The sequence below is a fragment of the Leptospira inadai serovar Lyme str. 10 genome, from assembly GCF_000243675.2.
GTDB classification, from domain to species: domain Bacteria; phylum Spirochaetota; class Leptospiria; order Leptospirales; family Leptospiraceae; genus Leptospira_B; species Leptospira_B inadai.
Map to the genome: position 1 here is coordinate 57267 of NZ_AHMM02000025.1, position 922746 is coordinate 980012.

The 922746-nt window shown below is 44.0% G+C and carries 828 protein-coding genes, 9 tRNA genes, 2 rRNA genes, 1 other RNA gene, 6 pseudogenes and 2 riboswitches (2 of these 848 running past the window's edge); of the genes and pseudogenes, 481 read left to right on the forward strand and 365 right to left on the reverse strand.

Features of this window, described 5'->3' with window-relative positions; translation table 11 throughout:
* A protein-coding gene (locus LEP1GSC047_RS16030) for a response regulator (protein ID WP_010417454.1) crosses the window boundary here: on the reverse strand, nt 1–18 show its beginning. Its footprint begins 336 nt before the window's first position; only the first 18 of its 354 coding nucleotides appear in the window; it begins with the start codon at nt 16–18; the stop codon falls past the left edge of the window.
* 285 nt (nt 19–303) lie between these two features.
* Nucleotides 304–3477 carry a SpoIIE family protein phosphatase gene (locus LEP1GSC047_RS16035; protein WP_010417452.1) on the reverse strand — a complete coding sequence of 1058 codons (3174 nt, stop codon included), beginning with the start codon at nt 3475–3477 and terminating at the stop codon, nt 304–306.
* A gap of 55 nt (nt 3478–3532) precedes the next feature.
* On the opposite strand from LEP1GSC047_RS16035, the gene LEP1GSC047_RS16040 reads away from it, so the two are divergent.
* The 5 genes from LEP1GSC047_RS16040 to rdgB all read left to right on the forward strand — a co-directional run bounded on the left by LEP1GSC047_RS16040 (nt 3533) and on the right by rdgB (nt 7825).
* A complete protein-coding gene (locus LEP1GSC047_RS16040) occupies nt 3533–3688 on the forward strand; it encodes a hypothetical protein (protein WP_020989011.1) in 156 nt (51 codons plus the stop codon).
* A 134-nt stretch (nt 3689–3822) separates the two neighbouring features.
* Nucleotides 3823–5355, forward strand: a complete 1533-nt coding sequence (locus LEP1GSC047_RS16045) for an MBOAT family O-acyltransferase (RefSeq protein ID WP_010417447.1) — start codon at nt 3823–3825, stop codon at nt 5353–5355.
* The gene (locus LEP1GSC047_RS16050) at nt 5345–6616 is read left to right on the forward strand and encodes a hypothetical protein (RefSeq protein ID WP_010417444.1); all 1272 of its coding nucleotides are present in this window, start codon (nt 5345–5347) and stop codon (nt 6614–6616) included. Before LEP1GSC047_RS16045 ends, LEP1GSC047_RS16050 begins: the two co-directional genes overlap by 11 nt.
* Before the next feature lie 280 nt (nt 6617–6896).
* A complete protein-coding gene (locus tag LEP1GSC047_RS16055; protein ID WP_010417441.1) occupies nt 6897–7235 on the forward strand; it encodes an STAS domain-containing protein in 339 nt (112 codons plus the stop codon).
* Nucleotides 7232–7825: an RdgB/HAM1 family non-canonical purine NTP pyrophosphatase gene (gene rdgB, locus LEP1GSC047_RS16060; protein ID WP_010417438.1), complete on the forward strand. Its 594-nt coding sequence runs from the start codon at nt 7232–7234 to the stop codon at nt 7823–7825. Before LEP1GSC047_RS16055 ends, rdgB begins: the two co-directional genes overlap by 4 nt.
* 4 nt (nt 7826–7829) lie before the next feature.
* On the opposite strand, the gene LEP1GSC047_RS16065 is transcribed toward rdgB, so the two are convergent.
* The gene (locus LEP1GSC047_RS16065) at nt 7830–9476 is read right to left on the reverse strand and encodes an ATP-binding cassette domain-containing protein (protein WP_010417435.1); all 1647 of its coding nucleotides are present in this window, start codon (nt 9474–9476) and stop codon (nt 7830–7832) included.
* Between the two features lie 441 nt (nt 9477–9917).
* Between LEP1GSC047_RS16065 and LEP1GSC047_RS16075 the strand changes: the two genes are divergently transcribed.
* The gene (locus LEP1GSC047_RS16075) at nt 9918–11177 is read left to right on the forward strand and encodes an FAD-dependent oxidoreductase (RefSeq protein WP_010417430.1); all 1260 of its coding nucleotides are present in this window, start codon (nt 9918–9920) and stop codon (nt 11175–11177) included.
* A 4-nt stretch (nt 11178–11181) separates the two neighbouring features.
* On the opposite strand, the gene LEP1GSC047_RS16080 is transcribed toward LEP1GSC047_RS16075, so the two are convergent.
* Nucleotides 11182–12030 carry a class I SAM-dependent methyltransferase gene (locus tag LEP1GSC047_RS16080; protein ID WP_010417427.1) on the reverse strand — a complete coding sequence of 283 codons (849 nt, stop codon included), beginning with the start codon at nt 12028–12030 and terminating at the stop codon, nt 11182–11184.
* A gap of 100 nt (nt 12031–12130) precedes the next feature.
* Here LEP1GSC047_RS16080 and LEP1GSC047_RS16085 point away from each other — a divergent pair, with 100 nt between their 5' ends.
* Nucleotides 12131–14518, forward strand: coding sequence for a transglycosylase domain-containing protein (locus LEP1GSC047_RS16085; protein WP_010417425.1), 2388 nt, complete (start codon nt 12131–12133; stop codon nt 14516–14518).
* Here LEP1GSC047_RS16085 and LEP1GSC047_RS16090 read toward each other — a convergent pair.
* Nucleotides 14490–15959 carry an ABC transporter substrate-binding protein gene (locus LEP1GSC047_RS16090; protein ID WP_010417423.1) on the reverse strand — a complete coding sequence of 490 codons (1470 nt, stop codon included), beginning with the start codon at nt 15957–15959 and terminating at the stop codon, nt 14490–14492. The genes LEP1GSC047_RS16085 and LEP1GSC047_RS16090 overlap by 29 nt on opposite strands.
* A gap of 9 nt (nt 15960–15968) precedes the next feature.
* Here LEP1GSC047_RS16090 and LEP1GSC047_RS16095 point away from each other — a divergent pair, with 9 nt between their 5' ends.
* The 3 genes from LEP1GSC047_RS16095 to LEP1GSC047_RS16105 all read left to right on the forward strand — a co-directional run bounded on the left by LEP1GSC047_RS16095 (nt 15969) and on the right by LEP1GSC047_RS16105 (nt 20493).
* Nucleotides 15969–17852, forward strand: a complete 1884-nt coding sequence (locus LEP1GSC047_RS16095) for an ABC transporter ATP-binding protein (RefSeq protein ID WP_020989206.1) — start codon at nt 15969–15971, stop codon at nt 17850–17852.
* 15 nt (nt 17853–17867) lie between these two features.
* Nucleotides 17868–18926, forward strand: a complete 1059-nt coding sequence (lpxK, locus tag LEP1GSC047_RS16100) for a tetraacyldisaccharide 4'-kinase (RefSeq protein WP_010417419.1) — start codon at nt 17868–17870, stop codon at nt 18924–18926.
* 229 nt (nt 18927–19155) lie between these two features.
* A complete protein-coding gene (locus LEP1GSC047_RS16105) occupies nt 19156–20493 on the forward strand; it encodes an LA_0442/LA_0875 N-terminal domain-containing protein (protein ID WP_068872762.1) in 1338 nt (445 codons plus the stop codon).
* A 44-nt stretch (nt 20494–20537) separates the two neighbouring features.
* On the opposite strand, the gene LEP1GSC047_RS16110 is transcribed toward LEP1GSC047_RS16105, so the two are convergent.
* Together LEP1GSC047_RS16110 and LEP1GSC047_RS16115 are read right to left on the reverse strand one after the other, a co-directional pair.
* Nucleotides 20538–21299: a HesA/MoeB/ThiF family protein gene (locus LEP1GSC047_RS16110; protein WP_010417415.1), complete on the reverse strand. Its 762-nt coding sequence runs from the start codon at nt 21297–21299 to the stop codon at nt 20538–20540.
* A gap of 12 nt (nt 21300–21311) precedes the next feature.
* Nucleotides 21312–21785 carry a hypothetical protein gene (locus LEP1GSC047_RS16115; RefSeq protein WP_010417413.1) on the reverse strand — a complete coding sequence of 158 codons (474 nt, stop codon included), beginning with the start codon at nt 21783–21785 and terminating at the stop codon, nt 21312–21314.
* A 182-nt stretch (nt 21786–21967) separates the two neighbouring features.
* Between LEP1GSC047_RS16115 and LEP1GSC047_RS16120 the strand changes: the two genes are divergently transcribed.
* From LEP1GSC047_RS16120 to LEP1GSC047_RS16135, 3 genes are all read left to right on the forward strand, one after another.
* Nucleotides 21968–23125 (forward strand): LptF/LptG family permease, encoded by a 1158-nt coding sequence (locus LEP1GSC047_RS16120; protein ID WP_010417409.1) that lies wholly within the window; start codon nt 21968–21970, stop codon nt 23123–23125.
* A 683-nt stretch (nt 23126–23808) separates the two neighbouring features.
* Nucleotides 23809–24333 (forward strand): LIC10415 family protein, encoded by a 525-nt coding sequence (locus tag LEP1GSC047_RS16130; RefSeq protein ID WP_010417397.1) that lies wholly within the window; start codon nt 23809–23811, stop codon nt 24331–24333.
* 269 nt (nt 24334–24602) lie between these two features.
* A complete protein-coding gene (locus LEP1GSC047_RS16135; protein ID WP_010417395.1) occupies nt 24603–25682 on the forward strand; it encodes an SH3 domain-containing protein in 1080 nt (359 codons plus the stop codon).
* A gap of 117 nt (nt 25683–25799) precedes the next feature.
* Here the strand turns inward: LEP1GSC047_RS16135 and LEP1GSC047_RS16140 are convergent, their stop codons facing one another.
* Complete coding sequence (locus LEP1GSC047_RS16140; protein WP_020989095.1) at nt 25800–26900, reverse strand: alkene reductase; 1101 nt, start codon at nt 26898–26900, stop codon at nt 25800–25802.
* A 70-nt stretch (nt 26901–26970) separates the two neighbouring features.
* A complete protein-coding gene (locus LEP1GSC047_RS16145; RefSeq protein ID WP_010417391.1) occupies nt 26971–27453 on the reverse strand; it encodes a MarR family winged helix-turn-helix transcriptional regulator in 483 nt (160 codons plus the stop codon).
* 134 nt (nt 27454–27587) lie between these two features.
* On the opposite strand from LEP1GSC047_RS16145, the gene LEP1GSC047_RS16150 reads away from it, so the two are divergent.
* Nucleotides 27588–28433 (forward strand): DUF4097 family beta strand repeat-containing protein, encoded by an 846-nt coding sequence (locus LEP1GSC047_RS16150; protein WP_010417389.1) that lies wholly within the window; start codon nt 27588–27590, stop codon nt 28431–28433.
* A 131-nt stretch (nt 28434–28564) separates the two neighbouring features.
* Here LEP1GSC047_RS16150 and polA read toward each other — a convergent pair whose 3' ends face one another.
* Together polA and LEP1GSC047_RS16160 are read right to left on the reverse strand one after the other, a co-directional pair.
* Nucleotides 28565–31306 carry a DNA polymerase I gene (polA, locus tag LEP1GSC047_RS16155; RefSeq protein ID WP_020989163.1) on the reverse strand — a complete coding sequence of 914 codons (2742 nt, stop codon included), beginning with the start codon at nt 31304–31306 and terminating at the stop codon, nt 28565–28567.
* Nucleotides 31303–32436, reverse strand: coding sequence for a glycosyltransferase (locus tag LEP1GSC047_RS16160; protein ID WP_039935656.1), 1134 nt, complete (start codon nt 32434–32436; stop codon nt 31303–31305). Before LEP1GSC047_RS16160 ends, polA begins: the two co-directional genes overlap by 4 nt.
* Nucleotides 32437–32565: 129 nt before the next feature.
* Here LEP1GSC047_RS16160 and LEP1GSC047_RS16165 point away from each other — a divergent pair, with 129 nt between their 5' ends.
* From LEP1GSC047_RS16165 to LEP1GSC047_RS16185, 5 genes are all read left to right on the forward strand, one after another.
* Nucleotides 32566–33342: a class II glutamine amidotransferase gene (locus LEP1GSC047_RS16165; protein WP_010417377.1), complete on the forward strand. Its 777-nt coding sequence runs from the start codon at nt 32566–32568 to the stop codon at nt 33340–33342.
* A 372-nt stretch (nt 33343–33714) separates the two neighbouring features.
* A complete protein-coding gene (locus LEP1GSC047_RS16170) occupies nt 33715–33999 on the forward strand; it encodes a type II toxin-antitoxin system HigB family toxin (protein WP_010417376.1) in 285 nt (94 codons plus the stop codon).
* Between the two features lie 9 nt (nt 34000–34008).
* Nucleotides 34009–34410 carry a helix-turn-helix domain-containing protein gene (locus tag LEP1GSC047_RS16175; protein WP_010417372.1) on the forward strand — a complete coding sequence of 134 codons (402 nt, stop codon included), beginning with the start codon at nt 34009–34011 and terminating at the stop codon, nt 34408–34410.
* A gap of 285 nt (nt 34411–34695) precedes the next feature.
* A complete protein-coding gene (locus LEP1GSC047_RS16180) occupies nt 34696–34995 on the forward strand; it encodes a type II toxin-antitoxin system HigB family toxin (RefSeq protein WP_039935394.1) in 300 nt (99 codons plus the stop codon).
* Nucleotides 34996–35391, forward strand: a complete 396-nt coding sequence (locus LEP1GSC047_RS16185; protein WP_010417366.1) for a helix-turn-helix domain-containing protein — start codon at nt 34996–34998, stop codon at nt 35389–35391.
* 197 nt (nt 35392–35588) lie between these two features.
* On the opposite strand, the gene LEP1GSC047_RS16190 is transcribed toward LEP1GSC047_RS16185, so the two are convergent.
* Nucleotides 35589–36554 (reverse strand): IS3 family transposase, encoded by a 966-nt coding sequence (locus LEP1GSC047_RS16190; protein ID WP_180993214.1) that lies wholly within the window; start codon nt 36552–36554, stop codon nt 35589–35591.
* Nucleotides 36449–36724 (reverse strand): transposase, encoded by a 276-nt coding sequence (locus LEP1GSC047_RS21905; protein WP_010417360.1) that lies wholly within the window; start codon nt 36722–36724, stop codon nt 36449–36451. The genes LEP1GSC047_RS16190 and LEP1GSC047_RS21905 overlap by 106 nt, the downstream gene beginning before the upstream one ends.
* Nucleotides 36725–36903: 179 nt before the next feature.
* On the opposite strand from LEP1GSC047_RS21905, the gene LEP1GSC047_RS16200 reads away from it, so the two are divergent.
* From LEP1GSC047_RS16200 to LEP1GSC047_RS16225, 6 genes are all read left to right on the forward strand, one after another.
* Nucleotides 36904–37095 carry a type II toxin-antitoxin system VapB family antitoxin gene (locus LEP1GSC047_RS16200; protein ID WP_039935398.1) on the forward strand — a complete coding sequence of 64 codons (192 nt, stop codon included), beginning with the start codon at nt 36904–36906 and terminating at the stop codon, nt 37093–37095.
* Nucleotides 37092–37484, forward strand: coding sequence for a PIN domain-containing protein (locus LEP1GSC047_RS16205; RefSeq protein WP_010417354.1), 393 nt, complete (start codon nt 37092–37094; stop codon nt 37482–37484). Before LEP1GSC047_RS16200 ends, LEP1GSC047_RS16205 begins: the two co-directional genes overlap by 4 nt.
* A 171-nt stretch (nt 37485–37655) precedes the next feature.
* Nucleotides 37656–37844, forward strand: a complete 189-nt coding sequence (locus tag LEP1GSC047_RS16210) for a hypothetical protein (RefSeq protein ID WP_039935401.1) — start codon at nt 37656–37658, stop codon at nt 37842–37844.
* Nucleotides 37829–38116, forward strand: a complete 288-nt coding sequence (locus LEP1GSC047_RS16215) for a type II toxin-antitoxin system RelE/ParE family toxin (RefSeq protein WP_010417351.1) — start codon at nt 37829–37831, stop codon at nt 38114–38116. Before LEP1GSC047_RS16210 ends, LEP1GSC047_RS16215 begins: the two co-directional genes overlap by 16 nt.
* A gap of 347 nt (nt 38117–38463) precedes the next feature.
* Entirely contained in the window at nt 38464–38712 is a 249-nt protein-coding gene (locus LEP1GSC047_RS16220) for an AbrB/MazE/SpoVT family DNA-binding domain-containing protein (protein WP_010417348.1), read from the forward strand.
* Nucleotides 38706–39029 (forward strand): type II toxin-antitoxin system PemK/MazF family toxin, encoded by a 324-nt coding sequence (locus LEP1GSC047_RS16225; protein WP_010417345.1) that lies wholly within the window; start codon nt 38706–38708, stop codon nt 39027–39029. The genes LEP1GSC047_RS16220 and LEP1GSC047_RS16225 overlap by 7 nt, the downstream gene beginning before the upstream one ends.
* 128 nt (nt 39030–39157) lie before the next feature.
* Here LEP1GSC047_RS16225 and tnpC (LEP1GSC047_RS16230) read toward each other — a convergent pair whose 3' ends face one another.
* The 4 genes from tnpC (LEP1GSC047_RS16230) to LEP1GSC047_RS16245 all read right to left on the reverse strand — a co-directional run bounded on the left by tnpC (LEP1GSC047_RS16230) (nt 39158) and on the right by LEP1GSC047_RS16245 (nt 41983).
* Nucleotides 39158–40729: an IS66 family transposase gene (gene tnpC / locus LEP1GSC047_RS16230; protein WP_010410250.1), complete on the reverse strand. Its 1572-nt coding sequence runs from the start codon at nt 40727–40729 to the stop codon at nt 39158–39160.
* A gap of 41 nt (nt 40730–40770) precedes the next feature.
* Nucleotides 40771–41121: an IS66 family insertion sequence element accessory protein TnpB gene (tnpB, locus tag LEP1GSC047_RS22570; protein ID WP_010410257.1), complete on the reverse strand. Its 351-nt coding sequence runs from the start codon at nt 41119–41121 to the stop codon at nt 40771–40773.
* 2 nt (nt 41122–41123) lie between these two features.
* The gene (gene tnpA, locus LEP1GSC047_RS16240; protein ID WP_010410263.1) at nt 41124–41387 is read right to left on the reverse strand and encodes an IS66 family insertion sequence element accessory protein TnpA; all 264 of its coding nucleotides are present in this window, start codon (nt 41385–41387) and stop codon (nt 41124–41126) included.
* Nucleotides 41388–41566: 179 nt separating this feature from the next.
* On the reverse strand, nt 41567–41983 hold the full coding sequence (locus LEP1GSC047_RS16245; RefSeq protein WP_010417341.1) for an MAPEG family protein: 417 nt from the start codon (nt 41981–41983) through the stop codon (nt 41567–41569).
* 510 nt (nt 41984–42493) lie between these two features.
* Between LEP1GSC047_RS16245 and LEP1GSC047_RS21725 the strand changes: the two genes are divergently transcribed.
* From LEP1GSC047_RS21725 to LEP1GSC047_RS16380, 27 genes are all read left to right on the forward strand, one after another.
* A complete protein-coding gene (locus LEP1GSC047_RS21725; RefSeq protein WP_146036925.1) occupies nt 42494–42679 on the forward strand; it encodes a hypothetical protein in 186 nt (61 codons plus the stop codon).
* A 13-nt stretch (nt 42680–42692) separates the two neighbouring features.
* The gene (locus LEP1GSC047_RS16255; protein WP_010417338.1) at nt 42693–43901 is read left to right on the forward strand and encodes an LIC_12337 family protein; all 1209 of its coding nucleotides are present in this window, start codon (nt 42693–42695) and stop codon (nt 43899–43901) included.
* Nucleotides 43902–43912: 11 nt separating this feature from the next.
* Nucleotides 43913–45130 carry an MbnH family di-heme enzyme gene (locus tag LEP1GSC047_RS16260; RefSeq protein ID WP_010417335.1) on the forward strand — a complete coding sequence of 406 codons (1218 nt, stop codon included), beginning with the start codon at nt 43913–43915 and terminating at the stop codon, nt 45128–45130.
* A gap of 89 nt (nt 45131–45219) precedes the next feature.
* Nucleotides 45220–45615, forward strand: a complete 396-nt coding sequence (locus tag LEP1GSC047_RS16265; RefSeq protein ID WP_010417333.1) for a DUF5329 family protein — start codon at nt 45220–45222, stop codon at nt 45613–45615.
* A gap of 121 nt (nt 45616–45736) precedes the next feature.
* Nucleotides 45737–46927, forward strand: coding sequence for a glycosyltransferase family 4 protein (locus tag LEP1GSC047_RS16270; RefSeq protein ID WP_475067189.1), 1191 nt, complete (start codon nt 45737–45739; stop codon nt 46925–46927).
* A gap of 280 nt (nt 46928–47207) precedes the next feature.
* A complete protein-coding gene (locus LEP1GSC047_RS16275; RefSeq protein ID WP_010417328.1) occupies nt 47208–47570 on the forward strand; it encodes a DoxX family protein in 363 nt (120 codons plus the stop codon).
* Nucleotides 47571–47816: 246 nt separating this feature from the next.
* A riboswitch (cobalamin riboswitch) is annotated at nt 47817–47998 on the forward strand.
* A gap of 129 nt (nt 47999–48127) precedes the next feature.
* The gene (locus tag LEP1GSC047_RS16280; protein ID WP_010417326.1) at nt 48128–48313 is read left to right on the forward strand and encodes a CbtB domain-containing protein; all 186 of its coding nucleotides are present in this window, start codon (nt 48128–48130) and stop codon (nt 48311–48313) included.
* On the forward strand, nt 48304–49104 hold the full coding sequence (locus LEP1GSC047_RS16285; RefSeq protein ID WP_010417324.1) for a CbtA family protein: 801 nt from the start codon (nt 48304–48306) through the stop codon (nt 49102–49104). The genes LEP1GSC047_RS16280 and LEP1GSC047_RS16285 overlap by 10 nt, the downstream gene beginning before the upstream one ends.
* The gene (locus LEP1GSC047_RS16290; protein WP_010417321.1) at nt 49101–50303 is read left to right on the forward strand and encodes a CbiX/SirB N-terminal domain-containing protein; all 1203 of its coding nucleotides are present in this window, start codon (nt 49101–49103) and stop codon (nt 50301–50303) included. Before LEP1GSC047_RS16285 ends, LEP1GSC047_RS16290 begins: the two co-directional genes overlap by 4 nt.
* Before the next feature lie 11 nt (nt 50304–50314).
* Nucleotides 50315–50689 (forward strand): DUF3209 family protein, encoded by a 375-nt coding sequence (locus LEP1GSC047_RS16295; RefSeq protein WP_010417319.1) that lies wholly within the window; start codon nt 50315–50317, stop codon nt 50687–50689.
* Nucleotides 50690–50698: 9 nt separating this feature from the next.
* Nucleotides 50699–51463 (forward strand): FAD-dependent oxidoreductase, encoded by a 765-nt coding sequence (locus tag LEP1GSC047_RS16300; RefSeq protein WP_010417317.1) that lies wholly within the window; start codon nt 50699–50701, stop codon nt 51461–51463.
* A gap of 18 nt (nt 51464–51481) precedes the next feature.
* A complete protein-coding gene (locus tag LEP1GSC047_RS16305; protein WP_010417315.1) occupies nt 51482–52561 on the forward strand; it encodes a cobalt-precorrin-5B (C(1))-methyltransferase in 1080 nt (359 codons plus the stop codon).
* A 31-nt stretch (nt 52562–52592) separates the two neighbouring features.
* Entirely contained in the window at nt 52593–53252 is a 660-nt protein-coding gene (locus tag LEP1GSC047_RS16310) for a precorrin-8X methylmutase (RefSeq protein ID WP_010417313.1), read from the forward strand.
* Complete coding sequence (locus tag LEP1GSC047_RS16315) at nt 53249–54487, forward strand: bifunctional cobalt-precorrin-7 (C(5))-methyltransferase/cobalt-precorrin-6B (C(15))-methyltransferase (protein ID WP_010417311.1); 1239 nt, start codon at nt 53249–53251, stop codon at nt 54485–54487. The genes LEP1GSC047_RS16310 and LEP1GSC047_RS16315 overlap by 4 nt, the downstream gene beginning before the upstream one ends.
* The gene (cobI, locus tag LEP1GSC047_RS16320; protein ID WP_010417309.1) at nt 54487–55254 is read left to right on the forward strand and encodes a precorrin-2 C(20)-methyltransferase; all 768 of its coding nucleotides are present in this window, start codon (nt 54487–54489) and stop codon (nt 55252–55254) included. The genes LEP1GSC047_RS16315 and cobI overlap by 1 nt, the downstream gene beginning before the upstream one ends.
* The gene (locus tag LEP1GSC047_RS16325; protein ID WP_010417306.1) at nt 55241–56398 is read left to right on the forward strand and encodes a cobalt-precorrin 5A hydrolase; all 1158 of its coding nucleotides are present in this window, start codon (nt 55241–55243) and stop codon (nt 56396–56398) included. The genes cobI and LEP1GSC047_RS16325 overlap by 14 nt, the downstream gene beginning before the upstream one ends.
* On the forward strand, nt 56395–57858 hold the full coding sequence (cobJ, locus tag LEP1GSC047_RS16330) for a precorrin-3B C(17)-methyltransferase (protein ID WP_010417305.1): 1464 nt from the start codon (nt 56395–56397) through the stop codon (nt 57856–57858). Before LEP1GSC047_RS16325 ends, cobJ begins: the two co-directional genes overlap by 4 nt.
* A 10-nt stretch (nt 57859–57868) precedes the next feature.
* Nucleotides 57869–58666, forward strand: a complete 798-nt coding sequence (gene cobM / locus LEP1GSC047_RS16335; protein ID WP_010417303.1) for a precorrin-4 C(11)-methyltransferase — start codon at nt 57869–57871, stop codon at nt 58664–58666.
* Between the two features lie 2 nt (nt 58667–58668).
* Nucleotides 58669–59205: a cob(I)yrinic acid a,c-diamide adenosyltransferase gene (gene cobO / locus LEP1GSC047_RS16340; protein ID WP_010417301.1), complete on the forward strand. Its 537-nt coding sequence runs from the start codon at nt 58669–58671 to the stop codon at nt 59203–59205.
* Nucleotides 59206–59213: 8 nt separating this feature from the next.
* On the forward strand, nt 59214–60602 hold the full coding sequence (locus tag LEP1GSC047_RS16345; protein WP_020988970.1) for a cobyrinic acid a,c-diamide synthase CobB: 1389 nt from the start codon (nt 59214–59216) through the stop codon (nt 60600–60602).
* A complete protein-coding gene (locus LEP1GSC047_RS16350; RefSeq protein WP_010417297.1) occupies nt 60599–61288 on the forward strand; it encodes an adenosylcobinamide amidohydrolase in 690 nt (229 codons plus the stop codon). The genes LEP1GSC047_RS16345 and LEP1GSC047_RS16350 overlap by 4 nt, the downstream gene beginning before the upstream one ends.
* Entirely contained in the window at nt 61285–61926 is a 642-nt protein-coding gene (locus LEP1GSC047_RS16355; RefSeq protein WP_039935409.1) for a histidine phosphatase family protein, read from the forward strand. Before LEP1GSC047_RS16350 ends, LEP1GSC047_RS16355 begins: the two co-directional genes overlap by 4 nt.
* Complete coding sequence (gene cobU, locus LEP1GSC047_RS16360; protein ID WP_010417293.1) at nt 61914–62489, forward strand: bifunctional adenosylcobinamide kinase/adenosylcobinamide-phosphate guanylyltransferase; 576 nt, start codon at nt 61914–61916, stop codon at nt 62487–62489. The genes LEP1GSC047_RS16355 and cobU overlap by 13 nt, the downstream gene beginning before the upstream one ends.
* Nucleotides 62476–65079, forward strand: coding sequence for a cobyric acid synthase (locus LEP1GSC047_RS16365; protein ID WP_010417291.1), 2604 nt, complete (start codon nt 62476–62478; stop codon nt 65077–65079). Before cobU ends, LEP1GSC047_RS16365 begins: the two co-directional genes overlap by 14 nt.
* A complete protein-coding gene (gene cbiB / locus LEP1GSC047_RS16370) occupies nt 65076–66026 on the forward strand; it encodes an adenosylcobinamide-phosphate synthase CbiB (protein WP_010417289.1) in 951 nt (316 codons plus the stop codon). Before LEP1GSC047_RS16365 ends, cbiB begins: the two co-directional genes overlap by 4 nt.
* A 20-nt stretch (nt 66027–66046) precedes the next feature.
* Nucleotides 66047–66643, forward strand: a complete 597-nt coding sequence (locus LEP1GSC047_RS16375) for a histidine phosphatase family protein (RefSeq protein ID WP_010417286.1) — start codon at nt 66047–66049, stop codon at nt 66641–66643.
* Nucleotides 66644–66902: 259 nt separating this feature from the next.
* Nucleotides 66903–67343, forward strand: coding sequence for a hypothetical protein (locus LEP1GSC047_RS16380; RefSeq protein WP_010417285.1), 441 nt, complete (start codon nt 66903–66905; stop codon nt 67341–67343).
* A gap of 391 nt (nt 67344–67734) precedes the next feature.
* Here the strand turns inward: LEP1GSC047_RS16380 and LEP1GSC047_RS16390 are convergent, their stop codons facing one another.
* Nucleotides 67735–68421 (reverse strand): OmpA/MotB family protein, encoded by a 687-nt coding sequence (locus LEP1GSC047_RS16390; RefSeq protein WP_010417282.1) that lies wholly within the window; start codon nt 68419–68421, stop codon nt 67735–67737.
* A 157-nt stretch (nt 68422–68578) separates the two neighbouring features.
* Here LEP1GSC047_RS16390 and LEP1GSC047_RS16395 point away from each other — a divergent pair, with 157 nt between their 5' ends.
* The 6 genes from LEP1GSC047_RS16395 to LEP1GSC047_RS16420 all read left to right on the forward strand — a co-directional run bounded on the left by LEP1GSC047_RS16395 (nt 68579) and on the right by LEP1GSC047_RS16420 (nt 75248).
* Nucleotides 68579–69271, forward strand: coding sequence for a hypothetical protein (locus LEP1GSC047_RS16395; protein ID WP_010417279.1), 693 nt, complete (start codon nt 68579–68581; stop codon nt 69269–69271).
* A 213-nt stretch (nt 69272–69484) separates the two neighbouring features.
* The gene (locus LEP1GSC047_RS16400) at nt 69485–70081 is read left to right on the forward strand and encodes a TetR/AcrR family transcriptional regulator (RefSeq protein WP_039935664.1); all 597 of its coding nucleotides are present in this window, start codon (nt 69485–69487) and stop codon (nt 70079–70081) included.
* Nucleotides 70082–70177: 96 nt separating this feature from the next.
* Entirely contained in the window at nt 70178–71425 is a 1248-nt protein-coding gene (ccrA, locus tag LEP1GSC047_RS16405) for a crotonyl-CoA carboxylase/reductase (RefSeq protein ID WP_010417276.1), read from the forward strand.
* A gap of 101 nt (nt 71426–71526) precedes the next feature.
* Nucleotides 71527–72540: a zinc-dependent alcohol dehydrogenase family protein gene (locus LEP1GSC047_RS16410; protein ID WP_010417274.1), complete on the forward strand. Its 1014-nt coding sequence runs from the start codon at nt 71527–71529 to the stop codon at nt 72538–72540.
* Between the two features lie 633 nt (nt 72541–73173).
* Nucleotides 73174–74097 (forward strand): esterase/lipase family protein, encoded by a 924-nt coding sequence (locus LEP1GSC047_RS16415; RefSeq protein ID WP_010417270.1) that lies wholly within the window; start codon nt 73174–73176, stop codon nt 74095–74097.
* 107 nt (nt 74098–74204) lie between these two features.
* The gene (locus LEP1GSC047_RS16420; RefSeq protein ID WP_010417268.1) at nt 74205–75248 is read left to right on the forward strand and encodes a 2-dehydropantoate 2-reductase; all 1044 of its coding nucleotides are present in this window, start codon (nt 74205–74207) and stop codon (nt 75246–75248) included.
* Between the two features lie 7 nt (nt 75249–75255).
* Here the strand turns inward: LEP1GSC047_RS16420 and LEP1GSC047_RS16425 are convergent, their stop codons facing one another.
* The 3 genes from LEP1GSC047_RS16425 to rssA are packed head-to-tail and all read right to left on the reverse strand — an operon-like array spanning nt 75256 to nt 77666.
* Nucleotides 75256–75885 (reverse strand): DUF2062 domain-containing protein, encoded by a 630-nt coding sequence (locus tag LEP1GSC047_RS16425; protein WP_020989028.1) that lies wholly within the window; start codon nt 75883–75885, stop codon nt 75256–75258.
* 12 nt (nt 75886–75897) lie between these two features.
* A complete protein-coding gene (locus tag LEP1GSC047_RS16430; protein ID WP_010417261.1) occupies nt 75898–76719 on the reverse strand; it encodes a tetratricopeptide repeat protein in 822 nt (273 codons plus the stop codon).
* Between the two features lie 50 nt (nt 76720–76769).
* On the reverse strand, nt 76770–77666 hold the full coding sequence (gene rssA, locus LEP1GSC047_RS16435) for a patatin-like phospholipase RssA (protein ID WP_010417259.1): 897 nt from the start codon (nt 77664–77666) through the stop codon (nt 76770–76772).
* 345 nt (nt 77667–78011) lie between these two features.
* Here rssA and LEP1GSC047_RS16440 point away from each other — a divergent pair, with 345 nt between their 5' ends.
* Nucleotides 78012–80123 carry a SpoIIE family protein phosphatase gene (locus tag LEP1GSC047_RS16440; protein WP_010417257.1) on the forward strand — a complete coding sequence of 704 codons (2112 nt, stop codon included), beginning with the start codon at nt 78012–78014 and terminating at the stop codon, nt 80121–80123.
* 156 nt (nt 80124–80279) lie between these two features.
* Here the strand turns inward: LEP1GSC047_RS16440 and LEP1GSC047_RS16445 are convergent, their stop codons facing one another.
* Together LEP1GSC047_RS16445 and LEP1GSC047_RS16450 are read right to left on the reverse strand one after the other, a co-directional pair.
* Entirely contained in the window at nt 80280–80696 is a 417-nt protein-coding gene (locus LEP1GSC047_RS16445; RefSeq protein ID WP_010417255.1) for a MaoC family dehydratase, read from the reverse strand.
* A gap of 13 nt (nt 80697–80709) precedes the next feature.
* Nucleotides 80710–81162 (reverse strand): FAS1-like dehydratase domain-containing protein, encoded by a 453-nt coding sequence (locus LEP1GSC047_RS16450; RefSeq protein WP_010417253.1) that lies wholly within the window; start codon nt 81160–81162, stop codon nt 80710–80712.
* 209 nt (nt 81163–81371) lie between these two features.
* Here LEP1GSC047_RS16450 and LEP1GSC047_RS16455 point away from each other — a divergent pair, with 209 nt between their 5' ends.
* Nucleotides 81372–83768, forward strand: coding sequence for a sulfatase family protein (locus tag LEP1GSC047_RS16455; protein ID WP_010417251.1), 2397 nt, complete (start codon nt 81372–81374; stop codon nt 83766–83768).
* Nucleotides 83769–83864: 96 nt separating this feature from the next.
* Here LEP1GSC047_RS16455 and LEP1GSC047_RS16460 read toward each other — a convergent pair whose 3' ends face one another.
* Entirely contained in the window at nt 83865–85172 is a 1308-nt protein-coding gene (locus tag LEP1GSC047_RS16460; protein ID WP_010417250.1) for an OmpA family protein, read from the reverse strand.
* A gap of 118 nt (nt 85173–85290) precedes the next feature.
* On the opposite strand from LEP1GSC047_RS16460, the gene LEP1GSC047_RS16465 reads away from it, so the two are divergent.
* Both LEP1GSC047_RS16465 and LEP1GSC047_RS16470 read left to right on the forward strand, forming a co-directional pair.
* Nucleotides 85291–86388 (forward strand): helix-turn-helix domain-containing protein, encoded by a 1098-nt coding sequence (locus LEP1GSC047_RS16465; protein ID WP_010417248.1) that lies wholly within the window; start codon nt 85291–85293, stop codon nt 86386–86388.
* A 742-nt stretch (nt 86389–87130) separates the two neighbouring features.
* Nucleotides 87131–88894: an alpha/beta fold hydrolase gene (locus tag LEP1GSC047_RS16470; RefSeq protein ID WP_010417246.1), complete on the forward strand. Its 1764-nt coding sequence runs from the start codon at nt 87131–87133 to the stop codon at nt 88892–88894.
* A 32-nt stretch (nt 88895–88926) separates the two neighbouring features.
* Here LEP1GSC047_RS16470 and LEP1GSC047_RS16475 read toward each other — a convergent pair whose 3' ends face one another.
* From LEP1GSC047_RS16475 to cutA, 3 genes are all read right to left on the reverse strand, one after another.
* Entirely contained in the window at nt 88927–89511 is a 585-nt protein-coding gene (locus tag LEP1GSC047_RS16475; RefSeq protein WP_010417244.1) for a hypothetical protein, read from the reverse strand.
* A complete protein-coding gene (locus LEP1GSC047_RS16480; protein ID WP_010417242.1) occupies nt 89508–90125 on the reverse strand; it encodes a hypothetical protein in 618 nt (205 codons plus the stop codon). The genes LEP1GSC047_RS16475 and LEP1GSC047_RS16480 overlap by 4 nt, the downstream gene beginning before the upstream one ends.
* A 108-nt stretch (nt 90126–90233) precedes the next feature.
* Nucleotides 90234–90551, reverse strand: a complete 318-nt coding sequence (cutA, locus tag LEP1GSC047_RS16485; RefSeq protein WP_010417240.1) for a divalent-cation tolerance protein CutA — start codon at nt 90549–90551, stop codon at nt 90234–90236.
* A gap of 100 nt (nt 90552–90651) precedes the next feature.
* Here cutA and LEP1GSC047_RS16490 point away from each other — a divergent pair, with 100 nt between their 5' ends.
* Nucleotides 90652–91542 (forward strand): patatin-like phospholipase family protein, encoded by an 891-nt coding sequence (locus LEP1GSC047_RS16490; RefSeq protein ID WP_010417237.1) that lies wholly within the window; start codon nt 90652–90654, stop codon nt 91540–91542.
* An 80-nt stretch (nt 91543–91622) separates the two neighbouring features.
* Here the strand turns inward: LEP1GSC047_RS16490 and LEP1GSC047_RS21910 are convergent, their stop codons facing one another.
* Both LEP1GSC047_RS21910 and LEP1GSC047_RS21915 read right to left on the reverse strand, forming a co-directional pair.
* Nucleotides 91623–91772, reverse strand: a complete 150-nt coding sequence (locus LEP1GSC047_RS21910) for a hypothetical protein (RefSeq protein ID WP_020989067.1) — start codon at nt 91770–91772, stop codon at nt 91623–91625.
* Between the two features lie 715 nt (nt 91773–92487).
* The gene (locus LEP1GSC047_RS21915) at nt 92488–92652 is read right to left on the reverse strand and encodes a hypothetical protein (protein WP_020989161.1); all 165 of its coding nucleotides are present in this window, start codon (nt 92650–92652) and stop codon (nt 92488–92490) included.
* Between the two features lie 573 nt (nt 92653–93225).
* Between LEP1GSC047_RS21915 and LEP1GSC047_RS16505 the strand changes: the two genes are divergently transcribed.
* The 8 genes from LEP1GSC047_RS16505 to LEP1GSC047_RS16540 all read left to right on the forward strand — a co-directional run bounded on the left by LEP1GSC047_RS16505 (nt 93226) and on the right by LEP1GSC047_RS16540 (nt 115869).
* Complete coding sequence (locus tag LEP1GSC047_RS16505; RefSeq protein ID WP_010417232.1) at nt 93226–94389, forward strand: acyl-CoA dehydrogenase family protein; 1164 nt, start codon at nt 93226–93228, stop codon at nt 94387–94389.
* An 86-nt stretch (nt 94390–94475) separates the two neighbouring features.
* A complete protein-coding gene (gene trpE / locus LEP1GSC047_RS16510; RefSeq protein ID WP_039935676.1) occupies nt 94476–95900 on the forward strand; it encodes an anthranilate synthase component I in 1425 nt (474 codons plus the stop codon).
* Entirely contained in the window at nt 95897–96475 is a 579-nt protein-coding gene (locus LEP1GSC047_RS16515) for an anthranilate synthase component II (protein WP_010417227.1), read from the forward strand. The genes trpE and LEP1GSC047_RS16515 overlap by 4 nt, the downstream gene beginning before the upstream one ends.
* Nucleotides 96476–96479: 4 nt before the next feature.
* Nucleotides 96480–98387: an ABC transporter ATP-binding protein gene (locus tag LEP1GSC047_RS16520; protein ID WP_020989060.1), complete on the forward strand. Its 1908-nt coding sequence runs from the start codon at nt 96480–96482 to the stop codon at nt 98385–98387.
* On the forward strand, nt 98384–98800 hold the full coding sequence (locus LEP1GSC047_RS16525; protein WP_010417225.1) for a response regulator: 417 nt from the start codon (nt 98384–98386) through the stop codon (nt 98798–98800). The genes LEP1GSC047_RS16520 and LEP1GSC047_RS16525 overlap by 4 nt, the downstream gene beginning before the upstream one ends.
* 618 nt (nt 98801–99418) lie before the next feature.
* Nucleotides 99419–109489, forward strand: a complete 10071-nt coding sequence (locus LEP1GSC047_RS16530) for a type I polyketide synthase (RefSeq protein WP_039935678.1) — start codon at nt 99419–99421, stop codon at nt 109487–109489.
* On the forward strand, nt 109486–109935 hold the full coding sequence (locus LEP1GSC047_RS16535; protein WP_010417222.1) for a holo-ACP synthase: 450 nt from the start codon (nt 109486–109488) through the stop codon (nt 109933–109935). Before LEP1GSC047_RS16530 ends, LEP1GSC047_RS16535 begins: the two co-directional genes overlap by 4 nt.
* Before the next feature lie 9 nt (nt 109936–109944).
* Nucleotides 109945–115869, forward strand: coding sequence for a carboxyl transferase domain-containing protein (locus LEP1GSC047_RS16540; RefSeq protein ID WP_010417219.1), 5925 nt, complete (start codon nt 109945–109947; stop codon nt 115867–115869).
* A gap of 31 nt (nt 115870–115900) precedes the next feature.
* On the opposite strand, the gene LEP1GSC047_RS16545 is transcribed toward LEP1GSC047_RS16540, so the two are convergent.
* The 9 genes and pseudogenes from LEP1GSC047_RS16545 to LEP1GSC047_RS16585 all read right to left on the reverse strand — a co-directional run bounded on the left by LEP1GSC047_RS16545 (nt 115901) and on the right by LEP1GSC047_RS16585 (nt 126370).
* Complete coding sequence (locus tag LEP1GSC047_RS16545) at nt 115901–118885, reverse strand: SpoIIE family protein phosphatase (protein WP_020989220.1); 2985 nt, start codon at nt 118883–118885, stop codon at nt 115901–115903.
* Nucleotides 118878–119309: an ATP-binding protein gene (locus tag LEP1GSC047_RS16550; RefSeq protein ID WP_010417218.1), complete on the reverse strand. Its 432-nt coding sequence runs from the start codon at nt 119307–119309 to the stop codon at nt 118878–118880. Before LEP1GSC047_RS16550 ends, LEP1GSC047_RS16545 begins: the two co-directional genes overlap by 8 nt.
* Before the next feature lie 9 nt (nt 119310–119318).
* On the reverse strand, nt 119319–119660 hold the full coding sequence (locus LEP1GSC047_RS16555) for an STAS domain-containing protein (RefSeq protein ID WP_010417216.1): 342 nt from the start codon (nt 119658–119660) through the stop codon (nt 119319–119321).
* A gap of 1 nt (nt 119661) precedes the next feature.
* Complete coding sequence (locus LEP1GSC047_RS16560; protein ID WP_010417214.1) at nt 119662–120585, reverse strand: hypothetical protein; 924 nt, start codon at nt 120583–120585, stop codon at nt 119662–119664.
* A 225-nt stretch (nt 120586–120810) separates the two neighbouring features.
* Entirely contained in the window at nt 120811–121023 is a 213-nt protein-coding gene (locus tag LEP1GSC047_RS16565) for a hypothetical protein (RefSeq protein WP_010417213.1), read from the reverse strand.
* A gap of 459 nt (nt 121024–121482) precedes the next feature.
* Nucleotides 121483–122984: pseudogene (locus LEP1GSC047_RS22575) on the reverse strand (transposase).
* A gap of 443 nt (nt 122985–123427) precedes the next feature.
* Nucleotides 123428–124129: an MgtC/SapB family protein gene (locus LEP1GSC047_RS16575; protein WP_010417209.1), complete on the reverse strand. Its 702-nt coding sequence runs from the start codon at nt 124127–124129 to the stop codon at nt 123428–123430.
* 79 nt (nt 124130–124208) lie between these two features.
* The gene (locus LEP1GSC047_RS16580) at nt 124209–124997 is read right to left on the reverse strand and encodes an inositol monophosphatase family protein (RefSeq protein ID WP_010417208.1); all 789 of its coding nucleotides are present in this window, start codon (nt 124995–124997) and stop codon (nt 124209–124211) included.
* A 5-nt stretch (nt 124998–125002) separates the two neighbouring features.
* On the reverse strand, nt 125003–126370 hold the full coding sequence (locus LEP1GSC047_RS16585; RefSeq protein WP_010417207.1) for a HEAT repeat domain-containing protein: 1368 nt from the start codon (nt 126368–126370) through the stop codon (nt 125003–125005).
* A 304-nt stretch (nt 126371–126674) separates the two neighbouring features.
* On the opposite strand from LEP1GSC047_RS16585, the gene hflX reads away from it, so the two are divergent.
* Entirely contained in the window at nt 126675–128360 is a 1686-nt protein-coding gene (gene hflX / locus LEP1GSC047_RS16590) for a GTPase HflX (RefSeq protein ID WP_010417206.1), read from the forward strand.
* Between the two features lie 357 nt (nt 128361–128717).
* On the opposite strand, the gene LEP1GSC047_RS16600 is transcribed toward hflX, so the two are convergent.
* The 3 genes from LEP1GSC047_RS16600 to LEP1GSC047_RS16610 are packed head-to-tail and all read right to left on the reverse strand — an operon-like array spanning nt 128718 to nt 130728.
* Complete coding sequence (locus LEP1GSC047_RS16600; RefSeq protein ID WP_020989217.1) at nt 128718–129089, reverse strand: STAS domain-containing protein; 372 nt, start codon at nt 129087–129089, stop codon at nt 128718–128720.
* A gap of 16 nt (nt 129090–129105) precedes the next feature.
* Complete coding sequence (locus LEP1GSC047_RS16605) at nt 129106–129435, reverse strand: hypothetical protein (protein ID WP_010417203.1); 330 nt, start codon at nt 129433–129435, stop codon at nt 129106–129108.
* Between the two features lie 3 nt (nt 129436–129438).
* The gene (locus LEP1GSC047_RS16610; protein ID WP_020989123.1) at nt 129439–130728 is read right to left on the reverse strand and encodes a homoserine dehydrogenase; all 1290 of its coding nucleotides are present in this window, start codon (nt 130726–130728) and stop codon (nt 129439–129441) included.
* Between the two features lie 224 nt (nt 130729–130952).
* Between LEP1GSC047_RS16610 and LEP1GSC047_RS16615 the strand changes: the two genes are divergently transcribed.
* The 5 genes from LEP1GSC047_RS16615 (at nt 130953) to LEP1GSC047_RS16635 (ending at nt 136529) form a co-directional block, all read left to right on the forward strand.
* Nucleotides 130953–131537: an LIC_10572 family protein gene (locus LEP1GSC047_RS16615; RefSeq protein WP_020989207.1), complete on the forward strand. Its 585-nt coding sequence runs from the start codon at nt 130953–130955 to the stop codon at nt 131535–131537.
* A gap of 101 nt (nt 131538–131638) precedes the next feature.
* Nucleotides 131639–133774 carry a tetratricopeptide repeat protein gene (locus LEP1GSC047_RS16620; protein ID WP_020989023.1) on the forward strand — a complete coding sequence of 712 codons (2136 nt, stop codon included), beginning with the start codon at nt 131639–131641 and terminating at the stop codon, nt 133772–133774.
* Between the two features lie 25 nt (nt 133775–133799).
* Nucleotides 133800–135059 (forward strand): amidohydrolase family protein, encoded by a 1260-nt coding sequence (locus LEP1GSC047_RS16625; protein WP_039935685.1) that lies wholly within the window; start codon nt 133800–133802, stop codon nt 135057–135059.
* Between the two features lie 235 nt (nt 135060–135294).
* Nucleotides 135295–135525 (forward strand): short chain dehydrogenase family protein, encoded by a 231-nt coding sequence (locus LEP1GSC047_RS16630; RefSeq protein WP_020989041.1) that lies wholly within the window; start codon nt 135295–135297, stop codon nt 135523–135525.
* Nucleotides 135525–136529 carry an LLM class flavin-dependent oxidoreductase gene (locus tag LEP1GSC047_RS16635; protein ID WP_010417194.1) on the forward strand — a complete coding sequence of 335 codons (1005 nt, stop codon included), beginning with the start codon at nt 135525–135527 and terminating at the stop codon, nt 136527–136529. Before LEP1GSC047_RS16630 ends, LEP1GSC047_RS16635 begins: the two co-directional genes overlap by 1 nt.
* 112 nt (nt 136530–136641) lie before the next feature.
* Here LEP1GSC047_RS16635 and LEP1GSC047_RS16640 read toward each other — a convergent pair whose 3' ends face one another.
* Complete coding sequence (locus LEP1GSC047_RS16640) at nt 136642–137823, reverse strand: acetyl-CoA C-acetyltransferase (protein ID WP_010417193.1); 1182 nt, start codon at nt 137821–137823, stop codon at nt 136642–136644.
* A gap of 41 nt (nt 137824–137864) precedes the next feature.
* Nucleotides 137865–138632, reverse strand: coding sequence for an acetoacetate decarboxylase family protein (locus LEP1GSC047_RS16645; protein ID WP_010417190.1), 768 nt, complete (start codon nt 138630–138632; stop codon nt 137865–137867).
* A 157-nt stretch (nt 138633–138789) separates the two neighbouring features.
* Here LEP1GSC047_RS16645 and LEP1GSC047_RS16650 point away from each other — a divergent pair, with 157 nt between their 5' ends.
* Both LEP1GSC047_RS16650 and LEP1GSC047_RS16655 read left to right on the forward strand, forming a co-directional pair.
* A complete protein-coding gene (locus tag LEP1GSC047_RS16650) occupies nt 138790–139407 on the forward strand; it encodes a TetR/AcrR family transcriptional regulator (protein ID WP_010417187.1) in 618 nt (205 codons plus the stop codon).
* An 85-nt stretch (nt 139408–139492) separates the two neighbouring features.
* Nucleotides 139493–140413 carry an alpha/beta fold hydrolase gene (locus LEP1GSC047_RS16655; RefSeq protein WP_010417185.1) on the forward strand — a complete coding sequence of 307 codons (921 nt, stop codon included), beginning with the start codon at nt 139493–139495 and terminating at the stop codon, nt 140411–140413.
* A 72-nt stretch (nt 140414–140485) separates the two neighbouring features.
* On the opposite strand, the gene LEP1GSC047_RS16660 is transcribed toward LEP1GSC047_RS16655, so the two are convergent.
* The 3 genes from LEP1GSC047_RS16660 to LEP1GSC047_RS21930 form a co-directional block, all read right to left on the reverse strand.
* On the reverse strand, nt 140486–140821 hold the full coding sequence (locus LEP1GSC047_RS16660) for a rhodanese-like domain-containing protein (RefSeq protein WP_010417183.1): 336 nt from the start codon (nt 140819–140821) through the stop codon (nt 140486–140488).
* Between the two features lie 27 nt (nt 140822–140848).
* Nucleotides 140849–142792 (reverse strand): ABC-F family ATP-binding cassette domain-containing protein, encoded by a 1944-nt coding sequence (locus LEP1GSC047_RS16665; protein WP_020989114.1) that lies wholly within the window; start codon nt 142790–142792, stop codon nt 140849–140851.
* 75 nt (nt 142793–142867) lie between these two features.
* Nucleotides 142868–143035, reverse strand: coding sequence for a hypothetical protein (locus LEP1GSC047_RS21930; RefSeq protein ID WP_010417180.1), 168 nt, complete (start codon nt 143033–143035; stop codon nt 142868–142870).
* A gap of 152 nt (nt 143036–143187) precedes the next feature.
* Here LEP1GSC047_RS21930 and LEP1GSC047_RS16670 point away from each other — a divergent pair, with 152 nt between their 5' ends.
* Complete coding sequence (locus tag LEP1GSC047_RS16670) at nt 143188–143634, forward strand: DoxX family protein (RefSeq protein WP_020989053.1); 447 nt, start codon at nt 143188–143190, stop codon at nt 143632–143634.
* 125 nt (nt 143635–143759) lie between these two features.
* Here the strand turns inward: LEP1GSC047_RS16670 and LEP1GSC047_RS16675 are convergent, their stop codons facing one another.
* Together LEP1GSC047_RS16675 and LEP1GSC047_RS16680 are read right to left on the reverse strand one after the other, a co-directional pair.
* Nucleotides 143760–144812: a FecR family protein gene (locus LEP1GSC047_RS16675; protein WP_010417176.1), complete on the reverse strand. Its 1053-nt coding sequence runs from the start codon at nt 144810–144812 to the stop codon at nt 143760–143762.
* 162 nt (nt 144813–144974) lie between these two features.
* Nucleotides 144975–145529 carry an RNA polymerase sigma factor gene (locus tag LEP1GSC047_RS16680; RefSeq protein WP_010417173.1) on the reverse strand — a complete coding sequence of 185 codons (555 nt, stop codon included), beginning with the start codon at nt 145527–145529 and terminating at the stop codon, nt 144975–144977.
* 90 nt (nt 145530–145619) lie between these two features.
* Between LEP1GSC047_RS16680 and LEP1GSC047_RS16685 the strand changes: the two genes are divergently transcribed.
* The 3 genes from LEP1GSC047_RS16685 to LEP1GSC047_RS16700 all read left to right on the forward strand — a co-directional run bounded on the left by LEP1GSC047_RS16685 (nt 145620) and on the right by LEP1GSC047_RS16700 (nt 148451).
* Nucleotides 145620–146492: an LA_0442/LA_0875 N-terminal domain-containing protein gene (locus LEP1GSC047_RS16685; protein WP_010417171.1), complete on the forward strand. Its 873-nt coding sequence runs from the start codon at nt 145620–145622 to the stop codon at nt 146490–146492.
* Between the two features lie 958 nt (nt 146493–147450).
* A complete protein-coding gene (locus LEP1GSC047_RS16695) occupies nt 147451–148017 on the forward strand; it encodes a Crp/Fnr family transcriptional regulator (protein ID WP_039935693.1) in 567 nt (188 codons plus the stop codon).
* Nucleotides 148014–148451, forward strand: coding sequence for a Crp/Fnr family transcriptional regulator (locus LEP1GSC047_RS16700; RefSeq protein WP_010417166.1), 438 nt, complete (start codon nt 148014–148016; stop codon nt 148449–148451). Before LEP1GSC047_RS16695 ends, LEP1GSC047_RS16700 begins: the two co-directional genes overlap by 4 nt.
* A 20-nt stretch (nt 148452–148471) precedes the next feature.
* Here the strand turns inward: LEP1GSC047_RS16700 and LEP1GSC047_RS16705 are convergent, their stop codons facing one another.
* A complete protein-coding gene (locus tag LEP1GSC047_RS16705) occupies nt 148472–148924 on the reverse strand; it encodes a DUF1564 family protein (protein WP_039935425.1) in 453 nt (150 codons plus the stop codon).
* Between the two features lie 162 nt (nt 148925–149086).
* Here LEP1GSC047_RS16705 and msrA point away from each other — a divergent pair, with 162 nt between their 5' ends.
* A complete protein-coding gene (gene msrA, locus LEP1GSC047_RS16710; protein WP_010417162.1) occupies nt 149087–149620 on the forward strand; it encodes a peptide-methionine (S)-S-oxide reductase MsrA in 534 nt (177 codons plus the stop codon).
* A 38-nt stretch (nt 149621–149658) separates the two neighbouring features.
* Here msrA and LEP1GSC047_RS16715 read toward each other — a convergent pair whose 3' ends face one another.
* Nucleotides 149659–152052, reverse strand: a complete 2394-nt coding sequence (locus LEP1GSC047_RS16715; RefSeq protein WP_180993195.1) for a sensor histidine kinase — start codon at nt 152050–152052, stop codon at nt 149659–149661.
* An 879-nt stretch (nt 152053–152931) separates the two neighbouring features.
* Here LEP1GSC047_RS16715 and LEP1GSC047_RS16725 point away from each other — a divergent pair.
* Both LEP1GSC047_RS16725 and LEP1GSC047_RS16730 read left to right on the forward strand, forming a co-directional pair.
* Complete coding sequence (locus LEP1GSC047_RS16725) at nt 152932–154002, forward strand: alpha/beta hydrolase (protein WP_010417156.1); 1071 nt, start codon at nt 152932–152934, stop codon at nt 154000–154002.
* A 13-nt stretch (nt 154003–154015) separates the two neighbouring features.
* Complete coding sequence (locus LEP1GSC047_RS16730; protein ID WP_010417153.1) at nt 154016–154948, forward strand: alpha/beta fold hydrolase; 933 nt, start codon at nt 154016–154018, stop codon at nt 154946–154948.
* Nucleotides 154949–154965: 17 nt separating this feature from the next.
* Here LEP1GSC047_RS16730 and LEP1GSC047_RS16735 read toward each other — a convergent pair whose 3' ends face one another.
* The 3 genes from LEP1GSC047_RS16735 to LEP1GSC047_RS16745 are packed head-to-tail and all read right to left on the reverse strand — an operon-like array spanning nt 154966 to nt 157744.
* Nucleotides 154966–156102: a M48 family metallopeptidase gene (locus LEP1GSC047_RS16735; RefSeq protein WP_010417151.1), complete on the reverse strand. Its 1137-nt coding sequence runs from the start codon at nt 156100–156102 to the stop codon at nt 154966–154968.
* Nucleotides 156103–156154: 52 nt separating this feature from the next.
* Complete coding sequence (locus LEP1GSC047_RS16740) at nt 156155–157129, reverse strand: YjgN family protein (protein WP_010417150.1); 975 nt, start codon at nt 157127–157129, stop codon at nt 156155–156157.
* A gap of 9 nt (nt 157130–157138) precedes the next feature.
* On the reverse strand, nt 157139–157744 hold the full coding sequence (locus tag LEP1GSC047_RS16745; protein ID WP_039935697.1) for a uracil-DNA glycosylase: 606 nt from the start codon (nt 157742–157744) through the stop codon (nt 157139–157141).
* A gap of 95 nt (nt 157745–157839) precedes the next feature.
* Between LEP1GSC047_RS16745 and LEP1GSC047_RS16750 the strand changes: the two genes are divergently transcribed.
* The 7 genes from LEP1GSC047_RS16750 to LEP1GSC047_RS16780 all read left to right on the forward strand — a co-directional run bounded on the left by LEP1GSC047_RS16750 (nt 157840) and on the right by LEP1GSC047_RS16780 (nt 162684).
* Nucleotides 157840–158775, forward strand: coding sequence for a cation diffusion facilitator family transporter (locus LEP1GSC047_RS16750; RefSeq protein WP_010417148.1), 936 nt, complete (start codon nt 157840–157842; stop codon nt 158773–158775).
* Between the two features lie 123 nt (nt 158776–158898).
* Nucleotides 158899–159045 carry a hypothetical protein gene (locus LEP1GSC047_RS21935; protein WP_010417147.1) on the forward strand — a complete coding sequence of 49 codons (147 nt, stop codon included), beginning with the start codon at nt 158899–158901 and terminating at the stop codon, nt 159043–159045.
* A gap of 122 nt (nt 159046–159167) precedes the next feature.
* Nucleotides 159168–159554, forward strand: a complete 387-nt coding sequence (gene queD, locus LEP1GSC047_RS16755) for a 6-carboxytetrahydropterin synthase QueD (protein ID WP_010417146.1) — start codon at nt 159168–159170, stop codon at nt 159552–159554.
* 3 nt (nt 159555–159557) lie between these two features.
* Entirely contained in the window at nt 159558–160265 is a 708-nt protein-coding gene (gene queC, locus LEP1GSC047_RS16760) for a 7-cyano-7-deazaguanine synthase QueC (RefSeq protein ID WP_020989215.1), read from the forward strand.
* A 69-nt stretch (nt 160266–160334) separates the two neighbouring features.
* Nucleotides 160335–160616 (forward strand): NAD(P) transhydrogenase subunit alpha part 2, encoded by a 282-nt coding sequence (locus tag LEP1GSC047_RS16765; protein ID WP_010417145.1) that lies wholly within the window; start codon nt 160335–160337, stop codon nt 160614–160616.
* Nucleotides 160617–160626: 10 nt separating this feature from the next.
* On the forward strand, nt 160627–162036 hold the full coding sequence (locus LEP1GSC047_RS16770; protein ID WP_010417144.1) for an NAD(P)(+) transhydrogenase (Re/Si-specific) subunit beta: 1410 nt from the start codon (nt 160627–160629) through the stop codon (nt 162034–162036).
* Nucleotides 162037–162255: 219 nt separating this feature from the next.
* Entirely contained in the window at nt 162256–162684 is a 429-nt protein-coding gene (locus LEP1GSC047_RS16780; RefSeq protein ID WP_010417143.1) for a YbaN family protein, read from the forward strand.
* On the opposite strand, the gene LEP1GSC047_RS16785 is transcribed toward LEP1GSC047_RS16780, so the two are convergent.
* From LEP1GSC047_RS16785 to LEP1GSC047_RS16795, 3 genes are all read right to left on the reverse strand, one after another.
* Nucleotides 162681–163775 carry a tetratricopeptide repeat protein gene (locus tag LEP1GSC047_RS16785; RefSeq protein WP_010417142.1) on the reverse strand — a complete coding sequence of 365 codons (1095 nt, stop codon included), beginning with the start codon at nt 163773–163775 and terminating at the stop codon, nt 162681–162683. The two genes, LEP1GSC047_RS16780 and LEP1GSC047_RS16785, sit on opposite strands and share 4 nt — an antisense overlap.
* A 2-nt stretch (nt 163776–163777) precedes the next feature.
* Nucleotides 163778–164188 (reverse strand): LIC10301 family lipoprotein, encoded by a 411-nt coding sequence (locus LEP1GSC047_RS16790; RefSeq protein ID WP_039935699.1) that lies wholly within the window; start codon nt 164186–164188, stop codon nt 163778–163780.
* 187 nt (nt 164189–164375) lie between these two features.
* Nucleotides 164376–164666, reverse strand: coding sequence for an STAS domain-containing protein (locus LEP1GSC047_RS16795; RefSeq protein WP_010417138.1), 291 nt, complete (start codon nt 164664–164666; stop codon nt 164376–164378).
* A 111-nt stretch (nt 164667–164777) separates the two neighbouring features.
* Between LEP1GSC047_RS16795 and flgB the strand changes: the two genes are divergently transcribed.
* From flgB to fliE, 3 genes are read left to right on the forward strand one after another with little or no spacing between them, the layout of a single operon-like run.
* On the forward strand, nt 164778–165209 hold the full coding sequence (gene flgB, locus LEP1GSC047_RS16800; RefSeq protein WP_010417136.1) for a flagellar basal body rod protein FlgB: 432 nt from the start codon (nt 164778–164780) through the stop codon (nt 165207–165209).
* Nucleotides 165210–165250: 41 nt separating this feature from the next.
* Nucleotides 165251–165712 carry a flagellar basal body rod protein FlgC gene (flgC, locus tag LEP1GSC047_RS16805; protein ID WP_010417134.1) on the forward strand — a complete coding sequence of 154 codons (462 nt, stop codon included), beginning with the start codon at nt 165251–165253 and terminating at the stop codon, nt 165710–165712.
* Nucleotides 165713–165735: 23 nt separating this feature from the next.
* Nucleotides 165736–166116, forward strand: coding sequence for a flagellar hook-basal body complex protein FliE (gene fliE / locus LEP1GSC047_RS16810; protein ID WP_010417131.1), 381 nt, complete (start codon nt 165736–165738; stop codon nt 166114–166116).
* Nucleotides 166117–166591: 475 nt separating this feature from the next.
* Here fliE and LEP1GSC047_RS16815 read toward each other — a convergent pair whose 3' ends face one another.
* Nucleotides 166592–168277, reverse strand: coding sequence for a P83/100 family protein (locus LEP1GSC047_RS16815; protein ID WP_010417129.1), 1686 nt, complete (start codon nt 168275–168277; stop codon nt 166592–166594).
* A gap of 159 nt (nt 168278–168436) precedes the next feature.
* Between LEP1GSC047_RS16815 and serC the strand changes: the two genes are divergently transcribed.
* From serC to LEP1GSC047_RS16835, 4 genes are all read left to right on the forward strand, one after another.
* A complete protein-coding gene (serC, locus tag LEP1GSC047_RS16820) occupies nt 168437–169528 on the forward strand; it encodes a 3-phosphoserine/phosphohydroxythreonine transaminase (protein ID WP_010417127.1) in 1092 nt (363 codons plus the stop codon).
* 6 nt (nt 169529–169534) lie between these two features.
* Nucleotides 169535–170125, forward strand: coding sequence for a hypothetical protein (locus LEP1GSC047_RS16825; protein ID WP_010417125.1), 591 nt, complete (start codon nt 169535–169537; stop codon nt 170123–170125).
* 71 nt (nt 170126–170196) lie between these two features.
* On the forward strand, nt 170197–170631 hold the full coding sequence (gene rpiB, locus LEP1GSC047_RS16830) for a ribose 5-phosphate isomerase B (RefSeq protein WP_010417123.1): 435 nt from the start codon (nt 170197–170199) through the stop codon (nt 170629–170631).
* A 26-nt stretch (nt 170632–170657) separates the two neighbouring features.
* Nucleotides 170658–172535: a hypothetical protein gene (locus tag LEP1GSC047_RS16835; protein ID WP_010417121.1), complete on the forward strand. Its 1878-nt coding sequence runs from the start codon at nt 170658–170660 to the stop codon at nt 172533–172535.
* Here the strand turns inward: LEP1GSC047_RS16835 and LEP1GSC047_RS16840 are convergent.
* The 5 genes from LEP1GSC047_RS16840 to LEP1GSC047_RS16860 are packed head-to-tail and all read right to left on the reverse strand — an operon-like array spanning nt 172497 to nt 176848.
* A complete protein-coding gene (locus LEP1GSC047_RS16840) occupies nt 172497–172913 on the reverse strand; it encodes a hypothetical protein (protein WP_010417119.1) in 417 nt (138 codons plus the stop codon). The genes LEP1GSC047_RS16835 and LEP1GSC047_RS16840 overlap by 39 nt on opposite strands.
* Entirely contained in the window at nt 172910–173113 is a 204-nt protein-coding gene (locus LEP1GSC047_RS16845) for a hypothetical protein (protein WP_010417118.1), read from the reverse strand. The genes LEP1GSC047_RS16840 and LEP1GSC047_RS16845 overlap by 4 nt, the downstream gene beginning before the upstream one ends.
* A complete protein-coding gene (locus LEP1GSC047_RS16850; protein WP_010417116.1) occupies nt 173114–173722 on the reverse strand; it encodes a tetratricopeptide repeat protein in 609 nt (202 codons plus the stop codon).
* Nucleotides 173723–173729: 7 nt separating this feature from the next.
* Nucleotides 173730–175967, reverse strand: coding sequence for a hypothetical protein (locus tag LEP1GSC047_RS16855; RefSeq protein ID WP_010417113.1), 2238 nt, complete (start codon nt 175965–175967; stop codon nt 173730–173732).
* Nucleotides 175964–176848 carry a hypothetical protein gene (locus LEP1GSC047_RS16860; RefSeq protein WP_238325605.1) on the reverse strand — a complete coding sequence of 295 codons (885 nt, stop codon included), beginning with the start codon at nt 176846–176848 and terminating at the stop codon, nt 175964–175966. Before LEP1GSC047_RS16860 ends, LEP1GSC047_RS16855 begins: the two co-directional genes overlap by 4 nt.
* Before the next feature lie 210 nt (nt 176849–177058).
* On the opposite strand from LEP1GSC047_RS16860, the gene LEP1GSC047_RS16865 reads away from it, so the two are divergent.
* Nucleotides 177059–178021: a metalloenzyme gene (locus LEP1GSC047_RS16865; protein ID WP_010417109.1), complete on the forward strand. Its 963-nt coding sequence runs from the start codon at nt 177059–177061 to the stop codon at nt 178019–178021.
* Between the two features lie 25 nt (nt 178022–178046).
* Here the strand turns inward: LEP1GSC047_RS16865 and LEP1GSC047_RS16870 are convergent, their stop codons facing one another.
* Together LEP1GSC047_RS16870 and LEP1GSC047_RS16875 are read right to left on the reverse strand one after the other, a co-directional pair.
* Nucleotides 178047–179198 carry a tetratricopeptide repeat protein gene (locus tag LEP1GSC047_RS16870; RefSeq protein ID WP_010417106.1) on the reverse strand — a complete coding sequence of 384 codons (1152 nt, stop codon included), beginning with the start codon at nt 179196–179198 and terminating at the stop codon, nt 178047–178049.
* Nucleotides 179195–180733 (reverse strand): tetratricopeptide repeat protein, encoded by a 1539-nt coding sequence (locus LEP1GSC047_RS16875; RefSeq protein ID WP_010417104.1) that lies wholly within the window; start codon nt 180731–180733, stop codon nt 179195–179197. Before LEP1GSC047_RS16875 ends, LEP1GSC047_RS16870 begins: the two co-directional genes overlap by 4 nt.
* A gap of 198 nt (nt 180734–180931) precedes the next feature.
* Here LEP1GSC047_RS16875 and LEP1GSC047_RS16880 point away from each other — a divergent pair, with 198 nt between their 5' ends.
* The gene (locus tag LEP1GSC047_RS16880) at nt 180932–181594 is read left to right on the forward strand and encodes a class I SAM-dependent methyltransferase (protein ID WP_010417102.1); all 663 of its coding nucleotides are present in this window, start codon (nt 180932–180934) and stop codon (nt 181592–181594) included.
* Nucleotides 181595–181605: 11 nt separating this feature from the next.
* On the opposite strand, the gene mtaB is transcribed toward LEP1GSC047_RS16880, so the two are convergent.
* The 7 genes from mtaB to LEP1GSC047_RS16915 form a co-directional block, all read right to left on the reverse strand.
* Nucleotides 181606–182922, reverse strand: a complete 1317-nt coding sequence (gene mtaB / locus LEP1GSC047_RS16885; protein WP_010417100.1) for a tRNA (N(6)-L-threonylcarbamoyladenosine(37)-C(2))-methylthiotransferase MtaB — start codon at nt 182920–182922, stop codon at nt 181606–181608.
* Complete coding sequence (locus LEP1GSC047_RS16890; protein ID WP_010417098.1) at nt 182903–183697, reverse strand: tetratricopeptide repeat protein; 795 nt, start codon at nt 183695–183697, stop codon at nt 182903–182905. Before LEP1GSC047_RS16890 ends, mtaB begins: the two co-directional genes overlap by 20 nt.
* A gap of 37 nt (nt 183698–183734) precedes the next feature.
* Nucleotides 183735–184160, reverse strand: a complete 426-nt coding sequence (locus LEP1GSC047_RS16895; protein WP_010417096.1) for a hypothetical protein — start codon at nt 184158–184160, stop codon at nt 183735–183737.
* Between the two features lie 75 nt (nt 184161–184235).
* Complete coding sequence (locus tag LEP1GSC047_RS16900) at nt 184236–186776, reverse strand: ATP-dependent Clp protease ATP-binding subunit (protein WP_020989134.1); 2541 nt, start codon at nt 186774–186776, stop codon at nt 184236–184238.
* 110 nt (nt 186777–186886) lie between these two features.
* Nucleotides 186887–187318, reverse strand: a complete 432-nt coding sequence (locus LEP1GSC047_RS22260) for an ATP--guanido phosphotransferase (RefSeq protein WP_238325606.1) — start codon at nt 187316–187318, stop codon at nt 186887–186889.
* A 428-nt stretch (nt 187319–187746) separates the two neighbouring features.
* Nucleotides 187747–188439 (reverse strand): ABC transporter ATP-binding protein, encoded by a 693-nt coding sequence (locus LEP1GSC047_RS16910; RefSeq protein WP_010417089.1) that lies wholly within the window; start codon nt 188437–188439, stop codon nt 187747–187749.
* Between the two features lies 1 nt (nt 188440).
* On the reverse strand, nt 188441–189823 hold the full coding sequence (locus LEP1GSC047_RS16915; RefSeq protein ID WP_010417087.1) for an ABC transporter permease: 1383 nt from the start codon (nt 189821–189823) through the stop codon (nt 188441–188443).
* A 136-nt stretch (nt 189824–189959) separates the two neighbouring features.
* Here LEP1GSC047_RS16915 and LEP1GSC047_RS16920 point away from each other — a divergent pair, with 136 nt between their 5' ends.
* A complete protein-coding gene (locus tag LEP1GSC047_RS16920; RefSeq protein WP_010417086.1) occupies nt 189960–190970 on the forward strand; it encodes a hypothetical protein in 1011 nt (336 codons plus the stop codon).
* 27 nt (nt 190971–190997) lie between these two features.
* A complete protein-coding gene (locus LEP1GSC047_RS16925) occupies nt 190998–192041 on the forward strand; it encodes an LIC_10230 family protein (RefSeq protein WP_010417084.1) in 1044 nt (347 codons plus the stop codon).
* A 280-nt stretch (nt 192042–192321) separates the two neighbouring features.
* Here LEP1GSC047_RS16925 and LEP1GSC047_RS16935 read toward each other — a convergent pair whose 3' ends face one another.
* From LEP1GSC047_RS16935 to LEP1GSC047_RS16945, 3 genes are read right to left on the reverse strand one after another with little or no spacing between them, the layout of a single operon-like run.
* Nucleotides 192322–193005 carry a toxin-antitoxin system YwqK family antitoxin gene (locus LEP1GSC047_RS16935; RefSeq protein WP_010417082.1) on the reverse strand — a complete coding sequence of 228 codons (684 nt, stop codon included), beginning with the start codon at nt 193003–193005 and terminating at the stop codon, nt 192322–192324.
* Nucleotides 193006–193737: a hypothetical protein gene (locus tag LEP1GSC047_RS16940; protein WP_010417080.1), complete on the reverse strand. Its 732-nt coding sequence runs from the start codon at nt 193735–193737 to the stop codon at nt 193006–193008. It abuts the gene before it with no gap.
* Entirely contained in the window at nt 193724–194479 is a 756-nt protein-coding gene (locus tag LEP1GSC047_RS16945; RefSeq protein WP_010417078.1) for a ParA family protein, read from the reverse strand. The genes LEP1GSC047_RS16940 and LEP1GSC047_RS16945 overlap by 14 nt, the downstream gene beginning before the upstream one ends.
* Before the next feature lie 120 nt (nt 194480–194599).
* Here LEP1GSC047_RS16945 and gatB point away from each other — a divergent pair, with 120 nt between their 5' ends.
* On the forward strand, nt 194600–196057 hold the full coding sequence (gene gatB / locus LEP1GSC047_RS16950; protein WP_010417076.1) for an Asp-tRNA(Asn)/Glu-tRNA(Gln) amidotransferase subunit GatB: 1458 nt from the start codon (nt 194600–194602) through the stop codon (nt 196055–196057).
* 18 nt (nt 196058–196075) lie between these two features.
* On the opposite strand, the gene LEP1GSC047_RS16955 is transcribed toward gatB, so the two are convergent.
* Nucleotides 196076–199399 (reverse strand): response regulator, encoded by a 3324-nt coding sequence (locus LEP1GSC047_RS16955; protein WP_020988962.1) that lies wholly within the window; start codon nt 199397–199399, stop codon nt 196076–196078.
* A 206-nt stretch (nt 199400–199605) separates the two neighbouring features.
* A complete protein-coding gene (locus LEP1GSC047_RS16960; protein ID WP_010417071.1) occupies nt 199606–200073 on the reverse strand; it encodes a GNAT family N-acetyltransferase in 468 nt (155 codons plus the stop codon).
* A gap of 609 nt (nt 200074–200682) precedes the next feature.
* Between LEP1GSC047_RS16960 and dnaE the strand changes: the two genes are divergently transcribed.
* Both dnaE and LEP1GSC047_RS16975 read left to right on the forward strand, forming a co-directional pair.
* Entirely contained in the window at nt 200683–204201 is a 3519-nt protein-coding gene (gene dnaE / locus LEP1GSC047_RS16970; protein WP_180993196.1) for a DNA polymerase III subunit alpha, read from the forward strand.
* A gap of 63 nt (nt 204202–204264) precedes the next feature.
* Nucleotides 204265–204801, forward strand: a complete 537-nt coding sequence (locus LEP1GSC047_RS16975) for a GNAT family N-acetyltransferase (RefSeq protein ID WP_010417065.1) — start codon at nt 204265–204267, stop codon at nt 204799–204801.
* Between the two features lie 26 nt (nt 204802–204827).
* On the opposite strand, the gene LEP1GSC047_RS16980 is transcribed toward LEP1GSC047_RS16975, so the two are convergent.
* The gene (locus tag LEP1GSC047_RS16980; RefSeq protein WP_010417063.1) at nt 204828–205433 is read right to left on the reverse strand and encodes an START domain-containing protein; all 606 of its coding nucleotides are present in this window, start codon (nt 205431–205433) and stop codon (nt 204828–204830) included.
* A gap of 106 nt (nt 205434–205539) precedes the next feature.
* On the reverse strand, nt 205540–206445 hold the full coding sequence (locus LEP1GSC047_RS16985) for a M23 family metallopeptidase (RefSeq protein WP_010417060.1): 906 nt from the start codon (nt 206443–206445) through the stop codon (nt 205540–205542).
* Nucleotides 206446–206482: 37 nt separating this feature from the next.
* Here LEP1GSC047_RS16985 and LEP1GSC047_RS16990 point away from each other — a divergent pair, with 37 nt between their 5' ends.
* From LEP1GSC047_RS16990 to LEP1GSC047_RS17005, 4 genes are all read left to right on the forward strand, one after another.
* Nucleotides 206483–207388 (forward strand): RNA polymerase sigma factor, encoded by a 906-nt coding sequence (locus LEP1GSC047_RS16990; protein ID WP_020988995.1) that lies wholly within the window; start codon nt 206483–206485, stop codon nt 207386–207388.
* A gap of 39 nt (nt 207389–207427) precedes the next feature.
* The gene (locus LEP1GSC047_RS16995; protein ID WP_020989183.1) at nt 207428–208171 is read left to right on the forward strand and encodes a hypothetical protein; all 744 of its coding nucleotides are present in this window, start codon (nt 207428–207430) and stop codon (nt 208169–208171) included.
* Nucleotides 208172–208251: 80 nt separating this feature from the next.
* The gene (locus tag LEP1GSC047_RS17000; protein WP_020989202.1) at nt 208252–210090 is read left to right on the forward strand and encodes a CHAT domain-containing protein; all 1839 of its coding nucleotides are present in this window, start codon (nt 208252–208254) and stop codon (nt 210088–210090) included.
* Nucleotides 210091–210093: 3 nt separating this feature from the next.
* Nucleotides 210094–210840, forward strand: coding sequence for a hypothetical protein (locus tag LEP1GSC047_RS17005; protein ID WP_010417055.1), 747 nt, complete (start codon nt 210094–210096; stop codon nt 210838–210840).
* Between the two features lie 68 nt (nt 210841–210908).
* Here the strand turns inward: LEP1GSC047_RS17005 and LEP1GSC047_RS17010 are convergent, their stop codons facing one another.
* The 9 genes from LEP1GSC047_RS17010 to LEP1GSC047_RS17050 form a co-directional block, all read right to left on the reverse strand.
* On the reverse strand, nt 210909–211190 hold the full coding sequence (locus LEP1GSC047_RS17010; RefSeq protein ID WP_010417053.1) for a phasin-related domain-containing protein: 282 nt from the start codon (nt 211188–211190) through the stop codon (nt 210909–210911).
* 212 nt (nt 211191–211402) lie between these two features.
* Entirely contained in the window at nt 211403–213001 is a 1599-nt protein-coding gene (gene pckA / locus LEP1GSC047_RS17015; protein WP_010417052.1) for a phosphoenolpyruvate carboxykinase (ATP), read from the reverse strand.
* A 150-nt stretch (nt 213002–213151) separates the two neighbouring features.
* Nucleotides 213152–214435: a PIN/TRAM domain-containing protein gene (locus LEP1GSC047_RS17020; RefSeq protein ID WP_010417050.1), complete on the reverse strand. Its 1284-nt coding sequence runs from the start codon at nt 214433–214435 to the stop codon at nt 213152–213154.
* A gap of 41 nt (nt 214436–214476) precedes the next feature.
* The gene (locus LEP1GSC047_RS17025) at nt 214477–215031 is read right to left on the reverse strand and encodes a CarD family transcriptional regulator (RefSeq protein ID WP_010417048.1); all 555 of its coding nucleotides are present in this window, start codon (nt 215029–215031) and stop codon (nt 214477–214479) included.
* A gap of 129 nt (nt 215032–215160) precedes the next feature.
* Complete coding sequence (locus LEP1GSC047_RS17030) at nt 215161–215841, reverse strand: hypothetical protein (protein ID WP_010417045.1); 681 nt, start codon at nt 215839–215841, stop codon at nt 215161–215163.
* Between the two features lie 163 nt (nt 215842–216004).
* Complete coding sequence (locus LEP1GSC047_RS17035) at nt 216005–216769, reverse strand: cytochrome c oxidase subunit 3 family protein (protein ID WP_010417043.1); 765 nt, start codon at nt 216767–216769, stop codon at nt 216005–216007.
* Complete coding sequence (ctaD, locus tag LEP1GSC047_RS17040; RefSeq protein WP_020989012.1) at nt 216756–218357, reverse strand: cytochrome c oxidase subunit I; 1602 nt, start codon at nt 218355–218357, stop codon at nt 216756–216758. The genes LEP1GSC047_RS17035 and ctaD overlap by 14 nt, the downstream gene beginning before the upstream one ends.
* An 11-nt stretch (nt 218358–218368) precedes the next feature.
* Nucleotides 218369–219391, reverse strand: coding sequence for a cytochrome c oxidase subunit II (gene coxB, locus LEP1GSC047_RS17045; protein ID WP_010417039.1), 1023 nt, complete (start codon nt 219389–219391; stop codon nt 218369–218371).
* A 21-nt stretch (nt 219392–219412) separates the two neighbouring features.
* Nucleotides 219413–220327 carry an SCO family protein gene (locus tag LEP1GSC047_RS17050; protein ID WP_010417036.1) on the reverse strand — a complete coding sequence of 305 codons (915 nt, stop codon included), beginning with the start codon at nt 220325–220327 and terminating at the stop codon, nt 219413–219415.
* 538 nt (nt 220328–220865) lie between these two features.
* On the opposite strand from LEP1GSC047_RS17050, the gene LEP1GSC047_RS17060 reads away from it, so the two are divergent.
* From LEP1GSC047_RS17060 to LEP1GSC047_RS17075, 4 genes are all read left to right on the forward strand, one after another.
* The gene (locus LEP1GSC047_RS17060; RefSeq protein WP_010417032.1) at nt 220866–221804 is read left to right on the forward strand and encodes a COX15/CtaA family protein; all 939 of its coding nucleotides are present in this window, start codon (nt 220866–220868) and stop codon (nt 221802–221804) included.
* A 4-nt stretch (nt 221805–221808) separates the two neighbouring features.
* Nucleotides 221809–222675 carry a heme o synthase gene (gene cyoE, locus LEP1GSC047_RS17065; RefSeq protein WP_039935440.1) on the forward strand — a complete coding sequence of 289 codons (867 nt, stop codon included), beginning with the start codon at nt 221809–221811 and terminating at the stop codon, nt 222673–222675.
* Nucleotides 222676–222876: 201 nt separating this feature from the next.
* On the forward strand, nt 222877–224856 hold the full coding sequence (locus LEP1GSC047_RS17070; protein ID WP_039935714.1) for a M48 family metalloprotease: 1980 nt from the start codon (nt 222877–222879) through the stop codon (nt 224854–224856).
* A gap of 27 nt (nt 224857–224883) precedes the next feature.
* Nucleotides 224884–225222 carry a 7(1) septoil knot domain-containing protein gene (locus tag LEP1GSC047_RS17075; protein ID WP_103186175.1) on the forward strand — a complete coding sequence of 113 codons (339 nt, stop codon included), beginning with the start codon at nt 224884–224886 and terminating at the stop codon, nt 225220–225222.
* A gap of 56 nt (nt 225223–225278) precedes the next feature.
* Here LEP1GSC047_RS17075 and LEP1GSC047_RS17080 read toward each other — a convergent pair whose 3' ends face one another.
* From LEP1GSC047_RS17080 to amt, 3 genes are all read right to left on the reverse strand, one after another.
* Complete coding sequence (locus tag LEP1GSC047_RS17080) at nt 225279–226460, reverse strand: RlpA-like double-psi beta-barrel domain-containing protein (protein WP_010417022.1); 1182 nt, start codon at nt 226458–226460, stop codon at nt 225279–225281.
* Between the two features lies 1 nt (nt 226461).
* Nucleotides 226462–226743, reverse strand: a complete 282-nt coding sequence (locus LEP1GSC047_RS21730; protein WP_010417020.1) for a hypothetical protein — start codon at nt 226741–226743, stop codon at nt 226462–226464.
* 148 nt (nt 226744–226891) lie between these two features.
* Nucleotides 226892–228991: an ammonium transporter gene (amt, locus tag LEP1GSC047_RS17090; protein ID WP_010417018.1), complete on the reverse strand. Its 2100-nt coding sequence runs from the start codon at nt 228989–228991 to the stop codon at nt 226892–226894.
* 384 nt (nt 228992–229375) lie between these two features.
* Between amt and LEP1GSC047_RS17095 the strand changes: the two genes are divergently transcribed.
* From LEP1GSC047_RS17095 to LEP1GSC047_RS17120, 6 genes are all read left to right on the forward strand, one after another.
* Nucleotides 229376–230686: a 3-hydroxyacyl-CoA dehydrogenase family protein gene (locus tag LEP1GSC047_RS17095; protein ID WP_010417016.1), complete on the forward strand. Its 1311-nt coding sequence runs from the start codon at nt 229376–229378 to the stop codon at nt 230684–230686.
* Between the two features lie 18 nt (nt 230687–230704).
* Complete coding sequence (locus LEP1GSC047_RS17100) at nt 230705–231970, forward strand: acetyl-CoA acetyltransferase (protein ID WP_010417014.1); 1266 nt, start codon at nt 230705–230707, stop codon at nt 231968–231970.
* A 75-nt stretch (nt 231971–232045) separates the two neighbouring features.
* Nucleotides 232046–232489, forward strand: a complete 444-nt coding sequence (locus LEP1GSC047_RS17105; protein WP_010417012.1) for a hypothetical protein — start codon at nt 232046–232048, stop codon at nt 232487–232489.
* Nucleotides 232490–232566: 77 nt separating this feature from the next.
* Nucleotides 232567–233097, forward strand: coding sequence for a TlpA family protein disulfide reductase (locus LEP1GSC047_RS17110; RefSeq protein ID WP_010417010.1), 531 nt, complete (start codon nt 232567–232569; stop codon nt 233095–233097).
* Complete coding sequence (locus LEP1GSC047_RS17115; protein ID WP_010417008.1) at nt 233094–234254, forward strand: hypothetical protein; 1161 nt, start codon at nt 233094–233096, stop codon at nt 234252–234254. The genes LEP1GSC047_RS17110 and LEP1GSC047_RS17115 overlap by 4 nt, the downstream gene beginning before the upstream one ends.
* Before the next feature lie 81 nt (nt 234255–234335).
* A complete protein-coding gene (locus tag LEP1GSC047_RS17120) occupies nt 234336–236603 on the forward strand; it encodes an ankyrin repeat domain-containing protein (protein ID WP_020989171.1) in 2268 nt (755 codons plus the stop codon).
* Between the two features lie 100 nt (nt 236604–236703).
* On the opposite strand, the gene LEP1GSC047_RS17125 is transcribed toward LEP1GSC047_RS17120, so the two are convergent.
* Genes LEP1GSC047_RS17125 through LEP1GSC047_RS17160 form a run of 8 tightly spaced genes read right to left on the reverse strand, consistent with a single transcriptional unit; the run spans nt 236704 to nt 244870 of the window.
* On the reverse strand, nt 236704–237123 hold the full coding sequence (locus tag LEP1GSC047_RS17125) for an acyl-CoA thioesterase (protein ID WP_010417004.1): 420 nt from the start codon (nt 237121–237123) through the stop codon (nt 236704–236706).
* Nucleotides 237124–237133: 10 nt separating this feature from the next.
* The gene (gene pheS / locus LEP1GSC047_RS17130; RefSeq protein WP_010417002.1) at nt 237134–238159 is read right to left on the reverse strand and encodes a phenylalanine--tRNA ligase subunit alpha; all 1026 of its coding nucleotides are present in this window, start codon (nt 238157–238159) and stop codon (nt 237134–237136) included.
* Nucleotides 238156–239556, reverse strand: a complete 1401-nt coding sequence (locus LEP1GSC047_RS17135; protein WP_010417000.1) for a UDP-N-acetylmuramate--L-alanine ligase — start codon at nt 239554–239556, stop codon at nt 238156–238158. The genes pheS and LEP1GSC047_RS17135 overlap by 4 nt, the downstream gene beginning before the upstream one ends.
* The gene (locus LEP1GSC047_RS17140; protein ID WP_020989129.1) at nt 239553–240182 is read right to left on the reverse strand and encodes a hypothetical protein; all 630 of its coding nucleotides are present in this window, start codon (nt 240180–240182) and stop codon (nt 239553–239555) included. Before LEP1GSC047_RS17140 ends, LEP1GSC047_RS17135 begins: the two co-directional genes overlap by 4 nt.
* Entirely contained in the window at nt 240179–241273 is a 1095-nt protein-coding gene (locus LEP1GSC047_RS17145) for a hypothetical protein (RefSeq protein ID WP_010416999.1), read from the reverse strand. Before LEP1GSC047_RS17145 ends, LEP1GSC047_RS17140 begins: the two co-directional genes overlap by 4 nt.
* Nucleotides 241263–243200: a motility-associated ABC transporter substrate-binding family protein gene (locus LEP1GSC047_RS17150; protein ID WP_010416997.1), complete on the reverse strand. Its 1938-nt coding sequence runs from the start codon at nt 243198–243200 to the stop codon at nt 241263–241265. The genes LEP1GSC047_RS17145 and LEP1GSC047_RS17150 overlap by 11 nt, the downstream gene beginning before the upstream one ends.
* Complete coding sequence (locus tag LEP1GSC047_RS17155; protein WP_010416996.1) at nt 243197–243925, reverse strand: ABC transporter permease; 729 nt, start codon at nt 243923–243925, stop codon at nt 243197–243199. The genes LEP1GSC047_RS17150 and LEP1GSC047_RS17155 overlap by 4 nt, the downstream gene beginning before the upstream one ends.
* Nucleotides 243926–243937: 12 nt before the next feature.
* On the reverse strand, nt 243938–244870 hold the full coding sequence (locus LEP1GSC047_RS17160; protein WP_010416994.1) for an ABC transporter ATP-binding protein: 933 nt from the start codon (nt 244868–244870) through the stop codon (nt 243938–243940).
* 276 nt (nt 244871–245146) lie between these two features.
* On the opposite strand from LEP1GSC047_RS17160, the gene LEP1GSC047_RS17165 reads away from it, so the two are divergent.
* From LEP1GSC047_RS17165 to LEP1GSC047_RS22580, 13 genes and pseudogenes are all read left to right on the forward strand, one after another.
* Nucleotides 245147–246304 (forward strand): ACP S-malonyltransferase, encoded by a 1158-nt coding sequence (locus LEP1GSC047_RS17165; RefSeq protein WP_039935717.1) that lies wholly within the window; start codon nt 245147–245149, stop codon nt 246302–246304.
* 75 nt (nt 246305–246379) lie between these two features.
* The gene (locus LEP1GSC047_RS17170) at nt 246380–247942 is read left to right on the forward strand and encodes a DUF2779 domain-containing protein (protein WP_010416989.1); all 1563 of its coding nucleotides are present in this window, start codon (nt 246380–246382) and stop codon (nt 247940–247942) included.
* Between the two features lie 160 nt (nt 247943–248102).
* Nucleotides 248103–249314 (forward strand): argininosuccinate synthase, encoded by a 1212-nt coding sequence (locus LEP1GSC047_RS17175; RefSeq protein ID WP_010416987.1) that lies wholly within the window; start codon nt 248103–248105, stop codon nt 249312–249314.
* Nucleotides 249311–249793 carry a pantetheine-phosphate adenylyltransferase gene (gene coaD / locus LEP1GSC047_RS17180; RefSeq protein ID WP_010416985.1) on the forward strand — a complete coding sequence of 161 codons (483 nt, stop codon included), beginning with the start codon at nt 249311–249313 and terminating at the stop codon, nt 249791–249793. Before LEP1GSC047_RS17175 ends, coaD begins: the two co-directional genes overlap by 4 nt.
* A gap of 9 nt (nt 249794–249802) precedes the next feature.
* Nucleotides 249803–250216 carry a nucleoside-diphosphate kinase gene (locus tag LEP1GSC047_RS17185; protein WP_010416971.1) on the forward strand — a complete coding sequence of 138 codons (414 nt, stop codon included), beginning with the start codon at nt 249803–249805 and terminating at the stop codon, nt 250214–250216.
* A 245-nt stretch (nt 250217–250461) separates the two neighbouring features.
* Nucleotides 250462–250638 carry a hypothetical protein gene (locus tag LEP1GSC047_RS21940; RefSeq protein WP_010416967.1) on the forward strand — a complete coding sequence of 59 codons (177 nt, stop codon included), beginning with the start codon at nt 250462–250464 and terminating at the stop codon, nt 250636–250638.
* Between the two features lie 223 nt (nt 250639–250861).
* Nucleotides 250862–251776: a bifunctional molybdenum cofactor biosynthesis protein MoaC/MoaB gene (gene moaCB / locus LEP1GSC047_RS17195; protein ID WP_010416965.1), complete on the forward strand. Its 915-nt coding sequence runs from the start codon at nt 250862–250864 to the stop codon at nt 251774–251776.
* The gene (locus LEP1GSC047_RS17200) at nt 251773–252960 is read left to right on the forward strand and encodes a molybdopterin molybdotransferase MoeA (RefSeq protein ID WP_010416962.1); all 1188 of its coding nucleotides are present in this window, start codon (nt 251773–251775) and stop codon (nt 252958–252960) included. Before moaCB ends, LEP1GSC047_RS17200 begins: the two co-directional genes overlap by 4 nt.
* 250 nt (nt 252961–253210) lie before the next feature.
* Nucleotides 253211–254677 (forward strand): NADP-dependent isocitrate dehydrogenase, encoded by a 1467-nt coding sequence (locus LEP1GSC047_RS17205; RefSeq protein ID WP_010416959.1) that lies wholly within the window; start codon nt 253211–253213, stop codon nt 254675–254677.
* A 116-nt stretch (nt 254678–254793) separates the two neighbouring features.
* Entirely contained in the window at nt 254794–255777 is a 984-nt protein-coding gene (locus LEP1GSC047_RS17210; protein ID WP_010416955.1) for a DUF2157 domain-containing protein, read from the forward strand.
* Nucleotides 255774–256823, forward strand: a complete 1050-nt coding sequence (locus tag LEP1GSC047_RS17215; protein ID WP_010416953.1) for a DUF4401 domain-containing protein — start codon at nt 255774–255776, stop codon at nt 256821–256823. Before LEP1GSC047_RS17210 ends, LEP1GSC047_RS17215 begins: the two co-directional genes overlap by 4 nt.
* The gene (locus LEP1GSC047_RS17220; RefSeq protein WP_020989181.1) at nt 256820–257308 is read left to right on the forward strand and encodes a GDYXXLXY domain-containing protein; all 489 of its coding nucleotides are present in this window, start codon (nt 256820–256822) and stop codon (nt 257306–257308) included. The genes LEP1GSC047_RS17215 and LEP1GSC047_RS17220 overlap by 4 nt, the downstream gene beginning before the upstream one ends.
* Before the next feature lie 75 nt (nt 257309–257383).
* Nucleotides 257384–257497 (forward strand): annotated as a pseudogene (locus LEP1GSC047_RS22580) (branched-chain amino acid transaminase); the annotation flags it as partial.
* A 25-nt stretch (nt 257498–257522) separates the two neighbouring features.
* Here the strand turns inward: LEP1GSC047_RS22580 and LEP1GSC047_RS17230 are convergent.
* The 3 genes from LEP1GSC047_RS17230 to LEP1GSC047_RS17240 all read right to left on the reverse strand — a co-directional run bounded on the left by LEP1GSC047_RS17230 (nt 257523) and on the right by LEP1GSC047_RS17240 (nt 260266).
* Nucleotides 257523–257936, reverse strand: a complete 414-nt coding sequence (locus tag LEP1GSC047_RS17230) for a response regulator (protein WP_010416947.1) — start codon at nt 257934–257936, stop codon at nt 257523–257525.
* Nucleotides 257920–259833: a PAS domain S-box protein gene (locus LEP1GSC047_RS17235; protein ID WP_020989225.1), complete on the reverse strand. Its 1914-nt coding sequence runs from the start codon at nt 259831–259833 to the stop codon at nt 257920–257922. The genes LEP1GSC047_RS17230 and LEP1GSC047_RS17235 overlap by 17 nt, the downstream gene beginning before the upstream one ends.
* 199 nt (nt 259834–260032) lie before the next feature.
* Complete coding sequence (locus LEP1GSC047_RS17240) at nt 260033–260266, reverse strand: ferredoxin (RefSeq protein ID WP_010416944.1); 234 nt, start codon at nt 260264–260266, stop codon at nt 260033–260035.
* Nucleotides 260267–260371: 105 nt separating this feature from the next.
* Here LEP1GSC047_RS17240 and LEP1GSC047_RS17245 point away from each other — a divergent pair, with 105 nt between their 5' ends.
* From LEP1GSC047_RS17245 to LEP1GSC047_RS17265, 5 genes are all read left to right on the forward strand, one after another.
* Complete coding sequence (locus LEP1GSC047_RS17245; RefSeq protein ID WP_010416942.1) at nt 260372–260953, forward strand: hypothetical protein; 582 nt, start codon at nt 260372–260374, stop codon at nt 260951–260953.
* On the forward strand, nt 260943–262505 hold the full coding sequence (locus LEP1GSC047_RS17250; RefSeq protein ID WP_010416940.1) for an FAD-dependent oxidoreductase: 1563 nt from the start codon (nt 260943–260945) through the stop codon (nt 262503–262505). Before LEP1GSC047_RS17245 ends, LEP1GSC047_RS17250 begins: the two co-directional genes overlap by 11 nt.
* A gap of 92 nt (nt 262506–262597) precedes the next feature.
* A tRNA-Ser gene (locus LEP1GSC047_RS17255) sits at nt 262598–262687 on the forward strand.
* 26 nt (nt 262688–262713) lie between these two features.
* Complete coding sequence (locus LEP1GSC047_RS17260; protein ID WP_010416937.1) at nt 262714–262944, forward strand: DUF2905 domain-containing protein; 231 nt, start codon at nt 262714–262716, stop codon at nt 262942–262944.
* A gap of 7 nt (nt 262945–262951) precedes the next feature.
* Entirely contained in the window at nt 262952–264133 is a 1182-nt protein-coding gene (locus LEP1GSC047_RS17265) for a pyridoxal phosphate-dependent aminotransferase (RefSeq protein ID WP_010416936.1), read from the forward strand.
* 48 nt (nt 264134–264181) lie between these two features.
* Here LEP1GSC047_RS17265 and LEP1GSC047_RS17270 read toward each other — a convergent pair whose 3' ends face one another.
* The 10 genes from LEP1GSC047_RS17270 to LEP1GSC047_RS17315 all read right to left on the reverse strand — a co-directional run bounded on the left by LEP1GSC047_RS17270 (nt 264182) and on the right by LEP1GSC047_RS17315 (nt 274486).
* The gene (locus LEP1GSC047_RS17270; RefSeq protein WP_238325609.1) at nt 264182–265723 is read right to left on the reverse strand and encodes a 7TM diverse intracellular signaling domain-containing protein; all 1542 of its coding nucleotides are present in this window, start codon (nt 265721–265723) and stop codon (nt 264182–264184) included.
* Nucleotides 265724–266241: 518 nt separating this feature from the next.
* Nucleotides 266242–267228 (reverse strand): M14 family zinc carboxypeptidase, encoded by a 987-nt coding sequence (locus LEP1GSC047_RS17275; protein ID WP_010416934.1) that lies wholly within the window; start codon nt 267226–267228, stop codon nt 266242–266244.
* Between the two features lie 111 nt (nt 267229–267339).
* The gene (locus tag LEP1GSC047_RS17280; RefSeq protein ID WP_010416933.1) at nt 267340–267846 is read right to left on the reverse strand and encodes a hypothetical protein; all 507 of its coding nucleotides are present in this window, start codon (nt 267844–267846) and stop codon (nt 267340–267342) included.
* A complete protein-coding gene (locus LEP1GSC047_RS17285; protein ID WP_010416932.1) occupies nt 267843–268574 on the reverse strand; it encodes an OmpA/MotB family protein in 732 nt (243 codons plus the stop codon). The genes LEP1GSC047_RS17280 and LEP1GSC047_RS17285 overlap by 4 nt, the downstream gene beginning before the upstream one ends.
* A complete protein-coding gene (locus tag LEP1GSC047_RS17290; protein WP_010416931.1) occupies nt 268571–269230 on the reverse strand; it encodes an FFLEELY motif protein in 660 nt (219 codons plus the stop codon). The genes LEP1GSC047_RS17285 and LEP1GSC047_RS17290 overlap by 4 nt, the downstream gene beginning before the upstream one ends.
* A 27-nt stretch (nt 269231–269257) precedes the next feature.
* Entirely contained in the window at nt 269258–270409 is a 1152-nt protein-coding gene (locus tag LEP1GSC047_RS17295; RefSeq protein WP_010416930.1) for an LIC13341 family surface-exposed protein, read from the reverse strand.
* Between the two features lie 57 nt (nt 270410–270466).
* Nucleotides 270467–271312: a DUF455 family protein gene (locus tag LEP1GSC047_RS17300; protein WP_010416929.1), complete on the reverse strand. Its 846-nt coding sequence runs from the start codon at nt 271310–271312 to the stop codon at nt 270467–270469.
* Nucleotides 271309–271896, reverse strand: coding sequence for an ATP-binding protein (locus LEP1GSC047_RS17305; protein WP_039935454.1), 588 nt, complete (start codon nt 271894–271896; stop codon nt 271309–271311). Before LEP1GSC047_RS17305 ends, LEP1GSC047_RS17300 begins: the two co-directional genes overlap by 4 nt.
* Before the next feature lie 63 nt (nt 271897–271959).
* Nucleotides 271960–273522 carry a glutamate--tRNA ligase gene (gene gltX / locus LEP1GSC047_RS17310; protein WP_010416927.1) on the reverse strand — a complete coding sequence of 521 codons (1563 nt, stop codon included), beginning with the start codon at nt 273520–273522 and terminating at the stop codon, nt 271960–271962.
* Entirely contained in the window at nt 273509–274486 is a 978-nt protein-coding gene (locus LEP1GSC047_RS17315) for an LIC_13346 family putative lipoprotein (RefSeq protein WP_010416925.1), read from the reverse strand. Before LEP1GSC047_RS17315 ends, gltX begins: the two co-directional genes overlap by 14 nt.
* 194 nt (nt 274487–274680) lie before the next feature.
* On the opposite strand from LEP1GSC047_RS17315, the gene LEP1GSC047_RS17320 reads away from it, so the two are divergent.
* Both LEP1GSC047_RS17320 and LEP1GSC047_RS17325 read left to right on the forward strand, forming a co-directional pair.
* Entirely contained in the window at nt 274681–276066 is a 1386-nt protein-coding gene (locus LEP1GSC047_RS17320) for a DNA gyrase subunit A (protein ID WP_010416923.1), read from the forward strand.
* A complete protein-coding gene (locus LEP1GSC047_RS17325; protein ID WP_010416921.1) occupies nt 276063–278207 on the forward strand; it encodes a toprim domain-containing protein in 2145 nt (714 codons plus the stop codon). Before LEP1GSC047_RS17320 ends, LEP1GSC047_RS17325 begins: the two co-directional genes overlap by 4 nt.
* 128 nt (nt 278208–278335) lie before the next feature.
* On the opposite strand, the gene LEP1GSC047_RS17330 is transcribed toward LEP1GSC047_RS17325, so the two are convergent.
* Nucleotides 278336–279682, reverse strand: a complete 1347-nt coding sequence (locus tag LEP1GSC047_RS17330; protein ID WP_010416919.1) for a flavin monoamine oxidase family protein — start codon at nt 279680–279682, stop codon at nt 278336–278338.
* Between the two features lie 900 nt (nt 279683–280582).
* Here LEP1GSC047_RS17330 and LEP1GSC047_RS17345 point away from each other — a divergent pair.
* The 5 genes from LEP1GSC047_RS17345 (at nt 280583) to LEP1GSC047_RS17365 (ending at nt 284760) form a co-directional block, all read left to right on the forward strand.
* On the forward strand, nt 280583–281140 hold the full coding sequence (locus LEP1GSC047_RS17345; RefSeq protein ID WP_010416911.1) for an LIC13354 family exoprotein: 558 nt from the start codon (nt 280583–280585) through the stop codon (nt 281138–281140).
* Between the two features lie 47 nt (nt 281141–281187).
* Nucleotides 281188–282051, forward strand: a complete 864-nt coding sequence (locus LEP1GSC047_RS17350; RefSeq protein ID WP_039935728.1) for an LIC_13355 family lipoprotein — start codon at nt 281188–281190, stop codon at nt 282049–282051.
* A gap of 81 nt (nt 282052–282132) precedes the next feature.
* Nucleotides 282133–282945 carry an adenosylcobinamide-GDP ribazoletransferase gene (locus LEP1GSC047_RS17355; protein ID WP_010416904.1) on the forward strand — a complete coding sequence of 271 codons (813 nt, stop codon included), beginning with the start codon at nt 282133–282135 and terminating at the stop codon, nt 282943–282945.
* Nucleotides 282930–283577 (forward strand): histidine phosphatase family protein, encoded by a 648-nt coding sequence (locus tag LEP1GSC047_RS17360; RefSeq protein WP_010416900.1) that lies wholly within the window; start codon nt 282930–282932, stop codon nt 283575–283577. Before LEP1GSC047_RS17355 ends, LEP1GSC047_RS17360 begins: the two co-directional genes overlap by 16 nt.
* Before the next feature lie 82 nt (nt 283578–283659).
* Entirely contained in the window at nt 283660–284760 is a 1101-nt protein-coding gene (locus LEP1GSC047_RS17365; RefSeq protein ID WP_010416898.1) for a vWA domain-containing protein, read from the forward strand.
* Here the strand turns inward: LEP1GSC047_RS17365 and LEP1GSC047_RS17370 are convergent.
* From LEP1GSC047_RS17370 to LEP1GSC047_RS17400, 7 genes are all read right to left on the reverse strand, one after another.
* Nucleotides 284757–286397, reverse strand: a complete 1641-nt coding sequence (locus tag LEP1GSC047_RS17370) for a mucoidy inhibitor MuiA family protein (RefSeq protein ID WP_010416895.1) — start codon at nt 286395–286397, stop codon at nt 284757–284759. The genes LEP1GSC047_RS17365 and LEP1GSC047_RS17370 overlap by 4 nt on opposite strands.
* A 23-nt stretch (nt 286398–286420) precedes the next feature.
* Nucleotides 286421–288514, reverse strand: coding sequence for a DUF4139 domain-containing protein (locus LEP1GSC047_RS17375; protein WP_010416892.1), 2094 nt, complete (start codon nt 288512–288514; stop codon nt 286421–286423).
* 130 nt (nt 288515–288644) lie between these two features.
* Nucleotides 288645–289937 (reverse strand): sterol desaturase family protein, encoded by a 1293-nt coding sequence (locus LEP1GSC047_RS17380; RefSeq protein ID WP_010416889.1) that lies wholly within the window; start codon nt 289935–289937, stop codon nt 288645–288647.
* A gap of 138 nt (nt 289938–290075) precedes the next feature.
* The gene (locus LEP1GSC047_RS17385; protein ID WP_010416886.1) at nt 290076–291623 is read right to left on the reverse strand and encodes an OmpP1/FadL family transporter; all 1548 of its coding nucleotides are present in this window, start codon (nt 291621–291623) and stop codon (nt 290076–290078) included.
* Between the two features lie 289 nt (nt 291624–291912).
* Nucleotides 291913–293862, reverse strand: a complete 1950-nt coding sequence (locus tag LEP1GSC047_RS17390) for a chloride channel protein (protein ID WP_010416883.1) — start codon at nt 293860–293862, stop codon at nt 291913–291915.
* Nucleotides 293863–293890: 28 nt separating this feature from the next.
* On the reverse strand, nt 293891–294682 hold the full coding sequence (locus LEP1GSC047_RS17395) for a hypothetical protein (protein ID WP_010416881.1): 792 nt from the start codon (nt 294680–294682) through the stop codon (nt 293891–293893).
* Complete coding sequence (locus LEP1GSC047_RS17400) at nt 294679–295563, reverse strand: CPBP family intramembrane glutamic endopeptidase (protein ID WP_039935732.1); 885 nt, start codon at nt 295561–295563, stop codon at nt 294679–294681. Before LEP1GSC047_RS17400 ends, LEP1GSC047_RS17395 begins: the two co-directional genes overlap by 4 nt.
* 137 nt (nt 295564–295700) lie before the next feature.
* Here LEP1GSC047_RS17400 and LEP1GSC047_RS17405 point away from each other — a divergent pair, with 137 nt between their 5' ends.
* On the forward strand, nt 295701–296567 hold the full coding sequence (locus LEP1GSC047_RS17405) for a M23 family metallopeptidase (RefSeq protein WP_052580743.1): 867 nt from the start codon (nt 295701–295703) through the stop codon (nt 296565–296567).
* Nucleotides 296567–297664 (forward strand): SMP-30/gluconolactonase/LRE family protein, encoded by a 1098-nt coding sequence (locus LEP1GSC047_RS17410; protein WP_020988963.1) that lies wholly within the window; start codon nt 296567–296569, stop codon nt 297662–297664. The genes LEP1GSC047_RS17405 and LEP1GSC047_RS17410 overlap by 1 nt, the downstream gene beginning before the upstream one ends.
* 119 nt (nt 297665–297783) lie before the next feature.
* Here LEP1GSC047_RS17410 and LEP1GSC047_RS17415 read toward each other — a convergent pair whose 3' ends face one another.
* The 7 genes from LEP1GSC047_RS17415 to LEP1GSC047_RS17445 all read right to left on the reverse strand — a co-directional run bounded on the left by LEP1GSC047_RS17415 (nt 297784) and on the right by LEP1GSC047_RS17445 (nt 305024).
* On the reverse strand, nt 297784–299469 hold the full coding sequence (locus LEP1GSC047_RS17415) for an NADPH-dependent assimilatory sulfite reductase hemoprotein subunit (protein ID WP_010416867.1): 1686 nt from the start codon (nt 299467–299469) through the stop codon (nt 297784–297786).
* A gap of 38 nt (nt 299470–299507) precedes the next feature.
* Nucleotides 299508–300101: a precorrin-2 dehydrogenase/sirohydrochlorin ferrochelatase family protein gene (locus tag LEP1GSC047_RS17420; RefSeq protein WP_010416864.1), complete on the reverse strand. Its 594-nt coding sequence runs from the start codon at nt 300099–300101 to the stop codon at nt 299508–299510.
* Nucleotides 300098–300874, reverse strand: coding sequence for a uroporphyrinogen-III C-methyltransferase (gene cobA, locus LEP1GSC047_RS17425; protein WP_010416861.1), 777 nt, complete (start codon nt 300872–300874; stop codon nt 300098–300100). Before cobA ends, LEP1GSC047_RS17420 begins: the two co-directional genes overlap by 4 nt.
* Before the next feature lie 17 nt (nt 300875–300891).
* On the reverse strand, nt 300892–302136 hold the full coding sequence (locus LEP1GSC047_RS17430) for a sulfate adenylyltransferase subunit 1 (protein ID WP_010416858.1): 1245 nt from the start codon (nt 302134–302136) through the stop codon (nt 300892–300894).
* Nucleotides 302136–303044, reverse strand: a complete 909-nt coding sequence (gene cysD / locus LEP1GSC047_RS17435) for a sulfate adenylyltransferase subunit CysD (protein ID WP_010416855.1) — start codon at nt 303042–303044, stop codon at nt 302136–302138. The genes LEP1GSC047_RS17430 and cysD overlap by 1 nt, the downstream gene beginning before the upstream one ends.
* On the reverse strand, nt 303041–303772 hold the full coding sequence (locus LEP1GSC047_RS17440) for a phosphoadenylyl-sulfate reductase (protein ID WP_010416853.1): 732 nt from the start codon (nt 303770–303772) through the stop codon (nt 303041–303043). Before LEP1GSC047_RS17440 ends, cysD begins: the two co-directional genes overlap by 4 nt.
* Nucleotides 303773–304106: 334 nt before the next feature.
* Nucleotides 304107–305024 (reverse strand): hypothetical protein, encoded by a 918-nt coding sequence (locus tag LEP1GSC047_RS17445; RefSeq protein WP_010416849.1) that lies wholly within the window; start codon nt 305022–305024, stop codon nt 304107–304109.
* 109 nt (nt 305025–305133) lie between these two features.
* Between LEP1GSC047_RS17445 and LEP1GSC047_RS17450 the strand changes: the two genes are divergently transcribed.
* Entirely contained in the window at nt 305134–307095 is a 1962-nt protein-coding gene (locus tag LEP1GSC047_RS17450) for a sulfatase-like hydrolase/transferase (RefSeq protein WP_010416846.1), read from the forward strand.
* A 20-nt stretch (nt 307096–307115) separates the two neighbouring features.
* Here the strand turns inward: LEP1GSC047_RS17450 and LEP1GSC047_RS17455 are convergent, their stop codons facing one another.
* A complete protein-coding gene (locus tag LEP1GSC047_RS17455) occupies nt 307116–308090 on the reverse strand; it encodes a lysophospholipid acyltransferase family protein (RefSeq protein WP_010416845.1) in 975 nt (324 codons plus the stop codon).
* Between the two features lie 213 nt (nt 308091–308303).
* Here LEP1GSC047_RS17455 and LEP1GSC047_RS17460 point away from each other — a divergent pair, with 213 nt between their 5' ends.
* The 6 genes from LEP1GSC047_RS17460 (at nt 308304) to LEP1GSC047_RS17485 (ending at nt 315640) form a co-directional block, all read left to right on the forward strand.
* Entirely contained in the window at nt 308304–309476 is a 1173-nt protein-coding gene (locus LEP1GSC047_RS17460; protein WP_010416842.1) for a lipocalin-like domain-containing protein, read from the forward strand.
* 106 nt (nt 309477–309582) lie between these two features.
* Nucleotides 309583–310596, forward strand: coding sequence for an ABC transporter permease subunit (locus LEP1GSC047_RS17465; protein WP_010416839.1), 1014 nt, complete (start codon nt 309583–309585; stop codon nt 310594–310596).
* A complete protein-coding gene (locus tag LEP1GSC047_RS17470) occupies nt 310593–311630 on the forward strand; it encodes an ABC transporter permease subunit (protein WP_020989008.1) in 1038 nt (345 codons plus the stop codon). The genes LEP1GSC047_RS17465 and LEP1GSC047_RS17470 overlap by 4 nt, the downstream gene beginning before the upstream one ends.
* Nucleotides 311627–312622 (forward strand): ABC transporter ATP-binding protein, encoded by a 996-nt coding sequence (locus LEP1GSC047_RS17475; protein WP_010416834.1) that lies wholly within the window; start codon nt 311627–311629, stop codon nt 312620–312622. The genes LEP1GSC047_RS17470 and LEP1GSC047_RS17475 overlap by 4 nt, the downstream gene beginning before the upstream one ends.
* Complete coding sequence (locus tag LEP1GSC047_RS17480) at nt 312619–313584, forward strand: ABC transporter ATP-binding protein (RefSeq protein ID WP_010416831.1); 966 nt, start codon at nt 312619–312621, stop codon at nt 313582–313584. Before LEP1GSC047_RS17475 ends, LEP1GSC047_RS17480 begins: the two co-directional genes overlap by 4 nt.
* Before the next feature lies 1 nt (nt 313585).
* Nucleotides 313586–315640 (forward strand): AsmA family protein, encoded by a 2055-nt coding sequence (locus LEP1GSC047_RS17485; RefSeq protein ID WP_010416828.1) that lies wholly within the window; start codon nt 313586–313588, stop codon nt 315638–315640.
* A gap of 10 nt (nt 315641–315650) precedes the next feature.
* Here the strand turns inward: LEP1GSC047_RS17485 and LEP1GSC047_RS17490 are convergent, their stop codons facing one another.
* The 3 genes from LEP1GSC047_RS17490 to LEP1GSC047_RS17500 form a co-directional block, all read right to left on the reverse strand.
* Entirely contained in the window at nt 315651–317621 is a 1971-nt protein-coding gene (locus tag LEP1GSC047_RS17490; protein WP_010416826.1) for an LTA synthase family protein, read from the reverse strand.
* A gap of 137 nt (nt 317622–317758) precedes the next feature.
* Nucleotides 317759–319681 (reverse strand): MutS family DNA mismatch repair protein, encoded by a 1923-nt coding sequence (locus LEP1GSC047_RS17495; protein ID WP_039935464.1) that lies wholly within the window; start codon nt 319679–319681, stop codon nt 317759–317761.
* Nucleotides 319678–319911, reverse strand: a complete 234-nt coding sequence (locus tag LEP1GSC047_RS17500; protein WP_010416818.1) for a hypothetical protein — start codon at nt 319909–319911, stop codon at nt 319678–319680. Before LEP1GSC047_RS17500 ends, LEP1GSC047_RS17495 begins: the two co-directional genes overlap by 4 nt.
* Before the next feature lie 162 nt (nt 319912–320073).
* Here LEP1GSC047_RS17500 and LEP1GSC047_RS17505 point away from each other — a divergent pair, with 162 nt between their 5' ends.
* Nucleotides 320074–320280 (forward strand): hypothetical protein, encoded by a 207-nt coding sequence (locus LEP1GSC047_RS17505; RefSeq protein WP_039935734.1) that lies wholly within the window; start codon nt 320074–320076, stop codon nt 320278–320280.
* A gap of 76 nt (nt 320281–320356) precedes the next feature.
* Here the strand turns inward: LEP1GSC047_RS17505 and LEP1GSC047_RS17510 are convergent, their stop codons facing one another.
* Complete coding sequence (locus LEP1GSC047_RS17510; protein ID WP_010416812.1) at nt 320357–321979, reverse strand: caspase family protein; 1623 nt, start codon at nt 321977–321979, stop codon at nt 320357–320359.
* A 218-nt stretch (nt 321980–322197) separates the two neighbouring features.
* Between LEP1GSC047_RS17510 and LEP1GSC047_RS17515 the strand changes: the two genes are divergently transcribed.
* On the forward strand, nt 322198–322569 hold the full coding sequence (locus tag LEP1GSC047_RS17515; protein ID WP_010416810.1) for a DoxX family protein: 372 nt from the start codon (nt 322198–322200) through the stop codon (nt 322567–322569).
* A gap of 53 nt (nt 322570–322622) precedes the next feature.
* Here the strand turns inward: LEP1GSC047_RS17515 and ilvC are convergent, their stop codons facing one another.
* The 3 genes from ilvC to LEP1GSC047_RS17530 all read right to left on the reverse strand — a co-directional run bounded on the left by ilvC (nt 322623) and on the right by LEP1GSC047_RS17530 (nt 328347).
* Nucleotides 322623–323624: a ketol-acid reductoisomerase gene (gene ilvC / locus LEP1GSC047_RS17520; RefSeq protein ID WP_010416808.1), complete on the reverse strand. Its 1002-nt coding sequence runs from the start codon at nt 323622–323624 to the stop codon at nt 322623–322625.
* 209 nt (nt 323625–323833) lie between these two features.
* Complete coding sequence (locus tag LEP1GSC047_RS17525; protein ID WP_010416806.1) at nt 323834–326611, reverse strand: SpoIIE family protein phosphatase; 2778 nt, start codon at nt 326609–326611, stop codon at nt 323834–323836.
* A gap of 167 nt (nt 326612–326778) precedes the next feature.
* On the reverse strand, nt 326779–328347 hold the full coding sequence (locus LEP1GSC047_RS17530; protein WP_020989092.1) for a methyl-accepting chemotaxis protein: 1569 nt from the start codon (nt 328345–328347) through the stop codon (nt 326779–326781).
* Between the two features lie 175 nt (nt 328348–328522).
* On the opposite strand from LEP1GSC047_RS17530, the gene LEP1GSC047_RS17535 reads away from it, so the two are divergent.
* The gene (locus LEP1GSC047_RS17535; RefSeq protein ID WP_039935736.1) at nt 328523–328984 is read left to right on the forward strand and encodes an OsmC family protein; all 462 of its coding nucleotides are present in this window, start codon (nt 328523–328525) and stop codon (nt 328982–328984) included.
* 1 nt (nt 328985) lies between these two features.
* On the opposite strand, the gene LEP1GSC047_RS17540 is transcribed toward LEP1GSC047_RS17535, so the two are convergent.
* Entirely contained in the window at nt 328986–332174 is a 3189-nt protein-coding gene (locus LEP1GSC047_RS17540; RefSeq protein ID WP_010416798.1) for a PP2C family protein-serine/threonine phosphatase, read from the reverse strand.
* A 225-nt stretch (nt 332175–332399) separates the two neighbouring features.
* Entirely contained in the window at nt 332400–333857 is a 1458-nt protein-coding gene (locus LEP1GSC047_RS17545) for an NAD-dependent succinate-semialdehyde dehydrogenase (RefSeq protein ID WP_010416795.1), read from the reverse strand.
* Between the two features lie 167 nt (nt 333858–334024).
* On the opposite strand from LEP1GSC047_RS17545, the gene LEP1GSC047_RS17550 reads away from it, so the two are divergent.
* The 3 genes from LEP1GSC047_RS17550 (at nt 334025) to LEP1GSC047_RS17560 (ending at nt 338431) form a co-directional block, all read left to right on the forward strand.
* On the forward strand, nt 334025–335329 hold the full coding sequence (locus LEP1GSC047_RS17550) for a hypothetical protein (protein WP_010416792.1): 1305 nt from the start codon (nt 334025–334027) through the stop codon (nt 335327–335329).
* Nucleotides 335330–335964: 635 nt separating this feature from the next.
* Nucleotides 335965–337413: a flavin-containing monooxygenase gene (locus tag LEP1GSC047_RS17555; protein WP_010416789.1), complete on the forward strand. Its 1449-nt coding sequence runs from the start codon at nt 335965–335967 to the stop codon at nt 337411–337413.
* Complete coding sequence (locus LEP1GSC047_RS17560; protein ID WP_010416786.1) at nt 337394–338431, forward strand: alpha/beta hydrolase; 1038 nt, start codon at nt 337394–337396, stop codon at nt 338429–338431. The genes LEP1GSC047_RS17555 and LEP1GSC047_RS17560 overlap by 20 nt, the downstream gene beginning before the upstream one ends.
* An 84-nt stretch (nt 338432–338515) precedes the next feature.
* Here LEP1GSC047_RS17560 and LEP1GSC047_RS17565 read toward each other — a convergent pair whose 3' ends face one another.
* The gene (locus tag LEP1GSC047_RS17565; RefSeq protein WP_010416784.1) at nt 338516–338893 is read right to left on the reverse strand and encodes a hypothetical protein; all 378 of its coding nucleotides are present in this window, start codon (nt 338891–338893) and stop codon (nt 338516–338518) included.
* A gap of 276 nt (nt 338894–339169) precedes the next feature.
* On the opposite strand from LEP1GSC047_RS17565, the gene LEP1GSC047_RS17575 reads away from it, so the two are divergent.
* The 4 genes from LEP1GSC047_RS17575 (at nt 339170) to LEP1GSC047_RS17590 (ending at nt 341686) form a co-directional block, all read left to right on the forward strand.
* A complete protein-coding gene (locus LEP1GSC047_RS17575; RefSeq protein WP_010416777.1) occupies nt 339170–339664 on the forward strand; it encodes a hypothetical protein in 495 nt (164 codons plus the stop codon).
* Nucleotides 339665–339781: 117 nt separating this feature from the next.
* A complete protein-coding gene (locus LEP1GSC047_RS17580) occupies nt 339782–340363 on the forward strand; it encodes a DNA-3-methyladenine glycosylase I (RefSeq protein ID WP_010416774.1) in 582 nt (193 codons plus the stop codon).
* Entirely contained in the window at nt 340363–341013 is a 651-nt protein-coding gene (locus LEP1GSC047_RS17585; RefSeq protein ID WP_010416770.1) for an SAP domain-containing protein, read from the forward strand. Before LEP1GSC047_RS17580 ends, LEP1GSC047_RS17585 begins: the two co-directional genes overlap by 1 nt.
* A gap of 79 nt (nt 341014–341092) precedes the next feature.
* The gene (locus tag LEP1GSC047_RS17590; RefSeq protein WP_010416767.1) at nt 341093–341686 is read left to right on the forward strand and encodes a hypothetical protein; all 594 of its coding nucleotides are present in this window, start codon (nt 341093–341095) and stop codon (nt 341684–341686) included.
* 32 nt (nt 341687–341718) lie between these two features.
* Here LEP1GSC047_RS17590 and LEP1GSC047_RS17595 read toward each other — a convergent pair whose 3' ends face one another.
* On the reverse strand, nt 341719–341940 hold the full coding sequence (locus tag LEP1GSC047_RS17595; RefSeq protein ID WP_010416764.1) for a hypothetical protein: 222 nt from the start codon (nt 341938–341940) through the stop codon (nt 341719–341721).
* Nucleotides 341937–342470: an RNA polymerase sigma factor gene (locus LEP1GSC047_RS17600; protein ID WP_020989141.1), complete on the reverse strand. Its 534-nt coding sequence runs from the start codon at nt 342468–342470 to the stop codon at nt 341937–341939. Before LEP1GSC047_RS17600 ends, LEP1GSC047_RS17595 begins: the two co-directional genes overlap by 4 nt.
* 273 nt (nt 342471–342743) lie before the next feature.
* On the opposite strand from LEP1GSC047_RS17600, the gene LEP1GSC047_RS17605 reads away from it, so the two are divergent.
* The gene (locus LEP1GSC047_RS17605) at nt 342744–343034 is read left to right on the forward strand and encodes a DUF433 domain-containing protein (protein WP_010416761.1); all 291 of its coding nucleotides are present in this window, start codon (nt 342744–342746) and stop codon (nt 343032–343034) included.
* A 4-nt stretch (nt 343035–343038) separates the two neighbouring features.
* Here the strand turns inward: LEP1GSC047_RS17605 and LEP1GSC047_RS17610 are convergent, their stop codons facing one another.
* The 6 genes from LEP1GSC047_RS17610 to LEP1GSC047_RS17640 all read right to left on the reverse strand — a co-directional run bounded on the left by LEP1GSC047_RS17610 (nt 343039) and on the right by LEP1GSC047_RS17640 (nt 350277).
* Complete coding sequence (locus LEP1GSC047_RS17610; protein WP_010416760.1) at nt 343039–343566, reverse strand: NuoI/complex I 23 kDa subunit family protein; 528 nt, start codon at nt 343564–343566, stop codon at nt 343039–343041.
* Complete coding sequence (locus LEP1GSC047_RS17615; protein ID WP_010416759.1) at nt 343553–345007, reverse strand: NADH-quinone oxidoreductase subunit G; 1455 nt, start codon at nt 345005–345007, stop codon at nt 343553–343555. Before LEP1GSC047_RS17615 ends, LEP1GSC047_RS17610 begins: the two co-directional genes overlap by 14 nt.
* A 103-nt stretch (nt 345008–345110) precedes the next feature.
* Nucleotides 345111–346256: a chorismate synthase gene (aroC, locus tag LEP1GSC047_RS17620; RefSeq protein WP_010416758.1), complete on the reverse strand. Its 1146-nt coding sequence runs from the start codon at nt 346254–346256 to the stop codon at nt 345111–345113.
* 77 nt (nt 346257–346333) lie between these two features.
* Nucleotides 346334–347827 (reverse strand): HD-GYP domain-containing protein, encoded by a 1494-nt coding sequence (locus LEP1GSC047_RS17625; RefSeq protein WP_010416756.1) that lies wholly within the window; start codon nt 347825–347827, stop codon nt 346334–346336.
* A gap of 143 nt (nt 347828–347970) precedes the next feature.
* Nucleotides 347971–349470, reverse strand: coding sequence for an HD-GYP domain-containing protein (locus LEP1GSC047_RS17630; protein WP_010416754.1), 1500 nt, complete (start codon nt 349468–349470; stop codon nt 347971–347973).
* Between the two features lie 195 nt (nt 349471–349665).
* A complete protein-coding gene (locus LEP1GSC047_RS17640) occupies nt 349666–350277 on the reverse strand; it encodes an ACT domain-containing protein (protein ID WP_010416752.1) in 612 nt (203 codons plus the stop codon).
* 278 nt (nt 350278–350555) lie between these two features.
* Between LEP1GSC047_RS17640 and LEP1GSC047_RS17645 the strand changes: the two genes are divergently transcribed.
* Nucleotides 350556–352430, forward strand: a complete 1875-nt coding sequence (locus LEP1GSC047_RS17645; protein WP_010416750.1) for an ABC transporter ATP-binding protein — start codon at nt 350556–350558, stop codon at nt 352428–352430.
* Between the two features lie 67 nt (nt 352431–352497).
* Nucleotides 352498–352899 (forward strand): SET domain-containing protein, encoded by a 402-nt coding sequence (locus tag LEP1GSC047_RS17650; RefSeq protein WP_010416749.1) that lies wholly within the window; start codon nt 352498–352500, stop codon nt 352897–352899.
* Here LEP1GSC047_RS17650 and LEP1GSC047_RS17655 read toward each other — a convergent pair.
* Entirely contained in the window at nt 352896–354938 is a 2043-nt protein-coding gene (locus LEP1GSC047_RS17655) for a sigma-54-dependent Fis family transcriptional regulator (RefSeq protein ID WP_010416748.1), read from the reverse strand. The two genes, LEP1GSC047_RS17650 and LEP1GSC047_RS17655, sit on opposite strands and share 4 nt — an antisense overlap.
* A 256-nt stretch (nt 354939–355194) precedes the next feature.
* Here LEP1GSC047_RS17655 and LEP1GSC047_RS17660 point away from each other — a divergent pair, with 256 nt between their 5' ends.
* The 3 genes from LEP1GSC047_RS17660 to yihA are packed head-to-tail and all read left to right on the forward strand — an operon-like array spanning nt 355195 to nt 359093.
* Nucleotides 355195–357120, forward strand: a complete 1926-nt coding sequence (locus LEP1GSC047_RS17660; RefSeq protein WP_010416747.1) for a SpoIIE family protein phosphatase — start codon at nt 355195–355197, stop codon at nt 357118–357120.
* A 5-nt stretch (nt 357121–357125) separates the two neighbouring features.
* The gene (gene tilS / locus LEP1GSC047_RS17665; RefSeq protein WP_020989182.1) at nt 357126–358403 is read left to right on the forward strand and encodes a tRNA lysidine(34) synthetase TilS; all 1278 of its coding nucleotides are present in this window, start codon (nt 357126–357128) and stop codon (nt 358401–358403) included.
* A 15-nt stretch (nt 358404–358418) separates the two neighbouring features.
* Nucleotides 358419–359093 (forward strand): ribosome biogenesis GTP-binding protein YihA/YsxC, encoded by a 675-nt coding sequence (yihA, locus tag LEP1GSC047_RS17670; protein ID WP_010416745.1) that lies wholly within the window; start codon nt 358419–358421, stop codon nt 359091–359093.
* A gap of 12 nt (nt 359094–359105) precedes the next feature.
* Here yihA and LEP1GSC047_RS17675 read toward each other — a convergent pair whose 3' ends face one another.
* The 3 genes from LEP1GSC047_RS17675 to LEP1GSC047_RS17685 all read right to left on the reverse strand — a co-directional run bounded on the left by LEP1GSC047_RS17675 (nt 359106) and on the right by LEP1GSC047_RS17685 (nt 361307).
* Nucleotides 359106–359807: a hypothetical protein gene (locus tag LEP1GSC047_RS17675; protein WP_010416744.1), complete on the reverse strand. Its 702-nt coding sequence runs from the start codon at nt 359805–359807 to the stop codon at nt 359106–359108.
* A 73-nt stretch (nt 359808–359880) separates the two neighbouring features.
* Nucleotides 359881–360243, reverse strand: a complete 363-nt coding sequence (locus LEP1GSC047_RS17680) for a PilZ domain-containing protein (protein ID WP_010416743.1) — start codon at nt 360241–360243, stop codon at nt 359881–359883.
* 125 nt (nt 360244–360368) lie between these two features.
* Entirely contained in the window at nt 360369–361307 is a 939-nt protein-coding gene (locus LEP1GSC047_RS17685; protein WP_010416742.1) for an MBL fold metallo-hydrolase, read from the reverse strand.
* A 49-nt stretch (nt 361308–361356) separates the two neighbouring features.
* Here LEP1GSC047_RS17685 and trmB point away from each other — a divergent pair, with 49 nt between their 5' ends.
* Nucleotides 361357–362004 (forward strand): tRNA (guanine(46)-N(7))-methyltransferase TrmB, encoded by a 648-nt coding sequence (trmB, locus tag LEP1GSC047_RS17690; protein ID WP_020989049.1) that lies wholly within the window; start codon nt 361357–361359, stop codon nt 362002–362004.
* Between the two features lie 3 nt (nt 362005–362007).
* On the opposite strand, the gene LEP1GSC047_RS17695 is transcribed toward trmB, so the two are convergent.
* From LEP1GSC047_RS17695 to rsgA (LEP1GSC047_RS17715), 5 genes are all read right to left on the reverse strand, one after another.
* Nucleotides 362008–365595 carry a tetratricopeptide repeat protein gene (locus LEP1GSC047_RS17695; protein WP_010416740.1) on the reverse strand — a complete coding sequence of 1196 codons (3588 nt, stop codon included), beginning with the start codon at nt 365593–365595 and terminating at the stop codon, nt 362008–362010.
* A complete protein-coding gene (locus tag LEP1GSC047_RS17700) occupies nt 365592–367217 on the reverse strand; it encodes an LIC10124 family lipoprotein (protein WP_010416739.1) in 1626 nt (541 codons plus the stop codon). Before LEP1GSC047_RS17700 ends, LEP1GSC047_RS17695 begins: the two co-directional genes overlap by 4 nt.
* A gap of 227 nt (nt 367218–367444) precedes the next feature.
* Nucleotides 367445–368374 carry a FecR family protein gene (locus tag LEP1GSC047_RS17705; protein ID WP_010416737.1) on the reverse strand — a complete coding sequence of 310 codons (930 nt, stop codon included), beginning with the start codon at nt 368372–368374 and terminating at the stop codon, nt 367445–367447.
* Between the two features lie 205 nt (nt 368375–368579).
* Complete coding sequence (locus tag LEP1GSC047_RS17710; RefSeq protein ID WP_010416735.1) at nt 368580–369890, reverse strand: hypothetical protein; 1311 nt, start codon at nt 369888–369890, stop codon at nt 368580–368582.
* On the reverse strand, nt 369874–370842 hold the full coding sequence (rsgA, locus tag LEP1GSC047_RS17715) for a ribosome small subunit-dependent GTPase A (protein ID WP_010416733.1): 969 nt from the start codon (nt 370840–370842) through the stop codon (nt 369874–369876). Before rsgA (LEP1GSC047_RS17715) ends, LEP1GSC047_RS17710 begins: the two co-directional genes overlap by 17 nt.
* Before the next feature lie 27 nt (nt 370843–370869).
* Here rsgA (LEP1GSC047_RS17715) and LEP1GSC047_RS17720 point away from each other — a divergent pair, with 27 nt between their 5' ends.
* The 3 genes from LEP1GSC047_RS17720 to thiD are packed head-to-tail and all read left to right on the forward strand — an operon-like array spanning nt 370870 to nt 373864.
* Nucleotides 370870–372690 carry a GAF domain-containing sensor histidine kinase gene (locus LEP1GSC047_RS17720; protein WP_010416728.1) on the forward strand — a complete coding sequence of 607 codons (1821 nt, stop codon included), beginning with the start codon at nt 370870–370872 and terminating at the stop codon, nt 372688–372690.
* Between the two features lie 2 nt (nt 372691–372692).
* A complete protein-coding gene (locus LEP1GSC047_RS17725) occupies nt 372693–373046 on the forward strand; it encodes an MGMT family protein (RefSeq protein ID WP_010416725.1) in 354 nt (117 codons plus the stop codon).
* On the forward strand, nt 373037–373864 hold the full coding sequence (gene thiD / locus LEP1GSC047_RS17730; RefSeq protein ID WP_010416722.1) for a bifunctional hydroxymethylpyrimidine kinase/phosphomethylpyrimidine kinase: 828 nt from the start codon (nt 373037–373039) through the stop codon (nt 373862–373864). Before LEP1GSC047_RS17725 ends, thiD begins: the two co-directional genes overlap by 10 nt.
* Before the next feature lie 6 nt (nt 373865–373870).
* Here the strand turns inward: thiD and LEP1GSC047_RS17735 are convergent, their stop codons facing one another.
* The 6 genes from LEP1GSC047_RS17735 to hisB all read right to left on the reverse strand — a co-directional run bounded on the left by LEP1GSC047_RS17735 (nt 373871) and on the right by hisB (nt 379523).
* Complete coding sequence (locus tag LEP1GSC047_RS17735; RefSeq protein ID WP_010416719.1) at nt 373871–375682, reverse strand: DUF885 domain-containing protein; 1812 nt, start codon at nt 375680–375682, stop codon at nt 373871–373873.
* 36 nt (nt 375683–375718) lie between these two features.
* Nucleotides 375719–376033 carry a hypothetical protein gene (locus LEP1GSC047_RS22265; protein WP_238325611.1) on the reverse strand — a complete coding sequence of 105 codons (315 nt, stop codon included), beginning with the start codon at nt 376031–376033 and terminating at the stop codon, nt 375719–375721.
* Between the two features lie 237 nt (nt 376034–376270).
* Nucleotides 376271–377482 carry a vitamin K epoxide reductase/DsbA family protein gene (locus tag LEP1GSC047_RS17745; RefSeq protein WP_010416714.1) on the reverse strand — a complete coding sequence of 404 codons (1212 nt, stop codon included), beginning with the start codon at nt 377480–377482 and terminating at the stop codon, nt 376271–376273.
* 102 nt (nt 377483–377584) lie between these two features.
* Nucleotides 377585–378316 (reverse strand): 1-(5-phosphoribosyl)-5-[(5-phosphoribosylamino)methylideneamino]imidazole-4-carboxamide isomerase, encoded by a 732-nt coding sequence (hisA, locus tag LEP1GSC047_RS17750; protein WP_010416712.1) that lies wholly within the window; start codon nt 378314–378316, stop codon nt 377585–377587.
* Nucleotides 378313–378945, reverse strand: coding sequence for an imidazole glycerol phosphate synthase subunit HisH (gene hisH, locus LEP1GSC047_RS17755; protein WP_010416709.1), 633 nt, complete (start codon nt 378943–378945; stop codon nt 378313–378315). The genes hisA and hisH overlap by 4 nt, the downstream gene beginning before the upstream one ends.
* Nucleotides 378942–379523 carry an imidazoleglycerol-phosphate dehydratase HisB gene (hisB, locus tag LEP1GSC047_RS17760; protein WP_010416706.1) on the reverse strand — a complete coding sequence of 194 codons (582 nt, stop codon included), beginning with the start codon at nt 379521–379523 and terminating at the stop codon, nt 378942–378944. Before hisB ends, hisH begins: the two co-directional genes overlap by 4 nt.
* A gap of 102 nt (nt 379524–379625) precedes the next feature.
* Between hisB and LEP1GSC047_RS17765 the strand changes: the two genes are divergently transcribed.
* The 4 genes from LEP1GSC047_RS17765 (at nt 379626) to tnpC (LEP1GSC047_RS17780) (ending at nt 382251) form a co-directional block, all read left to right on the forward strand.
* Nucleotides 379626–379707: transfer RNA gene (locus LEP1GSC047_RS17765), tRNA-Leu, on the forward strand.
* Nucleotides 379708–380002: 295 nt separating this feature from the next.
* Entirely contained in the window at nt 380003–380293 is a 291-nt protein-coding gene (gene tnpA, locus LEP1GSC047_RS22270) for an IS66 family insertion sequence element accessory protein TnpA (RefSeq protein WP_010413681.1), read from the forward strand.
* Nucleotides 380284–380631, forward strand: coding sequence for an IS66 family insertion sequence element accessory protein TnpB (gene tnpB, locus LEP1GSC047_RS17775; protein WP_010416703.1), 348 nt, complete (start codon nt 380284–380286; stop codon nt 380629–380631). The genes tnpA (LEP1GSC047_RS22270) and tnpB (LEP1GSC047_RS17775) overlap by 10 nt, the downstream gene beginning before the upstream one ends.
* Before the next feature lie 42 nt (nt 380632–380673).
* The gene (tnpC, locus tag LEP1GSC047_RS17780; RefSeq protein WP_010416700.1) at nt 380674–382251 is read left to right on the forward strand and encodes an IS66 family transposase; all 1578 of its coding nucleotides are present in this window, start codon (nt 380674–380676) and stop codon (nt 382249–382251) included.
* A 4-nt stretch (nt 382252–382255) separates the two neighbouring features.
* On the opposite strand, the gene LEP1GSC047_RS17785 is transcribed toward tnpC (LEP1GSC047_RS17780), so the two are convergent.
* Complete coding sequence (locus LEP1GSC047_RS17785) at nt 382256–382819, reverse strand: hypothetical protein (RefSeq protein WP_010416699.1); 564 nt, start codon at nt 382817–382819, stop codon at nt 382256–382258.
* 43 nt (nt 382820–382862) lie between these two features.
* Entirely contained in the window at nt 382863–389990 is a 7128-nt protein-coding gene (locus LEP1GSC047_RS17790) for a SpvB/TcaC N-terminal domain-containing protein (RefSeq protein ID WP_020989131.1), read from the reverse strand.
* Nucleotides 389991–390232: 242 nt separating this feature from the next.
* Between LEP1GSC047_RS17790 and LEP1GSC047_RS17795 the strand changes: the two genes are divergently transcribed.
* From LEP1GSC047_RS17795 to LEP1GSC047_RS17825, 6 genes are all read left to right on the forward strand, one after another.
* Nucleotides 390233–391138 carry an LA_3334 family protein gene (locus LEP1GSC047_RS17795; RefSeq protein ID WP_010416639.1) on the forward strand — a complete coding sequence of 302 codons (906 nt, stop codon included), beginning with the start codon at nt 390233–390235 and terminating at the stop codon, nt 391136–391138.
* Nucleotides 391135–392505 (forward strand): Kelch repeat-containing protein, encoded by a 1371-nt coding sequence (locus LEP1GSC047_RS17800; RefSeq protein ID WP_010416636.1) that lies wholly within the window; start codon nt 391135–391137, stop codon nt 392503–392505. Before LEP1GSC047_RS17795 ends, LEP1GSC047_RS17800 begins: the two co-directional genes overlap by 4 nt.
* Before the next feature lie 5 nt (nt 392506–392510).
* Nucleotides 392511–393167, forward strand: coding sequence for a tetratricopeptide repeat protein (locus LEP1GSC047_RS17805; protein ID WP_010416631.1), 657 nt, complete (start codon nt 392511–392513; stop codon nt 393165–393167).
* A 7-nt stretch (nt 393168–393174) separates the two neighbouring features.
* Complete coding sequence (locus tag LEP1GSC047_RS17810; RefSeq protein ID WP_010416627.1) at nt 393175–393693, forward strand: hypothetical protein; 519 nt, start codon at nt 393175–393177, stop codon at nt 393691–393693.
* Nucleotides 393694–394326: 633 nt separating this feature from the next.
* A complete protein-coding gene (locus tag LEP1GSC047_RS17820) occupies nt 394327–395940 on the forward strand; it encodes a long-chain fatty acid--CoA ligase (protein WP_020989072.1) in 1614 nt (537 codons plus the stop codon).
* A 32-nt stretch (nt 395941–395972) separates the two neighbouring features.
* Entirely contained in the window at nt 395973–397166 is a 1194-nt protein-coding gene (locus LEP1GSC047_RS17825; protein WP_020989034.1) for a multidrug effflux MFS transporter, read from the forward strand.
* 339 nt (nt 397167–397505) lie between these two features.
* Here the strand turns inward: LEP1GSC047_RS17825 and lpxD are convergent, their stop codons facing one another.
* A complete protein-coding gene (gene lpxD, locus LEP1GSC047_RS17835; protein ID WP_010416617.1) occupies nt 397506–398558 on the reverse strand; it encodes a UDP-3-O-(3-hydroxymyristoyl)glucosamine N-acyltransferase in 1053 nt (350 codons plus the stop codon).
* Between the two features lie 263 nt (nt 398559–398821).
* On the opposite strand from lpxD, the gene LEP1GSC047_RS17845 reads away from it, so the two are divergent.
* The gene (locus LEP1GSC047_RS17845; RefSeq protein WP_010416612.1) at nt 398822–399754 is read left to right on the forward strand and encodes a ferredoxin reductase domain-containing protein; all 933 of its coding nucleotides are present in this window, start codon (nt 398822–398824) and stop codon (nt 399752–399754) included.
* Nucleotides 399755–399873: 119 nt separating this feature from the next.
* Nucleotides 399874–400086: a transcriptional coactivator p15/PC4 family protein gene (locus tag LEP1GSC047_RS17850; protein ID WP_039935753.1), complete on the forward strand. Its 213-nt coding sequence runs from the start codon at nt 399874–399876 to the stop codon at nt 400084–400086.
* Here LEP1GSC047_RS17850 and LEP1GSC047_RS17855 read toward each other — a convergent pair.
* A complete protein-coding gene (locus LEP1GSC047_RS17855) occupies nt 400083–401690 on the reverse strand; it encodes an anti-sigma factor antagonist (RefSeq protein ID WP_010416607.1) in 1608 nt (535 codons plus the stop codon). The two genes, LEP1GSC047_RS17850 and LEP1GSC047_RS17855, sit on opposite strands and share 4 nt — an antisense overlap.
* A 71-nt stretch (nt 401691–401761) precedes the next feature.
* Between LEP1GSC047_RS17855 and LEP1GSC047_RS17860 the strand changes: the two genes are divergently transcribed.
* The 4 genes from LEP1GSC047_RS17860 (at nt 401762) to recR (ending at nt 404701) form a co-directional block, all read left to right on the forward strand.
* Nucleotides 401762–402220: a nucleoside deaminase gene (locus LEP1GSC047_RS17860; protein WP_010416604.1), complete on the forward strand. Its 459-nt coding sequence runs from the start codon at nt 401762–401764 to the stop codon at nt 402218–402220.
* Nucleotides 402221–402281: 61 nt separating this feature from the next.
* Nucleotides 402282–403754, forward strand: coding sequence for a DNA polymerase III subunit gamma/tau (dnaX, locus tag LEP1GSC047_RS17865; protein WP_010416601.1), 1473 nt, complete (start codon nt 402282–402284; stop codon nt 403752–403754).
* Between the two features lie 13 nt (nt 403755–403767).
* Nucleotides 403768–404115, forward strand: coding sequence for a YbaB/EbfC family nucleoid-associated protein (locus LEP1GSC047_RS17870; protein WP_010416597.1), 348 nt, complete (start codon nt 403768–403770; stop codon nt 404113–404115).
* Nucleotides 404108–404701 (forward strand): recombination mediator RecR, encoded by a 594-nt coding sequence (recR, locus tag LEP1GSC047_RS17875; protein ID WP_081654393.1) that lies wholly within the window; start codon nt 404108–404110, stop codon nt 404699–404701. The genes LEP1GSC047_RS17870 and recR overlap by 8 nt, the downstream gene beginning before the upstream one ends.
* Nucleotides 404702–404709: 8 nt before the next feature.
* Here the strand turns inward: recR and LEP1GSC047_RS17880 are convergent, their stop codons facing one another.
* The 5 genes from LEP1GSC047_RS17880 to LEP1GSC047_RS17900 all read right to left on the reverse strand — a co-directional run bounded on the left by LEP1GSC047_RS17880 (nt 404710) and on the right by LEP1GSC047_RS17900 (nt 410691).
* Complete coding sequence (locus LEP1GSC047_RS17880) at nt 404710–406272, reverse strand: hypothetical protein (protein WP_373364535.1); 1563 nt, start codon at nt 406270–406272, stop codon at nt 404710–404712.
* Between the two features lie 12 nt (nt 406273–406284).
* On the reverse strand, nt 406285–407139 hold the full coding sequence (locus LEP1GSC047_RS17885; protein ID WP_010416587.1) for a substrate-binding periplasmic protein: 855 nt from the start codon (nt 407137–407139) through the stop codon (nt 406285–406287).
* Nucleotides 407140–407214: 75 nt separating this feature from the next.
* Nucleotides 407215–408426 carry an OmpA family protein gene (locus tag LEP1GSC047_RS17890; protein ID WP_103186192.1) on the reverse strand — a complete coding sequence of 404 codons (1212 nt, stop codon included), beginning with the start codon at nt 408424–408426 and terminating at the stop codon, nt 407215–407217.
* A gap of 212 nt (nt 408427–408638) precedes the next feature.
* Nucleotides 408639–409892, reverse strand: coding sequence for a serine--tRNA ligase (gene serS / locus LEP1GSC047_RS17895; protein WP_020989121.1), 1254 nt, complete (start codon nt 409890–409892; stop codon nt 408639–408641).
* Nucleotides 409879–410691: a TatD family hydrolase gene (locus tag LEP1GSC047_RS17900; protein WP_010416580.1), complete on the reverse strand. Its 813-nt coding sequence runs from the start codon at nt 410689–410691 to the stop codon at nt 409879–409881. Before LEP1GSC047_RS17900 ends, serS begins: the two co-directional genes overlap by 14 nt.
* Nucleotides 410692–410810: 119 nt before the next feature.
* Between LEP1GSC047_RS17900 and LEP1GSC047_RS17905 the strand changes: the two genes are divergently transcribed.
* The 3 genes from LEP1GSC047_RS17905 to LEP1GSC047_RS17915 are packed head-to-tail and all read left to right on the forward strand — an operon-like array spanning nt 410811 to nt 412650.
* Nucleotides 410811–411806 carry a M23 family metallopeptidase gene (locus tag LEP1GSC047_RS17905; RefSeq protein ID WP_010416578.1) on the forward strand — a complete coding sequence of 332 codons (996 nt, stop codon included), beginning with the start codon at nt 410811–410813 and terminating at the stop codon, nt 411804–411806.
* The gene (locus LEP1GSC047_RS17910) at nt 411806–412153 is read left to right on the forward strand and encodes a bactofilin family protein (RefSeq protein ID WP_010416577.1); all 348 of its coding nucleotides are present in this window, start codon (nt 411806–411808) and stop codon (nt 412151–412153) included. Before LEP1GSC047_RS17905 ends, LEP1GSC047_RS17910 begins: the two co-directional genes overlap by 1 nt.
* On the forward strand, nt 412150–412650 hold the full coding sequence (locus LEP1GSC047_RS17915; RefSeq protein WP_010416575.1) for a YaaR family protein: 501 nt from the start codon (nt 412150–412152) through the stop codon (nt 412648–412650). Before LEP1GSC047_RS17910 ends, LEP1GSC047_RS17915 begins: the two co-directional genes overlap by 4 nt.
* Nucleotides 412651–412657: 7 nt before the next feature.
* Here the strand turns inward: LEP1GSC047_RS17915 and LEP1GSC047_RS17920 are convergent, their stop codons facing one another.
* The 5 genes from LEP1GSC047_RS17920 to LEP1GSC047_RS17940 are packed head-to-tail and all read right to left on the reverse strand — an operon-like array spanning nt 412658 to nt 416943.
* A complete protein-coding gene (locus tag LEP1GSC047_RS17920; RefSeq protein ID WP_010416573.1) occupies nt 412658–413071 on the reverse strand; it encodes an acyl-CoA thioesterase in 414 nt (137 codons plus the stop codon).
* 2 nt (nt 413072–413073) lie between these two features.
* Nucleotides 413074–413949, reverse strand: coding sequence for a ParB/RepB/Spo0J family partition protein (locus tag LEP1GSC047_RS17925; protein ID WP_010416571.1), 876 nt, complete (start codon nt 413947–413949; stop codon nt 413074–413076).
* A gap of 3 nt (nt 413950–413952) precedes the next feature.
* Nucleotides 413953–414714, reverse strand: coding sequence for a ParA family protein (locus tag LEP1GSC047_RS17930; protein ID WP_010416568.1), 762 nt, complete (start codon nt 414712–414714; stop codon nt 413953–413955).
* Entirely contained in the window at nt 414689–415480 is a 792-nt protein-coding gene (locus LEP1GSC047_RS17935; protein ID WP_020989017.1) for an RsmG family class I SAM-dependent methyltransferase, read from the reverse strand. Before LEP1GSC047_RS17935 ends, LEP1GSC047_RS17930 begins: the two co-directional genes overlap by 26 nt.
* Nucleotides 415477–416943: a M20/M25/M40 family metallo-hydrolase gene (locus tag LEP1GSC047_RS17940; RefSeq protein ID WP_010416565.1), complete on the reverse strand. Its 1467-nt coding sequence runs from the start codon at nt 416941–416943 to the stop codon at nt 415477–415479. Before LEP1GSC047_RS17940 ends, LEP1GSC047_RS17935 begins: the two co-directional genes overlap by 4 nt.
* A 228-nt stretch (nt 416944–417171) precedes the next feature.
* Between LEP1GSC047_RS17940 and LEP1GSC047_RS17945 the strand changes: the two genes are divergently transcribed.
* A complete protein-coding gene (locus LEP1GSC047_RS17945; protein ID WP_010416562.1) occupies nt 417172–417912 on the forward strand; it encodes a hypothetical protein in 741 nt (246 codons plus the stop codon).
* A gap of 567 nt (nt 417913–418479) precedes the next feature.
* Here the strand turns inward: LEP1GSC047_RS17945 and mnmG are convergent.
* On the reverse strand, nt 418480–420390 hold the full coding sequence (mnmG, locus tag LEP1GSC047_RS17950; protein ID WP_010416559.1) for a tRNA uridine-5-carboxymethylaminomethyl(34) synthesis enzyme MnmG: 1911 nt from the start codon (nt 420388–420390) through the stop codon (nt 418480–418482).
* Nucleotides 420391–420479: 89 nt separating this feature from the next.
* Here mnmG and LEP1GSC047_RS17955 point away from each other — a divergent pair, with 89 nt between their 5' ends.
* The 10 genes from LEP1GSC047_RS17955 (at nt 420480) to lenA (ending at nt 433484) form a co-directional block, all read left to right on the forward strand.
* On the forward strand, nt 420480–421403 hold the full coding sequence (locus LEP1GSC047_RS17955; RefSeq protein ID WP_010416556.1) for a branched-chain amino acid transaminase: 924 nt from the start codon (nt 420480–420482) through the stop codon (nt 421401–421403).
* An 18-nt stretch (nt 421404–421421) separates the two neighbouring features.
* Nucleotides 421422–422369, forward strand: coding sequence for a hypothetical protein (locus LEP1GSC047_RS17960; protein WP_010416553.1), 948 nt, complete (start codon nt 421422–421424; stop codon nt 422367–422369).
* A 327-nt stretch (nt 422370–422696) separates the two neighbouring features.
* Nucleotides 422697–424004 carry a chromosomal replication initiator protein DnaA gene (gene dnaA, locus LEP1GSC047_RS17965; RefSeq protein ID WP_020989022.1) on the forward strand — a complete coding sequence of 436 codons (1308 nt, stop codon included), beginning with the start codon at nt 422697–422699 and terminating at the stop codon, nt 424002–424004.
* A 327-nt stretch (nt 424005–424331) separates the two neighbouring features.
* Nucleotides 424332–425453: a DNA polymerase III subunit beta gene (gene dnaN, locus LEP1GSC047_RS17970; protein ID WP_010416548.1), complete on the forward strand. Its 1122-nt coding sequence runs from the start codon at nt 424332–424334 to the stop codon at nt 425451–425453.
* A gap of 12 nt (nt 425454–425465) precedes the next feature.
* Nucleotides 425466–426566 carry a DNA replication/repair protein RecF gene (gene recF / locus LEP1GSC047_RS17975; RefSeq protein WP_010416545.1) on the forward strand — a complete coding sequence of 367 codons (1101 nt, stop codon included), beginning with the start codon at nt 425466–425468 and terminating at the stop codon, nt 426564–426566.
* Nucleotides 426559–427020: a DciA family protein gene (locus tag LEP1GSC047_RS17980; protein ID WP_010416542.1), complete on the forward strand. Its 462-nt coding sequence runs from the start codon at nt 426559–426561 to the stop codon at nt 427018–427020. Before recF ends, LEP1GSC047_RS17980 begins: the two co-directional genes overlap by 8 nt.
* 90 nt (nt 427021–427110) lie before the next feature.
* Nucleotides 427111–429024 (forward strand): DNA topoisomerase (ATP-hydrolyzing) subunit B, encoded by a 1914-nt coding sequence (gene gyrB / locus LEP1GSC047_RS17985; RefSeq protein ID WP_010416539.1) that lies wholly within the window; start codon nt 427111–427113, stop codon nt 429022–429024.
* A gap of 30 nt (nt 429025–429054) precedes the next feature.
* Nucleotides 429055–431568 (forward strand): DNA gyrase subunit A, encoded by a 2514-nt coding sequence (gene gyrA / locus LEP1GSC047_RS17990; protein ID WP_010416535.1) that lies wholly within the window; start codon nt 429055–429057, stop codon nt 431566–431568.
* Nucleotides 431565–432524 carry a tRNA dihydrouridine synthase gene (locus tag LEP1GSC047_RS17995; RefSeq protein ID WP_010416530.1) on the forward strand — a complete coding sequence of 320 codons (960 nt, stop codon included), beginning with the start codon at nt 431565–431567 and terminating at the stop codon, nt 432522–432524. The genes gyrA and LEP1GSC047_RS17995 overlap by 4 nt, the downstream gene beginning before the upstream one ends.
* A gap of 204 nt (nt 432525–432728) precedes the next feature.
* On the forward strand, nt 432729–433484 hold the full coding sequence (lenA, locus tag LEP1GSC047_RS18000) for a lipoprotein LenA (RefSeq protein WP_010416527.1): 756 nt from the start codon (nt 432729–432731) through the stop codon (nt 433482–433484).
* A 103-nt stretch (nt 433485–433587) separates the two neighbouring features.
* Here lenA and LEP1GSC047_RS18005 read toward each other — a convergent pair whose 3' ends face one another.
* Nucleotides 433588–434142, reverse strand: coding sequence for a lipoprotein LipL21 (locus LEP1GSC047_RS18005; protein ID WP_010416525.1), 555 nt, complete (start codon nt 434140–434142; stop codon nt 433588–433590).
* Between the two features lie 132 nt (nt 434143–434274).
* Between LEP1GSC047_RS18005 and LEP1GSC047_RS18010 the strand changes: the two genes are divergently transcribed.
* Both LEP1GSC047_RS18010 and LEP1GSC047_RS18015 read left to right on the forward strand, forming a co-directional pair.
* Entirely contained in the window at nt 434275–435849 is a 1575-nt protein-coding gene (locus LEP1GSC047_RS18010; protein ID WP_039935761.1) for an LIC10012 family protein, read from the forward strand.
* A 7-nt stretch (nt 435850–435856) separates the two neighbouring features.
* The gene (locus LEP1GSC047_RS18015) at nt 435857–436768 is read left to right on the forward strand and encodes an AAA-type ATPase lid domain-containing protein (protein ID WP_039935486.1); all 912 of its coding nucleotides are present in this window, start codon (nt 435857–435859) and stop codon (nt 436766–436768) included.
* On the opposite strand, the gene holA is transcribed toward LEP1GSC047_RS18015, so the two are convergent.
* On the reverse strand, nt 436698–437807 hold the full coding sequence (gene holA, locus LEP1GSC047_RS18020; RefSeq protein ID WP_010416513.1) for a DNA polymerase III subunit delta: 1110 nt from the start codon (nt 437805–437807) through the stop codon (nt 436698–436700). The two genes, LEP1GSC047_RS18015 and holA, sit on opposite strands and share 71 nt — an antisense overlap.
* Before the next feature lie 123 nt (nt 437808–437930).
* Between holA and LEP1GSC047_RS18025 the strand changes: the two genes are divergently transcribed.
* On the forward strand, nt 437931–438152 hold the full coding sequence (locus tag LEP1GSC047_RS18025) for a hypothetical protein (protein WP_010416511.1): 222 nt from the start codon (nt 437931–437933) through the stop codon (nt 438150–438152).
* A 16-nt stretch (nt 438153–438168) separates the two neighbouring features.
* Here LEP1GSC047_RS18025 and LEP1GSC047_RS18030 read toward each other — a convergent pair whose 3' ends face one another.
* Nucleotides 438169–438735 carry a nucleoside triphosphate pyrophosphatase gene (locus LEP1GSC047_RS18030; RefSeq protein ID WP_010416508.1) on the reverse strand — a complete coding sequence of 189 codons (567 nt, stop codon included), beginning with the start codon at nt 438733–438735 and terminating at the stop codon, nt 438169–438171.
* Between the two features lie 72 nt (nt 438736–438807).
* On the opposite strand from LEP1GSC047_RS18030, the gene LEP1GSC047_RS18035 reads away from it, so the two are divergent.
* The 5 genes from LEP1GSC047_RS18035 to LEP1GSC047_RS18055 are packed head-to-tail and all read left to right on the forward strand — an operon-like array spanning nt 438808 to nt 442664.
* Nucleotides 438808–439716, forward strand: a complete 909-nt coding sequence (locus LEP1GSC047_RS18035; protein WP_020989168.1) for a hypothetical protein — start codon at nt 438808–438810, stop codon at nt 439714–439716.
* A gap of 40 nt (nt 439717–439756) precedes the next feature.
* On the forward strand, nt 439757–440275 hold the full coding sequence (locus LEP1GSC047_RS18040; protein WP_010416502.1) for a hypothetical protein: 519 nt from the start codon (nt 439757–439759) through the stop codon (nt 440273–440275).
* Nucleotides 440272–441015, forward strand: a complete 744-nt coding sequence (locus tag LEP1GSC047_RS18045) for an SDR family NAD(P)-dependent oxidoreductase (protein ID WP_010416499.1) — start codon at nt 440272–440274, stop codon at nt 441013–441015. The genes LEP1GSC047_RS18040 and LEP1GSC047_RS18045 overlap by 4 nt, the downstream gene beginning before the upstream one ends.
* Entirely contained in the window at nt 441012–441629 is a 618-nt protein-coding gene (locus tag LEP1GSC047_RS18050) for an L-threonylcarbamoyladenylate synthase (RefSeq protein ID WP_010416495.1), read from the forward strand. Before LEP1GSC047_RS18045 ends, LEP1GSC047_RS18050 begins: the two co-directional genes overlap by 4 nt.
* Nucleotides 441630–441674: 45 nt before the next feature.
* On the forward strand, nt 441675–442664 hold the full coding sequence (locus tag LEP1GSC047_RS18055) for an aldo/keto reductase (RefSeq protein ID WP_010416492.1): 990 nt from the start codon (nt 441675–441677) through the stop codon (nt 442662–442664).
* A 108-nt stretch (nt 442665–442772) separates the two neighbouring features.
* Here the strand turns inward: LEP1GSC047_RS18055 and LEP1GSC047_RS18060 are convergent, their stop codons facing one another.
* Entirely contained in the window at nt 442773–443129 is a 357-nt protein-coding gene (locus tag LEP1GSC047_RS18060) for a Spx/MgsR family RNA polymerase-binding regulatory protein (RefSeq protein ID WP_010416489.1), read from the reverse strand.
* 133 nt (nt 443130–443262) lie between these two features.
* On the opposite strand from LEP1GSC047_RS18060, the gene fliG reads away from it, so the two are divergent.
* The 6 genes from fliG to LEP1GSC047_RS18090 all read left to right on the forward strand — a co-directional run bounded on the left by fliG (nt 443263) and on the right by LEP1GSC047_RS18090 (nt 449582).
* Entirely contained in the window at nt 443263–444276 is a 1014-nt protein-coding gene (gene fliG, locus LEP1GSC047_RS18065) for a flagellar motor switch protein FliG (RefSeq protein ID WP_010416486.1), read from the forward strand.
* Between the two features lie 10 nt (nt 444277–444286).
* Nucleotides 444287–446488, forward strand: a complete 2202-nt coding sequence (locus LEP1GSC047_RS18070; RefSeq protein WP_010416483.1) for an adenylate/guanylate cyclase domain-containing protein — start codon at nt 444287–444289, stop codon at nt 446486–446488.
* A 312-nt stretch (nt 446489–446800) separates the two neighbouring features.
* Nucleotides 446801–447100: a hypothetical protein gene (locus LEP1GSC047_RS22275; protein WP_238325612.1), complete on the forward strand. Its 300-nt coding sequence runs from the start codon at nt 446801–446803 to the stop codon at nt 447098–447100.
* On the forward strand, nt 447097–448287 hold the full coding sequence (locus LEP1GSC047_RS18080; protein WP_010416475.1) for an LIC10025 family lipoprotein: 1191 nt from the start codon (nt 447097–447099) through the stop codon (nt 448285–448287). Before LEP1GSC047_RS22275 ends, LEP1GSC047_RS18080 begins: the two co-directional genes overlap by 4 nt.
* A gap of 198 nt (nt 448288–448485) precedes the next feature.
* The gene (locus LEP1GSC047_RS18085) at nt 448486–449184 is read left to right on the forward strand and encodes a urate hydroxylase PuuD (RefSeq protein ID WP_010416472.1); all 699 of its coding nucleotides are present in this window, start codon (nt 448486–448488) and stop codon (nt 449182–449184) included.
* 11 nt (nt 449185–449195) lie between these two features.
* The gene (locus LEP1GSC047_RS18090) at nt 449196–449582 is read left to right on the forward strand and encodes a c-type cytochrome (protein WP_020989030.1); all 387 of its coding nucleotides are present in this window, start codon (nt 449196–449198) and stop codon (nt 449580–449582) included.
* A 99-nt stretch (nt 449583–449681) separates the two neighbouring features.
* On the opposite strand, the gene LEP1GSC047_RS18095 is transcribed toward LEP1GSC047_RS18090, so the two are convergent.
* From LEP1GSC047_RS18095 to LEP1GSC047_RS18105, 3 genes are read right to left on the reverse strand one after another with little or no spacing between them, the layout of a single operon-like run.
* Nucleotides 449682–450527, reverse strand: a complete 846-nt coding sequence (locus LEP1GSC047_RS18095; RefSeq protein WP_010416464.1) for an inositol monophosphatase family protein — start codon at nt 450525–450527, stop codon at nt 449682–449684.
* Nucleotides 450528–450548: 21 nt separating this feature from the next.
* Complete coding sequence (locus tag LEP1GSC047_RS18100; RefSeq protein ID WP_010416461.1) at nt 450549–451499, reverse strand: LIC_10030 family protein; 951 nt, start codon at nt 451497–451499, stop codon at nt 450549–450551.
* The gene (locus tag LEP1GSC047_RS18105; protein WP_010416457.1) at nt 451496–453475 is read right to left on the reverse strand and encodes a beta-galactosidase; all 1980 of its coding nucleotides are present in this window, start codon (nt 453473–453475) and stop codon (nt 451496–451498) included. The genes LEP1GSC047_RS18100 and LEP1GSC047_RS18105 overlap by 4 nt, the downstream gene beginning before the upstream one ends.
* 168 nt (nt 453476–453643) lie before the next feature.
* On the opposite strand from LEP1GSC047_RS18105, the gene LEP1GSC047_RS18110 reads away from it, so the two are divergent.
* The 7 genes from LEP1GSC047_RS18110 (at nt 453644) to LEP1GSC047_RS18140 (ending at nt 462469) form a co-directional block, all read left to right on the forward strand.
* Entirely contained in the window at nt 453644–454501 is an 858-nt protein-coding gene (locus tag LEP1GSC047_RS18110) for an Hsp33 family molecular chaperone HslO (RefSeq protein ID WP_010416453.1), read from the forward strand.
* 8 nt (nt 454502–454509) lie between these two features.
* Entirely contained in the window at nt 454510–455076 is a 567-nt protein-coding gene (tsaE, locus tag LEP1GSC047_RS18115; RefSeq protein ID WP_010416449.1) for a tRNA (adenosine(37)-N6)-threonylcarbamoyltransferase complex ATPase subunit type 1 TsaE, read from the forward strand.
* Nucleotides 455073–455762: a tRNA (adenosine(37)-N6)-threonylcarbamoyltransferase complex dimerization subunit type 1 TsaB gene (gene tsaB / locus LEP1GSC047_RS18120; RefSeq protein ID WP_010416446.1), complete on the forward strand. Its 690-nt coding sequence runs from the start codon at nt 455073–455075 to the stop codon at nt 455760–455762. Before tsaE ends, tsaB begins: the two co-directional genes overlap by 4 nt.
* A gap of 656 nt (nt 455763–456418) precedes the next feature.
* Nucleotides 456419–458623 (forward strand): ribonuclease R family protein, encoded by a 2205-nt coding sequence (locus LEP1GSC047_RS18125; protein WP_373364536.1) that lies wholly within the window; start codon nt 456419–456421, stop codon nt 458621–458623.
* Nucleotides 458624–458703: 80 nt separating this feature from the next.
* Nucleotides 458704–459207, forward strand: a complete 504-nt coding sequence (locus LEP1GSC047_RS18130; protein ID WP_010416439.1) for a hypothetical protein — start codon at nt 458704–458706, stop codon at nt 459205–459207.
* Nucleotides 459208–459211: 4 nt separating this feature from the next.
* A complete protein-coding gene (locus LEP1GSC047_RS18135) occupies nt 459212–460825 on the forward strand; it encodes a GMC family oxidoreductase N-terminal domain-containing protein (protein ID WP_010416427.1) in 1614 nt (537 codons plus the stop codon).
* Nucleotides 460826–460942: 117 nt separating this feature from the next.
* A complete protein-coding gene (locus tag LEP1GSC047_RS18140) occupies nt 460943–462469 on the forward strand; it encodes a tetratricopeptide repeat protein (protein ID WP_020989111.1) in 1527 nt (508 codons plus the stop codon).
* A gap of 10 nt (nt 462470–462479) precedes the next feature.
* On the opposite strand, the gene LEP1GSC047_RS18145 is transcribed toward LEP1GSC047_RS18140, so the two are convergent.
* From LEP1GSC047_RS18145 to LEP1GSC047_RS18160, 4 genes are read right to left on the reverse strand one after another with little or no spacing between them, the layout of a single operon-like run.
* Nucleotides 462480–463208, reverse strand: coding sequence for a type I 3-dehydroquinate dehydratase (locus LEP1GSC047_RS18145; protein ID WP_010416422.1), 729 nt, complete (start codon nt 463206–463208; stop codon nt 462480–462482).
* Nucleotides 463209–463220: 12 nt separating this feature from the next.
* Entirely contained in the window at nt 463221–464189 is a 969-nt protein-coding gene (locus LEP1GSC047_RS18150; RefSeq protein ID WP_010416420.1) for a KpsF/GutQ family sugar-phosphate isomerase, read from the reverse strand.
* Nucleotides 464164–464712 carry a UpxY family transcription antiterminator gene (locus LEP1GSC047_RS18155; RefSeq protein ID WP_010416416.1) on the reverse strand — a complete coding sequence of 183 codons (549 nt, stop codon included), beginning with the start codon at nt 464710–464712 and terminating at the stop codon, nt 464164–464166. The genes LEP1GSC047_RS18150 and LEP1GSC047_RS18155 overlap by 26 nt, the downstream gene beginning before the upstream one ends.
* The gene (locus LEP1GSC047_RS18160) at nt 464705–465175 is read right to left on the reverse strand and encodes an LIC_10042 family TonB-like protein (RefSeq protein WP_039935774.1); all 471 of its coding nucleotides are present in this window, start codon (nt 465173–465175) and stop codon (nt 464705–464707) included. The genes LEP1GSC047_RS18155 and LEP1GSC047_RS18160 overlap by 8 nt, the downstream gene beginning before the upstream one ends.
* 139 nt (nt 465176–465314) lie before the next feature.
* Here LEP1GSC047_RS18160 and LEP1GSC047_RS18165 point away from each other — a divergent pair, with 139 nt between their 5' ends.
* From LEP1GSC047_RS18165 to LEP1GSC047_RS18185, 5 genes are all read left to right on the forward strand, one after another.
* Complete coding sequence (locus LEP1GSC047_RS18165) at nt 465315–466541, forward strand: DUF445 domain-containing protein (protein ID WP_010416411.1); 1227 nt, start codon at nt 465315–465317, stop codon at nt 466539–466541.
* Between the two features lie 107 nt (nt 466542–466648).
* On the forward strand, nt 466649–468355 hold the full coding sequence (locus LEP1GSC047_RS18170; RefSeq protein WP_010416408.1) for a methyl-accepting chemotaxis protein: 1707 nt from the start codon (nt 466649–466651) through the stop codon (nt 468353–468355).
* A gap of 88 nt (nt 468356–468443) precedes the next feature.
* On the forward strand, nt 468444–469325 hold the full coding sequence (locus LEP1GSC047_RS18175; RefSeq protein WP_010416407.1) for a M50 family metallopeptidase: 882 nt from the start codon (nt 468444–468446) through the stop codon (nt 469323–469325).
* Nucleotides 469318–470253, forward strand: coding sequence for a UDP-glucuronic acid decarboxylase family protein (locus LEP1GSC047_RS18180; RefSeq protein WP_010416406.1), 936 nt, complete (start codon nt 469318–469320; stop codon nt 470251–470253). The genes LEP1GSC047_RS18175 and LEP1GSC047_RS18180 overlap by 8 nt, the downstream gene beginning before the upstream one ends.
* An 81-nt stretch (nt 470254–470334) precedes the next feature.
* Nucleotides 470335–471525, forward strand: a complete 1191-nt coding sequence (locus LEP1GSC047_RS18185) for a Re/Si-specific NAD(P)(+) transhydrogenase subunit alpha (RefSeq protein WP_010416405.1) — start codon at nt 470335–470337, stop codon at nt 471523–471525.
* Here the strand turns inward: LEP1GSC047_RS18185 and LEP1GSC047_RS21415 are convergent.
* The 4 genes from LEP1GSC047_RS21415 to LEP1GSC047_RS18200 are packed head-to-tail and all read right to left on the reverse strand — an operon-like array spanning nt 471451 to nt 476577.
* A complete protein-coding gene (locus LEP1GSC047_RS21415; protein WP_162141863.1) occupies nt 471451–471999 on the reverse strand; it encodes a phosphatase PAP2 family protein in 549 nt (182 codons plus the stop codon). The two genes, LEP1GSC047_RS18185 and LEP1GSC047_RS21415, sit on opposite strands and share 75 nt — an antisense overlap.
* A 13-nt stretch (nt 472000–472012) precedes the next feature.
* Nucleotides 472013–473332 carry a histidine--tRNA ligase gene (gene hisS / locus LEP1GSC047_RS18190; protein WP_039935494.1) on the reverse strand — a complete coding sequence of 440 codons (1320 nt, stop codon included), beginning with the start codon at nt 473330–473332 and terminating at the stop codon, nt 472013–472015.
* 5 nt (nt 473333–473337) lie between these two features.
* The gene (locus tag LEP1GSC047_RS18195) at nt 473338–474492 is read right to left on the reverse strand and encodes a DUF1577 domain-containing protein (protein ID WP_010416400.1); all 1155 of its coding nucleotides are present in this window, start codon (nt 474490–474492) and stop codon (nt 473338–473340) included.
* 9 nt (nt 474493–474501) lie between these two features.
* Nucleotides 474502–476577: an OmpA family protein gene (locus LEP1GSC047_RS18200; protein WP_010416398.1), complete on the reverse strand. Its 2076-nt coding sequence runs from the start codon at nt 476575–476577 to the stop codon at nt 474502–474504.
* Between the two features lie 82 nt (nt 476578–476659).
* On the opposite strand from LEP1GSC047_RS18200, the gene folP reads away from it, so the two are divergent.
* Complete coding sequence (gene folP / locus LEP1GSC047_RS18205) at nt 476660–477532, forward strand: dihydropteroate synthase (RefSeq protein WP_010416396.1); 873 nt, start codon at nt 476660–476662, stop codon at nt 477530–477532.
* On the opposite strand, the gene LEP1GSC047_RS18210 is transcribed toward folP, so the two are convergent.
* Both LEP1GSC047_RS18210 and LEP1GSC047_RS18215 read right to left on the reverse strand, forming a co-directional pair.
* The gene (locus LEP1GSC047_RS18210) at nt 477529–478434 is read right to left on the reverse strand and encodes a tetratricopeptide repeat protein (protein ID WP_020989024.1); all 906 of its coding nucleotides are present in this window, start codon (nt 478432–478434) and stop codon (nt 477529–477531) included. The two genes, folP and LEP1GSC047_RS18210, sit on opposite strands and share 4 nt — an antisense overlap.
* 73 nt (nt 478435–478507) lie before the next feature.
* Entirely contained in the window at nt 478508–479416 is a 909-nt protein-coding gene (locus tag LEP1GSC047_RS18215) for a tetratricopeptide repeat protein (protein ID WP_010416393.1), read from the reverse strand.
* Nucleotides 479417–479526: 110 nt separating this feature from the next.
* On the opposite strand from LEP1GSC047_RS18215, the gene mpl36 reads away from it, so the two are divergent.
* The gene (gene mpl36, locus LEP1GSC047_RS18220; protein ID WP_010416391.1) at nt 479527–480432 is read left to right on the forward strand and encodes an RlpA family plasminogen-binding lipoprotein MPL36; all 906 of its coding nucleotides are present in this window, start codon (nt 479527–479529) and stop codon (nt 480430–480432) included.
* 69 nt (nt 480433–480501) lie between these two features.
* Here the strand turns inward: mpl36 and LEP1GSC047_RS18225 are convergent, their stop codons facing one another.
* Both LEP1GSC047_RS18225 and cysE read right to left on the reverse strand, forming a co-directional pair.
* Nucleotides 480502–480768 (reverse strand): hypothetical protein, encoded by a 267-nt coding sequence (locus tag LEP1GSC047_RS18225; protein ID WP_010416390.1) that lies wholly within the window; start codon nt 480766–480768, stop codon nt 480502–480504.
* Between the two features lie 108 nt (nt 480769–480876).
* Complete coding sequence (gene cysE / locus LEP1GSC047_RS18230) at nt 480877–481590, reverse strand: serine O-acetyltransferase (RefSeq protein ID WP_010416388.1); 714 nt, start codon at nt 481588–481590, stop codon at nt 480877–480879.
* 138 nt (nt 481591–481728) lie between these two features.
* Between cysE and LEP1GSC047_RS18235 the strand changes: the two genes are divergently transcribed.
* Nucleotides 481729–482673, forward strand: coding sequence for a site-2 protease family protein (locus tag LEP1GSC047_RS18235; protein ID WP_010416384.1), 945 nt, complete (start codon nt 481729–481731; stop codon nt 482671–482673).
* Nucleotides 482640–484112 carry an NHL repeat-containing protein gene (locus tag LEP1GSC047_RS18240; protein ID WP_010416382.1) on the forward strand — a complete coding sequence of 491 codons (1473 nt, stop codon included), beginning with the start codon at nt 482640–482642 and terminating at the stop codon, nt 484110–484112. The genes LEP1GSC047_RS18235 and LEP1GSC047_RS18240 overlap by 34 nt, the downstream gene beginning before the upstream one ends.
* Here the strand turns inward: LEP1GSC047_RS18240 and LEP1GSC047_RS18245 are convergent.
* Together LEP1GSC047_RS18245 and LEP1GSC047_RS18250 are read right to left on the reverse strand one after the other, a co-directional pair.
* Nucleotides 484084–485406 carry an MATE family efflux transporter gene (locus LEP1GSC047_RS18245; RefSeq protein WP_010416379.1) on the reverse strand — a complete coding sequence of 441 codons (1323 nt, stop codon included), beginning with the start codon at nt 485404–485406 and terminating at the stop codon, nt 484084–484086. The two genes, LEP1GSC047_RS18240 and LEP1GSC047_RS18245, sit on opposite strands and share 29 nt — an antisense overlap.
* Entirely contained in the window at nt 485403–486719 is a 1317-nt protein-coding gene (locus LEP1GSC047_RS18250) for a dicarboxylate/amino acid:cation symporter (protein WP_010416377.1), read from the reverse strand. The genes LEP1GSC047_RS18245 and LEP1GSC047_RS18250 overlap by 4 nt, the downstream gene beginning before the upstream one ends.
* 189 nt (nt 486720–486908) lie before the next feature.
* Between LEP1GSC047_RS18250 and LEP1GSC047_RS18255 the strand changes: the two genes are divergently transcribed.
* The 3 genes from LEP1GSC047_RS18255 to LEP1GSC047_RS18265 all read left to right on the forward strand — a co-directional run bounded on the left by LEP1GSC047_RS18255 (nt 486909) and on the right by LEP1GSC047_RS18265 (nt 494354).
* Nucleotides 486909–490088: a SpoIIE family protein phosphatase gene (locus LEP1GSC047_RS18255; RefSeq protein ID WP_010416373.1), complete on the forward strand. Its 3180-nt coding sequence runs from the start codon at nt 486909–486911 to the stop codon at nt 490086–490088.
* Nucleotides 490089–491027 carry a hypothetical protein gene (locus tag LEP1GSC047_RS18260; protein WP_010416370.1) on the forward strand — a complete coding sequence of 313 codons (939 nt, stop codon included), beginning with the start codon at nt 490089–490091 and terminating at the stop codon, nt 491025–491027.
* Nucleotides 491028–491174: 147 nt separating this feature from the next.
* Nucleotides 491175–494354 carry a SpoIIE family protein phosphatase gene (locus LEP1GSC047_RS18265; RefSeq protein ID WP_010416367.1) on the forward strand — a complete coding sequence of 1060 codons (3180 nt, stop codon included), beginning with the start codon at nt 491175–491177 and terminating at the stop codon, nt 494352–494354.
* Here LEP1GSC047_RS18265 and dcd read toward each other — a convergent pair.
* Nucleotides 494351–494881 carry a dCTP deaminase gene (gene dcd, locus LEP1GSC047_RS18270; protein ID WP_010416365.1) on the reverse strand — a complete coding sequence of 177 codons (531 nt, stop codon included), beginning with the start codon at nt 494879–494881 and terminating at the stop codon, nt 494351–494353. The genes LEP1GSC047_RS18265 and dcd overlap by 4 nt on opposite strands.
* A gap of 74 nt (nt 494882–494955) precedes the next feature.
* Nucleotides 494956–495729: an enoyl-CoA hydratase-related protein gene (locus LEP1GSC047_RS18275; protein WP_010416361.1), complete on the reverse strand. Its 774-nt coding sequence runs from the start codon at nt 495727–495729 to the stop codon at nt 494956–494958.
* Between the two features lie 126 nt (nt 495730–495855).
* Here LEP1GSC047_RS18275 and LEP1GSC047_RS18280 point away from each other — a divergent pair, with 126 nt between their 5' ends.
* On the forward strand, nt 495856–496587 hold the full coding sequence (locus tag LEP1GSC047_RS18280; protein ID WP_039935780.1) for an LIC10067 family putative lipoprotein: 732 nt from the start codon (nt 495856–495858) through the stop codon (nt 496585–496587).
* Nucleotides 496588–496658: 71 nt separating this feature from the next.
* Nucleotides 496659–496862, forward strand: a complete 204-nt coding sequence (locus LEP1GSC047_RS18285) for a hypothetical protein (RefSeq protein WP_010416353.1) — start codon at nt 496659–496661, stop codon at nt 496860–496862.
* Nucleotides 496863–496950: 88 nt separating this feature from the next.
* On the opposite strand, the gene LEP1GSC047_RS18290 is transcribed toward LEP1GSC047_RS18285, so the two are convergent.
* From LEP1GSC047_RS18290 to LEP1GSC047_RS18300, 3 genes are all read right to left on the reverse strand, one after another.
* Nucleotides 496951–497322: a VOC family protein gene (locus tag LEP1GSC047_RS18290; protein ID WP_010416348.1), complete on the reverse strand. Its 372-nt coding sequence runs from the start codon at nt 497320–497322 to the stop codon at nt 496951–496953.
* 383 nt (nt 497323–497705) lie between these two features.
* Entirely contained in the window at nt 497706–498848 is a 1143-nt protein-coding gene (locus LEP1GSC047_RS18295; RefSeq protein ID WP_010416345.1) for a membrane protein, read from the reverse strand.
* The gene (locus LEP1GSC047_RS18300; protein WP_010416342.1) at nt 498845–500455 is read right to left on the reverse strand and encodes an NAD(P)-binding protein; all 1611 of its coding nucleotides are present in this window, start codon (nt 500453–500455) and stop codon (nt 498845–498847) included. Before LEP1GSC047_RS18300 ends, LEP1GSC047_RS18295 begins: the two co-directional genes overlap by 4 nt.
* Nucleotides 500456–500490: 35 nt before the next feature.
* Between LEP1GSC047_RS18300 and LEP1GSC047_RS18305 the strand changes: the two genes are divergently transcribed.
* Nucleotides 500491–501327 (forward strand): HAD family hydrolase, encoded by an 837-nt coding sequence (locus LEP1GSC047_RS18305; protein WP_010416339.1) that lies wholly within the window; start codon nt 500491–500493, stop codon nt 501325–501327.
* On the opposite strand, the gene LEP1GSC047_RS18310 is transcribed toward LEP1GSC047_RS18305, so the two are convergent.
* A complete protein-coding gene (locus LEP1GSC047_RS18310; protein WP_052580735.1) occupies nt 501292–502182 on the reverse strand; it encodes a class I SAM-dependent methyltransferase in 891 nt (296 codons plus the stop codon). The genes LEP1GSC047_RS18305 and LEP1GSC047_RS18310 overlap by 36 nt on opposite strands.
* Before the next feature lie 153 nt (nt 502183–502335).
* Between LEP1GSC047_RS18310 and dapF the strand changes: the two genes are divergently transcribed.
* A complete protein-coding gene (gene dapF / locus LEP1GSC047_RS18315; protein WP_010416333.1) occupies nt 502336–503184 on the forward strand; it encodes a diaminopimelate epimerase in 849 nt (282 codons plus the stop codon).
* Here the strand turns inward: dapF and LEP1GSC047_RS18320 are convergent.
* The 9 genes from LEP1GSC047_RS18320 to LEP1GSC047_RS18365 form a co-directional block, all read right to left on the reverse strand.
* Nucleotides 503181–503891 (reverse strand): lysophospholipid acyltransferase family protein, encoded by a 711-nt coding sequence (locus tag LEP1GSC047_RS18320; RefSeq protein WP_010416331.1) that lies wholly within the window; start codon nt 503889–503891, stop codon nt 503181–503183. The genes dapF and LEP1GSC047_RS18320 overlap by 4 nt on opposite strands.
* 23 nt (nt 503892–503914) lie before the next feature.
* Nucleotides 503915–504196, reverse strand: coding sequence for a hypothetical protein (locus LEP1GSC047_RS18325; RefSeq protein ID WP_010416329.1), 282 nt, complete (start codon nt 504194–504196; stop codon nt 503915–503917).
* Between the two features lie 531 nt (nt 504197–504727).
* On the reverse strand, nt 504728–505204 hold the full coding sequence (locus LEP1GSC047_RS18335; protein ID WP_010416325.1) for a WbuC family cupin fold metalloprotein: 477 nt from the start codon (nt 505202–505204) through the stop codon (nt 504728–504730).
* Entirely contained in the window at nt 505188–505367 is a 180-nt protein-coding gene (locus LEP1GSC047_RS18340) for a hypothetical protein (protein WP_010416321.1), read from the reverse strand. The genes LEP1GSC047_RS18335 and LEP1GSC047_RS18340 overlap by 17 nt, the downstream gene beginning before the upstream one ends.
* A 233-nt stretch (nt 505368–505600) precedes the next feature.
* Nucleotides 505601–505677, reverse strand: a tRNA-Arg gene (locus LEP1GSC047_RS18345).
* A gap of 8 nt (nt 505678–505685) precedes the next feature.
* Nucleotides 505686–506117, reverse strand: coding sequence for a hypothetical protein (locus LEP1GSC047_RS18350; protein WP_010416318.1), 432 nt, complete (start codon nt 506115–506117; stop codon nt 505686–505688).
* Nucleotides 506071–506517: a magnetosome magnetite crystal formation protein family gene (locus LEP1GSC047_RS18355; RefSeq protein ID WP_010416315.1), complete on the reverse strand. Its 447-nt coding sequence runs from the start codon at nt 506515–506517 to the stop codon at nt 506071–506073. Before LEP1GSC047_RS18355 ends, LEP1GSC047_RS18350 begins: the two co-directional genes overlap by 47 nt.
* 43 nt (nt 506518–506560) lie before the next feature.
* Nucleotides 506561–506649: transfer RNA gene (locus tag LEP1GSC047_RS18360), tRNA-Ser, on the reverse strand.
* Nucleotides 506650–506662: 13 nt separating this feature from the next.
* A tRNA-Ser gene (locus LEP1GSC047_RS18365) sits at nt 506663–506747 on the reverse strand.
* Between the two features lie 78 nt (nt 506748–506825).
* On the opposite strand from LEP1GSC047_RS18365, the gene LEP1GSC047_RS18370 reads away from it, so the two are divergent.
* The 8 genes from LEP1GSC047_RS18370 (at nt 506826) to LEP1GSC047_RS18405 (ending at nt 515140) form a co-directional block, all read left to right on the forward strand.
* The gene (locus LEP1GSC047_RS18370; protein ID WP_010416312.1) at nt 506826–508052 is read left to right on the forward strand and encodes a class I SAM-dependent RNA methyltransferase; all 1227 of its coding nucleotides are present in this window, start codon (nt 506826–506828) and stop codon (nt 508050–508052) included.
* Between the two features lie 141 nt (nt 508053–508193).
* Complete coding sequence (locus LEP1GSC047_RS18375) at nt 508194–508571, forward strand: LA_3696 family protein (protein ID WP_238325613.1); 378 nt, start codon at nt 508194–508196, stop codon at nt 508569–508571.
* A 72-nt stretch (nt 508572–508643) separates the two neighbouring features.
* Nucleotides 508644–509651 carry a patatin-like phospholipase family protein gene (locus LEP1GSC047_RS18380; protein WP_010416306.1) on the forward strand — a complete coding sequence of 336 codons (1008 nt, stop codon included), beginning with the start codon at nt 508644–508646 and terminating at the stop codon, nt 509649–509651.
* Nucleotides 509652–509868: 217 nt separating this feature from the next.
* Nucleotides 509869–510804 carry an ABC transporter ATP-binding protein gene (locus tag LEP1GSC047_RS18385; RefSeq protein WP_010416303.1) on the forward strand — a complete coding sequence of 312 codons (936 nt, stop codon included), beginning with the start codon at nt 509869–509871 and terminating at the stop codon, nt 510802–510804.
* Complete coding sequence (locus LEP1GSC047_RS18390) at nt 510801–511865, forward strand: ABC transporter permease (protein ID WP_010416301.1); 1065 nt, start codon at nt 510801–510803, stop codon at nt 511863–511865. The genes LEP1GSC047_RS18385 and LEP1GSC047_RS18390 overlap by 4 nt, the downstream gene beginning before the upstream one ends.
* 1 nt (nt 511866) lies before the next feature.
* Complete coding sequence (locus LEP1GSC047_RS18395; RefSeq protein WP_010416299.1) at nt 511867–512973, forward strand: quinone-dependent dihydroorotate dehydrogenase; 1107 nt, start codon at nt 511867–511869, stop codon at nt 512971–512973.
* A gap of 108 nt (nt 512974–513081) precedes the next feature.
* Nucleotides 513082–514569, forward strand: coding sequence for a hypothetical protein (locus tag LEP1GSC047_RS18400; protein ID WP_068872775.1), 1488 nt, complete (start codon nt 513082–513084; stop codon nt 514567–514569).
* Between the two features lie 10 nt (nt 514570–514579).
* Entirely contained in the window at nt 514580–515140 is a 561-nt protein-coding gene (locus LEP1GSC047_RS18405; RefSeq protein ID WP_010416297.1) for a hypothetical protein, read from the forward strand.
* A gap of 2 nt (nt 515141–515142) precedes the next feature.
* Here LEP1GSC047_RS18405 and LEP1GSC047_RS18410 read toward each other — a convergent pair whose 3' ends face one another.
* A complete protein-coding gene (locus LEP1GSC047_RS18410; RefSeq protein ID WP_039935499.1) occupies nt 515143–515823 on the reverse strand; it encodes a hypothetical protein in 681 nt (226 codons plus the stop codon).
* Nucleotides 515824–515904: 81 nt separating this feature from the next.
* On the opposite strand from LEP1GSC047_RS18410, the gene LEP1GSC047_RS18415 reads away from it, so the two are divergent.
* The 4 genes from LEP1GSC047_RS18415 (at nt 515905) to LEP1GSC047_RS18430 (ending at nt 519078) form a co-directional block, all read left to right on the forward strand.
* Nucleotides 515905–516405, forward strand: coding sequence for a SixA phosphatase family protein (locus LEP1GSC047_RS18415; RefSeq protein ID WP_010416293.1), 501 nt, complete (start codon nt 515905–515907; stop codon nt 516403–516405).
* Nucleotides 516402–516944 (forward strand): hypoxanthine phosphoribosyltransferase, encoded by a 543-nt coding sequence (hpt, locus tag LEP1GSC047_RS18420; RefSeq protein WP_010416290.1) that lies wholly within the window; start codon nt 516402–516404, stop codon nt 516942–516944. Before LEP1GSC047_RS18415 ends, hpt begins: the two co-directional genes overlap by 4 nt.
* A 168-nt stretch (nt 516945–517112) precedes the next feature.
* Nucleotides 517113–518885, forward strand: a complete 1773-nt coding sequence (locus tag LEP1GSC047_RS18425; protein WP_010416287.1) for a cation:proton antiporter — start codon at nt 517113–517115, stop codon at nt 518883–518885.
* 10 nt (nt 518886–518895) lie between these two features.
* Entirely contained in the window at nt 518896–519078 is a 183-nt protein-coding gene (locus tag LEP1GSC047_RS18430) for a DUF1289 domain-containing protein (RefSeq protein WP_180993205.1), read from the forward strand.
* Here the strand turns inward: LEP1GSC047_RS18430 and LEP1GSC047_RS18435 are convergent.
* The gene (locus tag LEP1GSC047_RS18435; protein ID WP_020988968.1) at nt 519064–520212 is read right to left on the reverse strand and encodes a glycosyltransferase family 4 protein; all 1149 of its coding nucleotides are present in this window, start codon (nt 520210–520212) and stop codon (nt 519064–519066) included. The genes LEP1GSC047_RS18430 and LEP1GSC047_RS18435 overlap by 15 nt on opposite strands.
* Before the next feature lie 149 nt (nt 520213–520361).
* Between LEP1GSC047_RS18435 and folE the strand changes: the two are divergent.
* Nucleotides 520362–520928, forward strand: a pseudogene (gene folE, locus LEP1GSC047_RS18440) (GTP cyclohydrolase I FolE); the annotation flags it as partial.
* On the opposite strand, the gene LEP1GSC047_RS18445 reads toward folE, so the two are convergent.
* Complete coding sequence (locus LEP1GSC047_RS18445) at nt 520925–521635, reverse strand: lysophospholipid acyltransferase family protein (protein WP_010416277.1); 711 nt, start codon at nt 521633–521635, stop codon at nt 520925–520927. The pseudogene folE and the gene LEP1GSC047_RS18445 sit on opposite strands and share 4 nt — an antisense overlap.
* Before the next feature lie 190 nt (nt 521636–521825).
* On the opposite strand from LEP1GSC047_RS18445, the gene acs reads away from it, so the two are divergent.
* The 3 genes from acs to mtnP all read left to right on the forward strand — a co-directional run bounded on the left by acs (nt 521826) and on the right by mtnP (nt 525702).
* On the forward strand, nt 521826–523793 hold the full coding sequence (acs, locus tag LEP1GSC047_RS18450; protein WP_010416275.1) for an acetate--CoA ligase: 1968 nt from the start codon (nt 521826–521828) through the stop codon (nt 523791–523793).
* Nucleotides 523794–523798: 5 nt separating this feature from the next.
* A complete protein-coding gene (locus tag LEP1GSC047_RS18455; protein ID WP_010416272.1) occupies nt 523799–524590 on the forward strand; it encodes a cobalamin-binding protein in 792 nt (263 codons plus the stop codon).
* A 248-nt stretch (nt 524591–524838) separates the two neighbouring features.
* Nucleotides 524839–525702 (forward strand): S-methyl-5'-thioadenosine phosphorylase, encoded by an 864-nt coding sequence (gene mtnP / locus LEP1GSC047_RS18460; RefSeq protein ID WP_010416269.1) that lies wholly within the window; start codon nt 524839–524841, stop codon nt 525700–525702.
* Here the strand turns inward: mtnP and LEP1GSC047_RS18465 are convergent, their stop codons facing one another.
* Genes LEP1GSC047_RS18465 through LEP1GSC047_RS18475 form a run of 3 tightly spaced genes read right to left on the reverse strand, consistent with a single transcriptional unit; the run spans nt 525703 to nt 531877 of the window.
* Nucleotides 525703–526524 carry an alpha/beta hydrolase gene (locus tag LEP1GSC047_RS18465; RefSeq protein ID WP_010416265.1) on the reverse strand — a complete coding sequence of 274 codons (822 nt, stop codon included), beginning with the start codon at nt 526522–526524 and terminating at the stop codon, nt 525703–525705. It lies immediately after the preceding gene.
* Nucleotides 526521–527873, reverse strand: coding sequence for an alkaline phosphatase D family protein (locus LEP1GSC047_RS18470; protein WP_010416262.1), 1353 nt, complete (start codon nt 527871–527873; stop codon nt 526521–526523). The genes LEP1GSC047_RS18465 and LEP1GSC047_RS18470 overlap by 4 nt, the downstream gene beginning before the upstream one ends.
* A 50-nt stretch (nt 527874–527923) precedes the next feature.
* Nucleotides 527924–531877 carry a PAS domain S-box protein gene (locus LEP1GSC047_RS18475; protein ID WP_010416261.1) on the reverse strand — a complete coding sequence of 1318 codons (3954 nt, stop codon included), beginning with the start codon at nt 531875–531877 and terminating at the stop codon, nt 527924–527926.
* A 298-nt stretch (nt 531878–532175) separates the two neighbouring features.
* Between LEP1GSC047_RS18475 and LEP1GSC047_RS18480 the strand changes: the two genes are divergently transcribed.
* A complete protein-coding gene (locus tag LEP1GSC047_RS18480) occupies nt 532176–535160 on the forward strand; it encodes a DUF2339 domain-containing protein (RefSeq protein WP_010416257.1) in 2985 nt (994 codons plus the stop codon).
* A complete protein-coding gene (locus LEP1GSC047_RS18485) occupies nt 535150–536040 on the forward strand; it encodes a M48 family metallopeptidase (RefSeq protein ID WP_010416255.1) in 891 nt (296 codons plus the stop codon). The genes LEP1GSC047_RS18480 and LEP1GSC047_RS18485 overlap by 11 nt, the downstream gene beginning before the upstream one ends.
* Before the next feature lie 665 nt (nt 536041–536705).
* Here LEP1GSC047_RS18485 and LEP1GSC047_RS18490 read toward each other — a convergent pair.
* The 6 genes from LEP1GSC047_RS18490 to LEP1GSC047_RS18515 form a co-directional block, all read right to left on the reverse strand.
* Entirely contained in the window at nt 536706–537563 is an 858-nt protein-coding gene (locus LEP1GSC047_RS18490) for an SHOCT domain-containing protein (protein WP_010416250.1), read from the reverse strand.
* Nucleotides 537535–537795 (reverse strand): carbon storage regulator CsrA, encoded by a 261-nt coding sequence (gene csrA, locus LEP1GSC047_RS18495; RefSeq protein WP_010416246.1) that lies wholly within the window; start codon nt 537793–537795, stop codon nt 537535–537537. The genes LEP1GSC047_RS18490 and csrA overlap by 29 nt, the downstream gene beginning before the upstream one ends.
* Nucleotides 537796–538245, reverse strand: a complete 450-nt coding sequence (gene fliW / locus LEP1GSC047_RS18500) for a flagellar assembly protein FliW (protein WP_010416244.1) — start codon at nt 538243–538245, stop codon at nt 537796–537798. It lies immediately after the preceding gene.
* A 104-nt stretch (nt 538246–538349) separates the two neighbouring features.
* Nucleotides 538350–539615 carry a flagellar hook-associated protein 3 gene (locus LEP1GSC047_RS18505; protein WP_010416242.1) on the reverse strand — a complete coding sequence of 422 codons (1266 nt, stop codon included), beginning with the start codon at nt 539613–539615 and terminating at the stop codon, nt 538350–538352.
* A gap of 35 nt (nt 539616–539650) precedes the next feature.
* A complete protein-coding gene (gene flgK, locus LEP1GSC047_RS18510) occupies nt 539651–541561 on the reverse strand; it encodes a flagellar hook-associated protein FlgK (RefSeq protein ID WP_010416239.1) in 1911 nt (636 codons plus the stop codon).
* A 30-nt stretch (nt 541562–541591) separates the two neighbouring features.
* The gene (locus LEP1GSC047_RS18515; protein ID WP_010416236.1) at nt 541592–542131 is read right to left on the reverse strand and encodes a flagellar protein FlgN; all 540 of its coding nucleotides are present in this window, start codon (nt 542129–542131) and stop codon (nt 541592–541594) included.
* A 1038-nt stretch (nt 542132–543169) separates the two neighbouring features.
* Between LEP1GSC047_RS18515 and LEP1GSC047_RS18525 the strand changes: the two genes are divergently transcribed.
* Nucleotides 543170–544273 (forward strand): M23 family metallopeptidase, encoded by a 1104-nt coding sequence (locus tag LEP1GSC047_RS18525; RefSeq protein WP_039935790.1) that lies wholly within the window; start codon nt 543170–543172, stop codon nt 544271–544273.
* An 84-nt stretch (nt 544274–544357) separates the two neighbouring features.
* Nucleotides 544358–544939 carry a DUF1569 domain-containing protein gene (locus LEP1GSC047_RS18530; protein WP_010416225.1) on the forward strand — a complete coding sequence of 194 codons (582 nt, stop codon included), beginning with the start codon at nt 544358–544360 and terminating at the stop codon, nt 544937–544939.
* Nucleotides 544940–544947: 8 nt separating this feature from the next.
* Here LEP1GSC047_RS18530 and LEP1GSC047_RS18535 read toward each other — a convergent pair whose 3' ends face one another.
* Nucleotides 544948–546033, reverse strand: a complete 1086-nt coding sequence (locus tag LEP1GSC047_RS18535) for a hypothetical protein (protein ID WP_010416223.1) — start codon at nt 546031–546033, stop codon at nt 544948–544950.
* On the opposite strand from LEP1GSC047_RS18535, the gene LEP1GSC047_RS18540 reads away from it, so the two are divergent.
* Entirely contained in the window at nt 546032–546664 is a 633-nt protein-coding gene (locus LEP1GSC047_RS18540; protein WP_010416220.1) for a hypothetical protein, read from the forward strand. The genes LEP1GSC047_RS18535 and LEP1GSC047_RS18540 overlap by 2 nt on opposite strands.
* A 128-nt stretch (nt 546665–546792) precedes the next feature.
* Here LEP1GSC047_RS18540 and LEP1GSC047_RS18545 read toward each other — a convergent pair whose 3' ends face one another.
* Complete coding sequence (locus LEP1GSC047_RS18545) at nt 546793–547122, reverse strand: hypothetical protein (protein ID WP_010416218.1); 330 nt, start codon at nt 547120–547122, stop codon at nt 546793–546795.
* A gap of 27 nt (nt 547123–547149) precedes the next feature.
* Nucleotides 547150–548388, reverse strand: a complete 1239-nt coding sequence (gene rocD / locus LEP1GSC047_RS18550; RefSeq protein ID WP_010416215.1) for an ornithine--oxo-acid transaminase — start codon at nt 548386–548388, stop codon at nt 547150–547152.
* A 111-nt stretch (nt 548389–548499) separates the two neighbouring features.
* Between rocD and LEP1GSC047_RS18555 the strand changes: the two genes are divergently transcribed.
* The 3 genes from LEP1GSC047_RS18555 to LEP1GSC047_RS18565 are packed head-to-tail and all read left to right on the forward strand — an operon-like array spanning nt 548500 to nt 549822.
* The gene (locus LEP1GSC047_RS18555) at nt 548500–548859 is read left to right on the forward strand and encodes a TRL-like family protein (RefSeq protein WP_103186194.1); all 360 of its coding nucleotides are present in this window, start codon (nt 548500–548502) and stop codon (nt 548857–548859) included.
* Complete coding sequence (locus tag LEP1GSC047_RS18560) at nt 548856–549455, forward strand: hypothetical protein (RefSeq protein WP_010416209.1); 600 nt, start codon at nt 548856–548858, stop codon at nt 549453–549455. The genes LEP1GSC047_RS18555 and LEP1GSC047_RS18560 overlap by 4 nt, the downstream gene beginning before the upstream one ends.
* Nucleotides 549436–549822, forward strand: a complete 387-nt coding sequence (locus LEP1GSC047_RS18565; protein ID WP_010416208.1) for a DUF423 domain-containing protein — start codon at nt 549436–549438, stop codon at nt 549820–549822. The genes LEP1GSC047_RS18560 and LEP1GSC047_RS18565 overlap by 20 nt, the downstream gene beginning before the upstream one ends.
* Before the next feature lie 139 nt (nt 549823–549961).
* Here LEP1GSC047_RS18565 and LEP1GSC047_RS22280 read toward each other — a convergent pair whose 3' ends face one another.
* Entirely contained in the window at nt 549962–550198 is a 237-nt protein-coding gene (locus tag LEP1GSC047_RS22280) for an NAD(P)-binding domain-containing protein (RefSeq protein ID WP_238325614.1), read from the reverse strand.
* Nucleotides 550199–550486: 288 nt separating this feature from the next.
* Between LEP1GSC047_RS22280 and LEP1GSC047_RS18575 the strand changes: the two genes are divergently transcribed.
* A complete protein-coding gene (locus LEP1GSC047_RS18575; protein WP_010416203.1) occupies nt 550487–551305 on the forward strand; it encodes a PhzF family phenazine biosynthesis protein in 819 nt (272 codons plus the stop codon).
* A gap of 104 nt (nt 551306–551409) precedes the next feature.
* Here the strand turns inward: LEP1GSC047_RS18575 and LEP1GSC047_RS18580 are convergent, their stop codons facing one another.
* Nucleotides 551410–552048, reverse strand: a complete 639-nt coding sequence (locus LEP1GSC047_RS18580; protein WP_010416200.1) for a TetR/AcrR family transcriptional regulator — start codon at nt 552046–552048, stop codon at nt 551410–551412.
* A gap of 125 nt (nt 552049–552173) precedes the next feature.
* On the opposite strand from LEP1GSC047_RS18580, the gene LEP1GSC047_RS18585 reads away from it, so the two are divergent.
* A complete protein-coding gene (locus LEP1GSC047_RS18585) occupies nt 552174–552599 on the forward strand; it encodes an ABA4-like family protein (protein WP_010416198.1) in 426 nt (141 codons plus the stop codon).
* On the forward strand, nt 552586–553395 hold the full coding sequence (locus tag LEP1GSC047_RS18590; protein WP_010416194.1) for a hypothetical protein: 810 nt from the start codon (nt 552586–552588) through the stop codon (nt 553393–553395). Before LEP1GSC047_RS18585 ends, LEP1GSC047_RS18590 begins: the two co-directional genes overlap by 14 nt.
* A gap of 80 nt (nt 553396–553475) precedes the next feature.
* Here LEP1GSC047_RS18590 and LEP1GSC047_RS18595 read toward each other — a convergent pair whose 3' ends face one another.
* Together LEP1GSC047_RS18595 and LEP1GSC047_RS18600 are read right to left on the reverse strand one after the other, a co-directional pair.
* Complete coding sequence (locus LEP1GSC047_RS18595) at nt 553476–553814, reverse strand: hypothetical protein (protein WP_010416191.1); 339 nt, start codon at nt 553812–553814, stop codon at nt 553476–553478.
* Nucleotides 553815–553817: 3 nt separating this feature from the next.
* Complete coding sequence (locus LEP1GSC047_RS18600; protein ID WP_010416187.1) at nt 553818–555344, reverse strand: carboxypeptidase M32; 1527 nt, start codon at nt 555342–555344, stop codon at nt 553818–553820.
* Between the two features lie 63 nt (nt 555345–555407).
* Between LEP1GSC047_RS18600 and LEP1GSC047_RS18605 the strand changes: the two genes are divergently transcribed.
* Nucleotides 555408–555479, forward strand: a tRNA-Gly gene (locus tag LEP1GSC047_RS18605).
* A gap of 111 nt (nt 555480–555590) precedes the next feature.
* Here the strand turns inward: LEP1GSC047_RS18605 and LEP1GSC047_RS18610 are convergent.
* Nucleotides 555591–556850: a glycosyltransferase family 39 protein gene (locus LEP1GSC047_RS18610; protein ID WP_020989156.1), complete on the reverse strand. Its 1260-nt coding sequence runs from the start codon at nt 556848–556850 to the stop codon at nt 555591–555593.
* 55 nt (nt 556851–556905) lie between these two features.
* Nucleotides 556906–558702: a monovalent cation:proton antiporter-2 (CPA2) family protein gene (locus tag LEP1GSC047_RS18615; protein ID WP_010416182.1), complete on the reverse strand. Its 1797-nt coding sequence runs from the start codon at nt 558700–558702 to the stop codon at nt 556906–556908.
* A gap of 268 nt (nt 558703–558970) precedes the next feature.
* Between LEP1GSC047_RS18615 and LEP1GSC047_RS18620 the strand changes: the two genes are divergently transcribed.
* From LEP1GSC047_RS18620 to LEP1GSC047_RS18635, 4 genes are all read left to right on the forward strand, one after another.
* Nucleotides 558971–560272: an outer membrane beta-barrel protein gene (locus LEP1GSC047_RS18620; RefSeq protein WP_010416179.1), complete on the forward strand. Its 1302-nt coding sequence runs from the start codon at nt 558971–558973 to the stop codon at nt 560270–560272.
* Nucleotides 560273–560468: 196 nt separating this feature from the next.
* Entirely contained in the window at nt 560469–560954 is a 486-nt protein-coding gene (locus LEP1GSC047_RS18625) for a glutathione peroxidase (RefSeq protein WP_010416176.1), read from the forward strand.
* Nucleotides 560951–561400: a MarR family winged helix-turn-helix transcriptional regulator gene (locus LEP1GSC047_RS18630; RefSeq protein ID WP_010416173.1), complete on the forward strand. Its 450-nt coding sequence runs from the start codon at nt 560951–560953 to the stop codon at nt 561398–561400. The genes LEP1GSC047_RS18625 and LEP1GSC047_RS18630 overlap by 4 nt, the downstream gene beginning before the upstream one ends.
* Before the next feature lie 71 nt (nt 561401–561471).
* Nucleotides 561472–561837 (forward strand): LIC13410 family lipoprotein, encoded by a 366-nt coding sequence (locus LEP1GSC047_RS18635; protein WP_010416170.1) that lies wholly within the window; start codon nt 561472–561474, stop codon nt 561835–561837.
* A 58-nt stretch (nt 561838–561895) separates the two neighbouring features.
* Here the strand turns inward: LEP1GSC047_RS18635 and LEP1GSC047_RS18640 are convergent, their stop codons facing one another.
* Nucleotides 561896–562681: an LIC13411 family adhesin gene (locus LEP1GSC047_RS18640; RefSeq protein WP_039935792.1), complete on the reverse strand. Its 786-nt coding sequence runs from the start codon at nt 562679–562681 to the stop codon at nt 561896–561898.
* Nucleotides 562682–562861: 180 nt separating this feature from the next.
* Between LEP1GSC047_RS18640 and LEP1GSC047_RS18645 the strand changes: the two genes are divergently transcribed.
* Nucleotides 562862–565282, forward strand: coding sequence for a 1-acyl-sn-glycerol-3-phosphate acyltransferase (locus tag LEP1GSC047_RS18645; RefSeq protein ID WP_039935795.1), 2421 nt, complete (start codon nt 562862–562864; stop codon nt 565280–565282).
* Nucleotide 565283: 1 nt separating this feature from the next.
* On the opposite strand, the gene purT is transcribed toward LEP1GSC047_RS18645, so the two are convergent.
* Together purT and LEP1GSC047_RS18655 are read right to left on the reverse strand one after the other, a co-directional pair.
* Nucleotides 565284–566447, reverse strand: a complete 1164-nt coding sequence (gene purT / locus LEP1GSC047_RS18650) for a formate-dependent phosphoribosylglycinamide formyltransferase (protein WP_010416162.1) — start codon at nt 566445–566447, stop codon at nt 565284–565286.
* Nucleotides 566448–566539: 92 nt separating this feature from the next.
* Nucleotides 566540–567583: a FecR family protein gene (locus LEP1GSC047_RS18655; protein WP_020989154.1), complete on the reverse strand. Its 1044-nt coding sequence runs from the start codon at nt 567581–567583 to the stop codon at nt 566540–566542.
* Between the two features lie 232 nt (nt 567584–567815).
* Between LEP1GSC047_RS18655 and LEP1GSC047_RS18660 the strand changes: the two genes are divergently transcribed.
* Nucleotides 567816–568577 carry a hypothetical protein gene (locus tag LEP1GSC047_RS18660; RefSeq protein WP_020989081.1) on the forward strand — a complete coding sequence of 254 codons (762 nt, stop codon included), beginning with the start codon at nt 567816–567818 and terminating at the stop codon, nt 568575–568577.
* A gap of 24 nt (nt 568578–568601) precedes the next feature.
* On the opposite strand, the gene LEP1GSC047_RS18665 is transcribed toward LEP1GSC047_RS18660, so the two are convergent.
* The gene (locus LEP1GSC047_RS18665; RefSeq protein WP_010416157.1) at nt 568602–569537 is read right to left on the reverse strand and encodes a glycosyl hydrolase family 18 protein; all 936 of its coding nucleotides are present in this window, start codon (nt 569535–569537) and stop codon (nt 568602–568604) included.
* A 115-nt stretch (nt 569538–569652) separates the two neighbouring features.
* On the opposite strand from LEP1GSC047_RS18665, the gene LEP1GSC047_RS18670 reads away from it, so the two are divergent.
* The 6 genes from LEP1GSC047_RS18670 (at nt 569653) to LEP1GSC047_RS18695 (ending at nt 575046) form a co-directional block, all read left to right on the forward strand.
* A complete protein-coding gene (locus tag LEP1GSC047_RS18670) occupies nt 569653–570549 on the forward strand; it encodes a fructosamine kinase family protein (RefSeq protein ID WP_010416154.1) in 897 nt (298 codons plus the stop codon).
* A gap of 70 nt (nt 570550–570619) precedes the next feature.
* Complete coding sequence (locus LEP1GSC047_RS18675; protein WP_020989191.1) at nt 570620–571309, forward strand: TetR/AcrR family transcriptional regulator; 690 nt, start codon at nt 570620–570622, stop codon at nt 571307–571309.
* Nucleotides 571306–571968, forward strand: coding sequence for a rhomboid family intramembrane serine protease (locus tag LEP1GSC047_RS18680; protein WP_010416149.1), 663 nt, complete (start codon nt 571306–571308; stop codon nt 571966–571968). Before LEP1GSC047_RS18675 ends, LEP1GSC047_RS18680 begins: the two co-directional genes overlap by 4 nt.
* Nucleotides 571969–573498 carry an alcohol dehydrogenase catalytic domain-containing protein gene (locus LEP1GSC047_RS18685; protein ID WP_010416146.1) on the forward strand — a complete coding sequence of 510 codons (1530 nt, stop codon included), beginning with the start codon at nt 571969–571971 and terminating at the stop codon, nt 573496–573498.
* Between the two features lie 37 nt (nt 573499–573535).
* Nucleotides 573536–574003: an NUDIX hydrolase gene (locus LEP1GSC047_RS18690; protein ID WP_010416144.1), complete on the forward strand. Its 468-nt coding sequence runs from the start codon at nt 573536–573538 to the stop codon at nt 574001–574003.
* On the forward strand, nt 574000–575046 hold the full coding sequence (locus tag LEP1GSC047_RS18695) for a carbon-nitrogen hydrolase family protein (RefSeq protein ID WP_010416142.1): 1047 nt from the start codon (nt 574000–574002) through the stop codon (nt 575044–575046). Before LEP1GSC047_RS18690 ends, LEP1GSC047_RS18695 begins: the two co-directional genes overlap by 4 nt.
* 6 nt (nt 575047–575052) lie before the next feature.
* Here the strand turns inward: LEP1GSC047_RS18695 and LEP1GSC047_RS18700 are convergent, their stop codons facing one another.
* Both LEP1GSC047_RS18700 and LEP1GSC047_RS18705 read right to left on the reverse strand, forming a co-directional pair.
* Nucleotides 575053–576174 (reverse strand): hypothetical protein, encoded by a 1122-nt coding sequence (locus LEP1GSC047_RS18700; protein ID WP_010416140.1) that lies wholly within the window; start codon nt 576172–576174, stop codon nt 575053–575055.
* Between the two features lie 5 nt (nt 576175–576179).
* A complete protein-coding gene (locus LEP1GSC047_RS18705; RefSeq protein ID WP_010416138.1) occupies nt 576180–576803 on the reverse strand; it encodes a hypothetical protein in 624 nt (207 codons plus the stop codon).
* Nucleotides 576804–576843: 40 nt separating this feature from the next.
* Between LEP1GSC047_RS18705 and prfA the strand changes: the two genes are divergently transcribed.
* Both prfA and LEP1GSC047_RS18715 read left to right on the forward strand, forming a co-directional pair.
* Nucleotides 576844–577908 (forward strand): peptide chain release factor 1, encoded by a 1065-nt coding sequence (prfA, locus tag LEP1GSC047_RS18710; RefSeq protein WP_010416134.1) that lies wholly within the window; start codon nt 576844–576846, stop codon nt 577906–577908.
* 59 nt (nt 577909–577967) lie between these two features.
* On the forward strand, nt 577968–579470 hold the full coding sequence (locus LEP1GSC047_RS18715) for a PLP-dependent transferase (protein ID WP_010416132.1): 1503 nt from the start codon (nt 577968–577970) through the stop codon (nt 579468–579470).
* A 52-nt stretch (nt 579471–579522) separates the two neighbouring features.
* Here LEP1GSC047_RS18715 and LEP1GSC047_RS18720 read toward each other — a convergent pair whose 3' ends face one another.
* Nucleotides 579523–580419, reverse strand: a complete 897-nt coding sequence (locus LEP1GSC047_RS18720; protein WP_010416129.1) for a hypothetical protein — start codon at nt 580417–580419, stop codon at nt 579523–579525.
* A gap of 268 nt (nt 580420–580687) precedes the next feature.
* Between LEP1GSC047_RS18720 and LEP1GSC047_RS18725 the strand changes: the two genes are divergently transcribed.
* On the forward strand, nt 580688–581554 hold the full coding sequence (locus tag LEP1GSC047_RS18725; protein WP_238325616.1) for an alpha/beta fold hydrolase: 867 nt from the start codon (nt 580688–580690) through the stop codon (nt 581552–581554).
* Between the two features lie 53 nt (nt 581555–581607).
* Here LEP1GSC047_RS18725 and LEP1GSC047_RS18730 read toward each other — a convergent pair whose 3' ends face one another.
* Together LEP1GSC047_RS18730 and LEP1GSC047_RS18735 are read right to left on the reverse strand one after the other, a co-directional pair.
* A complete protein-coding gene (locus tag LEP1GSC047_RS18730) occupies nt 581608–582234 on the reverse strand; it encodes a TetR/AcrR family transcriptional regulator (RefSeq protein WP_020989032.1) in 627 nt (208 codons plus the stop codon).
* A 49-nt stretch (nt 582235–582283) separates the two neighbouring features.
* Nucleotides 582284–584428 carry an MASE1 domain-containing protein gene (locus LEP1GSC047_RS18735; protein WP_010416119.1) on the reverse strand — a complete coding sequence of 715 codons (2145 nt, stop codon included), beginning with the start codon at nt 584426–584428 and terminating at the stop codon, nt 582284–582286.
* A gap of 149 nt (nt 584429–584577) precedes the next feature.
* On the opposite strand from LEP1GSC047_RS18735, the gene LEP1GSC047_RS18740 reads away from it, so the two are divergent.
* From LEP1GSC047_RS18740 to tnpC (LEP1GSC047_RS18775), 8 genes are all read left to right on the forward strand, one after another.
* Entirely contained in the window at nt 584578–586320 is a 1743-nt protein-coding gene (locus LEP1GSC047_RS18740) for a bifunctional chorismate-binding protein/class IV aminotransferase (RefSeq protein ID WP_238325617.1), read from the forward strand.
* Nucleotides 586317–586853, forward strand: a complete 537-nt coding sequence (thpR, locus tag LEP1GSC047_RS18745) for an RNA 2',3'-cyclic phosphodiesterase (protein ID WP_010416114.1) — start codon at nt 586317–586319, stop codon at nt 586851–586853. Before LEP1GSC047_RS18740 ends, thpR begins: the two co-directional genes overlap by 4 nt.
* Nucleotides 586854–586892: 39 nt before the next feature.
* Complete coding sequence (aat, locus tag LEP1GSC047_RS18750; protein WP_039935798.1) at nt 586893–587552, forward strand: leucyl/phenylalanyl-tRNA--protein transferase; 660 nt, start codon at nt 586893–586895, stop codon at nt 587550–587552.
* An 83-nt stretch (nt 587553–587635) separates the two neighbouring features.
* Entirely contained in the window at nt 587636–587923 is a 288-nt protein-coding gene (locus LEP1GSC047_RS18755; RefSeq protein ID WP_010416108.1) for a hypothetical protein, read from the forward strand.
* 203 nt (nt 587924–588126) lie between these two features.
* A complete protein-coding gene (locus tag LEP1GSC047_RS18760) occupies nt 588127–590184 on the forward strand; it encodes an AMP-dependent synthetase/ligase (protein ID WP_010416105.1) in 2058 nt (685 codons plus the stop codon).
* Between the two features lie 116 nt (nt 590185–590300).
* Entirely contained in the window at nt 590301–590591 is a 291-nt protein-coding gene (gene tnpA / locus LEP1GSC047_RS22285; protein WP_010416103.1) for an IS66 family insertion sequence element accessory protein TnpA, read from the forward strand.
* Between the two features lie 17 nt (nt 590592–590608).
* A complete protein-coding gene (gene tnpB, locus LEP1GSC047_RS18770; RefSeq protein ID WP_039935800.1) occupies nt 590609–590941 on the forward strand; it encodes an IS66 family insertion sequence element accessory protein TnpB in 333 nt (110 codons plus the stop codon).
* A 29-nt stretch (nt 590942–590970) separates the two neighbouring features.
* Nucleotides 590971–592548: an IS66 family transposase gene (tnpC, locus tag LEP1GSC047_RS18775; RefSeq protein ID WP_010416097.1), complete on the forward strand. Its 1578-nt coding sequence runs from the start codon at nt 590971–590973 to the stop codon at nt 592546–592548.
* A gap of 17 nt (nt 592549–592565) precedes the next feature.
* On the opposite strand, the gene LEP1GSC047_RS18780 is transcribed toward tnpC (LEP1GSC047_RS18775), so the two are convergent.
* The 5 genes from LEP1GSC047_RS18780 to LEP1GSC047_RS18800 all read right to left on the reverse strand — a co-directional run bounded on the left by LEP1GSC047_RS18780 (nt 592566) and on the right by LEP1GSC047_RS18800 (nt 598141).
* Entirely contained in the window at nt 592566–593435 is an 870-nt protein-coding gene (locus LEP1GSC047_RS18780) for an N-acyl homoserine lactonase family protein (protein ID WP_010416093.1), read from the reverse strand.
* A complete protein-coding gene (locus tag LEP1GSC047_RS18785; RefSeq protein ID WP_010416090.1) occupies nt 593432–594478 on the reverse strand; it encodes an LIC_10091 family lipoprotein in 1047 nt (348 codons plus the stop codon). The genes LEP1GSC047_RS18780 and LEP1GSC047_RS18785 overlap by 4 nt, the downstream gene beginning before the upstream one ends.
* 24 nt (nt 594479–594502) lie before the next feature.
* Nucleotides 594503–596071: a HEAT repeat domain-containing protein gene (locus LEP1GSC047_RS18790; protein WP_020989039.1), complete on the reverse strand. Its 1569-nt coding sequence runs from the start codon at nt 596069–596071 to the stop codon at nt 594503–594505.
* Nucleotide 596072: 1 nt separating this feature from the next.
* Nucleotides 596073–596759: a hypothetical protein gene (locus LEP1GSC047_RS18795; protein WP_010416085.1), complete on the reverse strand. Its 687-nt coding sequence runs from the start codon at nt 596757–596759 to the stop codon at nt 596073–596075.
* Between the two features lie 107 nt (nt 596760–596866).
* Nucleotides 596867–598141, reverse strand: coding sequence for a hypothetical protein (locus LEP1GSC047_RS18800; RefSeq protein WP_039935516.1), 1275 nt, complete (start codon nt 598139–598141; stop codon nt 596867–596869).
* Nucleotides 598142–598756: 615 nt separating this feature from the next.
* Between LEP1GSC047_RS18800 and ssrA the strand changes: the two genes are divergently transcribed.
* Nucleotides 598757–599104: a transfer-messenger RNA gene (ssrA, locus tag LEP1GSC047_RS21420) on the forward strand.
* A gap of 48 nt (nt 599105–599152) precedes the next feature.
* On the opposite strand, the gene LEP1GSC047_RS18805 is transcribed toward ssrA, so the two are convergent.
* Complete coding sequence (locus tag LEP1GSC047_RS18805) at nt 599153–601081, reverse strand: adenylate/guanylate cyclase domain-containing protein (protein WP_020989021.1); 1929 nt, start codon at nt 601079–601081, stop codon at nt 599153–599155.
* Between the two features lie 102 nt (nt 601082–601183).
* On the opposite strand from LEP1GSC047_RS18805, the gene LEP1GSC047_RS18810 reads away from it, so the two are divergent.
* The 13 genes from LEP1GSC047_RS18810 to fumC all read left to right on the forward strand — a co-directional run bounded on the left by LEP1GSC047_RS18810 (nt 601184) and on the right by fumC (nt 616126).
* Complete coding sequence (locus tag LEP1GSC047_RS18810; RefSeq protein WP_010416075.1) at nt 601184–602449, forward strand: pyridoxal phosphate-dependent aminotransferase; 1266 nt, start codon at nt 601184–601186, stop codon at nt 602447–602449.
* Nucleotides 602450–602587: 138 nt separating this feature from the next.
* Complete coding sequence (locus LEP1GSC047_RS18815) at nt 602588–604921, forward strand: hypothetical protein (RefSeq protein WP_039935519.1); 2334 nt, start codon at nt 602588–602590, stop codon at nt 604919–604921.
* A gap of 44 nt (nt 604922–604965) precedes the next feature.
* Nucleotides 604966–605835 (forward strand): Fpg/Nei family DNA glycosylase, encoded by an 870-nt coding sequence (locus LEP1GSC047_RS18820; protein ID WP_010416072.1) that lies wholly within the window; start codon nt 604966–604968, stop codon nt 605833–605835.
* A 235-nt stretch (nt 605836–606070) separates the two neighbouring features.
* A 5S ribosomal RNA gene (gene rrf, locus LEP1GSC047_RS18825) occupies nt 606071–606187 on the forward strand.
* A 152-nt stretch (nt 606188–606339) separates the two neighbouring features.
* Nucleotides 606340–606501, forward strand: a complete 162-nt coding sequence (gene rpmH, locus LEP1GSC047_RS18830; RefSeq protein WP_010416069.1) for a 50S ribosomal protein L34 — start codon at nt 606340–606342, stop codon at nt 606499–606501.
* A 9-nt stretch (nt 606502–606510) separates the two neighbouring features.
* Nucleotides 606511–606831 (forward strand): ribonuclease P protein component, encoded by a 321-nt coding sequence (gene rnpA / locus LEP1GSC047_RS21425; RefSeq protein WP_081654394.1) that lies wholly within the window; start codon nt 606511–606513, stop codon nt 606829–606831.
* Entirely contained in the window at nt 606828–607055 is a 228-nt protein-coding gene (gene yidD, locus LEP1GSC047_RS18840; RefSeq protein WP_010416061.1) for a membrane protein insertion efficiency factor YidD, read from the forward strand. The genes rnpA and yidD overlap by 4 nt, the downstream gene beginning before the upstream one ends.
* Before the next feature lie 2 nt (nt 607056–607057).
* On the forward strand, nt 607058–608917 hold the full coding sequence (yidC, locus tag LEP1GSC047_RS18845) for a membrane protein insertase YidC (protein WP_010416058.1): 1860 nt from the start codon (nt 607058–607060) through the stop codon (nt 608915–608917).
* Nucleotides 608918–608940: 23 nt separating this feature from the next.
* Nucleotides 608941–609651: an RNA-binding cell elongation regulator Jag/EloR gene (gene jag / locus LEP1GSC047_RS18850; RefSeq protein WP_010416055.1), complete on the forward strand. Its 711-nt coding sequence runs from the start codon at nt 608941–608943 to the stop codon at nt 609649–609651.
* A 7-nt stretch (nt 609652–609658) separates the two neighbouring features.
* Nucleotides 609659–611035 (forward strand): tRNA uridine-5-carboxymethylaminomethyl(34) synthesis GTPase MnmE, encoded by a 1377-nt coding sequence (gene mnmE, locus LEP1GSC047_RS18855; protein WP_010416052.1) that lies wholly within the window; start codon nt 609659–609661, stop codon nt 611033–611035.
* A gap of 133 nt (nt 611036–611168) precedes the next feature.
* Nucleotides 611169–612431: a malic enzyme-like NAD(P)-binding protein gene (locus LEP1GSC047_RS18860; RefSeq protein ID WP_010416049.1), complete on the forward strand. Its 1263-nt coding sequence runs from the start codon at nt 611169–611171 to the stop codon at nt 612429–612431.
* Between the two features lie 139 nt (nt 612432–612570).
* A complete protein-coding gene (locus LEP1GSC047_RS18865) occupies nt 612571–614679 on the forward strand; it encodes a hypothetical protein (RefSeq protein ID WP_010416046.1) in 2109 nt (702 codons plus the stop codon).
* 52 nt (nt 614680–614731) lie between these two features.
* Nucleotides 614732–616126: a class II fumarate hydratase gene (gene fumC / locus LEP1GSC047_RS18870; protein WP_010416043.1), complete on the forward strand. Its 1395-nt coding sequence runs from the start codon at nt 614732–614734 to the stop codon at nt 616124–616126.
* A gap of 94 nt (nt 616127–616220) precedes the next feature.
* On the opposite strand, the gene loa22 is transcribed toward fumC, so the two are convergent.
* Nucleotides 616221–616844 carry an OmpA family outer membrane lipoprotein Loa22 gene (loa22, locus tag LEP1GSC047_RS18875; protein ID WP_010416040.1) on the reverse strand — a complete coding sequence of 208 codons (624 nt, stop codon included), beginning with the start codon at nt 616842–616844 and terminating at the stop codon, nt 616221–616223.
* Nucleotides 616845–616992: 148 nt separating this feature from the next.
* On the opposite strand from loa22, the gene LEP1GSC047_RS18880 reads away from it, so the two are divergent.
* The 5 genes from LEP1GSC047_RS18880 to LEP1GSC047_RS18900 all read left to right on the forward strand — a co-directional run bounded on the left by LEP1GSC047_RS18880 (nt 616993) and on the right by LEP1GSC047_RS18900 (nt 620381).
* Complete coding sequence (locus LEP1GSC047_RS18880; RefSeq protein ID WP_010416037.1) at nt 616993–617931, forward strand: RluA family pseudouridine synthase; 939 nt, start codon at nt 616993–616995, stop codon at nt 617929–617931.
* Between the two features lie 241 nt (nt 617932–618172).
* Nucleotides 618173–618505: a YkvA family protein gene (locus LEP1GSC047_RS18885; protein ID WP_010416034.1), complete on the forward strand. Its 333-nt coding sequence runs from the start codon at nt 618173–618175 to the stop codon at nt 618503–618505.
* A gap of 80 nt (nt 618506–618585) precedes the next feature.
* On the forward strand, nt 618586–619404 hold the full coding sequence (locus LEP1GSC047_RS18890) for an inositol monophosphatase family protein (RefSeq protein ID WP_010416031.1): 819 nt from the start codon (nt 618586–618588) through the stop codon (nt 619402–619404).
* 118 nt (nt 619405–619522) lie between these two features.
* Nucleotides 619523–619957, forward strand: a complete 435-nt coding sequence (locus LEP1GSC047_RS18895; RefSeq protein WP_010416029.1) for a MarR family winged helix-turn-helix transcriptional regulator — start codon at nt 619523–619525, stop codon at nt 619955–619957.
* 103 nt (nt 619958–620060) lie between these two features.
* Entirely contained in the window at nt 620061–620381 is a 321-nt protein-coding gene (locus LEP1GSC047_RS18900; RefSeq protein WP_010416027.1) for a DMT family transporter, read from the forward strand.
* Between the two features lie 9 nt (nt 620382–620390).
* Here LEP1GSC047_RS18900 and LEP1GSC047_RS18905 read toward each other — a convergent pair whose 3' ends face one another.
* Genes LEP1GSC047_RS18905 through LEP1GSC047_RS18920 form a run of 4 tightly spaced genes read right to left on the reverse strand, consistent with a single transcriptional unit; the run spans nt 620391 to nt 624858 of the window.
* Complete coding sequence (locus LEP1GSC047_RS18905; protein ID WP_020989213.1) at nt 620391–621698, reverse strand: glycosyltransferase family 4 protein; 1308 nt, start codon at nt 621696–621698, stop codon at nt 620391–620393.
* On the reverse strand, nt 621682–622749 hold the full coding sequence (locus LEP1GSC047_RS18910) for a glycosyltransferase family 4 protein (protein WP_010416025.1): 1068 nt from the start codon (nt 622747–622749) through the stop codon (nt 621682–621684). Before LEP1GSC047_RS18910 ends, LEP1GSC047_RS18905 begins: the two co-directional genes overlap by 17 nt.
* 1 nt (nt 622750) lies before the next feature.
* Entirely contained in the window at nt 622751–623857 is a 1107-nt protein-coding gene (locus LEP1GSC047_RS18915; protein ID WP_010416023.1) for a glycosyltransferase, read from the reverse strand.
* Nucleotides 623854–624858 carry an LIC_10202 family protein gene (locus tag LEP1GSC047_RS18920; protein ID WP_010416021.1) on the reverse strand — a complete coding sequence of 335 codons (1005 nt, stop codon included), beginning with the start codon at nt 624856–624858 and terminating at the stop codon, nt 623854–623856. The genes LEP1GSC047_RS18915 and LEP1GSC047_RS18920 overlap by 4 nt, the downstream gene beginning before the upstream one ends.
* An 86-nt stretch (nt 624859–624944) precedes the next feature.
* Between LEP1GSC047_RS18920 and LEP1GSC047_RS18925 the strand changes: the two genes are divergently transcribed.
* Nucleotides 624945–625895, forward strand: coding sequence for a GDP-mannose 4,6-dehydratase (locus LEP1GSC047_RS18925; protein ID WP_039935524.1), 951 nt, complete (start codon nt 624945–624947; stop codon nt 625893–625895).
* Between the two features lie 3 nt (nt 625896–625898).
* On the opposite strand, the gene LEP1GSC047_RS18930 is transcribed toward LEP1GSC047_RS18925, so the two are convergent.
* Entirely contained in the window at nt 625899–626624 is a 726-nt protein-coding gene (locus tag LEP1GSC047_RS18930) for a SanA/YdcF family protein (protein ID WP_010416017.1), read from the reverse strand.
* 178 nt (nt 626625–626802) lie between these two features.
* On the opposite strand from LEP1GSC047_RS18930, the gene LEP1GSC047_RS18935 reads away from it, so the two are divergent.
* The 16 genes from LEP1GSC047_RS18935 to LEP1GSC047_RS19010 all read left to right on the forward strand — a co-directional run bounded on the left by LEP1GSC047_RS18935 (nt 626803) and on the right by LEP1GSC047_RS19010 (nt 642282).
* Nucleotides 626803–627387: a hypothetical protein gene (locus LEP1GSC047_RS18935; RefSeq protein ID WP_010416014.1), complete on the forward strand. Its 585-nt coding sequence runs from the start codon at nt 626803–626805 to the stop codon at nt 627385–627387.
* A gap of 12 nt (nt 627388–627399) precedes the next feature.
* Nucleotides 627400–627912 (forward strand): RNA polymerase sigma factor, encoded by a 513-nt coding sequence (locus LEP1GSC047_RS18940; RefSeq protein WP_010416012.1) that lies wholly within the window; start codon nt 627400–627402, stop codon nt 627910–627912.
* Nucleotides 627913–627936: 24 nt separating this feature from the next.
* Nucleotides 627937–628317, forward strand: a complete 381-nt coding sequence (locus LEP1GSC047_RS18945) for a hypothetical protein (RefSeq protein ID WP_010416010.1) — start codon at nt 627937–627939, stop codon at nt 628315–628317.
* Between the two features lie 143 nt (nt 628318–628460).
* Nucleotides 628461–629822 (forward strand): cytochrome P450, encoded by a 1362-nt coding sequence (locus tag LEP1GSC047_RS18950; RefSeq protein WP_039935528.1) that lies wholly within the window; start codon nt 628461–628463, stop codon nt 629820–629822.
* Nucleotides 629823–629867: 45 nt separating this feature from the next.
* Nucleotides 629868–630845 carry a M23 family metallopeptidase gene (locus LEP1GSC047_RS18955; RefSeq protein ID WP_010416005.1) on the forward strand — a complete coding sequence of 326 codons (978 nt, stop codon included), beginning with the start codon at nt 629868–629870 and terminating at the stop codon, nt 630843–630845.
* Nucleotides 630846–630984: 139 nt separating this feature from the next.
* The gene (ligA, locus tag LEP1GSC047_RS18960) at nt 630985–632961 is read left to right on the forward strand and encodes an NAD-dependent DNA ligase LigA (protein ID WP_052580751.1); all 1977 of its coding nucleotides are present in this window, start codon (nt 630985–630987) and stop codon (nt 632959–632961) included.
* Nucleotides 632962–632965: 4 nt separating this feature from the next.
* Entirely contained in the window at nt 632966–633148 is a 183-nt protein-coding gene (locus LEP1GSC047_RS22585; protein ID WP_081654395.1) for a cysteine-rich CWC family protein, read from the forward strand.
* Between the two features lie 167 nt (nt 633149–633315).
* On the forward strand, nt 633316–635208 hold the full coding sequence (locus LEP1GSC047_RS18965; protein ID WP_010416002.1) for an AMP-dependent synthetase/ligase: 1893 nt from the start codon (nt 633316–633318) through the stop codon (nt 635206–635208).
* 16 nt (nt 635209–635224) lie between these two features.
* The gene (locus tag LEP1GSC047_RS18970; protein ID WP_180993221.1) at nt 635225–636844 is read left to right on the forward strand and encodes an acyl-CoA dehydrogenase family protein; all 1620 of its coding nucleotides are present in this window, start codon (nt 635225–635227) and stop codon (nt 636842–636844) included.
* Between the two features lie 35 nt (nt 636845–636879).
* Entirely contained in the window at nt 636880–637314 is a 435-nt protein-coding gene (locus LEP1GSC047_RS18975) for a MaoC family dehydratase (RefSeq protein ID WP_010415996.1), read from the forward strand.
* Between the two features lie 15 nt (nt 637315–637329).
* Nucleotides 637330–638871, forward strand: a complete 1542-nt coding sequence (locus LEP1GSC047_RS18980) for a thiolase C-terminal domain-containing protein (protein WP_010415992.1) — start codon at nt 637330–637332, stop codon at nt 638869–638871.
* A gap of 169 nt (nt 638872–639040) precedes the next feature.
* Nucleotides 639041–639469 (forward strand): hypothetical protein, encoded by a 429-nt coding sequence (locus LEP1GSC047_RS18985; protein ID WP_010415990.1) that lies wholly within the window; start codon nt 639041–639043, stop codon nt 639467–639469.
* Between the two features lie 64 nt (nt 639470–639533).
* On the forward strand, nt 639534–639779 hold the full coding sequence (locus LEP1GSC047_RS18990; RefSeq protein WP_010415988.1) for a hypothetical protein: 246 nt from the start codon (nt 639534–639536) through the stop codon (nt 639777–639779).
* 404 nt (nt 639780–640183) lie between these two features.
* Nucleotides 640184–640438 carry a hypothetical protein gene (locus LEP1GSC047_RS19000; protein WP_020989000.1) on the forward strand — a complete coding sequence of 85 codons (255 nt, stop codon included), beginning with the start codon at nt 640184–640186 and terminating at the stop codon, nt 640436–640438.
* Nucleotides 640435–641553: a suppressor of fused domain protein gene (locus LEP1GSC047_RS19005; RefSeq protein ID WP_010415979.1), complete on the forward strand. Its 1119-nt coding sequence runs from the start codon at nt 640435–640437 to the stop codon at nt 641551–641553. The genes LEP1GSC047_RS19000 and LEP1GSC047_RS19005 overlap by 4 nt, the downstream gene beginning before the upstream one ends.
* A gap of 36 nt (nt 641554–641589) precedes the next feature.
* Nucleotides 641590–642282, forward strand: a complete 693-nt coding sequence (locus tag LEP1GSC047_RS19010) for a hypothetical protein (protein WP_010415975.1) — start codon at nt 641590–641592, stop codon at nt 642280–642282.
* Nucleotides 642283–642765: 483 nt separating this feature from the next.
* Here the strand turns inward: LEP1GSC047_RS19010 and LEP1GSC047_RS19020 are convergent, their stop codons facing one another.
* The 12 genes from LEP1GSC047_RS19020 to LEP1GSC047_RS19075 form a co-directional block, all read right to left on the reverse strand.
* A complete protein-coding gene (locus LEP1GSC047_RS19020) occupies nt 642766–645126 on the reverse strand; it encodes a PP2C family protein-serine/threonine phosphatase (RefSeq protein WP_010415973.1) in 2361 nt (786 codons plus the stop codon).
* Entirely contained in the window at nt 645123–646373 is a 1251-nt protein-coding gene (locus tag LEP1GSC047_RS19025; protein WP_010415971.1) for a hypothetical protein, read from the reverse strand. Before LEP1GSC047_RS19025 ends, LEP1GSC047_RS19020 begins: the two co-directional genes overlap by 4 nt.
* Nucleotides 646374–646400: 27 nt before the next feature.
* Nucleotides 646401–647552 (reverse strand): bifunctional glutamate N-acetyltransferase/amino-acid acetyltransferase ArgJ, encoded by a 1152-nt coding sequence (gene argJ, locus LEP1GSC047_RS19030; RefSeq protein ID WP_010415968.1) that lies wholly within the window; start codon nt 647550–647552, stop codon nt 646401–646403.
* A 98-nt stretch (nt 647553–647650) separates the two neighbouring features.
* On the reverse strand, nt 647651–649042 hold the full coding sequence (locus LEP1GSC047_RS19035; protein ID WP_039935541.1) for a HAMP domain-containing sensor histidine kinase: 1392 nt from the start codon (nt 649040–649042) through the stop codon (nt 647651–647653).
* Nucleotides 649032–649736 carry a response regulator gene (locus LEP1GSC047_RS19040; RefSeq protein ID WP_039935809.1) on the reverse strand — a complete coding sequence of 235 codons (705 nt, stop codon included), beginning with the start codon at nt 649734–649736 and terminating at the stop codon, nt 649032–649034. Before LEP1GSC047_RS19040 ends, LEP1GSC047_RS19035 begins: the two co-directional genes overlap by 11 nt.
* A 274-nt stretch (nt 649737–650010) precedes the next feature.
* Nucleotides 650011–650415 (reverse strand): hypothetical protein, encoded by a 405-nt coding sequence (locus tag LEP1GSC047_RS19045; RefSeq protein WP_010415964.1) that lies wholly within the window; start codon nt 650413–650415, stop codon nt 650011–650013.
* Nucleotides 650412–650783, reverse strand: a complete 372-nt coding sequence (locus LEP1GSC047_RS19050) for a hypothetical protein (protein ID WP_010415962.1) — start codon at nt 650781–650783, stop codon at nt 650412–650414. The genes LEP1GSC047_RS19045 and LEP1GSC047_RS19050 overlap by 4 nt, the downstream gene beginning before the upstream one ends.
* Nucleotides 650764–651354 carry an RNA polymerase sigma factor gene (locus LEP1GSC047_RS19055; protein ID WP_010415960.1) on the reverse strand — a complete coding sequence of 197 codons (591 nt, stop codon included), beginning with the start codon at nt 651352–651354 and terminating at the stop codon, nt 650764–650766. Before LEP1GSC047_RS19055 ends, LEP1GSC047_RS19050 begins: the two co-directional genes overlap by 20 nt.
* 49 nt (nt 651355–651403) lie before the next feature.
* Nucleotides 651404–651799 carry a hypothetical protein gene (locus LEP1GSC047_RS19060; RefSeq protein WP_010415958.1) on the reverse strand — a complete coding sequence of 132 codons (396 nt, stop codon included), beginning with the start codon at nt 651797–651799 and terminating at the stop codon, nt 651404–651406.
* On the reverse strand, nt 651796–651975 hold the full coding sequence (locus tag LEP1GSC047_RS19065) for an LIMLP_16695 family PerRB-regulated protein (RefSeq protein WP_010415955.1): 180 nt from the start codon (nt 651973–651975) through the stop codon (nt 651796–651798). The genes LEP1GSC047_RS19060 and LEP1GSC047_RS19065 overlap by 4 nt, the downstream gene beginning before the upstream one ends.
* Before the next feature lie 236 nt (nt 651976–652211).
* Complete coding sequence (locus LEP1GSC047_RS19070) at nt 652212–652850, reverse strand: NUDIX hydrolase (protein WP_052580760.1); 639 nt, start codon at nt 652848–652850, stop codon at nt 652212–652214.
* Nucleotides 652846–654015 carry a ribonuclease D gene (locus tag LEP1GSC047_RS19075; protein WP_010415952.1) on the reverse strand — a complete coding sequence of 390 codons (1170 nt, stop codon included), beginning with the start codon at nt 654013–654015 and terminating at the stop codon, nt 652846–652848. Before LEP1GSC047_RS19075 ends, LEP1GSC047_RS19070 begins: the two co-directional genes overlap by 5 nt.
* A gap of 40 nt (nt 654016–654055) precedes the next feature.
* Between LEP1GSC047_RS19075 and purF the strand changes: the two genes are divergently transcribed.
* Entirely contained in the window at nt 654056–655522 is a 1467-nt protein-coding gene (gene purF / locus LEP1GSC047_RS19080) for an amidophosphoribosyltransferase (protein WP_010415950.1), read from the forward strand.
* Here purF and LEP1GSC047_RS19085 read toward each other — a convergent pair.
* Nucleotides 655519–656493 (reverse strand): hypothetical protein, encoded by a 975-nt coding sequence (locus tag LEP1GSC047_RS19085; protein ID WP_010415948.1) that lies wholly within the window; start codon nt 656491–656493, stop codon nt 655519–655521. The two genes, purF and LEP1GSC047_RS19085, sit on opposite strands and share 4 nt — an antisense overlap.
* A gap of 90 nt (nt 656494–656583) precedes the next feature.
* Nucleotides 656584–657054: an LIC13259/LIC11441 family protein gene (locus tag LEP1GSC047_RS19090; protein ID WP_039935811.1), complete on the reverse strand. Its 471-nt coding sequence runs from the start codon at nt 657052–657054 to the stop codon at nt 656584–656586.
* Between the two features lie 191 nt (nt 657055–657245).
* Between LEP1GSC047_RS19090 and LEP1GSC047_RS19095 the strand changes: the two genes are divergently transcribed.
* The 10 genes from LEP1GSC047_RS19095 to LEP1GSC047_RS19140 all read left to right on the forward strand — a co-directional run bounded on the left by LEP1GSC047_RS19095 (nt 657246) and on the right by LEP1GSC047_RS19140 (nt 669262).
* The gene (locus tag LEP1GSC047_RS19095) at nt 657246–657566 is read left to right on the forward strand and encodes a (2Fe-2S) ferredoxin domain-containing protein (RefSeq protein ID WP_010415943.1); all 321 of its coding nucleotides are present in this window, start codon (nt 657246–657248) and stop codon (nt 657564–657566) included.
* 14 nt (nt 657567–657580) lie between these two features.
* Nucleotides 657581–658609, forward strand: coding sequence for a zinc-binding dehydrogenase (locus LEP1GSC047_RS19100; protein WP_010415942.1), 1029 nt, complete (start codon nt 657581–657583; stop codon nt 658607–658609).
* On the forward strand, nt 658597–659175 hold the full coding sequence (locus tag LEP1GSC047_RS19105; RefSeq protein WP_010415940.1) for an LEA/WHy family protein: 579 nt from the start codon (nt 658597–658599) through the stop codon (nt 659173–659175). Before LEP1GSC047_RS19100 ends, LEP1GSC047_RS19105 begins: the two co-directional genes overlap by 13 nt.
* A 5-nt stretch (nt 659176–659180) precedes the next feature.
* Nucleotides 659181–659480 carry an LIC13255 family lipoprotein gene (locus tag LEP1GSC047_RS19110; RefSeq protein WP_010415939.1) on the forward strand — a complete coding sequence of 100 codons (300 nt, stop codon included), beginning with the start codon at nt 659181–659183 and terminating at the stop codon, nt 659478–659480.
* Nucleotides 659481–659485: 5 nt separating this feature from the next.
* A complete protein-coding gene (locus LEP1GSC047_RS19115; protein WP_010415937.1) occupies nt 659486–659977 on the forward strand; it encodes a hypothetical protein in 492 nt (163 codons plus the stop codon).
* Between the two features lie 88 nt (nt 659978–660065).
* Nucleotides 660066–661019: a DUF1175 family protein gene (locus LEP1GSC047_RS19120; RefSeq protein ID WP_010415934.1), complete on the forward strand. Its 954-nt coding sequence runs from the start codon at nt 660066–660068 to the stop codon at nt 661017–661019.
* A 10-nt stretch (nt 661020–661029) separates the two neighbouring features.
* On the forward strand, nt 661030–665637 hold the full coding sequence (locus tag LEP1GSC047_RS19125; protein ID WP_010415933.1) for an alpha-2-macroglobulin family protein: 4608 nt from the start codon (nt 661030–661032) through the stop codon (nt 665635–665637).
* 1 nt (nt 665638) lies between these two features.
* Nucleotides 665639–666298, forward strand: coding sequence for a YfaP family protein (locus LEP1GSC047_RS19130; RefSeq protein ID WP_373364547.1), 660 nt, complete (start codon nt 665639–665641; stop codon nt 666296–666298).
* A 1-nt stretch (nt 666299) separates the two neighbouring features.
* The gene (locus LEP1GSC047_RS19135) at nt 666300–667445 is read left to right on the forward strand and encodes a penicillin-binding transpeptidase domain-containing protein (protein ID WP_010415929.1); all 1146 of its coding nucleotides are present in this window, start codon (nt 666300–666302) and stop codon (nt 667443–667445) included.
* A complete protein-coding gene (locus LEP1GSC047_RS19140) occupies nt 667442–669262 on the forward strand; it encodes a hypothetical protein (protein WP_010415926.1) in 1821 nt (606 codons plus the stop codon). The genes LEP1GSC047_RS19135 and LEP1GSC047_RS19140 overlap by 4 nt, the downstream gene beginning before the upstream one ends.
* A gap of 22 nt (nt 669263–669284) precedes the next feature.
* On the opposite strand, the gene LEP1GSC047_RS19145 is transcribed toward LEP1GSC047_RS19140, so the two are convergent.
* The 4 genes from LEP1GSC047_RS19145 to murA are packed head-to-tail and all read right to left on the reverse strand — an operon-like array spanning nt 669285 to nt 673185.
* A complete protein-coding gene (locus LEP1GSC047_RS19145) occupies nt 669285–670031 on the reverse strand; it encodes a hypothetical protein (RefSeq protein WP_010415924.1) in 747 nt (248 codons plus the stop codon).
* Nucleotides 670028–671200 (reverse strand): SpoIID/LytB domain-containing protein, encoded by a 1173-nt coding sequence (locus tag LEP1GSC047_RS19150; RefSeq protein WP_010415921.1) that lies wholly within the window; start codon nt 671198–671200, stop codon nt 670028–670030. The genes LEP1GSC047_RS19145 and LEP1GSC047_RS19150 overlap by 4 nt, the downstream gene beginning before the upstream one ends.
* A 6-nt stretch (nt 671201–671206) precedes the next feature.
* Nucleotides 671207–671890: a 4Fe-4S dicluster domain-containing protein gene (locus LEP1GSC047_RS19155; protein ID WP_020988960.1), complete on the reverse strand. Its 684-nt coding sequence runs from the start codon at nt 671888–671890 to the stop codon at nt 671207–671209.
* Nucleotides 671887–673185: a UDP-N-acetylglucosamine 1-carboxyvinyltransferase gene (gene murA / locus LEP1GSC047_RS19160; RefSeq protein WP_010415916.1), complete on the reverse strand. Its 1299-nt coding sequence runs from the start codon at nt 673183–673185 to the stop codon at nt 671887–671889. The genes LEP1GSC047_RS19155 and murA overlap by 4 nt, the downstream gene beginning before the upstream one ends.
* A 179-nt stretch (nt 673186–673364) precedes the next feature.
* On the opposite strand from murA, the gene LEP1GSC047_RS19165 reads away from it, so the two are divergent.
* Nucleotides 673365–675131, forward strand: a complete 1767-nt coding sequence (locus LEP1GSC047_RS19165; protein WP_010415913.1) for an apolipoprotein N-acyltransferase — start codon at nt 673365–673367, stop codon at nt 675129–675131.
* 87 nt (nt 675132–675218) lie between these two features.
* Here LEP1GSC047_RS19165 and LEP1GSC047_RS19170 read toward each other — a convergent pair whose 3' ends face one another.
* Both LEP1GSC047_RS19170 and LEP1GSC047_RS19175 read right to left on the reverse strand, forming a co-directional pair.
* Nucleotides 675219–676343 (reverse strand): hypothetical protein, encoded by a 1125-nt coding sequence (locus tag LEP1GSC047_RS19170; protein ID WP_010415910.1) that lies wholly within the window; start codon nt 676341–676343, stop codon nt 675219–675221.
* Between the two features lie 101 nt (nt 676344–676444).
* Nucleotides 676445–676879, reverse strand: a complete 435-nt coding sequence (locus tag LEP1GSC047_RS19175) for an LIC_13246 family protein (protein ID WP_010415907.1) — start codon at nt 676877–676879, stop codon at nt 676445–676447.
* Between the two features lie 357 nt (nt 676880–677236).
* On the opposite strand from LEP1GSC047_RS19175, the gene LEP1GSC047_RS19180 reads away from it, so the two are divergent.
* The 6 genes from LEP1GSC047_RS19180 (at nt 677237) to LEP1GSC047_RS19205 (ending at nt 681047) form a co-directional block, all read left to right on the forward strand.
* Nucleotides 677237–677770 (forward strand): RNA polymerase sigma factor, encoded by a 534-nt coding sequence (locus LEP1GSC047_RS19180; protein ID WP_020988987.1) that lies wholly within the window; start codon nt 677237–677239, stop codon nt 677768–677770.
* Between the two features lie 14 nt (nt 677771–677784).
* Nucleotides 677785–678093, forward strand: a complete 309-nt coding sequence (locus LEP1GSC047_RS19185; protein WP_010415902.1) for a hypothetical protein — start codon at nt 677785–677787, stop codon at nt 678091–678093.
* Nucleotides 678094–678193: 100 nt separating this feature from the next.
* Complete coding sequence (locus LEP1GSC047_RS21435) at nt 678194–678511, forward strand: 4Fe-4S dicluster domain-containing protein (RefSeq protein WP_010415900.1); 318 nt, start codon at nt 678194–678196, stop codon at nt 678509–678511.
* Nucleotides 678512–678555: 44 nt separating this feature from the next.
* On the forward strand, nt 678556–679131 hold the full coding sequence (locus LEP1GSC047_RS19195) for a hypothetical protein (RefSeq protein WP_020989005.1): 576 nt from the start codon (nt 678556–678558) through the stop codon (nt 679129–679131).
* A 63-nt stretch (nt 679132–679194) separates the two neighbouring features.
* Nucleotides 679195–680391 carry an NADP-dependent isocitrate dehydrogenase gene (locus tag LEP1GSC047_RS19200; protein ID WP_010415894.1) on the forward strand — a complete coding sequence of 399 codons (1197 nt, stop codon included), beginning with the start codon at nt 679195–679197 and terminating at the stop codon, nt 680389–680391.
* A 23-nt stretch (nt 680392–680414) separates the two neighbouring features.
* Complete coding sequence (locus tag LEP1GSC047_RS19205; protein ID WP_010415892.1) at nt 680415–681047, forward strand: hypothetical protein; 633 nt, start codon at nt 680415–680417, stop codon at nt 681045–681047.
* On the opposite strand, the gene LEP1GSC047_RS19210 is transcribed toward LEP1GSC047_RS19205, so the two are convergent.
* Both LEP1GSC047_RS19210 and mazG read right to left on the reverse strand, forming a co-directional pair.
* On the reverse strand, nt 681044–681880 hold the full coding sequence (locus LEP1GSC047_RS19210) for a response regulator (RefSeq protein WP_010415890.1): 837 nt from the start codon (nt 681878–681880) through the stop codon (nt 681044–681046). The genes LEP1GSC047_RS19205 and LEP1GSC047_RS19210 overlap by 4 nt on opposite strands.
* A gap of 102 nt (nt 681881–681982) precedes the next feature.
* A complete protein-coding gene (gene mazG / locus LEP1GSC047_RS19215; RefSeq protein ID WP_010415888.1) occupies nt 681983–683179 on the reverse strand; it encodes a nucleoside triphosphate pyrophosphohydrolase in 1197 nt (398 codons plus the stop codon).
* Between the two features lie 124 nt (nt 683180–683303).
* Here mazG and LEP1GSC047_RS19220 point away from each other — a divergent pair, with 124 nt between their 5' ends.
* Nucleotides 683304–683822 (forward strand): DUF6580 family putative transport protein, encoded by a 519-nt coding sequence (locus LEP1GSC047_RS19220; RefSeq protein WP_010415885.1) that lies wholly within the window; start codon nt 683304–683306, stop codon nt 683820–683822.
* Between the two features lie 57 nt (nt 683823–683879).
* On the opposite strand, the gene LEP1GSC047_RS19225 is transcribed toward LEP1GSC047_RS19220, so the two are convergent.
* Nucleotides 683880–685148 carry an LA_2444/LA_4059 family outer membrane protein gene (locus tag LEP1GSC047_RS19225; RefSeq protein WP_010415882.1) on the reverse strand — a complete coding sequence of 423 codons (1269 nt, stop codon included), beginning with the start codon at nt 685146–685148 and terminating at the stop codon, nt 683880–683882.
* Between the two features lie 133 nt (nt 685149–685281).
* Between LEP1GSC047_RS19225 and LEP1GSC047_RS19230 the strand changes: the two genes are divergently transcribed.
* Together LEP1GSC047_RS19230 and LEP1GSC047_RS19235 are read left to right on the forward strand one after the other, a co-directional pair.
* Nucleotides 685282–686205: a cation diffusion facilitator family transporter gene (locus LEP1GSC047_RS19230; RefSeq protein ID WP_039935812.1), complete on the forward strand. Its 924-nt coding sequence runs from the start codon at nt 685282–685284 to the stop codon at nt 686203–686205.
* Nucleotides 686206–686247: 42 nt separating this feature from the next.
* Nucleotides 686248–686802, forward strand: a complete 555-nt coding sequence (locus LEP1GSC047_RS19235) for an LOG family protein (RefSeq protein WP_010415877.1) — start codon at nt 686248–686250, stop codon at nt 686800–686802.
* On the opposite strand, the gene LEP1GSC047_RS19240 is transcribed toward LEP1GSC047_RS19235, so the two are convergent.
* The 5 genes from LEP1GSC047_RS19240 to LEP1GSC047_RS19260 all read right to left on the reverse strand — a co-directional run bounded on the left by LEP1GSC047_RS19240 (nt 686799) and on the right by LEP1GSC047_RS19260 (nt 691126).
* Nucleotides 686799–687905 carry an ankyrin repeat domain-containing protein gene (locus LEP1GSC047_RS19240; RefSeq protein WP_238325618.1) on the reverse strand — a complete coding sequence of 369 codons (1107 nt, stop codon included), beginning with the start codon at nt 687903–687905 and terminating at the stop codon, nt 686799–686801. The genes LEP1GSC047_RS19235 and LEP1GSC047_RS19240 overlap by 4 nt on opposite strands.
* Complete coding sequence (locus LEP1GSC047_RS19245) at nt 687869–688882, reverse strand: AEC family transporter (RefSeq protein WP_010415874.1); 1014 nt, start codon at nt 688880–688882, stop codon at nt 687869–687871. Before LEP1GSC047_RS19245 ends, LEP1GSC047_RS19240 begins: the two co-directional genes overlap by 37 nt.
* 35 nt (nt 688883–688917) lie before the next feature.
* On the reverse strand, nt 688918–690105 hold the full coding sequence (locus tag LEP1GSC047_RS19250) for a M23 family metallopeptidase (RefSeq protein ID WP_010415871.1): 1188 nt from the start codon (nt 690103–690105) through the stop codon (nt 688918–688920).
* A gap of 244 nt (nt 690106–690349) precedes the next feature.
* Nucleotides 690350–690421, reverse strand: a tRNA-Thr gene (locus tag LEP1GSC047_RS19255).
* 63 nt (nt 690422–690484) lie between these two features.
* Nucleotides 690485–691126 carry a DUF2889 domain-containing protein gene (locus LEP1GSC047_RS19260; protein ID WP_010415868.1) on the reverse strand — a complete coding sequence of 214 codons (642 nt, stop codon included), beginning with the start codon at nt 691124–691126 and terminating at the stop codon, nt 690485–690487.
* A 121-nt stretch (nt 691127–691247) separates the two neighbouring features.
* Here LEP1GSC047_RS19260 and LEP1GSC047_RS19265 point away from each other — a divergent pair, with 121 nt between their 5' ends.
* Nucleotides 691248–692045 carry an SDR family oxidoreductase gene (locus LEP1GSC047_RS19265; protein WP_010415866.1) on the forward strand — a complete coding sequence of 266 codons (798 nt, stop codon included), beginning with the start codon at nt 691248–691250 and terminating at the stop codon, nt 692043–692045.
* Nucleotides 692046–692093: 48 nt separating this feature from the next.
* Here LEP1GSC047_RS19265 and LEP1GSC047_RS19270 read toward each other — a convergent pair whose 3' ends face one another.
* Entirely contained in the window at nt 692094–693446 is a 1353-nt protein-coding gene (locus LEP1GSC047_RS19270) for a formylglycine-generating enzyme family protein (protein ID WP_010415864.1), read from the reverse strand.
* Nucleotides 693447–693514: 68 nt separating this feature from the next.
* Nucleotides 693515–696058 carry a PAS domain-containing hybrid sensor histidine kinase/response regulator gene (locus tag LEP1GSC047_RS19275; RefSeq protein WP_052580762.1) on the reverse strand — a complete coding sequence of 848 codons (2544 nt, stop codon included), beginning with the start codon at nt 696056–696058 and terminating at the stop codon, nt 693515–693517.
* Nucleotides 696059–696312: 254 nt separating this feature from the next.
* On the opposite strand from LEP1GSC047_RS19275, the gene LEP1GSC047_RS19280 reads away from it, so the two are divergent.
* The 5 genes from LEP1GSC047_RS19280 to LEP1GSC047_RS19300 all read left to right on the forward strand — a co-directional run bounded on the left by LEP1GSC047_RS19280 (nt 696313) and on the right by LEP1GSC047_RS19300 (nt 704244).
* Nucleotides 696313–697017 carry a 7-carboxy-7-deazaguanine synthase QueE gene (locus LEP1GSC047_RS19280; RefSeq protein ID WP_010415859.1) on the forward strand — a complete coding sequence of 235 codons (705 nt, stop codon included), beginning with the start codon at nt 696313–696315 and terminating at the stop codon, nt 697015–697017.
* Between the two features lie 2 nt (nt 697018–697019).
* A complete protein-coding gene (locus tag LEP1GSC047_RS19285; RefSeq protein WP_039935555.1) occupies nt 697020–699857 on the forward strand; it encodes a DEAD/DEAH box helicase in 2838 nt (945 codons plus the stop codon).
* 125 nt (nt 699858–699982) lie between these two features.
* Complete coding sequence (gene pheT / locus LEP1GSC047_RS19290; RefSeq protein ID WP_020989208.1) at nt 699983–702388, forward strand: phenylalanine--tRNA ligase subunit beta; 2406 nt, start codon at nt 699983–699985, stop codon at nt 702386–702388.
* Nucleotides 702389–702395: 7 nt separating this feature from the next.
* A complete protein-coding gene (locus LEP1GSC047_RS19295) occupies nt 702396–702953 on the forward strand; it encodes a gamma carbonic anhydrase family protein (RefSeq protein WP_010415853.1) in 558 nt (185 codons plus the stop codon).
* Between the two features lie 163 nt (nt 702954–703116).
* The gene (locus LEP1GSC047_RS19300; RefSeq protein WP_010415851.1) at nt 703117–704244 is read left to right on the forward strand and encodes a bacteriohemerythrin; all 1128 of its coding nucleotides are present in this window, start codon (nt 703117–703119) and stop codon (nt 704242–704244) included.
* Here the strand turns inward: LEP1GSC047_RS19300 and LEP1GSC047_RS19305 are convergent.
* From LEP1GSC047_RS19305 to LEP1GSC047_RS19330, 5 genes are all read right to left on the reverse strand, one after another.
* Entirely contained in the window at nt 704241–704885 is a 645-nt protein-coding gene (locus LEP1GSC047_RS19305) for an LIC_13215 family putative lipoprotein (RefSeq protein ID WP_010415849.1), read from the reverse strand. The two genes, LEP1GSC047_RS19300 and LEP1GSC047_RS19305, sit on opposite strands and share 4 nt — an antisense overlap.
* 70 nt (nt 704886–704955) lie before the next feature.
* Nucleotides 704956–705354 carry a hypothetical protein gene (locus LEP1GSC047_RS19310; protein ID WP_010415847.1) on the reverse strand — a complete coding sequence of 133 codons (399 nt, stop codon included), beginning with the start codon at nt 705352–705354 and terminating at the stop codon, nt 704956–704958.
* A 170-nt stretch (nt 705355–705524) separates the two neighbouring features.
* Nucleotides 705525–705947, reverse strand: coding sequence for a hypothetical protein (locus LEP1GSC047_RS19315; protein WP_020989045.1), 423 nt, complete (start codon nt 705945–705947; stop codon nt 705525–705527).
* A 388-nt stretch (nt 705948–706335) separates the two neighbouring features.
* Entirely contained in the window at nt 706336–706935 is a 600-nt protein-coding gene (locus tag LEP1GSC047_RS19325; protein ID WP_010415841.1) for a cytochrome C oxidase subunit IV family protein, read from the reverse strand.
* A gap of 98 nt (nt 706936–707033) precedes the next feature.
* Nucleotides 707034–708224 carry a hypothetical protein gene (locus tag LEP1GSC047_RS19330; RefSeq protein ID WP_010415838.1) on the reverse strand — a complete coding sequence of 397 codons (1191 nt, stop codon included), beginning with the start codon at nt 708222–708224 and terminating at the stop codon, nt 707034–707036.
* A gap of 86 nt (nt 708225–708310) precedes the next feature.
* Here LEP1GSC047_RS19330 and LEP1GSC047_RS19335 point away from each other — a divergent pair, with 86 nt between their 5' ends.
* The 3 genes from LEP1GSC047_RS19335 to LEP1GSC047_RS19345 all read left to right on the forward strand — a co-directional run bounded on the left by LEP1GSC047_RS19335 (nt 708311) and on the right by LEP1GSC047_RS19345 (nt 710823).
* Entirely contained in the window at nt 708311–709105 is a 795-nt protein-coding gene (locus LEP1GSC047_RS19335; RefSeq protein ID WP_010415835.1) for an LIC13212 family protein, read from the forward strand.
* 236 nt (nt 709106–709341) lie between these two features.
* Entirely contained in the window at nt 709342–710220 is an 879-nt protein-coding gene (locus tag LEP1GSC047_RS19340) for an ankyrin repeat domain-containing protein (protein WP_052580767.1), read from the forward strand.
* A gap of 54 nt (nt 710221–710274) precedes the next feature.
* Nucleotides 710275–710823: a hypothetical protein gene (locus tag LEP1GSC047_RS19345; protein WP_010415830.1), complete on the forward strand. Its 549-nt coding sequence runs from the start codon at nt 710275–710277 to the stop codon at nt 710821–710823.
* Nucleotides 710824–710937: 114 nt separating this feature from the next.
* Here LEP1GSC047_RS19345 and LEP1GSC047_RS19350 read toward each other — a convergent pair whose 3' ends face one another.
* Both LEP1GSC047_RS19350 and LEP1GSC047_RS19355 read right to left on the reverse strand, forming a co-directional pair.
* Nucleotides 710938–711159 carry a hypothetical protein gene (locus LEP1GSC047_RS19350; protein ID WP_039935820.1) on the reverse strand — a complete coding sequence of 74 codons (222 nt, stop codon included), beginning with the start codon at nt 711157–711159 and terminating at the stop codon, nt 710938–710940.
* A gap of 85 nt (nt 711160–711244) precedes the next feature.
* Nucleotides 711245–712594: an MFS transporter gene (locus LEP1GSC047_RS19355; RefSeq protein ID WP_103186167.1), complete on the reverse strand. Its 1350-nt coding sequence runs from the start codon at nt 712592–712594 to the stop codon at nt 711245–711247.
* Nucleotides 712595–712755: 161 nt separating this feature from the next.
* Here LEP1GSC047_RS19355 and LEP1GSC047_RS19360 point away from each other — a divergent pair, with 161 nt between their 5' ends.
* From LEP1GSC047_RS19360 to LEP1GSC047_RS19370, 3 genes are read left to right on the forward strand one after another with little or no spacing between them, the layout of a single operon-like run.
* Nucleotides 712756–712983: a (2Fe-2S)-binding protein gene (locus tag LEP1GSC047_RS19360; protein ID WP_010415823.1), complete on the forward strand. Its 228-nt coding sequence runs from the start codon at nt 712756–712758 to the stop codon at nt 712981–712983.
* Nucleotides 712980–713633 (forward strand): RibD family protein, encoded by a 654-nt coding sequence (locus LEP1GSC047_RS19365; RefSeq protein WP_010415820.1) that lies wholly within the window; start codon nt 712980–712982, stop codon nt 713631–713633. Before LEP1GSC047_RS19360 ends, LEP1GSC047_RS19365 begins: the two co-directional genes overlap by 4 nt.
* 38 nt (nt 713634–713671) lie before the next feature.
* Nucleotides 713672–714289 carry a biosynthetic peptidoglycan transglycosylase gene (locus tag LEP1GSC047_RS19370; protein ID WP_010415818.1) on the forward strand — a complete coding sequence of 206 codons (618 nt, stop codon included), beginning with the start codon at nt 713672–713674 and terminating at the stop codon, nt 714287–714289.
* On the opposite strand, the gene LEP1GSC047_RS19375 is transcribed toward LEP1GSC047_RS19370, so the two are convergent.
* Nucleotides 714286–714675: a c-type cytochrome gene (locus LEP1GSC047_RS19375; RefSeq protein ID WP_039935565.1), complete on the reverse strand. Its 390-nt coding sequence runs from the start codon at nt 714673–714675 to the stop codon at nt 714286–714288. The genes LEP1GSC047_RS19370 and LEP1GSC047_RS19375 overlap by 4 nt on opposite strands.
* Before the next feature lie 126 nt (nt 714676–714801).
* Between LEP1GSC047_RS19375 and rrf (LEP1GSC047_RS19380) the strand changes: the two genes are divergently transcribed.
* The 5 genes and pseudogenes from rrf (LEP1GSC047_RS19380) (at nt 714802) to LEP1GSC047_RS19395 (ending at nt 718539) form a co-directional block, all read left to right on the forward strand.
* A 5S ribosomal RNA gene (gene rrf, locus LEP1GSC047_RS19380) occupies nt 714802–714918 on the forward strand.
* A 459-nt stretch (nt 714919–715377) separates the two neighbouring features.
* Nucleotides 715378–715602 (forward strand): type II toxin-antitoxin system Phd/YefM family antitoxin, encoded by a 225-nt coding sequence (locus LEP1GSC047_RS19385; RefSeq protein ID WP_039935567.1) that lies wholly within the window; start codon nt 715378–715380, stop codon nt 715600–715602.
* Between the two features lie 7 nt (nt 715603–715609).
* Complete coding sequence (locus tag LEP1GSC047_RS19390) at nt 715610–716041, forward strand: type II toxin-antitoxin system VapC family toxin (RefSeq protein ID WP_010415814.1); 432 nt, start codon at nt 715610–715612, stop codon at nt 716039–716041.
* Between the two features lie 74 nt (nt 716042–716115).
* Nucleotides 716116–716400 (forward strand): annotated as a pseudogene (locus LEP1GSC047_RS21440) (transposase); the annotation flags it as partial.
* A 1704-nt stretch (nt 716401–718104) separates the two neighbouring features.
* Entirely contained in the window at nt 718105–718539 is a 435-nt protein-coding gene (locus LEP1GSC047_RS19395; protein ID WP_010415808.1) for a hypothetical protein, read from the forward strand.
* 94 nt (nt 718540–718633) lie between these two features.
* Here LEP1GSC047_RS19395 and gcvP read toward each other — a convergent pair whose 3' ends face one another.
* Genes gcvP through gcvT form a run of 3 tightly spaced genes read right to left on the reverse strand, consistent with a single transcriptional unit; the run spans nt 718634 to nt 723057 of the window.
* Nucleotides 718634–721525, reverse strand: a complete 2892-nt coding sequence (gene gcvP, locus LEP1GSC047_RS19400) for an aminomethyl-transferring glycine dehydrogenase (protein WP_010415806.1) — start codon at nt 721523–721525, stop codon at nt 718634–718636.
* 8 nt (nt 721526–721533) lie between these two features.
* Entirely contained in the window at nt 721534–721926 is a 393-nt protein-coding gene (gcvH, locus tag LEP1GSC047_RS19405; RefSeq protein WP_010415804.1) for a glycine cleavage system protein GcvH, read from the reverse strand.
* 15 nt (nt 721927–721941) lie between these two features.
* The gene (gene gcvT / locus LEP1GSC047_RS19410; protein ID WP_010415803.1) at nt 721942–723057 is read right to left on the reverse strand and encodes a glycine cleavage system aminomethyltransferase GcvT; all 1116 of its coding nucleotides are present in this window, start codon (nt 723055–723057) and stop codon (nt 721942–721944) included.
* A 669-nt stretch (nt 723058–723726) separates the two neighbouring features.
* Here gcvT and LEP1GSC047_RS19415 point away from each other — a divergent pair.
* From LEP1GSC047_RS19415 to LEP1GSC047_RS19525, 20 genes are all read left to right on the forward strand, one after another.
* The gene (locus LEP1GSC047_RS19415; protein ID WP_039935825.1) at nt 723727–724293 is read left to right on the forward strand and encodes a phage neck terminator protein; all 567 of its coding nucleotides are present in this window, start codon (nt 723727–723729) and stop codon (nt 724291–724293) included.
* Between the two features lie 3 nt (nt 724294–724296).
* On the forward strand, nt 724297–725325 hold the full coding sequence (locus tag LEP1GSC047_RS19420; RefSeq protein WP_010415800.1) for a DUF3383 family protein: 1029 nt from the start codon (nt 724297–724299) through the stop codon (nt 725323–725325).
* An 11-nt stretch (nt 725326–725336) separates the two neighbouring features.
* On the forward strand, nt 725337–725759 hold the full coding sequence (locus LEP1GSC047_RS19425) for a phage structural protein (protein WP_010415797.1): 423 nt from the start codon (nt 725337–725339) through the stop codon (nt 725757–725759).
* A 14-nt stretch (nt 725760–725773) separates the two neighbouring features.
* Nucleotides 725774–726184, forward strand: a complete 411-nt coding sequence (locus LEP1GSC047_RS19430) for a hypothetical protein (RefSeq protein ID WP_010415795.1) — start codon at nt 725774–725776, stop codon at nt 726182–726184.
* A gap of 164 nt (nt 726185–726348) precedes the next feature.
* A complete protein-coding gene (locus LEP1GSC047_RS19440; protein ID WP_010415791.1) occupies nt 726349–728061 on the forward strand; it encodes a hypothetical protein in 1713 nt (570 codons plus the stop codon).
* Nucleotides 728062–728634 carry a phage baseplate protein gene (locus tag LEP1GSC047_RS19445; RefSeq protein WP_010415790.1) on the forward strand — a complete coding sequence of 191 codons (573 nt, stop codon included), beginning with the start codon at nt 728062–728064 and terminating at the stop codon, nt 728632–728634.
* 6 nt (nt 728635–728640) lie between these two features.
* Nucleotides 728641–728982, forward strand: a complete 342-nt coding sequence (locus tag LEP1GSC047_RS19450; RefSeq protein WP_010415788.1) for a phage baseplate plug family protein — start codon at nt 728641–728643, stop codon at nt 728980–728982.
* Nucleotides 728979–729773, forward strand: coding sequence for a phage protein (locus LEP1GSC047_RS19455; RefSeq protein WP_010415786.1), 795 nt, complete (start codon nt 728979–728981; stop codon nt 729771–729773). The genes LEP1GSC047_RS19450 and LEP1GSC047_RS19455 overlap by 4 nt, the downstream gene beginning before the upstream one ends.
* Complete coding sequence (locus tag LEP1GSC047_RS19460; RefSeq protein ID WP_010415785.1) at nt 729770–730396, forward strand: Gp138 family membrane-puncturing spike protein; 627 nt, start codon at nt 729770–729772, stop codon at nt 730394–730396. Before LEP1GSC047_RS19455 ends, LEP1GSC047_RS19460 begins: the two co-directional genes overlap by 4 nt.
* Nucleotides 730393–730752: a contractile injection system sheath initiator gene (locus LEP1GSC047_RS19465; RefSeq protein WP_010415783.1), complete on the forward strand. Its 360-nt coding sequence runs from the start codon at nt 730393–730395 to the stop codon at nt 730750–730752. Before LEP1GSC047_RS19460 ends, LEP1GSC047_RS19465 begins: the two co-directional genes overlap by 4 nt.
* Nucleotides 730749–731948 carry a baseplate J/gp47 family protein gene (locus tag LEP1GSC047_RS19470; RefSeq protein ID WP_010415780.1) on the forward strand — a complete coding sequence of 400 codons (1200 nt, stop codon included), beginning with the start codon at nt 730749–730751 and terminating at the stop codon, nt 731946–731948. The genes LEP1GSC047_RS19465 and LEP1GSC047_RS19470 overlap by 4 nt, the downstream gene beginning before the upstream one ends.
* Nucleotides 731945–732895 (forward strand): hypothetical protein, encoded by a 951-nt coding sequence (locus tag LEP1GSC047_RS19475; protein ID WP_010415779.1) that lies wholly within the window; start codon nt 731945–731947, stop codon nt 732893–732895. Before LEP1GSC047_RS19470 ends, LEP1GSC047_RS19475 begins: the two co-directional genes overlap by 4 nt.
* Nucleotides 732895–733800 (forward strand): hypothetical protein, encoded by a 906-nt coding sequence (locus tag LEP1GSC047_RS19480; protein WP_010415777.1) that lies wholly within the window; start codon nt 732895–732897, stop codon nt 733798–733800. Before LEP1GSC047_RS19475 ends, LEP1GSC047_RS19480 begins: the two co-directional genes overlap by 1 nt.
* A 178-nt stretch (nt 733801–733978) precedes the next feature.
* On the forward strand, nt 733979–734857 hold the full coding sequence (locus LEP1GSC047_RS19485; RefSeq protein WP_010415776.1) for a hypothetical protein: 879 nt from the start codon (nt 733979–733981) through the stop codon (nt 734855–734857).
* Nucleotides 734858–735863: 1006 nt separating this feature from the next.
* Nucleotides 735864–736226 (forward strand): Trm112 family protein, encoded by a 363-nt coding sequence (locus tag LEP1GSC047_RS21945; RefSeq protein WP_010415774.1) that lies wholly within the window; start codon nt 735864–735866, stop codon nt 736224–736226.
* Nucleotides 736227–736307: 81 nt separating this feature from the next.
* Nucleotides 736308–737147, forward strand: a complete 840-nt coding sequence (locus LEP1GSC047_RS19495; protein ID WP_010415773.1) for a class I SAM-dependent methyltransferase — start codon at nt 736308–736310, stop codon at nt 737145–737147.
* A 282-nt stretch (nt 737148–737429) separates the two neighbouring features.
* Nucleotides 737430–739739 (forward strand): glycosyltransferase family protein, encoded by a 2310-nt coding sequence (locus LEP1GSC047_RS19500; protein WP_020989218.1) that lies wholly within the window; start codon nt 737430–737432, stop codon nt 739737–739739.
* A 503-nt stretch (nt 739740–740242) separates the two neighbouring features.
* Complete coding sequence (locus LEP1GSC047_RS19505; RefSeq protein WP_146036894.1) at nt 740243–741445, forward strand: hypothetical protein; 1203 nt, start codon at nt 740243–740245, stop codon at nt 741443–741445.
* Between the two features lie 373 nt (nt 741446–741818).
* Nucleotides 741819–743852 (forward strand): neutral/alkaline non-lysosomal ceramidase N-terminal domain-containing protein, encoded by a 2034-nt coding sequence (locus tag LEP1GSC047_RS19515; protein WP_039935577.1) that lies wholly within the window; start codon nt 741819–741821, stop codon nt 743850–743852.
* Between the two features lie 959 nt (nt 743853–744811).
* Entirely contained in the window at nt 744812–745327 is a 516-nt protein-coding gene (locus LEP1GSC047_RS19525) for a GlcG/HbpS family heme-binding protein (protein WP_010415759.1), read from the forward strand.
* 16 nt (nt 745328–745343) lie between these two features.
* Here the strand turns inward: LEP1GSC047_RS19525 and LEP1GSC047_RS19530 are convergent, their stop codons facing one another.
* On the reverse strand, nt 745344–745970 hold the full coding sequence (locus LEP1GSC047_RS19530) for a TetR/AcrR family transcriptional regulator (protein WP_010415757.1): 627 nt from the start codon (nt 745968–745970) through the stop codon (nt 745344–745346).
* 156 nt (nt 745971–746126) lie between these two features.
* Here LEP1GSC047_RS19530 and LEP1GSC047_RS19535 point away from each other — a divergent pair, with 156 nt between their 5' ends.
* The 6 genes from LEP1GSC047_RS19535 (at nt 746127) to LEP1GSC047_RS19560 (ending at nt 752732) form a co-directional block, all read left to right on the forward strand.
* Nucleotides 746127–747368 (forward strand): NADH:flavin oxidoreductase/NADH oxidase family protein, encoded by a 1242-nt coding sequence (locus LEP1GSC047_RS19535; protein ID WP_010415756.1) that lies wholly within the window; start codon nt 746127–746129, stop codon nt 747366–747368.
* A 204-nt stretch (nt 747369–747572) separates the two neighbouring features.
* On the forward strand, nt 747573–748799 hold the full coding sequence (locus tag LEP1GSC047_RS19540) for a hypothetical protein (RefSeq protein ID WP_010415753.1): 1227 nt from the start codon (nt 747573–747575) through the stop codon (nt 748797–748799).
* A 146-nt stretch (nt 748800–748945) separates the two neighbouring features.
* Nucleotides 748946–749734 carry a dienelactone hydrolase family protein gene (locus LEP1GSC047_RS19545; protein ID WP_010415751.1) on the forward strand — a complete coding sequence of 263 codons (789 nt, stop codon included), beginning with the start codon at nt 748946–748948 and terminating at the stop codon, nt 749732–749734.
* 227 nt (nt 749735–749961) lie between these two features.
* On the forward strand, nt 749962–750990 hold the full coding sequence (locus tag LEP1GSC047_RS19550) for a synaptic vesicle VAT-1 family membrane protein (RefSeq protein ID WP_020988978.1): 1029 nt from the start codon (nt 749962–749964) through the stop codon (nt 750988–750990).
* Between the two features lie 7 nt (nt 750991–750997).
* Nucleotides 750998–751948 carry a polyprenyl synthetase family protein gene (locus LEP1GSC047_RS19555; RefSeq protein ID WP_010415742.1) on the forward strand — a complete coding sequence of 317 codons (951 nt, stop codon included), beginning with the start codon at nt 750998–751000 and terminating at the stop codon, nt 751946–751948.
* Complete coding sequence (locus LEP1GSC047_RS19560) at nt 751929–752732, forward strand: TlyA family RNA methyltransferase (RefSeq protein ID WP_039935582.1); 804 nt, start codon at nt 751929–751931, stop codon at nt 752730–752732. Before LEP1GSC047_RS19555 ends, LEP1GSC047_RS19560 begins: the two co-directional genes overlap by 20 nt.
* Here LEP1GSC047_RS19560 and LEP1GSC047_RS19565 read toward each other — a convergent pair.
* Both LEP1GSC047_RS19565 and fcpA read right to left on the reverse strand, forming a co-directional pair.
* Nucleotides 752729–754447, reverse strand: coding sequence for a flavin-containing monooxygenase (locus LEP1GSC047_RS19565; RefSeq protein WP_010415740.1), 1719 nt, complete (start codon nt 754445–754447; stop codon nt 752729–752731). The two genes, LEP1GSC047_RS19560 and LEP1GSC047_RS19565, sit on opposite strands and share 4 nt — an antisense overlap.
* 1195 nt (nt 754448–755642) lie before the next feature.
* Nucleotides 755643–756566, reverse strand: coding sequence for a flagellar coiling protein FcpA (gene fcpA / locus LEP1GSC047_RS19575; RefSeq protein WP_020987698.1), 924 nt, complete (start codon nt 756564–756566; stop codon nt 755643–755645).
* A gap of 366 nt (nt 756567–756932) precedes the next feature.
* Between fcpA and LEP1GSC047_RS19580 the strand changes: the two genes are divergently transcribed.
* The 4 genes from LEP1GSC047_RS19580 to LEP1GSC047_RS19595 all read left to right on the forward strand — a co-directional run bounded on the left by LEP1GSC047_RS19580 (nt 756933) and on the right by LEP1GSC047_RS19595 (nt 760277).
* Nucleotides 756933–757787, forward strand: coding sequence for an ATP-binding protein (locus LEP1GSC047_RS19580; protein WP_039935588.1), 855 nt, complete (start codon nt 756933–756935; stop codon nt 757785–757787).
* Nucleotides 757787–758236: a 2-amino-4-hydroxy-6-hydroxymethyldihydropteridine diphosphokinase gene (folK, locus tag LEP1GSC047_RS19585; RefSeq protein ID WP_010415730.1), complete on the forward strand. Its 450-nt coding sequence runs from the start codon at nt 757787–757789 to the stop codon at nt 758234–758236. Before LEP1GSC047_RS19580 ends, folK begins: the two co-directional genes overlap by 1 nt.
* The gene (gene panB / locus LEP1GSC047_RS19590) at nt 758233–759033 is read left to right on the forward strand and encodes a 3-methyl-2-oxobutanoate hydroxymethyltransferase (RefSeq protein WP_020989016.1); all 801 of its coding nucleotides are present in this window, start codon (nt 758233–758235) and stop codon (nt 759031–759033) included. The genes folK and panB overlap by 4 nt, the downstream gene beginning before the upstream one ends.
* 101 nt (nt 759034–759134) lie before the next feature.
* A complete protein-coding gene (locus LEP1GSC047_RS19595; protein ID WP_010415725.1) occupies nt 759135–760277 on the forward strand; it encodes an N-acetylneuraminate synthase family protein in 1143 nt (380 codons plus the stop codon).
* 206 nt (nt 760278–760483) lie between these two features.
* On the opposite strand, the gene LEP1GSC047_RS19600 is transcribed toward LEP1GSC047_RS19595, so the two are convergent.
* Entirely contained in the window at nt 760484–760831 is a 348-nt protein-coding gene (locus LEP1GSC047_RS19600; RefSeq protein ID WP_039935834.1) for an Hpt domain-containing protein, read from the reverse strand.
* Nucleotides 760832–760999: 168 nt separating this feature from the next.
* On the opposite strand from LEP1GSC047_RS19600, the gene lpxA reads away from it, so the two are divergent.
* On the forward strand, nt 761000–761779 hold the full coding sequence (lpxA, locus tag LEP1GSC047_RS19605; protein WP_010415721.1) for an acyl-ACP--UDP-N-acetylglucosamine O-acyltransferase: 780 nt from the start codon (nt 761000–761002) through the stop codon (nt 761777–761779).
* A complete protein-coding gene (galE, locus tag LEP1GSC047_RS19610; protein WP_010415718.1) occupies nt 761776–762747 on the forward strand; it encodes a UDP-glucose 4-epimerase GalE in 972 nt (323 codons plus the stop codon). The genes lpxA and galE overlap by 4 nt, the downstream gene beginning before the upstream one ends.
* Here galE and LEP1GSC047_RS19615 read toward each other — a convergent pair.
* The 3 genes from LEP1GSC047_RS19615 to LEP1GSC047_RS19625 all read right to left on the reverse strand — a co-directional run bounded on the left by LEP1GSC047_RS19615 (nt 762742) and on the right by LEP1GSC047_RS19625 (nt 766735).
* A complete protein-coding gene (locus tag LEP1GSC047_RS19615) occupies nt 762742–764325 on the reverse strand; it encodes an aldehyde dehydrogenase family protein (protein ID WP_010415716.1) in 1584 nt (527 codons plus the stop codon). The two genes, galE and LEP1GSC047_RS19615, sit on opposite strands and share 6 nt — an antisense overlap.
* Entirely contained in the window at nt 764322–765701 is a 1380-nt protein-coding gene (locus tag LEP1GSC047_RS19620; protein ID WP_020989027.1) for a proline dehydrogenase family protein, read from the reverse strand. Before LEP1GSC047_RS19620 ends, LEP1GSC047_RS19615 begins: the two co-directional genes overlap by 4 nt.
* Before the next feature lie 242 nt (nt 765702–765943).
* Complete coding sequence (locus LEP1GSC047_RS19625) at nt 765944–766735, reverse strand: M15 family metallopeptidase (protein WP_010415710.1); 792 nt, start codon at nt 766733–766735, stop codon at nt 765944–765946.
* A 167-nt stretch (nt 766736–766902) separates the two neighbouring features.
* Here LEP1GSC047_RS19625 and LEP1GSC047_RS19630 point away from each other — a divergent pair, with 167 nt between their 5' ends.
* Nucleotides 766903–767247, forward strand: coding sequence for a TIGR04452 family lipoprotein (locus tag LEP1GSC047_RS19630; RefSeq protein WP_010415709.1), 345 nt, complete (start codon nt 766903–766905; stop codon nt 767245–767247).
* A 57-nt stretch (nt 767248–767304) separates the two neighbouring features.
* On the opposite strand, the gene recG is transcribed toward LEP1GSC047_RS19630, so the two are convergent.
* The 5 genes from recG to LEP1GSC047_RS19655 form a co-directional block, all read right to left on the reverse strand.
* On the reverse strand, nt 767305–769425 hold the full coding sequence (gene recG / locus LEP1GSC047_RS19635) for an ATP-dependent DNA helicase RecG (protein ID WP_020988975.1): 2121 nt from the start codon (nt 769423–769425) through the stop codon (nt 767305–767307).
* A complete protein-coding gene (locus LEP1GSC047_RS19640) occupies nt 769406–769807 on the reverse strand; it encodes a hypothetical protein (RefSeq protein WP_010415707.1) in 402 nt (133 codons plus the stop codon). Before LEP1GSC047_RS19640 ends, recG begins: the two co-directional genes overlap by 20 nt.
* Nucleotides 769804–770481 (reverse strand): hypothetical protein, encoded by a 678-nt coding sequence (locus tag LEP1GSC047_RS19645; protein ID WP_010415706.1) that lies wholly within the window; start codon nt 770479–770481, stop codon nt 769804–769806. Before LEP1GSC047_RS19645 ends, LEP1GSC047_RS19640 begins: the two co-directional genes overlap by 4 nt.
* A gap of 2 nt (nt 770482–770483) precedes the next feature.
* Nucleotides 770484–771482, reverse strand: a complete 999-nt coding sequence (locus LEP1GSC047_RS19650) for a metallophosphoesterase family protein (protein ID WP_010415705.1) — start codon at nt 771480–771482, stop codon at nt 770484–770486.
* Between the two features lie 177 nt (nt 771483–771659).
* Nucleotides 771660–772352 carry a hypothetical protein gene (locus tag LEP1GSC047_RS19655; protein ID WP_010415703.1) on the reverse strand — a complete coding sequence of 231 codons (693 nt, stop codon included), beginning with the start codon at nt 772350–772352 and terminating at the stop codon, nt 771660–771662.
* A 175-nt stretch (nt 772353–772527) separates the two neighbouring features.
* Here LEP1GSC047_RS19655 and LEP1GSC047_RS19660 point away from each other — a divergent pair, with 175 nt between their 5' ends.
* From LEP1GSC047_RS19660 to LEP1GSC047_RS19680, 5 genes are all read left to right on the forward strand, one after another.
* Entirely contained in the window at nt 772528–773529 is a 1002-nt protein-coding gene (locus tag LEP1GSC047_RS19660; RefSeq protein WP_010415701.1) for an NAD(P)H-dependent glycerol-3-phosphate dehydrogenase, read from the forward strand.
* 251 nt (nt 773530–773780) lie between these two features.
* A complete protein-coding gene (locus LEP1GSC047_RS19665) occupies nt 773781–776198 on the forward strand; it encodes a tetratricopeptide repeat protein (RefSeq protein WP_238325619.1) in 2418 nt (805 codons plus the stop codon).
* Between the two features lie 225 nt (nt 776199–776423).
* Entirely contained in the window at nt 776424–777752 is a 1329-nt protein-coding gene (locus LEP1GSC047_RS19670; protein ID WP_010415697.1) for a hemolysin family protein, read from the forward strand.
* 36 nt (nt 777753–777788) lie between these two features.
* The gene (locus tag LEP1GSC047_RS19675) at nt 777789–778325 is read left to right on the forward strand and encodes a phosphopantothenoylcysteine decarboxylase (protein WP_010415695.1); all 537 of its coding nucleotides are present in this window, start codon (nt 777789–777791) and stop codon (nt 778323–778325) included.
* 23 nt (nt 778326–778348) lie between these two features.
* Nucleotides 778349–779011, forward strand: a complete 663-nt coding sequence (locus LEP1GSC047_RS19680) for a phosphopantothenoylcysteine decarboxylase domain-containing protein (protein ID WP_010415693.1) — start codon at nt 778349–778351, stop codon at nt 779009–779011.
* On the opposite strand, the gene LEP1GSC047_RS22380 is transcribed toward LEP1GSC047_RS19680, so the two are convergent.
* Entirely contained in the window at nt 779008–779133 is a 126-nt protein-coding gene (locus LEP1GSC047_RS22380; protein WP_016550745.1) for a hypothetical protein, read from the reverse strand. The two genes, LEP1GSC047_RS19680 and LEP1GSC047_RS22380, sit on opposite strands and share 4 nt — an antisense overlap.
* Nucleotides 779134–779243: 110 nt before the next feature.
* Here LEP1GSC047_RS22380 and murB point away from each other — a divergent pair, with 110 nt between their 5' ends.
* From murB to LEP1GSC047_RS19705, 5 genes are all read left to right on the forward strand, one after another.
* Nucleotides 779244–780194: a UDP-N-acetylmuramate dehydrogenase gene (murB, locus tag LEP1GSC047_RS19685; protein WP_010415691.1), complete on the forward strand. Its 951-nt coding sequence runs from the start codon at nt 779244–779246 to the stop codon at nt 780192–780194.
* A gap of 19 nt (nt 780195–780213) precedes the next feature.
* On the forward strand, nt 780214–780792 hold the full coding sequence (locus LEP1GSC047_RS19690) for a TetR/AcrR family transcriptional regulator (RefSeq protein ID WP_010415688.1): 579 nt from the start codon (nt 780214–780216) through the stop codon (nt 780790–780792).
* A gap of 32 nt (nt 780793–780824) precedes the next feature.
* Nucleotides 780825–781571, forward strand: a complete 747-nt coding sequence (locus LEP1GSC047_RS19695) for a GNAT family N-acetyltransferase (RefSeq protein WP_010415686.1) — start codon at nt 780825–780827, stop codon at nt 781569–781571.
* A gap of 270 nt (nt 781572–781841) precedes the next feature.
* Complete coding sequence (locus LEP1GSC047_RS19700) at nt 781842–782639, forward strand: SDR family NAD(P)-dependent oxidoreductase (protein WP_010415684.1); 798 nt, start codon at nt 781842–781844, stop codon at nt 782637–782639.
* A gap of 459 nt (nt 782640–783098) precedes the next feature.
* Entirely contained in the window at nt 783099–783821 is a 723-nt protein-coding gene (locus LEP1GSC047_RS19705; protein ID WP_010415680.1) for a TetR/AcrR family transcriptional regulator, read from the forward strand.
* 15 nt (nt 783822–783836) lie between these two features.
* Here the strand turns inward: LEP1GSC047_RS19705 and LEP1GSC047_RS19710 are convergent, their stop codons facing one another.
* The 3 genes from LEP1GSC047_RS19710 to gpmI all read right to left on the reverse strand — a co-directional run bounded on the left by LEP1GSC047_RS19710 (nt 783837) and on the right by gpmI (nt 786905).
* Complete coding sequence (locus LEP1GSC047_RS19710; RefSeq protein ID WP_010415678.1) at nt 783837–784739, reverse strand: haloalkane dehalogenase; 903 nt, start codon at nt 784737–784739, stop codon at nt 783837–783839.
* 138 nt (nt 784740–784877) lie between these two features.
* Nucleotides 784878–785228, reverse strand: a complete 351-nt coding sequence (locus LEP1GSC047_RS19715) for a DUF3147 family protein (RefSeq protein WP_010415675.1) — start codon at nt 785226–785228, stop codon at nt 784878–784880.
* 36 nt (nt 785229–785264) lie between these two features.
* Complete coding sequence (gpmI, locus tag LEP1GSC047_RS19720) at nt 785265–786905, reverse strand: 2,3-bisphosphoglycerate-independent phosphoglycerate mutase (protein ID WP_010415673.1); 1641 nt, start codon at nt 786903–786905, stop codon at nt 785265–785267.
* A gap of 242 nt (nt 786906–787147) precedes the next feature.
* Here gpmI and LEP1GSC047_RS19725 point away from each other — a divergent pair, with 242 nt between their 5' ends.
* Complete coding sequence (locus tag LEP1GSC047_RS19725; protein ID WP_010415671.1) at nt 787148–789181, forward strand: hypothetical protein; 2034 nt, start codon at nt 787148–787150, stop codon at nt 789179–789181.
* Between the two features lie 290 nt (nt 789182–789471).
* Here LEP1GSC047_RS19725 and LEP1GSC047_RS19730 read toward each other — a convergent pair whose 3' ends face one another.
* Both LEP1GSC047_RS19730 and LEP1GSC047_RS22290 read right to left on the reverse strand, forming a co-directional pair.
* On the reverse strand, nt 789472–789828 hold the full coding sequence (locus LEP1GSC047_RS19730) for a type II toxin-antitoxin system HicB family antitoxin (RefSeq protein ID WP_010415669.1): 357 nt from the start codon (nt 789826–789828) through the stop codon (nt 789472–789474).
* A complete protein-coding gene (locus tag LEP1GSC047_RS22290) occupies nt 789825–790085 on the reverse strand; it encodes a type II toxin-antitoxin system HicA family toxin (protein WP_010415667.1) in 261 nt (86 codons plus the stop codon). Before LEP1GSC047_RS22290 ends, LEP1GSC047_RS19730 begins: the two co-directional genes overlap by 4 nt.
* Nucleotides 790086–790400: 315 nt before the next feature.
* On the opposite strand from LEP1GSC047_RS22290, the gene LEP1GSC047_RS21950 reads away from it, so the two are divergent.
* The 3 genes and pseudogenes from LEP1GSC047_RS21950 (at nt 790401) to LEP1GSC047_RS19745 (ending at nt 793100) form a co-directional block, all read left to right on the forward strand.
* Nucleotides 790401–790559: a hypothetical protein gene (locus LEP1GSC047_RS21950; protein WP_020989172.1), complete on the forward strand. Its 159-nt coding sequence runs from the start codon at nt 790401–790403 to the stop codon at nt 790557–790559.
* 187 nt (nt 790560–790746) lie between these two features.
* Nucleotides 790747–790887, forward strand: a pseudogene (locus LEP1GSC047_RS22295) (transposase); the annotation flags it as partial.
* A 404-nt stretch (nt 790888–791291) separates the two neighbouring features.
* Nucleotides 791292–793100, forward strand: coding sequence for an FG-GAP-like repeat-containing protein (locus LEP1GSC047_RS19745; protein ID WP_238325620.1), 1809 nt, complete (start codon nt 791292–791294; stop codon nt 793098–793100).
* A 157-nt stretch (nt 793101–793257) separates the two neighbouring features.
* Here the strand turns inward: LEP1GSC047_RS19745 and LEP1GSC047_RS19750 are convergent, their stop codons facing one another.
* Nucleotides 793258–793599 (reverse strand): type II toxin-antitoxin system PemK/MazF family toxin, encoded by a 342-nt coding sequence (locus LEP1GSC047_RS19750; protein WP_010415663.1) that lies wholly within the window; start codon nt 793597–793599, stop codon nt 793258–793260.
* Nucleotides 793586–793834, reverse strand: a complete 249-nt coding sequence (locus tag LEP1GSC047_RS19755) for a transcriptional regulator (RefSeq protein WP_010415662.1) — start codon at nt 793832–793834, stop codon at nt 793586–793588. The genes LEP1GSC047_RS19750 and LEP1GSC047_RS19755 overlap by 14 nt, the downstream gene beginning before the upstream one ends.
* Nucleotides 793835–795539: 1705 nt before the next feature.
* On the opposite strand from LEP1GSC047_RS19755, the gene LEP1GSC047_RS19765 reads away from it, so the two are divergent.
* A complete protein-coding gene (locus tag LEP1GSC047_RS19765; RefSeq protein ID WP_010415658.1) occupies nt 795540–796577 on the forward strand; it encodes a DUF1554 domain-containing protein in 1038 nt (345 codons plus the stop codon).
* 20 nt (nt 796578–796597) lie between these two features.
* On the opposite strand, the gene LEP1GSC047_RS19770 is transcribed toward LEP1GSC047_RS19765, so the two are convergent.
* Together LEP1GSC047_RS19770 and LEP1GSC047_RS19775 are read right to left on the reverse strand one after the other, a co-directional pair.
* Nucleotides 796598–797050, reverse strand: a complete 453-nt coding sequence (locus LEP1GSC047_RS19770) for an AgmX/PglI C-terminal domain-containing protein (protein ID WP_010415657.1) — start codon at nt 797048–797050, stop codon at nt 796598–796600.
* A gap of 11 nt (nt 797051–797061) precedes the next feature.
* Complete coding sequence (locus LEP1GSC047_RS19775) at nt 797062–798708, reverse strand: FG-GAP repeat protein (RefSeq protein ID WP_020989126.1); 1647 nt, start codon at nt 798706–798708, stop codon at nt 797062–797064.
* Nucleotides 798709–798954: 246 nt separating this feature from the next.
* Between LEP1GSC047_RS19775 and LEP1GSC047_RS19780 the strand changes: the two genes are divergently transcribed.
* Entirely contained in the window at nt 798955–800157 is a 1203-nt protein-coding gene (locus tag LEP1GSC047_RS19780; protein WP_010415654.1) for a chromate transporter, read from the forward strand.
* An 83-nt stretch (nt 800158–800240) separates the two neighbouring features.
* Here LEP1GSC047_RS19780 and LEP1GSC047_RS19785 read toward each other — a convergent pair whose 3' ends face one another.
* The 4 genes from LEP1GSC047_RS19785 to LEP1GSC047_RS19800 all read right to left on the reverse strand — a co-directional run bounded on the left by LEP1GSC047_RS19785 (nt 800241) and on the right by LEP1GSC047_RS19800 (nt 805566).
* Nucleotides 800241–800942 (reverse strand): universal stress protein, encoded by a 702-nt coding sequence (locus tag LEP1GSC047_RS19785; RefSeq protein ID WP_010415652.1) that lies wholly within the window; start codon nt 800940–800942, stop codon nt 800241–800243.
* Between the two features lie 10 nt (nt 800943–800952).
* On the reverse strand, nt 800953–803118 hold the full coding sequence (locus LEP1GSC047_RS19790) for a cation:proton antiporter (protein WP_010415650.1): 2166 nt from the start codon (nt 803116–803118) through the stop codon (nt 800953–800955).
* 123 nt (nt 803119–803241) lie between these two features.
* A riboswitch (cyclic di-AMP (ydaO/yuaA leader) is annotated at nt 803242–803371 on the reverse strand.
* Between the two features lie 108 nt (nt 803372–803479).
* A complete protein-coding gene (gene ppnP / locus LEP1GSC047_RS19795; RefSeq protein ID WP_010415646.1) occupies nt 803480–803791 on the reverse strand; it encodes a pyrimidine/purine nucleoside phosphorylase in 312 nt (103 codons plus the stop codon).
* Nucleotides 803792–803862: 71 nt separating this feature from the next.
* The gene (locus LEP1GSC047_RS19800; RefSeq protein WP_010415644.1) at nt 803863–805566 is read right to left on the reverse strand and encodes a methyl-accepting chemotaxis protein; all 1704 of its coding nucleotides are present in this window, start codon (nt 805564–805566) and stop codon (nt 803863–803865) included.
* A gap of 423 nt (nt 805567–805989) precedes the next feature.
* On the opposite strand from LEP1GSC047_RS19800, the gene hrcA reads away from it, so the two are divergent.
* From hrcA to LEP1GSC047_RS21960, 8 genes are all read left to right on the forward strand, one after another.
* Nucleotides 805990–807018 carry a heat-inducible transcriptional repressor HrcA gene (hrcA, locus tag LEP1GSC047_RS19805; protein WP_020989080.1) on the forward strand — a complete coding sequence of 343 codons (1029 nt, stop codon included), beginning with the start codon at nt 805990–805992 and terminating at the stop codon, nt 807016–807018.
* 111 nt (nt 807019–807129) lie between these two features.
* Nucleotides 807130–807711, forward strand: coding sequence for a nucleotide exchange factor GrpE (gene grpE, locus LEP1GSC047_RS19810; RefSeq protein ID WP_010415640.1), 582 nt, complete (start codon nt 807130–807132; stop codon nt 807709–807711).
* 35 nt (nt 807712–807746) lie between these two features.
* Nucleotides 807747–809675, forward strand: coding sequence for a molecular chaperone DnaK (dnaK, locus tag LEP1GSC047_RS19815; RefSeq protein WP_010415638.1), 1929 nt, complete (start codon nt 807747–807749; stop codon nt 809673–809675).
* A gap of 7 nt (nt 809676–809682) precedes the next feature.
* A complete protein-coding gene (dnaJ, locus tag LEP1GSC047_RS19820) occupies nt 809683–810801 on the forward strand; it encodes a molecular chaperone DnaJ (protein ID WP_010415636.1) in 1119 nt (372 codons plus the stop codon).
* Nucleotides 810802–810828: 27 nt separating this feature from the next.
* Nucleotides 810829–811788, forward strand: a complete 960-nt coding sequence (locus LEP1GSC047_RS19825; RefSeq protein ID WP_010415634.1) for a Gfo/Idh/MocA family protein — start codon at nt 810829–810831, stop codon at nt 811786–811788.
* 9 nt (nt 811789–811797) lie between these two features.
* Nucleotides 811798–812352, forward strand: a complete 555-nt coding sequence (locus LEP1GSC047_RS19830) for a YqgE/AlgH family protein (RefSeq protein WP_010415632.1) — start codon at nt 811798–811800, stop codon at nt 812350–812352.
* A gap of 167 nt (nt 812353–812519) precedes the next feature.
* Nucleotides 812520–813014 (forward strand): DUF2721 domain-containing protein, encoded by a 495-nt coding sequence (locus LEP1GSC047_RS19835; RefSeq protein ID WP_010415629.1) that lies wholly within the window; start codon nt 812520–812522, stop codon nt 813012–813014.
* Between the two features lie 99 nt (nt 813015–813113).
* Complete coding sequence (locus LEP1GSC047_RS21960) at nt 813114–813368, forward strand: hypothetical protein (protein ID WP_373364544.1); 255 nt, start codon at nt 813114–813116, stop codon at nt 813366–813368.
* 426 nt (nt 813369–813794) lie between these two features.
* On the opposite strand, the gene LEP1GSC047_RS19840 is transcribed toward LEP1GSC047_RS21960, so the two are convergent.
* Both LEP1GSC047_RS19840 and LEP1GSC047_RS19845 read right to left on the reverse strand, forming a co-directional pair.
* Nucleotides 813795–816335 (reverse strand): ABC transporter permease, encoded by a 2541-nt coding sequence (locus tag LEP1GSC047_RS19840; RefSeq protein ID WP_010415626.1) that lies wholly within the window; start codon nt 816333–816335, stop codon nt 813795–813797.
* Nucleotides 816332–817069, reverse strand: a complete 738-nt coding sequence (locus LEP1GSC047_RS19845) for an ABC transporter ATP-binding protein (RefSeq protein WP_010415625.1) — start codon at nt 817067–817069, stop codon at nt 816332–816334. The genes LEP1GSC047_RS19840 and LEP1GSC047_RS19845 overlap by 4 nt, the downstream gene beginning before the upstream one ends.
* 300 nt (nt 817070–817369) lie before the next feature.
* On the opposite strand from LEP1GSC047_RS19845, the gene LEP1GSC047_RS19855 reads away from it, so the two are divergent.
* Nucleotides 817370–817558: a hypothetical protein gene (locus LEP1GSC047_RS19855; protein WP_020989147.1), complete on the forward strand. Its 189-nt coding sequence runs from the start codon at nt 817370–817372 to the stop codon at nt 817556–817558.
* A gap of 243 nt (nt 817559–817801) precedes the next feature.
* Complete coding sequence (gene leuS, locus LEP1GSC047_RS19860; RefSeq protein WP_010415619.1) at nt 817802–820453, forward strand: leucine--tRNA ligase; 2652 nt, start codon at nt 817802–817804, stop codon at nt 820451–820453.
* Between the two features lie 209 nt (nt 820454–820662).
* Here the strand turns inward: leuS and LEP1GSC047_RS19865 are convergent, their stop codons facing one another.
* From LEP1GSC047_RS19865 to LEP1GSC047_RS19890, 6 genes are all read right to left on the reverse strand, one after another.
* Nucleotides 820663–820842, reverse strand: coding sequence for a YegP family protein (locus LEP1GSC047_RS19865; RefSeq protein ID WP_010415616.1), 180 nt, complete (start codon nt 820840–820842; stop codon nt 820663–820665).
* Between the two features lie 224 nt (nt 820843–821066).
* Nucleotides 821067–822152: an LIC10486 family protein gene (locus tag LEP1GSC047_RS19870; protein ID WP_010415613.1), complete on the reverse strand. Its 1086-nt coding sequence runs from the start codon at nt 822150–822152 to the stop codon at nt 821067–821069.
* Nucleotides 822153–822219: 67 nt separating this feature from the next.
* Entirely contained in the window at nt 822220–822924 is a 705-nt protein-coding gene (locus tag LEP1GSC047_RS19875; protein ID WP_010415610.1) for a hypothetical protein, read from the reverse strand.
* A 99-nt stretch (nt 822925–823023) separates the two neighbouring features.
* A complete protein-coding gene (gene thrC, locus LEP1GSC047_RS19880) occupies nt 823024–824376 on the reverse strand; it encodes a threonine synthase (RefSeq protein WP_010415608.1) in 1353 nt (450 codons plus the stop codon).
* Between the two features lie 3 nt (nt 824377–824379).
* Complete coding sequence (locus LEP1GSC047_RS19885; RefSeq protein WP_010415606.1) at nt 824380–825378, reverse strand: SPFH domain-containing protein; 999 nt, start codon at nt 825376–825378, stop codon at nt 824380–824382.
* Between the two features lie 63 nt (nt 825379–825441).
* Nucleotides 825442–825981 carry an LIMLP_15305 family protein gene (locus LEP1GSC047_RS19890; protein WP_010415604.1) on the reverse strand — a complete coding sequence of 180 codons (540 nt, stop codon included), beginning with the start codon at nt 825979–825981 and terminating at the stop codon, nt 825442–825444.
* A gap of 260 nt (nt 825982–826241) precedes the next feature.
* Between LEP1GSC047_RS19890 and lepB the strand changes: the two genes are divergently transcribed.
* The 3 genes from lepB to LEP1GSC047_RS19905 all read left to right on the forward strand — a co-directional run bounded on the left by lepB (nt 826242) and on the right by LEP1GSC047_RS19905 (nt 830914).
* The gene (gene lepB, locus LEP1GSC047_RS19895) at nt 826242–826838 is read left to right on the forward strand and encodes a signal peptidase I (protein WP_010415602.1); all 597 of its coding nucleotides are present in this window, start codon (nt 826242–826244) and stop codon (nt 826836–826838) included.
* Between the two features lie 390 nt (nt 826839–827228).
* A complete protein-coding gene (locus LEP1GSC047_RS19900; RefSeq protein WP_010415601.1) occupies nt 827229–829034 on the forward strand; it encodes a penicillin-binding protein in 1806 nt (601 codons plus the stop codon).
* Nucleotides 829031–830914, forward strand: a complete 1884-nt coding sequence (locus tag LEP1GSC047_RS19905) for a motility associated factor glycosyltransferase family protein (RefSeq protein ID WP_010415598.1) — start codon at nt 829031–829033, stop codon at nt 830912–830914. The genes LEP1GSC047_RS19900 and LEP1GSC047_RS19905 overlap by 4 nt, the downstream gene beginning before the upstream one ends.
* On the opposite strand, the gene LEP1GSC047_RS21480 is transcribed toward LEP1GSC047_RS19905, so the two are convergent.
* Nucleotides 830886–831077: a YgaP family membrane protein gene (locus LEP1GSC047_RS21480; protein ID WP_010415596.1), complete on the reverse strand. Its 192-nt coding sequence runs from the start codon at nt 831075–831077 to the stop codon at nt 830886–830888. The two genes, LEP1GSC047_RS19905 and LEP1GSC047_RS21480, sit on opposite strands and share 29 nt — an antisense overlap.
* Nucleotides 831078–831334: 257 nt before the next feature.
* Between LEP1GSC047_RS21480 and LEP1GSC047_RS19910 the strand changes: the two genes are divergently transcribed.
* The gene (locus tag LEP1GSC047_RS19910) at nt 831335–831712 is read left to right on the forward strand and encodes a phasin-related domain-containing protein (RefSeq protein WP_010415594.1); all 378 of its coding nucleotides are present in this window, start codon (nt 831335–831337) and stop codon (nt 831710–831712) included.
* An 89-nt stretch (nt 831713–831801) separates the two neighbouring features.
* Here the strand turns inward: LEP1GSC047_RS19910 and LEP1GSC047_RS19915 are convergent, their stop codons facing one another.
* Nucleotides 831802–833025: an aminotransferase-like domain-containing protein gene (locus LEP1GSC047_RS19915; protein ID WP_010415592.1), complete on the reverse strand. Its 1224-nt coding sequence runs from the start codon at nt 833023–833025 to the stop codon at nt 831802–831804.
* A gap of 60 nt (nt 833026–833085) precedes the next feature.
* Here LEP1GSC047_RS19915 and LEP1GSC047_RS19920 point away from each other — a divergent pair, with 60 nt between their 5' ends.
* The 6 genes from LEP1GSC047_RS19920 to LEP1GSC047_RS19945 all read left to right on the forward strand — a co-directional run bounded on the left by LEP1GSC047_RS19920 (nt 833086) and on the right by LEP1GSC047_RS19945 (nt 838660).
* Nucleotides 833086–834510, forward strand: coding sequence for an aminotransferase-like domain-containing protein (locus tag LEP1GSC047_RS19920; RefSeq protein ID WP_020989096.1), 1425 nt, complete (start codon nt 833086–833088; stop codon nt 834508–834510).
* An 84-nt stretch (nt 834511–834594) separates the two neighbouring features.
* The gene (locus LEP1GSC047_RS19925; RefSeq protein ID WP_039935601.1) at nt 834595–835614 is read left to right on the forward strand and encodes a DUF2804 domain-containing protein; all 1020 of its coding nucleotides are present in this window, start codon (nt 834595–834597) and stop codon (nt 835612–835614) included.
* 63 nt (nt 835615–835677) lie between these two features.
* Nucleotides 835678–836424 carry a PPK2 family polyphosphate kinase gene (locus LEP1GSC047_RS19930; RefSeq protein ID WP_010415586.1) on the forward strand — a complete coding sequence of 249 codons (747 nt, stop codon included), beginning with the start codon at nt 835678–835680 and terminating at the stop codon, nt 836422–836424.
* A gap of 141 nt (nt 836425–836565) precedes the next feature.
* Nucleotides 836566–836949, forward strand: a complete 384-nt coding sequence (locus LEP1GSC047_RS19935) for a phasin-related domain-containing protein (RefSeq protein ID WP_010415584.1) — start codon at nt 836566–836568, stop codon at nt 836947–836949.
* 105 nt (nt 836950–837054) lie between these two features.
* Nucleotides 837055–837891, forward strand: a complete 837-nt coding sequence (locus LEP1GSC047_RS19940; protein ID WP_010415583.1) for a hypothetical protein — start codon at nt 837055–837057, stop codon at nt 837889–837891.
* A 4-nt stretch (nt 837892–837895) separates the two neighbouring features.
* On the forward strand, nt 837896–838660 hold the full coding sequence (locus LEP1GSC047_RS19945) for a glycerophosphodiester phosphodiesterase family protein (protein WP_010415580.1): 765 nt from the start codon (nt 837896–837898) through the stop codon (nt 838658–838660).
* Here the strand turns inward: LEP1GSC047_RS19945 and LEP1GSC047_RS19950 are convergent.
* Nucleotides 838653–839279, reverse strand: a complete 627-nt coding sequence (locus LEP1GSC047_RS19950; protein ID WP_010415578.1) for a hypothetical protein — start codon at nt 839277–839279, stop codon at nt 838653–838655. The two genes, LEP1GSC047_RS19945 and LEP1GSC047_RS19950, sit on opposite strands and share 8 nt — an antisense overlap.
* 706 nt (nt 839280–839985) lie before the next feature.
* Here LEP1GSC047_RS19950 and LEP1GSC047_RS19955 point away from each other — a divergent pair.
* The 4 genes from LEP1GSC047_RS19955 (at nt 839986) to LEP1GSC047_RS19970 (ending at nt 842841) form a co-directional block, all read left to right on the forward strand.
* Nucleotides 839986–840270 (forward strand): LIC10235 family protein, encoded by a 285-nt coding sequence (locus tag LEP1GSC047_RS19955; RefSeq protein ID WP_010415576.1) that lies wholly within the window; start codon nt 839986–839988, stop codon nt 840268–840270.
* A 64-nt stretch (nt 840271–840334) separates the two neighbouring features.
* On the forward strand, nt 840335–840883 hold the full coding sequence (locus LEP1GSC047_RS19960) for a tetratricopeptide repeat protein (protein ID WP_010415574.1): 549 nt from the start codon (nt 840335–840337) through the stop codon (nt 840881–840883).
* Between the two features lie 97 nt (nt 840884–840980).
* On the forward strand, nt 840981–842201 hold the full coding sequence (locus tag LEP1GSC047_RS19965) for a Crp/Fnr family transcriptional regulator (RefSeq protein WP_010415572.1): 1221 nt from the start codon (nt 840981–840983) through the stop codon (nt 842199–842201).
* A gap of 13 nt (nt 842202–842214) precedes the next feature.
* Entirely contained in the window at nt 842215–842841 is a 627-nt protein-coding gene (locus LEP1GSC047_RS19970) for a DNA-3-methyladenine glycosylase family protein (RefSeq protein WP_010415571.1), read from the forward strand.
* Between the two features lie 21 nt (nt 842842–842862).
* Here the strand turns inward: LEP1GSC047_RS19970 and gmd are convergent, their stop codons facing one another.
* The gene (gmd, locus tag LEP1GSC047_RS19975; protein ID WP_010415568.1) at nt 842863–843885 is read right to left on the reverse strand and encodes a GDP-mannose 4,6-dehydratase; all 1023 of its coding nucleotides are present in this window, start codon (nt 843883–843885) and stop codon (nt 842863–842865) included.
* 43 nt (nt 843886–843928) lie between these two features.
* On the reverse strand, nt 843929–845293 hold the full coding sequence (locus LEP1GSC047_RS19980; RefSeq protein ID WP_020988998.1) for an MATE family efflux transporter: 1365 nt from the start codon (nt 845291–845293) through the stop codon (nt 843929–843931).
* Nucleotides 845294–845393: 100 nt separating this feature from the next.
* Between LEP1GSC047_RS19980 and LEP1GSC047_RS19985 the strand changes: the two genes are divergently transcribed.
* The 5 genes from LEP1GSC047_RS19985 (at nt 845394) to LEP1GSC047_RS20005 (ending at nt 850954) form a co-directional block, all read left to right on the forward strand.
* Entirely contained in the window at nt 845394–846722 is a 1329-nt protein-coding gene (locus tag LEP1GSC047_RS19985) for an amidohydrolase family protein (RefSeq protein ID WP_010415565.1), read from the forward strand.
* 16 nt (nt 846723–846738) lie between these two features.
* Nucleotides 846739–847539: a hypothetical protein gene (locus LEP1GSC047_RS19990; RefSeq protein ID WP_020989001.1), complete on the forward strand. Its 801-nt coding sequence runs from the start codon at nt 846739–846741 to the stop codon at nt 847537–847539.
* Between the two features lie 31 nt (nt 847540–847570).
* A complete protein-coding gene (locus LEP1GSC047_RS19995) occupies nt 847571–849361 on the forward strand; it encodes a TrkH family potassium uptake protein (protein ID WP_039935846.1) in 1791 nt (596 codons plus the stop codon).
* Nucleotides 849362–849375: 14 nt separating this feature from the next.
* Nucleotides 849376–850059 (forward strand): potassium channel family protein, encoded by a 684-nt coding sequence (locus tag LEP1GSC047_RS20000; protein WP_010415563.1) that lies wholly within the window; start codon nt 849376–849378, stop codon nt 850057–850059.
* Between the two features lie 163 nt (nt 850060–850222).
* Nucleotides 850223–850954 carry a DUF4136 domain-containing protein gene (locus tag LEP1GSC047_RS20005; RefSeq protein WP_010415562.1) on the forward strand — a complete coding sequence of 244 codons (732 nt, stop codon included), beginning with the start codon at nt 850223–850225 and terminating at the stop codon, nt 850952–850954.
* Here the strand turns inward: LEP1GSC047_RS20005 and LEP1GSC047_RS20010 are convergent.
* Nucleotides 850951–851940: an aldo/keto reductase gene (locus LEP1GSC047_RS20010; protein ID WP_020989135.1), complete on the reverse strand. Its 990-nt coding sequence runs from the start codon at nt 851938–851940 to the stop codon at nt 850951–850953. The two genes, LEP1GSC047_RS20005 and LEP1GSC047_RS20010, sit on opposite strands and share 4 nt — an antisense overlap.
* A 305-nt stretch (nt 851941–852245) precedes the next feature.
* Between LEP1GSC047_RS20010 and LEP1GSC047_RS20020 the strand changes: the two genes are divergently transcribed.
* Together LEP1GSC047_RS20020 and LEP1GSC047_RS20025 are read left to right on the forward strand one after the other, a co-directional pair.
* Complete coding sequence (locus LEP1GSC047_RS20020) at nt 852246–853109, forward strand: prohibitin family protein (RefSeq protein ID WP_010415558.1); 864 nt, start codon at nt 852246–852248, stop codon at nt 853107–853109.
* Nucleotides 853110–853137: 28 nt separating this feature from the next.
* Nucleotides 853138–855408: a caspase family protein gene (locus tag LEP1GSC047_RS20025; protein WP_010415556.1), complete on the forward strand. Its 2271-nt coding sequence runs from the start codon at nt 853138–853140 to the stop codon at nt 855406–855408.
* A 10-nt stretch (nt 855409–855418) separates the two neighbouring features.
* Here the strand turns inward: LEP1GSC047_RS20025 and LEP1GSC047_RS20030 are convergent.
* A pseudogene (locus LEP1GSC047_RS20030) lies at nt 855419–855796 on the reverse strand (gamma-glutamyltransferase); the annotation flags it as partial.
* A 169-nt stretch (nt 855797–855965) separates the two neighbouring features.
* Between LEP1GSC047_RS20030 and LEP1GSC047_RS20035 the strand changes: the two are divergent.
* Nucleotides 855966–857486, forward strand: coding sequence for a hypothetical protein (locus LEP1GSC047_RS20035; protein WP_010415552.1), 1521 nt, complete (start codon nt 855966–855968; stop codon nt 857484–857486).
* A gap of 19 nt (nt 857487–857505) precedes the next feature.
* On the opposite strand, the gene LEP1GSC047_RS20040 is transcribed toward LEP1GSC047_RS20035, so the two are convergent.
* The 4 genes from LEP1GSC047_RS20040 to LEP1GSC047_RS20055 form a co-directional block, all read right to left on the reverse strand.
* Entirely contained in the window at nt 857506–858624 is a 1119-nt protein-coding gene (locus LEP1GSC047_RS20040; RefSeq protein WP_010415550.1) for a hypothetical protein, read from the reverse strand.
* A 51-nt stretch (nt 858625–858675) separates the two neighbouring features.
* Entirely contained in the window at nt 858676–858963 is a 288-nt protein-coding gene (locus tag LEP1GSC047_RS20045) for an acylphosphatase (protein ID WP_010415547.1), read from the reverse strand.
* A gap of 64 nt (nt 858964–859027) precedes the next feature.
* Nucleotides 859028–859447, reverse strand: coding sequence for a globin domain-containing protein (locus tag LEP1GSC047_RS20050; RefSeq protein WP_010415544.1), 420 nt, complete (start codon nt 859445–859447; stop codon nt 859028–859030).
* A complete protein-coding gene (locus tag LEP1GSC047_RS20055; protein ID WP_010415540.1) occupies nt 859444–859929 on the reverse strand; it encodes an RNA pyrophosphohydrolase in 486 nt (161 codons plus the stop codon). The genes LEP1GSC047_RS20050 and LEP1GSC047_RS20055 overlap by 4 nt, the downstream gene beginning before the upstream one ends.
* A 264-nt stretch (nt 859930–860193) precedes the next feature.
* Here LEP1GSC047_RS20055 and LEP1GSC047_RS20060 point away from each other — a divergent pair, with 264 nt between their 5' ends.
* Nucleotides 860194–860625: an SET domain-containing protein-lysine N-methyltransferase gene (locus LEP1GSC047_RS20060; RefSeq protein ID WP_010415537.1), complete on the forward strand. Its 432-nt coding sequence runs from the start codon at nt 860194–860196 to the stop codon at nt 860623–860625.
* 52 nt (nt 860626–860677) lie between these two features.
* Here the strand turns inward: LEP1GSC047_RS20060 and LEP1GSC047_RS20065 are convergent, their stop codons facing one another.
* Nucleotides 860678–861748 carry an alpha/beta hydrolase family protein gene (locus tag LEP1GSC047_RS20065; RefSeq protein WP_010415534.1) on the reverse strand — a complete coding sequence of 357 codons (1071 nt, stop codon included), beginning with the start codon at nt 861746–861748 and terminating at the stop codon, nt 860678–860680.
* A 311-nt stretch (nt 861749–862059) separates the two neighbouring features.
* On the opposite strand from LEP1GSC047_RS20065, the gene LEP1GSC047_RS20070 reads away from it, so the two are divergent.
* The 4 genes from LEP1GSC047_RS20070 (at nt 862060) to LEP1GSC047_RS20085 (ending at nt 865319) form a co-directional block, all read left to right on the forward strand.
* Complete coding sequence (locus tag LEP1GSC047_RS20070) at nt 862060–862659, forward strand: tyrosine-type recombinase/integrase (RefSeq protein ID WP_010415530.1); 600 nt, start codon at nt 862060–862062, stop codon at nt 862657–862659.
* Between the two features lie 146 nt (nt 862660–862805).
* The gene (locus LEP1GSC047_RS20075; protein ID WP_010415527.1) at nt 862806–863141 is read left to right on the forward strand and encodes an STAS domain-containing protein; all 336 of its coding nucleotides are present in this window, start codon (nt 862806–862808) and stop codon (nt 863139–863141) included.
* Nucleotides 863142–863168: 27 nt separating this feature from the next.
* On the forward strand, nt 863169–864677 hold the full coding sequence (locus LEP1GSC047_RS20080) for an ArnT family glycosyltransferase (protein ID WP_010415524.1): 1509 nt from the start codon (nt 863169–863171) through the stop codon (nt 864675–864677).
* Between the two features lie 3 nt (nt 864678–864680).
* The gene (locus LEP1GSC047_RS20085; RefSeq protein WP_010415521.1) at nt 864681–865319 is read left to right on the forward strand and encodes an SGNH/GDSL hydrolase family protein; all 639 of its coding nucleotides are present in this window, start codon (nt 864681–864683) and stop codon (nt 865317–865319) included.
* Nucleotides 865320–865333: 14 nt separating this feature from the next.
* On the opposite strand, the gene LEP1GSC047_RS20090 is transcribed toward LEP1GSC047_RS20085, so the two are convergent.
* Complete coding sequence (locus tag LEP1GSC047_RS20090; protein ID WP_010415518.1) at nt 865334–865825, reverse strand: acyl-CoA thioesterase; 492 nt, start codon at nt 865823–865825, stop codon at nt 865334–865336.
* An 83-nt stretch (nt 865826–865908) separates the two neighbouring features.
* On the reverse strand, nt 865909–866952 hold the full coding sequence (locus LEP1GSC047_RS20095; RefSeq protein ID WP_010415516.1) for an SMP-30/gluconolactonase/LRE family protein: 1044 nt from the start codon (nt 866950–866952) through the stop codon (nt 865909–865911).
* A 118-nt stretch (nt 866953–867070) separates the two neighbouring features.
* Here LEP1GSC047_RS20095 and LEP1GSC047_RS20100 point away from each other — a divergent pair, with 118 nt between their 5' ends.
* Both LEP1GSC047_RS20100 and LEP1GSC047_RS20105 read left to right on the forward strand, forming a co-directional pair.
* Complete coding sequence (locus tag LEP1GSC047_RS20100; RefSeq protein WP_010415511.1) at nt 867071–867328, forward strand: LIMLP_16025 family protein; 258 nt, start codon at nt 867071–867073, stop codon at nt 867326–867328.
* Between the two features lie 84 nt (nt 867329–867412).
* On the forward strand, nt 867413–868516 hold the full coding sequence (locus LEP1GSC047_RS20105; RefSeq protein ID WP_020989153.1) for a penicillin-binding transpeptidase domain-containing protein: 1104 nt from the start codon (nt 867413–867415) through the stop codon (nt 868514–868516).
* Between the two features lie 319 nt (nt 868517–868835).
* Here the strand turns inward: LEP1GSC047_RS20105 and LEP1GSC047_RS20115 are convergent.
* Nucleotides 868836–868907: transfer RNA gene (locus LEP1GSC047_RS20115), tRNA-Pro, on the reverse strand.
* A 72-nt stretch (nt 868908–868979) separates the two neighbouring features.
* Nucleotides 868980–869462, reverse strand: a complete 483-nt coding sequence (gene sixA, locus LEP1GSC047_RS20120) for a phosphohistidine phosphatase SixA (protein WP_010415506.1) — start codon at nt 869460–869462, stop codon at nt 868980–868982.
* A gap of 99 nt (nt 869463–869561) precedes the next feature.
* Here sixA and LEP1GSC047_RS20125 point away from each other — a divergent pair, with 99 nt between their 5' ends.
* The 4 genes from LEP1GSC047_RS20125 to rsgA (LEP1GSC047_RS20140) all read left to right on the forward strand — a co-directional run bounded on the left by LEP1GSC047_RS20125 (nt 869562) and on the right by rsgA (LEP1GSC047_RS20140) (nt 874282).
* Nucleotides 869562–870491 carry an ABC transporter ATP-binding protein gene (locus LEP1GSC047_RS20125; RefSeq protein WP_039935848.1) on the forward strand — a complete coding sequence of 310 codons (930 nt, stop codon included), beginning with the start codon at nt 869562–869564 and terminating at the stop codon, nt 870489–870491.
* Between the two features lies 1 nt (nt 870492).
* Nucleotides 870493–871314, forward strand: a complete 822-nt coding sequence (locus tag LEP1GSC047_RS20130; RefSeq protein WP_020989061.1) for an ABC-2 family transporter protein — start codon at nt 870493–870495, stop codon at nt 871312–871314.
* Between the two features lie 89 nt (nt 871315–871403).
* Entirely contained in the window at nt 871404–872927 is a 1524-nt protein-coding gene (locus LEP1GSC047_RS20135; RefSeq protein ID WP_010415501.1) for an HDOD domain-containing protein, read from the forward strand.
* 233 nt (nt 872928–873160) lie between these two features.
* Entirely contained in the window at nt 873161–874282 is a 1122-nt protein-coding gene (rsgA, locus tag LEP1GSC047_RS20140) for a ribosome small subunit-dependent GTPase A (RefSeq protein ID WP_010415499.1), read from the forward strand.
* An 11-nt stretch (nt 874283–874293) separates the two neighbouring features.
* On the opposite strand, the gene rsmA is transcribed toward rsgA (LEP1GSC047_RS20140), so the two are convergent.
* From rsmA to LEP1GSC047_RS20180, 8 genes are all read right to left on the reverse strand, one after another.
* Nucleotides 874294–875175: a 16S rRNA (adenine(1518)-N(6)/adenine(1519)-N(6))-dimethyltransferase RsmA gene (rsmA, locus tag LEP1GSC047_RS20145; RefSeq protein ID WP_010415495.1), complete on the reverse strand. Its 882-nt coding sequence runs from the start codon at nt 875173–875175 to the stop codon at nt 874294–874296.
* On the reverse strand, nt 875147–877057 hold the full coding sequence (locus LEP1GSC047_RS20150) for a ComEC/Rec2 family competence protein (protein ID WP_010415492.1): 1911 nt from the start codon (nt 877055–877057) through the stop codon (nt 875147–875149). The genes rsmA and LEP1GSC047_RS20150 overlap by 29 nt, the downstream gene beginning before the upstream one ends.
* A gap of 84 nt (nt 877058–877141) precedes the next feature.
* The gene (trpS, locus tag LEP1GSC047_RS20155; protein ID WP_010415489.1) at nt 877142–878119 is read right to left on the reverse strand and encodes a tryptophan--tRNA ligase; all 978 of its coding nucleotides are present in this window, start codon (nt 878117–878119) and stop codon (nt 877142–877144) included.
* The gene (locus LEP1GSC047_RS20160) at nt 878116–879960 is read right to left on the reverse strand and encodes a hypothetical protein (RefSeq protein ID WP_010415487.1); all 1845 of its coding nucleotides are present in this window, start codon (nt 879958–879960) and stop codon (nt 878116–878118) included. The genes trpS and LEP1GSC047_RS20160 overlap by 4 nt, the downstream gene beginning before the upstream one ends.
* Nucleotides 879961–879963: 3 nt before the next feature.
* Nucleotides 879964–880554 (reverse strand): LolA family protein, encoded by a 591-nt coding sequence (locus tag LEP1GSC047_RS20165; RefSeq protein WP_010415485.1) that lies wholly within the window; start codon nt 880552–880554, stop codon nt 879964–879966.
* Between the two features lie 32 nt (nt 880555–880586).
* Nucleotides 880587–881546, reverse strand: coding sequence for an electron transfer flavoprotein subunit alpha/FixB family protein (locus tag LEP1GSC047_RS20170; protein ID WP_010415482.1), 960 nt, complete (start codon nt 881544–881546; stop codon nt 880587–880589).
* 11 nt (nt 881547–881557) lie between these two features.
* Nucleotides 881558–882319 carry an electron transfer flavoprotein subunit beta/FixA family protein gene (locus LEP1GSC047_RS20175; protein WP_010415481.1) on the reverse strand — a complete coding sequence of 254 codons (762 nt, stop codon included), beginning with the start codon at nt 882317–882319 and terminating at the stop codon, nt 881558–881560.
* A 97-nt stretch (nt 882320–882416) separates the two neighbouring features.
* Nucleotides 882417–882713 carry an LIC10362 family protein gene (locus LEP1GSC047_RS20180; RefSeq protein ID WP_010415479.1) on the reverse strand — a complete coding sequence of 99 codons (297 nt, stop codon included), beginning with the start codon at nt 882711–882713 and terminating at the stop codon, nt 882417–882419.
* A 245-nt stretch (nt 882714–882958) separates the two neighbouring features.
* Here LEP1GSC047_RS20180 and LEP1GSC047_RS20185 point away from each other — a divergent pair, with 245 nt between their 5' ends.
* From LEP1GSC047_RS20185 to LEP1GSC047_RS20225, 9 genes are all read left to right on the forward strand, one after another.
* Nucleotides 882959–884143, forward strand: coding sequence for an acyl-CoA dehydrogenase family protein (locus LEP1GSC047_RS20185; RefSeq protein ID WP_010415477.1), 1185 nt, complete (start codon nt 882959–882961; stop codon nt 884141–884143).
* Nucleotides 884144–884421: 278 nt separating this feature from the next.
* On the forward strand, nt 884422–885513 hold the full coding sequence (locus LEP1GSC047_RS20190; RefSeq protein WP_010415475.1) for an LIC_10091 family lipoprotein: 1092 nt from the start codon (nt 884422–884424) through the stop codon (nt 885511–885513).
* 11 nt (nt 885514–885524) lie between these two features.
* On the forward strand, nt 885525–886667 hold the full coding sequence (locus LEP1GSC047_RS20195; protein ID WP_010415473.1) for a CapA family protein: 1143 nt from the start codon (nt 885525–885527) through the stop codon (nt 886665–886667).
* Nucleotides 886668–886744: 77 nt separating this feature from the next.
* The gene (locus LEP1GSC047_RS20200; protein ID WP_010415469.1) at nt 886745–887707 is read left to right on the forward strand and encodes an aldo/keto reductase; all 963 of its coding nucleotides are present in this window, start codon (nt 886745–886747) and stop codon (nt 887705–887707) included.
* A 101-nt stretch (nt 887708–887808) separates the two neighbouring features.
* Entirely contained in the window at nt 887809–888705 is an 897-nt protein-coding gene (locus tag LEP1GSC047_RS20205; protein WP_010415467.1) for an alpha/beta fold hydrolase, read from the forward strand.
* Nucleotides 888706–888895: 190 nt separating this feature from the next.
* Nucleotides 888896–889717 (forward strand): hypothetical protein, encoded by an 822-nt coding sequence (locus LEP1GSC047_RS20210; RefSeq protein ID WP_010415463.1) that lies wholly within the window; start codon nt 888896–888898, stop codon nt 889715–889717.
* Nucleotides 889718–889835: 118 nt separating this feature from the next.
* The gene (locus tag LEP1GSC047_RS20215; protein WP_010415457.1) at nt 889836–890192 is read left to right on the forward strand and encodes a PilZ domain-containing protein; all 357 of its coding nucleotides are present in this window, start codon (nt 889836–889838) and stop codon (nt 890190–890192) included.
* 96 nt (nt 890193–890288) lie between these two features.
* Nucleotides 890289–891068 (forward strand): GNAT family N-acetyltransferase, encoded by a 780-nt coding sequence (locus LEP1GSC047_RS20220; RefSeq protein ID WP_010415453.1) that lies wholly within the window; start codon nt 890289–890291, stop codon nt 891066–891068.
* Nucleotides 891069–891304: 236 nt separating this feature from the next.
* Nucleotides 891305–892399 carry a hypothetical protein gene (locus LEP1GSC047_RS20225; RefSeq protein WP_010415450.1) on the forward strand — a complete coding sequence of 365 codons (1095 nt, stop codon included), beginning with the start codon at nt 891305–891307 and terminating at the stop codon, nt 892397–892399.
* 115 nt (nt 892400–892514) lie between these two features.
* On the opposite strand, the gene LEP1GSC047_RS20230 is transcribed toward LEP1GSC047_RS20225, so the two are convergent.
* The 3 genes from LEP1GSC047_RS20230 to LEP1GSC047_RS20240 all read right to left on the reverse strand — a co-directional run bounded on the left by LEP1GSC047_RS20230 (nt 892515) and on the right by LEP1GSC047_RS20240 (nt 897600).
* The gene (locus tag LEP1GSC047_RS20230) at nt 892515–895862 is read right to left on the reverse strand and encodes an efflux RND transporter permease subunit (RefSeq protein ID WP_010415448.1); all 3348 of its coding nucleotides are present in this window, start codon (nt 895860–895862) and stop codon (nt 892515–892517) included.
* A gap of 245 nt (nt 895863–896107) precedes the next feature.
* Complete coding sequence (locus LEP1GSC047_RS20235; protein ID WP_010415443.1) at nt 896108–897208, reverse strand: DegT/DnrJ/EryC1/StrS family aminotransferase; 1101 nt, start codon at nt 897206–897208, stop codon at nt 896108–896110.
* Between the two features lie 164 nt (nt 897209–897372).
* On the reverse strand, nt 897373–897600 hold the full coding sequence (locus LEP1GSC047_RS20240; protein ID WP_039935851.1) for a hypothetical protein: 228 nt from the start codon (nt 897598–897600) through the stop codon (nt 897373–897375).
* Between the two features lie 136 nt (nt 897601–897736).
* On the opposite strand from LEP1GSC047_RS20240, the gene LEP1GSC047_RS20245 reads away from it, so the two are divergent.
* The gene (locus LEP1GSC047_RS20245) at nt 897737–898792 is read left to right on the forward strand and encodes a helix-turn-helix transcriptional regulator (RefSeq protein ID WP_010415437.1); all 1056 of its coding nucleotides are present in this window, start codon (nt 897737–897739) and stop codon (nt 898790–898792) included.
* Nucleotides 898793–898804: 12 nt separating this feature from the next.
* Here the strand turns inward: LEP1GSC047_RS20245 and LEP1GSC047_RS20250 are convergent, their stop codons facing one another.
* Nucleotides 898805–899227, reverse strand: coding sequence for a VOC family protein (locus LEP1GSC047_RS20250; RefSeq protein WP_010415434.1), 423 nt, complete (start codon nt 899225–899227; stop codon nt 898805–898807).
* 518 nt (nt 899228–899745) lie between these two features.
* Between LEP1GSC047_RS20250 and LEP1GSC047_RS20260 the strand changes: the two genes are divergently transcribed.
* Nucleotides 899746–900081, forward strand: a complete 336-nt coding sequence (locus LEP1GSC047_RS20260) for an LIC10421/LIC12816 family protein (protein ID WP_010415428.1) — start codon at nt 899746–899748, stop codon at nt 900079–900081.
* Between the two features lie 114 nt (nt 900082–900195).
* Here the strand turns inward: LEP1GSC047_RS20260 and LEP1GSC047_RS20265 are convergent, their stop codons facing one another.
* Entirely contained in the window at nt 900196–900453 is a 258-nt protein-coding gene (locus LEP1GSC047_RS20265; RefSeq protein WP_010415424.1) for a hypothetical protein, read from the reverse strand.
* A 103-nt stretch (nt 900454–900556) separates the two neighbouring features.
* Between LEP1GSC047_RS20265 and LEP1GSC047_RS20270 the strand changes: the two genes are divergently transcribed.
* Nucleotides 900557–902134, forward strand: a complete 1578-nt coding sequence (locus LEP1GSC047_RS20270) for an LA_3751/LA_3752 family putative glycosyltransferase (protein ID WP_010415422.1) — start codon at nt 900557–900559, stop codon at nt 902132–902134.
* Between the two features lie 28 nt (nt 902135–902162).
* On the opposite strand, the gene LEP1GSC047_RS20275 is transcribed toward LEP1GSC047_RS20270, so the two are convergent.
* A complete protein-coding gene (locus tag LEP1GSC047_RS20275; RefSeq protein WP_010415419.1) occupies nt 902163–903074 on the reverse strand; it encodes an NAD-dependent epimerase/dehydratase family protein in 912 nt (303 codons plus the stop codon).
* A 163-nt stretch (nt 903075–903237) separates the two neighbouring features.
* Between LEP1GSC047_RS20275 and LEP1GSC047_RS20280 the strand changes: the two genes are divergently transcribed.
* The 10 genes from LEP1GSC047_RS20280 (at nt 903238) to LEP1GSC047_RS20325 (ending at nt 913099) form a co-directional block, all read left to right on the forward strand.
* Nucleotides 903238–904224, forward strand: coding sequence for a helix-turn-helix transcriptional regulator (locus tag LEP1GSC047_RS20280; RefSeq protein ID WP_020988969.1), 987 nt, complete (start codon nt 903238–903240; stop codon nt 904222–904224).
* A gap of 187 nt (nt 904225–904411) precedes the next feature.
* Entirely contained in the window at nt 904412–905305 is an 894-nt protein-coding gene (locus LEP1GSC047_RS20285; protein WP_010415412.1) for a 4-(cytidine 5'-diphospho)-2-C-methyl-D-erythritol kinase, read from the forward strand.
* A 10-nt stretch (nt 905306–905315) separates the two neighbouring features.
* A tRNA-Gln gene (locus LEP1GSC047_RS20290) sits at nt 905316–905391 on the forward strand.
* 24 nt (nt 905392–905415) lie between these two features.
* A complete protein-coding gene (locus LEP1GSC047_RS20295; protein WP_020989036.1) occupies nt 905416–906174 on the forward strand; it encodes a sugar phosphate nucleotidyltransferase in 759 nt (252 codons plus the stop codon).
* Nucleotides 906171–907106 carry a ribose-phosphate diphosphokinase gene (locus LEP1GSC047_RS20300; protein WP_010415406.1) on the forward strand — a complete coding sequence of 312 codons (936 nt, stop codon included), beginning with the start codon at nt 906171–906173 and terminating at the stop codon, nt 907104–907106. Before LEP1GSC047_RS20295 ends, LEP1GSC047_RS20300 begins: the two co-directional genes overlap by 4 nt.
* An 18-nt stretch (nt 907107–907124) precedes the next feature.
* On the forward strand, nt 907125–907754 hold the full coding sequence (locus LEP1GSC047_RS20305) for a 50S ribosomal protein L25/general stress protein Ctc (protein WP_010415403.1): 630 nt from the start codon (nt 907125–907127) through the stop codon (nt 907752–907754).
* Between the two features lie 43 nt (nt 907755–907797).
* Nucleotides 907798–908361, forward strand: a complete 564-nt coding sequence (gene pth / locus LEP1GSC047_RS20310; RefSeq protein ID WP_010415400.1) for an aminoacyl-tRNA hydrolase — start codon at nt 907798–907800, stop codon at nt 908359–908361.
* A gap of 248 nt (nt 908362–908609) precedes the next feature.
* Entirely contained in the window at nt 908610–910577 is a 1968-nt protein-coding gene (gene ftsH, locus LEP1GSC047_RS20315) for an ATP-dependent zinc metalloprotease FtsH (RefSeq protein ID WP_010415398.1), read from the forward strand.
* Nucleotides 910574–911053, forward strand: a complete 480-nt coding sequence (locus LEP1GSC047_RS20320) for an EVE domain-containing protein (protein ID WP_020989144.1) — start codon at nt 910574–910576, stop codon at nt 911051–911053. Before ftsH ends, LEP1GSC047_RS20320 begins: the two co-directional genes overlap by 4 nt.
* Nucleotides 911054–911062: 9 nt before the next feature.
* On the forward strand, nt 911063–913099 hold the full coding sequence (locus LEP1GSC047_RS20325) for a SpoIIE family protein phosphatase (RefSeq protein ID WP_010415397.1): 2037 nt from the start codon (nt 911063–911065) through the stop codon (nt 913097–913099).
* On the opposite strand, the gene LEP1GSC047_RS20330 is transcribed toward LEP1GSC047_RS20325, so the two are convergent.
* The 7 genes from LEP1GSC047_RS20330 to LEP1GSC047_RS20370 form a co-directional block, all read right to left on the reverse strand.
* Nucleotides 913074–913460, reverse strand: coding sequence for a hypothetical protein (locus LEP1GSC047_RS20330; RefSeq protein WP_010415394.1), 387 nt, complete (start codon nt 913458–913460; stop codon nt 913074–913076). The two genes, LEP1GSC047_RS20325 and LEP1GSC047_RS20330, sit on opposite strands and share 26 nt — an antisense overlap.
* Nucleotides 913461–913726: 266 nt before the next feature.
* Nucleotides 913727–916261: a magnesium-translocating P-type ATPase gene (gene mgtA, locus LEP1GSC047_RS20335; protein WP_010415390.1), complete on the reverse strand. Its 2535-nt coding sequence runs from the start codon at nt 916259–916261 to the stop codon at nt 913727–913729.
* Nucleotides 916262–916478: 217 nt separating this feature from the next.
* Nucleotides 916479–917228: a YwaF family protein gene (locus LEP1GSC047_RS20345; RefSeq protein ID WP_010415386.1), complete on the reverse strand. Its 750-nt coding sequence runs from the start codon at nt 917226–917228 to the stop codon at nt 916479–916481.
* A gap of 1419 nt (nt 917229–918647) precedes the next feature.
* On the reverse strand, nt 918648–920147 hold the full coding sequence (locus LEP1GSC047_RS20355) for a polyamine aminopropyltransferase (RefSeq protein ID WP_039935620.1): 1500 nt from the start codon (nt 920145–920147) through the stop codon (nt 918648–918650).
* Between the two features lies 1 nt (nt 920148).
* On the reverse strand, nt 920149–920346 hold the full coding sequence (locus LEP1GSC047_RS20360; RefSeq protein WP_010415379.1) for a hypothetical protein: 198 nt from the start codon (nt 920344–920346) through the stop codon (nt 920149–920151).
* Nucleotides 920347–920355: 9 nt separating this feature from the next.
* Nucleotides 920356–922329, reverse strand: a complete 1974-nt coding sequence (locus LEP1GSC047_RS20365) for a DUF4178 domain-containing protein (RefSeq protein ID WP_010415376.1) — start codon at nt 922327–922329, stop codon at nt 920356–920358.
* Between the two features lie 87 nt (nt 922330–922416).
* On the reverse strand, nt 922417–922746 hold the 3' portion of the coding sequence (locus tag LEP1GSC047_RS20370) for an adhesin OmpL37 family surface protein (protein ID WP_010415374.1). Its footprint extends 522 nt past the window's final position; only the last 330 of its 852 coding nucleotides appear in the window; its start codon lies off the right edge, out of view — the gene reads right to left on this strand; its stop codon occupies nt 922417–922419.

Consider the following 922746-nt stretch of genomic DNA (forward strand, 5'->3'; position numbering starts at 1 on the left):
ATAAGCTGTATCAAACATACATAATTGAGTAACGAAGTATCTTACCTGAGAAGCTTCAATATTCAATCATATTCTTCAAAACTCGTTAGAATCGATGTTTTTTGCGACGAGAACGGTCAAAATAACAATCTTGACTCGGATCGAGTATAGAGAAGCCTAATATTCTTCATAGCTTTTATCGGTTTGTAGTCAATAATTATGTGACTACACGAAAGATCTTTCGAAACTCTAATGCGACATAGGAATAATCCGTTTCATTCCTATCGAGGTGGCCAAATCGGACCGTAGTACATTCCTAAAGCATTAACTTTCTAGATCTTCCACTTTATGTTTTCCCGATAAACCGTTTAGCACATCTCTGATTCTTAATATGATTTCGCTTTCCGGGTCCAAAATTTGCGCTGCGACAATCATTTTTACTGCCCTTTCATAGTTTTTAAGGGCAATATAGGTTTGGGCCAAATTGATTAAATTTTTAAGATGTTCCGGTTCTCTTAGATATAATCTCTCCCCGAAATCCTGAGCTTTTCCCAAATCCCCGGCCTTTCTAGCGGCAAAGGATGCAACATACAGTATTTCCTTATCGACCGGTTTTATATTTAGATAATCTTCCGCGTAAATGACCGCTTTCGGATAATTCTTCATTTTTATAAACAATCGCACGAAATTCTTTTTTACTTCGGGAATGCGACTATCGATCATTTCCGCTTCTTCTAAAAAGGATAACGCTTCCTTTATATCCTTATTATTGGCCCTTTCCCTTGCCTGTCGTAAAAATTCCAGAACCTTCTCTCGCCGATCTTTTTCATCATCTTTACTATTCCGATCGTCTTCCTTAAACGATAACCGAATCATCGACAGATCGTCCGTTAATACTCCGTGTGAAGTGATTGCATGATAGATGGATTTGAGATCCCCTTTTCCCTTTTCAACTTTCCTAAGAAATAGCAATTCGTCGTCGTTGATGATTCTTGACCCGTCCTGTTCGGTGCCGATAAGAAGATCGTCCCTACCGTCCGAACCGGCGATAATTACGTCTCCCGGTTCCAGTTGGAAAGTCTTCACATATATTCGGCCGTCGAGCCCGGTGGTACCCAATTTTCTAAACATCAAATCATCTTCGATAAAACTCGCAATACCGTCCCGGTATAGTACGGTCCATGGATGTTCCGCATTAATATAATATAATACACCGGACTCGTCGTCGATGAGTCCTAATACCGTGGATACCAGCATGGACCCGTCAAAACTTTCGAACACCTTATGCAATTCCGTAAATGCGTTCTTCAACCAACGTTCCGGAGATTGCTCCCTCATAGAAGCCGCCATCCTAGTTCTTTCTATGATCGACTCGCAAACCGCACCCAAAACGAGAGCGCCCCCGGCTCCTTGCATGGATTTTCCCATCGCGTCGGCATTTAAAAAAATCGTGTAGGATCGATCGCGCAATCGAATATGATTCGAGATATTCAAATCTCCGCCTATTTCATCTTCGAATCGTCTAAATGTGAATTTTTTCTTTTGCTCAACGAAGAAATCCACTCTCACATTCTCGGAAACCGCCTTATTCGATCCGAGAGGTTTGATCAAAAGGGACGTTAAGAAGTAATCTCCGTCCTGTTGCTGCTTTAATTCACGCACCTCTCCCAAGGTTTGTTCCAATTCGCTAGTCCGCTCCTTCACTTTTTCTTCCAATTCATCCGCGTATTGTTCCAAGCGTTTTCTACCCGCTTGAATGCTTCTAGCCATTCGATTGAACGATCTGGCCATAAAGCCGATTTCGTCCTCCACTCGGGGAGCCAGCCGATAATTTAAGTTTCCTGAATTAACTTCCCTAAGACCCGTCACGATCTCGTCCAATGGCAGAACGAGCGCATTCCGGAAGAAAAACTGAAATCCGACAACGACTACAAGTACCATTCCTACTAGCGAAATCACTAAAACCGTCGCAGGCTTGTTTTGGAACTCCCTATAATCCCGATAGTCGTAGCCTACCTCGTAGATCTTGCCGTTTCTTGGATTCGAGAAATAGTAGGCCAGATAAAATTGTGGCTTAGGATCTTCCGGTTTGAATAAACGAGTTCCTCGGTAAACTCGTTTACCCTCCTCATAAATCGGAGAGAGAAGCGACAATACGATTTTAGAAATTTCCGCTTCACTCTTCCCTTCCTTTATCGCCGCCAAGGCCTTGTCGCGCACTACCGTTAGTGTTTCCGAAACCCCGATCGTTTCGGAGGAAAATAATTTTCGGATCGAATGAGAGTCTCTGCGATCCGCAAGATGCGAAAATTTACTTCTTATGATATTCAGTTTCCCGTTCGTGACGTGAAAATAGGTCGCGATATCGGCATCGGAAACATCTTGCTTCGATTTTAGAAATGCACGTAATCCTTCGGCATATGCGAAAAATTCTCGTGGGGATGATTTTAATACGGAATCGATTCGAACGGATCTTTCCAAAGAGGAACCCGGGCCGACGCTTATCAACCGATTTCGAATTCCGAAAAATTTGGTCTCAAGGTTATCCTCCGAGTTAAATCGGGGATCCTTCGATCCTTTTTCAATTTCGAATTTTTCGGAATCGGGATCGAAGGAAAGAATATACGCCAGTCCCTGAGGAGATCGGTTATTCATCACCGCTAAAACGGTATCTTTATTTTTACTCTCGTCGTATGTTTCTTCGTATCCTTCTAAAATGGAATAACCGAGCAACAGATAACAGACGGCGAAAGTAGCTAAAGAAATTCCTACGATCCTGCTCAAAATCGTGGTTCGTTCCTTAGTGGCGTTTACGTACACGATAAGGATCAAGAACATTCCGATTACCATGCCCGCATCGAAGGATTGTTGATAAGCGGCTCTCGAAACGGAACCGTCACGGCTCATCGCGTTCAATATTCCCGGTACGACCGTGATTACGATATAACCTAACAGAATGTATATTACCGATCGCCTTTCCTTCCCTTTTTCGACGACGGCTTTCCAGAGAGCGATCACTAGGTAGGAGACATCGTAAAACAGGATGATGATCGAAAAATATTTATAAAACCCGTGTGTTTCAAAATCCCAGTAATGACTCCCCGCAACGAAAGTGCGAGAGGCTCCCAGCGATATCGTGACATACCAAGCGGTTACGGCTAATACGCCCAAATGAAGTAATGCATAAAAGCTTAAACCTATTTTCAATCCCCTGGATCGGGGCGCAGGAAAATAGATAAAGAAGGCGACAAGTTGGGTAAAACTGAGTAAGGGACCGGCGACGACAATCCATCGATGAAAAATCGTGCTTTCGTCATAGGAAATAAAACCCCAAATATAACCTATGTGATGAAAAAACGAGGATAGGCAGCATAGGCCTAGATGAAAAGCCGCTCTGCTTCCGTCCTTAATCGTAAGAAAGAAAAAGGCTACGTACAAACAGAAGAAGGCCGCTAGAATGGAACCGAAGGCATAAAAGTTTAAAAAAATAGAATTCATTCTTACGAGATGCTCAGCCAATTAGATGAAAAAATTCGCCCGGAAAAATCAGATAATGGAATCGAATTTTCGATTAAAGAATAATTTGTTTCCATCGGATTCGATTATCGACTCGGCGGGCATAAAATGCGATTCGTTTAGCATAATTCGCAAAATTTATTCTAAAGCCGGTTATGAACTATCTTTAATCCTAAACGCACAAAAGAGGTGAAGAAACTCCAATATAAGTGAAAAACAAGTGCTTAAGGCAAATTCCGGACGGGATTTTTTGGTTCCTAAATAGTACCAATGAAGTTGACCTATTGAATTCGCCCGCAAAACTGTCGATGACTCGACTTCATCCCGATGCTTTTCAACACATTCGTATTTTTACTCTTTTTTCTAGTCGTTTATGCAATCTTTTTGGTCTTAGGTAATTTTGCCAAAAGATACCCTTTGGCTGCGAGAGGACAAAATCTCTGGTTACTAGCCGCGTCTTATTTTTTTTACGGCTGGTGGGACTGGATATTTCTTACTCTTATCATAGTAAGCACCTTCGTGGATTATTCCGCGGCACTCGGAATTAACGGCGCTCGGAATCAAACCCAAAAAAGGATTTTTCTTTGGTTCTCGATTCTTTCCAATTTAGGCATCCTATTCACGATGAAGTATTTCAACTTTTTTGCGGATAGCTTCATCTACGAATGGAACGCTTTGTCGGGTCTTTTAGGATGGGGGGCTGTCGGGGGAAGTCATTCGTTATTATTGCGATCCATCGTATTACCGGTAGGAATCAGTTTTTACACTTTCCAAACCATGTCGTATACGATCGACGTGTATAGAGGTCAAATCCCCGTCGAAAAGGACTTTTTTGATTTCGCGTTATTCGTCACTTACTTCCCTCAACTTGTCGCCGGACCGATCGAACGCGCCGGAGATCTGATTCCTCAATTAAAGAAACCTAAATTTCCAAACTCTGCGATTTTATTGGAAGGGGTTTGGGATATCCTTCTCGGTTATTTTTTGAAAGTCTATGTCGCGGATAATTTAGGACCTCTCGTCGATCAGGTTTACTTTCCGAACAAAGAAGCTTACCTAGCCCACACGGACCACGCCCTGGGAATGGGTGGAGGCCAGGTTCTCTCGGCCACCTTGGGTTTTCTAATACAGATTTATTGCGACTTTGCCGGGTATTCTTTTATCGCACTGGGAGTATCCCGTTTTCTGGGAGTCCAACTGACGGTCAATTTCGAGACTCCGGAATATTCCGCGACTCCGATAGAGTTATGGACTCGATGGCACGTAACCTTAAATCGGTGGTTTCGAGAATACGTGTATTTTCCATTAGGCGGAAGCCGCACGACCAGAACAAAACAAATTCGTAATATACTTCTCGTATTCGGTCTTTCAGGTCTTTGGCACGGCGCCAACTGGACGTTCATCACCTGGGGGCTCTTAAACGGTATATTTACCGTAATCTACATGAGCATTTTATGGAATTTTCCTCCGACTGCGGATGCTCCCGAAAAACCGGTTTGGATCCGAATTCCGATCGCAATCGGCAGCCGTCTGCTTACTTTCTTACTATTCGCCTTAAGTGCAGTCGGTTTTCGAGCCTACGATACGAATCATATGCTCCTACTTTATTCCCAAATTTTTTCACCGTGGAATCTCACAGATCAAGTGAACGGAATATTATCCGTAGGCCATTATTTCTGGGAGATGCTCCGAATCGCATTGCCGCTTTTAGTTATCGATTACTTCGTTTATACACGAAAAGACAGATACTTCCTTTTAAAGAAAGGCCCGATTTTACAGGCATTGGTTTTTATTCTATTGTTCGGAACGATAATACTCAAGGGAATATTCGGAAAGGAGGTCATCTACTTTGCGTTCTAAACTCACCGGACTACTTCTCGCAATCCTTTTTTTCGTCATAGTAGAAGGAATCGTTCGCATACTTCCCAGCTACTATCTGGAAGAACCGGAAACATTCTTCGTAAACTATAAGAGAAATTCGATCGAGTCGGGCTCGGGTACGGCCGAGGTTATCATCCTGGGAGATTCCAGGAGTATGGCCTTATCCGGAAACGCCAAGGGGAAAGACGGAGAATATGCGGTGTACAACCATAGCCTTCCGGCGATGGGTCCTCGATATTATAAATTTCTTATAGAAAAATATTTGCGGTTCGGGAACAAAAAACCGAAATTACTTTTGTTTGCCGCAAGTCATGTTCTATATTCCCAAGGATACGGATTCCCGCTTTACGACCCCTCCGGTCAAAAAACCGTTAAGAATGAAAGCATATCTATGTACGTCGATCGTAGATGGAACGAAGGTTGGCAAAACAATTTCTTTAAGCAGCCGATAATATCCACGCTGGATCCTTTGGATCCTCAGGCCGCCGACACGTTTCTCTGGGATTTTTTCGGACAAAGATATCTCCATCAGTTCTCGTTTGCCGAGCTGGCCGGACAATTTCAAGGCGTGGAACGGATTTTTATCCTGTCCAAGGCGGCTCCGATTCTTTACTCGACCTATAAATTCAGAAAGTCCGTACTAAACGCCTTTACGCTTTCCAATTGGAAGGCGGAGAGCGACTCTGCGGAATGGATCAAAACCTGCTCTTCCTGCGATGCGATCGAGGCCGGACAATGCTTACCGGCCGCTTCCCAGCTGCAGGACAATTTCCGGATTCAGGAATGGTTGGATACATATTACGGAAAATATAATATTTCCAATCGAATGAATCCGCTGCAAACCTTTCAATCGAGAGAATATGTGAAACATATATTACAAAAATCGATTGATTCTCAAACTATAATCGCTCCTCACGATTATAGTTCACTTATAGAATTGATCGAATTTTGCGAAAAAGAGGGAATTCTTTTCGGATTTCTGTATATGCCCGGAATACGGGAAATGGAGGATACGAAAAATTCTAAAGCCATCTATGCGGAAGTACAAGCCTTACTAAAAGGTAGAAAGAACGCGGAATTCTTTTCATTTCCTAGCGCCGGTTATCCCAAAGAGCTTTTTGTGGATTTGATCCACTTCGATTGTAGAGGAGAGGAACGTTTAAACGGGGAATTTCACGGATTCGTACTGCCTAAAGTATACAAATTTATCGACGAGCACTCCGTACATCCATCCCTTTAGGGATTTGTCAAAGAGTGCCCGATAAATAGGCTTGTCGTTTCGAAAATCGACAATCATCTTCTTTGCTTATGAAAGAAATCCATAAAAGACCGATAACCGCATTTTTTATGTCGGATGAAATCCGTTTCGCTTCCATTTCTAGTCGCACTTTGCCGAAGTAGCACCGCAAAATTCGATTTTCAGTCTTACCCTAACAAAAGAAAGACGGTAATCTCGGCAAAACATGATTTTTTGCTTGCTATAAAAAATTCAAATCGGCACACAAGGTTTCGGTACTCACATGGAAATTACGGTTCAAGACGACATTCATATCATCAAGATCTCCGGATCCATCCTCCAATCGGACAGCGAGGAATTGGACCGTAACCTTAGCGATCACAATTTCGACCCTTCCCCTAAAGTCATTATCGATCTTACGGAAGTGAGTCATATCTGTTCGACCGCTCTCGGGATTTTAGTTTCTTACAAGAAAAAATTCAATTCTGCGGAAGGGGATATTATTATCGTTGTGAACGATGAGGATCTGCTTCAACTCTTTGAAATTACGATGCTCGATAAAGTGTTTAAAGTCGTTCCTACGATTGATGACGCTTTTGATGAATTCAAATTGGGAAATTGAAATCCCTCGTAATCGCATCCAATAACGCTCATAAAATTCGAGAAATTCGGTCCATACTAAGCCCTCTAGGAATCGAGCTAAAGACTCCTAGGGAGCTTGGCATCGAATGCGATCCGGAAGAGACCGGGACAACCTTCCAAGAAAACGCCTTACTGAAAGCGAGAGAATTGTACTCCCTCAGCGGACTTCCATCCTTAGCGGATGATTCGGGAATCTGCGTCGAAGCTTTGAGCGGAGAACCCGGAATCCATTCCGCAAGATTCGGAGGAGAAGGATTGGACGATGAAGGAAGAGCCCGACTCCTTTTGGAAAGAATGCAAGGCAAGGAAAACAGAGACGCGAAATATGTCTGCGTTATTGCTCTTGTCGACGGCGACTCCGAATCGACGTTCGAAGGGGAATGTAGAGGTAAAATCGCGGAAGACTATGATAGAACCGGATTCGGGTTCGGCTACGATCCGGTATTTTATTTTCCACCGTTCCAAGTTCGTTTTTCGCAAGTAAGCGAAGAAAGGAAAAATACGATTTCACATCGTAGAGTCGCTTTGGATCGCCTAGTCTCTTACCTAAAAGCGAATCTCCAATCCTAGCAAATTAATTCGATTCCGCCAGTACCGGACCACCTGCGAGTCGTTTGTAGAACTCCACACCTTCTCGTTCCAAAAATTCTTCGTACGTTCCCTTAAAGTCGCGGATACCTTCGGTAGTCACTTCCAATACTCGAGTCGCGATCGAAGAAACGAATTCGCGGTCATGGGAAACGAATAAGACGGTCCCTTCGAACTTGGTCAACGCGTAGTTCAACGATTCGATGGATTCAAGGTCGAGGTGATTGGTGGGTTCGTCCAGCGCGAGAAGATTGTCCTGAGCCAGAATCATTCTACCGAGAATAATTCTGGACTTTTCTCCACCGGAAAGAACCTGTGTTGGCTTCTTTGCCATTTCTCCGCTAAAAAGCATTCTTCCTAAAATGGCTCGAATCTCTTCCATTTCGGTTCCCGGAGGAGCGTACCGATACAGCCACTCTACGATTGTATCCGCATCCTGCCCGATTCCTTCGCGATGGTCCTGCGGAAATACGGAAGCTTCTACCGATTCCCCAAAAACGACGGTGCCCGAGTCCGGTTCGATTTCCTTCATTAAAGTTTTAAGAAGCGTCGTTTTACCTACGCCGTTGGTGCCGATAATCGCGATCTTTTCGCCTTTCGTAATATTAATGGTAAAGTTCTTAAATATGACTCTGTCTTCATAACCCTTGGAAACTTCATCCGCGATAATCACATCCTTACCGAGAGGACGTTTCATTTTAAACACGATGTAAGGAAATTGTCTTGAGGATGGACGAATTTCCACCATATTATCTTTGATTTTTTCGATCATCTTCTGACGGGAAGTGGCCTGCTTCGATTTAGCGGCGTTGGCGCTGAACCGGCTTACGAATTCCTGTAACTCGGCGATTTTTTCCTTAGCGCGTTTATTATCGGCAACACTTCTCTCACGGGAGGCTTGAGCGGCTTCCATATATTCGTCGTAATTTCCCGGATAGACCGTCATGGTCTGGTAATCCAAATCCGCAATATGAGTAGCGATCGAGTTTATGAAGTGACGGTCATGGGATATCACCACGACGACTCCCTTATAATTTAAAAGAAAAGATTCCAGCCAGTGAATGGTTTTGATATCCAAGTGGTTGGTAGGTTCGTCCAAAAGTAATACATCAGGTTTTTGGAATAGAACTTGTGCCAATAGGACGCGAAGTTTAAATCCTCCGGTTAAGAAAGAAAGGGTTTGGCTATGAATATTAGTCGGAATTCCAAGGCCTTCGAGCAATTCCCCCGCGACGCTTTCGGCTTCGTATCCACCCATTTCGCCGAAGGATTCTTCCAGTTCGGAAACTCGAATTCCATCTTCATCGGACATTTCAGGTTTGGAATAAATCTCGTCTCGTTCCTTAGCGATCTCCCAAAGTTCCTTATTGCCCATCATGACCGTATTCAGCACGGTTTCGTTTTCGTATTCGTAATGATCCTGTTTAAGATAACCGACCTTAACGCCGACATCTATCGCAATCGAACCTGCCGCCGCTTGCTCCAAGCCGGCTAAAATTTTCATAAAAGTCGATTTACCGGATCCGTTAGCTCCGATCAATCCGTAACGACACCCCTCCTTGAACTTCAAGGTTACATTTTCAAAGAGGACCTTCTTACCGAAATTTAGAGAAAGACCTGACACGCTGATCATAAAACCTACCTATCCGTTTAGGCAACTTCCGAAGAAGCAAGGGGGATAATACCAGAGTTCCAAGACCCGCCGAATTTGCCAACTAAAACCGATCGGTTAGAATCGCCTCTTCCGACCGAGTAAAAAATTTCCAACGACTTCGGGAGGTAGGCGATGAATTCGTAATATTCCCCGCCGTAATTCGACGCATTCGGAAATTCAAAGATTTATACTTTGTTAAACGACTTAAATGAAACTCTCTCCCGAGATTTTTCCTCGACCGGCGACCGTAATCAAATTCGTAAACCGGACTCGGAACGGGACTGGAGATCGTTAAAAAAATAGAACCGTTCTTAAAATCGAAGAATAACTCCAAAATTCATTCCTATTTTTGTAGTTCCTCTTCCGAATCCCTAGCTTTTACCTTGAATTTCTATTTTCCGTCGAGATAGTGAATTACGAATGAAAATTGCAATCATAGGAAGCGGAATAGCAGGTCTTAGCGCTTGTTGGTATTTAGGAAAAGAGCACGAAGTTACGTTAATCGAAAGACATGCACTTGTCGGAATGGATGCTCACGGGACCGATTTGGACTGGAACGGTAAATCGATCAGAATCGACGTCCCCTTTCGAGCTTTTAAAAAAAATTATTATCCGTGTCTCTTGGACTTATTCAAAGAGGCGGATATCGCCGTTAGACCCGTAGACTATTCGTTTTCCTTAAACTACGGAGACGGAACCACGTATTTCGGATTCTCCACCTTTGCATTGGGAGGGAATTTTTTTCCGATACCTTACATCGCCTGCTTTTCCAATTCCAATTCAAGGAAGATATTTTCGGATGCGATGCGATTTTACGAGGAATCGGAAAATCAATTAGAAACATTGAATGAAGAACAGCTGACGATTTCGGATTTTTTGCGTAAGTTTAGATATTCTCGAGAATTCGAAGACCAATATTTAATACCGATGTTTTCGACCATCAATACTTGCACTTCCGAAAGCGCTAAGAATTACCCTGCAGAAGCCGTGATTCGATATCACTCCAAAGGCCTAAAATTTTTGCGATTTTTAACTGCGGAAAAAGGTACTCGAGATATCACGAACCGTTTAGCCTCACGGGCTTCTAAAATACTGTTGAATTCCGAACCGAAACAAATCGTTCTTAACGGAAATAAGGTTCGATTGCTATTCGATAACCATGAAGAATATTTCGATCGAGTCGTGATTGCGGCTCCTGCAAATCGAGCGGTGTCCATGCTTCCCGACGAACACTCGAGAGAAAAAGAATTACTTTCGTCGTTCAAGTACGAGTCTTCGGAAGTCGTAACGCATTCCGATCCTAAATTTATGCCCAAGCAAAAAAAGCATTGGGCCCCGATGTGTTTCGCTCTTTCCAAGGACGGTTCGAGAGCCACCGCGACGATTTTACTGAATAAGGTTTTGCCGGAAATGGGAGGTACACCAGTATTCCAAACTTGGAATCCACTGATCGAACCTCAACCCGATTCGATTTTAAGTCGTTCCAAATTCGAGCGACCGGTCATCGATTTGGCTTCTAAGGAAATGATACGGGAATTGAAAGAACTGCAGGAAATGCCCGGTAGAAAGGTCTGGCTTTGCGGTTCGTATGCACGGTATGGGATTCCGTTATTGGAAGCAGGAGTGTCCACGGCGCTAGACGTAAAAAATTGGGTCGAATCGTCCATCATTAAGGCCTAGGTCTCTACCGCTTTTTCAAACTATAGATCGCATATCGAAAAAACTTTCGTCTTCGATCCGAACGGAGAAAGTCGGCGAAATCGTTATATCGTTTAACCGCTTGCTTAGGAAATCTAGAATTTTTCGAATGTAAATTCTTTCGAATAAATTCCGCGAACCCGTTAAAAACGAACTCATCGATGTATTCGAAGGAGGCTTCCCGAAAACCGATCGAAGAATTCAGATTCCTTAAAGTCTCCGTAGTCATCCTGTTTGAAGAGGGAATTCCCGCCATTGAACAAACGATTTTACGAATTGTCTCGTTCCACCAATTTAACGTTTCGCCGTTTAAGATGATTTCCGCGGAAGTAAAGATTCCGTTCGATCGGAGAATTCGAAACGCTTCTTTCATAAAACGCTCTCGATCGGGAAAGAAATATGCGCTATCCAAACAAACGATCTTATCGTAGCTAGCGGTAGGAATTTTATTCAAGAGTTCGATACTCTCGAGACGAAGATCTACGGCGAGATTTCTCGACTCGAGCATCCTTTGAGCGAATTGAAATTGTTCGATAGATGAATTAATTGCAGTTATATGTTCCGGCAAAACGCGAAATTTCTGATTCCAAACGAGAAGTTGATCTCCGCAACCGAATCCTAAATCCAAAAGAAGATCGGAAGAAGAAAGCTCGGCCTTCTTTCCTGTCAGAAGCGCTAAATCGAAGCAAGCAGTCGGATAATCCGACGCATTTTTCCAGTAACCTAGATTTGCCCAAGAAGTTCCGCCTAAACCGTTTAAATAAAGGTGGGTCAACGTACTTGGAGCCGCATCGACTTTCCCGCGAAAGAATAAATTCATGGTTTGTCGAAGCATGTTAATTCCCGATCGTAAGCAAAGCTTTTAAGGAGAAATTTCTCCCGAAAAAAGGACTTTCCCTTTGTTCCAACGTAAGGGAAACTACCACAGACCTGCCATGAACAAAGAACGCATATTCCGGACAATTTCCTCTTTATTAAATTCCGCGAAAGAGAATTGGAAATCCATCCTAAAATACGGGACCGTCATCGGGCTTATTATCGCCGCATTTTTGATCGGCGGATCTTACGTCGTCTGGTTGACCAAGCAAGACGACGTGATTCGTAACTTGGAAACGTTCCAAAAGGAAGTCTCTAACGCGTACGACCCGAATCAAAGTAAGCCGATTCGGATTCTGGATAAAAACGGCAAGTTGATCGGAGAATTCTCCCGTAGAAAATTTAAACCGATCCGAACCGACAACCTTAATAATCATGGAAATATAATATGGGCTCTTTTGAGTTCGGAAGACCAGGATTTTTACGATCATGGAGGCGTCAATTATACCTCTTTGATACGGGCCATCATCGTGAATCTGACTACGTTCCGCAAGCAAGGCGGCTCGACGATCACCCAGCAGTTGGCCAAACTCACTCTGGATCTGGGAGCTAGAAATATATTCAATAAGCTCACCGAATTTTATTGTACTTTCTATCTCGAGAATCGCTTCGATAAAAAAACGATTCTCGCGATGTATTTGAATCGAATCTTTTTAGGAGAGGGGAATACGGGAGTCGAGGAAGCATCGCGATACTACTTTAACAAACCCGCATATGAACTCACACCCGCGGAGGCGGCGCTCCTTGTCGGAACGATTCCCGCGCCTTCCAACTATAATGCCGTTAGAAATCCGAAAATAGCGTTTAAGCGTCAACGTATGGTACTGTTTTTAATGGCGGAAAATAAATCCTTACACCCGAATCCAAACGCGATCGAAAAGGACTTCGAACGAAAAATAGATTCAAATATCAGAAAATTTAAGACTTTCTATAAAGTGGAAGAGACGAAAGAGGAAGATGATAAACTAAGCGTAACTTCCGAAATCGGCAAATACGGCTTCGATAAAGACTTTAATATCAATCTTGCCCCCGATTTCAATTTTAGCGTTCGTCAGTTCGTGATAGAGAATTTTTCGGAGATGGATCTCGAAACGAGAGGATTAAACGTCTATACGACATTGGACTACGATAAGCAGGAAGCCGCCGAAAAAGCCCTGCGCGAAGGAATCGAAGGAGTTCGAAAAAAACTCTCCGATGAAAAAGCCGCATATTTAAAAGCCGGTAAAAACGAGGAGGCCGCGATACAAAAGAAAATCGTGGAGAATATGAACGGAAGTTTGATTTCCATCAATCCGTCCAACGGTTATGTCGAAGCCTTGGTCGGTAGTTATAAAATATCGAATATCTTCAGAATGAATCGTGCAGTCTCCGCGGTTCGGCAGCCGGGTTCGGTAATCAAGGCTTTAGTATATCTACTTGCATTCGAAAAAAGGGTTATCACTCCGACATCCGTCGTAACGGACGAAGAAATCAAGATAAGAGGCTACTCTCCGAAAAATTGGTATGCCGGATACAGAGGAGAAATGCAGGCGAGAGTGGCGTTTGCCCAATCGGTGAACACCGTTGCCGTAAAATTATTAAACGAAGTCGGTGTGGGAATCTTTTTGGAAACTCTCGGAAAAATTCTAAGTTTGGATAAATCCGAATTGGATAAACGTTTTCAACCGAATTTATCGCTCGCGTTAGGCTCGGGGGAGCTTTCTCCCAAGGAACTCGCGACCATTTATGCGACCATCGCCAACCTCGGTAAAAAAGTGAAGCCGATCGAGATCTTACGGATAACCGATTATGAAGGATCGGAACTTTTTTCCATCCCCCCGGTGAATGCAAGCGAGGCCGAACAAATACTCGATCCCGTAGCCTGCGCAATGGTTTTGAATCTATTGGAGGCGGTCGTTTCGGAAGAAGGAACGATGAAAATCGGCCTTAAAGGAGAGGATCGGTTTCCGATGGGAGGAAAAACGGGCACGGTTCAATCTCCAAAAGAGGCAAGAAAGCGCTGGGGGAATCGCAAAGGAGTTCGGGATGCATGGTTTGCAGGAGTGAATCCGAATTTAGTCACGACCGTTTGGATCGGAAACGATGCCGGCGCTCCCTTTCCGGGATCCGGCTCCGGAATCAGCGGCTCGGTTTGGTATAAATACGTTTCTTATGTAGCTCGCACGATCGGTTTCGGCGAAACTTTAATTCCACCGTTTAACGGTGATTTTGTGAAGGTGGATATTTGCGCTGATACCGGCGGTTTACTCGCGGGAGAGGCCGATTGTCTTCATCCTTTGCATGGACAATATTTCTATATCGGGGATCAGCCCGCTTCGACTGCCGCAATTCCGATAAAGGAAGGCGGAGAAATTACCGGTACTCATTCAAGCGAAGCCCTATCCGGTGAAGATTCCGTAGAGTTGGAAATGCCCGAGGCTAAGGAAGATCGGACAGACGATCCGTGAGTTTCCGAATGCGATCTCCGGTTAGATAAAGCTCATAGGGAGACCAGAGAAAAATCCAAGGCGCGTCCTCGCCCACGATCGCCAGCGCCTTTCTATCGAAACTTGCGAGATTCATCGTGTCTGCCCGCCTCACTTCGGTTAATAAATCCTCCATTTCTTTATTGAAATAAAAGGATCGGTTTCCGCCGTTTCCGAAACGATCGCCGGCAAAAAGAGGATCTATAAAATTCCAGGCTAGGGGAAGGTCCGCGTACCAAAAAAGAAGCGTCAAGTCTCCCTTTCCTTCCCCGTTTTCCTTATATAAGGGCGCTTTTTCCATCGGATGAATTTTCACTTTCAACCCGATATCGCGAAGATAGCGCGCAAGCGCAGAACCGTTCGCTTGATTTTCCTCGTCTCCGCGCATCCGAAAATCGAGCTCTTTTTCCAGAATTTCGGGATAACAGGCGGATTTTTCCAAAAAATATTTAGCTTTTTGAATATTATAAGGATATAATTCTTCAATATCCGAGCCGAGAAATTCCTTAGCGATCGATCGTGGAAACGGGCCTATCGAGACTTCTCCCTTTCCTTCCAACAGGACTTTCAAAATCGTTCTCTTATCGATCGCGTAATTTATCGCTTTCCTGAAATTTCGATCAAAACAAGGTTCTTTTCCGTTAATCGCAATATACTGAACTCCTCCACCCTTTCGAACCAAGATCGAATCTTCTTTAACGTTTCCGTTTCTGAGCAGGAAATTCGGAAGACGCATTAAGTCGAGTTGCCCTTTCGTATACAGAAAGATCCCGGTAGTCGCTTGAGGAAGAATCCTGAATAAAAGTTCAGGCGCAATCGCCGTGCTGCGATTATCATTTGCGGTTAAACGTAAAAAATTATTTCGTTTCCATTCTTTTAACGAAAAATCGCCGCACCCTTTCTCCGGAGGACCGCAATAAATCGCAGCCTGCGGAAGCGCCAGTTTCTCGAGTGCCTCCCTTAAACCTCCTCTGAAAGATAAACTCACCGTATGCGAATTCTTTATCCCTCCTCCCGTTAAAAAGGAATAAGCACTTCGCTTAGGCCCGGAAATGTTTCGCAAACGATTTAGGGAAGCGAGTACGACATTCGCATCGATCGATTTTCCATCCGCCGCTTTACTCGGATGAATCGTTATCTCGAGAATGCGAGTCCCATCGGAAGAGCCCGGTAAGACTCGATAGGATTTTGCCAGAGCCGGCGTAATTTTTCCCTGCCGGTCCGCGGAAAATAAGCTTGGATACAGATACTTGAGAATGGTCCGAGAGGATAAGTCCGTAGATCGAATCGGATCCAAAGAGATAGGTTCCGACGGTAATGAGAATATAAGTTCTTCCTGCCTATCTATGCCTTTTCCGCAATCGTAAAAAAGAAGGGACAAAACAAGGAAAGCTAGGGAAAAGGGTTGAGGAGGAAAAAACATTCCGGACCTATGAACGTCTATAGACGCCTCTTGGGGTATTCCTTCAAGTACAAATACAGATTACTGACCGGTATTGTCTTATCTTTCCTCGTTTCGATTCTAAACGGGGCTTCCCTGACTAGTATCATCCCTATTTTCGATACGATCGGAAAAGGAGGCAAAACCGAATTCGAGATCTCTCTTACCAAAAAGGATAAACTGTTATTAGAACGAAAATCCTCCGGAGAAACTCTAACCGGTTTAGATCAGATCGAAGGATATCTGGCTTCGGCCAAAGTTAAAACCAACGAATATCTGCATTCCCTATCGAAAGATCAGTTGGTCCTATTATTTTGCTGGATCATTTTTCCGGTTTACGTTGCAAAATTGGTCTTTCTTGCCGGAGCCGTATATTGCATCAATTCCGCGGGATATTTAGCCGTTCGAGATCTTCGCGAAGAGCTGTATTCCAAAGCCCAGGAACTCCCACTCAATCAATTTGTGCAGGAAAAGACCGGTATCTTCATGAGCAGAATCATCAACGATGTGGAGGTTCTCGCTAAACTGATAAGTTCGGATTTAAAGGATGCGATTACCGATTTCTTTTATATCGTCACCCACCTTGCTTTCTTACTTTTTTTAAGCTGGAAAATGTTCTTAGCGGTAATCGTCGTCGTTCCGTTGGTAATGGGTCCTGTCTCCGCGTTTGCCGATCGGATTCGTCGCGCGACAAGAAATCAACAGGAAAGATTATCTTCCCTAAACGGACACTTGCAGGAAGTCATTTCCGGCATTCGCGTTATTCGTGCCTTCTCCATGGAGAAGACGGAAGCTTCTAGATTTTGGGACATTAACAAGGATTTATCCGAAAAAACGTTTAAGGGACATTTCTATCATCAGATCGGTCCCTCTCTCGTCGAGCTATCCAGTTCCATAGTTGCCGTTATTTTTCTGAGTTTTGGAGCCTATCTGATGGAGGAGGAGGATTTCTCGCTCGGAAAGTTTATGGTCTTCTTCCTTACCTTAGTTTTCCTAACGCGACCCTTTAAGCAAATGGGAATGCTCTCCAACTCGATTCAAAGCGCGGTGGCCGCGGGAGAAAGAGTCTTTGACTTACTCGATAGCGAAACCGATATTCAACAGCCCAAAAATCCGATCGTACCGAAACGTCTGGCAAAAGAGCTCAAATTCGAAAACGTCAGTTATTCCTACCCGGGTACAAAAAATCCGGCTATATCCGACTTGGATTTGGTAATTCCGAGAGGAGCAACAGTCGCCCTCGTGGGAGCTTCGGGTGCGGGAAAATCCACGATCGTGGATTTAATTCCCCGATTGATCGATCCGACGGAAGGGAAGATTACCTGGGACGGCATCGACTTAAGAAAATTGGATTTAGCGACCCTGCGCAAGAAAATCTCGATCGTAAACCAGCAAGTATTCCTCTTTAACGGAAGCATTCGGGAGAATATATGTTACGGAAGCTCGAACGTTACGGAAGAAAAATTAAGAGAGGCGGCCGACCTAGCCTTCGCGACCGAGTTCATCCTTTCTTTTGAAGACGGATTCGAAACGACCGTCGGTGAACGAGGAGTCATGCTTTCCGGCGGACAAAGGCAAAGAATATCGATTGCGAGGGCTTTATTAAATAATCCTGAAATTCTAATTTTAGACGAAGCCACCTCGGCCTTGGACACGGAATCGGAAAGAGTCGTTCAACAAGCTTTGGAATCGCTATATAAAAACAGGACCGTTGTGATAATTGCGCACCGCTTATCGACTGTGCAAATCGCCGATACCATATTTGCCATGGAGAACGGTTGCGTCGTCGAATCCGGTAGTCACTCCGAATTGATGCAAACGGACGGAAAATATAAGAAACTCTACGAAATGCAATTCGCAGAATCCCCGGTTTAAAAACGAAGAACCGAAATGCTTCCCCTCGTTCTCAGGATTATTTGTTTTCCGATACTTTACCTGCTTAGCTTCGTTTATCGCTTATTATTCCTGGTAGATCGTAAGCGCAAGAAACCGCAAAAATTGCGGAATGCGATCGTGATAAGCGTCGGAAATTTCAGTACCGGCGGTACGGGAAAAACACCTTTTACCTTGCATCTCGTAAAACTTCTGCACCTTGCTTATCCGAAAATTCCTCTGGTGATCTTAAGCAGAGGATACGGAGGCTCAAAGTCGGAGAGTCAACGGGTTACGTTAAATTCCCTGCCCGAGGAGGTCGGAGACGAGCCGCTTCTCCTGAAACAAAACCTGCCCTTCGCCGAAGTCTATACCGGAAAGAATCGAATTTCTTCCTACGATTTGTATCGAAAAGAACTACAACTTACCGATGACCGAAAGGTTTTTGTGATATTAGACGACGGATTCCAGCACCACCGAATCGTTCGGGACCTGGAACTAGTACTTCTGGATTGTACAAAAATTCGAACGGATCGGTTTTTACTACCGGCCGGTTTATTGAGGGAACCTTATTCCTCCGTAAGTAGGGCCGATATCTTGGTCGCATCCAAGTATGAGGACCGACTTCGGAACGATTTGGAAGAATGGTGCGGAAAATATCTTCCCAAGGAAATCATAAAATTCTCATTCATTCCGAACGGGTTTAGCGCAATCGGAAACCCGGACCGGAAAGAGCGAAAGCCTAATTCCATTCTTCATAATAAAACCGTATTGGCCTTCTCCGGTATCGGAAATCCCGAGCCTTTTTTTGAATCCCTAAGGACGATCGGCGCAATTGTAAATCCGATTCGCTTTCCGGACCATTACCCGTATTCGAGGAAGGACATCGAGGAATTATCGAGAAAGGCAAAGGAGAAAGATTTCTTAATCTGCACCGAAAAAGATGCGGTGAAATTGACGCCCTTCTTCGGAACGAAAAAAGATCCTCGCTGGCTATTTCTCAATCTGGAAACGAAATTAGAAAACGAATCGCTCCTGATGAACAGGATCGCTAGTTTAAAAAAAATGAATATATAGTTCCCGTTAAAATCGGAATAGATATTTCGAAAAAATCGATCCGCTTCGTTCTATAACAATTGCTACAGCAATTATAGAAAGCATATCGTAAAATAATTTTCCTTATTTTTGTCAAAAAATTTCCACACATTCCTAGGATACATTTCATCTTTCCGTTCCTGCTCTCAAGCGTTTGCAAGAAAACGATTGTCTTAGCTCGAATTCATGATCTATATTTACAAAACTCCGTATGAAACGATTGTGCTCCAAGGTAGTGATTTGCTTATGTTTACTTCTCCCTTGCACATTCATACTTGCGGAACAGCAATCCGTCTTCCTCCGCAACGGAAAAATTTTGAAAGGAGAAATAATCAATCAGACTGCGACGGCTATTCAGCTTAAGCTCCAGGACGGAAGCGTGGTAGAAATTATTAAAGCATCGATTCTTAGAATTAGTTTCAGGGATCCTCCTCCTCCCAAGCAGGAGGAAAAAGTCGAGCCTTCTCCTGAGGAACTAGAAGCGGCGCGGAAACTTGAGGAGGAAACGGCCGCCAAGCTAGTCGAAGACGCCAAGCGAAACGCGCTTGCGGAAGAGAAAAAGGCAAAACGACAGAAGGAAATCGACGATGCTAAGCGCCACAGTTTGGAATTTTATACGGGATTTGGACAAGGATCCTATCATTATCAAACTTTAGATTATTACGAAAAGTTTTCGAACTTCGTCGCTTTAACCAATAACGGAACAGGCCCGATATTCGGATCTCCCCAAACAAAAGGGAAAACTCCTTTGAGTGTGTCTTTACGCTATTCGTTGAATCGATTCGTGCTGGAAGCAGGAGGATTTAGTTTTCAAAACACTGTGACCCAGGCTGCACCCGGGACGGTAAATTCTGCCGGTCCGGGTACGCCAAACCAACCGATTTTAGCGCAGGGCACATTTCCGGAAACATTCAAACAAATTTACGCTCAGATTTCATACAGCGTTTATCCTCATCCGAAGTACGATGTGAGACCGATCCTAGGGTATCAAAGCGTTTGGCAAAAATCTCCCGACACATCCACATTCGCGTTTTCACCCGCAATTCCCGGAACCAACAATTTAACGGAAAAAAGAGAGATGATCGTTGCGGATCATCTTCATGGTCCCTCGTTCGGAATCGCATTCGACACGAAGTTAGGAGAGAAATGGGAAGCAAGAACGGAAATTCAGGCGTATTCCTTAAAAGGAGATTCTCAAGGAAATTTTAATAATTACTCGATGATCTCGAATTCCGGCTCTAATACTTATTCCTATTTCGACTCGTTTCGACTCCTGAACGAGTGGTCCGCAAAGGGTTCTTCAATTTCAGGAAAATTAATATACAAATGGAAATATGGAATTCGATTCTGGGTAGGTTTTCAATCCACCAAAATACAGTATGCTCTCAAAAGCACTCGAGTGGAAATTACCCAAAATAATCCTGAATCGCCCGGCGAATTGCTGCTACAACAAATTATCGTGAACTCGGTCACCCAAGGATATGCAGGTGCGAGTACTACTTCGGCGATCTTTTTCGGAGTCGGATACTCCCTTGACTTCAAAAAATAATCGGGATGCAAGCGAAGATAACTCTAGACTTCTTCTAATAAACGCTATGTATGGCTGCAGCTGGGACAATCCGGCCTGGGAAGCAGAGGAATTTTTCGGAATTGCATCGTTTTGGTTTCGACTTGAATCATATTCCCGAATAATCCGTCTTCTCCGGCATTATGAAAACCTAATAAAAATTTTACGGCTTCAGTGGATTGGATACTACCGATGATCCCCGCAACGCTCCCAATCACCCCCGCCTCGGAGCAGGAAGGAACGGCCTCCGCAGGAGGCTCCGCTTCGTAGACGCATCGAAAGCAAGCGTCTTGATTCGGTCGAATTCCCATAACCATCCCTTCAAATCGCAATACACCGGCGGTTATAAGCGGAATTTTTAGACGAACGCAAGTATCGTTAATTAGGAACTTGGTGTCGAAATTATCCGAACCTTCCAAAACCAAATCGAATCCCGAAAGCGATTCTTCCGCGTTCTCTGCGGTCAGACGAATCGTTTCACCCTGAATTCTTATATACGGATTCAGTTCTTGTGCATGTTGTCGAGCGGTCTCCGCCTTCGACCGCCCGATATCGGAATGCCGATAGACGATTTGTCTTTGAAGATTGGTCGTGTCGATCGTATCCGAATCGATGATCTTTATATTTCCGACCCCCGAAGCGGCCAGATATAGCAAAGCGGGAGACCCAAGACCTCCGGCTCCGACGATACATATTCTAGAAGACTTAAGTTTCTCTTGTCCTGCTCTTCGAACTTCGTCGAGCAGGATGTTCCGGGAATAGCGGCTGAGTTCTTCCGGACTTAGCAACCGAAAGAATTCTTAACGCTTTAGCTTTTTATTAATCACGTTCAGAATATCCGCGACGAATTCGTCCGAACGACGATTTTTGTCCGCAAATTCGAGGGCTTCCTTGGTTGCATCTTCCGCTTTTTCATTTTTAGTAGTGATGTTCAGAAGACCGGCAAGCGCGGTGTAGACGATATCACCGTTTTCAGAACTGATAATTTTGTTCTTGAGAGCGATGGTTGCATCGCCGGGTTCCGCGATCTCTCCCAGAGCAATGGCGGCCGGGACTGCGATCTTAGCATCGTTTGTGCGGTTCAGGAGATTGATTAGTTCGGGTACTGCGGTTTTTTCTTTCTTGCTACCAAGATATAGTGCCGATTCGATCTTTTCTTGGTCGGAGCCGCTGGAGAGCGCTTTAATGTGCTCTTCGGTCGATTTTTCGGCAAAAAGAGATGATGCAAAAACGAAAGTAAACGTAGCGGCTAGGGCGAGAATACGGATTTTCATGGATTCCTCCTGTAACCCGAGAATCTTCTCGTCCTTGGGCATATCGTCAACCGAAATTAAATACTCTTCTTACAAACTAGAAGACGAGGGAAAAGGCCGATTCAGGGTTCTCCGGCAGCATCGAAACGTACAAAAGATGTCGAAAGATTCTCTCGCTTGAGTAAAGATGGAATTCCCGAGATATGGAACTAAAGATTCCTAAACTTCAACCTAGAGAACTTCTATTCAAACTGAAGGAAGAGTTCTTCCCGCCCAGAATTTTAGATAGATACGTCTTTTCCGAGTTTTTCAAAACGTTCGCCGGGACCTGTATCATGATTACCGCGTTGATTTTTTTGAATATGGTCAACACCAATCTAAAAGATTTTTCCGGAACTAAGGCCCCTAAATTTCATATTTGGTTGTATCTTGCATACAGCCTGCCCGAAATCATCGCAAGCTATTCGATCAATATGTCCGTACTGTTTGCGGTTTCGTTTACGATCGGCCAATTTTCGGCCAATAAGGAAATCGTAGCGATGATGTCCGCGGGAGTCTCCTTTCATAGGATCGTCGCTCCGATCGTAGCGTTCGGATTTCTGCTTTGGCTCGTCGTATTCCTCGGGACGCAATTCATGGTGAGACCGATGAATAAACTCGCGAAAGAAGAGCAAAAGATGATTACCGAGGGAACCGGAACATTAACCAACATGGTCTACCAATTCCATTTCAAGGGTAAGGAAGGCTTTTATTATATTTATTTCTACGATCCGGTCAAGGATGAGATCAAGGGAGGTTTTAATTACGTTAAGCTGACCCGAGATCAGATTCCGGAATACGTACTTTCTTCCTTAAAAGCTAAATATAATCCGCAGATGGATATATGGAAATTAACGGAAGTGGAAGAGACCAGGTTCGACGAGGATTTAAAGGTGAAATCTTTCGAACGATTCCCGGAGAAAGAATATTATCTCCCTGAAAAACCCGAGTATTTTAAAGTTCCTAAAGGTTCCGTTAAGGAAATGAACATATTCGAACTTTCGGAAGAAAAGGACAATCGCGTCAGAAAAGGAATCGGATACGGAGACGTCAATATCGAAGAACATTCCCTTTTTGCCAGCCCCTTTCTGGCGGTTATCGTTACGTTAGTCGGATGCGTTGCCGGATTTTTTACAAAAAGGGTCGCGGGAGTCGCCTCCTTGGGAGTCACCTTAATCGTGATACTCGTCTATTTCGTAATGAGCTCCGCCTTCACTTCGGTGGGGGAAAACGGGGTTATCCCGGCATGGTTTGCCGTATGGGTCACGCCTGCGATCTTCCTAAGCGTACTCTACGGAATCTATCGAAGAATGAGAATTTAGGGGCAGAAGACAGAGGACAGAACATTGATGAGCGGAGTTTCCACGTTCTAGAGGAAGATGCTTGCGTTAGAGTAGATCAGTCCTCTACCTCTGATACTTTTCCGACTTCGAGCAGCTACTGTCTTCAGTCTTCTGCCCTCTGTCTTCTGAAAGCGAACGCGTCTCTTCTCTGCTAGCGGCAACGATGTGTAGGGTGCGAAGCAGTCGCAGCGCTTGCAGATAACGGGCTCATATTAAGAGAAAAGAGTCGCTGGGACCGGAGCGAACGCGGAGCCCGGAGCAGCGTGACCCGGAACGAAGTGAAGGGGGCCGCCCAGCAGAAGACAGAGGACTGAGGACAGAACATCGATGAGCAAAATTTCCATGCTCTATAGAAAGATTCTTGCGTTAGAGTAGATCGGTCCCCTACCTCTGATACTTTTCCGACTTCGGGCAGCTTCTGTCATCTGTCATCTGTCCTCAGTCTTCAGTCCTCTGCCCCCCGTTCGGATTTTTTTTTCAAAAATTGATTCTTTAACAAAAAAAATTCATTGGTTGGAAAAGGTTTTACCGATATTGAGTACAGATAAGCCTGTGGGGAAGCCGCATTGATGAGACATAAAGGCATGGAGGAAAGAAGAATCGGAAGATAATCCGAATTCCTCCCTGCAAGTCCCGGCAGAACCGAAAGGAGGGTAAAGAACATGGACGTTCAGCTAACAAATCTGGTCTCTTCGGCTGAGAAGCTTCTCCGCGACAAGAGATCTTCCGTTCCAGGAAGGACCGGTACGCCCTCGGAAACCCAGAACACGGCGGATAAAACAGAGTTTTCCAGCAGCCTGACTTCCCGTTACCTAAAAGTTCAAGAGACCCTAACCGGTCTGCAGCAAGAACTTTCTCGGGAGCAGATGAAGCTTGGAATCCTGGATGAAGGAAACACTACGAAAGAAGATCTAATACATATTCTTTTTGGAGAGACTCCTCTCTTTCGGGAACTTGTGGAAAATCCGGACCTCGACCTGAATGCAGTCAAAGATAAGGTTCTAAAAAACAAGGACGAACTGACTGATGCGATTCGAAAATTCGAGGTTGAATCCGAAAATGTTCTATCGTTGGGTATGCTGAAGAGCCCGGAGAATTTCCGGAAATCCGTAGAGGATCTTTCCGCAAAAGATATCCGGATGAAGCAGCTTTCCGAGAAGACGATCGAAAGATTGATTCAGGACTAGTATTTATCCCGAATCCTTCGCTGTTTAAAGCCCGGCTATTTGCCGGGCATGTCTTCCTTTTATCAAATCCCAAACCCAATCTCCTCCGCCACGGACTCTTTCGAACGACTATATTCCAGGCATTAGGTGTTAGTGTTCTAAACCAAACCGCTTCAATATACAAAATATTGATCCGCTTAGGTTTGCAGGTCAGGTTTTGCATCTAAATAGGATTAAAGAGATAGGAACATAGAAAAAGATTTGCAGCGGATTCGTTTGGTTTCGATTCTTTGTCCCAAGTGAGAAGAGATATCACGAAAGCTATCCTAGCTATTTTGATCTGCATCGCCATGCCTATCGTAGGCGGGGAAGCGGATGAAGTCCGCTATGTACTGATCACTTCAGGCGTATTAAACGTGAGAGAATCGCCGGAGTCCGGAAAAATTCTATTTACTCTCAATAAGGGCGCAAAAGTAAGACTCCTATCCGAGCCATCCTCCCAAGATTGGGCGAAAGTAAAGTTGGAGGATGGACGAACCGGTTTTGTTTCCAGAAAGTATTTAGGTCCGACTCCGCCTGAAACTTTGGATTCGTACAAACTGATCGGGCTAGTCTGGTCCGGTTATGATCCCAAAGATTTGCCGATTTTTGTTCCACTCGCGTTCTTTAGTAAGAACGGTTGGCAGGAAGCAAAGGACGAATACGAATTCGATTATAAATTCCGAAGCGGCATCGACGGAAATTTACCTTCGGTGGCTCTGGTCTCGGGAAATAAAGGGCCTGGATTTTCCGCTAAGAATCCGACCACATACGGATGCCAACAATGGCCCGCGATAAAAGTAAAACCGACGTCCGTTCTGGATTCGAAAATTTCTTATCTTGTACATTCCGCGGATATGGCGCTCCGTTCGATCCCTCTCCATGAACTCTCGCAGGCGGATGCGGATTATGAACTCTTTCGATCCTTAGCCGAAACTACCTGGAAAGCGCGGGGCTATCCCGAGACCCAATGGCTTCGATCCAAAATTCAGGAGGTGTACGAATTTAAGACTTCTAAAAAAGAGACCTTTATCTCGGGCAGAATCGCATTCTCGGAAGGAATCTCGGAACGAAGATATTTGTATTTACTCGCCAGGAAATCGGGAACGGATCGAGTCTTGATCGCGTACGAAAATTCGGATACGCTCTCGCAGGAACTAGGAACGTACGGCGGTTATTTTCATCTTGTAGGCGCGGTTTATCGGGAAGAAGATCCTGTTCCAGTACTTATTTTCACGGATATCGGGTACGACTCTTCGATCAAAACTCTTTACGAACTTCGGAACGGAACATTACGACTCATTCTCAAAGGCGCGGGGGATGCGTGCTAAGCTCCCAATCGAATCGCGTTAGAGCATTCCTTTTTTCTAAACTACTAGATTAGAATCTTGAAAAGGAGAAAGCTCTCCTTCGAATCGATGGAATGATTCGAAGAAGAGCCATCGGGTTTACTTAGCTACGTAAGCGTAGTCGGTGTATCCTTTTTCTCCTGGAGTATAGAAAGTGGCCGAGTCGGGTTCCGACAAAGAAAGTCCTTTCTCTAAACGATCCGCTAAATCCGGATTGGAGATATACGGTCTTCCGAATGCGATCAAATCACCTTCTCCCCTAGATAAATCCGTTTCGCTGCGAGCCAGGTCGTAGCCGCCGGAGAGGATGAAAGTTCCGGTTGCGTTTCCGACCTTGTAGGCTTCCCTGATTTTACGAATCGTAGACGGTTCCGGTTTCGGAGCGCCCATCGAGGAATGATCGACGATATGAACGTAGACCAAACCGACTTTTCCGAATGCTTTTGCCAATTCTTCGTACTGGCCTTCCAGACCTTCGAAACTCTGCATATCGTTGAACACCCCGTACGGCGAAATGCGAATTCCGACTTTTTCCGCTCCGATCGCTTTAACTACGGCAGTTGCAACTTCTATGGCGAAGCGATTTCTATTGTCGGCAGAGCCGCCATACTCATCCGTACGATGATTGGAAGCGGGATTTAAGAACTGGTCGATCATATAACCGTTGGCCCCGTGCAGTTCGACTCCATCAAAGCCCGCTCGAATCGCGTTCTCGGAAGACTTTACGTATTCCTGAATCGTTTTTTGAACTTCCGATCGGTTCATTTCACGAGGAACTCCGTATTCCTTGTTTCCTTCGCTATCCGTCCAAACGGTCCCCTTTACTCCGATTGCGGAAACCCCGAGGAGTTCGGCGCCTGCCGGAAGATTCACCGGGTGTCCGACGCGACCGGTATGCATGATTTGTACAAAAATGCGACCGCCTTTTTTGTGAACCGCATCGGTAATTTTTTTCCAACCGGCAACCTGCTCTTCCGAAAAAATTCCGGGTATTCGAGCGTACCCGAGACCGTTGGGAGAAGGAGATGTACCTTCGGTAATGATTAGCCCCGCCCCCGCTCTTTGCGAATAGTATTCCGCCATTAGATCATTCGGAATATTTTCAGCGGCTCGGGATCGAGTCATTGGGCTCATTACGACTCGATTTTTCAATTCGATCGTTCCAAGTTTGTAAGGTGTAAAAAGTCGATGTGTACTCATAAGTATTGGTTAGACCTAAAAACTTTAACAATAAAGTATTTCGCGAGAAAAAATTCCGAGAAAACCGAAATTATTCCGCGTCTCGCATACGTTTAATTTCGGTTTGCGAAATGGCGATCATGTCCCGACTGATGGACAAGAACGTATTTAATTGGTCTGTAGAATATCGCTCCAGCGCCTCATTCGCCGATTTTCCTAAAGAAGCGTAGTGTGACTCGAATTCTTTTGTCCTTTTGTAGCAAGGAACTACTAATACCTTTCTTCTGTCGGAAGGATCCAGCTCCCGCTTTGCGACATTCGCTTTTTCCAGTCGATCGATGACTCCGGTAATCGCTCCCGTCGTAAGTCCGCTTAATTCGGCCAATTTTCCGGCGGTCATAGGACCGTACATATGTAGAAAATCCCCGCATTCCATATCGGTGCTTCCGATTCCTACCTTCTCCGCAACCGTTTGACTGATGATGACCGAAAGCGCGCTCATCTCCCGAATCGCCATCATGACCGATTCTAAAATTTCCTTCCGGGTGAGTTTTTTACTTGATGAATCCGCCATATACCTTAGACAGTAATTATCTTAGTAGCTAAGTATTTTTTCGACTAAGAATTTTAACCTTTTACGGTTAGAATCGGAACAATGTCTAAAGAGTCAAGACCGATCAAACTCATTTTTTCCGGGGGAGAAAACGCATGAATCATCGAATTTTAGAGCAATATCCTCTGGATATGGAAGGAATTAAGAAGGTGGAAATTCTCGGATACGGAGGAGACGTATTCGTGATAGCAGGCGAAACTTCTCCGGAATTTCTGGCGGAGATTCAAGGAGAGATTCGATATCGACTCGCGAGAAAAGGAAATACCCTTAAGATTATCGCAATCTCTCCCGGTTTTCTTCCCGCGACCGGAACAATCCGGTTCCAGGTGAAAATACCCGGCGACTTAGACGTAAAAATAGTCGGTCGATCCGCTCCGGTTCGTTTGAAAGGTCGATTTTCATCCGTTACCGTTGCGAGTACGGAAGGGGATATGCGGTTAGAAAACGCTTCGGGGAAGTTTATCTTAAGCTCCTCCAAAGGAGACATCGTTATGAGTAAGGTAGAAGGTCAAACGACCGCGTCCACCGCCAAGGGCGATATACTCGCGAGCGAATTGATCGGCGATCATTGCCTTGCGTCTCCCTCGGGAACATTGACTTTACTGAATGGATTAGGAAGATTCAGACTCGCTTCGGAATATTCCCTAAATGCAAGCGAGATTACATTAACGCCGGGTTCGGAGAATTATTTCACCACCGGAGGTTCGCTTCGCTTAACCAATCTATTCCCGTCCGGCGGATGCATGCTGCTCGCGAGTGCGCCGAAGGAGAGAATTCGTAGCGATCTTCCTAATTTTAGAATCATAGAGCAGGGAAATCATCTGAAAGCGAGAGCGATCGGCTCGAACCCCTCTACCCTACATGCCTATTCCAAAGAGGAAATCCATATCACTTCGACTTCGCGTAGTTCGTTCGGAGAAACCTTGTATGCAAGCGCCTGAGGAAGATGGAACGCTCGGAAGTGCCTGCAAAAATCGCCGAATCGGTTTCGAGTCAATCTGGACCCGGAAGGATCTTAACGGAAAAGTTTCGATCCAAACCGGGTCGCGTCATTTAACTTTTAGGGATTCGCCTAGTGGGCTTCCTCCCAGTTGGCTCCGAATTTGCCGGAAACCTTAATAGGGACGGTTAATGGAAGTGCGTTCTCCATTAATTCCTTTGCACTCTTTAAGAATTCATCTTTCTCTTTTTTATGAACTTCGAATACCAATTCGTCGTGAACTTGAAGTAGCAGTTTGGACTTCCAACCCTGATCCGCGATTCGCTTATGGATATGCATCATCGCTATCTTAATCATATCCGCACAAGTACCCTGGATCGGCGTGTTGATCGCGACCCGGCGTGCGGCTTCTTTAGACATTCTGTTGGTGGAATTAATATCCGGAACGGGACGGCGACGTCCTTTTAAGGTTTCCACGTAACCCTTCTCTTCGCAAAAGGCGATCGTTTCATCCATGTATTTTTGAACGCCCGGATATTGGGTTAAATATCGTTCGATAAAGCCTTTGGCTTCGTCTCTCGAAACCCTTAAATTTCTACTCAATCCGTAAGGAGTCACACCGTATATTACGGAAAAATTAACTACCTTGGCCTTATCCCTCATCTCCGGCGTGACATCGGATTCGGAAACCCCGTACAAGGCTGAAGCCGTCCGCTTATGAATATCGATCCCTTTTTTATACGCGTCCAGCATCGCGGGATCGCCTGAAACGTGAGCCATGATTCTCAATTCGATCTGAGAATAATCCAGACTTAATAACTCGAAGTCCTTATGCCCGCTGATGAACCCTTTTCGAATCAGACGACCTTCCTTTTCCCGAATGGGTATATTCTGAAGATTAGGATCGGTGGAAGATAGCCTTCCGGTTGCGGCAATCGTCATATTGTAATTGGTATGAATCCGTCCGTCTTTTGCGGACACCATAGTCGGAAGAGTTTCGACATACGTGGAAATTAACTTGGTATATTTTCGATAATCCAAAAGTTTTTCTATAATCGGATGTTCCCCCAAAAGCTCTTCCAAAACTTCGTGATCCGTAGAATAACCTGTTTGGGTTTTCTTGATCACTTTCAATTTCAGATCCTCGAACAGGACCTTTTGTAATTCCTTCGTCGAGGCGATATTGAATTCACGACCCGCATATTTGTGGATATGTCGAACCAAGTCCTTGACTTCTCTCTGAAAATCCTTGGAAAGTTCGGCGAAATATCCCGCATCGATCGCAATCCCGGCCTTTTCCATGTCCGCAAGAACTCGAATTAGGGGAAGATCGATCTCTTTGTACACCGATTCCATACCGGAGTCCTTGACGGGCTTGCGTAACGAATTATATAATCTTAAAGTAATGTCGGCGTCTTCGGAAGCATATTCCGAAACCTTTTCCAATTCCACTTCCCAAAGATTCTTCTTATTTTTTCCGGTACCGACCAGATCCGAATAATGAATGGTTTGATAGTTCAGCAACTCTTTGGCTAAGTCGTCCATATTATGGTGTCGCGACTCGGGTTGTAAAATATATGAGGCGAGCATAGTATCGAAGACGATATTCCCGACTTCAAAACCGTGGTTTTCCAAAACGATCAGATCGTACTTAATATTCTGCCCGACTTTCGGGATGGACGGATCGGATAAAACGGGTCCGAGAATTTCGCGAACCTTTTCCAATTCCAGGAGCTGATCGTTGAATAAGCCCTGAGAATGAGTGACAGGAATATAAAATCCCGTCCCTTCTTGATTCGATACGGAGATCCCTAATAATTCCGCATCGACAGGATTTTGGGAAGTCGTTTCGGTATCCACGGCCAAAATCGGGGATTTTTTCCAGGCCCTCGCGATCTTGGAAAGTTCCTCGATACTTTCGATTCGTTTATAAATTCCTTTCTTTCCTGCCGTCTTACCCTCCGAAGTATCGGGTTCATCGGTCGGCGGTTCTTTTCCGGCAGCCTTAGCCAAATCCCGCGAGAGTACATTATAACCTTGGGATTTTAAGTACCGGATCGCTTCGTCGGAATTATATTCAGGAATTTTTAACTGATTTTCGCCGATTCCCAAGTCCAAATCCCTTTTAATGGTGGCTAAATCCCTGGAAAGAAAGGCGTTTTGCTTGTGTTCCAATAATTTCGTTTTTACGGAACCGTTTCGAATCTCCTCTATGTTCTTATAAATGCCTTCTAGATTTTTGTATTCTTGAAGAAGTTTGGAAGCGCCTTTATCTCCGATTCCCTTGACCCCGGGAATATTATCCGAAGTGTCTCCCACGATTCCCATATAGTCCGGAATTTGCTTCACGTCCACGCCCAATTCCTGCTTTACCCAGGAAGAATCGATCTCCACGAATTCGGTGACACCCTTCTTACCGCGGAGCATCTTAATATTCTTTTTTTCTAATAATTGATAAAGGTCCTTATCTCCGGAGAAAATCAGGATTTCCTTGGCCTTCGATTTATAGGTTTCCGTTAAAGTCCCGATCACGTCGTCGGCTTCGTGTCCCTGTACTCTTAAAACCTTAAAGCCCAGTTTTTCGAGAGTATCCATGATTTCATGCAATTGGGGACGCAAATCCTCCGGCATCGGTTTACGATTGGCCTTATAATCGGCGTACGTAGTTCCTCGTTCCAAGGGACCACCGGGGTCGAAAGTCATGGCGACATGAGTAGGGGTATAATCTTCGAAAAGCTTGAATAACATTCTAAAAAAACCGAAAACCGCCCCGCTGGGTTGACCGGTCTTGGAATTCGTAAGGTGAGTCGCCGCAAAGGCATAGTACGCTCGAAACGCAAACGCGTGCCCGTCAATAATCAATAATCTCTTCATGCAGCCTCTCCCGATTTTCCTTTTCCAGGATTGGAATACAAATCTTCGCCGAGAAAACTATAGTACGCAAGCTCGGTACGTCTTACGGTATTCTTAATCGAAAACTTTTTAACGAATTCCTTATTAAATGCCCCGAACGTTTTTCGCAATCTGGAATCCTGGAGCAAAGTCTTATACGCCTTGGCTAAAAATTCCGCGTCACCTACCTGCGCAACGAAGGCTCCCTTTTCCGAGGTCAGCATTTCCGAAATTCCGCCTGCATTGGTGGCGACGATCGGAAGCCCCGCAGCCATCGCGTCCAAGATGGAGGTCCCCAATCCTTCTTCCTTGGACGTTAGGGTAAAAATATCGAACAACGAAAGGAACTCCTGGATATCCTCGCGGAAACCGGTAAATACCACCCGGTCAAGCAAGCCTTTCTGTCTTGCCAAATTTTCCAGCTCTTTTCGAAGAGCGCCTTCACCGACGATAAATACCTTAAATTTTTGTTCCGTTTCGATTAACGCTATCGCATTCAAAAGCGTTTTTTGATCTTTATGATCCACCAAAGCGGCGATATTGCCGACCACCAATTCGTCTTTTTGCAAATGGAATTCCTTTCTAAGAAAGGCGGCATTCGAATGTTTCCTCGAAGCGGGATTTAAGTCGATACCGCTGTAGACCGTGACGATTTTTGCCGGGTCGATACCGCCCTGAATCAACACATCGCGAATTTTATTGGAAACCGAAAGAAACAGGTCCACACGCGGAGAAACGTACTTACGTTTACTAAACCAGTTTCTACGAATCTTAAAATCGACCCGACGAGAAACTATCAAACGTACTTGCGGAAGTTTCGCCTTTGCCATCCAGGCGATGGAATGAGCTTTTGCAGTATGAGCATGAATAATTCTGACTCCTTTTGCCCGGACCAAATCGCGAAGAGAGTTTACGGAAGCAAAATCCCATTCTCCTTTTAACGGAAGAGTCACCGTAGGAAGTCCCGCTTCATTCGCTTTTGCTTCCAACGCCGACCCAGGGCGGCAAAGAACGAGCTGTTGAATTTTACGCTTTTTCAGACCTTCAGCGAGAAGAAGCAGCTGCCTTTCTCCTCCCCTCCAACCCATCTCGGTATCGATATGTAGGATCACGCAATCTACCTTGGGTTCTAACCCCGAATTCTGCAAGGAGTTATACATCGAATTCAATCCCTAAAAAATCCTGGACAAAGCTGTTCTGCTTTAACGATTATATATCTATTATAACGGAGCGGCTCTGAAATGTGTGAACTCTTGGGAATGAGTGCAAATATTCCGACCGATATTTGCTTTAGCTTTACCGGTTTGATCCAAAGAGGCGGGAAGACGGGACCGCATACGGATGGATGGGGAATCGCGTTTTATGAAGGAAAAGGTTGCCGACTCTTTCACGATCCGAATCCGAGCGTGGATTCCAAGGTAGCCGAATTACTTCAAAAATATCCGATCAAAAGCAATATCGTAATCTCGCATATCCGAAAAGCCAATCGAGGAAAAGTCGAGTTAAAGAACACCCACCCATTCGTGAGAGAACTTTGGGGAAGCTACTGGACTTTCGCGCATAACGGACAACTAAAGGGAATCAAAAAGGAACCTTTGGAGGAATTTACGCCCGTCGGAACAACCGATAGCGAACACGGATTCTGTTGGCTTCTCTCCCAATTAAAAAGAAAATTCAAAGATAGGCCGAGAGATGAAAAGCGACTCGCTCTAGAAATCAAGACGCTACTTTCCTTATTAGGAATGAAAGGTGTTTCAAACGTATTATTGTCGGATTCGAAATATCTATACGTTTTTTGTTCCACAAAGCTCGCGTACGTCACTCGCCATGCACCGTTCGGCAAGGCCCGCCTCATAGACGCGGACATGACGGTCGATTTTCGAAAACATACGACCCCGAAAGATATCGTTACCGTACTCGCGACCCAACCGCTCACCAAAGGCGAAACCTGGCATCATTTGAAAGCGGGAGAATTCCAAGTTTGGAAAGAGGGTCGTTTGCAGAAGACAGACGACTGAGGACAGACGCTGCACGATGTTGGAAAAGTAATAGAGGCAGAGGAAAGATCTAATATAACACAAGAATCTTCCCCTAGAACGTGGAAATTCCGGTTATCAATGTTCCGTCCTCTGCATGGGAGCTCCAACATAATTCATTTTTGAAAAAATTGTTGTCAGGGAAATAGCAATAGTCCTCTGTCCTCTGCGATGAGCGAAGCGAACACGCCTATCCCCCGCCGGTGCTAAGAGCCTTGGGAGCGCTCCAATTATAAACTATTAGAACCAGTGGTTCGGAGATTGGCAGTTATGCGCAATCGCTAAAAAACCATTTTTGAAAGAAAGAATGGAAAAATGCTTGTAATATCTCATATTGAGATATTACTTGTATAAGTGCACGTAATTAGCTGGAAGAAGATCTCGGATTTTGTAACTAAATATCCTAATTCAGGGCCTTCTCTCGAAAGTTGGTTTAAAATAGTTCAGAATACGGGTTTTAAAGATTTCAACGAATTAAGAAAAGTATTTAAAAGTGCAGATCAGGTTGGTAAATTTACAGTCTTTAATATTAGCGGGAATAATTTTAGATTAATTTCTGCAATTCATTATAATAGGAAGAAAGTCTCCATTCGACATGTTTTAACGCATTCAGAATCTGATAAAGGAAAATGGAAATAGGAGTAGGGTATGATTCTTGAATTAGAGCGTGTGAAAAATATTTGGCCAGAAGTGAAAGATCTCTTATCTGTTCCTCATTCTGATAAACAATACAAAAGACTTTTAAAAGCTCTTGATGAATTGATAGATGAAGTTGGCAACAACGAAAAACATCCATTGGCCCATTTAATGGAGACTATGGGAAATCTCATTGAAGAATACGAGAAGGACAACTTTGAATCTATTGATGCAGATCCCGTTGAGGTAGTAAAATATCTTATGGAAGAGAATGGGCTTACTCAAAAGGACATGGCAGAGCTCGGCAGTCAGGGAGTTGTTTCTGAGATTCTCAATGGTAAGAGAGAATTGAATATTCGTCAAATCAAGGCATTAGGAAAGAAATTCAAAGTTTCCCCAGCAGTTTTTATCTGACTTAAATGATTAGAGGCTTCGCCTAACTAAAAATTGTCGCGGCGCTTCGGGATCGCTTCGCGACACTCGCTTGGGCTTCGTCACATTTGCTTCTATCACTCGGCTTGCAGAGCAAACTCGCGCAGTCCTTTGGACACGCGGAACTTCGACAATTATTGGCAGTTAGTCGTCAGTTTTGGGAACAATTCTCAGTAGGTTTCCGGCGAGCCTCCATGCTCGCGTTTCATGGAATAAAATATAGAAAAAAAGTTGTTCCCAATATGGTAACATTGTATATTTATTCCTGTGAGGATTATTTCCAGGAAGATTTTGAGAGATTTCTATGAAAATCCGAAATATTCCGATTCCAGAACGTCTATCGAAATCTGGTATAAAGATGCTTCGAAATCTATCTGGGCTTCGCCACGTGTAATCAAAGAAAAGTATCGAAACGCGAGTATTTTAAAAGATAATAGGGTCGTCTTTAATATTCACGGCAACAAGTACAGACTAATTGTAAAGATACATTATAACTTACATACTGTCTTCATTCGCTTTATTGGGACACATGAGCAATATGATAAAATTAATGCAGAGGAAATTTAAATGGAAATCAAACCGATAAAGTCTGCTAAAGATCACGACTTAGCTCTTAAAGAAATTGAGAAGCTCTGGAACTCAAAGAAGAATACACCTGAGTATGATAAATTAGATATTCTAATCACTCTTGTGGATTCTTATGAGAATAAGCATTTCCCGATCGAGAGTCCGGATCCGATAGAAGCCATTAAATCAGTAATGCAAGAAAAGAACTTAAAAAATGTGGATTTGGGAAACTGGATAGGTGGTCGGAGTAGAGCGACTGAGGTTCTTAGCAAGAAGAGAAAATTGACCTTAGAAATGATTAGGAAGATCAATAAGTACTTAGGAATTCCTACAGAGATTTTGATAAAGGATTATAAAATCAAAGTAGCAGCTCCAAAAGCCAAAGTTAGAGCTTAGCATAGTCGTCGTCGTCCCTGGCTTGCTCGTTTGCAATTCGGCCCCGAAACCAATGACTAACTAAAAACTGTCGCGGCACAGTGGAATCGCTTCGCGACCCTCGCTTGGCCTGTGTTACGTTTGCTTCTGTCACTTCGTTTGCAAAGCAAACTCGCGCCATTGGAAAAACTGGAGTTCCCCCGAAAAAACGGACGTGGTCATGCAGTAATTTTTTCTCTGAACTCGACGGGACTAAGATAACCTAAAGCCGAGTGTCTTCTCCTTCTGTTGTAATATCTTTCGATATAGTCAAACAGAAAATATTTCGCTTCCTTAATTGTGTTGAATTTTCTTCTATAAACTTCCTCCACTTTCAGAGTTTTAAAGAAAGATTCCATCGGAGCATTATCGTAGCAGTTGCCTTTCCTACTCATGCTCTGAATAAATTCATTCGTATTTAATTCTTTTCTAAAGTCTTCACTGGCATACTGGACTCCTCTATCAGAATGAAATATAATTCCTTTCGGCGATTTCCTCCCAATCAGCGCCCTCTTGAAAGCGGTTCGCAGGTGTCGAGTTTCAAGACTAGGTGCTATTTCCCATCCTATGATCTCTCTATTGAATAGATCCTTAATTGCAAATAGATAATTCCATTTTCCAACGATAGGCATATACGTAATATCTGAGAGCCAGATCTGATTCAAACACGATGCCTTAAATTCCTGATTCAAAAGATTGGGGGCAACAGGAAGCTTATGATTTGAATTTGTGGTCACAGGACGAAAGGAGCGTTTCCTGACGGCTTGTAAGCCCAGTTTCTTCATTCTCCTGTAAACTCGATTCTTGGAAATCAGTATCCTTTCTGCTCGTAAATCTTTGTGAATTCTGATATACCCGGCCCGGCTTTCATTCTCTTTGTAAAGCCGTTGGATATGGTTATCTAAATTACGGTTCGTTTTCGATCGGTTACTCTCCGGCCTTTTAAGCCATTCGTAATGACCGCTCTTAGGCACTTCGAGCAAATCGCACATCTTCTCAAGTCGGAAAGGAAATCGGTTATTTTTAATAAACGAATACTTTATTTGCGGGGTTTCAAGAAGATGCCCACGGACTTTTTTAAGATCTCCCTCTCCTCCGTTACTTCGGCTAATTCTCTTTTGAGCCGATCTACTTCCTCCCGTAATGCGTCTTTGAAAGGTCCATCATCTGTGAGATACTTCTTCTTCCAATTCCGTAGCGTATTTATTGATATGCCTAATTCTTGCGATAGTTGAGACGAAGACTTGTTTGTCTTCAAGCTAAGCTCGACTGCGTTCTTTTGAAATTCTTCATCGTATTGCGATTTACGGGACATACTGATTTTATCCTATTTTCATGCATTTCCGTGTCCGCTAAATCGGGGGAACTCCAAGCCGTAATATAAAACTAAGTTCATTCTTGAGGAAAGTGGCAATCCGATAGTTTAATAGAATCAAATAGGAAAAATAAAATAAGATTTGACGATGCATATAAATTAATCATTTTATGCATATTATGAGAACAACAGTGGATATTCCTGAAGAATTATTTTTGGAAGCGATGAAGTTAACTCATTTGAAAACTAAGACTGATGTAATTAAAGAAGGACTTACTTCTTTAATTAGAAGAGAAAAGTTAAAAGATCTTAAGAAGCATAAAGGATCCGTTAACCTCGAAATTAATTTAGATGATTTACGGAAACGATGAATCGTGTTCTGTTAGATTCATCAGTTTGGATTGAATATTTCAGAAATAGTAATTCATCAATTTCGGCGGAAGTCGACGAGTTGATTGATAGAGAGAATATTTATACTAATGATCTTATTTTGGCAGAATTAATTCCTTTTCTTAAATTACGAAAACAGTCAAAGATAATTGCTTCTCTAGAGGCTATTGAACGACTCCCATTAGAAATCGATTGGGAACAAATCATTAACTATCAAATTACGAATCTTAGGAATGGGGTCAATAAAGTAGGAATTCCAGATTTGATAATTGCACAGAATGCGGCTCAAAATAAGGCAATGCTTTTTACTCTGGACAAGCATTTTAAGCTAATGAGCAAAAATATTAAACTAAAAGTCTACTTAAAATAGCCGCCACGCATAACTTTCGTCGCCTACGCTCCTTCGTTAATCCGAAAGCTCTGTGGAAAAATAATTCTCTACAATATGAAATGATTTGGATAAGATAGGATTGTCTTTGATGGCTAATCGGCCATCTAAATTCTATTTGACAACAATAGATTAAAAGCCTAAATATCAATCATGTCTTCAACAAAGCAACAAGCTCTCGATCTTATCGAGAATTTGCCAGATGATTCATCATTTGATGATATCATGGAGGAACTTTTTTTCTCAAAGAAAGTTCAGGAAGGCTTATCAGATTTGGATAGCAATAAAACAATTTCGCATAAACAAGTTTTAGAAGAAATAACTAAATGGCGAAAGAGATAACTTGGTCTCATAGAGCCAAATCGGATTTACAAGATATTTACGATTATATTTCTAAGGATTCTGAAGTTTACGCGTTAAGCGTTGTAAATAAAATAATAGATATTGTAGAGAATATACCGATTTTTCCATTAATGGGTAGGATAGTTCCTGAATTCAATATTGAAAATCTTCGAGAACGACTTTCTGGAAATTATAGAATAGTCTATAAAGTTAGCAACTCTCGAAATATTGAAATTGTAACTATTCATCATTCAGCCAGATTATTAAAATAACTTGCATAAATCTGTTGGCAACTTCGGACAACTAAAAATTGTCGCGGCGCTTCGGGATCGATTCGCGACCCCTGCTTGGGCTTCGCTAAATTCCGCTTTGTCACTCGTCGTGCAAAGCAAACTCGCGCCAGGTCCCTCGGACACGCGGACACGCGGACACGCGGACACGCGGACACGCGGACACGCGGACACGCGGACACGCGGAACTTCGACAATTATCTATCATTAGACACCAGTTTTACAATGTCCTTCATTAGTCGAAAGGGTGAAGAAGGACCATAAATAGAACGATATTCAAGAGCTATATTTTTGTCGACAAAATCTCTAGTAATTACATAGTAATTACCATGAGAGTTTCGGTAGTCAAAATAGGTAATTCAAAAGGTATTAGGATCCCTAAGGCAGTTTTAGAAGAATGCCACATTGAGGAAGAAGTAGACCTACTAATAGATAAAAATAAGATTATTATAACCCCTTTCAAAACTAAGCCTAGAGATGGCTGGGAAAAGCAGTTTAAAGCAATGTCTGAGAGCAAAGATGACAAATTACTTATTCCAGATTCTATTGATTTATCTAATAAGGATTGGGAATGGTAGTGTCTCAATACGAAGTATATTTAATCAATTTAGATCCGACAATCGGACATGAAATCAAAAAATCGAGACCCTGTGTTCTAATATCACCGAACGAGATGAATAAGTTCATTGGCACAGTTATCATTGCGCCTATGACTACAAAATCACATTCATATCCGACAAGAATAGAGCTAACCTTTCAAAGTAAAAAGGGTTGGATAGTTTTGGACCAAATTCGAACCGTTGATAAAGCTCGTTTGATTAAAAAGCTTGGCAAGATTGAATCTAAGACTATTGCTAAAGTTAAACAAGTTATTCGAGAAATGCTAGTAGACTAAAACTTTCTCTGAACGTTATCATCATTTTGCGATAAAGAATCTGAAACTATTCGGTTAGGTAAGCTTTCTAAAAAATTCCCGAGGGAATTCAGAGAACGGCCGGAAGGAAATTAATCGTAAGCGCTCAATTAAACCCATCCCATCGATTTTGAAAAAAGACTTTCAAAATCTTGTGTTAAATGGGAGGCAGGCACCCCTTCGAAAAGAGTACGAAGGACGGCATAGGGATCTTTTTTGTTAGCGATAGCGGTTTGAACGATAGAAAAAAAGAAAGTGCTGGCCTCAGCTCCGTCAGGGCTGCCTGAGAATAGCCAATTCTTTCGTCCGATTACGAAGGGTCGAATTCCATTTTCGACAAGATTGTTATCGATATAAAATTCTCCATGAGAAAGATAAATCGTCAATCGCTCCCATTCGTTTAAGGTATAACGAATTGCCTCGCCGATCGGACTCTTTGGAAGGACTTGAGAATAGGCGCTGTCTAAGAATGTTTTTAAATCATCCAAAATAGGTTTTGATTTTTCTTCCCTGATTTTTTGAATCTTTGAAAATAAACATAGAGAGTGAAGTTTTTGTTTTCGAATTTCTTTTTCGACCGCGTAGACTTCCCTGAGTCTTAAGATGACATAGCCTGCAATACGATCTTCTTCCGACTGCCAGACCGAGTAAAATTTCCTTCTCGCGTGCGCGAAGCATCCTCCATGAAGCACTCCTTTCCAATTTCTAAAATTGGAATCATAGCTACTAAAAGCGTCGGTCTGAATACAACCCTGGTATCGATTCAAGAATTTCGGGATGAACTCCGCAGACCTTGTTTCTCTATAAAGATAAAGTAATACCGGTTTATCCGGATGACCTCCTCGAAACAGCCACATATACGACTTAGTCGTATTGGATCTGTTCGGTTCTTTCATTACTTGAAGCGTAGTTTCGTCTATCCCGATCAAAGATCCTTCGAGTAACTGTTGTTTTAAAATAGAAACGAATGGCTTGCACTTCTCATACACTTGTTTTGTCCAATTGCACATCGTTGAACGGGGCAATTCCAGACCCATTCTACGAAATATCTTCTCCATTCTGTAAAATGGAAGATGATCTACGAATTTACTCGTTAAGAGATACGCTACAAGCCCCGGCGTTGCAATACTTTGCGGTAGTAACTGCGGAGGAAGAGGGGCCGTCTTTATTACGCTTCCCGCTTCGTTTCTTTCGTCTCCATTACAATGTTTGCATGCGTATTTGTATCGGATGTGTTTTACAACAAATACCTTCTGAGGAATGATATCCAGCTTCTCGGATGTCTCTTCTCCGATCCGGCTAAGTTCTTGCCCGCAGTTACAGATCTTCTCCGATTCAGGGATATCATGAATGATTTCCTCTCTCGGTATATGATCCGGGATCGGCTTTCTACCAGGTTTTTTGCGAGTATGAGAATGGATTTCGACTTTCTCGTCCGCATGTCCATTGTATAACCCGGGAGAATCGTTTTGTGATTCTTCTATTTCGTTGAACAATTTTCCCTGTAGGATTTCGCTCGGGTCTATCTTCTCCGATTTGCTTCCATACAATTCTTTGCGATAGCCGAGAACGAGATTCTCCAAAGAACTAATCTTAGAACGAAGAGACGCATTATCTTTCTGTATATTATGCAATAATACTTTAAGCTCTTCGTTTTCCGCTAAAAGTTCCTCTCTAGACACTCTGCTTTTATATTTCTTGTCCTGCTTTCTTCAAGAACTTTTTATCGAAGGCCGGATACATCCATTAATCGATGCTCTTTTCTAAAATCTATACCCTTCAGTAGCCAGGATACTTCACGCCAACTTAAGTCCAACGCCGATTCCTCCGATTCAGGCCACGGAAACTTTCCCTTTTCGAGCCGCTTCTGCCATATGCAAAAGCCGTTTCCGTCCCAATACAGACATTTCAATCGATCTCGGCTCTTGCCACAGAACAAAAACAGATATTCCGAATACACATCCTTCGACATTTCTTTTTTCACTATAGTACTCAAACCGTTCCACGATTTCCTCATATCTGTCCTTCCCGGTCGGACATATACTCGCAGACTCTTCGGATCTCGAAATATCATTCCTATTTCCCTTGTATCGTTATGTTTATTTCTCCACTCCGGCTTATTTTTATTTCCACACCTTTACTCGCCTCTAAACTTCCTAAGTTTATTGGCACGAGCCTTTTCTCAGAGCCTGCCGTTTTCACTTTCTCTTTGCTATGACGAAGCCAATAACCTAACGTGCTTACGCTGATTCCCGACTCTTCGCAGTAAGCCTTCTGGCTCAAGCCGCTTTCTTGATATTCTGCTATATATTCTTCCCGACTCTTTCTTGCTTTGCTCATCTCATAAGTTTAACACGATTCGATCGATAGCTTACCCTGGGGTTAATTGAGCGCTTACGAGGGATCTTTCCTCTACTTCTGTAACTTTTCCAACGTCTAGCAGCTTCTGTCTAGCGTGAGCAAAGCGAGCGCATCTGTCCTCTGTCCTCAGTCTTCTGGTAGAGAAGGTAGTTAGAATATTATAGGAATGTGAGAAAAAATAAGACCCACATCGACGCTAATATGATTGTACTCGCTGTGAACAAACCCAAGCGACAAAAAAGATGATTAAACGTTAAGTGAACGAGACTATGCAAGATTCGTAAAATTACGTACGCCCAGGCCAAAACAAGATTCGTAAGATTTACGGAATTCGCAACGTACAGAATCGTGCAAATCACGTAAAATAGCATCGGCGCTTCCAATAAATTCATATAATTCCGGTTCGGAATGGACACCCAAGAAGGAACTCTTTTGGACTCTCCGTATTTAAAATCTTTCGCAGTGACTTTTCCTAAAATCGCCGCTTTAAACCGTCGGATAGGAATGAGTAACAGTACGAAAAAAGTAAGAAAGCCTAGAGCTCCCACCGGAAATAGAATTAAATGATTTTGCATATTCGCGTTTGCCTCTCAGCGACCGTCTCCTAACGATCCGTAAAACGCAACCGTAACGTCCGATACAATAACGTCATCCGGAAATCGTTCTTAGCGAGAATTTGACATTTTTTCTTTCGATGGAAAAAAAGCGAGTCCCTCTATTTGCAGATCCGCGTATGATATTTCTGAATACGAATTAGAAACGGGGCGATCGACCTCGTTTCGAAGTTTGAAATCCGAAATTAAAGTGACATCATTCTGTGAAAAATTGGGCAAAATAACTTTCCTACCGCTTAACAAAAAGGAAGGTAGAATCAAAGATGCGTTTGACAATCGGGAAAGGTCACTTTAAATATCGTAGCCTTCTTACATTCGGAATCGGTTCCGGTGAAAGATCGCCAATGTGCAGGTCAAAAACCTATTTAAGGTCCTGGATGTAGGATGAATATTTTATTCGAAACTTTAATAATGATTCGATCCAAGCGAAATGTTTAATCGGAAACGAATAAAACTCATGAGGTAAACGCCATGCGCCGTCGTTTAAGTTACTTAATCATAGGAATACTTCTGTTCCTATCCGCGTGTAATCTAATGCACAAGAGTGATAACAATCAAAATGCAATGTTTCTGCTTTTAGCCGCGATATTGAATAGCAACACTTGTCAGAATCAATCCGGTCTTGTGATTTGTATTCCGCCCGGCGTCACGAAGTAATCGCGAGAATCGTATGAAACTAAAAATCATCACAACTCTCGTCGTTATTTTTTTCGCGCTCGGGTTCTCCGTCCATTTAACGCGGCAAAACCAATCTTCCGGAATCGTGATAAAAATTCCGGACTTGGAAAAATTGGACGCAGTATTGAAAACGATGGCTACGGGAGAACCGCATTTTGTAACCTCGCAATCTTCCTGGAAAATAGTTCTCGATGGACCCGGAAAAGTCGAGGCGACTACCGCGTCCGACTGGGAGGCCGTACGGCAATCCGCGACATGGGCAAACGGAAATTCGACGATGGCGGACCAGATCATTATGGCCCTAAAAAAAACGGGGGTTTTGAACAACTCGGGGAGTTTTCAATCCACGACCAACCTGAACGGGGTTCCATTCAAAATAAAATTGCAAACCGGAGCCGCTTGCGGGACTTCCTGCCAAAATATTTCCTCTTCTGCATATACCGGTACGAAGAATTTCCTGAATCGATTTAAGATCTGGAGAGCCAGCGACGGACAGGACGCTCTAGAATTACTTTTCGATGATGTAAGTACTCCGAATACCACGAACGGTGTCTTATTGACCTACCGGATCGGAGTCCTAAACTCTACCCTTTCCGATAATCCGAATTTGTTGGTGGAAAGTTATATCTATGGAGCTTCTCCGAGTCGTAGGCAGACTTATTCTTGGGCGGCTCCGTTCTGGCTTTCGGGAACGAAGGCGGCGACTACTTCCGATAGGGGCCGAGTGATTTTGGAAGAGATGACACTCGGAATGCAAGGTGGAGGAATGGCGACCGGAATCTGCGTAAGAATCGCCGCAAGAACCGTCTCGATGACTACCGTTTGCGGAACCAATAACCATTACTACGCTCTCGCTTACGGCCAAAAGACTGTGAGTAATTTTGAGACCACAGCTCTTTCCGGTGTCGCAATCAATAGCATGACGACCAACGGTACTATCTGCGGTTTTGATGTTCTGAAATTCGGAATCTTTAACGGGGGCGGATTCATCATGGATAATCTGACTTCCGGAACGATTCCGACAGGATATCCGGAACCTTCTAGCGGCGGCGGTTACCCCGGAGTCCAGACTCTCTTTAATAAACTTGGCACGGCACCGAACGGTACCGGAACTTACGACGATACTCAAAAGGCAACGATCGATACCGGTATGGGAAGTTCGATAAGTCTTCATCCTTCCGGCGAAACGGTTCCATTTTAACTCCATAAAGAATGTTTAAATTACCTCGAGTATTTGCGGGCGCGGGCATCCTTCTGCTCGCGTTTTTATTTTTTTCCTGCTCCAAAATGCGGACCTTCATGGAAGAGGGCAGATTTTGCTCCGATTATGATTACGGGCTGGTGGAATCGGCCTCGGCTCCTCCGCATCCTCCCGATGTCTGTGTGACTCCGGAAACCGTCAAGCTGGGTCGATTTCTTTTCTACGACGTAAATCTTTCAAAAGGAAAAAACCAATCTTGCGCGAGCTGTCACAAACAAAATTTAGGTTTTTCGGACGGCCTGACTCGCGCGATCGGTTCGACAGGTCGAGTTCATCCGCGCAATTCGATTGCGATCGCAAATGCAGGATACTTTTCCCCTTACACTTGGTCGAATCCGACTTTGAAACGCTTGGACAATCAGACTCTAGTTCCTTTTTTTTCCGAGAATACCGCAACTACCATCGAAGAGCTTGCAATCAGCGGAATCGAACACGTCGTTGCGGCCCGTTTGCAATCCGATCCGAAATATGTAGCAATGTTTGCGGAAGCATTCGGAGAGAATACGATCGATGTGATTCATATCGCTCGCGCGATCGCCGCATTCGAAGTCACTATGATTTCGGATCAGTCCCCTTTCGATAGAAACGCGATGACCTCCTCCGCAATCCGAGGAAAGCGGATCTTCGAGTCCGAAATCGGCGGCTGCTATCATTGTCATGGAGGGAAAAATTTCAATATTGATGATACGCTTGGTATTCTTAGTTTTCAGAATATAGGTTTGTACAACGTTCGGAACAAAGGAGACTATCCCGATCAGGCTCTGCACGGCCCCGCGGCGGCATTACAAACTCAAGGCCTCTCTCAAACGTCGGGTAAAGAAACGGATCGAGGAAAATTCAGAACTCCTTCTCTTAGAAACGTCGCAGTTACGGCTCCGTATATGCACGACGGGAGCCTCAAAACCCTTCGGGAAGTAATAGAAGTTTTCAATGCGGGAGGAAGGAATATTACTACGGGGCCGTTTGCGGGAGACGGTAGGAAGAATCCCCACAAGGACCCTCGAATACGCCAGCTCGATTTGACCGAGATGCAAAAAAGCGATTTGATCGAATTTTTAAAGTCTCTTACTGACGATTGTTATCTGACAGACCCTAGACTCAGCGATCCGAACCTGTCGAAGCCGATTCAACCGGACTATTGTCGAACCATTTCTACCGACCGGCAATAATTATCTTCCCGACCTAAATTACGACGTTCGGCTCTTGGAAATCACTTGCAGGACCCGGCGTCGGCGAGCTAACCTGAAATTCGATCTCCATGCGAAACTGCGGCATTATAACGATTCTTTTATTTACTCTGGCGCTATTGCCCCTCTCGGGAATAGTTTCTTCGCAACCCGCCGATTTAGAAACGGAGATCAATGCATTACTATCTACGTTGGATTCCTGCAACGGTTGCGTCTTTATCCGTAACGGATCCGAGCATACCGTGCAGGAAGCAAAAGCTCATCTTTTAAGAAAATACGAGGCGACTAAGGGAAGAATTAAAACGACGGAGGACTTTATCGTCGGATTAGCTAGCAAATCTTCCGTCACCGGAATCCCTTATAAAATCCGATTCCCCGACGGTACGGAAATGCCGTCGGAAAAGTGGTTAACGGGTCAGTTAACGAAACTAAGAAAGTCGACTTCTCCGGCTAAAAAAAGTCGGTAAATCGATCGACGGATTGTAACCGAAAAGTAATCAGCCTCTCACGGAATAGTTACAATGCTTTCGTACTATTAGAGCGATGTTTTCCGAGGTATATCCAAAAACTTTCATAAATAGACATCCTTTGCGGATATTAGTCGTTACGGAAACTTTTCCGCCCGAAATCAACGGAGTTTCCAAAACCTTACATCGAATGTTAAGCGACTTATTGCAACGGGGACACGAAATCATTTTAGTACGCCCCCGTCAAAGTTTCGACGATATGGCGACGGCAAACGGTAACTATCGAGAAGTTCTCGTAAGAGGGGCAAAAATTCCGTTTTACGAAGGCCTTAGGTTCGGCTTTCCGGAAAAAAGACTTCTTAGAAGATTAATGCAATATGAGAAACCCGATCTAGTCCACGTCGTAACCGAGGGTCCGTTAGGGTTATCCGCCGTGAGGGCGGCGAGGCATTTAAAGTTGCCGGTTGTCAGCGATTTCAGAACCAATTTCCATTCGTATGCGAGATATTATAAAGTCGGCTTTATCGGCAAACTCGTTCATTCCTACTTGCGCAGTCTACATAACTTGACTCATGCTACGCTTGCACCGACGGCTCAGATCGTGGCGCAACTCACCGCTTCGGGCTATAACAACGTAAAGGTGGTCGCTCGAGGAATCGATACCGCTCTATTCCATCCTGCCCGAAAAGATTCCAAATTGCGGAAAGAATGGGGTCTCTCTCAATCGGATTTGGCGGTCCTATATGTAGGCAGATTGGCTCCGGAGAAGAATTTAGATCTATTGGTAAAATCCTTCCGCAAGCTTCAAACGAAAGAACCTAAGGCTAAATTGATATTAGTGGGAGACGGTCCATCGCGGGATAAGCTAAAAGCTGAAAATCCTGATTTCTTTTTTTCGGGAATGAGGAAGGGAGAGGACCTAGCTCGGCATTATGCTAGCGGCGATTTATTTCTATTTCCCAGCTTAACCGAGACTTTCGGAAATGTGGTGATGGAAGCAATGGCATCGGGCCTACCGATCGTTGCATACGATTATGCTGCGGCAAGAGAATACCTTTCTCACGGAAAGTCGGCGCTGCTACCTGCATTCGATAAAGAAGATGAATTTGCGGAGCATGCCTGTATTCTTGCAGAGAATCGAAGTCTGGCAAAAAAAATAGGAGTTCGAGCACGCAAAGCCGCCGAATCATGCAGTTGGGAAGATGTTGCCGATACTCTTGAATCGGTTTATGCGGAATTCGGAAAAGCGAAGCCCAAGAAATCGAAGTCCAGAAAAAGTGCAAAATTGAAAGTTGCGATCGGCCGCGCGTAATCGGAATTTCCTCGGAATAATATTAAAAATTCTTTTTTTGCTTGTACTTTCTTTTTAATTCCCATAATGACGGGCATTCCACGGCAAGGAGTTAGAAGCCTATGCTGAAGTTTCCCGGATACAAACCCGAACGAAACCTTTCCGTCTCTAAACGAGAAAAATACCTACCTCTCTCCAAAATTTCCCACAGAACATCGCATCCTCGACAAAAACGCTTTCGGCAAAGAAATCGGGAAAAAAGGCAGACTAACAACCCGTAGAAAGTGTACTATGTTTTTTCATGGAAAACATTGACGCTAAAACGATTAGCCTTTGGATCATGGCGACGCTCTATACGATGGGCGGCATTCTCCATTTCGTGATTCCCAAGTTTTACTTGAGAATCATGCCCCCATGGATCCCTTATCACAAATTTATAATTCGGTTCAGCGGCATCGCGGAAATTCTATTGGGATTGGGATTATTCTTTCCTCAGACAAGATCCTTTGCCGCTTGGGGAATTATTCTTTTGCTTATCGCCGTATTTCCTGCAAACGTATACCATTATCAATCAAGAACAAAACGAGATCCGCCTGCCCCCCTACTTATCCTTAGGCTACCGTTACAATTGGTTTTAATTTACTGGGCATACATTTACACTTGATTTTGTTCGCGTATCGGACCCTGCCATTTGTTCCGATACGCCTAGACTTTCAGCGAGAAAGACGGGTGAAATTCCCGCGAAGACCTAGAACCATAATCGTTCTCTCTTCGTATCGCTTCACTGAATCAAGAATAGTAAGGCCGGATCTTCCCAGCAATTTATCGATCTCGAAGCCGTGGTTCGCTTTTTTTAAGAAGATACCTAAAAAAATTCTATACAAAATCTCGAAGTTCGGTATAGGCTGGCGACACAGACAGTTTCTATAGGAACGCAAGTGTTTCGCACTTGCGGAAGACGGTGAGATTCCGTCACGGTACCCGCCGCTGTAAGAGGGACGAAAGGAGCAGTAAGCCACTGGGAAAACCTGGGAAGGCGCTCTAAGTAGGATGAACTCGAGTCAGAAGACGCCCTATTAAAACCCTGAGTGAGGAATCCGCTTCGGAATTAAAGCCGATTCCCGCGATAAGCACATTACAACATAGCAAAGTAGGATGTAGAATTTTTCTCGCCTTAGCTTTGCACATAACATCGATTATACGTAATCTAAGGAGAATTCTATGCCGGCAATTTCCCTAGGAAGAAATCAAACTCGAAGGGTTTCATCGTTTCTTCGCCCTTTATTCCTCTTAGGAATAATAACATTTTCCGTTTTTTTAGTGTACTTGATCGGATTAGAACCGATGCCGGCAGTTCATGATACGTTTCATGATCTTCGCCATAGCGCCGGATTTCCATGTCATTAACTAGATGGGAACTTTTGCTTTCCTTTTGCAAAAAAGGATGTAAGTCGGGACTTCTTGCAGGATCCCTATGGGGGTTGCTTTTCCTTTTTTTTACGAGTCCTTTAATTTGGGAAGCGGAAGTCTATGAAGAAAAAGGAAACCATCATCATATTCAGGAAACCTTACATTCTCGGAGCCATGACGAAGGGCGATTCGATTTACCGGAAAATCTAAAACGACAGTTAGTCCCGACCGTTATAGGCTGTACCCTTCTTGGTGGGGCCTTCGGAAGTATAGTATCCGTATTTTTAGGAATGGGCTTCTCTTTCGGGTTCCTTACTCGAAACTTTTTCGAGTCGCCGATCCGTTCTGCAATTCCAACGGGACTAATCTGTTTCTTAGTATTCCATGGAATCCCATCTTTCTTTAATCCGCCCGAACTTCCCGGAGTAATAGGGAGTGAGGACAGCTTTACTTCGCGCCAGTATCTATGGATTCAATCCGTAGCTTGCTCCGTCGTAGGAGTTTTAGTTTATCTCGTACTATCTTCCGGGGAGTCCGGAAGAATCGTTAAGATCTTCGGATCTTTATTAGGAATTTTAATAGCACTCCTTCCGCTTTTGAGCGGAACCAGCCCTGAGACGATAAGTTCTCCCGTGCCGATGGAATTACGTTCCCGTTTTATATATTACAGTTTAACGATAAACTTTATTTTTTGGTTAAGTTTAACGATACAAATTTTTCTGCGATCGGCCAAAGACAAAACGATCGACACCTACCGAATACGAAATGAGGAAATCGTTATACAATGATTTCTTCGCGTTCGGATAAGCTTGGGCTTTTAATCGTAGGACACGGAAGTCGTGAACCGCGATCAAACCGAGAATTCGAGCGTTTTGTCGAAGAATACTCGCTTCATAGACCTGATTTGGAAATTCGGCATGCATACATCGAACTTGCTAAACCGGAATTTAAGACGGAGCTAAGAGAATTCGCGCGAACAAATTCCACCATTCTGATACTTCCCCTATTTTTATTCTCTGCAGGGCATACCAAAAACGATATCCCTCTAATTCTCGACGAAGTCGGAAGAGAATTTCCAACCGTAAAACTAATACCTACCAATTGCATAGGAGTGCATCCGACGATGCTGGAACTCCTACATACTCGCGCTTCCTTTATTATAAATAGGAAAGAGGGAATTCCCAAAAAAAGAGGAGTAATCATAGTTAGTCGAGGTTCCTCCGATGCGGACGCGAATTCCGAGTTCTATAAGCTAGTTCGTTTATTCGAAGAAAGTAATGAATATAGTTTCGTAATACCTTCTTTCGTCGGTATTACGAAACCTCTTTTATCGGATAGCTTGGAAGTCGCCGCAAAGCTAAGACCGGAAGAATTACTGATCCTTCCTTACTTTCTCTTCGGCGGTAGATTGATCGGATCGATCGAGGAAAAGCTGGAACTTTTTACCGACAAGTTTCCCTGGATCAAATCGACTCTAGCTCCACATTTCGGATCGGATCCGTCCATTTTCAAAGTTCTAAACGACAGGATCAAGGAAGCTATTTCCGGAAACGGAGTTCTTCCCTGCGCGACCTGCGAATACAGAGAGCAGCTTCCCGGATTGACGAGCAAAGTCGGAGGTTTGAAAGCCTTGCTATGGAGCGTCAGACATATGGAGACTCATTCCCAGGCGGCTCCGCATGAGTTTCCGCACAGAAATATCCAAAAGCATATATTAGTTTGTGATAATATAGATTGTTCGACCCGAGGAAGTGTTGCTTTAATCGCTAAGCTGCGATCGGAGATAAAGAAAACGGGTAAGCAAAAGGATTTTCGCGTCACTCGGGCTTCCTGCCTCGGTCGTTGCGGAGAAGGTCCGTCTTTAGTGGTCTATCCGGACGGAATATGGTATCAGGGTGTCGGTGAAACGGACGCCCCGGAAATAGTTAGAGATCATTTGTTAAACGATCGGATCGTCTCAAGATTAGTCGATTCGATAATGCAATAGGAGAAATATAAATGGCGTGTCATGAAATCGCGGCTCTACGACTCGGAATGATGAATATATTGGGAATCGAAGACGAAGTCACTCGAATTCATGAAGTGAATGAAATCGGTCAAAATCTGCTCTCGCAACCCGGGCCGATTCAAAGCCTTTCCCATGCCGGTAATTTAACGTCTCTTCTCCAATTTTACGAGAGTAGCCTAACCGAATTGGAACAAAAGATTTCCGTATTACCCCCCGGCGACCCGAAACTTTCGTATTATCGTTCCCTCTTGATTCTGACCAAAAAAGTGGAACTAGAATTGAAAAATACATTCCAAAATTTGAATACTCTATTCAACGACTTGGAAGAAATACACGATTTCGTCCACGAGATCTATCCGGGCTAAGGGCGGCTTATGGCTTCCGTTCCAAAAACGACCACTCTTATCGATAGACAGGCAATCGACAAACATTATGATTTGTATATGTTTAAACATTCGGCAACCGAATCTTTAAACTTTGTGGGGGGCCAATACATAATCATAAATTCCGGGAAAATGACCGCAGACGGAAAACAGCTAAAACGAGCGTACACGATCCTCTCTAACGATGCGGAACAGTCCACATTTCAACTTCTGATTCGAAGAGTCGATTCGGGAAATGTCACCGCTCATCTGCGAAATATAGCAATCGGAACAGATCTGGAATTCTCCGGCCCTTGGGGGAAGTTTGTAGGAAATGCGAAATGGCCTAAGCAAGGTCCTGCCTTGCTCATTGCCACCGATAGCGGGATCACCTCGTCCTTATCCCTACTAGCTTGTCCAAAATTCCGAGACCGGGTTAATTTTTCCAAACTAGTCTGGTTATTATCGTCCACTGAAGAACAGAATTTAGTCGAGTGGGTTCGTCGTGAAATTCTATCTAAGAATGCGAACGTCGAATTTATTCCGGTTCGACCTAGCGGAGAAAGTTGGCGATCCAGCTCGGCACTTTCTTTCATTCGCTGGATCTTGAGAGATCGAAATTCGTTTTCCAATTTCTTCCTGAGCGGAAACGGAATAATATTAGATGAAATTAAAGTATTCCTGGAAGAAACCGGAGCGGATTCCGAATTCATCGGAATGGAATCCTTTTTTAGGTCCGAACCACTTAATGAAAATGGAATTCGTCTCGGCGCTTGAACGACGGGCTGCAAATGAATGGCGGGGAAAGAGCTAAGAGAGGGATTTACGACCGGCGCCTGTTCCGCCGCTGCCGCAAAAGCGGCGACGAGAGCTTTGGTCCGGAGAGCCCCCATTCTGGAAATCGAAACGACTCTTCCCAACAAACGAAAAGTCACCTTCCCTTTAAAGCGATGCGAATTGAAAGAGGATATGGCGATCTGTAGCATCATCAAAGACGCAGGCGACGATCCGGATTGCACGCACGGGGCCGAAATGACAGCAGAAGTTCGTTTAACACATTCGAACGAAATTGTCTTAAAAGGCGGCGAGGGAGTGGCGACGGTTACGAAAGCCGGCTTGGGTCTCGAAGTGGGATCTCCCGCGATCAATCCCGTGCCAAGAAAGAATATTACGGAAATGATATTGGAGGAATTGATCGGCACCTCTTTCTCGGGCGCAGAAGTAACGATCAGCGTTCCCGGCGGTCAGGAAATGGCAAAGAAAACCATGAACGAACGACTGGGCTTGATCGGAGGAATTTCCATCTTAGGAACGACCGGAATCGTTAAACCTTATTCCACAGCGGCATACAAAGCAAGCGTTATACAAGCGATATCGGTCGCGAAAGAATTGGGATCCGACACCGTCGTTCTGACTACCGGTGGTAAGTCCGAAAAATTCGCCATGGACCTACTTCAGGAACTGAACGAGTCTTCGTTTATACAAGTCGGAGATTTTATCGGAACCGGAATCAAAAGCGCAGTCAAAGAATCCATGGTCCAGGTCATAGTCGTCGGAATGATCGGCAAGCTTTCAAAAATGGCGGACGGAGTCATGATGACTCATCGAGGCGGATCTTCCGTTAATACGAAACTTCTAGCCGAGATCGCCCGAGCGGAAGGAGTTCCCGAAAACGTTTGTATCGAAACGGAAGCGGCAAATACCGCTAGGCATGTGTTAGAGCTTTGGAAAGAAACGGGTCATACCGGAATACTTTCAACGATTTGCAGAAGAGTTTCCGAGAATTGCACGAAGCACGCCGGTACGAATCTAAAAATATCCTGTTATCTCGTCGATTTTGATGGAGCTCCTCTCGGCGAGTATATTGTAAAATGAGAATATACCTAAAGGAATGATTATCAAGACCATGAACGATATGCGACAAATGACATCTCTCGGAAGAAATATAGAAGATCGATCGTTTCAAATCATCGACGAGGAGGCGGGAATGCATTCTTACCCTCCCGCCGATTGGGAAATCGTCCGTAGAATCATTCATGCAACGGCCGACTTTGAATTCAAAGATCTTACGAAAATCCATCCGGAGGCGGCCTCATCGGGCATCGCAGCGTTAAAGCGAGGCTGTTCGATTATTTGCGACGTGCAGATGATCTTAGCCGGTCTGAATCGGGAGAGGCTCGATGCCTACGGTTGTAAAACTCATAGTTTCATTTCCGATGCGGACGTAATTCAAAAAGCGAAAGAAAAAAATTCCACAAGAGCGATCGAATCGATTCGAAAAGCGTCGGAACTCGGGCTCTTGGATGGAAGTATTCTAGCCATCGGAAACGCACCTACCGCTCTCTTAGAGATCGTCCGTTTGATCGAAAGCAATGAGGCCAAACCTTCCTTAATCATCGGAGTTCCCGTCGGCTTCGTATCCGCAAGCGAATCCAAGGAATCGGTAATGGCTTTGCAAGGTTCGATTCCCTATATAATAACTCGCGGCAGAAAAGGCGGCAGCACGATTGCGGTAGCGATCCTGCATGCGCTTTTATTATTATCCGCTAAAGGAAGTCCTGTATGAAAGCCGTCGTTGTAGTCGGAATCGGAGACGACGGATGTGTCGGCCTATCCAGTCAAGCGATGGGGGCGGTAGCTAGAGCAAACGTACTGGCGGGTGGGGAGAGACATCTGGATTTCTTTCCCGAATTTGACGGGCACAAAATCACATTAAAAGAAAACATTACTGCGGCAATCGATCATATCGCCGAACTTTCGGGAGAAAATACGATCTGTATACTCGCTTCGGGTGATCCTCTTTTTTACGGAATCGGCAATTTAGTACGGAAAAAAATCGGAGCAGAGCATGTGGAATTTATTCCTGCACCAAGTTCCATGCAACGTGCATTCGCGAAAGTCGGAATCAATTGGGACGACGCTAAGGTTATCTCTCTGCACGGTCGCGACAAATTCGGATTTATAAATAAATTAAAATTTCATAATAAAGTAGCCTGTTTCACCGACGGTTCCAACTCCCCTTCCTCCATTGCGCGAAATATGATTCAATTCGAAGAGACGGAATGGATAGCGTATGTCTGCGAAAATCTAGGGGGAAGAAACGAATCGGTTCGAAAATTTACGATATCGGAACTGAGTACGGCTTCCGATATTTCCGATCTAAATGTGCTTATTCTCATTAGAGAAAACGCGGAGTGGAAACATCCTTCGGTTATTCCTTATCGAGATGAGGACGAATATGCGAAGAGAATCCCCAAGAAGGGTTTAATCACCAAAAAGGAAGTGAGAATTCTATCGCTTGCCGCGATGGAAATTCGAATCGATTCCGTCGTCTGGGATATCGGCGCAGGCTCGGGTTCCGTTTCGATCGAAGCGGCTTTTCTGGCTTCGGAAGGACGTGCCTATGCCATCGAAATCGATCCGGAAGGAATCGCAATTTGCCAAGAGAATAAACTTTCTCATAAGGCAGATAACGTTTTTATAATTGAAGGTAGAGCACCGGAAGCCCTCGCAGACCTGCCGTCTCCGGATTGCGTTTTCGTAGGCGGCTCCAAAGGAAGTTTGGAAGAAATCATAAAGGTATCCTATCAAAGATTGAAGGAAGGCGGGAGACTCGTAGTAAATGCGGTTACCCTAGACAACGTATCGGAGGCATACCAGGCTTTCAAGAATCTCGGGTTGGAAATGGAGGTCATTCTACTAAACGTTTCCAGAGGACAAAAATTAGCGACTTACCTTCGCTACGAAGCCTTAAACCCGATCCATATTTTTAAAACTATTAAACGAAGCACGGAATCATAATGAACGAAACTAAAACGCTAGGTAAATTATTCGGAGTCGGGGTAGGTCCGGGCGCGACCGACTTAATCACGCTAAGGGCGATCAATGTCCTGAACGAGGCTGAAGTACTCGCGATTCCCAAAAGCAGCGAGCACCTACCCTCTTTTGCATGGAGAGTTTGTTCACCGCTTGTTAAGGAAAATTCCGAACAGGAAAAAATCTTTCTACACTTTCCGATGAGTAAAGATCCCAAGGTGTTAGTGCCTGCCTGGGATAAGGCTTTCAACGAAATCGGAGCGAGGCTAATGAGCGGAAAAAATGTCGCATTCGTTACCCAAGGAGACCCTTCGGTATACAGCTCTTGGAATTATCTTAGGGAAGAGGCGCCCGATCGATGGCCGGGAATCGAAATAGAAATCGTTCCGGCTGTCACTTCAGTTACTGCAATTCCTGCCGCTTTACAAATTCCGTTAGCCGACGGGCGAGAGCGTTTTTGTGTCCTGCCGGCAACTTACGGTTTGGAGGATTTACCCAGACTTGTGGAAGACTTCGATTCGATCGTTCTAACCAAGGTTGGCCAAGTCATTCCTGAATTAGTGAGAATTTTAAAATTGCTAGGGCTTTTGGAAAACGCGACCTATGTTTCTTACGGAACTACGGATAAACAGAAAATCGTAAAAGATTTAGAATCGATTCAGAACGAAAACTGCGATTACTTTTCTATGGTTTTAATTTCTATCCGCAAACGTAAAGGCGTTCTCCGAGGAGAGTCGCATGAATCCGATTAGAAAGCCGTACGCCATTTATGCGATTACAAAACACGGGATTGTCATCGGGGAACGACTTCGGAAATCTCTCGGAACCGCGGACCTCTTCGTTTCGAAAAAACTTTCGGATCAGGCTCCCGCCGATTCGTTAAGCTTATCCCTACCGATGGATTCGACATTGCGGGAAACGTTCACTCAATACGACTGCCATATTTTCATCATAAGTGTCGGGGCAGTCGTTAGAATGATCGCACCTTTATTACAAAATAAGAAAGTAGATCCGGCAGTCATATGCGTGGATGATAAGGGTTTATTCTCGATCTGTGTTCTTTCAGGGCATGTAGGCAGAGGCAATGTTTTTACTCAAATCGTTTCGAAAGCCTTAGAAAATACTCCCGTTATCACGACAGCCTCGGACGTGGCCGGAACCCTAACCGTCGATATTTTAGGAAGAGACTTAGGTTGGGTTTTAGAGGATCAAGATAGAAACGTTACCCGAGCCTGCGCGGCTGTAGTGAACGAAACCAAGGTATTATTCGTGCAGGAATGCGGAGAATCGGATTGGTGGCCCAAAGATAAACCGCTTCCTCCCGGCGTCGAATATTCGACTTCTTTGGAGGCCGCCGATCCGGAGAAATACGAGATATTATTAATAGCCACGGATCGATCGAATATAAAACAAACTCATCCTAAGCATTATAATAATTCCGTAATATATAGACCCAAGAGCCTGATTTTAGGGCTGGGATGCGATCGTGATATTTCTTTCGAGGACGTGAGATCCGGGATTATGACGACGTTAGACGAAAATAATTTAAGTTTGGAAAGCGTTCGCGCAATCGCGAGTATTGATCGAAAGCATGACGAACGGGCCTTTCTTGAATTGGCTCAAGCGTTCCAATGGGAATTTCTCACATTCCCGGCGTCCGAGCTGGATCGGGTTACTGGAATCGTTTCACCGTCCGCTATGGCAATGAAGCATGTAGAAACCCGATCGGTTTCCGAAGCAGCCGCATTACTAGGTGCAGGTACGGATTTCCTGATAGTCCCCAAAAGAAAATACAAGAGAACGCCGGAGAGTAAAAATCTTACCGTGGCTATCGCTAGAATTCCTTTTTTACCTAGAGAAGAAGTTTTGATTGCGAAGGAGGCGATTCGTTCATGAAACGGGGAAAGCTGAATTTAGTCGGAATCGGTCCCGGAAAGGATGAGCATATCACGCCCGCCGCACTCGAAGCGATTCATGAAGCGGAATATGTCATCGGCTACTCGACCTATATCGGTTTGGTTCGTCATCTTTTAACGGGCAAACAAGTTACAAGAACCGGAATGACCGAAGAGATAGGACGAGCTCAAGCCGCCGTCGAGTCCGCAGCGAACGGTAAGATAGTCGCTCTCATTTCGTCCGGTGATGCGGGTGTGTATGGAATGGCAGGCTTAGTGTTCGAAGTTTTACGAAAAATCGGATGGAAGCGGGAGGATCCTCCCGAAGTGCGAATCTTTCCAGGAATCAGTGCGGATAACTCGTGCGCGTCTCTTGTGGGAGCTCCTTTGGTACATGATTCCTGCCGAATTTCTCTTTCGGATCTCCTCACTCCTTGGCCAATCATCGAAAAGCGAATCGACTCCGCAGCGAAAGGAGACTTCGTTATTTCTCTATACAATCCGGCTTCGGGACGCAGGCAAAGACAGATCCTGGAAGCAACCCGCATTATAGGTCAATACAGGCCGGGTAACACTCCTGTTGCGCTTATCAAGAGTGCTTATCGGAAACAGCAAAGCGTCGTGTTATCCGATTTGGATCATTTTTTAGATTTCGAAATCGGCATGAATACTACGGTAATCATCGGATCGTCCAATAGCTTTGTCTACGAGGGATTTTTCATTACTCCCAGGGGCTACTCGAATAAATATTCTTTAGAGAACGGCGAAGTTCAAAACGGTCAGAGGAAAGGATTTTCCCTGAAGACGGAAGGAGATTTATCGGAAAAATCAAACGCACTGGACGGCAAAAAAACTTTAAATATTACTAAAATACCAAATGCGTTCGTTCGGGCAAGTACTTCCGTATTGGAGCCGGAAGAATCGATGATCGAAGAAAAGAGTGTCGAGCATTCCGAACAAGATTCCTCGGTCGCGTCCGCGCTAAATGCTTTAAAATTCGTTCAATCGGCTAAATCGTCACCGGCAAAAACTCTAATACCGAACGAGGAAATCAAGGATTTCGGCAGGATAGGAAGACTAGCCGGTGCTCTTTTATACGAATTGAAAGGAGAATATTACTTAATAGGAAAGCTAAAGCGACCTTGCCGATTCGAGGATTTCGGCTTTTCCCATACGGAGGAGCATATGCGTTGGACCAAGCTTACCGTAACGGATTCGAAGCTGGCGCAAACAAACTCTTTCCAATTCATAGTCCCCTCCAAAACGACTCCGGATGACCTTTACGATAGATTCGCGGTACATCGTAATTCGTCCATTAGTGAAAGAATTACCGCACTGCTACAGGATTCCAGCGATAAAGTCATTTGGAATCGGTCGGAATATTGGGATCTGAGTTGGCTATCGTCGCTACCGAAACCCATCTGGACAATCGTTAGAGACGAAGTATTAAAATGTTCATGAGAAAATTATTATGAAAGTATTCATCATCGGCGCAGGACCGGGAGATCCGGAACTAATAACTGTCAAAGGAGCTAAGCGAATCGAAACGAGTCCGATCGTACTCTACACGGGCTCCTTGGTTCCGGAGAGAGTAATCGCCATGGCGAACCCGGATGCAAAGATAATCGATTCTTCAGGCATGACGTTGGACGAGATCATTCACGTTTTGAAGGAAGCGTTTGACAAAGATCAGGATGTTGCCCGAGTTCACACCGGGGATCCGGCCATTTTCGGATCGACGGCCGAACAGATGCGAAGAATGGATGAATTAGGAATTCCTTATGAAATCATTCCCGGTGTCTCTTCATTCACGGCGGCCGCAGCAGCCTTAGGTAAGGAACTTACTCTCCCCGAAGTATCTCAAACGGTCATTATCACTCGGGCTGAAGGGCGCACACCTATGCCTCCGAAAGAAAAATTGGAAGTTTTAGCGCAGTCGGGCGCAACGCTCGTCTTTTTCTTAAGCGCGCTTCTTCTAAGAAAAATCGCGGAGCAGCTGATACCTTACTACGGAGAGGATTGCCCGGTTGCCATAGTTCAAAAAGCCTCCTGGCCGGAACAAAAAATCGTCCTGGGAACATTGTCTGATATTTCAGAAAAGGCTAAAGCGGAAAAGATCAATGCTACGGCAATCATATTTGTCGGACGAGTTTTGAACTGCCACGACTTCGCGGATTCCCGATTATATTCTCCCGATTTTTCCCATAAATTTAGGAAGAAAACGAACCTGCAAAAATCGGTTTCGATCGATTCGCCTCTACCCGGTTAAACATGGAACTTACATCTAAAGAACGTCGCGGATTAATGATCGTTAATACCGGGGAAGGAAAAGGCAAAACCACTGCCGCTTTAGGAATGATATTCCGCGCTTTAGGACGCGGCATGCGATGCGGAATCGTGCAATTCATCAAAGGAAAATGGGAAACAGGAGAAAGAAAATTCGCCAAAACGATTCCTGGATTAGATTTTCATGTTATGGGTCTCGGATTCACCTGGGACAGCGAAGACTTAGATAAGGATAAAAAAGCCGCACTCGCAGCTTGGGAATTATCCAAAAAGATGATTTTAGGCGGAGAGCATGCACTGGTTGTTTTGGACGAAATCACCTATGCATTTCATTTCGGCTGGATCGACGTCAAAGAAGCCTCCGACGTTCTTAAAACTCGACCTCTTCATGTTCATGTCGTTTTAACCGGAAGAAATTGTCCGGAACTCCTACTGGAACAGGCGGACCTTGTAAGTAAGATCGAAGCAGTAAAGCATCCGTTTCAGATAGGAATAAAAGCCCAGGCTGGAATCGATTTCTAAGAGGACAATTGAACAAATCACCGAGCATTCCTAGAATCCTAATTGCAGGTACCGGTAGCGGTGTAGGTAAAACCACTACCGTGCTTGCACTTTCTCAAGCATTCAGAAGACGAGGTCTCAAAGTTTCAACGTTCAAATGCGGTCCCGATTATCTGGATCCGACATATCATACGTTAGTCGCAGGAGTAACTTGTCAAAACTTAGACGGATGGTTGATGGGAAGAGAGGCCGTAATGCAAACTTTCCAAAGGGCGAGCGCAGGAAGCGATATAGCGATAATCGAAGGCGTTATGGGACTCTTTGACGGAGCTTCGCCCACGGGAGACGCAGGCTCGAGCGCCGAAATAGCCAAATGGTTAGAGGCACCCGTACTGATCGTATTGGACGCAAGAGGAATGGCTCGAACGATCGCTCCGCTGGCTCTAGGATTAAAGAATTTTGATACGGATCTGGACGTAAGCGGGGTTATCGCCAATTTTGTCGGCACCGAAAACCATCGCGAAATTTTAAGATCGGCATTAGGCCCATTCCTCCCGTTAGTCGGAGGGTTCCCGAAATCTCACGAGCATTCGTTTCCGGAAAGACACTTGGGACTCAGGAGCGCTCACGAAGCGGGTATTGACGATGATAAGCTGGCTTATTGGGGAGACGTATGCGGAACTTGGTTCGATCTGGATCGAATCTGGAAAATCGCGTCGGAAAAGCGATACAACCCTATCTCTTCCGAATCAAAAATCGATCGACCCAAGAATTCATATAAATGCAGGATCGGACTCGCAAAGGATAACGCATTTCATTTCTATTATGAAGATAACTTACGAAAATTGGAAATGGCCGGAGGCGAATTAATTCCATTTTCACCTATTTCCGATTCTAAATTGCCGAAAATAGACGGTCTCTATATTGGGGGAGGTTATCCGGAACTATTCGCCGATGCCTTATCGTCCAACAAATCTCTTCTAAAAGAAATTTATGAATTCGGAATGAATGGCCTCCCGATATATGCGGAATGCGGAGGACTCATGTATTTATCGGAAGAAATAGAGACCTTAAACGGAACTTCATTTTCGATGGTAGGATTAATTCCGGCCAAAGTAAAGATGCATGAAAAATTGCAGGCATTAGGTTACACGGAAGTGAGTATCGAAGAAACATCCTTCCTAGGACCCGTCGGCACTAGATTCCGAGGGCATCAATTCCGGTATTCGAACTTAGAGATCAAACAACATAAAAACGTAAAATTACTTTATAGAATTCGAAAAAGAAAGGGCGAAACGACTTCTTCGGAAGGGTATTCGGATCGAAACGTATTAGGATCTTATGTACATGCCCACTGGGCATCCAATCCTAGTATTCCCGAAAATTTCGTGGCTGCCTGCGCGAGAATATCTTCTTGAAAACTCCAGGACTTGAACAATCTATAACTCGAACCGACGGGATCTGGCTGGATATAGACCTGCAAGCAATGCATTTAGCGCTGAGTTGGACCGTCCTAGGCGGAGGCTGGACTAGGATTAGACACGCGACTTGGCTTCGAGTATCCAACAATGATTTACCTCCGGGAGTGAATCCTGCCGAGTACTATCAAACTCGGCTTACCGAAACCGGACGCGATATAAATAGCCTCGGCTTTTTAACCAGCGCCTCCCTGTTCGATTATACGGAAAGAATTTGCGGAAATGAAGATTTGTGGGTCCGTTGCATCGCGACCGTCGGTTTAGGAAATGCGGTGCGAGTCGGAGAACTGCCCCTCTTCCATCAAAATTACGGTACAGTCAATTTGCTTGTTCAAACTTCCGTCTCCTTAAATCTTCCCGCATCAATCGAGGCGATCTCGATAGCTACGGAAGCGAGAACCCTCGCGATTCTAGAAGAGAATATCCCGAGTCTTTCCGGATTTCAAACGGCAACCGGGACCGGAACCGATTGCATCGGAATCGTATCTCCCGAGTCGGATGATTGTCATACTTACGCGGGAAAACATACGGACATCGGTTACCTAATCGGAAGTTCGGTGCACCAAGCGGTGCAAGCCGGAATTCGGAAATGGAAACCGACAAAAACGAGCCTGGACAAAAAATGAAACGTTCACTTTTTCTAATACGTCATCCTCGGACTATCGATAACAATAAACGCTGCTTTCCCGGAAACGACGACATATCTCTTTCTCCGGAAGGAAAATTAGAGGCAAAAAGGTTAGGCGTTAAACTTTCACGATACTTAAGCGAAAAAGAAACCGTTTTCTTCGTAAGTCCATCAATAAGCTGTACGGATACGTGGCAAAATATGGGACTTAGCGAAAAAAATTCCGCAACGTTATTAAGAGAATTAGAAGAACTTAATTTTGGAATATGGAAAAGCCGATCTTTCGGAGAGATACATCGTCTATTTCCCGATGATTTCCGCCGTTTCTCGGAGTTCGATCCGGCCCTTGAATTTCCCGCGGGAGAGCAAATCTCCTCTTTTCTGAAAAGAATCTCTCAAGTGAAAGATCTGGTTTTAAACGAATTATCCTCCGGATCCGATATCGTTCTAATATCGCACGGAGGAGTTTTGTCCGTTCTTATATGCATCTTATTAGGACTGGCTCCGGTGGAATATACAAAGTTTCGAATATTCAGCGGTTCTATTTCCACTTTGGAGATTTATAGAAACGGAACCGCTTCCCTAACCGGTTTGAACAGATGCGGAAGATATTCGGAGGACAAATGGCCGGTATAAGCCTCGTTACGGGCGGTTGCAGGAGCGGAAAAAGCCGATTCGCATTGGAAAAAGGAAATGCATTCGACGGACGGAAAATTTTCGTCGCAACCTGTCCGAAAATCGACGATGAGATGGATCAACGAATCCGAAAACATCAGGAAGAACGAAAAGGTGGCAACTGGGAAACGATCGAGGAACCGTTGGAATTGCATAATGTATTCCGCAATTTATCGTCGAATGAAGAAAAAATCCTGGTTGTGGATTGCCTAAGTCTTTGGATCAATAATCAATTATATAAATTCCAGAACGAAGGCAAGTTACTCGACGAGTCCTTGGTACGGAAGTTCGTCACAAATTTTCTAGACGCGGCTCGTTCCTGCTCTCCCGGCAAAGTGATTTTCGTAACGAATGAAATCGGATTGGGCGTGGTTCCGGAATCCTCACTTATCAGAATTTATAGGGATTTATTGGGACTGTGTAACCAGATTGTCGCCAAGGAAGCGGACGAGGTGTACTTATTGATAAGTGGTATCCCGATTCGATTGAAAACGGAGGAAGGCATAAAAAATGAACGAATCTAAGGTGCAAGCTCACGGAGGTAACATCGATGCTCTCTCTAAGGAACTCGATTGTGGTCGCGAAGAAATCCTAGATTTTTCGGCTAACTTAAATCCGCTTGGATTTCCGGAATGGCTTCGCCCCTTAGTTAATTCGCAGATCAGCAATCTCGCATATTATCCGGATATTCGATACGAGGCCGTCAAAAAATCCCTCGAAACGCGATGGGGAATTCCCGCCAGCGAACTCGTTCTCGGAAACGGAGCCTCAGAGCTTCTATACTTCTTACCTCGAATCATCCGATATGATCTGGCAATTCTTCCGGTCCCTAGTTACGGAGATTACGAACGAGTCCTGCAAAAAAACTCGATTCCATACGAATATTTTGAATTACGAAAAGAGATAAACTTCGATTTGGAATATGATCGACTGGAAAGGATTCTCAAACGGGATTCCGATAAAAAGAAACTAATCATATTAGGACATCCGAATAATCCTACCGGTAGAGTCCTGAATCACATAGAGATTGAAAATTTAGCAAAACGTTATAAAAATACGTTCTGGATAATGGACGAATCTTTTTTGGACTTCTGCCCCAACCCCGCTTCATTAAGAAAGAACCGGCCCGACAATATGGCGATCGTCTGGTCTTTAACAAAAATATTATCTATTCCGGGTTTGAGAGCCGGAGTCTGCATTGCGGATTCCGACATTTGCGAAAAATTATCCGATTTACTTCCCCCTTGGTCGGTCAATCGATTAGCCGCGGCGGTTATAGAAAAAGCGACCGAGGATCCGGAATTTTTCGAATTATCTAGAAAATCGATCCAACTATGGAAAAAACCGTTTTTCGAACAATTAAACTCGATTCCGCAACTAACCGCGTTTCCGAGCGAAACGAATTTCATTCTCGTCGAATTATCCTCGACCGAAATTACCGTTTCAGGTTTAAAAAAAGAATTATTAGAAAAGTATAAATTATCAATTCGAGATTGTGAAAATATTCCGGGATTAGGAACCGGATTTTTTAGAATTGCCGTTCGGAATGCGGAAGATAATCGGTCCTTGATCAGCGCGCTTCGGGAGATTTTCAAAATCCCTTCCGGTTCCATAACGCTTTCCCGGAAAAAACCGGCCTTGATGATGCAAGGGACCGCATCGAATGTCGGGAAAAGTTTATTAACGGCCGCATTTTGTAGAATCTTTCGACAGGATGGAATTCGCGTTGCGCCTTTTAAATCCCAAAACATGGCATTGAATTCGTTCGTAACCGCCGATGGATTCGAGATAGGAAGAGCGCAGGCTTTGCAAGCCCAGGCGGCAGGAATTCCCGCGGACGTAAGAATGAACCCCATACTGCTAAAGCCCTCGAGCGAAAAGGATTCTCAGGTTATTCTGAACGGCAAACCGATAGAGGCAATGGATTTTCGCGACTATACGAAATTTAAACCGAAAGCCTTCGAGCAGGTGATGAAATCTTATGATTCTCTATCCGAAGAATATGAGGTAATCGTGTTGGAAGGTGCGGGAAGCGTTTCCGAAGTGAACCTAAAAGCGAACGATATCGTAAACATGAGGATGGCTCAATACGCGGAAGCAAAGGTTCTATTGGTCGGAAACATAGATCACGGAGGAATCTTCGGAGCTTTGGTGGGTTCATTGGAAACGATGGCCGAGTGGGAAAGAAAATTAGTTTCAGGATTTCTAATAAACAGATTTCGAGGCATTCCGGAACTATTGAATCCCGGAATTCAGTACCTTAAAACGTACACTAATAAATCCGTCCTTGGAGTAATACCTCATTTCGAAGGATTAGGTCTGCCGGAAGAAGATTCCTTAGAATTTAAGTCGGGAAAATTAAGCGATGAATCACCGTTAAGAAATAGGATCGATATCGCCATGATCGATACTCCAAGGATTTCCAATCACACGGATGTAGATGCTTTACGGTTGGAGGAAGATGTTCGATTGAGAATCGTAAGATCCGCCGCTGAACTAGGCAACCCGGATGTGCTAATCTTGCCCGGAAGTAAAAACGTTGCCTCCGACATGCATTATTTAAGAACTTCAGGGTTCTCGGAAAAAATCCTAAAAATGGCCCGGGACGATGCCGCGGAAATCGTCGGAATTTGCGGAGGATACCAGATACTAGGAGCAAAGATATATGATCCGCATAAAATCGAATCCGCTACGGGAACGACTCTATGCTTGAGTTTATTGCCTATCGAAACTACATTAGAGAAAGAGAAAATACTCAAGCAAGTCGCAGCCAGGCACCTACCTTCAGACAAAGTCGTTTACGGATATGAAATTCATCATGGACACACCGAGTTAAAAGATTCGATTCCTACCGTTGTAGTTTCTAAAGACGGCGTTCCTTTGGGACATTCCAATCAAAATGGAAGGATTTGGGGTACTTACATTCATGGAATCTTCGATGCCGACGAATTTCGTCGTTCCTTTTTGGATAAAATCAGAGTTCGAAAAGGAATGAATGCTTTGGGCGGTGTAACCGCAAAATACGAATTAGAATCAAGCCTGGAGAGACTGGCAATCGGAGTCCGAAATTCAGTAAATATGAATGAAATTTACGGACTTATAGGATTAAAATGAGGCTCGAAACGATCATCGTTGCTTCGATTCTAATGGATTTAATTTTAGGCGATCCCCGTAGGATGCCGCACCCGGTCCGTTGGATCGGAAAATTTGCTCGATTAACGGAAAGGCGCGCACGAAGTTTTTTTCGATCTCCGTTTTGGGCAGGAGTTTTTACCTCTTGCGCCGTCTGCTCATTCTCTTTCGCGATTCCTTTTACGGTCGGCAAAATACTCGAAAGTTTTAGCTCTATCGCGGAATCTTTATTTTCAATTTTCATAATATACACGACCATTGCTCTTCGCGACTTACTAAACCATAGTAAAGCCGTCTATCACGCGTTAAAGTCCGACGACCTATCCGTCGCAAGGGGAAAAGTGGCTTTACTAGTAGGAAGAGATACTCAAAATTTATCGAGATCGGAAATCGTTCGAGCGTGCGTAGAAAGCGTTGCAGAAAGTTTGGTCGACGGCGTGACGGCACCTTTATTCTTCGCAATATTCGGCGGCCCCGCTTGGGCGGTTCTATACAGATCGATAAATACGTTGGACTCTTTATTCGGTCATAAGAATCCACTGTACGAAAAATTCGGAACATTTCCGGCGAGAGTCGACGACTTTGCCAATTTTCTACCGGCGCGACTGACAGCCCCGATAGTATCCTTGACTTCGGCAATTTTATTCATGAATCCCGTTCAATCCTTTCGAATTCTATTGCGGGATGGCAAAAAACATCCGAGTCCTAATTCAGGGTTAGCTGAGGCTGCGGTCGCAGGAGCATTGGGAGTCAGATTAGGGGGAATAAATTATTACCAAGGAGTCGAGAGCAAAAAACCCTTTTTAGGAGACGAGAAAGAATCCTTGTCTTCCGTCCATATTTTACGCGCCAATCGAATCGTTTTTATCGCCTCGATATTCTCCTGCGTATTCTTCTTAGTTATACGTCGTTTAATCGTAAATGCTTAACGAAAGAAGGGCGGTAGCGATTGAACCGAAAGGATTCGTTTTCTCTTTACGTATTTCGGCATGCAGAAACGGATTGGAATGTCGAAGGAAGACTTCAAGGTCAACTAAATACGCCGATATCCGCTAAGGGCCGGGATCAAATTAAATCCATTTTTGATAAATTAATAAATTTTGAAATAGATATTTTATACAGCAGCGATCTACTACGTGCTCGACAAACCGCCGCCCCTCTGGCTTCCGAATTGATAATCCCTCTATTTTTCGATTCCCGCCTGCGAGAGGTCAACCTTGGCGAAGCGCAAGGCATGCTGATTTCCGAAATAGACGCTAAGTTCGGCGATGGCACTTGGTCGAATTGGAAAAGTCTGGAGCCAAAATGGGAAACGGTGAATTTTCCTAACGGTGAAAGAAAGAAAGATGTCGATTTGCGCATTCATTCGTTTTTACGGAATTTGTCCCACACACAAGATCGGAACCGGATTGCGATATGCACGCACGGATACTGGATTTACAGAATGTTCCATCTTCTTGAATCAAGGTCGGTCGAGAATATTCTAAATGGCGAAGTTTACGAAATCCTGATCGACGAAGAAAATCTTCTAAAAAAAAGGCCATAAACCGATATTCGAATATTCGGTTAACCTCGTACCCCGGAAAGGCCGGAACTAGAGAGAAAACGAACAATTGAATGGGTCGACCTATTCGCCCGATCAAACCTCAAGATAGAACATGGATTTAGACTTCCGAATTTCTTCCGAACCGATTTTTGTCGGACTCTCTAAATCATATCGTTTAAATCGTTATGCGAAGTAGCTAGTTTCTATGGAAATATCGAAAAGTCATGGACTTGCGTAGGTTTTGGGATAATTTATATACGTGCAAGTTTATCCGCGAATTGTCACGGTTTTTATCCTGATCGGAATTTGCGTTTACGGTTGCGATAAGCACTCCGATCACGGACGTATTTTATCGTTAATGCAACCTATAACGTCCTGCCTAAACTCTCCGGCAATTACCAAAGGCGGGGCGCCGGTAGCCGGTTCCTCCCCCGGCCATTATTTTTACTACTACGCAGGTAACGGAACGACGGACTCAATTTCTTTCACCTCGAATCCTTCCGGAACCGGAGCGGGAATTTATATAGGAAATTCGAATTCCACCATTACGGGCGGTAATTATGGAATATCCTCGAATTTTACGGTCTACGGACTGCCCTCGCCGTTTACACAATCGATTCAGACGGATAAGGGAAGTTTCAGATGTTTTTTAGTAGTCATTCCTTACGACCATCTATCATTTTCTCTAAAAGTCCAATAGGAAATTATTTATTTCCTATTGATAACCGACCGAAACTTCCGCAAAAACGTAAGGATGAACGATAATTTAGAAATGCACGTCGAAAGGGAATTCGATCGGTAAAGGAATTTTTCTGAAAAACCCATTCGAATCAAAATTCGAATATCGACTACTTTCCGCCAAACCGATCGTTCTCTGAGCCGAATTTTTCCCGCATCCAATCTAAAAATCCGCGCTCCACAATTGTGTCGCTCCCGTTTGACAATGTTTCGCCCTCCCGAATCGCGATCGTAAATTTTAGTCGCAACTCTTTCGACTCCGGTTACTTCTATCTGAAATTGCGATACTTGTTCGACGGGAATAAAATGATCCTCTTCTCCCGCTAAAATTAAGGCATGCGAACTTCGTAAGTTTATTCGCTCATTTTTTTCAATTCTTCGATCCCCGGTAAATTGGAAAGATCCGGAACGATCACGATTTCTATTCTACGATTGGCCATGCGATTCTCGGCCGTGGTATTCGAAACCGCCGGCCTGGATGAACCCATCGAAGCCGCACTAATTCTTTCTTCGGGCATTCCCGCCTTAATCATAGTGTGCAAAACATTTAGAGCTCTTGCAGACGCGAGTTCCCAGTTCGAATAACCTTTAACTCCCGTGGGAATATCGTCGGTGTGTCCTTCGACTTGAAAGCGGCGGCCTTCCAAGGAGGCTAGAATACCGGTAACTTCCTTAATCGCGTCCGTACCTTTAGGCGAAAGGCTTGCGGAACCCGGAGGAAAAAGAATGTCGGAAGACAAAACAACCACCATTCGTCCGTCTACGATTCTAATCTTCAGTTTTCCCGCGTCGATCATGCTCTTGAAGCTGGCAAGAAGATTCTTATATTCCAGGACTCGATGCTGGGTTTCTTCCTGTAAGCGTTTCATATCGTCCATAGAACGAAGTAGGCCGAGTTTATCCTTTTCCATTGCCTCAAAATCCTTCGATTTACGGGCGTAAGCTTCTTGCAGAGAGTCGTACTTTGATTGTGAGACGCAGTTTTGCGACGTAAGAATGATAAATATCGGAATAAATAAGGAACTTCTTATAGGTTTCATGGTCTTCTCCTTAAATCCAGTTGTGCATCGAACTATGACGCACTGTTAAACTATCGATCATTCCTTTGAATTCCTGAGACATTCCAATAGGAAATTACGTTTTTGAGGGAAAAAATCTGGCAATAAACGAGCATAGGGGTTAGTCTGATCCGTAAGTATGCATCATCTCTCATTAGAACCGGCCCGAATCGGAATCTTTCCTTTTCTACTGATATTCGCGTTTTTTTTAAGCGTGGAATCCCGTGCGCAAACGACGCCGGCAGGGACACAGGTACATCCGAAGGAATCATTAACCGGCGGACCTCCTGTTTTAAAAAAACTAGTCGAAGATGTAAGAGCTACTTTAAAAGAACGAGGCTATACTCTAGACAAGAAGTCTCAGTTTACTGGTTCCGTTTTTAAGGGAAGTTCGGTGATTTTTAAACTGCAATTTCCGGAAGGCAAGGATCGAAAAGTAATTCGCAAACTCGGAATCGGTCTCGCACACGAAATTCCCGATGAAGCGGTGATGGTCCAGATTTTCATTTCGGATTCCCAAGATCGAAAGCTTTCTCCCTTGTATACCGGACTCGCGGAAACGTCCTTTATTTATGAATGGGAAGCAAGATATGGGGAAAACCATTTCTTAATAGAAATCCGTTTAGAAGAATCGGAGTCTAACGTAGCCAACTTCGAACTTTTATTCGGAAGCGAGTTATACACTCCTTCCGCAGCTTTCGGACGAGAGGAAAAGGACCAAAATCTCAATCTCCCTCAGTCCCCTGGAACGAAGCAACCCGATACGGAAGGTCGAGCCCCGGGAACCACCGAGGTCAGGAACTACTTTGAGGTTTTTAAGAAAGAATTCTAACCAAACAGAGGTTCCGGATGAAAAACTCTTATTTTTCCCGTAAGATAGTCGCATGGAAGCTTTAATAATTTGTTATTGAATTGCGAAAATCGGGTATTCGTTGTAGCCTAGACTATAAACCCGAAAGCTACGACGGGTTTGACCGAGCGGGCTCGCAAGCGAGTACGAAAAATAAAATGCTCGGGAAATATCCTCGCAAAAGAGGTCACATCAGTGAAGAAAAAGGATGGTAGCCCAGTCTACCCCATCAACGGAAATTTTAGAAATTCTAGGGAACGAATTCTAGAGGGAGCGGCGATCGCTTTCGCTAGAAAGGGCTTCCACGGTACCTCGCTGCGTGAAATCAGCAGAGAATGCGGATTAGAACAACCGAGTATTTATCACCATTTTCATTCAAAGGAAAACCTGTTTCGGAAGGCCCTGGTTGCCACACACTTAATGATTTTAAACGGAATTCGGAGTCAGATCATTAAGGAAAAAGGCTTACGGGAAGAGGTGGTTTCCGTTTTCCAAGCAATCATCGATATCGTGCGAGAGTTTCCCGAAAGAACCCGTCTTCCATTCAGCTTGGTTTATTCCGCCCCGGAAAACCTTGTTCTAGAATATACGAATCATTACGGAGCTCAGTATAGAAAATTGCTAGAAGCTGCCGTGACGCGCAATCCTCCTAGCAAACGACCCGACTTAAAATTATCTTTATTAGTCGATCTGCTACACAGCCTCATACTTTCGATTGCCTCCGAACGCTTTTTTGAAGACCGAGTCAAAGGAATCGAAGAGAGAATCGATTTTATTTTATTGAACAATTAGTTTCCGACCGGGAAACCCGGGAAATTCGTAGATCCAGAGTAAAAAATCCATCTTTTTTTGGTCGTATCCCAGATCGATACGGTTTTTCTGGTCCGCATGAGCGCACCTGAAATCGTACCAATTGGCCAACTTCCCCCGCTGGGAGTCGTCCCTAAAAAAATGCATGCACAGGTTATCCGTCCTGAGAGGTTCGGAGATCCGATAAAATCAATTCAACCTGAAGAAATCGAAGTCCCTGAAATCGGTCCCGACGAAGTTTTAGTCGCGGTCATGGCCGCCGGTATCAACTACAATAATGTTTGGGCCGCACTCGGATATCCGGTAAATGTAATCGGAGCCAGAAATAAAAAAGGGGAACCCGAACAATTCCATATCGGAGGCTCGGACGCTTCGGGCATCGTATATAAAATCGGATCCGACGTAAAGAATGTGAAGGTAGGTGACGAAGTAGTCGTCCATTGCGGTATGTGGGATCGCAACGATCCATGGATTAAGTCGGGAAATGATCCGATGTTCGCCCCGTCTCAGATCATCTGGGGATACGAATCGAACTGGGGATCGTTTGCGCAATTTTGTAAAGTTCAGGATCATCAATGTTTACCGAGACCGAAGCATCTTAGCTGGGAAGCATCGGCCGCCTATATGTTGGTAGGCGCCACCGCTTATCGAATGCTTCACAACTGGAAACCGAACGACGTAAAACCCGGTGATGTCGTTCTTATCTGGGGAGGTGCCGGAGGTCTTGGAGCCATGGCTATTCAGATCGTAAAGGCCGCCGGTGGAGTTCCTATTGCAGTCGTTTCCTCGGATGATAAAATCGATTTTTGTAAAAACCTAGGCGCTGCCGGCGTAATCAACAGGAATCATTTCAAACATTGGGGCGCCCTGACTTCGGAAATCAATAAGCCGGAAGTATTCGCAGAGTGGACTAAAAACGCGCGCGAATTCGGTAAGGCAATCTGGGATATCGCCGGCAAAGGAAAAAATCCGAAAATCGTTTTCGAGCACCCGGGCGAATCGACCATTCCGACTTCGGTATTCGTTTGCGAAACGGGCGGAATGGTGGTAATTTGCGCCGGAACCACCGGTTTTAACGCAACCGTCGACCTTCGCTATCTTTGGATGAGGCAAAAACGTTTGCAAGGATCCCATTTTGCGAACGATGAAAATTCCGCCGGACTAAACCGGCTTGTGATAGAAAAGAAAGTCGATCCGGTTCTCGCCCAAACATTTACGTTTGACGAAACCGGGAAAGCTCACCAGTTGATGAAGGAAAATAAGCATCCTGCAGGAAACATGAGTATTCTCGTGGGAGCCGCCAAGCCGGGATTAGGAATCCAGTAAGGAATCTTTTTCCACCGAATCGAAACTCTCTCGCAGAAAAAATCGGCGGGAGAGTTTCCGAAACCGAAAAAACCAGTTATCCTATCCGCATAAAACCGACCATGAAGGCAATTCGTCTCTCTTCCTTTGGCAAAGAAAACCTTTCTCTCGTAGAAATACCGGATCCGGAAAGACCGGGTCCAGGAGAAGTGTTGGTCCGATTCCGGGCAGCCTCCTTAAACTTTAGAGACTACTTGGTGATCGAAGGCAAATACAATCCTAAATTCCCCGTACCCATGATCCCCTGCAGCGACGGCGCCGGAGAAATCGCAGAAGTCGGAGAAAACGTTACGGAATTTAAAGTCGGAGATAAGATCAACGCGACGTTTGCACCGTATTGGATCAGCGGTCCCGCTACAAAGAGAGAACTTCGAACTACGTTAGGCGGTCCTTTAGACGGAACCCTTCGCGAATATGCAATTTTACCGGTATCCGGAATCGTTCCGATGCCCTCGCATCTTAGCTTTGAGGAAGCCGCAACTCTACCCTGTGCCGCCTTAACCGCCTGGTCCTCCTTCTTCGTAGAAAATAACGTGAAGCCGGGCCAATCGGTTTTAGTACAAGGAACCGGAGGAGTTTCCCTATTTGCATTGCAATTCGCAAAGATGATCGGTGCGACAGTCTATTTGACATCTTCTTCCGAGGAAAAACTAGCTCGGGGAAAAACGTTAGGAGCAGACTACGGAATCAATTATAAGGAACTTCCTAACTGGGGAGAAGCGATTCGAGATCTAACCGAGGGAGAAGGCGTCGATCATGTTGTCGAAGTGGGAGGGGCAGGAACATTAGAGCAGTCTTTGAAAGCCGTTAAACGATTCGGCACGATTCACTTAATCGGCATTCTTGCAGGCTCTAGTAAGGATTTGAATCTTCTGCCACTTGTTATGAATCAAATCAAAGTCCAAGGAATCGTAGTCGGACATCGAAAAGCTTTTTTAGAGATGAATCGCGCGATTCAAAACGTAGAACTGCGCCCCGTAATAGATTCCGTATTTCCGATTCAAGAATTCGGAGAAGCATTAGACATTCTTAAAAAAGGAAGTCATTTCGGAAAGATCGTCATTCGAATTTCGTAAACAGATGGACCCATTCGATTCTGCAGATGAGTGAGGACAGAAGCTGCTCGAGGTTGGAAAAGTAATAGAGGAAGGGGGAAAATCCACTCTTAGCATAAAAATCTTTCTATAGTACGTGGAAACGTCGCTTATCAATGTTCTGTCTTCAGTCTTCCATCCGCTGCATGGGAGTTCCAACATAATTCGCTTTTAAAAAAATTGTTGTCAGGGAAATAGGAATAATTGTCTGTCCTCTGTCCTCTGTCCTCTGTCCTCTGTCCTCTGTCCTCTGTCCTCTGTCCTCTGTCCTCTGTCCTCTGCACAGAAATATAATTAGTAAATAAGAGAAAAAGACAGTAAGTAAGAGGGCCAATCTTGGAACTTTTAAATTCCGCAAATGCTTTTAAATCGCCCTTTCTCAAAACTTAGAATGCATTTTTATATAACGATTGTTAGCATAATAAATTAGTTTCATATCAAACGTATTATTTAAGGAGTTTTTTTCGAACGTTTTCTCTTGACAATCTCAGGGATCAGATTAGAGTAAATCCCTCGGTCTATATCGAGTGATACATAGAAAAAGCGAACAAGAAACACAAAGCGAATCTCAATTTGAGACACAGAGAATAGTGAAGAGAAAAGAGGTAACATTCCATGCGTAAACTAGGACTATCAGTATTGATCCTGTTTATTTTTAGCGGCTCGTTGTTCGCGTCAGGCGGAGGATCATCTTCCAAACCACTCGCTGGGGCCTATCCGATTATCCTTTCCCACGGTCTTTTTGGCTGGGGAACCGATTCATCAGGCATAATCAGCATCATCAGCTATTGGGGAGGAATGGATTCTTATCTAACCTCACAAGGCGCAACGGTATATGCTCCGACAAAAACTGCGGCACAATCGAACGAAACCCGCGGAGTCGAGTTAGCCAACAAAATCAATGTATATATGGCGGCCAACGGGTTCTCAAAAGTTCATATTTTAGGTCACTCCCAAGGTGGACTGGATAGCCGCTATGCTATTTCTAACCTGGGTCTTTCTTCTAAAGTATCCACTCTGACCACGTTGAACACTCCCCACCGTGGATCTCCGATTGCGGACATAATCAACACAGTTCTACCTGATTGGATTAAACCCTTCGTTAATGCGGTTTTAGGCGTTGTGGTACAATTGGTCTATGGCGGCGGACAACAAAATGCGCTCGCTGCTTTAGGATCTTTGACTACTTCGGGAACGGCGGCCTTCAATACCCGTACACCGAATTCTGCCGCGGTGAAATATTATTCTTACGGATCTTATATCACCATTCCTGACCTGATCCAACACCCGTTAATGGGTATTCTACAACCTGCCTGCGCTGCTGGCGGTTTGTTCAATGGACAAGGGGCAACCTGCGACGGTCTCGTTCCTTATTCCTCACTTCAATGGGGAACATTTAACGGAGGACCAAGTTACGGAATTCTGACAACCGGGGTCGACCACTTAGAAGCCTCCAATACTCTGAATTCAGGTAAGACTTGGTATGATGTTGAGGGTTATTTCTTAAAAATGGCTCAAAACGCGAAATCTAATCAATAATCGTTTAGTTAGAATTCTTATAAGTAAAACCGAGAGTTTCCGAAAGGGCTCTCGGTTTTTTTATTTTTACTTGGTTTTTCCCGTTTTAGAATAAATCTTATCCGCTTATGCAAGAAGATTCCGCTAAATTTGCGATTCTGGGCTCAGGAAACATCGGAACGTACATCGGAGCACATTTGGTCAACGCAGGATTTCCGGTCGTCTTTGTGGGAAGAGAACGCAATCGAAAGGAAATTCAGTTATTCGGTCTTGGAATTTCCGATTTTACGGGAAAGTTTTTTTCCATTCCGCCTAATAAGATCGAATATGCGACCGACCTAAAGGAAGTTCGAGGTGCTTCCATCTTCTTTGTGACCGTTAAAAGCAGAGATACGAAAGAATTAGGCCAAGCCTTAAATAAGCATCTATCTTCCGCGGAAAAGGAAAAAGCGATCATAGTTAGCTTTCAAAACGGCGTAAAAAACAAGTCATTGCTTTACGAATCGATTCCGCACCTGGGAGAAAGAATTCTCGCAGGAATGGTTCCTTTCAACGTGATCGCAAAAGGAAAAGGACAGTTTCATAGAGGAACAAGTGGAGACCTGGTCGTTCAGGAAAATCAATACGGGAAAAAAATCGTAGATTATCTCAGGACCGCGGGCCTGTCCGCGGCTACCCATCCCAATATGGATGGAGTTCTTTGGGGAAAACTTCTCATCAATCTAAATAATAGCCTAAACGCACTTTCCGGGATTCCGCTACGGGAGGAACTTTCTTTACGCGGATATCGCAGGATTCTTGCCGCAATGATTTCCGAAGGTTTTGAAGTCCTGAAACTCGCAGGAATAAGACCGAGCAGAGCGGGAAAAATGATACCTCAGCTCGCTCCGATAATATTAAAATTACCTGATTGGCTTTTTTTCAGAGCCGCTTCCAGTTTGGTAAAAATAGATCCCGAAGCTCGCTCTTCCATGTGGGAAGATCTAAATCAAGGACGACCAACCGAAATCGATACGTTAAACGGAGAGATATTAAGGTTGGCGGATAAAGTCGGTCACGGTGCTCCGATTAATAGGGCTATCGTCGCTCTCGTTCGCGAGGCCGAAAAAAATCCGAAATCCTTGCAATACACTCCCGAAACTCTGATCGCAAGACTAGGATTAAAATTTTAAAAAAAAATTAAATCCCTTCTTTCTGATTCAAGGACGGTCTAGCGGAAAAAAGGCCGATGTCCTTTCTTACGTGACGTTCTTCCCATTCCCTGAGTGTGATTCCTTCTTTTTCCGCAAGTGTCGAACGATACGAGTTCAAGAGTCGGTACGTAAGAGGATATCCGATAATCGCAGAAGGCAGGCCCACCACGAAACCGCCCACAAACATAGGGAGTCCCATCCTATCCAACAGAAATATCGACCAATACCATAAACCGGAAAGGAAGTCCATAGATTCGGATTTGGCCATCACTTCGTATATAACATTAAAATCCAGTTCGACGGACGCGATTCCGAATGCCATCAGAGAGTATTTGCCTAATATATAAAATATATAATAAAAAAAAGGAAGAGTCACCGGGTTCGTGATCCAAATCATCGCGATTGCAATCGGTAAATAAAAACGAATTCGAAAAATCCGTAAAATAACCCAGGTCGCAAAACCCAGATACATTTGGATCCCGATCAGAGGAGTCATAGACCAAATTAAACCGATTGAAGTTCCAAGGCTGACCTCACTGACAGGAGCGTGAGACTCTTGAAAGGGAAGTATAATTTGTTTATGTACGATTCGCGCCAATGCGGCTAAATATTTCATTATTTTCCTACGTTATGGGAGCTTGGAAGCTGCTTTCGAGTATTGCTCCCACGCCTTTGCATATTCTTTCTTCGCGGGAAACAATTCGAAGGCTTTCTTTGCCGATACAGCCGCTGCTCCCGGATTTTTTTCCCATTCAAATTGCAATTTCGCCAATAAATAATACGTTTCCGCTTTTAGTATGAGGTCTCTATAAGGAGTCTTTAAACCCTTCTCCAGATAATCTTTGGACGATCTTCGATCACCCTGTAAAAGAGCGGTCAATCCAAGACCGAAATAAGCGGAACCATCCCGCTTCGCTTCCAATGATTTTTTATATTCTAGTATCGCTTCGGAACGTCGATTTTGCCGAAGTAATAGGTTTCCGGAATCCACTCGTAAGATGGATGCCGCTTCGAAATCTTTTTGCTCTTCGGCGGCACTTAATGCTTTTTGAAAACTCGATTCCGCCTTAGCATACTGTTTCCGTTGTTGCAGAATCAATCCTATCCCCCGAAGGCAGTCGTAGGAATCCGGATTTTCCTTTAGACAAAGCTTATATTCTTTTTCAGCCTGATCGTCGTCTTTTCTTAAATACTGAATCCAACCGCGAAGATAATGTATTTGATCCGTCTTTCCGGACCGCTCCGCATGCACCTTAGCCTTTTCGATCGATTCTCCTATATGTGCGGAGTCCAATAAATCCCTGATTTCTAGAATTGGGGGATCCTCTTTATCCGTACAAGTCGAAAAAAGAAACCATAAGCAAAGGAGAGAGATTATTGGTAACTTGTTCATGAAAGTCGTATTAGTATCGTCTTGATTCGTTTCGGCATCGAATGGATTGGAGTTCATCTGAGATTCTATTCTTCCCGGTTTCTGTGGCAATCCCTAAATCGCGAACTTCATTTCGGAATGATTAAAGCTGGAGCCATTTTTCTGACGATGTCCCGTCCCTCGGCGATCGCTTCCTTTCCTCTATGAAATTCCATCAATCCGATATAACGCAAACGAGGGGCGAGCAAAATATCGGGGGGATCCCCGGCCATCCGACTCCGAGTAATGCGGATTTGCATGATGTTTATGCTTTTGGATACCACTTCCATAATCCCGGGTTTTTCATCCTTTTCATCTTTGAGGCGCTCGTCCAAATCGCTTCCCCAAAATTTAGAAGTCCAGGATCGCCAACGAGACATCTGGTCGGTAGAAATTTCTTTTTTATCTTCTTCTTCTCTCTTTTCCAAAAGATCCTGATTTAAATCAACGGCAATGACATAATCGGCCCCCATTGCTCTGCAGAGAGAAACTGGAACGGGATTTACTAGGCCCCCGTCTACGAGCCAGCGTCCGTCTTTTAGCACCGGGGTAAAAATACCGGGTAAAGAAATCGAGGCCCGAACGGCTTCGAAGATGGAACCGTCTCGAATCCAAACCTCAATTCCGGTATCAAGATCTGCCGCAACGGCACCATAGGGAAGAGTCAATTCATGAATCTCTGCATCGCGGAATTCCTGGGCAAAAAAATCGAAGAGTTTCTTTCCTCGAATTAATCCACCACCGAATGTCCAATCCATAAAACCCAGGATATCCTTCCATTCCAGGCTTTCGACCCAACTTTCGAGGGCAGGGAGCTTTCCCGCAGAATAGAACGCACCGACCAGTGAACCGATGGAGGTCCCACAGATGATATCCGGCCGAATTCCGAGATTTTCAAGCTCCTGTATCACTCCGATATGCGACCAACCCCGAGCGGAACCGCTTCCGAGCGCTAGTCCAATTTTTCGTTTTACGTTATTTCCCATTCTGCCTCAAATCTCTCCGAAAACTATCATACGGTGTCATCTTTCCACGGTTTTTTCCATAATTTATAGTATTAAAACTCTAAAAAAAAACGTCTCCTCTCTTAGTGAAACTTTGCGAACGACAAAGTGTCTTATACCTCCGTCTATTAAACTTGGATCAGACACTCAATTGAAAATAAAATTCATAAAATTCCGGATGTAAAAGATTCTCAAGATCTTTGTATAAAAATAGGATTTAGCAATAATTTCTTTCCTTTCGAGAGCGAGCCTATATCCATGTTAGGTGGAGAAAGGTTGACTCATTCTCGATAGGAAACAGAGGATGGCTCTGGGTACTCATACCTCATGCACATATCTAAGTATTTATTCTTTTTATTAGGGCCGGTCGGATTCCTAATTTTTCTTCTTACGCTGACTCCGTCGCATAAGGAAGAAAATATACGTGCATACCAGGGCAGTATCGATCTCCGAGGTATCCATGATGCATCTTCCGGCCCTGTCGATCTTTCCGGCGAATGGGAATTTTTTTGGAGCCAGGAAGCTGGGAAGGTTTTGGAGACATTCCGTAGCAAGATTACCGTACCAGGTGCCTGGAATCGCGAAACGGAAATTCATTCTTCTTATGAAAAACTGGGATACGGAACCTATCGGCTGCGAATTTTAATCCCGGACGTATGGGTCGGGAAAGTTTTGACGATCGGACTCGGTTCCATCCTGACCTCTTATAGACTTTATATCGACGGAAATATCCTGGGAGAATCGGGAACTCCCTCGCCTTCCCCAAAAGAGACGATACCTAGAGTTCAGCCCAAGTTTTTTTCGTTCATTCCTCCCTCTAACGTAGTTTCCCTGGAAATTTTCGTTTCCAATAATTATTCCAGACAAGGAGGGATCATATCTCCCGTTCGTATCGGTCCGTCGGAAGTCATGCAAGGCTATCGAACTCGAACGATTTTTTCCGATATATTCGCATTCGCTAGCCTCTTAATCATGGGACTTTATCATATTTCCCTATATCTCTATTTGCGATCCAGTACGGCCCCTCTTTATTTCGGTTTTATGAGTTTGGTTATCAGTATACGAACCTTAGTAACGAATGCGAAACTTCTAATGGAATTTTTTCCCTCCCTACCGCAGCCTGCGATTCAAATGCTGGATCAGATTCCTTTAATCGTAAGCGTTCCTTTTTATTTATTGTTCTTTTGGACGACCTTCGAACCTTACGTTTCGAAAACATTCGTCAGGGTCTCGATCGCGATTTCCGCAATCTTTACCGTCGCGACTCTCTTCGGATCCTTGGCGTTTAACAGCGAAAAGATAATGTATTTCCATATATTTATGGGATTTACCATATTATACGTTTTGTATGTGATTTATACGATCGATTTCGATAAGGAAAGCAACTCGGCGTACATTCTTTACGGAACCGGTCTACTATTTTTAGGAATCGGTATCGATTTATTTTATACTTACGTGTTAAAGGTCTCTTCGTACGAAGTTTCGCATTTCGCGCTAGTATTCTTCGTTTTCTTGCAATCCTTAGTAATCGCGTCGGACAGATCATCCAAGTATAAGGAAGCTAAAGTCCTGACCGAAGACCTTCAGACGATGAACTTGGAATTATTCGAGATGAAGGAAAAACTCGTTCAAAAGGTCGAAGACAGAACAAAAACTCTTAACGATACCCTCCAACAAATCAATCGCGAACTAGAGATCGCGCAAAACGTTCAAAGAAAGATTCTCACCCCGCCTGATCGGGAGATCTCGGGAATTCGTTTCGAATACGTATATAAACCTTTGGAGAAAGTCGGCGGGGACTTTCTCGACATTTCCGAAGTTAAGCCGGGAAAAATTAGGGTTCTACTGGCAGATGCGGTAGGCCACGGGGTGCAGGCCAGCTTAATGACCATGGCACTGAAGACCGAGTATGAGGAACTCAAGAAATTGGATTGCCCAACGCAGGTCCTGAAGGAATTGAACGGAAGATTTTTACGAAAGTTCGATACGCTCGAAAGTATCTTTCCCTGCTTTGTCGCGGATATCTTTTTGGAAAAGAACGAACTTCTTTACGCATCCGCAGGACATCCCGATCAAGTTCTGATCAAACCCGACGGGACCTACGAACTCCTACATAAGACCGGTCCGATTCTCGGATTATTCGATGATTTGGAAATTCAGTTCAATACGTTCCCGTTTCCGGTCGGTAGTCGTCTTCTTCTTTTCTCGGACGGGCTTATAGAAAATCGGAGAAAGGAAAATCGCTGGAGCACGGTGGATTCTATAGCGATCAAAGCCACGTCCATGGCCTCTTCTAATTTACAGGAACTTTTAGAGGAATTGGTGGTGATGGAGGAACGTTCTCGCGGAGATGAACAAAGATATGATGATATTACGATTATCGCAATCGAATCGACTCAGGATCGAGTTGTAAACAGAAGACAGAAGACTGAGGACTGAGGACTGAGGACTGAGGACAGAACATTGGTCAGCGAGGTTTCCACGTACTAGAGAAAGATTCTTGTGTTACAGTGGATCGGTCCTCTACCTCTGATACTTTTCCGACTTCGAGCAGCTACTGTCTTCAGCCCTCTGACCTCTGTCTTCCGTCTTCTGCTAACAGGCTACGATCATTTCTCCGGACGCTTTTACTTCGCCGGAATCATCCGCCGCTTCTACAGCCACGACTAATAGCTTTTCGCCGTTTTCTTCTTTTTTACGTTTTATTTTACCGCTGCATGTCAATCTTTGTCCCGGCTTGGTCATCGCTTTAAACGTTACGCCGAACTCCTTGATTTGCTTCTGGTCTGCCCAAGCGGTGCAAAGTCGTCCGATTTGCGCCATAACAAACATCCCATGCGCGATAGTTCCGTCGAGTCCGGTCTTACGTGCAAAGTCCGGATCATTATGAATCGGATTAAAGTCCCCGCTTGCACCGGCATAGCGGACAAGATTTGCATGAGTAATAACGTCCGTTGTTAAGGGAGGAAGTTCCTGCCCGATTTCGAATTTATCAAATTCTATTTTGCTCATAGATTTCCTCCAATCAATGCTCGGGCTTACGAATGAAAATGGACATCTCGGCTTCGACTACCGCGTCGCCCTTAGAATCGCGGATCGTCGTCTTGAAAGTCATCGTATCCATTTTACCGACGGTCACATTAACGCATTCGCCCTGTGAAGAGACCTTACCCGGATAGAGAGTTTTGAGATACGTGTATTTTTCCTTTAGATGGAGAATACGGGACGTGTCCACTCCCATACTTTCCATATCCTGCCAAATTTTAGGGTAACCCCAAAATTGAATTACGGTAGGGTACGTCGGCGGAGCCGGAATGTCTTCGTACCCGGCCTTTTTTGCGGCCTCTACATTGAAATAAATTGGATTCGTTTCTCCGATCGCCTGGCAAAATTCGCGGATTTTTCCGCGCTCTACGTCGAATTCGTAGCGGTCCAGTTTTGTGCCGATCAGGTCTTTTGATATGCCTTTTTCTGCCATAATCCTTTCCTAATTTGGATCGTAATCCTCCTATAAGAGGAGGTGGTGCTTAACCGCCCTAATTTTTTCCTCGGAGTCTTTCCGGTCTATTGCTTTTTCTTTTCTAAGGTCCGGCCACTCAGAACAAACGTTCACCGAATACTGTTCGTCCGATCGGTTTCGAGTTGTAAGACAAGGAGGTTAGCGAATCGTGTACCTGTTTTCCGATCATGATTCCAAATAAATATTATCAACGTTTCGTTTTTTTCCTACTAGGAATTTTACTTTGTGTTCCGAACTGTCGAAAAATCATTTCACGATCTTTCGGAGAAGAGAGTGTAAACCTACCGGTCTGGGACGGATTGAGATCGCTCTCCAAAACCGGAAGCGCATGCAAAGGCGATGCGGAAAAAGAAATTAAAAAGATCGCCTTTCATTATAAGAAAAATCCTGCGCGTTATTCCGATCTGTCGAGCCGAGACCGATGGAGAAATCTTCAATTTACGATATTATTAGATAAAGAAAATCTACTGAACGATTCCAGAGATAGCCTCTTTCTGTTCGAAGGCGGAGATTGTACCATCTCTTCCGAGTTTACAAAAAAAGAAGCGAGACTCGCATCAGAAAACGACATTATATTCTCCTTTTCCGCGACTATACTCTCGGCAAAAGGAGAAAGGATTCGCTCTTCGGGAAGATTAGAAGTCAAATTCGGAAACGAAATCGTTTTTAGCGAAACGATTTCGGGACAAGGAGATTCTTGGAAAGAATTTAAAATTCCGTTAACAGGAAATGCCGCAAAATTACTAACCTCGGAGAGGAAACCGGATTGGAGCTTTCGTTGGATTCCCACCGAAAAAGATTCCTTCGTTTTTATCGGAGAACCGCTTTTATTTTCGAAAGTACTTTCGCCCGAGGACTGGGGCCCTAAGGAGAATCTCATCCTGATTGTCGTAGACGCCTTGCGCCCGGATCGCCTCGGTTTCGGAGGTTCGCCTGTTCCCACTAGCCCCGTGTTGGATCGTCTCGCATCTCAATCGATCGTATTCGAAAAAGCTTTTGCCAACGGAAATTGGACGAAACCGTCCATGTTATCCTTTTTTGCTTCCAAGATCGCTTCGGAACTCGGAATGGGAAACGCTTGGTTCTATTCCACGAATTTACATAGGAAGATTTTTTATTCCAAGAATCCGGAGACGCTCGTAAACCGCCTCAGAAACGTCGGCTTTGTAACCGCAAGTTTAATGAATAATGTTTTCCTACTAGACTATACCGGCGTCGGAGTGGATTTAGGCTTTCATAGACTGTTTCAACCCGGAAAAGATAGGGCGGATACGGAACTAATACTTAACGAATCCATAAAGTTCTTGAGAGAGAATAGGAATCGGAGATTTTTTCTTCACATAAATATTAACACCCCGCATTATCCGTATTTACCGGAGCGAAAATATCTGGAAGCATTGGAAAAATCCGTTCCTGCCGAAGTCTGGAAACGTTACGATCCTTTCGTTCGAAAATACATGGCAGAAATATTATATACTGACGAAGTAATCGGTAAGATTCTAGACGAAGCCAAGAGAAACGGCGTTTATGATAAGACCTGGATCGCCGTCGTCGCGGATCACGGAGAACTACAGGAGATGGAACATTATTATCACCATCATTTCGTAGCCGAAAATCTTCATGCCCATGGAGAAAGTCATTACGAAGAGGAAATACGTGTTCCCTGGATTTTACATCCTCCCGAATCGTATAAGTCTCGTATCAAGAAGTGGAAATTCGAAAAACAGGTCTCTCTACTCTCCTTATTCCCGACGTTAGTGGGCGCAATGGGATTTCCCTGTCCCGAAAGTTCCTGCTCCGGTACCGATTATTCTTCGGCGATGTTCGGAGAGAAGGGAGCGGACTTCGAAGAAGTCGTTTATACGGAAGGACGATTTTCGGAATCGATCCGAACGAATGAATTAAAACTAATACGCAGATATCCGGGCTACGATACCGTTCGTCGAACGAGAGAAGGAGCTCCCCATTCTATGCCGGAAGAACTTTACGATCTTACCGCGGATCCTCATGAGATGAAGAATCTCGCTCCGGAAAAATCTCCGTTACTGGAAAAAGCGAGAGCTCTTCTGGCTTCCAATAGTTTGAAAAAGAATTCATTTGTCCTAAAATTACCCGCCTCGGAGAAAGCGATCGTTCGTAAAATCGATCTTTTTATAGAAGGCGGAATTTATCGTTATTATTCCGATTCTCCTTTTGAAACCGTTCGAGCCGAGCATCGAAATCTTTCCTTAAAAGTGACTCAGCCGCCGGGAAAAGAGGTCGTTTTGAGAATAGATACGGTTGAGCCGACGTTTCGATTTAGACTTTCCTTATGGAAAGACGGCAGATTCGAGGATTACAAATCCGGAAAATGGGGATTTTCGCCCGAGGCGGGAAATCGGGTTTATGCAACCTCCCCCGAGACGGTCGCGTCTTCTAAACTTCCGTACGAATTTCGCTCTTCGACGGTTCCTTACATCTATAACGACGCCGGACTATCCGGAAATTCCGATTCCCCCGACCAAGCGGCTTTAGGAAAAGAAGTCCGGAAAGTTCTGGAAAGTTGGGGATATATTCACGAATAAATCGAATTCGAGAACCGATCGAATCGCTTGCAAAAAAGCGAATCTTCGTATCGTTTATACGAAATCGTTAATCGACTTCCCGGTCATACTTACTCGCTAATCTAAAACGATGGTAATGTCTACCCTTCGATTCTTAGCTCTAGCTTCTTCGGATGAGTTATCCGAAATCGGTTTGGATTTCCCGTATCCGCGATAAGACATTCGAGTCTGCTCAATACCGTGAACATCCCGAAGTTCCTGTAGTACCGAAAGAGCTCTTTCTTGAGAAAGTTTTAAATTATATTCCTGGCTCCCTCGATCGTCCGTGTGACCGCTGATGCGAATTTCCTTGTCGGGATATTTTTTAAGTGCGCTCGCGATCTTAGAGATTATTTCCTTGGAAGATTCCTGAAGATCGGAGCGATTCGTATCGAATAAAAGATTATCCAACGATAGCGTAACGCCCTCTTCGGATTTTCGTACTTCGACAGGGGGGCGATTTGCCGGTTGATCTTTAGCCGGTCCTTCTTCCCATTCGGGCCAGTGCAGTCCGTTTCCGTTAGAAGCCGGTTTCTTTCCCGCCGGTTGCGAGGATTTTCCCCGGATCGGTCCCAATATCTTTTTCACTTCTTCGGCAATTTGATCCTTATCCGGTTCGCTCAAACTTCTTTGCTTTGAATAAAGTCCATGAACGTCGAAAGACATTTCCTGGGAGATCCCATTCGGATAGAGAAAGGTATAAACTAATTGAATGTGCTTGTACTGGGGAATTCCCGCATCGGCGTCGAAATAGACCTGCCCCTTTGCAAATCCGTAAATCTTATAAGGGACTCCGGGCGCGGAAACTTCCGAATCATGTAAGAGCGAATACGTGTATTCTATCAACTGAGCTCGGCCTTTTTCGCTCGCGTAAGTCCAGTCCTGGGTTCCCTTAAAGGAGTACTTAGCTTGAACCGGAATTTCTATCCTCGATTGCGAAAATTGAAAGCTCTCGGTCGCCGGTTTGATCCATTCGCTTCCTTTTTCGACCGCAGTCTCGGAAAAACTAGGAAGCGAGCGTAGATTCGGCATAGCATATTTTGCCGGAACCTTGTATTCGCCGAGATCCGTTATAAGAAACCTGCTTTTGTACGTTCTATCCTTGTAGAATGCCGGGTCTACCTGCGGAAACTTAGTATAAGTATCGAAAATTCCCGCTAATTCGCAACCTTCCGAATCGCATTTCTCGGCTCTCAAGACGATTCTGTTCTTATCTTCGCGCCGAATAATTCTAGTACCTTGGCGAGCCTGAACTTTATGATACTCGTTTAGTTCCAAGTCGTCCCCGGTTTTAAGCTTCCATCGGAAAAGAGTCGCTTCCTCCGAAAAAATGGAAACAGGAACCATTATCAGTAACGGTAATAAACTGCGAAGCAAGGAAGCCATATTATTAATGTCGATGCTTCCTGAAAGAAACTTAGGGTGAATTTCTAAAAAACAAGGAAATCCATAAACACACTGAAAGAAGTTGACATCCTATCCATTTCAGAAATCTCCTAAACAAGTGATTCCTTTACTCCAGGAAATAGTTTTCTTCGGAGCAATCTTTTGCCTACTTCTTGGAATAGGCGCCTTGCTTCGACCCGAACGAACCGTTACTTTCAAAATTCTTTTTTTACTTTCTTTCAGTGTCTCGGTGCAATTTTTCTACGTATATTTTCTTCTGAAGGAGATTTATTTCGAACCTTCGTTTTTAAATCATCTGCATATTCCTTTCGCGTGGGTTTTAGGACCCGGAATGTATAGCTTATTCTCCGTAACGGTCCAAGAATACACTTCGTCTAGATCCGAAATCCGTTTTTATCTCCCTGGCATTCTACTTTTACTAGGATTCCCTTTCCTTTACCTAATATCGCCGGAGCTATTTACGCCAAGACCGATCGATTACTTTGCAAAAGGAAATCCTAGTTGGTTGGATATCCTACTAATTCTTGCCTATATAGTTAACTTAGTATATTATTTAATTGTGGTGTGGAAAACCCGCACCTTATTTCGGCTCGAACACTTGAAAACGGAGGCGGGTGCGAGAATTTTACTGTATATTATCCTAGGGAGCGGAAGTATAACGACTATCCTTATCACATCCTATATTATCCGGGATTTGGATCTTTTATTTATCGCGACCGTTAGTACTATATTCTACGCGGTAGTCGGATACCTGGCGCAATTGAGCTTTCCTCAAATTTTCCATGAAATCGGACCATCCGTTCGCGAGGCGTACAGGAATTCTAGATTGGAAGGAATGGACCTACAGGATTTAGGGACTCGCTTATCCGATCTAATGAATCGTGAAAAACTTTATCTGGATGAGGATTTAAGCCTCGCCTCTCTCTCCATTAAATTAGATGTCAAGCCATATCAATTATCGGAATATTTAAACCAACACCGGAAAACCAATTTTTCCCGCTTTGTAAACGGATATCGTGTGGAGGAAGCCATCCTACTCTTAAAGCGGGAAAATGGAGCCAATATCCTTTCCGTCGCATATCGTTCGGGCTTTAATTCCAAAGCGACATTCAATCTTGCCTTCAAATCCGTCACAGGCGTTTCGCCTAGGGACTATATTCGAACGAGAGGACAGAAGACAAGTAAACGTGGTTAGAGTTTAGGTATTAGGCCTTAGATGCAGTGAATTTTTTCGGAGTTCCAGCAGGATCATGGGATAGGAGATCTGCCCTCTCCTAACTCCTAATCTGTGGGAACCTCATGGCCCCGGAGAGTAGAATTTACTTAAAAAACCCCGCCCTTTGGGTGGGGGCCGGAGCGAAGCGGTGGAAAAATTCCTCTACCACAAAACGATCCTCCTGACAAGAACTTTTCCAGAAAGAATTTAGTAGGAGCTCCCACTCAGAAGACAGAGGACTGAGGACAGACGCGTTCGCTTTGCTCACGCTAGACAGAAGCTGCTTGAGGTTTGGAAAGCAGCTGAGGTAGAGGACCGATCTACTGTAACACAAGAATCTTTCTTTAGAACATGGAAACTCCGTTCATCAATGTTTTGTCCTCTGTCTTCTGAAAGTTGGAAAGGTAATAGAGGCTGAGGAAAGATCTACTATAACACACGAATCTTCCCCTAGAACAATGGAAACCCGGCTCACCAATGTTCTGTCTTCTGTCCTCCGTCTTCAGTCCTCTGCTCTCTGCCCTCTCTCCTCTGCATATTATTTTATATCAAACCATATCCGTTTAGAGAATTCTAATAAAAGGTCTTAAATCCTTAATTAAGACCTTTTATTCGTCTAAAATAAAAATCTCAGACGATCGGAATTTTTTCCCTGTTATACTCCTTCAGCATTAAGCGAATCAAAATGGCCTAGGCCAAAAAGCTTAAGGAGAAAGAGAAAATGAGAATTGGATATCGAACATTAGTTATGCGAATCTGCATAGCTTCCCTTACTTGTATTGCGGGTTTTTCTTCCTGCAAAAATGAGTCGGGAAATTCATCGGGACAAAATGCAGCGTTCCTGGCAGGACTGATTCCGGGCGTCTCTCAGCAGACTCAAAACGGGGCCTCCGTTAACGGAATTACACCCTCTTCGTTTAGCGCCAGTGACACTGCTTCCCAAATCAATGCGGCTTTTGCTCAACAGAACGACGGAAGTTTTACTTTCGACGATTCCATAAAAGTTACGGCACAGGATGGAGTAGTTCTCACGGCGAATATCTTTAAACCTGTGAATCCTCCCGCCGGAGTAAAATACCCTGCTGTGGTTTTTGTAAATAGTTGGGCGTTAAATAAGTACGAGTATCTTGTTCCGGCCGCAGTACTCGCCAAAAAAGGTTACGTTGTCCTCAGCTACAATACGAGAGGATTTGGAACTTCCGGAGGACTAATCAATACGGCAGGTCCCTTAGATCGCCAGGATTTAAGCTCGATTTTGGATTGGCTTTTGGCGAATGCACCCGTCGATGCGGCAAACATCGGAATCGGAGGAATCTCTTACGGTGCGGGGATTTCTCTCATCGGTGTAAGCCAGGAGCCTCGTATCAAAACCGCGGTGGCGATGAGTGGCTGGGGAGATCTAAAACGTTCCCTTTATGGAAACAGTACTCCACGTATCGTTTGGGGACTGCTACTCATAGGTTCCGGATATTTCCTTGGGCATATGGATCCGATCATTGCCCAATACTTCCAGAACCTACTCTCTCAAACGAATATTGCCGCAGTAACCGCTTGGGCTCAGGACAGATCTCCGGACAATTTCATCGCACAGCTGAATGCCGCGGGAAAACCGGTTTATATGTCCAATAATTTCGAGGATGATCTCTTTAACCCGAATGAGATTCTGGATTACTACTCTCAACTAACGGTTCCTAAGAAATTGGATCTGAACGAAGGAATTCATGCATCCGCCGAAATCCCGGGAATACTTGGATTGTCCAACTACGTTTGGAGCAATGCCTATGATTGGTTCGATTATTGGCTCAAAGGAGTCAATAACGGGATCATGAGCAAGCCTCAGGTGAGTTTCCAGAAGAAATTTAACGGGGATCGGGTCACCTTTCCTTCCTGGCCTTCGCCAACCGTGAGTCAAAGAACGTACTACTTAAAGCCGAGAGGTTTTTTTACGGACGGACAAATCTCAACGACTCAAAATACTTCGAACGCGAATACCGGAATTCTCTCCGGAGCCGATACCCTGGCGACGAGCGGAGTTCCGATCATTTCGGATATTCTAGCCGCTCATCTTGACGTACCGGTCACGGTTCCGATCGGCTTAATCAGTCGAATCAACGGTATCGTTTATCAGTCGGATACGTTGACCAGTACGATAAAAATTCGCGGTAAGATTTTTTGGAACGGAATTGTTTCTTCTTCATTAGGAAAAGCGAATATAAACGTTTATTTTTATGACCTAGACACTTCCGGAATCGGAACTTTGATTACGCATGGAACGGCGACGATCTTCGATGCGGCCCCGGGAGAAACTCGCAATTTATCGGTCGATCTAAACGCGGTAGCTTATGATTTGCCTGCAGGTCACAAAATAGCGATCGCGATGGACACGTATGATCCGCTGTATTCGGTTCCGACCTTGCTTATCTATGCTCTGAACGTAAAACATAGCGCTAGTCAACAATCGACTCTGGTGATTCAATCGGAGTGATTCTCCGTTAGAACTAAACTCTTCGCAGGCTCTTACACCGAGCCTGCGTTCTTCTTTGCGCCGACGACGAATGACTCCAGAATGGCCCTAAAAATCGGTTCGTCATCCTCGTCCTTAGTATCGCTTGTTTGAGTCGTAAAGAAAATGGAAACTCCCTTAGGCTGCGAAAAATAAAAACGATTCAAGTAGGTGAATTTCCCCGCTTTATAATCGACCGTGTATTTTTCCCTTGCCGCTAAAACGACTCCCTTAGGAAGATTTTCGTTCAAGGCCTCGATTCCATCCTCGATCACTTTCGTTTCCGGATTGTTCCTGGTAAAAAATTCTTTCTTCTTTCCTCTCATGCTATCTATCGTAGAAAGAAAAAACGATTCGTCGGTTTCGGAATAGAGAACGATCACTTGAAAGATGGCTTCTCCATTCAACATGTCCAAATTGATTAAACGGGTCCTGGTTTTTCCTTCCTGAAATGTCTCATCGGAACTAACCTGCCAGCCTTTCGGATACGAGAACTGAATTCCTTCCCGGGAATACGTTTCCGTAAGAACAGGGATCTTCGCTTTTTTACACGAAACGACGATGATCGAACAGGCGAATAATGCATAAACTAGCTTCATGCATTTTCCCTTTCTTTCCGCCACTCTAGATAATCGGGAAGTTCCGCTAATTCGATGCAACCCTCCTCATCGGGATCGTCAGGAATCGGTCCTATTTCGAAATGCTGGATTTCTTTCGGGAATTCCTCCTCTCCCAGGACCGTTTCCAAAAGAATAGTAACGGCCGTTCTTAAACCTGGATGATCCGCGATGGGTTCATAATCGGGTACGCATACTTTTAAACCGAACGATTCGGGCTGTTGGGGATTTTCGAGGGGTAAAAACCAAATTTCTTCCGAGTCGAATTCGATCCCTTCGTAACTTAACGTAAATCCTTCGGATTGAGAATGGTCCGAGGAGAATATTTCCCAGCCCGGAATTTGAGGAGCCAGATCGACGAATCTCTCCGCTTCTGCGTAAAGCGACTCATCCCCGGCGGTAATTATGGTCAACTCCTGGGGGCCGCTCTCCTCGCCGGCGATTTCAAAATAGAACTCCTCGTTCACTTCCTGGAGTCTATCCATCAATTCATCAAAGAGTCTGTCCCGATCCTCGTCGTCGATCCGATCTATTTTAGAATATGCAGAATGTTCTTTTGCGAACCATTGCCAAAATTTTTCCGCTGCATCGTTCATTTTTCGCTCCTTCCGAGAATACCTTTAAGCACAAAGAATATAATGAAAATCGTATTTATTCTTCGAGACGATCCAAATGTTTAAAGAAATCCGATAAAAAGGAAACTATTATTTTATCGTTTCCGTCCGAATCCATTCTAAATACTCTTCGTTTCCTTCCTGTATTTTCCAACTTACGATGCAGGGAACGGTATAACTATGCATCGATTTAACTCTTGAAATCACTTTGGCGGATAAGTCTGATCGGGTTTTTAAGAGTAATACGGATTCCTCGTCCTTTTCTATATTTCCCTGCCATCTATAAATGGACCTGATTTTTGGGATTATATTCGCGCATGCGACGAGTCTTTCCTCTACGAGAGTCTCTCCGATTTCCAATGCCTCATCTTCGTTTTTAGTGGTGATATAAATCGTCCGAAATTCCATGCGCTATCACTACGCCCTTTCTCTAAGAGGAAAAGTCGTTTTCTATCGCTCTTGTCTTTCAAAATTCCGGAATAGGCGATTAAAACGGCGGGGATAAAATATGGACAGGCAAACGGCATGCTTCTACCACATTCCCATGGCCAAGTCCCCTACGATCCTCGTCAAAAAATCCTTTGATGCTTTATCCTTGAATTCGGCGTTTTTCGGTTTTTTTGCCCATTCCGGTTTTGTCCTCGGCTTAAAGGAAATCGGCTTTAAACCGGCAAAAATAACCGGATCAAGCTCGGGAGCCTTGATCGGTTCGTTAATCGCTGCAGGAATTCCACCGGAAGAAATCACCCGGTTTATCCTCACTTTAAAGAAAAAGGACTTCTGGGAGGGGAATCTATTTTCTCAATTTATAAAACCGTTTAGAAAGGGTTTGAAAAAATATTCCGGGTTTTTAAGCGGGAAGCGAATCCGGGACCTTTTGGAACCTTATATAGGGGGAAAAAACCTGAGGGACTTCCCTACTCCGATAGGCTTAGCGGTTTCGAACTTAACCAAAGGGATCCGGGAACTCAGGACGGAGGGGAATGCGATCGACCTAATTTTAGCTTCGATGACGTTTCCGTTACTATTCGAAATTCCGGTTATCGACGGAGATGAGTTTTTGGACGGAGGCGTAGTCGACGCTGAACCGATTAAAGAACTAATCTTAGATCCAAGTATAAAGCGAATTATTACTCACGAAATCGACAACGGGAAACCTAGCTCGAGTCAGCCTTTGCTTCGGGCCTTCGATGCTTCCGTCAGCGTCATCAGCAGCGAAACCCGGGAATTAAAGGACCTAATTGCCCGAAAGTACGGAAAAAAAATCATTCGAGTCATCACGAAAACACCCTATCTTCATCCGAACAAAATGAAGGAAGGTCGATTAGCTTTGGAATTAGGAAGACGATCCGCTCATTCCCATAAAGACTCTATTTTATCGAGTCAAGGAACAAAATAGAAAGGACCATCCAACCGCGCGTCGGATGATCCAATTCCTTCCTTACATCCAATCGATAGAGAGAATATTCTCTTTCCGAATCACTTCTTGTGCTCTTTCTTATTGTGTTCCGCTTTGTGAGTTTCTTTCTTAGCTTCTTCTTTTTTTGGGGCTTCTTTCTTTTCTTGCGCGTGAATCGCAAACGTTGCAAGCAAAGAGAGTGCAGTTAGAGTGAGTACTAGTCGTTTCATTGTGTTCTTCCTTAAATCTTAGTTCCGATGAGTGAGTAAACTCCTCCTCGGTGATTTTAAACGTTTCCGTTTCGAGTCAGATTTTACAATTTTTTTTTCTGTTATATTAAGTATATAATCGCTTTAACAGAAAAAATCCGCTAAATTTTCCAATTTTCGTGAATTTATCCAGGTTATTAGATTTTGTTTTGGACAGAATCCCTTGAATGCATTCCGGGTTTCTTAGGACGGAGGCTTTTTTTCGAACCTAAAAATCAAGGGCCAAGTTCGACCGTTACGAAGTAAAAATCGGCCGAAAATTCTTATACTAATTTCGAATATAATTTTGAAGGAAAGGAGAAAGAAAATTTCATTCGGAGTTGCTTTAAACATTCGTCTCCCAGCTATGACGCGTCAGGCGGAATCGGTGTTCCGGTCATTCTCTAAAGAAATCGTTTTCGGGAAAAAATAGCTGACAGGTTGCAAAACGGGGTCATTTATACAAATTAGGGCCCAATTTTTTTGGGGTCCTATCGTCGCTTCACACTTAAGTCCGGTGCTAACGTAGTTATTTCGTTAGACCGGCTTTTTTTTACCCACTCAGTTTTAGCGACGTTTTTCGATCCACTGCGAGTCCGAAAGCCTTTCTTGAAATAAAAAGGGCCGCCCTTTCGGGCAGCCCAGTTGTCGCTTCACACTTAAATCAAGCGCGAAGGGCTGAAGTCCGTTTAACGGATTACTTCTTTTCCTCTTTTTTGTGGTGCTCTTTTTTGTGGTGCTCTTTGTCGTGGTGTTCTTTTTTAGCTTCTTCTTTTTTAGGAGCTTCTTTTTTTTCTTCCGCGCTGAGAGCAAAAGCTGCAACAAGAGAGAGTGCCGTAATGGCGAGTAGAAGTTTTTTCATTGTGTTCTTCCTTTTTTAATTAGCCAATTTAGATCGTTCTAAGTCGGCATGGGATATGATAATTTCTTATGAAACCTAACGACAACAATCAAAATTCACTATCCTATATAAAAAAATGCTAAATTGAATATCCGGTTTTCCGGCCCGAATCGGCAAAAAAAAAACGAAAAAAAAACTTTCCAGTGGAACGAAACGAATCCCTAAAAAGGTCCTAGCGCGAAATTTATTTTGTCTCCAAAATCCCGGGACCTGGAAATAAATTTCCGAACCGAAAACCCTTTTAGATCGCCCGAATTTCGGCAAATAATGCCAGTTTACGAAGATCTCGTCTCAAAACCGCAGAATGTACGTTCTTGACTTCGGAGCCTTCCGGCTAGAACCTGTTAACTTAGGGTTCCTTAGGGAAGTTCCGCCTATCCCGTCTCGCTTAGCGAGGCGCCTAATCGTAATTCTGCTCCAATTTCCGCCGACTCGTGCGAACGGCCAAATTGGGTCCGTTCGGGATGGGATGAAAAAAGCCAATTTATCCGTCCGTTCCCGGAGGCCCGAACATCCCATATAAGGTTATCGAGAATGGATTTTGCACTGTCGGACGATCAGAGAGCTCTTCGGGATCTAGCCCGCGACTTTTCTAAAAATGAAATTCGCCCCAAAGCCGAGCATCATGATAAGACGGGGGAGTACCCCTTACAAATTTTAAAAAAGGCCTGGGAAATCGGCCTCATGAATATTCATATCCCCGAACAATACAACGGGGCCGGAATGAAAGAGCTGGATGATGTAATCATAGGAGAGGAACTTTTCTGGGGTTGTTCGGCTATGGCGACGGCCATTTTAGCGAATAATCTGGCTTTGGCTCCCGTTTTAATCGGAGCCAGTGACGAGGTTCTCAAAAAATGGGTCCAACCGATGACCGAGCAATTCCAACTTTGTGCCTACGCCGTGACCGAACCCGGCGCGGGTTCCGACGTAGCCGGAATTAGAACCACGGCAAGAAAAGTAGGCGACGAATACATTATTAACGGTTCCAAAATGTGGATTACCAACGCGGGTTATGCGGATTGGTTTTTCGTATTAACCAAAACGGATCCTGCGGCGGGGCATAAAGGGATTACCGGGTTTATCGTTAGTTCGAAAACTCCCGGGGTAATCGTCGGTAAGAAAGAGTTGAATATGGGACAAAAATGTTCCGACACCCGCGGAATCACGTTCGAGGAAGTGAAGGTTCATAAAAGCCAGATGATCGGAGGCGAAGGCGACGGATTCAAAATCGCCATGGGAGCCTTTGACCATACCCGCCCTGGAGTCGCAATCGGAGCAGTCGGTGTGGCCAGAGCTGCTATGGAACATGCTCTGGAATACGCTAAAACTCGCGCGGCATTCGGGAAACCGATTATTGAGAACCAATCCATTTCATTTATGATCGCAGAGATGGCTCGCGATATCGAAGCCGGGAGACTTCTTTGTTACCAAGCGGCATGGTTGATTGATCAAGGATTTAGGAATACCTATCAGGCATCTATCGCCAAGGTATTCTGCGCGGATTCTTGTATGAGAATTACGACAGACGCGGTCCAGGTTTTAGGCGGATACGGATTTAATTCGGAATATCCAGTGGAAAAACTGATGCGAGATGCTAAGATTTTCCAGATTTACGAAGGAACCTCCCAAATTCAACGTTTGATCATTTCCCGGTACCTGTCCGAAGGAAAGGGAATCGAAGGACCGAACCTCTGAAGGAATTCTCCCTTACATACGACGAGTTTCTGAAACGAACTCAGATCGGAAATTTAATTCCGATCTTTAAGCAAGTGTTTCTGGATCTGGAAACTCCGGTCTCCCTATTTGCAAAATGGGGAGGAACGGAGGCTAAACATTCCTTTCTTCTCGAATCCGTTGAAGGGGGCGAAAACGTAGGTCGCAATTCCTTTTTGGGGAAAGAACCGTACCGCCTCATTTACGGAAAGAACGGCCTTTTTTATATCTCGAAACGGAAGGAACCGGAGACCGAGATCATCACGTACGATCCCCTGTTTCTTTTGGAATATTCCATGGGGGACGACGTGTATGTACCGGATCATCGACTTCCCTCCTTCCAGGGCGGAGCTGTAGGATTTCTCTCCTATTCCTGTGTTCGTTATTATGAAAATTTACCGGATACGAAACCGGAAGACGAGCCGTCGCCCGACGCCTATTTTGCATTGTACGACGAAGTTTTGGTAGTGGATCATGTGGATCGATTACTAAGAATCGTGGTCAATGCCAGACTTTCCGATTTTGAAGATACGAAGGCTTGTTACGAAGCCACTCTCGCAAGAATCGATGCGATCGAAAAAGATCTCCGAGAAGGAGAGGTTCCTGGTTGGGTAAAGCATCCTCCGGAAACGAGGGAGACTTTAGAATATCGCCCGAATATTCCCGACGAAGATTACAAGAAAGCCGTTCAAAAAGCGAAAGAATACATTTATGCAGGCGATATTTTTCAGGTAGTCCCGTCCAGAAAATTGGAGTTTCGTCCGGGAGTTCCTCCTTTCCAGGTATATCGCGGGCTGAGGACGGTGAATCCGAGTCCTTACATGTATTTTTTGAAGCTGGACGATATTTCGATCGTGGGATCTTCTCCGGAAATCATGGTCAAATGCAAAGATAGGAAAACGTATCTGAGACCGATTGCCGGAACCCGCCCCCGCGGCGCTACTCCGGAGCTGGACAAGGCCTTGGAAGAGAATCTTCTTTCCGATCCCAAGGAAATCGCCGAGCACATTATGCTGGTCGATTTAGGAAGAAACGATTTGGGAAGAGTTTGCGAACCGGGATCCGTTCGCGTGGAAGATTTCAAAATCATCGAGCGATATTCGCATGTAATGCATATCGTAAGTCAATGCTACGGAGTATTGAACGAGAATAAAACCGTGTATGACCTTTTGCGGGCGACTCTGCCGGCAGGCACCGTTTCGGGAGCTCCTAAAATTCGCGCCATGGAGATCATCGATGAACTGGAGAGGACTCGGCGTGGCATTTATTCGGGAGCATTAGGATACGTCTCCTATGCGGGCGACACGGATATGGCAATCGTCATTCGAACCATTTCGTTTTACGGAGAAAAAGCTTTCATTCAAGCCGGGGGAGGAGTGGTTTATGATTCTTCTCCCGAAGGCGAGCTGGAAGAAACAAAGAATAAAATGGCGGCCCTTTTACGCGCGGTCGATTTTGCACGTAACGGACTCAAAGGAGAATGGAATAGATGATAGTACTCATCGATAACTACGACTCCTTCACCTATAATTTGTACCAGTATTTTTGCCAAATTGGAAATCAGGTCGAAGTCTTTCGAAACGATAAAATAGATTTAAACCGCATTTCGGAACTGAATCCGAAAGGAATCGTACTAAGCCCGGGTCCCGGACGGCCCGAAGATTCCCGAGTGTGCTTGGATATCCTAAAAGAATTGAGCGGAACGCTTCCGATATTAGGCGTGTGTCTGGGCCACCAGGCGATCGGACTAGTCTGCGGGGGTAAAATCGTCAATGCTCCTAGTATTATGCACGGTAAAGTCAGCCTAATCGAGCACGACGGTTTGGATATTTATAACGGAATTCCTTCTCCGTTTTTAGCGACTCGATATCATTCCTTAGTGATCCAACCGGAAAGTCTTCCCAAGGAATTAGAAATCGCTTCGAAGACTCAGGACGGGGTGATCATGGGAGTTCGGCATAAAACGAAAGCGAATCTTTTCGGAGTACAATTTCACCCGGAATCGATCATGACACAGAACGGATTGGATATCGTTAGAAATTTCTCCAGGATCGTCGCCGAAACCTAAGTCGATGAAAATATTTTTCCGTTTAATGGCCTATTCGGTACGTTATAAGTATCGATTTACGCTGGGCATTCTTTTTGCCCTAATCACGGCTATCCTAAACGCCGTCTCCCTGACTGCAGTCATACCGCTTTTCGATACGATGGGAGCGGACCCCAATATCCGTTTTCAATTCGAGCTGACCAAACCGGAGCAGGATATCCTTTTAAAGGAACGTTACCAGGGTTACGATAGTTTAGATGCCGTGGAGCGAGTTAAGAAAATTCTAATCGACGCGAAGCAGTGGTCGAACGGCAGAACCAAGTATATGGAGCCTAAGGAAGTCGTTTGGGCGGTATGCTTGCTCATACTTCCGGTCTACGGTTTGAAATTGATCTCCTATCTTGCTTCCGTCTTTTGTCTGGCGACGGCGGGTTATAGGGCCGTCCGAGATCTTCGCCAAGAACTTTTCGAAAAGAATCAAATCCTTCCCTTAACGTTTTTCTTTAAGGAAAAAACCGGGCTCTTAATGAGTCGAATCATCAACGATGTCGAAGTCATTGCCGCGGTCATCTCGTCGAATTTTCGGGATGCTACTATCAATTTCTTTTATGTAGTCACGCATTTGATCGTTCTATTGTATCTTAATACGGAACTTTTATTGATCGCGTGCGCCGCAGTCCCGGTAATCATTCTTCCCGTCACCTTATTCACAAAAAAAATCACTAAGTCGACGGAAAGGCTTCAAGAGAAAATGGCGGACCTGAACGCCAATTTGCAGGAAATGATTTCCGGAATTAAAGTGATTCGCATTTTTCATACGGAAGAATTCGAGAAGGAAAAGTTCAAAAAAATAAATCAAAACGTTTACAGACGTAATTTTAAAGGACAATATTATCTTCAAGTCGCTCCTAATCTAGTCGAACTTACCTCTTCGTTAGTCGTCCTCGGCTTCTTTGCATTAGGAGCTAAGTTCATCTTTTCGGGAACAGGAGCGTCGCGCTTTTCTACCGGCGACTTTATGGCCTTCCTTTTAACGTTGCTGTTCCTACTCAGACCCCTGACTCAGCTTTCTCAAATGGTTGGAAAAGTATCGCAATCCATTTCGGCAGGACGCCGCATCTTCGAAATCGTCGATTTAGAAACGGAAGACCATAGCGAAATCGCGAAAGTGGATTCGTTTACATTACGGGATTCCATTCGGTTTAAAAATGTAACCTTCGCGTATCCGGGAACGAGTACCGAAGTTTTAAAGGACATTAATTTGAATGTTAAGGTCGGGGAAACGATCGCAATCGTAGGAGCCAGCGGCTGCGGAAAGTCCACCTTAATGGACTTGATTCCTAGATTTTTCGATCCTAGCTCCGGCTTTATAGAATTCGACGGCTGCAATATCAAAGATCTTTCCTTATCCGATTTACGTAAAAAAATCGGAATCGTAACCCAAGACATCTTTCTTTTTCACGGAACCGTGATGGATAATATTTCCTATGGAAGACCCGGAGCGAATCGCAAAGACGTGATTCGAGCCGCTCGATTGGCTCACGCCCACGATTTTATCAAAAAAATGGATCGAGGATACGACAGCATTCTAGGCGTCAGAGGTTTAAACTTATCGGGAGGACAACGCCAACGTCTCGTAATAGCGAGAGCCTTATTACGAAATCCTGAAATTATGATTTTAGACGAAGCGACTTCAGCGCTAGACGTGGAGTCGGAACGTTTGGTAAGCGACGCACTCCGTCGGTTATTCGCGAATCGAACCACATTCGTAATCGCTCATCGTTTATCTACGATCAAGGACATACCCAGAATCATAGTCATGGACAATGGGCGCATCGTCGAAGAGGGAAATCACGTTTCGCTCATGGATCAAAACGGAATTTATCGTAAACTTACCGATAACCAATTTGCAGGGGCGGGAATTTTGCCTTGAAGCCTTTAATACTTGTAGTCGACGATAACGATCGATACGCCGATAATCTAAAGACATATCTGGAAAATCTGAACTGCGACGTTCTTCGCGCAGTCGACGCGGCGCAAGGATGGGAATATTATACGAAGAATAAGGACAAACTCTCCGCTGTGATCACCGATATTACCATGGAGACCCAAACGTCGGGCTTATGGCTAATCCGACGGATTCACAAAGACGGTTTTAAAGGAGTTAAGGTAATCGCAACGACGGGCTTTGACGTTTTTGGAGTCATGACGGTAAGTCGATTATTATTACCGACCTTCGCCGGAATCGGTTTCATGATTCCGAAAGTTCCTTTAAAAGTCGGAAAAGTCTTAATGCTTCCTACCGGCTTGATTCAAGAAACCTTCGAACTCTCGATCCGCAAATAAATCCTCCGGCCCGACCCGTCATTAACCCCACCAGAAGAAGGAAGAGTGAGCACGGAAGACAGAACATTGGCGAGCAGAATTTCCGTGTTCTAGAGAAAGATTCTTACCTTATCAGTGGATTTTTTCCTCTTCTCTGTAACACTTCCAACCTCGAGTAGCTTCTGTCTTCAGTCCTCTGGCCTCTGTCTTCTGAATTCTGCAAAAGCAAAAGAAGAACGGAATCATGACACCTCTCTCCAAACGAAAGAAAACAATTATTTTATAATTTCGTAATTCTTCCGAAATATGAATATTCGCTCAATTCGCACTCATATAGACAGCGAAAAGGAGATTATATTACGGTTTATTTATTTCTATTTTTTAATTTAACGAACGATAGTTAACTAACCTATGTTAACTAACTATCGTTCGCTAGCTTAAATTGTGTACAAACAAATTAGAAATTAAGAAAAACATTGAGTTGTAGCAGTCGCTAAATCGCCGAGAACGGTGTTCAATTCTTCGTATTTAATTTTTAACGACAGAAATTCATTTTTTTCTTGAAATTCGCTCTAACGAAAGACCACTAAACTTGGATGGTTGAATTTTAAAACGAATTCAGCATCCATGGATGTTAAAATGAAAGCGAATTATACTAGTACGCATGCCTTTATCGAAGAACCGCTATCGATCTTCAAATTTCTATCTTTAAATAAATCTAAAGTATTTTCGATCTTCGGCGGACAAGGTTCGGATGCATTACCCGAACTTCGATCGTTTTACGAGGAAGGAAATTTCCATAAGGATTTTTTCGATGCCGTTTTTATAACATTAGAGGAGGAGTTCGCCGCCTTAACCAAGGATAGGGCCAATGCCTGCCTTCCCCACGGATTTCATTTATCCGATTGGTTAAAGCAGCCGGAACTCACTCCGACTTCGTCCCAATTATCTCTTTGCTCCTATAGCGTACCCTTAATATTCATCACCCAAGCCGCAGGTTTATTCCGATTTCTAAAAGAGGAAGGACACTGGGAGCTATTCAGATCGAATGTTTCCGGAATTTGCGGTCATTCACAGGGAGTTTATGCAGGGCTTCTGCTTTCCGTTTCCAAAAATAGGGAGTCGTTCCTTAAGAACCTTTCTCTTATACTCAGAGCCATACTACACTTAGCGATACGTTCGCAGGAAGAATTTCCGCTCCTGGAAGTCGACGCTTCCTATAAAAGATTCATTAAATCAGGCGAACATCCGTCGCCGATGGCGGCCCTCCAGGCCGAAGTAAATCATCTTGTTCCTATTTTAGAAAAATTTAATTCTGAAAGGACTGCCGAGGATACGGTCTATCTGGGTCTTCAAAATTCGGAGCGTTCAGTCGTCTTATGCGGGTCTGCGGAATCGTTATTGGAATTTCGGGAGATTCTATCCCACTCTAGTTTTCCCGATTTAGATTCTTGGATATTCCTGAATATTTCGGCGCCCTTTCACTGCCAGCTATTGCGAAGAGTTCCTGTTCTCCTGGAAGAGGATTTAAAACGGATCGGATTCGATCCGAAGCCGGAAGATTTAGAGATCCCTTTATACGATACTCGAGACGGAAAAAATCTAAAAGAAGAGACCGGTATAGCCTTATCTCTGGCCAGAATGGTGGTTGCCGACCCTTTGGATTGGAAGGCTTGTACGAAAGAGTTTCAATCCGGCAAGGAGAAGGTTCTTCTTCTTTCCTTCGGTCCGGGCACGGGAATCGATAAGATTTGTGCTTCGAATTTCCGGGGTAAATCCTTCCTGATAGAGAATTTAGAGAGAGACGAATCGTTTCGTTCCTTTCAAAAATCGAGTTCATTAAGTTTTCCTAAATCTTGGGAAGAATTTGCCCCGGAAATCGTAAGGTTACCCGAAGGAAAAGAATTTCTACGTAACGCATATTCCGTATGGGCGGAACATCCTCCCGTATTCGGCGGAGGTATGACTCCTTCTACGGTAGAACCGGACATCGTAATCGCCGCTGCGAAGGAAGGATACCTGGTGGAATGGGCCGGGGGCGGCCAAGTCACCGAAGAAATTTTTCGGAGCAGAATGGAGAGGTTTCGGAACGAATTACCGGCCGGAAAGAAAATCGTCATCAATCTTCTCTATCTGGACGCGTATCTTTGGAACCTGCAAGTTCCGTTAGTAAAGAAATTAAAATCCGAGGGAGCTCCCATCGAAGGAGTCACAATCTCGGCAGGGATTCCCGATACTGATGAGGCGATTCGAATTATTAAGGATTTTGAATCCCATGGAATTTGGCTGAATTCCTTCAAACCGGGAACTAAAACCCAGATACAACAAGTCATTTCCATCGCAAAAAAAATTCCCGAATCGACGATTTTAATGCAGATAGAAGGCGGCGCCGCCGGTGGTCACCATAGTTGGGAGGATTTGGAAGAACTGGTCGGTTCCATGTATGCGGAAATACGGAACACTCAAAATTTGATTCTCTCCGTCGGAGGCGGAATAGCCGAACCGGAAGACGCGAGACGCTGGTTATTCGGAACTTGGGCAAAACAACGAATCATGCCCGTCGATGCGGTATTTCTTGGAACAAGGTTAATGTCCGCAAAGGAATGCGCGACTTCGGATAAAATCAAACAATCATTAGTGGACCTATCGGGCTCTATCGAATGGCAAACCACGAAAGACGGAAAAATCGCAGGAGGCGTGTTATCGGGAAGATCCGGATTGGGCGCCGATATCTATTACGCGCATAATACCTGGACAAAAGTATCCGCGTTGGCTGAAGAGTTGACGAAGGGCAAAGAACCCGAAGAAGCCAGACAGAACGTTCTTAGCCGCAAAGAAGAACTTATTTCACTCATCGACTCCACCGCAAAACCGTATTTCGGTGATCTGGAAAAAATGACGTATACCGACGTACTGAGTAGGTATATCGAACTTACATGTCCCGGGGAAAGACTCGTTTCTCCCGAAGGTGAGTGGCCGGATCACCCTTTTATAGATCGCAGCTTTAGATCAAGATTGGAGGAAATACTCCATCGTTTCGAAGAGAGAATTCTGACCTTCGACGAAAAAGTCCATTATTCCATATTAACTAATTCTGAAGAGCTGAAAAAGCCGGAAGATATATTAAATAAATGGAAAGTTATATATCCGAACGGAAGCAAAAAGCTTCTCCTACCCGAGGACCGAATTTTCTTTCTAGATGTCTGTAAGCGCCCGGGTAAGCCGGTTAACTTCATCCCTGTTTTGGATGAGGATCTCGTAAAATGGATTCGCTCCGACTCTCTCTGGTATTCCCATTGTATAGGAATGGATCCCGACGCATGCGCGTGGATACCGGGACCCAAAGCAGTTTCAGGAATCCGAATATCGAATCAACCTGTGGCTTCCATATTTTCCGATTTTATAAACGGAATTCAACCTGAAAGTAAAACTAGAAAAATCGATTGGTCCGATTTATTCGACAATAATGATTTTACTCCGAGAAATCTAGAATTTAACGATTCGGATTCCGGTCTCGGCGGAAGTTTAAGAATTCCTCAAGAATTCGATGTTAACTCTCGAGATTGGATACGATGGCTTGCTAGGCTTGGTAAAGGATTTCTCTCCGGAGTGTTAAGCTCGCCTAGACTAGGAAGGGAAATGACGGATCTGCCTCTCTTTTTCGAAGCAAAAGCCGCAAGGACATATTCTTGGGAAATCAGTCCCTCCAAAGAATTGATTTTACTTAGGGTTTATGAAGGCGAAAATCTTAAAATAGAATTGCGGTTGATAGATCCGATTTCAGCCCAACTAGAAATATTCTTCTCACGCCCGGGCGATAACTTATCAATTCCGTTTAAGAGACGTTTCTATCTTTCCGCCGACCGGGAATCCTTTATTAACGAGGACATGGAATTTCGAAATAAATCGATATTGGATTTCTATTCCAAGTCGTGGAAAATCGATCACTCTATTCTTAAGAATACCTCCGACTTTCCCGAATTAAATTCCGAAACCGTCCTCGATCGCAATAGCATTCTGAATTTCAGAAAAGCGACAGGCGAATTGCGAAGAATCGATCTTCGCGCGGAGCCGGTACCTTCCTTAGGAATGGGCGTAACATTCGCTTGGAAGATTCTAATGGCTCCTTTATTTGCATTTAAGGACGTTAACCTTTTTAAACTTCTGCATCTTTCCCAATCCTTCAAATGGGGCAGAATCGCCGGCGAATTAAAACCGGGGGACCGAATCCGCTCCTCAGTTCGTTTAGCAAAAGCAAGTAAATCTCCCGTCGGAACGGAACTGCTCGTCACCGGAACCGTTTATCGAGAAGAGCAATTTATCTGTTCGTTCGAAACCGGATTCCTGATTCGCGGATCGTTCGGATCCATCCCCTATTTCGACTCTTTACCGATCCGAAAAACCGTCGAAATCAAATCGATCGCGCAGGGAAATGTGGTTCTATCCCTACCATGGATTACTAAATTACAATTTTCTAAAGAACTCGAAATGGGCTCCATTTTGCGATTTTCAAGCGAAGAAAAGCTTAGAATGGAAACGGATTTTCGGACGACGACTTACTTTGTCGAAGGAAAGATCGAGAAGCGAACCTCGACGGGTTTTGAACCGTGGGGAACCTTCAAATTGGACGAACGGCTTACTTCCGATCAGACCTCGTCTTTGGATCGATTCTTTTTATCTTTTGCGGAAGCCGAGTCGGAAGTTCCATTGCTGAAATCGTATCGAATCCTCTCGGATATAGTCATAGCGCCTTCGGATATGGGCGACTATTCGGCTGCATCCGGAGACACGAATCCGATTCATACCGATAACGACTTTGCTCGAATCGGTGGGTGGGATCGACGGATCGTTCACGGGCTATGGACATCCTCGCAAGTATTGAAATTATTAACTCGGGACGTATGCGGAGGAGATCCCGCTAGATTACTCTCTCTGGATGAATCCTTCGAAGCTCCCGTGTACCTTCAAGAAGAATTGCGCGTCGAGGCCTTTCATATCTCCCAACTTAACGGAAATATGATTCTTGAAATAAAAGTCGAGAATCGTAATGGAGAAAGTAAACTGTCCGCAAGAGCAACGATCGCTCCGCCAAAGACCGGTTACGTTTTTACGGGCCAAGGTTCCCAATCACAGGGAATGGGCCTCAAGCTTATGGAGGAATTTTCCGAAGCGCGAAAAATCTGGGAGCGGGCGGAGAAAACGGTAACCGACGAATTAGGGTTTTCCCTGCTGGAAATCGTAAGAGATAACCCGATTTCGTTACGAGTCGGAGGTAAAACCTGGACGCATCCAAAGGGTGTTTTGCATCTTACTCAATTTACCCAAGTAGCGTTAGTTACCAAATCCATGGCGGATTGGGAGATCCTTAAAGGTAGAGGATATCTAGTACCGAGCGCGCCGTTTGCCGGACATTCCCTGGGAGAATTCTCCTCCCTTTCGGCGAGAGGATTTCTCGGATTAGAGAACGTTATACGAATCGTTTATGGCCGTGGACTTACCATGCAGGAGCTGGTTCCTCGCGATTCGGAAGGTAGAAGTCCTTACGGAATGAGCGTAGTTCTCGGAAATCGCCATGTCGGATTAACGGAGGAAAGGATCCTCGAGGTGGTCGAGCAGATTCGCCTAAGCACGGGGCTGCATCTTGAAGTAGTAAATTTGAATATTCGAGATAAGCAATATTCTGTCACCGGAGATCTAAAGGCCTTATCCGAAATGGAGGCAAAATTTAAGGAAATCGTAAGGGGCAAAAAGACGACGATTCGATTGGAAGGAATCGACGTCCCGTTTCATTCCAGAGTTTTAGTTTCCGGCGTCGCCGAATTCAGGCACACGTTAGAGTCGAACGTTCCTTCCAGCTCGGACTTCTCCGAATTGGACGGAACGTACATACCGAACTTAGTCGCAAAACCGTTCTCCATTCAGAAAGAGTTTCTCAGACTCGTTTCGGAAACGTCCGGCAGCCCGATACTTTCCGAAATCTTAATAAACTCAGGCAAGGCAATATCCGATTCGGAACTTCGTCGCCTGCTTTTGATCGAATTACTTGCTTATCAATTTGCAATGCCGGTTCAGTGGATCAAAACGCAGGACGTATTATTCGACCAATTAAAAGTGCGACGATTGATAGACTTGGGAGCTCGTGGCGATCTCGCAGGGATGGCGCGTCAGACGATCCGAGAAGTGTCGGATCATTCTACCTACGAAATCCTGCATGTGGAAGAAAATAGAAATTCGGTCTTTTATGAATCCGAGGATGTCTCGCAGGCAATCTGGAGTCCAGTCCAGCAACCTATTCAGTCGAAGATGGAGACTGCATCGCCGACATCGGATAAGCCCCGACATGTAGTGGCGAGCGTCGTCGAGTCCGAGGCGGATCAGCCTTCACAAGAAATGGATTCAGCGGGTGGCGACGAGGCTTCCGTGAGTTTGGATAGAAAAGACGCCTTATTATCGTTGCTCTCCCTAAAGGCCGGGGTTCGACCCGACGAGATTTCGGAAGAAGAAACCGTCGATTCGCTATTTGGCGGTAACTCGTCGAAGAGAAATCAAGTCATGGCCGATTTAGGCGCGGAATTTAGGACGCCTAGTTTGGACGGAGGGCATGAAAAACCGATTCGGGAACTAAATCGTCTGTTAAGCGAACAGTCCCAATACACTCAGCCGGGTCCGTATTTGCGAACCGCATTCGAAGAGACCCTCAAAAAGCATTTTCCTCCCGACTTCGGAAGGACCGAAGTCTTCCGTCATTTGAAGGAAGAAAGAGGACTTTCAGAATCCGGAATATTCGCAATTAGCGTCTTCTTACCTTTATTCGTTAGGGACGGGGAATCGATTCGCAAAGGTCCTTTAAGTTCTATAGCGATACCATCCCGCATCGGTAGCGCAAAAGAAGCCGCTCGATGGTTGGACAAAGCCGTCGACATTTTCGCTCAGAGCAAGGGAATCAGAATCCATAAAGCTTCTTCCGCAAAAAGAGGCCATGGGGCCGCTAAAATCGATGCGGCAGCTCTGGAAGAATTGGAGCGAAAATATTTCGGCGCCGAAGGCGTATTCGGCAAGAATATCCGAGATCTTAGAAGCAGGCTTTTAGGCGAAGATCCGTTCGCGCAGTACTTAATACGCGATTTAGATCTTCTTAAGAATGCAAGAGAACGGAATTCCGTGCAAAGCGAGATACCTTCGATTTTCGACGAAAAAAAGATCGTCGCTTTCCGAAACTCAAATCAATGGGCCAAGAAAAAACTTCTCCAACTGTTAACCGAAATCGCCGACGGAAGACGAACTCATATAACGTTGAAAGAGGAGACCTATCTTTCCAATCATCGATCGACTTTACTTTCCGAAGTGTATGAATATTGGAGTCAGTCGGAGGAATTTTCTAAAATTCAAACGAAGGAAGTAAGAAATTCCCTCGAACGATCCTTGCAGGAAAAAGGCAAAACATCGCCTTCTTTACCGATCTTTAAAGTAGAATCCACGATTCTTCGACCTCGTTTGGAAATCGCCGACGACGGCGGATGGAATTACTCGGAGGAAGAACAACAGGTAAACATTAAAGAATTCTTAAAATCCAAAATCTCGTTAAAAACGAGTCCCGATTTCGGAAACAACTTCGATTTAAATACGTCTTTCACGAATTCTTTCGAAGAGGTTTTAAGTTCTGTCGTTTCGGAAGGAATCAGCTTTACCGGAAGGAAAGTCTTAGTAACGGGGGCCGGTCCTAATTCAATCGCTCTCGAAACCGTCCAGGGATTGTTGGCAGGAGGAGCGGACGTTGTTCTTACGACTACTTCCTACTCGCCGCAAAAGGTCAGCCTGTATAAACGGATCTTTCAAGAGTACGGTTCTCCCGGCGCTTCTCTGCAAATCGTACCGTTTTCGCAAGGTTCCTTGGATGACATTCGCTTCTTATCGGAATGGCTTACGGCAAAAAATTGGGAACCGGATTTGCTTCTACCCTTCGGCGCTATCGGCGAGGAAAATGCGGCTTCGCAATTGGATTCTTCTTCCCTAGTTTCCTTGCAAGTCATGTTATTAGGAGTCGAAAAATTGATCGGCGTATTAGGACGTTCTCGTCGCTCGTTAGGTTCCGACGCTTCTCCTTTAAACGTGATTCTTCCTTTGTCTCCGAATCATGGAATCTTCGGAAAGGACGGATTGTATGCCGAAACGAAACTAGGTCTGGAAGCCCTCTTTAGAAAGAAATTTTCGGAATCGGAAGACTGGGGTAAGAACACTCGAATCATCGGATGCGTGATAGGTTGGGTCAGAGGCACGGGTTTAATGGAAGCCAACGATCTGGTCGCGGAAGCCTTGGAAAGGGAAACGGACGTTTTCACTTTCTCCAAACGGGAAATGGGCACTCTTATTTCGGGATTGGCTTATTATACGTTCAATAATGGTAAAATAGATATTCTTAAAGCCTATTTTACTGGAGGCCTTGAGTCCCAACCGAATCTAGGCGCGACACTGGCGAAAATAAGATCCAATATCATATTAGACGCCAAGAATAAACGAGAGTCTAGCCAGTTATTCTCACAAATACTTCCGCAAAAAAACGAAACAAAACGAATTCACCCGTTACCCAAGGAAGTTTTTTCTTTTCCATCGGTGCCGACGGATCTCGAATTGAAGTCTTATGGAGATCTGACTCATTTAGACCCGGCAAATCTAATCTGTGTAGTCGGATTCGCGGAAATAGGACCCGGAGGAAATTCGGTCAGTCGCTGGGAGTTGGAAAAAAGCGGGATACTATCTCTGGAAGGAGCATTAGAACTCGCGTGGACGATGGGACTGGTAAAATACCAAGCTTCCGATAAAGGAAGATCCTGGACGGATGCCCAAACCGGAGAAGCGATCCAAGAGTGGGAAGCAAAGAGTAGATACGAAAAAACAATATTAGAAAATACCGGTATTCGATTCATCGATGCTTCTTCTCGCGGATTCGACCCGAATTCCCTTATTTCCTTCGTAGACGTCGTTTTGCAGGAGGATTTTTTCCTTCCCGTTTCCAACGGTTCGGAAGCGGAAGATTTTCACCGAGCCGAGCCCGACTCCACCGAAGTATATTTTGATTCCGAAAAAGACAAATGGTTCATCAAAAGGAAAAAAGGGAGCCTAATCAAAGTGAAAAAAGCCTTGGGAGTAAATCGCAAGGTTGCCGGCCAGATTCCAAAAGGATGGGATCCGATCAGATACGGATTACCGAAAGACTTAACGAAACAGGTCGATGAGATCACTTTATACAATCTATACTGTACTTGCGAGGCCTTCTTGCGCTCGGGTATGGAACCTCTGGAACTTTATGCGTATCTTCATCCAGGCTTAGTCGGCTCGACCGTGGGTTCCGGAATGGGCGGCATGAGCAAGATGAAGCGTATGTTTCAAGATTTTCTTTTAGGACAAGAAAGGCAGCACGATGCACTTCAAGAATCCTTAATAAACGTTACGGCCGCATGGGCCTTAACTTCATACGTAGGCGCGTATGGTCCGGTTCAAACTCCGGTTGCGGCATGCGCCACTGCCGGAGTTTCCCTGGAAATGGCAATGAACATCATTCGCGACGGAAAAGCGAGATTCATGTTGGCAGGTGCTTTTGACGACTTCTCCGAAGAAGGTCTGATCGGATTCGGAGACATGCAAGCTACAGCAGATAGCGTCGAGATGGAAGCCTCGGGCATAGCGGCCTCCGGAATATGCAGACCGAATGATATTCGCCGAAACGGATTCGTGGAAGCTCACGGAGGCGGAGTCGTCCTCTTAGCGCGAGGCGATTTAGCATTGCAAGCCGGTCTCCCGGTTTATGGAATACTTGCGTATGCCGGTTCTAAAACGGACGGAATTCAAGCCTCCATCCCTGCTCCCGGACTCGGCTTACTTTCGTTAGGCGCCGAATCTAAAGGCAACTCCCGAGTCTGGAACGTCGAGGAAAGAAAAAAAGCGATAGCAAGCTGGAATCAGGAAAAGGAAAGAATGATCTCTTCCTTTGGCGAAGGCGGTCAGGAACTATTCGAAGAGGTTCAAACTTTACTATCGGGCAAATTCCAACCAGGCAGAGACGGGATCTCCCCCATTCGATCCGCATTGGCGGTCTTCGGCCTCACCGCTGACGATATCGGAGTTGCATACAAACATGATACTTCGACGAAAGCGAACGACAAGAATGAGAACAAACTTTTGTATTCTCTTCTCAGCAAATTAGGTAGGACACAGGGAAATTTACTTCCGATCGTTTCACAAAAATCGTTAACCGGACACTCTAAAGGAGGAGCCGCCGCATGGCAAACCGTCGGAGTACTCCAAACTTTGGAGGAAGGTATCGTGGCAGGAAATCGAAACTTGGAAGAGGTCGATCCGGACATGAACACATTCCCTTTCTTGACCTTTACCGACGAATCGATTCGTTACGGAAAGCATAAACTCAAGGCGGGAATACTAACTACTTTAGGTTTCGGACATGTAGGCGCATTGTGTCTCTTAGTGCATTCCGACTTCTTCCTAGCGGCTTTGAGTCCCGAGCAAAGACAGAATTATCTTTCTATTCGAAATGAACGAGAAATTGCGGGAAGAAATCGATATCATGAAATTCGAATGGGAATCGGAAAGCCGATGTACGAACGGAAAACGAAATCCTATTTCGAAGAAGAGGAAGTATCGCTTTTACTGGATTCTTCTTTCAGAAAAGCCAAATCTTCGGTACCGCCAAAATGACTTCGGAATTGGATAGGGAAATTTCCGAAATATGTCAGCCTATCTCTCCCGGTATTTCGGTAGGAGTCGATCTGGTTTTCATTCCGGAATTTAGGGAAGCCCTGAAGGAACCGGGCACCGTTTTCTTTAAAGAAACTTTTACCCATTGGGAAAGAGCAAAAGCGGATGCGAAACCGGCTCCGCAACGTGCGACATACTACGCGGGCAGATACGCCGCAAAAGAAGCCTTGATCAAAGCGTTAGACGGACCTCGTCTTCATTTAGATCCTGCGTTTCGACCCAATTATATCGAGATCGAAGTGCGCAATGATAACTACGGTCGCCCCTATTTTCGGTTCTACGGGATTCTTTCCGATTATATGGAAAAAATAAAATCTTCCTGTATTCGAATCAGCATAACTCACGCAGGAGACTACGCATTTTCGGAAGTTCTCCTTGCACTTTAGGAAATTGAAATGATACCAACGCGAAAACCCGAACCGGATTCCATAATAGAAGGAACGGTTAGCCTACCCCAAATAGAAGCCCTTATGCGGGAGTTGAAATCCCTTAACCCGAACCGTTCCGAAATTTCGGAACCGCTTCCTGCAAGACAGGGAAAATTACGAAAAGTGTTAGTCGCCAATAGGGGCGAAATCGCAAAAAGATTTTTCTTAGCGTTAAGAGAAGAGGGAATCCGATCGGTCGCAATAGTAACCGATCCGGATAAAGGACAATCCTGGTACGAACCTGCCGACGAAATTTTATATATCGGAGATCCGGATAGATACTCGAATATACAGACCGTAATAGCCGCAATTCTGCTATCCGATGCGGATGCGATTTACCCGGGATACGGATTTCTTTCGGAAGATTTTCGTTTTGTGGAAACCTTAGAGGCGGCATCCAAAATATATAAGAAAAATATAATTTTCATGGGACCTAAAGCCTTCGTGATGCGTAAGGTCGGAAATAAACTGGATGCGAGAACTCTCGCACGGGAAAACGGAATCCCCTTATTTGACGGAAGCGGACCGATAACTCAAGGAGAACTTGAGGCAATTAAAGAAGCGGAACGAATCGGTTATCCTGTCATGGTCAAACTCGATGCCGGCGGCGGCGGGAAGGGAATGGTCGTCGCTTATAATTCCGAAGAATTGAAAGGAGCAGTTGAAAGCGCGGAGCGTATCGGTCGTCAAGCTTACGGAAATGGAACTTATTTTTTAGAGAAGTTCGTGGAGCACCCGTCGCATTTCGAAGTTCAGATCTTTAACTCTACCGCGGTCGGAGTTCGCAAATGCGCCGTTCAACGCAGAAACCAAAAAGTCGTAGAAGAAAGCGGAGAAACTTTTCTAGACGATCGGACCTTACTTCAGTTATTATCCTCTGCTGAGCGAATCGCTCATATTTCCGGCTATTCGGACGGATGCGGCGCAGGGACAGTCGAGTTTTTGTTGGACGGAAAAACCGGGAATTTCGGTTTTCTGGAAATGAATACCAGACTTCAGGTAGAATATCCCGTAACCGATCAGTCCTTAGGAATCGACCTTGCAAAATGGCAAATTCTTTTCTTTGACGGAAGAGAATCGGAAATTCCGTTCGAATCGGTCGTGAGAAGGAGATTCTCGGCAAGAAATCATTCCATACAATGCAGAATTTATGCGGAAGATCCCTTTCAAAATTATTCACCTGCCCCCGGTCGAATCACCGAACTAGAATTACCTACGTTTAACGGAGTTAGATGCGATTTCGGATTTAGAAAAGGAGATAAAATTTTAGGCGATTACGATCCGATGATCGGCAAACTTATCGCTTTTGGAACGAGCAGAGACGAAGCGTTGATGCGAATGGAGAGAGCTCTTAGCGAGCTTTACGTAAAAGGATTAACCACCAACCATGAGCAATTGCTAAAATTGCTGCGTCACGATTCTTTTCGCAACGGGAATTACGATAATCGAATTCTAAACGAAAATCCCGAACTTACCGAACAGGACTTCACCGATCGAGAAGAAGGAGCATTGTTTTGCTGCATCGCGGAAAGAAATCTTACTTCCGAAAGAGCCTTAACGGACGCCTTCAAGGACGGCGACCTTCCCAGATTACTCAATTCGGAAGAATCCGAATATTTCGCCCATAAATTCGATTTACGATCGGGTGATCGAAATCTGCAATTCAGGCTTTTTCAAGTCGGCTTTAATACTTTCGAAGCTTTGCTGAACGGAAAGTATTTTGGGCGCATCGGATTGACTGCCGGAGGAAATTCGGGAGAAGAATTTACTGTGGAATTTCGCGGTCGAATTATCCCAGTCCGCGTGGATCGTAGATCCTCGTTCCATTCGGTTCGTTTTTCCGATAAGGAAGGAAAGTTACGTTTTTTACGCTTCACCGTCCGCGTTAAGAGCAGTAAAAATCCGAAAGATAATCCGGGAAATCTACGCTCCCCTTTTCAAGGGACTTTCGTTAAAATCGCCGACAATCCGTCGTCAGGTAAAGCTTGGAAAGAAGGGGATTCCGTTCAGGAAGGTGACCCCCTTATCGTTATCTCCGCGATGAAAATGGAAACGATTCTTAAGGCTCCGATCGGAGGAGAGTTAACGTATCTTGCCGAACACGGAGACCTTTCCAGATTAATTCGAGGAGCCACCGCCTCCGGAATGATTTTGGGAAAAGGATTCGCCGAAGGAGAAATATTAGCTAAAATTGAAACGCGAAAGGAAACCGAGAGTTCGATTTTCGAAGAAAATGAAACCGAAAGCTCCCTCGATTCCCTCTGGGAGAACTGGGAAAAAATCCCCGCGAATTCGGAACCATCCAACGGACATTTACTCATTCCGCCGATTTCGTATAAAGGAGCCGAACTTAGAAAGTTATTAATATCTTGGGTTTCGGGAACCTTTAGAGAGGAAGAGTTTATTCCAAAAATTGCATATATTCTTTCCGCATTTAAAATTCAAAAAGAACCGGAAATCGAAGTCAAGCGATGGGAAACCTTTTATCTTGATATCCTAAAATTTCATGTTCTGGTTCGCCGGTTATTCTCCTCCGATCCGGGTACGAAATTTTCCCATTTCGGCGAAATACATAGACTTCTTTCTCAATGGGAGACCGAAGGATATAATCCTTCCAAATCCACTAGAAAACTACTGTCGGGAGCTTTTCATTCCTATGGAATCCAAAATTGGAGTCCGGTCCGACGAACAAAGGAACAGAAAGAGGCCTTTCTATATCTTGTTCGAGCATACGCAAATTTGCGCGAGGGGAAGGAAATCTTCGTCAAAATTCTGGAGAAATTTTCCGTATTCGCTCCGTCGACAAGGTCCGTGGAGTTGGCTCTTCATGCAGTCATTTATCTAGAAGAAAGAGAAAAGGAACCTACTCTTGAAAAGACAGCAAGACGAATTCTTGCATTGCGAGGCAATCGTCCGCAAAAATTTCGAGGCGGAAATACCACGATTTCCAGAAGGCATGTTTTCGATTATATTAGATTTTTAAAGAACCCTTGGTCTTTAGTTTCGGAAGAAAGCGGAGAAAAACTGGAAATCCATTTTAAACAATCTTTTAAAACTCCGCTTCCCTTATTACCGACGGATCTTTCCCCGCATTTAGCCGAAAGATTCACAAGGAAAATAGAGTTTTGGAAATCCAAAGGAAATCTGACCCGCCTTTTTTCCCCCGAGAAAGGCCAATACCTTTACTTGATCGATTACGGAAGAGAAAAGGAATATATTCTTTTTTCCGCAATTACTCCCGATCCGAGGTTAGACCTCTTCCGATCCGCTTTAGAGACCGCAGCCAAAAACGCGGCTTGTATTCTGGAAGGAGCGCAATCCTTGAATAGAGTCGATCTTTTCAGATTGGAAATCGTCACTACGGATGTCCCGGTCCCTTTCAACCTATCGTCCGATGAAGATCGAGTACTAAATTATGAAAATATAATAGACTCCGCAAATTCGGTAGTTCGTTTCTTTTTACACGGATTGTATAGTCAATTTACTCTGGAAATATTCGATTCTTTCGCCGGCAAAATTAGGACCTTCTCGCTCTTTTTTAAAGAAGGCAAACTTAGAATGGATATCGTTCATCCGAACGATCCTAGATTCCCTTACACTTTGGCGCCGGATGCGAAAGACGCGGCACTATTTCGTAAAGGAAAATGGCCTCTGGAACATTGGGTAAACGAAACCTTCGATCCGAATACGATACGCGAAATATCGGTCCCGATCGCCGACGGGATCAACAGGGTGAATCCTAAGACCGGCCTGTCGGAAGAATATACCCCGGGCGCAAAAATCTTCGTAGGAAAAATGGGCGGCAAAGACGCCGTATTTTTCTTTAAAGACTCAAGGGTTGCAGGTGGAGCTACCGGCGATATCGAAGGAAGAAAATATATCGCTTCGACTTACTACGCGTATCGAAGCGATATTCCATTGTATGTCTGGAACGACGGAGCCGGTGCGAATATTCGCGAGGGGATGGTTTCCTTAAATAGGGCAGCGGAAGGATTTTTTATGAATTCACTTCTTACCGCAAGGGTGACCGCCGCAGAGTTTCGAGGAGCGATCGAATCTCATAAAGATCCTATTCTACGGGAAATATGCGACAAGATGGAGCAGACGTACGCTTCGGATTTTCGGCCTTATATAGCGAGCGAAAAACCTAAACGTTGCTTTTTAATCGCGATAGGAGTCGGCTCCTCGACCGGATTAGACGTGTATGGATCTTCTCAAGCCTCTTTACAACTTCTATTAAACGAAGAGGAATCCTACCGCGTATTAACCGGATCGGCAGTTATCGAATCGGTCACGGGCGAAAAGTTCAGCAATTACGAAATCGGCGGAGCCAGAATTATGGGCCAGGCCACCGGTACCGTCGATTTTGTGGCGAGCGATAAGCTTCAGCTTCTTTGGTATTTGCATCGAATTCAGGAAGTATTAATCGGTAAAAATGAGTCCGCTTCGCAACGATCGATCGGGGCACCATTTTCCAAAGAAGAATGGGTCGTTCTAGATGAGAACGAATTAATTAGAAATTCCGAAACTAATTTCCTCTTAAACGTAAAAGAGAATTACTCCGGATCGGGATCGCTTGTTTCCGGGTTTGTCCGATTAGGGGGCGGCCCGGTTCTTACTCTCGGTCCGCGAACTAGCTACGGATTTCATTCCCTCTCTTGCATAATAAAAGCCAAAGAATCGGTTCGAATCGCGCAAAAGACCGGCGCGGATCTTTTACTAATTTACGGTAGTCGATGGTTTCGAAGCTCTCATTGGGACGATTCGGATTCGTTACGGCCAAGGCGAGATTTTCAAAAATCGCTTCAAGACTTTCAAGGAGCTTGCCTACACTTGCTGAAACATCCGGAAGGAATCCGAATACCGGAACTCACCTCGGCGGGAGATGCGTGGCTATTATTGGACGACTCTTCCGTTTCCAGGGATAGAGCGATGAAGAAAGAACTATCCGATGCAAAACGATGGGCGACTTTCATCGCGACCTCCGAAGCCGAAGCATATGATAAGATTAGAAAATTCTTTTCTTTATTACGATCCAGAGAGATTGTTTCGGAAACTTCCGACATTAGAAAGGTTGAATTGCCTGCGGATACTTCCGCATCCTACGATATGAAGGAGAAAGTCGTCTCCAAAATTTTGGACGCGGATTCTTTCCTTGAGTTCTATGAGGCGAATCCCGGTACAAGTTTAATAACCGGGCTAGGCAGACTTGCCGGAAAGACCGTCGCAATCATTGCCGACCAGCCGAAAGACGGAGGCGCGCCGGATGCTCCTGGAACGGAAAAGTTCCGAGTATTTGCAGAATTCGTAAACAAGCATAAGATTCCGTTGCTGATGATTTCGGATGCACCGGGTTTCGTTCCCGGAACAAAACAGGAACGATTAAGAATACAACAAATCGGCGGGGAATCTTTAGACGTGAACGTACTTTCGCAGGTACCGGTCGTGTCGGTCGTTCTCAGACAAAACTACGGAGGAAGACAGATCCACGCGTTCAGCGGGTTTCTTAGACCTGGAATCGCCTATTACGCTTTTTCCGATGCGGTTTTAGCGGTCATGGGAGCCTCGTCCGCCTTCGATTTATTCCAGGGAGCCAAAGTCGAAGCGCTGAAAAAAGAAGGAAAAATCGACGAGATAGAATCGGTCCGTCGCGAATTTCTGGAATCCTTTAGAATAAAATCTAGAGCGGCCGAAGACGCAAAAAAATCGGGAGTCTTGGACGATACGTTCACTTCTATCGAAGATCTTAGAAACGTTTTCCTGCAAGGATTAGCGGAAGCTCAGCTAAAGACCAGTGAGTGGAAAAAGAAAATCCAAGACCACTACGCGACCGGAAATGTCTACGGTTCCCACGACAATACGGACGATTGGAAGGATTTGATACTTCCGTAAAACGAAACATATTTTTTTAATAAATAAATCTCTAACGCTTTCGGACGGCAATCATCGCAATGTCGTCCGAAAGTTGCGAAATTCCCGGTTTTCCTAATTCCTGTTTCGTATGGACTTCCAAATCTCCGACGACGACTTTGATCAATTCTGCCGGTCTTTTTTCTCCGTTTGTAAATAACAATTTTGCTAAACGTTCCCGTCCATACATAGAACCTTCCGGATTTCTAGCCTCATCCAAGCCGTCGGTATATTCGAAGAATATATCTCCCGAATCCAACGTCAAAACTCTCCTCTCGATCGTAGTTTCAAAGAATGAATTCTCATCCATGCCGATCGGCAATCCGCCTGCCGGAAGTTCGTGGAGTTTTTTTTCGGACGCGTCATAAAATAACGGTTTAACATGGCCGGCGGATATATATTCCACCTTAGAAGACGTCGAATCGAAAAAACCCAAAAAGAAGGTAACGAAAATATGATCCGGAGTGTCGTCATACAACTGAGAGTTCATTTCAAGAAGTATTTTCTTTAAATCGCGCTCGCCGCGTCGGAGAATCGAACGAATTTGCGCCCTAAAGAGAGCCATAACGATCGCCGGACCGACTCCATGATTCGAAACGTCGCCGATACAAAACGCTATTTTATTCTGACCAAGCTCGATAAAATCGTAATAATCTCCACCGACACCGGCCATCGCCTTATAGAAGGCTCCGAATTCCACGAAGTCGTTCAAACTAGTCGGCAATTTCTCGGGCAAAAGGCGTTTCTGGATTTCTTCCCCGGCGAGAAGTTCGCCTCTCATTTCCTCTCGCTCTTCCAGACCGTGAACCATATCGTTGAGCGATTCGCTTAATATTCCGATTTCATCATATCCGGCCGGTGGAAATTCGACTTTTAAATTTCCTTCGCCGATTTCCTCCGCTTTTCGACTAATGATCCGAATACGTCTGACTACGAACCACGCAAGTCCATACGCCAATAAAATGGCGATCGCTCCGATGATCGCCGTATATCGGATAAGCTCGTCCCGATTATCCCTAATCTGTCTAGCTCCTTCAGTCCTATCTATTAAAATTAGATTATATCCTAATAAATTCTTTCTTAATAAGTCATAGACGACCCCTTTTCCTGCGCTTTCCTTGGAGGCGACTAGAGGAGAGGAATCCAAGGCCCACATGACCTCCTCCGCTTCGCTTCGACTCCTTATTAAAATTCCGGAATCGGCTACGGAAGCTTTGTTTCTGGAGGCATTCGGTAATTCCGTCTCCGAACTTCCTGCCAAAATCCATTCCCGCAACAGTTTCCATTTTGCACGGACATTCTTGCGTTCTTCCGGATCCTTATAATATCGCCGGATAGCGGCGGACCCGGCTTTAAAGGGAAGAAACGTAAAATCATCCAGAGCCGCTTCCCGCAATCCGTAAAAAGCGTCTTCCGAACGATGATCTTCGGCAAGACTCCAATCGTCCTTACTCGATTCCAGACGAATTAGGGAATCTCTAACCTCCTCGGCCTGCGCCTCCAATTGTCGTACGTTTTCCTGAATTTCTTCCGGTGATTCTTTAATATCTCCCTGCTTTAAAGGAAGTTTCAGCTTCTTTTCCCACTCTAGGATTTCTTTTGAAGTTGCGGCGGCCTTCTCTTCCAGGGATTTCTTCTCTTCTCTCCATCGCTTCTGCGCTTTCTGAAATGTCGTTACGTACGGTTGGAGCTCCTCCAACTTGGTTTCCCTTTTTTTCAAAAGCTTTCGGTAATTAGCCGTTAGAGTTCGAAATTCCGAATCGGCTGCCGGTTTCGCCTTCCCGTCCTTACGTAATTCCGTAATACGGGTTTTTAATTTTTGCGCCAGCTCCGCGAATTCCGAAGAAAGTTTACGATCCTCTTCCAAATACTCGCGCCACTGACTTGCACGGTTTGCAACCTCTTCTGCAAGGGCGCGAGACCTCTCTGCTGTATTAGGATTTCTGAATACTGGGCGAAACACCACCTCGTATTGGCGTCCGCCGACTTCGTATGCTTCCGGTTCCGATTTATTTCGAATCGTTTCCAATACGTCGGTTTCGCCGAATAGCGAGGCACGACTTTGTTCGAATTCGGGCAAACTTAAAAGTTTTTTAGCCGTACCTGATGATTGTAAAAATAACAACCCGGTATCCAAAGTTTGTTTGCCGACTCTATCGTAAGCTAGGATGCGAATCTTATCCGGCAACAAACCGAGGGAAGAAATTCCGTCTTTATAAGATCCTCGAAAAAAGTTCTGCAATGCCTTCGCTAAACTAGTTTCCCCGGCGGCCGCTTTTTTTTCCGAGTCCGGGATGGATCGTTCCGCAGTCTTGCGCTCCTTCTCCAGTTTTTCCTTATCGGACGAGAATGTTTTCTTTTTCTTCGGATCTAAATCCGGCTTTAATAATTCGACCTCGATATTCTTAATCTCATCTTCGATTTCGTCGATTCGCGAACGGGCATTTTCCGCAGAGAGTCTTGCGAGAGCGGTCTTCTCCGCAACGGAACGTATTTTATCGTAAACCGGAGCGTCGATCGGCGCTCCGGTTTCTTTCCGCAGTTCATTACGAACATTCGTCTCGAATTCCTTAATTTCCTTTTCGGATAAATATCTCGTAAAGTAAGTATCGACCGATCGATATACGTTTCCTCGTTTGACGTTCAATCCGATAGACTGCCCGAACGATTTGAGCGCCCCTAAAAAACCCGCCTCCTTTTGAACGACGGTTCTTTTGAATTTACTCAGTTCTTTTTTCTTTTCTTTAACGCGAATTTTGAATTCCTCGATTAAAATCATGCTCCGGCTTAGATTTTCAAGATCCAAAACTACAGTATTCACATATTCTAATGGAGCTTTTAGTTCCGAATTAAGCTTCTCTTCGAGGGCTTTTTTTTGCTGAGAATAATGAACAGCGGAAGTGAATGCCAGTATAGAAATGACTAAAATAGCCGTGAAAAACGAAAGCTTTGCTCTAATTCCCGGAAGTATCTTTCTTAAAATCTTATTCTTAATCATTTCTTTCTCTCGTATGAATTAGGGTAAGTCTGTTTCGGGGCGGATTCTTTAGACGTTGGTATCTGACGATCATAATTTTTTTGATTGAACGTAGACCGAACCCTCCGTCTGCTCCGCTCTCGTAGAGTTCCTTCCAAGATTCGCTTTTCACTTTTGTCGGATCGAAGAAAATGCCTTCGTCGGTGACCGAAAATCGCCAACTACCCTTATTCTTTCTCATTTTCAATTCGATCGTGGATTTTTCGTTTTCCGGCAATCCGTGCTCGATAACGTTCGTGACCGCTTCGTCCAGACAAAATACGATTCGCCCCTTTATCAGATCGGGACAATCTTCCCCCAAAAAAGAACGTATTTCATTCCTGACTTTGGCCAACTCGTCAAAGTCGTTGCGGAATAGATAAACCTTTTCCTTGTGGGAATTCATTCTCGATTCTTATACGATCGAGAGGGCTTCTTCTAAATTCGGGAATATTCTAACTTTCTTGGTAAAATACATCAGCTCCATCGTATCCTTCACTTCTTTCTTAAGACTACAAAACACGATTTCACCCGATTTTTCCTTTAGAAATTTCTGAATCGAATTCAAAACACCGATCCCTGCGGACGCGATGTACGTTAGAGCGGTACAGTCGCAAACGATGGTTTTTACTCCGTTACCAACCGCCGATTCCAATTTCAACTTGAGGTCGGGTGCGGTCTTCGCGTCGATTTCGCCGGCTACTTTAAGAATGAGTCGGCTTCCCTCTAGTTTTTCGTTAAAAGTTAAATTTGCCATTTTAAATACCTTTCTTTAAATCCTTCATCAAATCCTTGGTCTGAATAATGGAATATAATTTACGTTCTAGAGTATCTATTTCGTAATAATACTTTATATTCGGATCCCCTTCGAATGTGTGCGCGTATTTTCGTATGCCCTGTATCGCTTTCTTTGCGTTCCCTTCCAAAATTCCTTTCGTAATGGAATAATAGAGTTCGATAGCGATCGAATCCATTAAGTTTTGTTTAAATCCTTTTTCTCGTTTATCGAGAGCCGCCAGAAGATTTTCCACTTCGGGCTGACTATATACTTCCGAGTCGCTATAATTGATTATATATCTGGATAATAATCTTTTACAGCGCACCAGATTATTCGCTTTCGTAGCCGCAAGTATCTGCTGGTATAAAGTATGGATTTCCGCTTCAAGATATACCTTTTGTCGTGTGCCGTCCAATTTAACCGGTTCGAACGCGGACTTCAACTCCTCCTGAGAGAAATTGCGAATCGAATCCTCGAACAATTTTTCATTATTGTTTCTAGTAAGCTGCGCGAATTCGTTCAAAGGTTTTTCTAGCAAACCTATAAATTCCAGAGCCTCGCCTGAAATTGCGATTTTAGGATCATCCTGTATTTTCTCTAAAAAGAAAATACAAGAGTCCCCCAATGCGGAAAGATTTTCGGCTAAGGCCTGGGAAACCAGTCTCTTGCATTGGTGAGGAATCGTATGGAGATAGGCAGGATCACGCGAATCTTCCTGAATTTTATCGATCATCCTACTGGAAGCTAGAGCCGAGACCGATTTCTCTCTTTCCCATCCGGCATAGACCAGAGGCTCGAATAAATATTTTTTAAAATTCTTTTTGCCGGATAACGCGAGTAAACGAATTGCTTTTACGAGTTCTTGCGCAAGATCCGGTGGGATTGAAATTCTTTTTTCTGACATCTGGAAATGGATCTTTTAGGATCGATTCGACTCCGAATTCTAGAAGATTTCGGAACCTTGTTCCTTGAAAATCTTCCATATGGAATGGCAAAATTTCCTAAAAATGGAGAAAACGTATAGCAAATTCCTAGATCGATCTTGAACCGAAAAATAAGGATTTCGGGACATATTCGGGAAGAAAAAAGGGTTCGAACACGTTCGAACCCGGCAGGAACCGATCGAAATTTACAAACGTTTGCAACGTTCTCCATCGGGAAGATGGGGATGATAGATATGCTTGACGGGTCTTTCCATGCAGGCTATACATTCGCGCATTTTATGCTCTTCCTTTAACGTTGAACATTGTGCGGCAGTTTCTCTCGGTTGAGCGAAAATCGACGCGATGCCTATCAGGCAAGACGAAATTCCGACGGCTAATAATGTTAATTTAATTTTCACAGCCTTCTCCTGTTGTATTAAACGGGAGAGTCATATCCAATCGGGAAAAGAATAGCAAGTAAAAAAGCATAACCTTACCCCTACAGAGGACAGAGGTCAGAGGTCAGAAGACAGACGCGCTCGCTTTGCTCACGCTAGACAGAAGCTGCTCGAGGTTGGAAATGCTGCAGAGGACGGAAGAAAGATCTATTGTAACACAAGAATCTTTCTTTAGATGGCGGAAATTGGACTCATCAATGTTTTATCCTCTTAGCGAGTTCCAACAGAATTCCGGGTCTATCCGGCCGAAGCGACGATCTTCCTCCGGATCTCCTGTACAGAATGATCTGTAAAATTCCCCGCCCTTTTGGGCGGGGAGTCTGTTGAAAAAGTTAGCGAGGTTAGTCGGTATTTTTCTCGTAATTGGGATCATTATGTTTAATTGTTATAAAGGCTTTCAGTTAACTTTTGGCGGATCGTTTAAACATACCGAAATCCGCAAAGTTTTGCTATATTATGAGCGGAGCATCTCTCGGACCATTCCAAAGATACTTTTTCTATTCCCTTCGTCATAAATCTATATCCGCGACGAGATCCTTTTATTGCACCAAAGACACCTTCGATCGAGGGGAATCTCTTAGAGTAAATTTTCCGCGATTGCGGATGTCTTAACTTTTTACGCATTTCCATCGTGTAGAAATTGTCCATCTCGTTTGGTTGGTAATTCTTACTTGGACTCAAATGAACATAGTTGTTTTTAAATTATTAGAATTCACCAAAATGGCTTTAGAGCGATCTTTTGTGCAGAAGTGCTTTAACTTACAACCATTGCAATTCGTTGATCTGTAATCTAAATAACGATTGTCTCCACGAAGAAATCTTTCAGCTTTAAATTTAAGTTCTCTACCTGATGGACAGGTGAATCGGTTGGATTTTCTTTCGTAAGCGAACTTTATAAACTGAGGTCTTCGTTTAGCAGAATCGGGAACCTTCGGTATCCGTCCAGCTTGGAATGGCCTTGTGACTTTTTGATCGGGGCAATAAATATCGAAATCCTTTAAACTCCGAAAGTTGGCTTCACTCGCGTAACCCGCATCCAAGATATATTGAATTTTTCTGAAATCATTGTCTCTTGATTTCAGGGAAAGGTGACAATATTCGACTTTTCGAATCATCTTTTCCGTAAACTTCGTATCTGCTTGCCCCGTTTCCACAGATTGGGAAACAATCATGTTAGATTTGCTATCGACCGCCGCCTGAGCATTGTAACCTACGATAAAGGCGTTTCCCTTTTTCTGTAGATCGCAATTTCTCTCATAGAGATGGATCCTGCGGCGGTCTTTGTGCTTTTTTAAGAATTCTACAGCCTCTTTTAACTTGCCTGCTTTTCGTTCCAAATCTTTCGTTTTTTTCGAAAGTTTAGTCTGTTCTAAATCTGCCGACCGTTCCCACTCCCTTAGTTTTATCTTACTGACTTTTTCTATTTGCTTCAACCGAGTCTCGAATTTCTCTAAATCCCCCATATCATCGGAATTCGCATTGGCCTTTATCTTTGTTCCATCGATTGAAACCGTTTCAAAATCTATATAACCGCTTTCATAACCGAGAAATACCGTTTGAGAGAATAAGTCCTCAATTTCATTTTTGTGGGTCTTTCTAAACTTTGAAATAAACGTATGATCTAACTCTTCTCCATCCAATAGATAAATCAATTCGGCTCTCAGTTTTGAAAGTCTACAAAGTTCTCTCATCGAGAGGTTGCCTATTAGTATCGAATAAAAAAGGGCCGAAATTACTTTCTTGGGCGAGATCGCGGGTCGCCCTGTTTCATCATTCTGGTAATTCTTCTCGAAATCCTCAAAATCTAAGCGATCGATGACTTTCTTAAAGCTATGAATAGGATGTCCTTCTCCAAATAACTCCTGAAAGTTTAAAACATACATCCGCAGCTGTTTAGGGTCCGTATTCTTGAACTTTGCCATTCGGCAAATCTAGTACATTCGTAAAATTTGCACCTCTTTTTCAACAGACTCTGGGGGCCGGAGCGAAGCGGTGGAATTGCCTTATTTCACAAAAAACGCGAGAACACAAGCATTTTTCATTTTGAAATTCGTGGTGGAGCTCCCGCGCAGAGGTCAGAGGAAAGATCTAATATAACGCAAGAATCTTCCCCTAGAACATGGAAACTCCGCTCATCAATGTTCTGTCCTCAGTCCTCTGTCTTCCGTCCTCTGAAAGTTGGAAAGGTAATAGAGGTGGAGGAAAGATCTACTATAACACACAAATCTTCCCCTAGAACAATGGAAACCCGGCTCACCAATGTTCTGTCCTCCGTCCTCTGAAAGACAGCAGAGGTAGAGGAAAAATTTCAATTTCGCAAAAACTTAGCTGTTATACGTATTACTTCGATAAAATAAACGAAAATTCAAGCGGATTCTATGCTGATCTTGGTGACGTCCGCGAGTCCTTTTACGTCGTCTACGATATTCAAAACGTCAAAACCGCGCGGCACGGCGATGGTAAGTTTGATCTGTGCGCTCTTAGAAAGGAAATCCTGCATAAAGGATTCCGAAACCAATTTAAGATTATTTTTCGCCAGCAGATCGCGAAACCCTTTTCGATGAAACTTCTTTTGTTTTAAGTCCAAAATCAAAACTTTATATTCGTATTTACCGAAGTACTTCGATTCGACCAAATCGAATACTACGAGTATCATCAGTGTGACTCCGGTCGTCAAGAGGGAGGCAAAATATAAACCCGCCCCCACTAAAAGCCCGATCGAAGAAACGACCCAGATAGAGGCTGCAGTATTCAATCCCTTGATATTCATCCCGGATTTGATGATCGCACCCGCGCAAAGAAAACCGACTCCCGAAACGACCTGTGCGGCGATACGAGTCGGATCCGCCATTCCTCCGGTATAGTATGTCGGGACGAAAATCGACAAGAGCATCAAGATCGTCGATCCTAGTCCGATCAAAATGTGAGTCCTAAACCCTGCCCCATGATTTTTTTGTTCCCGGTTCCAGCCGATAAGACCGGCAAAAAGAATAATCAAGAAAATTCTCACCGTGACGGTAAACGCGTCGATCTGCTTCGAATCGAGTAAGTTGAAAAAATCCTGCATCACATCTCCTTGCCCTTTAATTTTTACAGAATTCTAGTCGGGTTAAAAGCTTTTAATGAAATTCAAAAAAGAAAAATTCTCAACTTCCTCCCGGTTTTAATCGAAAGACCGAAGACGCTAAACTACTGTCCTTACATATAACCCCGGACATTCGAATCTTATCCCATTCTAAAGGCTTACCTTCCTTATTCAATAGGATACCGCCGGCCTCCTCGATTGCGACCGCCCCGGCCGCGAAGTCCCAGACTTTTGCTCCGTTAAAGTTTAAAAATAGATCGGTCTTTCCGAGCAGGAGTTCTCGAAACCCGGCGCCCGTTGCAGCAAGAGATCTGGACGCCAAGGAATTCTTTACCACATTGGCAATCCATGAGAAATCCTCATTAGTAAGAGTATTATTGATTTCTAAAGAAACCACGCTGTGAGATAAATCCGATTTCTCGCGAAAAACGATCTTGTGGTCGTCCACCGTCGTACCTTTTCCCCGTTCGGAAAGCACGATCGATGCCATTGCGGGAAAATAAATGCATCCCGCGACCGGTTTTCCGTCTTCAACGTAAGCCATAATCACGCTAAACTCCGACATCCCCCTGGAAAACAGTGCCGTTCCGTCAAGTTCGTCGCATACTATATAGGAAGTCGGTAAGGGTTCCGAATTTTCCTGTTCTTCTAAAACAATCGGAATTCCGGAAAACTCTCGATGCAACGATTCGAACAAAACTTCATGGGAAGCGATGTCGGCATCCGTCAGTACCTGCATCGGATCCTTTAAGCTATATTCCGATTTTCCATCGAAATAGTTTAGAATCTTTTCTCCCGCTTCCCTGCTAATCGATTCGAAGAGGGGAAGTAGATCGGAGCGAATCGGCATTTAGATCATGGACCGTCCGTTGCGGGAGTTCCACCTTCTTCTCCGGGAGGTGTCGGCTGCGTTTGCGGATTCGGTGCAGGATCTTCTTCGTCCAGTATCGAAGGGCGTTTCTTTTTCTTGGAGGATTTCGGAAGGGACACGGTTCGGATTTTAATATAGGATCCGAATACCCAGCCGGTGGCAGTCTCGGTAAATGCGTCTTTAAATTTAGTATTTACTAATACTTTATAATAGAAATTTTCGATTCGTTGTCCGTTGATATCCAGGATATAGCGCTTCGGACTTTTTTGCAGGACTTTTCCCACTTCTCCACCGTCTAAATCTCTAAGCGTTGGAGAACCGACAAACGGTTCTTTGAGTAAAGGCACTTTCTCCGAAGTAACGGTCATGAACTTGCCGGACACTTTTAACTTATACAATCGGACACCGATTTCCTTAGCGATTACGTCGGAATCCGGAAAATTATTCAAAATTCGTAATAGAGCAAAAACGGCGAAGGAATTTTTTTGAGCAGTCAGAGTATCCAGAATTTGCGCTCTAAGATTCCCCTTGTCTCGAAACGCGTCCTCCAGGATATTCATCGATGTTCGAGTCTTGTGACGACCCAGCGCTTCGACCGCAGCTTTCTGCAATTCCTCATCGGGGGAGTTAAGATAATCGATAAAAATTCGGATATCTTCCGGCGCCTGATAATATCCCAAACCGAGAATGGAAGCTTTGACTATATCCTTATCGTCGGACGTGATTCCTTTGCGAAGCAGCACTTCCCGAGCGCTGGGATCGGCCGTTTTTCCCATTCCTCGAAAACTAGAAACTCGAATTTCCTTATCACTGGATTTTGCACCCGCGTAAAAATATTCCAATGAAGCACGAGCGCCTATATCGGCTAAGCCGAAATAGGCGGCCTGCCTAACGGTCTCTCCGTCATGATCGATCATCTTGTGCAGGGTCTTGACGCCGGCCTTGGAACCCAATCGACCCAATGCAAATGCCGCCGCGGCTCTTACTCTCGGAATCGGGTTGGTCAATCCGTGCCGACTCAGTTTTTTAATATTATGATTTGCCTCGGCTTGAAAAACGGACAGAAGTCCGCGCTTAAACTGATCGTTATACTTTTTGATTTCCTTCCCGTCTTGCGGAAATTCAGAATTTGCAGGATCTGAGGAATCGTCGGGATTTTGAGCGGGACCCACGCCAGGCCCGTCTTCTTGCGGTCCGGGAGAGGAAGGATCCGAATTTGCAGGGGGTTGACTCGAGTTACTCTGAGCAAAGCCGGATTCGAGTCCGGGAATAACCGACGCTCCAAGGACCAGGAGAAGAACGAAAATACGGAAATTAGTGCTGGTCTGCATTTTAAATAAAAAAGAGGACATCGGTTCCAGGAAACAATCCCCTCCTCAAGCCTCTATTCTTTTTTTCGACCGATCACGAGTCGGCGATGACCTTTTTTTCCGCTTAATGCATAAGTACGCTCGGCATTCCTTATTTTTACAGAATAATTTCTTTCCTGAACCAAAAAACCGACCTGATTTTTGTCGGTCATCGGTAGTCCAATAATGTAGTATAGTTAGATTTGGAACTGCTTGACGAACGTTTTGAAAGCTGTTACTCTACTACAAAAGGAGTCTTTTTATTAGTAAGCTCAGCGGTAACCTTTCCGGACTTAAATCCAACCAAGTGCAACGTCTGAAGAAACTTTCAGAAAGAAGAATCCGGGAAAATGTAATCATCACCCCGGAAGTCGCAAGAACTCTCACCGAACTTTCCCACGAAATCGGCCGTCAGGTCGGGATATTAATCGATAGAACAGGCTATGTTACCCACGTAATCGTCGGCTCCGATAGCTCGATCGATATCCCGTGGCTGGATCGAATCCGCATGTCGGAAGCGAGATTGCGAGGTTTACGACTTGTGCATACACACCTCAAAGACGAGTCCTTAAACCAAGAAGATTTGACGGACTTGGCGTTACTTCGACTGGACTATATCACCGCAATTACCGTAGCCGAAAGCGGCCTTCCCAAAGCCTATTATTCCGCATACGTAAATCCCGAGGATGAAGAAGGCGAGCCTTGGACGATACTATCGCGTAAGAGTCCGGGCCAGCTAGAGGAAGGCATACTCGAAGAGATTCTAGATATAGAAACTCGAATGGCTCGGTATAGACGCAATTTCAAAGGGGCTCAAAAAGAAAACCGGGCGTTCTTAGTGGGAGTTTATCCGGAACACCAAAGAGGTAGAACTCCTAGTCAGTCGATAGAGGAACTAAAAGAACTCTGTAGAACCGCCGGCGTTCACGTAGTCGATTCCTTCATTCAAAAAAAGAACCGACTCGATCCTGCAACCGTTTTAGGAAAAGGAAAGTTGGAGGAAATCGTTCTCAAAGCGATCCAAAAACAAGTCGAGCTACTCGTGTTCGATTTGGAATTAACTCCTTCCCAGGCTAAGAAAATTTCCGATTACGCGGACTTAAAAGTAATCGATAGAACACAACTCATCCTGGATATTTTTGCGCGGAATGCCAAAAGCCGCGACGGTAAACTCCAGGTGGAATTGGCCCAATTAAAGTATCTCAAAGGGCGACTAACGGAGCTTGACGACAATATGTCCAGGCTGACCGGAGGAATCGGAGGAAGGGGCCCGGGGGAAACGAAACTGGAAATCGGCAAACGTAGAGTGGAAGAAAGAATTTCCCGGCTGGAACAGGAATTAAAATCCCTAAAGAAAAGAAGGGAGATCGCGAGGCGCAGACGTAAAAAGAATGAGATCCCGGTTTGTGGAATCGTCGGATATACCAACGCAGGCAAATCCACTCTTTTGAATATGCTCACGAACTCGGAAGTATTGTCCGAAGATAAACTTTTTGCGACCTTGGATCCGACTTCAAGACGACTTAGATTTCCGGAGGAAAGGGAGATCATTATTTCGGACACCGTAGGATTTATTCATGATCTTCCGCCGGAACTGTCCAATGCGTTCAAGGCAACTCTGGAAGAATTAGGAGATTCGGATTTACTATTACACGTTGTGGATATATCCAATCCCGAGCATCATCTGCATATGGAAGCGGTGGAATCCATCCTGGAAGATTTGGGGTTGGCAGAAATCCCCAGAATCCTAGTTTATAATAAGATCGATAGTTTACCGGAAGAAGCCAGGGCCGAACTGATACGAGAAGCCGACATCGATACCGTCTACGCTTCGGCGTTCAAGAAAATCGGATTGGATCTTCTCTTGCGTAGAATCGAAGAACGCATCTATTCCGAAGCAGCGGCTAAATTGCGGGAACAAAGACTACTTCAGGGATTCAACGAGCAGTTTGAGGAAGAAGAACGAGAAGACGAGCCTATCCCGATTCCTTAAAAAGAGACTGGCACCTATTTAATTTGCTTCCGATTTCCTCCCAGATTCAGTTTTTGCTTTTTAATCGGCCTGCTTTATAAAATTAGGACGAACGAAATTTTCGCGCCGAAAATGATGTATGTTCCCGTGGCGTAACCTTGCACGGATTCGCTGGAGAATCTTGTGATTTGTAAGATTCTATTCTCGTTTCCGGAATCGACGGGAAATTTAACTCTTCCGTTAAATTTATTCCGTACGGCAAAATTCGCCGGAGCGGAGCGACGGCGATAACTAACATATTCTATTTTCTGAAACTGTTAAACGAAAGAAACTCGGAGAAACGGACGGTCAATCCGTATAGCGATGCAACCGCGCGGATTATGCAAAGGCCGTTTTAGCTTCTTCCAACGTATGGTAGATCGCTACTTTTTTAGGTAATTCCATTAAACGAATTACATTTTCTAAAAAGTGATTCAGTCCGCCGATAACTATTTTACCGTTATGCTGATCCACCGTTTTGATTAACGTAAGAAGAGTAGCAACGCCCACGCTGTTGATATATTCCAGAGCGGAGAGATCCAAGATAATCTCGAAAATTCCTTCGTCGAAAACGAAGTTGATCTTACGCGAAATTTCAAAAGCGTTCGAATTTGTCACCTTTCCGTTCATCGTCACGACGAGAACTTCTCTCTCCTTTACGGGAGTACGTTTTGTTTCTATAAACAGCCCTTCGAATTCCGTTCTTGCCATTTCTTCCTGATCCGTGCTATAACAGCAGTTTGCCATCTTTAAGGGAGGCTTGGATTTCCTTGCTTCCCTTGATGTTTTTCAGCTTTGATTCCACCTGGGCAGTCCCTTGAGTTAGAATTCGTATCCACCCCTTTCCGTCGACTTCTCCCTCAAAATCGAGGTAAATTCTTCGGTGGTCTTCCTTCCTACGAAAAGTGACCGTCCCCCCTTGGCGCAAGTTTTCCCAATAAGATACTTGTGCTCCGAACGTCATTAGACGAGAAATTCCGTCTAAATCCAAAAATAAATCTAAATGTTCCTCCCCGTAACCTCCGTGAAGAGAAATTGTGAACGGGAATTCGTCCATGAATTACAATTTGTCCTCCAATCGGATGGCAATCGAAGGCTCCAAAATCACATCCAGCGAATCGATTCTTCCGAGAGAGGCCAAAATCGAAGCCTCAATGCAAGGATGCGTGACAACCACAACTTCGACAGGCTCCTGATCGGATTCGTTTTGACGCACGGAAGATATCGAAACCCCGTTTGTTCCCAGAACTTTAGCAATTTCAGCCAAAACGCCCGGTTGATCAACTGAATTAAATCGTAAATAATATCTGGCTTCCGTCTGGTTTGCTTCGGAAATGCTGGCCCTATGAAACCGATTTCGCTCCAACGTGAGGTTTTTTTTACGACGAAACGCGTAATAAATTAAATCCGCAATCACCGCGGAAGCGGTAGGAAGAGCGCCCGCCCCTTTTCCCACTAAAAGGCCCGATCCAGCATACGCAGTTTTATAATATACTGCATTTGTTTCGTTCATCACGCTTGCAAAGGCATGTTGAACCGGGATCATTACCGGCTGAACGCGAGCTTCGATTTTACCGTCCAACTTACGAACCAAACCCAATAATTTAATTCTATAACCTAAATCGGAAGCGAATTGAATATCCAATCGCGTAATCTTTGTTATCCCCTCCGTCGTTATGCTCTGTAAAGGAATTTTCTCCCCGAACGCGAGAGAACCTAGGATACTGATTTTATGAGCAGTATCGATTCCCTCCACATCGAAAGAGGGATCCGCTTCCGCAAATCCTTTCTCTTGAGCCAAACGTAATGCCTCCGCGTAGTTCAAATTCTCCTTTTCCATCTTGGAAAGAATAAAATTAGTCGTGCCGTTTAAGATTCCGTATAATCCGAGAAATCGATCCCCGGCCAAACAAGTACGAATCGCTCTTACTACAGGTATTGCGCCACCAACCGCGGCCTCGTAACCGATTTCGGAATGATTTTCTTCCGCAATTTTAAATAATGAATCTCCTTTTTCGGAAAGCAAAGCCTTGTTTGCGGTAATGACTGTTTGCTTGGCCTGCAAGGATCGAACGACGATCTCTTCCGATGTGGTCGTCCCTCCGATTAATTCGAGAATAATATCGATTTCGGGATTTCCGGCGACCTTTAAGATATCGTCGGTGAGAATCGTATTCGGAAATTCCTTAAGAATCGGAAGGACCTTACCCGGCGTTCGCGTACATACCGAATGAAGTACGATTGATAATCCGAAATCCTTTTCGATTTTACGGGTTTCTTCCCGAAGAATCTTTAAAACACCCGAACCTACAGTTCCGGCACCGATCATGCCGATATGAATCGTTTCCATTCTTGGACAATCCTTTCGTTTATAAGGATTCGTTCGACCTTTTTCCGAAACGGTTTGTAGCCTTTCCGAATAGGAGAGAGGTTTTTTCTTTACGAAATGCGGTCCTCGTGGTAGAGATTCTTTTTTACGGCGGCTTTCGGAACCCGTCGGAAGCGGCGACTCCTCTTCGATAACCCATTCTCGAAGGAACGCCTGAAACTCGAAAGATAAAGGATACCTCCTCAATGGCGAATCGTCGCAAGCCTCCACGTAAATCCTCTCACCAAAAAAAACAGGATTCTCCCCATAAACCAGGCGGAAATAGGGGGCACCAAACCGGCAATCAAACGAAACGCAGACCGGATCCAGGAAAACCCAGTAATCGTCAGCAGCAAACAGTCGCAAATAAAATCAGCCAAACAATGAAAGAGTTACCCTCGGCAAAGGAAACTCGCTCCTCGTCTTTCTTAGTAAAGCTGACAGGATTTGTAGCCATTTCGCTTATTCTTTTCTTCGGGTATTTCATCTTAATGGAGTATCTGGATAAAACTCCGGTATACGGTAAACACGGTTGGGATGACGTCGCGGGACAACCGGCCACTTGGGAAGAAGCCGTGGAGTACTGCTCCGGAAGAAGAAAACGGCTCCCGGATAAAGAAGAATTAAGGATATTCTCCAAGCGAGCGGAAAAGAAACTGAAATCCCTCGGATACTTTTGGTCCACCACTCCGGAAGGAGACAAAGGGAATTTCCAAATCGTGAATCTAAATTCTGGCGAATCGAATTCAAGCCCGACCACCGCAAAATTCGCAGCAATTTGCGTGAAATAAGACTTTCCTTGGTTTAGGTGGAATCCTAACATCGGGACGACAAACTCCTCCGATCGGACCGGCAATCGTTCGGGGGATCGGAACCTATCCGGGAGAATGGAATGACGGTCCTTACCTTCGTTAGTGTATGCTATCTCACGGGATTTATCGTCTCGGGACTTTGCGCGTTTTTTTTACTCTCACCCAAAGAAAAATTGGAGTCCACGGTTCATTTAGGTTGGGTCTTTCTATACTTCGCCCTGATGCAGCTCGCCTTTTTGGTAGGGACTTCCTTCTTTTATCCCATTTCTTTTTTGCATCGCTGGGTTTCCATTCCGAGTTCGATTTTGGCCTGCACGCATCTTCTCTCATACTTCTATTTCTTAAATCCTCAAAGCTCTCATAAAGTCGGGAGAAGTTTATTGACCGGAGGTTTTCTCTTAGCTTTGGGTTCCTTAATCTTACACGTTTTGCGAACGGTTCCCTATGCTCCTAGTTACGATTTCTCCGGAAACGTTTTTGACGTAATTCGAGTCGGCGATGAAAGAATTTTAGCCTGGACCTTATCTTCCTATTTAGGAGCCGCACTGATTTTAGGCGGGGTTCGAGCCTTCCAGGCTCCGAGAGCCGACATAAAATTAATGGCCGTCTCTTTATGGGTTCCGTTTCTTCTCTTGTTCGGAACCACGTTGCTCTTTCATACGAAGGAGATAGCCGTACCCATAGATCGCGCGATGGCCTTATCTTTTTGGAATCCGCTTTTTCTTACCGCTTTATTCATCGCTTGGCTCGTTCACTTAAGAGCCTCCGGAGAAGCGTTCAGCGTTCGAAACCCTTTATTACTGGGAATCGTATTGCTACTCCTCTTCGTTTTTCAGGGAAGCAGCTGGCTATTTCTACAACCTGGGCTGGATTCGCTTAAAGAAACGGTAAGCGAACGACAAAAAGCGGAGGATCTTTCTCCTAAATCCTATACATTCACGGTTCAGGATACAAGCGACTTTAGCTCCGGAGTTACGGGAGGTCTGGACCCGTCTTTATTCGCACAAACGAAACGGGACTTGATCCTTTCTTTCATTTGGGAAAATCCGCCGCTGCTCGCCCTGGAATTTCCGGCTTATTCGGAAGTCGGAAAACATTGGATCGGAAATCCGGAATATTCGGAAAAATTAATCGGACTTTCGAAAGATTTGGAGAAGATCCGAAAAAAAATCAAAAACCTTCCCGAAAAAGAATTCAAAGAGGAAACACTCGCAATATTGAATCCTGAAGGGAGAAACGAATCTCTTGCTCTTTACTTAAAAGTCCTTTCGGGAATCGTAAAAAATTCCTCTGCGGAAGGCGAATCGTTAAGGGAACTGGTATTAGATCAATCACGAGAGCTTATTCCCGACGGAGAACCTAGATTCCGAAAAATTCCCGGAACGGAAGAAAAATATTATTATTCCTTAATTCAAAAATCTCCCGGAAAAACTCAGGCCAAAGAAACGGGAATTCCGTATAAGGATTACCTCGCGTTCGAAACAAAACTTTTGGCCAAACCTTTGCTCGCCTTTCTACTCTGTCTTTTTCTATTCGGAATCGGAATCCATGCGTTTCTGTCGTTTATCATATTCCATCCGTTGGAAAGATTATATTCAGGATTGGAACTAGCGACCGAAGGCGATCTAGAACGGGAACTTCGTGCGGAGGCCTGGGACGAAATCGGAAGCCTAGCTGACCAGTTCAATCGAATGATTCAATCGATTCGTTCCACACCCGTAAACGGCGTTGGAATCTCCGGCCATCACTCCGACGTCAAAATCGGCTCTTGGAAGGAAAGTTTGCAGAGAATTAAACTAGCCCGTTCTCCGAAAGAGTTGGGACAAATTCTTTCGGAGCTAGAGAGCTTACCTTCTTCGGATCAGAACCGTTCCAAACTTATTTTGAAAGCCGCGCTGAAAGCAAAGGATTACCAACGGGCTTACTTGGCTGCGGAGGAGATCCGCACCTTAGGAACGAACGATTCGGAAGTCGTTTTTTTAACTTCCTATTGTTTAAAAAAACTCGGAAATCGAAAGGAAGCTATCCGCTTGGCGGAGAAAGTACGTTCGGAGAATCCGAGACATTCTCAAAATCGGCTTCATCTTGCCGAACTATATTTCTTAGAAGGACGCTTAGCCGAAGCTCAGGATATCGCCGTGGAAATTCAAACGGACGAAGGAGTTTCTCCCACGCTTACAAAACTCATGAATGCGATAGAAAAAAAAGGGAGCTGAATCCAATCTGGGTTAAATGGAAGGAATCATTCGCAGAATATCGGGCAGATTTCAAACTTCAAGCGGTTCCTTTGAGGCCGTCCTGGAAATAGATCCGAATACTGGGCTTATTTCCGCGATTCATCGGGATTCTCTCCTTCGATCGCCGGAGCAAGGGGATTTATCCTTCGATCCCGATCAGTCCGTGATCTTTTCCGGATTCGGGGACATTCATGTTCACGCTCGAGAAGACGAAACAAAAAAGCATATTTACAAAGAGGATTTTCACTCTGCCGGATTGGCTGCGATCAACGGAGGCGTAATACATATCGCCGATATGCCCAATAATCCGAGCCCGCCGGTTAACGATGAAACCTATCTGCGAAAGCAAGAATTAGCGGATCGATCTCCGATTCGGATCACCCTCTATGCAGGGATCGGGCCGAAAACCAAACCCTTAACATTACATGTTCCTTATAAAGCTTTTATGGGTCCGTCCGTAGGGGAATTATTCTTTCATTCCAACGAACAGTTGGAAGATACGATAAGGCAATATGAAGGAAAAAACGTTAGTTTTCATTGCGAAGATCCCGAAGTTTTGGAAAAAAAACAAGGTGAATTCCTGCATGAGGATCGAAGACCACCGGAAGCCGAGACTTTGGCCACCGATTTCGCTCTTTACCTGATCGAAAAATATAAACTGAAAGGTAAGCTCTGTCATTATTCCACTGGGGAAGGATTGCAGAGAATAATCAATGCTAAGCGAAGAGGAATTTCGGTAACTTGCGAAGTAACTCCGACCCATCTCTATTTCGATCGAACCATGCTTACGGATGAGAATCGACATTGGTTTCAAATGAATCCCCCCTTACGCGGGCCCGAAGATAAAACCGCGCTTCTCCAAGGTATTCGAGACGGTTGGATCGATTATCTAGCCACGGACCATGCCCCCCATTCCGTAGAAGAAAAAAAAAGGGGAACATCAGGAATCTCTCAACTGGACACCTACGCTCTCTTCGTTACGTGGCTCCATCGTGAGGGACAAATATCGTTGGAAAAAATCGCCGCAATTTGCTCGGAAAATCCCGGAGAATTCGTGAACGAATTTCTTCCGAAAGAATACGGTAAAGGATTCGGAAAATTGGAACCGGGATACTGTGCGAGTTTTACCGTCCTGAATTTTCATAAACCTACAACCTTCCGGAAAGAGGATATCAAAAGCAAAAGCGGATGGTCTCCTTTCGAAAATGTCACGTTTCCCGGAAGTATTCTCGCAGTTATCCATCGAGGACTCAGAGTTAAATAAATCGGCTCGAACCTTTCCTTTCCGATCCTTGGCAATCGACAAAGAGTGTTCACCGGATTTGGAATCCGGCCAAAATCCGGAACACTATATCCCGATTCCGAATCTAAGAAAATACCACTCGATATTCCCCGGTCGGTTTACTCCGAAAAACCGTTTCGTAAACCGTCGCGAATCCGTAATCCAACATTTGAATCCTGTCTAAACATCAGAGCTTGCTTTGGAGCTAAATGAATCGATGGAAATGCACTTAAAGGAAAAAATCGCGTTGATCACCGGATCGACTGTAGGAATCGGATCGGCGATCACTATACAATTGTTAAACGAAGGTACGACCGTCTTCATAAACGGTAGGACGAAGAATTTTGTGGACAAAGTGCCGGTATCGATAAGGAAAGTTCTGCCGAATTCAAAAGTGGACGGCGCCGCATTACGAGGGGACTTCGGGGTCGTGAAGTCGACATTTTAATGCTGAAACTAAGCGTCTTAGATCAATCTCCGATACGAAAGGGTGGCACCGCAAAGCAAGCGATCCGGGAAACGATCGAGCTGATACGCTTCGTGGATCGTTTAGGATATCATCGTTTTTGGGTATCAGAACATCATAATATACTAGGGTTAGCCGGATCAAGCCCTGAAGTATTAATCGCACATTTAGCCGGCGAAACGAATAGAATTCGAGTCGGTTCGGGAGGAGTCATGCTTCCGAATCATAGTTCTCTTAAAGTCGCGGAAAATTTTAGAATGTTGGAGACCCTTTTTCCGGGAAGAATCGACTTGGGCGTAGGACGAGCGCCCGGGGGAGACCGATTAACCGCTGCAATTCTGAATCCGGGAAACAGTTTTATCCAAAACGATTTTGTACAACAACTTATAGATCTGAAACATTTCCTTACCGACACGATAGAGCCTGATTCCATACAGGCGAAAGTGAGGGCGATCCCGATTGCGGAAACCGTCCCCGAGTTATGGATCTTAACGTCCAGCGGAGAAAGCGGCCTTTTAGCGGCTCATTTTGGAATGGCATTGTCCTTTGCTCATTTCATCAATCCGAACGGAGGGCGGCAGGCGATGCATGCCTACCGAGAAAAATTTCAGCAATCGGAAGCTCTAAAGAATCCGAAAGGAAGCGTGGGGATTTTCGTGCTTTGTTCGGATACCGAAGAAAAAGCCAACGAACTTCGTGCGGTTATGGATCGACAACTACTGAATATCGAGAAAGGAATCAGCGAAGGGATCGTTTCTTACGATGAAATAAAATCCCAAAGATACGCGGACGCCGAGGAATATCGTATTGCCTATAACCGAGGGCGAATGGTAACCGGAACACCCGATCAAGTTAAAGTAAAGCTCTTGCAATTAGCTAAAGAATACCAAGTCGACGAAATCGTAGTCACTACGATTACCCATGATTTCGGCGACCGGCTGCGATCCTATCAACTCTTAGCGGAGGCATTCGAACTAGAAAAATGATTCTTAGGGCCGGAATGAAATTTTAGAAAAGGAATCAAACCGCCGATCCAATCGAGAATCCATCAATTTGGATCGGCTCTTTCTCTTTCCTGCTTATAACAGGTTTCCGGATTTAAACCTCCGGATTTTCTAACACTAGAGCGATTCCTTGACCGCCCCCGATGCATAAGGAAGCCACGCCGTATTTAGCTTTGCGACGTCTCAACTCGTAAGCGAGAGTAATCGTAACCCGCGCTCCACTAGCTCCCAACGGGTGACCAATAGCGACCGCACCCCCATTGACATTCGTAATATCCGGATTCAACCCCAGTTCTTTTTGAACGGCAAGGTACTGTGCCGCAAAGGCCTCGTTTACCTCGACTAAACTCATATCCGAAAGCTTTAATCCCGCTTTTTTGAGTGCGGCAGGAATTGCAATGGCCGGCCCGATACCCATTTTGGCCGGATCACAACCTGCATGTCCGTATCCGCGAATAATGGCCAACGGTTTCCTGCCGATTCGCTTAGCATAGGAAGCCGACGTAACGATCGTCGCGGCGGCGCCGTCATTTAAACCCGAGGCATTTCCGGCAGTAACGGTTCCACCGTCCCTGAATGCCGGCTTTAGACCGCCAAGTTTCTCGATCGAAGCAGCGCCTTTAATGAATTCATCCTTTTCCAAGGTAATCGGTTTTTTCCCGCCGACGGTAACGGATATGATCTCTTCCTTCAGTCGACCTTCCAAGGTCGCTTTCTCCGCCCTCGATTGGGAAATTCCCGCCCAGTCGTCTTGCTCTTTACGACTGATTTTGTACTGGTCCGCAAGATTTTCCGCCGTGGCTCCCATAATCAATCCTACATATTGATCCGTTAGTCCTTGTTCGAGACTGTCTTCGAACTCGGAGGAACCGTAACGGACGCCCCAACGCGCATTACGAACGACGTACGGCGCGTTGCTCATAGACTCGGAACCGCCTGCAAGAACCGCCTCCGCATCACCTAAGTAAATCTTCTTTGCCGCTTGAATAATCGCCTCCATTCCGGAACCGCAAAGGCGATTTAGAGTAAGGGCGGGAACGCTTAACGGTAAACCGGTTTTTAATCCGATATGCCTTGCCAGGTAGATGGCCTCTTTTCCGGTAGGTATAACGTTTCCGAAAATCGATTCGGCGATGTCTTCGGGATTTATTTTAGTTCTTTCTAAAAGAGTCTTCGATACATGAACGCCCAAGTCCACCGCACTAATATCTTTTAAGGTCCCCCCAAAATTACCGAAAGGAGTCCTGATCCCGTCTAAAATAACCGCTTCTTCCATTTACTTCGTTCCTCCAATAAATATTATATTTTTATGATTCTTCAACTTAGTTTATTCGCGACGGGAAATTCCAGATCGAACGGATCGATTCCCACCCCGGTCTTGAATCCGCCTCCGTTTAAAAAATTCGGGAAGAAGCTATCATCCACCCAAAAACTTTCCAATCGAGCGAGTTTCCCTTTCCCCTTTCCGATAAAGGCAGTTTCTAAATATTCACCCTCGCCCTTTTTTTGTAAGAAAGAAATATCCAACGGCGAGGTGTTCACCGGAAAATTAAAACCTAAAGTTTTAACCATCGCTCTTAAAAAAATTTTTCCATTCCGAGAAATTTCAATTTTCGTAATAGATCCTTCTTTTTGCCAAAGGAAATCCGCACGTTCTTTCGGAATCGCCCAATTGCGAATCCCTCCTTCCGACGCATCCTGACTCGATACGAAAATCCGCGTGATTCGCTTATAGTTTCGATTTTTATATTCGAAATTACCCGGAATATAAAGGATCTCGCAATAAGGTCCCACGTCCGACGACTCGTAATTCGCGAATATAAGCGAGCCAAGACCACCACGGTAGCTCTTGCGATCTTCTTCGTCGAAAAAGCCTCTGTCTACGTTATAGGACCGATTGGCCAATAGCGGAAAGATAAATCCTTTTCCGTTGAGATGCCAAGGTGCCGAAAACCGTTTTTTAGTCGGGGTACTCGCTACTGCCTTTTTGGCTTGGGAAGCCACAGTACCGCCTTTGGAACGCGCGGAAGAGGTTTCGGATGCCTTCTTTTTAGGTTTTGTTGGGCTTTTTTCCTTTATTTTCATCCGGTTATCCGTTTCTTTTTTATGAACCCATCCTCCGAAAAACCCCGAATTTGGAAAGGAAACTCTTGAATGTTCTGCCTATTTTCAGGATAACTGGAATAGAACAGAACATTATCGGAGGACAATCGTCCTCTAGACTCTGTCCGGAAGGCAGTCCATGACCCTAGTAGCTACTCGCCCGAAACGGCGTACCAGAAACAGCCTTAATAAGCAGACCATCGTGCAAGCTGCGATGGAAATTCTTACCGAAGATGGGATCGACGGATTATCCATGCGAAGAATCGCTGAGAAATTAGATTGCAGCGTTGCGAGTCCTTACTCACATTTTAAAAGCCAGCAGGATATCATCAAGATTTTAATCTCCCAGGGTGAAGCCCAGCTTACGGAAACTTTGAGAGAAGCGAAATTACAGGGTAAAAACGCGTATGAGAAATTAACTCGAATTGCGCGCACTTACTATGAATTTTCCGGAAATAACCAAGAGCTTCACAAAGTCATGTTCAATACCGTTCACGGTCACATGCATCGTAAAGCATTTCCGAAATTGCCCACGAGTTATCGGGTATTTCTCGAAACGATCCGAGAGGGTTGTCGTTCAGGCGAATTTATCATCACCGAAGAGGAATATCCTTCGCTGGCTCGAACAATGTATTCCTGGATGTACGGTATAATCGTTTTAGATATGACCGGTATGCTTAAGAAGCGCGGTATGGGTGACCCTCTGGATGAAGGATTTTTATTCTTCCGCAAAATTCTTTTAGGCGACGAGATATAATTCGTTCCGAAAAAATTTGACGATTTAAAGTTCTTTTGGATCTTATTTTTAGATCTCTAAATATCCGTTTCGAAAAATAACTGAAATGAAAAAGAAAGTATTTCTATTCGCTTCCGTCCTAGTACTGTTGGCGCTTGCTTCAGCCCCATATCTTAGATCCGTAGAAACGGAAGAATTAACTTCCGAAATCAGAAGTAAAGTGGAAGGAAAGTTCGTGCGCCTCTCTAAGGGGCTGACTCATTATCGGATTTCCGGTTCGGAAAACGGTAAATTGGTAGTTTTAGTTCACGGATTTACAACGCCGTATTTTATTTGGGACTCGACGACGGACGCGTTGGAACGGGCCGGTTACAGGGTTCTTCGATTCGATCTATACGGGAGAGGTTACTCGGATCGACCGAACACAATCTACGATATTCCACTGTTTCAAACCCAGTTAGAGGAACTCCTATCCGCATTAAAGATTTCCGATCCGTTCGATATAATCGGTCTTTCTATGGGAGGACCCATTTGCGCGAGTTTCGTGAGTAAAAATTCCGAGCGTGTTAGAAAAGTCGTACTAATAGATCCTTTCTCCGAAAAGGCGAAAATTTTTCCCTTAAACCTCCGTGGGATCGGGGAATACGTATCCGCTTCGATTTTCATCCCCGCCCTACCCGAACGTTTAACCGGAGATTTTTTCAACCCCGAAAGAATTCCCGAAGGCTGGAAAAAGAAGTATCAGGAACAAATGAAATTCAAAGGTTTCGGGTCCGCAATCCTATCCACGCTTAGGAATCTTCTTTCTATCGACCCGAAACCCGTTTATGAACGTTTGGCCGAAACAAAAAAACCGGTATTGTTGATTTGGGGGGAAGAAGATCGAACGACTCCTCTTGCCACCGGTTCTTACGTGAAAGAGCTACTAAAACCCACTTTCTTATTAGTGCCTAAATCAGGTCATCTTCCGCATATCGAGCGTCCGGAAATCGTTTTTCCGGAATTGATAAGCTTTCTTTCAAAGTAAGAAATAAATTACGCTTTTCTGGGTAGAGAGATGCGTTTCCAATCGAGTTATTCGAAAAATTTAGTTCTTAGCTTAATACTTAGCTAAGGTAGAATCGACATCATCGGAATATCTCAGAATCCCGCCTTCCAGATTAAAAACCTTTGCATAGCCTGCCGATTTCAAAAACGCGCAGGCACTTCCGGACCGTCCGCCCGATCGGCAATACACAATGATATCTTTCCCGGATTGCTTCCATGGTTCTAGCTCCGCTATATGAGCCGGGAGATCGGTTACCGGAATCAATAAATCCGTTCCTTCGATCAGGCATATTTCCTGTTCGTTCGGATTACGCACATCCAAAAGATAAAAATCATCGTCTCCCGATTTGCGGGCATCTAGTCTTGTTTTCAGCTCTTTTGGAATCATTGCATTTGCTCCTAAATTCGAAAAAGATTATGCGATTGCGGAAAGCTCTTCCAATTCCAATTGCAAGCTTTCCCATTGTTCGGTTAAACGACCGATTTCGAGTTTCGTTTGATTATAAGTGTCTAATTCCAATTGGTAACTACGATTTTTATAAAATTGAGGATCGGCTAATAGTTCCTCGGAATTAGATTTATTTTTTTCTAATAAAGCTATTTTTGATTCGATTTGTTCGATTTCTTTCTGAATTTTTTTAACCCGATTTTTATCCGCGTTTCTCTGCGAGCGGGTTTTATCCTTCGATTCGTTCGATAGCGAAGATTCTTGCGGTTTGTTGATCCCGCCCTCCGACTGTAAGTCTTCGGGCGGGAATCTGAGATAATCCGCAAAACTAGTATTCAGATCCCGAATTTTACCGCCCGAAACGGAAATCGTACGGTTGCAGAGATCTTTTAAAAATTCGGGGTCATGCGAGATTACGAGCACTGCGCCTGGATAAGCCTGCAAGGCTCGCTTCAAGTTATCTCTAACGACCAAATCCAAATGATTCGTCGGCTCGTCCAAAAAGAGACAATTAGATCCGAACTTTACCAGCAAGGCTAATCTCAGTCGACTCTGTTCACCCCCGGAAAGTAAGCCGACTTTCTTATAAACCCGATCGTCCGAAAAAGAAAAATACCCTAATAGACTTCTAGCCTCTACTTCGGACATATCCGGATAGACGGAAAGGACGGTTTCCAAAAGCGATTTATCCGGATCCAAATCCTCATGATGGTTTTGGGAAAAATATCCGATTTTGGTCTTTGGGCCAAAGGTTATGGTGCCGTCGGATAATTTATGAATCCCTAATATGCATCTCAAAAAAGTGGATTTCCCGGCGCCATTCGGTCCGATAACCGCGATCTTATCCCCGGTGGATACGTGCAGCTCGGCTCCCTCGAAAATATAGGGCCTCTTACCGTCGTAAGAAAAATCGGCATCCTCGACTCGAAATGCCATGTTGCCGCAAGGAATATAATTGAAAGTATAATCCGTTTTCGAATTCCAAAAGGAATCTTCGGGAGCTTCCACCTTCTCCCTTTTTTCAAGCTTCTTAATAACGCTTTGAACCGCCCTTGCCTTGGTGGCTTTCGCACGAAACCTTTCGACCCATTCGGTTCTTTTTTTTAGATAAGCTTCTTCTTTTTGGAATTGCACGCGGAGCTTTTCTAAAAGTTCGTTTTTATGCTCGAAGTAATCTTCCAAAGTCCCCTTAAATTCGAGCACACCCGAAGGATTTAACTCCGCAATCGTATCCGTGGTCGCGTTTAAAAATTCGGGATCGTGGGTAACCAGAACGAAGGATCGATTCGTGGTTCTAAGATATTCTCCCAGCCATTCCTTGGACGCATGATCCAAATGGTTCGTCGGTTCGTCCAAAAGAAGAAGGTTTCCGGGGTTTAGAATCGCGATCGCCAATCCGAGTCTATGTTGATAGCCGGGAGAGAACTCTCGCACCTTGCGTTCCATTTGTTCGTTAGAAAAGCCTAATCCACCTATGATTTTGCGGGCCCTAGCTTCCAACTCATGAACCCCGTACGTAAATGCGTATTCTTCCAGGGAGCTTTGCTCTTCTAATAGATTATTAAATTCGGGAGAGTCATGATCCGTAGAGTCCATACGGGAATGAATATCGCGGGAACGGATTACATATTCGTTATAATGTTTATGGCGCGTTAACGCCGTTTCGATGACGGATACTTCGAAATCGAAATCCGGGATTTGCTGGAAAAGGGAAATTTCGGTATGCTTGGATCTGCTTACGATTCCTTCTTCGGGAATAAGATCGCCTTCCGCCATACGGAACAAAGTGGATTTTCCGGAACCGTTCGGTCCGACAAGAGCGACCTTGGAACCGGGTTTAATATGCCAGGAAAATTTATCAAAGAGGGTAGAACTACCGAACCTGTGCTTGATATCTATAAACTGTAGCATGGTTCTTACGTAAGGCAGGGAGGAGAAGGCTTCCGTCTTTTAGACGGAAGCCTTTAGGTTCAAGACTAGTAGTGCTTACTTCTTTTTGGCGAGTAATTCTTCTTTTCTCGCTTTAAGATGTTGTACGTACTTGCTCGTTTCCCCATTCATCTTCTCGACGGCGTCCTTAAGAGCTTGGTCAAGCTCCTGAACGGACATCTTGTTGATCTTTTTGTTCTTTTTTTCGGCAGTCTCTTCAGACATAGGTACCTTCCGATGCGTTCGTAATACCAAAATTTTCAGAATAGGCCGCTTCGACAACCTCTTTTACTTGGAACAATCCGTCTCTGATTCGGTTGCCTCCCGCAAAAATGGGTAGAAGCCGTTTGCAGTCACTACGATACTCCCTGGAATATATGGTTTACTCATTCTTCGCTACTAAACCCGGAATCGGCCCCTTACTGATAAGAATGGGTCTGGCCATCTGCATCTTCCCTCATGGAGCCCAAAAGGCCGTGGGCTGGTTTGAAGGTTCCGGCTTCGAAGTAGCGATGGATTACTTTACGAATACCCTGGGATTTCCTTATTTCATGGGTGTGCTGGCGATCGTATTCGAATTTACCGGTTCGATCTGTATTAGCGTGGGCTTTCTCACTCGTCTTTGGGCTCTAGGAATCGGCATAACATTGAGTGTCGCAGGACTGACCCATATGGATCACGGTTTTTTTATGAATTGGTTCGGAGATAAAGGAGGCGAGGGATTCGAGTATCATATCCTTGCAGCTTCGATGGCCTTTTCCTTAGTCATAAGCGGCGGGGGTTCCTATTCTATCGACAGACCCATTGCGCACCAGCTGCTATAATCGTTTGAAAACGAGTTCGTCTTTTGGACCAAAATTTTTTCAAACCGGAAGCCGTTACCGCAAAAAAACCCGGAAGCGTTTCCGCATCCGGGTCTTACTCCGCTAAAGAACGGGAAAAATCTATATTAGTACCGAATCGTTTCCACCACGGCTTCGTCTAGTATGTAAGATCCTTTTAGGGTTTGGATAATCAGCTTACCTTTTTTCTGAGAAACGACCACTCCGCGGAGTTCACGTCCATCTTTCAAAATGATTTGCTCGATATTCTTATCATACATTTGGCTCAACTCCGCTTCGGTCTTAGCAGACTTGAGATTTCTCGTAGTCTCCATAACTTCTTTGTCTAATGCATTTAGGTTCTTACGCATTTCAGTGTATTCCGGAAGAACTTTCTTACTGCGATCCGTGTCTTCATAATAGGTGGCTTTCTGAACCGTGACAACCACTAACCCGCCGACGTTCAAGACTTTCTGCGCTTCATCGTTTACCAAAGGTGTGACTTCGACGGCTCCGTCAGCAACGTAAACGGAAGATTCTTCGGAATTTGCATCTACTTCAAACGACGTACCACGAACGGCCGCTACGACAGTCGGGGTGTCGACTACGAAGTTTGCATTCTTCTTTTCTTTCTCCACCAAGCTCAAAATTCTACCCGACAGAAGGGAGAGTTTTACTTGAGAAGCTTCCGTCTCACGCATTCCTTTTAACAATAAAGTCGATTTTTCCTTAAGGCGAATGATACTAGAATCGGTGAGTCCTATATCTACCGATCCTCCCGAACCCGTAACGATTCGATCCCCTTCGGTCAAAATATCGCCCAGATGAATCGGAGCTTCTACATCACGAACGACTTTCGCATCCCCTTTTACAAACACCACTGCGGCTTTCAGAATTGCTCCTTCTACGACCGGTGCTTGTGATTTGGAAAATTTGAAATATCCGCCTATACCAATACCAACTAAGAGAACTGCTGCCGCTGCGATCCAAAAGACGCGACGACTCGATTTAGGAAGTTCCACTATATTACTCTTATTTGAGGTTTCCACAACGACTGCCTCCACTTCAAAGCGGGGAGACTTTCCAATCCACGAAGGATCGAAGTCGGGGAGTTTAGAAACGGCACGAGTCCTTTTGAGGAACTCGGCATAGGGTTCGAATTCAGGTGTCATCCCATTCATCCTCTTTCTCCGTTTCTATCTTCAGGTTCCCGCTCTTCGAGCGTTTCTCCCGCTTTCAGTTGGACCAACAAACTGGAGAGAATTTCGTTGCTCGTTTTTTTAGGATCATGCTCTTTTCTGACGAAATTAATCACTTGTGCGAAAATCTAAAAAGACCGTTTCTCAATTTTTTAAGAAGGATTCAGGTTGAAATCCCCTCCGTTTCCCTTCTTGCAATATCGCTTTTTCCGCCCTTTCCAGCAACCGGGAAACGCCGGATACCGAAAGTTCCAGAACCTGAGCGATCTCTTCCAGCTTGCACCCCTGCGAATAACGGAGGTCTAACGCAGTTTTCTGGTCCTCCGGTAAAATCTCAAAAAGGATGGAAAGCATATTTGCCAGATCCTGGGCAGCCATTTCATCCAAAACCTGGCCTTCCGGACCTTGGGTTTTCGAGTCGAAAACCGTCCCCGTCTCTTCTCCGACCAAAGAAACGTTCTTTTGATAGTAAGATTTGCCATGGTTAATCATTAAATTTCGGGCAATTCTAAAAAGAATCATCCGAGCGATCTGTTCCTCGGGAAGAACCTTACCGGAATAATGCTTAAAGAAGTTCAAAAACGTGTCTTGCAAAAGGTCTAAGGCTGTCGACTCATCCCTCACCGAGCGCCGAATAAAGGAGAACAAATGATCCTTATTCTTATTGTATAATTTTTCGAAAAATAAGGGTTCCGACACGGTAGAATGAAAGTTTTTTCCTGGTTCCGTTTTTTCAAGTAAATTAGGTTTTTTCTTGAAGAAAGATATTGCCTAGAAAATCTCGAATCGATGAGTTTTAACCTATCGGAAGGATTATTTCCGGGTAATCATACCGCTCGCTTTACGCTCCTGCGTCGGATTATTCTATTCTTCCTTATCTTTCTGTCGTCTAGCACGATCTTCAGTGCGACTTTAACGCTTAAAAACGGGAAAGTTCTCCAAGGAAAAGTGATAAACCAAACGCGGACGGATGTGCAGATGGAAGTCGGGGGGAAAGTTCTCACCATCCCAAAAACGGAAATACAAGAACTTCGTTTAAAAGACGAACCTAAACAAGAGCCCAAGAAGGTAGAAATTCCTAAAACCGTAGAACAAGCGCAGGTCAAGGAAGAGCCGATCCAACCGGGAAAGCAAAGATGGTGGCAAAAACCTCGCTGGAATTATCCTTTAAGTTCGGCGGCGGTGCCCGGATGGGGCCTATGGAAAGCGGATAAGAAATGGCAAGGAGTGGCCACCTTTGCCGCGGTACTCGGTCTGGCTTATTATAGTACGAAAACGAACGGCGAGTTTCATTCGGCCAAATCCGCCTATCAAAACAAAGTATACGAATATCTAGTCATTTCGCAAAACGATCCAAACTTAAATCCACCCTCGGCAACTCTCGTTCGAGTTTTAGTAGGCTCGGCATATTCAGGCGGTGCATTTAAACATTACCAAAGCGCGAGTACTCTCTCCAACGATGCCCTCCTCGCTTTCGGAGTCGCGTATGGATTGCAGATATTATATTCCTATTATTTAGGAGTTCAAAAGGAGAAGCTATTAGCCGGAGATCAACATCCGGACGGAATTCGCTTCAGCATAAGTCCCGCCTATCGTCCCTTCTCCTCGGGTGGAAATGCATTGGGCTGGAATACCGAGCTGGCCTACGCCTGGAAATTCTGAATCGAAGACGACGAATTTTGTCGAAATAATTTTTCCTATTTAAAAAAAAACGAATCTACTTGATTCGTTTCGATTCTAAATTCAATTTCTGACTAACTCTTTCGCCTTCCCGTGAAAACCCCCGAAAAAGGATCGGCACTTTACTATTTCGTTGATTCCTTACACTCCGTTTTCCAAAGCATGATCCCCGACTGATCGGAAGTTTTTGCCGAATTACATTCTTGGAAAGAACTATAGGTTCCTAGCGTTACGTACTCCCGAGAAGAATAGAGCCACAAAACCCAAAGCCCGAAAATGAGATAAAAAGTTCTCATAAAAAAACCTCCTTTCGAATACCGTCGCAAGACGAGCACCGCCCAAGCTGGATTCGATAAAAAATCCGGACCGATCGTGGCCGGAAATCCTCGCCGCGGCTGCGATCTTGTCACAAATAATCGGGATTCTTAAAATGATTTCCGCATTTTCGGCCGAACTTTTATCAACGACATTTCCGATCAATTGGCCGAACACGTTTTACGGTTATATAATTCCCGCTTAACGAAAATTTAAAGAGGAAGTATATTACCGAATTATAGATTCATAATTATTACAATGCAATTAAAAATTAAAAATCTCTTAATAAATAAAGTCGAGTGAATGATAAACGAATTCCTATTTACGGAAAAAATTCTTCTCCGATCGCAGTTTTCATTAAAAGAGAATTCATCTTATTTAATATATTTAAAAAAAACATAATCCCTTCCGCAAGCTCTATCTTTGGACTTTTTGATGATGGAATCCGGAACATTCTATCATCACCCAAGGGATAGTAAGTCCGAATGTTTTCGTTTTAAATCCAACTAAATTCTTCGAACGGACCCTCGATTTAGCCTTCCGTAAAAAATTGGAACGTATTTCAGGTTCTAATTTTTATTCGAGCCATTGGATTCGCTTACTTTCCCTCGTCGAATTCCATTATATGACGGCGGCCGATCACTTACAAAGCGTCACTCCGATAACGTATGAAAGAGGTTCCTATATCTTTCGAGAAGGGGACCTACCGAACGGAAACATGTATTTTCTTTTTCAGGGTCAGTTAAGAGTTTCAAAAAGACGCGACCTGAATCAGGAACATCCCATTAAAAATCTGTCCCCCGGCGAATTCTTCGGCGAGATATCCCTGATCTCCGGCAAACAAAGAACCATGTCGGTACAAGTAATTTCACCGACTGCGAAAGTGGGAATATTGAATAAAGCGGTTTTCAATAAGTTGGAACAAACCAATCCGCAATTTTTGCTTCTGCTGCTCAAGAACACGATCGAAAAACTAAACCGGGCCGAAGGAAAACTCGAATCGCTGTATTCCGAGATACATCGGCGAAATGAGGAACAACGCGTAGAAGAAACGTCTGCGCCGAGTTCGGAACTCCCCCGGGAGGAAATTCCGTCCGAAGAACTGTCCGGGAAGAAAGAAGAGAACACTTCCAAGCCGAAGCCGAGCGTTGCAGCGATTAATACGAAATCCGAAAAAGAGAGCGTCGCATGAGCATAAACATATTAGAATTCATTAATAATATTTCCATTAAGACTTATTTAGCCGGAGAAAACGTATTCGAAGAGAAGGATATCTCGACGGGCATGATGTATTTTCTGTTTTATGGAGAATTAGAGATCCGCAAAACATACGACGGCGAAGCGAGGGTCATTCGCAAACTGACTGCCGGCTCCTTTTTCGGCGAAATGGCGTTGATCAGCAAAATTCCCAGAACTGCCGGCGCGACGGTCATTTCGGAAAAGGCAAAGATCGGAAGTCTCGATAAGGATATGTTTCATAAAATCGGACAGACAAATCCGAAATTCTTTTCAATACTGCTAAGTACTATGATCGAGAGATTGGTTTCCGTCGAGGAAGAGATCGGTAAGTTAAGTTCCCTCTCTTCGATTAACTTGGAAGAAATCAAACCGAGAGTGGACGTTTGATCCCTCTCGGGGAGAATTTTCTAAGCGATTTTCTTTCTTGTAGCGGGAGCGAGTGCTTTTGATTGCACCTTCCTTTTTAAATGGAGTTCCAGCAAATAACTAAATAAAAAGCATCTAGATACTCCGTGCCAACGCGCTAAATTTCCGAGCCTCGTCCAATCGCTTCCGTCCGGTCGAAAATTGATGCGATTCCAACCTGCGCCCGATTCGTGGCGTTTTCGCTGATAGAGGAGCATAAACGAACCCGAATTCAATTTATCAGCCTTCTCCAAATGGGCGCCGTAAATCGTAAGAAGTTCGTTTAAACAACGCGCTAGTGACCGCTCCCCTTTCCATTTTTTCCGAAACCGATCGCATAGCTCCTCCGAAATTAGGAGCGTACAATGCGGGAACTCCCCGCGAGAAGACTTTGCTCGAAGCGAAACGACTTTCGGAATCGCTTTCTTGTTTTCGTAGATTAATTTCAGTTTCATAATCATATACGTGGATCGGAACTCTCCCGTCGGTCGTATTTTTTCATCCTACCAAAGCTATCTTTTTCGAAAAACGGCACCGAATTGAAACGAATACGAAGTCTTTTTTATTTTTCACAATTGTCGCGAAATCTAATATAAGTAAGAATCCGGAGGGTTAGAATGACCGAGGAAAAAAAACTGGAATATGCTACGATAGGAGGCGGTTGCTTTTGGTGTGTCGAAGCGGTTTATCAGCTAATCGACGGCGTGGAATCGATCGTTTCCGGTTATGCGGGAGGCTCGGACCCTTTGCCGAATTACAAATCCGTATGTACAGGGCTCACGGGACACGCGGAAGTGATTCGCATCGGTTTTGATCCCGAGCGAATTTCATTTTCCGATATACTGAGCGTTTTTTGGGAAGCCCACGATCCGACTACGAGAAACCGCCAAGGAAATGACGAAGGTACTCAATATCGAAGTATCATTCTCTTTGAAACTCCGGAGCAGAAAAAAATCGCCGAGGAATCTAGGAAAAAGGCCCAGTCGCATTTCAAAGATCCGATAGTAACCGAAATCATCTCGATGGAAAAGTTTTTTCCCGCTGAAAACTACCATCAAAATTATTTTCGCACGAATCCTAATCAGCCTTATTGCCATTATGTAATTCGGCCTAAAATTGAAAAATTTCTAAAAAAGAAAGGGTTAGAATAGGGAGAAAAATATCGGTTAGCGGAACATGAAAGGAATCTCTAAACGAAATCGCCGGACGAATTTATAGGTAAGCGAACATAGAAAGTAGTACCTTCCGAAGAGGACTCGAAACGAATCGAACCGTTATGATTCTCGACGATACGCCGAGCGATATCCAACCCTAAACCGGACCCTTCGCCCTGGGATTTCGTAGTAAAGAAAGGTTCGAAAATGCGATCGGCGATTGAATCCGCAATCCCGGGACCGGAATCGGAAATTCTTACTTCAGCTTCGTAATCGCCTATTCTATAAATTTCAAGTTTTAAAACTCCTTTAAAGTTCATCGCTTGCGCTGCATTATAAATTAAGTTCGTCCAAACATGAAGCAAATCATCCGGATACGCTTGGATAGGAGGAATAGCGCTATAATCTTTTTTGATTTCGACGCCTGTCTTAAGTTGATTATGATAAATCGTTAAAACCGTATCCAGGCTTTCGTAAAGATGCACCGCAGTTTTAATTCCTCCGGAACGGAAATGGGAAAAATTCTTAAGCGCATATACGATCTTCGACGTTCGATCGACAGACATTTCGATTAACCGACAGCTTCTAGCGGCTTGAATTTCATCTAGCGCATACATCAACAATTCCCTAGAATGTCTTCCGGTAAACAAGCGAGGAAAATCCGAAAGAGCGTTTTCAAGGCCCGCCTCCACCAATTCTTCGGCAAGAGACCTAGCTCCTTCGATTCCTAATTCCTTTAAATTGGCTTCCAAAACCTTGGTTCTTTCCCGCGCCTCCTTCGGAGATAATAACTCCTGGTTATAATGACCTTTACGTAAAAGGGAATACAAGTCATCCCTAGCCTTTTCCTGTAAGCCCTGTAGGATTACGAATGCCTCTTCCATACGTTGCATAGACCGAGAAAAATAACTCCGGATCGTTTCGTTAGAAGCGCTGATGACGCCGATCGGATTATTAATTTCATGCGCAATTCCCGCCACCAATTGGCCTAAGGCCGCCATTTTTTCGGATAGAACCAATTGGTTTTGCGTTCTTTTTAAATTTTGTAACGTTTCTTCTAATTCTTTTTTCTGCTCTTCGATAAGCTTATTCTGCTCCGAAATCTCACGGTTTAAAATTCGAAGATCTTCGGCTTCCTTTCTTTCCGCAGTATCTTGAACGACGTTGATCATGCTCGGTTCACCGTCGATAACGACAAGTCTTGTTGAAAATACCGAATGCACGATCTGCCCTTTCTTGGTTCGAAACAACGTCTCCGCATTTAAGAGAATTCCGTCTCTCTTTATCGTTTCCGTAAATCCGACCCGATCCGTCGGATTTACCCAGAGTCGAATATCGAAAGCGGTTCTCCCGATGACTTCCTCCCTTGTAAAACCGAAGAGACGAGTAAATCCTTCGTTGATATCGAAGTATTTCCCGTCTGAAACTCGGGAAATCGAAATAGCATACGGGCTCAATTGAAATATTTTTGCAAAAAGTTCCTGACTCGTCCTTAACTTTTCCTGGGAAAGGTATTTGTCCGTTATATCCTGACCCGTACCGAAGCCTACGATCGAATCCCTAAATTTTCCCTTTACCTGAATGAATCGTGGATTACCGTCAAACCGGATAGCTTGATAAACGAAATCAACGGAGAATGTAGGATCATTCTTATTTTCTAAACTTTCCTTCAAGATATCGCGTAGTTTATCGCGGTCTTCTGCCACGACATGCGATTCTAAAAACGAATCGAACGATAACGTCTTCGATTCGCGGGCATCTTCCTTGCCGAGAAGAATTAAATATTCCTTAGTCAAAGTCAGCTCTAACGTTTCGGTATTAAGCGTCCAACCGCCGACTTTCGCGTAAAGCTGGACCTCCGACAGCTCCTCCCTCATCTTGCGGAATCCGATAAGAGCAAATCGCATAAGTATTGCTACCATGAAAAAGCCGATGGATACGCCGAGAAGTACTGCTTTATTCGAATTCGCTCGAAAAACCGGCTCTATAATGTTATTCTCATTCAGATAAATGCTTAATGAGCCCGCAAGAATGGACAATACCATATAGGTCATCGCGGCGATATTCCCGAGAACTAAAGCGGAGAAGACGATCAAGACCATGCAGAAAGAAAACGCGATCGATTGAACTCCCCCTTCTCGAAGCATTATGAAAAACAAAAGTAGCCACTGAAGACCGACCAAAAAATGTGCGGCCGCTTTTAGTTTTCCTTTTTTTGCCAGAATATGGCTAATGAGGACCGCCAAAGGAATCAAATATACGGAAAGGTATGTCGACTTAGGTTTTTCGGATAAAATAGGATGCAAGATCCGAAATACGACCATTACGCCCAAGCAAACGCCCATTAAACCGTAAAGTAGCCGAACAGATGCATCTTTTTGAGCGTCGGAAAAAACCGGTGGCCGTAAAAACTCGAGTATTCGATTCATAATCAAAACGGGTATCGGGCATTCCATATGCCCGTCGCATAAGGAGAAAGAAAAGCTTGATTTGACGAAATAAAAAATTTTCTTTTCATAACGGAATTTCTTCGAAACTTTTTATCACTTTATAGAAATTGATTAGGATAAGCGTTACTAAGAATCAAGGAACGGTCAAAAAATCTTGAAATTTCCGTAGTAATGGCAAAGGTATCTCATTAATCGAAGATGAGCGCATTCAAAACGATATTTCCAGCACCTTTCCGAATTCACCGCTTATTAGAAATGTTAAGTGTAGTCGCGTTACGGAGGACAGAAGACTGAGGACAGACATTGGTAAGCCGGGTTTCCATGTTCTGGAGAAAGATTCCTGAGTTACAGGGGATCTTTCCTCTACTTCTGCAACTTTTCCAACTTCGAGCAGCTTCAGTCGTCTGTCCTCTGTCTTCTGTCTTCTGGGAGACAGAACATTGGCGAGCCGGGTTTCCATGCTCTAGAGAAAGATTCTTTCGTTATAGTAGATCGGTCCTCTACCTCCATTACTTTTCCAACCTATAGCAGCTTCTGTCTAGCGTGAGCAGAGTGAACGCGTCTGTCTTCAGTCCTCTGTCTTCTGGGAGACAGAACATTGGTAAGCCGGGTTTCCATGTTCTAGAGAAAGATTCTTTCGTTATAGTAGATCGGTCCTCTACCCCCATTACTTTTCCAACCTATAGCAGCTTCTGTCTAGCGTGAGCAGAGCGAACGCGTCTGTCTTCAGTCCTCTGTCTTCTGTTTGTACCACATTTTATAAGAGAGAATCGGAACATTCGAAGAAAAATTCAAAAACCCGAAAGATTCAAAATTATCAATTTTTCCTTGATTCTCTTCCTGGAAAAAAGAGTGTCGATGGGTATGATCCGAAAAGCACTCCTCAGTTTCGTCCTACTTTCGCTATTTGCATCCTGTTCGGCAAATATAGCGTTAAATGGAGAAATTTCTCATCCGAAAACCGCAGATAATTGGAATCTATCAATCGAACACTTTCCTCCGATCGCAGGAACGGCTCTCAAAAAATTCCCCGCTATTATTTGCCATGGCTTCATCGCAAATCGGAAATATTTTAAGATCAACGAAAAGTCATCTTTAGTGGCGAGTCTACAGAAGGAAGGCTATGATGTATGGTTGCTTGATCTGCGAGGAAGACAAGATGCAGGTTCTCCATCCCTATTCTTTGGGGAAAAAACATTCGACTATTCGATCGACGATTATATTAAGCAGGACGTCGATGCCGCAATTAAGCATGTGCTCAACGCGACCGGTAAGGAAAAAGTCAACTGGATCGGGCATAGTATGGGCGGTATGTTATTATATGCTCGCTTGGGGACTTTGGGAGAAAACAGGGTCGCGAATTTAATCACGATCGGTTCACCTATAATCATGGACCCGCCGTCTAGAGCCCTGCAGCTATGGACCAATTTTACTTGGGGACTCTATCTATGGCCGGTGGTTCCGACGGAAACCTGGTCCGGAATTCGCGGTGGAACCGGCATCCCATTCTTACCTAAAAAGAATTTCGAAGAACTCTTTTGGCATGAAAAGAATATAGATCCGAAGATCGTAAGCGGAGTGTTCACTACGTCCATCGCTTCCGTAACTAAAAGGGAAGCAAGGCAAATGGAAAAAGTCATAGAAACGGGTTCATTCAGAACCGAGGACGGGCAGCAAAATTACGCGGACGGCATCGCCAATATTAAAATTCCTACATTAATCATAGGAGGAAGGCGAGATAAACTAGGGTTTACGTATTCCTTGCGCTACGTTTATGACAATATCGGTACTGCTGATAAAACTCTATTCATTGCCTCCAAAGGAAAAGGCCATTCGGACGATTACGGACACACGGATTTATTGGTGGGCAAAAAAGCGGACGAAGACGTATTTCCTGTTCTAGTACGTTGGTTGAATAAAAGAAACTGAACCGGAATCTATTATGAAAATAAAAAATATCTTTATCGTTACTCTATCTTTCGTTTTATTCGCATTTCTCATTTCCTGTACTCGATACGTTCGGATTACTGAGGAAGTATTTACAAAACAGACGGCTGATTTTGGCCCAAACGTCTACCTCACTACGTTTAACCAACCCGATTCCGAATATCCTCCTATTTTAATTCTAGATCCGATTTTGGTGAATAAGAAATCCCTGTATATCGGAGATTATTCGGGACTCATCGGAGTTTTGAACGGAAACGGCTTTACGGTTTGGCTTTTACATTTCGACTCCTATTCAGGAATCAATTTGAAAGATATCGGGGAAAAAATCCTTCCCCAAGCCGTATCACAAATTCAGAAATCTGCGAATCGAAAAGATTATATTCTGGGAGGTGTTTCCCTCGGTGGCCAAACGATCCTGCATTATCTTCACGGAAAAAAAGATCTCGGAATCTATAAAAGCTTCTTTTTAGGAACAGGAATGGATTACAAATTCAACGATAGCTTCCTGGAAGATATGAAGAAAGAAAAACGATTCGGAACGGATTTGACGAATTCCTGCAAAAACAAAGACTCTTTCTGCTCTAGATTCATTTCGTACGACGAGGACGATCCGACGACTCTTTTCACTTATGGAAATCTTTGGAATTATCTCCCGCCGTTGGAGGAAAATCCTAAGAACTGGGCGGAATTCGAATCGTTGGATTTTCCGACTCTCTTTATCGCCGGAAAAATCGACAGTGTTTCTCCCGCTGAATCGATACACCCGGTGTATAGAAGAAAGAAAGGGTCCAGTCAGTTTTTCGAGATCGGTAGGGATAATCGCGGAAGCATCGATTACGATCATCTGTCTCTATTTGCGCATGAAGACGCCGGCCCGGAAATATACCAGCGAATCGCGGATTGGTTAAAGAAAAAGAAAGGAGAATAAAAATCGATCTAAAACTCCTATTTTATCGATGCGGTCACCCTCGGGCCGCATTGATTTCGAATTCGAATCCATCTTGATCGGGAGATCCCGAGCTTTCCGCTGGAGTTCCCTCGTTTCGCGATCTCGCGCCGAATCGCATCGATTCGCTCATCCGTCGGCGGATGAGAGCTTAGAAAATCCGGAATATTCATCGAACTCTCTTCCTTTTCTTTTCTTGCCAGAGTAATCTTAAGTCTTTCGAACCAATGTAGCAATCCTTCCACGGTAATATTCGATTTCTTAAGATTCTCTAAAGCTTCCAGATCGGCTTCCATCTCGAACTCTCGCGAAAACTTTTGACTGAACAAGGCAGCACTCGTTAATTCATAGAACGTATCCATATTTTCAATGAACTCTACGCCTTCGAAACCGGATCCGATCGCTAATGATAAGAATAAAAAATTACCCAGATACCGAATCTCATTCCTTGTCCCGTGTCGTCTACGTACATGAGCCATTTCGTGAGCGATCACGCCGGCCAATTCTTCCGGACTTTCCATCGTGGAAAGTAAATTCGTAAAAATAATAATATTTCCACCGGGCAATGCAAACGCATTCGTGATATTATCCTGAACGACGACAATATCGTAAGTAAACGGATCGGCCGGATCCTTTAATCTTTTTCCGATAGTATCGACCATACGATTTATTTCCGGAGCGGAACAAACATACAAAAATTCCCGAATTTTAGGCGATAATAAAGTCGCTCTGGTCTTATCGTAGCTCAACGGAACAACATGATACAAATAAGATAGAGCGGAATTGTATCCGAATATAACGATAAAAGCGGCAATCGTAAGCGCTCCGATTTTCTGCCAAATCCCGGTGCTCATCCATATTCCGGAGACGATGTCGCCTTTACCTTGTTTGACGATATCGATCAGATTATCGTAGGTAATTTCGGAATAAAAAACTATTATCACAGTAGCATTAGGAGAATTTAAATTTCTTATTTCTAATCTATATTCCGAAGCGAATTTTTCCACGCCAACGATATCCTGACCCGAAAATCGGTATTCTTTCCGATCAGTAACGAAGCATAGGTCATTCTGCTTAACGTTCAGAATTCCTTTTTTCGGAAGCGGAGTTTCTCCGTCGTAAAATAGATCTTCCATCGCCGATTCGATTCCTCGGGTTATCCTAAATTTAGCGGATTAAAATCCGCCGCTATCCTAGAAAACTGGAAATAGAATCGGCTATGCTAGCAATACTCTCCATACCATCGGCAATGGGCGATGCACCCGAGTCGAATTCGGGACGAATTGCGCTTAAATCGGGTTCTACTTCCAATGAAATCGCCTCCATATAAAGCTTTATCCAGATTACCGATACCCAAGGAAAAGCGATCCCTAAAGTTATGATTATTAAAAAATAGGAAAGTAGGATATAGATTAATACATCCTCTCCTTTCAAGTTCGAATCTATTTTGATGCCGTTAAATGTCGTGTGATTCCAGTAATAATTTTGCACGTTGGCCTTAAGCCATGAATAATAGAAACCTAAAGTCGGTATGAATAGTAGAATTCCTTTAAAATAAATCCAAAACAATTCGGAACCCTTACCGTTGAACTTAAAACCGGCGCTTCCGTAATACGAATTATCGGTATAAAATGTCCGTAATCTGATTAAAAACCAGGGAATATAAAATCCGAAACTCAGTACGGAAAAAATTACACCCGGAACGAATATCTTGATCAACTCGATCGGATGACCGGAAAAATGGAATCGTATATTGTTATAGGAGGTCCTACTTAAGAAGAATCGAAAGCTCCCGACTATTACGAACGGTAAAAGGAGCAAAATCACTAAATAAATCGGTATGATAGAAAAGATAAATGCCCACTCGGCCGGAATAAAAAACCCGAGCAGCGTTTTCCAGGCATAATAAACGAGCGCCGCCATCGCAAATAATAATGCCGCTTTTAGGAACCCGATAAATTTCTCCTTACCGGTGGCATGAAAGTCAAATCGCTGATCCATGAAGACAAGATGTCGATTCAAGTATTTTCTGGCACGAACCGTTGCCCAAAAATAATAAATACCTAATGTAGCAATCGTCGCGAGGGCATTGAAAAGATAAATACCGAGAAGATCCCCGCCTTTCCCGTCAAATTTGAGTCGAATATTCCTATGATTTTCCAACCGATCCTCCTAGCGTTTCCAACCTAACTTTTCCAAAACCGCCTTAATATCCTCCCAGACGTCCCGTTTTAAAGGACTATTTTCTCCGCCGTTTCTAATCACATAGCTGGGATGATAGGTCGGCATCACGGGAATCCCGTGAAAATCCCCCCATTTTCCCCTGAGTTTAGTAATTCCCTCCTGAGTTCTAAGGATAAATCGAGTCGAAGGGTTTCCTAACGTAATGATTACCTTGGGTTGGATTATCGTGATCTGGCGCAGTAGATAAGGTGAACACGCTATCGTTTCTTCCTCGTCCGGGGGGCGATCCTTTTCGAATTTTAAATCAACAGTAGGACGGCATTTCGTGATGTTTGCTATAAAAACGCTTTCTCTCGGAACCCCAATCCCTTTTTCGATGATCCTAGTTAGTAGCTCTCCGGCTTTGCCCACAAATGGGCGCCCGGTCAAATCCTCTTGCTTACCGGGGCCTTCTCCGATAAACATGATTTCCGCCGACGGATTTCCCTCCCCAAATACCGTTTGGGTTCGCGTATTATGCAGCTTGCATTTCACACATTTAGAAACTTCTTCGGCGATCAATTTAAGTTGTTCGGCTTTCTCTATCGTATTCATCGGACTCTTAATCGATACGGAGTTCCCGTTATCGTGCAACTACTTTCCGAAAAAGGAGTTGGCGGAAAATAAACGTGTGATCTATCTTTGAAGTTATGCACGGCCATCATCATCACGAAAACCACGGACCGGATCATCACGATGAGCATACCGGGCATTCTCATGGTCTCGCGCCGGACGGTTCCAAGGCTTTTTTCTACGCTTTCATTTTAAACTTCGGCTTCGCAATCATCGAGTTGATCGGCGGTTACATTTCCGACAGTTTGGCGATTCTGTCCGACGCCTTGCACGACTTAGGAGATAGCGGGTTCCTCGCGCTGGCCTGGATCTTCCAAAAAATTGCGGCGAGGCCAAGAACCCAAACGTTCACATTCGGTTATAAACGGTTAGGTCTCTCTGCCGCCTTGGTAAATTCGATCGTGCTCTTAGGTGGATCCGTCGCAATCATAGCATTTGCATTTCCCAGACTTCAAAATCCCGCAAACCCGAACGGTTGGGGGATGCTAGGCCTATCGGTTTTAGGAATCGTCGTAAACGGAGCCGCGTTGCTAAAAATGAAAACCGTGGACGGGATTAACGGCAAAACGGTGGTCCTACATTTACTCGAGGATGTTTTAGGCTGGATTGCCGTTTCGATAGGGAGCATTACACTTTTATTATTTGGATGGAGTTGGGTGGATCCTCTCCTATCTATCTTAATTTCGTTATGGGTCGGAGTACAATCTTTCCGTAATTTAAGAAAGATATTACTTTTACATCTCCAATCGACACCCGAAGGTATCGATACGAAAGAACTCGAAAAACGCATTCTCAGTCTGAGAGGCGTTGAATCCGTTCACGATCTGCATCTTTGGTCTATGGACGGAAACTATCATGTGTTGACACTGCACGTAGGAGTCACCGGGACTTCCATTTCGCACGCTCAAAAACTGAAGGAGAGAATCCGAAAGATTACGAAAGAGTTTCGAATTCCGCATGCTACCGTCGAAGTCGAACCGATCGGCGTCGATTGTCCGTACGAAGAATGCTGAGACCGGAATCGAAATTTCAGAACGTCATTTTATGCTAGACATAATTGGAAAGATTCGAATAAGACCAAATAAACCCTTCCACACTTCTTGACAGGCAGCCAGATCCCGAGATTTTGGTCTGGTATGAACCAAAAGACTGCAAAGCTCATCAAAAAATACGCCGAAGCCAAGGGTATCAGCGAAAAGCAAATTAAACGCGAGTGGTTGGTGTTAAACCAACAACAAAAAGACGCAAAACGCCAGGAAATTCTAAAGGAATTGGTGAAATAAAGGGAAACTTTCTGTCCTTCCTTTTTTTCTCATCGACCTTCGGAGCTTCGAACTGATCGGGAATTCTCCATCGGTTCATTTGCTCAAAATCCCTTCCTTATAAAGCTTCGTAGGCCATACTGATGGAAGAAATTGAATTAACTAAAGAATTTCGCTTTGACGCGGCACATTTTCTCCCGAACGTCCCCCAAGGTCATAAGTGCAGAAGAATGCACGGTCATAGTTTCCGCTTTAAATTGCATTTAAAGGGTACCATCGACCCTGTTACCGGATGGCTAATGGATTTTGCGGAAGTCAGCAAGTTTGTGAAGCCTTTGCTGGACAACTATCTAGATCATTATTTATTAAACGAAATAGAAGGCTTGGAAAATCCAACGAGCGAAAATATCTGCATCTGGCTTTGGGAAAAATTAAAACCCCAGCTACCTCTATTACGCAAAATTACCCTTCATGAAACCTGTACAAGCGCATGTATCTATGAAGGTCCGAGACACGTTGCCTCTAAATAAGGAATGGCTACTAAAAAAGAATCAAACGCCGTTCGGAGAAATTTCTCCCCCGATAAGCCTAAAGCGGTCGTGTTGTTTTCGGGCGGACTAGACTCGACAACCTGCCTTTACCAAGCGATTGAAGACGGCTACTCGCCGATTGCCCTTTCTTTCGATTATGATCAACGCCATAAAGTGGAGCTGAAATCCGCTAAAAAAATTGCGAACCGATTGGGAATCCCTCATTTGATCCAAAAGCTTCAACCGAAGTTTTTTTTAGGTTCATCGCTTACCGAAAAAAAAATAAAAGTCCCAAAGAATAGCCTGGGTAAATCGGGTATTCCGAATACGTATGTACCCGGTCGGAATATTCTTTTTTTATCCTTTGGCGTTTCCCTAGCGGAAGGAATTCACGCGAAACGACTTTATATCGGCGTTAATGCTCTCGACTATTCCGGATATCCTGATTGTCGCCCGGAATTCTTGAAGGCTTATTCCGAAGCGATTCGAATCGGTACAAAGGCAGGCTCGGAAGGGCATCCTTTGGAAATCGCCGCTCCCCTTCAATACTTGGGAAAAAAGGAAATTGTGCTATTGGGAGCCAAGCTAGGAGTTCCCTTTTCGATGACTCATTCCTGTTACGACCCGATCAACGGAAGACCTTGCGGAATATGCGACTCCTGCTTGCTTCGAAAAAAGGGTTTTCAGGAAGCAGGCATCCCGGAAAAGTGAACGAACAGATTTTCCGGGCCCCGGTCTTTTTCTAATTTCCTGCCGGCAGCCCTACCCAAGGAAGCTAATATGGAACAATTCGTAGGCTACCTGACGATTTTCCTCCTCGCAGTGTTCGTAGGATTCGAAGTCATCACCCGTATTCCTCCCCTTTTACACACTCCCTTAATGTCCGGCTCCAACGCGATTTCCGGAATCACGATTATTGGAGCGATTTTAACTCTTCACTCCGTTAATAGTCCCTTGGTTAAGATTCTTGGGTTTATCGCCATAGTCGGAGCTACCATCAACGTTGTCGGCGGTTTCGTAGTAACTCATCGAATGCTCGGAATGTTCAAGAAAAAGGACTAAGATTTAAAAAATGGAAAAAGCGTTTATCAACCTTCTATACTTAATCTCAAGCATCCTATTTATCATCGGGTTGAAATACTTATCTCACCCCAAAACCGCCGTTCGCGGTAACTTTATCGGTGCGATCGGTATGTTCCTCGCGGTAGTCGGAGTATTCATCGAGTACGGAAAAATCGGACAAGAGGATATCATTTGGATCGCTTCCGGCATTCTTGTCGGAACCGTCATCGGAACGTATATCGCGCTTAAAGTAGAAATGACCGGAATGCCGCAACTCGTCGCATTACTGAACGGCTTTGGCGGTTTAGCCTCCTTCTTAGTCGGCGGAAATTCCCTCATGGAAATATTGGAGACGGGTAAAAACGCAGAATTACTTACGAATTACCAGTTTACTATTTCAACTGCTGCAACCGGAATCATCGGTGCAGTGACTTTTACCGGGAGTGTAATCGCATTCGGAAAACTGCAAGGATTAGTTTCCGAAAAATCGGTTCGATATCTAGGTGATCAAATCGTAAAAATATTATTCTTTGCCGGATCCTTATATCTCGGTTACTTGAACGTTACCCAACCGAGAGCCATCGAATGGTATTGGTATGTCGTAATTGTAGGCTCCGTCCTCGGAGTGCTTTTGGTAATGCCGATCGGTGGCGCCGATATGCCGGTAGTAATCGCATTATTAAACTCTTATTCCGGAATCGCGGCTTCCGCAACCGGATTCGTGTTGGGAAATAACGTATTGATCATCGCGGGATCTTTAGTCGGAGCCTCCGGCGTAATTCTGACTCAAATTATGTGCAAAGCGATGAACCGATCGCTTCCGAATGTTCTTTTCGGCGGATTAGGCGGGGCAGTCGCGACGACCGATTCCGGCGATATTTATGCCGGAAAAACGAAAAGCACTTCCGCCGAAGAAGTCGCGATGCTTTTGGATATGGCACAGCGTGTCGTTATCGTTCCAGGCTATGGAATGGCAGTCGCGCAGGCTCAGCACGCTGTTCGAGACCTTTATAACCAACTTACGGATCGCGGAATCGAAGTGGAGTTTGCAATCCATCCTGTTGCGGGAAGGATGCCTGGTCACATGAACGTCCTGCTGGCCGAAGCCGATATCCCTTACGATAAGATGAAGGAAATGGATGAGATCAACCCGACCTTCGATACGGTCGATGTAGTGATTATCAACGGTGCGAACGACGTGGTAAATCCTTTAGCCAAGACCGATCCGAATTCTCCGATTGCGGGGATGCCTATTTTGGACGTAGAAAAAGCAAAAACGATCATCGTAATCAAACGTTCTTTAAGCCCGGGCTTTGCCGGAGTTCCGAACCCTCTGTTCATCCAAGAAAACGCTCTCATGTATTTCCAAGATGGTAAGAAAGCCACTCAAGAAATCGTAACGGCCCTGAAAGACATGTAACAATCGGATAACAAGTTTTTGTTCTTGGTTTTAAAATGGGAGGAGAAATCCTCCCATTTTTGTTTTATTCTCAAAAGTGATAGATCCGGGAAAAAGAAGAAAGGAAGATGATCTTTAGTGGATTTCCATTCATCCGGAAAACGTCTCTTGAACGATGCGAAAATATTTTTAAAAATTAATTCAAACTGATTTCTTCGAAGAAAAATAGAGGAGGTCCCGATGCAAAAAGAATACAAAGATTATAGCCATGAGGTGCAACCTCATAAATCCAAATTGATTCGAATACTACTAATCATATTTGGAACGGTCTGCGTCGCGTTAGGAATTTTAGGAATATTCGTACCGGGACTTCCCACGACGCCCTTTCTTCTCCTGGCAGCCGCCTGCTATGCCAAGGCTTCCGAAAGATTTTACAATTGGTTAATGAATAATAGATATTTCGGATCATTCATTAGAGATTGGAGAATTCATAAGGCTATTCCTTTGCGGGCCAAAGTAATAGCAATCTCGACTATTATCCTGACCATGGGACTCAGCGCGATATTTCTTCCTGTACTCGCCGTTCGAATCGGAATGGGAGTGATCGGGTTGATTGTCATCGCGTACCTATTACGTTTCCCTACAAAGAAGAAAGAAACACCGAATTAGTAAGGGGACCGGGAAGGTAACATATGGTAAACTTTCGGATCATTATCTCTTAATAGCTCCGCAATATCCAATGCCTCTTGGATCTTTACTTTTTTGTCCGGTTCTTCGTGCATCCAGGCCGAGACGAAAGTTTCTAGTCTTCGATAATCTTTGATAAAGACGAGTGAACGCAAATAATTCACTTTATCTTCTTCGCTTAATATTCTCGTTCCAAGAATCGTCGAATAAACGTTTGCAGAAGCCCGAAAATTATCCGTGTGATAGTATGCGTGAGCCAGAAACCGTTTTTCATTGAACGGCAACTCCGGAAATTGGTTGTATAACTTAATCGCTTTACGGAAATTCTTATCGATATCCATGGCTAACCGAGCGTAAATATAAGCGAATTCTTTTGTAAGAAAGCCTTCTTTTGCGAATTCTTTGCATAAAGCCAAAGCATTCGCTTTATTCCCGAGCAGAAAATCGGATTTAAGTAAAATGAGTTTCGCATTTCGAAAATTAGGCTTCAGCTCCACCGCCTTTTCCGCTTCGGCCTTTGCACGAAGGTACTGACCCGTTTCAAAGTACGCCATGGCCATATTCAATCGATAGAAAGGATTATAATTCGCTAATTCGACCGCTTTTTGAAAGTATTGAACGGACGATTCCCATTTATTCCTGCGCACGAAAATCATGCCGAGCAGATAATAAGACGGATCATGGCTAGGATTTATCTCCACCGCCTTCAACAGGGATTTCTTAGATTGAGGATAACGACCGATCGCATATAAGTATGCCCCGTTTAGATAGTAATACTCCAAACAATCCGGATCGAGTTTCTTAATTTTTTCGATATTTGCCAGCGAGCGGACTAGATTATTACTTCTAAGTAAATTGATAGTCTCGGTGTTAAGAGCGAGGATTTGGTATTTACGACGGGAGATTTCGGATTGATCCGTCGGAGGCGGTGGAGGAGGTAATTCTCCTTCGGGGGAAGCGGGAATTACCGAAGGAGATTCTTCCACACTTGCTTCCGCTCGGAGCGGATCTAACCCGAAAAAAAATCCAAAAACGACTACGAATAGAACCGTCTTCCGAAAAGAAAGATGCATTCTTATTTTACGCCTACCCTTTTATAGGTTTCCGTATTATTCTTTTCCGGATTAAAAAGTTCCATTTCAACATCGCCGACCTTCGAAATCACGTACCGGATTTCAAAACCTAAATCTAAAAATCGAAACGCTAATTCGGGAGATTTAGATTTAGTCCCTTCTTCATGAAGAACATATTCGATATGAAATTCCTTTCCTTTTTCGGTTCCCTGTAATTCGGGATCACCGTAGAGAGCCAGTCCGTTTCGCAAAATCGTAAGTTTCGCGCCGGAAGCTGTGGTCGGAAATTTGCAACTACCCTCGGACGTGCAAGTCTTCGTATTTTCCCAAATTCCCAAAATCTGTTCCGGGAGAGCCTTATGACAATTCCACAAAGCTAGATGTACCGTAAGCAGAAGGAGAAATTTTTTCATCGGGTCCAGGCTACTTACGTAGAATCCCTTGTCGAGGGAATTTCCTCGCAACGGACTTCCTTCAAAACTGCGAGTCGTTATAGCCAATTAAAATCCCGAACGGAAGGGAGATTGAATGCATCATTTCTCCGGAACCTGTCTTTCCGAATTAACGGAAAATTATCATAGGGAATTGATGTTTGATTTCTCAAATTTGCTGAAAGTATTCGTCGATTTTCAAGACTTCGAACGTTTTCATCAGATCCGGGTGTATCTCTTGGATTTGGATCTCGATCCCGTCGGACTTGGCATTTTTGCAGAACCAAACTAACGAACTGATGGAAATGGAATTCATAACGGGGATTTTTCCCAAATTTAGCACAATTCGTTTCGGTTTTTTTGCTATTGCGTCCATCAGCTGGTTCCGGAAGGCATAATAATCGTTAAAGAGAGCCGTTAGCTCCGGCTTGATCTCGATAACCTCGGAATTGTCGCGCATCTTTCATTATTTCCCTTTTTTTGCCATTTCTCCGCCGAAAATTTCCGCCGGATACTTTTTTTATCTTTTGGAAATCCCGAATTCAACCGAAATTTTAGTTGGGAAAGCGCTATGTTTGAAAAAACACATTTCATGAAAACCCAGGATCTACTGGAAAGAGGGATGAACGCTGCAACATTGAAGCGCAAAGTCATCTCGGATAATATCGCGAACGCGGATGTTCCGCATTTTAAGAGAAGCGAAGTGCTTTTCGAATCCATGATTAAGCGGGCTCTGGAATCGGAGAAAATCGAAGCTTCCAAGGGGATTCCTACGCGAATCGAAGACGAAAGGCATATTTCTTTCTTCACTCCGCTGGATTACCGCCAAGTGCAGCCGAAATCGAGTATAGATTATCTCACGACGATGAGGGCGGACGGAAACAACGTCGATCCGGAAAAGGAAGTCGTCGACGCTTCCAATTCGCAAATGCAGTACATGCTCATGGCAGATCGCCTTAATGCAAATTATCGTGATTTAAAGAACGTAATGAGGCTAGCTTAATTCCCGCAGATGGGACATAGCTGAATAATAGAGGAAGGAAAATGGGACTGTTTACTTCGATTAACATTTCGGCAACCGGCCTTTCAGCCCAAAGATTGCGTATGGACGTAATCGGAAACAATATCGCTAACGCGACTACGACTCGTAATACCAACGGTGACGGCCCGTTTCGAAGAGATAGAGTCGTACTGACGCCGGTTAACCTCCGGACGCGTTGGAAAAGCCCCGTCTATCCGTTCGGCATCGCGCCGGGAGAAGGCAAAGGTGTGAAAGTAATGAAAATCGAAAAGGACATGTCTCCTTTACGATTGGTTTATGATCCCACGCACCCGGATTCCATACAGATCGGTCCTAAAAAAGGATATGTGGAAATGCCGAACGTTAACATAGTAACTGAAATGACTGATATGATCTCGGCATCCCGTTCTTACGAAGCGAACGTTCAAATGATCACCGGTTCTAAAGCGATGTTTAATAAGGCGCTGGAAATCGGAAGGGCATAAAAGGCCTGTCATAGGAGAAAACCATGCAAGTAGATTTTAATTCCAAACTCTGGTACACATATAATTCGGGTTATTCCGAATCTCGCTTTCCGCTTTCTCCGAAAGGAGACAAAGTAAACGTTAAGGCGGAAGACGAACGGCATTATAAAGACGTTAAAGAATCGGTTTCTCCCGATTACGTGGCCGAAAGCTTTTCGGAAGCGATGAGAAACGCATTCAAGTCGGTTAACGATCTTCAAGTCGAAGCCGACGAACTCACTCAAAAGATGGTCTATGATCCGAACAGCGTGGACGCTCACGAAGTCATGATAGCGTCCGAAAAAGCCAGAGTTTCCCTGACGTTCACGAAAACATTAGCGGACGGAGTAGTTCGGGCCTACCGCGATCTCACTTCTATGAGATAATTCTTTTTTTGTAATTTATAATATTCGGTACGGAAAGAAATCGAATCGAGGGTTCCGTACAGAGAACAGAAGACAGACGCGCTCGATGTCGAAAGGTTATAGAATGGGGGAAAGCGTTGAATCAGTTTTCGATTATTTTCGGAGATCGATTAAAATTGGAACCTTTTTAAAAATCGTCATTAACACAAAATTGCTGACACCCCCCGACACATCGAAAATCCAGTAGCACCTCTCTCCAGCATAATTCGTTTTCAGAGGACAGAGGTCAGAAGGCAGACGCGTTCGCTTTGCTCACGCTAGACAGAAGCTGCTCAATGTTGGAAAGGCAGCTAAGGTAGAGGAAAGATCTATCGCACAGGAGCTCCAACATAATTCGTTTTTAAAAAAATTGTTGTCAGAGTAATAGGAATAATTCTCTGTCCTCTGTCCTCTGTCCTCTGTCCTCTGTCCTCTGTCCTCTGTCCTCTGTCCTCTGCTAAGGCTTAATCATTTTAATCAACTTTAAATCCGCTTTGTTAAAGACGGTGATCTGGGTAGACCCGGCACCTTCTTCTTTACCGGTAACATAAATCTTGTCACCGAAGAAAGTAACGTTCGAATTCGGACTAATCTCTTCCTCGGTTCCGGCCATTTTCTTTAAAGATTTATCGAATCGGGCCAGGAAATACTTTCCGTTTCTTTCTTCGAAGGCGTATACTTCTTCACCTTTAAGAATCATCGGTGAACGCCAGAAAACCGAATCTTTAGACCAGACCGTCGGTTTGAGCGTCTCTTGGTCTATAAGAATTAGCTTATGTTCTGCAGAGTGATCGGACTCATATCCGACAACGAGGGCCTTTCCGTCGACAACTTCGAAAGTTCTACCGCATATCTTATTAAATTCTCCTTTGGAGATCTCGTCGTCATTCGCCGGATCCAAAGCGTGGAGCTCATTACTATAGTGTCCGTCAGAAAGGTATTTAAGGGTTTTTAAGAATAGAATCCTGCCTCCGACTACATTCTTATCAAATTCTTCTTTTTTCTTCTGCTCTTCTTTGACTGTCTCCAGTTCCTTCTTGGTATCCTTCAGTTCCTTTTGAAGTTCTTCCTTACTCTTTTTCTCGTCCGGTTTTGCTTCGTCCTTCTTAGAATCGCTGGAGGCAGTGGAAGAATCCTTTTTAGAGTCGGGCTTGGACGAATCGGCCGATGAGGATTTTGAATCCGATTTTCGCGCTTCTTCTTTCTTGGCGATTTCCGTCTCTTTCTCCTTTAATTGTTGCTCTTCCTTTTTGGCCTGCTGTTGCTGCTGCTGAACCTGCTTTTTTTCTTCCTGCTTCTGAACGATCTGCTTCTTGTTCTTAACCGGATCCTTATTTAATTCCTGAAGTTCTTTTTCGACTTTTCTCTCTTTTTCGGCAGCTTGCTGTTGCTGCTTTTTATTTTCGTCTTTCTTTTCTTCTAACTTTCGTTTCTCGTCTTCGATCTTATTACGTTGGAGGTCGTCCATTTTTTTCTTATCATCCTGCCCCTCCTTCTTCTTATCCAGATCCTTGTTTACTTCGGTCTCAAGCTCGTCCGTATGAACATCTTTCCCGTCTTCGGAAAGAATATTGCCGACTATAGGAATGACGATCTGCGTTTTATCGGGCCACTCATTATATCGCCTTGCGATACCTATTTTATCGGGAGTTAAATTCTTAACTACTTCGTCTCCATATTTACGTTTAACATACGCGACGCCTTTTCTATGAATCGCATTATAATAAAGAATGTAAGTCGCAAGCGTTTCGGAATTCTGCTCCGAGTAACCGAAGTTCGTTTTAACATAACCCGTTAAAATTCTTTGAATGGAATTAATATGCCCGAATTCGGTCTCCTTACCGAGACTGATAATGTCTGCTCCGAATTTTTTATCTTCGGGAAGGATACGTATCGCGCTAACCCCATCTTCACTCGCCTTACTTTTTGCGTCTTTCTTAAGAGACTCGGCAAGCGCCGTACCCGTTTTAGAATTACTTCCTTTCGTTTCCTCATCGGCCCTAGCGGCGGAACGGTTTATAAAATTGACCCTCCCGGAAGAGCGGACCTCGGTTTCCCCTAACCGGGGACCGGACTGTGCATAATGGGAAGTCGCAAAACTTCCGAGAACGATCGCGAGAACGGTCAGTCGAATCCGTGACATGTGGGAACTCCTTAGAACTGCAAATCTGCTGTTACGCATAAACTGCGTGAGGGCTATCCTACGATGTTTCGGACCAGCCTGCCAAGGATTTTTCCCGAATGACTACTTACTTAATAGGAAGAAAGTTGCCCCTTCGCGAGCGAATTTTACCCTAGTCGCATGCGCGAATTTCGACGGAGAATCTATAATTTCTGTGCCGGTCCGGCCATGCTTCCCACTTCCGTAATGGAAAAGGCAGCCGGAGAATTTTTGAATTTCAGGAATTCCGGAATGTCCATTATGGAGGTCAGCCATAGGGGCAAATTATTCGATCAAGTGTTGGACGAAGCGTTAGCTCTCCTACGCGAATTATTGTCGATCCCGGACGAATTTGAAATCGCTTTCTTTTCGGGCGGGGCCACCCTTCATTTTTCCGCGATTCCCTGGAACCTATTAAAGGACGGTGAAAGCGCAGACTATTGCGTCACCGGAATTTTCGCTAAAAAGGCGATGGAGGAAGCCCAGCGATTTAATCCCGTTCAAAAAATTTATGACGGCGATTCCCACCATTATACTACGATCCCGGATCTAACGGATGCAAACGTGAGTGATGGAGCCGCCTACCTTTACATCACTTCGAATAATACTTTGTTCGGGTCCCGCTATCCGACCATTCCTACGATCACGAAGGTACCCCTCGTCGCGGATATGACTTCCGAAATACTATCAAGAAAAATTGATATTCGGAAATTCGGCGTAATCTTTGCAGGTGCTCAAAAGAATATCGGCCCGGCAGGTTTAAGCGTCGTGATCATCCGAAAGGACTTACTCGGTCGTTCTAAACGGACGATCCCCGTATTAATGGATTACGGTTTAACCGTAAAGAATAAGTCTATGTACAACACTCCACCGACCTATTCCATCTATATAGCCAAGTTGGTTTTCGAGTGGTTAAAGGATAAAGGGGGCTTGGATATTATCGAGAAGGAAAACGAAGACAAAGCGAAACTGCTTTACGATTATCTGGATTCGACTTCCTTATACACGGTACCGGTAAAAAAAGCCTACCGATCTACGATGAATGTCGTATTTGCGTTAAAAGATAAATCGTTAGAATCGAAGTTCATAGAGCAGGCTGACGACCGCGGATTGCACGGTCTCGAAGGGCATCGTCTTGTAGGCGGATTTCGAGCTTCCATATACAATTCCATGCCTAAAGAAGGAATCTTGGCCTTGGTAGAATTCATGAAAGAATTCGAAGCTAACGCCTAAGCCGTCATGCCGGTTAATAAAGCCGCCCGACGAATCTTAGCATCGGGAATATTGCTACTGGTTTCGACCGTTTTGGATTCGGCGCCGCTTTATTTTCGGACTTCTACTCGAGCTGCTTCCTGCTTTTCTCCGGGAGGTCCGACCAAGGAAATCAAAAATTTTTATACCTCCAAGCTTCCACCGGAAGAAAAGGAGATTTGGATCGAGCGCCTTTCTTCACAGGAAGCAAAATCTCTATGGCAAAGCTTGGATTGCGTTTATCGACTTAAATTATCGAAGGAAGAGAAATTTCAACTTTTAGAGGATCATCAAAGACATCAGGAAACCAGGGAACTTTTATTTTCCTATTACGAAAATCATCTCCTCTCCGAGGAAAGAACTCTTCGATTTTCCGCCTTCGAAGAAAAGTCGGTAAAGAATTTTCTTTCGGCAAAAAAGGAATTACTGAGCCGATTGTACGAAGCCGAAAGGACCTCCCTTTCGGAAAAACCTCTTCCTGTTGAGACTTTCGCGAATTTGTATTTGGCCCTTCTCCTCCAGCATTGGGAGTTCTTCCAAACGGCACCCGAATTTCTTAAAGAAAGTCTGAACGAATGAAATCAGAAAATCCGACTTTATTCGGAATTTGCTTGAACCCTTAAAATCCCGAAGTACGTTTACATTAGGACATGAAAAAGATAGGCATTGCCTCCGATCACGGAGGTTTCGAGCTAAAAGAATACCTAAGACAGGAATTAGGAAATTCGATAGAAATAGTAGATTACGGAACCAAAGACGAATCTTCCGTAGATTATCCGATCGTTATCGGTGAGGCCTGCAAAAAAGTCCTCACGGGAGAAGTCGACGGCTTAATCGCTCTCTGCGGAACCGGGATCGGGGCCTCGATAACGGCAAACAGATTTAAGGGAATTCGGGCCGCACTTTGCCACGACGAATTTACTGCGGAAATGTCCCGTCGTCATAATAACGCGAACGTTTTGGTGCTCGGGGGCCGAGTTCTTGGAAAGGAACTGGCGATTCGGATTTGCCAAAAATGGCTCTCCACTACATTTGAAGCTGGCCGTCATGAAAGACGCGTAAACCAGCTCGACTCGATTAGCTAGAATTACTTCCGGAAGAGAGAGCCTGGATGCGAAAGATAACTAGATCATATAGTAAATTCTCTCTTTTAAGCCTTTTTTTTCTTTTCGGGTTTACCGTTCTTCAATCCGAGACCAATTCCTTTTCTCTCAGCTCTTTCCTATTAAAAGACTTGAGATTACAAAAGTCGGAAAGCGGTAATAACTTTATAGAACTTTCCCCTAGAGACCGTAAGCAAGGTGCGGAATTATTTTTCGATTTCGAGGAGGAGGAAGCTTCCGATCTACAGGATAAAACCGGCGGATACAGAGTCCTTTCTTCATCCTATCTAGTCGATCCTACGAGGGCTCATACCGGCAAACGCTCGGCGCGTTTTGCAGGTAAGAGATCCGGAATAAAGATCTCCGGCAGAACGAAAGGCATGCTAACAAGCCATGAACTTAAGGAAGAATTTTATATTTCGTTGTTTCTGCTCCCCGGAACTTTGGATAAGGAAGCGGTCCTACTAACTAGGAGCTTATACACGAGAGGAAAAAAATTCGGCTGGGATCTGAAAATTAAGGATGAAATTCCTATATTAGAACTTTCTAATTTTTTCCAAAAAGAGGATAAATCTTTTACTTCATTGAAGCTCGTCGGTCGGCAAAGAATTTCCAGATCCAAGTGGAATCACCTCGTGGTTCATTTTAGACCGGTTCAACGAGAGGTTATTCTTTATATCAATGGAAAAGAAGCCGAACGAATCGGAGTTCCGTTAAAGGAGTCGATTACGCGAATCGGGTTTCATCCGGAAGACACGACTCCTTTCGTTATCGGAGAAAACTTCTACGGTTGGCTCGACGATTTTCTCGTCGCGAAAGGATCTCCGGATTTGGATGCGCTCTCCACTCCTTACGAAGGCCAAATGTATGATAATTCGTCCTTTACGGCCGAAACGAAATTCGGAACGGCAATATCTCCGATATACAAAACGCGCTATACGAATTCGACTCCCGAAACGCTTATCCTGAAAGCGAAAGTTCCCAAATCCTCCGTTCTCGAATTTTATTTTCGATCTTCTCCCCAAATCTTCGCAAGATCCGCGGATTCTCCTTCCTGGAAAACGATCGATTTGCGTAAATTAGAAGAATATAAAGAAGAAGATCTATCGAGAGAAGGCATGGAGGAAGAAACCGCACATCCTAGATTCTTTACTTATAGAATTCCTTTAGATAAAATCTGGAACGGAAAAATCCCTTCCTTTAAATACTATCAGACTAAAGCTAAATTTAAGGCCGATGCTGACGGTAAAATAAGTCCGGAACTTGAAGGTATAATATTCACTTACAAGGAAACTTTGCCCCCGGTCAAACCTATGGGCTTAAAGGTTGCATATTCCGACGATGATTATCCGGAAGCTAACGGGCCGAGAGTCTGCTTGAGTTGGATTCCGAACCCTGAACGGGAAGTCCGCGGGAAGTCCGGCGGTTACGTTATTCATTACGGCGTCGGGCCGAATCGGATGGTCGGAATTATAAAAGGCACGCACAAGGATTTGGCGCAAGGGAAAGCGCCCGTTCTTTCGATCAAGGGCCGCGAAAAACACCCGGTGAGCGAATACTTGGATCCTATTATAGGCGACGACTCGTCCTGCCCCAAACAGACGGAAAACGGCAGTCAAAGACTCTGCCAATGCATAGACAATCGTCTCATCAGTCTTAACGCCGAGTCTCCGGATGAAAATCAGGAAGAAGCGAAGCCTACCGGAAAGTCTAAAAAAAAGAAGGCTTCTCGAGATCCTTATGATAAGAAATTACTCTTCTTGCAAAAAGGTTTAACTTTCTATTTTAAAGTAGGCGCTTATAATTCCTTCTATGATCCCGTCACCGGATTCGATCAGATAAGTCCGTTAAGCGAAGCCGTCGAGGTCTATTTCCTGAGCGAGTAAAACTTTTATCAGACTCTGCTTTCTATAGATAGGATCTTTCGCCAATACTCCGTCCAAATCCAGCAAGGAAGCTAAGGCTATGTCGGTCCAGTTCTTCCAATCCAGTTCTTTAGAAATAGATAATTTTAGGGCGAGCGAAATTTCCTCTTTTCTCAAAGGCAATAGATCCGCAAAGAAACTCTTAGATTGAGTCCAAAGTATTTCTTTCTTAACCGAATCCGATTCGCTCGCGAGAATTCCTTCCAGGGCGGAAAGAGATAAATAAAATAGGACGTTTTTCTTTGTAAGAGCTTCCAATGCGCCGCGAATCCCTTTTTTGGAACTTTCCGTGCCTAGGATCAGTTCATGAAACGAGTCGTGGCTAAGTAATAGTTTCAACTGACGGTTCCGGAATATAAGTTAGCAAGCTCTTTTAACGCTTCCAACCTTTGATAGGAATCCGAGCTGAATATTTCGTTACGGAAACAGGTTCTGAGCAACTCGGACGCGGACATATCCCGCTTATCCGCCTCTTGCTTTAGAAGGTCGAACTCCTCGTCCGTTAGGAGCATCTGAAATCTGCGTTCAATTCGAGCCATTTACTCCTCTTCTTTCAATTCCTTTTCGTTTTTCAAGTAGGTTCCATAATAAATTTGCGAATCTTTCAACTGTCCTAAGCTTTCGTAAATCGCTCCGATATTATAATTGGCCTGATTCAATCTAAAATCATACTTAAATGATTTCCTAAAAAGCTGTATCGCCCGATCTTCCCTACCTGCATACCATTCGCTCAGCGCCCATAAAAAAAACCATTTGCCTAGATCCGGGTCTCTCGGCGCGATCTTAGATAGATGTCCTAATGCTTCCTCGAAAATGGAGGCCGATCTCAGATAATTATCCCTGATTTTCTTGATTTTTTCCATTCTTGAAAAAACATCCTCGTCGTGCTTAGGAAGTTCGAGATCGGATCGCCAAAATAAAGCTCTCGCTAAATACAATCGATACATCAGTTCCGCCGGATTCTTCCGAACGTATTCTTCCAAAAACGGTAGACTTTGCGCTTCCTGCCCGTTCTGTTGAAGATTTAAAATTTTCTGTTTAGCCGCTTTATTCCATTCTCGACGATTCTCTTCCTGAGCGACCAAGAAGCGCGATGAGAAAAGAAATAATATGCATATAATGAAGAACTTCCCGACCGAAAGATTCATTAGTACCTTAAATGTAAGTATAAAGATTTTTACCGTTCTCCGGATACGGCAAATGAATGATTTCGAAAGGTAGGCCGATCGTTTGCAGGATATTCCGCAAATCGTCATTCATGTTTTCCCTGGATAAGACGAATATCTCGCTCGCAGAGATCCCGAATGCATAGTCTTCCGTTCCTAATAAAGGTTGAACTTCTGCGAGAATTTTCCTTCTCCAATCCTCCGTAAGATCGTAATCCTGATGTCCCTTCAATCGTATTTTAAATAAATTGCAACGACTTCTCTCGCCGTGAGTCGCCCAGCGTAAGAGTAAAAATTGAATTTGGACGAGATCCCGTTTGTCCTGGATGGCATGAGACGCTTGTTCGATTTCGAGCTGCAGAAACGCGTCCTCGACCGGATCGATCGATTTTTCCACGGAGTCTCGAATCTGCTCGGTGAGTTCGGCGTTCGGCGGATCGGGAAATAATAAAAAGAACCTGAAATCCAAGCCGGATCTAAATAAGGGAAAGGAAATAATCCTGATCACTCCGTCTAGATCCGCGGGATCGAATTTTTTTATGAAGAAATGATCGTTTCGCCTTTCTTCCGTCACGTCGATAATCGAGACCTCGTTATTCTCCTGACCTAAAAATTGATCTCCATAAAGAAAAATCATATTCTGGCGGGTATATGGCTGCATTCCGTACGTAACTGCCGGCTGATATGCGCCTCTTCTTCGATCATAAAAATGAATGCTAAACGACTTCACATGCAAAGAGGAAAAGATCGTAAGGTAATATTTTAAAAGAGAAGAAACGGAAGTATCCAGGCCTTGGTGAATCTCATCCAGTACTTCAAGTATCTTACGTTTTTCTCGAATAGGTTGTCGATCCAACCATGTGCGGAATCTATCCGACAAGGGCATTTCCTCGTTCGGATCCGTTTTACGAATCCCCCACCACGCTCTTGCCCATAAGAAAAATCTGGATTTATGTTGAGGAGCGATGCCTCTCGCCGCTTTTAGGCCCACCTCGGCCAATCCGGTTACGCGTAGCGCTTTCGCTAAAAGACCGGTCTCCTTCGCTTTCTCTTCTATCTCTATGGAAGCGGGAACTCCCGTAGATCGGACTTTATCGACCAATTTGGCCAACTCGTCCGTAAAGATAGAATCGCGTTTTCTTTGAATCGATTCCGACAAATTCAAATCCGATTCCGCGACTGTGGTTACGTCGCGAATCCCAATCGAAGACCGCATATGAGTAACAGAAAGCGGTTTAGGATCTCGCAAAAACTTCGGAGTCAGAAACGAATCTTCGGGAAGATCAAACGGCAAAACGTAAAAAGTCCCGCTTGCAAGCGGTTTCGTTTCAAAAACGGGAGAGCCTGTCTCGTTCGACTCCGAAAGCTTTTTAATCGCCTCGATTTTCTTTAAAGTCTCGTCTTTGATTCTTTCCGCAAGGAGTTGGCTAAGTTGGGAAACGTCGGCACGCTTAGGGGAGAATTTAATCGACTGTTTCCGTAAAAATAAAATCGAAATATCCAGCAGAAATAGTAGTCCGAAGAAAAGCGGAAATAAAATAATAAATTCGGAATGTACTGCGGGAATAAGAAGAAAGAAACCTTGAATAAATCCCGATTTATCCTCGGGAAAATGCGCGTAATATGCCCGATACTCCCTGTCTCCGATATCGATCGATTTAAAATCCGCGCCCGTTTCCTTCAAAGAATATAAAATCTCTTCGACAATTCTTCTTGGATCCGTCTTTTCGCTCTCGAAAATCCAATCCCGGAACGATCCTACCTTCAACTCGGGAACGAAATATTCTTTCTTGCCGTCGAAATCGAAAAAGAACTTTTCTTTGTCCAATAGTGCCAATACCGCAATTTGTTTTTCGTATAAAGGAACGAAGAAAACGGGTTCGTTTCCTAACGGAAGCAACCTACTCGTGTTTCCTTCCCAAGCCTGAACGAGCAACTGCTTTGAGGCATTCGTATCGAGTTCCGGGGAAGTGATTGTCTGATCCGAAGCGTCCCAAATAGCGAAACTTCTTACGGGAAGAGGTACATTCTTCGTATCGAGCAAACTAGGATCGGTGGAACGAATTTGGTCTTCTAAGTTAATTATATTTTTATTAAAGAAGGCGAATGCGGTTTCGAGTTTCGAGCGGTAAAATACCCCGTCCGGAAAATAAGGTTCTAACCAAAGTATCAAAAAAGAAAATAAAAGAGCGAATGCAAGAAGGAAGCGTAATTTAGTTCCGATCATCGATTTCCATCCCGAACTTTAGAGAATAAACCTAACAATTCCAACTTTAATTTCAGCCAATTTTCTCGTTCAACGAATCTTGCTTCGGTCCTGATCGAATAAAATAAACTGCTCGCCAATAGGCCCCCGAACAAGACTAGGAAGGAAACGCCCAAAGCCGCCGTCATCAGGAACAATTCTCTAACTCGTGAATTTTGGGGATAGCTGAGAAATAATTCAGTCCGCTCATTCGCAATTTTTTCCCAAGTAGGTCGATGGAAAAAATCCTTTTTCTTTGATGATTCGGTTAACAAGGAGTACATTTCGACCCCGCCCTTTTTCGAATCGGATATGAATTTCGAACCCGGCCCATCCGAAGGAAGCAAGGGCGTATCGGGCGATAAATTCGTTTCCAATACTTCCAACTCCTGCCCTTTCCTTTGGAATGCTATGTATAAAAAACCTCGGTAAGCATCTTGCGGAAGATACGATTTGCGAACTCCAGCGGAAGCGGCGATCACTCTATCGGCATCTTCTTTTGAAATTTGAAAATAAAGTCTTCCTTCGGCATTTCTGTACAGTAGGTCTTTCTGCGAATCTTCCGCCCAATGCCCCGGAGCAATTTCCAATCCTCCCAATCTAAGATCAGGATGAAATACTAGCTTCTCCGAATCGGAGGAATAAATGAGTCTGTACGAACTTTCGTATATTCTAACAAAGGTAAAATCTCCCGAGGAAAGCAGATCTTTTCCGAGTACTTTTCCTTGGCTTTCCGAGTTCGGATCCGGGTTCTTTCTGATAATATATTCGATTCGAAGACCTAAATCGTAATACGTATCGTCGAAGCGAGTCATTAGCTCTTTCGCAAGTTTTGCCCTGCGAAAGTGGAAAGTGGTGCTCAAGATCTGTACCGGAGCAAAGAAAACGGACTCTCTCCATGCAGACGGGAAAAAAGGGATGGAAAGAAGCAGAGGACATAGGAGGATCAGAGAGAAAATTCGAATCCGCCTACTGTGAGAACGTGGGTTCACTTTTCTAGTATCGGCTGATTTACTCGTTCGAATCAGTCTAAATGTTAAGGATCTCCGCTTACCGAGCGGGCAAAAAGTAAGATGATTTTTTACGTATTTATCGACGGAATCGGCTTTGGCGAGAATGATCCAGAAAAAAACCCGTTTTCTCGATTCTCTACTGGGGTATTCCTTCCTCTGGCCGGAAAGGAAATCCCTAAAAACTCTCCGCCCCGCTTACGAGACCTAGTTTATATTAAGACCGATGCGAGCATGGGCATCAAGGGATTACCCCAGAGTGCCACCGGTCAAACGTCTCTCTGGACAGGAATCAACGCCTGTCAGGTCCTAAATCGACATATGAGCGGATTTCCGACATTTACCTTAAAACGAATTATCGCGAAATATTCCATTATCCGCATATTGGAGGAACGAGGATATAAAGCCGACTTACTAAATTGTTATACTCCGGGTTTTTCGGATCACGTAAAAAAAAATCCGAGGCAGGTCTCCGCTTCGACATTAATTCAAATGGCCGGAAATAAACCGCTGAAAGGAATGGAGGATCTTAGAGCCGGTAAAGGTCTCTATATGGATATCAGTAGGGAATTCCTGCGAAAATTCGGTCGAGATTATATCGAGAAGGGCGACCCCGTTTTGGAAAAGCAAGATCCGTATGAAACCGGGAAATCGATCGTTCCGAAAGTGAAAGATTACACGCTCTGCATATACGAATATTTTTTGACCGATAAGGTCGGCCATAAAATGAACTGGAGTGGAGCGGATCGTTGCATCCAAGATTTGGAAGGATTTTTGCTAGGTGTAATCGAAGCAATGAATCCGGATGAAGATCAATTAATCGTCACCTCGGATCACGGAAATTTGGAAGATTTAACCGTAGATGTGCATACGACAAATCCGGTTCCGACGATTCTTTTCGGGAAGTATACCGAAAGAATGAAAGATAGTATCAAATCCTTAAAAGATATTCCTCATGCGATTTATGACTGTCTAGGATTCCGAATAGAAATGTCGGAAGAAGAGTTTATTCAGACCGCCGGTTAACGATTATCGTTAACCGAGACTAACCCTAGTATTTCCAGTCGTCCGCATTCGAGGCGCCGTCATCCGAAGGTTTTGCTTTTGCCTTGTTTCCGTCCTGGTAATTCAGGTTGTCTTCAATCTGATCCAAGGATTCTTTTTTCCAAGCGGCTGCTTTGCGGCCGAGCGCGTTATCGTGGTTTCGATCGTTGGCTTCCTGGAAAGAGGAAGCGGCCTTTTCGTAATTTCCGCTTCTAAAATAAATAGTCCCTTTGCGAAAAAGAGCCGCTTGGTCCATAGCTGAATCGGCATTTTCCAAAATCTTATTTAAATACTGTAGGGCCGAATCCGGTTTACCGATCGAATCGTAACTTTCCGCGATGAAATACCATGCCTGCTCTCTGGCTTTTTCGCTTACGCCGAGATCCAACGCTTTTTTAAAGGACTCGATTGCCCCGTAATATTGTTTTCTAAAATATAATTGCCTGCCTTTTTCCAGCAACCCGGAGCGAAATTCCGAATCCACCGAAATTTTATCCCGATCAAAATAGGCGTCCGATTGCACGTAATCTTCGTATACGTCGTAGGCAGACCAATCCTTACCCATTTTTCGTAATGATTTTCCCCACCGTACCCTTGCTTTAACGTTTTCAGGATCTTCCTGTAACGCCAAGACGTAGTTTTTTCGCGATTGGTCGTAATTCCCCTTCTTCATATAATAGTCGGCAATAGCCGACAACGCATTCGAGCGAAGTTTATTATCGTTCGAGGTTCTGAGCACCTCTTCTAAGTGTCCTTTTCCTTCCTCGTCCCGATTAAGCATTAAAAGCAAATTGCCGAGACCGTATGCGACTTTAGCACGTTCTTCCCGGGAAAGTCCGTCTTTCTGATTCAATTCGCGATAAATACCGAGAGCCAGCATCTTATCGTTACTCTTCTCGAGCGCCTTCCCGAGATCGTATTTGATTCGAAATGCAAGTTGAGTCGAAACTTCCTTGGCGGATAGTTCCGAAAAAATATCCAAAGCTTTTTCGGCGGACTTAGGATTGGAATGCTTTAGGAATTCTTCCCCCTCTCGGATTTTTTCCAGGACTTCCCGATTATTTCCCTCGTTATCCTGAATAACGGCGGTATAAATTCCGGTTAGCAAACCTGCGCATATGAATAAAAAACCGGTTACTAGTATAATGGAACGGTTCAATGCCTTCCTCCGCTAATCTTAGCCAGACAATGCTTTGTCCAAAATTCGGTTCGATCTGGATTGTATGATTTTACTTCTTTTTGTACGAAATACTTTAACGCTTTTCTGAAATCCCCATTTCGATAATAAGAAAGCCCCGTAAAGAATTTCGCCTTGCCACGAATGTCCGGATTATCCGATTGCTCAAAGGGAGCGAGCTGGCGAATCGCCTCAGAATAATCCTTCTTCCAGTATGTAGATTTAAGAATTTTATTTAGTTCTTCGTCGGATGCAACGACCTTATTTTCATCTTTCTGGATCGCAGGCTGGTTTTCCTTCGGAGCCTGATCTTGGACAGTGTTCGAAGAGCCCTCGACTGCAACGTAAGACTGATCTTGCGTAAGAGCAAAATCTTCCTTGTCGCCCCGCTTAACGGTAACTCCGAAATAAACCGTATTCTTAGACGGTTTCATTCTAACCATCACATTGGTTTCAGGATGGGTCACTTCGCCTAACTTCCGAACATTGCCGCCTAAGAACGTTGCTACTCCTCCGGAAAGCGGCTTTGAGGCTTGATAAACGGAATAAACGGTATTCTCATCCGGATTTTCGGGAGCCTTCCAATCCAGACGGACTCCCTCTTCCACCGGCTTGGAACTCAGGTCCTTTACATGCATTTCATCGAAGGAATATTCAGATTTAGTAATACTATCTTCATTAGGTTGTTTACGCTTATCCTGGTCATAAACGTAAAATTGTCGGATAAATGACTGATTCTGAATTAGAGGTATGACTTCTTTCAGTCCTTGCTTAACCGTTACGCCGTAATAAATCGTTTGAGACTTATTTAAGTCCTGATCCAGAAACGAGTTTTCAGGATGCGATACTTCCGCGAGTTTTTCGGCCTTACGCATCAGGCTTAAACTGGAAAGCGGCTCGGCCGATCGATAGATGGAATAAATCGTTTCTCCCGGAATACCCAATCGATACGGTTCCCAAGAAACGCGAAGATATTTTCCTTCTCGCTTAACGGCGATGTCGGTAACTCTTGCGTCATCGGAGAGGATCTTCTTTTTCTCGTCGTCCGGATTCAGATTGGAAGTCGGTTGATTAGAAGACTGCTCTATAACCACGGGGATGGTGGTGAAATTTCGGTTAGGAACTAGTTTTAAATCCTTTTTTCGAACATGGTGGGATAGGACGACGGCATAGTAGTATGTTCCCGGTCGAAGATTGTAATCGTATATTTGATTTACTCCGTTGGCAATCCCGCTCGGGAATTTTCCTAAAGAGTCCGAAATATAACATTTTTCCGGAGTATCGATGACGCTCGGGCTTCGCGCGATGATGATTTCTCCGGTCTCACGAGGAGGCTCCCAAGTAATTCTGACTGACTTTCCATCCTTAAGGACTTCCACATTAATCGATCCGGCAACCCCGAACTGGTCGGTATCCGTAGTACGTATGAGTTCCTGTTGTTGCGCTTGTTGAGCGTCCGCCATACCTGCGACCGCGAGCAAACAAAGGAAAAATAATATCCGTACATGGGTCTTCATTTGGGAATAGGGTTCCGTATATACATATCGGAACTAAGAAACCGTTTTTTTACTTCGGTTTTTCATAGAATAGGCGGAAAATAAAAATAAAGGTATGTCTTCGGATTGTAAAGGGTATTTCCTCGAAAAAGGGAAGGTTCTAGGATTCCGATTGACGATAACTCCCGAAAATCAGACATAATACCGGATTTAAAAAACATGAGCGACCTGGAATATTACTACGATTTAGATTATCAGAATTTCCTTCTTTCGAGCAAGCGAAGGGACATCACTCCTCCGGAAGTGGTCTTTAAGCATTTTCCACTCAAAGACGTTATGAACTTGGTGGATTTCGGTATGGGGTTGGGTTTCTGGACCGAGCACTTATTAAAAATGATCCATAAGGAAGGATGGATTTGGGGTGCAGAATGTAATCAGGATCTCCTAGATGAAGTTCTTCATTGGAAAAATCGTGAAGAAATCGAGCGCCTTACTCCCTTTTATATGGAAAAGGCGGATCGCCCTCTTCTTCCGGAATGGATTCCCGTTCCGGACGTAGTCTTTGCTTCTCTTGTACTTTCGACTTTCCCGGATCCGGGACAAGCGATGGACGGGCTCATTCGTTCGATGAAGAAAGGAGGAAAACTTATCGTTCTCGATTGGGTTAAGAATGAATTCGCCGTCGGCCCGAAGATCAATGACAAGATCTCTTTGGATAAAATGAAATTTCTCGCCGAGCAATATAAGCTGGACGTGATAAAGAGCGTGCGAATCAGCGAAAATGTTTACGGGTTAGAGATACAAGCTGGATCCGACTTCGAGTACGGTTATTATGACCTAAAAGAGGAAGAAATGTATTCGGAAGAATTGATCCGATCGTAGAAAAATGGGAATTAACCTACGGCAGCCAAAATTCGACCGGATACCTTTCCTTCTTTTTCGGGAGCAGGTAAATATTCTCCGACCTCGACGGTAAGAAACTGTCCGGGACTTAGAGCTTGAAGGTCCTTGGTCGGTAATATTACTTTTAAATAATTATCCGTCACTGCGACTCCGTCTTTCTCCAGAATTGCTTCCCTTTTTTTTCCGAACTGGGAAGCCGCGTAGGAAGAATGTAAATCTCGAGAAAGCGACATGAGAGCATGGACTCTTTCTTTCTTACCTTCCTTGGTCACAGTTTCCGGAAATTCTTCCGCGGCGGTATTTCGACGGACGGAAAAAGGAAAGGCATGAATCTTCGCAAATTCCAAATCTCGAAGAACGTTTACCGAATCGAGAAAATCCTCTTGGGTTTCGCCGGGAAATCCCACGATCACGTCGGTCCCTAAGAAAAGATCAGGTATTTTAGATTTCGCTAATTCGATTCGTTTTCGGAAGGTTTCGGGAGTATAGCTCCGTTTCATTTTTTTCAGAATATGTTTGCTTCCGCTTTGCAAAGGAACGTGTAAAAAAGGACAAAATCTCGGATGGGTCAACAGTTCTAGCAACTCTACTCCGACATCAGGCGGCTCGATGGAGGATAGGCGAAGACGGGAATATTCCAATTTATTTAAAATCGATTCCAATAACTTCGGAAAGGCTTTTCGGCCTTCGGAGTTCCTAAACCAACCCAAGTTTACTCCGGTAAGCATGATCTCGCCTACTCCGTTATCTTGTAAAAAAGAAACCTGATCCAGGATATCGGTCCATTCGCGACTGACACCTTGTCCGCGGGCTTGCGGTATCTTACAATAGGAGCAAGTCCGATCACACCCGTCTTGGATTTTTAAATAAGCCCTCGTATGTCCGTTAGGCAAAACGTCGGAGTAAGAAAATCGATCCGATCGAATCGACTGGTCGGAACTCGCAGCGCCTTCTCTTTCCAATATCAGCGCCGGAAGACGGGATTTATCCTCGTTACCGACAACACCGGCAATGCCGGGAATGGCCTCGATCGATTGACGATCCGTCTGCGCATAACAACCCGTCACCCAGACTTGAGCTCCGGGGTACCGCTTTACGGCGTTTCGAATAATGTTCCGGTTTCTGGAATCCGCTTTGTTCGTAACGGTACAGGTATTTACTACGACTACATCCGGAATTTCGTCTTCGATGACAGTCCTATAACCGTGGCGACTCAAAGAAGAAAAGAGGCCGTCCGATTCGAAAAAATTAAGCCTGCATCCCAATGTATGAAAAAGAACTTTCTTTTCAGCCTTGTGAGAGGGCATTAATTCTCGCCTCGATTCTTTGTAGATTTCCCCGAAACTTTTCATCTTCCGGTTTTATCTTTAATGCGGCTTCGATTTGTTCTTTTGCATTCTTCAATTGATCTAATGCTTTCTTCAAATTTCCGCGCTTCGCTTCCTGATTTCCGCCTTTTTCATACACCAAAGCTAGATTATTCAAGACATTGGGGTTATTCGGAACGAGTGATTGCGCCCACTTTAAACTGACCTCCGCCTTTTCGGCGCTTCCCAAATAATAATAAACTTGAGCCTCTAAAACGAGAGGATGGTAGTCGTTCGGATCTTCCGATTTTAATTTCTCGATCACGTGCAAAGCATCGCGGGCTTTTGCATTATACAAAAGTGCGGTCGCAAATAACAATCTGACTTCCCGATTTTTAGGATTGATCTCGTAGGATCTGGATATGATCTCCAAAGCGTCGTCGTTCCGACCAACTTGAAGAAGGTACCGAGCAAAATCAGTGCTGACCGCCGGGTCGCCGGGTTTCAATTTTAAAGCCTCGGACCAATGAGTTCCTGCGGATTTCATCCTTCCCGCATTATAATGACAGAATGCAGCCAAATAATGGGTCTCGTAACTACGCTTTCCCTGCTCGTGCAGTTCTCTAATAATTTCGAGCGCCTTTTCCGAATTTCCGCTTTGGAATTCGGCAAGCGCTTTCGAATAATCCGCTTGTTCCTGCCCGAACGCATTCCCGGCGAATACGGTCGGCAGCAGTGCCAATAAAAGGATGGTGATATGTTTCTTCGTAGCCATCTCTATCTCTCTTTCCAGCTCAATAGGTAGAATCTCCTTAAGTAGGAACTCCCATGGACTTTGCATTCAGACAGTCTATCAGGGAATAAAAGGGTTCCACCGGGTCAATGAAGACAATGATGCTCGGATATCTCATCGCGAGAAAATGCTCGATCTTTTCTTCGGAAATGATAGAAATTTCCCCTACTTCTAAAACCGGCAATCCGTCGGGATTCCGATAAACTTCGTATTCCTCGTTGTCGAGGAAATCCGTAAGAAGTATGTATCCGGATCCGTAATAGACCCCGCCCTGAAAGTAGTATTTGTAAAGGACGCGTACCTCGGGAAGAAATAAATCCGGCTGAAAAACGCAGAGAGAAATTTTTTCGATTCCCGCAACGGTACGTATCTTTCTGAGATGAAACCAAACTTTCCGAACCAGCAAGTAAGACACTACGAAGATGACTGGGATCAGGTACGGCATAGGTTTCCCTCTGTCCTTATAGTCCTTTTCCCCGTCGGGAGCCGGTTGCCCGAGGGCAACCTTTAACTTTCTCTCTTAAACGAGAGCCGCTTCTTCCGATCTTTCGGGGTTATTAGGGGAATTGTCCCCGCCCGAACCTTGGTCCGCCGGTTTATAATCGGTCCAAGGTTCTTCAATAAAGTCCAACTTTCCTTCTTTGAAAGAAACAGTGATCTTGGTAGGTTCTTTATAGGAACCTTTGAGAGTTTGGACGGCCATATAGTCCTCCAGATCTCGCTGAAACACTCTTCGTAACGGACGGGCCCCGAATTTTTCATCGTATCCGATATCCATAAAGTGGTCCTTGGCCGCTTGAGTAAGCTCGATCTTGATTTTCTTATCCAAGAGGCGCTTGTTGGTATCGGCGGCCATGATATCCATGATCTTCATGATATCTTCCTTCTTAAGCGGACGGAAGTAAACGACTTCGTCTACCCTGTTTAGGAACTCGGGATTAAAGTGTTTCTTGAGCTGTTCCCTTGCTTGATCGGATTTATATTTATCCTCTTCGCCGGAACGATCCTCGAACCCGAGACGAACGCTACTTGAAATTTCCTTAGCTCCGATATTCGAAGTCATAATGATAATCGTATCTCGGAAATTCACTTTGCGACCCTTGGTATCCGTCAGGTTTCCTTCCTCCATTACCTGGAGAAGAATATTAAAGATATCATGATGAGCCTTTTCTATCTCATCCAAAAGAATGATCGAATAGGGTTTTTTACGTACGAATTCGGTCAGCTGACCCCCGTCGTCGTAACCCACATAACCTGGTGGAGCTCCTATCAGGCGGCTGACCGCATGCGGTTCCATGTATTCGGACATATCCACCCGAAGCATGGCGTCCTGGTCTCCGAACAAGAAGTCCGCAAGAGCTTTCGCTAACTCGGTTTTTCCCACACCTGTCGGACCCAGGAAAATAAACGATCCTGTCGGGCGACGCTCGGCTTTAAATCCGGTACGGGCTCTCCTGACGGCTTTTGCAATTTTTTCGATCGCATCGTCTTGGCCGACTACGCGAAGTTTCAGTTCGTCTTCCAATCGCAGCAATCTTTCGGATTCGCTTTCTTCCATTCTTTGGAGAGGAATACCGGTCCATTGCGAAATGACGGAAAGAATATCGTCTTCGTCGATGGAGACAGCAAAGTCGTCCATCTTCTCCTGCCATGCACGGATCTTCTCTTCCAATAATTGCTTTTTACGATTTACTTCGTCCCGAACGCCTGCCGCCTTCTCGTATTCCTGGGCGCGGACCAGATCTTCCTTCTTTTGAGAAAGAGATTTGATTTCTTCTTCCAAGTCTTTGATTGCCTGGGGTCTTGCACAGTTCGCTAAGCGCGCTTTTGCTCCCGCCTCGTCGATGATATCGATCGCCTTATCAGGAAGATATCTGTCATTGATATACCGGTGAGAAAGCTTGACGGATTGTTCCAACGCACGGTCAGAGTATCTTACTTTATGGTGAGCTTCGTATGCTTTCTTCAATCCTGTCAGAATTAGGATCGCATCGTCGACCGAAGGTTCGGCGACTTTTACGACTTGAAACCTTCTTTCTAAAGCGGAGTCTCGCTCGATGTATTTTCTGTATTCGGTGCTTGTCGTTGCGCCGATACACTGCAATTCACCCCGCGCTAATGCCGGTTTCAAAATATTCGCAGCATCGACCGCGCCTTCCGCAGCGCCGGCGCCGATCAAAGTATGCAACTCATCGATAAAGATAATGATATTATTAGAGGAAGAGATCTCTTTCATTATCTTCTTCAGCCTTTCTTCGAATTCACCGCGATACTTGGTCCCGGCGATTAGACTTGCAAGATCCAGCGAAAGAACTCTTTTGTCGAAGAGTAGATCCGGAACATTCTTCTCCACGATGGCGAGCGCTAAACCCTCGACGATCGCGGTTTTTCCGACTCCGGATTCTCCCACCAGTACGGGATTATTTTTCGTTTTTCTGGAGAGAATTTGAATCACTCGTTGAATTTCGTTCGCACGACCGACGACAGGATCCAATTTTTTATCCCTAGCGAGTTGGGTTAGGTCTCTCGCAAACTCATCTAGAATCGGAGTTTTAGTCTTTTCCGTACGAGGTGTACCCGGTTGCGCGGAAGGTTGACTCGATACGCCGACAGTACTTGTTGGAGGAGCTCCTAGTAACCGTAAAATTTCTCCCTTAATTACGTTATAGTTAACGCTGAAAGAATATAAAGCGCCACCGGCGATATTATTATTATCACGTAACAAAGCTAGCAGAATATGTTCGGTCCCGACATAGTTATGTTTAAGACGTTTTGCTTCTTCTTTGGAAAGCTCTATAATTTTTTGATATCGATCTTGGCCTTGCGCCATATCCATGAGCAGAGTCGCGGAACTTTCTCGCGTGCGTCTCTCTACTTCCTTTCGGAGCTCGTTTAGATTGATATTCAGGTTGTTCAGGATTTTGATCGCGACCGAATCCTCTTCCTTAAGCAATCCCAATAGAATATGCTCGGGGCCGATAAATTCGCTGCCGAGACGTTTAGCCTCGTCTTGCGCGATCTCGTTAATTACTCGTTTGGCTCTTTTTGTAAATTCTAACATAATTGCGGCCTTCCCCAGGGATTCTATCAATTAGACTGGTTTCGCATCAAATTTCCTACGGGAGTCTTTTTCCCTATAAGAAACATATCGGATTGGTCGTTTAAAAAGGATTACGGGGGAAACGAAGCTTTTCCTGCCTCTTTTCCTAATATTACTAGTAAGGCTAAATATGAAACTAAATTGAAAAAGGAATTTTTTCGTTTTAGCCCGAAATTTTTCCGGAAAATGATCAACCGATTCCGTAGATCTTCCCGATAAAACCCCCAATCCGTGGGTAATCGGAAACCCTCTAACGCTCCTGTTTGCGTAAACAAATCGGGCAAAGCGACGGAAAGTTTGTCTCCCTCCCCGGCATTTGTAGGGCAGGACGTTAAAAATCCTATTCCATCTCTATAATCGAACCGCTCCGGATCCCAAAATGCTTTTAAAAAGGGCGACTCTAGAATCATTGCCAAATCGTTAAGAGAATCGGTTACATACTCCCAACGAAGATGATCCTCGTCTCCCATGAGTAAAGTCCCGCCATTCCAGGAAATTCTCACACAGTTCGTATTATCTGACCTGTTTTTTGCGAATTGCGTCTCGGAAAAAAAGTTTAGATTCGGTTGGATTTGAATATTTTGGGAAGAAAACCATTCTTCTAAAAATACTGACGGCAGTATTTTAGATCGAAGGGGGTAGACGGACCGCTTCGGATTTCTCGCAACTCGAAACCGATAAGAAAAGGGAAGAGAATAGGAGTCTATTTTCCTCATCTTCTCTGAAAAGGGAGAAGCATTAAATTGAAACCACTCGTCGCGTAGCGGGAAGCCGAGCGGAGGCTCCCAGTCCGACTCGCTTTGGCGGGGAATGAAAGTCGAATATTCGTCACCAATAAGGGAAATGCAATTTGAGCAGCCTATTCTACCGCGTTCTTTCCAGTCTTCGTAGGAAATGCCGCAATAGACGCAATCTTTCATAACGCACCGTTTTAGACAGTCTGAGGAATATGCGCCGGATGCAATTTCCCTTGATAAATTTGATTTCGTTTATGCGCGAGTGCGGCGAGTTCCATATCATGAGTGACTAAAATCAGTCCGAATCTCAAATCTTTTTGCAGTTCCTGAATCAGGCCCATTAAATTTCGCGAGTTCTCCCGGTCTAGATTTCCGGTTGGTTCATCCGCTAGAATCAATTTTTTTCCGGCTACGAGCGCTCTTGCGACCCCGACACGAGCGCTTTCTCCTCCGGAAAGTTGGGATGGGAAGCTCTCATATCTTTCTTTCAATCCCACCTTATCTAACATTGCCATGGCATCTTCCTGCGCCTTGGCGGGAGATACGCCTCGAATTAGCAGAGGAATCGCAACGTTTTCCAACGCGGAAAAATCGGGTAAAAGAAGATGATGCTGAAAAATGAATGCGATTTTCTCCGCTCGAAATGCCTCCTTTCCTTTTTCATCCAGGTTACCGAGAGAAATTCCGCAGACCTCGACTTGACCGGAATCGAATCCGTCCATTGCGCCGAGTATATTCAGAAGAGTCGATTTGCCGATTCCGGATTTTCCTTCAATGGAAAAAATCTGACCCTCTTCCACGTCCATGTCCAAACGATCCAAGATGGTGAATTCCTTTTCCAATACATGGTACGTTTTGACTAAGTTTCTGATCTTAATAAGACTCACGTTAGTCGTTCCTTATCGTGTCTACCGGATTAAGGCTAGCGGCCCAACGAGCCGGAAAGTATCCCGCAATTCCGGATAAAATGGTAGCGGCAGTCGTGACCATAAAGATGAAGGCGATGTCGATATCGACGGGTATTTTGTCGAAATAATAGATGCGTTTCGGCACCAACTCCACCGGACTCCACTCGGCTCCGAATAAAACCGATATATCGGGTCCTAGCATATTCATGATTTCCTCTATTCCATTAATAATGTTTTCTAGGGAATTTGCGAGAAAGATACCTGTTACTCCTCCGATCAAAGATGCCAAGATGCCGACCAACATCGCATTTAAAGTAAAAATCAATAATATATCGGAGGAAGGCAATCCTAACGCCTTTAAAACGCCTATCGATTTACGTTTGGCGCGGACTAACGAATAAACCGAAGCGACCATTCCCAATGCCGCAAGGATGATAAATAAGAAAACGATAATCGAGATAATCGTTTTTTCTAATTTAAGAGCGGCTAGAAAATTCTCCTGCTCCTCCGCAATGGTCCTGACCGATAACGACGAGGAAACCTCCACTTCTCTTTCAAAATCGGGTTCGCCAAATAAGCGTAAAAGCTTACGTTTACAATAACTTAAGTCGTCGAGGGACTTTACTTTTAACGTAATTTGGTTAACCGAATTGCGTAATTTAAAAAATCTTTGGGCGATCGGTAGAGACATGTAGACATACCGGGAATCGAATTGATAATTACCCGTTTTAAAAAAACCTGAAACGCGAAAGTTCTCCACGCTGACTTCCACGCCTTTCCCTAAAGAAAATCTGCCGCCGGGAACTGCGAGAGTCAGTTGTCTCCCTAAGGAAAAATTATATAAGCCTTCCATTTCCTTTCCGATGACGATATAATTTTCCCGATTCATTTGAGCCAATTCGTCGCGATTGTAATGAACGACTCTCGGAAAATTAGGCAGCCTTGTCAAAAGTAGATCGTCCACGTTGGATACGGGAACCGCTCGGATGATGACCGGATAAAAAGTATTATAGTTCTGAATCAATCCGTGGCTTTGAATCCCGCCTTCCACGGAAACGATTCTTTGTTTCAATTCGGGGGTCTTTTCTATCCAAGAAATAATTTTTTGATAATCGGTAATTTCGCCGGCTCCCGAATTACTCTCGATTGTAATGTGTGATCCGCCCTGCCACAAAGATTCCTTCACCTGTCTTTGAAATCCGTTGAAAATGGAAAGCACAACGATCAAAAGAGAAACCCCTACCGCCATTACCACGAAAGAAACTCTGGATTTTAAGGATAATAAACCTGCGGCCCGGGAACCGCGAATGTATCGGGAAGTAAGTAAAAGGACCAAAGGAGTTCGAGAAAAAAGGAAGTTCATGATTAAAAGCAGGCAAAATTCCCTAGAATGGCAAAATTGCTTAGTTTGACAATTCTACGATTCCGAAGCAGGATGTCAAAATAAAGTCGACTCCGTCTTGGTAATCGGAGATAGTTCGATTTCATTCGAAAGATATATGGCCTCCGACCAAGTTTACTCCTTCTTTTTTCAATCCCGGGATACCTCTTCTTCTTTGTACGTACTATTCGGAGGGATTGTCGACCCCATAAGCAGTCGTATCGATCGACTGGACGTGGTAGCCGTGGGAAGTAGCGAACTGATTAACGTCCCGCTTTCGGGAGCGACTTTCAAAGACATTTCGAATATCTGTCAAAAGATAAAATACGAAGGAAAACAACTTAAAAACCTAACGAATAAGCTTGGCGAACTATTTCAATCTTCCGGTAGATCCGACGATTTTATGGAGCAATTACTCCATTATATGAATAAAAAGGAAGATGAGAAAATCAGATATCTGATCAATCAAGTCGCAAACCAGGCGATCGGGAATTCAAAGCCCGATATTACTCTTTGGTATTCGCTCATCGACCGGGACAAAATCGACGATATCGGCGGCAACCGTCAGTCTATCGAGAATTTAGATTCGGCGGAAGGGGATGGAGCTCCCTCGCTAGACGAATCTACGACTCCTGGATCGGGTAACGTAGTTGCAACCGGTATCGACTCAGCCATTCCGCAGAATGCAACGAGAATTCAGTTCAAATTTATTCTCTCTCCCGTTTCCGGAATTCCCGTAAATCAATTAAAACCGGGGGACCAAATTGTAGTTCAATTAAACCCGGGTGATCCAACTACGCTAAGCGTAATCGATACCATGAAATTAAAAATGGAAGACGGGTCCATTCGCCCGGTGCCCGCCACAATCGTTGCGACTGAAAATAAAGGGACCGAAAGCGAAACCGTAGTCAGAATCGGAGTCGATGTTTTCGGGAAAGTTTATGAAGAAGAAAATAGCGTAAAAGTAAGACCGTATACCGGCGAAAAAATCCCGGCGAAAAAAAGCTCCGCTTCTTACGAAGCTTCCTCCAGTATCGAGGCCGGCGAATCGAGTCTGCTCTTGACGGTTCTAATCGCTTTAGGTGTCGTCGGAATCGGAATGGTTGCGGTTTTTGTATTTTTATTCTAAGCTAACTTTTTAAAAAAGAATCACTCGATGAAAAAATTTTCCCGCCTCCATCTCGCCTATATAATCCCCTTTATCCTGCTATTTGTCTGTCTTTTCCAGCTTTTTCTGCAGCCGACATTTCTTGACGCCAATGACACGACGACTATGGAAGCCATGTTAGACGGGACGGGTCGAGAACCCATGTCCGGTTTTTATTTTCAAGGCGGCGCGATTTCGCAAATGCTCTTAACGCAAAAGATTTTGGCGGAATTAGGCGATAGCGGGATCCCGACGGATTCTCAACCGGAAGATACGATTGATCGAATGGGAAGGATCCTGCTGGGACAAAGGATTCAAATTTTCTTTTATTGTTTCTTGGCGTTACTAGCCGTTTCCTCTTTCGTTTCCCTTCGATACAGGACCTTCTTTTATACTTTCATGAATCGAATATTGTATGTGTTCGGTATCATCTACGCGTTTTCAATTCTTCCTACATTAATCGGAGCGGCGGTAAGAACTGCAGGAACGAATTTTTGGGGGGTCCCGGCCATTCTCTTAACATTAGGATGGATCGTATTTTTGATCTATATGGCGCTGACGATAGACCAGGTATTCTCGAGCGTCGAGGCCGATCGCTTTTCTTCGTTAAGAAATTTAAAGGAGGACGAGGCCGAGTTTAGAACCGGCAGCAAGGCGGAAAGTGAAACGTTCGTAAATTCGATCCTTCATTTTTTAGGGATCATCGTCTTGGGAACGATGGTCGGAAATCTTGTTTATATTCCTCTGTTCCTTTTACAAAGGAATTATGCGAGCCAATTCGGAGTTTTACTCCTGATCGCGCTTTTGATACTTTCCGGATTTTATATCCGAAATTATCTCCGACTCGGTAAAAGCGGGGACTTGGGCAAATTTCAAAACCTTGCGATCGGAATCAGTTATCTACAATTGCGCTTTGTGCGGAATATTCTCTTCGGGACTTTCGGTCTTATCTTAGTCGTGCTATTCATCGTGTTTATCTTCTCCCTTTTAATTATGAATATCGGAATCCTAGAAAGCCTGTTTCCAGCCATCGATGGCGGACAAAATCTCTAACGTATACCTCCCGAAAAAGTATACGGTAACAAGATGAAACGAACACAAAACGAGAAAGGCCTTTTTGTTTAAATTTCTGCGAAACGAAAAATAGATCCCGAAATGAATAAGCGTTAGACTAATCAACAAAGCTTCGCTTCCTCGATGTGCGATCGTTAGGTAGAAGCTTAGATAGACCGTTAGGAAAAAGAAAGACCAACCCGCTATTTTTTCCCATTGGAAAGCTTGTCCAAGCATATTAGAATTTCCTAATTAATCGCGAGGGCGCCGAGAACGTAATTTAACCGCAAGATGCGCCTTTGGAATCGACTTCGCAGATCTTCTTCCCATCGGGAGAATAGATCGAACGAGAGAGAAACTTTCCGTCATTATCGAAAACTTCCACCGCTTCTTTCGCTCGATTCGGAAAATAATAGAACCAAGTTCGGACTTTTTTTCCTTGTGCATAATAACCGGAATATTCCAGTTCCCCGTCTTTAAAAAACTTCTGCCAAAGCTCGGATTTTTGACCGTCTTTATAAAATCCCTGCAACTCCAAGCTTCCATCCGAGTAATACCTCAGATACGGACCTTCCTCATTTCCTTCCTCTCCCAACCATATGGAATCAGGGCGGCGAGGGCGAGTTCCGAATTTTTGTTTTACGTAGATCTTTCCGTCCGGAAAATACCAGACCCAGTCCCCGACTTTTGCCCCGTGTTCGTATTTCCCTTCGGAAGCGGTCCGATCCTCCGACCTGGCATAAGTTCTGCAAAAGCCGTGAAACTGTTTAGCTTCGTCCACCGGACAATCGGAATATAATTTTCCACTTTCATAATACAATCTCTGCCGATTCGGTTCATCTAGATAATAAACGTTTCGAGCCTTATCGTATTTTGCTCCGACAGGAATTTCTTCGGGCAGAGTCGTTTCGTTGCAGTAAGCCGAGATGAAGAATAAGGGGACTATTACGTAGAAGCGATTCATTCAATCGATCGTGAATTTTTTTGTGACAAGAATCTCTTCGTCTTCGTCTTTCACTTCGACTTCGTAGGAACCTTCGTCGTCGAAGAAAGAATCGTCGTAATAGGTTTGGAATTTCTCGATTCTCTTTTTGAATTCCTTCTCTTGAACGCTTATCTCGGCGCGGTTGTCATCCAATTTGTAAATCGATACCTTTATTTTTTTGGGAGAAAACCATCCCCCGCGTTTATAGTAGATAAAGAAATCTTGTCCGTGAGCAAAATGATATTCCTTTTCGGAACTCATTCCCGCGACCTTATCGGGAGTCATTTTATCCACATCCATGTAGATCTCATGCTTTGACGGCCAAAGCCACCAAACCAAAAGAACGACAAAAACGATCCCCAAAATCCGAAGCCATTTTTTATTCCCGTTCGCTTCCGAAGACGGGGTCTGCGTATATTCGTCGATCCTCATACCGTTGTTTATCCTGAAGCGGGTGTCCTTTTTGGGCAATTGTTTTTCCCGTCCGTCTTCGTTGTCCGATTCGGAGGTTGGAACGGTTTCTTCGTTTAATTCTCCTAAATCTTGTCGAGAATTTCCCGACTGCAAGGGTCCCGTATCCTCTTGGCTCTTTCGGTTCGGATGGTCTCGTTTAACCGGAGATATTTCTCCACCTAAGGTTTTTCGGACCGCTTCTCCGGCCGCTTTCCGTAATAGATCTTTCTTCGAATCGGACTTTTTAGCCAAGAGCATACACCTCGTCCGTGAATCGGACATATTCTTTTGCGGCCTTATTTTTAGATTGATATTCGTAAAGCGTCCGATTCAGAAGATGCGCCTCTTCGATTGCGACCGACGGAGGAATTTTCGCTTCGAATAACCGAAGATGTTCTTCAATCATCGGAACGACCGTTTGAGACATCGTAGTTCTTGATTGATAAAGAGTTAAAAGAGCGCCCAGAATTTGAAGAGACGGGTTATACCGTTTTACCGTAGCGGATTTGGCTTCCAGAATAGCTTCGATTCCGTCCAACGAAAATTTAGATACTTGAAGCGGTACGATCAGTCCGGTTGCAGCCACAAATGCGTTCATCGTGATTAACGATAAACTAGGAGGGCAATCGATGACTACGCGATCAAAATCTTCTTGGACCGATCCCAACCCTTCTTTTAAAGCAAAAAATCCGTCGAGCTTACCGGCGAGTAAAACATCAACCTGTGAAAGCTTTCCGGAAGAAGGTACGAGACTAAGGCCTTCAATACGCGTCGGAAGATACAATTCTTTTATGGGAGCATCGTCGCTAAAGATTAAGAATGCATCTTTTCCGGGTTCCGGTTGGATTTCCGGAAAAACGGAGGTTGCATTGCTCTGGGCGTCTAGGTCCAATAGCAGGACTTTTTCGCCTTTTAAGGCTAGGCCGGCAGCAAGATGAACGGCCGTGGTGGTTTTCCCTACCCCGCCTTTTTGGTTCGCTATACAAAGGACCTGCTTCACTTAAAAAATCCGTTGCCTGCTCGTATCCTATTCACAGAATAACTCCATAAGCCCACAATAAGCCGGGGACAAGGAAAAAACCCGGACAAGCCGAGTGGGGCGAAAAAAAGGAGAACCTACGTGCAATACGAAGTAGTGATCGGTCTGGAAGTCCACGCACAGCTCAATACGGAATCCAAAGTTTTCTCCTCTAGTCCTACAAAATTCGGAGCCCCGCCTAATTCGCAAGTCTCGGCTGTTTGCCTCGGTTTACCGGGATCACTCCCTGTGCTAAACGAAGAAGCTTTAAATAAAGCGATTATGGCCGGCTTAGCCTTCGGTTCCGACATTACTCTCCATACTAAATTTGATCGAAAGAATTATTTTTATCCGGATTTGCCCAAAGGGTATCAAATTTCTCAATTTGACCGTCCGATTTGCCAAGGCGGCGGAGTTTCCTTTACCGTTAAGGGAGAGGAAAAACCGAAATACGTTCATCTTACACGAATCCACATCGAAGAAGACGCGGGAAAACTCATCCACTCTGCGGATCAAAATGTTCACCAGTCGTACGTTGATTTGAATCGCGCGGGAACTCCTTTGATCGAAATCGTTTCCGAGCCGGAGCTCCGCTCCTCGGACGAGGCATATCATTACCTTCTTTCCCTTAAGTCCATTCTCAGATATATTCGCGTTTCCGATTGCAATATGGAGGAAGGATCTCTTCGCTGCGATGCAAACGTCTCCATTCGCCCTACAGGTTCGGATAAATTCGGAACGCGGGTGGAAATCAAGAACCTGAATTCGTTTAAAGCGGTCAAGGCTGCCATCGATTATGAAATCGAATGGCAGACGGAAATGCTCTCCCAAGGAAAAACATTCCAGCAACAAACCAAACTTTGGGACTCCGCGGCCAATATTACCGTGACGATGCGAACCAAAGAGATGAGTCACGATTATAGATATTTTCCCGATCCCGATCTTCCTTCCATAATACTGACCAAGGAAACCGTGGAGAATATCCGTAAAACGTTGCCGGAATTACCGGATGCGAGAAGGAGTCGGTTTATCGAAAAACTTGGACTCCCTAAATACGACGCGGAAGTGCTTACGGCAGAACGGGAAATCGCGGACTATTACGAAGAAGCTTTACAAGTTTCCGGCGATCCCAAACGGACCTCCAATTGGGTAAAAGACGAGGTTCTTGGAATCGTGAATAAGGAAAGCATTACTATTTCAGAATTTAGTGTCGGACCGAAGCGAATCGGACGATTGGTTAAATTAATCGCGGACGGTAAAATTTCGGGAAAGATCGGAAAAACCGTTTTTGAGGAAATGCTTTCAAGCGAGAAAGATCCGGAAATAATCGTTACCGAAAAGAACCTTATCGTAGTACGCGACGATAAGGAGATAGAGAGAATCGTAGACGAAGCGATTGCAGCGAATGAAGATGCGGTGCAGAAATACAAATCCGGAAAGGATAGGGCTTTAGGAGCCATTGTCGGTTACATAATGAAAGTTTCCAAGGGTAAAGCGGATCCGAATCTAGTGAATCAAATGCTTTTAGATAAGTTAGGCCCGCTTCCTCCTAAAAGCTAGGCGAATATTAAAATTCACTTAATCGTGTAGTAGGCTTAAAACCGCCTCACTGATCTCTTCGATCCTATACGGTTTTGCTACAAATCTGTCGATCCCGAGCGAAAGACATTTTTCCCGTTCGCCGCTTACCGTTCCGGCAGATACCGCAATCAAAGGTATGCGGGTGCTCGGATTTTCGCTTTCCCAGGTTCTAATTCGAGTCGCCAATTCAAATCCGTCCATCACAGGCATTTGGATGTCCAAAAGAATCAAATCGATTCGTTCTTTAAAAAAGAAATCGAGCGCGACTTTCCCATTTTCTGCCGAAATCACTTCGGCTCCCAGTTTCTGTAAATTACGCTGTAAGACTAGACGATTTACCTCGTTGTCTTCCGCGATTAGTATTCTTGAATTTTTCCTGAGTACCAGCGAATCTTCGTTATTGGAAAAACCTTTCTGTTCCGAGAGAAAACCTAATACTACATTTTCTTTCTTCGAAAGGAATGCTCGTATTTCCGAAGGCACAACGGGTTTCACTAAATATCCGGCGATTTCCAGATCCTTTCCTGCTTCGTCGATCAAACCCAGCTCGGAAGAAAACGTAAGTAAATAAATCGGTAAATGAGAATATTCAGAACGATTGCGAATATCGTTAGCGATGCTAATTCCTTTTAAAAGAGGGAGATGATTTTCCAGTATTATCACGTCGAACGAAGAACTCGTAGATTTCAAGAAATCAAATAAGTCGGATTCGTCGGTTATTAGGAACGTCTCCGCTCCATTAACTTTCAATAACTCACGCAGAATTTCCAGAGACTCCAGGTCCTCGCCAAAAATAAGAATTCGAGTTGCCGGAATCGCTTTAAGAGAATCGGTTTCTTCTTTTCTCACCGCTCGCGCAGGAATCCGGAGCTGAAAAGAACTTCCCGTCCCCTCACGACTCTCGACGTGAATTTCGCCTTCCAAAAGCGAGGCTAGACTTTTACAGATGCTCAATCCTAGACCCGTTCCTCCGTATTTCCGAGAAGTAGAACCGTCAGCTTGGGTAAAGCTTTCGAAAATTTTGTCCAATTTTTCCGATGAAATTCCTATTCCGGTATCCGATACCGTTAATTTCAAGATGCAGGGGTCTTCTTTTCCTATTGGAGAAGGCTCCATCTCCAAGCGAACTTCGATCTTTCCGCTATGAGTAAACTTGGCCGCATTTGAGAGTAGATTGATTAAGATTTGTCTCAATTTAACCGGATCGCTTTCGACTCGCAAAGGCATATTTTTTTCGGAGTAGATTAGCTTAACTTTCTTTTCCGTTAGCTTATCCGCAAATATTCTTAAGGAAGGTCCGAATAATTCTCCGGGAGAAAATTCCGAATAATCTACCGACAATTTTCCGGATTCAATTTTAGAAAAATCCAATATATCATTCAATACGTCCAAAAGAGAATTGGCAGAATACCGTAATGTTTCCAAATAATGGCGATTTACTCCGTTCGGATCGTTTGCTAGCAACAAGTCCGTCAAACCTAAAATTCCGTTCATAGGAGTTCTGATTTCATGACTCATATTCGCTAAGAAATCGCTTTTAGCTCTTAGCGCGGATTCCGCAGCTTCCTTTGCACTTTCCAATTCCTTTCTGGCCAGCACTTTATCGGTAACGTCCTGCAGCGATCCGTTTAAACCGACGACCTCCCGCAATTCCGAATCCCAAATCGGAGAACCGACTCCTCGAACCCACTTAACCGTTCCCGATGAGGTAATAATCTGCAATTCCAAATCGAAACTTTTGCCTTCTTTGATTTCTTCGAAAGCGGAAATTATCTTGATTCTATCCGCCTTTACGTAAAGGTCGATAACTTGAATGAGATTAGGGTCCGTATCTTTATTAATTTCTAATATATTATATATTTCTTTTGTCCAGGATCGTTTCTGAGTTTTGAAATTGTAATTCCAGCCTCCGATTTTCCCGAGACTCTGTGTTCTCGCTAAAAATAATTCGCTTCTTCTTAGTTCCTCTTCCGCCTCCTTTTGTTCGGTTATATTCCTGATCATAAAAATCGCGGTCTCCGAATCATAAGGGAATATTCGGGCCTCGAAGAATTTCTGACCTTCGGGAAACCAGAGGGAATATTTTAAAGATTCGCCGACGCCGAAAGCCAAGACTTGACTCAGCTTTTGAGTAATATTTTGCGCCAATTCCCGCGGAAGAAGTTCCGACATTTTTTTACCGAGAAATTCGTTCGGTGAAACATAAAGGTCCTCTAATTTAGGGGCATGATAACTTATGATCCTGGAGTCTTTATCCATGATAAAAAGCAAATCAGGGAGCGCGTTAACCAACTTTTGGCTTCTTTCCTCGCTTTTCTTAAGCGCTTGTTCCGTTTCCCGTCTCCTCTCTTCATTGCGGATCGCTTCGATAATATGAGCGATGGTTTTAAGAAGCGGTTGTAGATCTTCGCAAAGTCTTTCATCATATCCGCTATGACAATTAGCGATCACTAGAATGCCGAGCATTCTGCCCTTAATTTCAAACGGAACACCTAAGAAAGTTCCTAGTTTCGGATGTCCCTCCGGAACCGCTTCGGCCTGTTTGGAGTCGTTAATGATGATCGGATTTTGAGAAAGAGCGACGGAACCGAATATGCTGTTTAACTTTCTAAATTCCAGCCCTTTGGCGGAATTCGCACTCACGAATTTTTGTATATCTTCTTCCGAGGAAATTTGCGCAATTGCTCTCGTTTTGATATAAGAGGACCCTTCCGAATCCAAAATCACTTCCGCAATAAAACCGTATTCGCTTTTCGTAAGATCTAAAATCGCATGCAGCAACTTCGAAAAAGTCGATCCGGAGTCGAATTCTAAAATATATTCGGACAACGATCGGGTTATTATCTCGCCTAAGCGTTTTTGAAAAAGGAGTTGTTCTTCCTGTTTCTTTTGTTCGCTAACGTCCCTAGCGATCCCCATAAACCCTATTAGTTCGCCGTTAGATTCCCGCATCGGAGTGACGATGAGTCGAACGGTAAGACGGACTCCATCCTTGCGAACGTACGTCCAATCCCTTGCCTCGAAGTTTCCATTTCGAGCATCTTCCACCAAGACTTCAAAACCGGAAATTTTCCGGTTATATTTTTTATATAGTTCGCTACCTCTTTCCTCGATTTCGGCTTCGTCATGGAAAATTTCAGGGGTAAATTTCCCGACTACTTCCTCGGCGGAATAGCCCAGCATGATCTCGGAACCCGGATTAAAGGAAAGAATTACTCCGTTTAGATCGGTCGATATTACCGACACCTCGGTTGCAGCGATTAAGACTCGCTGACTTATATCGGAAATTTCGTTCGAAGCAAAAGAAAAGGGAATATCCATATTGCCATTTGATCGGAAAAACAACGCAGTCCGGAAAATTCTTTCCCGCTGACGATTCGAACCTAGCCTTGAACTCCGAACCGGCTAAATATAAAGATAGGTTAAAAGGATGAAACTGATTTTTATTTTAGATCGGATTTTGATCATTAATAATAAATTTTGACAATCTTTCTCAACATTCTCGGGAGAGATTGCTGAAATTTTGACTATTTTTCGACCGATACAGGCCAGTAGTAATGCAGATATTCTTCGCTTAAACGAAATCCAAAACTTTCATATAATTTCCTGGCTGCCCGATTGTCCGGAGAAATTTCCAAACTCATTCCTTTTCCACCCAATTTGCGGATCGTCGAGGCGGCTTCTTCCAGGAGTTTTTTTGCGATTCCGTTTCTTCTGACGGACTCCCGAACGTATAAATCGTTTAGAATAAAGTCCTTCCTCATTTGTAACGAGGAAAACGTAGGATAAATCTGCGCAAAGCCTTTAAGCTCGTTCGAATCTTCGGCGACGAGCAATATCGAATCTTTATGCAAAAGGCGATCCTCCAAAAATCGTTTGGTATTCGCGGAATCCGATTTCAATCCATAGAATGACCGATACAATTCGAATAATTCCGTCAGCTCTTCCAAATCGGATCGGCTGGCGACGCGCAGAGTGATTTCTATTTTGGCCATTGCTACCTTTATTATGTTTTCATTTTAAATAAATAACTACTATAACCGTTATTTACCGTAGCATCATTCTTTCAAAAAACCGATTGCTTCCCGGGACCGGGTTCGATCCGAAAGAACCCGTATCGGTTCCTGCCTCAAGAATGGCGAAGATTCGCATTCTATTTAATGAGCCCAAAATCGCAATGCTTTATTCCGGTAATTTCGGAGGAATCTTTCCTTCCAAACTATACCTCGGAATGCAAAACGTTCCCCCAACCAAATCCAGAGGGCTGTAAAGCTTTATCGATTTAGAGAATGGATTCGCCCGGCATCATTAGCCAAAAGCCCTTGGGAACAAGTTAAGAAAGGCCCGCGTATCGATCCCGATAGAATTTCCTATATAGAAGCGCCTATTTTTGGGCCGCAAGAGCGAATTATAGCTCGATAAAAACCCAAAGAAGGTAAGAAGGAAAATACGAAAAATTCTCTTCAATTTGGTATGATTTTTCGGAAAAGCCTTTTTTCAAAAAAATAAGGATTTAAAATCGCCTAGCTTTTATGATAGAACGAAAGGTTGGAGTTCACTCCGCTTGACGGATCCCGGTCCGAATTTCTATTATGTCCCTTGGAATGGAAGATTTCGCCCACCTACATCTTCATACTACGTACTCCATGCTCGACGGCGCGATCCGCATCAAGGAGTTGATGAAACACGTTAAAGAGCTAGGAATGAGTTCCGTTGCAATGACCGACCATGGAAACATGTTCGGAGCGATTGAATTTTATAACGAGGCGGTCAAAAACGGCGTAAAACCGATCATAGGCTGCGAATTCTACGTTTCCCCCAATCGGAAAGCCGAAATGGAGGAGATGAGAATCGCCGACGGAAATGCCTATCATTTAATACTCCTCGCTAAGGACGAAATAGGTTACAAAAATCTAATAAAGTTAGCGAGCAAATCTTATACGGAAGGCTTTTATAAAAAGGCGCGTATCGACTATGATCTTTTGGATAAGCACAGCGAAGGGTTGGTATGCCTTACGGCTTGTTTGGCAGGAGAAGTAAACCGTAAGATACTGGAAGGCAAAATTCCCGAATCCTTTCAGCTCGCTGGCAAACTGAACGAAATTTTCCGAAAAGAGGATTTTTACCTAGAAATTCAAAACCATGGTATTCCTGAGCAGGAGATCGCGGCCAAAGGCGCCTATGATTTTTCGCAAAGAACGGGGATTAAACTAGTGGTCACCAACGATTCCCACTTCCTGAGAAAGGACGACAAGGAAGCACAGGATATTCTTTTAAGAATCGGAATGCGTAAAACGATCGAAGACGAAATGGAATTCGGCTTTAATCAGCACTTCTATGTAAAAAGCCCTGCAGAGATGAAACTTCTCTTCCCGGAACTCCCGCAAGCATACTATTCCACACTTGAGATCAGAGATAAGATAAATCTTCAATTAAAGTTCGGTAATTATCTTCTTCCCGAATTTTCCGTTCCCGACGGTTACGACGAATACGGATTTATGGAAAAACTAGTATGGGACGGAATTCGCCATCGATATTCAAGTATAACTCCGGAAATCAAAGAAAGAACGGAATTCGAACTTGGAACGATTAAGAATATGCGCTTTGCCGGATATTTTTTAATCGTTCAAGATTATATCAATTATGCGAAGAGGAGCGGAATCCCGGTGGGACCGGGGCGCGGGTCCGCCGCCGGGTCCATCGTCGCTTATGCATTAGGAATTACGAACGTCGAACCCCTTCGCTTTAATCTCCTGTTCGAGCGTTTTCTCAACCCGGACCGAAAGGATATGCCCGATATCGATACGGATTTCTGCGTCGAAAGGCGGGAAGAAGTAATCAACTATATCCGGCATAAATACGGAGAAGATCGAGTAGGCCAGATCATCACTTTCGGGTCTCTAGCGGCTAAGGCGGCTTTAAAGGACGTGGGCCGAGTCATGAATCTTCCCTATGATGAGGCAAATAGACTCACTAGCTATTGTCCCAATAAACCCGGAATTACTTTGGATGAGGCGATCGAAATTTCTTCGGACCTAAAACAAGCGAGTGAAAAAGACGAACTTCACAAAAAGATATTCTCGATCGCCAAACGTCTAGAGGGAAATTATAGGCAGCCGGGTCGCCACGCAGCAGGCGTCGTCATTTCCCCGTATCCGTTAGACGAAGTGGTTCCGCTCTCAACAGTCGCGGAGAAAGAACGTCCTGGAGTTCGTTCGATCGTTACCCAGTACGAAAAGAATAACTTAGAAGCCGTCGGCCTTATCAAAATGGATATCCTCGGCCTCAAAAACCTCACGACCTTAAACTATGCGGTTAAGTTGGTAAAGGAGAGAAGAGGGGTAGAGCTAGATTTAGATAAAATTCCATTAGATGATTCTAATACATATGCGCTTCTTCGCAAAGCGAATACGTTAGGGATCTTCCAGTTGGAATCCAGCGGAATCACCGATTTGGTTGCAAGAAGCCAAGTCTCCAGTTTCGAGGAAATCGTAGCTCTTATCGCCTTATATCGTCCGGGCCCTATGGAATCCGGAATGTTGGAAGAATATTTGGAACGTAAAAGCGGAAGAAAGCCGGTTTCTTATCCGCACGAATCCTGCGAAGCGATTTTAAAAGAAACTTTCGGGTTAACCGTTTATCAAGAACAGGTGATGAGTATCTCCCGTCTTGTCGGCGGCTTTACGATGGGCGAATCCGATATGCTGCGCAAGGCCATGGCCAAAAAGAAGAAGGAACTCATGGATCCTCTGCGAATCAAATTCATAGAGGGTGCTCAGGCAAAAGGACACGCTAAAAAGTTTTCTGAAGAATTGTTCGACCAATTGGAAAAATTCGGCGGATACGGCTTTAACAAATCGCATTCGGTCGCTTATGCTCTCGTAACGTACCAAACCGCGTATATGAAAGCGAATTATCCGACCGAATATATGGCTGCTTTGCTCGCGGGAGATCATTCTAAAACGACCGATATCGTTAAATATATCAATAACGCCCGCGAAATGGGTATACATGTTCTCACTCCGGATCTTAACGAATCCGACGTTTCTTTTTCCGTTATCGACGAAGAGACGATTCGTTTCGGGATTTCGGCCATGAAAGGAGTCGGGGAAGGAGCTGCCGAAAATATCATCCAGGCCCGGAAAAAAACCGGAGGCTTTAAAGATATCAAAGACTTTATACTCGAAGTCGACACTCGAATCTTAAATAAGAAGATTATGGAAGCGCTAGTCCAAGGCGGAGCGATGGATTCGTTCGGATATACTCGAAAATGTCTCTTTGAGTCGCTTGACAGTCTCGTGTCTTACGCGCAAAAGGAACAGGAAAGATCCGCCCAAGGGCAATTCTCTCTTTTCGGCGAATCTACTCTATCGTATGAACTAAAACTTCCTAAAGACGCCGATGAATGGGAATCGGAAGAGCGGTTACGGAGGGAAAAATCGGTAACCGGCTTGTTTCTTTCCGGCCACCCTTTAGATAGGTACGAAGCTCATTTACTCAGCTTGCATAGCATTCCGATAGAAAAGCTGGATGATATTAAAGCAGGCGCTAAAGTTGAAATCGCCGGTATCGTGACCTCGCTTAAAGTCAAGTTCACTAAGAAAAAAGAAGAATTCGTAAATTTCAAATTAGAAGATAGAACCGGGGAAATCGAGTGCGTCGCTTTTCCGAAAGTATACCAAAAATTTAAGGAATTGATCAAGGAAGACGAAGCCGTATTTATCAAAGGCGATTTGGATAGGATCGAAGCGGGAGAGTCGGAGCTACGAGGTCAAATCAAAGTAAACAACTTTGAAATATTGAATCAAACAACCATCGAAGACAAGATGGAAAAAGCCTTACACATAAGACTCGAGGACCGCCACCGCAAAATGCCCGATATCATAGGTAAATTGCACACTCTTCTCGCGGCTTACCAAGGAAATTCGCATGTCTATTTCCATTTAATCTCGGGAGCCGAAGAGAAAAAAGTAATTCGCGCTCATAATCATTATTCGGTACAGCCCAACGACGAATTAATGAGTAGGCTGGTCGGACTTCTAGGTAAGGAAACGGTTTATTACAGCTTCGGAGAAAACGTCAAAGCTTACAGTCCCAAGGAAACTGCAGGAATCAAACGCTGATTCTAGTTTAAGAAAGATCCGTGTAAGCCGATTTCGCATATTTCATTTTGAGGGATATTCGTTATGCCCTTTCCTAGTGCCGTTCAAACCGAGCATCTTTTACTTCGAACTTGGAATATTGGAGATAGAGATTCCTTATTCAAATTAAATTCCGATCCTAAAGTTATGGAATTTTTTCCCAAACTCTTATCGTTAAAAGAAAGTAACGGAGCTTTCGACAGGATTCAAAACCATTGGAATCGATATGGCTTCGGTTTGTTCGCGGTCGAGGACCTGAATGAAAAATCGTTTATCGGTTTTGTAGGAATGGTTCATGTCGACTTTGATTGTTTCTTTACACCGAATGTGGAAATCTGCTGGCGACTACTTCCGGATTTTTGGGGAAAGGGATATGCGACCGAAGCGGCGCTCTCGACGCTTCGATTCGGTTTTCAGGAATTGAACATGACTGAAATCGTTTCCTTCACTAGCGTCCTCAACGAACGTTCAAAATCCGTGATGCAGAAAATCGGGATGGAATTCGTAGACGAATTTCATCATCCGAATCTTCCGATAAACCATCGTCTCAGCAAGCACGCATTATACAAAAAAGTAAAATGATATCGGAATGGAGGATTTCGATCGGATTATTTTTCAATAATCCTTTTTAGTCCTAAGATGGTTTCGATCGGAGCATCCGAAGACGACCAATTCGATAGATAAGAAGGAACATCTCCTCCCGGATCGGTCTGGTTGATATACGTGACTAACGTGGATGTCGGAGAAATCTCCTCGAGAATCCATTGAATTTTGGAATTCACGATTCGAAACGCGTCTTTTTTTGCAGGTACGGTTAAATCATTTAAAGCTTTCGTAAAGATGTTGAACCTTTTATTCTTAGGATCGAAATGCGATTCGGTTTCCAAAACCATTTCCCGGTCCTTAACTGGCCAAGGCGCACTGATCAAATAGTAATGTCTAAATTTTTCGGGTACTTTGCCGCCGATCACTCTGGATTCTTTGCAATTTGCGATCCAATCAATATGCCCCGGAATATTTAAGAAGATATTTCTTACTTCGAACAACGGTTTTGAAATTAAAGTACTTACTTTGAAAGCATCGAAAGATGTTTCCGTGTTTTTTTTGAAAATCTTTACGTTTTGCTCTTCCTTTACGAATACCCAATCTTCGGCAAAAATATCCGAACTCGAAAGAAAGGAAAGAACAAGAAGGACGCCATAAACCTGTCGCATGGAGATAACTCTTTAAGGTCTGTTAAGAGAAAAGATAATTCAGTACAATTGCAAAAAGAAAACGTTTATTTTAGTTTTTATAATTCGATCGAGTAAACTTCGAGCCTTATCGAATCCGAGTCACATAGAAAGTGAAACTTTTTTCGTTTAGGTTCCCTCGAAAATCCCAGGCGAGAATTTTAATCGTATTTTCCCCATTTCTGAAATCCAAGTTTCCGAGATAATATTGGTCTCTGAAATACAGATCGGAGAACCGAAACCCTTCCGGATTTTTCCATTCTCCATGATCATAGGTTAAAGAGGAAAACCCCGCCTTCTTCAAGGGTTCGCCGTTTAAAAACGCCTGAATCTGCGCTATTCCTCTTCGCTGGCCGGGCTTCTTCCCCGCGTCCAAAGCGCCGACCGTAACCGGAAAAGGTCGAGAAACGTTAATATTTTCACCGTCGTTTATCTGCGTATATTTGTCTCCAACGTGCACGAGTAGGTTTCCGATCTGAGGGGGAACTTCGTCTTCGATCGGAGGGAGAAATTTCATTGGATCTAAAATCGTTTTTCCAAAATCCTGAAGAACGACGAAATGTAAGTGGGCACCGCTGGAATGCCCCGTATTTCCGGACATTCCGATTTTTTCGCCTCTGCCGATTAGGCGATCCTGCAAAAATCCGGTCAGCCGACCATCTTTTAGGTGATAATAGGACGTATAAACGCCGTTTCCATGATCCAGCCAAACCGAATTTCCGGTTCCGAATTCCTCGCCGTACGGATCATCCTCGCCAAACCGAGTATAAAGAATTTTTCCTTCGCCCATAGCCAGGACCGATTCGCCATTCGAAGAAATGTCCATACCGTTATGGAAGTGATCTCCCCTGGATTCTCCAAAAACGGAACTAACCTTATTTTCAATTCCGTCCGTTTTCACAGGGAGGAGAAAATTTATTACTTTATCGTTTTCCGCAAAGGTGCTTAGATGGAACGCGGCCAAGATTAGGCCTAGGATTGGGAAAAGTCTCATTTCCGGGTCGGCCCCCTGGTGCAAGGTTATACTAAGAATGAATTTGTCAAAGGATAAAACCCTGGACCTCGTTACCCGTTGCGGCGAGGGCGATGAAGAAGCGCTAAAATTGTTTTTTGAGGCATACTCGGAAGACATTTATAACTTCCCGATGAAGATCTTTCATTTAAGCGAGGACGATGCGGGAGACTTTTTTCTCTACGCATTTGAACGCTTAAAAACCGGAGCAAGATTTTCCAGCTTTAAGGGTAAATCTAGTTTTCGCACGTGGTTCTATTCCGTTCTCCGAAATATGCTCATCGATTGGCAGCGTACAAAGCGCGAGCTGAAAATGACCAATTTAGGAAAAATCAACAAGGAAGGAAAAGAATACGCGACGATCGAAGACGAACCCGATCTAAGGTCCGATCTTCTCGAGGAAGCCCAGGAAATTACCCGTCTTTTTCATCAAGTCTTGGGGGAAATCGGAACCGAAAAACGCGTAATTTTCAAACTCTCTTATATTTATTATCTGAATTTAGATGAGGAAGAAATCAAATTCCTAGTTTCTAAAACGCAACTCTCCGTAGACGATCTAAAGAAAAAAATTATGTCGTTACGGACCGACTTATCCAACCGGGAAGAGGAAAATATCCGGATGGAGGATAAAATTACATCCTTGTATTTAAACATCCTCGAATTGAAAGAAAAGCAGAATGCGACCATAAAGAAAGCTCCGATTCTTCCTCAGGAAATCGATAAAACATCTCAAGCACTAAAAAAGAAATACGAACAGCGTAAGAAACTCTTAGAAAAGCGAAAAAAAGGGCATTTTTTAGCGCGCACCCCTTATAGGGAGGTTGCCGATCTTTTAGGGATTACCGAGGGAAATGTTAGTGTCACTTTGCTACGTCTGATCGAAAAAATACAAAAAAAACTCAAATTTTCGGAATTGTCCGAGTAAAACGAATCGTCTTAAACCTTATTGGAGCGTCACACGCAAATGGAATCCAAACGCGAACCAGGCTCGGAATCGGAACTTAACCAATTTCTCTTTGATGGGAAAGAGGATGTACTTTCAGGAATCGATAAAAATCCCGAGCTTCAGAATGAACTCATTCGGATGGAGGAATCTCTTCAGGCAGGCCTAAAGGCTGCCGAAGAATCCTATTTCGAATCGGCTGCCCGTAGTCATGCTTACACAGCTTTTCAAGAAGATTTAGATGTAAGCAAAGCCGAATTGACTGAAGGCTGGCAAATAAAAGCTTTTCCCGAATACCTAAAACGCTATGTCGAGATGGAGTTGTCCCGTAAGGAACAAAGTCGAGAATCGATCGTCGTAAAACTGGGAAAATCAGGAGCGCAGCTCTTTGATAGCTTAATTCAAACTCTACAAATCAACACCAGAGTGGATTATGCTCCTGCGATGCGTTCCACAACTGCCAACACACCGGCCGCTTCGGAATTTATAGTATTTGAAGAAAAAGTCGAAGACGACTGTAAATTCACCTACCAGGTCGTTCAAGAAACGGAAGAGACCGCTTATCTTAGCGTCAAAATCGATTGCCCACGCCCTGAAGATTTTCAAAGGGTGAATCTTTCTAAAGATGGAAGGTTTATACTTTCCAATCAATTCAATTCGGATGGAATTACGAATTTCGCCGGATTGAGAGAAGGAAAGTACACAGTGGAATTCCAGGGAAAAGACTTGTCGAAATCGATAGATCTCTTTATTCTCTTAGATTAAAGAGATCTGTTTTATAAAATTCCCCTTTCGAGCTTATGTCTCGGCTGGGGAACGGTGCAGGCCGATCTTGACCGGAACCAATGCTCAATCTAATCATAGACAGAGTCGGCGCAGTTAACGTCTTTAACATACTAGACAGTTCCGGAAGCGGTTCCGAATCCCACTTACAATCGACGATGGACGAGGATTTAATTCTCGAGTACATTAAGGAAATTGAAAACTTAGTCCGGGTTTCCGTAGCCATCCACCAGAAATCCTCAAGACACCCTACTCTCGAAACGGACATTCTTCACGAATTAAAAATTCTAGGGGAAACGTTCTATGACCAATTTTTTCCGGTGCCCATCCAGGAAAAGCTACGCTTAACCACGGAAAAATACTTACACTTTAATATTGATCCTAAATTGGGAGTGATTCCTTGGGAACTACTGCACGATGGGACCTGTTTCCTTTCCGATAAATTCTTCATCGGAAAAACGGTGCGTGGAGAAGCGCATAGCGGAGCCTTTAAGGAAAAAGAAAAACTCCGAATGCTCATCATAGCCGACCCGACCGAGGATTTGGAATGGGCACAGAAGGAAGGCGAACAGTTATTTAGAGTACTGAGTGAGAAAGTTCCATCTTCCCGCCTCGAAATAGAGTTCATCGGCGGACGTCAAGTCACCAAACTAAAACTTCTGTCCTTGATTAAAGGCAAGAATATTATTCACTATTCAGGCCATCTTTTCTTCTCGGACGATCCGTTGGAAAATGGATGGCTCATTTCGGAAGGAAAAATTTTGAAAGCTCGAGAGATCAAAAACTCGGGTTTTAACACCGATATGGTATTTTCGAATTCCTGCCAATCCAACAAGAGTACTACTAGAAATCTGAATTCCGATTTAATGAATAATTTTGCCGGTTCGTTTTTGATGTCGGGAATCAAAAGCTTCATAGGAACAAATTGGGAAATAGCGGACAATCAAAACACGATCGATTTTACGATTCAATTCTATTCGAATTTATTTGCGGATAAGAGCGTAGGCGAGTCTCTCTATTTAGCAAAAGAGCAGGCTCGTCGAAATTACGATTCGAGCGATCTAACTTGGACCAATTACAGTCTACACGGACAGCCGAACATGCGGGTGACGTCGGATCCGACAAAAGGCCGGACGGCTCATAAGATCGTAAATCCTTCCCTGATTTATAAGTTTTATCCGACTCCGATCGCCTCCTCTTATTACACGTTTACGGAGAGGCAAAAGGCCGAATCTCTTGCTTCCTACGAATTGATGGAAAACCTAATCGTCGCCTTCGAAGAGTTCAGTAAGGTGATGGGAGGAATTCTGTTTAGCGACCACCAAAATCATGCACTGGGAAAGTTTATCCCGAATAATCCGGACGACGCCTATAGTATCGCAAGATGGTGGGACCTTATGTTCCAATGTTTGCACGATTTTAGAAAGTTGGAAATCACCCCTGTCGTGACCGATTTGGCCGAGATACTTTTTGCAAACAGAGATACCATACAGAAAATGATTCAATGGATCGATCTGTATTCTAAGGGGTTGATTCAACCCGAATCTGCCGACGGATATCTGATAACATTTCAGTATTATTTTGAAAATCTGCTCACAGAACTTGAAGAGCTGGAGCGAGTCAGTATCTTTTTGGTTTCGACGAACTCGAACAATCATCTCTTTTTCCGGGGCTTAAAACCTGAATCTTCCCTGGTCGCAGCGCCGATGATCAAGCAGGACTTTGTCGGCGAGCAAATCGAAAAATATCGAGGGAGAGTCATCGTCTTCCACGAAGAACGTCTTCAGATTTTTCCGTTAGCCTGTAATATTATCGAAAACTCCGAGACGAAAGCGTTAGAATTGGCTTTCCCGGGATTTCTCTCCTCTTCTCACGGAAATTTACCTCACGGCGGTGTCTAATTCGTGGGCTTATGCCAACCGGATCGAAACGTCCCTTTTTCTTGCGGAGCGTGCTGCGGTCTCTTTAACTTACAAACTTCTCCGGATAAATTAAGAACCTTAATAGAGGAACGAACTAACGAGTTTCGGCAGACGGTGGACTTTAGCCGACCCTATACGATGGCCGAGTTTCGTAAGCAGAGGGAAGCGAAAGAAAAAGATATCGAAAGAAAAGACCCCCTAACATACAACTGCCCCTTTCTAGGAAAACTTACCGAATCTGCATCTTCGAACGAAGGGGAGAATACTGGTAAGGTATATTCTAGAATCGGTTGTATGATTCATCCGATCTACACCGGCGATCCCAAAAGTCAGAACTATTCGTTTTACGGATCGTCCATTTGTCAGGCTTATGATTGTAGAAATAAGGAAAGGAAGTACTCGCAGGATTGGGAAGGAGTATTTGCGGATCTCTCGGAAGATTCCTTTTCCTATTCCTCTCTCGCTTCGGATTACAGAACCATCGATCTAATAGAAGGCTATCTAAGGGAAGAAGGCATTTCCGAAACCGAATGGTTTACTGAGGAGAGAAGCAGGATTATCGGCTTCTTAAAACAAAAATTCAAAGGCAAAATTTCCCTTTGGAATACTTCCTTTGAACTCGAAATGGAAAGTCCTCCGCCGATTTCTTATAGGGAAAGACTCGCAAATTGGCTGGGAATTTCAACCAACCATTTGCTATTTTCATCAGGGTCTATTTCGGGCGAATAAAAATAGGGATAAGCACTCTCAATCATACTCTTATCCCGACTATTTGTCGCGAAGAAGGCGAATCGTAATCACGATTGACCGGAGGTACCGTTCGATCCTTTCTTGCTGGCTGTTTTCTTAACTTCTTCCACTTTCGAATTAACTTGTCCGGCAAGTCCTTCAACGGAACGTAACGCGTCCTCGATGTACTTGCGAAGATTTACCGCAACTTCTCCCTGATCCTGCGCGCCTTTAGTAGAAAGCTCTTTGAATTCCTTCTCGACTTTAAGAAGAATACTATCTGCCTGTTCACGAAGCGTTTTCGCTGCTCCTATGGCAAAATTAAGAGCTTCTTTAATTTCCTTTTCCATTGCTACATTCCTTTACAATTCGGACTCCAGGATTTCCCGTTTTCTCTTTTCATTACCTGTTTCCGCAGGCATGCCATTCCTTAGAATTCCGTAGTAAAATTATTATGCACCGCACAATCCTTTGTCAAGCGGGTTTCAGTTTAGCATAACATCAGGACAAAAAAAAGAGCGGAGAAACTTCTCCGCTCTTTTTCCACAAAATCGTTTTTCCCTTAAGAAAGTTTCGGGCCGAATGCAGTGAAATCGTAATCCTTGGATCCTTCTACGTATTTCTTGAAGTTTTCGATAAACATCCCGGCTAACTTCTTAGAAGTTTCGTCATAGGCCGATTTGTCCGCCCAAGCCTCGCGGGGATCCAGAATCGAAGCATCCACGCCTTCCACACTCTTAGGATATTCGACTTGGAAAATCGGATGCCTCGAAAACTGAGCCTTATCGATGTTTCCATTCATAATCTCGTCGATAATCTTGCGAGTCGAAGGTAGGTTCATTCTTTTACCCACCCCGTAAGAACCGCCGACCAAACCGGTATTCATGAGATATGCGCGAACTTTATGTTTGCGCATTTTTTCACCCAAGAGTTTCGCGTAAACCGTCGGGTGAAGAGTCATGAACGCGGCACCGAAACAAGCCGAGAAAGTCGCGGTAGGTTCTTTAATTCCGCGTTCGGTTCCGGCAACCTTAGCGGTATATCCGGAAAGGAAATGATACATCGCTTGCTCGATCGAAAGTTTTGACACGGGAGGCAATACTCCGAAAGCGTCATACGTAAGGAAAATAATCACTTTCGGATGATCGCCTTTGGACGGAACCTGAATGTTTTTAATGTGGTAGATCGGATAAGAAACGCGGGTGTTTTCGGTTTTGGCAGCGGAAGTATAGTCGACAACTTTCGTCTTCTCATCGTAGACCACGTTTTCCAAAAGTGCGTCGCGGCGGATCGCTTCGTAAATTTCCGGTTCCGTCTTGGGATCCAAATTAATCACTTTCGCGTAACAGCCGCCTTCGATATTAAAGATCCCGTTATCGTCCCAACCATGTTCGTCGTCGCCGATCAGTTTGCGATGAGGATCCGTGGATAAAGTCGTTTTTCCTGTTCCGGAAAGCCCGAAAAACAAAGCCGTATCTCCGTCTTTGTTTCCGATATTGGCGGAACAATGCATCGAAAGGATTCCTTGGAGAGGTAATTTATAGTTCATTACCGAGAAAATACCTTTCTTCATCTCTCCACCGTATTCGGTCCCACCGATGATGCAGATTTTTTTACTTAGGTGGAAAATTACGAATACGTCCGAGTTAAGTCCATGTTCTTTGTATTTTTCGTTTTTAACGCCGCAAGCATTGATGATGGTGAATTCAGGAAGGAGGTTGGCTAATTCTTCCTTACTAGGACGAAGGAACATATTAGTACAAAAATGATGCTGCCAGGCCTTTTCGGAAACGACACGGAGACCCATGCGAGTTTCCGGATTGGCGCCTGCGTATCCATCGAAGACATATAACTTCTTACCCTTTAGGTAATTTACACATTTTGCATGTAATTCGTCGAAAATCTGTTCTGAGACTTTAAAATTGATGTGACCCCACCAGATATTTCCGTTAGAAGAGGGTTCATCCACAAAATACTTATCTTTGGGAGAACGTCCGGTAAATATTCCGGTATCTACCATCATAGTACCGTTGGAAGAAATGACGGTTTCGCCGTTATTCTTTTCGTGTTCGAAAATTTCGTCGTAGGAAAGGTTATGGAAGACTTCGGAGGGCTCTATACCGAGCTCCTTCAGTCCCTTCACTTGCGTCTGGGCCTGCATCTGGTGCTCCTTGCTGTTCGTATTTCAAATATTTTCGGGTTCAAGATAGCGTCAATTCGGAACCTGAACCGATTTCTTTCCAGAGTCCGGTAAATCCGTTATTCTGTCTCATGAGGAGAAGACCCTGAAACGGATCTTCTCCTCTCAAGCTTATTGCTGTTGTTGCTGATCCTGGAAATCCTTGCGGTTTCCGTAATCATCCCCTCGATCCGAATTCCGATTACGATTGCGGTCTTGGTAATCTCTCCGATTATTTCGATCGTCGTTTCCGCTACGCTCGGAACGATCGGGGCGATTCCCCCGCTCCTCGCCTTTCTCTTGTTGGCCGCGGTCTTGGCGCTCTCCGCCTCGATCGAAATTCCGATCGCCGCCACCACGATTACGATTTTCGCGATCGCCGCGATCACCTTTTTCATGACCACCGCCGTTAGAATTCGCTTTCGTAAAGATCATCTTACCGGCAGCCGTCTGGATAATGGACGTTACCGTAACTTTCACTTCCTTGCCGACGAGATGGCCTCCGTTCTCGATAACGACCATCGTGCCGTCCTCGAGATAACCGATGCCCTGATTTTCGTCTTTGCCTTCTTTAATAACTTGGATTCCAAGTTCTTCTCCCGGTAAAACGACCGGCTTTAAGGCGTTCGCAAGTGTGTTTAGATTAAGAACCTTTACTCCCTGGAGTTCGGCGACTTTATTCAAATTGAAATCATTCGTTACGATTTTGCCGCCGGTATCGCGGGCCAATTTAATCAGCTTAGCGTCGACTTCTCTCGTGTCGGAATAATCTTTATACGTGATTTTTACTTCGATGGACCCTTTTCGCTGAAGTTTATTCAGCATTTCGAGACCTCGTCTTCCCCTTGCTCTCTTAATCGGATCCGAAGAATCACTGATTAATTGGATTTCCCGGAGGACGAAATTCGGAAGTATTAATGGGCCGTCGATAAAATGCGTGTCTGCGATATCTAAGATGCGTCCATCGATAACGACAGAAGTATCCAGAATTTTATCCCTGACTTCGTCTTTGTTGATGACGGCGACTCCGAACGGATCTAGTCCTTGATGCCCACCGGCGCCGCCACCTCCGAAGATGGAAAGTCCCGGTTCTTTAGCAAACGCCTTACCGACTCTAGCCCCAAAAAGACCTAAAATCAAATACAATGCGAGATTCAATTCTTCAAATCGAATGATGGTTCCTAAAAACCACGCAACAACGAATCCTAATAATACTCCTACACCGACGCAGAAAATAATGTCCGCACGAAATTTAGGAAATAGTTTTGCTTCTCCAAATAATAATACAAGAGAAACTACGAGGACCAGTCCGGAAAGAGAACCAGCGAGAACCCAATCTTGGGTTTGCTTCTGCGTTACAAAAAACGACAGAGAGGAAAGGAGGATAGCCGTAAGGCCTTTGTATAGGTAACCCATAACTCAAATCCTTCAAATATAGATTCGAGTTTTATTCGGAATTATTCTTCGTCGACGACTACTGCTACTTTGTCACCGACAGCAAAAGAGCTGGCCAACACATCAGAGACAAGGTTGCCCGCTTCTTCTTGAGAAACTCCCTTGCTTAAGGCAACTTCCATTTTTACGAGATTGTATGCACTCTCGTAGAGCTTCCGCTCCATGATGGATAGTTCCTTACCGTTTGCTCTGCGAAATAGATTTCTGCAGACATCCGCTACTTCGAAAATCGAACCGGATTTAATTTTATTCAGGTTATTTTGGTACCTGATCTTCCAATCCTCTTCCGTATCGACTTCATCTTTCTTGAGTAAATTGATGACTTTCTTGATATCCTTTTTGTCGATGATCGGTCTAATTCCGACCTGTTTCGCTTTATCGACAGGGATCATCACTTTCATCTTGCTACCCTGGATTTCCATGACGTAGCATTCTTTTTTCTTACCCAGGATAACTTTTTTAGCGATTTCGGTGATTTCACCAACACCGTGGATCGGATAAACGACGTAGTCGCCTACGCCATGCTCGTAGCCAGATTGTTTCTTTTTGCTAGCCAATTAGGTATTAAGACTTCCGTTAAAACTCTGCTCAAAAACATAGCAAATTTTTGGCATAAGTCAAGGAAAAAAACGGTTTTGTTAAATTACCCGTAATTTAACCGATTTTCTTTATATTCTCCGGGTATTTTATCTCTTCGTTTTGTGAATCTGAGAACCGTGAAAAATCGGATCATTGAGCGGCCGGATGGAATCTAAAGCTTGAGTCGCTTCGGCTTTTCCATAAAAGTAACCGATGAAAAGTTCCCCTTGCCCCGAACGAAAAATTCGGCCCTGAAATTCCGGCTTGGCTCGCAATAATTTCTTTCCTACTTCCATCGCCTCTAAAGAATCGCTGGTCGGAATGGAAATAAAATAATTCTCGCGATCCGATCGGGCCGGAAATTTTAGACCTTTATTTTCCGAAGAAGGCCTCTCTTCCGAATGCCCAAAATCTTTAATTTCCGGCTTTTCCGACGAGTCGGGTTTCGCTTCCGCCCGGTTTGAATTTTCACGTTGCTCGATCGTTTCGGCCGGGTTTTGTCGCGATAACTTGCCGGTATTATAAAAAGATTGAGTTTCGTTCTGAGCAAAAGCCTGCTCTTTTTGATCCAGACGCAGGCCAACTACGACACCCGCGGTAAATAGAGAAATCGCTCCAACTAAAATTAAAAAAAGCGAACGTGAACTTGGGAAAGAGCGAATAGGCGAGGTCGAGCCTCGTACATACTGTATGGTTTGGACCGTCGGCTGAGAATCAAGCGGTCTAGCGGCGGCCCCTCCTCTTATTCCGGTTTGTTTCAGTCTGCGAGAATAATCGATATTTTGCATGATTCAATCCGACTGGAGATCCGACTATAAAGCGGAGGATCTCCTACTACTCAGTATCGGCCATCGGCCCAATTTTGGGCATGGAAAAATACGATTCGGAACGAAAGGGAAATAAAAAGGCCGGTAAAAAACCGGCCTTTCCGAAACTAAATTGGAGAAATTCTTATCCGACGAGGTAAAGAAGAGGAAAGAGATAAATCCAAATCAAGTCGACTACGTGCCAGAAGAGACCTACGCCTTCCACCGGAGTGTAGTAATCGGGGCCGACTTTATTTCTGACGACTTTCATCAATACCCAGAAAATTAAGAAAGCTCCGGCAAGAACGTGCAACCCATGGATTCCGGTCATTACGAAATAAAATCCGAAAAATAGAGGCCAGTTTTTGGTTTCGTTCAATTGGCGAAGATGTTTGTATTCTTCTTCGTCCATGTGCAGCTTGTGCTCTCGCTCTTCCGCCGAAACTTCACCGGCTTGCTTTACCAATGCCGCCACTTTAGTGGTATTTCTCGCTTCGTCCGTATATGCATATTTTCCAGGAACTGTTCCCACATGGAATTTATGAGTATATTCGAAGTATTTTACGACCATGAAAATCGCTGCACAAAGAATCGTCACAGCAAGCGCAATGATTGCTTTGGTTCTCAGACCCCGTTGCACGAAGTTGATTCCCAATGCCATCGTAAAGGAACTGAATAAAAGAACCACAGTGTTCACGGCTCCCATCGATACGGAGAGCTGTTTACTACCGGCATGGAAGATCTGCGGGTAAAGGGAATGGTAAATTGAATACGCTACAAAAAGGCCACCGAACATGAGAATTTCAGTAACCAAGAAAAGCCAAATTCCTTGTTTGGAGGTTTGGTATTGTTGTTCCGCGCTATCGAAATGGTGAGCGTGGTGAAAACCCGCGGGATTAGCGGTATTCATAGGGTCCTCCTGAAACTACTGGGGTCTTATCAAAGTTTTCGTGGGGCGGTGGAGAAGGAATCGTCCACTCAAGGGTTTTTCCTCCCCAAGGATCGTTACCTGCTTCTTTTCCTGCAATTAATCCATGAATGACCGCGACAAGTCCGACGATAAATCCTGTTCCGATGAGCCAAGATCCTACCGTCGACATTTGATTCAATTCGGTGAAGGCGGGAAGATAATCGTAATATCTACGAGGCATTCCCATCGCACCTAAAATGAACTGCGGGTAAAATGTAACGTTAAATCCGGAAAAAATAAACACCCAGGAGATTCTTCCGAGAAGATCGCTAGTCATTTTTCCGGTTACTTTCGGGAACCAGTAAATTAATGCTCCCATCAATGCCATTAGAGTCCCACCAACCATCACGTAGTGGAAGTGAGCCACCACGAAATAGGTATCATGGAAATGTATATCCATTCCGGTTGAAGCTAGATACACGCCCGTCAAACCACCAATGGTAAAGAGGAACATAAAGCCGAGAGCGAATAGCATCGGCGCATCTAACCTAACACTTCCTTTATACATCGTGGAAATCCAGTTGAACAGCTTGATCGCCGTCGGAACGCCCACGAGCATCGTGATTACGGAGAAAAGCAAACCGGCGAATTCCGATTGCCCGGAAACGAACATATGATGTCCCCAAACCAGAAAGGAAACTCCCGCTATCGCTAACGACGAATAAGCAATCGCCGTATATCCGAAGATGACCTTACGAGAGAACGTCGCTACTAATTCGGAAATAACACCCATCGCAGGCAAAATCATGATGTAAACGGCCGGATGAGAATAAAACCAGAAGAAGTGTTGGAATAATACCGGATCCCCGCCTAATTGCGGATCAAAAATTCCGACTCCTAACGCTTTTTCTGCAATTAATAATAGTAGGGTAATCGCTAAAACCGGGGTTGCCAATACTTGCAAAATAGCAGTGGAATAAAGCGCCCAAACCATCAAAGGAATCCGAGTCATCGTCATTCCCGGAGCTCTAAGCTTGTGGGTCGTTACGATGAAGTTCAATCCTGTTAGAATCGAAGAGAATCCGATGATAAAAACGCCGAGAACCAGCGGAATAACACCCATTCCCGTCTTGATCGTGGAGTACGGTGTATAAAAAGTCCATCCAGTATCGACTCGATCCATAAAGAGCGTTGAACCGGTGATTGCTGCACCGATCATGAGCATATACCAGCTCATTAAGTTCAAACGGGGGAAGGCCACGTCTTTTGCTCCGATCATGATCGGAAGAACTAAGTTTCCGAAGATAGCCGGAATTCCAGGAACGATTACCATGAACACCATGATGGCTCCGTGGTAGGTCATCATTCGGTTATAGATATCCGCTTCAAATAACGTCTTCCCGGGAGTAAAAAGCTCAGCACGAACTAGAAGTGCAAAGATTCCACCTAAAAGGAAGAAACTCATGATCGCGAAGAAATACATGATCCCGATCCGCTTATGATCCAAAGTGGTGAGCCAGGACCAGATCCCTTTTTGGTGATTCAGGAAGTTATGTTTACTGTGTGCGCTAGTGGCGGCCTGTGACATTGTCCGTGCTCCTATTTAAGCGTCTTAATAAATTCGGTGATATCACGAATCTGCTCGTCGTTTACCCGCCCTTGGAAGGAAGGCATCGCAGGAGGATAGCCTGCTACGATTTTGGCAGTCGGAACTAAGATGGATTGCTTAATATAATCATCATTGCCTGTCGTAGAGGAACCATCGGCAAAATCTCGCTTATTTCCGTAGAGTCCCTTAAAGGTAGGGCCTACAATACGAGAGCCATCGAGAGAGTGGCAACTATTACAGCCTAACTCGGTATACAAGGCCTTACCCTTATCTGCAGGATTCGCGTTTCCAGCGTTCGACGCAGCGGCCTTTTGTTGATCAACCCATGCAGCGTATTGTTCAGAATCCACGACTCGAATCAAAGCCATCATATTCGAGTGAGATGTTCCGCAGTATTCGGTACAGAAGACCGTAAAATCTCCTTTCTCGATCGGAGTGAAGGTAAACGTAGTCCTACGACCAGGAACCGCGTCGATCTTATTCCGGAAAGCAGGAACATAGAAGCTGTGAAGCACGTCATCGGAAGTAAGAATGAATCGAATGACCTTACCGACAGGAACGACAACGACACCGGGTTTCAAAAGATTAGAATTTGCGATTTCGGGGTTTAACTTGTCTGAAGTGGGACTATTGATCTTAAATCCGTCTTTGTACTGGAAAGCCCAAGCCCATTGGCGAGCGGTGACGTGAACTTCTACGTCGCCCTTGACTCCAATTTTACGCAAATCGTCGAAAACCACCCATCCCCAGCCGAAGATTACCATCATAATCACGAACGGAATGAAGGACCATAGAAACTCCGCTAAAGTGTTATGAGTGATATAAGCACTTTTTTGAGTGTCCGAAAGTCTTCTGTACCGAATGATAAAGATTGTCATTCCTCCGATGAGGATGACGAAGGAAATCAAGCCGGAAATGAGTAGAAACGCGTAGAGATAATCCACACCTGCCGCTTCAGCAGAGGCCGGAACCGGCATAAAGCTCGTGGCCGTAATAAAATGGTACCAGTTCATCGGATCGAAATCACTCCTTCCTTATGTGTTGATAGTCGAGTTTTGTTTCTTCCAAAATAGGAATAAGAACGCTGCGAGGACGATCATAGTTATGAAAGCGCCGATTCGCATGATATTGTAAGCGTATAATGTATACCTATTTTTGGATGGATCAAATTGGAAGCAAAAAAGGGCGATTCGATCGCTCAAATCACCGATTTTACCGTTGCTAGCTTCTACAAGAGATAAACGTAGAGTTCTTTCATCGAAAGAAATTCCTTTTAAATAACGAGAAATCTTACCGTCGGGAGTAATGATGTAGGCAACGGATTCATGCACCCACTGATCTGTTTCCGGATTCCATTTATAGGAAAAGCCTAAACTAGAAGCCAGAGCCTTGATTTCAGGATCTTTTCCGGTTAAGAAACTCCAGCCAGTTCCGTCGCCGCGGCCGTAATCTTTTACGTAAGCCGCTTTTTTCGGTTTCGCTATTTCAGGCTTTTCTTTCGGATCGAAACTTACGGCCACATATTTGAATTCTTTCCCGACTTGCCAATTCAGCTGCTTTAGAACGTCGGAAATTCCGTTTAAATGAAAATTACAGAGTGTGGGGCAACGATAGTAAATGAGAGTTAAAAGAAGAGGTTTTCCATCCTCCAGATAATTTCCTATCTTGACTTCTTTTCCCTCTTCGTTAACGAAAACAAGATTCTTATCGATCGAATCACCGAGTTTCTCGACGACCCCAACTCCTTGCAACTCCGGCGGAACCACATGGGGGGCAATCTGTTTTTCCGTATCAAACGAAAGAACGACGGAAAAAGGGATAGCTACGGCCAAGATCGCCGTTAAGCGAAATAAATATTTTGGAACAAATCGGGAATGCAAGTCGGAAAGCCCGCGAAAGCCTTTTCCTTCCTTACTTCGCTTGGGTAGCAGCCGAAGACGGTGCGACATGATTGTAATCTTTCACGCCTTGATGCATGAATGAAAGATAAACGAAGTATAGAACATTTGCGGCTAACACCACAATAAAAGTCCAAAATCCAGCTTTGTTATAATGGTCGTTCTGGCTCATTGAGGAACAACTCCTAGTTGGTAAAGAGGAAAACGAATCACGCTTCCTCAGGAAGCGGAATCACCAACCAGTGTCAAAGGGTGCGGTTTTTTTTGGAAGCGTTTTTGTTTTGGAGAAATATCTTCACAGCTTCCTGACATGCGTTGCTGGATGAAACAACCGTTTAGCAATGGAAGAAGTGAAACTTCGAACAAAAGAATGAATTTTGAAATTTCCTTTCTTAAAGTTATGAAAAAGGCCGGTACCGATTTTGGGCGACTCCGGATTTTTCTCGAAATAATTCCCTTATCCTTCACCGCATTCTGCATGAGATTCAGTCTCAGAGAAGAATCAGAAAGTAAGTCCCAAATATCTTGCCCCCATATGTGCCGCATTGAGTATGGTAATCGAAGGCGACCACAACCGGGAAATTCCTAAATGGCAAATTCGAGCTCTTCGCAAATTCGCAAATTCACCCTCTTTTTAATCATCTATTCGGTGCTGATTTTTCTGAATTTACTATACGGCCCTCTAGTGCGAGCCACGGACTCCGGCCTAGCCTGTCCGGACTGGCCACTTTGCTTCGGCAAAGTATTCCCGGATTTCGATTTCGGGATTTTTATGGAAGTCGGGCACCGGTATTATTCCATGATCTTAGGATTCATACTGATCGGCGGAACGGTTTGGACCGCGACTTCTCAGGAACTACGGCGTCCTTTTCTGAAATTTTTCATTCTAGGCCTGCTCTTGATCGCATCCCAAGCGAACTTAGGTAGGTTGACGGTGACCTTATTATTAGATCCGATTTCGGTAAATCTCCACCTTTTGAATGCGATTTTATTTTTACTCTGCATCGTTACGGCGAATTTAAAGGCATTGGAAATCGAGAAGGACGGACCTTCCGACGAATTTATTTCCGTTAAAAGTTTATTCAAAAAAGAACAGATCGTAATCTTCATCGGCCTCTTACTCGTATTCCTTCAAATTATTTTGGGCGGGAGAGTCAGCTCTCATTATGCGGGCTTGGCCTGTCCCGAATTCCCTACTTGTAACGGAGAATGGATTCCTAGCGTGTATGAAGAAAAAACCGCCATCCAGGTCCAACATCGTTTCGGAGCTTATTTGGTTCTACTCTTCGTCCTTGTAATCAATCTTTACGGAACCTTGAAAGACTTTTCGCCGAAGGTGAAGAAGTATATCAGACTTTCCGTTGCGCTGGTTCTATTTCAATTCCTATTAGGCATTCTTAATGTACTGTATAAACTGCCGAAACTGGTCACCGCGACTCACACCGGTGTTGCAGTCCTTTTGCTTTCCGCACTCTATGCGGTGTGGATCCTTCGTGCAAGGGAATTGACAAAGGAACAGGTTTCCTAACGTTATGAATCACTTTTTTTCCGACTGGAACCTGATGATTAAACCAAGAGTATCGTCCTTGGTTTTAGCGACTGCCGTTCCGGGTTTATATTTAGGCGCCCAAACGCCGCCGACCGCTTTACTGGTTTTTATGACATTATTCGGAACGTTTCTAATGTCTTCGGCGTCTTTCATCTTCAATCAAGTCATCGAAAAGGATCGCGACGCGAAAATGAAACGGACCGCAAATCGACCCATCCCGACCGGAAGAATCAGTTCTTTGACCGCGGTAACGGTAGGATTCATAATGATGGGACTTTCGTTCACCGTCCTTTACTACTATGCAAATTTGTTAACCGCTCTCTGCGCATTTTCCGCATTAATCGCGTATGTTTTTTTATACACAATACTTTTGAAACCGAGAACGCATCAAAATATCGTGATAGGCGGAGTCGCAGGTTGCGTCGGCCCGCTTATCGGATATGCCGCGGTCAGCAATTCATTACCGTTACCTTCCTGGATTCTATTCTTAATGATCTTTCTTTGGACGCCGGTACATTTTTGGGCCTTGGCCATTTTTCTAAAAGAGGATTATAGTGACGCAAACTTTCCGATGCTTCCGGTCGTAAAAGGCGTAAAAGAAACCGTAAGGTCGATCCTATTTTATACGGTTCTTTACATCGGTTCGGTTATCGCGTTCTATTGGGCCGAACCGAGTATGGGCGTCCTGTACATGGCCTCCGCAATTTTTCTCAGTGCGGCGATACTTTATCTTTCCATTAAGCTCTTTTTGAATCCGGAACCGAAATTCGCTAGAGGATTTTTCTTTTTTAGCATCGTACACCTCTTCTTGGTTAATATCATAATTTTAGTGGACCACGCAATTACCTGATTGCGAATTTTCTCGCGTCGTTTTTCGGAAATTTCCTCCCAATCTTCTAAACCTTTCTTGCGGATATCTTTGGTAATAATTTATTGAACTAGTTCTAAACAGGCTTTCCTGCTTAGTTTCCGATTGACATTCGAAATTTCGGCGGGTATGTTTCCCTCCCGGAGCCACCGTTATATGCGTCTTTCAAACGAAGAAACATCCATCCTGAAGTCGTCTAAATTTTTGCTCTTTGCATTATTCTATTTTAGCGCCGCATTTTCGGCAGCGGCGCAAGAAAGGGAAATTTCATTCGATTCGGAACTTTACGCCCAGCTAGTCCGACAGAGCAACGTTCAGTTTTCGAATCTGATCAAATCTAAGACGGTATTACCCGATTACAAAGATTGGAAAAAATCGATCGATTCCGCATTTGCCAGATTATCTCAAAATTCGGGAAATCCTCCCTTTCCGATAATTTACAAAATCGTTAAAGATTCCTCCTTTAACGCGTTTGCCATGGCCGGCGGCCAATTTTGCATTCATTCGGGCGCTTTGGATTCTTTGGATCAGATCATTTCGCAACGAGAAGCGAACGCCGCGAGTAACCTCGATTTCCATCGGGAAAGATATATTGCCGGGGTGCTCTCCCACGAATTATCACATTTTTATAATAAACATGTCTTAAATAGCGTAAAAAAATTCTATGCTTTGAAGAACGAAGAAGCCGGGAAGGCCTTTCTCGAAAACACTAAATTTTCTCAAGAGCAGGAACTTGACGCGGATCAAACCGGTTTATTTTTATTGGATAGGGCCGGCTACGGTGGAGAGTATATGTTGGTCACTCTCCAGGCGTTGAATGAAGTCGAGCAATCGTACAAGGATTCATTAGCGGCGTCTAAAGCGGATAAAACTAGAACCGAATTAGTAGGATCCTACTATTTTTCCAGCCATCCTTCTCCGAACGAACGCCTGTCCCGTTTAAATACGGATAAGAAGGATTTATATTCCTTTCTGGCGACAATGGAGAGAACTTTCGACGATATCCAGTTAGGCAAAAATCTAGATCAATCCAGAATTAGTTTGGAGGAAGCGATTAAGCGCTATCCTGAGAACATTTATTTAAGTAAGGCATTGGCGATTTGCCTGCATAAAATTTGGATGGCCACGGTTTCAACCGAAGAGCTCAAAGTCAAACCCGTGATCGATATGCCTTCCTTTCGGGACAGTATGATTTTTCCCCAAGAAAAGAAACAACGTTCCGTTTTTAGAACCGTGCCCGGTAACGAAGCGGCTTACAATAAGGCTTTAGAATATTATAAATCAATAATTATACAAGTAGACGATCCTTATTTTCTATCCAATTACGCCGTTTTACTTTCCTATTCGGCCGACGACAAAGATTTGGATGTGGCGGTAAATATCGCGACGAAAGCGTTTCAGTCAGAGGGGACCGTCCCGCTAGCCAATAATTTGGGAGTCGTGCTATTCTGGACCAACCGTAAGGAGGAAGCGCGGGAACTTTTTAATCGACTGGCAATTTCGATAGATCAAAAGATTAATAATCTTTTAGCTCAAAGTTCCAAGAATCCCCAAGTTGCGGAATACCTAAAGACGATCGTCAATTCGACGGCTCAGAAACAGCGGGTCGATCCCGATTATATTTATGAAAATTTCACTCCTATTCTGAATATCGCGCTTATGGAATCATATGCTAGCCAAGATGCCAAATCCAAAAATTTGGCAAGCTACTATCTGAATAATTACGATTCGACTTCCGGCTGGGCAAAGGTATTGGCTAAAATTCAGAGCATCGAATTGCCCCCACAGACAAAGGATTCCAAAATGACCTTGAAAGTCGGAGGAGTCGGCCCGGGCGATAAATTAGAGGATCTTTTGAAAAATTGGGGGAAACCGAAACGGATCCAGACGGACAAATCCAGCGGTATGGAATATTTCATCTACGATACTAAAGACACTGCGTTCGTTCTAGATATGGGGCAGGTAGTTCAGGTCAAAGTTCTTGGGCAATCCAGTCCCGGCTTGGGCAATGGAGTCACGGTAGGCGCAACGAAACCGACGGTGGAAAAATTCCTTGGATCTAAATATAAGAAACAAGGCGAATTTCACGATTATTATGAAAATGGGGATACTTTCGTTAAATACAATAAAAAAGGAAAAATAGAAGTATTGATTATTCAGTAAGATTTCGTAATGAATCGTGGAGGATTTATGAAACGGCTTATTTTAATAGGCGGATTGTTTTTGACGCTACCCGTATTTTCCGGAGAAATTTATGTAACGGATGGCCATCTGCAATCTCCCGACTTAAAGGTATATTTTACCAAATCCAAATCGGACGCGGATATCGTAGTTTATGTAACTAAACATAGGTATGATGCTAAGGGTAAGGATGAAATTTGGTACTATACGAAGCACTCATCGGATGCGAATGCGAAAGTGTCCGTCACCTCGAGTAAATCGAGCGCTGATTTGATCGCCTATATCACTAAATATAAAACCGATGCCGGATGGAAAAAATCCAACCGATATCGAGGCAGATTGAATTAGCCTTTCTCTCGATAATTAAGGCCCTCTATGAGGAAAAATCGGGGAGATCGACTCCTTCAGATCTTACAACGAACCAAACTTCCGTCCTTTCTAAAGAAGACATGCAATTCCATTCCTTTCTCGGGAGCATTCGCATGGTAGTCGGAAACGCATTCTCCGGACTTGGGTGAAAACGGATCCTCCGGAAGCCTATCCTCGGTACACCATTCTCGTTCCTTCTCGGAAGTGTAAAATCTCCAATCCCAAGGAACTAAGGGTTGGATTCCGGCGTCTAAAAATATATTTCGGGAAAGTTCCTTCGGTTGGTAAGGACTTCCTCCCCCGTGAGTTCCTACGAAAATATCCATCCGATCTCCGCGAATATACGCGGGAGAACCTGTGTCGTTAATGCAAAAGAAACCGTCGTGAAATTTTCCATTGGACATACGAATTCGTTTCTCTCTGATTTTCGGAATCAAGGCAAGACTTCCGATCACTTTGGATTTATTACAGTTAGGAATTCGATTTCCGATTTTTGCACATAAGTCCTTAAAACTCACGGCTAGGGTTCGGTATGGAAATACCTGAAAACCGTGTCCTGCACCCCAACCCCATTCTAAATCGTAAGTCTCGTATCTCCCATCCCCTGCAAAATGATATTTGGTCCCATCCGTCGCGATACCGCTCCCTTCCCAACGGACTTGCTCCAAAAAAGAGGCCGAGGCCTTCCCGATTTCTTTTCCCGATGGGGAAATGACGGAAACAATCGTCCCGGGGTACGCTTCTTCCAGCGCTAGATGATAATAGGTGGGATAATATCGCCCTAAATTCATCGGAGATAAATTTGCGATCTCTTTCAGATCCGCGCCGGATAATAGAAATTCCAGCGATTTAGGGGAATGATCCTTTTTTGTTTCCATGGGTTGAAACCCGGATTTGTACGTCAGAAATTTGAGATTATTCCTGGGAAACAGGCATTGTTTGTCGGCATTTCGAACGGAAGCATATTCTTCTCTGGTAAGCGAGGAATCGACGATGACCGCTTCCCCATGAAAAAGACGAGTTAAAGATTGTGTAATCGGGTTGGTGCATTCGCAGCCGGAACTAGAGCGCAAACAGAGTACTTTTGCATACTGAGTCGAAGGTTGGGCAAATAAAGATGAGATCGAGATGAGGAAGAAATTTAGGAAGAGCATTGCCAGAATCCCGTCCCTACGAAGCGTAGGGAACGGGATTAGGGTTTTACTCGAGGAAGGCAACTTACGGGTTGCCTTCTCCTTCCCCTGAATTGCCTGAATTTCCCCAAGGAAAAAGAGAACCTTGGTTCGGTGCCGGAGTAGTTTCCGGTGCAGGTGCGGGAGCGGCAGGACGAGGAGAGGTCGTCGGCTTCTTAGCTGCGACTTTCTTTTTTGCCACCTTCTTGACTGCTTTCTTGACGACCTTCTTTTTCGGGGCTTTAACGAGCTTTTTCTTTGCTACTTTCTTTTTAGCCGCTTTCTTCTTTGGGGCGGCCTTTTTCTTTGCTTTCTTCTTAGCTACCATGGGAGATACTCCTTGTATCGCTGGAAATCCTTCCGTAATTCCACTAACAAATTTCCACTCCTATGACCTCGACCAAAAAGAGTAAAACCTTTTTTGCTTTTCAATTGTTAAAGCATGCTAAACGGTTCGCGAATCTTTAATACAACCTCTAGTTTGTGCCTAGGGAAAAGTTTAAATGACTAAGACTTTGCTCCGGAGTACGAATTCGGCGCCTCACAATAAAGGCTTTCACAAACCCTTTTCCTTTAACTTCTATACTTCCGCGCTCCGCCAACTCGAAATCGGACCGGATAGCTTCCGCAGTCGATTCCGTAACCTGAATTTCACCGGCTATCCCATGCGATTCCATACGACTGGCTAGATTTACCGCGTCACCCCAGATATCATAAATAAACTTTTTCGTTCCTATAACGCCGGCGACGACCGGTCCCGTATTGATCCCGATCCTCATGCTTAACCCGGTGCCGAGCTTCTTTAACTTAAATCGAGATAGAAGAGCTTTCATATCCCAGGCCATATGGGCTACAAGTAGAGGATGGTCCTTATCCGGAATGGGCAAGCCTCCTACGGCCATGTACGCGTCACCGATCGTCTTAATTTTCTCCAATCGGTATTTCTCGGCAAGGATATCGAAATGAGAAAAAATTTGATTTAGAAGTTTAACGACGAATTCCGGCTTCATACTCGAAGAAAGCTGCGTAAATCCGACGATATCCGCGAATAAGATCGAAACATTAGGATAACTGTCGGCGATCAAGCCGGCATTTTGCTTCAATTCGGCTGCGATCGAAGGGGGAAGTACGTTTAATAACAACTTCTCGGCTCGATCCTGTTCGAAACTGACTCTTTCGTAGGCTTCTAAAATTTCTTGCCTCGCTTTTTCATTTTCCGCCAGGGTATTCCGAACTTTACCCAGAACGAGATTGTATCTCTCGGCGATTTGTCCCACCTCCGTAAACGGCTCTACCGGAACGTCTTTTGCCAAGTCCCCCGTTTTTCTCTGGTAATCCATCGCCAAAAAGAGATCGATGAGCTCGGTGGTAGCCTTATGTTCCGATACGTTCAATCCCATTCGCTCTTCATCACCGTCTACTCTCAGAGTATAAAACCGATTTAAAAGGCGGAAAACCAAATACGCGACTCCGAATGAGAAGGCTCCGACTAAAAGGATACCCAAGGACTGGATTGCTAAGAGTGAAAGCCTCCCCGTTTCGTATTGCATGATCGAGAGATTTCCAAAAATCCCGGCAGCCAAGGTTCCCCAAATACCGCCGACCAAATGCACGGGAACAGCTCCGACAGCGTCGTCGATCTTCAATTTTTCTAGAAGAAATTCGGACGGATATACCAGGAGACCGGCGATCGTCCCTACAATCGCCGATTGAATCGGGGTGAGACAGTCCGCGCCGGCGGTAATCGCGACCAACCCGATCAAAGACCCGTTAAGAGGCGCGGTGGCTTCCGGAAAACCTTTGAGTAGCCAAGCGGCGAGCATGGCGACCATCATCGAAAAGCCGGAGGCTACAACCGTGTTTAAAATAATTCCCGGAACCTTCTCGTTAAACGAAAGCGTACTCCCTCCGTTGAATCCCATCCATCCGAACCAAAGAAGAATCCCTCCTAGCATCGCCATGGGTAGATTACTTCCCGTAACTTGCTGTGGTTTGGCATCCTTAGGAAATCGTCCGATTCTCGGACCTACAACCAATAATAATGCGAGCGAAACCCATCCCCCCACGCTATGCACCAACGTTGATCCCGCAAAATCATGAAATCCGAGAAGCGAAAGCCAACCGTTCTTTTCTTCTAAAGATCCTCCGCCCCAACACCAATGATTTACGATCGGGTAGATGATTCCCGAAATGAGAGCCGTCGCTAGCATGTACGAACTAAATTTTAAGCGCTCGGCGACCGCGCCGGAGACAATGGTCGCCGAAGTGCCGCAAAATACTAGCTGGAAAATGAAAAATGTCGAACCCCAGGCCTGTCCTTCCGAAAAATCCGGAAAAAATCGAGATGTGCCCGATAATCCGTACCAAGATGTCCCGAACATCAGGCCAAAGCCGAAGGAGTAAAAAAGAAGAGTGGCTACTCCAAAATCGGCTACATTTTTTATCGCAACATTGATGGAATTCTTAGCCCTCGTTAAGCCGGATTCTAGAACTAAAAACCCGCCTTGCATGATGAGGACAAGCCCCGAGCAGACCAAAATCCATAAAATATCCAGCAAACTTTTATCGGTCGGCATCTTGGGCTCCTCTTCTCACTAAACGAATCTTTGATTTCTAATTCACATAATGTCGCGTTTATCGGAATACCCTGGAATTCCTTTACCTTGCAAGCTCGAAAGGAAGGTCTTATTTTTTTCGAAATCGGGAGAGGATCGTTTTTGATACTTAGGCGATAGAAAGGCCGAACCTATAAACGATCTAATACCTGTGATTTCAATTTACTTTTCAAAAATCAACTCGTATACCGAACGTCTTTTTTTTCGAACGTAACGTCCGTTCTACAAACTCTGTCCCTCAGCGCCTAAAGCAGCCATTTATAAGATGAAAAAAGCCTTTCCCTCTCGAAAGCCTGTTTTAAACAGGGATTATACTTAAAATAACCTAGACGTTGGTATAATTTCATGAGGGAAATCAAAACCGTAACCGTCCTCGGCGCAAACGGAACTATGGGCGCCGGATCCGCCGCGATCGTGGCCGCCTTTGGAAAGGCTAAGGTCCATATGCTGGCTCGGGACGTTAACAAAGCTAAAGAAGGAATCGAGAAAGCGGTAGCTTCGGTCAAAACGGATACAATTCGCCCACGCTTAATCCCCGGTTCTTACGACCAAGATTTAGAAAAGGCCGTAGCCGAATCGGATTGGGTGTTCGAATTGGTCGCAGAAAGCTACGAAGTAAAAGAACCTATCAATAAGAGAATAGCAAAAGCTCGGAGACCGGGAACGATCGTGTCCACAGTTTCTTCGGGACTTTCGATCGCCCGTTTAGCCGACGCTTTCGACGAAGACGGAAAGAAACATTATTACGGAACCCACTTCTTCAATCCGCCTTACAAAATGATTCTTTGCGAGCTTGTCACTCACAAAGGAAACGATAAGAAAGTCACCAAAAAATTGGGCGAGTATCTAGGAAAGGTTTTGGGACGCGCCGTCGTTTATACGAACGATACTCCCGCGTTTGCCGGAAACAGAATCGGATTTCAATTGATAAACGAAGTCGCTCAGAAAGCGGAAGAATATTCCGACAAAGGCGGTATCGCACTTTTAGACGCGATCATGAGCGGTTATACCGGTCGTGCAATGGCTCCTTTGGATACTGCGGACTTCGTAGGCTTAGACGTTCATAAGGCCATCGTCGATAACCTGTATGAAATGACGAAAGACGCCGCGCATTCCACGTTTAAACTTCCGGGCTATTTTCAAAAGCTTATCGATCGTGGAGATCTCGGACGTAAGTCCGGCCAAGGTCTTTTCAAGATGGCCAAAACTCCGGACGGAAAAAAAGAAAAACTCTACTACGATATTAAGGGTGATCTTTATGTGCCTGTCCCTAAATTCGATATCCCTTTCATTAAGGAAGCGAATCGCAAAATCGGAGAAGCGGACTATATCGGTGCCATGAATATCGTGAAAGAAGCCAAAGGATTGGAAGCGGACTTAGCTCGTTACTTTATCGCACGCTATATCAGCTACTCTCTCTCCATCGTAGGCGAAGTTGTGGATTCTAAAGAAATGGCCGATCTGGCGATGGGAACGGGATTCAACTGGGCTCCTGCCTCGGCCTTTGTAGATTTCTTGGGCGGACCGAAAGAAGCGATCGGTCTAATTACTAAGGCAAAACTTCCCGTTCCGGATGTTTTGGCAAAAGCGAAGGCCGGGAAACCCTTCTATGAACTGAAGGACATCCTGGATGCTCGTTCTCTTTTTAAAGGATAATCGGGGAGGAAAGATTTTATGAAGGATAACGTTTACGTACTCGGCGGGGAGCAGACGGACTTCCAACGCAACTGGACGAAAGAAGGAAAGACTTTTATGTCCATGTTTCGGGAAGCTATCCAAGACGGACTTGAGAAAGTCGGTCTAACCCCGGAAGAAATCAAAAAACTCAACAAGCAAAATCGTATCGGCGTTTTTGTCGGAAACTTCGATGCTGAGCAATATGCGACACAAGGTCACATGGGCGCATTCCTGACAGAAGTAGATCCTTGCTTTTACGGAGTTCCTAGCGCACGTTATGAAGCGGCCTGCGCTTCTGGCTCTGTCGCTCTCGATGCAGCTCAGACGAAACTTCGTTCGAAAGACTATGATGTAGCGATCGTTGTCGGCCTGGAAATCATGAAGACCGTTTCCTCTTCGGTAGGCGGAGACTTTTTGGGAACCGCGGCCTATTATGAAAAAGAAGCTCGGGGAGTTCAATTTCCCTTCCCGAAACTATTCGGAAAATTGGCCGATGTGATTCTAGAACGTTACAAGCTGGAAGAAAAACGCTTCATGGGAGCGCTCGCGGAAATTTCCAAGATCAACTACGCAAACGCAAAAAGAAATCCGAAGGCGCAAACACGCTCTTGGTTCATGAACCGGGAACATGCGGATGCAAGAGGCGGGGAATTCAATATGGCTGTCGGCGGTCGTCTCTGTATCACCGATTGTTCCCAAGTCACCGACGGGGCTGCGTTAGTCGTTCTTGCCAACAAAAACTACGCGGAAGAGTTTGCGAAGAAGAAAGGAAAAAAACTTTCCGCCTATCCTAAAATTAAAGGATGGGGGCATAGGGTTGCCCCGATTACATTCGAAGCGAAAGTTGCGGAATCTAAGGGCGAAAAATGGATTTTGCCTTGGACCCGCCAGACGGTAAAAGACGCATACAATCGGGCAGGATTAAATACGAAGGACATCGACGTATTCGAAACCCACGACTGTTTTACCTCCTCCGAGTATGCGGCAATTTCGGCTTTTGGAATCACGCAACCCGGTAAAGAGCACGAAGCCATCGAAGACGGCGTAATCGCTTTCGACGGAAAAAAACCGATTAACACCTCCGGTGGATTGATCGGAGCGGGACATCCCGTGGGAGCTTCCGGAGTTCGAATGATGCTCGACCTTTACAAGCAAGTTACCGATACTGCGGGTGATTACCAAATCGACGGCGCCAAAAACGGTTTGATGTTGAACATCGGCGGATCGGCAACCACCAATTATGTGTTCATCCTCGGAAAATAATAAATTCCGATAAAAAAGGATGGAAAAGCCCGGGTGTCCCGGGCTTTTTTATTTCAAACGAAGGGGTTTGATTGAATGGGTCTACGTAATTCTAAAGATTGGAATCGTTTTCTGCTAAGGTTCTTCGTTGCTTTCGGGTTTTGGGAAGTATTGTCGGTCCCGCTACGAACCTTGCTGTTTTCCGTATTTTATTATGATCCTTTGTTTCGATCCTTCTTTGTTCCGATCACGGAAATATTTTGGATAGGTCCGATCGTAGCCGATCTGATTCAAGTATTCTTCCTCGGCCTAATGATCACGTTTGCAAGAGCCGCCCTCCCGGTCGGAATTCTTGGCGGAATTTTAGCCGGATTCGTATTTTCCGTCGCCGCGTTCGTGGCTCCGATACTTTCCATTTTGCATCTCACAAGGGCAATTCCCACCCAAATCGCTTGGCTCTGGGTTTTTTATCAATCCGTCCTTATTTTAATGGCTAGCTTGATCTATTCGTATTCTTCCGAGGAGGAAGAGACGTATTAAACCGACTTATCCGCGGGAAAACGAAGATTCTTGCGGAGGAAATACGTCGAAAGCCGGGTCTTAGTTTTCTATCCGGTATGAGCCAGAAAATAAAGATTCTCCTCAGCTTCGTTCTACTTCTACTATTTTTCGCGACGGGAAAGGCGTTCTCGGAAGAGATTTCCAATATTCCCTTATATACCGTCGCTCAAGAACGTAAAACGCTCTATCAAGAACTTGCGATATTAAAACCGAAGGAATTACTGATCGTAAATTTCACTAGCTCGACCTGTATCCCCTGCAAAGAGGAAGTACCGAGACTCGTATCCTTTGTCGAAAATTGGAATTCCTCGAATAAGCAAGGAACCAGGCTAGTGCTGTGGATCGTTTTTTTGGAAGACACTCTCGATAGCGCAATCGAAACGGCCGCTACCTTAAAGGTAGGCACACGGGCAGAAATTCTGTACGATACCTTAAATACGAGCATGAAACATCTTAGATTTCGAGGAACTCCTACTAGCTATGTTCTTGATAAAAGCAGAAAGATCCTTTTTACAGGATCCGGATATACGGAAGAGAACTGGCGACGCATGATTTTGGCCATCGAGCAAAACGGAAGATACGAGTGAAAGAGAATCTCCTCTTATTCAATTTCCTATTTATCCTGTTGCACTTCAATTTCGGATGCATATATTATCAAACTAAGGAAATTCCGAACGAGTTAGGATACGTCGAAGCCGAGGCCCGAGGAGCCGATCGAGAGGAGGCCGAACGTAACGTTAAAATGGAAATGATCGGCATGATCCTTGGAGAACTCGTGCAATCTCAATCGATCATCATAGATTCCACTTCGAAAGGTTATTTTGTAGAATCTTCCCGTGAAGGATTAATTCGAAATTTTAAAATTCTATCCGATACACAATTAAGAGACGGCGTCAAACTAAGGGCTTCCGGTTACGTCAGCAAAAGATTGATCGGGAACGCCTTGGATGAGCAGTATAAATTTCTAGGGAAACCTCGCATTTTGGTTCTTATTTCCGAGAAGATCGGAAATAAGACCATCGAAGCGGGAAATACTAGAGCCGAAGCAAGGTTCATTTCCTTTTTTCCCGGATTCGAATTTTTAAATAAGGATAAGATTTCGGAAATTTCCTCTAAAACCAAAAATTATTCCCAATCGATCGAATCGGAAATATTCCGAAATAAAGTGATAGAATCCGCAGTAAACGAAAATTGCGAATTAGTCCTATTAGGTTTCTATGAAGTAAGACAGGGTGGAACGATAGTCGACGGCTCAGACATGCTAAGTACGTTTGCCAGTCTTAACTATAAACTTATCGAAACCCGTTCACAGAGGATTCTAGCCGCGGATACCGTTAGAGGCGGTCATCCCGCTATCGATCTAAATGTAGGATCGGAAAAAGCCATCGAGCAAATATTAAACGCACTCGTTCCTTCTTTAAAACAACGGCTCGCAAATAAATGGCAACGAGGATATACGATCAATCTAACGATAGAAGGAATGAATTACGATACGTTTGTGGATATGGATATTTCTAAAACGATTCGTTCCATCCGGGGAATTAATTCGGTAACGGAAAGAGGACGAGATTCCAAAGGTAGAATACTTCTGGACATCGAAGCTCTCTTTAATGCGGGACGACTTTATTCTTATCTACGCGACTATAAAGATCGCTTAGGAATTACCTTTCGTAGCAAGGAAATTCAGGGAAATTCCGTCGTTATCGAAGTGGAGAAGGCATTAAATCCTCGAAGATCGGAATAAGATTTGCTCGGCATGTTTACTAATTCCTTGCATTTAACGATTTACACATTTCATTTATATTTAAGGATTAAACGTCGTTTCATGGAACGGTTTTATAGAAATTCGATCGCAATTCCTGCTTTACTGATATTTTTCCTTATCCATCCTTCTTTATTTTCCGGCATCCTAGCCAACGAGAATCCTTTACCTAAAATATACGTTCATAAATTCAAACTGGAGCGTAATATTCCATCCGCTCTGGAAAATCGTCTAAGGAACGGAATTATAAACTCGATCCTGCGTAACTACGAAGGAAAGTATAATATTGCGGACGATGATTCGATTGCGACTCTGCTTCGACAAGCCGAACTGAAGCAAAAACAAAATTGCAGCGACGAAATCTGTATGACTCAAATTGCCGATGCAATCGATGCGGATATACTTGTTTCCGGGGAAATATCCGGTTCTCCCCGCGGTTTTAAGGTTTATTTGCGTAGCCAGACTCGCGATCCTAAATTATTGACCTATACGATTAAAACGAATTTTGATTTTGAATTTCAAGAATTTCAAATAGATTATTATGCGGCGGAGGCAGGACGAAAACTAATCGATCCAAAATACTCCTTGAATATCGCCGAGATCTCTCTCTCAAATCCGAGCAACGTGGACTTCCCGTCGCTAAGAATAGATCCAGCTCAAGGCACCGAAATAAATGTTCTAGATTTCAAGACCTCGGATAGCGGGGCGCAAGGATTTATAGAAGCCGCGACGGGAGCGTTGGAAGCGGCCGACCTTGCGGCTAAAAATAAACAGTATGAGAAATCCATTTCGATATACGAAACGGTTCTTTTAACGATCGAAGATCGTCTCACGGAAAAGTCTAAAAATGAAATAAAAGACTACCTAAAGGGAATTCGATCTCGAATCGCCAATTCTTATATATTCATATACAAAGGCAAACTGGACTTTATCGATGCGCAGCTAAAATCAGCCAACGCTATTCCCGGATCTAACTTAAAAACCTTCTTAGATAAATATAGGGAAATTTTCGGCGATTATCATTCCAAGGTTAAGGAAATTTATCGGACAAAAGATTTGGAAAAAGCTATCGAAGATAGAGTGGAAAAATTAGATATCGCGATTCTTAGTAACATCGAAAAAGAAGGTGATTCCCAGTATTCGAATTTCGATTTTACTAGCGCTACCCTCTCCTACCGCTTCGTTAGAGCGGAACTCTCGTCCAAACGGCCTAATACTCAATCGTACAAGATCCTAAAGACCCGGATCGAAAAGAAAATCAGCGCCTCGGAGGCGACCGGAAGATCCTATTTACATAGCAAGTTAGGCGGCATTTTTCAGACTTTAGAAAAGGATTATATTTCCGAAGGTTTGGAGACCGACGAAAAGGGAAAAAGGCAATATATTGAGCGAATCAAAGAAGGACTGAGATTAGGCTTAGAAACATTGACGCGATCCGAATTCGCGACCGACGAACTAATCAGGAATTATAACACCTTACGAAGCAAAGCCTATTCGTATGCAGGAAAAGTTATATTCGACCAAGGTAGAGCGGACGAACTACTTCACGAAGGGATAGATAAGAAGTTTCAAAAACAAATCGATACATGCATCAAAATCGGTGCCGATCCGAATTCTAGACAAAACGGATCCGGTACCACGGCAATCGAAAGGTTAATCGAAAATAAGCAGATCTTAATCAGCCCTGATGCGGTCAGAATCGCAAGAAATCAAATTCAGCCTAATCCCAGTGCCGATTCGGACCTGTTCAATGCGGTCTTTCAGAGAAAACCCGATGACATTATTAGAGCTGTCCTAAAGGGCGCCGATTCCAACTCCAAGGATTTTTTAGATAATACCCCTCTTCATAAAGCGACGGGTTACGGCTATCCTGATATTTCCGCATTGCTGCTTATGCTTGGGGCCGAGGTAAATTCCAAGAATAGCGACGGAGAAACTCCTCTGCACCGAGCGGTAGGGCAAGGCTCCATCGAAGTCTCTAAGCTTTTGCTTAGCGTCGGCTCGGACGTGAATGCGATTAAGAACGACGGAGAGACGCCGTTATACCGAGCGGTTAGCGCACCGAAAATGGCCAAGTTACTGCTGGAAACCGGAGCCGACGTAAACTTAAAAAATTACGACGGCTGGACCCCGTTACATAAAGTCGCCGAAAGCGGCAGCGGAGAGGTCGCTAAGTTGCTTTTACAAGCGGGTGCCAACGTTAATGCTAAAGATAACGTCGGATGGACTCCCTTAGATTGGGCCGTACAAAAAAATAGATTCGAAAATCCGAATATTGTGAAAATTCTACGATCCGCCGGCGGTCAATGTTTGGTAAACTGCGTGGAGTAGCGGAATCCGCGGAAAAGCGAAATGTTTAAACGCAGAACTAACCGTCAACTTTCCCGATGCTCGTTTAAGTGAGCGACCGAGCAAGGTCTAAGACTAGGTGTTATGAATTAAGCCCGAGGCGGAACTCATCAAGATCTTCGCTTAATATTTTACGAATCCAATCGGGAATAGGTATGGAACTCTTCGTCCGATGGTCGTACGAAACTTGTATAGTCTTGGCTTTTGCAAATTGAACGTTCGTATCGTGTTCGCGGACGATGGACGTAAATTCCCAGGATTTATTTCCAATATTTGAAACGCAAGTGACGACCTCGACTCGGTGTTGCAATTCCACGGGTTTGAGCAAGTCGATCTCTATTCGGGCGAGTAGAAACGGAACATCGTAAATATCTTTGACGGCGAATTTTCTTTGGCAGTAATCGACTCGCCCGATTTCAAGATAAGAAACGTATCTCGAATTGTTTACGTGCGCAAAGGGATCCAAATCATTCCAACGGGTCTGAATCGGAGTAATAAGCACGAAACGTTCCTTAAAATTGCTTCAAGAAGCGGAGATTACCCGAATGCAGATATCGAATATCATGTATTCCATATTTCATCATCACGAGTCGATCCAAGCCGAGTCCGAATGCAAAGCCCGTCCAAGCTTCCGGGTCCAAGCCGTTCAATTTAAATACGTTCGGGTGCACGAGACCGCATGGCATAAGTTCCAGCCAACCCGAATATTTGCAAACCGAACAGCCGACACCGCCGCAAACCTGACAGTTAATATCCAGTTCGAAAGCCGGCTCGACAAACGGGAAAAAGCCGGGACGAAGACGCGTTTTAACTTCCCTCTCGAAGATTCTTGAGAGTAGAACGTCCATCGTATAAATCATGTTCCCGGCCGAGATATCCTTTCCGACGACCATTCCTTCTATTTGATAAAAACATGTCTCATGAGAAGCGTCCACTTCTTCATATCTAAAAACCCTACCGGGAGCGATAATTCGAAATGGAGGTTTCAATTTTCGTAATGCACGAACTTGAATCGGAGATGTATGAGTCCTAAGTAAATTACCGTCGTCCAAATAAAACGTATCCTGCATATCTCTCGCCGGATGATCTTCCGTAAAGTTAAGTGCGCTAAAATTATTGAAATCGGTTTCCACTTCAGGACCGTCCCAAATTTCGAATCCCATCGAAGTAAAAATATCCTCCACTTCGTACTGGATATGGGAGATGGGATGCAATGTCCCCGGTTCGACCGAGCCGATCGGACGTAGAACGTCGAACCATTCCTTAGATGCAAGTTCGTCGAATATTTTCGATTTTAAATTCTCGCGAGTTTGAACGACGAAATCTTCCAATCTTCGAGAAAGATCGTTAGCCTTTCCGCCCATCGTCTTCTTTTCTTCGATGGAAAGCGAGGCCAGGTTTTTTAGAACCGAAGTAAGTTTACCTTTCTTGCCTAAATATTCGTTTTTATTTCGATCCAATTCCGCTTCGTCGGCGGAGGAGGATATGAGATCGGTTGCCTCCGAATAGATTTTGTCCAATTCTTCCGATAAATTCATTTTCTTGATCCCGCAATATCCTTAAGTAAAGGGTAAATTCCCCCGAAAGCCCCGTTGGACATAGCTAGGATCAGAATTTTCTCCCCTTCGAATTGGGGAAGGATTTTCCTTAATTTTAGAATCAAGTCCTTGGGATCCTTACAGTAAAACGGTAAAGTTCCCGAATGCTTCGGGAGCTTTAAAATCAATTTTTTTACGTCCAGGCGATTTTCTTTGGATACCTTTTTTAAATTAAAGATTTCCGTAATAAACGTTACTGTTGAACCGTTAAACGCAAAGGAATATTCCTTTTGAAAAACATTTCTGTGAGAGGTCGCACTCCTAGGTTCAAAAAGGCTAATGATCTTATGATCCGGAAAGGCTTTTCTAACCGATTTAATCGTCTCCTGGACTGCTACCGGATGGTGGGCGAAATCCTCGATCACTATCGTTTTGGATGATTCGAATAAGATCTCTTGACGTCGTTTAACGCCTGGGAATTTTTCCAGCGCATCCAGCAAGAGCGACCTTGGATCCGATTTACCTTCCTTTTTTAGGATTTCTTCGCACACCCGAAGCGCTACTTCGGCATTCCTATAATTATGATCCCCGAAAAAACGGGGACGAAGAACTCGATGACCGGAAACCAAGTTTCCCTTCTTCCAAGAGAGAACGGATTCCTTTCTATTGTATTCGAACGCTTCCGAACGTAAAAACTTAGACGCATCCTTGCATAATTTTTTTAAATTAGCGGCCCCCGCCCAATAGTAAACTTTTCCTTTTCCTGGGACTAATCGCAGTAGGCGGGCAAACATCGTTTCGATTTCTCCGATATCCTTAAAGATGTCCGCATGATCAAAATCTAATGCATTTAATACCGCATACAAAGGTCGATAATGCAGAAACTTAGAGGCTTTGTCGAAGAACGCCGTGTCGTACTCGTCTCCTTCGATGATAAAATATTCGCCGTTTGAATATTCGAAGCCGGGAAAACCATCCTGACGAATTCCACCCACAAAAAGACTGGGATTCAATCCCGCCTCCTTGAGCAAATAGTGTATCAAGAAAGTCGTAGTTGTTTTACCGTGAGTCCCGGCCACTACTACGACCTTCTTCCCCGCTAAAATATAGCGTTCTAGAGCGGAAGACATGGATGCATATTCCAAGCCTTCGTTTAAAACTTCCTCTACTTCGGGATTTCCGCGAGAGATGGCATTACCGATTACGACTAGATCTTTTCCCTTGAGACGGGACGGATCGAATCCTTCTGCATAAGGAATTCCCCATTCTTTTAGCTTGTCGGACATAGGCGGATAAACACCCGAATCCGAACCGGAAACTTCATGGCCTAAACTCCGAAGCATCGAAGCAAGATTCCCCATTGCAATGCCGCCGATTCCGATTAGATGAATCTTCAATTTAATAGCGTCCTAAAGATATTATATAAGATCGTAAATACCAGAGCAAGACTAAGCAAATATGCGACGGATGTTAAGGAGAAAATTAAGAATTCTCCGGCCTCGGAGCCGCTGACTCTCCTCATTCCTACAAAACAAAGATAATAGGAATATAAGAAGGCGATTCCTATAAACAATGCGTGGAAAGGCGAAGGTAGAATCCAAAAAATCGAAGATGCGGAAAATGGAAGGAATGCGATCGTTAAAACGTCTGCAGGAGGAAAACTTTCCCCTTTCGTTCGATCTATCTTTCTATAAAATACCCGAAGAACGTCCAATTGAAATACTACGAATAATATGATCGGATAAACGACAATCGAAGCGAGTACCCCGGAAAAAAAAGAAGTACTTACTTCTTCCGCAAAAATCCATTCAAAGGCGATGCGAATTAGGTTACTCGAAAATTTTGCGATCGGCCCCAAAATCCAAAGGGCATAATGCAATCGAAACAATTCCTTTCGCCCTAATAGCGGTTCTCTTAGATATAAATCGAACGCCTCCTCGGGAGATCGAAATAACCTCTCTAAGAGGGAAAGTTTTGCCTTATCGACTTCGGATACCGATTCTATTTGGGATATTGGAATCATTTCTTCTTAGGAGGCGGAGGTGAAATTTTCGGTGCTGCCAGCTCTATCCGACCCGCACTCTCTTTGATTTTACGAAAGGATTCCTCTGTCACGTAAAAAGGGGGTTCCCTAAAGCTTCCGTTCCAAATTCTAATCGTAGGAACGTATTTCTTATCTCCGATTTCCGTCGGTTTATGAAAACGAAACGTAATCTCGTCTCCTTCGGTTAACAAAATTTTCATTGTAGCCAAGGAATATTGGGAGTCCGATCCTTCGGGGGCGAGTAGACTGCCGACTTTAAAGCCTGCTCCTTTTTCCTGGTCCGGATATAATTCCACTCTTAGATTAATCGCAGCTCGATATAAGTCTTCGCCTACGTTAGGATCCAATAATATGATTTTTCCTGAAACCCGTCGCCAATAGTTCCGTTTAGCTCCGTTTTCTTGGTATGGATGGTTATCGATACGGACCGGCTTTCCGCCTTCTTCTAAATAATAAATTTCCTTTACCGATTCCTTTCCCGGAAAGACAAGTTGTCTCTGGCGGAAATCATCCGGGCCTTTTTGGAATCGATCGAAAATATACGAGTAGGCCGAAAGTAAAACTCGAGGAGTTCCTTCCTCTAGTACGATGCGGGTCGAGCCGTTCGAGTGTTTTTTACCGAAACGGAGAGTCTTGGTTCGATTTCCCGAGTATAGAATTAACCTAGGAGCTCCATCTCCCAAATCCAACGAAGAGGATATCGGAACACCTTCGGCGATAGATTCGGAATCTTTTACCTTAAGTTGCCCTAAATCCCGAAACGTGTTTTCGGCATTATACCCGCCTTCATACTCGATCTTCTTTTCGGTTTCCTTATCCAAAGAGGAAACTAGAAAGAATTGTCCGCCTTTTTTGACGCCTTCTTTCAAAGAGATGGAGAAAGGGGTTTTATAGAAAGTTTCTCCCGAATCGTCCATCCATTCCTTGCTCGGAGGAAGATATTCCAATTTATCCAGCGATAACTTCCAGTAAGTAATTTCGGTTAGATCTTCCTTTCGATCTTCTACTAGAAGAAATACGATGAAGAGAAGAGCGACCGAACCGAAAAGAAGGTAGAGCTTAGTCCTCATCCTTCCTCCCGATTTTTCTTCTTCGAATCACATAAATCGAACCTAATCCTGCGATTAGACCCGGGAAGACGAACATTCCCAAAATCCAAACCGCCCTCTTTTGCCCGTCCGTAAGTGAAACCGTTTGTATCTCTTCTTTCTTGGGGGCAATTGCCGGCAGACTTAAATTCTGATACATCCAAGTGGTCGAGGAGCTGGCGAGTTCATAGTTTGCGGCGAACGGAAGATATTGATCGGTTAACCAAGAAGTTCCGGAATAAATAACGATTCTTCCTTGCTCCTCAGCGGCGGAATCGTTCGGAATGGAAGGGATCGGAGGAGCTCCCGGAATCACGTCCGCAGGAGAAGTTTCGGTTTTCTGGATCGTTTGAAGAACCAGTCCGATCGGAAGATTCTTTTTTTCCTCCCCCGGATCTTGTTTGCCGTTTTGATTCGGGTCGAGATAAGCATCTCCCCCGCTTTCTAAAAGAATATAGGAATCGAATTCTTTTTTATTTCCCGCAGTAGCCTTAGCTTCAAAATAACCGGAATACGGAAATACTACTCCAAGATCTTTCTTGGAAAGAGATTCCTCGATCGGATGCTTACGAAAGGATTTAGTTACGATAACTCCCGGCTGGGATGGAATTTGAGAAAAACCGGTTTTAACAAAACTATAGCCGACTTCTTGTAGGAGCCAATCGAAAGTTTCGCCTCCCTTAGGTTCGATCGTAATCAGAACTTTACCCTTTCGTTTCAAAACATAATCCAAGACTGCGACTCTAGCTTCGGGACCTAACGGTACCGTCGGCCCTGCAATCACTAAAAGATCCACATTATCGGGAACCTTCGGAGGCCATCCGTCTTTGAATCCCAAGCCGAAAACTTTGAAATTCAAAAACGCCAAGCCTGCACTGAGACGATTTAATCTTTCATTCGGTAAATTTTGAAATGCCTGGGAATAACGCTCGCCGTTCGATTCCGTAAAGTAGATCTTTCTTTCGCTTGTGGTTACGTTAACGACCGCTTGAACGAATTTTCTTTCAAAATCTTCCAGGTCGGTCTTATCCTTTACGCTGATTCTTTGTTCGGGAAATTTTTCAACGGCGGTCGCGCCTTTTTTCTTAAAGCGCACTAGCACGATGCCATTCGAAACTTGGCCGAAATCCGCGAGTTCGTCCAATTCCACATCCGCATTAATGAACTTAACTTTAAACACTGGGTGAATCGAGGTAAGCTGACCCAACAAGATTTCGAGATCGGGGCGAATTCTTCTTAAAGCAAGCGAATTGGACTTATCCGAGGCGGGCGAGCTTTCTAAAGGCCTCGGGTAGAAGGCTATCACATCAAGCTCGCCTTCCGGAAGTTGTTTCAGAATTTTTTTTGCTTCCAAAGAAAAGGAAAACTGTCCCTGGGAACTTAAATCGAAATTATGATTTCTGATGCTCGAAACGTAGTTCGCCAAGATGATGATCAGGAGTAAAATTCCCGTTCCTAAAAGGAAATCACGAATCAGCCCCTGCTTCGAAGACTTTAAGCTGGATTGTGCACCTAACGATTCCCTTTCCCATTCTCGTAATAAGCCCAGAAAAAAGCTTCCGAGAACGAAAAGGACCAAAAGTACTAAAAGGAATTCCCGGACCGAAGAGATCCAAACGGGAGCCGCACCTCCCTTTTGGAGAGCGAAGTCTTCCAAGTAAGATCGTAAAAAATAAATTCCTAATGCACCGATTCCTAATCCGGATGAAACCAGTTGGTTCATATCCGTTTCATCTTTCTTAGGAATTAAAAAAGAAATACTTCCTGCTGCGATGAAAAGGGCAAGAATTCCTAAAGAAAAACCCAATTTAGAGCCGACTGCAACCAAGCTATCGTAAATCGGAAAGAAGAGGAGTAAACCTAGGATGGATCCCCAGGAAAGAATTCGGCGAAATAATTCGTTCTTCATCCTCTCCACCTCCTAGATTCGAGAACTTTGACCGTTAAATATAAAAAGAATATCGTTCCGCTCAAAAAGAAAACGATGCTGTTCAAAGGAAGCACTCCTTTCGAAAACCCGATAAAATGGGAAAAAATGTGCAAATGAAATAGAACTTTTCTCGTAACCGCATCAAAAAGATACGAGAAGAACCCGATCACCCAAAGCGTCAGCAGAATCATAACGGAAATCAGCATGGATATCATCTGATTCTTTCCCAAACTCGAGCCGAATAAGCCCACTGCAAACGTAAACAATCCGAGTAAAAAAACTCCGATTGTTCCGGAAGCGACGATGTACAAAGGCGCTTTCCAAAAGAAATATAAGAATAACGGAAAGAGACCGTCTACTAAGACCGAAACGATCAAACAAACAAAGGCGCCGAACAAAAATTTTCCGACTACGATTTCCAAGTCGGTCACGGGAGCGGTAAAGAGTAACTCCAGAGTGCCTCGATTTCTTTCTTCCGTAATCGATCCCATAGAAACGATAAGCATCGCGATTAAAATCGTGCTCATAAAGGAAATGAAAGTTACGACCGTCGTCTCCGCATAATTCGTCCCGGAATTAAAATTAAGAATCAGGACAAAAAGGGAATTTAAGAACGCCGTACCACCCAAGACTAAGGGAGCAAGATAGGTTCCGAAGAACACCCTCACTTCCTTCCAAAAAATCCATTTAACATTACGAAACATCAATATTGTCCCTTAAACTTTGTTCATAAAGATCTGTTCCAGGGTCACGTCCTGCTTACGTATATATTCCGGCAGGATTCCCGAAGAATTTATTCCGAAATAAAGTTCCTCTTTGAATTTTCTTTCCGATCCGGTATTAACCAGAAACGTAATCCCTTGCGGCTCTTCTCCTACGAAACGAATCGTAGCTCCGACTTTATTCGAAATCCCGGTCAGGTAGGCTTCGATCTCCGCTTTAGGTTTACCCGAAAGAGTCACTTCCAAACCGGAAAGATTTTCCATTTCTTTTTCCAACTCGGATCGATCGCATTGATACACGATTCTTCCATTGTGAAGGAATAGAAACCGATTACACGTTTTATAGACTTCCGGAAGAATATGACTCGAAAGCAAAATCGTGTGTTTTTCCTGCAAGTTTTGAATCAAGCTTCGGATCTCAACGATCTGCCTAGGATCCAAACCGGAAATCGGTTCGTCCATAATGATCACTTCGGGATTTCCCAAGATCGCTTGTGCGATACCCACGCGCTTTTTAAATCCTAGCGAGAGAGTTTCGATCACCTTATCTTTTACACCGGAGAGGTCGGTTAACGAACAGACCCTTTCGAGTTCGGATTGGACACTCTCTTCGTCGATTTGTTTGATTCGCGATGCAAAGATTAGATATTCCGATACCGTCAGCTCGGGATAAAGAGGAGGAGTTTCGGGAAGATAACCGATTTTTCTCTTTACCTGGAGCGGGTGTTCAAAGGTATTCAAACCGTCTAACTCGCAGATTCCATCGGTCGCGATCAGATATCCGGTCAAAATTCGAATGGTTGTAGTTTTTCCGGCTCCGTTTAAACCGAGAAGGCCGACGATCTCGCCCTCTTTCAGTTCGAAGTTCAACCGGTCAATTGCCAGTTTCTTTCCGTAGAATTTGGAAAGGTTCCTTACTTTTATCATACTGCTTTCTTTTCCGGAAATTCCGGTGATTGGAGAAATTTCTTTATGGACGGTTTGGGAAAGAATACCTCACACCGAGGGATGGGGGTCAATCATTTTCCCGCAGAATAGTCCGTTCCGAATGAATGTCGGGTGAATCTGAAATCGTACGTAAGAAGACTGGAACGATCGTTCTCCTTACACATAACTACCGATTTAAAACACGAGGAAAAAAGAATTGCGAAACCTAGGCTCGGAAGGAAAGCATCCTTTAACGACTACAGTATAAGGCATTCCATGGCAATAGCAAACTTCCTAAACGAAGCCAAAGCACAAGGCAATCGACTATTCCTCCAATTCGGAGGACAAGGATCTCCTTGGTTAAAAGAGCTCTCCAAGCTCTATGAATCGGACCCCTCCCTAAAGGAATTCTTCGATACCGCCTTTAAATCTCTTGCGGAAGAACTTCCTCACATAGATAAAAAATACATTCCGCAAGGCTATGACTTCGAATCCTGGCTAAAGAATCCGGAATCCGCGCCGGATGAAAGTTACCTTTGCAGCGCCACCGTTTCCATTGTCGGAATCTTCCTAACCCAAGTCGGAAATTACGTCTCTTTGACTCATAAAGGATTTTCCACATCCGAATTGGTATCCAATGCGGTCGGTGCGACAGGACATAGCCAAGGCGTCATTCCTGCCGTATTGATCGCGCTCGGTAAAGAAGGCTCGGAGTTTTACAAAGAATTTTCAAAATTTCTGAAGTTTGTTCTGTATCTCGGATATCGTGCACAAGAACAATACGGGATATTCAGTCCGACGGAAGATTTGCTGAAAGGTAACGAAGAAATCGGCGACAAGCAACCTGCTCCGATGGTTGCAGTAATCGGCTATTCCCCAGCCGAATTGGATGAAAGAGTCAAATCGATCAACTCGGAGCTAGGACTCTCGGGATTGAAAGCACTTTACGTTTCTCTTTACAATACTCCCGATTCCAATATTATTTCAGGCGATCCCGATAAGCTTCTTCTATTTCGCAAAAAGTACAAAGCCGAAATGGACGAACGAAAAATCAAATTCGTGTATCTCAGAACGACTGCTCCGTTTCATTGTCCGTTAATGGAAGCTACTGAAAATTCCGTTCCTAAGGATATGGAAAGAATCGGTTTTGCTTATAAAGGATCCGATCTGAAAATTCCGGTCTTCTCGATTTTTGACGGAAGAAATTTTCAGAACGAGTCGGAAGTAGCTCTTCCTTTGTTCAGAGAAGTTCTGATCAAAGCTTTACATTGGAATAAAGCGATGGCCGCTTTTGCAAAGACCCCTAAATTAGTAGGCATAGATTTCGGACCTAGCGTCGTTTCTCAGAAATTAACCCAGGCTAATTTAGAAGCATCCGAAAACAAAATTTACAGCGCTTCTAGTCCAAAAGACATTAAGGTTCTTTTGGCTTAGGTCAAGTTCGCCGCGATAAATCCGCGGCGAAAGGTTACGAACCTGAACCCCCTCCGGGTTAATTTTCCAAGATTTGTGAGAACCGCAGCAAGGCGGTTCTCCTTTCTTTTTCCCGATGCGATTCGCAGAAAATTACTTTTTCAAGTTCTAGCTCCGTATAGAGAAGAAGGTCTTCCTCGTTTAGGAAGATCGGCATACCAAGCCGGACTTCATTGCGAACTGAAACTTTGGATACAGGTCAAAGATCCGACCGCAAAATCGGCCGAGGCGCAGAATCAATACATTTCACCTAAGCAAAAATCGATTCTCCGGGAAATAGCGAATCGATTTTATCCCGAGGCGATTCACGCCAGATATAACGACCGTACGACGAGAGCGATGCTCGCTAGAAACGAGGCCGTTCGAGGCGCCGCTCTCCAAACCGATTTTTTCGATTTCAGGGCGGACTTTCTCCTCCCGAAACTAAACGGATGGGAGATCGTCGTGGTCAAGGCTTCCTCTTCGATGAAGAAGTCTTATTCTCAAGAATTGTCCTTCTTAAGAATGGTAATGGAAGAGGCAGGCTTTCGCGTAATTCAGACTACAGTATTATTTTTGAATTCTAAGTATTTATATTTAGAAGGTGAGGTCGATCAAAACGCTCTCTTTATTCGCAAAGACGTCAGCAAGGAAACTCTTGCAGCCCTTCCTAGCACTAGGGACCGAGCTTTTAGAATGCTGGAGGTTTTGGAAGAGACTTCGCTTCCGTCCAGGGCAAACATAAAATCCTGCGAGCACCCTCGAAGCTGCCAGTATCCGGACAATTGCCTATCGGACTCCCCGCCGGGAGATTTATTTTCGTTAAGGGAAGGTAAAGAAGAAACGCTTCGCCTGTGGCATGCAGGAATTCGAAATCTTTCCGAGATCGCCGAGTACGACGAATTTACCCTCAGACAAAAAATCCAAATCAATGCGGTAAAAAGCGGAAGAGAATATCTTAATAAGGAGAACCTGCTGCAGTTTATGGATAAGTTGCGATTTCCTCTGTATTTCTTGGATTTCGAAACTATTAACCCTCCTGTACCGATTTATCATAAATCGAATCCGTTTCAGCATATTCCGTTTCTATTTTCTCTTCATATCCTTCGCAGCAATTTAAAGGAAGAGCCCGAGGAATTTTCATACATTGACGACAATCGTATCGATCCAAGATTGGGGATTTTACAATCTCTCTCGGCTAAGATCGGCGGCGGAGGCACGATCTTAGCGTTCAACGATACATTCGAAAAACGTTGTCTCAAAGAATCGGTGCTCGTTTTTCCCGAATTCCGAAATTGGTTTGAATCCATTGAATCCGACTTTCTGGACTTAGCGCTTCCATTCTGGGATTTTGATTATTATCATCCCGACCAGGACGGAACCACTTCCCTTAAATCCGTTCTTCCGGTCTTAACCGGCGAGAATTATAAAAATTTGACCATCAATGCCGGCTATCTGGCGAATTCGGAATTCTTACGGATAAAAACGGAAACGATAAGCGAAGAAGAGAGAAAAAGAGTACAGTCCGACCTGAAGAAATATTGCCGCATGGACACGTATGCGCTTATACTCATTCTTCGAAAGCTTTCCGAAAAATTGGATTGGGCTCCAAAACTCTAATCTTCGCTCCAAGCTCGAGCAAAATGTGAATGATCCGTTCGAGCCCCCTTCGGTTCATTTTCCTCCGGTCTTCGATAGTTTCACTATTGATGCAAAGAGTTCCGTATCTAGCTAAAATCCGACTTGTCGGATGGGCTCGGCCGAATTCCCTATCCTTAGAATGGCGGCTCAAAAGAATATTAAAAAGATCGTACTCGCATACTCGGGTGGATTGGACACTTCCGTTATCCTGACCTGGTTAAAGGAAACCTACGGCTGCGAAGTCATAGCCTTTACGGCGGACGTCGGGCAGAAGGAAGAACTGACCGGTTTGGAAGAAAAAGGAATTAAGACCGGGGCATCGAAAGTATATATAGAAGATCTTCGGTTGGAGTTCGCCCGGGATTTCATTTTTCCCGCCATCCAAGGGAATGCAATTTATGAAATGCGTTACTTGTTAGGAACGTCTTTAGCACGTCCGCTCATCGCAAAAGCGATGGCCGAAGTCGGCAAAAAAGAAGGAGCGGATGCCTTCGCACACGGGGCAACGGGGAAAGGGAACGACCAGGTCCGCTTTGAATTGGCATTTAAATCCCTGGCTCCGAAAAAGGAAATTATAGCGCCTTGGAGAACCTGGAGCTTTGGAGGACGTGCCGATCTTATCGAATATGCAAAATCGAAAGGGATTCCTGTTCCGGTGACGGCTTCAAAACCCTATTCTATGGATCGTAACCTAATGCATATTTCCTACGAGGGCGGAATCTTAGAGGATCCGTACAAAGAACCGAACGAAGATATGTTTTTACTCACGGTATCACCCGAGAAGGCTCCGGATTCCCCCGAATACGTGGAATTGGATTTTCAAGAAGGTAATTGTGTCGCAGTAAACGGCAAAAAATTGAATCCGCTAGAAGTTATGGAGATCCTCAACACGTTGGGCGGGAAGCACGGGATCGGCCGCGTCGATATCGTGGAAAACAGACTCGTGGGAATTAAATCTAGAGGAGTTTATGAAACTCCCGGCGGAACGATCCTATTTCACGCACATAGAGATCTCGAATCCATCACGATCGACCGGGATACCCAGCATCATAAAGATAAACTTTCCATAGAATTGGCGGAACTCATATACAACGGACATTGGTTCTCATCCCGGATGGCCGCCGTTCGAGCATTCATCTCGGAGACGCAAAGGTTCGTCACAGGAACCGTAAAATTAAAACTTTATAAAGGAAACGCGACAGTCGTGGGGAGAAAATCCCAAATCTCTTTGTACAATCCTGAAATGGCGACCTTCGAAAAAGAAGAGCTCTATAATCAAAAAGACGCCGAAGGGTTTATAAATTTGTACGGACTTCCCGCTAAGGAAGCGGCGAGATTAAGAAAAAAATGACGAGGATCGCGATATACCCCGGCTCTTTTGACCCGCTTACAAACGGTCACGTGGATATCCTTCAGAGATCCATGGGACTGTTCGATAAAGTCATCATCGGGGTTGCCGTAAACTCGAGCAAAAGCTTCCTTTTTTCGATCGAAGAGCGATTAGGTTTTATTCGGCAGGTTACGGAAGGTTGGGCCAATTTGGAAATCGATACTTTCGAAGGATTAACCGTGGATTATTGCAGAAAGCGGGGCGCAAAGAGTATCATCAGGGGCCTCCGTGCCGTAACCGATTTCGATTATGAATATGCAATTTCCCTAATGAACAAGAAGCTGGCGCCTGAAATCGAAACGATCTTTCTCATGTCTTCCAACGAGTATTCGTTCGTATCTTCGACGATCGTCAAGGAAGTAGCAAGACACGGTCGCGATGTCTCCGCCCAAGTACCGGACATCGTAAGCAAAGCATTACTTAAAAAACTATCGAAATAAGGAAAACCAATGGCTAGAACGTTTATTATGATTAAACCCGACGGCGTAAAAAATAAACACGTCGGAGACATCCTTCAACGGATCGAAAAAGAAGGATTCAAGATTCTCGGACTGAAATACCTCAAACTTTCTCTGGAAGACGCTAAACAATTTTATAAAGTTCACTCCGCTCGTCCTTTCTACAATGATTTATGCAATTATATGTCTTCGGGACCGATCGTTGCAGCCGCTCTAGAAAGAGAAAATGCCGTACAGCATTGGAGAGACGTTATCGGAGCTACCGATCCTAAGGAAGCTGCCGCCGGAACGATCCGAGCCCTATTTGCGGAAAGCAAAGAAGCGAATGCCGTGCACGGCTCGGACTCCGACGATAACGCGGCTCTTGAAATCAGCTTTTTCTTTAAAGGTAACGAATTATTCTAATTCCTTTTATCTTCGATTAGAATTAGTATCCGAGAATCGGACCATTACTATAGAACCCGGTGTTTTCGAAGGAAGGCATCGGGTTCTTCTTTTAACGGGTAGCGCCGAAGGCGCCAAGGCTCGACGAGATATCGGGAATTTTTCTAGTAAGAATTACAAAAAATCCTTGTACTTTCGAGAAATATATTTCCTTATTTTTTCAAGGTAGGCGAAATCTTTCCCTCATTTCGACCGAAGCTAATAATATGAACGCTACAACCAAGGAACAGATCCTAAAGCATAGTCGCATTATAGAAAAATATCGAATCAACGATTCGCTATCCAGCAGTGCGCCGGATTGGATGGACGATGTTTTAGAAGTGATTTATTCTCAGGAAGAATTTGCCGGTGACCGTCCGGATATCGACCTGGACAGCGAATAAAACTTTCCTTTTCAAACCATATCAAATCGAAAGACTCTTAAGATGGCCGAATTTGGCCGTTCTCTCTTCGATTATTTCCGAATTTAAACGCCTTCTTTTTTGAAATTCAAAACCGGGCTTTTCAGCTCGTTAGATTTATTTTTTAAGAATAAAATTCTTGGTGATTTAATATGGAGATGGTTCTCTTGATTCATCGCGGCTGCGAATCGATCGGAGAAGACCAATGAATGATATCACGGGAAAACGAATTACCTTACGAACCGCGCAGGCGGAAGGGTTCGTCTTTTGTAAGCCGGAGACCGTCGCGAGAATCAGGCAAAACGATCTTCCTAAAGGCGATCTTTTCGGAGTCGCAAAAGCAGCGGCTCTATTAGCTTCAAAAAAAACATCGGAACTCATTCCTCATTGCCATCCGGTTCCGATAGATTTCTTTTCGGTGGAATTCGAAGTTCTTCAAGAAAAGAATGCGATTCGAATTCTTACCTCCGCAAAATCGATAGGAAAAACCGGAATCGAGATGGAAGCTCTGACAGGTGTTTCTGTCGCCGCCCTTGTCATTTACGATCTTCTTAAACCGATAGATAAGGAATTGGAAATTTCCGCCATTCGCCTTTTAGAAAAGAAAGGAGGCAAAAGCGATTCCCATATCGCAAAATTCGCCGCAGGCTCAAGAGCTGCGGTTTTGATATGTTCCGATTCCACGTTTTCGGGAAAAAGGGAAGACGGTTCAGGTCCTGCAATCGAAGAATTGTTAAGAGAACAAGGCGTGGAAATAGCGGAGAAAAAAATCGTTCCGGATGAGCCCGAGGAAATTCGCAAAACCGTTTTAAGTTGGGCCGATCAAAAACTGGATTTAATCGTAACCTCCGGAGGAACCGGCCTCGGACCTCGAGACAACACGGCGGATACGATCAAAAGTATCCTAGATCAGGAAATTCCGGGGATAGCGGAAACCATGAGAGCCTTCGGGCAGGATCGAACTCCGTTTGCAATGTTATCCCGTTCGATAGCGGGAAGAATCGGAAAAACGTTGGTCATTTGCGTACCCGGAAGTACGAACGGGGCCAAGGAAAGTCTGCAAGCCGTTCTTCCGGCAATCTTTCATGCAAAAAAAATGATGCGAGGAGAAGGACATTGATCTCGGTAGAGGAAGCGGTTTCCCGAATCTTAAATCAAACCGAATCGGCGTCCTCCATGACAGTCTCGCTAAAGGATGCAATCGGACTAGTACTCGCCCAATCCGTGAATGCGGATCGAGATTATCCTCCGTTCAACAGAGCCACGATGGACGGATTTGCCATTCGCGAAGAAGGCTTTTCTCCGGATCGCATCTACAAATTTACGCAAGAAGTCTCCGCAGGCATGTCGATCGATCTACATCCGGAAGAGGAGGCCGTCCGGATCATGACCGGAGCTCCAGTTCCCGACGGGTTAAACGTCGTCATAAAAGTGGAAGATAGTAGGGAACAAAATACGGTGGGCGAAATTCGGTTCGAAGCCAAGTCTATTAGAAAATACTTAAATATAGCGCTACAAGGCGAGGATCTTAAGAAAGGGGATCTTGTTTTTTCAGGCGGGGAGACTCTTTCAGCAGCGGCGATTTCTTTGCTAGCCTCTCTCGGAATGCGGAACATTAAAGTTTCCGCACCCCCGAAAGTTAGCATTATTTCGACCGGTAACGAAGTCGTTTCGATCGAGCAAGACCCTTTACCCTGGCAAATTCGGGATTCCAATTCCTATTCGCTACTTTCATTTCTATCCAAATTCGGAATCGAACCCGAATTCGTTACCTTAGTACCTGACGACGAATCTAAAATACGCGAGGCCCTCGCAAAAGGATTAGAATCGGATATTCTTTTACTCTCGGGGGGAGTTTCGATGGGGAACCTAGATTTAATTCCCCCTGTTCTCAAAAGTTTATCGGTCGAACAAGTATTTCATAAGGTTTTGATAAAACCGGGTAAACCGATTTGGTTCGGAAAACGAAAGAGGACCGCTGTCTTCGGATTACCCGGGAATCCTTTCAGCGTCCAAGTGTGTGCTCGTATTTTCGTAGAACCGTATATTCGAAAATTTCTAGGTATGAATTCCGAACAACCTTTGCAGCTTCCATTCCTAGGATCCAGAAAAAAGAAGAACCAACTCGCCGAATATTTTCCCGTAATTCTGCAAACTAACGACAGAACAGGCGTCTCGCCCAAACTATTTAACGGCAGCGGGGATATTCGGGCCGGATTATTTTCGGATGGAATCGCTTTACATGCCTCGAGCAGTGATTCGCTTGAAGTCGGTGATTTCGTCGAATTTAGAGCCTGGCAATAATTTTCGACGAACCATTCCCATCCGGAAATTTCCACGGAGTTATGACGAAGGAATTCGAAGGAAAGAGGGATGGATCGATCGTTTTTGAATCCTGGGTTCGTTTTGGCCGCACCCAATCAATCGTCAATCGGTTCCCGTTCTATAACTAAAATAGAAAATACTTCCATTCTATCTCGAATCGCGAACTAGCAATCCGGATTGACCGAGGTTTACGTTCTATTCAAATGAGCGTATAGCCGGGAGGGCTAGCATGACCGCTAAAAAAAGAATTGCCGTAGCGAAAGGAGACGGAATCGGACCGGAGATAATGGATGCGACTCTTCGGATCTTGGAAGCAGCAGGAGCAAAGATTGAGCCGGTCTTTATAGAAATCGGGGAACAAGTCTACAAGAAGGGACATAGCGCCGGAATCGAACCTTCCGCTTGGGACATACTCCGCGAAACGAAAGTTTTTCTAAAGGCCCCGATCACGACTCCTCAAGGCGGAGGTTATAAAAGCTTAAACGTGACTGTCCGTACTACCCTCGGTCTTTTTGCAAACGTTCGCCCTTGCGTTTCTTTATATCCGTACGTGGACACGAAGCATCCTCTACTCGACGTCGTGATAGTTCGGGAAAACGAAGAGGACCTTTATACCGGAATCGAACATAAACAAACTACCGACACGGTACAATGTCTTAAATTGATCTCGCGTCCGGGATCCGAGAAAATCATCCGTTATGCGTTCGAATATGCGAAGGCATACGGAAGAAAGAAAGTCACCGCTATGGTCAAAGACAATATCATGAAGCAATCCGACGGACTCTTTCATGACGTGTTTAAAGAGATCGCGAAAGATTATCCCGATATAGAATCGAATAGTGAAATCATCGATATCGGCGCCGCTCACTTAGCGGAACGCCCCCAAACGTATGACGTTGTCGTAACGTTAAATTTATACGGCGATATTATTTCGGATATCGTTGCACAGGTGGCCGGCTCCGTCGGGATGGCGGGTTCGGCGAATATAGGAGAGATTGTTTCCATGTTTGAAGCAATTCACGGTTCCGCTCCGGATATCGCCGGAAAAAATATGGCCAACCCGTCCGGCCTCTTAAACGCGGCAGTCATGATGCTTGTTCATTTAGGCCAGCCCGATATCGCCGCAAAAATTCAAAACGCTTGGCTTCTCACGATCGAAGAGGGAATTCACACCGGAGATATTTTCAAGGCGGGAGTCAGCCGGATTAAAGTGGGCACTAAGGAATTTTCGGAAGCAGTGATCGGAAACCTAGGTCATCTGCCGGAAAGATTTAAACCGATTTCATTCGGGAAAGCGAAGGCCATTCATATTCCCGATTACAAAAGAATCCCGATAATGAAGGAATTGGTCGGCGTGGACATCTTCTTGGATTGGTCATCCGGATCACCCGACGAATTGGGTAAGAAACTTTCGAACTTATCCTCGGACTTAAAACTTCGGATGATTACTAATCGAGGAGTTAAAGTATATCCGAATGGTGCACCCGAGACATTTCTAACCGACCATTGGAGATGTAGATTTATACATCCCGATACGCCAGATTCTGAGATGGGAGACGGCTTTATAAAAATCCAGCCCGAACAAATAGGAAAACTTCTCTTAAAAATCTCGGAAGCGGGATTAGATAGCATCCAAACCGAAAACCTGTATAAATTCGGAGGAAAACGTGCCTTTTCTCTCGGACAAGGCGAGTAAAAGATATTGAAAGCATTTAAGTAAGCTAATTAACTTATTTGGATGCTTTAAGTACTCGACTTCTTTCTTAAATAGGAGACTCTCTCTCCTCAGTCGATTCTAGCCTAACGGTGACTATGAAAAATTTTGAGAAAAGCGAAGCATATGAAGTGATCCGGCTTTTAAATCTAGATGAAAAAGACGGAAGAAAATTTTTATCCCTGATCTCACCCGAGCCTAGTTTAGCGGAGTGGATTAGATTTGCTCGCATCGGATTTCTTGCCTTAGGTTCGGTTCTATTTGCTTCGGGAGTCATTTTCTTCTTTGCCTATAACTGGGCGGGGATGGATAGGTTTGCGAAATTAGGACTGATCGCCGGTTCATTATCCGTCGTTTCGATCGCGTCGTTCTTTATAAAAAAAGAATATTATTCGTATCAAGCCCTCTTGTTCACAGCCGTAATTCTTACGGGAGTTCTACTCGCAGTGTACGGACAGATTTATCAAACCGGAGCCAATTCCGTGGATTTGTTCATTAGCTGGACCATCCTTAGCCTAGGATTCGTAGCTGTCGGAAATTCAGCGTTTCTCTGGCTTTTTTGGATCGTACTGCTGAATTCCACGATTCAACTTTATGGAAAACAAATATTGTTCAGGGATGAAAATCCCTATCTGTACTCGTTGGCATTATTGATAAATCTAGGATTCATTGCCGCCTACGAATTAACAAGAAACCGGAGCGAGCAGAAAGAAACCGCTGCTTGGTTTCCGAACGCAGTCGGAGTGATCGCCTTTTATTTCGTGATATGGGGTTCTATATTCAGTATATTCAGAGATCAAAAAGGAATCGGCGATTTTATTATGATAGGTATGTCGATTCTTTTTGCGGTCGGTATCTATTTCGTTTATAGACGTATGATTCGGCGCTTAGGGATGCTCGCGATAGCTTTACTTTCGGGAATCACTCTCATATTTTCAATCATGATTAGACAGTTCGATTGGGATAATTTTATATTACTGTTTTTCTTCGGAGGAGTCGTACTGACCGCTGTAACCGCATGGAGCGCAAAACATCTTATAAACGTTAGGAACGAATGGAGACAGGACGAAAGAAAGGGATGAATTTAAAAGAAATTGCGATTCAACTCGCCTTAAATCAACAACAAGAAGAAACGTTAAACTCTTTCTTTACCCGCTCTAAAGGGGATAATGCCCCCTGGTACGTTCATTTGGTCGTCATCATCGGATCCTGGTTTGCCGCTTTATTAATATTACTCTTCTTATTTTTAGCCGAGATACTTAAGACCACGGACAGCCTTAAATATCTGGGAGGAATCGTCTTACTCGGTTCTATGGCAATACCTTTATTGGATAAAGATAAAAAAATATCCGAACCGTTATTAGTATCTTTGGGATTTCTAGGTCAAATTTTGTTCTTTCTCGGAATCGCATCCTCTCATCTGGAAACGAACACGATCAGTCTCTCCGTCCTAATCGTAGAGACGATTTTGTATTTCCTATCCGGAACTTGGATTCAAAGATTTATCTCGGTCATCTTGTTCTTTTCGGCTTCTGGAACTTTACTTTATCATAATGAGATAATCGCTGCTATTCATTTTTTATTAGCGTTGGCCGGGGTATCGCTGATTTTACTTTTCCGTTTCGAAACTAGGCTCGTAACCTATAGTCCGTTGATTCCGAGGTTTTTTTTACCGACTGCATATGCTCTTGCATTTTGTATTTCGGGCATTTCTTCCTTATCCGTAAGCAGGGGGGAATTACTTCATGCAGATTGGAGAATTTCAGGGGTAATCGGAGTCGTTATTCTTGCCGCCTATCTACAAGATTGCTTTCGTATTTTTGCGAAAGAACATCTAACGGCAACTAGCCTAACTATCGCCGGAATTTGCGTCGCTTTACTTTCAACTCTCCAAGCTCCGGGAATTTCCTTTTCCGTTTTGCTTATTTTGATAGGCTTTAGACAAAAACTAACGTTTATTCTTGTATTAGGGTTGCTATCGATCGCAGGATACTTAACCGATTTCTACTATTCCTTAAAAATGACCCTTTTAGCGAAATCTTACGTACTTTTAGGATCCGGTGCCCTCTTCATATCGGCGTATCTGCTGCTCTCGAAATTGTTCCCGGAGAAGGAGATTAAGCAATGAAAGATACATTACGGAAACCGATTATTTTTTTAAACTTAGCTGTCATTCTTCTTATCGTGGGAATCGAAACTTTTAAGAAAGAAAAGGTACGGGAAACCGGCGAATTAGTGCTCTTCCCTCTAGTACCGGTCGACCCTCGCTCGTTACTGCAAGGTGATTATATGCAACTGGCCTACGATATCACTCGTTCGAATTTTACGGAAGATTTATCTAGCTCCGGTTATATCGTCTTTTCTTTGGACGAGAATAAGGTCGCGAAGTTTGTCCGATTTCAAAACGAACCGGAACCGACGGCCGAACAGGAACGAAAAATCAAATACCATAGACACGATTCCGGAATTAGCTTCGGGGCAGAGGAGTTTTTTTTCCAGGAAGGGGCCGGCAAAAAATTTGCGAACGCTAAATTCGGAGCGCTGCGAATAGATCCTAAAGGAAACGGTATTTTAGTCGGCGTTTTCGATAAGGATCATAATGAAATCCGATGACGGAAGGAATCTTTCAACCGCGGGTTCTTTTGCATCCATTCGGAGTCGTGAAAAACTAAGAGCGATGGAATTAAATCCGCTGAAAATATTTTCTTAGTAAGAGACGGTAAGATATTAACCCCGTCTATCACTTCCTCGTTACTCGAAGGAATAGCTTGCCGTTCGGTATTGCAAATCGCAACAGTGAATCCGAAAATTCGAATTTGTCGAAAGATCAATCCTCTCCCGGGCTTAGAATTTTTCGAAAGGATTCAATTGAAACAGGCTTAATCAGATAATCTTTTACATAAGGAGTTTCTTTGGCCTTCCTCAGGTCGGCGTCGTCTACCGAAGAACTAACCATATAAATAATCGGTTTTTTCAAAAGACAATCCACCAATCTCTCGTATTCTTCCAAAAATTGCCACCCATCCATATAAGGCATATTGATATCTAGAAAAATCAAATCCGGTATGCAATCCGGATCCGTTGTATGTTCTCTCAAAAAAGAAATCGCTTCCTCGCCGTCCGATAGGACTTCAAAGCTATGCACGACTCCGATCTTTTCGATCATTCTCTTGGCAATGGCGACGAATATGGCATCGTCATCCACCAATAAGAGTCGTTGTTTTTTAAATCCAGAATTCATTTGCCTTCGTAAGTTGGACGAGAAATTTCGCTCCTCTATCGGGACCGCTTTCCACCCGAATCTCGCCGCCGAGGGATTCGATTTGGTTTTTGGTCATAAATAATCCTAATCCCTTTCCTTCCTTATTTCTGTGGAAAGTTTTATGCAGCTTAAAGATTTGATTTCCGTACTTATTCAAATCCATTCCTAGTCCGTTATCTGCGACTTCCAAAATCAAAGTACTGTTTTGCCAATATGATTTAAAAGTAACGATTAATTTCCTTTTCGGCGACCTATATTTCAAAGCATTAGATAATAGATTAAGAAGAATACTCTCTAAATAGACGCGCGGATATACAATTTCGGGAGCCTTCGAGAAATCGACGATGATATCGGCTCCGACTTCCATAATTTGACCCAGAAACATGGACCTCACCTTTGCGAAAATTTCATCGAAGGCAATTTGTTCCGACGGGACTCTTACATTCTGTCGAATTTTAATGACTTCCACCAATTCGTTTAATGTGGAATGTAACTGGCTTGCAGTTTGTTTAAGATATTCGATAAATTCCTTTTTCTCGTCTTCGGTTTCGGCCTCTTCGAGAAATTTCACCAACGTCGAGATGTTTCCAATAGGAGATCGAATATTATGCGAGACAATCTGGTTGAATTCCTCCAACTGACTGAGTCTCTCCCTAAGATTCTTTCCTACCGATTTCAAACGAGAATTCTTTTCTCGAAGAATGTTTTCGAGCGTACGTCGACGCGAAATATCCTGCACCTGAGCGACGACGAACATCAATTCTCCCGAATCTTTTCGAACCGCGACCGAGGTGACCAAGGCCCAAATCAACGAACCTCTCTTATGCACATATCTTTTTACCAATTGAACCGATTCCTTCTCGCCGCGTAATACGCGCTCGAACGTTTCCAGGCCGGTATCAACATCTTCCGAAAAGGTAATATCACCGAATTTTTTTACCCACAATTCTTCGGGTAAATAACCCAGAAGGTTTGAAAAAGATTGGTTTACCTCTAAAAATCTACCGTCCTTATCAAGCAAAAAAATGCCGATTCCTGAATTATGAAATGCTAATGAAAACTTCCTTTCACTCAGACGGATCTCTTCTTCGACTATTTTAGAGAGGGTAATATCCTGAATCGCCCCGTAGATTCCGGTAATTTTACCACCGACGCAAATCGCCTTTCCCTGACTTCTTAACCATTTAATCTTTCCGGACTCGGTTATAATTCTGTGTTCAAGCGAATAACTCTCGCCCGTTTCTCCCAACCGTTTATTGCAATCGGCTATGATAGCGAGATCGTCGGGATGACTATACGAGTAAACGATTGCCTTATCGATACCCTTTCGTTCGTCTCGTTCGAATATCCGGTATACTTCCGAAGACCAGTAAATCCTTCCGGTTTGAAAATCCGATTCCCAGGCTCCGACATGAGCGAGTTCGCTCATGAGAAGGGAGAACCTCTCTTCTAATTTTAATTTTTCCGTCAAAGATACCTGATTCGTTATTTCTCTCGTCGTTGTATGAAGGTATTTTACTTTTCCTGAATCATCCATTATCGGCTGAGTCACCATCTGTAGCCAAACATACTCGCCGTTCTTATGTAGAAACCGATAATCGATTAAAGGAGGAAGTTCTCCTTTCTTTGCGAGATCATGCGATTCGCGACGGATTTTTTCCCGGTCTTCAGGATGAATGAAATCATAAGGATTGCGATTTACCAATTCGCTCGGATCGTATCCGGTTAGTTCTTGAGCCCTCGGATTCGCATAAAGATAGATGCAGTTTATGTCATGTAGGCATATCATGTCCCGGCTTTTTTCGACTAGGGTTTGAAAGAAATCCAAACCGTTTACAAGTCGGGGCATACTTCTACGAGTCTCATGCACTTTCATAGGCCTCGACTATATGACCTTTTTTTCCGGAAGAAAACACGAGTTAGACGAAGAAAAGTCGCAAAACTCTAAGGGATTTTGTTTTTGACTACGGAATTTTTATCAGGCAACGGTTAGGCTGAGTATTCCCTATGAAAGGAAGAGTATCTTCTAGTGAGTTGGATTTTATTACAAAATACTCGAACGTTAGTAAATATGATTACTCTCCGTCGTCTCCGATGGCCTCGACTGGGCAGATGTCTTTAGCTTTGCGTGCACAAATTTGTTCTTCCGGAGTTTGCGGTTGGCGATGAAAGTAAACCTTCGATTCGTCGTCCGTATATTTTAAAAGCATGGGAGCTTCTTCCAGGCAATCGTTACATGGTACACAGGTGTTATCGATGTAAAACTTTCCTGCTGCATTTTCAGGAACTTTATCGTTCTTATCGGCCATGATCTACTAGGGATTGTCGAACGTACGTTTTGTCAACTCTCTTTTCCAACCCAAGTCGTTCATATAATATTGACAGCGCTTTAACAGATCCGACTATTATCGATCATGGAAAATCGTACATCTCGTTTTTCTCGTAAAACTTTCCTGCGGTTCGGCTTGGCCGGTTCTGCCGCTCTTTTTTTAGGCGGCACTTTCTGTATCTTTAAGTCCTCGACACGATATCTTCCCAAGGCTTTGTTCTTTTCGACCGACGAATTGAACACGATGGGGGCTTTGGCGGAAGCGATCCTTCCGCAAGGATCAAACGTACCGACCTATAAGCAAGCCGAAGTTTTAGAACGGCTAGACGAGGAATTTTATTTCGTAGACCCGTTTCTCTCGGAAGATTTTAAATCTCTAATACTTGTGATCGAATATCTACCGATCCTCCACGGAAAGTTCTCCCGATTCAGCAGGATGTCCCTCGACTCGAGACGCTCTTTTCTAAATTCCCTTACGGATACTAGTTCGGATCTAGTTCGGGCCGTCTGGGCAAATTTAAGAATGCCGATTTTCTTAGTCTATTACGGACATCCGTCGACCTTTCATCTGATTTCGTACGAAGGACCGTTCGGCAGCCCGCCGGAAAAGCTCAGCGAATCGCGAATATATTATAAAAAAATGATAGGTGGAGTCGATGTCGGGTAGAATTTACGAGTGGAAGAATCTTGGAGGAGGACCCAGGGAGATTCGGGCCCAGGTCGTCGTGATCGGGACCGGCTGCGGCGGTGCAACCGTAGCATACGAACTCGCCAAGTTGGGCAAACAAGTGATTCTGCTTGAAGAAGGCGGGTATTATCACACCGGAACGTTTGATAATCACGAATTAAACATGGCCGGTAAAGTATCCGCCGAAAGAAATATGGCAACGACCGCGGATGGAACCGTTAATATCGTTTACGGAAAGAACGTAGGAGGCGCGTCGGTACACTACTGGGCCGACAGCTACAGAACGCCTACCGACAGATTGAATCTCTGGCATGATAAGTTCGGAGTACTGGGACACGGCCCGCAGGATTTGGAACCTCATTGGAAAGAGTTGGACGAGACGCTTAACGTTCATCCGGCAAAAGAAGAATATTTCAATCGGATGAACCAACTAGTTCGGAAAGCTTCGAAAGATTTAGGCTGGCAAGGCAGTCCCGTCCCGCAAGCTCGAAAAAATTGTCAAAAATCCGGCCATTGCATGCAGGGTTGCGCGTTCGGAGCCAAGCAAAGCCAGTTGATCACTCATATTCCGAGAGCGATGGCATTGGGAGTCGATCTTTACTCGGACACGAAAGCGGTTAAATTGGAATTCGAAGGCGAGAAGGTAATCGGTCTGCATGCGGTCGTTATCGATAGACCCTCGCAAAAAGACTCCGAAATTAAATTGCATTTTAAAACCGATGCGGTGGTCGTCGCGGCCGGCGGCTTCGGAAGCTCGACTTTCCTATTGCGAAATTCTTTGAAAAAAAAGCTTCCTACACTGGGCGAATTTTTGGCGATCAATCCTTCTCCATTCGTTCATGCATTATATAAAGAACCTATAATACAGTGGCGAAATATACCTTCGGCTTACGGGGTGGAGGAGTTCCGCCTAGCCAGATTTTCCGACGGGGAATATAAGGAAGGCGGATACTTAATTATGGCCAATCAGCTTCAACCCGGCGCGTTAGGAGCATTGGTGCCCGGTTTCGGCAGGGAACATTTCGAAATTATGAAAGATCTCCCGCATCTAGGCGGAACCATAGGATGGATAGACGATTTGGATTCCGAGCTGGGACGAATCGAAGTAAAATCGAGTGGAAAACGGGAAGTACAATACCCCTTTGGAGAAATTACGAAGAAGATTTTACGCGATTGTATTCGTAAACAGGTGATATTAAATTTTAAGGCAGGTGCTAAAACCGTGATCTTACCGGACCTTAAAAGAACCACATTGGCAAGTGTCGAAGAGCTATCTAAAATAAATGAGATCCCTCTATCACCCGGCTCGATCGCAATGGCCGCACCTCACCCTGCCGGCGGATGTCGGATGGGATTGGATCCTAAAAATTCAGTCGTGGATTGGAAGCACAAAGTTCACGGACTCAAAAATCTATTCGTGAGCGATTCAAGCGTGTTTCCTACCGCTGTTTCGGTCGATCCTAGTTATACGATTATGGCGTTTTCCAAAATTGCGGCGCGACATATCGATCAGGCGCTGGACTCGATTTGATGGAATTTCTACGCTAGCGTTCCTAAACTTTTACGTCGAATCTCCTTGACCAGGAGCCCGTTTACGAAAATATCGTAAACGCAACCTGAACTGGAGAGGTGTCCGAGCGGTTTATGGTACATGCTTGGAAAGCATGCGTAGGGTAACACCTACCGGGGGTTCGAATCCCCCCCTCTCCGCCAAACTTCCCTCCGAATGAATAATTTATATGGAACCGCTCGGTAAAACGTTACTTTGGATCGGAGCCATTTGTCTCCTTTTGGGTATTTTTTTCGTATTCGGTTCGAAGATCCCCTTTCTCTCGAATTTCGGTAATCTTCCGGGAGACATTCGCATCGAACGGGACAATTTCCAATTTTATTTTCCGATTACCACATCGATATTAGTAAGTATAATACTATCGGCGATTCTATATCTTTGGAATCGAATCGCCAGCTAAGAAAGTAATGCGCCCTGACTTTCGTTCGAAATTTAGCGGCCGGTTCGAATTCGAAAGCGGCGAAAACGATCTTTACTTAAAAGTAAAAGAATTACGAGATTCAGGAATAGAAATCGTAGATCTCACGGTTTCAAATCCGACGCAAGTCAAGATCACCTATCCCAACGAAGTGATTTTACACTCATTATCGCGCTTAGAGTCGCTGACGTACGAGCCGGCACCGAAAGGAATTCTTTCCGCTAGAGAGGCGGTTTCAAAATACTATCAGGAAAGAAATATTCAAGTATCGCCCGACGATTTTTTCCTAACTTCTTCCTCTTCGGAAGCATATTCGTACATTCTAAAATTATTATGCGACCCGGGAGATGAAGTCCTAATTCCGGCACCGGGTTATCCGTTATTCGAATTTTTAACTCTGCTGGAAGGAATAAAATTCAGAACCTATACGTTAAATTCGGAAGCGAATTGGGAAATCGATTTCGAAAGTTTAGAAAGGAATCTTTCATCAAAGACCAAATTAATTTTCCTAGTATCTCCCAATAATCCGACCGGCTCGTTCTTAAACGACTCGGAGTTTTCGCGCCTTGTCGATCTTTCCGAATCGAGAGGAATCGGACTCGTATTGGACGAGGTATTCGTAGATTATCTTCATGATGAAGGAAAAACGCCGGGATTCAAAACGAATCGTGTTCCTTTGTTTACGGTAAACGGGATTTCTAAAATTCTCGGGCTCCCGCAAATGAAACTTTCCTGGATCCATGTAGACGGTCCCGAGAAATGGAAAGTAGAATGTATGGAACGGCTGGAAATCATCGCGGATACTTTTTTATCCGTTAATACGCCCATTCAATTTGCCTTACCCGAACTATTAGAATGGAGACGGATGATCCAAGGACAATTATCCAGGCGTATCCGTAGAAACCTTCAAAGTCTGAACGGATTAATTTCGGATTCGAAGAGATTCCTATTCCGATCGCCGACTGCCGGATGGTACGCGATATTAAGATCTCATTTATTACGGAATCCGGATGCCTATTGCCTAGGGCTATTAGAATCGGAAAATACTTTGGTCCACTCAGGCTCGATGTTCGGATTTCCCGATGAGGAATTCGTTTTGGTGATAAGCCTAATCCCCGAAAACGAACTTTTCGAGGAAGGGTTATCTAGAATCTTGCGATTTTCAAATTGATCAAAGAAGCACAATGCTTCCGTTCTTAAAGTGAGAAATCTCGAAATTCTAAATCTTATGCTTATTTGTAAATTCATTCGTAATCGGAAAAGATTCTTTATACTGTTTCGGCGTTAATCCCGTCGCTTTTTTAAACTCAACATTGAACGAAGTTTTGGAACCGAAACCTACCATAAATGCTATATTCAAAATATTCTTTTCGGAGCCGGATTCCAAAATAAGCTTCGCTTCGTCTATTCGAAGGGAATTAATATAAGCCGCAAAATTCATTCCTAATCTTGAATTTAAGAGCTCGGATAGTTGATGTTGCGTAAGCCGCAAGCGATCCGCCACTTCCTGTAGTTGTAACTTCTCCGCTAAATACGGTTTTTCCGAATTCATAAGAGAAACAAGAGAGTTTAATGATGCGTCGACATCGATGTTTGAAAGTTTAGAACGCTGATATTTAGGTTGATTCGAGGCGTCGCGTAATGTTTCCGAAAGGTTATGCTTTTCTTCCGCGTTTTCGGAATGCTTTTGAATTATGTTATATAATAAAACGACCAAATCCAACGGAAGAACTATAGGAACCGCATAGACCGTAAAAAAGCTATAGCTCAATACTCCAAAATAATATAAAATACTCATATACCCTAGAATCATATAAATAAACCAGGAGAATAAAAAAAGTTTCAACTTACCATTCCCCGTTTTTTGCAGATAAACGCCGGCAAAAAGAATCAAAGGAATCGCGACCCCGTACAAAATCGTGCTCGTTCTAGATATTAAAGGAAGGGCCTCCGAAAAAAAAGTCAAAGGAATCGTCCCTACGGATAAAATCAAAAAACCTAATAACGTTTTATCCAACCAAGGCAGTCTTCGTTTCGTTTCCAAAAACTTACGAATAAATTGAAAAAAGAATATTGTCGCGATTTCAAAGAAGAAAAAATTAATCCGCTCCGACCAGCGAAGTCCTTCGGGCCAAAATAATTCGTAGACGTTTCCAAAATTAATATTATAGGAAAAACCCATGCACAACGCGTAACCGGCGTAAAATAGAAACTCTTTCAGGCCGGTCGTTTTATAATAAACGACCGCTACAAACACCATTAGTAAATAAAAACAGGCCGATAGGGCAAATAATCCCGTTTCTATCGCCAGATCGTTTCGCAGACCTACCTCATCCAAGAGTTCTATAGGAAAAGACATCATGGACAATGACTTTAGTTTTAAGAAGAATTCTTTTTCCTCGCCCGGGTTTCCCTGAAGACGGAGGGTCGGATAAAGAACGCTTTGCACGGGCCAATTTGTTTTGGAAAAAGCATCACCAGTAGATTGGACAGGAGATACCCTCTTTGGGATATAAAGCTCCGCTAAATCATGGGCCTTCCATCTTAGCACCAGAAAAAGATCTTCCTTTAAGGGACTCCTGAATCTCACTTTAAATCGAAATAGATATACTTTATCAGAAAAATTGAAATTCAAAGAAGAGAGACCGAACTTTCTCCAGTTCAGCTCCATAATGTTACTTAAGGGAGAAGCCGCATTATCGCTTACTTCCATAAATTCCAATCGAGACGTTATGTTTTCCGAATGAACCGACTGATCCAAAAATATTGCTTCCTCTGCAAGCAGAGAATTTCCAAAGAAAAAGAGCAAAGATAGCATAACGGACTTTTGCATATCAGAAGATCTAGTACTTCATCTTCCCGGCTCCGGATCAAACTAAAATTCGTTCACGTTTATAATCCCGAACGATTATTAAAATCAAATAGTTTATAATTTGAAGCTAATAGTCGCTTTACTACGAAATTCGGAGACCCGGAATCTTGAGAATTCCTTTCTTCGCTCGAATTTTTGTCGGAAAAAACCTAAAGACCGAACCTCCGTATGCCATTGAGGATGCGGATAAAATTTCGCCTTGCCTCGAGCGAGAATTAATCCGCTTGCTCGAAACACTTTGAGGCCCGCCTTTTAGGTGGGCCTTTTTTTATTCGAGTATCTCCCGATCATCCGATTCGATTCTAAACTCGAACGTCTCGCAAAATTCTTTGTCCGCCTTCCGGAGCTCGGAATACGTCGATGCCTTATCTCTTGGAGAGTTTCGGCGAAATTATCATTTTGTAAAATTAAATCCAATCCTTAGGCTGTGATAAGCCGATTCGAATAAAATCTCGGAGGAATCCTCTATATCGCGTTAATGTTTCTCGCTTATTTTGTTCGGCAGGCCGGAAAATACCTTTCTTAGAAAATAGCTTCATGGGCTCTTCTTTGATATCCGACCAAGTTCCCACTTCCAAGGTTAAGGGTAAAAATTTGGCCCCCCATTCTTTTTTATCGGAGTGCACTTCTTTATAATGATCGTAAAACTTATCCCATAGATCTCCATGAGTCGTGTAGCTTTCACTTTGCGGGCCATAGGAGAAATGAATATGCCCGCAATTCTCCCGAAGATGAGCGGTTAGTTTCCGATAAATAGGCGTATCCGGACACGGTTCCTTCGTATACGCATAAGGCCACCAAACATTGTCTACGGTTCCGAAGCCCGAATGCAAATCCAAGACCGGCATGACTGCATCAGGGACTCCGAAAAATTTTTCGTACATTGTTCGAAAAAGAATTCGAGATTCGGGTTCCAGTCCGTGTCCTCGAAAGTACGGGAGCTTATTGGATAATTTCTGACCACCGAAGAACGGTAGAGGTTTTACCGCATCTATCCCCGAATTCCTCATCAGATCGACACCGCCGGGATTCGAACGGGATTTTGCCGCTACACCGCCGGGATTTACTATCGGAATAACGATTAAACCTAATTTTCCTTTTTTAAACTCCGGCAGGTAACCGTTAGATCCGGGATGAATGATATATTCCAAAAAATCCAAAAGAATCTGGATCCCGATCGTCTCTAAACCGTGAACGGCCGCCGTAATTCCGACCGGGTGTTTCGCTAGTCCTTGTTCGGTACCTAACTCGAGACAATAGATCGGAAATCGAAACCCCTCGGAAGTCCTTCGAGAAAATCCGACCTGTCTGAGCTTTGCAAGTTTTCCGCCTAGTTTAGCAATTCTTAATAATCGTTTTTCATAGCGATTTAATTTTTTGAGTCCTCTGAGCAAAGGTTTATCCTCCCGAATTTTCCCGGTCTCTTGAACTTCTTTTCCCGGATTCGAGTCCTCTTTGGACTCGGGACTTCCTTTTCTGTTTGTTGTAGGAATCCCGTACCGACTTCAATTCAGCTTCTGCGCCGAATACATCCATTCACAGTCTGTAGATAATTGCGACACTCCTTTTTTAAGCGACTGGCAATCCGAATCTACGACTTTCCGGAGGCAATGAATCGTCCGTATAAAAGCGGTTTCAGGCGAATCGATTTCCAATCTATAAACGGGAGTTTCCTTAAATTTTTGGATACAGATATCCGGTCGCAACCGTTTTTCTAAAATCGCCTTTTCGTCCATTGTTAAACGATCAATCTCTTCGGAGGCGCAGCTTCTGATTTTCTCGCAATACTTTGCGATCAAGACGAGCCCACTCGAATCCGGTTCGTTAGCCTGATCGCCGCTCCAGAGAGCTTCAATCTCCTGGGATACTTTCCTTTTTTCTTTACATTCGAGTAACAGAAATGATAGCGTCGCCGTAAGAATGATCGGAATGAGCATCATTCTTGGAATAGTGAAAATCGTCCTATTGAATTTCATGTTCGATACTTTGACGGCCAAGTTAATGCCCGTCATTCTTCCTTATCTCTTTTTCGAATCAAGATCTCGATCCTTTCCTGGGAAGCTTTCATTTCTGGCGAAGCGTTTTCGCTCTTACCGATTTTTTTGAAACCGTTGAAAGCTTGCACTGAAATCCGATCTTTCGGAATCCCGTATTTCTCGGACAGGACTTCCGCAACTAAAGTCGCCCTATGAGCGTTGTATTCCCATATACTACGAAAGCCTTGATTTGCGGTTTGATCGGAATACGGAATTTGAACTCTTAAAATCAAATCCACATCCATACCTTGCGTTACTTCGGCGATCTTTTTAAAGGTAAAATCGGTATCCTCATCCGGATGAAACTCATCGCCTTCTCCTAACGCAGGTGTAAAGACTTGGATCCGAATTTCTTCGGTTTCGTTCATCCCTATCATTAACTTCGTTTTTTCCCGCATTTTTTTTAATGCGTAAGAGATCCTTTCCCAAAATCGATACAACTGAGTTCTAGGCTGCAAAAGCGCGTCATCTTCCAGGTTCACTGCCGACCCGTCAAAAAAAGATTCCCCTAGACCGAATCCGCTCCGCACAAGGTCGGCGACCTGCTTGAGCTTATTTTGGTCCACCTGAGAAATCGAATAAAGAATAATGAATAAACCCAAAAGAAGAGTAATCATATCCGCGTAGGTCAAAAGCCACCGATCGCCGTTTTCTTCCGGCTCTTCTTTTCTCCTATATCGGGGAAACCTGGTCCTTCGAATCATATCGCGGACTCCCGAGTGGTTTCCGATCCGAAGGCGGAGTTTAAGTATTGAGTCTCTCTCTCCTCCACTTTTTCGATAAAAGAACTAAATATTTCCGGCGAAACGGGAAGTACCGCGTTATAAGCTTGCTCAACGGAATCGAAAAGTAGGGAAACTCCGAGCAAGGATGCCATAAATCTAGCGGGACGGATCAAGTATGCGGCGATAGGACGATGCGCCAACTCGTAAAAAGTCCGAAGGTTGTGAAGAACGATCTCGAGTTGTTTGATTCGTTCTTGCTTATGCCCGAATGCTCGATACAAATCGTCGTATTCCTCCCGATTCAATTTTTTTCCGTCCCATCCTCTGGCCAAAAGTAATTTGGCCATTTCCCCATCCAACCGGTCGGTCAAGTTATTCAGTTCGATAAGAGTTTCCAAATTGGAACGAGTCGTCTCTTTCATCATGCCTTTCACTTTTTGATAAGTGTCTAAGGCGAGATTCATCCATGCTTCTTTTCCTTCTAAATTATAAATCGTTTCGAAAAAATATTCCACCATCGGAATCGTTTCTTCCAAATGAAAATAATCCGCGTAAAACTTACGAAATCTTTCCACTTGAGAACGCACGATTTCGGTCTTTGCGTGCCTTTGTTTGTTTTCTTCGAAATTCCCCACTAGACGTTTCTTCCTGTTAGAAATTTCCTACTTCGATTTTCCTCTAGTGATCAAAGAAAGAGGATAACTGCGATACCCTTGTTGGTCAAGCTCGGTCTTAACCGAACTAGCTTGTGTCGGAATTTGAACGGTTTCGCGATATGCTTTCGACGTGGAGCGAAATAGAATGTACGGAACTCCGTCGACCTCGGGCGTATATTTAAAACGAACACCATATCTGTGATTTCGCCCCCAGCCTTCTTTAGTGATTTCTAAAAGCGGAACTTTTGCATTTATATATTTGCCTTCCGCAGAATATATACTGCTGCCGATCGAGTACATTCTAACTCCTTCCTTTCCGGAATCGATTTCAAGTTTTCCGGCTTGAGGAAAAGAAAGACTAATATAAGTAGTTCCCGCGTACGAACCTCGGTTCTTAAACCAAACGACTACCTCTCCCGACTCGCCTTTTTTCCACTCGGTCGGCGCTTCGACGCTTAACAATCCAGGAGCGGCGACGTTGGCGATATCGGGGACCATTTCCCAGCCGTTAAAGTTGAAATTTTGCGCGTACGTTCTGTTGCCCGGAAAAACGGTGATATTCTTTTCTTCCTTATTATAAGCGAAATCGGCTCTTTTGGACTTAACTAAAAATTCGTGATCTTTTAATGAAGCCAAACCATCCAGAACTTTAACTCCCTTCCTAATGACAAAAGGAACGGAAAAAAGGCCTATCGGAGGCTCTTCGCTTAATACTTCTAAAAAGAGGGAATTAAATTCGTCTCCCGGCAATTCTTCCATTAGGATTCGCTTAATTACAAAACCCGATCCTTTCGCTTTTTCATCTTCTCCGGGTTTCCAAGATAACCCTTTTGATTCATAATGCATCGGGCCGATATTCAGAAGACTGAACGGTAATTCGAATATAAGCCGCCAGTCATCTTTGTCTTTTTTAAAAATCGTAAGAATCTCCTCGGTTCCATTTCGAACTATGGCAAAAGATTCAAGTTCAGGATCTTCGTCCAAATTTCCGACTTTTTTTAACACGACTTCGGGATGCTTCTCTTCGTCCCCCGAAAGCGCCAGCGAAATAATTTTGGAATCCGAAGGTGTTTTGGAATTACATGAAATCAGAAATGCGAATAGGATGGAAAAAATAAGAATACGATCGAGTGAAAGAAAGAAACGGGAAGAATTCATGCCGGTTACGAAACAGTATCTTCGGAGGAAAAAACTACGTCTATCGATTTCCAGGTCTTAAATCGAGCTCCCGATACCGAGCACGTCTCGAAGAATTCTAGCGTTCGTAGTCCCCTCATACTCGTCCTCGTATTTTCCGAGCTCCGACGCAAACTCGGACGATAGCCCTGCCTTCAATCGAAGCTCCGGGAAATAGAAGGTTCCTTTTGCACGACGAGGAGTAAACGGGTGCGAGATCAGTTTTCTATACTTTTCCCACTGATCGATTCCTTTGGTACCGTCGGAAAAGACGACTTTTACCCCTCTTTTTACGTGCCGAATTTCATCCCGATGAACTTGGTTCATAATCGAAGCCTTTTCGAAGTCTCCAAACTTCTCGAACGCTTTTTTATAGATAAGAGAAAAATCCAAATTCGCACTTTCGAACGAAAGAGCCATCACGGCATAAAATTTCTCTAATGTTTGCATATTAGGAGTTTGTTTCCAGAATATGTAATTCAAGGGTCTATCACCGAAATCCATTCCCCAGTCACGAATGGTCTTTAAATACAATCGAAGATGCATCTGCTCTTCCAACAAAGTTTTGTAAAAACTCTTACGAACGGATGAAGGGACGTCTTGGAATTTTAGAATGGCCCAAGCAAACAACTCGACTGCCATTAATTCGTGGTTAGCAAAATGATGCAGAGAGAGAATTCTGTTCTCTTCTATATTCAAATGTTCCAGTCTCGGAATTTTGGATTTACGATCGGAGAATTCTATTTTACCGGAACGAGTGGGGCGATCCGGCGGAATAAAATTTTCGGAAGGACGATCGATAGGAAACGCATCGGGAGAATAAAGCTTATCTTCCAATTTCCCGGATCGTAGTATAAGATCGGCAAATTCGTTTAACGTACTCACGCTGAGTGTTTTTTTGCATCGAAGGCAAGCTCGATAATGGAACCTCGGATATTGGATTCCGCCGGATCGGAGGAAATCCGCCCTTCTTTGCAATGATAGAGAACCTTAACGGAATCCATCAGTGATTGCATGATCTGCAGTCCCTTACCGAGATTTCTGTGTTGTACGGGCTTCCCTCTAAACGGTAAGATCTCGCATTTGTTCTCCTGGTAATTCTGAACTTTATTCAGAAATTCCTTTAAAGTGGAGGCTTTTGCTTCGCGAGAGACCTCTTCGAGTTTATCCTGCTTTAGGCCCGATCCGTAATCGACGATCCAGAGCGTAAATTTGGAATCTCGTAATACCCATCTGCAAATGATAGTCTCGTTCGAACAACAATTTACGTTAGCCGAAATGGAATTGGTTAAGGCCTCGTCGGCTGCCAATTCTATTTGCTGAATATCCTTGGATAAAAATTTATTTTCTTCCAAGGATTGACGAAGGGCCGTCCGGAAGTCGCGGATGCTCGACAAATCCGGAGGAAGGAACATTACGTAAGAACCGGAATGTTGCCTTACCAGGAGCGAGTCGACTGTGTCCCTCATTTGAATCGGATGTCCCTATATTAGAGATACAGGTTAAAAGGGGTGTTTTGCAACAAAAAACCTTTAACCCAGAGAAATTCCCGCTTCGTTGCTGGTTTTCTCTATTCGTTTGAGTAGCTTTTCCTTACCTAAGAGAGGAAACAGGATGGGTAACTCTAGTCCATGGGCTTTACCTGTGGTCGCTACTCGAATCGGCATAAAAAGCGTTTTGCCTTTTTGTCCCGTCTCTTCGCCTGTTCGCGCCATTAATGCCTTAAAATCTTCATCGGTTTGCGGCAGATCCAGCTGGAGTAGCCGGTAAAATTTTCTTATCACTGCGGGAGCGCTTTCCTGTTTTAAAATCTCGAAAGCCTCAGCCCCTTTTATTTTTAAGTCGGAAAGATAGAATTCGGCGATATAGTCCGGTGCTTGGCGTAAATTATCCAGGTAGACTCGGACGCTATCGACGATGGAGCCTAACTCCGGGTTTTTGGGATTCCTATGCTCTTTCGGAATATCGTCTCTGCCTTCTAAAAACGGTACGAGAGCTTCCGTAATTTGGGTTATCGGCAGTTCGCGTATGTATTTGTTCGATAACCAATTTAATTTGGACTTGGGATTCATCGCTTCCGCAATCTGCTCCAAATTGGAAAAGTTCGTCACGACCTCCTCTTCCCCTGCTTTCGGTTTTTTGAATACATCGAACGTGGAAGGGGATTTGGAACAACGATGAACGTCGAAGATCCGTTTCGTACTGTCTCCCGGTAGATATTCCTGCCCGTCGGGAGAAGTCCAACCGAGCAAGGCCATATAATTTGAGAAGGTTTCCGGTAGATATCCTAGGTCCCGAAAAGCGAGGATGGAAGTAGCACCGGCTCGCTTGGAAAGTTTTTTCCCGTCCATCCCCACGATCTCGGACGCGTGTGCAAACTCGGGTACCGGAAACCCTAAGGCCTCATAGATCAAAATTTGTCTGGGAGTATTGGAAAGGTGACCGACTCCGCGAATCACATGCGAGATTTTCATAAGCCCGTCGTCGACAACGACCGCGTAGTTATAAGAAGGAAATCCATCCGACTTAACGATGATGAAATCGCCGATCAGTTTCGTCTCGAATTTGACCTTACCCTGGATGATATCCTCGAAGATCAGAGTTTTAGAAGGTGTCTTGAATCGAACCGAATAGGGAGTTCCTTCCTTCAGCTTTTCCCGAACTTCCTGCTCACTCATATTGGCGTGCAGGCCGTCGTAAACGTACGGAATCCCCATGGCTTCGGCTTGCTTCTTCTTCGCTTCCAACTCTTCCTGAGTGCAGAAGCATCGGTAGGCTTTGCCTTCCGAGATCAACTTTTCGGTATATTCTTTATAGATGGAAAGACGTTCGGATTGAACGTAAGGCCCATACGGTCCGTCCACGCCCGGACCCTCGTCCCATTCGATTCCAAGCCATTTTAGCGATTCCAAAATCGTCTTAAACGATTCCTCCGTGGAGCGGTTCTGGTCGGTATCCTCGATTCTAAGCAGGAATTTGCCGCCTTGAGACTTCGCATAAAGAAAATTGAAAAGCGCAGTTCTAGCTCCACCGACGTGGAGAAAACCTGTTGGAGACGGGGCGAAACGTGTACGAACTTCTCTATTGTCTGACATTATTTTGATCTGAGAGGATGATGATTGGATAGTTCCTTAAATCGGCCCGAGTGGTAAACGGAATATTGGAAGATGCATCATAAAAAAGAAAACTAGCAAGGGGGGACCCTTTCGTGTTTCTCTGTTTTAGTAGGATCTGAGACGATACCAAATCTTCGGGTAATAACCCCCATGCCCAGATTCCGCCCTTCTCCCTTTTAAATATCCAAATCGGTAAGGCGCCGGCGCTTATCGGAAGCGCAATGAACCCGACTTGGCGATAATCATAATCCGCGTATGGAAACGTTTTACCGGATGGATGAATCAGATCCGTTGTGAGTAGGGATCCTCGAGTGCGAAGATTCTGCCAGACGATCTCCGAACCGCTCCCTAAATTTCTAGATTCTTTGGAAAGCCAAGCTTCGTCCGAGCGTAGATCGAAAACCATGGACCAATCTTCCACCGGAAACCGTTTGGAAAGGATGCCTAGCGAGCTTTGCGGAAACGAATCACCCTCCCAATCCCAAGCTTCGTTCATCTTGGGAACGAAGGAAATTTTTTTCGGATTCGTAGATTCGCCTTCTTCTAATTTAGATACGCCGGAGAGAATTGCCGCTTTGAAACTAAATCTCGGAAATATAATAGTTTTCGGTAAGGAATTTTGAAATTCTTCTTTCGTTTCCCAAAGATCGACTTCCCCCTTCCAAACTCTTTCTTTGGAAGGTTCGGTATTGACTACGATGTAGCGTAGGTTGCTGGGTTGGTTTTGATACGCTTCCGAAGTTTTAGGGACCTGCGATAAATTCCAATAAACCCTAGTCGTTCGAGAATCGTCGACAAGCGGATGATCTCCCTTAATCCAGTCGGGCAATAGGGAGCAAGAACCGAAGACCAAGTTTAGAAAAAGGAATGTGGAGCCGAAAATGATTCGGGTAGGGAAAATTCTAAGATTCAAAGATATTCCAGCCGGAAAAAGGGATTTCATGAAAAAGTTCTGCTTTCCGTCGTTTCTTCAAGGAAAAACCGGGAAATTTTCTTTCCCTCCTACCGTTTCTGCACGAGAAAGGAAGAAAGTCCAAAATCAAGCTGTTTTGAGTCTATTTTAGGACTTTGATTTCCCCGTATTTACTAAAAGGTTGACAGTAAAACTGTCCTAAAATCCCTTGGCATAAAAGTCCTATGAAAGATTCCAATAAATCCAGCAAAGATAACTTTCCGAAAATACCTTTTGAAGATCAAGTTAACGACGACCAGAGGAAATATTCCCGTTATGTTTGCGATTCTAGGGCTATCCCTCACGAAATCGACGGACTAAAGCCGGTTCAAAGACGAATTCTTTGGGCTATGTGGAACTCGGACGCGCGAAATCGTTTTACAAAAACGGTTAAAGTCGCAGGTCTCGCGATGGGATATCATCCGCACGGTGACCGTTCCATCCAAGATGCTCTTTCCCAAATGGCCCAGGATTTCACCTTTGCCAATAATTTCCCGTTAGTCGCCGGAGAGGGAACTTTCGGAGACGTATTGGATCCGAGCGCGATCGCCTCTCCCCGATATACCGAAGTCAAACTTTCGGATTTCGTAAAAGATTTAGGTTTTTTTGAAAGTCTCCCGGACATCGATTATGTAAAAAACTACGATGAGACGGAGGACGAGCCCATACATTTTGTAGGGAAAGTTCCGGTCGTGCTTTTGAATAATATTCAAGGAATCGCCACGGGATTCCGCTGCTTCATTCCCGGTCATAAACTTTCACACGTAATCAATTCCCAGATAAGCTATCTCAAGACAAAGAAACCGATTCCCTTAAAGCCTTGGTATAAGGATTATAAAGGCGAAGTTAAAATGGCCAAGACGGAGGCCGGCAATACTACGATATCCACGACTTTCAATTTTACTTGGGAAGGAGACACTCTTTACCTGACGGATTCTCCGATGAATTGGAATAGGGAAAAAGTAATCAACTTACTGGATGATATTCTGGAGAAAAAAGATACGTGGCTAAAGGATTACGTAGATTACTCCAGCCAAAAATTCAGAATAGAGTTGATTTATAAGAAAGGGGAGAAACCTACTCAGAAGCAGATATTCGAAGTTTTTTCCAAAGAAGATACTCAAACTCTCGCAAACAACGTAATTACCTTCGATGGCCGACTGAAAAATTTCGGCCCGGAAGAAATTATAAAACGTTTCTGTGATTTCCGTAAGACTCATCTTATCCGCCGATTTAAACGACTCTCGGGCTTGGAAGAGGAAAAAATCGAAAGAAACTCGGAATTGATTCGCTTCATCAAAGAAAAATGGAACGAAAAAGTCATCGGTATAAAATCGAAAAAAGATTTCGAAGACAAACTTCAAAAAGCTAAATTCAAATATTACGAGTGGTTGGCATCGATCCCCGTCTATAGAATGACGATCGACGAAGTTCGCAAATGCGAGGAAGCAATTGTCGAAGCCAAAACTGCCCTTTCTCGATACCAAAGTTTGGTAAAAGAGGACAAGAAACTGACCGAATTCATGATCGGCGAATTAACCGAACTCAAGGACAAATGGGATAAGGAATGAGTAGCGCCAAAATCAAAACCGAAAAAAAGCCCGCCGCAAACCAGGAAAGAAATTTTAAGAAACTTTCCAACGTAGAACACGTAAGAATGAGGACCGGAATGTGGCTCGGCCAAAACTCCGCCTCCACGTTTGAGCAGCATTTTTTCCGTAAAGGTAGCGACGGTCAATACGAAGTCGTTCATGAAGAATTGGAAGATGTGCCCGCAAAACTGAAATGTTTGGACGAGGCTTGCATGAACGCCGTCGACGAATATCGTAAAAACCAAAAAGATAAATCCATACCGGAAAAGGACAAAATGTCCAAGCTGATCATACAGTTATCTTCCGATAAAAAAACGGTTAACGTGATGGATAACGGGCGGGGAATTCCCGCTAAAAACGCCGAAGGCGTTTTTCTTCACCTGATGTACGGGGAAAACTTCGACGACCATGTTAAGCAAGACCATGTTGCCGGTCAAAACGGCGTCGGGATTTCTCTGGTGCGAATGGTTTCCTCTTATTTCAAAGTAAAAACCGTCAATGGCGGCGTTTCCTTTAAGAAACTATTTACCTTACACGAGGATGCAAAAAAGCAAATTCGCTCCTACAAACTTTCTAAAGAGGACACCGAACGCGCATTTTTATATTTCGATGAGCACGGTAAATTCGACGACTGTCCCTTGCTTACGAAAGATCAGATCGACAAGCTTATTCCAATATGTAAGAAAACGAATATGATCGAATCCGTGGATAAGGCGACAAAAGAAGAACATGGAACCTCAGTCGAATTCGAATTGAATCCTAAATACTTCAACAGTCTCGATATATCCTTTAATGTGGATCTGATGAAACAGTATCTACAGGACATTGCCATGACCAATCCGGGTCTGGAAGTTCAGTTTGTGCATAAAGGGAAGAAGGATAAATTTAAGTTCAAAAAGGGACTCGACGAAATTTTTTCACATTCCGCGCTGACCTACTATAAAATGGATTATCAAGCGCCCGCCGCCGGATCGCAGCTTCACCTGGAGGCTTATCTGGTCATCGGACAAAATAAAAATCTCACTTGGGTAAATTCCATTTTCGCTCCCCAAGGCGGATCGGCGATCGAATATCTTGAAAATCGAATTTGTGACGAAATCCGAAAAAAGAGCCAGATCGTTTCCTTAGAGAAAAAGTTAAAAACCAGCTGTACGCGTAATGATGTTCGCAATTGTTTTCATATGTATGTGAACATGCGCTTGTTGAATCCGCGTTTTAAATCCCAGGATAAGTCCTATCTAATCAACGATTTGAATGAGGATATTCGAAATGCGGTGGATAAGCATTTGGATAAGTTCATTAAAAAAACGGCATTATTGGAAGAAGTCAAACTCCAAATGGAAAAGAGGACTCAGCTAAAAGCTTTTGAAGACGCCCAACGCGGTTTAAAGAAAGCCAGTAAGATGAATATCCCAAAGCTGATGCCTCCGACGGGAAAACCGGGCGATCCGGGAAGAGTTCTTTTTGTAGCGGAAGGTGATTCGGCAATAGCGGGTCTACGTCCGGCGAGGAACCCCAAGCTGCACGGTTTATTTCCTCTTCGCGGAAAACCGATGAACTGCAAAGGAGTTTCCTTGGCAAAAGCGATCGCAAACGAAGAGTTAAAGAATATCGTGGCGATCCTCGGATTACCCTTGAACGAAAAAGTTAAATCCATAGACCAGCTCAATTACGAAAAAATAAGCATCATCACGGATGCGGATTTCGACGGATATGCGATTCGTTCCCTAATGCTTTCCTTCTTTTATGAATATTGGCCGGAACTTTTCGAACTGGGATTCATCCACATTTCTAGTGCTCCTTTGTACGAAGTAGACGTGAAGATGGGCGATTCAAAAAAGGCCGAAACCGTTTTCTGTATCGACGATAAGGATTATGATGATTTGATCAAACGGGTTCAGAAATCCGGCGGACAAATCGTTCGTAAAAAACGAAACAAGGGTCTCGGAGAAACCGGTAAAGAAGCCATGAAATTTGCCGTCGAAGAATGCATGACCAAAATCGTGATCGGAAGTAAAAAGGAAGCCTCCAAAATTCAAAATCTTTGGTTCCATAAGGATTTCGCCGAGCAACGCCGGGACGCGATTTCAGAATATGCAATGAGCGTTATCGAAGACTAAAATTCGGTCTTACGATCCCCGCGAATTAGGCGGGGAAAATATTATCGACCGTTCGTTTAACAAAATCAATCGAATCGACGATAATGTGCTTAGCAATTCCGAATATCGGGGAAGGCTTTTCGCCTGTTCTAGACTAAATTTACCGCTTTAATTGCGGAAGATAATGCTGCCTCGACCGTTCCCGTAATCTCGCCGGTATGCTCTCCCGCAAAAAAAATTCGATCAAACGGTTTCCTCAGACTAATTTCCGAACCGAAACTTCCCGGGGGAAAGGTTGCGATCCCGGAAGGCAGGTATTCTTTTCCGAGTTCGGAAAAATAGAAACGTTGAATCTGTAAATCTTTCTTTAATCCCAAACGTCCTAAAGCCAATCGAACATAGTCGATTTTCTGATCCTGGGAAGCCGATTCGAAAACCGAATATCGATCGCCGTTCGCTATCATTCCCAGTACTTTATCCGGAGAACTCGACTTGGTCCCTGCGTCGTACAAGAATTGGGCGGCACTATCTGAATAGACCGAAAACGGCGACGATTCCCACGGGGACTCCCGTAATATTAAAAATAATTTATATATTTGGGAATATCTTACTCGAAGTGCCGATAGCAATTTCTCCTTATCAAGCTCCGGATTCCATTTTACGGAAGAGACTTGATTTGCAGGAAGGGTGCATACGCAGGCATTTCCGACAAATTTCCTGCCTGAATCCGTGGTAACGGAAACTCCGAACTCGCCTTGATCGACGGCAAGAACCGGGTCTGAAAATACGAATTCCGTATTTTCTATATTCAACACGAGTGTTTTTGCGATGTTCTCCATGCCGCCCTCCACTCGAGCGTTACGAACCGGGAACTGCGCGAGATCCGTAAGAACTTTCTGAGCGGATAATACTCGGATCGAATCCCCGTAATGCAACGATAACTTAAACCCTAGCAGAGTTAAGTCCTCCGGAGACATTCCTTGGTATAACAAATAGTTATAGAAACTGATCCGATCCAATCCCTGTTGTTGGGCCGTATTCATTTTAGAATTTAACCCGATTAATTTATTCAGGATTTCTTGCGATTTACCGGAAATTTCCCAAGTACCGAATTTCTTATAGGTTCCTTGGAATAAATCGGGTTGCAAGACTGCCGACGAAAGTTTAAGACCTAATTCTCGAACCAAACTTTTTACGGTCTTATCTTCCGCCGAAACCCATTCGGCACCTAGATCCACTATATTACCGGATGAATCCGCAATCGATCGAACTCTTCCGGCGACTCTATCCGTCGCTTCGAGTAATACGACCTTATAACCGGTCTTTCCTAACAGGTACGCCGAATATAATCCGGCAAGGCCGCCTCCTAACACGATGACTTTTTTATTACCGCTAGGAGAAGCCGATTGGGCTCTTAATACATTCTTGCCCATACTTAACAATGTCGCTGCTGTCAAAGCACCGGCTTTTAGAAAGGAAGATCGAGAAAACTTCATATCGATTGGCCTCTAGTATTTTGAACGCGGCAAAAAGGGAGAACCGCTATATTTAGTTTCGGCTAGTTGGATCGGTTCTTATCGATTTTATTGCTTATATAGTGTCGATTTTACTTTAGTCAATTTATTTCATTCGGAGCGACCATCGTCGGATTCTTTGCTCCAGCTTCTTCGGCGACGACTCCGGGACAAGTTTCTCTTGGCTCTCGATTCCTTGATTTGCGCCTTCTTCCATAAACCGTCTCCCCTGAAGAAGCCGATTAGCAGCTATGTTATACTTTCTTGCCACTAAAGAAACCGAATTTCCCGGGCTCACAGGTCTCCTTAATTATTTGAGTTCTTTCAGGGTTTGTCCAATGACGTTTACTACGACCGGACGTAATTGTTTGGATCTCTTCTTTACCATCAGCGCTATTTGGAGCATCACTACTATTATTTAGAGCTAATTATACTGCATGGTTTTCAAGAATGGAGCTACAATCGTAACGTTTGACTAAAATCACGTTACGCAAGTTCAGGAACATAAGTCGGATTTTTTTTCCTTGCAAATGCGGCTAGCGAATCATCCTCTGATATTACGCTTTCAGGGAGGAAGTCGGGTTAAAATCCCGCGCTGACCCGCAACTGTGATGTCCATTTTTATAAATGGAACGAGCCAGATCTTCCCCGTGATACCGCACCTCGAGGTTAGGTAGTATCCGCAAATCTCGCCTTTGCACGCCTGTGCTTCCGCGAAGGGGCCCCGAAAGCTGAATAGATCGGGGCTCCCGAACGGCAAAGAAAGCAAAAGATTTTACTTCAAAATGATCGAATTGTTTTCCGTTCGTCGGACGATTGCGATGCGACTTATTCCGCAAATCGATAGTCCTCCCGATCGACAAATTTCAATGAGGAAAAATAATGAAAATCACAAGTATTACGATAAAAGCAGCGATTGTACTGATTACGATGTCCGGTTGCTTTTTTGATGAGAAAAAAAACAACGATAACAATACTACTTTGACCTCCCTACTGTATGTAGCAAATATCACGCCCGCACCTTCAGGAACCTGGTTTTTTTATAACGCGACTCCGACGTACGCCGGGCAAACAAATCCATATACGTTAGATGCAGGTACGATTAAACAAGGAACCTATATAATTAACTCCTCGCAAGTTATCGTGACATACAACGGATTTTCCGCATCTAAAATGAATGTAAAACTTGTGAATAACGGTCGCTCCGTCGTTTTCGGGCAGCTAACCTCCGATGCACAGTTCGGCGCCAATCAATACCTTTACTATATGTGGACTTTCTCCGGCGGTTATTATTATGTTTGCCCTGATTTGAATTCATATAAGAACACGTTGCAAGATGTGATGACCGATTTTAACAATCTAACCACCGCTCAAGTTGATCGCACGAATTTAGTCAGCGGTTGCTTCGGTTCTGTCTGGAGCCGGCTACAAGCCAATTGAAAGACTCGTTTCAGACCCGTTCCTATTTTATGGAGGATAAGGTTCGCATGAAGAATTCGTTTTTTCTTTATTTTCTCAGTGTAAGCCTGCTGATCGGCTGCGATAACAAAGGAGGTTCAGGCGGAGATTCTGCATCAGCGTTTGCCCTCCTTCAGTTGCTCCAAAACGGAACGGGCACGTATAGCTTCTGTCGAAATTATAGCCCTGCAGAATCGAATAGTGTGTTTGTAGCAAATCAGGTAATCCTTGCACCCGCTCATACCGGCAACGGTTTTCGGGACTCGTACTGCGCAGCAAACGGAATTCGCGGAATCGATAAGTTTAACGGTTCTCTCGACGTATTTACGCTCGATACCTCCGGCCCCGGTGCTACGCTGATTCTAGGTTGGTCAGGTAAGAAAGTGTTACCTGTATCGGGAATCGACTTTATCGCCTATGAAAATCCGTTTTTCATAGGCGCGCAAAACAATACGAATCCGTTTAACCAGGTTTTTTTAGAGCCGATGGTAGTCGAAGTCGGAAATGATCGATCGAATTGGTGCGGCTGGAATCCCGTTTACACGAACGGCAATCCGAATTCCTTTTCGGAAGATCCTTCCGTCTGGTCCCGATTCGGAGGAATCACACCGTTCGTGTACAATCAAGAAACGAATCCGATGACGGTAGCCTCCATCTATAACACCGACGTGGTTCATGGCGGTGGGGGCGGCGATGGATTCGATCTGGCGGACGCGAATTTTGGCGCATCCGGGAGCGGCTGCTCCGGTTCTTTAAAAACGGATCTTCAAACGAACGGCTTCACTTATATTAAATTGACCTCGGCCATAGTATTAATGCCGAGTTTGCCTATTCCGGTGGGGAACGGGAGTCCCGACATTGACGGAGTGATCGCGAAAAGTATCAGTCCGTAGGGTCGACTATTTCTCGGGACGAAATCCGAAAATCTTCGTGCGAACTTTCTATCTATCTTTAGTTTCGGTTGAAGGCATATTATGTTTCGATTCCTTCGACAAGAACTTATTATCTTTTTATCATCCGTTCGCTTTAATACTAGACTCGAAGTTCCCGCTTGGGTGAAACACTCCGACGAATTACTAGCATCTTCGACCCGATATTTCCCTCTCGTCGGCTGGATCGTCTCTGGAATCACGACTATCGTGTTCTACGGGAGCTCCTTCCTTTTCCCCATAAGCGTCTCGGTCGTGTTAGCCATTTCGGCCTCCATTTTGTCCACCGGAGCTTTTCATGAGGATGGCTTCACCGATATGTGCGACGGTTTCGGCGGCGGATGGGAAAAGGAACGAATATTAGAGATAATGAAAGATAGTAGGATCGGTGTGTTCGGCACTATCGGTATCATATTAATGCTTCTTCTAAAATTCGCTTGCTACATCGCCTTAGCCGAATCATCCTTCCTAGTTCTCTTTTTTGGAATCTGGATTTCGCACTCCTCCAGCAGATTTTCCGCAAATGTAATGGCAAAGCTCATACCGTATGTAAGAGAAGATCAGCTTTCTAAAGCAAAGCCCATCGTAAAATCGATGAAGTTATCGGATGTCCTTTTGTCCGGGATTTGGGTCTTAGGTCCGATCACATTTTTTTTATATTATTCCGGAAAATTTTCAAACCGTATAGCGATTATTCTTTCGTTATCTTTCTCATTGCAAGCTTTAGGAGTTTTTTACCTGCGAGGCTTTTACAAAAAATGGATAGGGGGATATACGGGAGATTGTTTAGGCGCAGTACAGCAAATAACCGAAATCCTGTTTCTATTGGCGCTCGTTGCAATATGGAAATATTATTAATTCGTCATACGACACCCGAGGTGGAGCCGGGTACATGCTACGGTTGGACGGATTTAGGCCTTCCGATTACCTTCGAGGAAGACGCACGTAGATTATCGAAGATTTTACCGTCTCGAGCGAATTCGGTACGTACAAGTCCTTTATTTAGATGTTTTAGTCTAGCTGAATTTTTAAGTAAACGTTGGGAAGAGGCAGGCAAGGCACCGGCTTGGAAAGTCGACTCTCGAATCCGTGAATTAAATTTCGGCTCTTGGGAGGGGCGATTGTGGGAGGAAATTCCGAGGAGTGAAACCGATCATTGGATGGAAAACTATGTTCACCGTTCACCTCCCGGAGGAGAATCGTATGTCGAACTCAGAGACCGAGTAATGCATGCTTGGAACGAAGCGTTGGCGGAAGGTAGGGCGTGGGAAAGGCTTAGAAAAGAGGAAGGCGATCCGAGCGAGTATCGGGAAGTTTGGATCAGCCATGGTGGAGTGATTCGATGCATTGCCTCTCACGTTCTAGGATTCCCTTTAGAAAATGCCTTTCGATTGGTTTTAGATTATGGAGCTCTCTCCATAGTCCGAATCCGTTTCGGAGAAACGGATTCTTATCCGCAATTTATTTCATGGAACCGGAACGCTTTCTAAGCCGTTTTTTTAATATTTATGCCGGAAGATCTCAGGCTTTTGAGAGTTGATCCGATAAGAAGAATAAGCGGTCGAATCGTCAATGCTCCTTCTAAATAATACGGCACTAGAAAGGCGCCGAACGTTCGGAATCGTCATCGTTCTCCTTTATCTTTTTTCCCAAGGAATTTTTTCCAAAGACTCCAATCAGGATGCCGGGTCCGAACTTTCTCTCCCGAACACGAAAACGGATGCGAAATTATTCGTTTTGGATGCGAGCGGATCCATGAACGAATATCTAGGTATTTATCAAAAAATCCATCTAGCCAAAAAGCATGTGAAGCACTTTGTGGATAGCCTACCAGAATCCGCGGAAGTAGGCTTAATCGCATACGGCAACCGCTTACCAGGATGCAAATCCTCGAAATTATATCAACCTATGGAAAGCGGAAACAAAGCTCAATTTCGCAATAAACTTTACGGACTAACGCCTTCCGGAGCGACTCCTCTTGCCGAGTCTATTCGCGTTGCCGGGGAATATATCTCCCGTCGAAAACAGTCGACTGAACTGATTCTCATCACGGATGGAATAGAAAGTTGTTATGGAGATCCCGAGAAGGAATTAAGAATTCTGCAACAAAAGGGCATCAATTTTCATCTTAACGTGCTCGGGCTCGGCTTAAAGCCGGAAGAAAGAAACGTTATGCGGTCCTTGGCCCGCCTCGGACAGGGGGCATATTATAATGTAGAAGGCGATGCGGATTTTTATTCTGCGATGGAGGATCTTTTAAAGAAAGGGACCGTTTCGATAACGAAGCAAAGAATAGAACCAAAGCAGAATTCGGACACCGGCAAGATTAGGATTTTAAGTCAAAGCAGGATGGAAATCGAAAACGGAAAAAATCGATACACAATTTCATTCGATTTTCATAATTCGGATTCTTCCAGTCATTGCGTCGTTCTTAATCTGAAAACTCAAGAAAGTCCGTCCTCGAAGGTAAATCGATCGAATGAAAATCGCGTTTCAAATCCGGAATCGATTATTAAAATTGAAAACCGGTGCTTTCAATCCGAAAAGGGGACCGGTCAGTTTGAATTCGACGCAACTCGACAAGAAATTATTTCGGCAGAATTGGAACTATGGGATATGTCGGGGGTTCCGCGGGCCGTTGGACGAAGCGAAAACATTGACATAAGCCATTAAGGTAAATTTAAATCCTGATCGCTCGGATAGCTTACTCTATATTCCAACTGGATTTCTCTTTTCCCGGAGGGAGGGATTTCCAAAACCCACTCGTAAATCCCCGAGTTGGGTCTAAACTCTTTCGCTCCCGGGGTGGTTCTATCGGAATCTATTTCGACCTTTACGCTAGCAAGTTCCGAAATAGGAACTTGATCTCTGACGAAAACCGACTTGGATTCTTTCCCGAAATTTTCTAAGGTCAGATAAACGCGCTTTTCGATCACTTTCTGGGTTGAGATCAATCCTTCTTTGGTATTATTAGATTCTTTTCGATATGAAAGCCGAAGACTTCCCTCTGTACCTAAGGAAACCGAAACGTTTTCGCCAGGACTCGTATACGAAATCTTGGTAGTACCGATAAGTCCCGAATTCCTGAATAAAGAAACTTCCCCCGGAAGGATCGGGAATTCGCTCGGATTTTGAAATGTAGCCTCCAATAACGGAAAGGGTTTATATCTTGGAGACGCGATAGTTCTGACTTTTATTGGAATGTTAAACGAACTCATTTCCAACTTTCTAGATTCGCGTTGAGAAGGTAAACTAACCGTTTTGGGTAAGCGAAATAAAAAACCTCCTCCTCGTTCGGAGGTCGTGGGAGAAGTTCTACCCGATTCTTCGTCGACTAATCCCTCCGCCATTTGCGCAGGCGTGCTAGCCTGGCTTTGCGCACTCAGGACTTCTTTCTTGTCGGCTACTTCCTGATCGAAGAGACGTTGAGGATATAAACGATTTCTTCTTTGCGATAAATCCGGCCGGGTTGTGGAAAGCAGGAGTCGAACTCCTTTCCAATCTTCTCCCGTTTCCTGTCTTACCTCGGACAAATATTCGAATTGGGCTTTTTCGGAGGAATCATTTGCGGTTAAAATATAAGTCGGTTTCCAATTTGCATTGGGAACCAAGTAACTCAATCTTAAATCGATCGTCTTAGATTCTTTCGACGTATTCACTATTTGAATCCAAGTGTTCCTCGTACTCTTTTCGGCCTGCGAAAGTAGAACGGAAAGTTGCGCCTTTACCTCGTCTAGTTCGCTTTGAATTTTAATTTTGCTTCTTTCGATTTTTTCCCAAGATGAAAATAAAACGAAGGACTCTTCCCTGTTTTTCCGTAAATAGGTTCCCCAATTTTTTCCGTCGGATTCCACTTTGCCGTATAAAAGATTACGGCTAATTGTGTCCGAGACCTTATTGCGTAGTTCCGTCAAAAGTCCCTTTTCCGACTTCAAATCGTTTTCCTTTGCGACGACCGTTTCCAATTCTTTTTGCAAAGTCACGATTTTCCGCTGAAGAAGCGCGACCTCAGGATTGGATGCGGCAGTTCCTTCCTCTTTCCAAGTCCTGGTGCCGGTCACCTCCGCCAGATTCGAATCCGTACCGGCCATTAAACTTTCTTCCAATAATGAAACCGGCAAATTTTGAATTTGAACCCGATTCGTACCCGGTGCTAATTGTACTTTACCGACTCTTAATATTTGAGCGGTTCCTTGGTGAACCGTCACTTCTTGAATGGCAAGGTCGGCGCCGACGGCAAACGTATCATTTGAGACCATCAAAACCGTTAGCGAAGCGGCAAAAAAGTTTATTAAAGTATTATAATTCATATTTTTATTCCACCGATAGGATATTAGTAGGATCCGCTACCTTGCGAATCTCGAAGTAAATTATTGGCCGGATAGGACACGGTGTATTCGAATTCGATTTTCTTAACGGCACCGGCAGCCAGGTCCATTTCGTAGGTAAGAATTCCATCATCCGTTTTATCGGGTCTTTCCGAGCCGAGGGACCATTTGATATCGACACTATCATCGACCGTATAAGGAACTCTATCTATCACTCTGATTAAGATCTTTCTTTTCTTATTATTCTTTATCGAGATCGATACTTTATGCCGGACGGTTTTACGCTTGGAAATCAAGCCGGATTTATCCTCGAATTTCTCCTCTCTCCTCACGATTTTCACGTCCCGGTCCGGACCTAATTCGATTCGAATTTTTTCTCCGGGTTTCAATGTGGACACAGAGGTGGTTCCTAGGAGATTCTCTCCGGAGTAAATCTCCAAAGGTCCGGAAAGAAGCGGTTCCCTTTCCAAATTAGTGGAAACGACCGTTAAATACGCTTCTTCTCCGGTTATCGGGGAAGATTCGTAAGCCGGAGAAACCGGAACGATTCTCTTTCTTAAGAAGACACGATTCAAAGTTTTATCGGAGGGAATTCTTTCAAAGGATTGCGCTATATAACGAAAATCGAATCCTTCCGACGAAAGACCCGGTGCGACTAAATTATAAACGTATTTACGATCCGAATTCAATTGGGACGATCGATTCAGTAAAGTCTGTACCTGAGATTCGATATCTCTTAATTCTTTTCGAGAACTTTCGCGCAGACCCGAAAACCTACGCAAAGCCTCTTTTCCGTATCGTATCGAGTCTTCGTAGGATCCGCTTTCAAAGAGACTTTTTTGATTCGCTAATTCTCCGCGGAGCTGATCCATATTTTCCTCGACCTGAAGCGAATTGGAGCGATCCTTAAAATTACTTTCTATGATTGCCCTGGATTTTTCCAACGGACTCTCGGCCTGATCGTCAATATCGTCCTGCTTCGTTTTTGAAGCTTGGGGTCTTGAACTCCGCTTCTTAGCTTCTTTGGCAGGTTTAGACATAACCGGAGCTCCCGTAGAAGGAGAACCTTTGGCCTGTTCGTTGTAAACATTTTGATCATTCGCATGATATGAATCTTTATCTCGATTAACTACGACTTTAGAAGAGATTCGTAATTCACGATAGTCCGGCAAATCGACATCCTGATTCGGATTCGCGGTGGAAAATTCGAGTCGAACACCGTTCCAGTCTTCCCCGGTTTCGTTTCGAACCAAAGCGTACCAACCTAACTCGGCTTCCGTTCCGCTCGGCTTGAGATCCAGAGTATAGCGAGGATACCAGATAGCACCGCGAATCAGATATTTGTACTCGATACGATACGTGGTTGCAGTCTCTATTTCCGCTTCCAAACGGATTTCTTTCCGACGGAGAATGTCACCTTGCGCAAGATGCTCCAACTTTGCCGTTACGATATAGAATTCCTCTCGAAGGCGATCTAGCTCCTCCAGCTTTGCCAATCTAAGTTTCGTATTTTCTTCGGCAAGGTCCGAATAGGTTTTGCGAAATCCTAAAAAAGAATCCGAATCAACCTTCTCGATTACTCCTTCTTCTTCGCGAAATGCAGGGCGAATGGACCGTAAGCTCGTTTCCCAATCCAATAACTCTTGCACTTCCTTGGATCTCGTTCCTAACGAAAGTAACAAGGCATCCTTTCTTTTTTCTAATTCTTCGCTCTCTTGAGATTTAAATCTCTTGGATACCTTTTCCAGTACGCGAACGCCTCGAATCTTGAACTTTTTATTCGGATCGGAAAACGAAACGGAAACGCTTTTATCCAAAATGTTGGAAGGAACTTCTCCCAAACTCACTTCGAAGGCCCCTGCTGGAAGTTTAATTTCGGCGACTCTCTTTGCATATGCAAAGTCGGAATATAGAAGGACCGACTCTATACGAGAATTGGCCGTAGCCATGGCCGTCTTAGGCGATGAATTCCCTTGGGTATCCGCAACAGGTGAATCTTCAGAATCTTGCGATTTTCCATCCCGAGGCCATACTAAGCCGCCAAGAACGATGAGGATAATCGGGGAATATTTGCGAATCAGTCGAGGCAAAGAGGACATAGGTTCATTAGGAGATACGCCAATAAACCGTTCGTCAATTTATTTTCCGAGGAGATATGGTACCGGAAACCGTGTAATCGAGGCCGTTCAAGGTCCCTCGATACAGGAATCGGGCCGGAATTTTATAAACTTACGCCGTCTTTGCCGAATAACCTTTTATACTAAAGAATCTTTTCTGAGATAGCAAAAAGGTCCCTAGCACGGCAAAAGAAACAAGGGCCGTAATCTTCATCATGAAAGGGATAGCGATAACGATTTCCATCGGCAATAAAGCGGTCAATTTCTGAACCTGCGTAAAATCGAACGGATAGACGTAAGTCAGGACCGCAATGGACGCTAAGCGAACTAATTCCGAAACGATCCCCGAGGTTTTCAGTTCGAAAATTGCTCCGATAGTCCATAATGTCCAGAGTACATAGAAACCGAGAACGATCATCTCCGGTAGCGGGAGTTCCTTCTTAAATTCGATATACACCATAGATGCACCCATCGCAAATAAGAATTGAAGTATCGTATATATCGTTAAAGTGATCGGGATCTGCGTATCATATTTCTTGTACGTTGATCGTTCGATTTCAGGAGGAATTACGCTCTCTCCCAGATCGGCCGGTTTCCAACCGGGCGCTTTGAACCATACTAAAAACTTGTCTTTCCAAGACTTGGTTTGCCAAGAAAGATCGAACAGCTCTTGAAAGTAATGAAACTGAGCCCAAATCGGATTCCAAGTGGTCATCGGTTTTACAATTCCGAAAATCGGCTCTTCTTCCTCCTCTTTAAAGCTTCCGAAAAGACGATCCCAAATAATGAACGTCCCGGCGTAATTTTTATCTATATATTTCGGATCTCTACCGTGATGAACTCTATGATGAGACGGCGTATTCCAAACCCATTCGAACCATCCCAACTTAGGAATGAGTCGAGTATGAATCCAAAATTGATAAGCGAAGTTAATCTGAATGACTAACATGAACATCAACGGAGGAAATCCCATCACTGCCAGCGGAAGATAAAAAGGAAGTGAAAAGGTATTTTGCAAAATCCCTTGTCGCAGAGCTACGGTTAAGTTATAATCCTCACTTTGATGATGAGCGACGTGCGAACCCCAAAAGACGTTAATTTCGTGGGCAAACCTATGGTACCAATAATAAAAGAAATCGGCCAATACGTAACAGGCCACCCAGGCTATCCACGAATTTTCCGTGAAAGTAAAGAATCGAAAATTTTGGTAGGTCCAAGCGTAGATCGCAATCAAACCGAGCGTAATAAAAACGGTAAAGATCTGCATATAGACTCCGGCGGCTAAATTGTTAACCGAATCCTTGTAACGGTAAAAAGGCTTCTTAGTTACGAGAACCCAAATTACTTCCGCAAGAGCCAAAACAAAAAACGCAGGAGTGATCAACTCGATAATATTCTTTTCCATCTCTGAGTCCACTTTCGACTATCACTGTAGCGCCCGGTCGGTCAAGAAAAAGAAAGGGAATTTATGAAATATCCCCTTTCAATAGTTTGATAACAAATGTTATTTTTAGCGATAAAACGAATCGTATTTATTTTAATTTCAGAAGAAGAGACTCACGGAGGCGGAAACCGAGAAAATTCCTCCACCATAGCTATAGTTGGGATTTATAGTCGTAGGTTGATACTTATCCACTTCCACCCATCTTAATCTTTGGTACATTAAACCTATATCGAATATGACCGGGTTCTTTAATCTATCTTTCAAAAATCCGAAATTGCGACCGCTAAGCACGTAAGAGAATCCGAGAGAATATATCATTCTATCGTTATCCATCCAGTTATTCGTACCCGCATAATGAGGAACCGGAGTAGGACGACGACCGATTCCGGCTCTCGCTTTCATAGTCGGAGTAATCGTGACTTCCGTTCCGAAGCGAACGTCTGTCGTATCATGAAAGTTCAAAGGATCCGAATATCTTGCCTTAATTCTGGAGTTGTGAAGAAGACTCCAAAGTTCGCGATTCACATCTAAATTCAATTGAACTCTGCTAAACGGACGGAATCCCAGTCCGTAAGACCATACGCGAGGATTGTAATCGGATAGTAATGCCAAATCGAAGTCTAACTGAATTCCCAAAAGCGTAGTTTGCGCTCTGGCAGGAATCGGATCCGTTGAAAGATAGGTTTCCCTTTTGTAAGATGCTCCAAGACTGAATTTTCCGTACGTAAATTGAAGTCCGTAGGTCGGATTGATCAAAGGTTTTAATGATAAAACGACTTGAGAATTTGCTTGGACAGGATCGGGTGAAATCGGAACATCCTTTAATAGAATCGCACCGGAACCGCCGGCTAACGCGGTAAATCCGACTCCTGCAAAGAGGCGATCCTTCCAAAGTTCCACACCGACCCCTCCCATGATTGTCGGTCGTTGATTGCTTACTCCGGACTGCAAGTAAGTCGGCACCGTGGGATTTTGATCATTCACTACCATTAGCTTTCCGTTTGCAGGAAGAATCGCATTCAAACCGAAACGAATCGTACGACCGATATCGAAAATCTCGTTGAGATTCATAGTGAAACCCAATCCTACAAAACTATCGTCGGGATTCTTAATCGCGTCGGTTGTCGGAGCATTTGTCCTGATAGTCGGATTTGCATAGGTTCCCAAGAACGTGACTTCGTGTAGATTTCTCGGAGGTCTAGCAAGAGGACGGTACACAAATAGTCCGTCCTTTAAATTGTACCAGCCGCGTTTGTACCAAGGACCGGTAAGAGTAGGATCGTCCTTGGACGGTTCCATAGATAATAAAGGACCGCTAGCAGGATTCTTTCCGTCTTTACCCGGTTCGGTGTTTGCAGCCGCGGAAGCGGCTTCCTTTTCCTTATCTGCCTGGTCCAATTTCCCGACAAAAAGATCCGCTTCGTTTAAACGACCTAAACCCGCTACGTTGTAAAACACGGCCGACGAATTATTTACCGTCGCCGTAACCGCTCCTGCCATACCTGTCGCAGTCGGATGTGCGCCGAATATATCGCCGTAGCTTCCTGCCTGTATTTCAGAGTTCCCACTTCCGAATAGACAATACACTAGCGCGAGAGATGCCCCCGAAAGATAGGGAATCTTTCTTTTCAATAGAATGTTTCGCATGTTCCCTTCCTGATTGAACCAGCCCCCAATCTATTAAAAACAAATAGAACTTGCTGATTTCTTTATTACACATCAGTTATTTTTTAAAAATTATTCCGTATCTTATCTTCGCTGTTAAAAATGTCCAGTAAAATTGAAAAAACTACCTATAGACGAAATATAGCTAAAAATAGCAAAAAGAAAGGATTTTAAAAGATAAACAGTGATTATCGTAAAAGAATGAACGCTACATCTCTAGTCCAAAAGGTGTAAAGTTCTGGGTAGATTCTTGGGTCGTTCTTTTAAAAAACTATTTCTTAAGGGATTGGTTTTTCTTAGGGACCGTCGTCTCGAAATAGACTTTCATTAGTTCGGCATATCGCAAGTACCCCAGATACTTCCCGGCCCGAACGATCGCGATTTTATCCAGATCGAATTCAACCAGAAGTTTTAAGGAACTTGCAAGACTTTGATCTACGGATCCGGCCGGAACATTCGAATCCGTAGCATCTCCGACGGTTATCAAGTCTTTAGCAAATTCCATACTCTCCGGCGAATGTCTAATTTTGCGTAATGACAACATTCCTAGATATTTTTCCTGATCGTCCAGAACGACGTAATCACTCGCTTGAATGCCGATGGATTCTTGCTCCAGTTCGGAGAGTAATTTGGAAGAATGAGTAACCGCTATATTACGAAATTTTGAAGAAACTTGACCGATCGAAATACTATCCAAAACGTCCCGGTTCATATCCCAGTAATGTGCGGGTGACTGAAATCGATTTTCCTTTTGGCTTTTATAAAGACTTAATTTATGCGAAAGTACGAATGAAATAATCGAGACGACCATTAACGGAGGAAGAAGAGAATAACTTCCTATAATTTCGCAAATCATGACCATACCTGCAATCGGAGCGCTTGCGATACCGGCGTAAAATGCACCCATTCCGACTAGAATGAAGGAAGAAACCGAAACCGGCGTGATCAGAATAACTTTCGCTATCGTGCCGACCGCTCCTCCAAGCATTCCGCCTATAAAAAGAGCCGGTCCGAACATTCCGGCCGAACCTCCTGTTCCGATAGTAAACGAAGTCGTAAACATTTTCAAAAAAGCGAATCCGAAGAAAAACAATGCTAAAAGAAGATTCCTTTTTATCGCAAAATCGTTTTGTAGGCTGAGAGTGGATAAAACTCCGCCTTCTTGGAGTCCGATCGTGTCAGGCACCTTGCTGATTCCCAGACCGCTTAAAAGACCCGGTAAATACGGTTCGAAAATCGGTTTGGCATCCAAGGCATCCTGTAGTACGCCGGAACCCGTACCGATTACCTCCGGGAGAAAAAAGCCGACGATGCCGACAGGAATTCCTCCTATCGCGGGCTTTAACCAATTTCGGACGGGCCAATGCTCGGACCAATCTTGGATTTTTCTAAAAATCCGAATAAATAATGATCCATTCCAAAAACATAAAATACCTAGCATCGCATAAAAAATCAGTTCCGGATATTCCTCGAAACCGATTTCGGGGACCCTATATACGGAACCGAAACCGTTTAGTCCGGAGTAAGTAAGATAGGCGGTAACGGAAGATATGATACAGGGTATCAGCGAATCGCTTTCGATATCTTCCCGATAGATCATTTCTACGGAAGTTAAGGCACCGCCGAGTGGAGCGTGAAAGATCGCACCTAACCCGCCCGCAGTGCCTGCTAAAAGGAGAGTTCTGCGAGCTCTCGCCCCGGCATGGATCAACGTAGCCACGACGGAACCGAAACCGGCCCCTATTTGCGAAATAGGACCTTCCTTTCCCCCGCTCCCGCCCGTCGAGAGCGTAAAAATCGTAGCGATAGATTTTACGAGCGGAACCTTTGCCGCCATCCTCCCTTCCTGATTGTGAAAGGAATCGATCATGGAATCGGTTCCGGTCCCGGCGGACTCGCGAGAAAAAAGATGAACGAGTAAACCGGTCACTAAGCCGCCTAAAACAGGAAGAAATAATAGCGACCAGCGACCTATACTCAAGGTCGGATCCGGTTCAAGATCGACGTAGTATTCCCCATTAGGATGAGTGTCAGCGATTCCCGCGACGGTATGCAAAAGAAAAAATTCTCCCCATGCCAAGGCTCGGGAAAATGCATAGGCACCTAAACCGGAAACCACGCCCGTCAACAGACAGTAAAAATAAAGGGAACGGCTTCCGCCGATTTTGAAAACGGTCCGCCAGCGAAGTAGAAAGTCCTGTAGAGAATCGAAACGAAACATTGTTTACTTAATTCCAGAATCCGAATTTCTAAAAACTTTTGGATACGTTTAATTCAAGTATTCTGTTATGAGTGTATGTATCCTGCCAGGATCCGACCATTCTGTACAATCTTGGTACCAAAAGCAAACCGAGAAACACCCCCGCTCCCGGCGATTCTAATACATTTCCGGAAGGGGTCGGCTTGCCCAATAAGGATTGAATAGCCGAATGCGAATGTATGGTCGTCGAAGCATAGTAGTAACCCACGCCCGCGAGCAACAAGTCCGCCACTATATAACCGAAAATTCCTTTTAGAGCATCCGAAGAGGAATAAACCGGCGATTTGGAGGAACTGTAGTACACCGAAGTCGCCGGCTCTATTAGAGCCAAGGTACCGGAGATCAAATAACTCTTTCGTCCCGATACTTCGGCCGCGCTTTCAATGCCCGGGGAAGGTTGACCTTCCAGGACTTGTTTTCTCGTTAATTCTTCCAATAAGTAATTCTTAAAGGCTCGTTCCGATCCTTTCTTCGGCGACTCGATCCGAATCAGACTCAATTTTTCCCTTTTAGAAAAACCTAATACAAATACGTCGATCGTTATCGGTGAATACCAGCGTGAAGTATAGCGATACGCAAATCCCTTAGTGACCTTATTAGAGATGATTCTATCGTAGGTAAGTTTGTTTAAGGCTGCGATGATTCTTAGATCGTTTTCGGCGGGGTCCCCATCCAATTCGAACGCTTCCCCCGCAGACAAGGAACTCCCGGACCATAACAGCAGCAACGCCGCTGAAATAAATATCGTCAGTTTGATTTTCGCTTTCCGCTTTTGAATCATCCGACAACCCGGTCTCCGAGGAAAAACGCCGCAACAAGCATGGAACTGTTGTAGGCAACATGCGCGGTTATGGGAACCCAAATATTTCCCGTTTTTAAGTAAGATAGTCCGAAGTAAAATCCTACGAAGATGAGCAGAATAGGCCCGACCCAAGAACCGCGCGGGTTATAATGAATCAGGCCGAAGATTAACGAAGTAAATAGTAAGCCGAATATCTCATGTCCTTTTCCTACAAATTGTTTGAGTAGGAACCCTCTAAAAAAAGTCTCTTCCACAATCCCTGCACCTAGACTGACCCCGAAGGATGCCCATAGAAGTAAAAGCCAATTGCCCTGTAAATTCTGAGTCAGGGCCACTTCCAGCGGATTTGATTGAGGCTTTCCGATAAAAAAGAAAATTAGGCCCCCGGCTACGTTCACAAAACAAAATGTCGCAAAACCGACGGAAATTCCGATCCCGAATGCACCGCCATCGAATGATTCGCTAAAGTCGGTGCAATCGGCTTTGCCGATTCGCCGAAGAATCATATATGCAGGAATTAAAAAGCAGGCAGCCCATACGATTCGATCGACTACAAGCAACCAGGGACGTTTCGTAACCACGAAGTCCGTATAGTCTCTCAAGGCTTTTTCCGCCGAGGCCGGCTCGTTCCAAGCGATCTTTTTATTCTCGGGTGAGTTTCCGTTTTGAAGATCTTTCAACTTGATTGCATTCTTTTCGGAAATCGGAGGACGGGCCGACAAGGAAAGTTCGATTTGCACCTTCGCTACCTGTTGGTACAATAAATTGGCAGCCAGTAAAACCAGGATTTGCAACAGGAGTATCTTACCGATCTCGCCGAAAGATCCTTGGCTACTCGATTGCTTGTTTTTTTCTTCCATGGTCGGAACCCCTCCCATCATTTTCCTCCGATTTTTTGCGTCATTGTTTTTTTAAACGAACCGATTCTTATAGTGTAGTGACTTCCGTCGGAATCCCAAATAGATCGATATTAATTCCAGCACTTCTTTTCGTTTATATCTCGGGAATAACGGAACTAGGTGCCGTTTTTGAACGACTTCCCCTTAACAGCCTCGACTATTCCGATAAACACCTGCTTCGGATCAGAGACGAAGTAAAATACAACCTCAGAGTCTCGGTGTCGAATTTGGATCAAAAAAACTTGGCTCCACTCCGTTTCCTAGTTTATAAAGTAAGGGAAAAGGATAACTTTTTTAAGATCATGGCCAGGACCGGAATGGATTTGGACACGCTATCTTCCGTGAATCAACTCTCTTCCCCTCAAGATATCTATCCAGGAATGGAACTTCAGATACCGAACATGCGGGGGTTTTACGAATCGGATGAAACTTCGTCCAGCGAGAATGCAAGGAAGAGGATCGCCTCACGTCACAGAATTCCGCTCAAATTCCTATATTATGATGACCGAAGAAACGCCTGGTTCGTTCCCGGAAGAGGGTTACCGAAGGACGAGAAAAGTTTTTTTTACGGAATGGCCTTTTCGAATCCTCTTGCCGAGGAAGGGCGTGTGAGTTCCCGCTTCGGAAAAAGAAAGGATCCTTTCACGAAAAAAGACACGTTTCACGGAGGAATCGATCTCGCGGCCGAAAAAGGAACTCCGGTTTACGCCTCCGCCGACGGAATCGTTTCCTTTGCCGATTCTAAAGGCGGCTACGGAAATCTTATCGTTCTAAAACATCGTCTCGGATATGAGACTAGATACGGGCATTTGGATAAGATTTTAATTCCGGAAGGAACCAAGGTGAAAAAAGGGGAACAGATAGGAGAAGTAGGAAAAACCGGAAGAGCTACCGGTTTTCATTTACATTTCGAAGTATTACGAAATAGTCAAAAACAACGACCCATTTTTAGGGGTCACGTTTAATGCTCAGAAGTATATATCTTAGTCCTTTCCTTAGAATCGTATTCCCCATCCTTTCCGTAACATCTCTTCTTTTCGTATTGATTCTCGTCGGCTGGAACAAAACCGATCCGGAATTTTATTCGGTAGATTCCCCGATTCCCCAAGGAGAGGATAATGCTCTCTTTTTTTCAGAGGCGACACACGAAGGAAAGATTTCCGAACCGTTTGCGATCGCTTTGGATTCGAAAGGACGGATTTACACCGGATCCTCCGACGGAAACATCTATAGAATTAAGACGGACGGAAAAGTGGAGATTTTCGCGAGAACTTCCGGAAGACCTCTGGGTCTGGCTTTCGACGGGAAAGGGAACTTAGTGACATGTCTTTCCGGAGTGGGACTCGCTTTTTACGACCCGCAAGGGAAGGAAAATATCCTAGCGAGGCAGGACGAACGGGGAAATACATTAGAAAATCTTTATGGATTAGATATAGCCTCCGACGGAACGGTTTATTTTACCGAAGTTAGTAGAAAATTTTCGTATGATTCCTCTTACTTAGAAGAGCTCGAATCCAGGCCTAACGGAAGGATCTTGGCTTATAAGCCGGAAGACCAATCCGTTTCCGTAGTTTTAGACGAAGTATACGCACCTACCGGAATAGCGCTCTCTTCGAGAGAGGAATTTTTGGTGTATGCGGAAAAGTACAGACACCGGGTCACCCGATTTTGGTTGAAAGGAAACAAAACCGGAAAAGAACGATTTTTTATCACTCATCTTCCCGGTAGTCCTGCCTTGATCCACTCGGATAAAAAAGACGCATTCTGGATCGCCCTTTCGGCACCGCGGCATAAGCTGATCGATAAAATTCAGGAAAAACCTATCCTAAAAAAATACGTCGCAGCGCTTCCCTTTTTTTTTAAACCGAAGGAAGGAACTCTGAGCTATGTCCTGGGAATGAACGAGGCGGGTGATGTGATATTCGCACTGACCGACTCCTCTTCAAGTCGAGTCGGATCGACCACGGCTGTACTCGAATTCGGCAGGGGACTTTTACTTGCCGGAAACACATCCGACAAAATATGGAAATGGAAATTCGAGACTTTAGAATCGTTTTTTTAATCTATAAAAGATCCGCGCAAGGGATGCGCAGGGACGCGGTCGGAACGACCGCGTGTCCAAAGGACCGAGCGGGACTCCGCGAGCCCGGAGCAGCCCGACCCCGAAGGGGATGCGCCCCCTTACATAGAACCTAGTAAACTTCTAAGATTATCGATACCGTAGCGTTCGGCAAAAGTTCCGAATCTCTCTCCGGCATGACCCTCTTTCTTCCATAATTCAAACGCTTTTTCAAGCTGAACGGGGATATCGGCGAAGGCGACTTTCTTAGCTACGTAGTCTCCGACTTTGGTTCCTTCCGGATTACCGCCGAAGAATAACGAGTATTTTCCGCCGGCCTGTTGTCCCACGATTCCGATTTCCGCAGAATAAGGTCTTGCACAACCGTTCGGACAACCCGTCATTCTCACGATCGGAGCTCTATCATTTAAATCTAATTTATCTAAAACCTTTTGAATTTCTTCCAGTAATTGCGGGAAGGTTCTTTCGGATTCCGTTAAGGCCAAGCCGCAGGTCGGAAGCGCAGGACACGCCAATGCACGATCGTATAAAGGCTTGGGGGACGCAGGATCTACTTTATAATTTCTTAATTTAGTTTCTATTTTTTCCCGGTCTTCCTTGTCGATCCCCATTAAAATCAAATCCTGATCTGGAGTCACTTGAACATCCAACTGGAGAGTGGAAATGATATCCTTTAAAGCGGTCTTTAGAGGTCTGTCCGGAAAATCTTTGATTCGTCCCGACAGAGTATGAAAGCCCAATGAATAAGTTCCGTCTCCCCTTACGGTCCAGCCTAGGTAATTCGGAGTTTCCCATTTAGGAAGCGGCTTACTCGTATCGAATTTCGAACCGGATCTTTTTTCGACTTCCGATCGGAACCATTCGACTCCTTTTTCGGCTAGAACGTATTTAAGGCGAGCATGCTTACGATTCGTTCGATCTCCGAAGTCCCGGTGAGAAGTTACGATTCCTTCGGCCACGGAAATTAAATCGTTTGCGGGAATCCATCCGAGTAAATCGGCAGCTCTCGGGTAAGTCTCAGGTTTATTATGAGTCATTCCTAAGCCACCACCCGCAAAAACGAAATACCCGTCGATTTTTTGATCCTCACTTAACGTCGCGGCAAAACCCATATCGTTGGTATAGATATCGACGGAATTGTTACCGGCAAGAGTGATCGCAATTTTGAATTTTCTAGGAAGATAAATCTTTCCGTAAATTCGATCCTCTTCCTCTTCCTTGTTGATTTGCGTTTCGCCCAGCCAAACTTCGGCATATGCTCTGCTTTTGTATTTGAAATGATCGGATAGCAATTGAGCGAATTCGTCCAATTGGTCCAAGTCCTTTCTTCCCCAAGGATTGAGCGCTTGGGTAACATTTCTGACTACGTCTCCGCAAGCGCCCATTGTGGATAAATTCACCTTATCGACCGCTTGCATAATCGGTCGAAGATCGGTTAAGCGAATCGTATGCATCTGAATGGATTGGCGAGTTGTTAAACGAAGAGCTCCGCCCGCAAATTTATCCCCCAACTCGTCCCAGACCAAATATTGCCGAGCGGTCAATCTTCCTCCGGGTATTCGACCCCTGATCATAAAAGAGGTCGGATTTTCGATGAAGTCGCCGTTTGCGTCTTTTCTTCGATCTCTATCCTTCTGTTGATACATCCCATGGAATTTAATCAATTGGCGATCATCGTCCGCAAATTCTTCCGCTTGGGTCTCGACCGCATCTCTAATCTTTCCCCTAAGCCCGTGAGACGCTAATTTAATGTGCTCGACTTCGTTGAGTTCTTTTTCTTCTGACATCGTAGGGATTCGTCCTTTTATATTAGCTTTTATTAATTCTATATTTTTGCTTTTAGGTATTTCTCTCGAAATCCTTGAAGCAGTTCTCTCAAGGCGATTTTCCTGGTTTCGGGATCGCCTAAACGTAGTTTTGTGATTTTTCGTATTTCAAACAAATCGATTAAATCGTTCTCATGGTCCGCCGGCAATAACTCTTCCAAAATCGTTCGTAGAGTACCGGATAAACCGGCAAATTCTCCTTGAGTCGATACGGCGACCCGCAACGGTCCCCGATCGAAAAAAGCGGCGGAATAAAAATCGCAACTTTCCGGATCGTCGGCGCAGTTGATCCAAATTCCCAATCGCTTAGCTTCCGACACCAATCGTCGATTCGTCTCCCTATCGTTAGTCGCGGAGTATATGAGTTGAAACCCGGACAGATCGGATAGCTCGACCGATTTTTGAAGCAAAGAAATATCCGATCGATCCGCTAAAAGCTTCTTTACATCCGGATGAATTTCTCGCGCCAGAACGGTTAGCCTACAACCGGTTCCCAATAAGGAACCGAGTTTTTCTAAGGCCACTTTTCCTCCGCCCACGAGAAGGACATCCTTACCCTCAAGTTTCAAGAATACCGGAAGTAAACCGTTCATTTTTGTGAATCGTACGGAAATCGTTTATCCGTCCTCTCAAAATCGATTCGATCGGGAAGTAATCCTACTACTGCTCCGATATAAATGATTCCCGGACCGGTTCCAATTTTAGGAATTCCTTCTTTAGCTGCGACGCCTAGGGTTCTGACCGTAGTTTTTTGATCGGGAAGGCTGGCATTTTCCACTAATGCAACCGGCAATTCGGAATCGGCTCCGTGCTGAATCAATTTACTTGCAATTTTTTGAATGGAACAAGTCCCCATAAATAATGCGATAGTTCCCTTGAATTGCGCGAACCATTCCCAGTCCGTCTCTTCATTCAAGACGGTATGACCGTCCATGATCAATACCTGTCTGGACAGACCTCTATGCGTTAACGGAAATCCTGCGCCGGAAGAACCTCCCGTCAAGGAGCTCACGCCGGGAACGATTTCGTATCGAATTCCCTTGGCCCGAATCGCCTCTAATTCTTCCCCCCCTCTTCCGAATAGAAAAGGGTCTCCGCCTTTTAATCGAACCACGGTTTTACCCGAAAGCGAATATCGAATGAGTAGGTCCTGAATTTCAGCCTGGGTAGCCGAATGTTGTCCGGCACGTTTACCTACGTAATGCGTGATCGCTTCCTCAGGAAATAGCTCTAAAAAGGAAGGATCTAGTAAGGCATCATATAGAATGACTTCGGCGTTCCGCAAAATTCGGAGTGCACGAAGGGTTAAAAGATCCGGGTTCCCCGGTCCGGCACCGACTAAATATACTTTTCCTTCCTTATTCATTATAATTTCCTAATGAATTATCGAGGAATTCCCACGATCATTCCGGCGCCCACGGTATTATTGGTGCCCTCATCCACAAGGACGAAGCTTCCGGTTCCCCTGTTCTTGGAATATTCGTCGAAGGCGATCGGCTTTGCAGTTCGAATTCGAATCCTTCCGATTTCATTTAAACCCAATTGTGAAGCGTCAAGTTTTTCATGAGTTTGGGTTTCTATCCTAAAGGAGATCTCCCTGACGGCCGCCTTTACGGATCCGGTCGTTTGCCTTAATAGATACTTATTTCCGGGTAGAAGAACTTTCGTATCCATCCAACAAATGTCCGCCTCCAAATCCTGGGAAACGGAAGGAAGGGAATCGGTTAATGCGATCATGTCTCCGCGCCCTATATCTATTTCGTCTTCCAGCAGGATCGTAACGGACATCGGAGCAAACGCCTCCTGGACGCTTCCTTCGTACGTATCGATGGATTTAATTCTAGATCGTAGTCCGTTCGGTAGAACTACGATCTCGTCGCCTTTCTTAAAAAGTCCGCTCCTGATCTGACCGGCATAACCTCTGTAGTCGTGATATTCTTCCGTTTGCGGACGAATTACGTATTGAACCGGAAATCTCGCTTCGTGCTTACTCTCATCGGAGTCGATATCGATTTCTTCCAAATATCCCAGCAAGGTTTTCCCTTTCCACCAAGACATATCGAGGGACGGCTCCACCACATTATCTCCGTTAAGCGCAGAAATAGGAATGAATTCGATTTCCTTAATGCCTAATTCGGTCGCAAATTTTTGGTACGCAGTTTTGATTTCTTCGAATCTCTCCTGAGAGAAGCCTACTAAATCCATTTTATTAATGCAAACCACAAGGTATGGAATTCGTAGCAATGAAGCGATGTATGAATGTCGATAGGTTTGTTCGATCACTCCCTTTCTCGCATCCACAAGTATGATAGCCAGATCGACGTTCGAAGCGCCTGTAACCATATTTCGGGTATACTGAACATGACCGGGAGCGTCCGCGATGATGAATTTCCTTTTAGGCGTGGAAAAGTATTTATAAGCGACGTCGATCGTTATTCCTTGCTCTCTTTCCGCCTTTAGTCCGTCCGTTAAAAGAGCGAGATTTACCTGACCATTCACCTGGCCGGCTCTCTCGATCGCTTCCAACTGATCCTGAAAAACGGATTTGCTGTCGTAAAGAAGTCTTCCGATCAGCGTAGATTTTCCGTCATCCACGCTTCCTGCAGTAATAAAACGTAATAAATCCATCAGAAATAACCGCCTCGCTTACGCTCTTCCATAGCCGCTTCGGATCTTCTATCGTCCAAACGGGAACCTCGCTCCGTCGTTCGAGAGGTTTGTATTTCGCGAATGATATCCTCCAGCGAATTCGCCTCGGATTCCACGGCTGCCGTACAAGTCATATCTCCGACCGTCCTAAACCGAACGGTTCGTTCCTCAACCTTATCGTTCGAATCTAAATTAATGAATTTGGAAACTGGGAAAATCAAATTTTCTCTCCACACGATTTCCCGCTTGTGCGAGAAGTAAAGAGAAGGAAGTTCTATATTTTCGGTTTTGATATATTCCCATACGTCAAGTTCGGTCCAATTGCTTATCGGGAAAACGCGAACGTTTTCACCCACATGTATTTTACCGTTGTATATATTCCAAAGTTCAGGGCGTTGCAATTTCGGGTCCCAACCGCCAAACTCGTCTCTTACGGAAAAAACCCTTTCCTTGGCCCTAGCCTTTTCCTCGTCTCTTCTAGCTCCGCCGATACACGCGTCGAATTTGAATTCGGTAATCGTATCGAGCAACGTTACGGTCTGAATGCCGTTACGACTCGGAAATTTCCCTTTTTCTTCCACCGCCTTTCCCTGATCGATGGAATCCTGGACGTAACGCACGATCAATTTCTCTCCGGTTTTTTCGGCCAATCTATCACGAAAATCTAATGCTTCCTGAAAATTATGCCCCGTATCTATATGAACTAACGGAAACGGAAACTTTCCCGGTCGAAAGGCTTTTAAGGCAAGATGCACCAGCGTGATAGAATCTTTTCCGCCGGAAAATAATAGCGCCGGTCTCTCGAATTGGGCGGCAACTTCCCTAAGTATATAAATCGATTCCGCTTCTAGCTGCTGTAGATGCGATAAGCGAGTCCGCGTAGTCATACTTGCGATCCTTTTTTACGTACGAGTTTTCCGTCGACCCAATGTAATCCGCATTCTTTGGTGGATTCGTTTTCCCACCACCAGCGACCGGCTCGGAGGTCTTCTCCCGGAAGTATCGCTCTAGTGCAAGGCGCACAACCGATGCTGGGAAAACCTTTATCATGAAGTGGGTTATACGGAATTTGGTGCGTATCTATGTACGATTTAGTATCTTCCCAGCTCCAATCCAAGATGGGATGGAATTTAAGGATATCACGGGAGGAATCCAATTCGACTTTCGGTAAATCTCCCCGAGATCCTGATTGTTCGCTTCGAATTCCCGTAATCCATAATTTAGCGTCTACTAACGCCCGATTCAAAGGAACGACTTTACGGATATGGCAACATTCTTTACGATTTTCTATGGAATCATAGAATGAGTCGGGCCCTTTCTCGTTCACGAGTTTTTCCACTGCATCCGTATCCGGAAAATAGGTCAGGATTTTTTTCCCATACATTCCGTTAGTTCGTTTGTGCAATTCGTAGGTTTCGCTAAAGAGCCTACCGGTATCTAATGTAAAGATTCGTATTCCGAGATTTTGGGAAAAAATAGCGTGAGTGATGGCTTGGTCTTCTAGGCCGAAGCTCGTCGAAAAAACGGCAGTGCCGGGAAATTCTTTGTCTATCAGAACCAAGGATTCTTCCAATCCAAGGCCTTTTAACTTGTTCTCCAGCTCTAAAGGGTTCATGTTACTGGCACCTTCATTTTCGAGTGATTTTAGCATATTTTTGCTAATATACTGTACCAAAGTTTTATATATTGGATTTTTTGTAAAGTATAGTCGAAACTCTCAGTCCAACTTCTCCAGTTTGATCGATACGAACAGAGAATTTTTAAGAGACTCTACAAAAAGGAGAAAGACCAAAACTGAGCAATGTAATTCCTCCTACACCGTAATTTATACCGGGAGAACCAAAAATGATTCACATATTTTTTAAGAATGCGGATATATTATGTCTCTAAAAATCGTCTTCGAGCAAAATAACAAATTTCCGGTTCGAGGTCGGGCTATATAGATCCGTTTAGTTTACGGGAAGCCCTAGGTCATTTCGCAAAATTCGGTCGGCGGGAAAATGCTTTTCCCAGTACGCAATCCTGGATAAGCGTCGAAACTTTGCGGTAGTCGTCAGCAATCTAGGTTCAGACCGAAAATCTCCATCGGGGTAAGTTTCTTCCCAACCTACAATTTTATAGGGAAAGGCAGATTCAAAATCGATTTTCAAAGTTCGTTTCAACTCGGGATATAGGAGCTCGTAGCGAGAAACTTTTTCGGATATTTTTTGAATCTGTGCGCTCGCGAAGGCCGGAACCGGATCCCCATGTGTAAATCGAATATAGAACAAGCCGGGCAAAATTCGGATCTTCCCGACGGGAAGTTTATCCGGAGCCAATCGAATCCGATTCCATATTTCGTCCTCTAAAATCGATTCTTCGATTTTACGTTTCCGATCGCCCTCCGCTTCAAAGTAAGAAAACGAGATTAGATTATAATCTTTGTCGTCCAAATTCAATTGAAGATAAGTCGTTCCGCACCATTCCTGAACGCTTACAACTTCTTTAAGGCTACGTGGCGACTCGGTTCGCGGAGTGAATACGGATAGCATTAGCTTGTACGGATACATCCCGGTCAAAAAATCTTTCGTTAAATTCAGCTTTAAAATCGGAACTACGTCATCGGGAGAATTCTCCGGAAAATCGAGTTTTACCTGTTTGGAAGCGGAGAAACCCTCATGGACATAAATCATCGTCGCGATTCCATGATTGAGATTTCCGTAACGAGCTTGGACTAGATCGAATGTCGATATCTCCGCCAAGCCCGTATCCCAATACTCGGAAAATTCTTGAGCATTGCCCAACGGAGGATAATCCGATTTTGACGGACGACAGCAATTTAACGTTATAGGCAACAGAAGCAAAGCGAGAAGACGGATTCTGAACATAAACTCAAGCTCTCCTTTTCTTAGACCGACCGGTATGATTTCGAGCGATCGCAAATTCGTATCTATGTAATTGACGACTTACATTCACCGGAAAAACCTTGGCCCTACGATGGGATTCAAAATAAATAAAACTCTGTCGATTATGGGGAAGAAGGCAGTCTTACCCGCGATTCCGCTAATCCTACTAGTATCGGATCTTATTATCAGAGATGAAGTTTTTCCGGGCTTTAGAACTCGGCAGTGGTCGTTTTATCTACTGTCGTTTATTTACTCCATCCTACTGTATTCCGCTCTAATAATCGGGCTCCGTTCTCTTTATTTTTACGGGAACAAGGGTCTTTATTGGATTTCGCTTTTACTAACGGCATTTTTCTACACGGTATGTTTGGTCGGTTCTTACGGATATTACGCATATACCGGAATCATGCCTAATTTTTTCGTCTTTTCGTTCCTGTTCCAAGAGCCGTTGAATAGTTGGACGATTTTTTGGGGAGGTTTAACCGGAGGATTGGTCGTCCTTGCCTGCCTAGTATTCCTTCTAATCGCTTCTCTCCTTTATCTTGCGACGAAAGTCCGATCGCAAAAATTTAGATTCGGAAAGATTCTGCGCGCGGCGTCGATTTTTTTCTTTTTACTGCTTACCGCGTTTCTTCATAACAACACTCGCTTCAACGATCAGGTCTACGTGTCCGATACGAACACGATCGCATTCGTATGGAGAAACGTTTATAACCGACTTACAGGCGATAATTTAGGTTCGGCAGGGCTCCAGTCTAGAAATAAACCTAAGCTATCGAACGTAAGTTCTAAGCCCGCGTTCAACGTTCTGCTTATCGTGGCCGAAAGTTTACGTAAAAATAATATGAGTCTTTACGGTTATAAAAAAGACACGACACCTTTCCTGGTTCGGAACGTAAAAAATGCGAATCATTATTCGACGTTCGTTTTCAAACAAGCTTTCTCAAATTCGAGCTCGACCTTGCTTTCCTTTCCTAGTATACTTTCGGGAGTATCGCCGGCTCAACCCGTGCCAATGACTCATAGTTTTCCTCTTTTTTGGGAATATGCAAAGGTCTTAAATTACTCCACCTTCTACATCACTAGTCATGATTTACAATGGAATAATTTTAAAGGCTTTTTCCGGAACTCGAGCATCGATAAAATTTGGGACAAAGAAGCGAGCGGATCGGGAGTTTTTAACGATATTGGAATCGACGATCGCAAAACCGTAGAGGAATTTAAACGGTACGTTACATTCTTAAAGAATAAAAAAGAGAAATTCGCGGGAGTCCTTCATTTCAATACGAATCATTTTCCCTATATAATCCCGGAAGAAGGGAAAGTATTCCCCGTCAATACGGTCCCCGATCAATACGATAACTCCGTTCGTCATATGGACAATTTGTTAAAAGAAGTTTACGAGTTTATGGAATCGGAGGGTTTAACGGAAAGCACTCTAGTTATTTTCACATCCGACCACGGAGAATCGTTATTCGAGCACGATTATCTAGGCCATATCGACAGTAATCATATCGAAACGATCGCGATTCCTATGATAATCCGGCTCCCTCATGCCCTGAGTAAGGACGGCGTCCGAACGGAGGCAATCAAAAGAAACACGACCCGCCCTGTCGCAAATACCGATATCATTCCCACAATGCTGGATGCTCTAGATTTAGAGAAGAAACCGGACGTAAAAAATTATCTTCCGAAATTGGAAGGAAAATCCCTTTTGAGAGATCTGGATGACGAAAGAAAAATTATCGTAACCAATAATAACGAGATATCGCTTTATAAAGTAGGGATCAGTTATTTAAAAGGCGATCTTCATTACCTAATGAACTTAAATACGATACCGCCGAGAGAGAAATTATACGATTTATCGAAGGACCCGAATGAATTGCGCGACCTTTGGCCCGAGCTTTCCGAAACGGAAAAAGAGGAATGCAGAAAGGAATTGCAAGAATGCGGGCTCTGTCGCGACCTCTATGAGTCGATCGGGATTCGCCCTATGAATTCCGGCGCAACCGATTCCGGGAAGTCCCGCAATAAAGCAGTTTCGGTCAAATAACCCGAAGTAGATTATCCGATTCAGTTTTGGAACGGAAGTTGGAAAGCATCCCAAAAAATTTGTAATTCTTTTTCGTTCTCCGGTTTCGTATGCCAGCGCCTATGCAGCCAGAAATAATCGGCAGGATGCTCGTTAACTTCCGCTTCAAGGCGCTTGACCCATTTGAAAGTAAACTCCCGCTCCCATTTTTCAGGATCCTTCCTAGGATCGGATTGCGGGCGCTGGAATTCCTCAACATAAAAATATAATTTACCCGCGTCGTCGTACCAACTGCTGCAAAATAGAACCGGCACATCGGTCATTCTTGCAAATGTCGCGGGTCCGAGGAAGGTGGAAGCGAACCTTCCTAAAAACGGGAAGAAGGTTCCGTTCTTCCCCGCATCTTGATCGGAAATAAATGCGACTAATTTTCCTTGTTTAAGAAGACTTAATGCTTTTCGCGGGCTTTCATCCGTGTATACGAGTTTGATTCCTTGAGTCGCTCGGTTGCGTTCGATCCAAGCGTTCGACCAGGGATTACTTTGTCGTTTAGCAAAAACGTAAAGGTCGTTTTTAGGAGCGGAATGGCAGGCAGAAACTCCCATCGTCTCCCAATTCCCGAGGTGCCCCAAAACCAATATGCCGCCTTTTGCGAAGAGGCGGGCATGAGTTTCCCGATCGGGTAAAAGTGTTACCCAATCATTTAGAAACTCGTTATTCATGCGGGGTTCTTCGCAAAATTCGTTGGCCATATTCGCCAGATTTCGCAGGTTATGAGTGATTAATGTCCGCACTTCCGAGTCGGTCTTCGTAGGAAAGGCCAATCGAATATGTCGCTCGATTCGATTCTTAGCGGAACCTGTCGCTTTTCCGAGAATTTGAACGACCGAAAATAAGAGCTTACCGCGAAGTTTATAAGGAAAGAAAGAAAGGAATCCAACTAGCAGTCTCGCGAAAGCGTATTGAAGGAATTTTCTAACCTTTTTTCGCTCGCTTCTCGGTACGATCTTAGACATAGACCAATTGAGTAGATCGGAACCGCCCGAACAAGTAGAATTTGAACGCTTCCTCCGGCGAAATATGCACTTGAATTCGAGGGAAAATTTTATTACTTTTTGATGAAAAGACGGAAAAGCGAGCCGTTAAAAGTATTTTTACGATAGCGATGATTTACCGGTATTGCAAGTTTCCACTAATTCCGAAATTAAAGATACGAATGGAAAATAGAGATGTTTTACGGAAATAAAAAGCAGGGTCTTCGGGCGCATATTCCGAAAATCAGTAATGCAATTATCCCTCGGATTCGATTCTCGTTACTAATAACGATCTTATTATTCACCCTTTCCTCGAATGCGGAACATGCAGTCGCTTTCGGCCCGAATAAGACGCTGCAAGGACGGGCTGAAAACGGAAGGCAATTCAGATTTCCCCAGGATCATTTTTTTCACAACGGCTTTCGCGTAGAGTGGTGCTATTTTGTCGGTATTCTAAATACGGAAACCGGCAAAGAGTTGGGGTACGAGCTTAGCTTCTTTCGCGCATTTTTCGGATCCAAGGTTTCGGTCTACCCGGTCCATTTTGCAATTTCCGATATGAACGAAAAAATTCATAAAACCGCACAAGGTTTAGAGCGAGAGTTGGGGAGTTTAGCCGGACAGGATAAGCGTTCCATTTGGAGCGGCGATTATCGAATGGAAGTGCTTGGGCCGGCCGAATTTCGAATCACTGCCTTCCCTCGTCAAGAATCGGGATTCGGAATCGAACTAGAATTGAAGGGAAAGCCCGAGGGAATTCTGCTTCATGGAAATAAGGGAAAATCGATTAAGAGCCGGGTTCACCCCGAATTTTATTCGTACTATTATAGCATTCCCCGATTGGAAACAAAAGGAACTCTTTATTTGGACGGTAAAGAATACGTCGTAACATCCGGAAAGAGTTGGATGGATCATGAATGGAGTAGCCCGGAAGGAACCGTTAACACGAATCATCTTGCTTCCAAGGAAAACGCTTGGGATTGGATCTGCATACAACTCGACGACGGCTCCGATATCATGGCGTTTAATTTTCGTAGTAAATCCGGAGAAGCTTCCGAAACTTTCGGAACCGTCAGAAATCGGGACGGGAAAGTAAGATCGCTCGAAAAGGAAGGAGATCTTAGGTTCCAACCCAAAAGCAAAATCTGGAAAAGTCCCAACACCGGAATTCAGTATGCTCTGGAATGGACCCTCGAATCCGATCAGCTTTCCTTGGAAATAAATCCTAAATTTGAAGACCAAGAATTCGACGCGAGAGAAACCTCCGGCCTGATCTATTGGGAAGGTGGAATCAGCGTAAAAGGATTGAAAGACGGAAAGCCGGTCTCAGGCAAGGGCTACCTCGAATTAAAAGGGGGAAGGCGGTAAGGAAAGTAACCGAAACCGGTCGAAAAAATCTTTATTCCGAGCGACTATTTTTGAAAAATAGTTCGATGCATGAAGATAAGATTGTTATCTCAGCTAGATGACCGGTATGGGAAATTATTTTCTAAAAAGATTGTTTTTGATTCTTCCGACTTTATTAGGGATTACCTTTCTCGTCTTTATTCTTTCTCATCTAGCACCCGGCGGGCCTCTTGAAACGGAAATCGCTAAAATTAGAGGTTATGCCAGCTTGCAAGGCGCGCAAGCGAATCAGATTAGCCAGGAAGAAATCGAGATTCTAAGAAAGCGACTTCACTTAGATAAACCGATTCCGATCGCCTATCTTTTTTGGTTGAAAGATATTATCAGCCTCGACCTAGGAGATTCCCGTCTGCACTCAAGGCCGGTTTCGGAACTTATTTCCGAGAAAATTCCGGTGTCTTTAACGTTCGGACTTTCAGGTTTCTTTCTTTCCTACCTGATTTGCATTCCGTTAGGAATCGCAAAAGCTCTTCGTAGCGGAGAGGCGTTCGATGCGGGAACAAGCATCATAATTTTATTGGCATATTCGATTCCGGTTTTTGCCCTAGCTATGCTTTTACTGTATGTGTTTGCTTCGGGCGAAGTTTTTTCCTGGTTTCCGTTAGGTCATGAGGTTTCGGACGAATACGAGTCTCTGGGATTTTTCGATCGAATTCGAGATCGATTGGAACATATGTTTCTTCCGGTTATCTGTTATATTTCCGGCTCATTCGCTGTTCTTACTTTATTAATGAAGAATTCTCTATTGGATCAAATCTCGAAAGAATACGTACGAACGGCAATCGCGAAAGGAATGTCCTTTAAGGACGCGGTATTTAGACATGCTTTTCGGAACAGTTTGATTCCGATCGCTACGGGTTTCGGATCGAATATCAGTTTAGTCTTGGCCGGATCTTTGATTATAGAGTTAGTATTTAATATAGACGGAATGGGTCTCTTAAGCTTTCAAGCAGTCACGGAAAGAGATACGGACTTGATGATGGGACTATTACTAATCCAAAGTTTACTCGCCTTATTCGGTAATATTCTTTCCGACATTTGCTATATTTGGATCGATCCAAGGATCAATTTCGAAGCATGAGTCCTCTTTTACAAAGGCGATTTAAGAAATTCAAATCCAATCCTCGGGCCTGGATTTCTCTCTGGATTCTCCTGCTGTCCTACGGGCTCTCTTTATTCGCTCCCTTATTGGCGAATAATCAGCCCTGGGTCGTTTCCTATTCGGGAAAAATTTATTTTCCGATTTTCGAATTTTATACCGATCAGACATTCGGGGGAAGCAATTTGACCGCCCCTAATTATAAGAAGTTAGCGGCGAGCGAGGCTTTTAAACAAAACCAGAATTGGGTTTTGTTTCCGCCGGTTCCATACGGCTATAACGAAGATAATCTCGAAAATCTAGAAGTGGACGACGCTCCGCCTTCTTCGCCGGGAAAAAAGCATTGGTTAGGAACCGATGATCGAGGCCGAGACGTCTTTACGAGAATTTTCTACGCCTATAGAAACTCGATGAGTTTCGGACTAGTGCTCGTAGTAATGGAATTGCTTTTAGGAACCGTAATCGGCGGGATCCAAGGATATTTCGGAAAGAGAACGGATATCATTCTCCAGAGAATCGTCGAAATCTTATCCGCAATTCCCTTCCTTTATTTAATTTTAATCATGGGATCCTTTTTCGGAAGAGGGTTTTTAGTACTATTGATCACTTATGCTTCGTTGAGTTGGATCGGAATCAGCGCGTATATGCGAGGTGAATTTTACAAACTCAAAACGCAGACGTACGTAGACGCCGCTCGCGCCTTAGGAGCGAGTCCTTGGAAAATTATGAAAAACCATATTCTTCCCAACGCAATCACTCCTCTTGTCACTTTTTTACCTTTTACTCTGATCGGAGCGGTAGGAATCTTAAGCGCCTTAGATTTTCTAGGATACGGAATTCCCGCGCCGAATCCCTCTTGGGGAGAAATGATCGGACAGGGTAGGGAAAATCTACGCGCCTGGTGGTTAATTACGTTTCCATCACTTGCGCTCGCTTTAACGATTTTACTCACATCGTTCGTCGGCGAAGGTCTTCGAGACTCTTTCGATGCTAAGGAAAGGACGTCGTACGAATGAAGGCGAACGATGTCATTTTATCCGTTTCTAATCTAAGTTTGGATCTTAGAACCGAAATCGGCTACGTTCCACTATTGCAAAATCTTTCCTTCCAATTGGAAAAGGGAAAAGTTCTAGCACTCGTGGGAGAATCGGGCTGCGGAAAATCGATTTGCTCCTTAGCACTGACGAAACTTCTTCCATTGGATTTATTCCGAGTCGCAGGAGGAGAGATCCTGTTCGAAAGCCAGAATCTATTAACGCTTCCATCCAAAAAACTCGAGAAAATTCGTGGTAAGGACATCGCATACGTGTTCCAAGAACCCTTCTCTTCCTTGGATCCCTTGCAAAAGATAAAAGATCAAATGACCGAGGGTTATCTAATTCATTCCGTCGGGTCCAGAAAGGAAGCCGAGCAAAAGGCCGAGTATTTACTTTCTTCGGTCGGAATCACGGACGTTACGATGAGAATGGAATCTTATCCTCATCAACTTAGCGGAGGAATTTTACAAAGGGTATGCATTGCGATGGCTTTGATGTGCAATCCTAAGCTGCTTATCGCCGACGAACCCACATCGGCGCTCGACGTCACCGTACAGGCACAGCTCGTGGAATTATTACTGAAATTAAAGGGAGAGTTCGGTCTCTCGGTACTATTCATATCGCATGATTTTGGATTGGTAAGCCATATCGCGGACAAGATTTGCGTATTATACGCCGGCAACGTATCCGAAATCGGTGAAACCGATTCGGTTATAGAATTTCCGTCTCATCCTTATACTCAGGATTTATTAAATTCGCTCCCGTCTCGATTCATTACGACAGGCGCTTTTAAAACGATCGAGGGTCGAGTTCCTTCTCCCGGCTCCTATCCGCCGGGTTGTCATTACCAAAACCGCTGCCGCTCGGCCTTTCAGCGCTGCCGTGAATCGAAACCCGAGCTTTATCCTACGAATCGCACCGAACATTTATCTTCCTGTTTTCTCGTTTCCGATAAAGGCGGAAAGATATGAATTCTTTATTAGAAATACGTGATTTAACGGTAGGCTTCGGAAAGGAGACTTTTTTCGGAAGAAAGAAGACCAAATTACTTGCGGTCGAGAACGTCAGTCTCTCTCTCTTGGATGGAGAGACTCTAGGATTAGTGGGAGAGTCCGGTTGCGGAAAATCCACTCTGGGTCGAGCGATACTTAAATTATTAAAACCTAGCGGAGGAGGAATTTCCTATAAGGGTAAGGATATTCTTTCCTTATCGGACAAGGAATTCCTGCCTTTTCGAAAAAAGATTCAGATCGTATTTCAAGACCCTTATTCCTCCCTCAATCCAAGAATGAATATTAAGGAAATATTAACCGAAGGCTTACTACTTCATGAAAAAAGAAGCGACGAATCCGTCGAAGAGTCGTCTCGAGCGATTCTGGAGAATGTCGGGCTACCTACGGATATTTTATATCGATATCCCCACGAATTTTCCGGCGGGCAAAGACAGAGAATTGCCATCGCGCGTGCACTCGTTTTAAAACCGGAATTCATCGTTTTAGATGAAGCAGTTTCGGCATTGGATGTTTCCACGCAGGCCCAAGTGTTGCTGCTTCTCCAAGAACTAAAAAGGGATTTCGGATTATCCTACCTATTTATCTCGCATGATCTAGGAATCGTTCGGGCAATATCGGATCGGATCGCTGTCATGTATTTGGGCCGCATCGTCGAAACAGGGCCGACGGACAAGGTTTTCGATATCCCGTCCCACCCTTACACAAAAGCACTATTCGGATCCATCTTCGATATCGAAAATAGGAAGACGAAGAAAATTCCTCTCAAAGGCGAAGTCCCTAGTATTTTAAATAAACCGAAAGGTTGTCATTTTCATACCAGGTGCCCGATTGCCCAACCTGTCTGCGGCGAACAAACTCCGGAGTGGAAAACGATTACGCAGGATCATAAAGCCTTATGTCATTTTCCGTTGGAGAAATGAGATGCGCTCCTGGGATGTCGTTTCCGATTATCTTGAAAAGAAAAGAATACGGATTCTTTTTTGCGTCTCGCTTATAGTAATTTTATTTTTGGTTCTAGTTTATTTTCCTTTTTTGCAGAGAAAAGAGTTTTATAAGGAATTTTTGTTAAACCAAATCAGTCAAGCTACGGGATTAAATATCGAAGTTAGGGATTCCGATTTAATAATTTTTCCTTTCCCGGGTATAGAACTAAATCATGTTTCCATAAAAAAGAATAATGTTCTTTTAGCCGTAAGTAATCGAATCGATCTGGATATTTCCTGGTTCGGCTTACTCCGAGGAGTGATAGAATTAAGGGACCTTTCCATAGAAGGCGGTTCCCTTTTTTTAGAAAGGCGAAAAGACGGTTCTTTCGACTTACTAGAGTATCTGAAAGAGGGAGACCAAAATCAGGACCAACGGTCTAGCGTAAAACTTATTCCTGAAAATTTGGCGCCAAACCTAGGTCTATCCGCGAAGAATTTTATCGGAATCGGATTAAAGAACGTTGAAATAAATAATTTCACGTTAGAATACAAAGAAGATTCGCATAATCGCGAATACAGAGTATATTTTTATAAATCGAGAAGTTCCGTCTCCTTTTACGGAACCGAGTTGGAATTTCTATTTAAAGGAAAGATAGATGAACAACCGATCGATTTACAAATCACCGCCGCACTCCAAAAATCGACGACGAATTGGGACAAACTTCAATTCAAAGTCGTTTTAAATTTAGAAGAGCTTTCTCTTTCTTTACTCAGGGATTTATTCTTTATTTTTCCTTCGGCGGATTTTTCAAAAACTACGATTACGGGACGAATCGAAGCTTCTAAAGAAGAGAATTCTTCCATCCATTTTAAGGTTCGATCCTTAGTGAAGAATCTTGCGTACAAAGGAGGCATCCCCTTCGGAAAAATCAAAGCAGACGTAAATTTCGATCTGGATCCTTTTGAACGCAAAATTTCCTTATCTTTCGTGGATGCGTTATGGGAAGGGGTGGCAAAAGTCACCGGAACGGGCAGCGTAAATTGGAAAAATCGAACGGTCGGCCAATTCGATATTCATAGCGACTATGCAGATTATCATAATCTTATAAAGCTTTGTAAATTATTCCAAGTTCGTGACGACCTATTCGACCCCCAATCCCCTCCCGGAATTTTTTATATCAACGCCGAATTAAATAATCTCTTTGCATTCAAACATAGATTTTTATCCGTAAAGGGAGAAGCTAAATACGTCTATCCCATGATTGCCATCCCGAGCTTTCACGCATTCATATATAACGGCGAAATTGTCGGTAAAGCCAAGATCTTCCCGTTCGTGCCTAAGATCGAAGTGGAAGGCGAAGCGTTTCGACTTCAATCGGATAGGATCTTATTACCTTACCTTTCCGAGAGAATTATTAGCGGCGAACTTTATAGCAGGTTTATTCTCGAAACGTCCATTCGCGATCGATCGAAAGAAACCGTAGCGGAACTGTTCGCCAATATGGTCGGTTCCGGAAATCTAGAAATTAGAAACGGGGAATTGATAGGATACGCAAATTTCATGATTCCCGTACTGAATACTCTCGGAAAAATCATCAGCTTTAAAGGCGTAGACGGAAGAAAATTCCAGTTTTCCGATCTGAAGTCCGACTTAAGAGTCAAAAATAACCGACTTTTCTTTCCCAACTTATCCATCGAAGGAAGCGGAATGGAAGTCGATGGAAACGGAAATTTAGGTTTTGATAAACGAATCGATATGATCCTTTACCTTCGCTTGGGCGGTAAAGTAGTAGGGCAGGCGGCAAAAATACCCATCCTCTACAAAGGAATTTTCGGAAAAGGAATTCCTTATATCGATCCGATTTGGTTGGGTTCCGTCTATGCGGGTTCTATCTTACTCGGTCCCTATCTTCTACCCTTGGGTGGTCCGTATGGAGGAGGCGTTGCGGGTTCAGTGATCGGGGAATACGTTCGCGATTTATGGGACGGAGTTAACAGTTTGTTCGGCGGTTCCGACGACGATACTTCGAAAAAACCCAAAGGCAAATAGACTTCCGCCTTCAAAAGGCTCGCCGCTCCAGTTCTTCTTCAGACGGAAAAATTAAATTTCGATTTAATAGTTCGTGTCCTAAATTCAAAAAAGCCCTTCCTTTCAAAAAGTGAGAATCGCAGATTTCGGGTTTGGAGTCGCAAATGGAAGAAAAAACGCGTGGAGGATTGACGGTATATTTTAGATTTCTATTTCCGTCGACAAAGTGCGTATAAAAAAGATCGTTTTCTATCCAACCGAACAAATTACCGTAAGCAAAGTATGCGGAAGCGGAATGTTTTGGAGAAAGCAAATCTCTGCCCATAGCGGAGAAGTAGGCTTCTTTTCCGACTAAGCCAAGAACGGTCGGTATTACATCCAATTGAGAGGCATAATGATCGTCGATACCGGGCTGAATTCTATCCGGAGCGTAGATCAAAAATGGAATATTACGATCTTCGTAATAATCCAAATATCGATGATGAGTATGGTCCGCCACAAAAATGAAAACCGTATTCTTAAAGTATCCGGACTTTTTCGCCCTAGAAATAAAATCCTGAATTGCCCAATCGGCATAATGATAAACGTTTAGATACTCGAAATCTTGGACGGAAGAGTCGAAAATCCTAAATCTTCCCGCGGGAGGTCGATACGGATAGTGCGTCGAAAGAGTGAGAGAAACACCTAAAAAGGGTTTTTTAGATGCGGAGATTTTTTCATGCAGTACTTGTAATACGTCCGCGTCGTCATATCCCCATGCTCCCAATCGAAACCGATTCATTTTGGCTATTTCTTTTTCACCCACGACGGTATCGAATCCCCAATGAGGTATTAATGTTGCTTTATTATCAAAACTTAAATCACCACCGGTAACAAAGAATGTTTCGTAACCGAGCTTCTTAAAGATATTTCCGATTCCGGAAAAATTACCCAATACTTGGTGAGTTCGTACTACTGTAAGCCCCGGTCTATCGGATATACCGGTCAATACGGACAGCATCCCGTTTGTGGTTCTACCGCCCGAGGCAAAGAAGCGCGTGTAGAATCTACCTTCCCGTAGAAGTCGATTAAAGTGAGGAGTGAGTTCCTTTCCGGCGATTTTACCGTCGGATATCGGGTTGATGAATTTTCCCGTCCAATTCTCTAAAAGAATCAATACGACATTGGGCGACATCCCGAAGTTCGTTTGGTTTTGCTTTCTCAAAAGCGGAAATTTTTTACTGACGAATTGCGCGCCCGGATAGCTAATCTCCGCCTGAACGACAGCCACCGCCTGATCCATATCTAGAGATAAATAATTCGGAATAGATTGGCTTTTTAAATCCATTATGGAAGTGAAAATACCGTTTAACGCGATATTATTCACGAACGCATGACTGGAAACGATCGCATTGCTAGCTCTCAGGGGAGTTTCTTGAATTCCTCCTCGAATTGCGATAATCGAAATTATTAATAGAATACAGCACTGGACCGATTCGTTTTTCCGATTTCCCGGTTCATACCGGTAGGGATTATATTTCAAAAAGTAATAAGTCGATACCGGCAGGAAAATCGAAAATAGTGCCAAGGCGGAGGCGATAAATATAGGGCTGTCTTCGAAAGCCGACTTAAGAATAACTCCTAGATCTTTTCCGATAAATACGAAGCCTTCGTAGCCGATATGTTTGTTGGCATTCTCAAAATAAATGATATCGGCTATTAAATGCGAAATCATCCAAACGCTGATGAGAATCGGAGTGTATCCCCAAAAAAAGACGTAGTATTTGTAACGATTCAAGTAGGGAATTGCGGATAATACCGCAAACGTTCCTAAGAGAATTCCAATTACAGAAAAATCAAATCGCAAACCGACAAATAAAGCAAAGAGAACGTCCTTGGATTCTACACCTTGCAATCGGTAAGAATAAATCCATAAAAATGCGGCTTTGTAACCGACCAGAATTGTACCGAAAAAGAGAGCGTAACCACCTATTAACTTAAGATTCGAAGGGAGACGTTTCATCGACTATTTAATAAGAGACCAAGCCTAATTGGCCGGAGCAACCCAAAAATAGTTTTAGAGAAATTCGAAGTTCAATCTCGACGATCGTACCGGTGATATCTTTAGGCTGTAGTCGGTAGACTACATTCCAAAACGGACTAATTGAAATCCAAATCTAGTCCTTCTAATTTTAAGACTTCCAAAGCATTGCTAGATTGAACGATGCCGGGACGAATTCGATAGTCGAAACTCATTTTACCGTCTTTAATTTCCTCTCGGAAATGACGTAATAAAAGCCCGCTCAAGCCGGCTAACTCGAGATCATGCGTAGTTACGATACCGAATACTCGAGAGCTTTTTAGACGTTTGAGAATCCCTTTGCAGGCTAGAGTTCTTTCTCTAGAATTGGTTCCCTTTAGGATTTCGTCCAAAAGAACCAGATGCTCCGATTTTGAATCCGAGACTTCGGTTAGAATTTTTGCCAGTCTTCTCACTTCCGCGTAAAAGAAAGAAATACCTTCGTCTACCGAGTCCTCATTGCGAATACTCGAGTGAACTTTTAAAAGAGGTGTGGAAAAGGAGGAAGCCGGAACCGGCGCACCGGCCATAGATAAAATTCCGCAAATACCGACGGAACGCAAGTAGGTCGTTTTGCCGGACATATTAGAGCCGGTTAAAAGCAGCAAATCTCCCGGTGCAACCGGTTCCAAATTATTCGGAACTCTCTTTTCTGCGTGAATCAACGGATGCACTAAATCCTTCGCCTCTATTTTTTTTCCATCCGATTCTTTTAATATACTTGGGAAGGTAAAGCTAGGTTCGATCCATCGTAAATTAGCGAGCGGTAATAAGGAATCTAGTTCGCAGAGCTCTTCGAATGCGGGTAGAATTTTTTTCCCCCACTCTTCCCACCATTGATCATACCGCTTCCAAAACCATAAATCGAATAGGAAAAGGAAATTTAAGACACTATGCGGTAACGGTGCTTGCGAGTACGAAGCTCTGTCTGCGATTTTTCTAAGTTCTTTCCAGCATCGAACAAATTCAGCATCGGTCCAATCCCTCAGAAATTCCCGGCCGGAAGTCCCGATTACCTTTGATCTTAAAACGTATCTTAATAATTTCCCTAGTTCGGATAACGTTTCCGCTTGTTGGGCCAAAGGTGAGATCAACTCTAAGGATGCATTTCTATAAATTCCGAAAAGTCCTAGGTTTAATAAGAAAAAACCGAACCCCCAAGTTTTCCCGAAAACGAGGCCGATAAGAACGGCGAGCCATACGAATACGATCCAGAAAGGAAAGATGAATCGAATCCATCTTCCTTGATTTGCCAAAGCTCGCTTCCAAAACTCCTTCGGTTCTTCCTTGAATAATCCGCTTGGAGGCGAAACTTCTCTCGGAGCCTCTCTATCTTTATCGTAACGTAAAATCGAAGGAATGTAGGATGGGAGAGCTTCTTCTTTAATTTCTTTTTTGGCCGGGATGGACGCTTCGTATAATCCGAATTGACGCAGAATCTTTTGCAATACTCCGGATCGCCGGGAGAGAGCTGAAACGCTGCCCTGCCTTTCGCGAACGGCCGACGTTAAATCGGGATCTAAAAAGTATCCTAGAAATTTAGAGTAACCGGCAAGGGTGGATGTCGTATCAATCCTGGCCAAAATACCTTTCTCACCCAGAAAGTCCAAATCTTTGGTCCAGGAAGGTAAATTCCGATCCATAGAAATTTCACGGTATATTTCCCGTTTCAATTTCGGATAACCATCTGCGTTCAACGACAATCTTGCTTTTTGACGTTCTATAAGCCCGCGCCAAACTTCCAGACGCTTCGATTTATCTCTTCGCGCTTGATAAAGGGCTAGAAGACGATAAAAGGCCCAAAGAAAAAATATGGATGGAAGATAGTAAATTTCGGAAGAAACCCGAATTATATATGTGGCAAAAATCCAGGTAAGAAAGGCACCGAACGCCAGGAGCCTCAATGACGATAGTAAGCGTAATTTTTTTTCCTCGCGCAAGAGAAGGCGGGATATACGGGAAATTCTCCGTTCGACGGAAAACATCCGAGATGGAATATTCATATCGCTGCTGAAACGTTCTCGTAGTTTTCCGATTCTCGACGATATAATTCGTGATCCAGCAGGCGAACCAAAGAACCGAGATCGTTCATGACCCATCTGGAGACCATCCGACCCCTGTCCTTACCGCGGAATTTATCCACGTAGACATAGCCGAATAGGTCCGTGCCGTACTCGTAAACGACGTACCTACCCGACCTACGGCCCGTTCGATTTTCCAGACGAATCAGCATTTTAACCGTTTTTACCTAGTACTTTCTTATCGTACAAGAAAAAAAAACCTCAAGTATTTTGCGAATGCCCCGAAGTATAGTTTGGGAGAAGGCTTCCTTTCCAAGGACGGAAAAACGGACCTTCCTTCTTCATCCCCGAAAAGGGTCGCACGGAGGCGATTTATGATGTATTCGGAAATGGATCCGGATCTACGGAGTTCCTTTGCCAAAATAGGCAAAACCTTCGCCAATCTAACCAACGATACAGCCTTACCCGCTTACGGCTTAAAGGCCGGTAGCTTATTGGATACGAAGCAGCTAAAAAAGCTAGTTGAAATTCGAAAACGAAGAATCAATTCCAAGCAGTGGCAGCGGTTCCAAAAAGATTAAAGGCCCGTTCAGGAATTGAAAAGCCTTCCTTGGAGAAGGCTAATTTCAACGGTTTACGGGACAAAAATCTCCGAAATTAATATTTGGTTTTAGTCGAAGGAAGCTTGACGTTTAAAATAACGTCAACCGCAGTCACCTCGCCCTCCTTAACCACTAAATTGGAATTGTTCAGATTCAGATCCTCCGCAAACGAAGCCTTAATTTCGTATTCTCCGGGTTTGAGATTCGTGAACCAAAAGTTTCCGTTTTGGTCGGTATTGAGTTTCTGAATTCCCGAAACGCTCGAAATCGTAGGCATATAAATCGGCTGATTCAAAACCGGGTTATCCAAGGTTTGGTAGAATACCTTACCGCGAATCGCACCGAAGCCCGTCATCGAAGCGATTACTTCAAGTTCGTTCTTCTTATTCGGAATCACTGCCTGAGTCTTTTGCACTTCAGGATAATCGTCCGCCTGAATCGTCACTTTGTGAACTCCCGCAGGAAGATCTTTCAAAGTCAGAATATAAATCGATCCTGGAACTAATTTGCCCATCTTCTTAACTGCGCCCCAATAAGCGGACGATTCAGTGCTGATTTTGGTTTCGTATTCCTTATCATCGATCAAAACTTTAATTGAGCGACTTCCTTGTCGTTTTTTACCCGTTGATAAGCGAATGTCCGGCGGAAGGTCGGAAAGTCCATAGGCCCTGTCCTGAATAATCGTCGTTTTAATTACGAGATCACCTTTTAAGTTTGTCGGAACGACCGGGGGTTCTTGCGGAGTGACTACCGGCACGACCGGATCGACTTTGGGCGGATCAATGTCGGGAGTAGGAGTAGGCGTTACGGGTGGCTTAGTAGGCTCCACAGCCGGGGGCGGTTCCGGTTTCTTTTCTCCCGCAAGGAAAATACCGGAAGCGTTTCCCGATACCTGAGGCACCTGGTCGTGATCGAACTTTTTAGCCATCGCGACCGTATCGTCTCTCGAAACGAAAAAAGCCTCCAGCGCAGTGACTACATTGTCTTGGTTTAAATCCGCAGTCGAAAGGGCTTTCCCGAAAGTATAAGTGAAGATCCCATGGTTGATATTACCGCCGACTTCGATAGCGGTTTGATTATCGTCGGCCGACGAGATAATCGCTTTGTCTTGAAAATAAAAATCCTGAGGATCCTGGCGAACGGTTCCATCACTTCCTTGTGGGATCGGAACGGGTGCTGCACCTCGAGTCGCTCTTCCTTTTTTGGCGATTCCACCCGAGAAGCAACAATCGAATACGAAAACGGTTTTCGGCGATTTAACATCGCTGAGGTAATCATTTAGTTCGTCGTCGCTGAGATGAGGACGGTCGTAACATATGATGTAATTCCGCATTCCGTTCTTCGCGTTCGCATCCCTCTGAAACGCTCCGTGGCCTGAAAAATACAGAAATACCGTATCGCTGGACTTTGCGCGGGAAGCTAGGGCTTTGATTTCTTTTTGAATAGTATCCTTAGTTACGTCTTTTCCTAGGACAATTCTAATATCATCGAACTTTCCTACGCGCTTGATTTCGTCATGTAGGTACTTTGCGTCGGCCTCACAAAGGTTTAATTCGGGGATGCCCGCCTTATTCCCTTTATAATTAGATCCGAAAATGAGACCGAACCTTCTCTGTGCAAATACATCCGTAGAAAACAGAAAAAGAGAGATTCCGATTACTGAAATTAAGGATTTCAATCCGAGGCCTCCTGGCTTGAGTGGGACTCAAGGTAGCAAAAACTAATCGTTTGTCATTATTTTTTTGCCTTAGTGACGCCCCTTTTTATGCAATCAAAATTACGGATAAAAGGGATTATTTGGGGAATTTTTTTCAATTCCTAAGGTCAAATCAACTCCATTCCTTGAAATTCGATATAATCTCTAAATAATACGGTCCCAAGTCCGAGAATTAAAATATGAAAACGACTCTTCTCTATATCATGGCATTCTTTTATATTCTAGCAGGTTCGTTCCATTTTATAAACCCGGCCTTTTATCTAAGAATGATGCCTCCTTATATTCCGTTTCATTCGGAAGTAATCATTGTCAGCGGCATCATCGAAATTCTATTGGGAATATTCTTAATCCCTAAATTCACTCGCAGGCAAGCGGCGTGGGGCATCGTTCTTTTGCTGATTGCCGTATATCCCGCAAATATTCAGATGTTTTTGGATGCATGGAAGTCGAATAATCCGAAATTGTGGGTCACAATCGTTCGCTTACCGTTTCAATTTTTGTTTATTTGGTGGGCCTGGATTTATACGAGAACGGACAAGAATCATCGTTAAATAAAAAAGGCCGGAATAAATCCGGCCTTTCATCCAAGTTTATTCGGAAAACATCATTTTCCAAGCCACTTCATCATGCTGCGCAGTTTCTTTCCTACGGATTCGATAGGATGACCTGCGTTCTTTTCCCGCATTTTATTGAATTCCGGGTACCCGGCTTTCGTTTCGGCAATCCATGCTTTAGCGAATTTAGCGCCTTTATCTTTTTGAATATCATTCAATACGTCTTTCATACGAGCTTTTACGCTTGCATCGATAATTCTAGGTCCGGAAACATAATCTCCGTATTCCGCAGTCCCCGAAATGGAGTAGCGCATGCGAGCTAAACCGCCTTCGTAAATCAAGTCGGTTATCAACTTCACTTCATGTAAGCATTCAAAGTATGCGATTTCCGGATCGTATCCGGCCTCGGTCAGAGTTTCAAAACCGGCCATGATCAAATTGGACAAACCGCCGCAAAGAACCACTTGTTCGCCGAACAAATCTGTTTCCGTTTCTTCTCTGAAAGAAGTTTCCAAAATTCCGGCCCGTCCACCGCCCACGCCCGCAGCATGCGCTAATGCACGCTTCTTCGCATCTCCGGTCGCATCTTGGTTAACCGCAATTAGGCAGGGAACTCCACCGCCTTCGACATATACTCTGCGTACCAAATGTCCGGGACCTTTTGGAGCGACCATGTAAACGTCCACATCCTTGGGCGGTTGTATAAATTCGTAATGAATATTAAATCCATGAGAGAAGACGAGAGCATCTCCTTTCTTTAGATTAGGTTCGATGTCGGCTTTATAAATGTCGGCTTGAATTTCATCGGGAGCCAGGATTTGAATGATGTCCGCTTTCTTTGCGGCTTCCGCGACTGAGTAAACTTCAAAACCCGCTTCTTGAGCTTCTTTTTTAGACTTGGACCCTTCTTTTAGTCCGATAATCACTCTCAGGCCCGAATCTTTCATGTTCTGGGCTTGAGCATGCCCTTGACTGCCGTAACCGATTACGGCGATTGTCTTTCCTTTAAGAACGGAAATATCGGTGTCCTGATCGTAGTATAAATTGGCCATTCTATGGTACCTCGAATCTACCTTAAGATCCTCTAGAAAAAGCCCGTTTTGTATCGAATGAGACGAAATTCTCCGAACTTCTCCGCGCGATCGCGCTTTGCCGGAGTCTTATGGGCTTCCGTCTTGAGGACAGCGAGTCGAACCTGCGTCCCTAGAGGGTCCTTTTGACAGCACATTGCGAAAAGGCCCATTCCACAACCTAAAATTCCTCAGTGGCCTCTGGATTTAAGGAGCTCATTCAATTTCTGTACGCCCGGACCTTCCTTATCTATGGCTAGGGCCGTTTCCAATATGGCCCGTGCTTCTTCCCACCTTCCGAGCAGACGATAATTATCGCTCAAGTTGACTAAATTGGCCAATCTGTGGGGTTGAGATAAACGAACTTTTTCGGCAGCTCCGGTTGCGAGAGCATATTCCTTGAGATGCTTATAGCAAATGGAAAGTAAAAACCAAATGTTCGGAGAATCCGGCTCGGCATCGAGATAAACTTCCATCCATTTAGCGGCAACCTCGTATTCCTTTTTATCATAATAAATTTGACCGAGTAATCGAATCGCCTCTTTAAAAGACGGCGTTATCTTAATCGCTTCCTCTAAGAGAATTATTGCGGTCGAAACTTCATGTTGCAGGACCAAAGCTTTTGCTTCCGAAAATTTTCGGACCGCCAAATCAGGATACGATTGCTTCGGTTCCGATACGACCGAAGCGATCGACTCCTGATAACCGATCCTAATCAAAGATAAATCGTCGGATAAGGCTCCTAATTTATGAATCTGATTTACCACCGAGTCAAGATCTCCCTTTGCGGTCTCGACCACTCGTAAGAATACGGTTTCATCCTCGTTCATCGTCCATGCGTTGCCGTCTTGGGGGAGATTAATGTCGTCTCGCCCGTCCGACCCGACATATATTACGTCCCCAGGCGATAAATTATATTCTAAAATTTTAAAGTTCATTTCGGAAGGAGAGCCTAGTTTCCGCAAAGTGAGCTCTTTTTCCAAGAAAGAAGCTAGGCCATCCCGATATAAAACGGTCCAAGGGTGCTCCGCATTAAAATACAACATTTTGCCCGTGCTTTCATTGATTAAGCCGAGAATCACCGACGCCATCATCACGCCGTCGAAGGTTCTAAATATGTCATCAAGTTCACGATACGTATCGGTAATCCAATCCGCAGGACTGGTATCCAAAATTCTCCCTTTGCTTGCGGATCGAGCCATGATATTATTCATCGCAGTACCGAGAACGATGGCTCCACCGGCACCTTGCATGGATTTCCCCATAGCATCGCCATTAATAAAGACGATCCAACGATCCTTATCTTCTCCGAATAATAGGTTGCCACTGATACAAATATCTCCGCCTAATTCGGACTCCTTATTTTTAAAGGTGAATTTCTTTTTTTGCTCGATATAAAAATTCGTACTAACGACCTGCGACTTATTCCAATTCGTCATCAAGGGTCGACTCAGTAGGGAAGTCAGATAGTAGTCTCCGTCCTGCTGTACCTTTAACGATTGAATCTCTTCCATCTTTTCGGTGACTTCTTTCGTCCTTGACTCCACCTTTTCTTCCAGCGTATCGGCATATTCCTCCAGCTTTGTCCTTCCTTCGAGGATGTTTTGAACCATATTATTAAACGCATCGCTTAAATAACCGATTTCGTCCTGGACAAGCACAGGGATCTTAACGTAAAGATTGCCTAAATTTACTTCGCCCACTCCTTTTATGAGAGTGTTCAAGGGTCTTACCAAACTCCGATTGAAGAAAATCGGAAAAAGCGTAAGGATTACGATCACCAAAAATAAGGTTAGGATTGCGATCCATCGATTCGTCTCGTCCAGAAAGCTTCTATAATGCATATAAGGAAACGTGATTTGCAGAATTCTTCCGTGCTGAACATCTTGAATATAATAGGAAAAGAATAGATCCGTCGGTTTAGGAACGTATCTTTCCTTTCCTTGCGATGTCTTAGGCATATTTACGGTCGGAATTCTTTTTAGAAAACTTCCCGTAGCCTTGATCTTACCGATTTCCGTCGCTGCGATACTCGGGTTCGGCTCGTAACCGTCTCTGGCTAATAGAACCTTGGGTTTCTTAGATTCTTCCGGAATCGAAATCACGTATGCGATCGCCGTTCCGTCGGCTCTTCCCGTCGAAACGAAAGATAGTGCTTCCTTTAGGCTGATTTGATCGAATAACGATTCATTCCGTAAATTCAGAACCGTCGAAAACCCCTGGGCGAATACCAAGCTCGTTACCACGGTGATTCCTACGATCTTGGTCATAAAAGAGGTTTTATCTACGGTATTGTTTATAAAGACGATCGTCAGCGAAAAATAACCGAATATCATGAATCCGACATACAGTTGCTGGAATATATGAAACTTAATATAACCTTCTCTTAATAGAAAGTTCGAGATGATCGGAACCAAATACGTTAAAACCATCGCCACGGACATTTGGGTTAATGCTTTCTTTTCCTCCGCTTTGCTCGCCCTGATCTTTCGGACTTGTATGACGATCATGATCAGTAAAAATGCGATCATTACGAGAGCGAGCAAACCACCTACGCTTGCCGGATACGTATAAATCTGCCCTTGAAAATCGAAGATCGGTTTATTCGTCAAAATTTGATAATACGAATAAGAGACAACGGATAATGCCAAAACAACCATTACGCTCAAAACGATTTTCGCCTCCTTGGGTCTATCGTTTCGAGGGTAAAGATATGAAAAGACGCACAAGAATAGCGTTCCAAACGCGGCGCCTGGACCGGTCAAGAGTCGATGATAGGCCGCTTCAGGATAAGGAAAAAGGGCCGAAATCAAAAACCCAAAATTGATCAAAAAAACCCATAGAAATAAAACCGAAAATGCGGCAGTGTATTTAGCTTTATTCTTGAGAGTAGCGAGAAAAACGAAGATAGTGAAGGTGAATATACAGCAAATGAGAGTGGAAATCGCCCAGGAATCGAAGTATAACATGGAGCAACGGTTTTAACTTTTTAACTATAAAAATCAAGAGTTTTCCCGTTAAAAGCCGACGTTCCTCTTCGATTAAAATCAAGGTAAGCTCCGCTCGGGGCGCCCATTCGTTTCGACATGAAAATATTCATTCGGAAGCAAGAGAGAAAAATTTCGCTAAACGCGGATCAATCTTGCGAGGCTAACGTTTCCGCTTCTTTTTCCAAAATCCGTATCGTTTCCGCAAGAAGTTCGCTCTTATTCAGTAATGAATCCATCGAAGATTGAAGTGTTGAAACGGCCTTCATAATCGCCCCCGAACCGGTGGCTTGCTCTTTCGACGCGGTCTCGATTTCCGACGAAAGGTTCCGAAGAGCGCTCAAACTGTCTAGGAAGCGACTATTCACGGTCTTTTGCTCGCTCAGAAGATCGTTCAATTGTGCAAATCGTTCTAAAAAATTTCGGAATAGAGTCTCCTGCTCTTCCACTTTGCTTGTCGCGGTGATAACCGATCTTTGCCCCTCTTGTACATGACTCGTGCTTTCACCGATAATTTTCGAAATTCTATCGGCATTTTCGGAACTACTTTCCGCGAGCTTGGATACTTCGGTTGCCACTACGGCAAATCCTCTGCCGGCTGCACCCGCCCTTGCGGCCTCAATCGAAGCGTTCAAGGAAAGAAGATTCGTCCTATCTGCCACGTCCGACATGATTTGATTCACTTCGCCTACCGATCGGAAGGAGTTCCCCAGGGAATCCAACGAAATGCGCAGAGCTTCCACAAATCTACTGACCGTTTTTCCGGCCTCTAAGACGATTTCCATATTTTTATTCAAATCCACGGAATGACCCGAAATTCTATCGATCAAAGTGTGAAGATTTCTACTTTCTCCCAATAGTCCCTCGATCCTGTAAAATTGATCTTTAACGGTTCCTGCAGAATGCTCGGTCTGGGCGAGGAACTCCTCCATCGTAGAACTAATTTCTTCAAATGAAGACGCATGGTCTCCGACGACTTCGGAAAGTTCTTCCGAAAAATCCCTGAGCTTTTTCGAATTCTCCCGTAAAGAAAGGGCAGACTGGGTCATTTTAAATTTCCCTTCTTCCAAATCGGCTCTGGATTTTTCTATAGCTGCGGCCTTTTCCTCTTCGGCGCTCTTTAATTTGGTAAAGATCGAAATCAAAGTTCTAACAATGAAGACGACCACCAATAAGAAGGCGATCTTTGTGAATTGCTCGGATACAGGGGCGTAACCCGGCAGATTTACGATTTTCGGATCTTCGGTAAAAATCACGCCCGTAAGTTTTGCGTTAAAGATGACTATAACTTGGGAGATCGCCGCCAAGATACCCGTCCAGATAACAAAAGACGGAGAAAGTAGTAGTCCGGAATATATTATGTAAATCACATATATCGTAAAGAGCACGATTTGTCTGATGACTACCGAGGCTTTTAAAGGATCCTCCCAAGTAGCGCCGATCATGACTAATGTCAATACGATTACGTCGAATAAGATGAATAGTCTTCCTAGGAAAGGGGAAACTCCTCCTTCGAATCGGTTTTTATAAAAAGAATAAGTCGTATACAATACCATGACGGAGGTTCCGCCGATATACATCGAATTCTGAAAAACCGTGCTCAGTTTATATCCGATTGCGATCGAAGCAAAATAAAGAAAAATTAACCCGAAGCGGATTCGGTTAATCGTGATTGGGCCGGTCGCGACGATCCGATCCGCACCCGTTTGAGTCGACATAACGCTATTTTCATTTCTCTTCATAATGTTTTTACGATCTGATAACATGAATTTAGAATTGTATTTTCGGAAGAAATCGACACTTTTTATTTATCTATTAATGGAAAATCTGCCGCAATTTAAAGAAAGACAGTACAATTTCGACGTCTTGCAGAAAAAACATACGGAGCTAATAATGTCAGAGCATCGCATCCAACTAACCTGGAAAAAAGGACAAGAGGAATTTAAATACGAAGTCTATGATCGCACTCATACCATTCGCTTTGACGGAGGTCAAGAAATTCGAGGGTCTTCCACAACGTCCACTTATGGAAAAGCAGAGTTCACTAATCCTGAGGAAATGATAGCCGCAGCCCTCTCTAGCTGCCATATGCTTACGTTTCTAGCCGTGGCAGCTAAGCGCAAATACGTGGTTCTCGAATACGAGGACTTGGCGGTTTCTACGTTGGATAAAAATTCGGAAGGAAAGCAATCCGTCACAAAAATCGATATCCATCCGAAAACAAAATTTTCAAAAGAAAACGTTCCGACCGAAGAGGAGTTAAAACTTCTGCACCAGCTATCGCATAAAAGCTGCTTTATAGCAAATTCGATCAAAGCCGAAGTTTTAATTCATCCGATTCTTTCGGAGAATTAAATTAAGATTCTCTATTATCGAGATTTTCGTTAGCTTTCGGTTTACGATCTATGTATTTTCGAAGTACGTCCCTAGTTTTTAAAATCGCTTCGTTATCGGGATCCAATCGTAACGCGGAATGAGTCATAACCATCGCACGGTCGTAATTTTTCAAAGCGATGTAGACTTGAGCCAGATTCATTAGGTTTTTAAGATGGTCCGGCTCTCGTAAGAGTAGTCGCTCTCCGAAATCCAGCGCTTTCCGGAGTTGTCCTGCTTTTCTCGCCGCAAAGGATGCAACGTATAGGATTTCCTTATCGACCGGTTTTATATTCAGATAATCTTCCGCATACCGAGCCGCTTTAGAGTAATTTTTCATTTTTAGAAACAATCGAATAAAATTCTTTTTTACTTCCGGAATCCTACTGTTTAAGGATTCGGCCTGCTCTAAAAATGCTATGGCTTCGTCGATTTCCTTATTTTGAGAAGTATCCTTAGCTTTTTTGAGAAGCTCTCTAACTTTCTCCTTTTGCTCCTCTTCGATACGGCGTTGTTCCGGGTCCGCTTCCTTAAACGACAATCTAATCAAAGATAAATCGTCCGTGAGATGACCTTTTCGAAGAATTCCATTATAAATTTCTTTTAAATCACCCTTGGCCTCTTCGACGAGTCTTAGGAACAGGCGTTCGTCATCATTGATGATTCTTCCCCCCTCTGCGTCCGTCCCGATCAAAATATCATCCCGTCCGTCCGAACCTGCGATTATCACATCACCCGGTTCCAATTGGAAGGTTTTAATGAAGATTCGACCTTCCATTCCGGTCGTACCTAGTTTACGAAACATTAATTCGTCTTCGATAAAACTAGCGATCCCATCACGATAAAGTACGGTCCACGGATGTTCGGCGTTAATAAAATAAAGGACCCCGACCTCATCGTCGATCAAACCGATGACGGATGAAACCAACATCGATCCGTCAAAGCTTTCAAAGACCTTATGCAATTCGGTGAAGGCGTTTTTTAGCCATCTCTCGGGGGATTGCGCCCGCATCGACTCCACAATTCTAGTTCTCTCGATGATCGACTCGAAGACAGCACCTAAAACCAAAGCGCCGCCTGCTCCTTGCATGGATTTTCCCATAGCGTCGGCATTTAGAAAAACCGTATAGGAACGATCATGAAGTTCGATATGGTTGGAGATATTTAGATCCCCTCCAATTTCATCTTTATAGCGACGGAAGGTAAACTTTTTCTTTTGCTCCATCAAAAAGTCCACTTTCACGTTTTCTTGAATGGCCTTATTCGAACCGAGCGGCTTGATCAAAAGGGAAGTTAAGAAATAGTCTCCGTCCTGTTGTTGTTTTAACTCTCGTACTTCACCCAAAGTCTGTTCGAGTTCTTTCGTTCTTTCTTTTACTTTTTCTTCTAGCTCATTCGCGTACTGCTCGAGTCGCTTTCTCGCGGCCTGAATGGATCTAGCCATTCTGTTAAATGAACGGGCGATAAAGCCTATTTCATCCTCGACCCTCGGTACTAGACGATAATCGAGATTTCCGGAATTCACTTCCGTCAAACCGACTACAACCTCGTCCATCGGAACGATTAGGGCGTATTGAAAAAAGAATCTGAACCCGATCGATACGATCAGAATTACCGCGATCAAAGAGGCGACGAGAACCAAAGACGGCTCGTGTAAGAAGGCTCTAAGCGTCTTATAATGGAATCCTACCTCGTAAATTTTCCCGTTTTTTGGATGAACGAAATAATAAGCGACATAGAAAACGGGCTTTTGATCGCCTACATTATAAAATTTTGTTCCACGATAAATCCGTTCCCCCGCGTCGCGAATTACCGCTAAGGAAGATAGGGTTAGAACGGAAATATCGGTTTCGGATTTTCCTCTTTCGATCTCGTCGTTTATCTTTGATTTTACTTTTCCAAGCATTTCCGAAAGTCCGATCTCTTCCGATTGAAATAGTTTACCAATTGCCGCTTGGTCATTTTTCTTCGGAAGATGGGAAAATTTACTTCGTATTACGGAAAGTTTCTTTCGTAATAGATGAAAAAAGGAAATCATTTCGGCGTCCGAAACTTCCGCTTCTTTTTTACTGGAGAGGAATTGTAGAATCGCTTCCCGGTAACCGTAAAATTCCTTGGGCGCTTCTTTCAGAATCGATTTAGATTTTTCCAAACGTTGCCCTGCAGGAAGAGTTCCCAAATTCGTCAGCAGGTTTCCGAAATGAAAGAATCGTACTTCGAGTTTGTCTTCGGCCGCAAACCTGGGATCCTTTGTGCCTTGTTCCGTTTCGAAGACGTCGTTAGAAGGGTCGTATGAAATTTCGTATGCGAAACCTTCGGGCTTCTCCTTATCCATTACGACAAGTTTGGTCTCTCTTATTTTTATTTGATCGAAAGACGCTTCGTAACCGTTTAGTACGGCATATCCCACCAATTGAAAGACGAGTAGGAAAGTCGCCATCGTTATTCCTACGATACGACTCAAGATCGTTGTCCTTTCCTTAGTCGTATTCACATAAACTACCAGGATCAAAAATAATCCCGTCACCAATCCTAAATCGGCGACTTGCTGGTACGCCGCTCTGGAAATCGAACCGTCTCGGCTAAGCGCGTTGGCAATACCCGGAAGTATAGTTATCACGCAGTAAGAAAGCATAATATAAATGACCGAACGGCGCTCTTTTCCCTTTTCGCCGACAGCCCTCCAAATTCCTGCGACTAAGAACGACACATTATAAATTAAAACGAGAAGCGAAAATAGCTTATAGAAAAGATGGGTTTCAAAGTCCCAGTAATGACTTCCCATTACGAAAGTTCGAACCGACTGAAGGGAAGCGATTACGTAGAACCCTGTAGTCAGGATCACTCCCAAATAGAGCAGGGCATACACGGAAAGTCCGAGTTTCACTCTTTTCGGTTGCGGAAAGTAAAAGAAGAAAATTAACAGCTGCGTATAGCCGATCATCGGCGTGGGAATAACGATCCATCGATGGAAGATAGACCATTCTTCATAAGATACAAAGCCTATAACATATCCGAGGTGAAAGACAAACGTGGCCAGGGAAGAAATTCCTAAGTGAAACGCCGCCTTGCTTCGATCTTTAATGGTAAGAAAAAAGAGAGAGACATATAACGCAAAGAGGGACGCGAGCAGAGAACCGAAGAAATAAAAATTAAGATAAATTTGGTCCATAAAGAAGGGTAGCCTAAGAAGAATTTGATGAAAACAACGATCGTCAAGGAAAATAGTTTTTTATTCGATACCTTTGCCGGATCTCTTACAGTAAGACGCCTTTAATCTTCGCAGTGCGAATGCTCGAAATAGAGACTGTGTGGCCAAACAGTATCGAATGATAGACGGATATTTAAGGAAAAAAATAACAAAATCGATTCGATTCGAAAATGGACACGGTCGCAGCTAGACCTGCCCACCCCAGCAAATATATTTCAGCTCCTGGTATTCTTCTATTCCGTATTTCGAACCTTCTCTTCCTATACCCGACTCTTTTATACCGCCAAACGGAACTTGTTCGGTTGACAGCAAACCTTCGTTTACCGAAACCATTCCGGCCTCGATCGACTCACTAACCCGCCAAATTCTGGCAGGGTCCGTCGTGTACAAGTAAGACGCTAAGCCGACTTTACTGGAATTGACGATCCTTAACGCTTCCTCTTCCGTTTCAAAATGCAATACGGGTGCAAGAGGTCCGAAAGTCTCCTCCTGGAAACAAAGAGATGATTCGGAAACATTCGAAATGACCGTAGGTTCATGAAAATTACCGCCTAATTTATGAGGCTTTCCGCCTAATAGCAATTTGCCTCCACGCGCCAAAGCGTCCTCAACATGCTTACGCATTTTTATCAGAGCTGCGGAGTTAATGAGAGGACCCTGTTTTATATCTTCCTCAAAGCCGTTCCCTACCTTTAATTTGCTCGTTTCCTCCGCAAGAAGTTTAGAAAATTCCGCCGCAATGGAAGCTTCCACTAAAATTCGATTTGTGCAAACGCAGGTCTGTCCCGTGTTTCTGAATTTAGAGAGAACGGCCCCTTTAACTGCTTCCTTTAAATTGGCGTCGGCAAAAACGATGAACGGCGCATTTCCTCCAAGTTCTAACGAGACCCTTTTTACACTCCGTGCGGCCTTTTCTAATAGAATTTTTCCCACTCTCGTAGAACCCGTAAAACTGATCTTACGCACGATCGGATTTTCCAAGAATTCGTCCGCGATAGGTTCCGGCTGACCTGTCACGACTTGAATGGCACCCGCCGGAAAACCGGCTTCTTGGGCGAGAGCAACCAGTGCCAATGCGGAAAACGGAGTAAGTTCGGACGGCTTTGCGATGACTACGCATCCGGCGGCAAGCGCCGGGCCGGCTTTTCTAGTAATCATTGCGCTCGGAAAATTCCAAGGAGTCAAAATTCCCGAGACGCCGACAGGCTCTTTCCAAGCGAGAAGACGAAGCTCTTTACGATGAGTAGGGATTATATCTCCGTACGTTCTCTTTGCCTCTTCACCGAACCATTCCAAGAACGAAGCCGCGTAGTCGATTTCTCCTCTCGATTCGGATAGAGGCTTCCCCTGTTCCCACGTCATGATTTTGGCCAGATCTTCCTTATGAAGAATCATCAGATCGGCCCAGGCACGCAGGAGCCTCGCTCGTTCTTTGCCGGTAGTCTTGGACCATTTTTTTTGCTCCAGTTCCGCAAAGTCTATAGCCCTTTTAACTTCCTCCCGTGGCAGATCCGGAATAGTCCCTATCTCGGTTTCCGTTGCCGGATCGAATACCGGAATCGTATTCGGCCAGGCATTCCAATGACCTGCATAAAAACAGGAAGTTCTAAATAACGAGGATGAGGCGAGATTCGGATGATTCATAGTAATGCGGAATAATTTTCTCAGTAACCGGCTTTGACTACAGTTTTAGTAAAAAGTTATTTTTTTATTAAATTATAAACAAAAAAAGGGAAATATTTTAATCATTAATAGTTAACTAACTTAATTATCTGAATTGAATTTAAACGCTTTTCTCGAAGCCTTGTCAAATGAGCACAAAACATCGGTACTTAACATCGGCTCTATTCTTATTTGTTCCGCTTTTAATCGACCTGGAAGCCGTAACGGTTCTGACCACTGGCGGTCGTACTTTTGAAAGAGTTACGATCGAGAAAGAGACCGAGACGGAAATCGAGATCATCGATAAAGATGGAGTAATTTATCGAATTCGAAAAGATAAAATCAAACGGATTTCTCCCGATTCCAAAGAAGGCCCTGCCGAATTTACGACGGATGAAAGCGTTCCGACGGGAGCCGTAAAAAAAGCGTCCCCTGTCGAAGCTTTGCCGGAACATTCCCTTCTTCTTTCGCAATCCGTTTCCAACGACGGCGCGTTTCAAGGGGTGGATTTATTCGGTGAAAGACAGGCAAGAAGAAATGGCACTAAATATAAGGATTTTTATCAAGCTTACTTTCTGACTACTAGCATTGATTTATTAGGCCTACCCAAGCAGCTCAAGCTGGGTATGACCGTGATGAATCCCTTAGTGGATCGATCCAACACGGATGCCGATAACTTTGTGCAATCGACACCGGGAGGGCCGGATCAAAGTAATTTGATCAACCAGTCTCTCGCCACCGGAACTTTGCAATACGATCCGAATCAGGTAAAAACGCGAAAAGAAAAGAACGGCTTATTCGATTATCTTTTTACTCGGGCAATGTACGAGCATGAAACGAAATTGGGAGCGTTCTCGGCCGGATTTTTGTTCATAAACGCGAATGACCCGGTTTACGTGATGAGAGGATATTGGGTCATAGCATGGCGCCCTCCATTTCTCGAGTGGCTTAATCCTCAGCTTTCCGCAAATAATAAGATGTTAAACGATTATGGCGGAATCTTTCAGGGAACTCATAACTATCGACTTTCGCTTAGTCACGAATTCTTTAAAGGAGAAACATTTCGAATAACTCCTAGTCTAGTCGTCGGGTATGCGGACGTGAACGATAATATCGATCGAAAAAAGGGAGTCAGCGATATAAGTCCTCGATTACAATTCGATTATGGAAAGTTTTTTTTCGCGGCAAACGCAATGTTTAGAGCGACGCCCGCGTTAGTGGACAACTCCATCTATACTCCTAGCAGCGGGGTGTATCCGGATACGAACCCGAACGACGGAAAGACGACGGACCCATCCAAAGTCTACGGGTATAAGAACGAATACATCGTTGATTATCTCTCTGCTATCGCGCCGAACGAATTCGTCCGGCGAGGTTTGATCGAACATTACCAGCAACAACATATAGTTCATTTTATATTCTTTTATAATATAGGCTATACCATCAGGATCTGAATTTATAAGGACCGAAACTTAAATATCGGTCCTTGTTACGGGGAATAGGTCGAAAAGTTTCACCTCGACAAATCTCTTTCGCGACGATTTTCAGAATAGAATCGATCCGATTCGTCCAATTTAAAAATTAAAGTCGCTCCCGACCTTTAGGAGCGACTTTGTAAAAATAGAACAATCCTTTCGATCAAAGAAATTTTCACACGTTCGATTATCCAACGCTTCACGATGTGGATAAAAATAATATTACGAAAACGATAAATATAAGACAAAAGCCTTTACCCAAAAAGAATCACTCACGGGACCCATCGCAAATTTTTCTGGACCGAATAATACATTAATATTTTATAATATAAAAATTCGTTTCAAAAATGTTTACTCGTCCATCTCTTTTTCGATTCCATTACTAATGCTGTGTACCTTTTGACTTAAACGCAATGCTGACACCTTTTCACCGGAACCGTTTCCGACTGAATCGAAGTCGAAATGAACATCCGTTTTTCTTTTCGTCTTTCTTACGACTCCATCGAACGAATTGAATTATTAACGAAACTCATTTTCCTACTTGACTGAGAGTGGAACGAGAACTCTACTAAAATCTCATTTTGTAACAATCATTCTGGAAAGAGGGGAATATCATGGTGGATTTACCTAAGGTTTGTGTGATTGGTGCCGGTTCTAGCGGAATTACGGTTTGCAAATCTTTACAAGATAAAGGAATTCCTTACCACTGCTATGAAAAAGGAAGCGATATCGGCGGTAATTGGCGCTACAATAACGATAACGGAATAAGCAATATCTATAAATCTTTACATATTAATACTCATCGAGATCGCATGGAATATCGCGATTATCCGATGCCTCCTTGGTACCCGGAATATCCCAACCATGAGCCGATACAAAAGTACTTTCTAGACTATGTGAGCCATTTCGGCCTTCGGAAAAACATCTCGTTCAAAGACGGCGTTGCGAAAGTCGAGCCGCAGGAGGACGGAACATATCTAGTCACCACTGAGAAAGGGCAAAAAAAATATTACGATGCAATAATAGTCGCCAATGGACATCATTGGTCGCCGCGTTGGCCCGAGCCGAACTTTCCCGGAAAGTTTAACGGTAAGATTATACATTCCCATGATTACGTGGATCCCGAGCATCCGATTCAACTAGTAGGTAAGAGAGTTGTCGTTCTGGGAATGGGAAATAGCGCGATGGATATTTCCGTCGAATTGAGCCGCCCCGGAGTATGTAAGAAAGTTTTTCTGTGCTCCAGGAGAGGCGCGTGGGTAATTCCTAATTATCTATTTGGAAAGCCTCTGGATAAATCCACACAACTAATTCCTCCCGGAACGCCCTTCTGGCTAAAAAGGACGGTACTAGGATTTATCCTAAAATTGGGAGTCGGTAAAATGGAAGATTTTGGACTGCCAAAGCCGGATCATAATCCGGGAGAGGCGCACCCTACCATCTCTCAAGATATTCTAGTCAGACTAGGCAGAGGAGATATCATATATAAACCCGTAATCCAGGAGTTTAAAGGAAGTAAGATCAGATTCGCCGATAATTCCGAAGAGGAAATCGATGTCGTGATTTATTGCACCGGTTATAACGTTAAATTTCCGTTCTTCGACCCGAATTTTATCGACGTTCAAGACAATCATTTACCTCTCTTTCATAGAACATTCAAGCCCGGATTGAATAATTTATTCTTTATCGGACTCTATCAACCTCTCGGTGCAATTATGCCGTTAGCCGAATTCCAAGGAAAATGGATCGCCGAATACCTTGCGGGAAATTATCAGCTTCCTAGCGTTCCAGAAATGCAAAAACAAATTAGTAAGTACGAAGACGCAATGAGAAAGCGATATGTAGCGTCCGCAAGGCATACAATGCAGGTTGATTTTGAAGATTTTCTCTACTATATGCAAAAAGAATTGAAATCCGGTAAAGTCCGTGCATCAAAAGCTGGAAATCGACTCCCGATAGAGGCGAAAGCCCGACATAAGAGTTCGTCGAAGTCGGATCATTTAAACGGAAACGATCATAAGGTTTTAGGAAGAAATAAAAAAGGTGCTTTGGCAAAAGTTTGAGACGATAGCGGCAAGGTCCTTGATGGCATTGCCGAATGAAGTACTTCGGGCCTTCGGGGATGACATTAAAAGGGAGCGGGTCTTAGATCCGAAAATCAGAGCGGCCTTATTACTAGCCAAAATCAAACCGAGGCTAGAAGATCTCTCGCCCGTTCAGGCAAGAACGATATTCGAATATATCGTAACCCTCTTCGACCTCCCGAAGGCAGATATCGCTCGTGTCGAGGATTTTACGATTGCGGGAGTTTCGGGTAGGGTCAGGGTCCGTTTGTATTCTCCCAGCGGTCGTTCCGAACTTATCCCCTGCCTTATCTATTATCATGGCGGAGGTTTCGTTATCGGAGGTCTAGAAACCCATGACAATGCATTGCGATACCTAAGTCGTTTAACAGGCTGTGCTATTCTCGCCGTCGATTATAGACTCGCTCCCGAACACGTATTTCCGGCCTCTTGGGAAGACGCCTATTCGGCTTATAAATGGGCTCGTAGCAGCGGGAAAGCCGTAGGATTGGATCCGAAGAAAGTCGCAGTCGGCGGAGATTCTGCAGGCGGGAATTTAGCTATTTCGATCTCGACGAGGACAAAAAAAGACAAGATCAGTTCTCCTATTTTTCAAATTTTATTTTATCCTTGGATAGATCTCTCGCAAGAGAGAAAGAGCATCGAAGAATTCGGAAAAGGTTATGCTTTGACCAGGGATCTTCTCAGATATTTTAAAAAACATAGCTTCTCAAATGCCAACGATTGCTTAAACTCGCTCGTAACTCCACTCAGGCTGTCTTCTTTCTCCGGAACTCCTCCCACTTATATTCAAATTGCCGGGTTTGATCCGCTCCAAGACGAGAATTTTGCCTATGTCGATTTATTAAGAAAAGCCAATGTTGGAGTCGAGGCAAAAGTTTACGGGGAACTGATCCACGGCTATGTAAATTTAGCCGGAAAGATTCCCGCCGCGAGAGAACCTCTGATGGATGCTGCGGTTTGGATTCGAAAAGGTTTCAAATTGAAATCAGAATAAATAATCCGGCAAAATATGCATGCCGCTCCTTTACGATATAAACTTATACTTTTTCAATGAAGGTTTTGCATTTACTACTTTGATTCAAAATGCCTTAAAAATTTGATTAGGCTCGACCGATTCGACGAACCCCGATTTCTTTCCCGCGGATTTTAATAACTCGATTCCAGGATCCGATTCGAATACGACGTGGAACATACTCTCGCCGATTTTTTCCATTCTTATGATTTTAAAATCGGGTAAAAGTTCTTTTACCCTTTCCGAACCCGTGCCTTTTCTCAGCGTTAAAATGTATTCGTTTCGAACCGAACTTTGGGCTTTCTTCGGTGCGATTTTGTACTTATTTCCTGCGTTTCTCGTATTCTTTCCCGATTCATTCGCGTTCGGACTTCCACCTAAAACTATCAACAGGAAAAAGAACGGAATCGTATGTCGGCACAAATATAGGGAAATTCTGATCATGAGCTTATTCGATTTAAAACAACCTTGTTCGTCTATTCCAAATCGAAGTTTTAAATTTAGTCTTATACACTTTTCAGCTTCTATTCAAACCATTTACATTCAAATTGCCGGGTTTGATCATCTCCAAGACGAGAATTTTGCCTGTCGATTCATTAAGAAAAGCCAAGGTCGGGGTCGGGACAAAAGTTTGCCGCTCACTTAGCTATCGGGATCAATAGTTTATTTTTCAAGAAAAATTGATTTGAAATTTTCGAAGTTCGTTCAAGAAATTTCAATATGCATTCCCGATTCATCACCTATTTTCTACTTCTATCGTTTCTTCCCTTCCGATTCGCAACCGCATTGATTCCTGCAAAACCCCAAAAGCAGGATAAGGAAAAAACGGAACGAAATCGGACGACTAAATCCCAAGAAAAGATTTCCTGTTGCGAGTTGGACGATACCTCCCAAGGAGATCTTCGATTAGTCAGAATTTGTCTTACTAAAAACCGAACGCGCTTCACCTTTAAATACGCCACACCATCGTCTGCTTGCACGATATTAAGTAACGTAACCTTTCGGGACGCTTCTGGCAAGATCTACAATCCCGTTTCTTCCGAAGGAATTCCCGATTGCAATTCACAAAAAAGCCGGAAAGTTGAGGAATTTATCTGGAATTTCGAAAGAATAAATCCGAAGTCCAAATCGTTCGATTTATTCGAAAAAGAAGTTGCAGGTCTTTCCGCTTGGAGCTGGAGAGAAATTAATCTTGAGAAATGTAATTTCGAATAAAAATTAGTTTTTCCTAATATTTTGATTAAACGAAAAACCGGAAATGTAAGGAAAGCAAGGGAATATTCTTTCTAGGACCGAACGTTATGAAATTAATCTAAGGAGTCGAATTCCAAAATGGATAAGCCTAAAAGCTATTGTTCGTATATCCGTTCTCTAGGACCGAATGAGGCGATGGAACACGAGATCTATCATGACTCAGAGTACGGGTTTCCGCTGGAAACCGACGACGAACTTTTCGGTCGTCTAATCCTCGAAATAAATCAAGCCGGATTGTCATGGACCACGATTTTAAAGAAGAAGGAAAATTTTTACGAGGCGTATCATAAATTTTCCGTGGAAAAGGTATCCAAATATAAGCAAAAAGACGTCGATCGATTGCTTTCGAATCCCGGAATCATTAGAAACAAGCTTAAAATAGAGGCCGCTATACATAATGCAAATGTAATTCGATCCATTCAAAAGCAGTTCGGAAGTTTTTCTTCCTGGTTAGATTCTCACCATCCTAAGTCGCGAGAGGAGTGGACTAAGCTATTTAAGAAAACTTTTAAATTCACAGGAGGGGAAATCGTAAATGAATTTCTTTTGAGCACCGGTTATCTTTCCGGAGCCCATGATCCGGATTGCCCGACGGCGAAAAAGATTTTCAAACTTAAACCCGCTTGGACTAGAGCTAAACGATCGAACATGAAATCATAATGAATCGACCACCTTTCGCAAAGATCAAGTCAGTAAAAGAATTCGAAGAGCATTATTGGTATCGGGAGGAGCTTCGTAGAATATGCGCCGATTTGGGTATTCCCGTCTTTGGAACTAAAGTCGAGTTGGAAGAAAGGCTTAAAGCCTACATTAAATCGGGCGATATCGAACAAATTCGATCGCAAGGAAAACCGAAGATTTCGGCTTCGAAGCGAAGGCAGATAGATCCCCCGAAAAAAATCACCCTCAATTCTAAAATACTTTCGGACGGAATAAGGTTTGATGCCGCATTTCGGGAGTTTTGTCGCGTCTACTACGATGGCAAAAAATTCTCCTTCACGAAAGCGATGGCCGAAGCCGTGCGCGATGCGGAAAAAAGCGGAAATGAAAGTTTGACCGTTGCCGACCTACTGAAAGTTTATGAAAACCCTCCTTCATCCCCTCGCCCCGAAGATACGGTTCTACGATGGAATCGGTTCGTAAAAGACTTTCATGCAGATCCTAAAACGCATGCATTTAAGAAAAAGCTGAACATCGCCGCTTTCCTTTGGGGAAAAGTAAGAGACCGCCCGGGAAGCAAACGATATAATTCCGATCTTTTATCGGAATTTTTCACGGAAATTTCCAAAATAGAAAGATCTAAAAAGTAATCGGTCGCATGCTCCTTTTTCGCTCGCGAAACCGAGCGATTCGCTATATAATCAAAGGCTCGAACCGAATAACGGATTTATGCGCGCTATAGTTGGTATTTTAGTATTACTCTTATTTCTTTCAGGACTTCCTTTATACGTCAAAAGCAATGATGAGAAAGAAGCCTGCTTAAACTGGGAAAAAAAGTTTCCGAATGTGGATTCTAAACTTTCGCTGGAGGTAAGTAGTTTTCACCTCCTCCTTTTACCGCCTGCAGTCGCCGTCATGCAGAGTCGCAGACCTGGAGAAGTCGTCGCAAAAACCTTAGGTTCCTATAGGATCGCGAATCGTGAAATTTTAGTCGAATTTGATTTTCAAACCGATGACCCGGATGAGTGCGCCACTAATTGTAAAGACCAAAGCTATCGGGCAAACTTCGACTCGATTGAGGAAGACCCTTATAAATCCTGTCTCGTGTCCTGTCGTAAGAACACCGAGTTTCGTTACGGAAAAGACAAGTTCAGAGTACCGCTTGTATTTAGAATTTTTAAGGACGAATCTTCTACGATTCGAATTGACGGCTTAAGTTATCGCGACCCGCATCCGATCGCGGGAAAGATGGCGTATATATTTCCGCATTATTTTGCCGGAGATCCGATAGGATGCGCTCCGTCTGGAATTTCTTGGGACTAAATCGTTATATATTCAAAAGAGAACGAGGATTTTCAGTTCGGGGAAATTTTCGGAAATTCCGAACTTAACTCAATATCATGCAAATCTAATTGAGATTTTAATTGTGCGATTTTTCTATATTCTTCTCCTTTTTCCGGATCGATAAGAATTATTTCCAGTAGCTCCTTCTTACCTTTTGCATCCAAATTACCGGAAAGATAAGATGCGAGTAAATCCTCGAAACTTTCTATCTTTCCGGTAATTTTATTCGTCATATCGATTCGATCCCTTTTTCCTCGAGAAAGCTCCTCAAAATTCTGAATGCACTTAACAATCTGCGACTAACAGTTCTTTCAGAAATTTTTAATGCTTCTGCGGTTTCTCTAAGAGTCTTTTTTTCTAATTCTTTTAATAATATTATACTCTTTTCCGGTTCGGGAAGACGAGAAATTCCTTCTTTCAAAAAGGAATTTAAATTTTTTTTCTCAATTCCTGATGGATCCTTATCATTTCCGGCGGAAAGCTCAGGAAAATTATCTATATTGATAGATACGTTGTTCGATTCTTTCTTAGAGCGATTGAAAAGTTTAAAGTAGAGATTCTTGCCGATGGTGCAGGACCAAGAGGAAAAGCTACCTCTTGAAGGATCGAATCTATACATGACCTCGTAAGCCTTGAGGAAGGTTTCTTGCGTTAGATCTTCTGCTATTTCGGGATTACCTGAAAGCTTCAGAAGGAAATGGTAAACGGTATTCCTTGAAGATTCATAATATTTCGAAAATTCCTGTTGAGAAAGGCCTTCCATTTTTCTCTAAATACGGCAAAATCCAAGATTCTGGCTAACTTTTACAAGAATCATAGTGGACGGAAGCATAAATTGACTCGATTTTTCTCAGCTTACAAATGTCTGAGAAGAAAATTTAGATTTGGAGAAACTTCGCCGCTTATATCTTTCTTTTTATATCCCTTTTGGGCTAAGTCAAATGACTCCGCCGAAAGAAATCCCCTGTTCATGAATAAAAAGAGGAATTTGAAATAGTATGCAAATTGCGGAAAGGAAATTTGTTATTAACTCTGAATGGATAAAACTCTTTTTCATCAGGACAGAATCGTCTCGAATCCTTCCATTTGCGGCGGAAAGCCTATAATAAAAGGAACTTCGATACGTGTTTTAGAAGTACTGGATATGGTTTTTCTTGGATTCGGTCTGCAGGAAATCTTAGGTGAATATCCGCAACTCTTCGAAGAGGATGTTAGAGCCTGTCTACAATACGCGTCGAAAAGGTTACATTCTCCTCTTTTAGAAAAAGCTCTTAGTCAAGGTTGGGTCGGTAATCGGGAGCAACCCTATCAAATATGTAATGAGTAATTTTTTATTTTCTCTCACCAAGAATCGGACCGCCGATCTTTTGCATCATTCGTTCTTTTGTAAGAATTAAATCTTCACGATTATCAGCCGCCATTTCCGCCGGACCATCTAAATAAATTGCACCCTTGGGACAGGCCTCTTCGCATAAGCCGCAAAAAATACAACGGAGAAGATCGATTTCGAATTTCTTTGCAAATTTATCTTCCGGATGTAGATGTTGGATCTCGGGAGTAACTAGCCCGGCTTCGATATGAATCGCATCCGCAGGGCAAATCCACATGCAGCAAAAACAACTAGTGCATCTCTCTCTCCCTTGCTCGTCACGTTTCATAGTATGCATGCCGCGAAAGCGCGTGGAATATTTTCTTCTTTTTTCCGGAAACTCGAGAGTCACCGCGCCTTTAAGAAAAGCCGCTTTGATAAAATGTTTTAAAGTGATCCACAAACCTTTTCCGATGGAATACGAATAAAGTTTTTGATACCAAGCCAATTTATGCTTCGCTGCTACGTTTACGACATTAACGGTCCCCAATTGCAGCCTCCTTTTGCCCTGAACGCAATTCGACAACACGAGCGACTAACTCGGAAAAAAATTCTCCGGAAGAAAGCAATCCCTTAGGAGGTTCCATCGACTTATTAAAGGTTTGGCTCCAGCCTTTCTTATTCGTAAAACTACCGGTCTGCTCGGCGAATGTCTTGATCGGAATTCCAAAATTCGCGTGCGAAATTCCCTCGCTTAGATTCGTTTCTAAAACGATCAGCGTTTTCGGTTTTACTCGACCCAATACATCCGAAACATTTTCCTTGATCAAGAAGACGACATCGTATTCCCCCTTTGAGATCGAAGAAAGCAGGGATTCAAGGCCGGATGCCGAAATAAAATCCGCATCGACGGCTCCCTTCGTATTAGGATGAGCATCCGTCGTGTATTGAAAGTCGATTTGCTCAGGATCCTTATATTGAGCGGCGGAGACCCGAGCTTCCGTCGCAATCGGTATCCCGACTTTTTCCAAAGATTTCTTGATCGATTGAAGGTTCTGATCGGATTCGTGAGCTCCACCCAGGATTGCAACTCCACTTGCTTGAGAAACTTTCAGCGCGATCGTATCCAACACTTGGGCACTAGTACTCGGATTTCCATCCATATAGTAGGCGAATAGGCGGTTATGATTCAGCCAATCGACGTCAAAGCGTCCTTTATCGCAGAGGAAATATTGATCCTTTTCCTCGTCGATTCGAGGCATATAACGATACATTTTATTATCGCGTACGTTCGAATATGTCTTGCAACCGGTACTGCACCCGGGGCAGATCGATTCTTCCGATTTATACCACCATACTCTGGATTTAAAAAGCGTCTTATTGTTTAGTAAAGCTCCCACGGGACAAATATCGGCGAGGGCTCCCTGGTAATTATGGGCAATCGGCTCTTCCTTAGCTAAACCGATAATCGAATGATAACCTCTTTCGAATAACCCGAGATTCGATTCGCCCACCAATTCTTCTTCAAATCGAACACATCGATAACATACGATGCAACGATTATGATTAATAATTAGGTTCGTGCCTATTTCTTCCTGGGGAATATTACGTTTTTCGAGAGTAAATCTTGAATTTCCTTTTCCTTCTTTGAAGGAATTATCCTGCAGTTGACACTCGCCCGCTTTATCGCAAACGGGACAATCAAGAGGATGGTTTGCGAGTAAGAATTCCATCGTTCCTTCTCTCGCTTCCTTAACTCTAGGACTGTTGGTGACGATAGAAAGACCTTCCGTGACTTTCGTATTGCATGCCACTTGAAGTCGAGGAATACCTTCGATCTCTATGAGACACATCCTGCACATACCGACTACGGATAGTTTCGGATGAAAGCAGAAAAAAGGAATATCTACACCGACATCTTTTGCTGCCGAGATCAAATTCTTCTTTTCGTCGACCTCGTATTCGATCCCGTCTATCTTTATCTTGACCACTCGGACCTCCGTTTCTCCGGCCCTGCCAGGCGCAATGTCTCAATGGAATCGTACTATTCTCGATTGGCAACCCGTTTCTTTCCGGGTAAATATTTCACTTTAGCTAGAATTTCAATTCGTTATAGTAAGAAGGAACTTTTGCCCACTTTTTGAACCATTGCGGATTCATTGCCCTTTGGTACAGATAGGCATCCACAAGAACCAAGTTTACGGCCGCTTCCACGATGGGAACGGCCCTCGGTAGGACGCAAGGATCATGACGGCCCTTCGCCTCTAAGACCGTCTCCTTTCCGGCAAGGTTCACCGTATTTTGCTTTTTAAATATGGTAGAAGTCGGCTTAAACGCGGCTCGTATCACCAATGCTTCTCCATTGGAAATACCACCCTGCAAACCACCCGAATTATTCGTACGAGTGCGGACCCTTCCGGTGTCTTCCTCGACATAAAATTCGTCGTTATGTTTGCTTCCCGTTAATCGAGTTCCGGAAAAACCGGAACCGACCTCAAAGCCTTTGCAAGCCGGAATGGACAAAATCGCTTTAGCTATATCCCCATCCAATTTATCGTAAACGGGGTCGCCTAACCCTGGCGGTAAATTATAGGATGCACAGCGGATAACCCCGCCCACACTATCCCCTTCTTCTTTCATTTTCAGAATCAGAGATCTCATTTTTTCCGCCGCAGCGATATCAGGGCATCGAACCTCGTTACCGTCTACGATTTCTCTCGTTTTCGGATATTGACTTTCGGCAAGTTGAGATTCTATAGATCCGATCGTGTCTACCCATGCGACGGTTCTAACGTCGAGATCATCTTCTAGTATCAGCCTCGCTATCGCTCCTGCTGCAACCCTGGCGATCGTTTCACGGACGGAAGAACGACCTCCGCCTACATGTGCACGAAAACCGTATTTTGCCTGATACGTATAATCGGCATGAGAGGGTCGAAAGGTCTCGCGTAGATTTTCGTAATCCTTGGAAATCGTATTTTGGTTATTAACGATTAATGCAATCGGACTTCCGATCGTCTTTCCTTCGAAAACCCCCGACACAACGCGAACGGTATCCGACTCATCCCTAGGCGTCGTTAAATTACTTTGGCCCGGTCGCCGACGATTCAGGTCTTTTTGGATCTCTTCCAATCGAATAGGAATCCCGGCGGGAACTCCCTCGACGACGACTCCGACAGATTCACCGTGCGATTCCCCGAAAGTGCTAATACGAAATACTTTACCCCAGCTTGAAGGCATACAAGTACCAGAAAACAAGAAGCCCGCAGCGGAAGAAAGTCCGTTTCCTTTAATTATGAGGATAAAAGAGGTTCGCCTTAAGCGACAGATTTCGGAGCGGGCTGCCGGTAGTTCCTATCGATAAGATCAAACAAAGGAGAATCCAATTCCGGAGCTATCACATAGACGACTCGTCTCGGATCCACTGCGTTTCCTAAATTAAAAATTGCCTTGCGACGATCAGGACTGAACGATTTCCTATCATACCCTGCTATGCGAATTTTTCCTTTATTCGTTAGGATCGGTCGAATCGATCCGATTCGTTCCAAAAGAGGACGAGTTTGATTCCGATTTATTTCCTTAATAACGCAGGTCTCGAAATGGATTTTGCGTTGGGAATCCGAAGAAACTACGATAACGTAATCGCCGGGATTTAAAACGCTACGATTCTCGCACAAACTCAATGCCATAAAATCGAAAAAATCTTTTACTACTTTTTCGTTATAGGAAAAGAAGCTGTTATTCAGAATGATTTTCATCGACGTGATCGAGTCGTATGCCTCTCGCCAATCCTGTTTCGAACTTAAAGAGGCGAATTCTCCTGAGATTGATATTATTGACGGATCATCTTCGCTATACGTATTCGATTGCAGGTATTGGATCTGTTTTTGCAGGTCCTCCACCAATACCGCACGAGTCGGATCGTCCTTATATTTTTCATAATACCCGAGAAGCTTTTGAAGCAGTAAGGCAGTCTGAGGATAATTATTATTCAAACCCTCTCCTTTGTACGGCCTATGGCTATTTAGTACGGCCGATTTAACCTGCGGCTGAATCGTACTTAAATTAGCGATCATCAAATAACTGATGATCGGATGGTTTTTCACATACTCGAATTCTTCCTGACTTAGATCTTTATGGACGGGAAATTTCATCCTAGATTTACCGATATCGACCATGTAGGATGCCATCATCAGATTGATTTGTTGATTCTTTGAAATTTCCGAATCTTTGCTCGAAAGAGCTTTTAGGCCTCGAAGTTTCATAGCCATGGAAATGACGGTACGCTTAGTAAGAACTTCCGAATCCGTCTCAACTCCGGCACTTTTCATGACTTCGATGACGTTTAATAACCCCATTTCCATATCGGAACTAGACGTAAAGTCTTCGAGAATTTCGTTGATCGCTTTTGAAACTTTTCGGACATGATTACCGTTCAACGGGTAATCGCGAAGCTCTTTCAATAAAGACGATGCGTCCGTCGCCAATTGGACCGTAAGACCAGGGTTAACTAATTTTATGAACGATACTTTTCGGCCATGGACGGAATCCGGAAGGTCGAATTTTATGGTTACTTTATCTCGCTCCGATATAAGAAAATAGATCCCTTGGGCCTCGAATTTCTGAAGACGATTGATGTCCGCTTCGGATGCGTTGTTCTTTCTATGAATAAGAATCTGCCCGTTCTTATTGTAAAAATCGACCGGGATCGCCTCTTCCTCTTTAAAGCGACGAATAACGTCTTCATTAAATTCGAAACGTTCCAATCGAGTTGGATCGCCTGTGTTTGAAAAATTCGAGGGTTGATTCATTCTTCTCCCGCTTATCACCTTAGGACTATATTGACGGCAATCGGAAAAGCGACCTGAGTATATCAAGACCCGCTAATATCACTAGGAAATAAGAAGGGTATCGCTTAGAGCAAGAATAAATTTCCGATTAAGCGAAATGGGCTTTAAGAAATGGGAGCTTTAGCGGTTTCGTCGGTATCGGTCGTGGCCGACTTAGGAGATAAGAAATCGCGGGCTTTCTTATCCAAGAAATCGAAAAACTCTTCGTCGATTTCCGGATCCACCAGATAAATGATCCGTCTTGGGTCCGCGTTGCGTTCTAGATTAAAGATCGCCTTACGTCTGTCTAAATTCAGGCTCGCTTTCTCGAAGCCAGAAATCCTGATCTTTCCGTTATTTGCAAAAGTCGGTTTTATAGTTCCGATTCGCTCCAACATAGGACGGATAGAATTTTTAAAAGACTCTCTAATGACGCAAACTTCAAAGAAAACTTTTCGATTCGAATCTTGGGATGCAACTATGACGTAATCGCCCGTTTTCAGAAACGGTTGGTTTTCGCTGAGCGAAAGCCCCACATGATCGTAGAAGTCTTTTAGAGTTTTTTCGTTGTACGCAAAGAAACTATTGTTTAAGATCAATTTTAAGGCCTTAACCGCATCCATCGGATTTCTCCAAGGCTGAGCAGTGGTTAACGAGGCAAATTCCCCGGCGATCGAAAGCGTACCGATATCGTCGTAGCTAAGCGCATTCGTCAAAATTATCTTAACTTGTTTTTGAATATCGCTGACTAGCAGATTCTTTCTATAGTCATCCTTATATTTTTCCCGATACCCTTGGAGTTTTTGTACGAGTAGTTTCGTCTGCGGATAATTATTATTCAACCCTTCACCCTTGTGAGGACGGTGATGATTCAAAACGATCGTTTTCACCGAATCCTCCACCTCGGGAATATTCGCTATCATCAAATAACTGATAATAGGATGGTTTTTAATGTATTCCAGCTCCTCCGCTTTTAAGTTTGCATGGGTAGGAATTTTCATCTGAGTGTAACCGATGTCTGCAAGATAGGACGCCATCATTAAATTCATTTGCTCGGCTTTCTTGATATCCATATCGGCCTTTGTAAAAGCTTTAGCGGTCCTGACTTTCATCGCCATCGCTATCACGGTTCTTTTAGTAAGAACCTCCGAATCCACCGGTGCACCTACGTTGGACATGACCTCAAGGATGTTTACGAGACCGGTTTCCATATTAGGAGAAGATTTAAAATCTTCTAATATGGAATCGATGGATTTTCCGACGTCTTTTACGTGTGAGCCGGATAACGGATACTTTTTAATCTCTTGCAGAAGGTCGGAAGCGCCCTTCGTCAAATTAACGGTGAGTTCCGGATCGATTAACTTGTCAAAGGAAGGGTCTAAAGAGGAATTTCTTCTGCCGGAGCCGGGACGTATTTTGGCGATTTCCGCGGCTAAAAAATAGATGCCTTGTTTTTCGAATTTTTGAAGGCGATTGATATCGTCTCCCGAAGCCATATCCTTTCTGTGGATCAGGATTTGTCCGTTCTTGTTATAAAAGTCTACCGGGATAATCCTATTTTCGCGGAAATGCTGGATTACCTCTTCGGTAAAATCGAATTTCTGTAGATCCTTGGACGCGTCCATCTTCCGGGCAAAAAACTCCTATTTACTAGTATCGGTTTTTAGTTCGTCAAAATACGCTTCAAGACTCTTCCAAAAGGCGCAGATCGGTCAGAAATTAAAAAAAACTAAATTCCGGAAAATGGAGGAAATGATCGCAAACTCCCACTTGAAAATACCGCTTAGTTATAGTATCTGAGACGGGCTATCTTTCGTCTATCAAACTTGGTTTAAACTACTTTGGAGAATATATCTTCGAACCCGCTCTTCAACGGAGGACCCAGCAAAACCTGTCTCCGTACGCGAGTCGGTTAATAAGAAGGTATCCAAGGCTTTATTGGTCGTCCCGTCCGTACGAACCTCGCCCGATAAAATATTGATTCCCAGATCCTTCAAAACACCGGTTACAAAATAAAGGAGGCCCTTTCTATCCGGTGCTTCCAAATAAAATTTCGTGGCGGAACTGTCCGGCAAATCTTCGAATTCGAGTTGAGAGTCTTTACTAAGATAGAATGTGTTCCGAATATCGATTTCGCTTGAAGTTTGGATCATTTCTTCCAATACTTTCTCGTCGGAGAAAACTGAAGACATAAGAATACCCAGCTTTGAAGCTTTAATTCGCGAATCCGTCTCATCGGAACGCAAAAGAAATTCATCGTAGCTAATGAGGGATTCGCCTTCCTTTACGGTCCGAATATCGCCGGAAAGGATCTCAAATCCCATAAAGAACATGGCCTTAACCATTTTATGAAGAGTACCTGGTGCCGTTTCCGAAGTCTTTAAGGTGACCCGATAAACCCCGTATTCTTCTTTATAATTGAATTCGATCATAATTCCGCGTTCAGCACAAAATACTATTTCGGGAACAAAAAGACACCCAAAAACTAATGTACTATCCTACGCTTCAATCAAGTCTAAAAATATATAACCCCTTTTTTCCGGATTCTGTCTCTTAAATTTTTTTCCATAATGAGACAGAAGAGTGAGGAAAATCTTTCACCTTCCGCTTTCCGTCCTGGCCAGTATCAGAATAATAGGAAATTACAGGACTGCGTTAGGCAATCAAGTTCCTACCACCCTTCCGAACGGGGCAATTAGGGGACAAATTTATGACAAATAAACAGAAATTCAAAGACGGCTTCCGTTTGGGAAAAAATCCCGCTACGTTCCCGAACAATCCAACCAATGCACCAAAAGCTCCGCCTGGAAGTCAGGCGGCTAGGGGATCATATTCCTCATCTCTCGGACCCAATTTAGTCTCGGGAGATCTGTCTCAGGATTCTCCTTTGTTGATTTTACGGGGATTGGCCCGCTTCTTCCGAAAATACAAACTTAGATTGGTTGTAGTACTCGGACTTTTATTGGTGGAAATTTTGGTTTATTCCACGATTCCTTTTTCCTTTAAGTTTCTAATCGACGAAGCTATTATTGGAAAGAACCAAACCGTACTTTATATTACCGGAATTTTATTAGTCGGCGGAACGATTTTAATTACCGCCGTCGGAACCGTTCGAGATTATTTATACAACTGGGTTTCTGCGAGAGCGATTCGCGATATGCGGGAAGAATTATTTCTGCATTTGCAAAGAGTCAGTTTGGATTTCTACGGGAATGCAAGAATGGGAGACATCCTCTCCAGATTTTCTTCCGATCTATCTGCGCTTGAGAATGCGGTTTTAGCAGCGATCCCCTGGGGAATATCTCCGATTCTTGAGGCAATTTTCGGAACGGCTTTATTATTCGCTCTAGATTGGAGACTCGGTGCGATAGCAACGTTAACGTGGCCCGTAACGTTTCTTGGGCCGATCTTTTTCTCGAAGCGTTCCACTCAAGCCAGCTATGATCGCAAGGGAGAAGAAGCTAAAGTTTTAAATGCGGTAGAAGAATCGGTATCCGCCCAAAACCTGATCCGAGTTTATGATTTGGATAAGCTCTTCTGGGAGCGATTCCGTGGAAACTGCGATCGGCTATTTAACGTTTCTTTAAGATTGGGACTTACCAATTCGTATTTAGAACGTTCCGCCTCGGGTGGAATTTTAATGCTACAAGCGGTTCTATTGATTTCGGGCGCATGGTTTGCATTTCACGGATTGGTAAGCGTCGGATCGTTGGCCGCTTTCCTACCCCCGTTTTTAAATTTGAGTTATTCTCTTCTATATGTCTCACAATATTTTCCCACATTGAATCAGGCAAGCGGGTCAGCTAAGCGAATACTGGAAATTCTGCGGACTCCAGTCTTTGAGCAAGACCTCAATCGTTCCGTTTCTCCTTCCGAATTTAGAAACATGATTCGCTTAGAAGACGTTCATTTTCGATATAAGGGCAGAAATAAGAATTTAAACGGGGTCGATCTTGAAATCCCGAAAGGAAGTTATACGATCATTCTAGGGCCGAGCGGTTCCGGAAAAAGCACCATCTTTAAAATGCTTTTGGGAATTATCGAACCAAACCAAGGTAATGTCACTTTGGACGGCTTGGATATGGATAAAATCCATAGGCCTGCCTTACATTCGTTGATAGGAATCGTATTCCAAGATACGTTCTTGTTTCATACCAGTATTTTAGAGAATATCCGGATGGGTTGCCCGAACGCCAGTGCGGAAGAAGCGATAGAAGCGGCCAAACTCGCAGAAATCCATGAATTTATTTCCTCCTTGCCGGACGGATACGAGACCGTCGTAGGCGATAAGGGAACCAGACTTTCCGGTGGCGAAAAACAGAGGATCGCTTTGGCCCGCGCCATGGTTCGAAATCCGCAAATCCTATTGTTAGACGAAGCCACGTCGGCATTAGACCCGGTTACGGAAGCTAGGATTCTGAAAACCCTGCAAAAATTACGGGAAGGAAGGACTATCGTTTCAGTAACCCACAGATTGACCGGCTTGCACGCAGCAGATCAAGTGCTCGTTATGAAAAACGGAATCCTAGAACCCTACCATTCCTCCGAAGGGGAGGCAGCTCCTATTCCGGCTATCGGACTTTGATAGATTTTATTCCGATAAACAACAACGAGATTGATTTTAAAGGAACCGAATTTTTCTTATTCTTACTATGCTGAAAGTACCTACGTATGTAGCCGACTCTCCTATCGGTGGGTTAGGCCTCTTTGCCGGTCGCGACATCGAACCGGGAGAATTAATTTGGGAATACCATCCTAAGACCGTCTGGATATTAACTCAGACGGAAGTAGAATCGCTTCCTGAGCGCTTACGCGAGTTAATTCATACTTATTCCTATCTTTACGAAGGAAAGTGGTTTTTCTGCGTTGATAACTCGCGTTTTATGAATCACAGCGACGATTCCAATACTCTGGAAGACAAAACCGGCATATCGGAAGGGGCTAGTAATCCGATGGGAAAAGACCGGGCCGTTCGTAAAATAAAAGCGGGCGAAGAGCTAACTTGCAATTACAAGCAGTTCGATCAAAATTGGAACGAAAAACTTCCGACTTAATAATCGATTTTTAAATCTTTAATTTTTTTATCTAAGGTGTTTCGGTTGATACCAAGAAATTTTGCCACTCTAGTCTTGGTGTATTTGAATTTTTTCATCGCGTATTTGATCAACCTCGCTTCGACTTCCCCGACGACTACTTCCATTGCTCGTCCGTCCAAGGCATCTAGATGGGCCGGAGAAAAACGGGAACTTGCGACTTCCATAGAAGTGTCCGGATCGCCCACGTCGATGGACTCGCCTTCGTCGCCGTAAAGAATCCTTCCGTTGATTTCGGAAAAATCCTGAATATCCAGCATTTCGGACTGAGAAAGAACCACCGCTCTTTCGATAACGTTTTCCAATTCCCGAACGTTACCCGGCCAACTGTAGCTCATCAATAGTTTATGAGCTTCTCTCGTGATACCTTTTATCTTCTTAGTATTCTCTATGGTGTATTTCGTAATGAAGTGATTGATTAATAACGGAATATCTTCGGGACGATCGCGTAATGGAGGTGTGACCATGTTCACAACATTCAAACGATAAAACAAATCCGCCCGGAATAATTTTTGACTGATCAATTCCTCTAGATTCGCGTTTGTAGCCGCGATAATACGAACATCTATTTTTTTAGGTTTAACGGAACCGACCGCTTCGATTTCCTTTTCCTGCAAAACGCGAAGCAGTTTGGATTGAAGATTCAAATCCATTTCTCCGATTTCATCCAAGAAAATCGTACCGGTATCCGCCATTTCAAATTTTCCTTTCTTGTCGGCTACGGCGCCGGTAAAGGATCCTTTCTTATGACCGAAAAGCTCCGATTCCAGCAGGTTTTCAGGAATCGCCGCACAATTTATCTTAATGAAAGGTTTATCCGCGCGAGAGGAATTGTAATGAATCGCGGAAGCTATCATCTCCTTTCCGGTACCGGATTCTCCGGTTATTAAAACGGAAGCGCGAGAATCCGAAACCAGCTGAATCATCTCGAATAATTTTTCCATCGGTTTGGATTTTCCGATAAGCGAACCGAATTTATATTTATTCTTCAGCTCGCGTTTGAGTAAAACGTTCTCCCTCGAAATCTCTCTCTTCTCTTCATCGATCAGTTTTTGAATTCGAATCGCCTGATATATGATCGAGGCGACGACTTGAAGAAAATCTAAGTATGTCTTTAAATCCACATATTTCTTATGAACAAAGAAAACGCTGACTACTCCGAGCACATCGGTATCCGATTTTATCGGAGCCGCCAAAAAACTTACGTTTTCCGGGTTGTTTTTGAAATGGGTCACATTCCCCATTCGGTTTAAAAAATTATCATCGTTAACGATCGATTCGATGATCAGCGCCTCACCCGATTCATATACTTTTCCGGTGACTCCTTCGCCGGGAAGATAGACCCCTTTTTCCATTTCATCCGCGGTAAGTCCGTAAGCACCGGTGAGTTTTAAAATATTCTTCTCGGGGTCGAATAGAACGATCGAACCTCTCTCCAAATTGAGAGACTTATCCAGGCGCTCCATAATATCATCGAATATTTCCTGCAAAATGAGCGTGGAAGTTACCGTTCTAGAAATATCGATCAGAACCTGCTGGATTTTATTTTTCTGTTCAAGTTGCCTAAACGTTTGCAAGTTTTTGAATATCTGAGCGGCCATATTGGCCAAAGTAGACACGAGTTCTAGATGCTCTTCCGAGAAGGCTTGCTTGCGGCTTGAATCCAAAGAGATAACGCCGATGACTTCGTCTTCGACGATCATCGGTACTGCCAGTTCCGAAAGGATATCATCCTTAATAGAAATATAATGCGGGTTTTGCGTGACGTCGTTGACGATCATTCCTTCCCCGGAAGCCGCTACAATGCCTGTAATCCCTTCCCCGACTCTAAGCTTTACTTTTGTGCGGACCGAGGGATTCATTCCTCGAAACGTAACGATATCGAGAACTTCATCTTGTCGATTAATAAGCATTAAGGAGCCGGAACCGACTTCACAAATCTGGATGCATCGCTCCAAAATTAAATCCAGAAGACGATCGGGGTCCAAGGTCGAATTCATGGCCGTCGCCACTTCTTGAATATGGCGGAGAGGACTTGGTTTTACGTAGCCTGACATCTGCTTAAAAAAGGTGCGAATTGATGATTTTCAAGTCAAGTAAAAAATCTTAAAAACCAAGCAAGAGGCTACAAAATAGTTCAACTCGCCGGGCCTTTTCCGTTTTTTACCTGGGTTACTTGAAGTTTAAGCGCTTATTTTTTGAGAATCGTTTACGAAAACGATTTCCTTATGAAAGAAATTTCGTATCGTACCGCAAATGTCCTGCGTGTTTTGCGGCGAAGAACGAATTCCCGATGGGATTTTCCAAACCGGTAAGTTCTTTTGCAGATCCTGCACTCGAGAATGGATCCTCGAGAAGAGAAAGAATACTCGCGCCCGCCCTCCAGATGGACCTAGTCTTACCAACGAGGTTCTTTTAGAATTTTTATCCTTATTCAATACGAGTCCCAGCCTGGACGACCTTCTCCAGAACTTTACAAACCTTGCATTTAGAAAACTGGGTTTACCCGGAATTTCAGTAATGGTCTATGAGCCTCGACTAGATAGGATTCTAGTAAAGTCCTGCAAAAACAGACAGGGGCCCTCTTTGGAAAGATTGGCCTTTCGAATGGAAATTAGAAAAGGCGAGGATAGCGGACCCTTGAGTCAGTGCGTGGAAACATGCCAATCCGTATATTATAAATTCGCGGAGCAAAAACATAAACAAATCAAGCAGTACGGTCGCTTAAATCGAGTGGTGTCCGCGCTATGCGTACCGATTCATCTAAAAAAAGAGGTTTTAGGCCTTATTAACGTCGATTATGAGAAAGACGATCCTTACCAAGTGGAAAGAGATAAATATTTTTTAGAACTGATTGCAAGCCAATTCGCCACCACTTTAAAGAACAGAATTCTTTTCGAAGTTTCGCAGACCCAATCCAGAAACTTCCGCAATTTACATTCCGCCGCGCTAAAATTAAGCAGCTTAGGATTCAAATACAGAACCGAAATTTTTAGGGTCATCCTTTTATCTTTAACGGAGTTTTCCGATAGCGAGATATATGGAATTCTCGAAAAACATTCCTCGAATGAGGATAAGAATTTGGTCAAAGGCCATTTTCTGACGGGCAGCCCGACTGCTCCGGAGTTAAAATTAAACAGAGAGCTCAAAGGAGATTGGGAAATTCTTTCCAAAAATAGGGATGAAGACGGCGTTTTGCTTTTGGATACTTCGGAGTTACCCGATTGGAAGCGACTCGGCTTCGGAAAGAAAAATTTGGCCCTTTTACCCGTTTTAAATTCGGAGAATTCGAACATATGGATTCTATTGGCAAAAGATCCGGCTCTTCACTGGAGTCCCGAAGAAGTCGAAGTACTAAATGCGTTTGCGATTCAATCGGGAATTTCGATCCAAAACTTCAATTTGTTCCATCAGCGGGCCGAGAAAGAGAGAATGGATCGAGAAATCGAGATCGCAAAGGAATTGCAAAGATCTCTTCTTCCGAGAAAAATTCCGGATCAAAAGGGCTATGAATTCGGAGGTCTGATGATTCCTGCCGCCGGGGTGGGCGGAGACTATTATGATTTTATAACGGACCCTGCCGATAACGAGACTTACATTTGCATCGGAGACGTAAGCGGTAAGGGGGTTCCGGCAGGAATCGTTATGGCAACGGTGCGAACGGTGATACATTCTTTGGTTCGGAGAAACCCGAGTACTTGGGAAATTATCGGGACCGTAAACACTTACTTATACCAAAATTACTTTAAAGATTCGTTATTTCCTAGGTTCATGTCCCTTACTATGATTCATTGGAATCGTAACGGGAATCGATTTTTATTCAGTGGCGGCGGTCAAGGGAGCATTTTTGTCTACAGGGACGTTTCGGGCGTGCTGGAAGAAATCTCTACCGGCGGTATCGTTCTCGGAATCGATTCGAACGTAACGGAGTTTGAAAATCAGGGCGAATTCTACCTCGGTAAAGGAGATTTTTTCCTAATGGGAACGGACGGAATTTGGGAAGCCCTGAATCCGCAAGGCGAAAGATACGAAATGGAACGGTTGAAAGATTGCATTCTGAGAAACCGCAACGAATCGTTGCCGCTTCTATTGGACAAGATTCTAATCGATATAAAACACTTTACCGGAGAGAGGGAGCAAGCGGACGATATCACTTTAGTCGGTCTCAGACGATTAATGTGAAGAAGATGGCTGATGAAAACACAGTACTCGAAAATTCATTTTCCATTTTATGGGAAAATTTGAACGAATACCAAGAGTTACTCCGATCCAAAACCGCAATCATCGCGTATTCGGGGGGAAAAGATTCTTCCTTATTACTGCAATTTTACATCTGGCTAAAAAGGAAAAATCGGCTGTCGAACGATCCGATTCTTTTTCATCTCGACCACTCTATCCGAGACAATTCGATTCAAGAAACATCGATCGTGAAATACCTCGAGGAACTCGGATTTCGATTCATCATCAAAAAAAAAAATATTCCAAGGTTCTCTCTCAAAACCGGCTTCAGCCTCGAAGAATCCGGAAGGGCTCTTCGTTACAAAAACCTCCATCGTATAGCGAACGAATTACAAGGTTATATAGTTACCGGTCATCATTCGGAAGATTATCTTGAGACGATCTTCATTCAACTGATTCGAGGCGGTGGATGGAATTCTCTAAAAACTTTAAACGTTTTTGAAAATAACCGGTTTCGCCCTCTTATGCTTCTTCCCGAAAAGGACAGAAAATATTTTATCGCAAATCCGGGCTGGCCTGTCTTTGAGGATGAGTCCAATGGTTCGCGCTTGTACCTTAGGAATAGGATTAGATTGGATTTGATTCCGCTCCTATTGAAAGAAGGCGCAAATTCGGAGAAAATTTACCGGAATTTCCACGATTTGGAAGCGCCCCGACTCAAATTAAAAGAAAAAGGCAACGCGTTTTCCTCAGGTGAGGAGATGGTCCGGAAGATCGCCGGACAAATTTTAGAATCAGAGCCTCCCTCGATTTGCAAATATGTTATAGATTTGCATCTCAAAAGCTTACACCTACATCCGGTTTCGAGTAATTTTCTAAAAGACCTACTATCCAAAATAGATTCTCGTTCTTCCTTTTCTCTGGAAAATAAAGATGCTTGGTTTTGGAAAAGCGTATCGTCTGATCTTTATATTCTAGCAAAAAATGCGCCTTTTTTTCGGGAATTATCATTTGACCCCAAAACTGGATTTTTGCGATGGAACGGTAAAACGAAGAGAATCCCGCCGGATTGCTATCCTAGGTCGAACCAGGAAGGCGATAAAATTCGGCAAGGGGGAATCCACAGGGATCTATCGGAGTTACTTCGTGAAAGAGAGATCCCGGTTCCGATCAGAAAAATGCTACCCATTCTGAAACGGGACGGGAAAACTGTAATGGTCTGTCTCCGTATGTGGGATGCTAGGATCGAGGATATCGTATCCGATGATTTCCGGGGAGCGTTTTAAAGTTAAGGGGAGAGTATGTCGGAAGAGGTTCAAGAAACGAAACCCGATCCATTCTTCCGGGAGGTAAGATTCTACTCCTCCTATGCCGATGCCTCCAAAGTTCCGTCTCGGGGCATTCCGCATATTGCGTTTGCGGGTCGATCGAATTCCGGGAAATCAAGACTGTTAAACGCCATTGTTGAGCGAAAGTCCTTGGCCAAAGTTTCCGCCTCGCCGGGTAAAACCAAACTTCTTAACTTCTTTCTCGTATCAAAATCTTTGTATTTAGTCGATACCCCCGGATTCGGTTACTCGGCCAATTCGCATAAGGATCATGAGCAAATGATGAATTTGCTCATGAACTATTTGAATACTGCGAGAGACCTTAAATGTCTTTTTTTACTTTCGGATGCCCAAAGAGAACTACCGGAAGAAGAGTTAGAGCTGATTGGAACATGTTTCGAGCGGGGCATGAAGCCCGTCTTAATTCGAACAAAAGTGGACAAACTAAACCAATCCGATCTTTCCAAACTGAGAAAGAAAATGAAGGCGATCCAAGGACTTTACCCGATGCTTGAAGTCGTACTCGTTTCTCCTAAGTTCGGTAAGGGACTTCCAGAACTTAGGAAAATCATAGAGACTATGATGAAGACGATCATTTTACCGATCGAAGAAGAGCCTATTCCCGACGAAGCCCAGGGGCAAGGATAGAGGAATTTTGCGCTAAGCATGACCCTCAATAAAGTTTCCGGAGACTTCGAACCCCCCGGCACCGTAAACTTTTCCGGCAAATTGGATCTGTTTTTCATTCAATTCCTGAATCGTATCTAACGTTTCCTTTAAAAGAGCCTTCAGTTTTTCTTGGCTCAGGGCCATTTCCAGCTTACGCTTCTTTTCCACCAATTCCATGTGACGGCGTGCTTCATCTTCTTTGCTATTTTGCGTATCATCGGAGTCGGTAACGTTCTTATCGATACCGTCTAATTCCAATTCTATTTCGCGTAATTGAGATAATATTTCCCATTCTTTGTCGGAAATCAGGTTGGATCTCTCGTTTCCGGTTTTCGGACCAATTTTTTTTTCATCGCTTCCGATTTGGCTGTTATCGGTTTCTTCTAAACTTTCCGGGGAAGTACGCTTTTGATCGTCAGATTTTTTTACGGTAGTAGCACGAGTCTCGCCGGCAACGGCGATCAACTTGCCATCTCTCATCTCGTATTCGATCGAAACATCTAGGGAACGGATTTCGGCACTATCACGAATCGCTTCGTTTCGAAACTCCGCCACATGCCCCAATTCATGGGAAATAACATGAAGGATAGAACTAGCCTGGGGCGCACTTTCTAGCTGCCCGTGCCCGATATACTTGACCGACGTATCTCTCGGTCGTTCCGGGATAGCCGAATGTATAACTCCAAGGTTCATTCTATATTAAATGTCGGCGATAAACCTTACCAGTTTAGAATTTTATAAAAATTTTACTTACAATCGGAAAAAATCATTCTCGGAACTTCGCTATTTTATTTAAAATTTCGATGATCGCCGAATCCGATAAATCGTGGAAAACTAAGGCGTAACGATTTCCGGTCCGCAACTCATCCTTTCGAATAATTTCCGCGTCGAGTTGGCAGGAGAAAAGTTGCGACATAATTTTTAATCTCGAACCTATCGGCCAATCCCTACCCGAAAACAAAGAAACTCCCATCATTGAAATGTCGATGAGAACTCCATCCAACCACTCTTCCCCCTGCGAAATTCGAACTTTGTTTTCCTTACGGAATCGTATATAAAATCTTTTATCCGCTAAGGCATCGGGTTCGCCTTGGGAAGACGTCTTTTCCCCGATCTCTAGTCTTTGCATAGCCGACAAAGTTTATACCTGATCTAAAAAATAAGAAAGGAGATTTCGAAATTTCGGATAAAAACGAAAATCTTGCTTCGAGTAAAAACAAAACACCTAAACAAACATGGTTATCTATTCGGTTTTTATAGAACGAACGTGTCAAATTCGTAAGCGAGGATAATATTTTGTAGGACGCTACCTTCTTTTTCGGAAGTAAATATTTTGAGAACATCCTCGTCGCTATGATCCGGTTCATGGTGAGTCAAAACTAAACGATCTACTTCCAATATCTCGCCGCATTTTACCGCGATCCTTCCGGATGTATGACCCCAACCGATTTTACTGGTCGCTTCCTCGCTGCTATATTGGGCATCGATCACGAGCAAGTCGATTTTACCGAAAGTTCTTCTAAGTTCTTGAATTTCGTCCAAATCTTCTTCTCTGACTTCGAGATCGGTACAAAATAGAAAGCGTTTCCCATTTTCTTCGATATGGTAGCCTGTGCAATTGCCCGGATGCCGAAGTAAAAATGGAGTAATCGTAAAGCCGCCGATTTTGAAGGGTTTGTTTTTTTCGAGCAGAGTAAACTTCTTTCGGGAAGGCATGGAATCTAAAGTCACCGGAAAATTCTCCGGGTGCTGCTGACGCTCCAGCCGCTCCTTCAAATTGGGTATCGTTGAAAGAAACTCTATATTCACGGACGGGATGTAGGCCGGCTTAAAGAACGGCCAGCCCTGAATATGATCCCAATGAGTATGCGTAAGACAAATGGCAATATTGCCGCCTTTAGCGATGCCCTCTTTCAGGAGGTCGTTTCCTAATTGTCTCATCCCGGAACCGCAATCGATAATAAGCCGTTCTCCGGTCGAAGATTCAACGTAAATGCATGTAGTGTTTCCGCCTATCGGCCGCGCCAAAAGACGATCGAGTCGCCCGATAAATTCCGAAACCGAAAAGTTCCGGTCTTTTTCGGAAAATTCCTGATATGCTTTTTCGAGGATTTTCTCCAGCTTACTTGTATAATCGGAAGCGGCGAGAGGAGTGGGAAGAGAGCCCCGGACACCATAAAGTTTTATTTTCACTGTATTATTTTAGACAATCGAAAGATTTGGTATTCTCGGGATGAATGCAATGACGGTGGATTTTCGCAAAAAACTTTGGAGCATTGCCGGCGGAATCCCGTTCGAATCCGATTATTTCCTACGAATTCATTCCGAAAGTAAATTAAAAAAATCCGAACTGTTTCCGAATACCTTCGGGACATATTACCTAGAGTTGGGTTCCGGTTGGGGAGAAGTCGCAATAGAATTAGCGAAGGCCAATCCCAATACCGGATTTGTTTTAATGGAAAAAAAATTGGATCGTATCCGTAAAACGATTCGAAACGCCTCAAAGTTCAAACTCGATAATATTCGGATATTATCGGTAAATTTTAACTGGTTTCTCGAAGACATCTTTGAAGAAGGTTGCTTTGATGAAATTTTGCTGAATTTTCCTGATCCGTGGCCTAAAAAGCGCCATCATAAACATCGAACTTTAAATCCTCGATTTCTAGATTCGCTGTATAAACTGCTTCCTTCCAACGGAAAATTTCATTTTGCAACGGACTATGGTCCTTACGCCAGGAAGTCGATCGGTTTATTTCGAAATGATTCCAGATTTAGAGCACTCGGCCCGGAATATTCCTTATCCCGATCCGAGTTTCCTATTTCATATTTTGAAAAAACAAAAAGAGAGGAAGGATCACGAATCTATTACCTAGACCGTGAACGTATTTAGTTCTTACCTGTACAAAAGGGAATAAACACTATCCTTATCTTGAGTAATCGAATAGGTCCAAATACTTTCTCCTTTATTATTATACCGGACAGCCGTATTGCCCGCATACAATAGGATGCAATCGCCGGCCTTTCCCGGCAGTAAACCTTCCACAGGCTTTGCTTGTATTTTAATATTCTGTGGTGAAGAAGTACCGGCTTCTAGACGAAATAAACTTTCTTTTCCGGCGTACCAGAGTGCGTTACCCCGAACGCTAAAGAGGGAAAGAGACGGTTCTTTTGCATCCGATTTCGATACTTTCCCTTTCCCTGAGACGTATAGGATCTGATCGTCTATTCGATAGAAAGCGCCATCGTCGGAAGAACCGAGTAATTTAGGTTCGACTGTAGTTTTTCCCGTCCAAGCTACCCGAGGCGAATCGGAAAGGGTGGCATCTATGATAGCTATTTTATTCTCCTTACCGGATACGGTTTGCATGAGTACCTTGCCGTTTCTTGACACGGTCCAAGCCTTGGCGTCTAAGGATAACGTTTGACGATCTTCGAAGGCATCGTTATAGCTCGTTAAGATCCGCTTGCCTGATGATTCGGTTTCTATAATAATTCGATCTCCCGAAATCTGCGCCTTCCGAAAATTTCCCGCCAAAGGGAGAGAGTTAAAAAGTGATCCGGAATTTTGATCGCGAATCTCCAAAGTTTTATCCGTAAACGCATAAACCCTTTTGTCGGCAATGACGGATTTATAAGGTTTTGCCGTCGCAATCCGCCAAATTCGAATCGCTCTATTTTTATCCAAAGCCTCCAAAGATGTTCCGTAATTCATAATCAGGACATCATTTATCACTAGTGGAACTCCGACTAAGGCTCCACGATTCGGAAACGGTTGAATGATGACCGGAGTATCATCGTCGGTTAAAACTAGGCGCTCAGCGTGGGAAGAATAGGGCGAATTCGGAAATTTTTCGGCCAGCTCTCGCCCTAATTCCAATGCGATTTTCCCGTATTCCGACTTTCCCGGATTCCTTTGCTTTAGTTCGGATAATATTCGAATTCTTGCATGGATGAATTTTTCATCTCTCTCCAAATCTAACGCCTTCACTATTTCCGCGTCGGCACTCTCCAAATCACCGTGTTTGAAATAGATATAAGAAAGCTGGTAATATGCATCCGGAAAATCCGGATTCTTCTTAATAATATCCTTAAAAATATTCGCGGCTTGATCCAAAAGATTATCGTTAAAAAGTACGATTCCGATATTATAGGGAGCAAGCTCGTTATCGGAATCCGATTTCATTGCGCTTTCAAATTCTTCTCTGGCTTCCTTTGCTCTTCCCCCATTGTAGTACGCGATCCCCTTTCCGATCTTGGCGGCGGAAAATTCAGGATTCAGTAACCAAGCCCTATTAAACGATTCGATCGCAGAATCGTACTTTTGGCGCTGAAGGTATACGATTCCTAGCTGGTATTGACTATAGTAAGAATCCGGTTTTTTTTCTAGAATTTTTCTAAAACCTTTCTCAGCCTTATCTATTTCGCCTTTTCTCAAAAGAAAAGCATTGATTGCCTCTTGCGAAGCCAGATTTTTAGAACCTTCCGGAGAGTTTTCCAAGAGATAGATTCCTTTTTCCTCATTGCCCATCGCCAAATGACATTCGGCAATCTTGATATAGAGTGTAAGTTTCTTGGTCTTATCGTAGGCGGTTTGATAGAGAGGCAGGGCCTTATCGTAGGATTTGAGATCGAAAAAGCGATTTGCTTTTCTGATGCTCGGTATGACCTCCGCAAATCTTCTGTTTTGTTCTATCGTTTGCCTTGCCTCTGCCAGTTCCGGTAGATCTTTGACGAGTTTCTCGGCTTTGGCCAACCAATTGGATGCAGAGTCGTAATTCGCTTTTTCGTTTTCTTCGAGGGAAATTTTATAATAAAGATGAGCGAGTCTAAATTGAACCGCATCGTTAGAGGGAAATTTTTTCAGAAGATTTTTGTACACGCCTTCCGCTTTTTCAAATTCCTTCTTATCCTCGTATGTACGTGCTAAAACGATTCCGGAAGTGGGATCGTTTCCGGTAAGGGCCTCTAACTCTTTCGTATATTGTGCAACTTTAGATTGATTTTTCTGAGAAGAATAGAGGCGAATCAATCCTTGTAGAGCCGGTAGATTTCCTTTCTGCAAGGTTAATGCTTTTTGGAAATTCTGCTCCGAAAGTTTTTGATCCCCTGAAATTTGGTACGATCTACCGAAAGCAGTATAGACATTCGGATCGTTAGGATCTTTTACTTTGGCTTGATCATAGTAGTTTCTGGCGGATTTTGCATCGCCCTTTCTCAGGCGTTGGTCGCCTTCATAAATAAGTTCCGCTACCTCCAAAAACGATCTTACTCTTTTGACTTCCTCATCGGATTTCAGAGTATCTAGTTCGTTTCTTGCCGTCTTAAATCGGTTTTCCGAGGTTAGTAGATAGACTAAATTTAGAACCGGCTCCTTATAGGAAGGATCCAATTCTCTTGCCCTTGTAAAGGAGACCATCGCACGCGCTTTTTCTCCCAGAGCCTTTTGATTTAATCCTATTTGATTATAAACCGCCGGATTCTTCGGAAAAAATGGGATCGCCTTTTCGAGAGTGGAAATTGCCTTCGGATAGTTTCCCGATTTGTTATAAGCTGCCGCGAGGCCGGAATAGGCCTCCCAGTAATCCGCCTTAAGCCTCAATGAGGATTCGAAAGCCTTTACTGCACCGTCTAAGTCGCCGGCCAGTATTTTCGCATTGCCTAGGAAAACTAATGGAGACGCATTTTTCGGATCCGTTTGAGTCGCCGAAGTAAAATGAGCGATTGCCTCCCTATAATTCTTACTCTTCAATGCCGAATTCCCTTTTTCGAGCATCGACGCGACACGAGTCGCAGAAGCGGATTGTTTTGCCGACGCGAGTTCCGGATCCGTGGCTCGAGCCTTTTCAAAATATTTTTCCGCTTCGTCATATTCCTTTAGCTGAACCGCAGTATCGCCTAGTTGCATATAAAGTTGAGCTTTAAATTTAAACTTATCTTCCGGTATGGTTTTTAACGCCGCATAGGCATCTTCATATCTACCGATCGTCTTCAGTAAAACGGCTTTTTTAAAGGTATAAGACGCCGCATCTATTTTCGGAAGTTTTTCAAGCCTCGAGTAAACATCCACGGCTTCATTATTGGAACCTTGAGCTGTATAAAGAATTCCTAAAGTTAAGAGTATCTGCTCATTTTCGGGATCTAGTTCGGTTCCTTTTTTTAAAGACCTTAAAGCATCTTCCGATTTTCCCAATTTGTATTCGGAAGATCCTACGAGATAGTACCCTTCTGCCATAGGATAAATCGCGATCGATTGATTTCCTTTTTCCAATGAAACGTCAAATTTCGCTTTTTGAAAGGCGGCATTTCCCTCGTTGATCAGTTTAGACGCACGTTTTATATTTTGGCGCGTGAATAGATCTTTCTCAAGAACCGCATCTTGCGACGTCGATTTTCTGAAATCGCGGGAGGCGCAGGCGGCAGTAAAGGACAGAGCTAAAAATATAAATAAAAGGTTTTTGCTAAGAACCGGAGAGAGTTTCATTTGTAGCCCCTATATTGAATTTTCAAATCTTTCAACGGCACTCTTTCACGGAAATCTTCGCCTCTTGTCAAAACGGAAATCGTCCAAAATCCCTGAAAAGAGACCTGGCCTTCCCAAACGAGATCGTTTCCAAGGTACAAGAAAATCTTCTTTTCCTTGGCATTGGTACGGAAGGAGAATTTTCTGCCGATGTCATTCTCTAATTTCAAATACTTGTATGTAGCGATCGTCTTTCCGTCGGAAGGGAAATTAAAAACGGAGACTTTATCCGGTCCCGCATTCAATCCGAGATTTAAGCCCGGTGTGTGAATCGTGACGGCGACGGAACCGACTTTATGATCGACCGGAAGTAAGAAGTAACCCGTTATTTCCAATTCGTCCGAAGGAATCGGTAGAGAATAAACACCGTTCCAACCGGGAGAAAGATCTTTGCTTTTATGAAACTCCAGACCAAGAGCTCCGAAAGGGTTGAATCCTGTCTCCCCTGAGGATTTCCAAAATTCCGTTTCGTTTAACAAACCACTCGCAGAATAAGGAAAAGCAAGTTCCGAGACTTTATCGGATTTTACCTCAAGCGTTCCTTCATAATATACTAGCGATCCTTCCGGATTTTCTTTGATAAGTTCGATTTGATATCCACCCGGATTCAAACCGCTGCGGAAGAAAGGGGTTTCACCTTGCTTAAACCCGTCTACCGAAACCGAAAGGCCGGAAGGAACGCTGACGATTTTTGCGGAGCCAAGCGTTTTGTCCTCTTCCCATTCCTGAAATAGAAACGATTTCTTTCCTGCTCGAACCACGATCGTCTTAGAGATCGGTTTTTTGCCTTTGAGACTAAGCTGGATTTCTTGAACTCCCTCGGGCAGGGAAATATCGAGCAAAGGAGTTTTTCCGAGTAAAATTCCTTTATTGTGAACTTCCGTGTCTCCGGAAGAAGCTTGAATACTGATCTTCCCTTTCACAGATGAATATGCTAATTCTTTTATAATCGAAGGGTCGGGTTTTTTATCCCAAACCGGAACGGTTGCCTTACGCGGATCTAGGGATATAATTCTATCTCCTGTCTTCCAAAAAAAGACTTGGCTCCAAGTTCCGACTTCATCGCTAGTACTTCCGGGCCGCTTGAAGGACGCTTCAAACTCGCCGAATTTATAATCGTTAATCGGATCAACGATCGTAAACTTGAACAGCCAGCCGGAATCGGTTTCGGAAACACTTCCTCGTACAAATGCGTCCACCTCGGACTTCTTTGCAGCAACAAGCAAGGTTTGAGAATTTTCCCAAGCACCGGCAGGAAATTTAGCGTTTATCAGTTCGGCATTTTTCCAAAGAAGTCCGAGCTCCTGTTCGAAATAAGAGGCCAATTTCTTATCTATGGATTGGGGATAGGCGATTGGTGAAAAAGCGAGAATCGGTTTTTCGTGTCCTATTTTCCTAACTTTATAATCGGTGTCGGAATCTCTAAATTGAAAGCTAAGTTGAGTTTCTCCGACGGCTTTGTAGTACGGTTCTTGGATTACCTGCGGTGTTTCGTCCAATTTCTGGACGGTCGAACAGGCTCCAATCAGCAGGATTTGTAGCAGGGATAAGAGCGAATATTTGCGAGAATAAAAGGTTCCCATGCTGTAAAAAAATTTCCTTCGCTCTGTTTTAGCAAACCTTTTCTAATAGTAAACCGTTTAAGAAATGAACCTGGTTTGTAACCAAAGACTATGGTCGGGATTCGATCCAAGACAAACGCTCGGTCATCTTCGGACAAATAGCCCCCGCCTCGAATAGAAAAGGCGGGGGTGGGGGATAGTAAGCCTAAGATCGGCTCCTTAAATTCGATCTCCTTTATCGACTCTTTTTAGAAAGTCTCTTTAGGGTTCAATTTAAGTCTTTCTTTCTGCATATCCTGCTGAACATATTTATTTTCGTTAACAGCTCTAGCAGTTTGAGTCACCTCATCCGCGTTATTTCTAGCGACTTCACGTTTCTGCAATTGAACTTTTGCATCTTCCACTGTGGAAGCTTGGCTTAAAATTCTCAATTCTTCGCTGGATGCTTTTAGCTCTTCGGCAAGGCGATTATATTCTAGTACGTCGTTCTTCTTCAGAACGATCAGACCTTTCATTTCTTTGAGGGATTCGGAACGAAGCGATAGAATCAATTTATCCGTTAGCTTTTGATTCTTTTTCAAAGTCAGCTCGCGGTTACGATCCAGAATCACTTCAGACTCTTCGCCGACTTTCGTAACGGCAACCGATCCTTCCAACACCGCGAATCTAACATCGCAACCTGATTGAGCGCAGCTCGCTTTATTTCCGGATGGATTCTCAACCGAAGTTAAGAAGGTCGTTCCGCGAACGCCTGCCAGAGCGGTCGGTGTAACGACTTTGAAATCGGAATTTTTCTGTTCTTTACGAACCATAGTTACGATTTTGCCGTAGTTTACGTTTACTTTAATTTCCGATCCGCTGTCCGAAACGATTGTCGCTACGGAAAGTTCGCTATTTTTGGAAACCTTAATGATTCCGCTATCAGCGACGATGATCTCCACGCTACCATTGGCACCGGTGAAAATAGTGTCTGCACCGGAAACGGTCTGACCGAGTTCCGCTTTCTTTTCTCCGGCGGCCGACTGGATTTTTACGTCACCGACGATCCAAACGATTTTTGCGGGAACGATCGGAGCTTCGGACTTTACTTGGTCCTGTCCCGTCTTAGGGCCGCAAACGATTAGGAATAAAATCGCAAAGATCGAAACGGCAATGAATTTAATTTTGGTTTGAAACATATAATGTCCCCCGCCTTTGCATAAAGAATGCTCTAGAGAAAACAATCCAACAAGGATTTTTTTTCCAGATTCGAAAGAATGTATAGTTTCCTCAAGGGTTTACGTATTTTTTTGGCAAAAAATTTCCAAAAAAAGGGAAACAAGCTCTAAGAACAAACGATTTATGTAATGAAATGCCGATTACTCTGACAAAACGTCCCGGAACTCAAGGTTTCGGGGGTTTCTTCGGTTCGACTTCCGGAATTTCTTCTATTTCTTCTTCCAAACGGCATTTTGGATAGGTGTCGGCAGCCAAACTAGAACCTACCCATCCAAAGGCGTCCTGGGAAGAAATTACGTGTATATCCCAACCTCGTACGATATTAGGACAGTCCCAGACCTTATTTTTACAGAGAACCTGACTTGCTGTCGGCTTCGGATAAGCCCAAGCCGCCGGTGGGTGAAGACATTGCATCTCGATTTCTGCAAGTTTACGCATTCTTTTTACGTTATCTTCGAATTGTTTAAATAAGTTCACTAACGGATTAGCGAGAACTTCGTTAAAATAACCTCTAGTGGTATTGTACGCCAGATAATATACGAGTTCTTCCATTACGTAATCCTTATCTAGCGTAAATGAACTGACAGTATGAATATACCTCGCGATCTTTAATGAATCCGTCAGAAGCTCGCGCATAAAATCTTCCGACTTATCGGGAAGACCCTCGTCTTCTTCGTCGTTTATCGAATCACTTTCGCCGTCGCCCAATAACAAATCCGCAAAGAAAGTTTCGTCCGGTTGTTCCTTATCCAATTTCTTTCCGGAATACGTAGTCGGATCGCTATTATCCTGTAAACCCATAGGAACATGATTCGAAACCGCCGAACAAACAAACTCGGGCAAGTCCAGCTTTTGCATGAAGTTTGCGCAAAGTTTAGCGACCCTCGTCTTTTCGGAATCGTCGGGGAAGGGACGATTCCAATGCTCGCTCTTCACCCTTGCGATATCCATAAAGATTCCGCCGAGAAAAGAATAACGTCTAAGCATTTTATACTTTAAGGCATCCGGAATCAAAACGATGCCCAAGGATAGCAAACCTAATTCACAAATATGTTTAAAGAAGGTGGGGCTTTCTTCATATACTTTCACTAACGAAAGTAAATGCTTTCTATTGCTAAGCGAATTACGGATAATTCCTTTATAATTAAAGGTATTCTCCTCATACATAAACTTAAGAAATTTTTTATCCGTTTGCTTGAGTTGAAATACGATCTTTTCGGTGATTTTATCCTGAATCTGGCCGATCAGCTCTTTCGTTACCTTCACTCTAAATTCCGGCGTATACTGTCCTTTGATTTCTTTTAACCGAATTAGAGCGGATTCCTTTACCTGAACTTCTTCTTTTACCAAAACGTTTCCGCTGTTGTCGGAAATCGGATTCAGGAATCGTAACATATTTCCGGCATTATAATCTCGTACGAATGCGAGTAAGTCTTCAACCGAGGTAAATTCTATCGATTTAGGAGAGACTTTCATTTTTAAGGTGATCCCTGCGTGTGATTCTAAACGGGTTTTCCAGGCTGGCAAGCATAGATTCGAGACTCTTCTTCCTCTCTTCCCTGATCTCCGCGCCTAACTCTACAATTTCCAGCAATTTACAACCTGGAGCGGCTTGGCAACAATTCGAGACCTTGCAGTTTTCCTTAAATTTCGCAATTTCAGGAAAACTTTCTAGAATCTCGCCCCTTGTCAGGTGGAGTATTCCCCATTCCTTAATTCCGGGAGAGTCTATCAAGATAATATCATCGTCCAAAATTAGAAACTTGGAATTTGTGGTCGTATGCTTTCCCTTATGAGTGGAAATACTTACCGCCGAGGTTTTTTGCAGTTCCTTTTCTGATAAGACGTTTACTAAGCTTGATTTTCCGACTCCTGAATTCCCCGCCAAAAAGGTAGTTTTGCGAGAAAATTTGGAAATTAATTCGGAAATTCCTTCCCCGGTTTTGCAAGATACCGCCAAAACTTCATAACCTAAGTTTGCATAAGATGTCAATCGATCGGTTAACAGCTTTCGGTCCACGAGGTCTTTTTTTGTGAAGAGAATGACGGGATGAATTCCGGCAGAAGTAACCGCAGCTAGACACCGGTCCAAAAAACCGTCCTTTGTTTCAGGATCCCGTAAAGATGCAAGGATCGCAACTTGATCCACATTGGCGCAAAGTACTTGCGCATCGCCCTGTTTACTTTTTCGTAAAAGTTCGTTTTTGCGAGGTCGTTTTTCAAAAATCGCCCATTCACCCCCAGATTCCTCCGCTAAAACAAGATCACCGACCACGAACGGGTGGCGTTCTTTAGAAATAATCGTTCGAAGTTTGCCTCGAAGAACGGCTCGAAGACGTCCTCTCTTGGGAGAATATAGATCATAGAAGGCCCCGAAGACCGTCGCAATAGTAAAAAACTCCTTTACTCGTTCGGTGGGCGTAATCATTGTAAAGCCAAGTTTTTCAGGTCATTGATGAAAATCATACGTAAATTCGGACCTATCCTCGGCCTGGTCTTGGCCATTACTATATTACAAACTGCGGTAATCCTTGTTTTCAACTTTACCTCCCTAGACCCGAAGCAGGTGGAGATTCTTTTGATAAGTCTTCCCGCTTCTACTATTATCGCAATAATTGCATATATGGGTCTATCTCGTTTAACGGGAGACCGTAACTTTTCTCGCGCCATTGATCGATTTACCGTAAGAGACCGCCAGTATCTTAAATATTTATCATTACTAGATAGATTTAAGAGCGACTTGATCGCTACGAATATCACCGATTCGGTCTGCGAAAAGATACTAAAATTCCTTCCGAATATTGTGCCTCCTACGACGGCAAAAATCTACCTTTGGAGGGAGGATTTGGGAACGTTTTCGCCCTTTCCCCAAGAAGGAACCTCCGAACATTTTTATATCTTTGATCCGTTTTTACTCTGGGTAACGGAACACGATCGAATCTTTCATGTTTCCGAATTTCGAACAAACCCGATTTATTCGCAAATTAAAGAGCATGCCTTATCGTTTGCGGAAAGAACAAAATCGGAACTTTTAGTGCCGCTCATTTTAAACAGAAGTTTATTGGGCATGCTAGTATTGGGCGAGCGAAAGGATGGCGGGGAATATGCCGACGAAGAGATGGAAAAACTTAACGAAGTACGATCGGTTTCCGTCATGTCGCTATCCAATTCAATTTTTTACGAACGACTCATCGAATTAACCGAAACTCTTGAAGAAAAAGTGCGCAATCGAACCAGAGAACTTGAAAACGCGCAATCGCAATTAGTCATGTCCGAAAAAATGGCTTCCTTAGGAACTATGGTGGCCGGAATCGCGCATGAAATAAACACGCCGGCAGGAGTGATCAACGGTTCGGCCGATAATTTGGAATCGAATATGAACTACATCGTAAAAAACGTCTTCGACGTGGTTCGATTTGCCCGTAATAGAAAGCTTCGAAAGTCGTTTGAAATCGCCTTACTTTATATTTTGCGCGATCGGAAGAAATCCGAACCGATGGAGTCGAAAGATAAATTTCGAATTAAGAAGGAAGTTCGTGATGAATTGATCGAACTCGGAGTGGACTCGGGACTAGCCAGCGACGTTTCTTCCTTCATCATCGAAAACGATGCGTTGGAAATTCGTAAGTATATATTCGAAGTCATTCTCCATGGCGAAAACAAAGGTTATTATATGCTTAAGAACGCTTCGAATACGAGCAAGAATATTAAGAATATTCGATATTCCATTCGAAATATCGTTCGAATCGTAAAAGCATTGAAATACTATTCTCACTTGGACCAAAGCAAATCTTTTACAAACGCCGATATCATCGAAGGTATCGAAAATACCTTAGTCATCATGCACAATCAATTGAAGTACGGAGTCGAGGTTCGAAAGAATTTTTCTCCCATTCCTAAGGTGGTATGCAATCCGGATGAGCTAAATCAGGTTTGGACGAATTTGATTCAGAACGCTAATCAAGCCATCAGGGGACAAGGAATTATAGAGGTATCCGTCTATTCGGGAGAAGAGAAAGTCATCGTGGAAATTCAAGACGACGGCCCCGGAATTCTACCGTCGATCAAAGATAGAATTTGGGATCCGTTCTTTACTACTAAAGATCAAGGTGAAGGATCCGGCTTAGGACTTGGTATCGTGAAAGGAATCATCGAAAAGCATAAGGGAAATATAAGCTTCGAATCCAGGCCGGGAAAGACGGTTTTTAAAGTGGAGCTTCCTTTACGCCCACCCGAACCGTCGGCAATCGAGTCTGCTTCGGTTGATAAATCGTAATTATGAAAAAACTCCCGCAATCTAAGAATAAAATTATAATTAAGAAACCTAGTTTTTACGAAGAAGTTTATAAAATTACGAAGAGGGTTCCTCGGGGCAGAATTACCAGTTACGGAAGGATCGCTGTCTTACTAGGAAAACCGAGAGCAGCTAGGGCAGTAGGCTACGCGTTAAATGCCATCCCGAAAGACCGAGAGCAAAAAATCCCTTGGCAAAGAGTCATCAATAGCCAAGGAAAAATCTCCTTCCGCGGCGACTCTCATCGAGCCATTTTACAGAGGAAGATTTTACAATCGGAGGGAATCGAGTTCGATCAGAATGATAGGACAGACTTTAGGAAATTTGGATGGCCTTAAAATCGATGTCATCCGATAGACCTGTGATACTCACTGTTGCGGGTTCCGATTCCGGAGGCGGCGCCGGAATCCAGGCCGACTTAAAAACGATAAACGCGATCGGGAATTTCGGAACTTCCGCATTGACTTGTCTAACTGCACAAAATCCCGACGGAGTCTCGGGAATACTCGAAGTGGATCCTGATTTTCTGGAGAAGCAAATTCGCGCTATATTTTCCTACTTTCCGGTCGCAGCCATAAAAACCGGAATGCTTTTTTCTCAACCGATAATTTCAAAACTTTCCGCGTTGATCCGTGAGTTTAAAGACTCAGGCAACTCGTTTCGGTTAGTTGTGGATCCCGTAATGGTGGCAACCAGTGGAGCGAAATTACTGCAAGACAATGCAATCGAATCCTTGATTCAAGAATTAATTCCATTGGCAGATTTGATCACTCCGAATCTAGACGAAGCGAATTTACTTGGAATCGATAGAGTCTCTTCATTATCCGAGATGCAACCGGCCGCCGAATCTCTTTCTCGGAAGTACGGATTAAACGTACTTCTGAAGGGCGGACATCTGAGAAACGTAAACGAAGCCGCGGACGTTTTATCCGTCCCGAACGGAGATACGACCTTCTATTCCAAACCGTTTGTTCCGAATTTTTACCCTCATGGAACCGGATGCACGTATTCATCGGCAATCGCTTCCTACTGGGCAAAAGGTCACTCTCTATCGGAAGCGATCTCGCTCGCCAAGGAGTTTCTTCATGCGGCAATCGAACAGGCATATTCGATCGGGAGATCTAAAACCTTAAATCATAATCCTAAAATATATTAAATAATTTTAATTCTTAGAGGATAGTAGAGTTTCCTTCGATCGTTCCTCTAAAATTTCCATCGGCAAAGAACCGGCGCCCAGTGCAAATCCGTGAAAGTCCTTGATGTCAAAAGCATCACCTTTCGCAGTTTTCCAATCCTCTCGTAGGCGCAGGAAAGATAACATTCCGATCTTATACGCGCAAGCTTGGCCGGGATATACGATGTATCTCTCTATTTCGGCAGTTACATCCTTTGGTGGCATCCCGGTATTTTTACTCATGTACTCTATCGCTTGCTCCCGAGACCAACGCTTTCGATGAATTCCGGTATCGACGACTAGCCTGACTGCCCTAAAAAGCTCGGCTTGTAAACGTCCCAAATCCGAATAAGGATCGGAAAAGAACGCATAGTCTTTCGCCAATCGCTCGGCATATAACGCCCAGCCTTCCACAAAGGCCGTGTAATGAGTCATTCTTAAAATTCTCGGAGCATTCGTTAACTCTTGGGCCCAAGCGATTTGTAAATGATGACCGGGAATCGTTTCATGATAGGTAAGCGTTCTCATTCCGAATTTAGGAACTTCCTTTAAATCCCGTAGGTTAGCGTAAAAAACTCCGGGCCTTTTCCCGTCCCAGCTCGGTTCTTCGTAATAAGCGCCTGGTGCTCCCGCTTCCTTAAATGCGGGTATTCTTTGCACCTCTATATTCGCCTTAGGCCAAATCGGAAAGAGAGGTTTAGATTTTAAGATAGAATCCTGCAAGATCTCCCGATAGGCGGACAAGGCCTCATCGCGCCCTTGATCGGAAGATGGAAATAAAAACTCAGGACGAGATCGTAACTCTTTTAGAGCGACCGGAATTTCACGGTTAGTAAGGCCTATCGATTTTAAAATATCCTTCATTTCAGCCTGGATTCTCTTTACTTCCGAAATTCCGATCGAATGTATTTCTTCCGGAGACAGTGAGGTAGTGGTATGAAACTTTAAAACTTGAGCATAATAGTCGTCGCCGTCGGGTAATTTCCAGACTCCGGCTTTATGATCGGTCGCCTTCTTTTGCTGAGAAAGAAATTCTTCCAGCTTCTCGTATGAGGGGTACACCGATTGTCGAATTTCGTTTTCGACTTTTTCTAAATATTCATTTTTTCTACTTTTCAGTCCTTCTATCTTTGTTAATTTCTTTTCGAGGCTCACATAAAGAATATTCGTGCGAGGTGCCGATCTTCGAAATCCCTTGATTTCATCCAGTACCTTATCCAATATAAAAATAGGAGGTATAATTCCTTTCGACTGCCGTAGTCTTAATCCACGTAGACTCTGATCGATTTTATTCGGTATCTTCCGTAACCTAGCGATATATGCCTCGACATCATTCTCATCCTCAATACCGTGGACCGTCGCTAAAAAGCTGGGGATCTGGTTTTGCAGTCCGAAGAGTTGATTTACAGGATAATCATAATAAACGAACGCTTCGCCCTTTGCCGCCAATTCCAGTCCCCATTCCAAGGCACGGTAGTACGCCTTATCTTCGCCCTTTAGTTCTCTAGAATCATAGCTTCTTAAGATTTCAAGTTGCCTCTTTTTTCGATCGGCAATTTCAAGTTCGCGTTCCGGAGACGAGTCAGTCCATTCGGAATTATGGCCGCGTATTCCCCAACGGTCGAGTATTCTTATCGAAGAGAGAGTCTCAGGATCGTCTAAAACGTTCTCCCAGAAAATTTTTTCATAAAACAAATATAGCGTTAAAGGTCTGTAATTTGCCGTATGCCAGACCAAACCGCCGAATAAGGAAAGGATCGCCGCAACCGACAAAAGGATAAGACTTACTATCTTTTTCATTGAAAAATCTCCGGATGGAAAATGGATCGAGGTATATTAAAATAAAGGAAAGAGAATCTTTATTAGGAAAATTAAAAGTACTGTCCAAATTGCCGATGATGTCAGAGAAAACGGAATCGGGTTTACCCAATCGATAAGCGGTACGCAAACGAATAAGAACATTCCGCCATATGATAAGGATGGAGAACGATCGAACAACTTTTTCTGCCATTCGAAAAATCCCTGTCTAAAATCTTTGGCCTCTCCTCTAGCCTTATGCATAAATATCCATTCCGAAATATATCCGAAAAGACAGAATAGAGCCCAGAAGAAAGAAAACACCAAGACCCAAGTCTTATCCGGAAAATTCATACTCCTAGAAAAATAGAATATCGGAATTCCGATCGCAAATAGAAGAGAAAAAGGATACAAAATGACTCTTCGAAAAAAACGGCTTTCAGAGAAGAACTTTATTATGGGAACTCTTCCGGCCACTTGATACGCTGCGCAAAACACGCATTTGTCCGAATCGGCGGGAATTAAGGAACCGCAGTTTCGACAGGAAACCTGTTTTTTAACTTCTTCAGTTTCCTGCGACATTAAAATACCTTAAACCTTTTTAATCAGGCTATTGATAAGTTCCCTTAAAAACTGCTCGTCAGGTGTCCCGCTACGGATCGCCTTATTATTGATAAAGAGACTTGGAGTGCTGCGAATATCCATTTTCTCGGCATCGTCGACTTCCTTGGCGATTTGTTGTCGCACCGCGGGAGACGCGAGGCAGGATCGAAACGAATTCATATCAAGCCCGTTCGATTCCGCTAACTTTAAAACTGAGGCAGGAGTATGCATTACGCCAAGCTCGTTATCCGTGTACAAACCGTTGTAAATGGCCGTAAATTTATGTTGCTTATCGGCGCAAATCGCTGCAGAAGCTGCGACGCAAGAACTTGCTTGAGGCGACGACCTCTGTACGAGACGATTGCAATTTCCATCTAAAGGGAAGTTTTTATATACTACTTTTACGATACCGTCGTAGTCCCTCAAAATTCCTTTAAGAATATGAGATGTGTGCATGCAGTGCCCGCAATTAAAATCGGCGAACTTAACGATCGTTATCGGAGCATTTGTATCTCCTTGAAACGAGGATCCGGTAATATCGATCGGAATAACCGGAGCCGCCTCGTACTCGGCCAACGAGCGCGAGATCTGAGATGCACCGGAATGTTCTCCCGCGGTTAGAGAAGGTCCGGAAATTTTTCCGAAAACTTGTCCGACTAACAGGAATATCAAAAGAGCGATCGAAAAGTTCAATATATCCTGGGTTATTACCGGAAATACTTTCGTTATCGACTTCTCTTGGATTGCCTTAAATTTAACGTACGTGATAGCTAAAAGAGTTAGGGTAACGAGGTAGGTAGCAACGCAGAGTCCGCAAATCGCTTCGATAACCAGAGAAGATACGAGAAATAAACCTATGTCGACGATCAAGCCTAAGATTAAAAGGTAAAACGCCAAGCGGATATAACCGATTTCCTTTTCTTTGTATCGTTCCGCCCAAACGAAAAGAAATCCGACAAACCCATAAAAAGTAAAACCGAACAATGCAATCGGAACATCTCCGAAAAAAGGAATATTACGAATTGCTGAAAAACTGCTTTCGGAAACCTTATCGCAAGAACCGCTTTCGCTTAATGCGTCGCATAAAGCTTTTGCCGCCCCGTCACCTCCCCCGAAGTATTTTTGAATCAAGAGGAAAGAAATAATAAGTCCGATCGCTGCGATCCCAGCTAGAACGTAATTCAATTGAATTTTTTTCATCCGGTGTCTCCCGTTTAGAATTTACCTTTGTACCAAGGATAAATGAGGAAGGAAAGAAAAATATCGACAAGTCGAAGATCGCAAAATGAGTTCCGACATCTTTTATTCTTCTAATCTGGAGATGGCCTCGGCAAGGTCGATCCGTCCTTCATAGAGTGCTTTGCCGGTAATAACGCCGAATACCGGGACCGGTGTCCCCAATGAGGATAAGGCCATAATGTCTTTTAAGGAAGAAATACCGCCGGAAGCGATCACTTGAAAAGGATATTGACTCAGAATCTCTTTATATGCGTTCAAGTTCGGACCGGCTAACGTTCCGTCTTGCGCGATGTCCGTGAAAATAATGGATTCGACGCCGACTTTGTGAATTCTATCCAGAAGATCCATGTATTTTAGACCCGAATCTTCTTCCCAACCTGTAATTTTTACGATCCCGTCTCTGGCGTCTACAGCTACGACTACCCGATCTTTTCCGTACTTTTGTAAGGCAAAATCCAGTAGGGCCGGATCTTTAACCGCTGCGGTTCCAAGAATAAAGCGATCTATTCCGATTGAATCATAGTAGGCTAATTTTTCCTTATCGCGAATGCCGCCGCCGAGTTGAATTTTCAATTTCGTCGAATTTCTGATCTTCGAAATGGATTCCCCGTTAACTCCGATTTGGTTTCTGGCTCCGTTTAAATCGACCAGATGGAGTAAACCGGCTCCATTTTGTTCGAATCCGTCGGCAAGTTTCCAAGGCTCGGTGGAATAGACCGTTTTATCCTCATACTTGCCTTTAAAAAGTCGAACAGCACAATTATCCAGAAGGTCTATAGCAGGAATTAAGATCATAATGATTTTATAAAATTCTCCAGAATTTTTAACCCGGTAGAATGAGATTTTTCCGGATGAAATTGAGTTCCAAAAATATTTCCCTTTTCTATAACTGCGGGAAATTTCTCTCCGTAGTATTGGCAAAGTCCGGTGATCGCTTTGCCTTCCACATCGGTAGGCCGATAGGAATGGATAAAATAAACGAAAGATTCGTCCGGAATTTCCTTTAAAAGAAGCGTTTCTTTAGGTCTTCGTTTAATAAGTCGATTCCAGCCAATATGCGGAACCTTAAAATTTTTTCCGCGAAACTTACGTACTTTGCCCTTGATGTAGCCCAATCCTTCGACCGTTCCTTTGAGATTAGTGGAAGACGTTTCATCCGAATCTTCGAAAAGAATCTGAAATCCAATACAAATTCCTAATAAAGGTTTTCCTGATTGAACATGCTTGTCTACGACTTCCTTTAATCCGGATTGTCTTAGATTCGTCATCGCCTTATCGAAATGTCCATCGCCCGGAAGAATCAGCGCCGAAGAGGAGAGAATGGTTTCGGGGTCTTTCGTATAACAAAATTCGTTCGTGTACAGGGAGATCGCTTTAAGGCAGGAATGGATATTACCCATTCCATAATCTAAAACGGCGATCACTCCAGGACTCCCTTTGTTGACGGGATGGCTCCTCCAGCCGCTGGATCTAGTTCAATTGCCATTCTTAAAGCCTTACCTAGAGCTTTGAAGATTGATTCGTGTAAATGATGTCTATTATCACCGTAATGGACCACGACGTGTAAATTCATCTTAGCGTTTAAAGCAAACTTTTGTAGGAACTCCAGAGTAAGTTCCGCATCGTAGATACCGAATTTTCCGACTAGCGGTGGTCCGGAATATTTAAAGAAAAAGCGTCCGCCGAGATCGACAGCGACCGTCGTAAGAACCTCATCCATCGGTAAGGTAAAATGGCCGTATCTACGAATCCCGGCTTTGTCACCGAGTTGCTTATGAATCGTGGATCCTAATAAAATCGCGGTGTCCTCCACGCTATGGTGGCAATCGATTTCTATGTCTCCTCTTAACCAAAGATCCAGATCGATCAGACTATGCTTTGAGACGTGAGAAAGCATGTGATCGAAAAATGGAATTTCAGTATCAAAATTATATTTTCCGGTCCCTCTAACGTTTAGGGCTAGTTTTATATCTGTCTCGGAGGTTTTCCTCTCTTCTTTCATCTTATCCTAACCCTACTTTCCTCTCAATTATCGTGTCAATGAATTCCAAAAATAAGCTGACGGAAAGCCTGCATCGCGAAAATTATCCCCATCGCCTCAAAGGCCGAAGTGGCGGAATTGGTAGACGCACTGGTTTCAGGTACCAGCGGGTAACACCGTGGGGGTTCGAGTCCCTTCTTCGGCAAATTTCGGAAGTAAAATCAAATTCAGGACTCGAAGCGAGAACTTGAAAGCAACCACAGCGACCATAAGGAGCGTAGTGGTTGTGACCGAGCCACACGACGTGGCGAGGCAAGTTCGAGACGCCGTGGAGCTTAGTTTGCCACGATGGGAGACTGCGTAGAGGCGAGTCCCCTGCAGAGGACAGATGACCGAGGACGGAAGACAGATCATTGATGAGCAGAGTTTCCGCGTTCTTTAGTAAGCGCCTAATCAAGCCCACCTTTCGCGAATCTTAAAATCCTGCTAAACTATTTTTAATGAACAGAACAAATGTAGATTGGCAGCAAGAGTTTGAGGAATTTTCAAAAAGCGGATTTTCGCGACCGCAATACTGCAAAAAGAAAGGACTAAAATACTCGTCCTTTCGTTATCACTGGGAGAGGCGGGCTAAGATTCAGCAAAAAGAAGAGGGCTTTGTAGAAGTTCCTCAATCTGTTTCAAACGGCCTCCCTTTGGTAGGGTCTGAATTTTTGACCCTAAAAATAGATTCGTCCGGCAAGGCTTTGCTACAAGTAAACCTTCAGTTTAGTTTGGGACAATGGAGCTAAATCCCGGCAGAAGAAAAGTGTATTTACGACCTGGAGTCACCGACTTAAGGAAATCGATTAATACACTTGCTATCATTGTAGAAGGCAAAATGAAGAAGGACTTGTATTCGGAGAGTGTATTTCTATTCTGCAATCGCAAGAAAGATAAACTGAAAATGCTCTACTGGGACAAGAGCGGGTTTTGTCTTTGGCAGAAAAGATTAGAGGAGAGTAAATTTCCTTGGCCGAACTCGGAGGAAGAAGTTCGAAAGATCCCGCAAGAAAGATTTCATTGGCTTTTAAACGGGATCGATTTCTTTAAAGAGCATAAGAAACTAAAATATAAGAAAGTGAGCTGAAAAGATTGACGAATTTAATCGCAAAATCTACATTTAGATGCCGTGTCCTTAGATATAAACGAACTGCCGAATGATGTAGAAGAACTAAAGAAGATTATTATATTCCAAAATAATAAGTACTCTGAAGAATTGCGGCTCCAAAGACAGAAAGAAGCCGAGCATCTCGACCAAATTGAGCGCCTAAAGATCCAACTATTCGGAAGAAAGACGGAGAAATGGAGCCAAATCGAGATAGACCAAGGACTTCTTTTTAACGAAATAGAAAATTCCCTACAGAAGGATTCCACCGAACCTGAGGAAGAAGGCCTCTTCACCCCGGTTAAAAGTCACACTAGAAAGAAAACGGGTCGTAAGCCGTTCCCTGATTATTTCCCTCGAATCAAGATCTTACACGATATTCCCGAAATCGAAAAAACCTGTTCTTGTGGGCATGAGCTGACTCGAATCGGAGAGGAAAGCTCCGAGAAGCTGGATCTAATTCCGGCAAAAATCCAAGTCGAAGTTCATATTCGCCCTAAGTATGCGTGCAAGCATTGTGAAGGGACTTCCGATGAAAATCAACCTGTCATTAAAATAGCACCAGTTCCCAATCAAATCGCTGAAAAGAGTATGCTTTCATCGAACTTTTTAGCGTACACACTTACTCAGAAGTTTGCAGATGCTCTTCCTTTCTACAGACAAGCAGGAATTCTTCAAAGATCGGGAGTCGATATTTCAAGAACAACTTTATCGAATACTGCGATCCAAGTATATGAAAAGCTTTCTCCAATGATTGAGGATATAAGAAAGGAGCTTTTTGAATCGAAGTATTTACAGATAGATGAGACGGTTCTCCAAGTGTTAAACGAACCGAAAAAGTCGAATACGGCCAAATCCTATATGTGGGTGATTCGGGGATTTATCCGAGAAAAACCGGTAGTATTATATCATTATGAACCGAGTCGGAGTGCTAAATTTTTAGAGGGATGGATTTCCAACTTCGAAGGGATTATCCAAACAGACGGTTTTGAATCTTACGATTCTTTATTGAAAGTAAAATCAAAGATTCTTCATGCAGGATGCTGGAATCATGCTCGAAGGAAATTCTTTGAAATTTTAAAAATAGATCCTAAGAACGCTCAAGCAGAATGGATCGTAAAGGAAATCGGTAAGCTCTACACAATCGAGTCGAAGGCCAGAGAAGAAAATCTAAATTCGGAATTGCATTTAAGACTTCGACAATCTGAATCCAAGCCGGTCGTTGACGAGATCCGTTCCTGGATGAATAAACGAATCATCGAAGTCGCTCCAAAATCTTCGATGGGTAAAGCCCTTGGTTATCTCGCCGGCCAATGGGAAAAACTGCTTATCTTTTTGGATCGTCCGGAATTGCAATTAGATACAAATCTGGTCGAGAATGATATTCGTCCTTTTGTGATCGGAAGAAAAAATTGGCTCTTCTCTGGCTGCCCGGAAGGAGCGACTGCAAGTGCAGGATTTTATTCTTTAGTTCAAATTGCAAAGCTCGCGGGAGTCGATCCTTATGCGTATTTGCGGGATCTATTTAAGTCATGGGAAAGCGAGCCGAGGAGTCTTTCTTGTCAGGATCTGCCGCAACTCGCTATACCTGTGCTTGATTAGGCGGTTACTTTAATACCCCGCCTTCTGCTTGAAGAAAAAGAGATTCCCCAAATAGCCACCGCCATCCTAAACTAAAAATCCCATAACTAACATTTGTCCTGCGGTAGATTATATCAATAGCGGAAAAAGCGGAAGCAGGGGTTGGAAAGGCTGCATTAACATTAATATCTTGTCCGAGATGTACTTCCTGCTTTAAATGTGGCTGCTTTCCAGCAGCCACATTTAGAAAAAATGACCCATTCATCGGAAAAAAGCGTAAGAACACTAGTCCGCCAGTTTTTCTGGATTGATTATTGTAGGTACATGATGCAAACTGAAAACTACAGCCTGACCCTTCGTTATCCGTAACTTCTCGATCTTTTACGGTTTCATTTAAACTTACTCCTATTGAAAGTTTTTCGACTAAAAATCGTTCGTAGGATATACTCCCAGCACCTATTGGGTCGATTAAAGATATACCGGCATAGATAGCATTTTTTTTCTTAGTACTTTCTTGTGCTTCAACCGAAGCAAGATTCAACAACAAGAAAGATAGTCCCAAGCATTTTATTAGTATAATTTTCTTCATGAATCTCCTTATTTTTCGCTAACTAATTTTCTATTTCAATAAATTATTCGCCGCTGCCGGGAGTAGCTGTGCATGCTTTATACAATAAGAATGTATTCTCAATGATTTGGACCTTGGCCTCTTGACGCTTGATATCTCCCGTCGCACCATCAGGATAACCCTGTCCTTCAAATTCCTGTGAGCCCCAATAGAAATCCTCCGTCAACGATTTTGTCGTACCGCATTCCGAATGAGCTTCATCCAATCCCACTTGCACTCCATCTTTAAATCGGAAATGGATATATATTTTTGTAATTCGATCCCAATCTCCTTTTTGTTTAAACTTGTCGAGATCATCAAAATACTTAAAAAATCCAAATTGCATTAAAAGACTGCAAGTCTGCGGCCCAAGTTGATCTCGGCAATCCCCAAAGTCTCCATGACCATATGCATAGATTGATGAATCTACCACAGCATTTGCAGTGTTTCTATAATAACCTCGAATTTGTCTATCGCTCTTAAAAAACCTACTAGTGTTATACCATCGACCCATTTTTCTAGCGCTAAATATAGTGTTGGCCGGGTCCCAAAAGAGTTTTCCCTTAGGAATAAAAGTGGCCTTGCTTAAATTAAACTTTCCGATCTGGCTGGCAAATTTATTCCACCCAGCTCCATGATTAAAGCTCTTCCACATCATATGACCGATAATTTGATCTAACATGTGAATCGCCTGACTCCAATCCACATGCCCCGTTGGATCATTTGATCCGACTGGATTCCCGCTAACATACATGAATCGATTCGTACCATTAATACCCGGATTGATTCGATCATCCGGTTGAATAAATGTTCCTAAGACCGAGTCATAATAACGAGATTTATAAAAATATAATCCTGTATCGGTATCGTTTATTTGACCCGTATACTGGTATCTGAATATATTCGGACCAAAAGAATCATTTCTATCGATTTGACCATACGGCATGTAAGATACGTGGCTCACTCCCGATTGACCCGGCCCAGGAGCTGGATTTCCATTCCCATCAGTGACAAGAGTCGTCGAACCCAAATGGTCCGGATGATAGAAATACATACCGGCGACGGGAGTTCCACCTGAGATCGCTCCGACACCGCTGGCAACAGGGCTATTAAAAGTAGGGGTATTTGGGTTCGTTGAACTTCCTAACGCCAGTATCCAAGGAGCCTGACCGCTCCCTCCACCACCCAAAAATCCGTTACAGCCTTGAACGGAAAACGCAACCACTAACGATAATAATAAAGCGGGAGATCCTAACCCTACAATTTTTGCTCTTCCTAAGAACTCGTTTCCTTTCTTCAAATACGGATAGAGGAGATACAGAAGGAAAAGAAGGAAAACATAATAATAGGAAGCAAAAAGATCGGTAGGAATTCCTTTCATAAAGAAAGAAGAATGAGTAAAGAATTTCGAAGATGGACCTGTTACTCGATTCTTCCAATACTCACCGCAATCACCCGCTACATCTTTGCAGAATGGTTGCATAAATGCAGAAGCTAAAATCGGCTTCCTTTGATTCTCTACATTGTTTGAAGTAATAAGAACCGCATTATTTCGAGTCAGTTGAGAAACAAGGTCTCCTTCCAAGCCTTTGATATATAAGGTATGTTGTTCGGAGGTGCTAGGCGCCCTTACGATCTCATAGAGATCTTCCAGGAAATACGTGACTGTCGCCGTATTTTGATTATTCGCTTTAATCCTGTTACCTGCATAATCATAGGTATATAAAATACTTCCCCCGCCATTCGGATCATACTCTACCATTCTACCTTTAGAATCATAGATCAGAGTATCTCCATTTCTAGAGGTCATATTCCCAGAAGCATCGTAGGTATAGTTTACTGTTCCGGTGTTCTGACTGTAAGCGGAAGTCACAGCATTCGCGTGAGTAGAATCACCGTAAGTAAGAGTATATCCGTCTTTTTGGGTAATGTTTCCGTTTGAAGTATAGGCATACGTCTGGGAACCGTAAATTCCTGTTGCTGAAATGATTCGATTCCAAGAATCATATGTGAACGTTTGAGTACGAGCCGGAGTAACCTTATCCTGAAGGGTTGTAATGTTACCGGAGCCATCGTAGGAGTAAGCAATATCGCCATTAATTGTACTATTTGGAAGAGTCGTCTTTAACTCCAGGACCCTTAGTTTAATCTTATCGAATCCGATATTTTGAACGACCCCATTTCCAGTAGATCTTGTCACAGTAGGATATCCTGTCGCTGAATCAATCGTCGGCCCGTTATAGGAAATTACAGTATATCCTGTACTTGTTCCATCCGCCGAATCGAAGGTAATCATATTTAAGTAATTATTAACGGAATAGCTACTATGAGTCTTACTTCCATCAGGATATGTTAAAGTAAGAACCCTTCCCAAGGAATCATACGATTTCAAAACTACGAAAGTCAAATCATCGATCGATTTTGTTTTCCGAGTGACGTTTCCTTTCACATCGTAAGCGAACGTAGACGAACCCGAGCTATCCGTAACCTTCGTCAATCGTCCGATCGCATTCGAAACACTCGTATCATCATAGGTAAAGGTCGAGGCGATCTCTCCTCCATTCGTAGTTTGCGAAATCAATCGTCCAAGCTGGTCATACAGATTTGTAACGCTACTTCCTCGTGCATCCGTTTGGGAAAGAACTCTTCCCATTAGATCGTAGGTATAACTCACCGTTCCCGAATTTGAATCGGAGTAACTCGTTTTTCTTCCCGCTATATCATAAGAAATTGAAGTAACTAAGCCGCTTGGGTCAGTGATCGTTTTCTGTCCCCCGTGTGGATCATACGTATAGGAAACCGTCTTTCCATTGTCTACCGTAGAGATGATTTGATCCAATTCGTTCTTTGTCTCGCTCTTCGTTTTACTCGATCCATCGGGATATGCGATGTTTGTATTTGTAGTAAGTCCAGAGTAGGATATCGTGGATACGATCGTTCCGGAAAGATCCGGCTCATCGATTTCGGTTAACAAATTATCAGGATCAGCGTATTTATACGTGGTATAAGCAGGGGAATCATTACTCAAATACGCGTTCGACTTTTGAATTAAATTCCCCGTCGTATAATCATAAGCTTTCGTAGTAACGATGAATACGCTACTGATGGAAGTATTCACCTCGCTTCTAATTTCATTTCCCATCGGATCTGAATAAGAATTCGTGAGAGTCACGTTTCCGGAAATATTATCTCGAACCTGCTTCGAAACGGATTCATTTTGAGATAAATTCGTTAAATTAAATCGTCCCGTATTATTGTATGTATAATATTCGTTCCAACTGGATTCTCCCGGATACATTACACTTAAAAGTCTTCCGTAACCGTCATACAGTTTGGAAGTAGTTCCACCGTTCGGATCTGTCTCCGTTAGATTTAAACCCAGAGAATAATCGTATGTATAGGATGTAGCCTGGCCAAGCGCATTCGTTTTGGTCACCGGCAATGAATTTGTCGTTGTATCGTATGCAATTTGGGTAGTCGCTCCAAGAGCATCAGTAACTGAGGCCGGATTTCCAAAAGCATCCGGTCCCCCAAAGCTCGTCGTTTGGGCAACGTTGGTGCCCGGATATTTCGTAATGGAAGAAACGAAATCGCCGTTGTAAGTAATCAAGTTATCCTCAACTAGGCTTCCATCGACCGTCTTGATAGACTCCTGGATTCGCCCCATTCTCCAAGTGTTTAGATTGTCTGCATAAATAAGCTGAGTATAGATCGTATGCGATCCCAAATAATCCGTCGTCGTTAACGGTTTACCGTAAATATCGTACGTAATCGTTTTATTATCCGAAATAAGTAGTGCTCCGTTGCGGTACGAGTTTTTTACGATGGATTGCGGAACAGCTATTTCCGTTCCAAAAGGATTTGGATAGTAAAAGTTGGATATCGTAGTTTGGGAAAGTAAATTTCCGGAAGCATTATAACTACTTTGAATATTTGGCTGTCCGGCTAACCGATAACTGCTCTGAAAATAATTGGTCACGGTAGAGAAACTGGTAGTGAGATCCGTTTCCGTTATTGTAGCAAACCCTAATCCACGACCGATTCCAGGCAGGCCCATATAAAATTTACTATTCGTATATGTATAAAGGGAAGTTTTCGCAGCACCGTTTGTTAAATCGGTTGTTAAGGAAGTTACGACAAAATCGGGAGACGCATTCGGGAAGAAAGGGTAATTTCCGGTCCCGGCTAAATAACCGTTTGTTTGATTAGCGACGGTCCCGTAGGAAACAGAAACCTGAGCGCCGGTTCCATTTTGAACGGTCAAGATCGCATCTTCTGGAACGGTTCTCTTAACGCTTCGTACCCATTGAATTCCGCCGTAAGAAAGATCGCTTGCAAGAAACCCGATGACTACATCCGGATTTAAATCTCGGTCCACGTCCGTAACGGTTATTTGATAAATGTCCGAAGCGACGTTTCCATATTGATCGGGCGCACTTTGGAATGTCGGAAGATTTCCGAAGGAATATTTGCTGGAGAGCGAATCGAATCCGTAGCCGTTCGATAGATACGTTTCTATGTTTTTGGAATCTTTATTATAGAGAACTAGGTCGGTAAAACCATCCGCATTTACGTCCGCAAAATTAAACTGGACCAGACTCGTTCGAGTTCCGGAATTTAAATTGACGGATCTGCCTGAAGTAAATCCGAACCCGGTATTAAGATACGTAAAAGCGGTAATTACATCGATTGTGACCAGATCCGGCTTCCCGTCCGCATTGATATCGATTAAAAAACTTCTAAGAGGATCGTACGAAGCGATGGGGTAAGAGTATCCCGTTGAAGAGCTGTTTTTAAGATTAAAATAAGTCACATTGATAGTTGAAATTTGTGAAGATGCGGCTTGAACACTTGCAAGTTGCGCGTTTACTTTATTTATGTTTACTAAAACCGGGCCCAGAATCGTCGCGAATGCAGTCTGAAGATCCGTGGTTAAGGTAGAACTTTGGGTAGCTGTCGCAGCAGTTCCGCCGGTAATTTGAGTTACGAGCGTTTGGACCAATGTCGCATCGGAAGGAAAACTGTTATTTGTATAATAATTCTGAAGAGTAAGAAGACTCGCCGATGTCGGAAGATTCGAAGCGGAGCTAGCTTTTAGAAGCGTTTGTAAAACAGCGAGCTGATTATTATAATCCGTTTGGATTTGATTTTGTTGGGCGTTTAACTGCGCTAATTGCTGCTGCAAAAGAATGACATTCGGATTGGTTGATGTGGTTGAAAGCGAAACGTATTCCGCGACCCCGTCATTATTCATGTCCGTAAATTGATTCAAATACGGAGATACATTCGCGGCGATTACGATCGGATTTGCGAAACTTCCCTTTTGATTAATATAAATTCTAAAATTAAAACCGTCGTAATGTATAAAGTCGGCAAGACCGTCCGAATTCATATCCGCGAAATAATCGGAAGCTCCAAAATCGGATAGCCATTGTTTATTTCCGGGAATAGAGGAGTCGAAAATATATTCATACGGATCGAAGACCGTCATATTTCGATCGGCAGCTTTTAAAGAAACATTCGAAAACTGGACGGGCGAGGAAAAAGAAGCTCCCCTGGAATAAATCGCCCATAATGTTCCACCACTTTCATATACGAAATCGGATTTGCCGTCTCCGTTTATATCCGAAAGAGAATAATACGTATTATAAAAAATGGGTAATGTAGTACTAGCGGGAAATGTAGTTCCTCCACTCGCATTGATTGTTCTTGCATGCAAGGTAACGGCCCCGTCTGTCCCGGTTAAGGCGATAAAATCTAATACACCATCGCCATCTAAATCGGCCGGTAACCAACTCGTTAACGCGGTTGGGATTCCGTATGCGCAACCGTTTATACCGTCCCAACCTCCAAATGCCTGGCAGGTAAACGCCAAATCGTTAAAAATCGAGGGATTATATCCGTAGCAGACGGGAAGAGCCGCACAAATACAAGCCCCTGTCCCAATATTGCACGAAAATCGATCTGGAACAGGCTGATTTACTAAATATTGCATTAGAGAATTGTATTGAGTTGCAGTACTTCGAGAGTTCGGCGGAAAATTATTTTGCGCTTCCGAACCGGTCACTGTCGCGAGCGGGCTTGCCGTAAAGACACTATTTGATGGGGCCAGTTTAGCATTAGTTAAATCCGTTACTTGCTGCATCCCGCTTACAGAAAACCCACCGCTCTGTTGAATGGAAGTGTAAGTGAATTCAAGATCATCGAAGGATTCGGAACCGAATTGATTATTCCCGTCTCTTCGGATGATTGTTAATAAAGACCGGTTCGAGACTGGCCCTTGGGAATAACCAAATTCATATTCTCTTAATAGACTTCCGTTCACATTAATGATAAGATTATTCAGTCGATTTAATACTTTGACCGGCGCGCTTTGCGAATAATCGGTCGCGTTTGTGGATGAGAAATTAGCGCCGTCGGGCCTAGTTTCGTAATTGAATTGTATCGACCTATTCAGATACGAAATTGTATTCGGATAATAGGCTCCAGTTCCGTCAGGTGGAAGGTACGAAATCGTATATCCGTTTCCGAACGAATCGGCCACTTTATTTAATGCCCAAACTCGAATCGAATTTGTTTGACCGATGGCTATGATTTGAGAGTCCGCAGACCCTCCAAACGTGTACGTAATTCCATTTTTATCCGCGACGATCCAAGTACATGGGCCGTCTCCGCAGGTCCCTTGCGGTATATATTGGAACAAATTTTCGACTCTGGAATGAAAAACGGTTCTATTTCCGGAAACGTCCACAAGTTGACCGCCAAGACTGGATCGGAAGGAATCCGAGCCTCCATAATTGACCCCAAAGCCAGGGTCTCTTTCGATACTGTGAATTCCGTTCAGCTGCCAGCCCCAACCCAAAAAACCTTCGCCCCCGGTAGAGCTATAACTCAAGGACAACTGGGGAATTATTCCTTTTGTCCCTGGAGGAAGCTCTATCGGGACTGTAGTAACGGCTTTTCCATCCGATCCGACGACTACTTGAGGAAGCGGTTGCGGCGGAAGAGACCCCAGCATCCTAAGAACGCTCGTAACGATGCTAAAATTGGAGAGAAAGAGGAGAATAAATAAGGGTAATCCGATCCGAATTGCTAACTTTTTAAAGGATTTTAAACTTAAACTAATTATAAGACTCTTCTTAAAAACGGACATAACGGACCCTAAATTTCATTTATTAATAAATGTTATTTCGCTAAGAATCGTGTTTTCGCTTTATCAACGAGTCAATGGCAATTTTGTAGCTATTTTTCCCAATCTACTCGATAAAAATGACGTAAAATCAAACTATGGCATAAAAGATTTAGAAATATACTAGAAACAATACTCCGACCATCTTGTAGCAGAAGTTACATCAGGCTCTTTAAAGAGATAGGAGTTTTGTTTCACAGCCTTAAATGAAAAATAGACTCAAACCTTTTCGAATCCTAAACCTTTTCTTTTTCTTACTCCTCTTCTTATCAGGTCACCTCTTCGGAGCCGAGATTGTTTTCTCAAACGGAGAAGCATACATCGCCGAAACCGTGTCGGACACGGAAAAACAACTCAAGGTGAAATGGAAAGATAAGATATACACTCTCTATAAAAGCGATCTCGCTCATGTGGATTATTCCAAGAAGGGAGAGGACACTTCTTACTATTACTCTACATTAGAATTGCAGGATGGTTCTCGAATCAAGGGAGTATTCGCGGAAGAAAGCTCCGACGAGGTGACTCTTAAGACAGAGTTAGGGTTCTTAACGATTCCAAAAGCTAACTTAAAGAATCCTTCCGCATTAAGAAAAGGAAGCCCTTCTCTTTCCGACGCTTTACTCGATCCGGAGGCCCAACACCCCGAGACAAAGCTCGGAATTTATGGTGACTTATTAGTAAATTTCGGCCCAAACAGAAATCTATTTCCGGTTAGTTATGGCGGCGGAATCTTCATCGAGCCTGCCTTTCTAAACTGGAATCAAAAATGGCAAATCGGATTTCGTTCCGATTACCTGTCCGCTCCCGGCCCAAACGGAAACTTTTCTTTTTTAACGAACCAAGCCTATGCTCAATACAATAAGGTTTATAAGAATGATCCGTTTCTAGATTTCTTTATTAATGTGGGTGCTGGTGTATCGGATGTTCGCTATGTTACTGGATATACTACTTCGGCAGGAATCGATCCGGCTCTTTCGTTTCAACTTGGATGGCAAGGGATCAAATTTGGTAAGTTTCAGGTTCGATTGTCCTGGAAGAACCAGTGTATCTTTGAAAGGACTTCGGATATCTGTATGTCAGGACTAGAAGCAGGGATATTACTAAGATTATGAAATTAAGATGCGTTTTACTTCCTCTTTCTATTCTTTTCTATCTCGCATCTTGTCAAGGAAGTCCAATTACGAACGGACAAGAAACAAGTGGTTTAAAGATTCAAGCGTTTGGACCGACTACAATTACATCCACAACCGCTACAATCACCTGGTCTTGCTCTACTGAAGTCCAGGGAATCATAGGCTATGGAACATCTGGTCCCTCGAGCTTCATTTTTGGACTCGTTCCTTCCAAGCTTCAATCGATTACTCTAACGAATCTTCAATCAAATACTCAGTATTCCTACGCGGTATTCTGCGGTGAATTATCGCCTGGGGCTATGGGGACTTCAATCTTCACTACACTTCCTTCTAATCAGAATATCTTAAACCGTAGCATTTGGATTGTCGGTGGAATCGGTAACGGGAATACTCCTGTCGCGCAAGTTGATATGTATGATCCAGTCGCCGGTCAATGGTACAATTCGATCACGACTCTTCCAACTCCAAGAGCATTCGCAGGAGTCGTTTCTTATAATGGTAAAATCTATGTGATGGGAGGAGTTGCTAAAATTGCAGGAGTCTTTACTGCCGTAAACACAGTAGAAGCTTATGACCCGATCGCAGGAACCTGGGCCACACTTGCTCCAATTCCGTCTTCGCTGCAAGGAATGGTCGCGGGAACTGTAGGAACGAACATCTATTTAATCGCAGGCACAACGACAACCGACATGACTACGGGAACGATTTTAAATACGGTTTATAAGTTCTATCCTGACGTAGGCACAACCGGGGTTTGGCAATCTTACACGTCGAACACGAATATTTTTGCCCGTGTGGATATGGCCGGTTGTGCTGTGAGCGGAACCTTATTTTTTACAGGAGGTAGGCTTTACACGGACGGTTCTGTATTAAGTTCTACCGATGGTTACGCGCCTTCTTCCAACTCGACTACAGCATTCAATGAGCCCGCTTTATCGGGAACAGGAAGCTATGGAGCCGCAAGCGCATGTTACCGCCCTTTGCCAACTGATGCACATCCCACCGATCCTCCCGCCCTGTTGGTCGCTGGCGGTACAAACGCGCAGGTCACGCCTCAACCAGTAACCGCCTTAAATTCTCTCCAGAGATATGATTATTATCCGGTGGGAAGTAGTACCTTTCAAACCGGCCCCGTTTTACCCACAACGACAGCGTTTGCTGCGATGGAAATCTCTTATGAATTACGGAGAGCCTACGTTTTCGGCGGAGAGAGTTCGCTTAATATTCCAACAAACCTCGTCTATTGGATCGATTTGACGAATCCGATCGGAGGTCCTTGGACTTCCATTTCGGCTACCATGCCTGTAGCTCGGTTTGGTCATAAAGCGGTTATCATTAGCAGGTGATTTATATGCGAAACTTTCTGACTCTTCTGTTACTTCTACCTATTGCGCTCTCCCCTTCCTTCGCTCAATCCTCGGAAGAAGTTTACATTCAAATCAAAGGACTCGTAGATTCCTCTCAGTGGGATAAAGCTCAAACCGAATTGGATCGGGTCCTTTCTAGAAATCCGAATGACGCAACGTTGCAATTATACCAAAATTTCGTTTGGATCGGAAAAGCAGATCTTGCCTATGCAAATCGGAAATTTCTGACTGCGTACGGATATTACGAAAAAGTATTCAAAGCCTGGCCCTCACATCCAGGAGTTCGGAATCGGTATTTGGAATTAAAGGCGAAAGAGGATTTGAAGGACCTTCAAGAGGAACGGTCAGCTGCCGTTATTGCAAAAGAAGAAAGAGGGGTAAAGATTTCCCCTCAGACTCAAGTCGGTAGCGGGCCTTCGAAAGCTGTATTTATTTTTGATCCAAGTTTACAGGAGACATCAGCGAGAGTGAAGTTCGAATACGACGAGCTATTGAAGTCGATTGAAGAAGCGAAGAAGAACGTTGTCACGAAAAACAATATTCAAGTTATAGAAAGCTTTAATCCTAAATTTCTATGGCTTGCGATCGCGGGGATAACTATCCTCAGTTTAATAAATACATTCTTATTAATCCGGAAGTAGTCTTTAAATGAAATTCTTCCTGATAAATTTACAAAACGTTTTCTTTGTAACCATCTTAGCCATTTTCCTTTTGCCAATAAAAAATATAATGCCAGATGAGATAAGCGATAAAAATGAAAAGAAGCCGTCTTCTTTTTACTTGTTTGGTTTTGGAATAGCCGGTATTCTTGTAGGTGGCTCAGAATATAATGAAAATGAACCTAATTACTATGCAGCTAAACATCGATTTAACTCAGGGAAGAATCAAGCAATCGCAGCTTATTTAATAACTGGAAATTCCTACTTCGGAGATGCGTTAGGAGTTTATACTCTATTTAAGTATGGCCCAGACCTAAGCTCAACTAGGCAAGAACTTCTATTGGATAAATCAATTTTTCAAGTGGGCTGTGTATTACTTGCCGGAGCAGCAGTTGCTTACGTTTTCGAAAAGACAGTTTTCGTAAACAAGAGGACCGGAAATTCATTATCTATTTCTATAAAACCTACAAAATCATCAATCGAACTCGGAATGATTTTCCGTTTTTAAATTAAATTCCAGGATTATGAGAAAGACTGAGATAATTACAATTTAAAGGATTGCCTCTCCAACATCGCGCAGGTTCTGTCGGTCAGAGGACAGACACGTTCGAGAGGTAGCTGGGTAGAGGAAGAATCTACTCTAACGCAGGAATCTTTCTCCAGAGCCTGGAAACTACGTTTATCAATGTTTCGTTCCCACTCTGTCCTCAGTCCTCTGAACGCGCCAGGGATGCGGAGGGCTTCAGTCCCGAGCCCGCTTAGAATGAAGGCATGCGAGAAGTGAAAAAATGGCGAGGGATGAGCGTGGCTACGCGAACCCGAAGCAGCCCGGTCCTGCAAAGCAGGAGGCGCCCAAAATACTCGGAGCGTTGCGTGAGCGAAGCGAAGCAAAATCGTCAATCGATCCATTAAAAAAAATCGAAACAAAAATGGGGAATAGAGTATGTCACGGTGGCAAACTGCATAGGATTCCGAGTTTCTCGCTGCGAGTCCCATGCAGAGGACAGGATCATTGATGAGCGAAGTTCCCACTTTATAGAAAGATTCTTACGCTAGCAGTGTATTTTCCCCTTGACTCCATCCTTTTTCGAGGGGAGAAATACCTCCGCTTTTCCATAACCTAAGCTAAAGCGGAGTTTTTATGCGATCTACCATGATGGACTATCCCTTAGTCCTACCTTCGATTCTTCGTCGCGCCAAAGACGTTCATCCACATAAAGAAATCGTTACAAAATGGCACGATAATTCGATTCAACGTTACACTTATGGGGAATTTTACAAGCGAACCATTCGGTTAATGAACGCTCTCCGAAATGCGGAAGTAAAACCGGGCGACGCGATTGCCACATTCTGTTTGAATCATTCCTGTCATTTAGAATTATACTTCGCGATTCCATGTATTCGCGCGATCCTTCACACTATCAACGTTCGTTTGTTTCCGGAACAGTTGGTGTATATCATTAATGAGGCAAAAGATAAATTTATTTTCGTCGACAAATCTTTGACTCCTGTTCTGGAGAAACATCTGGGAGAAATCGGAGGCGTAAAAAAGTTCATTATTATCGACGACAAAGAAAATGTGGAACCGGCAAGACTTCCGAACGCGATTTCTTATGATGAATTTTTAGCCGGCGGAGACGAAGTTGAGCGATTCGAGCCGATCGATGAGCTGGAAGCGGCAGGAATTTGCTATACTTCCGGCACAACCGGAAATCCAAAAGGTGTCGTCTATTCGCATCGATCCACTTATCTTCATTCAATGGCGGTTTGCATGGGCGATGGACTCGGTATCAAAGAAAGCGAAGCCGTTCTTCCCGTCGTTCCGATGTTTCATGTGAATTCGTGGGGGATACCGTTCGCTTCGGTGATGTCGGGCTGCAAGTTGGTTTTTCCAGGCAAACATCTGCTCGGAGCAGCCCTAGCCGAATTACTCGAATCCGAGGAAATAACGATTACCGCGGGTGTTCCTACGATTTGGAACGTTTTATACCAACACTTAAAGAAAACAAAATATAGTTTGAAAATCCACACGATGGTTGTCGGAGGCTCCGCTGCCCCCCGCGGTTTGATCGAAGGATTTGAAAAAGATTTCGGGATAGCGATCCTTCATGCCTGGGGAATGACCGAAACTTCTCCGATCGGAACCGTATCTCACCTCCGCAGCTTTATGAAAGATTGGGACGATGAGAAACGTTATGCGTACCGTGCAAAGCAAGGAGTGCCCGTCACAGGTGTCGAAATACGAGCGGTGGACGATGAGGGGAACGAAGTCCCAAAAGACGGAAAGACTCCCGGCGAACTACTCGTACGTGGTCCCTGGATTACCGGCTCCTATCGCGAAGGTGTTTCGAAAGATTCTTTTACTCCGGACGGGTGGTTTAGAACCGGTGACGTAGTGGTTCTAGATCAGTTAGGATACATGCAAATTACGGATCGTAAAAAAGATTTAATCAAAACAAGAGGAGAATGGATTTCCAGCGTAGATATGGAAAATCTCGTTATGGCCGATCCCGACGTTTTGGAAGCGGCAGTCATCGGAAGAAAGGACCCGGTCCGGGAAGAGGCCCCGGTTATTTTCGTCGTTGCTTTGGAAGGAAAACAAGTCGACGCTAAACGAATCCATGATCGCTTAAAGGAAAGTTTCGCACACTGGCAACTTCCGAAGCTGGAAGATATTCGAGCAGTCTCCGCTATTCCGAAAACCAGTGTCGGAAAGTTCGACAAGAAAAACTTGAGAAAGTTGATAGAAGAATAGACTGAAATACGCACGTATCGCATCGTAGATACGTGCCAAAATCCGACCGAGTTCTCATACTTTTACTTGGGGCCTTGACTGCAATAGGTCCATTTTCAATCGATATGTACTTACCTGGGCTTCAGTCCATTTCCAGGGATTTTGGTACCCCAATTTCGAATGTTCAACTTACCTTAACTAGTTTCTTTTTTGGATTTTCATTCGGACAACTAGTTTACGGCCCGCTCATCGATAAATTCGGAAGACGAACTCCCTTGATGGCCGGTTTAATTATTTACACGGTGAGTTCGATCGGATGTGCCCTTTCTGTTTCCGTATGGAGCCTGGTTTTCTTTCGGTTTCTTCAATCGTTAGGAGCATGCGCAGGGATGGTGGTCCCTAGAGCAGTTATCAGAGACGTATTTTCTCCTCATGAAGGAGCAAAAGTATTCTCTCAAATCATTTTAGTCATGGGTATTGCTCCGATTGTCGCCCCGACCGTGGGAGGACTTCTCTTAACCTACATGAATTGGCGGACCATTTTCGTCGTCCTGACGATCATCAGTATAATCGTTTCGGCCGGAGCCTGGCTTTATTTACCTGAAACCGGTAAAAAGGATTCGTCCATCTCCTTAAAGTTGGGGGGAGTATTAAAAGAATATTATGAAGTTTTATATGTTCCCCGCTTCAACGCGTACGTGATCGCGTCCGGTTTATCGGCGGCGGTGATGTTCGCATACATTGCAGGATCGCCGTTCGTATTCATGGGAATATTCGGATTAAGCGAATCCGAATACGGATGGTTCTTCGGTTCGAACGCCGCCGGACTGATTCTCGCAAGCCAACTTAACCGTTTACTTTTACGGAAATTCGAAGCGGAATCGATCGTAAATGCGATTTCTATCCTCTATGTTCCCGTCGGAATTCTGCTAGTTCTTTGTGCAACCTATCATTGGGGAATGATCCCTATGATCGGCCTTATCTTCCTATTAGTAAGCGGGTTCGGATTCATTATGCCGAACGCTTCCGCTTTGGCTATGGCTCCGTTCAGTAGAAATGCAGGTTCTGCCTCGGCGCTGATGGGCGCTATGCAAATGGTTGCGGCAGTCGTAGCAACGGCTAGCGTAAGCTTACTTCATGACGGAACTGCGCTGCCAATGACTTTGGTGATGTCGGGAGCCGGAATTCTTTCCTTATTATCTCTCGTTATTCTCCGGCCAAAAGCCCACCTTAACATCGAAGATTAAGAGAACTAAAATTCGAATTTAGTCCGTATAGGAACGTCTTTCCGCCAGAAATACGACTTTTTCCGTTCTCTGCTCTAGGAGTCGACTAGCGCATCTATCCAACAACTTCCCTATTTTTTTGTTATCGGGAAGGTCCGGCCTTGACGGTGAAGATTCCGGCAATGGAGCCTGGATCTCGTCGATCGGTCGGATGTTCACAGTAGCCTCCCTGTGGAAATAGGATAAAGGGAAGAGTCGTTCTTATCTTACGAATTGTCAAGCACTCGAAAAGATTTAGGCGGAACGGCGCATAGTTTATCTATAACGATTCTATGGCCGTTTTTACGAAGCGCGATGGGATCATTCGGTAATTTCTATACCTAGTTTTTGTTCGATCGCTTTAATTCTGCGGGCCCATTTTTGGAAATTTACGACATTCCGAATATTGACGCGGAGTTTTTGGAATTCAGGAAAAGTCAGACCGTAATCCCAACCGACATAAATATCCGGTTTGGGTGGAGTGTTTCGTACCGAAGTACCCCCGCCGATTATCGTTCCGCTAGGAATGCGGATGTGATCGGCCAATCCGCACCCGCCTCCGATAGTGACGTTATCTTCCACAATAGTAGAACCTGCAACGCCTGTCCAGCCGGCGATCACTACGTTCTTACCGAATACGCAATTATGACCGATGTGCACCAAATTATCGAACTTACACCCGTCTCCGATAATCGTATCTTCCAACCCGCCTCGATCAATTGCAGAGTTCGATCCGAGTTCCACGTCGTCTCCGACGCGAACGGTTCCGACCTGCGGAATCTTATTATGTTTACCGTCGGCAAAAACGAATCTAAAGCCGTCCCCGCCGATCGTACTGTTTCCGTGCGAACGAAATCTTTTTCCGATGATTACGCCATGGTAAATAACGCTATTCGGCCCGACATGCGAGCCTTCTCCGATTTTCACATTTCGACCGATTCTCGCGCCGTCTTCAAGAATCGTATTATCGCCGATTTCGGTCTGTTCTCCGACCGAGACTTGGTGACCGACATAGCAGTTCTTCCCCAGCTTTGCGGACGGATGAACAAATGCCGACGATTCGATTTTAGATCCATATAAGTGAGGGGGGTAAACCAAATCCAATACCTGCGCTAAAACTAGATCCGGTTTAGAAACGACTAAACATGGAACTTCTAACTCCTTGGAAAATTCTTCGGTCGTAAGTACGGCACTGGATAAAGTTTTTTTGGCATCCGAAAGTATTTTCTTATTTGCTAAAAAACTAATGCTTGCTGGAGATCCTGGGGAAATCGGAGAGACCGAATCCACTACGACTTTAGTCGGTTCTGAACAATTCGCAATTTTTGATCCGGATATCTTTACGGAAAGTTCTTCCAAAGTATATCGAGCCATGAAATTCCTCTTTTACCTATATAATCCTGAAACACCAACGTATATTAGTCGGGCATTGCTTACTATCCGAAAATTAGGCGGAAAAAAAGAGAGCTATAGCGAAGGCCTCTCAAATATCGTATCGATTTGTTCGATGCAAATCGGACATAATTTTACGAATCGCTTAGGAACCCGAGAGGAAGTTAAATATCCCGTTTGACGAATTGACGTTCGAAAAAAATCTGTATTCAGTCTTAAATTGAAATCAGGAACCTTCGCCGCGTATGAAGCCCGTTAGAGAACCGCAAATCAACATTTTCAAAAAGTCCAACCCTTATAAAGCCCGAGTCATAAGTAATACTTGTCTTACACCGGAACCTGGAAAAGGAAAACGTCCAAAAAAAGAGGGTGAATCGCAGATTCATCGTATCGTCATTGCGGTCGATCATAACCAGTATCCCTATGTAATCGGACAGTCTGCGGGAATTATTCCTCCCGGAGAAGATCCTGAAAAGAAGGCGAAAGGACTTGCCGACGTCGCTTATACGGTACGTTTATATTCAATCGCTTCTCCAAGTTATTCCTTCGGTTTAAAGGAAGATAACATAGAATTTATCATTAAACGAGATAATGTCTACGACGCCGACGGTAACTTGCAATTCAAAGGCGTTTGTTCCAACTACGTCTGCGATTTGAAGGAAGGGGATGAAGTCGTCATGACCGGTCCTTCCGGTAAGAAATTTCTTCTTCCGACTTCCGATTTTTCGGGGGATATCATGTTTCTTGCAACGGGCACCGGCCTGGCACCTTTCATCGGAATGTCCGAGGAACTACTAGAACATAAATTGATTCAGTTCTCGGGCAACATTACTCTTGTTTATGGAGTTCCATACTCCGACGAATTGGTGATGTTGGATTACCTTAAAAACCTCGAGATCAAATATAAAAATTTCAAACTTGTAACTGCGGTCTCCCGGGAAGAAAAGAATCCGTTCGATGGCGGAAGGATGTACATAACTCATAGAGTCCGCCAACTCGAGACAGAGGTCAAAAAGATACTTTCCGGTGGCGGTAGATTTTATATTTGCGGTGGCCCGAAAGGAATGGAGAAGGGCGTAATCGAAGAAATTCAAAAAATCGCCGGTGACGGCTCTACCTATGAAGAGTATAAACATCATTTAGAGCATTCGCACCAACTCTTCGTGGAAACTTATTGATTCAAACTCTTACGTTTATCAATACTCAAAAGGGCTCGTTACGAGCCCTTTTTTATGGAAAACTACTGGAAATCCAAAACAGGATCCGGTACTTTCGAATCGATTTTGGAGATTTTAAAATGAGTGTAATCAGGGATATAGACAAAGGCAAAGGAGAAATCATACGCGTGGAAATCTCCGAGTTCAAAGGTAATAAGTATTTAAATCTTCGCGTTTGGTACACGGATAGCGAGGGGGAATACAAGCCGACTCAGAAAGGGATAGCAATTCCGGTCGGTTTGTACGACGAGGTGAAGGACGCAATTCTTGCCGCCGAATCTCTTTTGAATTAAATCCTTTTTTCTTGGATCCAGGTTTGGAGTAAATTAAATGCATCCTCCTCGGTTTCCACGGATCGGATATGAGATTCCAATCTCGTAATAGAAAAGACTTTTTTAACCGAGTCCCTCAAATTACAAACGATAAGCTCGCCTCCGCGTTTACGAAGCCACCCGGCTATTTGAATCAGCATACCGATAGCCGAAGAGTCGATGTACGAAGACCTAGCTAAATTGAAGACGACGTAACGGAAGCCGTCTTTCATTTTATCCTGAATGGCGTTCTTGATATCCGGACATTTGTAGAGATCAATGTCCTCTGTAGTTCTGTAAGAGAAGATTTCGTCGTGGTATTCCACACCGTCGTCGATCGGAAAATCGAGAGAACCCCCGGATTTTAATTCGGAGGCGGAAGCCACTAAATGCTTAGAGGCCGTAGGAGAGTTTTCCAGAATTCTAACTTTCAATGCCGTAATTCTAAATCCTAGACTCTGTAAAACATCCGGCGCCAATTCCTCTTTTTCGTTGATATCTTTTAGTAAATCGTTTAGCAGAGTGACCGCTTCTTCTGAGTAGCCTTCCTTTAATAAAACCCCCGCTTTTTTAAGACCCTTTCCCGAGCGAGCTATCAAAGTTTCTACAATTACGTCGGCGTCTTCCTTAACTTGGTCTGGTTGCCAATCTAATTCTAGTTCTTTCCGCTTTTGCTCCAATTTCATCCCGTCCGATAAGTCGTAGTAGCTTGTATCGACGCTTATCGATTCCGGCTGACCTTTACCGCTCGGTCTAAAATGCACTACGATGCTTTTCACATCATCGGCACGCATATCTCCCACTTCTAGCACAAGAGCTTTGGATCTACCCGATTCCTCCGGATCCGGTTCCGTATAAAAGGCGACCTCGGATACTACATCAAGAAAATCTAATCCTTTCGGAAAATGGACCTTTGCTTCGATCGATTGTGCGTATAAGGATCCGATATCTCCGAACTCGCGGAAGAAAATGTCTCCGGTTTCTTCCGGTGTTTCGATGAAATAAAAATTTCCGCCACCGGCTTCTGCGATTTCCTTTAACAGGATTTCATTGAAATCGTTGCCGAAACCGATCACCGTCGTCGTGATTCCCTTTTTATACGCGTTAGCGGCGATATCGATGAGTTGAAGAGGGTCTTTTATTCCAAGCGTAGGATTCCCGTCCGTAAGAAGTATGGCTCTTTTATACACCTCGGTTTCGGGAAATAATTCTAGGGATCGCAAAACATGGAGCCACCCACCGCTTAAATTCGTCGACGTACCTACTTGAATCGTACCGAGTCGATGAATTACCGAATTTTTTTCCGCAAGAGGGACGATCGGCTGAATAACTTGAATATCTTCCGCATAGGCGACTGCCGTTAAATAGTCTCGTCGTGTAAGCCAATTTACAAGAGAGGAAGAAGCCTGGATAACGGCTTCTAATTTTTCCCCTTTCATGGACCAACTCCTGTCCAGCGCTAAACCTAAAACTAAAGGGCGTCTTTGTAGGTTCGTTCCTCCGGGAGGCGAATTTAATCTTATAAGTAAGGAATTCGGCTTAGAAGAAGAACCGGCCGGTCGAAGAAGCTTGGCCGAAAGAATCATGCGCTAAAAAAAACCATTTACCTCCGGGCTTAGCAAGTAGAATTTCATTAGTACGGAAACAAAGATAGTAAATGGATCAGCGCGAAATTTTGCCATATCTACCCGAATTTTTGGAACGTTTCCACAATTTACGTCCTGAAAATAAAGACGAAATTCCTAGTTTCACAAGAATCTATAAAAACGGCGAATTTCTTTGCGAAGCGTCAAATTTGGTGGAAGTCACTCAAGATTCCTCCCGGCATAGCGAAATTATCGCCATCGCTAAAGCGAAAGAATTATTAAAAGATCGATATCTAACCGACTGTTTGCTCATTACTACTCTCGAACCTTGTTTAATGTGCGCCGGTACGATCCTTTTGTCTCGGATACCGAAAGTCGCCTATCTTTTGCCGGCAAAGCAAGGAGAAGGTATTTCCTCTATGAGTTTTGAAACGATCTACAGCAGAAATTTTTTTCCGGATCTTTTACTACTTCGAACGGCGGAAACCAGAATATCCTTTCAAGAATTCTTCCGCGACAAACGGAATTAGTTCCGTCTTTTCCGCTTTTCCTCCTTTATCTGTCCAAAGTATTTGGTAAAATGGTTCACCTATGGCCGGAAATCACGAAGTCCTTTCAAGAAAGTATCGTCCCCAACGATTTCAGGATGTAATTCATCAGAATCTAGCAATCGGGGCTTTACAAAACGCGGTAAAATCAGGAAAGATAGGACACGCATATATATTTTTCGGACCTCGCGGCGTTGGAAAGACGACCATCGCGAGAATTTTTGCAAAAAGGCTTAACTGCAAAAACCCGGTCGATAACGAACCTTGTAACGAGTGTAGTTCCTGCATCGAGATCACTAAGGGAATTTCCGGCGACGTTTTAGAAATAGATGCAGCTAGTAATCGAGGAATAGAAAATATCCGGGAGTTGCGGGACAACGTAAAATTTACCCCGATGGGCGGTAAATATAAAGTCTATATTATCGATGAAGTGCATATGCTCACGGACCAGTCCTTTAACGCTCTTCTCAAAACCTTAGAAGAACCTCCGTCACATGTCGTTTTTGTCTTAGCAACCACGGAATATCAAAAAATTCCCGAAACGATATTATCAAGATGCCAGGATTTCGTTTTTAAAAAAGTTCCTCTTTCGATTCTGCAGGATTATGCCGAGAATCTTTGCCGAGAGGAAAAGACGCAGTATGATACTGAAGGTCTGTTCTGGGTCGCAAAGAAGGGGGATGGATCCGTAAGGGATATGCTTTCCTTTATGGAGCAAGCCTTGGTATTCACGAATAACAAGGTGATAGGTACCGAAATTCGAAGGATGATCGGCTATCATGGAATCGACTTTTTATCCAATTTCGTAAAAAGTTTAGTGGCTCCGGAAAGTCATTCAAAAGCATTAGAAATTATTGAAACTCTTTACCAAGAAGGACAGGATATTTACAAATTCTTATGGGATACCATAGAATTCAGTCACACACTTTGTCTTTTAAAGGAATCGGTCGCAGATTCCGAATCCGTAAATTATCCGCGTGAGGACCTCCTCAGAATGCGTAAGGAATTCGAAACGACCGACCCTATACTTTTAAATCATCTATCGTTTCGTCTTTTCGACCTATTTGAAAGAATCAAAACCATCAAACTTAGAAATTCGTTCGAAATAAAAATCTTCACAGAAATCCAAATAAAGAAACTCGTCGAAGACTTAAATAAACCTTCGCTATCCGGACTTGTAGATAGGATTAACCATCTGATTTTAATGATCCAGGAGCAGGACGAAGCGAAATCATCCTTTTCCGGATTTTCCAAAACGAATCCGAAAGAGGACCTCCCGCGCGACTCTCAAAGCGTAATTTCTAAATCTACGGAGAAAACCGCGGAATCAATCCAGTCTAAGAAGAAAGAAGATACTTTACCGGCAAAATCCGGAGCCGCAAATTCCGCGCTTTCCTCTTTGGAAGAAATGGCCAAAGACGTCGTTTCGGAAGATGCGGAATGGGAAACATCGTTTAAGAACGAGTTCTTAGGAACCGATGTCGATCCTGCAAAAGTTCCTAAGTTGGACGGATAAGGAGAATAGCCGGATGTTTGATAATATTAAGAATGCCTCCGAGATGTTTTCTCGCATGGGGGAAATGAAGGAGCGAGTCGAAGAAATTAAAAAAAGAATTTCTAATATTCGCGTAATCGGAGACGCGGGCGCGGGAATGGTGCAGGTCACAAGCACCGGAGAAGGGATTATCACGGACGTGAAGATCAATAAGACTTTATTCGATTCCGACGATAATAAAATGTTAGAAGACTTAATTCTGTCAGCGACAAACGAGGCGCTTAAAAAAGCGAAGGAAGCGACCGAATACGAATTTAAGTCCGTTACCGGGGGATTCGATTTTTCCCAAATTTCAAAGTTATTCGGCGGCAACATTGGCTGAACACTTGATCGAAGGTATGGTTAGCGCACTTTCTTCCCTTCCGGGGATCGGAAAGAAGAGCGCTTATCGAATCAGTTTCCATCTACTCCGACAAGATCCGACGGTATTTCACGGATTTGTTCAAAGTCTGGTAGATACCAAAGATCGAATTCGTTTTTGTGCAAGGTGCGGTGCCTATTCCGAAGCCGAAATCTGCGAACTTTGTATTTCTCCTAGACGGGACGGGCATACCGTTTGCGTAGTCGAGCAACCGGAAGACGTTTTCTTTATCGAAAATACGGGCGAGTTTAAGGGAAGATACCATGTATTAAACGGAGTAATTTCTCCGTTGGAAGGAATCGGTCCTCAGGATCTAAGAATTAAGGAATTAGTAAGCAGAATCGAACCGGAAGAAATTAAGGAAGTCCTAGTCGCCACGAACCCTACGTTAGAAGGCGATGCAACGGCGGACTACCTACATCGACAATTACAAAATTCGAATGTAGTTGTGAGTCGTATCGCCTACGGCATAACGGTCGGTGGTTCGATAGAATTGGCCGACCAATACACTTTAGGACGCGCAATCCGTTCAAGATTAAAATTATAATCCTTCTCTCAAAATCTGTGTTCGGCCGTCACAAAAAGCTCCCGTAAGAACGTACCGCCCGTCGTATCCATATACGCCTTAAAGCCGTTTCCTGAAATAAAGTAGCCCGAGCGTAAAAGGATCTGCATATCTCGAAATGCGTTCCACCTCAGATTGAGATTGTATTCCTGCCCGAAATAAGCCGACGTTTGATAAAAATTATCGGAATTATAAAATCTATTATTATCCATTAGCGGAGACTTGGTTCCGTATAATCTATAATATCCTAAAGTAAGAACGATCGGACCCGCGACGACTATATCGGAAAATAAGCCGTACTCGTATAATCCGCTAACGTTTCCTCCGGGGAACAGCGCATATCCTCCGGTAAAGTCGATTGCGATATTCGAAACCGAGTACCCTGGAAAGAGAGTCTGGTAACCGGAACCATGTAAATTGGATCGAGTCCCATCTTTCTCGTATCCTGGTCGTCCCGTGGAGCCCAATGCTATAAAATTAAGTGTAAGCGATTCATTATACCGGTAAGAAACCTGCGTATCAAAGAAAGCACCCTTTATCGCATAGCGATCATACTTACGATATACTTCGTTTCCGTTAGTGTCTCGATACGGATTTAAAGAATGGAGCGTTCCGTGATTGTAAATTCCGTGAACGACAAGAGTAAAGTCCGAAAAATTGAACTCATTGAATAGGCCGTGCCAAAATAATTGTCCGGATTGACTTTGACGAGAAACCAGTCCGTAGACACCGTTCGTATCCTGAATATCCCGGAGCGTATCATCCATATAATAACTATATAATTCATGTCTCGCATTATTGAAGAAACTGGTTTTAACCTTATAGAAATAAATATTATTTCCCTGATAGTTTTTATCCGCAAAGCTATTCTTATCCAAGTCCGTAAGGTTATTCTGCTTTGCGATCAGCCATCCTCCTTCCAACGTCATATTCCAATTACGAATATCCTTCGTCATCGTAACTCCGGTTCCGGGAATATAAATCACTCGGCCCTGCGCGGACGTAAATAGCTGTAAACCGACTCTCGTCGTAAAACTTTTTTCCGGCAGTTTGAAATTCAAATAAAGAAAGTTTGTTTGAATATTTACGGCAGTACTATACGTAGCTTCTCCACCTTGACCTGGACCTACATTCGAACTCTGCCCGACTCCTTTTCCTCCGAAAATCATATCACCGATTTGAACTCCAGCTAAAGCTTCGAAATACTTCGAAGTCGCAAAATTCATATTCAACGTCATACGAGTATCGTAATACGTAATATCCTCTTTCGAAGGGGAGATCGTCGACGGTAAGCCGTGAGTCCGTGCATAGATCTCATTCTGAAGCTGATTATTCGCATTCTGCTGATATTGATTTTGAAAGGACTGTTTATCGAATGGAGTTACCGGCGTTTGACGGGAAGAATATATGTCTCTCCCTAAATTAAATCCACGAACCCTATAGTTACCCTGCAGATCGATCTTGGTCTTTTCTTCGATTTCTTGTGCGGAGAGGGAATTTATAAAAAGAAAGACTCCGAAAGATAAAAGTCCAATTCTAAGTAATTGACTAATATCTTTCACCGATTATTTTACCCAATCTTTGGAGAGAAAATATTTCGATCGAATTCCTTCCACTACACCGGTTCTCTTTAATTCTTTGATGAAGAAATTAAAATTATCCACGAAAACAAGATCGTTTAACGGCATTGCCGCGCTTATATAATCGTCCATCACGGGATTGATCAAAGGTAAATAACTTGCACGCAGGCTGGGTTGTTTTTGCAGTAAAGCGAGAATATACAAACTGTCTGCTACATAACAAGTAACGTCATTTTTAATAAGCGCGTCTATGGCAATAGAGTCGGAAAGATAACTATAAATCTTATTCTTTCCGAATTTTCTTAAAAGGTAGTTATGGTTCGTAGTATTGGAACGAACGGAGAAAGAAACACCGTTCAAAACCGATAAATCATCCAGCGATTTGAATGACCGAGTCGTTACGATGCTTCCTTCCGGTTCCGGAGGAAGCGATTTCTTAAAAACAAGACCTGCAGGTGTAGCAAGTAGATATGGATCCGAAAAACTAACGGTCTTTCCGCGGCTCAAATCAGTGGACATTCCCGCCAATGCGATATCGATCGATCCGGCCGCTATCTCGTCCGAGAACTGCCTAAAAGTTTTAAGAGGCTTTAATTTAAGCGCTACTCCTAAATACTCGGCGTAAAGTTTCGCTAGCTCGACATCGAAGCCGGGAAACCCATCGAGCGGATCTTGAATGTAAAACGGTTCATAAACTCGATTTACACCGACGACAATTTCCTTTTTTGCCAAGATTTGATCCAATCTACTGGCCGGCGTTTTTTGGGCGAAAATGCCGTCTGAAATAAATAAAATGAGAGCTGGGAGGAGAGCTCGCAAGGTACTGCTCGGTCTCGTCATGATACCTAGGTTATCGGCAACTCCAGGACTTGAAAGAAATTTTTGCTTGGTCGTTTTCGTAAGATATGATTCGATTTATTCAAGAAGTTGAAATTCAGTACGGCGATTTTTCCGATCCGTTTCGGGATTTTTGTCCCGAAAAACAGGTTCGGTACTTCCTTTACCCTCCGTCTCGATCCTTTCGGATGATATACCTTTCTGAATTAAGTATCTTCGAACCGACTCCGCTCTCTGACGACTTAATACCATATTGTCCTGGCTCTCGCCGTGCAGATCCGTATGACCGGTGATCTTTAATTTCGATTTACCGTTAGTCGAAAGAAATTCGGCCAAGCGATCCAACGAGGGTTTCGATTCGTTTTCCAATTCAAATGACCCGCTTTGAAAATGAATGCTTTCCAAAGAGATTTTTTTGCCGGTCTTCAAATCATCCCAGCTTGGGGAGGTCGCGATTTCGTAAATATCGTACTGGAGCGATTCCTCTCTCCTGCAAAAGTATGCCTTCTTACCGTCAGGGGTTTCGACATAAAACGCTTCATCACCTTTCGAATTTATCTCCGGTCCTAAATTAATCGGCTCGGTATAACTCCCATCAGTATTCCGAATCGATTTGTATATGTCCATGCCTCCAAAACCGCCCGGTCTATTCGAAGAAAAGTAAAGTGTTTTTCCATCTCTTCCTATAGTCGCCGCAATCTCGGCGTAATCGGTATTGATCGGGGAGAGTAATCGATACGCTTTATTCCAGGTTTTATCCTTATACTCGGAAACAAAAATATCCGATTCGCCTACGACTCCGAATGGATATCGAGTAAAATACAAACGGTTCTCATACAGATAGGGATTCTCTTCGATCGCGGAGGTGTTAACCGTTGTCGGAAGAGAAGTAGCACGTAGCCACTTACCTTCGGTTTTCTTGGAAAAATATATATCCCTCGATACTCCGATCTTCCCGTTCGGTAGGATAAATTCGATGCTACCGTCACGATTAGAAGAAAATAAAATACCCTCTTCCTTATTCAAAACGAAAGGGCTTTGATCGTCGAACTGAGAATTCAATTCCGACAACTCCAGTCCGGTCGACCAGAGCTCCCCATTGCGAACGGACTTATATATATCTGTATAATTCGAATTATTGCGTTTAGAATAATAGTATAACGTATTACCGTCGTCGGATAAGCTTATTCCGAATTCGTTTAAAGAAGTGTTAATTTCTCCTTTCAATTTTTCCGGTTTTCGTTCCTGATTCTGTTGCGAATTCAAATTGCCGAGAGCGGATGCCATCATGCATATTAAAAAGACTCGAAATAGCTTGCCTAACCGGATTGCGAGCCGGATTGAAAATGGCTCATAGAAAGAGAATGAACAAGCATCGTTGCGGATCAATGAATCCGGAACAAAAAGGATGTTTAGAAAATAAACCGCGCGCATACGGGAATACAAACCCATATTCGTACTATCTGACTTTTTTTAAAAAACCTAAGTTCTTTTCTTAAAAATTAGAAATATTGTTTCAAAGATTCCGGAAATTCTATCGTTCCGTCTTCTTTTTGGTACGTTTCCAAAATTGCCGCCATCGTCCTTCCGATTGCGAGTCCGGACCCGTTCAGCGTGTGAACCAGTTGATTCTTCCCGTCCTTGGATTTATAACGAATTTTACCGCGACGAGCTTGAAAGTCCTTAAAATTTGAAACCGAGGAAATCTCCATCCACCGATTCAATCCCGGCATCCAAACTTCCAAGTCGTAGGTTTTTGATGAGGCGGCGGATATATCGCCGCTACAGAGCAACATTACCCGATACCGTAAACCTAACTTTTTAAGTATATTTTCCGCGTGAGAAAGCATCGCTTTATGTTCCTGCTCGGAATCTTCGGGTCTTGAGAATTTCACCAATTCGACTTTCTGAAATTGATGAACGCGCACCAATCCTCTCGTATCTTTTCCGTAAGATCCTGCTTCCCGCCTAAAGCAGGAAGTATGTGCCGTCACGGAAATAGGTAATCGGTCTTCAGTCAAGATTTCATCTCTATAAAGATTCGTTAATGGAACCTCGGCCGTAGGAATTAAATTCAATTCGTCCCGTTCCATTCTATAATATTCGTCTTTAAACTTCGGATATTGCCCGGTTGTTATCATACATTCGTCGGTTACCATCACTGGAACCCAAACCTCGGTGTATCCGTGCTCTTTAGTATGAGTCTCCAACATAAAATTGGCTAAAGCTCTTTCCAACTTGGCCCCGAAACCGAAATAAGTATAAGCTCTTCCGCCGCCTAACTTAACTCCTTTTTCAAAATCGATCCATTTAAGATTTTCTCCGAGTTCATAATGCGGCTTCGGAAGAAACGGGAAATTCCGCACTTCTCCGACTTCGTACAGAACTTTATTATCCTGTTCATTTTTACCCGGAGGAACTTGCGCGTCCAAAATATTAGGAAGAGCTAAATTAATTTCGCTCAAGAGATTCTCTTGGATTTCTAGATCCGTCTCTAACTCCTTAATTTTATCGCCTATTTCCTTTACGGCTGCGGACGCGACAGCTATATCTCCGCCGGATTGTTTGATTTTTCCGATCTCTTTACTAGCCCTGTTCCTCTCCTCGCGCAGAGACTCCGTTTCCTTTTGAAGTTCTTTTTTTTTATGAATGATTCTAGCTAATTCATCAAGTATCCCGATATCCCTAAATCCACGCAGTTCCAGATTAGCTTTTAAGGCTTCCGTATTCTCGGTAATAAATTTAAGATCCAGCATGATAAAATGGTTTCCTTTGGATAAATTTTTCGGAATTGGCAAACAGAATCTTTTCCACTTCGATATTCGATTCTTTTCTCAATGAGAACATTTTCTCTAGAACAAATTTAGTAAACGCAGGCTCGTTTCGTTTTCCGCGAAATGGAGGAGGAGCTAAAAACGGTGCATCGGTTTCTATAAGTAATGCTTCCAACGGAAGTTTCTCTGCAGCTTCCTGAATGTCTCTCGCGTTCTTAAATGCTAGGATTCCTGAAAATGAGATGTAGTATCCCAAATCGACCAATCGCTTTGCAATGGAATAATCGTAAGTAAAGCAATGAATAACGCCGAAAGCCTTATCTCGGTGTTCTTTTAAAATCGCAATCGTATCCTCTCCTGCGTCTCTCGAATGAATTACGACGGGGAGTCGATATCTGTGAGAAGCATCTAAGAAAGAATGAAGCACTTCGATTTGTTCATTTTTGGAAGAGGCATCGTGATAATAATCCAGACCTATCTCGCCTATCGCGGACAGTCGAGAGTCGTCCAAATTCTCGGTAATGTACGAAAGAATTTCCTCTTTCTTCGGAAACTCGTTCGTCTCGGTCGGATGGCAGCCGATTGTATAGAAAATATCAATATCCGAATCCGAATATTCTTCGGATAGACCTTTCGCTCTAACAGAACTCTCAAGATCGATTCCGATTTGGACGATTTTCTTAATGCCGGATTCTTTCGCATTACGAAGGCTTTGGTCGATTGTCTGGCCTTGTTCGAGAACAATATCCAGGTGACAGTGGGTATCTATGATTGAATACATGCTTTGGACGGCTTTTAAGGAACAGTTTTCGCGATTTGGATTGACTGAAAAGAGAATTTTTAAGATTCCTTACTGCATACGCCGCTCGGTGCAAAACCGTTAGATTTGGGACATAAATAGTGAATCTGAAATCATACTTCGCTCTCATATACTATCGGCTGCGCTACAAATACCAAGACCTAAAGCTCAAGTTAGATCTAAAAGTAGCGAATTGGAATAAGAAAGGTAGAGAACGTTTGACCGTGATGGTCATTCCGCATTCGGAACAGAAGACGATTAATTTCCATATCTCGTATCGTGCGATCACTATCTTCGTAGGAACGATTCTTGTGCTTTTACTGATTAGTTCGGTTAACGTACTAAGTCATTCTGGTTCCATTCATCAACTCACCGAGCTGAATCTTTCAAACCAAGACTTCATCCGTCAGTCCGCAAAAATGAAGGAAGAGATAAACAGTCTTCACGAACATGTGGAATACTATCATACGCATGTCGGCGCTCTTTACGGACGCCTAACCGGTGATTCTTCAAAAGTTGCAAAAGGAATCGGCGGGGCGGAAAAATTGACGTCTAACGGTTCTTCGAAGGACGGAAGCCCACTGCCTCCCGGAGCCGAAGTATTTCGCTTAAAGGAAGACGTTCATAATCTAAAAGTTGCAAACGAACTTACTCAAGAAATCATTAGTATTCTGAAAAAGAGAAAAAGCGTTATTCGGCAAACCCCTTCTATTTGGCCGGTCCGAGGCTATGTGCTCTATCCTTATGGAGAATACCTAAATCCGATTACCGCTCGGAGAGAGATGAATAACGGAATCGATATAGGAGCATTTCCAGGTTCCGAAGTCGTCGCTGCGGCTCCCGGAACCATTTATGAAATCGGTTATACGAGGCATACCGGATACTTCGTAAAGGTAGCCCACAAATTCGGATGGAAAACGATCTATTCGAATTTAGATAGAATCAAGGTTAAGCAAAACCAGCAAGTATCGAAAGCCGAAGTTATAGGATTTGTGGGTAAGTCCGAAAACAGTCCGCAGTATAGCCTTCATTATGAAATACACGTCGGGACGAGAGCCATCAACCCTTTCGCTTTCCTAAACCAAATCCAAGACTGATGGCGCAAACCGAAGAGCATTTAGCGGTAAATAGCATTATCGGAGAAGGAGCCGAGTTCAACGGCGATTTCAAACTTTCGGGTCTACTGCGCATAGACGGGATTTTTCGCGGAACGATCAAAACGGACGGAAAAGTTCTCATCGGTAAGAATGGAATCGTCGATACGGATATCAGAGCCCGGATTGTTGTCGCCGGTGGTGAGATCCATGGGAATATCTTTGCCACTGAACGAGTGACTCTTCTCGCAAGTTGCCGAATGAAAGGCGATATCATTACGCCGAAAGTCGTGATGGAAGAAGGAGTGCAATTCGAGGGTAACTGTAAAATTAACCCGATTGCACGTTGAAAGTAAACTCGCAAGATCCACGCAGAAATCAAAGACGTAAAGGCGACTACGGCCTTTCTTTCTCTTCCAGTTTATATAGTCCGGTTCCTTCCGCAGTTCCAGAAACGGAAATCCCCGATTCAAAGGTCCAATTTTTCGAACTTGTTGAACACTTATTGCCTTATAGCCAGGAAAAAACGCGGGACCTAAACTCCTTACTACGCGATTTACCGGATGCGGAAAGGAATTTTTTAAAATCCCCTACGTACGAAAATTTGAACGTCTACAAACGGATTGTACAAGCTATTCTGAGAGAGGTGATGGATCGGAACACTTCGATAGAAACACTGAGAAGTAGAGCTAAAGGCGGTTCCGAAAAGATTTACCAATTAATAAATACGGTAGATGATAAAGTTCAAACCCTTGCGGATTTCATAATTCATCCGGATAATTCTACTTTCGATTTAATGAAACGTATGGAAGATATCCGCGGACTTCTCGTAGATTTAATGAATTAAGACAGGGTCACTTTCTTAAATTTTTAAAAACTTCCGGAAGCCTAGCAGGGGTCCGCGACTCCAAATTCAGGAAGGCCCAGGTGAGTTCCCCGGTACAAATCAAGGTCCCGTCTTCCTTTTTCCGCACTTCTAAATTCCATTGGATACTAGCGGGCTTGATCACTCCCGGTTTGATAAAGATATTCAGCTCCTCGTCAAATCTTGCCGGAGATTTATACTCGATTAACGATCGAGTTACTACAAAGTCTAAACCATTCTTGATTAATTCTTCTTTATAGTCGTATTTCAGATACCTCATGTATTCGTTTAGAGAAGTATCAAAATAGGTTAAATAATGGGCATTGAATACGACCGCCTGCGCGTCGATTTCGGAATATCTTACTCGAAGAGTATGAAAAAAATCTTCCGAACTCGAAGACATTACTAAAGCCCTAGTGCATCTAAAATTTTCTGTAAAGCATCTAAACTCGGATAAGCGATACTTAACTTTCCTTTCCCGGAAGACGAACTATGGGAAATGTCCACTTTCATGGAATATTTCTTTCGAAACTTATTCTCCAGTTCGACGATATCCACTTCCTTTTTCTTAACTTTCTTCTTTTCTTTTACCGGAGTTTCTTCCGTCAAATTCGAGACGATTTCTTCGACTTGTCGGACCGTCAGTCCTTTCTCCGCTATTTGATAAGCTAATTGCTCGGTTTTCTTTCGATCCGCAATCGCCAATAATGGACGCGCATGACCTTCCGAAATTCTTCCGTTCTTAACCAAGTCCATAACCGAATCCGGAAGCTGGAGGAGACGAATTAAGTTCGAAACCGTGGCTCTATTCTTACCGACTCTAGTTGCAACGTCGCTGATTTTTAAGCCTAGTTTATCGCATAAAGTTTTGTATGCCAAAGCTTCTTCGATCGGATTAAGATTTTCCCGCTGAATATTCTCGATCAAAGCCATTTCAAGCGCTTGGTTTTCACTGGCTTTTTTTACGACCGCAGGAATTTTCATAAAGCCCGCTAATTTACAGGCACGGTATCTTCTTTCCCCCGAAATGATCTCGTATCCGGCACCAGTTTCCTTTACTACAATAGGTTGGATGACTCCATGAGCCTTGATCGTTTCGGAAAGTTCACGCAGCGAATCTTCCGAAAAAGTTCTTCTCGGTTGGTCCGGGTTGGGTCTAATTTCGGAAAGTTTAATTTCCCGAAGCGCACCTTCCCCGCCGGCCTCTTTCAGTGCCTTCTCTTCCGAAACAGGGATGAGGTTACCTAAACCCCGCCCTAAGGCTTTGGGCTTTGCACTCATTCTTTAGTTTTTCCCGGCCACTTCTAACGCTAGATTACGGTAACTTTGAGCTCCGACGCCTTCCGGATCATATGAAAGAATCGATTTTCCGAACGAGGGAGCTTCGGATAATTTGATGTTCCTGGGAATGACAGTCGTATAAACTTTATCTTTGAAATATGCTTTTACGTCTTCCGCGACCTGCTGAGCGAGGTTGGTTCGTTTATCATACATGGTCAAAAGAACTCCTTCCAATTCTAAGGAAGGATTCAATTTTTCCTGAACGAGCGAAATAATTTTCATCAACTGAGTCAGACCTTCTAAAGCGAAATATTCCGTCTGCAAAGTAATCATCACGCTGTCGGCCGCGCACAAAGCGTTGATCGTCAATACCCCCAAAGAAGGCGGACAATCTATTAGTATATAATCATATTCCATTCTAAGAAGACGAATCGCGTCTTTTAGCCGAAATTCCCGATTTTCTTCGGCGAGGAGATCCGCTTCCGCGCCCGAAAGATTGATATTAGAAGGGATAATATGCAGATTTTCCAGATCGGTCCTTCTAATACATTCGTTCGCGGAGCATTCGCCGATTAGAAGTTCGTAGGAAGTTTTCGGTAGAGTATTGATTTCCAAACCTAAACCTGAGCCGGAGTTTCCTTGAGGATCGAAATCTACGATGAGGACTTTTTTTCCGATCGCGGCCAGATTGGCAGCAAGATTGATGGAAGTCGTAGTTTTGCCGACACCGCCTTTTTGGTTACTGATCGATACGATCTTTCCCATGTTCTAATTTACTCTCCTTGGCCAGAACCTTCCAAGCCCTAGGGATACCTTGCCTTGGTGAAAGGGCCTTTTTCAAGAACTTAATATGTCGCATCCCTAAAAATTCAAGCGAGGATAAGGGAAGCGTTTTTAGAAGTTGAAATCCTGTGGGTTCCAGTACCGTCTTAACAAGATCTGGATCAAATTCATCTTTCCCGATAAATGGGACATAAATCCCTCCTTGTCTTACCCAGCGACAAAGCACTTCAGCACTCCACGGGAACGGAATAAATCCTCTCGACACCGCTAGGTCCCAATCTCCCTTTCCTTCTTCCGCGCGTGCATACACGCATTTTACACCGTCAATGCGGTTCATTCGAATAAAATCATCGGTTAATGAAAGCTTCCGTTTTTGGGAATCTAATAGTATTACTTTGGGCCGTTCCGAAGGTAGTAAACAGCGGAAAAAAAAACCGGGAATTCCCGGTCCCGTGCCGGCATCCCCCACCTTCCAATTGTTAAGCGAACCTAGTTCTTGACGAATTGAATAAATATGATAAACGGATTCGAGAACATGGCGATCTAAAATCTCTTCCGTGTCCCTCTTTGAAAAGAATCCCCCTTCCTCATTCTTGCCTTCTAGAAACGAAAGAAAAGTGGCGATCAAATCCCAATCAAAAAGCTTTAGAATCGAATCGCTTTCCTGAAGAAACCTATAACGAACGGCAGCCTGTATCCCTAACGAATCGTGACTGAATTTCACCTTCGGCCGATCCGATTCCGTCATTCTTTACCTTGGAGAATTTGATTGTATTCGATTATGGTTTTGAATAAAATTTCGATTCCCATTTTTAATTCACCGACGGTCATGCTTTCATTCTTTCCGTGAATGCCGTCTATCTCTTCGGAACTTAATAAAGCCGGAATGAGTCCATAGCATTTCAATCCGATGGTTCGCAAGTAGGAACTATCCGTCGTGCCGGGAGAAAGAAACGGAGCTGCAATCGATCCAGGTTCGACTGATGTACTGATCCCCGCCAGGACTCGAAAAAGAAGGCCATCGACCGGAGAACTTGTTCCCGGCTCTAAATGTCTCGCGGTTACTTCTACTCCGTATTTTTCTCCAAGAGTCTTAATTTCCTCAAAGAGTTTCCGTTCATCCTGACCCGGAAGAATTCTGATGTCAATGGATCCCGTAGTTTCAGAAGTGATGACATTGATTCCGATCGGATGACTATCGATACCCGTAATACTGACCGTGTTTCTTGTCATCGCTCGCAGATGTCGATTGGAGTTTATGACTCCTTTCAGTATCAAAAAAAGCAAAGGATTTCGAGAGCGTTTTAATACGAACGAGTTCGGAAACGGACTAATATTTCCTAGGGAAAAAAAGAAGGCCGCGGTTTCATCGCCCAAAATAGTCTTGTCTCCTATCTTCTGAACTTCCTCCAAAAAATCCACCATCGACTTAGCCGCATATTTTAATGGAGGAGTGCTCCCGTGGCCTGCATCGGCTTTCGTTTTCAAGTCCAACCAAACCGCACCTTTTTCCGCATTTTGAATATTAAAAACCTTGGAACCTTTGATTGCTATATCTCTCGAACCTGTTCCGCCTTCGTTCAATACGTATTCATAACCGTTAAATAAATCTCTATGATCCTTTATTAGGAAACGAGCGCCGTGAAGCGAACGGCTCTCTTCATCCGCAAAGGCCAGAAACATTAGGTTGCTTGCCAACGGAATCTTATACTCGTGCGCTAGTAAAAAAGCATACAGTTCCATTATACCGAGACCTTTGACGTCGACTGCACCTCTACCGTAAATGCGATCTCCTTTTCTAAGTCCGGAAAATGGAGGTTCGATCCATTCTTTCGCTTCGGCTTCGACGACATCGATATGGCTTGTTAAGATCAGACCACCCTTTGATTGATCTTTACCCTTCAGTTCCGCGACGATAGAGGCTCTTTCCAGTTTCCCCGGAAATTCTATAATGCGAGAATGGATTCCGCGCTTATCAAAAATTGATTTTAGAAAGAGAGCTCCTTCCCTTTCCCTTCCTCGGACCGTTGCGATTCTGATATAAGTTTGGAGATCCTTTGCGGCATCTTCGCTGATTTTATCGTAATCTAATTTTGGAAATTCGGCTTTAGGAGTTATCGGGTTGATCCCGCGCTCCGTAAAAATAATCGTATAAAACAGGAAAATTCCCAGCAATCCGAGAAATCCCAATCCTATTTTTTTTAGGGACATAGTGCCTTTCCTTGGAAGTGATTCAGGATCTGTTTTCGCGTTTCGGGCTTCTCGATAACGTTGCCCGTGGTTTAACAAACGTTCTAGTTCGCATCGAAACTTATCCTAACTCGATCCCACTGCAAGGAGAATTCTTATCCGTATTTTGACACCCGAAATGGAATAACGGAAAAGCTTATTAATGTTTTTATAGAAACGCCGATGTGTCTAACAAGAGGGTATTCATACATGTTCCGTATCGGATTCTTTACTTTAATCGTTCTTTTTGCGTCGTCGCTCTATTCGTTCACTCCGGGAAAATGGTCTCACACGGATCGCTATGTTATCGGTTCGGAAAAAGGAGGTCCCGCTCAGGAGGTCGTCAAGAACGCGAACGGAAAGGTCATCTATATTGCGAAATACTTGTACGACGAATCCGGAAAACTAGTCAGGGAAGATTATATTTCCCAAGACGGGAAGTCCGACGGATACACGAAGTTTTCGTATAAGGACAAGAAAGTTCAAAAAGAAGAACTCTTCGATAAAGATGGAAAGAACGTAGAGACAAAGTCGTTCGCGTATGATAAGAACGGTGTTCTCTCTTCCGTAGATCTCTTTGATCAAAACGGGAAACTCATTTTAAAATGTACGATCCTATCCTGGGGTGAAAACGGCCTGATCAAAGATGCGCAAACCGATTGGACCGATTCCAAAGAAGTCGAACGTTTCTCCATCGTAAAAGATTCTAATAAGCCCGGACTTTATCAGCAAAACATTTATAACGAAGATAAACAACAAGTAGCTTCCACGATTCTTACGTTCGACAAAGACGGAAAACTTATCAGCCGCATGAACGTGCAGGGAAATTTAGAACGATTAAATCGGATGATCTGGGATAATAATAACCGCTTACAGCAATTTACTTTTCTAATAAAGCAAGGAGACAAATGGGCGCTCGAAAAAACCCATGAGTTAGTTTACGGAAAATGATCGGAATCGATTGATTCATTAAAAACTCTCCTATAAATTTGCCCGCAATACCGCGGGCTTTTTTATAGGATCCCGTTTCACGTGAAACGGTTACGGAAGACAGAACATTGGCGAGCCGGGTTTCCATGCTCTGGATAAAGACTCTTGCATTAACAGTGGATTTTTCCTCCATCTCTACAGCATTTCTAACTTCGAGCAGCTTCTGTCTAGCGTGAGCAAAGCGAACGCGTCTGTCCTCAGTCTTCTGTCTTCTGAAACCGTTTCACGTGAAACAGTTACGAAGCGAGGTTAGAAAATTACTTCGCAAACTAATTCCATAGGGATAAAACTTCGAACAAAGTTTACTCGAAATTGATCCGGACAATTCGACCCGATTACGCTATTTTAAAATTTAACAGAGAGGGTTCTTATGGACAGATTGCTTTATCGATAGATGAATACTCTAAATCTAAGAGGCATAAACAAAATTTTTAGGAATAAAAAAGCCCGCAAAATCGCGGGCCTTAAATACGAGATATTTGAGAATTGATTTAAAGTTTCAATTCATGATTCGAGCTTTCTTTCAATTTATACCGCACTCAATCGCTTGCCCTTAATATAAAACAAAAGCATATCGATATCACTCGGATCGACACCGGAAATTTGCGCTGCCTTTTCCAGGTTGAGCGGGCGATGCTTGCTCAATTTTTGAATCGCTTCTTTCTTAATTCCCGGGACTATATTATAATCGATATCCTCAGGAATGTTGGTCAACAAAAATCTCTTCTTCCACTCAATGGTATCCTGCTCTCTCTTAATATAACCTTCGTATTTAACTTCCATCTCGATCACTTTCTTATCTTCGAAAGATAGGGAGTCCGATTCAGGAACGAAAAAGGCAATGTCTTCGAAGGAAATTTCGGGACGCTTTAAAAAAGAATCCAATTTGGATCCGTATTTAAAACCCGTAATCGATTTTCGCTCCAACAACGATTCGAATTCCGGCGTGGGCTTTAACGGGAGAGATTGTATCCTCTCTTTTACCTCATGAACTCGCCGATATTTCTCCATCATTCTTCGATACGCATCTTCCTTTATCAAACCCATCTTGAAGCCGTATTCCATGAGTCTTTGATCCGCATTATCCTGCCTAAGCAAGAGTCGATGTTCCGCTCTGGAAGTGAACATTCTATAAGGATCCTCGACACCTTTATGTACTAGATCATCAACAAGCACGCCGATATACGATTCATTCCTGGAGAATAACATCGGAGTCTCGCCGCGCAACGAAGAGAGGACACTGTATGCCGCGACTAATCCTTGTGCAGCCGCCTCTTCGTACCCCGTTGTCCCGTTAATCTGACCCGCGTGGTATAGTCCTTTGATCTTCTTCGTTTCCAAAGTCGGTTTTAACTCGGTCGGATCTACGTAATCATATTCGATAGCGTATCCGGGACGTAAGATTTCTGCCTCCTCAAGACCGGCAATCGAACGAACTAATTTCCATTGTACTTCTTCGGGAAGGCTAGTCGAAACTCCGTTTAAATAAATCTCCTTAGTATCATATCCTTCAGGCTCTAGGAAAACTTGGTGTCTATCTCTGTCCGCAAATCTAACGATTTTATCTTCGATAGACGGGCAATAACGAGGCCCCGTAGATTTAATTTGGCCGGAATACATCGGAGAAAGATGAATGTTTTCATTAATGAGGCGATGCGTTTTCTCATTCGTGTATGTGATATAACAAGGGATCTGTCTTCGGGTGATCTTTTCGGTAGAGAAGGAAAACGGAGAGGGATTCGGATCTCCATCTTGGACGACCATCTCGGATAGATTCACGGAATTTCTATGTATACGCGGCGGAGTTCCGGTCTTCAAACGTCCTAATTTTAAATCGTATTTAGCAAGAGATTTAGAAAGTCCTTTAACCGTCGGTTCTCCGAAGCGGCCATTTTCGTTTTGATACGTTCCAATATGAACGATGGAGGATAAAAATGTCCCCGTCGTTAGAATAACATTACCGGTAAAAATTTCAAAACCTCTCCCTGTCCGGACTCCGACGATCGCATCGTTTTCAATAAGCAGATCTTCCACAGTATCCTGACGAATCGAAAGGTTTTGGATTTCCTCCAAAGTGTGCTTCACTTTTAACTGATATTCTTTCTTCTCCGCTTGCGCTCGAGGAGCCCAAACGCTCGGGCCTTTGGAGGTATTTAACATTTTAAACTGTATGCCGGTTGCATCGATCACTCGACCCATCAAGCCGCCAAGTGCATCCAATTCTCGAACCATATGTCCTTTTGCGATTCCACCGATGGCTGGGTTACAAGACATCTGACCGATGGTATCTAAGTTCATCGTAATTAAAAGAGTTCTTGCGCCTCCTATCGATGCGACATAGGCAGCTTCGGCGCCGGCGTGTCCTGCTCCTACCACTACGCAATCGAATTTATTCGGAAAAAAAGAAGATTCCATACGTCCTTTAGACTCTATCTGCATAACTCATTCGTTTCGTTTAGATGATTAGTCGACAGCGAAACCCATGCAAAGAATCATGTAATCATTAATATCCTTTCAGGTTCCCTGTAATGCCCGAATCTATCAAGAAACTCTCCTACTTTGAGGGAAAAATAGTCCCCGAAACGGAAGCTAATATCAATATCAAGACGCATGCCTTGCAATACGGCACCACTGTCTTCGGTGGAATTCGAGGGTACTACGATGAAGCATCCGAAAATCTGTACGTTTTTAGAATTCTAGATCATTACAAAAGACTCGTGAACTCAACGAAAATCATGCAGCTAGCATGCAAAAAGACTCCGGAAGAACTTAGGGACATAACCCTGGACTTACTCAAGCAGTCCGGATACAAACGGAACGTTTATCTTCGTCCGTTCGTCTATACCTCGGCTCTTCAACTATCTCCCAGATTTCACGATGTTCCCACGGAAATTGCGATCTATGTATTGGAGCTCGATGATTATCTGGATACGAAACGCGGGCTAACCACTATGGTATCGAGCTGGAGAAGATTCGATGATACTGTGATTCCGACTCTCTCCAAAGTTTCGGGAGGTTACGTTAACTCTGCGCTTGCAAAATCCGAAGCGGTTCAAAACGGATATGACGAAGCTATCTTCCTAGACGGTCGCGGTTTTGTCAGCGAAGGATCTGCCGAAAATATTTTCCTAGTAAGGGATGGTAAGATATTAACTCCGTCGATCTCTTCGTCGTTACTCGAAGGAATCACTCGCCGTTCGGTATTGCAAATCGCAAAAGATTTAGGTTACGAAATTATAGAACGGGAAATCACGAGAAGCGAGTTGTACATAGCCGATGAGATTTTCTTTTCCGGGACGGGAGTTCAGATAGCATGGGTCAGCCAGGTGGATCGGAGAATCATCGGCACGGGAGAAATGGGGCCGATCACTCAAAAACTTCAATCAACATTCTTTGAATTAGTGAAGGGAAGAATCCCGGAATACAAACACTGGTTGACCCCCGTATATTGAAAAAGTTCTAATTCCGACATGGGCATAAGCTTTGGTATCGAAGAAATTCAAGGTCAAGAGAAGGCCCTCGTCTTTCTAAGAAAATACGTTCTTCGCCCGGATTTAATTCCACCGCTCTTAGTTTTTCACGGTCCGGAAGGAACGGGAAAAGAAGCCGCAGTTGAAAGATTCATCCGACACGTATTATGTTTAGAAGGAACGTCTTGCGGCATTTGCCCTTCCTGTAAAGCGTTCATGCATCATACTCATCCGGATATCGTATGGTTTCCTGCGGATAGAAATAAGCAAATCTCGATCGGTAGTGAAGACAATCCCGAGGAGTTTACGATTCGATGGCTTATCAGAACGAGATTGTATTACAAACCTCACGTTTCTAGATTACGCTTCATAATTATCCCCGACGCATCCATGATCGGCAACGAGGCCGAGACCGCTCTTTTAAAATCCCTGGAAGAGTCCCCGACCTTTACTAGATTCATCTTTCTCGTGGATTCATTAGATTCTTTGAAAGAAACTATCGTAAGCCGTGCTGTCTGCATTCCGTTCGGGTATCTTCCTCAGGAAATCGTTCGTAAACTTCATCAAAAAGAAGGAAAAGAATACTTTTCCTTCCAAGGCGGAAGTATGGAAACGTTCGATTGCCCCAAAGAGGCATTGGATTTAGTCCTTTCGAAAATTTCAGATCGGGCTCAAACCCCATTACATCTTTTGCATTTGGAAGAATGGATCCTGAATTATAAAGACGATCATCCCGAATGGAAAGAGGGGTTTTCTTTTAAGGACTTTCTGGATTTAGTAAGCCTGGTACTACTTCAGGAGTTCTCTAAATCGTCATTTGAAGAGAACTTTCCTAAGTTAGAAGCGATTTTTAGATTCAAAGAAAACCTTCATCAGAAAATCCACGGACAAGAGAATATAATTTTCTCTAAACTCATTCATGAACTCAGCGTTCTCTCTAATCGTTAAACGATCTTACATAAAATTATGTACGACAAAAAAAGACCATTCACCTAACGAACATTAGGTTTTACTACTCGGATCATTGCTAATTATGTAAGTGACATAATATTTTATCTATCCCGAATCTCTTTTGTTTTTCCTAAGGATTCTAAAAGGATTCCCGAATTTTCATTTGTAGGTCACCCTCCCCGGAAAAATAGTGTATTCTCGTCGGGAGATATTTGCTTTCGTCGACTTCCCCAGAATTTTATTTTTTTCCGGTGCAGTTCCGAGTCATACGGAAACAAAGCGGCCGGCGGATCAGGAACTTAGAACTTTATAGGAGTGTTTTGCTTGGACTCAAGCTGGAAGCGTATACTAGACGAAGTATCTAAGGAAATTCCGCCGACTTACTTCGATAAATTCATCCACACGCTTCAGTTAGATAGCTTGACCGATGATAAATGCATTCTTGTTGCTCCTTCTTCCAATATAAAAACCCACGTAGAGAAGAAATACCAAGCCTATATAGAAGATGCTATCTTCAAAACGACTGGGACAAGAATTCCTGTCGAGTTGGTGCTCGAATCTTCGACGGGCTTACAACTCGTATTGAAAGAAACTTTTAGAGACAAATCATATTCGTTCAACCAGGATTATACTTTTGATACATTCGTAGTAGGAAACTCCAATCGCCTTGCATATAGCGCCGCCATCGAATGTGTCCGCAATCCGGCGGAGATTAATCCTTTCTATCTTTTCGGTAAAGTAGGTGTCGGAAAAACGCATCTACTACATGCGATCGGTTCGGAGATCACCAAAAAGGATCCGTGGAAAACCGTTCACTACATCGATATTAAAACGTTCATGAGCGAGTTTCTATTTGCCCTACAATCAAGGGACGCGATAGAATCCTTTAAGATAAAGTATCAATCATATAATTGTTTACTAATCGACGATATTCAACTTTTAAATACGGGTGCGGAAAAAACGCAGGAAGAATTCTTTACCATATTTAATTTTCTATTCGAGCGCAAGAGACAGATCGTGATAGCTTCCGATCGGCCGAGTTCGGAACTCCCGATTCAAGATAGATTAAAATCTAGGTTCGTTACGGGCGTTCAAGCGGACATACAACCTCCCGATAGGGAAATCAGAATCGGTATACTGGAAAAACAGAGCAGAATTCTTAATCTGGGACTCTCCAAAGAAGCGATAGAATTAATTGCAGATCTTATTCAAGACGACACGAGGACGTTGCTCGGAGCTTTAAATGATCTCGCGTTGCATAAAAAAACTTTCTCACACCTTTTCTTTACCTCTTCTATGATTGAGGAAATCCTTAAAAATAGGATATTTCGGAAAAAAAACCTTCAATTAAGTCATGATAAAGTGATCGAATTCGTTTCAAATTCTTACAGTTTAGATCCGAAAGAAATAATGGGAAAGAGCCGCAAAAAGGAACTCATTGTACCTCGACATCTTTGCATGTACATTCTTTATAAAAGCTATCGATTGAGCAAAAGTCAGATCGGACGAATTTTCGGCGGGGAGCATACGACGGTGATACACGCTGTCCGCAAAATTGAATCCCTTATAAAAGAAGATAAAAACTTCTCCGATAAAGTGAACGAAATTCTTTCGCGCTTCCAATTCCAATAAAATTCAAAAATCGATTCACAACAAAAGAGACATAATATAGAAATTAAATTGTAAATAACATCTAAATTAGACGCATATAATATGTCTATAAGACATAAGCCTTAATTACTGTCTCATCAACTCAAACTTATCTACCGTTGCTATCATGAACGAGGGTGGTTTTTTCCATCCCTGGGAAATTGTACTTTCCAATAAATATGCGACATATTTCCCTATTCTCTTAAGCTACATAGTTTTTTACATACTTACAGGTACAAGTACAACAACAGTACTTATATAATAACCTTATATATATAGCTTAATATATTTTGAAAAGGAGTAAGGGAATTGAAGATTAAAGTGAACACCTCGGAATTCCTAAAATCAATTCATGCCGTAGAAGGCGTTATATCCGCCCGCGAAATTAGATCTATATTATCAAATCTTAAATTAGAAGCGGAAGGATCCACGGTTTCTATTTCTGCGACGGATCTCGAGATATCCATTAAAACTTCTTTAAGTGCCGAAGTTCAGGAATCGGGAAGTATTTCTTTACCTGCAAAACAGTTATCAAGTATCTTTAAAACGATACACTTTGAGGAAGCGTTATTATCCAAGAATGATACCGAAATCGATTCGAGCATAACTTATATAACGGATGCCACGAAAAAGAACGATTACAAAACCAAATTAAATGGAATGGATGCAGAAGAAATAAAAACCATTTCGAAAGTGGATCCTTCTATTATCTCCGAGTTCCCGACCGCTCTTGTCGGCGAGATGATCCGTAAGACCGGATATGCAATCGCACATGAAGATCAACGTTATATCTTTAACGGCCTTTATATGGTTCCGAAGGAGGACAAATTAATTTTTGCGGTGACCGACGGTAGAAGGTTATGCAAGATAGAAAGAAATTTATCGTCCCCTTTAAAATTTAAAGAAGCGGTTATTATTCCTGCAAAAGCGATCCGTGAAATATCGAAAATGATTACTACTGCGGAAACGGGGAAAATAGGAATCGTAGACAATCAAATCTATGTGAACGCGAATAATATAGAATTATTATGTAAGCTGATCGAAGGGAATTTTCCTAACTATGAACAGGTCATTCCTAAGAGCTCTAAATTCTTCGCATTAATTCCGAAGGAGAATTTTCAAATCTACTTGCGGCAGGCTTTAATCGCCGCAGAAGAGCCGACACGCCAGATTAGATTGACTTTTTCTAAAGACAATTTGAATTTTTACGCTCAAACCCAAGGTGTTAATGAAGTAAGTATTAACATGCCGATCGATTATTCAGGGGATGAGATTACGGTCGCGTTTAAAGGAGAATATTTATCCGACGTATTCAAATCCATAGACGATAACGAATTCAGGATAGAATTCAGCGATTCCAGTTCACCCGTGGTTTTCAAAGATCCTTCTGATCCGGACTTTATTTCGGTAATAATGCCGATGAAGATATAAGCCTAAAAGAGAATGTTTTTACGAAGCCTTAGGCTTCTCAATTTTAGAAATCATGAAAGTGTTAGCTTGGATTTCGATTCCAGGCTGATTTTTTTTGTGGGTGAAAATGGGGAAGGAAAGACCAATCTCTTAGAAGCGATTTCCATCGTTTCGTGGCTAAAAAGTTTTCGAGAATCAGAAGACGGAAATTTAGTTCGATGGAACGAGGACGGTTTTTATATAAAGGCGGAGATCGAATCGGATCATAAGAAAGATATTCTGGAAATCGGATATTCTAAGAAGCCGACTATTCGTAGAAAACTTAAATTCAATCAGGAAGAGATTAAAAAGAGATCCGATTTGGTTGGAAAGTTTATAACCGTCCTAATGACCCCGCTGGATTTGCAAATTGTAGAAGGAGGTCCGGTCGAGCGAAGAAGGTTTTTAGACAGTTTTTTGTCCTCTTTCGATCGTTCTTACCTCGATGATCTCATTGAATATAATAAAATTCTTAAGCACCGCAATGCTCTTCTCAAATCCGGCTCTCGAGATGCAAGTTTGTATTCCGTCTGGAATTCCAAATTAGTCGTGAAAGGCGGAATTTTGTACCGTAAAAGAAAGGATTTAATTCACGAATTAGATAATCTCTATCAGGTTAATTTAACTCTATTAAGCGGTGGGAAGGATAATTTACAGTTGCGCTATAAACCTAGTTTTACCGACGAGCAAGAATTCGAAAACCTACTTGTTCGAAATCTTTCTAGAGACCAAAGACTCGGCTACACCTCCGTCGGAATTCATCGCGACGATATGTTCATAGGAACAAACGACATGGATATTATGGATTTTGCGTCGCAAGGACAAAAAAGAAGCACCGTCATTTCCTTAAAGGCAGCTTCTTTTGAATACTATAGAAAAATTTTAAAAATCACGCCTGTACTTTTAATAGATGACGTTATCCGAGAATTGGATGTTAAACGAAGAGAATATTTCGTTGAACTCGTTTTAAACGCGGGGCAAGCATTCTTTACGACGACCGATCTGGAAGGGATTTCCGATTATGTGGGAAGATTACAGGATCGAAAACAGGTTTTTCTAGTTCGGAACGGTGAGGTCCAGGCGATCCATGGATAATCCCGGTAAACCGGATAAAGTAGAAATCGACGAATTCAAGGGACTCCTTGAAAGCCTCGGCTGGACCGAAGCCAATTTACTTACGCAAATTTCCTTGAGAACTCTTGCCCAAAGATGGTCAGATATAGTAGGGCCGATCTTTGCGAATCAATCCGAGCCGTCCGCTATTTCGGGGGAAACGTTAATCGTAATCGTTTCGCATGCGGCCTATAAACAAGAACTTTTATTTTTGAAATATCGAATTCTTTCGTTGTCAAAACGCTATTTAGGTCGGGACACCGTACGTAAGCTGGAAGTTCGAGTCGGCAGTCTATCGAAAAATACAAAAAAAAAGACGGGCATAGAACGAACTAGTAACGGAATCAACGGCAAAGATGATCTACTCGCAATCGCCGAAAAGGAAGCGGATCCAGAAGCGCGAAAACGCCTTTTAGAGCTAATTGAATACCTTTGACGAACTTCTAATCTTTCCTAGCATTAAAGCGAATTTCCTTGCCTCCCTAGCGTTTTCGGGAAAACTATTCCTAGATCCTGGAGGACCAAGGTGACTCAAATAGACAATAGTTACAGCGCTGGCCAAATTAAAATTTTAGAAGGTCTAGAAGCTGTCCGCAAACGTCCCGGGATGTATATAGGTACGCAGGATGAAAGCGGCCTTCATAAAATGGTCTATGAGGTCGTGGATAATTCTGTGGACGAAGCAATGGCCGGCCATTGTACGGAGATCACCATCTCCATTTTACCGGATAATATAATCGAAGTCAGAGATGATGGCCGAGGAATTCCGACCGCCATTCATCCCGATAAAAATATATCTACTATCGAAGTCGTTATGACAATCCTGCACGCCGGCGGTAAATTTGAGAACGACGCGTACAAAGTCTCCGGCGGGTTGCACGGGGTAGGGGTCAGCGTCGTCAATGCCCTTTCCGAATGGTTGGAAGTAGAAGTCTACCAGCGCGGAAAAATACATTATCAAAAATATGCTAAAGGAATCCCGCAAGGCCCCGTAAGTATCATCGGCGATTCCGAAGCGCGCGGAACGGTTGTCCGTTTTAAACCGGACGCGACCATTTTTACTACGACCGAGTTTCAGTATGATGTATTAACCACTCGTTTTCGAGAACTTGCCTTCCTGAACAAGGGCTTGAAACTTATCGTTAAGGATACAAGGAAGGCGGAAATAGAGGAACACGATTTTCTGTTCGACGGTGGAATCGTATCTTTCGTGGAATATCTAAATGAAAATAAACACCCTCTACACAAAACGATTCACTTCGAAAGAAATAAAGACGATGTAGTCGCGGAAATCGCCATTCAATATTCGGATACGTATTCGGAGAATATATTCTGTTTTACGAATAATATCAACAATAGTCTCGGCGGGACTCACTTGGAAGGATTTAGAGCCGCCTTAACGCGAACTCTAAACGACTTTCTTAAAAAGGATCAGCAATTAGTAAAAAAGCAGCCGACGGGATTATCCGGAGACGATTTAAAAGAAGGACTAACCGCGGTAATTTCCGTAAAGATTCCCCAGCCTCAATTTAACTCTCAGACGAAAGAAAAATTGGTTAATGCCGAGATAAAAGGAATCATGCAGACCTTAACCGGCGAAGGGTTGTCCCTTTTCTTCGAGGAAAATCCTTCGGTAACCAAGAAAATATTAGAAAAATGTATTCTAGCGGCTAAAGCTAGGGAGGCTGCAAGGAAAGCGAGAGACCTAACCCGAAGAAAGACCGTTCTTGAAGGAGGAGGTCTTCCCGGAAAATTAGCGGATTGTTCCGAAAAAGATCCTGCAGGCTCGGAGTTGTATATAGTGGAAGGGGATTCTGCCGGCGGCTCCGCAAAACAAGGAAGAGATAGGAATTACCAGGCCATTCTTCCTTTGAAAGGTAAGATTCTTAACGTTGAGAAATCGAGACTGGATAAAATCCTAGGAAACGAAGAAATCAGGACCTTGGTCTCCGCTCTGGGAACAGGGATCGGTGAAGATGAATTCAATATAGATAAAATCCGCTATCACAAAATTTTTATTATGACTGATGCGGACATAGACGGATCGCATATTCGGACTCTATTGCTTACATTCTTTTTTCGTTATATGAAAGCCGTTATCGAAAAGGGATTCCTATATGTGGCACAGCCTCCCTTGTACTTGATAAGGCATGGAAAAACGGCGACGTATCTATATTCGGATAAAGAAAAGGAAGAATATCTGAAAACTATAGGAACGGATAAAGCCGTAATTCAACGCTATAAAGGACTTGGTGAGATGAATCCGGAACAACTTTGGGAAACGACAATGGATCCCGAAAAACGCGTCGTACTTAAAGTAAAACTCGATGATTACGTTGAGGCGGAAGATACCTTTAATATACTTATGGGAGACGAAGTAGTCCCGAGACGTAGGTTCATAGAGGTAAACGCGGCGAAAGTTGCGAACCTAGACCTCTGATATATAGAAAGATAGGAGCTCTAAAAGCGAATGAGCCAAGAGATGGAAAATGAAATAAAAACCCTAGGGTTTAGTCCCGCGTCAAGGCCCGATATAGGCGAAGCGCTGAAGAACGGCGTGCGGGTAATTCCGGTTGAAATAGAAGATCAGATGAAGGAGGCCTATCTAGGATACGCGATGAGCGTAATCGTCGGAAGGGCCCTCCCCGATGTACGCGACGGACTAAAACCCGTGCATAGAAGAATTCTCCATGCAATGAATGAGCGAGCCTGGAGAAGCGATCGGCCTTACGTAAAATGCGCAAAAATTGTCGGGGAAGTCATCGGTAATTACCATCCGCACGGTGATAGCGCCGTTTATGACGCTCTCGTGAGAATGGTCCAAGAATTTTCCTTGAGAGTTCCATTAATCGACGGTCAGGGAAATTTCGGATCGATTGATGGCGATAATCCTGCCGCTTATCGATACACCGAAGCCCGTCTCGAAAAAATCGCCGAAGAACTTTTACGAGATATCGAAAAAGAAACCGTAAACTTCTCGCCCAACTTCGATGATACGAAAGAGCAACCGGACGTTCTTCCCGCCAATTTTCCGAATTTATTAGTCAACGGATCTTCCGGAATAGCTGTGGGAATGGCCACTAATATGCCTCCGCACAATTTAAAGGAAACGATCGAGGCGGTAGTTTCCGTGATTCGGAATCCCGATATTACGATTCCGGAATTGTTAAAAATTATGCCCGGCCCCGATTTTCCGACCGGTGGCATCATCATCGGCGGGGAAGGATTGCTTTCCGCTTATCATACCGGTCGGGGTTCGATTCGGATTCGTTCCAAAGTGGAGATAGAGGAAAACAAAAAAGGTAGGGAGATTATCGTCGTAACCGAAATTCCTTATCAAGTTAATAAGCGAACTCTTCTGGAAAGAATCGGCGAGCTGGTAAATGAAAAGCAAATCGAGGGAATATCGGAGATCTTGGACCTATCGGATCGAAAAGGAATACGTGTCGAGATTCATTGCAAAAAAGATTCCAACGCACAGGTCATACTAAATCAACTCCTTAAACTGACTCAGCTTCAGATAAGCTACGGGATTACTATGCTTGCGATTTTGGACAACAAGCCCAAGATCTTTAACTTAAAAGAAATTTTAGTCGCTTATTCGATCCATCGAAAAGAGGTCATAGTACGAAGAACACAATTCGATCTCGATAAGGCGGAGAAGCGCGCGCATATTTTGGAAGGCTTGAAAATAGCCCTCGAAAATATAGAAGAAGTCATAAAAGTGATCAGGGCCTCTAAGAACGCCGCCGAGGCGAAAGAGCAATTGATGCTACGCTTCGTGCTATCGGACGTTCAAACCGACGCGATATTGGAAATGAGACTTCAGAGATTGACGTCTTTAGAAGTTCAAAAAGTCATAGACGAATTAGAAGAAGTTCGATTATTAATCTTGGATTTGAAAGACATTCTATCCAATCCTGTAAGAGTTTCCGATATCGTTTGCACCGAATTGCAGGAAGTTTCCGGTAAATTCGGAAATAAAAGAAAAACCGAAATTAGTTTAGAAAGCGTCGAGTCTTCGACTTTCAATGCCGAGGATCTGATAGCGGACGAAGAAATCGTTATCCAGATAACCTACGATCAATTCGTTAAGCGTTTACCGATCGATACGTTTAAGCGGCAACGCCGGGGTGGAAAAGGAATCCAGGGCCTTTCTCAGAAACGGGACGATGTCGTCAAGATCATGAGATCGGCGATGACTCACGACAGCGTTATGTTTTTTTCCAATATCGGAAAAGTTTATATGATGAAAGCATACGAACTTCCTCAGGCTTCAAAGGAAGCACGCGGTAAATCCTTAAAGGCAATTATAGGTCTGGGCGAAAATGAATATATATCTTCCGTATTCACTTTCCGGGATGAAGATAAGGGAAAGGATCTTCTCTTAGTAACGCGTAGAGGTTTTATTAAACGCGTAGAGTTGTCCGAATTCGGGAATGTAAAAAAATCGGGCATCATTGCGATCGGCCTTCGCGACGGAGACGAGTTGATTACGGTAGAGTCGGTCGTTAAGGGCGATGATGTGATGATTTTTTCAAGAAAAGGTTTGGCTCTCCGGATAGAAATGGATACCATTCGAGCCCAGGGACGAGCCGCACAAGGCGTAACCGGAATGCGATTGGGCGGAGACGATGCTATTGTAGGTCTTTCTAAAGTAGTCGAGGGAGACGATATTTTCGTAATCTCCGAGAACGGCTATGGAAAGCGTTTGGGTTTTGAAGAATTCTCCACCAAAGGACGCGGCGGTAAAGGAATGGCTTTCTTAAAGGTCGGGGAAAAGAACGGAGCCGCAGTCGGAGTTAGTTCAGTCGGAGCCGATGACGAGATTATTCTGGTCACTCAGCAAGGAATGGTTATCCGTACGGAAGCGAATCAGATCTCCAAGATGGGCCGTACGGCTGTCGGGGTTCGTGTGGTCGATATTAAAGATAATGATCGCGTCCAAGATTGTACCGTAATCGGCGAAAGTAAGGAAAAATGATCCGCGTCGGGTCGGTCGAAATTCCGGGATGGTTCGCTATGTCGCCGATGGCGGGCATCAGCGATAGTCCGACTCGAACGATGGCAAGACGTTTTGGATCCGCATTCTCTTATACCGAATTCGTTTCGACGGATAATTTGGCGGTTGGCTCAAAGAAGGCGATTTCTTTATTACGATTTCGTGAAGAAGAAAGGCCTGTAAGTTTTCAAATTTTCGGCAACACGTTGGAAATTATAGTCGAAGCTGCCAAAAGAATTCGGGAATTAAATCCTGATATTATAGATTTGAATATGGGTTGTCCGACTAAGAATGTATCAATGAGAGGGTCCGGGGTAGGCCTACTAAGAAAGCCGATCTACGCCGGAAAGATCATCGAAGCATTACGTAAATCGCTGGATATTCCGGTCACGGCCAAGATTCGATTGGGATGGGATGATACTTCACGAAATTATATGGAAGTATCTCGTATCTTGGAAGAATCCGGTGTGCAGGCCATTTCCGTCCACGGTCGTACAAAAGAAATGGGTTATTCCGGAAAAGCCGACTGGGATGCGATTGCCGATATAAAAGCGGCGAGAAACGTTCCGATTTTCGGTAACGGGGACGTGATTTCCTATTCGGATGCATTGCATAAAAAGAATACTTACGGAGTCGATGGAGTCTTAATCGGTAGAAATTCGATCGGAAATCCTTGGGTATTCTCCGGAATAGATCGGCAGAATATAGATGTCTCGGAATCGGTCAGCGTTTCATTGATGCATTTGTCATTGATGGTAGAAACGTTCGGAGAAAAATTCGGCATAATTTTGTTTAGAAAACATCTGATCCGATACTTTCAAGGAAAGGAGAATTTTATTCCGATCCGAGTCGAATTATTGAAGGAGGAAAATTTTGAGAGGATAAAAAGTCTACTATTAACCTTGGATTCCTCTTTCTCGAAGACCTGTGTCGCTTAATCTCTTTTCCGAATACTTTCGAACCTCCTAGATTCAATTAAGCAAAAATCAATCGAGAGAATTCATTTTCCCATACGGACGAAGGTAAAAAATAACTATAAAACTTAATCTTCCCGATTACGTCCTTGACCGGCTTAGGAATGAGATTGACAGGAATTTTGATTCATCCCTCATTATGACTTCCATAAAGGAGTATGAGACCAAATGAAAATAACGAGTAATATTCTAGGTGCTCTTGTCGTTTTTAGCATTTTTACTCTAGTCGGTTGTAAAAAAGAGATTCCTTCCCAACAAAATCAAATTGTCGGTACTAAATATTCCGGCTGGGATCAGTGGATTTATAAGAAGCCGGGCAGTACGAATAAAGCCGACCAGGCAACTCTCGTTTACGGAATGGAAGAAGTTTCAGGAATAGAAATCGTAACTCATGAGGAAACGGATAAGAAGGGAAATAAGATCGTCACGGAATATCTAAAATTAAAAACCGTCGATAATAAGGAAGGATTCGCTCCCGCAAAAAATTTCTTTGACGCGATTCTTTTCGTAGTTTCGGAAGGAGATCAAGCGTTTGCGAAAAATTCCCTGACTTCCCCCTCGAAGGGTAAATTGCAACGCGGTATGTATTGCTTGGAAGTGGAAGCGAGCGGAGATTTCGCTAAAGTGCGATGCTACGGATCCATCGTAAAAGGCGGTAAGCTTACGGATATTTACGATGTTTGGATTCAACCCGCTTCCCCTAATATTTCAAAGGATCCTTTATTAGGAGATAGCTTGCGTAATTTGAGAAATGCCAGTACGAAGTTAATCGAGTCGGCAAAAATTTCGGAAACGGCCAAGCAAGAAGAGTTAAAATCGTCTGCGGCGAAGTTACTTAAATCGGTCGCGGAAAAAGGCGATCAATTTTTGGAAGATGCGAACGCCATAGCTGCCGAATACGGATTAACGTTGAGCGAGCAGTAATCCGAAACCTTCCGCTGAAATCCATCTTTGCATAAAAAAAGCCTCACTTTTTACGGTGAGGCTTTCCTTTATAGGTAAGTTAAAAACCTAGAGAAGATAGTGTTTATTTACCGACTTCTTGAGCTTTCGCAACGAGAGCGTCGCGGCCGCCTGGGAATTTAGCGTAGATAACACACTGACATTCTTCCCAGTTGTCTTTAGAAACGTCTTTTGGATCGGAACCAGCGCCAGTAGCTTTACACTCGTAAACCCCTACACCTTTAACGATACCGGCAGATTGCGAAACGATTACGTTCGCAGTTGCTTCACCGTCAGATACTCCGGAAGCAGATTCGACGGTCTCACCGACCATTTTCTTAACTACATCGGAAGCGCCTTGTAGGCGAGAAGCTTCACGGCAAGTGGATTGCATCATTGCCGGGCTCTTCTTAGCAACAGCCTTAGCGGATGCCCGAGAAGAAAACTTCATGTAGTAATAATCTTTTGGATTGGTGTCCTTTGGAGTTTTCCCGTCGTTTCTTTGTTCAGGGGGTCCGCCCCAGCCTTCGAAAGACCATCCGCCGTCACCAACAGAGGTAGCATCCTTTTGCGCAGTGTTAGGCCCGCAATAGGAGAAGAGTACAGCCGCTAGTGAAATAGCGATTAGTTTCTTGATCATCATTTTCTCCTTGATCAGATGGTTTTGAGGAATATATCCATTAAACGGATTCCGCAACCATTTTTAATGAAATGTTTTAAAATTATTTTTTCCAGAGAACTAAGGAATAAAAAATTTCTTCGCAGCGCACAATTGTCAAAAAATTTCTGCATAATTTGCGCCACTCTGTTAATACTTCCGGTTAGCGACGCAATAGCGACGACGATGGCATTCCTTCCAGGGCATTGGGAAGGGATGGCTCCTCAATCGATAGAGGGAACGGGTGAAAAACCGTTCGAGTTGTCTAGATTGGGTCAATTCTATGCAAGCAAAGCCTATTTGATAAAGATCAAAGATACATTTCGAGATCAAAAAGACCCCGATGCGATGGAGTATCTGCGCGCTCAACTGTCGAAAGAGCAATTTCGCGAAGCCTGTTTGCGATTTAAAACGGACTATGTCGTGAGAGACAGCGTCGAGATCCAAAACAAGATAAGAATCGATCGATCCGTCTTCGATTGTAATCTATCTCGTTGGGAAGAATTTTCTTCAATCGGCAAGAAAGATTTGTTCGAAGTATATGAGAAGTTGACCCGGGATTCATTCCCTTTCGTTCCACGGAAGCAAAGTAAGGAAAATAGCGGCAAGGTCCTCAATTCCCCGAATTTACAAATCTTTATGGTGGACGGTTCGTTTTCCTTTGCACCTGAGAGAAAAGAATTTATGTCCCAAATCGAGGCGTTTTCCTGGCGACCCGAAACTCGATTTCGCTTAGCAGTTTTTGGAGAAGGTTATTCCAGGATTTTTCCCGAATCATCCCGCGCAGAATTGAGAAATCAATGGAAAGATTGGAAACCAACCGGTAAATCAACGACCGCTGATCTGGGCAATTCTTTGGTTCGATTGCGTAGAATTCTGGTTTCCGAAGATAAAATGGGAACCAAACCGGATTTATCCGTAATCATACTGACCAATGCAAAAGACGGAAAAAATGATAGCGTCTACCCGGCGGCGATCGAAGCCCTTCGCCAAATCGGATGTAAAGTGACCATTTTATATTCCTCATATTCCGGGCCGGAATCGAGAAGACCGCATAAGGATGCGGTTAGCCGGGGCGCGGACTTTCGTGAGGTTACGTATTTCCAACGAATCGTGACGGCAAGAGATTCCAAAACTCTCGTCTTTCAGGGTGGACGCTTGTACACAACACCGCAGGTTTTAGATCCGAATGCAGAAATCGATGAAACGGTTCGCGAAAAAGTTGAAATGAACGGTTCCTATTCTGCCGGAGAATTTTTAAATCCTTGGGCTCTTTCGGAAATTTACGAAAAAATCCGAAAGGAAAAAGTCATTTCTTCCGAACCGGTCCGCAGTAATTTTTCCATCGTATTGGCTAAATCAATTGCAGGCTCCCTTAAAGATCGGTTTTTAAATTCCGGCAAAAAAGCGTTAATAAAAACCAAAGGAAGAGCTTTTTGGATGCAATTTCCCTCTTTTTTCGAACTATCCGAAGGTAAAAAAGGTGCCTGGAAAGTTACCTTTCTTTCTTCCGCATCGTCGCCCGAGGGGGTCGAAGTACTACCGGAATCGGTTGAGGCGTATCCCTATCCCCCACCAAAGACTTTGGATTGCGATCCTTCGAGCGTAAGAAATTATTTTCAGAATACGGAGAAATCAAAATTCGATTGTTTGGTGAGGGGGGAAATCTTGGAACTCTCCCGTCCCTGATCAGCCAATGGAAGATTTTGAATTCGTTGCTCTGTCGCCCGTAACAAAAAGACTCCTGGATAGAATCCGGCAAACTTCGGCTTCGGAATTACCTGTTCTCGTCTTGGGGGAAAATGGTACGGGAAAAAGTTATGTAGGAAAGTTATTTCATTCCTTTTCAAAACCGCAATTTCCCGGTTTTATATCCATAGATTTCGGATTAGCGGAATCGGAGGGGGAAGCGAACGAAATTTTCTCCAATTTGGAAGGCAAGGATCGAAATCTTATTTTGATCGAAGGGTTTTCAAAATTAGGAAATAATAATCAAGTTCGACTTCTGCAAAAAATCCGGGCCGAAAAAGGCCGAAATCGATACATCCTCGCGGAAACTCCGCCACTCAATGAAAAAGTTCGTCAAGGAATTTTACAGGAATCTCTTTTACTGGAAATTCAAACTTTGCAAGTACAACTTCCCTGCTTGCGAGATCGTAAGGAGGATATTCCGTCCCTAGTCCGTTTCTTTTTAGAGGAAGTAGGTAAGCGATATAATCGTAAGAGTATTAAAATTTCCGAGAAGCTTGGAAACTTTCTGCTCGAATACGATTATCCGGGAAATTTGCATCAACTTCGGAATCTTCTGGAAGGGATGGTTTCCATGCATAATACTAAAACTCTGGACATTAAGCATCTTCCGCCGGAATTATTCGAGACACGATACAGAAACGAAAACGGATTGGAAGTCCGGACCGGTATTCCGTTACGTGACTATGAAAGGGAAATTATTAGAAAGAATTTACTACTCGTAAACGGAAATAGGGAGAAAGCCGCGCGAATACTGGGAATCTCGGAGAGAACAATCTACAGAAAGATCACCGAGTTTGAATTGTACGATCCTGACGACGAAAAAAATTCTCCACCCGCCGGAGAAAATAATAAATAGTGTCTTCCTTTTCGGCTCCGGTTTTAATCTTTCGATTGATATCGATGATGAAGTCGTAGAGTTTGAGTAAATCCTTATCCGAAAAAAGGGAATTTTCCTTTCGCAACCGCCTGAACATATGGCTTTTTCTTCCAGGGGAGTAATTTTGCATTTCCAGTAAATCCGACTGTTCTTTTTCGGAGAGAACAGTATCGTAAAAGCGCGAAATCACTTTAAATTTTCGTAATTTGTCGGTATGATCTTTTAGCAAGGAGAGGAAGAGTAAAAGCGAATCCTTACCGATTCGGAACTTCGAGAATTCTTTTGCAAAACGCAAAGAGTCCCGTTCGAAAAAGAAATCCAGGACTTCAGGTGCGCTAAACTCCGAAGATTGAAACAATACTTCCTTTAAATCCTCCAGCTTAAACGATTTCTTCCCTAAATATAATTTCATTTTTTCAAGATTTTTTAAATAAGAACCGGCGCTGGGATTCACCCTTAAAATAAATTCCTCTTCGGCTTGGTCGTCTAGTTTTACGTCGGCCTCCTTAGATGCTCGGAGCACGGCTTCTCTTCGTTTATCAGGATAGATTTTTCCCGATTTGAAATATTTCGTCTCCGACCCGAATAGGGAGATTAGTTCTTTGGAAATGTCCCAATGATCATAATGGACAAGAACTTTTACCGATTCCGGTAAAGAGGAAAACCGGGTTCGGGTGCCGAGTTTCGATTTACCCTTACCTAATAGCGGTTTGAAAAAATCGGTGCCCGATTTAATTACGAATAACTTTCGTGCCGCGAACATATCCAAATTCATGGCTTCGTTTTGGAACGCTTCCAGGTCTCCGGGCTCCGACACGAAGACCACTACTTCAAATGCGTCACCGGATTTACGAAATGCTTCCCTATAAAGATCGCTGACTAGTCCGAATTCGTACGAGTCTTCGGAAACGACGAACAAAACCTGAGGCAGTTTTTCGATTCCCCCTTTTGCTTTATGGAGAAAGTCCAGGAGATTTTCGTAGGAGGGAGCGGAAGATTCGCGAGTACCGGATACCACAGAAGCATTTTGCGGTTAAATCCGGGTGAGTCAAGCGGATGATCATGGAAATCCGGCTAAAGCTCGAATCGTTTACTGCCGATTCTAGAATTGGAAAGGATAGACTTTCCTTTCCGAAAAAGTATGAAAATTAGCGACGGAATTCAGAGGATTTCTTATCCGGAGGAAGTTCTTACGTACGTGAAGCCGATTTTAAATCGGACGATCGTTCCTCCCGTCGATCCTATAAAGCAGAAAGATTTTTCGAACTTAGGTCAGAATCTAAAGTTTTACGGACCGGAAGGAACTAGCAAAGTCGAGGAATCAAATTCGGCAAAGGGCCGCCTATTCGATTTCTACGCTTAATCCAAATCTGCTCCTCTTATTTTTCCTTTCCCAAAAATTCAGACCAAATCCTATGATATAGGAAAAATTTTCGAATCGGGAATCCCAAAATATTCGTATAAGAGCCCGTAAAGGATCGAACCGGAGAGTGGGGATCTTGAATCCCGTAGGCTCCCGCTTTATCATACGGCTTACACCTTCGAACATACTCTAGAATTTCATCCCGCTTCCAGGGTAAAAAAAGAACTTTGGAAACGTCATAATCAAAAATTTCCTGATCACTATTTCGAATCGCCATACCGGAAAGAACTAGATGCGCGCGATTCGTTAAATCGGTTAGCATAGATATCGCTTCTTCTTCGTCGGTCGGTTTCTGAAGAATCGCTCCGTCTCGAACGACTATCGTATCTGCGGAAACTTGGACATCCAAAGTATTTCGAAGACCCGGACCTAGTTTGGCGATAGTAATTCTTTTCAGATATTCGAGGGAGTCTTCCGTACCGAAAGAAGCTTCATCCACATCGAACACATCCACAAGATAAGAGAGTCCAAGCGAGTCGAAAATCTCGCGCCTTCTTGGAGACCGGGAGCGTAAGATCAGCATTCATCCATGTTTCAAGAAAAGCCTTGCCAGGCACTCCTTTTCCCGGTATCACTGGACGAACGGATTGCAACGATGAAACATTTTCTTCGGATATCTCAAAAATCTTTTGCTATCGGATTTATTCTACTATTAGTCTTTAGCCTTACTTCGAAATCATCGGCTCAAACGGGAACGGCGGCAAATTCGAAGGAGGAAAGCAATAAACATTCCTCCGATTCGACATCCCCTTCAGTAAGCAACCCGAATGCGGACCCGAAATCGAGAGCATACTCGATTAGGAAAAGATCATGGATAGTGCTTCGCTATCTGCGGACAACGTTATTGAATTTCGGAAGAAAAAACGAATGGGATGCGCTCATATCAGAATATTCGAAAGTCGAATCCGCCTTTCAAAGAGGAGAATGGGATTCGGCTTCAGCATCATTCCAGGTCTTAAAGGGAAAATTGGATCAAATAGCGGAGACCCAATCCAAGGATATCTTGGCAAAATCGGATGCGCTGGAAAAGGAACTACAACCGAAAATCGTAGATTTAAAAATAGAGAAGGATGCGGAAGGACGGCAGTACGTTCCCGTCATGGAGAAGCATCTTCAGATTTTTCGCGATACTTGGCTCGCGGGCAAAGGAGAGAGAGAATCCGGTAATCAAGGACAAGGACTTTACTTCGCTAAGCAGGGACTGCTCCATCTATATAAAGCGAAGATACTTTTGGAAAAAACGAAAGAAGGAAAATTGGAACCAGAGGCAAAACTTTCCAAAAATCGCGTTTTAGAGACGGATTATCTTAGCCCAGAAGAGGTAAAATATTGGGATGATTGTCTGGAATTGCTGACCGAGTCCGAAGAAATCCATCGTAAGAAAGAAAAGGAGGCAATTCGGAAAATCTATCAGCAAAGAAGGGGGTCCTTGCCTCCCGGGGCGACACAAGACGGCTCTCCCGAAGCAAAAACGACATCCGGAACCGAAGCGGGAAAGAAATGAATTTTCCTGGTCTGCCTTAAATATCGGAATGCTAGTACGCATGAAAATGCATCGAAACATAATTAATATATTACTAATATCTCTCGTATCGGTTTCATTGCCTGGTTGTCGCGGGATGAATCTACAGAATTTTAGAAATATCACCTTCGACAAGACTTGTAGTTGGTTGGATTTATTTTGCGGAAAAGTGAAGGTCGTTCCGGATTTATCGGATTGCGATCCCTTTCACGAGGAATACGAAGGCTATAGTCATTATATCGATCGAGGCGTTTTAAAAGACGAGTATAAGATTAGAGAGAATCCAAAACCGTCGAAGGAGCCTGTCGATCCTCTGGAACCGCTCCCCAAAAAACGGGAACTGGATCGCGATACTCGCACGGACTACGGGAATAATATGCGATTGGACTCGAAAAAATTATTCGAACGATATGATGTTGCGGCGGGCCGTAAAGCCGACTACAGAAGATCTGAACATCCTTGCAGTCCCGTTGAAGGAGATGGAAGGCCTAAAGTGAATTATTCGGAACCAAGTAAAGAAACAGGTGGAGCAAAATTTTGAGAAACATATTCGATATCAGCGGAAGAACAGTTTTAGTAACGGGAGCTACCCGGGGAATCGGAAGGCAGATCGCGCAGGGATTCAAAGATGCAGGTGCAATCGTATACGGCACCGGATCCTCTTCGGAATCTATTAAACGGCTCGAAGGATCGGGTATAGAAGGATTTCCTGCGGATATTCGGGAAATCGGGGCGATGGATTCCGTCATCGAATCCATCGTAAAGAAGCATGGAAAACTGGATGTTCTCGTCAATAACGCGGGAGTTGCTACGAATTTACCCGCGGCCTTTTTTAAGGAGGAAGATATACAAAATGTTACTCAGACTAATTTTGTTGGTGTTTTCCGTTCCTGTCAGGCGTATTATAAAATACATAAAAAGAAGGGCGGAAATATTATAAATATCGCATCCGTTCTGGGAATACGAGGAACAAAATTCGCCTCGGTGTACTGCGGAACTAAAGGTGCGGTGGTGAATATGACCAGAGCTCTTGCAGTGGAATGGGTAAGTTCCGGTTATCGGGTAAACGCCGTATGCCCGGGATTTATAGATACCGATATGACGGAGATGATCAAGGAGAAGCCGGAAGTTCTGGCTCAAATGAAAGTGAGAATTCCTATGGCTCGATTAGGAAAACCCGAGGATTTAGTCGGAGCCTCGCTTTACCTTGCGTCCGATGCGGCTGCGTATGTAACCGGACAAACTATCGTCGTAGATGGAGGCGTAACCTCTATAATATGATTTTATCCATACACCCAAAAAATCCGGAGAAGAGGATCCTTGGACAAGTTTCGCATAGATTGTCCGAGGGGGGTGTATACATATTTCCGACGGATACCGTTTACGGTTTGATTGCCGACTCTCAATCGCATAGCGGAGTGGAGAAACTTTACAAACTAAAAAATATCCCCAAAAATCAGCCCTTATCGTTGCTCTGCCCTAACATTTCCGTAGCTTCGCATTATATAGAACAACTTTCCAATGAGGCATTCCGTCTAATGAAGCGGATAACTCCTGGACCCTTCACTTTCATAGTGAAGGCGAATAAGCATCTTCCTCGGGTTTCTTTTACCAATCAAAAGGATAAGAATATCGGGATTCGTATTCCGGATTCGAGATATCTTCAGGCCTTAATGGAAATCCATCCGAATCCGCTAACATCGACCTCCGTCTTCATAAAAGAAGAGTTTATTATCGATGTAGAGATGTTGGAAGAGGAATACGGGGACCGCGTCGATGGAATTGTAGACGGCGGCATATTCCAGGTAGAACTTTCCACAATTTTGGACTGCACCGGCGACGGAATTGTGATCACGCGTGAAGGTAAGGGGATGGAATTAGTCGCGAATCTCTAATTCTTTTCCTAAATTCTCCACATAATGTCGGTGCTGGGAGAGATCATGCAAAAAAGGCAATTAGGTAAAAGCGGCCTTACGGTTTCGGAAATCGGTTTAGGCTGTATGGGAATGTCCGACTTTTACGGAAAAAGGGACGATGCGGAATCTATTGCGACGCTACATCGGGCTTTGGAATTAGGTGTCAGCTTCTGGGATACATCGGACATGTACGGTCCTTACACCAACGAAGAGTTGATAGGCAAAACGATCCGCGATAAGCGGGATAAAGTAGTACTCGCGACTAAATTTGGAATCATGAGAGATCCTAATGATCCGCAAAAAAGGGGGATCAATGGGAAAGCGGAATATGTTAAGCAAGCGTGCGAAGCTAGCTTAAAGAGATTAGGTACGGATTACATCGATCTTTACTATCAACATAGAGTAGATCCGAATACACCGATAGAAGAGACGGTAGGTGCGATGGCGGAGCTGGTAAAGGAAGGAAAAGTCAAATACCTCGGTCTTTCCGAAGCCGGTATCGATACTCTCCGAAAAGCTTCCAAAGTGCATCCGATCTCGGCGCTCCAAACGGAATATTCTCTTTGGAGCCGAGACCCTGAGGACGGATTGTTGGATGCTTGTAGAGAACTCGGAATCGGGTTTGTCGCTTATAGCCCGCTAGGGAGAGGTTTTTTAACCGGGCAAATTACAAAATTTGAAGATCTGGATCCATCGGACTATAGAAGAATGTCGCCTCGTTTTCAAGGGGAGAATTTTCAAAAGAATCTGGACCTGGTCGCTAAAATTCGAGAGATCGCAAAAGAAAAGTCGGTAGCTCCGGGGCAATTGGCATTAGCATGGGTTCTCGCTAGGGGAAACGATATCGTTCCGATCCCCGGCACCAAGCGTAGATCGTATCTCGAAGAGAACACTAAGGCAGCAGAGATAGTCTTGTCGACCGAAGATTTGAAACGAATCGATTCGATTGCACCGAATGGAGCGGCTTTCGGAACTCGTTATCCTGAATCGATGATGAGCTCGGTGGGAAGGTAATTCGACTTTCGAGACATCTCGGCTTTACGCAACGACTGAATAAAGCCGAGGTGTCCTTAAGAATTTCGAATTTGTCGGAGTTCCTTGCCGGATATTTCTAAGAAACGATCACCCGAATATTTTTTTCCATTCATCCTCTTTAAAACCGATTAAGCCGAAAGTATCCCCTAGTACAAATGGGCGCTTTACGAGATTCCCATTTTTTGAGAGCAACTCGAATTGATCTTCTATACTCATCTTGGACAATTTATCTTTTAGACCTAATTCTTTATAATCGCCCCCTGAAGTATTGAACAAACGTTTAGAGTCCCCGTTTAAGTAGACTAACATTTTTTTCAATTCGGCCTTCTTTGGAGGAGTTTCGCGGATTGCCACGGTTTCAAACTCGGCTTTTTTAGATTCGAGATATTTTAGAGCTTTTCTGCAGGTGCTGCAGTTTTTGTACTCGTAGACTTTCGTTTTCAATGTGGGAAGTCCTCCCGATTTGCTAGTTCCCAGAGTCTTCTATTTATGTCTTCTTGGCAAGACATTCCTTAAGAAAAATCTTTGCCTTGAAAATACTCGATTTTGCCGATAATATCTTTTAGGAACCGAGACCGTGCTGAATAAGAAGACTACGCTAACAGGCAGACAGAAAGCGGCTATCTTTTTAATTGCCGTAGGCTCCGACGTATCGTCCGAAATCTTTAAGCATCTAAGGGAAGATGAGATCGAACAAATCACGTTCGAAATCGCCCGACTGGATAAGATCACTCCCGAGGATAAGGAGAAAGTTCTCGTAGAATTCAACGAGCTTATGATGGCTCAGGAATTCATCTCGAACGGAGGTATCGATTTTGCCCGCGGTCTTTTGGAAAAGGCCTTAGGAAATCAAAAGGCCATCGATATCATTAATAGGCTGACCTCCAGCCTTCAGGTTCGCCCCTTCGACTTTATTCGAAGAACCGATCCTCAGCATCTTTTGAACTTCATTCAAAACGAGCACCCTCAAACAATTGCACTTATTCTTTCCTATTTGGACCCGCAAAAAGCTTCGAACATTCTTTCCAACTTGCCTCATACGATTCAAGCGGAAGTCGCAAAGAGAATCGCTACGATGGACCGTGTTTCGCCGGACGTTTTACGGGAAGTAGAAAGGGTTCTCGAGCGGAAGCTCTCGACTCTCGCCAGCGAGGACTATACGTCTGCGGGAGGCATCGACTCAGTAGTTGAAATTTTAAACTTAGTCGACCGTGGAACCGAAAAGACCATTATCGAAGCGTTGGAAGAAGAAGACCCTGAATTAGCGGAAGAGATTAAAAAAAGGATGTTCGTCTTCGAAGACATAGTTCTTCTCGACGACCGTGCGATCCAAAAAGTCTTGCGAGAAGTTGACAACTCGGATCTGGCAAAGGCGCTTAAGTCCGTCGATACGGAAGTCCAGGAAAAAATCTTCAAGAACATGTCTAAGCGGGCCGCGAATCTATTAAGAGAAGATATGGATTTTATGGGACCCATCCGAATTAAAGACGTGGAAGACGCTCAGCAAAAAATCGTAAATATTATTCGTAAACTGGAAGAATCCGGAGATATCGTTGTGGCTCGTGCTGGAGAAGACGAGCTAGTTATGTGAGGTCCCTAGTTTGGGCCGATCCGTTTCGCGTCGATTAACGTTCATTCTTCTGCTTATTTTACTGGTCACGCAGTCCGGTTGCGCTAGGAGAAACGATTATCCCTCTTTCATCGATTTCAGTAACTTAAAATGGGAAGGTATTTGGCTGACGGATCCGAAATGGGCTGAGGCTGAATCGACTCCTGCGAAATCGAAAAAAAAGATTTCCGTTCACGACGATGGCTGGATAAAATTAGCATCTTTTCCGTTTGCTTTTACTAAAATATTCCCGATTGCTCCCGGCTCAGGTCTTCACGAAGTGGAAGCGAAAGCCGTATTCGAACTCGATAGGGATGAAGAACTCTTAAAAGTTCCTTCGGGAATCTATTTGCCCGACATCGGAGAAAATTGGATAATCGAGTTGAATGGAGTCCTACTGCGAGAAGAAAGATCCGGCGAAACCGACGGGGGTTTTTCTAAACGAAGATCCTTAAAAGGGCTGATCATTCCTATTGATTCCGGTATTTTGAAACCTGGCCAAAATGAAATAAAGATACGTTTTTTCGGAAAAGCCCCGGTTACAAAATATGTAACTAACGATCATTTCGGATTTTACCATGCAAGCGGATTTAGAATTTCCTCTTTGGAGGAAATTTACGACTCCACCTCCGAGTATTTGGACATTTTCCTCTTCGGAATCTATTTTATTTTCGGATTCTATCATGTGTTATTCTATATAACCAGAAGACAAGATTTATACTATTTGTATTTCGGATTCTTTTCACTTTTATCATCGGTATACTTTTATTCGACATCGTATCATATATATCATAAATTCGTTAATTTTCAAAACGGTCCGGACACGAGCTACTTTTATAGACTGGAATTTTCAAGTTTGATGCCGATCGTTCCCTTGTTCATGCTATTCATACGGGATTTTTTCTACCAGAAAGCGGGAACGTTTTGGACGATTCGGATGTTTTGTGCCGCAAGTTCGATTTTTTTCATCGCGACCTGGGCACTTCCTTTCGAATATCTTTTACCTAATCTTCGGCTGTTTCAGTTTTTGTTGATTCCGATGCTGTTATATGTCTTGTTTTTCTCATTTCAGGCTATTCGAAAGAATAAACCGGACTCGATAAAACTCGTCGTCGGAATCGGAATTTGCGTAATTTTCGGCCTCTGGGATACTTTGGATGCAATCTATAAGATAATCGGAATTCATTACCCGTATTTCAAGATCGCTTACTCCGCATTCATCATAATCATCATCAGTCTACTAGTTTCGAGATACGTAAGCCTCTATCGAGAATCCCAGCAATTAAATTCGGAAATTTCGGAACAAAGGGACGCTTTCTTCCGTTTTGTTCCTTCAGAATTTATTTCCATTCTGGATCGAAGAGGCCCGGTCGACATCAAGATCGGAGATTCGCGTGAAAAGACGATGTCGGTATTCTTTGCGGACCTAAAAGGATACACGTCCATTTCCGAACGATTAACTCCGGATGAGAATATAAAATACTTAAATAAATATTTTTCCGGTTTCGAGGATATTATTTATAAAAACGCCGGATTCATTGATAAGTATATCGGCGACGCGATCCTCGCTTTATTTTCCGACCACAGTGAACGCGCAGAAAAAGAGAGATTCAATTCCGCAGATAATGCTCTTCAATCTGCGATAGATATGGTTCGTTTCGTAGGGACGATAGACAACGGTAAAACGGGATTGGCGGATCTTGGGATTGGAATTAATACCGGACCCTTGATTCTCGGCACGGTTGGAAGCGAAAGAAGAATCGATACGACGGTCGTGGGCGACACCGTAAATCTCTCGTCAAGAGTTCAAAATTTAACGACTTTCTATAAAACGAAAATTCTGATTACCCATCATACGTATCTCCGCTTAAACCTGCTTTCCGATATTAGAGCCAGAGAAATAGATACGGTTATAGTTAAAGGTAAAACTCAGCCTGTCATATTGTACGAAGTGTATGAAGCGGATCCTCCGGAACTCGCGGATTGGAAGGATACGGCTAGATCGAAGCTTACGGAAGGGATTATTCTGTATAAAGTGGGAAATTTTAAGGAAGCCTTTTCGATTTTCCGCGAATTGTACAAGGAAAAGCCGCTGGACAGCGTAGTTCGCTTATACGCGAAAAGAACCAAATTATTTTTAAACCAACCTCCTTCCGCGGATTGGGACGGCGTTTTTAGGCTGCATCGCAAGTAATCTTTCGAGTAAAAAAATTTCCGAATACGAATTCTTCGGGAACGTCCGAAAAAGACCTTCTGTCAAAGTAAAACAGTGTTTCGCTCAAAGCCAAACCCACTTTTAAGAACAGCTTGCCTATCAATTTGGTTGGCCATATTTTTTCCTGTTCTTCTTTCCTCAAAGGAAGTCGTACCGAGATTCACGTTAGAAGATCAAAATGGAAAAAAATTTTCCTCGGATGCCGTCAACGGCAGGACCTTCTTCTTTTTGGGCTGCGGCTTTCACGATATTGTAATTTGTAGAAAACACGGAAGGAAGATATACTGGAAGATGCAGACGATGTTATCGGACGATGATACTGTGGAGTTTTTTGCCTACTTAAATCTCCGATTTGCTCCGAAACAGGTTTTTGAATATATTTCCAGTCAAAAAGAAAAGGATTATGAGAGTTTATTGCTGGATAAAAATGGATTCCTTTCTGAAGGCCTACAAGACGGTAAATCTTTTCTGAGAATATACTCTAGAAACGGATTATTAATTCATAAAGAATACTTTGCTACCGTAGATGATTCCACCGTTTCGCGTCTTTTCGAATTCGTTAAAAAAGATAGGTTAAAAGGAAGGAAATGAAATTTATATATTTCTTTCCGATCATTACGCTATCATTCGGCTGCGTTCAGAAAAATAAGATCGCAGCGGAATATTTCGAAAATTATTTTAGATACCAAGATTCGATTCGAAAGGATTTTAAAGAGGGGTCGGTAAGTCGTATATTGTACGGAAATCCCGAACCTTCGGATGAAAACGAATTCGTTCAGACCGGCGATTCTTTGACGATGGGAATGCGTCTAGTCAAAGAGGGTCAAATCTATCGACCGGATATGCTCGATTTTGCGCCGACGGTAACGCCGGAAGCTCCTTACGGTATTTTTGTAGAAGCAAGAAAACATTATTTCGGAGAACATCCGATTTATAAAATTAAAAGAGTTACCGAAATGATTTCCCCGGAATTGAGCGTAATCGATGTGTTACCTCATATAGAATCTTTTTTGGATCATATTCGCAATCCTTTAGCGGGTGATTTGACAACGGTTTCTACTCTGCAGGAATTTCTCTGCGCGAATCTAGAATGCGACATGGTCAGGGATGAGAAAGTGATCACGCTTTCTTATACGCTTTCAACTAAGACGAGAGAAAATTTTCCTTTGGCATATCAAAAATATGGAAAGCGTTTAGAGCAAGCGGCCTTCCGGTTGCAATTATTTCAGCCGGGAGGATTTTCCAACGGATGGGAAATTTATAATGAAGGAAAAACGATTTATCTTACTATCCCCGCTTCTTCGAAGGGATATTGGGCAAAGCCCAAAAGTATCCATGCACGATTTTACTTAACTCTAAGCGTATTCGGGCTAAAAATCGAGATTCGAGGCTTAGGCTATTCTCTTCGCTTTGCCCGAAATTCCAGGACGGATATGGTTTCAGGGCAGTTTACGAAAATTCCCGAAACGAAAGTCGGAGGTAGGTTTCTTTCGATTTTTCCCCCTGGCTTCGTAAATATTTTTATACCCGGCAATATGCAGGAGTACTTCGAAAATTATTTTGAACTCTTAGTCAACGGTTCGGATGGAAACGGAGGAAGCAAATTCGTATCAATCACGCACCGTAACGGACGACGGACAAAAGTAGTCTTAACTTCCCAGTCGGAAATCTTACGGGAGCGTTTCTTGCCGTTTCGATCCAAAGAGGAAGAGGATTCTCCGAGTTTCGTCTCGGAATTAGAAAGGGCAATCGTTCAGGACTTATACGGGAAGAAATGAGAAATTCCGTTAATTCTTATCCGTATGCTATTTCGGAATTTCGAGCGCAAATGATTTTGCCCGGCTTTTCACTTTGGAAACGATTTCAATTTAGAAAGTTTCTAAAACTGCTTGACTTAGCGTCTTTTAAAACGAATCTATGAAGGGTTCGGTTTTGCAACTGAATCGTGAAATTTTTGAACTGTGAGCGGAGGAATCATGGAACTCGCCCTCTTTACCCAACAGGGTCTCTATTTTCTAGTTAAATATATCCACTTTCTAGCGGGTATTACTTGGATCGGAATGCTGTACTATTTCAATTTCGTCCAAGGACCTTTCTTCAACGAAACCGATGCGGAAACGAAAAAGAACGCAACTCAAAAACTTGTCCCAAGGGCACTCTGGTGGTTCCGATGGGGAGCAATGATCACGTTCCTTTCGGGAATTTTAATGATAGCTCTTGCTCTCGCCAGCGGGATTCCTCATAATTCCCAATGGGTGGTCGTAATTCTCGTAGGTGCGGTATTCGGTACCTTTATGTGGGCGAATGTTTGGTTCGTAATTTGGCCGAATCAAAAGGTAGTGATTGCAAAAGCAAAAGGCGAAACGACCGTTGATCCGGCGCCGAACGCAAATCGCGCCTTCGTCGCGTCAAGAACCAATACGCTTTTTTCCATCCCGATGTTATTTGCTATGGGAGCTGCGAGAAATCTGCCATTAGCGTATAGCCCGAATAAACTGGGACTTTTCTTAGGGATAATCGGACTCATTATTCTGATTTTCGAAGTGAACGCATTAGTCGGGGATCAAAACGGTCAGACCGTAAAGCCGATCAAATCCGTAAAAGCCGTAATCACGAGCGGTGTAATATTCTCGCTAGTTACGTATCTTTTGATGGAAGCGCTGCTAACCGCATAGGGATGAATAAAATGAATCGTTCCCATAATAACGGGTTCGGTAAAATGAGGGGCGGTTTTAACCGCCTTTCTTTTTATGCCGGCATATTTAGTTTTTCTTTTATGATTTTTTTTATTAACTGTAAAGGAGAGGAAAATCTTTCTCCGGAACAAAAATTATCCGCAAAAGGAAAAGGAATTTATATCGCCAATTGTACGGCCTGTCATAACCAAAATCCTAAGTTGGACGGAGCCGTCGGGCCTTCGGTCGCGAACTCTACGTTCGAATTGCTAAAGGTACGGATTCGGGACGGCGAATATCCGCCAGGTTATAAACCGAAACGGGAAAGTAAGTTGATGACCAAGTTTCCATTTAGCGACGAGGAAATTTCGGCCTTAGAAGCTTATTTAAAGCAATAATTTCGGTTTGCATCGACCTGAATCGCTGAATCGAATTGTTATAGTGAGAGAGTCCGAGCGATCGATTCTCTCGCTAGTTTTACGGAAAATTTTACCCTATCAATTTCTTCCGATGGAAATTCGTACATTCCGCAAAATATCAATAATTTGTTTATGAATTTTTCCGTTAGAAGCGACTACTTCCGCCTGCCCCGAAAGAAAATGTTTTCCTTGAAAGTCCGTTAACTTTCCGCCCGCTTCGGTAAGGATAACGGAACTTGCCACCGTATCCCAGAGCTTAACTCCCTTTTCCCAGATGCCGTCCAGTACTCCTTCCGCTACCCAGCAAGTATCTAAAACGAAGGATCCGGTTCTCCTCATCGATCGGCCACAGCTTATAAAGGCTGTGATATCCGAAATTACTTCGTTTAGAATTTCTTTTCGATTTGTGGGAAAACTCGATACTAGCAGGGATCGAGCCAGCGCGTCCGTATTTGAAACGTCGATTCGCAAACCGTTTTTAAACGCGCCTTGGCTTAGGATTGCGGAATATCTTGCATCCAATTCGGGGGCAAAAACGATTCCAGCGACAGGAGTTTCCCGGTGCTCCAATCCTATCGATACGGCATACAAAGGAATTCCACGAACAAAATTCATGGAGCCGTCGATCGGATCCAGGACCCAACGAAAAGAATTGCTACCTTCGAACCTATAATAATCCTCCGATATGATTGAATCAGCCGGAAAATTTTGACGAAGGAACTCGATTAAGAATTTCCCCATCAGCTCGTCGGCTTTCGTAATTCGCTCTTTTTCTTCACCCTCGGTTACGATGCCGAAGACCCGAATTTCCTTCTGCAATTTCCGAGCGGATTCAAGAACCAACCCTGAAATCGATTGAACGGACTTGATCCGTTTCTTAACTTCTTCAAGGGGAAAATCTATCGGAGGGGCAAGTGATTCCATTGGCGTACGACTCGAATTAGGTTAGGTCCGTTCTTCCCTCAAGATCTTCCAAGCCATATTCCCGGAGGGGGACACGATACGCTCCGATGTATACGAACGGAGCCAGGCATAGAGGGATTCCCGGGCGGATTCTTCAAGAGTCATATTGTCTGGTGTTAGCAAAAGATCAACAACTTGCCGGAAGGAAATAAAGTCACGGGCAATCTTCGAGGAAGAACTTTCCAAAAATCGAGCGGTTAAAGTTAAGTATTCAACCGCCAAGGGTTCGAAGATGCGCCCTAAGAGCCAATCCTTAGAGGTTACTCCGAGAGTTTCTGTAATGATCTTAATTTGCCTAGAATAATCGACTTCGTCAAAAATTTCGGAATAAGTATGCCGAAAACTATCATGGTGCTCCGTTCCTACTTGGACCATAAATTCGGATTCGCTGTACTTTCTAGGAAAAAAATCGACGGTCAGTCCGTCATCGACTACTAAATAATCCAGCGGAACGACTCTCGCGAAGTAATAGATTCTCTTAGTGTTAACCGACATAGTTCTTCCTTGAACGGCCGGAGTCACTATATCGATCTTGTCCGCTCCTCCTAGATACATTAACTGAAAGCTGAGCACTAAAAGATAAGGGGGAAGATGTTTTTCCCAGTACTTGGGCGAATTTTCCCTAAAAATTTGGTCGTCCGGATAAAAGGGTTTAACTAAAAAAAGCCTGTCGCTGTCTCGCTTAGGTCTTGGTTCAGGCAGCACAAGACAATTTGAAACTAGCTCGGGAACTAAATTCTTCGCAACTTCTAAAAAGGCCCTCGCGGCAGGAAAATCGACCTCAAAAACGGAACAAGAAGGAAGAACAAAGTTTTGTTCAAATTCTAAGTAAGGAGTATGTAGGTTATCCACAAAAATCGAATGCTCGGAATTTCTTGCCGATGTTTCTTCCGCCAGTAAGGAATTTAGTTCGATAATCTCCTGTCGGTTCATCGTTTATTCCGCGGGAAAATTCGAACTTCGAACGGTTTTAATAGTTTCCACCCTGCAAACGAATGTTTACGCGAGTGATTCATAATAATTTCATAATCTTTCGTTTTTCCCTTTCGAAAAACCTTTTCCACGTTCGGGCCGTAAAATGTGAACGGAACTCCTGCTTTTCGGAGAATTCTTCTATATAGAAGCATAAAGGAAATAGGATGTAGACTGGCCCCGACATATATGACGGATCCTTTTCCGAACCGGTTACAAGTTATCACCGGAGTTCCTGAATAGAATTTATTTCCAGACGCATATTTGGCCCAAACTTCCGCAGTATCGGGTTCTAGAATCTCACATATTTTGGAACAAGTGCCGGGAAGAATTCTGAATCGAAATTTGACCCTTTGATTCCCTACGGCCTCGAATTTTCTCACCCTGATTCCGGCCATATCCTGAAATGGGCCAGGGGCCTGAGAATCCAGCATCCATCCGTTTTTATCCTTAATGCCTGCCCTATACCCGAGAACCAGCGTGCCCCCGCCTTTTACATAGTCCCGTAAGTTCCGCACGACCTGGTCGTCTATCATCGAATAGAGAGGTAGAATTATGATTTTGTATTTTGAAAAATCGGTTTTGTCGGCAGGAAGAAAATGCGTATTTACGTTCAAAATATTCAGTCCTGCAAACCAAGTAGCCATCTCGATGTCGTAACCGACTTGAGCAAAAGGAACCGGAGAGAATTTCAACCCGGTCGAAACGGGCTGGTGTTTGAAATTTCTGGCATTGTCGATATCGTGTAAGACCGCGACTTCTGCCGGAAAAAATTCCGGGGCAAAATCCGAAGCTTCCGGAAGTATTTCGGATATGCCTGCCTGTAATTCGAAGTATCTCTCCGTCGGAGATTTATCATGATCCAAGATTCCGTAACAAAGCTGCTCCTGTCCGTAGCGAGCCGTTCGATACCGAAAGAAAACGATTTGCTCCGCGCCCTGCGCTATCGCTTGTTTCATCCAAAGTTTTATTTGGCCGGGTGCAGGTAAATAACCCAGGACATCATGCCCCTGAAATCCGGAAATTTGTTCCATTACGGTAAAGGATTTATTTTTTAAACCTCTATTATATTGGTGCATGGCGGATACGAAAGGATGGGGAAAGGGTTCCTCTTGCTCGCCCCAAGTCGGATAATTATCCCATGAAACGTAATCCAAATCTTCAAAAAGTTCGGACATGTCAATGATGGGAAGAAAGGGGCTAGGATATAAGTTTGTAGTAAGCTTTCTTCCCGGTGAATACTCTCGCAAAATCTTCGCTTGAAGTCTTACAAAATCCACGATGGTATCCGAATGAAATCGATAAAAGTCCTGGATCATCGAGGGGTGATAGTTTGCGGAAATATGCGCCCCGGGTATCGGAATCTCGTTCCAATCTCCGTAGAGAACACCCCAGAAAATGTTTCCCCATGTTTCATTTAGATTTTCGATCGTTTTGTACTTATTTTTCAACCAAAGCCGGAATGCTAGTAATGAAGTATCAGAATGATCGATATCGGAGCCCTCATGTCCTATTTCGTTGTCTATTTGCCAAGCGATTACGGTCGGATGCGAACCCAAAGACTGAGTCATTTTCGTTACGACTCGAATTACCGCGTTTCTATAATTGAGTGAAGAGAAGCAAGCTTGTCTTCTAGTTCCGATCGTTCGCTGAATCCCATCCCGAACCTGCATTACGTCGGGATACTTCCTGGCCAGCCAGGGAGGGAACGTCGCCGTGGGAGTTCCTAGAATGACCTTCATATCAAATTTACCGACTAAATCCAATATTCTTTCCCAGAAAGAAAAATCGAACTTCCCTTCTTCGGGTTCTATCATTCCCCAAGAAAATTCCGCGAGTCTAACGATCGAAAGACCCATGTCTTTCATGATACGAAGGTCTTCCTCCCAATCTTTGGGAGTCCATTGTTCAGGATAGTAATCAGCGCCGAATCTCATACGTTCTATTATTAAATAAGTAGAAACGATCTTCGTAAAAAGGTACCCTTCTTTCCAGAAAGAAAACTGGGAATTGGGAGTTTATTACGGAAAAAATACTGTCTTTTCGATGCGATTCAGGGAGAATAGATCGGTGCAAGTTCGAATAGGACGATTCTAAAGCTTTTCATGGAAAATAGAGATTCTTACGTTTATGGAATTTTGCCTGACGTTCATTTCCGCTATTCTGTGGCGGAAATTTCTTATGCAGTCACAGCGGCGTCACATCTTCACGGGATCGACGACACAGGCACGGAGCTTTTGGGCCGAACGATGCTTGCCGCGTTCTTCCTTGCGGATCTCGTAAAGGAAGAAACCAAAGTAAGCGTTCAGATTCGATTCTATGACGATTCTCAAATTCATTCGGTGTTGGCTTATAGCACACGCGACGGAAGAATGAAAGCGACTCTTCGTTATCGACCGGAAGAAGATATAGAAAAAGATCAAATTTCCGAAGAGAACTTGGGCATACTTAAGGTCTTTCGCTGGAGAAACGGCGAATGCATTTACCAATCGATCGTTCCGTTTCGAAACGTCAGTTTTGAAACGAATATCGAGAATTATCTCCGGGATTCGGAGCAGGTGCCTTCGTTTTTAATCGCATATTTCAAGCAAGACGGATTGCATTGGAATGTACGGGGAATTCTTTTACAAGCCCTACCGGAAGCAAAACCGGAACACGTTGAAGCGGTTCGAGAATGGGCCGGGGTTATCGAGGAGAAGAAGTTCGAATACTTAGGTACGGATTTAAAACAATGTCTGTCTCTTCTCGGTAAACTTGGAAGTACTGAAGTTCAACTTTTAGAAGAAGGGCAACCGCAATACAAATGCGATTGTTCGGAACAGAAAATTAAAGAACTGATTCAGACCCTAGGAAAGGAAGAAGCGATGGATATCGCCGAAGAGCAAGGTCAAATAGAAGTCACTTGCGAATTTTGTAATTCTATCTATCGCTTTCCAAAGGACCAAGTTCTGGAGCTCTTTTAAAGGAGACGATGCGTAAAGAGTACGATAATATAAGTCTCGATGCTTTAAATATCCCTGCCCGTAGTCTTGCAAAATCTATAGGAAAGGTGTGGAAGCTGGGAAACCATCCCGTTGTTCTACTTTCCGGGAAAATGGGTTCAGGAAAGACGACCTTTGTATCATACTTTGTGCGAAATCTTTGTAAAGAACTCGGTGCCGAGATCGAATCATTATCAATATTCGTAAACTCTCCGACTTACACTTTTTTGAACGAGTATCCGTTACCTATATTTCAAAATGCGAATGGAGAATTTTTAAGCGTTTATCATTTCGATTTATTTCGATTATCGGACGAGATCGAAGCGGATGATTTGGGATTTTACGATTATTGGGGAAGCCGAGGAATTTGTCTGGTTGAGTGGTGGGAGCGAGCGAAGGAGAATTTCCTTTCGCTTCCTTTTGGAGTTCAAATTAAGATAGAAGAATACACGGAAGAAACCCGCGATCTAAGCATCGAATGGAGCGGCAGCGGCTGGAAACGGTTCGAACCGGAGCTATATCTTATTTTGAAGGAAGAAAAAGAGGAAGTGGGATGAAGAAGATCCTTTTCTTTGATGCAACGAATCGCTGGATATTGGTTGAATCTTATCTTCTGTCTCCCGAAGATGAATTGATAGTAGCACAGAAATACCAAGGACTTCATCATAGGGAATCTTCACAGCGATTGGTCAGGGAGATAAAAATATGTCTGGAAGAATCGGGATGGAATTCTCCGGATCTTATCGTAACAGGTATAGGGCCCGGATCGTTTACTGGGATTAGGATTTCGGTGTCAACGGCCAGGAATCTTGCTCAAATTTGGAAAATTCCCGTACTAGGCTTCGACAGTTTGGACGTATACTCCGCTCATTACTTCCAAGAGAGCGGAACGGCGGCGATAGTCGGGATCGAGGCCAAGCAAAGTAAGATCTATTTTGCTCTAAGAGACCAAAGCGGTTTTTGGGGGAGCATCGATGTGCTTCCCGCTGAAATTGCAGAAGTCATTCCCGAAGAAAGACTATCATCCTATTTAACGGGGATCCGTTACTCGGACTGTCCCGATTTTTATAGCGGAGAGAACATGGAGAATATTCTCCCTTCTTCGGAAGCTCTCCTCCGTGAAAGGACGAATGAAATAAAAAGAGCGCTTTTGGAGCCGGAAGAATTTTCGTTCCTCCGTCTTGTTCCTAATTACATCCGTGGAACGTACGCGGATGACAAACATAAGGTATTTTTTAAATGAAGAAAACGAAGAAAAAAGCGGTAGATACAAAGCCGCCTAAAAAGAAAGTCACACAGCCCGCGGTTAAAAAAAGCGCTAAAGGGAAACCACCGGTAGCAGCGTCTCTTCGGCCTTCTCGAAAACAAGGTTCGTCCGAAAAAAGACAAAGCAAGCCTCAACTTGAACACATAGATCTTCCCGAATTATCTCCCGCGGAAGAGCGCAAAATTAAAGAGGCGTTCAAGGCGCGAATCAAAGGCCACTCGAAAAAAGAAAAAAGTAAGGAAGAAAGAGAACGGGACGAGAGAATTTCGCGTGAAGGTTTGGCGGAACGGAAGCGTATGGAGGCTCGGAGTAAAGCGAGGGCTCAGGAACGCGTCGCGGCTGAAAAGCTTGTAAGGAAGCAGGAACAGCAACACCCTCCTCAAGAAATCCGGAAAATGAAAGAGGGACAACCCGAGCGAGATAAAGATAATGCGCGGGTCAGGACTTCCAAAATCGAGAAGAAGTCGAAGCATGAGAAATCATCCGATGAGAAAAAATCCCGTCATAGTTCGGAAGTTCCGGATAAAAAAGAGAGTATAGCGAGCAAGTCGACGGATTTCAAGCCGAAGCAGAGCGGTTTCGAACGTCAGGAAGAGCGGCCGAATCGATCTCATTCTAAAAAAGAAACGCATATTCCGGGATACGATCGGAAGAAATTCAGCCGCAGTTTTGGAAATCAAGATTGGGAAAGAGAAAACGAACCTAGTAAAAAATTGCTAAAATACCTTCGCACAAAAGCGGGGAAGGTGCTTTCCTTTCATGAAACATTGTCTCGGTTAGGGGAAAAAGCCGGAGCCAAAAAGAAAAAATTCAGAAAAGAAAAATGGGAAGCACAGGAGACCAAACGCTCCGCGGAAGAATATCTCAGTATATTCGAAAAGGAAGGACTGATTGAAATTCAGGGTAAAAATATACTCGTGCATCCCGACCAGACCTTGGAAGGAACCATCTCGTTAAGCAAAAAAGGGGACGGTTTCGCGAAACTGACTACCGGTACGGAAATTTTCGTTCCTTCCCAATACACGGGTACTGCAATTCAAGGAGATACCGTTCAAATTCTACCGACCGGAATGGGGCGGAAGGGAAAGTTAGAAGGCGAGGTGGTGTCGGTTCTCCGTCGAGGAAGAGAACTGTATAGAATGAAGATCACGGAAAAATCCGATAAATTCATAATCGGAACTTTCTTGGATATGGATGGAGAGGGAAAGGAATCGTTTCTACCTCGGAAGAGCTTATTACAGGACATTCAAGATGAAATCAAACTCGGTGACGTTCTTGTCGTTAGTTTAAAGGAAGAGAATAATCACGAAAGAAATCTTTACGAGTCGCACTTCATTCGGTTTGAATCGGATACGAAGGAAGACGTGGATTTGCTTCGGATGTTGATGAAGTATAATTTCAAAATCCAATATCCTGATGACGTAGAGCTGGATTCTCTCCCCGAAGAAGTAAGCGAAGCCTCGGTATCAGACTGGGGTTCCCGGGTAGATTTACGAAATTTGAAATGCATTACTATCGACGGCGAATATTCCAAAGATTTCGACGATGCGATTTCCTTCGAAGAAGAAGGAAAAAGAATTCGATTTTATGTGCATATTGCGGACGTAGCGAATTACGTCGAACCGGGCTCGCCGTTGGATGTAGAGGCGTACACTCGCGCCACTTCGGTATATATGGGAAGTCGAGTCGTTCCTATGCTTCCTCCGGAGCTTTCCGAGAACCTTTGCAGTTTGGTCGCAGGCAAGAACAGACTTGCCTTTACGGTCGAAATGGACGCGGATTGGCAAGGAAACATTACGCACGCTAAATTTTACAAATCAATCATTAAAGTCGCCGAAAGATATACGTATAATCGTGCCGAAAAGGAAATTCTAGAGGGCGGTCCGGAAAATTGGATCGGAAAAATGATGAGTTTCGCGAATGTACTTCGAGAAAGAAGACTCGCCGAGGGCAGAGTGGACTTGAATCTGAAGGAAACGAAAGTAATCACCGATAGCGAGCATAATATTATAGAAATTGCAACCGTAGAAAGGTTAAAAGCCCATATTCTCATCGAGGAATTTATGCTATCCGCAAACATCAAGGTGGCCGAATTCATACGTAAAAAGAAACGCCCGACGCTCTATAGGGTTCATGAACCGATGGACGTGGAGAAGCTGGATAGTTTGAACGCTTTTCTTAATTTGAACGGAATTAACGCTCAGTTAAAAGATACTAGCTACGAATCCATAAAGAACGTTTTAGGTGTGATCAACGGTAGTCATGCCGAACGCTTGTTCAATATTTCTTTGTTAAGAAGTTTTATGCAGGCATACTATTCCGGCGAGCAGTTGGGGCATTGGGGACTAGGATTCAAAGACTACTGCCATTTTACTTCGCCGATTCGGAGATATCCCGATTTGGTTTGTCATCGAGTTTTGCAGAGTATTCTTTTGGAGAAGGAAAATCTGTATAACGACGAAGATATTAAAATTATGAGTCTTCATACTTCCCATGAGGAGCGCAAGGCAGCGGATGCCGAGCGGGACTATTATAAACTAAAAGCATGCCGCTTCTTGGAAAAAACCGGAATTCAAGAATTTACTGCAACTCTAACAGGGTTTAAGTCTGCAGTCGCTTTCGTAGATTTGGACACGCCAATGGTCGAAGCGATCATTCCGGCTTTGGAATTCACGGACGAAGGTGAATTGATATTAGAAAACGACTTCACTTTCTATTCAAAAAAATATTCGAAACTATTCACTCTTGGCGAACAGCTTTCGGTAGAATTGGATCGAATCGATTTTGAAGAAATTAGAATCTACGTTAAGTTAAAAAAATTCCAAAAGAAAGGGTAGACAAGGGATCTGTAGGAAATTAGAACATTCGTTACGATAAATTTTCTGTTTTCGAACACGAGGCTTCGGGGGGTATCTAATTGGAATCTTTGTTATCTGAAAAGATCTCGCGTAACGTTTTTCTAAAATTCTTATGGAAGAGTGCCGCTGTAACGGCGGTCGTTCTTCCCCAGGCATCTTGCGGCGGCGAGCCGGTACCTCAATTAAAAGGATTGTCGGCGTCCCAGTACCATGCATTTCGATCCTTGCAGGAAGTATTTTTACAAGGAAATCCCTTGCCGGATTTCGATTTGGGCATAGCCGCCGATCAATATATTTATGGCCATCCGTATCCCATCGAAACGGAATCCACTCTCCAATTGCTCGCTTTTTTGCCCACCTCAACGCTCGTTGCACTAGCTTTGGATTTTTCATTCACGCCTCTCGCCAGCCTTTCAAAGGAAAATAGAGAAAAGCGTCTTTTATCTTGGAAGCACTCATCTCTTTCTTTAAAGCGCGGCGCGTATAATATCATGCGTCAACTTTCCTTCTTCTTGGTTTCTAAGGAGAGGCGCTTTCAACAACTTGTAGGATACGAAGGATAAATTCATGGGCGGAATTCCAGCTGCAAACGATCACATTCTCACTCCGAATAAACACGCAGATTTCTTAAACCGGCAAGGTATTAAGGACGGAGTTTGGAAAGTAAAAACGGAAGTAGTAATCATAGGCTCCGGAGCAGGCGGTGCCGTAGCGGCAGCGACTTTGGCTAAAGCGGGATGGAAAGTTTTGTTAATCGAAGAGGGCTCGTATTTCACGCCCGCAAAATTTTCGGGAGATGAATTTATTTCGCAAGCACGGTTGTACAGGGATGCGGGTTTTATAGTTACCGAAGAACAAACGATTTCCATATTACAAGGAAAGACTTTAGGCGGGTCCACTACCGTGAATTGGCAGACTTCGCTTTATCCGCCGAAATATGTTACGGACGAATGGGACAAACGATTCGGATTAAAAGGATACGGTCGCGAGGAAATGAACGATATCATTTCCGAAGTACACGATCGAATCGGCGTACACGAAGTTCCCGGAAATCTAATAAACGCGAACAATAGTATCTTACTGAAGGGGGGCAAGGCCTTAGGACTGCACCCGGAGGTTTTGAAAAATAATAATGACGGTTGTATAGGCTTGGGTCGATGCGGGTTAGGTTGCCCGATCAACGCCAAACAATCCGCTTTTTTAACCTGGATTCCGGATGCGATCGAAGCCGGTGCAACCGTCGTTCCGAACATGAGAGCGCAATCCATTAAGGACGGGGCAACCAAAACGGTCATTGCCGAATTTTCCCCCGACGCGTACGAAAAGGCGCCGGACAATGTAATTCAAAAAATGATAATAGAGGCATCCGTAGTCATTTTGAGTGCCGGGGCGATCGAAGGTCCCGCTCTGCTACAAAGGTCCGGTTTAGGGAACGATTGGGTAGGTCGGAATCTTAAACTTCATCCGACGAGCACGAACTTTGCCCTATTTGATGAAAAGATCAATATGTTCTCCGGGCCTCCGCAGTCGGCAGTCATTAAAGACGGTCATAACCAAAACGGGAGCGGTTATGGATTTTGGCTCGAGGTGGCTCCATTTCGGCCCACTCTCGCAAGTTCCTTAGTTCCGTTTTACGGTAAAAGTCAATTCGATATACTTAAAAAGTATCCGCATATGAATGCAGGCATTGTTCTCGTACGGGATGGGGCCGATGGTGAGGCGAATGCCTCCGTAAAATGGTCCTTAGGAAGAAGAAAGGTTTATTTTGAACTTACACCTACGGACGGAAAGAACCTATTAAAGGGCATAAAAATGTTGGCAGAGGTTCAAGCTGCAGCGGGGGCTAAGGCGATCGTCTTCCCATTCCCGGATATTCAGGAGCCGATACCTGTTGAAAAAAGTAGCAAATTTGACTGGGTCTTAGACAAGAGCATCGAACCGGGCCGCCTTTCGGTAGGTTCAGCGCATCCACACGGATCGATTCAGGCGGCTGATTCTCCTGAAAAAGGTGCGGTGGATCCGAATTTCGAGCTCTATGGACATAAAAACATCTTCGTAATGGATGCTTCCGTCTATCCGACAGGGCTTTCCGTTAATCCCCAAATTACCACGATGAGCATCAATGTGCGAGCGGCCAGAGCCTTAGCCTCGCGTAAGTCGGAAGTTTTGGGAAATAATTAATTCCAGTCCGGCGGGGAGAATTCCACTTTATCAAGGAAGCTCTTCGCTAAAACTGGATATATGTCCGATCGGTTTTTTCTCCATTCGCGACGAGCCTCAATTTTCAATTTAACTCCGATGTATTCCGCCGTTCGGAGCCTGGTCTACTGTTCCCTGTTTATCGCATCCATTTCCCTTTTTGCGGATTTGAGGGAAGGAAAAAAGGCGTATTCCCGAAAGGATTATACCGAAGCACTTAAGCAATTTCAAAAGTACAACGATAACAATCCGAGTTCGGGCGAAGCTTGGATGTATATGGGCTATATATATGAGAGCAGAAAAGATTATCCGAAGTCAATTCAAGCTTTTAAAAAGGCTGTTACGCTAAGTCTTCCGAAGAAGGACGTCATTAATTGTTATACGAAAATAATTCTCTATTATAATTATCATCGGGAGTACGGGGAAGTCATTACGTATTCGAGTCGTCTTTTGAAGATCGCGCCCGATCTAAATCATATTCAAAAAATGAAGGCTGCAGCCGAGGAAAGATATTCCGGCGGCGGACGTCCTTCTCGCCCGGTCGTTCATGAAGAAAGCAACGAACCGGAAAGTGTCGCCACCCTGGAAAAAAAATTCCGCCAAGATCCGAATAATAAAAATCTAAAATGGCAGTTATCCCTCGCATACTATAATGAAAAAGAATTCGCAAAATCGGAGAGTATTCTTTCCGAACTGGTAAAAGAAGAGCCTGAAAACGTGGAATACGGATATAAGTACGGCGCTGTATTGGTCAGAATCGCTAAATACGACGAAGCGTTGGCTACGTTAAACAGAATAGAATCGAAGATTCCTCCTGAGCGGGAAAAATTACTTTATTTTACTCATTTGACACAAGCGGCAGCATTTCATAAAAAAAGAAATTTCGATGAGGCCACAAAATATTATCGGAAAGCATATGCAAATAAACAAACCGTGCTACCTCTCATCGGACTTACGAAAATAAAGTGGCAGCTTAAAGATTGTGAAAACGCAATTAAGACGGCCGAGAAGGCTCTTGAATTCGGTGAGAAAACGAGAGAAATAAAAATGTATATAGGGCTCTGCAAGATTCAAGAAGGTAAAAAAGACGAGGGATATGATCTCTTAAAGGAAATCGCTACTTCGATTGAAAAGGAAAACCCGAATCTTCAGAATCTTCCCGAAGTATACAATGACGGAATTCTAAAATTAGCCAGATATTATACGAATGCGGGACAGTACAATAAGGCTTTGCGTTACTTCCGCTCCGTCGAACCGGACGAGGAAGAAGAAAGGGAATACAGATTCTATTTAGGAAAAGCGTATTTTTACACGGGCTCGCCTGAAAAGGCAATTACTCTTTTGGAGAAGATAGAGAATTCTTCGAATGCGTACTTTCTCTTAGCAAAATGTTATGCGCGTCTAGGAAACCTTGATAAAGTAATGGCGAACATAAAAAAAGCCGCCGAGCTAAATCAATCTTTCTGGAACTCCGCGGAAAAAGAGAAAGAATTCAAAAAATTCGAGGAAGACGATAGGTTTAAGAAATTTTTGGATACGAAAGCCGGTACTCGAGCAACGGATCCGCCGAGCGCTAAGTTAAATCCACAGGGGCCAAGCTTGGAACCGGAAGTCGAAGCGGACTGACTTGGCATTTTTATGATTTTTCATTTCTTTCATGCAGAAGGGTCTCCAAATTAATTTGCCCCGGCGCCTTAGGTTCTCCTAAACACGTATACGTGAAGCGAGAGCCGAGCCTTTCCGGAAATATTCTATCTTTTTGTCCACGTTCGCCCATCAAGATACTGCAATAACCCAGACGAGGACTTCGCTTTTGTACTAGTTGAGATATTTTTAAACTCGAGTTTCTGAATGCTAAGACGTCGGATTCCGTATTCGGCATAACTGCGATTTTTAGAATTCGATCGAAAGGAAGGTCCATATGCTTTGCCCCTAAAGATTCTTCCGCTACCGTTCGAAAGTAGAATTCCAGTTCTTCCAGTCCCAAGATACCTGTGAAAGAATGAATGGATTGGATGATTCCGAAATCGGCTTCATCGACGTTTGCGAATATCGAATTATCCTTATCTAATTCCAAATCAAGATAATGCTTTCCGATATTCAAATTTTTCAGAAGAGGAGCTACATCTTCCTGAGTCCAAACGGACTTTGCCTTTAAACTTGAATCTTCGGGTTGACGATAAGTGAGTATTATGCGGGCATTCAATTTATTAATGGCTTCCGAAATCGCCGCCGTTTTACCCTGAGAATTCTGAAATAAATCCAAACGAATTTCAAGAAAGTCCGCAGTGGGGAGTTCCTTCAAATTGAAAAACTCCTCTTCGTCGAGTGTGAGAATGATGAAGATTTTTTCGGGATTCTCCATTGCTTGGAACCTTCATAATCCTTTTTGTAATAGATCGTGAATCGATACGATTCCCAAAAGTTTTCCGTCCGCCGAAACGATAGGAGCGACGGATATCGGTCTTTCCCGACGTTCCATCGACTGAAGGACATCATAAGCCATCGTGCCGCTTTCGAAAGAAGAAGGCTTCGAATTCATTATATCGGAAGCTTGGGACTCCTTATGGAATTTCCCGTCTTTCAAAAGTTTGCGAATATCATAATCGGTAATAAATCCAAGTAAAGTTTCCTTATGGTCAACAACGGCGGTGGCTCCCAAGAGTTTGGCCGTAATTTCGGAAAGAATCGTCTCTAGTCGGGTATCGGGAAGAACTTTAGCAATTTTATCTCCTTTTCGCATAACGTCGTCGACCTTTAGAGATAATCTTTTTCCGAGTCTCCCGGCCGGATGGTATAAGGCGAAATCTTCCTTTTGGAAGTTCCTCATTTCCATTAATGCCATGGCTATCGCATCCCCAAGCATAAGTGCTATAGTGGTACTAGAGGTAGGAGCGAGTTCTAGAGGACACGCTTCCTTCAAGACCGGAGTCAAAACGACTAGATCGCTGTCTTGAGCTAATCTTGATTGAGGGTTTGCCGTCAAACTTATCAATATCGCACCTAAGTTTTTAATGGTAGGTAATAAGTTCAGTAGTTCTTCGCTTTCGCCGCTTTTTCCGATTGCCAATACCACATCTCCTTTGGAAACGATTCCCGCATCACCGTGTGCGGCATCGGAGGGATGTAAAAAGAAGGAAGGAGTTCCCGTTGAAGAAAGAGTGGAGGCGATCTTCTTTCCGATATCGCCCGATTTACCGACGCCCGTAACTACTACTTTACCCTTCGCGGAGTAAATTAACTCGACCGCTTTTTCCACATTCGAGTCCAGATTTTCTCTGAAATATCGTATCGATTCGATTTCTATGTCTAAGGCTTTCTTAACTTTGTCTAGCGTTTCGCCCAATTTTATTCTCCTCTTCAATTTCAATGGATTCGGGATCAATATCGATCGCGACACTGGATTGAATTCCCGCAATCGCTACCTTGACCGTGACAGAATTAATCTTCCGTAATACGATCGCCCGATATCCCTTGAAAGGTCCACCCGTAATTAGCACTTTGTTTCCGGGCTCCATTTTCTCTTCATTCCTTATTTGTAAACGTTCCGGAAATTGGTTTACGAATATTCTAACGAGATTGATATCCTCTTCCGGAACCGGCAAGGGAACTCCCGCCACCGAAAGTAAGTGGTGTGCGCCGGGCGTTTGCAGCACTCGAATCTTTTCCGTATTTAGATCGATCTTTACGAATACGTAAGAGGCGAATACCGGTTGATAAATCGTTTTTACCCGATCCGACCAAACTTTCTTTACCGGGATTAAAGGTAAAAAGCTTTCTATTCCTTTTTTCTCCAACTCGTTTGCGAGTTTCTTTTCCGAGCGGGAAAAAGTATAGATGGCATACCACGATTTATTTGGATCAGTCATTTGTTTCGATTCGAAAAGATACCGGTATAGTGAGAACAGTACCTTCTTTTAATTGAAATTTCCACCGATAAATGGATTTTCTAAACTGACTTTCGAAAATTCGGTAGCGACAGGGACGAATCGTTGTGACCTTTCTAGCTTCGCCCTCCCGGCCGATTTCTACGTTCCAAGTACAATCGGATTCTAGTCTTTGTTCCAATGCTTCCGGCGGAAAATGAATTTCGTTCTTGAATTTTTCGATCTCGAACTCTTCCGTACCTGCGTTCCTGTTTTGGTCTGAAACGGGAAGTCCATTTCCAAGAGTAGAGGGAATCGAAAAGCGTAAATTGGGAATGCTACCTCTGCTCAGATGCAATTTAACCGAGTCGAGGTCGCCCAAACTAGCATGACTGAAAAATAAAACTCCGCCTGCCGATAATAGGTGAACAATCGTCGACAGGAATATGCTCGAGCGAAAATTCATAATCTTTTCTTCCAGAGAAAAATCTAAGGTCCGAATTGGCAACTCCTTGCCGAGTGCCTTAAAACCGATGAGTCCGGCGTTAGGGATGCATATGATTTCTTCTTGAACGTTATTTTTCCGAAGCTAAGATGGGTCTCCCATGTCGGAATGGTTTCATTCCTATCCTGACTCGATTCAGGTTCTTTCGATTTTCTTAACTTGCTCCTTTGTCGGATGGGTTACGAATTATATTGCGGTTCAAATGATTTTCTTTCCTAACGAATTCCGTGGAATCGGCTTCATCGGCTGGCAAGGAATCATCCCTCATCACGCGGTGAAAATGAGCGGCTTAATCGCGAATGTATTAATTACAAGACTCGTGAATCCTTACGAGTTGTATCGAAAAATTCAACCGTCGAAAATCGTGGAATTAATTCGAGACCTGATTCGTTTGCGTTCTAAAGATATAGTAAAGAACGTTCTAGTAGCCGCAAGTCCTGCTCTGTGGTCGATGCTTCCTAAAGGATCGAGGGAGGCATTAGAGAGAGAAATTCAAGAGGAAATCCCGTTAAAGATACGAGAGGTTTATCATTCTTTCGGAAAGGAATTGCATAAGGTTCTGCAAGTGGACGAACTCATTCGAGCTTCTTTGTCGGGGCCCAATACTAAGTATCTGGTCGAAGTCTTTAGAAGATGCGGCGGTCCCGAATTTAAATTCATCATCAGATCCGGAATATATTTCGGATTTTTAATCGGGTGCGTTCAAGTGGCATTTATCGGAATATTCAATCAATGGTGGACTATGCCGATCATGGGAATCGTCGTCGGCTATCTAACGAACTGGCTCGCGATCTTAATGATCTTTCATCCGCTCGAACCCAGGAATTTCCTCCTCTTTAAATACCAAGGACTATTCTTAAAAAGACAAAAAAAAGTTTCGAAGGAGTTTGCTTCGGTTATTGCGTCCCGGGTGCTGACGACCGAAAATTTAACGAGGTTGATTTTCTTAGGGAAAGGCGGAGATTTGATCGTAAACGAATTGGTAATACGATCAAAGGAATTGTCCGAGCGGAAATTAAAGGAAAGAATTCCATACGCGAAATTGTTGATCGGTACTGCGAAAGTCGAGGAACTAAAGGAAAAGATCACCGAAATGATCGTCGGTTTAGTACCCGAAACGGCCGAGCGAATGAAAGGATATCTCGAGGAAACTCTTGAAATTGAAAAAATAATTTACGAACGGTTAAGCGTTCTCCCAGCCTTGGAATTCGAGCAACTCCTACATTCGGTTTTTAAAGAGGACGAAACCACGTTAATTCTTCTTGGGGCCTTGTTAGGTGGAATTGCCGGATGCATCCAGGCATATATAGTCTTTACCGGACTTTAGCCCATTAGGACTATTTTCATGGCTGCAATCGTAAGAATTCCGTTTCCCATCTCATACCGGATTCATTTTCGCTATGCTCAAATGACGATACTTATAGATAAGAAGCTATGAGGAAAAACCTTCCCGTTACGGGTAAAGAAATTCATTTTCCGGCAAATGCCGTTATCATTTCGAGAACGGACCCGAAGGGTAGAATTACCTACGTCTCTAAGGATTTTGCCGAAATCAGCGGTTTTACGGAACGAGAGATGCTGGGAGAGCCGCATAATATCGTTCGACATCCGGACCTGCCCCCTATCATTTACGAAGATTTGTGGAAGACCATACAGTCGGGACGTCCTTGGAACGGAATCGTTAAAAATAGAGCAAAGAACGGCGATCATTATTGGGTAGATGCAACCGTTACTCCGGTCTTTGAAAACGATAAGATTACGAGCTACATGTCCGTCCGCAAGAAAGCGGAAAGGTCGGATATCGAAAAAGCCGATAAGCTTTACCAAAAACTGAATCGTGGCATAAGCTTCGGCTTCAAAATCTCATCTACGGTTCACAATCTACAAGCAAGACTCGGGAATCTAGGTTTAGCGTTCGTGCAATTAAGTCTTGTCATAGTTCCGACAGGTTACCTTTGCTACCGATTTTTTTCCGTCGATCCGTTATTGTCCTTGCTCGCGTTAGGATTGGGATTGCTGGGATCATTTTCGATTTTACGGACGATGTCCAAACAAGGAGCTAAAATTCGCGAAGTTGTGGAAATCGTCAGACAACTCGTAAACGGAAATTTATTAACCGACATATCCAGACAAGAAGGTCGGGAGGATGTGGATAAGATATATACGAATATCCGCTGCTTGTCTATAAGCTTATGGGGACTCCTAGTTCAGATGAAAGAGAATTACGGGAGAAATTTAAATTTATACGAATCCTTGTTTAAATCCCTGGAGAAATTTAGAGGAAGTACGCAAACCCAGGCCGCGTCCGTAGAGGAAACTGCTGCTGCTTCCGAGGAACTTTCAAAGACGATCGAAGAGATAGTAATTACCATAGGCGAGCAGACTCGTAGTCTTTCGAACGTGAATAATAGCATCGGTTCCATTGATTCCTCTTTACGCGAAACTTCTCGTTCGATGGAAGAACTTGCATCTCAGACGGGAGAAGTATCGGGAAGGGCCCATCAAGCGGAGCTTATCTTTAACGAGGCAATTCGTTCGATGGAAGAGATTAAATCCTTCTCGAATCAAATCAATAAAATTGTCGGGATCATAACTAGTATCTCGGAAAGGACGAACTTACTTGCCTTGAATGCATCGATCGAATCGGCGCGAGCGGGTGAAGCGGGGAAAGGTTTTTCGGTCGTCGCGGATGAAATATCGAAACTCGCCGAACAAACGAAACACAGTATCAAAGATATCATCCAGCTAGTAAAAAACACCTCCGTTTCCGTCGAGGAAGGTGCGATAAAGGTAAATCAGTCGGTCGACGTTTTTCGAAAACTTCAGGATTATATAGAAAAGGTTCACTCGTCGGCTTCGCAGGTTCGAGCTCATCTATCCGAACAATCCGGTCGATTGAGAGAGATTCGTATGAGTTCCGACCAAGTGCTCACTCTCGGGAAGATGATGCATAATTCCTCCGAGCAGCAAAAAATATCCGCGGAAGAAATTTCCGCTTCGATGCACATCATATCTAAAAACGCGGAAGAGATCGCCACAACTTCGGAGGATATAAAAGACGTCGTAGACGACGCATTGCATCATTCCGAAAGATTTAAGGGCATTCTTGGTCATTTTAAAACGGAAAAGGAGCTCCCGTAAATTTTCTAAGTTTGCGGGTTTCTTTTTAAAATTTCGATATTGAATTCTTGCAATTCTCATTTCTCGATTTGCCGATAATCGGACTAGGATGGAAAATCGCTTCCTACGTCTTGCGCTTCTGCTGGCAATCGTCGCCACCTTATTGTCGTACTGGAATCATGGATGGGTCTCCTACTTAAAGGATTTTGTGGTATTCATTCACGAAGCGGGTCACGCTACGGCAACGTTACTTACAGGTGGAAGTGTCCAAACCATCGAGCTCCAAGGCGATGAATCCGGACAAACCATTGCCTCTCCGCTTGCAGGAAAAGGCCCGTTCGTATTCGTGGTATCTGCCGGTTATTTAGGGTGTTGCTTAGTCGGCGGATTTTTATTAAATCGAGGTTTCAAAGGCAGACTAGTCAGACCCACGCTTTTGATATTGGGCGGCGCGATTTTACTCTTAACGTTGAAATATACTACGGCCGGAAGTCTCGCGCAAAAGACGGGACTTTCTTGGGGAATATTCGTATTAATCGCGGCTTTTTTACCTTTCGGCTGGGACCGGTTAGTTACGGTTTTTCTCGGCACAAGCGTAACGTTATACAGTCTCTATGATCTTTTAGATTTTACGGAAAATATTCAAAATACCGATGCCGGGATTTTGGCTTACTGGGCTACCGGGTCCGATCCGAAAAATGCAACTCCTAAATCGGTCGTATTCCTGGGATATTTGATTGCTCTCCTTTGGTCTTTTTTTAGCGTATCCATCATATTCTTTTCCTTGAAACGTGCCGTAGTTCCGGTTCGAGATCCGAACTTGGAAGAATTTTTACCCGGGTCTTCGATGCCGGGTGAAGATAATAAGGAATCTCCTTTTCCGGGAGAAGTAACGCCGGAAGTCCTGGATTGGTTTTTAAGCCGCGGCTTGGATTTGAACGGAAAACCTTTGTCGCCCGAGTTTAAAGATTTAGAGAAATTAGATGGTTAGTAGAGTTTTAGTCACCGGTGGAGCCGGTTTTATCGGATCTCATCTTTGCGAGAGGTTGATCAACCAGGGTCATGAAGTTATCTGCCTAGATAACTTTCATACGGGTCGAAAAGAGAACGTCGAAAAACTTCTAAGCAACTCGCGCTTCGAATTAATTCGGCATGATATAACGGAACCGATTCGATTAGAAGTGGATAAGATTTATAACTTTGCTTGTCCGGCAAGTCCCGTGCATTACCAATCCAACGCGATCAAAACCATCAAGACGAACGTTCTAGGAACAATGAACGCGCTAGGCATAGCAAAGCGGGTAAAAGCGAGAATTCTGCAAGCCTCGACCAGCGAAGTTTACGGAAATCCGTTGGAACATCCGCAAAAAGAATCGTATTGGGGGAATGTTAACCCGATCGGAATTCGAAGTTGCTACGACGAAGGTAAGAGAGTGGCGGAAACTCTTTGCTTCGACTATCATCGAAATCATAAGGTCGACATTCGAGTCATTCGAATTTTTAATACGTATGGCCCTAGAATGCTCCCCGATGATGGCCGGGTTGTGAGCAACTTTGTCGTGCAAGCCTTGGCAGGCCGGGATATCACCATCTACGGAGACGGATCTCAAACTAGATCTTTTTGCTATGTAGATGATTTGGTGGAAGGCATAATTAAAATGATGGACGCGCCGGATTTTATCGGTCCTGTCAATCTTGGCAATGATGGCGAATTTACCGTAAAGGAATTAGCAGAATTGGTGATTCAGGAAATAGGATCCTCGTCCAAAATCGTGTACAAACCTCTGCCCCAAGACGATCCATCGCGTCGAAGGCCGGATCTAAGTCTCGCTAGACAAAAACTGGGATATGAACCGAAAGTCTCGTTAAAAGACGGAATCCGGAAAACAGTCGAGTATTTCAAAAATCACTTGGATTAATCGTTCACCGGGAAAATCTGGACGTACTTTTCCCGAATTACAGGGAATTGAACCGAAAAACTTTATTTTCGAGCAGGCTGTATGAATATCGGAGTACTAAAAGAAGCGAAGGAAGAAACCCGGGTAGCGGTAACCCCAGACGTCGTTGATGCCCTCAAAAAAATAGGGGCTTCTATTCTCGTTGAAAAGGGAGCCGGAGAATCATCTTACTTTTCAGACGAAGATTATAAAAAAGCCGGAGCAACGATCGTTTCTCGTCAGGATATCCTCAAGAAATCGGACATCGTAACAAGCATTCATTTAGCGGACGCGTCCACGCTTTCTAAACTTAAGAAAGACGGAATCTATCTGGGAATGTTCCAGCCGGCAGTGAATCCGCAAGTAGTAAAAAAATTGGCATCTCAGCAGGTTACTCTGATTAGTTTGGATGCGATTGCTCGTATAACAAGAGCGCAATCCATGGATGTTCTCTCTTCGCAAGCCACCGTCTCAGGCTATAAAGCGGTCTTACTCGCGGCGACACATCTCACCAGGTTCTTCCCGATGTTGACGACTGCGGCCGGAACGATTACACCGGCATCGGTTTTGATCATTGGCGCAGGAGTCGCAGGCCTTCAAGCCATAGCTACCTCGAGAAGATTAGGCGCCGTAGTGGACGTATTCGATACTCGCCCGGAAGTGAAAGAGCAAGTTCAGTCGCTGGGCGCAAAATTCGTCGAAGTAGAAGGCGCTCGTCATTCCGCGGCAGCAGGCGGATACGCCGTCGAACAAACGGAAGAATACAAAAAGAAGCAGCAAGAAGCGATCGATAAGTTTGCAGGAAAGGCGGACGCTATCATTACGACGGCACTTATTCCGGGGCGCAAGGCACCGGTTCTTATTACGAAAAAAATAGTGGAAAGAATGAAAGCCGGTTCGGTGATCGTAGACTTAGCGTCCAGTATGGGTGGAAACTGCGAATATACCCAGCACGGTAAAACGGTTCTGACCAAGAACGGAGTCTCCGTAATAGGACATCTTAATTTACCCGGTTCTCTTCCCGGCGATGCGTCAAGAATGTTTGCTAAGAATATTCTTAATTTCTTAAAGCTGCTACTTAAAGAAAAGAAGATAAACTTAGACTTAAACGACGAGATTCTTTCTTCGACTACGATTACGTTTAACGGAGAAATTCGTCATAAGCTGACTCAGGATGCTTTAGGTTCCGGTAAACAGGGAAATAAGGCTCCTGCCAAGAAGAAGACCCAAAAAGCCGAATCCACTCCCGATTAGCCAACCTCCGAGCACATCGCTCGGAAAGTGATGCAGGGATAGTAATCTTCCTATCCCTGCTAACAGGCTTAATAATAAAAACCACTCCGGAAAACCGAATAAGAATACCAGCAAAATTACCGCAGCCATCGAATTGGATGCATGGGCCGAAGGAAACGAATGTTTCATGTCCGGATTTTCATCGATTTTACCTACGACCGTTATCAAAGGTCTTTTCCGCGAGATAACTTTCTTCAAAAATAAAACGAATCGATCGTTTGCATAGGCCACTAAACCGGTATAGGGAAGTACGATCCACCCTGGATGCGGAAGAATGCCTATCCACGTCGCGTATGCAAGATATGGAGCGATGATTAAAAGCATCATTTCACCGCGATTGACCCGCGATAAAATACGGTTAAGCCAAGGATAATGGAGTCTTTCGCGAATAAATTTGGCTGCGACGTAATCCGCTCTTCCCAATATTCCTTTTATCTTGGCGACTTCCTTAACCAAGTAAGGAATCCTTTAGTTTCGAAGAGAGATCGTTACGGGAGATAAGAAGCTGCTCTCCGGATCGTAAATCTTTGAGCTGCACATCTCCCTTGGCGATTTCGGATTCGCCGAGAAAGATAACGTATCGATACCCTTTTTTCTCCGCAGTCTGAATCTGTTTTCCGATCTTGCCTGCCTCGAGCATAGTTTCCACCTTAATGCCTTCCTTACGAAGTAGGTCCGCTAACTTTAAGACTTCGGGAAAGAGGAGTTCCTCCATGACCGGAATAAAAACCGTATCATTCCTATTTAAATTCGGAACAAGATTGTGACCTTCTAGGAAGCTCTTAAATGTAACATCTCCGAGTCCAAAACCGATTCCGGTTAGTTGATCATTGGAAAAAAGGCCGATTAGATTATCGTATCTTCCGCCGCCGTAGAGGGATCTTCGATTTTCCGGATTCGTATCAAAGACTTCGAAAATACATCCCGTATAATAGTCGAAACCTCTAATAATGGAAGGATCGAAGATGATTTGTTTTTCGATTCCAAGAACTTTTAGATCATCAAATAGTTTCCGCACGAATCCAAGAGCTTCCAGGTCAATTCCATTAAAATTCTCTAAACTATCTACGGTGCTCTCCAGATAGGAGTAAATCAACGGTAATTGTTTGTTCGGATCGGTCAATAAAGGCTTAATTTCTTCTTCGAATGCTTCCCGAGAAATTTTCGCTTTTTTATCCAAAAGCTTCGAAACGGCCTGGCTCTTTTCTTTCGGTAGGGAGAGCGATTTGCCCAAAAACGAGTCTAAGATTCCTCGGTGCGATACTTTTATTTGATAACTACCCGCGGGGGCTCCGAAGCGCTTCAAAATCGAATCGGCGATCAGAAGGACTTCCACTTCGGCTCTGTACGAGGCTACTCCGAAAAGATCGACATTTAGTTGCCAATGTTCCCTTAATCTTCCCTTACCCGGCTGTTCGTATCTCCAAAGATTCGGAATGGAAAACCAGCGGATCGGTTTAGCGAGATTTCTGACCTGCCCGGCCACCATCCTAGCTAGAGTAGGCGTCATTTCCGGTCGAATCGCGACGTGTCTATCTCCCTTATCCGTAAAATCGTAAAGTTGTCTTTGAACGATTTCTTCGCCGCTCTTGGCCTTATAAAGGTCGAATGATTCTAAAATAGGGCCGTCATATTCCTGATATCCGAAAGATAAGACGACCTCCCGCATAACCGAAAACATCCAGTTGCGGAAGTGCATATCTTCCGGATAAAAGTCTCTCGTGCCCTTATAAGGGGCTGTAGGTAAAAAGGATTTTTGTTTTTCCAAGGCGCTTAAAGGCTCTTAACGAAGCTTAGATTCTTCTTTAATAGAGTCATATTCGCCTTTGCATCGTTGGAGCCAACTATTTCTGCACCAACCAGATAAATTTCCCCCAGCTGAGAAATATGTCGGATTTTAAAAGCGAACCTAAGTGGGGCCTGCATTTTGAAGGTTAAGTCCGCCGTAAAGAAAGGTTTGTGCAGAAAAGACTCCACTAACTGGGATTCAGTGACTTCTAGAAGAATCCCTCCTTCGGAAGCGTTTACCACGTTTTGTCGAATGTCTAAATCCAGAGTGTTCGAGTCTTCGATTCGGCTATTGAAAGTCCGTTCAAGTTCGCTGTATTTCTTCAAAATGGCAGGATCTAGCACGGCTTCCTTGGAATCTGCGTATCCAAAAGCCACTAATTTGTTGTCTAGTGAATCTTTGTAAAATATGGGAACTACGACGAACGATTTTACTTTGCCAAGTCTATAGGCCTTGATTCTATCTTCGAGAATCATTTCTTCTTCCAGTTCCTGCTTTAAGTTAAGGATTTCGAAATCGTCGAACGAATCTATAGCCGGTTGTTCAAGAGAAATGGCGTCGGAAATAAAGATCGCCTTACCGGTTCTTTTTACCAATTCCTGTTCCGGGGTTAATTCTCGACCGGCTTGGAAAATCAGACGCGATCCGGGAAAACCGGAGAGAATATTACGGTGTAAATCGGTCAGCAGTATTTGACCGGAAGTTCCTAACACTTTGGTGGAATCCTGTTCTTTCTTTAGCGTATGGAATCTATGTGCGACTACTTTACCAGCTAGGCCTTCGATTCTCGCAGAAACTCTTCCATCCTTTGCGATTTTTACGTATTCAGGTGTGCAGATCGCTATGCCGCTTTCTTCATGAACGGTTTCGACTTTAAAGCCGATCTCCATGTGTTTACTCAGAGTTTTATAAACGGTAATTTCATCCTCGTGATTAACGAAATTCGGATCGATTCGCAAATGAATTTTGCCGTCGGGAGAATGCTGAAGAATCTGTAGCTCTTGTTTCAACGGATTTTCCTTCAGGAATAGGCCGTTATTATGTACGTATTCCTTAATGATGTAAGCTACCTTGGTAGGATCCGTTACTTTATCCCAAACCCTCGGCGATTGTAGGAAGGATCGATATTCGACTTCCATCGGTTCTCCTTAGAGCTTCCGGAAGTCCACTCTTCTATTTTTGGCCCTACCTTGTTCGGTCGAGTTATCTTCATCCGGTCTGGAATACCAGTAAGCTCGGGTTTTCAATCGGCTTGCTTGTATACCTTTTGTCCGGACATAGTCGTAGACATTCCGCGCTCGTTTTCCGCTTAAACGCGTGTTGTATTCTTTGGAGGCGATATTATCGGTATGGCCCCCGATTTCTACCTTATCCGACGGATTCTTTTTCAGGTAATCTACAAGTAGATCTAATTGCTTCCGATGTCCGTCAGTCAGATTCGTCTTATTGAATTCAAAGTAGAGTTTCATACCTAGAACAACCGGAACATCGGATTCTTGCTTTAACGCGATAGAAATTATTGACCCGTCTTTAGCGTTCGCTTTAAGCACGTTGACACTTTCGGAAATATATTTCTCAGCCTTGGCGAATATTTCAAAATCCGTGTCAGGAATCGAAGGAAGATGGAAATTTTTTTCCTCGTTGTTGTATTTTAACACTTCTCCTTGGCGATTCTTCGGTGTAAACACTGTAGCGCTTGCTCCAGGAATCGGTTCTTTAGTCGCAGCATCGACTACGACCACCTTCATTCCCTTAAATTTTTTGGTTCCATCGGAAGTCTGAGGCTGCGTTTTACCTTTCTCTTCGTCTTTGATAGGAAGCAGGACATAAGTTTTATAAATTTTCTTTCCCCGCTCGATATTTCCACGCAGATCCAATCTGTCTTCTGTCGGATAAAAGCCGGGAGAAGATATTTCTACTTTGTAGACACGTCCGGTCTTTAGAACCGTTTTGAAGTTTGAAGGAGTTCCTATTGAAAGGTCGCCGCCGATTCGTTTAGAAGTGATGGTTCGATTCGGTCCGATTGAATCCGAAATTTTTATCGTTGCGTCGAGGCCGATCATAGTGGCCTCCGAACCGTCCAAAACTAATCCTTCGAAACTTACATCGTACGAATTGCGAAGAGACTCGGGTACTTGAAATCTATAGATATCGTACTGACCCTGACCTCCGATTCTGTTCGAAGAAATATACGCCCAAATTCCTTCCCGATCGAAGGAAATTCCTTCGGAATCGATTCCTTCATTTATGTCGAGATTGAAAGGAAACGGCAGTTTCTCAAGGCTTCCGGTATCGGGAACAGGGTAAGGAAGCGAAGTTTTGGAAACGGAGGTTTTATCTTCCTCATCTTCCGTATCCGGAGCGGAAGGTAGATTTAAGAAAATACGAAACAGTGAAAACTTTTTTCGTTCATTTTCCCGATTGGTCGAAAAGTAAAGCTGCTCTCCATCAGGATGTATGTATGGTAGGATCTCGCTGGATTTTGAATTTATGGTTCCACCCATATTTATGGGAGAAGACCAAGATCCGTTCGATAAATTTCGATAGCTCACCCATAAATCGTATTCACCGTAACCTCCCGGTCTATCGGAAGCGAAAATAAGAAATCTTCCGTCAGGAGAAATTGCAGGCATCTTGTCGTTAAAGTTGGAATTGATTTCGGGAACTGGGATCGGGTCGATCCATAGTTTGGTCTTTTCGTCCCTCTTCGTATAATAGATATTTAATGAATCGTAGCCGGATCTATCGGCTTTTTCGTTTTTGACGGACGTGAAGAAAATTTCCGACGGATTGCCGAAATCATCAAATCGGATCGAGATGCCTCCCTCGAATTTATCCGTATTTAAAAGTTTGGCCGGTTTTTCTCCGGCGGGTAATTCCTTCTTATTTTTTTCCCAAATGTCCTGATTTAAATTTACCGGTTTCCGCCAATCGGCCTCCCCATCTCTGCTTTTATAATTCGCATTTTCCGCTAACCATAAATCCATTTCCCCTTCGCCTCCGGGGCGATTGGATTGAAATACTAGATATCGACCGTCGGGACTGATGATGGGATTGTATTCATCGTTTTGTGTGTTTAAAGGCGGGCCAAACGGTCGTTCCGCTAGGGGAGGCAACGGTTGCGCCTCGGCCTGTCCGGAGAAAGAGAAGCTGACTCCGAGCAAGAGAAAAACCGTAAGGAAATATAGGAATCTTACGTTCGTTTTTTGATTATAAAATTGCATAAGGTTTATTCTCGTAGTCGGAAAATCCCTGGATTTTCCTTTTCACAAATATAGTATCGGAAGGAAACCGGCAGGGATCAATATGGAAACTCTAAGCAAGAATCCACGGAACGGAAGGGAGAATCGACCGGATTTTCCTCCGAAGCCTTTGATTTTCGGTGTTCTGAACATTACTTCCGATTCATTTTCGGATGGGGGCAGGTATCTCGACTCCGATCAGGCAATCGAAAAAGCTTTGTCTTTAGTGCAGGAGGGGGCCGACGTCATCGATATCGGGGCTCAATCCTCTAACGTGAAGGCCGGTTGGGTGGACCCTCAGACCGAATGGGAACGAATGGAGAAGGTGCTTCGAGAATTGAAAGCTAGGAAAATTCCTATCTCCGTAGATACTTTCAAGCCGGAAGTCATGCGTAAGGCCATTTCTTTCGGAGTGGAATATATAAATAATATTCGAGGTTTCTCGGATGAAGAAAGCCTGAACGTATTGCACGAATCTAGGCAGCTTCCGACGAAATTCATTTTAATGTATTCGCATGACCGCGGCCAAAAAGCGGCGCCCGAGTCCCGCCTTTTGCCGGAGTCCGTCTTATCCGAGATTTTTTCCTTCTTCCGCGAACGCAAGAACCGACTAACCGATTTGAACTTTCCTGAAGATAGAATTATTTTCGATCCGGGAATGGGTTTTTTTCTTAGTCCCGATCCTAACGTAAGTTTTGCAGTTCTTGCGTCCGTGGAAAAATTTATGCAAGAGTTTCCGCAACTAATGGTATCGGTAACTCGAAAATCCTTTTTAGGGAATGCATTAGGAGGAATTCCCGTGGACGATCGGGAGGTTCCTACTGCGGTTTGCGAACTGTATCTTTGGCTAAAAAAAGTCCCGATCATCCGAACTCATGCTCCCTTGAATTTAATAAGAGCGATACATATTTGGAAATTATCCAACGGAGAATTTTAGCGGCCCCAAATGTTTCGATCTGCGGCTTCCTTCCCTTCCGGAGTCGTAGTCGGTAAAAAGTCTTCCTGTGAAATTTGTAAACCTAGGGCTCTCAATTTTTTAAAATAGGGGACTAAAGGAGTAAGATCGGCTTTCGGGTTTTTGGAAAGTAAGCAGGTCTTCCATAAATCCAAGAAACGGATATTTTCTCTTTCATTGTCCGGAACTTTCCCTATCCACACTAGGGCCTCGTCGTATCTCTTTTTTTCGGAATATGCATGGGCAAGGTAATATTCCAAATCCGGGATTCTCTCGCCGGTTCGTACTAAACTTAAACCGAAGACGATCGCTTCATCCCATTTTTCTAAATTATTCGCCATCTGAAGCATCAAACCGCGCGCGTTCTTATGATAAGGGCTTAGCTGGAGGATTTTTTCCAGGTAAAAATAACTCTTAGGCCAATCTTGTTTTCGAAAAAAATAATCCGCAAGTCCGTTCCAGGCATGAACTTCCTGACCCGGAATGTTAGAGAGGGCATCCCAGTAGATAACTAATTCATCCTCTCTTCGGTACTCCTCGAGAATTTTTTCCACCTTACTTCGATTTGTCGGAGAGGCGGCTTTGAGGTATCCTGACAAGAAAGCTTTGCATTCAGAGATATCGTCCACGAGATAATAGAGGCGGATCAAATTTAAAACGGGAACGGGATCCGAAGGAGCGAGCTTATGTGCTTCGGAAAATTCGATTTCCGCATCATCCAAAAGCGAATTTTTGGCTAAGAGAATTCCGAGATTATTTCTGTCGTTGGCTAACGAGGCTTTTCCTCTTTGGGATTTAGCTTCCCAAGGATTCCTGATCGAATCCACGATTTCTCGAGGAAATAGTTGCGAGGAAAGATAGACAAACCCGGAGTCGTTTTCCAAAGTTTCCGCGTAACGAATCGGATAAAGACAGGAACATACAAGAATGATAAAAGGAAATAGGACTAGCGAAAAGCTAGGACGCTTCCGAGGCTTGATTCTCTTCCAAATTCTTTTGAGCATAGAGTAAGTACTTTAAAGCGCGTTCGGTATCTCCATGAAAAAGATACATCAAGGAAAGATCAAGCGCGTCCTGAGCTTCCGGTGCTTCGAAGTCTTCCGGGTTCTCTTTCGAGAGGACTAATTTATCTTTAAATTCGTTCAGTTTTTTTCGAGTCAAAGACTCCAAATTATCGAAGAATATTTTTTCCTCGGGTTTCGGTTTTTCCTTAGCCTCCTTGATCGAGTTTGAGAATTTTACGAACCCTTGCGCGGTCGTGGTGACTTTTTTAAGAGTTTCGAATGATTGTTTAAAATTACCCAGCTTCACGTGTATTTCAGTAAGTAGAATTTCCATTCGAGGATCATCCGGCTGCACTGCCAGGGCCGAGTGGGCGGCGTCCAAAGCTTCTTCCCATCGCTCCGTATCGAAATAGATCGTAGCCAATGCGGACAGGGCGGTCCTATTCTTCGGATCGATTTTTAAAGCGTTCTTTAAATATAGTTCGGATTTCTCCGGGCGTTCGAGCTGTTTATAACAGTAGGCTAGCAGAAGATGGGAATTTAAGTATCGTTTGTTCAGTTCTAGGGAATTCTTCAGCGCCTTTATCGCCGCCTCTAAACTATTGAGGCGATAAAATTCTACGCCAAGGTTGTAGTAAAGTTCGGTCGTTTTTCCAAGTTCGAGGGCTTTCTGGTAAGTCCGAATGGCAGTTTCTGAATCTCCCATCCGAGAATAAAGAGCGCCTAAGTTTAAGTATGCTTTTTGAAAGCCCGGTTCCAGCTGCAATATTTCGCCATAGACTTTTACGGCTTGAGAGATTTTTCCCTGTTTTTCCAGCTGTAGAGCTAGATTGAATTTCTTCCTGGATTCCGCTTCCGCCATACCTAGGAGTATCGACGGCGACCTAGAATTACGCAATCGGAAAAAGTCTTTATGTGATTTCCCGTTTCTTCCGAAAAGTAAAAGGAAAGAATCTCGACTGAGGTCATAAAATGAAACGATTTTCCGCAATCGTCGCACTAACCGCAATTACGGCCTGCGCATCCGTAGAACCAAGACGAAACATCAGCGCGTCAGGAGATCCGTCGGAAATTTTCTTCGAAAAGGAAATTGCGCCGATGGATCAGGAATCCAAGAAAGATATGGCTTTGGCTCAAAATTCGGCCGGTGCCAAGCAACGCAGCTTGGACGATTTACTCGCAGATAATAAACCTGTAAAAGCGACTCTACCTGCCAAAAAATCCTCCGAAGGGGATTTTGATGAAATCGGATATTCTTCCTGGTACGGACCGAAATTTCACGGAAAGCCAACGGCCAGCGGAGAGACGTTTGATAAAACGAAACTTACTGCGGCCCACCCGAGTTTACCTCTCGGTTCGGTCGTAAAAGTAAAAAACCTAGAGAACGATAAGGAAGTTTTGGTACGCGTCAACGATAGAGGACCTTTTGCAAAAGATAGGATCATAGATTTATCCGAGAAGGCCGCCGAGACGCTAGATTTTAAAGACGTCGGCATTGCCCGAGTCGGACTTAAAGTTGTCAGCAAGGGTGGAAAAGACGAATCCGAAGATTTAGAAAACGCCGAGGATGAAGAAGCTCTTTTAAACGAATCGAAACCCGAAAAACTCACGCCGAAAAAGACCGTCGTTACCCCGGCTCCGTTGGTAAAAGGTGCCCCCAAGGGTCAAACGGTTCAGGTAGGAGTTTTTCGCAACAATCAGCTGGCGGAGAATTATCGTAAAAATCTTTCGGCAGAATACGGTGAAAAAGTATATCTGTTTGAAAGAGACGGTATGTTCGTTTTGCAAATGGGCGATTTTACCGATAAAGCCAAGGCGGCCGTTTTAAAAACAAAATTGAAAGAAGATGGAGTGGATTGTTTTATTCCGCAAAAATAATCCAAAGCAATTGCCGACCTCTATCGAGAAAAACGCCTCCGGTAGGAGGCGTTTTTATTTTACTGTGCGTTAATTTCTATGAGCCCGACAGCTTTGGAGCTTCATTCTACCGGCACAAATCGTTTTTGCTAGTTCGATATAGCCGAACGTGCAAGTTCCGACTCCTTGGCCGCAGGCCGGAGATGAAAGAAGTAGTAGAGTATAGCATTCGTCGTAATTCTTCAAATCGCTCGCGCATAGTTGTTCATTGCTTACCAAAAGATTGCAATTCAGCAAAGGGAATAAGCCGAGTAACGTCAGAGTTAGGAAGAAATTGACTTTTCTCTTGATAAGCATAAAACCTCGATCGTTCGGACAGTCCTTTTCGAAAGAATCCGAACGTAGAATCTCTCTCGAAGGGAAAATGTCAAAAAGTTTCCGGCTAGGAAAAATTTCGAGACAACATTAAATGCCGTCTCCGTGGATATATTCGTTCAATTCATCGTCACCTTTTTTGGGAGGAATTTTCTGGGTTGGGAGATTTCCTCTGGCATACAACTCGTTTACTTCCCGCTGGAGAGTGTCGATTTTCTCCACTAAAATGGAAAAGATCCTGGCGATCGGATCCGGGAGTTCATTGTGATCCAGCATCCGCTCACCCTTTTCCCCGAAATCCACTTTAGAACGCACGACCTTTCCCGGTACGCCTACGACGGTACAATCGGGAGGAACATCTCTAAGCACGACAGATCCGGCGCCGATCCGTACATTCCTTTCTATTACGATATTTCCTAGAATTTTAGCTCCGGCGCCGACTACGACGTTCTCTTTCAGAGTAGGATGGCGTTTGCCGGTTTCCTTTCCCGTTCCGCCGAGCGTCACACCTTGTAAAATTAAGCATCCGCTTCCGATTTCGGCAGTTTCTCCGATCACCACCCCATGTCCGTGATCGATGAAGATTCCCGGAGAGATTCTGGCACCCGGATGAATATCAACCCCCGTTAAAAATCGGGCAAAGGTATTGATGATTCGGGGAATCAATGGCAGTTTATTTTTATACAAAAAATGCGCTAGGGAGTGAAACCAAAGGGCGTGCAGCCCCGGATAACAGAGGACTATTTCAACATAAGACTTTGCTGCCGGATCATTTTTTCGGATTGCTTTGATATTGTCGAACAACCTAATATCCTTTTCCTTTCGCGCTTGCCGTAAAGGCTCCTATCGGAAACCCTATGTGCGGTTCCTTTACGTGTAAAGAAGGAATCATTCTCTGAAAATAACAGGTCTACTTTAGACTACAGTTAAGGAAGCAACTCATTGGAAAGACCAAAATATGGACTTCATTTATTCCTCTTCCTACTTACGTTTTTGACTCTTACATTTCAAGAAGAGACCTTAAATCTTCCGTTTTTAGGATGGGATCGGATTCGCTCCACACTTCTGGAACGATACTTATATTCTTTACCCGTTCTAGGTATTCTTCTCTGTCACGAGATGGGTCATTATATAGCGGCTAGGTATTACGGAATCAAAGCGACTCTGCCTTTTTTTATTCCCATGCCTATTTCTCCGGTCGGAACAATGGGAGCGGTTATTAAGATTAAGGAACCGATTCGAGATAAAAAACAGCTCTTCGATATCGGAATTTGGGGACCGGCCATGAGTCTTTTCCTCTCGATTCCTTGTTATTTTATCGGACTTAAATATTCTCATTTGGTGCCGATCAGTGAACTTACGGAGGCTTTGGGATCGAATCCGGGGGCTTTCCAAGTTCGCTTCGGCGAGAGCCTTTTCGTGAGTTGGGCTAATCAATTCGTACTCGGGCCTTTCGATTCCAATTTGTACGAGGTGGAAATTCATCCGTTAGCTTTCGCAGGTTGGGTAGGGTTGTTAGTAACGGCGATCAATTTGTTACCCTTCGGTCAGCTCGACGGCGGTCATGTGATTTACGCGATTTTTGGAGAGGGATATCGTAAATGGATCTATTATTTATTTTCCGCGTTCCTCGCTCTTGCGCTTTGGAATTACGCGTGGATCTTATGGGGATTGCTCATCTACTATTTCATTAGGGTAGAGCATCCGTACGTTTCCGATCCGATATTTCCTTTGGATTGGATCCGAAAGGTTTGCGGAGCGGCGATTTTGCTTTCTTTGATTTTAATTTTTACTCCCTCACCTATGGAGATCGTAACCGCTGCCGGCCCCCAATCAAATCTGGGAGAGGATATATGGAACGGAATTCGAAATCTTTTTGGAAAATAAATTTAGGACTCTCATTACTCCTTTTTTTCTCGGCGTTCTATTTTGCGACTCTGCTTGCGCAGGAAGAAGTCGATTTGGAAATCCCTTTGACGGATAGTCCGTACGGCCTTTCTTACGACGGTACGAATTTTTGGTTCGCCGATAGTAAGCGCAGAGCGATTTTCAAAGTCGATCCGACCGGACGTCAGGAAGTTTTCAATTTGGGAATTCCCTCTATTTCCGGATTAAGTTTCGATACCAGGGAAGGAAGGGTCTTTGTGGCGGCAAAGCGGGTAATTTTAAAAGTAGAACCGAATACCGGCGGGGTTACGGATCGGATCGCAATTCCGATCGATAAAATCGGGGGAATCGCTAGCTTTCAAAACTATCTCTACGTTCTCGATGCTGATACCGGAAAAGTTTCCGTTTATGATAAGGGAACTCAATCCATCGTTGGCGGTTTTTTAACCGATAGGACGAGTCCGAAGGATATCTGCTACGCGCGAAATAGTATCTGGATTACGGATTCGTCGGACGGAAATATCTATCGTTATGATCCGGCAAATGGAAGAATCACGGGTTCGATCCGGACACCGACGAAGGATATTCGAGGTTTAGCAATCATAGGAAGTAAGATTTTCGTAGTGGATCGTACCAGTAGGGAAGTTAAGAAAATTTCATTCGTCGAAACGGATAGATTTTTGGCATCCGGAGAGTCCACATACCTGATTAATGTAAAAATTAATTTTAATTTAAACGAAACTAGTTTAGTAGGGGGAGTACTCGGCTTACTTCCTCCTCCGACTACGGAGCACCAAAGAATACGAAATTTAAAATCCAAAGATCCGAAATTCAAAGGAGATTTCGTGTCCGGCGCTCGTGGCTTGTCTAAAAAATTAGGGATCGACGACCCGAAAGGGAATCAAACTTTAGAGTACCAGTTTGAAGCAAGAACAACGAACGTTCGATTCTATGTCATGGACGATTTCATTCAGAAGAAAGAAGAAATTCCGAAGGATCTATCTCCCTTTGTCAAAACGTCGGTTTCCGTAAAAGATAAAAACGGAACCTACTTTATCGATAAAATCTTTGACGCGAGATTATTCCGAGCCGATTGGGAAAGTTTTAAAAAAGCGTTACTCGACGCAGGACTTCCGGTTCGTTCGGTCAGAACGTTGGTATTATCAAATCCATCTTCCCCCATTTTTAAAGACGCATTGGACGCGTATGTTCCGGGTTTTGGATGGGTTCCGTTATCTTCCATTAAACCGGAAACTGTGGAATCCTCTCGTACTTATCAGAAAAGCGAAGAGGTCGTGGATTTGTATCGAAGTGAAGGTTGGGGAACTTTACCTTCTCCGGTTCTCTACAAGGCAAAAGACTCGGATTTTTGGAAACCGATCCCGGCTGAAATAGAAGTAAAAATCTTACCTAAGGGGTCGGATCTCGGGCAAAACTAGTCGCTTCGGTCATCCTATAGATTTTCCATCCAAGAGTCGTAGATCTTCCGATCATATAAAAACTTAAGGATAGCCATAGTAAATGATTGCTTGCTTCGGCTTTTCCGATAAGGGCGATCGGTAGAAAAAAAATTAGAGTGCTAATGATCATAGCGTTCCGCAGGGTTCGTCCATCGGATAATCCTAAAAAGAACCCATCAAAGACGAAAGCGATCGATCCGATGATTAAAACCGGGGCCAACCAGAATCTGTAAGTTTCGGCGACCTTTATCACTTCAGAGCTTTTTGAGATCCAGGGAAAAATCCAATTAGGGCATTGAATCATGAAGTAGGAAAAGAGACCGGCGAGTCCTAAGGCGGATAGTAAAGCAAGCTTCAGAAGTGAAATGAGCTCCTTCTTATCGTTTTTACCTTTTGCTTCACCGGCCAAAGTCTCCGTTGCAACGGCGGCCCCATCTATCCAGTAAGCCGCAACTAGAATAAGCTCGTGCAGGATCGCGTTTCCTGCTAATACAATGGATCCGAAGGAAGAACTGAAATTACGAAAAATACTGAATGCGGTGATTAGCATCACTGTTCTCAACAAAATATCCGTATTTAAGGAAAGCAGAGATTTAAAACCGGACGCGGAGAACACCTTTTCCTCGTTCTCAGAAAATCCGGGAAGATGCTTCCGTTCGACGAAGTAGAAAATGAGAAAAAGGGACAACATTAAATACTGACTAATCGTGGTCGCAATTCCCGTCCCCCAAGCTTCCCATTGCATATACAATACAAACCAAATATTTAATAAAATGTTTGTTACGTTCGCCACTACGGTAACGAATAGAACGATCTTACTTTGAGATCTTCCTAGTAACCAGCCCATCAATGCAAAATTGCATAATGTTGCGGGGGCGCTAGCGATTCTCGCTTGGAAGTAGCTCGATCCGGCAAGTTTTACATCGACTTCACCTTCCAGAAAAAAGAATCCGAAATCTTGAATCGGACGATTGAATAATAAAATCGTTATTCCTATGCCGAGTCCGAGTATCAAGGAGCGTGAAAGAATTAGATCCGATTTGGATTCATCGCCGGCCCCATAGGCCTGGGCTGTCAAACCGGTCGTTCCCATTCTTAAAAAAGCGAAACTCCAAAATAGATAATCAAAAACGATATTTGCTAAAGCGACTCCGGCCATAAACGTATGAGTGTTCAATTGGCCTAATACGGCAATATCGGCTAACCCCACCAGCGGAACGGATAGATTCGCAAGTATATTAAAGAAGGTAAGGCGAAAGAATTTTTGTTTCAAAACGAATTACTTCGAATCGGTTTTTGCCACTTTTGAAAGACATTGCATGCCACAAGATCTCCGGTTACGTTTACTGTGGTACGGCACATATCGAGTAACCTATCAACCCCTAGGATAATTCCGATTCCCTCAGTCGGAATTCCAACCCCAGTTAGGATGGAAGCTAAAATTACGATCCCTAACCCGGGTGTGCTAGGGGTTCCGATCGATGCGATCACGGTGGCAATTATAATGAAGCCTAGCTGCGCTAGGGTCAGATCGATTCCGTAAACCTGCGCTAGGAAGACGGTAGCTGTTGCTTGGTAAAGCGCGGTCCCATCCATATTGATGGTTGCTCCGAGCGGAATTATAAACTCCGCGATTCTATTTGAGACACCCATTTTCTCGATGCCGGTTTTTAGCGTAAATGGTAGGACTGCTGCAGAGCTTGAAGTGGAAAATGCTAACAGTTGGAGTTCCCCGGCGTTTTTAAAGAACCAGATCGGGTTCTTTCGAGCTAAAAGAATTAGAATTACGGAATACAGTAGAAGAACGGCGATCAAACCTCCGAGAACGGACAGGAAGTATACTCCTAAACTTACTAACACATTAAAGCCGATTTTGGCGGTAATCTGAGCGATCAACCCGAAGACCGCAAACGGCGCTAGCATCATTGCCCAGTCAACGAATACCATACTGGTTTTAAATACTGCCTGAATTAATCCCAATACCGGCCGAGCAGTCTCTTCCCCCAGAGAAAGTAATGCGACGCCGACTAGGATTCCTAGAAGAACGACTCCTAGCATATCGCCGGTGAACAGAGTTTGGAATGGATTCTTAGGTAGGACCGAAAGAAGTAACTCGGGAACTTTTTCTAAGCTAGGCGGTTCAGAACGGAGCGGTATTTTGGAGACTACGCTCATTTTCGGGATGCCTGCAGAATCAACATATTTGCCGGGTTTTACGATACTCGCGATCGTGATTCCTAGCACGACGGCTATAACAGTGGTAAGGACAAAATATGCGAAAACTCGGGATCCGAATTTCCTTAGATTTTCCAGACTCTCGCCTGCATTTACGCCTAGGAGGATGGAAGAGAATACGAGAGGGATCATTATCATCTGTAAGAGAATTAAAAACAGTTGTCCCGGTAAACCCAACCAACTCGCAAGAATGGAACTAGTGGATATGTCTAAAAATTTGTATTCCGGGCTTAGGCAGAGCCCGACAGCCGTTCCGGAAAATAAGCCGATTAGTACTCTTAACCAGAGTTTACCCTTAATGAGTAAGATTAAGCCTGAATTTAAGCGCTTGATTCCGTTAAATGTGGACATGAACGACAGAATCGAACAGTTCCACTATTTTTCTATTGATTTTTCCCTTTTCAAATTGATAGTGAAGGCTTAAATCGTTTTTCCGCGATTTCTTCCGTCTCCGGGACTGGAAGGAGCCGTACCAAAGACATAGAATCGGTCAAAGTTGATCTTTAAACGCCGGAAGTTTAAGATCGACCTTAGGAGTTTATGGGATTAGATACAATCTCTTGGGACTTGGTCCTATTTAACTATTATTCTTTTGGAAGTTTATTAGTCACTTTGACTACCTTCCTTCTCGGGAGTTTCTTTCTTACTTTAAAGAATAAAACGGTCGCTACGACCCATCTAGGAATCGGTTTCCTTCTTTTTACTTTTTTCGAAACGGGTTATTTCGTTGCCGCATTTTTGTATCACCCGTTCGCTTCCTATCATAGATGGATTACCGGCGGCTTTATTCTTCCGGCGCTGACCCATTTCACTCAGTTCCTACTTCGGTTTCCTGGAAATAGCAACCAACGATTAGCCCGCTGGGTTTTGATCGTGGAATACTCCGTAATTGCAATCGTAGTAAGTTTCTTCATCTATCTAACTTCCATTTCCGAAAACATTTATCACTTCACCGCGCATCATTGGGATTTTAATGCGTATGATGCGAGTCGATACTTGGCCATCGTGATCGCAATAGAATCCATCGTCGGATTTTTGATCATACCAACGTGGCGGGTCATCGTAACGAAAGATAAAAGAAGAATCGCTCTTTTGATGTTTACGATCGGATTTTTAATCGCCGCCATATATCCGAACATTTCGAACGTAGTAAGCCGAGACGGCGCGATGGAACGCTCGACTTATATGACATCGAACGTCATTTTCTTTGTCATGGCTTTTTCCGTTTTAGCTATCGCCTTCATCAATAATAGCGCGGAAAGAACCACGTTCATGGTTAAAATCGTTGGGATCACGCTCTTCACGATTTGTTTGATCATGCAGGCGCTCGTATACATATCCAGCCAAGAGAAGGACGCCGAATATGACAGCCTTAAAATGGTAAATATAGAACGGGCGATAGAGAATGGAGTAAAGACAAAAGATATAGAATATATTATCCGCTGGAACGATAATAAAAACAGTCTCCTTTCGGGCGAATACGACAAGAAAATCGATTTGAATCTTATGCAAGTGGAAATCGATCTTCAAAACGTCACTATATACGAAGAGATTCGTAATTTAGACGAAAAGAATTTTCGCTCAAAACTGCGGGAAGTATTAGAAAAAACTCATACATATTTCGGCGGTTACAAGAGACAAATTTTAGAATTCGTCGATCAAAACACGCAATTATCCGACGGCGAATTAAAGGCGGCAATTCTAGGCGGAGCGGAAAAATGGAATAAGCAAGCTTTTATAGCTACGAATCGTTTAGAAGGCGTTGTAGGCGGAAATTTTTGCAAAAAAGGGCGTTCTTTTATAGATTCTCTCGGCAGCGAATCTCATAAAAAGGAAATCTTCTCGCATTGGTCCGAGGACTGTCTTTGGGACGGGAAGCAACTTTCCGATGCGCAACTTCGAGAGGAAGTTCTCCGATATTTTCGCTATTTTAAACCTAGTGAGACACGCCATTATCGAAGGAGTCGGGACGGTTACGGTCATTACGTCGCTTTTATGAAATTCTCGCCCGAAACTCTGGAGATGAGCGAGGTGGGTTTTTCTTACCTGGTTTATCGTCAGTTTATGCATCCGACCGCCGTGAAGCAAACGATCATCTTGCTCATCGTGATTTTCGTCGTGCTGGTTCTCTTCCCTCTTTTCTTTAAGAATAGCTTGGTCGATCCGCTTAACGGGTTATTGGCCGGCGTAGAAAAGGTCAATAAGGGAGATTTAGATGTGGTAGTTCCGGTGAAGGTTCGGGATGAAATCGGATTTTTAGCGGATTCATTTAATGCGATGGTGGCGTCGATCAAACAGGCCCGCCGGGAACTGCAGGATTACGCCGAGAACCTAGAGGAGAAAGTTAAGGAGAGAACCAAAGAAGTACAGGAAAAGATGGAAGAAGTTCAACGTCTTAAAGTACAGCAAGACGGGGATTACTTCCTTACTTCTCTATTAGCAAAACCTTTATTTTACAATGCGAATAAATCCAAACATGTGTCGACCGAATTCATAATTCGTCAAAAGAAACAGTTTGAATTTAGGGGAAAACATTCTGATCTTGGCGGCGATATCTGCGTAACCGGAAATCTTCGTTTAGGTCGACCCGATTCTTTCAAAAGATTCACCGTAGCTATGAACGGGGATGCGATGGGAAAATCCATGCAAGGAGCGGGCGGCGCTCTCGTAATGGGAGTCGTGATGAATTCGATCCTCGCGCGTTCGGCAGCTAATAATAGAATTTTGGAAACGACTCCCGAGCAATGGCTTGGAGACATTTATCATGAAATTCATTCCGTATTTAAGTCGTTTAACGGTTCGATGGTAATTTCCGCCTGCGTCTATCTCGTTGAAGACGAAACGGGAAAATGTTGGTACTTTAACGCGGAGCATCCGTTTACCGTCCTATATAGAGACGGAAAGGCAAGTTTCATCGAAGAGGGACTTACCCTTAGGAAATTGGGTTTAGACTCCGAATTCGATTTTAAAGTACACACCCTCCAGTTGAAAAAAGGGGATATCCTCATTCTCGGCTCCGACGGTCGCGACGATGTGGATTTAACTCCGGATGAAACCATTCGGACGATCAATGAAGACGAAACGCTATTTCTAAGGCATGTGGAAAAAGCCAAAGCAAACCTGGAAGAAATCGAGACCGAGATCCGTAAAACCGGCGAATTAACCGACGACCTATCTCTTCTTAAAATCGAATTTCAAACCGAACCTAAGAAAGACGAGATAGAAGACATTTTCGATGATGCAGATCATATCGATAAGGCTCTCAATACCGATTCGGTTTACGAGGAAGCTCGAAAACTATATAAGACGGGTCACTTAGAAGAAGCGCTGGATCTTTTAAAAACCGGTTACATGCACGATAGTGCTAATCAGAAGTTGAATAAACTTTTGGGCCTGCTCAGTTTTAAAGGTAAGGATTACGCAACGGCAGTCGAAGTATTGAACAATTACTTGGGGTCCGATCCCGATCTGCACGAGTACTGGTTCTATCTGTCGATCGCAAATAAGAAAATGGGGAAATACGATCTAGCCCTTTCCGCCAGTTTGAAACTACTTGAAGTCGATCCTGATAATCTTTCCAATTTGGTTAATTTGGCGGACATATACAGATTGATGGAAATGTACGATCGCGCAGAAGAATACGCTCGGAAAATTTTACAACGCGAACCCGGAAATGAAAATGCGCATAAACTGATTCGGCTGATAGAGAGGGATCGCTGATTGTCAGCTCCCGCAAACGGGAAATTATTATCCGGTGAATTGAGGCGATTCCTGTTCGCCTCAATTCTTCTAGTTTTTGGATTTTCTAGTTATGCTCAAAGCTCCGCTTCGAAAGTTCGGATCAAATCCGGTAAAGATTACCCTCTTAAACTTCGCGGTGGGGATATCCTAGTTACGATTCAGAACGAAACTTCGGCCCAACAATGGGATCGTTATGCCTTTGAAAAAACGAGAGATCTGCTCGACGCTTATGAGTCCTATACCGGTATCTTCTTTCATCACGCTGCGGCGCCGATATTCAAAAGTTTACCGCCAAAGGAAAGAAGCCGAGTTCGTTTGGTTTTAAAAGAAAATGTATTTTTAAACGGAACCCGAATCGGCGGGTATAATAATGTTTCCGGGGAACTTGGAAAGGACTTGGGAATTTATCTGGAATCCAGCCTGGTTCCGATCGGTTATCCGGCCCTATTACTTCATGAATTAGGTCATTATTATTTTATCGAACCTTTGTGGCTAAGCGAAGGTATCGTTTCCTTTCTTCCCTACTTGCTTGCCAAAAAGGGATATTTGCGGCTCAACCAGCAAGAGCTCATGTCGATTTACGATGAATGGGAATTAGGCGAGCCGCCTTCGAAAAACGACCATCCTCTCGGCGTGGATTTTCAATCGAGCGACCCGCAAGTCGGCGCGTGGATGTATTCGAAGTCCGTTCGTTTACAGGGAATTTTGTACAAGGAGCTCGGCTCGGAGGGATACCGTTCCTTTTTGAGAATTCTTGCGACTACCGACGTTCCGGATACTGAAGCGGTTTTGAAGGTTTTACTCGGATTGAAAGCTAAAAACTGGGAGCAAATTCTAAGGGGATGGCTCTTGCCCGGAAAGTATCTATCGTACCCGATAAAATCCTTTTCCAATATGCGAGACTGGGACGCTCTCTAACGAACGCTGTTTTATATTAAAACAATTGTTCGGGTTAAGAGCTTTCAGGGACGTTTTTTGTTTTTAGTTTGATAAGATAATTAGTGTGGCTAGAATAAACCATTCGAACTCTGCGTTTCGTTTCGCAGATGTCGATTCGGCTAAAAAATGGAATTATTAACGATCCTCAAAGAAGATTTTCTACTCAACTATTATTCATTCGGAAGTCTTTTAGCCTTTCTCACCGTATTCCTCGCCTCTCTGCTCTTTCTATTCTTAAAAGGTCGCTCCTCAAGCACGAGACATCTCGCTTTAGGAGCGTTATTTCTCTCTTTCTTATGGTTGGGTTACTTTATTGCGGCGATCATTTATCACCCATTAGCGGCGTACCATCGATGGATGACGGTCGGATTCATTTTACCGGCCATCTTACATTTGGGCCAGTTTCTTGCTCGATACCCTCAAAATACTCAGCCAAAAGTATCTACGTGGTTATTAATCGGTATGTATTTCGTAGCGGTAATCGCTTCGATCGGCTTCTTTTACGTAACTTGGAACGCCCCCAAAAAGTACCATTTTACCGCTCATCATTGGGATTTTAATGCGGAAAAAGCGTCTAGAACAATCGCTTTGATCATCGGGGCTTTTGTACTGATCTCTTTTTTAATTATTCCCATTTGGAGAATGATCGTAACGAAAGGAAGAGTCAGATTCGCAATTGCAGCTTTTATGGTTTCGATGTTGGTCGGAGGAGTTATTCCTGCCTTAACGAATATACTGAGTCGGGACGGAGTAATCGAACGATCGACATTTCTGACCTCTATGGTCCTTCTCATCACTCTTTCCATATTTTTAATACTAGTAATCTTCCTCAATTTTAGCGAAGAAAAAACGACATTCATGATTAAGATCGTCGGGATTACTTTCGTAACGGTGATGTTGATCGTGCAGGCACTGGTCTTCATATCCAACCAAGATAAAGAGACCGAATATGATACCAAGAGTATCGTAAATATGGAACGAATCTTGGAAGGTGGTCACCAAGTTCCCGGGATGGAATACGTCGTTAAGTGGGAAGGTTCGGACAAACCCGTAGATTATTCGCGATATAACCAAGCGTTCGATCTAAAACTTTCCCAATTAGAGACGGATTTTAAGAATACTGAGCTTTTTGAAAGGATTAAGGTTTTACCGGAAGAGGGTTTTCGAAAGCAGCTTGAAAAAAACTTGGTGGGGACCCACGAATATTTTCAAGGATACAAAAATTCCATTACGGATTTCTTAAAAAAAAGTCCCGGTTTGGACGGAAAGGAGTTAAAAGAAGGACTCTTTAAATATTTGATCGGACTCAACAGAAGCGTTTTCGTCGCTTCCAACAAGCTGGATTATATCTTTCCGATCGATTTTTGTTCGGAGGGGAAAAGTTATTTCAAAGGATCCGCTTCCGACGTATCTCATTTCCGGGATTATATTCTTTCTAAATGGAAAGATTGCTCGTTGGGAGGCAAAGACTTATTACCCGGGGAACTAAAGTCCGAAGTACTTTTGTATCTTAGACCGTTTCAGCCGGCTCTAAGCAGGCATTATCGTAAAAGTTTGGACGAGCATCAACACTTTGTGGCCTATATACACTACGATGTGGAAAAGGATTTAACGAGTGAACTCGGTTATTCTTATAGAGGTTATCGGGAATTCATGCACCCGACGTCCATGAAGCAAACGATTATTTTAGGAATCGTTTTGATGGTTATCTTATTCGTGTTTCCGTTGTTCTTCAGGCAGAGCTTAGTGGCGCCTTTAAATCGCTTATTGAGTGGAGTCGAAAAGGTAAATCTAGGAAGTCTCGATGTTCAAGTTCCGGTGGAAGTCAAGGATGAGATAGGTTTTTTATCGGATTCATTCAATAATATGGTCAGTTCGATTCGACAGGCCAGGGGCGAGCTCCAGGATTACGCGGAGCATCTTGCCGACAAAGTTCGTGAAAGAACGAGAGAACTTTCGGAAAAGATGGAAGAATTACAAAGGCTAAAAGTTCAGCAGGACGGAGATTACTTCCTGACTTCGCTTCTTGCAAAACCTTTATTTTACAACGCCAATAAATCGACCAAAGTTAAGACCGAATTTATTTTGCATCAAAAGAAACAGTTCGAATTTAAAGGCAAGCGGGCCGATCTGGGCGGGGATATTTGCGTTACAGGTAATTTACGGCTCGGTAAGGAGAATAATTTCAAACGATATACCTTTGCCATGAACGGCGACGCCATGGGAAAATCCATGCAGGGCGCCGGCGGCTCGTTGGTTATGGGAGTCGTAATTAACTCGATATTGGCTCGTTCGGCGGCAAACGACAGAGTACTAGACACCGGTCCCGAAGGATGGTTAACCGACACCTATCGTGAGATGCAATCCGTATTCAAATCCTTTAATGGTTCGATGGTGATATCGGGGACCTTTCTTTTGATCGAAGAAGATACAGGTAGAGTCTGGTACTTTAATGCCGAACACCCTTTCTCGGTTCTCTATCGTGACGGTAGAGCTGGCTTTGTGGAGAGCGGCCTTACGTTGCGAAAAATCGGTTTAGATTCGGAATACGAATTTAAAGTTTTAACGACAAATCTGGTCCCGGGGGACGTGCTTATCGTCGGCTCCGACGGGAAGGACGATTTGGACTTAACCCCCGAAAAAGAAGTTAGAACAATTAACGAAGATGAGATGCTATTTCTCCAGTTTGTCGAAAAAGGAGAAGGAGATCTTGTACGAATCGAGGAAGAGATTCGCGGTTTTGGAGAACTGACGGATGATCTTTCCTTGTTGAAGATCGAGTATTTACCGTCCGGGAAAGAATCCGAAGAAAAGGAAGAGGATTCTTATGCGGGTACGGGAGATTGGAAGTCGGCATATAAGAATGCCAAAAAGGATTATCAAGAAGGTAGAGTCGAAGAGGCAATCAGATCTCTTGACGCGCTCTATAAGACGGATCCTGCGAATACGAAAGTAACCAAATTGCTCGGGTTACTTAGTTTTAAGGGAAAGAATTACGCAAAAGCCGTGGAAGTTCTTAGCAAGTATCTCGGCTCGGATCCCGATTTGACAGAATATTGGTATTACCTATCACTGGCTAATCGGAGAATCGGACATCTGGACGAAGCGATTGCTGCCGCAAAAAAAATGGAAGAACTGCAACCGGATAACGGTAGTAATTTAGTTAATCTGTCGGATCTTTATCGCCAAACGGAGCAGTTTGAGTTGGCTATCGATTACGCTCGAAAGGCACTCGATCGAGATCCTGAAAATGAAAATGCGATTAAACTGATTCGATTAATCGAACGGGACCGCTCGGAAAGTTAATACTTTCCGTTTTCAAAATCCTTGTACAACATCGAAGTCTGAATTCCTTTATTTCCTTGGTATTTTCCCGATTTGTATTCCGTTATCTCGCCTTCCACCGTATGGTAAAAAATTTGGCATATTTCCACATTAGGATAAATAATTAAAGGTTGGATTACTGAGATCTCCAGAGTCCAAAACCCTTTAAAGCCGACATCTCCGAATCCTGCCGTTACATGAACATACATTCCTAATCTACCGATGGAAGAGCGACCTTCTAGCATGGGGACTAGATTATGTGTTTCGGTATATTCTACCGTTCTTCCAAGATAAAGAACTCCCGGTTTTAACTCTAAACCCGATTCCGAGATTACTAATTTTTCCGCATCGTTCGGCCTCTTCATGTCCAAAGGAAGATGAGTATATTGCAATAGTTCGTCGTATAATCTTAGATTGTACGAATTCGGATTCAATCGATCTTCCGAATATGGATCGATTACGATATCCGATCCGATACGCTTTTTTATTTCCTTGCCTGTTAAGATCATCTCGAACTCGCCTTGACCGATTTATGGCCAATATTAGGAATCGGTTCGTTACAAGCCTCAATTTTTTATGCGAATTATTCGCCTTTAAATAGCGGTTTTCGTTTTTCTTTAAAGGCTGCGAGCGCTTCCTTTCGATCTTCGGTTGCTAAGGTTTTATTATAATGCATTCTTTCGATTTTTAAGGCTTCTTCTATCTTTAATCCCTCTCCGTCACGAATCGCCGCTTTTGCAAGACGCACGGCGATAGGTCCTTTCTCGGAAATCGTTGCGGCTAAACTGTTTGCTTCTGCGTAGGCAGAAGTCCCTGCAATCAAATTCGCGAGTCCGTATTCGAACGCGGTTTTGGAGTCCAGAATCCTGGCGGTTAAAATCATTTCCATGGCTTTGGAAAAGCCGATCCGGCGAGGAAGCCTTTGTGTTCCCCCGGCCCCGGGAATGATTCCTAGTCCGGTTTCGGTGAGGCCTACTTTGACTCCTTCCCGCAGAAGAATAAAATCGCAGGAAAGAGCCAGTTCTAAACCGCCTCCGAAAGCATCCCCGTCGAGAGCGGCAATCGTGGGAAACGGAAGTTTTTCGAGAAAGCGGAAGCAGGTTCCTACGGAATCCAAGAACAAATGAACTTCCTCCTCGCTCATAGTTTCTCTTTCTTTCAGGTCGGCGCCTGCGCAGAAAACCGGGCCTTCTCCCCGGATGATGAGAGCGCGAATTTTAGGCTCCATGGCCGCCTTCTTAATAAGAGACATAAAAGAATCGAGAAGCTCCCTGGAGATCGCGTTTCTTTTATCCGGTCGATTTAAGGATATGGTTGCTATATTTTCACTGATAGAATAAAGAACGATGTGGCTCATTGGTTCGATCTCCGGAAAAAACTTATTCCTAGCGGGACTCTTTTGTCCGATACTAGGGTAGGTTGCGGGATTTTTCCAATTCGGCAAGCAAAAGCCTACCGCGCTGACGGTTCTAGGATAGGGAAAATGCAGACTCTCGGTAAAAACATCCTAATCGTATTGATTCTCATTATGGGGGTATTGTACTGCCAGCAAGCGAAGCATACGGATTTAGCGTCTCAGCTTGGAATCGGGAATCCTGTTATTACAAGTATCGATCCACCCTCGGGTTCACCTCCGATAGCTCCTTATTTGCCGACGTTGATTACCATTACGGGACGAAATTTCGGAACCGATATCACACAATCCAGTGTCACTATAAATGGAGTGGCAACCCCTCTTCTCACAGCAACGTCCACCCAAATCACTGCGAACGTTCCGGCGGGTGCTTCTACCGGGCTACTTTACGTAATGAAAAGCGGTGGTGTCGTTATTTGCGATCCTTTGAATCTGAACGGGGCTACAAACTGTTACGGAACTAAATTTTATATCGACTGCTATAAAGCGTACCAGAACCAATACGGTACCGAATTGGGAATTACGTATCCAACGTCCAAAAAATTCCAGATCAACGGCCAGGTAGAAACTCACGCGGTTCGTATCGATCTTAATTTAAATGGAGCGACAAACGTTAAGATCGGTTGTGATACTTACTCGGCGGTAACTTATTTTTCTCCGACTTGCGCACAGACGAATCTGGGGACATTCTCGAATCCGTCTAGCTGGGTATACCAACCGATCATTAATTTCCCGACCTATTATACCGTTCAGATGTTCATAACGGCCGGAACCGGAACCTGCGATATTTCCTTCCAATAAGGAGCTAATTCCGATAGAAAAAGGATTGGTTTTTTTTTAAACAAAGGTACTATTAAGGGCGTGAGGGGAAAATGAATATCGTCTCTTCTATAAAACTTGGGTTGCCCGAAAAAAATATCGTAGATTCCCGTAAGATTCCAAAGACGGAAGGGCTGGCCCTGAGCGAACCGTACGAGAATAAACATGCAAATACGGTCGATCGGAAAGCGACTAGTCTGGATTACACGGGCGATATGTATAAAATTAAGGGCGCTTTCATCGACAAAGTCACTTAAACCCTAATTTTGATTTACCAGTATAAAAAAAGCCCTCTATAAGAGGGCTTTTTTGTAACGATTCCGTCAAACGGAGAAAGCTTAGCGTTCAGCTTTCTTTGTAGTTAATCTCTAAAATATTACCGGAAGGGTCTAGAAAATGGAGGAATTCCCCACCATCTCTCGCTTCTGGGCCTCTTACAATTTGAACGGACTTAGATTCGAGTTCTACGATTGCTTCCGTAAAATCATCCACATCCAAAACAAAACTCAATACGGGGGATTTGGCTTCGCTCAAAGCACCCTTAGTACCGTTTGTATGAAGCAATTTGATATTCACGGAATCCAAACCAATGATAGCAAATTCTCCGGTCCTTTCTTCGATGGTTTCAAAATCGAACAACTCGGAATAGAACTTCACGGAGCTATCGAGGTCTCCAGTGGGTATTACGATATAGTCGATTCCTTCTACGATGATCATGGATGCGGATCCCTATTTTCTTTTTTAGTCATTATGGGGGGAAAACCGGGCTTGTCTATCGGAAAACCGCAAGTTTACTCTGGTTTTTCAAAGCCTTCTGCCGCGGATAGATCGGTTGGGAGAATCGAGAAAAATATCCTCGAATTTACCGGTTTTTTAATGAATCAAGGGCAATTCCAACTCGGGATCATCCCGGATTCCTAATTTTGTGCATAAGAGAAAGATTTTATTCCTGGATAAGATCGTGAGTTGTCATAAACAAAGTTCGATTTTTTGCGCGTGAGTCGTATTTACTAGCGGATCCGAGAAAAATGTTTAAAACGTAAAGGTCATCCGTCGCTCGGCTAAGCCTGTTATGAATGTAAGATCGCCAAACTTAGCCGCTATATTCTTGAAATTCCGAAAAAATCCCGGAGGTCCGAGTTTTTATCGTTTATCTTCCAGAGGAATCCATCCAGTACATAGTGAGTAAACTGCGGGAGAAAGAACAAAGGTACGAATATAACTTCTAAGCCTTTTCCTAGTCCGGTTTTTATCAGTGAAGCGTTTCCAAAAATTTCGGAATGATCTTTCCAAACGAACGTATCCCAAAGCCATTCCTCGGAATAGGCGAATAATAGGAGAGTAGCGGCGAATACGATAATCCCGGTCGTCGTATTTGCGAACGCCTTATAAAAAAAGGATGAGAAATTTTTTCTTCTATATTTTCCATAATAGAAAATTAGGGCCATGTATGGAACCCCGTGATTGACTACGTTAGTAATCGTAAAACTTAAATCGTCATTTAAGGCAACGATACCTACGTACCAAACTAAGGCTGTATTCAGCAGGAGCAGATTCTTGGGCCAGGAAATACTTCGAATCTTTATGAAAGTATAAATTAAAGATAATAAATATACGATGATCCAGGACCAATACAAGTAAAGAATCAGATTCGCCAATAAAGAATTCGGTAGGGGATAAAAATCGCCGTCCATAAACCATTCGAAATTACGCCCGTTAGGAACGACATGCCAATATAGGATTGGAAGCACCGTGATAATATACAGAGTCAATTTATCCCAGCTAAACGGGAATACCTTATAGTGAAACGGTTCTTTGCGAGAGTAAAGAGCTAAAAATCCGTATTGCTGTCTGATAAAATGAAATACTGCCAGATACGCCATAGCTCTCCAAAAAACCAGTTTTCCGAACGAATAGATGGTTAAAGCCGACAGAAAGCAAAATAAGGGTGTCGCCGCCAGCAGAAATCTTCGTTCTTGCCATTGTTGACGATCGAAATAGGCTCGAAATAGCGTAGAATAAACGTGGGAAACATCGAGGCCGGGAATTAAGATCAACCATAGCCAAGGCGGGAGGGCCTGACCGTTGGTCCGGGAAGATCCGGCACCCGATACTAAAGGCAACTCAACCCAATGGACAAGAAGCGCGATAAGTACCGCCAAAATTCCGGGGCCGATAATCCAAAGAAGGTCGAATCTTGCCGAGAAGATCCATGAATGGGCGATCTTCGAGTCGGCGTTCAACTTTCCTTACCTAGCCGGATCATAGTTTTTTTGAACGCCTCGTGCCCGCGAAACAATGATTCCTCAAAGATAGAGAGACCGCTTAGATCAGAATGAGCAAAATGCAATCCATCATGGGAGATCGCTAATTTTTCGCGGATGCCGCTCCAGAGAAATTTCGGAATCGGACGAATCATCGCGTGGGCGTATGTCATAATATCCAATTTCGAGACGAGAGATTCTATATTAGGATGCGGCTTTTTCAAATCCAGCAGGATTTGATCTTTCCAATCGTTCCAGGTCTTTTCGAACATGAGCCGACGAGAGGAAACGGTGTCCTTTCCTCCGAAAGCATGATAATACGTAAGGACTGATTGGGGTCTTTGTGCCTTAAGATCCTGGTGAGTGGATACTACATATCCGAGTCCGGCGCCCTTATAAATGACATTCTCCCATGCAGGTGGATGGCCTTTTCCTTCCGGAACTTCTTCGACGAAAAGATTCGCTACCAACCAGGGAGAGTATTGTAATTCGTTTAGGAAGGGATCTCGTTCTCCTAAGACATATTTTCGAGTAAACGAAGGAAGAGCATACACTACCTGATCGGATACGTAATTCGTAATCGTTTGGGAGACATTATCATAAACGGTGGTTTCCCATTTTCTCGAAGACTTTACGATTCTTTGGACTAATTGAGAAGTTCGAATATGATCCTTTGATTTAGACCTAAGTTTCTCCATCAGAAATCCGTTTCCTTCCGGCCACGTTAAGACGCTGGGAAATTCTCCCTCGTCGTGGGGACGGGAACAGAAATAATGAAGGCCGGCCCAAGCGGAGATGCTTTCCGAATTTCCGCCATAGTCGTCTCTTACGCAATAATCGGCGTACCATAGAATTTCCGGAGAATGGATGCCTTCCGATTTCAGATAGTCAGTAAAGGAAATCGTATCCAGTTTTAAAAATATCGGATCTCTCGAAGATAAGTCTATCGGAATCGTAAACGGTTTTCTTCCGTCACGTCCGGTTTGATTCTTCCAGAAAGTAAGTAGACGTTTAAATTTATATTCTTGCTCGTCAGGTTCACCCGAACGACGAGGGAAGAGTCCGGCCTGCCATCTTCCTTGATAGAAAAGGCGTTCATCTGGATCGAAACAGAGCGAAGTTTCGGAATAAATCGGGTCTCCATTGGATTCTTTTCCGATGACGAGTCCGATATCTTCCAAAAATTTTCGGACAAGTACCGCTTCCTTACCTGGCTGAGGAAGGTAATGAGCGCCCCAAGGAAATTTGAATCCGGAACGTTCTTCATAGCGAGAGTTTCCTCCAGCTTCCTTTTCCAAATCCAAAATGAGAAAATCATCGAACCCCGATTTTTTGAGATAATATCCCACCGAAAGACCCGATATGCCTCCGCCTGCAATCAATACTTTGGTCCTAATCGAATCCGTCTTTGAGCTCGCAGCATAAGAAGAGTCGCGAAGTTTATGACCTAGATTTTTGTCCGGTCCGAGGATGGAGCCTTGGATTGGACGTTTACGAATCTTAAGAATTCCGGCAAGTCCAAGAAGGCTAGCGCAGGCAACGAGAGTTGAAAGGAATACTTTTCTAGAAAAAACGTCGGAATTCATATCGAGCAATCGTATCTTATTTAAACGGATCGCAAGTGCAAGGAAAAGAAAGAAAGTTTCCGGATTGTCCTTGGCATTTGATACGGAGCGTAAAAATTTCCCGTATGGCGCTTCTCCTAGATTTGGATAATACTCTTTTCGATTCGGTTGGTATTTACGAAGCGACTATTAAAGGATTGGAGAAGAATGCAAGGGAATTCGGATTCAAAAATTCCGATCAATTCCGCCGATTCTATAATGCGGCGCGCTCCGAAACGAAACGAGATCTGCCTAAGAGTCCGACCAATCAATTAAGAATACTTTATTTTAAGAAAATGTCGGAATCCCTCTTTGGGAGAACGGAACCTAAATGGGTGCTACAATTGGAGGCTACATACTTTCGATATTTTCTAAACGGCATCAAGGAATGGAAACTTAAGAACAAGAAAGACTTCGATAAAATCCTACGCCTTCTTACTCAAATAGCGGAGAGTCGGGATATAATCCTGCTAACGAACGAGAATCTTAGGACTCAGATCTTGAAATTGACGGTTCTATTTCCGAAATCCTTTCCTTATAAACTGATGACTTCCCAAGAAGCGGGTGCGGAAAAGCCTGCCCGTATCATTTTTGAAAAGGCCATGGAATTCGATTCCAGAAAGAATCGTTCTACATATATGATCGGCGATTCGTTTGAAGGCGATATCGAAGGGGCGCTTCAGTTCGGAATCGATGCCATTTATATTCGCTCCATCTTTCGAAATAAAAAGGCCGGAAATATCATAATGGAAAAGAAGATCCATAAGCTTGGAGAGTATTGGGAATCTCCTAGTTTGGAAGCTGGATTGAATTTTATATTAAGTCTCGATTCGGGTCGCGTGATTACTCAATGAATCGTTATTTTTTCGGAGTAGCGCGAATAAGGTGAGATTGATATTTACTTTTCGAAACGTTATTCGCCAAATTAGGAGCGCAAAAAAATAAAAGGTTTTCTTCAACGGTGCGCCGATCTTGGACGTCATCCCGGAGATCGACGCAATCGGTTTTAACATCACAAACTCTACGGAGGAGAACCCGCATTGTTCGGCGAGTAATTTCAGGGTTCTTTCCGAGTAATTATTTATATGGTCTTTTGCTTCAAGGTAGTGATTCTCCGGTTTCATTCCGAAAAACAGAACTTTCAATCTGGCTTTGATCAGTTGAACGGGAAAATTGGGCGTCTGTAAAAATAGGAATCCATTCGGTTTCAATAACGAGAATAAGTATTCGATCAAGCTTCGAGGTTGAGGGATATGTTCGATCACGTCCCAAAGGGTTATGATATCAAAACTTGCTTTAGGCAGGTTACTACGTTGAACGATACCGGAGTGAACGTTTTTTAAATTGTTTCTATTTTTGGCATAATCGACGGCTTTCTCGGATACATCGTAGCCGATAGCTTCCCATCCGGGTCTATTGTCGTTGATTGTTTTAATAAAAAAACCTAAACCGCAGCCGACGTCTAAGATTCGCCCCCGGTCGGAAAGTAGAAACTGATATATAAAGTTTTTGTAAATTTCGCGGTGAGCTATATCCCACCAGGTTAGGTCATAACCTATTTCTTCACCCCAATACCATTGATAATGTTCGTCCTGTTTGAATGTGGAAAATACGTGTCCGCAATTGGAGCAGCGGACGATAGGAATCCCTTTTTCGATAAAGAGTATAACGTTTTTTTCATTTCCACACAAATAACATGTGCGATTCATCGGTAGTATCATGTTAGTTTGCCTAACTATTCGGATTTCAACTCTTATATTCCAGCAAAAAACAAGGGGCACTTCGAGCTTTTTCGATTTTCTTGTCGGGGAACAAAATCAAGCATGGATAAAACGGTACATATTCGGAGATAGGAGTTCCCCTTGGCTAAAGTTCAGTTCACGAAAATGGAAGGAATCGGTAACGATTACATTTATATCGACGCCACTAAGAATGAACTCATATTGAATCCGCAGCAAATTCAAAAGCTCTCGGATCGAAACTTTGGAATCGGAGGGGATGGTGTTATTTTCATTCGAAGCTCGTCTAACGGTGACTTCCGGATGGATATGTATAACGCGGATGGTTCTTCGTCCGAGATGTGTGGAAACGGAATTCGCTGCGTAGCGAAATACGTTTATGATCACGAATTAACGAAGAAGAAAAATCCTGTGATCGAGACCGGCGCCGGGCTTTTAGAAGTCGATTTGACCGTCGGTCAAAATAATAAAGTAGAGCTGGTTTCCGTCGACATGGGCAAGCCGATTCTTGTCCCGGCTCAAATTCCGGTAAAATGGAAGAATGAAAGCCCGATCGTCGAGCAAAATCTGGATATTGCCGGTCAGAATTTAAAATTCACGGCAGTTAGTATGGGCAATCCTCATTGCGTAATTTTCGTCGATGATCCCGATACGTTCCCTGTGAGAGAAATCGGTCCGCTGATCGAAAACAAAACCGAACTTTTTCCGAAAAGGGTAAACGTAGAATTCGTGAGTCTACGGGGAAAAGATCATTTGTACCAAAGGACTTGGGAAAGGGGTGCAGGGGAAACTCTAGCTTGTGGGACAGGTGCCTGCGCCGTTATGACTGCATCTCACTTGAGCGGTAAAACGGGGAAAGACGTTCGAATCGATTTAAGAGGAGGAAGCCTCAGAATTCAATGGCTCGAAACCGGCCATGTGCTTATGACTGGACCGGCAAAAGAAGTATTTACCGGAACGATCGAGATTTAGGCTTCCGCGTACTGGCCTTCCATTAGCGTCAACATTCTCTTACGTACTTCGTCGGATAATCGCTTTAGATTCTCCTCCAAGGGACCGGTTAAGTAGGAAGTGTGATCGATTTTTTCTCCGTAAACTACTTTAACTTTCTTGTATATTGCTCGCTTCTTGATTTCGCAAACGTCCTTCGGCATGCCCATAAAGCTACGTACGATCGGCGGAATCGGTATATCGGAATAATTTTCCTCGATCGGTATGATCACACAAGGGAGAATATCGACTTTATTACGAATCGAGAACGCCGCAAAGCCTTCATGAAAATCAATCATAGGCTTCTTGAAATCGTTCCGAACCATATAGTCATGACCTTCGGGAAAAATTCCTAATACGTCTCCCCGCTTAAACACCTGTTGAATCATTTTAATCGAAGCTAGAGAAATTTTTCCGTCCACCGACATCGGAATTCCTCCTGCTATCTTAGCAAGATCCTTAAAGATCGGAATTCTGAAAGTGTATTCGGCGGCAACCCAAGATATAAACCTCGGGAATGTATAAGAAAGGATGAACGGATCCATATCCGAGCGATGATTACAGACTAAGATTAACTTTCCCTTAGAAACGATGTTTTCCGTACCATAGGCGGTGATATTTACCGCCAATCCGATAAACGGCGCGACGAAATTTCTAATTGTAAGATAAGCTTTTGCCTCTTTTTCCACGGTTCGGATTCCTTATTAAGAGACTAATCCCCCAAAAATACGTTCCACCATTTCTTATCCGAATCGTTCGGATTTTGAATGCCGGATTGAGAGTCGTTCGGGTTTTTTTCCCCTAACTGTGGTCTCCCGTACTCCCGATGCTTTCTCCGAGGTTGTATTGAGGCGAGATTTCTCTTCATCTCCTCATACTCCTTCTGAGCTCCAGCATTGGAACGAATATAATTTCGAATCTCAGCCCATTCAGGGTCGTGTTCGTTGCCGTAAACGGCATAGTTCATCAGATCAATTTGATCGAACTCAGGCATAACTTTCCTTTCCATCAGCGGGAATAGAAGCGGGCTTCGGTTTTCAGCATTGCTTCCACCCGAACCTTTCGCATGTTTGCCCAGGAAAATACTATGGCAACAGTTTTAGTAAATTTCAAACCGGTTTTTCCGATTCAGTACAAGAAAAATCTCTCGGCTTGCACTGAATTTGGGACCTTGATTTTCCGAATCTAGAAAGTATGGAGAGAGAAAATCTCCCCCGTTTTAACGGACATAATCCGTCGGAACCGGAAGATAGAAAAAATAAAAGTGCGGCGAAGAACGACAGCAGGATCATTCCTTTCCCGACCCTTCCCGGTAGGAATTTAAGAAAGATCCGCGAATTGTACGAAATTCTCTTCGATTCGAACGAAAGGCGTTAGTTTGAGAAAGGTCCATTCTTTCGCAGCTTAGTTATGCCCGGATTTTTGTTCAGGTGTTTTAATTTTTTTAGGAATAGTAGATGTGCTTCGTGTATTTTAGGAAAGATCTATTGGAGCCGCAGGCGATGGTCGTGATCGATTTTCATGGTTAGAATAGATTTCTAAGAAATTCTAGATACTCGTTTTTTTTCGGATCGGATGGCGAGGGTGACCAACTCGCAAATTCCTTATCCGTTTGAGGATCATAAGGACCTGATTTTCCTTCGAAACAAATGCATTCTTGAGAAAGACATACGACGGTATGGTAGACTCCCGGCTGAATGTCTATACCAAAAACCGGTCCTTCGGAACTCAACACGTGTTTTTCTTGGATGCTGCCGTCTTCGTTAAAGAGAATGAAACCCAACCTCCCTCGTAAAACTAGGAATGTTTCCGGCTTCGGAGGATTTTTGTGTCGATGGACTTGGATATACGTTTCTCGGGTGAGAACGTTCAAGAAACGTTGGTAAGGTTCGGAGAGTTCGTGAAAATTTCGATTCACCCTGCGTCGTGGTGAATTGGAAGCGTCCTGTAGAAGTTTCTGGAATAGCTCCTCGTCGATGAGCTGTCTATTGAGCGGGTGCAAGTTGCAGTTTATCTTCGCAATAGGCGATCAGATATTCTTTACAGGCAGTGCAAGTTTCCGCGGCTCCGCAGGCTTTAACTACGTCGCGGTAATCCTTTCCTTCGGAGATTGCAGTTTGAACGATTGCCTCAAACTTAACTTGGGCACAATGACACTTTTCCATCTATTAAATCTCAGTCCTAACTAATGCTATCGTTTTTGAGACTGAGTATAGATGTCAAGTTTTACCGAAAGAATAAAGAGAATTTAGCTCGATTTTCCGGAAATTATGTCACTTATTTAGATTTTAGCCACCGTAAAAACAGTTTCAGGAGCGTATTCAGTTCCGCTTTTTAAAAGGTATCGTAAAAAGAAAATGGAAGGAACGATTATCCCGAATTGAGAAAGGAAAAAAAGTGGCGCGCCCTGAAGGATTCGAACCTCCGACCCTTTGATCCGTAGTCAAATACTCTATCCATCTGAGCTAAGGGCGCGGATGCAGCTAGAAAAGCTTTTGCTCCAAGAGAGCTAAATGCTCTTCCGGGAGTTTCGGGACCAGTTTTTTTCCCTTAGAGTAATTGTATAGCAAGAAAACGGAAAGGCCGATGTAGACGCAGATACCGGCTAAATGAGAAATATTTCCCAACCAAGATCCTACCCAAGGAATCCAAGAAAGAATCCAAGATAAAAATACGAATCCGATAAAATATAAAGTATTCAAAAAGGAAAGCTTCGCGTGCCGCAAAACTTCCGGTTGCTTCGAATAAAATGTGAAACCGATTAGCCAGTTTCCGAATAAGGGGAGAGTTATTAAGTAAACTCTGAAGGTTTCGGAGTTGAGAAACTCCTTTGCCTGATTCAGGTAAGGTTTGGAAAGTACAAGGAGCTTAGCCTTGAGTTCCGCGAATTTTTCCGAGTATCTTTCGAACTTCATTCTCTATTTCCGGGAAGAAAGGTAGTACGTAATTTTTACCTTGGTAGGCTTGTATTGCACCGATTAAACTGTATATCGTAAGTAGCGACCAAGCGATATAACTTAAGAAATCGGTGACGACAGGATTCGCTTTAATTAATTTTAAGATAGTACTCAGAATCGGGAATTCACGTAAAAACCAGACTACTAAATACAAAAATACGAATCCTGAATTTAGCTTCATCGCTTGCACAGCATGAAACCGGCAAATTTCCTGTCGTTTTCTAAAAAACCAAGGTAAGACCCAACCGAAGAAGGGTATGTAAGAAATTGCCGCGAATGAATTGGGATAATCGTCCCCTTGTAAGAGGCGTTTTAAATCTTCCAGGAATTCCCGGGTATTGAATCTCTGGGACGACATCTATGCATTTACCTAGAAGACTAAAAGGAAAGGATGGAACATTCGGAGACGCAGGGATTCGAACCCTGGGTACAGGTTACCCCATACGACAGTTTAGCAAACTGCTCCTTTCGACCGCTCAGGCACATCTCCATTCGTTCCGATCCGGAGAAGGTAGGATTCGAACCCACGGTGAGTTTCCCCACGACGGTTTTCAAGACCGCTGCCTTAAACCACTCGGCCACTTCTCCGGTTAAGGAATACTTTACTGACAAGAAGGGGGACCCTGTCAAGGTGATTTACTTATGGGTGCGGAAAAGAACCGTTCGATGGGTCTAAAAAAATCCGCTAGAAATTCGGAAACTGGGAGAAGGAAAATTTTTCTCGCTCGCGAAGTCTCGGATATCCTCGTTGAAAAGTGGGTGAATCTTGGAACTGCAATCGCCCATCTGGACGGGAAAACCGTTTTTGTTAAAGCCGGAATTCCGGGTGAATTCGTTAAAATTAAAATCGAAAAAGAAACATCTTCCCTGATTTGGGGAACGGTGGTATCGGTAAGTCGCTCCGCACAGTCTCGTATTTCAAGTGATTGTGCTTCGTTTCCGGAATGTGGCGGTTGTTCTTATCGTCACATCTCCTATGAAGAAGAACTTAAAATCAAAGAAGAATTATTATTAGAAACTTTAGAGGGAATCGGTAAGCTTGATCGCTCGCGCATTCCGGAATTGAAAGTATTGACCGGACCTAGCGACGGTTATCGTAATACTGCGCAAATTAAACTTAGGAAATCGGGTCAGTCGCTCATTGCGGGTTTTTTTAAGGAAAATTCGAATACGCTTGTGGAATTTCCTGCTGATGGTTGTAAACATCTGCCAAGCGAGATGAACGAATACGTTAAAACTTCTTTGGAAAAGAAAATAAGGAAAAGCCCGGTCAAGGGACTCGGACTTCGATTTTCATCGGGGGAAGTGATCGAATACAAGGAAGAGGCGGTCGATATCGGTCCGTATCTGGACGAGCGGATACGATGGAAAATTCCTCCCGGCGGATTTACCCAAGTGAATCGATTTCTAATCGAACCTTGGTTAAGGACGATTCGATCCTGGATTCCGGAAAAATCAGGGACAATCCTGGAGCTTTATTGCGGCGCCGGGCTCATTAGTTTATCAATATCTTCTAAAATAACAAAACTCTTCGGTTTTGAATTGTCGAAATCGTCGGTCTTGAACGCTCGCGAGAATGCGAAACGATCCGGTAAATCGAATCTTGAATTTCAGACATTGAATTTAGAACGGAATTTTCCGCCACATGAAGTCGCTTCTCAAGCCTCCATTTGGATTTTGAATCCTCCAAGATCGGGAGCTTCCAAAAAAGTATTGCAGGCCATAGAACAATATAAGCCCCCAACCCTTATTTATTCCAGCTGCAATCATACGACCTTGGCCAGGGACTTGAGGGAATTGACTTTAATCGGCTACCGAATTAAAACTATTGTTTTGGTGGATTTCTTTCCGAGAACTCGGCATTTTGAAATTTTAGTTCAAACAATACGATAGAAATATTAAAAATCATGCATAATCTAATTCGGAATAATGATTCCGAATTAAAATTTCGTTCATAATCTCTCTTTCCCGGAACCGGATAAAAAGAGGGAATGCTTGACATTTGCTCTCGATGAGGAGTAGAATATGCCTTTAATGGAATATCGACGAATACCCATTCGGTTGCGCGAGTTCATTGGAAAAGAAGAAAGTCAGGAGCTTGTGAATGCGATAAATTCTGCATTTGCACGACACGAACGAAATATGCGAGTAAGGTTGACCGATACGTTTGAACGAAAACTTCTGCGAGAATCCAGGTTGGTCCATAAAGAGATACAAAATTTATATTCTGAATTGTCGGGAATCCGAACCGAACTTCGGACCGAAACGACGAGCCTGAGACTAGAAATTGCAGCTCTAAAGTCCGAAATGTACCGTCTTATAGCCAATCAAACGAAATGGATTTTAGTAGGCCTCTCGGCTGCGGTGGCTCTTTTGCCGATTTTGGAGCGGATTTCTTTTCGAATTTTTTAATAAAAACTGCTTTTAAAAGCCTACTTGAGACGGGGGAATTGAATTAGATCGAGGTTTCCCTCCGGTATTCGTATGCCAATCATAGATGACACAGAATTTCTTTCTAGAAAATCGACCGACTCGAATCATAAGTTAGGTGACGCATTGCAAGGCTTTTGGATAGAAAACGAAATTTGCTTTTCCATTGCCGGCGGGGGATGCAAGGCTTTTTACGGGCTCGGAATCGGACACGAACTAAAATCTTGGGGACTGAAGCTCACGCAAGTCTCGGGAGTTTCCGCGGGAGCCGCGATGGTATTGTGTTTATTATGCGAATCGGAGGAAGAGTCGGTTGCATTTTTCGAGCGGATTGTTCGAAAGAATCCTCGTAATTTCTATTTTACGAAATTGTTTAGCGATGAACGCGCATTTCCGCATGAGGAGATGTATCGACGGACGATCCGATTCGGGATGGATTTCCCTAAGATAATAAAATCGGGGGCTAAGGTTTATATTCATACGATTCGCGCCTTTCCGAAACGTGATTCATTAAAAAATACGTTTAGATTGGCTCGATTGATCGCGGAAACCGGCAAAGCATTTTTGGAAGATGAACGGGACCGAAGTCGCGGTTTGCATACGGAGCGCACCTTTCGAGTTCTCAGAAATTGGAATATGAAGGAGGTATTGTACACCGAAGCCGACTTTCATGATCCGAATACGATTGAACAGATTATTCTGAATTCCTCTTCCATACCTCCGGTCGTTTCATTTCAGAAACATGGAAAGGAATATTATTTGGACGGCGGATTAACCAATAATCTGCTGTTAGAAACATTTCCGCCTAATTCGAAAGTGATCGGAGTTCATTACGAACCGACTACGCTCGTGGGAAAAGATCGTCATTTGCTGGATCGTTGTCTTTTAATGACTCCTTCACGACCGCTTCCAATCACTTCCTTTGATTATACGAACGCCAAAGGAGTTCGTGAAACGTACGAATTGGGGAAGAGCGATGCGCTAAAAAACAAAGGCAGAATCCTCGAATATCTAAAGAAAAGTTGGGTTAAACGTGCGGGAAAATTTCGTTTGAACTCGTAAATTTAGAACTGCGCGCAAAATGGATTCGATAAAGTTTTCTTCTTAAAGATTTATGCCGTTACTTGCCCATACATGTCGTCATGCAACTGCTCGATTGAAAAAAGAAATACTCGTGTAATTCATCCTGTTCTTATTACCGGACAGAATTCGGATTCGTTCTTGAAAATGGATAGAAAACCGGATCAAGGAAAGAGATTTTGTTCTTTAGGTCGATTCCGTGAATAAAAATCAATCCATTATTTCCGTAAAAAACGTAAGTAAAAAATTCAAAGACGTAATTGCTGTGAAGGATCTTTCGTTAGAAATCGGCAAAGGCGAATTCGTCGCCTTGCTCGGTCCGAACGGCGCAGGAAAGACCACGCTGATAGAAATGTTGGAAGGCATTCAACGGCCCGATTCGGGGGAAATCACTCTCTTAGGAAAAACTTGGAAGAGCAATGAAACTTTTCTAAGAGGCAGAATCGGCTTAGCCCTGCAAGAAACAAGATTCATGGATCGGGCAACGGTATGGGAAACGCTTAAATTATTCGGAAGCTTTTACAAAGTCGGCGAATCTCGCATGGTTGAAATTCTTCGACTCACCGATCTGGAAGAAAAAAAGGAAACGTACGTAAATAGTCTGTCCGGGGGCCAGCGACAAAGATTAGCTTTGGGTGTCTCCATCATGAATAAGCCCGAAATTCTTTTTTTAGATGAGCCCACCACTGGATTGGATCCGGGTGCGAGACGGGATATTTGGAGAATCTTGGAAGATCTTAAAAAAGAAGGGACTACCATGATTCTTACGACTCATTATATGGAAGAGGCGGAAGTCTTGTGCGAGAGAATCATCGTAATGAATAAAGGGGTAATCCTAGACCAAGGGAGTTTGTCCGACTTGCTCGGAAAGTTGGGCGGGGGAGAAATCGTTCGGTTTACCCTGGAAAACGGGCAAAATCCGGAATCCTTTCTTCCTATATTAGGAAAATCTAAGTTTTTCTGGGAGGGGGATACGAAGCAAGGACGGGTGTTTGTGGATAAAATTACGGAGTATCTACCTCTTATGTTGGATTCGTTCTCGAAATCGGGAATTTCCTTAAAAGAATTAGAATGTCATAAAAAAACTTTAGACGATCTATTCCTTTCGATGACGGGAAGAGGTCTGGAAGAATGAAGCAGATTTATCATTTAGTCTCTATTCAGTTAAAGGAATTTTACCGGGAACCCGGCATTATTTTTTGGGCCTTCGTATTTCCTATCGCAATAGCAGGAGTATTAGGGTTAGCTTTTACGACTCACGGGGTGCCGGTCGCGAGAGTCGCAATTATCTCCTCCTCTCCGAACGCGGCGATTCTTAGTCAAAGAATTGAAACCGCATTTGCAAAAACGGAGGATGATCTACACGGATTGGGGGTGATTAACCCGATTTTACTTTCGGAGGACGCCGCAATCAAAGCGTTGAAGCGCGGTGAACTAAATTTACTGGTGAAAGAGCTGTCTAACGGAAATTTGGAATATTCTTTTGATCCTAAAAACGCCTCTGCCCAACGGGATTACCTTTTACTTTCGAACGCGTTATTTGCGGAATCTAAGAGCAAGGAAGTAAATTCTTCAATTCGAACATTAGATTCGAAGGGGACAAGATATATAGATTACCTAGTTCCCGGTATGCTTGCGATGGGCGTAATGAATTCTTGTTTATGGGGTGTGGGTTGGAATCTCATAGAGATGAGGATGAAAAAGTTGCTTCGGCGAATGTCCGCGACGCCGATGAACAAACTCGGATTCGTTTTATCTTTCTTTTTTACGCGGCTTATCGTTACGATTCTGGAATCGATTATCTTTCTTTCTTTTACCTTTCTAGTATTCGATAACGCTTTCATAGGTTCCGTTCCGGGCGCTGTTCTCATTTACTTAACGGGAAATTTTACGTTTGCTTGCATCGGAATTTTAGTTGGTTCGCGAGCTCAAAATTCGCAAGTGGGGAACGGTTTGGTAAATGCCGTGACCTTTCCCATGATGGTCTTATCCGGTATCTTTTTCAGTTATAAAAATTTTCCGGATATTGTTCTCCCGTTCGTTAAGAATTTGCCTCTTACATTGATGGCGGATTCTTTGCGAGCTGTATTTATCGAGGGTGCCGGTTTGATCGAAAGTTTACCGGCCTGCGGTTTACTATTTTTATTCGGTGCGGTTTTTTTGACATTCGGGCTTCGTATTTTCCGATGGTCCTAAGATGTTAGATTCAAATTCCGACTGGAAACAGTGGATTTACGAAAGAACCGCTAAACCTTTTTTATTGAGCTTAGATCCTGAGATCGCGCATTCGATCGCCCACCGAACGCTTAGGTTTTCGACGAAGGTGCCTATCTTATCCTCCGTACTCGAGAATCTGACATCTTATTCTAGTGAACGACTAAAGACCAAGGTTGCCGGGCTGGAATTTGAAAATCCTGTGGGTCTTGCGGCAGGGTTTGATAAGACGGGTGAACTGTATCCATTCTTATCCGGAATGGGATTCGGTTTTATAGAAGTCGGAACGATTACGGGTCAACCGCAGGCAGGTAATCCGAAACCGAGAGTTTTTCGATATCCGGAAGACCAAGCGCTTATTAATAGAATGGGATTTAATAATCCGGGAGCGGATAAAGCCGCAGCTACGATCGGCGCTCAACGGAAGACCATTATAAGAGGAATCAATGTAGGAAAAACAAAGGTCGTTCCTGAAGATAAAGCGGTGGAGGATTATTTATATTCGATCCAAAAATTATCGTCGTTTGCGGATTATCTCGTAATTAACGTTTCCTCACCGAATACTCCCGGATTAAGAAATTTTCAAAAACAGGAAAATTTATTCAATCTGATGAATGGAATTCGAAATGGACTGGGAGGAGAATTTCCCTCGCCGACATTCGTAAAATTCGCTCCGGATTTAGAAGAGAGAGATTTCGAAGAAATTATGGAATCGGTTCCCGATTTACGAATTTCGGGAGTTATATTGACGAATACGACGATTGATAAGAGTGTTATAAAAAAATTTCCGAATGTGGAACTAGAAGGGGGAGTTTCGGGGGCGCCTCTTAGAGCAAGGTCAACAAGATTTGTCAGACTAGCGTACCAAAAATTACGGGGAAAAATCCCCATTATCGGGGTGGGCGGAGTCGATTCCGGCGAGGCCGCTTTGGAAAAAATTCTTGCCGGAGCTGACCTAATTCAAGTTTATACTGGTTATATATATCAGGGACCTCTATTACCCAGAAGAATTCTAGAGTATTTGGACAAAACCGTCAAAAAATTTGGGGCAAAATCAATTTCTGAAATTGTCGGACAAGGTTCTTTATAATAGAATCTTACTTTTCTTCCACGAATTAGAGGTCAATACTGTCGATAGATGTGAGTCTTATCGAGAATGCGCTGTACTGCATGAATGATATAAATGTGGGAAAGAAAAATGAAAAAAGATACTAAGAAAAATTTAAACTTTTCTGCCCTTCTGTCATTGTGTATTTTCATCATTCATTGTCCCAAATCGAAGAATGATAATCAAACTATGGAGCTTTTGCTCGGGTTAAAAATAGCCGACGATATTCGTTATCATTGCGATCCTAGTGATAACGTTCGAACTTCCATTCCAAGCACCCCCCAATATACGACTACTTCTCTTACCTCTTCATACAGCGCGTACGCTTCTACGTACGCGAACGGAATCGGCACCATCTATCTAAACGGCTACGATTCTTGGAGCGGACTGGGGCGATACAATCCGATGGCGATTTTATATGCCGCGCAGAACCAGACGAACGTAAATGCTATCATGATGGGTTACTGGACAGCTGTCGGGGCTTTCGGAGAAACGGAAATCATCAAGAACGAAGGGGGAGGTGGTTATTCTTCGACGACAGCGTTTCCTGTGGGTTCTTCCCCTAGCTATTCTGCGCCCGGTTCGGGCTACGATAACTTCGGCGCTAACAATCAGCTTAGAAGTTATCTAGTCACGACTGCATCTGCTCCGTCTTCCCCGGTATCCGGATGGAAGGTAGTGAATAATATTCAGCAAACTTGCGAAGAATATAAATTTCGACCCGAACAAGGAGGAATTTTTGGAAGTTCTCTAACCGGTATGAGCAAAGTTTGGCAATCCCGAAAAAGGCTGAACATTCGTTTTATAGAAGTGAATAATGGTGTGAGTCATGTATTTACGAATTCCAGTTTTTTTACAGGATTGGTCGGTTCCAATCCACTTACGAATCGTTTAAAACAAATCTTCGGTCAAAATTCGGTCGGAATCGATTTAACATTTTCATACTATCAATACGATGCGGCTTCCTGCGGAGACGTAAGCAATGGGAATCGATTCAGTATCTCGGATATAACAAATGATTCGGCCACTTCTCCGACTAACTGTTCGCTCGCAAAATTATACACTACGTCGTCGGCTGCGCAAGATGCCAACTCCCTGAATATATTCTTTATATCAGAACTTTCCGCTAATGTTAATTCCTCTCTACGCGACGGCCTCCTCGGAATTTCGGCGGGAATTCCGGGCTTACCGGGAAAAATAGGTACGCCCAAATCGGGGATGGCCGTTTTTATAGAAAACCATCGATCATCCGGCTTGGTTGGAGCCGATTTATCGAGCACGGATCAGACCTTTCTTGCAAACACGATTGCACACGAAGGATCGCATTTTTTGGGACTGTATCACCCTGCCGAAATCGATCAATCGTCGCAAGTGTACGTGGATCCGTTACCGGAAACTCCCGAATGCCGTAATCCGGGTTCTAATGGCAAGCTTACGATTAATAATTGTTTGGGTACGGGTTTTTATAATTCAGGAGCTCTAAATCTTATGTTTCCTTTAGGAAATGCAAGTGTCGATCAGTCTCAGTTAACGGGAGAGCAGGGATGGGTTCTTCGTTCGAATCCATTGTCTTATTGATAGGGAATTTATGAAAAAGAAATCTACCTCGCTGGCTATTTTGATTCTTTTCCTTTCCTCGGGAATATTCGGTCAGGCTCTCGATCTTAAGCTAAAGGATAAGATTCGAGAAATCGTAAGCGAGACTGGACATCCCGAAAGAGACAATCAATACGAAAGGATTCTGAGCCTGGCATCGAATCCTCTTCCTTATCTGACTTCCCTATTAAGAGATGACGGTGTTCGAAATTACGAACGTAAGGCGATTCTTGATTTTATCGGTCGTCTCCAAACTGACGATGCGGCAACCGCATTGGAAAAGATCGTAGCGGATGATACGGTTCATTCCTCGGTTCGTAATTCAGGCCTTATTTCTTATACCCGTAATTTCAGCGAAAAAAATCGGTACCGTGTAACGAATTTTTTGGGGGGTTTAAGGAATAATTCCATTATAGGGAAAAATTCGACTGACCTTTTGAATAAGGTGAATAACGGCGAGTTCAAAAAGAATGATCCGAATTATAAGGTCAACCAATCCAAAGGTTCCGGTAAACCCGATTTAACGAATATTCCCGGAGCCTTTCGCAAATAAATTTACGGTTCGTCGATAGGTTTACATTTTCCTTTATCGTCCCATTCGGCCTTCCAGTTGGTCGAATTCACTTCCTTCACTAGACGAATAACGAAATCGGAGCAGATAATCTTCGATCCATTTTCAGTGCTTTCATATTCGCCCTCATAGCGGAACCAGAATTGCTCTTTATTCAAGGTAGCATTTTGGCCGAACTCCGGCATGCTGAGACGAAGCGAATCGATGGATTTACCCGCCCTTCCCCTATCTTCATTAATAGCGTCTTCGATCAATTGGTAAGCTTCTTTTTTACTCGGGGGTTCCTTACCTGCTTCGGTAATCGTAACGGATCTGGCCAAACCGATATCCGAGAAGATCCAGCCTTTGCTTCTAACGAATTGAAAAATAACTCCGACGGGAGTTTTTGTGACCTGTCCTTCTTTCTTTCGCGAAGTGAGAAGAAAAGAAAATTTATAGCGAACGTCGGGAAGAGCATTTTCTTCCGTAGAATCCCTTTCGATCAATTTAGGTTTGCCGACTGACTCAACATTAAGAATTTTATCTCCCGGAAATCGCGTGGACCATTGGGCTTGTAATTCTTTTTTTGCTTTTTCCTCATCGGGAGGGCCGGCCACTTGAGCCGAGATGTACAAGGGCATTGACAGAAGTAGGATTGCTCCTGCAGTAAGAAGTGCCTTTGACATAGCCCGGAATTTGTACCCCTAGGAAAGATCCTTGTCAATGAAATTCCAATTTCCGACCCTTCCAGAAAGGGAGGAGTAAGTTTGAAATTGATTCATCTGATTCGACATTCTAAATCCGATTGGGATACTCCTTTTTCCAACGATGAAGAACGTCCGCTTTCGAACAGAGGAAGAAAGAACGCGAAGATGCTTCTTACTTATTTATCCAAGATTTCTTTTTCCGTGGACGCAGCGATCGTTTCCAGTTCGGAAAGAACGAAGGAAACCTTTCGCATTTTAAGTAAACTAGGCGCTTTCTATAAAGAGTTTCGATTCTCCGAGGAAATTTATGAAGCGAACGGTTCGGAATTACTCGGAATTTTGCGCAGTTTAGGTTCGAATATGGAAAGTGTATTATTTATAGGTCATAATCCAGGACTAGAATCCCTTGCCGAAACTCTGATCTTGAAAAGCGAAGCTAGAACATCTTCTCTTTTCGTAAAATTTCCTACATCAGCCTTCCTCTCTCTCTCGCTGGATTCGAATGATTGGAAAGATTGCGGAAAAATTCCCTGTCAAATACAAAGGTTTTGGATACCATGAGTCAATCCTCTTCCGATGCTCAAGATCTTCCTCTTAAGGTTCTGTTATCTCATGAAGAAATTCGCGCCAGAGTCGTGCAGTTGGGAAAAGAAATCGCATCCGATTACTTCGGTAAAAATCCCGTCTTTATTTGTGTACTTCGTGGGAGCGTTTATTTTTTTTCGGATCTTACTAGACGGATTCCTTACCCGATCGAAGTGGACTTCCTGCAAGCGAAGTCCTATATTGGGAAGGATTCTAACGGAAAAGTCGAATTAATAAAAGACCTAGATTCGGATATTACCGATCGTCATGTGATCATCGTAGAGGATATCGTCGATACCGGTCATACCTTGAAGTTCCTGATCCGGCATATACTTGCTCGCAATCCTAGCTCTTTAGAGATAGTTTCTCTTCTATTTAAGGAAGGAGCTGAGACTGTGGAATATCCGGTTAAGTACATCGGCTGGAAAATAGGAAAGGAATTCGTAGTCGGTTACGGTCTGGACTTCGATGGAAAATTTAGAAATTTACCCGACATTCATATTTTAGAAGACTGAGTCGTCATTCATATCGTCCAGGAATTTGAATCCCTTGCCATAGCGAGTGTTATCCGCTCAAAAATGAAAAAATAAAGGAAGAAGGGAAGACCAATTTTCAAAAATGTCTTTTTTGTAAGGCTTTCGTTCGTAGTTTAGGAATCAAAAAAGGATCAGGATTGCGGAAAAATGGATCACAATTCCCTCAGTCTTCTAACTGATATAGCCTTAAGCATCATTTTTGCTACGCTATTTTCCCATATAGCAAAACTGTTTCAGCAACCACTAATCCTAGGGTATGTATGCGCCGGTTTGGTGATCGGACCCTTATTCGGACCGATGATCGACGCTAAATTAGGGATCGGTTACGTTCATAGTGAAGAAAGCATAGAACTGATATCGGAGATAGGTTTAATCCTTTTATTATTTATCATCGGATTGGAAATCGATTTAAAGGAACTTGCACGAATGGGGCGTTCCATGTTTGCGCTCGGGACAATTCAATTCTTTGTCGGAGCGGTTCTAGCTTGGTTTGCCTTTAAAAAATTCTTTCCTACCGGAACAGGTAATTTCGATCTTTTGTACTTTGCGATAGCATTGTCGTTAAGTTCTACTATGATCGTCGTCAAATTACTTCATGATAAATTTGAAATCAGTACAATACCGGGTCGTTTAACCATCGGTGTTTTGGTTCTTCAGGATATTTGGGCTATCTTATTTATGGGGATCCAACCGGATCTCCAGGATCCTAGAATTTTGAACGTAATGACTTCCTTGCTGAAAGGTTTAGCGCTGGTGGGCTTCGCTTTTGCGATAAGCCGTTATTTTCTTTCGCGACTCTTTTTGTTTGCGGCGGCTAAACCGGAACTCATACTCATTACATCTATAGCTTGGTGCTTTCTACTATGCGGAATCGCCGAAAAAGCGGAACTTTCCAAAGAAATGGGGGCTTTGATAGCCGGAGTAAGCATTGCCGCATTTCCGTACGGAGTCGATGTGATCAGCAAACTCTCCGGGATTCGGGATTTCTTCATTACTCTTTTCTTTGTCGCCCTCGGAATGAAAATTCAAGCTCCGACTTCTACCGACCTTTGGATCGCAATTCTGGCCGTCGGTTTCGTAATTTTAAGTAGAGTCATCATCGTTGCACCCACAGTCTTTTTTTCCGGCAAGGGATTAAGAGCGGGAATTATAGCAGGATTGAATCTGGCTCAAATTTCGGAATTCTCCTTAGTGATTCTGGCCTTAGGAGTCCAGAAGGAACATATCGGAAAAGAACTACAAGCAACGGTCTTGACCTCGATGATTTTAGCTTCGATCGTCTCCACGTACGTGATCTTGTTTAATGATAAAATTGCGAGGGGGATTCTTTCAGTTTTATCCGTCTTTGGTGTTCGAGAAACTAGGGAGCCGTTGGAATCCCAAGTTACCGGCGATCCAAAGCGAGATATAGTGCTTCTTGGATATTTTAGGATAGCACAGGGGTTGATAGAAGGAATAGAAAGAGATCGACCTTCTTGGTTGAAGCGAATTCTCGTAGTGGATTTTAATCCCATTTATAGGCAGACCCTCGAGTCGAAAGGAATTCGTTGGGCGTACGGCGATTTAGCGCATCCGGAGAGTTTGCATCATCTGGGAATCGAAGAGGCGCGATACGTGGTTTGTACGATTTCCGATATGATACTAAAAGGAACCACGAATCGACGACTATTGGAATCCTTAAAGAGCATTTGCCGTCACCAACAACCGGAGATTATTTTAACTACGGATGATCCGAAAGAGGCGGAAGTTCTTAGGAATAAAGGAGCTTCGCATGTGGTCATTCCCGGCAGACTCTCGGGTTTTTCTTTGTTTGCGGAATTAAAGGAGATGGTGGAGGATTCTAAGGGAAAAACTAGGGTAAAGCCTTCGCTCAAAAAGGAAAAGTCTTCGTCTAAAAAAAGGACGGTCGTACGGAAATGAGACGTTTATGATTGTTCGATCGCCTTGTATTAAGCTCTGTCAAATGGATCCGGTAACCGGATTATGCGAAGGATGTTTTAGAACATTGCAAGAAATCGGGATGTGGACAAGCTATTCGGAGGAGGAAAGAAAACAAATTCGGATCGAACTCCAAAAAAGAAAGGAATCGATCGCTTCTTCAAACGCTCCTTAAAATTCCTTTTTTTACGGCCATACGCAAGTATTCGTCTACGGTTTGACTTGCGGCCGATTTCCAATTATACTTTTCGGCATTTTTTTTCCCTAAAAGTTTCTTACTAACGGCCAACTTCGGGTTTTTGACTAACTCCAATAATCCCGTCTCGAAACCGTCTCGATCCGTCGGTGAAAAGTAAAACGCGGAGGAACCCAAAATTTCCGGCATCGCACTTGCATTGGAGGAGAAGACCGGACATCCGCAGGCCTGCGCTTCGACCGGCGGAAATCCGAACCCTTCGTACAGCGAAGGAAATAGTAGGAGTCCCGACGCCGAATACAATGTGCTCAATTCTTCCAATGATAAATGAGGAAGAACAACGATTCTTTCTTCCCAACCGGCTGCCTCCTTCTTTAGATATTCCGGAAGTTGTCCGTTTGCTCCCGCGATGACCCACTGAGTATCCAGCTTACCCAAGGACCATAGCCCTTTTAAAATCTGAAGTACGAATGCCAGATTCTTGTGTTCTTTACCGATTCCCACGCTGAGGAGATATCCCGGTTCTAACCCGTATCTCTTTCTAAAAGAAAGAATTTCTTTCGCGGATTTCGGATAAAAGAGTTTGGAATCTATTCCGTTATAAACGGTTTTCATCGAACCGGAAGAAAAACCGAAAACTTCAGTCAGATCTTTTGCCGTAAAATCCGAAACAGTAATGATACTCGGAACGCTTTCCTTCAAGAGGAAAAAAACGAATCTTAAGTATAATTGTTTTATTATGGAAGGATGAAATTGTTTCATCCTAAACGGAATAATATCATGTACGGTTACGATGCACTTCTCTAAAAAACGGAGAGGAGCGTTGAAATGGGGAATGTCCAGCAAATCGAAATCGGCCATTTCCGGAATGCCCCACCATTCCCGAATCGAATAGATTTCCGCGTCATACGGTAGAAATCCATAGGATTCCAGTAGGTCGGAACTAATTCCGACCGACCTGAGCCTATCCGCAGATCCTAAAAGAGTGATTTGGATTCGCTTCTTTTTTGCGATCGGGGCCAATTCCGAAAGGATTCCCCGTATTCGCGTACCGATTCCCGAATGAGAAATCATGCGAGCATCGTATCCGACTTTTAAGAGAGGCGATTTCATAAGGAGGTTCGCGACCATTTTGAAAGTGTATTCAGGATTGGCAAGCCCTACTGGTTTTCCCTTGAAGCATAACAGGATTTCGAGAGATTTGGCTTTTTCATCGTCTAAGTAATGCTCCGTTTTATATAGGGGTAAAACGATTCACGATTCAAAGAAGGTTCGATTTGGAAGAGGAAGTTACCAAAATACTGAAAGCGATCGGGGAGAACCCGAATCGGGAAGGCTTACGAGATACTCCGAAGAGAGTAAAAAAGGCATACGAGTTTTTAACATCGGGATACAAGGCCGACATTCATCATATTGTAAATAATGCAATTTTTGAGGAAGATAGCCAAGGTATGGTACTAGTGAGGGACATCGAGATGTATTCCCTTTGCGAACACCACTTACTTCCTTTTTTTGGAAAAGCACACGTCGGTTACATTCCAAATAAGAAAATCATCGGGATATCCAAGATTCCAAGGATCGTGGATATTTTTGCAAGAAGGCTTCAGGTTCAGGAGCGCATGACCGAACAGATCGGAAACGCTTTAATGGAAGTTTTGGATCCGCTCGGAGTCGCCGTTGTTATTAAGGCTAAGCATCTTTGCATGATGATGCGCGGAGTGGAAAAACAAAATTCGGAATTATTCACCTCATGCATGCTCGGAGAATTTAAAACGAATATGGTTACCCGCAACGAATTCCTGGATTTGATTCGTACAGGATCCACCTAAGATCCGAGACTTCTCAATTCTTCGGCTTTTTGCTCTGCTCTTTGTTTATTTTCGAGCATGGCCTTTTCCACTAGGAGACGCTGTGCCTCGAAACTCTCTTCGTTTAATTCTCGAGGAATCCAAATCGGCTTTCCGTACGAAACGACGAACGTCGTGAAGGGTTTCGGGACCCGGTGTTTATCCCATGATTTTTCTAGAATCCATTGTCTGGTGCATTCGTAGTGAAAGGGTATTATAGGTACCTGCGAAACTTGCGCCGAAGCGATCAATCCGGGTTGAACGATCAGAGCGGGCCCGCGCGGTCCGTCGGGCGTAAATGCGGCGGGAAGGTTTTTCTTCAAATGAACGATCATAGCCTTAAGTGCCCTTGATCCGCCTTTGGAGGAGCTCCCTCGAATGCTAGTATTGCCGAAACGATGCACAACTCCGGTAATGAAATCTCCATCCTTCGATTCCGAAATAAGAACGGCGACGTTTCGCCCTCGATGAAGATACGGGGAATAAAGAACGTTCGTATGCCAGATGGAAAGAATAAAAGGTTTCTTGGCTAGAAATAAGGAATCGAATTCATCTTTTTCTAATTCTAAAACTTTAGAAGTTAAACCTATGATTCTTTGCAGGAAGACAACGAGAGTAGGAATCAACCAAACTAAAAGTCTTCTCTTAAAGCCGTCCGGTTTCTCGACAGAAGGGGAATTTTGAGACATCCTGGGTGAATATTCCGTACCACGGCCGGATCGCATTCTTTTTTTCGAACGCTCCGAATCGATCGGAAAAAAAAGAAGCGCTTGGCCGCAATGTAAGCGTAGGTCATCACTCGATTTCGATCCGGTTGTTCGAGAATTTGTAGACAGGTAATGTTTTCAAAGGCATCGTACTGGTTTTGAGGAGGTGGCCATGGCAAAGGAAAGGATCGTTCATCCAAGCGTTCAATTTAAAAAAACCGCTAATATTAGTCTGAAAGATTATAAATCTCTCTACAAAGAATCGATTGAAAACCCTAAGAAATTTTGGGCAAGGGAAGCTTCGAAACGCTTGGATTGGTTCAAAAAATGGGACAAGGTTCTGGAACACGATTTTAAAAACGCTAAAGTTCAATGGTTTAAAGGCGGAAAGTTAAACGTTTCCTATAATTGCTTGGATCGACACCTCGATTCCCATCTCAAAAATAAGGCCGCAATTATTTGGGAAGGAGACGATCCGAACGAGTATAAAGTTTATACGTATCACGATTTGTATCGAGAAGTAAATAAATTCGCCAATGTCCTGAAGGGTTTCGGTGTGAGAAAAGGGGATAGAATTCTGATTTATCTTCCGATGATTCCCGAATTAGCGATTACTATTTTAGCATGTACTCGGATCGGTGCGGTTCACTCGGTAGTCTTTGCCGGGTTTTCTCCCGAGGCCCTTCAAAGTAGAATCGAGGATTGTAAACCTAAGCTAATAGTTACGGCGGACGGCGGCTATCGCGGCGGCAAAAGTATCGATTTGAAAAAAGCGGTCGATACCGCCTTGGACCTCGCCCAGGAAAAAGTTAATGATGTGATCGTGGTGAGAAGAACCGCTCAGGAAGTGAATCTAGGTTGGAGGGAAAACAGAGACCATTGGTGGCATCTACTGATGAACGACCCCGCGTTGGCACAGTACTGTAAGCCGGAAGCGATGGATGCCGAGGATCCATTATTCATACTTTATACTTCCGGCTCGACCGGAAAACCGAAAGGAGTTCTCCATACGACAGGCGGATATTTGCTCGGCGTAAACATGACGTTTCATTACGTTTTCGACGTTAAGCCGACCGACACGTATTGGTGCACTGCCGACATTGGATGGGTTACGGGGCATAGCTATTTGGTCTATGGTCCTCTTTCAAATGGAGCCACATCATTAATGTTCGAAGGAGTTCCCACCTATCCCGATGCGGGAAGATTCTGGGACGTAATCGATAAACACGGGGTCACTATCTTTTATACGGCGCCTACCGCGATACGATCCTTAATGCGGGAAGGAACGGCTCTTGTCGAAAAACGCAGTTTAAAAACACTTCGATTATTAGGATCGGTCGGCGAACCTATCAATCCCGAAGCCTGGGAATGGTATTATAGAAATGTCGGAAAATCCAAATGCCCCGTCGTCGATACATGGTGGCAGACTGAAACTGGCGGGATTATGATCTCGGCTCTTCCGGGGGCAATTTCACAAAAACCCGGCTCTGCTACTTTACCGTTCTTCGGAGTGGAACCGCTATTGGTGGATGAAACGGGAAAAGAACTCGTAGGCAAAGGGGAAGTTTCCGGTAATCTATGCATTCGCTCCCCTTGGCCTTATATGATGAGGGGAGTCTACGGAGATCCGAAGAGATTTTACGATACGTATTTTTCGACGTATAAGGGATACTACTTCACCGGCGACGGTGCCATCCGAGATAAGGACGGATATTATTGGATAACGGGTCGAGTGGATGATGTGATCAATGTTTCCGGTCATAGAATCGGATCGGCAGAAGTAGAAAGCGCTCTCGTCGAAAATTCTTCGGTCGCGGAAGCGGCAGTGGTCGGTTTTCCGCATGATATCAAAGGCCAAGGTATCTACGCTTACGTTACCGTTAAGCAAGGCGTTACGACGAATGATTCTCTGAAAAAAGAATTAATCTCCACGGTCGAGAAAGTCATCGGAAAGATTGCAAGACCGGATGTTATTCACTGGGCTCCTGGATTGCCTAAGACTCGTTCCGGTAAGATTATGAGACGAATTCTTCGAAAGATTGCGAGTGCGGAATTCGAGGGTCTTGGGGATATATCGACTCTCGCCGATCCGTCCGTGGTAGAGCGTCTGGTCGAAGATAAAAAGAAATATCATAGTTAAACCGAATGGGTCCAAAACGAATCGTTTGTCTGACAGAGGAAACGACCGAACTCCTCTATCTATTAGGGGAGCAGGATAGAATTGTCGGGATCTCGGCTTATACGGTCAGGCCTCTTAAGGCCAAGGATGAAAAGCCGCGGGTCTCCGCTTTTATCAACGGGAATATTAAGCGAATTACGGAATTGAAGCCGGATCTAGTAATCGGGTTTTCGGACATTCAGGCCGAGCTTGCTCACGATTTGATTAAGGAAGGTTTAAACGTCTTGGTAACAAATCAAAGGACGTTGGACGAAATTTTTGAAACGATATTTCTGATAGCCGGATTGGTCGGAAAAGGAAAGGAAGCGGATTCTTTAGTGAATAGCTATAAGCAAAAACTGGAAAATGTTAGAATCGCCGCGGCGGGAAAATCGCGTCCGAAAGTTTTTTTCCAAGAATGGGATGAACCGGTTATTACCGGAATCCGCTGGGTTTCCGAGCTTTTAGAGATTGCCGGTGCGAAAGATTGCTTCGGACATTTAAAAGAGAAATCGTTGGCAAAAGACAGGATTATTTCTCTGGAAGACGTTGCGAAGTCGAATCCTGATATTTTCATCGGGTGTTGGTGCGGGAAGCCGATGGATTTTGAATGGGTTCGTACTCGTCGGGAATGGATGCAAGTATCTGCGATAAGGAACGGAAGAATTTTTGAAATGGACCCTGCGATTATTCTTCAACCGGGTCCGGCCTTATTCGAAGCGGGAATTCTCGAACTGGAGAAAATCATCGATTCTGCAAGGGATCCGTCTTTTTCGTAAATGGTTACTTCGCACACTCCTCGTTTTACGTTCGAAATCATTTTCGGATAGGCCCCCGTGGTTTCGATTCTTCAGCTCTGCAATAGATCCGTCGATTCGATCATCGTAGAGAATCCAGGCCATTGACCAAACCGGAAATTTTAAATCGACATTCTTCTTCGTAATTTCAAGTCGCGATTTACATTCCGCCCCGGTAACGAATGTTTGGAAGTAAACATTTCCGCGTGGGGCGGGTTAAGGAGAAACGAATGTCGACCAAGGTTAAGGCAGCTATCATCGGAGGAACGGGTTTATACAGCTTGGACGGAATGGAGCTGGTGGAAGAAGTATTTCCGGAAACTCCTTGGGGAAAACCTTCGGACGCAATTAAAATCGGTAAGATACAAGGTAAGCTGATCGCCTTTTTGCCTCGCCATGGTGTAGGCCATTTTCTGATGCCCCATGAGGTTCCCGTTAAAGCGAACATTGCCGCTTTAAAAATCTTAGGTGTCGAAGAGATTGTTGCATTTAGTTCGGTCGGAAGTCTGCGCGAGGAAATTAAGCCTTTGGATTTCGTCCTACCCGCTCAAATTATCGATCGAACTAGAGGTCGAGAATCCACATTTTTCGGGAAAGGGGTCGTAGCACATGCTCCGTTCGCGGATCCTTTCTCCGCAAATTTAAGCGCTCGAATTAAAAAAGCGGCCGTTAAGATCGGCCTTCCAATTCACGACGGTAAGACTTTGGTTTGCATGGAAGGACCGCTTTTTTCCACAAGAGCCGAATCGCATCTTTATCGCTCTTGGGGAGCTGATATTATCAACATGAGCGTTTTGCCCGAGGCTAAATTGGCTCGAGAAGCCGAAATCGCATATCAAATGATCTGTATGTCTACCGATTATGATTGCTGGAGAGAGAACGAAGAAGCAGTTACTGCAGAATTAGTAATTGCTAATTTAGGTAAAAATGCTGAAAGCGCTAAAAAGTTGCTATCAGCCCTGATTTCCGATCTTGGAAACGGGGACGATTTAACTTTAAAGAATAGTACTAAATATTCCATCATTACCTCCCCTGAAAAACGCAATCCGGACACGGTCGCAAAGCTGAAAGTTCTCTTTCCGGATTATTTCTGATTAATGGGCGAGAATTCGTTTTAGCTCTAGTTTGTACTTCGAAAAAAAGGAGAGGTCGTTATGGCTTCCTCCTTGTATTCGAATTAATTCCGCTTTTTTTCCGTTTTTAATGGCTGTCTTATATAGATCATTCCCTTGGGAAAAGGGAATGATCTCGTCTTCGGTCCCGTGGAATATATGAATCGGCGATGATACATTCGAAATTTTCGAACGCGAATCGAGTTTGAAGGAAAGTAACCAAGAAGGTAGAATCGGATAATAAATCGCCGCTAAATCCGCCAAAGTAGTATAAGGGGTTTCTAATATTACGGTGCGTGGAGACTTCTTCGTGGCAAGATCTACCGCTATTGCCGTTCCGATCGAGCGACCATATATTACGATCCGGTCTTCCGGAGATCCGATTCGATTCTGAAGATAGGAATACCATCGTTCCGCATCTTCATACATTCCTAATTCGGTTAATCTAGCCCTGCTTTTCCCATATCCCCGGTAATCGGTCATCAGCAAATTCCAACCGTTCGGGAGAATATCCTCGCTAATTCCTCCCCAAGTTCGTAAACTGCCCGCATTTCCGTGAAAGTATAATATCGTTCCTTTCGGATTTGGAGATGCTTGGAAATAGAGAGCGTAGATTTTTTCTCCTTCCGGAAGATCGATCGCAATCTCTTCGTAAGGAAATTGAAAAGAGTATTTAAAATCTTTCGGAAGCGATTCGGGGAAGAAGATGAGTTTACTTTGATTATAGTAGAGTAGAAATCCGATTCCGAATAATAAAAGAAACGGGATAAAGATGAAAATTCCTAAAATTGAATACAATCTCATCTCGCGTTGATTTCTCGAGTCCAAAGTTCTTTGCCTTCGAAATCATGGATCCGGATAGTAAGTTTTCGATTTTTTAGAGGGCCGGTGACTTCGATCATTCCAAAATTTCGTTTATCATCCACCAAGGTGTTTTGCACCCGTAAGGGATTTCTTTCCGTAATAGGAGGATAGGTCGACGAAGTTAAAGGAGAAACGGTTAAATCGTAGATCGGTTCTTCTCCGTTTTCCTCCAATAAGGAAAGTTCGGTAAAATGTCTATCTCCGGTTAGGAATATCACGTTTTTAAGTTTCTGTTTTTTGATCGCATTCAATAATTGATTTCTTTCTTCGGAGTAGGTTGAATAATTTTCAAAGACCTGCAACGGGTTGAGAACTTGACCTCCGGCCACGACAAATTTGAAAGTGTATTTGGAGAATATTAATGCGTTGATAAGCCAATCTAACTGCCTATCTCCCAAGTAAGACCGTTTCCCAAGTTTATTGTCGTTGGCGGTTCTAAAGCTTCGGTCATCCAGAAGAAAGAATTGGGCGTCCCCCCAGGTAAAAGATCCATACAAACCTTTCTTAGCATAGTTCGGGTTTGCCCAGAAAAGTTTAAACATTTCCTCGGCAGTATCCCGCAACCAAAAAGAGGCGTCTCCGTCATTAGGTCCCCAATCATGGTCATCGAGTATTGCGTAATTATGAACTTTGGCTAAGAGCGGCTGGAGTTCCGGCAAAGCTCTTTGTTGCGTGTATCTATAAATAAAGCCGGTTCGGGAATCCCAGTCGGGTTCTCTTAAATAAATATTATCTCCCATCCAAAGCATGAACTCAGGATTCTGAGAGAGAATGGAATGAAAAATTTGGTAATCTCCACCGTAAGGTTTGGGTTGAGTATCGTACTTGGAATCGTTTACGAAAGCGCAGCTTCCGAGTGCGAAGCGAAAATCGGGAGGGCCGGATTGTTTTCCGATCCAAATCGGTTGAGTTCGAAATTCCTGTTTATTTATAGGTTCGATCGGATTTCCATCCACGTATAATAAATAAGAATATTTTTTCCCCGGCTCGAGCTCGTCCGCGAGTAAATGCGCTACGTTTCCCTGATCGTGTCTAGTGGTGGTTTCTTGGGTCTTTTTTTTACGATTCGATTCTCCGACAGGAAAATATTCCGCATAAACTTTTGCCGGAATTTTTGTCTGTACCCAGAGTTTTACTTCCTTATGGGTAGAATATCCTACCATCGGACCGGATAAGATAACGGAGATTTTGCTTTCTACGGTAACTTTACTTTTTCCGAAAAGAAATGTAAGGGAAGCGAAGGATAAAATGACTGCTATAATAATGTAATTCGATGACGACCGTTTCATAATTGAAATTTCACGCGAACCGCAGACAGGATCAAACTAAAAACCGATTTTTAGCTTCTCGGAAGGATTACTTTAAACGTCGTTTCTCCCGGTTTCGAATCGAGCTCGATACGACCGCCATGCTTGAGTATGATTCTTCTGGATATATCGAGCCCCAGTCCGCTACCTTCGCCGGGGCCTTTAGTCGTAAAGAATGGATCGAAGATCTTTGCTTTCACTTCGGCAGGAATTCCGGGACCGTTGTCCCAGATGGAAACCGTCACATCATTGTTGGATTCACGAATGGAAATCTTAATCTTTCCTTTGAAGTTCATCGCTTGTAAGGAATTGTAAATAAGGTTTGTCCAAACTTGTAACAAATCGTCGGGAAAAGCGGGCACTTTCGGCCGAATCGGAAAATCAAATTCAATTTCGACTCCGTTCTTCATTTGGTTATGATAAATGGTTAAGACGGTTTCGATATTCTCCACTAGATCCGTTTCTACTTTTCTCCCACCGAAATCGATATGCGCATAATTCTTTAACGCATAGACTATTTTTGAAGTTCGATCCACGGCTAATCGAATCGAAGTTACATTCTTGAAAGTCTGGATTTCCTCGATTGCAAAATCAAGAAGCGGGTAGTTGGACGGGTCGCCGAACAGATCCGGAAATTCCTTTAGCGCGGCTGGAAGGCCGGTATCCATTATTCTATCCGCTAGATCGTAGGCATTTTCGAAGCCGACTTCTACGAGGTTATTTTTGATATCCTTCAAGAGGATTCTTCGCTCTTCCCTGGTAAGCTGAGACTCTTTGCTTTCTAAACCGCGTCGGATAAAGTTCGAAAGATTATGAATAAGAAGCGAATCCGCAGAAGAGAGCATTATTCCCAATTTTTTAAGTCTATCGGCGGAAGAATTCAAATAGGCTTTTACTTCGCCGCTTAATGCGGATATCGCGCCTAAAGGATTGTTTATTTCATGGGCGATTCCGGCGATTAATTGCCCTAGCGCGGCCATTTTCTCGGATAGAATGAGTTGATCCTGCATTTTACGAAGATTGTCCAATGCGGAAGCGAGTTCGGAAGTTCGAATCGTGACCGCCTTTTCCAATTCTTCTTTCGCTTCATTTCTTTCCGCGTTCAGCAAGAGTTGGGTGACTTGTTCGGTTACCGTTACCGCGAACTGCGATTCGTATCCTTTCCATTCCCTCAAATTTCCTCGATGTTCCAGACAGACGATTCCTTTAATCCTGCCTCTTAAGAATACGGGCGCGTTTAGGAGTGAGGTGATGTTTAAAGGAGTGCAATAAATATCGGCGAATTCCAACGTACGGGGATCGTTGATTGCGTCTTTAATATCCAGGAACCTTGTCGTCTTTATGGCTTCGAAGTAATTAGGATAATCCGATAGTCGCATCGAAATGCGTTCAAGGTAGCTATTACTTTTTCTATCCCAACCTGCGATCGATGTCCAAATTTCCTCGCCTCCTTTATCAAAAATCCAGATCGAAGCACGATCGCAATCGAGCGTTTCGGAAGCCATTTTCGAGATTTTTTTTGCAGCCTCTTCTAAATTTCCCGAAACAAATTCGGGATCTCTCGTCATTTCTAGAAACGCTTTTGCCTGCATCGACAGTCTTTGAGCCTGTTCTTCCTTTTCCTTTGCGGCCGCTTTAGATTGGGTAATATCTCGAGTGATTGCGATCAACGAGGGAGATTTTCCTAAATTGATAATCCGGGCCGAAAAGATAGCATCGACGTACGAGCCGTCTTTACGAGTCAGCCGAACGTCGAAATCCCGCATGACTCCCTTTTCCCTTAGCGTTTCAACGATCTTATTGCGAACTTCCCTGGGCCATATTCCCATTTCGACAGACGTATTTCCGATAGCCTCCTCCTTCGGATACTGCAGCATTTCCGTAAATCTTTCGTTAACGCTGATATACCTTCCCGTTGTTAGATCGGAAATCGTGATAGTATCCGGATTCATTTCGAATACCCTTTCGAAGAGTCCCTTACTCTCCTCCAGTTGGGCAAAGTATTCGTCTCTCTCCGCCTCGATTTTTTTCTTTTCAGTGATATCGATCAGGAGAGCGAGCAGCATTTGTCGATCATTCATTTTGATAACTCGGTTACCCGATAACACTTTTCGTTGAGTACCGTCGGAATGTAATATGGTTGCTTCGACGCTGCCGGTCCATCCCTTCGCCTTGAGTTCGGCCAATAGCGTTTTACGATCGGCATCCTTTTCCCAAATTCCAAGTTCTTGGGAGGACTTTCCGATAATCTGCTCTCTAGGGTATCCTATCAACTCGCAATAAGATTGATTTACTTGCCGGTAGACTCCCGTTTCCAAATCGGATAGGGAAACTGCGGCAGGATTTAATTGGAATATACGTTCGAATAGATCCTTATTATATAATATCTCTTCGTTTAATCTTTTAGCTTCCTCTTCGGCCTTTTTTCTTTCCGAGATGTCCGTACTTACCGAGATGACGTGCGGATGTCCGTTGAGAGCTACCATACGACCGGAATATAAAATCGGTATCGGAGTGCCGTCCGAGGCTTTGACTACGGTTTCCATACTTGCGATTTCGTTTTTCGTTTTTAAAGATTCGTAAACGTAGGATCGAAATTCCGGATCTAAATCCCATATATGCAATTCGGGAGTTGTCTTGCCGATTACCTCTTCACGAGGAAACCGAATCAATTCCAAATATCGTTCATTTGCATCAATAATACGTTTAGTTTCCCAATCGGTAAGCACAACTCCCGAAGGAATGAGTTGGAATAATTTTTGAAATAGCTCTCGGCTTTTTTCCAGTTCTTTTGCCAATGACTCGAGTCTTTCTCGAGATTCCTCGATATCGGAGATGTCGTGCCCGATCGCTAGGATTTTCTTTTCTCCTTTGGATTCCAATATTCTGGCTGAGAATAAAATGGATCGCATTTTTCCTTCGGCCGTTTTCATACTAATTTCCAGGTTTCTTACGATTCCCGAGGTTCGTAAGTGTTCGAGAATGTGTGCTCGGTCCGCCAAGTCTTGGTAGACGCCTAATTCAACCGGGGTTTTACCTAAAATTTCTTCCTTAGTTTTTCCGACGTATTCCAAAAAAAGGTCGTTTGCTTCAAGGTATGTTCCATCAGCTTTTGAGAGAGTGATGGCCGACGGGTTGAGACGAATGATCTGATCTAGGATTTCCTGTTTTTCCTGAATATCTTCCAATAGTTTTCTCTTTTCCTTCTCTGCCTTGATTCGATCGGAGATAGGAACGGTGATCGTGAGAAGAACCGTCGACCCTTTGTATTCTATAATCTGGGCGGAAAAAAGTCCCCAAAACTCTTCTCCCGATTTTTTTCTAAACAGAAGTTCTAGGTTATTTACCCAACCTTTCTCTCGAATCACTTCCATAGTTCGAGTACGAGTATCGAGATCCTTCCAAAGCCCTAATTCGACGGTCGTTCTACCTAATAACTCTTCGGAAGAGTACCCGACTTCCTCTTCGAATCGCGCGTTGACGTCTATTAATTTTCCGGAATTTATTTCCGATATGCTCATCGGAAGAGGGTTTAGATCGAAAATTCGTTTGAGCGCTTCCCAACCTTCTTTGGTTTTTCGATAGTATTGGGAACTTAATTCATCCCTTGTTTTCTCTTGGGATAGATCTCTAAAAGTTCCCCAAATTACTTTCCTCGTTCCTTGGGATTCGGTTACGTAATACATTTTTACCGATACGGAAACTAAGGTTCTATCTTTGCGAATGATTTCCTTTTCATATTCTTCGGTGTAACCGTTCGGAATAAGCTGTTCTTTAATCATATCGGCTTCGATGGATCTCCAACGATCGGCGGTAAAGTCCCAGATATTCAGGGATCTTAGTTTCGCTCGGGTATAGTTCGTTAGTTTTACGAAAGAATCGTTTGCATCGAAAATAGCTCCTTCGGAATCGGCTATAACGATGCCGTCTCGACATGATTCGAAAATTTGCAAAAGAAATTCTGATTCTAAGAAGCAAGGATCCAATTCACTAGTTCCGATATGAATGATAGTAGAAGGCTAAAAAATAACAATCTATAGCGTGATCGAAACCTTTTTTTGCGAAGTCTGGCGGCCTTTTCTGAAAATCAATATCAACCGTTTCGTTTCGAATACGGAGCTTATCTAACGTAGGTTTTGTCCTTTATCGGTAAGTCGATAAAATCTGCCGATTTTGTACGCATTCTTCGATTACTTCTGACATTTCTGACTTCCATTTCGCCAAATATTCCGATGAAAAAATAAATTTACAGCTTTGAAGCGTTGATCTTTAATCGATAACTCAATGTCAGAATTTCTCGGTTTCATCGCGTTTATAGTTCTCATTTTTCTATTCGTTTATCCATTTATATTAAGTTCAAGAGTAACGGAATTAAAAGAAAAAGTCCGCCAACTCGAAGATAGAATCAATGAGCTCGAATCGCCTTCAAAGCCTTCTTTACGGGAAAGAGACCGAATTCCGGATGAAAAACCGATTTCGATAAAGGAATCGATAGCTTTGCCGGCAAAAGAGCGGACGTCCTCCGAAGCTCAGAAAAAATCCGTTGCATCGATTCGAGAATCAGTACCGCAAGAATCGCCCTCATCTCCCAAAAAAAATCCGGTGAAATCTCAAACCTGGGAAAAAGTCGAAACGATAGTCGCCCAAAATTGGACGGGGATACTCGGGACCATCATTTTAGTCATGGGCGTAGGATTTTTAGCGATATACGCAGCTTTAAAAGTTTCTCCGATGATCCGCTTCCTAATGGTTTTGGGAATAGCGGCGGGATTATATGCCGTTTCGCTTTATCTTTTAACTAAAGAATTTTGGAAACAAATCTCCTATTGGCTAAAAAGCGCTTCGGGCGCAGTGGTTCTTTTTGCGTGCGTCGGTGCCGCTTCTCTTCCGGGAATGAAGTGGGTCGGTAATGAGATTTTAGCCCTCGTTATCGTGCTCTGTGGAATAACGATAAATTTATCATTAGCTTGGTTTGCGTCCTTACAGAGATTTGCCAGCCTGCATGTCGTTTTGAGCTTGCTAGCTCTCGCCATCTTACCTTTCACAAACTTAGTATTTTGTGTCGGAGTCGGCGTTACGGTTTTTAGCGCGGCCTTATCCTATAAAGCGAAATGGGAGTATCATCTTCTTCAAACGGTGGTCTCTTTCCTAATCGTCAATTTTTTCTTCAAAAACCATATCATTTCATCCGCTGGAGATTACGAATCGACGGCTCGGATTTTCGGACTTACCGGGACGGGTCTCGTCGGAGTAATGTCTCTTCTGGTTCATTATCGAAAAGTATACGCAACGGAAAAACTGGAAATCCTACCGTTTATCACTCATTTTGTTTCCTGGCTAAGCGCTGGTATAGGATTTGCTTTGTATTCCACAGGATCTAAATGGAATGCACCGATCCTGATTCTTATATCAATATTACTCTTTTTGCATGCTCGGAGGGCGCGCAAAATCGGAATTCGCTGGCTCTACCTTACCGACACATTAGTTTCCTTGGGAATCGCATTTCTAGGCGTCGTGTTCCTCGGTCGCTGGGAACTCGGGTATTTATCGATCATCTTGATCGTGAGCGTGCTTTTCCTAATATTTTTTATCGTGGTATCCGAAGAGAAGGAAGAGTTTTTACGACGGATCGGCGGAGCGCTTCTTCATTTTTCCTTTTTGTCGTATTTAATTATTTTATGGTCTTTGGCCGAGCAAATGCAGGATCTTAGTTCTTGGAGAAATATTTCCGCTACGCTTAGCATAATCTTTCTTACCTTTGTAGTGCAAACTATCGATTCGATTCGATATTCCCGACGATCCGATGCCTGGGACGATATTTACGGCTTCTCGGACGGTATGAAAGTGTCACCTTCGGGGATTCTTTCCGGCTTTCTTGCCTCCGCTTTATGTTATCAATGCGCCGACATAAAGGGTGTGGAGTATTTTCTCCCCGTTTTCGGAATTCTTTTATTATTCCTTAGGCAGAGGACGAACTGGAATGGGTTGGGAATCGGTTTGTTTCCATTCATTATCGCAATTCATTCTCTGGTCATCTACGCGGCAAGAAATTCGGGTCCTTGGGAACAGCTCGTCCAGGATATTCCTCTGATCGCATTCTGTGTATTTGCCATTCCATTATCGAAAATTAATCGAAGTGAGGGAGCCTCGACGTACCTATCTCAGCCGGGTGCAGTCGCATTATCTTTGCATATCGTAATACAAATTTTGTTAATCGCAGGGCCGGTATCGCCGATTTTACCGGGAATCCTTTGGTTACTCTTCTCCATTTTCTATTTGGAATTTTACGTATTAGTTTCGGCAAAATCTTCGGTTTGGATTTCCGATTGGCGCAAGAGTCTTGTTAATTCGGGAGTAGTGTGGGGGGGATTTGCATTAACTTTTGTCGCACTCTTTATCGGTGCGCATATTTTGGTTCACCTTCAATCCGAAATCTATATCGGAATATTCAAAGTTAGACTTTTGATTCAAATCTTTGCAATCGGAGTCTTCCTATATTGGGCAAATATTTCCGTATTGGGGAAAGGGAAAGATATTAGAATTAGTCGAATAATAATCCCGCTATTTTGGGAACTTTCTCTTTTAACAGGTATCATCGCTTTAACGCTCGAGATTCCAAGTAACTGGCTACCCGTTGTTTGGATCTTGCTGGCATTCCTTACGGAACTCTTTAGTAGACGGCTTTCAATCATCGAAAGGTTCCATTTTTATTCCCTGATTCTTTTTTGGATTTCGTGCATTCATACCGCTTTTCTATCCAGCTCCAATACGACGCCATCGTCCTTTTGGACGGACCAGGAATGGGTTGGCGGTTTGATATCCTTATTTTTCCAGACGGCGTATCTTATCATGGTTCGCACTCGCCCGTCGTTTCAAAAACAAGAGCGGGAAGGATTTCCCGGAACTATTAACCGTTTAGTCGAAAAGATTCAGACGAAAATCAATATTCTCGTCTTCTATCCGTTATTCTTAACCGTCGCATTATTTCTTTTCTGGAGCTTTGATGCCGCGTTCTTAACGCTGCTATGGATGACCGAAGTCTTCGTCGTTTTTCTTGTAGGGTTATTTCTTAAAGAGAACCATTTCCGCTATATTTCGTTGTCTGCAATGGTAATTTGTCTACTCAGATTGATCTTTTGGGACCTTTCCCAATCATCAACGATTACCAGGGCCCTCGTTTTTCTCGGAGTCGGCGGAATTTTGATCTTAATGAATACGATTTATAGCAAATACAGAAGCGTGGAAGGAAAAGGACCGAATGTTAAATAAGAGATTTTATGCGTTTACTTTACTGGTTGCCTTCGGCATAGTTTTAGGGTTCGCGGTTTCGGTTAACAAAGTCGGCGTGGAAAAACCGCTAACATTAGCACCTGCATTTCAATTACTCGGTAAACCGGTAAAAACTTTAGACAGAGCGTTTACTAAGATTCTTCCGATCGACAATCTGGATGAAAAGCAACTAGGCGATGCCATTGCAAGTAGATACGCAAATTACGGAAGTACGGAAAGTCCGAAAGATTTAGCGTACTTGCAAGGGTTAATCGCTAAACTTACGATAGGGAATAAGAAGGGATTTAATTATAGAATTCTAATTATGGAAACTTCACAGGCCAACGCTTTTGCAATGCCGGGCGGTATTCTATTCGTGACGTCCGGGCTGTTAACTTCCGTAAAATCCGAAGCCGAGTTGGTGGCAGTATTGGGACATGAGATCGGGCATGTCGAACTTTCGCATTGTATGGATGGGGTCCGCTTTGAATTATTAAGTCGCAAAATCGGTTCTGCGACATTGGGCGAGCTTGCCGACATCGCCACGGGAATTCTACTACGACCTTCTTTCAGTAAAAATCAGGAAAGCGAATCCGACGAATACGGGTATAAAATTCTGCTTAGAGAAGGATACGATCCGTTTGCCATGGGGCGTATGTTTCAGAGATTAAAGGAATCGTCTGGTGGAACCGAAGGACAGGAATCTCCGATCGGTGAATATTTTATGACCCATCCATACTTGGACCTTCGTTCCGAAAAGTTTCGGGAGAAGGCAAAAAAACAAGAAGCCGGGATGTATTATGTCGGAGAAAAAAACCTGTCTAATCGAACGAGTAAGTTCGAATTGGAATATGAGGATGAATTTATAAAAAGAGATTAGAAATGCCTATATTTAAGGCATAGATTACTACTTCGGGAAACGCTCTGCCTGTGAAACCGAGAAACTTTCCGTTCTGATTGGAAATTTTCTTCCACGTACTTCGGTCCTAGGAACGACCAAAGCATGAACCAATCGTTACACATAATTTTCCCTCCGATTTTAGCGCGACTTTGTCGTTTGTTCATAACTTTTTCGCAATTACGATAACGAGTTTTGCAAAAGTTGGATGCGGTTCTTGCGACTTGGGATCGAAGGCGAAAGAAATTATAGAAGTGCAGGCCGGTAGAGAAAAATCGAGGTTCCTTGTCACAGTAACTGTTACGAGTTGTACCAAAAAAATCGTCACTTCGCATGTGGAAGGAAGGTAAGATCCGGATCGAAGCGAGAATAACTTTGAAAATTTCTTATTAAAAAATCTGCAATTTTCTTGAAAAAACTGTGTCCAGCAACCCCGTTTTCGGTATATGGTACTTAAGGAATGTTACCTAAGTGCCAGGCGGAAGCCGAATCCTTAGTTAATATATATCCAATTCTCTTCACTATTCTCACTACGTGAGCGACCCCGCAAGGGGTCGCTCCGGTCTTTTGAAAAAAATTTTCCATTCCGATTCGGAATATGTTCGAATAGCCTTATCGCAGAAACTTTTCGAATTTTGTTAAGTGAATCACAAATCCTTTAAAATTTCAGCCTTCTTACGCTCGTATTCTTCTCGAGTAATTAGGCGCTTTTCCAATAATTCTTTTAAAACTTTTAAGCGTTCTTGTGCGCCTTTCGTCGTTTTTTGCGGGTTTGCGGGAGTTCCGCCATCCGGTAGTTTTGCGATCCAAAATAGGGGACGAACGCAGATTCGATTTTGATTCTTTTGATTCATAGCTGAGGTGCTTGCGTATTCAAGACCGGCGGGGCGTATCTCGGAAAGGAAGACTTCGTTTTTGGACGAGGTTACCGGTTCTTGGATCGGATATAGAATCCAATCCCGGAGAGTATATGTAGTTTGAAAATCGACGACCTGACCGATTTCTCCGAAATCTAAGACTAAACAGTTCGCATTATTATGAATGTAGAAAATCGTTCTTCGAATCCTTAAGCCTGGCCGGATCGGATCTTCTCTCTTCAAAATAACTTGATACCCTTTCGGTGTGCCGTCCGGTATCTCCTGCTCGGCCTTGTACAGCATGTCCGCTAACTTTCTTACTTCATCTTCCGAAAATAACCGAACTAGCTCTTTCGTTCCGACTAACGAATCGGAAATCCCGATATATTTAAACAAATTTTGCCAACGGCGATTAAATTCCGTCTTTTCATCTTCATCGAAATGGACTCCATTGAGTATGGAAGACGCGATCGGTAACCAAGTTTCAGGTTCGAGAAATAGCGGCGTTTCGGGACTTTTATGAATATAGAAGAAAACGATTGAATCCGATACGGATGCCATCCCCTTTTTTTGGTTGGAGAGACAACCGACTCCGACGCAGAAAATCAATAGGAAGGCTTTAAGAGCGATCTTTTTTATTGGCGTCACCTTTCTTAAGGATGTTTCCAATTTTTCCTAATTCCTCAGGCTTGATTTTAGTACCGGCCGCTTTTCTATTTTCGGCCTGGATCTCGCGGTAGACTTCCGCTCTATGTACGGAAACTTCTTTCGGAGCTTTTACTCCGATCTTAACCTGATCTCCCTTAATATCCACGATTACGATTTCTATGTCATCGCCGATAATGATCGATTCATTAGTTCTTCTAGCAAGTACGAGCACTTAGGACATCTCCACGGTAGCACTTTCAAGAATCTTTTCTCGAACGGAATGAGCTTCGTTTCTTGAAATGAATTGTCTACCCGTTAAGGTGACCTTATTTATCAAAATCGGACCCTGTAAATTCGCGGTCATGGATGCCGGATCATCGCCGGGAATCGTGACGATTACTAGAATAAGAGCCTCCGAAACCTCCTTTAGATCGATCTGAGAAAGTTCCTCGGCATTCAAGGAAGGCAAATATTCTTTCTTGAATAGGGAAGGGGGAATGACCACAAAAGCAAGCTCCACTTCGTCGATGGACTGCAGCCATTTAAATACGGATTCTTCCTCTTCTTCGATTAATGCGAAGTTTTTGTATCCCGCAAAACCGAGTAATCCTTCCGGAAAGCGAATCATTTGACGCTCCGATACTCGAATTTTTCCGAAGGGTTTGCTTTGGATTTCGACCATAACCGACCTTTTTACGGGGCCCTATTGGGAGACCGCCATTAGTTTAACCGTTTCCAGCCCGCCTACAAGGAGAATTCCTGAAGCATGCGGGGAAATCCTACATCCTATCTGAGGAAGTCCATCAGAGTAGGTTTAATAATTTTAGAACCTACATTCAACGCATATTGATGAATCGTTTCCAGCCACTTTAGATTCATAATAGTTTCCGGGAAGTCTATACCTTCATTCTTGGCGAGGAGTTCCGTCATGTAAGACTTATCGAATTCGACTCTTTGAGAATGCTCTTCCATCCGATTCATTCTAGCTCCCGTAATTGCGCGATAGCGAAGTACGTTTTCCAATGCCAAGTCCAAGTCTTGAATGTCTCTTCCCGAAATCCTTTCCTGATCTTTCTGAATCAGATCGTTTCTGAATTGAATCAGCACGTCGAAAATGGAAAGTCCGGTGACGGTTGCGGATTTGCTATAATTATTAGGCGGTTCGGAATTCGCCGAATCGATCAATCCGATGTCTCGGAGAACGGTTCCGCCTTCGATGTCTTCCAGCCAAATTTGGTGAGGGGCAGTCGAGCTTAAGCTGATATTATCCTGAGCGAGTTTATTGGCCTTAACTTCGATAGGCGCATTATTAATTTTATCAATAATATCATCGATCGTATCACCGGCAGAAACTTGAATTTCGGCGCCGTCGATCTTAAATTTCTGATCCGAAACGGCTACATAACCGGAATTATCCACACGACTCGTAACGCTCATATTCGTTCCCCAGAAAACTTTATTTCCGGGAATCGTTACTGGAATGTATTCGCCCTTTTCAATTTCGCGAATCTGCTCGCCGATATCGCCTCGATATTCCACGCCGATATACTGATTCTTTAATTCAAGACCTTGCAAACCTTTGATTTTCGATTCGATGGGTTCGAAGGGAGGGCGTTCGATGACGTGTCCTCCGAAAAGGGGACGTCCCGTCGCGTCACGCGTGTTTGCGATGTCTACTAGGGCCCGGAGCAGCTCGTCGATTTCCTTGCCGACAGCGACTTCCAGTTCGAATCCCTTATCGCCTTGGTAAATTCCGTTGGATGCCTGAACTGCAAGAACTCTGGCTCTTTGAAAAAGATTTCCGATCCTATCCAACTCACCGTCGATTTGTTGGAGTCTGCCGAATCCGTCGTCGATATTCGCTTGGAATGTCTCCAGTTCGTTTATACGAGAACGAAAAAACATTTGGTTCGTAGCTCGGCCCGGATCATCGGACGGTGTTTTAATTCGCTGTCCTGTTCCTAACTGGTTTTGGGTTTCATCCAAAGCAACCTGATGACGATTTAACGTCCTAACCAGAGTGTTGTTTTGCATCATGTTCGTGATCCGCATCATGGCTTCGCCTCCTTGCTATTCCTCGCGGAAGTTTATGCGCCTAATCGATTGATGATCGTATCCAGAATTTCATTCATGGTGTTGATCATCTTAGCGGAAGCATTATAGGAATGCTGGAATTGAACCATATTAGCCATCTCTTCATCGAGACTGACTCCCATGACCGATTGCCTCATGTTTTCGAGTTCCGTCATTAAGTCCGTTTGAATTCCCCATTCCTGTTTCGCTTCCCTCGCTTCGGTGCCTAACTTTGATATGAGTGAGTTATAAAAATCATCCGTGGTCTTGGAATAGTCCACCATGACGGGATTATTTCTTAGTGCGGAGGCTACCAATAATGCGTTGCGTCCGTCCTTATGCCCGCTGGCGGAATTATAGTCCCCGGTTCCTCCCACATCTTTTCCTCGAGCAGCGGCGATATTGGCCACATTATTGGCGATTTGCTCGTTGATTCTAAAATGAGAAGAAGGATGAAAGTGCGGAGAGAGAGTGATGTCTTCCGGTTTCGATTGAAGTTTCGTTATTTCCCCCAATCGTTTATAGTCATAAGCTCCCGTCGGCCCTGACGCCATAAGTATCCCGGTTAATCCCACCAACAAATCGCCCGAATCTTCCAAATGGCGGAGAATAAAATTCTTTTTGGGGGAATCTTCGGCAACCGTCGCTTTAAGAGCGAGTTGGTTGTCATGGTTCATGTAGGCGACGACTCCGACTTTCGAAGCATTTATTCTCTTAATAATACCGTTTAAGGTGTCGTTTGCCGAGTAAGGAATCAATACTTGTGTTTCTTTCTCATCGGGACGATGGAAGGTAAGAGTTCCTCCGATTCCGATCGGTCTATCCGGATCGAGCGTGTTCTTTCCGGTGGCTCTAAAGACTGCGGTGATATCATTTTGGCCGTCACCGTCGGAATCGTATTCTCCGAACGTATTCAGAGACAAGGATCGAATATCGAAGAAATTCTGATTCGTGTTTCCGTTAATACCGAATCCGTCCTTATGGATCTCGTTGATGACGTCCATTACGTTAACTGCAAGTGCGTCTACTTGGTCGATTTTTTCTCTTAGGACTTTATCTCGCACTTCTACCAGTCCTTGCAGGCGACCTTTCCGAAGAAGCACGGAATCTCCGGTTGTTTGCCAATATAGATCGAGCAAACCGTCTTTTGAAGGATTGCCTAGAACGTCTATCTTACTCGCTTTTCCGCCTTGGACTAGAATTTGTTGGCCGATAAAGACCATCAATTCATCCTCGTCGCTTCTGCCGATGGTGATGTCGGTTAATCCGGATAATTCCTGTAATAACGAATCTCGTTTGTCATAGAGATCGTTAGGTCGATCTCCTAACGCTTCCGATTTCGAGATTCTTTCATTTAGCGTACGAATATTTTCCGCGATTACGTTCAGGTGCAAAGCATGCGATTCGATTTCACGATTGGATTGGTCCCGCAGCTGGGTGAGCTTACGATAGACGTCCTCCATTCGGCTTCCGAGTCCTTGGGCCTTTTCGAGAACGACGGATCGATGGGCGTTGTCTTCCGGATAATTGGATAATTCTTCCCATGAAGACCAGAATTTATCCATTAAGGTACGGAGAGTCGTTCCGTTCGGTTCGTTAAAGATCGTTTCAGTTTGATAAAGATATTCGTTTTTAGCCGCCCAATAATCTTTTACGCCCGAGGTTTCTATGATTCGATCGTCGATAAAGTTATCTCTTACTCTCTCGATAGAGGCAATCTCGACACCCTGTCCGATCTGACCCGGAAGATTGGCTCTATTTAAAGAAGGTTCATACAAGGGATCCGTCGCCTGCATTACCACTCTTTGACGAGAATAGTGCTTATTGTCGGCGTTAGAAATATTATGCCCCGTGGTTTGCAGGGCTTGTTGGTGGGCGGTTAAACCTCTTTTACCGATTTCGAGTCCGGAGAATGTTGATCCCATAAATTTCTCCCTCCTTTCCTTGATTGCCTCTTATGCGGAGGCGTTTACTAAAACCGAAGAACGTTTGCGCGGAGTTCTTAAAGTAACGGGGCTATCGTCTTCGTAGGTGGACACTTCGCCGCTTTTTACGTTTTCTCTCATCGCTTCGATCGTAACTTGTAGGAATTCCTGTCGAGTACGGATTAAGCGATCGTTGGCCTTAATTCGTTCCTTCAATTTATGTACGGTATCTTTTAATTGTGTGCCTAAATGCTTTAATTTATGACCTGATTCGCGATCGAGTTTATTAAGGAAATCGGTTAGGGTCATCGGGATAATATCTTGAACGGAATTAATACAACCGGATTGATGCACCTCTTCCATCGCGCTCATTCGAACTCTCTCCAGCTCGCTCGCGTGGACGATCAGCTCGTACGTATTCTTCGCGATCTTTTCAAGCGACTTCCCGTCGGCTTTCGTCACTGCCGCAGTCTTTTCTATTTCTAACTCCAGGATTTCGGAGTATAGGCGAATCTCTTCCTGAAATAAGGAGTAAATCCGTTCCAACCATTCCTCTTTTTGTAACGTCATAGTTCGGGTCCTGTTCCTTCCCATCGGCTATTCCGAAAATTTTATGAGGGGTTTTTATCTAAATTGGAAAAGTATGAAATTCGATTTAAAAAAAATAGAGTGGGAGTATCGATTTTACGGAAATTCTCTCTCCTAATTTTATCTGTAAGGAAGTTAGAAGGGACATAATTTTAAAATTATAAATTCGAGGGAAATAGGCTGATTGATCGCCGTTCATAGGAAAAATTTTAGAAGTCGGTGAAGCCGGCAAACTGGAATTTTCATGCAGAAGACAGAACATTGATAAACGGAAATTCCATGTTCTGGAGGAAGATTCTTGTGTTAAGGTGGATTTTTCCCGTTCCTATGCAACCTTTCCAACATCTAGCAGCTTTTCAGAGAACAGAAGACAGAACATTGGTGGCATGGTTTCCACGTACTAGAGAAGGATTCTTGTGTTACAGGGGATCTTTCCTCTACCTCTATTACTTTTCCAACGTCTAGCAGCTTCTGTCTTCTGTCCTCTGCGTGGGAGCTCCTACTAAATTCTTTTTGGAAAAGTTCTTGTCAGGGGAATCGTTTTGTGGTAGAGGAATTTTTCCACCGCTCCGCTCCGGCCCCCACCCAAAGGGCGGGGTTTTTTAAGTAAATTCTACTCTCCGGCTCACAGAGGACTTTCAGAGGACGGAAGACTGAGGACAGAGGATTGGTGAGCGGAGATTCCATGTTCTGGAGAAAGATTCTTGTGTTATAGTGGATTTTTCCTCTACTTCCGTAACTTTTCCAACTTCGAGCAGCTACTGTCTTCAGTCTTCTGTCCTCTGTCTTCTGAATGTCCGCTGCGGGAATTCAAATTCAATGATCCATTCCGAATCCGACTATTTTTGACGGATTATTTCTATATTTAACGTCTTACTATCCGTATTCGGATCGAGCGACTCTCGGAATTCGTCTCGGATTTTACGACTTTTCCTTCGCAAGTAAAGCATAAGGTTCTTAGGAAAAAAATTTCCGTGCTCCTCGGAATAAAGACCGAAACTAGTAGAGTATTTCATTATGATGATCGACGCGACCCGCCGGAGCCTTGGACGTTTAACCTTTTTAATTTTCGTCTTTTGTCAAACTTTTCCGATCGGGGCCAAAGAGGACTTCTCTTCCGATAAACTTGCGATAATAAAAAAAGGTTCCACACTTCCTAAAGTCTTAACTTCCGGAAAACAGGAAGAAAAAAAAACGCAGAAGAAGCAAGGCAATCCGATCGGGCAGGTAAAAACGCCTAAGCGAGGCCCGGGTGAAATTGTCGAAAAAAAAGAATCTCTTTTTTCATTCACGCTATCCGCTCGTAAGTTCGCTCAAGGAGAAGTACTTTTTCTTTCGATCTCTCCCGAACCGCATTTATTTTCGAAATTAGATCGAGTGAAAGTGACTTGGGATGGGAACGAATTGCCGGTTTCTAAAAAGGGGGGAAGGATATCGGTTTTTATTCCGATTTCTCCCGAATTCCCGAAATCTTCCGGAGTGCTCGAGATAACCGAAAGAAATTTATTTAGAAAAAACGAATCTAAGAAATACGAAATTCCGATTCGCAAAACCGTCTATGCTACGACGAAAGTCTCCCATTTAACCATGGATAAGCAATATACTTCGGATAAACTTCCGGAAGAAACGATGGCCTTTATTAGAGAATGCTCGGAAGCAAAATCCAAGGCATTCCAGTCGAAGACGGATTTGCAGATTGAATCGGATTTCGAATATCCGGTTTCAAATCCGATTTTAAACAGCCCGTTTTACAAAAGAAGAATTTATAATAAGGAAAAGGGAAAGCCGCATGGAGGAGCGGATTTTAAAGGCGGCGTAGGAGAACCTATTTACGCGATTAACGACGGGTCCGTGATTCTATCCAGGCCGATGCACTACGAAGGAAACTTTACCGTTATAGATCACGGATCGGAAATCTATTCGCTTTATATGCACCAATCGGAATTACTCGTAAAGGTTGGAGATAAAATTAAAAAAGGGGATTTAATCGGGAAAGTCGGATCGACGGGCATGTCGACGGGACCTCATTTGCACTTGGGTCTGCGTATCCACGGTACTATGGTAGATCCGTTATCGGTAATTCAAACCAAACTATTTTCGATAAAGAAAGACTCCCGGAAGTAGACGCCGTTTTTTAACGAAACCTTTTTTGCAACATAGTAGACAACGCCAAGGCGGGCTCTAGGATTCGACCTTGCGGAGATTCATATGGAACCTAGAGTCAATAGAAAAGATTTTTTGAAAACTGCGGCTCGTTTTGCGATGACGACGGGATCTTTATCGACTTTACCGATTATCATTCAATCTTGTTCCGATTCTCCGAAAGGAATTACGGATCGGGATCTTCGATTTTCAAACTTCGAAGAAGCGGATCGCGAAATTGAGAAGTTAAGTAAGGTTAGGAAAATCGTACAGTACGGGGACTGGAGCCCGTTTCAAATTCTCGTCCACTGCGCCGAAAGTATCGAATATTCCATCAAGGGTTTTCCTGAAAACAAATCCGCGCTTTTTCAATCTACGATCGGCAAGATGGCGTTTACGGTATTTTCAATAAGAGGCAAGATGTCTCATGATTTAAACGCGCAAATTCCCGGAGCGCCCGAGTTGCCTAAAACCGGAACCCTCGAGGATGGAATCCTTGCATTAAGAAAATCTTTTGAAGCATTCATCAATCATAAAACCGATTTTGCTCCTCACTTTGCTTACGGGAAATTGAGTAAGCAGGAATACGAATTAGCTCATGCAATACATATAGCTAATCATCTAAGCTTTTTAAAATTTCCCGATTGAGATGAAATTTATTCCCGCGTGACGCTACTTAGAATAGTCTCTACCGATTCCTCGTGTCTCCGATTTTTAATTAGGCTTTCGGTTACATGGAAAAGCAGAGAGTCCCCTTGGTTCGTTTCGGAAAGTACGAATATACCGGTCTTAGCGTATCTAGGATGTAGCACGTCATAGAAGGTCCAAAATTTCCCGGAATATCGGTTATTAAAGTCCTCATGTTCCAGTTCGTTCAACTCTTCTATATCCCCGCGACTCACGAGTAAATCCAGATACTTCTTAAACTCCGCGATTAGAGGATCAATTTCGAGGTAAGGCTGAGGAGTATGGAAGATTCTAATATACGGATATCGATTCGGATCTTTATCGCTCGTGGAAATGACTCCGGCAATCTGACCGGTTCCTGTTTTATCTTCCCAAGTAAGATCCTTCGGATTATGAAAATAGAAATCTTCGGGAAGCTTTAAAGAAAGTCGCAGATCCGGGTTTGATAGAATCCTCGTGCTCTCATCAAAGTTCCATCTCGTTAAATTTTGCTCCTGGAAAGAAGGTTTAAAGTGCAAGTACGCCACCCAGGCTTCGGTGAATTGCAGAGCCTTAAAGCTTCCGAGCCCGGATGCCAAAACTAAAACGCCTAGGAATCCTGCCTTATAATAGATTTTATTTTCCAAAAACCGAACGGAAAAAACGCAGAGACAATAGATAGTGAAGAATAAAATTCCGGACCGATTATCGAAGAATTCCGTGAGGTAGCAGACTAAGACGGAAAGCAGGAACAAACCGGCCTCTATCCAAGGTACTAAGGCCGTCGGAGGGCGGGAGATTCCCACCTCGGCGAAAATTGCCGGCACCTCGACTGCGGACTCGAGTTTGCGATAGGAGAAGACGATTCCCCAAAAGAGCAGTGTCGAGGCGAGGTACCCGATCAGCGCGAGACTGATCATCCAGAATAAAGGTAAATGAGATTCGTGATAGAATAGAAAGTAGAGAGCAAAGACGGAATAGACTATAAAGAGCTTCCTCGTAAAGGAAAGTTCTTGCAGCTTCTTCAGGAGGGTTGTTCCTTTTTCCCATCCCGGAACTTTGCGGAGCAAATTCATGAGCCAGATCACCCAGTTCTTCTCCAATATGAAGATGGACTTCGATAGGTTGAGTCAATCCATTGACGACCTAGTGAAAACCTATTACGCCATCGTTAATTTTCTGGAGATAGTTTCCAACCTCTTTCCTTTGGACTTAGTTCTAGTTTTAATCTTTTCTATTCCCTTATTGCTTGTCTTTAATAGCTTATCTCCATCTTCCCCTCGGATCAATTATACGTTGGCGGTCCTGCTCGTATCCGGAATGCGTACGTTTTTACAGCATTCCATTTCCCAATCTTGGGAGATTTTTGCCGTTTCGAAAACCGCTTTAATTCTTTTATTGCCTGCCTATTCGTTTCTCCTGAGTCGTTTTCTTTTTGATCGCTTGCAAAAATTCGTTTCGAGAAAAAAAGCGTTATCTCCCCGAAACCTGGAAGAATCCTTCGAAGCTTTGCAGTCCGCCTATCGAACTTTATCCGTCGAAATTTATTCCGAATTGGATTCGGTAGGAGGCGGGCCGATTTACGGTGGAAGTAAATTTCTACCGGCTTTGACGGAATTGGAAGAATCGATCATCGGAATGCGCCGGTTATTGGAAAGCCCGAAATCCAAGAAACAAACCTTAAATACGGAATCGGAAGGTGCATGAACAAGTTTCTACAGGCTCGAACTATGGATCCCGTAAAATTATGAATGGGTTAGTCCAGCCGCTATTCCGGTTTTCGATAATATATATCATAGGGCGTTTTAGTTTTATATAATATAACGCTAAAACAATCAATCGGTCGATTTGAAGAGATCTTTCACCGCGTCCTTGGCTTTCGATTGAGTATAATCTTCCCGATCGATCAGGATGAATTCCAGGCCTTCCTTTTCGATTCGGGCCAGGACTTTCGCGATTTCTCCCGGAGCTTTTAGATTCGTGGCGAGATATTTAAACTTGGAGCCGCATTTAGGACAAGAACGATCCTTTGTATAGTTCAGTCCTAAATGTTTACAATTTCCGCAAGTTCCGTAGAGATCGTCGATTATTAGTAGGTGCGAAGCGACTTCGCTGACGCTCATCTTTTTCCAGACTCGAATGTATTTTCCGTCGTCCACTTGCATGACTTTTATAAGTCCTTGAATCGACGATTAGTCAAGGGTTTTACGAACCGAATCCGAGATCTTTGCGATCGCAATCTGGATCTCCTCCCCGGTAATACACAAAGGAGGCGCAAAACGAATCGTATGGTCGTGAGTTTGCTTAGCAAGTAAACCTCGATCTAACAAATCATAGCATATTTTTTTAGCCGCGGACCCTCCCGATTTTTCGGGAAAGAACTCAACGGCATTGAGCAGGCCTTTTCCGCGAACTTGTTTTATCTTATCAGGATATTCTTTGTGTAGAATTTCCATGCCTTCCCGAAATTCAACTCCGCGTTGTTCGGCATTATCGGGTAGTTTTTCATCGAGGATGACTTGAACCGCAGTTTTTGCCACCGCCGACGCCAAAGGATTGCCGCCGAAAGTGGATCCATGCTCACCCGGTTTCAAAGTTAAAATAACTTCATCGGAAGAAAGAACGGCAGATACCGGCAAAGTTCCGCCGGACAACGCCTTTCCCAGAACGAGCAGATCCGGTTTTATATTCTCGTGATCGGCAGCCAATAGTTTTCCGGTTCGTCCTAACCCGGTCTGGATCTCATCCAGGATCAGCAGCACGTTTTTTTCCCGGCATACTTGGGAAATTTTCCTTAAATATCCGATATCCGGAAGAATAACTCCGGCTTCGCCCTGGATCGGTTCGACCATGAATCCAGCTACATTAGGATCTTCTAATTCTTTTTTTAATGCATGAATGTCGTTATAAGGTATAACGATAAATCCCGGAATGAAAGGACCGAATTCTTTCCGACTATTCGGGTCAGTCGAAGCTGAAATTGCACCTAAACTTCTGCCCCAAAAATTACCCGTTGCGAAAACGATTTTTGCCTTATCTTGGGGAATTCCCTTCACTTGATATCCCCATTTACGAGTCAATTTCACCGCAGTTTCGGCAGCTTCTACTCCCGTATTCATGGGCAGCATTCTATCAAAACCGAAGGTCTCGCATAAGAATTTTTCGGTGACGCCTAATTGATCGTTATAGAAAGCTCTGGAAGTTAATGTCAGCCTTTCGGCTTGCGAGATTAAACTTTCGACGATACGAGGGTGGCAATGCCCTTGATTTACCGCACTGTATGCCGATAAGAAATCGAAATATTTATTTTCTTCGGTATCCCAAAGATAAATTCCTTTTCCTCTTTGCAATACGACGGGAAGGGGCTCATAGTTGAAGGCGCCGAACTTTCTTTCCAAGTCAATGTATGATTGTGCGGATTGTGTAGGCATCGATACCTATTTCTACCTTATACATGAAGCTACAAGGAGATTTCGAGATTTCCCTTGACTTTTAAATGACGACACAATGAAAATTAGCGTATGAAAAATTTTCTTTCCTATATGAGAAGATTAATGTCGCTTAGCGCCGGTCTTATGTTCCTTTCATCTTGTTTATATACGAATATTAAATCTCCTGGATGGTATTATTCTCAAAGTTATACGGATGTTCGCGGAATGGAACCAATAGGACATCTCACGGGAACGTCATGTGGAACGAGCTGGCTGTGGTTGGTCTACACCGGCGATGAAAGTTATGAAAGCGCCGTTCAGAATGCGGTTAAAGATAAGGCGGATGTACTTTTCGACGTTCAAACCGATTACAGTTACAAGTCATTCGTATTCGGGTTGTATTTCGAGAAATGTACGCGCGTATCGGGAATCGGAGTTAAGCTTCCGCAACGGTTACTGAAAAAGGAATGAAGCCCCTGTCTCCACAAACGGTTTTTGCGTATTTGCTATTGTTCGGTCTGGAACTATCGAGTCTTGCCTCATGCATTCAGACGGGTGGTACAAGAACATTGATTCGCAGAAATCCCGAACCTTATCCGTCCGGTTTGGGTATTCCTCCCGAAAACGACGTGAAGTTGAACGGCTTTCACTTTCGGGACCCATCCATTCATTATGGGGCGAGTTCGACTGCGTTGAAAACGGGTGGCTTCGATGGATGGGTTAGGGCTACCGTTTCACTTCCGTTCAAGGATATGTTCCACACTTCTTTAGAAGGATGGGATTGGTCGGAGTATCGAATCGTTCGATTTGAAGGAGAAAGCAAAGGATGCCAAACCGGAATCCGATTAGTATTGCCTCTTAAACAAGGATCGAGGGATAGTTATATACCCGTTAATTTCGTCTTCGGGCCAACTAGTTTTTACGAGGAATTGCAGGGTAAGATGAAGGAAAATTCGATCGAGGCGCTTTTTGATAGCCGACTCGATTTGGAAAATACTGCATACTTATTCGGAATTTTTCGAAGGAAATGCATTCGGTTTCACAGTTATGGAATTCAAAAATTCTAAAAATCTTCCGTTATTCTTCGCGGCCTTTTTCGGATTCACCGGGGTTGCGTTCGGTGCCTTTGGAGCTCATGGATTAAAAGCGATCTTAAGTCCGGATTTGCTGATCATCTTCGAAACCGGGGCGCGTTACCAACTGATCCATTCCGTCGTTTTGGTGATATTAGCGCTTAGTAATAAATGGAGCGAATCGAAAGAATTAAGAATCGGATATTGGCTAATATTTTCAGGAATTTTAATATTCTCCGGTTCGCTTTATACATTATCGATTACCGGTATTAAAGTTTTGGGAGCGATTACTCCGTTCGGAGGAATCGCTTTTCTTCTTGGATGGGGATTTCTGGGCTACAGCGGAATAAAAGGACGCTGAACTTCGGGCGAAAATTCGAATTTGGTCCTTGCTTTTACCTTGTTATATGAAAGTTAAAATTAGGATTCCCGAATTTTCCATAAAGCCGCAGCCAGATCGGAAGAAGCACCTCGGTCGATCGGGCCCCGGTAATGTTCCCTCAGTCTATAATGTTCTTCCAACCGAAGTATTCGGCTAGTAGCTTTGCGACCGTTGCCTTTGCAGCAGCATCGTTTCCCGAAATGAAAACATCGTGATCGCCTTTCACCAAAGTCGAATCTACCATTAGATTACAATTCATCGTGTTTAAGGTTTTAACCACGAATGTTTCGGGAAATTCTCTTTGAATCGCTTCCCCTAAAGAATCCATGTTGCTAATGAATAGAGACGGAGGCATTCCGTTGGAAAAATCCAACGGATTGGCAAGGTCGATTAGAATTTTTCCCGTTAGAGCCGCCGATTTTCATAGGTTTTTCTTCACCGATTAGACCCGTAGCTTTCTCTAATAATAAGTCCGATTGCTAAAATTCGCTATTGGTTTAATGAATATACGGAATGGAAGAATCTGTATCCGCAAAAGAACGGGAATCTGTAGCTTTTTTTATATTCGTCCTTTCGTATAATAAACTCTATTCATTATCGATTGAAGAGTTGCGATAAATTTTTCCTAGCGGAGATCGAACGAATGAACAAAATTGCATATGAAATTTTTCAGGTCGATGCGTTTGCGGATCGATTATTTCACGGAAATCCCGCCGCCGTAATTCCCTGGAAAGGGGAATGGCCTAGCGACCGGTTGATGATTCAGATTGCCGCGGAAAATAATCTGTCGGAAACGGCCTTCTTTCGCCCGACGGAGAAAGAAGGTGAGTTCGAGTTGAGATGGTTTACTCCCGAAGTTGAAGTTGCTCTTTGCGGTCATGCGACATTGGCGACGGCGGCAGTCATTTTCGAATACGGGAGCGATCTAAAAATCGAAAATAGATCGATTCTTCTTTTTCATAGCAAGAGTGGAGTTTTGGAAGTCGAGAAAGAGAACGAAACTTTATATTTGAATTTCCCCTCGATCCCTCCTAGTTCCCTGGATGTTAATCAAGAACTTTTAAAGTGTTTTTCGATAAAACCGCAGTATTTATTTCAGGCAAGAGATGCGGTCTTTGTTTTCGAGAGGGAAGAAGAGGTCCGAGAATTGGAACCCGATTTTGAGGCAATTAAACGAATCCCTTTTTTTGCGGTCATTGCCACAGCTCCCTCCGCACCGGGCAAAGAATATGATTTCGTTTCTCGATTTTTTGCCCCTGCGAAAGGAGTTCCGGAAGATCCTGTAACCGGTTCCGCCCATTGTACCTTAATTCCATATTGGTCGAAAAGATTACAAAAAAAGAATTTATCCGCTTTTCAAGTCTCCAAGCGCGGAGGTCATTTAATTTGCGAGGATAGAGGGGATCGAGTCAGGATAGGAGGGGGATGCGTTCTTTATCTGAAGGGAAATTTTTTTCTCTAAGCTTAGGATAGGGTTAAGGTTTGTTCGAAGGTTGCTAAAACGGTTCTGCAAAATAAAACATTACGATCTAAACGGTATTGCGGCTTAACTTTCGGGGGAGTCTATTACCGTTTTCGAATTCCACTCATAAGCAATCGGACCAAGGTTTTCGCGGCGTCTTTAGCGCTATTCCGAGTTAAACCTAAATTGTTCGTAAGTTGTTGTTCGTTTATCAAAGTGGAAAAGCCGTGAACGATCGACCATGCGGCCGAAGCTATTTCCACCGGCTGGTAATCGGATACTTGTTCTTCATAGCAGGCCAAAACCGTCTCCCATAGTCTGAGAAAAGCCTTCCTGCCCGCTTCCTGTAACTCTAATAGATCGTCTTTGGGCCCAAGATCCGTATGCCACATCGCTCTATAATATCCCGGGTTCTCCACACAAAACGACACATAGGCTATTCCGATTTTTTCAAGTCGATCGATCGAATCCCCGGGGATCGCTTTTGCTTCCGCCTCTAAAAAAGCCTTGGTAATTCCTATAAATCCGTCCTTTGAAATCTCCGCGAGAAGGTCTCGTCGGGAAGGAAAATGGCGGTACGCCGCAGCGTGACTAACTCCGGCTTCCCTTGCTATTTCACGAACGGTAAACGCGGAATCTTTGCTCTCTTCTAGTCTCTTTAACGCTAGAGCTTTTAGCGTTTCCGCTAAGTTACCGTGATGGTATGCGCGCTCCGGCTTTTTAGTCTTTTTTTTTGCGGGCATAAAAATTTCCTAAAAAAATGTTGACATCGGTAACATTTGGTGTTACCGATAGTAACATTCCTTGATGCCATCCGAATTGGGACAAGTATTTCCCGGTTTCGTATCCGGGAAAATAGAGGTTCATTATGTCTGCGGAGTTAGCTTTTACGGTTCTAAGTCGGTTTTCGCTAGTAGGGTGGTTGTTGCTTGCGATCCTACCGAATCTGAAACTCACTAGAATCCTGGTTCGTAGCGGTTTATGGCCTGCAATACTTTCGGCCGCATACTTCTTACTATTGGCCACACACAGAGGATCGGAGGGGAATTTTCAATCGCTTGCAGGAGTTGCAGCATTGTTTTCTAATCCTTGGGTCCTCCTTGCCGGCTGGGTACATTATCTCGCTTTCGATTTATTATTAGGAATATGGGAAACGAAAGAGGCGGAATCGATCGGGCTTTCCCGTTGGATTCTTATTCCTTGTCTGTTTCTTACTCTCATGGTCGGGCCAATCGGTTTTTTAATATTCTATGTTATACGTATCGTTAAAGGAGGATTTAATGTCAACTTATAGCATCCCATTTCCATTCCTGCGAGAGTCGGAAGATTTTCTTTCTGCTTTAAGAAGAAATCGACCTCTTTCCTTTTTCGGCGGTATCATCGGTATATTGGTGCTACCAGCTTACTTTCTTTTGATGGGATTCGATAACAGAACGATATTGGGGATCAATCCATGGATCAAACCGGCTAAGTTTGCAATTTCAATCTGGATCTTCCTTTGGACGATGGGATGGATTTTAAACTATCTACAGGAATATCCTAAGTTTCTAGACCGGATTGAAAAATACTTCGTCGTCGGAATGGGGGTTGAGCTTTTTCTAATCACCGTTCAAGCCGCGAGAGGTGTTCCGTCCCATTTTAATCAATCTACGATTTTGAATTCGATCATTTATGGTGTTATGGGATTGTTCATTTACCCGGTAATTCCTGTTGCCATCCTGATCGATCGCAAGTTTAGAAATCCGATTAAAGGGTTAGATATGCGACTAAAAACCGCAATTCGGATTTCTTTACGGATATTTGTCTTTGCATCTTTGGTAGGCTCCTATATGACGGCGATTTTTTCGCATTCCGTCGGAGTACCCGACGGTGGTGAAGGACTTCCGTTTTTGAATTGGAGTAAAAGAGACGGCGATATTAGAATCGCACATTTCGTGGGAATTCATGCTCTTCAAATTTTACCCCTATTCGCTTTGCTAGCAGTCAGAAAGAATTGGTCGGAAAAAACCGTTAAGTACGCCGGAGTTGCATTGGCTATCTTGACTAGCGGGGTCTTTATAAACGCTTTGCTCGGTAGACCGTTATTATAGCGATGCGTCACTACGGATAGTTTATGGTTTTATGTTGGAACGGATTAATTCGGTCGGAATTTTATTATTCTATAATCCGGTTATTGTCTTTCCGTTCCAAAGTAGAATTTACCTTGCTTGCGAATTAACTTTCTAGTAATCAACCCTTCGGCTATGATTAGCAGCCCTTGAGCTGCGGCATGTTTTTTGTCGATAGGCGTGTCTTGTTGTTTTGTCATAAGATCGTGGACGAAAGCTCTCCGTTTCGGCTCCAAAACTCCGAGCATCGAACCGCAAACTTTCTTATCCCCGACCATAAAAGCTAACGCCAATGTCTGGGGTGGCGTCTCGTTACAAAGGTAATAAAGAGCTAAATTATCGAAAAAAGATAGCTCCTCGAACGACTTGAGGGTCAGCTCTTCGTCTTCTTCTTGGCTCATATATTACTCTTGCTCCTCCAATTTTGAAGAAAGATAATCTACTAAGTATTTCGCATTCGGACCTTCACCGGTCGCTTGACTGAGGATCTCATCCGCTTGAAATTTTCTCCCTTTTTGGTGAACGTTTTCGCGTAACCATCGAAGTAGAGTCGCGGTGTTTCCTCCCTGCAACTCGTTCGGAAAATTAGGATGCTTGGATAGGAAACACGAATAAAGCTGAGCTGCATAGATATTTCCTAACGTATAGGTAGGGAAGTATCCAAAAGCGCCGCTACTCCAATGGACGTCTTGAAGATATCCTTGGCTGTCATTCGGGACTTCTATTCCGAGTAACTCCTTCATACCCGCATTCCAGGCTTCCGACAATTCTTTGAGTTTCAACTCCTTTCGTAAGAGCGCGCGTTCTAATCGAAATCTTAGGATTATATGAAGATTATAGGTGACTTGATCCGCTTCGACCCGGATAAGCGAAGGTTTTGCTCTATTCACGAATTTATACAACGTCGCGAAAGGAAGATCTCTTTCGGAAATATTCAAGCAGCTGATAAAATCGGGATAAACGGTCTCCCAAAACTCCTTGGATCGGCCGACTTGGTTTTCCCAAAGCCTACTTTGCGATTCGTGAAGTCCGAGGGAAGCGGAATCTTTTAACGGAGAATAAGCGCCTTGCATTAACGAAATCCCGGTTTCATAAAGCGCGTGTCCTGTTTCATGAAGGACGGAATATACCGAGGAGAGAGGATCGTCTTCGTCGTATCTTGTCGTTATTCGTTTATCAAAGGAGCCAAGCGAAGTGGAAAACGGATGAGCGCTTGCATCCAAACGGGAAATATTTTTCGGCAAGCCGAGCAGTTCGGGTAATCGTTCGTTAAAGGATTTTTGCAATGAAACCGGGAATTTTCCCTTAAACGGAGAACTTACGTCTCTAGATCTGCTAACAAGAGGAACGAGAGATTTTCGAAGACTTTCAAATAGATCGTGTAACGATTCTGCTCTTGCACCTTCTTCGTAATCCTCCAATAAGGAATCGTAAGCTTCGGTTTCATAACCGAGATATTCCGTTTTTTGAAGAGTTAAATCCAGTAATTCCTGGAGAGTCTGAATAAAAGCCGTCGAATCATTTTTTTTCCGCGCTTCGGTCCAAACGGAATGCGCTTGGCTAGTCAGCTTTGCAAACTTCTCAACCCAAGTACTTGGAACGGAAGATGCACGTTTTAGATCCCTGAACAAAAGTTCTAATTCGCGGTTCCGCAGTTCCTTCCCGGGAAGATTTCGCTTATTGTTTTCTTCAAAAGCTTTCTCGGCCAATTCTTTAAAAGTATGGCCGGCAAACGCTTCGTGAGCCATTCCTGAAAGCAATCCGATCTGTTCGGCTCGTTCTTCCTGTCCGGCTTCAGGCAAGGCGACTTCCAAGTCCCAATGGAGAACGCTCAGAATATTTCTAAGATGAATGATTCGTTCGAATTCTTTTCTATACTTCCAAAAACCGGGGAGATCCTTCTCCCAATTTCCTAACTCAATTTCCCACATACAAAAATCATTCTTTTCGATTGACATCCTCCTAACCAACAAAAAACTATCCCTATCTTAATCGCGGGCATGGTGTAATGGCTAGCACCGTAGCCTTCCAAGCTTCTAGTGAGGGTTCGAGTCCCTCTGCCCGCAAGTTTCTCGCCTTAATCGGACCCAAAGTTCCTTCCTTAAAATATCACATTGCAGCGTTCTCACTTGCGGACGCAGCCTTCGAATCGCTTACTATTCTGCGGTTTAAATACTTTATAAAATAAACTTTAATGCGTGATCGCCGCTCAAAAATTGCGGATCGTGCCAATCCCAAACTCGGGAAGGGTTTTCATCGATATTTTGCGGGCTTCGATTCCAGATAGTCGGACCTAAATCTACCGAAGCTCGAAAATGAAAAATAAAACTTAGTAAGCACGCAATGAACCAGAGAGCTCCAAGGGTTTTCTTCGATTCGATCTGTTCAGAAAGTTGTAATGTACCTTTTAGGGTAAACCATAAAAAGAACGGAATCGTTTCCGTTAACAATCTCGGCCCGATGGAATGACCTCCCCACCACATATCAAAGCTGGAAAGAAGAATCAAATGCAGAACCAAGCAGATTAGAAATAGGATTGAAATCGGCGAATCCCGATCTTTGTGAATTCGCAGAATCCCGACGATCGATAAAACCAGGAATGGCGACCAGATAAATAGCCCTCTGTTGGGGCTAAAAAGTAATCCGGCCAAAGCTTCTCCGAATTTTTCGAATCGGAAAATTCGAGTGGAATGATTCGAATAATAAGCCGGTAAAAAACTTCCGTATATATCAAAAGTATAATATATAAAAAGTAGGAAGATCGGGATTGCTGTAACTAAGACCCAGGCCGCCTTTATTCTCCCTCTAAGTAATAGAAAGAAAAATGTCGGAACGGATACCAAAAGGGTGGTGGGACGAACCCATATTGCGAAACCGCAGATCAATCCGATCCAGAGTAGCTCTTTCTTTCCGTAAATTCCTCGAATTAGAATGTACATTAATATCGTATTTAGCAGAAGTGCGCCGCTCTGCTGCCAGATGGCCCGACCTCCCGTGGATAATGACGGGGTCGCGAACGCAAAGAGGATGGCGAAATAAAACGCTTTTTGATAACCGAATTTCTTCTTAAAACCTAAGAAGATGAATACCGTTGCCAGAGCCATCCATCCGGCTGCGACGAACTTTCCCGCCTCGAGAGAATGGTTTAGTATTTCCTTGGAGCCGTTTATTTGGGTCATCAAGAATAATTGCGGAACAGCCAGAATCGAGACACCGATCGGAAAAATGTTATACTCTTTACCCTTGAGGTTTATTAAGCCGTAATTTCCGAACTCTTTACGCAAGTCTTGAAATTCGTCCAAGTCGGTATCTCCGTGCAGTAGAATACTCATCCCGGTAGGAACATTCCAAATTGCATCCGAGCGAGGTGTGACCGGTAATAGTACGTTTACGAAGAAAACGATAAAAAAGAGAAACGGAATGTTATTTTTTTTCATTTATGAGTTTGTTATTGTTTTATTCAATTAGGGAAACTTTAAATTATCGAATCGACTAGGAAGCTTCTTTTTCCAATCTGTCGGCTGCGAATGCCTCTTCCAACTGTTTGACTGCATTCTTGGAAAATGCAATGAGCTCTTTTTCATTATGACGAACTTTGTATTGACCTAGCAGCATATCTTCGTCGTACTCCCTAAATTTCCGAAGAATCGCCTCTACCTCCGACGGTAGAAAACCCAATTCCATCAGGACTTCTCCGCCTATCTCGAGTGACGAGGCAAACGTGTCCCTGCGAATCGTCTCCACTCCTAAATCCATTAGATTAAAATAATGGGCTCTGTTTCTTGCACGGGCAATGATCTGGAGATTAGGGAAATTTTTCTTTACGAGTTCCGCAATCTTTAAGGATAATTCCATATCCTGTACGGCAAGGATCAGAATATCGGCCTGGGCGGCTCCTGCCGAGACTAGCAGATCCAGTCGACTTGCATCCCCATAATAGATTTTGTGACCGAACTTACGTGCGGCGCTAACCTGCTCCGCGTTATGCTCCAATGCGGTGAATCCGATTTTATGCACGTAGAGCATTCTACCGATGATTTGGCCCACACGGCCGAATCCGGCGATGATGACCCGATTTCTTTCGTCGATTATATCTGCCGGACCTTCCTCTTCTTGGTTGAAATACGGGTCCAATAGCTTTTCTTTTAAAATCGTAAAGAACGGGGTTAAAAGCATCGATATCGTTACGACTACGATAGAATATTCCGATATTTGTTTATTAAGAATCCCGAATTGAACGGCTACATTCAGAATAACGAAAGCGAATTCCCCGCCCTGAGATATATTTAACGATAAGTTTACGGCCGATTCGTTATTTAAATTATTGAATCTACCGATCGCATAAAGAATCAAGCCTTTGACGAACATTAGGCCGATTGCAATCCCTATTATAAGAAAAGGATTCATAGCCAGTATGTCTACATTCATAGACATACCTACCGCCAAGAAGAATAAGCCGAGGAGTAGCCCCTTAAACGGTTCTAAGTTGGCTTCCAACTCGTGACGATATTCCGAGTCGGCTAGTAGCACACCTCCTAAAAATGATCCGAGAGCCATCGACAGACCGACCATTTCCATGGCTAAGGCGACTCCTAGGACCAGCAAAAGGGAAAGCGCCACGAAAATCTCATGGTTTCCGGAGGATGCGATAATTCGAAACAAGGGTCGTGTTAGGTAACGACCTCCCAAAACGACTAATAAAATCGCCAATAAAGCTAAGCCGAATTTAGCCGAGTCGAAGGCAACTTGATGGTCGGCAACTGAATTGTTCAGTGCAGCGAGAGGAAGGATCGCCATGACGGGAATTACGGCAAGATCCTGGAATAGCAGGATGGCGAAGGCCGATCTACCGTGCGCAGTCGTTAATTGATTTTTTTCGGCCAACGATTGCAGTGCGAATGCCGTAGAAGAAAGAGAAAGGCTCAGGCCTAAAAGAGAAGATGCTATCCATCCGATAGAAAACGTCCATTCTATCAAAAAAGTTAATGCGCAGGATGTAATCGCAACTTGCGTAAGACCCATCCCGAAAACAGGTTTTCGAAGAACCCAAAGGGTTTGCGGGCGAAGTTCCAAACCGATTAAGAAAAGAAGTAAAACGACTCCGAACTCGGCAAAATGAAGTATTTCAGTGCCTCCGGTCACTAATCTTATTCCGTACGGACCGATCAGAATTCCTCCGGCCACGTAACCGAGGATGGATCCGATTCCTAATTTCTTAAATATGGGAACACAAAGTACCGCTGTCGCTAATAAAATAATCGCTGTGATTAGGATGCTCTGTTGTTCCATTTGAAATTACCTCGTGATCCTTTTTTGTTCCGACTTAAGACGACTTCCGATTGATGATCCGGAATATTTTAATCTTCCAGAGCTTAAAATATTCCGGTTATGCATAAAAAACTCTACTATTGCACCGACAAAATATAAATACTAGTATCGACTTTAGGTTTAAATTGAGATTCTTTCTCGCAATAAAAATAAATGGACTTGATCTATTTGTGAATAATTCTCGGAAACCTAAATCCGATATTAGACTGCAATCCCATTCCGAAGAAATATGAATAATTTAAAGGTATCCATCGCGATTTGTATCTTCGGATTTTTCGTTTTCGGCTCCTCTCTTTATTCCGAGGCAGATCTGAAGGTTAATTCTTCACAGGACTTAAAAAATTCGGAGAAAGACGAGAAAGTTCCGCCTGAAGCGAAGCAGACCGATTCCGATTCTTCGAAAGAACTTCAAGTTGAGGGAGAATCCGAAAAGAAACCTTCTCTTACTTCGAAGGATATCGCAAATTTGTTCCCATTGAAGTTAGGATTTTTCGTAGATAGTTACTATAACGCAAGCTTTAATCGGCCGAATTCTAAAGAGGCTTCGTACACGACTCAAGCGACGCGAACCAACGAATTCAACATCAATTTGGCGTATTTGGACGCTAATTTCGAAACGAATAAATACCGGGGGCGGTTCGCCGTACAGTTCGGAACTTCCGTCGCGGCGAATTATGTGGGAGAAGGAACGACAGGAAAAACAAGTAACGAATTTTCCGTTCGCAATATGCAGGAAGCCTATGGAGGTATCAAGCTCGGTAAATCCACATGGTTGGATATGGGTATTTATTTCGGGCACTTGGGATACGAATCCTGGGTCTCTCACGATAACTTCGTTTATACGAGAGCCCTTTCGTTAGATAACGTACCATATTACGTTTCCGGTGTTCGTTTAAGCGGTAAAATTACCGATAAATTGAAATACCAATTACACTTGGACAACGGCTACCAAGTCGTAACGGACAATAACAAGGATGTCTCCGGCGGATTTCGATTGGAATGGACTCCGTTGAAAAGCCTGATGTTTCGTTGGAATACGTTTATAGGAAACGAGTTGCCGACCGCGATTCCAAAGGAAGTTCGTTACTATAATAATTTTATCGCAGAATGGAAACCTTCCGATACTTGGATCATCGCTTCGTCATTCGACGTCGCCTACCAACGTAGAGCGGATGATCGAGATTTAATATATCTTCCCGGCGGACCGGCCTACATAAATAGGGATAGCTCCGCCTATCGCCAATTATATGTCGGAAATCTTTGGGTGGCCTACCGATTCTTACCCGAATGGAGGATCGGCTCCCGCCTCGAAAGATATGTGGACCGAGAGCAGATGATCGTTCAAACAGGAACCGCACACGGGTTTCAAACCGGTGGTACGACGACGACTTTGGATTATATTCCGAACGAGACTTTTCTGGTTCGATTTACGTATCAGTATCGACTTTCGAGAGACGCAGTTTATCCGAGAGAGGCTGGTATGTCGAGGCTGGATCGGCAATTTATATTCTCTCTATCTATTAAGATCTGATTTTTCCATAAATTCGTCGTATAGGCGTTTATTCGTGGACAATCGTACTATGAATAAGTCTCGGTCTTTGAATTTTTAGTCTAACGAACCTATGTCCTATAATAGAATTACTAAAAAATTTCAGTATGCAGAAAAATAGATTGTAAAAAATTAAATTGCATACAATGTAAATGTATAAATCTGGAGAAATTGCACAATGGCGCAGAATCTATACGAACTAACCGCTACTTTGAACAGCGGAAAAGAAAAGAAATTGGAGGATTACAAAGGAAAAGTTCTCCTTATCGTTAATACGGCTAGCGAATGCGGTTTTACCCCGCAGTACAAAGGCCTTCAAGAAATGTACGACAAGTATAAATCGGAAGGGTTGGAAATTTTAGGTTTCCCTTGCGATCAATTCGGCCACCAAGAGCCCGGAACCGACGATGAAATTCAAAATTTCTGCCAGGTTAACTTCGGAGTTCAATTCCCTCTTTTCAAAAAAATAGAAGTCAATGGCGATGGAGCGCATCCTGTTTTCAAATATCTGAAAAAAGAGGCCCCGGGTCTTTTAGGAAAATCCATCAAATGGAATTTCACCAAGTTTCTGGTGGATAAGCAAGGGAATGTGATCAAACGCTTTGCCCCGACTACTCCACCGGAAAAAATCGACGAGAAAGTGAAGGAACTCCTTAAAAAGTGAGAGAGAATCCGTTAAGTCTAGATCGGCAAATATGTTTCCCGCTCTACGCATCCTCTAGGGTGGTGACGGCCTTGTACCGTCCTATCTTGGAGGAATTCGATCTAACGTACCCGCAATATATAGTGCTTCTCGTTTTGTGGGAAGAGGATGGAATACCGTTAAAAGAAATCGGCGATAAACTATTTCTAGATTCCGGTACGTTAACCCCGCTGCTAAAAAAAATGGAAATGCAGGGACTTTTGACGAGAGATCGTTCGAACGAGGACGAGCGTTCACTTGTCGTAAAATTGACTGCCAAGGGACGCAATCTTCGTAAGAAGGCCGCTTGCATCCCCGAAAGACTTTTTGCGGAATCCGGACTAACTCAGGAGAAAGTGACTAAATTAAAGCGGGAGTTGGATGAGTTTCTGATATTACTCACGGATAAGCTGGGAAATTCCGCGTGACAAATCCCTTTACTTGGTAAGAATTGATACGCTTTAAAGACTGCCTTGGAAAAGGCATAAAGGAGTGAAGAATGAAAAAAATTCTTTCCATGATCTTGTTTGTTTCAACGATTCTCTTTCTTGGAGCTTGCTCTTCCGAGGTGAAAAAAAGCGAACCGGCTTATCAACCTAATTCGGATCTTCGCACAGTAGAAGCTAGCATGATTAAAGAAGGCGATAAAAGGTTGAAGGCGGAAGCTTTGTTGGGTACGCCCACCGTTGAGCAAAATACGCAAGACGGATCCCTTTTGGAATGGTATCTAGAATCGACCACGTATCAAAAGAATTCGTACAAGACTTTAGCCGAAAAACCTTCAAGAATTAATGATGATACTAAGTTCATCAGAGTGATCGTCGATAAGAAAGGCGTTATTAAAAAATACGAATATAAACTTTAATTCGCGTTTTATAAGTTCTGTTTCACGAAAGGCCGCTACAGTTTGCGGCCTTCTTTTATCAAATATCATCTTCCAATATATCTAAACCCGTAAAGCCGATCAGAAAATCCAATAACTCAGCCACGTTAAATCCGATACGAATTCCGTACCGAGCTCCTATGTAAAGTTCCAATTGAAATAGAAATGCCTTCGGATAATCGTCCTTATTAACGGGATTTTCCGCTAAGAAGCTTTGAAGCGCTTCGTTCTTTTTATCCGGATCCAGATTTTCAATATACTTGCGAAAGAACGCCTCTTTCTTTTGTTTTCTCCTTTCTTCTACCGGAATGTTATAGAACTTTAGATATCGTATATCGAAGCTTTTTGCTTTTTGCCTTTCATCCAGAGCATCGATTTCCGAGTTCTGGCTATCGTTGCTCTCTTCTTCAGGGAGTTCCGGAAATAGTAATCCTGGATTAGCGTTACTTTCTTCGGGGGCCGCCGCTTTTACATCGGGAACTTTCGGAACAGGAACTGCGGCTTTACTCGCTTTGGGAAGAGCATGAAATTTGTCGCTTCCTAAGATTCCGAAGATGAGTTGTTGTGAACGATAGAATCCGATGCTGCCGCCTCGGATTCCGTATCCAGTCCCTAAATTCTTCTTTCCCGGCTCGGTTTCTCCTCCTTGAAAAACGAATCCGGCAGCTAAAGGACCGACTCTCACTCCGAGGCCATAACCCGGGTTTTCAACCCCGGCAGTGAATACGTCTTGAAGATCGTTCTTCCTTTGTGACCAGTATGTCGCACAATTGAAACAGAAACAGAAACTCAATAAAATCGGAAATAATCGGAAAGGAATTTTCATGAAATAAGGAGCGGAAAATGGTAAGGACGGATCTTCCAATCCAAGTAAGGCTTTCGAACAAAACTCAGGGTTAATTGCGGGAAGGCAACCTGAAAACTCGAAATTGATTTATTGGTTTTCTTCTCCGAATCTTAAATGAAACTATCCCGGAAGTTAGATATGTTATTACGGAAAAAAACGATGAGCGAGATAGAAAATCCCGAAATCCTTTATCCAAATGTGGTGGTATTCGGGGGAGGGCCGATGGGGGTTTTTCTAACGACCGTCGTTTCTGCAAAGGCGGATCGGGTCTTTTTGTGGTACGGAGATCGTAAAAAAGCGGAACGAGTACAAAAAGAAAGATCGGCGGAACTTTTGGATGATACCGTATCTCTCCCGGATAATGTTACCGTAGTTTATGATACCGATTTTTTATCGAGTGGATCTTGGGTTATCGTTTCGGCTGTCCCGTCTAGGTTAAAAGAAAACATAATCGACAATATTTGCGCCTCCATTTCTCCCGATGAAAATCACATAATTCTTTCCTTTACGAAAGGAATCGTTTCGAGTTCGACACGACGGAAAACCGGAAGTATTACATTTTCCGACTATTTACTTTATATAAAAGATAAACTGAATATTTATAATCTTGAATATGCGGCCGTAGCCGGACCTAATCTTCTCGCCGAAATGAGCAAAGACCAACATAGCTTTTTTTCGGTCGCTTCGACCGGAAAAAAAGCCTCCTTAGTCGTGGAAGAATTATTCTCCGGTTCTCACAATCATACCAAGACTTACGATGATATACGCGCTATTGAAATCATAGGTGTTTTAAAAAACCCTATCGCTATCGCTTGCGGTATTGCGAGTGGAATTCCCGAATGCGGGAGCAATTTTGAAGGCGAATTAATCCGACTCGGATTCTCCGAAATTTTGGATTTATTGAAGGCATTAGAGCTCTCCACGGAATCGGCCATGGAATTCGGACTCGCCGATCTGATTACGACTTCGACGTCCCGCTCCAGCAGAAACCGAGCGTACGGCCAGAGATTCGTGCGTAAGCTGATATCCGGGGAAGATGAACCGAATCTATTGGAACGTCTAGAGCTCTTTTTTAATCCGAAGGAATTCATTCAAAGAGAGGTGATTCAAAGCGAGTCTCACGTCGAGGGTGCGTATTCACTATCCACAATTCTCGACTTGGCGAACGAGAACGGAGTATCTCTGCCGTTATTCACGACTTTATTCGAAATTCTAACGAGAAAAGTTTCACCGACGCAAATCATTCGATTCGTATCGAAATCGACTAGTAACGAGATTCGGACGATCTCGAAATTTGCCGGCAAGCGTTCCGGTTTGTCTTTAGCTTCGGGTCAGGAGTTTCAATTCGCTCTCAGAAGAAGAGTTCTCAGACATATAAACTCTCAGCCCGGAATGGCCGATCGTATTTTAAAACAAGCCGGTCTACAAATAAAGGGACTTGAAAAAAGATACGGTGAGGCCATTGAAAATAAATCAGGTACCGATTTAGCGCAGCTTCCGAAAGAAATCCAACTTTGGAAAGAAGTCTCTAACGCTTACGAAACGAGAGGCGCCAGAGACCTAGAAAGGATCGTCGAATTTTACGTTTCGGAAATCGCAGACGATTATCGCCCATTTTTACGGGAGTCGCTTATACATTTGGTGGCTCCTGCTCGGTTTGCGATCGGAGGCTTTAAGCCCGGAGGAGGTCTTCCTAAGATCGGTGGCTGCGTGAAAGAGGTCAAATCACTTGCATCCAGATATGACATTCTTTATACGCCGACTCATAGATCTCATTTGGATTCAATCGAAGTTGCGTTCGGGCTTAGGTGGCTCGGATTACCTGTTCCTAGATATGCAGCGGATAAAAAGGTCATGGGTACACCCGGTCTGGCAAGAGTGTTAAAAGCGCTCGGCGCTTATATGGTGGATAGGAAGAGAAATCGAAACCTTCTTTATTTGGATTGTTTGACTCAATATTCTACGATGATGCTGGAGGCCGGAATTCCGACATTGGTCTATCCCGAAGGAACTCGTTCTCGAACCGGCGGGATCATCCCTATAAAAACGGGAATTCTTTCCACATCGGTAGAGGCATTTAAGCACACCGGTAGCGAGGTTCTAGTAGTTCCCATCGTATTATCTTACGAGAATGTTCCGGAAGATATCGAATTTACCGGAAAGGAGGAGCATCTTTCGTTTAAGGATTTTCTGTTTAAGAGGACCGAAGTGTTTATGGATTTATGCGAACCGATTCCCGTTTCGAAATATATTCACGAAGATGATCCGACTTTATCCATATCGCTGGAAATTACCCGTTCTTGGCAAGCGCATCATCGGATTCTGCCGAATCAACTAATCGCCAAATTAATTATGGAAGAGGGCGGCGAGATCGGGTTGAATGATTTAAGGTCGCTAATTTCCGAAACGATTCTGCTGCGCAAGGGAAATTATCTTACTAAGGATGCGGATGAAATTCTAAATCGCGGAATAAAAGTTTTGAAAGGCAGAGGCTTTATAAGCGTCGACCGGGACACCGTTGCGGCGAAGGATCGGGAACTTTTGGAATATTACGGAAATATGGTCCCCGATCCGACGTAATCTATTCCACTCTTATCTTGGAAGCGATTAAAGCCGCCCTTTTTCTGAGTGAAGATAGGGGTTCTTCCTTGTTTGAATAAGCCAAAGCGACTCCCATTCTCCTGTATTTTCTCGTTAACGGTTTACCGAAAATTCTAAAATCAGAGTCGGGCATTTCGGAGGCGATATCCAATCCACTCACGACCGGAACGTTGCCGTCCGTTTCCGAAAGAATGACGGCGCTTGCCCCTTTTCGAACCAAAGCGATTTCGGAAATCGGTAAACCGAGAATGGCCCTCAGATGCAACTCGAATTCGTTAAAGGTTTGTGTTCCTGCAAGAGTTACCATCCCGGTATCGTGCGGACGCGGAGAAAGTTCCGAGAAATAGACTTCGCTCCTTGTCAGAAAAAATTCCACACCCCAAATCCCGGAACCGCCCAATTCTTTTGTGACTTTAGCGGCCATCTCTTGGGCGGCTTTCAATTGTGAATCGGAAATTTCGGCGGGCTGCCAACTTTCTTGGTAATCGCCTCTTTCTTGACGATGGCCGATCGGCGGACAAAACAGGGTCTTTCCTGATTTTTGAGTTACCGTTAATAATGTTATCTCGGATTCGAAAGGAATAAATTCCTCAACGATGATCTCGGATGCACCTGCCCTACCTTTCGTTTGGGACGCTGTCCAGGCATTTTCTATTTCCTCGACGGAGTGTATGACCGATTGCCCTTTTCCGGAAGAAGACATCAGGGGTTTGACGACACAGGGGATTCCAAGATTCTGAACTGCTTGCTTTAGTTCGTTTAAGCTAGTAGCATAAGAGTATTTCGCAGTCCTTAAATTGAGGGATTTTGACGCTAAGTCTCGAATGGATTTTCGATTCATAGTAAAATTCGCAGCCTTAGCGCTCGGCACGACGTGATATCCTTTCGATTCATATTCGTACAGACGCTCCGTCCGAATCGCCTCGATTTCAGGAACGATAATATCGGGTTTGTGTTTTTCGACAATGCGATCCAGCGCCGTTCCGTCCAGCATATCGACGATCTCCTTTTCATGGGCCACTTGCATGGCTGGAGCTCCATCATAACTATCGACTGCGATTACGCGTTGCCCGATTCGTTGGGCTGCGATGACAAATTCTTTTCCTAGTTCGCCTGAACCGAGAAGGAGTATTTTCTTTTGCATAGGGTTTGTGGAAAGGATTTCCGGGGGGCGGCAAGTAAGGGAAGAAAAAAATCGGCCTGAATCATTCGGGCAGGCCGATCCGGTTCGATTTACTATTCGGAATTCTGAATCTTCCTCTTAGTCCTAATTTGGAAATTTTTATATTCCACGAAATCTATATCTTTTTTATCCAAGCGAAAAACTCCCTGCGTCGAATGGAGAATAAGAGTATCTCCGATTTGGGTGAGAATTGCCCCGTTCAATCGGGTTTTATCCGTTTTATGGATCGTCTCGAGAACGTTATAGAAATTATGAATTTCCGTTTCCGATTTTAGATTTTTTAAAGTCGCTTCGGATTCGATTTTGGAAAAAGCCGAGCTTAATTTTTTTTCATGGTCTTTGCGGATCGAATCGGTTAATGGCATCGAATCTTTTATGCCTTCGGAATTGAGGGCTTGATCGATGATCTCCCGGTCGACCGCGACTAAAGTATCCAGTTCCGCTTTTTCTTGAGGACTAGTTTCAATGGAATTTTTCGAGTAAGACTTCATATATTCCTGTTCATCGATTTCAAGAATCCCTCCCTGGTCCTTGTTCAATTCGATACGCGTTAATACAAGATGGGCTAAATCCTCAAACTTCGGCTTTACGGAAGCTTCTTCGTTTTCCGAAATCACGACTTCGTTTTCGGATAGGAACTGTTGGAATTTTTGAAGCAAAGGTTTTTGAGCGATCGCTTCCGCATTGATTTCTTCGCTCATCGGAAGTTTAAGAGTCATAGCAACTACACCTTCATAAACTTTGATTTTCGGGAGTTTCTCTTCTATGATTTCGAATGAAAATGCGGTTCCACGCACCGCAGCGATGGCTGTAGGCCCCGAAATTCTAAAGTTTTCATCGCTTCTTAATTTTTCAGTCCGAATCAAAATCCCTCCGGCACGAAGAACCAAGTTGGTGTCCCTTGACTTATTCGTTTGAAGTGAGTCCAACCTTACTTTGCTGAATGGCCGTATGCGAATGAGATGGCCCTCTCCGGTTTGAATATCGATCGATCCCGAATTTGTTATGATTTCGTCCTGAGGTCGAAGAACCGTGCCCGTTTGCAACGGTAATCGTTTCGTATCTCGAAAGACTTGAACAGGACCTGCCAGGAACACTGTTACTGCACCCCACTTTCGGTCTCGTCCCCCGATCCAGCTCTTTATTTTAGAACAAGATGTTAGAACGAATAACAAAAGCAAAATAATCGGGAAGATACGACTTCCAATATTCCAAGGTTTCATTGAATCAGGACCTTTTTCATGTAATCAATAACAACCCGCAAGAGTGTTCTTCTTAGTTTTTCTTGGAAAACGGAACCGAATAATAAAAAATTGCCGAAATCGATTTTTGCCGTCTAAAGAGGAAATGCACCGTTTATGCATAGTTTACGAGTTATTCCTTGTGCCGGTTTTACTTCTTTCCCCCATATTGAAAATTAGAGCCGATTCGACTCCTCCGCGAATCGTACGTTTTTCGGGAACCGCTTACGAATTGGAAAATGGTAAATTATTATATAAGGATATGCACGAGGAGTTTTGGGATAACGGGAAACATACTCGTTCCGTTGTCCAATACATAGACTCCGAAGGTAAGTTATTTGCAACTAAGAGAATTTCCTTCCTAAGGAATCGATCTTTACCGGATTTTAATTTAGAGGATTTTAGAGACGGCTATCTGGAAGGCGGCGAATTCGAATCGGGAACGAAAGTTCGATTATTTGCGAGACGCAAAAAGGGAGATCCTATTAAGGAAAAAGTTGTGGATGGCGGGGATTTATCCGCTCTCGACGGAGGTTTTGATTATTTTGTAGAGGATCATTGGAACGAACTCTTGGCAGGAAAGAGAATAACCTTTAGAATTTTTGTTCCGGTCGAGTTGGATACATTCCGATTCTATGTGGAAAAAACGAAAACCGGATCGTTTAAGGGAAGGCCGGCGCTTTTCTTACGCATGAGGATAGAAAGTTCTATATTATCCGTCTTCATCAAACCGATAGACTTGATTTACGATATCGAAAGTAAACGGATTATGGAGTATAAAGGGACTAGTAATATCAATAATGAAAAAGGAAAAAGTCATGCTGTTCGGATCGTATATGATTTCCGCTGAGAGTCGTAGTAATTCGATTTAAGGCTAGAATCCGAATCGCCAATAAGCGATTCCCGCGATTCCGGTTTCGCGACTTAGTTTAATCCAATCCGTCTCGTCCAAAATCAAACTCGACACTTCGAACTCGTTCTCCACTATATAAATGCCGTCTTCGTTCCGCCCTGACTTTGCCATTCTCACCGAATCCTTTTTTCGACTGATTACTTTCGGTTTTGATCTTCCTTTCTTCCAAGAATACCCGTAGAGAGGAAGGCCGAGCCAAATTTGATTTGGGTCGTACGTTTTTCTAAGCAACGCGATATTTTCTTTAGCCCAGGACAAACGAGTGACGGGACCCGGTTTTGTTCTAGGGGAATGAAAATCGTAAGCCATGAGAACGACTTCGTCGGCCAGGTTCGTATGAAAAACATCTTTGTGAAACTCCGCGAGATCGGCCGGAAAATGAATTTGAGGGAAAAGCGCCAGAGTCAGGAGCTTTCCTTTCTTTCGTAAACCAGGTCGGAGTTCCATTAGGAAATTCTTAAACTCGCCGGATAGGGAAGAGGGTAATCCTTCCACATCCAAATGGATTCCGGCGTACGTAGGATGCTCGGAGAGAAAATCAAGTAATGCCTTTTGCATCGCATGTTTCTTAGCTCCGACCCTGAGCAGCGAGGTACCCGTTTTCGATTTGAATGTAATTAAGGGTATCCAGCGGACCCCTTTGGAAAGCCCTAAAGCTAAGAGTTTATCGGGGGGACTATTATATCTTACCTTTGCGTCGCTTTGGATTACGGTACCTGTAAAACAAATAGTTACATTGGCTCGCAAATACGCCTGCCAATACGACAAATCTTTGGTTTCTAAATCTTCACCTAACACATAAATCCAGGTCGGCGAATGTTGTTCGGCAAATACGGGACATAGAAAAAAGGCCAAGAAGATAAAGATTGGAGTATAAAAGAGCGAAAAGCGAATCATTTCTTCGTCCCGTAATATTAAGGAAACCTATTTAGGATTTTTCTTCAATCCTGATTGTCCGTTCTCCGATTTTATAGGAAGGACCGGAACGACGGGATTGGGAAGGATGCGAACGATGGCTCTCATAAACACTGGAACCGAGGAATTAATCCGAGACGGATTAGAGAGACTCGGGCTTCTATCCCCGTCTAAAAAAGCAGAAGTTTCCTTTTATTCTTCTAGTCTCTTTGAGCTGTATTCGGTCAAGTTACAAGACGGTTCCAGGGTGGCCGTAAAAGTCATACCAAAAAAAGAAATGGCCGAAGCCGAAGCCGAAGGTCTTGAACAACTTTGCCGCTTAGGTGTTCGCGTTCCGGAATGCTTTGGAACGGTGAATTTGGGAAAGGTTTCCCTTCTTGCCATGGAATTTATCGAAACCGGCTCCTCGGCTCGGTTTCGAGACGATTTAATCGCGAGTCTTAAGAATTTATATCGCGGAGAATTCGGATCCTGGGGTTGGAAACGCGATAATTTTATAGGGTCCCTTCCCCAGCGGAACGGTTGGTTTTCCAGCTTCGAAGAATTTTTCTGGCAAGATCGTCTAAAACCTCAATTAGAATTAGCGCAAACTAGAAAGCTTCTCACCGAGAAAGATGTACTATCCATCGGAAAGGTGTTCGATAAATTTACGGAAGAATGGGGATTAAATCGGATTCAACCTAGAATGATTCACGGAGATTTATGGTCCGGTAACGTACTGCAGGGAAAAAACGGGTACGCGTACTTGATCGACCCTTCCGTTTCATATTCTCACCCGGAACAAGATTTGGCCATGTTGCAGTTGTTCGGTAGCCCTATCAATCTAGAGGATATGCAGGATATTCTTTCCACATGCGGATTAGATGATCCTATGCATCTGAAAGATAGAATTCAATTTTGGCAAATCTATCCTGTCTTAGTTCATGTTAATCTTTTCGGCGCATCTTATCTGACGAGTCTACGACATATTCTGCGGTACTACGGTACGATTTAATACTTTTCTTGAAGGATTCTTCCCGTCATAGTCTTTGGGAGGAAGCGATAGATTTTCGGAGAAGTTCCGTTTGACCAAATCATTAAAACCTGGGAAAACAGGGGAGCCTTCCTCTAAAGCAAAGCCGTCCGAGTTGGAACCGAGAAAGGCTCCCTCTCAAAAACGAGCCATCCAACGTGTGCAAAATATATTGGATGTCGTGGCCTCTCTCTTGGACGAGGTCGGCGCGGAAGCCATCACGACAAATCTGATTGCACAGAAAGCCGACATTCCCATCGGTTCCTTATACCAATATTTTCCGAATAAGCATGCGATTTTAAACGCTGTCGGTAAGCGACATCTTGAGCGAGTCAATGCCATGTTCATGGGTTTTCTTTCGGTTGAAGTGGATGAGACCGGCTGGCCGGAACTGATAGACAATGTAATCGACTCGTTCGCTAATCTATATTTAACCGAACCCGGATTCGTACCTCTATGGTCGAACATCAAGATGGATCCCGAGTTGGTCGAGATCGATCGGGAAAATAATCGCTATATTGCATCCAATGTTTCGAATTTATTTTCTCGGATCGTTCCCGGAATGAAGGAAAATCCGGAGGCAGAAATCATTTCCCGAATCATAGTCGAAGTAACCGATTCCGCTTTATCCCGTTGGCTGCGGGAAAAGGAAGATCCTGTTCTTGCGGATAGCATCCTTCGGGAATTAAAGGTCATGCTCAAAGCGTATTTGACTCATTATATCGAAGGAAGAACACTGTGAGAGCGTACCTCTTCGAATTTCCGCTTACCGCATTCTTTGTTTTGTTCATCACGATTTCTCAAATCATATTGAATGCTTTCGTTCCGAACGAAATGCTCGAAGCTTTTTTCATCAGTCGCCCCGGAGAATTCTATCCTTGGAAATGGATCGGAATGGCGTTTCTTCATGCGGATTTCACTCATTTGTTTTGGAATATGCTCTTTCTTTTTTTCTTGGGAAGAATCGTTGAATACAAAGTGGGGAAAGCAAAATGGCTTTTGTTTTTCTTTATGGGGGCCTTTATTTCCGGATTTTTGGATTCGTTGGTAAGAGGGTTGTTTCTGGACGATTCTAGTCCTGCCATCGGAGCTTCAGGCGCTGTTTCGGGATTAGCCGCCGTTGCGGCTCTGTTATCCCCGTTTTCGATGCGTATTCGAAAACGAAACTATCCGTTTCCGATCTTTGCCCTCGCTTGGCTGATGGTATATTCGGATATCACGAATTTGTTTGCAAGGGATCAGGTAGCTCACTGGGCCCATCTAGGGGGATTCTTATCAGTCGTATTCGCGGCTTATTTTTTGAATAATAAAGAAAGGCAGCAACTGCATACGGGGTTCATATTGAATCTAGTGTTCGTGATTTTGCTTCTGATACTCGGATTTCTCGTGGGAGGAAGATAGTTGGAAACCGTTCAATTTTCGGCATTTGACTACAATCGAGACGACACTTTTTCGTTATCCGAATATCGTTTGGAAGGAAGCGAGAATGGCGGTTGGAAGATATTCCGCAATCAAGACCTTTATCTTTCTCTCGGGAAAGGATACAAACTTCTTAAGACGAAACTTTGCGGGATATGTTCGACGGATTTAGACCGAAGATTTCTTCCATTCACTCTTCCGCAAATTATAGGTCACGAAGTATTAGCCACCGATCCGACGACGGGAAAGAAATTCGTATTAGAAATTAATGATACGGTAGCGGCAAGGGGAGAAGAGGAAGATTCGTTTTGCAAGCGGGGACTTCAGACTCACAGCCCCTCTCGCCTAGTATTAGGTATCGATCGACTTCCCGGAGGATTCGGGAAATTCCTGCTAGCTCCCGTGGGGACCTTAGTGGAAGTGGACACTCTAGAAGATAGGGAGGCGATCCTGCTGGAACCGTTTGCCGCCTCGCTGCATGGCGTGGAAGTTTCCTTAGCGAATTCATCCGATAAGCCCAAACGAATCGCCGTGCTCGGTCCGAGGCGATTGGGATCGTTGCTGTTGGCAGGACTCGAACTGTATAGACGGCGGAACAATCTAGATTATAAAATCGTTGCCGTTCTTCGCAGAAGGGAACTGAAAGACACCTCGTTCGGTGTTGGTGCGGACGAGGTGCTGGTCTTTCCCGAGCTGAGTATTTCGTCGAGAGGTTCGTTTAAAGGAGAACGTTATTACAAGGAATCTTCCGCAAGTGCGGAAGAAATCTCCTGGGATAATCTACTGCATACTTTCGATATCGTATTCGATACGACCGGGGCGATCGAAGGGCTAGAACTATCCATGGATTTGACTCATAAGGAGATCCATCGCAAGACTACGAACGGACAGGGCTCTCTCGGAATTTCAAATTTAACCGAACTCGTAGTGGATGAACTCTCTATTTTACCGTTACAAAAAGGGTTTCAGAATCTTTCTTGGGGAGTGAATTCCGCTCTCGAGACTTGGGTCTTTTTGGAAGCTGGAATTCGACTCTCTAACGAAGAGCAGGCCTGGATCGATATAGCTCGGGAAGAAGGAATCCGATTCTATTCTGGTTCGATTCAGGAAGGGGAATCTTTTTTGCAGTCCCAAGAATTTACGGGGGATCTTCGTCGATTTGATTTCGCAATTTTGAAATCGGCTTCATCGGTGGATCTGGCGATTAGGCCAGGCGCCAAGGAAGATCCTTCTTTGCTTAGACCGAGAGGTTTTATCCTGATTCCTGCCGAGTCGGGAATATCCGAATCCAATCCGTTTCTTCATTGGGTTATTCGCGGTGGAGTTTTACGGTCTAGCCGATGCGGGGATTTTCGCAGGACTCTTTCTTTTTTAGAGCAAGAGAAGGGTTTTTTGAAAAACGTTTCCGCTCATCTGCTCGGAGAGGAATTCTCCGCTTTGGACCTTCCCAAAGCGTACGAAGAGGCAAGAAAACCGACTAATATAAAAGTGATTGTCAGACACGACCCATAATGACCGATGATATGAGGTCCCCTTGGAGGGGAAATTTTTGAACAAGCACGGTTTTTTCCAAATTACGCAAAAGGTTTTTCTAAGAAGAGGATCGGAACTTCTCATTCTAAGAGACCGGAAATCAGGATACGGCGATTTACCCGGTGGACGAATGAATGAGGACGAGTTCTACGGGGATTGGCAGGAAAGCCTTTCCCGAGAACTGAGCGAAGAAATGGGAAACCGATGTGAGATTAAAGTTCATCCGAGACCGATCTTCGTACACAAGCATCGAGTCAGTGACGGTAATCATCCCTGCGTCATCATTGCCTACCATGCCGAATTTATGGGAGGGCAAATCGTTCTCTCCGACGAGCATGATTATATTTCTTGGGTCGACGTAAAAACGTATGATCCTAGAGGTTTGTTTTTCGAATATATGTTGGATGCGATTTTGTTGTATCAAAAGGAATATGCCCCTCTTTTACCCGACGGAAAATTAGAATTAGGAGGAAGTATCCTATGAATCCATTTTGGAGGAATGCAATCGCTTCCCTTTTCTTAATTCCGATTTTTCTCGGAATAGGCTGGCTCTTGTCGGGAAAGACTTTAGGAGAAGAAGATTTTATATCCGGTTTGCCTCAGAACGAGATAGGGTCTTATTCTTCGGGATTCAACCGAAAATCGGGAAACATTCTCTTACTCCAACTGGAATTTAAACCGGAATATTATTCCAAGGAAGATCGCTTACGGACCTGGCTGGAAAAACCCCTTATTATCGCAAAAGAAAACGGTTGGCTGGATAAATCGACGGTCGTCGTTTACCCTCCGGAAATAGGAAATTATTTATTTCTGATAGGACGGCGTTCGGAAGTGTTTCAGGCGGAGTCTGAAATCGGATCCTGGAAACGAACGATTTTCTTTACAAGAATTTCCTATGATGGATTGAGAAACGGCTTATTGTTCGAAGACGAGATCGCTCATTTTCTGGCTAAGATTTCGGCGGAAAGATACCGGCGGATTTTCGGCACTCTTTCGAAAACTTACGGCGTTACTATCGTTGCCGGTTCGATCATACTTCCTTCTCCGAAAATAGCTGAAGATCTTATTTCGATCGGTCCCGGAAATTGGGAAGAACGATCCTACCTTTTTACTCCGGATGGAAAGCTCTATAACGGCTCGTTAAAAAGAACGAAATTTAAGGACGGCTCGTTATCGTCTTATTTAAGTTCTCAATCCGATAGGATCGAATCCGAAGTTTGGACGATTCCGTTCCATTTTGCCAAGCTCGGATTTTTGTACGGAGAAGAATTCGGACCTCCCGAGATGGAAGATATCGTAAGGAAAACTTTCGTTACTCGGTGGATCGCCTTAGGGTCGCCTACCGAGGAAGGAAAATTTAGGGAATGGATTTCAAAATCGAATTTTGAAACAAGCGGCGAGATCTCATTCTTCGGTAAAGCTTGGGATCGACGATTACCGGGAACGAGTTTTATAAAAACCAGATATGGTATTCCCGAGCCTAAAGAAAGCGGGAAAGGAACGGTCCTTTTGAATATCTATCTTTAAAGAATTTCATTTATTTCGAACTTCTTCGTAAAGTTTCAAAAGCGTCCAGTCGTCCTCGGTAAATTCCAGGCCTGTTAGATAGAGTCCGCCTACTTCCGTCTCGCAAAGAATTTTTTCGGGATGAACGACCCATGTTCTTTCGCAAAGCAACGGCAATACTTGGCTTTTTCTTAAAGGACCCCAAAGATGCACCTTGCCGGAATAGTTGGATAGATATTCGTTCTTTGCGTTTAATTTCCAAGGATTCGATTCTTTTCGACTTACCGTGAAGAGCTTCGTAACACTCGGCTTTCCTTTACCGTACTGAAGTCTTCGTAAATGGAGCCGGCCGATCGTGCCGCCTAAATAAAATGCAGAATCACCGGGACCGTAATAAAGCAGCGGACTTATCACTTCTTGGTCGAGTTTATCCGCACTTCTCTTATCAGGTTGAAAATAGTAAAGCGTATAGGACCCGGCGTTTCCCGAAAACAGCAAAAAATCCTTTCCGATCGGATATAAAAAAAATCTGGATTTTAGATTCGGAAACGGCGGGGCTATTTTCTCCTTGCTCAAAACGAGTTTCGGAGTTCTCGGCTCCACGGTCCGTTCCTCATATAATTGATTATCTACGAAATAAAAAATTTTAGATCCGTCGTCCGAGATTCCGCCTCTATTGCGGCAGGAAATCTGGGCGCCGGATTCGTAAAACAGGGAATTGTCCATTAGAGAAATTGCAAATAATCTGCAGCCCGTCGCCATAGGATATTCCGAAAGTGCAAATTTTGCATTCAGTGAAACCGCCATCGAAGCCGGAATCTCATCCAGTTTTTTAGTTTCCGTTTTTCCTTCGGAGAGATCCTTTACGGTCAATTTATTATCTTCCACGTAGACCAACCGTTTTCGATCATGCGAAAGCTCCACGATACGGACGGATTCGGGCTTTTCGTCCGACAGGATTTCATCATCCGATTTAGGATGCAGGAGATAGCTCTTTAATAGCTCCGTCGCCTTCTCGTATTTTTCCTCTTCCACAAGTCCTTGAATTTCTTCGATCAGGCTTTCCTGCTTACTTTTGCAATTCGCGAGAATGAAAAGGAAAAAAAGAACAGGGATAAAAATTCTCCGCAATAAATCGGAATTGTTCATGCTGGTCAGGCTGTTTCCTCCGCCCAAGGTTCGTCGGAAGGAACCGAAATGATTTCTTTAGAAAATACTCTTTGTGCTCTATCCGCGATTTTTTGCGTTTCGCTGTAAGAGAGACCCCCCGAAACGGCGGAGCCTAGTAGGGGAAGCCAAAAATTTCTCCTTCTAACCTGCGTGGATTTTGAGTTACGCATGGCTGTAGCGACTCGAAAAATTCCTTGGCTGAGTAATTCCCATGTAGCAGGTCTAACTAGTATTCTCGCGCCGACTTCTTTTAGGAAATTCCTAAAAAAGGAAGTTTTATCTTTAAAGAGACAGTACGCCATTAGTTCGGAACTAACCTGCGATTCTTTCCCGTATAATGCGGCTATATCTTTCACAAGCTTACCTTGGATTCGGAGGACCAAAAAAATTTCCGGGGCCACCGTCACCGCTCCGATTCCGCCGGTCGGTAAAGAGAGAGCGGCGCTTGCTAGAGCGGTTTGGATTGACGACCTCCGCGTTAAGCTGTCGATAAAATCGGAGGGTTCGCCGATCGTCTTGGCGTATGGACTTCGATAGGAGTTTAACCCGGAAAGAAGGGAGAGGATTCGATCGGAAACCTCGGAAAGAAGTGAATTATAGTTTTCCATGGAAGAGAGTAGGGTACTAAGGCAATGGGAACCTGTTTCTATGTTAGATAGACTAGAAAAAATACAACAAAAATACCTTAAAATCTCGGATGAACTGACCACGGCCTCCAATCCGGAAGATTTAAAGCGACTTTATAAGGAACGGTCTCGTCTTACTCCTTTATTTGAAAAGATTTCAGAGTACCAAAAATTAATTCAAGATAGAAAAGACGCCGAGGAACTCCTCAAAACGGAAAAAGATGGGGAAATGCGTTCGATGTACGAAGAGGAGAAACGATCGGCCTCGGAACGAATCGAATCTCTCGAAAAAGAGCTGGAGATCATGTTGCTCTCTCCCGATCCGAATTCCGGCAAAAATATTTTGGTGGAAATCCGTGCGGGAACGGGTGGGGACGAGGCGGGACTTTTCGTTGCCGATCTGTATCGTATGTATACCAAATACGCCGATAAACAGGGAATCAAACACGAAATTATCGATTCTTCCCCGACCGGAATCGGCGGGTTAAAAGAAATCGTTTTTGCTTTAGAGAACGATCGTGCGTACGATCTTTTTAAATTCGAAGCGGGAACTCATCGAGTCCAACGTATTCCCGCGACCGAATCGGGCGGGAGAATCCATACGAGCGCTGTGACGGTCGCGGTTTTACCGGAAGCGGAGGAATCCGAAATTAATATCAACGAAAACGATTTACGAATCGACGTTTATCGTTCTTCGGGATCCGGAGGACAGCACGTAAATACAACGGACTCGGCGGTACGGATCACGCATATTCCGACCGGCATCGCTGTCGCTTGTCAGGACGAGAAATCGCAGCATAAGAATAAAGCCAAGGCGATGCGAATTTTAAGCGCTCGAATCTTAGAAAAGCAAGCCGAGGAAAAGAAAGCCGCCGCGGATGCATTGAAAAAGCAGATGGTGGGGACCGGGGACCGATCGGAGAGAATTCGGACGTACAACTTTCCGCAGGGACGTTGTACGGATCACCGCATCGGCTTTACTAGTCATAATCTTTCCGGTATAATGGAAGGCGACCTAGATGATTTAATCGGGGCTTTAACGGAAGAAGATAGAGCAAAGCGACTGGCGGAATCCCAAACTCAGTAAGGGAGTCGGTTTATTCAGTTGAAGGTTTCGGGCCTTGGGTTTGCGATGGTAGACGGATTATGTTAAGGGAAGTAGAAGAATCATTTCGAAGAATTTGCGGAGAAAGAATTCCGTTTTCCAACATTCATGCGGTATCGATGAGTCTTCCCCAGGTTCTCGATGTCGTTGGTTATGAAGAAAAGCGAGTCGAAACTCTTTCCCGTTTAAAGGCGGGTTATCCTCGGTTTATAGCCCACGCTTATGTCGAACGAATCCTGGATCATAATCGGGAAACAAAAGGAATCGAGGGCCCTCAATTCATCCTAAATTCCCGAAAAGTCGCCGACCATATTGTCAATCTTTTCAAGATAGAGAATGCCGTTATTTTCGAAGATGAAGGAATCATTACGTTAAAGATTCCTCCAGGGAAGGAAAAAGAGGGCGAAGTACTCTCTTTTATTCAGCATACCGGATGTCTTGTTTCTTCCCGAAAAGCGGAGGACTATCTCTTCAAAAAAGGACTCATCGATTCCGTCTTTCCGGAAGAAACTCGCACACAGGATGCCGAAAAACGGATTATCCGGGATCTCAAAAATTTATATCCCGGAAAGGATTTGGAAGTCTTTCTCACAAATTCCGGTATGAACGGAATTTATACATCCTTCAAGGTCCTGGACGAGATTCGAGCCTCGGAAGGGAAGGATCTTTGGCTTAGACTCGGTTGGTTATATGTGGATAATATTCGAATATTGGAAAAATATTCGCGGGGTTCCCATATTTTTCACGAAGTCGGAGATCTTACCGAGCTGGAAGAATTCCTAAAGAAAGAAGGAAATCGCGTCGCGGCGATTCTAACGGAGTCTCCGACGAATCCGCTAATACGGGTTCCCGATTATCCTAAGTTAAAGGAATTACTCGCTCAATACGGAATTCCTTTGGTCGCCGATATTTCCGTAGCTGGATCGGCGGTCGTCGATTTATCGCCTTTTGCCGACGTGATTGTCGAAAGCTTGACTAAGTTCGCATGCGGGCACGCGGACGTAATGATGGGAGCGATCTTTTTAAATCCTGCTTCGCCTTATTTTCGAAAATTGAAGGATCGATGTCCGGATTTCATCGAACAGCCTTATATTCGCGATATGCAACGTATGGCATTCGAGGTGGAAGGTTATCGGGAAAGAGTTGCCGCGATCGGTAAAAATGCGGCAATTCTTGCGGAGTTTTTCCAAAGGCATCCCAAAATCAAAGCCGTACACTGGAGCGGTTCCGATGAAAATCACGGAAATTTTTCTAAAATCGCCCGGGACAAAAATCTTCACTGCGGCGTGATCACTATAGAACCGGGGATTCCTTTAGAAGAATTTTATAATTCTCTGGAACTTTTAAAAGGGCCGAGTTTCGGTACTGAATTTACATTAAATATGCTTTATATGTATTTGGCGCACTATGAGCTCGTTTCCACAGAAGCCGGTCGAGGATTCTTGAAAGAAGTCGGACTGGATCCGAGTCTTGTGAGAATTTCGGTCGGTCGAGAAAACCCGGATCTTCTCATCGCCGAATACAAAAAAGCCCTAGGTGATTAAACTAGGGCCGATTTGAATTATTCTCGATTCAAAGAATCGCGAAAATAGCGGTTTAGACGGTCGAACGAGCGAACGTTTGCGTCGATTTCTCTTCCGATGGAATTTGGAGAACCTTCTTATACAAAAAGGGAAATATCCCGAACTTTCCGATCCCTAATAGATAGATCGCGATAGCGGAGGAAAGTCCACCGATCAGCCAACCTAGTTGGTGGATGAGTAGACTAGAAACAATCGCAAAACCGAGCGAACCCACAAAGACCGTAGCAAAGAAAGCCACGGTCGATCCTGTCGCCGAAGGCGATAAGACGATTGGAAGCTCCGTAGAAACGGAGGTTTCCCATCCTTCCCGCTCGATTTTTAACAAGGATACGATTAAAGTCGGGATTAGGATAATTCCCATAACATATAGAGTAATGGCAACGTCCGATAAAAGCCAATGTTGAGCGGTTAACCAGGTCCAATCATTCTGAAAAGCGTCCTTGGTCGGAGAGAAAAATCTCATATAGCCGGATCCGTCCCACCCATGAACGAGCAGGAAAAACATTCCAAAATAACCGAGAGGAATTTGAAGGTATGCCCAGAAAGTTTTTCTCGCTTTCAGGAGAGCCCAGACTACCCAAAAACCTAAGATTCCCTGCGAAATATTCGTTAAACCGAATAAAGCCACAAGCCAGCCGGGCATTCCCTTATCGCCCGCGTGCATGGTTTCCCAACTTGTGAACTGCCAAACAAGGTATAGGCCGGATGGCGCGAATAACAGCGATAAATATAGTAGGTTCGCTATGAAATACGTGTTCTTCCAAAAGGAAACCGGATTTCGCTTTTGGGAAATCGATGCCAGTGTTCCCGGAGTAGTTTCTCCTTCCTGTAATTTTCTGATTTGCCTAGCGGCAGCGATCGCATAACCGGCTCCTAATCCATACGACCAAAAAACGTCTACTTGAACCATTTCAATTGCCTCCTAAAGGAATGGGTAAAGAATGACATGTCATTCAGTTTTGTCAATGCGGAAATCGAAAATTTAGAGGTGCGGATTTGAAAAAGAGGAAATAAAAGTAAAATCGACTTTACCGACGTTTCTCAAAGGACTTATATGTAATCATTGGATGGGTTAACTTAGTTAATGAGGTAATCCTGTGAATCGAAAGAAAATATTTGAAATAAGGAAACTTCTCCTTACTTTTCTTTTGCTACTTGGTTCGTGTCGATTTTTGGGTGTGGGCTCCATTCCCTTGGATGAATTGAAGTCTAAGTATGCGAATTCCGAATCGAAGTTTATCAAAATCGACGATCTTAACATCCACTATAGGGATGTGGGAAACGGCCCGGTTATCGTTTTGTTGCATGGAGTTTGTTCATCTCTCCATACTTGGGACGCATGGAATGAGAAGCTAAAGCACAAATATCGCGTCGTAAGACTCGATTTACCCGGACACGGATTGACCGGGCCGAGTTCGGATATCAACAAACTAGATCTTGTGGAAGCCGTTCAGATCCTAAATAAGTTTCTGAAGGCTTTAAAGATAGATAAGTTTTATTTGGTCGGTAATTCTATGGGCGGTTATATTTCCTGGAATTACGCCCTTCAATTTCCCGAAAAAGTGCAGAAACTAGTCTTAATCGATGCTGCAGGATATGCGCAACCTTTACCTCCTATGATTGCGTTCGGAAGTCATCCATTAGTAAGTCCTTTCGCAAAGCATATTCTACCTAAATTTCTGATAGAATCGAGTGTGGAGCAGGTATACGGAGATAAGAGTAAGGTCACTCCGGAAATTAAAGACAGATATTCGGACTTGTCTATGAGGGAAGGAAATCGCAAGGCATATAATTACTTTTTCGTACTTGCTCGAGAAAGATTTACGAATCCGAAATTGTCGGTGGGAATTAATCGAATCAAACGACCTACCATGGTAATGTGGGGGACGAAAGACGAATGGCTTACTTTTGAATACTTCGGAAATTGGAAGCTGGATTTACCTGGAGCAAGATTCCAAATATATGAAGGAGCAGGGCATATTCCTATGGAGGAAATTCCGGATAGGACTGTAAAGGATTTTGAGGACTTTATCGCCTCTAAATAAGAAACTGCCAGAACTGTGAAGAAGTACCGGACGAAAAGACATTCGTTCGGTACTTAATTTTTTTTCATTCCTTCCAGCATAAGTTTAGGCATTTCTTCCATCCAACGCCTTGCGAATTTGGGATCCTTACCTGACGAGACGCTGATCCGAATACCTTCGAACATCATCGCATTAATCGCTTGTGATGCGATCCTTGTATCCAGATCTTTTCGGAGAAATTCTTTGCTGACTCCGTTCTTCAAATAAAGTTCGGTCAGTTTTGCGCTTTTATCGATTCCGAGCCTGACCTTTCTTTGAATAGCTTCATCCAAGCCCATGGCATCGAAAAAAACGATTTTTCCTAGTCTAGGATCGTTACCGAAAAGCAGAAAAAATTTCTCGCCTATATTTAGAATCTGCCGCCGATATTCCTCCAGGGTGTTGGATTTTTCCGGGCTTTCGTTTCGGACCACTTCGATCATTCCGAATAAAATTCTATCCACGATTGCATGGAGAATATCGAGTTTATTTTTGAAATATCTATAACAAGTTCCGTGGCCGATATTCAATTTTCCGGCTATGTCGGCAATTCCCGCTTCGTGATATCCTTTTTCGGAAAATACCTCTAAGGCTGCTTCTAATATTTGTTCCCTTCGTGCTTCCGCACGATTTGCAATCGGACTGGGGGACTTTGCTTTCATAGCAATCCTTACTCGTACGAAAGCGGGAGGGGTGCAAGGACTTTTCTCCTTAAGGAATTGCAAACCGAATTCTGAAACTCGTTCCTTTACCCGCAGAACTCGAAAAGTCTAACTTTCCCTTTAGCTGACGCGTTAAAACTTGTACTAGCGTTAATCCGAAAGAAGGACTCTCGAACGGGTCTAGGTCGCTCGGTAAGCCTAATCCATTATCCGAAACTTCCAGAATTCCGAAATCCTTTTCTTTTCGGATTCGTACCGTGACCATTCTTTCCCGCGACTCGGGCCGGAATCCGGAAGGGAAAGCGTATTTAAAGCAATTCGTGAGGAGTTCGTTTAACACTAGTCCGAGCGGGATCGCGACGCTCACCTCCAAGTTCAAGCGTTCCATCTCCATTTTTAAGGATACTTCGGGTTCGATCTTATATGCCGCACGAATTTTTCCCGATAAACGCTCTGCATACCCGGAAAATTCTATATCACCTAAATCCTTGGATTGGTATAACTCGTCATGAATCAGCGCCATCGTTTGAATTCTATGCTGACTTTCCGCAAAAGCCGCATGAATTTTCGGGTCGTTGACGTATTCGGCCTGTAGGCTGAATAGACTTGAAATCGCTTGTAAGTTATTTTTTACCCTATGATGAATTTCCTTTAGCATTACGTCTTTCTCGCGCAATGAGGCCTTTAATTGTCGTTCGGCTTCTTTCTTTCCGGTGATTTCTTCGGCCGTCACGATTACGGACGAAAAAGTTTTTTCGAATTCCGGAGGAAGAGACCAACGCAAAGTCGCCTCGAATTTAGTTCCATCGCAGGAAATCAAAAACGTGTCGTATTCGAAAATTCTGGATCCTTGTCGTATGCAGTATAAAAGTTTAATGAATTCCCTGGACTCTTCTATATTATAGATGCTTCTCGAGGCGGAGAACGCTTCCTGCTTGGATTTGGCACGAAACATTTTTACCGATTCGCGATTGGCGTCGATAACTTGGATGGATCGAGAGCATTCGCTTACAAAGGACGAGTTCCTGGAAAGAAATCGATAGAATTCCAGTCTTCCCATGATCGGAAGGGAATCTAAAAGCGCTTTCACTTGACTGTAATCGCATTCGAAAATTGCGATAGGTACGTTTTCGAAAAGGCCTTTATATCTGGCTTCGGTTTTTCCCAACGAGACGTTGGATTTACTCAATTCCTGTGTTCGATCGTTGATTAATTTTTCCAGTTCTGCATGAGAAAGAATTAGCTGCCGTTCGGCTTCTCTTCGCTCCCGAACTACCGATAAGACCAATAAAGACGTAATGGAAAGAGCGGATAAAAAGCTTTGCAATAAGAGTAAGGACACTTCCCTAGAGGAAGCTAAAAATTGGGAAGAGCCGTGAAACGCGCCAAAAATCGCCAGGCCCGAAATTAAAGTGAGTGATAGGGAGGATTCGCGAATTCCGAACTGAAGCGAGGACCAGACGACCATCGCGACAAGCAAGTAGGAAATCGGAAAATCGACTTCCAACGTGTAAATACGAAAGACGTTAAAGATCACGGCCGCGAATAAAAGCAATAGGAGTATAACCGGAAAAGTTTCCTTTAATGCGGTTTTTTTAACGTAAGATCGATCCGGTCTCAGCCAGGAGAGGAAGAACGGAAAATATAAGAAAACACCTAACGAATCTCCTAACCACCAAAAGACCCAAGTCGAAGGAATCGCCATTGCGGGTACGATTCCTAATAAATAGAGCCCGGCGTTTGCAACCGATGCACTGACCGTGCAGACTAGAGTTTCAAACCATAAAAAGCGAATTACGAAGGACGTCTTTTGTGTTAGGTCGATATTGGGTATAAATTTATGATAGAGAATTGAGCCGAGTAGGGCTTGCGTACCGCTCCCACACCCTATAATTATGGCTCCCCAAAACTGGGGTGCAAAAGGCGTGGACAAAATAATATCGGATTTGATCGAGATATTATAGAAAAAAGATCCGAGCATTACGCCGAATGCCGCCTTTCGTCCGAATAGTATCAATGCGGCAAGTGCCCAACCGGAAGCCGGCCAGACGGGGGATGCATATCCCGAATATGCGGCCGTATAAAAACCTATATGAGCGAGAAGGAAGTATACGAAGGCGGTGAGTAAGATTTTTGCTATCGATGAAAAGATCTTACTTTTTTTGCGGGACGTGAAAGGTTGCAGAAAAATCATTTCGCTGTATTTACCGGACTTCTTTCTAAAAAAGGAAATTTAACCGTCTTACTATGAATTGGCGCGATCGTAATCATTTCCAACCTTTTGTATTTCTTGGGAAAGGCTTTTCTCCGGAAGAAAAACCTATTATAATTTTTCCGAGAGAAGTGCTTACTACTAATCGACGAAGTCAAGTACGTAAAATCCTCCGAGAAATCGATTTAAAGGTCTTACGCGGATTCCAAGCCGTCGGCTGGCTCTCGTACGAAGCCTCGTCCGTTTTCTTACACAACGATCGATACGTGGAGAAAGACCTGCATTTCGGTTCCCCGCTCGCGTGGTTCGGAATCTTCGACGAATATCAGACCTTGGAAGAGGAGGATTTGGTCGAATGGATGACTTCTTTTAATAAGGATGGTTACTTTCTAAACTACGAATCTTCCTTAGATTTTGAAGAATTTGAAAATTCAGTTCTGAAGATAAAACAATTCCTTCAAAAGGGTGACGCATATCAAATTAATTACACGTTTCCCTTGAACCTTACTCAATCGGGTTCTCTAGGGAAGCTCTTCTTCGATCTTCGGAAAGCACAACTTGTTCCTTACGAAGCTTGGTTTAGCATCGGAAAATCCGAGGTAAGCAATACTAAACATGATATCTTGTCTTTATCTCCCGAGCTTTTCTGGAGTCGGAAAGGGCGGGAAATTCGTACTTTTCCGATGAAGGGCACGAGACCAAGAGGAGGGACAAAGGAAGAGGACCTTCGTTTGAGAAAAGAGCTGGCTGATTCTCCTAAAGATAGGGCCGAAAATTTAATGATCACGGATTTGCTCCGGAATGACCTGGGAAGAATCTCCGAATTCGGTTCGGTAAACGTTCCTAGACTTTTTTCGATCGAAGAATATTCCACCGTTTTCCAAATGATAAGCGAAGTGCATTCGATTTTACGAAAGGAAATAGGTTTTTCGGAAATTTTCGAAGCTCTTTTTCCCGGCGGTTCCATTACCGGAGCTCCTAAATTAAAAGCGACTGAAATCATTTCCGCTCTGGAAGGCGAGAGGGGTATTTATACGGGCGCCATTGCCCTTCTTTCACCGAACGGCGAAACGGTTTCTATTCCGATCCGTACTCTGGAGTTTGTAGAACGAACTTCGGGAATAAGAGACGGTCGGTTGGGCATAGGAGCCGGAATTACGATCGATTCCGAACCGCACGAAGAATGGAAGGAATGTTGGGCCAAAGCAAGATTTATGACGGAATCCTTAAATTCTATCGGTGGAAATTTTTCGATTTTTACTTCGATGATCGCAAAGAGGGGAACCGTTTATTTTTCGCAAGATCATAAGGAAAGGATGATTGTATCCGCACGAGAATTGGGGTTTCCGTTTTCAGAAGAGATTTGGAACGAGTCCATCACGGAAATTAGAAAGAAAAGCGAATCGGAAAATAAAAAAAACTTTCGGATTCGAATGATCTTAGACGCCAAGGGTGGACTCTCTTCGGAACTAGAACCGTTTGGAGAAAATAAAAAAGAAGGACCGATCCTAATTTCCGGTAGAGCTTTGGAAGTCGAACCCTTGAGTAAGCATAAAACGACGGTTCGAGAAATTTTCCAAAAGGAGAATCGTAAGGCAGTCGAAGCGGGATATCTGGACGTGATTTTTTTAAACGATAAAAAGATTCTCTTAGAGGGGGCGATACATTCCATTTTTTTAAAAATCCACGGAAAATGGTTCACGCCATCTTTGAAATCCGGCATTCTCCCGGGTGTTTATAGAAAGAAATTATTAAGTAAATTGAAAGTCACCGAAACGGATCTTTTGCCGGAAGATTTTGATCGAGCGGATCAGGTTATCTTAACGAATGCCGTTAGAGGAATACGAAGAGTGACGAGGATAGATCGGGAATGAGGATTTTTTTGGGTATTTCCCTTCCCGATCGGACGCGGGAAGTCCTAGCCGGAATCTGCTACGGGTTGGAGGGGGCACGTTGGGTTTCTCCCGAAAATTTTCATGTTACCCTCGTTTTTTTAGGTGAGATTTCTTCCGATAAGGTCGAACAAGTGCACGAAATTTGTGCGAGTACCATCGTAAAACCTTTCTCAATAAGTCTCCATGGACTAGGTTGGTTTAGGCAAAAATCCCCGTCGATACTGTATGCGGGAGTCGATCGATCTTTAGAACTACAAGGGTTGCAAAAATCATTGGAATCGGGATGCAGACGCTACGGATTTTCCGTTGAAAAGAGGGAATATATACCGCACGTAACGATCGGAAGATTGAGGGACGTAGCCCAAGATAAAGTTATGATTTATTTGAACGAATTTGAAAGTATAGATTTTCCAGCTTTCGAAGTGAGCGAGTTTCACGTTTATTCGAGTCGAAGCGGTAGCGAAGGGCCCATCTATCGAATTGAGGATTCTTTCTCGCTGGGAGAATCCTGAGTCATGGAATTTCCTAGAGAAGATTCCTATATTCCTAAAATTCGCGATTATTCTGATTTTTTCGCCAATCCTAGAACTACGAAAGATGAGGTGGTAGGAATCGGTGGTGATTTAAGTATCGATCGTCTTTTATACGCCTATACGCATGGGATATTTCCCTGGGCCGACAAACCTCTTCTTTGGTTCTCTCTAGATCCACGAGCTATTTTCGATCTGAACGTCCTCCACTTAAGTAGCCGTGTTCATCGAAAAATTCGACAAAAAAAATATACTATCACGATCAATCGAGCTTTTGAGCAAGTTATGCGTTGCTGTTCCTACCGCCCGGAGGAACAAACTTGGATTACCGATACGTTTCTGAACGGATTTGCGAGATTCCATCGGGAAGGTTACGCACACAGTTTGGAAGTATGGAGCGAGGATGGAAGATTGGGCGGCGGCATTTATGGCGTGGCAATCGGAAAATTCTTTGCGGGGGAATCGATGTTCTCTTTCGAATCCGATTTCGGAAAGATCGGACTCTATCATTTATTTCAGTTATTGAAAAAGGACGGTTTTATTCTATTCGATACGCAACAAATGAATCCGGTTACGTTGAATCTTGGAGCGTACGAAATACCGAAATCCAAATTTTTGGATCGTCTAACGGATGCCGTCGAGACTCCTTCAAAATGGCGACCCTCTCGCCTGGAAAATTAATTTTTCGCTAAATTCGATTTGATTTGCCTTCCATCATAATAAAAGTAAGGCATTAAAAACAACCTAAGCATAGGTAGACTATTATGACCCTATTCAAAAAAATTCTAGCTTCCCTACTCGTTTCCGCGATTGCTCTTTTTGGCTTCAACGGACTTACTGCAGAAGATGCAGCTGCCGACGAACCTGCTCAAACTCATGATTCCGGCGCTGCAAAGTCCGAGCATAAAGGTAAAAAGGGTAAGAAAAAGAAATCAAAGAAGAAACATCACAAAAAGGCCAAAAAAGGAGCTAAAAAGGGAAAGGAAGGAGCTAAGTCTGAGACGACTCCTCCGGCTCATTCAGAAACAGAACCTGCTGGCGAAGAACAATAATTTAACGTTTTACCCAATTCCGTCCGGCTATGGTCGGACGGAATTTATATTCCTAACTTTGCCTACCTCAATTTTGCAGCGCACCGTTTTCTTTCTTTTCTAAAATTTTCTTGACGCTTGGCCTTCGCGCAATAGCGTAAACGCTCTTTTTACCCAAGTTAGCAAAGGGTAATGTATCCCTTCTTCAAAAAGGAAGAATTCCAATGTATAAGAATTTAGCAGATATGTACCTCAAGGCGGCCCAGGCCTATGGGGACAGGCCAGCGTTTTGGTCTAAAGATGAGACCAAAGAATATCGGGCAACGTCCTTTAAACAGCTGGTTGATTTAGGCCTTAATTTAGCGGAAGCGCTTATTGACCTCGGTGTAAAGGCACGCGAACATATCGGAGTCATTGCAGATAATCGTCTGGAATGGATTATCGTGGATGCAGCCGTATTGTTTACCGGCTCGGCCAACGTTCCTCGTGGTACGGATGTTACTGATGCAGAAATGGATCATATTCTAAACCATTCCGAGGCTGAGGTTGTTTTCTTAGAAACCGATAAAGTATACGAGAAGTATACTAAGAATAAATCCAAACTGAAAGGAGTTAAGACTGTAATTATCATGGATAAAGACAGTAAGACCAAAGCCAAAGGGGTCTTACATCTTTATGATCTGATTGAAAAGGGTCGAGAACTTCGGGCTCACGGTGGAAAGAAGGCGGAAAAGAGGATCGAGGCTATCAAGCCCGACGATTTATTTACTTTGATTTATACGTCGGGAACGACCGGTATGCCTAAGGGCGTAATGCTGATGCATTCGAATATGATTCATCAGATGGAGCATGTGGTTCCTTTGATTCTGAAAAAATCCATGATCAAAGACGATGATAGCATGCTTTCGATTCTTCCCGTTTGGCATATTTTCGAAAGAGTTGTCGAGTATTCCGCAATATCCCTCGGTATCGCTACCTTCTATACCAAAGTATCGGATTTACGGAACGATCTTGCTAAAGCCAAACCTTCTTTTATGGCCTCGGCCCCGAGAGTTTGGGAAAGTATCTATACCGGCATTTACAATCGGATTAATGATCCAAAGCAGACCCCTCCGGTTAGAAAATTCTTATTCAATACTGCATATCTGTTTTCCAAAAACTATCATGCGGCTATTCGTTTCTTAAGTGGTCGTGAAGTCGATTACGAAGGAAGGAATATCATCCAATCCTTTGTTCTTGGAGTCCAGGCGGTGATTCGGTTGGTTTTAACCGGTCCATTTACGGTTTCCTTGATAGCAGGTGCATCGTATTTCTACATAAAAACAGCACATCCGAATTTACCGCTGATCCCCGGTCTGTTGCTGGCTGTGGCCATTCTCGGTCTGATCTTTAACTATAAAACCTTGGATGCGATCGTGCTTTCAAAAATCCGTCAGGCAACCGGCGGACGTCTTCGAGGAACTCTTTCCGGCGGCGGGGCTCTCCAACGGCATGTTGATAATTTCTTTAACGATATCGGGCTATTGGTTCTCGAAGGTTATGGAATGACCGAAACTGCTCCGGTGATTTCGGTTCGTCATTTCGATTATCCTATTATCGGTTCTGTCGGATACGTTGTCCCGAAAACCGAATTGCAGATTCGTGACGATAGTGGAAAGGTCCTTACTCACATAAACGATAATAAGGAAGTTCTTGCAGGAAGGATCGGATTGAAAGGCGTCGTCCACATTAAAGGCCCGCAGGTCATGAAAGGTTATTATAAAAACCCGGAAGCGACCAAAAAGACCATATCGGACGGCTGGATCAATACGGGAGATATAGGCTTCATCAATTTCAAGAAGACCCTGACTCTGACGGGACGAGCCAAAGATACGGTCGTTCTTCTTGGCGGCGAGAATGTCGAACCGGTTCCGATCGAAAATAAGATGGATGAGTCGCCGTATATCAAGCAATCGATGGTGTTCGGACAAGACCAAAAAGTATTGGGTGCGATCATCGTCCCGGACTTTGAAAATTTGAAACCTTGGTTGGAAGAGAACGGGATCTCCGCTCGCGATATTAAGGATTTAATCGATCATCCTAAAGTTCTGGAATTTTATAAGAAGGAAGTTCGCGAATATAACAGCACGAAAGAAGGGTTTAAATCCTTCGAGTTAGTGCAACATATCGTGATCGCGTCCAAACCGTTTGAAATCGGTGACGAGTTGACGAATCTACTTAAAATGAAGAGACATGTCATAACCGAAAAATACCAGAAAAAGATAGATAAGGTTTATAAATAATCCTTAATTTATCGATTTTCAGATAACGAAAGGCTTCGGTTTCCCGAAGCCTTTTTTGTAAGCGCCTAATCAAGCCCACCTTTTGCTCCTCGGCCAATCGTGCTAAACTATTTTTAATGAACAGAACAAATGTAGATTGGCAGCAAGAGTTTGAGGAATTTTCGAAGAGCGGATTTTCGCGACCGCAATACTGCAAAAAGAAAGGACTAAAATACTCGGCCTTTCGTTACCACTGGGAGAGGCGAGCTAAGATTCAGCAAAAAGAAGAGAGCTTTGTAGAAGTACCTCAATCTGTTTCAAACAGCATTTCGTCGGTAGGGTCTGAATTTTTGACCCTAAAAATAGATTCGTCCGGCAAGGCTTCGCTACAAGTAAACCTTCAGATTAGTTTGGGACAATGGAGCTAAATCCCGGCAGGAGAAAAGTGTATTTACGACCTGGAGTCACCGACTTAAGGAAATCGATTAATACGCTTGCTATCATTGTAGAAGGCAAAATGAAGAAGGACTTGTATTCGGAGAGTGTATTTCTATTCTGCAATCGCAAGAAAGACAAACTGAAAATGCTCTACTGGGACAAGAGCGGGTTTTGTCTTTGGCAGAAAAGATTAGAGGAGAGTAAATTTCCGTGGCCGAACTCAGAGGAAGAAGTTCGAAAGATCCCGGTAGAAAGATTTCATTGGCTTTTAAACGGGATCGATTTCTTTAAAGAGCATAGGAAACTAAAATATAAGAAAGTGGCTGAAAAGATTGACTAATTTAATCGCAAAATCTACATTTAGATGCCGTGTCCTTAGATATAAACGAACTGCCGAATGATGTAGAAGAACTAAAGAAAATTATTATATTCCAAAATAATAAGTACTCTGAAGAATTGCGACTCCAAAGGCAGAGAGAAGCCGAGCATCTCGACCAAATTGAACGCCTAAAGATCCAACTATTCGGAAGAAGGACGGAGAAATGGAGCCAAATCGAGATAGACCAAGGACTTCTTTTTAACGAAATAGAAAATTCCCTACAGAAGGATTCTGCCGAACCTGAGGAAGAAAGCCTCTTCACCCTGGTTAAAAGTCACACTAGAAAGAAAACGGGTCGTAAGCCGTTCCCTGATTATTTTCCTCGAATCGAGATCTTACACGATATTCCCGAAATCGAAAAAACCTGTTCTTGTGGGCATGAGCTGACTCGAATCGGAGAGGAAAGCTCCGAGAAGCTGGATCTAATTCCGGCAAAAATCCAAGTCGAAGTCCACATTCGCCCTAAGTATGCGTGCAAGCATTGTGAAGGGACTTCCGATGAAAATCAACCTGTCATTAAAATGGCACCAGTTCCCAATCAAATCGCTGAAAAGAGTATGCTTTCATCGAACTTTTTAGCTTACACACTTACTCAAAAGTTCGCAGATGCTCTTCCCTTTTACAGACAAGCTGGAATTCTTCAAAGATCGGGAGTCAACATTTCAAGAACAACTTTATCGAATACTGCGATCCAAGTATATGAAAAGCTTTCTCCATTGATTGAGGATATAAGAAAGGAGCTTTTTGAATCGAAGTATTTACAGATAGATGAGACGGTTCTCCAAGTGTTAAACGAACCGAAAAAGTCGAATACGGCCAAATCCTATATGTGGGTGATTCGGGGATTTATCCGAGAAAAACCGGTAGTATTATATCATTATGAACCGAGTCGGAGTGCTAAGTTTTTAGAAGAATGGATTTCCAACTTCGAAGGGATTATCCAAACAGACGGTTTTGAATCTTACGATTCTTTATTGAAAGTAAAATCAAAGATTCTTCATGCAGGATGTTGGAATCATGCTCGAAGGAGATTCTTTGAAATTTTAAAAATAGATCCTAAGAACGCTCAAGCAGAATGGATCGTAAAGGAAATCGGTAAGCTCTACACAATCGAGTCGAAGGCCAGAGAAGAAAATCTAAATTCGGAATTGCATTTAAGACTTCGACAATCTGAATCCAAGCCAGTCGTTGACGAGATCCGTTCCTGGATGAATAAACGAATCATCGAAGTCGCTCCGAAATCTTCGATGGGTAAAGCCCTTGGTTATCTCGCTAATCAATGGGAAAAACTGCTTATCTTTTTGGATCGTCCGGAATTGCAACTGGATACGAATCTGGTCGAGAATGATATTCGTCCTTTTGTGATCGGAAGAAAAAATTGGCTCTTCTCCGGTTGTCCGGAAGGAGCGACTGCAAGTGCAGGATTTTATTCTTTAGTTCAAATTGCAAAGCTCGCGGGAGTCGATCCTTATGCGTATTTGCGGGATCTATTTACCTCTTGGGAAAGCGAGCCGAGGAGTCTTTCTTATCAGGATCTGCCGCAACTCGCTATACCTGTGCTCGATTAGGCGCTTACCCTTTTTTATTAATAGATTTTGAAAATTCGAGGGAGAATTTCCGGATTTTGTTCCAGGATGATCGAATCGTGGGAGGTAAAAATTTTCGTACCCTGCTCGGCTAATAATTCGACATACTGCAGGAATTCTCGATTATTGCGGACGGAAGAAGCCGCCGACGCGGGAAGTCCGGTTCCTTCAATACAATGATCGATGAAGTAACATTCGTCTCCCGTGATTAACACACGATTTTTTGGGGCCCGTAACCATTCCACCGCGGAATGCCCGGGAGTATGGCCCCCGGTGAATATGATTCGAAAATTCGGAAATAATTCGATGCTCGATTGGAGAAAGATCACCTTCTTCTCGTTTTCTCTTGCATGTAGAATTTTAGTCTGATCTGCGAACCAGTTTGCCTTTTTTAATAGTTCCCATTCTTGAGGGCGAACGTAAATTCTCGCATTGCGAAATACATCCAATCCACCGGCATGATCAAAATGAAAATGAGTTAGAATAATATCCGTAACCGCGGTCGGGCGTATTCCGGCTTTTAATAAGATCTTATCGGGCGAAACCCAGTCTCGAATACCGTACTTGCTTCGGGTCTCTTCGGAGGAAATTCCGGAATCCACTAGAATGATTCGTTTATTCTGTTTTATTAAATAAAAGAGGAAAGCGAGTTCCTGTTCGCCTTCCTTTTTCCCGGAGTCCGTTAAGTAATTCGGATACTTTCCTTTTCCGTAAAGTACCGCGTACAATCCGTCTTCCAATCCTCGAAAAACGGGAGTAGTAGTCGTTTTACTTTTACTTTCTTGCGGAAGATTTTCCCGAGTCGGCCTTGACGCCGATTTGCAGGAAATAAAATACAGCAAGATAAAAAAAGTAAGAACGATTTTCATGGATGAACTTCCCAAGGGGAGATCGAAAGTCTGGAAAACCCTTTTTCGAGCGGTTCTCGATATTCCAACATTTGAGTTATAAATAATCTTCTGTCGAGTTCCATCCAAAGGCGAAAGGAAAACAGAGGCTGGACATTATAATGCAACGGAAACTTTGTCGGGTATTTTTCCCCGTCGGGAAACCCGTAAACGTCCTTGGCTCGATTTTGTATCGTCCTTAATAAAATTCCTTTTTTGTCGGTCGGAAGCGAAATAATATTCTCGCGAAAATCCGGAGGATAGGAAAAGTATTCTTCGGCGTTGGATAGATATACGACTCGAAATGGAAGTCCTACTTTACTCATGGCCTCGGATATTTCTCGAACGGTTCCCTTGGCATTTAAGTCCGCTTTACGAATTTTAATTCTTCCGTTCATGACCATGCTTCGAAGATAGTCATAATCATTCTTATCATGAAGAAACGTTTGCCATCCGAATTTTTCTTTGCTACGTTCTAGTTCAAGCCAGCGAGTCGGCACATCCGCTTTTCCCCGAAAGGCGACTTTCCAGGCTTCTTCGTACCATTTCCAGTCGGACGACGCGCCAAATTCCTCCTTTAAAATCCTTAGCGAAGAACCGAAGTTTTTTCTCTCCCATAGCTCTTTATAGGCGTCGGGGGTTGGGCTTTTCTTTATGAAAAAAAGATGGATTCGATTGATGTAGCAAACGACCGGGTCGAAGTCCACAAGCCATGCCGTTTCGCTCCTTGCCCAAGCGATAAAAGTAAGGTTTTGATCGGTTCCGACACCGAGATAGGCGCCTCTAAGATCCTTAATGGAATTCTTAAAAAGATCGATTCTAAGTTCGTTGGAGGCGGGATAATGGCGACCGTTTAAATTCTTTTCTTCGAAACTTTCTTCCCTTACCGAATCTAGAATTTGTGACTCTCGAAGCCCAAGCGCGTGAACTACGGTTAGGTCAGACCTGGAAAGAGTACTACAGGTAGTTTGAAAGGTTAAGAAAAGTACTATTGCGGAAATTGAAGATGGAGAACGAGTTTGCATAAGAAAGTGAACGTTCCTTTACGTTCACTTTCGATTTTTGTACCAATTCAGCCACTCGTTTTTAGAAAAGAACTTCTCTCCGGTAATAGAACGGAGAGCCGCCGTCACCATTTTTCTATTTCGCGGCGTCTCGTTATCCTCTAATAGAGAAATCAAAACCGGGATACTTTTTGCGTCTTTCCGAGCTCCCAATTGGCTGACAGCGACTTGATGAAGGTTCCAATTTTTATGTCGGGCATATTTTTCGAGAACTTTTTCGGCTTCTTCTCCGCGAATCGAAGCAATCGCTCCTAACGTACTTGGAGCAAGGTCCGGAAATTGTTCGGTTTTGCGATCCAATAACGCTAACGATCGAGGTGAAGCGATCATACCTAAGCTTTCCGAGGCGATTCGGGCTAGTTTGAGATCTTTCGAATCGGTCGCTTCTTCCAGGAGAGGCAATGCGTCGGAATTTCCGATTCCACCCAGAGCCCAGGCCGCGCCGTATCTTGCTTCACCTGAGGATTCTTTCAATACCTTCGATAAAACAGGAATGCTCCTTTTATCTCCCATGTATCCTAACGATTGAGCGATGATTTCCCGGTCAGGTACGGAAACGTCATTTAAAACCTGTTCGATCAATTCGCGTGAGGGGAGATACTTAAGACGACCCAATACATGGGAAGCGGGTCCCTTTGCTTCAGGTGTACTTTTACGGAGGACTTCGGACAGACGTTGACCAGTCATCGGAATCGGAATCCCGATTAATACGTCTGCCGCCCTGTATCGAATTTCCCGGTTCGGATCGCTAATTAACGGTAAGACTAATGGTACGGCGGAAGGGTCATGAATTTCGATCAACGCTTGAGTCGAATTTTCCCGGCCTTTATCGAAACTTCCCTTTAATGCGGAGACCAATAAGGGAACGGCTCTTTTGCTTCCGATTCTTCCTAAGGCAAGATAAACTGCAGCCAAGCTGGGACCCGGCTCGATCGTATCGGCCAGTCGGATTAAAAAGGATTCTCCTTCCTTTATTCGCAATTTCCCGATCGCCATTGCATACGTTTTCGTTTTTTCGACGTTACTATTCTTGAACGCTGCATTTAATAGAGAAGAGCTTATGCCTGTCGCTTTTATTCTTACTAAGGTTTCGACAGTTAATAAGCGAATGGTAGAATCCTCGCTTTCCAGCAACGGAAGCAATTTCGAACCGATGCTCGGGTCTTCCATTCTTGCTAAAGCCTCGAGTACGGTATCCTGGCCGACGCCGGAATTCTCGTTTAGAAAATTTAATATATTCGAAATAGAAGGACGATCCTTGTAGATGCCGAGCGCAAGCACTGCAGGCCCATGCAGAGTTCTATCCGGACCGTTCATCAATCGTCTAATATCGGGAATATACTTTCGTTCATTCCGATCCGCGAGTTCTAAAATCGCTTGAGCTTTCCGTTGCGAATTTTCCGATCGCAAATCCGTTTCGAGCTGTTCCAAGCTCGCAGGTTCCCTTTCTTGAATATCCGGATACAGATCGGGTTTAGGGGGGCCGCTACATTTCGGCCCGAATAGAATCAGAATAAAAAAAATGCAAACAGGTACATATAAAAGTCGAATCATATTACGAAGAAGGAACTCCATCTAAGGCTTGTCGCAGTTGTTGCAATTCGTTTTTCCAAATCGAAATATCCTGATTGGCCTCCGAAATTTGCGAGGGATCCAATTTGCCCTGTTGAATGGAATATTCCACTAGTTGTATCCTTGATTCCAGTTCTTGGATTTTATAATCAAAATAAGCTTTTTGTTGTTGAGGAGTAACCTGTGGATCCGTTACTTGAGACGGGGAAACTCCTGGTTCGGCGAATTTTCCCGCGTTACGCGAAACTGCAAATTGGGATTCGGCTGCGGTTACCAAATCGAGACGCTCTCTCGCTTTTTTTTCCTCATCCTGGGTTAAGGGAGTTCGAAATTCCGCGGGGATATAAATATTCTTCGGGTATTTAAATGCAAATTCTACCCACTCCTCGCGAATTCGTTCTCTATCTGCCTCCGTTTTTTTCGGACCGAATGCATGAGGCCAAAGTCGCTTTGCCTGACCTTCTAATTCCGGATCTTCCGCAAAAGGATGAGGCGCATCGGGGAATTCGATTCCTGACGTTAAATTCCTCCGTCGCTCCATTACCGATTCTGTTTCTTGGCCGACGGATTTTATTTTTTTGACCTTATCCGGCCAAAAGATGAAAATTAAAAGGAGTAAAAGGACGATCCCCGCTATGATCCAGGACGCGTATTTTCTATAGGGAATCATATTCTTATGATGCCACCTTGTTCAAACTAAGGAAAGATTATTTTATCGAGGATTATCGAATAAACCCGGGCCGTTTCGACCCGGAATTTGACACTAGATAGGGAAGCTTAGACAAAGATGCCGATGACCCAAGAAATAAACTGTCCGAAGATCGTTTCGGTCAGGAATTTTTTCAAGTCGATCGGATTTCGGTTAAGGCTATCGTAAAACCAAGCGTTGTATTCGCTGACTAAAGGAATCGAATATCCGTACTTGGAATTGATCACTTTAATTAACTCGTTAGCAAAGAGGGAATGCCCGTATTGATTTGGATGAACTCCATCTAAACCGAAAACCCCGGGTTGGCCCGGAAGAGGCCAGTTTGCCCGTGCGTAGCCGGGACTCCATCCCGATGGACTATTGATTAGACGGCCGTTTTCTTTTAGATCGTCGAAAACAACTTTCAGATCGGCTACCGCAAATCCCATGGCCACAGCCTGCGCTTTGACTTCGTTATTCAACATCGTCAAAAAGCTCGTGATGGTATTCACTTCGCCTGCATCCAATACTTGAGAAGGATCGGATACGGAAGATCGGAAGAAGGCTTTTAGACCGGTATAGTTCGCTCTTCCCTGAGGGTCCTGATACGATTCCAAAAATGCAATCGACGTTACGTTAGGAATTGTGAAAAGAACCCCGCCTTTAATCGAGCCGATCGCAGCCATTCTGCGCATCGTTTCCCGAATATCGCGTTTATAACGAGTTTCATCCAGACAGGTTGTGGAAGTACTCAATGCAGTACATAAGACATGGTTCGCGGCCGCAGTTCCGAACAAGAACGACGGTTTTACCTTTTCCATAACTTGCATCTGAGTACCCGCGTCTCCTAATCCGAAACGATGGAATTTATCCGGAGTCTGACAATCAGCGACTTCGACCCAACGATAGGTATACCAATACCACGTTGCCCAGTACCATTGCCTTGCCCATTTAGTCGCATTGATGTCTTCGCATTGGCCGGATGTTTTTAACACACTCGTATAATCGGCTCCCGTAATCCCAGCGTGAGTCGGAAGGCCGACCGTGGATTCATTTCCTCCGATAACGCTAGCAGCTATACAGAAAATACCGCAATTACCTTTGAGCACATCTTCAAAGTTGATATACGGACCTTTCAAAACATTGTAGCTTACACCCGAACCTGCTTGCTTGGTGACTAAAACAGGAAACGCCCAGTCTTGTGTTTTCTTTTCGACGGTTGCGCCGAAGAAGCCTTGGCTTAAGGAGTCTCCGATAACACCGGGTTTTGCGAATACTTGTGATTGACTTTGTGCGGAAATAGAAATCGAGCAAATGCTAATCCCTATCGACGCGATTATTTTCCAAATGGTGAGTTTTCCCATTTTATTTTCTATCCTCATTCGGATTAACTTTCTGTAATGTGAAAGCGATCCAATTCTCTTTTCGCCATTGTAGCAGTTAGTCGGTAGAAAGTCAATGTCACTTGAGAAACATCGAATCTATATAAAACATTCGGTATGTTATAAATTTTCCGAATTTTATTTGTTTGTAATCAAAGTTTTAAACTGGGGATTCAAACTTTCCTGCGAGGAAACTTAAGAATTATCTAAACTCCGTTAGTTATCTTTTTATTTTGTTTTCGTTTTTGGAAGAAAGAGAAAGTGAGATTAAAACATTGTTTGTTATGAGATTTCGGAAAATGATTTAGAAGACAGAGGACTGACGACAGATGCGTTTGCTTTCAGAAGACAGAGGTCAGAGGACTGAAGACAGTAGCTGCTCGAAGTTCGAAAAACAGCAGGGGTAGAGGAGAGATCTGCTTTAACGCAAGAATCTTTCTCTATAGCATGGAAACTCCGTTTATCAATGTTCTGTCCTCCGTCTTCTGCCCAAGTGTTCGCAATCTTCGATGATGCCTAGAATTCTAAACTTCTCTCCTAAAAACATCTTGAATTCTCAGAACCATTCCGCAACTTGGATGTCTAACTTATAGCAACGGGGACGAATTTGGTTTCGACTGTTGTAGTTTAAGTGTGGTGGCATGTAGGGGTGAGGGACCTCTTAAAAACCTTCAAAACAATAAACGCTAACAACGAATTAGCACTAGCAGCTTAATCTCTGCTACGGATAAAAGGCTTACTCTCCCGGTGGCTTTTTTTCTGACGTAAACGGGAGACGTGATTCATCGGTGGACGGTTCTCGATGCATCATGTATATGAATCGGATTGGAAAAACATACCTGCTTGTGGGTTAAGGTTTTCTGAAATTTTAAATCACAAGACAAACATGTAGAGGCCCCATCGAGGCACAATAGGACCCGGGTTCGAACCCCGGCGTCTCCATGAGCAATCTCTAATTTTCCGATCGATTGGAGGTTTGAATAAGGAATCCTATTAATCTTCAGGCGGGCTTATAACAAGCTTATACACCTGAGTTTCTTCCCCGATCCAACTTTGATGAAACGGAACTTTCTTCACTTTCCAGCTTCTTTCTTTCATTAACTCCCTAATTTCTTTGTCGCGGAATATTCCTTCGGAAAAAACAATTTCTCCTTCCTCCGTTACTCCTTGGAGTTTCGCTGCAAAGTTTACGGTGTTACCGAAATAATCGATATTGCTGTTTAGGTTCACGGCAAGACAAGGTCCGCTATGCAAGCTAATTCGAATTCTGATCGGGGTTTCATCGGTTTTATCCGAAAAATACTCCTGCAATTCCGTTGAAGCTATCACTGCATCTACCGGAGACGTAAAAGACGCCATGACTGCGTCACCGATGGTTTTTACAACCGCACCATGGCGTTCTCGAACGATTTTGTACACTTCTACAAAATGCTGCCGAACTTCTGCGAACGCACCCGTATCTCCTTTTTGATGGTAGAAGCGAGTAGATCCGACGATGTCCGTAAAAAGAATCGTTTGAATTCCTATATCCAACTGTAATTCCGTGGAAAGAGCTTCCTGCGAGAAGAGTTCTCGGAAATTTTGAAAATTAAAAAGATCGGAAGGGCGCAGACTATCCTGATCTTCTTTCCTTTCTTCAATTATGAATCCTTTCCTTTCGGATGTAGTGTTCTTGAGTATAAACGTCGGTTCATTTCCGATTTCAAGTTCGTCCGGCAGACCCGAGGTTGCCCATTCCAATTTAGTATCATTTCGATTCTGCGTTACGTCCAATAGGGAATATCTCTTTTCACCGTTGATTCGCAGTCGATACGTTCCCGGATGAAGCAGAAGATGTGACTGATACGATTCGTTCGGTTGTAAATACTTTTGAAATCGGATATGCGATTTTGTCGCCGGTTCGGCCGCACAGAAATATCTCTTTTGGATTTCTCTTACGGAAGGATGGACATGAAAAGTAATCTCCACCGAATTGATTTGATTCGTATCGAATTGGATCTCACATACATCGCAGTTATCCCGAGTGGGCAGGTCTCCCAAATGTTGGGCCTCCGTTCTTACACCTCTGCAATGAGGACAGATAATATCCCAAGAAAGCGTAAATAAACCTAGGCGACATCCATGCAAGAAAATTAATAGAAGGTCCCTAAAGGGAACGTCCCAAGCCTTTGCTAAGGACTTTACACGAATTCGATAGAGGTCGTTTTCCTCGGCATCGAAAATATAGCTTAATACCTTATTGACGAGTTCCCTAGGTTGACCCTCCCGTATGAAGCCGACGCGAATTTGTTGAACTCGAGCGGGAAAGATCGGATCCTTCTGCGGCTGCGACTCCTTTAATAGCGCTAAGGAAGTCGGGCCGGTCCAACCGTGATTCCGAACTTTTTTAAGATCTTCTATCACCCCCATAAGCCCGTTTAAATAGGATTTCTCCAATTGCTTCATTCCGATTGGAAGAAGATTTTTTCCGATAAAACCTTTCGGAATCCATCCAAAGTAAACGAACAATCGACTCCGATCTTCTCCCAACGGAAATAGTAAATACCTCGTTCTTACGTAATGGGCAAAACCTTTAGAGTATATGCGGGCATTATTCAATTGTTTGCAGTATTCCCATTCCCAGGGGACTTCCTCCCATTCCATCGGAATTCCGGCATTTTTGGAAGTGCCGAACAGCTTTCCGTTTACTTCTTGAAATTTCATTTCCGGTACGCCGATACGTTTGTTAAAGGAAGAGGTGTCCACTAGCCAGGGCCATAGTTCGGTCGGTATTGCATTTAGATCGAACTTCCAAAGACGATCGATAGGATTGGCTAGTGCGGTCCATTTGGTCTCCCACGGAAAAGCTTCTAAGAATGCGGTAAGATTTATATTTTGGGGATTTAAGGTTTCCCAAGCTGCGGAAGGTATCCGAGTCTGCATAAATTTCTCCGAAGGTTCATTTGGACGAATCGTAGAAAATTTCGCCACTAAACTTAGATTATCTTTCCTGAACTTCCGTGGAAAGAAAAGTGGAATCTATCTATGAACCGGAAATTCTATACATCGAAGTTCGGAACAAAATTTAGAAGGCAGACCGGAATCGGTCAGCTCATGGAAGATTTGGGGAACCCCGGTCAGGGCGTCAGTATGCTGGGGGGCGGTAGTCCGGCATTAATCCCCGAGGTCGAAGAGGCTTGGAAAGAAATTCTCTCCAAGTTGACCGCGACCGGTAGCTGGGAGTCCATTCTCGGAAAATATGAATCTCCATCCGGTAAGGAAGAAACTTTAGAGGCCTTTGCGGAACTGCTTCAAAAAGAATCCGGGATGACGATATCGAAGGATCAGATTGCAATCACCAACGGATCTCAAAATGCGTTCTATTTACTTTTGAATTTCTTTTCGGGTGCATTTCCGGACGGTTCTAAACGCAAGGCCCTTTTTCCTACAGTTCCAGAATATATCGGATATATCGATCAACCCATTGAAGAGGATTCCATCTATTCTCTTCCCGCTATCTATAAGGAAACCGGGATCGACACCTTTCGCTACGAATTGGATGAGGAATCGCTTTCTAAATTACAAGAATCGAATGATTCATTGGGTTGCACCGTTCTCTCCAGACCTACAAACCCGACCGGGCGAGTCGCTTCGGAAGAGGAAATCGGAAAACTTCTGACTTTTTCCGGAAAAAAAAACATTCCTCTTTTAGTGGATAATGCGTACGGGTTTCCGTTTCCAGGTATCGTTTACGGGACCGGAAAATGGTTTCATCGAGAGGGAATGATTCAGGGATTTAGTCTCTCAAAAATAGGACTACCGGGGGTAAGAACGGGTTTCGTACTGGCCGATCCGGAAATTATAGCGTCTTTGAATAAAGCGAATGCGGTTTTAAATTTAACTAGCGGAAGCTTAGGGCAGTATGTCGGTTTAGAATTTCTTAAATCCGGTGTCTGGCATTCTCTAAGCAAAAATGTTGTTCTTCCTTATTATACCCGAAAGCGATCACTCGCTTTGGCTACTATCCGTCGGGAATGGGCAGGAAAATTCGACTATAAAATTCACGAGAGTGAAGGCGCGTTTTTCCTTTGGGTGAGAGTTAAAGGTTTAGCCAAATCGTTAACCGAACTCTATCCGATTTTGAAACAGGAAGGAGTTGTAATAATCCCAGGCCGGTATTTTTTTCCCCTCGGAGGTCCTGTCGACCCTACGTCGGAAGAATGTGCTCGTATCAGTTTCGCTAGAGAAGATATGGAATTGCAGGATGGCTTGCGAAAAATAGGCGAAGTCTTCCGGAAATTTACGCAGTAATCATTTCCGATGATTCGTTTCCTATCCGTAAGTTTTCCCACAATAAAAGAGTTTTAATCTCCTTTTGAATTCGGGAATCTGGTCTAGGAATATACTGAAATTTCTTAGCCTGGATTGTTATTCCTAACGGGCGCATTTATGGAAACCTTGGAGCAGCAAGACATATCCTTCGAGGAATTATCCTCGAGCCAATCGAAAGCCCCCGATGTCGAGGGTTTGCAGCCGGACTATATTTTCCTAAACGATGGCGCTGTAGGTTTATCTACAACGGCTCGCTGCATCATCGACGAACTGCGGGATTGGCATAAGAAAACCGAAAAACACGGATCAAAAAGCGTTCACCCTTCCTACCTTCTTACCTTGGATAAGTTGGGGGATCTCCTGAATAAATATCGCAATTTGAGCGAACAAGCCAAGTCACCTCAATCCGTCGATTTGGCGCTGCGACAGATTCTGGATTTTGAAAAGAAAGGTCGAAATAAATCGGCGTTAATGTATCCGTTTTTGGTCCGTAATGGAAACAAGGTCCAAGCTCGTATCGCTCTTGCTTCCCCGCAAAAGGAAGCGAAGACGGATGTCACACCCTACAGGCAGGCGTGCTTTCAATTTTCGGAAGAGACGATCGATTTAATTTTATCTAATCGTGCCAAAAAGCCGCGAATTCCGGACGAAGATCGACCTGGCGCTGTTATATTACATAAAAATAAAGCCGGCCAACTTTGGTTATATCCGAAGTTGGCATCCATAGAATCCGAAATGGCCAGCGTATTACGAAGAGGCTTTCATCCGTATCATTATATTCCTATGATAGACTTTCTGAGCGATTTCGTAGGCTACGCAAAGGCAAAGGACGCGTTGACGCAAATTCTTCCGGATTATCATATTATTATAGACGACCTCCAACTGAACGCGGACGGAACTTACTTGCACCAACCGGAAGTGATTTCCCATTATAGGGTTCAAGCGGACGGTCTGGAAGTCTTTGCATTAACATATTTAAAGCAACTCTCGGAAAGAGCGGGTTATACGCTATTTCGATCTCGTATTCAAGATTTTGAATCTACCCATGGAATGGCGGAGCCGGGAAGAAAACAGAATAGCGATAAGGTGGATGCCTTAATCCGGTTGGTTGAAGATTTTCCGTTCGATCGAGAAAAGGACGATTTAGGGAAACGAGTGCGCGAAACCTGTAATCTTTCGATTCAAATTTTAAGAAAGTTGATCGAGGAGAAATCCCGATTGAGCGAACGGAAAATCGACGGAGCTTTTAAGAGCTTAGTTCATCGGATTCAAATTCAGATTAAGGAGCACACGCAGGGAAATCTAGCTTTATATAAATTCAGTCCCGAAAAACGATTGGAAGCCGTAGGAATTGCAGGCTTGGAGCAAGTCGCAAATTATTCGGATGCATTAAGGAAAGAACTAAAGGGTAGTTTCGGCTGGAAGGAAATAAAGAAAGACGACGGAACCACGGAGGTGTATGCGGTAGACCCCGGATATATGGCTGCAGTGATTCACAAGCTTACCGCCGAGGCTAAAGCGAATTTTTCCTATCAAAGAGAATTGGGTATCGCGAAGGAAATCAACGCAACACTCTCTAATCCTAAGCATCCCGATTTAAATTCGAAACTGAAAGGCGACCATGTAGTAAAACTTCAGCAAGATTCCTTCTTAATGGAAAGAGAAGTGGAGGAGCGAGAAAGAACCGAGGCCCTCGCCAAGAAATTTAATTTATCTATGGGCTTACTCGGTTTTGTCGGGACGATGTTGTTTTTTTTGATCGCTTCGGTTCATTTTAATACGGTAGGAATCATTTTCGTCGGAATTCCGGTTTCTCTCGTAATCGGTGTGATGCTCGCTCTCTTTTTTCGAGAACGAGAGAAGGTGGACTTAAATACGGGGAATACCAAGTCATTCGGATCCGGATTCAAAGGAGAATATTCCAGCCCGACTTCAAGCCAAGAATATTACTCAGGAGACTCGGACGATTCCGAAGAGCATTTTGGAAAAGGCGAAACTCCTAAGGAAAAAAAAGTAAGCCTGATCGCAAAGGGAGCCGAGAGATTCGTTTTCCCCAACCGGTTCACTAAGATTCAGGATAAAATCCATGATGCCAAATCCCTTCGTAAGAAAATTTGGGACAATCTGGATAATATCCGTCAGAGCGTGTCCCACCTAAAATCGGAATCGGACGACGATAAGGTCGCGTCGACAGTCGAGTACGCCTTACTCCAGAATGCGGCTACGATTGCGATTCCGGATGAGATAGTTCCTCCGGGTATGCCGAGTTCGATCATTCTCAGTCATTCCGATCTAAAAGCCCCGTTGATCCGCGATCAACTCTCGGAATTTCTACGGAATGAAGCTCAAAAAAGGAAGTATGATAAGAAGTTGGTAAAATACTACACTTTCCTGATCAATACGATAGAAGTGGAATACTTCAAATACCTACCGAACCGAAAGAAGAGATAGAAACATTTTCTTGACGGAGTCGACTCGGAGAGTTTCAATTTCGTATGCCCGAATTGCCGGACCTTATCGTTATACGCGAACGTCTTTTGCCGAAGCTGACCGATCGAAAGATAGAAGCGATCGAGATTATCGAACCGGTGGTAGTTAGAAATTTGCTCGGAACTTCCATCGAAGAAGCGTTTGTCGGTTTAACATTTCGTAATTTGGAGCAGCATGGGCCGTTTTTAAATTTCGATTTTGCGGAAAAAAATATAATTATTCATCCGATGCTTGCGGGTCGATTTTCCTTAGATTCGGAATACAAGAAGAAAGATTTATGCGTTCGCTTTTCCTTTAACGGTTTAGTCTTAAATTATGCGGACGATGTAAGAATGGGGAAAGTTTATTTCGCCAATCAGGATCAGATCCCGCGGATCCCGAAATATTCGGACCAAGGAATAGATCTACTTTCCGAAGAATTCACCGAGGATAAATTTCTAAGTTTGATCGATAAGAGTCGGCAGCAGACCCGGGTTTTTTTGATGGATCAAGCGAAGTTAAGCGCTCTCGGCAATGCATACTCGGATGAGATTTTATTTTCAGCAGGAATTCATCCCAAAACCAAATGCTATCAGTTATCGGTCGAAGATAAGAAACGGCTTTATCGTAGTATTAAGGAAGTTCTCGATTATTCCATCGATTATATTCGGAAAAAAGAAGCCCCGTTGGATTTTAAAGTAAGAGATCATGTAAAAGTTCGTAATCGAAAGAACGAGCCTTGTCCGCGTTGCGGAGCGAAAATTCGCCGAGCCAATGTTTTGGGCTATGACTCCTTCTTTTGTCCCGTCTGCCAGCCGCTGGACGGCGAACAGTTTATTCATTGGAAGCTGGCGGAACAGAGGTCAGAGGACGGAAGACGGAAGACAGATGACTGAAGACAGAACATAGATGAGCTGGGTTTCCAAGTTTTAGAGAAAGATTCTTGCGTTAAAGTAGATCTCTCCTCTCCTCTGCTCCCGCTACCTTTCCAATATCTAGCAGCTACTGTCTAGCGTGAGCAAAGCGAATGCATCTGTCTTCCGACCTCTGTCCTCTGGTCCTAATACTCTATAGAATTTCGCACATTTTTCGTTGACTCCATAGCTGGTACTTGCAATTTGGCAAAAGATTCTCGGTGATTATAGAGAGAGGGTCACACCCGTTCCCATCCCGAACACGGAAGTTAAGCCTCTCATCGCTGATGGTACTGCATGGTTCGCTGTGTGGGAGAGTAGGACGTCGCCGGGTTTTTCTTTTTTTCCCCTCCCTCGACTTGAATAAGACCGAAACTCCCTAGGGGAAACGGGTTGACTACCCGGTTTAGGTGGAAAATTCTACCTGAAGGGGATAAATCCCCGGGTCGCAAAAATCGCAATTGTAGATATTACACAGGGATTTATATGAGAAGAACTTACCAACCCAGCCGGATCAAACGCGCCCGTACCCACGGCTTTCGCGCCAGAATGGCGACTCCGGGTGGCAGAAAAACTCTCTCCCGTAGAAGAGCAAAAGGCCGTTATAAACTGACTGTTTCCGACGAAAGAGTTGGAAAGAAGTTCTAACGAAGTAAAATCGAAGAGACACTTACATCCAGGAAAGACATCCGTGAACTTTTTCAATCAGGGAAGCGAATCTCGAAATCTCCGCTGACTCTGATTTATAAAGCGAATAATATTGGCTACGATAGATACCTATACTGTCCCGAGAGGTCGGTGGGTTCGGCAGTCCGAAGAAATCGCATCAAGCGAAGATTAAGGGCTGCAGTTGCTGAACTAGCCAAGGGTTCTTCCAAGGGTTTGGATATTGCGATACTCGCAAAGCCTTCGCTTTTCGAACTAAGTTATACGGAACTTCTTTCCTGTCTTGGACATCTTATGAGTCGAATTCAATGAATCGGTTAGTTATTTTCCTGATTAAGTTTTATAAACGATGGATATCACCTATTCTTCCGGCAGCATGCAGATTTAATCCGAGCTGTTCGGAATATTCGCTTCAAGCTTTTACAGAGTACGGTTTTTTTGACGCATCTTATCTCTCGATGAAACGTATTCTTCGTTGCAATCCTTTATTCGCCGCAGGCGAAGACCCCTTACCCCCTAACCCTAGAAGGAAATAGGAATGGAAGACAGACAAAACAGGCTTTTTATCGCTTTAATGCTCAGCTTAGGAATTTGGTTCGTGGCGAACTACTTCCTAAATCCGGATCTTGGAAAACCGAAGCCGCAAATCGCAAATCAAACCGCCGAACATAAACAGGAAGCTTCTCAAACTCTTAAAGAAGCCGAAACGAAATTCGTTCCGATTACGGGTCCGAAAGTTGACGCGAAAGATATTCGCAAATTTACGATTAAAACCGACTCGCAAATCATCGTTCTTTCCAGTTTAGGAGCCAGGATCGAAAAGCTGTACGTAAAAGATTACACCAGCGTCGAAGGTAAAGAAGTTAAGGTGGCAAGAGCCGATTACGAAGAAATCGAAGTCGACGGAGTCAAATATAAGGCCATCGAACTTTCTCGAGGAAAGGGGTTCGACTTCAACTTTTCTCACAACAAAGAATCGGTCGCATCCTCCGAATGGAACCTGATAAACTTCCGCGCAGAAGAAGATAAAGCGAATCTTACTTTGGTTTTCTCCGGAGTTAAAGAAAACATTACTTTAAAGAAAACTTATAGATTTTTTCCGAAGGAAAATTATTTCAAAACCGAAATTTCCGTCAAAAATTCCGGCAAGGAAAAACTGGTCTTCTCTCAGCGTGAAAAGCCTGCCTATTTGAGAACTTTCGGTAGCCTTGGTCCGATACCGAATGGAAGAGAAGCGAATGACCAGGAATTATCCAAGTTCTTCCGCGTTTATCGCATGGATGGAAGCGTAAAAGATTTCGTCGATGGCGGTTCTGCATGGGGATTTTTCGAAGGAATCAGAAACTTCTTCACGGGCGTTCCCGGCGGGGACGACAGGTTTAAAGACGAATGGAGCACCGGAGACGGTGTCGATTTCGTAGGTACCGGTAGCCGTTACTTTCTCGCAGTTTCGGATCCGTTAAATCGCCATGCCGAAGGGATTCTCTTGGACAATCGGAAGAAGAACGAGTCGGGAGTCATCTTGGCTTATTCGAATATCACCATCGATCCGGGTAAGGAAGAAGTTCTGGATTTTGCAAACTATGTAGGTGTCCGCGAATGGGACGGAATGCTTTTCAGGGATGCGAAATTGGATCCGTTCCGTAATCCTAAATCGCCGTTTGCAGGAATCAGTTCCGATCTTAATAAGTCCTTTAACCAAGGGATCTTTACTCCGATTCGAAACGGAATCGTTTGGTTCCTACAGCAATCCTATCATTATACGATACCGAATTACGGTTTTGGCATCATTCTATTCGCTCTTTTGTTTAAACTGGTTTTTTATCCTTTAAACCAAAAGCAAGCAGAGTCGATGAAAAAGATGAGCGCTCTGTCTCCCGAATTGAAAAAGATCAACGAGAAATACGCGAAGGATCCTGAAAAGCGCCAACAGAAAATGATGGAGCTTTATAAAAAGCATAATATGAATCCGCTCTCTCAATTGGGAGGGTGTTTGCCGATGTTAATCCAGCTCCCTATTTTCTTCGCTTTATACGTTGCATTTGCGGATACGATCGATCTTTGGAAGTCTCCGTTCCTCTGGATCAAGGATTTAAGCGAGCCTGATTTCGTATGGACTTCCCCCGCGATTCCGTTTCTCACAAAAGACGGTCTCTCGTTGAATCTCTTGGTACTACTAATGGTCGGAACTCAATTCGTATCGATGCGGTTAACCACCGTTCCTACGGACCCGAACCAAAAAATGATGATGTACGTAATGCCTTTGATCATGGTATTCTTCTTATGGAGCATGCCTTCCGGCCTTACACTTTACTGGACTGTCACTAACTTGCTTTCGATCGCGCAGCAGTGGGTTACCAACCTTCGTAAGAAGGATGAGACCCCGGCGAAAGCCTGAACTCATATATCGAGGAAAACGATATGGAAAACTACATTTTCGAAGCCGAAGGAAAAACAAAAGCCGAGGCTGAAGAATTCACACTTTCTACTCTGAGATTAGAACCAGGGGATGTTAGATTCGAGACCGTAGAATCCGGTAAATCCGGATTCTTAGGACTAACCCAAAAGAAACCGGCCGTTGTACGTGCATTCGTTTCGAACGTCGACTTACCGGCCGAGAAGATCATTCACGGCGTGGTAATCACTCTTCTCCGCAAGATGGGAATCGAAGCGGAAGTGGTGGGAATGGGCGACGTGGACGGAAAGATTTACATCGAAGTCACAAGTCGGGAATCCGGATTGATCATTGGGAAACGAGGTGCGACACTGGATGCGCTTCAGTTTCTGGTGAACTTAATGGTCGATTCAAAGATCCGTCACGGTCGCAAAATCGTGTTGGATACCGAATCGTATCGGGACAAGAGGGAACTCTCTCTGATTCGATTAAGTAAATCGGTCGCCTCCTCGGTCGCTAAATCGGGGAAATCCAAACTACTGGAACCGATGAATCCGTTTGAACGCAGAATCGTTCATATGGCTTTGCAGGAAAACGAAAAGGTTTTTACCCGTTCCGAAGGAAATGGGACTTATAAAAAAGTACGTATCATTCCGATGAAAGATCGTCACAAATACAAAGATATGGTTGATAAAAGCCCGAACGGCGATCTTCTCGAAGAAGTAAACGACTACTGAAACGGTAGTGACGGACACAATTGCCGCAATTTCAACCGCTTCCGGAGCCGGAGCCATCGGAATCCTAAGAGTTTCCGGACCGGACGCGTTGAATGTCTCGCTTCTCCATTTATCTCAAAGCGGAAAACAGTTCGATCGATCCGCAATTCAAGCTAGGCACGCTTATACCTGCGAGTTTATAAACGAAACGAAAAAGCTGGACCAAGTCGTCTTTTTATACTTTGCAGGGCCGAATTCGTTTACCGGAGAAGATCTTTGTGAAATCCACACTCATGGAAATCCGATTTTGTTGCGAGAGGCTTTGGAATGTCTTTTTGCAGCGGGGGCCAGACCCGCCAAGCAGGGAGAATTTACCAAGCGGGCCTTCCTGAACGGGAAGTTGGATTTAAACGAAGCAGAAGCGATCGGTCGTATCATCGGAGCGCGTTCCCGATTCGAGTTGGAGTTGGCCCAAAAAAATGCTTTCGGAGAAATTTCCAGACTGGCCTCGAATCTTCGCAGCCAATTGATTTCTCTTAAAGCGGAATGCGAGGCTGAAATCGATTTTTCCACGGAAGATCTCACTTTCGAATCTTTACAGGAACGCAAAGAGAGAATTGCAAACGTTCAAAAAATTTGCGAAGGCTTATTAAGGAAATCCAACCAAGCAGAAACTCTTCTTGAAAGAAGCCGTGTCGTATTATACGGGGAACCGAATACCGGAAAATCCAGCCTAATGAATTTAATCCTCGGCCGAGAGCGCTCAATCATCTCCGCCATTCCGGGTACGACCAGAGATTACGTGAGCGAGGAGTTCCTTCTTGCAGGCATACCGATCCGTCTTACCGATACCGCCGGTGTTCGAGAAACGGGTGATTCGATCGAAAAGATGGGAATCGAACGAAGTGAAAAGGAATTCTCATCGGCGGACGTAAAAGTATTCGTGATCGATACCTCGATCGAGCAGGATTGGAAAAAATTCCTTCAGGCCAATCGGTCGAAACTCGAAGGGGCGGTGATCGCCGCAAATAAGTTTGATATCAAGCACTCCTCTTGGAACCCGCAAATTCTCCTCGATGAGCAATTACCGGGAACGTTCATTTGTGAAGTTTCTTGCAAAACGAAATCCGGAATAGAGGAACTCATCAGAGAAATTTCCAAAAAATTACAAACCTTAGAGAGTTCCGAAGATTATGTCCTTTTAGAAGAAAGAAATCGCTATCATTTTCTCGCAATAGTAAGATCTCTAAATGCATGTCTCGCTTTAATCGAAAGCAACACGCCGGCGGAAATTTACATTAAAGAAATAGATTCGGCTCTTTCCGAAATCGGCGAAGTGAACGGTCGAGTGGATACGGAAGAAGTGCTAGGAAGAATTTTCAGTAAATTCTGCGTGGGTAAATGATCTTGGAGTTCAGCGGTGCAAACGTAAACTTGCTATCCATCGCATGTATAGAAAGTAAAAAGGCAAGGAATCTTCCGGTATCCGGAATTAAGATAGAATCTAGGCCTATTTCCCAAAAAAATGGTTTAACCGTATGAGAGAAAAATCGCTCGAATATCATTCCGTACATCCCAAAGGTAAAATTCAAGTAGTCCCGACAAAGCCTACCAAGGATTCCTTTGATTTATCTTTGGCCTATTCTCCCGGAGTGGCCTATCCTTGTCTGGAAATTAAAGATAACCCGGAACTTGTGTACGAGTACACTAACAAAGGGAACCTGGTCGGAATTATAACGAATGGAACCGCAATTTTAGGTCTCGGTAATATTGGCCCGGCCGCCGGAAAGCCGGTCATGGAAGGAAAAGCGGTCCTGTTTAAGAAATTTGCAGGAATAGACGTGTTTGATATCGAGATCGATGCGAATGATCCCGAGGAATTCGTGAAAGCGGTGAAGATGCTCGAGCCGACTTTCGGCGGGATCAATTTGGAAGATATTAAGGCGCCGGAAAGTTTTTATATCGAAGAGCAACTCATCGAGCGGATGAATATTCCCGTGTTCCACGATGATCAACACGGAACGGCTATTATTACCGTTGCCGGTCTTTTAAATGCGTTTGAATTAAACGCAAAGCGTCCGAGCGAAGTGAAGATGGTGATTTGCGGAGCCGGTGCAGCGGGAATCGCAATCGCAGAATTAGTTCAGCATATCGGAATACGGAAGGAGCATATTTTTCTGGTGGATACGAAAGGCGTGATCCATCATGAACGATCTGATCTCAACGATTCGAAGAAAAAATACGTTCAAAAAACTTCCGACCGAACTTTGGCGGACGTCATGAAGAACGCGGACGTTTTTGTAGGAGTGTCCGTCGCGGACATGGTCGATGAGGCGATGGTTCGCTCCATGGCAAAGGATCCGGTAATCTTAGCTTTGGCAAATCCGGATCCTGAAATTCCGTATGCAGTCGCAAAAAAAGTCCGGCCGGACATCATTATGGGAACCGGAAGAAGCGATAATCCGAATCAGGTGAATAACGTATTAGGATTTCCGTTTATTTTTAGGGGGGCATTGGACGTTCGGGCTCGTCATATTACATTGGAGATGAAACTTGCGGCTGCGCGTGCGTTGGCAGAATTGGCCCGATTGAAAGTTCCGGAAGCGGTCAGCCTTGCGTATGGTGGAGAAAAATTCTCGTTTGGTCCGGATTATTTGATCCCAAAGCCGTTCGATCAAAGGGTATTATACCATGTTGCTCCGGCTGTCGCCGAGGCGGCGGTGCAAAGTGGGACCGCTCGAAAGCCGTATCCTGGAAGGGAAAGTTATGTGGCCTTCTTAGAAGGCCTAATGCGGGCTTGACGGAAGTCAGTTTCGCATAATATAAGGGAAACGAAGTCTAACGATCGAAGCGCGCTCAAGAAAGAAGATGGCGGTTCCGAAAATATACTAAATAGGCCGAACCGCCATGGATCATCCGGGGCCGAAGAGGGGGAAGCGAATGCCCGAAGCGGACAATAATCCAAGACCTTCCTCGAATGCATCCGGATCGGCCCTCGATTTAGGCATTATTCCTCCGGAAAGAATCGACTTAATTCCGGAGGAAGAGCTTCGGAATCTTTTACTTCAAACGACTCCGAAAGCGATGCGCGATCTTGATTTAATCGAGAAAGGCGTCGAGAATTTCTTCCTATTTAATTATTCCCCGTTTGCTCTCACAAAGTTCGAGCAATTGCAGTTTCTAAAGCCTGCGGATCTAACGTATTTCGAAGGAAAAAACGGATTCGTACTATACCAATATTTATTCGTTTCGGAAGACACAAAAGAATTAGGTCTTTCTAATGTTGTTTTAAGACCGGCCTCCCGAAAGGCGGAACAGGTTCAGAAAATAAAACTTGCTTGCTTGGCTCAGAGCGCGGCCGCGTTCCTGCAGTTCGTTTATCGCCGCGATTTCATTCTTGGGGAAAAGAAAAGTGCGGGGGAACTCCGCGAATGGGTTCAAAGACAATATATAAATGCGGACGATAGGGGGAATATTCTCGATTACCAGGATTCGAAGAACCTACCGATCTCGATGAGAAACGTAATTACGTTTTCAGTGGAATCGTTTCTGCAGCGAAATTTAAAATTAAAAGACGAGATATTGACGTCGCTCATTTCTATTTTATCGAAAAAGCCCGGCGAGATTACGGAATTCATCGGCCAGGTAAAAACCGAAAACGAAGCTTTGATCGCGTTGGAAAAGCGGGGCAATCGATCTCCTGTATTGCAGCTTCATCCCGATTTTCACGTAATACAACCTTCCCTCGACGAACTAATCACCGAGGTTTCCACCGATCCGAAAATCGCGACAAAAAACGAGGAAACGGAATTAGAGATTATTTATGAGCTTTTTATTTCTCTTGCGAGGCGAGTCTTAATTTATCTACTTCCTGCCGAACAATCCGGATGGATTGAACCTGCCGGGACGCAGCAAGGTATCGAATTCATTCACGAGTTGCGTCGACATCCCGCATTCACTTCGGGTAAGAATTGGGAGGGTTCGGATCTATTCTTACAAGCATTCGAAGTGTTAACTCAGTCGATGGGCTCCTTGTCCGCATTGAGAAAAGAATCCATAGTGAACGTCGCATTTACGGATGTCGTAATTCGAATTCGAGAAACCAAAGAACCTTTGGTAATAGATCAATCATCTATCAAATTAAAAGATGCCGCTATTCAGGCCGCTGGGCTTTCAAAATCGGAGGTTCTCGATCAAACTTTGGAGAGACTAAAAGCGCGTACCGATATTCTTAAAAGAGAAAAGTCGATAGGGGATTCTCCCGGTCTCTTAGTTCTCGCGGTTGAGAACGTCTTACCTGCATTCCTATATAATAAAGAGAAACGAACTTCGGTTCATAATCTCATCAGAAAAAGCGGACAACCGAAAGGTATTTTCGCATTTCTGCGCGAAGTTACGGAAGGAATAGATTCGGAAGTCGCGATCGACGAACAAATTCGCTTATCAAAAGCCATTTCCGAATGGGAAAAAGAAAACGAAAGGTTAAAGCGAAAGGCCGAGCAGGATTCGAAATCATTGGTAGTAAGACTAGTGGAATGGATTTTGGGGCTCTTTGGAATTAATGTTTCCACCGGGGATAAAAAAGATTTCGAAATATTGGAGGATCTCCCCGTACAATCCAAGGGACCTTCCAGGCAGATGTCTTCGAAAACGGAAGAATCCGATCAGTCGCCTAAAAAGAAAAAATCCTTAGGGGTTTTATTGGGCCCGAAAGAAAAAGCGACTTTGATCCCTACGAAACTCCAGAAAGTAATCGATTATATCGATCGTAAGAACAACGGGATTATTTGGTTGGACGAGGTAGTGAGCACGTGCGCGTCTCCCGAATTCGGAAAAGACAAAGTTGCCGACCTCATGTATTATGACCAGAAGCGGAGATATATCGAAATTCGCTCAATGAATTCCGTTCGACATGTGTTTATTCGGAAGGAATTAGAATTCGATTCCGCCTGGTTGGACTCTACTCTGGAATATCTTGAGAACGTCACGGCAAAGAAACCTGAATTTGCCGCTTTGGCGGATACTCTCCGCAAGTTTCGGGACGAATAGTTAACTATTCAAGTTCGACAAAAATCATAACTTACATAGCAACGGAGGATCCATGAAAACTAGGATCGAAACCGACTCCATGGGAGAAATCGAAGTAGACGATTCGAAGTACTGGGGAGCGCAGACCCAGAGATCGCTGCATCATTTTCATATCGGCAATGATCGCTTTCCGAGAGAAATGATACGGGCATTAGGCGTACTAAAGAAATCGGCAGCGATCGTTAATGCCGATCTCGGCTTACTTCCGGAAGATAAAAAGAAACTGATCGTTCAGGCTGCCGACGAAGTCATCGAAGGAAAGCTCGACGAACATTTTCCATTAAGCGTTTGGCAGACGGGCTCGGGCACTCAGACCAATATGAATGCGAACGAAGTCATATCGAATCGTGCGATTGAAATTATGGGAGGGGTAAAGGGTTCAAAAAAACCGGTTCACCCAAACGACGACGTAAATAAAGCCCAGTCGTCTAACGATACTTTCCCGACTGCGATGCATATTGCCGCGGCAGAACAGCTTGTGCATAGGCTCATTCCCGCTTTAGAACAATTAAAGGATACGCTTCGAAAAAAAACGGTCGAGTTTAAGGATATTATTAAAATCGGAAGAACTCACTTACAAGATGCGACACCTTTAACATTAGGGCAGGAATTTTCGGGGTATGTTAAACAACTTGAATATAATATAGAGAGGGTAAAGTCAGTTCTCCCGTCCGTTTATAGATTAGCGTTGGGCGGCACTGCGGTCGGTACCGGCTTGAATACGCATCCTGAGTTTGCTCTGCGAGCTGCGGCTCAAATAGCAAAGGAAACCAATTTACCGTTCGTATCGGCGGAAAATAAATTCGAGGCCCTTGCCGCGCACGATTCGCTCGTTGAGACACATGGGGTTTTAAAGACGATTGCAGCTTCTTTTATGAAGATCGCGAACGATGTGCGATGGCTTTCTTCCGGACCTCGCTGCGGAATCGGCGAAATTTCGATTCCGGAAAACGAGCCGGGTTCTTCCATTATGCCGGGTAAAGTCAATCCGACTCAATCCGAGCAAATGACGATGGTATCGGCGCAGGTAATCGCAAACGACGTCGCGGTGAATATCGGTGGTGCTTCCGGAAATTTCGAATTGAACGTTTTTAAACCGTTAATCATTCACAATGTTCTAAATTCGATTCGACTCCTATCGGATTCGGCTCTTTCTTTTGAAGAGCATTGCGCTCGCGGGATTTTACCGAATAAAGAAAAAATATCGGAGCACTTACGGAATAGTTTGATGCTTGTGACGGCATTGAATTCGCATATCGGGTATGATAATGCCGCTAAAATCGCCAAGAACGCGCACAAGATGGGAACTAGTTTAAAGGAGTCCGGGATTGAGCTCGGTTTGTTGACGAGCGATCAGTTTGACCAGTGGGTGCTTCCGGAAAAGATGATTTCTCCGGCTGTCGACTGAGTATCTTTACGAGGATTTCAACCCCAGATAAAAAAAGGACGATCCTAATGATCGTCCTTTTTTCTAATCCGGGTATGCTATTTCCCTAGAGTATTTATTGTTGTTGAGGCGGAGGATTGCTCGGAGCCGGTGCTGCCGGAGCTGCGCTTTCTACAAAACTGAAAGTGACTCTACGGTTTTTCGGGTCTTTCGCATCTAAGCCGGAAACCGGAGAAGAGGAGCCTACGCTTTTTGTTACGATACGATTTGCCGGTAAGCCTTGTTTAACAAGCGCTTGTTTAACCGCTTTTGCACGAATGTCTCCGTAGTAGACGTTTCCTTTTTTATCACCTTCCGCTTCTTCGGGTCCGACTTGATCGGTATGTCCGGTGATTTCTAAAGCCCAAGAATCGGGAAGTTTGCTAATGGCGTCTTTCAAAACGGCAATATTTACTTTTGCCCATTCGCTAAAGTCTCCGGCACTTACATCAGCTTTTTTGTAGCTAAAACCGGGACGTGTAATTCCATCGGGATAGCGGAAATCCTTAAGTTTCTCGTTAAAGGTATTTGCGATCCCTACAGGAGAGTCCAAATCAACGCTACGCGAAGCTGCAGCAGTTTGCCCCTGTGCTGCCTGCGGTTCGGGTGCCGGCTGTTCTTTCGTTTCGGAAGAAGCACAAAACGAAATTGAAAAAGCCGTTGCACCGACTAACAGGAGGTTGAGAATTTTTTTAACCATGTTGTATCCGTCCTTTGATGGGTGAGGGTAAAGTTTACGATGAATTTATCCAAAATATATGAATTCTGAGAAAATGGGAAATCTTTTTTAACGATACCGTAAGAATGAAATTCTTGATAATGGTCGTTTCATTTAAGGAGAGATATGGATGAATCTAGAGCTGCGTGCTCAAGCGGAGCCGGAGTGGGAAGGGTCGAGAATCGATAAATTCCTGAAAGCGACTCTCGGAGATGAGATATCTCGTGCCTCTGTACAGCATTGGATCGACTCAGGATGGGTTAGGGGGAGTTCCGGAAGAATTATCGATAAATCTTCCTATAAGGTAACTTCCGGAGAAATTTTCGAAATTTCGGTTCCACCTAAACCTCCATTAAATCTCGAGCCGATTCAGATGGATTTGGAAGTGTTGAAGGAAACGATCAACTATATGATTATTCGAAAACCGCCTGGAATCGCTTCTCACAGCGGGCCCGGTGATCGCTCGGCAACCCTGGTCAACGGACTTTTATATAAATTTAAGGAACTATCTCAGTTAGGAGGGGAAGCAAGACCTGGTATTGTCCATCGCTTGGATAAACCTACGGAGGGACTGATGCTTATCGCTAAGAACGATGTTGCGCACGCAAAATTGTCCGAACTTTTTAGAAAACGGGAAATCACCAAAAAGTACTTAGCCTGGACCCAAGGATCTCTTCCTGAGGGAGAGGGAACGATCGATTTACCGATAGGTCGGCATCCTACCGAGAGACTTAAAATGACGGTTTCGCCGAAAGGACGTCCGTCGGTGACACATTATAAAGTTCTAAAGACGCTAGTATCAAAAAGCGGCCGAAAATTCTCGCTTATAGAAGCACTCTTGGAAACCGGAAGGACCCATCAAATTAGAGTTCATATGCAAAGTCAAAGAGCCCCCGTAGTCGGGGATTTGCTGTATTCCCGAAATGCACCCATTTTCGAATCGTTTGGATTGCTATTGCTTTCTTATCATTTGGAATTTGTGGATCCTTTCTCCGATGAAGAAGTACGAATTATACTTCCTGTACCGGAACGCTTCGCTCGATTCGAGAAAAGCACGGATCATTTTTAGTATTTTGGAACTCTTCATCAAAGCAGCTATTAGCCCAAGCCCTTAACGAAGGCATGTTTTAAGAACAGGATCGACTGTAAGAATCTCCTCATACAATTTCCGCAAGATCTTCTTTATACAGGAAGAAGCTTTCAAAACGCGGATAGTACGGCGAAAAATCGGCCCATCATTTTGTCGAGAGTTTGGATTTATCCGTTTTTTGATTGGCTCTTCCCGAAATCGATCGTAATCTTAGAAACGAATGGATGAAAATAAGATTGAAAAAGTTAAGCGAGGATTTTGGCCGAAGGTTAAAAAAGTCGCCGGCAAAGTTCCATTTTTACCGGACGCGATCTCGTTATATTTCGCGATGCTGGATTCGGAAACGCCTCTAAAAGCCAAGTTGACGATCGCAGGTGCATTGGCTTACTTTCTGACTCCCTTCGATGCGATTCCGGATATTCTTATCGGTGTCGGTTACCTAGATGACGCGGCCGTCATTGCCGCGGTTATTAGTGCGGCTACGATCTATGTGAAAGAGGGACATAGAAAGAAGGCGGAGGATTTTCTAAATTCGGAATCGAAACCGAATTAAGTCAATGCCCCTCTCCGGTAACTTCCTTTACTAAATACAGCCTTCGGTCAGCTTGAACGAAAACGTCCAAGTCCTTTTCAATGAGCTACGAAAACGAAATAAAAATTCGATACCAACATTTCCTAAACTTCGCACCGAAAGTTATGGATTTCTTAATTCATACTCATCGGGATGAGGACCTATCGATTTCTTACAAAGGAAATATAGAATCGGATCTCGTCACGAAGGCGGATAAAGGGTCGGAAAGCCTGATCGTAGCCGAGATTCGAAACGCGTTTCCGCAAGACCATATTTTAGGCGAAGAGGGTTCCTCGTACCAAGGAACCACGTCATTTAAATGGATTATAGATCCTCTGGATGGTACGGTAAATTATTCCCATAGAATTCCGCTGTACTGTACATGCATCGGTTTAGAGGACATGGAGAGGAGAAAGCCGGTAATGGGAATCGTACCTCTACCTGCTATGGGGCAGATATATCATTCGATGGAAGGCGGAGGTGCCTTCAGGGATAAATTTAGAATCTCGGTCTCTAAAACGAAGGAAATAAAGCATGCTCTTCTATGCACCGGCTTTCCGTATGATCGGGAAGATCGAATTGATCGACTCATTTTCAATCTCCGAAATTTCTTGTTAAAGTCGAGAGGCGTTCGCCGCACGGGTTCTGCGGGATTGGATTTATGCTGGGTTGCTGACGGTAAATTTGACGCATTTTGGGAAGAAGATTTAAAACCCTGGGATATGACTGCGGCCGCGGCCATTTTACTTGAGGCCGGAGGAAAGCTCAGCACGTACGACAATAATGACTTTCACCCGTACGTATCGAATGTTGTGGCCTCAAACGGGAAACTTCACGATAGAATGATTGAAATTTTGGAAGAATTTCTGAATAAACCCTAGGCTGCCGTTTTGGATTAAAAATACGGAATGCTCGATTTTCTTCCTATACTGCGAATCGTTCGTTACTTTTGATAGAGCCAATAATTAAGTTTGTTGATTATTAAGTAGGTAAACAAAAATGGCTCGGGCCAAAACTGACAAACTCCAGGAATTATCGGAAAGGTTTAGAACCTTTTCTAGAGATTTGAAAAAGGAATTCGGCCAAATCATTTCTCAAGAAGGTTACACGATGAACGAATTTATCGTGCTTCGAAATCTTTTTCCCAATCGACTTCGGTCAGCGGATCTTGCGAGAGAGTTGGATGTTAGCCCGGCTTACATAACCGTTCTGATCGAGAAATTGAGAGCGAAAGGACTTTTAGATGCGATTCGAAACGAGGGTGATCGACGGGCTTGGGATTTGGAACTGACTTCCGCTGGGAAGAAAATTTTCCAAAAATTGGATTCGAAAATTACGGACTGCGTGAGTGAACGCTTTCAAATGCTGGACGCCGCCGAAATCGAATCCTTAAATAAGATGATGATTCGTTTATCGGAAAGAAAGGATTCCTGAGACTCGCAAGTACTGCGACTCTAAGGCGATCGATATAAGGTATTCCGATAAGACGCGAAAATAATTCTTCCAGATAGAAGCGACTAACGGAACTTAGACTTCTATGGATTGGATATTATTGATTACTGCAGGTCTTTTCGAAGTCGGTTTTACTACCTGCATGAAACTTTCCGACGGATTCAAAGATTGGAAATATGTGTTAGGATTCCTCATCTTCGCATGTTTAAGTTTCTTTTTTCTGAATCGATCCACTCAGACGATTTCGTTAGGAACCGCGTATGCAGTGTGGACAGGAATCGGTGCGGCAGGAACCGTTGTTATCGGAATTTTCTTTTTCGGGGAATCGGCCCAGAGCTGGCGAATATTCTTCCTCTCGACGTTAATCGCTTCGGTCATCGGATTAAAGTTCGTAGCGATCGAATAGATGCCGAGATTATTCCGAATATCTACGACGGATCGTTCGCTCGACTATGTCGATCAATTTCTTTTCGACGATGTCCGGATTAAAATTCGATTGGACGTACCTTTTTCCGTTGATTCCCATAATCTCCCTTTCTTTCGGATGAGAAACTAGATAATCGGCGACGGCGGCGAAACTCTGCTTATCGATATAATACAGTCCGCCGTTACTTCTCAGGCAATGACCCTTTAGTACTTCCGATTTTCCATTCACTAATACCGCAGTTCTTCGGATCCAAGCCTCCATTAAAATTATAGAAAAACTTTCCATCGGGGAAGGATTGATAAGCACGTCCGCTTCTAAGATATAGCGAGCCTTCTCGGATTCCTCTACGAATCCTAAAACTTGAAGGAACGGATACTTCGTAAGCTTATGGAGCAATTTAAGATCGCCTTTTCCGGCAAACAAAAGTTTATCCCGCCTTCCGGTTCTTCTTTGCCAATCGGCGAAAAAGTCCACGAGTTCGGAAATACCTTTGCCTTCGTCTATTCTGCCTATATAAAGAAAATCGAAACAATCCTTCTCTTTTTTTAACTGTTTGCGTTCGAGCATTTCCGGTTCGGGCGTTTCGAGATGCATGCCGATTACGCTCTCCAAAGTCGGAGAAAAACCGTATATATTCCGAAAAAGAGTCCTTTCCTCCGGAGTATTGAAGCTATATGCGGAATCGTCCTTGAAAAGATTTCTATAAATGGAAAGTCGTGCAGGAGGCTCGTCGTGCAGAGTCGGGATTACCAAGGATTTTTTGGCCACTAACGGAAGTCCATAGACCATCGGATAATACAAGTATGAAACGAAAACGAAAACATCATAGTCTCTTTCGTTCGTTTCGATATATTGTATGAGGTCGGGGCAGTAGGGGCCCTGCATTTCCACCCAAATCCGCTCTTGGTCTTCTTCGGATTTGAAAGCGTTTTTAGAAAAAGGACCGTAGGTACGATCGTTTAATATCCGATCGGAATACTTATTAAATTTCTGAATTTGACGTTCTTTCTCGACCGAAAAGCGAAGTATTCGAATTCGATCTTCGGAATTCGTTTCCAACCATTCGGAGGAAATTTTTTTTTCTATATCCGGTCCTAATTGCACCGGAGTAATTTCCTTAACCGGAATCTGATTTTTCCAACTTATGTAATCCAACGAACGAGTGGATAGAACCGTCACCTCGTAGAATTTCGAAAGCGTTAAAGTATAAAGATAAATTAATCTTTCCGAGCCGCCGGAAACTCGGCCCGAAAAAATCGGAGTTACTATGGCTAGGCGTCTACGAGAATTCTGCAAGGATCGGCCTCAAAATGGATTCGGGACGGACTGTGGAAAAGTTTCTGATTCGCTTTTCCTGAGTATCGAGTACGGCTCTATTTAACTTCGGGTCCGTAATTATCTTGTTGGCTAATTCGGCGAGAAAATCCATTTTCTTTTCTTTAAATAAAATTCCGGCACCGGACAAAGTTTCACTGACCGCACCGGCATCGAACGCCATAACGGGTATCCCGTGAACCATAGCTTCCAGTAATGGCACGCAAAATCCTTCGTGCTCGCTCATCGAAATGAACAAATCGCATTCGCGATACATCTTCTGTAGGCCTTCGTCAGTCAGGAAATCGGTTATGATAACATTCCTGCGTAATTTATAAAAATCTAACATTCTTTCCAATTCTTCTCTGTATAGATAAAGTTCCTTCGAGCTAAAGCCTACTAAGAATAGTTGAAAATCCTCTCCGAAAGTATTCAAATAATAATATGCGAAGCGAATTAGGTCGTCCTGTTTTTTGTTGGGGGAAATCCTTCCGACAAAAAGAAACCGAGGTCCTCTCGCTTGTAGTTCGACAATTCTCGGCCCGAAGAAGATCGGCTTTGAAGGAATTTGGTACGTGATCGGTAAAAGTTTGACGTTTTCGTAACCAAGTTCCTCCAATTCCTTCTTATTGAATTCCGAGACGGCAAATGATAGGGAAAATTCGTCTTTGATTTGTTTTAGTTCCTCCCTACCTTCGCGGAGCAGATAGGTTAGTTTTAAATCGTATTTTTCGAAGTAGAAAGGAGGAGTAACGTTATGGTAGACGAGGATTTTCGGTTGTTTTGTCTTTCGAATAAAGTCCAGAACGTTCGAATGAATCGAATGATGATAGAATAAAATGTCTTTTCCTTTCGGTTTAAAATATTTGTATTTTCTAACATAAGCGGCGGTTCCAGGGCCCGTATTCTCGGCGAAGATTTCGGAGGAATAACCTAGCTTTCGAAATACGGATCTGAGGGACGACATTTCATTCGAAATGGCGTCGCCTAAATTAAAACCGGCTGCAAATTGATGAATTCCCCGCCTTCCCATCTTAGTGTACCGACGAACTCGGTTCTCTAACTGTAAGTAGTTGTTTAAAGAAGCGGTCGAAAGGAATCGAGTTATATTCTTCCACGACTTCTCTGCGTTTAACGGAAGCTCCTTCTCCTGGTAAAGGATTTCCGGAACCTTCCGTTTGTAAAACCAGATGGATCCATTCCGCGAGTTTTCGAAGACTACTCAAGTCTTTGTTTCTAAAAAGAAATCCTCCCCCTCTTAAGGTTTCCGGAACGGAAGTGCAGGAATAGGCGAATACGGGAAGATCTTTGCTTAACGCTTCCACAAGAGGAATACCGAAGCCTTCATGTTCGCTCATGCTCACGTACGCGTCCATATCATCCCAAAATCTGACCATCTCATGATCGTTCGGACTCATTCTGAATTGGACGTTTTCCCCCAACCCTAAATCCCAGGTCATACGTTTTAGATGAGAGAAATATTTGTCGAATATTACCGGAACGGATCCGCAAATTAGGATCCTGTATTTGTTATTGATTCGCTTAAGAAAATATATTAATAGAAGTAGGTCTTCGACTTTTTTATTAGGCGCTATTCTTCCTACGAACCCAAGAGTATAGCCGTTTCTTCTCCGATCGTTTCGTCCGGCCCATCGGTATTTACGCACTATCGGTAAAACCTTAGAATTCATTATATTCAAGTCTTCCAGATTGGATGCGCTGTATTTGGAACTTGGAATGAATGCTTCGACGGAACGACTGAGTTTATGAAGTTCTAAAATGGACCGTTTAAATTCAAGTGCGAATAAATGAAATAAATCCTCCTCAACGAAGGGTTTAAAAAAAATCGGAGGCGTAACGTTTTGGAACCGAACGAATTTCTTTCCTGGCAAGGCCAAAAAATCATCCAAAGGGTAGCCTGGTCCGCCATACTGAAGAATATGAACTTGATTTCTATTTTCGTACTCCCGCCAATTTTCGTCCCAAAAATTTCGGATCGAAAAATCCGCGGAACTAAAATTAGAAAGGCAAACGATTTCCGACGGAATTTGTATCGAATCTAAGGTCGAGGATATTCCTTTCATATCGTTTCCGATTCCATCGTAATCGCGGAATTCGGTGATATGTTGATAGACTTTCATTTTCTGAAGCTAAGTACGGCAAAACCGTCGCCGACTTTAGTTTCCACTACGTTCTTAAATCCTAATTTTCTAAGAAACTCTCTGAGTGAGGATTCTCCGACCTGGGTCAAAAGAACCGGCTGGAAAGGCGAGGCGAATCGGTTCGAGAAATTCGAATATCTGAATAGAAATTCGGTGCTTGGAGCCGCCTTTTGGGCTAAGGTTCTAAATAATTTTTCCAGGACCCAATTCGGCAAAAAACATAGATTCGACGGCAGAACGACTTTGGAAGGAAGAGGAGGTTGCGGTAGTAGTTCATCGAAGGAAAGTAATTCGACCGAATTGAAAACCTGTTCTTTTATGAAATTATAATGATTTGCGTTCCAGGTCACGCAACGAAACTCGATCTGGGCCTTGAGTAAATGTTTTAGGAATTTTCCCCACTCAGGATTGAGAACTAAGACGGAATTTCCGGGGGAGATCATCGATAGGAGGAGCTTTTCGCTTTCTTCTAACGTTTCTTCTTCGTAAAGAAACTCGCTGGACCAAAGAAATTCCGGTTTTATTTCCCTACGCAGAGAATAGTTTAACTCGATAAATTCGTTATAGAATCGCTCGAATTTACGTTTCAATTTTTCGTGATCGCCACGCAAAAGGATTAATTCGTTTAATACGCTGTAAAAAGCTCGAGTTCGATTTTCGGAAAGTTTCTTGTCTAAGAAAGCGTAAAATTCTACGAGGCTGATAAAGACCCATCGAAGCGGACCTCGAATGAATTTGAATTTCGGGTTCGTAAATTTGGGTGGTGCAATTCCTTTTTCGAATAAGTGGGCGGTCTCCGCGGCATCAAACTCTCGGTATCCTTCCGGAGACTCGGGGGCAAATTTCCATCGGGAAAGTTTTTCAAGTTCCTCTTTCGTGACAGGGCGTCGAGCCAATCTTGACTCGATTTCTTCCATCAACTCCCGGACATTCACGGAAGTGTCTTTGATTTCGATGATATCGGGAGATCTTTCTTCCATAGAACCCGGGACTTTTATTCGATTGTTTTTTCCTCTATCGACAAAACAATCGTATTTTTGTTCGGTTTTTGCCGATCATTCGTTTCATGAAATGTCTCGTAACCGGTGCAGAGGGATTTGTAGGGACATATCTGGTCCGCGAACTCCTAAAACGGCCCGGGTATACTGTCCTTGGTTTGGGGGTTCGGGATCAAAGCCGGAATCTACCATTCCCTTTCCGTATCTGCGACTTACGGGACTACGAAACTCTCTCAAATTTGTTACGAGATTTTGTTCCCGATCTAGTATTTCACCTAGCGGGCCAGGCGTTCGTTCCTAGGGCCATCGAAAACCCGTCCGAAACTCTGGAAATCAATGTAGGCGGAACCCTGAACCTACTAGAATTACTTCGACGTTTCAATCGAAAGGTAAGGTTTTTGTACGTTTCTTCCGCCGATGTCTATGGGAATCTTACTTCGGAAAGTCTTCCAGTCCGAGAAAAAACGACTCCCAAACCTCTAAACCCGTATTCGTCCTCAAAAGTTGCCGCCGAAACATATTGTCTTCAATACGCTAGATGCAATCAGAATCTGGAAACGATCGTTTCCAGACCCTTTAATCATATAGGCATAGGGCAAAATTCCAAATTCGTAGTTCCGAATTTTTGTAGGCAGATTCTCGAAGTCGCAAGTACGGAAAATACCGGATTACCTAAAGAAATTTTAGTCGGGGATTTAAATCCTACTAGAGATTTCTTACATGTTCAAGACGTGATAGAAGCGTATATCCTACTTGCCGAGCGAGGCATGACTGGAGAAATTTATAATATATGTTCCGGAACGGAAACCAAGATTTCCGAGATATTAAATTGGATGATAGAATTTAGCGAGGTTTCCATTATTCCGACGATTGATCCTTCGAGAATACGTTCGGCCGAAATGCTTCGCTCAGTCGGAGATAATTCCAAATTAAAATCGCTAGGGTGGAAGCCGAAAATTTCCGTTAAGGATGCCGTTCGCGAAATTTTCGATTATATTCGATTATCCGAATATAGTTAATTATTAAAGAACGGATCCTTTCCAGGTTTTTGTTCCGCTCCCTTCGATAGGAAACGGATTTCCCAAATATTTGGGTGCCGTGTTGGTTAGGTTCATATCGATCCACGCAAGAGTTCTCGCAAAGAATTCTCTAAAACGGCTAAAGGGACCGCTGACATAGGGCCGTCGGTCCGATTCGTAGGATTGGAATTCCAAACCGATTTTTTTTGCGATGAATGCGGCCCGAGGCTGGTGGAATTTCTGACTTACAAAAATTGCGTCTTTGACTTGGAAAATCTCCTTGGCTCGAACTAAGGTGTCAAGCGTTCGGAATCCTGCGTGATCTACGAAAACATCCCGCTGGTTTACGTTTCTTTCTAACACGTAGGTCAACATGGGTTTCACTTCGTTGTAATAACGGCTTCCGTTATCTCCCGATAATAGAATTTTTCGGACCTTACCTTGACGGTATAATTCCAGAGCGCAATCTAAACGATCTTTTAATACCGGGGACGGGGCGTTTTTATAAACGGAAGCTCCGGGAACGATCGCGACCGTTGCGGGTTTTAAGGATCGATAATTTCCGGCATGAAGAGTTCTGAGTTCATAGTCTCGTTCGATGGATAAATCGATCGAGGCGGGGATTCCGAAGCAAAGCGCGAGTAAAAAGACTAAAGCGAGCCTTTTTTGGCCGTTCCAAAAAACCTTTTTTCCAGGATGGGATTCAAAGGTCGAGGGAAAGGAGGACATGCGTAAAAGGATTTAGATTTCGGAAGAAGGGGAAAGGATTTTTCCTAAATTCCGCTCCTAAGCGAAAGAATTATGTTCTCCAATTCGTTAGGCCGCTCCGTTTTTTTCAAAAAACCATATTTTCGGGTCGATCACAGGAAACGGAGTTTGTAAAATGGGGTCTCAGGAATAGAAGACTATGGACAGAACGGGGCTTATGTTTCTATCGAATTCATTCGTCAGAGTCGTTCTAACCGCTAGCTTCATAACACCGGCCGCACTTTTTGCCGAGGAGCCTCCTCGCGTAAAAATCATCCATGCAAATCAATATCGGGGTGCCTCTTCCGTCTTTCGCACGGAGAGAGCCGCAGGTGTCGTTTTTGGAGATATTGAATCTTTAAGAAATCGTTATACTTTAACCGAGCCGCAGCTCGAACAAATTGCGAGAATAAACCGTAGGTACAAGAAGGAACATGAAAAATGGCTACGCCTTCTTTCTCCAAAGCAAGTCGAACTGGAGCTCTTGCTTATGGAGGAAAATCCGGATCTGGTAAAAGTCCGGGTTCTTGTACAGTCGATCGGGAAATACACATCCGAAATTCGGATGAACCAGATCGCACATCGGCTCGCTATCGAAAGGGTTTTAACTTTCGAACAAAGAAAGCGGGGGAAGGAAAAGGAATCCGTAACCCTACCCGAGGAGCATAGGGAAGCTCCCGGGTTCCCCTTGAACTTATTCGTTCCCGAAAGAATTGTGTTGCCCTTACCGGGCATCCTTCACTGAGGAAAACAGACAATGGAACAAAAAGAATTTGCCATCTTGATCGATTCAACGAAGCACATCGTGCTTTCCGCTATTAAAAAGAACTTATACGAGGAGTTTTACGATTCGATCGACGACGTAGCGCAAGAAACTTATATTCGTGCATACAAGAGTTTGGCTGCAAACAAGTTTAGAGGAGACTCTTCTCATAGCACTTGGCTTTATACGATTGCGAGAAATGAATCCCTTCGCATGAATCAAAAGCGGATGCGCCAAGCGAATCTCGCTACCAAGCTCAAGGAAAAAGTCGTTCAAGATTCCATCTTGAATCCGAGAGATGAAATGGAGGAAAGCGGAGCCGAATTGGAACTCAAGGATTTGATTTCTAATTTACCCTGGAAATATAAATCCGTCCTGGCTCTCGTTTCGGAAGGATACAAGGAGCAGCAAATTGCGCAAAAGCTCGGTATTCCCGAGGGAACCGTAAAGTCTCGCTCCTTTCGAGGAAAACAAATGCTGAAAAAACTATTTTTCCAGGAAAGCTGAGGAAATAGGAGTTAACTAGGCAAAATGAAAGGAAACAAGAAAGACAAACTCGAAGAGGAAATTTCTCGTCGCCTTGATAGTCAGTCATGGAACGACCAGATTTCGAATTTGGTTTTTCAGCAACGCAAAGCCTCGCGGATCCGATGGATTGCAGGAATCACGATGAGCGGATTTACGATCGGAGCAATTGCATTTTCTTCCTTACTGGTTCATCAACCAGGCGAATCCACCCAACCGAATTGGCAGGTTTGGGTGGAGGAGCAGATAGAAGGAACGTATGAGGATGCAGAAACTAGTATGCAAACTCCGGATCTTAGCAACGAGGAATTGCAGGATAAGCAACTACCGAATTCCCCGTTAATGGATGTTGAAACTCTGATTGAAACTTCTTTCGAGCAAAGGTAGATCGGAGCCCGATTGATTTTTTGTCTTCGGTCGAAACAAGGCTTGCTATTGTAACAAATGCTATACACTCTTGAGCGCGGATTGGTTGGGTGACAAATCCGCGTTAGAAATATCCTTCCTAGAAGGATAGGGAGTAAGATCCAGTGTTGTCGCTAAAAGAAACAAATCCGAGCCGTCCTGTTCCAAATCTTCCACCGGGAACCTTCGGATTCCCAGCCTTACGATATCTACCGTTTTTAAGTAGAGATACGATCGGTTTTTTCCGAATGCTTCATGCGAAGTACGGTAACACCGTCCGATTCGGAATTAGAAAAATCGTAATTTATCTTATTACTCAACCAGAAGACATTAAGCGGGTTCTCCAAGAAAATAACCAGAATTATCATAAGGGTGTCTTTTACAAAGAATTGGGAAGAATTCTAGGAAGAGGACTCTTGACTAGCGAGGAAGAGTTTTGGAAGAAACAACGAAAGTTGATTCAGCCCGCCTTTCATCGCCAAAGAATCGCCGAGTTTGTGGAAGTTATGGCAAACGAGACGAACAAGATGTTAGAGACTTGGAAACCAAAGTCGTCTATAGACGTTTCCAAAGAGATGATGCATTTAACGTTCGCGATTGTCGGAAGAACGCTTTTTAAAACCGAAGTTACAAGTTATGCAAATCGGATCGAGTCGGCTTTGACGATCGCATTAGAAATAACTACGAAGCGAATTAAGAAGTTGATTCCGCCGCCGATTCACTGGCCGACGCCAGGGAATATAAAATTGAAAAAAGCCGTTCAAGAGATGCATTCGATAGTGGACGAATTGATCGAAGAAAGAAAGAAAACTCCGTCCGACGATATCATATCCATGCTGCTCGAAGTTAAGGACGAAGAGACCGGCGATCGAATGAGCGAAACTCAGGTGAGGGACGAAGCGATTACTCTCCTCTTGGCCGGACATGAGACGACGGCAAACGCGCTTGCTTGGGCTTTTTATCTACTCACGCAAAACCCGGATGCTTATGAAAAAATCAGACGAGAGTCGATAAACGTATTAGGAGATCGTAATCCTACACTGGATGACGTTCAAAATTTAACTTATACCAGAAAGGTCTTGGATGAGACTCTTAGATTATATCCTCCTGCATGGACGATAGAACGCAGATCGATGGGATGGGATACTCTCGGCGGATACGATGTTCCTCCTGGCACGAACGTATCCATCTGTATTTTCAATTTGCATCGAAATCCCGATTTTTGGGAAGATCCCGATAAATTTGATCCGGATCGATTTGACGAAGAAAGGTCCAAGGACAGACCTAAAAACGCGTACATCCCTTTTGGCGGCGGCCCGAGAGTATGTATCGGCAATATTTTTGCGATAACGGAGGCAGTGCTTGTACTGGCTTTGGTTTGCAGAAAGTTTAAGTTTCGATTGAGAACGGAAAAACCTGTCGTTTTGGAACCTTTAGTCACATTAAGACCTAAATATGGAATTCATCTGGATCTAGTTTCCACTTGACCGATCCTTCCCGGTCGAAATCCTTCTTTTGAGAGGATTTCGACCATGGAAAAGATGATTAAAAAGCGCATCGACCAGGTTAAGGAGAAGGGCCACCAAAGGTTAACCGTTCTTCTGATTCCTCACGGATTTGATAAGTCTTTTCATTTTCAAATATCCATATTTACTATTTTTTTCTTAGTCGGTCTTTTGTTTTCGATAGTCGGCATAGCCGTTTTAGGAATCGTAAAATACAATAACACTCGGATTCAAATCAATGCGCTTGCTTCCGTTTATGGAAAGTATTTTGACGAATACATCGAATATAGCGCCAAGCTGGACGATATTCAGGATGATTTTTTGACATTAACCGAAAATCTCCAGGAAATCCATTCCTTGACCGATGGACAGGCAGAGGAATTACTCAAACTGCCGGACGATTCCGACATCGATGGAATAGCGTTTAGCGAACTAAAATCGGAAGAAACCGCGGATAAAGACCTGATGCTAGGACGATCCTACCTTTCGGAAATATACGGATATCGAACCGTTCGAGTTTCCATGGAAAAAAACCGCGCCCTGGTAGATTCGGTGTACGATTTTTTGGATACCCGTTACGGGATCATGAATGCGCTCCCGTTCGGAGAGCCTCTGACGTCTTACAATCTTACTTCTTATTACGGGATGCGACGATCTCCTACTTTCGGATATATGGAATTTCATGACGGAGTCGATTTGGCAAACGTTCCCAACACTCCGATCTATTCTACGGGCGATGGGCGAGTGTATCGCGCGATTCATTCTCCCAGAGGCTACGGAAATCATATAGTAATCCAGCATGCAAACGGTTACTATAGCTTGTATGGCCACTGCACCCGCCTTTTAGTGAAGGAAGGGGACACGGTTTATAAAGGACAATTGATCGCAACCGTAGGCTCTACAGGAAACGTCACCGGACCTCACGTTCATTACGAAGTCTGGATCGGGGAATCGAATCGTACGGATCCGATGGATTATATGAAAGTCGGAATCGGCCAATATTAAAATAACATAATTTAGTATGCCTAGAAAAACTTCCGCCGAAGAAAAGAAAGCTGCTAGTAAAAATTCCTCCAAGAAACCGCCCGCAAAAAAGGCGAAGGCTGTCGAGGTCGTTCCTTCTCTAAAAGACGCACAAAAAGAAATGCGTGTCTTGGAAAAGGAAATCCGACACCATCAATATCTTTACTACGTAAAAAATAAACCGATAATCTCGGATTTTGAATTCGATAAAAAATTTAAACGGTTGCAGAGCCTCGAACACGCGTATCCGAAACTTATGGATCCTGCTAGTCCGACATTAACGGTCGGTTCGGATTTAGATAAGGACTTTCAGAAATTCACCCATAAGTTACCGGTTCTTTCGCTTGAGAATACGTATAGCGAGGAAGATCTCTTGGATTGGATTCAAAAAACGGATCCAAACGGTCTTTATTCCGTGGAATGGAAAATAGACGGCGCTTCTTTAATGCTCTATTACGAAAATGGAGTGCTAGCGAACGGAGTGACTCGAGGAACGGGTGGGGTTGGAGATGATGTCACGGATAATATCAGGACAATTCGAAGTATTCCGCTCAGATTGGAAGAAGATATATCCGTATATCTCCGCGGCGAAGTGTATATGACGTATAAGGACTTCGAGGAATTTAACGAATCGTACGAAGGTAAATTCGCCAACCCTAGAAACCTCGCTTCGGGCTCCCTCAAACAGAAGAATTCGATGGAGGTCGCTAAGCGACCTTTACGCATTTTTACGTACGATGCATTTTTCCCCGATACGAAATTAAAATTTAAAACCCACGCGGAGGTAATGAAAAGGGCGGAAGATTTGAAGTTCCCGCTCCCTCCCGATACGAAATTGATTCCCGGGGTCGAGGTCGCCGCGGCGATTCGCGAATTCAGAAAAAAAAAGGAAAAGCTGGGTTTTCCTACCGACGGCCTGGTGATTAAGCTAAACGATTTGGCGCAAAGACAGGCCTTAGGTTATACGTCTCATTCTCCTCGTTGGGCAAGGGCTTATAAATTCGATTCGCTCATGAAAGAGAGTAAGATCGTGGGCATCGATTATGCCGTAGGTCGAACCGGAAAAATAACCCCGCGCGCTGAAATCGAACCTATCAATCTCGCCGGTACTACGGTTACGTTTGCCACCTTGCACAATCAGGATTATATCGACGAACTCGGAATCGGAATCGGCGCTACTGTCAGAGTTTCGAAACGGGGGGAAATCATCCCGGCTGTCGAGGAAGTGGTCATACCGGGGAAAAAAGTTTTTAAAATTCCTCATATTTGTCCTTCTTGCGGATCGCAAACGCGGAAGAGGGAAGATTCCGTAGACCAATTTTGTCCGAATGTGGAATGTCCGGATAGAGTGAAAAACGGAATCATTTTCTTTTGCTCTCGAAAACAAATGGATATAGAAGGATTGGGTGAAAAGCAGATCGAATTTTTATATGACCAAGGCTATATTAAAGATCTTGCGGATTTGTATGAGCTCGGCAAGTACAGGGAGAAGCTTTTAGAGGAGGACGGATACGGGGAAAAAAGCGTAAACTTAATTCTTAAGGGAATAGAAGACTCTAAAAAGAAAGATTTTCGATTCGTACTTTCGTCTCTCGGACTTCGCGAAATCGGCCCTAAGGTGGCTGAACTTTTGATAGAGCACGGATATGAATCGATGGACTCTATTATAGAAGCTGCAAATAGTTCAAGCAAGTCGGAATCCTTGCTGGAAATACCCGGCATCGGACCGTCTACCGTCGAAGCGATCGTTGAAAGCTTTACCGATAAGAGAATTCTAAGGTTAGTTGATCGTTTAAAAAAAGTCGGAGTCAAGATGAAGGCCGATCCGATCGCAAAGGCGGATAAACAACCGTTCGCGGGCCAAACATGGTGTGTTTCAGGTTCTTTCGAACATTTCCAACCCAGGGAAAAAGCCATCGATCTAGTAGTTTTTTACGGGGGAAAGAAGGTAGGATCGGTCTCTTCAAAAACGACTCATTTATTGGCAGGTCCCGGCGCCGGATCTAAGTTGGAGAAAGCGAAGGAATTAGGAGTCGTAATCGTATCCGAAGAGGAGTTCCTGGAATTATTACGCCAAAACGATATCGTATTTTCTTAAAAAAATGACCAGTAAAAGATGCGCGAAATGTTCCAATCCCTTTGAGTGCCGGGTCGATAGCGGAGGTTGCTGGTGCGAAACGATTCGCCTTAGTCCTCAAGTCTTGAATGAATTACGCGACTTATATACTAATTGCTTATGCCCTATTTGCCTTAAAAAATACGAGACTTCAAAAGAAGTATCATGACGCTTTTTATTTCTTCCCTTATCTGATCACCGTTCGTTGAACGTTTGTTTACTAACGATTCGGATTTTTTAATTCCCCGAAAAATGGATTGAACCAAGCGTTGTCAAAAGTAGAGTTTCCGTCCTAAACGGTCGCTGAACTCGGCCACGAACCGTTTCGAGGGGAATTTGGAAAACAATCGAAAGTATTTTTACGACATGCTGGAAAAGACTGCGTCGTTATTTCCGCTAAAGGAAAGCTTTTCTAGAAGAACGAAAACCGGCATACAAGGACGAACCTTTTCGCAACTGAAGACGTTAACGGATCATCTCATAGGCGGATTGATTCAAGCCGAAGTAGCTAAGGACGATAAAATCCTCTATCTTTGTGACGCTAGTAGCAATTGGATTTTAGGCGATATCGCCATTATTAGTGCCGGCGCGATCTCGGTTCCGAGAGGTACCGACGTTGTCGACGAGGACATTCTATATATCGTAAACCATTCCGAAAGTAAATACGCTTTGGTCCAAAAAGAGAAGGATAAACAACGCATCCTTAATCTGGCGTCCAAGCTTCCTTCCTTGAAAAAGGTATATGTATTAGAGGATGATATAGGAGAGCTGAAGATCGGAATCGGGAGTGTCGGCGAGTTGATCGAAACGGGGAAAACCTATCTATCTCAAAATCCGGATTGTATTAAGAAAAGATTAATGGAAAAGAGTCCCGACGAATTGGCTACTTTAATCTATACGTCGGGAACGACAGGAGCTCCTAAGGGAGTTATGTTAACTCAGACCGGATGGATTTCCGCAGTCGAAAAGGTGATCGGATTCGTGGGGCTTACGTCTTCCGATTCGGGAATCAGTCTTTTACCTCCCTGGCATGCCTTTGAGAGAGCGATCGAATACTGCATCGTTGAACTTGGCGCGGAATTCCTAGTATCCAATATTAATAATCTAAAGGAAGATTTAAAAGAATTCAAACCTACATTATTCCCTTCCGTTCCCAGAATTTGGGAATCTCTATATAACGGAATCATGAACAAGGTCGCTAAAGAATCGCCGATCAAAAGGGTTCTGTTCGATTTCTTTCTGAAAGTCGGTATGAGCTGGGCCGAGAAAAAATCCATTCTATTCGGCTATGATTTTAGGATCATGAGACCCGATCCTATGTTGCGATTGCTGCAAAAACTATCGGCCTTCTTCGGCTTGATTTTTTTATCGCCGCTTAAGCTCGGCGCGATTCTGATTTTTAGAGGAGTTCATCAGGCTCTTGGCGGTAGGCTGCGGGTATCGGTTTCTGCGGGGAGCGCGTTGCCTTCCGTAGTAGATAAGTTTCTTTCGGGAATCGGTTTAATCGTTCTGGAAGGATACGGTATGACGGAGACATCCGCAGTGCTTTCTATTCGAAAAGCTAACCGACCTTCACCGGGCACGGTGGGCACCCCTATAGCAGGATACGAATGCATCATTAAGGACGAGACGGGGAATCCGGTCGCTCAGGGAAAAAAAGGGAGCCTCTGGATAAAATCGAAACAAGTTCTCATCGGTTACTATAAACGTCCGGAACTCAACGCCGTCGTTTTCGATAAGAACGGTTTCTTCGATACCGGAGACATCATGCGGTTCAATTATAGGAATGAATTGGTTTTTACGGGTCGAGCCAAGGACACGATCGTCTTGGCAGGTGGGGAGAATGTCGAGCCGGTTCCCGTTGAGGATCAATTACTGAATTCGCCCTATATCAATCAGGTTATGGTAACGGGCCATGAAGCTAAGCACCTTGTGGCGCTAATCGTTCCGGATTTCGAAAAACTAAGAGCGGAATTTTCGGACCTGCCCGAAGATCCGAATGCTTGGAACGATCACCCGAAAGTTAGGGAAATTTTCAAATCGGAAGTTTCGACTCGAATTTCCCGGAAAAACGGGTTTAAATCGTTTGAAGTGGTTCCGCAAAACGCTTTTTATATCCTGCCGAGACCTTTCGATCCGGACAAAGAGATGACAAGGACTCTTAAAATGAAACGAAACGAAATTTTAAATAGCTTCAAAAAAGAAATAGATGTGCTTACGAAAGTCTGAAGTACATTAGGAGATTATTATGTTCTTAAATCCATATTTGAATTCTTCGGATCTCGAATTTTACGAAATGGTAAAAAAATTTTCCAAAGAAAAGGTGTTTCCTAGCGTCGAGGAACGGGACGAGCACGGAACCTGGGGAGACGATATTTGGAAAGAAATGGGTAATATGGGGCTCCTCGGTATGGCCGTTCCGGAGGAATACGGAGGTCAAGGCGGCACCTGTTTACAATGTTGCATCGCTCAGGAATCCTTTAACGCCGGGAGTCTGGATGGAGGTTTCGGTTTGTCATGGGGTGCGCATATGATTATCGGAACCCTGCCGATTTTGTTTCAAGGAACCGAGGAGCAGAAGAGCAAATATTTGCCTAAATTAGCGACGGGGGAATGGATTGCAGGTTTAGGTTTGACCGAGCCTGACTCCGGATCCGACGCGGCAGGGATGCTTACGTTCGCTCAAAAAGTGGACGGTGGATTCGTTTTAAACGGAAGTAAAATGTATATCACGAACGGACCGATCGGCCAGGTATTCATAATTATGGCTCGCACCACTAAGTCCCGAGGACCGATGGGAGTGTCCGCCTTTATCGTAGAATCTCATATGAAAGGATTCTACGTTAGTAAAGTATTAAAAAAATTAGGACACAATACTTCTACGACCGCCGAGCTTTCCTTCCAAGATATGTTCGTTCCGGATGAGAATTTGCTTGGTCCCTTAAACTCGGGATTTCTGCGAATCGGAAAAGCGACGCTAGAGTGGGAACGAACGGTTCTAGTTGCAGCTGTTCCGGGTGGAATGGAATTTTCGCTGGAAGCAGGAATCGACTATGCATGGAAACGACATCAATTCGGTAAACCGATTCTATCTTTTTACGCAATTCAAGAAAAATTGGCGAAAACTTGGATCTATCTTTGTGCGTCCCGTAGATTAATCTATTTTGTAGCAAACAAGAAAGACAGTGATCCTTCGTCAAGCTTACCTTTGGAAAGTTCCGCTTTAAAGGTATTCGTTACCGAATCGTCGGAAGAATTAGCAAGCGAAGCGGTTCAACTCTTCGGCGGAATGGGTTATATGAGGGAGTGTCCTGCAAGCAGACTGTATCGTGACGTGAAGTTAGGTACGATCGGCGGCGGCACTTCGGAAATTCAGAGAAGCATCATATCCTCGACATTCAACGGATTTGAAAAATTCATGAGCGTTTTGGAACATTCCCATCCGGAGGAAATTCGTCAAAAGGCCGAAAAAGAATTAGCGGATTCTCCTCAAGGCAAATTTCTCGCTTCGGCAAAACGATTAGTTCGATCCATCGGACAAAATCCGGAAAGAAAGAAAAAGCAGGCCTGGGAATTCGCATTTGCGGATCTGCTCGTTTTGACTGCGGTCCTTCAACTCGGATTCTGGGATGCAGTTCAATCTACTTCCGATTACGAATCGAAAGAACGTATTCGAGATCTTAGACTTTTGACGTTCTTTGCCGGAACCCGCTTTTTGAAAAACGCTTCGTACCTAAAAGACTTGGATTCGCAAGGAACGAAATTTCTTTTGCAGGAGTTTTACGAGTTAGATGCCGTAGATAAGGACGTAGTAGATTGTATCGAATTCTTAAAATCGGGAATTTTGGGTGTGGCGGTCGCATAAATATTCCGCATAAGAAAGTTCATAAGGAAAACTGAATGTACGAAAAAGGAAAGACCTTCGACGAAATTTCGATCGGAGACTCGGCGAGTTTTACTAAGACGATTACCGAAACCGATATTTATTTATTTGCGGGGATTAGCGGCGATTTTAACCCCTTGCATGTCGACGAAGAGTATGCAAAAACGACTTCTTTCGGGACGAGGATCGCGCACGGAGGCTTGGCGGCATCCCTACTTGCTCCCGTTCTCGGTATGAAACTTCCCGGGTTGGGAACGATCGCGCTAGAAACCGTAACGAAATTTCGGAAACCCGTTTTTCCCGGAGATACGATCACCTGCAAAGTCGAAGTGAAAGAGAAAATCCCGAGGCTTAAGGCCGTTGCGATGAATATCGAATGGAAGAATCAAAAGGGCGAAATCATCGGCAAAGGGGAATGCAAAGTTATTCCTCCCGGTCCGTCCGGTAAATGAAATTAGGAGAACTGAGTGAATCATCCTGTACTTTTAGGCGTTGCCGATAGCACGGTCGGCGATTTTTCCGAATCGGAATACAAAGATTGGAGCAATGATCGGAAGATTTTTCATCATTATAAGAAATCTATAATGGATTTGCTCAGTTTTTTGGAACTGAAACAAGGGAATCTAGCTCGGCATATCACCGATTTTGTAAGTATCGAGCCTTCTTCACTTGGAAAACAAGGATACGGGCATAGCGTTCGCATCGCAAATGAATTAGGTTTTACCGGAATGCGAGCGCATTTGATAGACCTGGGAGGCGCCAGCGTCACGGGTGCGATCGGACAGGCGCGAGCCTTACTTCTTTCCGATCCCGAGTCCGTCATACTGATCGCGGCGGCGGACATTCCTAAATCAGCATTTAAGTCGGTTTCCGATTTAAAAAGAGTCAATGAAACCGTATGTCATCCGGAATTCGAATTGGATAACGGAGCCACTTTGATTTCCATGTACGGGCTTTTGATGAAGCGGATGATGTTCGAAGAAGGGATCACTCAAGGCGATTTAACGGAAATTACCAAGAAGTTTAGAACGAATGCGATCGCGAATCCTCGCTCGTATCAATATCAGCAGGAAATTACCGAAAAGCAAATTTCTCGAGCAATCGCAGACCCGTACCCTTCTTCCATGATCGCGATTGTGACGGATCACGGGTTTGCAACTTTGCTAATGAACGAAAAGAAAGTCGACGAATGGAAAGCCAAAGGTTGGATCAGGAAAGATCTTTCGCCCGTTTATCTTGTAGGAGCGACGCATACGGCTCACAGCGAATATTTTATTTTGAAGGGGGGCTTCAAGACACCTGCGACTAATTCGGGAGAAAAATTATTCGCTCAATCCGGCTACGAACGGGAAGAACTCGACTATGCTTGGATTTATGATTGTTTTACCGGGATGATCATCCTGCAATCGGCCGAATACTTTCAACTTTCAAAGAAGAAAGTAACCCAATCGTTAAAGGCAGGAAAAATTTCTTTCAAGAACGGAAAGACTATCCCGATTAATTTATTAGGCGGGATTTTAAATTATCAGGCCGCAATGTCGATTTCCGCAGCGACGGGACTCGTGGATATTGCGAGTCAATACGGACTGTATGCGCAACCCAAGCTGCTCGGTAAACAAGATCCGCTTTATCCAAAACTTTCGCTTCTCGGTGGAAACGGCGGAATCGATAGCATTAACTCGGTAGCTTTATTTTCTTCGAACCGTCCAGGGAAAAAACGCGTTCAAAGAAAACCGAATCTGAAACCTCTTACTCTGAACAAGCTTGGTGCCGACGAGGGGGAAGCCGGAGTCGTATGGTCCTCTACTACCGTAAATATGAATCCCGGTTTTCCGTGGAAACCGCCTTATTCATTGGTGCTAGTGAAATTAGGAATCGATCGATTTATTCTTGCTAACTTACATGAAAAAGATGGAAACTTAGTAAAGACCGGTAATCAATTGGAATACGATAAAACTAAAGTAACGATCACTCGAGAAGGACGACGCTGGAAGGCGATTCTTTCTTAAATCGATCGTTCGTCTTGCAAAAATCGAGTAATTAAAAAAACAGAATATTCGGAAAAAATCCAAAATATCCGAAATTTAAAGAAAAAGAATTCAGTCATATTCTTTTTCTAGTACAGGGAAAATTCAAATTCGAATAAAACTCTAATATAGCATAAAAACTATTTCTAGAATGATAAGTCTAAGCAGTACTGATCCGGATTCATTCTGGAACATAATTTTAAAAATCCAAGCGAGAACCGTTTCCGAAAAATTTCAACCTGCAGAGGGGACGAGTTCCTTGTTCATTACCGCGGAAAATATACGCACAGGCGAGATTAGAACCTTTTTGGGAAAGGAAAGAATTCTTGTACCTAATACCAAACAGTTGGAGCCATCTCCTTCCGTTTCTGCGCATTGGGAAAAGGTGGAAGATTGCTTGGACTTACGAAAATATTCTCGATTCTTTTATGTTTCCGAATCCGACGGAGTTTGGACAAAGGGGGAAGATGTTCGGATTCGAATGACCGACATCGATAGCAAAGGAACCCATAATCTGGAATTACCGACCGACAGCATCGAGAGCTATAGAGTACTGGGAATTTTTTTAGACCGAGAATAAAATCCTGCTGGAAGGGGAATCGGTAGGAACTAAGATACGAACCCGCAACTTACTAGATATTGTTATGACCCTAAAGAAACCGAAAAAGAAGGCAGTTAAGAAGGCCGTAAAAAAGAAAGGCCCGAATCACGGTGCAAAGAAAGCTTCCTTCTCTATTCCCCGTGAGAACGACGTTAAAATGACGGAAATGGTAGACCTTGCAGCGGAAGTGTTTGTGCATACTCTGGAAGTCTCTTCTCGAATTCCTGAGCGTATGAAAAGTCGTTTATTAAAAGCGATTAAGGAAGCTGCAAAAGAAGCACTTTCGTAGATCGCGTAAGTCATAACCCCAACGGGTTATTTTCCCCGTTTTCAGATTTCCACATCCGCGAATTCCTTATCCGTAAAATCAAAATTCTATGAAATTTTTTTCCAAAAACTAAATTGTTCGAAGTAAGATTCCGATGACACCCGCCGTCGAAATTGTACATGGAAACGATTTTTTTAACGGCGGCTCTTTGGCTGATCCTTTTTGAACAATACAAGGAAAGGAAAAATCGCGAAAGAGTATTCGTAGAGCCACTCAGCAACTTCTTTCACCGATAATCTTCGGTAAAAGAGCCGGGCGAATGGATGCCCCGGCTTACCCCTTTTTTTCCACTCAATTACATAAAGTAACCGGCTTGAATCTTCTCTTCTTTCAGGAAGAATGGTCCATACCCGAGGTTGCCTACCGTGAAGAATCGAATCTTAACCCCTACCAAGGCAGTTGAAACATTTATCAAATGCAAGAAGGATAATGCTCCAGTTCCTTTTACCGTTTGGGACACTCTCAAAACTTACTCAACCTGGAATCAGGTCGAATTAACCGGACTAATCAATGCCAGTGCATACTTTCCGGATATTCTATTCGAGAAGGGAATGGAGGCGAAAATCCAATCGATCCTAGATCGATTCAATAAACGAATTGTGGAAATCCCGATCCGATGAAGGAAGTTTTGGAACCTAAAATCGTATACCAAGAAGCGAATCCGTACGGCTCCTTTACGGCTTATTTAGAAGACGACGGACAAACCGTTTATCTTTACTTGCAGGCGGAAGAGAATCCGGAATTTTCCATGAAATCGGTTTGGGTATGCAACCGAGTGCGGGCTCCGAAACATCGGACCGAAGAGGACCTCCATTCGGGGTTAGCTCCTCTGCTTACCGAGGCTGAAGTAACGGATCCATCCCCTGTCCCCGCATTTAGCCAAGAGGATATTCACTTTATTTGGACCGAAGAAGGGACCGGGGTCTCGTTTTTTTATAAGGAAGTACTGATCGCTTACCTTCCGCCTTGGTCCGGGGTAAAGGATTTTCACGGGTATTCAATTTACGCGAAAGTCGACGCGATTACGGCGTATCCGCTAGGAAATGCGGAATTTGGAATGATTCCCGATCGGATTCGACGCGATCGTAATCATTGGGAATCACGAGCGTCTAACGGTAGTTGGAAGCGAATCCAAGAGCTTCGTCTTGGATTCTTGGAAAACGTTTTTGGAAAACATGAGAAGTACTGGTCCGCCGACGGCGGTAAGTTTCCTCAACTCGGCATAGCAAGATTCCGATGGGATCTACTACCCGACGTTTATATTTATTCCACGATCGGTATGAGTGCCCAAAATATGCCTGGCGTGGAACTTTATCGAAAAGATTATGAAGATTATTCGAGAGTAGAACTCTTATTTGCCGCGAAAATTTCGGACGAAGATCGTTCGGAAAGTTGGGTACCGCATCAAATAGGAGAGATTATCCGGTTTCCTTGGAGCATGGGGAAATGGTTCGGGCACGGTCACACGATATCAATGAGTCGGAGAGATCCCGAAGCACTGCATCTTACGTTTACTTCACTTTTATTAAAGGAATTGGATGCTCGCAAAGGACATCCACCGCTTTCCGGTTTACTCGCCGAAAACGGCAGATCGATTCGGTTTCTATCATTATTGCCGGTGTCGGAAGAAGAAAAAGAAGTGATTCAAGATGGCGGGGCGAACGAATTTCTTTCATTTTGGGAAAAAGAGAATCCCGTTTGGATCCATGACCCGGAGAGAACTTCGGTTATTTAAAACCTGAGAGTTCTCAAAGACAAAAGGTTACTAGCGGTGAACGTTTTTATTTCGGAAAGGAAGATCGGAGAAGCATCCAGATGGAGAAGTTTAAGCCTATCCTTGGCACTTCTTTTCACTTTATTATTGTTGGTAGGCAGTCCTTGGGAACTTTTACCGGAGGATGCGGCAAAAAACGCGGCAAACGTTGAGAAAATTTGGGAAAATATCTACTCTGAAGACTATATATCCGCTAAAAAACTAGTTCAAAAGGAATTACAAAGCGGGAAATCCGATTCGTTGTCCCTTCTATCTCTTCTCGAAATCTGTTTGAACGGGCTGGGTAGGCCTAAACAAGCCGATGAAACTAGAAAAAAGATCCTTCAGCTATGGGAAAAAAATTATAAACGGTCCTTCATCGATGAAAGCTACCCTTTAAATCTCGCTACTTGGACTAGAATGGCCGTCGTAACGCCGAATATTCTAGTTTTAGGGTCCGAATATTATATTCCATATCCTATAAACCCCAAAAAAGAAGGCTTCTACTACCATAAGTTCACCGCTTATAACCGTTTTACTAAGCGCGCGATCAAATTTTTCAAGTTAGAGAAGTCATCCAGTACCGAAAACGAGTATCGATTGTATGAAATTTCATCGGAAGGCGAGGCTATTTCGGTAAAGAACTATGGTAGTTCGCTTCCCGATTTACGCGAAGAGATGAAAGACGTAACCCGACACCTTAAGTTATGACCAAAGCCGGCGTTTCTTACTAGAACAACGGACGAAAATATCCGATCATCATGCACAAATCAATGTCGATGTTGTAAAAATACAACACCGAGAGGTTCGTTTCCGTCTTTTAATGGAAAATATTCAGCGGAGTGGCCTTAAAAAGAAAAAACCCGCTTACTAGAAGCGGGTTTTAAGCTCCATTCCTTCTATAAAATGTATAGAAGGAGATGTTATTAAAGTTGGTTATTTCTTTTTCGCAACTTTCTTCTTAGCAGCTTTTTTCTTAGCTACTTTCTTTTTAGCTGCTTTCTTGACTGCTTTCTTTTTTGCAACCATTGACGTCCTCCATTGTTTTGAACTTTTCAGACCTTCGTTATTTGCGAGAGATCAAGAAAGCTCTTGGATAGGGACATAATTAAGCAATTAACTTTTCATTGTAAAGTATTTTAATTAATTTTATGAAAAATTTTTTAAAGAAGTTGATTTGGAAGAAAACAATTCTCACTCGGACACTTCCAAACATATAAACGAAACATCATCACTAGGTTCTTTATTGTTTCTGTACTCTTCAAGAGTCTTTCTTACGAGATCAGCTAGATCTTGCGCACCTAAATGATGATGAGAAGACAATAAACGTTGAAGATTTTCTTCTCCGAAGATCTCTTCCTTATCGTTAAAGGTCTCCGTTACTCCGTCTGTGAAGAGTACTAACTTGTCTCCGGCATTTAAATGTATGGTAAGAAGCTTATAATCCGTAGGAAGAACACCTAAAACTCTTTGAGTTTCGTTTCGAAACTCTACTCTTCCTCCTTTTCGTATGCAAATCGGAGGAGTATGACCGGCGTTCACGAACGAAAAAGCACCATCGGAAGAATTATAGATGCCCGCAATGGAAGTCATGAACTCACTTCCTCTATATCTTTCGATTAAGAAGAGATTGATCGCGCGAAAAATCTGCGGTAATGAAGATGAATCGCCCAAGTATCGGCGGATAATTCCTCTTACGGCGGAAACTAGATAGCCGGAGCCTAACCCATGACCCGATACGTCTCCAAGAAACAATAATTGTCGTTTAGGATCGATTCGCAAAATATCCAAGTAATCGCCCGAGATTCCGACGGCAGGAATGGAAAAATAACCGACCTGAGTTTCCGGAATCGTTTCCAATTCGGGTAAATGAAGCGTTTTATCCAGAATAGAAGCCATATTCAGATCTCTAACGATCCGTTTTTTTTCGACTTCATCGACGAGCAGACTGTAATTTCTAATCAAGAGAGACGCTAAACGAGTGCATTCCTTAAGAAAACGCAACTCTCCAAGACTAAAGTTCCTGCGATTCCTCTTTTCACCCACTAAGAATACGGCGATAACTTCCTTTCCACGTTCGAAATTGAAGAGAGGGTAGGCCAATTGGACCTCCATTTGGTGCAAAAACTTGAACACGGATTCGCGGATGCCTAGGCCATAAGCTAAATGCGAGGTCACTGTGACCTCCGTATGATCTTCGAAATACTTCCAAATCTCCGAACCGAAGGGGATCCTTACAAAATTCATATTCCGGAGGTCGGTTCGCGGGAATTTATCGGTCGGAATTAAGACTTGGAGCTTATATACTTCGAGCGCCTCCTCTAAGCGACGTATAAGATTATTAATGGTTGCGCGCATTGAAATCGGCGCACCGATCATCACCGAAAGCTCTTCCAAGGCTGTATGAAGTTTCGGATTATTTCGAAAACTCCAATAGTCGATCCAAGAGTATAGTTTATTGTTCAGAGAGCTAAGGAAATAAGCGGAAAAAATCACGTAGAATAAATTCCATTCCGTTTGATGAGCCCCCAAGAATTCCGGATTCCAGCGTACAAAAAACTCAAGACCGAAAAGATATCCTAGAGTAAGAATCAAAATGGAGTAAATCGAAGTCAAAGAGGAACTAAACGCGATCTGAACGGGAACTAACGAGTAGGTATAGGTTCCATAAATGACTAACGGCGGAAAAAGGATAAATGCTACGATCAAGTAAGGGCGAATCATAAACGGAATTTGAGTGGATCCGATTTTCGTCATGAAAAAAGGTACGATCGTTGCGAGGAAAAACGCTAATACGAGACAGAGCTTTTTAAATACGGCCTGGAATTGGGTCGGGTTCCTAAACGTATGAAAGATCAATTGAATAATGCAGATTGCCGCCGCCGCTGCGTTGAAGTGAATTCCCGCATTGGAAAGAAATTGAAATAGATCCGGATTCGCTTTTTGCGAGGCTCCAACATAGGACGCAACGATAGATACGATTACTTGAGGGGCAAACCAACGAGACGGGATTTCTTTCCCCCGTAGTCGGTAGGAGACATCCAAAATCAAAAAGCCGCTAAAGTAGAGAAAGAAAAAGAAAGGGAAAACGAAATCCTGAAAAGCCAAAAGGAAAAAGTTAAATAGAAATAGGGAAGAAAAAGATCCGAAAAGGAGGAAAATAAACAGATCCCTCGTATAAAAGAAAAACCAGATTGCTACCGAGAAATAAAGTAGCGATAAACCGATATCCCAGGAAAAATCCCGTAAGACGTCAAAGGCCGATCGGAAAATGAACGAAACGTCCCTCGAAACACTTCGATCTTTTCCATAGAAATGAAATGTACGATTCGTCTCGGCGTTATCTTCTCCTAATTTACGCGATATTTCGTATTCCAAGAGATCGATTTTTAAACCGACGAGGTCGGTATATTCCCCGATCGATAACGCAATCATCCCGTTCGGATAAAAATAGAAAGGCAGCCTGGATTCTTTGGAAGATGATTTTAGTAATCCCGCAAAAAGAATTACGCCGAAAAGAATTACGGAAACGAAAATTAGAAGGATATTTCTCAAGAAGGTATCCCTATCTCTTGAAAAGAGAGGATCTTACGTTCATTCCAACTCAAAAAGAGCAGATCTTTTCCCGGAATCTGGACGTTTTCCCAACCGACCGAGGCGAGATTTCGGTCGGGACTGGAAGATTTGAACATCCTGAAATGTTTTCCCGAAAATCGAACTAAAATTTTATTATCCGATCTGCTAACTTTCCCTACTGCAAGATCGTACTTTTCCATCCAAGAGATTTCCCTAAGATTTTCTTCGATCAACGTTTTCAACTGAATTAAATCTTTTGTCTCGCCTCGGAGACGAGAGGCATATAAAGTTCCAAGAATATAACAGAGCGCAAGTACGGAGACCGCATTGGTAACGCTTAATCTAAGAAATACGAAATAGAAATCGCCCGTCGAAGATTGAAAGAACTCCAACAATTCTCCGGGCTCGCGGGAAAGTAAGTCGATCTTAGTATTTCCGACCAAGGGGGGTTCGGCGGGTTCTAAAAATCTACGAATCTTACCTGCGTTTTCGAATTCCTTTCTATACTTTTTATTTTCCGCGATTTGCGACGAGAGTATATGATTATGAACCGCTAAAGCACATTTTCCCGCCAGGAATCCTAATTCGTGCCGCACATCATCTTTCGGAATATTCGAAACGGCCAAGAAGCCGAATAATTTTTCCCGAAACACGAATGGAAGAATGAAATTGGCGCGAAGACTTACGAAATCCTCGTTAATGACTTTGTTCTGATCGGGCTCCCCTATGGTCGCGCCCGATCTTTTATTTAGAATATATTTCAGAAGAGGCGAACGAGGATTGATTCCGTCCAGAGTGTTTACTTTTCTTTGCTTTTTATGAGCGTAAGTATAAAGGTCGTAGTAAGTAAGATCATTCCTAAGGATCGCCAGCTTGCCGAAATTACTGTTCGTCAGTCGTACTAGTTCCGGGAAGACATTCTTTATCAAACCTTCCAAATCGAAGCGACGATGAGCCATTCTGGACGAACCCGGATCATTACTCAAATATTCCGAGACGAATGTGGCTTTTAGAAACCCTCCGATTTTTTCCTGAATCGGTAAGACTGCAAAAACTCCGAACATTAGGCTAGTCAATACTCCGATTTCACTTACGAATTCTATTTCTCGGGGAAGGAAGTTAATACAGACCTCGTAAATGCTTAGAACCGCGAGTACGCCGAAAATTCTCACCGAAAGAGTGATAATGGCGGAGGAGATTCTATGATCCGAAAAAAAAGATTTCACGGTTTTGGAGAAACAGGATGATTTAGGTTACGTCGTGTAGTAGGCGTTTTCTTGAACGTAACCTTCGGTAAGGTCACAGCCCCAAAATTTCATTCCGTAATTTCCAGTATTCAGTATCACATCTACCTGGATCTCGGAATTCTTTTTCAGGTATTCCGATAATTTTTTGAGAGTATCGGGGCCGGCGCCTTTGACCGCTAATCCGCCAAAATAGATCTCTAAACCGTCAAACGGGATCGGTTCGTCAAAAACTTTCCCGATTGCCATGACCAGTCTCCCCCAATTCGGATCTCCACCGTAAATGGCCGTTTTGATCAAAGGAGAATTCAAAATCGATTTTCCGATTTTTCGAGCTTGTTCGGCGGTCTTCGCTTTTTCGACTCGAACTTCGACTAGCTTTGTAGCGCCCTCGCCGTCCTTCGCAATTTCTTTAGTTAAATCGATACAGATTTCGAGTAACGCGTCCCTAAATTCTTCCGAATCCGGTTTTCCCGCAAGACCGTTACAAAGCAAGGCAACCGTATCGGAAGTGGATGTGTCGGAATCGATGGAAAGGCAATTAAAACTTCTATCTACGCAGTATTTTAGAATTTCATAAAGTTCTCCGTCGATTCGAACGTCGGTAAGAATGTAAGAGAGCATAGTGGCCATATTCGGCTCGATCATTCCTGCGCCCTTGGCCATTCCATAGATGGTAGCCTCCCCCTTGTCGGTTCTGATCGTTCGGACGGATACTTTTCTCCTAGTATCAGTCGTCATTATCGCTTCCGCGACCTCTTCCAGATTGCCCGGTTTTAGTAAAGATTTTGCTTTCGCACAAGCAGGTAGTATTATTTCCATCGGTAAGGGAACGCCTATGACTCCGGTAGAGGAGGGAAGAACGGATGTTTCCGGAATACCCAATGAGACCCCGATTTCCCGGCAGATTGCGCGAGAATTTGCAACGCCTACCGATCCGGTCGCCACGTTGGAATTTTTTGAATTGATGACTATCGCTTGGAGAATTCCCGACTTTATATGTTCGCGACCGACGATTACCGGCGCGCCGGGAAAATTATTCTTGGTGAATACTGCGGTTGATTTACAAGGAACTTCCGAGTAGATTACGCCGAAGTCCTTCGTTTTATCTTTAATGCCGATATTGGTTCCGAAAGAAAAAAAGCCTCTTGGATACGTCATTATCCGTCCTCAACTTCATGTTAGTGCGAGAATTTCAATCTTCCCTTCAGGTGATTTTTAGAAAAGCGGAATATGAGAAAAGACTCGGTTTTCGAGGCTTAAGAGTCTACTCGGTCGGAGTAAATGATCGGGATGGTCACCGAAAAAATCGTCCCGCCTTCCGGATTATCGAAGACTTTTACCGTTCCATGATGAAGTCGAACGATATGTTTTACGATCGAGAGACCTAATCCGGTTCCGCCTTCCTTGCGGGATCTATTCTTATCAACGCGGAAAAAGCGTTCGAAGATTCGTTCTTTATCTTCGTCCTTTATTCCGATTCCTTGATCCTTAACTTGGAAATTTACCAAGTCCGATCCTAATTTCGTTACTTTGAGTGTGATCGTTTTTCCGTCGGGAGAATAAGCAGATGCATTGGAGATTAAATTCAAAAGCATATGTTCCAAAAGGATCCAATCCGCCGAGACCGTTATCGGCTCGTTCATTTCCACCACGAATTTTTGTTCTTTAGGTGAAACGACTCCGTCGACGGTAAATGAGAGATTATCGACCAAAGATTTAAGCGTAAACTCTTCTCCTCTCGCAATCGCGGTTTGATTTTCAATTCGAGTGATCGTAAGCATGTCTTCGACGATTCGAACCATTCTATCTGTATTTCTGGATATAGCGTCTAGAAACTTTTTTTCATGACTGTCTTCTTGTAATTTTAAACGACCTAAAAGTGTTTCAGTATATCCCTTAATGGAAGTGATCGGTGTTTTTAATTCGTGCGACGCATTTTGAACGAATTGTTCCCGGATGATATGTGATTGCTTCTCCTCGGTAATGTTTCTGATGACTACTATGAACATCAGAACGTTCCCGTTCGTACGCAACGGATACATCTTAATCGCATAGAAATTCTGGCTTAAGTCTAGTTCCGTTTTAGGTTCCCCCTTACCGGAAAGATTCCTTTGGATAAAATCCAGCAGACGTTCGTCCTTGATCGCGTCGGCGATTTTGCGGGAAGCGGAATTTGGTTCGATCAAGGAATTCGGAATGCTTTTATTTTGAAACAGGATGGACCCTTCCAAATCTACGGAGAATACCCCCTCTTTCAAATTCTGAAGAACCGAATCGAACTTTTCCTTCTCGATCGTAAGATCCACGAATTGGTGCTTGAGGCGGCCCGACATCCGATTGATGGAAACCGCCAGGTCGGCTAATTCACGAATATCAGGTAGACTTAGTTCCGAGCCGAAATCACCCGCGTTAATTTCCCCCGTTTTTTTTTCGATTTGATTGAGCGTCTGAGTGACGCTTCGTGCAATCGAATAGGAGACGTAAAACGTTCCGAACATAGCGAGCAGGATGTAAAAGGAGAATAGAAGAATTTTAAGATCGGGATGAATGATATCCTCCAAGAAGAGGACGATTCCCGCGACCGACATTAGGATGATGAGTAGAAGCCAGTTACTTAAGAGAAGTTTCGAAAATAAGCTACGCCTCATTGAATCTGTAACCGATCCCGCGGATAGTTTCCAACCTCTCCTTCTCGTCACCGAGTTTATCTCTTAGGCGCTTGATATTCACGTCTACGGCGCGATCAGTTACGTAAATATCCTTTCCCCAAACTTTATCCAAGAGTTTATCTCTCGTGAATGCGACGCCCGTATTAGTCATGAATAGGTAGAGAATTTTATATTCTATTAAAGTTAGATCTATCTCGGTTCCGTCGATAAATACTTTATGCGCCTTAGGGTTTAAGAAGATTTTACCTACGCTGATATTTCCTTCGAATTCCTGTTCTTCTTCTCCTTCTCCGGAGCGGCGTAGAACCGAGCGGACCCTTGCCACTAATTCTCGAGTCGAGAAAGGTTTACGAACATAATCGTCCGCTCCCAATTCTAATCCCAGGACAGCGTCGGTTTCACCCGATTTAGCGGTCACCATGATGATCGGAAGAGCGTATTTTTCTTTTATCCGTTTGCAGAGATCCATTCCTCCGATTCCCGGAAGCATTAAATCCAAAACTACTAAGTCGGGTAGATTCTTTTCGATTCTGGGTAGAACCTCGAGTCCATTTTGACAAGTATCGACTTGATACCCGTTCTCTTCTAAATGGAATTTGATAAGGTCGGCAATATCCTCTTCGTCGTCCACTACGAGGATCTTTTGGCTGGGGCTGCCTGAAGCATTTTTCATAAATTCGCTGAAGCTCTTTTTCCTGCGCTTTTGGGGAACTTTACCCTGATCGTGGGGAGAGGGTCCTTGTACTTGGATCGGTTCCATATTTCTACAATGTCTGAAAACGGTTACAAAAAGTTTACGCTACGGTTACGATCCTCGGAAAAAGAATAGTATGACAATGGCACTTATGACAACCAGTAAACAATTCGGAGACCGATTGCGAATCGGATTCGGGCGATTGGCACATAGAATTAATAATAATCGGTAAATCGGGTTTTGAAAGCCGAAATTAGCGGTTTTTCAGAAGTTCGTTTAGTTCCTGAACTAACTTTCTTTGGCGATACAGCACATAGCCGACGAACCCTCCGAATAGGGCTAAACCGAGGATATAGACCCATATCAAGCCTTTGAGCCTGGATTGTTCCTCTTCGATCGCGCTGATGGTAGAAAGGTGATTCACCAGAAAATAGAACTGATCCGCCTGAGACCAATTTTTACGAGCTTCCTCTCGAATTTGCGAGATAAGAACGTCGGCTTCCTTCTTTTTTAGATCCCGGATTAGCGGGAAAACGGAATCCAAATCCTTCGATAGGAATTCTTTCGCAGTCAATGGACTCCGTTGTTCTTCCGCTGTGATAGGGAGGAACTGCAAAAGTAAGACTATGGCTGCCGCAATGGTAAGAACCTTTTTCATTCATCGAATCCTAACTTATTCTTCCATTCCTTGGTATAAGGGGTCCTGTTTTGGACAAGATAAATCCCGATTAAGATCGCGAAAAGGAGGAAGAGCAATCCGCTAGTCGCCAAAATTCCCTGGAGGACTCCCGCTTCGAGTAAGAAATTCCAGTCCAAAAAAAGGAGCACGGTTAGCGGGGAAAAAGCCAACAGAAGAGTAGTTATCAGAATCACTCGGATGTGCTTTATATGTATTAAATGCAACATCACCCTTTTTTTAAGTTCCGGGGGAACCGATGCTTGATCGGAGTTTAAAGTCGGAGGATCTACGAATAAATCCAGCCTCTCTTTGAGATCTGGAGGAATATTAATCTTTTCCGGTTTCATTTTCCTTTTTCAACCATTCACGGAGTATTTCCTTCCCTCGAAAAATATAACTCTTTAACGTATTCATTTTCAAGTTCAAATTTTCTGAAATGTCTTTATAGGACATATTCTCGAAGTAATGCAACGATATGGGTTTACGGTACAATTCAGGGAGTTTGTCGACGAGTGACCTGATTTTTTCCTTTGTCTCCTTTTCCAGCAGGTGCGATTCCTGTGCTGAGGACTTTTCGGAACTCAGTTCGGCCGAAACCTCTTCGAAAAGCGGCGCGTCTACTTCGGGGTGATCCTTACGGTATCGACGTATAATTTCGTTGCGTGCGATGGAAAAAATCCATGTGGAGAATTTGGCACGACCTTTGAAAGTGGATAACCCTTCGAACGTCTTAAGAAAGACGTCCTGGGTAAAATCTTCGGCTTCGGATTCGTTTCGGAATGCTTTACGAGCTTGGGAATAAACGAGGGATTCGTAGCGTAAAACGAGCTCTTCGAACGAGTCGTAATTGCCGGCCAAGACTTTCTGTATGCACGCCCAGTCCGCCGGATCGCAAAGAATAGGCTCCTCTTGCTTCATGAAAGAGTTCACTCACCTTACGCGGAAAGGCGGGATTGACCCGAAGTTTTCAAACTTTCGGCGACCATTTATAATAGCATAGTAATCCAAGGCCGGTCCCGAGCGGAACGAGGCCGCCGAGCATAGCGAGAGATTTTCCTAGTACGAGTATAAATGAAATCGATAAGGCAATTCCGACGAAGGTTAAAACTAGCCCTAGGAAAAAGGAATACAGTCGAAGATCGAAAGGCTCTTTCTTATAAAGCCCGGCTTTAATGATCGCCATTCTTTGGCGATACCACCAAAAGAATAAAAAGAAAAGTAGGACGCAACCGAAGATAATCCCGACGATCGGGATCGAGTACAGTACGATTTTATATTCCCCGCCGGATTGATGGCCGCTTTGTAAGGTGAGGAGAATTTGCTCCAGGCTTCTAAAAAGCGTTTCCTTTTCTTCCGGTGTCATCTGCTAAGAACTGGTTCCTGGCGAAGATTGGAAATTTCTTCCTTACGAAAGAATGGAATCTTTTTTTCGATTCCGGGACGGTCGGCGAGAGAAGCGTACCAATCTTCTTCCTTCCAACTTTCTTTTAGGTAGCTGGCGCGAATGGACGGATCGAATAAATACTTAAATTTGCTCATTGAGGTTCTCCTAATCATAGAATAGTATGACTGATTTTTATATTCTTTCGCTTTTAGAGAATCTTACGAATTCCCCGGTTTTAGTTATGTCGTATTAAATATCGACCTATTTAGGCTGGGTCTAAATACCAAAAACGATCTTCGAACTACATTTTTTACAGACGAATTGCTTAGAAGAAAAAATGGTCTTTATTGAAAAAAAAGAAATCGAGCGATTCGACCCCTAGTATCAAATATCAACCTTTTTGGGGATCTAGAAACGGAGCCGCCGACAAGTTCGGTTTACGTAGGATGGGTTCCCGCTCGAAGTCGGCGTGTTCCCTGAGAAAATCCACAAGAATCCGAGCGGTTGCACCCCAAAGAAGTCCTTCCTTCAAATCAAAATAGTAGACTTCCACTACGGGTCCTGCGGGATTCCTTTTTATTTTAATACTATAAAACGGTGCTTGGTAGAGTCTATTCAACTCCAATCGAATGATTTGTTCCACTTCTTCCGGATTATAAGAGAACTTAAAATTTCCTTTATAGAGAGAAAGGAAGGGGGTGATATGATATCCTGTGTTCGTGAACATTCCCTTGTAATTTCCGATTACTTCCAGCTGATCCGCAGGAACTCCCATCTCCTCCCGCCATTCGCGGAGCGCAGTTTCTAATAAGTTTTTATCTTCCGGGTCCTTCACCCCGCCCGGGAACGCAATTTGACCCGGATGGGCGATTAAATTAGGGTTTCTTTTTTGCAATAAAAATCCGTCTCCTTCCGAAGTTTGAAAGATCGGCATAATTACGGAAGAGGCCGCTATATCATCCGGAAGATTTTCTTCCCCCATCGGATTGAGAGTCAGGCGTCGTTTTAGTTCTTCTAGATCGAGTTTAATCAAATTTCTTTTTAATCGGCACTAAATTGGTCAATGTCGTTTCGTACGGTTTTGATTGAAGCGCATTTATTATGGAAGGTCCGTAATTTTGAACTTTCCACTCCGAAAAAATTCCTAATTCACGAAGTTCTTCAATTCCCTTGGGGTTTTTCTTCGCGATTTCCGCGATATTCTTATTAGACGGCATCAAATTGTGGCCCATCCTTCGAATCGACATTATGGTTTCTCTCCATTGTCTCAGTCGCTTAAACCGATCGGCATCTTCGCCGGCGAGATCCTCCGTTGCTCTCTTAAATAGGTCGTTTTTTTGAATCGGCGGTCCGCTGGGCGTATTGTAGATTTGAAGTAAATGATCCGCGTCTTTCTTTCCCACGAGTTCGATCAATTTATTCAAATCTCGGCGGAATTTTACCAATTCCAGCACCTTATCGTTATTCCAGACACGGAAAGGCGCCTTGTTGGCGCGTTTTGCTTTTTCGTCTCTAAAAACCATCGTATCGTATAGAGCACGACGTTCGTCCGAGCTTAGATCCAAAACATTAGGAAATTTTTCGAGCGTAATGGAAAAACCTTCGAAGGGTTCAGGCTCTTCTTCCGCGAGTTTCTGAAATTCGGATAACGCTTCCTCTAACAATTTCCGTTTTGCGAGTTCTTCCCGCATTTTTTCCCAAATCGATTCCAGGTAAACCGTGTCTAGGGCGGCGTACTGAAGTTGGCTTTTATCCAGCGGACGTTTTTCCCAGTTGGATTTTTGCTCTTTCTTGGATAATTTTACTTTGTGATAATGTTCCACTAAATACAGCAAAGAGTTCTGTTCTAGGTCTAATAAACGAGAGCTGAACATCGTATCAGCGATGTTTACGAATTTGAACGAGAAATCCCGTTTAAGTGCCTTGATATCGTCGGATGCAGAGTGGAATATCTTTAAAATTGCAGGATTTTCGAATAAGGGTCCTAACCCGGATACGTCGGCAAGACGGATAGGATCGAAGATATAATTCTTCCCTTTAGATGAAATTTGAATTAAACAAACTTTTGAATAGTAAGTATAATAGCCCGAGGATTCCGTATCTATCGAAATACAATCCGACTGGGCTAGAGTGATTAAAGCCAATTGAAGACTTCGGATATTATCGACTACGATATAATCGGATTGTATTTGCATCTAAACCGCGACCTGGGAGACTAGCGTCGGAAGGGGGACCATGAGCTCGATTCCCAATAAGTCCAATCTACGGACCCTAGTCCGGGAAGACAAACCAAAAGAAGAATGCGCTATTTTCGGGATTTTTAATTCCCCTGAAGCTGCAAACTTCACTTACCTCGGTCTTTATTCTATGCAGCATAGAGGCCAAGAATCCAGCGGAATCGTTTCCTCGGACGGAGAACATCTATACCGTTATGCAGGAATGGGTTTAGTCGCGAATATTTTTACCGAAGGTAAAATCCGAGAACTTGTGGGTTATTCCGCGATCGGTCATAATCGCTATTCCACTACCGGCGCTAGTTTTCTTAGAAATGCGCAACCGCTTCGAGTCGAATCGCATCTCGGGCCTATCTCTCTCGCTCATAACGGAAATCTAGTCAATTCCTGGGAAGTCAGATCTCAACTTGAAAAAGACGGATCGATTTTTCAGACGACTATCGATTCGGAAGTCATCGTTCATTTGATGGCAAGATCCGGCGAAACCGATCTTCTATCGGCTCTCTCCTCTGCGCTCAAGAAAGTTCGCGGAGCTTATTCTTTAGTCGTGCTTACTAAGACTCAACTTATCGCAGTGAGGGATCCGAACGGTTTCAGGCCTTTGGTTATGGGAAGACGCGATGACGGATCGTATGTTTTTGCATCTGAAACTTGTGCATTCGATATCACCGATACCACTTATGAAAGAGACGTTGAACCCGGAGAGATGATCGTCGTGGATAGAACCGGAGCTCGTTCATTCTATCCTTTCCCGCAGGCAAAGCCGGCCTTATGCATTTTCGAATACATCTACTTCGCTCGTCCCGATTCCAATATTTTCGGGGAGTCGGTTTACAAAGTTCGGAAAGCGTTAGGGAATCAACTCGCTCAAGAGCTTCCGGTTGAAGCCGATGTCGTAATTCCGGTTCCGGACTCTGCCAATATCGCCGCGCTGGGATATGCCGAAGCCTCCGGTATTCCTTTCCAATCCGGCCTAATTCGATCCCATTACGTAGGCAGAACCTTCATCGAACCGGACCAGAAAATTCGAGATTTTGGCGCCAAGATCAAGTACAATGTGGTTAAGAACGTAGTGGATGGAAAACGGGTCGTGATCGTGGATGATTCCATCATGAGAGGCACGACCAGCCGTAAGATCATCAAAATGCTACGCAATGCGGGAGCCACCGAAATACATTTGAGAGTTTCCGCTCCCCCGACGATCTCTCCCTGTTATTATGGGATCGATATCCCGACACATAAGGAATTAATCGCAGCGACGCACACGATCGAGGAAATCCGAAAGTATTTAAGAGTCGATTCTATCGCGTATCTTTCGGTCGAATCGATGCATAAGGCGGTTCGAGATCATAAAGGCGGCGGATTTTGTAATGCCTGTTTTACGGCAGAATACCCTGTCGATTTTCAAAGCGATATGGGAAACCAGAAAAGTCTTTTTAGAGAATACGAAGTGGAAGAAAGAGTTTAACGACGGGAAAAGCCTCGCCGAAAATCACCCTCCCGTTTAATATACGAACTCAAAAGATCCTTTTCGGAAAAACTGAGATGCCCGTTTTCCTGAAGCATGGAAAGAATTTCTAGAGCTGCGTCCTGATCCAAGGAATGCAGGTAATCTAAAACCGCCTGATGGGCGTTTTTATTTTCTTTATCCTGGAGAAGTCTAAGAACGGAGTCACCCGCGTTTACCAGCACCTTCTTTCGATCAACCAAGGCCTCCATCGTCGATAATACCAGAGAAATCTCCGGATCGTCCGCAAATATTTTCAATAGAAGCGGATAGATATCGGGAACTTGAATCGGAAATTCGTAGATTCCTTCTTCTAAACCTGCGAAAAGCCGCTTTTCTTCCAAATCGGTTAATCCAGTCTTTTCCTTTAAAGTCAGCAAAAAGTCGGCGGGTAATAAATGAAGAAATTGAGCGGCAAATTGGGAATCGTTTTTCTCTCGAACGCAATAAACGATAAAGTCGGATACGCGATCGACGGGTAAGCTTTTCCAATACTGTACCATTTTGGAATCTAGGAAGTTTACGATGGCCTTAGCGGCTCTTCTTTCCGTCCGTAGGTCCAAAAATAATTTAAATTCCTCCTTTACGATTCTATAAAGTAACACATTGCTCATTTCAAAAACGGTGGCCTGCACCTGCTCGGGAGAGGAAATCATTAAAAAATATCCTACTAGCTCGAATCCGATTTCCGATTCCGAAGAGAATCTTTCCAGTATTTCGGACGGGGATTGATGGAAGGCGGAGGCTCCCACGGTCAGTGAATTTTTTCCTTCCAAAAACTGTTCGAGCTTTTCATGAGCTAAGCATCCCGCTTCGGAATGATGAACGGCGGAGATATTCTTTCGAAGATTTGTTCGACAATTAACCGGGCAGGGTTTCGATATGAGAATTCCGACTTCGCACGAACGTTCCGTTGTTTCTGTAGTTCTCATGATCACTATAATCTAAACTATCCGACGAATTTCGATTTCAATATTTATGTTATTAAAAATACGATATTCATCGATTTGAAAACATCTTTCTTACGGTATTAAATCTCCGCAATCCCTCATTTCGGGGGCATACGGATTTCGAATCTTTTTACCGGAAGCGACCCAAGTCTTTTTAACCATCGGACAATAAAAGCGGTTTCTTCCGTAATCAAGACCTCTTGCCTTCATGGTAGTCGCAAGGATTTCGCTAAAACTAGAGTAGGCGAGGAAAGAACCTTCTAGATCCGAGGTCTTAGGATCCGTTAAAGCTTTTTTCATTTCGATTGCGGATTCTGCAAGACCACCGTTCGCGCTAATCAAAGCGTCCAAGGCTTTTTCCAATTCCTTGACGTTAGGGGCTTGATTTTCCGATTTTAGAAGGCCGTCAACGACCGCTTCGTTCCTCTCGATGAGCGCTTCGAACAAAGGCTTTTCCGTCTCTAGGATCGGTTTTACTTCCTTCTTACCGCAGGTAACGGTTAGAGTAATCAGACAAAATACCGGAGCAAAACTGAATTTCATAAATGACCTCGGATATAAGCTATGATTCGGTTTTTTGCCCTCGAGTAGAAAAAACAAATCTTTATTCCTCTAATTGGTTGGAATTCCGAACAAAAAGAGAAGGGAAAAAAAAGATTCTTTCCTTAAGATATATTAGAAAGTAGGGAGAATCGGATGTTCCTAATAAACGGGAATTTTTTCGATTTTGAAACATGTATTATAAAAAGCACGTCTTCGTTTGTGACAATTTTCGGGAGGAAGGCGAACGTCCTTCCTGCGGTCGAGCCGGGTCGGCTTTACTAATCGCTCATATGAAAAAAAGACTAAAAGAATTAGGTTTAAAGGATCGAATTCGAATTCAACGAGCGGGATGTTTGGATCGTTGCGAACTCGGTCCTGTTCAGGTCAGTTATCCAGAAGGTATTTGGTTCTCAATTAAGACGGAAGCCGATGCCGAAGCATTCATAAAGAATTATATAGTGAGCGAAAATTTGGATTCCATCGCCAACCTTCTTTTAACGGAAGAAAATTAATAAAGGAAAGAAATATGTCTAAGAAATCGGAAGTACCGAAAACGTACTTGGCCTACGAGCTGCAAGAGTATACGGATCAACCCGGCAGAGCTAAAATCGTAGAAAAGGAAGTAAAGCCTCTAAAGAAGGGCGATGTTTTGATTAAGATTCACTCCGGCTCCATTAATCCGTCCGACCTTATGTTCATGCGGGGTCTGTACGGTATTAAAAAGAAACTTCCTGTCGTTCCCGGTTTTGAAGGAAGCGGGATCGTCGTTGCTAGCGGCGGAGGTTGGAGAGCCGACTCTTTAATCGGAAAAGCGGTCGCATGTACTGCCCCCGGTAAAGGCGACGGAACCTATGCCGAATATATGGTTACCGACGGCTTCTCCTGCATTCCCTTGAATAAGGATACGACTCTGGAACAAGGCGCTTGTCTGTTCGTGAATCCGATTACCGCACTTGCTCTTACGGAACAAATCGTTCGAGAAAAAAATAAGGCATTTGTTCAAACCGCCGCGGCATCCGCATTAGGAAGGATGGTTCTTAGGCTTTCCATCAAAAAAGGAATTCCGGGAATACATATCGTTCGAAGAAAAGAGCAGATGGAACTTTTGAAATCGCTGGGTGCGGAACATATTCTCGATTCTTCTTCATCCAATTTTGAACGGGAACTTAGGGTTCTTTCGGGGAAATTAGGAGCTACGATCCTGCTGGATGCCGTCGCCGGCGAATTGACCGGAAAGGTATTAGCGGCAATGCCTTACGGGAGTAAATGCGTCGTTTATGGAGCTCTTTCGGAAGAACCTATTTCGTTTCATGCCGGATTAGGAATATTTCAAGATAAGAAAATTGAAGGATTCTGGCTATCTTCTTGGTTGCCTGCTCAGAGCCTTTGGAGACTCTGGAAAATTACTTCGGAGGTCCGATCTTTGTTAGGGAAAGAATTCCATACGGATATCGCATCCAGAATTCCCCTAAAGGATGCGGATAAAGCGATCGAAGAGTATGCTCAAAATATGACGCGAGGAAAGGTACTAATCCAAAACGGATGGAATCCTTAAGAAGAGAGAATCTAGTAAAGTCCATCGCTCCGATATCTTTTACGATTGTCGGAGTCGTACTTTGCCTATCGCTGCTCGGGCTTTCTTGTCTCGAGCTTCGACAGAACGTTAAAAAATTAGAATCCTGTAAATTCCGGGTCGTTGACGTTAAGGCGGAAAAAGTGGAATTCATATCGTTTCCACCGGTTCCGAAGATTTCCTTGTTGGCGACTCTGGAGATAGAAAATCCGAACGATTCGGAAGTTACTTTGTATCGTTTCGATTTATCGGTGACCGCTCTCGACCAAAACGGGGAGGAAGTCGAGTTAGCAAGAGTCGGTTCCAATGAAGAGACGGTGGTTGCGCCTTTTTCAAAGAAAAATATAGGCCTGAGTATCGAAACTAGGTTTGAAAAAAGAATGAATCAAAACCTACTCTTGATTGCCGCCGTTCTGGCCCGAGATATTCTTTCCGGAAAAGACCCGAATATGAGAATAAAAGGAACCGTAAAATACAAATCTATTTTTGGGGAAGTGGATTTACCTGTGGATGAAAAAGTAAAATTACAACCCAAAAACAAGAGTTAGTCCGCTTGAGTCAGAAATCTTTCGCGTTACTCCTACTATATTTAACGATCGCCGCCTGCGCGAAGCCCGACGACGATTTCTATTCCTTCGAAGAATCAGCTTCAAAATTGCTGTTGGCTTACGGTACGAAAGATAGGCAATGCGGATCGAGTCGCGGGATAACGCATCTTGTCCCCGGTCGTTCCAGAAAAAAGGACGTGGACAATTGCATTCTTTCCGTGGCTGCGGAACAATGTAGTTTTTGGATCGAAGCGGGAGATCCGGTACCTTTTACTTGTAAGGCGATCGAATATCGTCTTAAATAGACGTAATGGGCTGGTTTTCTCGCCATTTTGAATTCCTAATTTCGGGAGCAATTGTTCTCTCCGGAATCTTCTATCTTTATATTTTATTGACTCGAGGGCGAAGGCCCGCGAACAAATCGCTCGTTCAATATAATATCGATCCGGACGGATACAAAGGTCCGGATTCGGACGCAAAGCCTAAGAAAAAAGAACCGAAAGTAAACGTGCTCGAAGTCTTTGATTATAACGGAATTAAGATAATGCACGAGAACGGTCTTTATACGGTAAATCACGCCGGCGAGATTCAGGTCTACGGTTCTTGGGCGGAGCTTCCTTCCAGATACCAAGCCATGGTTAAAGAAATGGATAAGTCCGCTCTTGGCCAGAAAAAGCAGGGAAATTATTATATGGAAGTCCTGAACGGGACGTACTACGTGATTTTTCCCGACGGTAAGAAACATAAGTACGCTAAGTTCGAGGACATTCCCGAAAAGATTCGTAAAGCTTTAGGATACTGATCGTGATAGATAAGAAAAGATTTCCGTAAAAATAGGAAAAAAATTTCTTCCCCACGATTCCTCGTTCGTATAAAAAGATTCATCCGAGATGAATTTTGCAAGAACTCAGCTAATACTCGTTCTATCGATTCTTAGTTTATCAAACTGCAATTTCTTATGGGATTCCAGATTAGACCCGGCGAATGCAAGAATTCCTTCGGACGGAAAGACGGTCGCAGTGCTTAAAATTTTGAATCCGTTACTTGGAACCGCAGATTCCTTCGATATAAGCACGCAAGCCGACTGGCCGGTTACGATTTCCTCCCGAGAAGTGACCGATTCCGCAGAGATTCTCAGGATTCGGTCCGGAACCGTTCCCGCGAAATTTCAAATTCGTACAATTCTCGGGAAATCGGTCGATATAGAACTCTTCGGTTTGGAAGGCGATTGGGACGAGGACGGATTTCCGGATTCCGCCGAACTTAAATCGGAAACGGATCGACAAGCGTTTCGCGATTGGTTTACGAGGATCGCGCTCTCGCAATATCTAAAGCCGAATCCGAACTGGAATAATGCGGAACGGGATTGCAGCGGTCTCGTCAGGTTCGCTTATAAAGAAGCGTTAAAAGAACACGATCTTAATTGGCAGAAGACGGTCGGGATCCAACTAGATAAAAATTTACCGGACATTCGCGAATTTCATTATCCTTCTATTCCGATCATCGGATCAAAGATATTCAGAACGGGGGACGGAAAGTTCAGCGCCTTTTCCGATGCCGAGAGTTTGGAGAAGTTTCATACTAGTTTTGTGTCTAGGGAGATTTCTCAAGGAATGCCGGCCGATATTCTATTCTTTCGACAAGATACCGGAATTCGCACGAATTTTCATTCCATGATTTTGATCGACGGCGACAAGGAAAATCCGCTTCTACTTTATCATACAGGGTCGGATAGAGGAATTAAATTAATTCGGGCAGTTGAATTAAGTAAAAGTGATACGTTTTTTCCCGGATCAAAGAATCGGTCGTTTTTAGGCGTGTATCGATTCCGCATTTTAGAATAAGGTGAGTAGAATGAAACGGTTTAAATATTTTCTTCCTGCGTTTGCAATCATTGCGTCGGTAGCGGGTTATTTTATCTTACGCTCTCCGGTACTGGGAAATCCGCTGTTTTATCTAGGAACGGATCGCAGTTTCGGCGCCGACGAAACTGCCTACGTAAATCTGGAAGGAAACGGACGTAATAATTATGAATTTAGAGTGTATAGGATCGCGGATCCGAAGAAATTTTTGACGAAGAAAGTTAAGGAGAGATTGGTCCAAGAAGATAACGAGAATGCCTTCGGGAATCCTCTCGCGTTATTTTCCCGCACTCTCCGGAAATTTCAGAATGAATTTCGAAGCGTAGCCAGACGCGAATTTAATTCGAATACCCGTTCGGAACTGAAAAAAATAATCGGTGTAGATTACGAGACCGCTCACGAACAAAATCCGATAGCGATTCCCGCGATCTTAGCCGATCAGGAACTAATTTCGACATTCTCCGTCCCTACCGTTCTTTCGTCTTGGGCTTATAGAAGAATTCCTGTTCCAGTCCGTGATAACGGCGTCTATCTTGTGGAAGGAGTCTCCGGTTCTAATCTTGCCTACACGATTCTTATAAAGTCCGGAATTAATTTTTTGGTTAAGCAATCGGATTCGGAAACCTTACTATTTGTCGGACGTACGGACACGGGCGAACCGATTCCGGGCGCGGATCTGACTCTTTTTAGTTTGGAAACGGGAGCTCCTTATCAAACGGCTAAAACCGATTCCGACGGGATTTACTTTTATAAAGGCAAAAGTCCTGTCAAGAGTCTTGTCCTTGCTTACAAGAACGGAGAATTTGCGGTTTCGGACCCTGAATTTTATTCTAGTTCCTTTTATGGGGAAGGTGGGGTTAGAGCCTTCCTGTACACGGATCGACCCGTATATAGACCCGGCGATAAGGTTTCTTTCAAAGGAATCCTAAGAAATTTTAGCTCTGATCAATACCGGACTTTGTCCGGGACCGGAACAGTTTCGGTTAGAACGGGGAATGGTGATGCTCCTATTCCCGTTATTCCTGTTTCGATTTCGGCGGATTCGGGAACTTTTTCGGGAGAATTTCAGCTTCCCGAATCGGAGAATGTTTTATTAGGCAATTATTCTTTAATCTTACGATTTAAAGATAGATCATTCCAGACGGAATTTTCCGTAGAGGCTTATAAAAAACCGACCTTCCTCGTAACTGTCTCCGTTCCGAAATCCAATTATCTTCAAAAGGAGGAGATCGTAGCAAACGTTAAGGCTCGGTATTATTACGGGCAGGCCTTAACGGGAAAAGAAGTTTCGTACCGCGTATTTCGTCGTCCTAAGTTCGATTATTCTCCGGTAGGAAAATTAAATTTCGACGCGTCTGCGGATTACTTGGAGCAGGCGGGTCAAAGCGATCGCCAAGAACTGGTCGCGAATGGAAAAGGAAAACTAGATTCTCAGGGCAGCTATCAGATAGCATTTAAACCGCGTAAAATCGAAAACGATTTTACGTATTCGATTGTCGCTTCGGTTCAATCGGAGGATATGACTTTGGACGGAGCGACATCCTTTTCCGTCAATCGAAGCGCATTCTTTCTGCGCATAGGGAAGGATAACTCGGTGTACGAACCGGGTAAAGAATCCAAATTACTAGTCAGTTTGATTCCGTTTGATAGATCACTCGGAGACGAAAATAAAAAATCGATAGTGGGCGGTAAGAAAATAGAGCTTACCCTTTACAATCGGGAGATACGCTTCTCTTCCGAAGGCGGTCGTACGAAAATTTCCAAGCGATCCGTAACGACGTCCCAATTAGGAATCGCGGAAGCGTCATTTATAATTCCCCAAAGAGGGCAATACATCGTTAGCGCGGAAAGTACGGATGCGGACGGGAATATTACAAAATCGGAAACTTTCTTTTGGGCTTCCTCCGTTTCGGATTCGATAGAAATTCCGTTCAAGGATATAACCTTAAAGCCTGGAAAGGATCTTTATTCGACGGGAGAAACAGCGGAAATTCTCGTGCTGTCACCGATCTCGAACGGCCATGTAGTTTTAACCGTCGAAGGCAATCGGATTTTCAAAAAAGATGTGATCCGAATGAAAGGAAATGCCTTAAAGTATTCGGTGAAAATAACTTCGGATATGAGTCCGAACTTTACGTTGTCCGCAGTCCAATTTTCCGGAAACGAAGTTTATAAAAGTCAGGTCAGGGTCGCAGCACCTCCCGAGGAGAAATTTCTAAAAGTCGACCTTTCCACGGGAAGCAAGGTTTATCGCCCGGGAGATAAGGCTGAAATTCGAATAAAAACGACCGGCTTAGGTGGTAGAGGAGTTCCCGCCGAACTTTCTATCGCCGTAGTGGACGAGGCGATTTATCAGATCAAAGAGGAAAAAACGCCTAATATAGGAACATTCTTTTATCATCCGAGACGGAATAACGTTCAAACTTCCCTAGCTTCGGCTTATAAATTTTTCGGATACTCCGAGAGTAAGAGGCTTAAGTTGGCGCTCGCAAAGAAAGGGGAATCCGGATATTCCTCCATAAAAAACGAAGAACAAACGAGGGATAAATTTAAAGATACGGGTTTCTGGAACGCGAAAGTCCGAACTTCGTCCGATGGTACGGCGATCGTAACGTTTACTCTTCCGGATAACTTGACTTCATGGCGGATCACTGCGATCGCAGTCACTCCCGATACGAAAGTAGGTAGAGGTCAAACCGGCTTTGTTACCCGAAAAGACCTAATGCTTTTGAGCGGGATGCCACGCTATATTTTGAAAGGAGAAACTCAAAAAGTCTCCGCGACTGTCTCGAACCAATCCGGTCGAAAACTTCCGATTAAGGTCTCGGTGAAAACCGAGGGAGCGAAAATCGTAGGATCTGCGGAAACCGACATTACTCTCGAGCCGGGCCAAAATCGATCCGTCCAATTTCAGCTTCAGGCATTACAAGATCCTAAAATCAAATCCGCAAAAATCATTCTGACAGCCGCAGGCGGCGGATTTTCGGATTCCCTACGATCCGAGATTCAACTAAAAACATGGGGTTTGCAGAGAGTCGTTTCGGATTCTCTTGGAATGTCGGAGGGAGACGGTACGGGTCTGTTGAAAGTAGAAGCTCCGAAGGAATTGGCCGATCCGAGATTGGAAGTTCGAGTCAGCCCAGCGGTTTTACCTGCTTTACGACAATCTCTGGAATACTTAGCCGATTATCCATACGGATGCGTGGAACAAACGATGAGTCGTTTTTACCCCTTATTATCGGTTCAGAAAGCCGGATTTATCAATGAACGATTGCGTAGAGAATTACCTAAAATGCTGGAAGCTGGCCTAAAGAGAGTGGGCGAGCTTCAGAGAACCGACGGAGGATTCGGTTGGTTTGAGGGAATGGAAGAAAGCGATATTCGAATGTCCGCCTACGTTTATCGCGGTTTAGCAATTAGTCAAAAGAACGGGGCTAAAATTCAAACGAGCATTCTTTATAGGGCCAAAAAATTTCTATATTCTTCGTTGGATAGCGGTTCTTTGAATTCGAATGTAAAGGCCTATGTTATCGCCGCTCTTAGCGAAGCGGAGAATCCGGAAGATTCGATTGTGGACGGACTCTTAAAATCCGCCGCTCAACTGAATACTTACGGAAAAGCGAATCTAGCATTAATTTTAGCTAATAAAGATAGAAAGGAGGCGGCATTTAATTGGTATAAAAAAGCCGTGGAGGAAAGCGGATTTGCCAAGAAGCCTTTCGTGAAATTCGCATCCTATGGACGTGAGCCGAATTGGGAATCGGACAGAATCGAAACGATTGCAACACTTTTGAGGGTTGGACTCCTACTAGGGGAATCTTCCGAATCGACCGCAAACCTAGCGTCCTCCCTTTTATCCAATCGAGTCGATCTTGCTTGGAATAATTCTAGAGATACGTCCGCAGCCGTTTTGGCTCTTTCCGAATTTATGGCTTCCATTCGGGATTCCGAATCTCCTGCGACATTGGAAATTATTATGAATGGAGCCCTTTTGAAAACCGTTAGCGTTTCCGCAAAAGCGGATGCGACCGAAGCGTTCCGAATTTCGATACCTCCCGAGCTTGTTCGTTCGGGGGAAAATAGAATCGAAATAAGAAAGAAAGACGGGCCGGTTCTATATGCGACCGCCTCCTTGTATTTTACGGATCGATCTAAGAAGATCTCCTCTTATTCGAATGGGATTAAAGTAAAGCGGAGCTATCTGAAAGTTACACCCGATTTAAACGGGAAGGGAATCTCTGTTTCGGAAACGAGAAATTTTCAACAGGGCGATCTAGTTTTAGTGGAGTTAAGGGTGGAGAAGGAAGGAAATTCGGATTCGTATTTTTTGGCGGAAGATGCCCTTCTACCGGGATTTTCTTTTTTGCAGAGGGACGCCGAATATTTTTCGGGAGATAGAAAAATAGAATACCAGGGCAGGCAAATTTACGACGATAGGGCCGTTTTTTTCGTGTCCGGTCCTAAAAGGGAATTCACTATTCGATATTTTCTTAGAGCCGAAGTCGAAGGAAAATACAAGACCATCCCCGCTAAAGCATCTTTACTATATTATCCTGAAGTAATGGGAGCGACTTCCGACGATGAAATTACCGTTCGTTAATATGATTATTGTTCCCATTCTTTTGCTTGTCTGCGTTCATTTTCTGTCCGCGCAATCGGTAAATATAGAATCTCCAAGCGGAGGTTTTACGACCGAACGGATCCAAAAAATTTCCGGGGCGGTCACCGGGACTTCCGCCGAAAGAGCGACAGTGGTATTGAACGGAATTCCTCAAACGATTCGTTTAACCGGCGGACGATTTTCTTTAAATGCCGTCGTTGCCCCGGGAAATAATCTAGTCGAAGTAAAGGTCGGTAAAGCTTCGGATAAGGTGTCCTTCTTTGCCAAAGTGCCGTCCCGGGATATCAAAGTCGTTTTGACTTGGGATACGCAAACCGATGTGGATTTGTGGGTCATCGATCCGATCGGAGAGAAATGCTTTTTTTCCCATCCTTCCACAAAATCCGGCGGTAATTTAGATGTGGATGTAGTGGACGGTTTTGGTCCGGAAACGTTTACGATGTCCAAGGCCCTACCCGGAAATTACTCGGTTCAAGTGCAATATTACGCGGCTTACGATAAACCTGTCACAAGAGTCAACGTCTATGTGGTTCTCTACGAAGGAAAGCCGAATGAAAAACGATTGCAATACCAGTTCGTCATGACTCGTTCTCAGCAGGTCTATCATCTTGCCAATTTTGAGATCGAGCCGGAGCCGTAAATTGTCCAATTTAGTTCCTTATATCAAACGAAAGATCATGCAAATCAGAACGGTTCTTTGGATCGCGCTCGTCATCTTTCCGGGGAAGGATTTTTTCGCTTCGGCACAGTCTGCACCGCCGTCTCCTTTTCGTTTCTTGAATGAGGATATTCGCAAATTCGAATCCTCTTACGGTACGGTATCCGTTTTGATCGCCGAAATGGAAACGGGTAGGCAGATCTATTTCTACAGACCGGAAATCGCAATCGAACAAAGGTTTCCACCGGGCTCTTTGATTAAAACTTTTTCCGCGCTCATTTTATTAAAATATAAAGAACATTTTTCCTTTTCTCCTCAACGGAAGATTTCTTGCAACGGTCGTTTTTATCCCACCGGGATTTTTGCTCCGAGCAAATTCGATCTGAGAACATTAAATTTACCTAAAGATCCTTCCGGAAAGGAATACGTAAAATGTTCGATCGCTAACGGCCACGGGGAAGTCGATCTTGAAAAGGGATTGGCACAATCCTGTAACGTCTACTTCCTCACACATGCGGCTAAGGATCCGGATTTTCTCTATTCTAAACTTCAAGAAGATTGGGGTTTAGCCGAGTCCGCGAAAGCAAGGTTGGAACCGTTCCTAGAGCCGCCGGGTAAACTAGAATCGAATCCGAGTCCGTTACGAAAAATTCTGACCTCTATCGGCGAAGGAGGAATTGCAATCTCTCCTCTTAAGGCCGGTCAGCTGTATTCGGCCGTATGGTCCAAAGGTCCTATCTTATCCCCGTTTTCGAAAAAAGGGCAACCCATCGTTAAAGTCATGGATAATCGATTCGCAACTAGAGATTTACGCTTAATCGGAACCTTACTTTCAACTGTTCCCGAATCGGGAACACTAAAAGGCCTGAAAGCGGAAGGGGAATCCGATTTGGAAATTATGGGAGCGAAGACGGGCACGGGAACGAAGTCCGCTCGTAAATTCGAGACCCACGGCTGGATCACTTTGGCATTTAAATGGAAAAAGAAAGCGTACGTTCTCACGGCCTTTGTGGAAAAAGGTTCGGGTGGAAAGCAGGCTAAGATTCTAGTGCAAGATCTGTTGAATAAAATCGGAAGGAAAGAAATAAATCCGACTGAACGAAATGAAACCTTTCGGAGGAAAATATGAAGGGACTTCTGAGCAAATACGCTACGATTATTCGAAATTTATTTCAAAAATTTTCTTCCAAAGAAGGGTCTCCCCCTTTTTGGAAGCGAAAAATTTTCCGCGATCCTTTTGTAGGAATTCCTAGCGCGATCGGCATTTGCCTGATGATATTGGGTATATATATGACGATCAAGGGTAGACATTCTATCGATTCCTCAATCAATGATCCTGCATTCCTGATCTCAAAGGATGCAGATTTGATCCTGGAAATTTTTCGACCGGAAACGTTTATAGAGGAGATTGCCCGAACAAGTTTAGGAAAGCGATTGTCCGAAGATGGAACGTTTCAAAAAATATTAACGCTCCCCGAACTTAGAAAAATAAGTTCCGTGCTTTATCTACTGGAAGCTAAAACGGGAGCGTTAACCGAACCTTCACGACTGGCCGCTCTTTTTGACGGCCCTTTGGCGGTTGCATTCTTCTCAAAATCGAATTGGTTATTAGTGGGAAAGGCCAGCCTGAAATCCAAATTAGGAGTCAGTCTACTCACTGCGTTTAAAGGGGAGAAGATCGTTTCTTCCGAGAAACCACCCGCCAAGGAAGAAATAAAAACGAACGAAATACAAGAAGAGGAATCCTCTTACGGTTACGCTGGCGGAAGTCAAGTCACGCATTCCGCCGATGATTTTGTGGATCAGTTCCCTGCCGGTTCGGAAGCATTCGGAAATATTGAAGCGTTCCGATATGAGTTCGGAAAGGAGAAAGTTTACGTCGCGATTTTGGGCGACTTTATTATGCTCACAAATTCGGAGGATGTACTCGATGAATCCTTGAGCCTGGCCGGTTCCGTAAAAAACTCTTCTATCGTCAACGCCAAAGGCTTTCTTTCCTTACGAGGAGAGTTGGGTAATACGGAAAACAAAGTTCTACTTTACCTTGGTCCGAATTCTTTGCTTGCACCCTTGACTCGCCCTTTCTTTGAAGATTCCGGTGCGGGTTTACTACTGGGGTGGAAAGATGGGCAAAATTTAACGGGAACCGTATATCGTATCGGCGGTAATCAATCGGCTTCCAAAGCTCGAAAAACCGCGAGCCTCAGTTTGGGAAAAATTCTTCCAAAAGATGCGAATTTCGTAATATATTCCGATGAACTAAAATCATCGGATCTATGGTCGTCCCTAGTATCGCTCGACGGCGAATGGAAGGACTTCGGTAAGGCTTGGGAATTATTGGCGAAGAAAGCGGACATACAAGCCGCCGAGTTTTTCGGGGATTCTCCGGGTTTCGCGATAAGCTTTAACGGCTTTGAGAGTCATAAGGGAATGATTTATCCTAGATTCGGAATCGCGCTGCCTGGGACAACGAAAGACGATCGCCTTTTAAGGGCTTTCTTTAAGGTTGGAACTCTTGCAAAATCAAATTTTCAAGAAATACCTTTGGAATCGTACTCTATTAAGAACGGTGGATTTTATAATCCGACCACCGTTAAGCTGGAAAATTGGACATTCTTAGCTTCCGATCGCAGAAGTGTAGAAGAAGTGATTTCTTCGTCAAAGGGTAATCGGCCTAACCAAGCGGACTTACTTTCCGTTGCCGAAGCCGAAGAGTTGAAAGAATATCCGCATCATCTAATAATAAACGTCCCGGCTATTCTTACGGATTTACGCTCCTTCTACGTATACGGTTCCGAAGATGCTTCGGAATATTCGATTAAGACTATTGATAGGGATATTCAGCCGTTTCTGGACAAGTTTTCCGGATTCGATAGGTTGATTTTTTCTTTTGGACGTGGATCGGAGGAAGGTTCCTGGGGAAAAATGAAGGTGTTAGATCGATAGATTGAAGCGGTTAAACGAAATCTTACGGAGAATATTCTTTCCAGTCCATTAGGAATAGTGCATATAATTTTTTCCATTTTTCCGCGGGGACTTCGATTTCCAGCAGTTCTCGGAAGCCCTTTTCGGTTTCCTTTTTTAATAGCCAGGTGCCCCATCGACGCGCTTTTTGATAAGCGACTTTTCTTTCCTTTACCGAGCCTTTTGTTAAGGATCTATTCAGTTCTTTTTGAAATGTTATCCATCTTTCGGGAAAGACTAGATCCGACGAGCCCGATTGCTCCGTATTTGTCGGGTAAATCGATTCACAATAAGATTCTTCCAACCAATGGAAATCGATCTTATCACGGACGGGCAATAAAAGATGGCAAATCTCATGTCGAATCGTCTTTTCTAAAATTCCCCGGTGGTCCAATCGATCGGGCCTCTGAAAGTAGAGTGTGAGTCGATTTTGCGAACAGAAACCGGCAGAATATCTCGGCTGTCCCGAATACGCCTGAAAAATTGCAGGAGTATCTGCGATAAAAATAGACGCATCTTTCGGTCTTCGAACGTTTAAGCGATCCACTTCTCTGCGAAGAATTTCCGAGAATAGTTCCGAAAATTTCAGCAAGACTTTTCTTGCTGAAATGCCGTCGATCGAATCGCTGTCGGGTAAATAGACGTAAGTAAACTCTTCGCTTCTTATTCGGATCGGCTCGGTCAAAATCGGGTAGGAACAGACTAACAAAGTCGATAACAGGATCGCTGATCGAAATCCGCTGTAACTCAAGGAAGGATCTCCATTATCGCCCCTGGATAATAAAAGTTAAGTATTTCACGAGATGAGGCTCCTTTCATGGCCATTTCCCTCGCTCCGTACTGGCAGAGCCCTAGGCCGTGACCCAATCCTTTTCCGCGAAATAAAAACCCGTTCAAGCCCGATTCGATATTAAACGAATTACTTTTAATGCGATTCCATCCCAAACGTTTTCCGGCGCTGGATAAAAATTCGGACGTATCGATTCTATGATTTCCTCGATCGTCTTTATACGCCAGTTCGGAAACCCTACTTTCCATTGAGATTGTTTCCAGAGATCGTAAACCTTTGCTATTCAGTGCCTTCTCTAAGTCCGACCGTCTTAAAACGGTTTCCCAGCGAAAATGTGGGGAGTTCCTACATAGATCATCCGATCCTTTCCAACTGTCTCGGCCGGACCTATAATGGCGATTCTTCTGAGAAAAATCTTTCCATAGGACTCCAGGATGCGAGAGGTTTCCTCCGCAGGTCGAATGGAAAAAAGCTTCCAGAGGTTTATCTTCCGTAGTCTTTAAAAGTAATTTTTCTTTGGACGGATTCAAATGAGTCGGATGGCCGGATCCGGAAAAATGTAAACAATGAGTCAGGTCGCAAAGATCGAACGCTTCTCGCCTATGCCTTCCTAAATTCGCGGCCGCGTACGAGCGAATTACGGTTTCTGCAACTAGTTTATATTTAGCTTTCCATTCCGGATTAATCGAACGGTTTCGTTTTTCGTGAATTAATTCTCCGAACTCGGATTCCAATACCGTTTGAACGTATGTTTCCGTCGGAAGAGTGAGAATAAAATTTAAAATACCGGAACTTGCGAAGATTTCAAAATCACCTTCATATTTTCTTTTATTCGGATCGTTCGAGAGAAAGACCTCGTATTTTCCCCCTGATATTCCTAGAAAATCGGTTTTATATGCGTCCTTACCGAAGACGACGGTTAAATTTCCGGCATCTGCCTTTATTAACAAATCGGCGTTTATCGGCCCCAATTTTTTTTGGCCTATCTCTATTCTTGCGCCTCTTACTGCGATACGTGCGTTTGTCGGGGAACTTTTACCTAAAATTCCGATTCTAAGTCTGGACGGCGGATCTATCGCAAATATCGAACTGAAGTAAAAAATCGAGATCGTAAAAGCGATACGAGACATTTCATTTCACTTAATAATGATTGCTTTGGGAAATGTCGGGCAAGCCGATACGCATTGTCCGCAACCTACGCAATCCTGGGAGAAGGTAGGCTTATTCGACTTAAACTTAACTACGCTCGGGATCGGGCAGGATAATGCACAAGCCTCGCAAGTTTTTTCCTCGGTTCTAGCGTTTATGCAGTGTTGAAACCAACCGTGGGCTTTTCCCAATCTCGGAACTTCTTTTTTTTTGTAAGGGAGTAGCGCTCCGGTTTCGCAAGCCGCAATACAAGGGTAATCTTTGCAGAGCATGCATGCATTTAAATTCACATCCATTCTAGGAAGGTGCTTTCCTCTTTCATCATCCATCACCGGAAATAAAACGGAATATGGGCAGGCATAGATGCAATCTCCGCACCCTGTGCATTTAGAGAGGAAGCGCTTTGCCGTCTTGTCCACACCAGGAGGATATTGTAAATTTCGGAAGGCTTTAAATTTCTTTTGTTTAGGAAGTCTAGTTTGAGGAAGGGCTTTTTTTTCCTGTTTTTGCGTTAGGCCTTTTTTGTTAACCGAAGGAGCGGAATCGGGGGGAGCCTCTTTTTTTTGCTCTCGGGTAACTTGCTTCCATGTGTCCGCAATCTCGTCGGCGCTTTCTTCCACCACCGCAATCGCCTTGGAGAGGCTTTTCCGGAAGAAGTCCCGTCGATTCATTCTTCCCGAATCCTTTCGATATGAGCTCCCAAAGAGCGGAGTCTCGTATCGATTTCTTGAAAGCCTCGATCAACTTGCACGATATTATGAATATAACTGGTTCCTTCGGCGCATAATGCGGCGATGATCATCGCCATTCCTGCGCGAATGTCGGGACTCGCAACTTTTTGACCGTATAATCTAGAATGCCCTATCACGATCGCCCGGTGCGGATCGCAGAGTATGATTTGTGCTCCCATTGAAATGATATTATCCACGAAAAAGAGCCTAGATTCGAACATCTTTTCATGAATTAGGACCGTTCCTTTGCATTGGGTAGCCGTGACGAGTGCAACGGACGTCATATCCGCCGGAAATCCCGGCCACGGAGAATCGTCTATCTTGGGAGTTGCACCATGATAGTCGGGTATAATTTCCATTTGCTGATCCGAAGGAACGAGTATACCTCCGTCTTGCGGACGAACTTCGATTCCCAACCGAGAATACACCATTCGAATCATTCGAATATCCTCGAGATCTACGTCAGGGATAAAGATTTCTCCTCCGGTAACGGCAGCTAAACTGATAAAACTACCTACTTCCAAATAGTCGGAGCCGATTCGATGCGGTTCCGCCGGAGCAGTGAGGGAGGTCACTCCCTGGATCGTTAGAATGTTCGATCCGATTCCGGAAATCTTCGCGCCGGAAGCATTTAGGAATTTGCATAATTGCTGCACGTGAGGTTCGCTCGCGGCATGGCGTATAATGGTTGTTCCATCTGCCAGCGCAGCCGCCATAACGGCGTTTTCGGTTGCCGTTACCGATGCCTCGTCTAAAAGAATATCCGTTCCGCGCAGTCGATCGGCTTTGATTTCATATCCATCCGGAAAAACTTCGATAGAGGCACCTAATGCTTGGAGTGCTAGAAGATGGGTATCCATTCTCCTACGGCCGATTTTATCTCCGCCCGGGCGCGGTAAAAAAACCCGTCCAGTGCTCGCAAGAATCGGTCCGGCGAGAGTGACGGCTCCTCTCAATTTGGAACAAAGTTCGTAAGGGAGATCCGACTTGATATTTCCTTTATTTCGGAATAAGAAAGTTCCTTCTCCTTGATCTTCTATTTCGAGCCCGAGAAGTCTAAGGACTTCTAAAAGCATGAGAACGTCGGTTATCAAGGGAATATTCCGGACGGTGACTTCTCCCGGAGTCATGCATATTGCGCCTAAAATAGGAAGAGCTTCGTTCTTATTCCCCTGCGGGGAGATCGTTCCGTGGAGCGGGTTTTTACCTATAATTTTAAAATAAGAGGAACTCATTCGACTACCGACTTTTCAGATAGACTGCCGACCCGCCTCGTTCCGGCAAGCATTTACGAAAAAGGCAAGAAGGCGGTAAATGAAATCGCTTCGTAACGGTAGGTCGGAACCAAGAATCGATCCATACGGTCGAAATCGGTTGACGTCAGTCTATTTTTTTCCGAAGAACGTTGGTATCCATGAATTCGTTTTTAAACAACTTTCGAAATTTTCAAAAGACCCGCTGGTTCGACCTTTTCTGTTATCTTTGGACCTCCGTCTTCGCCTTTTTAGCATTTGCTCCTTTTTATCTAAGCCATTTTGTTTGGATCGCTCCTTTCGGACTTTTTTGGATAGCGCATAAATATGCGGGAAGATACAAGCAATTGCTTTTGCACGGCATTCTCTTCGGAGTTTTCTTCTATGTCGTGTCGTTTCATTGGATTTTCCATATGGCGCAAGTCTTCGGGAATTTTCCGACTCCATTTGCCGCTTTAATTTTGATTCTTGCCGGAGTTCTATTCGGTTCGAAGTTTCCGATATTCCTATTGTCCTATTCGTTCTTAACGAAGAAAATCGGAAGGCATAGCGTTTGGGTGGTAGGATTTTGCGGACTGGCCGCCGATATGATCGGACCTCAGTTATTTCCTTGGTATTGGGGAAACCTAGCCGCCGGAAATATTCTTCTCGCTCAAACGGTAGAGATAGGAAGCGTTTATGGATTAAGTTTTCTCGTTTTCATAATTTCGTACACTCTCTTTGAAACGAATTTATTTCATTTACCCGAAATAATAAGATCCAAGGAAAAAACTTTGCACTTCGCGAAGTTTTGGGCCATTCCGCTCGGTATATTTCTCCTATTTTGGATCGTCGGAACCTCCCTATATTTCAAATGGAAGGACGTGAAGCCTAGCAAAACACTCGAAGTATTGGTCGTTCAACCGGACGCACCGATGAGTATTCGCGACGAAAGAGGCCGTTCCCCATTGCAAGTTATCGAGGAATTAATGGAACGGATGGATAATCTTGTGGATGATGCGGTTCGCAAGGCTGGAAAAAAACCGGACCTAATCGTTCTACCGGAAGCTGGAATTCCGTATTTTTCCGCAAATAAAACTCCGATCACCGAACTTAACAGGATGTACTGGTATAGATTCGAAGCGTTGATGATCGCCTTCGCAAACCGATACAAAGCGAACGTATTTTTTAACGAAATAGACGCGAAATACAAAACGGTAAGTTCCGGAAAAGAATACTTAAGATATTATAATAATAATGTAATATATGACCCGAACGGAAATCGAAGAGATGCGTATCAAAAGCAATACTTGGTTCTTTTCGGAGAGACTATGCCTTTCGAGTTTATGTATGACCTCAGCCCTCAAACGGGTAAATTCGAACCGGGAGAATCGTTGAAATTATTGTCTTACTATTCCGGTATCGGAACGCTTCCCGCTCAACCTGCCCCGATTCACTGGAAAGATACCGAGGAGTTGAATGCGGAGGCTACGAGGCGGTATTACGAGTCCACTCGGATGGAATTAAAGGAGGAAGGTTCGATTCTTCCTTTGATCTGTTACGAGGTGATCGTTCCGGAATTCGTTCGGAAGTTTAGACATTTAGGAAATCCCGAATTTATTGCGAATCTTACGAATGATAAATGGTACGGAACGACGACGGAAAGCGATCAGCATTTCGAGTTGGGAAGATTAAGATCGATAGAATGGAGAAGATGGTTGGTCCGATCCACGAATTCCGGCATTTCAGGATTCGTCGATCATATGGGTCGGTTTCTTCCTGGAAAATCGACCGGCTTAATGAAAGCGGAGACCACCTGGGAACAAGTAGCGGTTTTCGATTCTAAACCCGGCTTTTATGTTACGTACGGGAACTTGATTCCTTGGTTGATGCTGATTCTTACGGCAATCTATTACGGAACCTTATTGGTTTCCGCCGGACGGAAGTAAATAGCAAATAAAAAAGTTAGGGCGGACCGGGACTGCCCTAACTTTTTCAACGGAACAATCTTAGGATTTCCTAGGTTCTAAGGAATTTTACGGATTAATTAAGTAATAGGAAAAGATACCGTGAAAGCGATGATCTTTCGGTACATGTCCGAAGCCTTCCGGCGGAACAGGGCAATCGAGTTTAGCTTCCGCTAAATAATAAAGCTGGTACGGCTTTGCAAAAAATAGACGTACGAAGAATCGTAACACGGAAGAGATATTGGATAGAACGTTTATTTTCCCGACGGTTTCCTTTCTTTGAACTAAAAGGAAACAAGAACCGCTTTCGTTCATATAAAATTTTTCCTGAACAGGAAGCAGATAATTCGAAAACGGTTCGGTTTCGGATTCCAAGATCTCGGATTTATGCACCTTGGCCGAGAAAAGTAATTTTCCGTTGGCATCGACCGAACTTATCGTTCGGATTTCCTTATCGGGAAACGTTTCATTTCCGATAAAGCCCCCCGTATATAATTTTTCATTCTCGCCGTTCTGTGCCCTAAATAATTCCCATCTACGACTGTATTTATAAACTTCGTAGTTGGTGAGAAGATGTTCCATCCCACCTCTTCCATCCAAGGGTATTTTTTCGCCGTTCAGGATGAGATATCCCCAGGTCGGGACGAAGGAGAAAGCCATATCGGCTTGGACAAATCGATTTTTTTCGGGCAAATTGATTTTCCCTCCGGATAGAGAAACCGCCTTCCACCAACCTGTCTTGTAAGAAAGGAAGAGTTTCACGTCTTCCGATTGCATGCGGATCTCGGGTCCTTCGACACCCTTTGTTACGGAATTATCTCCGATTTCCAGTTCGATGACTCCCGGCTCCGCTTTTAGATCGTCTTTTGAAAATTCCTTTGTGAAAAACCTGGTTCCGTTCTCCTTATCATAGACCACTAAACTAATACCGCTGTTTCGGGTTCCCGGGCCAAGATTACTCACTAAGAAGGTCGCAAAAATATAAAGGTGGTCGTCCGTAAAAGAATAATTCCAAGCTTGAAAATATCCTTCTTGCGGATAAGGATGATATGCCATTTCCCCTTTGCTAGTCTTTCTAGCTCGTAAAACTTTATCCTCACTCCTGATTTCACCGGAAAAAAGAAATCCTAGGGTGAGTAGAATGATAGACGTCCTTATATACTTTGGAAAGAAAATTCCGCCGGAGAAAAACATGGGTTCCAATTCCTAATCCTTTTTTCTCCGTAGGCAAGTACTTCTTTCACATATCAGGAAAGAAAATTCGCGAAATAGTCGGCGAGGCTTTTATAAATAAATCAGGCCTGCGATAATTCGATTTCTTCTAATTCCGATTCCGAGATCGGAATGCAGGAATCTTCGTAAATATCACTGAGACAGCGAATCGAAAATACCGGATGGTCTGTGACATTCTGTCCGGACAGCTCCTCTCGTTCCTGTCGAATTCCGTCAATATGAATCCAAGAGTCGAATTCGCTTTTCCCTTCGGAAGATATTCGAGCGAAAACTAAGAATTCATATTTACCGAATTTTTTGAAAAAGATTTCCGCGATATCGGGATCGGATTCCGTCAATCGTTTTCTAAAGGATGTAGGGTTGATTTTTTCCGGTCCCTTAAGCGAATCATAATACCGATTTAAGGTTTTTACGATTTTAAGAAAAGCTACCTTATCTTTTTCCAATTTCATCCATTTCATTTCTGGATCGATCGATTCAATTCTTTTGAGTCTCATCGGTTACCTCGTATATCCCGGGTAAAGAGGCCTTGGAGTTGCGCAAAAAAACTTGGAAGAAAAAAGGACCCGATTCGATCTTTCCCGTTCTTAAAGAAGCACGTTTGTAAATCGGGATTCTCAAAATAAATCGATTCTTGGATTTTCTTACGAAAAAGAGGCAAGAAAATCCCGCCTGAAACGACTTAGAACGAAGATCCTTTTGGGAGGGTTGCTATGAATTCTATAGATGGAAGCGCATTTGATTTCGGATTTTTTCCATTTTGGATTATTTTCTTACCTTTTTCCGCGAAATAATCCAAAAAAACCAAGGAATTTCCTGAAGAGACAACTATTGTTTACGAGGAAAAAATCACCTTGGTGTCTTTGGATAAAATTTATCGAAGGGAACGAAATAAGATTCTTGCTTGGGTAAGATCGAAAGTTTCCGACCCCGAAGAGGCGGAGGATCTTTTACAAGAATCCTTCCTGATCGCGGTGGCGGAGCTGGATTCGAACGGGTCCATCGAATACCTTTTGGCGTACATATACGCAGTTCTTCGAAATAAAGTCGGGGACTGGTATCGTAAAAAGAAAACCAGAAAGTATCTTGTACCGGAGCTCGAGAACGAATTCGATATTGAAAAGGCGATTCCCGCGCAAGGTGCGGGACCCGAACGCGAATTTTATCAGAAACTAGTTTTGGAAGAATTGTCTCTAGCTATCGCAGAACTTCCTGCCGAGCAAAAATCGGTTTTTATCGCGAATGTTTTAGAAGGAAAAACATTTCGAAAAATCTCCGAAGAAACGGGCATTCCGGAAGGAACGCTTTCCGCCAGAAAAGCATACGCAAAAGAATTTCTATCCAAACGGTTGAAAGCGCTAAGGTCCCTTTTCCTCGAAGAATTTTAATAAGGAAAAAAACTATGAACCATTCATGTTCGCATAGATTTAGGAAAGGAAGAATTTTTGCTTGGATACTTTTTATCCCGCTATTCTTTTTAGCCGCCGCAGCCGTCGTTTGGCAATTATGGAACTGGCTTTTGCCGGAACTATTTGCCTGGAAACAGATTACCTATTGGCAAGCTTTAGGAATATTCGTTTTATCTCATTTACTTTTTAAGGGCGGTCATGGCCTCGGAGGCGGTCGTCACAAACGGTATTGGAAACATAGAATGAAACGCAGAATGCAACAGTCTATGCATAACCAACATAAAACTGCAAGAGAAGAATGAGAGGAAGATCGCGTGTTGATTTTTTCGAAATTCCTTACTCGGTTTTCGACCGACGTTCGATGTAACATGATCGTTCCAGTTTGCGGGGTCTAAAAGAAATATGAAGCGACAGGCGGATAAGAAGAATTACCTCATCGAGAAATGTAAAACCGAGGTTGGTCCGATCCGGCCTGAAATAAATCTTTCGAAATGCGAAGGGAAGCGTGATTGCGCAATCGTGTGTCCCTTTGCAGTGTTCGAGATCCGACCGATCGATCGATCCGAAAAAGAGCGGCTTTCTTTTGCAGGAAGGATAAAGACGATGTTTCACGGTCCTAATAAAGCTTACGTCGTTCGCCCGGAAGATTGCCATGCCTGCGGTCTTTGCGTGGCGGCCTGTCCGGAAAAGGCGGTCCGGCTCATCTCGTTTGGCGGATAGAGATTGCCAAAAAAGGGAAACTCAAAAAATGTACCCATACCGCCATGGACACGGAATTATTGAGCCTGTTCTGGATCGAAAAGATCAAGCTCAGCCAATATACAATCCAAACCGTCAAGAATCTGAGCGACGTTCAGCTTGACCACCCCGACACATTGGGTGAAACCGTCCGTCGCTATCTCAATTCGATGGTGGCGTCCGATTTTCTCTTTAGGCTATCCCTTCCGGTTTCTATAGGAATTAGTTCGATTCTTCCCATTCCCCGCCAGCAAGAGTCGGAAATCGAAAAGGATTTGGTAAGAGTCAGGGATTTATTCGGTTCCCCTCCCTTGCCACCCGGACTGAAAGATATTATCGTAACTTCCGCAGAAGGTCTCTATTTTGATGAATGCAATCCGAGTCTCAAATCGGTTTTTGAGCGTTGGAAACGGATTCTTTTGAGGCTGGAAAAAACCATTCATAACGTGTCTCAAAAAGATTCTTTGAAATATCGATATCTCTCCGTCCTTGGAATCATTTCGTTACCGGTCGCTATTAATTACTTCGGAACTCAGAACCTATACTATCTTCGAAACGGAATCTTAAAAATTAAAGAGAATCCTTCTTTCCCCAAGTCCTAAGGACGGAGAGAATGGACACCAGGCCTAGACCGTAATTTATCTACACAATACAAGGAGAACCCAATGGCTAAGATCAAGGTGAAAACTCCCCTAGTGGAGCTGGACGGGGATGAAATGACCCGCATCATCTGGAAAGAGATCAAGGATCGTTTCATTCATCCCTATCTCGATATCGAACTGGACTATTATGACTTAGGGGTCGAATACAGGGACAAAACGGAAGATAAGGTAACCGTTGATTCAGCCAATGCCATTCTCAAATACGGAGTAGGCGTTAAGTGTGCGACGATCACGCCAAACCAAGATCGTGTAAAAGAATACAATTTAAAGAAAGAATGGAAATCTCCGAACGGAACGATTCGCTCCATTTTAGACGGAACCGTTTTTCGGAAACCGATCATCGTCAATAATATACCCTCCGCAATCAGATCTTGGAAGAAACCCATCGTAGTAGGCAGGCATGCATTCGGAGATTTATACAAAGATACTGAACTTTATATTCCTGAGGCGGGAAAAGTAGAGATAGTTTTTACTACAAAAGACGGTAAGGAAAAAGAAAGAGTCCTGATCAACGATTTCGACGGTCCCGGCGTCATAATGGGCCAATTCAATTTGGACAAGTCGATCGAGAGTTTTGCTCAGGCTTGCTTCAATTACGCGATTTCCGAAAAAATCAATATTTGGTTTGCGACCAAGGATACCATCTCCAAGAAATACCATGCCAGATTTAGAACGATCTTCGATCAAGTATCTCACAAGAGAGCGGAAGAGCTAAAAAAAGCCGGTATCGAATATTCTTATTTCTTAATCGACGATGCGGTCGCTCAAATCGTTAAAAACGAAGGCGGAATGCTCTGGGCGCTAATGAACTATGACGGCGACGTAATGTCGGATATGGTGGCGTCCGGTTTCGGATCCTTAGGATTGATGACTTCCGTTCTTGTTTCTCCGGACGGAAAATTCGAGTATGAAGCCGCTCACGGAACCGTTACTCGTCACTATCGTAAATACCAAAAAGGCGAGAGCACTTCCACGAATTCGGTTGCATCCATTTTCGCCTGGACCGGTGCTCTTGAAAAAAGGGGAGAATTAGACGGCACTCCCGACGTGGTCAATTTTGCGAGAAAATTGGAGAAGGCCGTGATCGATACGATCGAAGGTGGAGAAATGACGAAAGATCTAACTCTTCTTGCGACGAGCCCGAATCCGAAAGAATTAGACACCTTCAAATTCATGGAGGCGATCCAAAAACGCCTTTAGGAATTTTTGGGATCGGTTTTCCCTTGAAACGTAAAAGAAACATCGGAAGGAGTCTGTATGGACTCCTTCTTTTTTTGGTCCTAGCCGTATCCTTAGCTGCCCAAAAAATTCCCCTTCCGAAGGAACCCGTACTACCGACCGAGCCGGGCCTCGATGTTCGGGGAGAATCAAAAGGAAATCCCGCGACTTCGAATTCGGCCGAAGGACCCAAGGTAAAAGGTTTCTTTTGCGACGGTAGATCGATCGTGGGAACTTGGAAGTCTGCACCGAAGGAATTCTCTTTTAAGCACAAACGGGAAAACGTAGTTTATTCAAAAACTTTGAAATACGAGGATGTTTCCCGGATTCTGATCAAAAGCTGGAAACTTTTACCCGGTAAGCCGAATGCGCAAGGCATTCCATTTAGGGTCGAAGCATGGGAGGTTCAATATAGAACCAAGACCAACGAAACCTTCGAACGAACCGGCGACTTAAAAAAGGAATTCTCGGAGATCAAAATCGAAAACGAGCTGGGTGAAGCTACCCTGTATTTCTACTGGATGGATTTGCAATACGAAGATAAAAGCTGGTATTCGAAACTTCCGAAGCTCGAAGGGGATATTCGCAAGGAATGTTTTCCGGACGTGTTGGTCGGCTTGGAATTTCTCTCTTCCTAACTCGGGTTTATAAACTTGATTATTTGATCGGGATCGTAAGGTTTCGCGAGAACTTTTACGCCTAGAGGAATCTTCGTCAAAGCAAGTTCCGCTTCGTTAGAAGCCGTTATGATTCCTAACCGTAACTCCGAGAGTCCAGGCATTCCCCGTATCTTTTTACATAGCTGATCTCCGTCCATATTCGGCATGTACATATCCGTTAAGAGAACTCCGTATTGATCGGGATTTTCGGATAGTAAACGAAGCGCGTGCTCTCCCGAAATTGCCGTTTGTACTTTGATTCCGCGGGATTCCAGCAATCGTCTAAAAAGAACTAAATTCAATTCCGAATCATCGACTAATAGGGAGATTTTTGGATCCGACTCTTTGGGGAATTCGAATCGTTCGAGCGCACTTTGCCGTTCGGACTTTAAATCTTTTAAAATGATTGCGAGAGTTTCCTTGAAGGAAATTAAATTCGGGTTTTTTTCTAAAAATCCGTCGGCACCCGCATCGTGCGCCTTGATCCGGTTCGCGTCATTATATTCGGAGGTTACGAAAAGAATTCTAGCATCATAGGATGCGAACGGTTCATCGTTTATTTTTTCCGTACGAATTCTCTTACAAAGATCGAAGCCGTTCCCGTCCTGAAAGTATATGCCGAGAGTGATAAGGTCGAATTTTTCGGACCGTGCAAATATCATTGATTCGTTTAAGCTTGATGTTTCAACGACTTGAAATTCCGGATCCGCAAATTCGGATACGATTACTTTGCGTGTGATTCTCCCGGAATCGACGATCAAGATTTTAAATTTGGGCGCTTCCACGTTATACGGGAAGAACTTTCCTTCCATATATATGATCGACGATCGAAATTCGGATTCTTCAATAAAAAAGATCCAAGCGAATACGAAATATTAGCCGCGAATGAGGCGAAACGGTTTTAAAAATTACCTTTACTTTAGAATTTCCTTATAAGCCCGGATTGCGTTACGTATGCCTTCGTATATGGATTCGGCTTCGGTATACGTAACCCCTTCTAAATCCCGCCAAATCGGTGGTTCTGAGATTTCTTCCCCTAAATTTAGGTAGAAAATCGGCTGCCCCTTTCTTCCCCAAGGGTCCTGCGACGGGAGTACAGTTAAGGAACCGAATCCGGAAAAAATAAGTCGATATTCTTCGGATTGATAAGAGAACTGATACGATTTAGGCCAATCGCTTTCGGAAGTCTCCTTCCATATGAAATACGAGGAAAGTTCCCGAACGGTTGAGAGCGTGGAATTTTTCCTGGATGCGATAGGATCAACGGATTCGATTTTAGCTCGATTCCAAATTTCGTCCAACTGCTCGAGCGGTGTTTCGGAAAATTTCTTTCCCTCTTTGGCAAGCTCTTCTTCGATGAAGTTGATCCTTGTTTTAAATTTCAAATTGGTTCGGGTAAGAGCCGACTCCGAAGACAGGCCGAGTTTTCTCGCAAGATTTACGATGCTAAACAAGAAGTCGCCCAATTCGTCTTCTATCCGAACTTGATTCGCGGAAATCTCCGGTGTAGCTTTGATTTCCGTAAGAAACTCGTCGAGCTCCTCGCAAAGTTTTTCTTCGACTCCTTTTAGATCTGGCCAATCAAATCCGGCTTTTGCGGCCTTCTTTTGAAGTTTTTCCGCCTTTAGCAAGGAAGGAAACGTTTCCGGAACTCCGCTGAGAACGGATGATTTCTTATCGACTCTATTATTCCCGTTTTTTCCTCTCGATCGCTTTTCTTTTTCCTTTAGATTATCCCAATTCGCGACGACTTCTTCCGCTGACTCGAATCTAGAATTTTCAGGATCGAATACATGCGGATGTCTTAAAACGAGTTTTTCGGAAACATCGTTTGCAATGTCCTCGAAAGTAAAGGCTCCTCGCTCCGAAGCGATCTGAGAGTGAAGAACGATTTGAAAAAGTAGATCTCCCAACTCCTCTTTTATGTGTTCGTCATTCTTGCCGAGAAGCGCATCCACTACCTCGTGGGATTCCTCTAAAATGTACGGCACTAAAGTGAGATGAGTTTGCTCTCGATCCCATGGACATCCGTCCGGACTTCTAAGTTTTGCCGTTATGTCGCGGAGATACTCGACGGCATTCGGAAAATCATTAGGATTCGGGGCTTTCATACTAGTCCAGGCTTTGCTAGTTTGTTGGAATTCCCACCCTTTTTCCCTCGCTGAAAAAACATTCTTGAATTGGTTGACGGGCCAGTTTCAGGGTCCACCCTATCCTAAAATCCCGGAAACTATCATGACTCAATCCAGAAATATCGTTGCTGTTGTTCTTCTTGCTTTAGCGGTACTGAGCCGCTTCCTTCCTCACTTGCCAAATTTTACTCCTATTCTGGCCATCTCACTATTTGGCGGAGTCTATTTCACGAATCGCTGGGTGGCCCTGCTTTTACCTTTAGGAATTATGATGATTAGCGATGCGGTAATCGGCTTTCACTCATTAGTACCTGTCGTTTACGGAATGTTTATCCTGTTCGCAATCGCAGGACGTCAGTTACGCGAAAATTTAACGGTGGGAAGATTAGCGATCACCGGTTTTGGCGGATCCGTCTTATTCTTTCTAGTTACCAATTTTTTTGTATGGTTAACGTCGGGAATGTATTCGTTGGATTTTGGCGGATTCGTCACCTGTTATGTTGCAGCGATTCCTTTTTTCCAAAACTCGCTTTTGGGTGATTTGGTTTATATTCCCTTATTGTTCGGATCTTTTTATTTAATGGAACGTTCCGGCGTTGTCCCTGCCGAACAAGCCGCTTAAATTTAGAATCCAGTCCGCTTAAAATACAAAGCCTCCTTTTTTCGGAGGCTTTGTATTTTAAAGGAGCAAAGAAGCTCCGAAATAAAATCCATAGAATTTATCGTGCACATCTTTTTGCAGGGCTTGTATCGAGGAGGCCTGATCCAATGTTTTGGAAACCTGATTGAGAAACAATCCGTCACCGGGAGCGCCGGGAAAGACCGATGCATTATAATTATAACCGCTGACTCTCGATGTCATTTCGGTAAATTGAAACCCGACGGTAAACTTTAACCATCTCGTTCTTAACAAGGAAATGCCTGCGTCGATTTCGTATCCGGTCCTGGAGAGTAGATTATCTTTAACGTTTCCAGTGGGTCCCGTCGTGAGTAGATACGGATTTCCTCCGATTCCGACGATCGTTCCTTGGCTATTTCGATCATAATGCCCTAACGTTCTAAAATAATCGAATCGAGCGTGAACTAACACGTTTGTTAATAGATTTTTAAAAATTCTGAAACCTGCCTGAGGTCCGAGACCGGTCGCTTTTTCCGACATAGAACCGAATCCGTAATTTCCCGGTATGTTTCCGTATTCTTTGGAATAAATGTCGACGTTCCGAACTCCGATGGAAGGACCGATTCTTGCTCCGGTTCCTGTAGGAAAATACCAGGCGAGATTTAAAGAATAATCCTGGCGCTTGTGCTCGACGGAGTGAAATTGAATCGCAGGTAAATTGGAAGTTGAATGCACTGCGTCAAAGGTAGTATAGGAAGGTTTCATTCTTACGTCTAAATAGTTCACTTCAATCCCGAAGTTTCGGTTTTTACTTAAATACGAAAGTCGAATCGGGTATGCAGTTCTCGTATTACCCTGCGGGCTCGAGTAAAGAGTCATGTTGTTATTTAATAGATTTGGATTCGCTCCCAACCCGTTGGCTGCATTCAGAGCAGTTTGGTATATTCCGGAATAATTGAGTAGCGCGCTGGTCGTGTTCGAGCCTATATTCTTATTTCGGGCGAGACTTTCCGATTCCCAAGTCGATTGCATTGCGACTGTCTGCAATTCGAACGTCGCGGCATCAAACGGTTTGGTCAATTCCCGATCTTGGATAGCATTTCTGGCATCCACAGCTTGCTTCCGTTTGTCCACGGCCAACTGAGCCAGTTTACGTCTTTCTACCGGGTTTTGCGAACGACCGGCCTGGTATTCCAGGTCGTCCGCTTCCCGCTCTAACGCATCGGGATCCGGAATTTTATCGTTAGCACCTTGAGCGTAAAGCGGTGTGAATATAATTACCTGAAGTACGATCAGGAAAACGAGAATAGTTCTTAGGATTGGTTTCAAGAATATGCCTCTTCGGTTTCGTAATCGGGAAGCGTAAGTTTCCTAGTATGGGAACTCCAATCCTTTTTTAGGTTTGGAAATTAAAAAAAGAAGGATATATCTTCATAAAGGAAAAGTGTTGGGAAGGAACGATATGTACTTTTCCTCGAATCGAATCAAAATTTTTGCAGGCTTATTATCCCTTTTTACGGCCGGATTTTTAGGCGCGATAAAATTTTGGGTGGGTTTCGAGCAGGATTCGCTGGCAGTGCTTGCATCCGCTTTGGATTCGGGACTGGACTTTCTCACCTCTTCGGTAAATCTTTATGCCTTGTACCAAGCGGCTAAGCCTGCTGATTCCGATCATCGTTACGGCTATGGAAAGGCGGAGGCGATTGCGGGCCTATTTCAAAGCCTTCTCGTCGCCGCTTCAGGTGGTTGGATTCTCATCCGTGCGGGAGAACATTTTTTACATCCGAAGTCGGAGATCCCGGAAATTTCTTCTTTCTACGTCATGTTTATTTCTCTCGCTCTAACCGGCGCGTTGATTCTTTTTCAAAGATCCGTGGTTCGTAAGACGGGATCGCTTTTAGTCGCGGCAGATAGCTTACATTATGTTTCGGATTTATTAGGAAATCTGCTGGTATTGTTATCCGTTGCGGTCGCAATGAATACGGGCTGGGGTTGGGTAGATCCTCTGGCGGGAGCCTTAGTTTCCTTGTATTTACTCAAGGGAGCTTGGAGTATTTTCCGAAATAGTACGGATATCTTAATGGATCGCGATCTTTCTTACGAATACAGGGATTCGATTGTAAGAGTCGTAGAGAGTAGGGCTCCTCAAGTACTCGGGTATCACGATCTGAGAACTCGCTCAGCGGGAGAACGTCGATTCTTGGAATTCCATTTGGAAATGCCTAAGAATTTAACTCTAGAAGATAGTCATAAAATTCTGGACTCGATTTTAGACGAGTTGAAGGAGGAATTCCCTTACACGGAAGTTCTTATTCATCCAGATCCCGTCGACGTGAGCCAAAGCGGCCGAACCCTATTGGATAAGGAAGCGCCTCGGTTTTATTAATCCGGTTGCCATCTTTTGCAGAATATAAATTCTGTCAGGGTAATGAAGCCTGCCATTTGTGTTTTTTGCGGATCTCGACCTGGCACGAATCCGAAATATCTGCAAGCCGCGGAGTTTGTCGGTCACTTACTCGTTTCGGAAGGTCTTGATCTGGTTTATGGCGGCGCGACCTCGGGCTTAATGGGAACCGTGGCCGATTCGGTTTTAGAAAAAGGCGGAAACGTTATCGGAGTTCTCCCTGAATTTCTATCCAGTAAAGAGATCGCTCATAAGAAAATTACGGAATTGATTTTAGTGCCGACTATGCATGAGCGCAAATTGTTAATGTACGAAAAGTCCGTCGCTTTCATCGCATTACCTGGCGGGATCGGTACATTAGAAGAACTTGTGGAAGTGACCTCTTGGAATCAACTAGGTGTTCTATCCAAGCCTCTCGGTCTCCTGGACGTGAACGGTTTTTTTCAACCCTTGTTGAAACAGTTGGATCATATGGTTTTAGAAGGTTTTCTAGATCCTGAAACGAGAGACGGCATCGAGATCCATTCCGATCCCGACGTATTATTCGAAAGAATTTTGAAAAAAATACGTCTTCTCTAAGATCCTCCTTCCTCAGGTTCCAGGAATTGTTTGAACACCTGGTGTAACATCGGGCTTTCGGATTTTTCCGCGATCGCTATAGGAGAATTTCCTTCTTTATCTTTGGAATAGGGAGAGGCTCCGTTTTTTACGAGTAGGTCTGCTAAATCCGCTTTTTCGGCCTGGACGGCTAATAGCAAAGGCGTTCTTCCTTGAGTGTCCCGAATTTCGGCTTCGTATCCGTTACTCAAAATGCGTTCGACGATATCCGTTCTTCCCTCCGCCGCGGCCTTGAAGAATAAAGTAATGGTCGCAGTATCGATCGTTTTAAGAGTATGGTGAAATTTCATTCGATCGGCTTCCTCTCTGGCCGATTTTCCGCTTAAATTTCTAGCGAGTGGATCCGCACCCCAACGGAGAAGCCTGTCCAAACATTCCACGCTATCGTACAAGGCGGAAAGTAACAGAGGAGTATTTCCGTCTTGGTCCCTGTTTTCGAGCAAGGTACGGACTTCCTGGTTTTCCGAAAATAAATCCAGTATTTCAAAATCATTATGCAATGCGGTTAAGTGAAGAATTGTCCGTCCTTCGGAATTTTTTTTCTTCGGATCCGCGTTTTTATTCAAAAGATATTCCGCGATTTCATAATTCCCGAGATCCACAGCTAGCAGAAGCGGCGAGTAACCCTCGCCGTTTCTTCCTTCGATATCCGGTACGGAGTCGGGAATTTCAAAAAGCAATTCGACCAATTCCAGTTTGCCGGAGCTTACCCCCTTGCTGAGCGGAGTATTACCGTCCATATCTCTGAGTTCGGGATCAGCACTGTACTCCAATACCAGTCTGGCTAAATCCAATTGTTCGGATTCCAATGCGAGCAAAAGGGCAGTCTCGCCACGGGAGCTGGTCTCGTTCGGATCGGATCCGTACTCCAACAAAAGTTTGGTCGCTTCTTGATTATTTTCCTTAATAGCCCAGTATAAGAGACCGCATCCGTAGGAATCTCTGAGTTCGGGGAATTCCTCGGCATAGCCGTCCCTCGTGGTCGCCTCTTCCAAGAGGGCGCGGAGGGTTCCATTATTGCCCGTTTTCACGGCCCGAAAAAGATCGTTCCAATCCACGCCCATTTCTCCAGGAGGTAATACAATCCCATCGTCGTAACAAAAGAAAGCGGTATTCCGATTCCGACTAAGGAAACAGCCAATCTTGGTTTCAGTCCCCATTCCGCAGCAAGAAGACTTCCGGTTATCATCGGGGCCATACCGGCTTCCATCACTAGGATTTTGAAATCCCGCAAATAAGTAGGCTGCGCTTGACGGAAAGTAGGATCGGCAAAAAAATAATAGCTACCAAAGCAAAACCATACCATAAACGGACCCAACAAGAGTTTGTATACCAGACCCCAAACTAGAGGAGCCGATGATGCTCCCGAAGGATTTTCGGCATCTAGAAGGCTATAATTAAGCTTATCCACCCGAGGAAGCTGATAACCGACCGAAAAAAGGGCCAAAGGGGTGAGCGTATCTCCGATTCGCGAGATTGCCTGCTCTAACGCTGCCGGAAAGACCAAGGGACGGCTTGCCAATGCGATCAGTAATCCCCAAAACGGCGGGAAGGAAAACAGCCTTTTGAATAGATTTACCGATTCCGATTCTTTCTTTAGACGTAACATGGCCCTGGTTCCTAGGTAAGTTCCCGGAAGGGAAAGTGCGAGAAATGTTCCCAATTGATTGATCACAACCGCAGTAGGAATTCCTTCTTTCCCGTAATACGCCTCGACTAGCGGTATCCCTAGGAAAGAGGTATTTCCTAATCCCGCGGAAAGATAGAGGCAGGTTTTTGTAGACTCATCCCATCCGAATTTTTTCCCCAGGGTGGAAAAGAAGAGTATGGACGCTCCGAACAGAAACCAAGGCATTACGGAAAAAACCAGAAAGTTTCCGTCTAAAACCGCGTGACGCAACGGGACGAACTCTAAGCAAGGAAGGGAAATTGAAATGATAAAAGCGTTTAGCGATCTGTGGGAGTCGGGCGGAAATTTTCCCCAATGACGCGCTACAAAACCGGCTAAAAAACAAACTCCTATAATTATGAAATTGGACATCGAGCGTTCCTTGTAACAGACTCGAGCCTATACGGTCAAGGAAGGATTTGAAAGATTCGAGTCCCTATATCGATTTCGTTCATTCGAATTCGAATCGAATATTGTCCTTTTATCGTTTGAGGAGGAAATTCCCAAGAGACGGAAGTTACTCCGGCAGGTATTTTATCGCTGAACGTTAATGTGGGTTTTTTTTGTCCTGATACGAAAAGTTCCGCTTCGAATACGTAGGGTCCGGTTTTATAAATCGGCATTGTTATATAGAATTTCTTCTTAAGGGAAACTTGATCTGGGCAGGAAGAATTCGTTTCGGCTGATGGAGCAATTTCAGTAAAGCATAACTTATCCAAATCGGTGATCGGAAAACCGGGAAACTTAGGTTCGGTCATTTGCCAGTACGCGTTTTCTTCGGTAAGAAATTCGGCATCTCCGGATTCGGTTTTAAATAATGTGGGAAACGTTTTTTTTCGGCGATTTTCTTCCGGACGATACACTTCGAAATGTAAGTGAGGCCCGCTCGAATATCCGGTATTTCCGGAAAAGCCGATTTTTGAACCTGCCATAACCGTGTCGCCCGGCTTTACAAGTACGCCATCCTTCCTTAAATGTCCGTAGATGGCGACGGTTCCATCCGAGTGCGCGATGATGACCCGGTTGGCTTTGTCGATCAGAGTCGGATCAATTTTACCGACCGAAAATCGATTCTCCGTTTCGACAACGGTTCCGTCTCTTGCCGCTAAAATTGCAGTTCCTTCCGGCATGTAAAAGTCCAGAGAATACATTGCATCTCCCCGATGTTCATTGCCTGAGTTATAGCCGACGGATATCCAGGACTTTCCTTCATAGGGTAGGTGATACACGTGGGAATCGTCGTGAATCGCATTCAATTTTCCGAAATAAGAAACGAATTCGACTTTCGGAGTTATCGGCAGAGCCGGATCGATTTTAATAAGATCGATCGCTTTTTTGCGTTCTGATCCGTGGAGTACGATCGAAGTCGGAGTTTTCGGTTCTGTGGAGACATTCGATCCTGATACCACTAAATGAATCGTAAAAAACGCGTCAGGTGGAAACGCCTTCGCCTGAAAGAAAATGGAACCGTCAAGAACACCCGGCTCCACCGTGTAGCACACGTTTTTAGAATCGCAGTATTCGATCGGCTCGGCGGTTAAGGAAGGCCATAAGAATAGGGAAAAAAATAGGAATAGCGGAGTTCCGTTTCGCATAAAGGTCCGAAAGAGTTAGACTACCGGAAGTGGTGGAATTATACGGCGATCGGAGTCAAAACCGGAATTTCCTCCGTTTTGTATCGTTCTTTCGAGTTAGGTGATAGCGTCCCGAAAATACGTAAATAATTTATGGAACTATTTTCTCTTTTCATTATAAATTAATGCGGAACGGGGAGCAAGTCGGAAGATTTGGGATAAATTCGAAATTTTTTTTTCGATCCGTCCGGGGGAAAAAGAGGGAAGCCCGCTGCCGGAATTGAACCGGCGACCTTTTCATTACGAGGGAAATGCTCTACCCCTGAGCTAAGCGGGCGGTTTAGGCGCGAAAAAACGGTCGAATTTTCCGATGGATTGATTTGGTCGAAGAAAATCGGTTTTATCCCGATTCTCGATCATTTCGAGAGCCACGGAATTCCTTTACCATCATAGCGGTAATGCTGTCAAGAGGTTTCACCCGCTCTTTGAGTTCCGCAGTCTCATGTTGAGCGGAAAAACTTAAACAGGAATTTCGAACTCCTTTATCTTTCATCCACCAATGCCTTCCGATTTCCCGTCTGCTTCGAGCATCGAGTGTGCCGGCATACATACGGTATTCGTCCAACTCGGGCGGGAAGTTCCGTTCCTTTAAGAAGAATGCGTAGGCGGATGAAAAGCTTTGCGCTGCGTTCTGCAATAATTCGTTTATATGCAGGCAGCCGGCGGTCTTATCTTCCGGAAATTTCCGCATAATTTTACTGTAAGACATTTCTTCACCGATAAGATACGAATACGTCTTGATCGCTTGGGGACAGGTTTCGTACGGGACCCGATCCTCTTCCACATCAAGATCGATAATTTTCATATTCGTTAAATTGATCAACATATACAAAGTCATGTCGTGATAGGAATCTCGTTGGCTGGCTTCGATGAGGCAGGAGGGTGGACTTTCCTCGGGAAACCAGTAGTATCTACTTTCATACCTTCTCTGGAAGCCGCAATCTTTGAATCTGATTTTTTGTTTGAGCTGCGAAAGTGCCATTCTTCCTCCTAATTCAGTTTTTTTAAGACATGTGAACGCAGAAAGGATTTTACTTCGTTTTGATTTGCTTTTTTCGGAATCTTTCCTATTATTTTCCCCATCGCAAAAAAGCGTTTAGAATATGAGTTTGTACTTTAAAGATAAGGTTTTTCTCGTTACCGGCGCAAGTTCCGGAATCGGTAGATCGCTAGCTAGAGAACTTTCCAAGGCCGGTGCAATCGTGGGTGTCGTTGCGCGGAGAAAAGACGCGCTTAAAGAACTGAAAGCTTCGGTTCCGAATTCGGAGCAAATGATTATCCTTCCCGCAGACGTCACCTCCGAGACGGAACTTAAAAGAGTCGTCGAGGAATTCCGCAAAAGAGTAAAACGAGTAGACGGGTTCATTCATAATGCGGGAGTTTCGATGAGAGCCTTGGCGTCCGAAGCGGATTTCAAAGTCTTTCGAAGCCTTATCGAAACGAACTATTATCCGTTGGTATTGCTTTATAAACTTCTGGAAAGCGATCTTAGACAAACCGACGGTCATGTCGTAGCGGTCTCTTCTATTCAAGGTAAATTCGCGACGCAGTACCGCTCCGGCTATGCGGCCAGTAAACATGCGGTCCAAGCATTTATGGATAGCATTCGTCTGGAAAATGCGGAATCGGGGGTTCATGTGTTAACGGTCTCGCCCGGATTCGTTAAGACCGATATTTCAGTAAAAGCGTTGTCTGCCGACGGCTCTCCTCATGGTATAATGGATGAGGGACAAAAAAAAGGGATGGAACCGGATACGGTAGCAAAGATCGTCTTAAAGGGAATCGAAGCCAGAAAAAGGGATTTATATCCGGCCGGCTTTAAGGAAAAATTCGGTTTATTTTTGAGCCGTTTCGCCCCCAAAGCGCTGGATAAACTACTCTTAAAAAATAGAGTGACTTGAGCTCCTATTCCGATTAAGAAAATGGTTTTTATCCGTATTAGAATAATATTATTTATTTAATTCCATGATTAAGCGAATTCCCGCTTTTCGATCAGTGGAAAGATTCGGAAGCCCGCCAAAATCTCGCGAAAAGGATTTTGCTTCTTCCTTATCCGAGCTGAACGAGCCACCTCGAATCACTCGCAGGTGTTTCCCGAATTTTACGGAAGAAAGTCTGTGTCCTTTATAAGGAAGATAAGGGGAACTAGTCCATTCGGGAGCATTGCCGCACATTCCCAAGACTCCGAAAGGACTTTCTCCTTTGGTGGGCAGTTCAAATACGGAAACGGTTTCCTTTTTGCCGGTTTCTTTAGTATTGCAAAGTACCGGATCATATTCGTTCCCGAAGGGATAATCCCGAGGAGTAGAGACGAATTCGTAACTCTCATCCTTGAGCAATTTCCAGGATATTCCGGTTCCTCTTGCGGCCTTTTCCCATTGAAATTCGGTTGGGATTCTTTTCCCTGCCCATTTTGCATAAAGCTCCGCTTCCCTATAAGTAAGATTTAATACGGGGTGATAGTCCTTCCCTTTCGGATAAAGTCCGTTTTCCCAATGCGGGGGAGGAGGCGTTCCGGTTTCCTTTAGAAATTTATTATATTCTTTGTTCGTGACTTCGTGCTTATCGATATAAAATGAGGGAAGTTCTTCCAATGTATCTCGTCTGGGCGAATCGAAAAACGGATTATAGCTATCCTCCGAAGGTTCCGAGCCCTGGCCGAAAAGGAAATATCCCATTTGTTCGTAGAGAGTCTTCCCGCCCGACTCGTATCCGGAACTTACCAGAACCATTTCTTTGCCGTCTTTGGGATGAAGGAGATTTTTTTTAGGTCTATTTCTTACGACATCGGTCGCATCGAAGTCCGCAGAATCCTGATAAAATTTTTCCTGCCCGTAGTGCCCTACTAGAACCCCGGCGGCAACGAGTCGCTCGGGATTTCCTTGAAGTAACGAAAAGGATCCTCTCATTTCGACCGAAACAGGTTTCGTTTTGCGGCCGACTTTTTCGAATTCAATCTCGATATTCTCTATCGAGAACGAACCGATTTCCTCTAGTTTCGGTTTTCGTAACAACGGAAATCGCTTTTGCATTTCTAGAACTGCACGAATTTCCTCTTCTTCTCGGTCGGCAAAGAAAGAATTTCGTTCGATTCGAATCTTAACCTTACCCTTGTTGCGGTAAACTCCTAGTACCTCTCCGGTCCAAAGAATCGTCTTCCGGGTATCAAGAGCTTTTACCGCTTCACCATCCTGCGAATTCCCTTGATTCGGCAGGAACAGAATACAACAAAGCAGGAACAATAGAGGACGGCCTTTGATTGGTATGCTGGAGAAATTTTGAATTTTCTTTCCGGAAAACATTCGGATAATCCCTTACTGGTAACGATCGGCAATTTTCCGTCCTAGGACAAATGTATTTTACGGTTGAATCAGGCGAAGATGGAGTTTCCCGCTTTCCTAAGGGCATGAATCAATTCTTCGAAAACGATGGGTTTAGACACATAATCATTCATTCCGGCTCGCAGACAGATTTCCCGATCTCCTTGCATAGCCGCGGCCGTCATCGCGATAATGTACGGCTGTTCGCTCTGGGGCCACGTATTTCGAATTACCTGAGTAGCTTGTATGCCGTCCATTTCCGGCATGTGCACGTCCATTAAGACCACGTCGAATTTCGCTTCGCGAAGGCGATTCAAAACCTGTTTCCCATTCATAGCTACGACAGGATGGTATCCTAACTTTTGCAGGATTCGCTTTGCCAAGGAAAGATTGATCTCATTATCTTCCGCTATCAAAACGTCGAACGGATATGTGGATTGCAGTAAATCTTTTTGCTTTTCCAGGTAAGAGGAGGATCGATTCGCTTTTCCTTTATCGGTTCCGGTGATCAGAATTTCCGTCACTAGTTGTTCGAGTTCTTTCTTTTTAACGGGCTTACTCAATTGCCTTAGAAAAAGTTGATCCGCGATTTCCTTCTCCTTTATATCCGAGATTGAGGAAGAAAGTAAGATCAACGGAAAGAGAAAATTCTTACGTCTTAGTTCTTGCGCGATCTGAACTCCGTTGCTGCCGGAAAGATTGTAATCCAATAACGCTAGTTCGGGAAGAATTCCCAAGTCCAGTAAGGATAAGGCCTCTTCCTTAGAGGAAGAGGAAAAGGTCATAAGTCCCAATGTTTGAAGCTGATGGGAAAGAATTCTAAGATTTGTCGCATTATCGTCGATTATTAGAATTTTGCGATTTTCTAATCCGGGGTAATTTATATCGGGTACGACTTGATTTTTTTCTTCGACGCCTTCCGCTTGTATTTCGAAGGAAAAAGTGGTTCCCTTATTAATATCGCTCTCCAACCAAATCCGCCCACCCATCATTTTAATTAAACGATAGGATATGGATAGACCTAACCCGGTTCCTCCGTACTTTCTAGTGGAGCTAGTATCCACTTGGTAAAAAGGATTAAAAAGTTGTTTTTGTTTCTCCTTCGGGATTCCTATTCCCGTATCGCGAACGGAAAAGCGAATCGTGCAGATGGATTTTTCTTTCTTAGAAACCTCCGCGGATAAAAAAACTTCCCCTTTTTCGGTAAACTTTAACGAATTCCCGAACAAGTTGATCAATACTTGTCGGAGTCTGAGTTTATCTCCGATGATTCTATCGGGAACGTTCGGATCGATATGGCATATCAAATCGATTCCTTTTTCCGCCGCGCTGGATCTAAAAAGATCCAATGTCTCCTCTGCAGTTTCGAGGATCGAAAATTCCTTCGATTCCAGACTCAGGGTTCCTGATTCGATTTTGGAATAATCCAAAATATCGTTGATGATACTTAATAGACTTTCGCCGCTTTTTTGAATTATCTCGGCATATTCCCTCTTTTCTCCCGTAAGATCGGAATCCAAAAGAAGTTCTGTCATTCCGATGACTCCGTTCATCGGAGTTCTAATTTCATGGCTCATCATCGCCAAAAATTCCGACTTGGCTTGGTTTGCCTTTTCGGCTTCTTCTTTCGCTTTTTTTAGATCGTCTTCGTAATTCTTTCTAACGGTGATATCGGTGAAGAGGGCGCAGATAGCATAGACCTCGTTTTCGACTCCTAATAGAGGCAAATTGATGCAATGAAACGTACGCGTCGAATCCTGGGTAGGCAGATCCAATTCGTATTCGACCGGCGCCAATCTTTTCATGGACGTTTCGAGCATGTTCGAAATATACATCGTTTTTGCCGATCCAAAGAGAACGTTCAAATTAAGAGAATTTTCATACGTTGGGCTGAGGAATCTTTTGGCAAATACCTGATTATGAAATAATATTCTTCCTTCCTTATCAAGCATTGTGAATGCGGAAGGAAGTCCGTCAAGTATCGATAGTAGCCTAGTTTCACTTTGGATCAATCTATCGGTAATATTCTTTTTTTCGCCTATATCCTTGCGAATCGTTTGAATGCTAAATAAGATTACGGACAAGGTTCCTAAAAGCAGAATAGAAATAACGATGAAAGTTATCCGAATCTGCGATTGTCTTTTTGCGCTTCTCTCCTCAAGAAGACGCAGTTCTTCGCCGCGCATTTGAGAAAGAATTTTTTCGATTTGGGCGATTCCTCTTTCCTGCCCGTTATAGGCGGATCGGATTTGGACTTTCATATTCCGGATTTCCGTAAAGAGCGAGCCCAAATGATCGGTCTGCGCTCGGTTATCTTGTACAAGATCCCGCAAACGGTTTTCCTCGGATTCAAGATCCGCGAGGATGTTTAAAGACTCTTTTTGACTTTTGGGGCCGAGACTGGGGGAGTTTAGGCGCAGATCCCTTGAGATATATTTAATAAAATCTATTTTACTGATGACCTCGTAGCTATGGTGGATCAGGTTTCCGGTTTTTTCCAGTTCTCTCACAGTCCAAAATGATAACAAAAATCCTGCTAGCATGATTCCTGCGAGCAAGGTGAACGCTAGGCGAACTTTTCCCTCTAAAAGCATCTGATTTTTTTTTCTAAAAAGGAGCATTAAAATCCACGATTCATACTCCCATCGTGTTATCGCAGCGATTCACGGGAGATTGACTTTTTTACAGTATAGTTAGAGGTATCTCAACCTTTTTTTAGACATACCGATTCGTCGCGTCTTGACTTAGAATTCAAGTGAAACAGTTTGGTATTCCCGGCTAAACCTTTTTCTGCTACAATCCGGAGAGGTTAGGAAAACTGTTGTACTGACGGGCCGTCCGCTATACTATGAAATCCGTAATTCACGAAATCTATTTATCCGTTTCCGGAGAGGGTATATCCACCGGATTACCCACGATATTCGTGCGATTTGCGGGATGTTCCTTGCGCTGCGGAATGACCGGGTCTAAGAAACTTTGGTGCGATACCCCTTATGCACTTTCTCCCAATGCAGGACGGGAAATGAGCATCGATGAAGTGGTTTTCGAAATCCGTAGTCTTTCGCATACTTCCACTCAAGTTTTATTGACCGGTGGAGAACCTCTTGAGAATGGAAAGAAGGATTTTTCGAAGATTCTCGCAAATCGGCTGCGAGAGGAACGAAACTCTTCCGGGAATTTTCCTAGAGTGAGAGTGGAAACGAACGGGGCGGAATCGATTCAAGATCTAGCGGATATGGTTTTTACTTTAGACTATAAATTACCCGGATCGGGTATGGAAGATAAAATGCGTGTCGAAAACTTTGAATTCCTTCGGGACAGAAATGATTCTCTGGATGAGATAAAATTCGTGGTTCGAGATCGTGAGGACTTTGAAAGAGCGATCGATGTTGTGGATCGATTTCAATTGAAAGGAAACCTACTCGTGTCTCCCGTTTTTAACGAGTTATCTCCCGAATTATTAGTGGAATGGATAAAAGAAAGCGGTAAACGCGATCTTCGTTTATCGCTGCAAACGCATAAATATATTTGGGGGGATAAGAGAGGGGTTTGAGTTTGGAGTCCACACTACAGCTAAGCCTTGATTTTGATTCGGAATCGCCTACCGGATACAGGGGCGACTCATGCTATCTCCGAAACGAGGCGGATTTGGGAATCGGAAAGATAGAATCTTCCGAAGCGGGAAAAATATCCATTTTCTTTCCGAAGACAGGAATCCGAAAATCGATTTCGGAAACTTCTTCTCAACTACGGGTTATCGGAGCCTATCCGACGGCATTTTCTCAAGCGCCGGGCACTCCCGAACTTTTGCATCTTTGTTTAACCGCCTTTGAATTAAAGCTCACTCATGCGTATGATAAGCTGTCGGCGCTTTCCAATTCTAGGACTAGATTACTTCCGCACCAAATCGAATCGACGTACGTCGTCGTGAATTCTTTGAAACCCCGCTTTATTCTGGCGGACGAAGTCGGCTTGGGCAAAACGATCGAAGCCGCTCTCGTTATGAAGGAGCTGATCTTTAGGCGCGGTTATAAGCGAGTACTGATCGTTGCTCCTTCTCCATTATTGGTTCAATGGCAGCAGGAATTGAAGAATAAATTCAATGAAGATTTTGAAATCGTTAAAAGACGTAATTTTGTCGTCTCCGGGGAAAAAAATTGGAAAAATTTCAAACACGTAATTACTTCCGTAGATTTCATTAAGAATCCTAAATATGCGGAAGAGATTTTAAAGACCAAATGGGACATCGTCATTTTCGACGAAGCCCATAGACTTAGACGAGATTATCATAAAGTTACCCGAGCCTATCTATTTGCGGAAAAAATAGCCCGCAGATGCGAATGCCTACTTTTACTTACTGCGACTCCCTTTCGTGGAAAATTGGAGGAGCTATACTATTTGATTCATCTTGTGGATTCGAATCTTCTCGGACCATATAATACTTTCGTAAATGATTATGTCCTAGGAAATAAGTCCGACTTAAAGGAAAAGATTTCTAAAGTTCTACTTAGAAGGAGAAAGGTCGAAGTCGGCGGTTTTACGAAGAGATTTGCAAAGACCGTAAAGATCGAACTTTCTCCCGCAGAAAGACAGTTCTACGACGAAACGACCGAATACGTACGACGGGAATACAATCTGGCGATGAGAACGCAAAACCGAGCCATCGGTTTCGTAATGATCGTTTTTCAAAAGCTGCTGGATTCCTCGGTTTTTGCACTTCTATCGGCGCTTTCTAAACGTAAGTTCATGCTCGAAAATCGTCTTCATCACCTGAAATCGATCGAGAGCAAATTAGAGGAATGGGATTTTGACGAGACTGAAGGAGTGGAAGATTTCGTTTCGGACTTGGACGAATCCGCGCCGAACGATCTCGTTAATCTTCGTCGCGAATTGCTTTCGCTGAATCGCTTGATTCTTTTGGGAAAAAAGATCAAAGAAGATCGAAAGACTCAAAAGCTAAAAGAAACGATCGCAAAACTAAAGAAAGAAGGACATCCGAAATTCATCATTTTTACGCAGTTTCGGAGCACTCAGGATTTTCTCGCGGCCAGCCTTTCCGATTATAAGGTGACTTTATTCCACGGATCGTTAAGTGCCGACGCAAAAGAGGAGGCGATTCTCGAATTCAGGAAATCTTCGGAAATTTTAATATGCACGGAGGCGGGAGGTGAGGGTAGAAATTTACAATTTGCTAATGTTTTATTCAATTACGACCTTCCTTGGAGTCCTTTAAAGATAGAACAGAGAATCGGGCGTATTCATCGTTTCGGTCAAAAGGATAACGTATTTATTTTCAATTTCGCCTCCAAGGACACGGTGGCCGAAAGAATATTGGAAGTACTCTCGAATAAGATCCGATTATTCGAGGAGTCGATCGGGAATTCGGACGAATTGCTAGGTGCGATCGAGGATGAGCTGGATTTTCATTCCAATTTTATGCGTTTCGTGACCGGAAATAAGAAACTGAAGGAAGTCGAAGAGGAAATCGATCAAAGAATTAAAATCGCTAAGAAGGGCTTCGAGAAACTCGGCTCGCTGGTGACCCCGAAACTGATCGATTTTAATTTAGAGGACTATTACAAGACGACTCTACAGGAGCGATCATACACGAATTCACACTTGGAGGATTTTTTTGTTCGTTACTCTAAGGCGTTTCCCGAAGGAGCGGCCTGTCGAGTCCAAACGGAAGCCCCTCATTTATATAAGTTGGACGGCGGAATCTATAAGGGTAAAAGGGCAACCTTCGACTCCGAATTAGCGCTTTCAAACGATAGTCTGGAATTCTTGGCGTTCGGTCATCCGCTTATCGACGATGCCGTCCTTTCTTTCTTAAAAGACAGGCGAGGTTGGAAAACGGGATTTTATCGATCCGGCGGAAGTTCCGTATATTTCGTATTTATAGTCGAGTTCAGATTTTCATTGGAAAGAAAGGAAATTTTTACGGTAGAAGTAAACCGTCGGAGCGGGAACGTAAACGTTTTAGAAAATCTTCCGGAAGCAGTCCGTGAATCTTTGATCCAAGGTCCCGATGAGTTCCTCGTTTCCGCTTACGAGACGAACTTTATATCGGCCTGCGAAGCCTTGGATCAAGCGATGGAAGCCCGCAAACGAGAGCTGTATGAACAAACAAAGGATCTCTTTTTAAAAGAGGAATACAAAATTCGGAACAGCAATCAAAACACCTTACGACAGTTGGAAGAGAAGTTGATGCGTCAAGAAGCCGCCTTTAAATGGGAAGGCAAACCCGAAAAGAAATCCGCGATGAATCGAACTAAAAACGAAATCCAGAAAGTAAAGGAAGACTTTGAAATCGAGCTAAGAAAAGTCCGAGTCGGGAAAGATATTCGTCATAGATTCGAATTGTTTCAAGCTTACTTTCCATTGTCACCCTAATCGAGTTCTAAGATTATTTGAAATAAGGGAAATAAACCCGTCGGTTTCCTGCTGGACAGTCTTGTCGATTCCGAGCTTTTGTTAAAGTACTTCGTCGAAACCATCGACGCTGGGAGAGCCGAGACGTGAAATTATCCTTGGATTGGATGAACGATTATGTACCTCTAAAGGAGGTGCCGTTGGAAGAAATCCTGAAGAAGATCGCCGCATCCATTTGCGAGATCGACGGTGTCGAGGATTTCTTTTCACATTTAGAAAAGATAGTTTTGGTCCGGATAGAATCTCTGGAAAAACATCCCCAGGCGGATAAACTACAAGTTGCAATCGTAACGGACGGAAAAAGCAAAATTCAAATCGTTTCCGGGGCTCCGAATTTACACGTCGGCGATTTGGTACCGTTGGCCATTCCCGGTGCAATGCTTGACGGAAAAGAGATCAAGGACTCCGAACTAAGGGGGGTTAAAAGTTCGGGAATGCTATGTTCCGAAAAAGAGCTCGGTCTTTCGGACGAGGATTCGGGTGTGATGATCGTAGCGGATACCATAGCGAAACCCGGCGACAATCTTCGAGACTTCTTGGGATTTCGGGATAAAATTTTCGATGTGGATAATAAATCCATCACGCATCGTCCGGATCTTTGGAGTCATTTCGGTTTTGCGAGAGAATTGGCCGCGCAACTCGGATTACCCGTCAAATTCAATCCGTTGGAGCAGGAATGGGAATTTACGAAGAAAATTTCTTCTCCTAAAGTTAAAGAAACAAAATATTCTAATTCGTATTTCTCCGTCGGTATCGAAGGCATTTCTATAATTCCTTCCAAAAGAATCGTCCAAGCTCGATTGAAAAAATGCGGAATCCGCGCGATCAACAACGTCGTGGATGTTTCGAATTATCTTCTTTTAGAAGCAGGCCAGCCGACGCATTTTTTTGACCGGGATAAACTACTGGCTCAGGGCGAGGTAGCCTTGGAAGTGGATTATGCAAAGGAGAAAGAATCCTTTTTACTTTTGGACGAGACTTCCCCCAAACTCGATCCGGAAATTTTAATTATCCGTAATTCCGGAAAAGCGGTGGCGATTGCCGGCGTGATGGGGGGAGCGGAAACGGCAGTTTTCGATTCCACTAAAAACCTAATTTTAGAATCCGCGGTATTCCCCCGGGAATCGGTTCGGAAATCGATTCGTAAAACGGGTATACGGTCCGAATCTTCCATTCGTTATGAAAAAGGGTTGGAGGCCACTACTTCGCTTCCGGTAATTAAGCGGGCTCTCCAATTGCTAAAAGAAAACGGTTGCGAGAATCTTAAAGCTAGTGTTCCGGCAGGATATATTCATACTGCGGATAAAAAAGTCACGATTCCGCTTAGCCTTGGTTTCCTGAACAAAAAACTCGGAACCGATATCGATCGGAACACCGCCGAGGAAGTTCTAAAAAAACTTTCCTTCACGATGGATTGGGAAGGAGAGAAGGCGATCGTTACGGTTCCTAAATATAGACAGAATTACGATATTACTCTGCCGGAAGATCTAGTGGAAGAGATCGGTAGATCCATAGGATATGCGAGTATTCCTCGCCGCCCGCTTACTTCCGAGGCCAAACCTCCCGCCAGGAACCCGGCCAGAGAACTCGAAAGAATGTTGAAGAGACAATTTTCCCAGGTTTTGGGTTATAACGAAGTCTTTAATTATTCGTATGCTTCCGAAAGCGATAATTCGTTGGAAGAGGAGAGCAAAAATTTCGTTCGGATCAAAAATACGATGCCCGAGGACCAAGCGTTTTTACGTACCTCATTATATCCGTCTCTTCTAAAAAACATAAGATTGAATGTGGATCGGTTCGAGAATGTTCGGATATTCGAGTTCGGTCGAACGTATAAGAGGGCGGCGGAACCCGAAAACGAATCCAAATGGTTTGCTTGGGCCGTAAGCGAAGGACGCAAATGGAACGAAAAAAATCGGGAGCAACTAGAATCCGATTTTCTACAAGTCCGCTCGGGAATCGAGAAGGTCCTCCGCAATTTGAACATTCGTACTTTCCGTTGGGAGTCGGAAGAAAAGCGGTTTTTTCATCCTAAGGCGAGCGCGAATTTGCTAGTCGATGGGACAAAGATAGGCGAACTCGGTTATGCGCATCCTATTCTTTTGGATAAAATGGATTTAAAAAAAAGGACGATTCTCGGTAAATTCGATTTTGCTACACTATTGAATGTATGGGAATCCCAAAGACAGAAGAACTATTTCAAAGTACCGTCTCATTTTCCTCAGACTGAAATCGATTTATCCTTGGTGATGGATGTTTCGGAATCCACGTCGAATTTTGCCGAGTTAGTCCGCGAGGAATCGTTTCCCGAATTGGAAGATTTACGGGTGACTGTGATTTTCACGGGGGGGAATCTACCCGATGATAAAAAATCGGTCTCTTATCGCTTCCGATTATTGACTCAGGATAAGAATCTTACTCAGGAAAGAATCAAAGAGATAACGGATCGATTGATTGATATCGCAAAGTCCGCCGGTTACCCGCTTCGATAAGGAATTCATGAAAATACACGAGACCGCATTTATTCATCCGGCGGCAACTTTAATCGGCCTTTTGGAGTTGGGACCGTACGTATCCGTATGGCCGGGAGCGGTGCTTCGCGCCGATATGAATTCCATTCGTTTAGGTGAAGGGGTAAATATTCAGGATAATACCACTCTACATACGGACTCGACTACGGGAATCTTTATCGACGAGTATACCTTGGTAGGTCATAACGCGATGCTGCACGGTTGCAAAATCGGTAAAGGCTGCTTGATCGGGATCGGGTCCGTGATTTTAGACGAGGCGGAGATCGGAGACGGCGCAATGGTTTTTGCAGGCTGTATGATTCGAGGAGGGAAGAAAATTCCACCTCGAGCGATGGTCGTACCCAAAAACGGGGATATCGTAATTTATCCGGGAAAAGCAAAACCGATTACGACGATCGCCGGTTGTCTCGAATACATTGAGTTATCTAAGCGGTTTCTAGCGAATCGATTCGGGCCATTCTCCCAGGAAGAAGAATTACAATTCGTTAAAGAAGCGGAGCGAATCGTCTCTCGCTTAGGGATCTAGTTTCCACTAACCTTTCTTTTCCTTCGTTTCAGGATTCACTTACCGGGGATTGATATTAATCAAGCGTTCAGCCGGTCTCTGATCACAACCTTCCGCTTCCCATTCCGTTAGTCGACTTTAGCTTGGAAAAGCGGATACACTTTTTTGCTTAGAGGAGGAGACTGTGAAGGACAGCACAATCGTAAGAATTCGAACCATTTGGCAGACCTTTGACATGGCCCTAAATATTCCCGCCATCGATAAGCAGCATGTATGGCTGATAGCAATGATCGTCGAATTAGAGGATGACTTGGAATCGGCCGACCCAGTCTCGATGGAAAATAATTTTACGAGGACTTTGACCCGCGCTTTGGATTATACCATCGAACATTTCTCTTTGGAAGAGAAAGTCCTTGAAAGCATCAACTATCAAAAATTGGGTCAGCATAGAATTCAGCATAGTCGATTTATCGCGGTTTTAAGAAGAAGAGCGAGAGAAAGGGTTACCGGCGATTATAAAAAGGCCGCACTAAACCTTCTCCGGAATTTAAGAACCTGGTTGTTTCAGCATATTCTTTCCGAGGATCGGGCCTATCTCGACGCGGTACAGATGCATTATGAAGAAATCAAGGATTGGATGAATTCCCACTTCGCAAATTCCCCCCATAGCGATGAAGTCGAGGAACTTTATAGAAGAGTGACGAATTCCTCGGAAACGAGGAAAGAATTCGAATTTCAAACGATCGGAGAGGATAATCTTAAAATAATATCCGAACTTTGGTTCAGATACAAATTGAAGACGGGAATCGCCATAGTCGATATGCAACATCTTTGGTTGTTACAACTATTGGTTAGAACGGAAAAATTGCATCGTCAAAGATTGAAGCAAGAGATCAAGACCGAGGTATTAGGCAGTCGGATCAAGGAAGCTCTGACTGCTACGATAGATTATATTAAAGAACACTTCAGTACGGAGGAGGCAATCATGAGAAGATTTAATTTTCATGACACGAATTCGCATATCAAGCAGCATCGAAATTTTAACGGAATAATAAACGACCTGATTCAGAGGAGTAGAAACGACGATACGGACGCTATATCGAAATTGCTGCAGGATTTAAAGGATTGGCTGATAAGTCACATCGCCGTCGAAGACAAAAAATTATTCTATTTCTTTCGATCCCGTCTAGGAGAGGTGAACGAATACGTAAGAGAATTGAACCAGCAAGGAAAAATTCATATTTGGAAAGATGCGGTAAGCATATACAGACTACTCGTCGAATACGAGGAAACGCCGAGTCTTAAAGCCTAAGGTCCGGGAGAATTCGCGCTTTTGCTTTCCCTTATTCCTTTTAAGGTAGAAAGAATTTTCGGTCCTTTCGACTTAAATTCATCTTCGGGAGTCGATCCGGTGATAATATATGCGTTGCCGTCTTTTAAAAATATAAGTTGATAATTATGAATTTCCGCCGATTGTTCGAAATTTTCCAATAGGAATCTGCCCTCGATTAGGGCAGCTTTTTGCTTTCCTATCGTCAGTCGCTGGGGCACGGAAAGCATTTCGTAATTCTTATATAAGTTCGAATAGAGTGCCCCAATCGACGCGATATAATCGTCTAAAGTCGCTTTGGAGTAACGGGCCGGAATCGGTTCGGAAACGAAGTTAATGCTGGTACGAATGCCGGGCTTCGTATATTCGTCCGAGTCGAAAAGATAAAAAAGGACCTTCAAATCCTGTTTTGAATCCGCTTTTTTCGAGTTCTTTTTTATGGCGGGCTTTTCTTTTTCTTCGGATACGGATTCGCTATAAATCCAACCTTCGTAATTTAGGATCAATCCTAGTTCGGGGATCTCGACGGTCTTGGTGATTTCCGGGACCTTCTCTTTGCAAGTAAAGAATAGAATTATAATCGAAGAGCCGATAACGGTAAAATTTCGAATTTTCGACTTCATTTAGAGACTGGTATTTTCCAGGTCGCTAAACTACATTCGATTTTTCTCGAAAGGCAAGTACTTTCCGTATTCAGGCTCTTCTACGACGAAACAATAGCCCCGACCATATCGAATCGACGGCGCAGACTTTTACGTCTACGAGCCCGTTTTTAAGGCCGATCTCCCGAACCTTCCCCTCTTTTACATCCGTGATCACACCGGAGCTTCCTTTCGGCCAAGAAATCCAAACCATTCCTTTTTCCGCTAGAAAGGTTTCGAACTTGGGAAAATATATTTCCAGCTCTTTTGCAGATTTTGTAAAGAGATGAATATAATCGAATTTTCCGGAAAGTTTCTTTTTAAATTTAATTCCTTCCGGTAGGTTCTCCAGAAGGTCGAAAAAGTACGTAGGCTCGCCGATCAGTATCGCTGTTTGACCTTCTTTGAAACCTAATTTCTTAGCGAGAGGGGTTCCCGAATAACCGGCCATATTTTTCTCCTATAGTATAAACGATAAGCGAAAAGGAAAAAAGTCGATCAAGTATTTGATTATTATCGAAATGCGATGAACTCCTGACTTCAAAACGGGCTGGCGAGCCGGAATGAAAAACCGATCGAGTTTAGCTTTTTATTATCCAATAAAATTCAGAAGCGACTATTTTATAAATTTGGGATATAGGAACTTATCAAATGTGCAAGTTCGATCATTCCGTTCGATTTAACATACGAAACGAATATAGACCAGGGAGGAATATTCCTTCTATAAGGCTCGGTGCTTGGTCCGGTATAGAGTCCACCGCCCGGTCCTGCGTAAAGCCCACCGCCCGGTCCTGTATATAATCCCCCGCCGGGACCAGTATAAAGCCCGCCGCCCGGTCCTGTATACAATCCCCCGCCGGGACCGGTATAAAGCCCGCCGCCCGGTCCTGTATACAATCCCCCGCCGGGACCGGTATAAAGCCCGCCGCCCGGTCCTGTGTAAAGTCCCCCGCCGGGACCAGTATAAAGCCCGCCGCCCGGTCCTGTATATAATCCACCACCAAGACCGGTAAATTGATCGCGTGGCCAAGTTAATTCTATCATAATTTGCTTTTGTTCGCTCCGATTGCCGAATCTAGGGCGAAATACGAAAGAGGGATATTTTGGAAAAATATTCGGGCTTTTAATTTAAGAGCAAGATCATTTCTGAAATCGTGGGTAAATTTGCAATCTTTGAAAGGTCGGGATAAAGTAAATTTTGGATTCTCCGGCTGCGCCATCGATAGATTTCGCATAAATGAATTACGCTCTTTTAATTTTTAAAAACGCATCCTCTCGTAAAATCTTATTCAAAATTGCGCATTTTCCGCGAGACGGTTAGCGATGGTAGACCCTCGAATTTACGAATGTCTTCTTTTAACGAACGTATTAAAAAGCCGACCTATTAAGGCCGGCTTACAATCTTTTCAAAGGTTTAGGATAGTACGGGTTCTTAATAGGGGAAACCGAGATAGATTTTGGAACGGGTAAAGATATCTGCAACGCAGAAACCGAATAGAAGGAGCAAGAAGAGGAATCCGGATCCGAAGATGGCCCTGTTCATTAGGTTATCGTATTTTAAGTGCATAAAGTAACCTAAGACTAAAGAGGCTTTGATTGTCGCGACCAACATTGCAATGACCGTATTGGCGGCACCGAAGTCGATTCCAGCTACCCAAACAGTAAGGATTGTTCCTATAATCAGGGCTGCAAAGACTAAGCTGTACGTCTGGATGGAGATCAGGTGATGCTCGCCGTGACCTTCGTCGGCGGTATGAGAGGCAGACGAGGCAACCGCCGCAGGACTAGATTGCAATTTCGTTTTGCCTGCATCGACCGCTTGCTGTAAGGCTTTTCCTAAACGCGTGCCTTTATTTTTGTCCAGGTAGGACTTCAGCTTGTCTTCTTCCACGATTTGAGCGGCGAAATTGACCACAAAACCTGCGACTGTCGTACTAACGATGGCCCCGCCGCCTACGACAAGTCCTGTGAAAGGAATTAAAAATCCAATGCTTACGATGATGTAAAGAGAGTAGTTGAGAAACAGTTCCATCTAGTATCCTTATCCGACCCTAACGGATCTAAGGTCTTTTGCGGTCCCTTAGGGACTGGAGCCAGTCTCGGAGGTAGGGAAAGAATCACAAGTACATTTCAGCTAGCGAAGGTCGCCCTCGACCTTCCTGCGATTTCTTCCGCCAGTAAAAACGGATCTCCGACCTCCTCTTTCGGAATTCGAAACCAAAGAAGAACTTTCGGGTGGTGTTTTCCGGAGTCCGAAAAAAATGGAGATAGCGGAAAGATCTGCCAGGACGTATCCTTTTCCCATTCAAGAAGTTGGGAATACGGGTCTCGGTCATTGCGGTTTTTATGCGAAACGAATAGCGCCAAATCCCGATATGTAGGGAGCGAAAATTTCTTTTGGAGTTCAAGAAGAACCCGGCCCATAGTCCAACGGAAATTAACTTCCGAAATCTTCCGCAAACGGAGATTTGAACCCTCTCGATAGATAAAGGAGTCGATCGACCCGAATCCGGAGTACGACGGGGCAAATTCCCGGAGTCGTTCGAGAATACCCTTCATTTGATTTAAATATTGTTCCGTTTCGGAAGCTTCTGCGATCCATGTTCCCGAATATTTTCCCTTTGAATTCGAGAGGAGTAAGGTGCCGGCTTCCAATCTAAAATTCCCTTCCTGAGCGGAAAATAATAGGCTGAGATCTTGAATTCTATCCACCCATGGTTCCAGAATCGATCCTGTATCTCTCGTTTTAAAAAAATCCTTTTTGGACGGAAAACCTAGATCGACCGGGAGAACGAATTCATGTCTTCCTGAAAAACCGAAGTCTAGCTTTCGAACATATAGAGGAAAATTAGGCGTGAGATTTCGGGCGCCTCGCCAGGCTTCTTCGTTTTGAAACGTCCAGGCGGGAAATTCTTCGATACCGCAATTTGCTTTCCAGATGGATTGTCGAATTTTGGAGGAAAGCCGAAATGATTCTTCGTAAGAAGAGGAATCGCGAGTAAAGGATCCTTGCGTCGAAAGCCGGGCGATTTTCCCCCACTCTTCCAAAATAATAGGCTCTACAATACGTTCGGACCGAATCTGTCTTTGGAAAATGCGTATGGGTGTCGCAATAGACCATCCTTTCTTTTTCCAATAGGAGTACCATCGGTCTTCGGGTGTCGAATGGGCTACAATTTCTCCCAGACTTTTTTCGGGTCCCGTCAAGACCAAAAAGCAGGATTCGACGACCGCATTCTGTCCTTCTAAACCGATCGGAAAAATATCCCCGTTGAGTAGCTCTTCTTCAAAGTAGGCGTTCGGGCGAAAGATTCGTGTCATAATCCGATATGTATCGGGGAAAAATTCCTTCCCCTGATCAAGAATAGGGTGTACTCTTCTCGATATATAAAGAGTAGGTAATCCGTATGAAAACCCGATTCTTGATTCTTTTCCTTGTTTCGCTGGTTTCTTTCCGGCTTCAGGCTGCTCCTAAAGTTCTTACTATGGAAGAGAGAGAGGTGGAACGTCAAATCGAGGCGATTCGAAAGGCGGGGTTCTCGGATATTGAAATCGATAATCTGCATGCATCCATTGCGGAGAATATTTTCAAAATTAATAAACTACTGCAACTGGATACAAGTAAAAAAGCTCTGCGTTATATAGGAGACGAACCGCAAGACCTACCTCAATTCTTAAAAACCGATCGGGACAATAAGGCTTATTTAGAAATCGATATGGGTTCCGGCGAATCGTTTTGGGATTTTCCGAAGACGTACTTATACAATGCGAGAATTTTCATTTATCCCGGCAGCACTCCTGAAAAATTAGATAAGATCATTATGCAGTTTAAGAGAACGAACTCCAACGGAGAAATTTTCGTTCGAGAAATGCGACGAGTGATCAATTTGGATCCGAAAGGGCCTCAAGTCACCCAAGACGGAAAACGGACTCCTAACAATAATAAAGAGATTAAACTGGAATACTATTCTAGTTATGATACCGAATTTATTTGGCCGGACACTCCGACTCAACCGATCCAAGCCGGAGTAGAATCGAAATTGCACGACGAGGGCAACCCTCTTCCTTACAATAAGCAAAAGCAGATTATCTTAACCTATAAGAAATATCTAAGAAAAGTGGATAAGAATGTTCGCTATAAACTCCGTGATTTAGACCTGAACCAAAAACGCCTCATTTCTAAGATGCTGGAATTCCAATAAACTCCTTATAGAATAAATTCCGCGCCGAGAGCGGAGTCTAGCTACCGAATCTTCGATTCTATTCCAAATAGAATACTATCTGAGGTTGATATAGGATCGGATTCTAGCTTTTTCGCTTAACGATCGTTTATAATCTTTAAAAATCTTTGCGGCGGCGGTTCCGATCCTAACGAAGAATCGGAGAATATCGATTGACCGACAGCACTGAACTTAAAAGATTTTTAATCGAAATCAAAATGAATCGACGGTTCTCGGAAAAATTTCTACCGTTCCTTATTCTCCTATCGACCGTTTTTCTGACGGACTGTGCGACTCGATTGGCTTCCGTAATTGAAAAAGGAAATAACGAGCAGGCCGTTAAAATGCTGGAAGCAGGAGCAAATCCGAACGACTCGGGAACCTGCAATACTCCTCTTCATATGGCGGTGAAAAAAGGAGAGTTAGCACTAGTGCAACTCCTCTTAAAAAAAGGAGCGGATCCGAATCTACGTTCCCGGGAATGTAATTATAAGGATCTATTCGGCCAATACAAAGCTAATAATCGGAGCCCGTTGGAAGCCGCTAAGACATTGGAAATCGCCAAGATTCTTTTCGAAGCCGGTGCGGATCCTCGCTGGGGGAGCTATGAGGTTACGGATACAATAACGAATTGGACTCCCCTCTATCGAGCGGTACTAGCCGAACGGTACGATATCGCCAAGTATTTAGTCGAAAAAGGTGCGAACGTCAATTTATACGACGATATGAACGGAAAGCATATCCTATTGCGATTGCTTTCGGAAAGGAAAGATTCGAGAGCAAATATTTTACGAGGTTTGTTACTGGCAAAAGGGGCAAGGGAATTAAACTTTATCGGTTCGCTTAAAAAAAACATTTCGGATAGTCCGACTAATTCTTATCGACATATTCCAACCGGAAATGTAACGATAATGACTCCTGAAATGATTTCTTACCTAAAAGAGTCGCCCGACCAAGCCGTTCCGATCACTTATTCAATCGCGGACGGGAGATATTACCATTATTCCGAGTTTGAGTGGACGGATACCAAACAAAACTTGCACGAGTGGTTGCTTCTGAAGCGGGCCGAATATGAGGCTTTAAAAAAGAAGAAATAAAATAATCGTTTTTCCCGCTTGCCTTTTCTAAAGAGGGAAGGTATCACTTTCCCCATGGCTCTCCATTCCGTTTTCGGTAAACTTCAATTTAAATTAGGGGAAGGCGATGTTTGTGTCCTTTCCTCGCCTTACGAATTCGAACCTGCTCTTTCAAGCTTAGGAGGTCCAGTCGACCGTGCCCTACGTTCCGGAAAAAAATATCGTCTGATTCTGGCCTTTGTTCAAACGGAAGTCGAGATTCGAAACATCGCATCGATGGTTCCAACCTGCCTTGCCGAAGACGGATTATTATGGTTGGCGTATCCGAAAAAAACTTCCCGGAAGTTTAACGTCTCCATCCATAGGGATGCCGGGTGGGACCCTTTGGGGAAAGTGGGATATGAGGGCGTGCGTTTGATTGCAATCGATGATGATTGGTCAGCGCTTCGGTTTCGTCATTCTTCCCTGATCAAGACTCTGGATCGCGACCCGAGCTTAACTCTTAGCGAGGAAGGTAAGAAAAGAGCTACCGCTCGCAAGAAGTCCCCCGGGAAAAAAGCCGCCGCAAAGAAAAAAGCGCCAAAAAAGAAAGTTTTGGCGAAGAAAAAAACCAAGAAAAAATAGCGCAGAAGCGAAATTGGATAATTGCATTCGGGTTTTATGAGATTCGACAAAACGGGATTTAGAGCCGGATGAATTTGATTCTAACGTAATACTGTAGAAAAGACCCGAGTTCGTTTATAATCCAGAATCACGTCTGACTATCAGATCGCTGATTACTTTCTCGTCCGTCAGGTATTTTCTATTCAGGTATGAGATCGCATAATTCAGGAACTTCGGAACTTCCTTGCCGGCTTCCAATAAATCCAGCTTTGTTTGAGTAAGCTCATCCATGGTCATCAGAGCTAACCGTCTTTGGCTTTGGTGGGATTCAAATTCATCTTCCGTTTGAAATTCGATTCCTGCCATAGAAAAAATATAGCACGATTCGGTATTTCTGGCAAGCGAGTACCGAAAGGATTTCCCGGCTTAAAGGATTTTCGAATTAAGGATGCTTATGCCGCTTATCATATTCGTCCGACTTCTTAATTCCTCTTTCTTCGTTCACAAATAGATTTACGAGCAGCGCAATCAGAAAGAAGACGCTGACGGCGAGAAATGCATTACGCAGGGATAGGAGCGTCTGCAAAACGCTTATCGCGACCAACCCGAATGCCGCGGCTACCTTTCCGGAGAGTCCCCATAAGCCGTAGAATTCGCCGGATTTCGATTCGGGAGAGAAAATTCCCACGATAGCCCTGCTTGAGGATTGTGTAGAACCTAAACCTGTACCGGCTAATATCGTAATTCCTACGAATGTCCATTGTTCGGACACGTGGATGCCGAGCGAATTAATAAAGGACGCGACTTCTCGGACCCAATAAATCAACAAAAGACAAACGATCCATAACGCTAACGTAATATTAAATGTTTTTAATGCTCCAATCTTGTCCTGGATAAAGCCGAATAATACCGCTCCGACGGCCGCGAATAATTGAATAAAAAGAAACATCGCAATTCTATGTTCTTTTTCCATCCGAATTTCCTGGGTCCCGTAGATGAATGCGAAGCTGATAACTACGCCTAACGCCGCCATTGCAAAAAATAAGGATACTAGATATATGGCCATATCTCGGAAGTGTTGAATGTCTTTAAAAGTGCTTTGTACTCGGTCAAATCCGATCTTTAAATAACTGATGCCTTCCGGTTTCGGACTTCCTGCAGAGTATTCCTTTAGAAGCAAGAAAGTCGGAATTCCGGCGACCAAGAAGAAAAAGGCGGTGTAAGGGCCTACCAATCGCATGTTATCATAATTGGATGGGACCGGTTCCCCTAAAGTATCGACGAGAGCAACGGCTGCAATTCCGCCGAAATAGCCGATTCCCCAGGCATAGCCCGAAATTTTTCCGAGTTCATGCTTAGGACCTAGAAAAGGAAGAAAGCTGGAGGTGAAATTTTCTCCCGAAGCAAAAAAGAAATTGGAAAGAATTATTAATAAGAATGCCAACCCGAATTGACCGGGCGAAACTACGAACCAAAGGGCCGCCGTTGTGATTACGCAAAGAATGTAGCTCCAAAATAAAAATGCTTTTTTCTTTGCGGAATAATCCGTAACCGCTCCGAAGATCGGTCCGGTAATAACGACAATCAGATAGGAAAACGCCAACGCGAGCCCCCAGAGAAAATTTCCAGTTTCATATGGATTGTCCGAATTTGTCGAAGGCGGGACGATTAGTTGGCTGAAAACCACACCGTATGTTACGCTTATAATTACAGTCGTATAACTGGAGTTGGCAAAGTCGAACATGCACCAACCCAGGATCTCTCTCATGGGGGCGCGTTTGGTAACTTGCATATTCGGATGGATGTCCTTCTATAGAAATTTCAAAGGAGAATATGTGGTAAAACCACTCTGTCAACGAGAAATATTTTGCAAAAAATTCTCTTGCATGAAGTTGTTTCATCGGTAGTTTTGAAAGAAGCCTTCCGTTTTGGAGTCCAATATTTAAACGGCTCATGAATTCCTCCGATTTTAATCAGATTGACTTAAATGCCTTAATGCGCCCTCGCAAAGTCTGCGTTTGCAATCAGGTGTCCGAAGAGGAAATAGTGAGTTCCATTCGTAGAGGCAACGATACCCTTGGAAAGTTGATGCAGGATACCCTTTGTTGTACCGGATGCGGTACTTGCCGAGGTAAAGTGACGAAGCTACTTGCAGATACTCTCGCGACCCGCGCCGAATGAATCTTCCTTATCTATCCGTAAATATGGCGATGACTCTGGACGGAAAAGTTTCCCGTCCGGACGGAAAGTGGTACGGTCTTTCTTCCAGGAACGATAAGAAAAGAATGGATGAAATCCGTGCAATTTCAGACGGACTGATTCTAGGAAAAAATAGCTTAGTAAACGACGATCCGGTAACTCGTTTGCGGTACGTGGATCAAGAGGGAGAACCGCGCCCTATATTATTGGTTCGAAACGGGACGTTGCCGGAAGACCGAAACGTCTTTCAAAATTCCCGAAAAAAACCGCTCCTATTCTGTACAAAACGTAACGAATCTTTAATTCGTTCGAATCTTTCCGAACTGGCCGAAATCATGGTATTGGGCGACGATGATATCGATGCTAAGAGCGTGATGCAAACGCTATATGATTTAGAATTTAAGAATATTCTTTTGGAAGGAGGCCCTCGGCTTAACGATTCCTTTTTTCGAAAGAATCTGATTCGAAGGATTTATCTTACGATCGTACCTTTCCTGATCGGCCAGTCGAATCTGCCTTCGTTAGCCGACGGGAAATTGGCTTACCCATCTTTCGATAACGATCAATGGAAGCTGGTATCATGCGAACAACAGGAAGACGAAGTCTTTTTAGTCTATGATAAACGAATATAACGACTTCAACAAGCAATTCGGATTCGCATTTATATCAAATGATAAAACTAAGTTTTGTTCGAATAATCATTCTCCTATTAACCCTAGGACTCATATACTTCCAGACCTTTCCGGAGAAGCAAATTTTGTTTTCGGAGAATCGTTTGGTATTTCTGCCGGAAAACTTGGAATCGATACAATTGGAACCCGATTGGGTGCGATTGGACGAGCTTCCGGCCGGTAGCACCAGCTATTTAGTCGAAGTTGAAGATGCTAGATTTTATCGACACGCCGGTTATTCCCTTTCGGATATCCAATCTTCGGTTTTGCAGGCCGTCGTTTTCTTTAGGAAATTGCGAGGCGCCAGCACTCTCGATCAACAGTTGGCTAGAACATTATTTTTGTCCAGGGATAAGACCTTATCAAGAAAGTTGAGAGAAATCCGAATTGCACAAAGCTTGGATTCCGAATTAGGTAAAAAAGGAATTTTGGAATACTATTTGAATTCGGTTTACTGGGGAAGAGGTCTTAACGGAATTCATAAATCGTCGGCGTATTATTTCGGAAAGCATCCGCGAAACTTAGAATTACGGGAATTCAAAGCATTGGTTCAAATTTTAAAAAAACCGGATGCATATTCGAGAGAGGAAGTTCGCAGCCTAACGGAGCTTTTTTAATTCGGTAGCCGTTCGATTTTATTCGCTAGAGCCCAGATCCGCTCTTCGCTTAACTCTTTACCGAAGGAGGGCATGCTTTGATTTTTTCCATCACGTATGATTCTAAATATTCCCGCTCTCATCTTATCCCCGCCGAAGAAAAACCCCATTTTCATTCCGAACGTCCCGAACTTTCGAGGAGTCGGTTGCATCCCCTCAGGCGGAACTCCTGATAGTCCGTGGCAGGCTGAGCATTTTTGCGACCAGTAAATGTCGGCAAAGGATAGAAGTTCCGGACTGAATATTTGCGGTTTTTTAGAAAGCTCCGGTTTCATTTGCGTCGAACTACAGCTATAGAGCAAAACGCTCAGAATCGTCGTCGTAGAAATAGGTAAAAGGAATCGCATCGATAAATTTCATTCGCCGGATAGAATGAAAGGAAACCTTTTTCCTCAAAGATTATTAAAATTCTAATTCTTTTCCGCAAAAAAGGTTCGACAAATCCGATCGAATCCAAATACTGACCATAGATTCTCGGTGATTATAGAGAGAGGGTCACACCCGTTCCCATCCCGAACACGGAAGTTAAGCCTCTCATCGCTGATGGTACTGCATGGTTCGCTGTGTGGGAGAGTAGGACGTCGCCGGGTTTTTGCAATGATTCATTTTAGTAAAACCCGACTATATTTAGTCGGGTTTTTTATTTTCCACCTTTTCGATCAAGAGCAAAGGGTCTATCTTACATTTCTAATATACTTTCAACCGAAGTTTTAAGAGCGTTATAGAAATTTTTTCTTTCATTGATAGCGGAGGGCAGAGGCCAGAGGACAGACGCGTTCGCTTTGCTCACGCTAGACAGAAGCTGCTCGAAGTTCGAAAGACAGCAGGGGTAGAGGAGAGATCTACTGTAACGCAAGAATCTTTCTTGAAGAACATGGAAACTCCGCTTGTCAATGTTCTGTCCGTGTTGGACTAAAGCCCGCCGCATCCCTTGCGCGGAGTGTGCGAAAAATTTAATACGTTTTCCCGACATCGATTTTGTTAAATAATCGTCATCGAGGGATGTAAAATAGTGGACATGCGAATGTGGTCATATTTATAATCAAGATGTGAAGATTTCGGCGGCCAAATTTAAGACTACGTGTCTAAACCTTATGGACCGGGTGCAGAAAACCCATGAAGAAATTATAATTACTAAGCATGGGAAACCGGTCGCAAAGCTTATGGCTGTCGAAAGCCTCGAGAACTCGAATCTATTCGGTTACTTAAAAGGAAGAATCAAGATCGAAGGGGATATCGTTTCTAGTACAGGTGCGAAATGGAACGAAGACTAATCTATTCATGATCGTTCTAGATACTCATGCCTGGATTTGGCTACTCGAAGGTGATTCAAGGATCAATAAAAAGCCGATACTTACTAAAATTTATAAAAACATTCCGACTCGAAGTATTTTCGTTTCCGAAATATCCGCGTGGGAAGTCGCAATGCTCGTAAGTAAAAAACGAATCAAGATCTCAGGATCACTCGTCGATTGGATTCACGAGGGGCAGACAGCTCCAGGTATTCAGTCGATTAACCTAACCCCGGAAATTATTTCCGAAAGCGTATCTCTTCCGGATTCGTTTCATGGAGACCCCGCTGATCGTTTAATCGTGGCGACGGCTAGAATTTTGAAAGCAGAACTAGTTACGATGGATAAAGCGATCCTACGTTATTCCAAGAAAGGAAACGTAAAAACGCTGAGTCTTAATTCCGCCAAGCCAAAGCGTTAAAGGTATTTACTAAGAACCTGTCCCAAAGCTTGCTTGTACGTAAATCCGTAAATATATAATATAGAGAGCATGGGATCGAAATTAGACATCTAGATATACCTGAACTCCAATGGTTCAAACTAAAAGAGTTACTCCCTAAAGATACAAGAATCATTACTAACGGCGGACGGCCTCGCTTGGATGATAGAACGGTGCTTGCTGCGATATTCTATCGAGTTAAAACAGGAGTTCCTTGCAGGCATATCCCTCCGATGTTCGGCAGCAAATCGACTCTTCATCGGAGATTTTAGGAATGGGGAAAAGCGGCAATTTTTGATAAAATTCATAAAGAAGCTTTAAAGCTCTATGAATATTCTATCTTATGAGAATGGCTTAAAAGTAGTTTTGGGACAAACTCTAAGTAAATTCCATTCCGAACTCAGAATACCGTAGGAATTTCCACACTGATTTCGGAACGAAAAAGGGTTGCCCTTCGCGGTTTTTGCGACATACGGCGACTCCAACGCCTATCTCCGGGTTTACGCACAATATAAACTTTTAGGTAATGGAATGCACTATAGGAGGCGCCCACTACCGAGCTTTCAAGGCAGCCGTTCTGGAATTGAAACAAACCCGCGCCCGATGACGGGAAATTAGGGGATTTATCTTCTAAATCGAGCCATTTCCCTTAAGAGATTATCTAAAATCCTCCATCCGCTTTAAATCGAACCGTACTGCAATGGAAGCCTATTAATATTTATCAAGACTGTGAAATAACCTAGCCATGCTTTAGGAGAACCTTTTTAAGCAGTTCGTTCTTCAAATTCTATCTGACTCACGTATCCTAAAAGAAGTGGGGCCATTGTATATTATAAAATACTTCTATAGTATCGAAGAATGTAGACGTAGCTTCTTCGATGCGATGAAACTATTATATTCCGTTTTACTTTTAAGTGAGGGAACTACGTACCAAGAAAGACCCTGGCACAACGTTGTTCCAACAGTTTCTTTTTCCGCTCATCTTTATCTTTCTCGTTTTTTCAGCGAAAAACGCGTCTGCTTTTGCGGAACTTGGTTATGAAAAAGTGAAAGGGATCCATTTTTGCATTTCGAATTACCCTGTCTGTTAAGCGGTGTCTTCCTTCTCGATTTAGTGTGCGAAAAATTTAAGACGTTCCCGTTTTTAGAACGTACATTCAATAATAACTTATTTTTATTTTCCTTTTTGACTTTGTCGACTTGACTACTTCTCTAAGTAGCAGTAGAATTCGGTCCGCTTATTGAAACGGAACCCGAGGGAAGTTAGAAAAGAGATGGGTTAAGTGTCTATCAAAGCGGGTTTTCAAGACGAACTATGGCGGTTGATTCCTGACTGTGTTTGGTCGGGGGGAATTCCCCTCCCGGCCCACCTTTTTGAAGTATATCGTTAGCAGCCCGGAAAGAGAAGACGGAGAATCGAGGGCGGGAATCTACCAATCATTCTGAACGAGATATTACAGGACGGAGGTCGGTCGGATACATCGGGAATTCAGAGGACGGAAGACAGAAGACTGAGGACAGAACATTGATAAATGGAGTTTCCATGCTATAGAGAAAGATTCTTGCGTTACAGTAGATCTCTGCTCTACCCCTGCTGTCTTTCGAACGTCTAGCAGCTTCTGTCTAGCGTGAGCAAAGCGAACGCATCTGTCCTCTGCTAGCGGCAACGATGTGTAGGGTGCGAAGCAGTCGCAGCGCTTGCGGATAACGGTTTATGTTAAAAGAAAAGAGGCGCTGAGACCGGAGCGAACGCGAAGCCCGGAGCAGCGTGGCCCGAACGAAGTGAAGGGAGCCGCCCGTACAGAGGACGGAAGACAGAAGACTGAGGACAGAACATTGGTGAGCGGAATTTCCACGTTACAGAGAAAAATTCTTGCGTTACAGTAGATCTGACCTCTGTCCTCTGTTATAGGTCGAATTTTCTTCATCCCCCGATTCGTAACGTTTCAGAATAAATATTTCTCCTAAAATAAATTTCCGAATCGCAAAATCCTGCGATGAGTTGATCCTGGGTCGATAGATTTTCCCCGGAGGACTCAATCTTAATGAAAAATATGTATATCTATTTGCTGAGAGTGACTCTTAGCCTGACGTTATCCCTAACGATTTTATTCGCGTTCGGCTCGGTGCGAGCCGAGTCTCAATGTCATGGTCTATCAAAAGGGCAGTGTGAGGCCGATTCCGATTGTACATGGGTTTCGGGATACCAGAAGCAAAGCGGTACGAATGTGGATGCTTACTGCAGGGCAAAGCCGGGTAAGGCGGGAGAAGGAACCCATTCGGATCATCATTCGAAAAAGAAAAAGGATGAGGCCGGCGATACCGTAAAGAAATCGGAATCTAAAAAATCGCACGAGAAGGAAGACAACGAAGAAGAAAAAGATTCCAAAAAAGTTAAGAAATCCAAGAAAGATAAAGATGAAGACGATGATAAGGATTCAAAGAAGTCTAAGAAATCCAAGAAAAAGAAAGGGGAGTAATATATCTCTTCTCCTTTAAAAAATGATATGGATACGAAAAAGCCGGAAGAATTCTTCCGGCTTTTATTTTTCATGAGCAGATAAAAGAGATTTGCTAATCTTGCAAATAATCTTCGATCGGAAGACAAGAGCAAACTAAATTGCGATCTCCGTAAACGTTATCGATCCTTCCGACATAAGGCCAAAACTTATGTTCTTTCGTCCAGTTGGTTGGGTAAGCCGCTTTTTCGCGAGTGTAAGCGTGTCTCCAAGAATCGGACGTTACCATTGCCGCAGTATGTGGAGCGTTTTTGAGAGGATTATCTTTCGGGTCCGCTTTACCGTCTTCGATTTCTTTTATTTCGTCGTGAATTAAGATCATTGCTTCGCAGAACCGATCCAATTCTTCCTGAGATTCGGATTCCGTAGGTTCGATCATCAACGTACCAGGAACCGGAAAAGACATCGTAGGAGCGTGGAATCCATAGTCCATTAATCGTTTGGCAACGTCTTCGACTTCGATTCCCGATGTCTTCTTAAACGGGCGAACGTCCAGAATACATTCGTGCGCGACGAAGCCATGTTTTCCCTTGTACAATACGGGGTAATAATTTTCCAAACGCTTTGCTACGTAATTAGCATTTAAAATTGCGGCCTTCGTCGCATATTCTAAACCCCGGTTCCCCAATAAAGCGATATAGACCCAGGAAATAAGTACGATACTCGCGCTTCCCCAGGGAGCGGCAGACACGGCGCCGTGCATATTTCCTGTTCCGTTATCGACCAATGGATGTCCTGGTAAGAAAGGAATTAAGTGTTTAGCCACGCCGATAGGGCCGACACCCGGTCCTCCACCGCCGTGCGGAATACAAAAGGTTTTGTGTAGATTTAAGTGGCAAACATCGGCTCCGATATCCGCCGGTCTCGTAATTCCGACCTGGGCGTTCATATTCGCGCCGTCCATATAGACTTGGCCGCCGTGTTCATGAACGATCGAACAGATTTCCTTAATGGATTCCTCATACACGCCGTGAGTGGAAGGATAGGTGATCATTAAGGCGGCTAAATCATTCGAATGTTGCAGAGCTTTTTCCTTTAAATCGGCCACATCCACGTTTCCTTCGGCATCACAAGCTACGACGACGACTTTAAATCCGGCCATTGCCGCTGAGGCCGGATTTGTGCCGTGAGCGGAAATCGGAATTAAGCAAATATTCCTATCCTCATCTCCCTTGGATAAATGGTAATTTCGAATGGCCAAAAGGCCGGCATATTCTCCCTGCGAGCCCGCATTCGGTTGCAAAGAAATCCCGGAAAATCCGGTGATTTGAGAAAGCATCGTCTCGAGCTGACGGAAGATCGTTTTATATCCCTCCGTTTGTTCCGCGGGAGCAAACGGATGCAAGGAAGAAAACTCGGGCCAAGTAATCGGAAGCATCTCGACCGTAGCATTCAATTTCATGGTGCAGGATCCGAGCGGAATCATCGAAGTCGTCAGAGATAGATCCCTTGATTCTAACTTACGAATATAACGCAGCATTTTAGTTTCCGTATGATAAGAATGAAAAACAGGATGCGTTAAATACTCGGAAGTTCTTTTGAATTCGTTTGGAATGGAATCTTCGGCTAAAGAAAGATCGATAGAAGATCCTCCGAAGATGGAGAACAAATCTTCTAGATCCTTGATTTCCACCGTTTCATCCAGAGCGATCGCGATTTTACCGTTTTGAAAATCTCGAAGATTAATTCCTTTGTCTCGAGCGCTTTTTAGAATTGCGGCGGCTTTCGATCCAAGATTTAGCGTAATCGTATCAAAATAGGATTTATTTTCTATCTCGATACCCAATCGAATCAAATTCTTGGCCAATGTTTCCGTTAATTTATGAATCCTTAATGCAATCTCCTTGAGACCGGTCGGTCCGTGATAAATCGCATACATCGACGACAAAACCGCTAACAGAACTTGGGCCGTGCATATATTCGATGTGGCTTTATCCCGACGAATATGTTGTTCCCTCGTTTGTAGAGATAAGCGTAAGCCGGGTTTTCCTTGGCTATCCTTCGATACGCCTATCAAACGGCCGGGCATATTTCGTTTAAATTCGTCTTTGGTCGCAAAATATCCGGCATGAGGGCCGCCGAACCCGAACGGTAGACCGAACCTTTGGTTAGTTCCTACTGCGACGTCCGCACCGAATTCGCCCGGTGGTTTAAGAACGGTAAGCGAAATCAGATCCGCAGCGCAGATTGTAAGAGCTCCTACGGTATGAGCTAACTGAAAAAATCGCTCGTAATTATGAATACTTCCGTCCGTTCCCGGATACTGAACTACGACCGCGAAATAGTCTTCGTTAAGTTCCGCGCTAGAATGGTCGCCGACATTTACTTCGATTCCGAGAGGGAGAGCACGAGTGCGAATGACATCTATCGTTTGCGGATGGCATAGTTCGGAAACGAAAAGAAGTTTTGCAGTTTCATTCTTCTTGACTGCGAACGCTAGAAAAACCGCTTCCGCAGCAGCAGTCGCTTCGTCTAACAACGACGCGTTTGCAATTTCTAAACCGGTCAGATCCATGATCATCGTTTGGAAGTTTAGCAGAGCCTCCAAACGTCCTTGGGAAATTTCCGCTTGATAAGGAGTGTAAGCGGTATACCAACCCGGATTTTCCAGAATATTTCTTTGAATTACGTACGGAAGAACGCTTCCCTGGTATCCGGCTCCGATATAAGAACGAAATATCTTATTCTTGGAGGCGATTCCCTTTAGATCCTCCAGGATCTTTCTTTCGGTGGAGGGTTCCGGTAAATTCAAACTCTGTAATAAACGGATCCCTTCCGGAATAGATTTGGCAACCAATTCATCCAGGCTCGGTAAACCTAGTAAGGAGAGCATATTCTTAGTCTGCTCCGGATCGGGTCCGACATGCCGTCGAAGGAAGGTATCCAAAGGCGATAATTGGCCTTCTAATTTTGTATTCCCGGTCGGGTTCCAGGTAGCTGCGTTCATTTTATTACCTAATCCAGTTTGCTGACGAATTCTCTATAAGCTTCGGAATCTAAAAGTTTTTCCACTTCGCCGATACTAACCCCTTTTACGCGAATCATCCATGCGCCGAACGGATCGGAGTTTACCGTCGCAGGATTGCTTCCGAGCGCCGAATTTATCTCGCTGACTTCTCCCGTGATCGGAGAATAAAGATCTTCCGCAGCTTTAACCGATTCGATCGTGCCGAAACTATCGAATTGTTTAATGGATTTGCCGATTTTCGGCAGATCTACGTAAACGATATCTCCTAACGCTGCTTGGGCATAGTCAGTAATTCCGATCAGAGCCGTTTCGCCTTCTATCTTGACCCATTCGTGCTTTTCCGTAAATCGGTATCCTGATGGTGGGTTAGTCACTGCCATTTAACTTTCCTTTAATTAATTTTTTCTTATGCTTCCCGGGACGAAAGGTTGCGTGTAAACGATTGCCTCTTTTGCCTGGCCGCGAATTTCAATGCGGATTTTTTGGCCGTGTTTAATCTTATTCGAATCGATCCAGGCGAGTCCCAGTCCTTTTTTTAAGGATGGGGAAAAAGTTCCCGAAGTCGTGATTCCGATTTCGGTCCCGTTTTCATCCAGGACTTTCATATTTTCCCTAGGAACTCCCGCTTCCTGCAATTCGAAAGCGGTGACTTTCCGATCGGTGCCGTTCTTCTTTTCGCCGGTGATGCGATCGTACTGGGGAAATTTTACTTCCTTTTCCTTGACGATCCAGCCGATTCCGGATTGAACCGGCGTCCGAGTTTCGTTTAATTCATGGCCATACAATGGGTATTTAGCTTCGATGCGAAGGGTATCCCTGGCTCCCAAGCCCGCTGGAAGCAATCCTTGCGGTTTGCCGTATTCGATTAAATCTTTCCAAAGGCGGATACCGGTCGGGATAGAGCTATAGATTTCGAATCCATCCTCACCGGTGTAACCTGTACGGGAAAGAATCAGTTCTTCTCCTTGAAACGGAAATAAAATAAATTTATAATACCCGATGCCGGACAGGTCGGCGTTTAAGTAGGAAGAAAGAATCGAATCCGCTTTCGGGCCTTGGATTGCGATTTGATGCCATCTTGCGCTTTGATTATCGATCGTAATTCCGGATTTGGGAAGTTTTGAAAGCATAAACTCATAGACCGCATCGACATTCGACGCGTTGGCACATATCATATATTTATGATCGTTGAACTTATAAAGAGTTATATCGTCCACTAATCCGCCTTGTTCGTTTACGATCGCATTGTACTGGACATGGCCGTCTTGCATCTGAGCGACGGCATTACAGGTAAGCGATTCCAAATACCGAAGGATTTCGGAGGGAGCTCCCTCGATAAAGATTTCCCCCATATGCGAAACGTCAAAAAGGCCGGCAGCTTCTCGAGTGGCAATGTGCTCCGCGATAATTCCCGAATATTGGACAGGCATATCCCAGCCTCCGAAGGGAATCATTTTTGCGCCTAGGGCTCGGTGCTCTTCATGCAAGGGGGTTTTTTTCCATTGGGACATAAGCGTATGAAACCATCATTTCACCCCGGTCTGTTCGGGAAAAACTAAATTTGGAGGATATTTTCTGTCTCATGGCATAAGTTTTCGATTTTTAAATCGGACTTCTATTTGCGAATCGGCGCTGACGAAATTTGGGCGGATGGATTCGGGCGTAAGTAACGGAAATTCGAGAAGCGAGTATATTTATTTTTTTTAATATGATAGTGGATGCGTTATTCTACATCGATTCGCGAAAGGAAAAAACTTTCCGAGAGCCTAGGATCGAGGGCTCAATGGAGATCCTTTCGAAACTAGAAGAAGTATTTTTATTTTGAACTCCAGCCTTTCTGCAACGAGTTCTACTTTGACAAAATCACCCGAGCGAAGATTACAGGATTTTATTTTTTATGAAATATTCTCGGTTAATTCGCTCAAAAAATGGGCTATTGCGTTTTTTGCACTGTTAAACGATATAAAAAGAAGATAGATATGAAAAATTTTTCTTGATGTCTTTAAAATGAATTAAATAGTCTGTAGTTTCTTTGAACCACATCGTCGCCGTATATACGCCGTATTTTTGGCTATCATGAGGCTATTGTGGGATATTTTATGTGCGACACCGCCTTTCTTTGAGAAAGGCGGCTGTAAATGATTCGGTGTTCGGTGTTCGGTGTTCAAGGTTCGGTAATTTTGATTCCTTTAACGGTTTTACGTACGATTTTTAATAAGATTCAAGTAAGCACATCGGTAACGCTTGCCCAATTTGATCAAGCGGGACTTAAGTTTCCGTACGGAACGTATCGAGTCACGTCGAGTATCTATGAATCTAGCTATCAAAATGTCGAGACTCGCGCGGCAAAAGTCGGCGATCCTACTAAAGTAATTACCACAAAATTCGAACGTTACCGAGACACCATTTCTCTTAATTTTTTTTCCAATAGCAGCGTGGATATCGCCTGGCAGTCCGCGGGAAAAGTTATCAGCTGGTTTTCCGTTGATGACAACCGCGATTTTTGCAGGACGCAGGGGATTGTTCCTAGACTGACGAATCCCGTCATACAAGACTTTAGTTTCATTCAGAGTCAAAATCAGGGTCAACAAGGTCAGGGCCAGGGTGCGGTTTGGACATACCAAGTCGGGTTCGATCTTCGTTTCGATTATGTAAATCAATCCACAAGCGAAGTAGAAGGAATTTCTAAAATTCAAATTCAAGAACAATTCGGAAATCATAATCAAACAACAACGATAGGGGTATAGAAAATGGCATTTATCAATGATATCGTGATCGATATCACGAGAGGCACGCAAGGGTTAACTCAAAAATCTTTTCGGCCTCTGATTTTAAGAGCGGCCGATACGACCGCGACCACGTTAAAGAAAGTTATTATCTCGGAAATAACCGATTTGACCGCTGCCGGTTTTACTTCGTCGGACGACGTTTATAAAATGGCGGCCGCGATGCTCGCACAATCCCCTAGTCCGGTCGATATCATGGTTGTAGTTTCGCACGATCCCATTGCGACTACCTTGGATGCTCTTCGTGATCTCGACGATAATTTCTACGCGATCTGTATAACGTCCAGAGCTAAGGCCGATTTAAATGCGGCGGGAACCTGGGCGAACGCGAATAAGAAATTCTTCTTCGGCTGTTCTTCGGATCTCACCGCTCTGAGTTCCAGAAATGTCGATCGTGAGTCGTATTTGATCCACGATAATCATCCCGAAGACTATCCTGAATGCGCTTGGGTCGGACAGAATATTCCCAAACAGCCGGGATCCACCACTTTTAAGTGGAAGAGATTGAACGGTCAGAACCCTTCGACCTTTTCAAAGACCGATCTAACCACGATTCGTACCAGCAAAGGACAGGCTCTTCAAGCACTGTCCGGGGCCATTTACGTAAACGAAGGTGTCGCCACGTCCGGGGAGTTCATAGACGTTATCGTTGGCCAAGATTGGGTCGAGGATCAACTGCACACCGGGTTGCTTTCCCTGTTTTTGAACAACGATAAAGTTTCTTTGGACGATAGCGGAATTGCACAAGTGGAAGGTGTCGTACGAGACGTTCTAAAAAGAGCCGGAGACGCGGGAATTATCGCTAAAGCGGTATCTCCCGATGATCTAAAACTTTCCGACGACAAAGTTTATATGAACCAGGTCTTCGTTCCTACTCGGGCTCAGCTTTCGGTGAATGATAGAGCCAATCGGCTACTTTCCGGTATTAAGTTCGTTTATTATTTAGCGGGCGCGATTCATAAAGTCAACGTGAACGGGCTCATCACTGTTTAAGGAGATAGAATATGGCAGATAAATTCTTAGGTACATATGATCCAAGCCAGGTAACGCTTTCGATTTCAGGAAGATTGGTTTCCGGATTTTTTGATGGAACTTTTATCTCGATAAAACGAGCCGATAGCGAAAATTATAAAACGCATGTGGGAGCGAAGGGCGAAGTTTCTAGGACGAAGAATAATAATACTTCCGGATCGATTACCTTTACGTTAAAAGGGACTTCTCCGGACAACGCGTTCTTGGATTTAATCAAATACCAACCGGCTGCATTCCCGGTCCTTGTTAAAAACAACTCGGATGGAAAATTCATGGCGGTTGCCAGCCAAGCTTGGATCAATACCGACCCGGACAAAGAGTTCGGTTTGGAAGAAACCGGCGTGGAATGGGTCCTAATGTGTGCGGATTTAAACAAGTCTCACCTACCTAGTTAATTTAAGGAAATAGAATGTCTACATATCAGGAACGAGTTTTAGTCAACGGAAACGAGTATATTCTTCAACATCCCGGAACCAAGGAATGGATCAAACTTAAGTCCAAAATGTTTCGTATCACGGACGGTAATATGGATCTTTCCGTGGTTTTGGAATATTGTTTCGATTACGTAGTATTTCCTGATAAGGGAGCTCCGAAATTATCCATCGATGGTCCGCTCGATCCCGAGGGTCGTCCGATTATGCTCCAGCAGAAAGAATTAAAACAATGGATTCGAGAATTGGAGGAGGTTTGGGAGATCATCCTGCCTCGATTTCTTAGAGGGGAGTTGGAGCCCGGATTTTCCTGGCCAGAACCTAGACCGGAAAACGGTACAGCGGCTAATGCAAATCAATCGGCTCGAGGAGTTTCGTCTAAAGCGTGAACTCGACGAGGAAATCGCGATCTGGAGACCTGTTGTGAACGGAATTCTCACTTATACCGAAGCATGTGAAATGCCTCCTCGCGATTTGGCAAAAGCGAATCTTCTTGTGGACCGAATGATGAAGGAGCAGCAGCAGGCTGCGAATAAAAGGTAATAGTGCTGCGATGTCAGATCTGTCCATCAGTGTAGAATTCAAGTTCAAAAATAGCGGGTTGAAAAACCTGGTTACATTGAACAATGAACTTTCGAGAACGGTCGGAATTCTTGGCGATCTAACTAAGTCACAACAAGCTTATAGTGCCTCCTTCGCTAACGCCGGAAAGGATGCAAAAAAGGGAGCAGGCTCGATAATCGAGACTGCGTCGAAAGGTTTCGACGGTTTGATTAAGGCGGCTAAAGGACCACTGGAAGCTTTCGATGCGATTCGAGAGCAAGAGATGGCTGCAAAGAATTTAGCAAAGGACGCTTTTCCTGCCCTACAACAAGCAATAAAGAACACAATAAAGTCGTCTCGAGGTTTATCGAACCAAGTGGACTTGTACAAAGAAGTTAATAAAGCCGTATCGGAATACGGCGTATCGATTCAATATATAAATAATTCTCTTCCCGGATTCCAAAAGCTTTCTGTAATAACGGGGAAATCCTTGGCCGAACTTTACCGTGATGCAAATAATGCGATTAAAAGTGGATCGACCAGTTTTCTAAACAATGCAGTATTCGCAGAATCCCTAAAGAATTTGCAGAAACAAAAGAAAAGTTTTTCGGATCTTTCCAAGGCGGAGAGGGAAAATCTCATAATGGGTGTTCTGCAAAATGAGGTGACCAGAGAGTATAATACTGAGGTGGACAAAGGATATGGAATTAATAAGCGCTTTAATAATAGTATCGACACATTAAAATCTACTATGGGAGGATTCCTCGGCAGTGAATTACTACCTTTGGCTGAGAAATTCCTATATCTTATCGGTTTGCTGACCGAAACGGAAAACGGTCTCGGTTTATTGAAAATAGCCGCGAAGGCCGTTCCATTCTTGATTCTGTTTGCTGGCGTGGTTAAAGTAATCAGTGCGTTTCAGTCGTTGAAAGAGATGATTTCTTCCATTTTTTCGCCGGGGAAGGGAACCTTTAATAAATACTTTGAAAATATCTATAAAAAAATATTGCCGAAGATGAGGGATTGGATTCGCCTTTTGGGCAGGTCTTTTGCCACTTTCGGTAGAATTCTCAGCTCAGGATTTGCACGAGCGATTCAAGTGTTAGGAAGTGCATTGGGGGGTTTTGGTAGAGTTATCGGAACGTTGATATCGAGCGGATTAAGATTATTGGTTCCCATATTAATTTCTGGCGCTTCGGCGGCTTGGGCTTTCCTGGCTCCTATATTATTATTAGTAGGAAAGTTTATATTAATTGCAGCAGCGGTTGCCGCGGTGATTTACGGACTCGATCAATTATACGGACTATTAACAGGCGGCAAAAGTTTTATTAAGGATTTTGTAGATTGGATCGGCAGTCTTAATCTCCCGCAAAAATTTCAATCCGGACTCAGTAGCATGGGTAATTTCTTTTCCTCGAATAATCCGGCACCTTCCAGCAATAGTCCCGCTCCGGCAACACCGTCAGGAACCGGAGCGGTTAGCGGTATAAATTCCAGTCTATTCGGAGGACTCGGATCAAGTATTTTTTCTCTCGGCGCTCCTGGTGGTGGAAACGGTGGCGGCTCCGGTTCGGTGGTCGTCCAAAACGTGGTGGGGACCTTAACCATAAATGTTAGCGGACCTGGTGAAGCGGGTCGGGAAATAAAGGATGCCGTCATGAGGGCGCTAGACGAACTCTCCCAGGACGTACTCCCGGCGAAATTAGGAATGGTGATCCCGTAAATGCTTTCTTCCGCTCGTTCAATTTATCAAAGCGCCTTAACTTCCGGAAAAACTTTCCTGAGTTCGGCAAGCAACGGGCAAGATCAGGTTATTTTCGATTCCACAATTACTGTCTCGAAAGAGGTTTCAGGAAAGGGAACAAATCATGCGATCGAAAAAGGGGCGGACGTCACCGATCATATCAATTACGAGCCGCTGACTATGCACCTCACTGCGATCATCTCGGATTCAAACTACTTCCCGTTTTTCCACCTTCGCGGGACGGTCGAGGATAGACTGGCGATGTTAGAAACGTGGATGATGTCCAAAGAAATTTTGAATTATTCCGTCTATGATTATGGAACGATAAAAAATGTTTTTATCGAATCCTATAAAGAAGATTCGACCATAGATACCGGAGATGGCCGGCAAATTGAACTCACGCTCAAACAAATAATCATCGTAGATTCCAAATCGCAGGATATCCCTTTGCGAAACGGTGTTACCAAAAAAGGACCTTCCCCTCCGTCGAGTACCTCAACCACAGGAAATGCGGGCGCAAGTAAACCGGTGTGTTCATCAGTGGGAGGATAGGAATCGTTGGATTTACAATATCTCCCGCTTACTGTCGACGAGGTTCCCGTCGAAAAGGACTTCCTGATCGGCGAAACCTATTCCTTTCGGTTTCTTTATAACGATAGGACCGATTTTTATACCTGTACGATTTTGGATCTGGACGGGAATATTCTCTTTATAACGAAAATTTTATATGCTACTCCGTTGATCGACTCTGTAGTAGAAGGCTTAAACGTAAACCGGAAGATACTGCCCTTGAACCCTCAAGAAATCGAGCAGGCTAGCATTTTACAGGGGCAGGTTGTAAATCGAGCGTCTCTAGGCTCGACGATTTTGCTCTTGTTGGGAAATATTATTCCGTCATGACGGCGCTGTACAATAGAGTGGCGACGGTAAATATCGGAGGAAGAGAATTTTCTTATCCTCCATTTTCCATCGAATTTGTGCAGGAATTCAAATTCAAAAATCCTCAATCAACCACTCTTAAACTATACAATCCTGCACCGGATACGATCGGGGTCTTCGAGGCTAAAAAGAAAGGTCAAGGAAAAGTATATCCGAACGTGACAGTTTCGGCCGGCTACAAAGAGGATTCCGGGACCGTCGTTTTGGGAGAGGCTTTCGCCTATACCGTAGTTCAGGAAGGCTTAGACAGAATTTTAGAAGTGAAAATCTCGGATAAGGCCACAAAATGGAGCACTGCAATTTTAAATAAAAGTTATAAGAATGTAAGCGCCGAATTTATCGTCAGGGATATCTGCAAAACTTTGAGCATTACCCCGGGAGAAATTAATTTAGGCATCGGAAAATTTTATGAGTCCATCGTTCTCGGTCGTTTCAAGGATTCGATCCAAAAATTGACGAGGGAAACCAATTCGGAATTCTTCTTTAAAAACGGACTTTTAACGATAGTTCCATCGAATCCGAAAGTTAAAACTATCGTTAGCCTGGATTCGGATTCGGGACTATTAGAGCGACCACAGAAGACTTCGGACGGCTACAAGATAAAAACATTATTTTTATATAATTTAAACTTAAGCGATGTGGTCCAAATTAATTCCAAGGAAGTGAATGTTAGAGCGAGCATCACGAAAGTGAATCGGACTTTTTCTACGTTCGGTGACGCTTATTGTGAATTCGAGGTCGTACCTGTATGAGTTTTGCCGAACTTTTGGAAACGTACGTGGATATGAGAGAACGTGGGATCCAGGTGGGAATGGTTTGTAAGATCGAATCCTTTAATGCTTCCACTATGAGAGCCGATATTCTTCCTCTCATAAAAGAGCAGAATATTTTGGACGAGGTTTCGGATTATCCGGTGATTCCGGACATACCCGTTCAATTCGTCCAGATCGGTGCCGGTTGTTATATCAAACCGTTTTACCAACAAGGCGATCTGGTTTGGGTCGGTTTTTCCACCTTTGATATTAGAAAAAGTTTAAACGCGCAGAAAGAGACCGTAACCTTGGAATCTAAAACCTTCGGTTTGGAAAACGCCTGCGTATTAGCGAGAATCGCGGAGCGGTCTTGGACAGAACCCCAAAATTTAATCAAATTTGAAAACGGAAAATTGACTTTGAAGGTAGGCTCGACGGAAGTTGCCATTGGTTCTTCCGGGGTCGAAGTGACCGGAGATTTCAAGGCCTCGGGCAATGTGGAAGGCGGGCATGTGATCGAAAACGGTCTTTCGATCGGACAAATCAAATCCGGATTCAATGCTCACGTTCATGCTTTTGTCGCAGCGACATCTCCGACCGCTGCACCCGGAACACCATTATGAAAACATTAAAAGTAGAAAATAATGATTTAGTTTATAAAAACGGCCGGCTGGTTCAGCTGGAAGGGATCGATGCACTAGAGCAGATTTTGGGCAACCGTTTGAAACTCTTTTTAGGGGAATGGTTTCTTGCTCCAGCCGAGGGAGTGGATTGGATCGGTTTAGTCGATCAGGGTCCTTTTTTACAGCCCGGATTTATCAATGCCGTAAAGACTGCCCTGCTTAAGGAACCTTCCGTTACTTCGATTACGAAATTAGATGCAAGCTTTGATCGAGCGGCTCGTCAAGTTACGATCACCTTCCAAGTCCAATCGAGTCTAGGTATACTCAGTAGTACGGTTTCCGGAGGTACTTTATGACGTTCGGAGTTACCGTACAAGGTTTTAATAGAAAATTATATTCCGATATTCTACAATCCTTGGAGGATCGAGCCCGTCTGCCGGAAAATTTCGGTCCCGACATCGATCTATCTCCCTACGGAGAGCTGGGAATGATTCTGCAGAACGTCGCGAAGGAAATCGATACCGTCTGGCAGGGTTTGGAAGATACATACTATTCGAAATATATAAATTTGGCCGACGGAGTCCAACTGGATAGGATTGTTGCTCAAGGCGGTATTTCTCGCTTACCTGCCAGAAAATCGGTCGTTCAGGTTACCGTCGTCGGCACTATCGGTGCGACGGTTCCTCCAGGATTTTTGGTTCAGACTCCCCAAGGCATTCAGTTCGAGGTGGTTACTCCTGCGGTTTTGACCAGCGCTGCGGGAGTCGAGTTTACGTTTAGAAGCATCGATACCGGATCCCAAACAAACGTCCCGGCTGGGGCGATTACGGATATCGTTACTCCTGCCGCCGGAATCAATTCCGTTTCGAATTCGCAACCTTCTTTGGGAGGAGGACCGGTAGAAACCGATGCCGAATTGAGGCAGCGATATAAGGACCGGGAATCGTCGGGCGGTTCCTCCTTGCCGGCGATTCGTGAAACCTTACTTCGTGTTCCGAACGTTACGACCGTTTTCGTTTACGAGAATGCGACGAGCGTTGTCGTAAACGGTCGACCTCCTCATTCTATCGAAATCGTGGTTTCCGGCACCGCAGCGGATTCCGATTTGGGAACGGCGATATTCAATTCTAAACCCGCCGGAATCGAAACATTCGGTACTCATTCCTTTACGGTAGCCGACGCAAACGGACAGACACACGTAATGAACTGGTCTGTTCCTACCGCGAAGGTGGTCAACGTCATCGTAAACATTACGAAAAATACAAATTGGACCGACTCCAGTATTCCCGTCGTTAAAACGAGAGTCGTGCAAGCTATCGGCGGTGCGGATACGATCGGAACGCAGGTCACCGAATATCACGGATTGGATGTAGGTCAAAGCGTGGTTGCTTGGGAGATCATTGCGAATCTGGATAAAATTCCTGGGATAGACGATGTCACGGTTTGGACTGCGTTTGCACCGGCGGTTCCGTCGTCTTCCGCCAAGCTTGTGGTGGGAGCAACCGAATTCGCTCAAACGTTTACGGCTAACATTACGGTGAATGTAGCATGACGGCTTTCGATGCCTTACAGAAATTTCCCCAGTCGATCTTAAACCGGGAGCCGGGATCTTTTTTAGGAAGACTCTGGGGTTTGATTTCCGCCGAGCTGGACGAAATAGAACTGCAGCTACAGGCTTTAAAGGATTTAGAATACATTTATTATGCGTCCGGGGTTAATTTGGACGCTCTCGGCCAGTTATTGAACGAAACAAGAGTCCCGGGACAAAACGACGATACGTACAGGCTATTTATTTTAATAGCGATTAGTAAGAGACTCGCGAAAGGAACACTGCCCGAAATCATCGAAATCGGTAAGACGATCGCCGGATTGGAGAACGGAACGGTATTTATTCCGCAGGAACTCTATAGCGATCTCGACCCGTTGCATCTGGATGCACTCTCTTTATTGGATGGATTAGAACCTTTGGACCCGAGCTCGAAAAGCCCCGCTTCCTTCGAGCTGGACGTGGAAGGGGATGTGGATCATCTCAAAGTTCCCACATTGCTCGCAAAAGCCGTGGATTCGATCCGTCCTGCGGGAGTATATGCAAAAACCAGAATACGATTTTTATTTTTGGAAAGAGTCGGGAGAGCCTACACGAAGCGAAGCGGCTTTTTGGACGGAACGGGCCTATTTGACGGGTTGACCTTGCGAAATACCCAGGCAAATTATGCTATCGACCAAGGCGCTATCGGTGACGGAGGAATCGCTCCTCCCGGGCCTTCGGATACAGGGCTGACTCATGAGCTTTCCCGTAAGCCGATCCATATCCAACTGCTTTCCGACGGAACTCGGGAATATACGGTCTCGCTATCGTATTCCGAATTGAACGGCGATAACTTGAACGAGTTGGCCTTTTTTTCGGGAGGACGATTGGTGTTCAAAGATTTCTTCGATTCAAAGCCGAAAGATATTACATTAGTATATGATTTTAAACTGAAGGAGACCGCGATATAATGGGTATTCCAAATCCGAATAAATCTAGAACCTGGGATAAGAACACTCCGAATGATGGCGTTTTATTGGATGTGGAGTTCAATAGTCTCTATGCGAATGATAACGCATTACAATCTCAGAGAGATGCGGACATTGCGAATTTGCAAGCCCAGATCAATGCATTGACCGCCGCTATCGGTCAATCGAATGTCCCGTTAGGCGCGATTATCGAATATGATTTTCCGGATATTCCCTCCGGATTTCAGATCGCCAATGGGCAAGCCGTTTCCAGGACCACGTATTCTACTCTCTGGGCGAAAGTTCATAGATCCGTTTCGGGGATGGATACCGCGGCAAATCGGATTCAATCCGCTTCACACGGTTTGACTGCGGGGCAGTTGATTAAATTTTCTTTTACCGGCGGGGGAGTCACCGCGAATACTTCGTACTATGTGATCAATCCTACATCGAACGATTTTCAAATTTCTTTGACATCCGGAGGGACTGCAATCGTTCTCATCGCAAATCAAACGGGAGACTTGATTACTCATATCCAGTACGGTTTCGGTGACGGTTCGTCCACATTTGCGCTTCCGGATCGGAGAGGGGTTTTTGCTCGAGGCGCCGGGTTGCATGCCACAAGAGCGAAGGCAGCCGGAGGGAATTATAACGGCGGAGCTATCGGCTTCGAAGGGCAAGATGCTATGCAGGGACATTTTCATGCTCAGGATAATGGGGTTGGAGCTACGGGAGGCTCTTTGCCTCTGGGAATTTATTCGGGCTATTATAATTATCCGGCATATCCTGGTACAGTTTTGAAGAACGTAACTAGTCCGGTTACCGACGGAACTAACGGAATTCCTAGAACTGGAAACGAAACGGCGCCGGCTTCCACGGGTGTTCAATATATCGTTAGAGTGCAGTAACGGTTATTAATGATCGTTAAATATCCATAGGTATAATAAAATACATGGTTACTGATATTTTTTAGGATTCGATATGAATTGGATACATTTTTGTAAATTACATTATTATAAACAACTAGTTTGCCTAGAACACATTAACAGTACGTTACGGTACCGTACGTAAGGAGATATTTTTATCATGTCCATCCCCAATCCGAATAAAACGAGAACCTGGGACCGGTCGACTCCGAACGACGGTTTGTTTTTTGATGCGGAATACACGTCTCTTTACGCGAATGATAATTCGTTACAGACGCAGATCGCGAATTTGCAGGCTCAAATCGATTCTTTGAACAATACGATTTCTCAAGTGGCGGTGCCGTTAGGCGGTGTGATCGAGTTCGATTTTCCGAATATTCCGGCAAATTTTTTGGTCGCGAATGGACAAGCAGTATCGAGGACGACGTTCTCCGCTTTGTGGACTTTAATTCATAGAACGATTTCGGGCTTAACGCCTGCAACGGGTAAAGTTCAATCGATGGCGCACGGGTTGATTGCGGGACAATTGGTAAAATTCTCTTTTACCGGCGGGGGAATTACGACGAATACACCGTATTACGTCGTTAATCCCACGGCCAATGACTTTCAAATCTCCTTAACTCCGGGAGGTGCAGTCATCCCATTGACTTCCAATCAAACCGGGGACCTGATCTCTCATATCCAATACGGTTTCGGCGATGGTTCCACCACATTTACGCTACCGGATCGTCGAGGAGTCTTTGCGCGAGGATCAGGACAGCATGCGTCGAGGGCGAAGGCTGCCGGCGGGAATTATGATGGCGGTGCTATCGGGCAGGAAAATCAGGATATGTTTCAGGGGCATAGACATGCTAATGACGGAATTTCAGCAAGTTTAGTTCACCCCGACAATTATTTCGGGACGGGAAGTTCCAGGGTCGGCCAAAATGGAGTATCAATTCTTGACCCTACAATCGACGGAACGAACGGGATTCCTAGGACTGGTGCTGAAACTTCTCCCGTTTCCACCGCAGTACAGTATATTATTAGAGTAATATAATTGCAGTGGTCTTCTGAAACTATTGAAGAGGTCCAACGGCTTTTCAAAGAGTGGAGAATCTTCTACAATTCGTAACGGCAGCATCGTTCACTCGGAGAATTTAGTCCTGAGGAATATTTAAGACGAGGGAATTTTAACCCATTCACCGGTCTTAAAAAGGGGGCATTTCAAGAGCGGCCCCCTTGACGATCAAGTCATTTCAATAGTCGCTTCGACTTCAAAGTCCAGCTCTTTTCCAATAATGAACGAACTTCCTCCTGTTTAGTGCCGAGGAAAGGATCACGTAAAGATGGCGGATGGCCTATCGCAGCATCCCTACCGATTCATAGAGAAAATTACTACCTGACCGCGTCCTTTTGGCGGGACTCTTCATATACTTCTTGCTTTAAATAGGCATAAAAAAATATTTAATCGGATAGAAAGAAGATTCACTTCAAAGTGGAATTATGAAAGAGGATAATCGTTTATTTTTAATGCTTTCATTTTTAGGATGAAAACAACTCTTTCAACTGTAAAAAATTAACTAAACCCTTTGAGTGAAGCAATTTGAGAGCTTATAATCTTTTTCTTGTTAAAATTTTAAGATAGGCTTTTTTAAATAATGAATATAATCCAACAATTAAGAGAAATCAGAAAACTTTTTACCGAAGATAAGAACATTCTCGATTATATTAAAAATCAGACTAAATCAGACTAAATCTGATAACAATTCCACTGAAGCAATTGCGATAAGTTATGATTTTCAAGCAGGTAGCTATATAAAATATATTAATGAAAATCCTGAATACATAGAAAATTATACTACCTCGATCGCGAAAGCGATCAATCAATGCGGGGATTTTAAGTCTATAATTGAAATCGGAGTCGGAGAAGCTACAACACTCGCCAACGTTATCCCTAAACTAAAAAATAAACCGAAGGCGGTCTTTGGATTCGATATCGCATGGTCGAGAATTAAATATGCTCAACAGTTTTGTGCCTCTAAAGGTTTAGAAAATATCTGATTTTGTTAGAGCCGTCCTTTGAATTTGCTTCCGAAGAAGCAAGAGCAAGGATGACTCGATTGGGATATGTTAAAAACTTGAGAAATATTGCAGACGAATTAGGATATAAAGTTATTGAGCATCGTTTATTCGACTATTGTTCTAATCCGCTAAATCCAACAGGTCTCCTTATTATTGAAAAAAATAATATAGGACCTGAGATACCTGATCCTTTTGCATGTCCAGTTACTAAAGCCCCACTGCAATTTATCAGAGGTAGTTATTATTGCAAGGAAAGTCTTCTGGTTTATCCTTCTATAGACAATATTCCCTGTCTTTTAAGCACGAATGCTGTAATTGCTACGCATTATTTAGATTTCGAATAGGATAGTCTCCTAAAAATTTCGCACGATTAAATTATTTTAAAAATCATTGCTGATTTGAACTTGCCTTCAAAAGTATCATAAATGTTGGAAAAAGCAGATATTTTCAAGTTTCTCTCGGATAGCAAAGACGGAGTATACTCCTCGGATCTACCCAAAAGTATCCAACTAGAGGAAATCAAATTAAGAAGCGAAGTCGCGGCGCAGGAGTATACGGACTATCTTTTTGCGATTTCAACAAGTCACTCTATTCCCGTAATGGATCTTGAGGTAGCAAAATTTTTACGAAAGATTCCCAAAAACGGGATCATCTTAGATATCGGTGGGGCCTGGGGATGGCATTGGCGAAACATTAAAAACGTAAGACCGGATGTCTCCATAGTAATCATAGATTTTATCCGGGAAAATCTGGTGCATGCAAAAAAGATGGTGGGCCCGTTAATCGGCGACCAAGTCTTTCTTGTTCATGGTGACGCTACTTCCCTGCCTTTTCCCGACCAAGTATTTGATGCGGTTTGGACGGTGCAAACATTCCAACATATTCCCGATTTTAAACGGGCGTGTGAGGAAGCGTACCGCATTTTAAAAGTCGGCGGAATTTTCGTGAACTATTCCCTACTTAAAACCCCGTTGATCCGTTTTATTTTTAGCCTATTTGGAAAAAAATATCATATCGAAGGCGAAATGCCGAATAAATTCTACCTTGCTCGGGCCAATAAGAATCAAAAGAATATTCTTTCACAAGTTTTTAAAAGTAAAGTTACTGTGAAATATTCCGAATGTTTCTTCCATCCTGAATTAAGAACAACCTTTACCGGTAGAAAGGGGAGTCTTTTCGGAAAATTGGATTATCTTATTTCTAAAATACCCGTATTGAATGCGGTTTTTGCTCGCCAAGCGAGTTTTTCTGCTACAAAAAAATAGATTTGTCTATTTGCATGATTCGGATTCATAAAATTGAATAGTGAACTTTAATCCCTAAGCCTCCGCAGGAATTCCAAGAATAGCCAATGAAACAACTCCCGCATCAAAGTCAGTTCAATATATTATTCGTGTATTATAAGATCTAGGAGTTTGTGCTCTCCGTAACCATTTTATTTTGGCCCGAATTTCTAAAAAACAGTTTGATTGCTGGACAGAGTTTTATTCTTAGTCAGCGATATTGGAATCTTATAAAGTAAACCGATTTGTAAAAGTAGTTTCAGCGTGTTCAATTTTAAAAAACAAATTCGAAAGAAGAGCCTTTTCGCTAAAAAAGAATTAATCGGTATCGGAGTTCTTACAGTCTGCTTTTGGGCGATTGTTCTCCCATTTCTGGAAACATTTACGAAATTCGTATCCCATGACGATAATATCGGATATTTCCGTCCGTTATTTATCGAGGCATGTGCGCAGCTTTTTAACGGAAATTTACCTCTTTGGAATTTCTACAGTTCAGTGGGACAGCCTTTACTCGGCGATTCTCAGAGTATGGCGCTTTATCCCGTATTGCATGTCTCATACTTAATAGGCGGTAGGTCCGATATCCTAGGCGCGTTTTTTATCATTCACATTTTTATTTCATTATTTTCTATGTACTTATTTCTTCGAAGCCTCGGGATTGTTTCCTTCGCTTCATTCCTAGGAAGTGTTTCCTATGCGACGGGCGGCGCATTTTTGTCCTTCTCTAGAATTTGGATAACGATGATGCCAGGCTTCTCTTTTTTGCCGTTATTATTTTTTTGCACATATAAGGCCTGCCGTACAAGGCGTTGGCATTCATTGATTCCTGCTGTATTAGCGTATTCTTGTATACTATATTCAGGTTATTTTGAATATGCAGTTTTTTCAGGGTTGCTGATCGGCTTTTTTTTAATTTATAGAGCCGTAATGCTTAAACGGTTTTTTCCAGTTTATATCGGGATCGGAATTCTCTTTTTTGCCGTACTATTATCGGTTCCGGTGTTATATGAATCCCTGTCATTAATTAAGAATGGCTTATATTCCACGAACAATGATGATTACGAACATTTTATCTGGGGAGGTGCGCCCTGGTATTCTTATTTAATCGGGTTTATTTTCCCCAAAGTATCGGGAACTTGGAATTTTTTTGAACCGGTTCAATCGGCTAAATACTTTTACGTATCGAGTGTAATTGGTGTTTTCTTTCTTTTTGCACTTTTGCAAAAATTTAAATATAAAACGTTCTGGTGCGGTTCGTTTGCGTTTGTATATTTATGGCTCTTGGGCGACGTTTTTTTCTTAAGCCAGTTTGTGACGGGAGTATTATTTAAAATTCCGGTGCTTCAGCTATCTCATTGGGTGGTTAAGCATTTTCTGGAATATAGCTTTTTATTATCTGTAGTCGGATCCTTTGGGATACACAGCTACCTATCTCAGACACAAAATTATCCACCGCGATGGTTCGTGAGTTTCGTTTCAGTAATCGTACTGCTTTTACTGATCGGGATATTTAAGGGGTTCATTTCTAGTAAGGATTTTATTCTTGCGGACGCTCTTTATTTTCTACCGGCACTCTTGCCGTTCATACCGTATCAATATACTTTAACTCGAAAAATTTCTTTGGGGCTACTATTCATTTTACTATTTGCCTATTCCTTTCCTTTCTTATATAAATTCGAATTCTTTGATAGACCCGAAGAAAAAAATCTGCTTATGATCGATTCTTTGAAAATGCAAGAAGGGAACGATCGATCTCTGGCCATAACTAAGAATTTTTTCTGGCTTTTAAATGATACGACATTGAGGGGCTTGAACGTCGGAACCGCATCGCACAAACCTTCTATGAATCAAAGATCGATCTTTCCTAATCCTATCGGTCTTATTCTATATGGATCCGTTAATAATTCTCTTTTTGGAATCTTTGGCGATGATTCATGGGAAAAACGAAAAAAATTGTTTAATAGGCGTTTTTTAAATTTGCTTGGAGTACGATATTTATACATAGCAAAAGATTCCATGCTCGAGTTTGAGAATTTTGGAAGAGGCAAAGAAGATCGTTGGGAAGTGTTAGAAGCAACGAATTGGGGGGTTAAGCTAGAAAACGCTGATTTTAAAGGATTAATATTTTCACCTAAAACCGTTCAGAAAGATTCCCGGCCTAACTTAATCGAAAAGTTGATCGCGGATGAAAGAATTGAAGATTTAATGGATAACGCCTATGTAAATAAAATTCCCAATTCCCTTACGAATAATATAGTTAAGACCCATTCCATTTCAAATTTTAATGGAAAAATTGAAATTAAAGCTACTTGTACCCGGCCTCCTTGTTTTTTAACGATGAGTTACTGGTATTACCCGGGCTGGTTCCTGAAGATAAACGGGATTAAGAAGGATCTTTATAATGTGGATGGTTTTCTGATGGGTGCCTTCCTGGATTCGGGTAAGAATTATATAATTCTTGAATATAGACCTTTTTTAAAAATTGTTTATTGGATTCTTTGGTCTATTTTCTTGATCTTGCTCGTTTTGTATTTATTTTTGAGTCTGTTTAAACTGGCGCATAGTCGGCCTTAACGGCCTAGCAAACCACTTGTTCGCGGAACAGATATTTCTAAAGTATAGATGTTCGTTTTTAAGCGATAACCTCCCGAATTTTCGTGCGTCTGAAGTTAAAAAGAAAGGCACTCTAACCGATTGAGATTGCGATCAAACAATTTTCAAGAAAAGAAGGACCCCCGTGAGGATAGAAGAAGATAAAAGGCGCCTTACAATAATGCCCTGCCTGTTTAGATCGATCCTGTTTTTCAATAATCGTTCGAGAATTTTAAATATGCGGTAGTCATTTTGAATCGCAAGCGCGATCTGTAAAATTTTCGATCCCGTTCTCTCCCGTTCAAAATAAAGAAACTCAATAAAAATCTTGATTCCAACCGTCCTGTCTTTATCCTGCCTTTACCTGAATAAGCTAGTTTGAAAAAAAGCGGCTACTATTTAAAATAGTAGTCTATCCAATATTTTCGAGTCTTTTTTGAAATCAGTTTTCGTGGAGGATAAGCTTGTTAGAAACTTCGAAAAAAATGAAAAACAAATTAATTTCCTTCCTAGCAAACCCCAATTTGGTCTTAGCACTGCATGCGATATTAATTTTTTTTATTACGATCCCGGGAACGAGGATTATTTATAAGTATTTCCCGGCTTTCTCGACCACTTTATCGATTACGTATATTGGCCTCGTTTATTTCTCTATTTTCCTAATTGCCTTTAGTCCGATTTCGGATAAAATTCGCAAGCTTCTCGGAAACCCATTACTAATCGTATCCATTCTCTTTTTGATTTGCTTGGTCACCTATTTGGTTTATCCGATTGCAGATGGATTGAAATACCAAATGAGAGGGTCCGATCAAGATGATTGCGTGATTCTTGGAACCAGACTTCTCTCGAATTTACAAAACCCTTATTTGAGCCGTTCTTATTTTGGGAATCCATGTAGTCCGGGGCCGGGCGTCCTTATTCCTCATCTTCCTTTCGCGCTTATCGGGATATATGAATTGGTTGGGCCTTTGTCAATAATACTTCTCACTACTCTACTTCGTTTAATAACGAATAGTTGGAAATTTGTCGGAACTTTTTTGATTATGTTCCTTTCCTGTATTTTAATTTTAGAACTGCTCGTTGTCGGAAGCGATCTTATCTTTATCGGCTGCGGGATCCTGGCGTCAGTGTTAATTCTGATGCAGGCAGCTCAATTCAAGAAAATCGGCTGGCTGATCACTTCGGCTATTGTTTGTGGATTGATAAGTAGCACTCGCGTAAATTTTATCGTTCTAATTCCGATTTTCTCGTTTTTCGTTTATATTTATTGGCGAAAGAGTATCGTTTACTTTGTTTTGATAACTGCAGTAATCGCTTTCTTACCTGCAACATTGATTTATCTCAATAACCCGTCCTCTTTTACACCGCTTCATTTATTAAAGAAATCTCAAGCATTTCTGTCTCCCGTAGAATATTATGCAGCCACATTTTTTTCTTTAGTTTGCATTTTCCTTTCTTTGATAATAATTAAGCAAAAGATTAGCATGCTACCGTGTGCAATTTTTATTGCTCTATTTCCGAGTTTATTTTTTGTCTCGATGGGTGATTTGATTTATCATTGTTCGTGGAATGTTGCAGATTGGGAAGGTGCCAATTATTTAATACCGTTAGTCCCACTTGCAGCATTTCTAATAACCTTTAAAATATTCGCAATGGTAGAAAAAATGGAATTGCGGACCCATGCTTAGCGGTTTTTTCCAGGATCAGTATAATCCGAGTAGGTCCGAGCATATTCCTGAGAGGGGAGGAGCAGGTACTTGTCTTTCGGTTATCTTAGACCCGCCGAGTTCATAGAACAAATTATTGCATGATTGTGTCCGTTTCGAGAGAACTCAAGCCATTGGGTTTTCCCAGTAATTTCTTTTGTATTCTTGATTTTGCTGAAAACGGATTTTCTTTTCTTCCCTGGATTCGAAATCCCTCCGTTTCTTAGGAGGATATAATTGATTTGTAAGTCGGATCAGTATTCTTCTTTCAATCGAAAGTCCTTGCCGAATGTCGGTTCTTGTGATAGCAATGACTTCCTTAAATCTAGTTGAAAAACCAGCTCCCGGAGGGGGAATGAACACCGTTCAAAATCAAAAAAGAAAGCCGTGGTTTCTTGCAGTCGCGGTCATAATCCAAATCGCCTTACTATTGCTTGCCTGTGGAAGTACAGCGCATTATAAAATTACCTATAAAAAACCCGAGGCCTCGTCCAAGACAAAAGGTCTTGTCGCAGGGGCTTCTAAGATCGACCTGACCCCTCCGCCGGGAATGCCGTTAGCAGGATATTCGATGTTGGCGGAGACCGAAAAAGGATTTCGTACACGAATCTATGCTCGGGTTTTTTATATTAAAAAGGACGCAAACGATCCTATCGTTTTAATTCAGAGCGATCTTTTATCGGGATCATTACTCATTCATCATTTACTTGCGGAAAGACTCGCTGCCGCTACGGATATTTCCTTTGGTGGAATCGTATTCGCCGGGACGCATACTCATTCAGCCCCGGCCAATTTCTACGATAATAACTTTTATAATGAATTCGCATCGAACAAGCCGGGATTCGACAAGGCTTGGACGGAATTCGTTTTAGATCGGTTAACGATGGCTGTTCAGGAAGCATACAAGAGCGCGAGACCGGCAAAAATCGGTTCCGGTAAAACCCTGGTTTGGGGACTGACTCGAAATCGATCTTTGGATGCATACCGCGCGAATAAAAATTCGGGTTTCACCGAATTGAAGCCGGAGATTCAATATCAAACGATTAATCCCGAATTGGTCATGATTCGAATCGATGCTCAGGATAAGGACGGTAAGTTTAAACCTCTTGGAGCGTTTAGTACCTTTTCAGTTCATGGAACTACGATACCTGATTCTACGGAAGTAGTAAATGCGGATGTTTTTGCGTATCCGGAAAGAATGTTGGAAAAGAAGATTCGCCTCGATTATAAGCCGAGTTGGGATCCGATTCACGCCTTGAATAATTCCACGCATGGAGATAATTCGCCCGACTACCGGGAATCGATGCAGGGTTTTATCGAATCGAAACGAATCGGAGAGGCGATCGGAAAACGTGCATTAGATCTTTTTGATTCATTAGGTAATTCTTTACATTCCGATGTAAGCATTTCGTTTAATTCTAAAGAAGTCGACGTATATGAAGAACCTAAATTCGGAGAAGCCGAGATTTGTGATCGACCGTACGTCGGAACCGCATTGACGGGTGGAGCCGAAGACGGTCAGACTCCGATTCTTTCCTGGGCTCCTTTTTTTGCGGAAGGATGGCCTCGATGGTTCTTTACCGGGGGATGCCAAGGTCATAAACGCATAGTAGGATTCAAATACTTGCAACCGATCGTTTTGCCTAAATCAAAATTTCCTCATAAACTTCTGTTTCAATCCGTAAGAATCGGAGACACATTACTTTTACCTTTACCGTTCGAAGTCACAAAAGAATCCGGTAGACGATTTGTGGAAGCTGCGGTCCAAGCGAACGGGTCTCCGATTAAGAATGCGTCCGTCATTAGCTGTGCAAACGGCTATTTCGGATATGTTACGACTCCGGAAGAATATACACGTCAGCATTATGAAGGAGGTCATACGCTTTATGGCCCGGGAACACAACCGTTCTTGCAGGCTCATTTGGTAGACCTCACCAAGAATTTGCCTTCGACAGGTGGAAAGGAATCTTTTCCTGCCGCTTGGGAGTATGAGCTCGACGCAAAGAATCATTATCCATCTGCGGAATCATTTTCCGGAAACCGAGCGGCCGTCAAGATTCCGCAACTGATTCTTGCCGAAGAAAATTTAGAAAAGCATTGGGTTTTCCGATACACTGATGTCGGGTCTTCGAAAATTTCACTCCATGAAACTCTAGTGTCGATTGAATATAAAGACGAAGGCGGTGAATGGAAACCTCTCTTATCCGACGGTGAAGTTGTTAATGATCGTGGCGTTGATATTGAAGTAAAAAAAATCGGAAACGCCGGTGACGGGATGGCGATTTATGAAGTTCGTTGGTACAATCCGGAACAGATCGGAAAAAGAAAATATAGATTTTCGATTCATTCTCGGGAAAATCTAGGAGAGTTTGCTTCACCCGAATTTTAGAAAATAATTCGAAAAAAGTTTGGAGAAGACGGATCTCGGGGCTACATTCAGAAAATTAGAAATATTGCAACTATTTTCTGTTCGAAAGTTCTGTGGGAGCTCCACCACGAATTTCAAAATGAAAAATGCTTGTGTTCTCGCGATTTTTGTGAAATAAGGCAATTCCGCCGCTTCGCTCCGGCCCCCGCCCAAAAGGGCGGGGAATTTTACCGATCATTCTGTACAGGAGATTATAAAGGAAGATCGTCGCATCCAGAAGACGGAACATTGATGAGCAGAATTTCCATCTTATAGAGAAAGATTCTTATGTTATAGTAGATCTTTCATATACCTATACTGCTTTTCGAACTTCGAGCAGCTTCTGTCTTTCAGAGGACAGAAGACAGAAGACTGAGGACAGAACATTGGTGAGCGGAGTTTCCATGTTCTGGAGAAAGATTCTTATGTTATAGTAGATCTTTCATATACCTATACTGCTTTTCGAACTTCGAGCAGCTTCCGTCTAGCGGGCGCGAAGCGAACGCGTCTGTCTTCAGTCCTCTGTCCTCTGTTTCGAATGCAGTTTGTTTGATTGAAAATTTGACTTCACTTCGTTCAGTCACCCTTCGGGAATCTCGCTCCCTCAGGGTCGCTCAATTGGGCAGCGGAAGACGCGTGTGTGCGGCTGCAGCGCGGGGGAGACTTCCCCCCGTCAGTCCTCTACATTTAACAATACTCGTTCAATGAAACATTTTCAGTTGACTTTTCTTTTTCGATCCCTATTCTAAAAACGATCGACGGAGGCTTTCGTCGATTTCTCAATTTCGGAAATTCTCGAGCTTAGCGAGAATTTTTCCCGCCAATTCCAATTTCGGTCCTTTCCTGCAAGGGGAAACGGAGCGAAACGATCAAGATTAAAAGTATCGAATCGTCTTTTCGTATTCGGTGATATACGAAAGATCCGTTCGGGGAGTATCTCTATGTTTGCAAGAGTCAGTAAATTTTTCGAGAAGATAAGAATAATTCCGGTGCTTATCGCGGTTATATTAGGAGGATCTAAAATGACATTTGCGCAATCACAACCGGTTGTTTACGGGAATCCGATTACTTTAGAGCAGGCAAAAAAGGTAATGGCGGCTGCGGAAGCGGAGGCAAAGAAAAATAATTGGCTGATGGCGATCGCAATCGTGGATGCCGGCGGAAATTTGGTTTTATTTCAAAAATTGGATGGAACCCAATTAGGCTCGATCGAAGTCGCAAAATTGAAAGCGTCGACTGCGAATAATTTTAAAAGGCCTTCAAAAAGTCTGGAGGAAGCGATTGCAAACGGCGGAATAGGATTACGAATCCTTGCCATTCAGGGAATTGCTCCCTTAGAAGGTGGGGAATTAATTCTCATGGATGGAAAAATTATCGGTGCAATCGGCGTTTCCGGAGCCCAATCGACTCAGGATGGTCAAGTCGCCAGGGCTGGAGTCGCCGCGCTGAAGCAATAAGATTAACGCGCCGATATTAATCGCAGTCCGGTTTGTGTACAAAAAGTAAATTCTTAAAGAAGGAACGCAAAACATCTCGTCCCCGGCTTTGCAATTCTCTGCGGGTCGGGGAAATATCGGATTGAATCTGTAAACCGTCAAAGACCGCTAAGATAGTGCGAGCTAGAACCGAAGCGGAAACGGTAGCGACCAACGTCCCTTTTTTTTGACCTTCTTCGATCGTGGCGGTAAAGATCGCTTCGAGAGAATCGTAAAAAGCGATGATTTCGTCTTCCATCGTTCCGCCGTTAGCGGTTGCCTCGGCAAATAAGCGCGGCGAGCAGTTCCCATCGATGGCGAGTCGATTTGCAAGTCGCTCCAGGTATTCGCCTAGACGAAGATGAGCTGGTAATGCGGCGACTTCCGGTTCTCGGAATCCGAAACGATCCAGATTCAAAAATTCTCGAATCAAGGTGTCCCGGATGTCCTCCTTACTTTCAAAGTGGAAATAGATGCCTCCTTTGGTCAATCCTGCAGCATCCGCAATGTCCTGAACGGAAGTCTTTTCGAATCCTTTACTGAAAAAGCATCGCATGGCCCCTTCTAGTATGGATTCTCTTCGAATTCCTTCCGGGAGTTTCTTCCAACCGACATTCTTAGACATAGTTTTCTCCGTTCTTTCTAAAATTTAGATCCAACTAGTCAAATGCGAAATCTAGGATTGATAAAAATAAATACCAACTGGTAGGAATTTTAATTTGACGAATTTTACTTAATAAATACCGATGGGTAGGAAATCTTTTCATATTCGGAGTTTTCCATGGATTCTCTTTCTGCTTTGGCGCAATCGCTAGCACTTCCTAACGGCTCAGTACTTCCCAATCGAATCGCAAAAGCCGCCATGGAAGAAGGACTTGCCGATGAAAACTTTCTTCCGGGAGAGAATATGCTTCACCTTTACGAACGGTGGGCCCGCGGAGGAGCCGGGTTATTGATTACAGGAAACATGATGATTGATCGCAACGCGTTGACAGGACCCGGTAACGTAATTATTCGGGACGGAAATATTGAACCGTTTAAACGATTAGCGGAGGTCGCCCAAGCCGAAGGATCTAAGCTTTGGATGCAAATCAATCACCCTGGAAGACAGGTCTTCGGTTATATTGCGGAGACCCCGGTCGGGCCGTCCTCCGTGCGGGTCCAAATTCCGGGAAGATTTCTTGCAAAAGTTTTCGGGATTCCAAGAGCTCTAACGTCGGACGAAATTAAACGTATCATCGGACGATTTGTCTCCGCGGCAAAACTTGCCGAAGCGGCGGGATTTCACGGAGTGGAAGTTCATTCGGCTCACGGTTACTTGCTGAGTCAATTTTTGTCTCCTCTAACGAACCTTCGAACCGACGAATGGGGTGGAAGTCTGGAAAATAGGGCGAAAATTCTACTCGAAATAGTCAAAGGAATTCGCTCGACCACCAAACGAGAGTTTTGCGTCGGAGTTAAATTGAATTCGGCCGACTTTCAAAAGGGAGGCTTCGAAGAAGCGGATGCGATCAAGGTTATAGAAATGTTAAACGAAACCGGAATCGATTTGCTTGAAATTTCCGGCGGAAACTACGAATCTCCCGCAATGCAAGGAGCATCCCAAAAAGGAACTAGTCCTCGAGAAGCTTATTTTTTGGAGTTCGCACAGAAAGCGAAGAAGTCCGCGAAGATGCCGCTTATGGCCACCGGCGGATTTCGTTCGCGTTCGATTATGGAAGATGCGATTCGATCCGGAGCGGTCGACATGATCGGAATAGGAGCGCCATTTGCCTTAGATCCGGATTGCGCCTCTAAATTAATTTCCGGTAAGATCGAAAGCGTAAGGGTAGATATTCCGGACCTTTCGAATCCCACGTTCAATTCATTGTCAAAAATGTCCGCTTTAAGAATCCAATTTCTAAGAATGGCAAAAGGAAAGAACCCGAAGGTTCCGTCCTTCCTTTTCGGAAATTTACTATTGGAGCAAATCCGAGCCAGACGGAATGCAAAGAACTATAAGAAATTTCTACTGGCAAAATAAATTCCTAGCAGAGGACAGACGACAGTAGCTGCTAGACGTTGGAAAAGTTACAGAAGTAGAGGAAAAATCCCCTGTAACGCAGGAATCTTTCTTGAAGAACATGGAAACCCTGCTCATCAATGTTCTGTCCTCTGTCTTTCGTCCTCTGCTCGGAATTTTCCTTTTTCCCTTTGCTTAGAAAGAGAGTCGGAAAAAGTAATCCTTATGGATTGGAAATTTCCCAAATGGAAGCCCGGAAGACCGCAACGCTGGGAATTTCTCTTGCCTCCCGGTTGTGCAAAAGCAACCGAGGAAGTATTGGAATCGATTATCGGTGGCCCCTTTTTGCCGAGAACTCATACTCCGAGTTTCACGGTCTTCCCCGAAAAATTCATTTTAGAAAAATCTAATTTTCGTCAAGCTCTGGAAGTTTTAGTAAGAATTCCGTGGCTTCGGGATATTCGCCTTAACTTAGGTAAGTTTTTTTTGTCGGAAGATTTTAGCTTTTCCGGATTGATCGAGTCCTTACGCGAGGCTAAGCTTTTACCTCAGGGCTGGGAAGTTCGCTTTCATCCGCAAATACGAGGACGAACGGAAATCACGAGAGAAGATCTTCAATCTCTTTGGTCGGAAGCATATCCGCAAGCGGGGGAAACCGGGTCGCTTAATGATACGGAATTAAACGCCTTATGCATCGGAGACGACCTGATTCTTTCCTTAAGTTTTGCAGGTGAGCCTCTTTTTAAACGGGGAAATTTTCGCCCTCTTTCCAAATCGGCTCCCTTACGCGAAGACCTTGCCGTTTTTCTCCTGAGTCGCTTGGAGAAGATTCTTTCCGACCCTGATGTGGTCCTTGTGCCTTTTGCCGGATCCGGAACTTTCGTTTGGGAAGCTAGTTCTCTTTTGTTAGGCATGGGATTTCCCCATTACGACAGAACTTTTTTATTCCAAGACCTGGAAGAATTTCCGAAATCCACATGGGAATTTCTACGAAAAAGAATCGGCGAGAAGGGAGAAGGGACTTCACTTCGAGTCTGGTGGAACGAGAAAGAGTCCGAAATTTTTTCCTATTTGGAGGAAAGGAGTTCCGACTTTCAGAATTTCATTCGGACCAGCAAGTCGGATTCTAAGCTCAGCATTTCCGGAGACGCAGGAGACTTCTTTTCCTTTTCTCCGAAGGAAGTATGGTCTTCCCTCGGTAAACCTTCCAAACTTTGGATGCCGATCAATCCGCCTTACGGTTTGAGAATGAAAAATCCGGGTTCCGAAAATCTATTCAGACATTTGGCGGAAGTCTTAAAGGATTGGTGGCAACTCCCGGCGGAAATTTCAGGTTTCGTTCTTTGTCCCGACGAGGACTCCTGGTCTTTATTTTTGCGAGGAATCGGAACTCGGGCGGAAACGATTCATGTCACCCACGGCGGAATCGATATGCGAGTCGTTTATTTCTAAGTCGGGTCACTTCCTCTAATCCTTTGGTTTAATTACTTAACTCTCTTAAATATTTTCAAAAAGACTCGATTTTTCTCCGACATTTTTCCTACTACGGTCCGTCTATCAACTATCCGAAATGGGGTTCCCCAAAGGAAAAACGATTCATGAAAAATATCTTAATAATATTCGGCATACTGATGCTTATCGCAAGCTCGGTATCCGCAAAAGTAAAGACCGAGATCGTAGAATACAAGCAAGGCGATACGACTTTGGAAGGTTTCTTGGCTTATCCCGAAGGAAAGGATAGAAAGGCTCCGGGAATCATTCTCGTCCACGATTGGTTCGGTTTAGGTGAAAATACGAAAGCAAGGGCAAAACAACTTGCGGCTCTAGGTTATGTAGCTTTTGCTGCGGACATTTACGGAAAAGGAATAAGGCCGAAGTCGAACGAAGAGGCGGCTAAATTGGCCGGCTCCTTCAGAGAGGGTGATCGAAAATTACTTCGTGCCAGAGCCCAGGCGGCCTTAGACACTTTAAAGAGTCAGTCGAATGTCGATGCCGATAATTTAGCGATTCTCGGCTATTGCTTCGGGGGAACCGCAGCCCTGGAACTCGCCCGTACAGGGGCGCCTCTAAAAGGTACGATCAGTTTTCACGGCGGTTTATCGACTCCGAAACCGGAAGAATCGAACGCAATTAAAGGCAAGGTCTTGGCGATGCATGGTGCCGATGACCCGTTCGTTAAAGCCGAAGAAGTTGCCGCATTTCAAGAGGAAATGAGAAAGGCAAAGATAGACTGGCAATTCGTTTCCTACGGGGGAGCCGTTCATTCCTTCACGATTAAGGAAGCCGGAAACGATAATTCAAAGGGCGCAGCATATAACGAAAAGGCGGATCATCGCTCTTGGATCGAATTACGGAATTTTCTACAGGAAATTTTTCCGTCCAAATAGTTTTTAGATTCGATAACCCGTCAGCGGAGGATTGAAAAGAGCCGTTGATGGGTCGTGTATCAAGATTTTTACGTTTGTTTCCTTTCCGATGGGCATCCGGAATCGAATGAAGAAAGGTTTAGGATCCGATCTTGAACGATAGCCGATCGCTCTGGAAGTTCGGAAAGAAATCTTACTTCGCAGTTTTTTTCCTTTAAGAATATCAAAATACCCGGCAAAATGCCCTCATGATCCGCACTGTTTATAGAGTCGATACGAAAGGATCTTTGGATCATTTGGAAAGACGGGAGGAAGAACTTTCCGACCCGGGAGAAAGCGAAGTCACTGTGGAAGTTCATGCCATAGGTTTGAACTTTGCGGATATTTTTGCCATCCAAGGACTTTACAGCGCCGCTCCGAAAGGTTCGTTTATTCCCGGCTTGGAATATTCAGGAAAGGTGATAGCTGTCGGCAAGAAAGTAAAATTATTCCGAAAAAACGACAAAGTCATGGGAGTTTCCCGCTTCGGCGCGTATGCCGACCATCTAAATATAGATGAAAGATACATTTATAAACTCCCGCCGCGTTGGTCTTATGAACAGGGGGCCGGTTTTTTAGTTCAAGCTTTAACGGCATACTATGCTCTTCTTCCTTTAGGAAATCTTCATAAAGGTCAGACGGTCTTGATCCATAGCGCTGCCGGAGGTGTAGGAATTTATGCGAACAGAATTGCTAAAAAATTCGGAGCCTGGACCGTGGGGACGGTAGGCAATTCCTCGAAGATTTCGCTTTTAGAAAAGGAAAGATATGATTCCTGGATTATTCGCTCGTCTAGTTTCCCTCAGGAGCTAAAAACCGCTTTAGGCGGACGGGAATTGAATTTAGTTTTGGAGTGTATCGGCGGAAGAATCTTTCAGGATAGCTATCAGGCATTGGCGCCTATGGGACGAATGATCGTTTACGGCTCGGCGTCCTTCATGAGCCAAGGAGATCGAGTCAATTGGCTCTCTCTTGCCTGGAAATATCTGACTCGTCCCAAAGTGGATCCGATGGAGATGGTCTCCGATAATAAGGCGATCCTGGGTTTTAATTTAATTTGGTTGTACGATCGGATAAGCGAACTTTCTCGGCATATAAAGGATATGATTAAATTGAATTTGGAGCCTCCGCATATCGGTGGAATGTATTCGTTTGTGGAACTTCCGGAGGCGGTGAAATATTTTCAGACAGGACAGAGTACCGGAAAGATCGTCGTTACGTCCGGCGTTATAAGGTAAGCGACGTTTGGAGGCTGGAGCGAAAGAATCCGCTTTAATTTCGATCCTCGCATTCGCAAAGAAGGAGTTCGAGAATTATCTTGAAAGCGAGGTCTATCCTCGATTTCAAAAGGAGGCGGCGCCGGAATTGGCCGAGGCGATGGAATATAGCATCAAGGCGGGAGGCAAACGGCTTAGACCCATCTTAGCGATGGCGGCCTTCGGAGCTTTAACGAAAGATTCCCTATCGATCGCGGGTTCATTAGAGTTCCTGCATACATACAGTCTTATTCACGACGATCTTCCGAGCATGGATAACGATGATTTTCGACGCGGAATACAGACTCTACACAAGCGATATTCCGAGGCCACGGCGATATTGGCAGGGGACGCCTTGCAAGCGTATGCGTTCGAATGGTTGACTCATGCAAAAGCCGAGGTCGCCGATCCGCATTTGTATCGGGACTTGATTCGAATTCTGCACCAGGGCGGAGGTGCCCCGGGAATGGTTTCGGGCCAGGTCTTCGATTTGGCTTTGGAGAGAAATCCTTCCTCCTTGAAGGGAAATAAAGAGGAATTACTTGCGATCACTCATCGACTCAAAACGGGAGCGTTAATTCGAGCTTCCTTACTTTTAGGAAACCGCTTAAGACAAGATCACCAATCCAGAGCCGCGTTGCTTTCGGATTATGGAATTAAATTAGGGCTTCTGTTTCAAATTACGGATGATATTTTAGATGTGGAAGGTACTCGGGAAGACTTAGGCAAAACGCCCGGTAAGGACGATCGATCGGGAAAAATTACGTATCCCGCATTATACGGCTTGGATGAATGTAAGAAAATGGTTACGTCTCTAGTAACCGAATTGGAAGGATTAGGAAAAAGTTTAGATAATTCGTTTTCTAGAGACGGAGCAGCTTTACAATTTCCGGATTTCTTTCAGTTACTGCCCGGAACTCTTGGCTCGAGGAAAAACTAGGCTAGATCAGCTATTGCTGGACCGGGGTTTGGCGAAGGATATCACCCTTGCCCGCAGTCTTATACTTTCCGGTTCGGTGCTTGTGAATGATAGGGTTGTCGATAAAGTCGGGCTTCTAATTTCCGATTCGTCGGAAATTAGAATTCGGGAAATCATTCCCAAATACGTCAGTCGAGGCGCTTTCAAACTGAAGGAAGCATTAACGAAATTTAATATTTCCGTTGATGGAAAACTATGCATCGATTGGGGCGCGTCCACCGGAGGATTTACTCAGGTTTTATTGGAGGAAGGCGCGGTCGCGATTTTTGCCTTTGACGTCGGGTACGGGCAAATGGCATCTAGAATCGCCATGGACCCCAGGGTTTCCGTACAAGATCGGTTTCATATCCGCGATACTACTTGGGATTTATTGATTCAACTCTGGGAAAAACATTCTCCGACTCCGTTTCCGAAGGAGATTTTTTTGACGATGGATTTAAGTTTTATTTCTCTTCGATCTGTTCTCCCGACCGTAAAGCGCCTTCATGATGAAAATCCGCGAATTTCTTGGACCGGCGTAAGCCTTTTTAAACCGCAATTCGAAGTCGAGAAATCGGATTTGGAAAAAGGAGTCGTAAAAGATCCGCGCGTTCGAGCGCGGGCCCTGCGATCATTTTTGCGATTCTTAAAATCGGAGATTGGAACAAATCTTCACGGGCTGGTAGAATCCCCGATTGCCGGGAGAGAGGGCAATCAGGAAATTCTAGTGTACTGGACATTAGATGCGGCTCTAGATCGAGCTTAACCTATTGCCGCATTCAGAGCCATCGATACTCGGGAACTCCATCCTATCCTTGCTTTTTCTCCATCCGTCCGAACGAATTCATAATCGCTAGGCTTAAGAAAGAAGGTCCTAACTTTGAATTCGAATGTGAAACCGGGCCAAAGAGTCGTGTTTCGTCCGGTACTAGTATTGTACCAGCTTATGCAACCTCCGGTCAACCAAACCGATCGACTGAGACGATCTTGGATTTCCTGATTGTAACGATCCTGCACTTCCTTACGAACATCGATATACTTAATGTTTTTCTTTCTTAGCGCTCGAATGCATTGTAGAGCATACTGCGCCTGGGATTCGATCATAAGAATCATGGAGCTATGTCCTAAACCGGTATTCGGTCCGACGATCATAAAGAAATTAGGGAAACCGGAAATCGAAGTGCCGAGATACGCTTCCGCTCCGCCTTCCCAAACGTCGCTTAATAATCGGCCGTTTTTCCCGCGAATTTCAAACGGAGAAACCGCTTCGGCGGCCTGGAATCCCGTCGCGAATATGATGGCGTCGACTTTGTGCTCCTTACCGTCTTTTGTTAGAATCGAATCTCTTTTGATCTCTTGGATTCCTTCGGTAACTAAATCTACGTTTTCGCGATTCAATGCCGGATAGTAATCGTTGGAAAGTAAAATGCGTTTACAACCGATCGTATAGCTCGGAGTTACCTTTTCCCGCAACGTCGGATTCGGAATGCTTTTTGCTATGAATCGTTTCGCAAAACCTTCGAATACCTTCATCAATTTAGGGTTGATTGCGAATGCGATCACTCCCAGTTCGTTTATCCAATAGATCGCTTTACGGAATAACCAACGCAGAGGCGGGAGATATTTAAAGACTCCTTTTACGGAATTTCCGATGGAGGAATCCGGTTTCGGAATAATCCAGGGAGGAGTTCTCTGAAAGAGTTCCAGTTTACCGACTTTCGGTGCGATGGTCGGCACAATTTGAATTGCGCTCGCACCGGTTCCGATAACTGCAACGGTTTTGCCGGTAAGATCGTAAGTATGATCCCATCGAGCCGAATGGAATTTGGCTCCTTTGAATGAATCGATTCCGGGTATTTTCGGTAAAACCGGTCGACTCAAACCTCCGGTTCCGCCGACTAATGCGCGCGCTTGGTAGATTTCGTCGTTTTGGGTGGTTACTTTCCAAGTTCCGGTTTTCTCATCAAAGAACGCACTAGTAACTTCCTGGTTGATACGAATGTGTTGCCGGATATCGAATCTGTCCGTGCAATCGTTCATATAATTTAGAATTTCCTGCTGAGGTCCGAATAAGCGGGACCAATCCGACTTCGGCGCAAACGAATAGGAATATAAATGGGATTGCACGTCGCAGGCGGCACCGGGATAGTTATTATCTCTCCAGGTTCCGCCGATACCATTTCCTTTTTCCAAAATAATGAAAGAATCGATCCCGGCTTGTTTCAGTCGAATTCCCATGCATAGCCCTGCAAATCCGGAACCGATGATGATTGCATCGAGAATCTTTTCCGCATTCGCTACATGGTTTTGGCTCGGTCTATCTAAGGTTTGAGCTACCATTTTTACTTTCTCTCCTAGGAAAGGCATATCCAGCACTCTTAGTTGGAACGGCTTTCCGATTATATAATAACCGATCAATAAAAACCAATCGTCCAATCTTAGAATTTGCGACCGGGATTCTTGCGCTAATTTCGAAATCAATAGGGTTTTTTCGCGATTTAGCGTTCAGAAGACAGAAGACAGAAGACAGAACATTGATGAGCGGAAATTCCATTCTCTAAAGAAAGATTCTTGCGTTATCGTAGATTTTTCCGATACCTCCAGCTGCCTTCCCAACGTCTAGCAGCTTCTGTCTAGCGTGAGCAAAGCGAGCGCATCTGTCCTCTGAAAGCGGCAACGATGTGCAGGGTGCGAAGCAGTCGCAGCGCTTGCAGATAATGGTTTATGTTAAGAGACAACAGTCGCTGAGACCGGAGCGAACGCGAAGCCCGGAGCAGCGTGACCCGAACGAAGTGAAGGGGGCCGCCCGTGCTGAGGACAGACGACAGCGGACTGAGGACAGAACATTGATAAACGAAATTTCCACGTACTAGAGAAAGATTCTTGTGTTTTAGTGGATTTTCCTCTGTCACGGCTGCCTTCCCAACGTCTAGCAGCTTCTGTCTAGCGTGAGCAAAGCGAGCGCATCTGTCTTCCGTCCTCTGAAAGCGAACGCGTCTGTCCTCTGCCCGTCCTATCGGATTTATTTCCTTTTTTCGGACAGATTTTTGATGTCTTTCCGCTTTAACCATCCTTGCGGTATACAGGCCCCAAGCTCACTGTCTCCTGTCTTAAAACAGACCTTGCCACGAACACAATTCAGGTTTTCGTTACAGGTGGTGCCTAATGATTGGTCCATTGGGTCCGGATCTAAATAATCGTCGTTCGATCTTCCGGGACTATCACCTCCTAAGCAGATTCCATACTGGGACCTTTCGGATTTAATACAGACCGCACCAGCAGTACAATCGTAATCCTGCCTACAGGCTTGCAGATCGCTAGCGAAAGTTTGTAACAGTAAGAGAACGAATACTAGAGCCGAATAGTTTACGCTTCGAATCAATCTACTAGAAAGCATTCTTTAGGCATAAACGAAGAAACGATTGAATGCAATATTTTTCCCGCACAAGTTTCAAGCGTAGAGGAAATTTCCTCGTCTTCAAGGAATAAGGAAAAAATGCGGATACAGGAGGAAAGCTTTAACGGTCTGTCAACGATTCACTTTCAGCGCGAAGAGTCGGAATTCTTTGAAACGGTATGAATTTTTCGAAGCGGCTAAGGCCTTCGAAATACCGAAGGAAATAAAAAAGCCCCGGTGTTTCCACCGAGGCTTGATTATCTTTTTTATGAAAGAGGGTTAGGGGCGAACCGAAATCACCTCGTCCTTGTTAATCAAGGCTACGATGTGTTTATATTCGGGCGAATCCTTCCCGTATTTTAGTTCGGTTGCGCGGAGTAAATGGATGTTTTTCTTGTGACGGAATTTAAACATCTGATCTTCGCTTGCGCCGCCATATTTCTTGATCATGTTTTCTTCAAAGGCGTAGCAGCTTGCAAGGTACTTGTGAGCCGGGTATTCCTTCTCGTTTTCATCGACCTCGATATAAAGCTCAAGTATGGGGATACATTGAGGTAAATTCTGTAGGTCGTATTCGGTAATAATCCAAGAACGGTAGACATCCGAAAGGAGACGTTTAAACTCGGCGCGCTCGCGCAAATCCGGGTTTTTGATCTCGTCCAAATGGTTGATGGACTTGGTAAAGTAGTTAAGGGCCTGTTGTTTTGCCTCGAGTTTCAGCCTAGAAACGACGCGATCTTCACGAGCTTTGCGGTCGACTTTTTGCCAATACCACTTCTCGTCCAAACGCTTCTTCTCGGCTTCTTCCTTACGGTACTGCTCGACTGCTTCCCTCATCTTGAGGATGGTATTAACTCCGGATTGGTAGCTGGTTAGGGCCAGGCGGAACTTGTTGTTCGCGAAAGCCTTAGAGAGCTGATGGAGTTCTTGGAAGTTCTTGTCATAGCCTTTGAAGTCGGGGTTTTTCCAAACAGCTTCCTGTTCTTGGATCACCTTCTTACGACGCTTCTGCTCTTCCGTAAGGTTTTTATCGTCATCCTCGGGAACAAGTTCCCCTTTAAGGAGTTCGTCGATCTTATCGGCCGCCGCTTTGGCCTCTTGCTGGTTCTGTTGTCCCCCGCCTTGCTGCTGGTTCTGTGCGAACAAGGAGAGGTTGAGTCCGACCACGGCCAGAAGAACGAAAATAGTCTTCATCACCTTCATAGTGCTCACACCTGTGCCTTCTCTTTCATAAGATAGGATTAGAGAAAAGAACAACAAAGTCCTTTTCTCCTGTTTTACTATCGGTTCCTTAGGGTTCGAGATAAACCCACTAAGGAAAATTTTTCCCTTTTTTACCGGATAAGGGACATAACCGAAAATTCTTTTCCGATTTAATCCGAATAGGATTCAATCGGTTTTTTCGCGTCCCGACGATCCCACCGTAGGCGGAATCGATCGACGCTTCCAAATTCCATCAAAGAACCGAGATTGCGAGCAGATTTTTAGTAAGGCCGTGAGTTTTCCGCCTTTCCATTCGATTTTTCTTTCTTTCTCTCTCTTCTGACCCTTTCATACTGGGTCTGAAGCATGAACTTGAACGATTTAACCCCGATTCGGGCAGGATCTCCCAGCTGTAAAATTTGCGGAGGAGTGGGTTTTCTTTTGGAGGAAAACGTTAGAAACTCTTCCTCGGGAGTTTTATTACTCTGCTCTTGCATGAGCGAATCCTGTCGAACCTGTGATTCGAAAGGCAGACCTCCTTTCATGGTTTATGATGAAAGTCAAAATAGGATGATGTCCTGCGTCTGTCACGATGCCCGCATCGAATTGGACCGCATCGAGGCTTTGGTTAAGAAAGCGGGGATTCCTGCAAAGTATAGATATCGAACCCTGGATAGAATGGACACCAGCGAGATGTCCTTTTTGATCGCCCACGATTGGGCTCACGAATTGGTCATGAAATGGGAGGGACGAGGAAGGTCGGCTCAGGGTTTGTATCTTTGGGGAAACACCGGATCGGGAAAAACGTTGCTCGCCTGCGCCATATTAAACGAATTAATTTTACGTTATGGAATGGAATGCAAATACGCTAAAATCAACCGGGATTTTCTTTCTGCGATCCGCGATACCTATCAAAAAGAGAGCGAGATCCACGGAATGGAACAGACGATCAAAAGACAATTCATGGAAGTGGAAGTTCTGGTATTGGACGATTTCGGTGCCAACAAAGAATCGGATTGGGCGAATTCCCAACTTTATGATTTAATCGATTCCAGGTACGAGGAGGAGAAAGTCACGGTACTGACCTCGAATATCTCCTTGTCCGATTGGAAAGACAAGGCTGAGGGTAGAATCTTTTCCCGCTTAATGGAGATGACCAAGGAAATCCATCTGGATTGTCCCGATTACCGACTCAGTCATTCGGTTCACACGGAGGCATAATGGAACACCATGCATTTATCTGTCTCGGCGCAAATCTCGCGGATCGAGAGGCTTCCCTCAAGGAAGCGATTCGCAGGATTGCAGCCCGCACGGATATGAAGATTCTTCGTAAGGGAACTCCGTTGAATACGGCCGCTTTGGAAGTTACCGATCAGCCGGACTTTCTAAATCAACTCGTCGAAATCGTAACTTCTCTTTCACCTCACGATCTACTCGACGTGCTTCTCGGAATCGAAACCGACATGGGCAGGATACGAACGAAAGACAAAGGGCCGCGGACGATCGATATCGATATATTATCTTACGATCGACTCAGGCTACATGAAAAGGGATTACATTTACCCCATCATAGTCTATACACTCGTCCCTTCATTCAGGAATTATTGAAAGAGTTAGGCGAAGAATCCCTAGGGGATTCTTTCGGAAATCCGGAGGAGGGAATCGTATGAGAGACGTGCATAAAATATTTCCGAAAGGAAAGAAACCTCTCGAAAAAAAAATTTCCGTTCTGACCTGCTACGATTATATTTTCGCCCGGATCTTAGGCGAAGCCGGTGTGGATTGTCTATTGGTAGGGGATACTCTCGGAGTAGTCGTTCAGGGAAATCGAACCACGCTATCCGTAACACTGGACGAAATGATTTATCACGCTAAAATGGTTCGGAGAGGAGCTCCCAACTCTTTTATCGTCGTCGATTTACCCTTTCTGTCCTACCAAGTTTCCTTGGAAGAAGGAATTCGTTCGGCGGGACGGATCATGAAGGAAACGGATTGCGATGCCGTGAAATTCGAAGGCGGTGGTCCGGAAATTTCGGATCTCATTTATAAATTGGAAAGGATCGGCATTCCCGTTATGGGACATATAGGATTGACGCCTCAATCCGTGAACGCTTTCGGAGGGCATAAAATTCAGGGTAAGGCCGAGGAAGATAAAACCCGTCTGATAAACGAAGCAAAAGCAATTTCGGAAGCCGGAGCTTTTGCGATGGTACTGGAGTTGATACCTTCGGCTTTGGCATCGGCGATCAGTTCTTCCGTTCCAGTACCGACTATCGGCATCGGAGCCGGGGCCTCCACCGACGGCCAAGTGTTGGTTCTTTATGATTTTTTAGGATTAAACAAAGACTTTCATCCTAAATTTCTAAAAACGTACATGAACGGCTTTGCCGACGCATCCGAAGCCGTTAGAAATTACATAAAAGAAGTCTCTACCGGAATTTTTCCCGGCCCGGAACATTCTCATTGAGCCTTTTCCCGCGGATTTCTTGACGTTCCGAGTATAACATAGAGCCTGGAATGAGAATGGCTCCCGATCCGGGGGCATGCCCGTAATCGGGCGGAGGCTACGTGGACATAGTCGAACTCGAGAAAGGATATCCGGAAACCGAGGCCAAGATCAAGGCTTTAGCCGGGGAATGCGGTAATCAAACGGAGATTATCCGCGGTGCTGTCGTATCGGACACCATCCATTTCATTGGAGATACTCGTAAAATCTCCGAAAAAGAGGGCTATGTGAAGGAACTCCCGGGAGTCACTCGTATTTGGAACGTATCGCTCCCTTATAAGAACATCGCGCGAACGGCAGCTGGTAAGAACGGAGAAGTCGTGCATCGTGAAAACCGAATTGTCGAAGTTAAGGGTCAGGATGGACTCGTTCGCAAATTCGGAACCGGAAAACATATCTTCCTCGTAGGTCCGGATTCTCCTCAGACATACGATCAAACGGTTACTATCGCAAAGCAGGCGGTGGAAATCGGAAAGAAATTCGGAATCTTGGATCGAATTATTTTCCGAGGTGGTGCGTTTAAACCCAGAACCAGACCCACGGATTGGAGAGGAATGGGCTGGGACGGTATCAAACTTTTGGATCGGGTAAAAGAAGAGACGGGACTTCCCTATGTGACCGAGGTAATGGATCATACGATGGCGGAAGAAGTCTCCAAGCACGCGGATATGATCCAGATAGGAACTCGGAACGCTCAGGATTTCGAACTCCTGGAAGCGGTGGGCCGCACCGGGAAGCCCGTCATTTTAAAGAGAGGGTTCGGGAACGAAGCCATCGAATGGTTTTCCGCCGCCGAATATATCGCTAATCAAGGAAATTTGAATATTATTCTTTGTGAAAGAGGGGTCAAAACCCTTTTTATTAAGGAAGGCTACTGTAGAAACACTCCGGATTTAAACGTAATTACCCACGCGAAAAATCAGACGATTTTACCCGTAATTTTCGACCCAAGTCATGTGGCGGGAGACGATAAAATTGTGGTTTCGAATCTTTTGGCCTCCTTACCGTTTAATCCGGACGGTTCGATAACGGAAACTCTTCATGTGGAGGAGTTCCGTAAGGAGCAGATGTGCGACGCAGCCCAAGCCCTTTTGATGAGCTTGTACGAAAAAACCGTCGAAGCGATTCTCACTTACGAGGAAAAAATCAGGCCGATAACCGACCAAGTTGATTCCTATTTTTTGGAACGAAAGGGTAAAAAATAAAACTGCCCTCGTTTCCCCGTTTTAATCGAATCGAATTGGTCCGAATATGGCTTTGGCCGACAATCCGTGCCACTGGGCGATATCCGTACTAAATTTCAAAGGAGAGGTCTAGGAATATTATGATTTATTGAATTAGATGGTCGGTCGATTGCCGAGGTCCTCGAATTTTGCTATCTAGGAATCTGCGGTTCTCTTATCGATTTTACTCATTCAGGAAATTTCGGAGCTAATTCGTCTTTCGTTTTTTCCCAGAGTTCCGGTAATTCCGCGCATAATTTCAAGCTTCCGGTCAAATCCCCGTCTTTCAATTTTGCTTCCGCATCGGTGACGGAAGTTTGCAATCCGATCAGGCCGAAATTGGCGGCGACGCCTTTTGTTTGATGTAATTCAGCCTTTAGCTCGTTAGGTTTCTCTTCCGCTATGAATGATTTTATATTTTCCAAGCGAGTGTTCATATTCTTACGCAGGGAGCGAACCATCTCTTCCAGCCAAAGCTTGTCCTCTTCGTCGTTTCCCTGTTTTAAAGATTCCAAACGAGACCAATCTATTAACATACTAAATCCCTCGAAAAGAAAAAGTCTTTGTCGACGATTCGAATTCGTAGCCAATATCGAACGCGGTTCGGAGCAACGAAACCAATCCTTCTCCCCCATTTATTTATAGCTTGAATAAAAAATCCAGGTCGTTTTTCGTATTCTCGAAGATTTAAGAGGCGAAACAGAATGAAAATTCACCCTACAGCCATCGTCGATTCGAAGGCTGAATTGCACGAATCCGTCGAAGTGGGAGCGTATACGATCATCGAAAAGGACGTGGTCGTCGGCGAAGGAACAATTATCGAAACTGGAGCCCGCATTTTCTCCGGAACGAAATTCGGCAAATTTAATCATGTTTATCACGGAGCAGTCATCGGAGTCGTTCCCCAGGATTTAGGGTTCGATCCAAATACCCCGACTAAAACCCTCATCGGTGACAATAACACATTTAAGGAATATTCCAATATCCATCGCGGAACCAAGACCGACTCTCCGACTATAATCGGAAACCGGAACTACATAATGGGGAATGCGCATGTAGGCCACGACTGTATCGTGGGCGACGATAATATTCTAACTCATGGACTGGTGTTGGCCGGTCACGTTACGGTCGGAAATAAAGCGTTTATTTCCGGCTTGGTTGCAGTTCATCAGTTTTGCTTTGTCGGGGACTATGCGATGGTTGCAGGTTGCGCGAAGGTGGTTCAGGATGTTCCGCCGTTTACGACGGCCGACGGTAATCCTTGTACTATTATCGGACTAAATACGGTCGGTTTAAAGCGGGGAGGTTTTTCTCCCGAAATTAGGGCCGCGATTAAACAGGCATATAAAGTCATCTATCATTCCGGAATGAATTATCGTCAGGCGATAGAGGCATTAGAGAAACAAGGAAATCATTCTCCGGAAGTTCAAAGCATTATCGCATTTTTTAAAAACAGCGATCGCGGAGTCATGGATCACCGGTGAGGATCCTCGTTACCGGGGGAGCCGGTTATATAGGAAGTCATGTCGTCGCGCTTCTATTAGAGAAAAATTATGAAGTTCTGATCGTGGATAACATGGAAAAGGGGAATGAGAAGAATCTTTTTCCTAAAGCGGAGTTTTTGCACGGGGACATCCACGACCGCGGAATTTTAGAGAAGGCCTTCTCTAAAAAAATAGAGGCGGTTTTTCATTTTGCCGCATGGAAGGCCGCCGGCGAATCGATGACCGATCCTAATAAATACGCTTTGAATAATATTGCGGGTTCTATTCAGCTTCTGACTTTCATGGAGGAGGTTGGAACGAAAAATTTCGTATTTTCCTCCTCGGCTGCCGTTTACGGCGCCCCGCAGTACCTTCCCTTAGACGAATCTCATCCTTTGCAGCCGGAAAATTATTACGGTTACACGAAGTTGGCCATCGAAGAAAACTTGAGATGGTATGATCGACTGAAAGGGTTTAAATACGCCGCTCTTCGATATTTCAACGCCGCCGGTTACGATCCGCAGGGTAGAATCTTAGGACTTGAAAAAACTCCGGCGAATTTATTACCGATCGTAATGGAGGCGGCCGTCGGGATGAGATCCCAAATGGAGGTATTCGGAACCGATTATGATACTCCTGACGGAAGTTGTGTTCGGGATTATATCCATGTAAGTGATTTGGCTTCGGCTCACGTTTTGAGTTTGGAATATCTTTTGAGCGAAGGCAAATCCTTGACGGTCAATTTAGGAACCGGGATAGGGCATTCAGTATTAGAGATTCTTAAATTAGCTGAAGAAGTGATCGGCAAACCGATCCCGTACAAGATATCCGGTCGTCGCGCGGGCGATCCCGCTAAATTATGGGCAAAGGCGGAACTTGCCGAAAAGCTTCTGGGCTGGAAGTGCGTTTACAGCGATCCTAAGGTGATACTCGAAACTAGCTGGAAAGTTTATAAGGACTTGTTATAGTTCCGGAATAAAACCGCGGCGCATCGTGTTTTCGGTTATGCAAACCGGCTCTAAAAATTGCTTTAAATAATCCGGGCCGCCGGCCTTGGCTCCGACGCCGGAGAGTTTAAATCCGCCGAACGGTTGTCTATCCACGATCGCTCCCGTAATCGATCGATTAATGTACAGGTTTCCGACTTCGAAAGAGTTTTTAGCCAATATTATATTATTAGGATTTCGTGAATAAATTCCGCCGGTCAAGGCGTAATCGACTCCGTTCGCATATGCGATAGCTTCCTTAAAATTGCGAACTTTAAACAAAGTCACGATGGGTGCAAAGAATTCGGATTGTCCTAACTCGGAATTAAAATCGTCGCTTTCCAAGAGCAACGGATCTACGAAATGCCCCTGAGATTTTAAACCGGGAGAGATTTCCAATTTTTGGTATATGTTTGAATCGAATTTTTTCGATAATCTTTCGATCCTTTCTTTAGATTCGGCATCGATGACGGGTCCGATCTTTGTGGAGGGATCTTCCGGCGGACCGGCCTTCAAGGACAGTAACGCTTCGGAAAATCGTTTGCGAAAAATATCATAGCAAGAGTCCAAGACGATCAATCTGGAAAGAGCGCTGCATTTCTGTCCCTGGAAACCGAATGCGGATTGAAGGGCTCCTGCCACGGCTTCGTCCAGATCCGCATCCTCATCCACGATGATCGCGTTTTTTCCGCCCATTTCCGCAACGACACGTTTGATAAATTTCAAATTCAACCCGGAAGTTTCGCGTATCATTTGCAATCCGACGGCCCTAGATCCCGTAAAATTAACTGTGTGAACTTTCGGATGATTGACTAAGTAAGATCCGATCTCTTCCCCCTTGCCGGGCAAAAATTGAAGAGCTTCCGCCGGAACTCCTGCCTCGATTAGGATTTTAAATAAAGTCCAAGCGATGGCGGAGGATTGTTCCGCCGGTTTCATAATAACGGTATTTCCGGTGACTAAAGGCGCTACCGTCATTCCGCAAAGAATCGCCAACGGAAAATTCCAGGGGGCGATTATCGCAGTGACTCCTCTAGGGCGATATAAAAATGCGTTATCTTCTCCTTCAAGATTTCTTAATCTAGGAAAGGCGAGCTTGTCCGATTCCTGCGCATAAAATTCGCAGAAATCGATCGCTTCCGCAATTTCTGCGTCGGTGTCCTTGACGCCTTTACCTACTTCCAGCAATATCAATGCGGTGAGTTCATCTTTAGATTTACGTAATATTCTAGCGGCATTGCGGAGGATCGCGCTTCTTTCCGACGGGTCCCTTTCTTTCCAGGTTTTCGAAAAATCGGAGCATATGGAAACCGCTTGTTCCGCCAAATCCCTGTTTGCGTATCCGATCGTTGCCACCGTTTCGCTCAAATTTGCGGGGTTTAGAGCCGCATGCGTTTCGGATACCGAAATAGTCTTTCCGTTGATGATAGGAAAGACTCGGAGAGGAAATCGATTTCGAATTTCACGCAATCCTTTGTTTAGCTTCTCCCTTTCATCTTGGAGGGAAAAATCTCGAATTGGCTCGTTCTTCAAAGCTTGCGATTCGGTTCCAAAGTTCATGCGTTTGCCTTCTTATGAATGTCTAAAAGCTTGATTCTATCAGTTTTTTTGGAATAAATGTTCTTCAAAAAACCTTCGTTAGTAGAGTTTTCTAATAATCTTCGAACTAGATATGCCATACCGGGAATGACCTCCCCTACCGGAGAGTATTCCCTAACACCTATTCCTAATTTTATGAGCGCCTTTTTGTAAGGATCTCCCATTCCGTAGAGCATTTGAATTTCATAATCTTCTTTCGGAATTTTTAATTCGTCGGATAAGGTAAGGGCATAAGCGATGCTTCGAATATTATGAGTTGCGAAAGCGGGAAAAATATGAGGGTGAGATTTTAAAAGTAGTTCCGTACATTGCTCGTAGTTGATGTCCGTTTCGATTTTAGTGAGAAATACGGGAGGCTCCCATCCTTTTTGTCTGGATTGGACTATTTCGTATTCCCAATATGCGCCTTTTACCAATCTTACGGTTAGTGGATATTTTCGATTTTTAGAAATTTCTATGACTCTATTTAGGTCTCGTAAAGAGCTTCGAAGATAGGCCTGTATGACTAGACCGAAATGTCGGTAATCCTGAAATCGGGTTTCGGAAAATAGCTCCAGTGCCGCGGTCAGTATGATTTCTTTCGTTTCATATTGCTCTAAATCCAGGTTTACGAAAATATTCTTGGACATTGCCGATTCGAAAATAGGTCGTAATCTATCCTTCAATACGGCAACCGATCGGTCGAATGCCAAAGGATCGAGTTGAGAGTAAAGAGCGGAGCATTTTACGGATACGTTCCCGTCGGCTTTCCTATTCGGTAAAAATGAGCTTAGTACTCGAAGTTTTCCATCGTCGGAAATATCTTTTATTAGAGTCAGATATTTTTGCGAATATTCGGAGGCTTCGTTCTCCGAAAGAACCGCTTCCCCCAGAATATCGATCGTATTTGATATTCCGATTTTATAACGTTCATATATCGTCTTTTTGGCTTTCCCATAATTCTTTCCCACTATAAAGAATCGGGCAAAGAAAAGGATCATTTTTCCGGTGATTCGGGAGAGTATGAAGGAAGAGAACGGATTCGATAAGAGCGCCTTTAATCCGAATTTAAATAGGCTCGGAAGTTCGGTCGGGCTTTCGATAAAGTATAAGCGAATATGATCCGAGATTTGCTTCCAGGTTTTTAAAGTGGGAAAAACGTCCGCAAAACGGAAGGCTTGGACTTTCAAGTTGGGTCGGTCATCCAAAACGGAAAGCGATTTGGAAAAAAAGGAATAAGAACTAAAGATCGGTGTCTCGAACTTATCGCTGGTCGAAAAGAGAGTAATTCCTTTTTGAATTACCTTTTCGTTTAACGAAACGATTTCTTCGGACATGATATCGGTTTTCACATTCATGGTGCCAATAATTCTTAGACCGCCTTTATGCTTTAGAACGTTTCGGGTTCCCGTAAGCGATAAATTTAGAAGGAGATCTTTCCCGAAAATCGAACCTTTCTAAAAACAGGCAAAGAAGAATATTTTCTTTTCGTTTTTTTTCTTCGGAATAAAGGAAAACTAGATAAAAATTAAAATATTCGAAACAAACTTTTTACGCGCATGTGATTTAAACGGGTGAAAGTTCGTTTTTCGGTCGTTATTTAGCGAATCGACTGACAATTCGGATTTACAGCTTGGACGTATTCGAGAGGCGACTCTCCTAGGACCTCCGAGCCCTGGAATTTTCCGGAAAGATTTAAGGTTCCTTTTTTATAGGCCTCTTCCCAATCTTTTTGAAATCGGTTCGCTAATTTTGCGTAAGACCAATGCCATTTTTCCTCGTTGTATCCCTTATTCCCTCGTTCCGACTTCGGTGAATAAGGCTGACAGAAGCCGTATTTTGCGGCGTTTTTCGTCATCCAACTATATAGTTTTTCCCCACGTCCACCTTTCTCAAAATAAGAATTTTCTAAAGCGTTTAAATCTATATCCGTTCCCCAATGATGGCGGGACGTTCCCGGTGCGCTTGAAAATTCCAAGATTAACGAAACGATTTGGTTAGGAGATTTTCCCTGAACGGCCTCTCTCATTTTTCGTTTTCCGGTGAACTTATCTTCCCATATTCCTTTTTGATCATTGAAGGAACGTTGCGCCGATACGATGAACGGAATTTGCCTTTCTTCCGGATGATCCTTCTTATAAGCCTCGATTAATCGCAGATAGGCGTTCAAGGTTTCTTTTCGTAAAAGGAAGACGCGCGTATCACCGGGGTTTTTATACGAGGTCAGAATTTTTTCGGAAGGGTACTGTCCGATTAGATAGGAGATCTGCGATTGTCCTAAATAAGGATCCGCATCGCTTTCCGCAAATCCGTAATGAGCGAATAAATAGAGGGTCGATAAGACTGCAAAAAAAAGACAAAACTTGAGGATCCGCGAACTCATATTTTCCATCTTATCCCGGACAAAGAGAGAGAAAAGGGATTTTTGTAAACCGTAATGAACCTTTCCTTTTATGCTAAGCAAAAAATCAACGAATCCGATTCGATTCAGCAAGAAATTTGGATTGAAGTTCATTTAAAAACAGAAATTTCTTGTAAAAACTATTTAGGAGATTTCGGATGAAACGACTCGTCATTCTTTTTCTACCGCTTGCGCTATTTACGAATTGCTATGTGATAGACAAGATCGGACTTACTATCCCTGAGAAAGTAAAAGGAGACGAGGCTAAGAATAGGATCGTAACGAGCGCCGTTATCGGTGCATCCGTAAATCCAAACTCTTCTTCGATTATTGCCCTGGTCTCCTATCAACTCGCGAATGTGGACGAAAGCAAATATTATAATAAAGCGGACGTCGACGACTGCGCAAACCGGGCTCTTCTGATTAACCTAAGTTCGCTTAAGATCGGCGGATTCGACTGTAATTTGGCGGCGGATAAGATAATTATCCCCTACGTTTACTAAACTTTCATAAAGAACTAGACGCTGCCGAAAGCTTTCGAACGGAAACTTCGAAGGCTTTCAATTCGAAAACAGGAGAGCCCCTTCCGTAAACCGATTCGAGATCTCGTATTTTTCAAGATCCCCGATGCTTCCGAATTTTTCGGCGTCTTCCCTGCTGACTTCTATCCATTCCCTATCTTCTCTCAAATCGGCGATTCTAAAGTCGGGCAGACCGCTTTGACGAACCCCCAGGAGTTCTCCGGGACCTCGTAATTTAAGATCCGCTTCGGATAAAACAAAGCCGTCGTCCGAATCCAATAGAGCTTGGATTCTATACTTGGCTTCCTCGGTAGTTTGCGACTCCGTTAAGAGAATACAAAAACTTTCATGACTTCCCCGACCGACTCTTCCGCGAAGCTGGTGAAGTTGAGAGATTCCGAAGCGATCCGCATGTTCGATAACCATCACCGACGCATTGGGTACATCGACTCCCACTTCGATGACCGTCGTACTGACTAAAATCTGTACGGTGTTTTGCTGAAACGATTTCATCACTCTGTCTTTTTCCGCGGCATCCAATTTACCGTGGAGTAGGCCGACGGAAAATTCAGGAAATACTTCTTTGCGAAGAGTTTCGTATCCTTCGATACAGGACTTGAGATCCGATTTTTCGGACTCTTCCACTAACGGATAAACGATATAACATTGGCGTCCTTGGGTTACGTATTTGCGAATCGAGTTGTACACTCCGCTTCTTCTATCATTCGTAAACCAATGCGTTTTAATCGGCTTTCTGCCGGCGGGTCTATTCCGGAGAGTAACAAGTTCCAGATCGCCGTATAAGGTTAAGCAAAGAGTTCTTGGAATCGGAGTAGCCGTCATTGCGAGAATATCCGGATTTTTTCCCTTGGCTCTAAGCTTTTCCCTTTGTTCCACTCCGAACTTATGTTGCTCGTCGATAACGACTAAACCGAGATCCTTGAATTCTACGTCGTCTTGAAATACGCTATGAGTTCCGATGATAAACGAAGATTCTCCCTTTTTGATTCGGTATAATTTTTCCGCGCGAGCCTTCTTGGGTTCTTTACCGACCAAAATCTCGATTCCCAAAAAAGGCATATTCCCTAAGAAATTCAGGATAGTTTGATAATGTTGCCGGGCCAGGATCTCCGTCGGCGCGACCATGCATACTTGGATATTATTATCCGTGTAACGAAGAGCCGTTAACAATGCGACAAGAGTCTTTCCGGAGCCTACGTCGCCCTGCAAAAGGAAGGCCGCGGGTCTATCGGTCTTGGTACCTTCCTCGATCTTGGTCAGACTTTCTTTTTGATCCTTCGTAAGTTGGAAAGGTAGATTAGGAATTAGGCTCTTTGCAGTCGGTGATTCGGGTAAAGGCCAAAATACGCGGGGAATTTTTGCCCGTTGGGATTTCTTATACTCTATTAGCAAATTAAAATAATATAATTCTTCGTACTTGAATCTCGTCCTGGCTTTCAGTAAATTCCCGTCTTCCGTGGGGAAATGTATCTCTTTAAACGCAATCGCTCGTTGTAAAAGATTTCTTTTAGTAACGACTTCTTTGGGGAGAATTTCCGGTATTTTCCCATCCAAAGTTTCCAGCGCATGAAATACCAGCCGTCTTAGTCCCCTAGAGTCCAAATGCTCTTCGCGAAGAGCCTCCGTAGTGGAATAAAGCGGTATGATTCTTCCCGTATGAATCGATTCCGGCAGGTCTTCCCCGCTTAATTCGGCGTTGCCTCCGTAAGAAAGAACTTCGTAATCCGGATGAATTAATTGAAAACCGCGAAAGTATTCCAATTTGCCGGTCGCCGCAATCAGCAGACCCGACTGTAATATTCTTCGAAAATATTGAATTCCTTTAAAGAACACGAGGTTGACCGACTCGTTATTTTTAGTTTTAGCGGAAACTACAAGTCTGGATTTTCTACCGTGAGCAAGATAAGAATCGATTATTTCTAAAATAAGGGTTACCGATTCTCCTTGTTTCAGGAGAATATTTTCGGTAAGATTTCGATCCAAGTATTTGCGAGGAAACCAAAGCAGAAGGTCTTGGAGTGTTTTTATTCCTATGGTTTCTAGGACTTCCTGCTTCCTCGGTCCTACACCTTTTAAAATTCCGACCGGACTGGATAATCCGACAGTGACGGTTTTTTTTTCAGAGGCCGAGTTCTTCATCCTGGATAGGTCGTGGTGGAGGAGAGTCTTTTACGATTTCCTCTTTTACGGGACTCGAATCATCCAATCCGAGGTAACAATATCGGCAACCATAAATCCGAGCCTGTCGTTTGGCGCCGGGGCTCGCCGGTTCGAAAAGTACCGCATAAAGGTATTCGTGCTTTTCCAATAATCTCCCGCATACGGGACAAATTCTCGGTCTAGGAAGATTCGGATCCCAATTCCCGCCATAGACTTTTTTGGGATCCCCATATTCCGCGTTTCCATCTTTTTTTCGGAGAGAATCTTTCTTGTCCATGCGCTTGGTATCGACCGAATATAATGCATGAAAAAACAAGGCCGCAGCGCCTAGAGCCGCAACCAAGGTCAGAAAGGTAATCATTGCTTTAGATAATCCTTAATTTTGGCGGCCATCGAACCGGGCAATTTGATCCCCTTCTCCTCCAATCTTCCCGCATATTTGTGAAACGAATACGTATGTTGAGAGGAAACTATTATTCCGTCGAAGCACTCTTCCACTGATTTCGAAATGCTGGCCCAAAGAGGAAGTCGTTCCGAAATCATATTTTCGTATCTATGCAAAAGTTTGCGATTCACTCCTCTGCAAATCGATCGATAAAAACAGAATCGGATGATCAATGCGGAGGATTCGTTTCCGTCCGCGATATCTTTTTCGAGTTGATTGAGGTTGATGCAATCTACGATTTCCAATTTGTAAGCGTTGGAATTATGTTCGAACGTGACCAAATTCAAAAACATATGCTTAAATAAGGAGATCTTATAGCAATTTTCCAGGCCGCACTCGCCCATTTTACTATCTTCGCAACGAGTATACATTACGATATCCGTGTCGGAATCGACGGTCGCCTGACCGAAGTTAAGCGATCCAAGAATATCGAATGCGACTTCGTCTCCTCCGTAATTGATCAGTTTGGAGAATTTTTTGAAATCTTCGATTCGTTCCCTGGATATTTTAGTTTCATGCGACCTGAAGAATTTCTTTAAGCCGATGAACTTTTTTATCGTTTCGCTATCTTTAAAACCGGGAAGTGTCATTTTTAACGGATAAAATCTTCCGCCGATACTTCCGAATCAGGATTGGCCCGGATAAGCGAAAGCTTATCCCCGGAGCAATCGATATCGAGAAGCCAGCGGATAGAGTGATCCGATAGTCTATTTAATTTTACGTTTTTTACAAGATCGTTTTCTATTTCTATCTCGGTAAAGAATCCGCCCGGTTGAAAACCGAAAACGGAATCCACGGGACCAAAATTGGAGGGATTTAGAAAAATCGTTTTTCCTTTTTTTATGATTCCTTGATCCTCATGAACGTGGCCGGAAACCACTAAAGACGGGCTATTTTCGTCCAAATACCTGCGAATTCCTTGCGATCCTACATGCCCAAAACTCGGAATTTTATCCAAATATCCGAAAGCCGGGTTATGTATCACGACAACGTCCGGTTTTTCTTCGTTCAGGAAATCCTCCGGTTCGCTGTAACTTTTTCCGTTTCGATTATATTCGTGAAATTTAACGGCTAATTTTTCCGGAATCCCGGAAGTGATGATAGGAGCGCCGCCGTACCCCGCGAATTTTAGTCCGTCCATTTCGAACGTTTTTCTATGTAGGTCTCTTTCGTACAGAGCGGTATATTGAAGATCGATATCGTAGTTGCCCGGCAATAGATGAACGGCGGCTTTCGCGTATTTTTGTATGATTATTTCGATGAGCTCGTACTTTTCCTTCATCGTTTTGGAAGCCTGATTAAAGAGTCTTCGGTATTCGTGCGATTTTTCTATGACTGCGGCGGGGTATTTTTCCGGAAAGCGGACCGCTCGGGTCGCATAATCGTAAGGATTAATTTCTTCTTTTTGGTCCTCCGTGATCAAATACATCTCTTCTTGGAGGGTTACGAATTCGATAATGCGTTCCGGATTGAAGAAAGCCTTGTAAATGATGTCTCCGGAAAAAAGGTACAAATCACACTCGGTTCCGAGTAAGACTTCTTTTAGGCCTCGGAGGCCGTCATGAATGTCCGTGAGGTAAATTATCTTCATTAAGATCCTTTCCTTTCGCACGGAAAACCGACTGAACGCCGTTCAAGCGGTAATCAAACTAATTCTCCAAAGCCGCCAAAGAATGTCCAATCAGAAACCTAATTTTACCGCTCAAACTTTTTTAAGAATTTCCGGAAGAGTTATTTGAAATCTAGAAAAAATCTCGTCCAAAGAACTTTAGTCTCTCCAGAGCATCAGAAGACTGTCTTCGTTTTCGGATATCGGTTCTATCCGTAAATAATCCGGCCCGAAAAAGTCCAGAAGCGGTTTCAGGATCGTATTGGATCGTACGAAAAGGAAAACGTTTCCCTTTTCCGGTATGACTTTTTGGATTGAAACCTTGCCGGCGACTTCCGGAATTTCCGCTAGAAAATAATTTAAATCGATCCGAACCTCGTTACCGACTTCGGTAAGGGATAATATTTCGGGAACTTCCTCCACGATTTGTTCCAAAATCAATCTTCGATGAAACTTAAAGACCTTGGAAAAAAAACGGATCGGGTCAAAGGATCTAGGATTATGATCGTACAAGCGAAAAGATTCGATTCGGAAAATCACCCTATTTCCTTCTACGCGCACCGGACGAAGGGAGAGTTTGAATTTAACGTAATCCGTCCTAAGAAGTCTGGACCAAGTTAGTCCTTTGATGCAATAATGCCCCGAAAGTAATAGAATTCCGCTACCCGCGTCCAGAACTAAAGACTCTAGATCCTCAGTGCCTTCGACGACTTTTTTCCGCAGGACTTTATTCAGGGAATGCAAAAGAATCGCGATGCGATAATTGCTCTTGGTGGAGCTTTCGATGCGGGAAGAATTCCCTGATAATAGATCCAAAAGATTGAATCCCGGAAGTTTCCGCAAGTCCAGCATGGGAAGGACAAGAGTAGCGTTTCTATTTATGACGGTAAACTCATTTCCAGGTTTTCTAAAATTTCAGAAAGAAAGAACGGATAAGAGTTTCGGATTTTTTTCTTGCCGCCGATCGGTTTGCCGAACAGGATCATCGTTTCCTTAGAATCGAACAAATATTAGAAGGGGTTTTTGGATGCAGATCGGAGTTATCGGGTCGGGAAGTTTTGGAACCTCCCTCGGAGCCTTATTGGCGGATAAAGGTTATGAGGTGACCCTTTGGGCGAGAAACAAAGACTTAGTACAGGAAATCAACGAGAATCATCTAAATGAAAAATACCTGCCTGGAATTCGCCTACCGGATAATCTAAAGGCGAGTCCGAATCTGGAGGATGCCGTAAAAAGCAAGGATATGATCGTGTCCGCTCCTCCTTCCCACGTAATTACCGATATTTTACGGGAAATCAAGGCATACTTACCCGAAAAAGCTCCCATAGTATCCGCGAGTAAGGGAATTGAAAACGGGAGCTTGAGGTTGGTTTCGGAGATTTTCGAAGCCGAATTACCGGGTAAATTTCATAGTCATCTATCGTATCTTTCCGGACCTAGCTTTGCAAAAGAGATCGTAAGAAGAGTTCCCACGATCGTAAGTATCGCTTCAAAAAACGAAGCTACCGCGAGAAAGGTTCAGGAAATTTTCAGTTTTACCTATTTTAGAACCTATTGGACTCCGGATGTAATCGGAGTCGAAGTCGGGGGTTCATTAAAGAATGTGATTGCGATCGCGGCGGGAGTCAGTGACGGGCTTGGGTTCGGGCAAAATACCAGGGCAGCCTTAATTACGAGAGGGCTGACTGAAATTTCGAGATTAGGGGTCAAGCTTGGAGCGGATCCGTTAACATTTTTGGGTCCATCCGGCATGGGCGATCTAATTTTGACATGTTGCGGGGACGCATCTCGGAATCGGACGGTCGGTTTTCGGTTAGGAAAAGGAGAAAGTCTAGAATCCATTCTGGGTGGAATGACCGAAGTGGCGGAAGGCGTTAAAACTTCCAAAAGCGGATACGAGTTATCAAAGAAGCTAGGGATTGAAATGGCGATTACGACCGAAGTATATAAAATGCTTTACGAGCATAAGAATCCGAAGGATGTTGTTAGGGACCTCATGAGCCGAGATCTCAAGAGAGAAGGACTCTGAAAGCCGAACGGCCCAAGAAACGAACTTCTTTGTACCGGCACACTTTCCATAATTCCTTAAGTAATTTTACGTTTTTCTTCGAACGAAGTCTCGTCATCTATTCATTGCTTTTCTGTACGGCATGTTCATCCTTATCCGCACAAACAAAAAACGATTTCGGCTGGGTAGGATCTCCGGGAAATTTTTCGCTTAATATCGAGGGAAAGTCGGTATTCAACAAGGATTCCGATGTTTCGAAGTTCCCGGAGGGCTTGAATTTACCTCAAAAATCGGAATACGTACTTCTAGTGGGGGAGTATCTATTAGTAAATAAGGATTCCGTTAAGTTCTCCACTTTGATGAATTTAATTCGTCAGGAAAAAGATCTGGGCCTTGCGGAAGTTCTCCTGTCTTATTTTCAAGATATCTATTTTTCTCGTAAAGGAACCGGGGAAAAAATCCTAAAACTTTGGAATCCGCCTAATAATAACGCCTATTCAAGGCAACTAACGGATTCCGTACGGAACGTTCTTCTGCATAAGAAATCTCCGGAAAAAATAAAATGTTCCGTCAAGAATGAATACTATTCGCTATGCAGAACGCTAAGACTCGGAGCATATTTCTCCGATTTCAAGCAGGGGGAAAGCGACTACGGAAGAGAATATACGAACCTACATCGGGTAATCGCTCCCTTTACGGAAGAATCGGAACTGAGACATATTCCGTTTCTTGGTCATTATCTACCGGGGGTTTCCGATTATTTAGCGGAGCTAGGTTTGTCCAAAGATGCGGTTCACTTTAGCAAAATCGGAATCGTAACCGAAAATTTGGGCGGTCGAATGGTTTCACATTCTTATGAAAAACTCGCCTATTATTACCTAATCGACGGTGATTTTGCCTCCGCTGAGAAAGTTTTGAAATACATTTTGGACCGACAAGGTGAATTGGCTCCAGCGTATAAAAATTCAATTTATTTAAAGTTGGGTGCTCTTTCCTACTTATCCGGCGATAATGCAAAAGCTCTCGATTATTACCTGAACCTAGACTTCTTGGACTGGTCTACTCGGATTTCGCATCCGTTTCTGGGCGAGCCGATTTCGATTAATAGCGCCCGTGATTTGGTTTCGGTGGCAGTATGGAAATCCAAAAATTCCTTTAAAGCGGTGGACGCTCTCAATTCCGTAAGCACTCCCAAGAATTTAACCGAGGACGATCTATTTACCCGCCTTCGGATCATTCAAATACTGTTTGAAGACGAGCCGGATGTGGCCTCGAAAATGGCGATGGATCTAAGCTTTCTCGCACAGAGCAAAGGCTGGAGAAGAGTGGAATATTCGGCCACTCTCTTACACGGATTTCTTCAATTAAAAACCAATAATCTACGAAAAGCGATCATTGAATTTACGAAGGCCTACGGCATTCTGAAAGATACGGACCCGTCTTATCGCGAGGAATGGATTCGCTTAAACGGTCTTTTTCTATCTCACCGTGAATCCCCAAATATACGCGGGGTTAAAGGATTTTTAGATCAGGCGATGAAAATCGCAGCGGCGGGGTATGCCGACGATAAGATTTATGAAATTAAGAATTATCTTCCGCTTGCCTATGGAACGAAAAACCTGGAAACGACGGCGATAGATTTTTATACGAGACATGGATATTTTAATGATTTATTGTCGCTAATGATCCATTCCGAAACCAATTCCGATCTGGCGGAAGAAGGATCTCCTTCCGAACTTTCTTTAATACGAACACATAATAGAATTTTAAAGTACAAAGGGTTTTATCCGCCTGGACGAGAGCCGTGGAAATCCAGTTGGTCCGAAATTCGTTCCAAGGAAACGGTACGAGCTCGGGAGGATTTCGATCCGTTTAAGAACGCGAATTTAAAAAAAGTCGCCCATCCGGTTTTGGCTTTATTTCAAAAAGAGAAGAAATTGTACCTCTTTTCTAAAGACACCGACCATTCGTCCGAAATCGAAGTGAAAGAGTTGAATACGGACAACGTTTCAAGTTATTCGGCTCAGTCTGCACTCCGAACGGCAATCGAGACATTTTCGAAAAAAGACAAAGTACAAGTGTATCTGAATCTTGTCGGAGTGGAGGCCGTGGAGTACTTAAAGCGGGAATATCCTAACACCGACATTCAATTATTTCGCAGATTCGATAAACGGGACGAAGGTGATGTTGCGAAAAAAATACTCGGCCCTTCCTGCGGGGAACCGTTTCCGAAAGCCTCCGTGGAAGGCGACGGTCATCTTCAATGGCATTCCTTTACGCCTCAATATTTCGACGGGGTCCGATTGCTTCCCGGAAAATCAGCGATGCTAGTTTGGAATCTAGGGGCCTATGGAAAATCGCCAGGCGGGTTAAAGGATTACGAATGGTCTTGTGGCAAGAGTTCTGTTTCCTTTCGGAAGCTAAAAAGAAGAATCGATTTTCGAAATTTACCGGATCGAATTTTATTTACGAAGGACTCCTTAAACGGAAGCGGTTGGACCGATAAATCCGAGGATTTCCTAGATTGGACTCGCTTCTGGCTTTCCGCAGGAACACATAGAATGTATTATATTCCGAATTGGGATCCGAGTTCCCAATCCGACATAAGTTTAGCGGAAAAATTCGCACATGAAACGGGAGATTCCGTCTTCGGCCCGAAAGTTTTGAAACTCGTTCGACATTTGGAATAAGAGTAGATTTGTGTCGTTTTGAGTTCTATTCTACGAATTTTTCATTTTTTTCATCCCAAAACACTCGACACGGGACGGTTTTTAAGGGAGAGTATCCCCAAGAAAGATGGACCCCGATAGTAGTAGCCGGATAATTCCGGACCGACAAGGTCGTTACGAGACCAAAATTATTCCTTACCGCCTTACAAACTTAACTCAAAAATTTTTCGGAAATTCCAACCGTTGATGGACGCGATCGGCTTTTTCGTAATTCTCATTCTTATTTTTGCCAACGGCTTTTTTGTGTCCGCCGAATTCGCGCTAGTTTCGATTCGGCCTTCCCGTTTGGAAGAGATGATTCGAGATAATCGTCCGCTCGCACTGCTTACTAAAAAAGCGGCCTCGATGTTAAACGACATGCTTTCCGTCTGCCAAGTCGGCATCACGATTGCAAGCCTTCTATTAGGATGGGTGGGAGAAGGGTATTTGTCCGGATGGATCGAACTAATTTTTCGGTTCGTCGGATATTCGGCTTCGGAATTGACCGTTCACGGCTTCGCAGTCGCGCTCTCGTTCGCGTTAATTACGTTTTTGCATATTCTTTTGGGTGAATTGCTCCCGAAAACGATTGCAATCCAGAAAACGGAACAGATTGCATTGCTGACAAGCGTTCCTATTTTCTTTTTCTATTACCTTTTTTATCCAATTACGTTTTTCTTAAATGGAATGACGTCTCTGATTTTAAAATCGATCGGATTTAAAGAGGATGCTCATCGAATCATCCATTCTCCCGAAGAATTGATGATTTTAATTCAGGAGCAGAATCGTCAAGGGACGATCGATAAGGAAGAATTTCAGATCATCCAAAATACTTTCCAGTTTTCGGAACATCTATCTAAGGACGTTATGACTCACCGATTGAGTATCGTGGGAGTGCCTGCCGATATGTCCATGGAAGCGGTCTTATCGGTAATCGCGGAACATCACTTTTCTAGATACCCAGTTTATGAAGGAACAACGGACAAGATCATCGGAATCATTCATGTGCAGGCATTTCTCGCATGGCTTTCTTCCCCTAAAAGAAATAAGAAAGCGAAAGTAACGAATATCATGCAATCTCCCGTATTCGTGCCCGAGAATATGTCGATCGAAAAGGTGCTGCAGAAATTAAGAAGTGCGAATCAGCATATGGCTATCGTTATAGACGAGTACGGGGGAGTGTCCGGATTGCTGACCCTCGAAGACATCATAGAGGAAGTTTTCGGCCAGATAAGGGACGAAACCGACGATCATGAAACGGACCCCGTGCCTAGCGATATTCCCGACGCGTTCGATATCGATGGCGAGACCGAATTGGACGAGCTGAAAGAGATACTAACCGGTATCGAAGAAGAAACGCTTAGCGACATAAGAACCATCGCGGGGTTTATCCTGGATAAATTGGAAGATATGCCTAAAGAAGGGACGGAAGTTCTGATTCCGGAAGGTAAATTGAGAGTAGAGAAGATGGACGGAAATAAGATTATGACTGTTCGCTTCACTCGACAATCGCAGCCTTCCTCCTTCGCGATTTAGGTTGTAACTCGCCGGTAAATAGGAAATTCTATTAACATGAACAAGAAGGATATCTTGATTGCGGTTTCGGGAAGTATCGCTGCATTCAGAACTTGTGAATTAGTTCGAAATCTAACCAAAGAAGGGTATCCTGTTTCGGTCATTATGACCGAGCACGCGACTAAATTCATCGGTCCGATTACTTTTGAAGCTCTAACGGGAAAGAAAGTCCGGGTAGACGAATATGAACAAGGAATGGCCCATATAGATGCGCGTAATTCGGCCGCAGTATTCGCGGTCGTGCCCGCGACCGCGAACATTATCGCTAAAATGGCAAACGGAATCGCCGATGATCTTGTAACCTCCACGTATCTTGCGGCGAATTGTCCGGTATTGGTGGCTCCCGCTATGAATCCGAATATGTTTCTGCACCCGAGTACGCAAAGAAATTTGCGACTATTGCAGGCAGATGGTGTAAAAATCCTGGATCCTCAGGAAGGTGTCGTCGTTTGCGGTGACGAAGGATACGGAAAGTTGGCCGACGTGGCAGTGATTCAGGCGAAAATCCTGGAAGCATATCTTAAATTCGTATAATCGATTTTAAAGATTTATATAAAATGAATATTCAGAAAATTGTAATTAGTTCCGGATCGACCAGGGAATGGATCGATCCTGTCCGATTTATATCCAACGCTTCGTCGGGAAAGATGGGTTTTTGTATTGCGGAATCCGCATCGGATTGGTCGAATAATGTGGTTTATATTCGAGGCCTGACTCAGCCGGAATATTCGAATCCTAAAGGCGCTCGCGTAATATCCGTCGAAACCACTTCCCAGATGCAACAAGCGATACTTACCGAAATGGCATCCGATACCGTTTTAATTATGGCCGCAGCGCCTGCAGATTTTCGCCCACTCACTATCAGCGAGGCTAAAATTAAAAAGGAAGACGGAACTGAAATTATCTCTCTGGAATTAGCCAAGAACCCCGATATTTTGGCTTCAGTCAGCGCCAAGGCGACTATTGAGAAGTATACGAATACTCACTTGGTCGGTTTCTCCGCGGAAACCCATAAACTTGAGGAGCATGCAATCGGAAAATTGAGGCGTAAAAATTTGGATTACATAGTCGGAAATTATGTAAGTAAAGAGGATAAGGGTTTTGGTGACCGCGATACCAGCGTCATTATTTTCGGAAAAGACGGATCGAAAAAAGAGATCGGTCCCGCATCAAAGCAAGAAATAGCTAAACGACTTATAGAGTATCTGAGAAGTCGTTAAACCAGACCGGCGAGCTTTTCTTGATCAAGCGCTAGGTTGATGACGGAATCAAAATAAGTATCCCAGTCGGATCTCCCGGAAGCATAATCCTGATAAACCGATTGCAATAGTAGGTAGAACATAAGCCGTCTCCTAAAAGAAAGTTCGGACCCATGCCTCGGAAGCATGAGCGGTTTTTTTCCTTCCCGGCTTTTTTCTTGCCCGTATAGTATCTAAGGGAAATCTGAAAAAAGTGTCCGTTCCGACTTTAGCTCAAATTCGGGAGTTAAAAGAGTTTCTCTCTCAAAAACGAATTCCATTCCGGGAAAGCGTAGACCTCTCCGTACATTGCTCGTTTAAGATCGGTGGTGTATGTCCGATCGTAGTCGAACCCGAATTTGCCGAACAGATCCAGGAAATACTCCGGATTTTTTCCCGTTTGGAAATGCCGTGGAAAATTTTAGGAGGAGGGACGAACATACTGATTTCCGACCATCCTAACGATTTAATCGTATTACGATTAAGCGGGGCGTTTAAGGAATACGACGATCTGGGAGAAGGCTTATTCCGAGTCGGCGCTGCGACAAACACGACCCCCATCTTCCGACAAATTTCGCAGAAAGGATACACAGGCGCCGAGTTTTTGAGTACGATTCCAGGCTGGACGGGGGGAGCAGTGATTCAGAATGCAGGGTGTTACGGAGGGGAATTCTTCGACTTAATTCGGGAGGTTGAATTCATACGTAACTCTGAAATTATTAAACGAACCCCGAAGGAAATTCTCCACGGATACAGATTCACGGAATTTCTGGAAAAAAAGGATTCAGTGATATTATCGGCGCTAATCCAACTGAAACGCGGAAATCTCGAAGAGATAGAGGCTTCCTTGAAGGAAAAGCGGGAGAGACGAAATTCTTCGCAGCCTCAGAATAAAAAGAGCGCGGGTTCCATGTTCAAAAATCCCAAAACCTTCGAAAACGGAGTGGAAATAAAGGCCTGGCAATACATAGATCGAGTAGGACTGAGAGGTAAACTTGTAGGTGGGGCGCAAATTTCTCCGGAACACTGCAATTTTATCGTAAATGTCGGAAGCGCCAAAGCAAGCGACGTGGACACTCTTGTGAAAACGGTTCAGGAAAAAGTGGAACGAGAATGCGGAGTACTTTTGAATAGGGAAGTCGAATATTTTGGATCAGTACCATAGACCAAGGATGGAAGGATAAATGGCGGTTAGAGATCCGGAGGATAAAAAAGAAAGAATTCTCGGTTCAGCTCTACGCCTCTTTACGGAAAGGGGTTTTGCGGCAACACCGATGCCCGAGCTCGCAAAGGAAGCGGGAATCGGAGCGGGAACAATATATCGTTACTATAAAAGCAAAGAAGAACTCGTAAACGAGTTATATCGTTTTTGGAAATTAAAATTTCATGATGCGTTACAAAAGGGGCTCCCTAAGAATGCATCGACAAAAGAACGATTCTTTCATTTATGGAAGGCTTTGGGAAATTTTTATCGAGAGTATCCGGAATCGTTCGAATTTTTAGAATTGCATTCGCATTCTCCCTATCTGGATGAGGAAAGCAGGAAAGTCACTTCCGAAACGATGCAGCATTTGGCCGCATTCCTTGAGGACGCGAAATCTCGCGGAGAAGTTCGAACCGAACTGGGTTCTATGGAATTGGTATCTCTATGTTACGGCGCGTTTGTAGGAATGGTGAAGCTCGCAAAAGGAGGATTCGTCAAATTAGATAAAAAAGCTTTGCTTCGTGCCGGAGAAATCCTTTGGAGAGGGATCGCGTCCTAGTTCGATGGAGTTCGGAAATTTAAGGATTTTTTTTGGATACACATCGTCACGAAATCGTTTTTAACAACTATTTCCAATTACACGAACGGTTCTCCGAATTATCGAAAGGCGATCCGATTCGAGGTCAAACGTATTCTTTTTTTCCGAATCGATATTCGGACTGGCTTCGAAGAATTATTTTAAAGACCGGTAAACTTCCGCAAAACAGATTATTGGTCGAGTTACCCGAGCTTACTCTCTCGGTAGGAAATCAACTGGTGCTGAGTTGGGAGGAAGATAAAGAAATAACCGAGGCCTTATCGAGTTTGAATTATACTATATACGAATCTCAAGTCGGGATGATCCTTCCCGATTCGAAGCGGTTTGTATTCCAAGAAATGCGGTCGGATCCGAGTATTACGTTTAGAAGATTAACCGACGGCGGTGAAATACAAGCCTGGTTATCTTTGGTCAACGAGGCCTTTGGATCGATGGACGAAAGCGAATTATATCGAAATGCCTTGTCCGACGAAGCGTTCCGCTTTTATACCGCCTTCCACCACGATGAAATGGTTGCGACCGCCCTTACGTTTCAAAATCAAGAGTCGGTGGGATTGTATTCCGTCACCACTTCTCCATCGTACCGCAATCGCGGAATTGCCTACACTTTAGTAGGAAAGATCGTAGCAGAGAATGAGTTCCCGCTTCCTTTTACTCTTCAAGCGACTAAAATGGGAAAGGGCATCTACGATAAATTAGGATTTCTTGAAATAGGTACGTTTCGTCACTGGCGGAAATAGTCGGAACTTTACGCGCTTACCGTTTATCGGAATCAAATTGGAATCATTCGGTTACACCGTTCAATATTCCGGAACTAATTATACAAAGTATCGTCGAACTTGGATAATTTTGTAAGTTCCCGTATTTTCAAAATCATAGCGAATTTTCCCGTCGATGGAATCGCAAATTTATGATTAAAAGATTCGCTTGGTCATCGGAAAAAACTTGTTTTTTAACGGAATGAATATTCATTCATATTTAGCCAACTTTGTAGACGGAGGAAAAATCCTATGAATAAACAGAATTGGAAGGATCGTTTTGGCGGGGCTGCCTTAATTACCGGAGCGTCAGGCGGTTTAGGAGAAGCGTTTGCAAGGAGACTTGCCGCAAAAGGACTGGACTTAGTGCTTGTCGCCCGCAGGAAAGAAGAATTGGAAAGAGTGGCCAAGGAGCTCAGGTCAAACTATGGGAGTAAGGTTGAAATCATTGCACAGGATTTGAGCGTAGAGGACGCGGCGGAAAAAGTATCCGCTGTGACGGATCAACTTAGGATTCCGATCGGATTATTAATTAATAATGCCGGATTCGGAACATACGGATATTTTGAAGAGCTCGATTCCGGTTACGAAACCAAAATGGTTGATTTAAACTGTAGAACGCCGGTGGCATTTACCGGAAAATTTCTCCCGGCCATGAAAAAGCGCGGTAAGGGCGGCTTAGTTTTTCTCGCTAGCATTGCAGCCTATCAACCGACACCTTTCTTTGCTACATACGGAGCGACAAAAGCATTTAATTTACTTTTTGGGGAGGCTCTTTGGGCAGAACTAAAGGGAACCGGAGTTCAGGTATTATCATTATCTCCCGGATACACGAAAACAAAATTTCAAGAGAATGCAGGTTATAATGGAACCGGACCTTTTGGAGTCTGGTCAACTCCTGAGGAAGTTGTGGATCGGTGCCTCTCCAAATTGGGAGACGGCCCATCTACAATTCCCGGGTTTTTGAATCGGCTGCTCGTTCAGTCCATCCGTTTTACTCCGAGAAGCATTGCTGCATTAGCGAGTTACGCAATCAGCAAACCTCGTTGACGTTTATTTTTTCCACTTAGGACCATATATATAGCAAATTTGGGGACTCCATACCGGAGTCTTTTTTTTGCAAATTCCAATCTTATATGTCTGCACTCCCGATATATAAGATTGGAATTCTTGATTCAGAAAACGTAAAGGATTTAGAGAGTTATCGATTCATCTCAAGTATCGGTTCCAATTTTTTTTCAGTAAATGCAATAAAAAAACAGAATCTTCTTCGATCCTCTTGATTGGAATCAAGAAAGGAATCAATCGACTTTAAACGGAACGTTTTTCTTTTTGTCCATACGATAATATTCGGTTCTGGAATAAGGATTGTTTATTTACGTAAAAAATCTTTCATTCTTGACAGAGGGAGTAGAGTTTTTAGTTTTTTAAAAACTTCTTTATCAATAAAGAAGATAACGTTAGTAAAAAATAGAAACAAATACAAAAAAATGATCAGCCGGTGCCACGATGAACGACAAAAACCTAGCGGAAGTCTACCACTGCTATATAGATAATGAGTCCGCTGAAAAAGAAACTTCTTCCTCCGTTCGAGGGAGAGAAAATTTAATAGGTAGAGACTTACCTCTGCGAAAGTCCAAGGAACGAATCATTGCGGCAGCGCTTCAATTATTTTCGGAAAAGGGATTTTTTGAAACTCATATTCCGGATATCGCTTTGCGTGCAAAGATAGGCGTTGGGACCATTTATCGAAACTTTCGAAATAAAGATCATCTCTTCAACGAGTCGTTTCGAAAATGTCTCTTCGAATTTTTATCCTTCTTAGAAAAGGAAGTCGGGGAGCGATCGGATAGAAGAGAGAAATTTTTCCTGCTCTGGACAGGGATCGGTTCCTTCTTTAAAGAGAGGCCTAGTGAATTCCTCTTTCTCAATCGATTTTTCTGTTCCGCGCATTTGGATGCGGAGAGCCAGAGGGATTTTCTCGGACTTAAACTCAAGCTTGCGGTTTATTTTCGATCGGATTACGCGGAGGATTTTTCCGATATCTGTGCATCTCTAGTGATCGGTTCATTTCTCGGTTTGGTGCGATTGCAATCGAATGAATCAGGCGGTCCGGATCAAAGGATCATTCGTCGTGCCGCCGAAATACTTTGGGGTGGATTCTCGCAAATGAACGGCCTGAACGAGTCTCAAATTACGAGGTCCGAGGATGTCGATAAAACTTTAGGTTAGTCACATGCGTAAGAATCATCGCGGATTATTTTCTACGAACTCGATCAAAATTGCGGCTAATTCTTCTCCCTTATCTTCTTGAAGAAAATGTCCCGCATTTGCGATCGTACTATGCTTCTGGCCCTTTGCTCCAGGAATAGCCCTTCTAAAGAAAATATCTCCGCCTTTGGTGATGGGATCGGAATCGCTAAAAGCGGTAAGAAAGGGCTTTTTCCATTGCCGGAGAACGTTCCAAGCGTTTCGATTATCGACAGACGCATCGTTGTCAGGTGTTATGGGTACTAAAGTGGGAAAGATTCGAGCCCCGGTTTTGTAGGTTTTGTCCGGGTAAGGCGCTTCGTATCCCTTAATTATATCTTTCGAAAGTTTGGAAATGCATCCGTTTTGTATAATTCTTCCGATCGGAAGGGATTTTACTTTTTGAGAGAAGTCTCTCCATTTTAAGAATTCTTCCTTCGGTGGAATATCACCTGTGGGTAAAAACGTATTACCTGCGCAGATTCGAAGAAAGCGATCCGGAAGTTCCGCGACCGCTCGCAGTCCGAGCAGACCTCCCCAGTCTTGGCAAAAAAGAGTAAGATTATTCAAGTTCGTCCGATGCAAAAAGGATTTTAGCCATTCTACATGGCGTTTATAAGTGAAAATCGACGGATCTGTCGGTTTATCCGATTTTCCGAATCCGAGTAAATCGGGCGCCACGACTCTATAACCTGCGTTCACTAAGGGTGGAATCATTTTTCGATACAAAAAAGACCAAGAAGGCTCGCCATGCAAAAGTAAAAATGTTTCCTTTGCATTCGCATTTCCCTCATCCAGATAATGCATCCTAAACGCATCTAGCTGAACGTAATTTGGACGGAATGGATAGTTTGGAAGATTAACGAATTTTTCTTCGGGAGTTCTCAGGAAATTTTCCATCTTAAGTGTTCCGCCATTTTTTATACGTAAATTGTCAGCGGATTTTAAATGGTATGTTTACGAGTTTCAAGTTTTTTCTTTTTCGTTTCGGTTCAAAGACTTCTAAAAAACAGGATTTAGAAAAGTGTCCCTGATGAATTAAAGAAGTTTAATGCCGAATTTACCGGTTAGATATCCGAAAAGAAAAAAAAGCAGGATTGTGCCGGTTATACAGATAATCAATGCCGGCCAGAAATCGAATTTTTGATTTAGTTTCGGGAAAATTAAAAACATAGGAAGCGTAGGAAGAACGTACCAAAACGTATAGTATGCGTGGTTCGAGATTTTTTCGGAGGAAACTTTATCGATCTTAAGCCAAATTAACGTCAAAATCGTTATGATCGGGAGAGCGGCTAACAAGCCGCCCAATCTTTCGTTTCTTCTTGCAGCTTCCGATATTAATACGACCAGAAGCGATGTTAGGAAATATTTAAACAGTAGATACGACATCTCGATTCGTTTCCTTTTCTAATTTCAAGAGACGGTTTATTTGGCTAGTAAGCTTTCGTGATATCCTTCCGGAGTTTGGTAGCCCATGATGTCCAATAAAGTCGCGGCTACGTTTGCCAGTCCTGCGTTCGGGACATCTTTCTTGAGTGAAAATTTTCCTTCGGGATCTAAAACGCTAAAAGGAACAGGATTTAAGGTATGAGATGTTTTCGGAACAGGACGTCCGGTCGCGTCCTTTTGAACGTTTCCTTTTTTGTCCAACTGATACATTTCGTCCGCATTACCGTGATCAGCGGTAACTACAAGAACGATTCCCTGCTTTGCGCATATGAGGGAAAGCCGCTTCATACATTCGTCAAGAAATTCCATCGCGTGAACGGTGGCCGTAAAATTTCCCGTGTGACCTACCATGTCTCCGTTCGGATAATTGACTCTATAGAAGTCGTGCTTATTTTCCGAGAGGACTTTCTCCAATTCTTGGGTAATTGCCTCCGCCTTCATATTAGGGGTTTGATCGAAAGGAATAACATCGGACGGGATTTCCTTATAATCTTCCTTTGAAATATCGAAATGCCCGGATCGATTCCCGTTCCAAAAGAACGTAACGTGGCCGTACTTTTGCGTTTCGGATAACGCATACTGTAAAATGCCGGAGCTTGCCATATACTCGCCCAAAGTCCTATCTATCGCGGGCGGAGTGACTAAAAATCGCTCGGGCAATTTTAGATCTCCGTCATATTGAGTCATACCGGCATAGCAGACGTTCGGTAACGGTCCTCTATCGAACTTATCGAAATTCTTCTGTGTGAATGCTTGGGAGATTTCGATGGCTCTATCTCCGCGAAAATTGGTAAATACCACCGAATCACCGTCGACGATCGGGCCGACCGGCTTTCCGTTTTCCGATATCACGAAAGCGGGAAGATATTGATCGATGATCGAAGGGTCCTCGTTTCTGAAAGTTCGGATAGCGGCTTCGGTGTCGGGAAATTGCCGTCCTTCGCCCTTGACATGAACTTTCCATCCGAGCTCCACCATGGACCAATCCGCCTCGTAACGATCCATCGTGATCGTCATCCTGCCGCCCCCGGAGGCTATTTTTATATCCTTGCCGCTATTTCTTAATTCGTTTAACCATTTTTCAAATGGGACTAAATAGTCCAGTGCGGATTTTTCAGGTACGTCTCTTCCATCCAACAGAATATGAAGCCGAATTTTCGGCACTCCTACTTTGATCGCGTTTTCTATAAGAGCTTTCGTGTGATCGATATGAGCGTGCACGTTCCCGTCCGAAAAGAGGCCGATCAAATGCAACGTGGAGTTTTTTGATTTGGAATTCCCTACGATTTCTTTCCAGGCCCCGCCTTCGAATAACGAAGAATTAGCTATGGAATTATTGACTAACTTCGCTCCTTGATCGAAGATTCTTCCGCAGCCGAGTACATTATGACCGACTTCCGAATTTCCCATATCTTCATCCGACGGCATTCCTACTGCAGTTCCATGAGCTTTTAAATGAATGGTCGGAGCATCATTCCATAATTTGTTTAAGAACGGTAGTTTTGCCGCAGCAATTGCATTTCCGAATTCTCGGCCTCTAGGAGAGTAACCGACACCGTCTAAAATAACCAATAATACTTTTCTGGGAATAAAGGGAGATTGTTTACTAAGTTGCATTCCAACTTCCAGGAAAGGTTCTCGATCGACCCCGTCAAGAGATTAGTCGACAGATAATGTATAGATACTTCTATCTAGCGGCTAGTTCATGAAAATAGGGGCAAAAATAAGTTTTTGGTGGAAGCGGTCATAGAGGTGGGGATATGATGGCGGCAGATTCTGTAGTGGATGCTTATGAGTGAATTTGTTCAAGTTCTTGCCGATCGTAAATTCCGAAAGAGCGAACGGATCGGACTTTCATTATGACTGTAAAAGATTCGAGGCCGTTAGATCCTAACACGGGGAGTCCGCTTCTCCAGGGCTTTTTACGAGTTAAGAAGCTGAATGAAGTCGTAAGTTATTACATGAATGACAAGGTAACGCATTCCTTGTATAAAGCGATAGTTGCAGTCACATCTTATAAAAACGCGAAGTCACGCCATCTATTCGAACCTCATCACCGATTGCAGGAAGTAGGTGAATTAACTCAGAAAGAAATGGATCTGCATCTAAAGCGCCTTCTCGAGGATGGAACGGTTTCCCAATTGGCCTATTTTATGGGTGATGAATTGGAACAGCTACCTACACCCAGGCCTTGTTTCGCGGCGTTTCCCGAAGGAGAATCGCTGGATCTAAGTCGAATTTATTTAGAGCTGCTGGATGTATCCGTTATCTCTTTGATAGGATATCTAGATCGCAAACCGGAATTAACAAAGTCCGTCATATGGGAAAATCTCGAGGCGGATTGGGAATCTAAGGCGATGAAAGAGAAACCGTTTCCTCAACTCTTTCTTTATCTACGAGAGGCGTTTCACGACGAGACGTTTTCCATTCCTCCTAGTCCCGAATTCGTAAAAGATTTTCTTTTTGAAATAGAGGACGACCTTACAAAGAAAGGAAGAGTCGTCGACATTCCCGGTTACGGTCTTTTCAGTTTAAAAAATACTAAAGAAGCCGTACAAATCATCGAATATGTCGACGACTTTATTCAAACGAAAGGAATGAAAGCTCTTCGTCATGTGCTGTCGGAAACGTTTCAAAAAATAGCGATGGAGGAAAGATTCTATTATTCCGATCCGTCTCATCCCGACACGCCAAAGTTTCGCGTAGCAAGAGCCGAGGCGTTTTCACAAGCGTTGCAATCGAGGAATCCCGGACACGGAAGTCCGGGAATGTTGGGAGTCGTCTTAATACGGACTTTGGCGGAAATTGCGGAAAAGGAAATGCAGAGACAGCATTTCGAAAAAGAACGGAATCAATTTCAGGAAATTAAACATACTTTATTAGCGGAAGCGGTTCGATGGGATCGGAAAGTATTATTTATTCCCGATAAGGAATTTCGATATTTTCCGGACGATCTAAAACGGATGTTATTGGACGATCTCGAAATTGCCTACGCGACTTGGGAAACGAAAGGCGGAACCATCCATGCGTTCATGCATAAAAATCCGGAAAGCGTGAGACAGATTATTTTGAGTCTGAGCACCGCTCATGTAGTCGAGGCGTGGAAAATTTTATGCATTCGGCAATTAATCGAGGCGCATGAGCCCCAAATAAAATCGGTCTTTAAGGAATCCGAATTCGTGAAAGCATACGGAAAAGTATTAAGAAAAGGATATATGGAATATTTTCCGTGGTTTTACCCGATTCTGGATTTGATCGGTATCGGTAGAATTTTTAAGGATTTTTTCTTTTCGCAGGCGAAAGACAAAATTCGCGTTCAACAGAATTTCTTAAAAGGGAAGAATCTCGAAATCGCCAAAAAAGACGAGCAGGCAAGAATTCAAGAAAGACGCAAAGAAGAAGAGAAAATTCACCATGCAGGCCAACGATCCAAGTTATCTTCTTTGTTGGACGAATATTATTTTAAGAAGAAGTATCCGCCGTTAGCGGCGGATATTCAAGCACTAGCATCGGAATTCTCCGCGGACGTTTTTTATCAGATAATCGAACGGGAAAAATTCGTTTTGCTTACCTGGGAAGGTAGTAAAGAAAAATACGACCAAATCCTTTGCTATTCGAGTGATGAATCTTTTCGTACAAAGGCACGGGAAATTCATAAAGTTTTTTCCGAACTTGCCGGGGATTTGCAAAGTAAAGTTCGGACTGCGGAAGAAGAATCCAGGATCCGTATCGCGAGGGTCATAAAATATATCGACACTTGGTTTTCTTCGAATAAGGGACATGAGAAATCTGCGCCCGCTTCCGGTAGGAACGGCAAAGATGAGGATGTCGATCCGTACGAATCGTTTCGGAAAGAAATTCAAAAACTGAGACAAAAAGCTCCGGCGGCCTGAATCGATTTTTCTTCGAAATTTCCATTATATGCGACCGTGTCCATTAAATCGGGGGAGCTCCTTCATTAATAAGTCATTAACCTACTCACATTGGAAATTGGCAAAGAGGACATTCTGCCTAATTGCCAATCTCCGAATCATCGGATAAGCATAGGTCCCTAATATTTTGGTATGATATTTTATAAGATAGGGTATAAGGGACTTGGCGCGACGCTTGCTTAGCAAAACGATCGACAAATCTGAATATGGCGGAAGCCACGATTGTTAAGAGCAGTAAGGCTATTTAAACCTTACTTTTTTTTCGACGATTTTGAATCTACAATCTCCTTTTCGATCGCTGATTGCACAAATTGATTTAAGGAAATTCCTAGAACCAACGACTTCCTAACAGCTTTTCTATGCAGGTCAGGATTGATTCGAACATTAAATGTGCCACGAAATGATTTAAACAATGGCTTTCCATGCTTAGAGCATAAGCTAATATAATCTTCAACTGTATCTTTAAAGGATTTCTTCAATTCAGACACTGATTTCCCTTCAAAGGTTACCAAATCGTCGATCTCTTCTAATTTGCCATAGAAAATCTCATCTTCGTCGCTATAATGAACGGATCCAATAAAGTCTTTGTAGCTCAAAATATCTTTCATTGTATTATTCCTCTTTTCTTTAACTCATCCAATAATAGTTCAATTTGATAAGCTTTAAGAATATTTCCTGGATGTGGTTTATGAAGTCTGATTAAGTGCTTTGTCTCTTCATTTATAAAACCTACTCTTGACCCTGAAGTCTTTCCTTGATTTACTTCAAAGTAACCAAGTCCAGTCAGGACATTTTTTAGCTCGCTGTAAGTAAAATCCCTTGGTTTAGACTTTAGCCTAAGAAGTAACTTTTCGAATTTGCTCACTAATATTTAAAATGTTTTGAAATCAGAGTGTTGCAACTATTTTTTAGTTGCGGATTCTGAAAACTCACCGATTAGCTGTTCCAAGATTACCAAAAATCTTGCGGAGACGATGAATATTTTAGCCTAATTGTCAATCTCCGAAGCATCAGAAAGCAATGGTCAGGCTGCTATATTTGAGTATATAGAAATCTTTTATAATGGAAGGAAGATCCATGATAACGTTCTAATTTTTTCGCACATTTAAAGATAAAAAGAAAGGCTTTCCTAACCTACCTAAGATTGTGACCAAACAATTTTCAAGATAAGGAGCCCCCCATGAGGGCAGAAGAAGATAAAAGCCACCTGAAAGTAATGCAAGTGGATGAGGCCCAACTCAAGAAGGACTTGAGCGAACTCGTAAGAGGTCCAGTCGAAGAAACGCTGAATGCTCTCTTAGATGAGGAGGCGGATAAACTTTGCCAAGCCTCGAAGTAGGAAAGAAATCCGGCTCGAGTAGATACTCGAGCCGGATCCTATAATAGAAACTTTGAAACAAAATGCGGAAAAGTAACGTTGTAATCCGGCGAAGTCGGATTTATGGGGACCGTCTAAAGTTCCTAAGCTTGGAACAATTCCGTTCGAGTCCGCGATCATCGAAAGATACGAACGCCTGGAGAGTTCCGCAGAGGAGGCTCTAACGGAAATGTATTTAGCCTACATGGATTTTCCTTCCGAGCATTGGAGAAAGATACGAACCAATAATCCTTTAGAGCGGATAATTAAAGAGATCAAGAGAAGGACGAGAGTCGTTGGAGTTTTTCCTTTTTACGTGCCCGTGATAAGCGACTTTCTTCCGTAAATGTTTTCATAAGATTGTTAAATATTATTCTTAATTTCAATTTTACGTAATATAGGCTTCATGCTACTCGTTTGAGGGATAAATTTATTGGGTTTATTATTTTTCAAGGCATCATTTTACGAAATGAATCGCGTCTGCCGGAAATTTTGTTGTAATTTGATTTGTGTCCTTCTTGAATAAAAGGTGAATGGATTATAATTTTTCGAAAAATCAGGAGAAGTTCTAAATTGACCCGATTTTCTTTGAATGTATCACAGGCCTTTGGATCATCTTATTTCCTTAGAAATATTCGAGCTCTTAGAATACTACTCTATTTAATAATAATGTGGACCTCTTTAAATTGCGGAGTCTCGATTGCAATATTCGAAATGTTGCAAAAAAAGAGTAAATCAGGAGATGATAATTCACTACTTACATTATTATCACTAGAGACGCTGGCGAAGTCCATAACCATCTCAAATCTATCGAATACCGGAAATTCGGTTATAGAGACAGGCTTTATAGTCGGGGCTGCATTCGATAGTAATTCGGTGAGTTCGGTGGAAGTAAGCTTGGACGGAGGGCCTTTTTTGCCCGCAACCGGTACGTCAAACTGGGCCTATCAACTCCCGAATGGTGCTAACACTTGGAAAATAGGAAGCTTGCATTCGATCAATGTACGAAGTAAGAATCCGACAGGAAATGTTTCCGCCTCCGTATCAATTAGCGCACGCCAAGGAAAGAATAAGGATATCAACGGAGATGGGTATCCTGATTTAGCGGTGGGGGCTCCTTCCGCATCTTCGAATACAGGACAGGTCTTTTTATTTTATAGCTCGGGATCGGTCGGTATTATAGCTTCCAATTTGGCGGCGGCGAACGCTTCGATTTCGGGAACTGCAAATAGCACATTCGGAAATTTTGTGGATCTTGGAGACGTAAATGGGGACGGATATGCGGATCTCGCCGCTGGAGCAACTGCCTATTCGGCAAATACGGGTCAGGTCTATATCTTTCACAGCACAGGAATTACCGGAATTAGCGCCTCGTCGGTAGGCAATGCAAGCACTACAATTACGGGGATAGCCGGAAGCCAACTTGGATATACACTAGCGCTTGGTGACGTTAACGGTGACGGTTATGCGGATCTTGCGACGGGGGCATATATGTATTCTAATCACGCAGGTCAGGCGTATGTATTTCATAGTACGGGGGGCGCTGGGATCACCGCATCATCCTATAGCGGTGCAAGTACGACCATTACCGGACCTGGAACTAGTAATTTTGCTGCATCCCTAGCTCTTGGGGATGTGAACGGAGACGGGTACGCGGACTTTGCGCTTGGAGGAAATTATTATAATACTTCGAGGGGAAATATTTGGATCTTTCATAGCACTGGAAATGGGGGGATTACTGCCTCATCATATAGTAGCGCCAATACGAACATATCGGGAGAAACGATATATAACGATTTCGGACTTCCCCTTGCTTTCGGAGACGTGAATGGGGACGGGTATGCGGATCTTGCTAGCGGTGCGAATCGTTACAATAATACATTTACCGGGAAGGTTTACGTATTCCAAAGTACTGGAATTAACGGGATTACTGTTTCCGCAGCAGGAAGCGCCACGACGATGATTACTGGACAAACAAGCGGCGATACTTTCGGAGGTAACCTTACTTTCGGTGATATTAACGGAGATGGTTATGCGGATTTAGCGGTCGGGGCAGCTAATTATGCGAGTGCCACCGGACGAGCCTATATATTTCCTAGCACCGGAAGTGCAGGGCTAAGCACTCTAGCCTCGGTTACGATCAATGGGGAAGGCACTGGTAATAGTTTCGCCTCCGCTCTCGTCTTTTCCGACTTCAATGGAGACGGATATTCCGATCTCGCAGCCGGTGCAAGCACCTATTCTAGCACCCTTGGACGGACTTATGTATTCCTTAGCTCCGGAAAAACCGGAACTATAGCCTCCCTTGCCTCCGCCGCCAACACCATTATTACGGGTGCAGCGAATAGTAATTTCGGGAGTTCGGTAGCCTATGGCAATGAGGATTCGATATGGAACAACTATTTGAAAACGGTCACTCGAACGGGAATTTTCAAGACGGAAGATACTTCGATTTTTTTAATTTCCAATAGAACGGAAGAACTAACTATTCGTGATTTTACGTATTTTCGCAGACCTATGTAATCGAATCCTTTTTGGAAATTGGAAAAACTCCGAATAGAAGGAGAAAGACTGGAGGAATCGCTTAATCGGGGAAGAGTCATAGGGTCCAAGAACTTGGCGCGAGGCTTGCGAAGTAAGCCGAAGCGACACGGCAGGTCGAAGTTATGCGCAGACCCCGTTAATTTAGGCCGATGACTAGCTTTAACCCTTCTTCAACATCGACCATCTTGCCTGATTTCAATTTGCCGATTTTATTAAGAAACCGTTCCCTATCTAAAGTTACGATCTGGGAAACATTCACGACTGAGTCTTTCGAAGGATTAGAATCTTTTTTAGATAGAATTACATTACCGGGAGCTTCTGCTAAATTCAAGTTGGATGTAATTGAGGCTGCAATTACTGTACTAATATTACTCTCATTAAAAGAATCATCTTGTATTATTAAAACCGGATGCTTAAAACCAGGCTCACTACCAAATGGAATCCCTAAATCCACCCACCAAATTTCACCACGAGTCATTCTTTAAACTCTCACGAAGCGATTCAACAGATAGATTATTCATGCTGTCTTTTGAGTTATCTTCTCTGTTTGCATAAATTTTATTTAATCGTTCTGTTACGGATTCTTTACTATGTGACTGAATAAACTCTTCCAACGCCTTTGCAAAAAGTTGGCTTCTAGGAATTCCAAGTCTTTTAGCGGTTTTCTCCGCTGTTTTAAATAAATCATCAGGAATTGAGACGGCCGTCTTCATAAAATAAGTATGACTTTGGTTATACCCAAGTCAATTGCAAATTCCGCCGATTTTAAAGAAATTAGATCTCCCTTGGACAGAGGACTTTCAGAGGACAGAGGACAGAAGACTGAGGACAGAACATTGATAAGCGGAGTTTCCACGTTCTAGAGAGATTCTTGCATTATAGTGGATTTCTCCCTAGCCCCGCTGCATTTCCAATATCGAGCAGCTACTGTCTAGCGTGAGCGAAGCGAACGCGTCTGTCATTCAGAGGACAGAAGACAGAGGACTGAGGACAGAACATTGATGAGCCGAGTTTCCATGCTCTATGGAAAGATTCCTGCATTACAGTAGATATCTCCTCTACTTCTATAACCTTCACAACATTGAGCAGCTACTGTCCTCAGGTGCGCCAGGCAAAGTCTGGGATTTCCAATGGAGGGAAGGCCTCCATCCTGCTCATTGTTCCTTCGGCAGGTAGCGAAAAGAGCCTTTGTAACGGTAACGGAACAAAGGAAGCCTCTCGTAGCAAAGAAATGATCCATAGCGAAAGCGAACCAATGTTGGAAGCCTCGTAACAGAAATAAGTGGTATTAGCCAGTCTCTCTGATAAGATGAAGCTTGGAATCGACAAGGTAGAAATGAACAAATGCACTTGTCGGAATACTCGGGGTAAAGTTGGATAGCGCGTTTCGAAGGAAACCCCAGGAACCTGGGAGATCCTTATTTGTGCTTAAATGCAACAAGTGTAGAGAACGAATAATTTACATTTGGCGAATAAGGAAGTCGGAAGAACTCATAGTAGCGAAGAACTGGGGTAATGCTCAGGGAGCGAAGGGGTTCTTATAGAGAATGCTTAGAAATTAAAGGAGTAAGACCGCTTGATGGAAACATCCACTACGGAAATAGATAAGAACCCATTGAATCATGATGGCTTATCGGAAAAACTAACTCAATTAAGATCCAAGCTCTACCAAAAAGCGAAAGCAATGAGGTACAGTCCTTAAAAGAGCCGAATGCGGGAAATCTGCACGTTCGGTTCGTTGAGGGGGATGGAAGTCTAACAGACTTCCATCTCTACTCTACTCCTCCGTCTTCTGTAAGCGGCAACGATGCGGAGGGTGCGAAGCAGTCGCAGCGTTTGCGGATAACGGTTTATGTTAATAGAAAGAGTCGCTGAGACCGTAGCGAACGCGGAGCCCGGAGCAGCGTGACCCGAACGAAGAGAGGGGGCCGCCCGTGGCAGCTTCTGAGCGAATGCATCTGTCCTCAGTCGCTCCACTTCAATTTGTGGATAATGTTATGTTTAACTAGAATTGTATAAATTAGATCGCGTTCTATATTAAAAATACCCGCACTCTTAAAAATAGGTCAAAATTCTATTCCTTAGGTTGTATTCTTTAGTTAGGGGAACCCCCTAAAAGCGAAAACAATCGGAGTAAGGTTATGAAAGTCACCGGCAAACGGACTTTTCTCGCAACTATTCTCAAATCTTTTCTATCGTATTCGAATTGCAGAAAGACCCAAAAGTGTCGTTCAGATTTGAGAAGACCACGTTTAAACTCGGAGAGTCGTCGGATTTTCTTTTTCAGATCGGCAACGTCTGCCCTAGCGTTTATTACAAATCTTTATTTCTTTCCTATGGGAAACCGATTTCAAAATCGAATTCTAGGGGTGATCGGAAGATTCGAGCTGTCGACTGAATCTTCAGGGAGAAGTTAAAATGAAACTGTACGATTTTAAAATTTTTTGCCTCCTTCCTTTATGCGGTATCCTTTCGATTCATTGTAATCAGGCAAAACCGATGCAACTAGATTCTAGTAAAAGTCCCCTGGGAGCCTTTTTACCGAATATTATCGCTGCGTTAAGTGTAACTCCGATTCGATTTCAATCGAATGCGACCGTTACCGAAAATAGCTCCTTAGTGATTTCAATCGCTTCGACCACGTCATTGGATTCTCCGGTTACCTATAATTTGAGTTTTAGCAGTCCCGTTATGACTATTTCTCCTGCCAGTATTACTCTTTCGTCTTCGAATCCGAGTGCGACCGTTACGATCACACACGGAATCGATAACGATTGCCTGGATCAGAATTACCCGTTGGTCGCGATTCAAACCGATAAAGGATTAAGTCAAACCCTCCAAGTCGGAACGTCTGACATCGATAAATGCACGTTCGTAGCAACGAACCAGGCCCAAGGAGGAATCGGATATTTCGGAACCTTCGGTGGTGTTCCCGGGGCCGACGCGATTTGCGCATCTGAAAAACCGGCTTCGTTGCCCGGGGCTGGGACTAGTTACAAGGCTTTGATTATCGTTCAAACTGGTTCCGTTCCGAGAGCGATTACAACGACCGCGAATTGCGGTCTTCCATCCACACCCAATTGCAATAATAATCATAATTGGGTTTTATCGACAAACACTCGCTATTATGGCAGCGACGCTTTAACACTTCTATTTAAGACACATGCTCAAGTACCTATCTTCTATTTTTCTGCAGGGAATTTAACGAATCCTTTGGGAACGGGAGCGAGTGGAGGAATTTGGACCGGCTTAAAGTCGGATTGGACGGAAACGGCTTCTTATCAATGTATGACAGTCGGCACGTACGAGGAATGGTTTCCGAATCCGTACCCGAGCTATATTAATAATGCCCATTACGGAAGTCTTTCGGCGGTGGATTCCACTTCTTTGGATACTGGAACTGCAGCTACGGACTGTACGACCGTAAGAAAGAATTTATTCTGCATTCGTCAATGAAAGAATACGTCGAAAACGGACTATCTCTTTGCGAAGGAAAATTTATGGGAAACGTATTTTTCGATCGGCGGAGGAGGAAAGGTCCATAAAGAGATCTTATCCGTTAAACATCTTCGGAATTTTTCTTCGGTAAAATTAGATCGCACTATCTCAGGAATAAGTACGTTCCCATAGATGTCGATTCTCCAGTCGATTTGGGTTATTCCTGTCGTTGTCTTAGGTTTCGTCCCTAGATACTCGTTGTAACAGGCCTGGATTTTTCCCGCATTCTTTAGGATCGTATTTTTTACTTCGTTCTTAACATAGGGATCATTTCCGTCGACGGATTTTCCGAAATTTACCTGTAGTCTATACAATTCTTGTAATAAAGATTCATGAGACTTTTTGAACTGATACACTTGGAAACCGAAAAGAATAAAGAGAAAGAGCCCGATGATCAGACTCGCTTTGAGTAAAACGGTTTGATTGATCATTTCTTTCTTAATTATAAACCGAATACGTAGGCGGCTCCGTTACTGCTTCCGTTTTTATTCGCGGAGCTTAAATCGGAGTCGTTAATTATCCAGTTACTGTTGCTTCCTTCGGCTAACGCTCCCGTTACGATCGTATTTCCGGAAATTGCCGTAGCGCCCCCGAAGAAGATCCCGTTGGCATTATTGGAGGGTTTTAGATAATCTCGGTGGGACCATTGAGTTCCGGATCGTTCGAATACGTAGACCGCACCGTTGAAGAATCCTTCTCGATTCGTGGAATTCAAATCGCTTCCATGAATGATGGTATTAGTCGTACTCGTTTCTCCCGGGGCTCCGGCAACGATGAGATTTCCGAATATTCCTACCGAAGTTCCGAAGGTTTGCTGATTCGATGAATTCGGTGCTTTCAAATATGCATCCTGTTTCCAAATCGTTCCGACTCTCTCGAATACATAAACCGCGCCGTTATTCGAGCCTGCATTGTTTGTGGCGCCGAGATTGGGTCCGTGGATGATCGAGTTTGTATCGCTAGATTCAGACGGCGAGCCTACTACTACGGTATTTCCTTTGATTGCGACGGAACTTCCGAATGAATCCGAATTTGACGCGTTAGATGCTTTTAGATACGCTTGGTGAGTCCAGGTTGTTCCGGATCTGACAAATACGTAAACCGCGCCGTTTCCGCTTCCATTTCGGTTGGTTGCAGATAAATCGGCTCCCGAAATGATTGAAGTTGTGGTGCTGCTTTCCATTTTTGCGCCGATTGCAATCGTGTTTCCATCAATCGTAACGGAGTTCCCGAATGAATCCAAGTTAAATCCATTGGGTGCTTTTAGATAGGCTTGGTGAGTCCAATTCGATCCGCTTCTTATGTAAACATAGGCTGCTCCTACGTTGTTTCCGCTATCGTTTGTAGAGCTTAGATTCGACCCGTTAATGATCGTTGTCGTATTACTATCTTCTCCACTCGATCCTACTACGACAGTATCTCCGTTAATTGCAACGGCGGATCCGAACTGATCGGCGTTGGACGCATTAGGCGCTTTTAGATAGGCTTGGTGTGTCCAGGTTGTTCCGATTCTTACGAAAATATAGGCAGCGCCGGTATTATTTCCGCTATCGTTTGTAGAGCTTAGATTCGACCCGTTAATGATCACCGTCGTATTGCTATCTTCTCCGCTCGATCCTACTACGACAGTATCGCCGTCGATCGCAACGGACGTTCCAAAATTATCCGAGTTGGATGCATTGGGCGCTTTTAAATAGGCTTGGTGAGTCCATTTGGGACCGGAACGTGCAAATACATAAACCGCTCCGGTGTCAACTCCGTTATCATTAGTGGAACTTAGGCTAGAATCTTGAATGATCGTAGTCGTATTGCTGTCCTCGAAAGGAGCTCCAACCACGATCGTATCCTTGTCGATCGAAACCGAGTATCCGAATTGATCGTTATTGGATGTATTCGGAGCTTTTAAATAGGCTTGTTGAGAAAGTACGAATGCATCCTGAATCGGCATGGAAGAAGACGATAAAAGTCCCAAAAACAACCAAGCCTGACCATTATGTTTTTTACAGCCTGCAATACCCAGTAGGCTGAAAATCAATGGAATTAAAATTCCGGAACATACGTTTTTCTTTGGGGAAGTGTCCAGATTCATCAATTTACAAATATCCTGAAAAAGGATATTTGTAAATCCTAGTTTCCTTTTTTGACAAGAATTTTTTAAAAAAAGGTAGTACTTTCATTTTTTCTCCGGCAGGCATAATGAATGCTTTGACAGCTCTTTTGAACGGTTGCAACGCGCGTTTTGCTTTCGAGTCTGAACGGAGGAAATTTGGTAAATTGTAAAAAATGGAATCGGAAAAGGGTGGTCAGTTAGTTTCGAGTCTGAATTTAAGAAAGTATGTCGGTTAATAATCGAGACGGCGATCTCCGCAAAATTTTTGATATTTTCCTCGTTTCCTTGAAATTGGGCCTAACCTCGTTTGGTGGTCCGATCGCTCATATCGGGTATTTTCATCGCGAATATGTCGCCGTAAAAAAATGGCTGGATGAGAAATCGTATACGGATCTTGTCGCGCTCTGCCAATTTCTTCCCGGTCCGGCGAGCAGCCAATTGGGTATTGCAATCGGGACGATTCGCGCCGGCATCGGAGGTGGCATCGCCGCTTGGTTGGGTTTTACGGCGCCTTCCGCAATTGCTCTTACTTGTTTTGCCTTTCTTTTAGTACATTATGATTTCGAAAATGCGATTTGGATTCACGGTTTGAAGGTCGTTGCCGTTTCAGTCGTGGCCCAGGCGATTTTTTTAATGTGGAAAAAACTGATCACGTCTTGGAATCACATTTTGATCGCTTTGTCTGCTGCCGTCGTCTTATCTTTTTGGCAGACTGCTCTTAGCCAAATCGTTCTTATTCTCGCGGCAGGATTCCTGGGAAGGTTTCTTTTTACCGAATCTAAGGCGGAAGTTGTCCAGACAGTTCCAGTGAATGTGAAGAGATCTTTAGCCATTCTATGTCTCGTCGGTTTTGTTTGCTTATTATTCCTTTTTCCGTTACTTCGACATTTGACGTCGAGCCCTTGGGTTTCTCTCGCTGACAGTTTTTATCGGTCCGGTTCCCTGGTCTTCGGGGGAGGTCACGTGGTTCTTCCTCTTTTGGAAAAGGAATTAGTTCCAAGCGGCCTGGTTTCCGAACAGACGTTTCTAGCGGGCTATGGCGCAGCGCAAGCGGTTCCAGGACCGTTATTTACGTTTGCCAGCTATTTGGGCGCCACCATAGACGGCGTTAGAGGCGCGCTTATCGCGACGGCGGCTATTTTTCTTCCGGCGTTTTTGTTGATTCTAGGTTTTTTACCTTTTTGGAATACGATTCGTAAAAATACGAAGATGCAAGGGATTTTGGCCGGAATTAATTCCGCAGTCGTCGGAATTCTGCTCGCCGCTTTATACAACCCTCTCTGGACTTCCGCCATTCATTCCCCTTCGGATTTTGTCGTTGCGGTCGCACTTTTTGCACTACTTGTTTTTCGCAATGTTCCTTCTTGGGCGATTGTCCTTCTCGGGATTGCCGCGAGTTATGCTTTGAAATTGGATTCCCTGTTTTAGATTTCTAAGACCGGTCGATGATTCTAGCTTGCTCGGATCGATTATCCGTTAAGATATTCCGAATTAAATTTCGTTCGCATCGATCAGAAACTTCTTCGTAAAATCAAATAGGAGAGATCCTTTTTAGCCAACAAGATCGAATGAAAGGATTTATACGTTTCGTAATCCAGGATTGCGAGATTCTTTTTAGTGTCGGGAGCAAGAGAAAAAGGTAACCAAGGACGAAACGAATGAGAGCCGTGAAGGCCGAAGTCCTCCTGCCTAGAACCGGAAAATACCGGGATCGGATTTTTCAAAAAGGAGGAAAGACCTCTTAATAAAGGAAAGATTGCGGCCGATTCCAATCCGGGAGCTAGGACGACCGGTTCGATCGGTGAATGAAGACCGTTATCGGCTAATACCGCTATGTCGATCGACGAGAGTTTTCGTAAAACATCGCCGACTTTTCCTCCTAGCAAACCTTCCGAAAACAAGGAACGAGCTGCACCTAACAGGAGTAAGTCGATCTCCTTACTTTTTGCAATTTCAACGATTCCGGGTACGACCCAATTCGACGGAAAGCCGACGGTCTCAAATTGGAAATCGCAACCTGCGGCTTCTTCCCTGACCGCTTTGAAAATCTCGTCTTCCTCCAATCTAGGGAATCCTTCGGTTTCGGATTCCACCGAAACCACGTGAAGAGCTATTATGGAAAGTGAATCGTCGGCTTGGGAAAAGAGAGCTCTTGCAAGCCCGAACAGTTTTGCTCCCATTTTCGGGTTTGCGAACGACACTAAAACTTTCATTTTTCCCTCTCTAACTAGTGAGAATCAAGATACTCGGAAGCCGAGATGCCAATTCCGTAGATTCTATTTCCCTATAATAATCCCAACTCGCTAGGATCAAATCGTAAGGATTCCAATCTTCCTGCGTAAGTTCGGACTCCGGTTTTTGAAGTAATCTCACCCGATGTCGCGAACTCTTCTTAGGCAGGCTAGTCGCCCATTTGGGAGCCAAGCCGTCGGTCCATAAGATTGTGCTCTCTTTTCCGGAAAGATTCGAGAAAAACTCGAAATATTCCCGCAAAAAAGCATCGCGATTTCCGGAAAAGAGGAAGAGGAGTTTGCGAGCACCCTTAAATCCGCGATCTATCAGTATTCCCACGGGAAACTGGGAATTTTCGACGATAAACCGAACTCGACCTACGGTATCTTTTTTGGAGAATATGGAATGAGCTCTTCCTATCAAAAGTAGATTCGGTCGAACCTGCCTAGTTTGGTTCAGGATTTCTTTGGCTACGAGCGAAGTATTTTTATAGATTCTTTTGAAGCTCCATCCGAGTTCGCGGCCTTTTTCTTCCAGAGAGGAAAAAACTTCCTTTTCTATCGTTTCGGCTTCGATCGGAGTCAAATCCCCGCTGGATGTGACGTGCAACGCGGTGATCTCCGTGTCCGGATTTTTCTTCTTGGCCTCGGGAAATAAATAAGATACCAATTCCAGCAATCGAACTCCCGAACTCGGCGCTGCAAACGAAAGCAGAATCTTTCTCTTAGCGGTAGGCGGTTCGGCAACCCTGGAAAAGAATTTAAGATCAAGTATATCTAATATAGGACCCGTCATAAAAGTGGTGACTAACGCCATCAGGACCATCATCGCGAAGATTTCCTTGGATAAAATGCCTAAATCGTATCCGATGTTCAGCACGACCAATTCCATTAATCCTCTCGTATTCATTAGAGCGCCGATGGCCAGACTATCTTTCCAGTTTTGTCCGACTAGCCTGGCTGCGACAGTGCTACCCAAAAACTTGCCCGCAATCGCGATGCCGATAACTCCGAAACAGATCCACCAAAGATTTCCGCTATTTAACAATCCTATTTGCGTTTTTAGCCCGGTTGAAACGAAGAATAAGGGAAGCAATAAAAGTAAGCTTATGTCTTCGATCTTCTCGGAAAGCATTCGCCTGAATTCTTGCTGCGGAGGCATAATCACTCCGGCAAGAAATGCGCCGAACAGAGCGTGGATCCCGATAGCCTCCGTCGCATACGCCGAAAGAAGCCAAATCATAAATACGAATGCGGTGACAGGACGTCGCAATGCTTCCTTACTCGGATAGATCGAGGAAATTTTTCTCATTAAGGGGCGGACGATAAAGATCATTATGATAACGTAAATTACCGCCAATCCCAACGTAATGATGCCTCCAGCAAACGTTCCGGCCTGCGCGATCGCGACTACTCCCGCTAAAATACACCAAGCCGTGATGTCGTCCGCCGCTGCACAAGTAATGACTAAAGTTCCTAAAGGAGTTTTTGTAAGTCCCCTCTCTTGGACGATTCTAGCCAAGACCGGAAAAGCGGTTATGCTCATGGCGATTCCCATGAACAATCCGAAGACCAAAAAGGAGATCCCTTTGGGAGCCAAATCTCCGTACAATGTCAGGGAGTAAGCGGTTCCTAGGAAAAACGGGAATAATATACTCGCATGGCTGACCACGACGGCGTCGTGAGCCTTTTTTCCTAATATACTTAAATTCAACTCCATCCCGATTAGGAAAAGAAAGAGAAGAAGTCCCACATTGCTCAAAGCTTGTATAATCTTTAGGGATTCTTTCGGAAATAGAAAGCCGCTTGCTTCCGGCCAAAACGTTCCGAGAAACGAGGGTCCCAAAAGAATCCCGGCGATGATTTCACCGATAACGGAAGGTTGGCCTAAAAAGGCCAATAGGGATCCTAAAACTCTTGCCGTTCCCAAGATGACAAGTAACTGCAAAATCAGCATCGCCACCGGTTGCTTTAGATTCTTTCCTAGTTCCGACAGAATTTCAAGAGGCGGAACCAGTCTTTCGGTTCCCCCGTTGACCGATGGAGTTACATAAGTTTCCAGCGATTTTCCGAGATCGAGAGAAACGAAAATCCCTAATCCGAAGACGATTAAAAAGAAAGCATACACTAGCACGCTTCGAACCGCTTTCCGATTCATCCGGCAATCCTCCGATATTTAAATTTTCTTCGGATAAAATCATATGCGAAACTGAAGGTTTCGATTCATGATTCGGCCAAAGATAGTTTGAGCGGGAAGAAGTCCGGAGGAGAACCCTCCCGATCGTCTTCTCTCCATGCCTGCGAAGTTAGCTGACGGGCTGGGATTGAGAGATATCCCCCGTGCTAGGACGGTTAGCCCCGAATTTTGGTTCCTCCGCTCCGAATGAATTCGGATTAGGCAGACTCGGCACTATCTATACGATAGAGCCTTTTTTTTGTCAACATGATCCTATACAAGAATTTACGATTCGCTAAACTTGCGGTGTGTTAACCGAATTGGAAATTACGAGTGCCTTATTCTATAAATAGGAACAGCAGTAATCGCAGACGATTTTTACTTTTACTTTAAATTTAGATTTGGCCGGAACCTGGAAGGACTGTCCGCTTTTGATTTCCTGCCAATTTTCGTTTCCGGGAAGTAATACCTGCAAATCGCCCTCGGTTATTTCCATAATTTCGCTAGCCTCGGTTCCGAACTCGTAGTCCCCGGGCATGAGTATTCCAAGAGTCTTCTTTTCTCCGTTGGGAAAGAGGAGAGTACGACTGGTGACCTGTCCGTTAAAATATACGTTTGCTTTCTTAAGAACCGTTACATTTTCAAACTGTTGCATTTATCCTAATCTCGTTTATCATTAAATGTTAGTTATCATTCAAAGAATGATAAGGCATCCAAACGATCGATCTAATTTTTCAGAAGCCAATCGATTCCTTCTTCGCGACTGCCGGCATTGTACATCTGAATGTTTCCGGATTTTATCGATTTATTGTCTATGGAAATGGCTGCGAGGGACGATTCGGGAATGACGAGCGCTATTTTGCGTAAAGTGGATTGGTTCGCTTCCGGAAGCCAGATCTCGTTTACCCATCGTTGCCCTTCCGCCGATACGATTCCGATTCGTCTCGTATCGGCCATCCATCTGGAAATACGATGCTTTCTGACCGCATCTAAAGCGGCGGATAATATCTCCTTATACTTTTCATCGCTATACTGAGGAGTCCACACGATGTCCAATAATCCTAGATTCTTAGCATAATAGACGCTTCCGATTTCGGACCTGAATTGCAACTCAAGCTTACGATCCTCCATCCGAGTATCCGAATTTTGATGCGATTCTTGAAATTCGGGGATCTTAAATAGTTCGACCATCGTACTCAATCGAATGGAGGTGCTTGCGATATCGGTGATTTTTTGCGCGAGTACGTCGCTGCTTTCCGAGTTGTTCACCGCGAGATTTCCGATCGAAGAGATCGAAAGTACGACTTCGCTCGTAGCTTCATTATGCTCCAAAACGGCGTTTCGAATTTCTTCCGAGCTACCTCGCACGAAATCGGCTTCCTTCAAAACCGCGTTCCGAAGTTGTTGCTGCGCGGTCACAGCATGGAATACCTCCTCCATTTGCTTTGAGATCCGATCGATCGTGCCGACGATCTCCTGAATTTCCCGGGCCGTCTCTCCGATTCTTTCCATTCCCTGCTGCATATCGTTTCGATTTTTCTTAACCAGCTCGCTGATTCCCCGAATACTCCTGGCGGTTCTATCGGCTAATTTGGAAACCTCGTCGGCGACTACCGCAAACCCGCGACCTGCATCTCCCGCTCTTGCCGCTTCGATTGCCGCATTTAGCGAGAGCATATTAATTTGTTCGCTTATATCCGCGATCGTACTGACGGTTTTCGAAATTTCTTTGGAGCTAGTCGCTAAATTATCCATCGCGACGTTCATATATTGAAGGGAATTCCTTCCCAGCTCGGCTCGACGGGAAATTTCTTTAAACGAAGTTAGGATCCCTCCCACATCGCCTCGTGTTTTCTCCAGAGCGGAGGAAAGCTTTTCGACCTCAACGATTAAACTTCCCATACTTTCGGAATTCTCGCCGGAGATACCGGATATCGACGAAGCAGCACCCGAAATTTCTTCGATGGAAGCGGAAACTTGCTCGGTCGCTGCGGATTGCGATTGAATATTCGATCCGAAATCAATGATTACGGTTTTCATTTCCTTAGAACTGGAAGCCAATTCTAAAGCCGAGGTTCGAATCCGATGTATGAGTTCCGCTTGTCCGTTCAGCATTTTGTGGAAGCTTTCAAAAAGCTCAAAGAGTAAGTCTCTGGAATTCGTGGAGATCCTCACACTTAAGTTTCCTTTGCTCACATCCTTGAACGCATTCTGGAGTTCGAAGAAAGTGCCGGCCAGCCAAGTACCGGAAAAGATCCCCATAGCGACCGAGAGAACCACTAACGACCCTACCGAGAGTATGATCGAAGTCATAACATTTTCTTTTGCCAAGGCGCCTAACACGCATAAGCCGAAAAGAACTGTCGTTAGCAGAATCGCACTGAAAATGGAATATGAAATGAAATAGTAGAATCTGAGTTTCGAGAGCATGCCCTACCTCTTATTGCCGTCGTTCTTTTATTTAAGACGATATCCTATTCTTCCCGAGCATTTCTCACGAGAAGATAAAATGGAAACGTCGGTGAACAGCGGCACCTATATTATTTTACGAAGTTAGTTTGAATCAAAGGAATCCGCCTTGAACCGGTGGGTCCTGCATGCACCTCGACTCTAGAAAGAGTATCGGCATTCGACCGACTAGATTCTCTCGGGACTCGATTTGTAAGGATTATGTCTTTTTTCCGCTTTTAAGCAGAGGTTTTTGCGTTAATTTTTAGGTAAAAAGTTCTCCGGCTTCCTGATTCAATCTAGGGCGCCTCTTTAATCCAAAAATCTTGACTTTTTTTGACGTTTCTTGGAAACTTGAATCAAGGTTTAGCACTCTAATGAACAGAGTGCTAAAGAGAACAAGACATGGAACTCTCGCAGAGACATAGGATGATTCTTAAGGCGACTGTGGACGAGTTTATCGTCGAAAACCGTCCGGTCGGTTCCAAAACCTTATTCGATAAACATGATATAGGCCTGTCGCCGGCTTCGATCCGATCGGTTTTAAAGGAACTGGAAGATATGGGCTATTTAGCCTCCAGGCATACTTCCGGAGGAAGAATTCCTACCGAGAGGGGATATCGTTTTTACGTGGATTCTTTGGTCGTTTTGTACGAGCTAACGATCAAAGAGAAGCAGCGAATTCAGGAGGAATACCTGAAAATGCAGTTCAAACTGGACCAAATACTCAGGGCTACCGCGAGCGTTTTGGCCAGCCTATCCAATTCGGCGGGGATTGTGTTAGGACCGGCAAAGAGTTTAGATACTCTAAAGCATGTGGAATTGATCCATGTTCACGGCGATGAAGTATTAATGATCATGGTTATGCGTTCCGGGGCGGTGGTCAATCGGAACGTTTTCTTAGATCGGAATTATAGTCAGGAAGAATTGTATCAGATCTCGAAATATCTGAATGATAACGCGAAAGGCTACGATATGTTCGAGATCCAGGAATCGGTCATTCCGAATCTTTTGAAACGAAAAGACGGCCCCGAGGATTTTTCAAGAGTATCCGGAGTTCTTTCCGCCGCTATGACTCCGGATAATTCGGAAGTAAGCGTTTATATAGACGGTTTAAAAAATCTTTATGGAAGGTTCAGGGACCAAGAGGAAAAACTCAACCAGGTTCTTTCTCTTTTGGATGATAAACGATTCTTGCGGGAAATGTTCGGCGAATATTCCGATCATGACGGAGTCTACACCGTCATCGGTAAGGACGGGGATGGTCTGATGGGCGGCGTAAGCATTATCACTTCGAGCTATCGGATGGGAGAAAAAAGGATCGGTTCTATGGGAATTATAGGACCTCAGAGAATGGATTATAATCGGGCCCTCCCGCTTGTGGACTTCACGTCCAAGTTAGTCTCTGAAATGGTAACTAGAATTAGTAAATAATTAGGAGTATCGACGTGGAAACTAAGGAACGAGAAATTCCGTGTATCTCACGCCGTCCCGGACTCGCGGAACCGGGGTCCGAAAAAGCGCGAAACGAAACTGTATAAGGATATGGGGAAGGAAATGAATCAGGAAGAAACCCTGGCGGGTTCGGTGGAAGAAAACTCCGCTAATCAGGAAGAAGCCGTAAAAGCGGAGGCGGAAACGACCCAAGATTCTTTTCAAAAAGAATTGGAAGCCGCCAAAAAAGAAATAGAATCGCTTAAGGATTCATGGGCTCGGGAAAGAGCGGAATTTCAAAATTATAAGAGAAGGACTGCGCAAGAATTTTCTAATATTAAACGCGAAGCCGTGCGGTCAATGGTCGCGGGTTTTTTGAATCCGATCGACAATTTGGATCGAGTCGGCTCTACCACCACCGTTACCGACGAGCTAAAGCCGTTTGTGGACGGGGTCGGAATGATCCTGAAGGAATTTTACTCAGTATTAGAAAAATCAAATGTATATCGCTTTTTTCCCCAAGGCGAAGCCTTCGATCCCACAATGATGGAAGCTTTGTCTTCCGAAGAAGGGGATCAGTATAAGGAAGAAACGGTGATCGAAGTTTATCAGGCCGGCTTCTTTCTGAAAGATAACGAGGAAAAGTTTTCACTCAGGCCTGCAAGGGTCCGGATCGGAAAACCCAGAGCTTAAACGAAATTTATAGGGACAAGTAAGGAGATACCATCATGTCAAAGGAAAAGATAATCGGAATCGATTTAGGGACCACAAACTCATGCGTAGCCGTCATGGAAGGTGGAGATCCGGTAGTTATACAAAATTCGGAAGGAGCGAGAACTACTCCATCCATCGTCGCTTTTACTGCCAAGGGGGAAACTCTTGTCGGCCAGTTTGCGAAGAACCAAGCCATCACGAACGCGGTAAACACGGTTCGTTCGGCAAAGCGCTTCATAGGTCGCAGATTCAACGAAGCCGAGCAGGAGATGAAACACGTTTCCTACAAAGTCATTCGTAGCGGAAACGACGGTGTCAAATTCGAAACCGCGACCGGCGAATTTACTCCCCAGGAAATCTCCGCCCGCGTTCTGCAAAAAATGAAGCAAACCGCCGAAGACTATCTGGGGCATAAAGTAACGAAAGCCGTCATCACCGTACCGGCTTATTTTAACGACGAGCAACGTCAGGCAACTAAAGACGCGGGAAGAATCGCCGGGTTGGAAGTGGAACGTATCATTAACGAACCCACTGCAGCAGCTTTAGCGTACGGGTTCGACAAGAAGAAAAGTAACGCAAAGATTGCGGTCTACGATCTCGGAGGAGGAACCTTCGACGTTTCTATTCTGGAATTGGGCGACGGCGTATTCGAAGTTAAATCCACCAACGGAGACACTCACTTAGGCGGAGACGATTTCGATATGATCATCATGGAATGGATGATCGATGAGTTTAAGAAACAATACGGAATCGATATCTCTCAAGACAAGAATACGGTTCAACGTCTAAAAGAAGCCGCAGAGAAAGCGAAGATCGAATTATCGGGAACGATGTCGACTCAGATCAATTTGCCGTTCATTACGGCAGATGCAACCGGTCCTAAGCACTTGGACATGAATTTGACTCGTGCTAAGTTCGATCAGTTGACTCGATCGCTAGTGGACAGGACTAAGATTCCTTGTGAGAATGCTCTTCGTGATGCAGGCTTAAAAGCGAGCGATATCGACGAAGTGATTTTGGTCGGAGGGTCCACTAGGATTCCCGCCGTGCAAGAATTGGTGAAGGCGATCTTCGGAAAAGAACCGAATCGTTCCGTTAACCCGGACGAAGTCGTGGCGATCGGCGCCGCAATCCAAGGCGGTGTTTTAGCCGGAGAAGTTTCCGACGTTCTCCTCTTGGATGTAACCCCTCTTTCTTTAGGAATTGAAACCTTGGGCGGCGTCATGACCAAGCTGATCGAGCGAAATACGACGATTCCTACCAAGAAATCGCAAGTATTCTCGACTGCAGCGGATAATCAAAATGCGGTCTCGATTCACGTCCTGCAAGGCGAAAGAGAGATGGCAAAGGATAACCGTACTTTGGGAAGATTCGATTTGATCGGGATCGCACCCGCTCCCCGTGGAGTTCCTCAAATCGAAGTCACGTTCGATATCGACGCGAACGGTATCGTTCACGTATCGGCCAAAGATCTTGGAACCGGAAAAGAACAAAAGATTCGCATCGAGTCCTCTACGGGCTTATCCGAAGACGAGATTTCCAAAATGGTGAAAGATGCCGAAGCGCACGCTGCTGCGGATAAGGCTGCTCGCGAATTGGTCGAAGCGAAGAACGAACTTGATACGCTTGCATACTCGCTTGAAAAAGCGGTCGCGGATGCAGGCGATAAACTAGGAGCTAGCGAAAAGCAATTAGCTACCGACGAAGTAAAACGAGCAAGAGAAGCGATCGAATCCGGCGACATAGCTAGAATCAATGCTGCCAAGGATTCCGTATCCAAAATTGCTTCGGAAGTCGGTTCCAAAATTTATGCGCAAGGCGGACCTGCAGAAGGCGCCGAACCGAACGCACAAAACGGTTCGCAGGCCGGTGAGAAAACTCAAGAGAACGGGGAAAAGGTCGTGGACGCGGACTATACCGTGGTAGACGATGAGAAAAAGTAAATAGCCGATGAGTGAAAGAAGTTACTATGAGATACTAGGCGTATCCCAGGGCGCAACCGATGACGAGATTAAAGCCGCGTATCGGAAGCTAGCCATTAAATATCACCCTGATAAAAACAAGGGTGATAAGGCTTCCGAGGAAAAGTTCAAGGAAGCCACCGAAGCTTACGAAGTTCTTCGGGACCCGAAAAAACGCCAGGCCTACGATCAGTATGGTAAGGCGGGTGTGGGTGCCGGAGGACCGGGTTTTGGGGCGGGGGCTTACACCGACTTTTCCGATATCTTCGGAGATTTTGGGGATATCTTTGGCGACTTCTTCGGCGGTGGTCGACCAGGTGGCGGCGGATCGCGAAGAGGCGGCCCTCAACGAGGGTCCGATCTTCGGTATAATCTAGAGGTTTCTCTAGAAGACGCTGCCTTGGGTCGCGAATACAAGATCGAAATTCCTCGTTTGGAAACCTGCACCGATTGTGGCGGTTCCGGCGCAAATAAAGGAAGCACTCCTTCCACTTGTCCGGATTGCGGCGGATCGGGGCAGATTCGAAGATCCCAAGGTTTCTTTTCCGTCGCGACCACCTGCGGTACTTGTCGCGGTAAGGGCACGATCATTTCCAATCCATGTAAGACCTGTCACGGACAAGGTCTGGTGGAAAAGCGACGCACAATCAATATCAAAATTCCCCCCGGTATCGAATCGGGAAGTCGTTTGAAGGTATCGGGAGAAGGTGAGGCCGGTCCGAGCGGCGGACCCCACGGCGATTTGTACGTAGTTACGCATATTAAGAAACACGAATTGTTCGAACGCCAAGCCAACGATTTAATTCTTAATAAAAAAATCAGTCTGACCCAGGCGATCTTGGGCGGGGATATCGAAGTTCCTACCATCGACGGAAAGAAGGTTAAAATGAAGATTCCCGAAGGGACCGAGTCAGGCCAGGTATTCAGGTTGAAAGGCCACGGAATTCCTTACTTAGGCGGCTACGGTAAAGGCGATCAACACGTAATCGTTAGAATTGAAATCCCTAAAAAGCTAACGAGACGCCAACGGGAACTCATCGAAGAATTTGCGAGGGAGTCGGGTGAAGGACTTCCGGGATCGAAAGGCAAGATCTTCTCCAATAAATAAATAGAACACCTAGGAAAAGGAAAATTCATGACCGATAGAGTCAAAATCGGTGTCATCGGCACCGGTCATATGGGCCAATACCATGTTAATGTGGCTAAGACCTTGGGCGACGCCGTGCTTGTAGGAATCTACGATGCGGATACCGAACGAGCCAAGCAAATGGCCGAAAAGCATAAAACCTCGGCCTTTTCGTCGTTAGATGATTTGATTAAGAATGTGGAATCCGTCATTGTGGCGGTTCCAACCTTCCTACACCACGAGATCGCAAAGAAGGCTTTACTAGCGGGAAAGCATGTTCTTGTCGAAAAGCCGATCGCCGAAACGTTGGAACAAGCCAAAGAACTCGTCGAATTATCCACAAAGAACGACCTCGTACTTTTAGTAGGTCACGTCGAACGATTTAACGGGGCCGTATTGGAACTCGGAAAAATTGCGACTGATCCTCTTTTGGTCGAGTCCAGAAGATTGGCGCCTTTTAATCCTCGTATTAAGGATGTGGGGGTAGTATTGGATATGATGATACACGATATCGACATCGTTTTGAATCTAGTAAAATCGCCCGTAAAACATCTCAGCGCGGTCGGGTCGAAAGTAGTTTCCGAACATGAAGATATTGCGGCGGTGATCCTGCATTTTGAAAACGGAACGATCGCGAATATTTCCGCAAGTCGTTGCACTCAATCCAAGATTCGAACGTTAAACGTCACCCAACAGGACGTATATATTACTTTGGATTTCTCCGACCAGGAAATCGAACTTCATCGCCAAGCTACGTCGGATATTCTATTAAGAACCGGCGAGATAAAATATCGTCAGGAATCCATCGTCGAAAAGATATTCGTTCACAAAGACAATCCGCTCAAACAAGAGCAGGAACATTTTGTGAAATGTATCCGAAAAGAAACCGAGCCTATCGTATATGGTCAGTCCGACATACAAACTTTAGAAATCGCCTACCGAATCTTGAAAGAAATTCATAATAATTAAAAGTAGATTATGGAAAATAACTTAGGCGGCAAAGTCCTGATATCGAATTCGTCCATCGTAACGGATTATTTTAACCGCACCGTTATTTTGATGGTGGAACAGGACCAAGCGGGCGCGTTCGGTTTGGTCCTGAATAAAAAGATGGAAGTATCGCTAAACGACGTGATTCAGGGGATACCGGAAAGCGTCGACGGAACTCTCCCGCTATATTCGGGCGGTCCTGTAGATCCGACTTTTGTTTCCATTCTCCACGATAATCCGAAATTGAAACAACCTGGGGTGGAAGTCATTCCCGGAGTTTATTTGGCTAGAAGTTTCGAAGCTCTGGTCGAACTCCTTGAATCTCCCACGAAGACTCGCTTTAACGTTTACCAAGGATATTCAGGTTGGGGTGCCGGCCAGTTAGAGGGGGAAATGGAGCGTAAATCCTGGGTGGTTCATGAACCTAAGCCTGAATGGATTTTCACTGCCGACCCGGAAACTACCTGGCAGGAAGCTTTACGAAGCAAAGGCGGTTTGTATAAATATTTCGTCGAGCACACCAAGGACCCGTTGCTAAACTAAAATCCATCCTTCCCTTGCAAGTAACGAATCGTTCCCATAAGCAAATTCTATTTTCTTTAATGAATTTGCCATCTGATTTTAAGTCCGATCCTTTTCGGTATATTTAGACGGAATTTAAAGTCGGGATTAGGGTGGACAAACCGAACCGCTAACGTGAATTGATAGGCATGTTTCCATCTTTACCCGGTTTGGAGATCCTCGCCGGAATGATTACGCCGGCCGTTTTAATTTCCGCAAGCGCTAGTTTAATTTTTTCGACGGCAAATCGTCTGGGAAGAATTTTCGATCGAGTCAATCTGTTAAAATCAGAAATCGAATCTCTCGTGGAAGGAAAATCATCCTACCCTACGGAACGATTGGAATATTTAAAATCGCAGCTAAAAATCCAAAGAAAAAGAGCGGGATTGATTCAACGTTCGATGGCCTCGTTGTATATGGCAACTTCTCTTTTCGTTACTGCAAGTGTAAGTCTTGGAATCATCATGGCGATTCGTTCCGAATTAGTATGGATCGCAACCGTAGCTGCACTTTTAGGCGGAGTATTTTTATTCATAGCGAGTGCGCTCCTTTTATATGAAAGTCGGTATAACCTCCGATTTATCAGCGGGCAAATCGATTTTGCTGAGTTTTTGGAGGATAAAATTGCGGAAAAGAAGAAATGATTCGAAAGAGGGCAAGGCCAAAACTTGACAAATCGTTTCGATTCAATATCTTAATCCGATTAATCCAATAGGAAATCCGATTTGAAAGTTAAGTTTGCTATACCTTTCTTATTCTCTTTGTTTTCAAACCTATTCTTCGTGTTGCCGATTTCTGCGGATGGGTGCTACTTATGCGCAGTCGGGAGTGCCGACTCCTGTCGGGACTATTGTAGATTCTCCGGACCGGAATCCTTTGACACGCGCAAGAAATGCGAAAACAAAGGATGCAAGGTAGCCGGAATTGCTTCCTGTCCGACCGCTTCTAACTCGAAGGTGTGTGTACCAGAGGACGGAAGGCAGAAGATAGGGGACTGAGTTGCACGAAGATGGAAAGGCGGCAGGGGTAGAGGAAAAAATCCACCGACACCCCGAATCCTTCTCTAGAACATGGAAACTCGGCTCATCAAGGTTCTGTCCTGCGCAGAAGACTGAAGACTGAGGACAGACGCGTTCGCTTTGCTCACGCTAGACAGAAACTGCTCGAAGTTAGAAAAATTACAGAGGGCTCAGAAAATCCCCTTGTAACGCAGAAATCTTTCTCTAGAACATGGAAACTCCGCTCATCAAGGTTCTGTCCTGCGCAGAAGACTGAAGACTGAGGACAGACGCGTTCGCTTTGCTCACGCTAGACAGAAACTGCTCGAAGTTAGAAAAATTACAGAGGGCTCAGAAAATCCCCTTGTAACGCAGAAATCTTTCTCTAGAACATGGAAACTCCGCTCACCAAGGTTCTGTCCTCTGTTATACTTCTTTGAGATATAAAGTCGGGCTGCGATCCCATTCTCCTCGAAGTGTGGTAAAATACATGGCTACTACGGAAAGATTAGTGGCGAAATAAGTTATCGCGACCTCCAACCAGGGGACGGTGCTCTCTATTTCGAAAATAAAATTGGAAAGTAAAGACGAGGCTATCCAGACCAATCCGAATGCCAGTACAAACGCCGCATGCGAAAGTACAAGAGCCTCCCCTAAAAAATATTTTCCTAAAAAGGCTTTCGTTCCGCCAAGGATTCGCAAAAGAGAGGTTTCTTCCAATCGTTCTTTCCTACTTAGTTCCAAGGACGCTAAAATCAATAATAGCGAAGAAACAACGATCAGTCCGGTCATCCATCGAATCGCAAACGATATTTTCTCAAGAATACCGAGGAAAGATTGAACAGCTTTTTCAGTATCGATAACGGTAAGGTTCGGGAATTCACTTAATAATTCCTTTTGGAGGCTATATCTTTCTTCGGGAGACTCGATTCGGAACGAACTCAGAAAAAACTTAGGAGCCTTTTCCAAAATTCCTTTCGAAAAAATAACGACGAAGTTCGGTCGCATATCCGACCAATTGACGGCCCTAAAATTACGTATGATTCCGGTGACTTCTACGCCACCTATCGAAAAAGTGAGTTTGTCTCCTAATTCGACTTTCAGGTTTTTGGAAAATTCTTTTTCCACGGAGATTTGATCCTCTTCTCCCTTTCTCCAAAAATCGCCGTCCGAAACTTTCTCGGTCGGATACGGAGTTTCGCGATAAGATAAAAAGTATTCCCTGGTTCTTGCAGTCGATCTCCAATCTCTTCGAAGAGCCGATTCTTCCAACTCCTCCTTTTTGATCGCTTCTCCATTGATTCGAGCGAGCCGGGCTCCGATAACGGGGGAAGTAATCAACTTATCCGCCCGATGATTCGAAGCCGATTGTAAAAAGAAATCTAGTTGCTCCGGCCGGATGTCTAAAACGAACATATTAGGTCTTCTTTCCTTGTCTTTTGCTCCGCTATATTCAAGAAGACTATCGCTTACAAATAAACTCAGCAAAAGTACGAATAAGGACGAGCCCAGCCCGACGGAAACCCAAGATAATCCGGTTCGAGGTCTATCTAGTTTTCGTAATGCCATACGAGCGCTCGGACCGAATTCGAATCGATTCAATGCAAACGTTAATACTTTTCGGATAAATAAAGTTCCCGCATAAATTAGTAACGGTAGAAACAATAGCAAGCTACAGAGAAGAATTCCTTTGATCCAATCTCCGGTTTCCCACCAGGCTAGGCCGAAAAAAACAAGATATACGGTAACGAAAGAAATCACCTGTCGCATTTCGAATTTCGGAATCGAATCCAGTTCATCCGCAAAATCGGCGCGAAGCGCATACAAGGGACTTAGCGTTCTCGTTTTTGCCAAGGAATCCCAAGCGGAAGCTAACGGGACAATCCAAGCTAAAACGAATCCCCAGGATAGAGTTTTGACACTCGGAATCAATTCAGGTTGGAATAGAAATTCTTTGGAAGCAAGATTCGGGATTTGATATTGCACGAATATTCCCAAAACAAATCCTAAAATCGCTCCGATCGTGGATAACAGTAATAGCTCCCCGAGAACGAGAGTGACGACTAAATTGGGACTCGCTCCTAGGCACTTGTAGATCGCTAAAGCATTCGCCTTCGTTCGGATTCCCGCACGACTGGAGAGCAGAATCGAAATTCCTCCTAAAAAAAACGCGCAGAGGGCAAGTAATGAAAAGAAATCCAAGGTATTCGCTAAAAATTTTTGAGATCCCGAATTCGCCTCGGTACTTTCGTAAAGAATGAGATCGTTCTTGGCAAATTCCTTAAAATTAGATTTTTTGAATACGGATGCATCCGATAGCCTCGGAAGCAATATAGGGTTCTGATAGCTGATGCGTGATCCTCTTTGTTCCAGGCCGGTCGCTTCCAGAGAGTTCTTATGGATGATGCAGCTCGGCGCCATCGACATGAAACTTCCCGCGAGTCCCGGTTCCTTTATAATCTGTCCTTTGAGCCGGAGTAATGATTCTCCTAATTGTACCGAGTCCCCGACTTTCAATTTGAGATTTTTAATTAAGCTCTCTTCCAATAGCACTTCGCCCGGATTCAATTTCCTGTAAAGACCGGGAGGAGACGTTACGATATCGCCAAAATACGGATATTCTCCTTTGATAGCCTTGATAAGCGATAGGGCCGAATCCTGGGTTTCAGGATTTCGAAGCATGGATGGGAATTGGACTAATTCGGAAGATTTTGTCCCATTCGGTAGTATTCGACCTAAAAAGGCCTTCTGTTCGGTCGTAAGGGGTGAACTAGAGGTCGCGATTAGGTCCGCGCCTAGGATATTTTTGGCCTCGTTCAAGATAGCTTTGGAAAGCTGCTCCCTGTAGGAATGGACGGCGAGAACGGCTCCGGTACCCAGAGCCACCGCTAAGATTACCTGAAGAGAGGCGGTTTTTCGGGATCCGATCTCCCGAAACATTGCGCGAATAAAGAAATTACGATTCATTTCTTTTTCCCGGAAGTGGTCTTCTTTTTAGCTCTGGATAGGTTTTTCTTGGAGCCTCGCTTCGGATTTATTATTACGGACCCATCCCGCATTTCTAAAATTCGATCCGCTAATGCGGCCACCTGAGGATCATGCGTAACGACCAATAACGTGGATTTACGGATTTTATTCAGTTCTCTCAATAAAGACATGATTCTATCTCCGTTCTTTCTATCCAAATTTGCCGTCGGTTCGTCCGCAAATAATAGTTTCGGTTCGTGTATGAATGAGCGAGCTATAGCGACTCTCTGTTCTTCTCCTCCCGATAGTTGGCTCGGAAAATTATAAGCTCGTTGCTCCATTCCGACCTTCGATAACCAAAATTTTGCCCGTTCCCGAATTTCCTTCTCCAAAAGGTTTGTTGTCAAAGCAAGAGGAAGGGATACGTTTTCCAAGGCGTTTAACGTCTTGATCAACTGAAAATTTTGGAATACGAATCCTATTTTCTCGCCTCTGATTTTTGCGAGCTCATCTTCTTGCTTATCCATCAGCGATACTCCGTCTAAAATCACGTTTCCGCTATCGGCTTTATCTAATCCCGCCGCGATCGCTAGCAAAGTCGACTTGCCGGAGCCGGAAGGACCGACGATCGCGACGAATTCTCCTTCTTTTACTTCGAATTCTATATCCGCTAGTACGCGGAATTTTTCTCCCGCGACCGTGTAGGATTTGTTTAACTTGGATATTGATAACAACGTGATACCTTCCTCAAACTTTGACTGACCTAAACTCGGCACTTGATGGAAATTTATTTCTTCATCAAAAAACTTCCACTTGAAAAACTATTCCAGTCTAGAGCTAGCTTGGATTTTTTTTTGAAAAATTTACCGGCATTTTCGCGATCGCTCTTCTTAATTTTTTTTGACTCTAGAATCGCTCGATTTTATAAAGTAACTCTCGACCTTCGGAGAGTCGGTTCTGAAACAGGAAACTGATCTCGACTTATTGACACTCCGTAAATAAAAAGAACCTCGATGGAATTTTCTGGGAGCAAAATGCAATTATTAACAGTGACGGATTTGAACGAACAGGATGCGGAAATTAATCGAGCTCATGAAAAGAAGCTGTCTTGTAAGGGATGCGGTAAGTTAACTCCTCATCTCTTTCAATACGATCTATGTCGTGACTGTCTCAATCTAACTTTCCGTAGATTAATTAAAGTAATCGATTCCGTTCGTAAATAAAAGTGGTACAAAACAAAGTACCTTGTATTCCCGTCTTAGCCTCCTTGGCGAAGAAGAACGACTAGAAAGCCGGTTTTCGACCGGCTTTCTTCGTTTCAGACCGATAAAGTTAATTCCGGTTCCTCTTTTTCCTGATGGATAGTTCTAAAGAAATATTCAGTAGAGTTCAATCAGAAGATTATCTTAGGCTGAATATTCTCAAAAAAGAATTGGATTCTGGACCGGAGTAAAAAATCTCTCGGTATGGACTATCCGTTCAGGGAAATTGAACCAAAGTGGCAATCCTTCTGGGAGAAGAATTCTTCTTTCAAAACAGACCTTCGTTCCTCTAAGCCGAAATTCTATTGCTTGGACATGTTTCCTTATCCCTCAGGTGCGGGATTGCATGTTGGGCATCCGGAAGGATATACCGCCACCGATATTGTTTCCCGTTTTAAGAGGATGAAGGGATTTGAAGTCCTCCATCCTATGGGTTGGGACGCATTCGGATTGCCCGCGGAACGCTACGCAATGCAAACCGGGATTCACCCGGCACAGACAACGAAGCAAAATATCGATAATTTTCGCCGCCAAATCAAACTAATCGGGCTTTCTTACGATTGGGATCGGGAAATATCCACGACCGATCCGAAATACTATAAATTTACCCAATGGATCTTTCTAAAACTCTATGATACCTGGTATGATTTCTCCGCCAAAAAAGGAAGACCGATCGGCGAGTTAGTGCAACGGTTTGCGACGGATGGATCTTCGGGATTCGACGATTTAGAACCGTTTACCGCTTCGGATTGGCTCCGGTTTAGCGAGTCGGAGCGCGAAACGATTCTCTCGAAGTTTCGTCTTGTTTATCAGGCCGAGATCCCCGTAAATTGGTGTCCCGGTTTGGGAACCGTTCTCGCCAATGAGGAAGTGGAGGAATGGGTTGGGAAGGGCTACGAAGTAGTTCGAAAACCGATGCGTCAATATATGATGCGAATTACGGCGTATGCCGAGCGTTTGTTAGAGGATCTAGGTCTCGTTTCTTGGCCTCAATCGACTCTGGAAATGCAAAAAAATTGGATCGGTAAAAGCGAAGGATTGGAGCTTACGTTTCCTTTCGATCCGAGCACCGCATCGAGATTCGAAGTCGCCAAATCAAAATTGGAAAAAACGCTTTCGGCTCAAAAAGATTTTAGTTATAACGGAGTTCGAGTCTATACCACTCGACCCGATACGATTTTCGGAGTCTCTTACATGGCTTTGGCTCCGGAGCACCCGCTAGTAGATTTGATTTCAACCCAGGATCAATGGGCAGAAGTACAGGAATATAAAAAATCCACATCCCTTAAAAGCGATCTGGATAGAACCGAACTTTCGAAGGAAAAATCCGGCGTCTTCACCGGCGCCTATGTTCTAAACCCTGCCGATCCTTCCAAAAAAATTCCGATTTGGATCGGAGACTATGTTTTGTACGGATACGGAACGGGTGCGATTATGGCCGTTCCTGCTCACGATCAGCGGGATTACGAATTTGCAAAAGCATTCGGCCTGGAGATCCTTCCCGTTATCGAAGGGGAGATTTCCCAAGCAGCCTTCGATTCAAAGGAATCCAAGTGTATTAACTCTTCTTCAAGCGAATTGAATCTTAACGGATCCGAATATAAGGAAGCATTTACCAAAGCTTCCGAATGGGCGGAAAAGAATCGAGTCGGTAAACGTAAAACGCAATTCAAGCTGAGAGATTGGTTGTTCGCAAGGCAAAGATATTGGGGAGAACCGATTCCGCTCGTACATTATTCTTCCGGAGTAACTCGCCCGATCGATGAATCCGAACTTCCATTAGAACTTCCGAATTTAGAAGAATTTAAACCTTCGGGTACTGGGGAATCTCCGTTAGCTTTAGCAGGCGATTGGCTTAAATACAAGGATCCTAAAACCGGAGAAATCGGCGTTCGGGAAACGAATACCATGCCGCAATGGGCTGGGTCTTGCTGGTATTATTTAAGATACATCGATCCGAGTAATTCGAAAGGATTCGTGGATTCCGAATTGGAAAAAGATTGGATGCCGGTGGATCTTTACGTCGGCGGTGCGGAACACGCCGTTCTCCATCTACTCTATTCCAGGTTTTGGCATAAAGTTCTCTTCGATTTAGGATATGTAAGTACGCCGGAGCCGTTCAAGAAGTTGGTTCACCAAGGTCTGATCTTGGGAGAAGACAGACGCAAGATGTCCAAATCGCTGGGCAACGTCATTAATCCCGACGAAGTCGTTCAAAATTACGGTGCCGATAGTTTGCGGCTATTCGAAATGTTTATGGGGCCGTTCGAAATGGTCAAGCCCTGGAGCACTCGGGGTGTGGACGGAGTCTTTCGGTTTCTCAATCGAGTTTGGAGATTGTACCATGCAGGTCCGAACGAATCATTTCGCTTAGACGATATTGATCCGAACGAAGACGAGCTCCGCATTTTGAATAGAACGATCAAGAAAATCGACGATGATATTCAGAATTTTTCCTTCAATACCGCCATTTCACAATTAATGATCTTTGTGAATGAATTCACTCCAAGCGAACGACGTCCTCGTAAAGTCTTGGAAATTTTCCTACTACTAGTCGCTCCGTTTGCTCCGCATATCGCCGAAGAACTATGGTCACTTAGCGGAAAAAAAGACAGTTTGACTTACGAGAGTTTTCCCGTCGCCGATCCGAAATACCTGGTCGACGACGAAGTTCTGATAGTCGTTCAGGTCAACGGGAAGCTTAGAGGCGAGTTCAAAGTTCCGAAAGAAATCGACCAACAAGAAGCATTGAAGCTCGCTAAGTCTTTGGAAAAAATACGTCCTTTCTTAGACGGAAAACAAATCCGCAAGGAAATATACGTACCGGGAAAATTGGTAAATTTAGTCGTCGGGTAATGCCGAGGACCGAAAAATGCTTTCCTAGCGGAGGGTGTCGGCGATAGTCCTGGTCGCAGCATGGGACTCTCCGATTCAAAGACGCCTGCCTCATTTCCGGAGATTCTCAATCGGGAAATTAATCTAACTCTCGAAAGATTTAACGAAATAACTTCGACGAGATATATCTTACTTAACATCGGCCTTGACGGAGGTTTTGAAAGGCGGTCTCATTCCACTTCCACGACTTGAGCGGAGGCGGCGTTGTTTTTTACGGATTCTATTCCGTGTAGACAGGCCTGCTTCGATTCGTATGCTTCGCTGGCGGCGATAATTTCACCGTTTCCCGCCTTAAGGCGAAAACGATATTTGCCTCCTTTGTCGGTGTACACTTCAAATTTAGCTGCCATAAGATCCTCAATAATTTATTTAATTTTTATAGGATTTATCGAGGGACGTCAAGGTAAAATGTAAATCGAAATCCATCGTTAAGAGTAAAAGAAAAATATAATTAACGAAACTTACTTTCGAATTTTTCAAGAGGTAAACGTCTCAAGAGGGATAGCGCGCGAACGTAAGCGAACGACGAAGCTATCCCGCCATTTCGCGGAGATGGGATTTGGACCGGTGAAATCTATTTTAGAAGAATAAACGCCAAGAGTCCCGCTAAAAGAACAACGCCTACGATAACAAGGTAGTTGAGCACGTTTCCGGAATCGGACGATTTCCCGCTACTCATACCAGGAGGTCTCGGGGTAGCAGTCGTCTTTGGACGTGCCAAGCGAACGGGACTTTCTTCAAATGCCTGCAGTAGCACTCCTGCAGGACCCTTTGCGAAAATATGATATTCGTTTTTGCCCGAAGCGATCGTTATGAAGGAACCGACAACGGGTTTCGGGTTTCCGTTTTGATCTATTGCGCCGAGGGTTTTCGCTAAAGCTTTTTCTTCGGGAGCGTTATTCGGAAGTTGGAATAATATCTTATCGCCTTCTACTATATCATCAAAATCGATTCCGTTTACCGGGGAAAGAATGGTTTTTGCGGCTACCACTCGACCGAATCCTTTTCGAACCGCTTCGATTTGACGCTGGACTGCGGCTTTTTCGGGATCTAGATCTCCCGCAGATAGAGTACCGGCTTCTACTTCCTCGGGCGGTTTGAGAATCGGAGCGAGAATCCCCGCAAAAATGTTTTTTCCCCGATTTCTAATACTGGATACGAATTCGACGTCGGCTTGCACGCGCACCATGCTGATCTTCAAGCCCAGCTTGATTTGATTCTCTAAAAGATTTACAAGCGCTGCGGTGTCGTTCCGATCCCAAAGAGGATAATAATTTTCTAAAATTTGTTTATTTAATTTAGTATGCAGAATTCGACCGATCTGTTCCGACAAACCCGGATCTGCGGCCTCTTCTCTTGCCGCTTCCGCCATGTCATGAGTTATCTGTCCAAAATCTTCGAACGTTCTGATTTTACGAATTAAAGAGGAGTTTGAGAATAAAGAATATAATTCGATGAATTCGTGTTTAAATCTGGATATGAGTCCTACGACGATGCCCGCCCTATTTTCAACGTCGATCCGAAGTTTTAAAAGATATGCATCCTTTAATTTTCCTTGGATTAGTTCGATGGCCTGTTCTTCCGTAAGAACGGATTCAAAAGCCAGGTTCATTAAATTTGCCTGTTCCTGGAGTTTACTAGTTTGCGAGTTTTGTTCCATACTTCCTAAGTCCAAGCAGTACTAAGACTTTTCCCAATCCAATGACACTTCGGGTTTTCTCTTGCTATCATTTTTGATATCGATGTCTTCTCGGCACGTAATTCTCGTTCAAGGGGATCTCGACTCGAGCAACTGTGCGGTTCTCCGACTTGCGACTGTAAATAGTAAACAGATGCCGGTCAAAACCGCTTTGGGCTACTAAAATCTCGACCATAGTGATACCCATTCCGGCGCCTTCGGTCGTGTCTCCGTACTTCATATAGTACTCGAAGAGATTGTCAAATTCTTTAGAGTGCACGAACTTCTCTCTGATCCTTTTTTCTTCTCTTACTGCGAGAGTGAAATTGTTCTGAACGAGAAGAATGATTCTATCTTTGTTAAAACTTAATGTCACTTTAACAAAGAGGCCGTTTTCCTTCATTTTGCGACGATAATACGGAAACTTGCGACTGACTAGGTTTTCTTTGAAGGAGGTCATTCCTTGGTCATAGAGTTCCGGGTCGTCGATATCTAAGCCTAATTCACGGAATAATACCCGCTTAATCGCCGCTTTAGTGGCATTGACGATCAATTCCTTTGCGGAGGTAAAAAGAAGTTCGATCAGATCTTCTCTTCCATACTTGGCTAAAATGCTGTGAATTAGGTGTTTGAGCTTAGCTTCGCCATTATTGCTCAAGACATAGGTGATTATTGAGACGGGCTCTTCTTTCCTTACGGCCGTTTCAATTTCGAACAGGAATTCCTGGGAAAACTCCTCGATTCCTTCATTCATTCGGATTATCGATTATATTTATCGGGCCAAGCTTTCGAGAAAAAAACGATAATCCCCGAGGAAAAAGTAACGCTAAAAAAGGGAGAACTCTGAGAAATTTCAGCCTTTTAGTTGTAGGAATTTACCAATCTCATCCATCACGTTCCCGACTTCCGGTTTGCAAGTCCGAATTCGGTTCTCTAAACTTGGAGTCGTGCCGGGGATTTTTCCTTCGTGGAATTTAAGTTTAAATTCGGTAAATTTTAGGCCATGAGCCGTCGAAATCACCACTACTTTCTCCCCTTTTCGAATGACACCTTTGGAGAGTAATTTGTATAAAGCCGCGATTGCGACTCCGGTATGCGGATCATTATAGAGGCCGTACAAGTCCGTTCTAGCGGCGGCGTCGGAAAGTTCCGCTTCGCCGGCTTGCTCCACGATTCCATTAAACGTTTTTAAGGTTTTAATTGCCTTTTGTACCGAGACCGGATTACCGATTTGGATTGCGGATGCCAACGTTGGCTTTGCTTCCACGGGATTAAATTTCTGAAAGTTCGTCAAATAGGAGAGATAGAGAGGATTTGCATGTTCGGCCTGCGCCAGAACGATTCGAGGCAATTTATTTATCAATTCTAGATTCTTTGCCATCTCGAAGCCGGCACCGAGAGCGGAAACGTTTCCTAAATTCCCGCCGGGAATGATGACCCAATCCGGAACTTCCCACTCCAATTGCTGAACAATTTCCGGAGCGATCGTTTTTTGCCCCTCGATCCGTAAACTATTCATGGAGTTCGCGAGATAAATTCCCGCTTGCTTGGTTACTTCTTTCACGATCTTCATACAACCGTCAAAATCCGTTTCCAATGCGATCACTTTCGCTCCGTTGGAAACCGGTTGGATCAGTTGCGCTTGCGATACTTTTCCCGCGGGTAGGAAGATAATTGCAGGAATGCCGGCCTTGGCCGCATAAGAGGCAAGGGCGGCAGAAGTATCGCCCGAGCTTGCACACGCAACGGCACGAATATTCACTCCGTTACTCAGCATGTGCTTAACCTGACTCAAGAGCGCGGTCATTCCTAGATCCTTGAATGAACCGGTGTGGGAGATCCCACATTGCTTGATCCAAAATCCTCCCAGACCTAGATCCTTGGTCAACCTCTCGGACGAGAATAGATGGGAAAGACCTTCACCGGAGCTGACTATATTCTTATCTTCCACATGCGGAAGCACCCATTCCCGCTTATTCCAAATCCCGGAACTATTAGGAAACTTTACGGAGCGAAATCTGGAGTCGAATAAATCCTTCCAATCCTTTCCGGACTTTTCCTTTAAGGCTTCCAGATCGTGCGAAACCTGTAAAAGACTGCCGCATTTGCGGCATTCATAGACGATATCATTCAAATCATAAGCGGTTCCGCAGGATTCGTTAATGCAACGAAATTCCGCCTTATACCGGGTAAGGGTAGAGCTCATACTTTAGATAGAGTTCAGGATGTCCTTTTTTTTGGAATCAAATTCTTCCTGAGTGATCAACCCTTGATCGAGCATAGTTTTGAGTTTGGCAAGCCTTGCTGTTGCATCGTTTTGCCCGTTGGCGGCGGCATTATTATTCTGATTTTGGCCCATCATATTCGCCATCATGTTCGCCATATTCATTCCCATTCCTAGTCCCATTCCTGCCGACATACCTTCTCCGGCATTACCACCCGGATTGCCTGCCGCAGTCTCTCCGATATCGAGCATTCTCTTTTGCTGATACATTCCGCCGAGTGTTTCGATTTCGAATTTATCGGTAAGAACTTTCTGGATTTTTTGGAAATTCGGATCGTTTTGATCGAAGTTAATGGATTGAACAAGGAAATCTACGACTTCGATTCCATATTTTGCAAAGTCGGGTTGAACCTTCGTTTTCCCCGCAGAAGAAGCCTCATCCAAATGTTGGCTTAATCGGGTAATCGGTTCTCCGCTTTTGAGAACTACTTCGGCTAGAAAATCGCTGAGCCGAGTAATTACCATCGGTTTTAGAAGATTATCGACTTGATCGGTACTATAAGCGCCCTTGGCTCCCACGACCGTTGTCGCGAAAGATTTGGAATCAACCACTTTAATATTATAAGTTCCGAATGCTCTGACGCCCAAAGTGATCATGTATTTCGGATCTTCCACTTGGATGGGTGCAGGCGTGCCCCACTTTAACTGAACTAGGGCCTTATTTACGTAAACGACTTCCGCGGTAAAAGGAGTCTGTCCTCCAAAAGGAAGATTCACTAATTTTTCCAAAATCGGAACGTTGCCGGTTTTAAGCGTATGGGTTCCCGGTCCGAATACGTCTAGGGCCTTGCCTTCTTTAAAGAAGATAACCTCCTGGCTTTCGTTTACGATCAACTGACCGAACGTACTGATATCGTTTCGGGGAAATTTCCAAACAAGTTCGCCCGGATTTCCTTCGTACTTGATTACGTCTATTAATGCCATATTTACTCCTTGGAAAGATATTATTTCTTATTGGATTTCGAGGAAACTAAAAAAACGACGGAATTATTTCTTAAGAAATACATCCCTTCTTTTTTTAAGAGCTTCGTCAAATTGGTCGAGTTCCGATCGAAACTTAGCGACCCAATCCCTGATTGTCTCGGCGGAGTCCGTTGCATTCAGGCCGTTTGAGCTGGCCTTTGCATTCAATTCTTCCGTATGCTGTAAAAGGGAATAATCCCATTCTGCAAGAGCTTCCAACTCGGCTTCGCTGGCTTTGAAACCGCTTCCCAAACCGTTCAGTCCGTAGCCGGCACCCGATATCTCATTCTTCAATCTTTCTATCAATGAAAGTAAGATCTCGGTCGAGCCGATTAGTTCCATTCTTCTATCCCGTACGAAACCTTCTTCGATTCTTCGAAGCGGTTCTTTGAGGGAATCGATTCTTTTAGAAAGTTCGTTTCTTGCCAATCGATCGGCATCATAATATTGATGGTTTTTAAGAATATCGCCATAGAAAGGGAATTTGGAAAGAAAGGCCTTTACCTTTCCTCTCTCCGCTTGATAACGAGCGATATATCCTTGTACTGCGCTATTTTCGGGCATGGTTAAGTTTGACTCTAAAAATAAGACGAGGCAAGAAGATTTCTTTCATAAATATTATTAAACTGTTAAAAGAAATGAGCCAAACGGTCCATCAAATTCGATTTTGTATCTTTTGGTTCTGCTCGCTTGCATAGCGGATATCCGTTAAAACGGAAAATACCAGAATACCAGCATTAAATCAGGATCATTTTCACGTTGTAGGAAAATCGAAGATCCGTCTAATGGATAGAAGCCCATCTTTTAGACTGTCAGGGTAATACATGTTATTTTTAACGAAAGCGGGCATATCGACTAAATTTCCAATGCTCCTCTGGATTAAAAAAGCATTACCCGTGTTTCTCGCCATCGTCTCGGTTCTTTACCTAAGAATTTTTATCATTCAATTTTACTTCATCAATGGAAATTCCATGATGCCGAGTTTCAAAGACGGGGATTTAATTCTCGTAAAGAAATGGGGATTTCCTGCACGGGTCGGTCCTTGGACATGGTCTTTGATCGAGTCCAATGTCGATCGGTTCGACGTTCTTGTTTTAGACGGAGTCGGAACGGAGCTAAGTTTAAAAAGAGTCGTCGGACTCCCGGGAGATTTTTTTCGATTCTCGGAAGGACGAATTCATATCAACGATTCTTCGTTGGAAGAACCATTTGTTAAGCCCGGTTTTAAGACGCAAGCTCCTTCTCTTTCGATCGTTCCAGTGGTGAGCGTTTCCGGAAACATCGGCATCGGCGATTCCGGCCGGATCCCGCCGGGATACTTTTTGGTGCTCGGGGATAATCGCGAGTTCTCCACAGACTCTCGAAATTACGGATTAATTCCTTTTCAAAAATTACGCGGAAAAGTTTTACTCAGTTTCTAGGGGCAGAGGACGGAATGCAGAAGACAGAGGCCAGAAGACAGACACGTTCGCTTTCAGAAGGCAGAGGCCAGAAGACTGAAGACAGTAGCCGCTAGATGTTGGAAAAGTTACAGAAGTAGAGGAAAGAGATCCCCTTATAACACAGGAATCTCTCTCCAGAACATGGAATCTCCGTTTGTCAATGTTCTGTCCTCTGCAGAAGACAGAGGTCAGAAGACTGAAGACAGTAGCTGCTAGATGTTGGAAAAGTTACGGAAGTAGAGGAAAGATCCCCTGTAACACAGGAATCTTTCTTGAAGAACATGGAAATTTGCCGATCGTACTAGTAAAATTAAACTGATCGAGCCTTCGGTTAGAACGATCCGACGAAATTAAATTTGTAACAAAAATATGCATCCGAATCGCAAAAGATTTTCGATCCTCTTCTATTTTCTCTGCGTATTATTCGCGATTCTAACAGTTAGGGTTAGTTATTTAATTTTCTTTAATGATAAGGAAATCGCCTTTAAGAACGGTGAACGAATTTTAAGAGGCGCGATCTATGATCGCCGCGGGATCGAGTTGGCACTTTCGATCGATTCCTCGACGATCGGGATCTATCCGGCGAACATCTATGATCCGAATTTTACCGCGATTCAGCTTTCCCCCTATCTTGATCTTTCACCGGAAAGAATCGAGGGATTGATTCGGGAAAAAAGCAGATATTTTCTTTTGAAACGCGAGATCGACGATGCCACCGCGACTAGAATTATGGAGATGGCACTTCCGGGGGTTAGGAGAGAAAGGGAATTTAAGCGAGTTTATCCGCATGGAAGCCTGGCGGCAAGCCTCGTCGGGTTTACGGGGATGGACGATGATAAGGCATTGTCGGGTCTGGAATATTATTATAACCGAGAGCTAATGACTCCGACCGACTCGGATCCGAATCGGGGTGCAAACGTTCATTTGACTTTGGACGGGCTCATTCAGTTTAAGTTGGAAAAAGCTCTGGGAAAACGATTCGAAGAAACCGGGGCCAAGAGAGCTGTCGGGCTTTTGATGGAGATCCATACGGGCAAAATTCTAGCCATGGCGAGTTTTCCTTCATTTGACCCTAATCGTTATGCGACATTCGAGGAAATCTCTCACACGAATTGGGCGATTCGGCATGTTTACGAACCCGGATCCACGATGAAAATATTTTTGGCAAGCATATTGCTTAATGAAAATTTAATTCGTCCTAACGAAAAATTCGATTGTCCGGGATATGTGGAATACGGGAAAACCCGGATCAAATGCACCCAGGTTCACGGGAAGGTGAATTTGGAGGAGATACTACAATACTCTTGCAATGCGGGGATTATCAAGGCATCGTCTCGGATTCCAAACGAAGTACTTTATGAATATATGAAGCGATTCCGGTTCGGAGATAAGACCGGCCTTCTACCTAACGAATCGGTAGGTTACATTCCGACGCTTAACAAGTGGACACCGACGACTCCTATGTTCATGGCGATCGGTCAAGGAATGTCCGTGACTCCCGTGCAGCTTGTCGCTTCCGCCGCGTCCGTCGTAAACGGAGGCCGTTTTTTAACTCCTAGAGTCGTTTCCCATATTACGGATTCTTACGGCGAAGTTTTGCATGAATTCAAGGCGGAAGAGGCACCCGTGGGGATTCGCGAGTATTCCACCGAAAGGTTATTGAAAGCCATGACAAAAGTCGTTAGAGACGGAACCGGAAAAAATGCTTATATACAGGAATATTCGATCGCGGGAAAAACCGGGACGGGACAGAAATCGGTTTCCGGAAGGGGCTATCAAGACGGTCTCTGGTCCGCATCATTTTTAGGTTTCTTTCCTGCGGAAAAACCTAAAATCGTCGGTTTGATTCTTTTCGATGAACCCAGGGGTTCTAGCCACACGGGAGGAGGACTTGCCGCACCGGTATTCAAGGAAGTCGTAGAAAATATAATTCCGATTATCGAGCAAGGCGAGCGAACGGTCGATGTCAGGTTACCGAAATTGGATCGGAAAAATCAATTTGTAAAGTTTGATCATGTTCCCGATTTAACCGGAAAAAGTAAGAGAGAAGTGGTGGAATTACTTTCTTCCTTGGGAGTTCCGTTTAAACTACACGGAAGCGGATTTTGTTACGAACAGGATCCTTCTTCCGGAACTTCCTTAAACGGAAAAAGGATCGATGTATTCTTTCAATGAAAGAGCTTCGCTCGGATCTTCTTAATAAAAATTTAAAGTCTTTGGGAAAAATTTCTCCCGAAATGGCCCGGGAAATCCGCTCCTCCAATATCGAGGCCGAACTTGTGCAAACTCCGTCCGGAGAACCTAGCCTGAAAATCGGCACCACTTTGTTGCATAGTTCGAGAGAACCGGTTATGGAAGTTATGCGCCAACTGGATCCTCTTAAAAAGGGGGACGAGGATCGAGTTTTTCTTTTTTTCGGCTCCGGCCTCGGTTATTCGATCCGGTACGCTTTGGGATTCGATAAGGTTGTTTGTGTTTGGATGGAGCCGTTTCCTGGTATGATCAAATTAGCGTTCTCTCTCCATGATTATTCAAGCGAGCTGGAAAACGACAAACTTCGAATCATACTATCTCCCTTTGACGAGACTTCCCTATATACCGGTTTGAAAGGTGTTTCGGGATTGCCGGTTAGTTTTATTCCCCATAGAGGAAGTCTACAATGGAATGCCGCGGCTTACCAGGAACCTCGCTTTTTAGCGGAAACTTATTTTCATAAGAAGGACGTAAACACTGCGACCCTGACCAGATTCGAAAAAGTGTGGACCGGAAATTTTTTACGGAATCTTCCCGAACTTTTGCATTTACATCCGATTCGATCCTTATTCGAGCTTTGCGGATCCAAAATTGATATAATAGTTTGCGGAGCCGGACCTTCTCTTTCTCATTCTTTACCCGACTTAAAACGTTTCCGAGAGAGATTCATTTTGATCGCGGTTGATACTGCATTATTGATTTTACAAAAGGCGGGTATCGATCCCGATTTGGTTTTTAGCGTCGATCCGCAATCCATCAATTCTAAATATCTGGAAGGGTACGTCGGTGACTGCGCATTCGTTTTCGATCCGACAACTTCTTATCATTCTTTACGTTTACCTTCGGTAGTAAAGGGAGGATTCTTCACCTCTTCTCCTTTTCCGTGGATCAAATTAATCGAATCGAATTTAGACGGAGGAATCGGCGGTTTGGATTTTGGCGGATCCGTCTCGACGAACGCGACGAGCCTTGCGGAGAAAATGGGCGCTAGATCGATCCTTTTATTAGGACAAGACCTTTCCTTTCCCGGTACGATTGCCCATTGCAAGGGGGCCGTTTTAGAGGAAAGATTGAATTTCTTGGAAAGACGAAAGTTCAGAAGGGAATTCCATAATCATAAACAAATGACCGCGTTACCCGTAAAATGGGTGGAATCCGAAACTGGAGAAAATCTGAGAACAAACGAGAAACTTCTCATATTTAAAAAATGGTTCGAAGAAAGAAAGAAGGAGGTCCCATGGAGAAATTTAAGCAGAGAGGGCGCTCGACTCGAAAGCATTCCTTTTATAGGATTTTCGGATTGGTTCGGTCAAAATTCCGTGGATCTGAAGTTTGTTCAGGAAGTTCGAAATTCAATCAAAAGAATCAGAAATTCTAAACCGTTGCTGAGATCGATCGACCTATTAGAGGATCTGAAAAAAATCTCCGTCGAGCTAGATGAATTCCTGAAAGAAGTTCGGAAAGGCGAGGACCTATCTCGAAAAATTTATACTCTGATTGAAGAGGGCGGACGGGAAAGGGATTCGATCCGATCTTCTCTGCGGGAGATTGCTCGAGTCGACGAATTAGTTGCATCGAAGAAAGGGCTCACGGAATTTCTAGGAACAAGTCTTCAGAGAGTGATTCTTTCGATCACCGAGGGTTATGAAACGGACTTGACTCTGGAGGAAAAGAAAAACGAACAATTAGCGATCGCAAAGAAAAGCGTTCTTCTATACGAAGGTCTTCGTTCGGCCACTCAATTAAATATTCGTTTATTAAAAAAATCGATTTTTAGGATTCAGACGACTCGCAAGTACTGAACCCAAAAAGCGCATACGCGGGACACCAACCCACCACTCCGGTAGTCAAAGGAATGATTCCGAAAGCGCCCAACCAGCTCTGGGAATACAAGCCCCAGCCGATAACCAATACTCCTACGAAAGATCTAAGAAAACGATCTAGCTTATTTTCATTTGTATCCATAAACGACTCCATTTTATTCCGATCATCATACCACGAGCTTTCGCTTTAAAATATTTGATAATTCTCAGAATAGAAAAAGACGTCTATCTGCGATTCTTGGATGAAAAGGACCGGAAAAGCTGCCATAACGACGTCGCTTAACGAAGATTGGAAGAGTATTGCGTCCAAAATTTTTTCTTTTTTCTGTTGACTCGGATTGTGCGGCGCATTAAACCTGGATTGTGCGTTGCACAACAGTGTGACCAGGAGAGAGTAAAATGGAAAAACAAATTCTAGATGTTCTTAACGCAGGACTCGGTATTGTAAAGACCGGGCAAGAAGGACTGGAAAAAGCTAAAGCAGAATTCACCAAGAGTTTCCAAGAATTGGCGGCAAAAGGTGCAGCAGATAATTCAGAGTCTTCCGTTCGCGTCCGCGAGTTCGTCGATAAACTCCTTAACGAAGCTAAGGAACTTACGACAGCAGCCGGAAAAGGCTACGAAGATACCCGTGTTAAGGTCCTCGAGAAATACAACCAACTTGTAGAAGAGGCCAAAAAACTCGTTCCTCAAGAACAAGTCGACGCTATTAAAGCAAAACTTAGCGAAGTTACGGAAACCGTAAAAAACGGTATTCCAAGTAAAAAAACCGCATAAGATATATAGCCGTTTGAACCTCCCCGATTCGGCGGGAATTTCTTCCCGCCGAGAATTTTTTTCACTCTTTTTCTCTCGTTAACCCTTTTTTATTTTCGGATGGAATGTAAACGTTTCCAGGCTTTGAATAATCGATTCGCTCCGATTTCCATTTCCTCGGTATTGGCTCGGGAAAAATTCCATCTTAGTTGCTTACCGGAAGACTCATCGGTAAAAAAAGTATCTCCGGGAACGATGGCAACGCCTTCTTCGAGGGCCGTTTTGAAGAGTAGATTCGTATCCGTCTTATCCAGAAATTCCACCCACAAAAATAACCCTCCTAGAGGTCGCTTCAATCGTATCGCGCCGCCGAAAGTTTTCAGAAACATCTCCGTGGCCATTTTCGCTTTTCGTGAATAGTTCTCTTTTAGGCCGATCAGATGATTTCGGAAATTACCGGATATTAAGAATTGATAAACTATTTCCTGATTAATCAAGGGAGAATGTAGATCCATTGCCTGCTTTTGTACGATCAATTCTCGCATCAGCTCTTTAGGAGCCCTTATCCATCCCACTCGCAGGCCCGGAGCAAGTATTTTGGAGAATGTACCTATCGAGAAAGTGTTCTCGGGACAAAGCATATGCAAGGAAATCGGGATTTCGTTTTCGTAATTCAATTCGCGATAAGCGACGTCTTCAAGGACAGGGATCCCGGCCTCTTCGCAAATTCGAGCGATCGCTTTACGATTTTGTAAAGAATAAGAGAAGCCGGTCGGGTTCTGAAAATCCGGAATGCAATAAAAGAACTTGGGCGGATTATGATTGCGGGAAATCTGCGCCTTTAATTCCGACGGATCAGGTCCTTCTGATTTATAATCGAGGCCGATGAAGCGAGGGCCGTAGGAGGAAAAGGTTTGTATCGCACCTAGATAACTAGGTCTTTCGATCAGAATAGAATCGCCCTCATCTAGAAAAAATCTTCCCAATAAATCTAGGGCTTGCTGGGAACCGTTAGTCAGCAATATTTCCTCGGGGCTAGATTGCGGGTAATAAGATTCCGCGATCCAAGCTCTAAGTTTAGGATGTCCTTGCGTTTCCGAGTATTGAAAAAGTTTAGCGCCGCTTTCTCGGATCGCAAGGGCGGCACCGTCCGAAAAATCTTCGATGGGAAAGAGAGAATCATCCGGTAGTCCTCCTGCGAAAGAAAGTATATCGGAATCGTTAATCACTTTTAGAATATCCCTTATCACGGATTCGGGAGTTCTCGCTACTCGACTCGAAGATCGAATGGAGCCTTCGGAGTTTATAAGAGATTTCGTAAATGACTTGCCCATAGGATCGAATCATTTTATATACTAAATACAGAAAACCATACAGATACAGAATATTATTTTATGACCGATACAGATAAATCAGGAACAAAGTACACGAAAATCGCAATGTCTTTGATCCATAGAATCGAAGCGGGAGAATTTTTACCCGGAACTAAGTTGCCTTCCTTGAGGAGAATTTGCCGATCCGAGAGATGCAATTTGTCTACGGCTGTCGAGGCCTTCGGAATTCTTCAGGAACGAGGATATATTAGAGGAAGAGAAAGGTCGGGATATTTCATTCTTCCTAAGGCGGAACCCGCTTCCGTTTATAAAGTGGATAAGCCAGTCAGAATCTCGAGTCCTACGGTTCCGGAAGAGGTCAGCTCCCTTCTCGCGGAATTAGCGGATCCGAGATTCGTATCTCTCGGCGCGGCTGTACCGGATTCTCAATTTCTTCCCTTTGCTTCCTTGGAACGTTCTTATCGTAAAACGATGCGAAATTCCTTTCTTCATAATTATTCCGACGTTCAGGGAGATTTGGAACTAAGAAGAAAAATCGCAACCAGATCTTCCACAAAAGAACGGCGTATCTCTCCGGAGGAAGTGTTTATTACGATCGGTTGTTCCGAAGCGGCGTTTATCGCACTTTCTTTGTTAACAAAGCCTGGAGATCAGGTGGTTGTGGAATCTCCTTTGCACTTCGTACTATATCAAATTTTGAGCATATTAAAACTGAAGGCCATCGAAATTCCAACCGACCCAATCCACGGTATGGACTTGGATTCTTACGAATCCGTACTGAAAACGTCCCAGCCTAAGATACTTGTTACCGTACCCACTTTTTCAAATCCTACCGGGAGCCTTTTGCCTCTGAATTCCAAAAAGGAAGTTCTCCGGCTTTCCGCTAAATACGGGATTAAAATTTTAGAGGATGATATTTACGGCGAGCTTTTGCATTCTCCGGGACCGCGACCTCCGTCGCTTTTATCGTTGGACGAAGACGGGTTCGTCATGCAAGTTTCTTCCCTATCCAAGACCGTCAGTCCGGGTTTAAGGACGGGATGGCTGATCGCCGATCGAGAAATAATAGGAAGAGCGGTTCAAAGAAGAATGGTCGAGTCGATCGCATTGCCTAGTCTTCCCCAACTCGCGGCGGCGGATTTCTTGGGTTCTCTCGGTTACGAAAGACATCTTAGAAATTTTAGGCGCAGTATCGGAAATTCCATTTTTTCTTATGCGGACGCTTTTTTGGAATACTTTCCAAAAGGTACTCGTTTGACGATTCCAAAAGGAGGCTTTTTACTTTGGATCGAACTTCCGAACGGAAAGGATTCTAGAGAGCTGCGTCTTCGCGCAGCCAAAAAACGGATCAGTCTCGTTCCCGGAAATTTATTTTCTCTATCGGGAAAATACGTAAGTAATTTCAGAATCAATGCGGGTATTTCCTTCGGTCCCAAAGTAGTGTCCGCAATCCGAACTTTGGGAAGAATCGCAGGAGAGATTTAGCGCCAGGGTCGAATCGGTTTTTTCTAGGACCCTTAAAAAGAATTGAGGGCATTCCCCTTCATAAAATATTGTCTGGGCGAAAGCATGAATCTCGAAACTGAAATTCACCGACAATCGGTCCTGTGCAGCTCAGGTGGAAAACTCAACTTGAACGCAGTCGGATGGTCAAAGATCCCCTTGCATCGATGCAATGTCGTCGGGCACTGGTTACGAAAGAAAAAATGGAATTACTGGTGTTTTTACGATAAAGATTTTCTGGCGTCCTTTACCGTTTCGGATCTGGATTATGCCGGCGTGGTTTTCTGTTATTGGTTAGATCGGAAAACGGGTGAGTTCGAGGAAAGTACGATCTTGACTCCGTTCGGCCAAGGTTGTTCTCTCGGGCAGACCGTCGCGAACACCGCTTTGTACGAAGGTAAGCCCGGTACGGTTTCCTTCAAAGTGGATGAATACGGAAGTTATCGCATTTTCGTGGATTTTAGTAGGTCCAATCGCAAACGGATTCGAGCAGACTTGCGCGTAGACGTTCCTCAGGGTTGGGAAACCTTGAACGTGGTCGTTCCTTGGAGTCGAAATCGTTTCCAATTTACTCATAAACTTTTCGGTTTAAGCGTGGAAGGTGATGTGGAAATCGGTGGAAGGTCCCACGTATTCAAGAGCGAAGATTCGTTTGCAGTTCTAGATTTTGGAAGAGGGGTATGGCCTTACTCGACGAAATGGAATTGGGCATCGATGTCCTATCGACCTTCTCCAAAGGAGGTCTACGGTATTAATCTAGGCGGGGGATGGACGGACGGAACGGGCACGACGGAAAACGCCCTTTTAATTAACGGAAGAATCTACAAATTACCTTCGGACGTGAATTTCGAATTCGATCGAAAAGATCCCGACAAACCCTGGATCATCTATACGAAAGATAGTAAGGCGGTAGAATTAACCCTTACTCCCACATTTCATCGCAAAGCAACTTCGAACGTAGGAATCATTTCGTCAGCCGTTCATCAAATGATCGGAAATTTTGACGGAGTCCTTCGAGTAGGAAAAAACGAATTCAGAATCAAGGGTGGGCAAGGATGGGCGGAAGATCATATTGCCCGCTGGTAAAATACCCTTATCGGATCATAACTTAGATTTGACACCGATCCACAAATACATACGTTACTTTGAATGATCGATCTAAAGCAGATTTCCCCAGAACCGCCTAACGACGTAAAAAAGGAAAAAGCAGAAGAGGATCGAATCGGGCATCTAAATAGAATCGGAGAATTGCAAACTAGGCTCTTCGCTTCCAAAGAGAAGGCGATTCTTATCGTTCTTCAGGGGATGGACACGTCGGGCAAAGACGGGACTGTCAAAAAGTTATTTACGGTTTTAAATCCTCTAGGTTGTACCTGTGTCGGTTGGAAAATTCCGAATCAGGAGGAACAGGGCCACGATTTTTTATGGAGGATTCATAAATCGACGCCCGCCAAAGGCATGATTCAGGTTTTCAATCGGTCGCATTATGAAGACGTTATAGTTCCTCTCGTAAAAAAAGATATTAACGCGAGTCGAATTCAGAAGCGGCTAAAATATATCGCGGAATTCGAAAGACTCTTAACGGAGGAGAATAATACGCTCATCCTCAAATTCTTCCTTCATATATCCAAGCAAGAACAATCGTTTCGAATCGAAAAACGTCTAGAGGATCCTCAAAAAAAATGGAAATTCGATCCGAGCGATTTGGTGGCCCATTCCTTGTACGACGAGCATTTGAAGGCCTACGCGGAAGTGCTGAGTTTTTGCGAAGATTCCTATCCGTGGAAAATTATTCCCGCAGACAAGAAATGGTATCGTGATTATTTAATTGCCAAGTTAATCCGTGAGGAAATGGACAAAATGGACCTCCATTACCCGGAAACTGAATCCACTTGAATCGATCCTAAATACCTCCATCTAACGAAAAAAATCGAAACCCGAAGGAAAATTTCAATTTCCCGATTGACCGAATTTGTGCGGCGCATTACAAGTGGTTTGTGCAATGCACTAAATAGTTCCCCTAAGGAGAAAAAGATCATGGAAAAACAATTGTTGGATATTCTCAACGCCGGAATCGGACTGCTAAAATCAGGACAAGAAGGTGTCGAAAAGGCGAAAGTAGAGTTAGAAAAGACCTATGGCGAATTAGTCGCAAAAGGCGCCGCTGATAACTCTGAAGCTTCCGTAAAAATTCGCGAATCCGTCGACAAACTATTGAACGAGATTAAGGAAGTTTCCACCGTCGCAGGTAAGAACTACGATGAAACTCGTGCAAAGATCGTTGAGAAATATAACCAAATCTCGGAAGAAATTAAAAAACGCGTTCCCGAAGGTCAATTGGAAGCGGTTAAAGCAAAACTTGCCGAAGTTGCCGATACGATTAAAAGTACCGCAAAAACGAAAGGAACTCCCGCAGTTTAATTGTTCCAAGTCGCAGGCCGGGTTTATTCGACCTAGTCTGCGAATTCCTTTTTTTCGTTCCCGCGCCTGCTTGACATTTCTTTGATTTAGGTGTCTCTCAACGGGATGCCCGAGTTTCGAAGAAAACGTTTCCGATGTAGATATATCGTTCTTCTTATTTGCCTAGGGCTTCCTTTCTTTCCCCTGTGGGCCGAAGATGCCATCATCCCTTCGGAAAATCCTCCTCCTTCAAACTCCGAAACGAAGGAATCACCCGTTAAGCCTAACCCCGTAAACGTCTCTCCGCCGGCGGAAAAATCTAGGGGCCCTGAACAAGTCGAGATTCGTGAAAAATTTAAGAATCAAATCGGTGGATTCGGATTTGATAGATTTTTTTCATTTCAATACGTCCGGTTGTTGAATCCCCAATGGGCCGTCGGAGCGATGGGTTACACGAATACCAATGTGAACCGATTCGATAACGATATTATCGCTTCATTATACTTTCAACCCACCGCTTTTTACGGCAGATTGAGCGACAACGAGACTAAGTATTGGGGAGGCTCGGTCTTTATCCAGCGATACGTATTGGACTCCCCTTTCTTTGTAGCCCTTCACTTGGGGCGGGAACACCGAAAAAAACAGGAATCCGTTCTTTATTGGGAAACTCTCGGAGGTACCTATCGTTACGAAAAGGACACTTATAATTGGGGACCGCAAAGCTACGCAGGTCTGGGAATAGGTTTTCGATACCAAGCGATGAACGGTATCTTTTTCGGTTGGGAAGGAATTTGGAACTGGTATTTGCCGTACAAAAACTCTTATCAAGTATCCGATTTATTTTATTCGGATCATCAGGCGACCCTCGGGGATCTATTATATAGAACTTATGCGCTTCAGAATCGCTACACTCATCCCGGCGCTAATTTTGCGTTAAATTTAGTAATCGGCTTTGCCTTCTGATCTTATGGGAAAGCCTTTCGAAATTCCGCACCCATGGGTAATCGCGCATCGAGGCTTCAGCGGTGAATACCCCGAAAATACGATGTTGGCCTTTCGCAAAGCCGTCGAAGTCGGGGCCGATTGGATCGAATTAGACGTAACTCTTACTGCAGATCGCGAGGTCGTAGTCATACATGACGATACCTTGGATCGAACTACGAATATGCGCGGTCCTGTGCGAGAGGCTTCCTTCGAGCGGATCCGTAAGGCAGACGCAGGCGGATGGAAAGATATTCGATTTGTCGGCGAGCCGGTCCCTAAAATTTGGGACGTTTGGAATTTCGTACTAGGTACGGAATTGGGTTTGAATATCGAAATTAAAACAAGCGCCTATGAACCTTCGCCGAAAGAAAGCCCTATCGAAGATAGCCTGATTCGATTTGCCCTGGATAAAAAAGCTCTGGATAAAACTTTATTCTCCTCTTTTTGCTGGGACTCTTTGGTAAGAATACGGGAGTTATCGACGGACGCGAAACTCGGTATCTTAATCGGGGAGGAAACCCCACATTGGGAAGAAGCTTTGGATTTGGCGTTTCGATTGAATGCGTTTAGTTTGAATTTATCGTCTCGTATGGCCCAAAAAGAGATCGTATCAAAAATTCAAGAGCAAGGATTCAGCGTTTTCGTTTATACTCTGAATACCGAAGAAGAATTAAGGAAAGGCTTGGACGCCGGAGCGGACGGAATTTTTACCAATTACCCTGCGAGAATGAAATTACTCGTCAATTGACTTCCACTCGAGCGAATTGATCCAATTCAATATGCCATTTCTCGACAATCTTGAAAAGTATCGTAATTACTTGAGGACTCGGTGCATCGTAACGATCCGCGGCAAAAGAATCCGTTTCCTTAAAGCCCGGAATTTTGCGTAAATCGTCTCCGTCGGCCCGAAATCGAAAAATTTCGAATTCCTCCGTACCTCGTTCGTCCCCGTTCTTAATGAAGAAGGGTTTTATCAAGCTCATTCGAAATTTTCCGAAGGGGATACCCTCTAAACATTGAAGGAATCTGTAACTTTGCAAGGCTAATTCCAATTTCATTCTTGCCGCGTACTGCTCGGACTCAAGGAAAGTCAGCGCGGAAGTCCCGCCGAATCCAAGATATACCTCGTATTTAGCGGGACTCGAGTTCTGAATCGGAACGATTTCCACTTCCTTTAAACGGTCGCCGAACAAGGCCCAAGCAACTCCTCTGATTTTTTCGACTTCCTGGAGATTGTTTTCGGCTAACACCTTTTGAACTTTCTCTTTCGGAGACGGTTTGCAGTTATTAACGACCGTTAAAGCGAATGTAAATATAAGAATAAGGGAATGAAGTTTTTTGGAATTGAAAGAGCGGAATCCACTCATAAACGAAAAGCCTCCGGCTAGGAGAATGCGCCCCAGTAATATGACTCATTTTCCTTAAAAAATCTACTCGAAAGATCTTTTTTTTCCGATTTTATTCGATTCGAGACATTCTTTTAAAATAAAGTTTTTTGGTCCATTAGACATTGAAAGTATACCGCCTTGATATTTTCCCCGGAGTCGCACCCTTAAATTGCCCAAATCTTAACGAGGGCCGATTTTGTTAATCACGATAAAAACGCTCACAAAACGGAGGAATACGGATGATGAACTAAATTTAGCATAAAAATGTTAAATATTCAGTTGAAGATACACGCGTAAATCTCGGATTTCGTTTAAATTCGTTCTTAAAAGAGAGTTAATATCAATACGTATAAAAAACAAGGCCGGATCGTTATATATCGAATTGATACGTTAGCATGTTGCACAAGTCCTCCGTTATATGAACGTATATAGGAAATAAATTTCCATAAATGACGAAGAATTATGGGAAATGGTCTTAACGTTGCCTTTTTTCAATTTTAAGGGTATTCCATTAACCAACATTCGTTAGTCGACATTGCCGCTGTTCGACGACGAAGAGAGCGCTTTTTACATTTCTATCGTAGGAAAATTATTTCGTAAAAAAATAACTTCGCGTTATGCGAAAAATTAAAAACACTTTACTACTTTTGTAAGAATGTAACTGTTGTTACGTCAGTTAACGTTTATGAAGCCAAAGAAAGTTACCAACGATGATCTTGAAAAGATCGTCGCAGGGGTAAAGACCCAAGCAGTCGAAGCAATCGGGAATTACCTATATAAAGGATTCCGGATTCAAGTTAGTAAGTATAACTTATCGGGGGCGGAGCGGGTCCAACTCCTCTACCAAAGACGGAGGAAAGAAGGGCTTTGCATAGTTTGCGGAACAAAGGTCGCAAAGAAAAACCCTTCTACCGGGCGACTTTATCGCCTCTGTGAATTCCACCGAAAAAAAATAGATAAAAAAAAGTAATTCATAAAATCCGGAAAACGACTGATAATCATAATGAAGACCTTCGAGTCTCGGATGGGTACCTTTGTTTTCCGGATTTTATTTCAAAAATCGTTTTAAACGATTCATATTCGTACTTCTCTTATCACTGTTAATTCCCGCATCCGCCTTTTCCCAAGGTGGAAATCCTGCGAAAGACTCGCTTCCGCCTGATTCGGATTTATTGTTCAGGATCGCCGAAGAAGCGTTCAAAGATCGAAAGTTTTATCAATCCGTCGAAAGTTTGAGAAGCTTTCTAGTACTCTATCCCGGAAATTCAAAAAGAACCAAGGTCCTGCTTTTACTGCGGGATTGTTTTCTTAAGCTGGATCGCCCCGAAAAAGCTCTGGAAGTTAGCCTAAACCTCTACAAAATGGAGCCCACCGGCGAGTTCGGATTGGAATCCTACTTGGAAGCCGGACGGCTACTCGCTAAGATGGGAGAAATTGACCAGGCCAAGGAAGTGTTTTCATCCATTTGCAGGCAGTCATATTCTCGGGTGATGGCCGAAAAGGCGGCTTTGGAATTTTCCGGTTTGGATGTTCTTTCCGACCTCAGCCCTTCCTCCGAGGCGGATTCTTGTCGGGAAAAATAGGAGAACTCGAGGATTTCGGTCCTAATTCTCCGGTAAAAAGCCGATACTAGTTTATAGTTGAACTCCGGCGGCGGAATTTTTTAATCACTGGTAAAGTATGTCCAACGGCTTCTTTCAAATCGTGAATTTCCCGAAAGGGTCCTATGTCATTGTCGAAGGTAAGAAAGAAGCCCATAACTTCTTCATTATCCGGCAGGGAAAGGTACGCGTTGCCCGCGAGAACCAGGTGGTTGGAGAGGACCCGAATCAGCTGCTCGGTCCGGGCGATTTCTTCGGCGTCGTGGCCGCCATGAGTCAGCATGCTCAGATAGAGTCTGCAATCGCGCTAACCGACGTCTCTTTAATTCAAGTCAGCTACGATCAATTCGGAACGTTGATCCAAAAAAACACTCCGGTCGCGATGAAAATCATCCGGTATTTCTCGATGAAACTCCGGCAATTCGATTCTACGATTACCCGCCTTTCGTTTCGTTCGGCGGTTGAGGAAGATCCGAATCAATTATTTGCGATCGGCGAGTATTACTTTAATCAAAAGAATAATCTTCATGCAGCTTATGCGTTTCAAAAATACCTGCAATATTTACCCAACGGCCAATTTGCGACCCAGGCGAAACTAAAGCTTCAGACGATGAATCAGCCGGTTGCATCTGCGCCCATCGATTATACGAAATTCAACCGTTCCTATTCGGATAACGAAATGATTTTCTGCGAGCACGAACCGGGAAGAGAGTTGTACATCATTCAACACGGTAGGGTGAAGATTACGAAAATCGTGGATTCAAACGAGGTTCTCCTCGCGGTTTTGCAAAGCGGGGATATCTTCGGTGAGATGGCTTTGCTGGATAATAAACCTAGATCCGCTTCCGCGATTGCATGGGGAGAAGAAATCCAATTGCTCGCCATCAATAAAGCGAACTTCGAGGGAATGGTAAAAGCTCAGCCTCAGCTTGCGACTCGATTGATTACTTTATTATCCGAGCGAATTTGGACGGCTTATAAGCAGCTCGCGAATTTACTTATTACGGACCCCCAGGGTAGGATCGCCGACACTCTTCTCACTCTCGCGGAAAAAAATAGGGTTAAAGTCGTTGCGAAGGCGAATTATAACTTTGAAATCGGAACGAAAGATTTACTTAAAATGATAGGTTTGGCTTATCCTAAAGACGAGAATCTTGTTCTTGATCTGATATCGAAGAATAAATTCATAAAACTCGATCAAGGAAAACTTTCCTGCACCGATCTTGCGGAGCTGGAAAAATTAGTTCAGATCTTCCGTAAAAAATCCCAAATGGATATGAAGCTCAAAAAACGAGCCTAATGATCAGGATTGGATGGATCGAGAAGTAAGACTCCGTAAGGCGGAAAGCTGGCTTCGAAGAAAGGATCCTGTCATGCGTAAGCTAATAACGGGAATCGGACCTTGCACATTGAAAATGGTCGGGTCGCCGTATCACGTTTTGATTAAGTCCGTGATCAGCCAGCAATTATCCGTAAAGGCCGCTGCGACGATGGAGAATCGAGTGATCGAAAGATTCGGTAGTCGTAAGCGGTTTCCGGAGCCGAATCGTTTGCTCGGATTAAGCGCCGAAGAATTGCGATCCGCCGGTTTATCCTTTGCGAAGGTTGCTACGGTACGGCGAATCGCTACGGCTTACGATTCCGGTGAAATCACCGATCGGAAACTTAGAAAGCTGGAAGACGAGAAAGTTCTAGAATTTCTTTGTTCCATTAAAGGGGTCGGCCCTTGGACGGCGGAAATGGTCTTAATGTTTGCACTGGATCGTTGGGATCATTTTTCTTTGAATGATCTCATTCTTCGTAAATCCATAGAACGACATTTTGGAATCCATAGAAATTCCAAAAAAGAGATACTTGCTCTGGCGGGCAGATTTTCCCCGTACCGAACGATTTTTTCCTGGTATTTATGGCGCGATGCCGACGGAGGAGAAGGCTGGTGAACTCTCCCAAACCTCTCCTTTTTAAATCTGAATACCGAAGGCCTTGCAATCGGACTTGATCATTATTTCGACCAATTCCTTAAATTTTACTTTCGGTTCCCAGCCTAGTTTCTTTCTGGCTTTTTCAGGACTACCGATCAGCAATTCGACCTCGGCAGGGCGATAGAAGTTCGGATCGACTTGAACCAGAAGCTTTCCGTCTTTCGTATCATATCCTTTTTCCTGATCTCCGGATCCTTTCCATTCGACTTGTATATTCAGGTGCTTGAACGACTCTTCCACGAACTCGCGAACGGTATGCATTTCGTTGGTCGCGACGACGTAATCGTCCGGCTCCGGTTGTTGCAACATCATCCACATCATTTCCACGTAATCTTTCGCAAATCCCCAGTCGCGTTTTGCGTCCAAGTTTCCGAGTCGGATCGGTCCGCTTTTTCCGGAAAGTAATCCCGCGACTCCTAGGGTGATTTTACGAGTGACGAAACCTTCTCCTCTGCGCGGTGATTCGTGATTAAATAAAATTCCATTCGAAGCGTGTAATCCGAACGCTTCTCTGTAGTTTACGACCGCCCAATACGCGTATAGTTTTGCTACTGCATACGGTGATCGAGGATAGAATGGAGTTTTTTCGTCCTGAGGGATGGCCTGGACTTTTCCGTAAAGCTCCGAGGTGGAGGCTTGGTAAAAGCGGGATTTAACTCCCGTTTGCTTGATAGCATCCAAGATTCTTAAAGTTCCGACCGCATCCACTTCCGCAGTGTATTCGGGAACTTCGAACGAAACACCCACGTGAGATTGGGCGGCTAAATTATAAATTTCCTCGGGTTGAACCTTCTCTAAAACCCGATTTAAATTACTGGAATCCGTCAAATCTCCGTAATGCAAAAACAACCGTGGATTTCCGCGTAGATGCTCGATGCGGTCCCGGTTCAATGAGCTGGATCGGCGCACGATCCCATGGACTTCATAGTCTTTGCTCAAGAGAAGTTCTGTTAAGTAGGATCCGTCTTGGCCGGTAATGCCGGTAATTAGCGCCTTTTTCATTCTGGAACCAAAAAAACCGATTTTGTTTTCCAGGCAAGAACGTTTAGACCGTTCCTTTCACCCATTTTTTCCTTCTAAATTCGAGTACGAAGGTCCCGGAGAGGGTCGCTATCCAAATAAATATCGCGGTCCAAATTCCTAAGGTCCCCCCTTTGAAATAAATTCCGAATAGGTAAGCACAAGGCAGCATAATTAAGTACGTAACCAGCATGTAAATTCGGAAGACATGGACCTGCAATCCGGCGCCTCGAAGTGCCGCACCGATAACCATATGGTAAGCGTCCCCGATTTGAATCACTCCGAGAAGGACCAAGGCAGGATAGCATTCTGCGATTAATTCCCTATCTTGAGTGTAGACATTTAGGATGTTTTTCCCGAAAATGATGAATGCCAGACCGACCAATCCCATTATGTGTGCCGAAAAGAAAGCGGATCGGAAAGCGGCGTGGTAGGCCAATTTATATTTTCCGGCTCCCATCGCCTGACCCAATAAAGTTGTGGCTGCAACTCCGAAAGCATAGCCGGGGAGAAAGGCCATGCTTAAAGTCGAAAACAATATATTGGACGCTGCTACCGACACGATGGAAATCATGCCCTGGAATTTAACGAAGATCATGAATGCGACATTAACGAATCCTTCCTCTAATCCGGGTGGGATTCCGACTCGAATGATTTCAAGTAGATGAGTCAAAGTCGGAATCGGTCGAATACCTAGAAAATATCGATTCGCTTTATACTTAAACAGAAAGAACGGAAATACGAGCAATCCGACAAGTCCTGCCAGAGAGGAAGCTAGGCCGGCTCCGGCGATTCCCATTGCGGGAGCTCCGCAATTTCCGTATATGAAAATCCAGTTCAAAAGAATATTAGAAAGTGTTGTTACAGCCATCGACACGAATCCGGCTTTCGTAAATCCTAAGCCGTCCATGAATCCTCTAAAACAAAAACCGATGAAGTAAAAACCGCTCCCTAAGAATCTATACGTTAAGTAGCTCTCTCCTAAAAGGCTGATGGCCTTATCGGCGCCGATCAAATTCATGAGAGGCGACGAGATGAACGGTCCTAACGCGGTGATGATCGCGCCTAAAAATAGGGAAAAGTAAAGTGTCGTAATTCCGATCTTTCCGATTTCGTTTGACCGACCTTCTCCGAATCTTCTCGCTACGATAATCTGAATTCCCATGGAAAACCCGATAAGAAATGCAACAAGAGTGTAATAACTGATTCCTCCCATCCCGATCGCGGCCAAGGCTTCTTTGCCTAAGTAACCGACCATGATCGAATCCGTGGACCAAACTACGGTTTGACTGATCATCGCCAAAACGACAGGAACGGCTAAAAACAGAATGGAAGTATTGAGTCGACTGAATCTATAAGTTCTACGTATTTTTTTTAACAAGGTGTCCAATGAATTTCCAGCTTCATTATAGGAGGTCCCGCAACCAGCATTTTTTCTTCGAAAAACGGTTTCTTCTCCATGTCGAGCTGCAACAAGTGGTATTACGCTTATGCAGACCTTGGGAACCGGGATAAAGGCTGAATTTGCAGACCTTCATAATCATCTCTACGGAAGTATTCGTCCGGAACTATTGTGGGAGATGGGTAAGAATAATCCGAATCCGCGTTGGGAAATATTTCTTCGTCCGTTCGAGGAGTTGTACGGAAAGAAAATTCGACCCTCGACTTTCTTCGAGGACTATCGGGACCCTGATTCGTTTCGAACGCTTTATCTTTTTAACCACAAAGGTCCTTTCCCCGAATTCCAAGCCAAGTTCAACCTTATCATCGCTCTCTCGAAATTCGATCCGATCGAAATTCGGTTCATAGCCAAGCAGATCACGCTAGCGCAGTTCCAAGAAGGCGTCACATTCGGAGAGTATCGGATTATGTACGCTCCGAATGAAACCGATGAAAACGTATTCGCTAAGACAGCGGCCGCCTGCGAAGGATTTGCGGAAGCCGAATCGGAATTGGGTGGAGTGGCGCGATCTAGATTGGTTATTTCCCTCCATCGGGACGGAGATTTTTTTAGGGAATATGAAATTGTAAAGGGTCTTATGGAAAAGGATTCCCTGATTCGAAAATACGTAGTCGGTTTAGATTTTTGTTATATAGAAGAAGGATTCCCGCCGAAAGGTAAAAAGGATTTTTTCCTGCAAGTCGATAAGGATAATAGGTCCGAACCTTCTACGGCATTATCCATTCTTTATCATGTAGGAGAATCTTTTCAGGATAAGAGTTTACTCTCGGCAGCCAGGTGGGTACTTCAATCCGCCGAATGGGGAGCTCATCGTTTAGGTCACGCAATCGCATTAGGCGTGAATCCGGACGCTTATCGTGGGGAAATTTTCGTCGAAACGGCAGCCGAGAGAAGAGACAGCCTGGAATTTTTATACGAAAGGTGGGAGGAAATTGCCAAGTTTGGAGAACTTCCCGCAAAGAATAGAATAGGGGCCGAATTGGATTCCATCCGACATACGGAATCGGTGGAAATTTCGGTTACCGAAACCTCCTTGTCGGAAACAAGGGCCTTTCAAAACTATTGTATGGACAAGATTTCCGCGACCGATGCCGTGATCGAATCCTGTCCAAGTTCTAATGAGTATATCGGAATGGTTCGAGATATAAGACATCATCCGCTTTTGCGTTTTGTAGATGCAAGACTCAGAGTCACGATATCGACCGACGATCCCGGTATTTTCGGTACGGAAATTCGGAAAGAGTATAGCAAGGCGGAGCAAATGGGTCTCAGTAAGGAATTGCTCGAAGAGATTCGTAAGGATTCTTTTTCGTATACGTCCGAAATTTTATCGGGAAGACGGGAACTTTCTAAGTAAAAGGTTTAGAGATCGTATGAAAGTTTACGGAATTTCTTTTCATTTAACAGCTAGGATTTCGTTCCGACTTTTATCCTCTTGCCTTATTGTATTTTTTTCCAGCTATTCCATTTTCGGTCAAGTTCAGAGCGATTTTTCCGATCCGTACGATTATAATTTAAGAAATTATCAGGACGAAAAATCTCCGGATGGATTTCAAGAATACGCTATTCCTCCGAAATTCGATAAACCGATCCTCGTTAACCCGAAGAACGCGCAAGTTCCTTTTCTGAACGCGCTCCCGACTTCGACGGGAGCTCAGGGAACACGCAGAACTACAAACCCGACTCAGGCTAGGCAGGATGACGGATTATTTAATCCGATAACCGGCGAAGTGAATGTCGAAGCCCTGGAACGACAGCAAGCGCAAGAGCGGGATAGAAAAAAAAAGTTAACGGATTTCGGGAAAGAAAGAGAACCATACACCGAAACAAGACTTCGAAGATTCTCCATTATCTTTTTTATGACCCTGCCGCTTGCAGGCGGTTTGTCTTACGGTGTATTAAGTTTTTTTAAACCTGGATATGAAAAGACGTTACCGGGAGGATGGATCGTTTTCGGCGTCGGGGCAAGTTTGGCTTTTGCGAATGCATGGTCGGATTTAAACGAATACGATCGTATGAAGCTGGAAAATCAGCCCGAAAGCCCCGTTCCAAACCCGACCGTCCCCGATAGACTTTCCGAAACGATTCATCCGACGATGTTTCCAGGATTGGGTCCGTTTACTCGTAATTCTGAAAATAGGTTCGAGATGGATTTACTTAGAGCAAGTTTCTAGGTGAAATAACTTGAATCTTTTTCCGCCGGTCATGCATTCTAAGGAAAAATGGTTTTCGTTTTGGGGGGAATTGTCCTTTCTTTACGAAAAATCGATCAGACCGATTCTTCGAATTTTATTCGCCTTAACGGGGTTTCTATCTTTAGTTCTCCTAATATTGCTTTATGGATTTTATTATCCGAACGATTGGGTGCACCCACTACGGTTATTGACGACTTTTGCGGTTTGGTATTTAGTTCTATACGAAATTTTAGATTTTGTTTTTACTCTTCATCCCTACAAAATTTACCTTTCCTCGCATAAGCTCGAAGCGACCGCAATACTTCTTGTCGTTCTTCAGTTCTATTTCGAAAAGGAGATCGAATCGCTGTTTGTCGTTTCAAGAGCTAGAGCAGAGGAAGCGGTTCTGCTATTTTTGTCGATCAGTCAACTTACCTTACTCTTTAGCGGTCTTGCCCATTTCCTTAGAAGAGCAAAAGTATCTCTCGGAAGAGTTTCTCCTTCCCTAATTATGGCGGCGAGTTTCGCTTTTCTTATCGCGTTAGGTACAGCATCGTTATCCTTGCCTCGAGCTCAGGCGATCGAAACTCCTTTGATCGATTTATTTTTTACCGCAGTCAGCGCCGTTTGTGTAACGGGTTTAAGCACGATCGATGTCGGTTCCCAACTGACCGGAACGGGCCAAGTAATTCTGATTTCTCTCATTCAATTAGGTGGACTCGGTCTGATGACTTTAACGGTATTTTTTTCGCTCGTTCTGGAAGGCCAAGTCTCGGTAACGGAGAAGTTACTAGTCAAAGACTTGTTCAGTCAAGAGACGATCGGAAGAGCCGGCTCAATTTTGAGACAAGTCGCGTACCTCACGTTTTCGATCGAAGCCATCGGAGCGCTTTACATCTATTGCGTTTTTCCGAAAGGAAGTGCGGTTCAGAATGAGAGTTTATTTTTCTATAGCATATTCCACGCTATTAGTTCCTTTTGCAATGCGGGCTTTTCGCTTTTTCCGAAGGGATTGGCGCAGGAGTTCGTAAAGGAATCGTACGGAATGCTTTCGGGGATTATGGTCTTGATCGTTCTCGGAGGGCTCGGATTTCCGACAGTAAGCCAATTAATCAAGAAAATATGGTTTTTAAGAAGACTCAATTCGATTCGTTTAACGGTAGGCACGAAGTTGATTTTGATAACCACAGGATTTCTTTTATCACTAGGTTGGATTTCCTACTGGTTTTTAGAAAGAGATCTGAGTTTGAAAGGATTGCCTTGGTATGATCAGGCGTTTCATTCTTTATTTTATTCCGTATCGACTAGGACTGCGGGTTTCAATACGTTAGATATGGCCAAGATGGGTTCCCCGATAATTTTTATCAGTTTGTTTTTGATGTGGGTCGGAGCTTCGCCAAACTCGACGGGCGGGGGAATTAAGACTTCGACTTTTGCCGTTTCGGTTTTGCAGTTCCACCAATATTTGGTAGGAAAGGATAGAGTGGACATATTCGGAAGGACGTTGGCGGAAAGTTCGCTGGCAAGAGCGTCAGTTGCGATCATTCTTTCCTTATTTGTGATATTTTTAGGAATCTTCGGTATTATCTGTTTCGAAAAACCGATGCCTTTTTTAGATATTTGTTATGAAGTCGTATCCGCCTACGGAACGACCGGATTGTCTCGGGGGGTAACGGCGGAAATAGGAACAGTAGGAAAGTTAATACTGTGCGCGGTTATGTTCGTAGGAAGGGTCGGGGTTTTGACGTTTCTTTTGGCGTTTGTTCCGAAGAGAAGGGCTAGAAGATATTGGTATCCCGAAGAATATGTCGTTGTAGGCTGAAGGAATAGGGCTAGATGAAAAGGAAAAAGATCGCGGTCATAGGATTGGGAGACTTCGGCTCCGAATTAGTCAAACGATTGTACGAAGAGGGACAGGAAGTTACGGCCGTCGATCAAGATCAATCCAAAGTGGATAAAATCAAAGAGTATTGTACGTATGCGGTAGCGATCGATTCTACCGATGAGACCGAGTTACTTGAGCACGGCATAGACGAGATGGATGCCGTCGTTTTGGCCATCGGAGATAATTTTGAAAATCTCATAGTGACTGCCGACGTTCTTAAAAAAATAGAAGTCGAAACTATTTACGCTCGATATCAATCCGATTTAAACAAGAGAGTTTTACAAATGCTGGGTATTACGAACCTCTTCAATCCCGAGTCGGAGGCTGCTCATTCGATGGCTCAGCAACTGATTTATCGGGGAGTAAAGGGAGTGACTTCGCTCGGGGACGAATATCGTATATTAGAGACGGTTTTACCGAAGCATATGTTGGGAAAAACCGTATCCGAGTGCAGAATAAGAGAAGACTGGAATCTTAACTTGGTTACGGTCAAACGTCCGAAAAAAAATCGTAAGAATCAAGGCTCCGAGGAAATTCTCGGAATTCTCCAGCCGCATATGATTCTTAAGGAAAACGATATTCTGGTCCTGTTCGGTTTAAACGAAGATCTGGAAAAGCTACTTCATAAGCGATAGGTAATAATAATTTCCGTTAAAGGTAGCTTCAGATTTTCCGTTCGATTCATCGAAATGAAAGATCGGTGATCTAAAGACTTTTTCCGACGATTTGTTATAAAAAAATTTTGAGCCTATTTTGTTTATAGGAAGGTCTCATTCGTCTAACAAGGAAGGCTAGAACATGAGGATTCGATTTCTCCTTCTGTTTATTTACTCGATTTCCTGTTCACCGTTAGTCGTGAAATCCGGGGTTGAGGTTAGTCAGTCGCGTCAGATTACCTTATACGCAAAAACTTTCGCATTTCTTCCTTTCGTCGGAGAGGCGAGTCGCATCCAGATCGCGGAACACGAAGACCTCATTAGATCGAAATTCATCGAGAAAGGCTTCCGAGAAGTCGAGATGAATCGAGCGGATCTTTTAATCGCTTACGATATCTTAACCTATCCTAGAGGGACCGTAATTCCGAATTCGATCCCGTTGGGGGCCAGCGGAGGTTGGCTAACCCGTAGAGGACTGCGTTATCATTCGGACGGAGACACGGTTAGGGGTTCATTCGGTATTCCTTTTTTGGGCGGTTTAGCGGGCGGTTACGGAAGTAACGGAATGTATTCCGGCTACGGAGGTTATTATTTCGGGGGCGGGTACGGCGCGTACCAACGGTCCTACACTCGAAGTTATTACGATACGAGCTATTACGACATTATCTTCAAAATGCTTATTTATGACGGACGAGTCTATAGAGGAAAGCCGTTTAGCGTATTATTGGAGGCTAATATAGAAGGCGAAGGGCGCTCGGGATACTTATTCGACGTAGTGCCCTATCTGATCGCAAGCTTCTTTAAATCGTTTCCTAACTTTAACGGGCAAAAAATGGAGACGATCTCCGAATACGAAGTGGGCTTCGACGATTAACCCATAGGATAAGGAATTTTTCTCGATACTTCATCAATTTTCTTTAATATATCTTCCGATAAAAGTAAATCGACGGCTTTTAAGTTTTCCTCCAATTGTTCGACCGTATTGGCTCCTATGATCGTGGAGGCGACGTAATCGTGTTGTTTGGACCAGGCCACCGAAAGTACCGCTACGCTGACCCCGGCTTCTTCGGCGATTTTACTCAACTCGGAAACGGAGGAGAGAGTTCCTTCGTTTAAGAATCGATTGGCCATTCGACGCTGCCTTTCGGTGGGAAGCTTCGCATAACGACTAAATCTTGCATTCTCGGGCGGAGAGGGTAGGTTATATTTTCCGGTTAATACTCCGCCCGCCAAAGGAGAATAAGGCAATAGGCTGATCGTTTCTCTACGGCAAATGTCGGATAATGCGTCTTCAAATCTTCGATTTAAAATGCTGAAATTATTTTGAATCGATTCGTATCTTGCAAAAGAATTCTTTTCGGAAACCGAGAGGCTCTTCATCGTTCCCCAAGCGGTTTCGTTGCTACTGCCGATATAACGAACTTTACCTTCGTCTATTAATTCGGTCAAAGCCGCTAAGGTTTCTTCGTATCCGAAATCGTGATCGGGCCAATGAGTTTGGTATAAATCGATATAATCGGTCCCTAATCTCCTGAGGCTGCCTTCGATTGCGATTTTAATATTTCGTTTATCCAAAGCCGTTTTGCCCGAACGAACCGGAGGTGAGAACCAGCTGTGCCCGGGGCCGCAGACCTTAGTCGCTATAAGAATCGATTCCCTTTTTTTCGTTTTTAGCCATTTCCCAAAAATTCGTTCCGTTTCATGTACGTATCGTTCCTCAGGCGGAACCGGATAGACTTCCGCAGTGTCATAAAAATCGATGTCCGCGTCAAAGGCTCTGTCTAAAATGCGATGCGCTTCCCGTTCTTCGCAACTTGATCCGAATGTCATGGTTCCCATGCAAATTTCGGAAACTACCATGCCGCTTTTACCGAGTCTTCTTTTTTTCAACGGGATCTCCTTCGATCGATTCCGTCGGAAACTACCGGGAATCTACGCAAGGATGAAGATACCTAGGAGCGGTATCCTTCGCAAGAATTTTTGGAATCATATAAAGTGTGAATTGTTACGGAAACGTTCCGATAGTTCGAAGGGGTCGAATTGGAAAATGAATTGTAACTAGCGAATAAACGAACTATAGTCAAGTTCGGTTAAAACGGAAAATTCGGCGAAGTTCCCGAAGGCCCGAGTCAGTGGACAGTTAATTTTATCGGAGAGTTATGAGAATGAAGAAAAGAATTTGGTGGGGCATGTTTTTGATTTTTTCGTTGCTGGGCTGTTACGCGACCGTTCCGCCGGGACATGTCGGACTAAGGTTCGATCCTTGGAACCGAACCTTAGAAAAAAAGTCCCTTCCACCGGGAAATTATCCGATCGGATTTTTCGAACAAGTAATACAGTATCCTGTCCAACTTCAATCTCACACCGAAAAAGTGGAAGTTATTACTAGGGACGATTTGAGAATCGAGGTTATCGCTACGATCATTATTAAGCCGATCGTGGAGGAGGTCTTCGATTTACAAACCAAAATCGGTCGCGATTTTTATAATATGGTCGTGCAACCCGAATTTCGTACATGCATTCGGAACGTGATGACGAGTTATCCGATGATACAAATTTCCAAAAAGACGCCCGACATCGAAAAGGAGATCAAAACCGAAGTCACTAGGCGTATTCAGGGTAAGCATGTAGAAGTCGACGATGTGGTATTGAGCGATATAAATTATAGTCAGAAAATTTTCCAGGCTATCGAAGAGAAGTTAACGAAAGAACAGCAGTTGGAAGCGATGAAGTTTCAGATCCGAATCACTCAAAAGGATAATGAAATGGAACGCATGAAAGCGAAACGAGAAGCGGAAATTCGCATTATCGAAGCCGAAGCGGAAGCTAAGTCCAGCGTGATCAAAGCTAGAGCAACTGCCGAAGCTCAAGAGATGATCAATAGCAAGTTGACGACGAAATATATCCAATATAAGGCGTTGGAAAATCCGAATAATAAAATCATTTATTATCCGCTTGGAAAGGATTCATTACCGGTAATCATAAATCCTCAGTTGGGCGGAAAATCGGAACCCGCGCGATCGGAATAATTTCGATGAGCCAGAGAGGGTTTTCGTTATGAAAAGATGGTATTCGATGGCTGTGATCGCCGCAGTTCTTTTAGCGGTAGAAGGATCGACTCCTCTCCGCCCGGAAATCGAATCCGATATCGTTGAGGAAACTTTTATTCCTAGAATCGCCCGTTCTTCCGGAGTATTAAGTATTTCGGTTTCCTCGGACGGTAATACGTTCGTTTCAGGATGCGAGGATAAAACCGCAAGAATCTGGAGTCTTAACAATCGGAAGTTCTTAACCCTATCCGAAAATACTAGTCCGGTGACATCCGTTTCCTTTTCGCCTCTTGGAGATAAAATTCTTACGAAAGGCGACGGAGATACGGCTACCCTATGGGATAGCGACGGCAGAAAGCTATTATCGACTCATAGCAGCGAGGGATGGATTCAAGCGGTTTTGTTTGCGCCCGACGGAAAAAGTTTTTTTACGGCGTCCGACGACGGAAAAATTTATCAATGGGATCTTGCAGGTAAATTAGTTTATCGTTATGTTTTTCACACCGACGCAATTACTTCGATCGACGCTTCGAAAGACGGAAAGTTTCTCGTAGCCGGTTCCGACGACGGAAAAATTTCGATCTGGCAGGTTAAAGGAAAGTTGTTAAAAGAAATGGAGGGACACGGAGCGTCAGTTTCGACGGTAGCGATTTCGCCCGATAATTCGGTCTTCGCATCCGGCGGTCTCGATAACAAAGCCATTCTTTGGAATTTTAAGGGGGAAAAGATTCGGGAATTTTTGGGACATTCTTCTTCGCTTTCAGGAATTACTTTTTCTCCCGGTGGAAAATTAATCGCAACCGCGAGTCAGGATAGGACTGCAAGAATCTGGAATTTATCCGGCGAAATCATAGCGGAATTGGAGGGTCATACCGAGGATTTGACCGATATAAAATTTTTGCATAAGGGAGAAATCTTAATCACCTCAAGCACGGACGGTTCTCACATATTTTGGAATTTAAAAGGAAAGCGTCTAGGTAACGTTATATTGACCGAACGTGGAAAGGTCGTATTTACCGAAGACGGGCGATTCGAGTACGACGATTCCCATTCCGCGGACTCCATCGAATTCGAGGATAAAATATCCGGCCAAGTAGTGAATATAGATCAGTTTTTCGACAGGTTATACACGCCCAATCTTTATTCTGAATTATTAAGCGAAGTCAACGGGGCCAAACCTCAAAAAAATATCGCCGAATTATATAAGGAATCGCCGGCACCGTCCATCTTGTTGACGATCGCGGCTACGCCTAGGCCTAAAGATCAAAAAATCGATTTGGAAATCAAATCCTGCGATACCGGGGGCGGCGTAAAGGAACTTCTTTTATATCATAACGGTTCGCTAATCGATTTGGAAAAAATTCGGGGAATTAAGATTCAAAACGAAGGAAAATGCATTCTCCAAAAAATTTCCGCCTCTCTCATTTCCGGTGCAAATACATTTCAAGCGGTTGCTAAGAGTCAACTCGGTATGGCCGCCTACTCTAAAAATTTAAATATCGATTCGAATCAAGTTTCGGGTCCCGTTCCGAAACCGGCCTTACACATAGTCGTTATAGGAATCGACCAATATAAGAATACCGATTTGAATCTAAAATATGCGGTCGCGGATGCAAAAGCGATTCGCGACTCGATTCGGGAAAAGGCCGGTGATCTTTTTTCCGCTACTCACGTGTATGAAGCATTCGATAAAGATGCGACTAAGAGCGGAATCGAGCGGGTATTTTCTTCCGTTGCCGAGAAGGCCCGGCCCGAGGACGTGGCGGTGATCTATATCGCAGGTCATGGACTTTCCGAGGAACGCACGTATTATTTTTTGCCCCAAGAAAATCCTGGGAATAACATCCAAGCGATTCAGTCGGGTCTTTCTCAACAGGAGTTAATCAAATTCATTTCCAGAATAGATGCCACTAAGAAATTCGTAATGATCGACACTTGCCAATCCGGCGGAGATTGGCTTGTCACGATGCGAGGCGGATCGGAAGATCAGGCGGCCTTAGGAATATTGGCCAAAACCGCGGGTGTCTGGGTAGTGGCGGCCTCGTTGAAGAAGCAATATGCATGGGAATCCATCATAACCGGTCACGGGTTGTTAACTACTAGCATATTGGAAGCTTTGGAGGGGAAAGCCGGTAAAACAAAGACCGTATCGGTAGGCGAATTAATACCTTACATTAACCGACGAGTCCCCGAGATCGCCAAAGAGTATTTTAAAAAAGAGCAATATCCTTATACCGCTCAACATGGACAAGACTTTCCCATAGCTAGGGTAAAGTAAAACGGCGATTTTATTCTCCTTCGGCCCAAGATTCTTTTCTAGGGTCCGCGCCTCCGAAGAGTTTGCTGGTCTTCGGATCGCGCAAGGAGACGCAAGGGGCTCCAAAATCGTATTCCCATTTTTCACGTCCATGTACTTCGTAAGCGATCGCTTTAAGAGTCTCAGCATTCTTATCGTAGATTTCTTTTTCCAACTCGATTCGGCCGGGATAGTAGGTGTGAGGAGAAAAGGAATCCGGCCAGTTTAAAGAACGAAAGCGAGGTGCGTTAACCGCTTCTTGAGGATTCATTCCGAAAACGACTATATTCAAAAAAGTTTGAATAATACCTTGCGTTTGCATATCGCCGCCGGGCGTACCTAGGCTCATGAAAAATTTACCGTCTTTAAATCTATGTCTCTTATGAGAAAGTAAGTAGTTTAAAATATTATAATCTAATCCTTTCGTATTAAGAAAAAGATTCGAATATTTAAAAAAAGAGATAAACGAATGAAATTTTGAGAGCAACTAAGGCAAAATTGGTGTTAAATGAAGGAAGGGAATCGGGGAACCTTCACTTATGAAAGTAGACACACTCGAGTCTTCTGCGAAGGAAAACGTCGAAAGAGTAAATCATCCGAGTTTACGAATGGAGCTAAAAATTCATTCGGGACCTCGCTCTTACTTTGACACGGAAACGGAAAGCCTACTGACGTTATCTATAATCAATTCCCGTCCGGAAGGATTGTCGGACGGGAAGCTTCCCACGTTGAACGCGGAGACCGATTGGGATCGTAAAACCTACTCGAGAGTGGAATCGCTTTTAAAGGAAGGTCTGGTCGTTCTGGTTCCGCGAATAAAATACCGTAAGGAAAAACGGGAAGGGGAAATAGTATTACATCTCGTTTCGGCCAAAGGAGACAACACTCGCGATCGAGAAGCCTTTAAGAATTTAGTCCTGGAAATACATCGCCGATCGGCTTGGGCCGTTAGAAATTACACGATAGAGAATCAAACAAATCGAAACCGCAAATTGGACATTCTTTTAGAGGAAATTCTTTCCGGAAAATGGAACGGGCCACGGCGTTCTTCCGACGAAGTTTTAAAAGGTTACTTGGAAAGAATCCGCATGCCTGAGCTTCTCCGAGACGATTCTATAGCGGAGGCGGAAGAACAGATCGATGCCTTTATGCGGGAAGAGGGTTTTGTAATTCCGACAAAAAATTTCGGCTATGTTTACGTTCCGGAGGCGGAAGCGGATTCTCTTTTTAAAAAAGCGAAGAATCTTTATCGATATCAGTTACTACCGAAATTAACCGACGCGGTCCCTAATCTTGAAAATGAAATTCGAACGTATCGGGAATCCTTCTTGGACGTTTCTTACGACGACTTAATAGAAACTCCGACATTCGCGAGAGATAGGATGTTTGTAGGCGAATGGAAAAAATTTTCGCAAAGAATCGTTTCTTCTTTTGAAGCGGATATCTTGGCGATCTTATCGTCGATCGGTACGAAGGCGATCTCTTCGGACGAGTATAAGAAGGAGTTGGAAAATCGCAAGATCGAACGAGGTTTACGCCAAGCTCTTCCCGGGGCGGATCCGCCTATGGCAAGATTCCTAAGGTTGGAAGGAGCAGATTTTTCCGGAACAAAGCTCCCTAGAAGTTTGGAGGAAGATCCCCAATTTCTTAGTATCGTATACTTTGGCACAAAGGGGCCTTGTTTATGCGTTTGTCCTAATTCGGAAGAGACGGTCTTGGCGATTTTCGGCGAATTAGAGGACAAATATTCCTTCGATTCTGAAACCGCATTATCGTTTCTATTAATGATTTATGCTAGGCGAAATCGCATGGGGGCCTGGTTCAATAAAGAGGTGTTTCGCGAGGCTTTTTGCGGAGCCGCTTTAGCTTGCTTAGGAAAAAAAGTTCCATGGCTGTACCGAATGGCTTTTTTTGTAGGTTTTAGGAGATCTCTTCTATCCGAAGTATTTCACCTTCTTTCGGTGCTCGACTATGATCAACTTGACAGAAAATTGGAAGGAGAAAGCCAATCTCGTAGAAAGTACGAGATGCTCAGACAGGAATTTTTGAAAGTAATTTGATCTGCGGGCGTCGGTCGTTTTACTCCAATAATTCGGCTTTCCCGTAAAGCGGTGTGATCACACGAATTTGATCTTTCTTATAGTCCAATGCGTACAAAGTAAAGCTAGTATACGGCTTATATTCGCCGTCCTTACTACCGTTCACAATATTAGGATCTCCTAAAAAATATGCGTAACCGTTCTTAACGACCGGGAAGGAACCTAAATAAGACGATTCGAATCTGCGTTTAGCGACCAAGTCGACGACAACTATATAACTGGATTTTCCTTCCGAACGTTCCGTAAAAGCAACCGTCCTGCCGTCGGTTCCGACGCTAAGACTAAATTGTTCCTTCGAATTCCCTTCCGTTTTGGGGGGATAAAAGGGCCTGTCCAGCTTAACTAGCTCGCCTTGCGAGGCCCCCAAAATATACAGTTTATTTTCCTTTTCGGTGGCCGCGCGAACGACCACAAGGTCGTCTAGTAAGGAATATACATCTAGAATTTGTAATTTTTCTTTTCCTGTTTCGATCCATGCTAAAGTAGCTATTATGCCGGTTTCGGTCGAAAATTTATGAATCGGCACTCGCGTCGAGTCTTCGCCGTGTTCCGAATATTTAACCTCGTTTCCCACCAAATACACGTAATTTTGATCGGCCGATATAAACGGTTGGAGTCCCGGCGCGACGCTCACTTCCTTTTCTTTCTCATAATCGAAGACGACCGTCTCCCATCGTTCGCTGGTTTTTCGTGAGAACAAAAGCCAAGGTTTTCCTCTAAAAAAACCGGAATTTCCCGGAAACGCATCCTTAGAACCCGGAACGGTTTTACCTTTCCCTGATGTTAGGTTTAGTAGAAAGAGTTCCTTACGAGTCTTAAATAATATATAATTCTGCTTACGAAATATCGGGAGCCCTTTCTCCAAGGCTCCCGTATAGATTAATTTGGTTTTTCCGTTTGTTGGGGATACGGAAACTAAACGTAGGATTCCTTTATCTTCTTGAACGACGTAAATAGGAGAGAGCGGTTCGAAGCCGGACTGAACTAGATTCACTCCGACTATGCCGGAATTTTGAAGGAATAGTAAGGAAAATAACAGAGCTTGGAAGAAAAGATTAACTTTACCTTTTCGGAGAAACGCCCGTTTCACCTTCTTCATATAAGCCATTTTCGTCTCAAAGAATCGATTCGTCAGTAATTTAATCCGCTGCTAACGCTTGATTTCAAATGTTCTAAAATTCCCTTTGGGTTCTTCCCATTGGATCGTCGTTTCGACGACTTTCGCTTTAGAAGGACCTCGTTGGACTGCCTTGTACAGATCTTCTATAAAGACTTTGTCCCCTTCGACGACTACTTCGACTTCGCCGGACGGAAGATTCATCGTGTAACCTGTGAGTCTGCATTCCTGCGCCCGTTGTAAAACGAAGTAACGAAATCCGACTCCTTGAACGGCTCCTCGTATTCTGATTTTCGCTCTGGTTTGGTTCTTACTTGCCATTCGCCCTCCTAAAAAAGAATATTCTAAGAATCAGCGTCGAATTTGAAACAAGAAATACTTCGTTTCAGGCCTTGTTTACCATCCATGCCGAGAAGCCTTGCAGAAATTCCCAAATGATATCCTTCGATTCTTGATCCACTTCCCAGTTCTGAATCGCTTCGCGATAACAGGAAAGCCAAGCTCTCCGAGATTTCTCATCTATTGGGAAAGGAAGATGTCTCGCTCTCATTCTAGGCGGTCCGTACCTTTCCACATAATAAGGAGGTCCACCCACTACTTGAATTAAAAAATCGGCGGACTTTTGTATGCTTGGTTCTAAATTTTCCGGAAACATCCAAGCTATGGGGCTGGAAGGAATTTTTCCGTAAAAATCGACGACTAGACTTCGTAATTTTTCCTCGCCTAATTTTAGAAAAAGGGTGCGAAGTCTTGGATCCGGAACGGGAGGACCGGACTCCGGTGTATAAATGGAATGTTCGCTCAAAGTTCGGGTCCTCTTGATAAGTAAGACCTAATCTTAGGTTCAAATTCCGTAACGAGTCTTTCGTAAACATCGCGTTTAAATGGAACTACGGTCGTGAGACAATCGCGGATAGGAATAAAACGGACTCTTTCGAATTCGCGTTCATGAACGTCCAATCGGCAATCTTCCGCGATCCCGTTCCAATAAAATAGGAACCACTTTTGCGTTTGTCCTCTGAATTTCTTTAGATGCTTATTCAGGGTGAGGTTTTCCGGGAAGTCGTACTGTATCCATTCGGGGAATTCATAAATTATGATGCCGTTCTGAATACCGACTTCCTCGTAAAGTTCGCGGCGTGCGGCATCTTCCGAACCTTCTCCATCGTCGATGCCTCCTTGCGGGAATTGCCAGGATCCTCGGAAGTTAGTTCGTTCCCCTACCAGTACGTCTCCATTTGAATTAAAGACGACCATTCCGACGTTCTTTCTATACGGTTTTTCCATTCTATAGGAAGAAAACATCCCGGATGTTTAAGAGACAAGCGGTTTCCCTTTAAATTGTTTTCCGTATCGAACGAATAAACCTATCGGTATCCGGGGTCGACCGATTCCCGATGCCTCACTCAAGTAATTCGAATCGAAGACGCGATTCTATCTCTTATAGCAAAAGATAGATACACCGATAAACGAATAGAGGATAGACAAAGTGAGGCCGTCCTATTCATTGGGACAAAAGCTATTATCTTTTAGGAGGATAGTATTTCGAAGATGCAAGTGCAACGTAAGCGTAGCCGTCGTCGAATATTTGTTGAAGCAGACTTCGAGATTCGGGAATCTCATATTCCCGGAATTGGAATGGGCCTTTTTCCCAAGGAAGACGTTCAAAAAGGCGATACGGTCGGCTACTATACCGGTAGAGTTTTGGATGATAAATCGGCAAACTCGTCCAAATACTGTGAATCGAAATACTTACTCTGGATCTGCAAGGATCATTGGATCTACGGGGAAGGAAAAAAATCCAACTACACCCGTTATATTAACCATAGTACGAAACCGAATATTAAATTAGTTGTATCTACTCGATGGAAGACGGCTCGCTTCGAGGCCCTTCGAAAAATTCGGGCTGGAGAAGAGCTTTTCTTCGATTACGGAGACGAGTACTGGATCAACGTCGATATTTCTCCGGTGGAACGAAACTAGCCAAATTCGGATTTTTCGTCTTCACGAACGGTATCGAATTTAGTCCGGTTCGTTATGCGGCGACCGTCTCTCGGTCCGCCTTTTTTTCAGGCGAAGTTCCGGATTGACCGATATGCTTGAAAAAGAACGCAAATCCATTAATTAAATCGAATATAGCCGGAATCGTCTTTAGGGAAATTCCGACGTCTCCATGAGAAATTAGCGGAGTTAAAACGAGCTTTACTTTTTTACTTGATAGGGCCTTCGCCATAATCACCGCTTCCGCTGGTGGGACCACTTTATCCTCGAGTCCATGTACGATCGAAATCGGACAGGATATGGACTCTAACTTATCTTTTACCTGTAAATCCTTTAAGAAAGACGCTTTTTTTCCGGCATTATCCAGGATCTTGCGCCAAATCTCCTGTCTGTAAGTCGGGTTGTCTCTTAATTCCTCGAAAATTTTTCGATTCATGGATTTTATCGATTGGAGTATTCCGGGTAATTCCGATATTTCCCGCCCGTAGCTTCCGTCTAGAACGCAGGCTTTAATCGCTTTCTCGACTTCCTTATTGTTGCCGATTCCATATTTTATAAAATTATAAAGTAATATCATCCGACCATACTCGTCCCCGTCCGGCGAGGTCATTAGATAGTCCAAAGTAGAGGAGACGTCGCAATAGGCGCCGATCGTTAAAATGGATTCGATTCGATCCGAAATTTCAGGATTGGAGGCGGCAATCAATCCCATGCTTCCGGAAAACGAGGGGGCAATATAAGAGAGTTTTCCTTTGGGACAATAAACCGAATGGGAAGACACGCTTACGATCATGTCCTGTATAGTTTGAATCGTCTCTTTTTCGATTCGAAACTCGGTCACTTCTTTCAGCAAAGGAGAAATCACCGTATAGCCGACTGCGCAGGCGGCTTGGCAAACCGCGGCAAATCTCGGATCTTTATTTCCTAAATAAGCGAGGCCGTTGACGGCTAAGATCGTTCCTTTCGAATCATTTTTAGGTGTGTAAAGGATTGCGGGAATCTCTTTGTCGGGTAATGAAAGTAGAATTTCTGTTTCTTGAACCCGCGGAGGTTCGGAGCTTTGGCAATGGAGAGCGAATAGAGCGGCTTCCAGGAAATTTTTCATAACTCGTATCGGACTAAGCTTTGGTTAAAAGACGATAACATTTTTATGACGTTTTTCGAATTTAGCCGAGGTTTCAGGTAAAAAACAGGATACTTAATTACAATATCGATTTCGAACGATACTGTTGAAATAAACTGCAAGTAAAATTCAAGGTTTGTCCCGGAATAGTAATTCTATTGGGAGGAGAATCGGTTAATCGGTAATGGCTTTTCCGCGTGACTTCGGCCATTTCCCTCAAATTTTACTTTTCTTGGCCTTTCTTTTTTAGATATTCCATCAAAAAGCAAAAAACGAATAGATAGGAAATGGAAATGGTTTTATTAAAATTTTCCCCTAAGCCGGATCGATCCGGGTCTGAGCACGAAAATGATCCGGGTTTTTTAACTATAGCCGAAATGCGACGCCTTTTTCAAGCAGCCAAAAGTAATGAAAATCATTACCTTTGGATTCAAATGATTTATTCTTTCGGATTATTTATTACTGAATTGGTTTCTCTCGAGGTTCGGGATTTAGATTGGACAAAAAATCAAATCATGATTCAGCATTCGAAAAAATTAAAGAGCAGAACCCTCACGATCCCCCTTTCTTTGCAAAGGGATTTATGGCTTGCGACCAGGGGAAAATCGGAAGATGCATTCTTATTTTCGGGTAGGGGTGGACAGGTTCACCCGCGAACCATTCAAAAAATGTTTTCAAAGTTAGAGAAGGCGTGCGGGCTTGCCGTGAGCGTAATTCGAATACGGAGATCGCTGGCGGTGCATTTGATCGAAGCAGGTTGGGGGATGGAAGAAGCTCGAGAGTATCTGGGTTTTACTTCGAAGAGATCGGTCCAAGAATTGCTGGGTCCTGCAAGAATTTCCCCGGTCAGAAAAATCTTTCCATTAGAGGAAATTCTGCGTGTCGCCGCGTAAGTCGGAATAACGGAAAACCCTAAAAATTTGTTGTAAAACCCCATTTCCTCCCTATTTTAGTCTCGGACGAGCGTTTCTAATCCCTTTTTTTAAAGAGGAAAAGATGGATTAGGACACGCTTTTCCAGACGTTAGCGGGAGCCTCACTTGGAAATTAAGACCAAAAAAATCGGGAAGCATACCCTCGTTCAATTGGACGGCCGGTTAGATATCACCCATTCCGACGAGGTTGAAGCGAAACTCTTGGATGACGTCCAAGCGGGTTTAGGTGATATCATAATCAATTTGCAAAATATCTCGTACATCTCTTCCTCCGGTATTAGAATCTTCGTCGGGATGGTACGCGAATTGGAAAAGCAAGGTCGCAAGCTCAAACTTTGTTGTATTACGCCGAACGTAAAAAAAGTGTTCGATGTAGTGGAATTACTCGATTTGTTCGAGGTTTTCGAAACCGAACAAGAAGCAGTCGCAACGCTTAAATAAACTTACAGGGGGACCGGACCGAAACCAATGAAGTCCCCCGAATTCCAATCTAAATCCGACCGAACCCTAGGACTCGTTTCCCTCCTCGGGTTAGTCGTCTTATCAATTCTTTATTTATTCGCATTCCGACTTTCCGAAAAAGAATTTCCGCCCACCTGGCCCGACGAAGTTCTTTTTTATTCTCCATCCATGGATTTTGCGACTCACGGGACGTTTCGCACTCTTGTACTCGAAGGCTTGATTCGCGGAATGGAATATAAGACTCTCTGGGTACCTCCTTTATTCTTCATTTTAAACGGAGGAGTTCTTTCCTTTTTCGGTGGAGGACTGGAAGTCATTCGCTTCTTTTCCGCTCTTGTGTCTCTCGGCTCCGTGTGGTTGTTTTGGTTTTTGTTAAAAGAAATCGGCTTTTCCCCCCGAGCAAGATTGGGCGCATGCCTGTTACTCGTTACGGATCTGCTTTTTCTTAGAGTCGGTTGGACCGCGCGGATGGAGGCGCTCTGTCTGTTTTGGGCTTTGGCATCCATTTTCGTTTTGGCGAGAAAGGTCAGTTGGAACGGAGAAGCGAAGAATGATCTTACATTTTTGGAAGGATTCGGATCGGGCTTCTTTTTAGGTCTTTCTTTTTTGTCTCATCCTTTCGGCGCGGTTTTCGGAATTCCGGTGTTATTCTTGATTCACCGGGCTAAGGCCTGGAATATTTGGACATTTTGGGCGGGGGGGAGTCTTCCGTTAATCGCGTGGGCGATCTGGATTCATCCCGATTGGGAATTGTTTATCATTCAATTCGGAGCGCAATTCGGGCGGAAACGCGAATTGTTGCAGACGTTTTCTCCATTAACAAAAGTGAAAGTTTTGTTAGGAGGATATGAGAGTCCGGGTTCGCGACTTTGGTTTTATCTAGCCCTACTATTCGGAGTTTGGGTGGTTCGAAAAGAATTATTGGAAAGGAAGAATTTAGCGTTCTTTCTATCGCTATGGTTATCGACCATTCTCGCTTTCTTATTTCTTTCCACGGAATATTATTACGTAATGTATTTGTGTCTTCCTCTCTCCGCATTCGGCGGCTTTTTCTTTGAAAGAATCAGAAGCAGAAGAATCCAATACGTCGCCGGGTTATTGGTTTTTTGCAATTTGTTCATCTTGTTTTATGCATATAGAAAAATCGGCTTTGCAAATCCGGAATTCGATTTGAATGCGAAATTCTCGAGGGCGATTTTGACGGAATTAAAGGGCTCTAAACGAGTCTATCTTCAGGCGATTCCGGATCCGTATTTCGATCTTGTCGAAGGTCTGCCCCATTCGAAAATACTTGAATTCATTCCGGGAGAATTGCCGATTCCGGCGGAAGAGTTTCTCCCGACTTTGCAAACGATCGACGCCTTTGTCTTTTCCGAAGGTCAAAAACGGAACGAACATATCCAAAGGTTTCTTGAAGAAAATTCGAATAAGTTTAGAATAAAAAGCGTCTCCGTCGAACCGTCGACTCCAAGAAAGCTCGTAAAGGCGGAAGCGGTAATTTATCTCAGAAGATAAACGATGAAACGATCCGAATTTATTCTAACTTTGATATCGTTTCTTTTGTGCATGGATTGCTATTCCGAAAAACATGCACCGGATTTAACCGCTCTTCTTCCTCAAGGCGGCAGCATTCCCGTTTCCGTAATCGGCGATTCTTTGTGCGAACGGTCTCAAGCTTTCGATCTGTCCGACGGCTTGGGTTCTCATTTTCAGGTTTTGAACGTTTGTGTGACCGGCAGCACCGTGCCCGATTGGTTGCAAAATATCGATCGCGCTCTTACCAATTCTCCGAAAATCATCATCATTGAGTTGGGGACCAATGACGTTTCCTCATACCCGACAAATCAATTTCCCGCAAATTACGATCGACTTCTATCGAATCTTTCCGTTCGAACCGACGCGATTTTTCTTATTACCGTACTACCGCCGCCTTTAGATTCCGGTTTTAGGACCGGAGTTTTGCAGATCAACACGTATTTGAAGACGCTTGCAACCGCGCATCCGATTGCGGATATGGAAACTCCCTTTTTACAAAACGAAAACACGATTCCCTTATATCCTCAAACCGATCCGATACATCCCGATCCGGCCGGCATCGCTATTATGAAAACCGTATATATTCGACAAATAGGGAAGATCAGCGGTCTTTCCCTTTGATGCTCGTAGGAATTTCAGGAACCTCTTTTTTCCTTAATTTTGCGGAGAAGTTCGCGGTTCGATTCCTGTCTTAAAATAGCATTCTCGTATCTACTGATTTCCACATCCGTTTCGGGTTGGAGTTTCGGAATCGGGCAGGGCCTTTTGTTTTCATCCAAAGCGACAAAGGTAAGATAAGCGGTCGTAGCCCGTACTACGACTCCGGTATAGGGATTTTCCTTAGATACTTGGACGCCGATTTCCATAGACGATCGTCCCGTAAAGTTTACGGAGGCTTTTAGAATGACATGATCACCCACCGAGATCGGCTCTAAAAAATTCAGTTTGTCGACGCTGGCCGTCACCGCTTCTCGTCCGCAGTGCCTCTGCGCTACCATGACTGCGATTAAATCTATCCAAGACATCAGGACTCCTCCGAAGAGGGTCCCGTAGTGGTTGGCATGATCGGGCATGACGATATGCCTGGTTTCTACGGCGGAGTCTCGAGGAGTTTTTAGTATTTCCATAATATGCTAATATTCTGAACCGTTTCATTTTTCTCCGTTTAGGGCAAGGAAAGAATCGAACGGATTCCAATCGAGATTCCGGATTATCGAAAAGAACAATCCAAAATATAGTCGTTGAACACCTGCGAAATATACAATTTATCCATATATGAAATCGCCGTGCTTCCGGCAGAAATCTCCTCTCCTGGATTCGCATATATTTCTTTGAACGTATCGTCGGGGTTAATAACGAAAACCTGAGTCGGGGAAGGATAATCTTTATTGCGAAGATGTCTTAAGAATTTCCATGTGGAGGTGTGACCGACCACGAATATTCTCCCTTTTTCGTCGGCTTCTAGGTTATCCGTACCGGTATCGACAAAGATTGTCTTAGGTTCGCCTAAAACGATTTTTCCCGAACTACGATCGACAGGGAATTTAAAGACGGCACGGTCCATGAAGCCGGAACGATATAGAAATTCCTTGCCGTCGGCTCTTTTTATAAACAAAATTCCATTTCCATAATATAAAGGATTTCCTAAGGACGACCAGGATTTTCCGTCATAAAGGGAGATTTCCGATCTTGCATTCCGGAATAAATCGTCGAAGAAATAGCGAAACTTTCCGCCCTGCCCGTGGTCGTTAGAAACGTAAATTTCGTTTTCCGATTCGACGAATAAATCGTTTGGACTGGTAAGCAAGGGATCCTTCAGGGTCTGGATATGCTTCCAGGTTCCGGTCGGAGATTTTTGATCCGGCCGAGAGGTCCTTTCAAAAACCTCGATACTATGTTCCTGGAAGGGAATTATGTGGGAAATTACGTAAAGCCTGTAAGTATTTCCTTTCATCAAAAGACTGATACCGTGAGGATGAAAAGATTTGGGGTAGTCGACGGCTAAAGGAATCGGTTTGGGCGAAGGGTCCGCAGTATTCAGAACGAACAGTTTTCCTTCTTGGTCGCTGATCCTGCGCTCATGGGAAGATACATAGAGCAGGCCTTCCTTTCGATCGATCGCAATATCTTCAGGCCCGGGCATTCCGGCAACTTTGCTGCAAGCCGGGAGGGGAATCGTTTTTAGCTCGGCAGAGCAAGAAATCGATAAAAGGCAGAGTAGGATGGATATTTTGGAACCGAGGAGTTTTTGCATGGGGATTAGAATTTAGAGTAAAAACGTCCCTGGCAATCCGGATTCGGGAAAAACACGATAATTTTCTGCTTGCATTTATTGTGCGCTGCATAAAAATATAAAAAAAGGAACGTGCTGGATGGATAACCAAAAACTCAACGATCTTATCAACGCGGGAATCGGCGCTGTTCAAACATCGAAGGAGATCTTCGATAAACTCCTGGAAGACTTAAACGAAGGAAAGGAGAAAGTCGAACAACGTTTCGATGAATTACGCGCCCAAGGGGAAAAAGACCTTAGCGACAGTGCCTTGAAGTTTAAAGTTCCTCTAGCGTGGGGAATCGTGAAATTCGAAGAAATTCGGGAAAATCTTCTTAAACAATTCTTAAATAAATAAATTCGGACTTTCTTTTCCGCCGAATTCGAAGCCTTCCTTCGGATAAGTTTTTTTATCCCAGATAAACGGTTTATATAAGTGTCGATGTTCAGGTTTTTACCGCCTTGCGTTCTCGTACTTGCCGTAAGCCAACCGATTTTTTCGGAGAGGATTCTTACAAATCGGCAGGAGCTGGTACTAGTTTCAAAATTTCTCATAAATCAAAACGCGATTCCTGAAATAAGCGCCTACGGAGAAAAGTCTTTCACAAAAATTAGATTTTCTCCCGCGTCCACGTTTAAGACATATTTAGCTCTTTCTTTATTAGAAAATCGGATTGTGGACCCGGAAGTAAGGATTCTATGCTCGGACTCTCATATTCCCGGGTCTCCCCGGAATCTGAATTTACGTGAGGCTTTATTTTATTCATCCAACGATTATTTCTCGATATTGTTTCCGAAATTGGGTCGAAAGAAATTAGAAAAGACTTTAAGAAGAATCGGATATGGGCCCTTGGTAGATAAGCCTGATCCGTCCAAAAAAGGAAAACTTCCGGAGACTTGGTGGACGGACGAAAAAGGATTAAAGCATGGAGGGGTTCTTCGACTTTTTCCGGAAGAAATTCACGGTTTTTGGGTTGCCGTTTTTTGGAGAAGAGACCTTGGCATCTCCGAATCCATTTATCGATCCTGGATATCCAGTTTATTTTGGTCCGATTGTCCGGAACGGAGCGGTACTATTTTCGGAAAAACCGGTTCTTGGGAAGGCAACTATTGGTTTCAGGGAATCTTAATCTCGAAGAATGGACCCGATTCCGTAGCCGTTACAGTATTAAACAAATTTAAAGATGCAAATAGAACCGCTACGATCAATCGATTCTATGAAATTGTGGGATGTAAGATGCCTCTAACAGAGGACAGAGGACAGAGGACAGAGGACAGAGGACAGAGGACAGAGGACAGAGGACAGAGGACAGAGGACAGAGGACAGAGGACAGAGGACAGAGGACAGAGGACAGAGGACAGAGGACAGAGGACAGAGGACAGAGGACAGAGGACAGAGGACAGAGGACAGAGGACAGAGGACAGAGGACAGAGGATTATTCCTATTACCCTGACAACAATTTTTTTAAAAACGAATTATGTTGGAGCGAGGTGTTACTGGATTTTCGGGGAGCGTCAGCAATTTTGTGTAAATGACGATTTTTAAAAAGATTCCTATGTTAGAATGGATCTTTCCTCTGCCTCAGAGGGTTTCCAACTAGTAGTAGCTTCTGTCTAGCGTGAGCAAAGCGAACGCGTCTGTCTTCTGGCCTCTGTCCTCTGAAAACGAATTATGTTGGAGCGAGGTATCAGAGAACGGAGGGTCGAAGAAAGATCCACTGTTAGCATAAGAATTTTTCTCTATAGCATGGAAACCCGGCTCGCCAATGTTCTGTCTTCCGTCCTCTGACCCCTGTCTTCTGAAAGCGAACGCATCTGTCGTCAGTCCGCTGTCTTCTGAAAATCTGGAACTCAGAAAGAAATCTTCGGAGTGACTGGATTCGAACCAGCGACCCCTTCCCCCCCAGAGAAGTGCGCTACCACTGCGCTACACCCCGATTCTCTTTCTTCTTTGGATGATGTTTCGAATTTAGGCGACGTGTAAACCCAATTTTAGGTCCTACTCAAACTCAGCATAGAAAGTCCGGAGAGACGAACCAAATAATCTGCCCGCCTAAAAATTTCTCTCTCGGAACGTTTACCGCTAACGCGGACCCGGGCGTAAACAGGAAGGATTTTCCCACTCCGGATATTCCCAGTAATTTTTCCGAAAAAATACTCACGTCAGGGCTATGTCCGACGATCAAAATCGCATCCGAATTCGAGTAATCTTTTAACAAGGCGCAAGTTTTCGCATATTCTTCCCCCGGTTGAAGATATTCCAAGGATTCGGTCTCTTCCTTCGGATGCAAAATATCCGCGTAGATTTTGGCGGTTTCCATGGTTCTAATAAAGGGGCTATGGTAGATTTTTTTTATTTTGAAGCCCGTTAAGAAAAACCGCGCCATCTTTTCGACATCGGCTTTTCCTTTTGCAGTGAGAATTCGCGAGGAATCTTTTCCGTCGGGAGAAGCGGGCTCGGCTTCCCCATGCCTTGCAATAATTATCTTCATGGAATAAAAACCGGATTCAACCTTATGTTTTCCGGAAAAAGATTGCCGGGGTTTCGATCGGAACCTATCGTTCTCGGCACTTGGTCTAAGGATTTTCTGATGTCCCAATTTGCAATTGAAATCGAAAGCCTGCGTAAAAATTATCCCGGCGTACAGGCTCTTCGAAGCATTCGTTTAATCGTTCCTCGCGGCGGAGTTTTCGGCCTTTTAGGTCCGAACGGTGCCGGAAAGACGACGTTAGTAAGAATCTTACTCGGTTTTTCCCGACCGACTAGCGGCGAATGTAAAGTTCTTGGCGAATCTCCTTCTCCGGCAGTTCGCGCACGTATAGGATATCTTCCGGAACGCATGGCGGTTTCTCCTTATTTAACGGGCCGAGAATTTTTGGAAGCGAGTCTTCGACTGGCGTTTTTTAAAGCAAAGGCGGCAAAAATTAAGAGTAAAGAACTTTTGAGCGAATTAGGCTTAGCCGACGCCGCGGATCGAAAAGTTTCGACGTATTCCAAAGGAATGTTACAACGATTGGGCTTGGCACATGCGTTGGGTGCGGAGCCGGAACTACTATTATTGGACGAGCCGGGAACGGGACTTGATCCTGCAGGTTATAAGGAATTCAGAGATCGGATTTTAACGGAGAACGTTAAGAGAGGAGTTACCATCCTGATTAACTCCCATCGTTTGCCGGAGGTCGAGCAGATTTGCACGGAAGTAGGCATATTAGATAAAGGTCAAATTAAAGCCCAAGGCCGACTCGAGGAACTTCGGCAGGGCAAGGACAGAATTCGAATTCGCCTAGATGGGGATGCGGGATTGGAATCGTATTTGGAAGGAATTTCTTTGGATTTTAAAAAAGACGGTAAAGAATGGGAAATTCGACCCAAACCGGAGATCGACGTGCGTAGACTTCCCGCGGAGCTTGTGGAAAGAGGAGCGGACCTCTTCCTTTTTGAAAGGAAAACCGAATCCTTGGAGGAAGTATTTCTTCGTTTAACAGGAAGCCTCGATACTAAGGAAGAGGCGGGGCATTAAAATGAATTTAAAATCGAAACAATCGGCTTCATTTTTTTTCGCTTCCATGTTTTTACAGCTCCCTGTTCTTATAAAGCTCACGCTTTTGCAAGTGCAGCGTCGGAAAGCGCTATTCTTTCTATTTTCACTCCTCGCATTTTATCTTTTGGGGGAATGGTTTTGCACCGGCACTTTCGGTGAAAACGTTACGAAAGGAGTGTCGGTCGGGACTTATTTTACTCTCTCTTCCCTTTGGGTGACGGTTTTTCTTGTGATGATGACTTCCGACTTATTACGTCAGGATCTAGATTCCCAGGTTCATACTCTTTGGCTGAGTAGACCTCTCGATCCCTTAGTATATTTGGCCGGGAAAGGGATTACGTTGCTAATCTTAGTCGTATTTTTTTTGGTCGGAGCGTTTGCCATCCATTCCGCATTTGCGATCGAGGTTCCCTGGGATTTTTTACTCTACCAAGGAACGATGTTTCTATCTTACGGTTTTTTAGTGGTCTTTGCGTTATTAATCACTTTGACCGCCAATCAGACGATTTCCGTTTTATTGTCCTTCGGATTACTTCTTGGATCGGCTATTTTAGATTTCATAGTGTATAACGGCGTGGTCGACGGGTCCGCTGAATTGGCCGAGAATCAAAAGCTTTTTGTCAAGATTGCATATTGGATTCTACCGCAACTCGGAACCGTTTATTACCACTCAGGAAGACTTTTAGACGGAAAAGTGGAGGATCCGCTTTCTTATGGACCCTATTCTTTTTTACAAGTCGGCGTCTGGATTTTACTTTTGAAGGCGACGTTGATCGGAGCAACCCGTCGCAAAGAAATTTAAGAAAATCGATGGTTTTAGCATTAAAGTAATCTGGAGTTGACAAAACGTTCCGAAAAATATGGTATAGGGAACTGCCTTCCGTAGCGAAAATGAACATAAACTGGTACCACTTCGAAAAAGAAGGATACTATCTCAGCGTACGTAATGTAAACGAGCGTATCGAAAGGCTAAACCCTCTTTATATTCGAATTACGACATTAAACCGAAACGTAGACAAACTTCTAAACGTTTTGCTCGATCGTTATCTGGTCTATCTGGACGCGATATCTCTTAAGGAATCGGTTTTTTCCATCCTGAGAGAGAGTGTAATGAACGCCGTTAAGGCTAACTCCAAACGGATATTTTTCTCCGAAAATAACCTGAATATTTCCGACCCCGATGATTATATCAAGGGAATGGCGAATTTTAAGAAGGAGATGATTCGGGATAAAGAGCGATATGCCGAGCTTCTTGAAAAAGTCAAATTTCATTGCCTGATTACTATGGCTTTTAACCGAACGAGTTTCCTAATGAGAGTTTCCAATAACGCTCCCATCATCGCGGAAGAGCTGAAGAGGGTGGAAAATAGGATCGGCAAGAGTCGAGAATATAACGATTTAGGAGAGGTCTTTGCCGATCACGCCGACGATTCGGAAGGAGCAGGGCTCGGACTTGCGATGTCGCTTCTCATGTTGAAAAACGAAGGCATCGAAGGCGATTGCTATAAACTCAAAGCGGAAGGCGCGATCACTTCCGCTTATATAAAAATTCCCTTGGATTTCAAGCACCGGAATGTTTCGTATCAACGTACCGTTGAAATTATCGCTGAAATCGATAAGCTTCCTACGTTTCCGGAAAATCTAAATCAGATCATGAGTCTGATCAGTAAACCCGATTCCTCCATAACGCAGATTACCGAATCCGTTTCAAGAGACGTTTCTCTTTCGACAAATATTCTAAAGCTTGCGAATTCCGCTTCTTTTGCTCAAGGCAGAAAAGTGGAAACTCTCGACGAGGCGATTAAGCGAATCGGACTTTCCGAGTTAAACAATATTCTTTTAAGTCTTGGAACGAAGAAAATACTCGAAGAAAGATATAAAGAGTTCGAACAAATTTGGGAGAGATCCAGCTTATCAGCCTATATCTGCCGGAGATTGGGAGAACGTATGGGTTGGAAAAAAACCTTCCTAACCAATTTGGTCTGTGCCGCGTTACTTCATGATATCGGCTTGGTTCTTTTGCTATCGCTGGAACCCGAAATCGTGGCCAAATTGACGGAACTGACCGGAAAAAATCTATTAGCGTCCACACTCGGCTTGGAAGAAGCAGCATTAGGAATTACTCATACTTCACTCGGTAGTATGATCTGCGAAAAATGGAATTTTTCGGATACGATCCGAGTCGCGGCCGAATATCATCACAGGCCCTTAATGGCTAAAAAGGAATCGAGAGATGTGGTCTTTGCGGTCTATCTTTCCGATTGGATCATCGATTGTTATGAGGGAAAGGCGGATCCTGCCGCGATCCATTGGGAGGTCCTTCAACATTTCGGTTTTAAAAAAGACGAGGAATGGAAAGAGTTCGGCGACAGAATTATAAACGAATATAAAGCGTTTCAACGCCAGTCTAGATAGACTTGATTCAAAAGGTTTCCTTTAAGTGAAAGGGAATCTTTCCGAATTTCCCAGAAACATTCCGGCTAAAATCGCTTTACACGTTTCCGTACCGAACGGATTTTTGATCAAAGTCCGCATATGATTGCCTGATCGCTAACAACCTTTTTTCCGAAGGAACCTCTCTCCGAGGCGGAAGACTTTTGTCTTCTTGATACGATCCATCCCGAAAAACGGGACATTGGCAAAAATAAATGAATCACAAACCGGATCTTTCTCTATCCGCATGGGACCGCGATAGGGAAAGAGAGTTTCAAATTATATCTTCGCTATTCGGACTGCCGGAATCTTTTCCCGCGCGAATCATCGGAGAGCAAGGGCAAGAGTTTAAACTCCAAACGGCTTTCGAAGAAGGAATCGGTATCTTAACGGGTGCGCTTCGTTTTGGAGCGAGTTCCATTTTGGATTTACCGATTGCCGGAGATTGGGTACTCGCTACAAAAATGGATTCGGAACAATTTCTGATCCATTCCCTTCTTCCTCGTCGGAGTTTGCTCGTGCGTAAATCCAAAGGGAATTTGCAGAGGCCGGATCCGATCTGCGCAAATATGGATTATATTTTTCTTTTGCACGGATTGGATGGCGATTTCCAACCCAGGCGATTGGAAAGAACTCTCGTGCAGCTTTGGGAGAGCGGCGCCTTGCCCGTGATCGTTTTGACGAAGAAGGATCTCTACAGAGATAACCAAGATGAGTTATTCGATAGGATCGCACAAGTGACAGAGTCTTGCCCGGGAGTTAGGGTTCATTCTATTTCAATATTCGAGTCGATCGGTCTGGAGGAATTGGCGGACTACTGGAGTAAAGAATCCACTTCGGCCTTTATCGGATCTTCCGGAGTGGGGAAGTCCTCTCTATTAAATCTTCTTTTGGGGAAAGAATTTAGGGAAGTCCAAAACGTTCGCGAGTCGGATTCGAAGGGAAAACATACGACAAGCAATCGTTGGATGTTTCGTCTATCGTCGGGCGCTTGGATTTTGGATAATCCGGGAATGAGGGAGATCCAACTTTGGTCGGACGGCTCGGGGCTCGCGGAAACTTTTCCGGAAATTTTGGAAGCTGTGAAAGGCTGTAAGTTTCCCGACTGTTCTCATCATAGCGAGCCGAATTGCGGAGTAAAGGTCGCTCTGGAGCAAGGGAGAATTTCGAAAGATCGCTTTAAAAGCTATCTCAAATTGCAGAGGGAATTGTCTCGAAATGCACAATTGGCTTCTCCGACTTCCCGCGAGGCCCGCGCACAAAAAGCGAAATGCAAATCGATTCACAGAGAACAGAAAAGACTGCAGTATCAAAGGGAAAAAGAACGGTATCAATAAAGGTAAAAGATTCAAAAATGGAGAGGGAAATTCTCCACCACTTCGTAAAAATCTTCGATCTTTAATTCTTCCGGTCGTTTGTCCAAAGAAAGCCCGGCGGTCTCTACGGCTTCCTTGAGTCGGAGGCCTAGAGTTTCTTCGGACAAACGTAAGGGCAGACCCATGGGATAAAAGGATAGAAGGGGAGCTTCCTTCAGAGAAGATCCGATCTTTTTTCTTTTTCCCCAAAACAAAACCCTACAGAGTATTTCTAAAATTTGATAGAGTTCTCTGTTTGAAAAACGAGGTTTGGCGGTGTAGGAAAGGACGCTGGAATCTATGCTCGGGCTGGGATAAAAAGATCCGGCTTTTATCGTTTTACGATTTTTGAAAGTACCATAGGCTCCCGCGTAAACGGATAAAGAGGATACTTCTTTGGTCATTCGTCGCGCGAATTCTTTTTGGACTAAGAACACCGCACCCGTCAATCCGCTCAATCGCTCTAAGGAAAGAACAATCAACTCGGAAGTGATATAATAGGGAAGATTTCCGAACAGAAAACAATTGTCCTGGATCGAATCCGTTAGAGTCTCTCTTACGTCGCCTAAAACGACTTCCGCTTCCGGAAGAAATTCTTTCAGCCATTCGTAATATACGGGATCGATTTCGAATAACCGGACTCTTTTTCCCAGTCCGACCAAAAGATGGGAAAGAGCGCCTAAACCGGGCCCGATTTCCAGAATTAAATCAGATTTTTGTAATGCTTCCGGATCTGCGCTTTGCAGTAACGCGCGGACCGCGTTCGGGTCTATTAGGAAATTCTGTCCCCATTTTTTTAGAGGAGCGGAGGATTTTTTGGCAAGGAATTCCCGAATCACTGTGGGTTTAAAAAACGGGTAGTCCGGGGAGCTCATCTCCTCCAATAAACTCCCAGCCGGAGCCGATTCCAAGCTGTTTTCGAACTTTATTCCATTCCTTCGCAGTATCCGATTTTCCGAAGCGCGGACTTAACAAGATAATTCCTGTGCCTTGCTGCGTGAATTTTGTCAGGCTCAAAACCGAATCTTTTCCGGCTTCGAATCTGACGAGTTGTCCGGGTTCTGTCGGAAGGGAAAATCGGTTTCTCTTAGGAACGACTGTCCAATTCGTTAGAGCAAGAGAAGAAACCTTTCTTTTGCCGCCGTACTGGAACAGCAAGTCTGTTCGACGTCTAAAGCAGGAGAGAATCCAGCGTATGCAGGATTCGTCCTCTATGTAAACGCTTTCGATCGTAGTTTGGCCTGAACTTTCTCCGCAGAAAAGTTGGGGATCTTTTCCGAAAGAATTATAAAATAAATTCGAGCTGTACTTGCATTTCCCGCCTAAAACTAATTCCTTTTCGTTCCGGATCACGAAGCTAAATTTGTCTCCGTAGAATATCGGAGGTAAACGGACATACTGGGACGAAACGGCAAGAAGGTAATAGAATCCGATGCAGAAAAACAATAATGTTAAACGTAGTAAAAAAATCGGATTCATATTTTTTCGAATCCTATCGGGATCTTCCGGAGCGAAGGAAAGACTCGGCGGACTTTTTATCGCGTCGCGCAGCGGGAGGGATCGAATCAGGAATAAAAATATGATGAACAAAGACAAAACGACTGATGCGAGTCGCTTCGATTCGCCTCGATAGTATTTTGGGAAAGTAAGTTCGTTTTCACTCCAAAATACCGTGATGCTCCCGAGAATTTCGATCAATAATTTAACCGAAATCCAGAGACAATCTTTCAGATAAGGAATCGACAGAAACTCTATTAGTAATGCGGAATATAATAAAGGAAGTAAAATTCCGCATAGAGGAACTAAGAGCAGATTGATTCCGAGCGAACCGAAACTAAAGGTCCCGAAGTATGCAACCAATGTCGGAAAGGTGCCTAAGCCTGCCGCGAAAGAAAGCGTTAGATTTTCCCGAAAGAAAGTTCCTATTTTTTTCAAAACGCCGGCTTCTTCGACTTCTTGCGGAAAGCAAAGATCCAAACAAGGTTTTAAAAGTAAAATCGATGCGACCGCGCCGAAGGAAAGAAGAAATGATACTCCGAACGATCTCGCAGGATCCCAAAAAAACAAAATTCCGGCTGAGGCTAAAAGTAAATCGGATGGACGCGTTTTCCGGAAGAATAGCGTCTGTAAAAGAAGAAAGGATGAAAACACCCAAGCCCGCGCCAAAGACACGGGAAAGCCGAGAAACGAGAAATAGAAAAGTCCGAGCAAAATGGGTATTACTCTCGGAAGGAAATATCCTAATATCGGAAAGCGTTTTAGAACGGCAAAGAGGCAACCTAATAAAATTCCCAAATGAAGTCCGGAGGCTGCGAAGAGATGAAGGATACCTCCCTCTTTAGCGTCCTGCTTAAAGTCTTTATTTAGGTTTTTTGCATCTCCTAACACTAATCCCAGGGAGATTTCCTTCTCCAATCCTTCAATATTCGCGGATTCCAGCAATTTCCCGACGAATGCGCCCGATTGATCCTTCCAAATTTTCGATTCGTTTAAAAAGGGCGCCGTCCTTTTAGTATACCCCGAAGTTAAAAGAAGAAAAAAAAGCAGGATGCCCCAAGCGAAGGAAAGAAGTTTTTTACGAATCGGTTTTAGAAAGGAAATGAAAACGATCGAAATGCATCCTATTCCCGTCCATAGGAGCAGCAAATCTGCGAGCACGAAGCGGCAGTAATGGCTGGATAAAACGCCGAGAACTAAATATGAAAAAGAAGAGGCGGGAATCCAGTCCCGGTATCTTTCCTCTAAAAACCGATTCATGAGGGAAACGGTTCTCGGAGTGAAAAGATTACTTACATTTTTCCCTGAAGGTGGGAGCCAAATTATCGGCCGGAGGAACGATGATCAGAATTTATTTCCGATTCCTATTCCCATCCTGCTTCGCACAGTATCAAGAATCGGAGTCGCCGCATTCCGAGCTCTATCCGCCCCTTTTTTCATTATATCTTTAACATAGGTTCGGTCGTCCGCGATTTTTTCCCTTTCTTTTCTGTATGGAGCGAAGTAATCCAAGATCTGTTCCAAAAGAGCTTTTTTTAAATCGCCATAACCGGTGCCGGGAATGACGAATTTTTCCTTTAACCGCGCCTTATTCGCATCGTCCAAGAAGAGGGAATGAATCAGATAGATTACATTTTTATTATAATCTTTCGGATCGTCTATTCCGGCCGAATCCGTTACGATTCCCATCACCGCTTTTTTGATTTTCTTTTCATCGTCGAAAAAATTGATCGTATTGCCGTACGATTTGGACATTTTTGCCCCGTCCGTTCCCGGAACGATTGCGGTAAATTCGTCGATTTCCGGTTCGGGCAATTTAAAGGTTTGCCCGTATTGTGCGTTGAAACGTTCCGCAATATCTCTAGCATACTCTAAATGCTGTTTTTGGTCCTTTCCTACCGGAACTCTATCACTGTCGAAGGCGAGGATGTCGGCTGCCATCAGAACAGGATAAAAAAACAAGCCTCCGCTAGGCGTGACTCCTTTTGCCACTTTGTCCTTGAAAGAATGAGCTAATTGAAGTTGAGGAACGGTAATGGACATTGCCAAATACCAGGCCAATTCGGTGACCTCGGGAACGGAAGATTGGATCCAAAAAGTGCATTTATCGGGGTCGATTCCAAGAGCGAGAAAATCGCAAACGGCATCGTACGTATTTTCAGTATGATTTTTCGCGGAAGAGAACGTAGTCAACGCGTGCAGATCCGCTACGAAGCAGTATAAATCCGACGAATTTTGATATTCGACTAACTTGCGTATGACGGAAAAATAATTACCTAAATGTAATTTTCCGGACGGTTGAACTCCGGTTAATATCCTCATACTTCCTCCGAGGATACGTTTTGCATCACGCTTCCCACAAAGGGCTTGCCTGATAAACGCTCGTACTCGTCGCGAAGAGCCTTAAGCTCGGCGTCGATCTTACGATGGGCCGTCAATTTATTGACGGTGAATTTATCCTTATAAATGACCGCGTAATTGAATAAAAGCTGAGCCATATCTACGAAAACGTATTCTAGGGTTTTATTATTTAAACGGTTTCCCGACACGATAGTCGAATCGTAATAAGGAATGAATCTATGAAGGACTTTGATTTCATCGATGACTTTTTCCTTGGAAGCAAGAACTCGATCGTTTAACTGGTTTTTGGCCTCGTAATCTTTTGCGAGCAAATGATTTTCCACGAGCACGTTGATCTTTTCCGCGAATTTGCCCATGAATGCGGAGGCTTCGCCCAGTAAGCGCAAAAGATTAAGCGTAATTTGATCTTCAACGGCGCTGCCGGAAGTATTTTGATTAAACGTAGCGAAGGTGTACTGGAAGCTCGGATATTTTTTATTGAATGCGTCCAATTGGCGGAGAAGGTTATTGATTTCCTCTATTTCCCCTTTAAACAAACCGGTTTGCATGATGATCACGTCACGATTATGATTCTTCGTTCCGATTTTGACCATGCCTTCCAGAATCGGAGAGTAGCAGGATTGAAAATCCCTCAGTAGTATATAAATAAGTTTATGAGGCATTCCCTTGAAAGAGGATTTGAAGGCCGCCGAGTTCATGTTTTCCGGCATATGATGGGCGAAATAATCGTCCACGACTCCGTTTAGGAAGTCGAAGGAGATTTTACCGTTCTCGTCTATTTTAAAATATCTTTGTCTTAGATTTTGAAGTTCCTCTTTTTTATTTCCACGAGTGATGATATCGTCGGAGAGTTTGATAAGAGTGGTATCGACTTCCTTGGTGATATCGGGAGAGCCTTGGAATTTCATTTCGTTGATAGGAGGAACGTTTAATGAATCTATAATCTCTTCCCATGTGATCACTTTTCGATTGGAAACCACGTAGAAGGCCCGAATTGCATCCGTTAATTTCGGTCTTCCCGTCTCCAAATTCAAACCGTAGTTCAGTCCGGATAAGATGGAAGGAAGTTTAACGGAAAGTTTTTCGTCTTTTTTTACGAGTTCCGGTAAGTGGGTTAAAATGATATCTTTCGCATCGTCTCTGGATAAATGTCTAGCATAGTACATCTGCATCTTTAAGGATCGATTCAAAAAGATCTCGGGCGAGATTTCGTCGATAAAGAGGGAGTCGAGGGAAATAAAGTTATTAAAGAATTTATTAAAATTTAATACTACGTTATACACTAACGGGCGCCAATGTCTCCAACCCTGACTTTCGGCCAATCGGAGCGCCTGCAAGGTCGAGATGATCTGGTCCTCTTTCAGCGCTTTGAATAGACGTTCTACCGAAGGTGCGATTCTTGAATTCCGCCCCAGGAATCCGACCTCGACCGTCCCGGTTTCTTTCGCGAACTTGCTGACCGCTGCATTTCCGCCGAATAAGTTGGCTAAAAATCCTAGCCCGACTCCGCCTGCATCGTTCGTTTTGCGGACCGGTTTAGGCGGCGTTTTGGAGGAAGTCGAAGAACCGGAGGTACTTGTGCCTTGCTTAGCGGCTTTTTCGTCTTCTTCCGTTCTACGATTATCTTCTCTCTTTTTTTGTTCGAACTCCTCGTCGACTTTCTTCATCAAGTCGATTCGAATGAAGATATCGTTCGATTTTTGTATTACTTCGTCTATCTTCTGCTGATGTTCCGGAGAACGAGGTTTACGGTAAAGATCCGCGAATACTTTGTGGGCGTCGGTGCGCGATGTTGCAGACAAAGCTTATTCCCTCTCGTTGAGCGGGTTCTCCACGATTTGTGCGTTTGAAGGTGCTCCGAAATTAAAGAGTGAAGCGGATAATCCTACGTTCGTTTGAACGCCTGAAAATGCGATGGAAGTATATTCCCCGGAGCCCTTATGCTTCATTCGTAAGGATCTGGGAGTATTGTCCGGCCCCAAGGTTACGACGATTTCTTCGTACGTCCTATTGGGAGATTTCAGGCGAAGAGATCCTCCGACCGGAGTGACTTCCTCATAGCCGGATAGTAAGCCTCCGATTCCTCCACTCATTCCTTTTAAATCCTGTTTGCCCACAATTCCTCTCGAAGGGGAGTAAAACCAGAGAAAGCGACCATTGGCGGCTATGACTCTCCCGTCAGAGAATTTGACGTGCAATTGATTCGGTTTTTTGTACGAAAGCGTTCCGGAAAGCTCGTTATTGATGGTTATGCTTGCCCGGAAACTCGAAATCTCGCTCATTTTTCCAATAAGCGCGCTTAGGCGGTCCCGACCCGGATCCGGTAAAATAGAAGTGCCGCAAACCAAAATGGCCGCGGCACTTAAAAAGGATATAAACCCCTTGGATGAAACCATAATTGTTCTTACTATGGCTTCATTAGACGAAATTATCCAAGTACTTTTTTGAACTCGTCGGTAAGAGCCGGAACGACTTCGAAGAGGTCGCCTACGACTCCGTAGGTAGCCACTTTAAAGATCGGTGCGTCTCCATCCTTATTGATTGCGACGATGTACTTGGAAGAGCCCATACCGGCCAAGTGCTGAATCGCACCTGAAATTCCACAAGCAATGTAACAATTCGGAGAAACAGTCTTTCCGGTCTGTCCGACTTGATGGCTATGAGGAATCCAACCGGCGTCAACAGCTGCGCGAGAGGCTCCAAGAGCCGCTCCTAAAACGTCCGCCAATGCTTGAAGAATCGGCCAGTTTTCCGGACCCTTAATACCGCGCCCACCCGATACGATGATGGAAGCTTCCGCTAACTGGACTTTGTTTCCGCCGCTTAGATCGGAGGAAACAATCTTCACTTTCGCGTCTCCTGCGGAAGGTGTTGCCGCCTCGACCGCCCCTGCACCGGCTTTTTGTCCGACTTCTTGAGAGTTGGGACGAACGGTGAACATCGCGATAGGACTGGTGACCTTAAAGTTTCCATACGCCTTACCGGAATAAATCGGTTTCTTCGCTACGACTTTCCCTCCGTCGACGGAAAGCCCTACTACGTCGGCAATGATTCCTGCTCCGACTTTTACCGCCACGCGCGGAGAATAGTCTTTTCCTTGCGAAGTATGGGGCAACAGAACCACTGAAGGGTTCTTGTCTTTGATCACACCTGCAACCAGGTTTGCCCAAGTTTCGGCGTTATACTCGCCTGCATTTACGGTTAGGATGGAATCCGCACCGACTGCGGCTAATTCGCCGGCAAATTTATCCACTCCGGATCCGAGTAGAACTGCGATTACTTTTCCGCCTAGGGCATCCGCGATCTTACGACCGGCGGAAGTAATTTCTCTGGAGATCTTTTTGAGTTCTCCGTCTTTGAGTTCGCCTACGATTAATACGTTACTCACGGGTCTTCTCCTTAGATAACCTTAGCTTCTTCGCGAAGAGCTTTTACAAGCTGCTCTGCAAATCCCTTAGCGTCCGCGGCTTCCAACTTGCGACCGGGAATGCGAGGAGGAGGGGGTTCCAGACCGACGATTTCAATCTTACTGGCCGGGTTACCCAGGTCTGCGGGAGATTTACTTTCGATCGGTTTCTTCTTTGCAGCCATTAAACCTTTTAGGTTCGGATAACGAGGTTCGTTAAGGCCTTTTTGAGCGGTGATTGCGACAGGAAGAGTCGTTTCGACGATTTGTGTTCCGCCTTCCACTTCCTTGGTTGATTTAACGTTTGTTCCGTTAATTTCCAAGCTTACGGCAAAAGCTATATGAGGAATTCCCAATGCTTCGGCGACTTGAACGACAACTTGAGAACTGTCGGAGTCGATCGACTGGCGTCCTCCGATAATTATATCGGCGTTTTCCGATTTTGCAAAGTTAGCAATTAATTCCGCAGTTAAAACGGTATCGAAAGGAACGTAGTTGTCCACTTTGATCTGTACTGCGCGGTCTGCTCCCATTGCATAGGCTTGGCGAAGGGACTCTTGAACGCGATCGGGACCGAGGGAAACTGCAATAACTTCTCCTCCGTTTTTCTCGCGCAATCTGAGACCTTCCTCGATGGCGAATTCATCGTACGGAGAGATAATCCATTTAATTCCGGCTTCGTTGATGGATTTGTCCCCGACTTTAATATTCGTTTCGGTGTCAGGCACCTGCTTCACTAAAACGATGATCTTCATGAACCTGGGTTCTCCAATAAAAATAGGGCTATAAACACGAAATTTCCAAAAAGCTCGGATGCAAACTACTTTTTTAGCTTATTTTGGGAAATCTCCCTCATCGAAACAGAATGAGTGTTCTACTCCAATAATAATCCCAAACTAATCCTCCGATGATCACTAGAACATTCATATCCGATTTAAGTAGAAATGTTAATCCCCAAAAATAAGGAAGAAGTAAGAAAGAACCGAAGAATAAGAACCAGTAAATCGATTTGGAAGAAAACGGAGAAGCGATGGATTCCGATAAAGCTTCCCGTAATCCGTTTAAAGAATACTCGTTCAATCCTTTATTTCTGGATCCTAAGAAGAAAGAGAGAATACAAATACCAGTTAATACGACAGAATATGCCATTCAGGTTCCATCCTAACCCGGAGCGAGACCGATAAATCACCGACGGTTCGGTTTTGTCTCGGAAGCCGGAAAAAAGAAAATGCGGTTTTCTAAACCGCTCTTACAATAGGATCCTAGGGCAGGATGTCCAGTCCCTTTTAAGCCGGGGCTTTCGTATCGATGCGGTTTGAAGTACGGTAAAAAATCAAAGAAAGAAGATCCGTTGGATTCTGCTAAAGACGGAAAAGTAGGAAGAGAGGTTTTGTATGAAAGGTACTTTAGAGAAGAGTTTTGATCTATTTAATCCCACGGAGAATCATCTCTCCTTGAGGGAAAACGTTGCGGCATTCGCTAAACAAAGTTTGGATGAACAGGCAAAGGAGCACGACGACGGGGAATTATTTAACGCGTCTCTTTTCCGCCGACTTGGTACCGAGCTCGGCATCTTTGGCGTAACGGTTCCGGAGGAAGACGGCGGCATGGGCTTGGATCCCGTCGCAAGCGTCATCATTCATGAGGAATTTTCCGCGTACGACCCCGGATTTACCCTTTCCTACCTAGCGCACGAGGTACTGTTCGTAAATAATTTCTACCATAGCTCCAACGCTCTGCAAAAGCGAAAATATCTGGCTAAAGTATTGTCGGGAGAATGGATCGGCGGGATGGGCATGACCGAACCCGGTGCCGGGACAGACGTACTCGGAATGAGTACGATAGCGGTTCGGCGTGGAGACAAATACGTTCTAAACGGCACAAAACAATACATCACGAACGGAAACGTGGGCCAGGTGTTTCTGATATATGCGAAAACAAGCAAAGAAGCGCGGCGTACGACCGCCTTCGTCGTGGAAAGCTCCTTCCCCGGATTTAGCGTCGGTAAAAAAGAGGAAAAGATGGGAATGCGATCTTCCCCCACGACTCAATTAGTTTTTGATAATACGGAAGTCCCCGCAGAAAATTTAATCGGTGCGGAAGACGGCGCTCTGGTTCACATGATGAGAAACCTCGAAATCGAGAGGGTCACTTTGGCCGCGCAATCGTTGGGGATCGCAAAACGTTGCGTCGAGATCATGTGCGATTACACGATTCGTCATAGGGAAGCGTTCGGCAAAAAACTCATAGAGTTCGGGCAAATCCAAAGACTCGTAGCGGAGTCCTACGCGGACTATCAGGCCGCTCGTGCATTAGTCTATGATGTTGCGGCGAAGATTCATCCCGAAAATCGCAATTCACTCGGAGCCGCCTCCGCAAAACTTGTCGCTACTCAAATGGCGGAGAGAGTTTCTAGAAACGCGATCCAGGTTTTGGGCGGTTACGGTTATTGTCGGGAATATCCTGTGGAAAGATTGCATAGGGATGCGATTTTGCTTTCTATCGGAGGAGGGACCAACGAGGCCATGCAGAAGAATATCGCCGCTGATTTGCGGGCGATATATAGTACATCGTGTTAAGTATCAGAAGACAGAGGACTGAAGACAGAACATCGGCAAGCGGAAATTCCATGTTCTTTACGAAAGATTCCTGTGTTACAGGAGATCTTTCCTCTACTTCTGTAACCATTCCGATGTCTAAGCAGCTTCTGTCGAGCGTGAGCAAAGCGAGCGCGTCTGTCTTCTGACCTCCGTCCTCTGAAAGACCCGTAAAGTTCTTCCCCCCGGAACCCCTCTTAATAAGTTCTGTTTCGGAGCCTAGGAAATCAGGACGGGCTTCGAATCGATCGAGGGAAATCATGGCATTTAGAAAAAAAACCGCAGAGAATTTACGCGCGAGTTTTTCCTCAAGAGTCCGTAAAACAGTCTTTCTCACATATCTGTCGTTTTTCGTGACGGCCTGCGGAACGCTTGCCGTTACCGAGCATAAATATTCCTCCAGCAATTTAAATCGAAGCGTCTTGACTTTGAACGAAACCGATCCGTTACCGGCCGATCGGAATCTTCATGCCGACCATTATCCGGCTTCGAACGAAAGAAGATTGGATTTATTTCGTTCGAGAGTGGAAGGACTAGGGGGCGGTTATATCGGGGTGGGGACCGATCAAAATCTGACTCTAGTCGCCTGGGCAAAAAGCGAATATGCGTTTCTTGCCGATTTTGATCCGATAACGGTGGCAATTAACCGAATTCATTTGTATTTTTTGGAAATTTCTCCCACGTATGCCGAATTCGAAGCACTATGGGACGCAAAGAATAAAAAGGAAACTCTTGTCGTTCTAGAAAAGAGATTTTCTTCGGATCCCGAATTCAAGGTGATCGGCAAAGCCTACGAGATCGCACTTAAGAAAGGAGGCGTTCCGCAACGATTGGGCGATCTAAAGAAAATATCGAAAGCATTCGATTTTAAATCCTTTCATAACGACCCTAACGATTACGACTATCTGAGAAATATGGTTTTGGAAGGACGCATTCTTGCGGTCGACGGAAATTTGTTGGGCACAAAAACGTTTCGGGCAATCGGTGAAAAAGCAACCAAGATCCATATACCGATCCGTATTCTGTATACTTCGAATGCGGAGGAATATTTCCGTTATCCGGACGATATGAGAAAGAATTTTCTAGGCCTTCCTACCGACGAAAAAAGTATCCTGATCCGTACCGTAACGAAAGGCGCGAAGGTTTACGGATTCCCGGACGGAGAAATGTTTCCGAAGGATTACCCGTTTCATTACAATATTCAATCGATGGATAATTTTAAGATTTGGTTAAATAAACCCGGCGCTCTGTCCACTACCGCAATCTTGTCCAAAAGAAAGCAGATCGTAAAAGGACTTTCCGTTGTCGAAGGAACTCCTACGGACGAGTCCAAGAAGACCGCACAAAAATAAATCCGTAATCGATGGTTCAATTATTTATGACGTTCCGAAAAGTTTTCTTTTTCTCCTCGGCTTTCGGGTTACTGTTAGTTTGCTCCGCGACAGGCGGTCAGGTTAAGTCTTCTTCTCCGAACGTTTTAAGAATGGTAGCCGTGGGAGATATCATGTCGCATCAGACTCAAATCGATTCGGCGTATGATAAATCCTGCGACTGTTGGGACTTTAGCGGAGTTTTCGAGGAGATCGCTCCCATGATTTCCGAGGCGGACTTGGCGGTGGGAAATCTGGAAACTACCTTACCGGGAGATCCGAAACAATATACTGGCTATCCTCAGTTCGGTGCTCCGGATTCGCTTGCGAAAGCGATTCGAGATGCGGGGTTCGACGTTCTCTCTACGGCCAATAATCATTCCTGCGACAAAGGAAAAGTAGGAGTGGTTCGAACCATTACGGTTTTAGAGGAGTTGGGTTTAAAACATTTAGGAACGTATAGAACAAGGGAGGAATATGAGAAGAATCGAATTCTTAAGATGCAGGTCGGCGATTTTGATTTAGTATTCCTGGACTATACTTACGGAACGAACGGTCTCGAAATTCCTAACGGAACGGTGGTGAATCTAATCGACAAGACCAAAATTTCGGAAGATATCACGTTCGCTAAAAAAAGTAAACCGGACGGAATCATCGTTATGTACCATTTCGGTACCGAATATCTCCGGGAACCGGATTCGTTTCAAAAAGAGATTGTGGATTTTACTTTGGAAGCCGGTGCCGATATCGTACTAGGCGGCCATCCTCATAGTTTGCAGAGATTCGGAAAAAAGACGATTAAGGATCGCTTTGGAATCGAGAAGGAACGATTTTTCATTTATTCTTTAGGAAATTTTATCTCCGGTCAGGATCGCCGATACGTGGACGGAGGAATCGTTTTGAATTTTTCCCTTTCAAAAGAGACGGGAAAACTTTCGATCATCGATATTTTCTACGAACCTATTTGGGTATATATAGATCGGACCGGATCTAAAGGACCTAAGTTCAGGCTAGTTCCCGTTCGAAAATACCTAAAAAACGATCAGCCTCGAAAACTTCCCGAAGCGGCCTTTCAAAGGATGTTACAATTTTATAAAGATACGATAGAAGTATTGGGGACACCCGGCCCAAAATAATCGATCTTCGAATTTTAAACTTGTTTTTCTTTTCGATCTAAGCCCTTATTTTTTCTCGAGGTGAACCGGTAAAATCGATGCGCTTTTCTAGAAAGGAATTCCTCGGAATCGGCGCGGGATTGCTGGCAAGCCGACTCGGCAAAAAATTCGAAAATCTTTTTTCTCTCTCGGCCGAAACGAGAAAGATCGAAGGGAGACCCGCTATGCTCCTACGGAAAATTCCCGGTTCGGAGGAAACAATTCCGGCCATCGGCTTGGGAACCTGGCAAACGTTCGATGTCACGCCCGACGATCGTTCCCTTGCCCCATTAAACGAAGTTCTACGGGATTTTTTGCAGGAGGGTGGAACCGTAATCGATTCTTCGCCCATGTACGGAAGAGCGGAAGAAACGATCGGAATCCTTTCCCAGCGGTTAAGCGAATCCGAACGTCGAAAGATATTTCTTGCAACGAAAGTATGGACAAAGGGTGAGGCTGCGGGGCGGGCTCAGATAGAAGCTTCCTTTCGAAAAATGAAGTCCGAAAAAATCGATCTTTTCCAAATTCATAATCTTTTAGATGTTTCCGCTCATTTAAAAACTCTGAGAGAACTGAAAGAAAAGGGAAAGATTCGCTACATCGGCCTAACCCATTTTACTCCTTCCGCATTTGCCGAAATGGAGCGGATCGCAATCAGGGATAAAACGGAATTTCTTCAAATTCCCTATTCTATCCTAACGCGAGAGGCGGAAAATCGTCTTTTACCGTTTGCCGCTCAAAATGGAATAGCGATCCTCGTCAACCGACCCTTCGAAGAAGGCGGACTCTTTCGCAGAACGAAGGGGAAAGTTCTTCCCGAATATTTTAAAGAATGGGGATGTGATTCATTCGCTCAGGCTTTTTTAAAATATATTATCTCTCATCCTGCGGTCACTTGTGTGATCCCTGCGACGGCTAAACTTTCCCACCTGCAGGATAATATGCGTGCCGGATTCGGAAATTTACCGGAGAACGCCGAAAGAAAGCGTTTCCTTTCCAATTTACTCGAAGCTCTGGAATAGAAATTTCATTTTGCGCTTTCGACGGATTGTTTCGAACGGGAAATTTTCCTCTTTTCAAGGAAAATAAATGGCCTAGAATATTCCCGCCGGGAGAACCAACTATGTCGGAAAAATTATGGAAGACTCATGCACTCGCGTGGAAAGCTGCGGGAACTTTCTTCGAATGGAAGCGGAAAAAAATCTTTTATAGAACCGGCGGAACCGGCCCGAATCTTCTTCTTTTGCACGGATTCCCCACATCTTCGTGGGATTGGAAAGATCTATGGGAAAGCCTTACCTCTCGTTATCACGTGATTGCCCTGGACTATCTCGGTTTCGGATTTTCGGACAAACCGAAAGGAGGGCATTATTCGGTATTTCAATATGCCGACCAAGCGGAAGATTTGCTTCAGGATCTGAAAATCGACGATGTTCATCTTCTGGCCCACGATTTGGGGGACACGGTCGCCCAGGAATTATTGGCCCGATTTAGGGAGAAGTTGGCCGGACAAAGAATCGGCGGTCCGGATTTAAAATCCGCCTTCTTACTTAACGGAGGGATATTTCCCGAAACACATCGACCTAGAACGATTCAAAAATTGTTGAATGGGCCGTTCGGATTTCTCTTTTCGAATTTGCTGAACAAATCTTCCTTCGAGCGAAATCTGTCCGAAGTTTTCGGTCCCGAAACGAAACCTAGTAAAGAGGAGTTGGACGGTTTTTGGGAATGCGTGAGTAACGGGGGAGGAAGGTCGGTCTATCATAAACTCATTCGATATATAAGAGAACGAAAACTTTTCAGAGAAAGATGGGTCGGCGCAATACTGGACTCTCCTGTGCCTTTCGCATTCGGCGACGGATTACTAGATCCCGTAAGCGGATTCCAAGTCGTCCAAAGGTTAAAGCAATTCAGACCCGAAGCGAAGATCTATGAATTTACGAAGATAGGGCATTATCCTCAAACCGAGGCTCCTGAGGATGTGTTGAAAGCATATTATAACTTTCGAGCACAACTTTAGACTGTCCCGAGTTTCTTTACTTTCGATCAGGGCGAAATAGAAACGCATTTTCATTTTATAGCGGCGTTCGACACGATTGCCTTCGTTTTCCTTATTTTTAGATCTTGCGGAAAGGATATTCTATTCCTATTATTTCCTTGAAAAAAAGGAAATTCCTGCAAAAATGAAACGAAAGTGAAAGAAATTTCTGATGCCGAAAGTCGCTTACAATAATCCGCGTTTCTTCGACTTCCTATATGATGATTTTCTCTGCGCCGTTGTAGATTCGCATGTAGTAAGTTCAGGCGTGCTATTTCATTCTCTCACTAAAGAAAACGTCTGGGAATTATTCGAAATCACCGGAGTACTTTCCGAGCTGGAAAAAAAAGGATACCCTTTCCCTAAGTTAGATTTATCCGGAACCGATGATTTATACCAACGAGTGGTTCTTACCGAAGGCGGAGAAATTCTTATCCACCTCAGGTTGAGCATCCAAGAGTATCGGATTCAAATTAACGACTACTTCTTCAAAGAAAAATATCTGGTCATCAATTGGCTGCAGACACGTCATCCGAAACATCCGGATCGGGAGAAGTCTAGATTGTATCCGGGACAGGATATGCCCGGTCTCGGAATCTTTCCGGAGATGGCCGATTTTATAGGATTTCTAATCATTTCCCTGCGATTGAACGGAGCTGTTGTGCGTCCCGAATATTTCCACGATGCGATGCTCTTCTCCAGAAAATTCCAATTTTTAGAAGTGGAATCGAAAGCGCTTTTTAAGGCCCTAAGAAATGCGTTTCCGAAGCACTCCATTCGAGCCATCTCAACCTTAGTACAGCAGGGGAAGGTACTGGACCAGAAACGGGGGGTAATCGAATGGAAACCGGTAGAAATGATTTTCTTTTTAGAAAAAACCCTGGCTCATTTTGTTTTTAACCGTAAGTTCGAAAAAAAAGTCTCTAAGGTTTTGGAGAGCTATAAACTTACCTTAGCGGAAGGTGCTGAGGAAGAGTTAGGCCTAAAGGTTTAGGCGATTTTTCGAACATTTGTTTTGAAATTATTTTTATTTTAGATATAATTTTGTTCTCCCGTCTCATTAGCTAGTAGGTTAGCTTTGGCCAGGTCTCGTCTTTTCTGGAGGAGGGTGGATGGAAAAAAGAAAACATGTACGTGTCGTGCCTTTCCCCAACCAACCGGTTCAGGTTCAATTGATGGGGAACGGATTCATAGATATTCTCATCGCCCAAGACTTGAGTCAAAGCGGGATCGCCATACGCGTTCCTCATCATTTTGACGGTTGCGATATTCATTCCTCGGTGGAATTGGTCGTTTCGCTCCCAGGATATAAGCCCTTCAAAGCCACAGGGCTCATTAAGCATTTAGCTCCGGCCAAAGAAGCGGACGGGTTTTTTGGGGTTCAATTCACGCAGTTAGACCCCAAGGGGAAAATTTTTTTAGTCGATTTTGTAAAAAAATTAGTCTCTCAGCGCAGAATGGCAGGTTAATAAGGGCAGTCACCGGAATTTCTTTCCCTTGTAATCCGACTGTAACGAAAAGGAAGGATAGATGGAACTATCCTACAGAAAGGAAGAAGGACAACAATGGGATCAGGATCTGTCCAAAACAGGCTAAAAACAGAACGAAAACTCGAGGTCAGAATTGCCGAGAATCAGCTCGAAATCGAGAGAACATTGGCGCTGCGTTATGATGTTTTCAATCTTGAGTTAGGAGAGGGTTTGCCTCAATCCGCCGCGACTCGTAAAGACCGCGATGAGTATGATCTTTTTTGCGATCATTTAATCGTAGTCGATAAGAATCGTGACGATATGATCGTGGGGACCTACAGAATTCTAAGAAGAAGCGTAGCAAAAGCGAATCTAGGTTTTTATTCGGATAACGAATTCGATATTACTAAGATTTACGAACTTGAGCGCGAACCGGCGGAAATCGGTCGTAGTTGCGTTCACCCGGAATACAGGGACGGTTCGGTAATTTCTCTTCTTTGGGCCGGATTAGCCCAGTACATGAAGAAAAATAATATCGGGTATTTATTCGGATGCGGCTCAGTCCACAGTACCGATGCGCAGACCGCTAACGACGTTTACGCTTTCCTCAAGGAGAAAAAAGCTCTTGCTGGTTCGACGTTCGACGTAACTCCTCTGCCCGGTTTTGAGATGCCGGATTTCGACCCGAGTTATGCGCCGGAAGATATTAAGGAAGTAACGAAAAGAATCCCTGCTTTGATTAAGGGATACATTAGAGCGGGTTCGCTCATTTGCGGAACTCCTGCACTAGACAGCGTATTTAAAACGACGGACTTCTTTATTCTCTTTGATATCAAAGATATCGAAGCTAGATATAGCAAACATTACCTCGAATAAAAATTCTAAGGTTATTTTTATCGGGAAGCAATCGCGCGTAGGATTTAATGTTTCGATCCGAGCGGATCGGAAGGCAACTTAAACCACGGAATTTCCCGATTTCTCGGGGATGATCGCCCTTGACCTGGCATCCATCCCCGATTTCCTTTACTTTACTAGGTTGAAACTATTTAGTTTCGGTCAATTCGTAAACCGAAGTAAGGTGCCTCTGTCTTTATACGATTCCAATATTTGAAATGAACCAAATCGATTTTCAGCATCCCTCTTTTCGCGACCAAATCCGTTTCTATTCCCTTGTTTGTTTTGCGGCCGTTCTGATGGTCTCGGGATATATGTACGGGTTTTCTTCTTATTACTTAGGATGGTTTGCTTTCGCAATTTCCGCCTTCTCCGTGGCCGGTAACGACGCGGTTCAGACTTTAGGTACTTTTATCGAAAGTAAAAAGTCCGTTCGTTGGATTTATAAAGTGGCCGCTTTAGGCGGTCTACTAACTTTAGTTTTCTGTTATGCTTGGATCGTAGATTCGAGGGAAATACACTTTAACCGTCTGGACGAATTCAAACCGGTCTCGAACTTTAACCTTCTCCAATTAATCGCTCCCCTCATCCTAGTCGTAATTACCAGAATGAGATCCCCGATCTCCACGACGTTTCTGATTCTAGGACTGTTCGGCGGTCAGAATATCGAAAAGATGCTCAGCAAATCCTTCCTCGGATATATGATGGCCTTCGGAACAGCGGTTGTGGTTTGGGGAATTTTGGTAAAAATCGATTCCCGAGAATATACCGAAGATCATATTCCCGACCCTAAAACGGAGCGACGATGGGCTATCCTTCAATGGTTTTCCACTCTGTTTCTCTGGGGCGCGTGGCTCGCTCAAGACGCGGCAAACATCGTAGTCTATATCCCGAGACAGTTGACTGCACTAGAATTGGCGGCGGCAGTTTCCATCTTAATCCTCGCGCTCGGAGTCATTCTCTATATTAACGGCGGTACGATTCAGGAAATCGTGACGGAAAAATCGGATATCCAATGGTCCAAGGCGGCGACCATTATCGATTTAGTCTACGCTTGCATCCTGCTTTTTTTCCAAAAGTGGAGTGATATGCCTATGTCCACAACATGGGTATTTTTAGGAATGCTCGCAGGGCGGGAGATTATTTTGAACTTTCTAACCTATCGGGACGCTCCTTATTTAGAAACGTTCCGCAAGGTCGGAAAGGACGTTTTGTTGGCGTCGCTGGGGATCGCGATCAGCATTTTCGTATTTATTCTCGCCTCTCAAATATATCCGGAAGGCAATTCCATTCTACCTAAGCTTCTTCGCTGAAAATTTTTAGAACCGTTTTTCAAAGACTGTTCGAAGTGGAATTTTTATATGTTAGAAAATTCTAATTTTCTAACAATCTTTGAATTTTGCATACGAAAGTCCTCGGAACTTCCGGCTATTTTTTCCTTTTAGAGGTCGGTTTCTTTACGGGCTCCTCGACCGCCTTGGCCCATTCAGATAAATCGGCGGTTTGATGGTGATTATTCCCAACGGCCGTCGTCGATTCCGTATGGGAAACGGTTGCGCCCATATCCGGACGAAATTTGCTTTCGATCCATTCCCTAAATCTGTCAATTCCTCCGAAGATGGAAGGGACGACGATCAAGGTCACAAGGGTCGAAAGAATCAAACCTCCGATGATCGCAATTCCCATTGCAGTCCTTGATTTAGCGGCTTCTCCCAGTCCGAGCGCGATCGGTACGGTTCCCATGATCATTGCGAGAGAAGTCATTAGAATAGGTCGTAGACGAACTAAACCTGCTTCGAAAATCGCTTCGTCTCTCGTAATTCCCCTGTCTCGAATCGCCTGCATCGCATAATCCACGAGTAAAATCGAGTTTTTTGCCACCAAGCCCATTAGAAGAATCAATCCGATCATAGAGAACAAATTCAGCATTTCTCCGGTTATGAATAAAGCGAAGAAAGCCCCCGAGATCGCCGGAGGGATTGCAAAAAGAATCGTCACAGGCGTAATAAACGATTCATAAAGCGAAGAAAGCACAAGATAGATAAACACGAGGGCCAGACCGAATGCGACCAGAATGTTTACGATCAATTCCTTAAAGTCCTCGGATTGTCCTTGGAAGTTGAAACGAACTCCCGGAGGCGGGGGGAGCTCGGTCGACATGATCTTCGTAGCCCCTTCGGTCGCGCTTTGGATGGCTCCGCCCGGTGCGAGGTTCGCGTTGATCACGATCGTTCTTGCCCTGTCGATACGATTGATTCTGGAAGGACCGACCGTTTCCTTACCGGAACCTATCGCATTCAAAGGAATCAACTTATTAGCGATATTCGGAACCTTGGTTTGACCGTAGGCTGCTCTTAGGTTTCTTTGATCGGGATGTAAACGCATCCGAACGTCGTACTCAATTCCTTTATCGTAAAATTTACTGACCGTATCTCCCGCGATTTGGTATCGAAGCTCGGCGCCGGCAACTCCAGGTAGCACTCCGACGAGTTGCATACGAGTATTGTCCAAGGCGATTTGGTATTCGGGTTTTCCGGCACGAAAATCGGTATCGATGTCCGCTAAGTCCGGAATGGCTTTTAGTCGATCGATTACTTTTTTAGAATATGCTTCCATCTCGGCCAGGTTATCCCCCTTAATCACAAGCTGGAAAGGATACTGCACTCCTCCTCCGACGGCGGAATAGTCCGAAACCGCGGGTCGAGCATACGCATAATTCTTTAGAATATCGCGAATCTCATCCTTGATCGCAACCGTGGTTTTTTTCCGTTTTTTGGAAGAGACCAGCGCGATTGCTAAGGTGGCACTATTGGGTTCGCCCCCATCCGGTTTCCCGATCGTGACGGCTATTTTATCCATCTCCGGAAATTTTTGCAGATCTACTAGAACTTTATCCGCCACTTCTTTTGTACCCTGCAAACTAGTGCCAGGCGGAAGATCCAACGTTACGAGAAATTCTCCCTGATCGTTTGCGGGTAAAAACGTTTTTTTTACGAAAGAACAACTTACGAGAGAAAGCACAAAAATCAGAAAGGTCAGCAAGATGACTTTACCGGGATGTGCCAATGCGAACTTCATCGTGATTCCGTAGATCTTTTCCAACCAGGTTTGGAATTTATCGAATGCCTCCACGGCTTTGTTCCGTTTACTATGATCCAGCTTGCCCGCAAAATAGGCGGAAAGCATCGGCGCGACGAAGAGACCGTCGAACAACGAAATGATCATGGCAAAGACGACCGTTAAACCGAATTGTTTGAAAAATTGACCGACGATTCCGGATAAAAATCCTACGGGAAAGAACACCGCGATTACGGTCAGCGATGTTCCTACGACCGCTAAGGCGACCTCCATCGTTCCTTTTTCGGAGGCTTCCAGTACGTTATGTCCTTCCTCCAATTTTCGGAAAATATTTTCTCGAACGACGATCGCGTCGTCGACTAGGAGTCCGACAGCCAGCGAGAGAGCCAATAAGGTCATAACGTTTATCGTGAATCCCATAATCCACATTAGAATAAACGCCCCCAACATCGAGTTGGGAAGTGCAAGCCCCGTAATCACCGTAGAGCGGAAGTTTCCGAGGAAGAAATAAACCGTGATGACCGCCAACAGCACTCCCAAAACGATCGCTTCGGTTACGTCTTCTACGTTATAGCGAATCCAGCGAGATCCGTCTCTTATGAGCCGAATCCTCGGATTTCCTGCGAGAGGTTTGATATCCGCGTTGAGTTTATCGATCCGCTTGAGAACCTCATCCGCAACGGCGACGGTATTACCGCCCGATTGTTTATAAACGTCGATGAAGAGAGCCGGCTTTATCTCCTTTTCAAGAGCTTCCTTTTTTTTGGATGAGAAGAGGTTTTTGATTTTTCTGAAGGTTTGGCCGGTCCAGACAAACGGGTGGGCAAACAAGGCGACGTCTTCTTCTTCCACAACGTCGCTTTTAGAGGCCCAAAGATAACCTAAGGTTTCCTCATCTTCGGTCCCATCCCTGACGGATCCGAGCTCCTTGATTAAAACGGAGTTTCCCACGTCCCCGCCGAAGGAGACGATCGTGTTTTCAATCTGAGAAATGGACTCGTATCGTCCTAAGGTTCTATACGAGGTTTCTTTCGCTCCGGATTCGAATTTACCGACGGGAGTGTTGAGTCCGGCGGATTTAAGACGACCTGCGATCACGACCATCGGCATTTGGTATGAAATTAATTTGTTTCGATCCAACTCGATTTGGATTTCTCTCCGCGTTCCACCTACAAGTTTCACGGAACCTACGCCGGTAATTTGTTCTAGCTTGGATTTAACCGTTTCCTTTGCGAGATCGTATAACTGTGCTTGTCCTAGGTCTGCAAAAACCGCGAGTCGGACGATCGGTTGGTCTGCAGGATCAAAGCGAACGACTTTCGGCTCCTTGATCCCGTCCGGAAGTTTAGGACGAACCAGTCCTACCTTATCCCTGAATTGTTGCTCGGCATATTTGATATCCGTAGAGAGAGTAAATTCGCCGAAGACGACCGAGACTCCTTCCTGATTTCGGGAAGAGATTTTCTTTAAGCCGGAAATGGAAGAAAGTTCCTCTTCCAAGGGTTTAGAAATCAACTCTTCGATTTCTTCCGGACCCGCTCCAGGATAAATAGTCGTAACGGAAACTATGGGAATATTTACGTCAGGAAATAAATCCACTCCCATACGAGACAAGGATACCAGTCCCGTTAAGAGCATGAGGATAACTAAACTCGTAATAAAAATCGGGCGTTTAATGGAAAGAAGTGCGATATTCATGGGGCCCCCGGATCTAAACTCTTTTCTTAGATTGGAAAAGAGTTTAAAGGATTCAAGAGTCTATTTCGGGGTTTTGTCTTTTTTCGGAAACAATTATCGGGGAGGGCGAGGAATTTTAAAAATCTTTTGAATCAGTCAAGTTATGTCCGGAGGCGGAACTGGACGGAAGTACCGAAGAATATCTAGAAAGTTTTCGCGGCAGGAAATCAGGCCACGGATTTCAGACCAAAGATTTTGTTTCCGAACTAATAAATTCTGCGGATCGCCTGGGAAATCCGCTGTATATTATCTTTTGTCAGGTTCGGGTAGACCGGGATGCAATGACCTCTTTGAAAGAGACGTTCTCCATTCGGAAAATCCGCATTCGGCAATTCTAAAATATGGTGAACCGGTTCTTCCATCGTTCTGCGAGTGCCGATTTGGAGAGACCGAAAGTATCTCTCCACCTGTTCGTAATTTCCCGGTGCAAGGATAACAAAGCGATTAAAGGTTTCCGAGGTCGGATCGTTATAATGGGAAGAAACCTGGGAACCTTGCAGGGATTGTAAGTAAATCTGAGCGATTTTACGTTTCCGTTCCAGAATCACTCCCAAATTGGAAAGCTGTTCGATACCCAGGGCGGCCTGGTAATCGATCATGTCGTAATCCATCCTCGGCTGGCAGTCTTTTCTAGGATAGGGGTCCTTACCGTTTTTTCGAGCCCGAATTTTTTTAGATATCGAATCGTCGTCCGTACAAATCAAGGCTCCGTTTCCGGTGGTGATTAGATATTCTACCGAAAGTCCGCAAATGGAGAGCTTTCCTTGTTTTCCCGGTGTAAACGTCTCGGTTCTCGAGCCTACAGCTTCCGAGAAATCTTCAATAACGGGGATTTCCTTAAAATCATACTTAGAAAAGTCCACCAAAGACCCGAACGTATGATCGACCACAATCGCCTTTACTCTAGGATCTTCCAGTGCAGAGGCCACTCCGGCAACGCTAATATGAAAGGAATGCCTTTCTAGATCGATCACTAAGGGTTGTGCTTGAATTAGAAAAATTGCATCTAGCGCCGCAACAGGAGCGTACGTCGATAGAGCCACCTTATCCCCCGGCTGGATTTCCAAGGAAAGGAATGCGAGATGGTACGCAGCCGTTAAGCTATTTGCCGAAATGACATTTTTTGTTCGAAATGTGGAGGAGAAGGCTTTTTCAAATTTAGAAGTAACCGACCCGGTCGAAAGATGATCTTCTACTAACGCCTCGAGTACGGTTTTGAGATCCTCTCTAGAAAGAGTAGGTTTATTATACTCGATATCCGTTTTCTTTCGCGTGGCTTTGTCTAGAACTTCGGTTTCCGTACTCATTGACCGTCTCAGGTTCCAATCTCTATATTATGTCGCATTATAGTACATGTACCTAGCTCGTAAAGATTTTTTTCGAATTCATACCGAGGGTTAGGAGTCGGGTCCTGAGACGGAACTTAAATTAAGTACCGAAGAATGTCTAGACAATTTTCGCGTCAGGAAATCTAGGTCTCGGATTTCGTACCAAAGAGTTTATTTCGGAGTCCAATCCAAATTTCGGGAAGATAAGCCCCGACTATGATCAGTATCAATCCTGTGTAGGTCCATTTGTTGAAGTACGATTCGCCCGAAAAGCGCAGAGTCGCCACATTGATGATCGTGGTCCACCAACCCAAAACGATTAAAATCAAACCTACGATATTCGGTATGATGTATCCTATAATTTTTGCCATAGCGATTCCTATTCCACTCTCAAATTTATCCCTTTCGGGCATTCGGAGTTTTTCCTTTCTTTCCCGTTCTTCAAGCGGTTTTTTATCTCGGAGGAAGTTCCTTCGGGATTCGGAGATTTCTGGTTGCTAGGTCGGGATGATGGCTGATTCTCTGATCGTAGGCATGAAAGAAGAAGAATTTGATAACGATCTCGAGCTTGGAATCGAACCCAGGGAAATAAATCCTACGGAGTCTCGTCTCCTGACCTTGCTCTTTAATTTCTTTCAATTCCAGGAGGGGCTAACCCTTTCGTCCTTAAGGGAGATCATGGGAGAGTTTTATGATAACGAAAACAAGGACTCGGACCGGAGAAAGCTTTCCCGCGATATAGAAGAGCTGGAAAATCTAGGATTTCAGATTCGTTATTACCCTCAAAAGAATACGAAAGACTTTGTTTACATTTTGGAAACGGATCCTCTGGCTAAGTCGCTCAAATTTTCGTCCGACGAACTTAGGGAAATTTCCGCCGTTTTACTGGAAGCATACTCGCAATCGCCTCGTTATGAATTATACACTGCTGCACAGAAAATCTTTGCCGGCGAACTAGGAATCTTTCCGGAGTTAAAAGAAGAGCCCAAGGATATTTCGGATGAACTAGGCGAGGTCGCGTTTTCCATTCTGGAAGCGCTTAAGAATCGAAGTCCGTTACGATTGAAATATTATAAAACCTTTCCGGAAGAATCCTATCCCTTGGAAGTGGACCCGATTCGTTTATTGAGAAAAGGAGGAGAGGACTACTATCTCCTGGCCTATGATCGATCCGAAAAGGTTAAGAAACGTTTGATCCTTCCTAAGATTTTGGAAGCCGAGATTCTTCAGGGTGATTTACTCTTTCAAAAAAAAGGAGCCCAGCGAGAAACCTGGGAGGATCAGGTCGTGCATGCCGGTTTATTTCCCGTGCATGAACCCAAGTCGGTCGTCTGGACCTGTAGATCGGATGCGCTTTTCAAAGCGAAACTTTTTCTCGCCGGAATTCCTTACAAAGAAAACGGACAAACTCTGCGCTTTGAATCCACCAATCTAGACGGTCTACTTCCCTTCCTTTGGAAAGAAGGGAGTAACTTGGAGGAAATCCAACCCCAGGAATTGGAGGATTTGTTTCAGAAATCCGTACATCTCTTATTGGAAGAATATAAATTTCTCGGGAAATGAGGGAAAATCCCGTCACCACTCTCCGGTATTCTGCATACTCTTCCAAGGCTCTGCAGGCTCCAAAGACTTTCCTTTCTGCAATAATTCGATGGAAATCAAATCCGGGGAACGTACGAAAGCCATTCGGCCGTCGCGGGGCGGACGATTGATGATGACGCCTTTCGATTGCAACCGTTCGCACACTTCGTATATATTTTCCACTTCGAAGGCCAGGTGGCCGAAGTTCCTACCGAAGGTATATCGTTCTTTTTGGTCCCAGTTATAGGTCAGTTCTATTTCCGGTGCGTTAGGCGATTCTTCGGACAAAAACACGAGAGTAAATTTTCCTTCCGGATGCTCGCTTCGTCTAGTCTCTTTCAATCCTAATTTGTCGCAGAAGAAGTCCAAGGCCGCATCTAAATCCAAAACGCGGATCATAGCATGTAAATAACGCATTCGCTAAATCCTTTTAAGAGAGAATCTGCTACCAAAATTATCCAAGGAGTCGCATCGGAAAAGCGATCCTTGCGCAAATTCGCATTTTTAGGAAATCCTTGAAAAAAGGGGGTTTTGGCCCTATTTTTGCTCAAACTATGGGCATATTGCTTAATAAATGTGCTTAAAAAATAAGCATTTTCCGTTTTTCTTATATGCTTTTTTCTTGAAAAATTGGACTAACTAGACGAAGATTGTATGAGAAGGAAGCAGGTCTACAGTACGGCTTTCGGATTCGCCTCTTTTATTTGCGTTACGCATCGAGAGGAGCAGTGAAGCGTAATGTTTCTGAAAATTATGCAAACTTAATAAACGATATTATTAAGCGTTTGAATTTCCGGGATTCGTTTAACGATTTAAATCGGTTTTTTACTTTTTTTGATTTTTTTGTATCATCTGGAAAGTAGCCTAGGTCTTATGGATATAAGCGATAACGAGAATTAAAAATATAAATAAGTTCACCGAGAGGTTTCAAATTCATGAAAGTTAACAAGATCGTTTCTCTACTTCTGGTCGCTGGATTCTTAGCTGGCTCTTCTATCTTCGCAGTTTCTCAAGACACCGAAGATCGTCTATTGGAGCAAGCGCTGGTTTCGGCCGCCGTCACGAAAGAACAGAAAATTGCCGTTGGCACGTACCTGAAAGCGCTCGCTCAGCAAAAATCCGAGCGTGCCGAAGAGCTAAGAGCTCTTGCAAAACGTTCTACCGGCGGAAAATTCCTGGCCAGCAATGCTCAATCGGCAAAATTTCTGAAACAAGCAGCTGCTTTGGAAAGAGAAGCTCAAAAGACTCAAGAATTCTTGAACAATCTTTAATCGTCTCGAATCCTATAAATCCTTTATTATCGGAGGGCGTCTGAATGACGCCTTTTTTTATGCAAGACTACTGCCATTGAAATGGCAGTTTCTTTTTCGATAGTCCGGTAAATTTTACTGTCCTGAAATACTTTTAGGTTTAGGGAAACAACTCATTGCAAACCCCTCGATCATATAACAAATCGCATCTTTCGTTTCGCAACGGAGGCCTTCATTATAACTGGTTCCGATAATTTCTAGATCGATCCTCGTACATACCATTTTATCCCGGGGGGTTGCGGCAGTCGTAGGATTCGAGGTATCCTGAGCGAGGATTCCAAAGTAGCTACCGTAGAGATAAAAACTAAGAATGAAAAGGAGAGATTTCTTCATTTGCTTCCTCTGGCTTGGTAGGCAGAACGTATTTCTCCGATAAGCCGCGTCAACCTATTTGACAAAAGGGGGCTCGGGCTAAAAAAGGATTGTCCCCGACCTTTTGAACTCTACTTTTACAACCGTGCCGTTTTTCCAGTCCAACTACTTTCGAAAAATCCTAATCGTAATCCTGCTTCTGACACCTCTTCTTTATCCCTTCCTTCTGAAGCCGTCTCAGCAGCTTTACTCGGACCATCTTGCCAAATTCATTTTAGGGGAATCCATTTATAGGAGCGGTTTTACCTCGGGATCTTTGGACTTACCTTCGGCAAAGCTGGATTCGGAGTCCGAATTTTGTCCGACTGAATGTATTCGGATTCGCGGGAAAATCGTAAGCCCTTTTCCGGTCGCGCTTGGATACGTTTATGCCGCGATTTTACCTTGGGGAGGGATCGAGGGGGTTTACATAGTTATCGCACTGGTTGTCGCAGTTACTCTCTTGGTGCTGTCGATTTTATGGGAATGGGATCCGTTATTTTTATTCATTCTCGTTCTAGGATCTCCCTTCGTTATTAACGGATATTTTTTCCCGGATGTCGCGCTCGCTTCCTTTTTATTTTTTTCGGGCGCGTTTTTTATACTGCGAAACTCTTTTCGACGGCTTCCTTATTTATATGTATTGGTGGGTTTTGTATCCGCTTCCGCAGCTTGGTTTCGCGTGGAATCGATCGTTTTTATCGTCTCGTTTTCCCTGTTTTTATTACTCGGACTAAGGCGGAAGAAGCAGCCGCGAATTCCTATAATCTTTTACGTGATCGGCGTTGCCTTCGGGTTGCTTCTGCTGCTCTTCGTTCAGATGCATATGTACGGTTTGCCTCTTGGGCCTCGTTTTTCCTTTAATCAACCTACGATGTTTTTGCGACCTTGGGAAAAGCTCCCTATCTACCAAGGGCTACTCTTCTTTAGTTACGGCCGTCCCGGATTCTTTACCTACATGCCTTTGTTTTTATTCTTTTTTGTATATGCCGTATACTTTATGTTTTCTTCAAAAGGGGCATTTCTAAAAAAGAGTACGGAGAATTTCGACTTCGGTCGTAATTTATTCATTCAGTCGGGAGCCGCCGCATTTGTCGGATCGGTATTAGTCGCACCGAACGACGGAATCATCGATTTCGGAACCAGATATCTGCATCTTGCTATCCCGAGCTTTGTCGGGTTTGTCATTTTGGTCCGACAGGAATCTTCGGGATACCGACAAAAAATTATTAAGTCTTTCGTAATCGTTTCGGCTATTTATTCCACGCTCGTTACGGTCTCGTATACCCGAATTCTCGCCAAGTACGGCAAACAGTCTACGGGATTGCATAAGCTATACGAGGAGCAAAAAGCCGATTTAGTTGTCGTCCAGATCAGAACGTACACTCAGATTATGGGTAAAAACTTTTTCGAAACTCCTTGCGTCACTCTTTTTGATGCGGTCGCCTTAAATAAATTTTTCTCGAAGAATGATCCGAACCGGTTCGCAAAAATATTGTTCGTTCAGGCAAAGGTGCTGACCGACCGCCTTGCCGATCCGAACCGACCTTTCGAGCATAATGCATATTACGATTCGGTGAATAGAATATTAGGGAAAACGTTTGTTCCCGTCCTTGTCGAAAATAAACCGGACGTCATCGTATTTTCGATGATAAGAAGATAGCGAGCGTCCCGGATTCATAAGGATTTTATTAATTCGAATTTTGGAATGTTTCCTTAAGGCCGGACTTATAGTCCGTATAAGCGGGCTTCCAGCCCAAGGATTTAAGCTTTAAGTTGGAATTTCTTGCCGAGCGGGTCGCCGCTCGAACCGGGTCTTTGCCTTTTAATAAATTCGCGACGAACACCGGGGCATGCCCTATTTTCTTTTTGCCTAGGTAAGTTCCCGCCTCGTTAAAGAAATCCCGCATGGTGACGGGAGTATCGTCCGCGATATGATAGATTTCTCCGGGTTTGCCCGAATGTAAAACCTTTAAAAACGCGGCGGCAACGTCATCCACGTAAACTACGTCCCAATAATTTAGCCCGTTGCCCGGAATTCTAAAGAGGCCGATTTTTATATCGCGAATTAAATCCTGAAACCAGCCCCCGGGACCGTAGATATGAGATGGACGAAGAATGATCGCAGGAAAGTCCTTCGTTTTGTAAGCTTCGAGCAACATCCGCTCCGAAGCCTGTTTCGTTCTTCCATACTCGGTCTCCACATTCAAGGGTTTGTCTTCCGAAAGTAATTCTCCGTTTGCTTCTCCGACTACTACGGTGCTGGCAAATATAAAACGTTTTAATCCAAGGTTCGCAACGGATTCGAAAAGATTTTTCGTTCCTTCGTGATTCACCTTCCAGAGAAGTCGTTCATTTCTTTGTGTTGCGATTTCGGCGGCGAGGTGGATGATCGAGTCGAGCTTAATTCCTTCTAAAGCTTTCTTCAGAGAAAGAGGATCCCCGAGATCCGCAAGAATCGGCTGTAGTCCGAGTTTATGGGAGGCGGAAGCGGAGGATTCACTCCTTACCAGCGAATACAATTCGTGTCCTCCTTCTTTTTTTAAAAGATCTACGATTCGCTTTCCTAAAAAGCCGGTGGCGCCTGTGATTAATAGTTTCATGGATACACTCTTTACGATCCGAGATGGAATCGGAATTTTTACGATACTATACCGATCTCCGGCGTAACGCTTGAACGAATCTGCTCCGAGTAAAAAATTTTCCGTATTTTAAAGACCATGAATTTAAAATCTTTCCGAAGAATCGTTCGATTTTTCGGATTGCATGCGATCCTTTTTTTTTGATACTGGCTTAGATATGAATCCTACTACAAAGAAATTGCAGACTAAGCTGGCATTGATTCGGTTGCTTAAGGAAAATCGTAGGATGAGTTTAGAGGACCTTTCCAAATACTCGGGTATCAAAGAAGTTTCCGATTTAAAAAAAGAATTAGGTAAGCTTTATATGGTCGGCTCTTATCCGTACACTCCCGATCAACTCGTGGAAATCGATTACGACGGAGAAACTATCGGAATACGCTTACCGAATAGAATGGACGAAGGTTTAACGTTGAGCGTGAGAGAGTGGGCGACCTTGCGGACCCTGCTCTTGGAAGAGGAGCAAAAGGAAGTAAGTTCGGACCGGAGCGGCGTTCTCAAATCCGTTTTGGATAAGATTCATACCATTTTACCTTCTTCGGGAATTTTAGACGCGAAAGACTTAAAACAACAGATATCGGAAGCGATAAATTTAAATAAGGCTGTCCTGCTCGAATACCAAGCTCAGGGAGAAACGACGCCGATAAAAAGAAAGGTGGATCCATGGGCCTTATTCAATTATCGGGAAGAATATCTGATAGGATATTGCCATACGAGAAATGCGCCAAGATCGTTTCGATTGGATTCGATTTTAACCTTTTCGGTCAGTGCGGACGAAGCCGTTCGAGTTCCGGACCAGGAAAGAAGACAAGCCATTTCGCATCTAAAGGACTTCCTGAAAAAAACGGATAATGACGGATCGGTCGCCGAGATCTATCATACTTCGGACGTTTACTTTAATTTGCACAAAAGACTCGGATTGGAACGGACGAAAGAATCTTTAGAGCTGGGCGGGAATACATTCTATTTATCTAAAGCTAAAATTAGAAATGAAGATTGGTTTTTAAGCACACTGAAAGGATTCGGTTCCAACGTTATCATAAAATCGCCGCCGGCGTTACGGCAAAGGATTCTTGCCTATTGGAAGGAACAAATAAGGGCGCCGAAAAATTAGATATAGGTATCGATGCGGATTGATTTTTTTGCATCCTTCGTTGCAGTAGAATTCAGCAAATTTGATCCGATGGTTTATAAGATTCTTCCTTTATTATTTCAATTCTCCAAATTCTCAATCCTTCTCCCGAATCCAAGTCTGATAATGAATTGACTCGTGATCGAGGATTGTCCAAACAAGAATTACTTTGCTCTCTCCGGCTAAGATCAATCTAGGGTTGAAAATCCCGTACAAAAGACCCGACGGCTATCACGAGATCCGTAGCGTCTTTCTTCGAATCAATTGGGGGGACGATATTCGGATTGCACCCATCGATCCGGGTCTTTTTCAACTCGTATCCGAAAATCAAATCATCGATGAGAAGCGTTCCCTGTATGACGAGGTCTCCGAAAAAGGGGATCTCACTAAAAATATTCTGTACAAAACCTATCAAAAAATTCGATCTCAGTACCGGGAATTGCCCGGAGTTCGGATTCATATAACTAAAAGAATCCCACCTGCGGCAGGGTTGGGAGGCGGATCTAGTAATGCCGCCTCTCTATTATCTTTCTATTTCGGTTTAACCCAGGAATTCAGCTCGGACGGACTCTCCGATTTGGCGGCGAGCATAGGTTCGGATGTTCCTTTTTTTCTAAACGAAGGGCATGCGTTCGTTTCCGGAAAGGGGGAAGTCTTGGAAGATATCGAAGTTCATTCCGGACAGGGAATTTTGGCGCTGACTCCTCAGATTTTGTCCACGGCTGAAATGTATGCAGGTCTCAAAAAACCTTTACAAGCCGACCCTCCCTCGAAAAACTGGATTTCTCTATCCAAAGACGTCGGATTTGCTCTGAAAGAAGGAAATTGGGCGGATTTGGAGGGAAAGCTCGTAAACGACTTCGAGCCGTTAGCCTTCCAAACCTTTCCCGAACTCGGGGGATTGAAGAAGTGCTTTCTGGCAAACGGAGCCAGCTATTCCTCAATGACCGGTTCAGGATCTTGCATCTACGGATTGGTTCAAGGATTGGAGATACGGGATGAACTGCTCGCAAAAATGAGAGCGGAGTTTCCAGGTCTTACGTTTGTAAGCTTTAATTATTAAAGATAGAAACTGGGCCGTCGCCAAGTGGTAAGGCAGCGGTTTTTGGTACCGCCATTTCCTAGGTTCGAATCCTAGCGGCCCAGCCATTGTTCTACTTCACCGGATAACGAATGAATATCTCAAAGGAAGCTGTTGCTGTGGTACTTGCTGCAGGCAAGGGAACCCGCATGAAGACCGACCAACCTAAGGTCGCGGTTTCTTTGAACGGAAAACCACTCTTGATCCATGTCATCGACCATCTTCGCGAGTCGGGAGTCGGCGAAATCGTCGTCGTCGTCGGTTATAAAAAGGAAGAAGTGCAGGCCCTCTGCCTGGGAATTCCCGATTTAAAATTCGCAGAGCAGAAGGATCAACTTGGAACGGCTCATGCAGTTTTGAGTGCCGAGCATTCCATTAACGGACATAATGGCCCGATTTTAGTGGCTTGCGGGGACGTCCCCATGATTACCGGAGAGACATTCCGCTCCCTGATCGCAACGCATAATCAAAACGGGTTCTCCGCTACTCTACTTTCCGCGAAAGTGGATAATCCCACCGGTTATGGCCGAATCGTTCGCAACGAAAGCGGGGAAGTAATTGCGATCGTGGAAGAAAAGGATGCGGACGCAAATCAAAAGAAGATCGATGAGATCAATACCGGAACCTATGTTTTCGATTCCGAGGCACTGTTCGATTCGTTACGCAAGATCGGAAATAGCAATGCCCAAGGCGAGTATTATCTTCCGGACCTGGTAGCTTTGTATAAGAAGGAAGGAAAGAAATTGGGTGCAGTCGTGCTGAAAGACAGCGGGGAAAGCCAAGGGGTCAACTCCCCCCAAGATTTAGAGGCTCTCTCGGCTATCCTAAAGGGAGAAGTTCCTACAAAATGAGCCAATTAGCGGTATTCTCCGGATCATCCAATCGCACAATTACCGAAGAGATCTGTAAAGAGCTTCAAATTGCGCCTGGCAAAATCAATTTACGTAAATTTTCCGACGGAGAAATCGCCGTCAAAATAGAGGAGAACGTACGAGGTAGGGATATATTTCTTATCCAATCCACTTCGGCTCCGGCGAACGATCATTTGATGGAACTCCTGCTCATCATGGACGCCTTGCGAAGAGCATCCGCAAACAGTATCTCGGTCGTAATGCCTTATTACGGCTACGGTCGTCAGGATAGAAAGGTGGAACCTCGCGTTCCGATTTCGGCGAGGGTCGTAGCGGATCTAATCGAAGTTCAAGGCCCGACTCGAATGATTACGATGGATCTTCACGCCGATCAAATTCAGGGATTTTTTAAAGTTCCGGTGGATAATCTCCATTTTAACCCCGTTCTAGTGGAATATTTTCGTAATAAAAAAATCGATGATTTAGTCATCGTCTCTCCGGACTCGGGCGGTGCGGAACGGGCAAGGTCTTTCGGTAAAAAAGTGAATGCTACTTTAGCGATCATTGATAAGCGTCGTCCGAAAGCGAACGTGTCCGAAGTAATGCATGTTATCGGAGAGATAGAAGGAAAGAATTGTATCCTTCTGGACGATATGATCGATACTGCCGGTACGATTTGTAAGGCGGCCGACGCTTTGCTAAAGAACGGAGCAAAAAGCGTCTATTGTGCCGCAAGCCACGGAGTTCTATCGGGAGAGTCGATCGATCGATTAAATTCGACTCCGTTCATAGAAGTCGTTCTTTCGAATTCCATCGAAATTCCGGAATCCAAAAAGATTTCGAAATTAAAAACCCTCTCGGTTGCCCCGCTGTTTGCAGCGGCGATCCAGAGAATTTCAACCAACCAATCGGTAAGCGATCTATTTAATTAGGAAACAAGGGTAGGAACCATGAGCCACAAAATTACCGTTAAAAAGAGAACGGAAACCGGCAAGAACGTCAATAATCGCCTTCGTGCGTCCGGAATGGTGCCCATAAACATCATCGGTAGCGGGAAAGCTTCTTCCGGAGCCGTTAACGAAAAGGAACTGGATAAACTAGTTCATTCCGGAATTCGTCAATCCACTCTGATCGACTTAGAAATCGAAGGAGAAGGAACGCATAAGGTATATGTCAAGGAAATCCAAAGATTTCCCGAGATCGATCGGATTCGTCACGTCGACTTTTACAAAGTGGAGCCGGGCAAAAAGATCATCACCAAGATCGGAGTTCGCACGGAAGGACTTGCGAAAGGTTCCAAAATGGGAGGTCAGTTCGATCATCTCATTCACGAGATTCGAGTTAAGACCATTCCGGAAGATTTGTTGGAAAGCTTAGTTATCGACGTCTCGGACCTAGATGTAGGCGATTCGATTAAGGTAAGCCAGCTCAAGGTTCCTGCAAGTTGGGAAATTCTCGTAAACGGAGATCCGATCGTCGCTTCCGTTCTTAAAACGAAGGCTCTGCTCGCTCAAGAACGCGCCGATGCTAAAGAAGCGGCTGACGCAAAAACTAAAGTCACCAAAAAGGGTGGAAAATAATCAGGAACGTGCTCGGGTCTAAAACTTCGGAATACGGTACTCTATGAAGCTAATCGTCGGACTGGGAAATCCCGGAGACAAATATAATAATAACCGAGCGAATATCGGCTTCAAGATTCTCGACGTTATTGCGAATAACATTAACGTAGAGATCAAGACGAAGAAGAAAAAGTCTCTGATCGGAAGGGGAGATTTCGAAGGTGAGGAGGTGGTTCTTCTTAAGCCTCAAACTTTCAGCGACCTGTCCGGAGAGTCCGTACTGTACATCGCTTCCTTTTTGAAAATCCAAGTCCAGGATATCCTGGTCATCCACGAAGACTGGACCCTACCCTTGGGTAAGATCGTGGTGGATAAAGGAGCCAACGGTACGGAAAACGCCGGAGTAAAGTCCATCATTCAATCTTTGCGTTCCCCTAATTTTATTAGGATTCGGATCGGAATCGGAAACGATATTTTCGACGGTTCCAATTTGGAAAGCTTTTTGAAGGAAGATTTTCAACCTTTAGAGAATTTAAGTCTGATTCAGATTATTAACGATGCGGAAGCTGCAATTCGATCCATCAGCCTAGGCGATATCGAAGACGTAATCGAAAAATATAGACTTTGACCAAGACATTCGGTAAGGATATGGGCCTATTGTAGTTAGGCCCATAACTTAAAATGATTCCGTTTTTGAACCCGGATTCTCCTTTACTTTTCCGGAAAAAACCTGATTCTGAATTAAAGGAACTTTTTGAGAGAAAAGGCTTTCCAAGCAATATCTGTCCGAACTGGATTTCGCCGTTTCAAAGCGGTTTTTTTGGAGTCTAAAAATCAGACAACGGCGATCGGAAGGATCGCGGGGGTTAGAGCAATATGAATAACAATAATAAAGGCCTCAGATTACTAATTCTATTTATTGTGGGGATAGTCGTCGTCGCCTATTACGGACCCCAAATTAAAAACTACGTGGATCGAAGTCCCAAGTCGATTCCGTTCTCGCAATTTATGAATATGCTTGAACCCGACGGTTCTAAGCCGATCGGTAAACTTGTTAAGAACGCGAAAATACCCGGCTGCGAAAAATTGATTATGGAACGGGATGTGGTGGAAGGCTGTTACGAACCTATGGATTCCACTTCCAAAGAACCCGTTCGTTTCCGCACGACCATTGCGCCTATCGACAAGGAACTTCTAACGTCTCTTCGTCGCTCTAATATGGATTTTGAATTCGTTTCCGCCGAAGACGGTCGCGGTTTCGGAATGTTGAGTTCCTTCTTACTATTAGGAATCGTTGCAATATTCGTATTTTATTTCTTTATAATGCGCCAAGTTCAATCGACCGGTAACAAGGCGTTTTCTTTCGGCAAATCGAAGGCTAAACTTACCGTCGATCCGAAAGTAAAAGTCAGCTTTGCGGACGTGGCAGGCTGCGAGGAAGCCAAAACCGAATTGGTCGAAATTATCGAGTTCCTAAAGGACCCGAAGAAATTTCAATCCATGGGAGCTCGCATTCCGACCGGAGTTCTGTTAATCGGTCCTCCTGGTACCGGTAAGACTTTATTAGCCAGGGCCGTCGCCGGTGAGGCCGGAGTTCCCTTCTTCAGTATTTCCGGCTCCGACTTTGTGGAGATGTTCGTCGGTGTGGGCGCATCCCGCGTTCGCGACCTCTTCGATCAAGGTAAGAAGAATTCTCCCTGTATCATTTTTATCGATGAGATAGATGCGGTCGGTCGCCTAAGAGGAGCCGGCTGGGGTGGGGGACACGACGAAAGAGAGCAGACCCTAAACCAAATGCTTGTAGAGATGGACGGTTTCGAAAAGAACGAAGGCGTAATCGTTATGGCCGCTACGAACCGCGCCGACGTGCTCGATCCGGCTCTATTAAGGCCAGGGCGTTTCGATCGTCAGGTAATGGTGGATCTTCCGGATTTAAACGGTCGGGAACAGATTTTGAAAGTTCACTCTAGAAAAGTTCCTTTGACTAGCGATATTTCTTTGAACTCGATCGCAAGAGGTACGCCCGGTTTTACCGGAGCGGACCTTTCTAACTTAATCAATGAGGCCGCTCTACTTGCCGCTCGTAAGAATAAGAAGCGAGTGACTCAAGATGAATTAGAGGAAGCTCGCGACAAGGTGATGATGGGTCCGGAACGTCGTTCTTTCTTTATTTCCGAAAAAGAGAAGGAAGTGATCGCCTACCACGAAGCGGGCCATGCGATTTTAGGAACCCTCTTAGCATATACGGAGCCGGTACATAAAGTCACCATCATTCCGAGAGGAAGAGCGCTCGGGTTAACTCAGTCTCTTCCGACGGAAGATAAGCATATTCATACGAAAGCGTATTGGCTGGACCAAATCGTAGTCTGTATGGGCGGCTTTATTGCGGAAGAATATAAATTCAAAATGACTTCGACCGGTTCTAGCAACGATATTCAACAAGCGACCAATATAGCTAGACGTATGGTTTGCGACTGGGGAATGTCCGAAAAACTCGGAACGATCAATTATGGTAGCGGGCATGAGAATCCCTTTGTCGGTCGGGATATGGGCCAAAGCAATAAAACGACTAGCGAAGAATTTGCGGCTTTGATAGATAAGGAAATCCGGGATATAGTTCAGACTTGTTTAAATAAAGGTCGTGAATTAGTAAGAAAGAATTCGGCTAAGTTTGAAAATCTTGCTAAGGCTCTTTTAGCGAAGGAAACGGTGAATCACGACGAGCTTATGGCTATCGTTCACCCGGCCAACGAGGAGCCGCGTAAAAAAACGGAAAAACCGGCTAAGAAAGAAAAATCTTCAGGAATTCCTACGAAACCGGCTTATTCAACCGGGGTGGAATGAATTATTGGCTTTTTAAAACCGAGCCGGATGCGTTTTCCATCGATGATCTAAAAGCTTCTCCGGGGAAAACCGCTCCCTGGGAAGGCGTCAGGAATTATCAGGCGAGAAATTATTTAAGGGACCAGGTCAAAAAAAAAGACTTGGTTCTTTTCTATCATAGTAGTACAAAACCGACTGCGATAATGGGTTTAGCGGAGGTTGTAAAGGACGGATATCCGGATCATTTCGCCTTCGACCCCAAACATAAGTACTACGATCCTAAGAGTAAGCCGGATGCGCCTACTTGGTACATGGTCGATCTGAAATTTAAAGAAAAATTTTCTCGCGCAATTTCCCTGGAAGAATTAAAATCCCACGGGAAACTGAAGGATATGGTGCTCTTGCAAAAAGGGGGCCGCCTATCGATTCAACCGGTTAGTCGAGAACAATTTTTTTACGTCTGCAATTTAGCCGGGGCGAAGAACCTTCCCGGTTGAGGGGGATTCTTGGTCAATTTTTTCCGGAAAGTCCGGAATGCGGCTCTAGTTTGCTTTCTTTTCCTGAGCATACCGATTTATGTTCTAGGAGCGGAGGAAGTCCTACCCGTATACCCACTCTCCGGCCATATGTCCGGAATCGCGTTAAATAAGTTTATGCTTATTCGCTCCACTGATCGCGATTCCGAACAAAACAATCAATCTCAAGCGATCGAGGTAGATCAGGCATGGACGCCCGTGACCAAGGATAGCCTTTCATTAAGTTTTACTGATGAGATATTCTGGCTCCGATTTAAGGTAAAATCTCCTAAACAGGAGGGAAGTTTCAATTGGTATCTGGTGTTGAACAATCCAGGTATGGAAAATCTTATGATTTTTCAGAGGGAAGAATACGGACCATCTGCCTGGCGTGAAATCGGAAGAGATCAACGTATTTCTTATATGAATCCCGCTTATGCCATCGAGACGGATTCGAATTCGGAACATGAATTTCTGGTTAGAGCTTCCAGTCGTCGTTCGGTAGTTCTCAATTTTCAAGCCTGGTCGCCGCTAGAGTTTTCGAGTCGAATCCAAACGGAGAATTTACTTCTGGGTGTTTTTTTCGGCGCAATCGGAGTCATGTTAGTATATAACGGATTTCTTGCATTCGTCGTAAAGGATTCCAGTTATTTTTTCTACGTTTTCTATCTTCTATTCTACGCGCTTTGGCAACTTGCAGTGTCGGGAATCGGAGCCCAATATCTAATTCGTATTTCCCCGATCGGCTGGAACGATTATCTCGTCGGCTTTGCATTTCTTTCCGTTGCGTTCTCGCTTTTGTTTACACGATCTTTTTTACACATGGAGCGGGAGACAGGCTGGAAGGATTGGGCTTTCCTAATCTTATCGGTCTTTGCCATATTAGGTTTCTTTGTTTCTTTAATTCCTTCGGCTTACGGTTTTATGATGAAAGCCGTCTCTTGGTATCCGTTTCTGGCTGCCGGTTTGGTCGTCTATTCCGGTTTTTTACGACTCCGCAAAGGCTATCGCCCTGCTCGTTATTTTCTACTTGCATGGTCGGTGCTGATCGCATCCGTTTTAGTTACCGCGATGCGCAATCTTTCTTGGATTCCGGATTCGTTCTTCGCTCATTGGTCGGCTCAATTCGGTTCGGTTATCGAAATGACTCTACTATCGTTTGCTCTTGCGGATAGAATCAAAACTTTGGAAAAGGATTCTCTCCAGGCCAGACTCGAAAACTACGATAGTCAGCTCAAGTTGACGGAGATTGAACAAGAGCTGAAAATTGCCCGCGAATTGCAGGAAGCGATTCTTCCCGATCAACTTCCGCAAGTACCCAATTTAAAATTATCCGTTAGAAGCGAATTTGCCAGTTCCGTCGGAGGGGATTTTTACGATTTTCATTACATAGGTTCGGATAAATTGGGAATTTTTCTTTCCGACGTTTCCGGTCATGGAATTCCCGCGGCCATCATCGCTTCGATGGTAAAGTTGGCTTTTTCCATAGAGGCCAGAAACCATGAAGACCCTGCGGAAGTTTTACGGAATATAAATCGTTCTTTGAGCGGTAAATACGGAAAACATTATATAACTGCGGCCTATTTACTCGTCGACGGATCGACCGGAAAGGTGACGTATTCGAATGCGGGACACCCACCGTTAGTCGCCATTGCCAGAAGTTCCGGTACGGCCAAAGAGATATATTTGCCCGGTTGGATAATGGGAATGGATCCGAGTTTAAAGAATTCGGTAAAGGAGTTTCAGCTGGAACCCGGCGACCGACTAATCATTTATACCGACGGAATAACCGAAGCTAGAAATAATAAAGGAGAGATTTTCGGTTTTCAAAGGTTTTATAAATTGCTCGGAGAGAATATCGGTTTGTCCGGAGAAATCATGGCCGAGGCCTTGTTTAAAACCGTACGGGAATTTACGGGAAACCGGAAGCATTTTGAAGACGACCTTACGCTGATCGTCTTGGATTTTCAGCCGGCTCCCGAAGTAAGTCCCGTAACGGAAGCTACTTCAATCCTTTCAAAAAACTAATAAGTTCGTTAGGAACTTGAATCGGCCTTTTTCTATAACTTTTCTTATATTCTTTTTTGTATTCCTTATGGCAGTTTTTGCACGAGGATTCGAGATCTCCGCTAGCGATGGCCGTGTCGGTAATTTCCTTCCATTTCGTTTTTTGATCATCTAAAGCGAAATTCGGAACTTCTTTCAGGATTCTTTCTAATCCGGTTTTATCGCCTTTCTTAGCTTTTTTGGAAAACGGTTTGGTATAATCTTCCATAAAATCATGAAGAGTAGTTTCGGTTGTTCCGGCTTGAGCGGAAAGGGAGAAATTAGCGCCTACTAGGAGAACGACTCCAATCATAAGATATAAGCGGAGATTTCGTTTTTTCATTATAACCTCGGTCTAAGAATTTTACTCATTTTCCCGGTTTTCAATATGCAGAAAAGCCATTTCTAACGCAAATCGGGTAACAAATATCGAGAGCGAATATGCATTTTTTATGAACGAGTTTGGAATTGAACGGGTCGCAAAAGATCAGTTAGATATTATACATAAGCTAAACGATCGCATTTACCTTTGCTGCGGAATAACGTTTTACCTTGATTCCATCCGACTGCTGCCGAGCTTTATTCCGTTATAATTCGGTTCCCTAAATTTTAATCTTTGTAGATAAAGGAATAGAATATCCTTTTAAAAATCTCCGTCAGAATAAAGTACGCGATTACGATTCCCGCCATGGCAAAGTAGAAAGACGCGGGTAAGGGAGTGAATCCGAACAAGGCCGAGACCGGAAGATACGGTAGAGCCAACGTCAGGATCAGGACGAAAGAAGTGGCTAATAACAGATAGAATCCCGGCATACTTTTATAGAAGACTTTTCTCGTTCGGACTACGAGTACTACGAGGGTACCGGAGACTACGGATTCGATGAACCATCCCGATTGAAATTCCTTTTCTCCCGCATCTAACACGTATAATAATACGCCGAATGTAGCGAAATCGAATACGGAACTGAGCGTTCCGAATACGAACATGAATTTCCGGATTGCAAGAATATCCCATTTTCTAGGCGATATGATCCATTCTTTATCGACGTTGTCCGAAGATATCGTCATTTCGGGAAGGTCGGTTAATAAATTCGTTAAGAGAATTTGTTTCGGAAGTAACGGGAGGAAACTTAAAAATGCGGACGCTCCCGCCATACTGAGCATATTTCCGAAATTTGCACTCGTTGCCATAAATACGTATTTTAAAGTATTTGCAAACGTCATTCTGCCTTGTTTAACTCCGTTAAGAAGGACGTTTAAATCGTTATTTAAAAGTACGATATCCGCCGCTTCCTTGGCAACGTCCACTGCGTTCGCGACTGAGATTCCTACATCCGACGCGTGGAGTGCGGTCGCATCGTTAATTCCGTCTCCTATATATCCGACTACGTGACCGGTTTTTTGCAGGGACAGAATGATTCTTTCTTTTTGGTTAGGCTCTATCTCCGCAAATACGTCGGTACGATCCGCCTGCCGTTGAAGAGCTTCGTCACTCATGCTCAGAAGTGCTGAGCCGGTCAATACTCTTGGATTTTTAAAACCGACGGATTCGGCGACTTGCTTAGCGATTAGATAATTATCGCCCGTTATGATCTTTAGGGAAATGCCTAAGTCGTTCAACTCCTTGATCGTTCGGTCGATGTTCGAGATAATCGGATCGGATAGAGTCACGAACCCTTGAAATATCATATCATCCTCGTCTGCTACCGTAACACCGGTACGATTCGGCAAGGACTTGATCGCAATTCCTAGAGTTCTAAATCCTTTAGAACTCAATTCTTTATATTTCGATTCGACGGTATCCCGAACCGCTTCGATCGGAATCGGCTTACCATCCGAACCTTGCACGAACTTTGATACATTCAAAACGGTCGTTAAGGCTCCCTTGCAAATTAGGACCGTTTCAATTCCATTCGAAGCTAAAATACCGATTCGTTTTCGGGAAAAATCGTAGGGAACTTCCGCAAGGTACTCGAATTTATCCGCGCCCTCGATCGACAGAGAGGAAATTGCGGAATCGATCGGGTTGTTAAATCCTTTTTGCAGTCTCGAATTGATCGACGCGTAGAATAAGGACAGTTGATTCTCTTGGCCTGAATAATCTAGAGTATTTTGGACCTTGACTCTCCCTAACGTTAAAGTTCCCGTTTTGTCGGAACAGAGAACATCCATACTTCCGAAGTTTTCGATGGAACTTAGTTTTTTTACGATGACCTTTTTTTGGGCCATCCTTGTCGCTCCTTGAGCAAGATTAACATTGATGATCGCGGGCAATAGTTGTGGAGTCAGTCCGACTGCGATCGCTAGTGCGAAAAGAAAAGAATCGACTACGGGTTTCTGCAGCAGTATGTTGATTCCGATGATTACGAGCACCAACACCATCGTGATTTCCATAAGCATATAACCGAATCGTCTAACGCCGCGCTCGAATTCGGTAATCGACTGCGTCTTTTTCAAGGTATTCGCAATCTTTCCGAACTCGGTCTCAAAACCCGTTTTTACGATAATCGCTTTTGCGGAGCCGCTGACGACATGGGATCCGGTAAAGAGAACGTTCGTACGTTTGGAAAGCGGAGTGGACTTGGGTAATCGGTCTTCGGTCTTTTCCACAGGAAAGGATTCTCCCGTTAAAGCGGCCTCGTCCATATACAACCCGTTCGCTTCGATTATCAACGAGTCGGCGGGGATAACATCGCCTACCGTGAGAGAAACGATATCTCCGGGAACGATCTCTTCGAAATTCGTTTCGGACCAAGTGCCATTTCTTATTATATTCGCGTTTAAACGAATCATCTCTAGCAATTTATTTACCGAATCGGATGCGCCTTTTTCCTGCCAGAAGCCGAGTATGCTACTGATTAGAACGATTGAAAAAATAATATACGAATCCGTTCTGCCTCCTAAATTCCAGGAAATAAAGGCCGCACCTAGTAAAATCAAAGTAATTGGACTTTTGAATTGGCTTAAAAGCAATCGTAGGCTGGTAGCAGAACGTGAAGATTTTAGAATATTCCTCCCGTAGATTTTTTGCCGTTCCTTGGCCTCTTCGTTCGTAATTCCTTCGAGAGAACTGGATAATACGGTAAAGATCTCCCCTTTTGAATAGGTCCAAAACTCTTTCATGATCGGATTCGTCTTATTCATAGGTAATCTTGACTAGTTGCTTTGCTCCGAGAAACTCGGGTCCAAAACGACTTCAACGGGGAAGTTACCGTAGTTAAAGAAAAAGAGCGTCGAGCGCGATGAGATTTTTTTAAAATCCGGCGTTTAGTTTTATTCTGAATTTTTATGGCATCGGTCGACATTTTTATTCTAAGACGGGACATTTTGGATCGAATGGATAATATTTTCTTCGGTATCCTTAACGGATTCGCGGGCTTCCGGCGTTCAGGAAACCGAATCCATGAACGATTTTTTTCCGTATTGCATCCCGGTTCGTTCTTCGGATATAGAAAGGGAAGTATAATAATAGGATGACTCCGATTCCTAGGATCTGAAGCGATAGCAAATAGAAAGGCCATTCTCCTAAATAATCCAAGAATGATCCGTTGGCCGGTTTATATCTTAGAAAACCGTAATTTGTATCGAGTCGGAAATCCAAAAGTAAAGCGACGATAAAGTATATTTGACTGTATAGAAATACTCGCCCAATGGATCCTTTCCGCGGGTATAATTTAAGACCGAAAACCAAATATAAGGCGGCAATAATCAATCCGGAATGTCCGATGAAGAATAAGAAGAAGTAAGCGTGCGGGAAATTAAACTGCAAATTCGGAGTAATTGCCGCCTGTATAGATCCGCCTAAAACCCAAAAGTAAGAAAGCTCGGAGACAGTCCTTTTGCGAGTAATCAGCGCTAACGTGGTTGCGATCATTGCCCAATCGCAAAACTCCATCGGAAGATCATACCGGAGATCCCAATATCCCTTGCCGATTCTATACAGGACGTACACCAACGCATTCAGTACCAGTACGGCCGCAATTCCAGAGCCGATCCGGTTGACCGTTTCCTTTTTTTGTACGGATTTTGCGATCCAAATCGACAAAACGGATAAAAAAACCGTAATTATTAAGATAATGTAATGTTCCAAGGACCCGATTATCGGTTTCATCCCTTTTTGCCTTCGTCAATTTTTCTCTCTCCGTTCTTGATCCGTATTGCCGGCGAAAGAAACGTTAAAGAAACCTGAGAATTTAGCAACGAATCAAGGAGGTTTGTCGTCATGGTTTCTGAGGCCTATATACGAGTCTGCATACGTGTACGATAACCGATTCCATAATATTTTTCCATGCGATAATCGTTAAACTGTGTTATGGCGAAGATGATAATTATCAAGATTAGACGGTTTGCTCGCGGAGGACAGAACATTGATAAGCCAAGTTTCCGTGCAGATGACAGAAGACGGAGGTCAGAGGACAGAACATTGGTGGTCAGAGTTTCCACGTAATAGAGAATGATTCTTATGTTAACGGTGGATTTTTCCTCTACTTCGGTAATTTTTCCAACCTCGAGCCGCTTCTGTCCAGCGTGAGCAAAGCGAACGCGTCTGTCTTTCAGAGGACAGAAGACAGAGGACTGAGGACAGAACATTGATGAGCCGAGTTTCCATGCTCTATGGAAAGATTCCTGCATTACAGTAGATATCTCCTCTACTTCTATAACCTTCACAACATCGAGCAGCTACTGTCTTGAGGTGCGCCAGGCAAAGTCTGGGATTTCCAATGGAGGGAAGGCCTCCATCCTGCTCATTGTTCCTTCGGCAGGTAGCGAAAAGAGCCTTTGTAACGGTAACGGAACAAAGGAAGCCTCTCGTAGCAAAGAAATGAGCCATAGCGAAAGCGAACCAATGCTTGAAGCCTCGTAACAGAAATAAGTGGTATTAGCCAGTCTCTCTGATATGATGAAGCTTGGAATCGACAAGGTAGAAATGAACAAATGCACTTGTCGGAATACTCGGGGTAAAGTTGGATAGCGCGTTTCGAAGGAAACCCCAGGAACCTGGGAGATCCTTATTTGTGCTTAAATGCAACAAGTGTAGAGAACGAATAATTTACATTTGGCGAATAAGGAAGTCGGAAGAACTCATAGTAGCGAAGAACTGGGGTAATGCTCAGGGAGCGAAGGGGTTCTTATAGAGAATGCTTAGAAATTAAAGGAGTAAGACCGCTTGATGGAAACATCCACTACGGAAATAGATAAGAACCCATTGAATCATGATGGCTTATCGGAAAAACTAACTCAATTAAGATCCAAGCTCTACCAAAAAGCGAAAGCAATGAGGTACAGTCCTTAAAAGAGCCGAATGCGGGAAATCTGCACGTTCGGTTCGTTGAGGGGGATGGAAGTCTAACAGACTTCCATCTCTACTCTACTCCTCCGTCTTCTGTAAGCGGCAACGATGCGGAGGGTGCGAAGCAGTCGCAGCGTTTGCGGATAACGGTTTATGTTAATAGAAAGAGTCGCTGAGACCGTAGCGAACGCGGAGCCCGGAGCAGCGTGACCCGAACGAAGAGAGGGGACCGCCCAAAATTCAATCCAACAATCGATTCCATTCCTGGTCGTAATATCGAACCAAGGATTGATTGTCCAGTCGGTTAGTTTCCACCGGAAGGCGGGACATGTCCTCCGGAAAGTCCGAAAGAGTTTCCAATTCCGTAATATTTAAGAAACGTAATTCTTTCGGAAGATCCCGTTTATAATCCGGTAATTGCCGTGTCCCCGCTAAGACGAATCCCCATTCGCCGAAGGAGGGAACGTAGACGTGTAAGGGCCTTGTTTTGAACCCGGACTCTCGCAGGGTCGCTTCAATGCACCAAAACGACATTCTTGCAAATAACGGAGAAGTGGACTGAATTTCGACGATCGACAGCGGATTCAATCTTCGTTTTAAACTTTTATAAAATGCGGTGGTATATAATTTTCCGATGGAAAAATTGCTAGGATCCGGAAAGTCGATTAAAACCACGTCGAAAGTTTCGCCCGATTCCTCCAGCCAAAGGAAAGCATCCGCATTTTGTATTTTCACTCTCGGATCGGTAAGGCTGGAACGGTTGATTTGGGTTAATAATGATTGTTGTGCGAAAAGCTTGGTCATTTCCGGATCCAGATCGACCAACGTCACATTTTGCACGTTAGGATACTTTAGAATTTCGCGTACTGCGAGACCGTCACCTCCTCCTAGCACGAGAATTCTCTTCGGGTTGGGGTGCGACAACATGGCCGGATGCACTAAAACTTCGTGATATCTGTATTCGTCTCTCGAGCTAAATTGCAAATGCCCGTTTAAAAAAAGTCTAAGTTCGCTTTTGTATCGAGTCACTATGATCTTTTGAAAACGAGTCTGTTTCGAGTAAACGATTTCATCGGTGTAAAGATTCTCCTCGCTATAAGTGGTAATGGATTCCGCAAAGGCTAATCCCAGGGACAAGAACGTTAGGACGATTACGGATTTGCTTCGCAACAGATTCTTTTCCCTTTCCGATAGGGGAAGCATCCAGGTTCCCCATAGAGCGGTTCCGGCATTTAGAATTCCGAAGAAAAAGGAAGTCCTTACCATTCCTAATTTGGGGGCAAAGAAAATCGGAAAGGCCAAGGATGCGAGGAGGGCGCCCGCATAATCCAGGCTCAAGACCTTGGAGACTAAATCCCGGAAACCGAGTTTCTTTTGCAGAATGCGAAGCAGCAAAGGAATTTCCATGCCGACTAGAATTCCCACTACGACCACGATCGCGAAGAGAGGGATTTGAAAGATTCGAGTATGTCCAAAGCTTAGGAATAGCAATGCGGCGCTCGATCCGCCTAATAATCCTAAGGCGAGTTCGACTTCGAGAAATTTGGGCACAAGGTCGTTCAAAAGATACCGGGAGAGCCAGCTTCCGATACCCATGGAAAATAAATAAACACCGATGACTAGGGAGAACTGAGTGACCGTTTCTCCGAGGAGGTAACTTGCGACGGTCCCGGCTAAAAGTTCGTAAACGAGACCGCAAGAAGAAAGGATTAATACGGAAACTAATAGCGCCCGTTGCAGATTATTTTCCTCCGGAATACGTCGAGAACCAATTATAATGAGATCGATAGATACCCGGATTTTGTCTTACCGTCTTAGGAACCTTCGAAATAGTTTCGTATTCGGTAGAAGCTCCACCAGTTCGATACTGGGAATAAAATCCGAAGGCCATCGATGCGGCGAATAAGGGGTAAAGTAAGCCTTTTAAAAAATTCGACATAAACTCTTTTTAACCTCTTCGGCTTTCGAAGGAGTAACTTCGAAAGAAGGTATATATTAAGGGAATCCAAAGTAGAATTCCGAAGATGAAGAAAGGTGCCGGACTCATCACGTCTCGAATCACTTTCACTTTATAGTTGGCTCCCGCCCCGTAACGAAAGTCCGATTGAGTTTCTAAGCGTAAGTAGTAATGTCCGGGTGGAATTTCCGCCAGAGACTTCGAATCCGACTTGGAACCTTCCGACCAGGATTCTCCGTCGTCTACTCCGTGATAGTAGCTGGTTTCGACGGAAGTATCATAAGCGGTATCGGTATCGGCATCGATTAACGCCAGCGAGAAATACATATATTTATTATCTAGATCCGGCGCTTCCAGTTGGATTTCGACGTTATCAGAAGGGTTTCCGGGAATTTCAAAAACATCCGTGACGAAGGAGTTATCCTTATAGTTCGGAGATCCGATATCGGTTCCGGGTACGGACGTTTGGGTATAATGGAAGGTACCTTCGAACACGGTCAGGTTCTTTGATTTTAAACAACCATATACTTGAAGTAAGAAGAAGGCGGTCGTTAGCACGGCTGCTACGAGCAAATTCCGTTTCAACCGGATCTTAAACGGATTCGGTTGGCAAGCACCGATATCCTCAGGGCGCTGCAATTTAGACGCGACCTCGAGAGGCACAGCGGCTTTCATTTCATCGAACGGAACAAAAGTCCCTTTTGACCAAAAAATTTCGCGATCCGTTCTTTCGGAAGAAAGCATGTACGGAGGAGAGGTAAAATCCTCTATTTCCGCTTTTTCTCCCGCTTGGACTCTCCAGTAGAATTCACCGAGTGCAAGATCGGTATTAGAATCGGATCTTCCGTACCAACTATATTTTTCCTTGCCGAAAATTCTTTTTAATCCCGGAGCCCATTTAGGAATTCCAAGTAAAGGTTCAAAATAGGTCCAGTTTAGGTTGTTTTCGTTTAACCAAGCATACCCGCCGGGGTAATGGAGCAGGTAATCGGTCCATTCGAATGTCTCCCCATCTTCTTCGGTGGATTTTCGAAGAATTCCCAGTACCTTCGATTCCGGGTGATTCGGTAACTTGATAGGAGTTCCTAGAGGTAAGAAAATTCCTTCTTTAGAAACGTTCTCGAATTTTGCGATGACTTTCAAATCGTCCCGCTCGGTGTCCATTACGGTTCCGCAATATTCGCATGCAATCGATTTGGAAAAATCGGGTCTGAGTTGACTGAGGGAAGCCCCGCATCCGACGCATTGTATGGAACGAGCTTGGATTTGTCCCGCGCCGTACGCGATCGCATTCTCTTTTAGATTTCTGAGATGAAGCTCTTCCAGCGTAGCGGAATCCCCAAGGAAAAAGAGGGGCGGATTTTCGGAATAGTCGATCGTTGCGAAGCGACCTTCTTCATTCGCTAGATCCAACAAGACCGCCGTATATCCTGTTTCGAATCCGATAGGGAGTTCCCCTTCTCCTCCTACACATTCGGCAGTCATGATTTCTTTTAGAGTCCAGGTTCCGTCGAGATTGAACGTATCACCCGGAGTTAATCGGTCTTTTTTTCCTCCTGCCTCGTATACTAGGATGGGATCTTCTTTTTCGGGAGCCGGTATCTGAGGAAAACGATCCGGTTGGATTTTAGAATCCAATTTCGTATAAAAATATGTTCCTTGTGCTTCCCCGATCCAAGCGGTATTTCCACCGTCTTCTGCAACGTACCATTCATTCCAGAATCCGAGATCGAATTTTAGCTGAATTCTGCCTAGGACCCGAAAGTTCTTATTTTGAAACGTTCCTTCGGTTCCGATTTGGATAAGAGTATTATCATCCGCTAACTCTCCGGACGTTCCGATTTTTTCGAGTTTTACGTCGTTTTTTAGCGAGAGAGTCCTGCAACTCGAGCAAATTGCGTATACGGACGCTTTATTAACGAATGGTACGGGGGCTCCGCAATTGGGACAAGTTAGTTCCGGCACAAAGGAAGGAAATACCGTTACGAAGACTCGTTGTCAATCCTGGTTTTGTTTCGATGAAAAGAAATTTCCAATTAAGTCGAGCCGTTTTTAGGGAGTTAGGCTTCGTTTTGCCTGACGACGTTGGCGATTTAAGCCCGGATCGATTTCACCCAATGATTTTTCGAGTTCTTGCAAGGCCGGAGTCTCCCAGGTGGCTTCGTAGAGATTTTCGGAGTCGAAAATCATGAAATTATTATCGAAGTGAATTCGGGAATATTGATCCGCTTTCGAGAACATCGCTCGATTGATCTCATTATAAACTTCTTCGAATTCGTGGGATTGCAAATCGGGCTGGAAATCGGACAAAAACTTGAGGGAAAGCAACACCATATACTTACGGGATTGCTTCAATAACTTTAAGGATTCGTAAAGATATTG

Coding starts and splice junctions, on each gene's coding strand:
- LEP1GSC047_RS16035 (WP_010417452.1), bottom strand. CDS start 3,477: ATGAATTCTATTTTTTTAAACTTTTATGCCTTCGGTTCCATTCTAGCG.
- LEP1GSC047_RS16040 (WP_020989011.1), top strand. CDS start 3,533: ATGGAATCGAATTTTCGATTAAAGAATAATTTGTTTCCATCGGATTCG.
- LEP1GSC047_RS16045 (WP_010417447.1), top strand. CDS start 3,823: ATGCTTTTCAACACATTCGTATTTTTACTCTTTTTTCTAGTCGTTTAT.
- LEP1GSC047_RS16055 (WP_010417441.1), top strand. CDS start 6,897: ATGGAAATTACGGTTCAAGACGACATTCATATCATCAAGATCTCCGGA.
- LEP1GSC047_RS16065 (WP_010417435.1), bottom strand. CDS start 9,476: ATGATCAGCGTGTCAGGTCTTTCTCTAAATTTCGGTAAGAAGGTCCTC.
- LEP1GSC047_RS16075 (WP_010417430.1), top strand. CDS start 9,918: ATGAAAATTGCAATCATAGGAAGCGGAATAGCAGGTCTTAGCGCTTGT.
- LEP1GSC047_RS16080 (WP_010417427.1), bottom strand. CDS start 12,030: ATGCTTCGACAAACCATGAATTTATTCTTTCGCGGGAAAGTCGATGCG.
- LEP1GSC047_RS16085 (WP_010417425.1), top strand. CDS start 12,131: ATGAACAAAGAACGCATATTCCGGACAATTTCCTCTTTATTAAATTCC.
- LEP1GSC047_RS16090 (WP_010417423.1), bottom strand. CDS start 15,959: ATGTTTTTTCCTCCTCAACCCTTTTCCCTAGCTTTCCTTGTTTTGTCC.
- LEP1GSC047_RS16095 (WP_020989206.1), top strand. CDS start 15,969: ATGAACGTCTATAGACGCCTCTTGGGGTATTCCTTCAAGTACAAATAC.
- lpxK (WP_010417419.1), top strand. CDS start 17,868: ATGCTTCCCCTCGTTCTCAGGATTATTTGTTTTCCGATACTTTACCTG.
- LEP1GSC047_RS16105 (WP_068872762.1), top strand. CDS start 19,156: ATGAAACGATTGTGCTCCAAGGTAGTGATTTGCTTATGTTTACTTCTC.
- LEP1GSC047_RS16115 (WP_010417413.1), bottom strand. CDS start 21,785: ATGAAAATCCGTATTCTCGCCCTAGCCGCTACGTTTACTTTCGTTTTT.
- LEP1GSC047_RS16120 (WP_010417409.1), top strand. CDS start 21,968: ATGGAACTAAAGATTCCTAAACTTCAACCTAGAGAACTTCTATTCAAA.
- LEP1GSC047_RS16130 (WP_010417397.1), top strand. CDS start 23,809: ATGGACGTTCAGCTAACAAATCTGGTCTCTTCGGCTGAGAAGCTTCTC.
- LEP1GSC047_RS16140 (WP_020989095.1), bottom strand. CDS start 26,900: ATGAGTACACATCGACTTTTTACACCTTACAAACTTGGAACGATCGAA.
- LEP1GSC047_RS16145 (WP_010417391.1), bottom strand. CDS start 27,453: ATGGCGGATTCATCAAGTAAAAAACTCACCCGGAAGGAAATTTTAGAA.
- LEP1GSC047_RS16150 (WP_010417389.1), top strand. CDS start 27,588: ATGAATCATCGAATTTTAGAGCAATATCCTCTGGATATGGAAGGAATT.
- polA (WP_020989163.1), bottom strand. CDS start 31,306: ATGAAGAGATTATTGATTATTGACGGGCACGCGTTTGCGTTTCGAGCG.
- LEP1GSC047_RS16165 (WP_010417377.1), top strand. CDS start 32,566: ATGTGTGAACTCTTGGGAATGAGTGCAAATATTCCGACCGATATTTGC.
- LEP1GSC047_RS16175 (WP_010417372.1), top strand. CDS start 34,009: ATGATTCTTGAATTAGAGCGTGTGAAAAATATTTGGCCAGAAGTGAAA.
- LEP1GSC047_RS16185 (WP_010417366.1), top strand. CDS start 34,996: ATGGAAATCAAACCGATAAAGTCTGCTAAAGATCACGACTTAGCTCTT.
- LEP1GSC047_RS21905 (WP_010417360.1), bottom strand. CDS start 36,724: ATGTCCCGTAAATCGCAATACGATGAAGAATTTCAAAAGAACGCAGTC.
- LEP1GSC047_RS16200 (WP_039935398.1), top strand. CDS start 36,904: ATGAGAACAACAGTGGATATTCCTGAAGAATTATTTTTGGAAGCGATG.
- LEP1GSC047_RS16205 (WP_010417354.1), top strand. CDS start 37,092: ATGAATCGTGTTCTGTTAGATTCATCAGTTTGGATTGAATATTTCAGA.
- LEP1GSC047_RS16210 (WP_039935401.1), top strand. CDS start 37,656: ATGTCTTCAACAAAGCAACAAGCTCTCGATCTTATCGAGAATTTGCCA.
- LEP1GSC047_RS16215 (WP_010417351.1), top strand. CDS start 37,829: ATGGCGAAAGAGATAACTTGGTCTCATAGAGCCAAATCGGATTTACAA.
- LEP1GSC047_RS16220 (WP_010417348.1), top strand. CDS start 38,464: ATGAGAGTTTCGGTAGTCAAAATAGGTAATTCAAAAGGTATTAGGATC.
- LEP1GSC047_RS16225 (WP_010417345.1), top strand. CDS start 38,706: ATGGTAGTGTCTCAATACGAAGTATATTTAATCAATTTAGATCCGACA.
- tnpB (WP_010410257.1), bottom strand. CDS start 41,121: ATGATATTTCGAGATCCGAAGAGTCTGCGAGTATATGTCCGACCGGGA.
- tnpA (WP_010410263.1), bottom strand. CDS start 41,387: ATGAGCAAAGCAAGAAAGAGTCGGGAAGAATATATAGCAGAATATCAA.
- LEP1GSC047_RS16245 (WP_010417341.1), bottom strand. CDS start 41,983: ATGCAAAATCATTTAATTCTATTTCCGGTGGGAGCTCTAGGCTTTCTT.
- LEP1GSC047_RS21725 (WP_146036925.1), top strand. CDS start 42,494: ATGCGCCGTCGTTTAAGTTACTTAATCATAGGAATACTTCTGTTCCTA.
- LEP1GSC047_RS16255 (WP_010417338.1), top strand. CDS start 42,693: ATGAAACTAAAAATCATCACAACTCTCGTCGTTATTTTTTTCGCGCTC.
- LEP1GSC047_RS16260 (WP_010417335.1), top strand. CDS start 43,913: ATGTTTAAATTACCTCGAGTATTTGCGGGCGCGGGCATCCTTCTGCTC.
- LEP1GSC047_RS16265 (WP_010417333.1), top strand. CDS start 45,220: ATGCGAAACTGCGGCATTATAACGATTCTTTTATTTACTCTGGCGCTA.
- LEP1GSC047_RS16275 (WP_010417328.1), top strand. CDS start 47,208: ATGGAAAACATTGACGCTAAAACGATTAGCCTTTGGATCATGGCGACG.
- LEP1GSC047_RS16280 (WP_010417326.1), top strand. CDS start 48,128: ATGCCGGCAATTTCCCTAGGAAGAAATCAAACTCGAAGGGTTTCATCG.
- LEP1GSC047_RS16285 (WP_010417324.1), top strand. CDS start 48,304: ATGTCATTAACTAGATGGGAACTTTTGCTTTCCTTTTGCAAAAAAGGA.
- LEP1GSC047_RS16290 (WP_010417321.1), top strand. CDS start 49,101: ATGATTTCTTCGCGTTCGGATAAGCTTGGGCTTTTAATCGTAGGACAC.
- LEP1GSC047_RS16295 (WP_010417319.1), top strand. CDS start 50,315: ATGGCGTGTCATGAAATCGCGGCTCTACGACTCGGAATGATGAATATA.
- LEP1GSC047_RS16300 (WP_010417317.1), top strand. CDS start 50,699: ATGGCTTCCGTTCCAAAAACGACCACTCTTATCGATAGACAGGCAATC.
- LEP1GSC047_RS16305 (WP_010417315.1), top strand. CDS start 51,482: ATGGCGGGGAAAGAGCTAAGAGAGGGATTTACGACCGGCGCCTGTTCC.
- LEP1GSC047_RS16310 (WP_010417313.1), top strand. CDS start 52,593: ATGAACGATATGCGACAAATGACATCTCTCGGAAGAAATATAGAAGAT.
- LEP1GSC047_RS16315 (WP_010417311.1), top strand. CDS start 53,249: ATGAAAGCCGTCGTTGTAGTCGGAATCGGAGACGACGGATGTGTCGGC.
- cobI (WP_010417309.1), top strand. CDS start 54,487: ATGAACGAAACTAAAACGCTAGGTAAATTATTCGGAGTCGGGGTAGGT.
- LEP1GSC047_RS16325 (WP_010417306.1), top strand. CDS start 55,241: ATGAATCCGATTAGAAAGCCGTACGCCATTTATGCGATTACAAAACAC.
- cobJ (WP_010417305.1), top strand. CDS start 56,395: ATGAAACGGGGAAAGCTGAATTTAGTCGGAATCGGTCCCGGAAAGGAT.
- cobM (WP_010417303.1), top strand. CDS start 57,869: ATGAAAGTATTCATCATCGGCGCAGGACCGGGAGATCCGGAACTAATA.
- cobO (WP_010417301.1), top strand. CDS start 58,669: ATGGAACTTACATCTAAAGAACGTCGCGGATTAATGATCGTTAATACC.
- LEP1GSC047_RS16355 (WP_039935409.1), top strand. CDS start 61,285: ATGAAACGTTCACTTTTTCTAATACGTCATCCTCGGACTATCGATAAC.
- cobU (WP_010417293.1), top strand. CDS start 61,914: ATGGCCGGTATAAGCCTCGTTACGGGCGGTTGCAGGAGCGGAAAAAGC.
- LEP1GSC047_RS16365 (WP_010417291.1), top strand. CDS start 62,476: ATGAACGAATCTAAGGTGCAAGCTCACGGAGGTAACATCGATGCTCTC.
- cbiB (WP_010417289.1), top strand. CDS start 65,076: ATGAGGCTCGAAACGATCATCGTTGCTTCGATTCTAATGGATTTAATT.
- LEP1GSC047_RS16390 (WP_010417282.1), bottom strand. CDS start 68,421: ATGAAACCTATAAGAAGTTCCTTATTTATTCCGATATTTATCATTCTT.
- LEP1GSC047_RS16395 (WP_010417279.1), top strand. CDS start 68,579: ATGCATCATCTCTCATTAGAACCGGCCCGAATCGGAATCTTTCCTTTT.
- ccrA (WP_010417276.1), top strand. CDS start 70,178: ATGAGCGCACCTGAAATCGTACCAATTGGCCAACTTCCCCCGCTGGGA.
- LEP1GSC047_RS16410 (WP_010417274.1), top strand. CDS start 71,527: ATGAAGGCAATTCGTCTCTCTTCCTTTGGCAAAGAAAACCTTTCTCTC.
- LEP1GSC047_RS16415 (WP_010417270.1), top strand. CDS start 73,174: ATGCGTAAACTAGGACTATCAGTATTGATCCTGTTTATTTTTAGCGGC.
- LEP1GSC047_RS16420 (WP_010417268.1), top strand. CDS start 74,205: ATGCAAGAAGATTCCGCTAAATTTGCGATTCTGGGCTCAGGAAACATC.
- LEP1GSC047_RS16425 (WP_020989028.1), bottom strand. CDS start 75,885: ATGAAATATTTAGCCGCATTGGCGCGAATCGTACATAAACAAATTATA.
- LEP1GSC047_RS16430 (WP_010417261.1), bottom strand. CDS start 76,719: ATGAACTCCAATCCATTCGATGCCGAAACGAATCAAGACGATACTAAT.
- rssA (WP_010417259.1), bottom strand. CDS start 77,666: ATGGGAAATAACGTAAAACGAAAAATTGGACTAGCGCTCGGAAGCGGT.
- LEP1GSC047_RS16440 (WP_010417257.1), top strand. CDS start 78,012: ATGCACATATCTAAGTATTTATTCTTTTTATTAGGGCCGGTCGGATTC.
- LEP1GSC047_RS16445 (WP_010417255.1), bottom strand. CDS start 80,696: ATGAGCAAAATAGAATTTGATAAATTCGAAATCGGGCAGGAACTTCCT.
- LEP1GSC047_RS16450 (WP_010417253.1), bottom strand. CDS start 81,162: ATGGCAGAAAAAGGCATATCAAAAGACCTGATCGGCACAAAACTGGAC.
- LEP1GSC047_RS16455 (WP_010417251.1), top strand. CDS start 81,372: ATGATTCCAAATAAATATTATCAACGTTTCGTTTTTTTCCTACTAGGA.
- LEP1GSC047_RS16460 (WP_010417250.1), bottom strand. CDS start 85,172: ATGGCTTCCTTGCTTCGCAGTTTATTACCGTTACTGATAATGGTTCCT.
- LEP1GSC047_RS16470 (WP_010417246.1), top strand. CDS start 87,131: ATGAGAATTGGATATCGAACATTAGTTATGCGAATCTGCATAGCTTCC.
- LEP1GSC047_RS16475 (WP_010417244.1), bottom strand. CDS start 89,511: ATGAAGCTAGTTTATGCATTATTCGCCTGTTCGATCATCGTCGTTTCG.
- LEP1GSC047_RS16480 (WP_010417242.1), bottom strand. CDS start 90,125: ATGAACGATGCAGCGGAAAAATTTTGGCAATGGTTCGCAAAAGAACAT.
- cutA (WP_010417240.1), bottom strand. CDS start 90,551: ATGGAATTTCGGACGATTTATATCACCACTAAAAACGAAGATGAGGCA.
- LEP1GSC047_RS16490 (WP_010417237.1), top strand. CDS start 90,652: ATGGACAGGCAAACGGCATGCTTCTACCACATTCCCATGGCCAAGTCC.
- LEP1GSC047_RS21910 (WP_020989067.1), bottom strand. CDS start 91,772: ATGAAACGACTAGTACTCACTCTAACTGCACTCTCTTTGCTTGCAACG.
- LEP1GSC047_RS21915 (WP_020989161.1), bottom strand. CDS start 92,652: ATGAAAAAACTTCTACTCGCCATTACGGCACTCTCTCTTGTTGCAGCT.
- LEP1GSC047_RS16505 (WP_010417232.1), top strand. CDS start 93,226: ATGGATTTTGCACTGTCGGACGATCAGAGAGCTCTTCGGGATCTAGCC.
- LEP1GSC047_RS16515 (WP_010417227.1), top strand. CDS start 95,897: ATGATAGTACTCATCGATAACTACGACTCCTTCACCTATAATTTGTAC.
- LEP1GSC047_RS16520 (WP_020989060.1), top strand. CDS start 96,480: ATGAAAATATTTTTCCGTTTAATGGCCTATTCGGTACGTTATAAGTAT.
- LEP1GSC047_RS16530 (WP_039935678.1), top strand. CDS start 99,419: ATGAAAGCGAATTATACTAGTACGCATGCCTTTATCGAAGAACCGCTA.
- LEP1GSC047_RS16535 (WP_010417222.1), top strand. CDS start 109,486: ATGACTTCGGAATTGGATAGGGAAATTTCCGAAATATGTCAGCCTATC.
- LEP1GSC047_RS16540 (WP_010417219.1), top strand. CDS start 109,945: ATGATACCAACGCGAAAACCCGAACCGGATTCCATAATAGAAGGAACG.
- LEP1GSC047_RS16545 (WP_020989220.1), bottom strand. CDS start 118,885: ATGATTAAGAATAAGATTTTAAGAAAGATACTTCCGGGAATTAGAGCA.
- LEP1GSC047_RS16550 (WP_010417218.1), bottom strand. CDS start 119,309: ATGAATTCCCACAAGGAAAAGGTTTATCTATTCCGCAACGACTTTGAC.
- LEP1GSC047_RS16555 (WP_010417216.1), bottom strand. CDS start 119,660: ATGGCAAATTTAACTTTTAACGAAAAACTAGAGGGAAGCCGACTCATT.
- LEP1GSC047_RS16560 (WP_010417214.1), bottom strand. CDS start 120,585: ATGTCAGAAAAAAGAATTTCAATCCCACCGGATCTTGCGCAAGAACTC.
- LEP1GSC047_RS16575 (WP_010417209.1), bottom strand. CDS start 124,129: ATGCAGGATTTTTTCAACTTACTCGATTCGAAGCAGATCGACGCGTTT.
- LEP1GSC047_RS16580 (WP_010417208.1), bottom strand. CDS start 124,997: ATGCCGATTCGCTCCGATCTACTTCCCCTCTTCGAATCGATTAGCAGG.
- LEP1GSC047_RS16585 (WP_010417207.1), bottom strand. CDS start 126,370: ATGTCCTCTTTTTTATTTAAAATGCAGACCAGCACTAATTTCCGTATT.
- LEP1GSC047_RS16600 (WP_020989217.1), bottom strand. CDS start 129,089: ATGGCAAGAACGGAATTCGAAGGGCTGTTTATAGAAACAAAACGTACT.
- LEP1GSC047_RS16605 (WP_010417203.1), bottom strand. CDS start 129,435: ATGGACGAATTCCCGTTCACAATTTCTCTTCACGGAGGTTACGGGGAG.
- LEP1GSC047_RS16610 (WP_020989123.1), bottom strand. CDS start 130,728: ATGGAAACGATTCATATCGGCATGATCGGTGCCGGAACTGTAGGTTCG.
- LEP1GSC047_RS16615 (WP_020989207.1), top strand. CDS start 130,953: ATGGCGAATCGTCGCAAGCCTCCACGTAAATCCTCTCACCAAAAAAAA.
- LEP1GSC047_RS16620 (WP_020989023.1), top strand. CDS start 131,639: ATGACGGTCCTTACCTTCGTTAGTGTATGCTATCTCACGGGATTTATC.
- LEP1GSC047_RS16630 (WP_020989041.1), top strand. CDS start 135,295: ATGGAAATGCACTTAAAGGAAAAAATCGCGTTGATCACCGGATCGACT.
- LEP1GSC047_RS16635 (WP_010417194.1), top strand. CDS start 135,525: ATGCTGAAACTAAGCGTCTTAGATCAATCTCCGATACGAAAGGGTGGC.
- LEP1GSC047_RS16640 (WP_010417193.1), bottom strand. CDS start 137,823: ATGGAAGAAGCGGTTATTTTAGACGGGATCAGGACTCCTTTCGGTAAT.
- LEP1GSC047_RS16645 (WP_010417190.1), bottom strand. CDS start 138,632: ATGAAAATAAAGGAAAAAAGCCCAACAAAACCTAAAAAGAAGGCATCC.
- LEP1GSC047_RS16650 (WP_010417187.1), top strand. CDS start 138,790: ATGACCCTAGTAGCTACTCGCCCGAAACGGCGTACCAGAAACAGCCTT.
- LEP1GSC047_RS16655 (WP_010417185.1), top strand. CDS start 139,493: ATGAAAAAGAAAGTATTTCTATTCGCTTCCGTCCTAGTACTGTTGGCG.
- LEP1GSC047_RS16660 (WP_010417183.1), bottom strand. CDS start 140,821: ATGATTCCAAAAGAGCTGAAAACAAGACTAGATGCCCGCAAATCGGGA.
- LEP1GSC047_RS16665 (WP_020989114.1), bottom strand. CDS start 142,792: ATGCTACAGTTTATAGATATCAAGCACAGGTTCGGTAGTTCTACCCTC.
- LEP1GSC047_RS21930 (WP_010417180.1), bottom strand. CDS start 143,035: ATGTCTGAAGAGACTGCCGAAAAAAAGAACAAAAAGATCAACAAGATG.
- LEP1GSC047_RS16670 (WP_020989053.1), top strand. CDS start 143,188: ATGGTTTACTCATTCTTCGCTACTAAACCCGGAATCGGCCCCTTACTG.
- LEP1GSC047_RS16675 (WP_010417176.1), bottom strand. CDS start 144,812: ATGAATGGGATGACACCTGAATTCGAACCCTATGCCGAGTTCCTCAAA.
- LEP1GSC047_RS16685 (WP_010417171.1), top strand. CDS start 145,620: ATGAGTTTTAACCTATCGGAAGGATTATTTCCGGGTAATCATACCGCT.
- LEP1GSC047_RS16695 (WP_039935693.1), top strand. CDS start 147,451: ATGACGGCGGCCGATCACTTACAAAGCGTCACTCCGATAACGTATGAA.
- LEP1GSC047_RS16700 (WP_010417166.1), top strand. CDS start 148,014: ATGAGCATAAACATATTAGAATTCATTAATAATATTTCCATTAAGACT.
- LEP1GSC047_RS16705 (WP_039935425.1), bottom strand. CDS start 148,924: ATGAAACTGAAATTAATCTACGAAAACAAGAAAGCGATTCCGAAAGTC.
- msrA (WP_010417162.1), top strand. CDS start 149,087: ATGACCGAGGAAAAAAAACTGGAATATGCTACGATAGGAGGCGGTTGC.
- LEP1GSC047_RS16715 (WP_180993195.1), bottom strand. CDS start 152,052: ATGAATCGAATACTCGAGTTTTTACGGCCACCGGTTTTTTCCGACGCT.
- LEP1GSC047_RS16725 (WP_010417156.1), top strand. CDS start 152,932: ATGGGTATGATCCGAAAAGCACTCCTCAGTTTCGTCCTACTTTCGCTA.
- LEP1GSC047_RS16730 (WP_010417153.1), top strand. CDS start 154,016: ATGAAAATAAAAAATATCTTTATCGTTACTCTATCTTTCGTTTTATTC.
- LEP1GSC047_RS16735 (WP_010417151.1), bottom strand. CDS start 156,102: ATGGAAGATCTATTTTACGACGGAGAAACTCCGCTTCCGAAAAAAGGA.
- LEP1GSC047_RS16745 (WP_039935697.1), bottom strand. CDS start 157,744: ATGAATACGATAGAGAAAGCCGAACAACTTAAATTGATCGCCGAAGAA.
- LEP1GSC047_RS16750 (WP_010417148.1), top strand. CDS start 157,840: ATGCACGGCCATCATCATCACGAAAACCACGGACCGGATCATCACGAT.
- LEP1GSC047_RS21935 (WP_010417147.1), top strand. CDS start 158,899: ATGAACCAAAAGACTGCAAAGCTCATCAAAAAATACGCCGAAGCCAAG.
- queD (WP_010417146.1), top strand. CDS start 159,168: ATGGAAGAAATTGAATTAACTAAAGAATTTCGCTTTGACGCGGCACAT.
- queC (WP_020989215.1), top strand. CDS start 159,558: ATGGCTACTAAAAAAGAATCAAACGCCGTTCGGAGAAATTTCTCCCCC.
- LEP1GSC047_RS16765 (WP_010417145.1), top strand. CDS start 160,335: ATGGAACAATTCGTAGGCTACCTGACGATTTTCCTCCTCGCAGTGTTC.
- LEP1GSC047_RS16770 (WP_010417144.1), top strand. CDS start 160,627: ATGGAAAAAGCGTTTATCAACCTTCTATACTTAATCTCAAGCATCCTA.
- LEP1GSC047_RS16780 (WP_010417143.1), top strand. CDS start 162,256: ATGCAAAAAGAATACAAAGATTATAGCCATGAGGTGCAACCTCATAAA.
- LEP1GSC047_RS16785 (WP_010417142.1), bottom strand. CDS start 163,775: ATGCATCTTTCTTTTCGGAAGACGGTTCTATTCGTAGTCGTTTTTGGA.
- LEP1GSC047_RS16790 (WP_039935699.1), bottom strand. CDS start 164,188: ATGAAAAAATTTCTCCTTCTGCTTACGGTACATCTAGCTTTGTGGAAT.
- LEP1GSC047_RS16795 (WP_010417138.1), bottom strand. CDS start 164,666: ATGCGCGACAATTCCGAGGTTATCGAGATCAAGCCGGAGCTAACGGCT.
- flgB (WP_010417136.1), top strand. CDS start 164,778: ATGTTTGAAAAAACACATTTCATGAAAACCCAGGATCTACTGGAAAGA.
- flgC (WP_010417134.1), top strand. CDS start 165,251: ATGGGACTGTTTACTTCGATTAACATTTCGGCAACCGGCCTTTCAGCC.
- fliE (WP_010417131.1), top strand. CDS start 165,736: ATGCAAGTAGATTTTAATTCCAAACTCTGGTACACATATAATTCGGGT.
- LEP1GSC047_RS16815 (WP_010417129.1), bottom strand. CDS start 168,277: ATGTCACGGATTCGACTGACCGTTCTCGCGATCGTTCTCGGAAGTTTT.
- serC (WP_010417127.1), top strand. CDS start 168,437: ATGCGCGAATTTCGACGGAGAATCTATAATTTCTGTGCCGGTCCGGCC.
- LEP1GSC047_RS16825 (WP_010417125.1), top strand. CDS start 169,535: ATGCCGGTTAATAAAGCCGCCCGACGAATCTTAGCATCGGGAATATTG.
- rpiB (WP_010417123.1), top strand. CDS start 170,197: ATGAAAAAGATAGGCATTGCCTCCGATCACGGAGGTTTCGAGCTAAAA.
- LEP1GSC047_RS16835 (WP_010417121.1), top strand. CDS start 170,658: ATGCGAAAGATAACTAGATCATATAGTAAATTCTCTCTTTTAAGCCTT.
- LEP1GSC047_RS16845 (WP_010417118.1), bottom strand. CDS start 173,113: ATGGCTCGAATTGAACGCAGATTTCAGATGCTCCTAACGGACGAGGAG.
- LEP1GSC047_RS16850 (WP_010417116.1), bottom strand. CDS start 173,722: ATGAATCTTTCGGTCGGGAAGTTCTTCATTATATGCATATTATTTCTT.
- LEP1GSC047_RS16855 (WP_010417113.1), bottom strand. CDS start 175,967: ATGATCGGAACTAAATTACGCTTCCTTCTTGCATTCGCTCTTTTATTT.
- LEP1GSC047_RS16865 (WP_010417109.1), top strand. CDS start 177,059: ATGATTTTTTACGTATTTATCGACGGAATCGGCTTTGGCGAGAATGAT.
- LEP1GSC047_RS16875 (WP_010417104.1), bottom strand. CDS start 180,733: ATGAAGACCCATGTACGGATATTATTTTTCCTTTGTTTGCTCGCGGTC.
- LEP1GSC047_RS16880 (WP_010417102.1), top strand. CDS start 180,932: ATGAGCGACCTGGAATATTACTACGATTTAGATTATCAGAATTTCCTT.
- mtaB (WP_010417100.1), bottom strand. CDS start 182,922: ATGCCCTCTCACAAGGCTGAAAAGAAAGTTCTTTTTCATACATTGGGA.
- LEP1GSC047_RS16890 (WP_010417098.1), bottom strand. CDS start 183,697: ATGGCTACGAAGAAACATATCACCATCCTTTTATTGGCACTGCTGCCG.
- LEP1GSC047_RS16895 (WP_010417096.1), bottom strand. CDS start 184,160: ATGCCGTACCTGATCCCAGTCATCTTCGTAGTGTCTTACTTGCTGGTT.
- LEP1GSC047_RS16900 (WP_020989134.1), bottom strand. CDS start 186,776: ATGTTAGAATTTACAAAAAGAGCCAAACGAGTAATTAACGAGATCGCG.
- LEP1GSC047_RS16915 (WP_010417087.1), bottom strand. CDS start 189,823: ATGAACTTCCTTTTTTCTCGAACTCCTTTGGTCCTTTTACTTACTTCC.
- LEP1GSC047_RS16920 (WP_010417086.1), top strand. CDS start 189,960: ATGGCCTCCGACCAAGTTTACTCCTTCTTTTTTCAATCCCGGGATACC.
- LEP1GSC047_RS16925 (WP_010417084.1), top strand. CDS start 190,998: ATGAAAAAATTTTCCCGCCTCCATCTCGCCTATATAATCCCCTTTATC.
- LEP1GSC047_RS16935 (WP_010417082.1), bottom strand. CDS start 193,005: ATGAATCGCTTCTACGTAATAGTCCCCTTATTCTTCATCTCGGCTTAC.
- LEP1GSC047_RS16940 (WP_010417080.1), bottom strand. CDS start 193,737: ATGCTCTTGGCTAAAAAGTCCGATTCGAAGAAAGATCTATTACGGAAA.
- LEP1GSC047_RS16955 (WP_020988962.1), bottom strand. CDS start 199,399: ATGGATATTCCCTTTTCTTTTGCTTCGAACGAAATTTCCGATATAAGT.
- LEP1GSC047_RS16960 (WP_010417071.1), bottom strand. CDS start 200,073: ATGGCCAAAATAGAAATCACTCTGCGCGTCGCCAGCCGATCCGATTTG.
- dnaE (WP_180993196.1), top strand. CDS start 200,683: ATGGAAGATTTCGCCCACCTACATCTTCATACTACGTACTCCATGCTC.
- LEP1GSC047_RS16975 (WP_010417065.1), top strand. CDS start 204,265: ATGCCCTTTCCTAGTGCCGTTCAAACCGAGCATCTTTTACTTCGAACT.
- LEP1GSC047_RS16980 (WP_010417063.1), bottom strand. CDS start 205,433: ATGCGACAGGTTTATGGCGTCCTTCTTGTTCTTTCCTTTCTTTCGAGT.
- LEP1GSC047_RS16985 (WP_010417060.1), bottom strand. CDS start 206,445: ATGAGACTTTTCCCAATCCTAGGCCTAATCTTGGCCGCGTTCCATCTA.
- LEP1GSC047_RS16990 (WP_020988995.1), top strand. CDS start 206,483: ATGAATTTGTCAAAGGATAAAACCCTGGACCTCGTTACCCGTTGCGGC.
- LEP1GSC047_RS16995 (WP_020989183.1), top strand. CDS start 207,428: ATGGAATCCAAACGCGAACCAGGCTCGGAATCGGAACTTAACCAATTT.
- LEP1GSC047_RS17000 (WP_020989202.1), top strand. CDS start 208,252: ATGCTCAATCTAATCATAGACAGAGTCGGCGCAGTTAACGTCTTTAAC.
- LEP1GSC047_RS17010 (WP_010417053.1), bottom strand. CDS start 211,190: ATGGAAAAGGAAATTAAAGAAGCTCTTAATTTTGCCATAGGAGCAGCG.
- pckA (WP_010417052.1), bottom strand. CDS start 213,001: ATGCAGGCCCAGACGCAAGTGAAGGGACTGAAGGAGCTCGGTATAGAG.
- LEP1GSC047_RS17020 (WP_010417050.1), bottom strand. CDS start 214,435: ATGGGTTACCTATACAAAGGCCTTACGGCTATCCTCCTTTCCTCTCTG.
- LEP1GSC047_RS17030 (WP_010417045.1), bottom strand. CDS start 215,841: ATGCAAAATATCGATTATTCTCGCAGACTGAAACAAACCGGAATAAGA.
- LEP1GSC047_RS17035 (WP_010417043.1), bottom strand. CDS start 216,769: ATGAATACCGCTAATCCCGCGGGTTTTCACCACGCTCACCATTTCGAT.
- ctaD (WP_020989012.1), bottom strand. CDS start 218,357: ATGTCACAGGCCGCCACTAGCGCACACAGTAAACATAACTTCCTGAAT.
- coxB (WP_010417039.1), bottom strand. CDS start 219,391: ATGAACTGGTACCATTTTATTACGGCCACGAGCTTTATGCCGGTTCCG.
- LEP1GSC047_RS17050 (WP_010417036.1), bottom strand. CDS start 220,327: ATGTCGCACCGTCTTCGGCTGCTACCCAAGCGAAGTAAGGAAGGAAAA.
- LEP1GSC047_RS17060 (WP_010417032.1), top strand. CDS start 220,866: ATGGCAAATTCGAGCTCTTCGCAAATTCGCAAATTCACCCTCTTTTTA.
- cyoE (WP_039935440.1), top strand. CDS start 221,809: ATGAATCACTTTTTTTCCGACTGGAACCTGATGATTAAACCAAGAGTA.
- LEP1GSC047_RS17075 (WP_103186175.1), top strand. CDS start 224,884: ATGAAACGGCTTATTTTAATAGGCGGATTGTTTTTGACGCTACCCGTA.
- LEP1GSC047_RS21730 (WP_010417020.1), bottom strand. CDS start 226,743: ATGGTAGCTAAGAAGAAAGCAAAGAAAAAGGCCGCCCCAAAGAAGAAA.
- amt (WP_010417018.1), bottom strand. CDS start 228,991: ATGCCGACCGATAAAAGTTTGCTGGATATTTTATGGATTTTGGTCTGC.
- LEP1GSC047_RS17095 (WP_010417016.1), top strand. CDS start 229,376: ATGAGGGAAATCAAAACCGTAACCGTCCTCGGCGCAAACGGAACTATG.
- LEP1GSC047_RS17100 (WP_010417014.1), top strand. CDS start 230,705: ATGAAGGATAACGTTTACGTACTCGGCGGGGAGCAGACGGACTTCCAA.
- LEP1GSC047_RS17105 (WP_010417012.1), top strand. CDS start 232,046: ATGGGTCTACGTAATTCTAAAGATTGGAATCGTTTTCTGCTAAGGTTC.
- LEP1GSC047_RS17110 (WP_010417010.1), top strand. CDS start 232,567: ATGAGCCAGAAAATAAAGATTCTCCTCAGCTTCGTTCTACTTCTACTA.
- LEP1GSC047_RS17120 (WP_020989171.1), top strand. CDS start 234,336: ATGGAACGGTTTTATAGAAATTCGATCGCAATTCCTGCTTTACTGATA.
- pheS (WP_010417002.1), bottom strand. CDS start 238,159: ATGAATTTATCGGAAGAATTGGACAAAATCTATTCGGAGGCAACCGAT.
- LEP1GSC047_RS17140 (WP_020989129.1), bottom strand. CDS start 240,182: ATGATTCCAATATCCCAAATAGAATCGGTATCCGAAGTCGATAAGGCA.
- LEP1GSC047_RS17145 (WP_010416999.1), bottom strand. CDS start 241,273: ATGAGGACTAAGCTCTACCTTCTTTTCGGTTCGGTCGCTCTTCTCTTC.
- LEP1GSC047_RS17150 (WP_010416997.1), bottom strand. CDS start 243,200: ATGAAGAACGAATTATTTCGCCGAATTCTTTCCTGGGGATCCATCCTA.
- LEP1GSC047_RS17155 (WP_010416996.1), bottom strand. CDS start 243,925: ATGTTTCGTAATGTTAAATGGATTTTTTGGAAGGAAGTGAGGGTGTTC.
- LEP1GSC047_RS17160 (WP_010416994.1), bottom strand. CDS start 244,870: ATGATAAAAGTAAGGAACCTTTCCAAATTCTACGGAAAGAAACTGGCA.
- LEP1GSC047_RS17165 (WP_039935717.1), top strand. CDS start 245,147: ATGGCAATAGCAAACTTCCTAAACGAAGCCAAAGCACAAGGCAATCGA.
- LEP1GSC047_RS17175 (WP_010416987.1), top strand. CDS start 248,103: ATGGCGGCTCAAAAGAATATTAAAAAGATCGTACTCGCATACTCGGGT.
- coaD (WP_010416985.1), top strand. CDS start 249,311: ATGACGAGGATCGCGATATACCCCGGCTCTTTTGACCCGCTTACAAAC.
- LEP1GSC047_RS17185 (WP_010416971.1), top strand. CDS start 249,803: ATGGCTAGAACGTTTATTATGATTAAACCCGACGGCGTAAAAAATAAA.
- LEP1GSC047_RS21940 (WP_010416967.1), top strand. CDS start 250,462: ATGAACGCTACAACCAAGGAACAGATCCTAAAGCATAGTCGCATTATA.
- moaCB (WP_010416965.1), top strand. CDS start 250,862: ATGAATGATATCACGGGAAAACGAATTACCTTACGAACCGCGCAGGCG.
- LEP1GSC047_RS17205 (WP_010416959.1), top strand. CDS start 253,211: ATGACCGCTAAAAAAAGAATTGCCGTAGCGAAAGGAGACGGAATCGGA.
- LEP1GSC047_RS17210 (WP_010416955.1), top strand. CDS start 254,794: ATGAAAAATTTTGAGAAAAGCGAAGCATATGAAGTGATCCGGCTTTTA.
- LEP1GSC047_RS17215 (WP_010416953.1), top strand. CDS start 255,774: ATGAATTTAAAAGAAATTGCGATTCAACTCGCCTTAAATCAACAACAA.
- LEP1GSC047_RS17220 (WP_020989181.1), top strand. CDS start 256,820: ATGAAAGATACATTACGGAAACCGATTATTTTTTTAAACTTAGCTGTC.
- LEP1GSC047_RS17230 (WP_010416947.1), bottom strand. CDS start 257,936: ATGAATTCTGGATTTAAAAAACAACGACTCTTATTGGTGGATGACGAT.
- LEP1GSC047_RS17235 (WP_020989225.1), bottom strand. CDS start 259,833: ATGAAAGTGCATGAGACTCGTAGAAGTATGCCCCGACTTGTAAACGGT.
- LEP1GSC047_RS17240 (WP_010416944.1), bottom strand. CDS start 260,266: ATGGCCGATAAGAACGATAAAGTTCCTGAAAATGCAGCAGGAAAGTTT.
- LEP1GSC047_RS17245 (WP_010416942.1), top strand. CDS start 260,372: ATGGAAAATCGTACATCTCGTTTTTCTCGTAAAACTTTCCTGCGGTTC.
- LEP1GSC047_RS17250 (WP_010416940.1), top strand. CDS start 260,943: ATGTCGGGTAGAATTTACGAGTGGAAGAATCTTGGAGGAGGACCCAGG.
- LEP1GSC047_RS17260 (WP_010416937.1), top strand. CDS start 262,714: ATGGAACCGCTCGGTAAAACGTTACTTTGGATCGGAGCCATTTGTCTC.
- LEP1GSC047_RS17265 (WP_010416936.1), top strand. CDS start 262,952: ATGCGCCCTGACTTTCGTTCGAAATTTAGCGGCCGGTTCGAATTCGAA.
- LEP1GSC047_RS17280 (WP_010416933.1), bottom strand. CDS start 267,846: ATGACGGGCATTAACTTGGCCGTCAAAGTATCGAACATGAAATTCAAT.
- LEP1GSC047_RS17285 (WP_010416932.1), bottom strand. CDS start 268,574: ATGATTCGAAGGACCAGGTTTCCCCGATATAGGAGAAAAGAAGAGCCG.
- LEP1GSC047_RS17295 (WP_010416930.1), bottom strand. CDS start 270,409: ATGAATTCTTCCCGTTTCTTTCTTTCACTCGATCGTATTCTTATTTTT.
- LEP1GSC047_RS17305 (WP_039935454.1), bottom strand. CDS start 271,896: ATGAGGGACACAGTCGACTCGCTCCTGGTAAGGCAACATTCCGGTTCT.
- gltX (WP_010416927.1), bottom strand. CDS start 273,522: ATGTCAGACAATAGAGAAGTTCGTACACGTTTCGCCCCGTCTCCAACA.
- LEP1GSC047_RS17315 (WP_010416925.1), bottom strand. CDS start 274,486: ATGAAATCCCTTTTTCCGGCTGGAATATCTTTGAATCTTAGAATTTTC.
- LEP1GSC047_RS17320 (WP_010416923.1), top strand. CDS start 274,681: ATGAAAGATTCCAATAAATCCAGCAAAGATAACTTTCCGAAAATACCT.
- LEP1GSC047_RS17325 (WP_010416921.1), top strand. CDS start 276,063: ATGAGTAGCGCCAAAATCAAAACCGAAAAAAAGCCCGCCGCAAACCAG.
- LEP1GSC047_RS17330 (WP_010416919.1), bottom strand. CDS start 279,682: ATGAAGTTTTCTCGATCTTCCTTTCTAAAAGCCGGTGCTTTGACAGCA.
- LEP1GSC047_RS17345 (WP_010416911.1), top strand. CDS start 280,583: ATGAAAATCACAAGTATTACGATAAAAGCAGCGATTGTACTGATTACG.
- LEP1GSC047_RS17350 (WP_039935728.1), top strand. CDS start 281,188: ATGAAGAATTCGTTTTTTCTTTATTTTCTCAGTGTAAGCCTGCTGATC.
- LEP1GSC047_RS17355 (WP_010416904.1), top strand. CDS start 282,133: ATGTTTCGATTCCTTCGACAAGAACTTATTATCTTTTTATCATCCGTT.
- LEP1GSC047_RS17360 (WP_010416900.1), top strand. CDS start 282,930: ATGGAAATATTATTAATTCGTCATACGACACCCGAGGTGGAGCCGGGT.
- LEP1GSC047_RS17365 (WP_010416898.1), top strand. CDS start 283,660: ATGCTCCTTCTAAATAATACGGCACTAGAAAGGCGCCGAACGTTCGGA.
- LEP1GSC047_RS17370 (WP_010416895.1), bottom strand. CDS start 286,397: ATGAATTATAATACTTTAATAAACTTTTTTGCCGCTTCGCTAACGGTT.
- LEP1GSC047_RS17375 (WP_010416892.1), bottom strand. CDS start 288,514: ATGTCCTCTTTGCCTCGACTGATTCGCAAATATTCCCCGATTATCCTC.
- LEP1GSC047_RS17380 (WP_010416889.1), bottom strand. CDS start 289,937: ATGGAAAAGAATATTATCGAGTTGATCACTCCTGCGTTTTTTGTTTTG.
- LEP1GSC047_RS17385 (WP_010416886.1), bottom strand. CDS start 291,623: ATGCGAAACATTCTATTGAAAAGAAAGATTCCCTATCTTTCGGGGGCA.
- LEP1GSC047_RS17390 (WP_010416883.1), bottom strand. CDS start 293,862: ATGTTTCGTTTCGATTCTCTACAGGACTTTCTACTTCGCTGGCGGACC.
- LEP1GSC047_RS17395 (WP_010416881.1), bottom strand. CDS start 294,682: ATGATTCAAAAGCGGAAAGCGAAAATCAAACTGACGATATTTATTTCA.
- LEP1GSC047_RS17400 (WP_039935732.1), bottom strand. CDS start 295,563: ATGGAAGAAAAAAACAAGCAATCGAGTAGCCAAGGATCTTTCGGCGAG.
- LEP1GSC047_RS17410 (WP_020988963.1), top strand. CDS start 296,567: ATGCTCAGAAGTATATATCTTAGTCCTTTCCTTAGAATCGTATTCCCC.
- LEP1GSC047_RS17415 (WP_010416867.1), bottom strand. CDS start 299,469: ATGTCAGAAGAAAAAGAACTCAACGAAGTCGAGCACATTAAATTAGCG.
- LEP1GSC047_RS17420 (WP_010416864.1), bottom strand. CDS start 300,101: ATGAACGGTTTACTTCCGGTATTCTTGAAACTTGAGGGTAAGGATGTC.
- cobA (WP_010416861.1), bottom strand. CDS start 300,874: ATGAATAAGGAAGGAAAAGTATATTTAGTCGGTGCCGGACCGGGGAAC.
- LEP1GSC047_RS17430 (WP_010416858.1), bottom strand. CDS start 302,136: ATGGATTTATTACGTTTTATTACTGCAGGAAGCGTGGATGACGGAAAA.
- cysD (WP_010416855.1), bottom strand. CDS start 303,044: ATGACTACGCGGACTCGCTTATCGCATCTACAGCAGCTAGAAGCGGAA.
- LEP1GSC047_RS17440 (WP_010416853.1), bottom strand. CDS start 303,772: ATGAACCCTTTAGAGCTGGAGAACAAGTTAAAAGGCCTTGGATTGGAA.
- LEP1GSC047_RS17445 (WP_010416849.1), bottom strand. CDS start 305,024: ATGTTCAGAATCCGTCTTCTCGCTTTGCTTCTGTTGCCTATAACGTTA.
- LEP1GSC047_RS17450 (WP_010416846.1), top strand. CDS start 305,134: ATGGGATTCAAAATAAATAAAACTCTGTCGATTATGGGGAAGAAGGCA.
- LEP1GSC047_RS17455 (WP_010416845.1), bottom strand. CDS start 308,090: ATGTCTAAGATCGTACCGAGAAGCGAGCGAAAAAAGGTTAGAAAATTC.
- LEP1GSC047_RS17460 (WP_010416842.1), top strand. CDS start 308,304: ATGTTTTACGGAAATAAAAAGCAGGGTCTTCGGGCGCATATTCCGAAA.
- LEP1GSC047_RS17465 (WP_010416839.1), top strand. CDS start 309,583: ATGGGAAATTATTTTCTAAAAAGATTGTTTTTGATTCTTCCGACTTTA.
- LEP1GSC047_RS17470 (WP_020989008.1), top strand. CDS start 310,593: ATGAGTCCTCTTTTACAAAGGCGATTTAAGAAATTCAAATCCAATCCT.
- LEP1GSC047_RS17475 (WP_010416834.1), top strand. CDS start 311,627: ATGAAGGCGAACGATGTCATTTTATCCGTTTCTAATCTAAGTTTGGAT.
- LEP1GSC047_RS17480 (WP_010416831.1), top strand. CDS start 312,619: ATGAATTCTTTATTAGAAATACGTGATTTAACGGTAGGCTTCGGAAAG.
- LEP1GSC047_RS17485 (WP_010416828.1), top strand. CDS start 313,586: ATGCGCTCCTGGGATGTCGTTTCCGATTATCTTGAAAAGAAAAGAATA.
- LEP1GSC047_RS17490 (WP_010416826.1), bottom strand. CDS start 317,621: ATGAAACGTCTCCCTTCGAATCTTAAGTTAATAGGTGGTTACGCTCTC.
- LEP1GSC047_RS17495 (WP_039935464.1), bottom strand. CDS start 319,681: ATGAATATTCCATCTCGGATGTTTTCCGTCGAACGGAGAATTTCCCGT.
- LEP1GSC047_RS17500 (WP_010416818.1), bottom strand. CDS start 319,911: ATGCTGATTCGTCTGGAAAATCGAACGGGCCGTAGGTCGGGTAGGTAC.
- LEP1GSC047_RS17505 (WP_039935734.1), top strand. CDS start 320,074: ATGATGTATTCGGAAATGGATCCGGATCTACGGAGTTCCTTTGCCAAA.
- LEP1GSC047_RS17515 (WP_010416810.1), top strand. CDS start 322,198: ATGAAAACGACTCTTCTCTATATCATGGCATTCTTTTATATTCTAGCA.
- ilvC (WP_010416808.1), bottom strand. CDS start 323,624: ATGGCCAATTTATACTACGATCAGGACACCGATATTTCCGTTCTTAAA.
- LEP1GSC047_RS17525 (WP_010416806.1), bottom strand. CDS start 326,611: ATGTTATACTTCGATTCCTGGGCGATTTCCACTCTCATTTGCTGTATA.
- LEP1GSC047_RS17530 (WP_020989092.1), bottom strand. CDS start 328,347: ATGTCGACTCAAACGGGTGCGGATCGGATCGTCGCGACCGGCCCAATC.
- LEP1GSC047_RS17535 (WP_039935736.1), top strand. CDS start 328,523: ATGTCAGAGCATCGCATCCAACTAACCTGGAAAAAAGGACAAGAGGAA.
- LEP1GSC047_RS17540 (WP_010416798.1), bottom strand. CDS start 332,174: ATGGACCAAATTTATCTTAATTTTTATTTCTTCGGTTCTCTGCTCGCG.
- LEP1GSC047_RS17545 (WP_010416795.1), bottom strand. CDS start 333,857: ATGAATCATCCGAATCTCGCCTCATCCTCGTTATTTAGAACTTCCTGT.
- LEP1GSC047_RS17550 (WP_010416792.1), top strand. CDS start 334,025: ATGAGCACAAAACATCGGTACTTAACATCGGCTCTATTCTTATTTGTT.
- LEP1GSC047_RS17555 (WP_010416789.1), top strand. CDS start 335,965: ATGGTGGATTTACCTAAGGTTTGTGTGATTGGTGCCGGTTCTAGCGGA.
- LEP1GSC047_RS17565 (WP_010416784.1), bottom strand. CDS start 338,893: ATGATCAGAATTTCCCTATATTTGTGCCGACATACGATTCCGTTCTTT.
- LEP1GSC047_RS17575 (WP_010416777.1), top strand. CDS start 339,170: ATGCATTCCCGATTCATCACCTATTTTCTACTTCTATCGTTTCTTCCC.
- LEP1GSC047_RS17580 (WP_010416774.1), top strand. CDS start 339,782: ATGGATAAGCCTAAAAGCTATTGTTCGTATATCCGTTCTCTAGGACCG.
- LEP1GSC047_RS17585 (WP_010416770.1), top strand. CDS start 340,363: ATGAATCGACCACCTTTCGCAAAGATCAAGTCAGTAAAAGAATTCGAA.
- LEP1GSC047_RS17590 (WP_010416767.1), top strand. CDS start 341,093: ATGCGCGCTATAGTTGGTATTTTAGTATTACTCTTATTTCTTTCAGGA.
- LEP1GSC047_RS17595 (WP_010416764.1), bottom strand. CDS start 341,940: ATGACGAATAAAATTACCGGAAAGATAGAAAGTTTCGAGGATTTACTC.
- LEP1GSC047_RS17600 (WP_020989141.1), bottom strand. CDS start 342,470: ATGGAAGGCCTTTCTCAACAGGAATTTTCGAAATATTATGAATCTTCA.
- LEP1GSC047_RS17605 (WP_010416761.1), top strand. CDS start 342,744: ATGGATAAAACTCTTTTTCATCAGGACAGAATCGTCTCGAATCCTTCC.
- aroC (WP_010416758.1), bottom strand. CDS start 346,256: ATGCCTTCAAGCTGGGGTAAAGTATTTCGTATTAGCACTTTCGGGGAA.
- LEP1GSC047_RS17625 (WP_010416756.1), bottom strand. CDS start 347,827: ATGAATCAACCCTCGAATTTTTCAAACACAGGCGATCCAACTCGATTG.
- LEP1GSC047_RS17630 (WP_010416754.1), bottom strand. CDS start 349,470: ATGGACGCGTCCAAGGATCTACAGAAATTCGATTTTACCGAAGAGGTA.
- LEP1GSC047_RS17640 (WP_010416752.1), bottom strand. CDS start 350,277: ATGATCGAATTCAATTATAAAGAAGAATACGGGGTTTATCGGGTCACC.
- LEP1GSC047_RS17645 (WP_010416750.1), top strand. CDS start 350,556: ATGACAAATAAACAGAAATTCAAAGACGGCTTCCGTTTGGGAAAAAAT.
- LEP1GSC047_RS17650 (WP_010416749.1), top strand. CDS start 352,498: ATGCTGAAAGTACCTACGTATGTAGCCGACTCTCCTATCGGTGGGTTA.
- LEP1GSC047_RS17655 (WP_010416748.1), bottom strand. CDS start 354,938: ATGAATTCGACCTTGGACCCCGATCGTCTTCTGGATTTAATTTTGGAG.
- LEP1GSC047_RS17660 (WP_010416747.1), top strand. CDS start 355,195: ATGTCCTGCGTGTTTTGCGGCGAAGAACGAATTCCCGATGGGATTTTC.
- tilS (WP_020989182.1), top strand. CDS start 357,126: ATGGCTGATGAAAACACAGTACTCGAAAATTCATTTTCCATTTTATGG.
- yihA (WP_010416745.1), top strand. CDS start 358,419: ATGTCGGAAGAGGTTCAAGAAACGAAACCCGATCCATTCTTCCGGGAG.
- LEP1GSC047_RS17675 (WP_010416744.1), bottom strand. CDS start 359,807: ATGAACCTTGGAGTTATACATTCGGCTATCCCGGAACGACCGAGAGAT.
- LEP1GSC047_RS17680 (WP_010416743.1), bottom strand. CDS start 360,243: ATGCAAAGACTAGAGATCGGGGAAAAGACGTCTTCCCAAGGCGAACCC.
- trmB (WP_020989049.1), top strand. CDS start 361,357: ATGACGGTGGATTTTCGCAAAAAACTTTGGAGCATTGCCGGCGGAATC.
- LEP1GSC047_RS17695 (WP_010416740.1), bottom strand. CDS start 365,595: ATGAAACTCTCTCCGGTTCTTAGCAAAAACCTTTTATTTATATTTTTA.
- LEP1GSC047_RS17700 (WP_010416739.1), bottom strand. CDS start 367,217: ATGGGAACCTTTTATTCTCGCAAATATTCGCTCTTATCCCTGCTACAA.
- LEP1GSC047_RS17705 (WP_010416737.1), bottom strand. CDS start 368,374: ATGTTTCAAACCAAAATTAAATTCATTGCCGTTTCGATCTTTGCGATT.
- LEP1GSC047_RS17710 (WP_010416735.1), bottom strand. CDS start 369,890: ATGAAAGTCTCTCCTAAATCGATAGAATTTACCTCGGTTGAAGACTTA.
- rsgA (WP_010416733.1), bottom strand. CDS start 370,842: ATGATTACGCCCACCGAACGAGTAAAGGAGTTTTTTACTATTGCGACG.
- LEP1GSC047_RS17720 (WP_010416728.1), top strand. CDS start 370,870: ATGAAAATCATACGTAAATTCGGACCTATCCTCGGCCTGGTCTTGGCC.
- LEP1GSC047_RS17725 (WP_010416725.1), top strand. CDS start 372,693: ATGAAAAAACTCCCGCAATCTAAGAATAAAATTATAATTAAGAAACCT.
- thiD (WP_010416722.1), top strand. CDS start 373,037: ATGGCCTTAAAATCGATGTCATCCGATAGACCTGTGATACTCACTGTT.
- LEP1GSC047_RS17735 (WP_010416719.1), bottom strand. CDS start 375,682: ATGAAAAAGATAGTAAGTCTTATCCTTTTGTCGGTTGCGGCGATCCTT.
- LEP1GSC047_RS22265 (WP_238325611.1), bottom strand. CDS start 376,033: ATGAATTTTCCGGATAAGACTTGGGTCTTGGTGTTTTCTTTCTTCTGG.
- LEP1GSC047_RS17745 (WP_010416714.1), bottom strand. CDS start 377,482: ATGAAAAAAATTCAATTGAATTACGTTCTAGCTGGGATCGCAGCGATC.
- hisA (WP_010416712.1), bottom strand. CDS start 378,316: ATGATCTTAATTCCTGCTATAGACCTTCTGGATAATTGTGCTGTTCGA.
- hisB (WP_010416706.1), bottom strand. CDS start 379,523: ATGAAAGAAGAGAGGAAAACCTCCGAGACAGATATAAAACTAGCCCTA.
- tnpA (WP_010413681.1), top strand. CDS start 380,003: ATGAACAGAACAAATGTAGATTGGCAGCAAGAGTTTGAGGAATTTTCA.
- tnpB (WP_010416703.1), top strand. CDS start 380,284: ATGGAGCTAAATCCCGGCAGAAGAAAAGTGTATTTACGACCTGGAGTC.
- LEP1GSC047_RS17785 (WP_010416699.1), bottom strand. CDS start 382,819: ATGAAGAAAATTATACTAATAAAATGCTTGGGACTATCTTTCTTGTTG.
- LEP1GSC047_RS17790 (WP_020989131.1), bottom strand. CDS start 389,990: ATGTCCGTTTTTAAGAAGAGTCTTATAATTAGTTTAAGTTTAAAATCC.
- LEP1GSC047_RS17795 (WP_010416639.1), top strand. CDS start 390,233: ATGAAAAATAGACTCAAACCTTTTCGAATCCTAAACCTTTTCTTTTTC.
- LEP1GSC047_RS17800 (WP_010416636.1), top strand. CDS start 391,135: ATGAAATTAAGATGCGTTTTACTTCCTCTTTCTATTCTTTTCTATCTC.
- LEP1GSC047_RS17805 (WP_010416631.1), top strand. CDS start 392,511: ATGCGAAACTTTCTGACTCTTCTGTTACTTCTACCTATTGCGCTCTCC.
- LEP1GSC047_RS17810 (WP_010416627.1), top strand. CDS start 393,175: ATGAAATTCTTCCTGATAAATTTACAAAACGTTTTCTTTGTAACCATC.
- LEP1GSC047_RS17820 (WP_020989072.1), top strand. CDS start 394,327: ATGCGATCTACCATGATGGACTATCCCTTAGTCCTACCTTCGATTCTT.
- lpxD (WP_010416617.1), bottom strand. CDS start 398,558: ATGGCTCGATATACTTTGGAAGAACTTTCCGTAAAGATATCCGGATCA.
- LEP1GSC047_RS17845 (WP_010416612.1), top strand. CDS start 398,822: ATGAAGCCCGTTAGAGAACCGCAAATCAACATTTTCAAAAAGTCCAAC.
- LEP1GSC047_RS17850 (WP_039935753.1), top strand. CDS start 399,874: ATGAGTGTAATCAGGGATATAGACAAAGGCAAAGGAGAAATCATACGC.
- LEP1GSC047_RS17855 (WP_010416607.1), bottom strand. CDS start 401,690: ATGATTCTTTCGGCCAAGCTTCTTCGACCGGCCGGTTCTTCTTCTAAG.
- LEP1GSC047_RS17860 (WP_010416604.1), top strand. CDS start 401,762: ATGGATCAGCGCGAAATTTTGCCATATCTACCCGAATTTTTGGAACGT.
- dnaX (WP_010416601.1), top strand. CDS start 402,282: ATGGCCGGAAATCACGAAGTCCTTTCAAGAAAGTATCGTCCCCAACGA.
- LEP1GSC047_RS17870 (WP_010416597.1), top strand. CDS start 403,768: ATGTTTGATAATATTAAGAATGCCTCCGAGATGTTTTCTCGCATGGGG.
- LEP1GSC047_RS17885 (WP_010416587.1), bottom strand. CDS start 407,139: ATGACGAGACCGAGCAGTACCTTGCGAGCTCTCCTCCCAGCTCTCATT.
- LEP1GSC047_RS17890 (WP_103186192.1), bottom strand. CDS start 408,426: ATGATGGCATCCGCTCTCGGCAATTTGAATTCGCAACAGAATCAGGAA.
- serS (WP_020989121.1), bottom strand. CDS start 409,892: ATGCTGGATCTTAAATTTATTACCGAGAATACGGAAGCCTTAAAAGCT.
- LEP1GSC047_RS17900 (WP_010416580.1), bottom strand. CDS start 410,691: ATGTATTCAATCATAGATACCCACTGTCACCTGGATATTGTTCTCGAA.
- LEP1GSC047_RS17910 (WP_010416577.1), top strand. CDS start 411,806: ATGGCGCAAACCGAAGAGCATTTAGCGGTAAATAGCATTATCGGAGAA.
- LEP1GSC047_RS17920 (WP_010416573.1), bottom strand. CDS start 413,071: ATGTCTTCGAGTTCGGAAGATTTTTTTCATACTCTTCGAGTAAGATAT.
- LEP1GSC047_RS17925 (WP_010416571.1), bottom strand. CDS start 413,949: ATGAGTGCAAAGCCCAAAGCCTTAGGGCGGGGTTTAGGTAACCTCATC.
- LEP1GSC047_RS17930 (WP_010416568.1), bottom strand. CDS start 414,714: ATGGGAAAGATCGTATCGATCAGTAACCAAAAAGGCGGTGTCGGCAAA.
- LEP1GSC047_RS17935 (WP_020989017.1), bottom strand. CDS start 415,480: ATGACGGAATCGGATCGGCCGAAGGTGAAATTCAGTCACGATTCGTTA.
- LEP1GSC047_RS17940 (WP_010416565.1), bottom strand. CDS start 416,943: ATGTCCCTAAAAAAAATAGGATTGGGATTTCTCGGATTGCTGGGAATT.
- LEP1GSC047_RS17945 (WP_010416562.1), top strand. CDS start 417,172: ATGTTCCGTATCGGATTCTTTACTTTAATCGTTCTTTTTGCGTCGTCG.
- mnmG (WP_010416559.1), bottom strand. CDS start 420,390: ATGCAGATAGAGTCTAAAGGACGTATGGAATCTTCTTTTTTTCCGAAT.
- LEP1GSC047_RS17955 (WP_010416556.1), top strand. CDS start 420,480: ATGCCCGAATCTATCAAGAAACTCTCCTACTTTGAGGGAAAAATAGTC.
- LEP1GSC047_RS17960 (WP_010416553.1), top strand. CDS start 421,422: ATGGGCATAAGCTTTGGTATCGAAGAAATTCAAGGTCAAGAGAAGGCC.
- recF (WP_010416545.1), top strand. CDS start 425,466: ATGTTTTTACGAAGCCTTAGGCTTCTCAATTTTAGAAATCATGAAAGT.
- LEP1GSC047_RS17980 (WP_010416542.1), top strand. CDS start 426,559: ATGGATAATCCCGGTAAACCGGATAAAGTAGAAATCGACGAATTCAAG.
- gyrA (WP_010416535.1), top strand. CDS start 429,055: ATGAGCCAAGAGATGGAAAATGAAATAAAAACCCTAGGGTTTAGTCCC.
- LEP1GSC047_RS17995 (WP_010416530.1), top strand. CDS start 431,565: ATGATCCGCGTCGGGTCGGTCGAAATTCCGGGATGGTTCGCTATGTCG.
- lenA (WP_010416527.1), top strand. CDS start 432,729: ATGAAAATAACGAGTAATATTCTAGGTGCTCTTGTCGTTTTTAGCATT.
- LEP1GSC047_RS18005 (WP_010416525.1), bottom strand. CDS start 434,142: ATGATCAAGAAACTAATCGCTATTTCACTAGCGGCTGTACTCTTCTCC.
- LEP1GSC047_RS18015 (WP_039935486.1), top strand. CDS start 435,857: ATGGAAGATTTTGAATTCGTTGCTCTGTCGCCCGTAACAAAAAGACTC.
- LEP1GSC047_RS18025 (WP_010416511.1), top strand. CDS start 437,931: ATGAAAATTAGCGACGGAATTCAGAGGATTTCTTATCCGGAGGAAGTT.
- LEP1GSC047_RS18030 (WP_010416508.1), bottom strand. CDS start 438,735: ATGCTGATCTTACGCTCCCGGTCTCCAAGAAGGCGCGAGATTTTCGAC.
- LEP1GSC047_RS18035 (WP_020989168.1), top strand. CDS start 438,808: ATGAAACATTTTCTTCGGATATCTCAAAAATCTTTTGCTATCGGATTT.
- LEP1GSC047_RS18040 (WP_010416502.1), top strand. CDS start 439,757: ATGAAAATGCATCGAAACATAATTAATATATTACTAATATCTCTCGTA.
- LEP1GSC047_RS18050 (WP_010416495.1), top strand. CDS start 441,012: ATGATTTTATCCATACACCCAAAAAATCCGGAGAAGAGGATCCTTGGA.
- LEP1GSC047_RS18055 (WP_010416492.1), top strand. CDS start 441,675: ATGCAAAAAAGGCAATTAGGTAAAAGCGGCCTTACGGTTTCGGAAATC.
- LEP1GSC047_RS22275 (WP_238325612.1), top strand. CDS start 446,801: ATGCAGACGATGTTATCGGACGATGATACTGTGGAGTTTTTTGCCTAC.
- LEP1GSC047_RS18080 (WP_010416475.1), top strand. CDS start 447,097: ATGAAATTTATATATTTCTTTCCGATCATTACGCTATCATTCGGCTGC.
- LEP1GSC047_RS18085 (WP_010416472.1), top strand. CDS start 448,486: ATGGAACTCGCCCTCTTTACCCAACAGGGTCTCTATTTTCTAGTTAAA.
- LEP1GSC047_RS18090 (WP_020989030.1), top strand. CDS start 449,196: ATGAATCGTTCCCATAATAACGGGTTCGGTAAAATGAGGGGCGGTTTT.
- LEP1GSC047_RS18095 (WP_010416464.1), bottom strand. CDS start 450,527: ATGGAATCACTTGCCCCTCCGATAGATTTTCCCCTTGAAGAAGTTAAG.
- LEP1GSC047_RS18100 (WP_010416461.1), bottom strand. CDS start 451,499: ATGAACCGACAGGAGATTATCGAACTAAATTCCTTACTGGCGGAAGAA.
- LEP1GSC047_RS18105 (WP_010416457.1), bottom strand. CDS start 453,475: ATGAGATTCGGCGCTGATTACTATCCTGAACAATGGACTCCCAAAGAT.
- LEP1GSC047_RS18110 (WP_010416453.1), top strand. CDS start 453,644: ATGGAAAATAGAGATTCTTACGTTTATGGAATTTTGCCTGACGTTCAT.
- tsaE (WP_010416449.1), top strand. CDS start 454,510: ATGCGTAAAGAGTACGATAATATAAGTCTCGATGCTTTAAATATCCCT.
- tsaB (WP_010416446.1), top strand. CDS start 455,073: ATGAAGAAGATCCTTTTCTTTGATGCAACGAATCGCTGGATATTGGTT.
- LEP1GSC047_RS18135 (WP_010416427.1), top strand. CDS start 459,212: ATGGGCGGAATTCCAGCTGCAAACGATCACATTCTCACTCCGAATAAA.
- LEP1GSC047_RS18140 (WP_020989111.1), top strand. CDS start 460,943: ATGTATTCCGCCGTTCGGAGCCTGGTCTACTGTTCCCTGTTTATCGCA.
- LEP1GSC047_RS18145 (WP_010416422.1), bottom strand. CDS start 463,208: ATGGAGAATCCCGAAAAAATCTTCATCATTCTCACACTCGACGAAGAG.
- LEP1GSC047_RS18155 (WP_010416416.1), bottom strand. CDS start 464,712: ATGACTGATCCAAATAAATCGTGGTATGCCATCTATACTTTTTCCCGC.
- LEP1GSC047_RS18160 (WP_039935774.1), bottom strand. CDS start 465,175: ATGAATTTTCGCTCGAGCATATTCCTGTCGACGATTGTTCACCTATTA.
- LEP1GSC047_RS18165 (WP_010416411.1), top strand. CDS start 465,315: ATGTCGGAATGGTTTCATTCCTATCCTGACTCGATTCAGGTTCTTTCG.
- LEP1GSC047_RS18170 (WP_010416408.1), top strand. CDS start 466,649: ATGAGGAAAAACCTTCCCGTTACGGGTAAAGAAATTCATTTTCCGGCA.
- LEP1GSC047_RS18175 (WP_010416407.1), top strand. CDS start 468,444: ATGGAAAATCGCTTCCTACGTCTTGCGCTTCTGCTGGCAATCGTCGCC.
- LEP1GSC047_RS18180 (WP_010416406.1), top strand. CDS start 469,318: ATGGTTAGTAGAGTTTTAGTCACCGGTGGAGCCGGTTTTATCGGATCT.
- LEP1GSC047_RS18185 (WP_010416405.1), top strand. CDS start 470,335: ATGAATATCGGAGTACTAAAAGAAGCGAAGGAAGAAACCCGGGTAGCG.
- LEP1GSC047_RS18195 (WP_010416400.1), bottom strand. CDS start 474,492: ATGGAAGTCGAATATCGATCCTTCCTACAATCGCCGAGGGTTTGGGAT.
- LEP1GSC047_RS18200 (WP_010416398.1), bottom strand. CDS start 476,577: ATGCAATTTTATAATCAAAAAACGAACGTAAGATTCCTATATTTCCTT.
- folP (WP_010416396.1), top strand. CDS start 476,660: ATGGAAACTCTAAGCAAGAATCCACGGAACGGAAGGGAGAATCGACCG.
- LEP1GSC047_RS18215 (WP_010416393.1), bottom strand. CDS start 479,416: ATGGCGGAAGCGGAATCCAGGAAGAAATTCAATCTAGCTCTACAGCTG.
- mpl36 (WP_010416391.1), top strand. CDS start 479,527: ATGAAACGATTTTCCGCAATCGTCGCACTAACCGCAATTACGGCCTGC.
- LEP1GSC047_RS18225 (WP_010416390.1), bottom strand. CDS start 480,768: ATGCTTATCAAGAGAAAAGTCAATTTCTTCCTAACTCTGACGTTACTC.
- LEP1GSC047_RS18240 (WP_010416382.1), top strand. CDS start 482,640: ATGGAACGGAATTCGAAATCTTTTTGGAAAATAAATTTAGGACTCTCA.
- LEP1GSC047_RS18250 (WP_010416377.1), bottom strand. CDS start 486,719: ATGTCCACATTTAACGGAATCAAGCGCTTAAATTCAGGCTTAATCTTA.
- LEP1GSC047_RS18255 (WP_010416373.1), top strand. CDS start 486,909: ATGGGATTAGATACAATCTCTTGGGACTTGGTCCTATTTAACTATTAT.
- LEP1GSC047_RS18265 (WP_010416367.1), top strand. CDS start 491,175: ATGGAATTATTAACGATCCTCAAAGAAGATTTTCTACTCAACTATTAT.
- dcd (WP_010416365.1), bottom strand. CDS start 494,881: ATGATCTTAACAGGCAAGGAAATAAAAAAGCGTATCGGATCGGATATC.
- LEP1GSC047_RS18275 (WP_010416361.1), bottom strand. CDS start 495,729: ATGAGCCACATCGTTCTTTATTCTATCAGTGAAAATATAGCAACCATA.
- LEP1GSC047_RS18280 (WP_039935780.1), top strand. CDS start 495,856: ATGCAGACTCTCGGTAAAAACATCCTAATCGTATTGATTCTCATTATG.
- LEP1GSC047_RS18285 (WP_010416353.1), top strand. CDS start 496,659: ATGAATATCGTCTCTTCTATAAAACTTGGGTTGCCCGAAAAAAATATC.
- LEP1GSC047_RS18290 (WP_010416348.1), bottom strand. CDS start 497,322: ATGATCATCGTAGAAGGAATCGACTATATCGTAATACCCACTGGAGAC.
- LEP1GSC047_RS18300 (WP_010416342.1), bottom strand. CDS start 500,455: ATGAATTCCGACGTTTTTTCTAGAAAAGTATTCCTTTCAACTCTCGTT.
- LEP1GSC047_RS18310 (WP_052580735.1), bottom strand. CDS start 502,182: ATGAATCGCACATGTTATTTGTGTGGAAATGAAAAAAACGTTATACTC.
- LEP1GSC047_RS18325 (WP_010416329.1), bottom strand. CDS start 504,196: ATGCCTGAGTTCGATCAAATTGATCTGATGAACTATGCCGTTTACGGC.
- LEP1GSC047_RS18340 (WP_010416321.1), bottom strand. CDS start 505,367: ATGGAAAAGTGTCATTGTGCCCAAGTTAAGTTTGAGGCAATCGTTCAA.
- LEP1GSC047_RS18350 (WP_010416318.1), bottom strand. CDS start 506,117: ATGAAGTTCGAAAGATACTCGGAAAAATTCGCGGAACTCAAGGCTAAG.
- LEP1GSC047_RS18355 (WP_010416315.1), bottom strand. CDS start 506,517: ATGTCGTCCCAGAGATTCAATACCCGGGAATTCCTGGAAGATTTAAAA.
- LEP1GSC047_RS18370 (WP_010416312.1), top strand. CDS start 506,826: ATGGGTCTAAAAAAATCCGCTAGAAATTCGGAAACTGGGAGAAGGAAA.
- LEP1GSC047_RS18375 (WP_238325613.1), top strand. CDS start 508,194: ATGGAATATCGACGAATACCCATTCGGTTGCGCGAGTTCATTGGAAAA.
- LEP1GSC047_RS18380 (WP_010416306.1), top strand. CDS start 508,644: ATGCCAATCATAGATGACACAGAATTTCTTTCTAGAAAATCGACCGAC.
- LEP1GSC047_RS18390 (WP_010416301.1), top strand. CDS start 510,801: ATGAAGCAGATTTATCATTTAGTCTCTATTCAGTTAAAGGAATTTTAC.
- LEP1GSC047_RS18395 (WP_010416299.1), top strand. CDS start 511,867: ATGTTAGATTCAAATTCCGACTGGAAACAGTGGATTTACGAAAGAACC.
- LEP1GSC047_RS18400 (WP_068872775.1), top strand. CDS start 513,082: ATGAAAAAAGATACTAAGAAAAATTTAAACTTTTCTGCCCTTCTGTCA.
- LEP1GSC047_RS18405 (WP_010416297.1), top strand. CDS start 514,580: ATGAAAAAGAAATCTACCTCGCTGGCTATTTTGATTCTTTTCCTTTCC.
- LEP1GSC047_RS18410 (WP_039935499.1), bottom strand. CDS start 515,823: ATGTCAAAGGCACTTCTTACTGCAGGAGCAATCCTACTTCTGTCAATG.
- hpt (WP_010416290.1), top strand. CDS start 516,402: ATGAGTCAATCCTCTTCCGATGCTCAAGATCTTCCTCTTAAGGTTCTG.
- LEP1GSC047_RS18425 (WP_010416287.1), top strand. CDS start 517,113: ATGGATCACAATTCCCTCAGTCTTCTAACTGATATAGCCTTAAGCATC.
- LEP1GSC047_RS18435 (WP_020988968.1), bottom strand. CDS start 520,212: ATGAAATCGCCTCTCTTAAAAGTCGGATACGATGCTCGCATGATTTCT.
- LEP1GSC047_RS18445 (WP_010416277.1), bottom strand. CDS start 521,635: ATGTCTCAAAATTCCCCTTCTGTCGAGAAACCGGACGGCTTTAAGAGA.
- acs (WP_010416275.1), top strand. CDS start 521,826: ATGGCAAAGGAAAGGATCGTTCATCCAAGCGTTCAATTTAAAAAAACC.
- LEP1GSC047_RS18455 (WP_010416272.1), top strand. CDS start 523,799: ATGGGTCCAAAACGAATCGTTTGTCTGACAGAGGAAACGACCGAACTC.
- mtnP (WP_010416269.1), top strand. CDS start 524,839: ATGTCGACCAAGGTTAAGGCAGCTATCATCGGAGGAACGGGTTTATAC.
- LEP1GSC047_RS18465 (WP_010416265.1), bottom strand. CDS start 526,524: ATGAGATTGTATTCAATTTTAGGAATTTTCATCTTTATCCCGTTTCTT.
- LEP1GSC047_RS18470 (WP_010416262.1), bottom strand. CDS start 527,873: ATGAAACGGTCGTCATCGAATTACATTATTATAGCAGTCATTTTATCC.
- LEP1GSC047_RS18480 (WP_010416257.1), top strand. CDS start 532,176: ATGTCAGAATTTCTCGGTTTCATCGCGTTTATAGTTCTCATTTTTCTA.
- LEP1GSC047_RS18485 (WP_010416255.1), top strand. CDS start 535,150: ATGTTAAATAAGAGATTTTATGCGTTTACTTTACTGGTTGCCTTCGGC.
- fliW (WP_010416244.1), bottom strand. CDS start 538,245: ATGGTCGAAATCCAAAGCAAACCCTTCGGAAAAATTCGAGTATCGGAG.
- LEP1GSC047_RS18505 (WP_010416242.1), bottom strand. CDS start 539,615: ATGCGGATCACGAACATGATGCAAAACAACACTCTGGTTAGGACGTTA.
- flgK (WP_010416239.1), bottom strand. CDS start 541,561: ATGGGATCAACATTCTCCGGACTCGAAATCGGTAAAAGAGGTTTAACC.
- LEP1GSC047_RS18515 (WP_010416236.1), bottom strand. CDS start 542,131: ATGACGTTACAAAAAGAGGAATGGTTGGAACGGATTTACTCCTTATTT.
- LEP1GSC047_RS18525 (WP_039935790.1), top strand. CDS start 543,170: ATGATCGACGCGACCCGCCGGAGCCTTGGACGTTTAACCTTTTTAATT.
- LEP1GSC047_RS18530 (WP_010416225.1), top strand. CDS start 544,358: ATGGAACCTAGAGTCAATAGAAAAGATTTTTTGAAAACTGCGGCTCGT.
- LEP1GSC047_RS18540 (WP_010416220.1), top strand. CDS start 546,032: ATGAGCCAGATCACCCAGTTCTTCTCCAATATGAAGATGGACTTCGAT.
- LEP1GSC047_RS18535 (WP_010416223.1), bottom strand. CDS start 546,033: ATGAATTTGCTCCGCAAAGTTCCGGGATGGGAAAAAGGAACAACCCTC.
- LEP1GSC047_RS18545 (WP_010416218.1), bottom strand. CDS start 547,122: ATGCAAGTGGACGACGGAAAATACATTCGAGTCTGGAAAAAGATGAGC.
- rocD (WP_010416215.1), bottom strand. CDS start 548,388: ATGCCTACACAATCCGCACAATCATACATTGACTTGGAAAGAAAGTTC.
- LEP1GSC047_RS18555 (WP_103186194.1), top strand. CDS start 548,500: ATGAGAAGATTAATGTCGCTTAGCGCCGGTCTTATGTTCCTTTCATCT.
- LEP1GSC047_RS18560 (WP_010416209.1), top strand. CDS start 548,856: ATGAAGCCCCTGTCTCCACAAACGGTTTTTGCGTATTTGCTATTGTTC.
- LEP1GSC047_RS18565 (WP_010416208.1), top strand. CDS start 549,436: ATGGAATTCAAAAATTCTAAAAATCTTCCGTTATTCTTCGCGGCCTTT.
- LEP1GSC047_RS22280 (WP_238325614.1), bottom strand. CDS start 550,198: ATGCCTCCGTCTCTATTCATTAGCAACATGGATTCTTTAGGGGAAGCG.
- LEP1GSC047_RS18575 (WP_010416203.1), top strand. CDS start 550,487: ATGAACAAAATTGCATATGAAATTTTTCAGGTCGATGCGTTTGCGGAT.
- LEP1GSC047_RS18580 (WP_010416200.1), bottom strand. CDS start 552,048: ATGCCCGCAAAAAAAAAGACTAAAAAGCCGGAGCGCGCATACCATCAC.
- LEP1GSC047_RS18585 (WP_010416198.1), top strand. CDS start 552,174: ATGTCTGCGGAGTTAGCTTTTACGGTTCTAAGTCGGTTTTCGCTAGTA.
- LEP1GSC047_RS18590 (WP_010416194.1), top strand. CDS start 552,586: ATGTCAACTTATAGCATCCCATTTCCATTCCTGCGAGAGTCGGAAGAT.
- LEP1GSC047_RS18595 (WP_010416191.1), bottom strand. CDS start 553,814: ATGAGCCAAGAAGAAGACGAAGAGCTGACCCTCAAGTCGTTCGAGGAG.
- LEP1GSC047_RS18600 (WP_010416187.1), bottom strand. CDS start 555,344: ATGTGGGAAATTGAGTTAGGAAATTGGGAGAAGGATCTCCCCGGTTTT.
- LEP1GSC047_RS18610 (WP_020989156.1), bottom strand. CDS start 556,850: ATGAAAAAAAATAACATTCCGTTTCTCTTTTTTATCGTTTTCTTCGTA.
- LEP1GSC047_RS18615 (WP_010416182.1), bottom strand. CDS start 558,702: ATGGAACAACAGAGCATCCTAATCACAGCGATTATTTTATTAGCGACA.
- LEP1GSC047_RS18620 (WP_010416179.1), top strand. CDS start 558,971: ATGAATAATTTAAAGGTATCCATCGCGATTTGTATCTTCGGATTTTTC.
- LEP1GSC047_RS18625 (WP_010416176.1), top strand. CDS start 560,469: ATGGCGCAGAATCTATACGAACTAACCGCTACTTTGAACAGCGGAAAA.
- LEP1GSC047_RS18635 (WP_010416170.1), top strand. CDS start 561,472: ATGAAAAAAATTCTTTCCATGATCTTGTTTGTTTCAACGATTCTCTTT.
- LEP1GSC047_RS18640 (WP_039935792.1), bottom strand. CDS start 562,681: ATGAAAATTCCTTTCCGATTATTTCCGATTTTATTGAGTTTCTGTTTC.
- LEP1GSC047_RS18645 (WP_039935795.1), top strand. CDS start 562,862: ATGAGCGAGATAGAAAATCCCGAAATCCTTTATCCAAATGTGGTGGTA.
- purT (WP_010416162.1), bottom strand. CDS start 566,447: ATGCAAAAGAAAATACTCCTTCTCGGTTCAGGCGAACTAGGAAAAGAA.
- LEP1GSC047_RS18665 (WP_010416157.1), bottom strand. CDS start 569,537: ATGATTCGCTTTTCGCTCTTTTATACTCCAATCTTTATCTTCTTGGCC.
- LEP1GSC047_RS18670 (WP_010416154.1), top strand. CDS start 569,653: ATGGCTCTCATAAACACTGGAACCGAGGAATTAATCCGAGACGGATTA.
- LEP1GSC047_RS18695 (WP_010416142.1), top strand. CDS start 574,000: ATGAATCCATTTTGGAGGAATGCAATCGCTTCCCTTTTCTTAATTCCG.
- LEP1GSC047_RS18700 (WP_010416140.1), bottom strand. CDS start 576,174: ATGAACAATTCCGATTTATTGCGGAGAATTTTTATCCCTGTTCTTTTT.
- LEP1GSC047_RS18705 (WP_010416138.1), bottom strand. CDS start 576,803: ATGGAAAACTATAATTCACTTCTTTCCGAGGTTTCCGATCGAATCCTC.
- prfA (WP_010416134.1), top strand. CDS start 576,844: ATGTTAGATAGACTAGAAAAAATACAACAAAAATACCTTAAAATCTCG.
- LEP1GSC047_RS18715 (WP_010416132.1), top strand. CDS start 577,968: ATGTTAAGGGAAGTAGAAGAATCATTTCGAAGAATTTGCGGAGAAAGA.
- LEP1GSC047_RS18720 (WP_010416129.1), bottom strand. CDS start 580,419: ATGGTTCAAGTAGACGTTTTTTGGTCGTATGGATTAGGAGCCGGTTAT.
- LEP1GSC047_RS18730 (WP_020989032.1), bottom strand. CDS start 582,234: ATGAAAGCAAAGTCCCCCAGTCCGATTGCAAATCGTGCGGAAGCACGA.
- LEP1GSC047_RS18735 (WP_010416119.1), bottom strand. CDS start 584,428: ATGATTTTTCTGCAACCTTTCACGTCCCGCAAAAAAAGTAAGATCTTT.
- thpR (WP_010416114.1), top strand. CDS start 586,317: ATGAGGATTTTTTTGGGTATTTCCCTTCCCGATCGGACGCGGGAAGTC.
- LEP1GSC047_RS18755 (WP_010416108.1), top strand. CDS start 587,636: ATGACCCTATTCAAAAAAATTCTAGCTTCCCTACTCGTTTCCGCGATT.
- LEP1GSC047_RS18760 (WP_010416105.1), top strand. CDS start 588,127: ATGTATAAGAATTTAGCAGATATGTACCTCAAGGCGGCCCAGGCCTAT.
- tnpA (WP_010416103.1), top strand. CDS start 590,301: ATGAACAGAACAAATGTAGATTGGCAGCAAGAGTTTGAGGAATTTTCG.
- LEP1GSC047_RS18780 (WP_010416093.1), bottom strand. CDS start 593,435: ATGAAAATCGTTCTTACTTTTTTTATCTTGCTGTATTTTATTTCCTGC.
- LEP1GSC047_RS18785 (WP_010416090.1), bottom strand. CDS start 594,478: ATGCAAACTCGTTCTCCATCTTCAATTTCCGCAATAGTACTTTTCTTA.
- LEP1GSC047_RS18790 (WP_020989039.1), bottom strand. CDS start 596,071: ATGATTCGACTTTTATATGTACCTGTTTGCATTTTTTTTATTCTGATT.
- LEP1GSC047_RS18795 (WP_010416085.1), bottom strand. CDS start 596,759: ATGATTCCCTATAGAAAATACGCGTCCTGGATCATAGCGGGGATCGTC.
- LEP1GSC047_RS18800 (WP_039935516.1), bottom strand. CDS start 598,141: ATGGGAAAACTCACCATTTGGAAAATAATCGCGTCGATAGGGATTAGC.
- LEP1GSC047_RS18805 (WP_020989021.1), bottom strand. CDS start 601,081: ATGCAGACTCGGATACCTTCCGCAGCTTGGGAAACCTTAAATCCCCAA.
- LEP1GSC047_RS18810 (WP_010416075.1), top strand. CDS start 601,184: ATGAACCGGAAATTCTATACATCGAAGTTCGGAACAAAATTTAGAAGG.
- LEP1GSC047_RS18815 (WP_039935519.1), top strand. CDS start 602,588: ATGGAAACCTTGGAGCAGCAAGACATATCCTTCGAGGAATTATCCTCG.
- LEP1GSC047_RS18820 (WP_010416072.1), top strand. CDS start 604,966: ATGCCCGAATTGCCGGACCTTATCGTTATACGCGAACGTCTTTTGCCG.
- rpmH (WP_010416069.1), top strand. CDS start 606,340: ATGAGAAGAACTTACCAACCCAGCCGGATCAAACGCGCCCGTACCCAC.
- yidD (WP_010416061.1), top strand. CDS start 606,828: ATGAATCGGTTAGTTATTTTCCTGATTAAGTTTTATAAACGATGGATA.
- yidC (WP_010416058.1), top strand. CDS start 607,058: ATGGAAGACAGACAAAACAGGCTTTTTATCGCTTTAATGCTCAGCTTA.
- jag (WP_010416055.1), top strand. CDS start 608,941: ATGGAAAACTACATTTTCGAAGCCGAAGGAAAAACAAAAGCCGAGGCT.
- LEP1GSC047_RS18860 (WP_010416049.1), top strand. CDS start 611,169: ATGAGAGAAAAATCGCTCGAATATCATTCCGTACATCCCAAAGGTAAA.
- LEP1GSC047_RS18865 (WP_010416046.1), top strand. CDS start 612,571: ATGCCCGAAGCGGACAATAATCCAAGACCTTCCTCGAATGCATCCGGA.
- fumC (WP_010416043.1), top strand. CDS start 614,732: ATGAAAACTAGGATCGAAACCGACTCCATGGGAGAAATCGAAGTAGAC.
- loa22 (WP_010416040.1), bottom strand. CDS start 616,844: ATGGTTAAAAAAATTCTCAACCTCCTGTTAGTCGGTGCAACGGCTTTT.
- LEP1GSC047_RS18880 (WP_010416037.1), top strand. CDS start 616,993: ATGAATCTAGAGCTGCGTGCTCAAGCGGAGCCGGAGTGGGAAGGGTCG.
- LEP1GSC047_RS18885 (WP_010416034.1), top strand. CDS start 618,173: ATGGATGAAAATAAGATTGAAAAAGTTAAGCGAGGATTTTGGCCGAAG.
- LEP1GSC047_RS18890 (WP_010416031.1), top strand. CDS start 618,586: ATGAGCTACGAAAACGAAATAAAAATTCGATACCAACATTTCCTAAAC.
- LEP1GSC047_RS18895 (WP_010416029.1), top strand. CDS start 619,523: ATGGCTCGGGCCAAAACTGACAAACTCCAGGAATTATCGGAAAGGTTT.
- LEP1GSC047_RS18900 (WP_010416027.1), top strand. CDS start 620,061: ATGGATTGGATATTATTGATTACTGCAGGTCTTTTCGAAGTCGGTTTT.
- LEP1GSC047_RS18910 (WP_010416025.1), bottom strand. CDS start 622,749: ATGGGAAGGCGGGGAATTCATCAATTTGCAGCCGGTTTTAATTTAGGC.
- LEP1GSC047_RS18915 (WP_010416023.1), bottom strand. CDS start 623,857: ATGAAAGTCTATCAACATATCACCGAATTCCGCGATTACGATGGAATC.
- LEP1GSC047_RS18920 (WP_010416021.1), bottom strand. CDS start 624,858: ATGGAAGAAAGATCTCCCGATATCATCGAAATCAAAGACACTTCCGTG.
- LEP1GSC047_RS18925 (WP_039935524.1), top strand. CDS start 624,945: ATGAAATGTCTCGTAACCGGTGCAGAGGGATTTGTAGGGACATATCTG.
- LEP1GSC047_RS18930 (WP_010416017.1), bottom strand. CDS start 626,624: ATGTCCTCCTTTCCCTCGACCTTTGAATCCCATCCTGGAAAAAAGGTT.
- LEP1GSC047_RS18935 (WP_010416014.1), top strand. CDS start 626,803: ATGGACAGAACGGGGCTTATGTTTCTATCGAATTCATTCGTCAGAGTC.
- LEP1GSC047_RS18940 (WP_010416012.1), top strand. CDS start 627,400: ATGGAACAAAAAGAATTTGCCATCTTGATCGATTCAACGAAGCACATC.
- LEP1GSC047_RS18945 (WP_010416010.1), top strand. CDS start 627,937: ATGAAAGGAAACAAGAAAGACAAACTCGAAGAGGAAATTTCTCGTCGC.
- LEP1GSC047_RS18955 (WP_010416005.1), top strand. CDS start 629,868: ATGGAAAAGATGATTAAAAAGCGCATCGACCAGGTTAAGGAGAAGGGC.
- ligA (WP_052580751.1), top strand. CDS start 630,985: ATGCGTGTCTTGGAAAAGGAAATCCGACACCATCAATATCTTTACTAC.
- LEP1GSC047_RS22585 (WP_081654395.1), top strand. CDS start 632,966: ATGACCAGTAAAAGATGCGCGAAATGTTCCAATCCCTTTGAGTGCCGG.
- LEP1GSC047_RS18975 (WP_010415996.1), top strand. CDS start 636,880: ATGTACGAAAAAGGAAAGACCTTCGACGAAATTTCGATCGGAGACTCG.
- LEP1GSC047_RS18985 (WP_010415990.1), top strand. CDS start 639,041: ATGATAAGTCTAAGCAGTACTGATCCGGATTCATTCTGGAACATAATT.
- LEP1GSC047_RS18990 (WP_010415988.1), top strand. CDS start 639,534: ATGACCCTAAAGAAACCGAAAAAGAAGGCAGTTAAGAAGGCCGTAAAA.
- LEP1GSC047_RS19005 (WP_010415979.1), top strand. CDS start 640,435: ATGAAGGAAGTTTTGGAACCTAAAATCGTATACCAAGAAGCGAATCCG.
- argJ (WP_010415968.1), bottom strand. CDS start 647,552: ATGACGTATCCAAGAGGCTTTTTTTCTTTCGGAACCAATATCGGCATT.
- LEP1GSC047_RS19035 (WP_039935541.1), bottom strand. CDS start 649,042: ATGAGGCGTAGCTTATTTTCGAAACTTCTCTTAAGTAACTGGCTTCTA.
- LEP1GSC047_RS19040 (WP_039935809.1), bottom strand. CDS start 649,736: ATGAAAAATGCTTCAGGCAGCCCCAGCCAAAAGATCCTCGTAGTGGAC.
- LEP1GSC047_RS19045 (WP_010415964.1), bottom strand. CDS start 650,415: ATGAAAAAGGTTCTTACCATTGCGGCAGCCATAGTCTTACTTTTGCAG.
- LEP1GSC047_RS19050 (WP_010415962.1), bottom strand. CDS start 650,783: ATGAAACCGGAAAAGATTAATATTCCTCCAGATCTCAAAGAGAGGCTG.
- LEP1GSC047_RS19055 (WP_010415960.1), bottom strand. CDS start 651,354: ATGAAGCAAGAGGAGCCTATTCTTTGCGATCCGGCGGACTGGGCGTGC.
- LEP1GSC047_RS19060 (WP_010415958.1), bottom strand. CDS start 651,799: ATGACACCGGAAGAAAAGGAAACGCTTTTTAGAAGCCTGGAGCAAATT.
- LEP1GSC047_RS19065 (WP_010415955.1), bottom strand. CDS start 651,975: ATGAGCAAATTTAAGTATTTATTCGATCCGTCCATTCGCGCCAGCTAC.
- LEP1GSC047_RS19075 (WP_010415952.1), bottom strand. CDS start 654,015: ATGCAAATACAATCCGATTATATCGTAGTCGATAATATCCGAAGTCTT.
- purF (WP_010415950.1), top strand. CDS start 654,056: ATGAGCTCGATTCCCAATAAGTCCAATCTACGGACCCTAGTCCGGGAA.
- LEP1GSC047_RS19085 (WP_010415948.1), bottom strand. CDS start 656,493: ATGAGAACTACAGAAACAACGGAACGTTCGTGCGAAGTCGGAATTCTC.
- LEP1GSC047_RS19090 (WP_039935811.1), bottom strand. CDS start 657,054: ATGAAATTCAGTTTTGCTCCGGTATTTTGTCTGATTACTCTAACCGTT.
- LEP1GSC047_RS19095 (WP_010415943.1), top strand. CDS start 657,246: ATGTATTATAAAAAGCACGTCTTCGTTTGTGACAATTTTCGGGAGGAA.
- LEP1GSC047_RS19100 (WP_010415942.1), top strand. CDS start 657,581: ATGTCTAAGAAATCGGAAGTACCGAAAACGTACTTGGCCTACGAGCTG.
- LEP1GSC047_RS19105 (WP_010415940.1), top strand. CDS start 658,597: ATGGAATCCTTAAGAAGAGAGAATCTAGTAAAGTCCATCGCTCCGATA.
- LEP1GSC047_RS19115 (WP_010415937.1), top strand. CDS start 659,486: ATGGGCTGGTTTTCTCGCCATTTTGAATTCCTAATTTCGGGAGCAATT.
- LEP1GSC047_RS19120 (WP_010415934.1), top strand. CDS start 660,066: ATGAATTTTGCAAGAACTCAGCTAATACTCGTTCTATCGATTCTTAGT.
- LEP1GSC047_RS19125 (WP_010415933.1), top strand. CDS start 661,030: ATGAAACGGTTTAAATATTTTCTTCCTGCGTTTGCAATCATTGCGTCG.
- LEP1GSC047_RS19130 (WP_373364547.1), top strand. CDS start 665,639: ATGATTATTGTTCCCATTCTTTTGCTTGTCTGCGTTCATTTTCTGTCC.
- LEP1GSC047_RS19140 (WP_010415926.1), top strand. CDS start 667,442: ATGAAGGGACTTCTGAGCAAATACGCTACGATTATTCGAAATTTATTT.
- LEP1GSC047_RS19150 (WP_010415921.1), bottom strand. CDS start 671,200: ATGTCTCGTATCGCTTTTACGATCTCGATTTTTTACTTCAGTTCGATA.
- LEP1GSC047_RS19155 (WP_020988960.1), bottom strand. CDS start 671,890: ATGAATCGACGGGACTTCTTCCGGAAAAGCCTCTCCAAGGCGATTGCG.
- murA (WP_010415916.1), bottom strand. CDS start 673,185: ATGAGTTCCTCTTATTTTAAAATTATAGGTAAAAACCCGCTCCACGGA.
- LEP1GSC047_RS19165 (WP_010415913.1), top strand. CDS start 673,365: ATGAATTCGTTTTTAAACAACTTTCGAAATTTTCAAAAGACCCGCTGG.
- LEP1GSC047_RS19170 (WP_010415910.1), bottom strand. CDS start 676,343: ATGTTTTTCTCCGGCGGAATTTTCTTTCCAAAGTATATAAGGACGTCT.
- LEP1GSC047_RS19175 (WP_010415907.1), bottom strand. CDS start 676,879: ATGAGACTCAAAAGAATTGAATCGATCGATCCAGAAATGAAATGGATG.
- LEP1GSC047_RS19185 (WP_010415902.1), top strand. CDS start 677,785: ATGAACCATTCATGTTCGCATAGATTTAGGAAAGGAAGAATTTTTGCT.
- LEP1GSC047_RS21435 (WP_010415900.1), top strand. CDS start 678,194: ATGAAGCGACAGGCGGATAAGAAGAATTACCTCATCGAGAAATGTAAA.
- LEP1GSC047_RS19195 (WP_020989005.1), top strand. CDS start 678,556: ATGGACACGGAATTATTGAGCCTGTTCTGGATCGAAAAGATCAAGCTC.
- LEP1GSC047_RS19200 (WP_010415894.1), top strand. CDS start 679,195: ATGGCTAAGATCAAGGTGAAAACTCCCCTAGTGGAGCTGGACGGGGAT.
- LEP1GSC047_RS19210 (WP_010415890.1), bottom strand. CDS start 681,880: ATGGAAGGAAAGTTCTTCCCGTATAACGTGGAAGCGCCCAAATTTAAA.
- mazG (WP_010415888.1), bottom strand. CDS start 683,179: ATGAAAGCCCCGAATCCTAATGATTTTCCGAATGCCGTCGAGTATCTC.
- LEP1GSC047_RS19220 (WP_010415885.1), top strand. CDS start 683,304: ATGACTCAATCCAGAAATATCGTTGCTGTTGTTCTTCTTGCTTTAGCG.
- LEP1GSC047_RS19230 (WP_039935812.1), top strand. CDS start 685,282: ATGTACTTTTCCTCGAATCGAATCAAAATTTTTGCAGGCTTATTATCC.
- LEP1GSC047_RS19235 (WP_010415877.1), top strand. CDS start 686,248: ATGAAGCCTGCCATTTGTGTTTTTTGCGGATCTCGACCTGGCACGAAT.
- LEP1GSC047_RS19240 (WP_238325618.1), bottom strand. CDS start 687,905: ATGGGCGTGGATTGGAACGATCTTTTTCGGGCCGTGAAAACGGGCAAT.
- LEP1GSC047_RS19245 (WP_010415874.1), bottom strand. CDS start 688,882: ATGTCCAATTTCATAATTATAGGAGTTTGTTTTTTAGCCGGTTTTGTA.
- LEP1GSC047_RS19250 (WP_010415871.1), bottom strand. CDS start 690,105: ATGCGAAACGGAACTCCGCTATTCCTATTTTTTTCCCTATTCTTATGG.
- LEP1GSC047_RS19260 (WP_010415868.1), bottom strand. CDS start 691,126: ATGGCACTTTCGCAGCTCAAACAAAAAATCAGATTCAAAGATTGCGGC.
- LEP1GSC047_RS19265 (WP_010415866.1), top strand. CDS start 691,248: ATGAGTTTGTACTTTAAAGATAAGGTTTTTCTCGTTACCGGCGCAAGT.
- LEP1GSC047_RS19270 (WP_010415864.1), bottom strand. CDS start 693,446: ATGTTTTCCGGAAAGAAAATTCAAAATTTCTCCAGCATACCAATCAAA.
- LEP1GSC047_RS19275 (WP_052580762.1), bottom strand. CDS start 696,058: ATGCTTTTAGAGGGAAAAGTTCGCCTAGCGTTCACCTTGCTCGCAGGA.
- LEP1GSC047_RS19280 (WP_010415859.1), top strand. CDS start 696,313: ATGAAATCCGTAATTCACGAAATCTATTTATCCGTTTCCGGAGAGGGT.
- LEP1GSC047_RS19295 (WP_010415853.1), top strand. CDS start 702,396: ATGAAAATACACGAGACCGCATTTATTCATCCGGCGGCAACTTTAATC.
- LEP1GSC047_RS19305 (WP_010415849.1), bottom strand. CDS start 704,885: ATGAAGTCGAAAATTCGAAATTTTACCGTTATCGGCTCTTCGATTATA.
- LEP1GSC047_RS19310 (WP_010415847.1), bottom strand. CDS start 705,354: ATGGCCGGTTATTCGGGAACCCCTCTCGCTAAGAAATTAGGTTTCAAA.
- LEP1GSC047_RS19315 (WP_020989045.1), bottom strand. CDS start 705,947: ATGATAGAATTAACTTGGCCACGCGATCAATTTACCGGTCTTGGTGGT.
- LEP1GSC047_RS19325 (WP_010415841.1), bottom strand. CDS start 706,935: ATGGAACTGTTTCTCAACTACTCTCTTTACATCATCGTAAGCATTGGA.
- LEP1GSC047_RS19330 (WP_010415838.1), bottom strand. CDS start 708,224: ATGACACGAATCTTTCGCCCGAACGCCTACTTTGAAGAAGAGCTACTC.
- LEP1GSC047_RS19335 (WP_010415835.1), top strand. CDS start 708,311: ATGAAAACCCGATTCTTGATTCTTTTCCTTGTTTCGCTGGTTTCTTTC.
- LEP1GSC047_RS19340 (WP_052580767.1), top strand. CDS start 709,342: ATGAATCGACGGTTCTCGGAAAAATTTCTACCGTTCCTTATTCTCCTA.
- LEP1GSC047_RS19345 (WP_010415830.1), top strand. CDS start 710,275: ATGGCTCTCCATTCCGTTTTCGGTAAACTTCAATTTAAATTAGGGGAA.
- LEP1GSC047_RS19355 (WP_103186167.1), bottom strand. CDS start 712,594: ATGCAAGTTACCAAACGCGCCCCCATGAGAGAGATCCTGGGTTGGTGC.
- LEP1GSC047_RS19360 (WP_010415823.1), top strand. CDS start 712,756: ATGAATTCCTCCGATTTTAATCAGATTGACTTAAATGCCTTAATGCGC.
- LEP1GSC047_RS19365 (WP_010415820.1), top strand. CDS start 712,980: ATGAATCTTCCTTATCTATCCGTAAATATGGCGATGACTCTGGACGGA.
- LEP1GSC047_RS19370 (WP_010415818.1), top strand. CDS start 713,672: ATGATAAAACTAAGTTTTGTTCGAATAATCATTCTCCTATTAACCCTA.
- LEP1GSC047_RS19375 (WP_039935565.1), bottom strand. CDS start 714,675: ATGCGATTCCTTTTACCTATTTCTACGACGACGATTCTGAGCGTTTTG.
- LEP1GSC047_RS19390 (WP_010415814.1), top strand. CDS start 715,610: ATGATCGTTCTAGATACTCATGCCTGGATTTGGCTACTCGAAGGTGAT.
- LEP1GSC047_RS19395 (WP_010415808.1), top strand. CDS start 718,105: ATGAAAAATATGTATATCTATTTGCTGAGAGTGACTCTTAGCCTGACG.
- gcvP (WP_010415806.1), bottom strand. CDS start 721,525: ATGAACGCAGCTACCTGGAACCCGACCGGGAATACAAAATTAGAAGGC.
- gcvH (WP_010415804.1), bottom strand. CDS start 721,926: ATGGCAGTGACTAACCCACCATCAGGATACCGATTTACGGAAAAGCAC.
- gcvT (WP_010415803.1), bottom strand. CDS start 723,057: ATGTCCCAATGGAAAAAAACCCCCTTGCATGAAGAGCACCGAGCCCTA.
- LEP1GSC047_RS19420 (WP_010415800.1), top strand. CDS start 724,297: ATGGCATTTATCAATGATATCGTGATCGATATCACGAGAGGCACGCAA.
- LEP1GSC047_RS19425 (WP_010415797.1), top strand. CDS start 725,337: ATGGCAGATAAATTCTTAGGTACATATGATCCAAGCCAGGTAACGCTT.
- LEP1GSC047_RS19430 (WP_010415795.1), top strand. CDS start 725,774: ATGTCTACATATCAGGAACGAGTTTTAGTCAACGGAAACGAGTATATT.
- LEP1GSC047_RS19440 (WP_010415791.1), top strand. CDS start 726,349: ATGTCAGATCTGTCCATCAGTGTAGAATTCAAGTTCAAAAATAGCGGG.
- LEP1GSC047_RS19445 (WP_010415790.1), top strand. CDS start 728,062: ATGCTTTCTTCCGCTCGTTCAATTTATCAAAGCGCCTTAACTTCCGGA.
- LEP1GSC047_RS19455 (WP_010415786.1), top strand. CDS start 728,979: ATGACGGCGCTGTACAATAGAGTGGCGACGGTAAATATCGGAGGAAGA.
- LEP1GSC047_RS19460 (WP_010415785.1), top strand. CDS start 729,770: ATGAGTTTTGCCGAACTTTTGGAAACGTACGTGGATATGAGAGAACGT.
- LEP1GSC047_RS19465 (WP_010415783.1), top strand. CDS start 730,393: ATGAAAACATTAAAAGTAGAAAATAATGATTTAGTTTATAAAAACGGC.
- LEP1GSC047_RS19470 (WP_010415780.1), top strand. CDS start 730,749: ATGACGTTCGGAGTTACCGTACAAGGTTTTAATAGAAAATTATATTCC.
- LEP1GSC047_RS19475 (WP_010415779.1), top strand. CDS start 731,945: ATGACGGCTTTCGATGCCTTACAGAAATTTCCCCAGTCGATCTTAAAC.
- LEP1GSC047_RS19480 (WP_010415777.1), top strand. CDS start 732,895: ATGGGTATTCCAAATCCGAATAAATCTAGAACCTGGGATAAGAACACT.
- LEP1GSC047_RS19485 (WP_010415776.1), top strand. CDS start 733,979: ATGTCCATCCCCAATCCGAATAAAACGAGAACCTGGGACCGGTCGACT.
- LEP1GSC047_RS19495 (WP_010415773.1), top strand. CDS start 736,308: ATGTTGGAAAAAGCAGATATTTTCAAGTTTCTCTCGGATAGCAAAGAC.
- LEP1GSC047_RS19505 (WP_146036894.1), top strand. CDS start 740,243: ATGAAAAACAAATTAATTTCCTTCCTAGCAAACCCCAATTTGGTCTTA.
- LEP1GSC047_RS19515 (WP_039935577.1), top strand. CDS start 741,819: ATGAACACCGTTCAAAATCAAAAAAGAAAGCCGTGGTTTCTTGCAGTC.
- LEP1GSC047_RS19525 (WP_010415759.1), top strand. CDS start 744,812: ATGTTTGCAAGAGTCAGTAAATTTTTCGAGAAGATAAGAATAATTCCG.
- LEP1GSC047_RS19530 (WP_010415757.1), bottom strand. CDS start 745,970: ATGTCTAAGAATGTCGGTTGGAAGAAACTCCCGGAAGGAATTCGAAGA.
- LEP1GSC047_RS19535 (WP_010415756.1), top strand. CDS start 746,127: ATGGATTCTCTTTCTGCTTTGGCGCAATCGCTAGCACTTCCTAACGGC.
- LEP1GSC047_RS19540 (WP_010415753.1), top strand. CDS start 747,573: ATGGATTGGAAATTTCCCAAATGGAAGCCCGGAAGACCGCAACGCTGG.
- LEP1GSC047_RS19545 (WP_010415751.1), top strand. CDS start 748,946: ATGAAAAATATCTTAATAATATTCGGCATACTGATGCTTATCGCAAGC.
- LEP1GSC047_RS19550 (WP_020988978.1), top strand. CDS start 749,962: ATGATCCGCACTGTTTATAGAGTCGATACGAAAGGATCTTTGGATCAT.
- fcpA (WP_020987698.1), bottom strand. CDS start 756,566: ATGAAGGTGATGAAGACTATTTTCGTTCTTCTGGCCGTGGTCGGACTC.
- LEP1GSC047_RS19580 (WP_039935588.1), top strand. CDS start 756,933: ATGAACTTGAACGATTTAACCCCGATTCGGGCAGGATCTCCCAGCTGT.
- folK (WP_010415730.1), top strand. CDS start 757,787: ATGGAACACCATGCATTTATCTGTCTCGGCGCAAATCTCGCGGATCGA.
- panB (WP_020989016.1), top strand. CDS start 758,233: ATGAGAGACGTGCATAAAATATTTCCGAAAGGAAAGAAACCTCTCGAA.
- LEP1GSC047_RS19600 (WP_039935834.1), bottom strand. CDS start 760,831: ATGTTAATAGATTGGTCTCGTTTGGAATCTTTAAAACAGGGAAACGAC.
- lpxA (WP_010415721.1), top strand. CDS start 761,000: ATGAAAATTCACCCTACAGCCATCGTCGATTCGAAGGCTGAATTGCAC.
- LEP1GSC047_RS19615 (WP_010415716.1), bottom strand. CDS start 764,325: ATGAACTTTGGAACCGAATCGCAAGCTTTGAAGAACGAGCCAATTCGA.
- LEP1GSC047_RS19620 (WP_020989027.1), bottom strand. CDS start 765,701: ATGAATGTGAAAACCGATATCATGTCCGAAGAAATCGTTTCGTTAAAC.
- LEP1GSC047_RS19625 (WP_010415710.1), bottom strand. CDS start 766,735: ATGGAAAATATGAGTTCGCGGATCCTCAAGTTTTGTCTTTTTTTTGCA.
- LEP1GSC047_RS19630 (WP_010415709.1), top strand. CDS start 766,903: ATGAAACGACTCGTCATTCTTTTTCTACCGCTTGCGCTATTTACGAAT.
- recG (WP_020988975.1), bottom strand. CDS start 769,425: ATGAAGAACTCGGCCTCTGAAAAAAAAACCGTCACTGTCGGATTATCC.
- LEP1GSC047_RS19640 (WP_010415707.1), bottom strand. CDS start 769,807: ATGATTACCTTTCTGACCTTGGTTGCGGCTCTAGGCGCTGCGGCCTTG.
- LEP1GSC047_RS19645 (WP_010415706.1), bottom strand. CDS start 770,481: ATGACACTTCCCGGTTTTAAAGATAGCGAAACGATAAAAAAGTTCATC.
- LEP1GSC047_RS19650 (WP_010415705.1), bottom strand. CDS start 771,482: ATGAAGATAATTTACCTCACGGACATTCATGACGGCCTCCGAGGCCTA.
- LEP1GSC047_RS19655 (WP_010415703.1), bottom strand. CDS start 772,352: ATGCTGGACTTGCGGAAACTTCCGGGATTCAATCTTTTGGATCTATTA.
- LEP1GSC047_RS19660 (WP_010415701.1), top strand. CDS start 772,528: ATGCAGATCGGAGTTATCGGGTCGGGAAGTTTTGGAACCTCCCTCGGA.
- LEP1GSC047_RS19670 (WP_010415697.1), top strand. CDS start 776,424: ATGGACGCGATCGGCTTTTTCGTAATTCTCATTCTTATTTTTGCCAAC.
- LEP1GSC047_RS19675 (WP_010415695.1), top strand. CDS start 777,789: ATGAACAAGAAGGATATCTTGATTGCGGTTTCGGGAAGTATCGCTGCA.
- LEP1GSC047_RS19680 (WP_010415693.1), top strand. CDS start 778,349: ATGAATATTCAGAAAATTGTAATTAGTTCCGGATCGACCAGGGAATGG.
- LEP1GSC047_RS22380 (WP_016550745.1), bottom strand. CDS start 779,133: ATGTTCTACCTACTATTGCAATCGGTTTATCAGGATTATGCTTCCGGG.
- LEP1GSC047_RS19690 (WP_010415688.1), top strand. CDS start 780,214: ATGGCGGTTAGAGATCCGGAGGATAAAAAAGAAAGAATTCTCGGTTCA.
- LEP1GSC047_RS19700 (WP_010415684.1), top strand. CDS start 781,842: ATGAATAAACAGAATTGGAAGGATCGTTTTGGCGGGGCTGCCTTAATT.
- LEP1GSC047_RS19705 (WP_010415680.1), top strand. CDS start 783,099: ATGAACGACAAAAACCTAGCGGAAGTCTACCACTGCTATATAGATAAT.
- LEP1GSC047_RS19710 (WP_010415678.1), bottom strand. CDS start 784,739: ATGGAAAATTTCCTGAGAACTCCCGAAGAAAAATTCGTTAATCTTCCA.
- LEP1GSC047_RS19715 (WP_010415675.1), bottom strand. CDS start 785,228: ATGTCGTATCTACTGTTTAAATATTTCCTAACATCGCTTCTGGTCGTA.
- gpmI (WP_010415673.1), bottom strand. CDS start 786,905: ATGCAACTTAGTAAACAATCTCCCTTTATTCCCAGAAAAGTATTATTG.
- LEP1GSC047_RS19725 (WP_010415671.1), top strand. CDS start 787,148: ATGACTGTAAAAGATTCGAGGCCGTTAGATCCTAACACGGGGAGTCCG.
- LEP1GSC047_RS19730 (WP_010415669.1), bottom strand. CDS start 789,828: ATGAAAGATATTTTGAGCTACAAAGACTTTATTGGATCCGTTCATTAT.
- LEP1GSC047_RS21950 (WP_020989172.1), top strand. CDS start 790,401: ATGAGGGCAGAAGAAGATAAAAGCCACCTGAAAGTAATGCAAGTGGAT.
- LEP1GSC047_RS19745 (WP_238325620.1), top strand. CDS start 791,292: ATGTTGCAAAAAAAGAGTAAATCAGGAGATGATAATTCACTACTTACA.
- LEP1GSC047_RS19750 (WP_010415663.1), bottom strand. CDS start 793,599: ATGACTCGTGGTGAAATTTGGTGGGTGGATTTAGGGATTCCATTTGGT.
- LEP1GSC047_RS19755 (WP_010415662.1), bottom strand. CDS start 793,834: ATGAAGACGGCCGTCTCAATTCCTGATGATTTATTTAAAACAGCGGAG.
- LEP1GSC047_RS19765 (WP_010415658.1), top strand. CDS start 795,540: ATGAAACTGTACGATTTTAAAATTTTTTGCCTCCTTCCTTTATGCGGT.
- LEP1GSC047_RS19770 (WP_010415657.1), bottom strand. CDS start 797,050: ATGATCAATCAAACCGTTTTACTCAAAGCGAGTCTGATCATCGGGCTC.
- LEP1GSC047_RS19775 (WP_020989126.1), bottom strand. CDS start 798,708: ATGAATCTGGACACTTCCCCAAAGAAAAACGTATGTTCCGGAATTTTA.
- LEP1GSC047_RS19780 (WP_010415654.1), top strand. CDS start 798,955: ATGTCGGTTAATAATCGAGACGGCGATCTCCGCAAAATTTTTGATATT.
- LEP1GSC047_RS19785 (WP_010415652.1), bottom strand. CDS start 800,942: ATGAAAGTTTTAGTGTCGTTCGCAAACCCGAAAATGGGAGCAAAACTG.
- LEP1GSC047_RS19790 (WP_010415650.1), bottom strand. CDS start 803,118: ATGAATCGGAAAGCGGTTCGAAGCGTGCTAGTGTATGCTTTCTTTTTA.
- ppnP (WP_010415646.1), bottom strand. CDS start 803,791: ATGCAACAGTTTGAAAATGTAACGGTTCTTAAGAAAGCAAACGTATAT.
- LEP1GSC047_RS19800 (WP_010415644.1), bottom strand. CDS start 805,566: ATGCTCTCGAAACTCAGATTCTACTATTTCATTTCATATTCCATTTTC.
- hrcA (WP_020989080.1), top strand. CDS start 805,990: ATGGAACTCTCGCAGAGACATAGGATGATTCTTAAGGCGACTGTGGAC.
- grpE (WP_010415640.1), top strand. CDS start 807,130: ATGGGGAAGGAAATGAATCAGGAAGAAACCCTGGCGGGTTCGGTGGAA.
- dnaK (WP_010415638.1), top strand. CDS start 807,747: ATGTCAAAGGAAAAGATAATCGGAATCGATTTAGGGACCACAAACTCA.
- dnaJ (WP_010415636.1), top strand. CDS start 809,683: ATGAGTGAAAGAAGTTACTATGAGATACTAGGCGTATCCCAGGGCGCA.
- LEP1GSC047_RS19825 (WP_010415634.1), top strand. CDS start 810,829: ATGACCGATAGAGTCAAAATCGGTGTCATCGGCACCGGTCATATGGGC.
- LEP1GSC047_RS19830 (WP_010415632.1), top strand. CDS start 811,798: ATGGAAAATAACTTAGGCGGCAAAGTCCTGATATCGAATTCGTCCATC.
- LEP1GSC047_RS19835 (WP_010415629.1), top strand. CDS start 812,520: ATGTTTCCATCTTTACCCGGTTTGGAGATCCTCGCCGGAATGATTACG.
- LEP1GSC047_RS19840 (WP_010415626.1), bottom strand. CDS start 816,335: ATGAATCGTAATTTCTTTATTCGCGCAATGTTTCGGGAGATCGGATCC.
- LEP1GSC047_RS19855 (WP_020989147.1), top strand. CDS start 817,370: ATGCAATTATTAACAGTGACGGATTTGAACGAACAGGATGCGGAAATT.
- leuS (WP_010415619.1), top strand. CDS start 817,802: ATGGACTATCCGTTCAGGGAAATTGAACCAAAGTGGCAATCCTTCTGG.
- LEP1GSC047_RS19865 (WP_010415616.1), bottom strand. CDS start 820,842: ATGGCAGCTAAATTTGAAGTGTACACCGACAAAGGAGGCAAATATCGT.
- LEP1GSC047_RS19870 (WP_010415613.1), bottom strand. CDS start 822,152: ATGGAACAAAACTCGCAAACTAGTAAACTCCAGGAACAGGCAAATTTA.
- LEP1GSC047_RS19875 (WP_010415610.1), bottom strand. CDS start 822,924: ATGAATGAAGGAATCGAGGAGTTTTCCCAGGAATTCCTGTTCGAAATT.
- thrC (WP_010415608.1), bottom strand. CDS start 824,376: ATGAGCTCTACCCTTACCCGGTATAAGGCGGAATTTCGTTGCATTAAC.
- LEP1GSC047_RS19885 (WP_010415606.1), bottom strand. CDS start 825,378: ATGGCATTAATAGACGTAATCAAGTACGAAGGAAATCCGGGCGAACTT.
- LEP1GSC047_RS19890 (WP_010415604.1), bottom strand. CDS start 825,981: ATGCCCGAAAATAGCGCAGTACAAGGATATATCGCTCGTTATCAAGCG.
- lepB (WP_010415602.1), top strand. CDS start 826,242: ATGTTATTTTTAACGAAAGCGGGCATATCGACTAAATTTCCAATGCTC.
- LEP1GSC047_RS19900 (WP_010415601.1), top strand. CDS start 827,229: ATGCATCCGAATCGCAAAAGATTTTCGATCCTCTTCTATTTTCTCTGC.
- LEP1GSC047_RS19905 (WP_010415598.1), top strand. CDS start 829,031: ATGAAAGAGCTTCGCTCGGATCTTCTTAATAAAAATTTAAAGTCTTTG.
- LEP1GSC047_RS21480 (WP_010415596.1), bottom strand. CDS start 831,077: ATGGATACAAATGAAAATAAGCTAGATCGTTTTCTTAGATCTTTCGTA.
- LEP1GSC047_RS19910 (WP_010415594.1), top strand. CDS start 831,335: ATGGAAAAACAAATTCTAGATGTTCTTAACGCAGGACTCGGTATTGTA.
- LEP1GSC047_RS19915 (WP_010415592.1), bottom strand. CDS start 833,025: ATGGGCAAGTCATTTACGAAATCTCTTATAAACTCCGAAGGCTCCATT.
- LEP1GSC047_RS19920 (WP_020989096.1), top strand. CDS start 833,086: ATGACCGATACAGATAAATCAGGAACAAAGTACACGAAAATCGCAATG.
- LEP1GSC047_RS19925 (WP_039935601.1), top strand. CDS start 834,595: ATGAATCTCGAAACTGAAATTCACCGACAATCGGTCCTGTGCAGCTCA.
- LEP1GSC047_RS19930 (WP_010415586.1), top strand. CDS start 835,678: ATGATCGATCTAAAGCAGATTTCCCCAGAACCGCCTAACGACGTAAAA.
- LEP1GSC047_RS19935 (WP_010415584.1), top strand. CDS start 836,566: ATGGAAAAACAATTGTTGGATATTCTCAACGCCGGAATCGGACTGCTA.
- LEP1GSC047_RS19940 (WP_010415583.1), top strand. CDS start 837,055: ATGCCCGAGTTTCGAAGAAAACGTTTCCGATGTAGATATATCGTTCTT.
- LEP1GSC047_RS19945 (WP_010415580.1), top strand. CDS start 837,896: ATGGGAAAGCCTTTCGAAATTCCGCACCCATGGGTAATCGCGCATCGA.
- LEP1GSC047_RS19950 (WP_010415578.1), bottom strand. CDS start 839,279: ATGAGTGGATTCCGCTCTTTCAATTCCAAAAAACTTCATTCCCTTATT.
- LEP1GSC047_RS19955 (WP_010415576.1), top strand. CDS start 839,986: ATGAAGCCAAAGAAAGTTACCAACGATGATCTTGAAAAGATCGTCGCA.
- LEP1GSC047_RS19965 (WP_010415572.1), top strand. CDS start 840,981: ATGTCCAACGGCTTCTTTCAAATCGTGAATTTCCCGAAAGGGTCCTAT.
- LEP1GSC047_RS19970 (WP_010415571.1), top strand. CDS start 842,215: ATGGATCGAGAAGTAAGACTCCGTAAGGCGGAAAGCTGGCTTCGAAGA.
- gmd (WP_010415568.1), bottom strand. CDS start 843,885: ATGAAAAAGGCGCTAATTACCGGCATTACCGGCCAAGACGGATCCTAC.
- LEP1GSC047_RS19985 (WP_010415565.1), top strand. CDS start 845,394: ATGCAGACCTTGGGAACCGGGATAAAGGCTGAATTTGCAGACCTTCAT.
- LEP1GSC047_RS19990 (WP_020989001.1), top strand. CDS start 846,739: ATGAAAGTTTACGGAATTTCTTTTCATTTAACAGCTAGGATTTCGTTC.
- LEP1GSC047_RS19995 (WP_039935846.1), top strand. CDS start 847,571: ATGCATTCTAAGGAAAAATGGTTTTCGTTTTGGGGGGAATTGTCCTTT.
- LEP1GSC047_RS20000 (WP_010415563.1), top strand. CDS start 849,376: ATGAAAAGGAAAAAGATCGCGGTCATAGGATTGGGAGACTTCGGCTCC.
- LEP1GSC047_RS20005 (WP_010415562.1), top strand. CDS start 850,223: ATGAGGATTCGATTTCTCCTTCTGTTTATTTACTCGATTTCCTGTTCA.
- LEP1GSC047_RS20010 (WP_020989135.1), bottom strand. CDS start 851,940: ATGGTAGTTTCCGAAATTTGCATGGGAACCATGACATTCGGATCAAGT.
- LEP1GSC047_RS20020 (WP_010415558.1), top strand. CDS start 852,246: ATGAAGAAAAGAATTTGGTGGGGCATGTTTTTGATTTTTTCGTTGCTG.
- LEP1GSC047_RS20025 (WP_010415556.1), top strand. CDS start 853,138: ATGAAAAGATGGTATTCGATGGCTGTGATCGCCGCAGTTCTTTTAGCG.
- LEP1GSC047_RS20035 (WP_010415552.1), top strand. CDS start 855,966: ATGAAAGTAGACACACTCGAGTCTTCTGCGAAGGAAAACGTCGAAAGA.
- LEP1GSC047_RS20040 (WP_010415550.1), bottom strand. CDS start 858,624: ATGAAGAAGGTGAAACGGGCGTTTCTCCGAAAAGGTAAAGTTAATCTT.
- LEP1GSC047_RS20045 (WP_010415547.1), bottom strand. CDS start 858,963: ATGGCAAGTAAGAACCAAACCAGAGCGAAAATCAGAATACGAGGAGCC.
- LEP1GSC047_RS20055 (WP_010415540.1), bottom strand. CDS start 859,929: ATGGAAAAACCGTATAGAAAGAACGTCGGAATGGTCGTCTTTAATTCA.
- LEP1GSC047_RS20060 (WP_010415537.1), top strand. CDS start 860,194: ATGCAAGTGCAACGTAAGCGTAGCCGTCGTCGAATATTTGTTGAAGCA.
- LEP1GSC047_RS20065 (WP_010415534.1), bottom strand. CDS start 861,748: ATGAAAAATTTCCTGGAAGCCGCTCTATTCGCTCTCCATTGCCAAAGC.
- LEP1GSC047_RS20070 (WP_010415530.1), top strand. CDS start 862,060: ATGGTTTTATTAAAATTTTCCCCTAAGCCGGATCGATCCGGGTCTGAG.
- LEP1GSC047_RS20080 (WP_010415524.1), top strand. CDS start 863,169: ATGAAGTCCCCCGAATTCCAATCTAAATCCGACCGAACCCTAGGACTC.
- LEP1GSC047_RS20085 (WP_010415521.1), top strand. CDS start 864,681: ATGAAACGATCCGAATTTATTCTAACTTTGATATCGTTTCTTTTGTGC.
- LEP1GSC047_RS20090 (WP_010415518.1), bottom strand. CDS start 865,825: ATGGAAATACTAAAAACTCCTCGAGACTCCGCCGTAGAAACCAGGCAT.
- LEP1GSC047_RS20095 (WP_010415516.1), bottom strand. CDS start 866,952: ATGCAAAAACTCCTCGGTTCCAAAATATCCATCCTACTCTGCCTTTTA.
- LEP1GSC047_RS20100 (WP_010415511.1), top strand. CDS start 867,071: ATGGATAACCAAAAACTCAACGATCTTATCAACGCGGGAATCGGCGCT.
- LEP1GSC047_RS20105 (WP_020989153.1), top strand. CDS start 867,413: ATGTTCAGGTTTTTACCGCCTTGCGTTCTCGTACTTGCCGTAAGCCAA.
- sixA (WP_010415506.1), bottom strand. CDS start 869,462: ATGAAGATAATTATTGCAAGGCATGGGGAAGCCGAGCCCGCTTCTCCC.
- LEP1GSC047_RS20125 (WP_039935848.1), top strand. CDS start 869,562: ATGTCCCAATTTGCAATTGAAATCGAAAGCCTGCGTAAAAATTATCCC.
- LEP1GSC047_RS20130 (WP_020989061.1), top strand. CDS start 870,493: ATGAATTTAAAATCGAAACAATCGGCTTCATTTTTTTTCGCTTCCATG.
- LEP1GSC047_RS20135 (WP_010415501.1), top strand. CDS start 871,404: ATGAACATAAACTGGTACCACTTCGAAAAAGAAGGATACTATCTCAGC.
- rsgA (WP_010415499.1), top strand. CDS start 873,161: ATGAATCACAAACCGGATCTTTCTCTATCCGCATGGGACCGCGATAGG.
- rsmA (WP_010415495.1), bottom strand. CDS start 875,175: ATGAGCTCCCCGGACTACCCGTTTTTTAAACCCACAGTGATTCGGGAA.
- LEP1GSC047_RS20150 (WP_010415492.1), bottom strand. CDS start 877,057: ATGAATCGGTTTTTAGAGGAAAGATACCGGGACTGGATTCCCGCCTCT.
- trpS (WP_010415489.1), bottom strand. CDS start 878,119: ATGAGGATATTAACCGGAGTTCAACCGTCCGGAAAATTACATTTAGGT.
- LEP1GSC047_RS20165 (WP_010415485.1), bottom strand. CDS start 880,554: ATGGTTTCATCCAAGGGGTTTATATCCTTTTTAAGTGCCGCGGCCATT.
- LEP1GSC047_RS20175 (WP_010415481.1), bottom strand. CDS start 882,319: ATGAAGATCATCGTTTTAGTGAAGCAGGTGCCTGACACCGAAACGAAT.
- LEP1GSC047_RS20180 (WP_010415479.1), bottom strand. CDS start 882,713: ATGGCATATTCTGTCGTATTAACTGGTATTTGTATTCTCTCTTTCTTC.
- LEP1GSC047_RS20185 (WP_010415477.1), top strand. CDS start 882,959: ATGAAAGGTACTTTAGAGAAGAGTTTTGATCTATTTAATCCCACGGAG.
- LEP1GSC047_RS20190 (WP_010415475.1), top strand. CDS start 884,422: ATGGCATTTAGAAAAAAAACCGCAGAGAATTTACGCGCGAGTTTTTCC.
- LEP1GSC047_RS20195 (WP_010415473.1), top strand. CDS start 885,525: ATGGTTCAATTATTTATGACGTTCCGAAAAGTTTTCTTTTTCTCCTCG.
- LEP1GSC047_RS20200 (WP_010415469.1), top strand. CDS start 886,745: ATGCGCTTTTCTAGAAAGGAATTCCTCGGAATCGGCGCGGGATTGCTG.
- LEP1GSC047_RS20205 (WP_010415467.1), top strand. CDS start 887,809: ATGTCGGAAAAATTATGGAAGACTCATGCACTCGCGTGGAAAGCTGCG.
- LEP1GSC047_RS20210 (WP_010415463.1), top strand. CDS start 888,896: ATGCCGAAAGTCGCTTACAATAATCCGCGTTTCTTCGACTTCCTATAT.
- LEP1GSC047_RS20215 (WP_010415457.1), top strand. CDS start 889,836: ATGGAAAAAAGAAAACATGTACGTGTCGTGCCTTTCCCCAACCAACCG.
- LEP1GSC047_RS20220 (WP_010415453.1), top strand. CDS start 890,289: ATGGGATCAGGATCTGTCCAAAACAGGCTAAAAACAGAACGAAAACTC.
- LEP1GSC047_RS20225 (WP_010415450.1), top strand. CDS start 891,305: ATGAACCAAATCGATTTTCAGCATCCCTCTTTTCGCGACCAAATCCGT.
- LEP1GSC047_RS20230 (WP_010415448.1), bottom strand. CDS start 895,862: ATGAATATCGCACTTCTTTCCATTAAACGCCCGATTTTTATTACGAGT.
- LEP1GSC047_RS20235 (WP_010415443.1), bottom strand. CDS start 897,208: ATGAGTACGGAAACCGAAGTTCTAGACAAAGCCACGCGAAAGAAAACG.
- LEP1GSC047_RS20240 (WP_039935851.1), bottom strand. CDS start 897,600: ATGGCAAAAATTATAGGATACATCATACCGAATATCGTAGGTTTGATT.
- LEP1GSC047_RS20245 (WP_010415437.1), top strand. CDS start 897,737: ATGATGGCTGATTCTCTGATCGTAGGCATGAAAGAAGAAGAATTTGAT.
- LEP1GSC047_RS20250 (WP_010415434.1), bottom strand. CDS start 899,227: ATGCGTTATTTACATGCTATGATCCGCGTTTTGGATTTAGATGCGGCC.
- LEP1GSC047_RS20260 (WP_010415428.1), top strand. CDS start 899,746: ATGAAAGTTAACAAGATCGTTTCTCTACTTCTGGTCGCTGGATTCTTA.
- LEP1GSC047_RS20265 (WP_010415424.1), bottom strand. CDS start 900,453: ATGAAGAAATCTCTCCTTTTCATTCTTAGTTTTTATCTCTACGGTAGC.
- LEP1GSC047_RS20275 (WP_010415419.1), bottom strand. CDS start 903,074: ATGAAACTATTAATCACAGGCGCCACCGGCTTTTTAGGAAAGCGAATC.
- LEP1GSC047_RS20280 (WP_020988969.1), top strand. CDS start 903,238: ATGCGATCCTTTTTTTTTGATACTGGCTTAGATATGAATCCTACTACA.
- LEP1GSC047_RS20295 (WP_020989036.1), top strand. CDS start 905,416: ATGAATATCTCAAAGGAAGCTGTTGCTGTGGTACTTGCTGCAGGCAAG.
- LEP1GSC047_RS20300 (WP_010415406.1), top strand. CDS start 906,171: ATGAGCCAATTAGCGGTATTCTCCGGATCATCCAATCGCACAATTACC.
- LEP1GSC047_RS20305 (WP_010415403.1), top strand. CDS start 907,125: ATGAGCCACAAAATTACCGTTAAAAAGAGAACGGAAACCGGCAAGAAC.
- pth (WP_010415400.1), top strand. CDS start 907,798: ATGAAGCTAATCGTCGGACTGGGAAATCCCGGAGACAAATATAATAAT.
- ftsH (WP_010415398.1), top strand. CDS start 908,610: ATGAATAACAATAATAAAGGCCTCAGATTACTAATTCTATTTATTGTG.
- LEP1GSC047_RS20320 (WP_020989144.1), top strand. CDS start 910,574: ATGAATTATTGGCTTTTTAAAACCGAGCCGGATGCGTTTTCCATCGAT.
- LEP1GSC047_RS20330 (WP_010415394.1), bottom strand. CDS start 913,460: ATGAAAAAACGAAATCTCCGCTTATATCTTATGATTGGAGTCGTTCTC.
- mgtA (WP_010415390.1), bottom strand. CDS start 916,261: ATGAATAAGACGAATCCGATCATGAAAGAGTTTTGGACCTATTCAAAA.
- LEP1GSC047_RS20345 (WP_010415386.1), bottom strand. CDS start 917,228: ATGAAACCGATAATCGGGTCCTTGGAACATTACATTATCTTAATAATT.
- LEP1GSC047_RS20360 (WP_010415379.1), bottom strand. CDS start 920,346: ATGTCGAATTTTTTAAAAGGCTTACTTTACCCCTTATTCGCCGCATCG.